This window comes from Roseovarius sp. Pro17 (genome assembly GCF_035599575.1).
Lineage (GTDB): Bacteria > Pseudomonadota > Alphaproteobacteria > Rhodobacterales > Rhodobacteraceae > Roseovarius.
Genome location: NZ_CP141179.1, coordinates 229,025 through 1,151,770, shown reverse-complemented (window position 1 = coordinate 1,151,770; position 922,746 = coordinate 229,025). Strand labels below are relative to the sequence as shown.

Genomic DNA, 922,746 nt, shown 5'->3' with positions numbered 1-922,746 from the left:
GGTCGTGGCGTAACCGAACATGATACCCTGATCGCCTGCGCCCTCATCCTTGTTGCCCGATGCGTCGACGCCTTGCGCGATATCCTTGGACTGCGCATGCAAAAGGTTCGTCACCTCCAGTGTTTTCCAGTTAAACTTGTCCTGCTCATAGCCGATATCCTTGACGCACTCGCGCACGACACCGGCCATGCTATCGCGCAGCTTGATCAGCTTGTCTTCGTCGGACAGGCGCACTTCACCGCCAATTATCACCCGGTTGGTGGTGGCAAAGGCTTCGGCGGCGACGCGCGCCTCCGGCTCTTCGGTCAGGAATGCGTCGAGGATTGCGTCGGATATGCGGTCGCACACCTTGTCGGGATGCCCTTCCGAGACGGACTCGGAGGTCAGCGTGTAATTCTGTCGTGCCATTGAGGTCGCTCCATTGTGATATCCCGTCGCGCCAGGAAGCCGTTGCGACGGGTGCCTCTTTGGGTAGACCGTGCTCTCGGCAAAGGTCAATCGCTATCCGCGCGCAGCACGTGCAATTCTGCGCCTATGCAGCCCGGCAGGCGCGGCGGCGAATAGGAACAGCAGCAGCAAGGACGGCAAATCGCCCGTGCGCGAATAGAGCGTAGGCGCCCCCGTCGGAGGTAGAGGCGTGTCCAGATACCCCGCCTCGCCCAGCGGGATCTGTGCGATGATTTGCCCGGCGGCGTCAATCATCGCCGAGACGCCGGTATTGGCGGCGCGGATCATCGGTAACCCTTGCTCGACACTGCGCAGGCGGGCCTGCGCCAAGTGCTGGTAAGGGCCTGACAGCTTCCCGAACCATGCGTCATTGGTTATCAGCAGCAGGAAATCGGCCCTTCCCGGCGCGCCCGCCACGTCGCGCGCGAACACACCCTCGTAGCAGATCAGCGGCAGCGCGCTGCCCAGCGCGCCCATATCGATCAGCTGCGGACCCGGCCCTGCCGAATAGCCATAGCCGCTCTGCTGTGCGAGGCCGCGTATACCGAACCGGGCCATGAAATTGCCCAGCGGCATGTATTCCCCGAACGGCACCAGATGATGCTTGTCATAAAGTGCCGCCTGCCGACCCTGCCCATCCAGCAGCAAAAGCGAATTGTAGTAACGCGCGTCCTCGGCCCGCTGCACACCCAGAACAACCGGCGCGCCGCGAGCGGTCTGTGCGATCTGCGCGATTACCCCGTCCGCGCGGTTCAGCAGCACAGGCAGCGCGGTTTCGGGCCAGACGATCAGATCGGGCACGGCACCCGCAGCGGTAAAGGCCATCTGCCGGTCGAAGTAAAACCCCATCCGGTCAGGATCCCATTTCTCATCCTGTGGCACGTTGGGTTGTACGAGGCGCACAACGGGCGCGTCCGCAGTGGGCCGGGGCGCACCGGGCATCATGCCGCCGCCGATCAGCAGTGCAATGGTCACACCCAGGCCTATTGCGCCAGAGCGCCAGCGCCCCTGCGCACAATGCCAGATCGCAGCCCCGGTGATAAGAAGCAGAAAGGTCAGAGGCAACGCACCGCCATATGCACTCCAGCGTAGCATGGGTGTCGAAATCCACACATGCCCCGGCTGCGCCCATGGAAATCCGGTCCAGAGCCAACCGCGCAACGCCTCGGAAAGTGTCAGGACACTGGTCCAGACCCATGCACCGCCACCCAAGGCGCGCGCGATGGCCTGCGCCCCCGCCCAGAACAGGGCAAACCCAACCGAAATAAGGACCAGCGCGAATGGCGCCATCCATCCGTGGCGCGCCACATCGACCAGAAATGGCTCGACGATCCAGCTGAGCGCGACAGCAAAATACCCGGCCCCGCCTGCAAGACCTGTCCACGCCGCGCGGCGGACAGTGCGCGCCGCGGTAAAACAGCCGAACAGCCCCCCAAAGGCCAGAATCGAAAGCGGCCAAAGCGACCACGGCGCCTGTCCCAGCGCAGCCACTGCGCCCAGAATGAAGGCGATCACCGCCAAGATGCGAGGCGATCGCGCGCCCAGCCACGACGCCATGTCAGGCATGGCTGCCCGCATAAGGCACGCGCACGCGCAAACGCTTGATCCGGCGTGGATCGGCCTCGACCACCTCGAAAACGATGCCGCTGGGATGCTCGACCACCTCGCCGCGCACCGGCACGCGGCCTAGCAGCATAAAGACCAGACCGCCCAGCGTGTCGATCTCTTCCTCGTCCACGATGTCGACATCAGTCAGCGACTGGCCGATCTGCGCCTCGAACTCTTCCAGCGGGGTCTTGGCCAGCGCGATGTAGCAGCCCGGCTTTTCCTCGGTCCAGTAGTCGTCCTCGCCGATGTCATGTTCGTCCTCGATCTCGCCCAGCACCTGCTCGATCAGATCCTCGATGGTGACGAGGCCATCGACGCCGCCATATTCATCAATAACCAACGCCATGTGTCGCCGGTCGCTCTGCATCTTTTGCAGCAGAATGCCGATCCGCATCGACGGCGGCACATAAAGTAGCGGGCGCAGCATGTCGGCCAGCGAAAACGCATCCTCGGCGTCCCCGTTAAAGCCGTGGCGCAGCGCGAAATCCTTGAGGTGGACAAAGCCGATGGGCGAATCCAGCGTGCCCTCATAGACCGGCAAGCGGGTCATGCCACTGTCGCGGAACACATGAACCAGTTCGCCCTGCGTGATTGTGGCGGGGATTGATACGATGTCGGCCTTTGGGATAGCGACATCCTCGACCACCTTGTCGCGCAGGTTGATCAGGCCCTGCCCGTGACGCTCGGCGGTCTCGTTGCTGCCGTCATCCGTGCCGGAATCGGTGTCGGACGGGCTGAAAGCGCCGAATATGCGCTTGAAAAATCCGTTACTTTCGTCGTCGTCCACTACTGGCCTCTCGGGCAGCGCGCCATGCGCTGCGCTAGAGGAACTGTCGGTACTGTCGCCCATGCGTCTTTCATCCAAATGCTTGTAGAAGCGGGTGCGCCTCAGCGCCCGCCCATCACGGTCTATATGGGTCAGGTATGCCCAGTTTGCCAAGGATGGCAACCTCACAGGTCTCCATCAACGTGGCATCTTCGTCACGAATGTGATCATAACCCAATAGATGCAGGACCGCATGGACGATCAGATGCGTCGTATGATCGCTCAGCGGTTTGCCGCCCGCCTCGGCCTCGGCGGCGCAGGTCTCATAGGCAATGGCAATGTCGCCCAGTTCTGCATCAGGGCCGGGACGTGGCAGGTCAGGCACGCCGCCGGGGCGATCCGCACCGCGCTCGACGCTGGGCCAGCTAAGCACGTTGGTCGGCTGCGGCCTGCCCCGAAAATCCTCGTTGAGCACGGCAATGCGGGTATCGTTGCAGGCCAGCAGGCTAATTTCGAAATCGTCCGCATTCAGCCCCAGATGCGTCAGCGTTGCCTCTGCCGCACGGTCGGCCAGCGCATTGAGGTCCAGAGCGCGCCAGCGGCGGTCCTCTGTCATGACGTCGATCAGCATGGCGCGGTTCCGGACTGCGCCCACAGTCCGACACGGAAAATATCCATTTTCCGCACGGTTTTCGGGTGTTTAGCCATCCGCCTCATATGCCTCGATGATTGCGGCGACCAGCGGGTGGCGCACGACGTCCTTGGCGGTAAAGTAGTTAAAGCCGATCTTGGGGATCGAATTAAGCAGGCGCTCTGCGTCATGCAGGCCCGATGCCACACCGCGCGGCAGGTCGATCTGAGTGCGATCCCCCGTCACCACCATACGGCTGCCTTCGCCGAGGCGCGTCAGGAACATCTTCATCTGCATCGTGGTTGCGTTCTGCGCCTCGTCCAGCACCACGTAGGCACGCGATAGCGTGCGGCCTCGCATGAAAGCCAGCGGCGCGATCTCGATCTTTTTGTCCTCGATCAGCTTGGCCAGTTGCTTGCCCGGCAGAAAATCATTCAGCGCGTCATAGAGCGGCTGCATGTAGGGATCGACCTTGTCCTTCATGTCGCCGGGCAGATAGCCCAGTTTCTCGCCCGCCTCGACGGCAGGGCGCGACAGGATGATTCGATCCACGTGCCCCTCGATGAACATCGACACGCCCACTGCGACGGCCAGATAAGTCTTGCCCGTGCCGGCGGGGCCGATACCAAAGGCCAGTTCCTTTTCAAAGAGGCTGCGCACATAGGCCTTCTGGGCCTCGGTGCGTGGTTCGACCAGCTTTTTGCGGGTCTTGATCTCGACTCGGCCGCCTTTGAACATCTCTAGCTGATAGTTCGGATCGGGGGGGATTGACGCCTCGCTGCCGCCCATGCGCAGCTCGCGGTCGATATCGCCATGGGCGACCTCTTTGCCGGTCTCCAGCCGCTGATAGAGCGCCTCAAGCACCTGGACGGCCTCGGCTACCTGCCCCTCCTCGCCATGCACGGCCAGATGGTTTCCGCGCCGCAGGATCTGAACGTCCAGCGTATTCTCGATCTCGGCCAGATTGCGGTCATGTTCACCGCAGAGGTCAATCAGCAGAAAGTTGTCGGGGAATTCGATGGTCTGATGATGCAGATCATTGACTTCGGGTGCGCCGGGCTTTGTTGTGCTGGCCAATCGTGTTTCCGCCTCGCGTTCGTCAAAAATGATTTCTGGGTCATGGTTTCAAGAAGGAACGCCAAAGACAAGCGCCAACCGACTGCAAAGCGCAAAAACGCCGCTCCGTCAGGCATCCTCGTGAAACGGCGAACCGCTCAAATTCATCCCGAGAGGGCCGAGCCGCTCTTGAATGGCCCGGTCGCCGTGTTGGGCGGGGCAGAGCCCGAACAGACCGGCTTGCCGTATTTGTCGAGTCGCGCCGACAAATATCCTTCGACGCCATCGTCGATGATCCAGTGATCGCAGCCGTTGGGATCAATCCAGACACCGGCCTTCAGCTGGCTCAGGTGTTTGGAATCAAAGCCGCGGTCGACGGTCTTGTCACTCGCTGTTTGCTCGCATGCAGCCAATGCAACTGCCGCACAAAGAAGAGCCACGATTTTAACGCTTTTCATTGAACGCCCTCCTCAGCGGATACAGATGATTTCGACGCGGCGGTTCTGCTGCATCCCGGCGGCCGTGTTGTTGGACGCCTTTGGCATCCGCTCACCGTAACCGCGCACGTCGGCAATGCGCACACCGCTTTGCTGAGCGAGACGCGCGACCGAATTGGCACGACGCAGCGACAGGTTCATATTGTATTCATCCGAGGCACGGCTATCGGTGTGACCGGTGATGATATAGGACACAGCGCCGGTCTGGCGAAAGAAATTGACCAGATGCTGACGTCCCCGCGCGCTGATATTCGCGCTGTCGGTGCGAAAGTATTGGTCAGAGTTTATCACGCCGCAGACATTGCCCCGGCGGCAAACCGGAATGCCCTGACGGTTGGTGTGGGGCGACATATAGCCCTCCCAGCCGTCATCCATGACCCAATGTTCGCAGCCGTCCGGATCGACCCAGATCGTCGGGATATAGGTTTCGCCGATCACCGTAACCTGCTGGGCCAATGCGGCCCCGCCCGACATCATACCCGTTACCGCGACAGCCCCGCCCAAGGCGATGGCAGCACATGCTCCCATGACCTTGCGCACCGACCTTGAAAGTCTTTCTGTCACTACCAAACCCCTTTACTGTTCCCCCATCTGAAAAATGCCAGAAATTAGCATCAACCAGACACAATATTGCGCACGAACCCTAGCAGTTATGCCGACATTGTGAAGCATAAACACGCGCAAGTTCAGAGTGATGAGGCAAGGTATCGTTGGTTTGGCACGCAAGCGCACCACATGCGGGGGGTCGCGCCCTGCATCTGAAAACAGCCGATGCGCCGACGAAGTAATCAGATCAGCGCGCCGCCCAACGAATTCGTGCTCGTTTCCACGACCCTCACACGCGCCATATCACCGGGCGCAGCGTCTGGTGCGGTGACATGCACCGCATGCAGATATTGCGACTTGCCCACCATCTGGCCCGGCTGCCGCCCTGCCCGCTCAAAGAGCACGTCAACCTCACGGCCAACCATGCCCTCCTGAATTTCGCGCTGCTGGCGGGTCAAAAGAGTTTGCAGCCGGTGCAGACGTTCGCTCGCCGCATCGCCGTCCACCTGCGCACGCTCGGCGGCGGGGGTGCCGGGTCGGGTCGAATATTTGAACGAATAGGCCTGACCATAGCGGACCTCTTCGATCAATTGCAGCGTCGCGCGAAAATCTTCTTCGGTCTCTTCGGGAAATCCGACGATGAAATCGCCCGACAGCAGCATGTCGGGCCGCGCTTGGCGGATACGCTCGATCAGGCGAATGTAGCTGTCGGCGGTATGGCTGCGGTTCATGCGCTTGAGAATCCGATCGCTGCCAGATTGGACCGGCAGATGCAGATACGGCATCAGCTTGGCGCAATTGCCATGCGCCTCGATCAGATCGTCGCCCATGTCGTTGGGATGGCTGGTGGTAAATCGGATACGCTCCAGCCCGTCGACCTCGGCCAGCGCCCAGATCAACTGGGCCAGCGTCCAGTCGTCGCCCTTGGGCCCTGCCCCGTGATAGGCGTTGACGTTCTGGCCCAGTAGGGTGATTTCACGCACGCCCCGTTCGACCAGATCCTTGGCCTCGTCGATGACGCGCATAGCCGGGCGGCTAACCTCGGAGCCGCGCGTATAAGGCACGACGCAAAAGGCGCAAAACTTGTCACAGCCCTCCTGCACGGTCAGGAACGCGGTCGGGCCGCGCCTAGCCTTGGGACGTCGGGCCAGCTTTTCGAATTTGTCCTCTTCGGGAAAATCAGTGTCCAGCGCGGTGCCACCCTGCTGCACTTTCGCCTCCATCTCGGGCAGGCGATGATAGCTTTGCGGACCGACGACCAGATCCACCAAGGGCTGGCGGCGCATGATCTCGGCGCCTTCGGCCTGCGCAACGCAGCCTGCGACGCCAATCTTCAGACCGGGCTTGGCGTCCTTGAGGTCACGAAACCGTCCAAGCTCGGAATAGACCTTCTCGGCGGCCTTCTCGCGGATGTGGCAGGTGTTCAAGAGGATCATGTCCGCCTCATCGGCGCTCGCGACCTCGGTATAGCCCGCGCCGCCCATCGCCTCGGCCATACGCTCGGAATCGTAGACGTTCATCTGACATCCATATGTCTTGATGTAGAGCTTCTTGGGCTCGGCCATGTCGGGCCTCCGGTGTATGCGCGTGGGTGACTCGTGCCTATATCACAGCCGCCCCATCTTGCAATGCGCGGCGATTTGACCGACCTTGGCGCGAAAAATCGAAAAGAGCGGTATGCATTACACATCTGTCCGAAATCTTTGTGCCAATGGCGCCGCGCATCTGGCCAAGGGACCGATCGCGCTGATCTTTGCTGAGGACGACGTCGAACTGGACAGCACCTTGCGCCACCACATCGCGCTCAACTTTGCCAAAGTCGTTGCGCTGATGCCAGCCACGTTTGACCTGCCGGGTGATATCGCGGCCGAGGTAGTGCGCGTCGATCATGATACGGCGGGCGTGGATGGGCATATCAGCGCGGTCAATGCGTTGATCGCCGCTGTCCCTGCTGGAAGTTGGATGTATTACTGCTTTAACGCCGAATATCTTTTCTACCCATTCTGCGAAACGCGCAGCATCGGCGAGTTATTGCATTATCACACCGAAGAGCGCCGCGATGCGATGCTGACCTATGTCGTCGACGTCTATGCAGGCGATCTGGATCGCCACAAGGACGCGGTGTCGCTGGAGGATGCATGGCTGGACCGGTCCGGTTACTATGCGCTGGCGCGACCCGATCCAAACAATCAACATCACCCCAAAGAGCGTCAGTTGGACTTCTTCGGCGGTCTGCGCTGGCGTTACGAAGAGCATATCCCGGCCCCTCGCCGCAACATCGACCGCATCGCGCTGTTCCGCAGCAAACCGGGCCTGACCCTACGTGAGGGCCACACGTTCTCGGACGAAGAGTACAACACGTATGCCTGCCCCTGGCATAACAACCTGACCGCAGCCATCGCGTCGTTCCGTACAGCCAAGGCGCTCAAGAGAAATCCCGGCTCGACCTTCGATATCCCGACATTCAAATGGCACAACTCAGCGCAGTTCGAGTGGCATTCGCGCCAGTTGCTGGATCTGGGTCTGATGGAGCCCGGTCAGTGGTTTTAAGACGACTGTTCAAGGGGTTATGTCAGATGCATGCAAATTTGCCGCAATTGACAGGTTTTGGTCCGCAATTGCCATAGAACGCGTCCGCAATCGGGGTTTCCCTGATGAATTGAGTTCTCGCGTTGGTGCGCTCTTTAAGGGGTTCTCAGCTGATGGCGCAGGAACTGGCCCACAGATCCGCAGCGAATAAAAGGATCTCAACTCAAAAAGCGGTGCTCGCACCTATGACGCTTTAAAGTGCCAGGCATTTTCGTTCAGCGCAAAACCATATGGTTCGTCACATTGTTTGCAGCACCCATCGAGACGGAAAGGGCGGACCTACTTTCTGCTTTCGCACGCATTGAAAACCCGGCAGGGTATCAACCTGAGGTTTATGTCAAAAAGGTTTATTGATGAAGAAGATGTTCCGCACGCTCCGGCACCGTATGAGTTGGACAAATGCAAAGAAGCTGCTCAATTCAGCCGGAATTTCAACCAGTCACGGTTGGGACGGGACACTCAAAAAGCTCGACGCATCACCTCAGAAATTTGATACCGGCAAGATTGAAGATGGCTTGATCGAACATATTCTGTGCGGCGAAAAATACACAAAGCTATACAAAATCGATTCATCGGCCCGCGACGTTCTACAGGCTGCAATCCAAGAGCAAGAACCTGCGGACATCCCAGCCTATCATCGATATCCCCACCTGATGAAAGACAAGGACCTTCAGGCCGGCTCCGGTGACATTGATGTGGTGCAGGTTGAAAGCAATGAAGACGGCATTGGCGTAGTCTTAAGTTCAGTTCTCATGGTAAAGACTCGTGAGGAAATCCCGTTCACGGAATTTGAACATCCCAAGGACATGCGAAGCCGGTATGAAGAAGTAGTCGGCCTGGTTCGTCAGCCGGTCCAGATGTTCCACGTCATCTGGGTGCCACACCACCGCGACTTTTTGGAAATCCGGGTGGATTACCCAAAAGGTATACCGGAAGCAGATGTGCATGGCATTCACTCCGCTCTCAAAGGTGTCGTGAACAGCTGGGGCATCGTCAATCTGGACAAGTCAGTAAATTTGTTCCCGGCGGTCCGTCCATTCTACGACGATCCGAAGGAAGGGACAGTTACACAGATGACATTCCAGACCACTACCGGAGGAGTTAAAGATGAAAAAATGCCCCGACGCCGCTTGGACGCCGATCAACGCAATGAACCCTACCACGTCGCAGGCAAAGGCGCCGTCGAGGCGATAGCAATCTACAAAATCACCGTTGAATGGGGCTTCTCAGAGGACAATCAGTTCTATCAACCAGCAATATCGCTCTCGGCATCGGGCCCTTCGGGGCAGGGCGAAGGTGGCAACCCCATTATTACCGGCGCGCTTATAAGGGATTGTGTTCGCTCGACAGACTATGAGTTTGTGATCGAGCGATTGGGAAAAAAGGCACAGTTTCTGTCAGATTCAGTGCAAGAATAGAAAAATGGAATTTCACCAGGCAAAAAAGGCTTTGGCTACAAAATCTCTGGATGCAGAGATGCGTGGCGCCTGTCTGGCTATCATAGAAACGCTAGAATCCCTTTCAGACGATGATGGGGATTTTCTTACACTCCCATTTTTTTTCGGATGCCTGAAAGATGATGAGCTGCAACAAATACTGCCCTCGGCGTTGAGTATCCTCAGCACCTTTGAAGCAGCGGTCTTGGAAGCCCACGGTTACATCGACGATCCTGAAAATGGGCAGCTTCACCTTGACGATGAATCTTTCCGAGAACTGATAAACACAGGCAAGCTTGCGCACCCCGTGTCTGGAAACCTTGTTTCGGATCCAATGCGTCACGTCCATCTTTACTATTCGGTCAGGAAAGACATCTCAGATGAATCCTGAAAATACATCGATTGGCGACTATCTAAAGTTCTTCGGAGACGGACCAGGCGGACGGATGCTCCGTTGGCAGTTTGCAACTGGACATGAAGACCGACTCGAGATCCTCGAAGAGGCGCTGACGGAATGCTATAGCCGACTGGTCGATGGGCGCAAAATTGATGTTAAGCTGGACGAAAACCAGCTCAGCAAACAGGTCGCTCAGATGTTGAGCTTTGGCGGAATAGCCGCACGGAACGAGCAGGATGTGAACGGCCACTGCGACATCGTTGTAGAGGGGAACCATGGCTTCATGTGGCTGGGGGAAGCTAAAGTCCACAAAAGCTATGGGTGGCTTCAGGATGGCTTTGGCCAGCTATCTACTCGCTACGGAACGGCGATGCTTGGCCGAGATCATGGAGAACTCATCATCTATTATCGCGGTGGCAACGCTATCGATGTATTGGAGGAATGGAAAAAACGGCTTCTCGGAACTGATCCGAAAATAACGTTGGTTGAGGACATCGAAAAGCCTCAACTCTTTTTCCGGACGTCCCACACCTGCCAGAATTCGGGCTGTGGTTTTCATGTGCGTCACACGATTATCCCGCTATATCACCAACCCGAAAAGTAGCTCGTTCTGAAGAGTGTAGGGCGAGCGTTGTGGGACCACCCCCGCGGACTGCTAATATCTTACTGAATCCCTTTGCACCCGTTAGAGTATGGCAAAGTCCGACGTCGCCTTATTTCCTGCATGAATATGTCCTACTGACCCCAAGTTCTTGGAACAACTAAAGGTAGATCGCATTGCGCCCACCGCGGAAAAATGCGTGAGTATCGGAGCGGTTCAGGAGAAAAACCTCTATGGAAGAAACAATCAAATATCATGCTGCGATTATAGCTGAACTTAGAGAAATCTCCGATGAGAGCTCAGTTCCTTCAGAGGTGGCGTTTTTCGAGCGTATGGCGAACCGCCTTGAAATGGAGGGCGAGATCGTAACTGCGGACTGGGTCGGCTTTTCGGACAGAAGTTCGGGAAAGCCGGTCCGGATTGATGCAATTGGCGGCGACCCGCGAGAGTCCGAGGGCGTATTGAGTGTGATCGTCAGTGATTTCCATCCCGAAGCCACTCCTATAAAAATCAACGCCGCGGACGCTAAAAAATCCTTTGGAAGCCTGATCAATTTTGTGGCCGCATCACGCCGTGCCGCTTTCCGCTCAGAATTGATAGATGGATCTTCGGAGGCTGGCGCAGCTTCAATGATCACATCCGCATGGTCATCCATCACTAAGGTCAAACTTATTCTGATGACCAATGCCATCTACAGCGCAAGAACGGACGCCGTTCTTGCCGGGAAGATTGCGGATATTCCTGTCACATACAACGTATGGGATCTGTCGAGATTCCATCGTTTTGAAACCTCGGGGCACGCCCGTGAGAAGATCGTCGTAAATTTTCAAGATGACTTCGGCGCGGCCCTTCCTGCGCTGGCCGCATCCAAGAGCGGTGACAGGCTCGACAGCTACTTGATCGTTATGGGTGGAGCTCAACTTGCGAGAATTTATGATAAATGGGGGGCACGACTTCTCGAGTCCAACGTTCGAAGCTTCCTTCAGGCGCGCGGTGCCGTGAACAGAGGCATTCGGGACACGATCAAAGAAGAGCCCGAGATGTTTTTCAGCTACAACAATGGACTGTCGGCTACGGCAGATGAGGTCGAGGTGGTGAGGTCCGAGAACGGCCTGCAAATCGTCAAGGCCACGAATTTGCAAATTGTGAACGGGGGACAAACCACTGCATCTCTGCATAACGCGCTATCCCTGTCGCCCGAAACACTTGATAACGTCCATGTCCAATTGAAGTTGACGGTCGTTCCAGACGAAGTTTCCGAGGAAATCGTTCCCTTCATTTCTAAATATGCTAACAGCCAGAACAAGGTCAGTGCGGCGGACTTTTTTTCCAATCATCCATTCCACATGCGAATGGAACAGTTTTCACGCCGTCTACTCGCTCCTGCGGCAGAGGGCACGAACAAAGAAACGAAGTGGTTCTATGAGCGCGCACGAGGACAGTATTTAGTTGAACGTGCCAAAAAATCACCAGCAGAAAAAAGACGTTTCGATCTTGAGAATCCGAAAGCCCAGTATTTTGTGAAGACCGACCTTGCCAAGGTCGAGATGAGCTTCAGGATGCAGCCGGACACAGTCAGCAAAGGCGCACAGAAGAATTTCGGCACGTTTGCGCAGACAGTTGGTAGTGAATGGTCCCGAAGTGATAGCAAGTTCGATGAGACATGGTTTAAGCGGCTGGTGGCAAAAATAATCATCTTCCGCCACCTGGAGAAGGTCGTCCCGAAGCAACCTTGGTATCCCGGCGGATACCGGGCCAACATCATCACCTACGCGATTGCCAAAGTTGTGTCTGACGCCCACGAAGCTGAGAAACTGATCGACCTTGATTCAGTATGGCGAGCCCAATTTGTCCCGAGGGCGTTGAACGATACGCTTCTGATCGCGGCTGAAGCTGCGACGGCGGTGATCACAGCGCCGGAGGCGGGTGTGAACAACATTACTGAATGGGGAAAGAAACAGGCTTGCTGGGCGACAATTGAGCGAGCAGAGGTCGAATATGGAGACGACTTCGACAACTGCGTCATCGCCCCAGAGGTTGCCCGGTCCACACAACGCGACGATCGCAGGAACACCTCAATGGATGCGGAAATTACAGCGCAGCAGAACGTTATCGCAGCAGGGGCACCAGTCTGGTCCCGCCTCAGAGATTGGGGGCGTTTGAACCGAATGTTCAGCCCGACAGAGGACGGGATCCTCCGGACCTGTAGCATGTTGCCCGGCCGCATACCTTCAGGAAAACAGTCCGTCATTGCAGAGCAGATCATGTCGCGCGCGAGAGATGAGGGCTATATTGATGAAGCTGATACGCCCCGGATCAGGATATCAGCCATTTCAAGGCCACATTGATCCGTTGGTCAGTGGACCCGCCGCCAACCCGACAGACGGATACGAACGCCATCTTCGTCGCTCTTGTCATCTAAATCGGGACGAACGATGCGGATCGAATAGCGTTTCTCGTCCGGCATTAAGGATATCATGAACTCGTCGCCCGCGCGCGCGCCATTGTCCCGAAACCATTTGGTCATATGGGTCACTCGGAACTCGTTTCGAGTTCCATTCTCGTCGTGTAACTTGTTGTTATAGTAGACGAAACGGAAACGAAGTGCTTGTTCGGCGTCGTCGACACATTCCAACCATGCATCCGGGTTTTTGATTTCTGGGTCGAGCTGCGGTAAAATGGCGAGTAATTCTTTTTCCCCTTTTGGAACCAGAATACCCGCTTGATGTCCACCAGTCGTGCCGACATCATTGGCGCTCAGCATTTTACTAAATACATGGCCGGTCATGATTTCACCGGAAGGATTGAGAGCGCCCGCTTCAGGTCATCAGCATCGCGTGTCGATACAGGAACAGTCTCATTTGCAAGATCACTTTTCCATGCCGATCGTTCTATCATAATCTCCTCCACAGTATCTTTGAAAAATAGGCGATAAACGGTAACGGGTTCTGTCTGCCCGCGGCGGTGCGCACGAGCGCTTGCTTGTGCCTCGACAGCAGGGTTCCAAACTGGCGTGAAGTGGATCACTACAGTAGCCGCCGTAATATTGAGACCAGCGCCGGCTGCTTTTGGATTAAGGACGAGGCAGGCGGCCCCGTCATGCTCGGAAAAAACATCAACGATCTGTTGCCGATCCTCCTGAGCCGTAGACCCATTGATTGCACCCCAGTGAACACCATGCATATCAGCACATACTTGTTTCAGTAGGTCTCCGATACGATTGAACAATGCGAATACAATAACCTTCCGATCATTTGCAAACGCCTCGCTGAGCAGGGCCACAATGCGTTCCATCTTCGGGGTGATGAGTGGCATACTCGACGCTGGAACAATATCGGCTTCCTCTTCCTCGTCAGCATTTTGTCTGAGCCAGGGGTGTGCGCAGAGGAGTTGAAGCTGAAGCGTCGCCACAAGGGCGCCCGCGACAGGATATTTGGCGAGGGTTGCATCCCTGACTTCCCGGTAGTGATCGATGAGGCGATCATCGAGCTCGAGCGGTATGTCGATGTCCATTCGTTCTGGAAGGTCCGTCGCTACATCCCCGACCCGTCTCTTCAGTATTATCGGATCCGTCAGTCCGCCAAGCCGCTGACCCGCTTCCACACTGTCCGGGAACTCCGCCTCGAACTCATCTTGGCTTCCGAGCAGCCCTGGTATCGCAAAGTCAGCAAGCGACCACAGGTCGAGAAGGGTGTTTTCTACTGGAGTGCCGGTCATCGGAATGGAGCGCTTTCGCGGTATGGTAATGATGGCCTGACGGCGATTGGAGAGAGGGTTCTTGATGGCTTGAGCCTCGTCACAAATCACCCAAGACCATTCGAGACCAGAAAAAATAGAGATATCGTTGACCATGGTATCATAGGTCGTAATCACTACCCTTGATTGCTGAAGGCCGCTGGAGATACCGGTTCGATGAGCACCCCGATGCACCATGACGTCGAGGCTGGGACCAAAGCGCTCAATTTCCCGGACCCAATTGGCAATCAAGCTCGTCGGGCAGACAATCAACGCCGGGCTTGATGGATCAGGCATGTCCATCAGGAGCAGCGCAATAATCTGAATCGTTTTGCCCAAACCCATCTCGTCCGCAAGAATAACACCCCCGGTCCCTGCAATGGAATCCCACATCCATTGCACGCCGCGGGATTGATAGGGAAAAAGCTCCGCATTGAGACCTGTTGGTGTTACCGGATCGGTTTTTTGATCCGCGGCATTCCCCGCTGGAATTAGGACTTCTTCAGAAGCAGAAGTAGAAATCCGCTCATCGAGCGTTCTCAACAGCCTGATTGCGACGCTGAAAGGAATATCCTCTGGATCCAGATCTCCCACCATTGTCCTGAAAAGGCTAGGCGAATCCTTTGGAAGCGGTCGCAAGACCGTGCCATCAATAACCCATGAGTGTTCCGCAGTCGGTGCCTTTAATTCATGTTGCTGCCCCCTGATGACCCTGACGCCGCCAAGGCTGGCAGACAGGCGGCCATTTTTCCTATCAAGAAGAATGACAGGTTCGAGTAGTCTTTCGGATAGGGAGTGACCGGCAGGTATCCGGTTGCGCATCCCTTCAAATGTGACAGGCATGGAAACGTAATCAGGCACGTGCGTCCTCCATGCGCTTTTGAAGTTCGGCAATGCTGAGTGGAACCGGACGTCTGGTGTGGACCGCGCGATGACAGCTGGGGCACAGTGGTATCAGATCGATTGCCGGATCGTAGGGACGAGGTTCCACCAAATTGGCGAGAGGCTCAAGATGGTGAACCTCCATTATCGCGATTTCGACGCCATATGTCAGTCGTGGTTCAATGCCGCAGGCCGCGCACCTATCCCCGTGGATCCGGATACAGAGCAATCGATTTCGTGGATTTCGCTCCCGGCGCTTTACGTAGGCAGGATGCACCGCGCCTTCGAAAGCGGTCATATCTTCGACAGCGTCAATATCCACAACATCATATCCAATCAATTCAGCCATCGCAGCCATGGCCGGAACCACTACCTCTTGGCATGTGCGCCGAACCGCGTCATCCGTATCGGGCCCTGTGACATGTCTCACGATAGCCTGCAGGTGAAAGCTACCGTCTGCGATGATCCAGTCTTCCAGATCTTGGCCTTGGATCGACACTTCATGCTCAGCACTGATTGAAGATATCAACGCCCTTGCCAATTGCTGATCCTCAATTGGAGCCTTTCCAATCTGACGAATTACTGCACCCGAGAAATTTCCGAACGTCAGCCGAACGCGATGGGATTTCAGACCGTGGGGTTTGATCTCTGCAATAGGCCCGTGACGCTCATCGAGGTCGGCAAACCAAAGCCGCATGCCGGAGCGGAGCCCATCGTTATTGATGGCCAGCGCGACCTCGGCACCGGTGCCGGTCAGAAGAGCATCGGCAATAAGCTGACGTTTTGCCGTGATCATTATCCGGCGTCATCCTCTGAAAGTTCTTCAGGTTCCGGATCCGGAAGATTTCTAAGGAGCTTACGCAGGTTTCCTGAAATCTCTGACCGGATATCCTCGAAGATAGGCTCAAGTTCAGAGTTTGTATTGTTCTGCTCGGCGACTGCGAATGCCCAGAGGAGCAGATCCATCCCTTCGACTGCAAACCCGTTCCCAGCAGCACGCTGGTAGATCTTTTGGTAAAAATCATGGTGCTTGTTTAGTAGGACCGATGGCACGAAACCATCTTCTGTGGCACTTCGGAACGCTGGTTGCCAGAGATCGCCATTGTGGATGGTTTCGACAGCGTCGACATGGACGTGTCCGGCTTCTACGTTCGACTGGACAGGTGCCTTGATGCGGATCTTGGCACCAAGGTTATTGGTCACTTCTGCCGTCTGGTCGGTAGCATCTGCAGAATTGACAGTTGCGGTTGCGGCATTTGAAGTCGATGCGATATTCTTATTAGAGCTGCTGTGGTCTACTATCTTAGTATCATTTGCCGTCGAACGGTTCGTGCGACGATATCTATTGCCGGCTTCGCGATAGATTGGTTGCAGCAAGGATTTCAGGCCATCCTCAAGATCCGGATGGAAAAGAATGCGGGACTTTTTCACATCCACTCTGAAAGCATCGTCCAAATCGTGACCGAAGTCGAACTCGATCCTTAACAGTGACGTGTGCGGCTCCGGTGTTCCAAAGACATCCATCCAGCCACCGTCCTGTATCAAACGCCCTTCGCGATAGACATAGAAACCCTGGGCGCGGTTCGAAATACGCGCGAACTCACGTTCCTCGTCCTTGGACATGTCCCGACGATGCGGGAGGATCCACGCTCGGATCGATGCCGTTTCCTCGCTCCCGTCCGGCATTTCAATCACAAGCTTCTGCTTTTTCTCCGGAAGGACCTGATCTGAACGTTTTGGATAGAACGGATTCCAAGGGACTACAGGACTGTCATTGACCATGATCTCAACATTGCGCTCCCGGTCATCATTCTTGTCGGTGAAGCGGTGGAAAATCAGGGAAAGATGTCGGCCAAGGGTATCAGCAAGACGCTTGATGGCTGCCTGTTCCTTAGTGCTGCCAGGCTCGAAATCCTTCGACAGGATCCGATCGCAATTTTCCCAGACTACAAGAGTCCCGGTTTCGCCACACAGCTCCTCAAACATCTCCTCCTCATCGGTTGATACCGGCTCGCTCAGCATCTCCCATTCTTTGACACGCTCCACATGTTCGAGGTCCCAAGACAGTTTTGCCAAGGGCTGATCCGATGCATTCCGGGATACAAGGGAGAATTTCTTGCATACGGAACTTGAGGCAGTTTTCAGCCCGAGCCCAAATTTCCCGAGGCTTTCGGGATTCTCCCGAACGGGGGCACCATAGCGCATTGCGGCATGCACCCCGGCGGCATCCATTCCCTCACCGTTGTCACCGAAGTATACGACCTTCCGACCTGTCTCATGAAGAACAATGAGGATATTGACCTCGCTGGCCTTGGCTGCAATCGAGTTGTCTACGATATCGGCAGCTGCGGTCTTTACGTTATAGCCGGTATCGCGCAGCCCGAAAATGAGACGGGAGGCATCTGGTTTATTGATAAGGTCGGTCATATCGTTCTTAGTTCCACTTCTTCCGATGCACCAGTGTGTTCGGCGATCTCATTTACTATTTCGCTCCCAGACAACCAAACTGCGATTTTATCAATCAGCAATTCGGTCGGAAGCTTTCGTGTTGCACATTCCCAGACTACCGAGACCCGCCAGCCAAGTCGAATAAGCTCGTTTATCTGCCTGTCATCCCGGTTCCGATTTTTCTGAATTTTGTCCTTCCAGAATTCAACATTCGAACGGGGGAGTCTGAAATATCTGCACCTCTGATGCCCATGCCAGAAACATCCATGCACCATTATCACTGCGTTATGCCTTGGGAGGACGATGTCAGGCTTTCCTGGAAGATCCTTTCGGTGAAGCCGATACCGAAATCCTCGCCGATGAAGTCCGAGCCTGACTCTAAGTTCCGGCGCGGTATTCTTTGCTCCAATCCGCGACATCATTTCGGAACGGGTCAGAGGCGTCCGCTCAGGCAATCATGTCCCTCCTCGAACGAAGGGCAACCGTATTGATGATCCACGGTGCCATCGCCTCGGCAACTGCAATTGCGACCGGCGCTGCAACGGCATTTCCAAATTGCCTATACGCCTGAGTATCCGACACGGTTATCCTCCAAGGGCGATTGGAGCCAGGCTGATCAAATCCCATCAATCTTGCGCATTCCCTTGGCGTTAAACGTCGCGGAATTCCCGCACTCTGCGCGATCAGGATTTCACTGCCATCCTTGTAGTAACGCGCACTCAAGGTCCTCGCGACGCCATCCGGACCACAGAGCCCGAACCCGAAACCATTTCCAGCAGCCTTGTGTTTCGCAGCATATGCTTGGAGATACTTCCACAGATTTGGTGTGAGGGTATATTTAGATGCGACAGACGCCAGCGGCCCACATGTAAACGGCTCCTCCGCGATCTCGGTCCCGTCCCCTGGGTGCAGGATACTGGAGAGACGCGGGTTCGGTCCAAGAGGGACAACAATATCATCCAGTGAAAACCGGGTCGGGGAATCCCGACGGAAACCAGTGATGAATATCCGCTCACGATGTTGTGGGACCCAGCTTCGTGCATCTATGACCTTGTGATCGACATCGTAGCCCAGCTCATCAAGGGCATGAAGGATGACCCTGAAAGTATTTCCTTTGTCATGGGAAAGCAGGTTCTTAACATTCTCCAGCAAGAAAGCCTTCGGTCGGTGGTGCCGCAGAATCCTGACCACGTCGAAAAACAGCGTCCCCTGCGTTTCATCTGCAAAACCATGAGCGCGGCCGAGGGAATTCTTCTTGCTCACCCCCGCAATAGAGAACGGCTGACAGGGAAATCCCGCTAAAAGAACATCATGGGCGGGGATATCCGCCTCATTTATCGCGGTAATGTCACCATCGATGGAGTGATCATCTTCGAAGTTCGCGCGATACGTTTCCTGCGAAAACTTGTTCCATTCGCTGGTAAAAACACACCGCCCACCAACGCGCTCAAAACCAATCCGCAACCCGCCTATTCCAGCAAATAGGTCAATAAAACGGAAGGCAGGGCCACTTGAAGTCATAAAAAGCTCCTTCAGCGCGAGCGGCGCAGGGTTCACAGTATTGTGCCGCCGGACAGCCAAAGCACCATGGATTGATTTTGGGCCCTGCATCCGAAAATGTCCAGGCACAAAACCTATGCTGAAACTGTAAACGTAAGGTTTTCTGTGGATTATGCGCAATCAAAAGCAAACCGACCATCTCCCCACCTTGGATCTACCAAGCTCGAGACGAGGCGAGCGATATCTTAATGACCGGAGGGTGCTATCGGTGCTTTCAGTGCATCCACCAGCTGTCCAATTTGACGAAGGCTGATCCCTTTCGGCGTCTTGGCCATGCGCTCAATGAACACTTTGCACTGATCGCACTCATGTTGATCCTCGGTGCCCAGAGTCAGCCGCTCGAAATGGGCGACAGCATCGTTCGGTGTAAGCGCTGATAGATGAAAGACACGTGCCCGATCCCGCAGCGGAGCGGGGATGCGATCCGGATCATTGGCTGTCATGATCCATACCGCATGCGACATGTCTATGGGGACTCTGAAAAACGGACACTCAAAACGGCACGACGTGCCGGGATCAAGCAAAGGAAGCATTGCGGTGGTCAGACTGGATGGTTTTCCACTGACGCTGTGTATCGTGCCGGCTTTGTCCACCTCGTCGACAATCAGAACCGGGTTCGCAACACGTGTCGATAGGACGGTCTCCACTGGAATACCTGCTTGCGCGCTGGACCACCCGCGCTCGGTGCCTGTGATCCTGAAACCAGCAGTTCCGGATCCCACATCAATTAGCCGAGACGGAACTGTGGCCAGTTCTGCAAGCCGCCGAGCATAGTGTGATTTTCCCACGCCTGGGGGACCAGCGAGTATCACCGGCGGCAGAGCAAGGCCACTTTCGCCTTTAGCGACCCGCGAAAGCATCTGCGTCATGAGCCACGTCGATACATCCCGCATCCAAGGAGATTCGACGTGCAGATCAGCGGCCAGTTTATGCACGTCGTGTGCGGTCGCCGGACCCGCCAACATGGCACCTGATCGAGCAAGACCGGTTATCTGCGCAAGCGGGTCTTTCGCCAACGCACTGAGTCCCGCCTCTGTCAGCCGACGCTGATGTGCGTTGGCCGCCAACATCTTTGCCTTCTTTTCGCTCTGGTAGCTGAATTCGGCCTTAGCAAAATCGGGCCGAAGGTTCTGCTTCATGCGAACCCAAGCAGCCATGAAATCGCGCTCAATTTCCTCGAGACGAGGCACGATCAGGCTGGGTGATAAAACCCGAACACGAGTGGAGGTGACCTTAACCATGACCATCCCCTTGACGATAGAAACAGAGAAGGTGTGTGTCCTCGTCAAAGGCTGAGACCATTGCGTGGGGTGATGAATTGATCGAGTTGAACATCGTGTCCTCCTTGGTTGAAAAGACCGAGGGACCCGCGAGCTAAAGCTCGTCCGTTATGGCATCATTACTGCTGGAATAGACAGAAGTGACCGGCCCCCTATAGGGGTTCAAATCGCGCGAATTGTGCGCTGATGAATATGCCGGATGCTAAATGTCATAGTGCCCATTTGATACTCAATGATCGACGACCATGTCAACACCTTCAATTTCCAAATCTCCACCTACCGCGTTGTAAAAAAATAAGAAAACACGTTCATTTTTTCTCGAACGGCTACTTCATGAAGCCTGACATATATTGAATTCTGGACTTGCAACATCTGCCCGACCTCGTGATATCTGAGGCTCCCACACCTTACATTCAGTCGACGTATGCCACTCCCTTTGCTTATTGATCACATTACCGGCGAAACGCCCGTCTCGTTTCTGTCACGGCTTGCTCTGCGTAACGGATTGAACGCGCGCGAGCTCGCTTACGATCTCGGACTGTCCATTCGATCGGTTGTTGATGGTGAACCGTCTTCAATCGCCCTGCTCGCGCAATACGGTGACGCCGACCCAAAAGCTCTTTCCGCTGCGAGTTACCAAAGGCTGGATATTCGCAACTATATCAGAAACGGGTTATCCCTCCCTCGGCACGCAGTAAAATCTCCAGAGGTTCGAGCCTGTATCGGTTGTCTGCGCGAGGATGCGCTTAGAATGGGTAGGCTCACACAAATCGGAATGGCGCTACGGGCAGACTGGCAGATTCGATTTTTGAAAACCTGCCCTATCCATAACTTGCCGCTAGTGACACTTTGGGCAGACCGCAATGCTGACACTCGCTTTGATTGTGCCACCCGTATGGGAAGTGTGGTCATACCCATCAAGGTCGGCGACCTTGATCCAGAGTCACGCGAACATTCCGAATTTGAAGCATGGGTTGTCACCCGCTTAAACAATCGGGAAAGTTCCCTCTGGTTCGACCAACATGACTTCTACGCCGCTGCAGTATTTTGCGAGTTTGTTGGTCGCGCTGTTATGCTAGATTGGTTCCCGCGCGCAGATCGCATGGACGACACGCGATGGCATGAAGCAGGAAAGATTGGTTTCGATGTTTGCCAACGCGGTATCGACTTTGTGAAGGGCATGTTGGTCGAGATTCAGAAACGCCGCGGAAGCCCCCAAGATGGACCGAACGCGCGCTTTGGGCCTCTGCACGACCGATTTTCCCGGGATATGAACGGTCCTGAGTTTGAACCTTTCCGAAGCATACTTCGCGAACATATCTTAGAGACGTGGCCCCTCGGGCCTGGTGACACAGTGCTCGGTGTTCCAGTGGAGACAAGGCGTCTTCATTCGGTTCGCACTGCTTCAAATGAAACTGGTATTGGCACGACACGTCTCCGGAAGGCTCTCGCTGCTGCCGGACTCGTGGAGCCGAAGGGAACGAGAACGTCGGATGTTTGGGAGGTCTTCGATGCCGAGCGTGCATCCCCAGTTCTGGCAACCATTGTCCGTGCAATGGGGCCAAGCCAGACGCACGAGCATTTCAATTTTCCAAGAGATCAATTCGACTTGATGGAAGCCGCCGGATACTTCGCCCCCGTTCAATCTGGTGAAGGCACATGGCCAGCTTACGAACCGTCCGAAATCCAGTCATTTATCGCACAACTCCTTAGAAGAGCAACACCGATGCGACAGGCCCCACCAGGGTGCTCCGACATTCCGACCGCAGCCCGTAAGTTGAATTGCTCGGCGCGCGACATTGTTCAGCTTCTATGCGGTGGACACCTCAATCGTGTGGGCAAGCACGCGACAAAATCAGGTTATCTCGGTATTATTGTGGATATAAAAGAACTCCGACCGCTAATCCAGAAAGATGTCGTCGCCGGACACACCCTTGCGCAGATTGGAGATGAGGTTGGATTACGCCTTTCGCATGTCAAAGCGTTGGTTGATGCAGGACTACTCATAACCGTTCTTGGAAAAAATCCGGTTAAGAAAGTGCCTCAGCTCTATGTCACAGATACGGCCCTTTCTGAATTCAACAACACCTATGTGGGCCTCAAAAGCATATCTCTCGGCTTAGGCAGAAGCAGGGCGGCCACAACGAAGATCCTGATTGCTGCGAAAGTGTTTCCTCTCGGAGGAGCCACTCGGCCTTATGGGCCGATTTATCGACGTGCCACTGTTGTCGAGCGGTTCTTGGCACCATGGCCGGCAGTCAGCGAATGGACAGGTAGTGTTTCATTTTTGCTGCCAGACTGAATTTCGTGCCACATCGACAGACTCTACACGAAGGCGTTCGAAATTTAAGGCAAAAAATGGACGGATATCAGCTTCGCCAAGCCAGTTCGAATAAATTAACTGTCTCAATCATTTGGGGGATCACTTTGGCCGATCATTTTTGACCAAGCCGCATTCGAAACTCGATCCAACCCATCATTCATCTCTATTTGAATTTCGCGAAGCCTTTCCAACTCATTTTGCCTGTTTTGAAACTCCAAAAGTATTATGTCTGTGTAGCTGCTCGGTGAAGCCAGCTTATCACTCGAAGATTTCCGCTTTGGTTTTCGAGGAAGTATGAGGTTATCCGGCAAGCCAAAACTCTCGATTATTCCTATCGGCACAGCGGGACTGCGATCACCAGTGGCGACCCTGCTCCAGCTCGCTTGGACATCTGGTGTGAGCATATACATAAACAGAACTTTGGGGTCGCAATACAGTGTCGCCCGTGCTGCCGAACTCTTTCGACGCGCACGAAAAATCATGAGAGTTTGACCCGCCCACACTTTCGAGTCTTGGATATTGGGGTCATTCACATAGGCAACTTTGCCGACGGGCCCTCGGTGTGCAAACAAGATATCACCTGTTTTAATGACCTGTTCTTCCAAACCGACTGCCAAAGTTGAACGCACGCTAATTTTGCGCAATGATCCCATCATTTCTCCATTCGCCGAGATATTGCCAGCACGGACTTCTTGAATGGGGAATGTTCCAACCGGATCTCTTTTCGTTGTTTTCGGTCGGATAATTTCGAAATAGTCAGCCAGGATATGTGTCGTTGATCGTGAAATATTGTTCATTTTTTCTGTAAAATCGCGCCCGCCAGTAGGTCCGGATCCGAGATAGCGCGAAGGTTTAAGAACATCGCCGGCAGACCGGATATCATCAACTGATATCATCGCAAGCTTCGGGCGGAAGGGGCCCCGGCTCAGCGGCGGCCTGATGATATGTTCCAGAATATTTGTCACCACCATCCGAATGTTCTCGTTCGGATAACCCGCTTTGCTTAGGTCAATTGCGCAATGGCATCGCTCATTTACTGTTAGTTCTGTCACTTGGGAAACCCGCGATAGGTCAAGAAGATGTTGGCGGGCCAAAAGCCGTGATTGTTTTGGGGAGGAGAGAAAATTCATTGAAGTGAAAACAAGAGCAGCCCCTTCGGCCTCACAGAGATATGCAAGCATAACGCTCTCAAGATCGTATTTTCCGCGGTCAACTGCGCGGGGCAGCTGAGATGCTCGAACGCTCGCATCGAGATGACTCGCAGAATCCGATCTAAAATCTGCGGGTGGAAATGCAATCTCGAGATCCGGTGTCTCAAAATTTGGCTCACCATTGTCGAACACCGTGTCCGGGTCCCATGGAGGATTAGATTCGGTGTAAATCCCCAGATCCAGAAAGAGCGATGCAAATGCCATGAGTTCTTTGTCCAGCCCCACTCCCGCATATCGGACCTCACAATCTGCACCGGCTTTCTGTTGAAATTGCTGCGTTTTCTGTGCGTGCAAGAGGCAGGGGAGGATCGCCGACGAAAAAGAAAAACGCACAACCCCTGCATCGGAGCAGATTTCAAGAAGTGCCGAGGCAAGTTCATCGTCAAGCTTTTCAGCATCGGGAAGCGCATCAAAGATTAAGTCACAAACTGTCTTGAAACGTTGGCTGTGTTCCAGCCCGTCCAATTGCCGGGCAAAGTCTTCGAGGGCACCGCGGAACGCTGGAACATAAGGTGCGAGGCCAAATCGGCTCTCAAGATGCGCAAGAGAAGCATGGCCAGTGTCGTTTTCCCTCAGCCCAACAGCGAAACGAAACAGCCGCGTCAGACCTTCGAAGCTGCTGATATCGATCTCCGAAGGCATTTCCATTTTTTCGCTGAACTCCGGTGGCATGTGCCGTTAAAGACATGTCCGAAGTCATCAAGATATGAAAGATCAAGCTAAGGATTGTCCGAAATAATATCTATCAGCAGATGATAGATATTATCCGTCGTGCCAAACTGAACTCGCCCGTCGACAGTATTTTCCCTATCTTGGCGCTATAAATTGACAGCCAATAAAGAGGCGAAGGAGCAGGAATGAACTTCCCAGAATATAGATGGGCTAATCCGGAAATCATTGTTCGGCATTCAGCAATCAGGATCTCTGTCCAGGAATCGTAGGCGAGGAGATCCGATACTTGATCTTGACGTTTCCGTTGATCCGAATCGGTCCTTGCAACCTGTCAAATACATCGTTCAAGAAAGCTCAAAATCATGACTATTTACCAAGCTCCTATCACTTTGAAAAATGGCGCGTGTGATCGTTCCTTACGGAAAAATCCCGTGAGAAATTAAACGCTTTTCACGTTTCCAAAATCACGGTTTCTTTTTGCTATGGATCACCGCTTGATATTGTGTGGACTGAATTCAGTGACACCTGATGTTCACCCAAGATACGGGTCTCCAACGTGAGAGAGCTATTTTTGCCCCGCTGATCGTAACCGAAAAAAATGGCAAAATATCAATGACTTAAGGTGATTTTTCGGGCTTGAAAATACGTTTTTCCACCATCTAAAATCGAACCAACCCCGAAACAGAGGGCTCAGAAACAAAACGGTGAAAGGAAAAGATGATGACCTGATCGAGCAAGTGAAACGAACAGCAAATCTCGCGCCAACGAGAAGCGCTGTTCGTGTAGAAATGAGCAAAGCCCATCTCGAGCTACACTTCGAGCATTACTCAAACACCATCAGTAGTGCAAGGGTTCCCCGCTCAACCCCTTAGACATGACAAACCCGACGTTCGCCGGCGTCCTATAAATTGCCTGAGCTTACACTTTACGTGCAAGCCGGATCAATTTCGACGTCCACACCCAAATCCAAACGGGTGACGTCCCCCGGTAAATCCAGTGGGTCAACACATGCCAATCGGGTGCAAACGCCATGCGGCCGCCTACCAGCAGAACAGTTGGAGCCATGCGCTTCGGAACGTTCTTCCCAGTGGCCGTATCCCAGAAAACCCCTGCACGTAACCCGGAGGTCAGACTTCCGGGACCGGAGATATCATGACTGAATTGAACAACGTCCTCCCACCACCTGTCCATCTGACCGATGCCGCCGCTTCCATGCGCCGGATACACCCGCGCTCGTCGATCAGCAACCGCGGCTATGTCGTCGTCCCCGTTCCTGGACAGCCCGGTCGCCGCAAACGGATACATTTCGAGAGCCGTCTCGAACAAAAGGTAATCTATCTTTTGTTGGCACGCCCCGATGCTCTCGATGTTGTTGAGCAGCAGCGGATCATGCTGCCATGTGCAGAGGGTTTTACCCCGCACACACTGGATCTGTTGGCCTTGATGCTGGATGGCGGCCGTGTCGGCATCTTGGTGAAGCCAATGAAATACGCCAAGTCCGAAAAGATGCGCGAACAGGTAATTGCGCTGCAGCAACATGCAATTCCGACCCACGCAGACCGTTTCATCGTGATCACGGACGCGGATTTTACACCTATTCAGGTGCGGAATGCCGAGCTGTTACATCTGGCGAGAAATTCTCCAGATTCCGTAGCTGATGACGTGGTCCGCGAATTCGCGGAACAACTCACCGGCGACATCCGGATCGACCGTCTCATTGGTGCCACACCCCTCGGCGGTCGCGGTTTTCGCGCTGTTGTCCGCGCGATCGGAACCGGCGTTTTGCGACCCACCAACACCGGCCTGATAGATTTGCACGCTTCCGTGCGCAAAGGAGAATTCTAATGTCTCACCGATACAAAAAATTTCCCAAACCCAAACGCGTGTTGTTGATGAAACGTGTCGAGATCGACGAATGGACGGTGAATTTGCACGCCATCATGACCTCGTGTGGATGGGCAAAAGGACTGACGAAAATCGAAGTCGAGGCACTCAGAAGTCTGAGTCTGTGCTCCGCTATCTCCATCAACAATCTAACACGCAGCGTCACCAGCGTGACTGTAAATTGCAGACCGAGCGTGCTTCCCGCGTCGGTGAAAGGATCGTGACGAGAATGGACAACGTAAATTTGACCGCCGCCTTCCGCCGATATGAACACGCACTCAAAGGAGACCTCTGATGTCCTTCCACTACAATTTCGACAAGCATGATCTGCTTATCTACAATAACCAGCCTTACCGGTGGCTCGACCAAACCGAGCAAGGATTCCGCTTCGCCAGTGATGATGAGCTTGAGCAGGTTATTACCATCCGGCACGAAAAGATGTTGAGCCTTCTCGACAATCCAGAAGTGCGTATCGAGCGTGGCCATTTTGGCCGGTCCCGTGCTGCTGTCCGCCGCAATTCTGATACCGAATTTCTCGCCGATCTTCCGGTAAAGAAGCGGCTCAAGGCCATCTCTGACTGCGAACTGGCCCGGTTTGGCCAGAACCTGACCCTGAAGGGTGAGATGACCCTGAGTGATGCTAGCATGGAGGCGGCGCACCCTGAGCTGGCCGGGCATATGGCCGTCTGGGCTGCAAAACAGAAAATCGAAGAGAAGGTTCGCGACAAAACCCGCAACGTCAGCACAACGCAGAAAGACAAAGCTCACAAGCGGAAGGATGCACGACAAATCGTGACACAGTTCCAGCTTCCGTCCGTGAAGACATGGCGAAAATTGATCAAGATCGGCGTCCAGTGCGGATTCGACGCTCGCGCCTTCGTTCCCTGTCACAAGGCGAAGGGAAGAAAGGCACAGAGTCGGTTGAGCATGGAAGCTATGATCATCCTGCAAAAGGAGGTCGTTAAGTATGCAACCACTCTCCGTCCCAGCAAGCGCAAGATTGCCAGCAACGTCCGTGATGCGATCGACGTGCGCAACGAGGAGCGGGCGCTGGACGGGCTTGAGCCGTTGACCGCTCCCAGCGAGCGGACCGTTTATCGACAGATAGATTCACTGGATGCTTACACAGTCACATGCCAGCGTGAAGGTGTTGGCGTTGCCAACCGAAAGTTTGCGCTGAACATGTCTGGGCTTCAAGTCAGGTTTCCCATGGAAAGACTCGAAATCGATGAATGGAAGCTGGACGTCATGAATCTCGCAATTGCAAGTGGACGTGCCAAGGACATGACACCGGAGCAATTGAAGGCTCTCAAAAAACAGCGGCTCTGGGCCGTCGTCGTGATCGATTGCGCCACGCGATGTATCGTCGGCCTCACAGTTACGCAAAATCCAGGGGTCGAATCTGCACTTCGGGCCGTGGAAATGACAACGATGGATAAGACGGACTACGCGGCTTTCCACGGTGCTGTGGGGCTTTGGAACCAATGCGGCCTTGCGCGGACAGTAGCTTCTGACAATGGCGAATGGTTCATCTCCAGCGCATTCCAAGGCCCTGTCACCGACATCGGATGCGGTCTTCTCAACACGGTCGCAGGCGTTGCCATGCTCAGGGCCGCGGTCGAGCGGGTCTTCGGGACATGGAGCAAAACCATGATGGAAGAGCTTCCAGGACGCACCTTCGGCAATTTCATCGAGAAGGGCGATTACGATGCCAAGGGCAACGCCTGTCTGACCACAGACGAGATCACAGGTATCATGACCCGTTTCGTAGTCGACGTGTATCACAACCTGCCGCATGCAGGGCTTGGCGGGGAAACCCCGGCACGCGCCTGGGATCGATTGACCTCAACCTACGGCGTGGATCTTCCGCCGGATGGTTACGCACGTCGCGCTGCATTCGGGCTGCCCGGCAAGCGTCGTATCGGGAACCAAGGTATCACGTTGTTCGGTATCGAATATGCCAGCCCGCTTTTGCAAACCATCTTCCTTTCCAAAGGGAAAACTGATGTCGATGTGCGCGTCGACCCGAAAGATCTTGGGTGGGTGGCCATACGATGGGACGACAAGTGGCACCCTGTGAAAGCGAAACTGAGCTTTCTCGACAAGGTTCATCTGACAGACTGGGTCGCCACAGAGCGCGCCATGCGTGAACGTTTCCGGGGAGATGCTGATTTGGATCGCGAAATGGTCCGCACTGCTCTTCAAGACATCCGTGCAACGGTGGCAGCGGCTGCCAAGCGGCTCGATCTTGGACCCACATGTCTGAAAGATGCGGAAATCCACCGCCATCGTGACCAGCTTTTCAGAGGCATGAACATCATAGGGCAAGACAGCGATGATGTGACAGGTTCTGTGACCAAGATTGTCGACATCCTCTCCGATGAGCGCACGGATCAGATCTTGGACGCGAAGAGCCAAGTCCCTGCAGCCGCAGAGATAACAACTATTGCAACCATTGCCGACAATGAAGGCGGTGATGAGCCGGAGATATTCTGATGACACGAGCACAAAAGATCACCATCGAAAACATCAGAGTGGCGGCGTCTGCGGCGGCCACCCTCTCGAAACGATTTGTGAAGACCCAACAGCAGTCAGACATCCTCAACAAGCTCCTTCTCCTCCATGAAGAAAGGAATTGCCTAGTATCTCTAAAAGCGCTGCGAAAGATAGATGGTCTTGCACTTGTCGCACCGACAGGTGCCGGGAAAACCCGGACCTTGGAATGGGTGTTCGCCGAACTCGATCGACTCTCCGTTGGCACAGGCCCCGGTGGGCCCAACCCTGTAAAGATCGCGTCCGTTCGGGTCCGCACTCCTGCCACGCTCCGAACAGCCGCCGAGGCTGTGATGGATGAAATCGGTTATCCAACGACAACCAGGAATATGACCGACGCCACCCTGTCCGTGCTATGGGAGAAGGTTCACTATCAACTGAAAGCTCAGAAGGTTACTGTCCTGCATTTCGACGAGGCCCAGGATATCTGGGGCAACGCAAACAAGCCTCAACGCAAGGCCGTCATCAATACCTTGAAGTCCTTGTCACAGAACAAGGAATGGCCGGTCATCTTGGTGCTCTCGGGCACCGAGGAATTGAAGGAAATGCTCAATCAGGATCAGCAGCTCGGCCGCCGGATCAAACCGACCGAACTGCGACCCATCTCCAAGGCTACAGATGCGAAAGTGATCCGGACAGTGATCAAGAGCTTCACAACCGAGGTCGACCTGGAGGGCTTCATCGAAAACGATTCCAAGTTCATCGATCGTTTCTTCGTCGCCTGTTGCAACCGCCTCGGGATCGCGATCGACCTCATCATTGGTGCCATCCAACAGGCCAAATTGACCGAAGACCCTGCGCTTCTGGATCACCATTTCGCGCGAACCTTCACCCACCTTGCTGAATGCGACGACGCTATGAATCCTTTCCTGTCGGAGGATTGGCACAACATCGATGCATCTGTTCTTTTCGCGCAACCTGATGAGATGCAAGATGAAACACTGGTCACTCAGAAGAGTCCGCGCTTGGGAAAGGCAAGGTAGTTCAATGTGATCAGTAGCGTAAGAAGGCGGTGCCGATAGCCGCCCCTTTTGCCAGTCATTTCTCCGCCAAAAAACTGTTCGATCAAATTCAGAAAGCCCGGCCAATAGGTCGGGTTTTTTGTTGTCTAGCAGATGGTTGCCTATAATATGGCGTTTCTGTTCAACATTTTTTTGCGGACATGTTCTATGGCGAGCACGGACCATTTACTGCGTCAAACAAAATAGAGCTTTTGCATGTAGCTGATTTCACTCAACAATTAGGGGTTCTCAAAGTTCTTTGCGGAAAGTTTGTGTGGCACATGACAGGTTAAGTGTCATCTTGAGCGCCTGACCGGGCTCAACGACGCGGATCACCCCGCGCAACGCAGGTTTCAGAGGTTGTCGGCCTGCGGCATTCCCAGCACGTGATAGCCACCATCGACGCGGATAATTTCACCTGTCGTACAGGCGCCTGCATCCGAGGCGAGGTATACAGCCGTGCCGCCAATCGCCTCCAGCGTTGCATTGGCGCGCAGCGGCGCGTTCATGTCTGTATGCTTGAAGGTGCGCCGCGCACCGCCGATGGCCGCGCCTGCCAGTGTCTTCATCGGACCAGGCGAGATGGCATTGACGCGGATCCCGTCGGGTCCGAGATCATTGGCAAGGTAACGCGTCGCGCTCTCCAGCGCCGCCTTGGCCACACCCATCACATTATAGCTGGGAACGACGCGGTTGCTGCCCTGATAAGTCAGCGTCAGCAGGGTGCCACCATTTTCCACCATCATCGGGTGCGCACGCCGCGCCACGTCGATAAAGCTATAGCAAGAGATATCGAGAGAGTGTTTGAAATTCGCGCGGCTGGTATTCAGGATGCGGCCCGTCAACTCGGATTTATCTGAAAAAGCAATGGCATGCACGACGAAGTCAATCTTCGGCCAGCGCTTTGCCAGCGCGTCGAAACCGGCGTCGAGTGACGCATCGTCGGTTACGTCCATATCGACCATGAAATCGGACCCAACTGATGCCGCCAATGGCTCCAGCCGCTTACCGAACGCTTCGCCCTGATAACTAAAGGCCAGTTCGGCACCCGCCGCGTGCATCGCGCGTGCGATGCCCCACGCGATCGAGCGGTCGTTGGCGACGCCCATGATAAGCCCGCGCTTGCCCTGCATCGGCAAGGTGGCGGTCGGCAAGTCCGAAGATGTCTGTGTCATGCGCGCCTATCCGTGAAATTTGCTGAGCAGCATCGAGCCGTTGGTGCCGCCGAAGCCAAAGGAATTCGTCATCACCGTATCGAGGTTTGCGTTATCGACGCGCGCCGTCGCCACCTCGGCCGGATCGAGCGCCGGATCGAGGTTTTCAACGTTAATCGAAGGGATTATAAAGTCATGTTCAAGTGCCAGCAGGCAATAGATCGCCTCCTGTGCGCCGGTCGCGCCCTGGCTGTGGCCGGTCATCGACTTGGTCGAGCTGATCGGTGGTGTGGACCCTTGGCCAAAGACGCGGCGCACTGCCTCGACCTCGCCGACGTCGCCCACCGGCGTCGAGGTGCCGTGCGCATTGATATAGCTAACCTTGCGGTCCTCGCCCAGCGTGCGCAGCGCGCCGCGCATCGCCCGCTCGCCACCCTCACCCGAGGGCGCGACCATATCGGCGCCGTCGGATGTAGCAGCAAAACCAGTAACTTCGGCGTAGATCTTCGCGCCGCGTGCCTGCGCATGGTCCAGCGATTCCAGCACCAGCATGGCGCCGCCGCCCGAAATGACAAACCCGTCCCGGCCCGCGTCAAATGCACGCGAGGCTTTCTCAGGCGTGTCGTTATATTTCGACGACATCGCGCCCATCGCATCGAATAGGCAGGACAGTGTCCAGTCCAACTCTTCGCCGCCGCCGCCAAACATCACGTCTTGATTGCCTATCGCAATCTGCTGCGCCGCCATACCGATGCAATGCAGCGAGGTCGAGCAGGCCGAGGTAATCGAGAAGTTCATGCCCTTGATCTGGTGCGCGGTAGCGAGGTTCGCGCTGACCGTGGACGACATGCATTTGGGTACGGCGAACGGCCCGATCCGCTTGGTCGCGCCGGTCTTTAGCACAGTCTGATGCGCGATCAGCATCGCGCTGGTCGACGGGCCGCCAGATCCAGCAATAAGGCCGGTCATGGGGTTCACCACGTCTGATGGCTCCAGCCCGGCATCGGCAATGGCCTGCTCCATCGCGATATGTGCGTAGGCGGCGCCTGGGCCCATAAAGCGCAGCGTGCGCTTGTCCACATGCTCAGCTACGTCCAGGTCAATCGCCCCGGCCACGCGGCTGCGAAAGCCATGCTCGGCCATTTCCTCGTTCGCGGTGATGCCGGATCGCCCTGCTTTTAGCGATGCCAGCACCTCATCCGCACTGTTGCCAATGGATGAAACGATCCCCAGCCCTGTAACCACGACGCGGCGCATGGCGCACTCCTTTGGATATTATCAATCCTCTTTAGGGCAGCGGGGCCTTTGGATGCAACCCGTTCGCGTGCCTCGCGAGCGACGCGGATGCAACGCTGTAAATGGCCCCTGCCCTCAGCTTTCGCTTAGCGCGACCTTCATGTCCTTGACGAGGTAGATCACCTCACCATCCGCTTCGACCCGGCCATCGGCCACGCCCATCGTCAGGCGGCGGCTCTGCACGGCCTTGGTGAAATCGACGTGATAGGTCAGCATCTTGCGGTCTGGGCGCACCATGCCGGTCAGTTTGACCTCGCCCACGCCCAGCGCATAACCGCGCCCCTGCCAGCCGCGCCAGCCAAGGTTAAAGCCGGTCAGTTGCCAAAGGCCATCAAGGCCAAGACAGCCGGGCATGATCGGGTTGCCCGGAAAATGGCAGTCAAAGAACCACAGGTCGGGCGTGATATCGAATTCGGCAGTGATGTGGCCTTTGCCATGCGCTCCGCCATCGGAGGAGACATCCGTGATCCGATCCATCATCAGCATCGGCGGCTCGGGCAACTGGGCGTTTCCGGGGCCAAAAAGCTCGCCACGGGCGCATTTCAGCAGGTCTTCTTTTGCGAAGTGCGTCGGATAGTCGGCCATTCAGGCGGTCCCTTTCGAGAGGATGTTGCGGGGTGCACTGGTCTTGGGCCCCGATTGCGCCATATGCCTCTAGCATCCGTGCGCGCGTTCTTGCAAGCCCGCCGACTGGCCGCGCGGATTGCCCCGGCCTAGGCGCGGGCGCATTTGGAATGATTTGTCCCGTTTTCGTTTGAATTCCGGGGGTATTGCGCCCTATATGGTTTCAATGAGAGTAAGTCGCAGGTAGCACATGACACGCCCAGCATCCCCTCACCCCGAACAGCGCGGCACCGATTGGTTGTCCGGCGCGGGTCTGCGCCCGACGCGCCAGCGTGTGGCGCTTGCCAGCCTGCTGATCGGCGACGGCCAGCATCGTCACGTCACCGCCGAGAGCCTGTTTGCCGATGTGCAGAAATGTGGCGAAAGCGTTTCGCTGGCCACCGTCTACAATACGCTGCGCGCGTTTTGTGACGCGGGGCTGATGCAGGAGGTTCTCGTGGACGGCACGAAATCCTATTTCGACACCAACACCCACGACCACCCCCATTTCTACTGGGAGGACGAAAACCGGCTCAGCGACGCGCCTGCCGACCAGTTGGAAATCACACGCCTGCCCGATGCCCCCGAAGGCGCCGAGATCGCGTCAGTCGACGTGGTAATCCGCCTGCGCCGCCGCAGCTGATGCGCGCCGCGTTATATAACCGCTTTGGCCCCGCCGCCGACGTGATCGAGCTGGGCGAAATCGCCACGCCTGACCCCGCCCCCGGTGAGGTCCGCGTCAAGCTGCAATTCTCGGGCGTGAATCCATCTGATGCCAAGGCACGCAGTGGCACCCGTCCCGGCGTGACCAAACCGCCCTATCCGCAGGTGATCCCCCATTCCGACGGCGCGGGCGTTATCGACGCCTTGGGCGATGGCGTGGACCAAGCCCGCCTGGGTCAGCCCGTCTGGATCTGGAACGGCGCGTGGCACCGCGCGTTCGGCACGGCGGCTGAATACATCTGCCTGCCCGCGGCGCAGGCCGTGGCGATGCCGAGTGGCCTTGACCCGCAAATCGGCGCCGTGCTGGGCATACCCGGCCTGACAGCGGCGCAAACCGTGTTTGGCGGTGGTGACGTCACCGGCCAGACCCTGCTGATCAGCGGCGGTGCGGGTGCGGTCGGCCATAACGCTGTGCAACTGGCCAAATGGGGCGGCGCGCGCGTCATCGCGACGTGCAGCGCAGGCGGAATGGAGCGGGTGCGCAGCACCGGCGCCGACGCTGTGTTGGACTACGCGGACCCGGATCTGGCCTCGAAAATCACCGAAGCCTCTGGCGGCGAAGGCATCGACCGCGCCGTCGAGGTCGAATTCGGCCAGAACGCGCCCCTTCTGGGCGAGGTCATGGCGCCCCTCGGCACGATTGCCGCCTATGGCTCGGGCAAGGATATGACGCCGACGCTGCCTTTTGGCGCGTTTTTGTTCAAGGCGCTCAAGATCGACATCACGTTGATTTACCTTCTGCCAGATACCCAGCGCGAGACGATCATCGCGCGCCTCCATTCGGCCCTGTCAGCAGGCGCGCTGACGCCTGCAATCGATACGGTTTACAGCCTGCAAGACTGCGCCAAGGCGCACGACGCAGTGATGACACCCGGGCGCGCTGGGGCTGTGCTGTTGCGGATTTAAGCCGAGATATGGCTAAGACGCCTTACCTTGATCTGTCCTGAGAACACAGTGGCCGACCCTTCCCAGCGATGAATAAGGCCGCAGAAGCTGGGCTGCCATCTATGCGGGCCGCCGTGTCGCACAAGGCGATGCGAACATTCCGGCCAGACCTTCCGCTATCTCGAACTATCCTGATCGGCAGCTTTCAGCCGATGTCGCGCCGCAGAGGGTCAACCTTAACGTGCGTCAATGCGGTTCCCTTTTCCCGAAGCTAGATTTGAGTCGTGCGCATCAGTCTTTGGGAGGGACTCGCGCGCTAAGTCTTTCGACGGCGCTCCTGCGAAAAGCTGCGTGTGGACTGAGGTCTGCAACCAGCTTTGAGCGTGAGTGCCGTCGGTTTTTCCGTCAGGGTACCTTTCCTAGAAAGGGTCCCTGACGTCACCTGCTAGTAGAAACGAGGCTGCCATGACAACGCTTACACTTGAAGATAATTTGAGCGAACTGGAACGTCAGATCGCTACGGCCAGCACAGTGGAAAAGAAGCGCGCTGCGCGCCATTTGTATAATCTGATCGACGCTACCCAGCAGAGATATACGCCCCAGCAGAAACCCACGCTTATGCCATCGCATTCTGATGAGGACTTGTTGTTCGACAACGTCCCCCTCTGAGTTGCGCGACCGGGCGCGGGTCAGACGATGCTTGATAGAACGATTTGCGACGCGGTGCGGCCCGCGGCTGGTGGCCATTGCCGCACCGCAGGCTGACATTTGGCAGTTGTAATGCATCAAGGATACCAACGACATGCGGCGATCTATCGCTTTGTCATGTCGTGGAACAAATGTTTGTCCCTATGCCGATAAGTGTCAAGTTCGCCTCACACCGGCCAATTCAAGCGCAGACACGCCCTGCCATCGCAAAAAGCCCCGAATTTTCATCCGGGGCCTTTCGCATTGTTAGTCAGTTCGCCACTTCGCCCTTAGGCGATCGCGACCAGTTCGATGTCAAACGTCAGGTCTTTGCCCGCAAGCGCGTGGTTGGCGTCAAGCGTGACATGCTCTTCGGTCACTTCCACCACGGTCACCGGCAGCACCTGACCGTTTTCGGTCTGCACCTGTAGCTGCGTGCCCGGGTCCAGCGGGATATCCGCGGGGATACCCTCGCGCGGGACTTGCTGCGTTGCATTCGGGTCGACCTGACCATAGGCCTGATCGGCGGGCACTTCGACTTTCTTCTTTTCGCCGATGGCCATGCCGGGGATCGCCGTGTCGAGGCCGGGGATGATCTGGCCCGAGCCGACTTCGAATGCCAGCGGATCGCGCCCATCGCTGCTGTCAAAGACAGTGCCGTCGGTCAGTGTGCCGGTGTAGTGAATATGGACAGTATCGCCCGCTTTTACTTCGGTCATGGATAGACTCCAGTTCTGATTTTATTGGGATGAGTTGAATGGCAAGGCCGCGCCGCGCGCGGGTGCTTGTGTGAATTGACGACGGATGTAGCAACAGCGGCGGCCAATTGCAAACGGGTGGCCGCAAATAAGACGCTAAGAGGCTGTATCAAAACGAAGGTTTTCCCTGGGAACCGGGCGCGCGTCTGGCCCTCACCCGCGCTCCTGCCCATTTCCACCCTTTCGCGGTCATTCCATCCATGCCAGTCTGATCCGAACCCAAGCCCCGGAGCGCCAATGCCGATCACCACCTGCATCTTCGACGCCTATGGCACGTTGTTGGACGTCGCCGCAGCCGCGCGCATCGCAGCCGCTGAACCGGGGCAGGAAAAGCTGGCCGAATGCTGGCCGCGCATTGCACAGAATTGGCGGCTGCGGCAGCTGCACTACACTTGGCTGCGCACGATCATGGACGATCATGCCGATTTCTGGATCATCACCGAGGATGCGCTTGATTGGGCGCTGGAGGCCGAGGGGATCGACGATACCGCCCTGCGCGCCCGCCTTCTCGCGCTCTACCGCGAATTGGAGGCTTATCCCGACGTCGCCCCCATGCTGCGGGCATTGAAAGCGGCGGGGCTGAACACCGCGATCCTGTCGAACGGCACGCCCGACATGCTGACGGCGGCGGTGACCTCTGCCGGTATCGGCGGCGATCTGGACGATATTCTGTCGGTCGAAATGTGCGGCATCTACAAGCCCGCAAGCGCGGTCTATGACATGGTCGGTCGCCGCTTTGCCTGCGCGCCGGGCGAGGTGTTGTTCGTGTCCTCCAACGGCTGGGATGCAGCGGCGGCAGCGGCCTACGGGTTCACCGTCGCTTGGGTCAATCGCGCGGGCGAGCCGGTCGAGCGTCTGCCGGGCAAGCCCGCGCATGTCCTGCCGGACCTAAGCCGCATCCCCGCACTGGCAGGCGTCTGAATGGCGCGCTTTGACACATCGGACGGGCTGAGCCTGAATTACAGCGACGAGGGTGCTGGCCCTGCGATCCTCTGCCTTGCCGGGCTGACGCGCAATTCGGGCGATTTTCGCTTTGTGATGCCGTTTCTGGCCGGATACCGCGTGATCCGCATGGATTATCGCGGGCGAGGCTGCTCGGATTACGCGGATGACATCACGACCTATTGCGTCCCTCAGGAGGCGGCGGATGCAATCGCTCTGCTGGATCATCTGGGAATTGCGCGCGCCACGATCCTTGGCACCTCGCGCGGCGGGCTGATTGCGATGCTGCTAGGGGCGACGCAGCCCCAACGGCTGAGCGGCGCGATCCTCAACGATATCGGCCCCGAGATCGCCCCCGGAGGCCTGGACCGGATCATGGAGTTTGTCGGCCAGCGACCGAATTTTCCCGACTACGACGCGGCGGCCGATGGGCTGAAGGCCGCGCAGGAGCCGCGCTTTCCGCGTGTCACGCGCGACCGCTGGCGCATACATGCCGAGCTGATCTGGGCCCAGCGCAAGGATGGGCTGGACCTGCGCTATGATCCGCGCCTGCGCGAGGCGCTGATCGGTCAGGCGGGCGCTGGCCCGGTTCCTGATCTCTGGGACTTATGGGATGAACTGGCGACACTGCCGCTGACCGTGCTGCATGGCGCGAATTCCGACATCTTGAACGCGGATATCCTCAGCCGGATGCAGGCCCGCGCACCAGACATGCGCGCCGTCACGGTGCCGGATCGCGGCCATGTGCCGTTCCTCGACGAAGCCGAGGCGCTAAACGGAATCCTCACCCATCTGAAAGACCACGCATGAGCGATATCGACATGATCCGCGCCGCCGCCGCCCGCCTCAAGGGGCATGCGCGGCGCACCCCCTTGCTATCCTCACCCTTCCTTGATCGCATCGCCGGGCGGCGTGTCTGGGTCAAGCCGGAGTGCCTGCAACATACCGGCAGCTTCAAGTATCGTGGCGGGTATGCCGCCGTCTCGGCGCTGGATAATGCCACGCGCGCGCGTGGCGTGCTGGCCTTTTCCTCGGGCAATCATGCGCAGGGCGTGGCGCTGGCCGCTGCGCAGCATGACGTGCCGGCACTCATTGTCATGCCCGCCGACGCGCCCAGCATGAAGATCGCCAACACCCGCGCTTTGGGCGCCGAAGTCGTGCTCTATGACCGCGTCGCAGGCGAAAGCCGCGATGAACTGGGCGCGCAATTGAAGGCCGAGCGCAATCTCACCCTGATCCGCCCCTATGACGAGCCGCAAGTGATCGCGGGTCAGGGCACGACAGGTCTTGAAATTGCCGAGGACGCGGCGCTGCGCGGCATCGCGCGCGCTGACGTTCTGGTCTGCTGCGGCGGCGGTGGCCTGACCTCGGGCATCGCGCTGGCGCTGGAGGCCGAAGCACCCGGCCTGACCGCCCGCCCCTGCGAGCCAGAAGAATTCGACGATGTGACCCGGTCGCTGGCATCGGGCGAAATCCGGGCCAACACGCGCATCTCCGGTGGCCTCTGCGATGCGATCATCACGCCGCAGCCGGGCGACATCACGTTCCCGATCATGCGCCGCCTGTGCGGCCCCGGTCTGGTCGTTTCCGAAGAGGAAGCGTTGCACGCCATGGCGCTGGCATGGGGCCGCCTGAAACTGGTGGCCGAACCCGGCGGCGCGGTGGCGCTGGCTGCGGCGCTGTTCCGTCCAGATCAGATGACCGGCGACGACGTGATCGTCACCATATCTGGCGGCAACGTGGATGCAAACGTGTTCCAGCGCGCGCTGAGCAGCTATGGGGGCCTTGAATGACCGAGTTCACCATCGGCAGTTTCAACGTCAAGAACCTGATCGGGCCGGACAAGGAATACTATAAATTCCAGACCTACACGCCCGAGGAGTACGCGTGGAAAGAGGATTGGCTGGCCGATCAACTGCTGACTATGGACGCCGATATCGTCGGGTTTCAAGAGATATTCGAAGAAGAGCCGCTGCGCGCCGTGATAGACGAGGCAAGTCGGCGCGCCGAAATCCTGAACGCCGCGTCAGTGCCGGATAAATCCAAGCGCTATCACCGCAAGGTCATTTTCCGCAAACTCAGCGTCGAGCCTTATGCGGGCGCGGCCCTCGCCTTTGCTCCCAATGCCGCCGATGACGGCACGCCGGGCAAGCGGCGGCCCGGCCTGGCCATCCTGTCGCGGTTGGGATTTGTCGGCGAACCTGAAATCATTCAGGACCTCGCGCAGCCGCTCACCATTCCATTTTCACCCCTGCGCGGGCTGGAAGGCGACGCTGGCCAGTTCACGCTGCGCCGCCTGTCGCGCCCCATCCTGAAGGTGCGCGTGCCGGTGGGCGAGCAGATAATCACCGTCTTTAACTGCCACCTGAAATCCAAGCTGGGCGAATACATCACGCCCGAAGGTGCGGAATACGCCCCCGAGGCCGACCTCACCCATTATGATCCCATTGGCCGCGCCATGGGCAGCCTGCGCGCTGCGATCCGCCGCATGGCCGAGGCTTGGGTGCTACGCGCGCTTATCGTGGACGAATTAAACGCAGGTCATCCCGTCATGGTCATGGGCGATTTCAACGATGGCGAACACGCCGTCAGTTCCGAGATCATCGCAGGCGAGGCGCCGTTCAAAAACTACCAATGGATGCTGCGCCACGACGCGCAAAACGCAGGTGATCGCTATAGCGAGGAAGAGCACCGGCAGATCACCGAGGATGTCGAGGCGGTGCGCCTGCACTCTGCCGAGAAGATGTTCGTGCGCAAAAGCGCGCGCGACATGGTTTATACGTCTGCCTTTGGCGGTGTGTTCGAATCCATCGACCAGATCTATATGTCGCGACATTTCCATCCCGATCATGACGCGCGCCTCGGCGAGATGACGTATTTCAGCGCCCTCAATGACCATTTGACCGACGGCAGCCACCCCGAGGCGCCCTATAACAAGCTGGCCTCGGACCATGGCCAGATCGTCGCCCATATGCGCCTGCACGACTAAGGATACCTCATGCGCCTATCTACCCTCGACATCATCGTGACCGCGCCCCCCGCCCCCGGCTGGGGTGGGCGCTACTGGATTCTCGTCAAGGTGCGCACCGACACGGGCATTACCGGCTGGGGCGAATGCTATGCGGCCTCCGTCGGTCCCGAAGCGATGCGCGCCGTGATCGAGGACGTGTTTGAGCGGCACATGGCCGGCGAGAACCCCGAGAATATCGAGATGATGTTCCGCCGCGTCTATTCCTCCGGCTTCACCCAGCGACCCGACCTGACCGTCATGGGCGCATTTTCAGGGCTGGAAATCGCCTGCTGGGATATCCTCGGCAAGGCGCGAAATCGCCCGGTCCATGCCCTGCTGGGTGGGCGCATGAATGATCGCATCCGCGCCTACAGCTACCTCTATCCCCTGCCCCATCATGACGAGGATCAGTTCTGGTCCTCGCCCGACATGGCCGCCGAAAGCGCGGCCGAGTTGGTGGATGAGGGCTATACTGCGGTCAAGTTTGATCCCGCAGGCCCTTATACCTTGCGCGGCGGGCACATGCCGTCGCTCAGGGATATCGAGCAATCCGTGCAATTCTGCGCCGCCATACGCGACGCAGTGGGCAATCGCGCCGATCTGCTGTTTGGCACGCATGGGCAATTCACGACCGCAGGCGCAATTCGGCTGGGCCGCGCCATCGCGCCCTATGACCCGCTCTGGTACGAGGAACCCATTCCGCCTGACAATGTCGCCGCCATGGCGCGCGTCGCGGCGGCCACCGGCCTGCCCATCGCCACAGGCGAGCGCCTGTGTACCAAGGCCGAATTCGCGCCCGTCCTGCGCGAAGGTGCCGCCAGCATCCTGCAACCCGCGTTGGGCCGCGCTGGAGGTATCTGGGAGTGCAAGAAAATAGCGGCTATGGCCGAGGTCTATAACGCGCAGATCGCGCCGCATCTTTATGCCGGGCCTATTGAGTGGGCGGCGAATGTGCAGCTGGCGGCCTCTATCCCAAACCTCTTGATGGCGGAAACCATCGACACCGAATTCCACCGCGACCTGATCCGCGATTCAATCCGCATCGAGAACGGTTATATCACCGTGCCGGATACCCCCGGCCTTGGCATCGAGGTGGATGAGGATCTGGCGCGCGCGCACCCATATCGCGGTGAGGGGCTGCATCTGGAAATGACGGAAAGCCCGTGCAACTACCACGGGCCAAACGCCTTTACCGGCGGCGCGCCGCGCGATCAGGACTGACGCACGCGGGCCTCGCCGGGGATCGGGAATATGACGTCGTAGAGCCAGTTATAGATGAACGCATAAACGAGGTAGAACAATGCAAAGGCGATATCCATCCAGAACGCGTCGATCAGGCTAATCCTCAGATACCACGCGATAAAGGGCATCAGCACCAGCAACAAACCGAATTCGAACAGGATCGAATGGATCACCCGCAGGCCCAGACCTTTCTGCGTATGTCCCACGCGGGCGTGCATCACGCGATCAAATATCAGGTTGTATAGGTAGGTCCACAGCGTCGCCAGAGTGGCGCTGACAACGGCGACAATGCCCATGTCTTGGATCGGCAGGCCAAACGCCCAGCCGCCGACAGGCACAACGATGGCGAGGCCCAAACCCTCAAAGATCAGCGCATGACGGATGCGGTCGGCAGTGCTGCGCATGACGCGCTCCTTGATAAGGGTGTGGCCGAGCCTTATCGCTGGCAGTCTGCCACTGCAACATGAGGTTGGCTTAGGGCAGCATCCCCAGCCAGACCCACGCCGACAGGATTGACAGCGCCGTTCCGATCAGGACCGCCGACGCGGCGACGCGGCGCGCGGCGCCATACATGTTGGCGAATATGTAAGCGTTGACCCCCGGTGCCATCGCCCCGGTCAAAACCGCGCTGCGCATCGCACCTGCTGGCAGGTTAAACAGCGTCCCAAGCCCCAGCGTGATCGCGGGATGCACCACCAGCGATACGGCACAAACCATCGCAATCACCCGCAGATCGCCCTCAGGGCGGTACTGCACCAGCACTCCGCCAAGGCCAAAGAGCGCGGCAGGCAGTGCCGCGCCAGAGATTAGGTCCAGCCCCTCCTGCATGGTGGCGGGCAGCGACAGGCCGCTTATATTGACGATAAAACCGAGGCCGATTCCGATGATCAGCGCGTTGGAAAATATCGCCTTCAGCACCTTGCGCGCGACGCCGCCAGCGGCAGTTTCGCGGGCGCGCACGATCTCCATCGCGGTAATACCGACGCCGTAGCAAAATGGCGAATGCAGCGCGATGATGGCAAAGTTGGCCGAGAGGGCATCGGTGCCGTAGGCCCTCTCGGTTATGGGCAGGCCCAGAAGGACGGTGTTGGAAAAGAGGCAACAAAAGCCGATGGCGATGGCCTGATCCCAAGGGCGACCAAAGATCACGCGCGCGCCAAACGTCCCAAGGGCAAAGCCCGCCAGTGCCCCCACGTAAAAGCTGATCAGGAGTGGCGCGTTAAAGCTCTGCGCCAGATCGAGTTGCGAGATGGCGGTGAACAGCAGGCAGGGAATGGCAAAGTTCTGCGTGAACCGGATCAACCCATCGACGCCCGACTGCGCGAACCAGCCCATCCAGACCACCAGATACCCAGCCCCAATCACGACAAAGACCGGCAGGACGACATCCAATAGCGCGCTCAAACCCTCAGACCTCGCCCTGAATCTCGAATGAAAGCGTCATGCCATCATAGGCCACGTCGATGCCCTCCGGCACCTCGGCCTTAAGCGTGCGGTAATCCATGTCGGTGTGCATGTTGGTGATGATGCCACGGCGGGGTGCTGCGCGCGCCAGCCATTCGAGGCTACGTTCCAGATGGATATGCGTCGGATGCGGCTTGCGGCGCAGCGCGTCGAGTATCCAGGTGTCGAGGCCCTGCACCTTGGCCCAGCATTCCTCGGACATACTCGCTACGTCGGGCAGATATGCGACATCGCCGATGCGGAATCCCAGCGCGTCGATAGCGCCATGTTCGACCTGAAACGGTGACAGCGTGACAGCCCCGCCAGCACCGGTAATCGTCACGTCACCCTCTATGGTGTGCATGTCGAGGATGGGCGGATAACTGGACCCAACAGGGCGCTCGAACGCGTAGTTGAATCGATCGACCAGCGCATCGCGCGTTGCAGGATCGGCCCAGACCGGCAGGCGGCCAGCCATGTTGAAGACCACGATGCGCAGATCGTCCAACCCATGGCAGTGATCGGCGTGGCTATGAGTAAACACCACCGCGTCCAGCGTGCCGACTCCGTGGCGCAAGAGCTGCTCGCGCATGTCGGGCGATGTGTCGATCAGGATGCGGGTCAGGCCGCCATCATCGCCTTCCTGCTCGATCAGGACCGAGCAGCGCGTGCGCCGGTTGCGCGGCTCTTTGGGATCGCAATCGCCCCAGCTTCCGCCGGGCATATCGGCAAGACGCGGCACGCCGCCGGACGACCCACACCCGAGGATGATGAAGCGGCGCGTCGCCATCAGCCCTGCCCCGTGTAAGCTGCAACCTTCGTAAATAGCCGGTCAAAATTCGCCTGCGTCTGGGCCGCGAACTCGGGCCAGTCCATGCCCATCGTCTCGGCACCTCTTTGCGCTGTGTGCAGCGTATAGGCAGGCTCATTGCGGCGGCCGCGATGGGGCGGCGGGGCGAGGTAGGGCGCATCGGTTTCCACCAGTATCCGGTCGCGCGGGGCGGCGGCGAATATGTCGCGGATTGCTTGGCTTTTGGGAAAGGCGGCAATGCCCGACATGCTAAGGTAGAACCCCAGATCCAGCGCCTTGCGCGCCAGTTCCGCACCAGAGCTGAAGCAATGCATGACGCAGGTATAGGCGCCGTTTCGATACTCTTCGCCAAGGATACGCGCCATGTCGTCATCGGCGTCCCGCGCATGGATTATCAGTGGCAAACTGGTGTCCCGCGCGGCGGCGATATGGGTGCGCAGAGAGGTCTGCTGCACATCGGCACTCTCGGCGGTGTAGTGGTAATCCAGCCCGGTCTCACCGATGCCCACGAATTTGGGATGCTGCGCCAGTGCTATCAGCTGATCGGCGGTGGCCAGCGGCTGATCCGCCACGCTCATTGGATGCGTGCCTGCGGCATAGAAAACCGGCGCGTGCGCCTCGGCGATGGCGCGCACCTGCGGCTCTAGGTGCAGCTTGGTGCAGATTGTGACCATGCGCGTGACGCCTGCCGCAACGGCACGCTCGATCACCTGCGGCAGCTCTTCGGCGAAGTCGGGGAAATCGAGGTGGCAATGGCTATCGGTGATCTGAACGTCGTGCATGTCGGCCCTTCAGGCGGGCTGATGCTCCGCCGTCTTTTGTATTCTGAACACGGTATCTAGGACCAGCGAAGCAGGGTCAAGGTTGACCGCCCGGCCATTACGCATTCGCGCGCCCACGTCCTGCGCGCAGTCGGCCCACGCGCGCGCAGCATTCAAATCGGGCGCGGCGCGGGCCAGCATCCGCGCCTCGCCCGGTGCACCTTCGGGGCTGGGCGCCGTGCCGGTCGCGCCCGTTTGCGCCATGCGGCCCAGCATCAGCTCGATAAGCCAGATCAGCAGGTTCAGCCGATCCTCTGCGCCACGTTGCCCTGCTGCGTTTGCCAATGCCAGCGCACGGGGGCGATCGATATTGGGCAGATCGGCAAAGAGCTGGATCAGATCGGCGTAGAGTTTCAGCCCGTCCAGATTGATCAGGCGCACCGCCTCGCCGACGGAGCCGCCCGACAGCGCCGCCAGCGCCTGTGTGTCGTCGCCCTGCTCGATCCCGGCCTGCGTCAGGGCTTGCGCCATGTCTTCCGCACTTAGCGGCGGCAGGCGCAACTCGCGGCAGCGCGAGCGGATGGTCGGCAAAAGGCCGGAGGGCTGGTGGCTGATCAGGAAAAGCGTGGTGCGCGCGGGCGGCTCCTCCAGCATTTTCAGCAAGGAGTTGGCGGCCTGCACGTTCATCTCGTCGGCGCTGTCGATAATAACCGCGCGCCGTCCGCCATCTGCGCTGGAGAGCGACAGAAAGTTATGCAGGCTGCGCACATCATCGGCCACGATCATGTCGCGCAGGCGATCCGTCTTGTCGTTGATGCTGCGGGTGATGTGAAATAGCTGCGGCTCGGATCGCGCCAGCATCCGGCGCGCGATCGGATGATCGGGCGAGATGTCGAGGCTGCTGGGTGTATCGGCACCGAACATGCCGCCCGCCTCGTCATGGGCCAGCAGGAACCGCGCAGCGCGCCATGCGAATGTCGCCTTGCCCACACCGCGCGCGCCCGTCACCAGCCATGCGTGATGCAGCCGGTCACCGTTGAATGCATCGAGAAACGCGGCCTCGGCGGCGCCCTGCCCGATCAGGCGCAGCGTTTCGCGTGGGTGCGGCGCACCTTCGATGCGGTCGGGCTGGCGCGTCTCGCTAGTCATGCCAACCGCTCCGCCACGGCGGCGCGCACGTCAGCGGCGACTGCGTCCATATCACGCGCCCCGTCGATCACGCGGAAACGATCCGCAAACTCCTGAGCCAGCGCCAGAAAACCCTGCCGCATCTGCGCCTGAAGACCGCCGCCGAACGCCTCGAAACGATCCTCGCCGCCACCCCGCGCCACGGCACGGGCAAGACCTGCATCCGCGTCGACATCGATCAGGATGGTAACGTCAGGCTCTTGCCCGATCATCAGATCATGCAGCGCATCGACCTGCGCACGCAGCCCGCCACCGCGCAGGCCCTGATACATGCGGGTCGAGTCGGCAAAGCGGTCGCAGATCACAATGCGACCTGTGGCCAGCGCCGGGCGCACGGTGCGCTCTAGATGATCGCGGCGCGCGGCGGTAAACAACAACAGCTCGGTTTCGGGCGACCAGCGATCAGGCGCACCGTTCAGCACAAGCGCGCGAATTTCCTCGGCACCGGGGCTACCACCCGGCTCGCGTGTGAGGATGGCGTCATGGCCCTCGGACAGCAGTTGATCATGCAGCATTCGCGCCTGCGTGGATTTGCCCGACCCGTCGATGCCTTCAAAGCTGACGAAAAGGCCAGCGCTCACAGCGTGCCCTCAGGCCCCTGCTGCAACCGCTTGAGCAAGATGCCGGACACCGTCTTGAGACGTGCGGTAAATCCGCCACGCGCCACGTTCGACGCAGCCAAAAGCGGCACGCGTGTCTCGGGCATCCCGTCGGGCGTCACGACAAGTTCGGCCACCTGCGCGCCCGCTTCGATGGGGGCCTGCAAGGGGCCGGTATAGATGACCTCGGCCTTGACAGTGTCGCCGCCCAGAACGGGCAGCAGCATGGTCAGATCGGCCGCCGTGACGAGCCCCACCGTCGGCACATCGCCCATCCAGACATCAGCCTGCGCCACGTCCCTCCCTGCAGTTACCAGCGTGTTTTCAGCAAATTGGCGAAAGGCCCAGTTAACGATGGCCTCGGCGTCCTCGGCCCGCGCCTGCGGCGTGTCCAGCCCCGACAGGACAAAAACCACGCGCCGCTCGCCCTGCTTGGCCGAGCCGACAAGGCCATAGCCCGCTGCCTGCGTATGCCCGGTTTTCAGTCCGTCGGCCCCGATGCCAAGGCTAAGCAGCGGATTGCGGTTCTGCGTGTTCTGCGGCGCGCGCCCGTCGAAAGCAAATTCGGTTTCGGCGAACATCGGATAGAATTGCGGGAAATCGACGATGATATTGCGCGTCAGCAGCGCCAGATCGCGCATACTCATGCGGTGGTCCGGTGCGGGCCAACCGTTCGAATTGGCAAAGGTCGAATTGGTCATGCCCATCTTTTGCGCGCGCTGCGTCATAAAGCGGGCGAACCCCGCCTCGGTGCCATCGGGGCTGAGCGCCTCGGCGATCACGACGCAGGCGTCGTTGCCTGACAGCACGATGATCCCGCGCAACAGATCCTCGACCGATACCCGGTCGGTCGTGTCTAGGAACATGGTCGAGCCCTTGTAGCTCATCGCGTGGCGTGACACGGGCAGCTTTTCGTCCAGCGACAGACGCCCGTCGCGGATCGCCTCAAATGCGACATAGAGCGTCATCAGCTTGGACATCGACGCCGGCGGCAGAGGCTGATCGGCGTTCTTGGTCAGCAGCACGGTGCCCGTTCCCAGATCGACGACATAGGCCGCCTTGGCCGCCGTATCGAAGGCGGCGGCGGGCAGCGCAAGGCACGCCATCGCGAGGGCCGTAAGGGCGGCTTTGAGGTAGGTTTGCATGGTGTGGTTCCGGGCTCTGTGCATGGTTTTGCGTTACGCTCCGTCTGTCTGGGTCTGGTTTTCTGGTTCTGACTGGTCAGTCTCAGTTGCTCACGGCATAGGCGTCGTCGAATCCGATACCCTTGATTTTTTTCAACAGTGCTGCGCGCTCGCTTTCATCGGCGGCGGGGCCGACGATGACACGCCAGAACGTCTTGCCCTGACTGCCATCCTTGCGCACGGTCGGCACCATGCCGGCCTGGCGCATGGCGGTGGCGGTATTCTCGGCGTTCTCTTCGACGCTGAAAATACCTATCTGGAGGTAGGGCCGGTCCAGCGACGATTTCACCGGGGCGGCTACCGCGACCTTTTCGGGCTGCGGCACGTTGGCGGCAGGTGGGTTTACGACATCTGCCGCATCGATGGCGGCTGCGGCCGCCCCCTCAACCGGATCAAGGCTGCTGGTCTCAATCGTGCCCGGCGTCAGCGTTTGCGCGCCGTCTGCGGACCCGGCAACAGGCTCAGGCGCCTCTTCGCGGCGCAGGGCAGTCACGTTTATCTGCGCGGGCGCACCGGCCAGCATTCCGAGTGCGGCGGCGGCATCGGACGAGACCTGAAAGGCCGGACCGGGATTAGCCCGCTCGCGCCGGAACAGCGCGCCGATGACGAATTTCGAATTGGCGGTATTGCGGATGATGACGCGCTCGGGGTCCGTGACATCAGGATGCGCGACCCAGACACCGCCCAACGATGGACGCCCGTCCCATAGCCCTTTGTCGGTGACCTGAAATACCTCGGGCGCCTCGACGTCACGCTCGACCAGCCGAACCGAGGATGCATCGCCCGATACCGACGCAGATTCGGACTTGGCTTTGGCCTTGAACAGGCCACCGCCTTCCGTTCCCTCACAGCCTGCCAGCGCCCCAAAAGCCACCAGCGCCACACCGCCCAGCGCCGCATTGCGCCACTTCTGCGCATCGCCCGCCCGAAAAATACCCATGATCTGCCCCTTGCCCATTTCCTGCGCCCGTTCTGCCGAACCGCTCCGCCCCCAACGCGTCTGCGCGCACTCGGGCCGGATTTCGCCTGCCACCGCAGTCTTTGCCGCGTGCGCGCACTCTATCCACTCGCGCCCACCAAGAAAAGCGCGCAGTGCCAATTCGGCGGAAATCCCCTTTGCGGCATTGATGCGCGGACGCGTGCGGATGCGTTCTGTGACGCTTGGCAAAAGAGGCACTTTCAGAATCGCGCCAAGCCCCCTAAACAACCTTCGTCGGAGGAGTGGCAGAGTGGTCGAATGCACCGGTCTTGAAAACCGACGAGGGTGTAAGTCCTCCGTGGGTTCGAATCCCACCTCCTCCGCCAATCTGGCAAAACCCCCATATTCCAAGCGATTTCATAGCGTTACGGGCGCGTAGAAATTGACAACCACACACTTACCACGCTCGCCTACCCTCACTTAAGCGCAACATTGTTTGCCTGACCTTCGTCAATGCCTCGCCTGGCCTCTTCATTGGCTTCGGTGGCCTGCCTTCATCCTGTGACTTTCCAATTGGACAGAAGGCGGGCGAGCCACAAAGTAAGATTGAAAAATCTTGTCACGCTCGACAGAAACATCCCCTTGGGACGCCTTGACCACGTCCTCCGGGGGCTAAGACCCGTGTACGAGAATCTCGATCGGGTATTTATGAATGCGGCCATGCCGTTCATTGGGCAAAAAAATGTACCAAAGCCGCTACATTCCGTTCGTGCTTTCGCGCCAGAAAACCGATGGCCGATGTTCTGAATTAACCTTACAAGGATGTTACCCGAACGCAGACAAGCCTCGCGGTAGCTGCGAAACAGGAGTTGCGCCCATGGTAGAGCCAGAAACATTTACGTTCCTTGCAGATCTCGCAATGAACAACCGCAAAGCCTGGATGGACGCAAACCGTGACGCGCGCGACGACGCCATGCGCAATTTCACGGGCATCGCGACGACATTGTACGACTATGCTGATCGCTTTGATCCTTTCGTGGCAGAGGCGGGGATCAAACCAAAGCAAAGCTACACCAAGTTCTTCCAAGAGCCGCGGGATCGCGTCGGACGTGATCTATATCGCGCGGGTGTGGATGTTTTTGCCAATGCCGGTCATCCGTCCGAGGACTTTGGATACTACCTGCATATCGAGCCCGGAAATTGCTATGCGGGCGCCGCGCTTTTCCAACCCTCCAAGGAGCCGCTGGCACGGTTGCGACAGCGTCTGGTCGATGATCCGGATGGCCTGAAAGACATCTTGGTCGATCCTGAGTTCAAGGCGGCTTTTCCAGATGGATTGGTCACACGAAAGGCCTTGGGCACTATGCCGGACGGCTTTGAGAGTAGCGATCCCGCTGCGCCCTATCTGAAAATGGTCGGCTTGGGATGTCGCCAAGACCTGCCGGACGCGCTCCTGCTCGACGACGAAGTGATTGATCTGCTGATCGATATTTTTCGCGCTGCCAGCCAGCTTGTGCGCTACTTCGACTGATTGCGCACAGGAATGTGATCGCGAGCGGAGGTGTTGTCGAATGATGGGACAGCGTCTATTGACGTCATTCATCCCCGGCAATACAGAACACCTAGCGTATGCGCCAAAATCGTAACGCACCCGGTTTTTAGCTGCCTTTTCCCGGTCGATCCAATGCTGCAGTATAGCAATCCCGTAGTGGCAATTCATAGACGGCGCAGCCTTTGAACGATCAGGAGGCCAAGACCGCATTTCAAGAATTGCCACTCGCAAGCGTTGCGCGACGGTTGAATGAGCGTGTCAAATGTCGGCTACTATCTCGCCCTTCATCTCGCCCGCCATCCGAGTTTGATCCTCTCGGTGGACCGATCTGCGCACCTCGTCGATCTTCAACTCGGCTGCGTCCCTGGTGAATTTGTCCGGCCATTCGGTGATAACCGCACTGGTCCGTTCACTGGTGCGGACCACTGTGACGCGGCTTGCCCCAAATTCTTTTAATGCGGGAAGACGCTTTTCTTCGATAGCGCGCAGGGCAAAGTTATAGTTAACCCCGTCCGCAATCTCCCATGTGGTAATCGTGATGTAGCGCATATCTTCCTCCATCCACTATTACCCCACTCTACCATGGAGCCGTCTCAAAGTTTACCACTTTCCCAACGAGCGGCCGCCAATCCTGTGCGCCAAGAGACGGATTTTCTGACGAGTAATGGCTGTCAGATGCCTCTGGGCCCCTCTCGGGTTGCGCGGCGCAGCTTTTCCAATGCTATCAGTCGTCATCAACGTAGCACTTCCCAGAGCTTGAGTTCGTGCAAGCGGCAAAACGGATATTGTGACGACGCTTGCCATCCAAACCGAAGTGCATCGGGGTTACGGTCTAACGATGCGCACATAAACCGGGGGCCTGCCGTCGCGCCAGACGTGGCCGACAGCAGGGCGGCAAATCTGCTACCTAAATTAACTCGGGGGAAGCTGCAAAAAAGCGTGGAATGGACAAATCGAACGGCACCCAAGACGCCGTTATCTATTATTGGCGACAGTAACATGAGGCCCTAATGGGCACTTCGGCGCGCGCGATTGCCTTTTCAAGTTGGAGCTTGATATGCGCCGCTTCGATGGCTTCTCCGCGCAGGTTAAGGCATTCGTGCAAGCCATGGAGACTCCAGACATTTCCCGGATGCTGGCACGCTCGACCCAAGGTCGCGTCAAGCCCGAGATCAGCCCGATAGACAGCTTCAGCTTCTTCGACCTGACCCTGCTCCAACAAAAGCGCGCCCAGCGCATGGCGGGTTGGCTGCATCCAGCCCCACGGTTCGTCGTAGGGCATGTTGTCATCAATCTCGACAGACCGGCGAAGGTGATCAAAGGCGGCTTTGTGATCGCCTTTGTGATACGCAAGCTCTCCCAGCATCATCTGTTCCGCGACTCTCAAGATGTCCCTGCAGGTATTGTTAAACAACATCCGGCTGCTCGGCACGCGATCCAGCGCCGTGTAAAACTTTGCCCTTTCTGCGTCCGCCTTGTTGATCCGATGCAGGTTTGCCAAGGCAACCGTGCGAGCATAGCGCATCATGGCTAGGGTCACACAATACAACCCTTCGTCGTCAGGCAGATCCTGATCCAATATGTCCTGCCAGCGCCCAAACCGGATGAAAACATGCTGCTTCATTGAAATGAAGGCCTCGAACCAGTCGGCCATCGGACGCAAAGTGTCTGAAGGCAAGGTGGCAATCAACTCGTCGGCAGTCTCTAACGCTACAATGGGTTGGCCCAGGAACATCGCGCCGTAAATCGTGAAATGGTAATTGTGGCACCGATAAACCGAGTAGAAGTTGTCAGCACCTTCTCGTTCCAGGAATTTCTGGTCTGCCACGATCGCCGCTTGGTTGCGCAAGACAACATTCATGTAGTCGCCACACAACACGTCGACATGGGTTGGCATGTGCAACAAATGCCCCGCATCGGGCACAAGGGTTGTCAGAGCATCGCCGTGGCGCAGGGCCTTTTCTGGATGGGGAGACATCTCCATGAGGTGAATATACATGTGCAACAGGCCCGCATGCTGCCAAGCCCCCTGCAGTGCCTGAAACGCATTCTCCAGCAAAGCGACTGCTTCAAGAGTGCCCGCACCCTCGGCCGGTTGGCCGCTGGGCAAATCCCACAACTGCCAAGGCGTGCGATTCATGATCGCCTCAGCGAAAACAGCGCAGACATCCAGATCGTCAGCAAATCTGGAATGGACCTTGCGCATTGCATTCGCAAAGGCGTTATTCCAAGGGTCGTAATCCTGAATGTTCGACGTATCGGGATAGCGCGCGCGCAGCGCCTCGATCAAAGCGCGTTCCACCGGTGTGGTCTGATCCAACAGTTCATTCGCGGCGTCAATTGAGGATTGGGCCGTCTCTATACATTCAGGTTTTTCGTCGTCCTCAAATGTTTCCCATGGCTTGTTATAATTGGGGCCGACGCAATATCCGATGCCCCAATGCGCCATTGCGCATCCAGGGTCCGCGCTCATCGCTTTGCGAAAACAGGCGATGGCTTCTTCGTGGTTGTATGCGTAGGTCCATGTCAATCCGCGGTCGAACCACTTTTGGGCATTCTGGGATGTGGTTGAAATCTTTCGTGAATATGAACCTAAGTCATAATAAGCCATCACACGTCCCCTTGCCGCTCCCAAGCATGTTACGCTGAGAAACGCTTGGGTGGGAAGCTTGCAGAGCCTTGTTGCCGCGACGCTCGAATTTGCCGTCAGGATAAAAGCGCGGGCTGGCGCAGTTGGCTGTCTCTTTGTCTGCAGATAGCAGTGTCAGAGAGGCAGGCGAACTTCTTGCCTTCATCCCTGATCCGTCTACTGAAACCCACCCACCGAGGGGCCGAATGTGCGCGACTTTCACCCCTTCGGATCAATTGTTTCAGCAATATCTCCACGCATTTCTGCGACAGTAATTGCCTCGTTTGCGTCGACAGAATTGCTTCAGGCGCTGCGCACTCAGTTGGCCAGCTTCGCCACCTCGGCTTCCGGCAACCAATTGGCAAAGCCGGGCATGCGCATGGGCCGGATTTCCGTCGATGGCAATTCTGCGCCATTCAGGATTACATTGATCAGGCCCATCCCTCCCGGAGCGTTCACCAGCGACCTGCCGTCAAGTTTCGGAAACACCTCGTCCGCGCCGCGCCGATCTACGAAATGGCAAGCGTTTCAGTTGTCGAGATAAAGACGCGCACCCAGTTCCATTTCGGGATCGGCTGAGTCAAGCAGTGCTTCGATATCGCCCTGAAGGAACCGCCGTCGTGTCGCACGGAAATCGCGGGTGGCATGACGAGAGTTCTATCAGTACCGATCCATCGAACGGCCAGTCGTGGCTCGGGACATTGCCGCGCAGTGCCCCGCCGGGCAGTGGGTCAAGGACAAGAGTTTGCCCGCAAAGATTGGCAGCGGACGATAGGGACAGCGCCAACGTCATGATCACTTCGCAGGGACGCGCCTCATGTCGGCTGTGTCGCGGCAAGGTCCCCCGATGATCTGGAGCGCCCCGCCTTTTTCTCGCCCAGCATCAGCATGGCGGGCGTCACGATAAGGGTCAGCACCGTTGCGATCACCAGCCCACCCGCGATGGCCGATGACAACTCCGTCCACCACTGGGTCGAGGGCGCGCCATAGACGATCTCTCGCCTGAAAAAGTTGAGGTTCACGCCAATCACCATGGGCATCAGGCCCAGCGCCGTCGTCACCGAGGTCAGCACGACGGGCCGCAGACGCTGCGCGCCAGTCCGCAGAGCGGCCTCCAGCGGCGACAATCCCGTCTTTTTCAGGTCATTGTAGGTGTCGATCAGCACGATGTTGTTGTTCACCACGATCCCGGCCAGCGCGATCACCCCGATCCCTCCCATCACAACGCCGAAGGGGCGGCCAGTGACGATCAGGCCGAACAAGACACCGGCAATCGAGAACACGATAGCGCTCATCACGACGAAGGCCTGATAGAAGCTGTTGAACTGGATCACGAGGATCACGAACATCAGCACTATTGCGGTCACGAAGGCACCGATGAGAAAGATCATCGACTCGGTCTGATCCTGCGCCTCGCCGGCGAAGGTGGCCTCGACCCCGTCTGGCAGGTCCATGCGGTCGATGGACGATTGCAATGCGACGACTTGATCGTTGACCAACACGCCGGGGGCGACGTTCGCCTCGATGGTGATGACGCGACGTTGGTCAACGCGGGTGATGGTGCCGCTGCGCGGGGAAGGTTCGAACGTGACAAAGTTCGAGATCGGGACGAGGCCCGCCGAGGTGGGCACGCGCAGCGATTGAAGCTCTTCCAGCGTGCGTTCGTTTGAGGGGAAGCGCACGTTGATATCGACCGATCCGTCGGCGTCGTCGGGGCGGTAATCGGCCACGGTGATGCCGCGCGTCAGAAGTTGCACCGCCTGTCCGAGGGTCGAAATGTCGGCGCCAAAGCGCGCAGCCTCAGAGCGGTTCACCGCGATGCGCCATTCGACCCCGGGCAAAGGCCGCGTATCGGTGACGTCGGTAAAGCCGCCGATGTCGTCCATCGCGCTGCGGATTTTCTCGACCGCCGCCGCTTGGGCCTGCGGATCGCGGGCGCGCACGCGCAGGCTGATGGGTTTGCCTGCCGAGGGGCCGGAGGACGCCGTTTGCACCTGCACGTCGATACCGGGAATCGTCGCCATGTCGGTGCGGATGTCCTCACCGATAACAGCGGCAGTTCGGCGCGTGTCCCATTCGGTTAGTTCAATCTGGATCGTGCCGATCAGATCGGCGGCGTCCTGATTGCCACCGCCCGAGCGGGCATAGACCGACGCGATCTCGTCATAGGCGAACAGACGTTCCTCGACACGGCGCACCAGCGCGTCCTTTTCATAGATCGAGAAGTTGTCGCGGGCGCGGACCTGCACCTGTGCGAATTCCGGCTCGATCGACGGGAAAAAGCTGATGCCGTTGCCGAATTGGCCGTAAGCACCAAAACCCGCGAGCAGGAACGAAATCGCCATGAACAGCGTCGCCCAAGGCCGCAGGATCGCGAATTGCAGCACCTTTACATAGCCGCCGGTAAATCCGCCCAAATCGCGCGGATCACCCTTTTCGGCAGCGTGCAGCGTTGCCTTGTCCTTGGCCGATTGCGGAGGCTTCTTGCCGATGAGGCCACCGACGACGGGGATGAATATCAGCGCCATGAAGAGCGATGCCGTCAGCGTCAGGATCACGGTAATCGGCAGGAATTTCATAAACTCACCGACTGTGCCGGTCCAGAACAGCAGCGGAAAAAACACGGACAGCGTCGTCGCCGTCGAGGCGATGATCGGCCAGGCCATGCGCTTGGCGGCGAAAGCATACGCAACCTTGGGCTCATCTCCCTCCTGCAATCGGCGATCGGCAAGTTCGGTGGTAACGATTGCGCCGTCCACCAGCATCCCCACAACCAGGATGAGCGAAAAAAGCACGACAAGGTTCATCGTGTATCCCATCACCAGCAGCCCCGTCACACCTGCAAGAAAGGCGCCAGGAATCGCGAGACCGACCAGCAAAGCGGATCGGATGCCAAGCGCCCAGACTATGACGATCATCACGAGGATCACGGCGGCGATGACGTTCGCCTCCAGATCGCTCAGCATGGTCTCCACCTGCTCGCTTTCGTCTTGCATGTAATCGATGGTCACGCTGCTCGGCCAGTCCGCCTGCGCCTCTTCGATCAGCGTGCGCACTGCGGCAACGGTTTCGATGATGTTCGACCCCGCCCGCTTCTTGATCTCCAGCGCCAGCGCCGGCTGACCGTCGATGCGGGCGAAGCCAGTTGGGTCCTCGAACGTGCGGCGGATCGTGGCGACGTCGCCGAAGGTGACGACAGTGTCGCCGCGCACCTTCACAGGAAGGGCCATGACGTCCTCGATATTTTCGATCAGCCCCGGCACTTTCAGCACGATACGGCCCGCGCCATTCTCGATAGCGCCTGCTGCAATCAGTCGGTTGTTGCGGTTGATCTGGCTGATCAATTCCTCAAAGCTGATATTGTAGGTCTCGAACACTGTGGGGTCGATCAGCACCTCCAACAGCGCGTCACGCGCTCCGCCCACATCGACTTCCAGCACGCCCTCAAGACCCTCGATCCCATCCGATAGTTCCTCGGACAGGGAATTGAGCGTGCGCTCGGGCACGGGGCCGGACAAGATTACCGTCAGGATCGGGAAAAGCGCTGTGTTGATCTCGGTCACGACCGGATCAGTGGCGTCTTCGGGTAGCTCGGGTTTGGCGCGGTCCACGCCCTCCCTGACCTTACGGAGCGCGGCCTCGGAATCGAAACCCGGCTCAAACTCCAGCTGCAAGCTTGCATAGCCTTCGCCACCATTGCCGGTCATCTGCTTGAGGCCGGTGATCGCGCTCAGTTCAATCTCCAGCGGCTCGACCAGCAGGCGTTCAGAATCCTCGGGCGAAATGCCGTCGAGGCCGGTCGAAACGTAAAAGATCGGGATCGGGATCTCGGGCGAGCTTTCCTTGGGGATCGTGACATAGGCATAGGCACCGACGGCCAGGATCATGATCAGCGCCATGACAACGACGCGGCTGCGGCTAAAGGCGGCGTCGATGATGCCGTTCATTGAACGCTCTCTTTCTTGGCCGCGTCGGCGGGCCGTTCAGCCGGAATGTCCGTTTCGGGCGCTGTCGCGATGATCTGTCCGTTGCCATTGGCCGCAGCTTTGGCCTCAGGCGCGCCCGGCACCGGCGCCTGCGCGGCGGACACATTGTCATCGCCATCCGGTTGAGGATCGACCGTCTCGCCGTTGTTGACGAAACCCTGACCGATAGAGATGATCTGCGCCTCGTCCGGCAGGCCCGACACCCAGATGCCATCGGTCTGGGCGCGCACGATGCTGATCTTGTGAAATTCGACCAGATTGTCGGCAGTCACGGTCTTGATCCCCAGCGTGCCGTCGGTATCCAGCGACAGAATGGCGGGCGAGACGAAATGCGCCGTCAGCTTGCCTGTGGGGATGCGCAACTGCGCGCTGATGCCGGCGGGAATGGTGCCACCCTCATTCGGGACCTCGATCTCGGCCAGAAAGGTGCGGGTGTCGACGTCGGCGCTGGTGCCGACGAACTTGACCTCACCCGTGCCCGTCGCGCCTGTGATAAAGGCGACCTCGGCTGTCTGGCCAACCTTGATGTCGCTGAGCGACTGCTGCGGGATCTGGATGCGGATCGTCAGCGGCGTGTTGTCGACGATCCGGCCTATGTCAGTACCAGTCGACACAAATTCGCGTGTGTCGATATCAAGTGTTTCGAGCCGCCCGGCAAAAGGCGCACGGATTTCCGTATTCCCGATAGCCTCTTCGGCAGTTGTAACGCCCGCCTCAGCAGCGGCGAGAGTGGCGCGTGCCTCTGAGACGCGATCTACCGTGGCCACGCCTCGCGCTACTAGCGCACTGGCGTTGTCGAACTCGCGCTGAGCGCGATTCAACTCCTCCTTTGCCCGCGCCAGATCAGACCGACGTGCGGCGGTGTCGAAACGCGCGATCACCTGACCAGCCTCTAGCACTGCGCCCTTGTCCACCAGCAGCTCGGCAATCTGGCCCGACGTCTCGGCCCGGATCGCCGTGTCACGATCCGGCAGGGCCTGCCCCTCGGCCACAAAGACCTGCTCGACGGACTCAGCCACCGATTGGCGCACGGCAACGGTGACGGCCTTGGGGGTAGCAGACGCAGCTGTCACTGGTGTCGGATCACTGGACGGCAGAATGTATCCGCTGCCCATCCAGCCGATAATCGCCACAGCAAGGCCACCGGCCACCCATCGGGACCGGGTTGATCCAACATCGCTGTCGAATGTGAGCGTCTTGCGCCCTTCAGTCGGGGTGTCGGTCATGAACTGATCTCCGTGGGGACAGGCACCGCGTAGTTCGCTGATACCGCTTTGCTGTGGTCAGGATTCCATCGTCGAAACCCCGGTACTAGTTCCTGCGGTGGCGTTGCTAAGCGCACCGCAGAAATCTGTGTTAGCGCCAAGATGGGCTTCAGGTCGGTCATTGCAAAAACTTGATCTAGCGGCGGTGAGGCCCGTCGGACCACGCCACAACTATGATTAGGCCGAGCGCACCCATGTCCAGGCGGCAGCGTCTTCGGTGACGTCAAAGAGACGCATCTCGAAGGGCATCATCGGCGCCACACCCGAGGCGATCGTTTTCACCCAGCCAGGCGCGCCGACGATAGCGTAGCGGCCCAAATGCGTAATCGCGCTCATCTTCGTGCCCATCAGCGACCCGTCCATCAGGATTGCCGGGTCGAACCCTTCATAGCTCTTGAATCTGACAAGAAGATTGATCTTGCCGTCGCCCTTTAGGTGGGGTTCGAGGGGCGTCAGCACCTTGTCCACATCCTCTGCGGTGATCCGGCCATGAATCTCGTAGGCGATCAACCCGTCCTTGCCGTCCGACAACAGTGTCACGCCGCTGTCCGAGCCAACCGCCGCTTTGGTCGGCAGGTCGGACGCGAAAGCTTCGGCAGCCGCGACGTCGGATGAGCCAAAGCTCTTCATGTCAATCATCGGCAGGATCGGATCGATCCATTTCAGGATCGCCGCGAAGGCCTGAAGGTCGGTCACCAATGCCATCTTGGCGATCTTGGACCATTGTGCCAGCAGCCCAAACTCAAACTTCATGTCCTCGGCTATTGCGTCAGCGGTGATATCCTTCCAACCCTCGGCACGCACGATCAGACCCAGCGGCCCGTCGCCATTCAGCACCGGAGTCAGCTCGCGCTCCATCGTCTCGATGTCACTCTTTTCGAGCACGCCCTGCATCGTGATTTCATAGACGTTCGGCTTTAATTCTTTGATCTTCAGCATGATTATTCCTTTCTGCTCTCAGTTGTTGAAATATGGACGCATACCTAGCCCCGGCAGCGCCTCAATTGCCCGCGATCGCGCGCAGCATCAGGCGATATTCGCTCGGGTTGGACAGCGCGATGCTGCCTTGGGGTAGGCCAAGCAGTCTGTCGATCAACGCACCCTCGGCCACCATCCGGCCGTCGAGGAGATCAGTCGCCGCGTCGAGATATCCTGCCTCGGCGGTCCGTATGGCCATCTCGACAACAGCCCTGCGGCCGATCGACCACGCAAGGATCGTCTCGGTAACAAGGTCCGTATCGGCCACATCGAAACAGCCTTCAGCGACCCCATCGGCGATCACCTCGCGCAGAATTGGCCTTGCCGCTGCGGCGGATGCATCCGAAATGCGATGGAACAGCAGATCGTTACCGGGCCGCAGCATGGCATCGACAAAGAACCGGATCTGGGGGGCACGCTCTGCCTTCCAACGGCTCGACTCGGCCAGAAATGCATTGAAACGGGTCAAAGCATCGCCCGAAGTCGCAACACGCGCGGCCTCCGCCGAGGCCAGCGCTTCGCTCGTGAAACGCTCAATAACGCCGTCGAGTAGATCCTCTTTGGCGGTGAAGTGATGGTAGAATCCACCCTTGGAAATGGCAGCTTCAGAAAGCACATCGGCTATCGTCACGTCATCCCAGCCCCGCGCGAAAAACAGGCCCTGCGCCGCATTCAAAATATGCGCCCGCCGCTCTTGGGGCGCCATGCGCTGGCGCTTGGGCGCGACTGCAATGGCGTTTTCTGATCTGTCTTTCATCGCACCCTCACTACAAACCGACGGTCGGTATGTAGTGAGGGTTGAGATAATCTTCAAGATGGAAATCTGGAAATTCGTCAATTCGGCGGGTTCTTCACCTCTATCCAAGACCCTGCAATGGCTTTCGACCGGCCATTGTTCGACGGTATCGAAACAGACATTCTCGCCAGTTCCCCGCTATGGCGCATTACATCACGCATGTCGGGCATATTTCTGGCCATAGGTCATTGCGCTAAGTATTCGCCAACCAACTCAAATTGTTGCGGCCTAATATCCCGATACTCAGATCGGTCGTCTTCACCTGCTCGACAAATGTTGCGGCAATTCCGACTCTCATTACTTCAATGCCATGCGGGTATCGTTGTCGCCTTTTGATATGTGGCCTCGCCGCAAGTGTGTGGATCGAATATGTCCATCTCCGCAACGGCGGCGAAAGGAAGGGAGGGCGCTGTGCCGCCCTTCCCTTCCCCGCGATTAGCTGCAATGCGCAGCTGCCAGCGGCCATTGGTCGGGCGAGTTTTGCCCCAATGCCCTCACATCTATTTCGCGCTGGCGGCGATGGCATCCACCGCCCGCAGCGATAAAGCAGCGATGGTGAGGCTGGGGTTTGCCGTCGCCGAAGTGGGGAAGGTTCCGGATCCCAACAGGAACAGGTTGCGATGATCAAAGCTGCGCAGGTCGGCGTCCACGACCGCGCTTTTGGCATCAATGCCCATGCGCACTGTCCCGATGATATGGCCCGCACCCTGAATATCCGGGGAATGATTGACGTTGGTGGCACCAAGTGCTGCAAACACCTCGTCGTGCGCCCGCTGCGCCGCATCCAGCCCGGCGCGGGTATAGTCGGAATAATCGAAATGGATACGCGGCAGCGGCATGCCGTTGGCGTCGCGCTTGTCGGGGTCCAGCGTCACGCGGTTCTCCGCGTCAGGCGACTGCTCTACCAGCGAACTGATGCGAATCTGGCGTGATGTCGCGTCTTTAATCGCTGCGTCCAGATCGGCTCCGCGCAGACCTGTCTTCGCTAGATCGGAGGCTGTCGATAGAGGCGCGCCCGTGGGCCAGCTGTGGCCATCATTGGCGATTTCGATCCGGAAGGCCGCACGATCCTTGCGAAAATCACCGTCGCGCAAATTCTCGATCCCCGACGTAGAAAGCGGACCACGGAAAGGCCAGACCGGCTCGGCCGTCTCGGCCCAGCTAAGTTTCGAGGGATGGTCCATAAGGTTGCGACCAACCTGATCAGAGCTGTTGGCAACACCGTTCTCCGCGCCCTCTTGGGCAGAATTCAGCAGGAGGCGCGGCGTCTCGATCCCGTGTGCAGCGAGGACCACCACCTTGCCAGCAGCAGTGCCGGTACTGCCGTCTGCACGGCGAAAATCGACCGACGCAATTTGGCCGTCGGCACCGAGATTAAGCTTGGTCGCTGTCGTTTGGTCATGAACGACCGCACCAGCCTCCTCTGCTTGGAGCACATGAACCGTCGCATCATATTTCGCCTGAATCGGGCAGACAGGAATGCACGATGCGTTGCCGCAGCATTCTGGGCGTTCAGCGTGATATACCGAATTCCGCCCCTGAGGCGTGGCACGAAGCTGATACTTGGTGCCCTCCAATGCCTTGCCGACCTGCTTGTCGAGATACGTTATCGGAATCATAGGCATCGGAAAATCGCCAGACCTCGGGGACCCCAGATCCTCGCTACTGTCGCCCGCCACACCGATTTCCTGTTCGGCGGCCAGATAAAACGGCTCAAGCTCATCATAGTCAAACGGCCAATCTACCGCGTGGCCATAGAGCGAATTCAGTTTGAAATCAGCCGGCACGTTGCGCAGAGTTGTCCCCAGCCAGTGCCACGTCGTTCCACCGACCACCTTGATATAGGTCGATTTGAAATCCTCTGGCCCCATTTGCTGGTAATACTCACCGATTTTGTGGGTCAGGGGGTGCGGCGCGGTTGGGTCATTGGGATAAGCCGATTCCGGCACTTTGATCTTGGCATTCCAGAACGTTTCGACCGCGTCATACCGTTCGATCCGCTTGCCGCTTTCCAGAAAGGCGACCTTTAGCCCCTTTTGCGCCAATTTCGCCCCTGCCATCGCTCCTGCGATGCCGGTGCCGATAATCAAAATGTCTGCCGTGATATCATTTGCCATTGCTGGAGTTCCTTGGGTCTGGAATGTGGGGAGATCGAAAAGAGAGCGTGTGGATTAAGCCTCAGGCGGATCTGACCAGTAGCCCACTCCTCCACCGCAGAAAGCCAACGGCTTGGTGTAATCCATCGCCTGCCAGATCAATGCATCGGTGTAGCTTAGCATTTGCAAATCGTCTGAATCTGGCGATTCCCCGGTATACCAAGATGCCACGATGGAATTGGCCAAATCATCGTCGCTTTCGCCCGCCGCCAAGGCGGAAATATCATCCTCGCGACCAATCGCGGAGAAGGCCGTTAGCATGCTGGATGCGATATCCGTGGATAGATTGTCCTGCCCGACCAGTTCCTGCGACAACGCAAGGAAAGCGTCGACATCCAGATCGGCAGCCAGCGCCCGTCCCGGCCATTGCGAAAGAGACAGCACCGACATTGCCGAAACCGCAGATAATAAGCCGCGGCGCGTGAGGGTTGCCGGGGTCGTAACTTTGGATTGAGCCATGTCGTTGCACCCTGTTCTATTTTCGACTTCAATAAGTTGAGCTTAGATCAAGTAACGCGCAAATATTCTCTTTGGTTCCCGAATGATAGATGCTGAGGTATCGTGGGATATCCGACGACGACATGGAGGCTGTAGACAACCTCAAGATGCGAGCGGATACCGTCCGACGACGCCAGAAAGTATCTCGCCCATAGACCAGAGGCCGAGCATGCAATAGCCGTCAGAAGGGACCACCCACAAACTGGCCCACTCATCGTGGGCCACTCCACCCGGCCTACGCCCGGATTCCGCTGCGGTTGATGACCTTCTCGGACTTCTTCGAGATTATGTGAAAAGGACGTGCACGCTCTGAGCGCGCCAAGAAAGTAAGAGAGATGTCATCCTTCCAGTCCAAATTCGCCCTTTCCCAATCAGCCGTCCGCATACGGTTCGCGCCCGGGATCCGGCACGATACCGGGTCCGAGGTCGCGCGGCTCGACTGTGCGCGCGCCGCGATCCTCTCGACACCCGGCAAACGCAACATGGCCGAGGCACTCGCGTCCGATATGGGCGGCCTCGCGGCTGGGCTGGTGCCGCTAGCCTAGATACACACGCCGGTTACAGTAACCGAGCAGGCGCTCGTCGAAGTGAAGCGGCTCGGGGCCGATTGTCTCGTGGCGATCGGCGGCGGCTCGACGATCGGCCTCAGCAAAGCGCTCGCGCTCAGGACCGGGCTGCCGCAGATTGTGCTGCCCACCACCTATGCCGGGAGCGAGGCGACCCCGGTCGCTGGGCCAGACCGAGGACGGGCACAAGACCACGATCAACGATCCGCAGGTGCAGCCGCAGGTCATCCTTTGCGACGCCGAACTCGTCTGCTCACTGCCGCTGCCGATTACCGTGGCCAGCGCGCTGAACGCAATGGCCCACGCCGCCGAAGGGCTATACGCGCGATCGCAATCCGGTGTCCACGCTTATGGCAGTGGAGGGGCTTCGCGCGTTCCACGCCGCGCTGCCGACCGTCTGCGAAACCCCAAGCGATCTCGAGACACGTGGCAAGACGCTTTATGGCGCTTGGCTATGTGGCACCGTTCTGGGACAGGTCGGCATGTCGCTGCATCACAAGCTCTGCCATGTGCTGGGCGGTGCGTTCGACCTGCCCCACGCCCAGACCCACGCGGTGATGCTGCCCCACACCATCGCGTTCAACGTCAGCGCGGCAGGCTCGCTTCTTGATCCGCTCCGCGAGATTTTCGGCAACACTAATGTCGGCCAGGCGCTTGCCGCTTTCGCCGACACAGTCGGGGCACCTCGGGCATCTGATACGATGCCCGAGGGCGGCCGGCCGTTGTACCATCAGCGGCAAGCGGCCTGCGGGGCCGCCCCAACGTGCCCGCAACACGTAACTACCCTCGTTCGACCCAGATGACAGGAGAAAGTGAAACAGCCCTTGTTTGCCCGAGACCTAGAACTAAGGATGCTGGATTAGAGTTTTCTTTGTCGCAGCGGATGCCGACTTCGACGAACCACACCCTAGAAATGGGGGTCAGCGGCGAATGTCGGTAATTTCGGGTTCAACATCGCCCAATCATCGCTGCCGCAACGGGGCAACAATTGGCTTTGTCTGTGCATCAAGGCGGTCACAGCTTCTGAATAGAAGTAGTTGCTGATCCTGAACGGGCCAAAGGCTGTGTGCGAGATAGCGGCGTATGATGGTTATTAGATTTCGCATTTTATGGCTGGTCCAAGAGGCCACAAACACCATGTTTAGACTAAAGGGGTACAGAAGATGATCAACAAAGTGGATGTGGCGATTGTGGGTGCAGGCACGGCGGGTCTGGCGGCGTTGCGCGATGTGCGTCGAAAGACGGACAATTTCGTCATTATAAACAAACCGCCTTATGGGACGACCTGCGCGCGTGTGGGATGCATGCCCTCAAAAACCCTGATCGCGGCGGCGAACGCATTTCACGCGCGGGCTTTGCTGGATACCTTCGGCATCCGGGGTGCGGAGCATCTCAAGGCTGACATTCCCGCTGTGCTGGCACGGGTCAGAAAGCTCAGAGATGATTTCGTCGCGGGCGTGATGAAATCGACCGACGATCTGGGGGATCGCAACATCGCCGGACATGCGCGTCTTGACGGGGCGAACCGGGTTGTCGTGGATGGCCACGTGATCGAAGCGCGCCAGATTATTCTGGCACCGGGGTCCAGCCCTGTTGTGCCGCAGCCGTGGAAAAAGTTTGGCGGCCGTATTCTTACCACCGATACGCTTTTTGAGCAGCAAGATCTGCCATCCCGGATCGGAGTGATCGGATTGGGTGCAATAGGTGTGGAAATGGCGCAGGCCTTGGCTCGACTGGGGCTAGAGGTTCATGGGTTCGACGGCGCAAACCAGATGGCCGGTATCTCGGACGAAAAGATCGCCGAAACGTTGCGACAGTCTCTGTCACGGGAGTTCGCCGTCCATCTCGGGGTGAACGTGGACCTTGCGGAGGCCGAGGACGGCATCGAAATCAGGTGGGGTGAAGAAAAGGTCGGGGTCGACGAGGTGCTGGTCGCAGTGGGGCGGCGGCAGAATGTGCAGGACCTTGGCCTTGAAACTCTGGGCGTCCCGCTTGACGACAAGGGAATGCCGGAAGTCGATCCGCAGACGATGCGGATCGCCAATACATCGGCCCTGCTTGCTGGTGACGCCAACGGGATACGCCCGCTGCTGCATGAGGGTTCAGACGACGGCCATATCGCAGGGCTGAATGCAACTAGCGATACACCTGTGCAACTTGAACGCCGGACGCCGATCAGCATCACGTTTTGTGCGCCAGAGGTGGCGTCGGTCGGAAAACGGGCCAGCGATCTTGATCTTGATGATTGTCTGGTTGGCGAAGTTGATTTCAGATCACAGGGGCGCGCGCGCGTCATGCAGCAGAATGAAGGGCTTTTGCGCATCTATGCATCGCGCGACGACGGACGCCTGTTGGGGGCCGAGATGGCGGCGCCGGGGGCAGAGCATTTCGCACATCTGCTGGTGTTGGCGATAGACCAGAACCTAACCGTGCATGATTTGCTGCGGTTACCGTTTTACCATCCCACTCTCGAAGAAGGGTTGCGCTCCGCACTGCGCGAAATCGCCCGCGAATTGCCGCCTTGCAGTATATCAGACCTGGCCGGTTGCGCCTCGCTGGAGATTGAAGCGCTTGAATAGATGCAGTTGTCACTGAGACAATACAACGAAAGCGCGTCCGGTTTTTTCGCCTATTCTTCGCAATTCGCACGTGTAAGGTGTTTTGCCGCAGAGTTTTTTTAGCCCATCTACCGGGTGGCTTTCAGGCTCGGGAATCTATCTCCACGTCGTTGGCGGTGGTGCGCCAAAATTCGACCGCCCTTTTGAACTCTGCCGCATAAAATGCTGAGTCCTGCGATCCCGAAGGGTCGCCGTCGAAGCGCCCAACGCGACGCGCACAATCGAAAAAGCCCGGCGCGGGCAGCCCAAGCCGTGCCTTGCTGACCACGAGCGCTGCAATCAACGGGCGGGCGGCGGCGGCGTCCTCCTCAATCAGGCATTCCAACGCGACTGTGAGTTGATGAATCGTATTGGGCGGCGACAGATCCAAGGCCTTGGCAAGAGCTTGATAGGTGATGGGGGTCGCCTGACCGGCAATTCGGCAGAGATAATCCCGGACCCGTAGCGCCAACACGTTGGCCGTGCACGCCCCGATGTTCGCAGGTTCTTGATTATTCGTCATGATCGGGTCTCGCGAGGTTGGCCTGTCAAAATGACGGACCTTCAAGACGGCCAGATTTCGAGAAGCCCAGCCGTTGACGTTTGAAAGAACTGCAATGCAGCGTCGTTGGTTATCACCGTTACATCGACGCAGATTTGGACCTTTAGTCCGTTTGTGCCGCTATGCCCGAAGCGACTAGTGGTGTCTCAGGTCTTCCAATGTATCGGTCATTTCGAATGCTACCAGCACTTCGTCTTCTACAATGAAAATGCGTGGGGTATTGGCCGCCGTATTACTCTCCAGTCAGTTGTGCGAATGGCATGACAAGTCTCCACCGTAGACCATCAGCTGAATAACAAATGTCCACCTCGCCATTGGTCTCCATCGCAAGCGCTTGGTCGATGATGAAAGTGCCAAAGCCTTTCTGAGTTGGTACAACAGGCTCAGGCCCTTCCCGCTCCACCCACTCGATGCGAAGTTTCGGTTGACCTTCTTCGGTGATGCGGCACCAGGTCAGGTCAACCTTGCCAGTTGTCACGGACAATGACCCATATTTTACGGCGTTCGAGGACAGCTCGTAAAGGGCCATGGACACTGCCAAGGCTTGCCGAGACGGAAGTGCCACCGCTGGCCCATCGTAGAACAATTTATCGCCCGCGATCCTTACAACGATGTCATCGACAATCTGAGCGAGATTTGCTTGCTCCCACTCTGATCCAATCAACTTGCCATGTGCTTTGGCGTAGGCATCGAGTCTTTCGTCTATCGTGCTCCGTACCCCGCGCGGGATTTCCTCTTTGCGCAACGACATGCTGACGATCGATTTGACCACACTAAAGGCATTTTTAACCCTGTGGTTAAGCTCTGCGATGAGAACCTTTTGCTGTTCGGCCAGCTGGTGTTCCCGGTCAATGTCGATCAGGGCGACAACGGCGCCCAGAAGGCCCCCCGCTTTGTCACGAACTGGCTGTCCAATGATGCGCATCCAGAACTTGCTGTCGTCCCCTCGTTGATAAAGCACGTCCAACTCTGATCTATCCACTCCCTCGCTGATAACCTTTGCCAGAGGGTATTCATGACTTTCGACTTGCCGTCCGTCTTCGTGAAACGAAATCCATGCGCCATAATCCGTGACATCTTCGGAAAGCAAGATCGGATGGCGAAGCATATTTTCAACCGCGGTGTTACCGAGCATTACCCTACCCTTTACATCCGTGAGAACCACACCGACTGGGACGATTTCAAGCATAGCTTCGAAGAAATTGAGCCGGATCGCCGCTTCCTGTGCCAGCGCGGCATCCCTTTCCCGATCGACGGCCAGAAGTGCGAGGCGCTCTTGAAGATGCAGGATATTTTGACGCAGCTCGGCGTCAGTAGAGTTGGGCATGCTCAGAACCTGCAATATAAAATTCAGCTTTCATCGGATACACTGTTTACGGCACACAATTTAAACGCAAGTTCAAGTAAAAGCTTGTCATCCGTGGAGGCTTAGCAATGCCGCAGCCCAGTCTACCGGATAACCATTGCCGGATTTCGTTGCTCCGCGCATCCGCCCAATGGGTTTCCGGCAGCAATCTCTAGGTTATGTGCTTTGCTGCAAAATGAGGCAGAGCTCGATTTTCTGGATATGAAATAAGCCCAATAATGGGCGTTTGCGCATATTGATCCTGCCCGCCTGCAAACGGTACTGTTCAGCAGCGCGTCTGGTCGTTGCTACGCCACAAAGCTTGGGTAAGGGAGATGTCTTGTGTTGAGCATGAAAGTTGTCGTTTCACCATGATGATGCCCGCGCCTGTTGGTCCTTCTCGACGTCGCAATTCTGGCAGTTGGCGAATGCTACGGGGCGTCACAAATGCACTGCTGCTAATTTTTTTGGTGGGGACCGGCACCGCCCTAGCGACATCGGCACGGGCGCAGGAGTCCGTTTTTGAGACGTCGGCCCTGAATACCGGACTGGCCCCTGTTCCTGACCGGATCGATCGCAGAACACCGCGCGCCGCGATGGCAAGTTACCTGCAGGCAGCGAAGGACGGCGATTGGGATGCTGCGGCACATCTGCTGGATCTGAACGAGTTGCCGCCGAGCCGTCAGGCGGCCGAAGGACCTGTGCTGGCGCGGCAGTTGTATGACGTCGTTGATCGCAAGGCCGTGCTGGACTGGTCAATCCTGATAGATCGTCCGGACGCGCTTCAGACCGAAGGGGGAAAGAACGCGTCGCAAGCAGGAGAGCCCCGACGCTCGCTTCTCCTGCGTGATCTGCCGCTTGATATCGTTCCGGCCGAGATCCGCCTTAACCGCATCAAACCCAAGGGCGCCGAACAAGCCGTCTGGGTGTTTCCCCCGGAAACTGTGCGGCACGTGCCGGCATTGCACATCAAATACGGGCCTTCACAGCTTGAGCTGGCGCTACCTGATGCACTGCGCGCCAAGGAAATTGGCGGATTGATGCGATGGGAACTGATCGGCCTGCCGCTGCTCTTATTGGCCGCTATCATTCTTGGGTGGATCGTCCACAGTGTTCTTCAAATCCTTTGGCGCCGCGCTAACTCAAAAATAGCGACAGGCATTCTGCGCGCCTCATCCATGCCGCTGATTATCGTGAGCGTCACAAGCCTGATATGGTGGGTCACGGGTAATATTTTTGTTTTTTCCGGGCGAATCGACATCGTCCTGGCACCGTTAATAGCAACCGGGTTCATCACGGCACTGCTGCTCTTCATCGTTAACGGGGTTGAGGTGCTGCTGGACGGCTTAATCGCACCGCAAGAGGACCTGGACCTGACCCTTGCCGCGCAGGCTGACGCACGGATTCTTGCAACTAGGCTGAACGCCGCCAAGCGGGTGCTGGTAGTTGCCGTATTCCTGATAGGCGCAGGTGTCGTTCTGTCCTCAGCCGATCTGGCGAGCAATCTGGGCCTGTCGTTACTTGCTTCGGCGGGCGCTCTTACGATCGTGCTGGGCTTTGCCGCGCGTAATGTGCTGGGCAATATCATGGCATCTTTGCAGATTGCCCTGAACCAGTCTGCGCGCGTCGGTGATAGAGTTCTCTACAAGGATGAGTTGTGCCACGTTGAACGCATCCATATGACCTTTGTGCAACTACGCAACTGGGATAGCACGCGGTTGATCGTGCCGGTCGAAGAATTCGTATCAGAGACATTTTCGAACTGGACGCTTCAGGATCCCGCAATGCTGCGAATTCTGAAGTTGCAGCTGGACCCACGGGCGGATGTCGGCGCATTGCGTGAGGCGTTTAACGATATCCTGTCGGAAGTGGCCAATCTGGATATCGGTGAAAATCTGGGGGATCGTGACGAATCGAGTGTCAATGTTGCTGATCAGGACGTGTTCGGCATCGAAGTCTGGTTCAGCATTCCCTGCACGGATCCGAATACCTCATGGGAAGTGGCCTGCGCGGTGCGCGAACGGCTGATCGCCCGCGCCGCCCAGATTGAGGGCAAGAGTGGCAAGCCAATTTTCCCCGAAAGCGTGGTTGCCGGGGCCGGATAAGTGCTATGTCATTGATGGGCAAGACGTCTGGGCTGCGAATTCTGAGAATTGAAAACAAATGAACCAAGGCGACTTGATAGCAGATGCCATTCTGACACTCGCCACCGAGCGCGGGCCTGACAAGACGATCTGCCCGTCCGAGGTTGCGCGCCACATCGCCGGACAGGATCAGGATAAATGGCGACCATTAATGCCACCAATTCGCGCGCAAGCGCTTAAGCTGGCCGAAGACGGTAAAGTCGAAATCAGAAAAGGTGGTGAAACTGTTGATTTGCAGACATTCAGCGGTATCTACCGCATTACAATACGTGCCGGATAGCAGTTCGAATTACTTCTGATGCGCAAACGAAACGGGTACAGACAGATATGCAAAGCTCCAATTCAACTGCGTCGATCTTTCGGGCTGATGAAAACTGCTGGCGTGTGGTCCGTGCGGACAGAATGGCTCTGATCGTTGATGCCGCAGATTATTTCCGCGTCTTGCGCCAGATCATCCTCGCCGCCGAGCGGGAGTTACTGTTCATCGGCTGGGACTTCGACTTTGAGATCGAAATGCTCCCAGGCGAAAGCGACAGTGACGGACTTGCGCCCGACGGATTTCCCAACCAGCTTGGCGCCTTCCTTGAGGCTGCTGTGGAACAGGCACCCGATCTGCATGTCTATCTGCTCAAATGGAATGGTGCGGTCATTGCGGCGCCCGGGCGTTTGATGCCGACGGTCGCGCTGAGTGTGTTCGGAAGCGACCGCATCCATTTTGCCCTCGACGGGCATCACCCGTTCGGGGCCTGCCATCATCAAAAGATTGCCGTAGCTGACGACAAACTGGCTTTTTGTGGGGGGATCGACGCAACCGAGGACCGCTGGGACACGTCCGAGCATCTGCCGGACGATCCCCGACGCGTGCGCAAAGACGGCTCCCCGTCCGAGCCATGGCACGATGCTACCTCGGCACTGACCGGTCCGGTGGCATCGGCACTGGCGGAACTCTCCCGCAAGCGCTGGCACCGAGCCACAGGCGACACGTTAAAGCGACCCGCAAGCACGCCCGCGGATATATGGCCCGATGATCTGGACGTTGACGCCAAGGATGTTGACGTCGCCATCGCGCGAACAGAGCCACCCTACGACGGCGAGCCGCTGATAAACGAGATCGAGCAGCTCTATATCGGCAGTATCGAGGCGGCGACTGACACGATCTATATTGAATCGCAGTATTTCGCATCCGAGACTGTGTGCGCAGCGCTGGAAAAACGCCTGAGAGAGCAAGACGGCCCCGAAATAGTTGTGATCAATCCCGAGGCCGCCCTGTCGCAACTCGAAGACGACGCGATGCATGTCCTGCGCGGGCGGATGATCGACAGGCTCCGGGCCGCCGATCATCAGGACCGTTTTCGCATCTTTTATCCGGTCACCGCGAAAGGCGACCCGATCTACGTCCATGCCAAGATCATGATCACCGACGCCAGCATCCTGCGGCTTGGGTCCAGCAACCTTAACGACCGCTCCATGGGCTTTGATACCGAATGCGACGTGGCGGTCGAAGGGCCGGAGGCGCTGATCACTGGATTTCGCGCGCGGCTTCTTTCCGAGCATCTCGGAGTATCGCCGGAAGTTTTCGAAGAGGCCCTGCAAAAGGAAAACTTGTTGATCGGGGCCATCGAGAGCCTGAACTCCCCCAAAGGGCGCGGGCTGCGCCGGATTGACCCTCGTCCCGACGGCATTATTGGCGGTTTTTTGGCCAACACTCGCCTGCTTGATCCACGCTATCGTCCAGGTCAGGAAACATCCGCCGGACAAGGGGTGCGTCCCCGACATCTGGCCTTGATCGCCGGGGGCGCATTGGTCGGCGGTCTAGCCTTTCTGGCGTGGCAAAAATGGAGAGGCGGCGGCCCTCGGAGCTGAGCGCCGTCTGATTTCTGAGCGTCTGTGCTCAGACAGTTACCATTGAACGTCCAATAAATTTCGTAGGGTTCTATGTTCAAACGTCTTATCCACCGTGCTGCGCTGAAAGCAGAACGTGTTGCTGATCAGCTATTCAGCCGAACAGGCAAGGGCCGCGTGATCGACCCCTATATCGGCTATGCTACCCCCGATCAAATCATCCTGCGTGGGCGCGTTCTCAGCAAGCTGCGACACTCTTCAGCAGTTGAAGGCCAGACACGACTTACAAATCTGAGGCAAATGCTGGGAATGTTTCTTACTGACGAAGTACGAGACGTCACTGTGCGATGTGGCGACGCAGAAGCGCTGACGGATGAAGAGGGTTATTTTACCCTGCTTTTGCCGCGCGACGCCCGCACCGGACGGCACTCAGAACAGGTCTATATCGAAGAGGGTCAGGTTCCGACACTCTGTCCTTTTTTGGTTCCTGCTGTTGATGCTCGCTTCATGGTCATCTCGGACATTGATGACACTATGCTGGAAACTGGCGCTTATTCACTTATGCGCAACCTCTTCACCTCATTCACCGGAAATTCCCTAACGCGGCTCGTATTTCCAGATGCAGTTGACTTGATGAACGCGCTCTCCGAAGGTGGACGCAATCCGATTTACTACGTGAGTTCATCACCATGGAACCTCCACGACTTTCTAGCCGACATCTTTGAAAATACGAGACTCGTGCGTGGCCCAATGTTCTTACGCGATCTAGGATTGAGCGATACCAAGTTTATTACGGACGGGCATGGGAGCCATAAAGGGGCAAGCATAGATCATATTCTGCGTGCCAATCCAGATTTACCAACCATACTTTTAGGTGATACGGGACAGCACGATGCACGAATTTACCGTGACGTAATAGAGCGTCATAATGATCGTATCATTGCCGTCGGATTACGCACGCCCGGTGCTGGAATTGATGCCCAAGATAAACGAGATTTGGACGCGATTGCAGCGACTGGTGTCGCACATTTTGCAGGACCCGATTTCACAGAGTTGGCAAAGAATCTTGCGGAAGAACATCCTGATCTTTTTCCATGCAGTTCTAACGAAAATAGAGATTGATCTTAGGATATCGCGGCGTCTGCGTTGCCGTCTGTACTGACGACCAAGTCGCGACTTAGATCAACTATGGGCTCGGGAAGAGCTATCGGCAGGTCATCCCTTAACGCCTAACTAGGAATGTTGGCTTTTTCCTGTGTGGATGGCCACTGCTTGGCAAGACATTTTTTGATATCTGAGGCGCCCCAAGATTTGTAGACGCTTTCCCGGTGATTTCGGACCCGAGGGCGGGCGGATATGAACACCGGAGCTCGGATTGCGGATGAGCATAAGCAGCACGCTGTGACGCAGGTCATTGAGCGTGAATAAATAAGAGGGGATACTGCCTTGCGTTTGGAAGGATATGATGCACCACGAGAATGCTTCATCCCTTTGCCTTGCAGCCACTTAGCCAGTTCACCGGACACGTAACTGGAGCCATCGCCCACTGCCCGGCTGTGCATTGCGTGGCAATGTCACGAGAGGGACTGAGCAGACGTGGTTTGTGGACGACATGGACCTGATCGCAGCCAGAGGCCTGCAAAGCCAGATCGAGCTTGTCGGTGACATCTTTTGCCTTCATGTTGGTGCAGAGTTTTCAAACGATGATGTAGCGGCTGTAGTGGGCCGAAATCGCGCTGAAATAAAGCCACCCCCCAGCCAAGTACTTTGAGATAGGTGAAGTTCTTTGACCACTTGAAACAGATGCCTTGGGATGTGCCCTCACGACAGCAAAGCTCAGCAATACAGTCCTCGCCACGCAGCCCATCCAAGACGATCCTGATCTTCTCTTCGGATGAATACTGCTTGCGGGCCGCTCGCTTGATGTCCTTGATGATCTTCTCGCCAAGGCTTTTGGTTGACTGTCTCATGTCCCACTCATCAGTGGTTACTGATGCGCCAAGAACACTATCTTATCAAACCGCCAAATTTGCACCCATAGGCGCTGACGTCAGATAGTGCGCACCCGCGCCAGGAAGGTCCGCTCGTTGGACGCATGACTTTCAAAACTGACAATCATGTCGCGCTTCTCTCTCTTAGCAAAGCGCTTCGAAGTAAACTTCGAACCACATGTTTGCCTCAAAACTTTACAACATTATCCGACATCATATCGGCACCAAAAAGCAGGGGAAGCCAAAGGAAGGTTTGCGTGATACTAGAGGTATTTTTACGTAAAAGATATTTTGGGTGGTCCATTTTTTTCGACGGAATGATCTATTTTCAAACCAAGAGTTATGTGGCAATCAAAAATAATATGTCAGATTTCACGGTAATCTCCTTTACCGTCACCAACCTTCTCTGTGGTCCGCGTGACTGGTGTTTTCTGGCTGAATGTTAGGTTGTTTGTTGCCGCTACCTGAAGGCGACAAACGGTCCAAAACCGCCCTTCGACACGCCGCTTGATTTTGATCAACTTTAGGTACGCCGCACGCCGATACAATCAAACCCAACTAGTCTGCAAGCAATCTGGAGGGGTGCGTCACCATGAAATCATTTGCTCTCGCGTTCATCGTGCTCTTCATCGCCGCGCTGTCCCTAGGTGCCAAGGCACAGGACGGCATTCCCCCCGTTTCGCTGGGCATCCCTGCGGACAAATTCGACTTCACTGGCACTTGGAACTACAGCACGTCGAACCACAATGTCAGTGGACGCTGTCCAAACGGCAAGCCGATGAGTGGTACCATGCAAATCACCCATTCCGGTGCCGCAGTCGGGCTGATGATCTCCTCGGGTGCCACCTGCAATCCCGGTTCGATGTGCATTTTTGACGGAGCCATTGATAGCGGTGGTCAAGTTACCGTCTCCAACACCGACACTGTCGACGAGGAAGGTGGCGAGGCGACCAATGCTATGCGGCTATTCTTTCTCAGCGAGGAACTGGGCGCGGGACTTGCAGCCTCAGGCTACGTTCATCCAGACGGCTTCGAATGCCAGTGGAGCCACTATATTCAGATATGGCGTTAACGGGCTGAACGCCTGTCCCTGACCAATTGCACTAGTATGGCAAATGTGGGAATTAACCCCACACCTTTTCACGGTCGACCCGTTTTTCCGAACGGCTGGAAATACCAACTTTTCGGCCCCCAAAGATGTGTTCAGGCCCGGTGAAATTTCGCCATAGCCGGCCGCTCCGGCTAGTGGGTCAGGGGCATGCCTCGGGGATGACCTCGTGCCAGATCGGACAGAAATCTTCGTAGTGCCACCAGGCGTCCGTCGAATTGATGCCGACATGGACCGCGACCCAAGTGCGTCCCGAGAGCGTTAACAGCGCCTGAACAGTGGCACCGTCGCCAACATCGGGATCGATCTCGCCGCGCCGCGCGCCGGGGGTCTGGTAGAGATCGATCACGCCGCCACCTGGGTGCTGCGCCATGAGGCTCGCAAAGGCGGCAGTTTCGGTGACACGTAGATCCCAGACCACGAATTCGACCGGACCGCCGACCGTCCATTCGATCTTTGGACGGATTGCATCGAGCAGGTCGGCACGCAAATCAGTGCCGCGGGCAGGTTGGGTCCAACCGTCGGCAGAGGCGGAGGTGGCGAGGCAGAGCAGGAGTGCGGCGAGGCGCATAAGCTAATCCTTGGTTGGGTTCGCAACTATTATAGCCTTAATTGCTCATGAAAGGGATACCCTCACGCGACGCATAACTTGTGCCTTCCCATCGTGTCAGGGGTTCTGTGTACGCAGCGCCGATGGTCATGAAAATCAGTTTCTCTGAAGTTTGAGCATTTGCCTCGCGCCTGCAGAGAGGGTCTGCTATGCGCGACGAAGCGGGCTTTCGCTGCGGCTGCGCCAAACTCTGCTTTAAACTCAACCGCATCTAGTCAATACCGTAAATCATTGCCGCATACTCGCGAACCTCATCCGGTGTTTGGTCTTCTATTTCCCGTAAGTATACCAAGAATTTGTCTGGGTCGCTCAGAGAGAATATACGGGCCTTGTACTCCAACTCAGCCCCAAGTGGTTCTTCCTTCAATAGTGCAGCGCAGCGCTTGTCGATGAAGAGTGCGTCCACGTATGGCGCGTACGTCGAGATTGTCCTCACATCGTTCATGAGTCCACGATCAACTATTCTCTTCTCGCCCATGATGACCCGCCTAGCTACAGCAGCAAATAAGTATGATGAAACCCTTTGGTATGGTATTTCCCGTTGCCGTTCCCAATGCCAAAACTTCATGATTTCAATCGCCTGCTTATCTTCATCAACTCCCCGTTCTTCAAGAAGGTGGCAAAGCTCTCGATACTCACGATATATCGGCCTGCCAGAACTCTCGAATAGTGCCAGCGGGTCACTTGGATCAGGATTTGAGACTTCCTCAAACCACTTCGCAAAGGCCTGCTTCTTTGTTGGCCCAATTGCTGAAAATTCACTTTCGAGAAAACCCGCGAACGATGCCTTCTTCTCAAGCCACGTGTCCGCGAGTTGTTTCAATGAATCATGCACTTCGCCTCTCACAGTTCGAATGTGATCTGCGAATTGGCTGTAGTCGGCCCGCACGCCAACGTGCATATCGGGCAGCCATTCATTTCTTCGACTGTCCGCAATATCATCTATATCAAGAGAAACCTCAGGCTCTTTGCCATCAAAGTATGCCTTTGCAAACTGAATGTCCTGCAATAGCTCCACATCGCGAGAATCCATTAGGGAAACGTCGCCCCCGAAGAACTCATACAAGCTGCGCAAGTCTATGGCACTGTGGAAGACCGTTGTCTCATGGTGATGGATGTCGGAGTGAGGCAAGAAGATTTGCTGTAGAAGAACGCACCGTCTCAGCAGGGCGTATACTTCTTTTGCAAAGGCTTCATGTCCCTTTGGCAGGTTCCCTTCGATCTTAACGTTGTAGATCATGCTGAACATGAACTGGTCCAGATAGATCGCCTTTTTGTCTAATTCGGGCAGAGGTAGTTGCACCGTCCTTCGGCAGTGGGTGCAGCGTTTGGTCAACAATTGCCCCTTGGCAGAGAGTATGCCCATTGTCGTTTGACCGCACTTGGCGCATCGTGTGAACGGCCCGCGTTCCCATGTAAATCCGCTCAATGCAAAACCTCCGCTTGCAAGTAGTCGATCTTGACCGCGCTCCCGAAAGCGGACCTTCGTCCACTTTGCAGCATCGGTCTATAAGGGCTCGAAGCTGCCATGCCGCGTTGCAGTCTGTGACTATCGCTGCTTGCGCTATTCGCGACGCCTGCTGATCGGGAATTACAACGGCCAGACGACCAGCAGCAACGGTATGCTGATGACTACCACAAGCACTTCGAGCGGCAGGCCCAGTTTCCAGTAATCACCAAAACGGAATCCGCCGGGCCCTAGGATCAGGGTGTTGTTCTGGTGCCCAATCGGGGTCAGGAAGGCGCACGAGGCGCCAATCGCGACCGCCATCAGAAAGCTGTCGGGGTTGACGCCCAATGTCGCCGAGATGCCCAGCGCGATGGGGCATAAAACGGCGGCGGTGGCGGCGTTGTTCATCACGTCCGACAGAAACATGGTGGTGACCAGAACGACGGCCAGCGCAGCGATGGGATTTCCCCGCGCGACGGTATCAACCAGAAATCGCGCCAACAGATCGGCAGCACCCGTGCTCTGCATCGCGCCCGCGACCGGGATCAATGCGGCCAGAAGCACGATCACCGGCCAGTCGATGGCTGTATACACCTTGCGTGGCGGCACCGTGCGCAGCACCATCGACGCAAGCACGCCCAGTGCAAATGCAGGGGCCGCCGGCAGCAGTCCGAAGGTGACAATGGCAATGGCGCCCAGCATGATCGCGCCTGCGATGATCGCCCTGCGCTTGTCGGGGATGCGCAATTCGCGCTCGCCCAATGGCACACAGCCAGTGTCGTTTATGAATACGCTGACGGCGTCCGATGCGCCCTGCATCAGCAGAAGATCGCCGGATTTCAGCTTGAGTGTTCTCAGCCTTGCCCGTGGTGGATGCCCTTGGCGCGAAACGGCCAGAAGGTTTAGCCCATAGCGCGTGCGAAGATTCAGATCGCTGGCCGACCGCCCGACAATGGTCGAGCCGGGCAGCACGGCCAGTTCGCGCAGCACGATATCATCGCTGCGCTCGCGGTTCTGGTCGTCATCGTCATCGTCATCAGTGACCTTGTCTTCCTGGACGCCAGATGTCTCTGCCTGCGCAGCGGGTTTTGCTGCGGTTTCGTCTTTTTGCGGGGCGACCACCTGCTCTTCCAGCTTGATGTCGAAAACCGAAAGCGCCTCGGCCAGCGCATCGACATCGGCCTCCAGCACCAGAATGTCCTCCGCGCGAATGCGCCGCCCACCATGTGGCGCGATCATCCTCACCTCGTTGCGAACAAGACCGACGATTTGCGAGTCGCTGTCTTCAATCTCGCGCTCGAACGCGCGCAAGGTCAGGCCGACAGCCTTGCTTTTCTCTGGTACGCGCAGTTCTGTAAAATAGGCGCCTGTGTCGAACCCTTCGCCCGCTGCGGATTTGCGCGCGGGGACCAGCCGCCAGCCGACGATGGCGACAAAAATCACCCCGGCAACCGCCACAGCCACGCCCACGGGGGCAAAGTCAAACATGCCAAAATGCCCCAGCCCGGCCTCGGCCCGAAAGCCCGAGACGATCAGGTTGGGCGGCGTGCCGATGACCGTGGTCATGCCGCCAAGGATCGTGGCAAAGGCCAGCGGCATAAGCACCTGCCCATGCGTCAGGTCCAGCCGGTCCGAAAGCTGCACCGCGATCGGCATCAAGAGCGCCATCGCCCCGACATTGTTCATGAAACCTGACAGGGCCATGCCCAATCCCATCAGCGCGACCATGCTTGTCAGTCGCCCCGCATTGCGCGGCAAAACGCTGCGCGCCAGCCAGTCTACAGCGCCGGTATTCTGCAACCCCTGACTAAGGACCAGCACACAGGCCACCGTGATAACGGCCGGGTGGCCAAAGCCCGCAAAAGCATCCGCGCCCGGAACCAACCCGGCGATCACGCACGCCATAAGCGCGGCCAATGCCACGACATCGTGGCGAAACCGTCCCCACAGAAACAGCCCCATTGTGGCCGCAAGTATGGAAAATATCAGCAATTGGGCTGTGGTCATGAAATCGGCCTGTAAGGGTCAGTTGCGTGCCTCAACGCCTTGAAAGCTTACCGAACTCGCTGTCCAAGAGAGCACGGATTTTCTTGGCACCACCGCGTAGGGCGGCCTCAATATTCGCGTCGGAATGGGTTACGGTTTGTGGCTGCATGCCCTCGGGACGCGCCTCAACTGTGCAATGAATGTCATCGGCCCCACCTTTGGCAGCGTTCACATCCGCCAGATGCACCTCAACCCGCGTCAGGCGGCTTGTAAGATGTCCCAGCGAAGAAACGACTACATTCTCGGCGACCTCGGCCAAGCGATCATCGCCCTGAATGTTTGCGTCGGTGTTGAGTTGAAATTGCATGTCGGTACCTTCCGAGGTTGATATGAGTTTATCGGGCTCTGACGCACAGGTGACCAGGCCGAAGCAGCCATGAGCGTGATCAGCAGGTTACACGATCTTTCGATGGGCGAAATCGCATTCTCAGGCCATTACAAGAAATTGAAATGAAACGGGAATGTTCTGACGTGATGCCCTTTGGACTCTTGGTTGTATGGGCAAAGCTGCCATTTGTGCTTATGGCGACCACGCCCCATCTTGACTGACAAAAAGAAAAATGCCGCCAAGCCGGAGGCCTGGCGGCATTTTGAAAGTTTTTGTCACTCAGCTAAAACTGGACGGTTGCTATGGCTACTGACACTTGGAATGGCCACAGCTGGCGCAGGTCATGCATCCTTCAACCATCCGCATTGCGAAGTCACCGCAACTCGGACATGCGGGTGCTCGGCCGCCGCTTAAGTTCACCACCTGCGCTGTTGGGTCAGATTTCAGGCCTAGGCCCTCGCCGGCTAGGAAACCCGTTTGCACCATATGCTGCTCCAGGATCCCTCCGATGGCCGCCAGAATGGATGGCACGTATTTACCCCCCATCCACGCGCCACCGCGCGGGTCGAACACGGCTTTGAGTTCTTCAACGACGAATGACACATCGCCGCCGCGCCGGAACACTGCGCTGATCATACGTGTCAGGGCGACTGTCCAGGCGAAATGCTCCATGTTTTTGGAGTTGATAAATACCTCGAAGGGGCGACGCCGCCCGCCCAACACCACGTCGTTGACGGTGATGTAAATCGCGTGGCTACTATCGGGCCATTTTAGTTTGTAGGTCATGCCCTCCAATTCGGTAGGGCGGTCCAGCGGCTCGGACATATAGACGACTTCGGCGCCATCGCTGCTGATCTGTTGCGGCGCGACATTGGCGGTCTCGCTAACGCTCAGGACCGACCCGGTCACATCATTGGGTCGATAGGTGGTGCAGCCTTTGCAACCGCTGTTCCACGCTTGCATATAGACGTCCTTGAACGCCTCAAAGCTGATATCCTCGGGGCAGTTGATCGTCTTGGATATGCTGCTATCCACCCATTTTTGCGCCGCCGCCTGCATGCGGACGTGATCTGAGGGGGCCAGCGTCTGGGCGTTGACGAAATGATCGGGCAGCTCAGTATCGCCAAAGCGGTCGCGCCACATCTGGACGGCGAAATCGATGACCTCCTCTTCGGTGCGGCTGCCGTCCTTTTGCAGCACCTTGCGGGTGTAGCTATAGGCGAACACCGGCTCGATCCCGCTGCTGACATTACCGGCATAGAGGCTGATGGTTCCGGTCGGCGCGATCGAGGTCAGCAGGGCGTTGCGGATGCCATGCTTGGCTACCGCCTCGCGCACGTCTTGATCCATGCCCAGCATCGTGCCGCTGGCGAGGTATGCGTCCTTGTCGAATAACGCAAAGGCACCCTTTTCGCGGGCCAAATCGACGGAAGCCAGATAGGCGGCGCGCGCAATCGCCTTCAGCCACGCCTCTGTCTGCGCTGCCGCCTTGTCCGAGCCATAGCGCTGGCCAACCATCAACAGCGCATCGGCCAATCCGGTGACGCCCAGACCGATCCGCCGCTTGTCTTCGGCCTCGGCGGCCTGCGCCTCTAGCGGGAACTGGCTGGTATCCACGACATTGTCCATCATGCGCACGGCGACGGCGACCAGATCGGTCAACGCGTCCTCGTCCAATGCCGCAGCCTTGCCAAAGGGATCGCTGACCAGCCTAGCCAAGTTGATGCTGCCCAGCAGGCACGCGCCATAGGGCGGTAGCGGCTGCTCGCCGCAGGGGTTGGTGGCCGAGATGGTCTCGCAATAGGCGAGGTTGTTGGCCTGATTGATCCGGTCGATAAAAATCACGCCCGGCTCGGCATAATCATAGGTCGCCTGCATGATCCGGTTCCACAGATCGCGCGCCTGCATTGTGCGATAGACCTTGTCGCCAAAGACCAGATCCCAAGGGCCGTCCGCCTCAATGGCCGCCATAAAGGGATCGGTTATCAGAACGCTTAGGTTGAACATGCGCAGGCGGGCGGAATCACTCTTGGCGGCGATGAAATCCTCGATATCAGGGTGATCGCAGCGCATGGTCGCCATCATAGCGCCCCGGCGACTGCCAGCGCTCATTATAGTGCGGCACATCGCGTCCCACACATCCATGAAGCTCAGCGGCCCGCTGGCATCCGCGCCTACACCCTTAACCACCGCGCCTTTCGGGCGAATGGTCGAAAAATCATAGCCGATGCCGCCGCCCTGCTGCATGGTCAGCGCCGCCTCGCGCAGCGCGTCGAAAATGCCGCCCATGTCGTCAGGGATGGTCCCCATGACAAAGCAGTTGAACAGCGTCACCTTGCGCCCCGTCCCGGCCCCTGCCGCGATTCTGCCTGCGGGCAGGAATTTGAAATCCTCAAGCGCTCCGTAGAATTTCTCTTCCCACTCGGCGGGCTTGTCTTCGACTGCGGCCAGCGCGCGCGCCACCCGGCGCCAGCTATCTTCGACAGAATCGTCGCCTGCGCCCTCAGCGGGGGTAAAGCGATACTTCATATTCCATATCTGTTCGGAAATAGGGGCAGCGAAACGGCTCATGGCGATGAACTCCGGCAGATCGGGATGAATAGGAATGGCGCGGGTCGCAACAATAGGCCTGTGCCGCCGTCCGGTCAACGATGGACGACAAGCCCGCGCCCCCTGCCCCGGCGGCAACCGACGCGCACGCTAACGGCTGATTTCTTTGGGCAAAACATCCATCCCGCAACAGCGGAGCAGGCAGACCGCATGCCGATTCGGCTGCCCGGTATGACAATAATCCCCACACCGGCCATTGAACTCGTCGCGCAGCGGCATAAACTGATCTCCATGACACCCGCCCCCCTGAACCTGATAAAGCTGAGCGTCGGCACCGACAACGTTGCCAGTCTGACGGCGTGGCAGACCACGCGCCGCGCGCAGGGTGACGACGGCATCCCACGCCATGTTACGCGCATGTGGCCCCGTCGCGAGGCCGAGCTGCTGGATGGTGGCTCAATCTACTGGGTGATTCAGGGCGTGCTGCAATGCCGCCAGCGAATCCTGCGCCTTGACGAAGTGATCGGAGCCGACGGCATCCGGCGCTGCGCCATTGTGCTTGATTCTCAGGTTGTGCGCACCGGCACCGTGCAAAAACGGCCCTTTCAAGGGTGGCGCTATCTGCCGGGCAGCGAAGCGCCGCCTGATCTGGTTGAATCACGCAGTGGCGAGGACGCATTGCCACCCTCTCTGAGCGCCGCGCTTGCGGACATCGGAGTGCTATAAAAGCAACACTGGCGACGTCCTGCTGGCACCATATTACCCTATTTTGAGCGACCTCAGGCGCATAGCTGCCCGCAAAGGCCAGCGCGAAACACGTTGTTTTCATTGGGTAAATTATTCAATTTTACCGCGACTCAATCTACGGGGGAAAAATTGGGCAAGTTATCGCCTATAGAAATCACATTTTCTTGAAAAGGACCTCTCAACAGGATTGTTGCATCCCGTAACCCAATCCTAAATAGGGGTTCATGAGGCGCGTGTCTGGCGATAGTCGTCGGCGCGATCGAAACTGAAAGGATTACTACTATGAAATATCTTCTCTCCGCAGCCGCAGCATCCGCACTGTTGGCAGGCACAGCATTCGCTGGCAACATCGAGCCCGCACCGATGGAGCCCGTGATTGCACCGGCACCTGCGCCGGTCTTCTCGTCCCCCAACTGGACCGGCTTCTACGCTGGTGGCCAGCTGGGTTACGCTGACGTCGACACCAACGCCGCTGGCGTAGACGGTGACGGCCTCATCGGTGGTCTGGTTGCTGGTTACGACTACGATCTGGGCAACTGGGTTATCGGTGCCGGCCTCGACTACGACTGGACTGACGTGTCGCTGGCCCCCGCTGTCGACGTTGACAGCATCTGGCGCGCCAAACTGCGCGGCGGCTACAAGCTGGGCAACGGTCTGCTCTACGCAACCGCAGGCTATGCAAGCGCCGACGTCTCCACAATCGGTGACTCGGACGGTTACTTTGTTGGTGGTGGTTACGAGCACCTGGTTACACAGAACATCTCCGTCGGTGGCGAAATTCTGTACCACGAGTTCGACAGCTTCAACGTTCCTGGCCTGGACGCCGACGCGACTACAGCGCAGGTTCGCGCAACGTTCCGCTTCTAATCGGACAGTCGGGCCATTTTGGCCCGACAACTACCGAATACAGCGCGCGGCCCCCATCGGGCCGCGCGTTTTTCGTTTGCATGATGAAAAGCTCCCTGCCGCGACTCAATCTATGATAGCTAAACTGGGCAGTTTATCGTTGAGAAAGATCACCCTTTCCTGAAACCAACCGCTCGACAGGATTGTTGCATGCCTTAAGACAATCTTAATCATGGGCTTATAAGGCGAGTGTACGGCGATAGTCATCGACGCGGTCGGCGCAAACGAAGCTAAAAGGATCATTCGATGAAATACCTCCTCTCCGCAGCAGTATCTGCATTGATGGCTAACACAGCATTCGCTGGCAACATTGAGCCCGCACCGATAGCGCCCGTGATTGCACCGGCACCCGCACCCGGTTTCTCGTCGCCGAACTGGACCGGCTTCTACGCTGGCGGCCAACTGGGCTACGCTCTCCTAGACACCAACCTGCCTGATATTGACGGTGAAGACCTCATCGGCGGTCTGACCGCTGGCTATGACTACGATCTGGGCGACTGGGTTATCGGTGCTGGCTTTGACTACGACTGGGCTGATATCGCGCTGGCCCCTGCCGTGGACGTTGAAAGCATCTGGCGCGCCAAACTGCGCGGCGGCTACAAGTTCGGCAACGGTCTGCTATATGCAACCACTGGTTATGCCAATGCCGACACCAACGTGATCAGCGACGAAGACGGTTACTTTGTCGGCGCCGGCTACGAGCATCTGATCACTCGGAACATCTCGCTAGGTGGCGAAGTCCTGTACCACGAGTTCGACGGCTTCAATTCCGGCGTCCCGGGCGGTTTTGAAGTGGACGCAACCACAGCGCAGGCCCGCGCAACGTTCCGCTTCTAGTCGGACAGTCGGGTCATTTTCGCCCGACACCCTTAACAATACAACGCGCCGCCCCCATCGGGCTGCGCGTTTTCGTTTGCAGGGTAGTAGTGCATTCCGCTCGGCGTTTAGTCGACGCCCAGCTTGGCCACCAATGCGGCCATGGTCGTGCGCTCGGCGTCGCTCATCCCAGCGCGGCGGGCACGCAGCAGGGTTGCCTGACTGCGCAGGATCAACCCATCATCCAGCAATTTCAGATGGTTCGCGCGCAACGTGTCCCCGGTCGAGGTAATGTCAGCGATGGCTTCGGCAGTCTCATTCTTAACCGTGCCCTCGGTCGCGCCCTGACTATCGACCAGTCGGTAGTCGGCGACGCCATGCTCGCGCAGAAAATCACGTACCAATCGGTGATATTTGGTGGCGATGCGCAACCGGTGCCCATGTACCTCGCGAAAGGCCGACGCAACAGCGTCCAGATCGTCCAGCGTGCCGACATCGACCCAGGCATGCGGCACGGCCAGCACCAGATCGGCATGGCCGAATCCCAGCTCGGCCAACTCTTCAACGCAGTTCTCCCATCCGGCGAGGTTCTCGCGCACCAGATCGGTGCCGGTAACGCCCAGATGGATGCGCCCGGCCGCCAGTTCGCGCGGGATTTCGCCCGCCGACAGCAGGACCAGTTCGACATCGCCCGCGCCCTCGACGACGCCCGCGTATTCACGCTCGGACCCGGTGCGACCCAGCGTCACGCCCCGCGCACCGAACCAGTCAAAGGTCTTTTCCATCAGCCGTCCCTTGGACGGCACACCCAGACGCACGCTCATGTCATACCTCCCAGCCACGCCACCAGACCGGGCCGGATCACCCCTCCAACAGCAGGGATTTCGCGCCCGCCCCCCAATCGCCGCGTCAGCGCATCATAGCGCCCACCCGAAGCGACGGTTGGCAAATCAGGATGCGCGTCGCTGGTAAAGCCGAATACGAATCCGTCATAATATTCCATCTGCGCACGGCCATAAGACGCCTCAAACGGCAGCGCCGAGACATCGACGCCGCGCGCGTCCAGCGCATCCAGCCGCGCCGATAGCGCGGCGACCGCAGCGTTGATGGCGGGCATGTCCACCGCGATATCGCGCAGACGCTCCAGCGCGTAGGGGCATGTTTCACGCACGTTCAGCACGGCCCCCAGCAGGTCCACTTCGCCCTCGGCGATTGGCGCGGCCTCAGCATCCGCGCGCAGCGCATCTATACGCGCCTCGATTTCGGCCGCGCTGCGCAGGCCGATCAGCGGCCCGGCATCTGCAATCGGATCAGTTGCCTCCAACAGCGCGACGCGGCTGGGCGGCACGGGTGCGCGGCCCGAGAATCTGTCGATCAGCGCGCGAAAGCGGCGCGGGCGCCAGATATGACGGCGCAGCGCGGCCTTGCGCGCCTCGCTCGTGCGCAGCCCGTCGACTGCCGCCATCAGGATGCCAATATCGCCCGTCGCCGCCCGCAGGCCCAGCGGCGCGAGGATACCCTGTATCAGCGCAAAGACCTCGGCATCTGCGTCGGCAGGGGCAGCGCCGCCCATGATTTCATATCCCACCTGCATGTATTCACTGGCCCGGCGCGAATCGTCCTCTTGGCGGCGAAAAACCTCGCCGGAATAGGTATAGCGGGCAGGCTCGGCCCCGCTTTCCATATGCATCTGCACGACCGGCACGGTGAAATCAGGGCGCAGCATCTGCTCGCCCTTCAGCGGGTCGGAAGTGACATAGGCGCGGGCGCGAATGTCTTCGCCGTAGAGGTCCAACAGCACGTCGGCGGGTTGCAGGATCGCCGTCTCGACAGCCTGTGCACCCGCCGCCTCAAACAGTGCGCGCAGACGCGAAGCCTCGGCGCGGATGGTCGCGCGCGACGGCGCAGGTCCGAGGTCTGGCATCAGTCCGCGCCGTCCAGAATTTCGCGCACCTTGGCGAGCATCTGATCGCGCGGCACCTCGAACTGGCTGGGCCGTTCCTTCCATTCCTCCAGCGTGGCGCTGGTGGCGATTTGTGCGCCCAGCACTAAATCTTTGATCTGAATGACGCCTCTGGCCTGCTCATCCGCGCCCTCGATGATCGCTACCGGGCTGCCGCGTTTATCAGCGTATTTCAACTGGTTGCCAAAGTTCTTGGGATTGCCCAGATAGACCTCGGCGCGGATGCCCGCCTGCCGCAGTTCTGCAACCATAGACTGATAGTCAGCCATGCGCGCGCGGTCCATGACCGTCACCACGACTGGCCCCTGCGCCGCGCCGCCTGCCTGCCCCTTGGCTCGCAGCGCTGCCAGCAGGCGGTCGACCCCGATGCTGACGCCGGTGGCCGGTACGGACTGCCCGGTGAACCGCTTGACCAGATCGTCATACCGGCCGCCACCCGCGACACTGCCGAACTGACGCTTGGCACCTTTGTCGTCCAGAATGTCGAACGTCAGTTCGGCCTCGAAAACCGGCCCGGTATAGTAACCAAGGCCGCGCACAACGCTGGGATCGATCTCGATCCGGTCCGGCCCGTAGCCTTGCGCGCTGACCAACGCCGCGATCTCTTCCAATTCGTCCACGCCCTCAGCGCCTATGGCCGATCCCTCGACTGCGGCGCGCAGATTGGCCAGCGTTTCGCCCGCATCCGCGCCTTTTGACGTCAGGAACGCGATGACCGGCTCGGCCTGCGCATCGCTCAGGTCCACGCCGTCAATGTAGGCGCCCGACGCATCCAGCCGCCCCTTGCCCAGCAGCTGCCGCACACCATCGCTGCCAACCTTGTCAAACTTGTCGATCGTGCGCAGGACCGCATCGCGCTGCGTCTGCTCATTAAGTCCCATGACCTCCAGCACGCCGTTCAGAACCTTGCGGTTGTTCACCCGAACGACGTAATCGCCGCGCTCAATGCCCACTTTCTCCAGACAATCAGCCAGCATTGCGCAAATCTCAGCATCCGCAGCCACAGACGGCGCGCCGACGGTATCCGCATCACACTGATAAAACTGACGAAATCGGCCCGGGCCCGGCTTTTCGTTGCGCCAGACAGGCCCCATGGCATACCGCCGATAAGGCATCGGCAGGTCGTCCTTGTGCTGGGCATAAACTCGCGCCAGCGGCGCCGTCAGATCATAGCGCAGCGCCAGCCAATCGCCGGGTTTCTCGCCCTCATCCTCTTGCCACGCGAACACGCCTGCATTGGGGCGATCGACATCGGGCAGAAACTTGCCCAGCGCCTCGACCGTCTCGACGGCAGAGCTGTCCAGCGCATCAAAGCCGTAGTGATGATACACCCGCGCAATTGCCTCCAGCATGGCTGCACGCTCGACCACTTCAACGCCAAAGTAATCGCGAAACCCCTTGGGCGTCTGCGCCTTGGGGCGTGGGGTCTTTTTCGGCTTGGCCATTTGATGGCTCCGGGGCTGTTGCATCTGCCGCGCGGTCTAGCCCAAGCGCCGCACGGCGGCAAGGCAGGCACCTCGCGGGCGGCTTTTTCCTGGGCAAAGTTTCCTGCTCGGCCACCCCTCCGCCGCGCCCGCTTGACGCAATGCCCGGCGCGCGCCACAAGGACATCATGGAACGCCTCGAAGAACAGATCGCTCACCTCATCCGCGCGCTCGAAGACATGTCGGACACTGTCGCGCGGCAAGACGCCGAAATTGCGGTGCTGACCCGCCGGGTCGAGATGCTGATGCGCCGCGAAGCTGAACGCGAGAGCGATGCAGGCGGCTCTGTCACGCTTGGGAATGAGCCGCCTCCGCACTACTGAACGCGCGGCGGCTTAAATGTCCTGAACATCCATAACGCCCTCAAGGCTTTTGATCGCGCCCTTGATCTGGGGCGTCACCGGATAGTCGCGCCCAGCCGATAGCTCAACCTCGCCGGGCAATCCCTCGGCCATGAGGCAGAACCGGATGGGGCCGGGCCGCGCTGCGCGTGTGGCTTCGGCTGCGCCCTCCAAAACCTTCGCCACGGATGCCAACGCAGACGGATCTTCGACAAAGATCAACAGTCCGAGGCTACCTGCATCCGCCACTACGCCGTCGATCGGCGCGACCGAGCGTGCCAGCAGCTTGAGCTGTTCGGAGTCCATCGTCGCCTCGACCGTCACAACGACCTGCGCGCCCGTCTCGATATGTTCGCGCGATTTTTCCAGTGTTTCCGAGAACATGACAACCTCGTAACCGCCTGTCGTATCGCTGAGCTGAACAAAGGCAAAGCGGTTGCCGCGCGCAGATTTACGCTCTTGGCGGCCTGCGACGATGCCTGCCATCTTGACCACGCATGGTGCGCGGGCGGCTAGCTCGATCACCTCGTCCAGCGTCTTGACCTGCTTGCGTTTCAGCGCGGCCATATAGTCGTCCAATGGGTGGCCCGAAAGGTAGAAACCGACCGCCTTGAACTCCTCCGTCAGACGCTCGGCGGGTAGCCAATCGTCGACGGGCGGCAGGCGCGGCTCGGGCAAATCCTCGCCCGCCTCGCCGAACAGCGACACCTGCGCCGAATTCTTCTGGTCGTGGATCGCGCCTGAGTAGTTCATCAGCGGCTCGACCGCTTCGAACACGCGGCGGCGGTTGCGATCAATCTCGTCGAACGCGCCAGAGCGGGCCAGCATCTCCAACGGGCGCTTGCCGATCCGTTTGATATCGACGCGACGCGCGAAATCGTAGAGCGTGGCGAAAGGCTTCTCGCCGCGTCCTTCCACGATCAGCTTCATCGCCTCGACCCCGACATTTTTCAACGCACCGAGGCCGTAATGCAAAACACCCTCCCGCACCAAGAACTGCGCATCCGAGCGGTTGACGCAAGGCGGCGCCCAAGGCAACTCAAGCCCCTTTTTAACCTCTTCAAAGTAAACCGACAGCTTGTCTGTCAGGTGGATATCGCAATTCATGACCCCGGCCATGAATTCGCTGGGATGGTTCGCCTTCAGCCAGGCCGTCTGATAGCTGACCACCGCATAAGCCGCCGCGTGCGATTTGTTGAAACCGTAGTTGGCGAATTTATCCAGAAGGTTCCACACCTCCAGCGCCTTGTCGTCATCGACGCCATTCTCCTTGGCGCCCGCGATGAACTTGGGCCGCTCGGCATCCATCGCCGCCTGAATTTTCTTGCCCATCGCACGTCGCAGCAGGTCAGCGCCGCCAAGGCTATAGCCCGCCATCTCCTGCGCGATCTGCATCACCTGTTCCTGGTAAACGATGATGCCCTGCGTCTCATCCAAGATGTGATCAATCGTCGGATGCAGCAGGTCGCGATCCGATATCTCGTTTTTCACCTCGCAGAATTTCGGGATATTCTCCATCGGGCCGGGCCGATAAAGGGCGACCAGCGCAATAATATCCTCGATGCAATCCGGCTTCATACGCTTGAGCGCGTCCATCATGCCCGAGCTTTCCACCTGAAACACCGCGACCGTCTTGGCCTTGGCATAAAGCCCGTAAGTTTTGGCATCGTCTAATGGGATCTGGCCGATATCGTTCTCGGCGCCCTCAATCGGCTGATAGATCCCGCTGCCATCGGCGGCGGTATGCAGATCGCGCCCCTCGCCGTGAATTTGCTGAATTGCGTTCTGGATCACAGTCAGGGTTTTCAGGCCCAGAAAGTCGAACTTGACCAGTCCTGCCTGCTCGACCCATTTCATGTTGAATTGGGTTGCGGGCATGTCCGAACGCGGGTCCTGATAGAGTGGCACCAGTTCGTCCAGCGGGCGATCCCCAATCACTACGCCGGCCGCGTGGGTCGAGGCATTTCGCAGCAGCCCCTCGACCTGCATCCCGTAGTTCAGCAGGCGGTCGACGACCTCCTCGTTGCGGGCCTCCTCGCGCAGACGGTCCTCTTGCGCCAGCGCCTGCTGGATGCTGACGGGTTTCACGCCCTCGACGGGGATCATTTTCGACAGACGATCCACCTGCCCGTAAGGCATTTGCAGCACGCGCCCGATGTCGCGCACAGCAGCCTTGGACAAGAGCGCGCCGAAGGTGATGATCTGGCCCACACGGTCGCGGCCATATTTCTCCTGCACGTATTGGATCACCTCCTCGCGGCGATCCATGCAGAAGTCGATGTCAAAGTCGGGCATCGACACACGCTCAGGGTTCAGGAACCGCTCAAACAGCAGGCTGTAGCGCAGCGGGTCAAGGTCCGTGATCGTCAGCGCGTAGGCCACGAGGCTACCGGCGCCCGAGCCACGCCCCGGACCCACCGGAATTTCGCGATCCTTGGCCCATTTGATGAAATCGGCGACGATCAGGAAATAGCCGGGAAAGCCCATGCCCTCGATGATGCCCAACTCAAATTCCAGCCGCTTTTCATACTCTTCGACGCTGGTGGCGTGCGGGATGACCTTTAGACGTTCCACCAGCCCAGCCTTGGCCTGACGGCGCAGCTCGTCCACCTCGTCATCGGCGAATTTCGGCAGGATCGGGTCGCGTCGGTAGGCGCCAAAGGCACAGCGCTTGGCGATTTCCACCGTGTTTTCAATCGCCTCGGGCAGATCTGCAAAGAGGGTTGCCATCTCGCGCGGCGTCTTGAAGTTATGCTGCGGCGTCAGGCGGCGGCGCGGGGCGGATTGATCGACATACGTCCCCTCGGCGACGCAGAGCATCGCATCATGCGCCTCATACATTTTTGACTTGGGGAAATAGACGTCATTGGTGGCAACCAGCGGCAGATCCATCGCATAGGCCATTTCAACATGGCCACGCTCGCTCAGCCGTTCTGCCTCGGGCAGACCATCCTCGCCGGGGTGGCGCTGCAACTCGACATATAGGCGGTCGCCATAAATCTCGGTCAATTGGCGCATCAGCGCCTCGGCGGCGTCGCGCTGGCCGGCGCGCAAGAGGCGTCCGATCGGGCCATCGGGGCCGCCGGTCAGGCAGATCAGACCAGCAGAATTTTCAGCAAGATCAATCCGCGTGACATGCGGCAACTCACCATCGCCGCGCAAATAGAGGCAGGAGTTGAGCTTCATCAGGTGCTCATACCCTTCCTCGTTCTGGGCCAGCAGCACGATAGGCGCGGGCAGCGCGGCACGCTCGCCGGGTGCGACGTCGACATAGGCCAGATCAATCTGGCAGCCCATGATCGGCTGAATGCCCGCATCCGCCGCCGAGACGGCGAATTCGAGTGCCGCAAACATGTTGTTCGTGTCGGTCACGGCAACGGCGGGCATGCCCACGTCCTGACACAGGCCCGGCAGCTTTTTCAGCCGCACGGCCCCTTCGAGCAGGGAATATTCGCTATGGACGCGTAGGTGTATGAATCGGGCTGGTTTGGACATAGCCGCACTCTAGGCGAGCGCCGCGCGCACCGCCAGAGGGCTCAATCGCATATCCCTGCGTCACCTGCCACGTGACAAACGCGCGTTTTTTTGCCATCCTGTGCGTACAGCCAAAGGACGCGCCAATGCCTTTTCGCAACCAGCTACCTGCTGCCGCCTCGATCGCCGAGCCTGATACGGGTGCGCGCCTAAACTCCCCGTCGGCCCAGCGCAATGCGGCGCTTATTGCCGAGGTGCTGGCCGTGCATGGCCCCCACGAGGGCCGCGCGCTGGAAATTGCCAGCGGCACAGGTCAGCATGTGGTCGCGTTCGCCGCCGCCCTGCCCCATATCACTTGGCAACCGAGTGAGATCGACGCCGCCCGCCATGCCAGCATCGACGCGTGGGCAGAGGCGCCGAATATCCGGCGCGCGATCACGCTGGACGCGACAACGCCGGGATGGGGCGCACGCCACGGCAGACGGGATCTGATCGTGCTGGTGAACCTTTTGCACCTCATCAGCGAAAGCGAAGCGCATATTCTGCTGCACGAAGTGTCCGAGGCGCTGGTGCCGGGCGGTCTATTCGCCGTTTATGGCCCTTTTCTGCGGGATGGGCGCACTGTGTCAGAGGCCGACGCCAGCTTTGACGCCAGCCTGAGGGCGAGCGATCCCGAGATCGGCTATAAGGACGCCAAAGATGTCGCAAGTTGGATGCGCGCCGCCGGGCTGCGCCCTCAGCCGCCGTTGCCAATGCCCGCGAACAACCTCATGTTTCTCGCCCATCACCCGCTATAGGTGATTTGCCCGCCACAGATGGTGACCATCGCCCGCGCCTTGTGAATCGCGTCCGGCGCGCACGCCTCCAGATCGCAATCCATCACCACGACATCGCCCATCTGGCCCGTTACTAGCTGCCCCTTGCGTCCCTCGTTGAACTCGACCCAGGCATTGCCCGAGGTATAGGAGGCGAGCGTGTCCATCAGGCTTTGTGGTCGCACGTCCCATGGCGCGCCCGGTTGCATGGGCGCGATGGCGCACCCGATGTTGCGCATGACATCGACCGGCACCACCGGCCAGTCGGTCGAAAAGATCACAGGCGCGCCGGTATCGCGAATGCGCTGCCATGCAAAGGTGTAGGGATATTGATCATCATATAGCAGCGTCCCCTGCGGAATGATCGGGAAGTAATCCCCCAGCGGCGAATGGCGCGGCTGTAGCGAGGCCACCGCGCCCAGCGCGTTGATGCGCGGCAGGTCGTCGGGGTGAATCACCTCGATATGTTCGATCCGGTGACGGGAATCACGTGCGCCGTTGGCGCGGCGGGCCACCTCATAGCCATCCAGCGTGCGGCGCGTCGCGAGGTCGCCGATGGAGTGGACGCTGATTTGCAGGCCCATCGCGTCGGCCCGGATGCACGCCGCATTGAAATGCTCGGGATCGAACACGGGCTCGCCCACAGTGTCGGTGCCGGGATAGGGCCGCGTCATCAGCGCTGTATGCGTGTCCATAACCCCGTCCATGAACATCTTGACCCGGCCTGACCAGACCCGGTCGCCGGTGTAGCGCCTGTGCATCTCGGAGGCTTCCTCCAGCCGGTCCAGCGGATCGTAATTCTTGAGGTGAAACGGCACCTGCATCCGGCATTTCAGATCGCCTGATGCGTCCAGATCGCTCAGCAGCTCGAGCTGATAGAAATTGCCATCCATATTGTGCATCGTCGTGATGCCGTGGGATGCGGCGTGTGTCAGCCCCTTGGCGATTAGCGCGCGGTCGGCGGCACGCTCGGCCTCGCTGGCGGGCGGCTCGGGTTCAGCGCCTGTGACATAGCCCAGCATGTCGCGTCCGCCGGTGCGGCTGAGGCGCAAAACCGGGCCGAAGGCGCCGGTTTCCTGTAACTCACCAGTCGCGGTGCCGCCCTCTTCCATCACGATAACGCTGCCTTCGGGCACCGGGCCACCGTGTAACAGCCCCGCCTTTTCCAGCGCCATCGTATTGGCCCACAGCGTATGGATATCCGGCGCCAGCAGCGCCAGCGGGCGATCCGGCAGGATGGCGTCCAGATCGTGGCGTGTCGGGTTGCGCCCGTCCATCAGGCCATAGGCGGTGCCGGTGCCGACGATCATCGGCTCACCGGGGTTCGCCTCGCTGTAGTCGCGGATGGTCTGCGCCGCATCCTTGCCGGTCCCGATCCCCTCCATCGCCATGAATTCCAGTGCGGCGGAGCCTTGGAACAGGTGCACGTGGCTGTCGATAAATCCCGGCAGAACCGTGCCGCCAGCGGCGTCAATGACTCGCGCGTCGGGTGCGGCCAGTGCGCGGATCTCAGCAGTGCTACCGACAGCTATGATAACACCGCCTGCCAGCGCGACTGCCTCGGCGCGGGGATGGCCCGCGTCCATCGTCAGCACCTTGCCGTTCAGGATTACCAGATCCGCCTTGCCTGCCATACGCCGTCTCCTTGGGCTGAGGGTCATGTCGGCTCACAGATTGCTGTATCGCGCGCGCCGGGTAAATACCTCCTCGCAGAGGCATCCAGCGTATCTGATCGAACTCAGCGCTACGTAATGGGTGTTTACGTGGCAAGCGCGTGCGGCATAGGCTGCATACAGACGTATGCGCCATAGAATCGCGCGGAGTCGCGATACGAGTAACGAAGCAGGAGAGCCGTATGACGACCACCGCAGCGATGGCCGTGCAAAAAGAGAGCGGCGCGCGGGACGTCATGGTCCACGCCGAGGGTGTCACCAAAACGTTCGGGCAAGGCGCGGGCATGATTACCGCCCTCGACAACGTGTCGGTCGATATCCGCAAGAACGAATTTTTCACACTGCTCGGCCCATCCGGCTGTGGTAAAACAACTCTTTTGCGCCTCATCGCCGGCTTTGATCTGCCCGATGGGGGCCAGATCCTGCTGGACGGTCAGGAAATCGGGCATCTGCCTCCTTACAAGCGGCCCGTGAACACGGTTTTCCAGTCCTACGCGCTGTTTCCGCATATGAGCGTGGCGCGCAATATCGGCTTTGGCCTCGAAATGCAGGGCCGCCCCAAATCCGAGATCAAAGAGGCAATCGAGCGGATGCTGGCACTGGTCCAGATGGAGCATCTGGCAGACCGACGCACCGATCAGCTATCGGGTGGTCAACAGCAGCGCGTGGCGCTGGCCCGCGCGTTGGCACCCCGCCCCAAGGTGCTGCTGCTGGATGAGCCTTTGTCGGCGCTGGACCTCAAGCTACGCAAGGAAATGCAGATCGAGCTAAAGCGCCTTCAGGAAGAGACGGGGATCACCTTCGTCTTTGTCACACACGATCAGGAAGAGGCGCTGACCATGTCCGACCGCCTCGCCGTGATGCAGGCGGGTGCCATCCTGCAAGTCGGCGCGCCCAAGGAAATCTACAACAATCCCGCGCGCCGCTTTGTCGCGGATTTCATAGGCGATATCAATATACTGGATGGCAACCTTAATGCAAATGGCAGCAAGGTCATCCTGCCCGGCGGTGTGCCGATTGGCGCAATTCTGGCCAAAGGCGCAGCGCACGAGGGGCCTGTATCGGTCGCAATCCGGCCCGAAAACATGGACCTGACGGCGCCCGGTGCGGCGGATGCATCCCTCAAGGGGCGGGTAACCAACATCGTCTATTTCGGCGCAGGCCATAACGTGCATGTGGCCCTTGAAGGCGGCGGCGAGGTGTTGGTGCGTCGCGCGCAGACCGATGCACAGATTGGTGCTGAGGTAGGCATATCCGTGCCAGACGCGGTTCAGGTTCTGGTGGACTGATGGGCGACGTTATCACATCCACAGCCAACTCCGACGCGATGCTCGCCGAGGCCCGCCGCCAGACGGACGCGGCCGCGCGGCGGCGGCGCAGGCAGCTACTGTCGCCCGCGTTGATCATCATCGGCCTCTTTGGGCTCTTTCCGCTGACGATCACGCTGATCTATTCATTCCTCAGCCCAGGCACTTACGGCGGCGTCACATGGGAGTTTTCGACCGACGCCTATGTGCAGTTCCTGTTTGACCGCGACATTTTCGATGACACGCTGGCCTTTTCGTCGACCTATCTCAACATTTATGGCCGCTCGATCGGCCTTGCCTTCGGGGCCACCGTTGGCGCGCTTATCATCGGCTTTCCCACCGCCTATTTCATCGCATCCAAGCCCCCTGAGCACCGTAACCTGTGGCTGTTCATGATTACGCTGCCCTTCTGGGTGAACCTGTTGGTGCGCACCTATGCGATCCTGCTGATCATCCGCGACGAGGGCATTATCAATATCGGGCTTATGGGATTGGGCGTCACCGACCAGCCCATCGGAATGCTATACACCAATTACGCGATCTTTGCGGGCCTCATCTATAGTTATCTGCCCTTCATGGTGCTGCCCCTCTATGCCTCGCTTGAAAAGCTGGATTTCCGGCTGGTCGAGGCAGCCTATGATCTCTACGCTAGCCGCTTTCAGGTGCTGCGCCACGTCATCATTCCGATGGCAAAGCCGGGCATCGTCGCGGGCTGCATCCTGGTCTTTATCCCCGCCCTTGGTGCTTACATCACGCCAGAATTGCTGGGCGGCGGCAAAGAGCTGATGATCGGCAATCTCATCGCGTTGCAATTCAGCGGCTCGCGCAACTGGCCCTTTGGGGCGGCGGCGGCGCTGATCCTGATGGTCGTCGTGATGGCATCGCTGATCATCTATGTCCGTTCGTCTGGCAAGGAGGCCAACGGCCATGGCTGATCGCACACCCACACAGACCCCGGCGACCGTCGCCAGTCCCGATCCCGCAGCGCCGCGCCGCCGCAAAATGAAGGACCTGCGCAAGCAGCCCGGCTTCGACACGATGGCCTGGATTTGCCTGTTCTTTCTCTATGCGCCCATCGTGATGCTGGTCGTCTATTCGTTCAACGACAACCGCTCGGTCGTCAAGTGGACCGAATTCAGCCTGCGCTGGTATCGCGAAGCATTCGACAACGACGGCATCCGCAAGGCGACCGTTGTGTCGTTGCAGGTGGCCGCCGTGGCGACGGTATTTGCCACTACATTTGCGACGATGGCGGCACTGGCGACGACGCGGGTGCGCGCCTTCAAGGGGCAGACGCTGGCCTATGCGATCATCAACCAACCACTGATGGTGCCCGAAATCGTGACCGCCGTGTCCACCCTCGCCCTCTTTGGCATCATCAAACAGGCGACGGGCATCAACGGCATCGGATTCCTCATGCTGGCGCATACGGTCTTCTGCATCCCGTTCGCCTACATGCCCATACGCGCGCGCCTGGAGGATATGAACCTGTCGCTGGAACAGGCGGCTGCCGATCTATACGCCACGCCCATTCAAGTGTTTCGCAAGGTGACGCTGCCACTGATGGCACCGGGGATCGTGGCGGGCGCGATGCTGGCCTTCGTGGTGTCGCTGGATGACGTGATCATCACGCTGCTGGTTGCGGGCCCTGGCGAGACGACGCTGCCTGTCTATATCTTGGGTCAGATCCGGCGCGGCATCACCCCTGAAATCAACGCCGTCTCGACAGTGCTACTCGGCCTGTCGGTGGTGCTGGTCTCGATCTTTTTCCTGATCGGGAACAAAAAGCGGACATAAGGTCCGCCAATAAACAAACCAACTGGAGGAATACCGACATGACGACATCCACCCGCAATATGGCTGCGACCCTCGCTGCTGCCGTGGCGCTCGCTGGCCCCGCATGGGCCGAGGGCGAGCTGAACATCTATAACTGGGGGAACTACACCAGCCCCGAATTGATCGAAAAGTTCGAAAAGGAATTCGACGTCGAGGTCAATCTGGACGGCTATGACAGCAACGAAATCATGCTGGCCAAGGTCCGCGAAGGGAGCACCGGCTACGATATCGTCGTGCCCAGCGATTCCACTGCCAAGATCATGGTCGATCAGGGCCTGCTGGCCGAGGTCAAACCGAACGAGATGGAAAACTTTGGCAACATGAACCCCAAGTGGGTCGACGTCTATTGGGATCCGGGCCGCAACTACACTGTGCCGTGGCAGTGGGGCACGACCGCCTTTTCCGTCGACACTGAGGTCTATGATGGCGACATCAACACACTGGCACTGATGTTCGAGCCCCCAGAAGAGCTGAAGGGCCGCATCAACATGCTCAGCGACATGCCCGAGGTTATCAATGCCGCCCTGCGCTATCGCGGCTATGATCGTTGTAACAGCAACATGGAAGAGCTGCGCGACGTGACCGAACTGCTGATGCAGGCCAAGGAATACTGGCGCACGATGGACTACGCCACCATCGAAAAACTGACCTCCATGGATGTCGACCTCAGCCAGACATGGAACGGTGCGGCCATGCGCGCGCGCGAACAGCGTCCGACATTGGCCTATGCCTATCCCAAAGAGGGCTTTACCGGGTGGATGGACAACGCCGCAGTCCTCAAGGAAGCGCCGAACATGGAGAACGCGAAACTCTTCATGAATTTCATTATGCTGCCCGAAAACGCGGCGCTGATCTCGAACTTTGCGCGCTATGCCAACGGCATCACAGGCAGCGAGGAGTTCATGGACGAGGACATGAAAACAGCGCCCGAGATTGTCATGCCCGATAGCGCGCCCGCGCCCGACTTCGTCGAGCCCTGCCCGCAGGAAGTGACGGATCTTTACAACCGCATCTGGACGAAGCTGAAGCAATAAGGCATTGAGTGCTGGACGGGGCGCATGTCTGCGCCCCGTCCTTTTGCATTTTACGCCCAGACCCCGAGGACAGACTCCATGACGCCCCCCGACGCCCCCAGCTCCAAGTCTCCGGCAGCGCCAGTCCCTTTGCCTGCGTCCAGCGCACCGGCAACACCTGTGCAAACGGCGCCTGTCCCGGCAGCACCGGTACCGGGCGCGCCGATTCTCACAGCCGGCGAACAGGGTCTCATGCAAGGCTTTCCGCCGCCGCCGGACAAGATTCCCGGCCCGTCGAATTGGGACATGCCCCCATTCAACCGCTGGTCGTTCCTGAACATGCGCAGCCTGTTTCCCACCGCAGACGTCGAGCGCGGCACAATGCCTGTGCGCGCCCTGCCCTTGGCCCTGCGGGATGTGAACCCCATCACATTCACCGCGCTCTCTGGCCAGCAGCAAAGCGTCAAGGACTGGCTGGACACCAGCTATACCGACGGGTTTCTGGTGATGAGCCGTGGGCGCGTGGTGCATGAAAGCTATCACAACGACATGGAGCCGCGCACGCCGCATCTATCGCAATCGGTGGCCAAGTCGGTCGTCGGCACGCTGGCCGGCGTCCTGCACGGCGAAGGCATACTGGATCTCGACACACCACTTACGGTCCTGATACCGGAGCTGGAGAAGTCGGGTTATGCAGGTGCCACCGTGCGCCATGTGCTCGACATGACGTCAGGCGCGCGGTTTACCGAGGATTACGGCACGCCCGGCTCGGATATGACCCGCATCGACGTCGCCAGCGGATGGCGTCCACCCGAACCGGGCGAGCCGGTGCCGACAATCCGCGACGTCATCGTCACCCTGCCGCAAGAGCGCCCGCATGGTGAGTCGTTCAAGTACCGCTCGATCGAGACGGACGTTACCGCTTGGGCGCTGGAGCGTGCGGCGAACCAATCGCTCTCCAGCCTGCTGTCTGATCGCATCTGGTCGCGCATCGGCGCCGAGCGGGACGGCTATTTTACCGTCGATCGCGCAGGCACCGCGCTGGCCGATGGCGGTTTTAACGCGACTATGCGCGACTATGCCCGCTTTGGCCTGATGATGCTCGAGGGCGGCGCGTATAACGGCACTCAGATCGTGCCCGAAGAGTGGGTGCGCGCCAGCGCGACGGGCGATCACGCCGCCTACGGTGATCCTTATACCCTCACCTCACCCAATGGCGCCTATAGCCGCCAGTGGTGGATACACGACGTCGCGCGCGGGGATTTCATGGCCCGTGGCGTCTTTGGCCAGTTGATCTATCTGGACCCCAAGACCGAGTTCATGGCCGTCAAGATGTCGACATGGCCCGATTTTCTGATCCACAGCTACACGGTCGACATGCTGTCCGCCGTCACCGCGATCCGGGACGCAATGTCACCGGCCTGATGACGCCCGCGATATCGTGGAGCGCGCCCAGCGAGGCACCTAATTGCACGTAGATCAGGTTGTTCGTCGGATCGGTCATGAACGGTTATGACCTGCGCCTGATCTGCGGTGTAGAAATGCGTAGCCGCGATAACGGCTGGCGGATGAGCTGGACGCGACCTTGTGCCCCCCCCCGAGACGGCGCTGCATCTGTCAGTGGGCCGCGCGGTTGCGCCAATCGGGCTTCTGGTCGCCCTTGATTGCTTAGCAGGGCATTCGCCCCAAGCGCTGCGCGCCAAGTGGACGAGAGTTCGAGTTCGGGCCATTGCCGACAAGGGCGCCGGACCTTCGACACTCGGATGGACGATGCCCAAGGACATGGTCCGCAAAAGATGTTGGAGGAACCCGCATGACGCCTCTAGTCTGACACCAAAGAAGGGTCGCGGTTCAGTCATCGCTTATGGAAAGACGATTTTCGAGATGAAGTTCCCCACATACCGAACCAAGGGCGAACCGGCGTCAACGGCGAAGCCAATACAGCCTCAAACGCGGGCGGAACCCGAAAAGGTGACGTTCCTCATCGTGCCCCGTTTCAACATGTCTGCCGTCATAACGATGATCGACACGCTGCGGGTGGCCAATTATCTGGCGCCATCGCCGCTTTACTCTTGGGACGTCGTCTCGCTGGACGGAAGCATGATTTTGGCCAGCAACGGTATGCAACAACCGGCAATCGAGCCGCCCGAACGAAATCGGCGCGGCGAGTTAGTGTTCGTCGTGGCCAGTTGGGGCAGCGAGACTTACAGCAACCGCGAGACGCTGTCGTGGATACGGCAGCAGGCGCGGGCCGGGGCGCGGATCTGTGCCGTCGAATTGGGCTGTTATCTGGTGGCCCGCGCAGGTCTGGCTGAGGGGATCGAGATGGCGACCCACTGGTCCTGGGCGCCCGGTTTTCATGAACAGTTTCATGACATCGTTTTCAAAGAGCAGTTGTTCATCGACGACGCCAAGATCATGAGTTGCGCCGGTGCATTGGCCGGCGTGGATCTAATGCTGAAACTGATCGCAGACTCGCATGGCGAGCGGGTCGCAGGCGAGATCGCAGATCAGATGCTGCATCACCCCGTGCGCCCCGGCAATGCACCACAGCGGCGCACCATGGGGCGCGGGATGGATACACTGGCGCCAGTGGTGCGAGAGGCAATCAATCTGATCGAGGGCCATCTGGCCGAACCGCTTTCGGTGCCGGAGGTGGCAAAATCGCTGGGCGTCTCGCAGCGTCAGCTGGAACGGCAATTCCGACAGAGTATCGGCTGCACCGTGGTTCAGTTCAGCCTGCTGCTGCGATTGCAGCACGCGCGCGTCCTCTTGATCGCGACCGGCCTCAGCATCCGCGAAATCGCTACCGCGTCAGGATTCAATACGCTGTCTCATTTTGCATATTCGTTCGGAAAGCACTTTGGGCGACGCCCATCGGATTACAGGCAAGCCTGGCCCGAACGGGACAATGCGCCCACATGGCCGGGAACTTTGGCCGCGTTTCTGCAAACGCTCGAGCAGCGAGGCGTCGAAAAGGCCAAGGCGGAGCATATGAAAAAACTACCGGACCTACCCGCTCCGCCTCACAAGAACAGGTAGCTACCGGCGTTGTCCCATGCCAGCCGAACGGCATCATTGGGCCTGAGGGGCTGGTGCGCCCCGTTGATCAACGGCGTGCGGATCGACAGCTCGTCGCCCCATCCTGTGCGGGCCGAGATCAACTGGCAATCGCCCAGAAAGGTCACATCGCTAATTGTCGCGGGCAAGCCCGACGTCGCCGTCTCGGATTGAATCCGAATGTTCTCGGGGCGCACCATGAGGACACCCTCGCCCCCGCTATCCGTGCAGCCATGCACGGGCACCTGCGCGATGACTGTCCCGTCCGGAAACCGTGCATCTGCGTGACCCGAGCGCAGGTTTTCTGCCTTGGTTTGCAGGAAATTGGAATTCCCCATGAAGGCGGCCGAGAACCGGGTGATGGGATCATTGTAGAGATCAACACCGCTGCCGACCTGCTCAATGCGGCCATCGTTGAACAGCGCAATTCGATCAGACAGGCGCAGCGCCTCTTCCTGATCGTGGGTCACATAGAGGATCGTCACCCCGGTTTGCTGGTGGACGCGCTTGATTTCGGTCTGGATCTCTTCACGCAGCTTTTTGTCCAATGCCGAAAGAGGCTCGTCCATCAGCAGGATCGGCGGATCATAGGCCAAGGCCCGCGCCAGCGCCACGCGCTGTTGTTGCCCACCCGACAGGGCGGCGGGCATCCGGTCGCGGAACCCCTCCAGCCGCACCAGCGCCAGCATTTAGTCGACACGGGCGTTAATCTCGGAGGTCGATTGGCGGCGCACGCGCAGCGGAAAGGCGATGTTTTCGCCCACGCTAAGGTGCATGAACAGCGTGTAGCGCTGAAACACCATGCCGATGTTGCGCTTGTGGCTGGGCAGGCCCAGAATTGATTTCCCCTCGAGGAGGATATCACCCTGACTAAGCTCCAGAAACCCGGCAAGCGCGTAGAGCGTGGTGCTTTTGCCGGAACCGGAGGAGCCGAGAAACGTCAGAAACTCGCCCTGCGGCACCTCAAGCGAGATATCGTCGATGGCGCGCACCGCACCAAAGGACTTGCCCAGATTGCGGATGCTGAGAAATGCGTTTTCGCTCATTGGTCAGCCTTTTTTCCGTAGCAATGCGGCCAGCAACATCAGCGCCAGCGTGAGGAGGATCAACAGCGAGGACGCAGCGGCGATGACGGGCGACAAATCCTGCCGCAATGATCCCCAGATACGCACGGGCATCGTCTGAAGCGTTGGACTGGCCATGAAAATGGCGATGACGACCTCGTCCCAGGACACCAGAAAACTAAACACCACTGCGGCAAACAGCCCGTGGCGAATGCTGGGCAACGTGATGCGCAGACGCGCCTCCCAAGGACTGGCGCCGCAAAGGATCGCGGCATCCTCGACCGATTTGTCAAAGCCTGCGAGGGCTGTGGAAATCGGGATGATGGCGAACGGTAGCGCCAGCACGGTATGGGCGATGACAAAGCCCAGCAGCGTGCCGTTCAACCCGACCTTGAGAAAGAAGGCATAGAGCGCCACAGCCACCACGACGACCGGCAGGATCATTGGCGTCAGGAAGGCCGCGCGCAATGTTTCGCGCCCGCGAAAGCGACCGCGCACCAGTGCAAAGGACGCCAACAGACCCAGCAATGTTGACGAGATCATCACCAGAACGCCGATCTTGGCACTGGTCCAGATTGCCGCCAGCCAGCGCGGATCGGCGAAAAATTCGTGATACCAGCGCAACGTCCAGCCGGGCGGTGGAAAAGCCAGCCATTGGGAAGACCCAAATGACAGGGCGACGATAAAGGCGACCGGCAGGATCAAAAACAGCATGACCAGCACAGAGATCAGTACCAAAACCCAGCGAAGCCCGCCCATGCGGTCAAGGTTCAACAGCATGTCAGCTCTCCCGTCCCGGCGCGCCGAAAAAGCGGACCTGCAACGCATAGAGCGCCAGTGTCACCACCAGCAGCACAAATGCAGCGGCCCCACCAAGGCCCCAGTTCAGCAGCGACTGAACCAACTGCGCAATCAGTTCAGCCAGCATCATGTTCGACGTTCCGCCCAGCAGCGCGGGCGTCACGAAATAGCCCAGCGACATCACAAACACGATCAGCCCGCCCGACAGAATTCCCGGCAGGCTGAGCGGTAACAGAACCCGGCGAAACGCCTGCCAGCGCCCGGCACCGCACAGCGACGCGGCCTGCAATATCGCCGGGTCGATGGTGCGGAACGTCGCCTGAAGCGGCAGGATAAAGAACGGCAGCATGATATAGACCATGCCGATGGTCACGCCGGTCAGATTGTTGATCAGTTGCAAGGGCGTGTCGATGATCCCGAGCGCCTTGAGCGTGCGATTTATGACCCCCGTCGATTGCAGTAGCACCATCCACGCATAGGTGCGCGCCAGAAGGTTGGTCCACATCGATAGCAGTATGATGCCAAAGCCGATTGCCGCCCAGCGGCCCGGCAGGATCGACAGCAGCCATGCCACCGGATAGCCCAGCAGGATCGTGACCGCCGTCACGACCGCCGACACCATGAACGTGTTCCAGAATATCTTGGCGTAGGTCGTCGTCGCGATGAGCGTCTGGTAGTTGTGCAGGCCCAATTGCGGCTCGGTCACGGACCTGAGCAAAAGAGCGATAACAGGCACCACAAAAAAGACGGCAAGCAACAGCATTGCCGGAAGGGCGAGGCCGATACCTTTTCCACGCCGCCGCGGTTTGGTTGCTGCCGCCATCTACGTTATCCCCGGTGTCGGACGAGACCCCCGACTGCGCCCTGCGCAATCGGGGTGTGATGGTCTGTCAGAGGAGATTACTTGGCCTGCCACGCATACCAGCGCTCGGCAATCATGTCGCGGTTCTTGCCCCACCAATCGTTGCCCAGCGCAATCTGGTTCGCGCCACCTTCGGGCAGGGTTTGAACGTTGCCACCGCCAGCGACACCGCCCTCCACCTCTTCGGAGGTGATGATGTCCATAAAGGTTTTCTGACCTTCGGGGGTGGCGACCTTGGCAAGAAACTTCATCGCAAGATCCTTGTTGGGTGCGCCCTTGGGTATGACCAGCGCATCCACAGACAGCAGGTTTTCATTCCACTGAATTTTCACCGGCATGCCCGAAGCCTGCAACGGCCAGAGGCGCATATCCCAGAACATCCCAAGCGGGGTCTCGCCAGACGCAATCAATTGCTGCGACTGCGCGCCGCCGCCCCACCAGACGATATGATCCTTGATCGTGTCGAGCTTGGCAAACGCCCGGTCAAGGTCAAGCGGATAGAGGTCCGCTGGTGCCACGCCGTCGGCCAAAAGCGCGATTTCCAAGGCGCCAGGTGAGGACCATTTGTAAAAGGCGCGCTGTCCCGGGAACTTCTCGATGTCGAAGAGATCATTCCAGCTCTGCGGTTCGGCATCGCCTATGACGTCCGTATTGTAGCCCAGTATAAAGCTGAACGGAAAGGAACTGACAGCATAGTCGGTGACAAAACGCGGATCGATTGCGTCGCGGTCGATGACCGAGAAATCCAGCGGCTCCAACATGCCAGCCTCGGCGGCGTATAGGCAAAGTCGAATTCGACATCGACCACGTCCCACGCGACATTGCCGGAGTCGACCATCGCCTGCAATTTGCCGTAGTCGGTCGGTCCGTCCATCACGACGTTTGCACCCGTCTCGGCGGCCGGCGGCGCGCCCCACGATTTATATTCAGCGTCCTGCGTGCTACCGCCCCATGCGGTAAACACCATCGTATCGGCCTGCGCCATTCCGGTCATCGCAGTTGCGACGCCCATGGCCAGAGCAATGGGTTTCGGCTTCGGATGCATTGATACCTCCATCTGTTGTAGGACCTGAGCGCCGTCCGGTTCGGTGCGGTCGGATTTTCGCCCGGTCAAAGAAGTCTCGCCAAAAACACCGCATCGGGTTTCGAAAAATCGACGCAAGTCAGGAATTTTTGACAAACTCACAGTGTGGAATTATCGACGCCGAACCGGGTCGCGCCCCAGACCTTTTGGCAGGCCTAGATGGAGGCTTGTCATGTCGCTCGTCGGCCCTGCCCGGTCCTTGCAATCGCAACTGGGTCCGCTGGCCGCGCAAGGCAATCTGTCCTGCGCGGCCGCGCGTCAGCTTATCGCATCCAGAAAGGCGTTGACGGCATCGGACCCGTTTTCGCCCCACCAAGTGGGATCGTTGTAGATGATGTTGTCGATATTCTGCGCAGACGTGATGGCGTATAACTGCTCATCTTCGGGAACCTGCGCAAATGCTTCGGGGTTCGAGGGCGTCATGCCCAGACACTCGAACAGCGACAACTGCGCGGGCACGGATTGGGCGTTGGCGATAAATTTCATGATCGCGTCGCGCCCCGCCGGATTGCCCTTGGGCACGATATAGGCTCCGGGCATGGCCAGCGCCTCGTTCATGACCAGCTTGTAACGCCCGTCTGTGTCCTTTTCGATGTTGCGTGCACGGTTCTGAAACAGCATGCCCATCGACACCTCGCCGTTCACGACCATCGAATGCGCCTCGGAGGCAGAGCCCCAATAGATGCTGTCGTCCTTGATCGATTTGATCTTGGCCAGCGCGCGATCCATATCAAGCGGATAAAGCGCGTCCTTGTCCACGCCATCGGCGATCAACGCCCCCTCAAGCGATCCGTTGGCCCATTTATAGAGCGAACGCGTGCCGGGAAACTTGGCCGTATCAAAGAAATCGGCCCAGCCGGTTGGCGGCGTGTCGCCATAAGCCTCGGTGTCATAGACAAAGGCATAACCGTAGAGGATGATCGACACGCCATATTCCAGCGCATATTGCGGCAGGGTTTTTTCCTTGCTTACGACGTCATAGTCGATCGGTTCCAGATAGCCCTTCGGCCCCAGCGCCACGGCATCGAAAAGATCGCCGTCGCAGACATCCGCGGTCACGTTGCCGCTATCCACCATTTCCTTGATCTTGCCCTGAAGCGGCCCGGACGTGTCGAACCTAAGGGGCATGCCAGTCTGCTCTTCGAACGATTCGCCCAGCGCCTTGGCCTGACATTCAGGCGACTCGCCGCCCCAGTTCCACATTATGATCTCGTTGGCGGCGGCCTCAGCGTCACCGGCGAAAACTGAGGGCAGCGCAACCCCCGCCATGCCGCAAAGGGCAAGGAAACCACGGCGGTTCAGCCGTCCCGCCTTGTAGGCTTTGGCCCCCTCGGTCAGCGTGTCGCGCATCATTAGTTTGTCGAACATCGTGTCTCTCTCCCCGTTGATAGGGCGTTGTGCCCCGTTGATATTGACGCATTGTCTGATTGCGCCTTTTGCTTCACACCTTAACAAAGGGCATGGGCGACCTGCGAAGTTACGTTTATTCGCCATCTCGTGTCGAAAAATACGGCACGCGCTTGTTTTCGCCGAAACACAGTGAAACAAATGCGCGTTGCGCAGACGCGATCGATCAGCCTTGGTGAGGGGTCGCTGCGCCTTCCAGCCAATCGCAAAAGGCCTTTACGGCAGGCCGATCAGCCGAAGCCCCCATAACTGAAAAGTAAAAGCAGTCCTCGACCAGTGTCGGCAAGTCTAGCACGACGTGAATCTGACCGCTGCTCAGGGCGCCGTGGCACAGCGCAGGACTGACCAACGCGACCCCCAGCCCGGCAATCGCCGTGGTTTGCGCCAAGATCATCGAGTCGACGACAAACGCGGGCGTCGGGCGCACTGAAACCCCGAATTGACGTGTCCAGCGGCTCCATCCGTAAAGGGCGCCGACCGTTTCGATCAATGGCAATTCCCAGAGGTCGTCCAGACCAGCAATTGGGCCGCTCAACGTCGGAGAGCATACTGGAACAAACTGGATCGGCATCAACAGCGTCGCCTGACGATTTAGTTGCGCCAAGCGGCCAAAATGAACCTCGACATCGGTTTTCCCCGGCAGATAATCATCCGGCCACAGCGTGCTGGTAATCTGGACGGCGATGCCCGGGTGCGCCGCGCTAAAACCCTTGAGCTGCGAGACGAGCCAGAGCTGCGCAAATGACGTGGTGCATGAGACCGAGACGGTTTCGCGGTCGCGCGCCGCCGCGAACATCTCGGTTCCTCTGATCAACTCAGCGATGGCAGAGGCCGCGAACGGCACCAGCCGCCGCCCCGCATCCGTCAGGGTCAGTCTTTTGGTCTTTCGGTCGAACAGTGGCTGCCCCAGCCTGTTCTCGAGCGTGCGCACCTGTTGGCTGACCGCAGATTGTGTCACGTTCATTTCTTTGGCTGCGAGGGTAAAGCTGAGGTGACGGGCTGTCGCCTCGAACGCGCGAAAGCAGGAGAGTGGCGGCAATGGTGTGATCATGCGCAAAAGGTTCGGCATTAGCTTCGCTAATGTCAATGAGTGTGAATCCATCGTTTGCCGCAACCCACCGATCGGCGCATCATCGCGGCTGTTGCACCTGCCGAGGGTCTATTCGGCACTGCCCCAGCCGAGGAGCCAAGCCATGCAGACAGTGAAATTCCGCAAACTCGCCGACGGAGATCGCGAAGACTACGAATTCCTGGAGGACTGCGAGATCACCTATGCCTCGCAAGTCGGCGCGCGCCTTCTTGAAACGCTGAAAAAGCTGGAAACCGCGATGTCGGGCTTTCAGGTGACGCGGCTTGAGCATTGCTTGCAAACGGCGACGCGCGCGTGGCGCGATGGCGCCGACAGCGACTGGGTCGTCAGTGCCCTCCTGCATGATATCGGCGACATTCATTCACCCTATGACCACGACGAATACGCGGCGCTGATCCTGCGCCCCTTCGTGCGCGAACAATGTTGTTGGACGGTCGCAAAGCACGGCGACTTTCAGAAGCTCTACTACGCTGAGCAGATGGGCAAGGACCCGAACGTGCGCGAGAAATACCGCGACAATCCCTATTTCGACGATTGCGCAATGTTCTGCGAGCGTTGGGATCAGCAAGCGTTCGATCCCGAATACCAAAGCCTGCCGCTGGAGTTCTTTCGCCCGCTGGTGACCGAGGTTTTCGCGCGCGCGCCCTACGACAAGGCCGTGATCCGGCCGGGCGCCCGCGTCCCGCTTGTCGACAAGTCGCTGGCGCAATCGCGTCTTCAGGCAGCTTGACTGTTTTAACCCCGCTAAACGATGGAGCGCAGGATGCTGGACAGAGAACATAGTAGACGTCCCATCAACGGGTCTCAAACAGTTGACGATCTTCTTGCCAATTGCATCGCCCCCGCCGAAAAGGCCGGCAGCCTGCCGCCTGCCTGCTACAGCGATGAGGCGTTTCGCGAGCGTGAAACCGCCGCGATATTCCGGCGCAAGTGGATCGGCATCGGTCATGCGGGTCGGTTCCGGAAATCCGGCGACTACGAGACGATGACCATCGCGGACGTCCCCCTGATCGTGCTGCGCGACAAGGAGGGCGTGCTGCGCGCATTCGCCAATTCATGCCGTCATCGCGGTGCGCGCCTGCTGGAGGGCGAAGGCAACTGCCGCGGCATCAAATGCCCGTTCCACTGTTGGAGCTACAAGCTGGACGGATCGCTGGTGGGCGTGCCGCATTCCGAAGAGATCGAGGATTTCGACAAATCGCAATACGGATTGGTCGAATTTAGGGCTGCCGAATCCAGTGGACTGGCGTTTGTCTGTCTCGATACCGACGCACCTGAGTTAACGGATCAACTAGGCGATTTTGGCAAAACCCATGCGCCTTGGCCAATGGATACGCTGGTCCCGACGCGGCGGCGGTCCTTTGAGGTGAACTGCAACTGGAAGGTTTTTCTCGACGTGTTCGACGAATACTACCATTTGCCCTTCGTCCACCCCGACACCGTCAATTCGCTCTATAACCGCCCCGAGCCGGGCGATGAAGTCAGCGGCGAATATGCCTCGCAATATGGCGCAACAGAGGGCACGGGCGGCCTGCTGGAGGGTCAGCAGGACCATGCGCTGCCGACGATGCCGGGCCTCGATCCGGCGGTCACGAACGGCGTTCGCTATACGTGGGTCTTTCCGAACATGGCCTTTGCCATCGGGCGGGATGCGCTCTGGATTTACGAGGCCACTCCGATCGACGCGCGCCGTTGCCATGTGACCATGACCGCGTGTTTTCCGAGGGACGTCGTTGCTCAGCCGGGGTTCGAGGACAAGGTTGCGCATTACTACGAGCGCCTCGATGCGGCCATCGCCGAAGATATCCCGGCCCTCGAAAACCAGCAGATCGGCCTCAATTCGCCCTTCGCCATGCAGGGCCGCGTGCATCCTTTGCTGGAATCCAACGTTGCAGGATTTGCGCGTTGGTATGCGGGGCAACTGATCTGACCGGGCGGTCGCACACTTACGTTTCGCCCATTTTGTGCTAAACACGTCCTGAGTTTACAGAATGCGGAGATCACAAATGGATGACGACCTGCGAGGCAAGGGCGAGGCGGCACGGCGCGAGGTTTTGGGCGACGATTACGTCGATCGGGCGATGGACAACGCCACCGCGTTTTCACGCCCCTTTCAGGATATTCTGAACGAGTATTGCTGGGGCATGGTCTGGAGTGACGATGCGTTAGAGCGCAAACAGCGCAGCCTGATGAACCTGGGTATGCTGGCGGCACTTGGCCGGATGCAGGAATTTCGTACGCACTTTCGCGGAGCAGTCCGCAACGGCGCTACGCAGGATGAACTGCGCGCGGCTATTGTCCAGATCGCCGTCTATTGCGGTGTTCCCGCAGCTGTCGAGGCGTTCCGCGCCGCCAATGAGGTCAACGCTGAAATGGCGCGCGAAGATGCCGAAAGCTCGGGGGAAAAGTGACCTGACGACTGTCCTCAAGTGCTTTGAGGGGGCCTCGGCCATCCCAATCTCGCCGCCTGGATCCCTAACCAGCGCGATGCATTAGCACGTCCACGGCCATCACGCCTGACGGATAGATGAAGAGCGGGTTGATCTCGATCTCTTTAAAACGTTCTTCACTCTCCAGGATATTACTGCAAAATTCATGCAGGATCGACGCGACTTGTCCAAGGTCCGCCGCTTCGGCCCCCCGGTAGCCCGCAAGCAGCTTGGCCACCTTCAGCGATGCCAGTGCGGTTTCGATGTTTCCCTGCGCACAGGGCAGAAGAAGGGTCCGCGAGTCCCCCACCAGTTCGACCAGAACACCGCCGCTGCCCAAGGTCAGCGCATAGCCAAACTGTGGATCGCACCTGAGCCCGACCAGAAGTTCAGCAAGGGGTTTGGGCGCCATGGCTTCGACTAGAAACCTGTCCGTCACTGCGTCGGGGTCGCTGGCGGCGACCCGGCCTTGCATGGTCTGCACAGCGCGCGTTACCGCCTCGGGGCTGTCTAGCGCGACGATAACGGCGCCCATCTCAGTCTTGTGGGCCAATTTCTCGCCCATCATCTTGAGAGCGACGGGATAGCCGATGGCGTTAGCCGCGCCGACTGCCTCTGCCGCCGCAACGCTGCGCCCGTCGGGCACCGGCAACCCGGCTGCTTTGACCCACGCCTTACCCTCGCCTTCGGTCATCATCTGAGGCGATCCGCTTACAGTTCCCGCCCTCAGCGGTGCAGGCGGATTGCCTAGAATACGTTCTCTGGCCGCAGTCCAATCCGCGGCGGCAGCGATTGCATTCAGCGTCTCGTGAATTCCCTGCATCGGTGCGACGCCTTTGCCGATCAGGGACTCGCGCGTTCCAGCGTCAAGGTTTTCGGGCAAGGTTGCGCAAATTGCGGCGGGCAAGCCCTGTTCCTTTGCAGCCTCGGCAAAGGCAGCGGCATCGTTCTGGTAGCATATCTTTGAGCCGTCCAGCCCCGGCAGAGGGTAATCCTGAACCAGCAACGCACAATCGGCCCCTACCGCCTGCATCGTGGCGGCAAAGACGGGTTTTGTGCGCTCAAACTGCCCCCATATGGGCGTCGTGTAATCCAGCGGGTTCGAGACGGTGGCGATGCTGGGGAGCAACGCCTTCAGCCCCTTAGCCGCGTTCGGTGCAATGACAGGAAATTCCAGCCCGATGCCCTCAGCATGATCAGCTAGCATGGTCGCGCCGCCACCTGAGCAGGTAAAACCTGCAACGCGCGGCCCCTTGGGCGCACCAACAACGCAGAGGTATTTCAGTGTTTCCAGCATCTGCGCCGGGCTGGTGACGCTTATGACGCCGGTGCGCTCAAACAGCGACTGATAGAGTTCCTTGGCACCCGATAGCGATCCCGTATGGCTGATTGTCAACGCGCCGCCTATGGCCGAGGTGCCGGTTTTCAGCGCCACAACAGGCGTGCCGCGTGCCAGCGCCTTGAGCGCTGCGCGCTCGAACTTGGGGATGTCCTGCAAGCCTTCGATATGCAGCCCGATGGCGCGTACGGCCTCGTCATCTGCGAAAACGTCGACATAATCCTCCAGCCCCAGCACCGCCTGATTGCCCGCCGAAACCATATAGGCCATCGGCAGCGACCGCTGGCTCATCGTGATGTCCGACGACAGCATCCCCGACTGCGTGATGATAGCCGCGCCATAACCCGGTGACGCGCCGCCATGTTCGAACGACCACAAGGCCGAGTTGCCGACGTAGTTGATCAGGCCATAGCAATTCGGCCCGATCAGTGCCATATCGCCAACCGCACGTTTCAACGCCTCTTCGGCTGCCGCGCCGGTCGGTCCCGCCTCCTTGAAACCGGCCGAATAGCACACAACGCCGCCTGCCCCCATCGCGGCCAATCGCGCCACAGTATCAATCGCGGCCGCGACGGGAACGGCGACATATGCCGCATCTGGGGCCTCTGGAAGATCGTCGAGGCTGGGCAGACAGGGCACGCCCGCCAGATCCGCGCGGGTCGGGTTTACTGCCCAAATCTGGCCAGCAAAACCGCGCCTGCGCGCCTCCCTGATAGCCGTGGCCGCATCTGCCCCACCCACAAACGCGATATGCCGAGGATTCAGAAGCCGCGCAAAATTGGCACGCTGCTGCGGCGTCATGCCCCTAGCGGCCTCAGGATCGAGCGGGTGATGATATGGCGCTGGATTTCGCTGGTGCCGTCCCAAATACGCTCTAGCCGGGAATCGCGCCACAGGCGGTGGATCGGCAATTCCTCCATCAGGCCCATGCCGCCATAAATCTGGACCGTATCGTCGGCCACCTTGTTCAGCATTTCCGAACAGAAGACCTTGACCATCGCCGCATCGGCATCCTCCAGATGACCCTCGTCGGCGCGCCGAACGGCGTCACCGACCAGCAGATCGGCTGCCCTCAGCCCTATGGCCATGTCGGCCAGCCGAAACCCCGTTGCCTGAAAGGCGCCGATGGGTTTGCCAAACTGTTTGCGATTGGCGGCCCAGTCAGTGGCCATTCCCATCAGCCGCTCGACCTTGCCACAGCAGGTGGCGCCCACCCAGATCCGGCCCATGCCCAGCCATTTTCCGGCCAGTTCCAGTCCGCGCCCCTCTTCGCCCAGCACCTGCCCCGGCTCTAGCCGGACGTTGTCGAAACTCAGCTGAAAATTCTTGTAGCCACGATAGCTGACGCACTTGTTGCCTTCACGACAGTCAAAACCGGGCATACCGATGTCGACCAGAAAGGCAGTCACACGCTTACGCGGACCGCGCTTTGTCTCATCCATTCCGGTGGCTGCGAAAACGATGGCGAAATCAGGCATGCACGGGCCGGAGATAAAATGCTTGGACCCGTTGAGGATCCAGTCATCACCGTCCCGCACCGCGCGCGATTTCATGCCCATCACGTCCGATCCTGCCTCAGGCTCGGTCAAGGCAAACAGCTCGCGCTTTTCGCCGGTCACGCAGGGTGTCAGGTAGCGTTCGATCTGATCGCCCTCGCAAGCCAGCAACAGCTCGGTGGGGCGTGCAATCCAACTATGCAGCGCATGGGTTGTCTTGCCATACTCACGCTCAATAACCGCCATTTCGGAATAATTCAGCCCGCCGCCGCCTACGTTTTCGGGCAGGTTCGCGGCAAACAAACCGATCTCCTTGGCGCGCGCCTCAATCTGGCGGCCCAGTTCTTCGGGGACTTCGCCGGTGCGATCGACCATATCCTCATGCGGATAGAGCTCAGCCTCCATAAAGCTGCGAACCGTGTTCAGCAGCAGCTCGGTCTCGTGCGATGATGTGTTCATCTCTGGCTCCCGTCAGGTGCTTGATTGCCGCGCATTGCGCCGCGACACGAGCGCAAAGATCGCAAAGGCAATCAGGGTGATGGCGATCAGGACCACGGCGGCGGCAGCTACCGTCGGATCGGTATTCTCGCGGATACCGTTCCACATGCGGCGCGGCAGGGTGTAGATATTGAATTTCGAGACGAACAGCGTAACGACGATCTCGTCCCAGCTGAGGATGAAGGCGAACAGCGCACCCGCAAACACCCCCGGCTTGATCGACGGCAGGATCACCCGCCGCATCGTCACCCAACTGGATGCGCCGAGATTCCTCGACGCCTGTTCCAGCTTGGGGTCGAAATTGGCCAGCGACGCGCTGACCGTGATCAGCACCAGAGGTGCCGCCAGAATGGTATGCGCCAGAATCATACCCGGATAGGTATCCAGCAGCCCCAGCGGCACCCATAACCGATAGAAAGCCATCGCCGAAATGATCTGCGGGATAATCATGGGCAGCAACAGGAAGGCGCGCACGACTTCGCTGTATTTCGACGACACCCGCCACAGGCCGATAGCGCAGAGCGTGCCGAGGATAGTGGCCAACGCGGATGTGCTAAGGCCGATAACAGCGCTTTGAAAGAAGCTGGACAGCCATTCTGGGCTGGAGAAAAGTTCGATAAAATGGCGCAGCGAATACTCGCTTTTTGGCATCGACAGAAACCGTTTGGGCGTCAGCGATACCGGAATGGCAATCAGCGCGGGCGTAACCAGAAAGAGCAGCAGAATCCACGCACCCACGCGGTTGAAAGTCGAGAAAAGCCCGGTTTTCATCGTGCGGCTCCCCCGAAGACGGTGCTCAATTTCATGAAGCGCGACATGACGTAAAGCAGGCCCAGTACTCCGAACAGCATCAGCGCGGCTAACATCGCGGCGGTGCCCCATTGCAGCGTCACAAGTAGCTGCACATAGATATACTCCGCGACCATCAGCACCTTGCCGCCGCCCAACACCGCTGGCGTAACGTAAAACCCGAGGCTGAGGATAAAGACCAGCAGCGTCGAGGCGACCAGCCCCGGTGTCGTCAGCGGCAGATAGATGCGCCAGAACGTTTGCGTGCCGCTGGCCCCCAGATTGCGCGAGGCGTTCATCACCCGCATGTCCAGCGTCTGCATGTTCACCAGCAGCGGCAGGACGGCGTAGGGCACCATGTAATGCACCATTCCAATCAGCACGCCCAGTTCGTTGCGCATGAATGCGATAGGTTCGGAAATGATGCCAACCGCCTCGAACGCGTTGTTCACCAGACCGTTACGCCCTAGCAGCATTAGCCATGAAAATGTGCGCACTAGGATCGAAATCCAGAACGACACCAGTACGAAGCCCAGCATGAGGTTTCTCTTGTTTTCATGGGCATGCACCATCGCATAGGCGATGACGTATCCAAGCAGAACACTGAAAACCGTCGTGATGACGCAGACGCGCACGGTCGTCCAGATGATCCGCCCAAGTGCGTCGGATTCGTAAAGCTCGCGGTAGTTACCGATGCCCGGCGTGGGGTCAGTGAAACTCAGCCAAAGGATATTCAGTATCGGGCCAAGGTAGAATGCGGCGACAATCAGTAGAAACGGTGCGACCAGAAACCATCCCGGACTGATGTATCTTCCCAAGGTCTTCATTGCCCTATCCCCGCGCCAGTTTCACGCTTGCCGCATCGCTCCACGTCAGATCGACTTTCTGGCCTTTGCTCAGTGGCGCGTTGATGCGCCAGCTGTCGACATCCACCTCGACCTCGGTTCCGTCCGCGATGTCGACCATCACCCGCAGCATCGAGCCGAAATAGGTAATCGAGCGCACCGTGCCCGTCAGCCGTGCCGGATCGCCGGCCGTCCCGGCGGCACGGATGTCAATTTTTTCGGGGCGCAGCGCGTAGAGGCCGTCGGGCTGCTCCAAAAAATTGCTCTTGCCGAGAAAGCTGGCGACGAACCTGCTCTCGGGTTTCTCATATAGTTCCAGGGGCGTTCCAACCTGCTCGGTTTGGCCATCGCGCATGATCACGATGCGGTCCGACATCGACAGCGCCTCTTCTTGGTCGTGGGTGACATAGATGAAGGTCGTACCGATCCGGTCATGAATGTCCTTAAGCTGGTCCTGAACCTCGACGCGCAGTTTCTTGTCGAGCGCACCCAGCGGTTCGTCCAGCAGCAGCACGGGCGGCGCAAAGCTGAGCGCGCGCGCAAGGGCCACGCGCTGTTGCTGGCCACCTGACAACTGACCGGGCTTGCGATCCGCGAAATCCTGCAACTGAACAAGGTCCAGCATCTCGTCCACGCGGGCCTTGATCTCGGATGTGGGGCGTTTGCGGACGCTCAGCGCATAGCCAATATTTTCGCGCACCGTCATATGGGGAAACAGCGCATAGCCCTGAAACACCATGCCGAAATTCCGCTTTTCAGCCGGGACATCGGCGATCGATTTGCCATCCAGTTCAATGTCTCCGGAGGTGATATCAAGAAACCCGGCGATCATCATGAGCAGCGTGGTTTTGCCCGACCCCGAGGGGCCGAGCAGCGTCAGGAACTCGCCTTTCCTGATCTCAAGATTGACGTTGTCGACAGCAAGGAAGTCGCCGAACTTCTTCGATAGATCGCGGATGTTCAGATTGCCCTCAGCAGGGTTCGCGTCGGCCATCTATTCGTTCGCCCCGCGCAGTTTCAGCTTGTCTCTGGCCTCTTGCGGAGTGATCGCGCGCCCACCCATACGCTCGATGATCTCGACCACGCGCGTGACCAGCTGCCCGTTCGTGGCCAGCACGCCGCGATCCAGAAAGATGTTGTCCTCCAGCCCAACACGAACGTTGCCACCCATGGCAACGGCTGCCGCCGCCATCGGCATCTGCATACGCGAGATACCGAACCCGGCCCAGCTGGCACCTCGTGGCAGATGATCCTTCATCACCTTCATAGTATCGACGCTCTGATCCGCGCCCCACGGAATGCCGAGGCAGATCTGGAACATCGGCGGTGCAGCGATCAGGCCCTCTGCGATCATCTGCGTTGCAAAGCGGATGTGGCCTAGTTCGAACACTTCCATCTCGGGCTTGACGCCCCACTCCAGCGTCAGTTCGGCCATGCGTCGCAATGTTGGGGGCGTCGAGATATAGATATTGTCTCCGTCCCCGAAATTCAGCGTGCCGCAATCGAGCGAGCAGATTTCGGGCATGCACTCATGGACGTGGATCAGGCGATCCTCGGCGCCGATCATGTCGGTGCCGGGGCCGGGCATCGCGGGGTTTTTCGCGTCCGGCACCCAGTCGCCTCCCATCCCGGCGGTCAGGTTGATGACCACATCCACGCCACTGTCGCGCACGCGGTCGACCGCCTCCTTGAACAGCTTGGGATCGCGCGATCCCTTGCCGGTTTCGGGGTCGCGCACATGCAGATGCGCCACCGCCGCGCCGGCCTTGGCGGCCTCAATCGCGGCCTCGGCGACTTCTTTGGGCGTGACCGGAACGTGCGGGCTTCGGCCCGTCGTGTCACCCGCGCCGGTGACGGCGCATGTCACTATCACTTCGAAATTCATCGCTGAGCCCTCTCTTGATCGATTTCATTCTTTGGTGACGCTGGGGCAGAGACTATCGAATATTCGACAAATCTCGCGGTCTGGTGGCGAAATTACGCATTCCTCGAACCCCATGTCACCTGTCGCGGCGCACATCCCGCAATGCGTTGAGGACCGCGACGATTTCCCGATCCCGCTGCGCCGCCATATCCGCGAAATGGCAATCTCCGGCGATGGCATTGCATCCGTCGACCATCCGGTCGCGCAGCTCCTGCGTCAGTTCAGGTGCCTCCAGCCGCGTCCAGGGCAGTTTCAGGGCCGGGCCGAACTGATCCAGATTGGTGGCCATGCCCCCTGCCCCGCAGGCCACATGAAACGCCATGCACTGGCCCTGCGCCACCATGCGCGGCGCGGGGCCGTTCATCAGGGCGATGTCGATATCTTCGGGGGTCGCCTCACCATTGGCGACCATGTGCAACGCCTCGCGCCAGAGCGCCTCTTGCAGTCGGGTGGCGATAAAGCCGGGGATTTCCTTTTTCATCAAAAGCGGCGCCTTGCCCGCCACCTCGTAAAACCGTCCGGCCCACTCGACGGCGGCAGGGTCGGTCTTGCGCCCGCCCACAATCTCGACCAGCGGCAGCAGATAGGGCGGGTTAAACGGATGCGCAATCACCGTGCGCTCGGGCGTGGCGCAGTCGGCCTGAATATCGCTCATCATCAGGCCGGAGGTTGACGACCCGATCACCACATCGGGCGGCACGACGTCGCCCAATGTCTTGTAGAGCGCCTGTTTCATCGCCAGATTTTCTGGCGCGCTTTCCTGAATGAACTCGGTCCCCGCTACCGCCTCGGGCAGATTATGCGATACGCTTAGCCGGTCGAGCGACGCACCGGGGGCTAGACCTAGATCGGTCAGACTGCGCCACGCGGTGTCCAGAATGGTGCGAAACGCAGCCACTTCGGCGGGGTTGTGCAGATAGCTGGTCACGTCATAGCCACGGGCCAGGAAATGTGCGGTCCAGCCACCACCTATAGGCCCGCCGCCAATGCTGGCGATGCGGGTTACTTTGCCGGGATCGCGGTACATATCAGCGCCCCTTGAACTTTGGTTCGCGTTTTTCGACAAAGGCGGCCACGCCTTCGGCAGCATCCTCGGATTTCAACATCTTGCGGTAAGTCGGCATCGGGTCAGTACGCATTTTGTGGAACGCCTGCTCCAGCGGCACACACTCAATGGTGCGCTGCACTTCCTTTACGGTCTGCATCGCCAAGGGCGCAGACCATGCGATTGAGGCGGCCCACTCGCGCGCAGCGTCCATCAGCCCAGCAGCAGGAACCACCTTGTTGACCAGCCCATAATGCGCGGCCTCACTAGCCGTCATGCGACGGCCCAGCAGGAACATCTCCATCGCGATATTGCGCGGGATAAGGCGCGGCAGACGTTGAAGCGCGCCCGCATCCGGCACGATCCCCAGTGGCATTTCGGGCAGGCCAAACTCAACATGATCGGCAGCGATCAACAGATCGCACCCCATCGCCATCTCAAACCCGCCACCAATTGCGTGGCCGTTGATCGCGGCGATCACCGGCTTGTTCAGTGTCCAGTTTTCGGTGAGGCCGGTAAAACCGCCCTCGCCGTAATCGTCCGTCTCCCACCAATTATCCAGCTGCATATCGCCATCATTGAGCGCCTTGAGGTCCCAACCGGCCGAGAATATCCGATCCCCGCCGCCAGTCAGGATGGCAACGCGCAACTCTGGATCGTCGCGCAATTCCTTGAACGCGTCCGCCAGCGCCCGTGATGTGGGAACGTCGATCGCGTTCACCTTGGGCCGGTCCAGCGTCACTTCCAGAACGTGGCCATCACGGCGCAGCGTCACTCCGTCTGTCATGGTTTTTCCGATCATTGAAATGCAGGGATGACGTCGTTGCAGAACATCCTCAGCGAACGTTTCTGCGCCTCGTGATCCAGTCCCATAGAGGCGTAGTAGATGTACTCATTGACCCCCAATGCCTCGTAGTGTTTCAGCTTGGCGATGCACTCGTCTGGCGAGCCGAACATCAGGTTTTCTTCCAGCATGGCCGGATCGTACTGCTCTCGCCCCTCCAGCTCGTTTAGCGGGATCTGCTTGGGAAAGCCGTTGACGACATCGCCGGTGTTGCGAAAGAGGTTTTCGAACTGGCCCAAAAGGGTGCGAATGGCCTTGAGCGCCGACTCGCGGTCGCCCGCATTGTCATAGACGCAGGCATGGCGCATCAAGGCAAAGCGGGGGGACCAGCCGTTGTCGGCCTTGGCTATCGCCTCGTCCAACTGCTGTTTGTATAGTTCGGCCTCGGCGAAGGGGCGTGTCAGAGGCCAGCAATTGATGTGGCACTTGTTCTGGACCGCATAATCATAGGTGATGGGCGAGCGGGCGGCGACCCAGACGGGCACCTCGTCCTGCACCGGCTTGGGGACCGATGTGGAGGTCGGAAACTGCCAATATTCGCCGTCATGGGCATAATCGCCCTGCCAGAGCGCGCGAAGCGCAGGCAACATTTCCTGCACGTAGCGATAGCCGTCAGACTGTTTCAGCCCCGGTTTCATCCGATCAAACTCGCGCTGATAGGCGCCCGAACCGATGCCAAATTCCAGACGGCCACCGCTGATCAGGTCCACAAACGCCGCCTCGCCCGCGAGGTTTATGGGATGCCAATATGCCGCCGTCGCCACGGCCGTGCCAAGGCGGATTTTGTCCGTTTCGCCTGCCCACCATGTCAGCAGTTGCAGCGGGTTCGGCGCGATGGTCATTTCCAGCGCGTGATGTTCGGCCGACCATACGATGTCAAAGCCGCCCTCTTCCGCCATCTGCACCATCTTGATCGTGTGGCGCGCGACGTCGTTCATATCGAGGCTGTCGTCGAGCCGCTCGAGGTTGATCGCAAGGTGGAATTTCATGTCTTGGGCTCCTCAGAAATATCGTTTCAGCGCATCACGAAAGGGTTCGCCATCGGCTCGTCCGAGGTGTTCATCCATATGGTCTTGGGCCGGGTGTAGTCGTACATCGCCTGAAAGCCGCTTTCGCGGCCATAGCCCGATCCCTTGACGCCGCCGAATTCGGCGATCGGCGACACCACGCGATAGGTGTTCACCCAGACGATCCCGGCGCGCACGGCATTGGCCATACGCAGCGAACGCGCGCTGTTTTGGGTAAAGATGCCGGCGGCCAGCCCGTGTTCGGAATCGTTGGCCAGCGCTAATGCCTCATCCTCGGTCTTGAAACGTTGCACGCACAGGACAGGGCCAAAAAGCTCAGTATCCACAATGCGCAGATCCTGACGCGGGCAGTCGATGATCGTCGGTTCATAAAACAGGCCGCCCTCCAGCCCCTCGGGCTGCTTGCCGCCCGTCAGAACGATGCCGCCTTCGGTCTGGGCATGGGCCACCTCGGCCTTGATATGTTCAAGCTGCCCGGTGGTGCAGAGCGGCCCCATCTGGGTTTCGTCGGCCAACGGATCGCCGATGCGGATCGTCTTGGCCATTGCCGTCATTCGGTCCAGAAACTCATCCGCGATATCCTCGTGCAGATAAAGGCGCGACCCCGCCACGCAACTCTGCCCCGCCGCGCCGAAAATACCGGCGATGGACGCGTTGACCGCGCTTTCAATATTGGCATCGTCGAACACGATAAAGGGCGACTTGCCGCCCAATTCCAGCGACACTTCGGCAAAGTTGTTCTTGGAATTCTCCAGCACATGGCGCGCGGCGTTCGGCCCCCCGGTAAACGATATGCGCGCGACCAGTGGATGCGCGGTCAGGGTACGCCCGCAAGGATCACCGTGGCCGCTGACAATGTTGACGACACCGGGCGGAAAGCCGGCCTCGCTCATCAACTGTCCGAAATCCAGCATCGCACCCGAGGCGTGTTCGGACGCTTTCAGCACGACCGTATTGCCCGCCGCCAACGCCGGGCCAATCTTGACCGCGACAAGGAAAAGCTGGCTGTTCCACGGCACCACGGCAGCGACCACACCCAGCGGTTCACGCTTGGTAAAAACGAACATGTCGGGCTTGTCGATGGGCAGTGTCTCGCCGCTGATCTTGTCGGCGCAGCCTGCGTAGAACTGGAAAAATTCGGCGATGTATGCCGCCTGCCAACGCGTTTCCTTGAGCATCTTGCCGGTGTCGATGGATTCGATACGCCCCAGTTCCTCGGATTTATCGACCAGAAGTTCCGCCAGCTTTCGCAGGCATTTGCCCCGCTCGGACGGCGTCATTTTGGCCCAAGGCCCGTCCGTCCCGGCACGGTGTGCGGCACGCACGGCGCGGTCGACGTCCTCGGCGGTCGCTTCAGGGACGCGCGCGCAGACCTCTCCGGTGGTGGGATTGGTGCTGTCGAACAGGCCACCCTCCGACGCATCGACCCATTGGCCGTCGATCAGCATCTTGTAGGTCCGAATATCAGTCATGTCGGGGACTCCTCCTTCGTCACGATGTCCATTCTTTACGGATAATCTCGGCAAGCCTGCGTATTTTCGTCACCTCATGTCGAAAAATAAGAAGGCGCGTCGACGCCATGGCGTTTAACGTGGCCTCAAGGGAGACATTCAGATGGCAGAAATCAGACAGATAATTAGCGGGCCGCTAGCGATTGGCGGGGGCGTTCTGCCACTATCGCACGTCATTTGCGCGGTCGGTTTTATTTTCCCGACGGGTCAGATTCCCATTTGCGGCGGCATTAAATGATGGACGGCCAAGCCCCGGACGGAACAGCCTACGATCTGGCCGGCCCTGAAAATGCGCCCTGCATCGTTCTGATCCACGGGCTGGGCCTGAACAGGCAGTGCTGGCAATGGACCACGCCCGCGTTTTGCGACCGTTACCGCGTGCTGAGCTATGATCTTTTCGGCCACGGCGACAGCGCTGCGCCGCCCGAAACCCCGTCGCTATCGCTGTTTTCGCGCCAGTTGATTGATCTGCTGGATCATTGCGGAATCGGGTCCGCGGCGATCACGGGGTTCTCGCTGGGCGGCATGATCGCGCGGCGCACAGCACAGGACGCGCCCGGGAGGGTGGCCGCGCTGGCAATCCTTCATTCGCCACATCAACGCACTGATGCAGCGCAAGCGGCCATCCTGAAACGAGTCGAGCAGGCGCGACTGAACGGTCCCACATCGACAGTGAATGCTGCGTTGGAGCGGTGGTTTACCGAACGTTTCCGCATGGCCAATCCGGTGATGATGGACCTCGTCCGCTCGTGGGTCATGGCCAATGATGTTGCGATTTATCACACGGTTTACCGGGTTCTCGCCGACGGCATAGCCGAAATCACGGCACCGACGCCCCCTATTACCTGCCCCACTCTCGTGATGACCGGAGATGAGGATTATGGTAACGGCCCTGAAATGACCGTCGCTATCGCCGCCGAGATAAAGGGTGCCGAAGTGCATATCCTGCCCGGCCTTCGGCACATGGCGCTGGTGGAAAATCCGGGCGCGGTAAACGGGCCGTTGCGGGCCTTTTACGACCACATTTTCAAAGGACAGATGCAATGACAACGGACATCCTAAAGGGCATCCGCGTTCTGGATCTCAGCCGCATGTTGTCGGGGCCTTATTGCACGATGATGCTGGCCGATCACGGTGCCGAGGTGATCAAGATCGAAGGCGCGGGCGGTGACACCAGTCGCACCAATGGCCCTTTTCGCGACGACGATCCCGAACGCCTCTGGGCGGGGTATTTCGTCAGCCTGAACCGCAACAAGAAAAGCGTTCAACTCAATCTCAAATCAGAAGAGGGCAAGGCGGCGTTTCGCGCACTGGCCGCGACGGCGGATGTCGTTGTCGAAAATTTCCGCCCCGGCGTCATGGAGCGGCTGGGCCTGTCCTATGAGAGTCTCGCGGAGGCCAACCCCAAGCTGGTCTATGCCGCCATTCGCGGTTTTGGTGATCCGCGCACGGGCGAAAGCCCCTATTCGGATTGGCCCTCCTACGACGTGGTGGCGCAGGCGATGGGCGGGGTCATGGCGATCACCGGGCCGAATGCCAATAGCCCGACCAAGGTTGGGCCGGGTGTCGGCGATATCTTTACCGGGCTCATGATGTCGTTCGGTATCATGGCCGCGCTGCGCGAGGCTGAGGCGACCGGCAAGGGCCAGTTTACCGATGTCGCGATGTATGACGCCATGATTTCGCTCTGCGAGCGGGCCACCTATCTGCACGATATGACCGGCGCGGTTCCCGGCCCCGAGGGTAACGGGCATCCGTTTCTGGCACCCTTCGGCGTGTTCCCCACCACCGACGGCGCCATCGCCTTGGGGATCGTCGACGATGCATTTTGGCAGGTTCTGTCACAGATCATGGATCGCCCCGAACTGGGCAGCGATCCGCGCTATGCCACCCGCGCCGCGCGGGCAATCGAGCGCGGCGAGGTCAACAGGATGGTCGGCGAGTGGACGGCACGTCACGACAAGGCCGCGCTGACGGACCTGCTGGGCGGCAAGGTGCCGTTCGGGCCGCTCAATACGATTAAGGATATCTTTGCCGATCCGCATGTCGCCGCGCGCGGGATGCTGACGCAGATCGACCACCCGAGCGCCGGGGCGAAGCCGTGGACCGTGGCCGCCAACCCCCTGCGCTTTGCAAGCCGCCCCGAGAGGCCCTATGCGCCGCCGCCGACACTGGGCGAGCATGATGCACTAGTGCAATCCGCCGCCGCGCCGCAGATACCACAAGAGGACAAGCTGGCCTTGCGCAATGCATTCGGCACCTTCCCCACCGGGGTCACGGTGGTGACCACACGGCAGGCCGACGGCACACCACGCGGTTTTACCGCGAATTCCTTTACGTCCGTATCGCTCGACCCGCCGCTCTTGCTGGTCTGCATCGCCAAAACCGCGCATAGCTGCGATGTCTTTGCCGAGGCCGGACATTTCGCCATCAACGTCCTGTCCGAAGATCAAAAGGCAGTCTCGGGCCTGTTCGCGTCACGCTCTCCGGACAAGTTCAACGAGGCGGGATGGCACAGCGGATCTGAGAATGTTCCTCTGCTGGACGACTCGCTCTGCACCTTTGCCTGCGCGCGGCACAAGCTGGTGGATGCGGGCGATCACCTTGTTCTGATCGGCCGGGTTCTGGCGCATGAAACAACGGACAAGCAACCCTTGGGCTATCACCGCGGCGGGTATTTCTCGATCGGGTTGGAAGAGGAACTGGTCAAGGCGGCGGGCGAGGCCGACAACGTGGCCGTCGGCGCATTGGTCGTAAAGGACGGGCAAGTCGTGTTGCAGGCGAAGCAGGACGGCACGTATACCCTGCCGACTGCGCCCGCGACGAGCGGCAATCTGGACGGGTTGATCGCAATGCTGAAAGATCTGGGCCTAAGTCCGGTTCTGGAGCATCTCTACGCCGTTTATCACGATCGCGAGGCAGATCAGCACCGGATCTACTACCACGGCACGGTGACAGGTGACATCCCTGCGACGATGCGTTGCTTCGACTTTGCCGGCATCCCTTTTGATTCAATTACTTCTGCCGCCGAGCGCAGCATGCTGTCGCGTTACACCAAAGAATTCCGACACGGCAGTTTCGGGATCTATCAGGGCGACCAAACTACCGGAACGGTGAACCGGATCGCCGACAGAACGCGTTACGAAATCTGAAACGATATCAAGGAGTAGCGATGCTATCTTCATTGAGAAAAACCATCACCTTCGATGAAACGATCTACCGCGAGGGGCAGCGCGCCGTCACGCCACCGCTGCGCATGATCGGCGTCGCTGCTATGGTCACCACCCCCTGAATGATGCGCGGCTAAGTCAACGAGCTCGGCGCCGACATCAAGCGCATGGCCCCGCCCTTGGGCAAAATTCTGACTGGCACATGCGTCCGCGCTGATCCACACGCTGCTATTCGGCGATTTCTACCGCGATGGCGTCGGCGCCGAAATCTATCTGGAGTTCACCAACACGCGCGGGCCTGCAAACACGCAGATCCAGATCCCGCTGATGGACAAGAATGACACCGGGCGGCGATCGCATTATCTGACGGTTCAGTTTTCAATCCCCGACGCGCCTGCGGTGGACGAACTGGTTGTCGCCCTTGGCGCGGTAGTGGGGGGCCGCCCTCATCACAGGATCGGCGATCATTACTCTGACCTTACGGCTCTGGGCCGGGATGTGGAAAATCCGGCGGTTGTGTAAAGCCTAGCGCGTGCGGTTCGATCTACGGATAGAGTCGCCGCAAGGACAGTCCAGCAATCAACTGGCGCAGACCAAGTGCCGCCCCGGCAAAGATCGAGGCAAAGACGATCGGTGCATTCAACGTCAGCAGGGAAAAGGCCGAAATCCCCTGCCCGATGGTACAACCCATTGCCAGCGCCGCGCCGAACCCCATCAGGATCGCGCCCAGAACCTGTCGCTTTAACTCGCGTGGGTCCTCGCAGGCCTCCCATCGGAAATGGCCCTTGATCAGGCTGCCCACAAATGCGCCGATCAATACACCACCAACGGAGCCGACGCCGAACGACAGCCCACCGCCGCTGGAGGTCATGAGGAACAGCAGCGACTCGCCCAGCGGCGAGGTGAAGGTATGGCTGTTGACCGGATGGACGCCAAAACCGGTATCGGCCACCCATTGAGTGCCCGCCCAACCGCTCACGATCACAAGCCCGACCAGCGCACCCCAGATCACCGCCTTGGGGTTGCGCGCAAAATCACGTGACGACAGCATCCACGCCGTCAGCGCCGCGCTGATCAGCAGGCCCCAGACAACGGTGGATACCCCGGTCACGGTACTTAAAAACTGCGGATAGCTGCGGATCTGGGTCGGCATCTCTGTCAGCTCCAGCCCCGCCAGACGATAATGAGCCAACGGACCGGAAAGCATAAAGAACGTGCTGATCCCCATCATCACCACGATCACAAAGGACCGCAGATCGCCGCCACCAAACCGGGCCAGCGCCCCGAACCCGCAATTCCCGGCCAGCGCCATGCCGTAGCCAAAAAGCAGCCCGCCGAGGATGCCAAAGACGAGCGACCATGGTGCAAGGTGATAGATAGTCTGCGCCGGATCGAGCGCGCCAATTCCGACCAGCCCGAATGACCCCAAACCGGCGATCCCAATCGCCAACCCCCACATGCGCAGCCGAATGGCGTCACCCTGATAGAGGTAATCCTCGATCGCCCCCAGCGTGCAGAACCGCCCCAGCCGCGCGGCCAGTCCCAATACGACACCGCCGCCCAGACCGATCAAAGCAAGTATTGCTGCGTCCGAGATGATATTCAGCATCGGGTGTGTCCCACAGGTTCACGGGTGATGGGGATCGTGCAAAAACGTTTCGAGTTCACGCTGAGACATAACTTGAATTTGAGCCGCGCGCGGGCACTCATGCGTGATGGGCGTTTCGACAGATGGTCGTGAACCACCAACACCTCGAAATGCACTACGCATCCTTGCAAAAAAGGTCGTAGACAAGATCGAGTATCTGAATGGCACGCGGGTCTGTCAAACGGTAATAGATTGCCTTGCCGTCGCGGCGCGGTGCGACCAACCCTTCGGCGCGCAGACGCGATAATTGCTGCGACACCGCGGCCTGACGGGTCGACAGAAGTTTTTCCAACTCGGTGACGGATTTCTCGCCGGTGGCCAGATGACACAGGATCATCAAACGTCCCTCATGGCAGATCGCCTTGAGGAATTGCGACGCGTTGCGCGCGTTCTCCATCATCCGCTCAATCTCGGAGTTGGACATGTCCTTGGTGATGACGGGCAATGACATTTTAGCTAATGATCCGATGTTTCTCTAAATAAATTAGCGGGTGGGCATCCGCTTGGCAATTATCCCCAATTGTCGCAGTCCTAGAAACCGCTCAGGAATCGCTGTCCGCCTCGATCCCGTGCTCGTCCAGCAGCTTACCCAGCACGAACCAAAAGAATTCGTCGCCAGCATACCCTTCCATCCGGCCCAGTTCCTTCCCGTTCTCGACCAGAACGAATGTCGGGGTGAACACCGGGCGCGAGGTGAATTCGATGTCGTCGGGCAGATCGCGCAGTTGCACACGGCGCAGCGGAGCGCGTTCGCCCTGCTCGGTCTTGGGGTAGATGTGCGAGATTTCCTTGTCCCATTGGGCGCAGTAGATGCAGCCCTCCTGTTCGACCATGACAAGGTCGGCGGCCGTGGCCGACAAAGGGGCCGATCCCAGAAGAAGAGCAAGAGCCAAGCGTTTCATCGGAGTCCCGATTGACGTATCAGTAAAATATATAATAACTTGAATGTGTAACCAGCACAAGCGCCGGGGCGGATTGCAATGTTTGATGTTTCCTTGATGGGTGCCTTTCTGGGCGGGCTGATTGTCTTTTTCTCGCCCTGCGTGCTGCCCATTGTGCCGTTCTACCTTAGCTACATGGCGGGTGCGTCCATGTCCGAAATCAGCGCCGAGGGTCAGCTGGCGCCCGGTGTGCGCAGGCGCGCGTTCCTTGCGTCGATCATGTTCTCGCTGGGGATTATCACGGTGTTCGTTCTGCTGGGCGCTGCCGCTTACGGGCTCAGTCAGACCTTTCGCGGGATGCAGACCGAATTTCGTCTGTTTGCGGCGGTCGTCGTGCTGATCATGGGCTTGCATTTCCTAGGCGTATTCCGCATCGGATTTCTCAACCGGGCGTTCCAGATGGACGCCGGGGACACGCAGAACATGTCGGTCTTTGGGGCGTATGTCGTCGGCTTTGCCTTTGCTGCCGGGTGGACGCCCTGCGTCGGCGGCGTGCTGACCGCGGTGGTCTTTACCGCCAGCACCGAGGCGACGGCCCTGCGCGGCCTGATCCTGCTGCTGGTGTTCGGCGTGGCGATGACAACGCCCTTTGTAGTGGCGTCGCTGTTCATCGGGCCGTTCCTGAAATTCGCGTCCAAATTCCGCCGCCACCTGCCCAAGGTCGAAAAGGCCATGGGCGTGCTGATGATCCTCTTTGCCCTGCTTATCGCTACTGACAGCGTCAACTATATCGCACAGTGGATGCTGGAAGCCTTTCCTGCTTTTCAGAACATTTAAAACGTTTCGCGTTCAGGTCGCGAAACAACTTGAACTCGAAACGCCCGAAACATTGATACGTTGTGGGCGTTTCGACATATTGTCATAGTCCACAATATCTCGAAACGCTTTAGGGAGATTGCCACATGAAACGTCTGTTAGCCCTGCTCATCCTGATCGCCCTGCCCAGCTTTGCCCTCGCCGAAATGGGCGATGACGGGCTGCACAAACAAGACTGGCTTCGCGACACGTTCAAGGATCTGAACGAGGATCTCGCCGAGGCCAACGCCGAAGGCAAGCGACTGGTCGTCATGGTCGAGCAGCGCGGCTGCATCTACTGCGCCAAGATGCACGAGGAGGTATTTTCGCGCGAGGATGTGGCCAGCTATATCCGCGAGAATTTCTTTGTCATTCAGGTCAATCTACATGGTGATACCGAAATGACCGATTTCGACGGCGAGACGCTGACTGAAAAACAGGCGGCGCGTAAATGGGGGCTGCTGTTCACCCCGTCGATTCTGTTCCTGCCCGAAGAGGTCGCGGATGATGCCACGGCGCAAACAGCCGCAGTCGCACTGATGCCGGGCGCATTTGGCGCCGGCACCACGCTGGATATGTTCACTTGGGTTAACGAAAAGCGCTACGAGCTTGATTCAGAAGAAGATTTCCAGCGTTATCATGCCCGCCGCATTCAGGAGCGGCAAGACGGCTCGACTGACTAATACCCTTTCGCGTCCACATATCTGAAACTGTCCTTGATTGATCTACATCAAACATTCTAGAGTATGCTAAGTCTTGAATGTGTTTGGGAGGACGCATGGAACGCAAATTCCTCGTTATACTAGCTTTCGCCGCATCGACCGGTGCCGTGGGCGCCGCAGAGATAGCGCCGTCGGATGTGGCCTTTGTCGATGGCGGGGTCGAGGCATCGTTGACCGGCGTCCCGGGTGATCCGGAAGCCGGGCGCAAAATTGTTGGCAACAAGGGGCTGGGCAACTGCATTGCCTGCCATCAGGTCAGCGATCTGTCCGATGTCCCGTTTCAGGGCGAAATAGGCCCGATGTTGGACGGAGCAGGCGAGCGCTGGAGCGAAGCCGAACTACGCGGCATCGTTACCAACGCCAAGATGATGTTCGACGAAAGCCTGATGCCGTCCTTCTACAAGGTCGATGGGTTCATTCGGCCGGGCAAAGCCTTCACCGGCAAGGCAGCCGACGACACGTTCGGCCCGCTGCTGGAGGCTCAGCAAGTTGAAGATGTGGTGGCCTACCTGACCACCCTGAAAGAATAATGGCCCACGCGGGCTTTACGGAGGTTCATCCATGCAACTGACACGACGCGATGCAATTCTGATGGGGGCTGGTGCTGTTCTGGTAGCTGGCCTTCCCCTCGGCGCCCATGCGGCGACGGGCGACGAGGCTATCGCAGCCTTTACTGGCGGCGCAGAGGTCGGCGAAGGCGATATCAAGCTGACCGCACCCGAGATCGCCGAGAACGGAAATACCGTTCCGATCGAAGTATCCTCGGAAACCGCGGACGAGATTCTGGTGCTCGCCCTTGGCAACCCGACACCGGCTGTGGCCACGTTTAAATTCGGCCCGCTCGCCGCGTCACGCACGGCATCAACGCGTATACGTCTTGCCGGCACGCAAGACGTGGTGGCGATCGCAAAACTGCCGGACGGCTCTTTCGTCAAGGCGTCGTCGACGGTCAAGGTCACAATCGGCGGCTGCGGCGGCTAACCAGGAGTTATTAAAATGGCAGAAGGTGTAAAACCCCGCGTCAAAGTCCCGAAAACAGCATCCGCCGGCGAAAAGATCGTCATCAAGACGCTGATCAGCCACAAGATGGAATCCGGGCAGCGCAAGGACGGTGACGGCAACGTCATCCCGCGTTCGATCATCAATCGCTTTACCTGCGATTTCAACGGCGAGAACGTCGTCGATATCGTGATGGAGCCTGCGATCTCGACCAATCCTTACATGGAATTCGAGGCGATCGTGCCCGAGTCGGGCGAATTCAAGTTCACTTGGTATGACGACGACGGCTCGGTCTACGAAGAAACCAAAAAAATCGCCGTCGAGTGAGCCAATTGTCTTGGGAGGGACAAGCATGAAAAGACTGACAGCTGCTTTCACGGGCGCCCTATTGTCCGCGACGCTGGTTTCGGCCGATCCGGTGGACGACACGCTTGTCCTGAACGGCGAAACCGAGATCGTGACGCGCGCCGACGCACCGCCCGCCGTGTCGGAGGTGTTCGACGAGGTGATCTCGGGCTGGCATTATCGCGGGGTCGAAACCCGCGCGATGCAGGCGGACGATTTCGATAATCCCGGCATGATCTTTGTCGAGCAGGCCGAGGATAGCTGGAACGCGGCCGAAGGATCTGAAGGCAAGTCCTGCGCGGATTGTCATGGCGCCTCTGAGGAAATGGCTGGCGTGCGCGCTGTCTATCCCAAATGGAACGAGGACGCAGGCGAGGTCCGCACCATGGAGATGCAGATCAACGATTGCCGCGAGACCCGGATGGGCGCGGAGCCGTGGAAGTATACCGGCAACGAAATGGTCAACATGACTGCGCTGATATCGTCCGTTTCGCGCGGGATGCCAGTCAATGTGGCGTCGGACGGCCCGGCGCAATCCACTTGGGAGACGGGCAAAGAGCTGTATTACACGCGCTTTGGTCAGCTTGAGTTGGCCTGCGCGTCCTGCCACGAAGCCAATAACGGCAAGATGATCCGTGCCGATCACCTCAGCCAAGGCCAAATCAACGGCTTTCCGGTCTATCGACTCAAGAACACTAAGCTGAACGCGGTTCATTCGCGGTTCAAGGGCTGCGTGCGCGACACTCGCGCCGAGACCTTCGCCCCCGGCAGCCCCGAGTTCGTCGCGCTAGAGCTTTATGTCGCCACGCGCGGCAACGGCCTGGACGTCGAAGGCCCGTCCGTCCGCAACTGATCTTTGATGGCCCCGCACGGCATCCGTGCGGGGTTTTTTTCACCTCATCACATTCAGGAATAGGCATATGATATCCCGGCGCGATTTTCTTCAGACCAGCATGGCGGCCAGTGCGATCCTGGGCGCATCTGGGTTCGGGCAATGGGGGCGCATCGCCGCGCAGCAGGCCCTGACGCAGGATCAACTGCTGGAGTTCGATAGTTTCGGGAATGTCTCGCTGATCCATATCACCGATATTCATGCACAGCTAAAGCCGATCTATTTCCGCGAGCCATCAGTTAATCTGGGTGTCGGCCCGAACAAGGGCGAGGTGCCGCATGTGACGGGCGCCGATTTCCGCCGCATGTACGGCATCGACGATGGCTCATATGCCCATTACGCGCTGTCATCAGGCGATTTCACCGCGCTGGCCGAGGGGTATGGCCGTGTCGGCGGGCTGGACCGCGTGGCGACAGTGATCAACCAAATCCGTTCCGAGCGGCCCGACGCGCTGCTGCTGGATGGCGGCGACACATGGCACGGCAGCTATACCTGCCATCAGACTGAGGGCCAGGACATGGTGACGGTGATGAACGCGCTGAAGCCGGACGCGATGACGTTCCACTGGGAATTCACTCTGGGGTCCGAGCGGGTGCAGGAGATCGTCGAGGGGCTGCCTTTTGCCGCCCTCGGGCAGAACATTTTCGACGCCGAATGGGACGAACCGGCTGAGTTGTTCCCCCCCTACAAAATGTTCGAGCGTGGCGGCGTCCAGATCGCCGTGATCGGGCAGGCATTTCCCTATATGCCCATCGCCAATCCGGGCTGGATGTTCCCCGAATACTCTTTTGGCATCCGCGACGAGCATATGCAAAAGATGGTTGATGAGGTCCGTAGCAAGGGCGCCGAACTCGTCGTCTGCCTCAGCCATAATGGCTTTGACGTGGACAAGAAGATGGCCGGTATCGTCACCGGCATCGACGTGATCCTGTCGGGCCACACCCATGACGCCCTGCCCGAGCCTGTGCTGGTCGGCGAGACGATCATCGTCGCCTCCGGCTCAAACGGGAAATTCGTCAGCCGCGTCGATCTGGATGTCCGCGATGGACGCATGATGGGTTTCCGTCACAAGCTGATCCCGATCCTGTCGGACGTCATCACGCCCGACCCCGAGGTTGCAGCCGTCATCGACGAGGTCCGCGCCCCTTACGAGGACGCGCTGGCCGAGGTAATCGGCAAGAGCGACAGCCTGCTCTACCGTCGCGGCAATTTCAACGGCACTTGGGACGATGTGATCTGCGACGCACTCTTGTCCGAGCGCGAGGCCGATATCGCACTCAGCCCCGGCGTGCGCTGGGGGCCGTCGATCCTGCCCGGTCAGGACATCACCCGCGAGGATATCTGGAGCGTCACATCCATGTCGTATGGCGAGGCGTATCGCACTGAAATGACGGGGGAATACCTGCATGTCGTGCTGGAGGACGTGGCCGACAACCTGTTCAATCCCGATCCCTACTACCAGCAAGGCGGCGACATGGTGCGCACCGGTGGCCTTGGCTATCGGATCGACATCTCAAAACCGCAGGGCAGTCGCATCACCGATATGACGCTGCTGAAAACAGGCGAGGCGATCGACCCAGCCAGGACCTATCAGGTCGCCGGATGGGCGTCCGTGAACGAGGGCACCGAAGGCCCGCCGATCTGGGACGTGGTCGAGGCGCATATTCGCAAGCAAGGCACCGTGAGCGCGCCCCCGAACAACAGCGTCGAGGTCGTCGGCTTATGAGTGTGAAGACACAAAAGACGGAGGAAGGCATGTCCAACGGACCCTCACGCCGGAATTTCCTGCGCGGCGCTGCCGCCGGAACGGCCCTGATTGCAGGCGGCGCCGCCCGCGCCGCCACGCCCGACCCGCTGATTACCGAGGTGCAGCCATGGGCCAGCGGATTTGGCGATCCGGTCGATGCCCATCCTTACGGCCTGCCGATCCGGTTCGAGGACGACGTGATCCGTCGCAATGTCGAATGGCTGACAGCGGACACGATCAGCTCGATCAACTTCACGCCGATCCATGCGCTTGACGGCACCATCACGCCACAAGGCTGCGCTTTCGAGCGGCACCATTCAGGTGCGATTGAGCTGAGCAAGCCGGATTACCGGCTAATGATCAATGGCCTCGTCGATCGCCCGCTGGTGTTCAGCTACGCCGATCTGGAACGGTTCCCGCGCGAAAACCACGTCTATTTCTGCGAGTGCGCTGCCAATTCCGGCATGGAATGGGCCGGCGCGCAGCTGAACGGCGCGCAGTTCACGCATGGCATGATTCACAACATGGAGTATACCGGCGTGCCTCTGCGCACCTTGCTGGAGGAAGCGGGCCTCGATACGGCGGGCGATCTGGCAGACAAATGGATCTATGTCGAGGGTGCGGATGCGTCCAGCAACGGCCGCTCGATCCCGATGGAAAAGGCGCTGGATGACTGTCTGATCGCGTTCAAGGCCAATGGCGAGGCGCTGCGCAAGGAGCATGGCTACCCTGTGCGCCTCGTCGTGCCGGGCTGGGAAGGCAACATGTGGGTCAAGTGGATCCGCCGGATCGAGGTCATGGATGGCCCGGTCGAGAGCCGCGAAGAGACGTCGAAATATACTGACGTGATGGCCGACGGAACCGCGCGCAAATGGACATGGGCGATGGACGCCAAATCCGTCATCACGTCGCCCAGCCCACAGGCGCCGATCACCCACGGCAAGGGGCCGCTGGTCATCACCGGCCTCGCGTGGTCTGGCCGCGGCGCGATCAGCCGCGTCGACGTCTCCACCGACGGCGGCAAGACGTGGCAAACCGCGCGTCTGGCCAAGCCGGGCGAGAAGATGGCACTGTCGCGCTTCTACCTCGACACGGATTGGGACGGCGAGGAAATGCTGCTCCAGAGCCGCGCGATGGACGACACGGGCTATATCCAGCCGACCAAGACACAGCTGCGCGAGGTGCGCGGGCTGAATTCGATCTATCACAACAACGGTATTCAGACCTGGTGGGTTCAGCCGAACGGGGAGGCGGAAAATGTCGAAGTTTCTTAAAATCACGACGGCACTGGCCTTGCTCGGCACATCCGCGCAGGCCGAGGGTCTGGGCCTTGGCCGCGAGGCGCTGCCCGAGGAAATCGCCGCGTGGGACGTCGCCGTGCGACCCGACGGGACGGGCCTGCCCAAAGGGTCGGGCGATGTCTGGACCGGCGAAGAGGTTTTCGCGGAAAAATGCGCTGTCTGCCACGGTGATTTCGCCGAAGGCGTTGGCAACTGGCCCAAGCTGGCGGGCGGCTGGGACACGCTGGACCGCAAGGACCCGGTGAAAACCGTCGGCAGCTACTGGCCCTCCCTTTCGACCACCTGGGACTACATCAACCGCTCGATGCCCTTCGGCAACGCCCAGACGCTGGAGCCGGACGAGGTCTATGCCATGGTCGCGTATATCCTCTATTCCAACGATATCGTGGATGAAGATTTTGTCCTATCGGACGAGACCTTCGCAGATGTCAAAATGCCCAATGTCGACGGCTTTTTCGTCGACGACCGGGCCGAGACGGAATACCCCCAATGGTCGGGCGAGCCCTGCATGGAAAACTGCAAGGAGAGCGTCGAGATCACCATGCGCGCGGCGGTGCTGGACGTGACGCCCAACGGGGGGGCGGACGCCAGCGCGACCGACGAGGATACCACCGAGGCCGAGGCCCCTGCCCCATCCGAGGGCGTCACCGAAGACGCGCCAGCCGAACAGGCCGCCGCACCCGATCCCGAATTGGTCGCCGCCGGTGAAAAAGTGTTCCGCAAGTGCAAGGCCTGCCACCAGATCGGCGACGACGCGAAAAACCGCGTCGGTCCGATCCTGACCGGTATCGTCGGACATCCTGCCGGGCAAGTGGACGCGTTCAAATATTCGAGCGCGCTCATGAGGATGGCTGAGGACGGGCTTGTCTGGGACGAGGATAGCCTCAGGGCGTTTCTCGCCGATCCGCGTGGCTTTATGAAAGGCACGAAGATGAGCTTTGCCGGGCTGCGTAAGGACGGTGATCTGGACGCGATCATCGCCTACTTGGCGAGCTTTCCGGGGTGACCCGGCGGGCATCCGCCCTCCTGACATTTCTGGCTGCGATCTTCGCGGCCAGCACCTCCCTTGCTACCCCGATCGGCGATGCCGAGGCGGGGGCCGACGTTTTTGATCAGTGCAAGGCATGCCATGAGATCGGACAGGGCGCACGCAATCGCGTCGGGCCTCATCTGAACGGCCTTTTCGGGCGCCGCGCCGCGTCCCATGACGGCTACCGCTATTCCAAATCCATGGCGCGCGCGGGCGCTGACGGGCTGACCTGGACGGCCGAAACGCTGGACGCCTATATCGAAAATCCCCGCGCGCTGGTGTCCAAGACACGGATGAGTTTTCGCGGCCTCGCGGACCCGCAGGACCGGGCGGATTTGCTGGCATATCTTCGCGGATTTTCCGACAAACCCTCGGACATCCCCGAGGCCGAGCCGACAGTACGCGGCACCGACCATGACCTTGATCCCGCGATCCTCGCGCTGGTTGGTGACGCGGAATATGGCGCGTACTTGTCCAGTGAGTGCCTGACCTGCCACCTTGCCGACGGCAGCGCGCAGGGCATCCCCTCGGTCACGGGCTGGCCCACGGAGGATTTCGTTGTCGCTATGCACGCCTACAAGGCCAAGCTGCGCCCCCATCCTGTGATGCAGATGATGGCAGGCCGTCTGAGCGACGAAGAGATCGCAGCACTCGCCGCGTATTTCAAGGACCTCGAATAACGGGGCCATTTTCTGGGAGGAAAAACAATGAAACTCAATAGACGCATTTTTCTTGGCAGCGGCGCTGCGGCTGCCGCATCCTTGAGCGCCCCCGCCCTGCTGGCAGAAGGCCACGACAAGCCCCGCGTCGTGGTCGTGGGTGGTGGTGCCGGCGGTGCGACTGCCGCGCGCTACATCGCCAAGGACAGCAAGGGTGCCATCAACGTCACGCTGATTGAGCCGTCGCGCACGTATTTCACCTGCTTCTTCTCGAACCTCTATCTCGGCGGTATCAAGGAGATCGACGATCTGGGCCACACCTACGGCACGCTGGCGGCAAAATACGGCATCAACGTCGTGCATGACTGGGCCGTGGATGTGGACCGCGAAGCCAAGACCGTCATCCTCGCAGGTGGTGCGTCCCTGCCCTATGACAAGCTGATCCTCAGCCCCGGCATCGACTTTGTCGACGGCGCGGTCGATGGTTGGTCGCTGGCGGCGCAGAACGCCATGCCCCATGCCTATGAGGGCGGATCGCAGACCGAGCTGCTCAAGGCGCAGATCGCTGGCATGCCCGAGGGCGGCACCTTTGCAATGGTGGCCCCGCCCAATCCCTTTCGCTGCCCGCCCGGCCCTTACGAGCGGATTTCGATGGTCGCCCATGCGCTAAAAGCGATGAATCCGACGGCCAAGATCATCGTCGCGGACCCCAAGCCGAAATTCTCGAAAATGTCCCTGTTCCAAGAAGGCTGGCTGACCCATTACCCCGGAATGATCGACTGGATCGGCGAGGATTTCGGCGGCGGCAACGTGTCGCTCGATCCAGATGCCATGACCATCACCATCGACGACGAGACTACGAACATCGACGTCTGCAACGTCATCCCGGCGATGAAAGCCGGGCGGATTGCCGAGATCGCAGGTGTCACCGACGGCAATTGGGCGCCGATCAACGCCACCGACATGAGCAGCAAGGCCGATCCCGACATCTACGTTCTGGGCGACTCCGCCGATCAGGGCGACATGCCGAAATCAGGCTTTGCCGCCAACAGTCAGGCCAAGGTCTGTGCCAACGCCGTGCGCGGCGCGCTGACCGGATCACGCGTGTTCCCGGCCAAGTTCACCAACACCTGCTGGTCGCTGATCGACACCGATGACGGCGTCAAGGTGGGCGCGACCTACGAGGCGACGGACGAAAAGATCGCCAAGGTCGACGGCTTTATCTCGGCCACCGGCGAGAGCGCGGATTTGCGCAAGGCCACATATGAGGAATCCGAGGGCTGGTATGCCGGCATCACTGCTGACATGTTCAGCTAGAGCGTTTTAGGTCGTACCTCTGTCAGGGGCGACCCGATGCAAAACCGGCGCGAACCTGACGCAGATCAAGGCTCGCGCCGACCCGCCATGTTCCAATGAAGTTCCAATCTGGGAGGACACCACATGAAACGTTTCATTCTCGCCGGGATACTGGCACTGGCCGCAGCACCCGCCAGCGCCACCGATCAGGCCGTCACCTACCCCTTTGAGGGCAGCTTTGATGACGCGGCCTTCGCCGTGGAAAACGCCATCGTCGGGCGCGGACTGGTTATCGACTATGTCAGCCATACCGGTGAAATGCTGAACCGCACCGGTGCCGATGTGGGCAGCACCAAGGAACTGTTCGTCGAGGCCGACATCTTTCTGTTTTGCTCGGCTCAGGTATCGCGCAAGGTGATGGAGGCCGATCCGATGAACATCGCCCATTGCCCTTACGGTATTTTCGTCGCCGACCAAGGCGGTGAGGTGATGATCGGCTATCGCACCTATCCCGAGGGTCCGATGCAAGACGTGCAGGCGTTGCTGGACGGGATCGTGCAAGAGGCCCTCGAATAAGGGCCTCTGGTCGCATTCAAATCTGGGTTCTGGTTGTCACTCAGCCGGTAGCAACAGTGGTGCCCGCCCCAGCGCGCGGTCGGCTATCAGCGCCCCGGCGGTAATGGACAGCAGCGCGATGATCGCCGCGATGCTCAGCATCGACACGCCCGACAGACCCGCGCCCACGGTGCAACCGCCCGCCAGCACGCCGCCGAAACCCATCAGCGCGCCGCCCGCGACGTAGCGCAGCGTCTGCGGCGCGTCGGTAAAGCTGGAAAATGCTAGTTCGCGGCGGACCATTGCGGACAGGAACGCCCCGCCAACGACGCCGCCGATCATCCCGACGCCAAACCCGGCAGGGATCGAACTGGACGCGACGGTCCAAAACAACGTGTCGGCCCAAGGCGAGGTAAAGGCCAACGACTGCACCGGCAATGGGTCGAATTCGTCCATCAAAAGCCACCCGGTCGCGATCCAGCCAAACGTGACCAGTAGGCCGATACCGACCGCCATCACCACATGCAGCGGGCGCGGCCTTAACACCGCAACCGCAGTAATGAGACCCGCCACCAGTAGCGCCGCCCAGGTCAACAGCCCACCCGGCAGCTCTGCCAGAGATCCGATCCCGATATCCGTCGTGACCGATCCCAGCGCCACCCGCGCCGGCGCCAATACACCCTTGAGCGTCGCGTGCGCTACCAGCGCAAAAATTACGACCACCGTCAGCGCCCGCAGGTTTCCGGTGCCGCCCAGAACCGTCAGGCGGCTCACGCAGCCGCGAGTCAGCACCATACCAACACCAAAGGACAGCCCACCGACGACAACGGCCAGCCATGGCAGATCGCTGGACATCAGGCGATGGTCCGTGAGGTCGATCCAGCCCGCCCATGTGGCCGCGCTGGTGGCGACGATGGCCGTCGCCAGCGCTGCTGCCCACGTCCCGAGCGCGGGCGCGCGGTCCGGTCCGGCGACAAGGCCACGGCGCAGGCAAAAGCGGCTGATTTGCGCGGCAATGCCAAACGCCAGACCCAGTGCCAGCCCAAGAAGAAGATGCGCACCCTGCACATCGAACGGCAGATCATAGAGATCAAAAAGCATGGCGGACTCGCTCCCTCGGAAAGACAGAATTCTCCTGCCTTAGTCGGGATTTTCCGGCGAACGTCAAGATGCAGGGATAGCGACTTTGTTCCAGTCAAACACTGCCAGCAGGAACGTTATCCCTCTGATCAGCGCTGGTGGGACCAAGCGGGCCAACGGGGGGCTTCACTACTTAAAATCCACCCTATTTTGCACTGTCACTCAAATTCCATCTGCTCGAACACACGTCCGGCGTTCTTGGTCGCTAATTCCTCGAACGTGTCCAGACGGGCATAGGGCGATTGATCGACATAATACGCCTCAGCCAGCCCGCCGCCCGCCTCCAGATGCGCGCCGATCTTTTCGCGCAAATACACCAGATAGTCCTTCGTATAGCGCCGCACCTGATCCATGTTCGTCGGATGCCCATGACCGGGGATGACATATGTCGCGCCCAACGGCTCGAACTCGTTATCCCAAGTCTCCAGCCAGTCAGCGGTGTAGGTGTTTTCGAAAATCGGCAGCATCCGCTCGTGAAAGGCCATGTCACCCGAAATGACGAGGCTCTGATCGGGCAGCCAGATCACGATGTCGCCGGGCGAATGGGCCGGGCCCAGATAGCGCGCTTCGATGCGGTAATCGCCCATCTCGACGATATACTCGTCCTCAAACGTCTCTGTCGGGCCTTGCACATCGGTCCCTTCGGCACGGTCCTTGTTATAGCGCTTCATGTTTTCGAGGATCGTGCCGCCAAATTTCTCGACCTCCTCGGCGGCATCGACATGGGCGACGATGGGCACGCCCTGCTCGGCCCAATAGCTATTGCCCAGAATGGCATGGCCCTGCCCGTTCTCGTTAAAAACCAGCTTTACCTCTTGATCGGTGGCTGCCTTGATTTCGTCATGCAGCGCCTTGGCCAGCCCATAGGCCGCGCCTCCGTTGACGACGACCACACCATCGCCGGTGACGATGAAGCTGAGATTGTTGTTGTGGCCCGCATTTTCGTAGGTCGGCGGGGCGGTGGCGCCGATGGCCGAAAAGACGCCCGGAATAACCTCGTAGGGTTTATTATAAAGCAGCGAATTCGGATATTTATCCGCGATATCCTCGCTGGCGTTGGCCGCGGTAGTGGCGGCGACTATCAAAGGCAAAATCCAGCGCATCATGTGTCCTCCGGTACGAAACGATAGGCGTCGACAGTCCGCTCGACCCGACCCAGCCCGCCATGGCGCAGATGAAAGCCGAGCAAAGCGATGTCGTCCGCCGCCAATTGATCCAGCAAACGCATCCGCGTCTTGGCCCCCAGATCGGTATCCTGATCCGCGCCGCTGGCCCAGTCCGGGCGCTCGAACGCAACGTGGTCATTGACGATCGCATCGCCGCCAACCATGACGGCGTTCGATCCATCGCGGATCTCGAACGACATATGGCCGGGCGTGTGACCGGGCGTGGCATGTGCCATCACACCGGGCAGGATTTCGTCAGCATCGTTGAAAAAGCTGATCTGATCCTCGATTGCGGCCAGCCTTCGCGCGGCACCGACGGCAAATGACGCGCGACCATCGCCAATGGTGTCCACCGTATTTGGGTCCATCCAATAATCCCATTCCGCCTGTCCGATCATCAGTTCAGCCTCGGGAAACACCGGATCGTCAAAATCGTCCAGTATCCCCCACAGGTGATCGGGATGGGCATGCGTGAATACAACATGGGTGATGTCGTCCGGCGTCAGCCCCTCGGACTCAAGACTGCTCAGCAACTCTCCCGCGCTCGGCATGAATGCCGGGCCTGCGCCTGCGTCAAACAAGACCGTCTTGTCGGGCTGGCGCAGCAGCGTCAGATTGCATGGCGGTTCTAGTTGGTCACGGGGAACATCGTGTTTGGCCAGGATCGTGGCCAACTCTTCCTGCGGCAGCCCGTCGAAATAGAAAGATCCCGGAAGGACCAGATTTCCGTCGCTGAGGCCGATAACCTCACTCGATCCCAGTTGCATCACGGTCCGGGCAAAAGAGGCCGAAGGGCCGCCACAAAGCGCAAGACCGCCCAAACCTGCAAGGAACTGCCTCTTGTCCAACTGCATGCGATCCCCTCCCTAAGAAACAAATTCCATTTACTGAATATCGCATCATCGAAAGAGAAAATGCAAGGATCAGCTCGTGTGGTCCGCACCATGCTTTGAGTCGGCAAATGCCGACATCTGCTTGACCACGCGCCCTCCAGTCACCATGTTGGCGCGCGCTGCCTTGATTGTTGCCAAGGCAAAAAGCATATGCTTATTTTTCGACACAATGGCGCAGAGTGTCGTATCCGGACGAAATCTTGCGCCGGTTTTTCCGCCGCTTGGGCGGGTTGATATTATTAGACGGGATGGTGGGCGAGCGTGAAAATTGGTGTTCCGGGCGAAGTTTTCGAGGGTGAGACGCGCGTCGCTATGACGCCCGAAAGCGCAGCGCAGCTACAAAAGCTGGGATATAAGTGTGCGATCCAAAGCGGCGCAGGACGCCTCGCCGGGTTTACCGACGCCGACTATGAGGCCGCAGGCGTTGAGGTAATCAAAAGCGCCGCCGCGCTGTGGAAAGCCAGCGACATCATCGCCAAGGTGCGCCCACCAAACGCGACCGAGGTAAAGCGCCTCAACAAGGGCCAGACGTTGATCTCGTTCTTCGACCCCGCCGGGAATGGTGCGGGAATGGAGGCGGCGCGTGCCTCTGGTGCCAGCGTCATAGCGATGGAAATGGTGCCGCGCATCAGTCGCGCGCAAAAGATGGACGCCCTGTCGTCGATGGCCAACATCGCAGGCTACCGCGCCGTAATCGAGGCAAGCAGCAATTTCGGCCGCTTCTTTACCGGGCAGATCACCGCTGCGGGCAAGGTGCCGCCGGCACGCGTTCTGGTGATCGGCGCCGGGGTCGCGGGCCTTGCCGCCATCGGCACGTCCACCTCGCTGGGTGCGATCACGCTGGCCTTTGACGTGCGTCCCGAAGTGGCCGAGCAAGTCGAAAGCATGGGCGCGGAATTCGTCTATCTGGATTTTGACGAAAAGCACGGTGGCGCGCAGGATGGCGCGGCGACGGGTGGCTATGCCGCCGTCTCCAGCCCTGAATTCCGCGCTGCACAGTTGGCCAAGTTTCGCGAATTGGCGCCCGATATCGATATCGTCATCACCACCGCCCTCATCCCGAACCGCGAAGCGCCCGAACTGTGGACCGAGGACATGGTCATGGCGATGAAGCCCGGATCGGTTATCGTAGACCTCGCCGCCGAAAAGGGCGGTAACTGCAAACTGACGGTGCGCGACGAGAAAATCGTGACAAAGAACGGCGTCACCATCATTGGTTACACCGATTTTCCCAGCCGCATGGCCGCCCAAGCCTCTAGCCTCTATGCCACGAACATCCGGCACATGATGACGGATCTGACGCCTGAAAAGGATGGTCGGATCAATCACGACATGGAGGATGACGTCATTCGCGGCGCCACCGTGGTTCACGCGGGCGCGATCACGTATCCGCCCCCGCCACCCAAGGTGCCGGCAATCGCGGCCAAGCCGAAGCAGACCGCGCCAGTGCCGACGACCGCGGAAAAGAAGGCACAAGAACTCACCCTTTTTCGCAAGCAGACGAAAACGCAGGGAGGACTGCTGGTCCTTGGTGCGGCAATCATGCTGCTGATCGGCGGCTTTGCCCCCGAAAGCTTTATGAGCCATTTCATCGTCTTTGTGCTGGCTTGCTTCATTGGTTTCTCGGTCATCTGGAACGTCTCGCATTCGCTGCATACGCCGCTGATGGCGGTGACAAATGCGATCTCCGGCATCGTCATTCTGGGCGCGCTGCTGCAAATCGGGTCCGGCTCATGGCTGGTCGTTCTCCTCGCCGCCGTGTCGGTTTTCATCGCCAGTATCAACATCGTGGGCGGGTTCCTCGTGACGCGTCGGATGTTGGCGATGTTCCAGAAATCCTAAAAGGACAGCAAAATGACCATCGGAATTGTATCCGCGGCCTATATCGCGGCAGCCGTCCTATTTATCCTGTCGCTGGGCGGGTTATCGGGACAAGAAAGCGCCAAGCGCGCGGTCTGGTATGGCATCATAGGCATGGGCGCCGCCGTGGTGGCCACTGTGTTTGGCCCCGGCGTCGGAAACTGGTTCATCATATTGCTGATGATCGCTGGCGGATCGGTGCTTGGCTGGTATGTGGCCAAGAGGGTCGAGATGACCGACATGCCGCAGCTGGTCGCGGCGCTGCATTCCTTCGTTGGGCTGGCAGCCGTCTTTATTGGCTTCAACGCCTATCTGGAACTGCAATCCGTGCTGGCGCTCAAGGCGTCGATGCCTGCCGATCTGACCGCCACCGGGGCAGAGATATGGCTTGACCAGCAAGGTCTGACCGGTTTCGCCAAAACCCTAGCTCACAAGAGCGGGGCCGAGCGTGCCATCCTGCGCGCCGAGGTGTTTCTGGGCGTCTTTATCGGTGCGATTACATTCACCGGTTCGGTGGTCGCCTTCGGCAAGCTGGCGGGCAAGATCACGTCCAAGGCTGAAAAGCTGCCCGGCGGTCATGCGCTGAATGCGATCGCGGCAGGACTGTCGGTAATCCTGCTGATCCTCTTCATAAACGGCGCGGGGATCTGGACTCTGCTACTGATGACGCTGCTGGCGTTCTTCATTGGCTACCACCTCATCATGGGGATCGGCGGCGCCGACATGCCCGTCGTGGTGTCGATGCTGAACTCATATTCTGGCTGGGCTGCGGCGGCGATCGGATTTTCGCTCGGCAACGATCTGCTAATCGTGACCGGCGCACTGGTTGGTTCGTCCGGTGCAATCCTCAGCTACATCATGTGCAAGGCGATGAACCGCTCTTTCGTGTCGGTCATCCTTGGCGGTTTCGGAAATACGACCGGCCCGGCAATGGAGGTCGAAGGGCAGCAGGTGGCCATCGATGCCGACGGCGTCGCGGCGGCGCTGAACGACGCCGACAGCATCGTGATCGTGCCGGGCTACGGCATGGCTGTCGCGCAGGCGCAGGTCGCGGTGTCGGAGCTGGCGTCAAAACTGCGCGATAAGGGCAAGAACGTGCGCTTTGCCATCCACCCCGTCGCGGGCCGCCTGCCCGGCCACATGAACGTGCTACTGGCCGAGGCCAAGGTGCCATATGACATCGTGATGGAAATGGACGAAATCAACGACGATCTCGCCAAGACCGACGTCGTGATCGTTATTGGGTCGAACGACATTGTGAACCCTGCCGCGGAGGATGACCCCAATTCGCCCATCGCGGGGATGCCGGTGCTGCGCGTATGGCAGGCGGCGCAGGTCTTTGTGTCCAAGAGGGGTCAGGGAACCGGATATTCCGGTATCGAAAATCCGCTTTTCTACAAGGACAATACCCGCATGCTCTATGGCGATGCCAAAACGTCGATCACCGCGCTGTTGCCCAAGATCGACTGACGCCGGATAGAAACTTCGGGACAGGGCGTGTGCAATTCAATGCAACGGCCCATGGTGGATCGAGGCGCGTTAGATTGGTGCGCCCGCGATCGTCATCTCAGGTCTCAGGTCACCTACACTGGCGCAACCCAGTTGACCCATGCAGGCCTCCAATTCGTCCCACAGCATGTTCAACGCAAGCTCCACGCCCTGTTGTCCTGACGCAGCGAGACCGTATAGCGACGCCCGACCAATAAATGCGCCTTGCGCGCCCAGACTTAGCGCTTTGGCGATGTCGGTTCCCCGCCGGAAACCACTGTCGAGGTAAATCTCGCAGCCGTTCCCGATACGATCCTTTATGGCAGACAATTGTTCCATCGGATGGACCGCACCGTCCAGTTGACGGCCGCCGTGGTTTGACAAGATGACGCCGTCCGCACCAATGCCGATGGCCTTTTCGACGTCATCGCAATGCAGCAAACCCTTGACGACGAACTTGCCAGGCCAGTCGGCACGCAGGCGTTCAAGGTGGTCCCAGTCCAGCGCGCGTGTCATCTGCTGTGAAATAAAGCGCGCGCCGTCACGCGCTGACCATTGAGATTTGGGCAAAAACTCGGTCAGGTTTCCGAAAATGGGTATGCCATGCGGCACCAAGACGTCCATAATCCATCGCGGGTGTAGTAGGACGTTGATCTTTCTGGAAGGTGTCAACACCTGTGGCCGTGTGTAATTGCGCCTGTCGCTTTCACGATTGCCCAGAATGACGGCGTCGGTTGTGACTACCAGCGTGCTACATCCGGCGGCATGTGCGCGCTCCATCAACCGCGCGCTGATCGAATGATCCTTGAGGACGTATAGCTGAAACCAGTGCTCGCCCCCCTGCATCTCGGCGGCGATATCCTCGATGCTGCTGGTGGACATCGTGCTTTGGATGAACGGAATACCAAACCGGCGGGCAGCACGCGCCAGTTTGAGGTCGCCCTGATGCGTCAGCATCCCGTTGTAACCTGTCGGGCAGATGCCGAAGGGACGCTCGACCTTTTGCCCCAGAAACTGCGTTGATATGTCGATGTTTGACACATCACGCAACTGGCGGGGGATCAGCCGGAACTGACGAAAAATCGCGCGATTATGCGCCAGCGTGACTTCGTCATCAGCACCGCCATCGACGTAGCAGAAGGCAAAGCCCGGAATCCGCCTTTTCGCGAGCGTCCGCAGATCCTCGATATTGAGGGCCTCGCTCAACCGGCGGATTTTTGGCGGACCCGCCGCCATCGTCAGACTCGGCCGACCGCGTATCCCCGTCCATTCTTGTCCATCGGATCGAGATACCATTTGCCGAAACCGATCAGCGTGGAACGGCCCTTGATCGTCGGCACGACCGCGCGGTGGTCGCCAACTGTCGTCTCTTTGATCAACTTACCCTCAAAAGTACCGGTGCCCAGCAAGCCCTGAGCGTGGATCGTCTGACCCATCGAGATTTCGCCGCGCGCCTCCAGCATCGCCAGCATAGCCGACATGCCGGTTCCACCCGGCGAGCGGTCAAGCGCGCCATCGCGAAAGGCATGCACCCAACGATAATCCGCACTCTTATCTTCAGGCTTTTGGTAGAATGTGACCAGATCCACCTCGGTCACGTTTGGCTTGTCGGGGTGGACCATCGTGATCTTGTCATTGATCTGCTTCTTGATCGCATTGCCCATCCGACCCAATTTGGCGGCGTTTTCAGGCGCAACGCGGCAAATCTCGGGGTCCAACTTGACGTTCATGAAGTAGTTCCCGCCAAACGAGATATCGACGAGCATCTCGCCTACTTCGGGAACATCGACCTTGATGTCCTTTTGCGCGAGGAAACCCGGAACGTTCTGGAAGCGGCACCATTTCACTTCGCCGTCCTCGATACCCACGGTGGATGTCACGATGCCGGCCGGGTTCTCGATACGCAGTTCGGTCTCGCCGTTCTGGCGGGGCACGAGGTTGTTGGACGCCAGCAACATCGACGTGGCGATCGTGCCGTGTCCGCACATGTCGCCGTATCCCACACTGTCGATCCAGATAATCCCGATATCGGCATCCGGCGTTGACGAGGGCACGATGACGGCGCCGAACAGATCGTTATGGCCGCGCGGCTCGCGGATGATAGCGGCGCGGATCCAGTCATAATGCTCCTTAAAATACTCGCGCTTGCCCAGCAGGTCGAGCCCTGCGGGAAAGTGGAACTGGCCGTTGATGATGCAGGTCGTCTCACCCTCGGTCTGGGTGTAAGTCGCATCGATATATGCTGCGCGTTTCATCGGAAATCTCCTTGATTTCTTGTTGTTACTCTCAGCCCGTTCATATCAGGCCGAATTTTTGCGGAAGCCACATGACCGTCCAGAATGGAAACACCATGACGAGGCCGAGCACGATGATCATCACCAGAATGAACCACAGATTGGCCCGCGTGATGGAGATGACGTCGACCCGCGCCATCAGGCTGGTCAGGAATAGTGCCGATGCCATGGGCGGTGTCTGCTGACCGATCCCCCAACACACGATCAGAACCATCGCGAAATGAATCGGCTCGATCCCGACGGCGATGGCCGTCGGAAGGAATAGCGGCACGACGATGAACATCATCGCAAAACCGTCCAGAAAAATCCCCAGCACGATCATCACCAGCGATAGCGCCAACAGAACCGTAAGCGCGCCCATGTCGGCGTTGCTGAAGTAGCTCATCACCGTGTGGCTATATTGCTGAAACGTGAACGTGAATCCCAGCAGATGCGCCGTGGCCGTCACGAACATGGTTGCGCCGGTCAGGATCGCGGCATCGCGCACGGCAAAGTAGAGTTTCGTCAGCGTCAGCGTGCGTAGGATGAACATTCCCGCGACAATGCCGTAAACACAGGCAACACCTGCCGCCTCGGTGGCAGTAAACACCCCGCCGAGGATACCGCCCAAGATGATCGCGGGCATCAGCAACGGCGGGATCGCATGAACAAAGGCCACGAGGAACCTGCGCAGCTGGAATTTCTCCTCAACCGGATACTGCCGCTTGACCGAGATGATCCATGACGCGGTAATCAGGCCAAGCCCGACCAGCAATCCCGGAATAAGTCCCGCGATAAACAACCCGCCGGTCGAAATGCCCATGTACGACGCCAGAACGACCATAGGCAGGCTGGGCGGCAACAGGATGCCGATGGTCGAGGACGACGCCGTGACCGCGGCGGTAAAGGCACGGTCATACCCCCGCCTAATCATGTTCGGTATCATGATCCCGCCGACTGCGGCGGTGTCGGACATGGACGTGCCGCTCATCCCTGCAAACAACATGCTGGTAATGATGTTGACCGATGCAAGCCCACCACGCATACGCCCGACGATGGTGGCGGCGAAATCGACTAGCCGGCGGGAAATATCCGCGTGGTTCATCAGCGATCCGGCAAAGATGAACAGCGGCACGGCAAGCAGCGGGAATTTGTTGGTGCCCTGATAGATGCGCTGCACCGGGATCAGCATGCTGATATCGCTATGCCACAGGATCAGGATCGAGACGGTCGACAGCGCAAAGGCGATCGGCATGCCTATTCCGATGGCCACCAACAGGCCTGCAAAAGCTGCGAACATCATGACCGGGCACCTGCCGGTTCCTCTATGTCGTCAAATCCCGGCAGGGATATGCCAAACTTCTCCGGCTCGTCGCCCGAGAGATAGTTGCGCAGACCGATTACGATGTCGCAAACCACCTGACAGCTCATCGCAAACCCGCATAGCGGAACGATAATATAGAGATAGACAACCGGAATACGTATCATGTCGGTCGTGGTGTCGGGAAAACGGAACGCATAGTCCCACCCCCAAATTGTCATCACCACCGTCGTGATGGCGATGCCGATTTGAGCGAGCAGGAAACAGATCATGCGCAACGTGCGCGGCATCTTTTCCACCAGAACGGTGACACGTAGATGGCCCCGTTTTCGCGACGCCAGAAATCCGCCGACGAATGTGATGTAGACCAGAATGATTTGGAGAAATTCGAACGACCAGCCGATAGATGATCCCAGTAAGTAGCGAAAGATCACTTCGGTAAATCCGACAGCAGTGGCGGCCACAATGAGGGCCGCCACTGCTATTTCAAGTATGATGTCGAGCACGCGCATATCGAAAACACCCCCCGTCCAAGCGATCAGAGAGACGCTACTGCGTGTTCTCGATTGTCTTCAGCAGCTCGTTGGCCGTCTGAACATCGTCGCCTTTCAGGATTTTTTCGATCATCTGCCCGTGCAATGGTCGGGCCACGGCGATGAAGGCGGGAATGTCGGCGTCGTTCACCTCCATGCCGCGCTCGGTGGCCTTGTCTGCCGCTTCGGCATCGGCTTTTTGACCGTATTCGATCGTTGCCTCCGCTGAAACGCGGCCACACTCATGGGCGACATCCTGCAGATCCTGCGGCAGCTTGGCGTAGGCCCCCGGCGACATCAGAAGATAGCTGACGCCATAGACGTGTGATGTGAATGACAGATATTTCTGCACTTCAAAGAAACTTGCATCTTCGACGTAGAGCGCCGGATTTTCCTGACCGTCAAATACGCCCGTTTGTAGGGCGCTGTAGACTTCGGACCACGGCAGCGCTGCGGCGCTTGCGCCCATCGCATCAAACAGCATGATGCGGGTCGGATCGCTAGGCGTTCGGATCTTGATACCCTCCAAATCGCCCGGCACGTTGATCGGTCTGACGTTGTTCGTGATCTGGCGAAAGCCGCCCTCCCAATATCCAAGGACCACGAGGTCGCGCTCTAGGAGCCTGCTGGAAACCAGTTCGCCAACCTCTCCGTTCAGAACATTGGCGACATGGTCGCGATCCCGAAAAACGTAGGGAAGCGTGAACACCGACAATAGCGGATCCACCGTCACAATAGGTGATACGACATTGGTCAGGTCCAGCAGATCAGTGCGTACGGACTCAAGGTTGTCCGACTGCCCACCAAGAGCGCCCGACGGAAAAATCTGGATCTCGACGCGGCCATCGCTTTTCTCTGCGACGCAATCGGCGAAGACCTGTGTGCCGTGACCGCCGATACTCTGCGGTGCATCAACATTGGCAAACTTCAGTTTAAATTCGGGGGCGGCCGCTGCATTGCCGGCCATAAGGCCAAGGCAGGCAGCAATTGCTGTCCCTGTGCGAAATCGGGTCATTAGATCTCCTCCGTGTTGGCAAGTGAGACAATTTGACTGTTCTTAAATTCTTGCCTTGACCAAAAGCTACGGAGCATTGGGATTCGAGTCAAACATTATATCAAGTTAGTATTATCCCATTTGGCGATACCTATGGGCATAGCAGGGGCGTTGGTGATGTTTGGCTAGACTGACATAATCGCTCCAAAGCGGCTGTGATCTGGGGTTAGTCTGATGTTCGACGAAGGAGGCAAGCGACGAAGAGATCGCGCGCAAATCGGATCACCGGCCGCGCATCTTCTGCGCGTCGGGCCGCAATTTTCAACGTGACAACGTTGGATCGCGCTCGCTTTGGCTGTTCAGATGCAAGGGTGTGATGTGCAGGATAGTCTCATCTAAAGCGAGGAGATCAGTCCATATCCCGATGACGCGCGTGCACCAACACTGAGCGGCGCTACGGCTTGATTTTTGCGGTTCTTCGCTCCGTAGGTATTGACCGAGCGTGCACCATAACGGCTGAGAGCAACGTACATAGACCTCCCGCAGTGCAGTAGATGACTATCGCCCACAAAACGGACGACCCCAGAAAAAGGCTGATCGCGGCACAAATTGTACCTAGCAGTATACCAACAATCAAATAGCCGACGACCATATCGATACCTCGTTACCTTACCAATCTAGTTTTTCTCAAAAGAGAAACCACTTTGAGTATGTTGTAAAATATCCGCTCTCTTCAAACGTGTGAAATGACCCTGCTGCAAACTAGCCGGAATATGTGGCAAAAATATAGCAGCCGCAAAAGGGGCAACTCTTTAGATATCAAGGACAAGATAGCCGTTTGCTAATCCGAATCCAACGCCTCCTGCCCCGGGCCGTCGCGCTGTGTGGCGCTGATACAATTGCCCTGGAATATTGCGACAAAGACGGAAACCCTCGCTGCGACCAGTCCGGATTTTACTTGCGCCATGTCAAGGTATTGACTGAAATAGCTGTCACAGTGTCGTGCAACATGGGGAGAGAAAAACATGTACAAGCACATTCTGATTTCGACTGACGGATCCGAACTTGCCCTGAGAGGGATTGAGCACGGAATTGGTTTCGCAAAGGAAGCCGGCAGCAAGGTCACGGTGGTTACGGTCAGCCAGCCCTATCCGCTGCAAAGTGCAGCGACATTGGATTCCTGGAGCACCGCTCAAAAACGCCATGCCGAAGACGCGCTGACGGCCGCCAAGGCAGTCGCCAAAAAACATGACGTCGAGATCACCACCCGTCAGGACGTCAACGACTCAGCCGCCGAAGCGATTGTGGATACGGCCAAAAGCCTTGGATGCGATCTGATCGTCATGGCCTCGCACGGGCGGCGCGGTGTCAGCAGACTGCTGCTGGGCAGCCAGACTTCCGAGGTCGTCAGCCACAGTCCGATCCCGGTTTTGGTCGTGCGCTGACGCCTGCTCTGATCCCACTGAGGGATCAGACATCCCTTACGCCCGTTCGCAGCGAACGAGGGCACCGTTCAATGTGCGCAACTCCTGCGGGGTGTTGCGGCAACTGTCGCGCACATCGGGGCAGCGCGGCGCGAACAGGCATCCCTCGGAGATTGCGAACGGGTCTGCCGCAGCAGCCCCAAGTTCGAGTTTGGGAAGGCCGATGCCGGGCTGTGGTACCAGCGTCGCAGCCAACAGCGCCCGAGTGTATGGGTGTTGCGCAAGTTCAAAAATCGCCTCGGTTTCAGCCTCTTCGATTTTCTGGCCAAGATACATGACCGCGACCCTATCGGCCAAATGCTCGACGACGGCGAGGTTGTGACTGACGAAAACCATCGTCAGGCCCAACTCGGCCTTGAGCGCCAGCAGCAGGTTGATGATCTGCGCCTGCACCGACACGTCCAGCGCCGACGTAGGTTCGTCGCAAATCAGAACGCGGGGCTTCAGGATCAGCGCGCGGGCGATCGCCACGCGCTGGCGCTGACCACCCGAAAGCTCGGCCGGGTAGGCATCGGCGAGGCGCGTGGGAAGGCCGACGAGGTCCAGCATCCGCGCGACTTCGGTTTGCTCATCCGCGCCGCCATGCAGGCGCAGGGGTTGCGCGATCAGGGAACGGATGCGCTTGACCGGGTTCAGCGAGGCGTTTGGATCCTGAAAGATCGGCTGTATCAGCCGAACGCGATCCGAGACGGACATCTTGCCAATCGGCTGCCCGGCGATCTCGACCGTGCCGGAATCAGGCTGCATCAGGCCCAGCATGATGCTGACCGCAGTGCTTTTGCCACAGCCGGATTCACCAACCAAGCCCAGCGTTTCGCCCTCGGCCACATCTAGCGACAGATCATTCACTGCCACCAACTCCTCGGGCCGGGCCAAAAGGCGGCGGCGCAGGCGAAACGTTTTGCGGATGCCGCTCAGACGGATCATCGGAACGCTCATTGCGCCGCCTCCGTTTCGGTTGCCTTGTAACACTCAACGAATTGACCCGGTCCGCGGACGTGCCGCGGCACGGGGTCAACTGCGCATTCCGGGCCTGCCAGCGCGCATCGGTCGCGAAAGGCACAGCCTTGCATGGTGCCGATCAGTCCGGGAACGCGCCCCGGAATGGCAGGCAGTTCGCTGCCGCGTGGTGTCACGCCCGGCACCGGAATCGCGCGTAGTAAACCTTGGGTGTAGGGATGCAGGGGCGCACGGAACAAATCCTTGGCCGGGGCCAGTTCGGCGATGCGTCCGGCATACATCACGGCCACGTCGGTGGCGATGGCGGCCACGACGCCAAGGTCATGCGTGATCAGCAGCAGCGAAAGGCCCAGATCGGATTGCAACTCGCCCAGGACGCCCAATATCTGGGCCTGAATGGTCACGTCCAGCGCCGTCGTCGGCTCGTCCGCGATCAAGAGGCGCGGACGCCCCATCAGGGCCGATGCGATCATTATGCGCTGACGCTGGCCACCGGAAAACGCGTGCGGGTATTGCGTCAGTCGCGCGGACGGATTGGATATCCCGACCCGGTCCAGCATCTCGATGGCGCGCTGGTTTGCTTGGACACGGCTCAGCCGTTCAGAGCGCATCACGCCTTCGGTCAGTTGCCGCCCGACGGTCAGCGTAGGGTTCAGGGAGCTGGTCGGATCCTGAAAGATCATGGCGACCTCACGCCCGCGCATCTGCGCCAGCTTTGAGTGGCCTTTGCCTGCCAGGTTCTGGCCTGCCATCTCGAAATGGTCCGTCGTCACCTTGGCATAGCGGGGCAGCAGGCCCATGATCGCCATCGCGGTCAGCGATTTGCCACAGCCCGATTCCCCGACCAGACACAGCGTATCTCCGCGCGCGATTTGCAGGTCGATGCCGCGCACGGCGTTTAACAGCCCACGCTCAGTAGGTAATGAAACCCGCAGGTTCTGGATATCCAGCAACATCTCGGTCATTTTCTTGCTGGTCCCGTCACGTCGCGCATGCCGTCGCCAAAGAGGTTCACGGCAAGGACCAGCAGGCACAGCGCCGAGCCGGGCATCGCGATCAGCCACGGGTCGAACAGAATGTTGTCGCGCCCTTCGGAAATCATCAGCCCCCATGACGGGGTGGGCGGGCGCACGCCAAGGCCGAGGAACGACAGAGCAGCCTCAAGAAGGATAACGTTCGCGACCTCTAGCGTCACCACGACCAGGATCATGCTTTGCATGTTCGGCAGGATTTCGAGAAACAATATGCGCGCACGGCTGGCGCCGATAGCGCGCAGGCCCATGATGAATTCCTGATGTCGCAGGCTTTGCGCGGCGGCGCGGCTGACAACAGCAAAGCGGTCCCACAGCAGCAGGCCCAGCACCGTGATCAACGTCGTCAGCGATGCACCACCCAGCGCCACAGCGGCCAGCGCGACCAGCACGATAGGCAGCGACAGCCGCGTCGTGATCGCAAAGCTGATGACCATATCCACCCAGCCGCCGAAATAGCCCGCCAGCAAGCCCATCGTCACCCCGATCGCGCCCGACACGAGGATCACTCCAAGCCCTACACCCAACGACACGCGCGCTCCATAGATCATGCGCGACAGGTAATCGCGCCCCAGATGGTCGGTGCCCAGCAGATGCTCGGGAACAGAACGGTCGTGCCAGAAGGGTGGCAGCAAACGGCGCGTCAGATCCTGCGCAACCGGATCATGCGGCGCGATCAGCGGAGCAAAGATTGCGATCAGCACGATGATAGCCAGGATCGTGCCACCGATCATCACACCGGAATTGCGCAGCGATTTCTGCCAGACCGTTGCGGGCCGTGTTTCTGCGGAGGTGGCGGACATCTCAGGCGGCTCCTCTCAGGCGGGGGTCCAGCACGGCGTTCAGGATGTCGGCGAAGGTGGTCAGTGCGACGTAGAGCAGCGACAGGATCAGGATGATCGCCTGCACCACCGGCAAGTCACTTCGCAGCAGGGATTCCCAAGCCAACCGACCCAGCCCGTTCAGCGCGAAAACGCTTTCGATCACGATAGAGCCTGACAGCAGCAGGCCCAGTTGCACCGCCGCCAGCGACACCAGTGGCAGAACCGCGTTGCGCAGCGCGTGGCGAAAGATGACGGTGCCCATCGGCAGGCCCTTGGCCTTGGCCGCACGGATATAGTCGGTCGCCAGCACGTCGATCATGCCCGACCGGGTGATGCGCATCATGGCAGGCATCGCATAATAGCTGAGGACTATCACCGGCAGGATGTACCCTTGCCACGTTTCGGCGCCCGAAATGGGGACCCAGCCATACCAGACGCCGAATACGACGATGGCCATGAGGCCCAGCCAGAAACTGGGAATGGCCTGACCGGTCACAGCCAGAATCAGCGCCAGACGGTCGATCCAGCCATTGGGTCTGAGGGCCGCCGCAATGCCCAGCGGCACCGCCACGACCAGCGCCAGCAGGAATGAAAGCACGCCGAGTTTCAGCGTGACGCCCACGCGATTTCCGATAATTTCAGTCACGGGCACATTGAAATAGATGCTGCGGCCCAGATCACCGGTCAGCGCGCTGCCAACCCAATCGAGATACTGGATCACGATCGGGCGGTCAAAGCCGTAGGCGATGCGTACCGCATCGGCATCCTGCGCCCGCCCGCCTGCACCGGCGATTGCGATGGCCGGATCGCCCGACAGGAACATCAGCGCGAAACTGATCGCTGACACGGTGGCGCAGACGCAGAATGCGACGAGCAGTCGTTTTGAGATGTAGCCCAACATGATGCGGTCCCGTGTAAAGGGGCCGGAGGGCAGATATGCCGCCCGGCCCGATGCCTACGCGCGTGATTTACTTCCAGCTGGACTGCCACCAACGGGCGAACTCGTCGGGATGCGGCGTAAAGTTCAGGTCGTTGGACAAACCGTAATTCACGTTGAAGTTATACATCGGCATCCAATACGCCTCGTCCGCGATCTTCTTGACGGCGAGGCTGTAGTTCTCGGCGCGCACGTCGCGGTCGGAGGCCGTATCAGCCTCGCTCAACCACTCGGCCAGATCTGAATCCTGCACCAGATCATCGTCGCCACCGCCAAAGAAGTTCGACAGGATGAACGCGGTATCGCCGATGCCATAGCTACCCCAGTTCGAAAAGAACGCAGGCAGTTCCTTGGCGCGCCATTTGCCGATACCGGACGAATACTGCTGCTCGTTCAGGACCAGCGTGACGCCGACCTTGGCCAGATCGGCCGCGATCGCCTCGGCGGTCGGGCGCGGCATGGCGGCAAAGGCCATCTCCATCTCAAACCCGTCGGCATAGCCCGCCTCAGCCAGCAGGGCGCGCGCCTTTTCGGGATCGTACTCGTAGCTGGTCACGTCCTGCTCACAGCCGAACTGGGCGGGGTTGCAGGCGGTGTTCAGCACCTTGGACGCGCCGCCGGCAAAGGCGTCGGTGATGGCGCCCCGGTTGGTGGCGTGGATCAGCGCCTGGCGCACCCGCTTGTCGGCGATCGGGCTGTCGCCACCCAGCGATTCAGGGGCAAAGCCGACATAGCCGATGCGCATGATCGGCGCGCTGATGACCTGAACGCGGCTCTCCAACTGCTTGGCCTGATCGGGCGGGATGCGCCAGATCCAGTCCAGATCGCCGGACATCAACTCGGCATATTGCGTGTTCATTTCCGGCATGGTGCGCACGATGATCTTGTCGATGGTCGCGCCGCTCTTGGGGCTGCCTTCGTAGTGGTCCTCGAACCGCTCCATCTCGTAGCGGATGCCCGGATCTTGCGAGACCAGCTTGTAGGGGCCGGTTCCGATTGGCGTCGCCGCCATCCCTTCTGAGCCGTTTTCGGCAAAGAACTCATGCGGATAGATCGGCAGAGCATCTGCCAGCATCTCGACCGCGCCGGCAAATGGCTTGGACATGTTGATGCGCACCTTGTGGTCGTCCAGTTTTTCGACGCTATCGATCCAGTCGACCGAGATCGAATAGCGTGTGCCGTATTCGGGTGTGATGACCGTATTCAGCGTCTCGACCACGTCGTCGGCTGTAAAATCCGCGCCGTTATGAAATTTGACGCCCTTTCTCAGGGTGAATTCCATGGTCAGCGGGCCAGTGAATTCCCAGCTTTCGGCCAGTGCGGGGACGATTTCGCCGGTGTCGAGGTTCTTGTAGAGCAGCCCGTCATAGATGTGACGCGCGAGGATCAGGCCCTGCCGTCCGGCAATCGTGTAGGTATCCAGCGGCTCAGGCTCAGCGGCGAAGGCGACGTTGAGGGTGTTGGAGGCCTTGTCCGCCATGGCGGGCGTGCCGTTTGCAAAGGTCAGCGAGGCGGCAAGGGCCGCAACGCCGGTCAGGAAACGCTTGGGAATTTGATGTGTCATGATGTCCTCTGTTGGCTTTTTTCAGTTATGTCGCGTGGCGGTTATCCGCTTCTGAGCGCGCTATTTTGCGCGCTTGGTTATTTGGGCGAGCGTTTCGCCATTTTGCAGCCGGTCCAGAATTCCGATCTCATCCTGCTGCATCTGGCGCGCGCGCGCGCAAAATTCTTTGGCCTTTCCGGGGTCCAAAACGACCACGCCGCTTTCATCGGCCAGTATCATGTCGCCGGGGCGAACGGCTGTGCCGCCGCAGTTTATCGGAACGTTCACATCGCCCGACAGCCCGCGCGGCTTGGTGGTGATGGGCGAGCGACCCCGGCACCAGACCGGAAAATCGTTCGCCAGAATCGCCGAGCGATCTGTGACAAAGCCGTCGATGACCGCCCCTTTGATGCCGCGCGCCTTGGCGGCGCTGGTGGTGACAGCCCCCCAGCAGGCGTGACGCAGATCGCCGCACCGATCAATCACGATGACCTGCCCCGGCTGCGCGATGGACAATGCCTCAACAAGGGCAGCACCATCGTCACCGGGCATCCGCACGGTCAGCGCCGGGCCGAACACGCGGCGGTCATGGGCAAGGCCCTGAATGGACGGCACCATGAACCCTTCGCTTAGGAAGTGTCCCAGCGTCGCGGTTTCAATATCCGACAGATCGAGATGAGCGTTCATGCCTGCTCCTGATGGCAATTTCTCAGGCTGGAAGGAAAACCTGCATGCGCCTCGCGGTCAAATAGGCTATGACTATATTAAGTATAGCCCTGAAAGAGTCCGACCTGAGATCGGCCCGCCGGGGGCGCAGAAACCGATGGATAACAAAGAATGGATGCCAATCTACAGTCGGACCTGAACTGGAACCTGCTGCGCATGTTTTACATGATCGCGACGGAAAAGAGCATCACCAAGGCTGCCAAGCGTCTGGGCCTCAGTCAACCATCTGTCAGTAATGCCCTGCAAAAACTGGAAACACAGCTGCGGTGCCAGTTGGTGTTTCGCGATAGCCGTCACTTTGAGCTGACGCAGCGCGGCGACAGGATTTATCAAGAATGCCGCGACATCTTTCACAGTGCCGAGCGGATCGCGTCGCTGATCCGCGGCGCAGCCGAAGGTGAGAGCGGCGAGGTGCGCTATCAGATCATCAGCAATCTGGCATCGCCGATGCTGGACGAAATCCTGCGCCTGTTTCACCAGCGCCACCCGTCCGTCAGCTTTCAAAGCGAGGTCCAGAACAGTCAGGTGATCGTGCGAGGTATTCAGGAAGGCCGTGTGAATGTCGGCTTTTGCCTGCTGGCGCAGCCGGTGCCCAATCTGTGTTCTCTCCGCCTGTTCCGGGAGGAATTTCTTTTGTTCTGCGGCGCTGAACACCCGCTATTCGGGCAGGAAACCATCAGCATAGAGGACGTGCAGCGCGAGCCGTTCATCTCATTCGCCTGCGCGACCGAGGGCGCCGGCCTTGAGCCTATGTCGATGCTGCGCGATGGCCCGCGTCTGGGTGAACATATCAGCGGCCTCAGCACCAACATGGAAGAGGTGCGCAGGATGATTGTAGCAGGTCTGGGGATCGGTATTCTGCCACTGATGTCAGCAACGGGCGATATCCAGGACGGCGCGCTGTGGCCACTAAAGATCACGGACGAGCCAATTGGTGCCGATGTACATCTTGTTCATGCTCCGACCGATGACCTGACGCCAGCTGAGCAGAAGTTTGTGAAAGTCGTCCACGAACTGATCGCACTATATCCTGATATAGTTTGATTGATCGCCATAGGTGTGAACGGTCATCACGCCAGCATGATGCCGGACCTGTCACACCATATAGCAGCGATACTGCGACTGCTACACACGAGGCCGCCACGCCGAAATGCCGGACGTTGATGCCGGTTAATGCGCCTCACGGCAATACAAGTGAGCGTTTGGGGAAGGCCGCATTTTTAGAAAAAAGGATAGCAAGATGACAAGCCATGAAAACACCTCCGCCGCAACGGAGAACGCTCTCAACGCGGCTCAGGTTCTCTTCACCGCAAACCCGATCTTTCTCACGCCGCAGACAAAGCACATTCTTCAAGCGCAGGAGCGCTTTTTTGATGAGATCGAAAAATTCTCAACGATCTGGTTCCAACGTCGTCAGGATGCGACACGTTCGTTGATAGATGCTGGCAGGCGGATCGTATCCGAAGGCGGGAATGATCCGGCAAAGGCCATAAAGGAACTTACCGAGTGGCAAACCCATTCGATGGAGCGTTTGGCCGAAGATGCAAAAGACTGCACCGAGATGATGACGCAATGCGCCGAGGCCCTTGTTAAAAACGAGGTCGAGGCGACGGAAGAAACTGCCAAAAACGCAAAAAAGGCAACGACAACCAGCAAATCCAGCCCGGTCTGACCGGAACGCTGAGGAGTAGATGAGATGGATCGCAAAGACGCCTATCAGGACAAGTTGCAAGCGCAGCTTGACGAATGGAAGGCGCAGATCGCCAAGCTGCGCGCCAAGGCAGAACAGGCGCAGGCCGACGCGCGACTGAAATACATGCAAGAAGTCGATGAGCTTCGCGAGCATCAGAAAAAGGCCGAGACGCGGATGGAAGAGTTGCAGCGCGCTCAGGGCGAGGCATGGAAAGACATGAAGTCTGGCGTCGAGGCGGCGTGGGACGAAATGGGCGAAGCCATGAAGCGCGCCCGAAAACGGTTTTCGTGATCGTGCGTCAAAGGTGTTGAGCGACTGATGAGCAACAAGGTTGGTTCGGCGGCAGCTTTTCTAGCTTTATTGCCTCTGATTCAAATGTGACCTGACGGTTTACTGCTGTCAGGCGCGCATGTAATCGCGGCCAACATCGCTCGCCAGCAGATCATAGGCCCGGCGCGCCAGAACCCGCTCTTCGTCCGTTGGAAGCATTAAGACCGGCAAACGGCTCTGAGAGGTGGTCAGGTATGGCCCACCGTCCCTGTTCGCGGATTCGTCCAGATCTGCCCCAAGCCAAGCCAGTTCGTTGACCAGCCGCGCGCGCAAATCGGGAATGTGTTCGCCCATGCCGCCCGTCAGGACGACGCCATCCACCCCGCCCAATGCCGCCGCCAGCGATCCGAAATTGCGCCCGCATTGATAGACAAAATAGTCCACCGCCTCAGCGGCCTCAGTGCGGTCACTGGCCAGTAGATCGTTCATTTCACCGCTGATCCCCGACACGCCCAGCAGGCCGGACCGCTCGTACAGCATATCGCGCACCTCTTCGGGACTATGACCACGATCCATGATCAGATGCAGAACTACGCCGGGGTCCAACGCACCGCAGCGCACCCCCATCGGCAGTCCGTCCAGCGCCGTCAGGCCCATCGTCGTGGCGATGCTTTGCCCGTTTTTCAGCGCACACATGCTGACCCCGCGCCCTAGCTGCGCCACGATGATCCGCTTTGCTGCCAGATCGGGGTACGAGCGTTCCAGCTTGTGCGCGATATAATCGTAGGACAGGCCGTGAAATCCATAGCGCAGGATGCCGTCCTCCGTCAGGGCGCGCGGAAGGCCGAAAATCTGCGCATGACGCGGCTGTGTGCGGTGAAACGCGGTGTCGAAACATCCAATCTGCGGGATGCCCGGATAATGCTCTTGGACCTGCCGGATTGGGCGCAGGTTGTGCGGTTGGTGACTGGGTGCCAGAGGCTCGAGCGTCTTGAGCTGCGCAAGAACGTCATCGTCGATCAGAATGGGTGCCAAGTAGTCTGCCCCACCGTGAACGATGCGATGAGAGAACGCGACAATCGTGCCAAGGCCCGATACCTCATCCAGCCGCGCAAGCATATGGGCCAATGCTTCGGGATGGGCGCTGTCTGCGCTTGTCGGCGTTCCCAGTTCGGTTTCCGTCTGCGTTCCAGCGACCAGATCTTTTTCGGTCAGCACCATTTCGTCCGGCAATCCACGGATGTGGAAATTTCGCACCTGGACGGGCCCAGCCTCACTTTGGCGAAAGATACCGCAGCGCAGACTTGACGATCCGGCGTTGAAGGTCACGACCAGTTTTTCAGCCATTAATCAGGCCCTCCGCCTTTTTCCTTGCTGCGGCGACGAGGACGACCAGTGCGGCAGACGCGCAGCGTTGTTCCACGGTGTCGGCCCGGCTAGTCAGGGCAATCGGCACCGCGGCGCCCATGACGATGCCGGCTGTCTCAGCTTGGGCCAGATAATCGAGGTCCTTGACCAGAATATTGCCCGACACCAGATCCGGCACGATCAGGATATCGGCATGACCCGCAACGTTCGATACGATCCCCTTGATCGCTGCCGCCTTGGGCGAAATCGCCAGGTCCATGGCCAGCGGCCCGTCGACGTCGGCGCCCGAAATCGTGCCACGATCGGCCATCTTGCAGATCGCGGCGGCGAAAATCGTCGACTCGATCTTTTCGTTGATATTCTCCGAGGCCGAAAGCAGCGCGACCTTGGGGCGTTCAATCCCCAGCGCGTGGGTCAGGTCAATGGCGTTCGCAGTAATATCGCGCAGCGTGCCAAGGTCGGGGCGGATGTTGATTGCCGCATCCGACACGAACAGCAGCCGCGCATAGCTGGACACATCGATCGCAAAGACATGGCTCATCCGGCGGGCTGTCCTCATTGCCTTTTCCGAAATGACGGCATGCATCAGGATATTGGTCTTTATCGCGCCCTTCTTGAGCCCTTCGACCTTGCCGGAAATGGCGAGGTCGACGGCCATGCTGGCGGCCTTTTCCGGGGTGTCCGCCGCGATGATCTGCGTGCTGCCGAGCGACAGACCCTCCTCCTCGGCCACCTGTCTGATCCTTGCCTCGGGGCCAATCAGAACAGCCTCGATCAGGCCCCTTTTTTGGCTCTCGATCGCGCCGGTCAGGCTGGGACCGTCCACCGGATAGATAACCGCGACCCGGATCGCGCCAGCGTCGCGCGCGAGCTGCTCAAGTCGATCCAGTCGGTCGGGGCGCCAACCAGATGGAGTATGAGAAGTGACATCATCATTCATGTTTATTCTATCCTTTGAAGCTCGGCCAAAGCGTTTCGGGCTATACCTGATGCAGGGATAGCCCGAAATACAACGTGCCATATGAGTGTTGCGCCGCGTTTCGCAAAAATCAGCGCTGAAAGACGTAAGTGCCCGGCGCGTCACCCAATGGCGCGGCCCCGCTTTTACCGCTACCCATCTGGGGTGGCTTTCCGGTTCCGCTGGAATGGCCGCGCAGCCATGTCACCAGTTCCGGCCACCACGATCCCTCCTCAAGCGGCGCGTTCGCGCGCCAGTCTTCGGGTGCCACATAGTTGGCCCCATCCGGCGTCGCCGTGATTTGATAGCTGCGGCCCGCGTGACCGGGTTCGCTGACGATCCCGGCGTTATGCCCCCCAGAGGTCAGAACAAATGTGACGTCAGTATCCATCAACAGATGAATTTTATAGACCGACTGCCAAGGTGCCACATGATCACCCGTCGTGGAAACGCCGAACACCGGAGCCGAAATATCGGTCACCGCGACGGGCCTGCCACCGACCTGATATTGGCCCTGCGACAGTTCGTTGTTCAGATAGAAGCTGCGCAGATATTCACTATGCATCTTGTAGGGCATACGCGTCGCATCGGCATTCCATGCCATCAGATCAAACATCGGCTGCGGTTTACCCATCAGAAATTCATGCACGTAGCGCGACCAGATCAGATCACTTGATCGGAGCAGTTGGAATGCCCCCGCCATCTGTTTCGTGTCAAGATATCCCTGATCCCACATCATGTGTTCCAGGAATGACACCTCGCTTTCGCTGATGAACAGCTGCAATTCACCTGGATCTTTGAAATCAATCTGAGCGGCGAGCAGGGACAAGGTTTTCAGCCGGTCATCGTGATCACGCGCCATCTGCGCCGCCTTGGCCGACAAAAGCGTGCCGCCCAGACAATATCCAACGCCGTGGATCGGCATGTCCGGAACGATACGGTTGACGGCATCCAGCGCTTCACCCACCGCATTGAGGTAGTCACTCATTCCCAGATCGCGATCCTGCGCATCGGGGTTGCGCCAAGAAATCATAAAGACGGTGAAGCCTTTTTCGACCAGATAGCGCACCAGTGAATTATGCGGCGACAGATCAAGGATGTAATATTTCATGATCCATGCCGGAACGATCATGATCGGCTCGGAGGTGACAGCATCAGTTTGGGGGGCATACTGAATCAACTCCAGCAAATGCGATCGAAAGACGACTTTGCCCGGCGTCACGGCCACATCGCGGCCCGGCAGATAATCCTCTGACCCGACGGCTGGCTGGCCGGATATCGTGCGCTCCAAATCCTCAATCAGGCTCTGCCAGCCACGGACAAGGTTGGCACCATCCTCTTTGACGGTCTGGGCGATCACTTCGGGGTTGGTCCATAGCCTGTTGGATGGCGACATCATGTCGAGGATTTGGCGCGTGATGAACGACACGACCTGCTCGTCGCGTCGCGACATGCCATCAATATCGTTGGTGGCATTGTACCACCATTGCTGCGTCAGCAGAAAGTTCTGGTAGATCAGGTTGTATGGCCATTGCTGCCATTCGGATGCGTCGAACCGCTTGTCGTGTTCCAATGGTAGGATGCACGGAGTTGCCCTGCCCTGTTGGCCCGAAGCAATCGCAAAACGCGCGGCTTTGCGGGCCGCCTTTTCCATCAACTGCACCTGTTTTCCCGGCGAGCTGGCCAGATGTATCCACCAGTTAAAGATACTCGTCGACAATCCAAACGGCGTCACCCCCATCGTCAGGCGGGCGAGCTGCGCCTTTAACGCACGATCCAGACTTTGTGTGCTGAAGTTGTCTGGCCTGACCCGGTCGCAGTGCAGGCCCAGCTCTGGCGGAATCGGCTCTTTGGATGGATCAAACTCTGGCGCTTTGATCCGGGGCGGGCTGTTTTTGTCCGTTGCCTCGGGCCGGGGCCGCATCTGCGCAACGTTACTTTTCTGCGCTTTACGTTTCTTGTTTGACTGTGCCATCGTTTCTATCCTGTTCATCAATCGGATTTTTGCAAGCATCGCCACCGGGTGGATCAGATGTTCTGGTCATAGACCTGCACATCCTTGCTCAAATTTAACGTCAGTGGTTCGACTGCTTGCCGTTCCTTTTTCTTGTCATCGACGCGCACCCTCCGCGGCATGCAGCGACATGTCCGCCAGTTTGCGTATATTTCTGCCAAGAAACGTGGAACGCTGGCCACATTCATTAACGCTCATTAAGAGTCCGTAAAATGTTGGCCATATCTCTTTGACTTTGGCCAAAGAGAAGATTTGTGAACCGGCTCTCATGGCAGACAATTCCCATCACTGATGACACGCCCCCTCGGCGGCTTTGCCGGGCATCTCCGGCCAGCCCTCAGACGTGCGGTGGCATCAAATGCGCATAGCCAGCGGGATTTGCGGCCCTCATCAAACGTTCTGCCCCCTTGCTGTCGATGGTTTCGATCCGCCTGCGCGCGACAACTCACTAACCTGCCTCGTCAGGGCAAGATAGTTGATCAGATCCGACATCGAAATAACGCCTACCAATCGCTTGCCGTCTGCGACCAGGTATTTGCGCCGATTTGAGTCGGCCATACGGTCAATCAGCTCTTCGGCTGTCATATCCGGGCTGGCCGTGTTGCTGTCGTCGCTGGCGATAAGCACATCATCGACGCGGGTTCTAGGCCAACTCTCCTGATCGGTCAGCATGGCGGTATCCAGATCAATGTAGCCCAGCAAGCGCCCCTCCTCGACCACCGGGATAAAGCTGAAGCGATGTCGCAACACAGTATCATGGACAAGGCTCATGAGGGTCCGCTCGGGTGCCGTGGTCACGACCGACCGGCTCATCAAATCGCCTACCGTCTGGTGTGTCACCACCGTCGCCATCAGCTGTTGACGATAGGCGTTCTTGGCCGCCCCAAGCAAAAACAGCCCAATCAGGACCTGCCAAATGCCACCAACCGCGCTGCCCCCAACCACCGAAAACAATCCCAGTGCGATCAGCAACCAGGCCAGAATGGTGCCGGACATTGATGCCACCCGCGTCGCTTTAAGCAGGTTGCCGTGGCGTTTCCAAAGCAAGGCGCGCAAGACACGTCCGCCGTCCAGCGGAAAAGCGGGAAGCAGATTGAACAGGGCGAGAACCAGATTGATCAGGGCAAGATAGCCGAATATCGCCGCCGCCGGGTCCGGCAGTTCCAGTCGCACAGCGATTATTTCGACGACCCAGAACAGGGCTGCCAAGGCGATGCTCATCGCCGGTCCGGCCAGCGCCACCCAAAGCTCGGCCTTGGCGGTTTCGGGTTCCGCGCCCAGCTCGGCGACACCGCCAAAGAGGAACAGGGTGATCCCTTTGATTTTCATACCGAAACGTCGCGCCACAACGGAATGCGCCAATTCGTGCAGGATCAAAGAGCCAAAGAACAGCAGCATCGCCGCCAAGGCCATGACGACATAGGCAAACAGCGTCCCGCCCGGCACGACGAACGGAAAATAGCCCGTCGCGAGGCTCCATGTGATCAAGGCGGCTATCAAAAACCAGCTTGGATCGATTTTCACGTCGAAACCCATCAGCGACATGAGCCTGAATGATCTGGAGAACATTGCGCACCTCTTGAATATAACAAGCAAGTCTATTGATCTTGGCGCAGTCCCGAATTGATCGGCATCAACAGGCGGACTGATATCAGTTCACTGAATGCCGCTGACGGACAAAACACGCGTCATTTCTGTTGCGTCATTCCCTTGCGATACGCGGCGACAATCGCCTGCCGTGTCTCCTCGGGCTGGGCGTCCACGGCATCGGCCAGACTGCGCAATTCGCGCCGCAGCCCATGAACCTGATCCAGCAGCGACAAAATCACTGGAACCGTATCGGTGGGTAGCGACAAATCCTTGCGCAGGTCACGCACCAGCCGGATACGCGCCAAATCCAGTTCGTCAAAGGAGGGACCGTTGTCACTTTCGGCGGGCCTGACCCAACCTTCCTGCACCCAGAATCTGAGTTCTTGCAATCGCACGCGTCGAACCCGGGTCAAGACATCGCGTTCACCCAACATCATACAGCCCTCCAAAGATCGGCGCGCGGGTCTTCGCTTACATTGTCCCGCCAGTCCTGCGCAATCTGTTCCATTCTTGTGTCGATCTTGCGCGGCATCACGACCCGCAAGCGGACGTATTGATCACCTGCGGCCCCCTTGGCAGGTGCAATTCCTTTGCCCTTTAGCCGCAATCGCTGTCCCGTCGAGGCCCCTTTGGGAATACTCATCGACACCTTGCCCGACAGCGTCGGAACCTCGATCTTTGCGCCCAGAACAGCCTCGTCGAACCCGATCGGGACCTCGACTTCGATGTCGTTTCCGTCACGCGTAAAAACCGGATGCGCGCCCACGCCAATCTCCACATAAGCGTCGCCCGCCGGACCACCGCCCATGCCTGGCTGGCCTTTTCCGCGCAAACGAAGTGTCTGGCCATCGCGGATCCCAACCGGGATCGTCAGGTCAATCGCACTGCCATCTGGCAAAGGCACGGCGCGTTTCGCGCCCCGCACGGCATCCATGAAATCGACGTCCAGACGATAGCGCACATCGCCGCCACGCGCGGCAAAGCCCTGCCCGCCGCGCGACTGCCTTCGGCCGCCAAAGAGATCGGCAAAGATATCCGAAACATCCTCGAAATCTCCATAGCCTTCGGCCGACTCGTAGCGGCCCATCGGGTCAGCCCCGGTATGTTGCCGATAATACTGCCGTTCCGGTCGTTCCTGTCCGCTGGCGTCAATTTCGCCCGCATCAAAGCGTTTGCGCTTCTCTGCGTCGCCAATGATTTCATAGGCGGCAGAGATCGCCCGAAATTCGGCGTCCTTGGCCTTGTCGCCCGGATGCAGATCAGGATGGAGCGTCTTGGCCAGCTTGCGGTAGGCCTTCTTTATGTCAGCCTGCGGCGCGTCCTTGGGAACACCGAGGGCCTTGTAGGGATCATCACTCATTTACTACGCCCTTTGTTTCGTCCCGCATGTTGCTGCCCAGATTTCTCGCTGCGCGGCTTCGTCCAGTGTCTCGACCTCCGGTTGGCGGCCTTCGTTTTAATATCGCGATTGTTCGTCAGAATTTCCAGTGCGCGAACCCGAGATTTCGTCCCACGCATCGCGCACGGCTTCGCTATCATTCATCAACACCAAAACACGTGGCACGCGAGGCTGACTGTCTTAATCCGCTGCAGCAGGACCCGCCGTGCCAAAGTGGCTGAAAACCGCCGGTGTGACGTTGTGTCCCGCCAAACGGCCCTTAGATCGCATAGCTTGAGCGCCTATTGTCATCATAGATGATTTCCTAGTTTTCATTTTTCGTAGTTTTCACAATAGGATTGCACTGATGCTCAATCGCCCGGTGATCGTGCCAAACGGCCTTCAGAACACGTTGAAGAGCATATTGGTCGGCAACGACACCTTCCGGACCCGATATGCCAAGCGCGATGAAATTCTCGTTCACGAAAGCGACGCTGCAGATTATTCCATTTTGCTGCTCGACGGCTGGATCGCATTGTCCAAGACGTTCCAATCGGGCGATGTGCAAATCATCGACATGATGTTACCCGGCGATTTCGCCCTCGTCGGCACCCAGATGGTCGCCGTCGCCGCCACCACAATGGAGGCGCTGAGCGATGTCGAATACATCCGGATCGGCCCCAACGACGCCAACGGACCTTGCGCGGCCTCGGCGCGATTGCGTCAGGTTCTGGCTGCGTCGATCCTGACGACGCAATCGCGCACGTCCGAACTCCTTTTGCGGCTGGGCCGTGGCAGCGCCGCCAGCCGGATCGCCTATGCGCTGCTGGAAATCTACACCAGATTGCAGGCGGTCGGCCGCACCGAAGGCGCCGCATTTGAGTTTCCGATCTCTCAGCAGAAGTTCGGCGAATTCACCGGGATGACTAACGTCCACGTCTGTCGCACGATGCGGCGTTTCGAGGTTGGTGGCCTGATCCGGCATTTTGATCGCCACTCCATCGAGTTGATCGACCTGCCCGCGCTATGCGCGCTGGCCGATATCGATCTCGATCGCTTCAAGGAGGAAATTCTCATCAGGTGGCCGTTGCCGGCCTGAGCGGATCAACGACATTCGACCGTCTCGCCCAGGGCCTGCCCGGCCAATTCCTCGCTTGCGTCGCGCGCGATGTCGCCAAGGGATATGACACCGACGAGGCGACCGCCCTCGTCGCAAACCATAAGCCGTCTAATCTGCCACTCGCCCATCAGCCGCGCAGCCTGAACGATATCGCAATCAGCGCGGCAGACCATGACAGGGCGCGTCATAATCTTGCGAACTGGCACGTCAGAGACCGGTCCCAGATTGGATAGAAGGCGGATCACAAGATCGCGGTCGGTCACGATCCCGATGGGTTTGCCACGCAGGCAAACCGGAAGCATCCCGATATCACGATCCCCCATCAACGCCGCCGCCGCGCGCACCGAGGTGTTCGGACCGATGGTTGTAACTCGTGTTCGCATGATCTGATGTACCAACATTGCATCCACCCCATAATCCTAGCGGCTGGCCGCGCGGTTGCGCTTTTTGCGGCGATCCCGCCCTTTGAGCGCCTCGAAGCCGACGATGACATCCAGAAGTTCGGTCGTGATCTCGCTTTGCCGGACCGAGCGGGTTTCGGCCTTCAAGTCCTCCAGGTTTTCATCGACGGATTGCTCGGCCTGCTGCATCCGGGCAAGGCGGGCGGCGTTTTCCGTCACCAGCGCCTCTGCCGCGGCGCGGTAGAGTGTGGCAAAGACCAGATTTCGCACCAGCCCCGCCAACAGATCGGGGGCCGGCAGCGTATGTTGCGGCAGGCTGCGCGACACCCACGGTCGCTGCGCGAGCGCGTCCAGCATATCGGGATCGAGCGGCAGCAGCGCCTGCGTGACCGGCGATTGCAGACCATGCGCGCCGCGCTGCGTATAGACCAGATCGGCAGCCAGAGCGCCCTGCCCGGCCTCTGCGCGCACCGTGTCCAGCCGTGTGACCAGCTGGCTCGCCAACCGGATCAGCCCGTCGGCATTGGCAGGCGGCAGCAACGTCGTAACAGGCGTGACCCCCTCGCCCCCAAGCGCATCCTGCATCTGCGCGCCGACGCAGATGACCTGCGCCCTGCCCACGTCGGGCTGGCGCACGACCTCACGCGCCAACAGCTCGTTATAGTTGCCACAAAGGCCGTGATCGGACCCCATCACGATCAGCACCCTTTGCGGATCGTCCACAGTCCTATGCTTCAATGGGCCGTTGCAGTGCAAGAAAGCGTGCAGCCCGTCCAGCACGATATCGCGCCAGGCATCTATCGCCTCGGCCGCTTGCTCGTACGGGGCGGCGTTGATGGCCGACATCGTCTTCATCGTGCGCACGATGCCACGAATGCTTTGCATCGTGTCGGTGCGCCGGGTCAGGCGTTCAAGCGTCTGGGCCATGTTCTGCCTCCGAGATTGCCGCACGCGCGGCGTTCACGATGCGGGCGCGATCCTCGTCGCCAAGACTGCGATCGGAGGCGATGATGTCCGCCGTCTCGCTGACATTGATGCGCACATCCTCGCGAATGGCCGCCATCGCGACGGCCATTTCGGCCTCGTCCATATTGTCCAGAAGGCCGCCCATCGCGGCCAGCAGAACCGCCAACTGCTCGTCCGGAGCCATCGGATCACGCTCGGGCTGACGTAGCGCCCCGCGCACGGCTGCACCACGCGCCAGCCGGTGGCGTGTATCGTCGTCAAGGCGCGTTCCAAAGCGCGCGAACTCTTCCAGTTCTTCGAATTGCGACAGGGTCACGCGCAGGTTGCCTGCCACCTCACGGAACGCAGGCGCCTGCGCCTTGCCGCCCACGCGGCTGACCGATACGCCCAGATCGACCGCCGGAAACTGGTTTCTGCGCACGAGGCGGGGCGAGAGATAAATCTGTCCATCGGTGATCGAAATCAGGTTCGTCGGGATATAGGCCGACAGGTTTTCGGCCTGCGTTTCCACCACCGGCAGCGCCGTAATCGACCCGCCCCCGGCATGATTAGCGAACTGGCCCGCCCGTTCCAGCAGGCGCGCATGCACAAAGAAGATATCGCCCGGAAACGCCTCACGACCTGGGGGGCGGCGCAAGAGCAGCGACAATTCGCGGTAGGAATGGGCGTGATGCGTCAGATCGTCGAAGATGATGACGACATCATTGCCGCCCATGGCGAGGACCTCGGCCATCGACATGGCGGCGTAGGGCGCGACGTAGGACAGGCCCGGCGCCTCTTCGTCGCCTGCCGAAATCACCACGGTTTTATCCATCATGCCGCCGTCGCGGATCGAACCGATGACCTTGGCCACCGCATCGCCGCGCTGACCGATAGCGCAATAGACGCACAGAACGCTGGTGCCCTTCTGGTTCAGGATCGTGTCGACCGCTATGGATGTCTTGCCGGTTTGGCGATCGCCGATAATCAGCTCGCGCTGCCCCAGCCCCACGGGGACGGCGGCATCGATGGCCTTCAGTCCCGTCGCCAACGGGCGGGCTACGGGCGCGCGATCCAGAATGCTGGGCGCTTCCATTTCGATGGGGCGGGTGCGGTCCGTCTGTGGCGGCGCGCCGCCATCGCGGGGACGGCCCAGCGCATCCACGACCCGGCCCAGTAGCGCACGGCCAACAGGCACTGCGACCACCCTGCCAGTGCGGCGCACATCCGTGCCCGGCACGACATGCCCCGCATCGCCCAACAGCACGACGCCCAAGCGCCCCTCTTCCAGATCAAAGACGACGCCCATAAGGCCATTGCCGAAATCCAGCATTTCGTCCACCAGCGCGCGCGCCAGCCCGCTTACGATGGCGATGCCGTCGCCCACCTCGGTCACCTGCCCGATCTCGCTTAGTTCGGGCTGGGGTGCGGGGGCATCCAGCAGGGCTTGCAACAGGGCATTTTCATGCGGCATCGGACTGCCCTCTTTCATGGCGCGCGCCTTCCAGTATGTCCTGCAACCCATTCACATAGGCATCTGCGGTCCACCCCAGTTGCGCGCCGCCTACGCGCAGGCCCAGACCTGGCGATTGGTCCGGATCAGTGCGGAACTGCACGTTGATATCCGGCATCGCGTCCCTAATATCACGCTTGAGCCGCGCTTGCAGATCGTCCGGCAGCCGGGCTTGGGTCGTGACGATCGCCTTGCGGCTTTCGCCCGCGGCATCCGCCAGATCAGCGGCCATGCCCGGCAAACGCTCGGCCGCGCGGGCGACGATGCGGTCCTCCAGCGTTTCGCCCGAAAGATCGCCCAGCGCCTTGCGCAAAAGGGCCACCAAGGCCGACGCGCCGCGCAGTTCCAGATCGGCGGCAAAGCGGCGCGCCTCGTCGGTGCGCGCCTCCTCGCGCGCGGCATGCTCGCGGGCGGTCTGCTCGCGGGCGGTCGACAGGATCTGATCGCGCTCCTGCTCGGCCTCCTTACGCGCCTCGGCCAGCACGCCCTCACGCCCTGCCTTCAGCCGGGCGATTTCGAACTGATGCTCGGCCTCGGCTGCCTCGGCCTCGGCGCGGATGCGGCCCGCCTCTTGCATACGCTCGGTAATCTGACGCTCGCGCGCGTCGATGCCGTCCAGAATAGGTCGGTAGAGAAACCGCTTGAGCAGCCACACCAGCACCAGAAAGTTGGCGATCTGCGCCGCAACGGTGATCCAGTCGATGGACATGCTTAGCCACCCACCCCCACGGACGCCCCTTGCTTGGCGGCCTCGACTGCCGCATTCCAGAACGGGTTGGCAAAGAGCAGGATCATCGCAACGACAAAGCAGTAGATAGCCGTCGATTCGATCATGGCGAGGCTGACGAACAGCGTGCGCGACAGCACCCCGCCCGCATCAGGCTGCTGCGCGATGGCGCTAAGGGCCGATGCTGCGGCGCGTCCTTCGCCCAGCGCCGGGCCAAGCGCGCCGAACGCGACGGTCAGTCCAGCCGTAAAGATCGAGATGGCGGCGATGATGGATAGATCGGTCATGTCTGCTCCTTTGCAGTTTGTTCCGCAGGCCCAGACTGAGGTTCTGGCGTGGCCGTCGCGGATGAGATGTAGACAGTGGCGAGAATGGCAAAGATGTAGGCCTGGATGACGCCGGTCAGCATCCCCAGCATGTCCATCACCACGGGGAAAAAGAACGGCGCGACACTCAGCAGGATCGCGGCGATCACCGCGCCGCTCATCACGTTGCCGTAAAGGCGGATCGCCAGTGATACGCCGCGTGACGCCTCACCGATGATGTTGAAAGGCAGCATGACGATGTTCGGCTCAATATAGCTGCGCAGATAGCCGCCAAGGCCACGGCTGCCGATACCAAAAAGCGGCACGGCGACCAGCACCGCCAAGGCAAGGCCGGCAGTGGTCGAGAGCGACGCGGTCGGCGCGTGCCAGCCCGGAACGATTGCAAGCAGGTTCGACACAATGATGAACAAAAACAGCGTGCCCGAAAAATATAGCAGGCGGCGGTCGGGCCGCGCGCTAATCTCGTTGATCTGGCCCTGAATGGTCAGCACGATCGTCTCAAGCGTTGTGCGCCAGCGGTCAGGCGGCACGTCGGGGCGTAGGTTGCGGGTGATCAGGATTGACGCGCCAGTCAGCAGCGCCATCACGATCCATGTAAAGACGATGGTGGCGTTAAGGCCGAAACCGGCAATGCTGAATAGGATCGTGTCGTCAGGGGTCAGTTCCATTGTTCGCCCCCTTTGACCGACTTAGGCCGAACTGTAGCCACCAGAACAAGCCGCAGCGCCAGAAAGGCCAGCGCAAAGCCGACCAGTGCCGAGGTGCCCAAAAATGCGGTCCACCAGCCAGCGGCCAACAGCAACGCGATGCGAAGCGCAGCACTGGGAACCAGCACCGCGGCGGGGCGCGCGCTGCGCAGTGCCAACTGCACCCCCCAGGCCAGCCCCGCGAAATAGGCCGCGCCCGCCGCCGTCCCGGCCAATATCCCCAGCCCGACAGCGATCCAATCTATCCCAGACATCATTCGTCCTTCTCCTTGTCGATCCAGATCCATGCCAGCACCGCTCCGATGGTGACGCCGCCAAGGATCAGCGCAATGGTCCACGAGAATTCCTGCGGGCGCACCCGATCCAGCCAGAGACCCAGAAACGCGCCTGCGACGGTCGGCACGGCGACCGACCAGCCGATCATCCCGAACACGCCGATCCCGCGCAGCGGGCTGGGGCCGGGATTTTCGCGTGCCGCCTTCTTGCGCGCCGCGCTGCGGGCGATCTGATCGGTCTGCTTTTTGCGATCCTCGGTCATGGCTGCGTCCTCAGCCCGGCAAAGCGGCGCACCATGTCGGCCTCAAGCCGCGACAGGGCGGCGCGCGCAACGCGCTCTTCGTCCTCGACCTGATCCCAGAAATCGGTGACCGCTGCGTCCAACGAGGCCAGATCGTCCGCCACGACACCGCGCTGCACGGCGATTTCGACATCGTGACCCTTCTTGACCAGCACCCCCTCGTCGATGCCGAAAATTCGCTCGGACCCATCAGGCTGTGTTACCAGCAGGACCGATGGCACCAGCGCCGTGACGAAATCGATATGGTTGGGCAGGATGCCGAAGCCGCCATCGGCTGCGTAGCCGCTTAGCTGCGTAGCCGCGCCCTCGAACAGCGATCTGCCCGGCAACCCGATCCTGACCTGCATTTCGCGCGCCATGTTCATGATGCGGCCTCCAAATCGCTGAGCGCGCCGATCATGTAGTAATCGCTCTCGGGGCGCTCGAAACTGGTCTGGCTGAGGATCGTCTCGCAACCGTCCAGCGTGACCTCCATCGGCACCAGCTTGCCGCCCTCGCCCGTTGATCCGGCGACCGTGGCGAAGGGCTGGGTCAGGAACCGTTCCAGCCGTCGGGCACGCGCGACGATGGCGCGGTCATGGGCCGACAACTCTTCGATGCCGAGCATAGAGATGATGTCGCGCAGATCCTCGTATTCGGCCAGCGTGCGGCGCACCGCGCGGGCGATGTCGTAGTGGCGCTGACCTACCACATTCGGCGTCAGCATGACCGAGGCCGAGGCCAGCGGGTCGACCGCAGGATACAGCCCCTCACTGGCACGTTTGCGCGACAGCACGACCGAGGCCGAGAGGTGCGAAAAGATATGCGCCGCCGCCGGATCGGTGAAATCGTCGGCAGGCACGTAGACCGCCTGAATGGAGGTGATCGCGCCCCTTTGGGTCGACGCGATACGCTCTTGCAAGGTGGCCAGTTCGGTCGCCAGCGTCGGCTGATAGCCCACGCGGCTGGGCATCCGGCCCATCAGGCCCGACACTTCGGACCCCGCCTGAACGTAGCGAAAGATGTTGTCGATCAGCAGCAGCACGTCCTGTTGGCGGTCGTCGCGAAACCATTCGGCCATTGTCAGCGCGGACTTACCCACCAGAAAGCGCACACCGGGGGCCGCGTTCATCTGGCCGAACAGCATGACCATCTGGTCGCGCACGCCGGCCTCGCCCATCTCGCGCCACAGCTCCTCTGCCTCGCGGGACCGCTCGCCGATACCGCAGAATAGGCTGACGCCATGATGATGCTCGACCGTGTTGTGGATGAGCTCGCTCAGCAGCACGGTTTTGCCCACGCCTGCACCGCCGAATAGCCCGGTCTTGCCGCCGCGCTCGATAGGGGCCAGCAGGTCGATAGCCTTGATGCCGGTCTCGAGCACTTCGGCGCGCAGCACGCGGTCTGATAGCGGCGGCGGCGCGCGGTGGATCGAGCGACGCTCGCTTACCTCTGGCGCGGGCTGACCGTCAATCGGTTCGCCAAAGACGTCCAGCATCCGACCCAGCACGGCCTCGCCCACCGGCACGCGGACCGGGCCGCCCGTGGCACGCACGGGCGTGCCAAGGCCGAGGCCATGCACCGGTCCAAGGGCGATGCAGCGCGCTGCGCCGCCCTCGACAAAGGTCATGACCTGCAGCGCCACGTCGCCTGCATAGAGCAGATCGTCGATCTCGGGGCCGCCTTGCGCGAACACCGCATCAACGATCCCGCCGCGCACGGCGACGACCTGGCCCTGGGCCACGATGGTAGCGGCGTCAGGCATTGCTCGCCTCCGCGCGCACGCCCTTCAACCGCATGGCCAACCCGACAAGAAGCACACCGAACAGCACCGAATAAAGCCCGATCAGCCAAACCACCGAAATGATCCCGGCACCGGGCATGACGATCAGCAGAATGCCAAACAGCACCGACAGCGCCCCGCCCGCGATCAACAGCCATTCACCTGTGATCTGCTTACGCAACGCGACCGCCGCGGCGATCCGCAGGACACCGCCGACGATGGCCCAGGCGGCAATGAACATCAGCAGAACCAGCGCCGTAACGCCGGGCATAAAAAATGTCAGGAGGCCAACAGCAATGCCCAGGATCGCCTCGACCACCCAAATCCACAGATGCTGCAGCCGGGCGCGATTGCGGATCGCATAAACCAGCCCAAAGATGCCGTCGACCAGCACATAGGCGGCAAAGAGTATGATCAACACCGCCAGCGTGAGGCCCGGCCAGATAAAGGCCGCAATGCCAAAGATGATGGCCGCAATGCCGCGTATCAGAAATACCCACCAATCCTGCGCCAGCCGATTTATCAGATGTTCCACTTTACTACTCCTCGGTATCTTACTGGAATCTTATGATTGTTCCGAAACGATCCGCGTTCCTGCTTTGCCTTCCAAAATCGAAAGCGCGCTGTCCAGCCGTCCGATGCCAGCCATGCCTCCGCTGGTGGCGAAGGTGGCGGCGGCGACAACCTTCGGCTTCATTGAGCCAGCGGGCAGATCCAGCTTTAGCGCGTCTTTGGGGGTGATCTGGCCGATCTCGGCCTGTTCGGGCGTGCCAAAACCCCGCATCACGGCGGGCACGTCCGTCAGCAACAGCAACGCATCCGCGTCCAGTTCCTGCGCCAGCAGGGCGCTGGCCGCGTCCTTGTCGATGACGGCCTCAACGCCGGTGAGGCTGCCGTCCTTGCCGCGCAGCACGGGGATACCGCCGCCGCCGGTGCAGATCACGATAACGCGCTGATCTAGCAGCAGCTTCAGCACGCGGATATCGGGGATTTCCACCGGCTTGGGCGACGCCACGACGCGGCGCCATTTGTCACCATCGGCCGCAATGGTCCAACCTGCGGCCTTGGCACGCGCCTCGGCCTCGGCCTTCTCGTAGACGGGGCCGATAAATTTGGTCGGGTCCTGAAACGCCGGATCGGCCGCATCGACCACCACCTGCGTCAGCAGTGTTGCGACCGGGCGCGAGTGTTCCAGCGCATTCTCCAACTCCTGCTCGATCATGTAGCCGATCATACCGCCCGTCTCGGCCCCCAGAACGTCCAGCGGATAGGCCTCATCCGGTTTATACGCCGCACCCTGAAGCGCCAGCAGCCCGACCTGCGGGCCGTTGCCGTGGGTGACGACCAGATCGTGACCAGCGCGGACAATCTTGGCCAGCGCGGCTGCGGCGGTCCGCGCGTTTGAACGCTGGTTCTCTGCGGTCAAAGGCTGGCCACGCTCGAGCAGCGCATTACCGCCAAGGGCTGCAACGACAAGCATGTTCAGCCCCCCAATGTGGCGACGAGGACCGCCTTGATCGTGTGCATCCGGTTTTCGGCCTGATCAAAGACGATTGAGGCCGGGCTCTCGAACACCTCCTCGGTGACTTCCATGGAATCAAGGCCGAACTGCTCCTTGATGTCCTTGCCGACTGCAGTGTCTGTGTTGTGAAAGGCTGGCAGGCAGTGCATGAACTTGGCGCGCGGGTTGCCGGTCTTTTTCATGACGTCCGCGTTGACCTGATAGGCTTTCAGTAGTTCAATTCGCTCGGCCCATTTATCCTTGCTCTCACCCATCGAAACCCAGACGTCGGTGTAGACGTAATCGACGCCTTTGACGGCCTCGTCCACATCCTCGGTGATGGTTATGCGCGCGCCGGTCTCTTTGGCGACCTGCTGCGCCTCGTCCTGAATGGCCTTGGTAGGCCAGAGGGATTTGGGCGCGCACAGACGCACATCCATGCCCATTTTGGCCCCGCCGATCAGCAGGCTGTCGCCCATGTTGTTGCCCGCGTCCCCGATGAAGCAATAGGCGACCTCGCGCAGCGGTTTCTCGGCATGTTCCTGCATGGTCAGGAAATCGGCCAGAATCTGTGTCGGGTGAAATTCATCCGTCAGCCCGTTATAGACCGGCACGCCGGACCAGTCGGCCAGCTCTTGCACGATCTTTTGACCAAAGCCGCGATATTCGATCGCGTCATAGACGCGGCCCAGCACGCGGGCGGTGTCCTTGACCGTTTCCTTGCCCCCAATATGGGTGCCGGACGGGCCGAGATAAGTGACCGTCGCGCCCTGATCATGCGCCGCCACCTCGAAGCCGACGCGCGTGCGCGTGCTGTCCTTCTCAAAGATCAATGCGATCTCCTTGCCCTTCAGCGTCTCGACCTCGGTGCCGGCGTATTTGGCGGATTTGAGGTCTGCCGACAGCTTGAGCAGGAACCCAATTTCGGCGGGCGTAAAGTCGCGCAGCGTCAGGAAGCTGCGGTTTTTCAGATTGAAAGCCATGTCGTTAACTCCTTTTCAAACCGCGTCACGGATGGTCGGGCAGGACATGCAGCGGCTGCCACCCCTGCCCCGGCCCAGCTCGGCACCCGGCATTTCGATGACCTCTATGCCCTCAGCGCGCAGCGCGGCGTTGGTGTCGTCATTGCGGTCGTAGCCCATGACCAATCCGGGGCGCAGGGCCAGCACGTTGTTGCCGTCGTTCCACTGCTCGCGGGCCTGCTCGAACGGATCATGGCCACCCGTGGGCACGACCTTGAGTTTTTTGAAACCCATCACATCGGCCACCACGTCGAACATCGGGCGTTTGTCGTGGCGCATGTCCAGCGGCTTACCGCCTTCGCCGGGATGCAGGTCATAGCAGGTCATCTCGTCCGCGACCTCCTTGAAGCTGGTGACGATATTGTCGCCGCAGAAGGTGAACACGGTGTCCAGATGCATCGCCGCGCGCAGCTTGGGCATCTGGCAGGCTACCACCCGCTCGGCGCGGCCCTGTTCGAACAGCGCCTGTGCCAGAAGACCGACGGCCTGCGGCGATGTCCGCTCGCCCATGCCGACCAGCACAACACCGTTTCCGACGGGCATCTGATCGCCGCCCTCCAGTGTGGCAAGGGCGTAGTCCTGCTCCGGATCGCCCCAGATCACCTCGACGCGGCCCTTGAACTTGGGGTGGAACCTATAGATCGCGGCGGTCAGCAGCGTTTCAGGGCGACGGGCCTGCCAATACATCGGATTCAGCGTGACGCCCCCATAGATCCAGGCCGAATTGTCGCGCGTAAAGAGGAAGTTGGGCAACGGCGGCAGGATAAATCCGTGATGGCCCAGATATGCGCCAAACATGCTTTCGGCCTCAAAAGGTACGTCGGCGACGGTCAGACCGCCGATCAGGAACTTTGCCAGCTCTTGACCGGACAACTCGTCCATCCAGGCGCGCAACTCGCGGCGCATACCGACGCCGACATGAATGGCAGCAATGCGGCGGTCCAGCACCCAGTTGCGCGCCTCCTTGATGTCCATCGTCTCGGCCAGCAACGCGCCCGTCTCAAGCACTTCAACGCCTTCGCCCCTCATCGCATCACCAAAGGCGTCGTGATCCTTCTGCGCCTGCTTGACCCAGAATACGTCGTCGAACAGGAGGTCCTCGCAGTTGTCGGGCGTCAGGCGGCGATGCGCCAGACCGGGGCGGCAGATGATAACCTGCCGTAGTTTTCCGGATTCAGAGTGAACGCCAAGCTTTTGATCGGTCATGGTATTTCCCTTAACTCAGATTATGGCGGCAATGCTGATCGCAGCCGTGATGAGGACGATGAGGGCCAGCAGCAACGGCCAGATAAAGACCAACCAGCGGTCATAGGACACGCGCCCTATGGCCAGTCCGCCGATCACCACCGCAAAGGTCGGGTTGATCAGGTTCACAAGGCCGCTGGCCGACTGGTAGGCGGTCACAACCAGATCGCGGCTGACATTGGCAAAGTCGGCCAAGGGGGCAAGAATGGGCATCGAAAGCACCGCAAGGCCCGAGGACGACGGCACGAGAAAGCTCATCCCCGCCTCGATCCAGAACATCAGGTTGATAAAGGCCAACTCGCCCACACCAGCCAGTGTCTCTTCGGCGCTGTGCAGGATCGTGTCGGCAATCAGGCCCTGCTCCATAATGACGACGATGCCGCGCGCCAGGCCAATGACCAGCGCAACGCCCAGAAGGTCGCGCGCACCATCGACGAAACTGCCGGTCAGCTTCTTCTCGCCCATGCGGGCGATGACGCCGGTCACGATGGCCGCGCCCAGGAACAGTGCGCCCATCCGCGCCATCCACCAGTCCTGCGAGGCGACGCCCCAGATCATCACGACGAACGTCAGTGCAAAGACGACCAGCACCACTTTCTGCGTGGTCGAGAGGACATCATCGACCTCGCCAGCGGGGGTATCCTTGAGGAAGAGACGCTTGTGCGCCTCAGCCTGATGCGCCACGACCGAGCGCGACGGATCAGCCTTGACCCGCTGGGCGTAGCGCATGACGAAGGCCGCGCAGATCGCAAGGCCAGCAAGCAGGATAATCACACGCAGCACAATGCCGTCGGTAAACGGAATACCCGCCGCGTTTGACGCGATAACCGTGGCAAAGGGGTTGATGGTCGACCCCAGCACGCCGATGCCCGCACCGATCATGATTACGGCAACACCCGTCACCGCGTCATATCCGGCGGCGATCATCACAGGGATCAAAATGGCGTAGAAGGCCAGCGTTTCCTCGGCCATGCCATAGGTCGTCCCCCCCAAGGCGAAAACGGTCATGAGAATCGGGATCATCCAGATCTCGCGCCCCTTCATCCGGGTCATCGCCGCCCGGATCCCGGTATCGACGGCGCCCGTCGCATTCACGACGCCCAGAAACCCGCCGAGAAACAACACAAACAGTGCCACGTCGATGGCGTTGGCCGCATAGCTATCGGGATCATAAAAGCCCGCGATCGGCGCGAGCATCACATCAACGAAACCCTGCGGATTGCGGTCCACCTGCGCGTAACTTCCGGCGACGGCCACCTCGCGATCCAATGCCGGGTCGAAAATGCGCTCATACTGGCCGGCAGGAATGATCCAGGTCAGCACGGCGATCACGATGATCAGCAGGAACAGGATCGTATAGGCGGTCGGGAAACGCGACTCGAGCGCCTGTTCATCATCGGGTTGAAGAGTGGGGTCGGAGGACATCAGTCAGCTTCCTTTCGCGAATGAACGTGCGCTGGGATGCCTATGCGCGCCCCGACGGATTTCTTCCGTTGCATCCTGTCGAAGGTCGGGGTCGGTCTCATTGATCTGGGTCAATGGCCGCAAAGCGCGCAGCGGATAGGGATGCATGTAGGCGCGTGCAAACGCCGGTGCCCTATTGCGGCGACACGCCGGAGGGCTAGAAATTCAGGAGATTTTCCATTGCTTTACGTCGAAACCCCAACACTGAAACAGATTGGCAACCTCAATCAGGTCCGTTCGGACGCGTGCGTCTCGATCTACCTCAAGACGACGCCGTTGACGCAGAACATCGGCCAGAGCCGGACCAACCTGTCCAACCTGGTCAAGACCGCCATCAGCCAGCTGGAAAAGGCCGGACTGCCCAAGCGGCGCATCTGGCCGCTGGAGGAGCATCTGGGCATTCTGCTGGAGGATGATGATTTTTGGGAGCATCAGGCAAACAGCCTCGCCATCCTTGCAACCCCCGAACGCATCCGCACCTATCGGCTGGCCAACGATCTGCATGATAGTGTCGAGGTGTCGGATCGCTTTCACCTCAAACCGCTGCTGCGGGCGGTAACGTTCCCGCATGTAGCGCATGTTCTGGCAGTGTCGGAAAATGACGTGCGCCTGATCGAGGTGTTTTCGGACCTGCCGGCGCGGGAAATCAAAGTGCCGAATATGCCACGCGATGCGGCCAGCGCCGTCGGCAAGGCGTCGATCAACGACAGTGGGTCGGGCCGTCGAATTCAGGGGCTGGAGGGTCAGAAAATCCGCCTTGGCCAATATATTCGCAAGATTGACGCGGCCCTTCGCCCCATTCTGCAAGGGTCGGAAATGCCCGTGGTTCTGGCCTCGACGTTGCCAGTCGATGCGCTTGTCCGCGCGCAGACCACACTGGTGCTGTTGCCGCAGACGATCGAGACCAGCCCCGATCACATGAGCGAGGCCGAGTTGGCCGAGGCGGCACGGCCAGTTCTGGATGCATATTACGACAGTCAGATCGCCGAATTCCGAGAGCTGTTTGACGAGCGTACCGGACAGAACCGCACTACGACCGATATTTCGGATGCGGCCCGTGCGGCAACGTTCGGCGGCATCGACACGCTGCTGGTGGATTTCGATTCCGTCACCGCAGGCGTGATTGACGACAATACCGGCGCTGTGACCTTTGCGCCTGAGGAAAGCGCGGAAAGCTATGGCGTCATTGACGAGATTGCAGGTCGCGCCCTGCGCACAGGGGCCCGCGTTCTGGCCGTGCGCCAGCAGGACATTCCCGGCAAAAAAGAACTGGCCGCAATCTTGCGCTATCCGATTTAGGACCGGCGTAGCGCCACAAGCAACGAGGGCGGCCACATGAGGCCGCCCTTTATCGTTTCAGCCCCTTCTTCACGCCCCCGCGACAGAGCAGCGAAACAGGAGCAGGGCGACTACTCAAAAAAAACTCAACACCCTGTAGGATCGTCCACAGAAACTTGCTCAAGACAATCCCGAAATCTGCGCCGCGATAGGCGACGAAGGTGGCGAGTTCCACGAAGTAGTGTGAGGGTAGTAGCCATGTGATCGGGTGCAGCTGAACGGGATGACTTTCGATTGGGGGTAATACCGCCAGATTGTAGCGTCATCGGCATCAGAAGCAGCGCGAATTGTGCCATCGGACGATGGATGATCGCACAGGCCAGCCATAGGCGCTGGCGCAATCCAAGCAGCAAATCCGCATAAGGTAAAAGGTTAAACTTGCCAAGAAACTCATTGATAAAAATGAAATTTCATCACTGATGAGGTGAAAAAATCGCGCATGCAACGCAAGGCTTTGCCGCACTTTAAATTCGCCATAGAGCGAGAAGTTCTGTGTCATGAATCCGACGCGCTTGCGCGCCTCAAAATTTTTTGCATCGGCCTTTTTGCCGAACAGCCACGCCTCGCGCTCACTGCGGGCAAAGGCCCGGTCAATATCTTCTCTGTCGTCGCCTTGGCGCAGCCATATAGCCATAAAATCCAAATATTTCATTGTGTTTGACCTAAAAGCTCACGTCACGCAAGGTGGTGAGATCACTGAAACGGCGCGTGAGTCCCTTGGCGAAAACGGTCGGGACAGACTGACCGCGGAGATCGCTGGGTCAAGGCACACCCTCGGCACCAGTTAGGCGGATGTAGGCGACACCCACGCAGGACTGTTTCGACCCGATCTATATAGGCTCAACCAACTCCTTGGGCAGGTGGGCCTTACTTTCTGCTATTCAAAGCAACAAACTTCTCATTCGGGATTCAATGGCAAGGACGCGGCCTTGGGGTTTGCGTCGCGCGATTTGGGCCACCTATTTCATGCGCCTACCGCAAGACTTTCGCTAGGACGCGAACCGCGTGTTTTCGATATTTCCCTCTTTGCTCGCCGTCGCAGCACTCCGCCATTGAGTTTCACAGGGGCAAGAATGCGCGTACCCGATAGGTGTCGGCCTTCGCAAGCGGCGATCCCTGTTACTCTGCCATTGCGCTGACAGGATCAGGTCGGGCATTGTCGGTCTCATCCGGTGAATTAATCCAAGGCGGCGAAACTGGGCACTGGCGCAATCCAGCCGCATGGAATTAGCGCAGTGGTTTGTGCTAGCAATACACCCTATCAAAGGAACCGCCAGACGGTCGGTCCCCGGCATTTGCATAGCGGTGCCTTGTCATACGGAAGGGGCGTAGATGAAAACGATACTTGTGGCGACCGATTTCTCGGTCCGGTCCGACCTTGCCGTGACCCGGGCGGCGTTGATCGCCGCCAAGTCGGGTGCGCGATTGCATCTGATTCATGTGGTCGACGACGATCAGAAGCCCCGGATCGTAGAGGGCGAAACCGATATCTCAAAGCAACTTCTGCAAGAGGAAATCGCGCGACTTAACCAGACAGATGGGCTGAATTGCACAACCGACGTGGTGCTGGGGGATCCGTTTGAGGGAATTTGCAATTCTGCCGATGCGATCAATCCAGATCTCGTGGTGATTGGCGCGCATCGTCGGCGGGCATTGCGTGATGTGTTCGTCGGCACCACTGCCCAGCGCACGATACGCCGGGCGCGCTGGCCCGTCCTGATGGTCAATGCCAAACCCGAACAGACCTATCGCACCGTCCTGCTAACCACGGATTTTTCCGAACCCTCGCGCATGGCGGCATTGCATCTGGCCGGGCTGGATTTGGCCGCGCCCGATGATCATACGCTGCTGCACATCATCGACGCGCCCGCGCGACGTCTGGTCATGAGCGACGTGCTGTCTGAGCGGCAGATGATCCGCTATCTTGCCGCCTTGCAGATAGAAGCCGAGCAGGAGTTAAAGGAGTTCGCCGCGACCCTGCCCTTTGGTGACTGGCACGGAATCGCACGCCAAAGCAGCGCACCGACATCTGAGGCCGTGTTGAAGGCAGCGGTAGAATTCGACGCTGATCTGATCGTGGTCGCCAGCCAAGGACGCGTCGGCCTGAGCAAGACCTTTCTCGGCAGCGTCGCCGAAGAGATCCTGCGCCGGGCGGACCGCGACGTGCTGGCAATACCGCCTAATTTGCCGGTTTAGGCGATAGGCGCGACCGAATGCCGAAGCCAAGCATTTTCTAGTCTGACCGACCTATCCCGGCGCGAATATTCTGGTATCCAGTGCGCATGGATATCATTCTGATCACGACCATCATCGCGTCCCTGTTCCTGCTGATCGGCGCCGCCGAGCCGCTGGCCAGCCGTTTGCGGCTGCCCTACGCCGTGATTATCGCCTGCCTTGGCATTCTCGTCGGTGTGGCGGCTACGTTTTTTCTGCGTACGGATCTGACCGACGCCCTCAATCCAGTGGCTGCGGCCATATTGGCGCTACCGATCAGATCGAATGTCTTTTTGTATGTTTTTCTGCCCACCCTCGTTTTTCAGGTCACGCTGGGCCTGAACCTTCGGCGCATGGCAGATGATTGGGTGCCAATACTGGTGCTGGCAGTTGTGGCCGTTTTTGTGGCAACGTTCGTCGTAGGTTATGCGCTGGCCTTCACCTCTGCCCTGACGCTTTCGGCGGCGCTGTTGGTGGGGGCGATCGTTTCAACGACAGACCCATCGGCGGTCGTCAGTATCTTCCGCTCGATATCGGCGCCGCGCCGTTTGGCCCGGATCATCGAGGGCGAAAGCCTGCTGAACGACGCCGCCGCCATCGCACTCGCCGCGCTGTTCATGGAATACGTCAAGGCGGGCGTTCCCGACCCATCTGTGCAAAGCGCGCTGGCGCGATTTCCAGTATTGCTGGCCGGGGGTGTTCTGGTCGGATGGGTCGCGGCGCGGATCGCGATCTGGATCATGGCGCTCTTTGCTAGGTATGAGTTGGCAGTGGTTTCGGTTTCTATCGCCCTGCCCTACCTCGCGTATATCATAGCCGAGCAAAGCGTCGGCGCATCTGGTGTCATCGCGGTGGTCGTTGCGGCCATGACGCTTCAACTGACAGGGCCGGGACGGCTGCCGCCATCGACATGGCAGAACCTGCGCGAGGTTTGGGATCTGCTGGCGCATTGGGCCGGGGCGCTGATCTTTATCCTTGCTGCGCTGCTCATCCCACGGATGTTGGAGACGGTGCAGCTGTCGGATCTGGGCCTGATCATGGTGGTTGTGCTGGCCGCCATCGTGGCGAGGGCGATCATTCTCTATGGGCTGCTTCCGATGCTGACCCGGCTTCGTCTATCACCGGTGGTCGAGCGACCGTATCGCGTGGCTATCATGTGGGGCGGCTTGCGCGGCGCGGTGACATTGTCGCTGGCCTTGGCCGTGACCGAGAGCTATCTGATCCCGCCCGACGTCAAAAGACAGGTGGCCATCCTTGCCACAGGCTTCACCCTGTTCACGCTGTTGGTGCAAGGGACGACATTGCGCTGGGTCATCGGCTGGCTGGGCTTGGATAAACTGTCGCCGCTGGACAAAGCGCTATACAATCAGGTGATCGCAGTCGCCCTGCAAACCGTTCGCGAAGATCTGGCGAAGGTGACTGAAAACTACGAACTGACCAAGGAAACAGTCCGCTCCGAGGCCAAGCGCTTTGGTGAGCGTCTGGATCTTGCGGTTAAGTCCGCCGAAGACAGCACCGAAATTCTGGACCGTGACCGGATCACCCTCGGCCTGATTGCACTGGCCAGCGCAGAGCGTGACACGATCCTCGCCCGCTTTCGCGACAGAACCATATCGTCGACGCTGTCAGACCGGATGTTGTCGGACGCGGACGCGTTAATCGAAGGATCGCGGTTCGACGGGCGCACGGGTTATAAAAAGGCAGCCAGCCGCAGCCTCGGGTTCAGGATCTGGTTGCGGCCGGCTGTTTTTCTGCACAACCGCTTGCGCTTTTCGCGCCCACTGGCGCGGATTACCGCGACACGGTTTGGCCTGCTGTTGGCGCAGCGACTGATCCTGCGCGATCTGCACGCTTTTATCAACGGACGTATCCGGCGCATCCACGGCCGCCGCGTGGCGGAATTGCTGCACGACATGCTGGACCGGCGGATCGAACTGGTGAAACAGGCCCTTGATGGGCTGCGCTTGCAATATCCGGGCTATGCCGAAGACATGGAGCGTCGCTTCATACACCGCACAACCCTTCGTCTGGAAGAGCGTGAATACGACACCCTATTGGAAGACGGGCTGATCGGCGAGGAAGTTCACAGCGCCCTGACGCAGGGCGTCGCGGCCCGCCGCGACCGCGCAGAAGCGACACCGCTGCTGGATCTGACCCTGCAAAAAGCCGAATTGGTGCGGCAGTTTCCCCTGTTTTCCGAACTGGACGATACCGTTTTGAAAAGGCTGGCGCGGTCATTGGTCACCCGCTACGTCAATTCGGGCGAGCGGATTTTGCACCGAGACAGCGCACCGCGAAACGTCTACTTTGTAGCGTCCGGCGCGGTCGAGCTTGAGGTGGCGGGACAGATCTGGCGCCTTGGCCGTGGTGAGATGTTCGGCCAGATGGGGGTGCTGATGCGCCGCCCGCAACGCTCCGAAGTGCGCGCCATCGCGCCATCCACCTTGCTTGTGCTCGACGAGGGGCGATTTCTGCGCCTTCTCAAGCGCAGCAAAGCCCTTCAATCCGCCGTCCGAGAGAGCGGAGTCCGTCGCGGTATTCCGACCGACCACCTCCTAGCCGATATCGAGGCAGGCAGCTAGCGCTGCCCATTTATCAGCCATCTGACCGGTGTTCTGAGTGTGATAGCTTTGGCCGCTAAGTTTGGCAGCTTGCTGCTTGATTTCTGCACAAGCGTCGACGCTGTCGAAATATCTCTCCAAACCATCAAGCCTGAGTGGATGCGGTGGAAGTCGTGGCCCGCACCCACTCGATCAAGCCAGCACTTTTAGAATACGCCGCTGCCTCCCGTCATCCCCGTCGCAAACACGCAGCTCTGGACTGGAAAACCCCTTGGCCGGCGAGACGCATAACTGCGCAGGCGAATAGCGTAGCCGGAACCAAACAGCGACCGGGCCGCTCGTGGCAGGCCGGATCCAACCACCGCACTTGACCCAATGCAAACTGCATCCTGACTAGTTCCCCACCACCCTCTCGCGACGCGAAATCAACTTGCCCCCCTAGACGTTTGACTGCTGTTTCTACGATAGCGAGGCCTAGCCCACTGCCGTTGGCACTCGTATCGGCCCCCCCTAAAAAATCTATCCGGGCACGAGCGCGAGTGAGGTGGCATGACCAGAGCCATTTCATATCACCGTCGCACTGCCCGATCCATCGTCACCATTTTGACAATCGCAATCGTCGTGGCGCTGGCGTGGCCCGCACCCGCGCAGACTTTGTCCTCGTCTGCGAGCGCGCCCCCTCCCGCCTCCAAAACTTTCCCGCTCAGCACTTCGACGCAGCCGGGTAGCAGCCGCATCCTGTTATGGGAGATTGCCGACGGGTATTACCTGTAACGTGATCAATTGCAGGCGGAAACCGATCAAGGGGCGTCGTTGTAATTCGAAACCGCTCCGGGCATCAAAATGAAAGATACTACATTCGGATTGGTCGAGGTTTATTCCGGCAACGCGGATGCCATGTTGGGCCCGGTCGACGGGCCTGTGACCGTCACATGGCAGGGGTATCAGGAGGGTGGCACTGCTATCCACCCATCGCGCAAACCCTGGCGTCAGACGACGGCGCGACCAGTCCTGCATCATCAGAACAGCGGGATGGCGCGCTGACGCTTGCCGAAAACGATGGCGCGATCAAAACGCTTCGTTCCCGTGGCGGCACGCTGATGGTGCTGGCCGGTTTCTTGGGGTTCGGGTTGCTGTTGGCGTTCACGTCTTGCGTAATTCCGATACTTCCCATCCTTGCGGGAATTTTGACCGGACAAGACAGCGAGCTGACGACAAGGCGCGGCGCCCTCAATGCTGCCCTTTCAGCGGATTCCGATCCACCGGCGATGATCTATGTGACTGCCGACTGGTGCGTGACCTGCCGGGTGGTTGAGCGGAACGTCTGGCCGGATGCAAATGTGCAGGCGGCGCTTTCCAACGTGAACTTGATCGCCGCCGACATGTCGGACATTGGCGCTGAGGGTCAGGCCATGCTAGACGGGCTGGGTGCTGTCGGCCCGCCAACGATGGTGTTTTGGGACAGCAACAGGATCGAGGCACTCGGGTCGCGCATCGTCGTCGATACCCGTCGGCGCGCTGTTCAGAAATCGGCGGAGGCAATCCAATGAACGCCATTGCAATAGGCCCGTTCATCTTTTCCAACGACCGATTTATCGCAATCGTGACCGTCGTGGTGTTCCTTATCACCGCCGAGATCATCGCTTGGCGTAGGCGCCGCGATCGGGATGCTATTCGACGATGGTCGGGCGCGGCGCTGGTGATCTGGATTGTCACCGCGCGCCTTGGCTACGTCGCTGCGCATTGGGAGGCGTTTACACCAGCGCCGTGGACCGTTGTCGCGATCTGGCAAGGCGGCTTTGACACCCGTGCCGGAACATTCGGGCTGGGCGCCACCCTCGTTGCGGGATTTCTAAGCCGGTCCCGAACTGGTGGCCCGTTGCTGATCAGCGTCTTGGCGGCCTTTCTGGTGTTTAGCGTCACGACGGTTTTGCTGCCCGATGAAACGCGTGGACGTATACCGACCGGCGGTTTCGCAGATTTATCCGGAGCGCCTGTATCACTGGCAAACCGTGACGGTCAGCCTCTGGTGTTGAACCTATGGGCAACCTGGTGCCCCCCATGCCGCCGCGAAATGCCCATGATGGTCGGCGTGGCGCAATCGCAGGACGGCGTCGATGTCGTGTTTGCCAATCAAGGCGAACATGGAAGGGCGATAGGAGAGTTTCTCATGCTGTCCGATTTGCCCGCTGACGGAATGATCCGCGATCCAAATTCCACCCTAATGGAGAAATTCGGGCTTCTTGGCCTGCCGAGTACGCTGTTCTTTGCAGCCGATGGCAGCCTGAAGGCCGTCCACACCGGAGAGATTTCGCGCGCGGCCTTGCTGGCAGGTATCAAGGATTTGAAAGGCGCCAGCGATGGGACATAAAACGACGCAGCTCAGAATGGTCGCCGAGATTGCGGTGGAGCCGAAACCGGGTGCCTGCGCACATACCTTGCCGGAAAAGGCAACGACATCGTCAGATCGGCAAGTCGTCGCCGTTGGACTGCATTCGGCTTTTTAATCAGAATATTCACGATCGGCACCCCCGGGTTGATGCCGGCGCGAACGTCGTCGTTCCGAGTAGGCGTCAAAGTGGCCAAGGGACCGGCACTGACAGCGCAGACAATACACCGTCGACAAATGAAACCGGACGTGTGGCAGCACCAGAATGAGCATTTTCACCCGACGAAACATATCGATTGGATGTTTGGCCGGAAGCACAGCCGCAATCCTGGGCGCGACGCTACTTCTGCCGACGCAGCAAGTTCAGGCGCAGGATTTGACCGCTAACGAGGCGCTGATGGCGACGCCCGGCCGCCTGTCAGAATCCGACATCAAGGATGCCTTGGGAAAGGCAAGCCTCGTACGCAACCGAACTGGACCGCGCCTATCGCGCCAACCGCAACAAATGTGACGGGCTGATGACGCGAAATAGCTCTCAGGCGGCGCAGCTTGGCTTGCAGGGAACGCCTGCGTTCATCATTGGGAAAGCGATCTATCCGGGTGCTATGGACCGCACCGCCCTGCTGGAAGCTATCGCGCAAAGCCGTGGTAGGCAATTTTCCATGCAGATCAGCACAGTAGAAGCCGATGGTAAGCCGGCGGTCGTTCGTCGCCCTCCGGGCTCGGGCGGCCATGCCACCTAAGCGCGACTGCCCGCTGAAACTCAGCTTTTACGACCGTATCTGCACCGAACCATCGTCCAGAAGCTGACACCACTTCAGCACAGCTGCAGATAATGAACAGAAAGGAAAGAACGTGAACACATCCGTAACGCGCCGAGGTGCTTTGATATCCGGCCTTGCCATGGCTGGCGGCTCGGCAATGCCAGCAGTTGTCCGCGCGCATGATGCCGCCAGACGCAATGTATCCAGCTTCACGCCTCAGCACTGGCAGGGCCATTTCGATACGCTGGGCTGGCGACTGTTCTTGGTGACACCGGGTCGCGCGCGCTGCATTTTTGGAGCGGCGACGGATCAGACTATCGCGTCAATCCGACCTCAGTGCCGATCAGTGGAACTGACCAAGCGTGGCAACACCAAGATCATTCGAAAAAAAGTCGGTCCCGACTGGACGCCGATGGCCTTTATCAAGGAACGGTTTCCTTAATATCGTTACATGCTGCCGGGCCCGGACAATCCACTTGGTACGCATGCAATGTATCTGGATTGGCCTGCCTACATCATCCATGGAACCCACGACACTCGCAAGATTTGGCGAAAGTCGTCTGACGGATGGATCGGGCTTTACAATGCGGAAATCGCCGAAATTTTTCAGTTATACCCTGTCGGCACGCAGCTTCAATCGATCAGATTTAGAAGTCTACGAGGCAACTGCGTATTGCTTCTGTACGCAGGATATCACCAAGGCTGGACCTGATCCCATCGGCAATCTCAGAGAGCTGGCTATGCTGAAATCTGCGCAGAATCGTTTGATCGGGTAAGATGCACCTATTAGTTGTATCTGGGATTTCCATTGTGCAATTTATTTCAAAGAATTTTTCCGCGCTTGTTTGCCCCGTTCTTGCTACCCTGTTGGTCGGGATTAGCAGTTTATCGATCAGCGCTCAGACCGTATTTGTTGAGCAAGGCTCTGAATGGAATTCCTTTAACAGGAGCGCATTTTATACCCAAGATCAGGGGTCGCGGATCATGCCTCTGGCTTGGATGCGTGCATTGCTACTGGCTGACGGCACCGGGTTTCTGAACGACAGCTTGACGCGCTATGGCTATCTTGCGAACCCGAACAGCCCCACATCAGACGTGCCGGTTGGCTTTACCGTCGCCCAACACCAAGGGACGCCGTCGATAGGGATGACCTGCGCGGCATGCCACACACGCCAGATCGACGTGAACAACACCCCCTTTCGGATCGATGGCGGTCCAGGAATTGTGGACTTTCAGTCTTTCCTTGCCGACCTTGAAACAGCAATGGCGCTGGTATTGTCTGAAGATGCAAACTTTGACGTCTTTGCGGAAAAGGTAATCGGAACTGCGGCCAGCGACGAAGATAAAGCGCAACTCAAACTGGCAGTCGAGTTGTGGCATCTACGTTTCAATACTTTGACAAGTCGCGCGTTGCCCGACCCTGCTTGGGGTCCGGGGCGACTTGACGCGGTATCCATGATTTTCAATCGTTTGGCTGGGCTTGATATCGGGCCTCCGCCCACGTACCTCATTCCCGAAAATATCTATCCGGCAGATGCACCAACCCGATATCCATTTCTTTGGAACGCCGCACGGCAGGACAAAACACAATGGCCTGGCTTTGCAGATAATGGAAATGACCTTCTGGATCTCGCTCGGAACCTTGGTGAGGTCTATGGGGTATTTGGCGTCCTACACCCAACAAAAACAACCGGCCTCTCCATTCTCAATCGTGACTACCTAGGAGCCAACTCCGCGAACTTCGAAGGCTTGTCACATCTAGAGGAACTCATCTGGAAGATTGGACCCCCTGTATGGCCGTGGGAAATCAACGACACGCTTGCAGCAGCAGGTGAGGAGATTTTCAATCGAGCGCCCGGTGATGGTGGATGTGTCAGTTGTCATGGACAGCGACCCGGCGCAAACAGATGGACTATACGCGGCACGTGGGAAACCCCAATTCAAGATGTCGGCACAGACAACCGTGAATGCAAGATTCTCGAACGCACCGTAAAAACAGGGGTAATGGAAGGTGCCAAGATTCCGTTCCTGACCGATCCACTAAAACCAGTCGATACTTCATTCAATCTATTGTCGACAGCTGTTATCGGATCAATTTTTCAGCGGGTTACTAGTTTTGGATCAGTAGACAGCGCTGCCATGTCGGCCAATGAATTACCCCCCGAGTTAAGCCAGTTGAAAGGTGCGCTAAGAGAGATTGAGCCACCTCCTCCCGGACTAACCACGTCAGCAAATAGATCAGGCTGTGCTTATGAAGCACGGGTCCTGCAGGGTATTTGGGCCGCAGCCCCCTATTTGCACAATGGGTCAGTACCGACACTCGAGGCGCTACTGCTACCCGCGTCGGAGCGCCCGGCATCGTTCAAGATGGGACCGAACTACGACATTGAAACTGTTGGATTATCCACAGAACAAAGTCAGTTCGGCTACGTGCTTGAGACAACTGACTGTGCAGATGTCAGTTCAGGAAATAGCCGTTGCGGTCACGAGTATGGAAGCAGCCTAAGTGTCGGCGACCGAGAAGCCCTTTTAGAGTACCTGAAATCTCTTTGACAGGCCGGATATGCAAGCCATTTTTGTCGTTAACAATTTTATTTTGAAAAGGAAAATTTTAGGAGAAAGCAATGTCCCGACGATATCTAATTGCTGCGACCTTGTTCGGCAGTTTGGTTGGTGCCGACTTGCACGCTCAGGATACCTTGAACCGAGGAAGCCTGTATTCGACTCCTGATGTAACCCAACAAGCAATCCAGGCACTGCCCGCAAAGGACATGTCTCAATCCGATTACTTGATAGATCCCCAAAAGGGCGAAGATATCAAAGATCGAAACACCCTGCAATTCAGTGTCACCTCGGATCAGCTTCCGGCCGACGCGCTAACAAAATTTCAGTTCAGTGCCGACGGCACGACAGAGGTTCCGATAGCGGCACCCAATAGCGTGATTGTTCAATTTGAGCCCGGCACCACCGAAGCTGAAGTCAGTTCGTTTCTTGCCGAACGTCAGCTTGAGATTGTTCGCAAGTACCCATCAATTCTGTCGGTTCAGGTCGAAGGTGATCTCAGTAACTACTTCAAGCCTGAGCTTTCTGATAACAGTGCAAATGATGCTTTGCTTAGAGTTATGGTTGATATCGTTAACGACTTTCAATCTGACCCCCGCATCAAAAATGCTACCCCTGATTTATTTCTGCGCGATCAAGATAGTCATACAACAGAAATTACTATTACTAACCTAATGACCCCAAGCGATATTGTTTTATCCGATGCAGCCAACCCAACGGAAACGATCGACTGGGGAATCGCAGACATAGAGGCCGATCAGCTTTGGCCGCTTGCCAATTCACACGACGGCGTCCTGTTTGGGGTGATGGATGTGGGTTTTTCACGACATGAGGATTTAGTCTTTATAGGCTTGCCACCCAGAACCGATGTTGATGATCACGGCAACCATGTGGCCGCAATCGGTTGTGGTCGGCATGACAACGCGGTGGTGTTAAAGGGGTTCTGCCAAATTGCTTTGTGCGCGCCCGTTCAGGTGACATATTTTTTAATGCTGACGAAGGCGGTCAAGTCCTGGAGTTTTTCGTCCTCTTTAGCCAGGTATTAGCAACTCTGGAAAACTTTGTTTCTCAACAGGACGAAGTTCTCACTTTCAATATTAGCCTGGGATACAACTGGCGAGGCAACTTTGGGATAAATCCGGATCTACCCAACGCTGCCCAGTGGCGGACTTTGGTTGCCTCACAAGGTGCAATCCTTGTTCCGTTGCTTGAGTTAGCAGACAGGAATGGCAGGGTTATTTTCTCGGCAGCGGGCAACGATAGTACGGGACTCGCAACTCCGATCGGGGCCAGATTTGCCAGCCCATTCAATTGGGCCGCATTAGAAGCGCGCGAACAAGACATTGCGAAAAGTGGTGTTATCGTTGAGGCTCATGATTCAGATGGAAACCGCGCACCCTTCTCGAATACAGGGGGGCATATTTCATGCCCAGGCGTTAACATTTTTAGCGCTGTAGCATTCGACACCACTGGTGAAATCTCGCGAAACGCCTATGGCAGTATGAGCGGAACCTCAATGGCGTCGCCATACTGTTCTTCTGGGCTTCTCTTGTTCAGATTGGTGAGGCCCGGTTACACTGGGACCGAAGCTTTGGAATGTATGCTTCAATCATCGGATATGTCTAACTCCGGCGCGCCGATGCTGAAACTGCAGCAGGCCATCACAACCTGCCCGCCAAAAACATAGTTTATTCGATCACTCGATCTGACAGGTAAAAGGTGAGCATGGCTGAGTTTTTGCGCCAGCATCCTCGGTTGGATTTAGGAATTCACGCACATACCTCCTCCGCTCCCATAACCGACCCTTGCACAACGCAGTCTCCTGCCTTGCACATGGGTCGGTTTGGCGCTTATCGGACCAATCGTCTGGAGATCAGTCGCCCCGGACACCTTTTTCCACCCGATCACCGAGCGTTTTATCGACGTTGCGCCAGTACTCGAATGCGCGTTGCAGGACCTGCTCTGACACGCCGCCCTTGAGGTGACCAACGATATTGTTGACCAACCGATCGCGTGCGGCATCGTCCATCACGTCGCGCACCAGCGTCCCGGCCTGACCCCAATCATCGTCATCCTCGCGCAAAGTATACGCCTGACGCACCATGTCGCCATCTGCGTACCATTGCCCTGCATCATCGGTCAGCGACGGATCGGCGGTGGGACCGCCGTAGGAATTGGGCGCATAGACCGGATCAGACACGTTATCGACCCGCATCGCGCCATCCTTGCTGTAGCTGTGGACCGGAGCTATGGGCCGGTTGACCGGGATCTGCTTGTAGTTCGCACCCAGACGGGCGCGATGGGCATCGGAATAGGAAAACCCACGCCCCAGCAGCATCTTGTCAGGGCTCAGACCAATGCCGCGCACCAGATTGTTCGGCTCAAAGGCAGCCTGCTCGATCTCGGTGTGGAAATCGGTCGGGTTGCGGTCAAGTGTCAGTTTACCGACTTCGATCAGCGGGTAATCCCCATGCGGCCAAACCTTGGTCAGGTCGAACGGGTTGAAACGATAGGTCCTTGCCTCTTCGAACGGCATGATCTGCATGTGCAGAGTCCAGCTTGGGAAATCGCCGTTCTTGATCGAATTGAACAGATCGCGGCGATGATAATCGCCATCTTCGCCAGCGATCCTATCCGCCTCGGCCTGTGTCAGGAATTCAATGCCCTGATCGGTCTTGAAGTGGTATTTGACCCAGAATTTCTCACCATCCGCATTGACCCACATATAGGTATGGCTGGAAAAGCCGTCCATGTGACGCCAAGTCTTGGGGATACCGCGATCCCCCATTAGCCAGGTGACCTGATGCGCAGATTCCGGTGACAGCGACCAGAAATCCCACTGCATGTCGTGATCGCGCAGACCGCTATCGGCGCGACGTTTCTGCGAACGGATGAAGTGCTGGAACTTCATCGGGTCGCGCAGAAAAAAGATCGGAGTGTTGTTCCCGACCATATCGTAATTGCCTTCGCTGGTGTAGAATTTCAGCGAAAAGCCGCGCGGATCGCGCCATGTGTCGGGGCTGCCGCTTTCGCCCGCCACGGTTGAAAACCGGATCAGGGTGTCGGTCTTGGTGCCGGGTTGAAACAGATCAGCGCGGGTATATTTGCTGACGTCCTGCGTCACCTCGAAACGACCGAACGCGCCCGCGCCCTTAGCATGTGGCTGGCGCTCGGGGATGCGTTCGCGGTTAAATTGGGCCATCTGCTCGATCAGGTAATGATCGTTCAACACGATGGGTCCGTCTGCACCGATGGTAAGCGAATGTTCGTCGCTGGCGACGGGGGCACCCCCGTCGGTCGTGGTGAATTTTCCCTTGTCTTTCGTCATGATCTATTCTCCTTCGTATTGCGTGCGCGGTTAGCCCCCGCGTCAGGATTGATGGGTTCGTGCTTGCAAGCATCACACAGGCCCCAGAACATCACTTCAGCCTCGTCGATATCGAAACCGTGATCGCGGTCCGGCGTCAAGCATGGGCGCAGTTTAGCGTTGCAATCGGTGTCTTCGATCCGCCCACAGTTGCGGCAGATGAGGTGATGGTGATTGTCGCCAATGCGCCGCTCAAACCGGGCCGGATGGCCGTCGGGTCTGATCTGCCGCACTAGACCGGCATCCGAGCATATGCTGAGGACGCCGTAAACGGCCTGCTTTGAGATTGAGCCAAGCCGCTCTCGCACCCCCGCGCAGGTTTCATCTACCGTCGCGTGCGGATGTTCGCCCAGCCATTCCAGCACCGCACAACGTGCGGCGGTAACCCGCAACCCGTTGTCGCGTAATACTTTCGTGATCTGAGATGTGTCCCGCTCAATCATACGTTGAGCTTAACCGTAATATTGAATGATTCAAGGAAATGAATTTGTCACCTAAATCGTCGGCGATCTATTTGACCTTCTCAACCTCGCGCCGAACCCACTCGTATTGGCCCAGACTGGTGGCTCTGCAATAGGCGCGTTCGCGCCCAGTGGCCGCTGAGCGGTGGGCCGGCCCGTTGAAGGCCTGTGTGGCAATGCCCATATAAGAGTCATGATGATGTTCAGCTTTCATAGGAGGTTCCCGCTTGTCGCGGGAAAGCCACTGAACCGCCAGTAACCCCAGGCGGTTGGGGCGGTTTCATCTGTCCACGCTCTGGGGTTCTCCTGATCTATCACCAATAAACTGACATAGACCGAGGCGCCGGCGCCGACGGGGCGCGAAATGCGAACGTCCGCATCCGTCCGCCCGACTAAAACAGGCACGACTGTCTTGGCGTCAGTAGTCTCGAAACTGGAGGATTGCATGTCTATCTATCTTACAAAACAAATGATCGACCCGGCTATGAGCCGAAGCCAGTCGAATGACGATACCGGCCTTTTCCCCCGCTGGATTCTTGCGATCACGCAGCAATGGCGACGCCGCAAGATGATCACCGCCCTGCAAGAGCTGGACGACAGGATGCTCGCCGATATCGGACTTCACCGAAGCGACATACCCCGCGTAGCCACAGCGCTCAGCGCTCGCGAGCATCGGATGGCCACGACGGCACAGGCCCCGCGTGCTGAGAACGTGAACTACAACGCTTATCTCGAGGCCGCCTAACCAAAGCCGATGTCAGTGCACTGCGTCGCGGATTTCCAACCGCGCGGCATCATCCTTGCCAGCGTTGTCGGGCGGCACTGAATAGTCTGGGTGCCTGTGTGTCTGCATGGGTAACCCGTGCCAACGACAAGCATCTGCTTTGCTACCGAGAAACTTAGCCCTTTTTCAATATTGGAGACACCATGACGACCACCTTGAAACAGAACCCAACAACCAAAGATGCAAACCCCGGCACTCGCAATTTGACACCGGTGGCGGAGGCTCTGGCCGATATTCTGAACGACACCTACCGGCTCGTCGTCAAGAGCCACACCTACCACTGGAACGTGACCGGCCCGCTGTTCTTTGCGATCCATAACCTGACAGAAGAGCAATACACCGACATGTTCGCCGCCGTGGACGTGATCGCCGAACGCATCAGAGCCTTGGGCAAGCCAGCATCCGTGAGTATCGCGGATCTGAGTAAAAGCTCGAGTGGATCGCTTGCCGCGGTTGAGATGGTAAAGGATCTTCTGTCGGACCACGAAAGTCTGGTGCGTCGTTTTCACGCGCTCGTCGAAATCGCGGAATCTGAAAAAGACCCGGTGACAGCCGACCTTGCGACCGAACGCTCTGCGTTTCATGAAAAAGCGGCCTGGATGCTTCGATCGATAGCCGCGTAAGGCAGCGCTTTGGTCAAGACAAACTGATCAGCCCCGGCTTGGCCGGGGCTTTTTATTGAGCAGGCCGTTATGCCGCAAAGGGCTGAATCACAAAGCGAACACCAGCGAGAGATAGGCCAAGGCCATGTTTTCGAAAAATGCGGTGCCAGCCCCCGAAGAGTGACCGCCAAAAACCAGCAGCGCCGCGCAGGCCTGGTCTGAACGGGGACGCGGTCGATGTCGTCTGGAAATTCTCTGCTATTCCCGCGCGCATAGCGTCGATTGCAGCAGTATGGTTGCGGTAGCTTCCTTTCCATTAATCCCAACGTGCAATCGCAAGCTGCCGCTCACGGTCAGACACGCTTCGGGATCAACGCTTTGGCAAAGATTTGACGTAACGCTGCGCATATTACTCGGGTTGCGCATCGACAAAATCTGAATTTGAAGGCAGGGTCGCTGGATCGTGGCGCGGGCCGCCCCTTCAAGGACAAACATCAGAGCAATGGCAACGGCGCTGAACATACGCGAGATACTCGTCTCGGTTAAAACCCTATTGGGCGGCACCGCAGCCTTCATGATCGGAAACAGCCTGCTTGGCGTTGTCCTGCCGCTTCGCATGGAGGCGGCGGGATATCCGGTGGCCCTGACCGGGGCCATCATGGCCGCCTACTACCTTGGCTTGGCGCTCGGTGGTCTGCGTGGCAAACACGTGATCTTTCGGATTGGACATATCCGTGCCTTCGCTGTTTTCGCGGCGCTGACGGCTGCAACCACGCTGGCCTATGCCGCCTTCTTCCATCCGGCTGCATGGCTGATACTGCGAATTGTCAACGGATTCTGCATCGCCGGTTTGACTGCCACAATCGAAAGCTGGCTGAACACCCGAAGCAGTAACAAGACGCGCGGGCGGGTCCTCAGTTTTTACATGTTGACCCATTTTCTTGCAATCGCGGCGGGTCAGACCCTGATCAACCTCGCCGACGTCGAAGCACCCGATCTCTTCATGCTGGCTGCATCGCTGATCGGGCTTTCGCTGATCCCCGTCGCAATGACCAGCTTGGGCGAACCCAATCTCAGCGACAGCCGCGTGTTGAACGTCAGGGATCTTTACGCGGCGTCGAAGGTTGGCGTGGTCGGTGCGGCTGTAGCGGGTTTGATGGTTGGCTCCTTTTACGCTTTGGGTGTCGTTTTTGCGCGCAGGATCGGGCTGAGCGTGTCCGAATCCGCGATGTTCATGAGCGTCGTGGTGCTTGGCGGTCTGGCCGCCCAAATCCCCATGGGCGTGCTGGCGGATCGCTATGACCGGCGCATCGTCATGTCGGGCGCTCTGATTGCGGTCGGCACTGCATGGGGGACGTTGGCAGGCTTCGTTGCATCCGGATTGCCGCTTGTTGCCTTGTTGATCGTGGCGCTGGCGTTCGGTGGGGCAATGAGCAGCGTTTATCCGCTCTGCGTTGCCCAGACCTTCGACCGTCTGGAGCGCCGATACTATATCGCGGCGGCGGGACGTTTGCTGATGGTCTATTCCATCGGTGCGACGATCGGTCCACTGCTAGCTGCGGCCCTCATGGCGATTTATGGGCCATCCAGCTTCTTCCTGTTCGAATCCACTGTTGCGATACTCTATGCCGTGTTCGTTCTTGTCCAAGTCTCGCGGCAGCCTTGTGTGCCTGCGGGGCAGCGGGAAAAATACGTGCCACTGCCTGACGTGACGCCGATCGCAATGGCTCTCGATCCACGCACGGAACCGGAGCATGTGGAGCCGGAGAACTCGTCAGTTTGATCGGTATTTATCTCGGTGTTTTCATCACATCGAAAGCCTGCGCTTTTACCGAGCGGTGGCAAGACCGGAGGATGGCGCCGTTCTGCGCTGAAGATTGAACTGGGAAAACCGCGCGTCGCCCGCGCCATTTACCGGGATTGACTAAGGCAGGTCGGTCGTCGGGACAGACCCCAATTTACGTCCTACGGCGTCAAACGATTTGAGAACTTCGTGAACTTCACGGCCCAAATCCGTCAGTCCGTATGTAACTTTCGGAGGTATCGTCGCCTCTTGCTCGCGCCAGATCAGGCCATCGTCTGCCAGCTCGCGTAACCGGCTCGTCAACACCTTGGGGGAAATGGGAACTAGGCGGCGCTGGATGACGTTGAACCGTGCAGGACCGTTCTGCCCCAACAGGTAGACGATATGCGTCTTCCAGCGTCCCGCGATCACCCGCAGGATCGGATCTGCGGGGCATATTTCGGTGGTTGTTTCACGTTTCAATGCCATCTCCATACGTGATGGGCGGAATTGGTAAGTCGCTTACCAAAAGGTAACGACTTACCAATCGAGAATGAAGGGCTATATTAGCCGCAACTAAAAAATAAGATAAGGAGTGTCCAATATGAGCTATTCCCCATGCCCTGATCCAATCCTCGGCGACGTAGACGGCGTAAACGCCATTGAAACCCTGATCGTGCCGCGTGCTGTCGATCTGGGCGAAATGGAGGTCCGGCGCGCCCTGCCCTCGACCAAGCGTCAGATGGTCGGGCCGTTCATCTTTTTCGACCAGATGGGACCGGCCGAGTTTTTGACGGATCAGGGCATCGACGTGCGTCCGCACCCGCATATCAACCTCGCCACGCTGACCTATCTGTTCGAGGGCGAAATCCTGCACCGGGATTCACTGGGAACCGAGCAAACCATCCGTCCGGGTGCGGTTAATTGGATGAAGGCCGGCCAAGGCATCGTGCATTCCGAGCGCACCTCTGAGGACAAAAAGAAAAACGGCCAGCGGCTCTTTGGCTTGCAAACATGGATGGCACTGCCGGAAGCGCAGGAAGAATCCTCGCCTGAGTTCATTCACTACGGATCTGACGATCTGCCAATGTTCGATAGCGACGGGATCAAGGCGCGCATCATCGCCGGGGAAGCGTTCGGCAAGAAATCCGCGCTCAAGACAGCCTCGGAAACCCTTTATGGCGATGTCGAATTGCAGGCAGGTTGCAGTATGCCGATCGACGCCACCTATGAGGAACGCGCACTTTATACAATTTCGGGCGAGATTGAAATTGCAGGAGATCGCTTTGAAAAGGGCCAGCTTCTGGTTTTGCGCCCCGGCGATGCAATCACTGTGCGTGCCAATTCGACCGCACGCTTCATGCTATTTGGCGGCGCGCCGATGGAGGGACCACGCTATATCTGGTGGAACTTCGTATCCTCGCGCCCCGAACGCATCGAGGCCGCGAAAGAGGAATGGGCCAAGGGCCGGTTCGACACCGTGCCCGGAGATGAGGCGGATTTCATCCCCCTGCCCGAAGATATCGGCAAACCGCGCCGCGCCACCGGCGGCGTGGCCTATCCCTGACCCAACCGATAGATCACTCTCACAAGAAAGGATGTTTTCGTGACCCAAACGATCTCCGGCCTTCACCATGTCACCGCGATCTCGGGCCCGCCGCAGGGAAACGTTGATTTCTACGTCGGCACCCTGCTGCAAAGGCTAGTCAAAAAGACCGTCAATTTCGACGCGCCCGACACCTATCACCTCTACTATGGCAACAGCCAAGCCCAGCCTGGCACCATCCTGACCTTCTTTCCGTTTGTGGATGCGGGACCGGGTCGCGCCGGTCCCGGTATGGCCAGCGCGGTCGCTTATGCCGTGCCCAAGGGTGGGTTGAACGCATGGATGATGGCACTTGCGGAGGCTGCGGTTGATTTCGACGGCCCGTTTGAGCGGTTCGGGGAGCAGATGATCGCCCTAAGTGATCCCGACGGCTTGCGGGTCGAGCTGATCGAGACGGATCGCGGCACCGCAGACATTGCTGTCGCGGAGGATTCGCCAGCCGACGGCGGGTTTCATTCCGTCACCCTCTGGCTGGCCAATCCGGACCGCACCGCCCGCCTGCTGACCGATGTGTTTGGCTACAGCAGTGCGGATGAGGCATCGGATGGTGGGGGGGAACGCTATCGCTTTCTGGCAGATGGTAAGGGGCGCGGCTCGGCAATTGATCTGCTCACATCGGATGCGCCATCCATCGGGCGGCAAGGCGCGGGATCAATCCACCACGTCGCGTTCCGCGCGGAAAATGACGATGTGCAGAAGGGGTGGATCGAGACCTTGCGCGGGCAAGGCTTTGACGTGACACCGCAGATCGACCGGCAGTATTTCAACGCCATCTACTTTCGCGAACCCGGCGGCGTGCTTTTCGAGATCGCGACCGATCCGCCCGGCTTTGCCATAGACGAGCCGATGGAAACGCTGGGGCAGGAACTGAAGCTGCCTGCGCAACACGAGCGTATGCGGGATCAGATCGAACGTGTCCTGCCGCCCATCACCATTCCACAAAGGTCTATGAGATGAGCAATGATCCACACGGCCAAGGGCGTGTCCTGTCGGGAGGCGCCCCATTAACACGCGCGCGGTTGGCCATGATCATCTTGCACGGACGCGGCGGCGCGCCGGAGGATATGGTGCGTCTGGGGGACCACCTAGGGCTGCCGGATATCGCCGTTCGCGCCCCCGAGGCGGCAGGAAATTCATGGTGGCCCGACAGTTTCTTGGCCCCCCTTGCCAGCAATGAGCCGGGACTGTCGTCAGCCTTGGGCGTGATCGGCAAAATCTCGGACGAGTTGGCCGAAGAGGGGTTTGGGCCGGAGCGAACAGTCGTTCTCGGATTCAGCCAAGGCGCGTGCCTAGCGCTTGAATATGCTGCGCGCGCCGGGACACCCTTCGCCTGCGTGGCGGGCCTTTCAGGCGGTCTGGTCGGGACAGAGGACGGCGGCGGTCAACCTCAAGCGGCGCTTTACAACCAGATCGACAAGAAGTTCGACTATGATGGCAGATTGGATGGCACGCCCGTTCTTCTGGGATGTCACGAACGCGATCCCCATATCCCGCTTGCCCGCGTTAAAACGTCCGAAAAAGTATTCAACGATCTGGGCGCAATTGTGACTACGCAGATTTATCCCGGCGCGGGTCATGGTATAGTCGAAGATGAAATCAGCGCATTGCGAACAATCCTCAACACATGAGGATGATCGCTCAGCAGGCTCTGGGGATGAGGATTTGACCGACGATACGCCGACGCCCACCGGACAGCGGGATCAACTTCCATCCAGTCCAGATTGTGTTCCAGCGTAGGATGGCCGAACGTCGACGTCGGAGGCATCTTGATCCAGCAAGTCTGCGAGGCTAAATCGCGGAAAGTCTGCCCCAGATGGGGAACACTTCCCTTAGCACCTCGTTATGTACAAGAGACCTGCGAGAGCAGGTTACACAGCATTCCAAATCAGGAGATCATATAATGCGTATCAGTCTTTTGGCGCTCGCCCTATTTGCAACTGCGGGGGCAGCAGCCGCAGAAGCCAATCTGTCCATTCCCCTCAAGAGCGGCACAATGGATAGCGTCGAGTCGGCAACCTATACCTGCGGTGATGGAGAGCCATTCTCTGTCCAATATGTGAACGCGGGCGCAAACGCGCTGGCGATCTTTCCGATCGACGGGGAGGACCGGATTTTCGTAAACGTGGTGTCAGCTTCGGGCGCGAAATATGCTTCGGGCGCGCATGTGTGGTGGACCAAGAGCAACACCGCGACACTGGAAAATGAGATGGAGGAAGGAAGCATTCAGGAGTGCCAGTCGCAGGATACCCCTCCGTCAGAATGACGAAGCGCTGTTCGAATGGTTAGGGAGACTTGATGTCCGATCATGGGCTTCTCGCTTTGGAAAAAATGACTGAGCCGGGGTATAAGCAGAGCTTTGCAAGACCCCGGAAACAGTCATTTATTCCGCATCTCAAAAGGCATTCAGTTCCCCAACAGTAGCTGGCCGCAAAACGTTGGCAGAACCTCACTTGGTTTTGCCAATTTTTTTGTTTAGGGTCCTGGAAGCAGGCAGTAGCTGCGTAGCAGTCGCTCAAGAATGAGAGCTTCCAGCCTGCGCTCGCTGCGGAGGTCGCGAATTTCCGCTTTGCGAGACGCCCATTTTGCCCTGCTAGAAATCCTCTCTTACCAAATTGCTCTAAACTGGCCCATAAGCGCTGACGTCAGACACACGCGCTTAGCGTCAAAGCGGTGATCGCGAGGTCAGTGCTGAAGATACCTTCAGCCGGCAGAGGACAATTGCCGGGCAGCACAACTTAGGAACACACGTCCCACCCGATCGCGAAGTGGGCGATAATCGTCACCACCATAGGCATTGCGATCAACGGTATCGCAATGCCCATCCGTGTGCCGTTATCCTTAGTCGTGCCTATGCGCATGCCCGTGATCATGAGCGTGATCGTGACCGCCCTCGTCGTGCGCATGGTGATGCGGTGCCATCGGGCCGGGATCAATCGGAATGTGCCCGCCAGCGGCATAGGTCTTGTGCATCGCCCGCACCCAATCACACAGCTTTTCCACCGTTTCGGGGCGCTTGCGCGACAACGGCAGAACGGGGCCACCATTGCGGGCTTTTTCGGCATCGGCGACCATTTGAACCACATCCACATCCACGTGCTCGCCCAAGTCGATCTTGTTGATCACCAAGAGATCGGCACCGCTGATGCCAGGCCCGCCCTTGCGCGCCACATCGCCACCTCCGGCCACGTCCAGCACAAAGAGCTGCGCATCAACCAGCGCCGGCGAGAAGGTCGCGGTCAGATTGTCGCCGCCGCTTTCCACCAGCACGATGTCAAGCGGCGCGAAGTCGCGCTCCATGTCCTCGACGGCCATCAGGTTCATCGTCACGTCGTCGCGGATCGCCGTGTGCGGACACGCGCCCGTCTCGACGGCGCGAATGCGCTCTTCGGGCAGCACGCCTTCGGATTTCAGAAAACGCGCGTCCTCGTCCGTGTAGATATCGTTCGTGATGACGCCGATGGCGAACTCATCGCGCAGATGTCGGCAAATCGCGGCAATCACCGAGCTTTTGCCCGTGCCAACAGGGCCAGCGATACCGAGCCGCAAGGCGCGGGTTTCTTCTGTCTTCTTTTCGTCGGTCATTTCTCGTTATCCTTCATATCAGATCGCCCATGGCGGGCCGAGTTCATTCAATCCTTGCGTCAGCAGTCGGCGCAACTCGAGGCTATCAGACGCCACCGCACCGATGGCGACACCGGGTCCGGCCAAGGGCGTCAGCACTGCGTCTTGATGGTATGGCAGAGCTGGCGGGGGCGCCTCCTCCCAGTCCGGCTCTACCGCGATAATCGATCCGACCGCGCGGCCATGGCCCAGAACTGCGGCGCCGTTCCAGCCATCCGCGGACGGCCCAAAACTTAGCTGTTGATCATAAAGTGCCGCACCTGCGCGGGTAATGCGCAAGCGACTGGTGAAGTCGCCGGGTGTTTCACCGTGGCGGCCCAGGATCATCTCTTCACGCAGGATCATTCGTGCGCCCTCGGCAAGTGCTATCCGCACATCGTGGCGATGGTTACAGCGCCGCGCCGCAATGATCGGCTCGGCCCACCAGACGAATGTCGCGCCTTCTTCGACGGTTACATCAATCGACATATGCGACCTGTCACCCCCGGCACCGGGCAGGACCAGCATTGCCGAAACCTCCAACAGGACAAGGGTGCTGCCTGCCCCGACATGCACATCAAGGGCATAGCTGTCGCCGCCCAGCGGCCCGGCGGTCCCCGCGGCCAAAGCTACTCGCGCGACGCCGTGGCGCCTTTGGGTCAGCGGTTCGGGGCCTTTCGGATTGCTCTTGCGCAACACGAGCGGACCGTCAGAACGCAAGGTTTCCACGCGGCTGTCGCGACCATTGGCGGCGAGCCCACTCGAAAGGGCTGCGCGCGCGAACATTGCACCTGTCGACCTCGTCGGCATTTTAAGAAGCGAAGAGTCGGACATCGGTTCTCCTGTGATGCTCTGCTGCGATGTCGGCAAGGGGCGATCCGGGGGCAGGCAAATCAGCCGGCAGGTCGTTTGCCACCTCCGCCGCCCTACCAGCCAGCCGATCCAGCCGATCTGTGGCGCGGGCCAGTATGGCATGGACCTGAAAAGGGTCGACGCGCATGATCTTGGCGGCGGCGGCCGCAGCTCCGGCATTGGTTTCGTGCAGAATGGCCACCGCCGCGTCGCGTGGACCGAGGCCGAGAACCGCCGCCGATACGCCCATCACAACAGGCTGATGCGGCGCGACCCCGAGTTCGGCGAAATACGAGTGCGGATGTATGCTGCTCATTGCGCGGCGCAGCTGCCGCCCCAGATCACGCGAGACCTTGCGCAGCTCCGGCGATGGGATGCGTGCATCAAGCTCCGCCTCCAACTCGGGCAACTCGGACAAGTCGCCGCGTTGCGCGCGCGCGCAAGCTGCCGCTGCAAACGCGGCGGCGATCAGTCCGGCAGTCTCGGCGCGCCCGATCAGAAAACTTTCCAGATCGGCCATATTTGTGACGCGGCCTGCGGTAACAGCCGGTTCCAAGCCGCCCGAATGGGCATAACCACCTGCTGGCAGGCGTCCGTCCGCAAGCAGCAAAAGCGCCGCCTGCCCTCCCGATCCAAGATGTTCCATTCAGAACAGGAAGTATCTTTGCGCCATCGGGACATCATCCGCAGGCTCGTGGTCGGCAAGTTCGCCATCAATCCGCACTGAATAGGTGTCCGGATCAACCTCAATCTTTGGCAATGCGGTGTTTTCCGGCATGTCCTCTTTGCCTCGTCCGCGCGTGCTTTCGATCGCGACGAAGCGGCGGTTTGTATTGATCCGATCCGCCAACCCGTCATCAATCGCAGCCTGTGAGACAAAGGCGACGCTGGTCGCCCCCGCCGCCGGGGAATGGACGTTGAAGCCGGTCCGCTCCATCACCGGCTGCGGCGTCGGGATCGAGGCATTTGGATCGCCCAACGCCGCAGTCGCCACCATGCCGCCCGTGAAAACCGTATGCGGTCGGACACCGAACAGGGCCGGTTGCCACATCACGATATCGGCTTTCTTGCCGACCTCGATGGACCCGATCTCGCGTTCCATCCCGTGCGCAACAGCAGGACAGATCGTGTATTTCGCCACATAACGCCGCGCACGGTGGTTGTCGGCGCGATCGTCACCCGGAGCCGAGCCGCGCAGCTTTTTCATCTGATGCGCAGTCTGCCATGTTCGCATCACCGTCTCGCCGATCCGTCCCATCGCCTGCGCATCCGACGACATGATCGAAATCGCCCCCAAATCCTGAAGGATATCTTCGGCGGCGATGGTCCCCGCGCGAACACGGCTTTCGGCAAAGGCCAGATCGTTTGGGACCTGCGGATTCAGGTGGTGCGCCACCATCACCATATCCAGATGCTCGGCCACCGTGTTGCGGGTGAAGGGCCGCGTCGGGTTGGTCGAGGCGGGCAGCACGTTACGCTCACCAGCTATTCTGATGATGTCGGGGGCGTGCCCGCCGCCCGCGCCCTCAGTGTGAAAGGCGTGGAATGTGCGGCCATCGACGGCCTTGAGCAGATCCTCGACAAATCCGGCCTCGTTCAGGGTGTCCGAATGGATCGCCACCTGCACGCCGGATTCCTCAGCCACCGAAAGGCAGGCGTCGATCACTGCGGGTGTTGCGCCCCAGTCCTCATGCACCTTGAAACCGCCGACGCCACCGCGCAGTTGTTCCCACATCGCTTCTTTTGACATCGTGTTGCCACGCCCCAAAAACAGCACATTGACCGGCCAGGGATCGAAGCCTTCCAGCATACGCTCCATCCACCATGCGCCGGGCGTGGCAAGCGTCGCTTTCGACCCCTCCGTGGGGCCGGTGCCGCCGCCGGTGACCGTGGTCACGCCAGCGGCCAGCGCGACTTGCAGCATCTGCGGACCGACGAAATGCACGTGCGTGTCGACTGCGCCCGCCGTGGCGATCAGCCCGTTGCCCGCCATAATCTCGGTCGAGGGGCCGATGACCAGCGCAGGATCAATCCCGTCCATCGTGTCGGGATTGCCGGACTTGCCGATCCCGACGATGCGCCCGTCGCGGATGCCGATATCGGCCTTGATGATCCCCCAATGGTCCAAAATCACCGCACCGGTGATGACCAGATCGGGCGTCCCCTCCGCGCGGGTCGCAGAGGACTGCCCCATCGACTCGCGGATCGACTTGCCACCGCCAAAGACGGACTCGTCGCCACCGGCTGATCGGTCTTCCTCAACTTCGATAGTCAGACATGTATCGGCAAGGCGAATGCGGTCGCCCGTCGTTGGACCGTATGACGCAACGTATTCGCGACGATCAATCTTTTGCATTATCAAGCTCCCCTCCGCAAAGTCCACGCAATCCACGGACAATGCGCCGCCCCATGATGGGGACTAGATTCACCTCTGCAACTGCGCCGGGCTCAAACCGCTCTGCCCCGCCCGAGAGCACCGCAAGGCGCTTGCCCCACGCGGCATCCCGGTCAAAATCGAGCGCCGCGTTCACCTCGGCGAAATGGAAATGTGAGCCAATCTGGATCGGACGATCCGACGTGTTAGTCACACGAATAGTCGTGACCTCCAGCCCCTCGTTGATCACGATATCGCCCTCACCATAAAGGATTTCGCCGGGCACAAGCGGATCGCGCGCCTCATCGAGGGCAACCTCGGATTGACGCCGCGGTGCCTGGCGCGTGCCGCCACCGGGGCGGCGCGGTGTGCTGGGGGCGCTGACGCCGGATGATTTGGTCTGTTCCGGCGCGTCGGAACTGGTTTGGTCATACTCGCGGCCCGGATCATCAGACACGTGTTTGGCTCTCGCGGCATCCTTGTTGTCAGACACAAGCTGGGCGAAGGGATTGAGTTTCCTGGTCATCGTATCGGCTCCATCACTGTCACGAGCTTGGTTCCATCAGGAAAGGTCGCCTCGACCTGAATCTGGGCTATCATTTCGGGAACGCCCTCCATGACATCGTCCCGGCCAAGGACATTGCGCCCCGATTCCATGAGGTCGGTCACCGTCTCCCCGTCCCGGGCGCCTTCAAGAAGGTAAGAGGTCAGCAGCGCGGTCGCTTCTGGAAGATTGAGCTTCAGGCCCCGCTCCTTGCGTTCCAACGCAAGCTTGCCGGCCGTGTAGACCATAAGCCGCTCTTGCTCATACATGCTAAGTAACATGAATGCCCTCCCCACGTTCAAATTTTCCTACAATATTATTGTTTTGGCAGAACGCTGGCGTGATGTCACGACCTCGTTGCACAAAATCTGGTGATGGCAAAGTCGCGCCTTTCCCGGACGAATTTTGCGCACTGCCTTAGCCGCAGTTATGCCGCGCGCGGTGCGGCCATTTAGGGCGTCGATGCGGTCTTGGAGGCTGGCGATCTGTCGATTGTCCGTCGGCGGTGTTTTGGGTTCCAAAGGCAGCTGAACCAAGAGAGCATCTGGCCCATCAGGCTGATTGGAAGCCAGCCCCGGTACCGAACAGTTCGAGAATTGGGCCGATTTTTCCGACGAAGAACAGCGCGCACACGCACACGATTATGCACTCTTCGGTATCAGACCCAGACAATGCCCCTGCGGCCCCAATGCTCGCGGCTTGATCCCTTGGCTTGGCAAATTGAACTCGGTCAGCGCCTAGGCTAGACGGGCTCATAAATCTCGCCCACTGAAAGTCACAAGTTATGGTTTCGTCACAAACAGATGCGAACACACCCGCAGGGTCAGTATCCGACCCGACGGCGGATCCGGTTAGGTGGCGTATCCTTTTCGTGCTGCTGGTCACGATTTTCATGACGCTGATCGGTGTCAGCATCGTGAATGTGGCCTTGCCTTCGATCAGGCAGGGTCTTGGCGCGTCGGAATCCGATCTGCAATGGGTGCTGTCGGGCTATGCGCTGACCTTTGGCGTGGTTCTGGTGGCAGCCGGGCGGGCCGGAGACATCATGGGCCGTGGTGGGCTGTTCCTTGTTGGCGTGGGCATCTTTACCGTCGCCTCGGTCGCGGCGGGTCTGGCGCCTAACGCAGAATGGCTCAACACCGCGCGTTTCGTGCAGGGGGTCGGCTCAGGGCTGCTCAACCCGCAGGGTCTGGGGATGATCCAGCACTATTTTCGAGGTGACGCGCGCGGCCGCGCCTTTGGGTATTTTGGCACTGCTGTCGGCTTCTCGGTTGCCATCGGTCCGGTCCTCGGCGGCTTTCTGATTGAGCTTGGCGGGCCTGAGTTGGGCTGGCGGTTGACGTTTCTCGTGAATGTTCCGATCGGCGTCACTGCCATCATTTTGGGGCTGATGTGGTTTCCACGCCCCCTGATCGAACGCCTTCCTCGAACAGGCAGCGGCCTGCGCTCGCTTGATCCGGTGGGTGCTCTTCTCTTGGGGTTGGCTGTGCTTGCAATCCTGTTCCCCTTTGTCGAGGGAGGCGGTGGCGCCGTCGTCTGGCTGCTGTTGCCGCTCGGATTCTTACTGGTCTGGCTCTGGGTCAGATGGGAGCGGCGCTATGTTCGTCTGGGCCTGAGCCCGATGGTCGATCTCAAGATATTCTCGACCCGTAGCTACAGTAACGGCATCACGATCATGACGCTTTACTTCATGGGGGTAACCAGTGTCTGGGTATTGGTTGCGCTCTATGTGCAGGAAGGAGACGGGAAATCGGCGCTGCAATCCGGGGCCTTTGGAATTCCCGCCGCCTTGCTATCGGCCTATGCCGCCTATTGGGCCGGGAGCCGGGTCGCGCGGTTTGGCCGCAAGCTGGTCATCGGCGGCCTTCTTCTGGCACTGATCGGCCTCGGGCTAAGCATTGTCGTGGTCATCATGCACGAAGCGGGCCAGCTCAGCATCTGGTGGCTAATGGCGTCGCTTTCATTCGTCGGCTTGGCTCAGGGGGCGGTCATCAGCCCCAACCAAACGCTGACGCTCGCGGATGTGCCTTTGGATTATGCGGGCAGTTCGGGCGCCATCATGCAGACCGGTCAGCGGATCGGAACGGCTATCGGTATCGCGATCATCACGGCGGCGACGTTTTCCACGCTTGCGGTGTCGTCGTGGTCAACGGCGATGGTTGTCGGGTTCGCCCTGATTTCAGTTGTGGTCTTTCTGGCGCTTCTCGTTGCGCTCAAGGATCTTCGGGACCGCAGGTAGGTCAGGGCTGATCTGCGAAAGCCGGGTTGCTACATCGCTTTTGCAGTCAGGATTTCACAAATCTTTCACCAAACGCAGCGCGTCGTAGATCGCAGCATGTGTGTTTCGGGCAGAAACGGCATCGCCGATCCGAAAGAGTTGAAAGCTGCCATTATCATTCCGTTTGATCGCTTGGGGTGTGCCGCCGATCAATGCGTCTTGATCTACGGCGCCTTCATTTGAGCTGTGCGGTTTGAGATCAAAATACAGATCATCCAGAGGCAGGGTGCCGTAGTTTATCACGACCTGATCATACTCACGTCTGTCGGAATGGTCGCTGTAATCTGTCCCGATGGTCGCCGCCAATTTGTTGCCATCGCGCACTACGCCCAACAACCGGCGCGTCACCGTGAATGTCACGTCCTTGTCTTGCAACGCCCGCATGTAAGGCACCAAGTTCATCGCCATCACACCGGGTGCAAACGTGCGATCGGGGGTCATGATTTCAACTGTTGATCCGGCAGTTGCCGCGACTTCCGCGGCTTGCAACCCGGCGTGATCGCCACTTTCATCATAGATCAAGATATTCTGTGCGGGCTTCACATCGCCCGCAATGATGTCCCATGAGGTCACCACATGCGGCGCGTCACCACCGGATTCGAACAGTTCAGTGTTTGGCATCCCGCCGGTGGCGACGATCACCACGTCAGGGTTCAGGGTTGTGACATCCCCGGATTCAGCCCACGTATTAAAGTGAAACATCACATCGCGTGCGGCACATTGGGACATCCGCCAGTCAATGATCGAAATCATTTCGCGCCTGCGCGGGTTCTGTGCTGTCAGGCGGATCTGCCCGCCGGGGTCTGGCTGTGCCTCAAACACCACAACATCGTGGCCGCGTTCGGCAGCGACGCGAGCTGCTTCCAAGCCGGCAGGGCCTGCACCGACGATAACGATTTTGCGCTTCACTTCGGCAGGCTGGATGGTGTGCGGCATCGTCAGTTCGCGGCCCGTGGCGGCGTTGTGAATGCACAGGGCATCCCCGGCTTCATAGATGCGATCAAGGCAATAGGTGGCACCAACACAGGGGCGGATGTCGTCTTCGCGACCCTCCATGATCTTTTTGACTACATGAGGGTCTGCCATGTGCGCGCGTGTCATGCCGACCATATCCAGCAAACCAGCCTCGATGGCATGACGGGCGGTTGCAACATCGGGGATTTTCGCAGCATGAAATGTCGGCATACCTGTTAGCTTTTTGACCTGCCCGGCGAAATCAAGATGAGGCGCGCTGGCCATTCCCTGCACAGGGATCACGTCAGTCATCGCAGGGTCCGTGTGGATGCGTCCTCGAATGACGTTCAGGAAATCAAGCTGACCCGTGGCTGCCAGCCTCTTGGAAATCTCCAATCCGTCCTCGGCTGTGATGCCCCCTTTTTGGGCTTCATCTGCCGTGTAGCGGAACCCGACAATGAACCCGGCACCGACGCGTTTGCGGATCGCGCCCAGCACATCCAGCGGAAAGCGCATCCGGTTCTCTAACGTATCGGCCCCATATGGCCCGACCAGATCATTCGTCAGAGGTGACCAGAATTGATCCAGCAGATGGCCGTAAACCTGCAATTCGATCCCGTCCATGCCACCCGCTTTCATCCGCTCTGCGGCGTCCGCAAAGTCATTGATGATCCGGTCAATATCCCAATCTTCGATCAGCTTGGGGAACGCACGGTGTGCAGGTTCGCGGTGCTTGGACGAGGACACTGATGGCAGCCAGTCGCCCTTGTTCCAAGTCGTCCGGCGCCCAAGATGGGTTAGTTGGATCATCACGGCACAGCCGTGTTCATGGCACCCGTCTGTCAGGTTTTGAATCCACGGCACCACTTCGTCTTTGTAGGCGAGAATGTTGTTGAAAACAGGCGGGCTGTCCTTGGATACCGCAGCCGAGCCTGCCGTCATTGTCAGCGCAACACCCGCCTTGGCGCGCTCCTCATGATACGCACTATAACGCTCTTTGGGCATCCCGTCTTCAGGATAGGCCGGTTCATGGCTCGTGGTCATGATCCGGTTTTTCAACGTCAGGTGTTTCAATTGATAGGGTTGAAGCAGGGGGTCTTTGGTCATTTGAGGCATCTCACGATCAGAGTTTCCTTGGCATCGCCTGAGTCGCGCAGCGGCCTAGACACATGTGTTCTAAAGGAGCTTGACGCAAAATTGACATATGTGTCAAGAATCCCATAGTTGTCACATGAATGAATCTCTTCCCCGTCCGCGCGCCTCAAAAGCCTTGTGGCTTGACGCCGCATACGAGTTGTTGATTTCTGAGGGGATCGACGCGGTCAAAGTTATGTCGCTGGCAAAGCGGCTGAACCTGACGCGCACTGGATTTTATTGGCATTTCAAAGATATTTCTGAGTTGCATGCTGCAATGATTGACCGGTGGAAGACCCAGAATACCGGAAATCTTGTCGCGCGGTGCAGACAGGACGCCTCGGGGCTTTGCGAAGCTCTCTTTAATCTGATGGACTGTTGGCTTGATCCAATGCTTTTTGATGCGCCGCTTGATCTGGCTATTCGCAATTGGGCCCGCGTCAATCCTGACCTCCAAGTACAACTAAGCGAGGCAGACAACCTGCGTATAAAAGCTGTGACTGACATATTTACACGCTACGGCAGTTCAAAGGAACATGCCGATGTGCGCGGGCTCACGGTCATTTACACCCAGATCGGATACATTTCGATGCAGATCAAAGAAACAAGAGCGGACCGGCTTGCCCGCGTTCAACACTACGTCGAACTTTTCGCCGGTATCCCCCCGACAGAGGAAGAGGTCGCGCAATTTCTAAACCGACACCGGTTAACTGGTAGTGGACCACATCGGGAAATGAGTGCGGTTTAATCTTGTTTGAGGCGATTGTTGTCATCGCTCGGGGGCGACTGCCCTGCCCAAGGGTCGGGATCAAACCGGCTTTTGCGCCAATTGCCATTTTATTCGGGCAAATCCCATCTGGAGGGCGAGGCCTAGGAAGACATAGCCCAAGTCAAAGATCCAAGGATCATAGATCAATGCGGCTTTGATCGACTGGCCAAGGATGGACAACACGGTTCCCAACGCAAAACAGGCCAGACCAAATCGCCCCATCAATTCAACGGGCCAGACCCAGCGACTGGCGGACAGGCGTATTATCCAGCCTTGGGTAGACAGGAAATATACCAAAGCCAAAATGTGCAGCAAACGCGGCGCGGCAAGGAACGTTTTGTCGAAGCTGGTAAGGTAAAACGGGAAGCCGTGGTCCCGTAAAAACGCGAGGCCTGCGCGACCGGTGCTTTGGACGACGTCGATTTTCATCCATAGCAAGACAAAGACCAAAAACGCCAAGGAGAGCCATTTGGCCCAAGCGACATCAGGCAAGAGCCGCTCACCAGATTTCAGTCGCATCCCGGTGGCCAGGCCGATGGCAAAGAGGAATTGCCATGCGAATGGATTAAAGAACCAGCCGCCGTCGTTGGGATACGCGGGGATGTTCAGCCGCATCTCGCCAGCGATAACCCACAGCAGGAAAGAGCCTGCAAGCATGGCCCAGGTGTGGCGTTGCGCGACGAGGATCATCACAGGCGTCAGCAGCAAAAGCACCGCATACATCGGCAGGATGTTCACATAGCCAAATTGATGGCCCAAGGTCGCGATGCCGATGGTCGCCTGAACGGGGGCTTTCATCCATGGGCCGACATTGTTGATCTGCCACATCTTTTCGGCACCAAACCAATAGGCCGCCCCCAGCATTATCGCCAGGCAGATCATGGAGATCATCACATGCACTTCATAAAGCGTCCACGCCCGCCCCCAGCATTTTGCCACAGCCCGCCAGAGCGGCAAGCGTGTAAAAGCTATCGGATACGCCAGACCCGCCGCCATGCCAGACATGATGACAAAGCCTTCGGCAGCGTCCGAAAAACCAAAATTGCGGTTGGTGAATATCTCAAGCGGATTGCCGGGAACATGGTTTATGAAAATCATCACCAGCGCCAAGCCGCGAAAGAAATCGAGGCGCGGATCGCGGGATGAGCCAGGGAGGCTGGTTGGCGACAAGGTTCCGGACATATTAAACTGATATTCCCACCGCAGCGGCGTTGGGTGCCGCTGTGGTTTGGGTCCATTGGGTCATGATCCGATGAAAGTCCGCGATGACCCGTGGCAGGGCCATTTCTTCTGGGGTGAGAAAGACAGGCGGCTTTGAGGGTTGAGAGGTGACCCAAATCACCAGCGGTGCCAAAACCAGAGGCACACCAATCGGCAAAACCCAAAGCATGAGATTGGCGGCAAAGCTGTAAGTGAGAAGAATCACAGCGATACCCCAAAGTTGAATCCACCATCCGGCGGCAAAGGACTCAGGCAGAGTGAGCCGTCCATCGCCTCGGGTTTGGGCGGGCCAGCCGCCGTCATGCCCCCTCAAAACCTGAAGCACGGCCCGTGTTTGCCACATCAGCATGATCGGCGCGTTGATCGATGACATCACCAATTCGCGCACCATGCCACGCAGGGCCATCACGGTCCCGCCAAATTGCGAAACCCGACCCCGTAATACCGCATCCAACAAGATGAGTACCTTGGGAAACACCAAAAGGCCGAACACACCGACAGCCACGCTGACAGCTTTTGAAGTCTGATCGGAGGGAAAGACCGGGAACAGCTGGAACGGTTCGGGAAAAAAATCCGGCTCGGGCGCGGTCGCTGCCGCGTAGAGGCTGGAGGCCAGAAACATCATCCAAAACAGCGGTGCGATATAGCTCAGGATGCCTTGAAAGAACACGAACCTAGACCACGCCTTGAGGCCCGGCGCCGAAATCACCCGGATATGTTGCAGGTTCCCCTGACACCAACGCCGGTCGCGTTTGGCAAAATCGATCATGTTTTCCGGGCCTTCCTCGTAGGAGCCGCTGAGATCGGGATCAACGCGGACAGACCAACCTGCGCGCGACAAAAGCGCGGCTTCGACGTAGTCGTGGCTGAGGATATGGCCGCCAAAGGGGGGCGGTCCTGAGAGTTCTGGCAGCGCACAACTCTCTGCAAAGGCGCGCACCCGGACCAAAGCGTTATGGCCCCAAAATGGACCCGTGATGCCCTGCATTGCGGCCTGACCTTGGGCAAAAACCGGTGAATAGAATCCAGCGGCGAACTGCATTGCGCGGCCAAATCGCGACCGCGCGCCTGTGATGCGCGGTAGGGTTTGCAACAGGCCCAGATTGGGATCAGCCTGCATTCGGCGCACCATATCCGCCATGGTGGCCCCCTCCATAAAGCTGTCCGCATCCAAAATCAGGGCGAAGTCATAATTCGCGCCTGAGGTTTCAATGAAATCCTGAATATTGCCCGCTTTGCGCCCGGTGTTGCGACGGCGGCGGCGGTAGAAAAACCTTGGGGCCTTGCCCTCTGCTTTGCGGGCGGCTTGGTGGCGGTCGTTCCACAGGTGAACAAACCAGCGTTCTTCCTCAGAGCCCAATCGGTCGTCCTGCGTGTCAGAGAGAATGGCAAAATCAAAATAGTCCGTTAGCCCGATCCGCGCTATGGCGTCATCCATCGCCGCCACGCGGGCAAAGACCGCGCCGGGATCTTCGTTGTAGATCGGCATTAAAATGGCAGTACGGGTGGTGATGGGCGCTGTGAGCGGAGCGGCGGGGCGACGTGCTGAGATCAACCCCGCCACCGACTGCATTGCCCCCCATGCCAGCCAAAAGGTAGTGATAAGCACCAACGCCGCGCGCACGCCGTCCACCATCTGATAGCCGTCTGCGGCGCCAAACTGTAAAAACAGCGCTGCGGCACCAGCCCCAAGGCCAATGCTGGTCAGCAATGCAAAAGCCCGCGCCCCAAGCACGCGGCCAGAGGACGTTTTACGGGTCATCCGTTAGCGGCCACGCGCCGTTAGGCCAAAGCCTTGGGCAAGCACTGATAGCATGCGGCGCAGCCCGCTCACTTCAGCGTGCATCGCTTTGGCACGTGGGACTTCGATCACCTGTCTTGGCATTGCCAAGGGCGCATCGGGCATGGCCGCTTCGCGCAAGATCGCCGCTTTGCGGGCTTCTTGCGCAAGCGCATCAGACATAAACGATGAGGGACTATGAATCATCATTCGCGCAACCATTGATAAATCCAGGTTTCGGTCAGCTTCCGACCAAAACCTGCGACATGGGCGACAAGTTCCACAATGCGTTCATTTTCTCCGTCCACATCAATCACAAGACGCCACTTCGTAGAATTTGCGATTTTGGACAAGGCGATGTGTTGAATCTTGCCATTCGACAGGGTGACGACAGGCTTCATCTTTGCGTCATCCGGAAGATCGGCCATCAAGCCGCCATCAAAGTCGATGACGAATTTACGCAACGAGTCCTTGACCCCGGACACACCTGAGGTGCCGCCTTGGCCAGCCAACGTGTTAACGATCCACGCGCGGTCGCCGTCACGGTCGGTGCCAAGCGCGCCCCAACGCATGCGATAGGCATATTCACGGCTTTCCCCCGCACGCGGGTTTTCCGTGGGTACCCAAAAGCTGACAATGTTATCATTGCCTTCGAGGTCAGAGGGGATTTCGACCAAACGGACCGCTCCGGCGCCCCAGTCGCCCTGAGGTTCGATCAAAACAGACGGACGATCCTGATACTGCGCGCCTGCGTCTTGATATTCATCAAAGTCTCGGTCCCGCTGGATCAAGCCAAAGGATTTCAGATTGGGTTCGTTTAGATAGGTGCTGGCCAGACGTGGCGGGTTGTTGAGCGGACGCCACAACACATCCCCGTCCGTGCGCATGACCATCAACGCGTTGCTGTCATGGACCTGCGGGCGGTAGTCATCAAAGACGTTGCCGTTTTTCTCGTCGAACAGGAACATCGAGGTCAGCGGCGCCACGCCCAGTTGCTCCACATCACGGCGGAAGTGCAGTTTCGCGGTGACGTCGATGGTCGTCTCAGAGCCGGGGCGGATGACAAAGCGGTAGGCCCCAGTGCAGGACGGGCTATCAAGCGCGGCATACAGCACAACGTCTTCTTGACCTGCGTTCGGACGTTCTAACCAGAATTCCGAAAAGCGCGGGAACTCCTCTTCGCCGCCAAGACCTGTGTTGATCGCAAGGCCGCGCGCCGACAGGCCATAGCTGCTATCACGGCTTAGAGCGCGGAAATAGGAAGCGCCGACAAAGGCGATCAGTTCATCGAACATATCGGCCCGGTTCAGCGGGGTATTCAGGCGAAATCCAGCCACGCCGGGCAGTTCGACATGCTGAGGCACGCGAGGGGCAAGATCCTCGTAATAGAGAAAATCGTCAGTGGAAAAAACCATCGGGGTTTGAACCCCATCCACAACCTCGTGGATTGCAACGGTTTGTTTATACAGCCACCCGGGATGAAAGGCATGCAGACGGAACAGAACTCCGTCGTCCTGCCAACGGGCGCGTTTCGGATCAAATTGAATTTTGCGATAGTCGTCGTAATCGAGGTCCGCGATCACTTCGGGAGCGTCAACAGGTGCCAGATACTTAGTCTTTGCGGCATCGCTCATGCGTGCGTCCAGCCACTCAAAGGAGAACGGCTGAGGAGCGGCAGGCTCAGGTGTCGGAGCGTCGGGCGCATTGGGTTCTATTTCCGCCTCTGATACAGACTCAGCAATATCCTGAGCCAGGGCGCTGCGCGCAAATGCGACAACGGCCACAGAGCCGGTAAGAGCAGAGATCAGAGTGCGGCGGTTAAGACGGCACAGGCCCTGTTCAGAAGACCGTGGCTTTACAGACATTGGAACCCATTAACTTTCTCAGACAGATGGCATCCTGTGCAGACGACTCATTCGCATGACAGCCCCATGACCCGTGATCCCTTAGGCCCAGCTTCGCTGCACCGCCACATCAATCTGTTGAACTACTTGAGAATAGGCGGATTTTCGCGGGTCGGAACGGTGCAAACCGGGAGTTTACGTCGAATTTGAGCCGAGTCTGCTTTGCAGTCGCGAATAAGCGCCACAGGAGGCGATTAAGCCTCATCTTTCGGCATTTTCCGTGTTGGGAGGCTCGCGGCTCATAGCCGCCGGCCGGTGCGGGCACCCCGAGGAAGCGTTCTAGACGCGGACGGCGTCAAAAGACGAATGGCAGCTTACGGGGTCTCTGAAGGTCACGATGACCCGCTATTGAGCAGCCCTTTGCAGAAATTTAGCACTCGGAGCTTATTCGCGGCGCAGACCCTCAATTGGAATGGTGTGAGTAAGTGTCTTTAAGGTGTGACGGGTCGGCAAGACAGATTCTGCAATGCCAAACACCAATTCACAGAGTCGCCTTGACGGTGGGCCTCTTGGGCGAAAACGCGTCGCGCAAATATGCCAAACCAGACTTCATGGATGCGGCAATATAAGCGGCGCGAAGCTGATGGGCTTGCGCAATGTACTTGTCGACGTCAGGCTGAGTTCGGAACTGTGCTCGTGACGGTACGGATATATGTATACTCATGGTCTCATCTTTCGTTAGAGCAGCGACATCGCCGCCCCGGATACTTGTGACCTAAATCGGCAAACCCTAACCATAGTCGGTATGCACTACGTGCATGGCTCCGAAGCAAATCGCTTCGCTGCTCCAAAACGGCCGCAGCGCACCAGCGTCGCAATCACCACAAACCTCAGCTTCGGGCATTGGCGATGCCAGATGACTGCTGCCTTGCTCGACCGCATGGTCCATCGCTGCCACATCTTGCAGATCGGCGACGACAAATCTTTGGCTAACCGGGCGACAACGGAATACGCCCTAACTTCCGGAATCTGGGCTGGCGTCGCGAACGGCCCAAAGCTGCCTTGGGCACCTGTTCGCTCGCAGCATGACACCGCTCCGGCAGCTGACGCCCGCCTTACCTGATGCTCGAGTTTGCTCATCAATCCGGAACGAAAGGCATTTGTATGTGCCGCAGTTTCTGATGTTACCCCTTGAAAACGTTATGAGAGTAGATGCTCTGTTCTGCTCTCTCAGACGATCCAAGCCTTCTACGTCCGCTGCGCGGCTGTTCAAATGGCGAGGCACGGCAGCTCCCTGCTTCTCGAATGGTGAACCGCATTTCGTAATACCGAACACATATGTGCCGATTTCTGCTATAATATTAGAATTGGTCTCAAGGTGATTTATGCGGGTAGCAACATTTAACATCGAGAATCTCGACGACGGGCCGGCGAAACCGAATGCGGCACCCTTCGAGGAGCGCGCCGTGATTTTGCGCCCGATGCTCGAACGTCTCCGCGCAGATGTCATCTGCTTTCAGGAGGTCCATGGGCAAAATGCGCCGGACGATCAGCCCGGGCCACGCAGCCTCCGTGCATTGACGAGACTGCTGGAAGGCACGCGTTACGAAAGCTTCGAATTGTCGTCGACGACGCTGAAGGGCAAGCCAGACGTCGAGCGATTTCGAAACTTGGTCGTTGCCTCGGCGCCGGAATACACAATCGAGGAAGTTCGCGAAATCCAGAACACACTTGTGAATCCGCCGATGTACTCGCGCGTGACGGCCGACGGCGCGCAGGAAGCAATGCCGGTCAGGTGGGAACGACCAACGCTTTATGTGCGGCTTCGGAAGGGGGTGGATGATCCCCTGCACATCATGAACATCCACTTCAAATCAAAAAATCCAACACCCATCCCGGGTCAGGGACCCGAGAACTTTCGGTGGGCCACGCCATCGGGCTGGGCTGAAGGCTATTTTGTTTCGTCGATGAAGCGGGTCGGCGCGGCTTTGGAGGTACGTCTGTTCATTGACGCAATCTTTGATGTTGAGCCGGAGGCAAAGATCCTCGTTTGCGGGGATTTCAACGCCGAACCTGATGAGGTCCCGGCAATGGCGATCCGTGGACTGACAGAGGATACTGGCAATCCGGAACTGAACGGACGCGTGATGCATCCAGCCGCGCTTTCCATCGCGGAAAGCCGCCGGTTCACGCTGTATCACCACGGCAAGGGCAATCTACTCGATCACATGGTCGTCTCTCGTCGAATGATGGCGAGCTTTGTGGCCGCTGAAATTCATAACGAGATGATCCACGACGAGAGCATCGCTTTCGCTACCGACAACAAGTTTCCCGAGTCGGATCACGCGCCAATGGTTGCCGAGTTTGCAGAGGATGCGATGTCAATTGCACCTCTCGCTTAGGAGCTGCTGACAGCACGCCCCCCCCTACTCACCCCAACCGGCATTTCGATTTATCAAGCAGTGTGGGATATAGTCGAAATATGCATTGTCTTTGCCAAAGCCCGCTCTAGGAAAATTCAATCAACATTAGGTTCTGCTTTCCAGATCGACACTCAGTTCATGGGCCAGATTAAAAAAGCGCCGCCTGACATCCTCTGTGTAAGGGTTCGCTTTCTCTATGGCTTGAAATACTTCAGGAGCATCGTTTTGAACCATGGAGATTGAATCGACGAGTAACTCAAAGCTTCGCGTTGTCATTCGTGACGGCAAAGGTGCCATGCTCAGCAAGACCTTGGCTATCAAATGCGTTAAGCCCTGAACCGTTGCTGCTTCGCGGTCGTGGTCATGGGGCGTTGTCATGATTACGTGAAGGCCAAGATGTTTGCGAAGAAACGCCGCAAGGGGCAAATGACGCCCTCCCCGGATTGGACAAACTGCAATCTTCAGGCCGCGAATGCCATCGCGAGCGCTCTGCGGACCGAACAGAGGGTGAGTGGCGACAACATCAACGTGATCTGGAAGAATTCTCTCCATAATCTCAGCCGCCTGTACCTTGACAGACCCGACATCAACAATCAGCGCTCCGGGGCGACAGACTGCGGCAACAGAAGTCACGACGTCTTCGAAACTCGAAACAGGTGCCGCGATCACAACCACGTCGCACTGCGCTACTTTAGTTAGGGAGGTAAGAGATACACCGAGTTCTGCAGCAATATCTTCAAGGTTTGATACCGGGTCATAAGCAAACAGCTCAAAATGCCCACTCAGGCTTTGCGCAATCAGCTTTCCAAAAGCGCCAAAACCGACGATTCCAAGGGTTTCCCTTGGCGTATCTGATATCTCGAATTTCATTTCCATGACCTCAAAACTTGCCACCCGGCACGAGGTCATCTTCTACATAGACCGCTGTCAGGGCAGCGGAAAATTCACGACAAAGCGTCCGCAGCTATCAAAGCTGAGGGCAATAGTTTTCTACTGAAAAGAATGGCTTTATCATGGGCTAATACGTAAGGGACGTTGCCGAGCGAAGTCAACCCGTGTGGTGTGCACCACCTGACCGAATTGGAATCCTCGGAAACAGCATTGGGACAGACTTGCAATATGCCGCATAGGCATCGCCGAACTCGCGCAACAGGGCGCGTTCTTCAAACCTTAGACCGATATAAATATACGTCAGCATGACCGTGGCAAAAAGCAGCCCGTCGCCGGTCATGTGCGGCACCGCGAAGATGGCCGTGACAATACCCAGCTGCAACGGATGGCGCACGATCTGATAGAGCAATGGTGTGCGGAATTGCGCACGTTGGGCAGGCACGTCCCGCATGTTATCCCACGCCTGTCGCAGACCGGTAAATTCAAAATGATCCAGCAGGAATGTGGCAAGGACGATCAACCCGAGGCCGGTAAAGAATATGATAAGAACGAGGATCACAAGTTTTCCTTCGATGCTCCAGATGGTCACGTCAATTGGTTGCCAAAACAGGAAAATCGCACCCAGCAATACGGACGATTGCAACACATACGTCGCCCGCTCGGCAGCCGCCGGAATCACCTTAGTCCAGACCCGTTTGAAGGCGGGGCGTGCCATGATGCTATGGGTAAGGCCAAAGACCGAGATCAGCGCGATGTCGACGGCAGCCGCCATCGGCCAAGGCATCCCGGCGGGTGACGTGCGGATACCTTCGATATCCAGAAGAAAAGCTGCCATCCAGACGAAAACAGCAAGAAACAAGCCATAACACAGAAGGGCGTATAGCATGATGAAACGGGACATGATGACTGCCTTTGATATGAGATCAGTGTTTGGACATGCACGGGCGCGCTCCGGCAGAGCCGCATGCCTCTTTTCCGGCAGAGCCCCGCGTCTCTTTCCGGATCAGTCCTAAGACGGAGCTATGATTAATGTGCATGAGGCGCACATGTGCCTTGGGGAACAGCATAGGGATATCCGCGATTTCAGCAGGCGTCAGAAGCCGGCCAAGACCGCGCCTCTGCACGTTGCGATGGACCATACGTTGCACTAGCGGCATCTGGCCGAAATCTGCACTAGAGACGAAACAGACCATCCCGCCCGGTCGCGTGACACGAACCAGTTCGCGCAACGCATTCAGCGGCCGCGTGGTCGCTTCCAACGCCCAAGCGCATGTCACGAGGTCGAAGTGCCCTTGCGGAAACGGAATATCCTCCAGACGCCCCAGACGTTTTTCGGCGCGCATCGGTCCGGTCGCCTTGAGCATTTCGGGGCAAACATCCAGCAGATGGGCATCGATGTGACCATGGCACAGCCGGATCAAACGCTTGGCCACGGCAGCGGTGCCGCAGCCCGCGTCCAGAACCCGGAATCCCGGCTGGACAATGGCCGCCGCCGCACCATCAAACGCATCTTGCGCCTGCCGTCCGGTGCCACGCAACCAGCGCCGATGCGCGTGGTCATAGCGATGTGCGATCTTGCCATAGGCAAGCGGCGCATCCGGCTGGGGCCGCGCGGTTCGGCGTGAAAATGCAAAATTACTCATGATATCTTCTCTTGTGAAATGGGGGGTAAGCGGCCCCTGCCACGCAAACCGCAGCCGGGGCCTTGTCTATCGGCGCGCAGCATCCCAGAGGCCGCCGACACCGTGGCCGGTGGTCTGGCCGGGCGCTGAATCGCCTGTCCAGAAGTAGAGCGGTAGCCCCGCGGACGTCGCCCATTGGAGGGTTCCGTTTGGCCGCTGGATTATCGTCGAGCCGTCATTGGCTGCGCCTCTCCTGCCCACCAGAAACGGGGGCCATGAGGCGGCGCAGGAACCTGTGCAATTAGACACGGCGCGCCGATCCTTGCGGAAAGTGTAAAGTGTCATGCCACCGGCCTCTGCCGCCAGAACGTTCCCGATCGGGGTTTTAACTTCGACCGTCGGTGCGGCCACCGCCGCACCTGCCGCCGTGACTAGAACGGCAACTGCAATCATCGTTTTCATCGTCTTTTCCTTTCTTTGGTTTAGGCACTCAGTTCGCGTAAGCGTGGTCCTCGCCCTGCGGGATCTCGAATGTTGCGTTGACACCGAAATGCGAGGTGAAGCCGATCAGGGTCTGCAACATCACATCGTCGAATTCGGCATAGTCACCAGTCGCGCCGGTGATCGGACGGGTGTTGGTAACACCCGCATCGGCCAGTTCGGTGCCTTGGGTGATCACCACGTCGCCATTGTCGAATTGCATGATCTGACGACTGACCAGCCAGACACCCGTTTTTGCATCGCCGCCTTCGCCGACGAACCAGCCATCACAGGTCCAGGTGCCTAGCACCTTGTCGGGAAAGGCAGGACTGCCATCCTCAAGGACGCCGTCGATGTTTCCGGCCAGAGTGTCGGCGGGGTAAATGTAACCCTGCGTCACGAACGGATTGCCATGTGCAGGCATGCCGCTTTCATGGACCGGCTTGTCGGCAAAGACAAAACGCGTGTGGTCTTCGGCCACGTCAAAGCGCGTCAGCGCCTCGCCGGCATAGGCGTCGCACGCCGCGACCGAGGTGAGGGCAGTTGCGAGGAGAAGTTGTTTTATCATCTTGTTTCCAATTCTTATTTTCAATGTGAGGTAGGCATCTGACGGCATACGGACAGCATGCCGTCAGAATTTCCAAGCGGTCTATCCGTGTTAGACAGATGGCCAGCGCGGGCTGTTACGATCGTCGGTTTCCCCGTAGAGGCCGATGTCTTTCAGCATTCGTTCGTCCAGCGTCTGCAGCAGATGTTGGCGAATGCGCGCGTTTCGGCGGCGATCGCGCCTGCTGCGCCAGTTTTGTGTTACTTTTTCGAGCATGGTTTTCTCCTTTCCGAATTGATTTTTGTAAGTTTCGCTCAGCGCGCTGACGGGTCAGGCCGCGTGCACCGCCTCGCAGATCTGCGCCACGTGCCGATGGTCCGTGCCGCAGCAGCCGCCAAAGACGTTCAGCTTTGGCAACAGGCGCGTAAGCTCTGCATATTGCTGGCCCAGTTCCTGCGGATTGCCGTCATCCAGCTCTTCGCAATTATCGAGTTCCGCATGGCTCATCCGCGAGGCATTTGCCCGCACGCCGTAGATGCGCTTGGTCCAGTCGCCGCCGTGCTCAAGCATGCCGCGGAAGTGATCCGGGTGGGCGCAGTTGATCATGTAATAGGCAGGTTTGACCCGGCAGTTCGCATCAACTTTGCCTATCGCCTCGCCCAGCGTTTCGCCCGTGGGCAACCGACCATCCGTTTCCAGCGTGAAACTGATCACGCAAGGCACGCCCGCTTTTGCTGCAGCACGCGCGATGCCGATCGCTTCGGGAGTGTTGGTCATGGTTAGTGCCGACACCATATCGGCCCCGCTGTCTGCAAGGACTCCGACCTGAAATCCGTGATAGGCCTCGGCCTCGTCCGCGCTCATAATCGTGGACGGGTCATAGCCATCGCCACGCGGTCCAATCACGCCATTGATCAGAACATTCATACCTGCGCCGAACTCGCTACGAAGCTCCTCCGCAAAGGTGACAGCCTCCCGGTTGATGTCCGCCAGATCATCCCGATCATGGCCCAGCAATCCGGCCCAGTCGGGGTTTGCCCTCCAGGTGTTGGTATCCAAAATGAACCCAGCGTCATTCTGCCGGGCCGTTTCCATGAATTGCGCGAAATATCCCTTCATCGCGGCGCGGCCCTCGACCGTCCGCAACATGGGAAAGAACGCGAAATAGGGCATGTCAAAACCCTTGTGGAACAGCATTGAGGTCTCGAACCCTGCATCCGTCAGAAAAATCTGATCGGTCTGGTGGGGCAGGTTTATACGTTTCGTATGTGTCATCTTCTGTCTCCTGTCTGAGTGACTGGAGACATTTGTGGCGCCCGCCCGTGTGCGGCAGCGTTGTGCGGACCGTGGTAATTTGATAGAATTACCGAGGTATTTCCAAGAAAAATGTGATTTTCATGGGTTATTCACTCCACATCGCCCTTTTAGGTGAATTGTCCGTCGTGGCCAACGGCACGGCAGTTGCCCTGCCTGCGTCACGCAAGGCGCGCGCAGTGCTGGGATACCTTGCCGCGACGGCACGTCCCGTCCGCCGCGAGCGCCTGTGCGAGATGTTCTGGGATTTGCCCGACGATCCGCGCGGATCGCTGCGTTGGGCGCTGAGCAAATTGCGCCAAGCCGTCGATGACGAGGGTACACCCCGTATTATCGCGGATCGGGAGCGTGCGGCCTTTGAGCCGACCGATGCCCTTGTGGATCTGCGCGCAATACGCGAACGCCTGATCGACGACCCACCCCTGATCCCCCCGCTCGAATTGCGCGATATGGCCGGGCAGTTGCAGCGGCCCCTTCTCGAAGGGTTGGAGCAAGCCGGCACGGAGAGTTTTCAGCTATGGCTGGCCGCTGAGCGTGAGGACATGCACCTGCTGCAACTCAACGTCCTGCGGCGCCTGACGCTTCATCCCGAACTGACGCAAGCCGAGGCCTTGAAATGGGCGCGGCGCTGGATAGAAGAAACCCCGCTTGAGGAAGAAGCCGCGCGCGGATTGGTCAATGCGCTCGCGCAATCGGGACGACTGGAAGAAGCGCGCCATTGGGAAGCGGATTTTCACGCAACCGCGAAAAAGGCCGGGCTGTCTGTCACCGGCCCGCTACTGGACGAGAAATCGGAGCCGCCGACAACCAACCCCGCAGTCGAACGGCCGGTGGAAAGCCCGCCCCGCCGCATGTTGCGCAAGCAAACCATCGGGTTTTGCCGGGCGTCGGACGGAGTGCGCCTTGCCTATGCCACCGTCGGAGAGGGGCCGCCGTTGGTCAAGGCGGCGAACTGGTTGAACCATCTGGAACTGGATTGGAACAGCCCCATCTGGGCACCGACCTTTTCGGCCTGGGCCAATCAACGGACGTTTATCCGCTACGACGAACGCGGCAATGGCCTGTCGGATTGGGACGTGAATGATATCAGCTTTGAGGCGTTCGTGCGCGATTTGGAAACCGTAGTCGATGCGCTGGGGCTGGATCGGTTCCCGTTGCTGGGCATGTCCCAAGGGTGCGCGGTTTCGGTGGAATATGCGGCGCGCCACCCCGAACGGGTGTCTTGCCTCGTCCTGATCGCCGGATATGCCACCGGATGGCGTATCGGCGCCAGCGACGAAGAACAGGCGCGCCGCGAGGCCGTCCTCACGCTTACCCGTCATGGCTGGGGGACGTCGAACCCCGCCTACAGGCACATATTCTCGCAAACCTTTATGCCGGATTCAAAGCCGGAAGATCTGGCATGGTTCGACGAGTTCCAGCGCCAGACGACCTCTCCGGAAAACGCCGTGCGGTTTCAGGAAGCATTCGGCCATATCGACGTGCGCGAAAGCCTGGCCAAGGTGCAAGCGCCCACAATCGTTTTTCACGCGCGCGACGACCACCGGATATCGCTGGAGCAGGGGCGCGAGCTTGCGATCGGCATCCCGGACGCCGAATTCGTGCAACTCGACAGCAAGAACCACATCCTCTTGGGCCATGAGCCAGCGTGGGTGGAATGCGTTCAGCAAACCGAAGATTTCTTGCAAGAGCATGCGACCTGATCGCTCATAGGGTGAACCGCAATGGATTTGCCAAAGGTGGTTCTGCATTTTCAGGCAGGTTTGCAACTTAGCCAAGACGCATCGGTGTTGGTTGCCACCAACGGCGATCGGCAAGAAACGCGTGTTCGCAACCAAACACACCCGCATGCGGGGCTTTCTCGTCCCCAAAATCGATCACGTTGTTCCCAAGCATATCATAAATGCTCGTATTAAAGACGTCACCGTCTCTGGCCATAGAACTGTCATGCCCGTCCGCGTCCCGCGCTGCATAATCGCCCGCGCACATGCGCCGCGCCCGGCGCCAAGGTCAGCGATGTGCAGAAAGCGGACGTCGCAAAGCATCGCTAGCCGCCCATAGTTGCCGTTCAACCAACGCAACCCTGCCGCAATGCGGCTTTCACAAAGCTGCCATTGGCGCAAAGTGCCGCATTCCGTGTAGTGAGGGGTCCCGAAGCAGACGCTCGGACTGATCCAAGTCAACGGACTGACTTCAACTCTGAGGTATCCTCAGGCTGCGACGGCAGGAGGTGCAGACATGATCCGTTGGCTCGGAATGATCCTTTTTCTAATTCCTGCCGTCGCACAGGCACAGCGTCTGGCAACGCTGACCGTCGAGGGCGATGTCACCTGTCAGCACCATCGCATGACCGATCACATGCTGAGCACCGAAGAGGTCAAGCTGCGCTTGCCCGAAGTTGACGGCCCGATCTCGGGTCGGGGGCAATACCGTCTCAAGGGCACCGGATACACTTTGTCCGGCATCAATGCGGTCGCAGGCGAAGTGCGCGACGATGCCGAACTGGTCCTGACTTACCTGCAGTGGAACTATCAGGGTGACTGGATGCCTTCCGAGGCACCCTATGTTCCGACAAAAGCGCAACCCGTGATACTGCCGCTGGAACCCGGCGGCGAGGCAAAGGTCACTTTTGTCAACGCTACGCCCGACAAGGCACCCTGTTCCGGGACAATCATATACCGGGTCATATTCGAACGGGAGACGCAAATCTGGGATGTGACGCTCAAGGGCGTGCGGACGTTGCTGCACCGGACGACATATGATCTGATCGACACCGCCACCGGCGCGCGCCAGCCAATCCGGTACGAACACGGGGTCACCTTCTCTTATGACCTCGCCGCGCGGACAACGCTCGAGAAACGCGCCGGCAAGTGGCGTTTTCGCGAGGCGGTGGTGACCAGGGCCGCGGCCAAGGCGCGCTACGATCAGACGCCGCCGCTCTTCAAAGTCACGGCAGAAAACTGCTTTGGCTGCGCAAGGGTAGCAGCGCTGAAAGGAGCAAGCCTCAGCGGCGAAAGCGACGGCGCAACCTTGCGCCTCGCCTGGCCGAGTGCGCTCAGCCCCGTCATGCAGATCGACACAGTGCCGAATTTCCAATGCCCGCCGGGCGAAAACAAAGCCGACTGCGAGGATAAAATGAAGACGGGCACGCGATATACGGCGGAGGATGACGATTTCTTCAACCACGCGGCGTCGCATTCTTTGGCGCTTGCCGAAAGTTCACCGAGCTTTGCGCCGACCCCGAGCGACACTATGTCTGTCTACAAGGCGCTTCGGCATGACTACACGCTCAAAAAAGTGAAATAGCCGGTGAGGCACGTTCGCTTGGAAGTACGTCTCTCCGACGACGCAAGAACGGCACCCGTACGGCCATGATTGGCGGCGGCAAAAAGCCCCGATTGAGTAACCGACAGGGGGTCTTATCCGCTCAATTCAATTGTTGTGATCGGTCCAAACCGGCCGTTCGACAACCCGCAGGATGCTGTGGTGCGGCCCGTCATTCCTGCCATTCGGTGCAATTGCATAATGACGCAACTGGGCAATGCCTAAATCTTGGACAAACCTGACCCTTCCAAATGCGGCCGCTCCAGCACTTCATACAAGACAGCGACCACGGGGATGAACTACATGCAGCCTCTCTCACTATTTGGTTTCTGGAGAATACCGAACTGAAAGCCTTCGAGATCACTTCGCCAACGGACGGACAGTAAAAAAAGCTCGCAGAGCGAAAAAGCAGCCGTTCGATGGAAAGTTAACCGATAGGGAAGTTACACTCTGGCCTGTCAGTCACCCGCCCACTTCAAGGACCGTTGACGGCTGGGTTGACAGGCAACCGACCGCAGGCCGACGTGAATTTTTCGTCAGATGGTTCCGCTCGACGTCCCGTCTCTAGAACTCTCATTTATCTGTGGTGTGTGCTGGCAATACTTCAGGCTTTCTCATTTCCTTCACCGCGAAAAAACTCTGAGGACGAGGAGGACGATCGAGATCAGGCATCGTCAAACGGCTCGAAAACGGAGAGACGGAAGCGTGGCTATTTCGGCTCTCTTTAAGCGGGATTGATGGAAATCAACGCCGCATTCGCCGTTCCTGTTAAACTTTTCTGCGGGAACATTACGCAAGGAATGGCACTATGGCTTGCATTCGAACTGTAGCTCACGACATTAGATTGCTTGGAGTTTTTCTGCTAGCTTTCGTTGCCTTGGTCCTCAACGCGGCAACGGTATCGGCGCAGGACTGCGATGCCTATTCCACCCGTGCCGTATCGCAGAACCGCGAGAACATCGCGCGTGCCTGTGGTTTTTCGGACCAGTTATGGAGCAGCGATCGCACTTACCATCTCAATTGGTGCCGTCAAGACGGCGACGAGGCGGCAGCCGAGAAACTCACGGCTATCCGTGAAACCGCACTTGATGAGACCTGTCCGACTGGCAAAGGTGACCTCGCCGCGGCGAGTTGGTGCTACGAGATTAAGGGGCGCGGTCCGGGCAGCGCGATCATGCTCGCAATTCATCCAATCGTGGAGAATGCTGGAGGCAGCGACTGGTACAGCACCGTCGGCGGCAGTTATAGCGTCGCCGCATCCGGTCCGAGCCCGGTTGAATCCCAAACCCGCGCACTTTCGCCTTATCCTCGCTGGAGCATCGCGGCCGACGAGAGTAAACGCCTAAACCCCATTACTCTCCCCTTTCACGAGGAGAATACTTATGCCTTCGGCTGGAGCCTGCAATCTCAAAGCGATCTGGACCCCACCAATAACGAAATCCAGTTTCACAGCCTAGGATCGGGACAACTTTTTCTAGACGGTGGTGACCTCGCCCATATGAAATGCGAAGCTCTCGGTCAAACGTTCAACGCCGCCATTCCGCCTTCAAGTCCGATTGATTTAATTGTTCGTTCTTCTGCATCACCGGACATCGCTCAGTTCGAAGTAGGGATCCACGTTGCAGTGGTTCAGCCGGACGGGGCGGTGATGGTGAACGCGACCAGCGCTCCAGGAGTCTGGGACGGCTGGAGCCATATCTTGGGCATAAGGGGCGAACCGACAACCGCTCCGGTTTTAGTTTCGCAAGAATCTCCGGACCGGCTCCACCTCTTTGTGCGCGACTCCGGCAACAATCTCTTCCACGCTGAGAAACCTTCTGGGGCGATGTGGGGCGGGTGGTCTCAAATCACAAACGGCAACGAGGTTCGCGGACGCATCTCCGTCTCGCAGACTTCCGACGGCGGGCGGCATTTTCATGTCATGTTTCCCGGTCAGAGCACCGGCGACATACCCGTCGTCGTATACCGGCGCTACAATTCGAACCTAAACGTTGTCCATCACGAAGAAACCTACCGCGGTTTCGTCGAGGGCACATTGGGAAGGTACCAGTTGAAGAACCCCGCCGATCCCGACGACGGGGATCAACTCGTTCAAGTACTGATGGCTACGAAGGGGCTTCGCGTTTTGCATCGTACGTCGCCTTGGGCAAATGCCAGCGACATCACTCCGTCAGCGATGGCGCGGGCGACCCCGGGAGTGCTTCTGTCCCTCGACATCTCCGAACCCGTCGCTCTTGGTGGCGGCTTCCATTTCGCCTACACCAGCGCACGCTGGCCAGAGCAGTTTGGGGGACCAATCAGTGGCCAGTTGCTGCGCCACGCCTTTGTCCGACCTGATGCGCCAGCCGATCCGCGGATCACCACTGTTGCCGAGTTTGCGACGGACAGCATTGTCGTGCGCTCCGCGCTCGCGCTGTTTCGAAATCGGCTCGTTCTGGGCTTCAATACGCCGGATGGTGCGATCAGTTACGGGCGCCTCGACATGGCTGTTCCGTCTTGGCCATGGATCGGTGCGAAGCTTGGTCCATCCGTCAACCACGGCGCCAATCGCCTTGCGCTCGCTATCGCTAACTTCCGCAAAATCGGGCCAAATTGGGACGTAGCCGACTACGGCAACGATCTTTTCGCAGTTCTTTCGGACGCTTCATTGTCGGGTCAGGTAACCTTCTCCAACTTCAGCCGCACGATCCTGCAGCAGGAATCTGCGCACCAGTTCAAGATTTACGAGTCACAATCAGGCGCATCGGGCTGCGGGCAAGACGGCGCGCAAGGTAGCACGACCTGCAATGCCCCCTTGCACATAGGAAGCGTGTGGGCCGAAGAGCGCCCCTTCCTCACCGAACTGGGCCTTACGCTGTGGACTTGGCCAATCTGGTTCTCCGATACAGCGTGGTTCGACGCGGCGCGTTTAGGTTGTGCGCGCGGTCACCGCTCGGGGCGCTTCGAAGAACCCTGTTCCGCCGCCCGCTATCCCGTAGTGTCGATGGCTGCAGGTGCAGGGAACCCCTTCATCGATGGAGGAGCTTGGGTGCGGCGCAATTCCGAGGTTCAGGATGATATCCTTCACGAACTCAGCCACTCTGTGCTCGATCCGATAATGGGTTTCGTCGACAGTGGCTCACCCCCAGGTTCCAAACACGAAACAAGGTCCGGAATTTCGGAGTCGGAGCTCCGGATTGGCTTTCAGATCTTCGGAGAGGAACTGATTGGCGTTTGTGACAATCAAACACCGCATCCGGAGTGTCCCGCCACTCACTCACGTGGATTCGTGAACCTCGATGGGCGCAACTACGATCAGGGAAGCCGCCAGCATTCCTTCATAGGCGCAATGCGGCTCTATGTTCACGACGGGGAACAAATGCGGGCAAACGTAGTCGATGACCTCAATCACGGTCACGACCTCCTTCATCAGAAATACGAATGGATCCAGAAGAACATATTTGGAGGTCTGGAATTCAAAGATGCTTACGAACCGAGGTAGGGTTTCGAGTATTTAAATGCGTCACAAAACATGTGCAATGCGGGTGTTGTGCGGACGACGAATGTCCTTCGAGGTCCGGCACGCATTCAACCTGACTATTATATTCGGTTTGCATAGGGGGTTTTCTCAGCAGCCCTGGCTCCGGTTCATGGCGGCGAAAAAAGGGAGCGAGATGGATGCTCGACGGTAAGAAACTAAGGCAAGCCGTGGTCGTCATTCATGGAATAGGCGAACAAAAGCCAATGACAACTCTACGGAAATTCACAGCGGCGGCCGTTTCGCCCGACAATCCTGAACCAAGATTTACTAGTCACCCAGACAAGTATTCAAACTCGCTGGAATTGTTCACGCTACGAGCCCCGCCAAGATCTGCAGGAAATGAGATTCCCATTGCGGATTTTTTTGAATGCCACTGGGCCCACCGCATGCGTGACACAAAATTCAGGCACGTCGGGTACTGGTTTTGGCGCCTATTGTTCACGCCTCCCCAAAAAAACTCGCGGGTCTACGCAATCTATTGGATTGTCCTAATTATCATTTTTGGGCTTGGCGCAGGCGTCCTGTACGCAGCAATTGTAACTCCTTGGGACAAATGGCTCAAACTGACGGGGCTATTAAGTAGCGGGGTTGTCACTACGCTTCTTGGTGGATTCCTTTGGACCTATGTTAACGGCTATGTGGGCGATGCGGCGCGGTATCTCACACCTCACCCGGATAACCTGACGGAACGGGCAGCCATTAGACGGCAGGCGATTTCCTTGTTGCACAGGCTGCACCGTCAAGGGCGGTATCAGAGGATTATCGTGGTTGGACACAGCCTGGGAAGCGTCATAGCATACGATGTTGTTTCGCGCCTGTGGGACCAATATCGACAGAACCAGCGCGAAAACCTCACTGAGGTTGAGCAGGCTATCCTTGAGGAAATCGAGATCCTTGGCGCGAAACTCCGACTCGCAGGAGAGGCTCTAGATGAGGCCAAGTCAAAAAGAGGCGGCGCGCCGAAGTCGGAAAAAGAGGTTGTTAATCTAAGACTTCTTGCTGTCGAGTCAGCGGCGAGCGAATATCGCAAGTCCCAAATCCAACTCTGGGAAGAGCAGAAGCGCGCCGGAAACCCTTGGTTGATCACTGATCTTGTAACTTTGGGAAGTCCGCTCGCGCATGCGGACTTCTTGTTGCGTGCTGCCGGCGATCGTGGCCGCGGCTTGAAGGAAGGCCTGCTTGATCGCGAGTACCCTCGTTGCCCACCTCTCAACGACAACTGGGACCGAAAGAAAGAGCAGCACTATCCGGCGAAGGTCGAGGATGCGATCGCTTACCGCCCCATCGGGCAACAATCCCGAGTACTAATCCCATCGGCGCTTTTTGCCCTCGTACGCTGGACCAATCTGTACTTTCCCGGCGACCTTGTAGGGGGGCCATTGGCGCCAGAGTTCGGCTACGGTATTTTGGACTTCGAAGCGCGGCGACACGGAACCGGTGATCTAAAAGACCGTCTGGCAAGCTGGTCGCCCCTTTGTCACACGAAGTACTGGGCGGTTTTGGGTCGTGACTCCGAGGTGCCGGGTACGGCAACTCAACTTCTACGACAGACGTTGGCACTCGAAACCAAAGAGACCCAAAAGCTGTTGGACAGAGTGTCGGACATTCAGCGAACCCGATCAGCGGAGACATAACTGCATTTCTCGGTCTTGCCGAAAACACTGCCCGTGCGCTTTGGGCTCTAAGCCGCCTACTGCGATCCAGAACTGACACTGGGATTCGCCACCAAATGATGTCCGTTTTGACAAAACTCGCTTTTGCCTCGCGGCGGCAGAGAACGTCCCGACACCGCGTATATTGCCAAATGCTGCGCCGCAGGACTCCACGTGGGTTTGACGAGCCATGCGTCAACGGCATGGTTCGATCACGGTTCCATCTGACCAAAAGAGACCGGCGTCGAAAGCATTCTTCGATCCATTCAGCCTTCACTTAAAACAAGTCGGTACAAGCCAAACACCAAATCGGCCCAAGCAATAGGCCGGAGGATAGCCCAGCAGAATCATGATCGCCGTAACCCGGGGCGCAATCGAAGGCGTCGTCCACAGCGCCTTGATGTAACAGGAATCACTGCCCACGCGTATGAAATTGGCAACACTCCAGCCCCTTTCCGGGTCTTGCGCGCTGGAGACGTCCACGGCCGCAAAGGGCGCAACGAAGAATGACAGCGCGCGGCGAAGGCTTCCATGCCGACCATTTCCAGCGTCTCGGCCACGCGCTCAATTATCTCGGCCTTGGGCAAGCGCGCACGCTTCAGATCGAAGGCGATGTTTTCGGCCACGTCCATGTTTGAAAAAGAGCGTAGTTCTGGAACACCGTATTCAGCGGGCGACGATCCGGCGGCACGGTATTCATCCGCTTGCCCGCGATGAACACATCGCCCGAAGACGGGTCGAGGAACCCCGCAATAAGCCGCAAAAGCGTGGCCTTGCCACAGCCCGATGGACCCAGCAGGGCCAGAAACTCGCCCTGGCGCACCGAAAGGGAAATATCGGCAAGCGCAGTCACCGAACCAAACCGGCGCGATATTCCAGTCAGTTGGATAGGATCCTGCGTCATGGCGTGCCTTTATGGCTAAGTGACCGGAGGCACTGTGCCCCCGGTCCGTTGAATCAATTGCCCGCGGCGAGGCGGTGCCAAGCCTCGGTCAGCGCATCGCGGTATGTGTTGACGTTGCTACACTCAACGACGGTCAGATCAGCGATCGACCCATCGACGCCCCAAGGCGTCCGCGTGGCGAACTCCGGAGGCATGTCACACCTTGCGCGGCTGGCCCCACCTGCAATGCAGCGGCCAGACATCGGCCTTTGCGGGTTGAATCGCGAAATGGACCAGTGCATGCGCGACCTCCAGATCATCGGTGTTTTTCACGATATGTAACCGAATATCCGACGCCATCGCGCCTTCCTTGGGATGGCATCGGCAATCGGCAGTCCGCCATCTTTTCAGCGGCACGGGCCAAGTCGTCCAGCGTCCCGCCTGCCAGCGAGTTGAACATCGCGAGCACCGGCACCCTGATCGAGGTGACCGCGCTGGGCATGATGCCTCGCCCGGCATAATCGGGATTCCAAAGATTCTCCCACGAGGTGGGCGGTTTTTTGATCTCTTCGTTGTTGTAGACAATCCCGAAGGCGAAATAGCCGTTGCCGACGGCGTATATATCGCCGTCATCCGTCTTTCAGTTCGCCTGATCGACAACGCCGGCCAAACCCGGCGCCATGGCCGGATCGATGGCCGCGACGACGCCGCTGTCACGGGTCGGTTCAGATACGCCGCCATCCATCCAGGCCACATCTGTGACGGGATTGGCGGCCTCGGCCTGTAGCTTGGACAAGGTGACGGTTGACGCGCTTGGCTCAGGAACCACCGGAATGCCGATTTCTGCCTCTAAGGGTTTGAACACGCACGATGTCAGTGCATCGCCTCACCTGCCGCCATAGGCAGACACGTTGGGACTGCCTGCAGCCTGCGCCATCCCCGCCGAGGATACGAGCGCGGCAGAAGCCGTCAGTTTGGTTTGAATACGCTCACTTTAATCTCTCTTGGTTGAGCATTTTTCATTAGGCTCGAGTCATTCTGCGGCCACTGCCTGCGCCGCTTTGGCAATTGCGGCTTCGGTCAACTCAAAATCCTCTTCTGTCAGGGCCAGGTGCGGATAGGTTTTACCGGGCGATTTGAAGATGCCGTTTTCGCGCAATATCGCGTTGAACCGGGTGCTTTTGGCGGCATCCGCAGTCAGCACGTCGCGGTAGCTGCGTACCTCCCGATCGGTGAATACGACGTTGAACAATGTCTCATGGCCGACGATCCGGTGTGCGATGCCGACCGAATTCAGATGTGTGCGATAGAGATCCATCAGGCGTTTGCCATTTGCCCTGAGGCGATCATAAGCCCCGTCACGGCGCAGGATTTCCATTGTTTTCAGCCCCGCCACCGCCGCGACCGGATTGCCAGAAAGCGTGCCCAGCATCATCAGCCAGCGATCAGTCCCGACAATCGCCTTGTCGAAATGATCCATGATATCCTTGCGCCCCGCCACGGCAGCCAATGGAAACCCGCCCCCGATGACCTTGCCCAGTGTGCAGAGGTCAGGCGTGACGCCATAGGCCTCCTGCGCGCCGCCATAGGCAAAGCGAAAGCCGGTCACGACCTCATCAAAGATCAGCGCGATGCCATAGCGATCGCACAGGTCTCGTACCGCCTGAAGAAACCCCGGTTTGGGCGGGATGATCCGCTGCAAGGGCTCGACGATGATGCCGGCGATTTGGTCGCCATGCTCGGCCAGCAGGCTTTCCAGATACTCCGGATCGTTGAACGGCGCGATCAGCATTTCGGCGCGCACGGCCTCGGGGATACCGGCACTGTCGGCAACGGCTTGGGGGAAATTTACCATGCGTGTCGGTGCAAGGCTCATCTGCGCCTCGGCAGACATGCCGTGATAACCGCCCTCGAATTTCAGGATCTTGTCGCGGCCGGTAAAGGCGCGCGCAAGGCGCATCGCATACATATCCGCCTCGCCCCCCGAGGCCAGAAACCGGACCTGCTCGGCGCAGGCGACCGCGCGGCAGATTTCCTCCGCCAGTTCCACCGCGGCGGAGTTGTTGGCAAAGAAGGTCATTCCCTTGGGCAGTTGCTCGGCCACAGCCTCCAATACCTCCGGATGACCGTGGCCCAGCAGCATTGGGCCGGAGCCGATGAGGTAGTCGATATACTCCTTGCCGTTCTCGTCCCAGACGCGGCTGCCCTTGCCGTGCTGGATGAATATCGACGGATCATAATTACCAAAGCCACCGGCAGGCAGAACGGCGCGGGCACGCTCGGCCCATTTCTCCATTGCGGTTGTCTCGGACATTGCGGTCTCCTAAAGCGTTTCGCATTTAAGTTGCAGCGCAACTTCAATCGAAACGCGTGCAACGTTCATTGGTCGTGGGCGTTTCGCCATAGTGTCGTGCAACAACAATATGGCGAAACGCTTTAATCTATGAGGGCCATGGACTGGCCCAGAATTTCTGGATCGGGCGTCACGCCAAGACCGACGCCTTCGGGCGGGGCGATACGTCCGGCGCGGCGCACAGGCGCGCCCCCATCCAGACGCGGGCCAACATAGCCCGACAGATCGCAGGTGTTCAAAAGCATCCGCGCAGGCGTGGCGGCGGCGAGGTGGAGCAGCGCGCCGGTCGTGACATCAGACCCCCAAGTATCCTCAATGCACATCTTCGCGCCCAGATGCAGGCACAGATCGCGAGCCCGGCGCATAGGGGACAGCCCGCCGAATTTCGACAGCTTCAACGCTACCGCATCCATGCAACCCAGATCGTATGCCTTCAGAAGCGAGGCAGTGTCATGCCCGTTCTCGTCGATCTTCATCGGCAGGCCTGTCGCGGCGCGCACCGCCGCACATTCCTCCAGCGTGGCGCAGGGCTGTTCCAGCATCACGTCCAGATGCGCCACTGCGCGGCCCACCCGCGTTGCATCCAAACGCGTCGCGCCGCAGTTCCAATCGCCGTAAACCAGCGGCCCGTCGCCCACCACCTCGCGCACCAGCCGCAGGCGCGCGATATCGGCCTGCCAGTCATCATCCGCGCCCAGCTTGACCTGAAACTGGGTGATGCCCTCAGCCTGCGCCTCGCAAGCCATGCGGGCCATCTCCTCGGGCGCGACACAGGTGATCGAATGATAGAGCGGCATATCCACCGCCTGCCGCCCGCCCAAAAGCGCGTATAGCGGCAGGTTTGCGACCTTGCCGGTGATATCCCACAGCGCCAGATCCAGCGCGGATTTGGCGTAAGCGTGACCCTGCAGAAACGCGTCCGCACGCGTCATCAGCGCCTCAGGCCCGACCGGATCGCCGCCGATCAGCACCGGCGCAAGATATTCCAGCGCCGGGCGCACACCATCGGCATAAGCCGGCAGGTAATGCGGGATCGGGCACACCTCGCCCCAGCCCGAAATGCCCTCGTCGGTATCAACGCGCAGCACGATTGATGAGGCCGTGTCACAGGTCTTGCCGGCCGCCATATGATAAGCGACGTGGCTTGTGAGCGGCACATCCCAAAGCGTCAGACGGGTGATCTTCATTTTGAAACCTCATATACTGCCACCGGATCGCCCAGCAGGGCAGGATCGGGAACCACACCCAGACCGGGCGCCGACGGCGGCGTTGCAAAACCGCCCTCGTTGCGCGCGCCCTGCCCCGGCACCGGGTCCGCCGACAGGTGATAGTGGCACAGCCAACTGGCCAGCCGGTTCGCCTCAGGCGTGGCGCTTGCCAGATGGATCGCGGCGGTGTCGGCAAGGGCCGAGCCGCCCAGATCCTCGATATGCATCTGCCAACCGACCGCGACGCCGAAATCGCGGATTTGCAGCGCCTTGGTCAGGCCGCCCACGCGGTTCGGCTTGACCTTGACGCCTTCGCACGCACCCAGCCGCCAGGCGTCCAGATGATCCTGAAAACTGTGCAGGCATTCATCCAGCATGATCGGGTTGGCAACGCGGCGCGCGACATGGGCGCATTGATCCAGTGTCTCGCAAGGCTGTTCGACCCAGTCGCGCGCAAGGGCGGTGTTCAGCACCTGCACGGCAACGCCCGGCGTCCACGCGCGGTTGATGTCGTAGGTCACCTTCTCGCCCGTCGGCAGAGCGGTTGAAATCGCCTCGATCCGGGCAATGTCTGCGGCGATGTCATGCCCACCCAGTTTGGCGGAATGCACCCGATAGCCCTGTCGGCTGGCGCTGCGGATCAGCGCGATCATCTGATCCGGGGTGCCGGTCGAAATAGAGGAATTGACCGCCACCGGCGCAGCATGGTCCCCGCCGAAAAGCTGCCATAGCGGCAGGCCCGCAACCTGCCCCAGAATATCCCAGCAGGCCATGTCGATAGCGGATTTTACATAAAGATGGCCGGGCAGCTGCATATCCATCGCATCATTCAGCGCGCGCAGGCTACACGGATCGCGGCCCAGGATGGCAGGCGCAAGTGTGGCGATCCCGGCGCGGATACCCGGCCCGTGCGCGGGCAGATAGGTGGTGCCCCAGGGACAGCCCTCGCCCCAGCCGCTGACGCCCGCATCGGTGTCGATCCGCAGATACGTGCTGTCGAGACGCTCGAATTTCAGCCGCCCACCCGACAGCCAGTAGGGCTGCGTCAGCGGCAGATCCAGCGCCCAGACGGTGATGCGGGTGATTTTCACGGCACCACCACGATGTTGCCGGTGTGCTGCTTTTCGATGAACGCCTGCTGCGCCTCGCGAAGTTCGCAAAGTGGATAGGTGGCGGCGAGAACCGGCTTGATATAACCGCGTTCAATGTAACGCACGACATTGTTGAAAACGCCGCGCGGGATGATTGTCGAGCCAGTGAATGTCAGGTCGCGCAAGTAGAATGTGCGCAGATCGAGCGTCACCATCGGCCCGGCAATCGCTCCCGAGCAGGTATAGCGCCCACCGCGCTCCAAGATTTCGATCAGCGTCGGCCAATACGGCCCCCCGACAATATCGGCCACGACGGTCACCTTTTCGTCGCCCGAGGCCTTGCGCAAATTCTCGGGCGCGCGCGGCAGGATGAGATCGGGGCCCAGCCGGGCCACCTCGCCATGTTTCGCCTCGGCTGCCATCGCGATCACCCGTGCGCCGCGAAGCTTGGCAAGCTGGACCAGCGCGCCGCCGACCCCGCCCGATGCGCCGGGCACGAGAACGGTATCAGCGGCGGTGACAATCGCGCGCGACAGCATGCCTTCTGCGGTCGAATACGAGCACGAGAATGTTGCAAGTTCTGCGTCGCTCAGATCGGACGTCACCACCGCCATGTTGCGCACGTCGGTCTTAGTAAATTCGGCAAAGCCGCCGTCAATTTCCGAGCCAAAATAGCCGACTTTTTCCATGTTGTCCGGGTCGGACCAGTCGCGCAGCCAGCCGTTGGTCATGACGCGTTTGCCGATCAGCGCAGTGTCCGCGCCGTCGCCCACCGCGACGACCTCGCCCACCGCATCCGCGCCCTGAATGCGCGGGAAGGTGATTGGCGCGCCGCCCCATGTCGGGTCGTCCTCGGCCACTGCCGCGTAAGCGCCGCCGGTGGTTGCCTCGCTGACCGTCTTGGAATACCAGCCCGAACGCGTGTTCACGTCGGTATTGTTCAGACCGCAGGCGCCGACACGGATCAGTGCCTCCATCGGGCCGGGCTCGGGCTTCGGCCAATTCTCGTGCCAGACATATTTATCGAGGCCCCCATGCCCTGTCAGCACCATTGCTTTCATTGTCTGGGTCATTGTGCGGCGACCTCGCGTGCATCGGTGCGGGGCAGCAGACTTTCGGAATCATAGGCCGGGGCGGTCAGGATTTTCGCGGCGCGCGGCGTGCCCATGATGACCACCTCAAGGGCAGAGTCCGGTGCGGCATAGTCCGCCCTAACATAAGCGAAAGCCAGCAGCTTGCCGACGCCGTGGCCGAAGGCGATGGAACTGACCGTGCCGACCTGCGCGCCGTTCGACAGGACCGCCTCGCCGCCATTGCCATCGGATTTTCCGTTGCCGTCGATTTCGAGGTAGGTGCAGACCCAGCGCAGCGGCTCGGCCAGCGCCGCCTCGGTCGCTTGCTTGCCGTGAAACGCCTTGTCCATGCGCACGAACCGCATCACATCGGCCTCGGGCAGCGTCACCTCGTTGGTCAACTCACCCGCGCCCTTGAAGCCCTTTTCCATCCGCATCGCGTTCATCGCGAAGGAGCCGTAATTGGCGAGGCCATGCGCCTTGCCCGCCGCCTTGACCGCGCGGAACGCGCCCAGGATCGCTTCGCGTGGTCCATGGAATTCCCAGCCCAGCTCGCCTGCGTAGGACATGCGAAATGCCCAGAGCTTGTGCCCGCCAACGGTGATTTCCTGCGCGTTCATCCATTTGAAACAGGCGTTTGTGAGGTCCGCATCAGTGCAGGTGGACAGTATCGCGCGCGCGCGCGGCCCATTGAGCGTGAACGCACCCCATTCGGTCGAGCGATTGGTGATGGTGATGCTCTCGCCTCGCTGCGCAAAGGTCAGGTAGTCGAGCAGCCGCCGCTCGAAGAAAGCGGCGCAGACCAAATAGAACCGGTCCTCGGCCAGCCGGACAATGGTCATTTCCAGCTCGATCCGGCCATTCTCGCTTAGCAGATGGGACAGCGCGATGCGCCCCGGCACAGATGGCAGGCGGTTCGCCACCAGCCCATCAAGGAAACTTGCCGCATCCGGGCCAGACACCTCGAACTTGGAGAAGGCCGAGATATCCATGATCCCCGCCCGCTCGCGGACGCCGCGCACCTCGGCGCCGACGATGTCGTGCAGGGCAGTGCGACGGAATCCGTAGATGTCCTTGGCCTCCATGCCTTTCGGCGCGAACCAGCGCGGGCGCTCGTGGCCGAACACCTCCTCGAACACTGCGCCCTCGGCCTTGAGGTCGTCATAAAGCGGTGAGGGCTTTACCGGGCGCCCGTCCAGCCGGTTGAAATGCGGGAACGGAATTTCGTGGCGCAGAAGGTAATCTTCCTTGGCCTTGGTGATCTGGAATTTCTGATCGGCATAGGGGCCAAACCGGCGCGGGTCGAATTCGCGCATGCTGATATCGGCGGCCCCATGCACCATCCAGCGGGCCAGCTCGCGGGTCAGGCCCGGCCCCCAGCCGACGCCGATCTGCGTGCCGCAGCAGCACCAGTAATTGCGCAAGCCGGGGGCCGGACCGATCAGCGGATTGCCGTCCGGCGGATGGCTGATAGCGCCGTGCACGGCGCGCTTGATGCCCAGTTCCGCCAGCACCGGCATCCGGCCCATTGCGTTCTCCAGCCATGGCATGATGCGGTCGTAATCAGGCTCAAACAGCTCATGCTCGGCATCCCACGGGCAGTGATCCTCCCAGACCGTATTGGGGTTGACCTTCTCATAGATACCGATCAGGCCCGATTTCTGCTCCATCCTTATGTAGCCCGACACCAGCCGGTCATCGCGTACGACCGGCAGTTCCTTGTCCAAATTCTGAAATTCCGGGACCGTGTCGGTGATCAGATAATGATGCGTCATAGACGTTGCGGGAAGGTCATAGCCGGACCACAGCGCCATCTGCCGCGCGTATGTTCCACCGGCGTTGACCACATGCTCGCAGGTGATATTGCCCTGCTCGGTTTCCACCAGCCACTCGCCGCTCTCGGCCTGCGTCACATTGGTGGCGCGGCATTGGCGGATGATCTTCACTCCCAGTTGCCGCGCGCCCTTGGCCAGCGCAAAGGCAGCCCCCGCCGGATCGACATGGCCATCATCAGGCGTATGCAGCGCGGCCTTGACGCCGTCCAGATTGTAGAAGGGATGCAATTCGTGGATGCGGTCCGGCCCGACCATTTCCATCGGAAACCCCAGACCCTTGCCGACCGAGATCGTCTGGTACAGCCAGTCCATCTCGTCCTCGGTATAGGCCAACCGTAGTGACCCGCAGCCATGCCAGGTGACCGATTGTCCGGTCTCTTCCTCCAGCACTTTGGAATAAAGGTCGATATTGTAGCCGACGCATTTGCCCAGCGCGAAGCTGGAGGTCGAATGGGTGATTTGCCCCGCCGCATGCCAGGTGGAGCCGCTCGTCAGTTCGGCCTTTTCCAGCAGCACCACGTCGCTCCAGCCTTCATGCGCAAGATGATAGGCAAGGCCGCAGCCCATGATACCACCGCCGATGATAACGACCCTTGCATGCGATGGAATCATGCGTTGCATCCCTTTCGAACAAATGTTTCCTGTAGACATGCGTAAAAGACAAATGTAGCCTCGTCAATCATGAAGCAAACAAACGTACCAAATCCCGCAACCTCTGCCGAGCTTCTCGAAACGCTGCAGTCTGCGCGCGCTGATCTGACGCCAGAGCTGGCGAAACTGGCCAATTTCCTACTGGAAAACCCGTATGAGATCGGCGTCAATTCAATCCGGCAGCTGGCCACCAAGGCGGAGGTCAAACCGAACACCTTGGTACGTTTGTCCCGCAGCTTGGGCATGGATAGCTATGAGGCGTTTCGCGAAGTGTTCCGCGACGAGATCCGCCAGGGCCGCGAGACCTATCCCGACCGCGCCCGCTGGCTGCAATCGCTGGCGCAGCGTGGCGAGATCGGCGCGCTTTATGCCGCCTCTGCGGAATCGGCCATCGACAACATCGTCAGCTTTTTCGCCTCAACCGATCATCACCTGATCGAGGTCGCCGCAAAGGACATCGTCGCCGCGCGGCGCTGTTATGTGCTGGGCGTCGGGGTGAACAATGCGGTGGCCCGCAACTTTGCCTACCTCGCCGGAATGGCCATCGACGGCGTGCGCGCCCTGCCCCAGGGCGGCACATTGCCGGTCGATGGCATTGCGCGCGCAGACGCCGGCGATATCCTGATCGCCATGACCTTCCGCCCCTACCGGCGCGAAATCGTCGAGGCTGTCGCCGTGGCGCGCGCGCAGGGCGTGCCTGTCATCGCCATATCCGACAGCCTTGCCTGCCCCATCATGGCCGACGCGCAGCACCGTTTTGTTGTGCCGACGGACACGCCGCAATTCTTCATCTCGACGATCGCGCTGACCGCGTTCTTCGAGGTGCTGATCGCGTTCATCATTGCCGAGGCCGGCGAGGATGTGGTGACCTCAATCGACGCCTATCACGCGCAGCGGCAGGCACTGGGTATCTATGTCGAGGACAAGGATTGGCAGACATGACCGTTCATGACACCCCCGCCCCGGTCCACTCACTGGAGGCGCGTTACTACACCGACCCCGCGATTTTCGCGCAGGAACGCAAGGGCCTGCTGGCCCGCACATGGCAGTTTGCCGGCCATGAAAGCCAGGTGCGCGGCGCGGGCGATTATTTCAGTTTCGAGCTGGCCGGTGAAAGCCTGTTCTGCATCCGAGGCCGCGATAACGTGCTGAGGACGTTCTACAATGTCTGCCAGCACCGGGCACATCAGTTGGTCAGCGGCTCAGGCACCACGCGTGTCGTCGTCTGCCCCTACCATGCTTGGACCTACGAGATGACGGGCGAACTGCGCGCCGGTCCCAATATCAAATCCGTTCCGGGATTCGACCGCTCCAAGATCTGCCTGACTTCGGTGCGCACCGAAAGCTTTCATGGCTTCATCTTCGTCAATCTTGACGAAGATGCAGCGCCGATGGACGACTGGTATCCCGATGTACGTACTGAACTGGGCGAATACGTGCCCGATATCGACATCCTAGAGCCGCTGGAATGGGTCGAGATACCCGAGCAGTGCAACTGGAAGGTCTCGATTGAGAATTACTCGGAATGCTACCACTGCTCACTTAACCACCCGACCTTTTCAACCGGCGTCATCAAGCCCGACACCTATGACATCCAACCCTCCGAGCAGGGCTATGTGCTGCGCCACACCACCGAATGTCAGTCGCTGGACGCGATGAGCTATGACATCGACCTGTCCAGACCGCATGCGGGCGAGTATCGCAGCTTTTACCTCTGGCCGATGTTCTCGTTCCAGATCTATCCGGGCAACGTGCTGAACACCTATCACTGGCGCGCCCACGACGTCGATCAATGCACGGTCTGGCGCGGCTGGTTCACGCCCGGGGGCGAGGACAGCGAGGTGATCCGGCGCCTGGCGATTCAGGACCGCGCGACCACCGTGGAAGAGGATATCCACCTTGTCGAAAGCGTTTATCGCGGCCTGCAAAGCCGCGGCTACAAACCCGGCCCGCTGGTTCTGGACCCGGCCTGCGGGCTGAACTCCGAACATTCGGTGCAGACATTGCAACAATGGATGCGCGCGGCGGTGGATGCTGGCGGCGCAGGCAACAAGGACCTGTGACGATAGATACATTTGACGAAAACCTGTCCTAAAGGGGTTTGAGCAACGCGAGGCGACGCTGTGCGCAGAATATGTCGAGAAAAACCTGGCCACCGCCGATGATTTCACCCGCCCCTTTCAGGAGGCGATGACCGCCTGGTGCTGGGGGTTCGGCTGGGGCGACGACGTGATCGCGCTCAAGACCCGCTAGATGCTGAACCTCACCATAATCGGCGCATTGGGCGAGATGCACGAATGGGAGATCCACTGCCGCGGTGCGCTCAACAACGGCGTCAGCCTCGATGAGATCCGCGCGATCGTCCACGTCATCGACATCTATTGCGGCGTGCCGCAGGCTCTGGAATGTTTTCGCGCCGCGCGAAAAGTGCTGGAAGAAGACCACAGCTGATCAGGGGCAAGATCGCGTTGCCGGTGGGATATGGCGGATCGACCGACAACGGTATCGAAAAAACAAGAGAAGGTTGGGATCCGTTGCCATTGGGCAAGCACGATGTGGCACCAGAATTCGACTCTGTTGCACAAACCGGCTGATGGCCCGCACCATCAGGATATTGACCTCCAGCCGACCGGTGTGCGTGTGCGCGCCGACCAGGGGGTGCAACCGCGCCGATGGTGGAAGCTTTGAATACGCGACGTCGAAAAAAGCAGCGAAAATGCTCGAGCGACGCCTGCTCGCAAATCCGGATCGCCCGCGTTGAAGCAATCCACATTAATATCCTCTTGCTCGAAGGACAGCGTAGCGACGCTGTATCGAAACTTGGAGCGCAGCGCCTGCAAGGTGACGACGCCTCCGGATCTCCAATTTGCAGCTCCGGAACTGGCGCGGGAATTACGGACAAGCCGTGGCAACAGTATCTAAAAGAAATTCCTATATCGGCCTTTGAACAACCGCGCCTACATCGGTGAGGCGGTTCACGAGGGGAACAGCTATCCCGGCGAACACGATGACATCATCGAACGCGACGTCTGGAACAAGGTCCACGCCATTCTGACCTAAAGCCCCCGTAAACGAGCGGCCCGCACCCGTCCCGACACGTCCGCACTGCCCAAGGGTCTACTCTGCGGCCCCGATGGCGCCGCCTTCTCACCGACCCGCGCCCGCAAGGGCGGCAAGCTCTACCGCTACTATGTCAGCCAGACGGTGCTCAAGCATGGTGCCGGGTCTTGCCCTGTCGGACGCGTCCCCGCAGGTGAGATCGAATCCGCCGTCATCGACCAACGCCGCGCCGTGTTCCACCAACCCGAGATCGTCGCGGGCACGTGGACAGCGGCGCGCGCCAAGGATGGCGGGATCACCGAGGCCGGCGCCCGTGATGCACTGACCCGTCTTGATCCGCTGTGGGATGAACTCTTCCCCGCCGAGCAGGCGCGTATCGCGACACTGCTGGTCGAGCGGATCGACATCGGCACCGATGGCCTGAATGTTCACCTCCGCATGGACTGGCTGACCGGACTGGCGCGAGAAATGATGGCCGATCCCGGGGCAGCCGCATGACCCGCGCGAAGCCGATGCCTGAAACCGTGACAGTGCATATCCCATTCCGCCTCGTGAAGCGTGGCGGCCACAAGGAGATGCAGACGCTGGACGGGGCATCTGGGCACAGCAAGATGGGCAACACGTTGGTCAAGGCGCTGGCCCGAGCCTTTCGCTGGAAGCGGATGCTGGAATCTGGCAACTTATCGACCATCGCCGAGCTGGCCGAGCGCGAGGGATCGCACCTTCCTACATGACGCGCGTTCTGCGGCTCACGCTGCTTGCACCCGATATCATTGAGGCGATCATAGGTGGCCAGCAGGGGCTGGAGATCTCGTTGACCGGGTTAATGGAGCCGTTTTCGGTAGGTTGGAGGAATCAGGCCGAGCATTTCGGCCAGTCATCGGGCCAAGAATATCATGAACCGCTCAACGCGCCCCTTAGGCAAGTCGTCGCCTCGCTGCAGTGCAGCTTCCTTGAACCGGACCATTGTGTGCAGGACAGTATTTTGGATCCCAAGTGGGCACGTAGTACGGACACCCCCCGACCAATTCCACCTCAGACTGGGCACATATTTCGAACTGCTTATCGGCGGAAATGGGCGGTTCTGTCCAGCGATCCGGTGATGAACGCTCTGGTGATTCGCGGATCGCAACGACGTCCAGAGCCGGTGTGCAAAACAAGATTTCAGCAAACCGTCGTTGATTTAGGTCATGTCGCCCCAAGTTAATTTCAATTATCGTTTTCAAGTGGCCCTGTAGTCTGGATTTGCTGGCAGCGGGTTTGGCACATGATGCCCTGCCCATCTGGTAATACACTCGCCGGTTATCCCTTTTACCCGATCACAGACCGCAGGTCTGTGCGCACCGTAAAGGTGCAAGCTCACCGAGCGGGACGCGGCATTACTGCCTTGTCACTCAGGGGTGATACACATGGAAAAGAACGACGACACCAATCCCGCCGCTGCACCGCAGCCAGTTGAGCCGATCCCGGCCATGCAGCGCATTTTGGACAACCCATTTCTGCTTTTATTCATCGGCGTCACGATGCCGACGGTGCTCTACATTATCTGGGGTGTGATGGAAGTCGCCTCCGTTCCGATCGCCAACTGATCGCAAACCATCTTGAAAGGTTGTGCCATGTCCATCAACCCTCCGAGCAACCGCCTTTGGTGGAAGGAGCCGATCCACGGTATCGAGCTGGCGTGGATCATAATCGCCTTTCTGTGGGGGCTGTTCATGTTCTTTTTCATGATTGCCTGGCACTTCATCGGCAATCAGAACCTGTCCACGGAAACCTATCGCATCAATCCCGACACATTCGTCGAAAAGGTCGAGGCATTCGCCGATGAATACCAACTACTGGACGCCTCCGGCGAGCCGGTCGAGATCGACGGCGTCCCCGTGGTCAGCCCGCCGGCGGGCGGCGATGTCTATATGCTGGGGCGGCTCTGGGAATGGTGGCCGGCGCTGGAGCTGAAGAAGGACCAGAGCTATCGGTTTCACCTGTCATCGGCTGACTGGCAGCACGGCTTTTCGCTCCAGCCCGTCAACATCAATATCTCGGTGCATCCGGGCTATGAACACATCCTGACGCTGACCCCGACTGAAACGGGCGATTACGGCGTCGTCTGCAACGAATACTGCGGCATCGGCCATCACATGATGACCGGCATAATCCGCGTCGTCGAATAAGCGGGGGACCTGGGACATGACTACCATTGATCACGGAGCAATCGGATATGCCGGCCCGGACGTCAGGTATCGCACCTGCCCGTTCACCGGGCGCCGCATCGAGCGCAGCGCCGAACTGCTGATCCGCGCCAATGCCGTCGCGGCGGTCGTCTTTCTGGCGGTTGGCGGGTTCTTCGGCCTGATGGTCGCGCTGACGCGCTGGCCTGCGGTGCAGCTTCTGCCTGCCGAATGGTTTTATCTGGTGCTGACCGGGCACGGTGCCAATGTGCTGCTGTTCTGGATCATCTTCTTCGAGATCGCAGTGCTCTACTTCGCCGCGACGGTGCTGCTCGGCTCGCGGCTGGCAACGCCGCGATGGGCATGGCTGGGCTTCGGGCTGATGATCATCGGTGCGGTGATGGCCAATTACGCCGTGCTGAACGGCGACTCGACGGTGATGTTCACCTCCTATCCGCCGATGATGGCCGAGCATTGGTTCTATTTGTCGCTGATCGTTTTCGCGGTGGGGGCGCTGATCGGGGTCTTTGTCTTCTTCGGCACGCTTGTCGTGGCCAAGGACGAAAAGACCTATGAAGGCTCCGTGCCGCTGGTAACATTCGGAGCCATTACCGCTGCGATCATCGCGGTGTTCACGCTGGCTTGCGGCGCGATCATCCTGGTGCCGACATGGCTGTGGTCGCTCGGGCTGATCTCGGGCATCGACACGCTGATGTATAAATTGGTGTGGTGGGGCATGGGCCATTCCAGCCAGCAGATCAACGTCGCCGCCCATATCGCGATCTGGTACGCGATCGCGGCGATGGTCGTCGGGGCCAAGCCGCTGTCCGAGAAGGTCAGCCGCTTTGCCTTCCTGATGTATATCCTGTTCCTGCAGCTCGCCTCGGCCCACCACCTTCTGGCCGAACCGGGGATGAGTTCGTCGTGGAAGATCATCAACACCAGCTACATGATGTATCTGGCCGTGATGGCCTCGATGATCCACGGGCTGACTGTGCCGGGTGCTATTGAGGCGGCGCAGCGCCGCAACGGCTATACCCGCGGGATGTTCGAATGGTTGACCAAAGCGCCTTGGGGCAATCCGGCGTTCTCGGGGATGTTCATGAGCCTGGTGATGTTCGGCTTTCTCGGCGGCATTACCGGCGTGATTCTGGGCACCGAGCAGCTTAACGTGCTGATGCACAATACCATCTATGTGCCGGGTCATTTCCACGCCACCGTGGTTGCGGGCACGACACTGGCCTTCATGGCGATGACATATCTGGTGGTGCCGCTGATATTCCAGCGTGACATCATCTGGCCAACGCTGGCGAAATGGCAGCCCTATCTCTTTGGCATCGGCGCCGGCGGGATATCGCTCTTCATGATGGGTGCGGGCACGCTGGGGGTGCCGCGCCGTCACTGGGACATCTCACTGGTGGATGCGGCGCATCCCTATGAATTCGCGCCTGCCGCCTATCTGATGATGGGCCTCAACGGTATGTCCGCAATCCTCGCGGCCGCAGGCGGGCTGCTGTTCATCGTGCTCGTCGTTGCGTCGATCCTAGGCGGGCCGCGCCTTGATCAGCCCGGCGCCAAGCTGGTGTTTCCGCTGCATGACGGGGGCGCTCAGGCGGTGTCGGAATATGGCAGCGAAGCCTCGCTCAAGATCCCCGGCACGGTCATGCTGGTCACCATCTTCTTCTTCACGTTCGTTCTCTACTACTTCGTGAACTGGAAGTACCTCTCAGACCTTTGGCTGTTCAACTAGGACGAAAGGACAGAGCCATGCTTGCCGCCCTGAACATGACTGTCTCGATACTCAAACTGCGGATCGGTTTTTTCATTGCCCTCGCTGCACTTGTCGGGGTGATGACGGGAGGCGGCGAGCTTGGCACGCTTGAGGCGCTGGTATTTGCGCTCGCCGTTCTCGGGGCATCTGGTGCGGCCGGAGGGTTCAACCAATATTACGAGCGCGACAGCGACCGCATGATGGCGCGCACCCGAAACCGGCCATTTGCCAGCGGTGTTCTGAAGGCCGGGCCAATCTGGCCGGTGACTCTGCTGGCGCTGCTGATCGGGGCGCTGCTGATGGCGTGGTCGGTCGGCGGCACGCTGGCCACGGTCCTCGTCTTTCTCGGTGCGCTCACCTACGGCGTGATCTATACCGTCTGGCTAAAGACCCGCACAGTCTGGAACGTCGTAATTGGCGGCGCGGCGGGCAGTTTCGCGGTGCTGGCCGGCGCGGCGGCCGCGGCACCGCAATTTGGCCCCGTCATCGGCCCGGTTCCGGCAATTCTGGCGACGGTTCTGCTTCTTTGGACGCCGCCGCATTTCTGGAGCCTTGCTGTCGCCCGCAGCGAGGATTATCGACGCGCGAACATCCCGATGCTGCCGGTCGTGTCAAAGCCCAATGTCTGGGCGCCAGTAATATTCAGCCACGTCGCTGCGCTGTTTGCGCTGTCGCTGGTGCCGCTGTGGTTCGGAATGGGCTGGATCTATGGCCTCTTCGCAGTGGCGGGCGGAGCCCCGTTTCTTTTGGCGGCTTGGCGCCTGATGTACGATCCCTCAAGGGGGCCAGCGATGCGCACTTTCCGTACATCGCTGGCGCAATTTGCCCTTCTGTCAATCGGCGTCGTACTGGACGAGGCTTCGCGATGGGCATTTTGAGCCGCTCACTTCCCCTGCTATGGATTCTGGCGCTGGTTTGTCCGGTGCAGGCGCAAACGCAAGGCCAACCCCCCGAGGTTCTGGATGCGAAGCAGGTCTATGAGATCAGCCAGAGCGTGATCGGCCGCGAAGTGGGGGCATATGTCCTGCATGACAAAAATGGTGCCCCGCTGGCGATGGCTGACCTGCGCGGTCGCCCGCTGGTCATTTCGCTGGTCTATACCAGCTGCAGTTCGATCTGCCCGGTGATCACAGATCACCTGCACGACGCGGTGAGCGAGGCGCGCCGGGTTCTGGGCGACGGCAGCTTCGCGGTTCTGACCTTCGGCTTTGACGCCAGCGGCGACAAACCGGCGCAGCTGCGCGCATTTGCAATATCACACCGACTCAACCGGCTGGACGACTGGTATCTGGCCAGCGCCGACCCCGATACCACAGAGTCGCTGCTGCGTGATCTGGGCTTCAGTTGGCGCGACGCCGCCGGCGGGTTCGATCATCCCAGCCAGACAACGATCCTTGACGCGGGCGGGCGCGTCTATCGCCAGCTTTACGGCGAAGACTTCCCGCTGCCGGTGTTCATGGCCCCGCTCAAGGAGCTGGTGCTTGGCCGCGCGACGGTATCGATTGCGCCCACAGATTTGTGGTCGCGGCTGACCTTCCTTTGCACCGTCTACAACCCACTGACCCGCGCCTACCGGTTCGATTATGGCATCTTGTTCGGTATCTTCTTCGGCGCTGTCTCGCTGCTACTGACCGGCCTGATCATCGTGCGGCTCTGGCTTGAACGGCGGCGAGGCATGCGACCGCATGGCGTGCTGCACCCATCAACCCCGACAGCAGACGAAGTGGCAAGGTGATGGGAATGCGGGCCGCGCTGAAGCGTGGTTTTGATCGGGTTGAGCGTCCTCTGGACAGGCTGTTTGGACCCGACTGGAACCCACTTGCCAATCTGGGGCCGCTGGGCTGGTTCATGTTCTGGATCGTCACCGCCACCGGCGTCTATCTGTTCATCTTCTTCGACACCGGCGTGGTCAATGCCTACCAGTCGGTCAAATGGCTGAGCGAGACGCATTGGCTGCATGCCGGGCTGGCCCGCAGCCTGCACCGATATGCGTCGGATTTCCTGGTGCTCCTCATGCTGATCCACCTGGTGCGGGAATGGGCCTTTGACCGTTATCGCGGGCGGCGCTGGTTCTCGTGGATCACCGGGGTGCCTGTGATATGGTTTGTCTACATGTCCGGCATCACCGGATATTGGCTGGTCTGGGACGAGTTGGCGCAATACGTGGCGCTGACCACCACCGAACTGCTCGACGCTCTGCCGTTCTTTGCCGAGCCGATCGCGCGCAATTTCCTGACCCCGGCAAGCCTGTCGGGGCGCTTCTTTACGCTGATGGTGTTTTTGCACATCGCTATTCCGCTACTGCTTTTGCTGATGATGTGGATCCATATCCAGCGCATCACCGCGGCGCGCACCATGCCGCCGCGCGGCCTGAGCCTGCTGACATTGGCGTCCCTCGTCATTGTCTCCTTCGCCATGCCAGCGGTCTTGCAGGGGCCTGCGGACTTGGCCACATTTCCGGCCAAAGTCGGGCTCGACTGGTTCATTCTCGGGCTCTATCCGGTGATTGACCTGATGCCGCCCCCGGTGATCTGGACCGGCGCGCTGCTGTTCACGGTTCTGATGTTTGGATTGCCCTGGCTGCCGCCACGCAAGGAGGCCGAGGCGGCACAGGTGTTCCTCGAGTTCTGCAACGGCTGCACCCGCTGCGAGGCCGATTGCCCCTATACTGCCATTACCATGGTGCCGCGCAGCGATGGCGCCCCCTTCCCGCAAGAGGCATTGGTAGACCCAGACCGCTGCGTTGCCTGCGGCATCTGCATGGGGTCCTGCCCCTCGTCCACGCCATTCCGCCGCTCCGGCCCGCTGATCACCGGAATTGACCTGCCCGGCCGCCCATTGAGGCAGCTGCGCGACGAGGTCATCGCCGCCGCTGCCGATCTTACCGGGCAAGGCCGAGTGATGACCATCGCCTGTGAACACGGCGCGGCCAATATGCCCGAAAAAGGCAGCGTGATCCTGCCCTGCGTGGCCATGGCGCCGCCCTCGCTGTTTGATTTCATCCTCAGCCGCGATCTGGCCGATGGCGTCTGCATCGCCGGTTGCGCCGAACGCGAGTGCTATAATCGTGTCGGGGCCAAATGGACGGAGGACCGCATCGCCAGAACCCGCGATCCCCAGCTGCGTGAACGCGTCCCGCGCGAGCGGTTGCTGACGCTCTGGGCCGGTCCAAGCGAGCGAGCGCGCCTTGCGGGTGACATTCGCGCCTTCGCCGAAAGGGTGGCGGCGCTGGAGCCGATGCAAGGCAAGCGCAGGCTTGAGCCGAACGAACCCGAGGCAGCCCCAGATGCGGCAGTTGGGGAGGACGCGAAATGAAGGGGCGCCTGCACCATCTGGCAATGGGCGGCATCGTGACGCTCGCGCTTGGCCTTGGCGTCGCATGGATGTCTGCATCTCCTTCCTGGCGAAATGCGCCGGAGAACATGGCCCTGTTGCGCCTCAGCTTCACCCATAGCGGCGACCGCAGCGCCAGTTGCCGCGACAGGACGCCGGAAGAATTGGCCAAGCTGCCGCCCAACATGCGGGCGCCGCAAATCTGTGATCGCAGGCGTCCGCCGATCTATGTTGAACTCGAGGTCGACGGCGCGCCGTTCTATGCAGCGCAAACCGCCCCTTCGGGTCTTGCCGGAAGCGGTCCGTCACGCCTCTATGAGCGCCTGCTGCTGCCTGCGGGCACGCATGATCTGACGGTGAGGATGCGCGACAACCCGGCGTCCGACGCCTTCGGCTATGAGGCGACGCGTAAGGTCGAGCTGCACCCCGGCCAAAGCTTCGTGATCGACTTCCGCAAGGACAGCGGATTTATCTTCGAATGATAGAAAAGGAGGCCAACATGGCACCGATTGAATGGAAAACAGAATACAGCGTCGGCAATCCGTCGGTGGATCATGAGCATCAGGAGCTGATCGACCTCGTCAATCAGACCGCGTCAGCCATCCTCGATAACGAGCCAGAGGCCGATATCCAAGACAGCTTTGGCGATCTTCTGCGCGCCATCACGGCGCATTTCGCCCTCGAAGAGCAGCAGATGAAAGCTCATGGCTACGACCAGCGCGACCAGCACAAGGAGCACCACGAACGGCTCCTGGACGAGTTGCGCGACATCATGGACAGCGATGAGACATCACCGGACAAGACCGCGGAGCGGTTGGCGACAACTTTGGAAGCGTGGTTCGGCGATCACTTCAAGACCCACGATGCCCGCCTGCATAACCGGTTGGGGCCGCATCCGCATACCTGATCCACGCTGATGCTGCCGGTAAGAAGCATCAGTCTGCAGGTCAGGTCGTCCAGAACCTCTTTGCGCCCGTAGTTTCACCGGACGGGAAAGGTAGCGTTCAAAACGATGGTAACCCGATCTGATCGCTGGTTTCCGCGATTGCTGCCCCGCTAAGAGAAAACTCGAAATAGCTCCGCGACCCATGTTCTGCCATCGAGCGTGCACGAAGTAAGAGCTTAGCTCGGGTCCCCTCCATAACAGACGGCAAGCCAAAGATGGTGTTGATCGCCGTCGATCTTCGCGAACACTTCGTCCAAGTGCCACTTTCAACGGGTCCCCTACCGCATTCGATCTACCCGCTTGCGCCGGATTTCAGCAGCAAACATCGGGCCAAAGCGGTTGCACCAAAACCGTAACGTCTCATGACGAATATCGATGCCACGCCCGTGCAGAAGGTCTTCGACGTTTCGCAGCGATAATGGGAACCGATCATACATCATCACGGCCAGGCGGACGATCTCGGGCGACGTTCTGAAATAGCAGAACGGGTAAGGTTTTGTCATACGGCGGCGTTGGACGGCGCGACCCTAAGGGACAAGAAAGTTCCTCCGACACTGCCCAGTGACCATTCTGACGTATACCGGGTTAGCTTTATGCGACATTCAACCCTATTGCCCTATCACGGTATCGGGACCAAGATGCCTGAAGCGTTGCGGATGCGCTGGGAACCGCGATTTAAGTTCTAAAAGGGAAAACACATGTACAAACATATTCTCATTGCAACTGACGGATCCGAACTTGCCCTCAAGGGGCTTGAGCATGGTTTGGCGCTTGCCCAGTCGATTGGTGCGAAAGTTACGATCTTGACTGTGTCAGAACCTTTGCATCCAGAAATGGCACGAGCGGCGCAATTGGCGGGTGTAGAAAATGCTGCCATTCGCTATGATCAACAGCTTGATAGTCTGATGAAAGAACGCTTTGCGTTTATAGAAGACCGCGCACGGGAACACGGACTCAAGGTGGACCTGACACATGAGCTTGACCGCTCCCCCGCCGAAGCCATTGTCCGGACCGCCAAGTTGAGTGGATGCGATTTAATCGTGATGTCGTCACATGGGCGGCGGGGAGTGCAACGGATGTTGCTCGGAAGTCAGACATCGGAAGTGTTGGTGACGACGCCCATTCCTGTGCTGGTCATACGGTAGACGCGGCTTTGTTGCACAAATCGGGTTAAGACCAGACTTCCCCTTACCCTGATCAGATCCATATTGTCGCGACAGTTTCTGATATGCCAAGCGCTGTGAAGCGATTGAGGATCGCGGCCCGGACCTGGATTTCCGCAACTGTCTGACGTCAGCGTCTATAGGTCTAAACAGGGTAATTTGATAAGAGATTGCTCTCGCTCATCGGAACCGCTGAGGGGTGGGGCATGCGATAGCTCAAGGAACTCGCCCAACTGTTCGTCATCGTTGTACAAAAACGTTTGAACTTGCTTACATCGTCCATCACTAAATACGAAATGCGAAGCATTGGGCAGCCCAACTTCTCGCCAGCCGAGACGGTCCGCTAACTCACCATTCTCGTTGTCGATTGGAACCGCGCCAACAGCCAGTTGTCAATCCCGGCACAAAAAGGGTCAGTTTCCCGGTGCAAACTGGACAGTTTGGTTGGGAGTTAGCGGCGCCTTGGCGCGCGCGCTGCGTGATAGCACGCCGCTCACAACCATCGCCCGCGACGACGCGTATCACGACGCCTTAGTCCGGAACCGCGGTCAACTTGTTAGTCCGGACCCGCGGTCAACTTGCCTTCCTGTCACCAACGCTACAGATGGCCATCCGCGACGGCACCCCGTCGCCAGACATCACATTGAAACGGATGATGCGCCAACCCATCCCGCTGGATTGGGCCATGCAAGAGCGCATGTTCGGACGGTAATTCCGACCCATCGTTCTGTGCTTGTCGCACCGAAATCTCAGTCTTGTTGGCAGGGGGAATTCCCTGCAAATGCCTTGCTCCGACGCTCAGGGAATTTGCTACTAAAAGCATGAAAATACTCATGTAATACCGACCGAACAGCGCGAGACATGTAAAATCTAGAAGAAATTCCCTGCAAATTCCCGGCCAGCAGGGAAACTCCCTCCAAACCGAACCCCGAAATGCACCCGGCAGAGACGCCAGCCGCAAACGCGCGATATGTGTCTCACCATGTCGTCGCTGTATAGGAATTGGCGGCACTAGTTGCCGAAAAATAAGCGCTAAAGACGCCATAAAAAATATAATTTCAAAGACTTGGGTGGCTGGCGGAGGAAACGGGACCCCCGTCGAACCTTCTCCACCGACGACGCCATTGTTTTTCATCATAACGCAGGAAATTTGTTGCTGGTAGCGCCTGCTCAACCTTCAAGCGGCGGACACCCCCGCCCTGTCAGGCATTTTCGTTCCACCATTCCGACGGGGTGCGCGTAGCAATCGCAGGCCATTGAGCACCACCAGAACCGTGCCCCCTTCATGGCCGATCACTGCCAAAGGCAAGGGCAGATCAAAGAACAGCCCGGCCATGACAAGCACGGCCATGGCGCCCATGGCAAAGATCAGGTTCTGGCGGATGATCGTGGCGGTCCGGCGCGCCAGTCTATGTGCCTCCGCAAGCTGCCCCATATTTTCTGACAAAAGCGCGACGTCAGCAGCCTGAAGCGCGACTTCCGAACCCGCTGCGCCCATTGCGATCCCCACATCGGCACGCGCGAGCGCGGCCGCGTCGTTAACACCGTCTCCGACGAAAGCGACCCTGCCCTTGGCTGCAAACTCGCCGACCATGCCGACCTTGTCCTCGGCGAGCATGTCGGCGTGAATTTCGTCCGGCTGGAAGCCAAGTTCGCTGCCGATCCGAAGTGCGACTGGCTGGCGATCGCCGGTCATCATGAAGATTTTTGTGACGCCGCCTTCCCGAAGCGCCGCAAGTCCAGATCTGGAGCTTGGGCGGACCTGATCCGCGATGCTGACGGCACCGAGAAGCCTGGAATCCTGCCCAAAGTAGATGACCGTCTGGGTGTCTTCGGCCAGCGTCTTCAAGGAAGTATGCACGATCTCGGCCCCCATCCGCGCCGCCATGCGCGGATTGCCTGCCCACAGTGTGCCGCCGGCGTTGTCACCGGTGATACCCTCGCTGGGCAGCGCAACGACATTCTCCACTTGGGCGGGTTGGATGCCGCGATTGGCCGCTTCCTGCCGGATAGCCGCGCCGCTGTGGTGTTCCGAATTGGCTTCGAGTCCGGCTAGAAGGGATAGAAATTCCTGCTCATTGCCATCAAGGGCAATGACCTTGGTGACCGACGCCTTGCCGGTTGTCAGCGTGCCGGTCTTGTCGAAGGCAAAGGTATCGACCACCGCGAGCGTTTCAAGTGCCGCCCCACCCTTGAACAAAACGCCCCCCCGTGCCGCAGCCGAGAGTGCAGACAGGATTGCGGCGGGAACCGAAATCACGATTGCGCAGGGGCTTGCCGCCACCAGCAAGACAGCGGCGCGATAGAGCGCCTCCTGCCAGTCGTGCTCAAGCCAGTTGAAAACAGCGAAGGCGAGGATCGCGCCCAGCAGAACCGCAATCGTATACCGCTGTCCGAACCATTCGCTGAAGCGTTCGGACGGTGCCTTTGCCGCCTGCGCTTCGGTCACCAAGGCGATCATGCGCGCGACAGTGCTTTCTTCGACCGTTTTCGTGACGAACGCTTCCAGCACGCCATCAAGGTTGACGGTTGCCTCGAACACTTTTGCGCCCTGCTGCTTGGTGACAGGCATGGATTCGCCGGTGATATTGGCCTCGTCTAGCGCGCCGCGGCCGGTGGTGATTACCCCGTCGGTGGGCACGCGCGCGCCCGGCCGCAGAACGAAAATGTCGTTCACCTTCAGGTCTGCGACCGGAATTTCCGCAACGGTGCCATCGGGCGATTTTCGCAAAGCGGTTTCGGGACGCAGCGCCATCAAGGCCTCTACCGCCCGTCGCGCCCGCCCAAGTGCGCGATCCTCCAGAGTTGTCGAAACGCTGAACAGCGTAAGCAGTACCGCACCTTCGAAGGGCGCGCCCACGGCCGCAGCCGCAATGGCCGCGACAACCATCAGCAAATCAATATCGAGAACGCGGTCTTTCCACAGCGCCACAAGCGCCCGCCACGCCGCAGGCATCCCCCCGGCCATATACACAAGCACCAAACCGACCAGAGAAGTGCGTTCGGCCGCGATGCCCTGCAGTGGCCATAGAGCGAGAACCGCCATGAGCATCCCTAGGACCGTCAGGACCGTCAACACCATCGTTCGATCTGCAGCGAACAGCTTTTTCACAATATCTACCCGGATGCTGGAACAGGAACGCAAGGCCCTGCTATCACGCTCGGCCCTCCGGTTGCCAGTAACTGCTGTCGCACGGGCTGCGCGACAAGCTTTGGGGAAACTGGCATCAATGGGGAAACCGTCTCTTGTGGCGTCGCGCCCGCCGATAGGCGTGATGGTTACCATTTGCATTGCTGGCCGGAGCAAGAGAGAATGGTGCCCGAGGAGGCATGGAACTGACCGAAAGATCCGACGACGAGACATGGCGGAGGGTTCTCGATTTCTGGTTTCCGGAAGGTCGCTCACTTGGGGTCGACGCCGACACCCATAAGGGCCACTGGTTCTGGAGGATGCGCGGCGGCGCACATGATGAGGTAATCCGGCGCTTCACGGACCTCACGGCAGAAGCGGCCGCAGGGCATTTCGGGCCTTGGACCACTGATCCCAAGGGCAGGCTTGCGCTCATCATCCTGCTCGATCAGTTCTCACGCTCGGTCTGGGCAGGCAGCGCCCGCGCGTTCGCGCAGGATCAGATGGCCCTGGCCCTGACGATGGAGGGATTGTCGAACGGCCACTACGTTGCATTGCCCACACCGTGGTTCAAGGTTGTCCATTGCCTGCCACTTGGCCATTGCGAGGGGCCGGATCACCTTGAACGCCTCGATCTTCTCATTGGGCTTCGCGAAGAGATCGCGGCAGAAGCCCCAGTGCAACTGCGGCCGATTTATCGGTCGCTGGTCAAGCAGGCCCGTGACGTGAAACAGGTGATCGAGGCTTTCGGCCGCCACCCTCACCGCAATCACCTTCTCGGCCGTCGTTCAACATCTGCAGAACAAGCATACCTGAAAAGCGGCAATTTTCCCCATTTTCGCGCGTTTGACGGGTGATGCTCGGATTAACCGTCGCGCGCACCCCTGTCAGCTATCCGCACTTGCCGAGGCCGCCACTGATGTCTGAGTAAACAGGCGCCCCGCACCGACGGCGCGGAGCCTGCCCCTGAAATTCTACGCGCGTAAGCTACTGTAGCCGCCGACCACGGCCCCTTATCCGGGATAGACGTCGCAAATCAGCTGATCGGGGCCAAGCCGCGCCCATCCGTAAGCCATTACGGGCAGGCCGGTATCGCGGGGGTGGACCGCGACGAAGGTCCAGTCACCAAAATCTTGATAGGAAATCCCCAGCGACTGACCGGGCGCAGCCGTGCCGATCACCAGCGCTGAGTCGCTGGCGCCGCTGTGCAGTGGAATCGGCGCGCCTCTATAGCCGATGCACCCGCCGGGGTAGAGTTCGACCACGGGCAGATCCTGCAGGTCGTGGTAAACGGCGAGATATTTCTGATCGCGGAGGCGCGTGCGACGGGTGTCGATTGCGCAGCCATAGGCGGTTTCCGCCGCGCGGAGCCGCGCCACGTTGGCGGCCGCGCGCGCGTCCAGGGCCGGTGTGGCGGTGGTGCAGTCGGCGTTGTCAAAGACCGCCTGCCCCAACGTCGAGTCAAAGCAATAACCGGCGCGATCGAACAACAGATTCCGGGCGAACCATAGTTCATCGCAGGGCGGATCGTCCTCCTGTGCGACCACTGGCGGCGCGACGCTCAACAGCATGAATATCATTCCGAACAGGCGCATCGAGCAACCTCCTGAGAGATGAGTGGGGCGCATGAATCCCTTGGGTCTGCTCTGATGATGCCTCATGGCGCGCCGCCCACCAAACAAAGAGTTTCCGGGCGTGGCCGCGCGACACCCCGGTCACAGAAAGGTTGTCAGGCCCTTTTGCGCGGCGGCTTCGGCGGCAGCCCGGTCCTGCATCGGCGTCGGACTGAAGATAAGCATCACCCGCCCCGCCCGGTGCCATACTGTTAACTGACCGATTTCCCCGACCCAGATGGCCGTGTCGCCGATCTGAAGTTCCTCGATCACTGCACCTTGACCGATGGTGGTGCGAAACTCGCCCACCATTCGGGCGCGCAGGGTCGCAGCATCCGCCACATTCGCGACCAGGTTCTCGCGCACCATCAGCGTCATGCGCGCGGACAGATCAGGTGTGTCAGCCGAACACAGGCTCAATCGAACACTCTCGCTTTCCTTTAGAACTCCGGGCACATAGGTGGTGCCGGGACCCAATGTTGTGGCAGTGTTGATGGCCCGCAGCACTTCACATGCAACGGCATAGGCTCGCCGGTCATAGGTTTGCTCATTGCAGGCAGAGCTATAAGCAGGGTCAACACCGTCGCCAAGCGATTCATCGATTTATCTCCGCACCAGTTCGACTCGGCGGTTCAGTGTGCGCCCTTCCTCGGTCAGGTTCTCGGCCACCGGTGCCAAGGGACCGACGCCCGCCGGCTCAAGCCGCCGCTCTGAAACTCCATATCGTCCGTCAGAGCCTTCACGACCGACGCCGCCCGGCGTTGCGACAGGTCGATGTCATAGTCATAGCTCCCTGTCATATAGGTGTAGCCGACAACGAAAACCTGCGTGTCCAGCTCGGCGGCCAGAAACTTTGCGATCTCCTCCAGGGGCGGGTCTGACTCAGCCGTCAGCGCGTCGGAATCATAGGCGAAATGCACCCCATACAGGGATACGCGCCCATCTGTTCCAAGACTGAGCGCCATGTCTTCGGCCGAAACAAATTCCATCCGGCGGTTCAGCGCCTCACCCTCGATCGCGTCCATCAGGACCAGCGTTTTCTGGAACAATTCCGGAAAATGGTCGAACGTTTCGAAGGCCGCGTAGATCGACACCTTGCGGCCCTTTTCCGGATTTGTCGCAAGCAGATAGCGGTGATCGTCCCGCGGCAGGCTGAACGCAGCCGCGCTCACCCGACCAAGCGTTTTCAGCTGAGTATCACGTGGGTATAGATATTGCGACATCGCGCTGGCCGGCCCGCATTCATCCTTGCCGCAGCCATACGAGCGTCTCGTAGCCCAATTCGGATAGCTCAGCCTCGTAGTTACGAATAACCTCCGGCAGATTATCGGCCGTGCGGTTCACGCCCCGTCCTCGCCAACCACCTGGATCAGTTCGTCGTCGCAAATGGCCGTCCGGAGCGTCTCGGCGTACTGATCGTCGTGGCGCAAGAGCCTGAGACCACACGTCTGGCCCGACGACATCCGGATACCGCTGTGCTCACGCCTGTAACGACCCTTCGGGACGTGGTCAAAATAGGTCCCGGTGAGAGCGTCCAGCTCTTGGCCGGGAGGCAGGGGCTGACCGATGCTGATCAGTAGGGCGATATCATCATAGCAGTCGAGCGTCGCCACTGCGTTGAAATGCGCCACCTCGACGTTCGGAATATCCGCAAACGCCGCTTCGATCGACTTGTAGGTCACTAGGAGCACGCGGCCCGGAAAAACCCGGCGCGCGTGCCACCGAACATAATCCACGCATTCCTGCAGACGATTGGCGCGCCGCGCGGCTTCCTCTGGCGCAAGGCCGGGCGCGGGACACAGCATCGACTTGCCGAAGCTGCCGCTGACCATCCTGACCTGCATATGTGGCACGGCAACATCGATCAAAGCCCTCTCAAGATCGGGCAAAATCCTCTGTACAAGAGCGGACCGCATCGTCGCATTGAGACGCAGGACCGGTTTGCCCCGGAGACTGTCGTGTAACCCACGCACTCGCCGCAGGACGACCTCATGACGGCCGGATGTATCTGGTTCCTTGATGCGCAATTGTCCTGAAGCCTCGCTGCTGCCCGCGAGCAGATTTGCGAGGGATTACCAACGCGCTGCCAACATCAGGACGCGGGCATTTCCCGCTGCGATGCCGCAAGCGGTTTTGCGCGCCGCGACGGGCATCCCGGGATGCAAATTTGCATCCTGCAGGCGCCAGCGTTCAAGCTAGGCTGCACGCCGGCAGTCCTCAAGAGACACACTGGCATCCTGTAGGACCACCCGCGAGACGAGGCCCGGACCGTTCGCCGCCAAAGCCTTCTACAATAAGACCGGAAATCTGAGAGCAGTCCAACTATCGCTGGGGCGCACGAAGATGGACAGTACCGTCCGATACCTTGGCGTCGAATTGGAAGACGCGCTCACCATTGAAGAAGCCATTGAAATCTAACCAGACGGGCCGCTTGCAAGAGCGGCCCAGAGCCGCCGTTGGTCACAGGAACCGGCGCTGCGGCGCAGCTTACCCGATGCGGACATTGGCGGCCACATCTGACTGAGGTGGCCGCCACTGAGCAACTCAAGTCCGTCTTTGCAGCGGGCAACCGTGAATTACGCAGCACTCTTCCATTTTACGGGGGTAACGTAAACGACGCTGTCATCAACACTGACCATCACGTCGCCGTCCTGAATGTTGATCTGGAGCTTCATCGCGCGGCTTGCCAGTTTTGCCAGCGCGCCTGTGTCGGTCTCGGAAAAATTTATCACCTGAAGATTATCAAAACGGGTGGTGCTGTTTTTGATCTTGTCCCACCACATCTCGGCAGTCCTGCCGCCATATGGATAGACAATCACCTTGTCGGCTTTGCTACAGGATTGACGCATCACCTTCTCGCTTGGAAGTCCCAGGGCCACCCACACATCAAGCTTGCCGCTCAGGCTTTTCTGCCAAATGTCTGGCTCGTCATCCGTTGAAAGGCCCTTCGTCATTTCCAAATGCTCATGGGCATTTAGCGCAAAAGCGACAATGCGCACCATCAGCCGTTCATCGGTCTCTGAGGGATGCTTGGCCACGGTCAGTTTATGGGTCTCATAATAGTGACGATCCATGTCGGAGACTGAGAGTTCAACTTTATAAATGGTGGCATTTTGCGCCATGATTTGTCCCAAACCTTCAAAGAATAATATGCCTACTCCGTCTGGGGACCGTTGGAAAGCGGATACAAAAGCCACAAATAATGGGGGCGAAGATGTGTTGCCAAGTTGTACGACCTCACAGTGTAGGATGGTTGGCCCTTATTAGGCCAACGCGCTCATGGCTGCGCCTGAAGTAGGCAACACACGCCGGGCATGGCGCCTGTGGTTCTGAGCCATGCGGCATAACCGCCTCGAAGCAACGGATTCACAGTGTTTCGGCCCAGGCCGGACCTTGGCCAATTCACCCATCGCTGCGGCGCAGCTTCTCCAGACCAGCCATTCGTGAATTGCGCAGCATTTTCCACGACAGGATGCCTGCTGAGCGGGACAAAACGGCCTTTAGCTGCTGTGCTGCGAAGCGCAAAACACCTTGCTCGATACGCTCTTGTTGGATAATACCTGCTATCCTTGTGATAAAATAGAAAAATATGGAATACTAAATTAAAAACAGAGCTTTGAAGTCAGTATCGTTTTAGCATCTGCTTTGGCGATGAGTGCTTGTTCAGCGACTTGGGAAGAGGATGGCATTAGCGACACCCAAGCCAAGGCACCGGTTCAAGCGCAAGCAATTGCTGCAGCCCCCTCCGCGCCCAAAACATCAGATCAAATCCAACTGTTTACCGGCAGCACCGCAGGACAGGCCTTCACTGTGATCCAAGACATTAAAGTGGCCGTGAATAAAACAACTGCTTTTAACGCAGATCCGACTGTCGCTCAGGTAGAAGAGCAGTTGAAAACGTCCGCCGCAAAATTGGGTGGAGATGCCGTCGTCAATGTTGTTATTTCAGGAGTGAAAGTTCGCGTATTGAGCTGGGGTGGCCGGACCGGAACTGGCACCGTTGTGAAATACTAGCGACCCTCGCTGCAGTCGGATGTCCAGTAGCTGAAGCTCGCTTCAAGCTATTGGCCATCAAAGCGAGAGGTATTACTGCAGGGGAAGAAGACCAATTTGGGCTCGAAGCTGAACTGCGGCGGCGCGGCGCGCATATTGGGTGCCCCGTTCGCCAGATCAACATGAACGGCCCATTGCGAGCATTGGGCATGTCGTCGTGCCTCACCATGCAGCACCCGAAAACGGACATTCTTGACCTTGTGATTATATGGGCGCACGCTCAGGCGATAAATTTCATCGAACAAGGGGGCTATCATGCGCAGTTTGTCCGCTTTGCTCTTTTGCCTCACTCTGATCCCCAGCCTTATCGCAGCCCAAGAGCGATCCAATACGATCCTCGTTCTGGATGGGTCTGGCTCTATGTGGGGGCAGATTGACGGGGTGAACAAAATCGTCATAGCCCGCACAGTCGTTGGACAGATCCTTGCGGACTTTCCGGCGAACGAAAACCTCGGCCTGACTGTTTATGGTCACCGCGAACGGGGCAATTGTGCCGACATCGAAACCATCGTGGCCCCCGGCCCTGACACAGCAGCCGAAATCCTTGACGCCGTGAACGCGATCAACCCTCGTGGCAAAACCCCGATGACCGACGCAATCATCGCGGCGGCACAGGCCCTGCGCTATACCGAAGAAGCAGCAACCGTTATTCTCGTCTCGGACGGCATTGAAACCTGCAACCCCGACCCCTGCGCCGCAGCAAGGGCGCTTGAGGAAGCGGGGATCGACTTTACCGCCCATGTTGTCGGGTTCGATGTGACAGAGGCAGACGCTCTGGCTCAAATGCAATGCATCGCGGACGAAACAGGCGGGCAGTTCCTGACGGCGTCGAATGCTGACGAACTGTCCGAAGCCCTGAGCATCGTCGCCGCGACCGCCCAACCAGCGCCGGACCTGACCCTTATCGACTTTCGCGCTACGCGCGGCGAAGGGGGGCCCGACGCCTCGTCTGTGGTTGTCTGGGACATCACCGGCGCCGAAGGTCTGCTGATTGAAGGCGGGACTGCCACGACTGGCAAAGCCTATTCCGCCGAACTGGAGCCCGGCAATTACACTGTGATTGCCCGTAGCGTGGCCGACGGGATTGAGGCGACGACCGGTTTCGTCGTGACCGAGGCTGCACAGACAGTGACAGTCGTGCTGCCGGTGCCGCAACCCGACGCCACGATCACTGCACAAGAGACCGCCGCCGTGGGATCGACCATTCCGGTAGAGTGGACCGGGCCGAATGTGGATCGGGATTACGTGTCAGTCGCTTCTGCAGATCAGAGCGACACGTCCTACATCAACTACACTTATATCCCCGAACTTGCCGACAGCGGTCTGTTGATGCCGCCCGTGCCCGGACCTTACGAGCTGCGCTATGTTTCATCAGCCGACGGCGCTGTGCTGGCAACTCGCGCCATCACCATGACCCCGATCAAGGTCGCGCTTAAAGTGCCGGCCACGGCCAGCGCGGGCGAGGCTGTCACCATAGGCTGGGACGGGCCGAATTATCAGCGCGACTACGTTTCAGTTGCTACACCCAATAGCAATGGCGGCAATTACATCAACTACACCTACACCGAGAACAGCGATCCGCTAACCATTGTGATGCCGCCAGAAGCCGGGGACTACGAGGTCCGCTATGTCATGGCGCAAGACAACACCATCATGGCGCGTGCGCAAATTTCCGTTCAGGAGGTCGGTGCAAAACTAGCCGCCCCCGATACGGCGGCGGCGGGTGAAACGGTTTCGGTCGAATGGACGGGACCGGGCTATGACCGCGATTATATTTCTGTCGCCAAGGTGGGCGTCGCGGGCGGACAATATGAAAACTACACCTACGTTCAGGAAGGCTCTCCGCTTGGGATACTTATGCCGTCAGAACCGGGCACTTACGAAATCCGCTACATCATCGCACAAGACAACGTCGTCTTGTCCAGCCAAACCATCACGGTCGACACTGTAGCAGCCAGCGTCACCGCGCCGTCTGTCGCGGTTATGGGTGCCTCGGTCCCGGTAGAGTGGACCGGCCCGGCTTATCCGCGTGACTACATCTCAGTGGCGCGCGTCGGCGACAGCGGTGGTCAGTACTTGAACTATACCTACGTTCAAGACGGATCACCCTTGCAACTAATGATGCCATCGCAAGCTGGCGACTATGAAATCCGCTACATTCTTGCACAGGACAACGTAATTCTGTTCAGCCAAGCGGTTACGGTCGGCCAAGTCAACGCGCAGCTTGTCGCGCCGTCCAGCATTTCACTCGCGGATGGAAATGTAATCGTCGGGTGGGATGGTCCGGATTACGCGCGCGACTATATCGCCATTTCGAAACCCGGCGAGAGCGGCTATCAAACCTATACCTATACCAGCAGCGGCAATCCAGTGACGGTCCCCTTACCCGAGGCTGCCGGCGACTATGAAATCCGTTATTTCATGGCGCAGGACAGCGTCGTTCTGGGGGCGATCCCATTGTCGATTACTGTGTCCGCCATCGAATAGGTTGAGACAGATAGGGTTTGACTTTGGAGAGTCATCGCTCATCTGATTTCAGTTGAGCAGCGGATTTTGCGCACTGCAAGCGCCTTTGTTTCATGGCCCGCCTCTTCGCCTGTTCTCGTTCCAGTAGGATTGTGTGGCCGCGACCTGTGCGAATGTCTGTGGGTGTCACGTTGTTCAGGCTCTCGCGGTATCGCTGATGGTTGTAGTGCCCGACGAAGGCGGCGATGAACTCTCGGAGAGAGAGAGGACGCAGGATTTCGATCGCAGGGCACGACGCTTTTTTTCGCAGTTTTCCAAATCGTCATCATTCCCTCAGGGGCATCAGAAACCGGAGCAGCCGTCGCATTTACTCGCGCGATAGGCTTCTCCACCTCATCGGCATCGACCATTTTCTGCCTACGGCCTCTCACGTCAGTCGTGCCTTGTGCCAGAACTGATAGCAAACGCTCAGCAGGTATCTGATCCACAAGGGGACGACAGGATCGTCAAAAACGTCCCGCACAATGACCTTTTCCGGGCGCGAGCAAGGCCGAGGCTAAGCGTTCGCCCAGTGGCAACGCTGGCAGGTAAAATTCATGCCTTGCCCGCAGCACCCGATTGGCCGACCATGCAGGCCCGCGCCCCGTGAAGAGGATATTGCCATGGCCGCTTCGCCCCTTTTGAGACAGGCACGTGCGCTGTTCATCGAAGAGCCGGATCTGGTCATGTTCTTCGGCTACGATCCCGAGGGTATCGAGACCGACGCCGATCTGTTGGCGGGCGTGCTGGCCGCCTGCATACCGGAGGGTCCGGCGCGCCGTAGGCTACGGGCGATCGCGGCACAAATTTTCGGCGACCATCCAGATGCGCGCACCGCCGCGCTGGATGATCTAACCGCGACCGCAGGACGCGACGCCGATCCGGGCGGGCGCGCCGCGACGTTGCATTTCGCGGGTGGCTATCACCTGCTGCTATCCTACCGGCTGACCCATACGCTGTGGCACGCGGGGCGCCGCCCGCTGGCGCTGGCGCTTAAGGGTCAATTCACCCGCGCGTTGGGGGCCGAGATCTGGCCACAGGCGCAGATCGGGCGTGGGATCTGGATTGATCATGGCATCGGCGTCGTGATCGGGCAGACCGCCGTGATCGAGGATGACGTGAGCCTTTGGCATGGGGTCACGCTGGGCTCCACGCTTGCGGATCTGAGTGACAGCCGCCATCCAATCATTCGGCGCGGCGCGACCATTGGCGCGGGTGCCATCATCCTAGGCGGGATTGAGATCGGCGCAGGCGCCGTCATTGGGGCGGGCGCTGTCGTCACCCGCCAAGTGCCGCCCGGCGCGCTGGTCACCGGCCCCCGCGCCGAAGAACGAATCCGTCGGCCCGGCATGTTCGCCGGGTTTCCCACACTGGCGGCGCTGGAGGAGCGGGAATGACCCTGACATTGGATCATCCGCTGATCTGCGTGCATGACCTAGAGGCGGCACGCGCCACCTACCAATCGCTTGGCTTCGCGATGAAACCGCCGGGGATGCACCCGTGGGGCACCTCGACCGCGCTGGTGATTTTCCGGAGGCAACTGCTGGAGTTGGTGAGCATAGGCGACGCCTCCTTATTGGACGGCTACGTCGCAGGCAATTTTCGTTTTGGCCGCCATATTCAGACGCATTTGGCTGAGCGCGAAGGCGTGCCATTGACCGCGCTGTGCAGCGACGACGCGGATAGCGACGCCGCCCTTCTGGCCGCACGGGGGGCGCAATGTGAGGGGCGCATCGCGTTTGGGCGCGACGTGGTGCACCGCGATGGCACACCGGACCGCACGGCGACGACCTTGCAGATATTCACCCGTCCCGGACTGGACCGGTTGGCGATGTTCGCCTGCCAGCAGCACCGGCGTGATTTGATCGAATTCCCTGAGTGGATGGACCACCCGAACGGCGCGATTGGCTGTGCCTCGGCGACCATCCTCGCCGCGCCCGGCGATCAGCCTGCGGTGCGCGATTGGCTGACGATCTTGCACGGTGGGGACGCAGTGCAGGACACTGATTGGGGCTTCTCCGTGGATACCGGGGGTGGGATGTGGCGCGTTACAGACCGCGACAGCGCCGCCGCGCTGTTCGGCCCCCTGCCCGACGATCTGGCGCCGGATGGTGCGCCGTCGGTCGTGTCTCTGGACATCGTGACGCGCGACATTGCGCTGGTAACACCCTACCTTGAGGCAGGGCAGTTCGCCTATCTCCAGATCGGCGATACATATGTTCTGACACAGACGGGCCGGCTGGGCGGGGTCCTCCTGACTTTGCAGCAGGCCGGATGAGCGAAAGGCAAACGCATGTTCGACAGCACCCATATCGAAGAGGCGCTCGCATGGCGTCATGACCTGCACCGCCACCCCGAGCTTGCGTATCGGGAAACGCGCACCTCCGACATGATCGCCCGCCTCTTGGATAGTTGGGGCTGGCAGGTCATCCGCGGTCTGGCGACAACCGGCGTCGTCGCAACGATGGGGGATGGCAACGGCCCGCGCATCGGCCTGCGCGCCGATATCGACGCGCTACCAATCCATGAGGTGACGGGGGTGGATTATGCCTCGACAATACCCGGCATGATGCATGCCTGCGGGCATGACGGGCATACCTCGATGCTACTGCTGGCCGCGCGGCAGATCGCGGCCGAGGGCGTGGCGGGCGGCACCGTCACCCTCATCTTTCAACCCGCCGAAGAGGCCGAGGCCGGTGCACGCGTGATGATCGAGGACGGGCTGTTCGACCGCTTCCCCTGCGATGCGGTCTATGGCATCCACAACTGGCCGGGGCTGGTGCCGGGCCGCCTGGCGGCGCGGGACGACGCGATGATGGCGGCCTTCGCCGTATTTGACATCGCCATTTCCGGCAAGGGCGGCCACGGCGCCATGCCCGAACAAAGCGACGGGGTCATCGCCGCGGCCGCGCGTATTGCCGCCGCCGCGCAGGAGATCCCGGCGCGCGATCTGTCACCGCTGACCGCAGGCGTTCTGTCGATCACGCAGATCCATTCGGGATCGGCCTATAACATCTGTCCCGACCGCGCGGCGCTGGCGGGCACGGCGCGCTGGTTCGATGCAGAGGCGGGCGACATTCTGGAGCGGAGGCTAGGCGAGGTCGCGCAAGGCATCGCAACCGCACATGGCTGCAAGGCATGTATCGACTATCAGCGCCGCTACCCCGCTACGATCAACACTGCTCCGGAGGCCGCAATTGCGCGCGAGATTGGTGATGCGATGGGGCTAGATACCACCATAGCCGACCCAAGCATGGCGTCCGAGGATTTCGCCTTCATGCTGCAAAAGGTGCCGGGCGCCTATCTGTGGCTGGGCGCGGCGCGGACGGGCGACAATCCGGGGCTTCATTCCGCCAGTTATGATTTCAACGATAAAGTCCTGCCGATCGGCGCAGAATTCTGGGTCCGGCTTGCGCAACACGCGACGCGCGGTTGATGGACGCCCTTGACCCACGGTTTTTGCGCGAATTCCTCTGCGTCGCGCAAGAGGGGTCGATCAGGGGTGCGTCGGCTCGGTTGAACGTCGCGCCCTCCGCTATCAGCCGCAAGATCACCGACGTCGAGGCGCGGCTGGGCGTGCTTCTATTAGAGCGTAGTGCGCAGGGCGTGCATCTGACCGATGCCGGGCAGATGCTGCGCGAACATGCGTTGCACCAGCAGGACGAGCAGGCATTTCTGTTGGATCAACTGGGCCGCTTCGGCAAGGGCGAGGGGCGGCACGTGCGTATCGCCGTTGGCGAGGGGTTTACCGCCGATCTGATGCAGAACGGCCTGTCACCGCTGGCCGCAGCGCGTCCTAATCTGCGGTTTCGCATAGATCAGGCGGGCACCGACGCGCTACAGGATCGGGTCGTGCTGGGTGACGCGGATATTGGCATCGCCTACAACCCCTCCCCGTCTGAGGCGATCCGATCGCTTGCCGTGGGGCGCCAGCCGCTCTGCGCCATTGTCCCCACAGGCTCGCCGCTGGCAGGCCGCGTCTCAGTGCCGCTGGCCGAAGTGTTGCAACAGTCGGTCGGTTTGCTGGACAGGCGCCATGCGATCCGCGCATTGGTGGGGCGGGCGGCAGGCGATCAAGGGCTATTGCTGCACCCGCAGATCGAGACCAGTTCGATCACGCTGCTGATCCGCTATGTCTGCGCCGGGATGGGGGTCACGTTCCTGCCGCGTTTTTCCGTGTCGATTCAGGCAGCGCGGGGCGAGTTGGCGATTGTCCCGGTCGAGGAGGCTTCGTTGCAACAGGTCAGCGCGCATCTGATGGTGCGCGCACGGCGGCGCCTGCCGAAATCGGTGGAACTGACAGCGGAATTTCTGGCCCGGCGTATGGTGGCATTCCAAGGCTAAGTGGTGTTGCGTTCAGCGCAACGCACTGTACCTGCTTTGCGCTCTATTTTTGCGCGCCCCCGCTCTGGATAGTTTGGTCGGATTGCACTCAAGCCAGCAAGGGGGCCACGATGCCCGACACACAGCAAATACGCACCGGGATCATCGGCCTTGGCGCCATGGGCATCGGCATGGCGCAGAGCCTGGCCGCCAAGGGTTTCGCCGTTGCGGCATTTGATTTGTCTGATGGCGCACTGACACGTGCCGCCGAGGCCGGTGCCACGACTGTGCCAAGTGCGGCAGACGTGTTCGCAGCCGCCGACATCATCGTGCTGTCCCTGCCTGCTTCCCATCATGTCGAAGCGGTGATTGCCGATGCCGTCGACGCTGGCCATCTGGCGCACGGCGCTGCGCCTCGGATCGTGATCGACACATCGACATCCGAGGCCGAGATCAGCCGCAAACTGGCGGCGACGCTGGGCGATAACGGTCACGGCTTTGTCGATGCGCCAGTGAGCGGCGGGCCTTCCGGCGCTGCTGCTGGCACTCTGGCGATGATGCTGGGCGGTGCCGATGCTGATGTTTCCCGTGCCATGCCAGTGCTGGAAGCTTTGGGGCAAAAGATCATCCACGTCGGCCCGAGCGGCGCGGGAAATGTGGCAAAACTGGTCAATAACATGCTGGTCGCAAGCCATATGGTCACTACGCTGGAGGCTATCCGGCTGGCCGAGGCATCGGGCGTCAGTGCTGAGGATGCCCTGCGCGTGATTAATTCGGCCACCGGGCGTAGCGCGATCAGCGAAATCCATTATCCGACTTGGGTACTGCCGCGCAGTTTCGACAGCGGGTTTTCGACAGGGCTCATGCGCAAAGACGTGCGTCTGGCACTTGAAATGGCGAAGGCCAAGGGCTGCGCGCTGCCGCTGGCCAATCTGGTGGCCGATCTGTGGAGCGAAGACCGCTCGGGGCTGAGCGATGCCGACGATTTCATGCTGATGGGCGATCCGCAGGCGGATCGGTTCAGGGGAGAAGACGAATGACCGACATTTCGAACCGCGTTGCTGAATTGCTGCAAGAGTTGCTGGGCGCCTCAAGCGTGCAAAGCTACGTCGCGGGCGGATTCCTGCCCGGCACCGGCGATGAGTTGTCCCTGACCGATCCGGCAACTGGCAACGTTTTTGCCACGTACCGCGATGCCGGTGCGGATGTCGTCGCGCAGGCCGCAGACGCCGCCGAGGCAGCGCAGCGAGAGTGGTGGGCGAAAACCGCATCTGAGCGGGGCCGCGTCATGTTCGAAATAGGCCGCCAGATCCGCGCCCATGCCGCGCCCTTGTCCGAGCTGGAGTGTATCTCGACCGGCCGCCCTATCCGCGATACCGGCGGGGAGCCGGGGCGCATGGCCGAGATGTTCGAATATTACGCGGGCTGGTGTGACAAGATCACCGGCGACGTCATCCCGGTGCCCAGCACGCATCTGAACTATACCCGCCACGAACCAATTGGCGTCGTCGCGCAGATCACCCCTTGGAACGCGCCGCTGTTCACCTGCTGCTGGCAAGTAGCGCCCGCGATCTGCGCAGGAAACGGCGTGGTGCTGAAACCGTCCGAGCTAACGCCACTTAGCTCGCTGGTTATAGGCGTCCTGTGCGAAAAGGCGGGCGTGCCGCGCGGTCTGGTCAACGTGATCGCTGGCGCGGGGCCGACTAGTGGGCAGGCGATGATCGACCATCCGGCAACGGGGCTGGCCGTATTCGTCGGCTCGGCGCAGGCGGGCAGCGCCATTGCGGCGCGGGCGGCGCTGAAGCCCATGGGGGCGGTGCTGGAACTGGGTGGCAAATCAGCCAATATCGTCTTTGCCGATGCCGATATCGACCGCGCCGTGGTCGGCGCACAGGCTGCCATATTCGCCAGTTGCGGGCAAAGCTGCGTCGCAGGCTCCCGCCTATTGGTGCAGCGGTCCGTGCATGACGAGGTGGTCGAAAAACTGACTGTCGCCAGCGCGCGCATCCCGGTGGGTATGCCCACCGATCCCGAAACGCAGATCGGCCCCGTCAACAACGCCGCTCAATGGCAGAAGATCGACGCGATGGTGCAGGCTGCCGCCTCGAACGGCGCCCACCTTGCCACGGGCGGGGCCAAGCCAGACGCGCTGGCGGATAGCGGTGGCTACTTCTACGCACCAACGGTGCTGACCGGCGTGACACCGGACATGGCCATCGCCCGCGAAGAGGTGTTCGGCCCGGTCCTGTCGGTCCTGACCTTCGAAACCGAAGAAGAGGCCGTCGCGTTGGCAAACGATACACCCTATGGACTGGCCGGGGCGGTCTGGACGCAGGATGTGGGCCGCGCCCACCGCATGGCGGCAAAAGTCCGCGCCGGGACTTTCTGGGTCAACAGCTACAAAACGATCAACGTGATGTCACCCTTCGGCGGCTTCGGGCGGTCGGGCTATGGCCGATCCTCGGGACGCGAGGCGTTGGCGGCCTATACGCAGACCAAGTCGGTCTGGGTGGAGACGGCGGAAAACCCGGTTATCGGATTTGGCTATGCGCCGGGCTGACCCATAAGGTTGCCAAGTGGCTCGGGAAAAGATCAACTGACACAAGACGACCCATGTGCCCGGTACGGCACGGAAAAAAGGGAGGGACGAAATGCAACGAACCATGGAGATTGTGCTGGATTGGCGGCTGCACATCAGCGTGCTGATCATCACCGTCATCAGCGAATTGATCGGCGTGATTGTCGTGCCTATCGGCATCGGATCAATCCTGCTGCTGCCGCTGCTGTATGCATTCATTTTGGGGATGCTCATCAACCCCAACGTGATCAAGCGTGCAGGCGTCTGGATCAAGGACAGTGACGTCAGTGCCGCGTCCCCGCTGATCGTGATCGCGATCATGCCCTTCATCGCCAAATTCGGCACGATCATCGGCCCCCAAATGGAGCAAATCATCGACGCCGGCCCTGCCCTTCTGTTGCAGGAACTTGGCAACCTCGGCACGATCGTTATCGCCTTTCCCATTGCCGTTCTGGTGCTGCGGATGGGCCGCGAATCCATTGGGGCGTGTTTCTCGGTCGCACGTGAGCCGAACATCGCGATCATCGCCGACAAGTACGGCCTGAAAAGCCAGGAGGGCACCGGCGTGATGGGTGTCTACGTGATCGGCACGCTGTTCGGCACGTTTATCTTTGCCATTCTGGCGTCACTCCTATCAACGGCCGGGATTTTTTCTATCGAGGCGCTTGCGATGGCCTGCGGCATCGGGTCCGGCTCGATGATGGCGGCCTGCACAGGTGCGCTGGCGACCGCAGTGCCGGAGATGAAGGAACAGATCCTTGCACTCGCCGGCGCGTCCAACGTGCTGACCTATGCAACCGGCATCTATCTGGGCGTCTTTGTTGCCCTGCCGATCACCGAAAAGCTCTACGACCTCTTGGGTCGTAAGGACGCAACCATCAAGGCGGGAGAGTGACCATGAACACGAGCGAAACCCAAATGGACCCCACCGCCGAGCGCAAGCTGAGCCTCTCGGCCCACGCGCTGGTGCTGGTCATCATCTGCGCCATCGGTCTGGTCGGTAACACCGTGGCGACGGACATTCCCATCGCTGACGGGTTTGTCGGACTGATCGTGCTTTACGTGATCTCGATGGTCGGCCTTGTGCTGACCGAAATGGTCCCGATCAAACTGCCATCAGTCGCGTGGATCTCACTTATCGGCATTCTGGCGACCCTGCCATGGACACCGGGCAGCGAGTGGATCGTGGCGCAGGCGACGAACGTGAACTTTCTGACGCTGGCGACGCCGTGCCTGGCCTATGCGGGTATCGCCATCGCAAAGCAGGAGATCGATATTGCCAAATCGTCGGGGTGGAAGATCTTCATCGTCGCTGTGCTAGTGATGACCGGAACTTATGTCGGATCGGCATTCATCGCCGATCTGTTCCTGTAGGGCGCTTACCTGTCGCCAATTTAGGGGGCGTGCTGGTGGCGCGCCCCTTTTTGCGTTTGGGTCCTTCTGCCGGTATGCAGGCCGCGCTTGAGTTGCATCAAAGGCAGAAAAACGCGGCCCAAAACATTGCTTAATATTATCTTGCTGACCATTGCCCCATTCTACGCGGGCGGCATCAAGGCCATCGCGGGGGGCGGCGGTTTCCTGACGACGCCACTGACAAAACCGACGATCTGCCGAACTAACTGAGGCTCCCCCTTAGAAGTGGTCCTCCTGAAAACGGGATAGACATATCCCAGTGGGTGGACCACTTCTAAGGGGGAGCCTCAGTTTCTTACCGCGTTCCGCGAAACGTCCCGGTGGAGCATCCTGCGCCCTGTATCTGGTCTCTACGCGCGCCAACTGGGACTGGTGCATTGTTGAGGCATGGTCGAGGTTGGTTTCTTGAGCCGTCCATCAGGCTGCCGCAGTGAAGAGTTTCCGGACGGCTCTGTTGCGTTACTTCAGCTTATCGATAGTGATGGCCACATCGGGGATGATGCTCATGCAGCCGTTCTGAACAGACCCGCGACAAACGCGATTTCGTTGAGAACGCCGGGCTCGTTGTTTGCGAAGTGGTCCTTCTTGATCGCGCGGTATGTTTCGATACTATTGAACGTATTTTTCGCGGCGGTCAGGCTTCGGAAGCCGCGCTTGGGCCAGAGCAGTTGCTTCGCGGCACCATCGTCGCCTTCAATGCGATTGTTCAGATGCTTGCGATCGACGTGTTGAATCGCATTGTCTGGTTCGCAACCCAAGTTCATCTCCCTAACGTCCTTGGCTTAGCTATGGGCCTTGTACACTGCCCGGCAGGATATTGCACAGCAATAGCCCGAGAGGGGGTGACGATCGTCACCGGTTTATAGCAACGCAACGTGTCGCAGGCCTGGCGCATGAAGGCTTGCTGCTTTTGCGTTTCCTCATGCTGTCAGACGAAAATCGATTACTCGACCGTTTTGATCAACAGCCCGCCATAACTAGCACCACCGGCCGTTCACACGCATATAGGTTTCGTCTACATACCACTGCATGCCGCGCCATGACCGGTGACGGCCATATGCAGGTTTGCGCATCTCAGGTCCGACATTTTGAACCCAATGATAGATAGTCGCGGCATCAACAGTGGTCCCGCGTTCAGCGAGTAAGTCGCGCACATCCCAGTACGACAGCCGGTATCGGCAGTACCAGCGCACCGCCAACAGGATAATCTCTTCTGGGAAACGGTGATGTTTGAAGGGAGTGCGCCGCATCATCGGGAACCTCTCAGACTGGTGTGCTAATGGTGACAGAATTGGCAGCCGTTAACGCAACAGAACCGTTTTTCTGGGCGTCGCATGTTCTGGCCTTGGTCGCGAAGCAGATTTTTCCGAACGCTGGTAGTTTTATCGCCATGGAAACCGGGTTTCTTGTCTTGCAATGCGGCTTTTTCGCCTTGGCGCTTGGTCTGATCTATCGGGGCGTCGAATGAACAAGCCAGGCTTCGCCTGCGTCAAATGCGGTGGAAGCGCCGTTTGAGACTGTGTGGGAGAGTTGGACAGCCATAGCGCAGAAATGTTGAACAGCAGCAAGGTTCCACCTTGTGCCAGTTCGAATACGACGCAGCGAGGCAGCTCAACTCAGACCGATCGTTCGCGCCATGAGCAGAGAACGGCCGGACCGAGCCCTTCCCTGACAACCTGATCCGAGTGGAAGAGCTTGACTCGGCAGTTAATTTAATTTTTAGTTAATTAACGAATATTATAAACAAGAGAAGATCCATGTCGCATCTGCCCGCCACCTTCGCCGCTCTCGGAGACACCACACGCTTTGCCATCGTTGAGCGGCTGCTGAGTGGAGGGGAGTTGCCCGCGGGGCGCCTGCTGGATATCGGCAACATTTCGGCCCCTGCCATCTCGCGTCACCTCAAAATTCTGCGTGAGGCTGGTGTTGTGGAACGGCGGATCGACAAGCAACGCAGGCTCTATTCGGTGCGACCCGAAGCGGTGCAGGCCATCACCGCCTGGACGATGAGCTACCGCGACTTCTGGCAGGGCAGTCTGGATCGGCTCGAAGCGGCCATGAACCGGGACGGTTCAAATCCATGAGCACCTCAGGCACTCATCTCTATGAATGGCCACCCACGCGGTCCCAGCGTGCAAAATGGGTGCTGTAAGAACTGGGTGTCGACCATGCCAGCCATCTCTTTGACATGGGCAAGGAGCAGCAAAAAACGGCAGAGTACCGCGCCATTCACCCACTGGGTGTTGTTCCGGCTTTGATAACCCCAAGTTATACGATGTTCGAATCCGTGGCGATCGTGCTGCAACTCTGTGACGAACACCCGGAGGCGCAGCTGGCCCCCGCTGTCGGCAGTCCGCAGCGGGCCGCCTATTATCAGTGGAGTGTGTTTGCCTGCGCGGAACTCGACCCGGCCATCATGATGTATTTCGACAATGCCTTGCGGCCTGTGGATTTTGGCGGTGCGCGGGACGATGCCTTGGCCGCGCGAGGGCGTGAAGGTTTCAGGGCGCGGGCAGATATCCTCTCGGACCATCTTCGCGACCGCGACTACCTTCTCGGCCCGCAGTTCTCTGGCGCGGATATATTGGTCGGCCATAGCTGCTTCATGGCGACGCATACTGAATTGATCGGCGATCATCCGGTTTTAGAGGCCTGGCATGCGCGGCTGACGGAGCGACCGGCTTACAGGCGCGCCTATGCGACACCCGAACAAGAAGGACCGCGCAAATGAGCACTCTCACACTTGAACGAACCTTTCCCCATCCTCCAGAGCACGTTTTTTCCTATCTGACAGAACCTAAAAACCTGCTGAAATGGTGGAGACCGGAAAGCATGAGCATGAAGGAACATAACCTTGATTTCTCACGTCCCGGCCCGTGGTCCTCGACCCTGATCAATGCGGAAGGCGGGTTGCACAAGATGAGCGGAAACGTCGTCGCCGTCGATCCGCCGCGCTCGGTGGAATTTACCTGGGGCTGGCATGACGATGCGGATCAGCGTGGGGCTGAGAGCCGCGTGCGGTTCGAGGTGCATCCGGCCAAGGGCGGGTCGCTATTCCGGTTGATCCATTCCGGCCTGCCGAGTGACGAAAGTGCCCAGAACCACGGCAAGGGTTGGACTTCGACCCTGAAGAAACTTGAACGACTGCTAAGTTGAAACCTGAAGTAAGGAGAGTAGCAATGCCACATTTCATTTTTGCCTATCACGGCGGAAGCATGCCCGACACCGAGGAAGAAACCGCCAAAGTCATGGCCAAATGAGGCGCCTGGATGGAAAGCCTCGGCAAGGCCATCATTCACCCCGGCGCGCCCGTGGGCCAATCGAACACGGTCAGCCCGTCAGGCGTTTCAAAGGATGGCGGCGCCAACCCGCTCTCGGGCTTTACGCTTGTCGAAGCGGTTGATCTGGCAACCGCGACGGATATGGCCAAGGGCTGCCCCGGTCTGCAAAACGGCGGCAGTGTCGAGGTGGCGGAGATGATGCACATGTAACAGACGCCTGCGATCCGGACGTTTCGCGCCCGGAAATCCGATGAGGAGGAACGACCATGCCCAACTATATCCTTGCCTATCATGGCGGCAAAAAGCCGGAGAGTCCCGAAGCGGGTCAGAAGTTCATGGCGCGGTGGCGCGAATGGTCCGACGGCTTGGGCGATGCCAGCATCGAAAAGGGTAAACCGGCAGGCATGTCGAAAACCGTCAGCGCGGATGGCGTTGCAGATAATGGCGGGTCGAACCCGTTGTCCGGGTATTCGATCGTGAGAGCGGACAACATCGACGGCGCCGTCAAACTGGCCCAAGGATGCCCGCACCTTGACCACGGCACGATCGAGGTTGCCGAACTGATGGACATGGAGATGTAGGGTTGAAATTCGGGTGAAGGCAGCGGGCGATACAGGATTGTCTGCTGAATCCACATCCAACCTCAACACACCAAGAACGGCGATCCCATGGACGTCCTGCCCATTACCGCAACAATCGCGGCACTCCTCGCAATTCAGATGTTTATCCTCACGATACTCGTCTCACTCAGGCGGGTCTCCTTGGGTAAAGAACACGGTGATATGGCCAAGTTCCCATATCAGGACGGTGGCGACCCGATCTTGCAGCGGCGCATGCGGGCGTTCGGGAATTTTGCGGAATATGTTCCGATGTGTCTGCTGATGCTGGCTTTGCTGGAATTCAATGGCACGTCCGACGGGCTTTTATAGAGTCCGGGCCTCGCCTTCTTCGCGGGTCGTGTCCTTCATACCGTCGGCATGTTGGTCAACCCGCACTTTCCTGTCCCCCGTGCCATCGGAGTGTTTGCGACCTATGCCGTACTGCTGATCGCTGCCTGCATCATCTTGTTGGCGCAATCCGGGTAAGGCTGGGGGAACAAGCCGGTAAACTGCGTCAACCTGAAAGGAAACGCGACGCCCGATCCTCAATCCGGTGGGTGCCTCTGCGGCAAGACCCGCTACACGCTGACCACCGCCCCCGAATACGCGATCCGCTGTTATTGCCGCGATTGTCAGCATATTTCGGGTGGCGGGCATGCGCCGCAGGTCGCCTTCAAGCGCGGCGGCTTTGCGTGTTCCGGTCCGCTGAAAACCTATGGTTTGAAATCTGCCGCGGGCAACGATGTCGAAGTCGGGTTTTGCTTTGAGTGTGGATCACCGATCCGAAAGACGACGAGCCTGCAACCGGGCATCGTCTATGTCCTCGCGGGATCGCTGGACAATTCGGGCGAACTTGTCATCGGGAACTAGGTATTCGCAGAGCGTCGCCAGCCATGGGATCAATGAGCTATTATCCGGGCCAATAAGCAGGAGTGAGATATGAACGGTGATAAAACAACCAGTGTGCATTGGAGTTTCTGGGTCATCGCGGGCCTCGGCCTGATTTGGTATGCAATGGGCTGTGTGAATTTCTTCATGCAGATGAGTCCCGATATGCTGGCGTCATACCCCGAGTCTCATCGGGTGATTGTCGAAGGGAGGCCGGTTTGGGCCACGGCGGGGTTCGCCTTGGCTGTGTTCGGTGGTGCGCTCGGCTCGCTATTGCTTTTGCTGAGGAAATCGGCGGCCTTCTACGTATTCATCGCGGCGCTGGTGGGTGTGATCGTGCAACTGATCCACTCGCTCAAATCTGGCGCGGATCTTAGTGCTTTCGATATGCTGTCGATCATCCTCATGCCTGTGGCGGCGGCAGCATTTTTCATCTGGTATTCAAGATATTCCGCAAGCAAAGGCTGGATCAATTAGCCGGGTTCAATGGCAACTCCGTCCCGCCCGTTGTGAGTTCGCCTGCTGCGGGCTGAACGGCGGCTCAGCCGAAACCGGCCGCTCGTGACTAGCGCAGATAAGGTCAGGACGGAGCCCTGAAGCTTTCGGCTGTGAAGCACCCGGACCAAACTGCGGTCCGGGAACCCGTCAGGAGGCGCGGCTTCAATGCATGATGTAGTAAAGGATCGCCGTCTGGCAGTGGCTGTCGGCATAGACGTCGACGACCGAGAGCCGCTCTGACCAGTGGTCGATGATCTGTGCCGCACATGCGCCGCGCATTTCCTCGATCGCCATGCGATAGGCCAGATTGTCGTTTACATGTCCGATGGCGGCGGAAGCCTGCTCGATCCTGGGGACCATGGTCTCCATCTCATGTAGGACGGTATCGCGCACGTCGTAGGCATACTCTCGGTTGTCGATCACGTCCTGACGGGTGCCGAGGATCGAGATATGACCGGGCAGCAAAAGGTTGAAATCGTAGGCGAGGAGAGTATCGAACAGCCCCAGATAACGCCCGAAATCGGCTGTCGCACCGAAGTTCATGAACGGCACCTCGCCCGGTGTGATGGTGTCCACCGCGATCAGGAACTTCAGGGCGGGGATATAGGCAATAACGTCCTCATCCTCTGAATGATAGGATGCGGTATCAAGCCTTATTTCGATATCCCCGATGGTCAGATCAAGTTGGTCTTCGAACGTGCGGGTCGGGGTGATGACGCCTGAATAGGCATCACCGACCAGACTGTCGGCGACCCGCTGCGAGGTGATGATCTCGAGACCCGGCACATCTGCAAAGACACCGGAGCCACCCATGTGATCGGCATGGTCGTGGCTGTAGATGAGGGTGCTGATCTCCTTGCCCGGTGCGCTTTCTGCAATCGCTGCGGGCAGTCCTTCGGCAAATGTCCTCGGCGCATCGAAGACGACGATGCCAGATCCGGTGACGAGGAAGGCCGACTGGTATACGCCGTCCGTCACGTAGAACAGACCGGGCTTGATCTCCTGTACTGCAAGACCAGTGGCGGCGTCGAGCGCAGGCATACGTGCAACTGTTACGGATAGTTCAGGGGCGAAGTTGCCAAAGTATGTTGGCGAGGCGGGGTCAATGCTGACCGCGTCGCCCGTATGCTGGGGGGACGTTTGATCAGCCATCGCGGGGCCGCCCAACATCAGGCAAGCAAGTGCTGTCTTTAGCGAAGTGCTGATGCGGCGTCCGATCTGGCTTTTTGAGCCGACAATAGAAGCTGAAAAAAGTGACATGGGATAGTCTCCTGGTTTGAGGTTCAGTTCAGGATGGTCACGCGACCATTGGGTTTAGGGTCCGCATCGCGCGGATGAGCACTGCGGCGCAGGCTGCTGCAAGGGCCAGTTCAATGCCCGCGATCCACACCATCTCGGCGTTTGGAACGCCGTCGGCCAGAAAGCTCAAAATGCGTGCCCCACCGTACGTGCCGTTGATCAGGACAAGGGTTGTCAGTGCGAAGGTTCGCAGCTGGGTGATCGCGGCTGCAAGCAGTGCGAGGAACCCGGCCGTGAGCAGGAAGCCCGCAGCGGCTTTCAACTCGTTCTTGAGTGCTGTTTGATTGCCAAGCTCGATCCCCGTGCCAGCGTAGAACGCGACCGGATCCATCTGGATGTAACCACCGATTATCAACGCGATGGCTCCTACGACAAGCAGCACGATTATTTGCGATATTGGATGTGTCATTGTTCATGTTCCTTTGTTGTATGAGGGTTTGGGGGTGGTTCAGGGCCGAATTCAGCCGCTGGCGAGCACGACAGTGGCGATAAGCAGACAGGCGGCAGCGAGGGCCGCCGCAATGGCGCGGACCCAGTTCCAGAAGCCCCAGCGGGATACGAAATGCTGCCAGTGGTCAGCGGCCTCGACGCTTTCCAAATCCAGCCGATCAAGCCGGATGTTCATCGGTACGTTGAAGACCATCGTGACCAGAAACGTGCCGACAAAGTAGATCGTGCCACCCGCCGCGATCCATGGACCCGCGCGTCCGGTCTCACCGAACAACGCATAGGCGACCAACAGTGGCGAAACGACGGACATGCCGATCAAAAGCACCATAAAGATCGTTCGCATGACCCTGCGGTTGATGATCTGCATGGCCTGGATGCCGCCCGCCTGTCGGACCTCGGACAGGGATGCCAGCACGAAATCCGAGAAGGCCAGAAAGACACCGGCGACCAGCGCATAGGTGATCACGGATATCTGGGCGGCGATCAAAATGTGATCTTGAGACATGGGTTACTCCTTGGCTCATCAACTTGACACCGTGTCAATTGACAGCATGACAAGTAGACATTACTTTACATTATGTCAAGTGATTCATCAGATACCCGAACCCGCATTCTAAAAGCCGCCCTTGACCTGCTGGAGGAAGGCACAGGCAGTGCTGTGCGCATGTCCGATATCGCCAAAAAGGCCGCCATCAGCCGACAGGCGATCTACCTGCACTTCCGGACGCGGGCGGAATTGCTGATAGCGACGACGCATTACCTGGATGAGTTGAAGGACTTGAACGCGCGCCTCGTGGCGAGCCGGACGGCTGCGAGCGGGGCTGCGCGCCTAGATGCGTTCGTCAAGACTTGGGGGAACTACATTCCGGAGAACTACGGCATCGCGAAGGCCCTGATGGCGATGCAGGACACCGACCAAGAGGCCAAAGCGGCGTGGGCCACCCGCATGCAAGACATGCGCGAAGGCTGCGAAGCGGCGATCAACGCCTTGAGAGATGATGGGACGCTGTCACCCGATTACCAGCCGGAAGAGGCAACCGATATGCTCTGGACAATGCTGTCAGTCCGCAACTGGGAGCAACTGACGATCGATTGTGGTTGGTCGCAGGAAAAATACATCGAGACACTCAAGTCCATGGCGCAGCGCCTTTTTGTGAAGGACACATAACACGTCGATCCTTGACGTTGAAAACCGCACTGTTCTTGTGACCGGCGGGGCACGCGGAATCGGCCGTGTGATCACCCGCCAGTTGGTTGACCTTGGGGCCACGATTCTTATCGTGGGGCGGAACAAGAACGACCTTGATCGGGTGGCGAAAGAACATCCCGAACAGATTGTCGGCCTGTGCGCCGATCTGTCTGACCCGTCCCAGGTCGATCACCTGATCAAGCGGATAACGGAAAACCACCCCGAGATATCCGTCATGGTCAACAATGCCGGTGTGCAGTTCGAGGCTGATCTCCTGTCACCCGCCGCGCAAGACCACATCGCAAACGCGCGTACCGAGATTGCCGTCAATCTGGATGCCCCCGTCGCCCTGACCATCGGCTTGCTGCCAATCCTACGCACGCACGATCATGCCACTGTGGTCAACATAAGCTCTGCCCTCGCCATCGCGCCGAAGGAAGCCTCCCCGGTCTATTGCGCGACCAAGGCCGCGATCCGCAATTTCTCCAAATCGCTGCGATACCAATGCGAAACCAGCGCGCCGAACATCCGCGTAACCGAGGTGCTAATGGCGCTGGTCGATACCGATATGACCCAGGGCCGAGGATCGGGCAAGATCACGCCGAAGGATGCCGCTGCTAATGTTCTTGCGGGCATTCGGGCCGGTCGGTCCGAAGTCTGGGTGGGCAAATCAAGGCTGTTGCGGATTCTGGATCGTATCAGCCCTGCACTCTCGCACCGCATACTGCGATGAGGCCACAGAGCGGCTTATGGAATGATGATAGTTGCCACGAATTCGGCCGCTTTTGGCCCACCGATTTTGGTAGGGGGTTTATATTCGCTGTGTGGGACAAGGCCGCCGGTCGCAATGGGTGTGTTACGCAGGCTAAAACGCGCTCGGCTGCTGCCTGCTGGCAATGATCCTTTGCATCAAGTCGATGAACTGGCGCTGTTCGCTCTGTGAAAGCGCGGCCAGGGCTGCGACATTCTCCGCCATCGCCGCCTTGATCGCAGGGATGCGCAGGGCACGGGCGTGATCGGTCAGCCAGATTCTTTGCACACGACCGTCGTTGTCGTCCCTTTCGCGCCGGATCAGCCCGTCACGCTCCATTCGGGCCAGCGTGTTGGCCATCGTCGCCTGTTCGATGTCCAGCCGTTCGACCAAGTCCTTCTGCGTCAACCCGTCGCGTTCCCACAGTTCCAGCAAGGCCGGAAAGGTGCCCGTGGTCAGGCCCAGCGGCTTGATCCGCGCCGTCAGCCCTCGCGCGAACTGCCGCGCCAAGTGATTTGCGAGATATCCCGCCGATTGCTCTTTGGTGAATTCCATGCCCTTCCCATAACACTTGAATAGCCTGCTATGCAATGTTATATAGCGGGCTATATATTTCTGAACGGAAGGAGCAAGACAATGCCGAAAGCCATCCACCCCATCGCAGGCGCCATCGCCTTCATCACCATCGTCGGCTTCTGGCTCTCCACCGCGATCTCCGAGCTCTTCATGGGCGCGCAGGTCGTCACCACCGTCAAGATCATGATTCCGTGGGGGTTTTTCATCCTGCTCCCGGCGCTGATGGCCGTCGGCGGATCGGGCTTTCGCTTGGCCAAGAAGATGCGTGGCCCGCTGGTCACGGCGAAAAAGAAGCGCATGCCATTCATCGCCGCCAACGGCATCCTGATTTTGATCCCCTCGGCGCTCTACCTGTCATACAAGGCGCAGGCCGGGGCTTTGGATGCCGCCTTCTATGCCGTGCAGGCCGTCGAACTGATCGCGGGCGCGGTGAACATCGCGCTGCTAGGCCTCAACATGCGCGACGGTTTGCGGCTAACGTGCCTATGTTGGGATCGCTAGTTGGCAATCTTCTGACTTCTAGAGTTGTCGCGGGGATAATCTGGGGAAGCTTTGCGCTCTTCCTTGTAGTGCCAGGCTGGCGTCTTCTTTGGAAGCTACCTTTGGTGGGGCCATGGCTCGCAAATCGCTTCTTTCCTGACTTGAACGGCGAGTGGGTTGTGACTATCCAGTCCAATTGGCCAATTGTGGGACGCTTGAAAGACGCTGCCGCCAGTGACGAAATCACATTTGACCCCTTGAAGGACGAAAGGCCTAGCCTGCAAGAAACAATCTTTGATGTGAAAATCAAACAGACGTGGTTTCGGACTGACGTGGCCTTCTTACGGAATGAAACTACCCCATTGCTCAGTTCCGAAACAGTCTCTGTTGAATTTTTTAAGTCCGAGAATGGAAACAAGTCGGTAGCAGGGGTTTACGAACAGACCAACAAGCAAGACAACACGCAGCCTCTTGCCGTAACGGACCAACCGAAGTTTTATGGGTCTGCGGTACTCACCCTGAACGAAGATGCGACCAAAATAGCGGGCCAGTATTGGCAAAACCGCTCATGGGGCCTGGGATTGAATGCTGCTGGCCTGATCACAATGAGAAGATCCACCAAGTAGCTAACCTATTTCACAACCATAGATGTCCGCTTTTCGTGTTGTACCCTAGTCCGTACGCCATCGCAGCGAAAGTCCGGAATCCGCCGTCTATGTTATGCGCCCAGCTATGCTGATCGAACAGCCTCTGCCAAGTGACTAAAATGTCGATTTTTCCAAAGTAGAACTCATATCCACAATGGCCAGAACCGCTGCGATATTTGAAGTCTACGCGCTTCTGGCCATTGTTACCTTGGCGCTAGGTCACCCTAGGAGCATTAAAAAAACGGAAATCTGTATTCGCTTTGGCCAGAAGCGCTGCGATATTTGAGGTCTACGCGCTGCCGACCAAAGCTATCATACACCGGATTTTCATTCAGCGAATGCTGAACTCGAATTTAGGCCGGTTCCGAAGGATTACGCGATACACAGCTCATGACGCGGCATTGTCACTGAGACTTAGCGGCAGGATGAAAGCCGAAAGACCGGCAATTCGTTGGGAATACGCACACTTTCGGCCATGCCCGGTCGGCACGCGAAATACCCTCTGCTGAACGCCTGAAAGGAGGTCATTATGGTCAATCGTCCAAATGAGAAGAACGAATGCCTCAAGCGCCGGTTTGTGGACTTCCGAAAGTATGCACGCCAGCTTTCCGAGAAGTCGCTCGACAGGGAGTTGGCTGCGCTTGAACGTTTCGACGTCTGGAACGGTCGCAAGGATTTCAGCAAATTCCACATCGAATGGGGCGATGGGCTTCCGCACCTATCTTGAGCAGGTCAAAAGTTCGACCGGTAAGCCTCTGAGCAAATCCACTACTCGCGCCATTCTGGCAACCTTGCGAGAATTCACGCTCTGGCTTTCTCAGCAAGATGGATTTCGCAGTCGTATTCGGGCGTCGGGCGCTGATTACTTCAACCTCTCCCGCCGCGATGAAGCCGAAGCCCGCGCCGCTCCCACGCGTCCAGCACCCAGCGTGAAACAGGCCAAACGGGCGCTTGAGATGATGCCCGCGAACACCCCACGCGAGATGCGCGACAAGACGGTCTTTGGTTTGCTGTGCCTGACCGGTATTCGGGTAGATGCGCTGATCTCTTTGCGTATCAAGCACGTCGATCTTAAAGAGAAATCCGTTGCACAAAACCCGCGCGAGGTGGTGACCAAGTTTGGAAAAAATATCGATACCTTCTTCGCAAGAGGTTTCCCGGAGGCCGAAGCCGCGCTGTTCGCATGGATGACACATCTCGACGACGAAGACCTTTATGGCCCGGACGATCCGCTGTTTCCGGCGACTGCTATTGCAGCGAACTCCAACACCGGCTTTACCGCAGAGGGCTTCGAGCGTCGATCTTGGAAAAGCACCGAACCGGTCGGCAAGATCGTCAACACCGCTTTTGCTACCGCAAGCCTTTCGGAATTCGGACCGCACGCTTTCCGCCACGTGCTAGCCCGCCATGCAACCAAGACCTGCCCCTCAGTCGCAGAAATCGTCGCAACATCCCAGAATCTCGGCCATACTGACGTGCTGACCACTCTGCGTAGCTACGGACAGATCAGTCGCGAGCGGCAGCGCGAACTCATTACAGGCGAGTCAGCGGATGATGTTCTAGAGGATTGACACCGAGAGCGGGTAAGGCGGCGTCTCAAGTGGGAACAAATGTGGGAACGCAGTCAAGAAAAAAGAGAATTAATGATAAAATTCAATACCATAACGAAAGATAGTGGCGGATCGACAGTCCGCCATATCTGCATGATCTTCATTTATTATACTTTATCTTCAAGAGTTTATAAATTCCCACACAGATGAATGTGTGGCAAATTGTGTGGCATCCAAATGGCTGAATAGCGTTGGTTGCGGGAGCTAGATTGGGACACTGTTTCACAAAACCCGCCAACGTTCGCATTGAGCGGTCAATTGGAGGCTAACCAGTGTACGGTCGTGGCGCAGGACGTCCCGCCCGATTCATTTCTCGCTGATCTGGTCGGATTGATTCACGCCGCGTAGCAGGAAATGAGTGGCGCTGACGTCGACGCAGAGCCCCACATGACCCTTTCAAATGTCTGGACTCTCACGCCAGAAACACAAGATCGCGCCAAAACAGGGGACTATCGGCCTCCCAAAACGCGCCCAAGCGATGGACGCGTAAGGAATAGTTGGCAGCGGTTCATCCGGCATAGACAGGGCAATGCAGGTTTGAACGAAATCGGCGCACCGAGGCACGGCCGCCGGATCGCCTGCCGTGCCCCCGTCGCTGGCCAGAAAATCGGTCAAAGTCCGATTGTGCAGGCTTTCGTGCAGCCCCATCATCTGCTGCGCCTTATCCATCCACGGAGTACCGTCGTGCAATGCCGCCCCATCCAGTGCATCGTCGAACAGGACGCCGGCGGTATCGGTATCTATCAGACCACTGACGGTAATGCCGTGCGCGGTCTGAAACGCTTTCATGGCGGCGAGGGTGCTTCAGCAGCGCCCGCTGCATCATGTCGGTGGTGATCCGGCCCCTCATACTGAAAAGACACGCTGGCCTTCGAACGCCGGATCGGGGCGGCCCACGGACCAAAAGTTTGGGCTTTGCCAAGTTGGCATGCGTGCGGCACAGCGGTCGCGGAAGGCCTTGTATCCTATGGGGTCGCTGGTTTCGGCAAGTGTTTCCAAGATCGACGCGGTGAAGAGGCCGTTGCCCAGATCCTCTTGCGCCTTTTGGTTGGACTGGCAGGCCGACACTTGCAGCACACTGGCCGCCACCGGGAACGTCAGTTCATGGTATGGCGTCGCCAGCCCCGGTCCAGGCTGCGACGATGGCAGGCTGCGATAAAAATCGGCGTTGTTTCGAAAGACCTGCGCGGCCACGGCCAATGGCATCATCCGGGTCTTGCCACGTGTGGGGCCGTCCTGCGCGGCCAGATCCACGGATGCCCGCAACATGGACCCCGAGTGGCAGCAATCGAAGACCGCCAGCACGCGCACGCCTTCGGCAAAGTCGGACCAGATCTTGTACAGTTCATCATCAATCAATTGAGCGTCGTAAAGGCAGAGAGTTTCGTCCAGGATATCGCGGTCGGGGCCGCCAGATTCGTCATCGTTGAAATCCTTCACCTGGCCACCGTGTCCGGCGTAGCTGAACATGAAAATATCGCCCGCCTTCAGCGTTTTTGCCGCATCGGCGCAGGCTTCGATGATGGCGTCACGGGTGGCCTCGTGGTCCTTCAACTGGGTGCGGTTCGCAAAGCCCCCATCATGGGCGATTGCGTCCATGGCATCTGCATCGGCAACGCAGAAATCCAGATCAATCAGACCGCCGCCGTAATGTCCCTGATCGACCTTGTTCAGTCCCACATGCAGCGACACCGACGACGGCGTGGATGCGCCGCGCGATTTGTGGCCAAGCGCCTTGATCCCATCCGAAAACTGCTTTGCTACATCGCGATATCCCTCGTTGGTTGGATGCAGCTCGTCATGCCAGCGCGCACCCCCGACCGTGCCGCGCAGGTTCAGGAAGGTCACGTGGGAATGGCGTCGGGCCAACCCTGCCATCGCGTCATTGAACCGATCCATCATGATCTTGGCGATATCGACCTGGATCCTTGCATCCTTGATCCCGTTGGCAATCATCGGTTTGCCCAGCCATTTGCCCTTGTTCGGAACCGCGAAATCATAGCCGTGGCACAAGATCCGCACCTTAGGGTACCGTGCGGCCACGTCGCGATAAATCCGGTCGAATTGCCCCAAAGCGGTCGCCACAAGTTGGTCGAAACTGGGCAGGAGATAGTCACGAGCCGCCAGGTCAGGATTAAATTTGCGCAAGTGACGCGACAGATCGCCATCGGCCACCAGATCGTTGCCACCGCCGGACAGCAACAAGATCGTGGCGCCCGTCTGTTCGATTGCTTTGCGGTATTCGGCGCGCGCGGCCATGTTGGCCAGCGTGTCGCCCCCGGCGGACAGCGAAAAAACCGCGTATTCCTCCATCAAGACATCAATCGTATCGCGTAGCAAGATCGGGAACTGGAACCAACTGTCACCTTCTTCGACGATGATCGGGCCCTTGTAATCGCCCTTTGACAGCCTTCGGAAAAACCTTGCTTGTCGGCTCTGGCGTTCGATCCAGTTGGCCCCGTTTAAGAGCAGCGCGGATCGTGTGGCGGCATCATCGGTATCAGGAATAACTACGCGGTCCGGGTTGAGCGTGATAGCGGGCGCGAATGGGTCTGATGCATCCACATCTTCGATAAAATAGGGGGCCAGATCTTCGGGCTGGGTGCCCGGCTCGGCCATCTTCTGTGACAGCTCTTCAAGTGTGATCTTGATCATGGGATTCATCCTTTTGCTGAGAGTCTTCGGAGATGATGGCCTGCAGGTTTGCCAGTATCTGTGCATGGCTTTCCTTGTGGGCGATGACGTGGGCTTGAGTGTATCGGCGGCGGCGCTCCTCGGCCGGTTGCTTGGCGTGGTCGGGGGTCTTGATCTTGCGCACGTCAACGCCCGCAAGCAGGCCGCCCGGTTCGGTCAATTGCGCCGCACCCCACCGCTTGGCGGACATGCCGATGAAACGGTCGCGCGCTTTGTCGGCGCCTTCGAACCCGTAAAGGACCAGATCCAGAATCGACCGGGAATAGTGCCCGACCGTCAGCTTCCGCTCAAACCCCCAGGATGGCACCCACAGCGTTACGCGCGCGGCGTCCTTGATCGGCTTGCGCGCAGCCAACTCGGCCACTAACGGGCCAAAGGCGGCGGCGAAATCATCCGCGCGGATCGTGGGCGCGATCAGCGTCAACGACGACACCACATCAAAGAACGCCCGGCGCGTGCCCGCGATGTCTTTGCCGGGGCCGCCCGTATGCAGAGACAGCAAATATTGCTCCAGCAACAGCACTCCTGCCCCGTCCGCCGTCAGGTGCAGCTTGGCCCCAGTGGCGGCGAAGTGATCAAACAACTCGGCGGCGGCGCCGTCCTGTGTCACGGCCGGTCTGTGCATATGCGCGTGGTGCCCAGCGCGCCTGGCGGCGCGTTTAATGTCGCGCCAGAATGCGCGGCCGATGCCGGATGTGGCGACCTCGATTTCGTCGTTCAGGTCGGGGCTGTGGACGCCAACCTTTTCAACTGCAGTATCAAACAGATGCGCCAGAACCGATGTGGTGCTTTCTACCATATCGTTGCACCAGAACAGGGTGTAGGGATACATGCCCAAGCCGTCTTCCAGCGCTGGTCGACGGCGCACCTCGGACAAGAAAGCCGCGCCGATGCCCAGAAGCGATCCGGGCAGGGAGATATGGACAGGACGGTCCGGCTTCGCCGCCATGCGCCCTGCGGTCAGCGCGACCGAGCTGCGCGATGACGCATAGCTGCCACCGGTGACGTGGTCGCCGTCATCCAGATGCGCGAAATGCCCCAGAAGCTGATGCGACGGCGCCGATCCCGCCTGAAGAGGGCCATCGTCGAAAAAGATTCCACGCCGTGAATGGGAATATGTGAACGCCTCGGGGGACGGAACACCCAGACGCAAGACCCATGCATCCAGCACGTTGATGGACCAGTCTTCGTAACTCCACAGCGCGACGCCGTGCAGAAGCTGGCCCTCGGATCGATACCCACCCCAATCGCGGCCCCAGGAATTCAGCACGAGAAAGCCACGGTCGTTATATCCCACCGCAACGAAGGCGTGGTTTTCCGCCGGAGTAGGGTCTGTTGGGATCGCTCCATCGGTCACCTTGTGCCAGCCCCGGTGGGTGGTGGCCGAAACAAAAATACAATCGGCTTCGGACAGGGCCGCGTGGTAGTCGTTCAGATAGGACCGCACCCGGTAATAGGCACCCAGCGTCGTGCCCCGCGCGCCCTTGGCCCGGTCGGGCGACAGCACGGTTTCGTCCTTCTTGTCCGGCCACGCTGCTTCGGGGCAGACCCCGTTGTGATAAAATCCCTTGATAACGGACCGCAGCGATGTGACCCCGACAGGGCCGGTGGCACCCGGACCGCGTTCTTGCTGAACGCCCATCTGATAGAGCATCCTTGCGGAGACCGGAGCGGGCCGCTCAGCTCTGGCACCGAGCGCGCGGATGCGGTGCATATCGATCAGATTGGCCAGCGCCTGGCCCGCACAAGTGCCATCCGTCCCCTGGTCGCGCAGATGATAGGGCAGAGCATGGGTCTCGCTGCAAATCCGACCGACAAGCGCGGGTTCGGATTCCGCACCCAAAGGGTTCAGTGATGGCTCGAAAAACCGGTCCCGCAGATCGGTGGGATCAGCGCGAAGGACGCGATCCTTTTGGGATGGTTGAGGCATGGGGCTAACCTTGATCTGGTCGGTGCCGCCCTCATCGGGCAGCACCAGTTGCGTCACGCGTGAACGCCACCTGCGCGCATCATCGCGGCAAGACTGTCGATGGGCGCACCATTCGGCTGCGCGACATCGGCGGGTGTCCAACTGCCGAATGCCCCCTGGTTCAGATAGCTGCGCTCATCCGTGACCAGCAGACCGATCAGTGTTTCGGCCACGATACGGCTGCCCAAGGCGCCGAGATGTGCGCCATCTGCCATCACTTCGGCCTCTTTCAGGAGGTAAAACCAAAGCGGGGTGCCGGTGTCGAAACAGCCGCCCGTTACAGCGGCCTGCATGGCTGGACTGCCTTGGGCGATCTCGGCCGCGCTAAGTTCGGGGATCTGGATATCCTTGTCGTAAAGGCAACGGATCATTGCTTGGGCGGTCGGCAGGTTGAACACGTATCCACGCCGCAGATTGCGTTCTGCCAATCGCGACATCATGATATTCGGGTCGTTGTTTTCCAGACTGTTCAGGGCCAGGGCCAACCGCGTGTCTATCTTGCGCGCCACTCGGTTGGACATCGGTGACGTGCCGATCAGCCGGTCCCACTCGGCGATCCAATTGTCGGGCAGGGTCGGCGCACCAAGCATGCCGCCCCCACCAGTGAACTGAAACATCTGCCTGAACGAGGCGCGCCCATCGCCGGTATCGTCTGCGGCACGACCGAAGTTGCGGTTATAATCGTAGTCAGCCCGCACCATGGAATGGCCATACCGATACGCCGCAACCGAAAATTCGATTGGCATAGGCCGCACGCCTTCGGGCACGTCATCCTTATGGATGTCGTAGAACGCCGAATACAACGGCGCTTTTTCCGCCAACACCTGATCCACCACGGCAGAGTCGCACACCGTTTTCAGAAACACGTTCACCACAAGCCATTGATAGATATGTGTGACCTGGCTGCGGGCGGCACTAAAGATTGCATCGTCCCCGATCATGCCATCCGAACGCAGCTTGTCGGCAATCGCGTTGTGCAGCCGCAGGATGCTTAGGTGAAACTGTGCAACCAGCAGGTTTTCGTCATTGCGCCCGTCGCCGATCAGGGCCAGGCGGCGGACCTCCTCGTCGGATTTGCTGCCATCCGCGTTGAACAACTCGTTCACCTCGGCCATGGTCAGGTGGCCGCTGTCGATGGCTGCACCCACGCGGGGCAGATCTGCGCCGTTGTCGACGGGCAGCGGGGGCCGCTCGAACCCCGGCACTGGTGTGACAGTGCCGAGCCGCATTTTGACCGCATCGGCGGGGTCGCGCAGGGCGGCTTCCAGTTTTTCGGCAGATGGACTTTGACCGGGACCATCACCGTACACGCTGTCCAACTCCAGGCGCCCTTTGCGCAGGTTTAGCTTGACGGTTTCGGCCACATCGCGCGATTGCGGAGCGATATCGGGCCGGTCAATGTTGAAATTGCCAGCTTCCGTTCCGGGCGCTTCTTCGCGGTCGGTGTTTGCAGTGATGTCGTGGTCGATGAACTGGCCAAAATAGGTAAAGACCGGCGGCATGGTAGATTCGCCCGCCTCGTCCTTCTGATCAAGGTCGGCTTCGGCCATTGCATCGGCCAATGCTTTGATCTTTGCGCCGGCGTCGTCGATTTCGACGACCGGATCGGCATCCTTACAGTAGTACCGGAAGGCCTGTCGTGGTTGCAGACCAGGTTCGGGCGAGGGATCGGGGTCTGGCACGGGATAGGTTGGGACGCGCCTGAATTCACGCGACTTCGAGATACTGGCGACCTCGTTGAGCGAGATATAATCGCGACCGCGCACATCTCTGCGACCGCGGGATTTGGGTGTAGCCTCGATGATCTGGCCGTGTCCAAGTTTATAAAGCATGATTTTGGCTCCTGAATGAAGCCGGAAATTGGGACGCGCTTAAAATACTGAAAAGAAAAGGCAGGTCTTACGCGTCAGGAAAAATAATCCGGCGAAAGTTGCTAAACCTGGCGCGATAAAATCTGTGCGACAGGATGGTTTAAAATCGTTTTCTGGCGCTCGCTTCGATATCCTTTCTGAACCGCCGTTATGGGTTATGATCCTGCATGGATTAATCCTGTAGGATCCTGGTTTTTGAGCGTTGCCCAAAGTCGGTCAATCGACTCACCACCTGATGAATGCCCCCCGCCGCCCCGGCCAAAGCGACCGCAGTCAGGAAAATATCGACAAAGGAGAGAACGTTCATTTGCAGCGTTGGTAAATCCGACAGGCCGATCTGGGCAGCAAACCCTCCGTGCAAAAGCTGAAAGCCAGACAGGCTTAACCCCGTTGCCAGCGCCATGCACGACCAGGTCGCCCAGCCATTCTTCAAAACGCTCAGCTCTTCGAGCTTTAGGCGCGTTGCTGCCGCCTGGGCGGGCAGGGTTTCGCGCGCGACTGACGCATTGCGCATCAGGCCGCCATCGACCATCGCCATGCGGTCTTGGGGGCTGACCAGCAGATCCATGTCGCGCTCCAACATCTTCGCCTCAAACGCATTGTGCTCGGCGGCCTGTTTGAACGGTGCCAAAATCGCGATTTCGTCAGCGCCAAAGCGCCAGTTCAGGATCAATTCCACCGCGCGTTCGATTAGCAATGCGAGGAACAAAAAACTGGCCAGAAGTTCGCCCAACTGAGCCATCGACACGTCATGAAGCTCCAGCGCAGCGAAATCCAGACGGCCGGCGGTAAAGACAGCCGCGAGCGCTACCAACGCGGCGGCAATGGGCGGCAAGCCCACGGCGTTGTTCTGGGTTCTCATCAAACATCCCCCACGTCGGGCGAGAGGTTGCGCCAATGGATCGCAGGCTCTGCCTTGGCATAGCTTTGCGCAGCGCCTCCGCACAGGGCCGCTTTGGCGTTAACGCCGAAATGCGCACCGCCCTTCGTCAATCGCCCGGCCGACAGAGCCAGCGACAAAAGCCCGCCCGTCAACGCGACCGCCCCCGATGTGCCCGAAAACCGGCAATAAGCCGACCGATAGTCCAAAATCGCCCCATCACGCCCGAAAACCTGTGCGTTGGGGCTGGAGTTATAGCCCGCGCGACCCGGCACGTCGGTCGAAATCAGATCCTGAGGCGCATGAGTTCCCGGCCCCACATCTGCTACGTTCGACGGATCACCGAAGCTGCCCAGATTGCCACGGTAGAATTGAGAATGGTCGTTCGGATTGAAGCCCGCGCTCTGAACGTCCAGCCGCTGCATCTTATCATCCAGCCGCTCGCCATCACCGCTGGGCGCATAGACGGTCACATGATCCGAGACAGGCGAATAACTGGCCGATTGCCCGGCGGCTGTACGCGCGCCAACCGAAATGATGCCGTTGCCGTCTGCCGCCAGCGATCCGGGATACAGGATCCGTTGCTGCGCCCCGTTGCCCGCCGCGCAGACGATGGGCACGCGTTTGGACAGGGCGATTGTCAGCTCCTCAAGTACCGTCCAGCGTTCGATTTCGTGGGCCGCGACATCTACGCCCAATGCGCGGCTCAACGCTTCGGGGCTGTGCTCCACGCCGGGTGCCAGGCTGGCGGGCGCCGGGAAATCCCGCGCCAGCACGATGACATCCGCGTCGATCAGCGCCGCGTAAAGCAAGGCCAGGATCAGCTGTTCAGGTTCGGGGTCGAAATTGGTTGAAATGGGCACGATTTCGCAAAACGGATCGACGCCCGAATAGGCAAAGGCCACGGATTGCCCCATGGGAAGCTCGCTGTAGGTGCCAGTCGTGGGGTCAAACACCCGGACCTGTGCCACCGCTGTGGTCTCACACGCCACAGGACGTGCGCCAATCAGCCCCGCCATCGCCGTGCCATGCGCCGAGAAATTCGGCGCATTTGCTGCGCGCACCGGCGAGGCGTGCGCCTCCGAAGGTCCGGATTTCAGATGATCTTGCAGATCGGCCCAAAGCTGGGCCGCCCCGTCCGGGAAATCCTCCGGCAGCGTTCGATTATCATCTCCAAGGATACCCTCATATGCATCCCTCGCACCCGGCACACCCATGCGGGATGAAAATAAATCCAGCGCAAACCTTGCGTTGATCGCGTCCGCAAGGTTGGGATGGCCCGCGGCCACCGATGTATCGATTAGGGCAACGCGTGTGCTCCGCTGGCCCTCGCCATCCAGCCGTTCAGCCGCCAGATCCCACGCTTCCGACGCGAAGCTCTTGAGATCGGTAACAACCCCGATTTCAGCCAGATGCCAAAGCGCGTGAAAGGCAGTGTAATCTCCCCGCCCACGGGCGGTATCGCTTTCGATCTCGATCTGCCTTTGCGCAAGATCCGTCATACCCATTCCCCCCGTGCGGCCAGCATCTGATCCTCTAGGACGACCTCGAAAACAGGGGTCATCATGCGGGCCAGCGCGCGGCCGGCCGCCGTATCCTGCGCGTAATGCAGGCCCGCCCATTCACGATTTTCCGCGATGCGCCGCGCGCTGAGAAACAGATCGGCAATGCCCGGGTGTTCAGGCGCCACACGGGCGAAAACAAACGCGATGGCGTAAGACAGAAACGCGTGGTTCGACGGGCACGAGGCATGGATCGGCACCGGAATGAAGCATTTCAGCCGCATGTTCACGGTGCTGGGCCGGGGGGTGTCATACCGATCCTTATACCGCAGCCCGATTTCTTCGCACAGCCGCGCCAGAATCAGGAACAAGGCAACTGTCTGGGGCGCGTTGCCGGTATCCGATACGCCAAGTGGACGCAGATACCCCGACAGTTCCAACTCTTGTTCGCGCAGGATTTCGGCGCGGCGCATGGTTTCGTCGGGGCCAAGAAGGGCGGCTTGCTTGGCCAGCAAATCATGCGTCTCGTCGAACAGACCCGCAGGTGATTTGGGCAGATCCAGCGGCAGGTCGATCCAGAAATCCCGCAAGCGGTGCAGACGGTCCAATTCACGCCAGGGCAGCAGGATATCGGGCGTATCGCCGCTGACAGAAGCCATCGCTTCGGTGGTGGTGCGGTTACGATTCCTGTTGCGGTTCCGGTTCCTGTTGCGGTTTCTGTTCCTGTTGCGGTTCAAAAGGGATGACGCGCCGCCGCTACCCGCTGGTACCGCGACAAAGCTTGCGCCGTCGAAGACACCGCCGCCCGCAAGAGGCGCCCCCCCCTGCCCGGCCGCAGCCACAGCTTCAAAACTGTCGCCGATGGCCAGCAACTGGGATTTTGCCAGGATCGCGCTGAATGGGTTGGGTGGTGCCTTGCTGTCGTACATCCTATTTAGCCCCCGCTAGGATCAGTCCATCAATCAGAATGTTCTTGGCGCGATCGCTCCGGATCGCCATGCGCTCGTCCTGTACCCAAGACACCGAAAAGCTCGGATCCATAGTGCGGATGCGCTTGATGCAATCTTGCGCGCCATCGGTATCGCCCAAATGTGCCATGCTGACCGACGTATAGCGCAGCGCGGCCCCAAAATTCGGCCTGCGCGACAGCACCCGCTTCCCCAGGGCGCAGGCGGTGTCGAAATCGCCCTCAAGCGTGGCGATCATGCAGCGTGTGGTTTCCAGCGTGAACCGGATCGGGCTGTGATCCCCAATGCGCAAGGCGTTCTGTGACGCCCCCCGCGCATCGCCGTAACGCCCGTTATAGGCATAGTGCAGTGCCAGATGGTCCCAGCAGAATGCTGAATGGGGCGACATGCGAATGGCGCGATCCAGCATGTGGTCGGCAGCGTCATGTTCATGCAGAATATATCCTTTCGCGTGCCCTGCCAAAGCGAAGGCGATGCCACCATCGTGTGACGCGTCCTCCACCTGCGAAATCAGGCGCCGGGTATCGTCTACCAGCATTTGGTCGAAGTCATGCCAGTGCTCACCCACCCGAAAGGTATTAAGATACGCCAGCAGAGCTGGATAAATTGGCGCGCCCGTCAGATCCCAGTTGGCGGTCAGCGATCCACGCAGATCGTCAAGCGACGTGTGATCCAATTGGAACATGGCCGTCAGCGCGTGGAATGGTGTCATCGGCATATCCGCTCCACAGTTGGGCAGTTGCGCCAGCGATTGCGCGACGCGTTCGATAATTTCTCCCACAAGCACCAGGATTTCGGCGTTATCGGTGCTGGCGCGGTCCACGGCATATGGACCGCCATCCACGCTCCACATCAGTTCTTGAGTGCTTTGGCGCAGGACAAGAACCCGGATCGACAACTCGCCGCCGGCCTCATAAATCCGTAGACGAAGATAGAGATCGGGGCCCGTGGCCGTGATCAAAGCCAGGTCATCCCCACCATCAAGATTCCGATAGTCATACGTTCGCGCGCCAATATAGTCGCGCAGGCCGGATGCAATGCGGTCGGTCAAAGCTTCGCCCAAATACAAGGTCTGAAAAGATCTTGAATGAACCACGGGCGCCAGCAATCCAACGATGGGGCGCGTGTCTGGCGCAGGTTCTGGGGTTTTCGGCAGGGGTGCCGCCTGTCCGGGCGCTACCAAATCGTCCTCTAACAAGGCGTCAATCCGATCGCGCCAATGGCTGCGCTGATCGCGAAGCCAATCCTCGAACGGCTCGGCGTTGATATTTGCGCCTTCCAGCAGGTCTGGCGGCTCAACACGGGCGTGGCTAGGTAGCGCCGTGATCCCATCGCGCGCGATTTCAAGCAGATCAACCTGCACCGCGCCCGGCACAAGGCGAGCGCGGTTTGCGTCAATTTCAATAATTGGTCGGCCAAAATTTTCCAGGCTGCGGCGCAGACCGTGCAGCGCGGTGCGCAGGCTTTGCGCGGCCAGTTGCGGGTCTTTTTCGCCCCAGAACAGATCCTGAAGCCGCGCGCGTGAAACCCCGGCATCTGCGGACAGGGCCAGCACGGCCAGAATGCACTGCTGCTGCGCGCTGCGCGGGGTACGTTCGCGCCCGGCGGCATCGGTCAGTCGAAATGGACCCAGCAAGCACAATCGTGCCTGTCGGTTCAAACCCTGATTGGAAGGGGTCCGCGCGTGCATCACTTGAATCATCCCCCTGGCTGCGATTGAACGCTGCCTGTCACGGCAAAAGTCTAGAGCCCTACGGGGTTTCAGGAAAGCCATTTCGTTGACGTAAGGGAAAGTGGAGGACCCCTGACCGTGAAAATGTTTTGCTGCATATGAAATCACAGGGGACCCTCCGATAATTTGGGTGTTACAAAAACCTGCGCTGAACGGACAAAACATGACGCCCGTTCAGCGCGTACTAATAACAAGGTCCGAAAAATGGACCGGCACCCAACACATGGGATAATCTGACCGAACCGGTTGCCCGGTCCGCATCAGTTTGTCCCAAGTCATTCGCGAGAAACAGCCGCGGATGAGTCTATGGCGTTTCCCGACGAAGAGGTCGCACCGGGAGCGATTACGTTCTTCGCCGAGACCGGCACACCGCAGGGAGGTCGTCGATGGCCGCGCCATTGTCCCGATCCCGCCGTCCGAATAGACGGGGGTGGAGACGTGCTGTGTCCGCTGCGGGTCGATTAGCGCTAGATACGATGCGACATCGCTTGAATTCAGTTGCTCGCATTTCACTGGGCCAACCCTTGTGCAGTGGAGTTCCCAATATGTTACGCAAGCCGCGTGAGCCGTCCGTTAAGTAACTGCTTAAAATATACTTTTTATAAAAATCACGCCGAATCACCTGAGTTTCCAGATACCAAGTCCCGGGACAAGATCCTGAGACGCTACCTTTCTCAGATGCCGGGGGGCGGTGTGGCTGTTGCTGCCATCTGGATGCCCGCTTCTGCATAATGCACCATGAATTCGCATCCACAGCGAAGGTTCGGAATCTTCCCAATCTTATCAAACTCCGGCGCAGCCAGATGCTCTCCATCGAGCCTGGACGACGAAATGCTGCGCCAGTCTCATTATTAGCTCTCAATTGTAGCACCAGCGTCGAACCACGCCATTCCTCAGAAATGCAAAAAGCGCTCCGAGGGGAGCCAGAGCATTGATATATCGTATCATTTTTGGTTGCGGGAGCATGCAACCGCCGTCAATTGCCGGTAATCAGTTGCTGACAACACATAAACATCAATTCCGGCGTGAAGCCTTTACCCAGCTGGTGGATCTATCCCCGTATGTGCGGGTGAGCCTTGGCCGACGCATTTGAGGCGGAGGCAGACGCGGGCTGCACGCGCCACCGTCGAGACGTTATAACCTTGGGTTGGCCGTCCCCTTAAATTTGGTTACTGACGCCTATTCGCCAGCCAGCGTTTCCATTCCGACGCTCCGCCGGAAAATGCGTTCAGATCTACGTCTCCATTGATGCCCGGCACGGTGCCGGTGCCGGAATATTGCCAAAAGCTCCAGTGCTGGCTCGGATAGACCTCGCGCGGGTGCTTTGCGGTCGAGCGGAGCCAGAATTCTTCGCCTTCCATCCGTTGCATTTCGTTCACACGATAGAATTCAGGCGTTGTATAGATAATCGGACGCTGTCCATAATGGCGTTCCAGCCTGTCGAGAAAGACCTTCGCCTCGCCCCGGACGATTTCGCCGGGGGGCCGCTTGCGACAGGTGGGCGAGAATGCGTTCCACTCCATGTCCAATATCGGAGGCAGAGCTCCCGCTTCGCGCGGGACATGGCGGACAAACCAGCGAGCTTGATCGGCCGCAGAGGTACAGAAATAAAAGAAGTGATATGCACCGCGAGGAATGGACGCACTGCGCGCGCCACGCCAATGATCGTCAAATCGCGGATCAAGCATGTCGCCGCCCTCGGTCGCCTTAATGAAGGCGAACTGCACACCTGCGTCGCGCGCCGCATGCCAATTGACGCTGTCCTGAAACCGCGCAACGTCGATGCCGTGAACATCGTATCGGTGCGGCGCGTGGCCCTGCTGCCATTCGACTGGGTCCCGTTCGCCAAATCCACTTGCGCGGCCAACGTTGTCGGACGGTTGCTCTGAGGCGCAGGCGGCAAGCGTCAAGAAAGTAAGAATCAGAAATTGGCGGATCATCAGCGCAGCTCCTGCAGGGGACATCTCTAATATGCAGGGAAACTCGCCGTGCCGCCACTAGGGAAGTGTCGGCTGTTTCAGTGGTGGCGAAGACGGCAACTTCGTCGGCGGGGCGCAACAAACAAGTTGATATCGTCACAGTATAGGCCTGACATACTGTCGGCTTCGATTGCGACCCCACAGTCTTAGTGCCCTGCACAAGGGGCGGCGACAATAGAAGTCGCAAGACAAGTTTATCAGAGACATCTCTGGTGCAGTCAGTTAAAGCCCGCCGTCCAGAATCGCCCTCCTGCGGTCAAGCTAAAATACACAAATGCAGATCCTCAGATGGTTTTGGCTTGCGCGATGACAATCTTCCTTTCATCCACTGCCAATCCTGATCACAACGGTTTTGACGACGGCCTGCAGCGCGCCGCGAGCACGCTGTCGCGATTTGGCAGGGTGGATCCCGAGGCGCAGATACTGCGGCGGAAGGCGGACGCGCTCAATGGCGCCGGTTTCAGTAAGGCCTTGGCCGCCTTGGCGTCACGCCTGGCTCCTCTAATCGATACTGCGCGTATCGACTGTCGGCAGCGGTTAGTCTGATGTCGATGAACTGACCGTTCTGATCCACGGCACCACAGCCTCTCGGCGGATTGCTTTGCAATCGCCTGTCGGCCAGTGGATACGTGTCCAAATGGTGTGGCGTGTCGATCTCGTTTTGGCTGTCACTGGGCCATTCGCGTGTGCCTTGATCTTGCTGATCGCCGTAGAAATCTAGCGCTGTTCAACATGGCCATCGAAAGCAAGCTGAGAGGCTGCGCGTCCGGATCAACAGTGAGAATGATCTCACAGAACCTGGTCGTGGTAGGTCGCTGAGTAGTCGTGATCATTTCAACATTAGCCTCTGATTTGCTGAACCGTTGATTTTTCGATGTCATTTCAACTGCCGTTCGCGAAATATGATGAAAAGCCCGCTGATCACGATGATGCCCGCGCCCACGAAGGTCGTCAAATCAGGGACGTCTCGCCAAAAGAGCCATCCCAGTAACGTGGCCCATAAGAGACCAGTATATTCGAATTGCGCGACGACCGAGGCCGAGGTGAAACGGAAAGCTTGGGTGATCAATGTCATCCCGGCCGTCCCGAAAAGCGCTATCCAGATGAACAGCCAGATGTCTTCGGGCCGGATCGCGACCCAGTAGAACGGGCTGAGGATACCGCTTATCAAGGCGCCCGCCCCGACCAAGTAAAGCATCACGGTCCACGTGCTTTCCCGCGGGTCAACCCATCGCGAGCCAATCATCAGCAGAGCGTAAAACAATGCCGTACCCACCGGGAACAGTGCGACCAGTTGAAAGGTCGCACTGCCGGGGCGAACGACAACCAATACTCCGATAAAACCGACGACCGCGGCCAACCATCGCCTCCAGCCCACGTGCTCCTTCAGCAAAATGCTTGAGAGTGCGATGATGAAAATCGGGGCTGCAAATACCAAAGTCGTCGCCTCGGCAAGTCCAAGATGCCTCAGGCCGAGAAAGAACATGATGGCAGCGCAAGTCCAGATAATACCCCGTACCAGATGTGCCATGGGTCTATAGGACCAAAGCGCCGCCTTACCCCCTATGCTGACGGCGATCAGCAATGCGGGTAGTAGCGCGATGGCATTGCGAATAAAGAGAATCTGAACCGGCGCGTAACTGTCGGTAAGTGTCTTGGCAATAGCATCATTGACGCTAAGGCATGCGATGCCAGCACACATCAGCACGATACCACCGACTGATCGGGATGGTGCAATTTCCGTTAGTGCCCGCATGAAATCAGCCTTTCTTATTATAAGCGCAATCAGGGAGATTGATGTCTGTGTCAATTGGCACCGAATATTGCCCCCTAGGCTTTGAAGCCGGCACCATGAGCCAGCATTTGTACTTCGGCCTGAAGGAGGAAGGCTTTGACGTCGTTTACATGGAAGCGCGCCAGATCAATGCAGCGCTGTCAGGCGACCGAGCGAGATGTCCGTGCGACGCTCTACGCAGCGGCCAATGCGCTTCTGATGCGCACGATGGCCGGGTCGCAGATCAAATCCTGGGGCATGAGGCTGATCCGAACCAAAGGTCGCCGTCGTGCTGTCGTTGCTGTCGCCCGCAAACTCGCCGTCTTGTTCCATCGGATGTGGGCAGATGGCACAGAATTCCGTCCGGCACAGGTGGAGGACACGGCATGATCTGATACGCCCACCACCCAACTTGACCGGGTCGTCCCTCACCGGACGAGGTCTGTGGAAGAAGTCGAAATGGCTGCTGCGCACCTTGAAGCGCGTCTCTAAGCAAGGCTCTCCACTGCCGATCCGACATATGCGCGCAGCGGTGCCATCGCGGTATCAACAAGTCTGCGAAGAGAAGCGTGACCCGGATGAGCGACAATGATCCAAACACCCAATTAGAGAAGCTGCCTTTAGTGCAGAATATGTCTAAGGTCCGCTCAATAGCCAGAAGCAGCCTAAAAGTTAGCCCGAGCTATTGCCAAATGTGCATCTCTTCTGCCTCCGAATGTGATTGTCATTTGCAGGGGCGAATGCCCGTCAAAGCGTTCCGCTTACTCAGCAATGCAGAGTCCAGTTTCTGCGTATTGCAGACCTTAGTACCTGTCGCAGCAAGGATGCCGCGGTCATTTGTGCCGTGTATGGCCGCTTCTCCTAATCCTAAATCCCATGCACCCGCAGGGAACGGCATCTCCCCGCCCTGTGCCGACCGTTGCGACCGGTCCACAGGAGACATTAACCGGGCTTGTCTACGCCGCATTGCAGCTTCACCAGAACAGCCGTTCATGCATTGCGCAGAATTTTCCAGAAGCGAAGGACTGCCGCGCGGACAGTCCAGACGTCCGGTCGCGGGGCCGATTTTATCGCGCAACCGTAACAAGCGAGGGCCTAAAGCCACCGTCTCACGTTGCGCGCGTAGGCGTCGAAAGCCGGGCCAAACTGGCGGCGCATCTTGGCTTCCTCGAAAGGGATGTGGACCCAATTCGCAATAGCGAATACCAAGACGGGGGCGACGAACATAAGTATAGCGCCTGTCGCCACAGCTACTCCGAGGCTGAGGAGAACGAGTCCCAGATACATAGGATTGCGAGTGAACCGAAATGGTCCGTCGGTGACCAACTTGTTGTTGGTAGCCGAAGTGGGATTAATCTGGGTGCCTGCACGACGGAACAATATCAAGGCCCAAACTGGAGCAATGAAACTGATCGCGAAGAGCGCGATGCCAACGGAGAGGCTATGTGCCCAAGGTACGATGGGCCACCCGGCCATGTAGGTCGCGCCCGCCGTGAGGATCAAGATGAGGAGGGCCCATATCGGTGGCGGAAGCTTCAGCATGTTTCAACGACCCTTCGAAGCGCTTCGGCGCTCTACAGCCAACTAAAGATCAACTATAACAGTTTTGCCCGTCAAAGACACTTGTGTCCGATTAGGGCTAAGCCGACATGCCGCGGTGCAGCATACTGCACCCGGAGAAGCGATGTCGCTCAACATGAACGGCCCAGAGCGCCCTTTACACTATCTGCCAACGCTGCAGTGCGGCTCCCGCGTTTCTGCCATTCATGAACAGTGCAGCATTCGGGGCTGCAAACGAGGGTCTGCAGGGCGACAACTGCCGTACTAAAACGGCGACCAATACATTCAGTGCAGCCGGGCGTGGACCAGATACCCTTCGACTTTGTCTTCGCCGAGGGCGCGGAGTGCTTCTAAACGGTGATAGCCTTCGATAAGAACATAGCCGCCGGTTTTACCGGTGCGCAGACGGATAGGGGTGGTTTGGCCATTTTCCAGCATATCCTCGGCGATATCACTAACTTTTCCGGGATCTAGGGTCTTTTTGCGTTTGACCGGAATGCGGACGTCGGCGATGGCGAATATTTCTTTAACCGGCATGAGATGAATTTGCACCGGAGCAGAGCATTTATGCAAGCCGTTGTTTCTATGGCAGAGGGGTACCACCGGCCCATTCCGGGCCATCATCACATCGTTCAGCGCCGCGGCGCAGCTTCACCAGGCCGGAAATTCGCTACGCCCACGAATTCTGGGGGCAGACGAACTCACCCTAGGCGGACAGAATGAGCCTTCGGCATTAGTGGCTTTTTGTGGGCTGCTCCGTTCGATTTTACTCGGCGCGCGAGGCGTTGTAATCCTCGTCCGCGACATGCTCCATCCAGTCGGCAGTCTTGCCATCGACAGAAGTCTGCACTGCCAAATGCGTCATTCCGCAGTCGGGAGACGCGCCGTGCCAATGTCGCTCCCCTGGCGCAAACCAGACCGTATCACCCGAACGCAGCACCTGCACCGGCTGGCCCTCAGACCCGGCCAGCCCAGTGCCCGACAAAACATGCAGTGTTTGACCGGCGGGATGGGTGTGCCACGCTGTCCGCGCGCCAGGTTCAAAAGACACCGACAGGATTTTGACCGGTGAGGGGTCGTCACCCGACACTACCGGATCAAACCGCACCTTGCCGGTGAAATACTCACTGCTTGGGAATTGCGAAGGCCGGTCTCCGGCGCGGTGGATCATCATGGCGAGCTCCTTTTAGCGTTGTAGTGTGGGCCTCAGCAGAGTTCCGGGTTCCGATTTCAGCTCCACATGGCCGAACGAGATTGGCGTCGAAGTCAATAATGGGGCTTTTTAAAAATCACCCAAAAACAGAATCTTACAACCTAAACGCCAAAATGGCGCAGTCATCAGCTACAGAGAATATCGGCCCAGAGAGAGCGGATATACACGATTTCTAGCATGGGCGGTGCTCAACCGAACCCGCACAACCTTCGAACATAACGGAAAAATTTGGCCGCAGCCGGATAGGGAGAAAGTTGTCTCAAGGGCAAGTGGCGGAGGGAACGGGACCCCCGTCGAACCTTCTCCACCACTTAACCATCTGATTTTATTGTGACGATCTGCCGATTTGAATCCCAGCTGATGTAAACGCGACTAGTTTCGAAGCAGATTACTTTTGTCCTACATCACCCTCATGAGGACGTCTGGTCAGAGGGAGTCCAGCAGCGGCTTGACCGCATGCTCTCTTTGGATCTCATTTGGGCCTCGGCCGCAAACATCGACCAAAATCTGTTCAACCCTAATCGACCCGTCTTATGACTCACATTCATGCCGCGTTTGTGCAGTAGATCCTCCACGTTCCGAAGCAAAAGTGGGAAACGGACACGTAGCATCACCGTCAAGCGGATGATCTCAGCGCTCGTCTTGAAATAGCGAAAGGGGCAGCATTTCGTCATGGCGCAACGCTATCAAGCCGCCCTGCCCCGCTTAAGCCGATTTGATCTGACAGCGCCCAGCAGGCGCTTCGGACTACTGCGGTTGCTTTATGACTATGCAACTTCGACTTTGCCACGCTCAATCATGAGTGTCACATCGGCGACCGCTTTCAAAAGGTGGGGGCTGGATTCCGTGATCAGAATCGCGATCTCTGGCTTGGCGTCGCGTAGGCGGGAAAGAGTGCGCGCATAGTCCAGTGCCAGCGCGGGAGCTAGGCCCTGAAACGGCTCGTCGAGCATCAAGACCTTTCTCGCCAGCATCAGGGCGCGACCCAAGGCTACCATCTTGCCCTGCCCGCCCGACACTCCACCGCCTGAACGCGAGCGCATCTTTTTTAGCTCGGGCAGGAAATCATATACCTCCTCCAGCTGCGTGGCTCGCTTGGCCGAGGGCACCTTTAGCGCGAGCGCTGGCAGTAGGATATTGTCCTCAACTGTGAATTCCGGAATCAGGCGCCGGTCTTCGGGCGCATAGCCTATTCCGTGTCCCGCTCGGGCGTGGGCCGGCATCTGATCAAGCCGTTCACCGTCAATGCGGATCTCTCCCCGCGACGCTTTTATGAGCCCCATAATGGTGCGCAATGTAGTGGTCTTGCCCGCGCCGTTGCGGCCGATCAAGATAGTCGCTTTGCCGGGTTCTAATGCAAAGCTGACACTCCGTAGGACAGGTGCCCCGGCGATTTCGACATGGATATCACTTAATTCTAGCATCAGGCTACTCCAATCACGCTTTCTAGGACGCGGGGATCTTTCAGAACCTGATCCGGTGACCCATCCATCATGACTTTGCCGCTGTCCCATACCACCACGCGATCTGCGTATTTCTCGACGATTTCCATATCATGCTCCACGAAGAGCGCTGTTAGCTCACGCTTACGCATCGCTGCCATAAGAGTTTCCATGATGCTGAACCGCTCAAGGGAACTGACGCCCGACGTCGGTTCATCCAAGAGCAAGAGTTGCGGATTCAAAGCGAATGCAACCGTGATATCGGCCAGCTTGCGCAATCCTTCGGACAATGTTCCTGTGGCGACTTCGGCGTGGTCGGCCAATTCGAGCAATTCGAGAAGCTCCATCGCCTCGGCTCGATAGTCCGGCCTATCGAGCGGCGCCAACGCTTGCCAGATACCCCTACGGGCAGCAATTGACAGCATCAGATTCTCAATAACGGTATGTTCGGTAAAGAGCTGCGGGATCTGAAAGGCGCGCGCTATTCCTTGGCGCGCGATTTTTCGCGGGGCCATGCTGGTGATCGAACGACCATCGAGGAGCACTTCGCCCGCGACGGGGCGAATATAGCCCGTGCATAAGTTCAAGAACGTTGTTTTTCCCGATCCGTTCGGGCCGATAATTGCCACGAACTCTCCTTTATGGATTTGGAGATTTACGTTGTCGGCTGCACGGACTCCGCCGAATGCCACTTCGAGTCCTTTGGCTTCCAGAAGCGGTTTAGTGGTCATAGCTTGTCCTCCCCGTTGGGCTTCCGTCGCTCGATTAGTCCGTAGAGGCCTCTGGGTAGAAAGAAGATCACGATCAAGAGGGCAGCACCCATGATCATGTTCCAATACTCTGCAGCATAATTAACAGCCACGCTATGTACGCTTTCCAGAAAGATAGACCCGATGAATGGCCCGACGACACCGCCTATCCCGCCCAGAACTGCAGTCAGCACAAAGTGGCCTGACTCGGTCCAGAATGCGTATTCCGGAAGCACGTGCCCGATAGAGACGGCGGCGATAGCCCCCCCGATCCCCGCCAACGAAGCCGAGATGACATAGGCGGCAAGCAATACGGCCCAAGCTGATACGCCCAGATATTCGAGACGAACTTCGTTGGTATGGATTGAGGCAAGTGCATGCCCAAGCGGGCTTTTGAGATAGCGATAGACCAAATAACCAATGGACACCGCGAGAGTGAGAGCAACGTAGAACAGCACCGTGTCGAAAACTGGTTTGTCAGGCGCCCATCCAAAGATGGTGGGAATAGGCACCCGCAGGCCATCGCTACCCCCAGTAATCCCGTAAAATTTAGAGGCCAAAGCGAATACGACCATCGAGATCGCCAGATTCAGCATCGCAAAGAAAATCGCGCGATAGCGTACGAGGAATGCCCCGAGAATAAGCCCGGTTAGGGCGGACATCAGCAGGGCCAGCAGCAGCATCGCCGCCAAGTCGGTCACACCCAGCTTGGTACCCAGAAAAGCGGCGGTATAAGCCCCCACGGCATAGAACATGGCATGACCGATGGAAATCATCCCCGCCCGCAAGAGCAAGGCGACACCAAGCGCTGCAAAGCCTTTGGCGATGGCGATGGTCAGGACAAACTCGAGGAACGGCAGGGCCAATGGGACGAGCGCGACCAGAAGAACTCCCACTGCAATAATGATATGCACAAGGCGCATGGATTAAATCCTCCGGGTTTGGGCGGTGCCGAAAAGGCCGTGAGGCCGGATACTGAGGACGACGACCATGACGATGTAAGGCGCGACCGCGTCGAGCGCCGGCATGAAGTAGATGGCCAGCACTTTCGCAAGGGCGACGATAATCGCGGCCAAGGCTGCACCTTCGACCTGACCAAGCCCTCCGATCGCGGCCACGGCGAACGCCAGAACCATCGTGTCAGCGCCAAGACCGGGTGCCACCCCCGTCGTAGGCGTCGCCATCGCCCCACCTAATGCAGCAAGAAAGACACCAAGCGTAAAGGCGATCATAAACATTCGGTTTGTGTCAATTCCCATGGCCAGCGATACTTCGCGATCCGCGACGACAGCCGTAAGTAGGCGTCCAGTCCGGGTATGTCGGACGAATACGCGCAGGCCAACCAGCACCATGACGGCCAGCCCGACCAGAACAAGTTGATAGTTGAGATAAATAATGCCGCCGATTTCAGAAACGCCAAGCAACGACATGGGCGTGTCCGAGTAGATGGATTGCACACCAAACAATAGGCGCTGAAGGTCTTCGAGAATTAGAAACAATCCGAAGGTAACAAGAATCTGCACTGCTTCGCTCTTGCCGTAGGTCCAGCGGATCAGAGTATGCTCGATCAATGGCCCGAAAAGAGCCGCCACCAACGCTGCAGACAAAAGCAGCGCCGGAAAGGTCAACCAAGGCGGAGCGCCAATGCTGACGATCCACAAACCAAGGGAGGCCGCAACGTAGGCTCCGATTGAGTAAAAGCTGCCATGCGCCACATTTAGAATGCGCAGAACGGAAAAGACGAGCGTTAGACCGACGGCGACGAAAAAGATCAGCGCGGCATTGGCCAGTGCATCAACGAGAAGCGGTATGAGAGTTTGTGTCATGAAAAAGCCTGAACAATTCGTGATCCAACAGCGGTCTTTACGCCATGAAACCCAGCCGCGCACCGAAGTGGCGGCTGGGACTGCGATGAATGCAGCTTACTTGTAGCTGCCTGCATCGGGTAAATTGTCCATGAACTCAGGCGTCAGCTTGCTGATCCATGCGAGGGCATCCTCGCCTTCTGGCGGAAGTAGGGTTTTGCCGTCGTAGCGCACCATGTTTCCGATAGTGACATGCTCTGCGCCTTCTGGCTTGACCGTTGTACCGACGATCTGGTCGACAATTCCGTCATTATCCGCGCGAAAGGTGACTTCGCCAGTCAGTGTGGTAACGCTAATACCTTCAAGCGCACCTACAACTTGGTCTTTAGTTGGCCAAGTGCCGCCATTCTCTTCCATCGCGGCCTCATAGGCTGATTTCAAAACGAGGAAAGCGTTGGCCATCTTGACCGATGGAAAGATCGGATTCTCACCAAATTTTTCCCGATAGGCTTCGGCAAAGGCTTCGGCACGCCCGATCTCCTTTGCGGTAGGCGAGTTCCACATTCCGTCACCCAGAACACCTACGGTTACACCCTCAGGCAGGTCGATACGTTCTAGAATCGTCTCCCCCAAGGCAAGGACCACATTACTTTGATTGAACAAGCCGCGCGGTTGTGCCTGACGGACGAAGTTCTCCAGATCCGCGCCCCACAGATTTGAGAAAATCACTTCTGGACGCGCAGCCGAAAGACGAGAAACCTCGGTCTGATAGCTGGGCGAGCCTAGCTTTGGGTAGAGTTCGGCCACCACTTTGACATCGGGTCGCAGTGCTTTGATGGCCGCCTTGACGATTTCGGCGGCATCATGGCCAAAAGAATAGTCGGGATTGATGAATGCAACCGTCTTTAGATCTGGGTGTTGGTCCAGAAAATATAGCGCAAAAGCCACAAACTCAGCGATGGTATTGCCGTTCGGGCGGTAGAAATAGTCGAACTCACCGGTTTGGTACAGCTGGTGCGTGTCGCAGTTCCAGCCAATGGTCGGCATCTTCAACTGATCGGCGACCGGCGCAAGTGCAAGGCAATGCCCTGATGACAGCGCCGCGATCATGGCTTCGGTCGTGCCGTTCTCTGCCAGACGGCGATACTCGGAAAGCACGCCCTCTGCCCCCTGCGCCTCATCGACGAAACTGGCCGAGATCGGCACACCGCCGACGCCCCCGTCCGCGTTGATTTGCTCGATAATGATTTCGGCACCCTGCTTGCCGGGCATCCCGTAGGCGGCGGCAGGCCCCGACATGAATGTGAATACCCCTACATCCAAGCTGTCCGGTTTGTCTTGCGCGGCCGCGCCGTGCGCGAGCGCAGCTGCCAGTAAGGCACCGCCAAAAATTTTGCGTAGTTTCATTTGGTCGTACATCTGAACTCCTCCCAAAGCCTCGAAAATGCGATCATCCTCCCTCGTTCTGGATGGTCGACTCGGAAAACTATAAAAAGTCTTGTGAAATTTCACAAGCATATTATTGTAGGGTTGTAATTTGTTTGACCGGCAATAGCGATCCTTGCCGCCCACGAACCCACAAAAATGCGCTTACAGGAGTTGAGACATGAGACTTAAGATGCTGGTCGCCAGCCAGAAAGATAGCTCCGCCCTCGATATGGACATTTCCCACCTGGTCATAGCCGGCTGGGCGGGCCGAGACGCCGAAGCTATGGAGCATCACATCCGCGAACTGGAAGCGCTAGGCGTGCCACGCCCCAAGGAAACACCCACTTTCTATCGTGCAGCGGCCGCGCGCCTGACCGTTGCAGAGGAAATCGAAGTTCTTGGCACTGCATCTTCGGGTGAGGTCGAGCCGGTGATTTTCGCTCAGAAGGGTGCACTTTATGTCGGTGTGGGGTCTGACCATACGGACCGCGCGGCAGAGACCCACGGCGTCGCGCTGTCCAAGCAAATGTGTGACAAGCCGATCGCTGGCACGGTCTGGCCCTTCGCCGAAGTCGAGCAGCACTGGGATGATCTGATTCTGCGCAGTTGGCGCGTTGATGACGAGAGCCGTAGCCTCTATCAAGAGGGGAAGGTTTCGGGGCTTCTGACACCCAAGGATCTGATTCAGCGATACGCCGGTTCGGAAGGTTTGGCCGACGGAACGGCGATGTTCGGGGGAACGCTGCCTGCCATCGGCGGGATCGAAACTGCCGGACGGCTGGAGTGCGAACTGGAAGACCCGGTATTGTCGCGCAGCATTACATTTGGCTACAATATCGGTTCACTGCCCATCGCGGGCTAGAATGCGAACCACTGCTAAAGGAGCGCCCACGGCCATGGAAAAGACAGCTGCATCCACAGCAAAGGCGATCCACGGCAAACCTCGCGAGCGTGTAGTGTCGCTGCGCTCGGAGGCCTATCAAACGATCCGTCGGCAAATCATCAATTGCACCCTCAAACCCGGCGAAGCGGTTACTTTGACCGATCTAGCGAGCGATCTCGACATCGGACGAACGCCAGTCAGCCAAGCGGTGGACCGGCTGACTCTCGAAGGTCTGATGGAAGTTATCCCCCGCAAGGGGATCGTGGTGGCACCGGTCAGCATCGATGATCTGGTTCAGATCATAGAGGTGCGCTTGCTGACCGAGGCACAGGCCGTTCGCTGGGCCGCCGAACGTGCGGGTGCCGACGATATCGCGGCGATGCGACGAAACTTGGATGGTAACTGGACTGCCGCGCGCGCAAAAGATATCGATGCGATGATTTCCTTCGACAGTGAATTTCATCGCCTGTTAAACGGAGCTTCGGGCAACAGAATTTTGGCGGATCTGGTCGGCAACCTGCATGATCGATCGATTCGCTTCTGGTCGATCTCGTTGCGGGCGGCGAACCACGGCGTTCATGTGTGCGAACAGCATACCGAGATACTGGAAGGCATCGCAGCAGGCGATCCCGACCGTGCGGAGAAGGCCGTGCGTGCGCATATCACGGCCTTCAACCAGAATATCATGGCACAACTTCTGCGTCTTTGACCTAACCGAGGCTCATCTCGACCCGACGTGCGATGGCCAATAGATGACGATCACCCATCGTGCGCCCCATCAACATCAATCCGACCGGCAGGCCACTTCCGATCGGCAGCGGCAAGGTAATTGCGCAGCGATCTAGGAAATTGGCGACTGTGGGATTGCGCAGCGCCAGCAGATTGGTGCTTCCGTAGAGATCCTCATCAGCATTCAAGGCATCAAACCGAGGTGCCTCCATCGGTGTCGTGGGCATCAGCACGGCATCAAAGTCGCGCGTCGCTGCATCCGCGACAGCAATCATTTGGGTACGCTTGGCAAGCAGATCCTCCAGTTCGCCGGCATATTGTGACTCGGCTTTGAGGATGCGCACCGCGACGCGGGGGTCGTAGGCATCGCCGTGGGTTTTGAGCAGTTCCTGATGGACTTGCAACGCTTCGGCGGCGATGATCCCGCCGCGTGCGTTGAGAGCAGGCAGATCATCCAGACCGTCGAGGCGCAGCGATGTCAGGACAGCCCCCGCTTTGGCAAGCACATCGAGCGCAGTTTGATAGGCGCGCGCGACCGGCTCTTCCATACTTTCAGTGACGTAGTTATCCAGAACTGCTATGCGCAAGTCGGCAAGTGGCGGCATTTCGGGTTCAGGCGTTGGATCGTCGGCCAGTACCGCGTCAAGGCGCGCGCAGCAATCGACCGTACGGGCAATGGGGCCAATGGAATCGTAGGACTGCGACAGGGGAAACGCGCCGGTAAGTGGCACGCGGCGCGCTGTCGGCTTAAACCCGACCAAGCCACAAAACGCGGCAGGAATTCGGCATGATCCGCCCGTATCGGTGCCGAGTGCCGCAGCAGCCATGCCATCGGCGACGGATACCGCAGCCCCCGACGACGATCCGCCTGGTATCCGCGAGCGATCTGCCGGGTTCCCCGGCGTTCCGTAATGGGGATTGAGGCCAAGGCCTGAATAAGCAAATTCAGTCATGTTCGTATGACCCATCACCACCATGCCGGCGGCGCGCAGACGCGCCACTGCCGCAGCATCAGCGCGGGCGGTGGCGGCAGTGGCCAGAACGGTCGATCCGGCGGTTGTTACCTTACCGCCAATATCAAACAGCGCTTTGATGGACACCGGAATACCGGCCAGAGGCGACGAAATATCACCCCGCTTACGTAGAGTGTCTGCGTTGTGTGCGGTGCCGCAGCTCAGATCTGGGTCAATCATCGTGAAGGTGCGGCTGCCCTCACCTTTAGCATCTAGGATCCGGTCAAGGCAGGTTGAGGTCAGCTCGGCGCTGCTGACCTCTCCTGTCTTCAATTGCCGTTCTAGCTCAGCAAGCGGCTTCATCCCGCCTCCTGATCATAGTAGTGGATCTCCATCAGGACACAGCCCTCTTCGGATTTGAACGGCCCGTGATAGGCGCCGGGTGGGCGGCAAGCATAGGTGTGCGGCTGATACTTTTCGCCGCCTTCGCCATTTTCGTCGTTGCCGACGGTCAGGTCACCTTCGACCAGATACACCTCTTCCCAGTAATCATGCACGAAGGGCGCGGTCGTGAACACGCCCGGACCAAAGCGCAGCAGGCGCGTCCGGTTGCCGACCTTTGCCTTTTCGTCCAGTTTTCCAGCCAGGATTTTCTGTTTGATCCCGTCGGGATAGCCCGGCGGCACGTGCCATCCGTCCGGTCCCATGTCGATGGCGTAAAACTCTTTGTGTTCTTTGTCGATTGCCATAATTGTTGCTCCTTATTCTGCTGCGGTTTTCATGTTGGCTAGTTCATCTTCCAGCCGATAGCTGTCCAGCATCCGATCAACCAGTCCTGTGCAGCGGTCCCAGTCGAAGGTACGGAAATTGTGCCCCTTGGTCACGAAGGTCGCTCCAGCATAAAACATTTCATATTGCATGTGGCGCCCGGCGAATTCAGATCCCAAGGCGTCCCAAGCCAATTTGAAGAACTTCACCCGCCCTTCGGACGAGGTTGTCGGCGATTGCTGGGTCTTGCCGATCAACTCGCGCAAATCTGCATTGGCGAAATCCTCAACTGACGAGGGCAGCATGATCAGCCCGCCACCCGCCAACTCGCGAATCGAGGTCACGAGCGGTGCATACATTTGCTGGGTCAACACCTGCGACGCGTAAAGCGTGCTTGGATCGGGAATGAAGTACTCGCCGCGCTGCTGCCCCTTGATTTCCATCGAGTGGACCAACGCATCGACCATTGTGCTTTGCGCAGCCAGATTGGCTAGCGTTTCGCGCACTTGCGGAAATTGGATCACACCGTTCGTTTCGGCGATCTTGCGGGCCAGCCCCATCAGAAACCGCATTTTGACATTCAGACGGATCTGCGCCTGATAGTTCTGATAGACATGCGCCGGCGTCTTGTGGAATTGCGCCGCTGTCATGGCCAAATCTTGATTCACAAAGACCCGATCCCAAGGAACTTTGACGTCATCAAAATAAAGGACCGAGTCATTTTCGTCAAAGCGGCTGGCAAGAGGGTTGTCAAAAACGCTCGGCGCGGCCTGCTCGTAGGATTTGCGAGACAGGATTTTCAAACCCTTGGTATTCATCGGGATGGCAAAGGAAACCGCATAGGGCTCTTCCCCGTCGCGCAAGGGCTGAATGCAGGTTACGAAAACCTCATTCGCCATGATGCCGCCTGTCGCCAGCATCTTCGCCCCGCGGATGGTCAGGCCTTCGGAATCCTCATCAACCACTCCGGCGGTCAGGTGGGGATCGGCCTGCTCATTGGCTTGTTTCGAGCGGTCAGCCTGCGGGTTGATGATGACATAGGTCAGATACTGTTCGTTGTCGCGAGCGTATTCGTAATACCCCGCCAGTGCATCGGCACGCGCCTTGTCATGCGCCTTGAAGATATCGAGACCCATATACATACCCGAAATGCATGATGCTACATGGTCAGGCGCACGGCCCAAAAAGCCACCATGCAGTTCTGTCCAGGCTTCGAGGCCCTTACGGCGCTCGACCAGATCGGCATGACTTTTGGGCAATTGCCAGATACGATTTGCACGATCGTCCTTGCCGGGGATTTGAAAGGTCATCAGGTCACGATTGGCGGGTTTCGCCTGAAAGTCGTAAATCTTGCCGACGGATTCGATCACGCCGGAAAATGCTGGATGTGTCGTGCAGTCCTTGACCTGTTCGCCGTTGATAAAAATCTCGCGCCCATCGCGCAGAGAGTTGATATGCTGTTCACCAGTTTTGATCATAAATTGTTCCTCCTTGTGGATCGGATTTGCGCCAGTTGGCCCGTCAAATTGTCAATAATGGATATTCAGCGGCCACAGCGGCACGCCATCATGGCTATCTTGCAAGGCACCATACTTGCCCTGAGCAAAAATCAGTGGGCGACGATCACCATCGCTGGCGAAACGCTTTACCTCGGCTATGAATAGAACGTGATCGCCAGCGTCATGGCGTGCAAACCGGGCACATTCAAAGACTGCCGATGCGCCAAGAAGCAGAGGCGCTCCGGCATAGCCTGTCCTAAAGTCAATCCCGCACCACTTGTCGGACAATGGTCGAGCGAAACGATTCGATATCTCTTGCTGCGATTCTGACAGCACATTAACTGCATATCCGTCTGCCGCTTCCCAAAGTGGCAAGCTGTTTGCGCGTCGGTCAATGCTGAACAGGACCAATGGCGGGTCTAGCGACAACGTGTTGAACGAGCTCATCGTCATCCCGAGCAAGTCGCCGCCTTCAGCTTTGCAGGTTATAACGCAGACGCCCGTGGGAAATTGCCCTAGAGCCTGCCTGAGGTTTGTTGAATTCTCACTCATGCCTTTCGCGCGCTCCTATCGGTGGTCAAAAGTTGATCAGACAATCGCAGTGCTTGGTCGGCGCTTTGCCCCAGATCTTCTGTCAGCTCGCATATTTGGTCAAAATCAGCGGCAGTTACGGGTGAGAAAAGCAAGTTATTGATATCGCGTTGCATTGGCGCGAGGCGCTCCAATAAGGCTATTCCCGAAGGCGAAACAGTCAGTCGAATACGCCGCAAATCATCTGGGTCCGAGCGCTTCTCAAGGATACCCGCTTGCACCAATTTCGTAGTCTCAACCGTTACAAAAGGCGGGGATAAAGACAGATAGTTGGATAATCCACGGATTCCGATGCCTTTCTCACCCTCGACCTGCCGGACGGTGACAAGCATCGTATATTGCGGCCCGGAAAGGCCAATAAAAGACCCGAAGCGATTGCGTATTTGTTCGAGTCGAGCCGATAGTGCCAAAAGGTTATGGACCATGTTCCGGAACTGGTCATCGCCTCCGTCTCTCAAGAGGTCATTGCGCCCTATTGTCAGTAGCTTTCTGCTCTCATGATCTACGGGCATGCGGCTTGGCCCCTCGCAAATTTGGATGATTCGGCTCACTAGAACAATTAGGTAAGTTAACTAGTTTTACAAGTGAAATTTCACATAAGCTTCACAGGTGACGAGGAATGATAGCATGTCGCTATTTGAGGGACGTTCACTTTGATCTCTACGGTTGAGAAGAAGGAATTATATGTCGTCAACGTATGCGAACGTACCTGGAAAGTTCAGTGTCGCTGTCAACTATGCCCTAATAAGTTGATTTCATTCAGCAACAGCAACGGCACGGCTGGCCTTGAAGTGTCGTGCAGGTAGCGGCGGCTACCGTCGATTAAGATAGTTATGGATGGAAGCGGCAACGGCGAAGAATTTCCGCAAACTTCCCATTTCCCGATAGCAAAAACACGCCCATTCGCGCCTTTCATCTCGACGACGGCCAATCCCCCGACAGCAGCAACCGTGCTAACTGCCGGCGCCACCTGCACAATCAATTCTGCGGATCAGGTTCCTGACGCTGGACACATGCCACATCCCGCCACGCCGTGTGAGAATGCCGCGCTGGTTTAGCTCAGCAGCAATAGCGCGCAGCGTTTCATGCCCCTGCGCTCGGACGTCCAAGAGAACCTCCTCGAGGTCAGCAGCATGCGCGTCAGCGTTTGCCTTGACGGTTGAGCGCAAGGCCGCACCCCCTTTGCCCGCAGCCAGCAGCGCCGCCGCCCCGTTGGGATTGCCGAGCGTCACCCCGCGTGCCTTCGCCGCCGCCAAAGCCTCCTTCGTGCGCCGGGAGATCGCCTCGCGCTCCTGCTGGGCCACGAGGGCCATGATGCCGACCGTCAGATCGTTGGCTTCAGGCATGTCCACCGCCAGAAAGCGCGCGCCACTGTCACGCAGGGTCAGCAGAAACACGGCATTGCGGCTGAGCCGGTCCAGCTTGGCAATGACCAGCGTCGCCCCTGTGAGCTTGGCCAGATGCAGAGCTTTGGCGAGTTCGGGCCGGGCATCCTTGCCTCCGCTTTCGACTTCCGTGAAGCGGCCAATGACATCCGCTCCGCGCGATGCCGCAAAATCATCGATCGCCTTGCGTTGCGCCTCCAGACCAAGACCCGATCGCCCCTGCCGCGCGGTCGAGACCCGCTCATAGGCAACGAACTTGGGGGCTGCGTGCGCCATGTACAAACCTGCCTAACGTGGGTTTGGCAGATGTGTACTTGATCGCGCGCTTCATTGGAACGCTCAAAGATGAGCCGCGTCACTCATAGCTTATTGTTTTAACGTCACTTTCATCAGCAGAGCCAGCCTGCCCCGAGTGATCCAGAGGCCGTTCGCATCGGTTGCCCTCCTTGTCGGTGTAGACTGTCACGAACTCGATCGTCGTCACCTGATCCGTCGGGCTGTCCTGAGCGATGTCGAGGCGCGCCCGCGCGACCGGGGTCAGCCCCAGCTCTCCCATATAGCGCGCCATCAGCTCCATCTGCTTGTTGGCGACCGAGAGCCAGGGCGATTGCTGCACATAGCCGCTCGGCGTCTTGAGCAGCATCGGTGTGGTCGCGAGCTTTTCCTCTGCCTCCACCCAACGGCTGTAGGCTTGGCAATAGACCGCAAGCGCCGCGCGATCCGCCACCGTCAGAACTCCGACGGAATGCAGAGGAGATGCCAGACGGCGCCACTCCCTGCGGGCAACCGCAGTCAGATGCGGCGGGCAGCGCGGCAACGCTGCGAACGCGGCCGTGCCGCCTTCAACGACCTTGGGCATCGGCTTGCGTCCACGCCTGCCCATCAGGCCAACCATTCGTCAAACTTGGAGAATGCATCGGGCCCTGCTTCGCTTATCCCAGCCACGCGGGTCCGCGCCGAGGGCGTCAACCCGAACTCGGCCGCATAGCGCACCATATCGGCCATCGCCTTGTTTGCCGCCCCCACCAGCGGGTTCTGGATCAGGTTGCCGCTCTTGGTCTTGACGATCAGCCCCTCAGTCACAGCGTCCCGTTCTGCCATGCGCGCCAGCGCCGTCTCTGCAGCGCTCCAGCGGCCATAGGCCTGACAATAGGCTGCGAGGGCGCCGCGATCGAGATGCGTCAGAATCCCCAAGGTTACCAATTCAACGGCGACACGGTCCCACTCCTCGCGCGCGGCATCAGTCAGATGCTCCGGCGGTTCAGGTTGGGCAATCTCAGGTTTTGGCTCGTTCGGATTGAGCCGGTGGGCGCGCGCGGTTCCGGTCAGGATCTTGAGATTGGTCGGTTTGGTCTTCGGCCCGCGCGGTGGCACCTGTGGTCTCCTTCATCAGATCAACCGGTTTGACCCTCGGTCGCAATCATGGCCGTGCGAAAATGTTGCTGAGGCCGCCGGTCCACGGTGTCGCCTTCCAGAGTGTGACCCGCCCCCCCAGCGTCGATCGGGTCGAAGAGTGTGGATGCCTCCATTGGCGTTGTGTTTGCGTCAGGGGTATTGGCAGCCGTCCCATCAGCGGTTCAGCCGCACGAAGAGGCGGCGAAGGACGTAACTGCGCAGAAACAACACGGCGGTGAACACGCCGCTCAGTGCCAGGTTCTGCCACAGCATCACTTGCAGGCCAATCACCGGAAAGACCAGCAGTTGCGTGATCATGGCGACAAGCCAGCCGAGGACCACATTTGTTGCCGCCTCGAGCGCGGAGAGCGTGCGGCTCTGGGTCATGCATTCCCCCGTTCATGCGAGACATCCGCGAAGGTGCGGTCGGTTCCCGCAAGCCGCGCCTGCTGTCCCGAGAAGGTCTGCCAGCGCAGGACCGCGACGTCGATATAGGCCGGGTCGAGTTCCATCGCATGGCAGACCCGCCCGCAGCTCTCGGCGGCGATGATCGTCGTGCCAGAGCCCGAGAAGGGTTCATACACGGCTTTCCCTTGGCTGGAGTTGTTCAGCATTGGGCGGCGCATGCACTCCACCGGCTTTTGCGTGCCATGCACCGTTGCCGCGTCCTGATCGCGGTTCGGGATCGACCAGAGGGTGGTCTGCGTGCGATCTCCGGACCAGTGGCCCCTGCCGCGCACCGCGTACCAGCAGGGCTCATGCTGCCAGTGATAGTGGCCCCGGCTCAACACCAGCCGATCCTTGGCCCAAATGATCTGGCTCCGGATGTCAAACCCGCTCGCTTGCAAGCTGTCGGCCACCGTCGTGGCGTGAAGCGCACCGTGCCAGACATAGGCCACGTCGCCCGGAAACAGCGCCCAGGCCTCGCGCCAGTCGGCCCGATCGTCATTCAGCACCTTGCCGGTGCGCTTGGTCTCCGAGGTCCCTGCCCGGTTGCGCCACTCGGGATCGTACATCACGCCGTAAGGCGGGTCTGTGACCATGAGATGCGGTGTGACGCCGTCCAGCAGGCGTGCGACCGCTGCCGCGTCCGTGGCATCCCCGCACATCAGACGGTGCGCGCCGAGCTGCCAGAGGTCGCCGGGGCGCGAGACCGGGATGTCAGGGGCTTCCGGCGTCGCTTCCTCTTTTGGATCAGCCGCGCCATGGGCCAGCAGCGCATCCAGCTCCGCTCCTTCAAAGCCGATGCCATCCAGATCGATCCCCAGCTCCGAGAGGTCCGCCAGTTCCAGGCCCAGCAACTCCCGGTCCCACCCCGCCTGCTCGGCCAGTCGGTTGTCCGCCAGGATGTAAGCCCGCTTTTGTGCCTCGCTCAGGTGGGTCAGCTCGATCACCGGAATCGTCTTGAAGCTCAGCATCTGCGCCGCCAGCACCCGGCCATGGCCTGCGATAATGCCGTGCTCCCCATCCACCAGCACCGGATTGTTGAAGCCGAACTCGCGGATCGACCCGGCGATCAACGCTACCTGCGCCTCGCTGTGAGTCCGGGCATTGTTGGCGTAAGGGATGAGGTCCGAGACTGGAACGTGCCGGATGGCCGAGGCGCCGAGGGACGCGCTCTCGCTCTTTGGTTCTGCTGCTGATTTTGCCGCCATGACCCCGCCCTGCGCAATGAAATCTGCGTTCGGGGCAGTGTAACAGATCGACCAACCCATTGTAATATAGACACTATATGACAAATTACGCCATTTACCGCCATCGGGACCGACGCGCAACAGCTTGGCCAACGCAAGAACCACGCGGCCTGACGCATCACACCGCAAAGTTCAGGCTCAGCCGAACCCCAAGCGTCCAGCGCGTTCGACGAAAATGGTCCGGTGCAACGCAATTGCCGCCGATTTCCAGGAACCAGACTTCGCTTGCCGAAAGACGGCAGCGCGGAAATTCCGGACCTTCGCTGCAGCTGCGCCAACGACGGCTTTCCTAATCAAGCCACTATTGCAGCCAGTGACAACAAAATTGCCACTCTCTTGATGATAACATTACGCCCATGCAAGGTGATCGGATGAGCGGGACTGAGAGGGCACTTGACGAAAGACATGCTGGCTAGCGATGGCGGATTTGATTGCGCAGAATTTGAAAAGCTCGGCGGCGGCGACAAGTTCTGTAAGGATCGGCGCTGAACGCTGTGCCCGGTGCATATTGTTGCACCTGACAGGCGGCGCGCAGTGGCCCGATTTCCATTCTAGCCATCACTCAACATTATCAAACGGCATATAAAAATGTGCGCTCCGACTACGCCAGTGTAGACAAGAGAAATACGGGGGTGCCAGTATACCAAATTACACGATATTAGGAGACAGGAACACAATGAACTTTCGGATTTTGGCCAAGTTGATCGCTTTTCTAGGTACGCTGACGGTGCCACTGGTAGGCCATGCTCAGTCTATATCGCTCGAAGATTTAACCGCGCAGATTGACGCCCGAACCACCGAACAAAATGGATTTCAGGCGCTCTTGACCGACCCTGATCCCGCGCGCGCGGCCGCAGCAATGGAGATCATGATGGGATCTGGTGATCCGGTGCTGCAACGCATGGCGATGGAAGAGGGAATATTTTCGACCAATCCATCCTCTCGGGCGGACGCGTTGAAAGCTTTTTTCAATTCAGGCCCCACGTTATCGGTGTTTGTTTCGCTGACCGATGCATTGGATGAAAGACAGCAGACTTGGGCGAAGTCGCAACTCAGCAATCTTGGCGGCAGCGTTGACGAAAATAACATTGCCTATCTTTCCTTACGTATTGGGGCATTCGACGCCGCACAAGATTGCTATGTAAACGCAGAACAACCCAAGCTGTGTCTGCTACGGATCAATGATCAGGTCGTATCATTGCTGTTGTTGAGGTTCTGGAACCCTATGACGCTTAATGATGCTGGTGAATTGGAAGGGACAGCGACGTTATATGCGAGCTATCCGGCACTTCCGATGCGGGCGCCGGTGACGTTTTAGCCCGCATAAGACCTATTCAAACCGCACTTGCGTGATTGAGACCGGCCCCGGTGCCCAGGCGTTTTTGATAATGATCGTGACCCAGCGTGTCTTAGTCGCCTGACTGCGGGTGCCAGAACTTATCCGCCCGTCCTGTTCCATGCGACCTTCCCAAAACCTGCGCGGCCGAGTGCGCCCCGGGGTGCTGTCGACCTGTATTGAGATTTCGCGCGGCAGGCTGTGGGGACCCGTAGGATCGCTGATGACGGTGACTTCACGGATAGCAGGGCTATCGGCGAGGATTTCATAGACAAGCGTCAACGGGCGGCTTGGTTCGGTGACGAACACCCCATCAGGCGTTAGAGTCAGTTCGGGTGGGAATTCGGGGCTGACGGGTGGTTCGCTTGAGGACACAAGCCGCGCCGCGATGCCCGATGATTGTTGGACCTCTGCGGGTTTTAGACCCGACGTGAACGTCGCGCCCTGATCATTTATCCAACGTTCGGCGTTGATCATGATCTCTTCGATGCGCAGGAACGTCGCGCTGTCGCCTTCGGGGGGCGCTTTGATGGCCATCCCCGCAGGGCGCTTGTTGATGAACAGGAATGACCCGCTCCGCCCCGGGAACATCTCTGCGCCCGGGGGGGTGACCTTTGCCTCAAACGTCAGATAGTTGGTATCGGTGATAGTCATTTGGACGCCTTCGAGCCGTCCGTTGCGACCGATGGTGACCAGCGTGCCGGCACGTCCCACCCCGATCTGAACCGGGGTAAAGCGCGAAAGCTGTTGGGTACAAACCGACGCGATGTCGCCCTGAACCGCCCCAATGGCAAGATCAAGCCCGCGCACCTGCGCACCGTCATCGCCGAGTTCGGTCCAGAACGGGCGGTTCACCACCGCTCGTCCGATGCGCACTGGTGCCTCAGAGATGAGCGTCACAAACGCCGAGTCCCCGGCGACATGGGCAGGCAACAGCAGGTAACAGGATGTGCCATCGCGCACCATAACGCCCTGACCCTGCCGCCCCTGCCGTGCTTCAACGCGGACAGATTGTGCAGACGAGATTGTTCCGAAAATCAAAAGAGATGCTAGGATCAAAAGAATATCGAATCGAAAGGATATTTTCATGGTCCTCTGGATTGCCATATTTGCTGCGTTAATAGTGACAATTGTTAGCGCACGCGCGCAAGAAGGCAACCTTCTTCCACTTTCGAGCAAGGAACCAATGAACGAGATGCTGCACCCGTCTGCAGAGATACGCGGCGCGCTGGTGATGGGGCTTCAGGTGTACCGTGACCTGCCCGACGGGGCCGATCCGGATGTTCGGGTCAAAGTACCCGAGACGTGGAAGGCGGGTGAAATTTGCGTGCACGTTTTGTCGTCAGACGGGCTTTACGAAGCAATCAATGCCCACATCGTGCCCGATACGGCAAAGGGCGGTGTCGGGCGCGTGCAATACATCACAGAATACAGCGATCTTCTCACCGATATGCGTCAAGGCGATCTTGGCCTTCGGATCACCGAAAAGGCTTGTGGCGACGAAAGTGAGGATGCAACCCGCCTGACCCCGGCCTATTGGAATTCCTCTGCTGACGCGGGTGATCTATCGCTTTTACTCAATACGATGCGGGCTGAAAAGACCTATCTTTATGTGGGCGGTTCTTCCGGAACACAGGTGGAATGCCGCGATACAGGCCGTCCGGCGCGTCACGCGTTTGATACAATCTGCCAATTTGACCGCGCACTTCTTGGCCCCGGAGACACCGAACTGGTGATCCTGACAGTTGTCGATCAGCAGTTTCAAGACCCAGTGTCGGTGACCGTTGTCCAGCCCGGCGAGGCCCCGTGAAACTTCCTATTTTGACGGTGCGACTGCGGCGCGCGGTTCAGATTGGCTGTCTGGCCTGTGTTGCTGGTCTGTTTGCCGTGCTCATGCTTGGCATTATTGGAAGCCGCTGGATTTCTGAGCGTAGTTTTCTGATAGAGGCGCAAACGGCCGCCCTAGAAATTAGCTTTCCTTCGGGGGGCTCGGCCTGGGGCTTTGACAATACGACCGTCTGCGTCCCGCTCAACACACCTAAACCACTGGGTAAGCCCGGGGACGGGCTTTGTGACGACCGATTGTATACTAGTGAAGTCAACAAGACCGTGACGATCGAGTGGAAAGCAGGGTCGAAAGCGCGCGTGACTCTGCGGGCCGACGGGATCCTCGACATTCGCCATAATGGTGCCGGTGGTGTGGCGGACAAGAGCGAAATATTGGTGAAGATCGATGACTGGAAGCTGGCTGGTGTGGCCGCGTTTGACGGCGACATCACTCTTGGTCGCGACCCCGGCAGTGGAGAGCAAGGGTATCTCCTGGGCGGACGATATGAGATCCGCGAGCGCTATAAATGGGGAATTGGGCCGTCCAGCATCGTCAAAACAGGCGTGTTCGCGCGCGGCGAAGTTGTGGAGGTCATAGAACTCGGCACTGGGCGATCATCGCCTGCGCGCGGTCATATCACCCCGATCGTGCGGGATGAACAGATCAGCCTGATGGTTGTCGCTGTCACACGCGCGGGCAACCCGCAGCTTCAGATCACTTACCCCGGCGTGCCGGAACCCCGCAAGGTGCGGTCAACCTGGATCAACAGCGTGATCGCCAACCCGTTGCTCGTGGCGGTGGCGTTATTGCTGTCGCTGTCGCTGAGCGTCGTGGGAATGTTGGAAAAGCTGTGGGGGCTAGTTGGGCGCGACGGCAATGAGGCGAAGAAGTAGGGGTTGGCTGAAACACGATAAACCATTTCATTTTTGAAGGAGCGCTCAGGGGGCTTGGTGCGAGTGATTAATACCGCAACCACGGAGGCAGCGATGCGACATTCTGCAAGCCGCGCTCCAAGTTTGGCGCTACTGAGGCAAGTGACGCCCAGAATCCGAAAGCGCATTGCTGTCATTTGAACATACGAACAGCTTGGTAGAGATCGTCGATCAGATCGATTTGATCCGGAACTCAGTGGTTATGTCACCGCGACTACCCTGCAAATCAGTCCGGCCGCCATTCAGCGAGTTCGCCCAAGGCAGTTTCCAGACATCGGCGCGCCATCGCGTCATCGCCTTCAATCCACATGGCCTGCTGCCAGCCACGCCCTCGGCCAACACGGCGATAGGCAGCCGATTTAAGGCACACTTCCCTATAAGAACTATTCATAGGGTGCTGTGCCTTAAATCCTCCCCTCTCGAATGCCATCTTCGCCTGATGCCCATTTCTGAACTGCTGTGGGTGCAGCGCCGCTGCGTCCGCCGGGCTGTCGACCGCAACACCGGCCAGCAGCATCTGCTGCACCACATCTGGCCGCTCGACATCCCAGGCTGTCAGCCGATCACAGATCAGCGGTAGCGCAACGTCGGACAGGACATGGACCTCCAGCGGATTCGCCGCCGTGCGGTTCACGCCGCGCCCGCGCCCAACCACCTGGATCAATTCGTCGTCGCAAATGGCCGCCCGGAGCGTCTCGGCGTCCTGGTCCTCGTGGCGCAAGACCCTGAGACCACGCGTCAGGCCCGAACGCATCCGGATGCCTGCCAAATCACGCCGGTACCGGCCTTGGGGTACGTGGTCGAAATAGGCGCCGGTGACCGCGTCCAGCTCCTGGCTGGGTGGCAGGGGCCGACCGATGCTGATCAGCAGTTCCACATCCTTGTAACAGTCCAGCCCCGCCACCGCGTTGAAATGCGCCACCTCAACGTTGGGAATGTCTGCGAAAGCGGCTTCGATCGACTTGTAGGTCACCACCAGCACGCGGCCTGGAAAGACCCGGCGCGCGTGCCACCGAACGTAATTCACGCATTCACGCAGACGGTTGGCGCGGCGCGCGGCTTCCTCTGGCGCAAGGCCGGACGCAGGACACAGCATCGACTTGCCGAAGCTGCCGCTCACCATCCGGACATGCATATGTGGCGCGGCAACATCGATCAAAAATGTCTCAAGATCAGGCAAAATTCTCTGTACGAGAGCGGGCCGCATCGTCGCATCGAGATGCAGGACCGGTTTGCCCCGTAGACTGTCGTGTAACCCGCGCACGCGTCGCAGAACAATCTCGTGGCGCCCGGAGGAATCTGGCTCCTTTATGCGCAATTGTCCTGAAGCCTCGCTGTTGCCCGCGAGCAGATTTGCGAGGGCTTGCCAAAGCGCTGCCAACAGCAGGACGCGGGCATTGCTGGTCGCGATGCCGTAAGCAGTTTTGCGCGCCGCGACGGACATATCGGGATGCAGCTTTGGGTCCTCCAAACGCCAGCGTTCAAGCTGGGCAGCACGCCGGCAGTCGTCAACGGTCAGACCGGCTTCCTGCAGGACCAGCCGTGACACGGAACCTGGACCGTTCGCCGTCAACGCCTTCGCCACCTTGCCGCGAAACGCGCTCAGATCAGCCATGGCCCCGACCGGACCCCGGCCAATCTGAGCACCTCCCATCCCGGCGATCACTTCGTCCGGAATATTCTCAACGAAGACACCACTCATGTGCTCCAGCGCCCGTGCCCAGCAGCCTTCGTCGACCAGCAACAGCGTCACATCATCCCGCTCGAATGCCAGCCCAGAGAACAAGGCGTCATAGGGTGCGACAACAACATCCGCCGCCGCGACATCGCGCAGGTTCCGCTGCTTGAGGCAGTCGTCGAAGAACTGGCATTTCACACCGTTCGCTCCCAAACAGGCGCTTTCGCGCACCTTCTGCGCCGATGCGAGCGCGACCCGTACAGCGTCGAGATCACGGCACATAGGCTCTCCGCTGACCGGGTCCTCGCGCTCGTAGCCACGCAGAACAGCGACATTTGCCCCGATGTCTCGCCAGGACGCTGCGGTTTCCTCAGCCAAGGCATGGGAGGCTGTAAACACGAGAACGCGGTGCGGCAGACCCTGCGCCCGAAGATCCTTCGCCAGCGACATCAGTTTGTCACGCGCGACCCGCGATTTCCCCAGCCCGACAGTCGCACGGACTCCGAGGGCCGGCAGACGGTCCCCGCGACCTCGGTGCCAGTCCTGCACCTGGTCACAGAACGTCTTCAAGAGGGCCGCAAGCTGCGCCCGGCCGTCCTCAGCCGAGAGTGTCGGTGCGTCATACTCAGGCTTCGGTGTGATCGTGTCCCGCGGCGGCAACCGCCCGTCACGCGCCAGCCGCAACTTGTCCTGCACCTTGCGGGCCGCATCCGGGAAGGCGTAGGTGCGCACGCCATCCTGCTTCGGACGGGAGAGATCGGTACTGTCGGCGAACCGCTGCCAGACCTGAGCTGAGATTTGATCGACGTCCGGAGCGACCCCGGCCTCCAGCAGGTCCTGCACGGCGTGGAAGGCAATCTGGCTGAGCCAGGCATCGCGCCCGTCCGTGATCCGTCCCTGCGCATCGCGCACCGGATCGCCAGACCCCGCCGCCTTCTTGCGCCTGGCTGCGCCGCGTTGGTTGTCCGGACGCTGGTCAGTCGGGCCTATCTCGGCCAGGAATGCCGCCGCCGCCTTCGGGTCAATCACCGGAAGGTCCGAGAGCGGGATTTCCAAAGGGGTTTCACCCAGCGGCCAGGAATACGGCTTGCCGGTGACGGGATGGAGACCGAAGGCGACAAACTGCTGCCCGAGCCCGAGTATTTCGATTTGCCCCGACTTCATCTTGGCGAACGGAGCCTGTGTCCGGTAGAGCAGCAGGCGTTTCGGCCAGCACCCCACTCGAACGAGCGTTTCGCCAAAGCGCTGCATGGCGAGGGCCTGTGCCGCATGGGCGCGGTCCGGATCAAGAATATCGATATCGACACCGACCAGACGGCCCGTGCGCAAACCCACGCCGCAGGACCCGTAGCGAACGCGCCAGGTCTCGATTGCCGCCTCGTCGATCTCCACACTGGTCCAGCGGCTTAGCGCGGGCACTTTCTGACCCGGTTTGATCGGGATGGGGTCATAGCCGTTGTCGAGCAATTGCTCGGCGGCGGTGGCAAACGTGATGGAGCCAACACGTTCGGGGCGGCCAGCGGCCACCCGGTCAGTGTCTCGGTTGTCGCGGGGACCACGCTGCTGGCGTCCCGCGTTCATCGTCTACGGCTGTGTCAGGTGTGCGGTTTCCCAAGCCAGCACATCGCTCATGCGATACCGGATCGAGCCACCGATTGTGATCCAGGCTGGGCCATAGCGCTGCGCCCGCCAACGTTCCAGCGTCCGGCCGCTGACGCGCCAGCGCACAGCCAGATCTCGCTGCGTGAGGCAAATGCGCAGATCACCGGTCATGCCGCACCCCACTTCCGCACCGATAACTGGAGCGCTGAAACACCATGAAAAGAGGCTGACCGTCCTCAGTGCGCCCACCGTCCTCGACGCGGTAGCTGCGCCCTTCCTCCAGCAGCATGCCGAAGTCCCACGACCCGTAGAGGCCGGGGAGACGCTCAAAATCCTCATCCATATTGCGGATACCCATCGATCCCGTTCCTTTCTTCGGGCGCCGGAAGGGCGACCTTGAATAGGGAAAGCCGTCGGCCGGACCGGTTTGGGACAGATCACGGATCATTTTGCTCCCTCAGCCGGGACAGCGCACGTTGGCACCGCTTTCTGGCTGCCTCGTGGCTGATGCCGAGCTGATCGGCCGCCTCTTTCTGAGTGAATCCCGCGATGTGGACGGCGACGAGGAGAGCCCCGTCTTCCCCGAGCGCCGCCTGCGCTGCCGACAGGATCACGTCGGGCCTGTCGACCTCGCGCTCGACCAAGACGTGTTCGACCTTGTCCATGTCGACCGAAAGCCGTGCCGCTTGGTCATCCCGAATGTAGAGGCGGCGCAGATCACGCTCGAGGTTGCGCAGCAGGGTGGCTGCAACGCGGGTGATACGGCCCAACCGCACGCGCCTGATCCCGATTGTCAGAGTGCTGAGCAGATCGGCATCAAGCGTTCCGCACCGGCAGAGAGGCCACAACCGTCGACGCACCACGCAAAGCCCCGGCCAAAGGGCCAGAAGCAGCAGCTCAACCGCGAGATCACCCGCCCGGTCCCTGCCGCCAGACGCACGCAAGAGATGGCTCAGAACCTCGTTCTTCGCCTCGGCATCCTGTGCAGGCGCGTGAAGCCAGCCAATCAGCTGCGATGGGTCACGGAACGTCCTGCATTGATCATTCGGTGGGAAAAGCGATGGGAAAGAAGTCATTGCGGAATACCGGTTCACGGACCGGACAAATTGCGCGTGCAGCGCAGACCAGTTGGAAGACACAAGACGCCAGCCTTTCGGCCGGGCGTCGCGCGCCTCCTAGTGGCCAGGTCTGGGCGTCGGGCGCCTCTCGATTGGACGTGAAACGACCGGCCCCAAGGGAGCCGGTCAGTCGGATCAGGTGGTTTTGTGAATCTCGTTCAGCGTGCCGCAGCAGCGGCAGATCGCCGTCACTGGCGTGCTGACGATATACTGGTGACCACGTGCGAAGTTGACGTGGACGCCGCCGTCACTGCGACGCCCCAGCAGCTTGAAGCAGCGGGTACAGCGCCAGTCATGGGCATCAGGTTTCCGGTCGGGTGTGGGATATACGGGCATGTGTCGCCTCCTAAGGAAAGGTGGCGACTGAGTACGACCGTTTTTCCTAGGAGGTCCCAGGGCAAACTCTAGATAAACGCTAGATCAGATGCTGCTCTCGTCGATTAGATCCCTGACACCCGAAGCAAGACGCCAATACCGCTTGGTCGACCCATGGCGCAGATAGGTTCCCCAGATGATGTCCCACTTCTTCCCTGAGAAAAGCTGCTTGGGATGGTCAGAGCTCATCCCGTCCATCAGCACCTTCGTGAGGACCTCTGATGATCCGTCTTGAGCAGCGGTCACGAGGCATTCGAAGAAATCAAGCTGATTGGCGGTTGTAAGAGTCAGAGGATCTTTCCCAGGCAGGACCAACGACCCTGCGTGGGCATGTTGGCGGACCACTTGGGCGACCTGCGCCGCCGACACCAGGGTGCGTCCGGCGTCGAAAAGGCGTCTGAGCTCATGCTCGTCGATCTGGACGGAATCCTCCGTGGAGCTCAGGACGTTCGTGACATTCACAACTACGTTTGGCCCGAGATATCTGGGAGCATGGTCGCTCAGGCAGAGCACCACGCCCGGTCCAGATTTATGCTTCTGACGCAGGGCGATATCGAGTTGGTCCAACACCTTGGTATCGTCGAGCCCGCGCACGAGGTAGATGGGTACGCGCACGCCAGCAAGGTCGACCTTTCCCAAGCTGGCCAGATGAGCATCCTCGATCTGCAGGGATGTCGACCCGAGAACGCCACCAAGGGTCTTCAGAATTCTTTCACCCAGCCAAGGGCGATTTAGACGGTAGGCGATGGCCTGCGCCTTAGGGATGACGCCTCGCGGCTCCCCAAATCCTCCCCACTGTCTCAGGGTTCCCTTTTCCGGCCCAGTCGCCAGCTCGCCCTCAGTCGTGCCATCGTCCTCATCGTCAATCAAAACCAGCACCTGACGAGGTTTGCGCTCCAGAAAGCCGGTCTCGATAAGCGGGTTTGGATCGACATTGGCCGCGCTGAAGAAGCTGCCAGAAACTTCATCACCAGTAAGGTCGTAAAGCGAGAGAAGAAACCGGAACCATTTCGCCTCTTCATGTTCAGTAAGCGGGCGAATTTGGTTCATCAGCCCCCAATGCGACAGCAGCGTGAACCCCAGATCGCGCAGGAAGGTGTCTCTCTGGCTTTGGACGTTGGAAGTGTTACCTCCGGACACCTGCAATCGCAGCGTCCCCTTCTTGCCATCACCGCGATGCACGAAATCGACTGCGATCACGATCTTTGCAAAACCGAACTTGCGAACGAGTCTGTTTCCTCCACGGATGTAATCCGTCATCGCCTTTTCGATATCTTCATCTTTCGTGACTTTCAGGGTCAGCCGACGTCCCCAATGTCCTAGTGGCATTTCGGCTTCGACGACCGCAGCGCCGGTGACCTCGACAGGTTCCAGGTCGGGCAGATCCAGATTCAAGGACTCCCGGAACCGTTCCAGGTTGAAGTCCCGACGGGTGAGCGGTTTCGCTGACAGATCCTGTTGCAGAACAACTTCGGCGAAGGTTTCGGCAACGGTTGTTCTTACCTCAAAGCTCTCGGCACACACTTCGATCTTTTTCTGACCCGGCGTGAAGATCAGAACCGCTTCTCGTGACGGTCGATAATAATAAGTCATCAAGCCGCCGTCTGTGCGGTGATCTTGGATACTCGACAGTGCTCCGGGGTGGCGAATAGCGATAAGCAACGAGGGCGGATGGTCAGCGGTTTCCGGCAGTTCGAGAACGGAGGCCGTCGCCTTGGCTTTGAGTTCGAGGAGTTGTTCCAGCTTCTCGCAAAGTACTTTCACATCTGGGCTCAGGCTGCCAACCTCGGCCAAGTCGTCCTGATCGATTTCGAATGCAGCGTAGAGTTTGCGGTGATCACGGTACCGGCGTGCCGCGTGAAAACTCTCCGCATCGCGAAATACATCCGGGAATTCGCTATGAACCAAGATACTTCTGCACAATGGATCGGGCGCATCGACAAATTGGTCGTGATCCGTGTTCAGGAGCTTTTGAGCTGCGACGGTATTCAGCGAGGTGATCCCTTTTCCTTCGCTAAGTTCAAGGACGCTGGCGCATAACCGATCAAGCTCGCCAAGGACCTCCTGATCACGTTGATCTAAGTACAGCTTCAGCAAGTCCTTCGTCGCAGCGTCGGATTCGGCGGCGGTTCCTGAGATCTCCGGCGGCTGAAGAAGATCATCATCGGGTGTTTTGCAGCTCGCCAGAAACAGTCGCAGGTAATGCGCAGACGCAGCTTCGATGAGCTGAGAGAGATTCCTTCCGAACCGGGATTTTCGGGGCGCCATTGCAGCCTCCGGATGCATATGCCAACAATCTGATCACCCTACACGGTTGTCAATCTCGCAAAATGTTTATGCTCCGCGCGTGTCCCAATTCTGAATGGTGATTGGCTTTTCGATCTTGAAAGAGAGTTTTTCAAGAAGGAGTCGACCATGCACAGGAATGCGGCCAGCGGTCCAAACCCACTCCATCCCCGCCACATGACGCCCCTCGAACGCCGGACCGAGCTGTGCGGTCTACTGGCGCTCGGGTTGGTTCGCCTTCGCATGAAATACGCCACCGAAGTATCTGCCAAACATGGAGAAATTCCGCTACACAACCCGGCCGACCAGAGCGCTCATGCACCTCCAACTCAAAGGAGAACCGCATGACCAGCCCCGATCCCATCCCAACCCGCCTAGCCGCGCTCAAGACCACACCGACGCCAGACCTGAAGCAGCAATGGCGCGAGTTGTTCGACAGCGAGCCGCCCCCGTTCAATCGCCGGTATCTTGAAAGCCGCCTGGCCTACCGCATTCAGGAGTTGGCGTATGGCGGACTGAAACCGGAAATTGTGAAGCGGCTGGAAGCCCTCGGCGAACAGTTGGACGGCGGCGACCGCAAGAAGAGCCGCATCCGCGCTGATCTGACACCCATCACCGGCACGCGGCTGTTGCGTGAGTGGCAGGGTGTCGAGCAGGTTGTCACCGTCACCGCCGATGGGTTTGAGTGGCAGGGGCGCCCTTACAAATCACTGTCGGCCATCGCCCGCGCCATCACCGGCACGCGCTGGAACGGCTGGGTATTCTTCGGGCTGAAAAACCACCGGAGGCGCACATGACCAAACCCATCGTGAGAAAACTGCGCTGCGCCGTCTACACGCGGAAATCCTCCGAGGAAGGGCTCGAGCAGGAGTTCAACAGCCTCCATGCCCAGCGGGAGGCCTGCGAGGCCTATATTGCCAGCCAACGGTCGGAGGGTTGGGTGCTGGTCCGCGATCAATATGACGACGGTGGCATCTCGGGCGGAACGCTGGAACGCCCGGGCCTGAAACGCCTGCTGGCCGATGTAGAAGATGGCTTGGTCGACGTGGTCGTGGTCTACAAGATCGACCGCCTGTCGCGGTCACTGATGGATTTTTCCAAACTGGTCGAGGTGTTCGACCGCAACGATGTGACCTTCGTTTCCGTCACCCAATCGTTCAACACCACCACGTCCATGGGGCGGCTGACACTGAACATATTGCTCAGCTTTGCCCAGTTCGAGCGTGAGGTGACGGCAGAACGTATCCGCGATAAGTTCGCCGCCAGTCGGAAAAAAGGCATCTTCATGGGAGGCAACCTGCCCTTCGGCTATGACGTGAAGGATCGCAAGCTGGTCATCGTCCCATCCCAAGCTGAGATCGTACGCAGCGTCTTCGACCGCTTTGTCGAGATCGGCTCCGGCACTGAACTGGCGCGCGAACTGGATGCGAAGGGTGTCACCACCAGCCGTGGCAACCGCATCGACAAGAAGTTCATCTACCGGCTGCTGAACAACCGCGTCTACATCGGCGAGGCCGTGCACAAAGGGACCAGCTATCCCGGCGAGCACAACGCCATCATCACCCGCGCGGTTTGGGACAAAGTCCATGCCATCCTGACCGAAAGCCCCCGCAAACGGGCAGCCCACACCCGTGCCGACACGCCCGCACTGCTGAAAGGGCTTCTGTATGGCCCGGATGGTGCCGCCTTCTCGCCGACCCACACGCGCAAAGGCGGCAAGCTCTATCGCTACTATGTCAGCCAGACCGTTTTGAAGCACGGTGCTGGATCCTGTCCGGTTGGACGCGTCCCGGCAGGCGAAATCGAGAAAGCTGTCATCAACCAACTCCGCGCCGGGTTCCGCCAGCCTGAGATTGTGGCGGGCACATGGAAGATGGCCCGCTCGCAGGATGGCGGCATCACCGAGGCCGACGCCCGAGAAGCCCTGACCCGACTCGATCCGCTCTGGGATGAACTCTTCCCCGCTGAGCAGGCGCGCATCGCGACACTGCTGGTTGAGCGGATCGACATCGGCACCGATGGCCTCAATGTTCGCCTCCGCATGGACGGTCTGACCGGGCTGGCGCGCGAAATGAGGACTGATCTCGGAACGGCGGCATGACCCGCGCGAAGCCGATGCCCGAAACGGTGACAGTGCACATCCCGTTCCGCATCGTGAAGCGCGGCGGCCGTAAGGAAATGTATCTGCCGGATGGGGCATCCAGCCAACGCAAGATGGACAACACGTTGGTCAAGGCGCTGGCGCGGGCGTTCCGATGGAAGCGGATGCTGGAGGCGGGCGAGTTCACGACCATCGCCGAGCTGGCGGAGCGTGAAGACATTGCACCGTCCTACATGACACGCGTTCTGCGGCTGACCTTGCTCGCGCCAGAGATCGTGGAGGTAATCCTAGACGGTCGGCAGGATGCGCAGCTGGTTTTGGCAGGCTTGCTAGAACCATTCCCTGCAATGTGGGCGCGCCAGCTGGAACTGTTCGACTGACGCGACTGGCCCTCTCCGACCGTTCGCTGGTCATCCTAATGCTGCGCTGCAGCTTTCGCATTACTGCCATTCGTGCATCGTGTACCATTTTGGCGGCTTGATCGTCGGTCAGCGGACAAACCGGCCGATAGCCACAGCGCAGAACCGACAGACCATCTGCTGTGCGAACGAGGCGGGTAAGTCCTAGAGGTTGGGGACTGAAAAGAGGGCGCCAGAATACACAGGTCTCTCTCCTTCAACTTCGATGTAGCAAAGGGCCTCAAATCTCATACCCGGTTCATGTTTGACTCCAAGTCGTTCAATATCGAAGTCGTCTTCAGGTTTACTGCAGTGCGACCATGCCCCATTATACCATTCCGGCAAATCGCTTGAGATGCCGACCATTTTGCGTTCTCGCGTTCTGACTTCATTTGGGGAATTTAGGTATATTCCTCTAAGCCCACCCTTAAATGAGTGTACGGAAGCGGTTTCAGGGACATCCTCAGGCAGGTCATAATAACCGACAGAATAGCGCATATACTCGAGGTATCCGTAGGTACTGGCCCCAACTACCGCCAACGCGCCGACGACCCATTTTACCTTTGACATTGCGGCTCTTTCGAAACTAGTTGGCATGATCTTTGCTGGTTGCACTACAAGCCACTCGAAAATCTATCAAGGTAAACGTCGCGAATTCGTTTACCAACCGCATTGGGCTCAGAAGCCGGCCTTAGAGGCTGCGCAGCATCAAACCGGGCGTCCGTTGGAAGCGCTGTCACTCCCGGCCCAAAGCCGCCGTTCATCGCGTCAGGACCTGCTGCAATGCGGCTTCATCAAAGCAGTCATTCGCTGCTCCACCAAGATCGATTCGCCGACGGAGGTCAGCAGACGGCGGAAATCGACCCTCGACCATCTTCCAGAGATTTTGCCGGGTCAGGATATCTTGGGATTATTGGTCTCGTACCATTCTCTGATGGTTCTGGTCAGAGTCGACAACGCAAAACCCCGGTGCATGCGTACATCAAGCATGGCAAAGTCTTCCTGGAACATTGCAGCATCTTCCCCAAGGGCCAAAAATTCAAAACGCCCGGCGGAGTACTCATCATCTGGATCATAGCCGACAACGCGCCACCGACCGATGATCTCTCCATCGCGCGTAATAACCTCGCCCTCCGACAAGCGCGGATCGTACCCGCTCTGCATCCACTCATCGTGGCCGATGAAGTTGATTGGGTAAGTCAGTTCCATCAGGCTAAAATGTACTCGATCAGCTAGGGGCGCAAGGGGCTGGGATCGGTCTGGGACAGACTTGCGGCCCGAAGCTGCCGTTCGCATCAACTACATATGCTGCGGCGCAGCGTCCCCAGACCGGCCATTCGCTCATCGTTCAGCATTTTAGATGGCCAGATGGACGTTACCAAGGAAAGGTATGTGTTCCGACTCCGATCCCATCCAGCGAAAGCTCACTGTCCGCACCCGTTATGGTTCTGTCAGGTTTCAGTTAAGCATTCAGAATGCGGTGCCATGCATCAAGATGCCTGATGCCCCATCATGTCGGCCAGCGCGCCCCGGATTACTGGCCGCGCGGTTTGCCGATCAGACAGGGGGGGATTATTCAGTTCGAGGGCAAGCTCGGGGAAGAGCTCGAACAACTCGCTTCGACTCTCTTCGGAAAGCCCCATTAGTGCCTGTCGCCCTGGGTGCAGACTTTCCGAGGCACAGCCTTCAGCCATCACTATCTGATGGCGGTCAAATAGCATGTGGCAATAGATGACCCGCAGCACCGGTTTTTGTATTATCGATGTATCATTGATCAGCCGCTTCGCCGCCACCAGAACTTCCGGCTCGCCAGACCATAGCTCGGCCCGCCAGTCTGAGATCAGCATCCGGTGTTGCGGCGACACCCAGAGATCGCGACAGTTGCCGAGCGCGTTTTTTTTGATCAAGATCGGTGCAAAGTTCCCCAGCCCCGTTATTTCGCGGGTGCCCAGCCAGCGCAACGGCTGATAACCGTCGTCACAGGTATAGATCATATCGCCTGGAGTAAGCGTCTCGATCGGACGCATCCCCTTAATGGTCTTTATCCTTGTGCCGGCCACGAAACAGACCGGTTGCCCGCCCATGCTGGCATGGGTGCGGTTGTCACTATTGTCGACAATCCCTTGTGAAGTTAGCGGCGTGTTCGGCGGTGGCGGCGTGCCGAGAAACAAGAGGTAATAGCCATCCTCGCCGCTGTCATTCAGGTCGCCATCGTTGTTGAGGTCAACGTCAATTACCGCGACGTCATATGTATTGGTTCCGTCCGAGACGCGGAACGTATAGTCATAGACAACTGCCCGCGCTGTCCCATCGATCATCACCGACTGCTCGCCAGCTTGTCCTACCCGCATAGTAGCTTGGGTTTGTTCATTGTCTGGGTCGCCATTGTAAAAAGTGGCGTTCGGGTCTTGCTCATAGACCGTATGGGTGAAGCTTGAGCCAGACCATTGCCAAGTCGACCCGTTGGATGGCGCTACGTTATAGGCAAACGAATTACCATTAACGGTGCTTTGAGTGCCCCGGATCGTATTGTCATAGCTGTAGTAGGCGGGCATCGATACTCTCTCAATGTGGACCTCAGGCAAAGGTGCTTCTACACGTCAGTCCTTCGGTCTGTTTTTTGGTCTTGGCGGTCTAGCCGCTGCTCGGTTCTTTATCCTGTCGCGCATCATTTCGTCTTAGGCTCAGCGTTACATGTTCAGAACTAATGATGAAAGCTCACCGCACGTTAGCGGTCACACGTGTCAAATATGTGGCATAATCGATGACCTAGCAGACGTTTTACGGCGCAGTTCGGCTGACATGTTGCCATCCCTTCGCGTCCCAAAGCGAACACGCCATATCTGCACATTGGGTGGGACGCGGTCATTCGCTGCCAATGCCAAATCTGCCTCGAAGCAGCCTTGCGGCACTGCAGAACGAAGCCCGATTTACAGTTCGCCTGAACGTCGGCTTCCGACTTCGCGGCATGACTGATTCGCACTTACAGAGAAATTCTGCTCTCCGCCCTTGGTGCCGAGCGTCACACTCGGCGCAGAGCTGCCGTCCACCTAATTGGCAGCGAATGACGGCTTTTGAGATTCGGTTTGGCGTTGAGTAACAAGCTACCCAATGGATCGAGTTCCAGATAATCTCCAAAGGTAAATTCAATCTAGATCCGAAAGCAGGAAATGTTCATCACCAAACTTCGCCTCAAAAACGGCTATAAGCGCTTTTACGACCTTACCATCGACTTGGGCCCGTCTCCTGCTCGAATTGTCGCTTTGGTGGGTCCTAACGGTTGTGGTAAAAGCAGCGTTCTGGACGGAATATTGCATCATGCAAGCGCACACGAGCGCATCGGATCGGGTCCTAGTCGGGATGGCAGCTATCACTCGATGACAGGATCAAAACAAAGTTATCAAGACGTTGAAATTCAATTTGATGTAGGAAATTTTCAACACGTCCGCCAATCACGAGAAGCCACAGGTAACACTAACACAATTTTTGCGTTTCGTAGTCCATATCGCTACAATAGCGAGCTTAAAATCAAAGAGACAAAGGCGGTTCCAGAGATCAAGCGGAATTCATATGGCGCGGCAGATGCTTCTAGTATTGACGCGAAGATGGAGGATAATTTTCGGCGCCTTTATGCGTATTACAATCGCTATCGAGATGATAATGATATCAAGCCAAGCGAGGCTAGAGATAAAATCATAGGTGAGCTCAACTCGTCTATTTCGAATTGTCTTGACCTGAAAATTTCCAGCTTGGGGAACGTGGAAGGCAATCGAGGAACGCTATACTTTAGCAAGCCAGACCACCCACAGGACTTCGAGTTTGACGTGCTATCTTCTGGGGAAAAAGAAGTCGTTGATCTTTTGCTAGACCTCTATCTTCGTAAGGAGGATTATAACGATTCGGTTTTCCTTATCGATGAACCTGAACTTCACATTAGCACCGCTATACAAGGATCTTTACTTGTTGAAATAGATCGACTTGTGGGGGCAAACTGTCAAATTTGGCTCACGACACATAGTATAGGGTTCCTTAGAACCCTGCAGACCGCGATGCAGAATAAATGTCAAATAGTTCACTTTCGACCGGAAGCGAATTTAGCGGCTGAGACTGCTACTTTAACGCCGGTCAAATTTGGCGCTTCCACATGGCGTGACCTGCTTTCTGTCGCGCTTGACGATCTGGCCCACCTAGTTAGCCCTTCAACGATAATTTATTGTGAAGGGAGGGCAGAGCCAGGGCTCAGAGGGCGAGAACGAGGCATGGATGCGCAGGTTTTCAATAACGTATTTGGACAGGCTCATCCGGAGACACTGTTTATTTCAAGTGGTGGAAACACCGAACCTGACCAGCGAAGTGCCATTGCAATAGCCATTCTTAGCAAAGTCTTCTCAAGCGTCAATATTTGGGTTCTCAAAGATCGTGACATGGCGTCAGGGCAAGATACGAGCGAACAAGACCGCCAAGTTTACCTCAAAACTAACCCCACTAACCACCGAGTTCTTACGCGCTGGGAGATTGAAAACTATCTATATGACAAGAGTGTTCTGGAAGCTTATTGCGCTGCGGAAGGCCTCGTCTTTGATGAATCTGCATACGACACCTTCGTGACTGATATCAGCAATCAAAACCTTAAAGACGAAACAGGTAGGATCAAAAGTATCTGCGGCATTAAGGGAAGTATAAGCGCCGACCATTTCAAGATTGCTCTTTCCGAACATCTGACTACGGAGATGCCTGCTTATCAAGAGTTAGAAGGATGTGTTTTTGAGCGGAAGTGATCACTCGTAGAAACCTCCAATCATAATTGCTTGATCAGTTTTGGCTGTAAAGCCGGACCTTCGCACTATCTGCAGCGAAAGTCCGATTCCCGCCCTTCATGTCGAATGCTGCGTCGCGGCAATTTGATCGAACTGCGTCTCTGTCGTTGTGGAAATATATTCCGATTTCAGTTCCATCTGGCCGAACGAGACTGGCATCAAAGTCAATATTGGGATTTCAAATAAATCATTCTAAAGCAGCACCTTACAACCTGAACACCAAATAGGCGCAGTCATCAGCTTCAGAGAACAACAGCCCAGAGAGAACAGATTTACACGATTTCTAGCATAGGCGGTGCTCAACCTAACCCGCATAACCTTTGAATATAATGGAAAAATTCGGGCTCAGCCGGAAAGGGAGAACAGTTTCTCAAGGGCAAGTGGCGGAGGGAACGGGACTGGCGTCGAACCTTCTCCATTACCTAACCTCTTGATTTCCAATGACCCTATCTTCCGGGTGACTCGAATTGGTAATCCAGTTGATCGTCGGACGCGGAGATTCAAAAATAGAATGCCGCGACCAAATGATGAAGACCTATACCACGCCTATGCTAGAGATCCTCGACCTTCCGAAGGGAATGCCGGAGACGGACGCACAACATCATCGCCGAGCAGAAGATCTCAGGCGAGGTGCTGAAATAGCAAAGAGAGCTGCGTTTTGTCATTCAGATAAGCTAGACAACTAACCTTCCTGCCTCAACACAGCCTCCCTTAGCAGGGCGCTTCTGGGCTCAATAAAAAACCTCAATCAAGATATGAGCCGCTTCGGACTATCTCCACTGCTTCTCTTCCAAAGTCCATTTCTGGCCAGGCAAAGGTCCGTCCTTGATGAATGCATCGACGACATTGGCCAGCATCTTCGCCGCGCTGTTGTCGAAATTACTCGCGGGGAGTGCCTGCCCGTAGCCGATTGATCCGGTGCTGAACACTGCACCATTATTCGGTGCGGTGAAGAAGGTCACGTCGGCTCGGATACGGTAGTCCAGCGATCCTACCAGTCCTGCATAGGCATAGAGCAACTCTTCAGTAACAAGCACATAGTTGTCAGAATGTCCTCCCGAGGCAGCAATGAGCTTCGTATGTGGGGGCGTTCCGAGGCTAAGGTCGTAACGATCGACTTCGATCCCTGCGGCCCCGCCATAGGCCAGGCCCTCATCGCCAATAATCTCGCCCTCGATACCTGCGGTGATCCACGACACGGTGCGGTGCCACGCATCGGGCATCTTGCGGTAGGGCGAGGCCGTCTCAAAACCTTCAGCGATCATACCCACACCCAGCAGTTTCTGCGGTGCCCTGCCCCGGCTTCGCCAGAGACCACTACGCTCGCCAGTAGTCTGCAAATAGTATTCACCAGCGCGGGCCGCCCAAGCACGCATACCGGCGTCAAGTTTACGCACCTCCATGCAACTGGGTTGCTCTTCATCGAAACCGATAGCCCAGTAATAGCCGTTGCCACCCATATAGATCAGGCGTCCCCCTTGGGTCACAAAATCCTCTTGCGCGTCCAGCATACGTTCCGAGACGTATTCTGGGTGAGTGCCCGTTATCACACAGTTGAAATTCTTGAGCAGGTCCAGCCCTTCGCGATCCAGATCTTCATCGGTGATAAACTCGCAATCATAGCCCTGATGCGCGATCCAGGCGACAATCGACAGATCGGCCGGGAATTGCCACGTAATGTTCATGCTGGACATGCGATACTTGGGTCGCATGTTGATAATTGGACGCAGATACGACGTAAAGCAGACCCCGGCGCCGTCTTCGAACGAGTCGTAGGTCGACAGGCCATATTCGCCATGCTCATAGGTTTCGACATCGATATCGGTCACGACCGGCGGCTGGCCCGTCATTGGTTGAATAATATCCGCGTTGAAACTGAGGCTCTCGTTTCCGTAGGCTAGATAGCTGGCGGTAGGCACCAAAAAACACAGCTTTGCCGTGGGTTGCAGTGAACGGACGATAAAGACGATATATTCCTCGGCAATGCCCTCGCCGGGGCCGACCCGCAGGCGGATTGCGTAGATCCCGCTGGGCAGGTCGTTCGGAATCGTCATGCGGTTGGTTTCCGGCCAACGACAGTCAGTTACTGCATCCGGATGAAGCTCGATCCCGCCGTATTGTTCGGGATCAATGCGAAAACTGTCGTCCTTGCCGTTCCAGTTCCAGCCGGTCATGCCGCGCACCGGATGGTTGTGGCCGGTGGCCGTCAACCCGTTCGGGCCGGCATCGACCACCTCGTTGCGAATGCCATCGCTGCTGTAACCCGCAGCCGTGTCCCAATAGGCCAGAATTGCATCTTCGGCCGGTTTATCGCCACCGCGGCAGGCATCCATTTCCGTACGAGCAAGCACTCGGTTGCAGATCACCGGGCGATCGACTTTGCCAGCATAGAGATCATTTATGAAAAAGCCGCGCAGAGCATGGGAATCCCGAGCGCCGCCCACAAGGAACGGCACATCGGGTTTGTTCACCTGACGAAAGCGGAATGTCTGACTAACATGGCTGCGAAAGTCATAGGGCACCACCGGTCCGACCAGCGAGTTATAGCGGTTCAACACGCCTTCCTGATGCAGTGTCGCCTTGCCGCTGGCCGGATCCCACGTGACGCCGACGAAATACCAGACCTTGGTCATCAGCGGCAATTCGGACGTGACGTAATCGACCTCTTTGCCGTCGCCCACCCAGAATTCCAGATGCCCATCGGGGTTGATGCCAAGGCCATAGCCCGTCTTGTTCAAAGTGTCCCATCGCCCCATTATCGTCTGGCGCCGACCGCGGTGCGGCAGCGTTGGCCAGACATGGCAATACATCGACAACGGCCCATCCACCGCCAGGCGATTGTCAGGATCGTTCACCGTCAAATAATTGCCAAGTTGAGTGAAGTGTTTGTCGACCGACCAACTCCCGTTGACAGGGTTTGCGATCTCTTCCTCCATATAACCCGGCCCGGCTTCATGCGCGTCGCCGTGGATCAGACGAACTAGCTGGGCCTTAGCCGAGGTTGCGCCGTCAGCGTTGGCATGAAAGGTGATCTCTTCCCCTTGCTTGACCGAAATGCGGTTCGCGTAGCCGAATATTTTCTGTTGAGCCATGGTCAGCCACCTGTCAAATCTTGGATATGTTGTAGAAAAACGCCGTGATGTGCGTCGCCGATTGTCGTGAAAATCGTCTCACCGACATATGTGGGGGGCACGCCGCGCCGCCCTGACATGCGGATTATCCGATAGCCGCCATCGCTGGCCTGTCTGAGCGAGTATTGTTGGTCCATTGGGCGACGGTGACACCACGCCAGCAGTCGCGCCAATGGTTCGCTTTGATGGCCAGTCGATTTCTGGCGGTATTCTTCGATGATGTCGTCGTTCAATACCGTCAGCAGATATTTGCGCGTCATGGCGTCAAATTGTGCGCGCACATGGTCATCGGCATCCAGCACTGGGGGCGTTTTGTCGTTTTGCGTCATTGTCATCCCCCCTCAGGATTCCATCAGGTCGTGAACGCGGCGCATGAAGACGCCATGATAGGCCTCATCCAGAGTGACATATTCACGATCATCCACCAGACGGGGCGATACGCCACGCTCTCCAGAAAAGGCGATGATCTTGTAAGGCCCATTAGGCCCGGCGCGGTGAAGTGCATATTTGTCCTCCATCTTGGCGCGCCGGAAGTAGAGCAGCACGCGCTCCAACGCTTCGCTGTGTTGGCCAAGAGGTTGGGTTCTGTGCTCGTCAATGATCTGCGGTGTCACAAGGCCCTTGAGATAGTCGCGCTGAAGTTTGTCGAAGCGACGGAAGTAAAGCTCGTCCTTGTCGTCGATCTCGGTGGCCTCTTCCGGCAGGGCTTCGCCGCCCTTCTCAGATCGTGAAGACCGCCATTCACCGCGTTTCTTGTCACGCCATGCATTGAATTGTTGCTTTATCCCGAAATAGCCATTGTTCAGAAAGAGGACAGCAGCCAGCATCATCGCGCCGATCATGAAGTGCCGGATTGGCCCCAATTCCAGCAGAACTTTGTCCAGAAACACCACAATCAGCGTTCCCAGAATGGCGCCTTCGGCTTTGCCGATCCCGCCAATGGCCAACATCGCCAACCCCAGAAGGACGGTATCGAACCCAAAAATCGAAAAAGCGATTCCGCGGTATTGAGCGGAGTAAAAACCACCGATAAACCCTAGAGCGATCGACGTGACGACAAAAATCGTGACCCTAGCGCGCTTGTAGTCGACGCCGCAGGCAGCCGCGAAAGCCTCGCGCTTTTCCGGGGCCATGCGCAGGACACGCCCCAGCCGTTTGCCGTTGATTAATCGAAACAGAAACAGCGCCGCAATCAGCAGGGCAAAGGATGCGTAATAGGTCACCATCGACTGGGTCATCGGCTCCCACTTGTCGTTGACGAAGGTCGATGCGCCGTAAAGACCGCCCGAGGCTGATCCAAATTCTTTCGATGTGGTAAAAAATACCCGGCACAGCTCGTTCAGGCCCAGCGTGAGCAGCGCGTAATAAAAGCCGTCCAAACGTAGTGCCGGAATGGCGATGGCAGCGCCAAAGACTAACCCGACGCCACTGCCGATGAAGGGTAGCAGATACCAGGGAATCCCGTATTTGATCGACAGCCATGACGTTATAAACCCCGCCGTGCCCACCACGGCATAGGTCGCCAGCGAAAAAATGCTGGCTGTGCCAATGACCAGAGTCCAGCACACGTTGATCGCGGCAAAGACGCCAAAAATCGCACCGGCAGTCATCAGAGTGTTCATCATGCTGGCGGGAAAGAAAAACGGACCCAAAGCGATGATCAGCAGGCAGATGGCCCAGTAGATCGGCCGGCGGTCAACAATCTTCTTTTCGGCAGCCAGCGTCTTGCGGTTGTACTGCCCTTTAATGTGCAGCAAGTTGCGCCGCGTTGGCCACCATCGCAGCCGGTTCCACACCCTGCCGCCATGGGTTGGCCAGATGATGTAGTGCTTAAGACGACCGACCTTGGATGTCGCAACCTTGTATCCAAGGCTTTCGTCCCAGACGTCACGCGGATCGGGCACATGGATCGAGGCGACCTTTTCATTGTCGGTAGATGTTCCCCAAACCGAAAGTGGATTGCGCCAAACATAGTCTTTCCGGTTTGAACCGCTCATTGTTCGCGCGCCTTGTCCAGCAGTCCTGAAATTCCCCTTGGCCGCACAATCAGGATCGCGATGATGACCAGAAATTGGGTCATCAGGACGTATTGACCGCCAAGAAACTTGTTCGTCAGCGCCTCGACTAGCCCCAGAAGAACAGCCGCGATGACGGCCCCCTGCACTGAGCCCAGTCCGCCGCATAGCGCGATACTGACGCCCTTGATCAAAGGTGTCAGGCCGCTGAATGGCGAGATGTAATAGGTCTGTGACAGAAGAATTGCCGCAAGCCCTGCCATTGCACCAGTCATGGCCATGACGTAAATTCCAGTGCTGCGGATGCCTATTCCGACAATTGCAGCCGCATGCGGATTCATCATCATAGCGCGTATTTCCAATCCGCGACGACTGCCGCGCATCCAGAACACCACCACGACCAGCATCAATATGGAGCAGACCACGATGCCAATCTTGTCCGAGGTCAGGATGATGCCCAGAAAATCAATCTTCCAGAAGCCGAAAAACTCGGGTAGCGCCTTGGGACGGGGGCCGAAATACATCAAAAACGCCTGACTTCCGATCAGACTGATCGCTAGCGTGGCGATCATCCCGCGTGTTGTGAAATTCGGTTTGTCATGCAGTGGTATGAACACGGTCAGGCAGACGATGACGCCTCCCAATGCGCCGACGGCAATGCCTGAGGCGGCCACCAAAAACGGGTTCTCGGTCAGATATTCGGCCACCATCCACGCACCATATCCAGCGAAGGAAAAGATAAAGCCATAGGCCAGATTGATCAGCCCCAGGCTGGACCAGGTGATGGACACCGCGATTGCGATCAGCCCGTATATACACGCCACGATGATGGCATTCGTCAGGACGAATGTTAGGTCCATTCCACTACCTTCCCGTATTCAAATCAGATTGAGACTTCGTCATCCGCCGCTGCCCAGCTGCACCCCCGAGGATGCCTCGCCCTTAAGCTTGCCGGCGTGCATTCCGATGATCCGGTCAACGCGACCCTCCAACAGCGCCACGTTCTGTTCGGCGATGAACATCGCGCTGTCCTTGAGGTCGATCGCCATTAGCGCGTCCATCACCGCCAGCCCGATCTTGGGCGCGAGGCCCAAAGAGGGCTCGTCCGACAGGTAAAGCTTGGCATCGGTCATCAGGCCGCGCCCGATAGACACCATTCGCCGCTCACCACCCGAAAGCCGCCCCACGGGCGTTTTCATCAGCTTACGCAAAGGCTCGAACAGATTGAGCACGCGTTCCTTGCGATCCTTGCGGGTGCGCCATGCTTCGGGTGTGAAGGCACCGCTGTCGAGATGCTCTTCTACTGTCAGCCCGTTGAAAATTTCGTCGCCTTGAGGCATGATCGCCAGCCCTTGGCGGACAATCTTGTGCGTGTAGCGCCCCGCCCCCTGACTGCGCGAGCGCCCAATTTGTTGACCGTTCAGCAGGATTGAGCCGCGCTGCCAGCCGGTCAATCCGGCAATGGCATAAAACAGCGTGGTCTTGCCGTGCCCGTTCAGGCCGACGATCCCGATCCTTTCACCCGGATGAATGACAAGGTCTAGATCGTGCAACACCCGCAATGCGCCATAGCCTGCCGACAGGCCTTCGACTTTCAGAACTTCTTTCATGTCGATCCCCCCACCGCTCTAGACGCCCTCAAAATAGGCGGCGCGCACGGCGGGGCTGTCGATAATCTCGGCCAGTTCGCCTTGTGCGATCACCTCACCTGCGTCCATTACGATCACCCGATCCGCGATTGATTCTAACAACTCGATCCGGTGCTCAACGATTAGAACCCCCACGTTCATTTCCTTGGACAACATTCGCAAGATCTGATCGATCTCATCGATTTCGGCGTTAATCAGCCCTGCCGCCGGCTCATCCATCAGCAGCACCTTGGGCTGGCGCATGAGCAGGTTTGCCATCAGCAACTTGCGGCGCTCGAACGTCTTGAGCCGCGAGCAATGCATGTCGTGTGGCGTGGTAAAATGGACCAGCTGCGCCCCGTATTCTGCATCGAACCGCGTCAGCCATGGGCGAAAGGCCTGACGCGCTGCCTTGAACGCCTCGCCTACACTCAGGTCTTCGGGAACGATAGGGGTCTGATAGGTTCTCCCGATGCCGAGCCTCGCGCGTTCGAACAATGGCAGTCTGGTGATGTCTTTGCCTTCATACATCACCTTGCCGGTCTTGGGCTGATACCTGCCGGAGAGAATCTCCAGCAGGCTTGTTTTTCCGGCACCGTTCGGTCCGATGATCCCCAGAACTTCACCGGATTTCAGGTCGAAACCGATATCCGTAAGGACTTCGCGCCCACCCAAATCCAGAGAGAGGTTTTTGCCCGAGAAAATCGGCTCAACCTGCGTTGCCAGCGTGTTCATGGTCTACGACCTCAGGTCCACCACGGGGCGGGGCGCAGGGACGACTCGGCGATTTCATTCGGCCAGATCACCTTGTGTTCACGATCCTGAACCTGCACGAACAGTTGGCTCATGCCATCTTCCAGCTCTGCTGCCTGATTTCCGAAACCATTGTCCGGAAAGTGCAGCGCCTCTTGCAGGTCGTTGTTCATGTTCATCATGCCGTTGACGCCGCGGTACGGATTGTTGCGGATCCATGCCACGTTCGCCGCAAAATCCTCGGGGTCACCGGTCGCCTCCCAAGCCAGCTTGAGATAGTTCATGATGTCATAGCCGTTGCCGGTATAGACCAGACCCATGTTGCCCTCGTATTCGGGAAAGCGCGCCAAATATTTTTTGCGGAATTCCTGACCAGTTTCATCGCCGTAAACGCCTAAAACCGTGCTCCAGCAGAATCCTTCGGTGGCGCGCCGCCCCAATTCTAGGAATTCAGGTTGCGACGGGCCATACTGCAGATAGACTAGAGAATTTTCGACCGGATCGGCCGAGAATTGCTTGCAAAAGGCCGCGTATTCGGCGGCGACCCAGTGGTCGATCATGATCGCGCCCGCATCGACTTCTTTCAGCCGCTGGATCACTGGACTCCAGTCGTTGACCGGATATTGGATGTCCGTGACTTCGGCGAGTTCAAAGTCATAGTTCGGGATCGCCTCGCGTGCCGCCTTCAGGATGGTCTGGCAATAGCCAACTTGCTCGGCCACGATGTGGATCTTGCGGTTCTTGGGGGTCCAGAGGCCTGTTTCTTCCATTTTCTTCAGCCAGAGCGGATAGGTCCAGCCATAGTTCACCTCTGATGGATCGGTCTGAAGGACGTGGCTGTATTTCTCGGGATCAGAGCGATACATCTCGGTCGCCGTCCGTTGGGTATTGCCCTGAACATAGGGGCATTTGTATTTGGCCGACTCGTCCATCGCCGGGATCGGCGCGAACAGGAACGAGTTAGAAATCGCGTGCACCTTCTTGTCGATGCAGGCCGCAATCGCCTGTCGGCAGCTTTCGGGCGAAAGCTTGTCCACATCCGGTATGAACAACTCAATTTCGCGGCCCAAAACGCCACCCGCTGCATTGATTTCTTCAAGCGCCAGATTGGTGCCGTTCAGGTGATCGGTGTCATCCGCCACCCCGTAAGGTGTCGACAGTGACGACGGCACTCCGATCAATAGCTTGTCGCTCATACCCTGCGACAGGGCGGGTGCGGCCAGCCCCATCACTGCTCCACCGGCCGACAGCTTAAGAGCCGTGCGGCGCGTCAGCATGCGCCCACGCTGATTTGAGTTCTTTGCATTGGGTGTCGTCATTTTTCCCTCCGGTTGACGCGGCGCGTGCACATTCTGCCAAAGTCCGTGCATCGCCATTATTTATGTCGAATCGCGCAAAATTAGGCATTAAGTCTAGACGATATGATAATACCGTAGTGTCAGAAAAATCGACCTGTCAACGATAAATCTGGTAGCTTTGAGTTGATTAATTGCTGTGAGTTCTGTTTTTTTTGAAATATAGTTTCAAAGTAATATTGCTCACGATATCAATTCTCGTTGGGGATTTCCTGTTGATTGACACATTGATAGCGCTGCGAGCTCATAGGTGAAAGTATAGATGATACGTCTATATCAGCGACATGTCCTGACCGGGTATTGTTGACTAATTCATCAAAGCGGTCCCGATGGTTGGCAATCTCGCGGAACGCGATTAGACGGATGGGGTAATACCATTAAAATAACGGGATACGTCCTGAACGAACGCCTTTCAGAGAAAGGCATCGCAGCAACCGTAGGATGATCAAGATGGAAAGAGCCGACGCACAGCCATCCGCGTTGAAACTCTTGATAGCGGACGATCATTGGGTCGTGCGTCAATCACTCAAACAGGTCGCACGTGGCCTTGACGACGACGTCTCGGTTTTGGAAGCGTCCAGCTTCGTTGAGGCCGTTTCGGTGCTAGAGCAAAATCCGGGCATTGGCCTGCTGCTGGTTGACCTCATCATGCCGGGTTTCAATGAGTTTGAAGGCTTGCGCCTGATTCGAAACAAGTTTCCAAGCATTCCTGTTGTGATTGTCTCGGTTCACGAGGATTCCGAATATGTGCTTCGGGCAATTCAGCACGGTGTAATCGGCTACATTCCGAAGTCTGCCAACGCGCTGGAGATCAAACACGCACTGTCGCGTGTGCTTGCCGGAGAGGTAGCTTTTCCCCGCGATATTCTGGCCCGGACGCAGGCCGAACCGGCAGCCGTTTCGACGAAGCCACCCGCCGCTAGCTTTCCGGGCGCGGATCTTACCAGACGCGAGGCTGAAATCATGGTGATGCTGGGCGGCGGCGCGCCAGTGTCTGAAATCGCGGATACACTTGAAATAAGTCGCCAGACCGTCAGAGTTCATCTGGGCAACGCGATCAAGAAGATTGGCCTAAAATCTCGCGAGGCAGCAATCCGGTTTGCGGTGGAGAACGCCGGAGCCCTCAAAGCTATCGGCACCAAGCCGTGAGCCACCCGGAACCATCCCTCGCGAACGACGCAGCAGCGTTTGAACATGTTGGCCATGGCATTGCGGTCTGGACAGCGCACCAAACGCTTTCAGGCTGCAATCCGGCCTTTGCCGAAAGGTTCCGCTTCGCGCTTGATTCCGAACAGATTGGCATGAGCCAGTCGGAGTTTCTCAAAGACGCAAGCACCCGCGGCATTCTGCTTGAGGCAACTCAATGCGATGGAGCCGAGCATTGGACGAATGGCGAAAATGCCGGGCCTATCAGATTGCGTTTCTGTGATGGCTCAGTTTGTCTGCTTGAATCCTGGCCGCTGGCGCAGGCAGGTTCGGTTACGATGCTTCGTGACGTAACTGAAACAGAACGTGTGCAGGAGGCCCTTTTACGAGCGCTTGATACCGCGAAGACGGCGGATCAGAGTAAATCGCGTTTCCTACGCGCTGCGAACCATGATCTGCGCCAGCCGCTTACGGCGCTGAAAATCCTCATCTACGGCTGCTACGAAGCTGAAACCGCCCGAGAACGAGAAGAAGCGCTGCATGCGATGGACATCTCGGTGTCTATCATGGAAGACTTGCTTGGCGCGCTTCTCAATATCGGTCAACTGGATGCCGGTAGGATCCATCCCAATATCCAGACGTTTCAGGTTTCAACGATACTGGAACGCCTGAACGTCCAGTTCGCGCATCAGGCCCGCGAGGTGGGGCTCGACCTGCGCATTCTTCCCTGCTCGGTTGCAATCGTCAGCGACCGCGTCCTGCTGGAACGAGTGCTGAGCAATTTTGTCAGCAATGCCCTGCGGTATACCGCGAGCGGGCGGGTGATCGTAGGCTGCAAACGCCGGGGGGCGCGTCTGAGGATCATGGTCATCGATACCGGGGCAGGAATTGAGGAAGAGTATCATGAGGCCATTTTTCAGGAATTCTTTCGCATTGCGGACAAACAATTGTCGGGGCGTCACAATCTGGGGTTGGGGCTGAACATATCCAGACGGCTGGCCGAGATGCTAGGGCACCCGATTGAGTTAAAAAGTAGCTTGGGCGAGGGATCGGTGTTTTCGTTGGATGTGCCGATTGGCAACGCGCTGTACAGCTCCATCGGCGAGCCGGAAATCAACGAAAGCATTGGTGGCCAGTTTGCCGGGCTGGTTTGTCTGTTACTGGAAGACGACGCCAATCTGCGCGACGCTTTGACCACGCTTCTTGAGCGTTGGGGCATCATCGTCATGCAGCTGGATGTGTTCGACGATGTCGCGGCCAGTGTCGCAGATTTGGACGATATTCCGGATATCATTATAACGGATTACCGGTTGCAGGGGAAAATCCAAGGCACGGACGTTGCACGCGACATTAACTCCATACTGAAAGAACCCTGTCCGACGCTTGTCATGACAGCGGATACCAGTCCCGACCTGATACAGTCGATCCGCGATCAGGGGTTTCCCTTGATGATCAAGCCTGTCAGCCCGCCGGGCTTGCGCGTCCTGATGCACAACTTGCTGTTTGAGCCGGACCCATGAGTTGGGTAAATCTGATAAACAGGATCGCTTGCCTAGGAGAAGACCGCAGTGTCGCTTGATACCATCCCGATAGGAAGCATGGTTCCATTGACCGGTACATCCGCCGATGATGGGCGTGAATTTCGCAATGGACTGCTGATGGCGATCGACGAAGTAAACGCGCGCGGCGGCATAAACGGACGAAAGCTCGTTCCAGTTTTCATGGACACTGGCAACCAGAGCGCGGAAAAGGTGGTTCGGGCTGCGCGGACCCTAATTGCCGACCACCACGTGCATGCGATCATCAATGGCTACAATATCGGCTCGCAAAATTCCGAATATGAAACCATTGCCGATGCGGGCATAATTTATATTCACCACAACACTCTGTTACAGCACCACGACACCATAGCAAGCGACCCCAATCGCTACTTTGGCTGCTTCATGGGGGATCCGGCTGAGTATTGGTACGGTCAGGGCTTCATCAAATTTCTGTCTTGGCTGCGGGATTCCAAACAATGGAAACCACGAAATCGCCGCATCGCGATTCTGTCGGGGCCAAAACCGTACAGCATCGTCATTGCCAATGCGATGGCTTCAGTCTCGGAACAGTTCGGGTGGGAGGCCGCACGTCCCCGCGTCACGCGCAAAATTGACGGCAACTGGCGTGAAATTCTGGACGACATCCGCAAAGAGGATCCGGCCGTCCTGGCCTTTACCCATTTTCACGCCGCAGACATGGCGACGTTCCATTTGCAATTCATGGAAAACCCTCTGCCCGTCTTGCTCTACTTGCAGTATGGTGCACTCCACCGCATGTTTTCGGAAATTGTAGGGGAAAAGGCGCGGGGCGCAATCGTGGGCACAGTGATCGGATTACCCCGCGATGAAATGGGCCTTCGCTTTGCCGACGATTACACGGATAGATTTGGCGCGCTCTCCACCCCGGAGGTCGGATGCCAGCCATACACATCGTTGCATCACTACGCCATTGCCGCAGCTATCGCCGGTGGTACTGGCGGCCCCGGGCAAGATGCACAAAACCGGCGCATCGCGTCTGCACTTCTCGATTTACCCTATCGCAGCGTCGCGGGTATGATCCGGTATCATCCCAAATGGCAGGCCGCTGTGCCCTATCCAAATGCCACAAACGATCCTTCTCTGGGATTGCCACATCTCTTCTATCAGTTGCGCAGTCCAGATGAGCGGGCAAACCTAGTGTCACCGGAGCCCTTTTCAGATTCAGCTTTCGAATTGCCGCCTTGGCTCTAAGGGTGTGATATCAGGTGCAGGCAAAGCCGCTCCCGTCGTCGGAACGGCCGGTGAGAGTTCTCGACCTTGTTGTTCAGCCCGCAGCCCGTTGTTTGCCGTGATGGAGCAACCGCGCTAACTGCCGGCGCCACCTGTACAATCAATCCTGCGGATCAGGTTCTTGACACTGGACACATGCCACATCCCACCCCGCCGTGTGAGGATTCCGCGCTGGTTCAACTCTCCAGCCATAGCCCGCAGCGTCTCATGGCCCTGAGCACGGATATCCTGCACCACCGCCTTAAGGTCGTGGGCGAACTGGTCGGCATTTGCACTCACTGTTCGCCGGAGCGCCTCGCCCCCCTTCCCTGCCCGTTTGAGCGCCGCTGCCCCGTTGGGATTGCCGAGCTTCACGCCACGCGCCTTCGCGGCTGCCAGCGCCTCTTTTGTGCGCCGCGAGATCGCCTCGCGCTCCTGCTGGGCGACGAGGGCCATGATGCCGACGGTCAGATCATTGGCTTCGGGCATGTCGACGGCGAGGAAGCGCGCGCCACTGTCCCGCAGGGTCAGCAGGAACACCGCATTGCGGCTGAGCCGGTCCAGCTTGGCAATGACCAGCGTCGCCCCTGTGAGCTTGGCCAGATGCAGAGCTTTGGCGAGTTCGGGCCGGGCATCCTTGCCGCCGCTTTCGACTTCAGTGAAGCGGCCAATGACATCCGCCGCGCGCGATGCCGCAAAGTCATCGATCGCCTTGCGCTGTGCCTCCAGACCAAGACCCGATCGCCCCTGCCTCGCGGTCGAGACCCGCTCATAGGCAACGAGCTTCGGAGTTGGGTGGAGCATGTACAAACCTGCCTAACGTGGGTTTGGCAGATGTGTACGCAATCCCACGCCCGATTGGAACGCTCGAAGCTGGCCATCTCACTTATAGCTTATTGTTTTGACGTCACTTTCACCGTCAGACCCTACCCCTCTGGTAAGATCGAGCGGCCGTTCGCATCGGTTGCCCTCCTTGTCGGTGTAGACCGTCACGAACTCGATCGTCGTCACCTGATCCGTCGGACTGTCCTGAGCGATGTCGAGGCGCGCCCGCGCGACCGGGGTCAGCCCCAGCTCTCCCATATAGCGCGCCATCAACTCCATCTGCTTGTTGGCGACCGAGAGCCAGGGCGATTGCTGCACATAGCCGCTCGGCGTCTTGAGCAGCATCGGTGTGGTCGCGAGCTTTTCCTCTGCCTCCACCCAACGGCTGTAGGCTTGGCAATAGACCGCAAGCGCCGCGCGATCCGCCACCGTCAGAACTCCGACGGAATGCAGAGGAGATGCCAGACGGCGCCACTCCCTGCGGGCAACCGCAGTCAGATGCGGCGGGCAGCGCGGCAACGCTGCGAACGCGGCCGTGCCGCCTTCAACGACCTTGGGCATCGGCTTGCGTCCACGCCTGCCCATCAGGCCAACCATTCGTCAAACTTGGAGAATGCATCGGGCCCTGCTTCGCTTATCCCAGCCACGCGGGTCCGCGCCGAGGGCGTCAACCCGAACTCGGCCGCATAGCGCACCATATCGGCCATCGCCTTGTTTGCCGCCCCCACCAGCGGGTTCTGGATCAGGTTGCCGCTCTTGGTCTTGACGATCAGCCCCTCAGTCACAGCGTCCCGTTCTGCCATGCGCGCCAGCGCCGTCTCTGCAGCGCTCCAGCGGCCATAGGCCTGACAATAGGCTGCGAGGGCGCCGCGATCGAGATGCGTCAGAATCCCCAAGGTTACCAATTCAACGGCGACACGGTCCCACTCCTCGCGCGCGGCATCAGTCAGATGCTCCGGCGGTTCAGGTTGGGCAATCTCAGGTTTTGGCTCGTTCGGATTGAGCCGGTGGGCGCGCGCGGTTCCGGTCAGGATCTTGAGATTGGTCGGTTTGGTCTTCGGCCCGCGCGGTGGCACCTGTGGTCTCCTTCATCAGATCAACCGGTTTGACCCTCGGTCGCAATCATGGCCGTGCGAAAATGTTGCTGAGGCCGCCGGTCCACGGTGTCGCCTTCCAGAGTGTGACCCGCCCCCCCAGCGTCGATCGGGTCGAAGAGTGTGGATGCCTCCATTGGCGTTGTGTTTGCGTCAGGGGTATTGGCAGCCGTCCCATCAGCGGTTCAGCCGCACGAAGAGGCGGCGAAGGACGTAACTGCGCAGAAACAACACGGCGGTGAACACGCCGCTCAGTGCCAGGTTCTGCCACAGCATCACTTGCAGGCCAATCACCGGAAAGACCAGCAGTTGCGTGATCATGGCGACAAGCCAGCCGAGGACCACATTTGTTGCCGCCTCGAGCGCGGAGAGCGTGCGGCTCTGGGTCATGCATTCCCCCGTTCATGCGAGACATCCGCGAAGGTGCGGTCGGTTCCCGCAAGCCGCGCCTGCTGTCCCGAGAAGGTCTGCCAGCGCAGGACCGCGACGTCGATATAGGCCGGGTCGAGTTCCATCGCATGGCAGACCCGCCCGCAGCTCTCGGCGGCGATGATCGTCGTGCCAGAGCCCGAGAAGGGTTCATACACGGCTTTCCCTTGGCTGGAGTTGTTCAGCATTGGGCGGCGCATGCACTCCACCGGCTTTTGCGTGCCATGCACCGTTGCCGCGTCCTGATCGCGGTTCGGGATCGACCAGAGGGTGGTCTGCGTGCGATCTCCGGACCAGTGGCCCCTGCCGCGCACCGCGTACCAGCAGGGCTCATGCTGCCAGTGATAGTGGCCCCGGCTCAACACCAGCCGATCCTTGGCCCAAATGATCTGGCTCCGGATGTCAAACCCGCTCGCTTGCAAGCTGTCGGCCACCGTCGTGGCGTGAAGCGCACCGTGCCAGACATAGGCCACGTCGCCCGGAAACAGCGCCCAGGCCTCGCGCCAGTCGGCCCGATCGTCATTCAGCACCTTGCCGGTGCGCTTGGTCTCCGAGGTCCCTGCCCGGTTGCGCCACTCGGGATCGTACATCACGCCGTAAGGCGGGTCTGTGACCATCAGATGCGGCGAGACGCCTTTGAGCAATTGCGCCACGTGTTCGCTGGTCGTCGCGTCTCCACACATCAGGCTGTGACCGCCCAAATGCCAGAGATCACCTGACCGCGACACCGGCGTTTCAGGAACGTCTGGCGTTGCCTCCTCTTTGGGATCCGCCGCGCCGTGGTTCAGCAGCGCGTCGAGCTCCGCTCCCTCGAAGCCGATATCGGCCAGATCCAGCCCCAGATCCGAGAGGTCCGCCAGTTCCAACCCCAAGAGCTCCCGGTCCCACCCGGCCTGCTCGGCCAGCCGGTTGTCGGCAAGGATGTAGGCCCGCTTCTTCGCCTCGCTCAGGTGGGTGAGCTCGATCACAGGCACCATTGCCAGCCCCAGCTTCTGCGCCGCCAGCACCCGGCCGTGGCCCGCGATAATGCCGCTCTGCCCATCGACCAGCACCGGATTATTGAAGCCGAACTCCCGGATCGATCCCGCGATCAGAGCCACCTGCGCCTCGCTGTGGGTGCGCGCGTTGCGGGCGTAGGGAATGAGGTCCGAGGTTGCAACCTGCCGGATGGCCGAGGCGCCCACGGGCGTGGTCTCGGACTGTGCATCTGCTGTTGATCTTGCCGCCATGACCCCGCCCTGCGAAATGAAACCCTCGTGCAAGGCAGTGTAGCAGGCTCATCAACCCATTGTAATATCGACAATTTATGACATTTTGCGTCATTGACCGCCAACTTGGACGGGCATTGATCCTATCGCCAGCGCCGGATCAACTGCGCTTACCGCAGGAACTCGGCGCCAAGGATCACGGGCCCCATCGTCGCCATTAAGCCGGCCGCTGTGCTTCATGCGGCACGAGAGCGGTTGTTCGCTGCAAATTGTGCTGAGGTCCGCTTTAAGGAACTGCTGCATGAAACCCCAATTTTGAACATGAGCGCGTTGCCGCGCGAATCCTTCAAAAAGTAAAGTCGTGTTTGAGCGTCAGTATGATACGCAATAAATCCGCAAAACCATAAAACATAATAACAACGAGGCAGAGATGAAGACTTGGACCCTTACAGCGGCTGCGGTGCTGTCCCTTCCTACCGCACTGGCCGCACAAGGCATGACTGACAAGCAGGTTGCCGAAATGGCACGTGACAGCTTCGCGCCAGTGATTGCCGAATACGACATCCCCGGACTGGTGGTCGGCATCACCTTCCGTGGCAAACAGCATTTCTATTCGACCGGACTTGCTGCAAGAGAGGGTGAGGTCGCGGCATCGCCAGAGACGATCTTCGAACTGGGATCAATCAGCAAGATATTCAACGCAACACTTGCGGCACTGGCCGAACAAAAGGGTCAGATTGACCTTGACGCCCCTGTGTCGGACAGCCTGACAGATCTGAAGGGCTCTGCCTTTGACGGCATCAAGCTTATCGACCTTGCCACACACGTCACCGGCGGTCTGCCGCTGCAAGTCCCGGACGAGGTGCAGAATGTTCCCGCACTGATCGACTGGCTGGCCGATTGGCAACCGCCACAGCCGGGCACCCGCAGCTATTCGAATGTCAGTATCGGCCTGTTGGGGCACATTACCGCAGACGCGATGGGCATGTCATACGCGCAGGCGGCAGAGGACATCCTGTTCCCGGCAATGGGTCTGACGAGCACCTTCATCAACGTCCCGGACACAGCTATGGATCGGTACGCTTACGGCTACGATCGCGAGACCGACGCCCCAATCCGCGTGAATCCCGGCGTGCTGGCGGATGAGGCCTACGGCGTAAAATCCACTGCCCGCGACATGGTGCGCTTGCTGGATCTAGAACTGGGTCACGGCGATGCAGACCCGGCGCTGGCCGCCGCCCTCGAACGGACACGCGAAGGTCGTGCCAAGACGGCCTATTACACGCAGGACATGATCTGGGAACAGTATCCCTGGCCCGCCGATCTGGACGCGATGGAGGCTGGCAACGGTTATGACTTCATCCTGTCGCCCCAGCCTGCCACCGCCATTACGCCCCCTTTGCCGCCGCAGCAGGACGTTATCCTGAACAAGACTGGGGCCACCAATGGCTTTGGTGGGTATATGATGCTCTTGCCAGCCCACGAGATCGGCATTGTTGTTCTGGCAAACCGGAACTATCCGAACGAAGCCCGTGTCCGCGCCACATACGATCTGATCGAAGGCCTTCTGGCTGCAAAAGAATAGCGAACAACGGACAGCTCTTCGAAAATAATGGGAGGTCCGGGTGACACCGGATCTCCTAAACTGTTCCCGACCAAATTACTTATGGAACATCCGGCATAGCTTCGCCCGTCAGATAGCTGCCATTCGGTGCATCACTGAACATCGGAAATGTGGGCTCAATTCAGCCGCTCGCTGCGACTTGCATGAACGTCTGCTTCAAAACCGGCACGTGCAAGAGCGTGCGCTAATCCGGTCGCCATTCAGCCACGTCACCCACCGCAGTTTCGAGATGCCGTCGCACCGTCGCATCCTCCCCTTTGATCCACCATGCACGCTGCCAGGACCGCCCGCGTCCAGTCCGGCGATATCGGGCTGATTTAAGGGACAAGCCCTTTATATATACATAAGGGATTTGTCCCTTAAATAGCTTCCTTTGGAACGACTTCCGCGCCTGCTCCAAGGATCCGAACATTTGCGGATAGAGCGCCAGAGCGTCCGACGGGCTGTCCACGGCAACGCTCGCCAGCAGCATCTGCTCGAAGATGCCCGGGCGGGCGCTGTCCCAAGGAGCGATGCGATCGTGTACAAGGGGCAGAGCAACGTCGGCAAGGATATGCACATCCAGCGGGTTCTGTGCCGTCCGGTTCACACCGCGCCCTCGACCGATGACCTGGATAAGCTCATCATCGCAGATCGCCGCACGCATGATCTCGGCATCCGGGTGTTGATGTCTCAGGACCCGGATGGCACGTGATCGGCCATCGCGCATCCATATCCCTGAGGCTGTGACATGATACTGGCCCGCTGCCTCAGATCCCAAATGCATACCCGCCGAGGTTGAGACATCGCTGTCGCGCGGCAATGGTCGGCCAATGACAATCAGGGCACGGACGTCTTTCCAAGCGTCAATTCCTGCCACCGCGTTAAAATGCGCCGTCGAGATATTTGACAGCCCCCAGAAAACCGGTTCGATGCTTTTGTTGGTGACCACGAGGATATCATCGCCGCCATGTGCCAGCGCGACGAGCCTGACATAGTCAATGCACTGCGCCAGAAGGCTTCCGGGCCGCGCGCTCGCCTGATGGTCTGAACTGGACTCCAACCCCTCGTTCAGTTTGCCCTTGCTGAAAGGGCCCGGAATGAGTGTCACCGCCATATCGGGGGCGGCCGCATCGATCGTGATCTCGCGCATCTGTCCCAGAACGGGCGCCGCAAGCGCATCTCGAAAGGTTGCATCCAGATGCAGGCATGGAAGATGGCTGAAGCCGCCATGCATGGTGCGCAATTGGCTACAATGGATCATGCTATCGCCGGTGGCCGGGTTGGCGTCGCCGATGCGAAGGGTGGGGCAGCACAGACTCTCTCCTTCAAGGAAGGTTTCAATCGCTGTCCACAGATCCAACATCGTGTGGACGCGTTCATTCCAAAGCGAGTCTTCGATAATCTCTTTGATACGGCCTTCATCCTGGCCAGCTGTCGGACTGCTCGATCTGAACCGCTTTTGCTCCAGTTCGCAGGCCGCGCGGCAGGCGTCTGCATCCAGCCCTTCATCGGTACAGGCCGCACGCTTCAGCGGCCCCGCTCCGGACCGCGCCAAGGCAGCCTGTAGTTGTTGTCGCAATGCCGCCAGGTCAGCGCCGCGGGCGGCCCGGCCGACTGCCGATCCGAATATTCGCCCCGCTGAGAGGAATTCTGCCTTGAGGCTTTCGAGGCTCAAGCCTGGCAAGACCCTCGGCGCTCGTTGCCAGCAGCCCTCATCGACAATGACAGCACCAATGCCGGTCATCGCCCCAGCCAGCTTCTGAAACATTGCATCATACGGAGCTATGACCACGTCGGCGGTGCTAATCAGGCGCCGGTTCTCTTGTTTCGGGCATCCGTTAAAATGCGGGCAACGGGTCGTCAGGTTCTTTTGACAGGCAGAACTCTGGATGTCTCTCCGATTAGAGATCGCCGCCTTCACCGTCCTGAGGTTCCCGCACATCGGCCGGCCGGTTCCGGGATCCTTCCGCTCGTAGCCGCGCAATCCGGCTACACAAACGCCGGTCTCTTCCCAAGCAGTGACTGCTTCCTCCGCCAGTGCATGGGAGGCGACAAAGACGACGATGCGGTGAGGCAGACCGGCGCCGCGCAAGCGGGCTTGCAGGGCGCTCAGATGCTGCCTGCTGATCACACTCTTGCCCAAACCGACGGTGGCGCGCAGGGCGCGTTTTGGTGGTTCAGTCTGGGCTCCCCCGCGATGCCATAGATATGCAGCCTCCGCGAAATCTGCGATTTCAGCGTCAAGTTTGCCGCGGGCCGCCGTGGCAGTGAGCGTTGGCACGGCGTAATCTGGTGCAACGTCAAGCTGACTTCGCGATGGCAGAGCGCCGATCGCATGCAGCCGAAGCTTGTCCTGCACCTTGCGGGATGCATCCGCGAGCACGTAAGTGCGCACACCATCCTGCTTTGAACGGGTGAGATCAGTGCTGTCCGCGAACCGCTGCCAGACCTGAGCCGCGATTTGATCGAGGTTTAAAGCGCCCCCGGCCTCCAGCAGGTCCTGCACGGCGTGGAAGGCAATCTGGCTGAGCCAGGCATCGCGCCCGTCCGTGATCCGTCCCTGCGCATCGCGCACCGGATCGCCAGACCCCGCCGCCTTCTTGCGCCTGGCTTCGCCGCGTTGGTTGTCCGGACGCTGGTCAGTCGGGCCGATCTCAGCCAGGAATGCCGCCGCCGCCTTCGGGTCAATCACCGGAAGGTCCGAGAGCGGGATTTCCAAAGGGGTTTCACCCAGCGGCCAGGAATACGGCTTGCCGGTGACGGGATGGAGACCGAAGGCGACAAACTGCTGCCCGAGCCCGAGTATTTCGATTTGCCCCGACTTCATCTTGGCGAACGGAGCCTGTGTCCGGTAGAGCAGCAGGCGTTTCGGCCAGCACCCCACTCGAACGAGCGTTTCGCCAAAGCGCTGCATGGCGAGGGCCTGTGCCGCATGGGCGCGGTCCGGATCAAGAATATCGATATCGACACCGACCAGACGGCCCGTGCGCAAACCCACGCCGCAGGACCCGTAGCGAACGCGCCAGGTCTCGATTGCCGCCTCGTCGATCTCCACACTGGTCCAGCGGCTTAGCGCGGGCACTTTCTGACCCGGTTTGATCGGGATGGGGTCATAGCCGTTGTCGAGCAATTGCTCGGCGGCGGTGGCAAACGTGATGGAGCCAACACGTTCGGGGCGGCCAGCGGCCACCCGGTCAGTGTCTCGGTTGTCGCGGGGACCACGCTGCTGGCGTCCCGCGTTCATCGTCTACGGCTGTGTCAGGTGTGCGGTTTCCCAAGCCAGCACATCGCTCATGCGATACCGGATCGAGCCACCGATTGTGATCCAGGCTGGGCCATAGCGCTGCGCCCGCCAACGTTCCAGCGTCCGGCCGCTGACGCGCCAGCGCGCAGCCAGATCTCGCTGCGTGAGGCAAATGCGCAGATCACCGGTCATGCCGCACCCCACTTCCGCACCGATAACTGGAGCGCTGAAACACCATGAAAAGAGGCTGACCGTCCTCAGTGCGCCCACCGTCCTCGACGCGGTAGCTGCGCCCTTCCTCCAGCAGCATGCCGAAGTCCCACGACCCGTAGAGGCCGGGGAGGCGCTCGAAATCCTCATCCACATTGCGGATACCCATCGATCCCGTTCCTTTCTTCGGGCGCCGGAATGGCGGCCTTGAATAGGGAAAGCCGTCGGCTGGACCGGTTTGGGACAGATCACAGATCATTTTGCTGCCTCAGCCGGGACAGCGCACGTTGACACCGCTTTCTGGCTGCCTCGTGGCTGATGCCGAGCTGATCGGCTGCCTCTTTCTGAGTGAACCCCGCGATGTGGACGGCGACGAGCAAAGCTCCGTCCGCACCGAGCGCCGCCTGCGCTGCCGACAGGATCACGTCGGGCCGGTCGACCTCGCGCTGGACCAAGACGTGTTCGACCTTGTCCATGTCGACCGAAAGCCGTGCCGCTTGGTCATCCCGAATGTAGAGGCGGCGCAGATCACGCTCGAGGTTGCGCAGCAGGGTGGCTGCAACACGGGTGATACGACCCAACCGCACGCGCCTGATCCCGATTGTCAGAGTGCTGAGCAGATCGGCATCAAGCGTTCCGCACCGGCAGAGAGGCCACAACCGTCGACGCACCACGCAAAGCCCCGGCCAAAGGGCCAGAAGCAGCAGCTCGACCGCGAGATCACCCGCCCGGTCCCTGCCGCCAGACGCACGCAGGAGATGGCTCAGAACGTCGTTCTTCGCCTCGGCATCCTGTGCAGGCGCGTGAAGCCAGCCAATCAGCTGCGATGGGTCACGGAACGTCCTGCATTGATCAATCGGTGGGAAAAGCGATGGGAAAGAAGTCATTGCAGAATACCGGTTCACGGACCGGACAAGTTGCGCGTGCAGCGCAGACCAGTTGGAAGACAAGAGACGCCAGCCTTTCGGCCGGGCGTCGCGCGCCTCCTAGTGGCCAGGTCTGGGCGTCGGGCGCCTCTCTATTGGAAATGAAACGACCGGCCCCAAGGGAGCCGGTCAGTCGGATCAGGTGGTTTTGTGAATCTCGTTCAGCGTGCCACAGCGGCGGCAGATCGCCGCCACTGGCGTGCTGACGATATACTGGTGACCACGTGCGAAGTTGACGTGGACGCCGCCGTCACTGCAGCATCCCAAAAGCTTGCAGCATTTCTGGCAGCGCCAGTCGCGGCCAGTGCTTCGGCGGCCGGCAGACGGACGCTGGCGATGGGTTTGAGAGAATGATGTCATTTGAGGGCTCCTGTCGTTGGATGAGCACCTCTATTGGCCGGTCGAATCGGAGTTAGTCAGACCCTCTGATCGGAGTTGAATCGGAGTTGAGAATTAAATCGCGATCTCCCACTGCCCAGATTTGGGGGACCGAACGAAATCAGCTTTCAGCTTGTTCCAGAGGGGCTGATTGAAGATGTTCGCCAGCGACTGCTCCCCGAACCCCTTGGTGAGATCTGCAGTTGCCATCGGCGCAGGACCGTTGTTATGGGCTGTCACCAGCCGTTCGATCACAATCAGCCGGTTTTCGCCCGATATGCCGATGGTGCCTTTCCCGGGGACAAAGAGCGTCCCGGCATTTTCACCTGTTCGGTCGAGGTCGACAGTCTGGCCGCCCTTGGCCAGACCTCGGTTACGTCGAAAGACAGTCTTGAGGCTATCCGCGGTGAGAGATATCTCGGGCAGATCACCCTCGATATGATCGATGATTGGCGTCAGCACATTCGCCGCGAGACATGACCCGACGGTTCTTCCGGCCTGCAGGACCAAGCCAATACCCTGATCCGGGCGCGCCCTCAGCTCCGTATCGATACTGGCGCGCACCCGCTAGTCCGCAAGACCGCGAACCAGATAGACCGGCACATCGCGCGCATCAATCTGCAATGTCCCGAGGGCGAGAATGTGCGAATTCAGATCTTCGACAGCAGGAGCATCGAGCACATCAGCAACGCGTTCGCGAAGGTGTTGGGCAACCCATCCTTCGCGGACCCTGTAGACACGGTACCGATCCGGCGGTCCGCCGGGCGCTGATTGACCTTCCGTTGCCTTCAGGTCGGCTCCCTCAGGCCGCAAAACGACCTCCGCAGCCATTGGTCCCAAACCGTCGTCATCATCAATAAGATCGTCACCCTCCCATCCTGCCGGGACCAGAAATCCCACTTCCGTCAAAAAACTTGGGTCGATACGGCGTTCCTGAAGCCATGCCCCACTGACCTTGTCAGCACTTATGTCCCATAGCGCCAAAAGGGCGGGTAGCGCCGCCATGCTCTCTGCTTCGCTTGGCGCGCGACCTTCCAGAAGGATGTCCCACTTTCGCAGCAGTCGATGCCCCAGAACTCGTTCGAAAGGGTCGTCGAGGCTGAGGAGACTGCTGGTGTTGCGGTCGGTGATGGTGAAATCGAGGGTTTCTTCAGTGTCCCGACCGGCCCGCCGATACTGCACCGCGATCTCAACGAAGCGGATCGCGACTGCTCGTTCGAATATTCTTCCAAGCCCAGGCTGACTATCGATGATCGCCGACATGTCTTGGTTGATCGTCGTCGAGAGCGAAAGGCGATTGGCCAGATTGCCGATGCTGACGTCAGCCCGTATCACCTGTGCACGAAGGATGATCACATCCTCAAAATCAGGCAGCGTCAGTTCGAAACCCGCGAAGAACAGCGAGATGTCGTAGGCTTGAAAATCAACCGGCTGTCGGGAAGGTGGCTGATCCAGAACAGTCTCGATGAAGCTTTCTGCAATCGTGTGCCGCAGGGTTCGATTACCCGCTCGAACATGAACCCTCCCGGTCGACGGCGTGTAGACGATCATTGCTTCGCCCGGAGGCCGAAAGTAGATCCGAGAACGGTTGCCAGCGTCGTCGATCTCCCGAACGCTGGTTGGCGGATCCGGATGGAACAGCAAATACATCTCCGCCGCCGGTTCGCCATCGCCCGCGGGAATGTCAAATCGGTCGATGTTATAGCCATCTCCGCGATCAAGCCGGGTGTTCAGATCGGCCAGAAGCAAGTCGAGTACGGAACTTGCCGCGTTCGCGCCACGTTCATGGGACGGCTCGACCATGAATGTTTGGTAGTGCTTGTCATAGCGCCGGTAGAGCCGCATATGCAGGCTGTTCTCCGTCGCCTCGAACAAAGTATTCTCGTTGATGTAGGTCCATAGGCTACGCGCGAGTTCGTCCCTCTGGCCCATCAGACTCCTTGTCCGTTCGGACTCAAGCTTTGTCCTCCCCAGCCCCTCCAGCGCGAATTGGCCGCGAGACCCGGCAACCGTGACGATCCGAGTGGCCTCGGTCTCCAGAGGGGCCAATCTATCCTTCTTCTCCTGCAGCAGCATCTCCTCGGCAGAATTGACCGTACCAGGCTCAGCAGGATCGAACTTGTATTTATCGAGCCAGCTCAGCCTCTCGAAAGCCCTCATATTCAGAAAGGTGGCAACCTGATCCGTCTCAGCCTCATCAAACAGCCGAGAGAGATTTGGGCAGGTCTTGGTCGGGGCACGTACCATGTGGATCTCCAAAGGCTTTACTACCGTATAACGTGCACGCAGAAATCATGCTCGGAATTTGACAACCATATGTCCCAATTCATCAGGATGATTGGCTTTCCCCTTGCAGAACCCTTTCATCAAGGAAGTGCCTGCATGAGCCGATCTTTATCCTGTGGTCCCAATCCGCTGAACCCGATCCACATGAAACCGCTCGAGCGCCGCGCCGAGCTTTGCAACCTGCTGGCGCTTGGTTTGCTCCGCCTTCGCATGAAATACGCCACCGAAGTATCTGCCAAACATGGAGAAATTCCGCTACACAACCCGGCCGACCAGAGCGCTCATGCACCTCCAACTCAAAGGAGAACCGCATGACCAGCCCCGATCCCATCCCAACCCGCCTAGCCGCGCTCAAGACCACACCGACGCCAGACCTGAAGCAGCAATGGCGCGAGTTGTTCGACAGCGAGCCGCCCCCGTTCAATCGCCGGTATCTTGAAAGCCGCCTGGCCTACCGCATTCAGGAGTTGGCGTATGGCGGACTGAAACCGGAAATTGTGAAGCGGCTGGAAGCCCTCGGCGAACAGTTGGACGGCGGCGACCGCAAGAAGAGCCGCATCCGCGCTGATCTGACACCCATCACCGGCACGCGGCTGTTGCGTGAGTGGCAGGGTGTCGAGCAGGTTGTCACCGTCACCGCCGATGGGTTTGAGTGGCAGGGGCGCCCTTACAAGTCGCTGTCGGCCATCGCCCGCGCCATCACCGGCACGCGCTGGAACGGCTGGGTGTTCTTCGGCCTGAAAAATCACCGGAGGCGCACATGACCAAACCCATCGTCAGAAAACTGCGCTGCGCCGTCTATACCCGGAAATCCTCCGAGGAAGGCCTCGAGCAGGAGTTTAACAGTCTCCATGCCCAACGGGAGGCCTGCGAGGCCTACATCGCCAGCCAGCGGTCGGAGGGTTGGGTGCTGGTCCGCGATCAATATGACGACGGTGGCATCTCGGGCGGAACGCTGGAACGCCCGGGCCTGAAACGCCTGCTGGCCGATGTAGAAGATGGCTTGGTTGACGTGGTCGTCGTCTACAAGATCGACCGCCTGTCGCGGTCGCTGATGGATTTTTCCAAGCTGGTCGAGGTGTTCGACCGCAACGATGTGACCTTCGTCTCCGTGACTCAGTCGTTCAACACCACCACCTCCATGGGGCGTCTGACGCTGAACATCCTGCTCAGCTTTGCCCAGTTCGAGCGTGAGGTGACGGCAGAACGTATCCGCGATAAGTTCGCCGCCAGTCGGAAAAAAGGCATCTTCATGGGAGGCAACCTGCCCTTCGGCTATGACGTGAAGGATCGCAAGCTGGTCATCGTCCCATCCCAAGCTGAGATCGTACGCAGCGTCTTCGACCGCTTTGTCGAGATCGGCTCCGGCACTGAACTGGCGCGCGAACTGGATGCGAAGGGTGTCACCACCAGCCGTGGCAACCGCATCGACAAGAAGTTCATCTACCGGCTGCTGAACAACCGCGTCTACATCGGCGAGGCCGTGCACAAAGGGACCAGCTATCCCGGCGAGCACAACGCCATCATCACCCGCGCGGTTTGGGACAAAGTCCATGCCATCCTGACCGAAAGCCCCCGCAAACGGGCAGCCCACACCCGTGCCGACACGCCCGCACTGCTGAAAGGGCTTCTGTATGGCCCGGATGGTGCCGCCTTCTCGCCGACCCACACGCGCAAAGGCGGCAAGCTCTATCGCTACTATGTCAGCCAGACCGTTTTGAAGCACGGTGCTGGATCCTGTCCGGTTGGACGCGTCCCGGCAGGCGAAATCGAGAAAGCTGTCATTGACCAACTGCGCGCGGTCTTCCGCCAGCCAGAAATTGTGGCGGGCACATGGAAGGCGGCACGCGCGCAGGATGGGGAGATCACCGAGGCCGAAACGCGTGATGCATTGACCCGCCTCGATCCTCTTTGGGACGAGCTCTTCCCGGCCGAGCAGGCGCGCATCGTTGCGCTGCTGGTCGAGCGGATCGATATCGGCACCGATGGTCTGAATGTGCGCCTCCGCATGGACGGGCTGACCGGGCTGGCGCGCGACATGAGGACTGATCTCGGGGCGGCGGCATGACCCGCGCGAAGGTAGCCCCAGAAACCGTGACAGTGCATATCCCGTTTCGCCTCGTGAAGCGTGGTGGCCGCAAGGAAATGCAGCTGCCGGATGGAGCCTCCGACCAGCGCAAGACGGACAACACGCTCACCAAGGCACTGGCGCGGGCGTTCCGATGGAAGCGGATGCTGGAGTCGGGGGAGTTTGTCACAATCGCCGAGCTGGCCGAGCGCGAGGGCATCGCGCCGTCCTACATGACGCGCGTCCTGCGGCTGACCTTGCTCGCGCCGGAGATTGTCGGGGCGATCCTGAACGGGCGGCAGGATGCGCAGCTGGCTTTGGCAGGCTTGTTGGAACCATTCCCCGTAATGTGGACGCGCCAGGTGGAACTGTTCGACTGACGCGACTGGCCTTCTCCGACCGTTCGCTGGTCATCCTAATGCTGCGCTGCAGCTTTCGCATTACTGCCATTCGTGCATCTTGCTGCATTGGTTGCGGTTGAAGATCAGCTATGCAGGGCGAAGCATGAGTTCGCCGCGCTTGCGCCAATGGCTGCTCTCGGCGGCCAATCATGAATGGGTTTGCGCAAGAAGCGGTCGTGTCAGCCGGAAACAGACACGCATTGGTGGTGTCCATCGCACACCTCTTCACTACTCGCGGGTGAGCAGCATCCATGCACTTGGAAAACATCTCTAAAAGGTGATGTCCAGATGCCTGCGAGCGGGTCAGCCGCCGCTAGTGCAAGTAGCCTTGACGAAGATCAAGCAGATATATGAGGCGATGTAAATTTATGCTATACTTACTGGTATATAGTTCATTCTAATGGAGATTCCCATGAAATTTGACGTTGAAACTATTCGCAAGCAAGCAAAGCAATTGAAGGACGAGATGCCTGAACTATTTGAATACCTGTCAGAGAGGGACAAAGCGACTACTGAGCTGGTCACGGCACTTTATCAAAGCAAACCAAATCCCGAATACTTTCCGGAAATTAGGATTTCACTCATTGTGGACATAGTTGAAAAATTCGCACCACAGAATAGCTGCCCGATTTGTGATGAAAATAACATTTCATTGTTTCTTCTTGGTAAGGGCGTTCGTGCAGGCCTCTGTGACGCCTGCAAAAATGGTGTCTATTTGAGAGGTACGGGTGTTGACTCGTTAGGCTCCAGCTGAACGTCTCGAGCTTTAGCTTGATCAGAGTGTCTATTCGCGGACGGGAGGGATGCGAAGTTCTCCAGTTGACGAAGAACTCAGCGACTCAAAAGGCATATCGAGAATTTTGGGGATGACAGAAACGGTGGTTGCCAGCAAAGATTGCATGATTGGCGCAGCCATTGAAAATCCAATGCCACCAACCCTTGGCAAGCGTCGGCTTGGTTTTGTCACGTTTTCGGTCAGGTCAGTAGAAGCTGACATTCGCCATCGCGCAGCATTGGGGAGAATGGGCTCAAAGCCGATATGCGGCAACGCCGCAGACATCCCTGCTGCCCCGCCCGTCTGATCGACATGAACGGCCGTTAGCCACAGCGCAGAACCGAAAGACCATCTGCTGTGCGAACGAGGCGGGTAAGTCCTAGAGGTTGGGGACTGAAAAGAGGGCGCCAGAATACACAGGTCTCTCTCCTTCAACTTCGATGTAGCAAAGGGCCTCAAATCTCATACCCGGTTCATGTTTGACTCCAAGTCGTTCAATATCGAAGTCGTCTTCAGGTTTACTGCAGTGCGACCATGCCCCATTATACCATTCCGGCAAATCGCTTGAGATGCCGACCATTTTGTGTTCTCGCGTTCTGATTTCATTTGGGGAATTTAGGTATATTCCTCTAAGCCCACCCTTAAATGAGTGTACGGAAGCGGTTTCAGGGACATCCTCAGGCAAGTCATAATAACCGACAGAATAGCGCATATACTCGAAGTATCCGTAAGTACTGGCCCCAACTACCGCCAACGCGCCGACGACCCATTTTACCTTTGACATTGCTACTCTTTCGAAACTAGTTGGCATGATCTTTGCTGGTTGCACTACAAGCCACTCGAAAATCTATCAAGGTAAACGTCGCGAATTCGTTTACCAACCGCATTGGGCTCAGAAGCCGGCCTTAGAGGCTGCGCAGCATCAAACCGGGCGTCCGTTGGAAGCGCTGTTATTCCCGGCCCATACCGGCCATTGACCGGGCCCTATCTCCGCTGCGATGCAGCCCGTCATTCCGGACTTTCGCTGCGACTGCAAAATCAAGGACGCAGCGAACTCACGCTCTGCGGACAGAACCGCTATCGGCCCAATGTCGGCTATTGAGCGCCAACCCGAGGTTCAGAAGGTGCTGGACCGGGGCCGGGCCATCGAGCATGACCGCCTAGTTGCCAAGCTGTAGGAGCTGGCGATGGACGGCAACGTGACCGCCGTGATCTTTGCCTTGAAGGCCCGCCACTCGTACCGCACGGGCGAGCCCTTGGAGGGCAGCGCCGTGCAGGTCAACATCAACCTGCCCTCCGCCATGACGCCCGAGGACTACCGCAAGTTGGTGGACGTGACGCCGACGAAGTGACAAGTTGATCCCGGACATTCCGGGAGGGTTACATTTGCATACTGTCAAGACGTTCGATCACGAGGGGCGCTCGTTTGAAATCAAGATGGTCAGCGACGGGGACGGCTGGCATCTCAAGGTCTTTGTCGATGGGAAGCCGACAAAGGTGGACGGGGGCGTGAGCCACGAAGTCCAGCAAGACGCTGCACATTATGAGTTCGGTGATCCGCGCAGGATCATTGCGGATGCGCTGGAAGATTTCATCAAGGGGAAGGGTTAGGGCATCGCCGCCGCGACCTCGGCAGTCACGTCGCGGACCCCGGGGGCGGACCACACGTCCTCCCGCAGGATAAATTTATGGCTGTTGGTATGGGCGACGTAGGTTGACCGCGCCTCCACCACGCCGCGCGGGATCAGCGCCGCCCTGACCACGCAGAAGTCATCATCGAAGATCACGCCCGCCAGCACGTCGAAGTGCCCGCCTGCAAGGTCGCGGATTGCCGATAGCTGGCGCGAAGGGTTGCGCCGGTGGACCCGCCGCCCCTTGATCTGGAAGCGCGTCCCGTCCGGCCCGGTCGCGTCATATCCCCGCTCTGAGTTCGGGGCCTGCGTCCAGCCGAAGGCGGCGCAGAACAGGTGTTCGGCAAGGTCGCCGGTCGGGTTGTTGGCAGTGCGCACGACGCCCCGCGACCGCAGCTCCTCGCCTATCTGGGCATGGAACGCGAGGAGTTCGGCGGCGGTCAGTTGGACAAGGTCAGGCAACAAGTATCTCCCAAAGCGGCATGTCACTGATTCGGCTATACTATCCCAATGATGCACAACCCCGCCACCATCGACATTGCGCCCATGCCGTTTCAGGCGCGCGTCCTGTCGCTGCCCCTCGAATGGGACCTGCTGCTTGACGGAGGGCGCGGCGGCGGCAAGATCTATGCCGTGATTCTTGAGGTTTTCCGCCGGGCCGAGCGGTGGGGCGCGCAGTCGCGGACCCTCATCACCCGCCGGACACAGGGCGCGCTGTCGGAGCTGGAGCAGTCATTCGCTGCAATACAAGAAATCTCCAAGATGGGCTCCAAGCCGACCTCGGATGCGGCGCGGCATCGTGACTTTGCTGCCGACTTCGTCGACAAGAACGGCCCTTAGCAGCCGCTCGCGTGCGTCCATGTCGCCGCAATGCGGCGCCGCATTGCGGACATTGGCAACGGCGCATGAAGTCCCTAAGGTGGGGCGAATATCCATTTATGTACAAACGCCTGCCGAGCGGCGCTGGTGTAAGATTTGAGGCGATTTCAGGAATTTTACGATCTAAACTAACACCCTGATTCCAATCGCGACTTGCAAGCCTGGTGAGTAAATGACGGATTATCTTAGCAATCGCAGTGACGAAGCGTTGGACACACTCATCCGGCGCAGCGAAGCCGCCCCGAAGTTAACTCCACAACAGCAAGAAAACCTAACCGCTGCGAAGCACATTCTTGCGGAACGAAGTGCTGCCAAGGTAAAGGCGCACTTCGACATCCCTCGCGCGATCGCCTTTCTGACCTCAGTAGCGTTTGAAAAGCGGCTTTGCAGCTATAAGGAATTGGCACTGGCATGCATAAACAATCCTAAAGCCGAATGGTCCACCTACTACCGCAAAATCGGCGGTCATAATGGACTGATGCAATCGATTATCCGCCATTGTGCAGCTAACGGGCTACCCCAGCTCCCCTCTCTGGTCGTGCGACAAGATGAAGTCAAGTTGGGCCCGGATGTGCCGCCAGACCGAGAAGGCGAAGCTGAATACGGTTTCAAAAGAGGAATGGTCGATGAAGGTTTGGCGAAGCAAGGTGTTGATACAGACGCCTTAGTTCTGGAACATCGTCAAGCTTGTTTTACATGGGCTGAAGGGTAGCGAGCGCCGCTCCCGGCACTTAGCCGACCTTGGTATGAATCACCGGTGCTGCGGCGCAGCTTCCCCAAAGCAGCCTCTCACACACACTGCAGCATTTGGGGGGAATCTCAGTCTTGATCGGTATCTTCGATAGCTTCCATCTCGAAGACATCCCCATTTATTGGTGAAACCCGCCTTTCAAAGCGATGAATCATTCTAGTAATATCAGGGTCGCCGATTTCTTTTTCAGCAACTTTCATTGCCTCAAGTGCATCGTCGATGAATGAATTATCCCCGGATACGCGATACAGCTCTAAGGACACATCTGCATGAAGCTGAAGGCTCTGGCGATTGAATGGGTCGCCCTTCAGAATTACCAAGGCTGAGGTGAACGCGTCGTTCAACATCTTTGCTTTGTCGTCGAGCATCAAACCCAACGTGCCTATTGCACGCTCTATGAGAAGGCGGACCCTGTATCTGCGGACAGGTCCATCAGCTCCCAAGTCATTTTCAAAAATTCTAATTTCAGCTTCTGCATCTGGGAAGTGGCCATTGCGAATTAGGTTAGTGATAAGGCGGTGCCGTGGCACCCTTTCTCGTGGAGCTACCGAGATCATCATTCTGAGAAGCTCATTTTGAGATGATACATCCGAAACACGTGATAGACCTCCTTCAAAGCTACAAAGCTGCCGAAGCGTTCTGATTTCAATGTCGTATGTCGGTGAAATATTCGAAATCACCCGCTTCAATAATGCGAAAATTTCTTCCTGACCACTAAACTTATGTTTCGAAATAATCTCAGAAATTACTGGATGCCGTCCACTCCAGCCAAAGATGCTCTCACGGTGATTGATCTGATACTCGTCGACTAGACCCTCAAGGTTCTCGAGAACTAGGCCAATGTCTTGAGCTGCAATTTGAAGTAACCGAACCACGAGTTGGCGGTGAACTCTGACGCCGAAGCTTTCTAAGGCACAAATTATTTTATAAACAGTTTGATACTCTGAACTGATGCTCGAAAACTCACGTAAAATGATTGTGTCGAAGCTATCATTTGCAAAAATGTTCTTCATACAGACAAAGAAATCCTTGTTGCACCTTTCGATCAGTCGACGCCTACGTTCTTGAAGAGTAAAGCCTCTAAAGCTCTGGTCCACCAGCTTTGCGATCTCTGGAACACCCTCTACCAATGACAGAAGGCTACTGATTTCAGATGGGTTCAGTGTAGACAATTCTAGAAGTTCCACGGACTTGTATAGGTTTGCGGTTTTGATGCGTGGCTTCCAGTGGTTCTTGGCGGATGTTAAAATAAGTCGTAGGCGTATTGATCCATCATCGTGCAGCCAGTTAATTAGGTTGTTTATTTCATGAAGATAAAGATGTGCATCGTCCAGCACTAGCACAGCATCGCGCTGGCTATCGTCTAGAGCTCTGGCGACGGATCTCCATTCATCGGCGATGAATTCCCGGTCTGGATTGTGTTCCCAGCCCAAATAACCTTTTCCAACAAGGTCAAATGCAATTTGTCGAACTAGAGATGTTTTCCCAACGCCACTTGCGCCCAATATTACTGAAAACTGAATATCCTTCTGTAGTTTTTCAGAAACTCTTTCCTTGTGGGTTCTGGGAAAGGTGAAGCCCGCTCGGATGTCTGCATAGGATGGTGCGCGTCCTCCAAACATTTTCGCGAAATCGGGCGGCATCTGATTTGCCTGATGCTCAATATCGATGGTAATAGACCGTAATATAGCGCTTTGAATAAGGGGGTCATCGGAGGTTTCAAAAACGGGGACGAGCTGATCAGACTGCTTTGCGAGTTCAAAGAAAAAATCATCAATACCACCAAATGCGACCTGTAGCCCCTTTCTTTCGAGAAGCATCGCGCGGTTGTTGTCCTCCGTATAGACAAGCAAGAATACTCTTGCCGAAGAATAGGATTTCTGCCGAATCTTCAAGGCTCGCTTCACTAATTTGTCTAAATCTGGATCAGCTAAAGATTGCCCAATTATAACAACATCATGTGAGTTTAGATCATTTTTAAGCCTGTCGTAGAGAGCTTCACGATAATCTTCTACGGTATCATTGTCTTCCTCAGTCAGAACCAATTTGGACCGATGCCCATCCGAAGTATCATAGCCAATCGTTCCATGTATCTTGAGTATTGGTGTCGAGGTCGGAGGCGTTGGTTCGCCAAAGTCAAAATTTGAAGAAAAAACTCGAATGTCTTTGTTTTTCTTTGAGAAGGCCCTTTCGACGAGATCGTCATAATTTGTCGTGAAAATCGAAACCCAATCATATTCGGCTACATTTTGCAGGCCGCCAGTCGGTCGCAACCCCTTAAACTTATGCCTTACCTGGGCAACCAAATCTTTGCGGCTCCTTTTATACTCAAACAGGGAGCAGAGTTCAGCAAAGTTATAGGTCCCGGGTTCTTCGCCAATTAGCGGAGCCAAATGTTCACAAAGGTTCCAAACGCTTGGGGCCCCCGAGGGTAGGGACGCCCCCGCACCAAACACCAGAACAGTATTGCTTGGAGTGAGCTCGGCGACGAGGGAGTTGATCGAAATTGTCATTTTGGCCTCAAACATTAGAGCGAGGCCTCAGCATCGCGACAAAACAATATAAGCCTCTCGAACTCTTGATAAGAGACAAACTGCAAGCCAGATTTGTTCGTAACGAAGCAAAATCCGCTTGTCACATTCAACCTGAAGCAGAATGTTAACAATGACCGTAAGTTTATCCAGCGTAAACAGCTTAGATCTGGAAAAACTGGTTTCCAGTAGGGCAACGGTATCTGGCGTCAGAGCTTTCGCTGGGTCTGCTTTTGCCACGAATCAATGAGACAAATGGACCTGCAGCTAAGGCCCGCTTTCCGCCCTTCATGTCGAATGCTGCGTCGCGGCAATTTGATCGAACTGCGTCTCTGTCGTTGTGGAAATATATTCCGATTTCAGTTCCATCTGGCCGAACGAGACTGGCATCGAAGTCAATATTGGGGTTTCAAATAAATCGTCCTAAAGCAGCACCTTACAACCTGAACACCAAAAAAGGCGCAGTCATCAGCTTCAGAGAACGACGGCCCAGAGAGAACAGTTTTACACGATTCCTAGCATAGGCGGTGCTCAGCGCAACTCGCATAACCTTTGGAAATAACGGAAAAATTCGGCCTCAGCCGGAAAGGGAGAACAGTTTCTCAAGGGCAAGTGGCGGAGGGAATGCGACCCCCGTCGAACCTTCTCCACCTCGCAGGCCATAGATCTAAAGCCGAGAAACGTCACCTGAGGCTCAAACAAAATTGGGACCTTGCCTATGTGTCACGTCGATCCCGCGTTCGCACAACGTGCTCGCGAAATCTTTGAGCAACAGCGGAAAGTGGACATAAATTTTCACGGCCAGACGAATGATTTCGGGATTGGTTTTCGACATGTCGAAAGGCGGAGCGTTTTGTCACCCTGCAACACTCGGCCACCGACCAGCCCGCCTCATGTCGATTTCCTCTGACAATGCTGCCGGGCCCAATAGTGTTCAGGCGCGTAGGATTCCATTGCAACTTGGCAATGTGGATGCGGTCGCCGAAAAGCCAAGAACAGTTTGCGCGACAGTTTTTTTAAAAAACGACTTCACCTTCGCAGTCGCGCTAGAAAGCTGAAGTACTAGCTTGGCCAAATTAACCCTTATAATTGATCCTTCCTTCATAGTCCCATCCTCCTGATCCAGTTCGTACCAAATTAGCACAAGTGCCGTCAGGAGCGGTCGCCCAACCAACCCATCATCAAAGGCTCATCACATGCTGGATATTAAAGTTGTCGTGGATCAGTCTATTGCATGAGGCCTTTTCGACAGCCTTTGCCCACGCCACTTGGCGTGCCACGTGGCTAGACCATCGGGGATGCCCGCAAGCCCCTTAGGAAAAAACCTGAGGATCGACACAATTAGTACAGCTGTGACCAGATAGCGTCCTGGCCCCAGCGGGGTCATGATTTCGGTCAGAATGGCAAACACCAATGCGCCAACCACCGGCCCCCACACAGTGGCGACGCCTCCCAGAAGAAGCATCGATAACGCGATGGTGAGAAATGAAAAACCAAACATGTCGGGTGAGGCCGCTCGCACATATTGCGCATAAATTGCCCCTGCTGCCCCCGGAAAGATAGCAGAAAAGGCGAATGTGGCAAGCCGCACCCTCGCAAGCGCGATACCTCGCGCGATGGCATAATCCTCGTTCTCGCGCAGTGCTGCGACGCGCCACCCGAAGGGAGATCGGCGGAACCAACTTACCAATAGGATGGTGAGGATCAAGACGACCAAGGCCAGATAGTAATATCCCAAAGCCTGGTCCGAGCGGAAGGAATAACCAAAGACCCGCAGCGGCGGAATCTGGACAAAACCAAAGTTGCCCCCGGTTAGCGAGCGTTGATTTAAGACGAATTGCAGGCAAAGTTGCCCAAAACCGAATGTGACGAGGATGACATAAATTCCCTTTAATCGCAGCACCGGCAGGCAGACGATCAGGCTGGCAATAACCGACGCAGTGACGCCAATGGGAACACCCATCCAACTGGGAAAACCATAGGTTTTCGTTAGAATTCCAGTCGCATAGGCCGCAATGGCAAAGAAGGCCAAATGTGCAAAGTTGAACACGCCGCCGAAACCCAGCGAGATGTTCCACCCCGAAACCACAATCGCATAGAGTAGTGCGACGATGGACACATGCCGAATATAGCTGTCATTGGTGATAAGCGGCAGCACCGCCAGCAGCGCGAAGAATGCAAGTATGATAAGATGCTTGCGAGTCATTTGCGGCCCATGATCCCATTGGGTCGGATTACCAGAATGATAATAAACACGAGGAAGAGCGCGGCCTGCGTCCAGTAGGCCCCAAGAAAATAGGTCGATGCGGCCTCACCAAAGCCCACGAGGTATGAGCCGATAATGGTGCCGGGTATTGAGCCGAGCCCTCCCAGTATTACCACGATCATCGCTTTGATCAAAGGCTCGCCGCCCAGCCCTGGTGTGATGAAGCGGATAGCACCCAGCATCACACCAGCGAACCCTGCAAGACCCGCCGCGATGGCAAAGGCCACTGCATACATGGCGCGCGCGCGAATGCCCGACAGTTCGGCAAATTCACGGTTCTGCGCCACGGCCCGCACGGCCGATCCAACCCATGTAAAGCGCAAAAACGCCCACAGCCCTAGCATCAGGAGCGGTGCCAACACGATAATCGTCGCCTCATGTCCCGAGATAGCGGTTCCACCGACCGAGACATTTCCAGATACCACTTTCTCCAGTTGTTTGATCCGTGGCCCCCAGATCAGCAGGGCCGAGTTCTCCAAAAAGAACGCACCCGACAGCGTGGTCATGACCGTGATCAAAACGAGGTTGGGTTGGGTCAGGAATGGCAGGATCAGCAGGCGATTTATCACCAGCCCTAGTATGGCGGAAGTCGCGACAGCAATGACAATACCGGGTAGCAATCCCCAACCCAGTGCAGCAGGATCCGAAACTGTCCACGCGACATAGGCACCGATCACCATAATCGCGCCATGCGCGAAGTTGAAGATACCCAGCGTGTTCCACACAATAGCTAGCCCAGCCGCGATCAGGACATAGAGCGACGACAGCACTAGGCCCGACGCAAATATGGCGCGGGCCGCGCTGCCAATCTGGTCAATCCATTCCAAAATACATCTCCATGATCTTGCTGTGCTCTAAACTGCCAGACACGAAGTCATTCCGCGCCAGCCCTTCTTCGACGAAAACCTGCCGCGTGGTTAGTTTGCGCAGAAATTCAGGGTCTTGCTCGACGATGATCAGTTGCGTGCCCGACGCGATGATTTCCCCGATCGCATCGCGCAACTCACCCTTCAGGCGCGGTGACAGGCCCAGCGTCGGCTCATCAAGGATCAACAGTTTGGGCTGCCCCATTAGTCCGCAGCCGATCGAGACCATCTGACGCTCGCCCCCCGACAGTGTGCGACAGCGCTGCGATTTACGCTCTTCAAGGCGTGGAAAAAGGGCAAATACCTCTTCCAGCGTGCTGCGCCACGCTTTGCGTGGACGGGGTGCATAGGCTCCTAAATGCAGGTTCTCCAACACGGTCATATCCGGGAATAGATGGTTGCCCTGCGGCACATGCACGAGGCCCCGCGCTGCAATGGACGGGGTGGGCAGGCGTGTGATGTCGTCGCCAAAAAAACGAACCGTGCCACGCCACACCGGAATCAACCCTGAGATCGCACGGAAAAGGGTGGTCTTTCCATGTCCGTTGGGACCGATAAGGCCAAGGGTATCGCCTATCCCGACTTGCAGATTAAGACCATGGAGGACCGGCTGGCGCCCATAGCCCGCGACAAGGCCCTCGACTTGCAGAACGTGTTCAGACATCGTCGGCCGCACTTCCCAGATATGCCTCCACAACTGCCGGGTCGCGCACCACATCGCGCGGATTGCCGCGTGCGAGAACCTCACCGTAATTCAGTACGATCAGCTGTTCTGACAGTGCAAGAAGCAGAGAAATGACATGTTCGATCACAACTACAGCGATCCCTTTGGCGTTGATTTGCTTGATCAGCGCGATCATTGCCTTGACCTCGGGCTTGGACAGGCCCGCCGCAGGTTCATCCAGCAGCAAAACCTTGGGTTGTCGGGCTAGGGCCGTTACGATCATCAGTTTCTTACGATTGAACACGCCGATCTCGCCCGAAGGCTGGTCCGCGTGATCCGCAAGGTCGAATTCGGCCAGCAGCGCCATCGCGACGCCCCGGCCCGCCCGGCGACCCGGCTGTGTCTCGGGCGGCATAGAAACGAGAACATTCTCGATCACCGAAAGATCACCAAAATCAGTTTCAGTCTGAAAGATGCGCACCAGCCCAGCACGGGCAATCTGATGGGCGCGCATCCTCTTCAAGCTTTGACCATCCAGACGCACCTCACCCGCATCCGGGCCGGTGGGGATTTTGGTCAACATATTGAACAGGGTGCTTTTGCCTGATCCATTTGGTCCGGCCAGCCCCAGCACCTCGCCTTTCTCTATGGAGAAAGAGACGCCACGGAGCGCCGAGAGCGCTCCGAAGCTTTTTGTCAGTCCGTCAACTTCAAGCAATGCCATGCCAAGTCCGATCAGATTGCTTTTCCGTGCCAGACTATGCCCTTACTTGGCCATCCATGGTGGTGTCTGGCTGTCGCCGGTGGCGTATTCGCTGGGATAGATCGTAACACGGTTTCCATCCCAGATCTGGTAGAACTGGATCGGCAGATAGCCATCGCCCTGAATGGAGAGGTGGGTTTCCGGATCGAACTTTACCCGCCCGTGGACCATTTCCTTGTCAGTCTGCGCCAGTTCGGCGTTGATTGCAGCATAGTCCATAGGATCGCCGACCTTGCCCAGCAAATCGGCATAGAGATAAACCATCTCATACACGATGTAGCCGTAAATCGAGCTGTCATAGCCATACTCGGCCGTGTACTTATCGCCGATTTCCTTGGTGCGCGGACGCACCTCGCCCGAAATCGGACCGCCCAGCATGTTGTATAGCACCCCGGTCGAATTTTCCTCGGTAAGGTCGACGAATTCTGGCACCGACGGAGCATATTGGATGAAAAGCAGCGAATCTGTCGGGTCTTCCATGAACTGGTTCATGAATGACGCGGCGTTGGACGACGACGCTTCGGTATTAATGATGACCGACGGCGGGTTCTGGCGGATTTGCGACAACATCACGCGCCAGTCGTTGATCTCGACCGGGGGAACAACGTCGTCGAACGTCATGGTCCATCCGGCCGCGTCCATGGCCGTTTTCAGCCCCTCATAGATCGGCATGGAATAGGGATTGTCCGACCCAATGATGGCATATGTCTTGTCGCCGGCATCGAAGGTACCGGCCTCGGTCATCGCGTCGATAACCTTAGGCAGCTCGGTCTGGTAGGCATCATAGGAAGGTGCCAGTGACCAGACGTTTTTATAAAAATCGGGATCTTCCTGAATGATCGAACGGTATTGGTTCGAGTTCGCGGCGACCATGTACGGCACGCCGATTTCGGCGACATAATCCATCTCAAACCCCGACAACGATCCGAATGGGGTCACGATGGCCCCCAGATTGTCGGTGGATTTTAGACGCTCGACCGCGGACAGCACTGCATCCGGCGTCATTTCCTTTGTGTCAAACTTGTCAACCTCGAACATGTAGCCGTTGACGCCGCCTGCTGCGTTGATTTCCTTGGCGGCTAATGCAGCCCCGTTATAACCCTCAACCGCGTCTGCGGCGAAGGGGCCTGCAAACGCGCCAAGCACGCCCAAAGTAACCGTTTTATCCTGCGCCATGACGGGCCCAGAAAACGAGAACGCGACAGAAACCACCGCCGCAGTCACGATGGAACCGGATTTCCTGATCATGGTCCATCTCCCCCTGAATGATCTGTTTCTAATACAAATGACAGGACTCCAGATCCCGCCAATGGGACCCAAATCCAGCCTAAAAGCAGCATTGCGGTTCGCACGCCACGCAACAATCTTTGTTTTGGGGATAGAGCGATACAAAACTGTTATGGGCGCTGCGTGCCGCGCATCCGGTCAGATGCGACCAGACCGCGCACCAACTCGCCGGTCACGCCCGCAATGACCTCAGCAGCACGCGAGAGTGCCCAGTCCTTGCTGGAAGCCAGATAGACCTCTCGCGAAAGGGTTGGATTTCGGATCTCTGCGGCGCAGAGCGCGCCCGAGTGGCACTCTGCCTGAATAGCGCACCACGGCAGAACCGAATGACCATAGCCCGCACCGACCAGTTTCTTGATCGCGTTCAGTGAGTCGAGTTCGGTCTTGATGTTCAAACGTAACCCATTGTCGCGCTGGTGACGGTCCAGTACCTGCCGCAGCCCATGCGCCTGCCCAGTCACGACCAGCGGCAGTTCGTTGAGCGTATCCAGATCGACCGCATCGCGCCCCGCCGCAGGCCCGCCCGGCGCAGTGACGAAATATAGCGGCTCGGTAAGGACATAGGTCAGATCGAAGGCGGCGCTTTCCTCAACATCGAACAAGATCGCCAGGTCCAACTGCCCCGACCCCAGCCATTCGGACAAATAACCCGAGTGGTTCTCATTGACGTTCAGCGTGATCGCCGGAAACCGATTTTCCACCTCGGTCAGCAACGGCACAGCCAGTTCGATAGACACCGACGTCGGCAGACCAATCTGGACCGGCCCTGATGGCTGCGAAGAACAGTCCTGCACATCGCGCGTAGCGTGGGTCATCTGGCGAAGGATGATCTCGGCATGATGCATCAGCGTCTTGCCGCATTCGGTGGCAACCACCCCCCGCGTCGAGCGATCAAACAGCTTTACGCCCAGTTCGGCCTCCAGATTGGCGACGTGATGGCTCAGCGCGGGCTGCGCCACGTTCAACTCTACCGAGGCGCGCGAAAAACTGCCGCAGCGCCCGATGGTCAAAAAATAGCGTAATTGGCGAACATCCATACCGAAACCTGACTGTTGGAATTGTATAGGCGCTGATCTTGGCACTCTGCGAAGGGTGCGACAATGGGCATGCCCATAACATTATCGTCTAGCGTTAGAGGAAGGTTGTTCTTTCGCCTGCGCCGTGCGCGCTGCAAACCTAATGATGCCACAACCCCGGAGCGCGCGGTCCATCATGACAGACGTACCTAAACCACTGGACGGAATCCGCGTGCTCGATCTGGCCACGTTCATCGCAGCACCTATGGCGGCGGGAATCTTGGGCGAATTCGGCGCCGAAGTCATTAAAATCGAGCAGCCGAAGGCCGGCGACCCGCTACGCCGCTTTGGCGTGCCTGCGGACGAAATTGGAGCCACCTATTGCTGGCTAAGCGAAGCGCGCAACAAAAAATCCGTCACGCTGGACCTGCGCCGGCCTGAGGGTGCCGATATTTTCAAACAACTGGCCGCTGAGGTAGATGTCGTCTGCGAGAATTTCCGACCCGGAAAAATGGAGGAATGGGGGCTGGGCTGGGATACCCTTTGCGCGATCAATCCCCGGCTCGTAATGCTACGGGTGTCGGGCTATGGTCAAACCGGCCCCAACGCCACGCGCCCGGGTTTTGCACGCATTGCGCATGCGTTTGGCGGTCTCAGCCACTTGACAGGCGAGGTGGACGGGCCGCCGTTGACGCCCGGTTCGACATCGCTCGCCGACTATATTTCGGGCGTCTATGGCGCGCTTGGCATTTTGTTGGCATTGCGGGTCAGCGAACATGCGGGGGTGGGTCAGTATGTCGATCTGGCGCTTTATGAGCCAGTGCTGCGCATGCTGGACGACCTTATTCCAGCCTATGCTGCCAAGGGGATCGTGCGCGGGCGGCAGGGTCTTGGCACCTCTAACGCCTGCCCGCACGGACATTTTCGCACCTCTGACGGCTGGGTTGCTATCGCCTGTACAAACGACCGGATGTTCGAACGGCTAGCGCGCGCAATTCAGCAGCCTGAACTGGCCACGCCGGAGCGTTTTGGCACCACACCTGCGCGCCTCAATAACTCGGGTGAGGTGGACGCAATAGTGCAGGGTTGGACCTTGCAAATGACGACTGACAATCTGGTCGCCTACTGCGCTGAACGCGATGTGCCTTGCGCCGCTGTGAATACGGTCGAACAGATATTCGCCGATCCGCATATCGCTGCACGCCAGAACCTCGTTACGCTGGCGCATGATATTCTGGGGCCAGTCACAGTCCCTGCGGTATTGCCCCGCCTATCTGAAACGCCTGGAGTGGTTGGCACACTTGGCCCTGCCTTGGGTTCCTCCAACGAAGACATATATACGGGGCTGTTGGGCATCGATGCTGAGCACATGACTGCATTGAAGGAAAGTGGCGTCATATGACCGATTTTCATAACCTGACCGACGACAGCGGCTCTTCCCGAGCAGTTTGGGACGCGATCTTGTCACGGGGCCCGTCGCTATATGCCGAATACGCGCTACAGCCGGTCGGGGCGCACTCGCCTGACCTGCAATTCGTGTTGCAACACTTCCGCAAAGCCCCCTGTGCTGGCAAATTCGTGCTGGTGGCGCTGGAACCGCACAGACGGTGGGCGCTGGGCACATTGACTGGCACGCGCGGCGATCCCGTGACTATTCACGATGAAATCACTTTCGACGACCTGGCCGAGGCCGAACGCTATGTCTTTCGCCAACGCTGGATCAAGCTGACCGCCATCGACCCGGCCAAGGAAACGTAATGCCCCTTCCCTATATCACCGGCTACACCGACCACGTCAGCCTGCTGCGCGGCGGGCGCCTAAAGATCATGGCGTCCTGCACATCCGCCGATCAGTTCGAGGCCGCATTGGTGCGTGTGCGCTGCGGCGACCTAAATCCGGAGGGGCCGGGATTTTCCGAAACAGTTATCCCGTCAAAGTTTGACGGCAGCTACCCCGCGCGCGAACAGATCGCCAATGCCGGGTCGTCCGTTCTGATCGACATGGCCGAATGCGAGTTTATCGATTTTACCGCCATGGCACATATCTGGCCGACGTCCCATGGCGGCGAACAGGTCATTCTGTCTCGTACTGGACCGGATGGCGCGTTTCGCCTGTTTCTGTCGGATAGTTACCTAGTGGCAGAGATCACGGACTCGGGCGGCACTGCCCGCTTGGCGGGCCGCATGCCTTTGGTCACACGGCAATGGCATTTGGTCGCGATGACGTTTGGCGGTGGTAAACTTACGGTAACGCAAGAACCCTATTCGCGCAGCGGGGCGGGTGAACGCCCGATCATGGCAGAATGCCCGGTCGACTTTGACTGGACGTGCGACACTACAGCACCACTGCTGATCGCGGCGCGGCGCATTTCAACTGAAGGGGAAAAGCTGCGCACCGATTGCCACTTCAACGGTAAGATCGAAAAGCCGCGGCTGGCTCGCAAAGCCCTCACGCGCCTAGAGATCGAAACATTGCGCCAAGCCGCCATTCCGCCAGACCTAAACGATGAGGTCATCGGTTTTTGGGATTTCTCCCGGGAGATCGATAGCGAAATCGTGCGCGATCTGTCCCGCAATGGGCATCACGGTAAAACCGTCAACCTGCCCGCGCGCGCCATGACCGGATCGAACTGGACTGGCGAAGAAGTGAAATGGGCCGCAGCCCCCGAACAATACGGCGCGATCCACTTCCACGATGATGATATCTACGACGCCGGCTGGGACACCGATATTGACGCACAGTTGCCAGATGATCTTCCCTCAGGCGCCTATGCCATCCGCCTTACGGCGGGCAACAAAGTGGAACGCCTCCCATTCTTTGTACGCCCCCGGCCCACAGACAAGCCCGCGCCGCTGCTCTATATCGCGTCTACGGCGACATACTGGGCCTATGCCAACCTAAACCCGGTGCCGTTCCCTATCGCCGAACTGCTATCCAGCCGCCTCATTATCCTACACGAGGCAAACCGCCTGATCGACGAGCATCCCGAATGGGGGCCGTCACTGTATGATATCCACTCGGACGGCTCTGGCGTGTGCTATTCCTCGCGCTTTCGCCCAATCCTGAATTTCCGTCCAGGCTATATCTCGAGTTTTGGCGCGAATGGCTCAAATCTGCGCGAATACAACGCCGACACGCATATTCTGGATTGGCTGGAGGCCACAGGGCAAGACTACGACGTCGTCACCGACGAGGATCTGCACCGCGAAGGCTATCCCCTGCTGGCGCGCTATAGTGCAATCATGACAGGCACCCATCCCGAGTATTTTTCGGCCGAAATGTGGGACGGCGTCAAAAGCTATACCGACGGCGGCGGGCGCATGATGGTGATGGGCGGCAATGGTTTCTACTGGCGCATCGCATTTCATCCGCGCCTGCGCGGCGTGATCGAAGTGCGCCGCTCTGGACCCGCGATACGCACATGGGAAACCCAGCCGGGCGAGGAATACCACGCCTTTGATGGCAAACTTGGCGGCCTCTGGCGCGCGCAGGGCAAGCCGCCGCAATCTATCGGCGGCGTCGGCTTCATTTCCGAGGGGTTCGATCTTTCCACCGGCTATCGGCGCACTGATGCAGGACGCGGACGACGCACGGCCTTCATTTTCGACGGGGTCGAAGGCGACTGGATCGGCGGGTTCGGATTGCAGGGTGGCGGCGCAGCAGGGGTCGAGATCGACCATGCCGACACCGCCCTTGGCACGCCCACGCATACAGTGATCCTGGCTTCGTCCGAAGGACATACAGAGGCATACCGCCTAGTGAACGAGGAAATGTCGATCACCGTGCCAACCGTCACCGCCCCTGCCGAGGCGCGAATTGCCGCCGACATGGTTTTCTTCGAGACGCGCGGCGGTGGGGCGGTGTTCAACACCGGCTCAATCGCGTGGGCGGGCAGCCTCAGCCATGATGACTATACCAACAACGTGTCACAAATTTCTTGGAACGTGTTACGGCGCTTTTTGGACCCCGCGCCGTTCCAAACGCCACAGGAGGACTAAGAATGTCGGAACTTCATGCCGTTGAAGCAGCGCTATGGGACTATCTCGATGGCCTATATGAGGGGGACGTCGATCGTCTGGCCCGTACTTTCCTACCCGAAGCGCATCTTTATGCGGCCTCTGCCGATGGCCTTTCGAGCCTGCCGCGCGATGTCTGGCTGGACAAAATCCGGGGGCGCAAATCGGCCAAGGACAGCGGATTCCCCTCGACCAACTGCGTTCACTGGATCGACGTGGCCGAAACCACGGCAACCGCGCGCGTCACCTGTTCGCACCCGCCCAACGGGTTCACCGACACGCTGAGCCTGCTGAAAATGCCGGATGGCTGGAAGGTCATCGCCAAGACCTATCACATGGCACCACTGGACTGATCCACAATGAGGACGACATCATGATTTCGGCCACCCTACCCGATCACATCACTGGCCTGCTGGTGGATGGTGAATGGACCACCCCGCAATCTGGACAGTGGCTGGACATCATAGCCCCTGCCGAAGGCCAGCCATTTGGCCGTATCGCGGGCGCGGGCCGCGCGGACGTGGATGCTGCCGTGGCCTCGGCCCGCCGGGCGCTGTCGGCCGACTGGGGGCGGCTGAACGCCGCCGAGCGCGGGCGGCTTTTGTCGCGCGCAGGGCTGATCGTGCAAGAACGGGCCGAAGAACTGGCCGAGCTTGAGGCGCGCGACACTGGCAAGCCCATCGCGCAGGCCCGCGCTGACATAACCGCTTGTGCGCGCTATTTCGAATATTACGGCGGCGCGGCCGACAAGGTTCATGGCGACACGATCCCAGTCCAAAATGGCTATTTCGCCGCGACGGAAAATGTTCCGCATGGTGTGACGGCACATGTCATCCCGTGGAATTACCCTGCCCAGATGTTTCCCCGCTCAATTGGACCGGCCTTGGCGATGGGCAACGCTGTCGTCATGAAACCTGCCGAGGATGCGTGCGCCACCACCTTGGTGCTGGCCGATATCTTGCGCGAAGTGGGCTTTCCGGCCGGATCTGTCAACATGGTCACCGGTTTGGGCGCCGAGGCAGGCGCCGCGCTGTCCGAACATCCCGATATCAATTTCATCTCGTTCATCGGGTCGTCTGAAACCGGTGTGGCTATTCAGACTGCCGCAGCCAAGACCCATATTGGCTGTACGCTGGAATTGGGCGGAAAATCTGCCCAGATCGTCTTTGCCGATGCCGACCCAGCGCTCGTCATCCCTACCGTCGTGGCGGCCATTACCCAGCATGCCGGTCAAACCTGCTCTGCCGGATCGCGCCTTTTGATCGAGCGCGCGGCGATGAAAACGCTGCTGCCGCAAATCGTGGAGGCATTTTCAAAGGTTCGGGTCATCATGCCGCATATGGAAGGTCAGCTGGGCCCGGTGATCAGCTCGCGTCAAAAAACGCGTGTCGAACGATACATCCAGATTGCGGACGAAACGGGCCTTCCGCTGTTGGCCAGCGGCCAAATGGACCCCGGGTTAAGCCCCGACGGCTATTTCATCCAGCCGCGCATGTACGGCCCCGTCCCACGCGATCACCGTCTGGCGATCGAGGAAGTGTTCGGCCCGGTTCTGGCCGTGATCCCCTTTGACGACGAGGCGGACGCGATCACCCTTGCCAACGCCAGCGACTACGGATTGGTCGCCGGCATTTGGACTAGCGACAGCGCTCGCGCACTACGGGTCGGACGGCAGATGCAGGTAGGGCAGGTTTTCGTCAATTGTTTCGGCGCTGGCGGCGGGATCGAATTGCCCTTCGGCGGGATGAAAAAATCCGGCCATGGTCGTGAAAAGGGCTGGGAGGCATTGAGGGAATTCGCCGCAGTCCGCACCATTCTCGTACGCCACGACTGAGATCAACTTATATATTTAGAGGGACGGACGGCCTCGTCTCTTACCCAAAATCCGGAAAACCGGAACTGATCCGCTTTTGCTCTGATCGACGCGCTCGTTTAGTCCATCTTCTTTTCGAAGGCGACCGGGCTTTCCCATCCCAGTGCTGAGTGGAGGGTGCTGTCAGACAGATGAGATCCAGCCTCTAAAAGGACAGTGATCTTGCCTTGATGCCGCGCCCAGATCGCGCCACCCGACGAGAGCGGCAACGCGGTTCAGTTTGAAATTGTCACGTGGGCAAAGATGGCGTTCTTGATTGAGATGGTTGTGGACTGGGGGCCTGGACGGCGATTAATTTTTCCATGCTACGCATCTTTCGAAAGCGCAGCATCGCCGCTCCCGTCGTCGGAACGGCCGGTGAGAGTTCTCGACCTTGTTGTTCAGCCCGCAGCCCGTTGTTTGCCGTGATGGAGCAACCGCACTAACTGCCGGCGCCACCTGTACAATCAATCCTGCGGATCAGGTTCCTGACGCTGGACACATGCCACATCCCTCCACGCCTCGTGAGGATACTACGTCGGTTCAGTTCTGCGGCTATGGCGCGCAGCGTCTCATGGCCCTGAGCACGGATATCCTGCACCACCGCCTTGAGGTCGTGGGCGAACTGGTCGGCATTTGCACTCACCGTTCGCCGGAGCGCCTCGCCCCCCTTCCCTGCCCGTTTGAGCGCCGCCGCCCCGTTGGGATTGCCGAGCGTCACCCCGCGTGCCTTCGCCGCCGCCAAAGCCTCCTTCGTGCGCCGGGAGATCGCCTCGCGTTCCTGCTGGGCCACGAGGGCCATGATGCCGACGGTCAGATCGTTGGCTTCAGGCATGTCCACCGCCAGAAAGCGCACGCCACTGTCCCGCAGCGTCAGCAGAAACACGGCATTGCGGCTGAGCCGGTCCAGCTTGGCAATGACCAACGTCGCCCCGGTGAGCTTTGCCAGATGCAGAGCTTTGGCGAGCTCGGGCCGGGCATCCTTGCCGCCGCTTTCAACTTCGGTAAAACGGCCGATGACGTCCGCCCCGCGCGATGCCGCAAAATCATCGATTGCCTTGCGTTGCGCCTCCAGACCAAGACCCGATCGTTCCTGCCGTGCGGTCGAGACCCGCTCATAGGCAACGAACTTGGGGGCTGCGTGCGCCATGTACAAACCTGCCTAACGTGGGTTTGGCAGATGTGTACGCGAACCCGCGCTGTATTGGAACGCTCGAAGCTGGCCATCTCACTCATAGCTTATTGTTTTAACGTCACTTTCATCAGCAGAACCAGCCTGCCCCGAGTGATCCAGAGGCCGTTCGCATCGGTTGCCTTCCTTGTCGGTGTAGACCGTCACGAACTCGATCGTCGTCACCTGATCCGTCGGACTGTCCTGAGCGATGTCGAGGCGCGCCCGCGCGACCGGGGTCAGCCCCAGCTCTCCCATATAGCGCGCCATCAGCTCCATCTGCTTGTTGGCGACCGAGAGCCAGGGCGATTGCTGCACATAGCCGCTCGGCGTCTTCAGCAACATCGGCGTGCTGGCAAGCTTGTCCTCCGCCTCCACCCAGCGGCTGTAGGCCTGGCAATAGACCGCAAGCGCCGCCCGATCCGCCACCGTCAGAACCCCGACGGAATGCAGAGGAGATGCCAGGCGGCGCCATTCCTTGCGGGCGACAGCGGTCAGATGCGCCGGACAGCGCGGCAACGCGCCGAACGCGGCCGTGCCGCCCTCAATGACCTTGGGTATCGGCTTGCGTCCCCTCCTGCCCATCAGGCCAACCATTCATCAAGCTGGGCGAATGGGTTGGGCCCTGCTTCGCTTGTCCCGACCACACGGGTCCGTGCCGACGGGGTCATCCCGAACTCGGCTGCATAGCGCACCATGTCGGCCATTGCCTTGTTCGCCGCTCCGACCAGCGGGTTCTGGATCAGATTGCCGCTCCTGGTCTTGACCATCAGACCGTCAGTTACAGCGTCCCGCGCAGCCATGCGCGCCAGTGCCGCTTCGGCAGCGCTCCATCGACCATAAGCTTGGCAATAGGCGGCCAATGCTCCGCGATCGAGATGGGTCAGAATGCCCAACGCCACCAATTCGACAACGACACGGCTCCACTCGTCGCGTGCGGCATCAGTCAGATGCTCGGGCGCATCGGGGCGTGCCACCTCCGGCTGTGGCTCACGCGGGTTGAGCCGGTGGGCGCGCGCGGTCCCGGTGAGGAGCTTCAGATTCGTGGGTTTCGTCTTGGGTCCCCGCGGGGCCATGCCAGGTCTCCTTTCCCCCTGTCAGCCCGTTTGACCCCCGGTTGGAATCATGGCCGTGTAAAAGTTTGGCTCCCCCCGCCGGTCCCCGCTGTCACCGCCCAGAGTTTGACCCACCCCCCTGGGCATCGATCGGACCGAAGGCGATGAACGTATCCTGCGTTGGCTTGGCGCCCGCGTCAGGGTGATCGGCGTGCGTCCCATCAGCGGCTCAGCCGCATGAAGAGACGGCGAAGGACGTAGCTGCGCAGAAACGACACGGCGGTGAACACGCTGCTCAGTGCCAGATTCTGCCACAGCATCACCTGCAGACCAATCACCGGAAAGACCAGCAGCTGCGTGGTCATGGCGACAATCCAGCCGAGGATCACATTGGTTGCCGCCTCGAGCGCGGACAGGATGCGGGTCTGGGTCATGGCGCCCCCCGTTCATCCGAGACATCCCCGAATGTGAGGTCAGGCCCCGTGAGCCGCGCTTCTTGCCCGGTGAAGGCCTGCCAGCGCATTACCGCGACATCGACATAGGCCGGGTCAAGCTCCATGGCATGGCAGACCCGTCCGCAGCTCTCGGCCGCAATGATCGTCGTGCCGGAGCCCGCGAACGGCTCATACACCGCCTGCCCCTGGCTGGAATTGTTCAGCATCGGGCGGCGCATGCATTCCACCGGCTTTTGCGTGCCATGCACCGTTGCCGCATCCTGGTCCCTGTTCGGGATCGACCAGAGAGTCGTCTGCGTGCGATCTCCTGACCAGTGGCCCTTGCCGCGCACCGCGTACCAGCAAGGCTCGTGCTGCCAGTGATAGTGGCCCCGGCTCAGCACCAGCCGCTCCTTGGCCCAGATGATCTGGCTGCGGATATCGAACCCGCTGGCCTGCAGGCTGTCGGCGACTGTCGTCGCGTGCAGTGCGCCGTGCCAGACATAAGCCACATCGCCCGGAAACAGCGCCCAGGCCTCGCGCCAGTCGGCCCGATCGTCGTTCAACACCTTGCCGGTGCGCTTGGTCTCTGAGGTCCCTGCCCGGTTGCGCCAGTCCGGATCATACATCACGCCGTAGGGCGGGTCGGTGACCATGAGATGCGGCGTGATGCCATTGAGCAGCCGTTTGACCGCTGCCGCGTCCGTGGCGTCGCCACACATCAGCCGGTGCCCGCCCAGCTGCCAGAGGTCGCCGGGGCGCGAGACCGGTGCGTCAGGGACGTCAGGCGTTGCCTCCTCTTTCGGATCCGCCGCGCCATGGTCCAGCAGCGCATCCAGCTCAGCCCCTTCGAAACCGATATCGGCCAGATTGATGCCCAACTCCGCGAGGTCTGCCAGTTCCAGGCCCAGCAGATCCCGGTCCCAGCCCGCCTGCTCGGCCAGCCGGTTGTCGGCCAGGATGTAGGCCCGCTTCTGCGCTTCGCTCAGATGTGACAGCTCAATTACCGGCACCCGCCCCAGCCCGAGCTTGCGTGCCGCGAGCACCCGGCCGTGCCCCGCGATGATGCCGCTCTTTGCATCCACCAGAACCGGGTTGTTGAAGCCGAACTCCCGGATCGACCCGGCAATCTTCGCCACCTGCGCCTCACTGTGGGTGCGCGCATTGTTGGCGTAAGGGATGAGGTCCGAGACTGGAACGTGCCGGATGGCCGAGGCGCCGAGGGACGCGCTCTCGCTCTTTGGTTCTGCTGCTGATTGTGCCGCCATGACCCCGCCCTGCGCAATGAAATCTGCGTTCGGGGCAGTATAACAGATCGACCAACCCATTGTAATATAGACACTATATGACATTTAACGACATAGGTCGACATTTTGGACGGGGAACAGTCTTATCGCCAGCGCTGGATCAATCGCGCCTACCGCAAGATTTCGGCACTAAAGTAGACCGTGAGCCCCGTCGTCGGCATTGATCCGACCACTGTGCCTCATGCCGCACGAGAGCGGACCTTCGCTCCACCTTGTGCAATGGACCGAGATGTGGGACAAAACGGTTCTTCGCCGCGGCTGCTCCAATGGCCACAATCAGAGAAGGGCTACCTTTCAGCTCGCTCTAATAACCACGCCACCACGGAATCGATCGCGCTGTTCTGCTTGGATTTTCGCGTGGCCAGCAGGTAGAAATCCTGTTCGCCGGTCAGCTTTTGTGGTGTGATTTGGACTAATCGCTTGGCTTCAAGTTCCGCAGCCACAAGAAAGCGGCTTACCAGAGCCACGCCCTGACCAAAAAGTGCTGCATCCACGGCCAAGGACGTTTGACTAAGGCGCAGCCCACGACCTCCTCTGTCCTCGATATTCAACAATCCCAGAAATTCTGGCCAGAGATCATGCGCGTCATGAAGTTTGGGCATAGACGACATGGCTTGAGGGCTGACAGGCAAAGTGTGCTCGGAAACAAGGCTTGGTGCTGCGACTGCAATAACCTCTTGACGAAACAGAAGGTGAGCGTCGAGGGAGGCACCAAATGGTGGCTTTCCTTGCCTGACTGCAAGGTCAATCCCGTCGCCGTGAAAGCTTGAAACCTTTTTTGTTGCCAGAATGCGAAGGTCGATATCAGGGTGCTTTGCCGAAAAGTCAGGCAAGTTGGGAATCAACCATTTTGCAGCGAATGTTGGCGTGACACTGACAAGCACTTTTCCGGGTTCGGGCTTGAGTTGATCGGTCGCACTGCGAAGTGCCTCGAACGCCGCGGCGACATTCACGTGATAGCTCCGACCCGCCGAAGTGAACGCCAGCCCTTTGGATAACCTTTCAAACAATGGCACCCCTAAATGCGTCTCAAGCTGGCGCACCTGTTGTGCGACGGCACCTTGAGTGACGCCCAGTTCATCCGCAGCAGCACGGAAATTCAGAAACCTGCCAGCCATTTCAAATGCGCGTAGCCCGTTGAGGGGAGGAAGTTGTGACATTTGGCGATAGTATTCCTACAGGCATGAAACATCAATTCTCAGGAGAGAGATCTACGGAATTGTAGTATCGATAGATCAAAATAGAGATGGAGAGAACAATGTCAGTAGAAAAAGTGGCACTAATCACCGCAGGCGGAAGCGGAATGGGCGCAGATGCCGCCCGCCAGTTGGCCGCCGATGGGTTCAAGGTGGGTATCCTCTCTTCGTCGGGCAAAGGCGAGGCGCTTGGCGTTGAGTTAGGCGGCTTTGGTGTCACGGGATCCAACACCAACCCCGATGACCTGTCTGCATTGGTTCAAGGCGCTGTCGACCGCTGGGGCCGTGTCGACGCTCTGGTCAACTCCGCAGGCCACGGGCCCAATGGGCCGGTGCTCGAAATTTCGGATGATGATTGGCATTTGGGCATGGAAGTTTACCTGATGAACGTCATCCGGCCGACGCGGCTTGTCACCCCAGTCATGCAGGCGCAGGGCGGCGGCACGATCATCAATATCTCAACTTTTGCGGCGTTTGAGCCTGACCCACTGTTTCCGACCTCGGGCGTCTTCCGGGCGGGTCTTGCCGCTTTCATCAAGCTTTATTCCGATAAACATGCGGCTGACAATATCCGCATGAACAACGTATTACCGGGCTTCATCGACAGTCTCCCCGAAACCGAAGATCGCCGCGCGCGCATTCCGATGGGGCGCTATGGGCGAGCGCAAGAAGTGTCCTCGGTGATTTCGTTGCTCGCCTCCGAAGATGGCGGCTACATCACTGGCCAAAACCTGCGTATTGACGGGGGATTGACCCGTGCCGTCTGATGCTATCGTCGCGCGCCCACGATTTGACAGCATGGTTTTTGTGGTCAAATGGTGCGCGTCAATCATCCAGATCATGGGCTACACCGCGACAGGGTTCGGATGGACACCATGGAACCTATACCTGTTTCTGATCGGTGTGTTGGGGTGGTTTGCTGTCGGTGCCATGTGGAACGACAAAGCCCTGATGCTGGTCCATCTTGTTGCACTCGGTGCAATGATTGTTGGAATGGCAAGTGGATCACCGTCGTAGAGCAGACATTCATGCAACGTGCAGCATCGGTCAAAATAGGCTCGGAGCGGACCTAAGCTGCAATGTGGATAAACGTCTGCTTCCAAACCAGCACGCGCACGAGCGTGCTACTTCGGCCGCCACTCAGCCAAGTCACCAATCACAGCTTCCAGATGCCGTCGCTCCGTCGCCTGCGATCCACCACGCACGCTGCCAAGACCGTCCGCGTCCAGTTCGGCAATATCGGGCTGATTTAGGAGTCAAATCCCTTATATATAGAAGGAGCCTGACCCTAAAATAGCCCCCTTCGAAATGCCGACTTTGTCTGTGGAGTGAACTGAACATCTCCGGATAGAGTGCGAAGGCATCCGATGCACTGTCCACGGCCGCGCCTTCCAGCAGCATCCGCTGGAAGATGCCCGTCTGGAAGCTGTCCCAAGGGGCGATGCAATCGCGGACGAGCGGCAGATCAACATCGGCAAGGATATGCACTTCCAGCAGATTTTGCGCCGTCCGATTCAAACCGCGCCCACGCCCGAACGCTTGGAAAAGCACTTGATTGCGATTGGGCTGCTTTTTGGAAAGCATCGTTCGCTGCAACAGATGCAACAGATGTTACGCATGAATGCATTAGGACACTTACGCGCGTGCGTAAGAGACACAACGGTTTCATCCGTCGCATCTGTTGCACATGTTGCATCTTGCATCGCGCGCGAGACGCGGCATAGATCGCCATTCACGGGAATATTTGACATGGGCATCCCGGATCGGTTGAACTGAACAGCACCGGCTAGGGAGACGGCGCGCTTATGGGACACACGACACTCGGCGTTCTGCCGAGAACGCGCTACTGGAAGGACGTTTCGGAACTCCTCTCAGGACCGGCCCCGAACCATGACATCTTTGCAGCCAGTGCCCGGGCGGCAGAAAAGGATTTGCTCCAAGCCGCGAAGGACCCAGTGTTCATTGAGGCCGTACGACTCCTTCTGGCGATCCCTGCGGCCGCGCGTGCACAAGATTTTGGCGATGCTTTGAGGGCACAGGACATAGCGATCTCGAACCGGCCCGAGTTACTCGACCTTGTAAGCGCAGCGGCCCGACGACTGGATCAAGTGCGCGCAGAGCGGGGCGGTCACAGCGATCTCGGCGAGCTTGCCGCAAGGGCGCTTTCGGCAACGCTGACCACATCTATTGGTGATGCCCTGCCTGGACTTTTCGATGCGACCCCGGACGACGTGCAGGAAGCGGCGCGTAAACTATCCTGGAACAAAAGCGTTTCTCAATATACCCGCAGCTTCTTCGGTAACTTGGTCACCGGGACGTTATCCTATTGGCTGGACCGCACGCTGGATCGGGAGATCGGGGATGGACATCGCTTTCCCGATGTTGCTGCGAGAAGTGCGTTTCAGTTCGATCTTGAGCAATATTCTTGGGAATCCTCCCGGATAATCAAGGAGTTCTCAGGCGGTTGGTACGGTAAGACCCTGCATCGAGACGGTGGGTTCAGCTCTTCTGAAGCCGCGCGCTTTGGCCACGTCGCACTGAAGAAGATCGTCGATGACCTGAGAACACGGCAGGTACGCAGTGGCTGAGGCAGTGATCGGCGTTGATGGGAGAATTGACCCGCTCCGAGTGCGGTTGGGTGGTGTGGCGCCGACGTTCGAGCTGGAAACCGATCTTATCCGCGCGACGTGCCGGGCAGAGCTTGATCCCCTAAACATCGATCTGCTTGAGATCGCCGCGACCGTTTTTGCCGCGGACAGCGCGGTGAAGCGAGGCGGACCAACGCGCCCGGCAATGGGAGAAGCCTGGCGGCGTTCCTTCGACTTCTTGGTCCCTGTTCGCAATCCGGCATTCTGGAACCGCGCAGAAGTTCGGTACGCCCTCATCGATGCCGTCGACTTCCTCTCCGAGGACGCGGTGACTTTCGCATTTCGTCAGAAACCGGTCGACCCGGCTTTGCAGCCGTACCTTGATCTAGATCCAGCCGGTGCGACGTTCGATGCTGAGGAAGTTATCCTGTTCTCCGGAGGTCTGGATTCCTTCTCCGGGGCGCTGGAAGCGCTCTCCACATCGACAAAGAAGGTCATCCTCCTGACCCACCGTTCCGCTCAGAAGGCAATTCCACGTCAGGTCAAGCTGGGTCAATATCTCGCAGAGAGGTTCCCTGATCGAGTCCTCCATATTCACGTCAAGGCGCGTCGGGTCGGGCAGGAATCGAGCGATTCATCGCAGCGCTCACGGTCCTTTTTGTTCGCCGCGCTGGGGCAATTGGTGGCCCGGTCGTTCGGTGCCAAACGGTTGAGTTTTTATGAAAATGGGGTGATCAGTCACAATCTGCCGATCAGCCCGCAGGTCGTCGGCACAATGGCGACACGGACGACCCATCCGCTTTCGCTGCGTAAACTCAATACGCTCATGGGGCTGCTCGGGCCGGATCATGTTCCGATCGAAAACCGTTACTGCTGGCTGACCAAGCGCGATGTGGTCGAGCGCATCGCTCTGCATGGCGGCGCGGGACAAATCCCACACAGCGTCAGTTGCACGAGCATCCGGGAGCAGACCACCCAGCACACCCATTGCGGCACGTGCTCGCAATGCCTCGACAGGCGCTTCGCGCTCTTGGCTGCCGGTCTCGACCAGCATGACTTTGATACAGACTATGGAACCGACATCCTTTTCGGAGCGCGCGAAAAGCCACAATCCCGTACCATGGCTGTCGAATGGGCCCGCCACTCATTACGCCTGACAACGGTCGATCCGCACATCTTCATGACGGCTTTTGGCATCGAGTTTGCGCGAATTTCCGACGGCCATCCAGAGCAAACGAAACAGGCAGTTTTGGAGCAGTGTGTCGCCATGCATATGCGGCATGGAAAAAGCGTAAAGCAGGTTCTGGATCAAGTTCTGGCGGAACGGTCTGACGATATCTTTTTAGGCAAACTACCGGCGACGTCGCTTGTCGCTCTTATCCTAGGGCAACAAGGTGAAGGTCTCACCAGACTTGTTACAGACTCTCCGGCGTCGAGCTCCCGCATTGCAGACACGAATCCTGAAGACGAGATAGATCTGATCCCGAAAGCCGGCGATCCGTTACAGGTGTCTTTCGGGGTGGAGAATGGCCGTCCGATGGTGAAAATCGAGGGCCTCTGTGTTTTCATCGGAGCTAAGGCCAAGGTTCCGATCGATCTGAAGCCGACCTTCCTTGAAGACAAGTGTAATCAGCTTTCACCGGAAGATTGCCGCTATGTGACGGCAGGAACTCTCGCATCAAGCCAACGCACGAAGAAGAGCACAATACGGCAACAGGTAAACCGCTGCCGACAAATGCTCGGTGAAAGCTACGAGATGGTGCACGGAGAAGAACTGGATGAGGACCGGTTCATCCAGTCTCGGTCGCCCAAAGGCTATCGGCTCGCGCCGAATATCATCCCTCTTGTCAAAGACGAATCATAGCCCGATCGATTCTCATGGGGGCAGTCGAGCACATCGACTTGTCACGCCATGAACCTTTTTGTCACGTCGTGAGGGGTTGACAGGCCCGAATTCGCCCCCTGCGGACCGACGACTGTCACGCCAGAGGCCGATCCTGTCACGTCGGACGAGGCGAATTCTGCCCCCCACAAGAGTATCATCAGGGCGTACCCACAAGCCGCCAGGGCAGCCCGATGCAAAACCAGAACGACACACCGATTATCGAAAAAGCAGCGTCCAGCTTCGTCAGCGAAGCGACGCTCGCTCACCACTGGGACATCTCCTGCCGCACACTGCAGAGGTGGCGCAGCCTACGCGAGGGGCCTGCCTTCAGTATCATCGGAGGGTCCGTCCGGTACCGCATCCAGGACATCTTTGACTATGAAAACCGCCACCGCAACAACGCCGCGGGTCAGCAATGAGTCGCCACAGCACTCCGTCTATACCGCCAGTGATCGATACCGAAATTATCGCAACCTACTGCCGTGCGGTCTTTCGCTATGTCGACGGCATTGTCCCAGTGCGAGTGCTCGCTGAAACTGGCACCCCGCAGAAAACACCCAAGCAGTCGTTCCCGGACGTCGAGCACCTGACCAGCGTTCTTTGCGACCACGCGGGACAGGCTGCCGACAAAGGCTGCGGCGTCTACGTCGTGCCCTGCACCGTTGAACCGGGGCAATCGGCCCGTGCCGAGAATATCCTGCAGACATGCGTGATCGTCATCGACCTGGACAAAGGCAACATCGACAGCAAACGGACGCATGCTTCGCGCCACCTTGGAAAACCCTCATTGGTGATCGCATCTGGCGGCATCACCGAGACCGGTCAGCAAAAATGCCATCTCTACTGGCGGCTCACCGAGGCGGCCACCGGTGCCGATCTCGAGCGGGTCCGTGCCCTGCGGGAAACCCTCGCCGTGAAGCTCGGCGGCGACCCGTCCTTCAAGAGCCTGGCACAGCCGATCCGCGTCGCGGGAACACTCCACGGCAAGAACGGTCTGACAGCTCTTGTGCGGACTCTCGAGGACAACGATCTCGACTATGATCTTGCAGAGCTGGAGGATGCGGCCCACGCAATGCCCGCGCTGGAAGCGCCGCTGAATGCCATTGCAAATTCGCCAAGTGTCAGTACCGGCCCCGGCGCCCTGGACCTTGCGATCCGCCATATCCATTCCGGTGGTGTCGACGATGTGAGCCGCTTTGAAGCGCTATCCAAAGTAATCGGTCACTGGATCCGGAATGTCAGGCGACCTGTGTGCACATTGGATGAGGCATGGTGCGCGACACGAGACCACAACGCGGCGATGATTGTCCCGCCGTGGGACGAGGCCCGGCTCCATCGCGAATTTATTGCCCTTCTGAACTTGGACATTAAGAAGAATGGACCGCTGCCGTCGGCGATGCCTGCAGGCGCAGAACAAGACCTTGCGCCGGACAGCAGCGAAGACGCAATTGCCGACCGCTTTGCTTCACAACACGGCGCGGACTGGAAACATGTCGCGCAATGGGGAGCCTGGTTTAAGTGGACGGGCCAGGTCTGGGCGCGCGATACGACCGGCGGTGCGCGCGAACTTGCCCGCATGATTTGCCGTGCAACTGCTTCAGACTGCGAGCGGCCAGCAGAAGCTCGGCGCATTGCCAGCGACCGAACAATCGCTGCCAGCCTGAGGATCGCAGCCTGCGATCCGCGCATCGCCACGCAAACGTCTGACTGGGACACACACCCACTGCTGCTCAACACGCCCACCGGCATCATCGATCTCCAAACCGGTGAGACGCTGCCTCACGACCCTGCGCTCTTGCTGACCCAGATGACGACCGCTTCTGCCGAGGGCGACTGTCCTCTCTGGTACAAGTTCCTTGGTGAAATAACTGGCGGAAACAAAGTTCTGGAGGCTTACCTGTCCCGTCTCGCAGGTTACTGCCTGACCGGATCGACGCGGGAGCAGAGCTTCGCCTTTCTACACGGCGACGGCGCCAACGGAAAATCGGTTTTTCTCAGCACGATGACCCAAGTCCTGGGAAACTACGCCGCAACCGCGACGCTCGACACCTTCATGTCGGTGCGCGGCACGCGCCACCTGACAGAATTGGCGGGGCTGCGAGCCGCCCGCCTCGTGATGGTGCCCGAAACGGAGCAGGGCCAGAGTTGGGCCGAGGGCCGCATCAAGACCGTCACCGGTGGTGAAAAGATCCGGGCAAACTTCATGCGGCAAGACCACTTCGAGTTCGCGCCACAGTTCAAACTCCTCATTGCGGGCAATCACCGCCCCCACCTCTCGGGGTGCGGGGAAGCCATGCGGCGCCGCCTCCATCTCGTTCCGTTTGACGTCACCATCCCGGCTAGTCGACGTGATCCGCAGCTCGTGGAAAAGCTGACGGGGGAGCTAGGCGGTATTCTCCGCTGGATGCTGGACGGATGCGTCGATTGGCAGCGCATGGGTCTCGCGCCGCCGGATTGCGTGCTGGAGGCCGTGCAACAGTACTTCGCAGATGAGGATCTGGTTGGGCAATGGATCGCGGAAAACTGCTGCGAGGGCCCAGAGCTTCGCACAACGTCCAAATCGCTATTTTCGAACTGGAAGTCTTGGGCCGAACAAACTGGGTGCGCGGCAGGATCGACCAAGTCGCTAGGAGAAGCTCTGCGGCAGCGCGGCTTCCGGCCGGTGACCGTCAACAGGGGACGCGGGTGGAGCGGGTTGGCCCTGCGGCACTGCTTCGCTGCTGAGGAGGTCGCCGAATGAGCCGATCCCCATCCTGTGGTCCCAACCCACTGAACCCTATCCACATGACACCGCTCGAGCGCCGCGCCGAGCTTTGCAACCTGCTGGCGCTTGGTTTGCTCCGCCTTCACATGAGAGACGCCGCCGAAGTATCTGCCAAATATGGAGAAATTCCGCTACACTCTCCGCCCGGCCAGAGCGCTCATGCAACTCCGACTCACCGGAGAACCGCATGACAAACTCAGATCCCATCCCAGCCCGCCTGGCCGCGCTCAAGACCACCCCAACGCCCGACCTGAAGCAGCAATGGCGCGAGCTGTTCGACAGCGAACCGCCCCCGTTCAATCGCCGGTATCTTGAAAGCCGCCTGGCCTACCGCATTCAGGAATTGGCGTATGGCGGGTTGAAGCCGGAAATTGTGACGCGGCTGGAGGCCCTCGGCGAACAGCTGGACGGCGGCGACCGCAAGAAGAGCCGCATCCGCGCCGATCTCACACCCATCGTGGGCACACGGTTGATCCGCGAGTGGCAGGGCGTGGAACATCTCATCACGGTCAACACGGACGGGTTCGAGTGGCAGGGACGGCCCTACAAATCACTGTCGGCCATCGCCCGCGCCATCACCGGCACGCGCTGGAACGGCTGGGTATTCTTCGGCCTGAAAAATCACCGGAGGGGCGCATGACCAAACCCATCGTCAGAAAACTGCGCTGCGCCGTCTACACCCGGAAATCCTCCGAGGAAGGGCTCGAGCAGGAGTTCAACAGCCTCCATGCCCAGCGGGAGGCCTGCGAGGCCTACATCGCCAGCCAACGGTCAGAGGGCTGGGTTCTGGTCCACGACCAGTATGATGATGGCGGTATCTCCGGCGGCACGCTGGAACGCCCCGGGTTGAGGCGGCTGCTCGCGGAGGTTGAGGACGGCTTGGTTGACGTGGTGGTCGTCTACAAGATTGACCGCCTGTCGCGGTCACTGATGGATTTTTCCAAACTGGTCGAGGTGTTCGACCGCAACGATGTGACCTTCGTTTCCGTCACCCAATCGTTCAACACCACCACGTCCATGGGGCGGCTGACGCTGAACATCCTGCTCAGCTTCGCCCAGTTCGAGCGTGAGGTGACGGCCGAACGCATCCGCGACAAGTTCGCCGCCAGCCGCAAGAAGGGCATCTTCATGGGAGGCAACCTGCCCTTCGGCTATGACGTGAAGGATCGCAAGCTGGTCATCATCCCATCCCAAGCCGAGATCGTACGCAGCGTCTTTGACCGTTTTGTCGAGATCGGCTCCGGCACTGAACTTGCCCGAGAACTGGATGCGAAGGGTGTCACCACGAGTCGCGGCAACCGCATCGATAAGAAGTTCATCTACCGGCTGCTGAACAACCGCGTCTACATCGGCGAAGCCGTGCACAAAGGAACCAGCTATCCCGGCGAGCACGACGCCATCGTCGACCGCGACGTCTGGAACAAGGTCCATGCCATCCTGACCGAAAGCCCCCGCAAGCGCGCAGCCCGCACGCGCGCCGACACGCCCGCGCTGTTGAAAGGGCTGCTCTACGGTCCTGATGGTGCCGCCTTCTCGCCGACCCACACGCGCAAGGGCGGCAAGCTCTACCGCTACTATGTCAGCCAGACGGTGCTCAAGCACGGTGCTGGATCCTGTCCGGTTGGACGCGTCCCGGCGGGCGAAATCGAGAAAGCCGTCATCAACCAACTCCGCGCCGTGTTCCGCCAGCCTGAGATTGTGGCGGGCACATGGAAGATGGCCCGCTCGCAGGATGGCGGCATCACCGAGGCCGACGCCCGAGAAGCCCTGACCCGACTCGATCCGCTCTGGGATGAACTCTTCCCCGCTGAGCAGGCGCGCATCGCGACACTGCTGGTTGAGCGGATCGATATCGGCACCGATGGCCTGAATGTGCGCCTCCGGATGGACGGTCTAACCGGGCTGGCGCACGAAATGAGGACTGATCTCGGAACGGCGGCATGACCCGCGCGAAGGCAGTGCCGGAAACGGTGACCGTGCATATCCCGTTTCGCCTCGTGAAGCGTGGCGGCCGCAAGGAGATTCAGCTGCCGGATGGGGCATCTGGGCACAGCAAGATGGATAATACTTTGATCAAGGCGCTGGCACGGGCGTTTCGCTGGAAGCGGATGCTGGAGTCGGGGGAGTTTGTCACAATCGCCGAGCTGGCGGAGCGCGAGGGAATCGCGCCGTCCTACATGACGCGCGTTCTGCGGCTCACGCTCCTCGCGCCTGACATCGTCGACGCAATCCTAAATGGGCAACAGGATATGAGGTTGACGTCGGCACGGTTGTTGGAACCGCTCCCTATAAATTGGACACGACAGATAGAATTGTTCGACTGACGTGAACGGCCCATGTCTGACCTTCGAGTTCGGTCATGTACGCGGCGTCGCAGCATATAGATCCAGACACTGCGAGCGGTTTAAGTGAGTGGCTTCGAAGGAGGTCGACAAAGCGGCAAGCTGGCTTGACAGCACGGCTTCCCTCTTCAGCTTTGAATAGCTACGTATAGGCATGGCATTTCTGTATTTGGACGATAGCAAACATCACAGTTTTGGGTTCTCGCTGGCGGCATTCGTGACTTGCGACTTCGACCCATCTGAAGCGTTGAGCACGATGTTTGAGGAGTACGGATATGACCCCTCGACGTTCGAGTTTAAGTCCTCGGCCAAAATGAAGGGCGATGACAATCTTCAGCGGCTTCGTTCGTCACTGAAGCTATTCATCGCGAAGAACTGCAAAATCGCTGTCTGTGTCGTCGGTGATGATCGAAGGCTCGGGCCTGCTTCTCTCGAACTTCTAAATGCTGCCCTGAAGCACCCGAAACTGAGCGAAACTGAACATGAAGTCTTTTTCGATGAAGGTTTGTTTTCATCAGTCAAAAACGCCCAGAAGTCCTTACAGGGATCATATGCTGCAAACCGGTGTCACTGCCATTTCGAGCAGGACTCCCGAAAAGTCCGTGGCATCCAGCTTGCAGACATTGTTGCTCATACTTGCGCTACGATGCTCCTGGACTCGATGGGACATATCACGAAGACGATCAAACTCGATGCGCCGGGTGACGGTGTTTACGACGGCATGGAGGTCGAACTCGGTTTCGAAATGTGGGCGGGCATTCGCTATTCTTTCCTTTCCAAAAACAAGCCGGATCTCATAGATGATTTTGACATCGCGACCGTTTGTGTTTTCCCTTGGGGCCTGTTCATAGACGATACAGTTGATCAAAAGACCGCTGCATTGGCTATGGGTCGGTTCGCTGAGATGTACTTAGGCTGCATACACTGACGGCCCGAAGCTGCCGTTCGCATCAACTACATATGCTGCGGCGCAGCGTCCCCAGACCGGCCATTCGCTCATCGTTCAGCATTTTAGATGGCCAGATGGACATTACCAAGGAAAGGTATGTGTTCCGACTCCGATCCCATCCAGCGAAAGCTCACTGTCCGCACCCGTTATGGTTCTGTCAGGTTTCAGTTAAGCATTCAGAATGCGGTGCCATGCATCAAGATGCCTGATGCCCCATCATGTCGGCCAGCGCGCCCCGGATTACTGGCCGCGCGGTTTGCCGATCAGACAGGGGGGGATTATTCAGTTCGAGGGCAAGCTCGGGGAAGAGCTCGAACAACTCGCTTCGACTCTCTTCGGAAAGCCCCATTAGTGCCTGTCGCCCTGGGTGCAGACTTTCCGAGGCACAGCCTTCAGCCATCACTATCTGATGGCGGTCAAATAGCATGTGGCAATAGATGACCCGCAGCACCGGTTTTTGTATTATCGTTGTATCATTGATCAGCCGCTTCGCCGCCACCAGAACTTCCGGCTCGCCAGACCATAGCTCGGCCCGCCAGTCTGAGATCAGCATCCGGTGTTGCGGCGACACCCAGAGATCGCGACAGTTGCCGAGCGCGTTTTTTTTGATCAAGATCGGTGCAAAGTTCCCCAGCCCCGTTATTTCGCGGGTGCCCAGCCAGCGCAACGGCTGATAACCCTCGTCGCAGGTATAGATCATGTCGCCTGGAACAAGCGTCTCGATCGGACGCATCCCCTCAATGGTCTTTATCCTTGTGCCGGCCACGAAACAGACCGGTTGCCCACCCATGCTGGCATGGGTGCGGTTGTCACTGTTGTCGACAATCCCTTGTGAGGTTAGCGGCGTGTTCGGCGGTGGCGGCGTGCCGAGAAACACGAGGTAATAGCCGTCTTCGCCGCTGTCATTCAGGTCGCCATCATTGTTGAGGTCAACGTCAATTACTGCGATGTCATATGTATTGGTTCCGTCCGAGACGCGGAACGTATAGTCATAGACGACTGCCCGCGCTGTCCCATCGATCATCACCGATTGTTCGCCAGCTTGTCCTACCCCCATATTAGCTTGGGTTTGTTCATTGTCTGGGTCGCCATTGTAAAAAGTGGCGTTCGGGTCTTCCTCATAGACCGTATGGGTGAAGCTCGAGCCAGACCATTGCCAAGTCGAACCGTTGGATGGGGCTACGTTATAGGCAAACGAATTTCCGTTTACCGTGCTTTGAGTGCCCCGGATCGTGTTGTCATAGCTATAGTAGGCAGGCATTGATACTCTCTTAACGTGGACCTCAGGCAAAGGTGCTTCAGCACATCAGTCCTTCGATCAGTCTTTTGGTCTTGGCGGTCTAGCCGCTGCTCGATTTTATATCCTATCGCGCATCATTTCGTCTTAGGCTCAGCGTTACACTTTCAGAACCAATGTTGAAAGCTCGCCGCACGTTAGCGGTCACACGTGTCAAATATGTGGCATAATCGATGACCTAGCAGACGTTTTACGGCGCAGTTCGGCTGACATGTTGCCATCGCTTCGCGTCCCAAAGCGAACACGCCATATCTGCACATTGGGCGGGACGCGGTCATTCGCTGCCAATGCCAAATCTGCCTCGAAGCAGCCTTGCGGCACTGCAGAACGAAGCCCGATTTACAGTTCGCCTGAACGTCGGCTTCCGACTTCGCGGCATGACTGATTCGCACTTACAGAGAAATTCTGCTCTCCGCCCTTGGTGCCGAGCGTCACACTCGGCCCAGACCTGCCGTTCACGCACGCTCTCGACGCTGCGACGCAGCTTCCCGAAAGCAGACGCCGCGGGTTGGAACCACACGTTCGTGCCAACCACGCGGCTACAACCTGAAGTGCATTCAGTGCGGCGAGGCCAGCCCTGTTTGGTGTTGTGGCCAAGTTCGAAATAGGGAACGCTCCGATCAGTTCATTTTCCATACGAGGGCACCAAATTGAATTTGCAAGAAGAAGTGGCGAAAATTGTCATCGTCATCGAAAACAGACAGCCAGTTCCGGCACTTGCGTTGAGTGAGCTGCTTGCTGCTCTCGCAAGAGACTACCGCAAGCAAAACCGCGCCAGAACACTTGTAGTCGCACGTGTCGAAGATGGTTCAATCTTAATCACCCTTCTGGATATGGCTCAAGCAGCATTACCTTATGCCAAGGGAGCCGTCGAAGCTGCTAAGGGCAGCAAAGCAATCATTGATTTTGGCAAGAGCCTTGCCGGATTGCTAAAGGCCAAAAAAAATCCTCAAGCCTCAGCCGAACAACTTCAATCAAAAGCCCCAGAGCGATCCATTGAGAAGCTGGTTAAGCTTGCGGTAGATGCAAATTGCAACGTGCGGCTCCGGCAGGTCGAAGCCGATGGGAGTTGCTTGGAAGTTGAAGTTACACGTTCGGAAGCTGTGGCAATCCAAGAGAGCGGGCACGATGCGAAGGAAACAAGGACGCTCAGACCTTCTATCACAACTGATGAAAGACACCTGGACGCAAAACGCGTCGAAGAATTCGCTGACAAATTTGAAAGGCTGCAAATATCGAAAGAGTCGTCGGTCAATGACGCACTACAAATCATACTCGGGATAATCAAAGGGTCCGGCGACGTCGAATTGCTCAGGTCTCTGGCCCTGGAGTTAGAGCGACGTGGTTACAAAGAATTAGCGGCAACAATCAGAGAAAACTGATACCTTGACTTTTTTGAATGGTCCAAACCGACCTTTATTGGTTCACTCAATGCCGCGCTGCAGCTTCATCGAGCTTACCATGACTGTTTTCCGAGAAATCTGACTAACTAAGATAAACCCGCATTGCAGTTTTTGGTGTCGATTGCGGTAGCTACCGAACGCTTTCGCCTTCACGTTGACATGATGAGGTTTTGCGGCCCAATTTAATAGCACCACATTGCATACGAAGAGAAAATAGATGAATGCGCCAAAACCAATTCTGACAACCGGCTCAATCTGGCGGAGGTGGGATCCGCACATTCACGCACCTGGCACAACGCTCAATGACCAGTTTGGCAGCAACGATGTTTGGGAAAAATATTTGTCAGCTGTCGAAACAAGCGAGCCCAAAATCGAAGGACTTGGCGTTACCGATTACTACCTCCTCGACACATACAAGGAAGTTCTTCGATACAAGACCGCCAATAGGTTGGCTGACGTAACAACGATTTTTCCAAATATTGAGCTCAGGCTCACTACGCGTGCGGGAACTGGATTCGTCAACATTCACTTACTTATCGACCCCACCGCTGAGGATCATGTCGGAAACACAGAGAGGTTGCTTGCACGGCTCGAATTTGAAGCTCATGGCGACACCTTCAAATGTGCCCGTGAAGACCTTATCCGTTTGGGGCGAAAGACACTGACAACTAACGCTTCGGAAAAGGCGCTTATTGCAGAAGGTGCGAACCAGTTCAAAGTAGAATTTTCGCAACTGAAGAATGTTTACAGGAAGTCCGACTGGGCAAAGGCGAATGTCTTAGTCGCAGTCGCTGGTGGGAAAGATGATGGCACTTCTGGCTTACGTCAGGCATCTGACGCGACGCTGCGTGCAGAGATCGAGAAGTTTGCCCACGTTATCTTTGCCAGCAGTGTCGCTCAACGTGAGTTTTGGACTGGTAAGCGACCAGCCATAAGCGTTGACGGGCTTAAGGAGAGATACGGAGGCTGCAAGCCTTGCCTTCATGGTTGTGATGCGCACCGTCCTGAAGAGGTCGGTCAACCTGCCCACAACCGCTATTCCTGGGTGAAAGGAGCCCCCACCTTTGACGCCTTGCGCCAAGCCTGCATCGATCCAGAATACCGGGCCTTTGTTGAGGAGGAACCTCCAGCGGGCGCGCTACCCTCTCAAGTAATACAATCAGTCGCCATTGCTGACGCCGATTGGGCCAAAACAGATTTCGTGCCTCTAAACCCTGGACTTGTCGCCATAATCGGTGCGCGAGGTTCAGGCAAAACCGCCCTTGCCGATATGATAGCGGCAGTTTGCGATGCTGTACCAGCATCGGTTTGGTCCGATGGTGAGCTCCAAACGCCATCATTTCTCAGTCGAGCGAGACCACTTATCGGTTCCGCTCGTGCAACGTTGACCTGGGGAAGCGACGAGACAGTTGAACGTGCGCTCGATGGGTCGGACTCCGGTGGTTTTACAGCCTATCCGCGTGCGCGCTATCTCTCACAACAATTCGTCGAAGAACTATGCTCTCCAGCCGGAATTTCTGATGGCTTAGTGCATGAAATTGAACGTGTCGTCTATCAATCCTATGACCCAGATACGGCCGAAGGAGCCACCAGCTTCACAGAGCTTCGGAACCAGAGGACGGAGCGATTTCGTCAAGCGAGAGACCGGGAAGAGGCAGCCATTGACACGCTCTCTGATCACATTGCTACTGAGCTTGAAAATGGGGCGAAGGTTGCCGATCTTGAGAAGCAGATTGGCCAAAAGGACAAGCTCATAACCGATCAGTCCGTCGACAAAAGCCACCTAAAGCTAACTGGAAAACCGGAATTTTTAGCCCGGCATGAAGAATTATCAGCCACTGCAGAATCCGTCCGCCGCAGTATAAATTTACATTCTGAAAAACGCCGCGCGTATCTCGCTCTTCAGGATGAAGTAGCCAGTGTTCGCGCCACTACTGCGCCAGAGATGCTCAGAGAGACCAAGGAAAACCACCTAAAGGGCAGCATGTCGGATGAGCAGTGGGGGAATTTTCTGCTGGTCTATAATGGCGACGTAGATGCGACGCTGCGAACCGTCATCGCTGCAGCTGACCAAAAGGTCACGCAGCTCACGGGCGATGCTGTTGACGTAGAGGATCGCAACGCTCCGCTGATTCCAGATGATCAGGATCTTGCAACTGTTACCCTCAATCGGCTCACTGCCGAACTTGAACGTCTGTCTGGGTTCATCACGGCTGATGATCACGTTCGCAAACAGTGGCAGGCCGCGACTGCAACGATTACACGAGAGAACGCGGCACTCGAGAAGTTGAAGATAGAACTCACATCGGCCCAAGGAGCGGGGGCACGTCGCAAAGTCCTACAAAGTCAGCGCATTGATTGCTACGAACGCATTTTTCAAGCGATCATCAATGAACAGCTTGCGTTGCAAGACCTCTATCAACCTTTGCTAAGGCGTTTGGAAAAAACATCCGGCACTCTTGGCAAATTGCGGTTCACAGTGACCCGTATCGTCGATGTCGAGAAATGGGGCCGCTACGGTGAAGCAAACCTATTTGATAAGCGCCGCAAAGGGGCTACGAAGGGAGTTGGTTCTTTGACGGCACTTGCCGCAGACCGCCTTGCGCCGGCCTGGCAAACAGGCACCGCCGCTGACGTTCGCAAAGCCATGGAAACTTTCATGGAAACACACGCACAAGAGCTCCTGTCACACGCGCCATATGAAAAGAACGAAAGGGTTGATCTGCGAAATTGGATGAACCAGTTTGCACATTGGTTGTTCGCCACAGATCACATCACTGTCCGCTATGAGATAAACTATGATGGCGTGGACATCCGCAAGCTCTCTCCGGGGACGCGGGGTATTGTGCTGTTGCTGCTCTATTTGGCACTTGATGATCAGGATGATCGCCCACTCATAATCGACCAGCCGGAAGAAAATCTCGACCCAAAATCCGTCAACGACGAGTTGGTTCCACTCTTTATCGAAGCCAAAAAACGCCGCCAGGTGATCATGGTCACTCACAATGCTAATCTCGTCGTCAATACGGACGCGGATCAAATTATCATCGCGGAAGCAGGACCACACCCTGTCGGAGGACTGCCTCCGATAACATATTACGGCGCTGGTTTGGAAAGCCAAGAAATACGCGCTGAAGTTTGCAAAATTCTGGAAGGTGGAGAACCAGCATTTCAGGATCGGGCGCGCAGATTGCGAGTTAGGATGGAAAGATAAGAACTGCTGCTTCCAGCCCTCTAACTTGATCCTTTCGCCACTACAAAGAAGGTCCGTTTCCCACAAAATCACTTCCGCCCTTCGCACCTACAGCGAATGACCGGAATTCGCCGTTGGGGCCGGCTGACAGGAACGGCCCAAAGGAGACACCCACACGATTGCGTCACGCCGCAGCACAGCTTTCGCATTGCTGCCATTCGTGCATTGTGCAGCATTTAGTTGGATGAAACGTTAGTCAAGCGGACAAAGCTGCCTTTGGCGAGCGTAAACCCAATGGCCCCTTTCAGCAGTCAAGACAGGTCATCCATGCAAGAGGCAGCCCGTTATCTCACCACTGGATGCTGAACCCTGCTGTTAGGCCAAGTCCTGAGCTGCCGTTGTTGCTGAGAGATCGGCGATATGAGACTTCACCGTAAATAGCCTTGTTATCATCCCAGAACTTTGAGCCGCCGAGGCCGATCTCAGCCCAGGTGTGGTTGTAGCTTGCGCCCAAAGGTGCCCCGGCCACGTTGACAGAGCTTGCGCTGGAGAAGTCACGCACCAGATTGCCAATAGCAAAATACTTTTCCGGGCCACCATCCGTGTCAAGGTATTCGTGCTCATACGCAAGGCCCAGCCGGCCAATCAGGCTATCTCGGCTGCCAAGATCAACAGCGCTGCCCGCACTGTCCGTAAACGAATCGCCATCAATGCTGGACCAGATCAATTGTGCTTGAGGAATAAGCGATACGGTGTCGTGCAGTGCGAACCGTTTGCCTATCTCAGCGCTCAAACCATAGCCCATAGCATCCTGGTCGGATGCAAGATCAGTGCCGCTAGCTGCATAGTCCCCGCTTAACCAGTTCAGCTGTGCCTGAGCATCAAAGAAAAGCCCGTCTTGACCATACCAGGTTGCCGTTGCTCCAAGCCCGTAGCCGTCACCTTTTATGCTCCCAGTTCCCATGGCATTTGTGACAGTGCTATTCACAGTACCGTACTGACCAGTAATGCCAAAGACCCACTGACCATTGTCGCCAACTTCTGCCAGAGCGTCATAGCCAAATTGCAGACCTCCGGAATTTCCGTCAATTGACGCCCCACTTGTGCTGCTGGACGGCGTAACGTCAAACCGATCCCCGTAGGCACGCAGCCACGCGCCGCGTGCGATCTGTCTGTCTCCTGCAATTTTTGTGAGGTATCGCCGTTGGCTGACCCGCTGTTGGCGCGTCGGCAGATCAACGAGAGTGCCCAAAACAAACGGCGCAGATTCGTAAACACTGCCGACTGAGTTTGCACCTATGCTGGCCAAGAACCATTGGCTTCCTAACAAACTGAGATCGTAGGTGAACGCGCCAGCTGATACCGGACCGCCTGCAAGCGTAAAGTCTCCCGCAGCTGTCGTTCCAGTGACATCCACGACCAATACGTTATTGCCCGTGGACGCTCCTGAGGAGACGTTTGCAATGGAAATCGCCGTTCCAGCGCTAGTCACGCTCCCTCCAACGGTTAGCGTATCTGACGTGTCGGTCGCAAAATCCACGTCGACAAGAAGCAGACCACCGCCGGAATAACCGCCAGACATGCTGAAGGTGTCTCCGACCGCACCATTTAGCGTCGATACTAGGCCGCTGTTGGATAAATTGCCGGTTAGGGCAAAACCGCCTGCCGCATTGAGAACGCCTCCGTTTAACAAGCTCAGGCCGGTTCCTGGGTCAGATCCAACAGATAAGATTGGGCCAAAGCTGAGCGATCCACCGTCAACAACTATAGTTTCCCAATTGATGTAGTTCGCACCATTAACTGTCGCGGATGCGCCGCGAATGGTCAGAACATCGACTAGGCCGTCCGCCGAAGAAAAGTCATCGCCGCCATCGAAGATTCCAGTAAATGCGCCCAGATTAAAGCTGCTTTCCACAAGTGCGGTATCAGATCCGTCGGTGCCATTTGTATGCCCCGGCCCATCGTCCATGAAAATCGAACCAGCAATGGACCCCGACCTTAGAATCAGTTGGTCTGAACCGCCCTCGAAGATTACATTGCTACCCATTGCGGTGCCATCAAGTGTCAGAATGTCGTTTCCGCTGCCCGAGGAAAAAATGCCGCCGATAGAACCACCGAACAGGTTAAAGGTATCACTCCCCTGTTCCGAGTTCAGAAGCCCGTCGATCTGCGCGGTGCCAGACATGTTAAGTATATTATTTCCGGCGCCGATATTAACACTGCCAATGCGCCCCCCGGTAAATTCAACATTATCCCCATTTGTGAAAATCCCGAAGATACGACCGCCGCTCATCACGAATGTGTCAAAGCCGGAGCCCTGATCGAGGCTAACCAAACCGCCACCGGTCATCGTGAAGCTGTCGGCACCGTCACCGGTGTCGATTGCAGGCGCTACAGGGCCGCCAGCAACGCAGTTTGTTGTGTCAGCATTCCCAACTGACGTAGTTACACAGGCAGCATGTGCCGGGTTAACCATTGAAACCAGCATCATCCCTGATGCAATGTTTGATGCCAAGCTTACCCATTTGATAATACGACCACCTGGGTTTGATGATCTTCCACTACGTTCAAAGACTAAAGTGAACTTTTGAAGCATTGGTAACTCTTCCATTCGCAAAGCTGGGCACCGATAGTCGACCGATCACAATGTCCACTTTTTCACGACTGGCAGATCAAAGTTGGTGAATACTTACTAGGAAATGTATGAAATTTACAAAAGACTTTTTAAAAGTAGCTTCATTTCAACAAGACCGCTTCCCAAATATCACTTTGGCTAGCTTGATGTGAAGTTATCGATGCAGGTCAGCGACTGCAGGGCCGATTACTGGAACATAGAGTTCTGAGCCGACTTTCGGTACTGCAGAGCTAAGCCCGTCTTACAGGCCGCCTGAATGTCGGCTTCCGACTTCGGGGCATGGCTGGCTCGCACTTGCAGAGAAATTCCGCTCTCCGCCACTCGTGTCGATTGCTACGCCGCGGCAATTCGGTGAAGCAGCACCTTTGCCGTTGTGGCGAAAAATTCCGATTTCGGTTCCATTTGGCCGAATGAGACTGGCATCGAAGTCATTATTGCAGCTTTGCAAAAAATCATTCAATACCAGCGCCTTACAACCTGAACACCAAAATGGCGCAGTCATCAGCTACAGAGAATATCGGCCCAGAGAGAACGGATTTACACGATTCCTAGCATGGGCGGTGCTCAACCCAACCCGCACAACCTTCGAGTATAACGGAAAAATTCGGCCGCAGCCGGATAGGGAGAAAGTTGTCTCAAGGGCAAGTGGCGGAGCGACAGGGATTCGAACCCTGGAGACGGTCACCCGCCTACACACTTTCCAGGCGTGCGCCTTCGACCACTCGGCCACCGCTCCGTTGCGCCTCTTTAACGGGGCGCGCGAGGGCAATTCAAGGGGATAATGACCTTAGTCAATCGTCAAGATGCAGATAGACGCGGCGGTTCTGTCGGCCCTTCTTCTCGATCTTGCCAACGCGCAGGCGGCCGATCTCGCCGGTGCGCGCGACATGCGTGCCCCCGCAGGGCTGACGGTCGACATATGGCGCAGTTTTGCCGATCTGCACCAGACGTACACGGCCCGCGCCGCGCGGGGGTGCCACCGACATCGTTTTGACGAGGCCAGGATCGGCGTCCAGCTGGGCGTCGGTGATCCAGTCCTCGCTGACGGGCAGGTCGGCATCGACCAACCTCATCAACGCGCCCTCGATAGCGGCGGGATCTTTGGGCGCGTCCGGCATGTCGAAATCGAGACGGCTGCGCTCCGCGCCAATGGACCCACCCGAAACGGGCAGCGGGATCACGACCGACAGCAGGTGCAGCGCCGTATGCATCCGCATGAGGCGGTGGCGGCGCAGCCAGTTCAGATGCTGTCTGATTGTCGTGCCAACAGCGGGCAGAGCCTGCGGCGCGGCCGGCACGAGGACGATGGCGTCGCCTTGGCCTTTGACCGTCGTGGCCACGTCCATGCTCCCGCCCGACCAGTCTATGCGGCCACTGTCGCCCGGCTGACCGCCCCCTGTGGGGTAAAATATTGACCGGTTCAGCACCACGCCGCCCTCGGCGGTGTGCTCTGTCACGATCCCCGTCACGTCATTCAGATAGGCATCTAGACGAAAGAGCAACTCGGTCATCGGTCAGCGCCCCCGGCCCCTTCTCCACCGTCACCCGATTCCACGCGCTGCGGGTCGCCTTTGGGGCGCCCCTCGGCTTGATCGGGCTGCAGGGTCTGTGAGGCTTGCTGCGATTCCTCGCGTTTGGCCGCGCCACCCAACGCGCCTGACAGCGTTTCGGGATTGCGCAGCCAGATATCGCGCTGCTGATAGGGCATCTCGATGCCTTCCTTGGCAAAGCGCGCGGCGATCTCGTGATTCATGTCCGACAGCACATTCATGATCCAGTTGACATCGCGCAGGATCGCCCGGATTTCAAAGTTAAAGGAGTCTGTCCCGATCCCCTTGAAGATGATCGTCGGCGCAGGGTTCATCAGAACCATGGGATGTGCGCTTGCGATCTCGCGCAGGATGTCTTCGACCCATTTGGTATCGGTGCCATAGGCCACGCCGACATTTACGATCAGTCGGCCCACTGTGCTGCCCTTGGTGTAGTTCGTGACCGTTCCGCTGACCAGATCGGCGTTAGGGATGATCAGATCCGAGCGGTCGAACGTCTCGATCCGGGTCGATCGGACCGAGATTTCGCGCACGGTGCCATGCTGGCCGTTCACTTCGATCCAATCACCCTGACTAATGGGCCGCTCGATCAGCAGGATAATGCCAGACACAAAGTTTGACACGATATTCTGTAGGCCGAAACCGATACCGACCGACAATGCACCGGCGACGATGGCAAGGCTGCTAAGGTCGATTCCAGCGCTGGTTACCCCGATCAACGCAGCCAGAAAAATGCCAACATACCCAACGCCCGACACGATGGCGTCACGCCCGCCCGTGTCGATCTTGGTCTTGGGCAAGAGCGACGTGCGCAACGTGCCTTGAAGCAGCCGCGTGACGGCAAAACCGACGGCAAAGACGATGGCGAATGTGATGAACACGCTGGGCGAAATCGTCATTTCGCCCAGCGTGACGCCGCGTCTGAACGACACCCAAAGCTCGCTTAGGTCAGCGACTCGCGCGCCCCAGATCAGCGCAAAAACAGGCACCGAGGCCAGCACCATGATAAAGCCCAGCAGCATCGGCAGCAGATCCTCGCCCGCACCGTCGCGGCCACGGGAGGCGAGGATGTAAATCTCAACGATCAGACCCTGAAGGATCAGCAGCGCGGCCAGCATCATCAACGACAGCAACGACGGCATCAAAAGGCCGGAGGAAGCCTTGTTATAGCCAAATGCGGCGAGGATGGGCGCGACGACAGCGATCGCGATCAGCAGCTTGGACAGGAGGCGGGCCAGCCAGCTGCGATAGGTCTCTTCGCTGGCTTCGTCCTGATCACCCAGCCCGGACGCCATGCTGTGCTTTGACAACAGGCGCGACACGCGAACCAGCAGCAGGCTGGCCGCAACGGTGATCGGAAACAGCACGACGACGCGCGCCTCCGCCGACCAACCGCTATTGTTGCCCACATTGTAAACAAAGTGAAAAACGCCGATGATGAGGCCCAGGGCCCCGCCATATAGGCGCCCGGCGCGGCGGTCGTCAGGTTCCAGCGCCAGCGGCAATCGGTCCTCGCTGCGCCGTGGAAAACACCGCATCGCCAGCCAGCGCGCGCAAAGAAAAATCAACAGCGAAGATTTCAGGATGTTCAATAGTGCCGCACCGTGCGTCCCCACAATGCCGCCCAGCTCCAGCGCCTTGATCAGGATCATAAAACCAATGAACGGCACGATGACCTCGCCCAGCGAGATCAGGAAAGATATCAACCAGCGCGCCGAGGTCGCCGCCTGCGGGCGTACGATGCGCACCAGGAATTCAGCCCAGAACCGTCCGCGCAGCAACAACACCATCCCCACCAAAGCCAGCAGAACGGCAACCGGCAGCCTCTTGATCAGGTCCGCGCGGCCTGCTTCGCCGGCGATCTTGTCTGCGACTTCGCCGCGCACACGTTGGAAACTGCTGGACAGCGCGCTCGCACCTTCGCTCCAGTTGACCGGGTTCAGCGGGCTTGGTCCGCGCTCCAACAGCTCTTCGGTCTGGCGTTCCCGGACGATACGATCAACGCTTTTGATCATCTCGTCGGCCTTGCTGTAGGCCAACTCGGCCTCCTTGACCGGCTCGCGCAGTTTGGCCAGTTGGTCGTTCAGGGACTTGCGCTGATTGATAATTCCCGGCGCCTCTTCGGACTCGCCGTCTGTGGGCGCAGGCCCCAGCGCACGCAGTTGCGCCTCGAGCGTCGCGATGGCGTTCGAATTGATATTCTGCGCCCCGACAAAAACATCGCGCCATTCAGCCAGTTGTTCCCGGAGACTCTCGAAGGCCGAGGTCGACGCACGCTGCGCGGCAATGGCGTCGGTTGCACGTTTTGCCACGACGTCCCAGCGCTCGTAATCGGGCGCGGAGGGGGGTTGCTGCGCCTCTGCGGCGCTCGGCGCGAGGGTTAGGCAAGCTGCAATGGGAAGCAGCGCCAGCGAAAGGGCCAGCAGGACGTTTCGCAGTAGTGACATCACGCCTCGAACACTCCGGGGATCGAGCGCGGCGCATCGTGCATCCAATCCGGCACAGGCAGGCCCTTTTCGCGTAGGAATTCAGGGTTGAACAGCTTGGATTGATAGCGCGAGCCATAGTCGCACAGGATCGTCGCAATGGTGTGGCCCGGCCCCAGATCGCGCGCGAGGCGCATCGCGCCCGCGATGTTCACGCCGGTCGACGCGCCCATGCACAGCCCCTCGTCGTGCAACAGGTCAAAGACGATCGGCAGCGCCTCGGAATCGGGGATCTGATAGGCGTAATCGGGCGTGAACCCTTCGAGATTGGCGGTGATGCGCGCCTGCCCGATGCCCTCAGCGATGGATTCGCCTTCGGATTCGAGTTCGCCCGTAGTGTAGTAGGAATAGAGCTTGGCCCCCATCGGATCGGCAATGGCGACCTTGACCCCCTTGGGTTGCAGCACCATGCTGACGCCGGCCAGTGTGCCACCCGAGCCGACAGCGCAGCAGAAACCGTCGATTTTGCCGCCGGTCTGTTCCCAGATTTCCGGTCCAGTCGTTTCGATATGCGCAAGGCGGTTGGCGGTGTTGTCGAACTGGTTCGCCCAGATCGCACCATTGGGTTCGGTCTTGTTCAATTCCGTGGCCAAACGCTCGGAGTAGCGCACAAAGTTGTTGGGGTTGCTGTAGGGCGCGGCAGGCACCTGCACGAGGTCGGCCCCGGCGAGGCGCAGCATGTCCTTTTTCTCTTCGCTTTGCGTTTCGGGGATGACGATCACGGTCTTGAACCCCATCGATGCGCCCACCAGCGCAAGGCCGATGCCGGTATTGCCGGCAGTGCCCTCGACGATAGTGCCGCCCGGCTTCAACGTGCCGCGCGCCACCGCATCGCGGATAATATAGAGCGCTGCGCGATCCTTGACCGACTGGCCGGGATTGAGAAACTCGGCCTTGCCCAGAATGGTGCAGCCGGTTTCCTCACTGGCGCGGCGCAGCTTGATCATGGGGGTGTTGCCGACCGCGTCGGCCAGATCCTTGGCAATGCGCATGGCGCGTCCTTTCCGCGTTGAAACGTTGATCCGACACTTAGGCCCGATAGCCGCCGGACTCAAGGCGCAGCACGCAACCTGCCGCGCTCGCGCGCCAGCCACATCAGCGACAGAATCAGCGGGCCGTTATCAGCCTCGCCCGTGTCCAGCAGCGCCATTGCGGCGGCAAAATCGAGGATATGCAGGCGAATATCCTCTGCCTCCGACTTAAGCCCGCCAAGGCGGGGCAGGTCATCCGGTAGATCGGCAATCCCCACGAAATTGTGAAAATATTCAGTCGAATAGCCGGGGGTGCAGTAGTAGCTGGCGATGCGTTCCAGCCGGGTCAGGGTCAGCCCTGCCTCCTCCATACATTCGCGGTGCGCGGCCTGCTCGGGGGTTTCGCCGGGATCGACGCGCCCCGCCACAGGCTCCAGCATCCAGGGGCGCGGATCACCACGCCCGAGGGGGCCCAAGCGAAACTGCTCAATCAGCAGCACGCGGTCGCGGCCCGGATCGTAGGGCAGCACGTGGGCGGCGTCGGTCGCAATGAACACTTCGCGACTGACCTCCTCGCTCATCGTGCCATCGAATTTCGGGTGGCGCAGCCTGCGCGTCTCGCTACGAAAAAAGCCTGCATGATCAATGCGCGTCTCTATCTGCTGGACCGCATCCGCGCCGATATCACAGCGCACCTGCGCCGGAACACCTGTCGCCGCCAGTCGCGAGGCAGCGCGTGCGCGGATCATCGGCATCCTTGATGCCAGTTCCTCTGCCGTAAAGAGGCCCAGATAGCCCATCGCCTCGATGGCCGCGAGGTGGCTGAGCGCGCCCCATTTTTCCTGCCAGTCGGCCAGTTCGAACCGCGCGCCGGGCTGCCATAGACCGGGGCGCGGGAAATAAACGCGCGCGGGGTGCGTAGCGCCGCCCGCCATCACCTTGACTGGTTTCAGATCATATCCGAAACCGCCTTCATAAAAGTCGAGCCGCGCCAGCAATTCGGCGCCGGGATCGTCCAGCAGAACGCCTGTCGCCTCAGCCCCCGCCTGCGCGGTGATGGTCGGAAAAACCTGCCCCTCGGCCCATGTCACCGCGTGATCAGGCAAGATGCCGTCCAGCAAAACAGCACCATCAATCTTCGGGCCAAGAACAATCTGCAACAGCGCCGGGTCGCGCAGCGTACCATAAAGAAAAATGGCGCTCACGGTCAGGTCCAGCGGCGCGATGCAGCTTCGGCCAGCAGACCACAGATCATGCCGCCAATCAAAAGCACCGTAATCAGCATGGGGTCGATCAGGTATTCCCCATAGTCGATGGCATTGTCAAAAATGCCCACGATGGCTTCGATTGGTCCGTCATACTTGTTTTCCATGGACTGCTTGAGCATCAGATTAAAGCTTTGGGCAAAGAAGGCCCAGATGATCAGCGCCAGGATGCCGGTCAGCCCGTTGGCTATGGATTCGGTATAGCCGCGCCCTGCCCGGCTGCCGATCACGAACCAACCGCACAGCGCGCCCAGCACCGCATTGACGTAGTTGAACCAGCCAAAGGCGGTGTGTGGAGGCATGAGAGGGCGCACCATCTCTGAGCCAAGCCAGCCCAGCGCCGCCAGAGACAGGGCTGCAACGAGGCGGGCGGCGGTAGGCAGAATACGTGTCTTGGGCATGTTATCCGGGCTTTGCGATGGTGATCTGTGTCACGTCGCAGTTTCCCGCGTGAAACGATCCGGCGCAAGAGGTGAGATAGAAATTCCACATCCGCCGAAACCGATCGTCAAAGCCGAGCGCGGACACGGCGTCCCACCGGGTGTTAAAGCGATCGTGCCAGCGGCGCAGCGTCTGACTGTAGCTTTCGCCAAATTCCACCGATCCGGCGACCGTCAGCCCGGCACGTTCGACCTCGGCGACCAGCACGCTGGGGCTGGGCAGCATCCCGCCCGGAAAGATGTACTTCTGGATAAAATCCACGCCCCGTCGATAGACGTCCCAGCGCGCATCGCTGATGGTGATGATCTGCAAGGTCGCGCGCTTGCCGGGGCGCAGGCGCTCGCGCAATGTATTGAAATAAACGGGCCAATACTGCTGGCCAACCGCCTCGAACATCTCGATGCTGGCGATGCCGTCATAGGTGCCGCGCTCGTCGCGATAGTCCTGTAACTTGAACTCAACTCTATCAGAAAGACCGGCCTTTTCAATGCGCTGTCTGGCGTAGTTCAACTGCTCCTGGCTAATGGTGAGTCCTGTCACCTTCAGCCCCCGCTCAGCTGCCGCATATTCGGCGAAGCCACCCCAGCCACAACCGATCTCCAGCACGTGATCGCCCGGCTGCACACCCATCCGGTCGATCATCGAGGCGTATTTGGCGGTTTGCGCCTTTTCCATGCTCTCTTGGCCGGTCTCAAAAATGGCGCTGGAATAGGTCATCGTCTCGTCCAGCCACAGGCTGTAGAATTCATTGCCCAGATCATAATGATGGCTGATGTTGCGGCGCGCCTGTCCCTTGGAGTTACCGCGCAGCCAGTGGCGCACGCGCTCGAACGCGCGCACAAGACTCATTCCGGGAAAGCCGTCATAGACGTCCTCATTATCGGTGCAGATAAAGTCCATCAGCGCCTGCAAATCCGGCGTGCTCCACCAGCCATCGAGATATGCATCGCAAAATCCCAGATCGCCCTCGCGGATGAGGCGCGCGAAAACATCCGTGTTGTGCAGATGCACCTCGCCTACGGGGCCGGGATTAGGGCCATCGGCGCGGAACACGCGTCCGTCCGGCAACACGAAATCCAACCGCCCGCGGTTGATGTTCTTCGTCTTGTCAAAGACGCGAGCAAAGTAGCGCGGCAGATTTTTCTGGCCGTCTGTGGTCGTAAGGATCATCCCAAGGGTCTTTCCGTTATTATTGGCCGCTGCCGGAGTGACCGGGCATCGGCATGGTCCTGGCACATTGCCTCAGAAGGAGCGGTCCTGATAGGCGCTGAGCGCACGCTCGCGCCCCTCACGCAGTCCCACGACCGGGGCTGGATAGGCATCATCGGGCGACAGGCCCCAGCTACGCGGAATCGCGTCGAAATAGGACAGCGCCGTCTCGCTGGGCTGCTCTTGACCTTCCACGATCCAAGCGTGGACATAGTTTCCTTTTTCGTCAAATTTTTCCAGCTGGGTTTCGGGGTTGAAGATGCGGAAATAGGGTGTCGCGTCCGGCCCCGACCCCGCAGCCCACTGCCAGCCCATTGCGTTGCTGGCGATGTCCCAGTCCGTCAGGCAATCGTCGAACCACGCCTGCCCGACGCGCCAATGGGTCATCAGATGTTTCGTCAGATAGGAGGCGACGATCATGCGCGCGCGGTTGTGCATCCGCCCCGTCACATACATCTGGCGCATCGCGGCATCGACAAACGGAATACCGGTGCGCCCCTGTTTCCACGCCATCACTTCGGGGGTATCGCCATCCTCGTTCCATGGGAAATCATCCCATTTCTCGCGCCAGTTGCGGGTGGCGATCTGCGGCGTGTGGTAAATGAGGTGATAGGCAAACTCGCGCCAGACCAGTTCCTTGATCCAAGTCTCGGCGCCCTTTGCGCCTTCGTGCAGGGCGCGCTGGCCCGCGTGCCAGCATTGGGCGGGGCTGATTTCGCCCAGTGCAAGGTTTTCCGATAGGTTCGACGTGCCATCGACGGCGGGCAGATTGCGGTCACTCTTGTAGCGCTCTACCGCCTCTTGGGTGAACCATGCGAGGCGATCCTGCGCGGCCTCTTCGCCGACGGTCTGATAGGGCAGACAAACATCGGCGCCCCGGTTCATCGCAGCGCCCAAACGCCAGTCTTGCAGGTTGTCACTGGCGGGCCACTCTTTAGGCGGTTTCAGATCACCCGGCGCTTTCAGCGGCGCGTTTACGCCGCGATCCTTTACCGCGCGCCACATGGGCGAATAGACTTTGTAGTAACCACCCTCCTTGGTTTGCACGGTCCACGGCTCAAACATCAGGTGGCCCGCGTGGCTCTGCGCGTCGATGCCGTCGTCCCTGAGCGCCTCCTTGACCGCCTTGTCACGCTCGATAGCCTGCGGGTCATAGAGGCGCGACCAATGCACCGCCCCTGCCCCGGTTTCCGAGATCAGCGTGCGCAGCACGTCCAGTGCATCGCCGTGCCGCAGGATCAGACGGCTGCCCTTGTCCTCGAGCGTTTTGGCAAACCGCTCCAACCCCAGTCCCAGCCTCCATTTTGGCGCAGCGCCCAACGACTCTACGGATGCGTCATTGATAAAGACCGGGATCACCGGCCCGCCTGCGTCCAGTGCAGCCGTCAAAGCGGGGTGATCGCTCAGCCGCAGATCGCGGCGCAGCCATAGCAGGGTCGGTTTGGTGTCGCTCATGTCACGTCCGGGTTTTGGAAGGCTCGGCCATGACATAGGGCGCGCGGCGGCGGATCAAAGAACTTCGTCCAGCGCGGTCATAAGTTGGTCGACCTCGGCCTGGCTGGTGTAGTGCACAAAGCTGAGGCGCAGCACGCCGTGGTCTGGATCAACCCCCATCGCGCGCAGCGCACGCACGGCGTAAAAATCACCGCCGCCTGCCATGATGCCATGCGCGGCCAGATCGCGCGCGACCTCTTCGCCGGGACGATCTAGGCGCACTGCGACCGTTGGCGCACGGCCCTCGGCCGTATCCGGACCCAACAGGCGCACGGAATTGCGGGATGCCAGATAGTCCAGTAGCGGCTGGAGTAGTGCAGCCTCATGCGTGCGCATCAGATCATGCACGCCCGCCCCGCGCGCAGCAGGATCGCCGGTCAGACCGTGATGGTCCGCCAGCGCGTCGATGTAATCCGCCATGCCCGCGCAAGCCGCCACCTGCGCGTGGTCCGGGCCAGCAGGGGTAAAGCGCTTATAAAGGCTGCCCTCGTTGAAATAATGCCCCTGATTAGGCAGCAGCATCCCCAGTTCACGGCGGATGGCCATGATGCCCTGATGAGGACCATAGGTTTTGTAGGCTGAGAACAGATAGATATCCGGCCCCATCGCACCGATATCGGGAATGCCGTGGGGCGCATAACTGACCCCGTCGACGCAGACGAACGCGCCTGCGGCATGGGCCAGCGCGGTGATCTCTGTCACCGGATTGACCTCGCCGACCACGTTCGAGCAATGCGGAAAACAGACTAGGCGCACACGCTCGTCCAGCAGATCCTCCAGATCTGCAAGGTCGAGGTGGCCGGTATCTGGGTCAATCTGCCACTCGCGCACGTCAAAGCCTTCGTCGGCCAGTCGCCGCCATGGGCCGGTGTTAGCCTCGTGATCCTGATTGGTAACGATGATCGCTTCGCCGGGGCGGATCCACTGCGCAAAGGCGCGTGCCAGAACATAGGTGTTTTGCGTCGTCGATGGACCAAAGCTCAGCTCGTCGGTGTCGATGCCCATGATTGCGGCAAGGCGGCTGCGCGCCTCGTCCATCTCGGCCCCGCCCAACGCAGATGCAGCATATGGCGCGTAGGGTTGCACCTTGCGCTGACGATAGAACCGCATCAGTCGGTCAATAACCGGCGCGCAGGTATAAGAGCCGCCAGCGTTTTCGAAAAATGCCTGCCCCTGCAAGGACGCCTCGGCGAAGGCCGGGAATTGTCCGCGCACGAAATCTATATCTAAGCTGACATTCATCACCCACTCCGCCATCAGGACACCCAGTCCCCAGAGAACAGCAAAGCCCCCCGACGCGCAAGCGCCGGAGGGCTTTGCCAGTGGTTTTAAGCAAGGTCAGTTATTCCGTTCCGATTGAAGCCCCTTGAATATGGCCCAGCACATGACCAACAGGACCAGCGTGAATGGCAGGCCTGTCGAGATCACCGCAGATTGCAGCGCAGCAAGGCCACCTCCGACCAGCAGCACGATCGCCACCGCGCCCTCAAAGATGCACCAGAATACGCGCTGAGTGACCGGCGCATCCACTTTGCCGCCCGCCGTGATCGTATCAATCACAAGGCTGCCCGAATCTGACGACGTGACAAAGAACACCACGACGAGGATAATACCGATAGTTGAGGTGATCGTCGCCAGCGGCAGTTGATCGAGCATGTAGAACAGCTTCAACTCCAGCGACGCATCTTTGGCCAGGGTATAGCCATCATTGACGACCTGACTGATGGCGACGCCGCCGAAAACGCTCATCCACAGCACGCAGACCATGCTGGGGATCAGTAGCACGCAGATCAGGAATTCCCGCACCGTGCGGCCCCTGCTGACGCGGGCGATGAACATACCGACAAAGGGTGACCAGCTGATCCACCATGCCCAGTAAAACGCCGTCCAGCCCTGCACAAAGTTGGTGTCGTCACGTCCGAACGGATTGCTGAGCGGGATGAGGTTTTGCAAATAGGCCCAAAGACTGTCGGCAAAGAACGTCAACAGAACGATTGGACCGCCAACAATCAGCGTAAAGACCAACAGAAGGCCGGCTAGCCCCATGTTGATCTCGGACAGCACTTTAACCCCACCGTCGAGGCCGCGAACGACCGATATCAGCGCAATCGCAGTGATGCCGGTGATCAACAACACAAGCAGCAGACTGGAATCGGCAACACCGCTTTCCTCGGTATTGTTATAAGCAATACCGAGCAAGTTCCGCGTGCCCTCGGCCTTGTCGCCCGATCCAAAGAGGAACGTCAGGCCCGATGCCGCCTGCTCGGCTCCGAAGCCCAGCGATGTGGCAAGGCCGAACAGCGTGGCAAAGACAGCCAACGTGTCGATGATGTGACCCGTCCAACCCCAGACACGCTCGCCAAAGATCGGATAGAACGCGCTGCGAAGTGTCAGGGGCAAGCCCTTGTTATAGCTGAATAACGCCAGCGCCAGCGCGACGACGGCATAGATCGCCCAAGGGTGCAAACCCCAATGGAATATGGTCGCGGCCATGCCGAGACGCGTCGCCGCCGCCGCATCGCCGCCCGCCGCGCCAAGAGGCGCCCAGTCAGTGCGCAGCCCATCCTCAACAGATGTGCCGCCCAGAGAACTGGCAAAATGACTCATCGGTTCGGATACGCCGAAAAACATGAGGCCAATGCCCATGCCTGCCGCGAACAGCATCGCGAACCAGCCGACATAGTTGTAATCGGGCGTCGCATCCGAGCCGCCCAGCCGGATCGAGCCGTAGGGGCTGACGATCAAGAATAGGCAAAAGATCACAAAAATGTTGGCCGCGCCGAGGAAAAACCAGTCGAAAGTCTGGGTGACGAAATTGAACGACCAATCGAACATCGCGTTCGCCTGATCAGGCAGTGCGAGGGCGAAAAACACGAAAGCAACAATCGAAAGGCCCGCCATGGCAAAGACCGGATTGTGAAAATCGAGGCCGAAAGGCCCGATCGTCGTCGCATAGTTGTCCTGACCGATCTCGTAGTTGGTGTCGATCACGTCAGCCTCGCCCTCGGGCGGTGGAATCCCCTGATCCGCTGTTTCGTCGACCATGAATAATCCTTTCAAACTGGGGCGCGATGGACCGATTGCGCATTGCCGGCCCTACCCCCCCCGTTGCAGTTCCCCCGCAGCTTAGACGCCACGTCGGCTCGCCACATTCAGCGAGCAGGACAGACCTGCACGCCCTAGACGTGGCAGCGATCGGCAGCCAGTGAGAGGCCGCCGGTAAGCGTGGACAGTAACAAGACATAAGCCAGCTTCGCAACCAAACGCGGTGGAACAGCCGCCAAATACGACCATCACGCGACAAGGTAGGACGCCTGTGCCAAATAGCAGCCCCCATATTTGATCATTGCAAGTTATGTAGGCAAGGCAGCATCTGGCCGACTGTCCGCACCGTCACTCCGCCCGAAGAAATCCGAAAAAATGCGCGGTGCGTCTGGCGACAGCGCAGCTCGATCTGGCCGTTAGAGCGCATCGGCACCACTCCGATAGCGCGTTTGATCCGCAAGTTTACGACCAGCAGCCCCAAAAACCAGTCGGTCATCTGCCAGCTGCCTAGGTGGTGCGGCTGCTGGAAACTCTGGATCAGTTGATCAACGACCGGCCGAACCTCGCCGCAGCACCGGCAGAGATGGTGACGTCAGGCTCGCCGGTAAGATCGGTTGCAGCAGCCCTGTCCAACTAGATTGCGCGCTCCCCCAAAATCACCTCAAGGAATACCGGCGAGAACCGCTCCAGCGGGTCGGCGGGATCGTCCCCGGCGGCAATGGCCTGCTCCAGAACGGTTTTCGCCGCCACGCTGTCGGGTGCCATCACCTCGAACAAGCCACACTTGTCGTCATACAACCGATAAAGGATCTCATTGGATGCCTTTGCCAATTTGGCGACCGCCAACATCAAGGTGCCGTCATATCCTTTTTTCGCGAGCTAGGCGTAAGCGGCACTGGGCCACGTCTGGCTGCAAGCACAAAAAAACCCCGCCGGTGCTACCGGCGGGGCCATTGGCATCAAAACCAGCGCGGCCTAGTCAGACCTCGCGCACCGCGCTTACTCGTCTTCGAGCGACAGCGCGACAAAACGGGGCTGACCATTCGAGCGCACCAGCAGCAAGAGCGTCTTGCGCCCTGCCTCACGGGCCTGCTCAATACGGTCTTCTAGGTCTGCGACCGAATTCAACTTCTGTTGGCCCGCTTCCGTAACTAGGTCGCCCGCACGCAGTCCTTTTTCATAGGCCTCTGACAGCGGATCAATGTCTTGCACAACAAGGCCAACGGCATCGCCGGGCAGTTCCAGTTGACCGCGAAGCTCATCGTCAAGCGGTGTTAATGTCAGGCCCATCAGCGTCTGTGCCTCAGGCGTGGCGTCCGAACCATCCTCGCCGACGATGTCGTCACCCATGCCTTCGGCGTCTTCGCGGCGGCCCAGAGTGATCTTCAGCGTCTTGGTGCCGCCTTCTCGGAATACGACGACGCGCACCGATTTGCCCACCTCCGTATTGCCGACTTGCCGGACCAACTCGCGTGTGTCCGCGACCTTGACGCCGTCAAAGGAGGTGATGACATCGCCCGCCAGCATCCCGGCATCAGCGGCAGGGCCATCGGGCACATCCGTGACCAGCGCGCCTGCGGCGATGTCCAGCCCGATGGCCTCGGCCACGTCGTCGGTGACGTCTTGGATACGCACGCCCAGCCAGCCGCGGCGCGTCTCGCCGAATTCCTGCAACTGATCGATAACGCGCGTGACAACGTTCGACGCCATGGAAAATCCGATGCCGATCGAGCCGCCATTGGGGCTGAGGATCGCGGTGTTCACGCCGACGACCTTGCCATCCATGTCAAACAGCGGCCCGCCCGAGTTGCCCCGATTGATTGCCGCATCCGTTTGAATGTAGTCATCATACGTTCCTGACAGCGCGCGATTGCGTGCCGACACGATGCCTGCGCTGACCGAAAATCCCTGACCCAACGGGTTGCCCATTGCGATGACCCAGTCACCTACCCGCGCGGTGTCGCTGTCGCCAAAGCTGACGAAGGGCAGCGGCGCGTTTGCCTCGACCTTGAGCAGGGCGATGTCGGTCTTGGGATCGGTCCCGATCACTTTGGCCTCCAACTCGCCGCCATCGTAGAATTCGATGATGATCTCATCAGCGCGTTCGATCACGTGGTTGTTTGTGACGATGTAGCCGTCCTCGGATATGACAAAGCCCGAGCCCAGCGCCGAGCTGCGGCGCGCACGTCCGTCATCGCCTTGGCCTCGATCACGGAATTGGCGAAACAGATCTTCGAAGGGCGATCCGTCTGGCACCATCGGCGCGGGACCTGCCTGCTGCGCGACAGTTGTGGACGTGGTGATGTTGACCACCGCGGGGCTAAACTTTTCGGCCAGATCGGCAAAGCTCTCGGGCCGCGCATATGCGGCGAGCGCCTGCGCCAGCATCAGCACCATCGTCAGAACGGTCAGCGCCAGCATCCTGAACATTGCAGGGCTTGGGCGCGTCGCTACGTCGCTTGCGTGTTTCAAAACCAATTCTCCTAACTTGGGTTTGTCCGGGCGGTTCATAGGGGATGAGTCCGAACCGTTACTGCAGAATGTAGGGACCGGCGCGAAAGGTGCAAACTCTGAAAGCAACTCTCACGCGAGTGTGACGCGCCCGGCGCTGCGCCTCGCATCTATGTTATACGCCCACCTTGTCCCCGACGTCACGCCCCAAGGCCCTTGGCGAGCCACACCAGCAGGACCCCCGCCGCCATCGCGGCGAGGCCGAAGACCCGGCGAGCCTCAGGCGGTAGGCTGCGAAGCGCTTCCAGCATCCGCTCGATCATGCCGGGGGCCAGCGCATAGACCAGCCCCTCGACGATCAGCACAAGGCCCAGCGCCAGCGCGCCGGTGGCCAGCACTGTGGCCAGCATTACTGCGTCGCCGTCTGGCCGCCGTCGCCTGCGTCGGCACTGCTTTCCAGAGCGTCTTCCTCTGGCACGCTGGATGTGTCTGCGCTCTGCGAACCGCTTGTATCGCCATCGTTCAGCACGCCGCTGGTCGACGCGCCGGATGCGTCAGCACCCTCTGCGTCCGTCTCTGTTTCGCCAGCGTCGGTATCATCAGATGCAGCCGGCTGCGCGTCTCCACCTTGCGCACCAGCAGCAGCGCCAGATCCGCTACCGGCGTCATTGAAGTACGTGAAGAAATCGCTGTTGGGCGACATGACGATGGACGAGTTGCTACCCTTTAGCGCTGCACGATATGCATCCAGCGAGCGGTAGAATTCAAAGAATTCCGCATCCGCGCCAAACGCCTCGTTAAAGATCGCGTTGCTCTTGGCGTCAGCCTCGCCTCGGGTGATCTCGGCCTGACGCTTGGCGTCCGACACCAGCTCCACCTGAGTCCGGTCGGCCTGCGCACGCACGCGTTGTGCCGCCTCGTTACCGCGCGCGATCTCGTCTGCCGCCTCGCGTTCACGCTCGGCCCGCATCCGCGCGAATGTGGCGTCAAGGTTTTGGGTGGGTAGGTCGGTGCGTTTCAGGCGCACGTCCACCACTTCGATGCCCAGCTCCTTGGCCTCGGTGATAGCCGCGTTGCGAATTCGCAACATCAGCGCCGCGCGGTCCGTGCTGAGGATATCGTTCGAGCTGACCGAACCCAGCACTTCCCGTGTTCGCGACCGCAGAATCGAATCGAGGCGGTTCTCGGCAAAGGGAATGCCGCCATCGCCCACCGCCTCACGGAAACGGCGCACATCGACGATGCGGTAACGCGCGAAGGCGTCAACAACGAGGCGCCGATCGTCCAGTGGCGTGACCTCGAGCGGGTCGATGTCGCGGCTAAGGATACGGTCGTCATAGCGCACGACCTTCTGGATAAACGGGATCTTGAATCCCAGTCCTGGCTCTTCCTTGACGTCAATGATCTTGGAGAATTGCAGCACCAGAGCCTTTTCACGCTCGTCCACGATGAAAACGGAGAGGAGTGCGACGACGACGACGACAACGATAGCCGGCAGAATGTAAGCGGATTTACGCATGATTACTGACCTTCCGAATTCTTGCGCAGCTCATTGAGCGGCAGGTAGGGTACGACGCCTTGCGCGCCGCCGGACTGGTTCTGATCCAGAATGATCTTGTCCATATCGCCCAGCACATCCTCCATCGCCTCGAGATGGAGACGCTTGCGCGTTATCTCGGGGGCCTTGGAATATTCGCCCAGAACGGCGCTAAAGCGGCTGGCCTCACCTTCGGCCTCGTTGACGACGCGTGCGCGGTAACCCTCGGCCTCTTCCAAAGTTTGAGCAGCCTGACCACGCGCTTCGGCGAGGATGCGGGCGGCATATGCGTCGGCCTCTTTTTCCAGGCGGTCACGCTTTTGCTCGGCGGCCTGCACTTCGCGGAAGGCGTCGATCACCTCTTGCGGCGGATCCGCCTTGTCAAAGTTCACGCGGATCACGTTGAGGCCACTGTCGTAGCTGTCCAGCGTCAGTTGGATCAGATCCTGCAGACGCGCCGCGATCACACCACGGTCACGGTTCAGGACCGGGGCCAACTGCGATTGCGCGATAATCTCGCGCATGGCTGATTCCGACACGGCGCGCATTGTCATTTGCGGGTCGCGCAGGTTGAACAGATACATCGCCGGATCATTGATGTTCCACACAACCTGAAAGTCGATATCGACGATATTCTCATCGCCGGTCAGCATAAGACCTGCCTCACCGCCGCGCACGCCAACACCGATATCCTCGTTACGCTCGGAGGTGACGACGACCTTTTCATAGGTAACCAAGGGCCAGGGCGCGAGGTGCAGGCCGGACCCGGTGGTACGGTGATATTCGCCGAGGAATAGCTCAACCGCACGCTCTTCGGGTTTGACGGTATAAAAGCTAGAGAAAAGCCAGACCACGATCGCGGCCAGAATGCCCAGAACGATCACGCCGCGCGGCAGACCGGGGCTGCCTTCGCCGCCCGTGCCATTCGCGCCTCCGCCACCGCGCCCGCCCATGAGCACGCGCAATTGGTCCTGACCCTTCTTCATCAGCTCGTCGATTTCGGGCATCTGGCCACTACCGGGCCGGCGTCCGCCGCGCGGGCCGCCCTTCTGGTCGCCACCGTTCTGGCCACCGCCATCGTTCCCGCCCGAGCCATTGCCCGAATTACCGCCGCCGCCCCATGGGCCGCCCGACTGTCCCGTCATGAATATTTGTCCCTTCAAATTCCCCGACCTCTGCACAATACCGCATCGGTCCTTGATAAACTGTATAGCCCCGGCCTGAAATTCAACCCAAGGCCGCGCATCTGGTATCGCGTCAGGTCGTGCGTACCGGTGTTTTCATCGTCACCAGTTCTTCGGAAATGGTGGGATGCACGGCGCAAACGCGGTCAAAATCTTCTTTTGTTGCGCCCATCTTGATCGCGATGCCCGCCATCTGGATCATCTCGCCCGCGCCGGGCGCGACGATGTGACACCCCAGGACGCGGCGATCGGCCTGACTGACCACCAGCTTCATCAGAACGCGGTCAACGCTGCCAGCAAAGTTTGATTTCATGGGCTTGAACGAGGTGCAATAGACCTCAATCGGTTCAATGTCACGGGCGGCCTCTTCGCTCAGGCCGATCGTCCCGATTTCAGGCTGGGTAAAGATCGCGGTCGGGATCAGATGGTGGTCGACCGGTGTGGGATTGCCCTTGAACACCGTTTCGACAAAGGCCATGCCCTCGCGGATCGCTACCGGCGTCAGGTTGGCCCGGTCGGTGACGTCGCCGATGGCATAGATCGACGGCACGGCGGTTTGCGAGTATTCACTGACCTCGATCTGCGCGCCCCGGCCAATGCCGACGCCCAGACCCTCCAGCCCTAGACCTTCGCTATTGGGCTTGCGCCCGGTGGCAAAGAAAACGCTGTCGAACTGCTTTTCGTCGCCATGGGTGGGCTTCACCACATAGCCGCCATCCTCGGGCGTGATGCTGAGGATGTTGGTGCCCAACTTCAGGTCTATCCCACTTTCGATCATTTCCTCGGACACGAGGCCACGTGCCTCGTCGTCAAAGCCGCGCAAGATCTGCGCACCGCGATAATATTGCGTGACCTCTACGCCGAGGCCATTGAGAATGCAGGCAAACTCGCAGGCGATATAGCCGCCGCCGATGATCAAAATACTGCGCGGCAACGTTTCGAACTGAAAGATATCGTCGCTCACGATGCCATGCTCGGCGCCCGGCAGATCAGGACGCACGGGCGCGCCACCGGTGGCGATCAGGATATGCTTGGCGCTAAAGCTCTCGCCACTCGACAGCGTGACGGTGTGCGCATCGCTGAGGCGCGCGTGGGCATCATAGGTCGCGACCCCGCTGTTTTTCAGCAGCTTGCGATAGACCCCTTCTAGGCGGTCCAGTTCGGCGTGCAGTTGCGTGCGAAAGGCGGGCCAGTCAAAGCCGCCAGCGTGGACCGTCCAGCCGTAGGCCTTTGCCGTCTGCATTTCACCGGGAAATTCACTGGCAAAGACCATCAGCTTTTTCGGCACGCAGCCACGAATGACGCATGTGCCGCCATACCGGCTCTCTTCGGCAAGGGCCACGCGGGCGCCGGTTTCGGCCGCGACACGCGCCGCACGCACCCCACCCGAGCCGCCGCCGATTATAAAAAGATCATAGTCGAACGTCATTCACGCCTCATTCATCGCCATCGTCGTCGTTGCCCAGCGGCCAGCCACGTCTATCAATCATTCATATCGTTGAAAAGATTGTCCGTTTCCACAAAATCGAGGCGATCCTGCTCGACAGTACCTTCGTTGATGTCGCGCAGTTCGACGCGCCCGTCGCCATGGCCGATTATGACCACATCGCAGATATCGATGAACAACCCGTTTTCAACAACACCCGGCATCTGGTTCAGCACCATGGCCAGCTGGCGCGGATTGCCGATCCGGCCCAGATCCAGATCGAGGATATGATTGCCCTCATCGGTCACAAACGGTTTATCGCCCTTCATGCGTAGCGTCACATCGCGGCCCAGCACGTCGACCGAAATCAGCATTTCCTCAATCAGCGCGCGTGTCGTCTGCCAACCAAACTGGATCACCTCGACTGGCAGGGGGAACGCGCCCAGATGGCCGACCTCCTTGGCCGCATCCGCGATTACGATCATCTGGTCACTGGCGGTTGCGACGATTTTCTCTTGCAGCAGCGCGCCACCGCCGCCCTTGATCAGATTCAACTCAGCGTCGAATTCATCCGCGCCGTCGATGGTCAGGTCCAGCCATTTCGCCTCATCGAGGCTGATGACCTCAATGCCGACTTCGCGGGCCAGCTCGGCCGTGCGGGTCGAGGTCGGCACGCCGCGGATCTTCAGCCCGTCCTGACGCACCAGTTCGCCCAGACAGCGCACCATCCATGCGGCAGTCGAGCCTGTCCCAAGGCCGACACGCATCCCGTCCTCGACATAGTCGACCGCCTTCTTGGCAGCAACGAATTTGGCCTTGTCGATGGGCGACAATTGTCCTGTCATGGCAGCGACTCCCCCGCGTTTGTGCATCGCTTATAGGGACTTTGCAGATGAGGTGCGAGAGGCAATGAGGTGGCAGCCCGGCGGCGTGCACCACCGCGCGAGCCGGTGGGCGCAATCACGCCCCATCGTGTCGCTATCACGCACGCCCTATCGCTGGCAGTGCGTATCGTTAAGCATATGACACTCACGCTGCATTACGCCCCCGACAACGCCTCGCTGATCGTGCGCCTCGCGCTCGAAGAACTGGATCTGCCGTATGAAACGCAACTGGTCGACCGCGCGATCCGCGCACAGGAGGGCGCGGAGTATCGCGCGATCAACCCTCACGGCCTGATCCCCGCGCTAGAGACTCCGGACGGTGCTATTTTTGAGACGGGTGCAATCCTGACATGGCTTGAGGGGCGCGCGCCGGGCAGGTTGGCTCCGCTACCCGATGATCCACGGCGCGGCGATTATTTGAAATGGCTCTTTTTTATATCGAACACGCTACAACCTACGGCGCGCATGATATTTTACCCCGAAAAATACTGCCCCGGCCACGGCGCCGACCTGCGTGCCCATATGTGCGCAGAAATGGTGCAGCATCTGGCGCGCGTCGAGGCCGCTGTCGAGGGGCCGTTCTTTGGTGGCGATGCGCCGTCCTGCATTGATCTATACCTCCCGCCGCTGCTGCGCTGGTGCGCGCTCTACCCCAGCGGCGATACGGACTGGTTTGACCCTGCACGTTTTCCCGCGCTGATGCAGCTCTGCCGCGCCATCGAGGCGCGTCCAGCCGCCCTGCGCGCTGCCGCCGCAGAGGGGCTGGGGCCCGCGCCGTTCAGCGCACCGGCCCCGCCCAATCCGCCAGAGGGCAGCGCGACCTGAGCGCGGCGCGCCATTTGCCTTCTGCGCCGCATTGCAGGACAAATGACGGGGCCGGACCGCCGAATCCCGGCGCTGATCCGCCGGAGACCTCAGAATGAGCCGCAGCACCCGATCCAGCCGCCCCCTGCCCCGATGGCTGCGCGACCAGGCTGCACGGCTGAGGTATGACACCGGCGGCCCGGACCGCGAGGACCGGCGCGAATTCCTCGCGCTGGCCAGTGCATTTGGCGCCAGCGCGACCACCGCGTATGCCATGCTGGGCCTGCCGTCGCCTGCACAAGCACAAGAGGGCCCCTTCCCACCCGGCACAGAAATTGCCCCGGTGCGCATCCAGATGCTGGTGCGCAGCGTGGGCGATCCACGCAGAGCCGATTGGTTCCAAGTCGCAAATTTCACGCGCGGCTGGCTGGAATACCTCGTCACGTATGAAAACGACGGCACCTTTCGGCCCCAACTGTTGGAGGATTGGCATATCTCGGACGACGCCACGCGTTACACTCTGAATGTGCGCAAGGGCGTGGAGTGGAACGACGGCACGCCCTTTACCGCTGACGATGTGGCGCACAACATCGCGCGCTGGTGCGAGCGCGGCGCGCCCGGCAATTCCATGGCGGGCCGCTTTGCTGTGCTGGTAGACCCCGAAACCGGCCGCGCCATCGAGGGCGCGATCACGCAGCCCGACGTGCATACGGTCGAACTGCATCTGCCGCGCGCCGATATTTCGCTGATCGCGGGCATGGCGGATTACCCGGCGGCCATCGTTCCCCAGGGCTTTGACGCGGATGAAATGCTGGACAACCCCGTCGGCACCGGCCCCTACCTGCCGGAGGTGCTGGAGCCTGGCGAGCGTGCCGTTCTGGTGCGCAACGACGCGCATAAGTGGTGGAATGCCGGGAATGGTGCCTGGATGGAGCGGATCGAGTTCGTCGATACTGGCACCGATCCCCTCGCGGCCCTTGCCGCCGCCAAGGCAGGCCTGATCGACATGACCCATTCCATCGAGGGCACCTATATCGACGTCTTTGACGAGATGGAGGGCTGGCGTACGCATGATATTCGCACTGCGGCCACCATCGTCATTCGCCCCAACCAACAGGCCAAGGTGGACGGCATCCGCCCTTATGCCGACGTGCGTGTGCGCCGTGCATTGGCGCTGGCAATGAGCAACGAAGTACTGATGGAGCTGGGGCACGCGAATCGCGGTGAGGTGGCGGAAAACCATCACGTCTCGCCCCTGCATCCGACCTACGTGGCCATGCCGCCGCCAGAATTCGACCCTGCCGCCGCGCGCGCACTGATGCAGGAGGCGGGGATGGAGGATTTCGAACACGAGTTGATTTCCATCGACGACGGCTGGCGCCGCAACACTGCAGACGCCGCCGAGGCGCTGCTGCTGGACGCGGGCATCAAGGTGCGTCGCAAGATCCTGCCCGGCCCGCTTTATTGGGCAGATTGGACCTCGTTCCCCTTCAGCACGACGGATTGGGGTCATCGCCCGCTGGCGGTTCAGACCTATGCGCTGGCCTACCGTTCGGGCGAGCCGTGGAACGAATTCGGCTGGGCGAACCCCGAGTTCGATGCCCTTTTGGAACAGGCGCTCGCAACGCTGGACATCGAGGCGCGGCGTGCCATCGTGGCCCGGCTAGAGGCGCTGGTGCGCGAGGATGCCGTAACGGTGCAACCATACTGGCGCACGCTGACCAACCACACGCGCGCCGATCTGGCGGGCGGCGGGCATCACATCGGGTTCGAGATCCGGCCAGCCGAATTACGCTGGACCTGAGCCGCAGCCGGGCGTAAGGCGGCCTCCGTGGCGGATCGCTCTGCCTCATGAACGGCCCGCCCACGTCCGGCTGTGCCGAACGCACCGAAAGGCCCTCACCATGCGCAAGCCTGTTGCCAACCTGTCGCTGCCGGAATTCGTGATCCTGCTGGCGATGATGATCTCGATCGTTGCGCTGGCGACCGACATGATGCTGCCCGGCCTTGCCACCATTGGCCACGATCTGGGCATGGATGATCCAAACGACGTACAGCTGATCGTCTCGTCGCTGTTTCTTGGCTTTGCCGTGGGGCAAGCGCTGGCGGGGCCGCTATCGGACAGCTTCGGGCGCAAACCGATCATTTATCTGGGTTATGGTGTGTTCATTCTGGGATGCCTGCTGTCGCTGCTTGCAACCAATTGGGAGGTCATGATTGCGGGCCGCGTCCTGCAAGGCCTCGGTGCCGCCAGCCCGCGCATCGTGACACTGGCGCTGGTGCGCGACGGCCATGAGGGACGCAGCATGGCGCGGATCATGTCCTTTGTCATGGCCGTATTCATCCTCGTGCCGACCATCGCACCGGCACTGGGGCAGGTCGTGATCTATCTCAGCGGGTGGCGCGCGACATTCCTCGTGCTGATCGTGCTCGCCATTGCCGCTGGCACATGGTTCGCCCTGCGCCAGCCCGAGACGCTACAAAAACACGAGCGGCGGCCCTTTTCAGTCGTCAGCATCTGGAAGGGCCTCAAGGAAATCGCCGTTTGCCGTAGCGCCGTGGGCAACACGCTGGCGTTGGGACTGATCTTTGGCGCCTTTCTGGCCTATCTCAGCACAGCCCAGCAGGTCTACGAGGTGGTCTATGACGCGGGCGCATTGTTCCCCGTCTATTTCGGCATGGCGGCGCTGTCGATCGGCGGCGCGGCAGTGGTCAATTCGCTGCTGGTAATGCGGCTGGGGATGCGCTTGCTAACACGCCTCGCACTGCTCGGGCTGATCGGGCTGGCCGCGCTCTTTGCTATTCCCACCTTCGCGTCGGGCGGCGTCCCTGCGCTGCCATTGTTCCTGATCTGGCTGATCGCGTCTTTTTTCTGCGTCGGCATCCTGTTCGGCAATCTCAACGCTATCGCGATGGAGCCTTTGGGCCATATGGCGGGCCTCGGCGCCGCACTGATCGGGTCGGCGTCAAACTTTATCGCGCTGCCAATATCCTACTATATCGGGCATAGTTTCGACGGCACGGTAATCCCTATGGTGCTGGGCTTTGGCGGCGTCGGGATCGGCGCGCTGGCGATCTTTACTTGGTCCGAGCGTGGGCCGGTTCAGGCCGCACCCCAGGGCTGAGACGCGCAGCAACCCTACACCCCACGAAAAATCTGGTGCATAACGCTGCGGAACACCGATTCATTTGCGCCATGAGGACCCTTAGCCATGCATGACATCCGCGCGATCCGCGACAATCCCGCCGCCTTTGACGCCGCGCTGACGCGCCGGGGCGGCGACGCCGTATCCGCCGACATTCTCGCGCTGGACGAGGCCCGCCGCGCCAAGATCGCCGCAGCCGAGACGGCGCAGGCCGAGCAGAATAAGGCCTCCAAAGAGGTCGGCGCGGCCAAGGCCAGTGGCGACGACGCCGAATTCGAGCGCTTACGTGCGCTGGTCGGGCAGAAAAAGGCCGAGGTCGCCACCATGCAGACCGAGGCCAAGGCACTGGACGCCAAACTAACCGACATGCTGCTGGAGTTGCCAAACCTGCCGATGGGTGACGTCCCGGACGGCGCGGACGAGGCGGACAACGTCGAAATGCGCCGTTGGGGCACTCCTGCAACATACGACTTCAGGCCGAAAGAACACTACGAGCTGGCCAGCGTTACCCCCGGCATGGATTTTGAGATGGCGGCCAAGCTGAGCGGCGCGCGCTTTGTCGTGCTGACGGGCGCAGTGGCCCGCATCCACCGCGCGCTGGCGCAGTTCATGCTGGACACCCATGTGGACGAGAACGGCCTGACCGAGACATGGACCCCCGTTCTGGTGCGCGAGGAAATGATGTATGGCACCGGCCAGCTGCCTAAATTCGGCGAAGACAGCTACAAGACCACCGATGGCTGGTGGCTGGTCCCGACCGCCGAAGTGCCACTGACCAACCTCGTCAATGGCGAGGTGGTTGACGAAGCCAGCTTGCCCCATCGCCATGTGGCACATACACAATGCTTCCGCTCTGAGGCGGGCAGTGCGGGCCGCGACACGTCCGGCATGCTGCGCCAGCACCAGTTCGAAAAGGTCGAGATGGTCAGCATCACGCATCCCGATCACAGCCGGGATGAGCTGGACCGTATGACCACCTGCGCCGAGGGCGTACTGGAAAAGCTGGGCCTGCCCTACCGAACCATCGTGCTTTGCACCGGCGACATGGGGTTCGGCGCGCGGCGCACACATGACATCGAGGTCTGGCTGCCGGGGCAAGATACCTATCGCGAGATCAGCTCGGTCTCGGTTTGCGGCGACTTTCAGGCGCGGCGCATGAATGCGCGCTTCAAACCCGCAGATGGCGGCAAGCCGCAATTCGTGCACACGCTGAACGGCTCAGGACTGGCGGTCGGGCGTTGCCTGATCGGCGTGCTGGAAAACGGTCAGCAGGCTGATGGCGCTGTGCGCCTGCCCGAAGTACTGCACCCCTATCTGGGCGGCAAATCGGTGCTGAGCGCCGAAGGTAAACTGGTCTGAGGCGTTGCTCCGCTTGACGTCTCGGCAAGGGCGCTATTTTCAGCGTTGGAACGGGCCCCTGCCCGCCGATAATGACAGGTGCCGCCATGCCCATTCTCGTTTTGATCGCTGCTATCGCATTCGCCCTCTCGCCCCTTCTGGCCCCCGGCTTTGGCGGGTTTGATGCCAATCAGTTCCCAATCCCGCAGGTCGAGCCGCCGGTGCAGCCCGCGGGATATGCCTTTGCCATCTGGGGACTGATCTACCTTTGGCTGATCGTCGGTGCGGCCTATGGCCTGTGGAAGCGCCGCGATGATGCCGGCTGGGCCGCGATGCGCGTGCCTCTCTTTATCTCGCTGGCTGTCGGGTTCGTCTGGCTGCCGGTTGCGCAGGCCAGCGCCGTCTGGGCGACAATTCTGATCTGGGTGATGTGGGCTTTTGCCATGGTCGCGACCCTGCGCACGCCGCGCGCTGGCGGCGTGGATGCATGGCTGGGCCGCGCGCCTGTCGCGCTGTACACCGGCTGGCTGACAGCGGCGTCGTCCGTGTCGTTGGGGCTGATGGCGGCGGGCTATGGCGGCATGAACCAAGTCCTCGCCGCGATCCTCGCATTGGTGATCGCGTTCGGTCTTGCCGTCCTGATAGCACGCCAACGGCCCGATGCGTTTGGACTGCTAAGCGGGGTGATCTGGGCGCTAATTGGCGTTTGCGTGCAGAATTGGCAGGGTGGTGCTGCGTCTGTGCTGATCATTGCGGCCATCGGCGCGGCCCTGCTGGCTGTCCAAGCGATCTGGAACATCCGCCGCGCCTAGACGCCAATTATTTTGAGGTCTTGGTCTTGCCCAGATGCTTACGCAGGCTGGAAGGACCCGCCTTTTTCTTGGCCTTGTAGGGGTTCTTGTCCGATTGGCTCCGCATGTGCAGGCGGATCGGCGTGCCAGGCATGTCGAAATCGACGCGTAACCCGTTGACCAGATAGCGCGTATAGCTCTCGGGCAGTTTGTCGGGATGGCTGCACATCACAACGAAACCGGGCGGGCGGGTTTTAACCTGCGTCATGTAGCGCATCTTGATCCGCTTGCCGCCGGGCGCGGGGGGCGGATGCTGCTCCAGCATACCTGTCAGCCAGCGGTTCAGTTGCGCCGTCGTGATGCGGCGATTCCAGACGTCATGCGCCTTTTCGACAGCCTCGCGCAGCCGGTCGATCCCTTTGCCCGTCATGGCCGAGACGGTGACCATCGGTGCGCCGCGCAGCTGCGGCAGCAGGCGTTCGAACGACTCGCGCAGGTCGCGCAATTTCTGCTGTTTTTCCGGCTCGAGGTCCCACTTGTTGATCGCCAGAACTACGGCACGGCCCTCACGCTCGGCCAAGTCAGCGATGCGCAGATCCTGCTGCTCAAACGGGATCGCGGCATCCAGCAGCACGATCACGACCTCGGCGAATTTCACCGCGCGCAGGCCATCCCCGACGCTTAGCTTTTCCAGCTTTTCCTGAACGCGCGCCTTTTTGCGCATCCCGGCTGTGTCAAAGATTCGCGTATGCAGCCCGTCCCAGTCCAGTTGCAGCGAAATAGCATCGCGCGTGATCCCCGGCTCGGGGCCGGTCAGCAGGCGATCTTCGCCCAGTATCTTGTTGATCAGGGTCGATTTTCCGGCGTTGGGTCGACCCACGACAGCCACTTGCAGCGGCTTTTTCGCCGTCGGCACGCGGGGCGCGTCGACATCTCCGTCCTCAACCGCCACATCCACGTCCGGCGCGTCGGCCTTGGCGCGTTCCTCGAACCCGTCGGCCAGCGGCATCAGCATCGCATAGAGATCGTTCAACCCCTCGCCATGCTCAGCCGAGAGGCGAATCGGCTCGCCCAGTCCCAGCCCATAGGCCTCGATTACGCCCGCGTCGGCAGCGGATCCTTCGGACTTGTTGGCCGCGAGGATCACATGCTTCGAGCGTTTGCGCAGAATCTCGGCGAACACCTCATCCGTCGGCGTGACCCCGGTGCGTGCGTCGATCATAAAGAGGCAGATATCTGCCATATCCACTGCCCGCTCGGTCAGCTTGCGCATCCGGCCTTGCAGCGATTCGTCCGTCGCCTCTTCCAATCCGGCTGTGTCGATCACCGTGAACCGCAGATCGCCCAAACGCGCCGCGCCCTCGCGCAAATCGCGCGTGACGCCCGGTTGGTCGTCGACCAGCGCCAGGCGCTTGCCGACAAGGCGGTTAAAAAGCGTGGATTTGCCCACATTGGGGCGCCCCACGATGGCGAGGCTGAAAGTCATGTCATCGCTCCGAAGGCAGTCAAGCTGCCCTCATAGGGCAATCTGCGCCTAGCGGAAAGCGTGCAGTTGCCCGTTCGTGCCGACGACATAGAGAACACCGCCCGCGACCACCGGATTGGTCGTCGCCCCGCCCGGCACGACGACGCTGCCGCGCAAGCCACCCGAGACCGGATCGAAGAAACGCAGATAGCCGTCATTGGACGCCACGACCAGCTGGCCGCCGGCCATCACGGGGCCGTAATGGGCGTAAACCTCGGCCTGACGTTTAGGCTTGGATTTGACGAACAAGGGCAGTTTCGTGCCCCAGACGCGGCTGCCATCCTCGGCGCGCAGACGCACCAATTCGTTTTTGTCCGAAACAAGAAAAATGGAATCATCTGTCGCCCATACCGGACCCATAGGACCTTCGTTTGCGGTCCAGATACGCGCGCCATTGGCGATATGCATCGCGGCCATGCGGCCCGATTGATTGCCGACATAGACCCGGTCACCTCGGATCACCGGATCGCCGGTGATCGTGGTCAGTTGGCTCTGCGCAAGGCCCTTGCGCGCGCCAGCGACGGACGCATCCCAAAGGCGCAGACCTCCCTTGCGAAACGCGCCCTGCACCTCGCCCGACCCAAAGGCAAAGACAGCGTATTTGTCGGATATTGCAGGCGCGGGGCCGCCCAGCACGTTGTTGATGTTCGGTGCCGCGGCCAGCTGCCATTCGATGCGGCCGGTATCGCTGTTCAGCGCCCATGCCGTCTGATCGCCCGCAACGAGATAGACGATATTGCCCACTACCGTCGGCGTGGCAGTGCCCGTCTCCAGCAGTTCCTGTTCCCAGATGGTGCGGCCCGTCGCCGGGTCGAGCGCGGTGATGCGACCAAAGCCGGTCGAGGCAAAGAGTTTGCCATCACCGTAAGCCAGTCCCCCGCCGCTGCCATCAGCAGCCGAATCGGTGGCCGGCACCAGGCTCACGTTCCAGAGCGCGGCACCATTCGGCGCAATCGCGCTGACATGCGCGTTGGCGTCCATCGCAAAGATGCGCCCGCCAGCGACGACCGGATCAGCGGTGATGCGTCGCCGTGCGCCATCGCCAGCACCAATCGAAGTGGACCAGATCAGACTGGGCGCCCGGGACAACGCAGGATGCTGGGCGCGGGTGGCTGGCGTGCCGATGCGCTGGGGCCATTCGGCATTGACGCGCGCAGCGGGTAGGCGCAGCGGCGCGGCCACGTTGGGGCCCGAGGCGCCGACGACTTCGCTGGTGGCCGCCTCGACCTGATCCGTTTTGAGCACCTCGCGCAGGCCCTCGCGCTTGCCGGGCAGGATCGTGTCCGGCTCGGAGCAGGCAGCCAGCAGCGTCAATACCGCAAGCCATCCAAAGGTCTTCTTGTTCCGTATCACCGCGTGCATGTCCAAATGTCCCCGTCTTTTTATCGCAGTTTGCACCGCGCGCAGCCTATTCGCCAGCTTCCGCACCGTTTTCCACGTTATCCTGAGTACCTACATCTTCGCTCGCGGCCTCGTCCGGCGCGCTGGCCGCACTGCCGCCCGGCAGGACCGGCTCGCTGCCCAGCGCCACAATTACTTGTGTCGCCCGACGACGCAAGCCCGGCGTCGCCTCGGCATCGGCCGAGATGGCGTTGAGCCGCTCAATCGCCGCGCCCGTATTCCCGGCCTCTATTTCCAGATAGGCTAGCTGTTCTTCGGCCATTAGGCGTATCAGGCCACCGCCCAGCGCCAGATCATTCAACCGTGCGCGCCGCACATCGTCGTCCATGCCGCCATCCGGGATCATCACTGCCTTGAGCGTGGCGATCTGGCGATAGATGGGCGCGACATCGCTCATCTGGGCGATACTCATCAGGCGCGCGACGGCGCCCTTGGGATCGTCCTCCAACGCCTCGGCTGCGGCCATCATCGACAGGATCGCAGCGCTACCGGGACTGTCCGGCGTAACGCCATCCAGCGCACCTGCGCGCGCGCTTCGGTCCTCGGTTTCCAGCGCAGCCAGCATCGCGTCACCCAGTGCCTCGGCGCGACCACGCTCCTGCGCCTTGCGCCATTCGTTATAGGCTGCGCCACCCACGAGGATCAGCACGGCGAGGATAGCAATCCAGCCATAACGGCGCATAAGGGTGAAAAGACGGTCGCGGCGGACCTCTTCGCTCACCTCTTCGATGAAACTGTCGTTATCACTCACGGGAGGGGCGCCTGACTTGTCTTGCTGCGGTTTTTCCCCTCTTACCCGTTCATTCGGGGCCTGCCAAGGGCCGCTGGTCTGCAGAATGCGCCCGGCACTGCAGTGAGGCAGGTCACGGCCTTGCGCGCAGCCATGGTCAAATGTAATCTGAACTGTCGGGTTCGGCGTATTATCCGGCAACGACGGCGATGACGCCGCGCGCATTTTGCGCGGTTCAGCGCCCGGACTGCGTGAGAGGTAATAGATGCGACTGTTTTCGATCCTGGCGGCGATCGTCGCCGCGCTGGTTATCTACGCTTTCGTGTTCGAGCGCGCGTGGTTGAAGAATACATTCGCGCCTGCTGAAACGCCCGTCACCGAGGCGCCTGCCCCTACCCCCGAGGATGCAACCACCACCACCGCCGTGGGCGTCGTCGCCATTCACAGCCGCGCACAGGACATCGACAGCGCCGTCGTGGTACGCGGTCGGACCGAAGCCCAGCGCCAAGTCGATGTGCGCGCCGAGACATCGGGGCGCATCATTTCCGACCCTCTGCGCAAGGGCGCGTTCGTCGAGGCCGGTCAATTGCTCTGCCAGCTGGACCCCGGCACCCGCAAGGCCACGCTGGCCGAGGCCCGTGCGCGCCGCGCCGAGGCCGAAACCCGCATCCCTGAGGCCGCAGCAAGGCTGGCCGAGGCCGAAGCACGCTTGGCCGAGGCGCAGATCAACGACACCGCCGCATCAAAGTTGAGCGAGAGCGGTTATGCCTCTGACACGCGCGTGGCCAGCACACGCGCAGCGCTCAGCTCCGGCAAGGCCGCTGTGCAGGCCGCAAAGTCCGGCCTCGACGCTGCCAGCACCGGGATCGAGGCCGCAGACGCCATCATCGCCGCTGCCCGCGAAGAATTGACGCGCCTCGAGATTAACGCGCCTTTCAAAGGCCTGCTGGAATCAGACACCGCCGAACTGGGCAGTCTGATGCAGCCCGGTGAACTGTGCGGCACAATCATTCAGTTGGACCCGATCAAGCTGGTCGGCTTTGTCCCTGAGACCGCAGTCGACCGGATCGTAGTGGGGGCGAAAGCACGCGCCAAGCTGGTATCGGGCCGCGAGGTGGGTGGTGAGGTGACATTTCTGTCCCGCTCTGCCGATCCTGAAACCCGCACCTTTCGCGTCGAGATGACAGTGCCGAACCCGGACCTCACCCTGCGCGACGGCCAGACTGCCGAGATCATGATCGCCTCGGACGGAACCCCCGCGCATTTGCTGCCGCAATCGGCCCTTACCCTGAACGACGAGGGCACGCTGGGTGTGCGCATCGTGACCGGCGACGCCGCCGATTTTCTGCCCGTCAACCTCATGCGCGACTCGCCTGAGGGCGTATGGGTCACGGGTCTGCCGGACGCGGTCGACGTGATCGTGATCGGGCAGGAATATGTCATCGCAGGCGTGCCAGTCACAGCCAGCTATCCCGGCGATGGCGGCGCAGAGGAGCAGGCGCAATGACCGGCATCGTCGACTGGGCCTCGCAACGCGCACGTATGGTGCTAGCCTTTATCGTGCTCAGCGTGCTGGCCGGCGGCTTTGCCTATGTCGGCCTACCCAAAGAGGGCGAGCCCGATATCGAAATCCCCGCGCTGTTCGTGTCGGTCCCCTTCCCGGGCATTTCCGCCGAGGATAGTGAAAAGCTGCTGGTCAAGGTCATGGAGACCGAGCTGAGCGATCTGGACGGCCTCAAGAAGATGACCGGCACCGCCGCCGAAAATTACGCCGGGATCGCGCTGGAATTCGAATTCGGTTGGGACAAGACGGCCATCATGGCCGATGTGCGCGACGCGATGAGCGCTGCCGAGGCCAAGTTTCCGAGCGGCGCCGACAAATACTTGCTGAACGAAATCAACTTCAGCGAATTCCCTATCATCATCGTCAACCTCACTGGCGACGTCCCCGAGCGCACGATGGCCCGCGTCGCCAAGGACCTCCAAGACCGCCTTGAGGCGCTGGAGCCCGTGTTGGAAGCTGGTATCGCTGGCAATCGCGACGAGCTGGTCGAGGTGGTGATCGACCCCTTGCGCCTTGAATCCTACGATGTGACGGCGGGCGATCTGCTGAATGCGGTGCAGAATAACAATTTGCTCATCGCCGCAGGCGAGGTGCGCAGCGCGGGCGGCGCGTTCTCGGTCAAGATCCCATCGTCTTTCGACGACACAGGCGACATCTATCGCCTGCCGATCAAGGTGAACGGCGACCGTGTCGTGACGCTGGGCGATGTGGCGCGCATCAATCTGACCTTCGAGGACCGGACCGGAACCGCGCGTTTTAACGGCGAAAACACGGTGGCGCTGCAAGTGGTCAAGCGCAAGGGATTCAACATCATCGACACCGCCGCACTGGTGCGCGACACGGTGGACGAGGCGCGGGCCAGCTGGCCGGACGAACTGCGCGCAGCCGTCAAAGTGGGCGCATCGAACGATCAGTCGCGCATCGTGGGCTCGATGGTCAGCCAGCTAGAGGGGTCGGTGCTGACCGCCATCGCGCTGGTGATGATCGTGATGCTGGCGACGCTGGGCATCCGCCCCGCCCTGCTGGTGGGATTTGCGATTCCCACGTCGTTCCTGCTGTGTTTTGCAATGCTTGCGGTCATGGGCATTACAATTTCGAACATGGTGATGTTCGGTCTGATCCTCGCTGTCGGGATGCTGGTGGACGGCGCCATTGTGGTGGTCGAATACGCCGACCGGCGCATCCAAGAGGGCACTGGCCCCATGACCGCCTATGTCGAGGCGGCCAAACGCATGTTTTGGCCCGTCACCAGTTCAACCGCGACGACACTTTGCGCATTCCTGCCTATGCTGTTTTGGCCCGGCATACCGGGGCAGTTCATGGGTATGCTGCCAGTCACGCTGATCTTTGTTCTCTCGGCGTCCTTGCTGGTCGCGCTGGTTTATCTGCCAGTGCTGGGCGGCATCACCGGACGGCTTGAAAAATGGTTCGAAGCACGTATTTCGCAGATCGCGGGCGGCTGGTGGGTCTGGCACCTGGCGCTGTTTTTGGCGGCGGCGTTTGGCGTGGCCGTGGCGGCGGCTCTTGTGCCTATGATGCTGGCGCAGGTGACACCGGTCTTCATGGCGATCAACATGAGCGACATCCTCTATTCAGTGATCCCGACGCTTGCCGCCGTCTTTGTGCTGGGCATCGCGGTGGTTCTACTGGCAGCCATCGGAGTTGCCGGGATCGCAGCGATCCTTCTAGGTCTCATGGCCATATGGCGGCGCGTTATGAACGGCGCGCGTTGGCTGGGTCGCCGCGCGATGCCGCGCCGTGCCGTCACCGTGCGGTCAGGCTATAAGCGCAGCCCGTTCGGCTGGGTGATTCACGCCATCGTCGCCAACCCGGTGATGCCCTTGGTGGCGTTTGGCGTCATCTTTATTATTGTCGGAACCACACTTATTTACTACATAAACAACAATAATGGCACTGAGTTCTTTGTCGAATCCGAACCTGAGCAGGGAATTGTATATGTGCAGGGTCGCGGAAACCTCTCTATCGAGCAGAAGGATAATCTGGTCCATCAGGTCGAAGATATCGTGCTGGCGCAGCATGGGATCGCGTCGGCCTTTGCCTTTGCCGGGAATGGCGGGCTGAGCAACAATACCGGCGGCGCGCAACCGCCCCTCGACACCATCGGGCAGGTCCAGTTCGAGACGACGCCATGGGACGAACGCGGCATCATCACGCAGCCGTGGCTGTGGGGCCTTTGGGATCGCGAGATGAGCGATCCGGCCATCGACGGCGACAAGATCATTGAGGAATTGACCGTCAAGCTGGCGCGCATCCCCGGCATCAAGACCGAGATCCTTGGTCAGACCGGCGGCCCTGCCTCGGCCAAGCCGGTGCACCTGCGCCTCAAGGGCGACGATTGGACCGCGCTACAGGCAGCAACCGTGAAAGTGCGTGAGAAATTCGAGGCGACAACTGGCCTGACGTTGGTCGAAGATACGCTTCCCCTGCCCGGCATTGACTGGCAGATCGACGTCGACGTTGAAAAAGCCGGCCGTTTTGGCGCCGACGTCAAGAGCGTCGGCGCGATGGTGCAACTGGTCACGCGCGGATTGTTTCTGGACGAGATGCGCGTGCCGTCATCGGATGAGGAAGTCGAAATCCGGCTACGCCTACCTAACGCGGACCGCGTGCTCAGCACGCTCGATTCGCTCAAGGTGCGTACCAATGACGGGCTGGTGCCGTTGGCCAATTTCATTACGCGCAAACCTGTGCAGAAGCTGGCCCAGATCGACCGGATTGACCAGACCCGCTTCTTCGACGTCAAGGCGGGCGTGGCGAGCGGGTTGACCAAGCCCGTGACAACCAACGGCGTCACCCAGGACGTGCCGATCACAGCAAACGAGCGGATCGCAGGCCTGACCGAGTGGCTGGAAACAGGCGCGCTGCCAGCGTCGGTCAGCTACGAATGGACCGGCGATCAGGAAGAGCAGGAGGAATCCGGCGCCTTCCTGATGAAGGCGTTCGCGGGCGCGCTCGGCCTTATGTTCATCATCCTGCTGGCGCAGTTCAACAGCGTCTACAACGCTGTGCTGGTGCTGCTGGCAGTGATCCTCAGCACGACAGGCGTGTTGATCGGGATGTTGGTGATGGGCCAGACATTTTCGATCATCATGACCGGCACAGGCATCGTGGCGTTGGCCGGAATCGTGGTGAACAATAACATCGTTCTTATTGATACCTATCAGGAATTCAGTCGCTATATGCCTCGGCTAGAGGCAATCACCCGCACGGCGGAGGCGCGTATCAGGCCGGTGCTGTTGACCACGATCACCACGATGGCAGGCCTTGCACCGATGATGTTCGGGCTAAGCCTTGATTTCGTGAATGGTGGCTACAGCTTTGACAGCCCCACCGCCCTTTGGTGGAAGCAGCTGGCGACGGCGGTGGTCTTTGGCCTTGGGATCGCGACGGTGCTGACGCTGATCTTTACCCCATCGATGCTGGCGCTGCGCGTGTGGGTGGGCACCTATGTAAACTGGCTGGCGCGGGCGCTGGCGGCGATGTCGATGGGCCGCGCCAGCCGGGCCGCGCGCGACTGGTCCCTGATGCGCGCCGCGCGCCGCGTGCGTGCGCCCGAAATTATCTGGGATGACGGCATCGCGACCGCCCACGGCGAGCATTTGGACGTAGATGGCGGCGACGTCGAGCTTGACGATCCTAAACGCCCACCCGATCCGACGAGCAAAGACACCGATCAAGAACCTGATGCGGACGCGCAACCGCCCAAACCATTGCGTGCCGCTGAATAAACCTGCCGGTGCGCCGCCGTTTTGCTACATTTCGCACTGACCAGGGTCGTTGCTCGGATCGCAATGTTGGGCCATTCCGCAGCCATAGATCAATGATCAGCCAAGAGAGTGGCGCAGGCGCGTGTGCCTTAAATACCTCGCGCGCGCTCGGCTTCGCCCAGCTCAGACCACCAATCGGCGTAGCTGGAATTTTTCGGATGAAGCCCACCCTCATCGGGGGCATCGTCCTGCCACCAGACCGGGCCACGCTCGCCCAGCGCGCGCTTGGCGGTATCGACACCGGCGCGCGCCTCGGCCTCTGCCTCGGCGTTACCACCAGCCAACTGAACCGCGCGGCGGGCCTTCATCAGCGCCTTGATCGCGGCGCGCCGGGTGCTGTCGTCCAGCGACGGGTTGGTGCAGCGCCAGAGGCGCGCGCGCGAGACGAAATAGCGCCCGTCCGGCGTCTGGGGATAATCCTTTTGCGGCACTGCTACGCGGCCTCTTCGGATTGTTGGCGATACCACAGGCCCGCATAACGCCCATCCTTGGCCAGCAGGTCGCTGTGGGTGCCCTGTTCGACGATGCGCCCGTCATCCAGCACGACGATGCGGTCCGCCTCGGCCACGGTGCTGAGCCGGTGCGCGATGATCAGAACGGTGCGCCCCTGCCCCGCGCGGGCCAGCGCGCCCTGAATGTCACGCTCGGTCGCGGTATCAAGCGCACTGGTTGCCTCATCCAACAGCAGGATCGGCGGATCCTTTAGCAATGTGCGCGCGATGCCGACGCGCTGTTTTTCACCGCCCGACAGCTTTAGCCCCCGCTCACCAACAGTGGTGTCGTAACCGTCCGGCAGCGAGGCGATGAAATCGTGGATCGAGGCCGCCTTGGCCGCCGCAATTACATCATCCTGCGTCGCGCCCTCGAGGCCGTAAGCGATATTGTAGCCAATGGTATCGTTGAAAAGGACGGTGTCCTGCGGCACCACGCCAATGGCGTCATGCAGGCTGCGCTGAGTGACGCCCCGGATGTCCTGCCCATCGATGCACAGCGCGCCTTGCGAGACATCGTAGAAGCGAAACAGCAACCGCCCGATGGTGGATTTGCCCGACCCGGTAGGCCCAACAATCGCGACGGTCTGGCCCGGCTCTGCGGTCAGGGTGATACCCTTGAGGATCTCGCGCGCGGGATCATAGCCGAAATGCACATCGCGCAGCTCAACCTTGCCGCCGGTCACTTGCAACGCGGCCGCATCCGGCGCGTCGGTCACATCCGGGGCCTGATCAAGCAGGCCAAACATCTCGCCCATATCCACAAGGCTCTGACGGATCTCGCGATAGACGGTCCCGAGAAAGTTGAGCGGCATGGTGATCTGGATCATGTAGGCGTTGACCATGACGAAATCGCCGACCGTCAGCGTGCCGTTCTGCACACCAATGGCGGCCATGACCATCACGATGACAAGGCCGGTGGTGATCAGCAGCGACTGCCCGAAATTGAGGAACGAGAGCGAATAGGAGGTGCGGACCGCAGCACGCTCATACCCCGCCATGGCCACGTCATAGCGGGCCGCCTCGCGATCCTCGGCGCCGAAATACTTGACCGTCTCGTAGTTGAGCAGGCTGTCGATCGCCTTTTGGTTGGCGTCGGTGTCCTGATCATTCATCTCTCGGCGCAATTTCACGCGCCATTCTGTCACCTTGAACGTGAACGCGACATAGAGCGCGATGACGATGACGACGACCACCAGATACCAGAAATCGAACGCGGCCCAGAGGATGATACCGACCAGGACCAGTTCCAGTATCAGCGGAAAGATTGAAAAGATGAGGAAGCGCAGCAGAAAATCGACGCCCTTGACGCCACGCTCGATGATCCGGCTCAGCCCGCCGGTCTTGCGGCTAATATGATAGCGCATCGACATCGCGTGAATATGCCGGAATGTGCGCAACGCCACCTTGCGCAGCGCCCGCTGGCCGACAGGGGCAAATAGCGCATCGCGCAGCTGTTGCAGGCCCACGGTCATCAGCCGCGCCACGCCGTAAGCGACCGTCAGGCCGATCGCGCCCGCGCCCAGCGTCCAAGCGGCATCCATGCTGCCCTCGCCCGAGAGCGTGTCGACCGCCGCCTTGTAGAAAAAGGGCGTGCCGACCGCGATCAGCTTGGCCGTGAAAAGGGCGATCAGTGCCAGCACCACGCGCCGCTTGACCCAAGCGCCGCCCTCTTTGGGCCAGACGTAGGGCGACACGCGTATGATGGTGGCCCAGCCGGAGGAGGGTCGGTCGGTTTCGGTGTCGGGATTATGGCTCATGAGGGGCCTTTGCGTGCTGCGGAACACCATATCTAGGCCGCACAGGCGTGGATATCCAGCCGCCGCGCGCGGTGGCAGCCCGATATGCAGGATTTGCAGGGCTTGACCTGAGTATTTTCAGAACAGTAAAGGCGTTGGGGTGGGCCGTGACACGTGCGCGATGCTCATTCGGGACGCCGCATTTCAGGTCATTGCTGTCTTGTGTATGGTCCCAAACGCCTTAGTCAGGCAAGGCAAAGACCTGTCCGGGATAGATCAGATCGGGATCTCGAATGCGGTCGGCATTGGCCTCAAAGACGCGGACATAAAGCAGGCCCTCGCCATATGTCTCGCGCGAGATGGCCCAGAGAGTGTTACCCGGCTGCACGGTGACCGCGCGGATCGTCAGGATGGGCGCCTGATCGGCGCCTTGGGCGCTGGTCGTTGCTGTTTTCGGCGCGCTGTTTTGCGGCATGTCGGCGCTGGCGGCAATGTCGCTTTGCAACTCTGCCAGCAGGGCGCGATCCTCACGTTTGAAGGGCGTCTCGACCCGGCTGGTCACGTCGCCGGCTGTATCAACCTCATCTATGCGCAAGGTATAGATGCCGGTACCGACCTGCGGCAAGGCAGTGCGCCAAGTGCCCGCATCCGTGATACGCGACGTGGTGATGGGCGTGTTGTCGAGATAGATTCGGACGAGTCCGGTGCCGACCGCGCGCCCAGACAACTGCACGCTGCCATCTTCGGTATAGCTGATCGCGTCGAGTGCGACCGAAGACATGACTCGCGGTGCGTTGGCGGCCTGCGTGGACGGCGTTGAACCGGGCGAGGGCGTGGGAGTCTGAAGGACGCGCACGCCGTCGGCGTCGGTCATCAGCACTGTGCGCTCAGGAATATCCGTGGCGGCGTCAGGATCGGTGGCGGTGTCCGATGCTCCGTCCGATGTGGCGCCCTTGAGTGCGGCCCTATCCGCCGCCGGGTCCGGTGCGGACCGGAGGGGATCGGCGTCTGTGCCACTGCTAAGGTCCGGGGCGGTTTGCGCGATGGTCGCGGCGGGGCGAGTCCCGTGCGTATCGTTGGGTGCGGTATCATCCACGCCACCCTCTACTGTCGCGATCTGCTGCTCAGGCGAGCGCTCGGGCGCTGGGGCGATGATGACTTCGCCTTCGCCCATGATTGCCGCGCCGCCATCCGGACCGGACATGCTTAACGTTAGCACATGCGGCGCGGTGTCGTCGGGCAGATCGACGAATTCGGCAAAGGCACCGTCGCTACCCGCGGATGCGGTGGCTAGGGGCGCGCCGTCCAGCATGATCTGGACCTGCCAGCCGGGTGACGCGCGGCCTGCAATGAGGGCAGAGCCACCTGGCTCCAGCCGGAAGACGTCGATGCGGGGGGGTGCGGGGGCGATGGGCTGTGTTTCAGAGGCGTTGTCCGTTGCCTTGGGTTCGGCGGTTTCCTTGACGCTGGGATCAGGCATGGCTGCGGCCATTTCGGGCGGAGCAGAGCGCGGGCCGATCACGCCGCCAAAGTAGAGCCCGCCCAGCAACAGCACCACGAGCACAGCGGCGCCTACGCCGATCCGGCGTGCCGAGTGCTCATTGGCAAAGATGCTCATTCGCGGCCCCCCAGCCATATGCCACGCGCCATTGCGCGAGGGTTGTCCGAGCCTAACAACAAGGCTAACACGCGTCAAAAGAACCGTACACGAAAGGCGAGTCCGCATGCCCACCCCGTCCATCTGTGTCTTTTGCGGCGCACGCGAAGGCGCGCGCATGGCCTATAGCGCCGCCGCCGATGAACTGGGCGCAGCGCTCGCGCATGAGGGCTGGCGGCTGGTCTATGGCGCTGGCGATGTGGGGTTGATGGGCCGCTGCGCGCGGGCGGCGCTGGAGGCGGGTGGCGATCTGCTGGGCGTCATTCCGCAACATCTGGTCGGGCTTGAGGCCACGGCGGAGACAGGGGTGGATACGCGCGCCCGGCGCGTCGTGACCGAGACGATGCACGAGCGCAAGAAGGTGATGTTCATGAACTGCGACGCCATCGCGCTGCTGCCCGGCGGCGGCGGATCGCTGGACGAGTTGTTCGAGGTGCTGACATGGCGCCAGTTGGGCCTGCATACCAAGCCAGTGGTGCTGATCGACGTCGATGGCTACTGGCAGCCGCTGGTCGCGCTGTTAGAGCATGTCGTCACTGAGGGCTTTGCCGGGACGGACCTGTCCGGGGGCTATATCACCGTGCCGGATGTGCCGGCTGCCCTTGCAACCTTGCGCGCGGCCCTGCCCCGGCGCCAGGACGACGCCGTATAGATCACCAGCGCGGTCCAGATCAGCGCGAAGGCAATGGCGTGCCATAGCGTGAAAGCCTCGCGAAAAATCAGCGTCGCCACCAGAAATTGCAGCGTCGGATTGACGTATTGAACGAGGCCGATTGTCGCCAGCGTCACCCGGCGCGTGGCGTAGGAAAACAGGATCAATGGCACAGCCGTCATGAGTCCCGAAAACATCAGCATCAGCGACGTCGCCAGATCCTCGCCGAAATGCCCGTCACCGCGGGAATGGATCACGGCCAGCCACGCGATTGCAAAGGGTAGCAGCATCGTCACCTCAGCGGTGACCGACACGACCGGGCCTGTGGACAGCCCCTTTTTGACAGCGCCGTAGGTCGCGAAGGACAACGCCAGAACCAGCGCAACCCATGGCGCAACCTGCAGTCCGATCGACAAGATGATCACCGCACTGGCCGCCAGCACGACCGAAACGATTTGCGCACGGCTCAGCTTCTCGCGGTAGAAGATCGCGCCAAACAGCACGGCGGCGAGCGGAAAGATGTAGTATCCCAGCGATGCTTCGGTCGCGTGTCCCAGATGGATTGACGTGATGAACACGAACCAATTGAGCGAAATGATCAGTGCCGCAAAGGCCACAATGCCGAAGGTGCGCGGGGTTGAAACGGCAGAAGGAAGCGTGCGCAAACGGCCCTGAAATCGCAGGAGGCAGACAAAGAATACAAATCCCCAGAGCGTGCGATGGCAGAGGATCTCGGCAGCGGGGACATTATCGAGCAATTTGTAGAAGATGCCTGACAAGCCCCAGATGGTACAGGCCCCCATCATCGCAAAGACGCCTTTGGCCTCGTCGGTCATCTGTTCGGCCCCGCCACATACGCCTTGTCCGGACGGTGCATATCCGAGCGGGGTCGGATAAGAAAGGGGCTGCGCGGAGGGCGAAACCTGCGCTTGCAGCCGGCCCTGCGCGCAACGACGGTGTTACATTTCGGCGAGTTGAGCCTTGACCAGTTTTTCGACCTCGTCGAGCGGGTGGTTGGTCAGATCCTTAGCAATCTCGGCGATAACCTTGTTCGTGACTTCCAGGTGCAATTCGCTGCGCAACGCGCCCAATGTGCGGGCGGCCGCAACGATGACTAGATGATCGTAGGCCCCGCGATGTGCCTGCTTGTATAGGCGATCCGCCAGATCCGAGGCAAACCGCTCTTTGGCCAGCTCATGCCAGTCGGTGTCGTCAAAAGCCGACCGGTGGCCCTGAGGGCTACCCTGCATTCGACCCGGACGGTTAGCGGATTGGTCGATATCTTTGGGGTTGTCCTGTTCATCGATGCGCACGACGTTTAGATCGGGCGCATCCGCGTCACCGTCGTTACGCAGGAACAGCGCCTTTTCCCCATCGCAGATCAACACCCATGTGCCGGTTTTCAGCTCAATCATCAGATGCTCTCCGTTTTGGTTGAAATATGTAAGGGAACGGCGGGCTTGCACCTGCGGTTCCCCCGCGCACGAAAAAGCCCCCGGCAGGGCGCTGCCGGGGGCCAAATATGTCGCGATATGCCGGACTACATGCGGCTGGCGACGTTTTCCCAGTTCACCAGCGCGCTCAGGAAGTTGTCCAGATAGGCCGGGCGCTTGTTGCGGAAATCGATGTAATAGGAATGTTCCCAGACGTCGCAGCCCAGCAGCGCTGTCTGGCCGTGGCAGACGGGGTTTACGCCATTCTCGGTCTTGGTGACCTTGAGGCTGCCGTCCTTGTCCTTGACCAGCCAAGCCCAGCCCGAGCCGAACTGACCAGCGCCAGCGGCTGCAAACTCTTTCTTGAAATCGTCGACGCTGCCAAAGCTATCTTTGAGTGCTTTTTCCAGCTCGGAAGGCATGTCGGATTTACCGGGGCTCATCATTTCCCAGAACTGGTTGTGGTTCCACAACTGGCTGATGTTGTTAAAGATGCCGGATTGCGCGACAGCGTTCTTGTCATACGTGCCCTTGATGATCTCTTCGAGGGTCTTGCCCTCCCACTCGGTGCCTTTGATGGCTTTGTTGCCATTGTCGACATAGGCCTTGTGGTGGATGTCGTGGTGGTATTCCAGCGTCTCCTTGCTCATGCCGTTGCCTGCCAGAGCGTCGTGGGCATAGGGCAGATCGGGAAGTTCGAATGTCATGGGTTAGTCCCCCTCGTTATTGAAAATTCTGTATAGCCCCTAGATGGAGGCCTTAGGGAGGGAACGTCAAGAGTGGTGCGAAGGTTCCGGATTGCGCCCCACTTCGCCCCAAACAGCATCCAATGTGCATTGGGGCAAGGGGCCCGGCGCCGCATTATGAGCATGAGCGCAGGGCCAATCCATTATTTCGCGTGGTAGCGCACTTCGCTTCCCGGTGCAGTGGCACCCTTCAGCAGGTCGAACACATATTGCGCGACCGAGCGGAAGCAGACGATGCGCGCCTCACCCGCCTCGGCCATCCAGATCGCGGCAGGCACCTGCGCCATGCGCGAGCGGCGGAACTGACCTACCTTGAAGGCGGACGCAGACGTATCCACCGGCATCAACTTGGCCAATGCCTCGCGTACCAGCGCATCGTCGCCACTGACGGCGAACATGCAGCGCGCGTCCGAGACGTTGACAGCCAGATGATGCGCGTCGCCCATACCCGTGCCGATCTCGGCCAGTTTGGCGTCGACATCGGCGTAAGGAACGAGGATCAGCAACTCGTCCGGCGACATCCATGCGGCGCCGCCATTGTCCGAGAGGCTGATATGCCCGGCAGTCGGCATGTCGCCGCCCGCAGCAGCCTTGACCGCCTTCTTCAACTTGGCGGCACCCAGATCGCCGCGCAGCGTAATCATGCCTTGCAGGCCCATGTCGCGAACCTGTGCAAAGCCCTGCGCGCTGGCGCCATTCAAGGCGCTGACTAGATTAGACATTCTGCTTCTCCCCGTCCTTGTCGAAGAATACCGGATCGACGATTTTCGCGCGCATCACCGTGCCGTCGAGGCGTGGAAATTCCAGCACCTCGCCCATCCGGTCCGGCCCGTTCAGAACCAGCCCCATGGCGATGCCCCGATCCAGCGTGGGCGAGTGGTAGGTCGATGTGACCCTACCTTGCGTTTCGCGCTGGCCATTCGCGTTGATGCCCTCTGCGGTGGCGTATGCGCCATCGGGCAGCACGCCGCCATCGACTGTTTCCAGCCCCACCAACTTCCATCGTTTAGGATCGGTCATATGGCTACGCTCCTGCGCGCGCTTGCCGATATAATCCTCTTTCTTTTTCGAGATCGCCCAGTTCAGCCCCAGATCCTGCGGGATCACGGTGCCGTCGGTTTCGTCCCCGATCATGATAAAGCCCTTTTCGGCCCGCATGATATGCAGCGCCTCGGTGCCATAAACCGTGATGTTCGCCGACGACCCCGCCGCCAGCAACGCATCCCAAAGGGCACGCCCCTCAGAGGCTTTGACCGCGATCTCGTAGCTCAACTCGCCCGAGAATGAGATGCGATAGGCGCGCGCCTGCATCCCGCCAAGGGTGATGTCGGTCCACGCCATGAACGGCAATGCCTCGGCGCTGATGTCGTCGCCGGTCAGTTTTTCCAGCGTTTCGCGGGCGCGTGGGCCGACAACGGCGATCTGGGCATATTCTTCGGTCAGGTTGGCGACATAGACGTCCCAATCCCACCATTCGGTTTGCAGCCACTCCTCCATGTGACCATGGATCGACTCGGCCCCGCCGGTGGTGGTGTGGCAGAGGAACGTGTCGTCATCGATGCGGGCAACAACGCCATCATCGACCAGAAAGCCATTCTCGCTGCACATCAGGCCATAACGGCAGCGCCCCACCTTTAGTGTGCTCATCATGTTAGTATAGAGCATGTCGAGGAACTTGCCCGCGTCCTTGCCCTTGACCACCAGCTTACCCAACGTGGATGCATCAAGCATTCCAAGGCTTTGCCGAGTGTTCTTAACCTCGCGGCTAACCGCCTCTTCGATGCTCTCGCCCGGCTGCTGGTAGGTGTAGGGACGACGCCACTGGCCAACCGGCTCGAAAAACGCGCCGTTTTCCACATGCCAGTCGTACATGGGCGTCTGGCGGATCGGCATGAACCGCTCGTCGCGTGCCTCGCCGGTGATGGAGGCCATCGAGATCGGCGTATAGGGCGGGCGGAACGTGGTCGTGCCGGTCTGCGGAATAGGTTGACCCAAAGCATCAGAAAGGATCGCCAGACCATTGATGTTACTCAGCTTACCCTGATCCGTCGCCATGCCTAGCGTGGTATACCGCTTGGCATGTTCGACCGACTCGTAGCCTTCCTGCGCAGCGAGTTGAATGTCTGACACCTTGACGTCGTTCTGGTAGTCCAGCCATGCCTTCTGGCGCTTGGCGATACCTGCGCCTTGCGGCATCATCCAGACGGGGGCCATGGGCGCCTCGTCGATCGCCTCGGCCTGGGGGGCCTTGGGGGTCTCGCCGGAGTGGCCCGCTGCCTTGGCGGCAGACGCGCCTGCGGAGGTGGCGTCCGACAGGATTTCGCCCAAGCCGAACGCACCATTGGCCGCGCCTGCCGCCCTCACGAACGCCTCGCCGGACGCGCCGGTCGGCGCTTTGTCCACATCGGGGCGGAAGGAGGCTGACGCCTCGTCCCAGATCAGCTTGCCGCCGCTATGGGACCAGAGGTGGACCACTGGCGACCAGCCGCCGGACATGGCGACAACATCGCACGCAATCTCCTCCAGCACGGCACCCTCGCCGGCCTGAGAGCAGATCCCGACACCGGTAACACGCTTGCCACCCTGAACGGATGAAATGCCGTGACCCATCAGCACGCGGATACCCAGCGATTTGGCCTCGGCCATCAGCGGGCTGTCCTGCGACGGAACGCGCGCGTCGAGGATGACAGGCACGTCAAGGCCGTTCTCCTTAAGGGTGATCGCCGTGCGGTAGGCATCGTCGTTGTTCGTCACGATAACCGTGCGGTCGCCAATGGAAACGCCGTAATCGACGACATAGTCGCGCACGGCAGAGGCGAGCATGACACCCGGAATGTCGTTCCCCGCAAAGCTGAGCGGACGCTCAATAGCGCCTGTTGCCGTGACGATCTGCGCGGCTCGGATGCGCCATAGACGGTGGCGCGGACCTGGGGCGTCCGGCTGGTGATCGCCGACACGCTCATAGCCCAGCGCATAGCCGTGGTCGTAAACGCCCGCGCCCATGGTGCGGTTGCGCATGGTTACATTGGCCATGCCCGACAGTTCAGAGACTAGATCGTCCACAAACTTGTCCACAGGTTGACCTGCGACCGTGCCGCCATCAACCGGTGAGCGGCCACCCCAATGGGCCGTCTGCTCGATCAACATCACCTTGGCCCCAGTGGCCGCAGCCGACCGTGCGGCCTGAAGGCCCGCGACGCCGCCGCCAATGACCAATACGTCGCAAAAGGCATAGAAATGCTCATACGTGTCGTTGTCGCGCTGATCGGGCGCGCGTCCGAGGCCCGCAGATTTGCGGATGATCGGCTCGTAGAAATGCTTCCAGAGGGGGCGCGGGTGGATGAACATCTTGTAGTAGAAGCCAGCAGGCAGAAAGCGCGCCAGCTTGGTATTGATGGCGCCCACGTCGAAGTCGAGCGACGGCCAGTGGTTTTGGCTGGTGCAGGTCAGCCCGTCATAAAGCTCGGTCGTGGTGACGCGCTGGTTCGGCTCGAACGCCGCGCCCTCGCCCATGCCAACAAGGCCGTTCGGCTCTTCGGCGCCAGATGCGACCACGCCGCGCGGGCGATGGTATTTGAACGAGCGGCCCATCAGCATCTGGTCATTCGCCAGCAGCGCCGAGGCGATCGTGTCGCCGGCGTAGCCGCGCAGACGCTTGCCGTTGAAGGTGAAATCGAGTTTGCGACCCTTATCCAGAAGGCGGCCGCCATCTGCCAGACGTGTACTCATGCCATTGCCCCCGCGCCGATGGTTAGGTTTGAATTTCGAGTAATTTCAGAACGGTGAAAGATCATGCGAACTCCCTCCACGACCAGCCGGGACGCTTGGCTTTGATCGCGTCCTTGATATCCTGCGGCGGCTCTAGCGTCTGTGCCGGATAGGTGCCAAAGATTTCCAGCGTGACAGTGTCGCGGGCAGCGTGAAACCACTTGCCGCAACCGTTATTGTGGCGCCAGCGTTCCAGATGGACGCCCTTGGGGTTCACCTTGGAGAAGAGGTAGTCATGAAAATCCCCGTCGGCAGAGCCGGGGCCGAAACGCTTCAGATGCGCCTCGCCGCCGCCGTGAAATTCGGTTTCCTCGCCGGTCACGCCGCAGCAGGGGCAGGTCAGGATCAGCATGTGACTATCTCCGTAGTAGGTTCGGCCAATGCAAAAAGGGCGCGCGCCGAAAGGCGCCGCCCGATTTGCAGAATGGAATGATAGAATCCGTTATTCGTTGTTAACGGCGCCCTCAATAGCGTCCGCAGCTTCGCTGGCACCTTCGCCAGCGCCCTCGATCGAGATGTTGACATCGTTGCTGTCTTCGGCGCTGCTGTAGAACAGCCAGCCCAGTACAGCGACCGCGACCAGAAGGCCGCCGACGACAAAGGCAAGAAAGCTGTTGTTGGAATTCGAGTTCGGTTGTTGGTCGGACACGATATATCTCCATTGGAAATGCACTTAGTCGGGCCAACGCCGCAATGTAAGATAAAGTTCCCCATCAGTGCGCCACGCCTGCCGCGACCGACTCGTCAATAAAGCGGCCCTCGTAGAAGCGGTTTAGTCCGAACGCGTCGGTCAGCGGTGATTGGCCCTTGGCCATCAGTTCGGCAAAGCCCCAGCCAGAACCGGGGATCGCCTTGAACCCACCAGTGCCCCAGCCGCAGTTGACGAACATGCCGTCGACGGGGGTTTTGCTGAGGATCGGCGAGCGGTCGCCGGTGACATCGACAATGCCGCCCCACTGGCGCAGCATTTTCAGACGCGCGACCATCGGGAACGTCTCGACCAGCGCGCGCACGGTTTCCTCGATATGATGGAAGGCGCCGCGCTGAGTGTAGTTATTGTAGCCGTCGGTGCCGCCACCGATGACCATCTCGCCCTTGTCGGACTGGCTCATATAGCCGTGCACGGTGTTGGCCATGACGACCACATCCATGCAGGGTTTGATCGGCTCGCTGACCAGCGCCTGAAGTGATACGGATTCAATGGGCAGGCGGAAGCCGGCCATATCGGCGAGGTGGCCCGAATGGCCCGCGACGACGACGCCCAGCTTGTCACAGCCGATGGTGCCGCGATTGGTGTTGACGCCCGTCACCTTACCGCCAGACTGCTCGATCCCGGTGACTTCGCATTTCTGGATGATGTGCATGCCCATGTCACTGCAAGCACGGGCATAGCCCCATGCGACCGCGTCGTGGCGGGCCGTGCCGGCGCGTGCCTGCCAGATCGCGCCGAGGACAGGATAGCGCGGGCCGTCGATGTTGATGATCGGGACCAGCTGCTTGACCCGCTGGGGGCCGATGTATTCAGTCTTGACGCCTTGAAGGGCATTGGCATGCGCCGTGCGCTCATACCCGCGCACCTCGCCCTGCGTCTGTGCCAGCATCATCACGCCTCGTGGGCTAAACATGACGTTGTAGTTCAGGTCCTGACTCATCGTCTCGTACAGCGAGCGCGCCTTTTCGTAGATCGCAGCGGACGCATCCTGAAGGTAGTTCGAGCGGATGATGGTGGTGTTGCGGCCTGTGTTGCCGCCGCCCAGCCAACCCTTTTCCAGCACCGCGACATTTGTGATGCCGAAGTTTTTGCCAAGGTAATATGCGGTGGCCAGACCATGACCACCCGCGCCGACGATGATGACGTCGTATTTCTTTTTCGGCTCGGGCGAGGCCCATGCCCGCTCCCATCCTGTGTGGTTGCGTAGCGCCTCACGGGCAACGGCGAAGGCTGAGTAGCGTTTCATGCGCGGTCTCACTCTGGTGATGGATTCGCTGATATGCGTCGGGATTATGTACGGTATGCGGCCAAAGCCAATTCTGCAACATACGCGGTGCGGCGGTGAATGCACGATTTGCGACAATGCGCCGCCTATCTACGGGGGTCCACACGCAGGTGCGACATCAACGGCGCGTATCGCCTCTTCCACCGGGGGCGCGGCGCAGTTATGTGGGCATCGATAGCAGGAGAGACGCCATGATGTTCTGGATCGTCGCCGCCGCGCTGGCGCTGGGAACGAGCGCGCTGATCGCCGCCACGCTGATGCGCGGGCGGGCCAGCGCAGCGCCGCCTGCGGCCTATGATATTGGGATTTACCGCGTCCAACTGCGGGACGTCGATAAGGATCTGGCGCGCGGCACGATTACCGAGGGCGAGGCCGGGCGCCTGCGCGCCGAAGTGTCGCGCCGTATTCTGGCCGCAGATGCACAAGTGCAGGCTTACGGCGTAGACGGCGGGCAGCCGCGCCGCGCAGGTGCGATATTAGCTGCATTGCTGGTAGCGGTGGTGACGGGTGGCGCAATTGCGGGCTATCTGAGCTTGGGTGCGCCGGGCTATCGGGACCTACCGCGCGCCGAGCGCCTCGCTGCGTCGGATATGGCCCGTGGTGAGCGGCTGGATCAGCAGGAGGCCGAGGCGCGTTTCGGTCCTGACGAACGGCCTGTAATCCCGTCTGAGGATTTCGCCCAGTTGATGACGCAGCTGCGCGCCGCCATCGAGACGCGCCCGGACGACGTGCGCGGCCTGATGCTGCTGGCACGTAACGAGGCAAGCCTCGGAAACACACGTGCAGCGCGGCGCGCGCAGGCCCGGCTGATCGAGATCAAGGGCAATGCCGCTGTCGCCGCCGATCATGCCTTTCTTGCCGATCTGATGATCACTGCGGCAGGCGGCTATGTATCGTCCGAGGCCGAGACCAGCCTGCGCGCCGCCCTGTTGCTGAACCCCGGCCTACCCGAGGCGCGCTATTACCTTGGGCTCTATTATGCACAGGTCGATCGCCCCGACGCCGCCTTTCGTACGTGGAGGGAATTGTTGGAGGACAGCCCCGCGGACGCCGCCTGGATCATGCCATTGCGCGAGCGGATCGGCGACGCCGCCACGCGCGCAGGTATCCGGTATACGTTGCCAGATGCCCCGCAAACCTCCCCGCAGGCCAACGGCCCGACAGCCGAGCAGATCGAAGACGCCGAGGGGATGACCGACGAGGGTCGTCAGGCGTTCATCCGCTCGATGGTCGAGGGGTTGATGGCACGCCTCGCCGATGAGGGCGGACCGCCACAGGATTGGGCGCGACTGATCACCGCCTTGGGGGTTCTGGGCGAAACGGACCGCGCCGACGCGATTTGGACAGAGGCGCGGGCGACGTTCGCAGAGCAACCAGACGCGCTGGCCCTGCTGCGCGAGGCGGCGGACGGCGCGGGACTGAACACCAATGAGACGGACCCGAGCGAGACCGCGCAGTGATCCACGAGGATATAGCCGATTTTACCGCCGAATTGCCCCCGATGCAGGCCCTCATGGGGCTCGATCTGGGCGACAAGACGATTGGTGTCGCGGTGTCCGACGCGCTTTGGTCGATCGCCAGCCCGCACGAGACCGTGCGACGCAAGAAATTTGGCGTCGATGCCGCACGATTGTTGGATATTGTGATGGATCGGCGCATCGGTGGCATCATCCTTGGCCTGCCGCGCAACATGGATGGCAGCGAGGGTCCGCGCTGTCAGTCAACCCGTGCATTTGCGCGCAACCTCAGCCGCCTCACGGACCTGCCCATCGGCTATTGGGACGAGCGTCTGTCCACGGTCGCGGCCGAACGCGCGCTTTTGGAGGCGGATACGTCTCGCAAGCGTCGCGCCGAGGTTATCGACAACATCGCCGCATCGTATATCCTGCAAGGGGTGCTGGACCGGATCGGTCACATGAGGAGCGCGCGATGATGGACGGACAAGGCAATTCGGGCGAGCCGCCAATATGGACCCGCGATGAGGTGCAATCGCCCTGCATCCAGATCTGCGTGGTCCACCCCGAAGAGCGCATATGCACCGGCTGCCTACGCAGCATCGACGAGATCACCGGCTGGTCAAAGATGACCGACGGCGAGCGGACTGCGATCATGGAAGAGCTGCCAGATCGCGCGGGCCTTTTGCGCAAGCGGCGCGGGGGGCGCGCGGCGCGACTGAAGCGCGGCAAATAACGGGCCAAGTGGCCAGCAAGCGCGCCCCAGCCTCTTCAGAGTGCGCTCTCTTCAGAGTGCGCTCAACCAATCAGGCCCCTGCCCTATAAATTCAGGGCGAAAATATGCAATCATGCGCCCCTCCGGCGGCGCCTCTGCGCCCTCCTGCCAAGGTGCTACCCCGTGCAGCGCCAGACGATGCATCAGCACCGCCTCGCCCGGCTGCGCGGGCAACTCGACGCGTGCGCAGCGTTCGAACACCTCGCGACGGGTCGTCTTGTAAATTTCCGTCAGATCCACCGCGCCCCAGTCTGCTGGTGGCACGCCCTCCAGCGCGGTAGCAAAGGCGGCGCGCATCACCTCGTGACTGCCCTCCCACGCGACCAGCGGGCTGGCCCCGTCGCCCACGTCGGTCAGCGGCAGGCCTAGAATGTAGGCGTGCCTTTCCTTTAGCATCCGCGCCCGGGTGTCGCCCACGGCCAGCAGGCCATCGACATGCGCGGCATCGCGCCGGGTACGGTAGCGCGCTGCTGCCTCCCCCTCGCCCTTGCGCGGCTGGGGATAGCCGGGCCAGGTGACCGACACCTGCCCCGAATGCAGCGGCAGATCGCCATAGAGCGCGCGCGCCGCGTCATAGCCAGGCCCGCTCAGCGGACCACTGCCCTCCACGGCGCCGCGCGCGTCGTTGGGCAGCGTATCAACCCCGACAAACCATGTGCCGCCGCATTGCACCCTCGCGGCGCGGTGGGCAGGCTCAGCCATGCGCCGCAAGGCGGCGTTGCGCGCGGCATCTGCCCAAGCTGCGACGCCCGCGTCATGGCCGAACCGCGCCCAGCCCTTTTGCAAAAACGCGCTCACCAGCCCAGCGACTTGCGCAGCATGTTAAGCGCGATCAACGTCAGAAAAATGCCGAACACGCGCTTTAGCGGTTTGGGGTCCATCGCATGGGCCAGCCTCACGCCCAGCGGCGCGGTCAGCAGCGTCATCGCGATGACGATGAGAAAAGCGGGTCCGTTTACCGCACCGACGGTAAAGGGCGGACGCCCCGCTGGCGCGATATCCAGCAACAGGAAGCCGATGACCGACGGCACCGCAATGGCAGCGCCAAAACCTGCCGCAGTGGCGACAGCGCGGTGGATCGGCACGTCATGCAGGCTCATCAAAGGCACGCCAAAGCTGCCCCCGCCGATGCCCATCAACACCGAAAGAAAGCCAACGACCGGCGACATGAGAGAGCGCGCAAGCGGGCCGGGCATGACTTCGCCCAGTCGCCAATGCGTGCGCCCCAAGGTCATATAAATTCCGACACACAAGGCGAGGATGCCGAAGATGCCCTGCAACGTCCCCGAACGCAGGCTTGCCGCCACGACCACCCCCAGCACCGCGCCGATGGCGATGCCCGGCGCCCATGTGCGCAGAATGTCCCAATTGACCGCCCCCTTGCGGTGATGCGACAGCACCGAGCGCACGGAGGTTACGATGATCGTCGCCAATGACGTGGCGAGGCACACTTGCATCAGTTGCGGGCCGCCATAGCCCAGCGTCTTGAATGCAAAGAAGAACGCAGGGACCAGAATGATCCCGCCGCCAACACCCAAAAGGCCCGCCAACACGCCCGCAAAGGCGCCGATGGCCAGCAGCATCGCCGTCATGGCCAGCAGTAGGGAGGGATCGGGCATGGCGACGTCTCCTGCAAGTAATTGGGCGAAGACCGACGCGTTTTACGTTTTTTCCGAGTCGGGAAAAATAGAAAAGGCCCACACACCCTTCGATGTTGTGGGCGTTTTGCCGCGTGGCTGCAAACGGATTTTAGGCGGCCTGCACGTCCTCGACCAGTCCAAGCGCGGCCTCGATCAGTTCTGGCCCCGCGCCAGGCAGATGCGCGCCCTCCGACAACATGCGCCGCCATGCCCGCGCGCCGGGCCGTCCGGCAAAGAGTCCCAGCATATGGCGCGTGATCTGGTTCAACCGACCACCCGCCACCAGATGCAACTCGGCATAGTCCATCATGGCGCGCGCGGCACCCTCGGGCGTGCTGTCGGGCGTGGTTTCGCCAAAGATCAGACGGTCGGCGGCGCAGAGGATCTGCGCAGGTGAGTGATAGGCCGCGCGCCCGACCATTACGCCGTCCATGCCTGCGCTCAGGTGGCTCTGCACCGCCTCCAGACTGTCGATGCCGCCATTGACCGACAGGTGCAGCGCGGGAAAGCGCGCTTTCATCTCATGCACCAGCGCGTAATCCAGCGGCGGAATATCGCGGTTCTCCTTGGGGCTGAGCCCCTCCAACCACGCCATCCGCGCATGGATCGTCAGGCGCGTGACGCCTGCCGCGACCACCTCTTGGATAAAGTGCGGCAGCACCTCATGCGGGGTCTGATCGTCGACGCCGATCCGACACTTGACCGTTACCGGAACGTCGACGGCGGCGCGCATCGCGGCGCAACATTGGGCCACGCGGGCGGGCGATTTCATCAGCACCGCCCCGAACGTGCCCGATTGAACCCGGTCGCTGGGGCAGCCAACATTCAGGTTGATTTCGTCATAGCCGGCCTCCGCGCCCAGCCGTGCCGCCTGCGCCAACTCGACCGGGTCCGATCCACCCAGCTGCAACGCGACCGGATGCTCGCCCGGACCATGCTCAAGCAGATGCAACGCGCCTCCGCGCACCAGCGCTGGCGCGGTCACCATCTCAGTATATAGCAAAACCCGGCGGCTAAGCAGCCGATGCAAATGACGACAATGGCGGTCAGTCCAATCCATCATCGGAGCAATGGAAAGGCGCGATGCCGCAAAAACCTCCTTATTTCTTGAATAATCTGTCATGTATCTGCGATCTCATCGGGACATATTCTGGACTATTTCAGTGTATCTGGACCGACCCATACCCAATGGCAGTCCACAGGATTACCTAATACGGGCTCAATCGTCGAACTCAAGGCATGGATGGCTCGGTCAGGTACGGCGTCCAAATCGCTATAAAGTCTAAGGGCCGGATCGTCCATCAAGAGTCGCCCACCTTTGGCCGCGCGACAAATGCAAAGGCATGGCTGAAAAACCGAAAGCGACTTAAAGAGTCTGACCAAACCGGTATCGACCAGACCAAAAGCCGGATCAAACTCGTCCCCGTGATCAGAAGTCGTTCTCAGATTATGGGTCAATGCACGTGTCACGACACAGCTTATCCAAGAAGCTTGATTTGAGCATAAGGAAGCGATGACATGCAGGGGGGAAATTCCATTTTGGAACGTCGGCTTAAGTTTCTTGCAAAAGGAACTAAACCATGAAGATTAATAACTCATTATTTTGTGTGACCACAGTCATTGCTGTTGCAGGGTGTACATCAGCTCGCTTTATAGATGATTTTGAAGTTGATACGATAGGTGAAGCGCCGTTGGCTGAGCCGGATGGTACGCCTTCTGATCGCGTCCTTAGCGTTGGCAGAATCGGGTCAATTACTGTGAGTAATGTGGCACCTATCGCTGGCTCTAAATCTCTGAACATCGCTGGGCCCGGAAGGTCTGTTGTATACATGTATGCGGAAGCCCTTAACGACACCAGTCAAGGGGTTTACGCGAGTTGGGAGGGTAGACTTAGCCCAGGTTCCGCTGCGAACATCTCCCTTTTTTCCGGTCATTTCTCAACTATCGCCGAGATTATATTCGATACCGGCGTAATCACAGCCGGCGGAAATCAGGTTGGCGCGTATTCGCCAGGACAAGACCATTCGATACTATTATATGCAAATCCTGCGAACGACACTTATCAAGTCAGTTCTTTCGGTGCCGTGTCTTCGGGAGGCCTTCGAAGTGGCTCTGTGACAAATCCCAGCGAGTTCCCTCAAACCATCATAGGTCTGTCATTTGCATTGATTGATGGAGGATCAACTGACAACTACAGGGTCGATAGTGTGCGAATGACCGAGGGCCGTCCACCAAGTTAGAGCGTTTCACTCAAGTTTTTACCCCCAGCCTAGAGTGCGCCCATCGGGTGGTCCAGTTTGGATATGGGTGGATGGTCGGCCTCTGGTCTATTGGCATGATGCTTTAAGGGCCGCATCAAAACGCGACGGGTCCAAGGGCCGATCCCTCAACACGCAGCGCGACTAGGTATCGTGTGTTGAAGTCTGAGCCACCCATTTTTCATCTTCTTGGTGGTGGAGAAGAGAAAGTGGGAGCGCAAAAACCGCAATGTACTGACAGCTTTAGCCGCGAGACAGATGATCGCGACCGCGTCAATTAATGCCCGCTAGCGCAGCAGTTAGGAATAGGCCGCGTTAGGAACGCAGGCTCGGTAGTGGCAGGGGATTGTTAAGGCGACGCTTGTTTCAGCCCCGATAGGAGATCTGAAAATCGGCACGTGATCGGCACAGACCCAAGCCTTCAGGAGTGGGTTTCCAGCTTTTGCCATTGAGTTCTAAGAACTGTGCAATCGTTTCAGCACCAACGGCAAACTGACACCTGCTACCAAAAAGAACGAGCCGGAGAAGGAATAGACCAGCAGCACATCCCAAAATGACAGGCTAAACACATGCTGAAAATAAATGGTTGTCAGGATTGCTGATGGAACGGAAAATAGGACTAAAACACCAACCATCGTCGTACTCCAAGTAGTTATTCCCCCAATGTAAACCAAACCTAGATTAGTAATTTGGTAAAGCAAGCAGCATATGAGGTTTTGGTCAAATTGTCGTACCAACCGTCCAATTTGTCATACCTGCCGTTCAGTGTTCTCTTTCCGCACTCTTTGCGTTGATGGTGTAATTCAGTCTCGCCCTTTGAAGTGGACCGCCCCAAAATTTAGCGAAGCATGGAACCATAGATGGCCGATATCGGCGAAAAGGGTGTCCTCAACACCCTGTGAGATAAGCGTTTTCAGGCTCGCATCCACCTGTTTTTATTGGATAATACCATTATGACTTGATGTAATGATGGGCAAACCGGAATCGCAGGAGCAGCATTTTACCGTTTCCGGATCGAGGACCGTGTTCCGTCGACCATCTTCTACCGCAGATCGATCTGCTGCTGGATTTTGACGATCTCAGACCACAGTTGGCGGTGCTCTACAGCCGGACCGGACGCCCATCGATCGGCTGCGAAAAGTTGATCCGCATGCTGCAAATGGGATACAGGCCCTGTTGATGGCCAAATCATGCGTTGTTAGAGGATATGCTTGGTCGACGTTGGCGCAGCTAAGGTCAGAGCCCAAAATTTTCTTAACTTTACGCAAAACACGCCTATTGAAGTGGGCGGCAGTAGGGGTGATCTTGTCGATGTGCTCAGGCGATGGATAGATACACAACGTATCGTTGCCATTGTCGTTAGGCAGTTTTCTTAGGCTGCTGGATTTCATTCGCGCCTGAAACTAGTATGGAGAGTGGTGACAACATGCCCTGCCAGATTTTAAGAACCATGTGCATGGGATTGATGGCGTCGGCCTTACTCTTTCCTTCAATTCTAAAAGGTGAAGAAAATCAAACCTGTAGGGCTGGTCAAACCGTTGATTGCGGCGCCACTGCACCGCAAATCCTTGACCTTGCCGTTCCGAGTCCGGGAGTCGCGAAGCCTGAGATGTCTAGTGTCGTTGATGCGCCGCTTCACCTCAAATTGCAGCGTCAGTTCTTTGACGATTTTATTCGATTTTCACCTGACCATAGCGGTTGGCGCCATCACTACAACCATGGTCGCTACGACGAATTTCGCGGTAGGACACTGCAAGCCAACAAAGAGCAACAAGTCTACGTTGATCCAGGTTTTGCAGGCACCGGTGACACGCCTCTGGGGCTGAATCCGTTCGATATTCGTGAGGGGGTTCTTAGTATTACGGGCAGTCGCGCAAGTTCGGATGCAATGCCGTATCTTGATGGTTTTGAATATACGTCCGGTTTGATATCTTCTCAAAATACCTTCGAGCAAACTTACGGATACTTTGAGGCGCGCATGAAGGTCCCAATCGGGCAAGGGCTGTGGTCTGCGTTTTGGTTGAAAACACATCACGCACACACCCCCAAGGGGCTACCCGCATGGCCCCCTGAAATCGATATTATGGAGTTCATTGGAACAAGGCCGGACAGGTATTATACCACGGTTCACTGGGACGTTATGCCGAACAACAAGAAAAGTGGTTCAGAAATTTCGGACGTTAAACCCGGTGCTGACTTTAATACATACGGTGTGCTCTGGACGCCCGATCAAACTGTTTTTTACTTCAACAGGCAACCTGTCAAATTGATAGAAACAAAGCCTAATCACAATGTTCCTATGTTCATGGTGCTGAACCTCGCGTTAGGTGGGAAATGGCCAGGCAATGTTAGTGACGAAGCACTGCCCGCTCGGCTAGAGATCGACTGGGTCGCAGCGTACCAGATTTCGCCAGATCAGAAGATCGAGAAATAGCAATCTTTGGTAGCCCTGAAAATCCGTCATCAGCTTGCACGTCCGCGCATCGTTGAACGAAAAGCGGATCTCTTCCTAGGCTCGCAGACCAGCGGCCGCGCCGCCGTCATTGCCTCCGCGCTGTTCAAAACGGCCAAGCTGAACAGTGTCGACCCGCAGGCATCTTCCTCTGATACGCTTGCATTTATTCCGGGCTCCTAGATCACCTACGGCAACGGTATTCTGCCTTGGCGTTGACGGTCCGCCATACAGATTGGCACCGCCCCAGCCTGACCACCGCCAGTCAAAAGATTGCCTTCGAAGGTATCAAACTCGTCGTTGCGCGGGCCCTCAAGATGCCCTGACATCCACCTCGACAAGCTGCATCTCGTCATACAGGCGGCGATGGGATGGCGGTTCACTTGATCCGCATAGCCCCGACGCTGACGAACTCCGTCTCGACGCACTGAAGCTCGCAAAGAACTGGAAGCCACTCAGAAAGTGGGCGCTGTCACGGGACGGGTTGCTCGGTGCAAACATGCCCCGCCGTGAATCGGGGCCGATTTCGAACGCCGGGTGAGACGGCATACAAAATCCTCGACTCAAGCTAATCGCGTTATGTCACTTGCCCTTGCGACCCTTGATGATACCCATCCAAGCATTTTAGGCGCAGCGCATAAGAGGAAATCCGCCTTCAAACTGGCGTACTCTCGCCTAACCAGTAATGATTGAACACTTTTTCCGGGAACTCCCGGACAACCCCGCTAGTTACTGATCAGGAAAAATAGCTAACAGCTAACAGAAGGTAAACGGTAGTGGATTTCTCGCTGAGATCTTACGCCTGAAGGGGGCTTGTGTGGTTCAAAGAGACTATAGCAGTTTGAGGAAATTTGACGGTGACCCACCGCTGGGTCATGCGGCCAAGCGAATCTTCGACATTCTATTTGCCATTGTTGCGATTTCGGCCAGCCTTGGGGTCGTCCTGATCAGTGCTCTGTGGATCAAGGCGGTCAGTCGCGGACCAGCTTTTTTCGTCCATTACAGAATCGGATTTGGCGGAGAGGAATTTCCGTGCCTAAAGTTGCGCACAATGACGGTCGATGCCAACGAACGTCTGGAAGCGCACCTTGCCGAAAACCCCGAAGATCGAAAGGAGTTCGAGCTAAATCAAAAGTTGAAGCATGACCCTCGGATCGTGCCTGGTATTGGCAACTTTTTACGCAAAACAAGTTTAGATGAGTTGCCGCAGTTTCTCAACGTACTCCTTGGACATATGTCCATCGTTGGGCCCCGCCCTGTTACCGACGCGGAACTAGATCGCTATGGCATGCATCAATCTGCCTACTTGGCGACGCGGCCAGGTATAACGGGGCTATGGCAAGTATCTGGCAGAAATACCTTGTCGTTTGAGGATCGTGTCGAGATTGATTCAGAATATGTCAAAAACTGGTCCATGACGCGGGACTTAGAAATCGTCGTGAAGACAGTAAAAGTCGTCCTGACTGGTGAGGGGGCTTGTTAAAGATGTTTCAAATCCAAGCTGTGGCTCAACTTGCGCCCAGTTTAAAAGGTAACTCGACCGCCGACGGCGCTAGATCCTTTCACGCCCTCAACTTCACTGTTTTCGGTTTTCAATGATGTCCATCGCTATTGGCCACAAATGATGCACGGCCGCGACAATGCATGTGCCGAGGCAACTCCCCCCGATGAAAAATGCGAGTGCTAGTAGAAAATTTGAGCCGAGAAATAGGCCGATCGTGGCGGAAATGATGCCAAGCAACATACCAATGATTAAATATCCAACAATCATAACGGGTCACTTTATGCCCTGCAAATTAATGCACTGCAGAATGGTATAAACAAAGCGTACAACTCTTGGTAAGTTCGGTCAATTTCATTCAGTGTATCAAGCGAACCTTAAGAAGTACCTACTCCTTCTACGACATCGTCCTGCCCGCACGGGCATGCAGTAGCCAATGAAAAAGAGCTATGTCAGAGATCATCACAGTCAGGCTGCGCGACGAGATGGGATTGTTGAAAGTGCGATGCTTGCTGGTCAATAGCCATGAGGTTTGGGTTCATAGACGTAAAAGCAACCTTAGATGCAGGTGCGTGCCTTGCCGACGCGCCCCGCAAGCCGCAGCTAACTGTCAAATCTAGCCAGCCAGCCGTATTTCACGGGGCAGCCGCGCCTAAACGGGGGCAGCCAAGGTTACAAACCACTACTTACAGCAGTAAATCAATCATGCTAACCCTTCGCCACAATCCACCAACGAGAGTATCAGAACATGTCGGACGATCACGAAATTGACGACCGGCTCTCGGACAAGGGTGTGGTCGATGTCGGTAGGGTCATCGGCAATCTGCTGAGAGGCTGGGTCACCATCCTCGGCGCCGCACTTATTGTCAGCGGGATCGCCGCGCTCACAACTCTGACTATGCCTGATCAATTTAGCGCGGTGGCGCGGATTATCATCGAGCCCGAGCAAAGCAAACTAACCGGCTTTTCAGCATCCGAAGCTATCAAGCCGGTCAGTGAGGCGATGATCGAAAGCAACGCCGAGATCATCCAGTCAAATCGAGTCCTTGAACAGGTCGTCAAAGAGCTTTCGCTACAGGAGAACGAAGTTTTTCTGGGGGCGCCTGACGATCTGGCAGATGCGCCCAATGTAAGCGGAATAGCTGACATGCCCAGCAGATTAGCGCTTAAAAAGCTGAGCGAAGTTCTGACTATACGACCTGTGGGCAGTTCTATGATATTGTCTATCCGGGCGACGACAGAGGACCCACTGCTATCCGCCGAAATTGCGAACACCGTCGCCGAGAAATTCATTCTCGCAGAGCAGAAAATCAAAGTGGACCAAGCGCAGGCCGCCAACTTGTGGCTGATAGAGCGGCTTACGGATCTTCAATCACGTGTCAGTGGATCGTCTAGAAAGCTAGAGACATTTCGCACCCAAACTGGCGACATGACCGAACGCCAAGTCACGGAGACATCTAGGCTTCTTTTCTCTCTCGAGCGTGAATTGGAGCAACGGCAAGCACAGTCAGATCGTGCAACCCGCGAGAGTTTGGAGACACGAATTGAAAATACCAAGGCGGAACTTGTTGATCTAACATCAAGCATCGTGACTTTGAATGAATTGGAGCGTCAGGCAAGCGCCGACAGCGTCTTGTACGAAAGGCTTCTGGAGCGCGCCAGAGAGATGCAGGAACTAGAGACTTTTCAAGTGTCCAGCGTCCGCATCGTATCCGACGCTCTTCCCCCGCTTGAAAAGAGCGCGCCGGCAAGAAAGCTGATCGTATTGCTTTGCTTTGTGTTAGGGGGCGCGATTGGGGCCGGGATCGTCATACTACGCGAGGCAAACTAAGTTGAAAGCGATGAAGGCCCCCGATGGCCATTAACTCGACACAGAACAAGCGCCGTTTGCGGACCTACAGCCGTAGGTTTTTGGCGATGGCCAGTGGATCTCTGACGCATCCCTGCTTTTTCATGCATGTCCCGAAATGTGGTGGCACCAGTGTCGCAGAAGCACTGTATGCCACCGTCCCGATCAGCGAACGCGTTGGCGTTATTGATGCCAACGCGACGCGCCGTGCAACCGCAATAATTGAGGGCGGCAAAAACGAAAAACTGCTCTATCACGATGATCTGGCGACCGGAACGTCTGTGTTTGAGCTTCGTGAAAAGCTGCTTCTCATGCATATGGCGTGGGGCACACAATTGATCCACGGTCATGTGTTGTTCAGCGACATGGCTGATCGTCATTTCGGGTCAACGTATAAATACGTCACGCTCCTTCGTGATCCGGTGTCGCGGCTTGTGTCAAACTACAATGGTTCCGTCGCACATGGTCTGACGACTGTTCCATTCAAGGAATACTTGGAAACTGACATCGCGCGATACCATGCGCTGACGGCGCTAAGATATTTTTCAGGGCAGCACCTTATCCATCCCGGATCAGAGGGTGAGGCGGTCGAAGTTGCGCTTGACGTTGCCAAAAAATTCGCGGTGATCGGGTATCTGGACGATCTGGATAAATTCTGCGCCGATTTTGGAGAGGTTTTCGGGCGAAAACCACGCATTTTCCACTACAACAAGCGCAGCGAAGGCGCCTATCGCCCTGATGACTCAGAACTGGCGCGCTGCCGCCAGCTTCTGGAGCCTGAAATTCGGTTCTGGGACACGCTTAGATCCCGCGATTGACAGGCAATCAGTCACGGCGGCCCAGCATTTCGCGAACGAACCCGGCGGCCCAGCCAAGATGGATGATTGCCAGCGCGGGACCAGACCACAAGCCGCATAGTTCCTTGTGTTTCGCAGCCATCCAGATGCTGGAGAAGGCAAGCAGCAAACCATAGGCGCCCGGCCAAACCCAAAAGACGGGACTTAACAGGCCCAGCGGGATCGTCAGGCAGAGCAGGATCAGATTTACCACAGGTAGCATTTGCCGCGCGCGCGGCATGATCCGATGCTTTAGCACCGTTCGCGCGCGCCCACGTCCATAGCGAAAATATTGCCGCAAAAGCGCCATCGGCGAGGATCGCATGAAGTATTTTATGCGAATATCGGCGGCCAGCCATATCTTTCCACCGGCTTGCGTCAGCCGGTGATCGTATTCAGCATCCTCATTGACGGCGAAGGTGGGATCATAACCGCCGACCTTGCGAAAGCAGTCTATCCGCATGCCCGCATGGTGGCCGTGATCGACATATCGCGACGTGGTCCCCCCGCGATGCGCCGAGCCGCCTGACCCCAATTTCGTGTCCACGATCCAAGCGGCGCCTTTTGCAAAGCAGGTGCCCGCCACTGCGTCCATCACAGTGGTCACCGATGCCACGTCTTTGGCTCGAAGCGCCTCGACTACGTCGACGACATAATTCGCGGGATAAACCGAATGGGCGTCGCACCTCACCAGATACTTGTGGTGGTCCAACGCATGCTTTTCGACCGCGAGGTTCACCGCCGCTGCCTGCAACCTGTCTGGATTGTGCAGCAAGGTCACGTTGTCAAAATCCTGCGCAATCCTTTCGACGATGGAGCAGGTCCGATCCGTGCTGCCGCCGTCCGCGACGATCAGCGCGGCCCCCCGCATGGCCAGATCATCCCCCAGCAATGATTGGAGGCAGCGCGCGATGTGCTGCTCTTCGTTCAGGGTGGGAACGACGATCAGTATATCGCTGTTTGCACGCTCCATCAAAAGCACCTTTGGCATAGCCAACCGTCAAAAACATTCATCCGATCGTCTCAGCCATAGCTTTCCCGCTCTGCGATGTTGAGGCATCCGGCGACAACGCCCGAATGGAATACCCCCCGAAGATACCAGTATCGCCATTTGGTGGGATTCCACAGAAACAGGACCGCGGCAACAAAGGAAAATGCAGCCTTCAATATTGCCCTCAATGCCAGCACAGTGCGTTCGCCCAGCCCTACAACCGAGACGACATAGGTCTGCCCAACACGAAAGCGACGGCGCGCCAGCCAACCGAAGCTTTGGCGTTCCGGTGTGACCGGTTCGCGAACAATTGCGTCCTGTGCAATCTCGAACTGCGCGCCGAGTCGTCCAAGCCGATAGAAGAACTCGGTATCCTCGCCGCCGGTTTTACCTCGCGCGACATCAAATCTTTCGTCCTGCCACGGCGTGCCTTGCCATCGCAGCAGCACATTGCCCGCGCCGCCCGTCTCAACAGCGTTGTTGCTACGTTGCGGTCCGGGTGCGTGCAAATTCAGCTCGCGCATCCATTGCGGGGCATCGGGGGCAAAGATCGATTTGGTGACACCGAATATCCCGTCTACCCCGGTGTCCATTTGCCGACTGACGAGTTCGGTCAGCCAATCATTGTCGGCAATTTCATCATCGTCGATAAACGCGATCCAGGGGCCGTCAGCCGCATCCAGACACGCGTTACGCGCGATAGAGATATTGCGTCCCGCCGCGTGAATGATCCGCATCGGGTGCCGTGAATGATCAGCCAGATCCTGTATATGCGGCGCCGCCGTCGGCTCATCATCATTGTCGACGACTGTGATCCGCACCTCAAATCCGTCCGGCACATCGGCGTCAAGCACGCTTTGAACCGCGTCGCGCAACTGACGCCGGCGAAACGTGCAGATCAGGACATCAATACGTTCCATGCGGCCTCCGGTTCTTCTTATCTTGCAGTGATCGCTGCGATCAGCGCACTCTGAAGGCCCACTGGTATTTCCCCCGCTCGACGGTTGCAAACACGAAGGTGAGCGTTGCGGCGATGTGAAAGAATTCATGTTCGGCAAATAGAACGTTGTCCACAAAACTCAGCAACAATGCCGATACGATGATCGCCAGCCAGAACGCGGACTGGACGCTGCAGCTTTCAATGAACCAGCGCCCAGCCTTTAGCATGGTCCAGTAATAGACAAACACCAGCAGGATGACGCTGATCACCCCCGTTGTCGCGAGCGCCTCGATATAAGTATTGTGGAACCCTTTCAGCCGTGGGTCCACAGTCGCATGAAGAAAGCCCCATTCCACTGCAAACGCGGGGTTTTCCCAAAAGGCGGCATAGCCGACGCCAAGCACTGGGTGATCCTCGGCAACTTGAATTCCCAGATCCCAGATATCTGTCCTGCCGGTCAGGGTCGGGCTTTTGCCCAGCAGATCGAGGCCAAATGCAACGATATCAAATTCGGCGATCCATAAGATCAGCAGCCACGTGCCGAAAAGCGCAACCAGCAGCAAAAACAACGACAGCCGTGCCGCTGCTGTCCACCTGACAAACACACCCTGAAAGACGATCAGCGACGAGCACGACAACAGCACCATCGCCGAAATGGATTGCGTCATAAGCAAAAGCGGGATGACCGCCAGCGCCAGCAGAAATGCCACAATCCTGTGCCCCCAGAGTGCGCCCTGTGCGCACAGCGAAAGAACGAACAGCGTCAGTGCGACGCCTGCGACGGTTTTTTGTACGAAAATGCCGACAAATGCGCCGTTGCTTTCGAATGCTGGCTGCAACGGTGGTAAAACGAATGCGGCGACGGACAACGCGCATCCCAGCGTCGTGCCTAGGAAGAGGCACCAGATCGCCTGTCTGGCAGTCAGTGCTGTTGCAATCCGTATGGCCAGTAACGTGCTGAACGCGAATTGGAAGCCGGTTCGAAACGTCCCAGCGGGGTCTGCGGACCATGTCATTGAGATCAGCGCGATTGCCGGCAGCAGCAGCAAGGGCCAGAATTTCAACCATAGTGAGGCTGTTTTTACTGGCGTCAGCAAGAACCATGAAAACCCAACCAGATAGACCAGCGCCCAAGACGCCGGCATGGCCGGTCCGAACTTCACCATGCCGCCCATCGAGAGAAACACGACCAAAAATAGCAGAGGTGCTGCGATATGGGATTCGCGGACCAGCATGTTCCTCAGAACCGGATGGCGAGCTGTCTGAGACGCTACCATGGGGCCGGTCCAGTCGCGCTGAAATGTGTCACCGATTCATCTACGCGACTCCTCAGCGCCTCGGCGCGAAAGCTCTCACCAAGAGGGGCCATGCGATTAGGTCTGAGCGCGTGCATATTCGTCTGCTCTGAAACCGAAAAAGCCCATCGCGACACCCGAACCGCGGGCCATCAATGCCAGCCCGTCGGCCAAACCGCGCTTGCCCCGGTAAAGCGCTGTAAGCAGCACCCCGAAACCCAGCACCTCCATCGCGATCGCGCGCAGCATGCATTTACCAAAGGCCACGTATCTTGGTTCGCGCAGTATGAATGTGTTGGCCCGCGTCACCCCATAGCGAAACTGCCGTCGCAACACCCATCGCCATGTCAGCCGGCTGTGCGGTTGCTTTTCATAAACAATTGCTTGCGCGGCAAACGCGCCGCGTCCGCCCGCGCGGACAATGTCCTGAAAAAACACCGTATCCGATCCACCCGCGAACCGCAGCCGTGCATCAAAGCGAACGCCTGAAGCGCGTAAAAACGCCAGATCAATCAGAACATTGTTCGTCCAGCTTTCGTGGCGGGCTGCACCATCAGGAAATGTTTCCTGCCGAAAGAATGCCGTGTCCAGCCACCAGCGATTTTCTGCGTTGGGCACCGTCATGACGCACGGCCCCTGAACGAAATGCGCGCCGGTCATTGTCTGAACGCGCAGATGCTCATCCAGAAGATCCGGATCGACTGTTTCATCGTCGTCGACGAACAATAGAAAATCCGAGTCTCCACATTCGTCAAGCACACGGTTACGGGCCTGCGGTATCCCCGGACTGGGTTCGTGAACATATCTGCAGGGCCATGTCAGCGTTTCGGCTATCGCCGCAACAGTGTCCTGCGCGCTCGGCGTGACATCATTGTCCACAACCAGAAATTCAATCTCAGCCTGCGAGGCGTTATTCAGGTCTGCAAAGGACAATAGCAGTTTGCGCAGATCGTCCTGCCTGCGAAAGGTGCAGGCGCCAATCGTGACACGGGTACCCGGTCCTGTATCTGGTCTGGTCACTTGGGTGCCCCTTTCACAAGGTCGATCATTGTATCCACAAAGGTGATGCCCATGCCCTCATGCTTGCGGGTCAGATAGGCCAACCCGGCTGACCAGAAGACCCAGCACATCGCAACAGCCCAAGCGGCCCCGCGCAATCCGAATGCGGCGCCAGACATACTTACCGCGATCATCATCACAAACAGCGCAGCAATCGCCGCATACATCAGCGCCCGTTGCTGCCCCGACAGCGCAAGGTATTGCCCAGAGGGGCCAAAAAACGCCAGCGCCAGCGGCTCTAGCATCAGGATCAGCAATATGTCGGCGTTGTCGCGGAATTCCTCGCCGAAGATGCCCAGGAGGTCACTACCAAACAATGCGAGCAGGCAAAAGCACACAAGGCTCGGCCACACCTTCATGTGATTGGAGACATTGATCAGATGGCGCAGCGCAAGGCGATCATCGCGCACGACTAAATCCGCCATTTTCGGTGCCACGCTCATGTTGATTGATGCGACACCGAATTTCGCAAAGTTGACCAATGCCGTTGCGATGGCCAGCACGGCAATATCCTCGGCCGGTACGGTCCAGGAGGCAAAGATAAGAGTTAGGTCCCGCGAATACTGCACAAACAGTAGTGTCGGGGCCAATGCCAGACCGTACCGGACCCATTTGGGCCATTCCGACACATCATGACCCTCGCCGGATATGCCATCCGCGATGCCACGGTTCCAAAGAAACTGGATACCGGCAGCCAGAATATTGCCAACCAAAAACACGATGATGACCGTCAATGCCGTCGGCTGGCCAACACCCCAGATATAGAGCATCAGCGCCACCAGCAAAAACATCTGCCGAATAAACGTGGCGGGCGCCAAGGAGCGGATAACCTTGCCAAACGCCATCGCCTTAGCCGCACCGACGCGCAAAACGCCGGTGACGCACGCCGTGATCAGCGCGACCGCGAGGGCAATATCAAATGGACGTCCAAGGACTTCTGCCCGAAGCCACAGGAAAACGACCGCACCGACGCTTATCGCGAGGCCGGCTACGGCGACAAGCTGCCAGCTGAAATGGAAAAAGCCGCGCGCGCGGTCGGACCTGTCGTCCTTGCGGTAGGTCGCGACATATCTCACCGCGCCGGATTCAATCCCCAAAGAGACGAAAATACCCGACAGGACAGCCGTCGACATCAGGACCATCGCGCGGCCCATCTCGGCGGTGTCCATGTAGCGCGCCATCAGCAGGCTGACCAAGAAGGCAGACAACGCGCCGCTGATGCGCAGACCGATCAGCGTGACCGGTGTCGCGTATAGGCGAAACAATTCTATCGTCTTTCCTCCACGGATGGATGCGCGACCCAACGCTGCCCTGCGACAGGCGCGTTACCTTGCAATCGATATGATGTCACCGGGTGCAACAAAGGCATCCAGTTCGATATCGGTGCCCACGACAAGCGTGTCGCCATCGCGAAAAACTGAAATGTCCATCTCGGGCACCCCCGGTTGCGGCGCCAGACCAGACAACGCTGCGCCGGACAACAACAGGCTCGTTTGCAGGCTGGTCCGGGCAATCAGAAGATCCGCGGCCGTAGTCGCAAGTTCCGCTGCAATTTCGCGATTGAAATCGTTTTCGAGTTCCTCGGTTTGCCGGCGCAAATTTTGCACGGCTTGTTCGACAGTCAACTTGTCTATGCGGTTTTCAAGATTGTCAGCTTTGGAAATCTCAAGCAAACGCATCGAGTTTTCCAGATCATTCCGCCGCACCATTCCGCGCTCTTCGAGACCCATCAGGCGTTCCACGCTGGCAGAATTCTCTTCCTGAACCTGCTCGCCTGCGGTGACCAGATCTGCATAAAGCTCAAGCAGCACGTCCTTGTCTGCAATCTCATCCAGCATGGTAAGGCGTCGCAACTCATACTTTTCCAGCTCCGCGCGGGCGCGGCCTCTTTCAGCCTCCAGAAGTTGCTGGAACGCATCTGGCGTGGTTACGCCCTGTTCAAGAGGGGGGAATGGCAGATCGGCATCTCGCGCTACGAGAGCCTCCAGACGCCACCGCCTTGCCTGCAGGACGGCGACGTTGATCGCCCGGATCTGTGTTTCGCCATCATTCTGTGCGAGCAAATTGGCGCCCGCATCAATTGTTCCTGCAATTCTGATCCCACCAGATCGGACAATCGCTGCGCGTATCGACATTCCGTGCTGAAATTCAACCTGCCCCGGAATGCCAACCAATCCATCCAGAAAAATCGGGCGGAACTGGGCAACCTCAACGAATGGGCGAAATCCGGCCAGATCCACCTGACGGGTAATCTCATCGCTACCGATAGTCGTATAGCTTACAGAAAGCAGCCTACGGGCCAGTTCTGCCTCGATCTCATCGGTTGTCTGCTCTGTCGTTTGAATTGATCCGACAAGCGGGAAATTTACCGTGCCGTCGCGCGTTACAACGGCTTCTGACTGCAATTCCGGCAGACCGATAATCCGCATGCGCAGAGTGTCCCCGGGCATGACCCGATAATCGCTGGCATTCACTGATCCCGATGCCCAGACCAGCAGTGCCGCAAGCAAAAGGCGGCACATAGCAAGCGAATAGCTTTGCGACACAGAACAATCACAAAATGTGCGGATTTTTTGAGCAATTCTTAGCATTGAGTCTCGCATTCACCCAGAAACCCGTAAAGGAAAGAGGTCTCCTGACCATACCAGACCGCTGCATGCATTATGCTAAAAAATTGACCCATCGAAGACAGCATCCTCTATTCCATCGCCAAATAACTGATCGCTTCAGATACCGTTTTGATCGGGATATCAAAGTCATTTGTCATCTTGAGCAACTCTTTCAACATGTTCGGAGTTGTATCATACGGACCCGGATCATCCGTTACCTTGTGGGTATAGAACAGCAACCAGCCACCATTTTTATGCACGTCCTCGATCTGGGCTTTGTACACCGCATAGTTCCAATGCTTTGCGTATAAAGGGATAGAGCACAAAAGTGCCTTATCCAGCTTTTTCCGCATGACAATTGGTTTAATGCCGCGGCAGGTATCAAACTTCTCTGCACATAACGCTTTAGCTTTTGGGCTAACTGCACCAAAAGGAAACGCGAAGTGTCGCGGTTGGGGCAGGCCGTTATCTTGGAAAAATCCCGCATTTCTCTCAATGTCCGTCCGTAGAACGTCAAGTGGATATTTTCGATAATCCAAGTGGGAATAGCCATGACAACAAATTTCATGGCCTGCCTCGTTTAGCTGGTAAAGATCATCAACCGAGTAGTCACTGAGGGCGTCCGAATTTGCGAATTTACCCGCAATGTAATATGTTGAACGACCTCCTGCATCCTCTGTCAGTGATGCACCCAACTGGCAAGCAGATCTAGGTGCGTCGTCAAAGCTGATTGAGACTGTGGGTTTGTCCTGCGCAATTATTAACGGCCTACTCGCAACCAAGGTGGCTGCAATAAGATTTAATCGGTCCCTCATACAAAACTCACTCCCTCACATATGGAATGATGTAGCCGATCAGCCAGTAATGTGGAAGATGAGAGCATCGTGATGTCACGACCTCAATAGCAATGTGGCGGGACTGCCGCATTGAGGGGCTTGTGACAGAGATGCTGATTTTGACCCACATGAAAATGGGCGCGGTCATGCGCAGCGATCCGTTCAAAATGCATCGGTATCCAAGAAACGTCATCCTTACTGCCGTTCCGCTGGTATTGTCGGTGTCCCCTCTCCTACGCCGACGTCCGAAACCTGCTCTCGGAGCGAGAGATTGATATAGCTCGGTCAACATTTAACCGCTGGGTCCAAAAGTTCGGCCCCGATATCGCCAGACGTGCATACAATTACACAAACTCGCGCGGCCTAGATTGGCAGTTGGTTGAGGCCTATGTCCGGATTGGTGGAAGGTGCCGATTGATATCGGAGCGACAAGAGGACGCTCAGACGTAACTGGCTAGCGCAACACTCCCCTCCTGAGCGATGCGAGCGCCCTGCCCTCGACACCGATCCGCACCCACAGCATCGCGGCGTTAAGGACGGTAAAGGCGACCGCGACCCAGATCAGCCCCAGCACCATCGGCGCGACGACGATCTCGGCCACGACCAGCGTGTAGTTGGGATGTCTGACGTATCTGAACGGGCCGCGCGTGACGAGAGGCTCTGGCAGGATGATAATGCGCGTTGTCCAGCGACCGCCCAACGTCATGAGGATCCACACGCGCAAGATCTGCAATACGGCGAATACGGCCAACCAGCCCCAAGATACCGTTTGATCATAGCCGAAAATGAACAAACACCCGATCCAGAGGCTGTGCATCGCCACGATCACTGGATAATGCGCCGCACCCACCTCATACGCGCCCCTTGCCAACAGGCGCGCCGTGTTGATCCGGGCGATAACCAACTCGCCCAACCTTTGAACAAGGATGAACCCAAGAAAGAGGACTGTCGCCAGCTCCATCAGGCGGCCCGTTTTGATACGTGAAACGGCAGATATGACCCGGTAAAGCCCGGTCCCAGTGCGCAGGCCATCATCTGGCCCGTCATGTCGGATTCAAGCACCGATTTCATGACAAAAAGGGCCGTCGGGGCCGACATGTTTCCGGTATCGCGCAAGGTCTGGCGCTCTGCATCCAGACTGCCCTGCTCCAGATGCAGCGCACCTTCGATCGCCTCGACGACCTTGGCCCCGCCCGGATGGCACACGTATCGATCTATCTGCCCATGATTGAGGCCCGCAGCCTTCAACGCGTCATCGGTAGCCTGCGCGAATTCACTGCTGACGAATGTCGGGATGGACCGATCGAACACGACGCCCAGACCAACATCATCCACGTCCCAGCCCATGATTTTCAACGTATCGGGCCACAACTTCTGGTATCCGCTCCCCAGCTCAACCAAAGCATCACCACCGGGTTTTTCCGTGCTGATACAGGCCGCTGCCGCGCCATCGCCAAAAAGCACAGCCGCGATGATGTCGGCCTTTTGCAGACGGTCCGCGCGAAACGACAGCGAACAGGTCTCGATCACGACCAGCAGCACCTTTGAAGCAGCGTCGCCGCGTGCCAGCGCGCTGGCGATCGACAGCCCGCTAACCCCGCCCGCGCAGCCCAACCCAAAGACGGGGACACGCATGACGTCGTCGCGAAATCCCACATCTCCGAACACCTGCGCTTCCAGCGTCGGTGTCGCGATCCCGGTCGACGATACCGTAACGACGCAATCGACATCTTGGGCGGCCCATCCGGCACCCAGCAAAGCGTCGTTGGCCGATTGGATAAAGAGAGCTTTCGCACCCGTCATGTAGGCCTCGTTGCGGTCCTTCCAGCCATGTTCCCGAGAGAACCAATCAATCGGGACGACCGAATAGCGTTGGTCGATCCCTGACGTCTTGAAGGTCTTGGACAGACGCTCAAACTGCGGATACTTGTCGCTGAAAATGATGGCGGCGCGCGCCTCGACCTCGGATTGTTGAAGGCAATATGGAGGCAGAGCTGTCGAAAGGCCGTGCAGATAGACGGACATATCAGATCCCTTTGGATACAAGGTCTGAACCGTTCTGCGGCCATCCCCGATTGCGAGGTAGGTCAAGTTGCTGTACTGGCAACCAGCCAGCCCGCGTTAGTCGATCAGCCCGTGGCATGCGATTTGCTAGCGTCGACGGAAGTGGCCGGAAACATTGTAAAATATGTTGAGCCAAGACTGATTATCGCAAAAAAGTGAGGCCAATGGCCTGGCAGAAGCCGTTTGAAACGCGTTGCGTTCCGGCAGTCCATCGCGTCGTAGCCCGATTAGGCTCGCATAGGAATGCGGTCTCCTTCAACGTGATCACAGCCTCGCTGCCGCAGGGATTACGTAAGAAATGTTGCAAAGCGCAGATATTGGTGGTGGTATCCCCCACAAGATCTCCGCAATTTAATTGCGCAACACACCTGGGAGGAACAACATGCTCACGGATAAGATTTTCGGTGCCGGTCTTCTGACGGCTTTGGCCCTGACTGCCAGCAGCGCCATCGCGCAGGATGACTGCGCAGATCGCGGCACGCTGGACGCGATGTATTGCGACGCAGATGGCGATCTTGTCGCCGATGCGCCGACGGACCCCAGCAAATTGCAGGACCCGTCCACACTGGTCTTTGCCTATACGCCAGTCGAAGATCCCGCGATCTACGAAGATATCTGGAACCCCTTCATCGAGCACCTCAAAGAGGTGACCGGCAAGGACGTTCAGTTCTTTGCCGTTCAGTCCAACTCGGCCGAGGTCGAGGCGATGCGTTCGGGACGCTTGCATATCGCGGGCTTTTCTACCGGGCCGACGCCCTACGCCGTGAACCTCGCCGGGGTTGAGCCGTTTGCAATCATGGGCAGCGATGATGGCCAGTTTGGCTATAAATTGCAGGTCTACACGCAGGCCGACAGCGACATTCAGGAAATGGCGGACCTTGCAGGCAAGCGCGTCGCGCACACCTCACCGACCTCCAACTCGGGCAACCTGGCACCGCGCGCATTGTTCCCCGATCTGGGCGTCGTGCCGGATGAGGACTATGAGGTCAGCTATTCGGGCAGCCATGACCAGTCGATGCTGGGCGTGGTCGCAGGCGACTATGACGCCGCCCCCGTGGCGTCCGAAGTGGTGGACCGCATGGCCGAACGTGGTCTTTATGACCCCGCAGACGTGCGCATCGTCTGGGAAAGCGACCCGTTCCCGACGACGTCCTACGGCCTGGCGCATGACCTCGCGCCCGAGCTGAAGGACAAGATCAAGGAAGCCTTCTTTAGCTTTGATTTCACGGGCACCGCGCTGGGTGAGGAATTCACAGGCGTCAGCAAGTTCATCCCGATCACCTACAAGGATCAATGGGCCGTCATCCGCCAGATCCAGAAGGCCAATGGTGTTGAATACACGCCACAGGGTCTTGCCGCTGAATGACACTACCACGTCGGGGCCGGCCCGTTCGGTCGGCCCCACAAAGAAAGCGGTTTCATGCTGAAAATCACTGACCTCGTCAAACGCTACGGCACTGGCGATCCGGTCCTGAAGAACCTCGATCTGACCATCGAAGGCGAAAGCGTCGTGTCGATTATCGGCTCGTCCGGTGCGGGCAAAAGCACGCTTTTGCGCTGCATCAATCGACTGGTTGAACCGACGTCGGGCTCCATCGTGCTGAACGGAACCGAGCTGACCACCCTACGCGGTAAAAACCTGCGCGCGGCGCGGCGCAAGATCGGTATGGTGTTTCAGGGTTTCAACCTTGTCGACCGCCTGACAGTGATGGAGAATGTCCAGTCCGGGCGGCTGGGCTATATTTCGACCTGGGCGGCGATTTCGCGCCGTTATCCCAAGGCCGACATCCGCCGCGCGTTCGAGCTGATGGAGCGGGTCGGCATCGCGCATTACGCCAACACCCGCGCTGACCAGCTATCAGGCGGTGAACGTCAGCGCGTCGGCGTCGTGCGTGCGCTGATGCAAGACCCCGAGATCCTGCTGGCGGATGAGCCTACTGCGTCGCTTGACCCCAAGACCTCCGAGCAGATCATGGGCCTTCTGCGCGACCTCGCCGGAGAGCTAAAGCTGCCCGTGCTCATCAACATCCACAATGTGACCGAGGCCAAGGAATACACCGACCGTATCGTTGGCATGCGTTATGGCCGCATTATTTTCGACGACAAGCCGGCGAAACTCGATCAGGAAGAGATGGACAAGATCTATGCTGGCAACCCCCACGCTGACCGCAACGAAGACGTGGCCGCCGCGTCATGAGTATGCCGCGTGACACATGGTCGAAACCGCCCTTTATCGCCAACCGATGGCTGCGGTGGGCTGTCTACGTGGGCGTGATTGCCTATTTTGGCTGGGTCGGCCTGACCATGCCCATCGACTGGGATCGCGTCGCCGCCGGTATCGAACGCGCCGGGCGCATCTTTGGTGGGGCCTTCCCACCCAGCTTCGAGCGCAGCGGCCTGTTGATCGACGGGTTCTTGGAAAGCCTCAAGATCGCCATTCTGGCCACTGCTGGGGGCGTGCTGCTGTCGATACCCATCGCCTTCATGGCCGCGCGCAATGTCGTCCCCCTGCCCGTCTTTTACCTCGGACGCGCAATCATCATAATTGCGCGCAGCTTCCATCCCGTGATCGTCGCGATCGTCTTCGTCAAGGCGGTCGGTTTTGGCCCCTTTGCCGGGGTGCTGACGCTGATCATCTATTCTATCGGCTTTGTGGCCAAGATGCTGGCCGAGCGGATAGAAGAGATCGACTTTGGTCAGGTCGAGGCGCTGCGCGCAGCCGGTGCGCCGTACCTCTCGACGTTATTCTACGCGATTTTTCCACAGATCATGCCGCGCCAGATCGGGCTGACCATCTATCAACTCGACTCAAACCTCCGTGCTTCTGCCGTGGTGGGGATCGTCGGCGCCGGGGGCATCGGCGCGACCCTTGCCAACGCATTCGGGCGCTATGACTATGATTTCGCGCTTGCCATCACCATCGTCATCGTGGCCGTGATCCTGCTCTCCGAGGCGGTCAGCGGCATCATTCGGAAGCGCATTCAATGACCTCTATCCGCGAACAGTTCGGCCGCGATGACTGGACACGGTTCACGCCGAAACAAAAGCTCACGCGCTGGGGCATCCTTTTGGGCTGCGCACTAGCAATCGTCTGGGCGCTTTCCTCGATCAGGGTGGTCTGGGCGTGGGTCTGGGGTGCACCGGAACAGATCGGCGACCTTTTCGGGCGGATGTATCCGCCGGACCCCACGAACCTCGCAACGATCCTCAAGGTGTTGTGGGACACGGTAAACATCGCGACCTTCGCCACTGCATTCGCCGTGCTGCTGTCCCTGCCCGTCGCCTATATATCGGCGCAAAACACGACGCCGAACCGCGCGACACTGTGGCTGGGACGGCTGATCCTCGTGACGTCGCGGTCGGTGAACACGATCATCTGGGCGCTGCTTTTCGTCGCCATCTTTGGCCCCGGCATCGTCGCAGGCATCGTCGCGATCATGTTCCGCTCAGTCGGTTTCATCGGCAAGCTGCTGGGCGAAGCCATTGAAGAGATCGACACGCGCCCGGTCGAGGCATTGGAAGCCACCGGCGCGTCGCGCTTCAAGGTGATCGTCTACGCCATCATCCCCCAGGTCATGCCGACCTTCTGGGCGGTCACTATCCTGCGCTGGGACATCAACCTGCGCGAATCCACCGTGCTGGGCCTTGTTGGCGCGGGCGGTATCGGCATCATCCTGCAAGGGGCCATCGACACCTTCAATTGGCCCGAGGTCGCGACCATCCTGCTCGCCATCATCGCGCTGGTGATCGCTGGCGAAGTCGTCTCGGCCTTTCTGAGGCGCCGCATTCTGTGAGCAATTTCCAAGCCGTCGATCCCGCCGAGGCATTCGAGGCGTATCTAAGGCTGCACCATCGCCTACCCGCTGCGACTGGCGGTGGGCAGGTACTCCAGGCTGATTTCGCCGATATTACCGCGGCCTTCGATCTGATCCTGTTCGACGCTTACGGCGTCCTCAACGTCGGTGAAACGGCCATTCCCGGTGCCGCTGATACCATCGCCGCGCTGCGGTCCTTGGGCAAGACCGTCGCCGTCGTCTCCAACTCTGCTGCCTATCCGAAAAGCCAGATGATGACCCGCTATGCCAAGCTTGGGTTCGACTTCGCCCCCACCGAAGTTGTGACAAGCCGCGAGGCCCTCTTACGTCGAATCGAACATGAACCGCCGCGTCTTTGGGGCCTCATGCTCAATATGCACTCAGACCCCGGAGAGATTGCAGCGCTCGACACCGTCATCCTGACCGACGACCCACAAGATTACGACAGGGCCGAAGGATTTCTGCTGATCGGCTCCGACGGCTGGACCGAAACCCGGCAAACGCTGCTTGAGGCCGCAATACGCCGCCGACCAAGGCCGGTGTTTGTCGGCAACCCCGATCTGGTCGCCCCGCGCGAAACCGGACTGTCGCGGGAACCCGGCTGGTTCGCGCACAGCCTCGCGGATGCAACCGGGATCGACCCAGTCTTCTTGGGCAAACCTTTTCCCGACATCTTCGACCATGCGCTGTCACGGTTCAGGCACCCTCCCGTTGCGGGGCGTGTGCTTATGGTCGGGGACACGTTACATACCGACATCCTCGGCGGAAATCAGGCCGGTTTTGCGACGGCCCTCGTTACGGCGCACGGCTCGCTCGCCGGTCTTGATGTGACCGCTGCGATCCGGCGTTCGGCGATAGCGCCCGACTTTATCGTGGAGTCGATCTGAGCCGACATCACGCTCAGTTTGCGCGCCGTATCTTGAAAAAGACACAACGTGCGCCAGCAGCTTGATCGGAGCACAAAACTGCAACCTCTGCAGCATCGCGAAACAACTCAACGGCTGGCGGAGACTGAGGTTGCGCCGAAGCGCCTGACCCGGCTCTCCGAGAAGCGCGTACAGTTGGTGCACACCGAAGGCGGAAGGCTGCAAATCGGATCTGCGCTCCGTGCTGAACATGGGACTCTGTGAATTCGACAGTACGCCAAGCTGGGGCCTTCTATTGTGCTGGCAATTGCCGGTGGGGCGCAGGCAAAGGTTGCGCTGTATTGTTCGGTGCTGGATCGGCCCGATGGGTCGAGACGATGTTTCAGCTAACGGGTTAAAGCAGGAATTCAGTATTTCCGTGCCCATGACACAAATCCCACCTGTTCTGTGGGTAGTAATTGCAATTCTGATTCTCTATGATAGTAATTACTTGCTATCTTTTGATGGGTGATCCAGATGGACATCACACTAAAATTACATCCCGAGCGTCAGACCGACACCTCGTCTGGCATCCGATGTCGTTGTGGCGGCATTCTGACGCAATCAGTGCGCTCCAAGTCGGCATTATCCAACAGGGGCTATTTTGGCACATGGCTTGGCAAGAACAAGGAGACGGCAGTTGAGAATGAGACGGGGAATAGGTCTGCTACTGCCTGTCGCGCTCGGTGTCGGTGTTGCGGCATGGCTCATTTCGACGGCCGAGCCGCCTGCCCGACTAGATGAACATGAGCGCAGCGTCGTTGCACGCACGATCACGGCCAAAGTAACCCCGGTTCGCGCGGTTGTTCGCGGGTATGGCAATGTTCGCGCCGCACGAAGCTGGGAGGCGATCTCGGAAATATCCGGGACAATCATTTGGCGCAATCCGGAACTGGACACCGGCAATGTGCTTCGCGCGGGATCCGAGGCCCTAAAGATTGACCCGACAGCCTATGAATTGGCGGTCGCAGAGGCTGAGGCCGACCTCGCAGCGCTAGAGGCAGATATCGCTCAACTCGACACCGACGAGGCCAACACTGGTCGTTTGCTGGCGCTGGAACAATCCCGGTTGGATTTGACCGAAACCGAACTGACGCGCATTCGAAATCTGGTCGAGCGTGACGTGGCTTCGCAGTCAGCGGTAGACGGGCAGGAACGCGCGACATTGCAGGTTCGTCGTGGCGTGGCCGAGTTGCAGAATGCATTGGGGCTAATTCCCAGTCGACGCAATCGGCTAGACGCGCAGATGGCGCGCACCGCCGCAGTTCTGAATCGTGCACGACGTGACCTTGCAAAGACTCATATCGTTGTTCCGTTCGACCTGCGCGTCGGCTCGGTTCATGTCGAGCGGCATCAATATGTCGTGGCGGGTCAACCGCTGGTGACGGCGGACGATATCCGCCAAGCCGAGATCACTGCGCAAATTCCAGTGATGGCGTTCCGACGATTGCTTGGTGATGCCAACCGAAACACACCCTTGAAACCTGAGGCCTTGCCCATGAGTTTCGCAGAGATATCCGCCGAAGTGAGGCTTGTTTCAGACCCTACCCAAACTTGGCCGGGGCGACTTGTGCGCGTGGAAAGCGCACTGGACCCGCAAGCCCGCTCGGTGCCAGCGGTTGTCACCGTGGATGATCCCTATGCCAACGCCAACCCGCCATTACGCCTGCCGCTCGTGCCGAACATGTATGTCGAGCTTGTGCTCAGAGGCCCGGTGATTTCCGAAAGCGTGACAATTCCGGAGAGCGCGGTGCACGAAGGTGACCTTGTCTATCTGCGCGACAGCAAGGGCCGTCTAGAGCTTCGCCAGGTTTCGGTCGCTTGGCGACAAAATGGACAAGCCATTATCGCAAGTGGTGTCGAGCCCGGCGAAGAAGTCATTCTCGACGATCTGATGCCTGCAATCCCCGGCATCAATGTGATCCAAACGGGGCTGGGCGAATGATCCGCTGGTTCGCTGCACATCCCACTGCTGCGAATCTATTGCTTGTTTTGATCCTTGCCGCAGGCGTGATGGCGGCACCAACACTCAAGCGCGAGACCTTTCCCGACTTCAGGCCGGTGGAGGCGGAAATCAGCGTGGAATATCGCGGTGCCGCCGCCGAAGAGGTCGAGGACGCGATATGTCGGCGCGTGTGGGATGCACTCGAAAGCGTCGAAAACCTCGAAGAGCTTAGTTGCACGGCACAGAACAGCATTGCCCGTGCCATCGCAACAATGGGACCCGAAGGCGACAGCGCCCGTTTCGTCAATGATCTGCGCACCGAGATCACCGCCGTCGATGATTTTCCTCCGGGTGCCGATCCGGCCATCGTGCGGGAACTGCACCGTACCGACCCTGTCACTTCGGTTGCCGTAGCGGGCGATCTGCCGCCCGCGCAGCTGGAACGGTATGCTGCGGAGTTGCAGGACAAATTGTCGGCCCTGCCCGGCGTCGCAAAAGTGGTGATTTCGGGGTTCGGAACTCGGCAATTCCGCATCACGGTTCCACGTGCCGTGATGGAACAGCACGGGCTGACAGTCTCAGACCTTGCCACTCAAATCGACGCGCAGAGCGTTGATCGCCCTCTCGGCAGTCTGGAAACCGAGGACCGCGAAATCAGCCTGCGATTCACCGACGAGCGGCGCAGCGTAGCCGGATTAGCCAGATTGGTGGTGCTGTCCAAGCCGAACGGCGCCGAACTGTCGCTGGGGCAGATTGCAACCATCACCGAAAGCTACACACCTCAGGAGGAACGTGCGTTCCTTGACGGTCAGCGTGCCGCTTTTCTGCAGGTGGACAAGGCGCTTGGTGCTGACGCGCTGAAGGTGTTCGATCATGTCGAGGATCTGGTGCAAGCCGAACGCGCGGGGTTACCGGATACGCTGCGGCTGGAAATCGTAAAGGACATGACCAGCATCGTGCGTGACCGTCTGGTCATGCTGGTGCAAAACGGCGCGATTGGCTTGGTTCTGGTTGTCGGGGTGATGAGCCTTTTCTTTAGACCCGGTTTTGCGATCTGGGCGGCGATGGGCCTGCCCGTGGCCTTTTTGGGGGCATTTGCGGCGATGGCCTTGCAAGGCCTGTCGTTGAACATGATGACGCTTGTGGCCCTATTGATGGCGATCGGCATCGTGATGGACGATTCCATCGTTATCGCCGACTCGATTGCCGAGGCCGCGGCCCGCGGCGCATCGCGCCTTGATGCCGCGGTACAAGGCACGCTTGCCGTCATGCCGGGGGTTTTGTCCTCTTTTGCCACGACGATCGCGGTTTTCGCCCCACTCGCTTTTCTGGCCGGAGAGTTGGGCGCTGTGTTGGAAGTCGTGCCGCTGGTATTAATCGCGGCGCTGGCTGCCAGTCTGGCCGAGGCGTTCTGGGTTCTGCCCCACCATTTGAGCCACGGGTTAAAAAGCGCGGACAAACCGCCCTCGCGGTTTCGCGCCAGTTTTGACCGCCGGTTCGAGGGGTTCCGAGAAAAGCGGGTCGGTGCCATGGTCGATATTGCGATCCGGCATCGCTATCTGGTCACTGGCGCCACTATTGCGGCGCTTATTGTAACCGTGGGGCTGATGGGCGGCGGTTATCTCAAACGCGAGGCCATCCCTGCCATTGATGGTGACGTTCTTGAGGCGCGCATTCTGATGTCGCAAGGCACGCCACTGACCCGCACCAGCGAGGTCGCGGACCGAGTGATTGCTGCACTCACCCGAGTCGATGGCGCTTACACGCCAGATCAGCCGGACGGCGCTGCGCTTGTGAAAAGCGTGCAATTGCGCTTCAACCAGAATGCCACTGCGGGCGAGTCTGGCCCCCATGTCGCCACTATCAGCGCCGACCTTCTGGGTGCCGAAACCCGCACCGTGACGCTGGACGAAATCGTGACGCTGTGGCGCAAGGAGATCGGCGAAGTGCCGGGGGCGTTGGCGATTTTGTTGACCGAACCCAGCATCGGCCCACAGGGCATCGCCATCGAAATCCGTCTGTCCGGCCCGGATCTGGACATGCTGGCCGGGGCCGCCAATGCGCTTTTGACTGAGGCCGAGACGTATGCCGGCGTCTTCAATGCCATCCACGATCTGCGCCCCGGAAAGCCCGAGCTGCGTCTGCGTCTTGCAGAAGGTGCCACGTCGCTGGGGCTGACCGCGCGCTACGTTGCAGATCAAATTGGGGCCGCCTTTCTGGGGCGGGTTATCACAACAGTACAGAGTGGCGACATAAGCCACGAGGTTGAGTTGGAGCAATCCACTGAGGATCGGGATTCCCGCGACGATCTGAGTGACTTTACGATCGCCCTACCCAATGGCAAAGGGGTGCCGCTTTCAACTGTGGCGCGTCTGGACGAGGCGCGCGGCTGGTCCAGCATTACCCATGTGAACGGCAAGCGCACGGTGACTGTCCAAGCGGATGTCGACACACGTATCGGCAACGCCGATGCAATCGTCGCCGAATTGAACACGACATTCCTGCCGCAAATGGCGGCCAGCATACCCGGCCTCAGCTTCGAGATCGGCGGGCAGAGCGCGAATTCGGCAGAAACCGTCGCCTCGATCCTGCGCGGCTTCCTGATCGGGCTCGTGGGAATCTATGTCGTGCTGTCATTCCAGTTCCGCAGTTACGTGGAACCGATGATCGTGATGTTCTCCATTCCGCTGGCCTTTATCGGGGTCATTCTGGGCCACCTGATCATGGGCTATAACATCTCGATGCCATCGCTGATCGGCGCCGCATCGCTGGCCGGGATCGTGGTCAACAACGCCATCCTGCTAGTACAGGTCATCAAGCGGCACGCAGGCGAGGGAATGGACGTGGCCCGCGCCGCAGGTCAGGCCAGCCGCGAGCGGTTTCGCCCCATCCTGATGTCGGTTTCCACCACAATAATGGGCCTTGCCCCGCTGTTGCTGGAAACCAGCACTCAGGCCCAGACCCTGAAACCGCTGGTGATCTCGGTCGTATTCGGCCTGTTTTCTTCAACCATCCTCGTGCTTGTCGTGCTGCCCGCCTTCTACGCGATCTTGGGCGATCTGAGGTTGGCACGCGTAGGCAGTGCCGCACCACCCGACAAGAAGCAAAAGCAAGGCGCATCCCCATGATCCACCACACATCAAGTTTGACTGTGCGTCTGACATCCGTGTCCCGCGTGTTGCAATGCCTGAAAGTCACGGTTCTGGCGATCGCGATCCTGACGGCATTCTGCGTAAAATCTGAGGCACAGGAATTGCTTACGGCAGACCAGATATCGACGCAGATCATCGGCCACAGGTTTCAGGGCAAAAAGGGGATCATGTCCGTCACGCTGCATTATGCCGAGGACGGGTCCATGACGATGCAAACGCCGATCGGCTCCGGTAGGGGGACTTGGAGATTGTCGGACAACCAGCTTTGCGTGACGCTAACGTCGGGTCCACGCAAAGGGTCTGAATGTCTGACGTTCATCCGTAATCCCGACGGGCGTTATCAAGGCTCCAACGGGGTCCGGTTAACCTTGATACAGTGACTGGCGCGATACCGGTCGCGGGGAAATTCTGTGCAGGGACCGCTAGCCTACCGTCGTCTCATCGCGTTTTCCAAAGAGCTCAGTTTCCAGATAGTCGGCCACGCGCTCGGCTCGGACCATAAGATAGTTAGCTGCAGCCACAGTCGGAGCCGTCTCATCTAGAGTGGCGCGAAACAACGCAAGCCAGTGGTCAAAATCCTCCCGCTGGAGACCCTCAAGCTGGCGGTGAACCTTGACCAAATCGCCAACATACTCGTCCGTTTCCAGCGTGTTGGATAGCCAGAATGTGATCATATGCGCGACTTGCCGAGCCCTGTGTCCTTCGTCTTCAGCCGCGTAAAACCGGCCAAGCTGCTTGTCCGCGCGCACACGCGCGACGAAAAAATGGATCATCCGCAACAGATACGCCTCATCGATGCCGATGATCGCCGCCGCCTCGCGCCGCTGCGCAAGCGTGCGTTGGCGACATTCCTTTTCGGAATTGAGTGGACTAGACATGGCGCGTCTCCCTCGCGTCAATCGGGGGGCCGCACGGACCTTATCCCGTACCGGGGTACAACGCCGGACTTGGGGTCCGGGTTCCATCGGTGGCGGTCGCGCGGCAGTTTTACTCAGCAAGCTGCGTAAATCGATCCGTCGCATAAAGCGCATGGCAAGCCGAACAGGCCTGTATCATCTCGCCGAATTTTTGATGTTGTGCAGGCCTGTCACCTTCGCGCGCAGCCTCTGCCAACTCGGCTGAGAGCGCGTGAAAGGCGCGGTCCCGCGTCACGAACTCCTCGGGTACCGCCGCCATCAAATCCTGCTTGTCCTCAGGCGTCATGGATTGTTGCAGAATGAAACTGTCATGAATTTGCTGCGCCAGTTTTGCGACGTTCTCATCATCTCCGGCAATGAGGTAGGACATTATCTGATGGCTGGCATCCTCGACCGACAGCATTTCCTTGCGCAGCAGTTCCCGCAGCTTAGGCGTCAGGTCGGGTGAAACCGGTTTGACCTCCTGCGCCGAAACCCATCCGCCAGTTGTGGCAAATGCCGCCGCCAAGGCGAACGTCGCGGCCCGGCCCCCCCAGGTCTTTTGCGTGATTTCCGTCATATCAAGTTTCCTTTTCGTGGTTACTTTGGTCTGATTTAGTCAGTGCTCGGATACCGGGTTTGATCTGGCTGGCTCGCGAAGCGCGACTGCTACAATGACGCCCCAGACGACGGTGCGCAGGCTCATCGCCCCAACAGTGCGCATCTCATAGGCGCCGCCTAACAGCACATGGACCCCAAAGGCGACCGTGACCAATATCGTGGCAAAAAGGATCGCAACTGAGAGTAGCACCGCCCAGGATCGTCGTCCGAACAGGCCGACACCTGCCGCGACATAGGCGAAACCCGCGAGGAAGTTGAACCACAACACAAAAGGAACAGCATCGCCAACTGCCGCGCGCGCCTCGGCAGTGCCAAACAGTGCGCGCCCACCGGAAAATAGCGTCAGCAAGCCGAACAGAACCGCTATAATCGCCGCAATCACGACGCTCCATCTTCTGTTGTCCATGGGTCAAATTCCTTTTCACGAACGACGGGTGCATGCCGCCTGGTTATTGCTGAAACACGTAGGTTCCGGGCGCGTCCACGATGGCAGGATGGGCGGAATTGGGATCGCCCATGTCAGGCAGAGCGGTCGGTTCGCCGGACCGTTCGCCCAGCCAACTCGCCCATACCCCCCACCACGATCCGTCTCGCTCGGGGGTTTCCTGCATCCATGTCTCGGGATCAATCTGACGCTCTGTCGCGCCCTTGACCCGGATCCGGAAGGTACGCCCTGGATGGCCCGGCTCAGACACAATCCCGGCATTGTGCCCACCGCTGGTCAGCGCAAAGGTCACGTCGGTATCGCTCAGCACGTCAATCTTGAAAACCGACTGCCACGGGGCGACGTGATCCCTGACCGTGCCCAGCGCAAAAATCGGCACCCGTATGTCAGAGATGTGAACCGGGCGGCCATCGACTTCAAACCGTCCTTCGGCCAGATCATTGTTCAGATATAGCTTGCGCAGATATTCCGAATGCATCCGGTAAGGCATCCTTGTGGCATCCGCGTTCCAAGCCATCAGATCGAACATCGGCTCGCGCTCGCCCATCAGATAATCGCGGGTCATCCGTGACCAGATCATGTCATTGGAGCGCAGCATCTGGAACGCACCCGCCATCTGGGTTGTGTCCAGATAGCCCTGCCGCCACATGACGCCGTCGAGAAACGCAAGCTGGCTCTCGTTGATGAACAGCCCCAACTCGCCCGGCTCTGTGAAATCGACCTGACTAGCTAGCAGCGTAAGCGAGGCCAGCCGGTCGTCGCCATCCCGCGCCATTGCCGCCGCTGCAATGGATAGCAGCGTCCCGCCCAAACAGTATCCCACCGCTTGAACCTTTCGCCCGGGAAGGATGGCTGCGATCACCTGCAGTGCGTCCATGATACCATGGCGGCGGTAGTCGTCCATCGTCAGGTCACGGTCCTCTGCATTGGGATTTTTCCATGAAATCATAAAGACGGTGTAGCCCTGCTCGACGAGGTAGCGCACCATGGAATTCTGCTGCGACAGGTCGAGTATGTAGTATTTCATGATCCAAGCTGGGACGATCAGGATCGGCTCTGGTCGGACTGTGTCCGTGAGTGGTTTGTACTGAATGAGCTCAATCAAATGATTGCGATAGACGACCGCTCCCTTCGTCGCTGCGACGTCCCGGCCCGGCTGATAGAAATCGGCGCCATCTGGCGCCGCTCCGGCCGCAGTATTCTGAATATCTTGCAGGTAATTCTGCGCTCCCCTGATTAGGTTCAGACCGCTTTCTTTGCGGGTCCTCGTCAGAACCTCGGGGTTGGTCCATGGAAAATTGGAGGGCGAAAACGCGTCGAGGATTTGACGCGTCAGGAACTGCAATTCGCGTTCATGTTGTGCGGTCACACCGGGCACGCCGGTGACGACATTGTGCCACCATTGCTGCTGCTGCAGGAAACCTTGATGAATCACATTAAACGGTTTCGTTTTCCAACCGTCCGCGCGAAAGCGCCGGTCTTGTGGCAACGGCTCGATGCAGGGCTCGGCGGGCTCGGCACTGCCCGCACATTCGATTGCATAGCGGATGTGTCGGCGCACTTGTTCGTTGGCCTTTTCGACCAATTGCAACTGCTTGCCCGGCGCCGCTGTTATATGTGTCGCCCAGTCGAACCAAGCGCCCATCAGGGCGGCTGGCGACAATCCATGCGTGAAGCGGGACAGCCAGACTTGGGTGCCGTGATTGAGAGCCTCATAAATGTCTGAAGTGGTACGCGCTTCTTGTGCGATGCCCGATGCCTGTACATCTGTGTCAGCACCTATCGCGCTCACCACCTTGTCACCCAGATCTATCGCCCCATCAGACGTGGCCATGCTCATTTCCTGTTTAGCTCTCGACGTGGTCTTGTCTGCATGGGGCGCCGTTTGAAACTCACTCACCGTCCCAATGAAGTCCTTACTTTTTCGGTCCATGACGTCCCCCTTGGATCCGCTGGCTAGATCGGCGCGAGCCTGAACTTTCGGAGTTGCCAGAGGCGTTCGAATCAAGATAGTAATTGATTACTATATTTTTTCAAGCAATAGTACATGCGGTGCGCTTGGGCAGTCTCGGACACAAGAAAGGGGGTCGTTCATGTTGATAGGCAAGATCAATATTGTAGCCAGTTTTCTGTTTGTCGCGGCCCTCATGCTCTATGGGTTCGCGCTTTTCAACATCGCGGTCCGCCGCGTCCTTTTGCACTTGCCAATATCAACGGGGACCAGTCGCTGGACTTCGGGCTTGGCGCTTGTTGGCATGCTGATGCCGCTCGGCATCCTGACCTCTCTTGTCGTGGGGATGCTGCCGATTGTTATCATCATCAGCGGTATCTCCATGATCTTGACCATGGGCTGGCTTACAGTTGCAGTTTCGCAAACGGAGACATCTTCATGAACGCATCCCGACAGAAAAACCTTCCTGCCGACGAGCGGCGCAACGTCACCGTCGAAGCGGTGGTCGATTTGGCCGGTAAAACAAATCCGGATTCGATCACGACCGCAGCAATCGCCAAGCATATGAACCTGACTCAGGGCGCACTCTTTCGGCATTTCCCGAACAAGGAGGCGATCTGGCAGGCGGTCATGACATGGGTGGCTGAACGCCTCATGGCGCGCATCGAAAAAGCTGCCGAGGGAATAGACTCCCCGCTTGAGACGATGCAGGCGATGTTTCTGGCCCATGTCGCCTTCGTTTCCGAGCATCCCGGCGCGCCGCGGATGATGTTCGGCGAATTGCAGGGGGCCAAGGCGACGCCGGCCAAACGCATGGCGCGCGCGATGCTGAAACAGTATGCGGTCCGGCTGAATGACCTCATCAAAGCCGGAAAGGAGCGTGGCGAATTGCGCTCTGATCTGGACGGCGAGGCGGCAGCGACGCTTTTCATCGGCACGATCCAAGGCCTTGTGATGCAATCGCTGATCGCGGACGACATGAGCCGCATGGTCGACGATGCCCCGCGCGCATTTGCCATTTACCGACGCGGCATCATCGCAGGATTTTCGGACGAAGAAGGATAATTATCATGTCGCGACGGGTTTCGATCCTTTTGGTTCTGGCAGTGCTGGCCGCGTTTCTGGGCTATGCGCTGTGGAAAGTATTTCTAGCCCCCAGCGGCCTGCCGCCCGAGGGTTTTGCCCGCGGAAATGGCAGGATCGAAGCCGACCTCGTCGATATTTCGACCCGCCTGTCAGGTCGGATCGCCGAGATTGCGGTGCAGGAAGGCGAGCTTGTTGCGCAGGGCGACGTTCTGGCTGTGATGGATACTACGGAGCTGGAGGCGCAGAAAATGCGCGCTCAGGCCGGCGTGGCCAGTGCCGAGGCCGCAGTAGCGGTGGCAAAGGCCGGTGTGACCAAGGCCGAGGCGAACCTCGCGCTTGCCAATAGCGAACTCACTCGTGCCGAAACGCTGAGCGAACGCGGGGTCATCTCGCGCGAGAACCTCGATATTCGCCGCACCGAGGCGCAAGTGGCCGAGGCAGGGCTTATCGCCGCGCAAGCCGAAGTCCGTGTGCGAGAGCGCGCAATCGATGCCGAAATCGCAAACCAGCGCGAGATCGAGGCAAGGATCGCCGACAGCACGCTCTATGCGCCTCAGGCGGGTCGCATTCTTTATCGTCTTACCCAACCCGGCGAAGTGCTGGGCAACGGAGGCAAGGTGCTGACGCTGGTCAGCCTGGGCAATGTCTATATGGAGTTTTTCCTACCTGCCACGCAAGCGCCGCGCGTGCGTTTGGGGGACGAGGCGCGGATCGTCGTCGATGTCCGGCCCGATGCCGCTATCCCTGCAATAGTCAGCTTCGTCGCCCCGCAGGCGCAATTCACGCCGAAACAGGTCGAAACCATCGCAGAGCGCGAAAGCCTGATGTTCCGTATCCGCGTGCGCATCCCAACGCACATGGTCGAGGCGCGTCTGGCCCAGATCAAGACCGGCGTGCGTGGCGTTGCTTGGGTACGGCTGGTAGGCTCGGACGGCAGTATGCCTGATTGGCCCCAAGGGCTGACGCCGCCGGTGGTCAAAAACCTTCCTGCGCCATTGGGGAACGAGCCCCCGGCCGGTGACGGATCGCGAAAATGACGGATTTCGTCAAAGCAGACGATTTTGTCGCAAGCATCGCGGCAGTCAGCCATCGTTACGGCAAGGTCACCGCTCTCGACGATGTCACGCTCTCTATTCCGGCCGGACGGACGGTCGGGCTGATCGGGCCTGATGGTGTGGGAAAATCTACCCTCATGGGGCTCGTTTCGGGGGCAAAGCGACTGCAGGCGGGCCACATCAAGACGCTTGGCGGCGATATGTCCAGCGCCCGCCACCGCGCCGACATTGGGCGGAGGATCGCCTTCATGCCACAGGGATTGGGCAAAAACCTCTATCACGATCTAAGCATCCGCGAAAATCTGGAATTCTTCGGCAAGCTCTTTGGGCAGAACCGGGCCGAACGCGCCGCACGCATCGAGCGGCTGACCCGTGCCACAGGACTTGCGCCGTTTCTTGACCGTCCCGCCGGCAAGCTATCGGGCGGGATGAAGCAGAAACTGGGGCTCTGCGCGGCGCTAATCCACGACCCGGATTTCCTGCTACTGGACGAACCGACCACCGGCGTCGATCCGTTGTCGCGCCGTCAGTTCTGGGATTTGATCGACACCATCCGCGAGGGTCGCCCGGAAATGAGCGTCCTAGTCTCTACAGCCTACATGGAAGAGGCTGAGCGGTTCGAGCATCTCATCGCCATGAATGAAGGGCGCGTTCTGGCCCAGGCCAGCCCCGCCGACCTGAGAACGCAGACCGGAACCGACACCGTCGGAGCAGCTTTTGTCGCTCTTTTGGGCGGTGATATCGCCGCTCCACAAGCGACCCACCCTGCCCCGGCGCCGATCGACATCGCCGACGGGCCACCGGCGATAAAGGCCGAAGGCCTCACCAAACGCTTTGGCGATTTCACCGCCGTGGATGCGGTCAGCTTTGAGATCGCGCGCGGCGAGATATTCGGGTTTCTCGGCTCCAACGGCTGCGGCAAGACTACGACGATGAAGATGCTGACCGGTCTCACGCCCGCAACGGAGGGCGAGGCGTGGATTTTTGGCCAGCCTGTCGATGCGCAGAATCTGGATGCGCGTCGCCGGGTCGGCTTCATGTCGCAATCCTTCTCGCTTTATGGCGAATTGACCGTGCGTGAGAACCTTTTGCTGCATGCGCGGCTTTTTCATCTGGGCGCTGACCTGACCGTCGAACGGATGGCTGACCTTGTGCCACGTTTCGGGCTGGAGCCCTATCTTGATCAGGGTGCTGCATCGCTGCCGCTGGGAGTGCGCCAGCGTCTGTCGCTGGCTGTCGCGGTGATCCACGGCCCCGATATCCTGATCCTTGACGAACCGACATCGGGCGTCGATCCGCAGGCGCGCGATGCGTTCTGGAATATGCTGACGGATCTCGCCCGGCGCGAACGCGTGACGATCTTCATATCGACCCATTTCATGGACGAAGGGATGCGCTGCGATCGTATTTCGCTGATGCACGCGGGCAAGGTTCTGGTGACAGATGAGCCGCAAGCGATCATCGACGCGCGCGGCATGGAGACACTCGAAGACGCCTTTATCGCCCACATGCTGGATGCGATGCCGCAAGAGGCAGCTGAGAACGACACGGATTTGACCTCCACCGAGGCACCCGAAACATCCACCGCCGCGCCACGCTTTAGCCTCAGACGGCTACTGGCCTACACAACGCGCGAGGCGATGCAGGTGCGCCGCGATCCGGTCAGGCTGGTGTTTTCCTTCATTGGCAGCGCGATCCTGCTGCTGATCATGTCCTTCGGTATTTCACAGGAAGTGCGCGAAATCCCCTTCGCCGCCTTTGATCAGGACCAAAGTCCGGAAAGCCGCGCCTATCTGTCAGGCTTTGAGGATTCTCAGTGGTTTCTCGAGCGGCCGCGTATCCGTGATGCCGAAGAACTCGAGCAGCGCATGGCCAGCGGCGAATTGGCACTAGCACTACAGATTCCGCCAGATTTCGGCATCTCCGTGCGACGTGACGAGGTGGCCGAAATTGCTGCGCTGATCGACGGCACCGACACCAATCGCGCTGGCACCGTAGAAAGCTACGTTGAGGGCGCACATAGTCACGTGATGACCCACGACGCACAATCGGCGCTTGCTCTCTCCGGTCTGAGCGCCTCGCGTACGCCCGATCAGGCGCCGCCCGCAAAGCTTGAACCGCGCTTCCATTACAATCCCGCGATGGAAAGCCTGCCCGCCATCGGCCCCTCTATCCCGCCGTTATTGCTATTGCTATTCCCGGCAATCCTGATGGCGGTCAGCGTGGCGCGCGAAAAGGAAATTGGCACGATCACCAATTTCTACGTCACCCCCACCGGGCGCGCCGAATTCCTGATCGGCAAGCAACTGGTCTATATAGCCATCACGCTGCTTAATTTCATCATCCTGACAGTGCTTGTGGTCACGGTGCTGGATGTGCCCCTCAAGGGCAGTCCGGCGGCACTGGTTCTGGGTGCGCTGCTTTATGCGGTCGCGGCGACCGGGTATGGCCTGCTGGTGTCGATGATGGCCAAGACCCAGGTCACGGCGGTCTTTGCCGCGGCGATCCTATCGGTCATGCCGACGCTGCAATTCTCGGGCATGATCACGCCGGTGTCATCGCTGGAGGGCCCCGCGCGCCTTCTCGGCACGCTCTGGCCTACGACCTGGTATATGGGGCTGAGCGTTGGCACCTTTACCAAGGGGCTGGGACTGTCGGAATTGTCGGGCCACCTATTGCGCCTCGCCGCCTTCGGCCCGATCCTGACAGCGCTGGCCGTGCTCTCCCTGCGCAAGCAGGAGCGGTAGAGATGCGCCAGCTTGCCAACATCTTCTGGCTTGCGGGAAAGGAGCTGAAAAGCGTCCTTGGCGATCCCGTCATGGTAATCCTAATTCTGTGGTCATTTATCGTCGCCGTGATTCTTGAGGCAAGCGGCGCGGGCGACACGGTCTACAATGCGGCCATCGCCATCCTGGACGAGGATAGCTCCATGCTGTCGCGCCAGATCACCGACGCCCTCGGCCCGCCATGGTTCCAGCCGCCAGTGCTGATCAGCCCTGATCAGGTAAAGCCTGAAATGGACGCTGGCCGGATCATGTTTGTCCTTGCCTTTCCACCCGGTTTTGAGGCCGACGTGATCGCAGGACTCATGCCCGCCGCCCAGCTTGAGGTCGATGCCACAGCCGTCTCCCAAGCTCAGCTTGGGACCGATTACATCGTCAACATCCTGACCTCGGAAACCCGTGCGTTTCTGTCGGGCGACCCTGATGCGCCCGATCCGGCGTTGCGGTTGGAATTGCGCCGCGCCTTCAACCCCAACGGTAATCCGGTCTGGTTCAAGTCGGTCTCGTCGCTTCTGAATCAACTATCTCTTTTGACTATCGCACTGACAGGGGCGGCGATGCTGCGTGAACGCGAGCAGGGCACGATCGAACATCTGATGGTGATGCCCCTCACACCGCTGGAAATCGCGCTGTCCAAAGTGCTGGCAAATGTGATCGTGGTGCTGGCGGCCTTTACCCTCTCGCTACTATTCGTCGTTCAGGGATTGCTTCAGGTGCCGGTGGCCGGATCGGTGGCACTGCTATTGACCGGAACAGCAGTGTACCTCGCCGCCGCTGCCGCCATCGGGATGTTTCTGGGCACTATGGCGCGCAGCATGGCGCAATTCGCGCTGCTGGTAATCATGGTCATCATCCCAATCATCATGCTCTCAGGCGGCATGGGCGCTATCGAAAGCCAGCCTGACATCGTGCAGCGGCTGACCACGATCCTCCCCTCGCGCCATTTCCTGACCTTCGCCAAGGCAGTCGTGTTCCGCGGCGCGGGGCTGGAAACGGTCTGGGTTCAACTGGCGCTTATGGGCGGTTTGGGGCTGGCGTTCTTTGTCGCCAGCTTGGCGCTGTTCCGCCGCTCTATGAACCTGTCATGATGACCGTAGAGGACAAGGAAGGTAGACGATGACCTGTCTTCTGCGCATTGATCTCAAGGCATTGACCCGGTCGGTTTTCTTGCTGGTATTCATTGCGGCAGCGGGTTGCACGCCGCGCTCCCAGCCGCAGGCGTTGTCGGTCGTTCCGCAAGGCCACACTGCAACGCGGCAGGTGACCATCACGGTCGCCACAACCCGCGCGCGCGATGCCAGCACAGCCAGCTACTCGGACCTGCGCGCGCCCAAGCTTAACTACGAAATGTTCACTATCTCTATCCCACCTACCCACAAGATTTCCGAGATCGAATGGCCAAAATCACAGCCAAATCCGCAGACCAGCTTTGCCGTGACGGATCGCAGGGAATTACCGGATTTTGCGTTGAATGCCGGCAAGCGCGATATCCTGATCTTTGTTCACGGCTACAATTACACCTTCGCGGAATCCTTGTTCAGGCTGGCACAGGTCGCTGCCGACGCAGACCTGAAGGAAAGTCCCGTTCTATTTGCCTGGCCGTCTGCTGCATCCGTGACAGGGTATGTCGCCGACAAGGATGCCGTCACCTATTCGCGGGACGATCTGGTGCATTTACTGACGGTTGTCGCGGCCGATCCGGCCATTGAAAACATTACCCTTTTCGGGCACAGCATGGGCGGCTGGCTTGTCGCCGAGGCCTTGCGTCAACTCAGGCTGAGCGGTCAGCACAAGGTGATTGACCGGTTGGGTAATGTGGTGCTGGCCGCGCCGGACATCGACATAGATGTTTTTCGTCGTCAGGTCCAAACCATCGGCAAACTGAACCCACCGATAACCCTGCTCGTCTCGCCGGATGATCGCGCGTTGAAACTCTCAGAGCGGCTGGCTGGATCGCGTGGCAGAGTCGGTACAAGGGATGCAAACGATCCCAGAGTTCAGGCTCTCGCAGCGGCCCACGGTATCCGAGTGATTGATATTTCAAAAGTGGATGCACCGGACGGAAGCAATCACAATAGGTTCGCAGCTCTGATGAAAGTGCTGCCGCGTGCAACCAAGACGACATTCGCTTCGCTTGCGCATGCGGGCTCATTCATCCTTGAACCAGCAAGCGCCACGCTGGTTTCTTCGAACAAGTGATGTAAATCCCGACAACTCCCTCAAAGTCATGCTGCTAGAAAGCTGATTGATGGCTGCGAGGAACAGGCATTTAGCCAGAACGTCGGAATCAAGATTTAGGGCGATGCTCAAAGGCCTCAGCCGGCGGTGCACCCAAAAGCGTGGCGAGCGGCGTGTCCCCCCAGCCACCTTGCCATGCCGTTCTGCGGTCTGGCGGTCAACGTGACCGTCCATATATACCCGCGTCGCTTTGCAGCAAGCAGCGCGACCTATTGCGCGTATACTCTTTGACGATGGTTTATTGCGCCGCCATCTCCAGCTTCAAAGGCAGCTCTAGACCACGCACATTCTTGGCGACGAAATACCGCATCACCATGTCCCAACAGCACGCCAAGCAGATGAATTCCCGGCGACCAAACATGCTAGTCAACGAACGACGGTATCACGAAATTGTTGGCAACCTCCCCTTGCTGGATGGATTGACAGTTGTTCATGCATCACCCAAATATCAGATGTGAAGCTGGGAAATTCCATATCCGCATGGCTGAGGGCGCTCGTCTGCCTCTCCTTTGCTTTTGCGATCGTCGTCTTTCCGCCCACTGCATCTCATGCGGCATCCGGAATGCACGACGCGCATCACGCCGCGTCGGCTGTTGCTGACAATCTTGACGAAGCTCACGCGCACGACGCATCTTCATCACACTCCATGCATGGTGGATCCGGCCCAATATCGCATGCAGACGAAGATGAGCAGGTATCCGGCCAGTGTTGCAGTGGTATCTGCGTTTCAGTCATTCTCGACGAGACGGACATTGTTTTCCTGGAACACACTACGATCGGCAAATATCTAACTCTGCACGAACAATCGGCGTCGCTTGCAGCGCCAGGCTTTCTGCGGCCTCCCCAACTCCTGATCTGACCCAAGACCCTATAGGGGTCTTCGATTTGCGCGTGCCCATGCGCGAACCCGAAGTTCATCAGTCAGGTTATCATCATGAAAAATCATCTACTATTAGGGGCTTCTGCCCTCACACTCGGCGCATGTGCATATCAGCCAACGCCTCTGCCAAATGTCACGTCCCAGCAGGCCGCCACCAATACGGCAGTTTCCTCACCGATCAGATATCGTGACCCGCTGGCAGGCTACACTTATCGTGGCCCCACCGGCCCGCGCGATTGGCGATCGGTTAACCAAGAACAGTCGGAGGGCAACTGATGCGGGTTGTCAGCCTTTCACTCGTCATTGGCGTTCCTCTGGTCCTTGGCGCCTGCGCAACCGCGATCCCCGGCGCCTACACGGAGTCCAAGGCAGGATTTGCCAACGTGTCGGGCCAGACCTCGGCGGCCATCGGTAAGCGCACCGCGTTCGCACAGACACAGGCCGAGAACGAAGCACTGAACCGCGAGGTGCAGGGCATGGTGCACGGCAAGACCCTTTCTGCGGACACTGCCGTTCAAGTCGCCCTGCTCAACAACAAGGGCCTGCAGGCCTCCTATGCGAATGTCGGTCTGTCGGCTGCCGAGGCATGGCAACAGGCGACGCCTGAAAACCCGGTGGTGTCCATCGGCGTGCTGGGCATCGGGGCTGCAGAACTGGGGGCTTACCGCGCGATAGAGGGCATGATCGCGACAAACATCCTGAATGCTAAAACCCGCCAGCAGCGGGTTGCGCTGGCGGACGTGAATTTCCGCACAGCGCAGCTGACAGCCGTCAACGACACGCTGACACTCGCAAACCAGACCCGCCAAGCATGGGTGAACGCAGTCGCTGCCTTCGAGACGGTCAGCTATCTCAAACGCGCCAAAGCCACATCCGATGCGGGGTCCGAACTTGCGCGTAAGCTGGGTGAAACAGGCGCGCTGAACAAGGCAGGACAAGCACGAGAGCAGGCATTTAACGCCGAATTGGCAGGGCAACTAGCGCAGGCGCGGATGAATGCGGCCGGCGCCAAGGAAAACCTCACAAGGCTGATGGGTCTTTGGGGCGCTGATGTGGACTACTACGTGCCCGATGCACTGCCCGCATTGCCGCGTTCTGTCGGGCGGATCGCCAACATCGAGGCCAAGGCGCTGCGAAATCGGTTCGACCTTCAGGTAGCGAAATTGGGTCTTGAGGCGCAGGCAGCTGCGTTTGGGCTGACCGATCAGACCCGGCTGGTGACCGATCTCGAAATCATCGCTGGCTTTGAGGCCGAGCGTGAGGTGGAAGATGGAGCGCGAAAAACTGAAACTACCCCGCAGATCGAGCTAGAGTTTGCCATCCCAATCTACGACACCGGAAAGGCCCGGATGCGCAAGGCTGAGCTGGCCTATCTACAGGCGGCCAACGTCCTTGCCGAAAAGGCCGTCAACGTGCGCTCAGAAGCACGCGGTGCAGAGGCCGCGTATCACGCCTCCTACAAGATCGCGCGACACTACCGCGACATTCTGGTGCCGCTGCGCAAGACCGTCGAGGACGAGGGCCTGCTGTCCTACAACGGCATGATCACCAACACCTTCGAATTGCTGACCGACGTACGCGCAAAACTCGGCGCATCGCTCGAATCTGCCAATGCAAAACGCGAATTCTTCATGGCTCAGGCTGATCTGACGGCCGCCATCTACGGCGGCGGTGCAGGCAGCGGTGGTGCCGGTGGGGTGGGTGCAACTCTTGCCGCCAGTGGCAGCGCAGGACACTGAAAGGAATATGAGATGTTGAACAGACGTCAATTACTCGGGGCCGGCGCCGCAGGTGCGGCCATGGTTTCATCAAAGGCTTGGAGCAAGACCACGAACATGGGCCTGCCCGAAGCCGCCCAGATGGACAGCGCGGCAACGGCAATCACACCCCGTCCGTCTTCGGGGCCGGATTACAATCCTGTGGTCACGCTGAACGGCTGGACTTTGCCGCACCGAATGAACAACGGCATCAAGGAATTCCACCTCATTGCTGAACCGGTAGAGCGTGAGCTGGCCGATGGCATGATCGCGCATCTGTGGGGCTATAACGGTCAGTCGACCGGCCCGACTATCGAGGCGGTGGAGGGTGACCGTGTCCGTATTTACGTGACCAACAGGCTGCCTGAACATACGACCGTGCATTGGCATGGTATGATCCTGCCCTCGGGCATGGACGGCGTCGGCGGCCTTAGCCATCCCGGCATTCCGCCGGGCAAAACCTACGTCTACGAGTTTGACCTAATCAAGTCCGGCACCTTTATGTATCACCCCCACGCGGATGAGATGGTGCAGATGGCGATGGGAATGATGGGCATGTTCGTGGTGCATCCCAAGGATCCGACGTTCATGCCTGTGGACCGCGATTTTCTGATCATGCTGAATGCGTTCGACATCGATCCAGGGACGTATGTGCCGCGCATCATGACGATGACGGATTTCAATCTCTGGACCTGGAACAGCCGGATATTCCCCGACATCGACCCGCTGGTCGTGAACAAGGGTGACCGGGTGCGCGTGCGGGTCGGCAACCTGACGATGACGAACCATCCGATCCACATGCACGGCTATGACTTCAAGGTCACCTGCACGGATGGCGGCTGGGTGCCGGAAGCCGCGCGATGGCCCGAGGTCAGCATCGACATCCCCGTGGGGGCCATGCGCGCCTATGAGTTCACCGCCGACCATCTGGGCGACTGGGCGATCCATTGCCACAAGTCGCACCACACGATGAATGCCATGGGCCACGATGTTCCCACCTTTATCGGGGTCGATAAAAAGCCGCTTGCGCAAAAGATCCGCCAGTTCCAGCCTGAATACATGCCGATGGGCACGGCTGGCATGGCGGATATGGGCAGGATGGAGATGCCGCTGCCCGACAATACCGTCCCAATGATGACGGGCTGGGGGCCTTACGGACCCATCGAAATGGGCGGCATGTTTTCGGTCGTGAAGGTGCGCGACGGCATCGACGCGGACGATTATTCCGACCCCGGCTGGTACGAGAACCCTCCGGGCGAACAGGCCTATGAGTGGACAGGCGAGCTGCCTGAATTTGCGTCCAATAGCAGCCCCAAAACCATCCTTACCCCAAAACCAACGTCGAAGGGCTAATTGGCCATTTGATCTAGACCTCAAACCCAAACCACAGGAAAACTGATGAAAAATCTACTTTTGACGACTGCGCTGACGTTTACTCTGGCTGCTCCGGCTTTCGCCTCCGGCACCCACGATGGAGGGCATGATACGGACAAGGCTGACGATCAAGCCGCGATGATGATCGGTATGCCGGGTGATCCCGCCAAAGTAGACCGCACCATTGACGTTTCGATGAGCGAAACCGACGACGGCGAAATGCTGTTCGAACCGCGCGAATTGGAAATCGCAACGGGCGAGACGATCCGCTTTAACATCGTCAACAAGGGCGGAACCGAGCATGAATTTGTCCTCGACACCATGATGGGCAACGCCAAGCACAAGGAGATGATGGCCAAGATGGACATGGAGCACGACGATCCCAATTCCGTCCGGCTTGACGAGGGCGCGTCGGGCGAAGTTGTCTGGAAATTCTCAGAAGCAGGGACGTTCGAATTCGCCTGCCTGATCCCCGGCCACTACGAGTCCGGCATGCATGGGCCAATCACCGTGGGGGATAAAATGGCGCAGGCCGATGTGGAATACACCACCGGCAAGATCAAGAAAATCGACGCCAAGGCGGGCAAGGTGACCATCATTCACGGCCCGCTGGTCAATCTGGATATGCCCGCGATGACCATGGTATTCCGTGCTGACGAGGCAACGATTGCCAACATGTCCGAAGGTCAGGATATCGAGTTTGTCGCTGACCGCGTCAAAGGCAAGCTGACCGTCACTCAGATGAAATGACGCCACATGGGGCGCTGCGATGAAGATCGGCGCGCCCCTTTGACCATCGCCTTGGGGAACGGCCCAACCAATTGAGAGTGAAGGAGATCAAAAGATGAAATGGGGAGCGATAGTGTTCGCCGTGATCGCGCTGATTACGGGTACATGGTATATCACGCGGTCGGGAAACGAAACGTCGCCAGCCAACTTAGCGCAATCTGCGGAACTGCCCGGCGATGCGATGGCCTCGGTTTCGGTGCCTGCATCATTTTCAGACCAAGAGCAGATTGGCAAACGCGCCTACGACGCCGTCTGCGCAGACTGCCATGGAGAGAACGCCCAAGGAAAACAGGGTGTCGCACCCCCGTTGGTGCACAAGATTTATGAACCCAACCACCACGGCGACATGGCGTTCGTTCTGGCTGCGCAGAACGGCGTGCGCGCGCACCATTGGAAATTCGGCAACATGCCTGCCGTGGAGGGTGTCACCCAAGGGGATGTGTTGAACATCGTCGCCTATGTGCGGGCGCTGCAACGGGAAAACGGTATCGAGTAACCTGGGTTACGCTACTCGATGCCCGTTCCAATTTGACAAGTCGATCCGATAGATCTCCGCTTAACTTGCCAATCTACAGCTCTGTATTCCGCAGTCTCAACGCGTTCGCGATAACGCTGACCGACGACAAGCTCATCGCGAGCGCGGCGATCATCGGTGACAGCAAAAGCCCCGTCGCGGGATAAAGAACGCCCGCAGCAATCGGAACGCCGACGCCATTATAGATGAACGCAAAGAACAGGTTCTGCTTGATGTTGGCGACGGTCGCGCGGCTAAGGCGCAGCGCAGTCACCAGCGTGGACAGGTCGCCACGCACAAGGGTCACGCCCGCGCTTTCGACCGCAACATCCGCGCCTGTCCCCATCGCGATACCGACATCCGCCGCCGCCAGGGCGGGCGCGTCATTGACGCCGTCACCCGCCATGGCGACCACGCGCCCCTCGGATTGCAGGCGCCGGATCACGTCATGCTTGTCCTCGGGAAGAACATCCGCGATGACCTCGTCGATACCCAGTTCGTCGCCGACGGCCTTGGCGGTAATGGCGTTGTCGCCGGTCAGCATGACGATACGTAACCCTTCTTTATGCAGGGCATTGATGGCCTCTGGGGTTGTCGCCTTGATACGGTCGGCGACGGCGATAAGGCCCACGGCCTTGCCATCCACGGACACGAACATGGCGGTTTGCCCCTGTGCCCGTGCGTTATCGGCGGCCTCTTTCAACTCAGACGGGTCGGCCCCCTCAGCCTCCATCATGGCCCGGTTGCCGATTGCCACACGGCGGCCCCCGATCCGCCCGCCGACGCCTTTGCCGGTAACGCTGGAGAAATCTTCGACCGGTCCAGGTTCAACGCCACGTTCTTTCGCGCCGTCCACAATCGCGCGGGCCAGCGGATGTTCCGACTGCGCCTCCAAACCGGCAACATCGCGCAGCAGCTCGCCTTCGTCGATCCCGTTAGCGATCACCTGCACCAGCGCCGGTTTCCCTTCCGTCAGGGTGCCGGTCTTGTCGACGACAAGGGTATCCACCGCCGAGAACCGTTCCAGCGCAGCAGCGTTTTTGATCAGCACGCCGTTCGAGGCACCTTTTCCGACACCCACCATGATCGACATTGGCGTCGCGAGGCCCAACGCGCAAGGACACGCAATGATCAGAACCGAAACCGCCGCCACCAGCCCGAAGGCCATGGCCGGATCCGGCCCGAACAGCGACCACGCCACGAACGCCGTCACAGCCACCGCAAGGACGAGCGGCACAAACCATGCGGCCACCCGGTCGGCCAGCTTTTGGATCGGGGCCTGACTGCGCTGCGCCTCGGCGACCATCTGCACGATGCGGTTCAGCATGGTCTCCGACCCGACGCGCTCAGCGCGCATGACAAAGCTGCCGGTCTGGTTGATCGCCCCCCCGGTGACATCATCACCTGCCGCCTTCGTGACGGGAAGCGGTTCGCCGGTTATCATGCTCTCATCGACCGAAGACGTGCCTTCGGTCACGACGCCGTCCACCGGCACGCCCTCGCCCGGCCTGACTCGCAGCGCATCACCACGGCGCACCATCTCGAGCGGAATATCCTTTTCGGTGCCATCCTCGATCAATCGCGCCATCTTGGGCGCCAGGTTTAGAAGGGCGCGAATTGCCCCGCTCGTCTGCTCACGCGCACGCAACTCAAGGAGTTGCCCCAGCAGCACGAGGGTGATGATGACAGCGGCTGCTTCGAAATACACGCCGACCTCACCTGATGGGCCGCGGAATTGCGCCGGAAATATCGACGGCGCCATCGTTGCCACCACCGAATAAACATAGGCTACACCGGTGCCAAGCGCGATGAGCGTGAACATATTGAGGTTTCTGGTGCGCACGGAAGCGATGCCACGCTCAAAGAATGGCAGGCCGCACCAGAGGACAACTGGAGTGGCAAGGATCAGCTCGATCCAGTCCAGCCAAGACGCAGAGAAACCCGAGAACACGCCCGGCGCAAAATGCCGACCCATCGCGACGATCATTAGCGGCACTGTCAGAGCGATACCGACGAGAAAACGCCGGCGGAAATCAACATATTCCTCGCTCGGGCCATCGGTCAGGTTGATTCCCTTCGGCTCCAGTGCCATGCCGCATATCGGGCAAGATCCGGGGCCGATCTGTTCAATTTCGGGGTGCATCGGACAGGTGTAGACGTCGTCCTCCGCCCCAGCCGGTTCCGCCTTTAGCTCGGGGTCAAGAAAGACAGCGGGGCGCGCTTCGAATTTTGTCTTGCAGCCTGCCGAGCAGAAATAGAACGTGTCGCCCGCGTGCCGTGCGACATGTTTGGCGCCCTCGATTGTCACGGTCATACCGCAGACCGGGTCAATCGCCTTGCCGTCAGCCTTGAGCTGTGCGGCGGACGGCGCGGCATCGTGGCCGTCATGCCCACCGCAACAGGAATCGGTCGCGTCTGACGGGTGATCATTCGGCTTGTCGGTATGCATGGTGACACCTTTCCTTGGCTGGAAATACGGAAATCCTACCCCCACACATATACCCCTGATGGGTATATTCAATCGATTTCACAGATTGGCGTGATTTCGGGCTGATTGCGAAAGTCTGTACCGTGATAGTTTAGTCGATTTTCGCAACGCACGCCCTATTTTGACGGCGATCCGCCCTTCGATATCGGATTCCCAAATACAGCTTGTCTGACGCGAGTTTGGGCGGGCCTTGCACAATCTCTGCGCCGGGTTGGTATGCACGATCCTGCCTCGCCATCGACCTGCCCATAGGTATCGGGCCCAAGTTCCCCAACCTTGCGGGTCAAATCAAACCGGCGCGCTAGCCTTGCGTTTTTTGAAGCAGGGCGATCAGCTCGTTGAATTTCTCTCGTTGATCTTTCGGATCGCCGCTTCCGATCGCTTCTTCGACGCAGTGTTTCGCGTGATTTTCCAGCACCATCCGCTCGACCCCCTTGAGGGCAGACCTGACGGCAGCCGTCTGTGCCAGAATGTCCACGCAGTAACGATCCTCGTCGACCATCCGGGCGACACCGCGCACCTGCCCTTCGAGGCGTGCAAGCCGGTCGAGCGTTTTTTGTTTGTCCTGCTTCACATCGCTCTCCACAATTGGAACCATTTCCTGCGCTGCTGGTTCGATACCTATAGGGGGTATATCCTCAACGACAACAATAGCTAGGAAGCATCATGGAGCAACACAAGCCAAAAGGCGAGAACGACAGCGGCGGCATGGGCTATGGCCGGTTCGCGGCAATGATTGCGACATCGACAATCGTGATGTTTGGACTGATGTATCTAAACACCTACGCGCTCAATCATGTCTTCTTCTCGCAGACCCGGATGTGGATGGCGCTTTATATGGGTGCGGCGATGGCGGTCATCATGCTCGCTTTCATGTTGGGCATGTATTCCAATCGCACAGCCAACATTGCGATCTTTGCCGGGGCCATTGCGGCGTTCGCCGTCTCGCTGTGGCTTGTGCGCAGTCAGGAGACGGTTGACGACCTCGCATGGATGCGCGCCATGATCCCGCACCATTCCATCGCGATCCTGACCAGCGAACGTGCGGACATCTCCGATCCGCGGGTGCAGGCACTGGCCGATGCGATCATTGAGGCACAACGCGGCGAAATTGCCGAGATGAAGCGCTACATCACCGACATCGAAGCGAATGGCGATGCCGCGCCGGGGACGCCACGCGATAAGTCCGAATAAGGACCACGACATGGAAGAGAATGACGTGACAGCGACACAGACCAATCCATCCAGCCTCGATGGGCCAGACGCGACGTCATATGTGGCGTTCATCAAGCGCGTTTTGGAAAAACACCTATTAAACGTTTTTTGCCATACGCTTACGCGACATAGTTAAACCGAAAGGGATAACCTCACTGCTCACCCCCGGAACCTGGATCGACTGGTAACGCATCCCTACCCCTCCTCCAGCAATTCACGCAGCGATGCGTCGAGGCTGGCGGTGAAACCCGGATCGTTACCGGGGCTGGCGGCGCAGTGACCCCAAGGGGAATCGTAGGGGCGCAGGTCGGCGCGCTGCATCATGGCGGCCTCGATCGCGTTGTCCTCGGGCGGGAAATAGAGATCCTGTGTGCAAGGCATCAGGATTGCGCGCGCGGTAATCGCGCTCAGCGCGGCTTGAAAATCGCCGCCATAGAGCGGTCCGGCGGAAATATCCCCTGCCTGCCACGTCGCCAACTTGGCCAGCAGATTGTTGGCGTCCCAATCGCGCACGTGATCGGCCTCCCAATCCTTCAATAGCGCCTCGGGGTCTGCATGGCCCAATTGGCGATATAGGCCATCGCGGTAGAAAGTCTGCGAAAACGCCCAGCCGGCATAGACGCGGGCGAACGCCTTTAGCCCTGCAACCGGCGGGGTGGTGTAATCTCCGCCATTCCAGTTCTGATCGGCGCAAAGCGCGGCGCGGACGCCTTCGAGGAATACGAAATTATGCGGCGATGTGCGGGCCGACGCACAAAAGGGCAGGATTGCACCCACCATGTCGGGGTACTGCGCGGCCCATTGGTATGACTGGATTCCAGCCATCGACCAGCCCGCCACGAGGGCAATCCGCTCGACCCCCAGATGATCGCGCAGCAGGCGATGCTGGCAGGCGATATTGTCCCAGAGCGTTATCTTAGGAAACCCGGCGCCATTCTGAGGGGCGGCGCTGTTGCTGGGTGACGACGACAGCCCGTTGCCGAACACGTTTGGGCAGACAATGAAATGGCGCGCGGGGTCAATCGCGCGACCGGGCCCAAAGAAGCCCTCGCTGCGATGGTGCGTGCCGGTGTAAAAGGTCGGCAGGACGACGACATTGTCACCGTTCGGCGCAAGCTTCCCATAGGTCTTGTAGCATAGCTTGGCGTTGCGCAATATTTCGCCGGAGAGCAGCGGCACATCCCCAAGATCAAGGATACTTGCGTCATCGGTCATTCGTCGGTGTCCTTTAATTCATTCGGCCTGCGCGCTCTCTGAGCGCATAAGCGATACGATCTGACGTTCGCAGTCCAAATAACCATCGATACAGATCAGCTCCTCTTTGCTGTGCACCTCGCCACCCCTCTTGAAGTCCAGATCGAGAACCGCCTTGAGGCGACCGGGGTGCGACGACAGAAACGTGATCCTATCCGCCAGCAAAATCGCCTCTTGGATGTCGTGAGTGACCAGCAGAACGGTCGTCTGCGTCTTTTGCACAATCTCCAGCAGCATCTCCTGCATGTGCCAGCGAGTTTCGGCATCGAGCGCGCCGAAGGGTTCATCCATCAGCAGAATCTCGGGCGTGTTGGCCAGCGTGCGCGCAATCGCGACCCGTTGTTTCATGCCGCCCGACAGGCCTTTGGGATAAGCGTCACGGAACTTTTCCAGATGGACCAGATCGATGTAATGCAGCGCCTGTTCGCGCCTCTCCTTGCGCGCCACGCCATTCAACTTCATGCCGTATTCGACGTTTTCCAGAACCGTCAGCCATGGAAATGACGTATAGCTCTGGAACACGCAGCCGCGATCGCGTCCGGGGCCGCTGATCGGCGTCCCGTCAAGGCTCATGTGGCCGCTGCTGGGCGTATCAAGGCCCGCCACGATGTTCAGCAACGTCGATTTGCCACATCCCGACGGCCCCAGTAGAACGCAGATCTCGTTTCGCAACACGTTGAACGACACGTCCCGCAAGGCCTCAATCGTGCCGGTTCGGGTGCGAAATGTCTTGCTGACATTCTCGACCGTCAGGATGGGTGTGGGCGGCTTTCCCTGCATCTGTCAGCCGCGATAGCCTGAATCGTATAGCTCTTTGTGCAGGCCGCATTCGATGCCAGTCTCGGCTGGACGCATCTCTTCGATCAGGCCGAACTTGACCCACCATTCGCTGACCAGATCCCAGTGCTCCGTGATCTGCCCGTTGACCTGATCGAATGGCGGATCGCCGGGGGCGGACCCACAGAACTGCGCCGCTTCCATGAAATCATAGACATATAGCCCGCCATCCAGCCATGTGCCGTCCTTGCCCAGGACCATCTCGACATCTTCCAGACTCATGCGCATCCCGTCGGAGATCAGTTGGTTGCCCTCGGCCGGGTTTTCCTTCCACCACGCAATCGCGTCGTATAGCGCGCGCATCGTCAGCAGGGCTACATCGCGGCGCTCTGTGATGAATTTCTCGCTCATATAGTGGCCATCGGCGACGACACCCTGCTTGAGCCAAATGGGCTCGCGCGATTGCGCGACGACGGTCGCGCCTTTCAGCACTTTGACGGTGTTGCTGCCGTAGGGTTCCCAAAATTCCGACGCCGCCACGCTACCGCCGATCATCGCCGCGAACGCATCATCGGCAATGATGTTGCGATACGTGACCGAGTCGAACGGCTGTCCGTTCTGTTCCAGCCACATCGCCATGAAAATCTGCGCAAGCCCGCCTTCAAGCACGGCGACCTCCTTGCCGGCAAGGTCTGCGGCAGTTTCGATACCGGGGGCGGCGACGATCTTGTCCGTGCCGTAGGACAGGTTGCCGAAGGCGACCAGCTTGATCGGCAGGCCGCGCTCGACGCCGACGGGCGTGAATTCGGCTGTGGAGGACACGACATCCATCTGGTCGGCAGCGATCAAATTAAAGCTCTCGTAGGGGTCCTCAATCGGCTGATAATCAAGCTCCAGATCAGGGGCGAGGCCCTTGACCTCGGCGATATGCCAAAAGCCGAAACCGGGCCATGTCAGCCCGGATATGCGCACTTTCTCGGCGGCGGTGGCTGGCAGAGCGAGTGCGGCAAAGAGTGCGGTCGACATCGCCAGCATCTTGCGACCCGACAGGTAAGTGGATCCAATTGGCATTTTCTTCTCCTTCTCAACGGGGTTGATGGTGGGCAGAAATCAGTCTTGGTCAGATCGCAGCGTCAGGGGTATTCCTCCAGATAATGAAACGCGCGGCGGTGCAGCAACCTTAGCAAATAGTCGAAAAACAGGCCCAGAATACCGATCACGAGGATTCCTGCCATGATCTGATCGACGTGCAGGAAACGTTTGGCGCGCATCATCATCGCACCGATACCCGCATCCGCCGCGGTGATTTCGGCGATGACGAGGTAGGTCCAACTGACAGCCAATATCTGACGCATGGCGACGACGATGCCCGGCAGGGTGGCAGGCAGAATAACGCTGCGCAAAACCTGCCGCCGACTACCGCCCAACGTCACCGACGTGCGGATCAATTCATGCGGGACGTTGCGCGTAAGATCAGCGATCAGGGTAATCAGGAACCAAATCGCGCCGATGAACAGCAGGGCCAGCTTTTGCCCCTCACCCGCACCAAACCACATCAGCAGCAGCGGGATAAACGACGGCGCAGGCAGATAGCGCCACGCCGAAACGAACGGGCCAAAGAACGCCTCGACCGCGCGAAACGTTCCCATCAATATGCCCAGTGGCACTGCAATAACGCAGGCCATAGCAAAGCTGAGCAGCACCCGCCGGATGCTGATCACGACGTCGGCGAGAAACCCGTTTTCGGCGAACAGAGTATAGAGCGCCGCGACCACCCTGCCCGGCCCCGGCAGCAGGATTTCATTCATCCACTGAGCGCGAACGGCAATTTCCCAGATGCCGAAGAATATGACCCAGACCAGCAGCCCCAGAAACAAGGCGAGGCCTGCCGGAATGTCCTTTCGGAACTCAAACAGCCGGAACCGGGGGGCGTGTGCGCCCTCGGGCGGTGCATTGGCTGGGGTTGCTGTATGAGTCATGGCAAGCCTCGCTATGGGTGGATCAGAACAGACGCAGGTATTCCTTTACTTCCCAGTCGGTGACGGCCTGATGATAGCGTTCCCACTCGTCATTCTTATACTCAATGTACGAGTTTTGCATCACCGGTCCCATCACGTGCTTGGCCAGATCGTCCTCGCGCAGCGCCTCGATCGCGTTGAACAGCGTGCGGGGCAGACGGCGAATACCGGCCTCTTTCAGCTGATCCTCGGACATTGAATAGAGGTCGAAGTCGGTCGGCTTTCCGGGATCGATCTGGTTCTTGATGCCATCCAATGCACAGGTCAGCGTCATGGCCATCGCCAGATAGACATTCATCGTCATGTCCGCCGCGCGATTTTCGATGCAATAGCGGCTTTGTGGCAGGCGGAACTGGGCCGACCGATTATTGAAGCCATAGGTGATATTGGTCGGCGCCCAAGTGACTGTGCCGCCCTCAAAACCACCGACGCGCGGGACAAGGCCATTATAGGAGTTGACGGTCGGACATGTCAGCGCGGTAATCGCCTCGGCATGGGCCATCAGGCCACCGACAGCGTGACGCGAGGCCTCGCTCCAGCCTTTGTCGTCCTTGAATACGTTCTCGCCCGGTTGGTCGCGATGCTGGAGCGACAGATTGATATGCGCGCCCGAGCGCCAGTCACCCACCGTCGGTTTGGGCATGAAGGTGACGAACATGCCGTGTTCCTTTGCCACCTCTTTCAACACGATGCGCAGGAACGTCAGCCTGTCGGACATCTCCAGCAGGTTGGTATAGTGAAAATCCAGCTCGAACTGCGAATAGGCGCCCTCGGCCACCACGTCATGCAGGTTCCAGCCCATGTCCTCGAGGATGTCGATCAGATCCTTGAGATAAGGCATCGAGTCGATCGTATATTCGACATCATAGCCAAAAGCCTGTCGGCGGGGGCGCAGCCCATGGGCCGGGTCGTCGTCAAATGCCTTCACCGGCAGACCGTCCTCATCGTACTTCATCACGATGAACTCAGGCTCGACCCCGGCATAACCGACATAGCCATTTTCCTGCGCCTCGTGCATGGCGCGTTTCAGGGCCTGACGCGGGCAGACGTTATAGGGTGCATCCTCCCAATAAAGGTCGGCAAAGATAACGGCCATGGAGTTATCCCATGGGCAGACGTAGACGGCGTCCAGATCGGGCACCATCACCTGGTCGCTGTCGGCCGGGGATAGCTCGGGCACGAAGGAAATCGAGTGGACGGCGAATTGCGGTCCCTTGCCAATGCAGAGTTCCTCGAAATCGCTCATCGGCACCGGCTTGGTCTTGGGGATGCCGTGCAGGTCGATCCATGTGGACATGACGTATTTGACGCCTGCATCCTCTAGCTGCTTTCGCACCTCTGCGATGCGTGGGCGATTGCGCTCGACCGCTTCGTCAAAGGTCTCATAATACACCTTCTTGTCGAAATCGTTCTGTTGATCCGTGGCCATTTGGTGTTCTCCGTCGTTGGCGTTCAAAGGGGTGCGTCCTGCACGGGCGCGCGCGGCGCGGGGCCGCGTCCCGGCGCAGTCGTTTCAGACGTGTCGGTGGTCCCGCGCTTGAGCAGGAACTGGTTCTTGAAATTCTTGAGGCCGGGCATGACCTCGGCATGGGCGATATCGGCCGCATGGTGGATCTGCGTTTCGAGAAAGCTGAGAAATTGCGCATGATCCTCCAGCACGACCTCGACGACCAGATCACAGCGCCCGGCAACCCAGAGGATGTAAACAACGCTGGGATGCGGATCCAACCGCTCGGCCACTTGGGCGGGCGAATATCCCGGTGCCATCTTAAGGTTCAGCATCGCGCTGGTGTGGTATTCCGTGGCAGCCGGGTCGATCACGGCCACGATGCGCAGCGCCCCGCTGGATTTCAGCCGAGCAACACGATTGCGCACGGTGCCCTCAGAGACATTCAGCGCCTCGGCAATCACGGAATACGAGGTGCGCCCATCCTCCTCCAGAAACCCGATGATCTGGCGGTTCAGTTGGTCCTCCGTCGGGTCCGGCAAGGGTGCGCTGCCTGATGCTGGTTTGCTCAAATTTTCCATGTTCCTCTGCGATATCAGCCGGGAATCGCCCTCAGAATTGTCCAATTCGAATAGTAAACGTCGATTAGGCGGTGGAATCAACAACAAACATCAAACAGCGTTGCGCATATCGCACATTTCCGCTCAAACGCTGCGGTTTACGCAACGCCGGTCAGATCATCTGGAATGGGAAAATGTGTGTGGGCCGCTTAGGCCCAGTTGGTCTTGAGCAGGAACTGGTTTTTAAAGTTCATCAGCCCCGTCATGACCTCGACCGAGCTGATGTCGGGCTGGCCGTGGACATGGCGCGTCAGCAGGTCCATGAATGCGGCGTCGCTCTCGCTGGTCACTTCTACCAACAGGTCATAGCGACCGCTGACCCATGCGATATAAACTACATCGTCCAGCAAACGCAGTCGTTGCGCCAGCGTCTCGGGGCTGCACCCCGATGAGGCCTTGATGCCCAGCATCGCCTCGGTGCGGTATTCGGCGGCGCCGGGATCGGTGATGGCCACGATGCGCAACACACCGGCGCTGCGCATGGCACCGACACGATTACGGATCGTGCCTTCGGACACGCCCAGTTCCTGACCGATCTCGGAATAGGGCCGCCGCCCATCGCGCCGCAACATCCCCACGATCCGACTGTTCAGGTCATCGTCCAGCATGGTCAGCCGGTCGTTGCGGGTCGCCTTTGCGAATTTGTCTGTGGTATCATTGGCTCCGTCATTGCTCATCTGGGTGCGCCCTCGTTCCTGAAATCATGCGTAAACCGCGTTTGGCGGTCGATCGCCACGCTTTGTTCCGGCTGCGAGTTTAAAGACAATCGGCGGCAGTAAAAACACGCTATCGGCAAGATAGTTCATGCGAGGCGCGACACCCCCAGTCGATAATGATATCGCAGAAAAGTAATATTCTAGTTACGAATACAGCCTGAAATATTCGTTGACATACGAATTGCGCAGTCGATACTTGCACCAGTTACCCTCAGGGGCCGAACCCAACAGGAGCATTTAAGGATGGAAACCGCTGGATCCACCCCAAGGCCGCAACCATTTGCAGGCGATTTCCGAGGTTACAAGCAATCCCGCAATGCGGGCGCCGACGAAGAGCTGGCCCGCATCGGCCCCGAAACATCGGGCGGGGAATACCTGCGTAGGTTCTGGCACCCGGTCTATCTGACCGACGATCTGGGTGAGTTGCCCGAGGCGATCATGATCCTTGGCGAGGAACTCGTGCTGTTCCGCTATGGCGACGGTGACAAGATCGGGCTGGTGCATAAATACTGCCCTCATCGCCGCGCCTCGCTGGAGTACGGCAAATGCGAATCCAACGGCATCCGTTGCTGCTATCACGGGTGGCTGTTCGCGCCGGATGGTGAAATTCTGGAAACCCCTGCCGAAAACTCAAAGGCGGCCGAGATGGTGCGCGAACGCACGCGCCTTGGTGCATATCCGGTGATCGAATACCGCGGTTTGATCTTTGCCTATATGGGGCCGCCCGAACTTCAGCCCGACTTCCCGATCTACGACGCATTCGAGCATGAGGGCATGACCAGCGCCCCCTACAAAGCGCCCTATAAATGCAACTGGATTCAGGTGATGGATGCGATCCTTGATCCGGTTCACACGACGTTTCTGCACGGCCAGAACAGCCATCCCCAATTCTCCGAAGGGATGAAAGCGCTCGGCGTTTTGAAATTCTATGAGCGGGGCGAAAACCACTTCCTCGGCTCCGCCACACGGCGCATCGGCGATAACGCCTGGGTGCGCGTGAACGAGCTGGTTCTGCCGAACTTTACACAGGCGGGCGCGGCCTATGCCGCCGATGGCAGCGAGCAGCGCTATTTTGGGCGCTCGTGCTTTACCCGTTGGGTGGTGCCGGTGGATGACGAAAACTCCATCGTCTACGCGTGGGCCAATTTCGGCGACCGCTGGGATCCGCATGAATACAACACCCGCGAAGGTCACGAAAAGATCGAGCAGGGCGAGATCATGGATCGCCCGCTAGAAGAACGCAAACGCTATCCTGCCGACTCCGAGGCGGTCGAGGGAATGGGCCCGATTTCGACCCACAAGGGCGAGAACCTGATGCCGACCGACCGGGGAATTTCTCTTTATCGTCGCCGTATGCGCAAGCAGATCCGCGATCTGACCGACGGGACAGAGCCGCCGCAGCCCAGCCGCGATCACGGTCATTCGGTGCGCACCTACGGGCAGGACACGATCCTGACACTGCCCCCCAAAGGTGGCGACGACCAAGAATATCTGCGCCAGATCACCGAGGCCGTCATGGACCTGCAATTCGAGGCCGAGGCACTGCCCGATTCCGAGCGCGATCCGGTAATCTTTGAACGTCTGCGCAGTCTTGAGCAAAATGGCCTAGGATAAACGGCGACAGGCAGCCGGGAGGCGCAATTGAAAACCAAGGTTCATATAAAGAACAACCGCTGGGCGCCGGGATCCTTTCCCAATACGCCCGAAGGCGAGGCCGTGTTCACCATCACGCAGGACCGGATCGACGCGGTTCTGGCGGATTTCCCGGACATTGCGGAGCAGCTGGATTTTCGCGTCGACTGGGATACCGATAACTTTGAGCAATCGCTGAGCAGTGCAGATGTGCTGCTGACATGGGACCTACCCACCGAAGGTTTGGGGAATATCGCGCCAAATCTGCGCTGGATTCACTGCATCGGCGCGGGGATTGAGCATCTGTTGCCGCTAGACTGGCTGCCGGATACCGTGACGCTGACGAACAACAAGGGCGTTCACGCAGCCAAGGCCGGTGAATTCGGGCTGATGGCCGTGCTTATGCTGCACTCGCACATGCCCGCGATCATCACCAACCAGCGCAAGGCGATCTACGACTCGCTCTATGCCTCGCCCATCGCGGGCAAAACGTTGGTGGTTCTGGGCACGGGCAGCCTGGGTGGCGCGGCGGCCAAACAGGTGCAAGGGCTCGGCGTGCATGTGATCGGGGTGAACCGGTCTGGCCGCGCGATCGACGGCTGTGACGAGGTCGTCACGACCGCCGATCTGGACAACGTGCTGCCGCGCGCCGACTACCTGCTGATCGCCACGCCTGACACGCCCGAAACGCGCGGTCTGATGGACCGGCGCAGGCTGGATCTGATGAAATCGGGTGCAGGCATCATCAATATCGGGCGCGAGGCGGTGATGGATTACGGCGCGCTGTGTGACAAGCTGGAGGATGGCAGCCTTGGTGGCGCGATCCTTGATGTGTTCGACCCCGAACCGATTGCCGGGGATTCGCGTCTGTGGACCACGCGCAACCTGATCGTCACGCCGCATGTGTCGGCGGATGATGGCGATGCCTATGTGCCGCTGACGCTGGGCCTGTTCTTTCGTAACATGCAGCTCTTTCTGGCGGGCAAGCCCCTGCTGAACCCGATCCAGCGCGATCTGTGCTACTAACGCGAAATCAAGCGGAGGACATAACGTGGATATCGGATTTATCGGGCTCGGCGTCATGGGCGCGCCCATGGCAAAGCATCTGTCGGACGCGGGGCATACCCTCCATACCAGCCTCAACCGCTCGCCCCTGCCGGATGAGTTAAGCAGCGCAGCGGTCAAGGTTCTGGACACCCCCGCCAAGGTGGCCGCCGCCTGCGACATCATCATCGTGATGGTCCCCGACACTCCGGATGTCAGCCGCGTGGTGCGCGGCGAGGGCGGGCTGTTAGAGGGGCTGCGCAAGGATACGCTGGTCATCGACATGAGTTCGATCAGCCCCATCGTCACCGCCGAGCTGGCGACGCTGGTGAACGAGGCGGGCGCGCTTTATCTGGATGCGCCGGTGTCCGGCGGTCAGGTCGGCGCCAAGGCGCAGACGCTGACGATCATGGTCGGCGGGCCACAAGAGGCATATCAACGCGCACTGCCGCTGTTTGAGCTGATGGGCAAGAATATCACGTTGATCGGCACGCATAATGGCGCCGGGCAGACCTGCAAGATCGCCAATCAGATCATCGTTGCCTTGAATATCGAGGCGGTGTCCGAGGCGCTGGTCTTTGCCTCCAAGGCGGGTTGTGATCCGGCCACCGTGCGCAAGGCCCTGATGGGCGGCTTCGCATCGTCGAAAATTCTGGAGGTCCACGGCGAGCGGATGATCAACCGCACCTTCGATCCGGGTTTCCGGATCAAGCTGCATCAGAAGGATCTGAACCTGGCCCTTAGTGCCGCGCGCGAATTGGGTGTTTCCCTACCCAATACGGCCACCTGTCAGGAGCTGTTCAATGCAGCCAGCGCGAGCGGCCATTCAGAGGCCGACCATTCCGCGCTGATCCGCGCGCTGGAGGGCATGGCGGATCACGAGATCAGTTAAGCCGTCTCAATTTGCGCATTCAAATCAGGAACATGCGTAATGCGCGTGCTAAGTTCAAATGCTCCGGACGTTTGATGGAACCGCACCGCTGCGGCCTCGACCCGACTCCGTTCTTGTGCGGATAAAGGTCTGCTGTGAGCCCTCTACCGCCAGAAAACCAGATTGCTTGGATGCCTACCGCCCGAAGCGCAAGCCAAGATGGCTTAGATCATGGTCACGCCAGCGATTAGAATACCGACACTTTGTAAGAAAAATGAGGTATAGTCTATGTATTCACATTTAAGACTGGAAATTTTATGAAACTCGCAATGATGACGACTTTCGTAGCTTTTACTGCATTCCAAGCAACTGCTGTGTGGTCCGCGGACTACAAAGTTCAGCGTACACTTCAGCTTTCGTCCTCAGCTACGGATGCATGGAACATGGCTGGAGACTTTTGCGATATCGACGATTGGCATCCCGCGATTGCAGATTGTGCGCTTAAAGCGAAGGATGGAGCGTTACATCGCATCCTGACCACGGTCGAAGGCGGGGAATTTGTTGAAAAGCGCATAGCCTTCGAAGCCGGGCAGTCCTACACATACAGCATCGTAAGCTCGCCGCTGCCGATCGAAAACTACACGGCGACGTTTTCGATTGAATCCTTGAACGGATCACTCATCAGTTGGATTGGCCACTTTTCGTCTGACGACCCCTCCATGGAGGCAGCGATTGCCGGAATTTATGAAGCGGGCCTGTCCGCGATCGAAAGCGGTCTTGCGGATAAATAGCCGAACCGCCGCTTCGTGCGCTTTGCGGTCCGTCCGACATGGCCGATAAACAACAAGCGACAAGTCACAAGCGAGATCATTCTAGGCCCGCCCCTCGCCGTCACGAGGCGACGTTAGCCTGTTTCATCAGTGGAAATGCCCGAAGCGCACGACGCTCCGGGCCGATTTCATCGCGCAGTCGGATCACTCAGCCGCTTTGCGTGCCTCGGCTATCCAGCCGTCGTAGGCCTCTTGGTTCTCGGCGATCCAATCGTCGACGTCGCTGTCGATATCCTCGATTGAATCTTCTCCGTCCTGCATCCGGCTGTTTTGGGCCGACACGTCGTTGATCGGGATTTCGGCCAGTTCAAACAGCTTTTCCGCAGCCGGATTGGCATCGAGAAACGCGGTGCTGGCAACGATGCGCAACTCGTTCACCGCCCAGCCCAGATTGCGACCCTCGAATTCGGTATTGCCGGTTTGCCCGTCGGGCAGCGAGGTTTCAGGCACTTCCAGCCATTCGACATTTTCGCCCGGCACCAGAACGCCCGACACCCAATAGGGGGTCCAAGTGTAGTAGATGACCGACTCGCCCGCCTGTTCGCGCGCGATCGTCTCGCCGATGATGGCGCTGTAAGCACCTTGATTATGCGTGACAGTGTCGCGCAGTTCGTACGCGTCCAGTTGATGCTCGATCACACGTTCACAGCCCCAGCCCGGTGGGCAGCCGGCCAGATCGGCGGTGCCGTCGCCATTGGCGTCGAACCGCTTGGCCACTTCGGGATCTTTCAGATCGCCGATATTGGTCACGCCAGCATCATATGACGCCTTGTCGACCAGATAGCCCTGAACTGCGCCCGTGATCAGATGACCAACCCGGCGCATGGCCTCTTCGCCGCCGGATTCCTCAAAGAATGCCTTGTGCAGCGGATCGTAGTGAACGGTCGTGAAATCGCCATCACCCGAGCCGATGGCAAGGTGGATCGTCTGGTATTCCACCGATTGCGGATCGCCGATGGTGTATCCCAGATCTTGCAGCGCGCGATAGATGATCTGGTTCTGGAACCGCTCCTCCAGCAGCGTGCCTTCGATCGGACGTATGGTTACGCCCTCGCCCGGCGTGTCGTTCGCCATTGCCCCACCGGCCACCAGCAAAGCAGCCGAGAGGAAGGTGGCCGAGAGGCCAAAATGCTTTGTCATACTTTAACTCCCTTTGGTTTTTTGTCCGGCCCGGACTCCTCAGTAGTCTCGCGCACGCGGGCCGATTTGCGGGCGGAGCCTGTCGTATCGATTTTACGCCCACGCGTGGCGCGAATGACGAGGCCCACAGGCCCCGCCTCCCACCAATGGCGATGACCCCGCTCGCGCCCCGTCTGCGCGACACCCTGCGAGATGCGGTCCAGCACGATAGCAAGGATCACGATGCCGAGGCCGCCAACGATGGCCTTGCCCGCGTCCAGCCGCCCCATAGCGCGCAGCACTTCGTTGCCGAGGCCCTTGACCGCGATCATCGACGCGATCACCACCATCGACAGGGCCAGCATGATCGTCTGGTTAACGCCCGCCATGATCGTCGGTAGCGCCAGAGGCAGCTCGACCTTCATCATAATCTGCCGGGGGCTGGCACCAAAGGCGCGCGCCGCCTCGACCACGCTGCGGTCGACCTGCCGGATGCCCAGCGCAGTGAGCCTGATGAGCGGCGGCAGCGCAAACACCACCGTCACGATGATACCCGACACGTTGCCGATCCCCACCAACATCACGACCGGCACCAGATAAACAAAGGCGGGAATGGTCTGCATCGTGTCCAGCACGGGACGCAGAACAGTCTCAAGGCGATCCGATTTCGCCGCCAGTATACCCAACGGCAGCCCGATGATCATGCAGACGAAAACCGAGCTAAGTACGATGGCCAATGTGGTCATGGCCAACGGCCAGGCCCTCGGGTCCAGCAGCCCCAGAGCCACCAGCGCCACGGCGACAATCAGTCCGACCCGCCGCCCGGCCATCTGCCACGCCAGGAGGGCGATGATTGCGATCATCAAGATTGGCGGAATGGCCTGAAACAGATTGTCGACACCGACGATAACATCGTTGAGCGCCCGCTTGACTGGCTGGATCGTGCCGCGATTGTCGGCCGCCCAATCCTTGATACCATCGGCCCAGTCGGCGATCCCGAGGTCTATGTCAGTGAATGGGGAAAGCGGATTGAACGCCGTGTCTTCTGCCATGCCTCAGCCCTCCGCCTCTTCCAATGATCGTCCTTGAATGCCGCGGATCAGCGCCTTCTTAGTGACGATCCCCACGATCTGCCCGTCGGCTTCGATCGCCAGCGGCTCGTCCGTTTCGATCGACAGCTCGGCAAGGCGGTTAAGTGTGTCATCCGTGCGCGCCTTCAGCGCGCCGATGCCCTTGTGAGCACCTTCGCGCGCTTCCCATTTCGCCAGCGGCTCCATGATCCTTGCTGCCGTAACCAGATGCAGCTTGGATATGCCCGCGACGAAATCGGCGACGTAATCATCTGCCGGTTCGGTCACGATCTGCTCGGGCGTGCCGATCTGAATCAACTCACCGTCCTTCATCACGGCAATGCGGTCGCCGATGCGGATTGCCTCGTCCAGATCGTGGGTGATGAACAGCGTCGTCTTGCGCAGATCAGCCGCCAGCCGCATGAACTCTGTCTGAAGCTGGCGGCGGATCAGCGGATCCAGCGCCGAGAACGGCTCGTCCATCAGCAGGATATGCGGGTCAGCGGAAATTGCCCGCGCCAGCCCCACGCGCTGCTGCATGCCGCCCGATAGCTCGTCGGGATAGCGGTCCTCCCAGCCGGCCAGTTCGACGTCATTGATGGCGCGGTCTGCCACGGCGTGACGCTGCGCGCGGTCAACACCGCGCACCTCCAGCGGAAAAGCGACATTTTCACGCACGGTGCGGTGCGGCATCAGCGCCATGTTCTGAAACACCATGCCGATGCGTGATGCGCGCAATTCGCGCAGCGCTGCCGCGTTCAGGCCGTTGATATCGACGCCTTCAATGCGCACCTCGCCCGAGGTTGGCTCAATCAGGCGGTTGATGTGGCGGATCAGGGTGGATTTACCAGAGCCCGAGAGGCCCATGATGCAAAATATCTCGCCTTTGGTCACCGAAAAAGACGCGTCCCGCACGCCCACGACGCAACCAAACCTATCCAGCACCTCGTCCTTGCCAAGGCCGTCTTTCTGAATGGCCTCCATGGCCTCTGCCGAGCGATCGCCGAAAATCTTCCAGATCGAGCGGCACTCAATCACGTTGTCGGACTGCACGGTCATTCGGCCGCGCCCAGAACCGGCGGCGCGCGTCGATGGGTCGCCATTCTCAGCACGCACATCGGGTCCGCCATGCGCAGGCAGGGATCAAAAGGACTTCGAACATCGGCGCCTCAATCTGCAGAACTCACCGGATTTCGTAATCTACGGAGTATGATCTACTGATTTCGCATGTCAACATGCTATTTTGGCCGAAATGCGTAGAGTCCGCATAGAATTACTGCGCACTCGTCAGACTGATTTCTAACTCGTGCGCCGCCCCTACCGGCGGGGGTGCCAGAACGGTGTCGCCTCTATGTCCCCTGCGGCTTGCCTTCGTCGCGTACGGTATCTTTGCCATCCGCGTCATCGCCACCACCTTTGCGGTTCGTGCCATGAAACCATTCGCGCATCGACTGGATCGCATAATATAGCGCCGGGATCACAAAGAGACCGATCAGCGTAACGCCCAGCATCCCGCCGATGACGGTCACGCCGACGGCGTTCTGCGCGCCCGCGCCTGCGCCCGACGATTTGGCCAGCGGCAAAAGGCCAAAGATGAACGCCAGCGACGTCATCAACACGGCGCGGAATCGCGCTTCGGCGCCGTTGCGCGCGGCCTCAATCGGCGTCTGCCCCTCGTCCGAGCGGTCCTTGGCGAACTCGACGATCAGGATCGCGTTCTTGGCCGCAAGTCCGATCAGCAGCACCAGCGCGATCTGCACATAAAGGCTGGTCGGCATCCCGACAGCCCAGAGAGCCACCATGGCGCCAAAGGCCGCGGCCCCCAGCGACAGGATGATCGACACCGGCAACATCCAACTCTCGTAGAGTGCGACGAGGAACAGATATGCGAACAGCAGCGCCATGCCAAAGATGACGATCTCGCTGCCGCTGCTCTGGGTCTGCTGGAACGACAGACCCGCCCAAGCAAAGTCATACCCATCCGGCAGCACGTCCGCCGCGACCTGCGACACCGCGCCCATCGCCGCCCCGGACGAGCCGCCCTCAGCGGGCTGCCCGTTGATCTGCGCCGCCGTATAAAGGTTATAGCGTTGCAGGATGTAGGGGCCCAGATCGTCGGTGACGGTGACGACCGTGCTTAGCGGGACCATCTGGCCGTCCTTATTGCGCGCCTCCAGCCTCAGGATGTCGTCGGCGGTGGCGCGAAAATCGGCGTCCGCCTGGATATTGACCTGAAAGACACGGCCACCCTTGATGAAATCATTGACGTAGCTTGACCCGAAATTGGCCCCGATCACGTCGTAGATGTCGGCGACACTGAGGCCCAGACGCTCGGCCCTGGTGCGGTCGACCTCAACCCGCACCAGAGGAACTGACGCACTAAAGGTTGTGCGCAGCCCGCCAATCGCGGGGGACTGATTGGCCTTGGTGATAAAGGATTGCAGCACTTCGGCCAGCTCTTCGGGCGATTGTCCGGCCAGCGCCTGAAGCCTCAGATCAAGGCCGCCGACAGCGCCGATCCCCGGAATGGACGGGGGCGCGAAAACGCCGATCACGGCGCCGGGGATCGCGGCGAACTGTTGATTGAGCTTACCGATCATCGCCTGCAATTGCTGGTCGTCGTCGGTGCGCTCATCCCACGGTTTCAGCGATGCGATGACCATGCCGCCATTGGGCGACACGGTGCCTTGCAGGATGCTGAACCCTGCGACCGAAATCGCCTTGTTCACGCCGGGGGTGTCGGCCACGGTGTTTGTGACCTGACTGACGATCTCTTCGGTGCGCGTCAGCGAGGCGGCATCAGGCAACTGGATGTTGACGAAGAGCGCGCCCTGATCCTCATCCGGCAGGAAGGTCGAGGGCAGCGTCATGAACAGCCACCCCGCGACCGCGAAACAGGCTGCCAGACCGGCGAGAGGGATGTACCAGACCTTCAGCATACCGCCGATAAAGCTGCCGTAGTGGTCGCGCACCCAGTCGATGCCCGCGCCGATCCGCCCCATGATGCCCTTTTTGCTGTCGCCCTTTTTGGGCCTCTTCATCAGCGCCGCGGCCAAGGCCGGGCTGAGCGTCACAGCGACGAACGCCGAGATGGTCAGCGACGATCCAACCGTGACGGCGAATTGGCGATAAAGTTGGCCATTGATACCCGGAAGGAACGCCGTCGGTGTCACCACGGCAAGCAGCACGAAGGTGGTCGACACAATCGGCCCCGTGATCTGCTTCATCGCCTTGCGTGCAGCGTCTTTGAGGCTGATGTCTTCGTCTTCCTCCATGACGTGCTGGACGTTTTCGACCACCAGAATGGCGTCGTCCACCACCAGCCCGATGGCCAAAACCAGCGCCAAGAGCGATATGGTGTTCAGCGAATACCCCATCAGCAAAAGGGCAGCCATCGCGCCCAGCAGCGACACCGGGATCGCAACGCCCGCCACGACAGTTGCGCGCCAATCCCCGAGGAACAGGAACACGATGGCCATGACGATCACGAACGCCTCAAGCAGAATATCAAGGATCAGATCGACGCTGGAACTGACAAAGAGGGTGGCGTCGTAGATGATCTGATACTCCAGCCCGGCGGGAAAGGCCTTGGCCAGTTCATCCAGCTCTTCGATCACCGCCTCGCGCGTCGCCAATGCGTTGGCGCCCGGCGACTGGTTGATCTGGATCATCGCGGCGTCCTGTCCGCCGACCTGCGCCGAGGCGGCATAACTTTGCGAGCCCAGTTCGACCCGCGCGATGTCTGAAAGGCGCGTCAACGCGCCGTCGTCGCCGCGCCGCACGATGATGTCCTCGAACTGCGACTCGTCGGTCATGCGGCCTTCGGCGACGATGGTATATTGATCCTCCACACCCTCGGGCGAGGGCGCTCCGGCAACTGTGCCCAGCGAGGCCTGCGTGTTCTGCGAACGGATTGCCGCCATCACGTCCTGCGGGGAAATTTCGAGCGCCCTCATCCGGTCGCCGTCCAGCCATATCCGCATGGAATATTCGGCGGCCCCCGTAACAGATGCATCGCCCACCCCGTCGATCCGCACGATGGGATCAACCACGCGGGTGGTCGCGTAATTGGCGATCTCAAGCCGATCAAGGCTGTCGTCGGGCGACACCAGCGCCACAGCCAGAATAAAGTCGGGCGAGCTGCTGCCGACCGTCACGCCCTGCTGCGTCACCGCCGACGGCAACTGGGCCGTGGCGCGTTGCACCGCATTCTGCACATTGACCTGCGCGATGTCGGTATCCGTGCCGACGGCAAAGGTGATCGACAGTGAATAAAGCCCCGCGTTCGAGCTGTTCGACGACATATAGAGCATGTCGTCGACGCCGTTGATCGCCGTTTCAATTGGCCCTGCGACCACGTTTGCAATCGTCTCGGCGTCCGCGCCGGGATAGGTCGCACTGACGTTGACCGTGGGCGGTGAGATGTCGGGATATTGCTGCACCGGCAGCAACGTCAGGGCCAGCGCGCCGACGATGGAGATGACCAGCGAGACGACAATCGCAAAGCGGATCCGGTCGATGAAAAACCCGGACATCAATTCTGGTCCGACGATTGTGCGGCACCATCGCCACCCGATGGATCAGCAACCTGAACCCTGGCCCCGTCGACGATCTTTTGCACGCCTTGCGTGACGACACTCTCGCCCTCTTGCAGGCCATCGGTAACGGCGCGACCGCCATCGACCTTGGGACCGACCGTAATCCGGCGCTGCGACACTGTGCTGTCCTCACCGACCACAAAGACATAACGCCCCTGTTTATCCTGAAGAATTGCAGTTTGCGGAACCACCGGCAGCACTTGCGGATCGGTTTCGGCGATCATCACATCGACGAACTGACCGGGGATCAAAATCTTGTCCGGGTTTTCGAAAATCAGCCGCACGGGCACGGTGCCGGTGCCGGAATCCGTCTCGCTCGCGATGTATTCGATGCGGCCCTTGCCGGCATATTCTGTGCCACCCGGCAGGCGCACATTGAAATCCAGGTCAGCAGCATCGACCCCGCCGCCGTTCTGCTGCTTCAGCCGCATGTCGACCAACTGCGAATCTGGAATGGAAAAGACGACCCGCAGCGGATCAAGCCGTACGAGTCGCGCCAGCGGGCCGGATTGTGGGCCGACCAGCGCGCCGTTGGAATAAAGAGCGCGGCTGATTTCACCCGCGAACGGCGCGTGAACGTTTGTATAGGCCTGATCGATTTTCGCACTGTCCAGTTGCGCCTCAGCCGAAGCGACATCGGCCTTGGCCACGGCGGCTTCGGCCTCGACCTGATCCAATCTGGATTGGGCGGTCGCATTCCTTTCGACCAGAACACGCTGGCGTTCATATTCCTGCATGGCGTTTTTATACTGCGCCTCAGCCTGCGCGACCCTTGCCTTGGCCGAGGAAACCACGGCGTCGTAGGGCGCGGATTCGATTTCGAACAGAACGTCATCCGAATTTACCCGTTGGCCTGCCTCGAACCCGGTCTTTTGCAAAAACCCCTGCACGCGGGCCATGATGTCGACGCTGTCGATCGCCTCGACCGTGCCACTAAAGATCGCTGGGTCGGTGATCGGCTTTGATTCGATCTTTTGTGCAACGACACCGGGCGGCGGCGCATCCTGAGTTTGTGCAAACGCGGGCGATGCGGCCAGCGGCAGCAACGCCATAGCCGATATCAAAGCGATCCGTTTTGCCCCTGCGCAGATAGTGCAATCAGGCAAAGAAAAATCTAAACGAAATGGCATGATATCAATCCTCAAATTTCAGACCCGGCTCGCTACGTGACGCAGTTGATGCCCGTGGCAACATCTCGCGCTGACGGCAGGCAGGCCTAATCATTCAACCGCAGGCGGTGCATATTGCACACCCCCTCAGGAAAGCCCAGCATGGGGAACGCCTCAGCTGCGGTAAATCAGAAATCGCGGACACTGCCCGATGATAAAGCAAGCCAGCACTTGCGTGGGCGACGTTTTGCCTAACCACGCTACGCCCGAATTAGTTCCGCAAACTGGCGCCGAAACCGACTCGAAGGGTGACCGGTCTGGTTGTGTCGCTTTTGCCGCGGCCTCCATGTTCTCCTTGATCCGCATGGCCGTCGCGCCTTTCAGCGCGGTGTTCACGGCATCGGGATCAAGCTGGCGCATCGTGGGCGCGCCCACGATGCGGTCGGCGTCAAGGCGGTTCATTTTTCGCTTGAACGTCAGCCGCATGAACTGATGCATGTCGATCATGCGCGTCCATTGCTTGCGCAGGATCTCCCGCTTGGACGGGTCGGCCTTGGGAGCCTTCGTCGACCTCCATCGCCTGCGGCATCAAACAGCTGATGGCTGCGACGCGAGCCGCTCTCGCCCTTTTTCTCAACCACGTAAGCGCGACGCCGGTGCGGCAGAAAAATGCACACGGCATATCCTCGGTCAGGACCATCGTGGCTAGGGCGCATGGGCCAATCTGGGCACCGACAACAAGGTGCTGATCCAGATCGACAGCGGGACCCGCGGAAGCGAGGAATCTTATCGCATTGGCAACCAGCTATTCATCGATCCAAAGCTATACAAAAAGGGCAAGTGCTGCGCGGCGCTATCGGCTGGAGCCGCAGAACGCGTCAGAATTCACCGATGGCGCGCCGGGTGTGAAACTGCACCAAACGCTAGAACTGTCGTTGAGTGGCGAGAGGCGCGTGACCTCCAGCATCGTCGCAAGGCCGCCAACCGAAAAGCTGGAGCTTCTGGCGAACTACACTACCGCAAGAGCGACCCGATGAAGGACAGTAACTGCAACCCGTTCAATCCAGCCGGCGGCAGCGTGGACGACCCCTCATGACTGACCAAGGGCACGCTGACCTTTGGTGAGGATGACGCGTATTCGATCACCGCATCACATGCCGAAACGAATTCAACGCAGAACGACGCGCCATATGGCTCGTTCGGTCAGACGCCATTCTTTGGCAATGTCGACCGGGAGGTCGAAAGCAAGACATCGGCCTGGCGCTATAGTTATGATGCCATCGGCAACGATCTGGTCAACATGAGCCTACAACTGTCCTACGCGGACAAGCGGATTGATCAGCCGATAGTTGGCCTGCCCGGCTGCGGGGCGCAACTTTCAAGACCCGGCTGGTCCGGACGTTCTGAGGCACAGTCTGGCCCCTGCTCAATGCGATAACGGTCTGCGGATGTATCTCTTACCGGCGTGCGCCCGTATTTCCGGGGCATGACCCCCTCTAGGCTTAACCGGTTTCTGTTATGGCATCCTTCCGCCAGCCTTGACCCCGGCGGCGCGGCGTCGCATGAGGGCGCCGTGATGCGCCCGGTGAAGGCGTCGCCCCGAGGCAATGATACGTCTCTGCGTCCACATGCGCGCCAGTCCTGAACGCCAGGACAAATATCAAACGCAGGCCGCCCCTGCCCAGCGCCAAGTTTTTACAGTCTGGAGACATGACATGAAGTTCCCGATACTGGCCGCATTGACCGCTATTTCGATCATGGGAGATGCCGCAATGGCCGAGGACACAGCACCCCTTGATGCCAAGGACTCGGACCCGGTAACACTGGGTTGGATGCAAGGGTTTCCCCCGGCGGCGGACAAGACGATCCGCTTTACTGATCCCGACTTTTTCGCCTTTCCGAAACTGCGCTGGACCGTCTGCCATTTCCGCGAACTGATGCCGACGACTGTCGTTCGCAATGGCGACACCGCCGCGCAGGATCTGCCCAGCGATCTGGACCCGGCCATCAACACGGTCAGCTTTACCCCGCTGGGCGGCGACGCGCAGATGACATGGGATGAGGCGTTCGACGCAAATTACACCGACGGCGTCATCGTGATGCACAAGGGGCGCATCGTGCATGAACGCTACGCCGGATGCCTCGACGAGGACACGCTGCACGGTGCCATGTCGGTAACCAAGAGCATCACGGGCCTTTTGGCCGAGGTTCTGGTAGCCGAGGGCAAGCTGGACGAGAACGCGCTGACTGGTGACATCATCCCCGAACTCCACGACAGCGGCTTTGGCGATGCAACTGTGCGGCAAGTGTTGGATATGACCACCGCGCTTGACTACTCCGAGGATCAATCCGATCCGAACGCCGAGTTCTGGGCATACGCCGAGGCGGGCAGTCCCCTGCCCAAGCCCACAGGCCACAAAGGCCCGCGCAGCTATTTCGACTATCTGCAAACTGTCGAAAAGGACGGCGCGCATGGCGAGACATTCGGCTATCGCACTATCAATGCCGATGCGGCTGGCTGGCTGGTTTCCCGCGTCACGGGCCTCTCGGGCGCAGATTATCTGTCGTCGCGCATCTGGTCGCGCATCGGAACCGCGCGCGAGGCGTTCTATACGGTCGATTCCATCGGCACACCCTTTGCGGGTGGCGGCTTTAACGCGATCCTGCGTGACATGGCCCGGCTGGGCCAACTTGTGCTGCAAAACGGCGAATGGCAGGGCGAGCAGGTGATCCCCGCCGCCGCGATCGAGCGTATCCGCGAGGGCGGCGACCGCGATGCTTTTGCCAAGGCAGGTTATGATCTGCTGCCGGGGTGGAGCTATCGGGGCATGTGGTGGGTCAGCCACGACGACCACGGCGCGTTCACCGCGCGCGGTGTGCATGGCCAAACGATCTGGATCGACCCGACGGCCGAAATGGTGATCGTGCGCTTTGCGTCCAATCCCCATGCGGCTAACGCGGCCAATGATCCCACGTCCCTGCCCGCCTACCGCGCAGTCGCCGACTATCTGATGGCGCAGGATGAGGCACCCCAGTTGATGGGCCGCGAATGGCTGATCGAGTATATCGGCGGGCGCGGCGTGATCGACCGATCGCCTGCCAGCCTGCTGTTCATGCCGGATGGCCAGCTGGCCGGAAACGCCAGCTGCAACCGTCTGATGGGCAGCTTTGAGGCAGGCGAGGACGGCGGGCTGAGCGTTGAACCAGCCGGCACAACTATGATGATGTGCCCGCCCGCCCTGATGGAACAGGAAGGCCGGCTGCTGGCGATGTTGCCCGAAGTGGTCAGCTACCACATCGACGAGACCGGCGCGTTGATGTTGCAGACGTCAACGGGCGAGACGATCACCGCCCACCGCCGCTGAGGCGCGCATCGCAGCGCAGACCGCATGTGCCCCGCGCCCGACATGGCCGAGGATCTACTATAAGCGGTGCGCCTTTGGCTGACAGCGGCGCCGTCGACACAGAACGCGGCCTATGCCAGTTTTCGCGCGGACCGGGCTGACGGCCTTGGGCGCAGACACGACCGCCTTCGTCGTCGCGCGGCTGGATCAGCCAACAAACTGGCCGGGCAGCGATGGGGCGCGCCTAGCATTGACAGCCGAGGGCGAAACGTCTTGAAACACTGCATCGCCGCTTGCAGGTGGCGGGCGGGGTCATAGATTTAGACATGCACATGCGCGCGCAAGCAGACTGTAACGCGCATAAGCCAAAGGGAACGACGCGATGATGACGGCACTCAAGATACTGGCGGCGCTGATCTGCATCGCGGCGCTGGCGATCATCGCCGCGCGCGCCATCTTTGCCTCGCCCCCGATCGAGGGTCGCACCGACAGCACCGCCCTGCCCCCGCCCGAGGACACCCCGCTGAGCAAAGCGGTCCTCAGCCAAGGGCGCGATCATCCCGGCACAACCGGCGTGCTGGCACTGGGCAGTGGGGCCGATGCTTTTGCTGCGCGGATGATCCTCGCGGGCACGGCGGTGTCGTCCATCGACGCGCAATACTACATCTGGCACGATGACATGACCGGCTCGCTGCTGCTGGACGCGCTAAAGCGCGCGGCAGATCGAGGCGTGCGCGTGCGCCTTTTGCTGGACGACCACGGCACCTCTGGCCTCGACGGTCCACTGGCCGCGCTGAACGCACATGAGAACGCCGAGGTGCGGCTGTATAATCCCTTTAACCTGCGCCGGTTCAAGATGCTCTCTTACGGTTTCGACTTCTTCCGGCTGAACCGACGGATGCATAACAAGTCGTTCACCGTCGACGGTGCGGCCACCATTCTGGGCGGGCGCAATGTCGGGGACGAATATTTCGACACCGGCCCCACCGCACTTTATGTTGATCTGGACGTGCTGGCGGTCGGTCATGTTGTGCCCGAAGTGGCCGCCGATTTCGACCGCTACTGGGCTGCCAAGGCCGTGTATCCCGCCGGGCCTATTGTCGGCGCCGTGCCGGGCGGCGATCCCATCGGGGCGCGCGTGATGCAATTTGAGGGCGATCCGCAACTGACCGAATACCGCGACATCATGACCGCCTCGCACCTGATCCCGGCATTGCAGGACGGCACGGCAGAGATCGAATGGACGGATGCTATTCTGGTCAGCGACGACCCGAAAAAGGGATTGGGCGCGGTCCCACGCGAGGATCTGCTAGCGTCGCGACTGATGCAGGCGGTTGGCAAGATCGAGACGCGCTTTGACGGCATTTCGCCCTATTTCGTACCGGGCAAGGCGGGCGTCAATGCCTTTGCGACGCTGGAGGATCGCGGTATCCAGACGCGAATGCTGACCAACTCGCTTGAGGCGACTGATGTGCTGCCCGTCCATGCTGGATATGCCAAACGCCGCCGCGACCTGCTGAAGGGTGGTACGCGCCTGTTCGAACTCCAGCAGCAGGGCGCCATTGAAACGCCCAAGGACAAGATGGGGCCGTTCGGCTCGTCCGGGGCCAGCCTTCATGCCAAGACGTTTGCGGTGGACGGCGAGCGCATCTTTATCGGCTCGTTCAATTTTGACCCGCGCTCGACCACACTCAATACGGAAATGGGTTTGCTGATCGACAGCGAGGCGATGGCGACACAGATGCATGAAGCGTTTGATCGCCAGCTGGATGGGCTGGCGTGGGAGGTCACTCTTGAGGATGGCGATCTGGTCTGGCGCAACACGGCCGCCGACTCTGAGACGCGGAGTGAGCCGGGATCGAGCACACTGAAAAGCGTTGCGTTGACGGTCATCGGCTGGCTGCCGGTCGAGTGGCTGCTATGACACGACAGGTATCGTGATGCGCATTGCCAGCTACAATATCCGCAAGGCCGTGGGCCTCGACTGGAAGCGCAGCGGCGACCGCATCCTGCGCGTGCTTGAGGAAATCGACGCCGATGTCGTCCTGTTGCAGGAATCCGACAAGCGGATCGGCCAGCGCGCCGGTGTGCTGCCGGTGCAGGAGCTGCTGGAGCGGCTGGGATACCGGCTGGTCGATCTATCGACCCGTCCGCTTAGCCACGGCTGGCACGGCAATGCGATCCTTTATCGCGAACGGACCTTGTCGCTAGAGGGATCGTCGCGCATCGAACTGCCCTCGCTGGAGCCGCGCGGCGCGGTCTCGGCCCTTTTTGGCACACCCCGACTCGAAGTGATCGGGGTGCATCTGGCCCTTGCCCGCAGCATCCGGGCGGGCCAGCTCAAAGCGCTGCGGCACCATCTGATCAAAGCCGATCACCCGGTCCTGATCGCCGGTGATTTCAACGCATGGCGGCACGATCCCGGTATCGCTGCGGCACTAGGCGACGACTGCCGGATGATCCTGCCCGGCAACAGCTTTCACGCGTCACGGCCCAGCGCACCGCTGGACCGCTTTGTCCTGCAAGGCGTGGACGAGGAGGTGAACGCGCATGTCCACGGCTCTGCGCTGGCGGCGCGCGCATCGGACCACCTGCCCATCGTGCTGGATGTGGACCTATCCAAGCTAAAGCCATGAGCGGTGATCTGGCTATCGCAGGCCAACGCCTGACCCTCTGAGCGACCTCAGGGCGCGTAGGGCGAATTAAAGGCTTGTCGGAAATAGGCGTGGATCAGATCCATCTGCGGCGTGAACGTCGCGCCGCGCCGCCATGCCAGCCCGATATCCATCGTCGGCACCGGCATGGCGGGCATCACCGTCGCGATGCGCTTGCCCTCCAACGACCAAGGCCGGTACACCATGTCGGACAGGATTGTGATCCCCTGCCCGTTCGCCACCATTGAGCGGACCGCCTCAATCGACGTGGTGCGCAGTCGCACGCGGGGTTGGACGCTCTGCGCGCTCCAGTATTTCATGGCCGTGTTGGCCGCCTCGTCGACGGTCAGCAGGATATAATCCTCGCTCGCGATCTCATCAAAGCCAATCTGCCGTCGTCGCGTAAACGGATGCCCGCTGGCCACCCAGACGCGCCGGGGCGAGCGTAGCAATGTCTCGCTCTCCAGCCCCGGATTGGTGATGTTCGAGGTCAGCAAAACCGCCACGTCAAAGCGGTTCGACAGCAGCCCCTCTTCGATGCTGTCGCGATTCAGCTCGTGCAACTCAATATCCAGATTAGGGTGCTGGCGGCGCAAACGATCCAGATGGTAGGGCAGGAAATAGCCGATCACGGTATAGCTGGCAGCCACGCGGATCGTGCCCGACGCATCGGTATCGCGATGACGCAGGTTCTGCGCCTCATCGATCTTACTAAGGATATCATAGGCCGATGCCAGCAGTTCGCGCCCCGCATCGGTCAACTCCATTCCCTGCCGCGTGCGCAGGAACAGCGTCGCATTCAGCGACTGTTCCAGATCGCGGATCGCCGTCGTAACCGATGATTGCGAGATCGACAGAGCAGAGGCCGCACGGCTGACCTGCGCTGTTTCTGCAGTGGCCACGAAGTACTTCAGCTGCCGTAAATTCATGCCATGCCTCGCAGATTTGAGATATCGGATTATCCGATAACATTGCTACAAAATTTTGAAGTTTACAAACACACGGTCGCGGCGCACCATTTGGCCGAATAGTTCATGGGGGTGATGCTATGCGCAAGATTGTGGACCTAAATTGCGACATGGGCGAGGGCTATGGCCATTGGAGCTATGGCGACGCCCCCGACGAGGCGCTGATACAGCTTATCAGTTCGGCCAATGTCGCCACCGGATTTCATGCGGGCGATCCCAATTCGATGAACCGCGTCGCCGCGCTGGCCAAATCGCATGGCGTCGCTCTTGGCGCGCATCCGGCTTACAACGATCTGCAAGGCTTTGGGCGGCGCCGCATCGACGCGGCAGATGATGAACTGGTCAATGACATCCTCTACCAGATCGGCGCGCTGCGCGAGTTCGGACGCCGCCACGATGTACCCTTGCAACACGTCAAGCCGCACGGCGCACTCTACATGGAGGCCGCGGCAAACGAAGATCTGTCGCGCCATCTGGTCGAGACGTTGCAGGCTACCGCGCCCGATCTGATCCTGTTTTGCATGGGCGCGGCCGTGACCTACGACGTCGCGAAACGCCATTCCCATCCGGTGGTGCGCGAGTTCTATTCTGACCGCGACTATGGCGACGACGGCATTATCGTGTTCACCCGTAAGGGCGCGGCGGCGGACCCCGACGCCATCGCGCAGAAGTGCCTGCGCGCCTGCCGCGAGGGTCGCGTCGAGACGATCAACGGCAAGGATATCGACATCGCGTTTGAATCGATCTGCGTTCATTCCGACACGCCCGGTGCGGTCGATATCCTCAAGGCGATCCGCAAGGCGCTGACCGAAAACGGCATCACCATCGCCCCCGCCCGCGACGTGCTGGCACATGATGCCAACGCCTGAAATTACCCAAGGAGACATGACATGGCAGATATTCAATCCCCCCTTCCCGGCACCTTTTATCAAAAACCCTCGCCCGAGGATGCGCCCTTCAAATCCGAAGGCGACGCTGTGGCCAAGGGCGACACGATCGGGCTGGTAGAGGTGATGAAATCCTTTATCGACGTCGAGGCCGAGGCCGATGGCACCTTCGCCGGATATGTGGCCGAGAACGAGGCAGCCGTGTCAGCGGGCGACGTTCTGGCGACCCTGAAATAACATGAGCATTCAGCGCTTATTCATCGCGAACCGGGGCGAAATCGCCGTGCGCATCGTGCGCGCGGCCCAGTCCCTTGGCATTCACACCATTCAGGCCCATTCCGAGGCGGATGCAGACATGCTGGCCGTACGCCTGGCGGATGAGGCGGTGTGCATCGGCCCACCGCAGGCCGCGAAATCATATCTGGACGTGGATGGCGTCGTTCAGGCGGCCAAGGAATCGGGCGCGGACGCGGTGCATCCCGGCTACGGCTTCCTCGCTGAAAGCCCGCGTTTCGCGCGCGCAGTCACGGAGGCCGGCATGATCTTTGTCGGACCGTCCGCCGACACGATCCAAAGCATGGGCGACAAGGTATCCGCCCGCCGCGCCGCCCATTCGGCGGGCGTGCCGGTAGTCCCCGGATCGGACGGGCGCGTCGACGACATGGACGAGGCAGCGGAAATAGCCAAACGCATCGGCTACCCAGTGATGATCAAGGCCAGCGCAGGCGGCGGCGGGCGCGGCATCCGCATCGCCGAGACGCCCGAGGAACTGGCCAAATTTGCGCCCCAAGCCCGGCAGGAGGCCGAGGCCGCGTTTGGCGATGGCGGCATCTACATCGAAAAAGTCATCATCCAGCCCCGCCATATCGAAGTGCAGATCATGGGCGACGGCACAAACGCCGTGCATTGTTTTGAGCGTGAATGCTCGCTCCAACGCCGCCGCCAAAAGGTATGGGAAGAGGCACCGGCCTTTGGCCTGCCCGAAGCGACGCGCGCGTCGATGTGCAATGCCGCAGTCGATCTGGCCGAGGCGGTCGAATATCGTGGCGCTGGAACGGTCGAGTACCTTTATGACGCCAAGGCCGACGCGTTCTACTTCATCGAGATGAACACGCGCATTCAGGTCGAACATCCCGTGACCGAGATGATTACCGGCCTCGATCTGGTTGCCCTGATGCTGCGTGTGGCGGGGGGCGAGGCGCTGCCCGTCACGCAGGATCAGATCACGCTGACCGGCCATGCCATTGAGGTGCGGCTAAACGCCGAAGATCCACTGAAGAAATTCATGCCCTTCCCCGGCAAAGTTGCTGCGTTGAACCTGCCGGAATCCGACGGCATCCGCATCGATCACTTCCTCTACGAGGGCTACCAGATCCCGCCGTTTTACGACTCGCTCATCGGCAAGCTGATTGTGCATGCAGATACCCGCGAGGCAGCGATAGACAAGATGGCAGGCGCGCTGGATGCCATTGAAATCGAAGGCCTCAAAACCACCATCCCGCTGCACAAGGCGTTGGCGCAATCCGCCGACCTGCGCGCGGGCCGCATTCATACCCAATGGCTTGAGCCGTGGCTGGATGCGGGCAACCTCACCGAACAGACAGGAGGAGCATCGTGAAGACACGGTATTCATACGGCGGCGACGAGCATATCTTTGTCGAAATGGACGAGGAAATGTCGCTGGACGCGTTCTTTAAATCCCTCGCCATGAGCAATGCGGCGCGCGAGGCCAATATCGACGGCGTGCGCGAAATCTGCCCGGCCAACGCATCGTTTCAGGTGCGCTACGACCCGGATGTCATCGCCCCCGAGGACATGATGGCCAAGCTCAAGGAACTTGAGAAAAAGGCGATCAACGCCGAAAAGCGGCTGGAAACGCGCATCGTCGAGGTGCCGGTTTTCTACCAGGATCCGTGGACGCACGAATGTGTCATGCGCTTTCGCGAGCGCCACCAGGACCCTAGCGGAACCGATCTGGACTATGCCGCGCGCATCAACGGCTACGACAGTGTCGAGGCATTCATCGAGGCGCATCACAGCGCGCCTTGGTTCGTGTCGATGGTTGGGTTCGTGTCGGGCCTGCCGTTCCTCTACCAGTTGGTCGAGCGCGACAAGCAGATCGAGGTACCCAAATACCTCAAGCCACGCACCGACACGCCGAAACAGACGGTCGGCTATGGCGGGTGCTTTTCCTGCGTCTATTCCGTGCGCGGCGCGGGTGGATATCAGATGTTTGGCATCACGCCGATGACGATCTTTGATGCAGACCAAAAGGTGAGCTACCTCAAGGACTTCATGGTCTTCTTTAAACCCGGCGACATCGTCAAATGGAAACCGATAGACCGCGAGGAATACGACCGCATTCTCAAGGGCGTCGAGGATGGCACCTATACACCGCGCATCGCCGAGGTGACCTTTGATCTGGAAGATTTCAACACCGACATGGACGGCACCAATGCCAAGCTGATGGAGGCTCTCAATGACGTTTGAAGTTGTCAAACCCGGCCTTTTGACCACCATACAGGACCTGGGACGGCCCGGCTATTTCCACCTCGGTATCCCCGAAGGCGGCGCGATGGACCGCGCGGCAATGCGCATTGCCAACATGCTGGTCGGCAATCCTGAGGATGCCGCCGGGCTGGAGGCGGTGTTTATGGGGCCGGAACTGACGTTCAATGAGGATGCACTCGTTGCCGTGGCCGGGGCCAAAATGCCGGTCTACGTCGACGGCGACGAGCGCAGCAGCTGGTCTTCGTTCCCCGTCAAGGCAGGTCAGACGCTGAAATTTGGCTATCTGAAAACCGGCGCGCGCATCTATATTGCCATTGCTGGCGGCATCGACACGCCCCCGGCCTTAGGCAGCCGCTCGACCTATCCCATCGGCGCTTTGGGCGGCTTTGAGGGCCGCGCATTGGCAGCGGGGGATACCGTCCCTGTGGGCAAGGCAACAGCCAAGGCCAAGGAGCGCACGCTGGACCAATCTCTGCTTGCCGAGTTGCCCAAGCCGGTCGAGTTGCGCGTTCTGCCCGGCCTCTATTGGCACCGTCTGACGGACGCCTCGCAAAAGCAGTTCTTTGCGGATGAGTGGAAGGTCGCGCCCGAGGCTGACCGAATGGGATACCGCTTTCGCGGCGGCAATCCGATGGAATTCGTAGAGCGCGAGCAGCCGTTTGGCGCAGGATCGGACCCGTCCAACATCGTCGACGGGTGCTATTCCTACGGCTCGATCCAGATCCCCGGCGGATCGGAACCCATCGTGCTGCACCGCGATGCGGTGTCAGGCGGCGGGTATTTCACCATCGGCGCGATCATTTCCGCCGACATGGACCTGATCGGGCAGCTACAGCCTAATACGCCGGTCAAGTTCCGTCAGGTGGATATGGCAAGCGCGCTGGATGCCCGGCACGAGCGCAATGCGCGGCTGGAGAAGATCCGCAGCGCCCTCAGCTAAGAAGGAAGCGCGACTACGCAGATAGAATGAGGCGGGCACAATGCCCGCCCACAAAATCCGCCGAGTGAAACGATAGACCCACCAGAACATTGACCAAACTGGCCCTCAGTATGGCGCTTACCGACCTCCCACTCCCCCCGCGCGTGGACTCGGGTGAGGCCAACCTAGACGCCACCACCGCGCTGAAATCTATCACCGCCTGTGTGATCGCGGGGGTCAGCCTGCGTGGCGGTCTGGGGCGCGTCGAAAATGTGGTGCTGGGCGTTTTCTTCATCATCCTCGTTCAGAACTGCATGAATTTGGCGCAGGTCAGCTCCTACATACAGATGGTGTTACTGGGCGCACTTCTGATCCTCGCCGTGATCTTGGATCAGTTGCGATTCCGCATGATCATGATCGGGCGCTAATCGGTCTCCATTGTTTGGAACCCGATGCCGTCCCGCCGCGTATTACTCTTATACAGGCGCGGCGGCCTTTCAGGCTTCTGCGCCGAAGGAATATGCAGAAAGGACCACGGCATGCCCGAGAAGTTCACAGACTACCTCAGCGACAACGCGCGCGAAGCGTCGATCAGCCACCTGAACATTGCCCTCGCGACGGGCATCCAGTTGCAGCTTGCGCTCAAGCAGGCGCATTGGAACATCAAAGGCCCCAGCTTTATCGGTATTCACGAACTTCTGGACGAGGTTCGCGCCCGGATGGATGAACATGTCGATACGATTGCCGAGCGCTGCGTGATCCTCGGCGGCATTGCCGATGGCACGTTGGATGGCGTCGAAAAGAACGGCAAGCTGGATGCATATCCACGCGATGCTGTGCATCAGGACACGCATATCGACGAGTTGAAAAAACGGATGGTGCAGTTCGTGTCGCTGGTGCACGAGGGCATCAAGGAAACCGGTGATGCGGGCGACGAAGAGACGGCCGACCTCTACACAGCCGTCAGCCGGGGCGTCAGCAAGGACGCTTGGTTCATCGGCGCGCACCACACCGACGCCAAGAAATAGGCGTCATGAGTTTTCGGTTTGTTTGTTAGTGAGTTTCAGGGGCGGCCAGTCGGTCGCCCCTTTTTCCATGTGGCGCTACAGCAAGCGGCTGGCAGCAAAGGCCAACAGGAAACCGACAGCAGCGATTGGCCCGGATAGCGCGTGGATCTCGTCGAAAGCTTCGGGAATCATCGTGTCTATCAGCATGACGAAAATCGCCCCCGCCGCGCAGGCAATCGCTGCGGCAATGATCACCGGCCCCATCTGACCGATCACCAAATAGCCCAGCCAGGCCGACAGCGAACAGGCCAGCGTGATGGCGATCCAGATGCTGAAAACATAGGTGGCGGATTTGCCCGCCTTTTTCATGCCGATCGTACTAGAGAGACCTTCGGGAATGTTTGAGACGACAATCGCCAGTACTGTCACCAGTGCCACCCCCTCGCCGTCCAACAGCGATATGCCGATCGCCGCGCTTTCGGGTATGCCGTCCAGCAGCGAGCCGACGGCGATAGCCAGCGAGGCCGCAGCGCCCCGGCTGGCTCCGGACGCGGCACCCGACAGCTTGCGCCCCCGCGCGCCCGCCCGCGCCAGCGCGGCGCCCGCCAGCGCATAAAGCGTGCCTCCAATGGCGAACCCCGCCGTCGCGGCCCAAATGCCACCCATCACAAACGACTCGTCCATCAGATCGAACGCGAGCGCCGAGATAAGCACGCCAATGCCAAAGGCCATGACCGACGACGCGAGGATCGCAGGCAACCGCAGGAAATACCCGATGGAGGCGCCAACCAGCAGCGCACCTCCGGCGACAAGGCCCCAAAGGGCTGCTTGGACGGGAAGTGACATCAGGGTCACGGCGCGCCCTCATACAACGTTGGACGCAATATTGCGTCAGACACGTGGCGTATGCTGCTCGGGCGCGAATTCCTGCTTTTTGAAACAGATTTGCATCTCATACCAGCCTGCCTCTTCTTCGCAGCTTTTCATGCGGCAGTCGAGTTGCGCGCAGAACGCCTGTATCAGCTTGAGGCCGAGGCCCTGCTCGGTTTCGGCGCGCACGCCGTCGCTAATGACAGTGTTGGCGATCTCGAACATGACCATATCCGGACCCGAGGGATCTGGGCGCAGGCGGACGCGGATAAGACGGCGCCCATCCGCGCCAGCGGCACCGTATTTCAGTGCGTTGGTGAACCCTTCGGCAGCCAGCATCGCCAGGGGACCGGCCTGATCAGGGACTAACGTGACGCCCTCCAACTGGAAATCCACGTCGAGGGGCACGCTGTCCCCTTCGCCCAGCGTGGCAAGCTGGCGCAGCATATCACCCAGCAGCGTATCGACGCGCACCTGGCTAACCTGTGGTGTTTCGTACAGACCGCGATGCACGGCTGAGAGGCTGGTCAGGCGGTCCTGCACTTTGCGCAGGGCGTTGCGCGTGTCGGTATTGGGCGCGTTGCGGGCCTGCATGTTCAGGATCGACGACATCAGCTGAAGGTTATTCTTGACCCGGTGGTGCACTTCCTTGATCAGCACGTCGCGTTCGTGCACCGTGTTTTCCAGATCGGCCTCGTCGCGGATGACCTTCTGCGCCATTATGTTGAACGTCTCGCCGATTTCGCGCAGTTCGGTAGGGGCGTTATCCAGCGCCTCGCTACGGAGCGTGCGGCGACCCTCGGCGAAATCGCGCATCTGGCGGCCCAGAACACGGATGGGGCGGATCACCTGTAGACGGATCGCCAACAGAGCGACGACCAGACTGATGAGCCACATCAGTAGCGGAAAAAGCAGGGTGAAGGTCGAGAACGCGCGATCACGCACCAGCGGGCGCACCGGTTGCCAACTGCCCAACGCATAGGCTTTGCCTTCGAGGATGGGCACGACTGCAAAATCGCGCGCCTTGCCGCCGCGGCTGTCCTCAGTAAACAGTTGACTGCCTTGCCCGATCAGATCGGTCAGCTTCGTTTCTGCGGGCATGAACTTGAGGTAGTCGCCCGGTCCGCCATCGGCGGTCAGCACCTCACCTTCTTCGTTGAAGGTCACGATGACGGCGTTGTGAGCCATGGGGTCTGTAGCGCGTTCGGCGACCATACTTGCAGACAGCATCGACAGGTTTACAACGCCCTTGAAAACCCCCTGCGTCGTAAAAACCGGTTGTTGGACGATGACCACGGGCAACCCGCTGGCGCCGCCCAGAGGATTGTAGCTGACCGTCAGAGAGCCGCGTGTCATAGCCTGATCGAGGGATTTTATATTCTTGAAATCGTAGGAGCTTGCAAAATTGTTACAATCCGACTTTCGGTTCACGTCGATAAATCCGAGAAAGACAATCGATCCGCTGCGCGCGGACGTATGACGCATCAGATCGGAACATACCGTGTCGTTGGGGCCCAGCACGGCTAGCGCGTCTGCCAAGCCTTGAGTAATACCATGCGCGCTCTGTATCGCCTCGCGTTCGGGCGCGACGAGGCGCGCCGTCTGCGCGCTAAGGCTGGCGCGGTAGGTGTCGCGCGCGCTGATAATGGCGTTTTGGGTCTGGGCAACTGCAATGATCCCCAGCGGCAAAAGGGCCAGCGTCAGCATCAGCGCGGTGCGCGGCAACAACGCGTTGCGGCGGTGCAGGGACTGCCAGCCGTCGTCGGGAACAACTGCTTTGTCGGGCCTGACATCCTGCACGGGACTACATCCCCGGATTGCGGCTGATTACGGCGACGGTGGCCTGATCGGTCAGTTCCATCGCCTCATCCTCTTTCATATCCAGCATCTCGGCCAGACGCTTGCGCCCGCGATTGGCGCGGCTTTTAACTGTGCCGACGGCACAGTTGCACATGCGCGCGGCCTCTTCGTAGGCAAAACCCTGCGCGCCAACGAGGATCAGCGCCTCGCGCTGCTCCGCCGGAAGCTGCTCAAACGCGCGGCGAAAATCGGCCAAGGCAAGGCGACCGTCATGAGCGGGCTTTTCGGCCATACGCTCGGTCATGGCGCCATCGACATCCGCAACTTCGCGCTTGGCCTTGCGACGCTCGGAATAAAATGTGTTGCGCAGGATCGTGAACAGCCACGCGCGCATGTTCGTGCCGACGGTAAACTTGTCGATATTGGTCCACGCCTTGACGACGGTGTCCTGCACCAGATCATCCGCCCGCGCTACATCACGCGTCAGCGACAGAGCAAAGGCGCGCATGGGTTTGAGATGCAGAATGATTTCATCGCGCGGATCAATCTGCGCGGCATCACCATCGGATTTACCAGAGCTCATTTATCGTCCTGCTCTCGCAGCTGTCGCAACAATTGCTCAAAGCGATCGGGCACGTCGTCCTCCAGCATTTCATCATAGACGCGCTTTAGATTGGCGTCGATCTGGTCCCGCTTTAAGGCTTTTGCCGGCGTTCTTTCGCCATCTTTAGTTTCTTCGCTCTTGCGCCCCATCTTCACGTCTGCCAATCCATATTTACCGCTTTCGGTTCGTCTTTTTGCACATGTGTCGGAACTGAACGCACCTGTCGCATGTTAGTTCCCTATCGCGTGGTTCAAAAATTTCGCCACGTTCAGTCAAAGTATCAGAATAAACACGGAGCAACGATGGGTAATCCTGATTCAAGTCTGCATTTTTCGCAGCAGATCGCACACCACCTTCCCTATCTCAGACGGTATGCCCGTGCATTGACAGGCAGTCAGTCCAGCGGCGACGCCTTTGCTGCCGCCACGCTTGAGGCGATCCTGGAGGATCGCGAGGCCTATTCCAAAGACACCTCACCTCGCGTTGCGCTATTCCGGGCGTTTCGTCTCGTTTGGCAGAGCGCTGGCGCGCCTGAGTCCGACCCCGGTGACGCGTCTGCCAAGCGTAACTTGGAAGCATCTGCGCAGGACCGTATGCGGCAGTTGACCCCCGATACGCGTCAGGCCCTGCTGCTGAATTCCATCGAGGAGTTCTCGCCGCAGGAAATCGGTCAGATCATGGACATCAGCGCATCGGACGCCGAAGGTTTGATTGCCGCCGCCCGCATGGAAATCGAAAACGGCATGGCGGGCGATGTGCTGGTGATTGAGGATGAGGCGATCATCGCCATGGATCTGCACAGCATCGTCACATCCATCGGCCACAATGTCACCGGCATCGGCCGCACCGCCGATGCAGCGATCGATCTGGGGTTGAAGAAGACGCCGGACCTCATTCTGGCTGATATCCAACTGGCCGATAACTCGTCCGGGATCGACGCGGTGAACGCACTGCTTCAGCAGATCGGCGAAATTCCCGTGATCTTTATCACCGCCTTCCCCGAACGCCTGTTGACCGGCGACAAGCCTGAACCGGCCTTTGTCATCGCCAAGCCCTACACAGAAGATCAGGTTCGTTCGGCTGTCGGTCAAGCGATGTTCTTTTCGTCGACCGAGACGCTGAAAAACGCCTAGTCCTCAATGTCTGAGGGTTAACCCTCTGGATCATCAGAACGCCGCTTTCACTTGGTTGAGGGCGGCGTTTCGCATTTCAAATTACCAAAGTCTACGATCTCTACTTGCGCACGACGCGCACGATCAGCGCGATGGCAAACAGCACGAAAAAGACGAAGAACAAAATCTGAGCGATCCCCGCCGATGCCGAGGCAATGCCGCCGAACCCAAAGATTGCGGAGACAACGGCGACAATAAAGAATACAATTGCCCAATATAGCATGGCTATCTCCTTTGAGGTTACAATGCGGTATGTTGCAGACACCGATCTGTGCCGATATCAATTCTGAAACGCGGCGACCTCCGGCTCGGTTCCGCTGTGCAAACATTCGGCGCGGTCGGGAACTGCCATGCAGGTGAATGCGTTACTGCTTAGAATAGTGTTAGAAAATAAAGGAAACTTCCATGGCTCAGAGCAAATCACCCGACAGCGACGACCTGAACGCCCAGATCGCGACACTTCGTCAGGATATTTCAACCATCACCGATACGCTCGGCGCGATGGCCAAGGCGCAAAAGGACAATTTGACCGACGCCGCGCACAAGCGTCTGGAAGAGGCCCGCGCACGCGGTGCCAACGCTATTTCCAGCGCGCAGACACAGGCCAACGCCCTGAACGCACAGGCGCATGATTTCGTGCAGGAAAAGCCGGCACTGTCACTTGGGATGGCTGCTGCGCTGGGGTTTGTAGTGGGCATCCTGACCACAACCCGGCGCTGATCCGCATGATAGGCCTGATTTCAGCCGTCAAACACCGCTCAGCGCGCGCTATAAAGCGCGCGCTGATGCGTGCCGTGGGTGCCGTTTTCCTACTAGTCGGGATTGCGTTCCTGACATCAGCAGGCTGGATTCTTTTGGCCGAGGCATATTCGACGCTGTTCGCGGCCCTAGTCATCTCGGGGATTTTCCTCGGGATCGGTCTGATCCTGCTCGGCATCGCCGCAGCGTCAAAAGAACGTCACGAATCCGATGCAGAGGCCGCGTTGCTGCGCGATCCCGCGTCCCCGCCCGCGCCCGGCACAATGTCGCCGCTGGCCGAAGCGTTCATCATCGGCCTAAACGCGGCACAAGCGGTGCGCGGTCGACGCTAACAAACAAGTGTCCGGTAGCGATGCCGGTCACTCGCGCTTGAAATCCCTGCTCATGTTATCTGCCACGAACGCGCCGCGCTGACCCATTGGCTTGGCCGGGCCGCGCGTCGTATCCTTGCGCTGTTGCAGCTCCAGCTCAGCGTTGAGGGCTGCGCCCAGAAGGCAAACGAAAGCGCTGATATAGAGCCACAGCAGCAGCACAATCACCGCGCCCAGCGAGCCGTAGATCTTGTTATAGTTGCCGAAATTTTGCAGATAGATCGTAAATGCCCAAGTGGCCAGCGCCCAGAGGATGGTGGCGGTGATCGCGCCCGGTGATATCCATCCCGCGCGTGCGATACCCTTTCGGTTGGGCCCGTAGCGATACAGCAGCCCCAGCGCCAGCATCACTGTCGATACGGCAACGGCCCAGCGTAGCATTTCGGCTATGAATGTCGCAAAGGGACCAAGCGGCAGGAAGGCCAGCACAATTGGGGCGATGACCAGCGCGGCAAAGCAGGCTAAAGCCAGCAATATCAAGCATCCAGTCAGACCGAACGCAACTAACATATGACGCAACCCGCCGCGATTACGCTCACCGTAGACTGCGTTGACCCCCACCATCAGCGCCGCGATGCCGGCCCGCGCAGACCACAGTGCCAGCCCGACCGACAACAGCCCCGCCCAACCCAGCGTCGTGCTGTCGGCGGCAACCAATTCGGCCACGCGGCCAGTCAGCAGTTCAGCGACCTCAATAGGCAGAAGGGACGTGAATTCTGAAACCTGAGCCTCAACCAGCGCCGGGTCGGCGACAAATCCCCAGAGCGCGATCAGCGCCGCGATAGCCGGAAAAGTAGCGAGAATGCCAAAGAACCCGATGCCTGACGCGATGAGGTTCAGGTTCTTTTCGCCGATCAGCGTCCACACCCCCTTGAGGGCGGGCCAGAGGCCGACGGGCACCCGTCTGCGACCATACGCAGCGGCGCCCCGCATGCTCATCCGCCCGCCTTGGCGGCGCGCGGGCCAAGAAACAACCAGAGAATAAAGCCGAGGATCGGCAGCAGGATCACTAACAAAATCCACAGAACCTTTCGCCCCGTAGATGCGGACGAGCCGAAAATCGATACGATCGCCCAAACGTCAAGGACGAGGACGATGAAACTGCCCACACCGGTCACGTTCACCATAAATTCACCTCATCCTTCAAATTCTATAAGATTATCCGAGCAAAACGCCGTTCTGCGCCCTACGGTTCCACACCCGGGCGCGTCTGGACACCCCAGATTCTGCCCGCCACTCTGGATCAATGGATCGTCCATGCCCACCCCTGCCCGAGTCAGCTACCACGAATTCAGACGCAAGGTCACCCGCCTCATTCAGATGCGCAGATGTCCGTAAGACCCGCTGCGACTGACGGAGGCGCGGCCAAGCAACGAACTCGGCTGTGCGCGCTTGGACCGTCCGGCGATGCGCAGCGTCGTCAGTGGAATGAACACAGTCCACCGCCAGACGCTCGCGTAATTGGATCAACGCCCCCGGTTACACATATTCGGATGACATGCAGTCCCCGACTACGGCACAAGCGCGCGCTATTGATCACTTGCAGCGATCTCGCCTGACACGCTGGTACCACCTAGATGATACCATGGCTTGCGGTCGCTGGGATGCGCGCCGGGGCCACCGGGGCGGAACCAGATCAGGATGCCGCCGGATTCGCCAAAACCACCATCGAGATCGTTAAAGACGATTTGCCGGGGGAAATGCACCTTGAGTGGACGCGCCTCGTCGCCTGCGCGCCACGCGCGTTCGGTCGTGATGCAGTTGGCCTGCATTCCGGCGTAGGATGTCGCCGGTTTCACCTGGCGCAGGAATTTGAGGCCTTGTGCCACGGCCTCGCCCGCCATGGTGACACCGCCGCTGTCGAGTATCTTGGGCGCGGAATTGCGGGTCATCACCGACTGATTAATGCTTTCGGCCCATACGCCGCAGATGCCCGTGCGCCCGCCGATATTGCGCGCATCCACCGCTACGCTGATTCCGCCGGGCGAGGTAAAGGTACCACCACCCAGCGTTGGGGTCGGCCCCAGCGTGGCCTGCCCTGCCGGCATGTTGGGAGAGCAGGCGGCGAGGCCGATCAGGCCGATCGCCGCAAGAATGGTCTTTGCTGTCGCGTTCATCGCTGTCACCTCTAATCTCGTGCTACCCATAGATATAGGCACTGTGGCTGCGACGCCAATAGGTCAGATGCCGCGCGCGAATTCTTCGGTCTCGCGCAGCATTTCGGGGTAATGCTGCTCAAGCGCGGGCAGGAATGCCTCGCGGATACGGGCGACCTGCGCGGGGGTCAGATCGTCCTTCCAGACACCCGCCTGCCCCTTGGCAAAAAAGCTGGTCATGCCCTCTGGCTTTTCGGTAAAGCCTTGTTCGCGTTCCTGTTTCTGCATGTTGGCGAACGCCGTCGCCTTGACCGCCTTGGCCAGTTTCGGCCCGTCCACCTTCTGGCCAAGGAACACTTCCAGCAATCCGCGCATCTCGCGAGCGGGCTTGCTGAGCAGGTCCTCATACCGAATCACACGGCGCTTCAGCCCAGGCGCGTTGGTCCAGGAATGAACGTGATCATCCCAGCGCCCCAGCACGTCAAAGATGCCGCTGGGTGTGCCCATCACCGTGTCGGGATTGCACATCCGCTCGATCGCCGTGTCGATATCCGCCGATTGGTGGCGCGCGAAACTGGGCGCAAGGTCAAAGGGGTTGCGGATCAGGTAGATGCCGCCCGCGGTCACTTCGGGCGGTATGATGTCCTGCCCTTCGACCCGGATGGTCTGGCAATGCGTCTTGACGAAGTGGTGGTTGGGGCGCGACTGCGCGATCAGGCGCAAGGCCTGCGGCCGCACGCGCATCCAGTCCTTGAGGTCCGCGCCTTTGTAGGGACCGCCATGGGCCGCGTCATAGAAATCCTGCCGCACGTCGGCGGTGGTAAAGTTGCGCAGGTTGTTGATATCGGGCGCCTGTCCGGCGGGCATAAAGTAATGCGCCAGCAGGCTGCGCATCCAAGTGTTGCCCGATTTCGGGTAGGACGCGATCCAGATGATGCGTTTCAGCCCGCTCATGTCACAGGTATCCGAACCGTTTCATGGTGGCGCGGTGATCGGTCTGCATCTTTTCAATCAGATCATCGCTCAGCGCCTCTTTCCACTTGCCCGATTTGCCCGACGTAAAGAACGTCTCGCTTTTGCCGGGGTTTTCTTTGAATCCGGTGGCCTTTTCCTGGCTCGATACCTCGTCAAAGCTGGCAAAGCGGATGGCCTTTTGCAGCCTCTCCTCCTCCAGCGGAACACCCAGATGCTTGACCAGCGCGCCAAAGGCCTCCTCAGGCTTGTCCAGCATGTCCTCATAGCGCAGCACGAGGGTCGGATAAGGCGATTTGCTGGTCCAACTGCACACATGCTCGGTCCACGAACCAAGGAATTGCCACACGGCGGCGCCATCGGTCGCGTTGGCGTTGTCGCTGCGCCCGATCGCCTCGATGGCGGCGGCGGGTTCGATTCCGTAATGGCGTGCGTAGGACAGCACCATGTCCATGGGATTGCGCACGATATAGACGGCCGAGCGGGTATATTGCGCTGGGATCAGTTGGGTACCGAACGCCGCGCCGCGAATGTTATGCGTTTTGACCAGATTGACGTCGGCATTGTTGCCGATAATGCCGCGCAGCACCTTGTCGCGCAGGCGCAAGATCACCTCGACATCACTCAGATCGGGCGTCTCGGGTGCGGCAACCATATTGTAGGTCTTGGCGATAGAATCGCCCATGCCAAAGCGGTGGACCTGATTGATCGACACCGGTTTTTCGGGGTTCATCAGATAGTTAGCGAGAAATATCCGCGTCCAGGTGTTGCCCGATTTCGGATAGGACGCCAGCCAGACGATGCTGGCCTTGGGCGCGGCAGGCTTTTGCGGCGCGCTCTTCTTGGTCGGTTTCTTGCTCATCTGTCCCGCCTCGATGCAGGTTACATTTCAGACCCGCAAATAAACGAACGGGAGGGGCGTTGCCACCCCTCCCGCATGATTTTGGATCGAACCGGTCTTAGAAGGACAGGTTGATGCCGGTGCCGATGACGGTACCGCTGACGTCGAGGTTACCCGCGCCAATCACACCGTTGTCTGCATCCAACTGGACGATGTAGATGTCCCAGTCAACGCCCGGGCCCAGATCGCGGCTTGCGCCGATGCGATAGGCTTCGTAGTCGGCAGTGCCGCCACCAGCGACTGTCTGCTCGCCTTGGTACGTCAGAGCTTCGAGCGCCCACGGACCTGCGATGTCGTAGGTTACACCAAGGCTCCAGCCTTCGTTGTCGCCTACGCCAAACGCGACGCCGTTGTCGTTCTCGGCGTAGCTTGCACCGATAGTGAAGTCAGCAAAACCGACCTGTGCGCCAATACCCCAAGTTTCGGGATCGGACCCACCACCGGCCGGCGCATCACCCACGCCGTAGCGTGCGGCCAGCGTAACGCTGGTCGTGCCGAACGTCTGGCTGTAGTTAACGCCGATGTCGAAGATGTCCGACAGAACCAGGGTCTTGTCCGGACCACCAAAGCTGTTGGCGACGTTCACGGCACCGGTAGGTGCGTAGGAAACGCCAACGGTCAGGCCGTTGAAGGAAGGCGTGAAGTAGGTCAGACGCTGAACGTCGTTGTTACCCGCGACTTCGGTGTAGCTCGACAGGCCCGCCTGACGGAAACCGCCCGGATATGCCAGCGAGAAGGGGATGAACGACGAGATCGACGGCGAGTTGATGTACATGGAAGTAACGCCGGGCGCGCCAACCATGGACTTGTAACCAGCCGAGTTCTCGGAACCGATCAGGATTTGGCCCAGAGTGTCGGAGCTGATCGACATGTAGGATTCGTCGATTTGGCCGCCAGTGTTCTCGCCTTCGAGCTGCACGTTCACGCCGAATGTCAGGCCGTTGTCCAGCGTGATCGAGGGGGTGAAGATGATCTCGGAAGTCGAGTGGATGTCGACGCCGTCATAGTCGCCGAAAGGGTTCAGAGCGGAGCCGCTCAGATCTTTGTATGCGACGTGCTGGCTCATAAAGCCGCCGAACGAAACGTCCCATTCTTGGGCCGCGACAGGTGCTGCCAGTGCGACGACGCCCAGGGCGATTGCGCTGGTGCTAAGCAGATGCTTTTTCAAGGTGTGTCCCTCCTCAGAGTAGCAGGAATGATTATGTGTCATGATCCGCCGCCTCCCAACGATGGACGCGACTTGTAGCTTTGATGCTGCATTCCACCCACTTGTGTCAACGAACCCCGCCGGGCCGGGATGGATGTTACCTCGGATGTGACGATTTTGGCACACAGATGTGACGTCACTGCCGCATATCTCCAAAAATGCGCTTGTTTTATTGGGGTTTCGGCCCGCCGTCCCCGCACCCGGTCCTTTCGCCAAGCAGCGTGACTGCGCGGCGCGGGCGATGGGCAGCGGCGCGAGACGCTTGCATGCAGTACTTCGAATCGCGCAGGCTTGGGCGATATGGCCCATCCGGAAGGAACGCTCATGCCCCACTCAGTGACACAGCCCAACATCCATCATTGGCCCGCGCGATGCCAGATGGCCGCCGCCTTTCGCTGGACCGCGCGCCTCAACATGAACGAGGCGGTGGCAAATCATTTCAGCCTCGCCGTGAACGAGGATGGCACACAGTTCATGATGAATCCCGATCAGGCGCATTTCGCCCGCATCCGCGCGTCGGACCTGCTGGAGCTGGATGCCAACGATCCGGATGCGCTGGATCGCCCCGGCGCGCCCGACCTTACCGCGTGGGGCCTGCACGGCGCGATCCACCGCCGCTGCCCCCATGCGCGCTGCGTGATGCATGTGCATTCGATCCACGCCACTGTTCTCGCCAGCCTCGCAGATAGCCGCCTGCCGCCGATCGACCAGAACTGCGCGACATTCTTTAATCGCTATGTCATCGACGAGGGCTATGGCGGCCTTGCCTTTGAGGAAGAGGGCGAGCGTTGCGCCGCGCAGCTGCAAGACCCGTCCAAAAAGGTGATGATCATGGGCAATCACGGCGTACTGGTGCTGGGCGACAGCCCTGCTGATGCCTTTAACCGCATGTATTACTTTGAGCGCGCCGCCGAGACCTACGTTCGTGCGCTGCAAACCGGCCAACCGCTACGCGTGCTGCCCGACGACGTGGCCGAAAAAACCGCGCAGGAGCTGGAAGGCTATCCCGATCAAGCCGAGCGGCATCTGTCCGAGCTGATGGCGATTCTGGATGACGAGGGATCGAATTACGCGACCTGAGTGCGCGTGGCGGGCTGGTGAATTCGGAGATTCAGACCAGGTTAGAGCCGGGTGGCATTTTAGAAGTCGGCCAGCGCGTCGATCGCTTCGGGGATCGGATAGTGGTGGTTTCCGACGAAAAGCCCGTGACGGTCGATGTAATCAGCGTTCTTCAGTTCGCCGTGGATTTCGTAGTCAAAGTATTTCAGCACCTCGTTCTTGGCGAAATTACCGCTGACGATGGGCCGCGTCTCGAACCCCTGATCGCGCAGCCATTCGACAAAGTCCTTGCGGTCCAGCCCCGCCTCCTCGCGCAGGATCAGCGAGAAACCGAACCAACTGCTGTGTCCGACCTCACGTTGGATCATGAATTTCGGGTGATTCCCGAGGCGCTGCTGAAGCAGCGCGCCATTGGCACGGCGGCCCTTGATGAGGCCCGGCAGTTTTTCAAGCTGCGCCTGTCCCAACGCGCCCGACATTTCCAGCGGGCGCAGATTGTAACCCGGCAGCACAAAGCGAAAGCTCTCCTCAAAGGGATCGTCGCTTTTCTCGCCTGTGACGTGGTTATGTTTGGGCAGGTTGCGCGTCCAGCCATGGGCGCGCAGGCTGAGCATGATGTGGTAAAGCTCCTCATCATCGGTGGCGACGATGCCGCCCTCCATGGTCGAGATGTGGTGCGAAAAAAAAGCCGAGTAGCTGCCCATGACGCCGAAGGTGCCGCATTCGCGACCGTTCAGCGTGGCACCCATGGATTCGCAATTATCCTCGATCATCACGATATTCCGGCCTTGGGTCAGGCGCTCGATCGCGTCGAAATCGTTTGGATTGCCCAGTAGGTTGACCACCATCAGCGCACGGGTACGGTCGGTTATAGCCTCCGCCAGCGCGTCGAGGTCATAGTTTAGCGTGTTGAGGTCGATATCGACGAACTTCATCCGCAGCCCATATTGGTGCAGCGGATAATAGGTTGTCGACCAACTTACCGCAGGCACGATGATCTCGTCGCCCGGCTGCAGGTTCAGCGCCGGGTTGGTCGTGTACCGCAGCGCGGCGGTCATCAGCAGGTTGGCCGAGCTGCCGGAATTTACCATCACCGCAAAGTTGCACCCGAACTGGCGCGCGAACTGCTGTTCAAAGGCTTTCACCTCAGGGCCCATCGAATACATGTCCGACGCGATGACCCGTGCCAGCGCATCGTGCTCGGCTTGATCCCACGAAGAGGTCGCGAGGGGGAATTTGATGGTCATTGTTGCGTTACCTCAAGGTAGTGGCGATAGGTGCGCTTTAGCCCCTCGGGCAGCGATGTCTGCGGCTGCCAGCCCCATGCCTCTTGCCGATCTATCGCGCACAGCTTTTGCTGCATGCCTACGGGACGGGTCAGATCGTGGGTAAAGCGGCCGCGCCATCCGACAACTTCGGCAGCAGCGCCATAGTAGTGGTTGATGGAATGATCGTGGCCAAGGCCCACGTTCATCAGATCCGGCAGCGCCTGCATATCCCTAGCGGCGCGCAGCACAGCATCGGCCAGATCACCCGCAAACATGAATTCGCGCCGGGCTGTGCCGTCGCCCCATATCTCGACGGTCTCGGCGCCGGTTTGCTTGGCGACGTGCAGTTTGTGGATAATGGCCGGGACCAGATGCGAGTGCTTGGGGTCGAACTTGTCGTAGAAACCATAGAGGTTGCAGGGGATAAGCGTCTTGAAAAGTGCGCCCTCGTCCTCGCGCCTTATGTACTCGCACAGGCGGGTCGCCATGATCTTGGCCAGCGCGTAGCCCTCGTTCGTTGGCTCCAGCGGAGCGGTCAGGATCATATCCTCGCGCAGAGGGTTCGGCGCGTCGCGCGGATACATGCAGGTCGAGGCGAGGTTGATCAACTGCCGCACGCCTACGCGGTGCGCCTCGAGGATCACGTTCTGCCCCATCGCCGCATTGTCAGCGAGGAACGCGACGGGATGGGCCATATTGGCATGGATGCCGCCGACCCTGCCCGCTGCATGGATTACCAGATCCGGGCGCTCAGCCTCCATGTAGGTGCTGACTGCGGCGCGGTCGGTCAGGTCCAATTCACGGCTGGAAGGTGCGAGAATATCCCATTCGCCCGCACGCTCATGCGCGCGGATGTTGCGCCCCACCATGCCAGAGCCGCCGGTCAGAAGGATTTTACCGCGCATTTCCTCAATCCTCGCGCAAAAGCGGCAGGTCGTAGCCGTGATCGATCAGAATGCGCTGACGGCGCGCATTTCTCAGATCTTCGGCCACCATCTCGGCGCACATCTCTTGCGCTGTGATCTGCGGCTCCCACCCCAGCACCTCACGCGCTTTGGTCGGATCACCCAGCAGCGTCTCGACCTCGGCGGGCCGGAAATAGCGCGGATCGATGCGCAGGATGACGTCGCCCACCTTGACCTCGGGCGCCATGTCAGAGGTAACGGCGCTAACCGTCCCAACCTCGTCCAGCCCCTCGCCGCTAAATTCCAGCTCGATGCCCAGTTCAGCCGCCGACCACTGAATGAACTCGCGCACCGAGTATTGCTTGCCCGTGGCGATGACGAAATCGTCGGGCGCGTCCTGTTGCAGCATCATCCACTGCATACGCACATAATCCTTGGCATGGCCCCAATCGCGCAATGCGTCGATGTTGCCCATATAAAGGCAATCCTCCAAACCCTGCGCTATATTGGCCAGCCCGCGCGTGATCTTGCGCGTGACGAACGTCTCACCCCGGCGCGGGCTTTCGTGGTTAAAGAGGATGCCGTTGCATGCATACATCCCATAAGCCTCGCGGTAGTTCACCGTAATCCAGTAGGAATACATCTTGGCCACCGCATAGGGACTGCGCGGATGAAACGGCGTCGTTTCGCTCTGCGGGGTTTCCTGCACGAGGCCATACAGTTCAGATGTTGAGGCCTGATAAAACCGGCACGTCTTCTCCATCCCCAGAAACCGGATCGCCTCCAGCAGGCGCAGCGTGCCGATGCCGTCGACGTCCGCGGTATATTCCGGCGCCTCAAAACTGACGGCAACATGGCTCTGCGCGCCAAGGTTATAGACCTCATCAGGTCGAATTTCGGCCAGCAGACGCGTCAGGTTCGACGTGTCGGTCAGATCGCCGTAATGCAGTTTTAGCCGGGGATTGGCCTCGTGCGGGTCCTGAAAGATGTGGTCGATCCGCTGAGTATTGAACGACGATGCACGCCGCTTGATGCCATGCACCTCATAGCCCTTTTCCAAGAGCAACTCGGCCAGATAGGATCCATCCTGTCCGGTAATTCCGGTAATGAGGGCGCGTTTCATGTCGTCTCTCTTTCCCTGCCGTACGCGGGCGTTTGAAAGTTCCTAATCCCTGCAGACCCCATCGGCAAGCAAAGCGGCCAGATCATCTGGACAACCCGTCTGGATTATGGAGTGATGGGCATTCACCGTTCCCCCCAATACTCCCGCCGGAGGCTCCGACATGACAATGACATGCACCGCGACCCAATTGATCGACGACGCCCGCACCCGCGTCACCCGCTTTGATTTCGAGCCGGGTCAGCAAACGGGCTGGCATACACATGCAATGGATTACGTCATCACGACGCTCACCGACTGCAAAATGCGGCTGGAACTGCCGGGCGGCGAGATCAAGGAAAACCATGTGCCCGCCGGCAGCGTCTATAAGCGCGTCGAAGGGACCGAGCATAACGTGATCAACGAAGGCGACGCGCCGATGTCGTTCATCGAGGTCGAACTGAAGTAAGGCGAAACCCGCACCCTCAGACGTTAAATCGCAGCGACAGGCACGACATGCCGCCATCCAGCAGCGCGCAATCGGTGTTGTCGATGGGGCGGATGTCATACCCCTCGCGCGTCAGCATGTCGGCTGTTTTCGGAAAGCCGTCCGGCAGCAGCACAACGTCATTGAAACGGATGGCATTCGCCGCCGCCTCCTCGCCCTCGGGCAGATGCAGCACGCGGTAGCCGTCGAAACAGTAACCGTTATCCAGCAACTTGGTCGACAGCACCGTTTCCGGGTCCAGCAGCGAGCAGTCGGTTTTGAAATGCAGCACGCCTTCGGGTGTCTGCAACTCTCGCAAGCTATGGCCCCACTCTTCCAAAATGATGCGCAACTCCGCCACGCCCTCGGCATCGGTGCGCGCCGAGCGGCCGACCAGCACCTCGCGGCCGGTGAACAGAATATCACCGCCCTCGATATGGCCCGGTCCGCTGATGTCGCGCAGATCGTCGAACAGTCCGGCCAGCGTTGGCCGCATCTGGGCAACCTCGCCCATGCGGCTGTCGGCACCGGGTCGCATCATGATCGCGCCTTCGGGCAGGCATAGCGCAGTGTCTTCGACAAACAGCGCGTCGGGATAATCCTCCAGCGCCTCCAGCACGACGACTTTGGCGCCGGTCGCGCGCAGGGTTGCGATATATGCGTCGTGAGCGGCCTGCATCCGCGCGAGGTCAGGCGCACCGCGATCCTCGGCACGCAAACCGCCGGTGACACTGGCGGCGGGGCGGCGGCTGATGGCGTGATTGAAATGGGTGGCGGGACTGGTCATTGGGCTGCACTCCGGCTTGCGGTGATCGCGCTAGCATGGGCGACAATGCGATCGCACGCGGTTTCGAGTGCGGCATCTGGCGCGGTCAGGGCGACGCGCACCCATGTGTCGAGCGTCTTGCCGAACGATGTGCCGGGCATCACCGCGACGCCTGCATTTTCCAGCAGGTCGAACGCATAACCCTCAGCGCTCATCCCCGTGCTGGAAATGTCGATCAGCGCGAACATGCCCGCCTGCGGGCGGCTGACACTCAGCGCGCTCTCGTTCTCTAGCCGGGCCGCCAGATACCCTGCCCGCGCCGCGAACCGCTGACGCATTCCCGGCGCGACGGTCGAGGGGGCAGACACGGCATTCGCGGTCGCGTCCGCCAGAAACGGTTGGCTACCGAACAGCATCGTTTCCGATAGCGACAACAGGTGCGACGTGAACTCGGTGCTGCCAATGGCCCAGCCGCTGCGGAAACCGGGTGCGGCATGGCTTTTCGAGATCGAGCTGACGACGACCGTGCGATCCGCCAGATCGGCCTCGGCCAGTGGCGAGGCGAAGGGCACGCCGTCAAAGATAAGTTCTTCGTAAACCTCATCCGAGATGATCCAGAGGTCATGCTTGCGCGCCACCTCGCCGATCTCGCGGATATCATCGCGCGTCAGGACTGCACCAGTCGGATTGTGCGGCGTGTTCAGCAGGATCGCGCGGCTGCGCGGCGTGATGCGTACGGCGATATCGGCGGCCTTCATACGGAACCCATTATCGGGGCTCAGCGGCACCGGAACCATGGCCGCGCCGCTGGCACGAATGCAGCCCTCGTAGGTGGCATACATCGGATCGCCCACCAGCACCTCGTCACCCTCTTCGACCAACCCCATGAGGGTGGTGAACAGCGACGTTTGCGTGCCGGGCAGGCACATGACCTGATCGGGATGAATGTCGCGACCCGTCGATGAGGTATAGCGCCGCGCCAATGCCGCACGCAGCCCCGGCTCGCCCATGCCGTTGGAATAGCCCATGCGCCCGGCGCGCATGGCCGTGGCCGCATCCTCCATCAGCGCATCGACGGGTGGCACGTCCGGCTCACCTATGGTCAGCTCGACAATGTCGCGACCCTCGGCGCGCAGGGCACGGGCGCGTACATGCACGGCCCATTTGGCGCTGCCTAATCCTGACAGACGCTCGGTTATGCTGGCGAATTTCATGGCGTTATCCTTATCTGTATCATGTCTTGTGTTGCGGTCTGCGCGTTCTGCGCCAATGGCAGGCCCAGCATCGCGCCGATCGAGGCCAACCCAATCGCGACCAATTCACCCGGCGCGAAGGCGTCTGGCAAAACGCCACCCTCCAGCCACAGCCCGTCGATCACGGCGTTGCAGGCGATAGCGTGGCGGCGCAGCGCCGCCGTAGAGGTTGCGCGGCCCGCCTCGCAAAGCGCATCGGCAATGAGCCCCTGTAAATGGTCGCGAAACTCACGGTAGGTCTGGGCGTGAACCTCGTGCATCTGCGGGCTTTGCTGCGCATGGGTCAGGAAACCGGCCCAGAGCGATACCGCCTCGGCACTGACCACCGGCGCCCGCAGCCCCGCCTCGATAAATGCGACAAGCCGCGCGGCGGCACTGGCCCCCTGCCCCACGCCGCAGGTGGCGTGCGTGAGGTCAGTCATGTGCTGCTGATAGGCCGCACTCAACAGCGCATCCTTGCTGTCGAAATAATGCCGGATCAGGCCCGGTGTCACCCCGGCACGCGCCGCGACAGCGCGGGTGGTCGCGGCCGCGATCCCGTCCTCGGCGATGATCTCCAGCATCGCGCAGATCATCGCCTCGCGACGCTGGTCCGGGCCGATGCGGCGGAATGTCTTGCGTTCGGGCGACATGGTGGGCGACTCTCAGGCTGGGTGACAATAATTATACAGTTGCACAATTAGCGAGAATCAGAGTTACTGCAAGAGACAAGGGAGAATATCGCATGAGTTCCGCACAATCCGCGCCACAAGCGGAGGCGAACGAGCGCCACAGCGCAGCAGACCGGCCCGATACCGCCGGCGAAGAGGCGATTCGCGTCGAGGACCTGCATAAATCCTTCGGCAATCTCGAAGTGCTCAAGGGCGTGTCGCTAACGGCAGCGCGCGGCGATGTGGTGGCGATCATCGGCGGCTCAGGCTCGGGCAAGTCGACCATGCTGCGCTGCATCAATTTCCTGGAAACACCCACTTCAGGTAAAATCATCGTCGCAGGCGAAGAGGTCGCGATGAGGCCCGATGGCACGCCTGCCAAACCGAAACAGATCGAGCGTATACGCACCCGCCTTGCCATGGTGTTTCAGTCCTTCAACCTATGGACGCACCGGACCCTGCTGGAGAACGTGATCGAGGTGCCGGTGCATGTGCTGAAAATCCCCAAACGCGAGGCCACGGCCCGCGCGATGGAACTGCTGGAACGTGTCGGCCTCGCCGAAAAGGCGGCCAGCTATCCCGCCTTTCTGTCTGGCGGGCAACAGCAACGCGCCGCGATCGCACGCGCGCTGGCAGTGGACCCGTCGGTCATGCTGTTCGATGAACCGACCAGCGCGCTCGACCCCGAACTGGTGGGCGAAGTGCTGACCGTTATCAGCGATCTGGCCGCCGAAGGGCGCACCATGATCCTCGTCACGCATGAGATGAAATTCGCGCGCGAGGTGGCGAGCCACGTCATCTACCTATCCGAGGGCCGCATCGAAGAAGAAGGCCCGCCCGAAGAGGTGTTCGGCAATCCGAAATCCGAACGACTGCAACAGTTTCTCAGGACCGTCGCCTAAACGCGGACCCGACGAAAACCACAAATCACAAATCCAAACAGGGAGAAGATACATGAAACTCAAGGTAATGCTGACCGCAGCCACCGCTGCTCTGGCCCTCACCACCGGCGCCGCCATGGCCGACGCCGTCAAGATCGGCATCGCGGCCGAGCCCTACCCGCCCTTTGCCGCGCCCGACGCCGCTGGCAACTGGACCGGTTGGGAGGTCGAGATCGCGAACGCCATCTGCGCCGCCGAAGAAATGGAATGCGAGATCACGCCGACCGGTTGGGACGGCATCATTCCCTCGCTGATGGGCGAGCAGATCGACGTCATCATGGCCTCGATGTCGATCACCGAGGACCGCGCCAAGAAAATTGACTTTTCCGATTATTATTACAAGACGCCCGCCGTCATCGTCACCGCCAAGGACTCGGGCATCACGCCTGATGCGGACGGCCTCAGCGGCAAAATCCTGGGCGTTCAAGCCTCGACCACCCACCAGGCCTATGCGAATGCGCATTTTGAGGATGTCGCCTCAGAAATCCGCGTTTACCAAACGCAGGACGAGGCCAATCAGGACCTGTATTCCGGTCGCATCGACGCCGTGCAGGCCGACAGCATCGCCATGGCCGACTTTATCGATAGCGATATCGGCGGCTGCTGCGAGATCGTCGGCCCCGTGGCGGATGATGCCGCAATCCTGGGCAACGGGGTGGGCGCTGGTGTGCGCAAAGGTGACGACGAACTGCGTGAAAAGCTGAACGCGGGCATCGCCAAGATTCTTGAAGACGGCACCCATGACGAGATCACCAAGAAGTACTTCTCGACCTCGATCTATAGCAATTAAGCGCGCGTCTTGGAGCAAACTCTAGAATTGCTTTCGCTATCGCCCCCCGGCTGGGGGGCGAACCTTCTGCGCGGTCTGGCCGCTTCGCTCCAGATCGCGCTGGGGGCCTTTGGCTTTGGCCTGATCATCGGGTTCTTTGGTGCGATGGGCAAACTTTATGGCAGCCCGTGGGTGCGTGACCTGCTGGAAGTCTACACGACCGTCGTGCGCGCCGTGCCCGAACTGGTCCTGATCCTCATTCTCTATTTCGTCGGCACCGATATCATAAATCAGATTGCCGCCGCCATGGGGCGCGGCCCCGTCGAAATCAGCGGAGTCGCCGCCGGCATCTGGGTGCTGGGCATCGTGCAGGGCGCCTATGCCACCGAAATTCTGCGCGGCGCGATCCGCGCCATTCCGCCCGGCCAGACCGAAGCTGCGCGCGCCTACGGGATGCCGCGCGCCATGTTGGCGTGGCGTGTAACAATCCCCGCGATGACCGCCTTTGCCATTCCCGGCATTGCCAACCTCTGGCTGATCGCAACCAAGGACACCGCCCTGCTGGCTGTCGTCGGATTCAGCGAGCTGACGCTGGAAACGCGGCAGGCCGCCCAGACGACGCGGGCCTATTTCACCTTCTTCCTCGCGGCAGGCTTTCTCTACCTGATGGTCACGCTCTTTTCTGGCGTCATATTCGGGCGGATCGAAAAATGGGCGCGGCGCGGACAACCCTCGCACAGGGCGTCATGATGCGCGCGATGTTGATCCCCCGCCGGCTGATCATGCTGGGCCTTTTCGCGGCCTTCGTGATCTGGTGCGCGCTAACGATGGATTGGAGTTGGCTGCCCCGCTACACGCCCCTGATGCTCAGCGGGTTGTGGGTCACAATCTGGCTGCTGGTCGTCACTTTGGTTCTGGGCTTTGCCCTCGCCGTGCCACTGGGCCTCGCCCAAGCGATCGGGCCATGGTATCTGGCCGCACCGGCGCGCACATTCTGCACAATCATTCGCGGCACGCCCTTGCTGCTGCAAATCTGGCTGCTCTATTACGGGCTTGGCTCGCTGTTTCCGCAATTCCCGTGGATACGCGAGTCCGAATTATGGCCCTATCTGAGGCAGGCATGGCCCTATGCGGTGCTGTCGCTGACACTCTCCTACGCGGGCTACGAGGGCGAGGTGATGCGCGGCGCGTTTGCATCGGTCAACAAGGGTCAAATTGAGGCCGCGCGCGCCTTCGGGATGCCAAAGTATAAGGTATTCTTTCGCATCTGGCTGCCTCAGGCAATCCGCCAGACGCTGCCCACGCTGGGCGGCGAGACGATCCTGCAACTCAAGGCAACACCGCTGGTCGCGACCATCACGATAGTCGAGCTTTACGCCGTCGCAGGGCGCGTGCGGCAGGACACGTTCATCGTTTACGAACCGCTGTTGCTGCTGGCAGCGGCCTATTTGGTGATCGCGGGGGTCATCACGCTGGGCTTTCGTTGGATCGAAGGGCGCGGGCCGCGCATGAGCCGCTAGGCACCGGGCGTCAGGGGCTTGAGCGCCGCGCGCTCATCGGGATCAAGCTGGGACAAAAGGCCCGTTTCCCATTCCAGATACCGGCGGGCGGCGTCCAGATTGTCGTCATGGCGGTCATGCACGAAAAAGAGGTGATCGATGCACTCCGCCTCGCTGGGATTGTCGGGCGTCTGCACGATCTTTAGCCCCGCAGCTTGCCAATCTTCGGGGCCCGATGCGACAGCTTTTATATCGTCATGGCCCTGCGCCATCAACTCTTGCCGCACCCCTTCGAGCAGCGCGGCATCCTGCCCGACAATGGTGATGGGGCCGCGCAGATCGGGCCGGTCGCGGTGCAGATGCGCACGGTTCGCCCAAACGGCGCCCTCGATATGCGAGGCGCGATAGTCCATCCCGTTGGACGCATCAAGAAGCGTGGCGCTATTGGCAATAAGTTTGCTCAAATCAGGACGGTCGGCAGTTGGCTGCGGCGCATTTTTCTCAGACAAGGCAGCCCCTCGCAGCACCCAGACCGAATGTCCCATACCCATCAGCCAGATCGCCGTCGTCGCCGCGCGCAGTCCAGTGTCGCAGCTCAGCACGATACGCGCACCGCGCACGGCCAGTTTTTCGTCCGTGGCCTGCACGAGTTGCCCACCGGGGGCAGAGGCAAAGCCGGGCGCGTGGCCCGCTCGATGCTCGGCCTCGGTGCGCACGTCAAAACGAAAAATCGTGCGCGTGTCGTCGCCCATCCAGCGTTGAATAGTCGCCATGTCCGCCAGTGGAATATCATAGCTTGCAATCAACTCCTGCGCCTTGGCTCGCGCAGCATTCAGGCCCTGCGGCGGCACTGGCGGCAACTCCCCCGCCTCCCTCCCGTGGTCCAACTCATACCCCGCCAGCCGCCAGCCTTGCGTGCCGTTGCGCAGCGCATGGACAGGGCCGGTCCACCCGGCAAGGCGCAGCGTTTCCGCCCCGATGATTGATCGGGTGCGCCCGGCACAATTCACCACGATGGGCGTGCCCGCCAGTGCCATCTGGCCCACGCGATAGCCCAGTTCTGCATTGGGGCAGGATTGCGCACCCGGGATCGACATCTTGGCAAACTCCGGCCCGCTGCGACCATCGAGGATCAGAAAATCGCCACCTGCGCCCTGCATCGCGTGCAGTTCTTCTGCGGATACGGAGGGCGTTTTTAACTGATGCTCCACCAGTTCGCCAAACGTCTTGGACGGCAGGTTCACCCCCTTGAACAGCGTATGCCCCGCCGCGCCCCAGCCGGGTGCGCCACCCTCCATCACATGCAGATCGCTATAGCCCATTTCAGTCAGGATTTCGGCCCCGCGATCCGCGATACCGTCTCCATCATCAACGAGGATACAGCGCACCGACCGGCGCGGCATCAGTCGGGGTGCATCCGCCTCAAGCCTGCTGAAGGGGATATTCACCGCAAAGAACGGATGCCCCTCACCGAATTGCCCGACCTCGCGCAAATCAATGAGGGCGAGTTCGCCGCCGTCCTTCAGCGCCGCGCGGGTGGCTGCGACAGTTATGCTAGCTGCACTCATTTCTTGGTCTTGGCGCCGATATCCATAATCTGGCATGTCCCGGCCTCAAGGTCATAACTGATGCGCCCGTCCAGCGATTCCAGCGGCTGACCGTAAAAATGCAGATGCCGGATCACCTCGGTCCCGTCGATCACCACGCTATGAATATCGTCGGGCATCATCGCCAGCGCATTGCCGGGGCGCAGGTCGACCTCCTCGCGCAGCTTGAGGTCAGCCTTGCCCTCGACCGAACCGTCGTCGACACGCTCGTAGACGGTATTTTGCTCGGCCCCCTCGACGGCGGCGATACAGGCAAAGACGGTGTGATTGTGCGGTGGGATCTTCTTGCCCGGCTGCATAACATTCAGATAGAGCGTCAGGCCAGTGTCAGGGTCGTGGGCGATAAAGAAACGGTTCTGCTTTTCCTCCGGCGTGGGCGCCGGGAAGTCGTCCTCGGCCCACAAATCCTGGCGCGCGGCGATATCCATCAATCGGTTCTTGATGCGGTCCAGACGGGGGCGATCCATCGGCCCCTCGGCGACGATCGCCTTGGCGTCGGCGATGAACTGCTGCGTGATGTCGTGGCGGTCCTGGGCATTGGCCATGTTTTGCTCCTTCGGGTTGGGCCTATGGGTCAGATGGGTCCGCGTAACCCGGTTTCAATCGGCGAACTCAGCGCGAACCGTGTCCGTATGTTCGCCCAGCGCCGGCACGGGGCCAAAATCGGGAACGGCGCCATCGACCACCGTGCCGGGGGCCAGCATCCGCACCGGGCCGGTCGGGCTGGCGACCTCGACAAAGCGGTTTTGTGGGTGGTTCGCCAAATCCTCCATCGTGCTGACGCGGCCATAGGCGATGCGCGCCGCCTCCAGCCGCTGGGTCATCTCATCACGCGGCACGTCAGCGAAAATGGGCCGCAGCACGTCGTCCAGCGCGGCACGGTTGGCAACCCGGTGCGAATTGGTGTCAAAGCGCTTATCGTCCGGCAGATCGGGCAAGCCGAGGATATTGGCGCAAAAAATGCGCCACTCCCGCTCGTTCTGGATGGAAAACAGCACATCCTTGCCGTCCGAGCCGGTATAGGCGCCGTAGGGCGCGATCGTGGGATGGTTCAGCCCGCTGCGCACCGGCTCCTTCCCGCCATAGACAAATTGCAGATAAGGCACGTTCATCCAGTCGGTCAGCGCATGAAACAGCGAGATCGACAGATGCCGCCCCTGCCCCGTAATGCCGCGCCCAATCAGCGCCTGAAGCACCGCCTGATAGGCCGTCATGCCCGCCGCGATATCGCAGACCGACACCCCCACGCGGGTCAGGCCGTCCTTTGTGCCGGTAATCTGCGACAGCCCGCTTTCGGCCTGCACCAGCAGATCATAGGCCTTAAGATCCTTGAGCGGCCCCTCTTCGCCATAGCCCGAGATGGCGACGGTAATCAGACGTGGATAGCGCTCGCGCAGCTCGGCCTGATCAAAGCCAAGGCGCGCAATCGCACCGGGCGCGAGGTTCTGGATGAACACATCGGCCTCTGCCAGCATCCGGCCCAACAACGCATGATCGTCCGCGTCGCGCAGATCGAGGCAAACCGATTCCTTGCCCCGGTTCAGCCAGACGAAATACGCGCTCTCGCCATGAACGAGGTGGTCGTAGGCACGGGCGAAATCGCCCTCGGGCCGCTCGATCTTGATGACGCGCGCGCCCGCCTCGGCAAGGCGGCCCGACACATAGGGGGCCGCGACGGCCTGCTCGACCGAGATCACCGTAAGACCTGCTAGATCACCTGTCATTCCGCCTTCGCTCCCTAAGTCCCGCTTTGCAATGATGCCTCATAGCGCAAATGCCCGGAAATAGTCACGGCCGGGGGGCGGTCATAGCCTTGGGCTATGACGTGGCGCGCCGGCACGGCTGGCCGGGGCTGGCGCAGCGCTGTAGGATTGCAGCGCACAGCCGGAGACTGCCATGCCTGCTCAGATGACCTTGCCGCCTTTTGTGCCCGTCGATCGCGGCAGGCAGTTGGCCGCATGAGCGACCGCATTACCCAAGCGCATCTGGTGGACAGCATCGCAGAGGCGCTGCAATACATCTCATACTATCACCCGCCAGATTTCATCACAGCCATGGCGGATGCCTATAATGCTGAGCAAAGCCCCTCGGCCAAGGCGGCCATCGCGCAGATTCTGATCAATTCGCGCATGTGCGCCACCGGCCACCGGCCAATCTGTCAGGATACCGGCGTCGCCAATGTCTTTGTCGAGGTCGGCGTCGAGGCGCGCACTGACTGGACGCGCCCAATGCAGGACATGATCGACGACGCCGTGCGGCGGGCATGGCTGCTGGAGACGAACCCGCTGCGGGCGTCGGTCGTGGTCGATCCGCTAGATACCCGCCGTAATAGCGGCGACAATACCCCCGCAATGGTGCAAACCGAATTGGTGGCGGGCAATTCCGTACATGTGACAGTGTCGTCCAAGGGCGGTGGGTCCGAGAACAAGACTCAGTTCGCCGTGCTGAACCCCTCGGCCAGCGTCGCGGATTGGGTAGTCGATCGCGTCGCGCAGATGGGCGCGGGATGGTGCCCGCCAGGCATATTGGGCATTGGCGTCGGCGGCAGCGTGGACAAGGCTATGGCGATGGCCAAGGCATCTCTGAACGAGGCGATAGACATCACCTATCTTCGCGCGCGCGGGCCGCAGAATCGCATCGAAGAGATGCGTTTGGATATCCTTGACCGCATCAACGCCTTGGGAATCGGCGCGCAGGGGCTCGGCGGCATCACCACCGCGCTGGATGTCAAGATCGCGACATTTCCGACCCATGCCGCGTCAATGCCAGTTGCCCTTATCCCGAATTGCGCGGCGACGCGGCATATCGACTTTATGCTTACAGGCGACGGCCCCGCGACGTTCGCCCCACCTGACCTGTCGCTCTGGCCCGAAATAGAGGGACAAGGCCCCATCGGCAGGCATATCTCACTGGATGATTTGACGGACGACGTGCTTGCCAGCTTGACGCCGGGTGAGACGCTGCTGCTGTCAGGCAAGCTTTATACTGGTCGCGACGCCGCGCATAAGCGCATGGTCGAAACCCTGCGCGCGGGGGGCGAATTGCCCGTCGATCTGAGGGATCGCGCGCTTTATTACGTTGGCCCCGTCGACGCGATCCCCGGCGAAGTGATCGGTCCCGCCGGCCCTACCACATCAACCCGCATGGACAAGTTCACCGAAGAAGTGCTGGCTGCTACCGGCCTAAAACTCATGATCGGCAAGGCCGAGCGCGGGGCCGAGGCGATCGACGCGATCCGCCGTCATGGTGCGGTCTATCTCATTGCCGTGGGCGGTGCGGCCTACCTCGTATCACAGGCGATCAAGGCCGCACGCGTCGTCGCGTATGGCGATCTGGGCATGGAGTCGATCCGCGAGTTCACAGTCGAGGATATGCCAGTGACAGTCGCCGTCGACACCAAAGGAAACTCCATCCACGAAACAGGCCCGCGCCAATGGGCACGGACCTGATTTTGACGGCAACAGCAAGGCGTCAGATGGTACGCCCGCCATCGACCTCCATCACCACGCCGGTGATGAAATCGGCATCGTCTGAGGCTAGATAAAGCACCGCATTCGCGATATCGCGCGCCTCGGACAAACGGCCCAGCGGCACGGTCGCGATGAACTTCTTGCGGTTTTCAGGCGTGTCGGGCATCCCCATAAACTGCTCCAAAAGGCCCGTTGCGCCCATCACGGGGGCCACGCAATTCACGCGGATCTTGTCGGGCGCCAACTCCACAGCCAGCGATTTGGTCATCAGGTTCACCGCGCCCTTGGACGAGTTGTACCATGTCAGGCCGGGGCGCGGACGGATACCCGCGACCGAGCCAATATTGATCATAACGCCACTGCCCTGCTCGCGCCACATCGGCACGCATGCCTTGGTCATATGAAAAATCGACAGCACGTTGACATCATAGATCTTGCGAAATGTCGCCTCGTCCGTCTCCATCAAGGGGCTGTTGGCGTTGGTCCAGCCCGCGTTGTTTACCACGATGTCCAGCCCGCCGAACTCCTCGGCAACCCGCGTGACCGCGTCGGCCACCTGCGCACCATCCGACACGTCGCAGCCAATCGCGATCGCTTTGTCACCAAGGCTATCAGCCACGGCGCGCGCACCCTCTTCGTTCAGATCCACGATGGCAACCTTCGCGCCTTCGGCCACGAACAATTCCGCGATCCCCTTGCCAAAGCCCGAGGCCGCGCCCGTCACCAGTGCCGTTTTACCCCTCAGTCGCATATGCGCCTCCTCAGTCATGCTTGTTGATGATCGTCTTGATCTGCGAGAATTCCAGCAGCGCGGCAAAACCCTTTTCGCGGCCATGCCCCGACTTACGAACGCCGCCGAAGGGCAATTCGATCCCGCCGCCCGCGCCGAATCCGTTAATATAGACCTGCCCGCCGCGCAGCGCCTTGGCGACACGATGCTGACGTCCGCCATCGCGGGTCCAGACCGAGGCCATCAGGCCATATTCGGTATCGTTGGCAATGCGGATCGCGTCCGCCTCATCCTTGAATTTCATGGCGCAGAGGACGGGGCCAAAGACCTCTTCCTGCCCAATTTTCGAGTGCGGATCGACGGGGCCAAAGAGCGCAGGCGCGACGTAATAGCCGCCGCCGGGGACGCCATCGCGCACCTTGCCGCGCGCGATCAGCGGCGCATCTGCGCCGTCGATATAGGCGTCGACCCGCATTTTCTGCTTGGCCGAGATCAGCGGACCCAGTTCAGCATCCTCGCCAGATTCCGACGCCTCGAGGGCCTCAAAACGCTCCTTTAGCGCCGTAATCACCTTGTCATAGACGCCGTCCTGAATCAGGATGCGACTCCCGGCCGAGCATGTCTGCCCGCCATTCGTAATGATGCCGCCCACAAGAAACGGCAGCGCGGCGTCGATATCGGCGTCGTCGAACACGATCTGGGGGGATTTGCCGCCCAGTTCCAGCGTGCAGGCGATGTAGTTTTTCGCCGCCGCGATCTGAATCATCTGGCCGACCTCGGGCGAGCCGGTGAAGGCGATGAAATCGACGCCCGGATGCTCGGACAGCGCCTTGCCCGCCACATCGCCGCGTCCCGTCACCACATTGATCGCGCCCAGAGGAAAGCCGACCTCGCCCGCCAGTTCCGCCAAACGCAAGCAGGCGAGGCAGGCATCCTCGGCGGGTTTCAGGACCGTCGCGTTGCCCATCGCCAGCGCCGGGGCCAGCGCGCGTCCGAACATCTGCGCGGGATAATTCCAAGGGATGATGCAGGCGATAACACCGTAGGGCTCGCGTACGACCTGGACGTTATAGCCTGCCATGAACGGGATCACCTCGCCGTGCACCTTGTCGGCAGCGCCGCCGTAGTATTCGAAATAGCGCGCGCAAGCGGCCATGTCGGCGCGCGCCTGTTTGATCGGCTTGCCGTTGTCGCGGGATTCCAGCTGCGCCAGCGGCTCGGCTTCTTCTAATATGCGCAGAGAGAATTTCTGCATCAGGCGGCCACGTTCGGCAGCGGTCAACCTGCCCCAGTCGCCCTCGTCAAACGCGGTGCGCGCGGCCTTGACGGCGGCGTCCACATCATCCGCCTGAGACGCAGCGATGGCGCTGAACACCTCGCCGTCGATGGGCGAGCGGACGTCCATTTCGTCGCCCGAGGTGGCAGGCACCCAATTGCCACCAATTAGATTAAGAGGCTTTGGCAAGGCAATGTTATCCCTTGACATTATGCTGTTTCCTTCTTGTCGTCGAGCGTGCCTTCGGCAACCGCGCCGCGCTCGATCACGAACGTCTTGCTGGCAAAGCCGCGCAGCAGGGCGGGGTTCGATTCGGTGATGATGAGAGTGACATTCTGGTCGCTATCGCGCAGATCGCGCAGCGCGTCGGCATAGCGTTTGGCCAGCGCCGGGGCGAGGCCCTGAAACGGCTCGTCCAGCATGATCAGCTTGGTGCCCAGCATCAGAGCACGACCCAGCGCCACCATCTTGCCCTGTCCGCCCGACACGTTCCCGGCTGGGCGATCGGCCATCTCGCGCAGCTCGGGCAGGATGTGGTAAACGCGGTCCAGCCGCTTTTGCGTGGTGGGCGCGTCCAACTTGGCCACCTGCGCGGGCAACAGGATATTCTCCTCGACCGTAAAGGCCGAGAAAAGGCGGCGATCCTCGGGCGCATAGCCGATACCGAGGCCCGGACGCTTGGCCGGGGCCATGCCCGATATGTCCTGCCCCTCGAACTGAATCTCGCCTGTGACGTTGGTAAATCCCATGACCGACCGTAGCAGCGTCGTCTTGCCCGCGCCATTGCGCCCAATCAGCGCAACCGTGCCAGATGCTGGAATAGTGAAATTCAAACCACGTAAAATGGGGATATTTCCGATCTTAGCATCACAATTGTGAAAGCTCAGCATCAGGCCACCTCTCCGATGACGTCGCGGATAACGTTCGGATCCTCTAGCACTTCTTGCGGGGTGCCGCGCATCATGATCTGGCCGCTGTCCCAGACGGCGACCTCGTCGGCGTATTTCTCGACGATGCCCATGTCATGCTCGACAAAGACGGCGGTGACGTCGGCCTCGGCCAGCGCCTTGACCAGTATTTCCATCACGTCGAACTTTTCCGAGCTGGCGACGCCCGATGTCGGCTCGTCCATCAGCAGCAGCTTGGGCTTGAGCGCCAGTGCCACGGCGATGTCGATCAGCTTGCGTTGGCCCTCGGACAGCTCGTCCACCTGCCGGTGCGCGACATCGGTGCAGTTTATCATCTCCAACAAGTGCATCATTTCCGAGCGTGCGCGAATGTCCTTGAGCGCGCGGATCGGGTTGCGCAGCCGGTCGCGGGCGGCAGCGGCAATCAGCAGATTTTCCAGCGCCGTATGCTCAGTAAACAGCTGCGGTATCTGGAACGCACGCGCGACGCCAAGGCGGGTGATAGCGCGCGGCGACATGGGGGTGACGTCGCGCCCCTCAAAATACACCTTGCCCTTTGCGGGTTTGATCCAGCCCGTGCAGATATTCAGAAACGTCGTCTTGCCCGCGCCGTTCGGCCCGATGATGGCAAGGTTTTTACCCGCATCGATCTGCAGCGTCACGTTGTCAGCGGCGACAACCCCACCAAAGCGGATTTCCAGCCCCTTGGTTTCCAGCAGATGGGTCATTCGCCCTCCTCCTTCTTGCCAGCGATGCGGTCCATGGCGCTATTATAGATGCCTGCGATGCCACCCGGCGCAAAGAGGATGATGATCAGCAGGAACACGCCCAACACCATCTGCCATACATCCCCGGCAAAGGCCGACGCGTAAGTGCGCACGATCTCGTAGATGGCCGCGCCTACCAGCGCGCCCGGCACCGATCCGGCACCGCCCAAGACGGCAATGAACACCATTTCGCCCGAGCGGACCCAATAGGCGTATTCAGGCGTCACGACGCCCTGCACCAGCCCCATGAGGATGCCGCCGGTGCCGCAGAGCAGCGCCGATAGCACGTATCCGTTCAGCATGACCCTCTGGGGCGACATGCCCAAGTATTGCAGGCGAGTCTCGTTCGTCTTGATCGTGCGAAACAGTTGCCCCACGGGCGAATCCAGCCAGCGCATCGAAAACCAACCAAGGCCCAGCGCCAGTACCAGCGCGAGGTAGAAAATGACCAGCTCGTAAGCGCCCCGCTCAAGCTCCATCCACAGGACAGTGGGGCGCGGCAGGCGCATGCCATCGGCACCGCCGGTATAGTGATAGAATTTCTCGAGGATCGACCAGAAGATCATCGAAAACGCGAGGTTCAGCATCGCAAAAAAGATGAAGCGGTAGCGCGCCACAAAAAGACCAACGACGAGGCCTGAAAGGACTGCGGCGACGAGGCCGAGGATCAGCACGATCACCAGATCGGCCCCCGGCATCAGCATCAGGGTAAACGCGCCGCCATAAGCCGCGATGGCGAAAAACAGCGCGTGACCAAAGGACACCTGCCCGCTGCGCAAGAGGACGGTGACGCCCATGACGGCGATCCCCTTGGCCAGCGCCAGCGTCAGCAGCACCTGCAGCGTCGGCGCGGCGAAGGGGACCAGCGCCAGCAGGATCAGCAGAATGGCGGGGATTATGATGCGTGTCGACATCCGCGCCCCCTCAAATCTTGCGCGCCGAGGGGCTGCCAAACAGGCCCTCTGGACGCACCAGTAGCACGGCAACCATGATGACATAAGGCACGAGCACCTGCGTTTCGGGCCAGACATAGACGGCAAAGGATCGACCCAGACCGATCAGCAGCGCGGTCAGCGCCGCGCCCTCGATCTGGCCCAATCCGGCGGTCGCGACCACGGCAAACGACAGCACGATCATGTCCGCTCCGATGCCCGGCAGGATCGACGTGGTCGGCGAGGCCAGCGCGCCGCCAAGGCCCGCGAGGCCAGCGCCGACGATGAATGTCAGCAGGAACACCTTGTCGGCGTCGATGCCGATGGCTTGCGCCGCTTCGCGATCCTCAGTCGTGGCGAGGATCAGTTTGCCCGCCACCGTGCGGCGCAGAAAATAGCGCAGGCCGACCAGCAGCGCGACCGCGACGATGGGCAGGAGGATCAGCTGATAGACTGTGTAATTGACCGAAAACACGCGCACCGTTCCCATCAGTTGCAACGCGGCGGACTGAAATATCGGCTGCGTGCCCCAGATCAGGCGCTGAACGTCCTCTAGGATCATGAAGATTGCGAAGGTGACCAGCAATTGCAGCACTTCGGGCTTGTGATAGATGCGGCGCAGCAGCAGCCATTCCAGCGGACCACCCAGCAACGCGCCGATCAGCACGGCCGAGACCAGCATCGTGGGAAAGGCAAAGATCGGCGGTAATCCGGCGGATATGATGAAGGTCGTCAGCGAGGCCGTGAGGTAGGCCCCCATGGCATAGAGCGAGCCGTGCGCGACGTTCAGGATGCGCATCACGCCGAATATGAGTGTCAGACCGACGGCAACGATAAACACGAGGGCCGCGTAGGCGATTCCGTCGAACAAAGCGAGCAGGAACAAGGTCAGGTTCATATGGGTCCAGACTGTTTCATGGCGGCGTCATGATGGCATCGGATCACTCTGGCGCATCCTGCCGGAGCCCGCCAGCCGAGGGCGCGAACGGGGCCTCAAACAGCGAGGCCCCGTAGCAATTTTCGCAGTGCGATCAATTCTCGTAGCTGTCGACTGTCAGGCCGTCGGCCCAGCCCGGCTGAAGCGTACCGACCCATGCGACCGATTCCTCACCAACCGGTGTGGTCAGCTCGCCGCCGTCAAAGATCATCATGTTCTCCAGCGTGGCAAAGGGTAGATCGCCTGCCTGCACGGAGGTGCCCATCATCTGCGCCTCGATGCCCTGATGGTCCTCGCGGATGGTCACCGGACGTCCCAGACCCTGAAATTCCAGCCCCTCGAAGGCTGCGATCACCTCATCCTCATTCGGCCATTCGCCACCTTTTGCCTCGGCGGCCTTGTCGTAGGCGGCTTGCAGCGCTGCGAGGCCTTGGCTCATGTGAAACACCGGATAGATTGCCTTGGCGCCGGTTTTCTCTTCGAATTTGGCCATGAACGCCTTGAAGTCTTCGTCATCGCGCCGCTCGGGGTGGTTCCAGTAGTGATCGCCGCGCGCGCCGACGATGTGACCGGCTGGCAGGCTGCTGCCCAGGCGCTCAAGCGAGCTTTCGGCAAGCGGCAGAACGAAGGTCGATACGTTTGTCAGCCCACGCTGGTTGGCCTGTTGCACGAAGGTGTCCAGATCGCCGCCCCATGACGTCGACAGGATGATATCTGGCTGAAGCGCCTGAAGGCGCGAGATTTCAGTTGAATAGTCGGGCGAGCCGAATTTCGGGAAAAACTCACCGACGACCTCGACATCGGGGCGCAATGCGCCCAGCGCCGTGCGAAAGATATCCCAGCTGTCACGGCCCCAGGCATAGTCCTGATTGACGACGGCAATGGTCTTGAAGTCGGGCTTGACCTTCAGCAGATAGGCGACGGCGGCCAGCATTTCGGTGGTGGCGTTCGCTTGGCTGCGAAAGACGTATTTATAGCTGTCTTCCTCAAAAATCTTTTGCGTGCTGCAATCCCACATGATGTTCAGCACTTGCAGATCTTCGGCCAGCGGCGCGATGGTCTTGCAATTGCCCGACGAAATCGACGCCAGCATCGCATCGGCGCCATTTTCAACCAGTCGGCGGTATTCGGTTGTCAGCGTCTCGGTGCCGGCACCCTCGTCGATAAAGGTCAACTCGACCGGCACGCCCTGAATGCCGCCATTGGCGTTGATATCCTCGACCATGATCTCGGCTGCGTCCTTGGCGGGCACGCCAAACACAGAGGCCGGGCCGGTCAGGAACGCTGTCACGCCGACCTTTAGCGCATCGGGCTTGTCCTGCGCAAAGGCGGCCAGCGGCATCGCGACGCACGCGGCAGTTGCCATCAGTAGCTTTTTCATTGTGGTCTCTCCCCATTTTTCGATTTTTATCCGTGCCGCTCCGGGGCGGCCCGATATGCGATCAGCGGATCGCAATCGGATTGATGATCATCTGCACGGTGCCCTTGATGCGGGCATGGCCCAGAACGAACAGAAATTCGTGAACGCCGTCGTGCGCCAACTCGCGTGTGTCCATGTTCTCAAGGATATAGATGCCATTTTCGGGCTGAAGAATCTGGTGCGCGCGGAACGCCTGACCTTCCACTTCGGCGGGAACAACCTCCAGACCCCAGGTGTCGGCACCCACGGCCATCACGCCCAGCGAGGCGAGGTATTCGGCCCCACTGACGCCCAGCCCCGGCTCGGTTGCGCCGAATTTCTCGGGGTCGGCATCGTCGCCGTCCAGCAGGTTCATCCAGTTGGAATTGAACAGCACGACATCACCCTCACCCAAGGTCACACCTTGGGCGTCGGCGGCGGCTTTGATATCCTCTTCTGTGTAGGCGCGACCGCTTTCGACCATATCGACGCCGTAGAACTTGGCCATGTCCAGCATTACGCCGCGCCCGACGAGGCCGGGTAGATTGTGCAGTCCCAGCTTGCTAAGGCCAGCAGCGCCAGCGAATTCGTCGTCGGTATGGCCGTTGTAATAGACGTGATCGACCCCCGCATGACCCAGACCGTCGATCTGCGGACCAATGCCCAGCCAGCCCATAAATATGTCGTCGTTATAGGTAAACGCGTTATCGCCCAGCCCGCTGGTCGAAACCTGATTGGGTTGCAGCACCGTCACCGAAAGGGTGCGTGGCGGAAAGGCCGGCGTATCGCTGCCAACGATCATTCCGAGGCTGTAAACCTTGCCTTCGGTGACCAGACCGGCGGCGGATTTCACACGTTCGGGCGTCATTGTATTGGCGGCGCCGATCTCGTCTTCGGGGCCCCATTTGGATGTCGCCCAGTCCGGCTTGGCCATCTCGTCGGCGGCAGCAGTGGTTGCAAGGCAGGCGGCAAATGCCGCGATGGCAGCAGTCCGTGCAGTGCGCATCACAAATCCTCCCAAAGTTATGATAACATGAGCATAGTCCCGATCTAAACTACGCGACCAATAGTTTGTGCCTCGCTCAATCATAGCCATCGCCTATACCTCGTGGAGCGTCCGGCGCTTTTGCAATAAGCATGAGACAGGCAAGAGTAGTCTGGCCCGGCACCGTTAATTCACCGGGTACGTCAAGGGAGAGAGTATATGAAAATCACCGCTGCTGTACTGATGCGCGATGGAATCACATCGGATTTCGCCAAGGAAGCCCCGCTGGAGCTGCGCGAACTGGACCTAGCCGAGCCCGGACGTGGCGAGGTCCTGATCCGTATCGGCGCCGCCGGAGTCTGTCATTCCGATCTGTCGGTGATCAACGGCACCCGCCCCCGCCCCTTGCCGATGGCACTGGGGCATGAGGCATCCGGCCACGTCGAAGAGGTCGGGACCGGCGTGGACGACCTAAAGCCGGGCGATCATGTCGTGTGCATATTCGCCCCCGGTTGCGGTGCCTGCACGCCCTGCGCCGAGGGCCGCCCAGCGCTGTGTGAGCGTGCGGCCAAGCATCACGGCGTGGGCGAGTTGATGACGGGTCACCGCCGTCTGACAATGGACGGCCAGCCGGTCAATCATCATGTCGGTGTGTCGGCGTTTGCCACCCATGCGGTCTTGGACCGCCGCTCGCTGGTCAAGGTCGATCATGACCTGCCCACTCACGTATCGGCCTTGTTTTCCTGCGCGATGCTGACCGGCGCGGGTGCGGTGTTCAACACCGCGCGCATACAACCCGGCCAGACGGTCGCCGTAATCGGCCTTGGCGGTGTGGGCCTATCGGCGGTCCTTGGCGCGGCGGCTGCGGGGGCCGGGCGTGTCATCGCCATTGACCCGTTCGAGTCAAAAATGGAGGCCGCGCGCACCATGGGTGCGACCGACCTCATCAAGGCGGACGAGCATACAATCGAGGCCGTGCGCGATCTGACCGGCGGCGGCGTCGACTGCGCGATCGAGATGGCGGGCTCGGTCAAGGCGCTGGAAACGGCATATGAAATCACCCGCCGTGGTGGCCTGACCGTCACTGCAGGTCTGCCCCACCCCGATCAGCGCATGTCCCTGCCCGCGCTGAAACTGGTCGCCGAAGAGCGCACATTGAAGGGCAGCTACATCGGTTCCTGTGTCCCACGGCGCGACCTTCCGCGCATGTTCTCACTTTATGAGCAGGGCAAGTTGCCGGTCGAGAAAATGCTGAGCCATCGCATCAAGCTGGATGAGATCAACGTCGCCATGGACCGGCTGAACGATGGCACTGCCATCCGCCAGATCGTCGATTTCGGCTAGGCCCCGCGCTTGACAATCCATAGGCGGGCCTTCTAGCTGAGGCACCCCTTACACAGGTCAGCCTATGGACATCCGCCAGCTGCGTTACTTTATCGCCATCGCCGAGTCGCCGTCATTGTCGGCGGCGGCCAGCACGCTGGGCGTGGCGCAGCCGTCGCTGTCGCAGAACGTCGTGCGGATGGAGGAAGAGCTGGGCGTGCGTCTGGTCGAGCGTAGTCCGCGCGGCACGGTTCTGACCGATGACGGCACGCTGTTACTGCGTCACGCGCGCAATGTCTGCGCCGCGTTCGAGCAGTGTCTGGACGAGATGCGCGAGGCGGGCGGCGCGCTGCGCGGCAAGATCAGCTTTGGCATCCCGCCCTCCGCGTCAATGGTGATGTCGGTGCCCTTGGCCGAGACGGTACGCGTTGAATTCCCCGATCTGCGGCTGCGCGCCATCGAGGCGATGAGCGGCTACATCAAGACGTGGATCGACGACGGCACGGTCGATATCGGCATTATCTACGATCTGCAAAAGGCTGACCATTTTCGCACAGTCCACGTTCTGAACGAGCGGCTGTTTTTCTTTTCCGCGCCGGATGCCTGGCCGCTGGACACGCCCCCCGGCACCCCGGTGCGTCTGCGCGATCTTCAACAGCTGGAGCTGATCCTGCCCAGCCCGTCGCATGGGCTGCGCAAGACGATCGAGGGATACGCCCAGCCGCGTGGCGTGCATCTGAACGTCACCATCGAAATGGACGCGATGACCCAGATCAAGGAACTGGTGGCGCGCGGATCGGGCTATGCCATATTCGCCCCCGCTGCGGCGCGCGATTTCGTTGCGCGCGGCGATCTGGTTAACGCGCCGATTACCGATCCCGACATGGTGCGCCCCGTCTATCTGGCCACCAATCCTGCCCGCAAAAGCAGCCGCTCCTGCCACGCCATCGCACAGGTCACGCTGGACGTCGCGCGCGATCTGGTCCAGCGCGGCATCTGGGAGGGCGAGCTAGAGGCATAGCGCGCGCCAATGGCCGTCAATGCCCGCGGCTATTGGCCCGCGCCCGGCGTTACTGCAAGTATCACGCAAACCGAAAACGCGAGGCGAACCGATGACATCCTTTCATCCGACTGCGGATTACGGCGACATTCGCGAAGGCGTCGCAAAGGTCTGCGCCGAATTCCCGGGCGAATACTGGCGCGATCTGGACGCGCGCCGCGCCTACCCGGCGGAGTTCGTTCAGGCGCTGATCCGCGAGGGATATCTGGGGGCGATGATCCCCGAGGAATACGGCGGCTCGGGACTTAGCCTTACCGCCGGGGCTGTTATCCTTGAGGAAATCCACCGAAACGGCGGCAACGCCGCCGCCTGCCACGCGCAGATGTACACGATGGGCACGGTCCTGCGCCACGGCAGCGACGCGCAAAAGCAGGCCTACTTGCCCGGCATCGCCAACGGCTCCCTGCGCCTTCAGGCTTTTGGAGTGACCGAACCGACCAGCGGCACCGATACGTTGGCGCTGAAAACGACCGCCAAGCGCGACGGTGATGATTATATCGTCAATGGGCAGAAAATCTGGATTTCCCGCGCCGAACATTCCGACCTCATGATCCTGCTGGCCCGCACGACCCCCCGCGATCAGGCCAAATCGAAAACCGACGGGTTGTCGGTGTTCCTGATCGATCTGCGCGAACTGGTCGGCAACGGCGTCGAAATCCGCCCCATCCGCACCATGATCAACCACGCCACGACCGAGATCTTTTTCGAGAACGCGCGCATCCCCGCCTCCAGCCTGATCGGCGAGGAGGGCAAAGGGTTTCGCTATATCCTGTCGGGCATGAATTCCGAGCGTATTTTGATCGCCGCCGAATGTATCGGCGATGCCAAGTGGTTCCTGAAAAAGGGGTCGGACTATGCGCGCGAGCGCGTCGTCTTTGGCAAGCCGATCGGCGCCAATCAGGGCGTTCAATTCCCGCTGGCGCGGGCTCATGCGCATATGATGGCGGCCGAGGCAATCGTCTATCGCGCCGCCGCAATGTATGATTCCGGCGAAAATCCCGGTGTCGAGGCCAACACCGCCAAGATGCTGGCCGCCGACGCCAGCTGGGAGGCCGCCGAGGCGTGCCTGCAAACACATGGCGGCTTCGGCTTTGCCGAGGAATACGACGTCGAGCGTAAATTCCGCGAGGCGCGCCTCTATCAGGTGGCGCCGATATCGACCAATCTGATCCTCTGCTTTATCGCCGAGCGGGTTTTAGGCCTGCCCAAATCCTATGGCACGACATGACCGACCGCACCCGCTCCAGCGACTTTGCCGATTGGATCGGGCGCAGCACGACCCGCGAGGATCACGTGCCCGAGCGCCTTTTGCGCCAATTCCGCGCGACGCTGGACGGCACGCTGGCACCGCTGGACGTGCCGCCCGGCGTCGAGTTTTGCCTTGCCCCGGATATCTGCGCGCCGGACCTCTTGGGCCGCGACGGACATCCGCGCACTGGCCTCTTTCTACCCGATCTGCCCCTGCCGCGTCGCATGTGGGCAGGGGGACGGATTGAGCGGATCGCACCGCTCGCCCCCGACGATGCCGTCACACGCACCTCCACAATCGAGGATGTGACGTTCAAAACCGGGCGCAGCGGCCAACTGGGCTTTGTCGCCGTGCGCCACCTCTATTCAGTTGCGGGCGAGCCTCGCATCGACGAACGGCAGGATATCGTCTATCGCGAGGATCCGGCGCCAGACGCCCCCTCGCCGCAATATCCGCAGGCCAGCCCTTGGCCAGATGCCGAAGGGTGGGAGGTGACGCCGAACAGCACGCTGCTGTTTCGCTATTCCGCCCTTACCTTCAACGGACACCGCATTCATTACGATGCACCCTACGCCACCGAGGTCGAGGGGTATAGCGGGTTGGTCGTGCATGGCCCGCTTCAAGCGATCTGGATGCAGAACCTGGCCGCGACGCTTTTCGGCGCGCCGCCCGCCGGGTTCGACTATCGCGGCACGGCCCCACTGATCTGCGGCGAATCGGTACGGGTCGAGGCGGCGGTGACGCCCGAAGGGGCCGACCTGCGCGTGCGCCGGCTATCGGACGACGTTGTCACGATGCAAGGCCGCGCCTCGCGTGGGTGAAGCGCGCACGTCAGCGCCAATCCGACGAGCGCGCAAATCTCTTTTGCGAATGATTATCATTTAGCTTGAATCTTGCGAGTGCTTCGCATCTACACTATGTCACCTTCAATCTAACCGAGGCTGACAATGACAGGATTTTTCCGCGCATCTACGGTTGCCGCTCTGGCGATGACCACCGCGCTGTGCGCCCCCGGCGCATTTGCCGATAACGATGCGCCAATGAAGGTCGTCACCACCTTCACCATCCTGCAGGACATGGCCCAGAACGTCGCCGGAGACGCCGCCGAAGTGGTGTCCATCACCAAGCCGGGGGCCGAGATTCATGGTTACGATCCAACGCCGCAGGACATCGTGCGCGCCTCCGGCGCCGATTTAATCCTCTACAACGGCCTCAACCTCGAGCTGTGGTTTGAGCAGTTTCTGGTCAATCTGGGCGATATTCCCTCGGCCACGCTGACAGACGGCATCGAAGCGATCTCGATCTCGTCCGGCTCTTACGAGGGCAAGGCGAACCCGCATGCCTGGATGGGCGTCGATAACGCACTGATCTATATCGACAACATAGCCGCAGCCTTTGCCGAGCATGACCCAGACAACGCACACATCTACAAAGCCAACGCCGACGCTTACAAACAGCAGATCACCGATGAGATGCGCCCCCTGCGCGAGCGCGTGGCCCAGATTCCCCAAGAGGACCGCTGGCTGGTCACCTGTGAGGGCGCGTTCAGCTACCTTGCTCGTGATTTCGGCATGAAAGAGCTCTATCTGTGGCCGATGAACGCCGATCAGGTCGGCACGCCCCAACAGGTGCGCAAGGTCATCGACGGCGTGCGCGACAACGACATTCCGGTCGTCTTTTGCGAGAGTACGGTCAACACCGACCCGGCCAAGCAGGTCGCGCGCGAGACCGGCGCAGAATATGGCGGTGAGCTATATGTCGACAGCCTGAGCGAGGCAGACGGCCCGGTGCCGACCTATCTTGACCTGTTGCGCGTCGATGCCGAGACGATCGCAAACGCCCTGGCACCGAACGCCCAGTAGGGCGCCGGGCGCGATCCATGACCCCGAACGGTCGCACGCCACCCCGGCCTGCGGCGGCATCCATCCCCGCCGATGCGCGGCACCAGACCGAGGATATCCCAGATGCTGGACCAGACACTGCCTAACACGCACGACACCAGCGAGGGTGGGCCTGCAGGCGGCATCATGGCCAAGGATGTCACGGTAACCTACCGCAACGGACTTACTGCCCTGCGAAATGCCACATTCGAGATACCGCGCGGCACGATCACCGGACTGGTCGGGGTCAACGGCGCGGGGAAATCTACGCTGTTCAAGGCGATCATGGGGTTCGTCCCCGCCGCCAGCGGCGAAATCCGCCTGTTGGGCAAATCCGTCAAAGAGGCGCTGGCCGCCAATCTGGTGGCCTATGTGCCCCAATCCGAAGAGGTCGACTGGGCCTTTCCGGTGCTGGTCGAGGACGTGGTGATGATGGGTCGCTATGGCCACATGGGCTTCCTGCGCCGCCCCCGCGCCGCCGATCACGAGGCAGTCAGCGAGGCGCTGGCCCGTGTGGGAATGAGCGATTATCGCAAGCGTCAGATCGGCGAACTGTCTGGTGGTCAGCGCAAGCGCGTGTTCCTCGCCCGATCCCTCGCACAGGATGGTCAGGTGATCCTGCTGGACGAGCCGTTCACCGGCGTCGACGTCAAAACCGAAGAGCAGATCGTCGCCCTGCTGCGCGAATTGCGCGATGAGGGTCGCGTGATGCTGGTATCCACCCACAACCTCGGTTCGGTTCCTGAATTCTGCGACCGCACAGTGCTGGTCAAGGGCACGGTCCTAGCCTTCGGGCCGACCGACGAGGTGTTCACCCGCGAGAACCTAGAAGAGGCGTTCGGCGGTGTGCTGCGTCACTTTACTCTTGGCGGGGACGAGCTGCACGACGACGACGATCCGCGCGAGTTGCGCATCATCACCGATGATGAGCGCCCGTTCGTGCATTACGGCGAGCGGCGCAAGAAATCCACCGTAGCCAAGCCGGACGGTTCCAAATGATCGACCTCCTGCTAGAGCCATTTTCCTATAGCTACATGTTCAACGCAATGTGGGTATCGGCGCTGACAGGCGGTGTTTGTGCATTCCTGTCATGCTACCTCATGCTCAAGGGCTGGTCGCTGATCGGCGACGCGCTCAGCCATTCGGTCGTACCCGGAGTTGCCGGGGCCTACATGCTGGGCCTGCCCTTTGCGCTGGGGGCGTTCATCGCTGGCGGGCTGGCGGCAGGTGCAATGCTGTTCCTGTCTGGTCGTTCGGGCCTGAAAATCGACGTGATCATCGGCATCATATTCACGTCTTTCTTCGGAATCGGCCTCTTCATGATGTCGCTGTCGCCGATGTCGGTCAGTATCCAGACCATCATAATGGGCAACATTCTGGCCATTACGCCTGAGGATACGTTGCAGCTGGCGATCATCGGGTTCGTGGCGCTGGCCGTGCTGCTTGCCAAATGGAAGGACCTGATGGTCGTCTTCTTTGACGAAAACCACGCTCGCACCATCGGCCTGCGCCCCGACCTGCTAAAGCTTGTCTTCTTTGCCCTGCTGTCGGCTGCCGTCGTCGCGGCGATGATCACCGTCGGCGCATTCCTCGTGATCGCGCTAGTCGTGACGCCGGGGGCAACGGCCTATCTGCTATGTGACCGCTTTCCGCGCCTGATCGTGGTGTCGGTGGCAATCGGCACGATCACCAGCTTTGTAGGGGCCTATGCCAGCTACTTCCTTGACGGTGCCACCGGCGGCATCATCGTGGCACTGCAAACGGCGATCTTCCTTCTTGCCTTCTTTTTCGCGCCCAAACACGGAATGGTGGCCGCGCGGCGCAGGGCTGTCGCTGCCTTGACCGACGCACCCGCGCCAGCGCAGGGGGCAAGGACATGATCGACACACTCCTTCTGCCCTTTCAGTTCCCGTTCATGCAGAACGCGTTCTGGATCGCGCTTATGGTCGCGCCACCGACGGCGCTGCTGTCGTGCTTTCTGGTGCTCAAGGGGTGGGCGTTGATGGGCGATGCGGTCAGCCACGCCACCCTGCCGGGCATCGTGCTGGCATGGATGCTGGGCCTGCCGCTGATCGTCGGCGCGTTCGCGGCGGGGATGACCTGCGCGCTGCTAACCGGGTATCTGTCTCATAACAGCCGGGTCAAGCAGGACACGGTGATGGGCGTCGTCTTCTCGGGCATGTTCGGCATAGGCATCATCATGTACACGTCGATCCACACGAACGAGCATCTCGACCACATCCTCTTTGGCAACATGCTGGGCGTCGGGGTCAAGGATCTGTGGACGTCGGGCCTTATCGCCATCGCGGTGTCGGGCCTGCTGGCCCTCAAATGGCGCGACCTGCTGCTACACGCCTTCGATCCAGCACAGGCGCAGGCATCGGGCCTCAGAACGAACCTGCTGCATTATGGCCTGCTGTCTGCGCTGTCGTTGACCATCGTGGCGACGCTCAGCTCGGTCGGCCTGATTCTGGCCGTTGCCCTTCTGGTCACGCCCGGCGCTATCGCATTCCTCACGGTGCGCAGCTTTGGCCGGATGCTATGGGTGTCGGTGCTGGTCTGTGCCGCGTCGATGCTGGGTGGCACCTATGTCAGCTTTTTCCTTGATTCGGCCCCCGCCGCGACAATCGTGCTGGTCCTGACGGCGATCTTCGTACTGGCGTTTCTGCGCCGCCTGTCGATCACGCGCCGCACGTCTCGGATGGCCGCGCAAGGGGGCTGAGGGCACGCACACAGCGACCAAACAGAGCTATTTCAGTCAAGAAAGAACACTGCTCCCGCACTTTCATTGTTCTTGAAAGTACTCAAATGCAGTCGCTCACAACCAACTAGACGCTTAGTCGAACGTGCCCGCCACCCGGCCCAGCAGCATAAAGGCCCGCGCGGTCCGAGTATCCGACAAATCAGAGATGTCGCTGTCGCTTGCTTCGTCGGCAAAGCTGCTGAACATCTGATCGAATCGGCGCAGGAAATGATGCGCAGCGTCGCGAAAGATCGGATCGCTCTTCATTCGCGCCGCTGCCAGCGCAAGGGACGAGCGATCGCGAATACCGCCCAGCGCCGCGATGGCGCGGCCACGCGCGCCTCCGGCAAAGCTACGCCAGATTTCAGGGCGGGCCATGTCAGGGCGCAGATCGTCCATGTAGATTCCGTCCTGGCTGAGCAGGGTCAGCACATCCTGCGCCGCTTGAATCAGCTGCGCGGTCGACCGATCCTTTAGCGCGCGGCGTAGCGCGGCAAAGCCCAGCTTGTCCTCGGCGGTTTCGGGAAAGTTCAGCGCACGGATAAAATCTGCGCGCTCCAGCGGCGGGCGTATCTCTTCGGCGGGGGTGCCCAGCGGCAGCGCAACCTGCGCATCGTCGTCCGGCGCAAGCTGCGCTGGCCCGGGCGCCGTCGCATGGGGCGGCAGCACCGACGGCAGCGGGCGACTGGACGAAAATGTGGCCAGCGCCGTTTCGGTTTTGCGCTGCGCCGCCGCAATCTCGTCCAGCTTGCGCGCGACGGAATTCTGCCCGCCACCCGGCGCGACCAGTGCCTGACTCTGAGTCAAGTAGGACTTGCGGATCGCGTCAATGGCTGCATGCAGGCGCGCGCTTTCTTCTCGCATGACGCGCGCTGTGCGCGCCGCGGTGGCCGCGACCCAGATCATCGCTACGGGAAGGAAAATCACCAGCGCGGTGATCAGGAAGCCCAGCGCGCCGTCTGAGCTGCCGAGGCCGAACACCGCAAAGACGACCGCGCCCAGCACCAGCCACAGCACCGACAGAACGAGCGCCGCGACCTCGGTGCCTGACAGGCGCAGCTGCGCAACATTCGCAGCCTTGCCAGTCGCAGTCTTGGCTGTCGCGATCCTGCCAGCGGGGCTGTTGGAAGTGGGCATCAAAGGGGCGCCTTAATCAAATATACTGGATCTTGAGCACTTCGTAGGCGCGATCGCCGCCGGGGGTGCGCACCTCGACGCTATCACCCTCATCCTTGCCGATCAGGGCGCGGGCGATGGGCGATTTGATGTTGAGCAGGCCCTTTTCGATATTCGCCTCATGCTCGCCCACGATCTGCCAAGTCTTTTCTTCGTCGGTATCCTCGTCGACCAGCGTGACGGTCGCGCCGAACTTGATCGTACCCGACAGCTTCTTTGGGTCGATCACTTCGGCGAGGCCCAGCGCGCCTTCCAGCTCCTTGACGCGCCCCTCGATAAAGCTCTGCTTTTCGCGGGCCGAATGGTATTCGGCATTCTCGGACAGATCGCCATGCTCGCGCGCCTCGGCGATGGCACGGATGATCGCCGGCCGCTCGACCGATTTAAGCTGTTTCAGCTCGGCGCCCAGTGCGTCATTGCCCGCGCGTGTCATTGGAAACTTTTCCATGGTATTCCCTCAATCGGCAAAGCGGCCCCTGCCGCGCTGGCCGTCTTTTGTCTGTTCATTCGCTCCAAGGATGACCCCAGCGCGCGCGGCTTTGCAATAGGCCATCCGCTATGCGCGCGCAATCGCGCAGCACCAGCGGCGAAAAGTCGTTTTGCACTATGCGCCGCGTCGTGTTTGAATTGACGCACCCCTGCGCGGCGCGCTAGGCACATGCGCAAATAAGCTGCCCCGCTGTGGCCGCAATCGAAAGGAAATTCGGATGTCCGACTCGGCACGCGAGACGATGGAATATGACGTTGTAATCGTAGGCGCTGGCCCCGCTGGTCTTAGCGCCGCGATCCGGCTCAAGCAGATGGACGCGGAACTGGACGTCGTCGTGTTGGAAAAGGGCAGCGAAGTGGGCGCGCATATCCTGTCGGGCGCAGTGCTGGATCCTGTCGGACTAAACCGCCTCATCCCCGACTGGAAGGAAAAGGGCGCGCCGCTGACCGTGCCGGTCAAGGACGACAACTTTTATCTGCTGGGCGAAGGCGGCAAGCTCCGCATCCCGAATTTCCCCATGCCCAAGCTGATGAGCAACCACGGCAATTACATCGTTTCGATGGGAAATGTCTGTCGCTGGATGGCCGAACAGGCCGAGGAACTGGGCGTCGAAGTCTTTCCCGGTATGTCCTGTTCTGAGCTGGTTTACGCCGAGGACGGCAGCATCAAGGGCGTCGTCGCCGGTGAATTCGGGCGTAATCCTGACGGCAGCGAGGGGCCGAATTACGAACCGGGTATGGAGCTGCACGGCAAATACGTATTCCTCGGTGAGGGTGTGCGCGGCTCGCTGGCCAAGCAGGTGATGCAAAAGTTCGACCTGTCCAAGGGGCACGATCCGCAGAAATTCGGCCTCGGCATGAAGGAAATCTGGGAGATCGATCCCGAAAAGCACCGCGAAGGCAGCGTCACTCACACGATGGGCTGGCCGCTGGGCAAGAATGCCGGGGGCGGATCGTTTATTTATCACCTTGATAACAATCAGGTCTATGTCGGATTCGTTGTTCATCTGAACTACAAGAATCCCTACCTCTACCCCTACATGGAATTCCAGCGGTTCAAGCATCACCCGATGGTCGCCGAACTGCTCCAAGGCGGCAAGCGGGTGGCATATGGCGCGCGCGCGATCAGCGAAGGCGGCTGGCAGTCGATGCCGAAAATGGTCGCGCCGGGCGTCGCGCTGCTGGGCTGTTCTGTTGGGATGGTCAATGTGCCGCGCATCAAGGGCAACCACAACGCGATGCTGTCGGGCATGGCCGCCGCTGAGGCGGCATTCGCCGCGATCAAGGACGGGCGCAGCGGTGATGAGCTGAACGATTACGAGGCCGAAGTGCGCGGCGGCGACATAGGCAAGGACCTGAAAAAAGTCCGCAATGTCAAACCACTATGGTCTAGGCATGGCCTGATTGCGTCGCTCGCGTTGGGGGGCATGGATATGTGGACCAACAGCTTTGGCTTTACGCTGCTGGGCACGCTGAAACACGGCAAGAACGACGCGGAGGCGACCGAATTGGCCGAAAAGCACAAGAAGATTGAGTATCCCAAGCCCGATGGCAAGCTTAGCTTTGACCGACTGACGAATGTCAGCTTCTCGATGACCAATCACGAGGAAAATCAGCCTGCGCATCTCAAACTGAAGGATCCAAGTATTCCGGTTGATTTCAACCTGCCGAAATACGCGGGTCCGTCGGCGCGCTATTGCCCGGCGGGCGTTTATGAGTTCATCGAAGAAGACGGCAAACCGCCGCGCTTTCAGATCAACTTTCAGAACTGCGTGCATTGCAAAACTTGCGACATCAAGGACCCGGCCCAGAACATCAACTGGACCACACCGCAGGGCGGCGACGGGCCGAACTACCCCAACATGTAGCGCGCTGCGCACGGACATGTCATTGCCGGGCCGGCGCCGATACGCCGGGCCGCATTGCCCTTGGGCCTGCGGCGCATTACGTTGCAGCCCAAAGCGTTTCGGGTCAGCCCCGAGACAGGGATGGTCCGAAATGCGATGCACCGAACAAGCGTTGCGTGCATTTCGCGAAAATCTGCGACTCGGTTTTTCGCGAAACGCTTTAATGAGGCACGAGACAGCAAAAGCAGGGACCGCGCGCGTGACATTTCGATTTCTGACCATTCTGGCCTTGGCGGCACCGACCTATCTGGCCGCGCCAGTCATCGCCCAAGAGGCGGCGGGTGCCTACCTCGCCACGCGTCAGGCGCGCTATGACAGCGACTACGCCGCCGCAGCCAAATACGCCCTCGAGGCGCTCAAGACCGACGCCGACAATCCGCTGCTGATGGAAAGCGCGGTCGGCGCGCTGCTGGCCACTGGCGAGGTCGAGCGCGCCCTGCCCATCGCGCGGCGCATGGACGACGCGGACATCCGCAGCCAGGTCGCTCAGATGGTCCTTGTGGGCGATGATGTCGCGCAAGGCGATTACGACGCCGTCCTCGCCCGCATCGAGGCCGAACATGGCGTCGGCCCGCTGGCGGACGGCCTGATCGGTGCATGGGCCATGCTGGGCAAGGGCGACATGGCCGCGGCGCTGGAAAAGTTCGACGCTATCGCATCCGAACCGGGGCTGCGCGGCCTTGCGATTTATCACAAGGCGCTGGCGTTGGCCTCGGTCGGTGATTTCGAGAGCGCGGATAAGATTTACGCAGGCGACACCGACGGGCCGATGCAGACCACTCGCCGCAGTGTCATCGCGTGGGCCGAAGTCCTCAGCCAGCTTGAGCGCGGCGATGACGCAATTAAGGTTCTGGACGACACATTCGGCACCGACCCCGACCCACAGATCGTGGATTTGCGCGCGCGTCTGGTCGCTGGCGATGCGCTGGAACTGGGCCGGATAGAAACGCCGCAACAAGGCATCGGCGAGGTTTTCCTGTCATTGGGCATGGCCCTTCTGCAAGATACCAGCGCGGATTACGTCCTGCTATATAGCCGCATGGCCGAATATCTCGACACCACCGATGTAGACGCGCAGATTATGACCGGCGAGTTACTGGAACAGCTGGGCCGCTACGAGCTGGCAACGCAGGCTTTTGCGCGCGTGCCGCAAGACGACCCCGCATTTTATACCGCTGAGCTGGGTCGTGCCGAGGCGCTGCGCAGTGCAGGCGATCTGGAAGGCGCGATCGGGGTGGTCGCGCAGTTGCGCAAGACCCATCCTCAAGTCGCATTGGTCCACGCCTCGGCGGGCGATCTCTATCGTCAGAATGAGCAGTTCGACAAGGCCGTGACCGCCTATGATTCCGCACTTGACCTCTACGCGCAGCGCGGCGGGGACGAGCCGTGGTTCGTGTTTTACGCACGCGCCATCAGTCACGAGCGGCAGAACCAATGGAGCGAGGCCGAGGCCGATTTCCGCCGTGCGCTGGAGCTGAACCCGGACGAACCCATGGTGTTGAACTACCTTGGATATTCGCTGGTCGAGCAACATCAGAAGCTGGATGAGGCGCTGGAAATGATCGAGCGTGCCGTCGCCGCCGAACCCAATAGCGGCGCCATAGTGGACAGCCTCGGGTGGGCCCAATTCCGACTTGGCCGCTACAATGAGGCGGTCGTCACGTTGGAGCGGGCGGCGGAACTTTATGCCGTAGATCCAGTTGTCAACGACCATCTTGGCGATGCAATGTGGGCTGTGGGGCGCTTTACCGAGGCGCGGTTTCAATGGCGCCGCGCATTGTCGCTGACGGACCCTGCCAAACCCTCGCCCGATGTCGACCCCAGCCGAATTCGCAAGAAACTGGACGTCGGGCTGGATCAAGTGTTGAAAGAAGAAGACGCAAAGCCATTGAAAGTGAGCAATGATGAAGGATGAATATATCGAACACGACCATGACGAAGACACCGCCGAGGTATTTGCCCCCGCCAAGGTTAATCTGACACTACACGTGACGGGTCGACGCGACGATGGCTATCACCTTCTGGACTCGCTGGTGATGTTCGCCGATATCGGAGACACCCTCACCGTCCGCCGCGCCGATCGCACAACCCTCGAAATGACTGGCCCCATGGCCGACAAAACACCGCAGGGCGACGATAATTTGGTCATTCGTGCTGCAAACCTGATGGGCGTGACTGCGCACATCACTCTGGACAAGCGGCTGCCCATCGCGGCGGGTATCGGCGGCGGTTCAAGTGACGCGGCGGCGACGCTGCGCGCGCTGTCCAAGCTGACGGGCCAGCAAATTCCGGACGACGTGCTGCCCCTTGGCGCCGATGCCAAGGTGTGCTGCGCCGCAGATTCAGGCGCCGCGCGCATGCGTGGTATCGGCGACCGCGTGACTCCGGCCTCGGGCCTGCCTCAGTTGCACGCCGTGCTGGTTAACCCGAACCTGCAAGTGTGCACAGCCGACGTATTCGCAAAGCTCGCCAATCGCGAAAATGCCCCGATGCCGGACACACTACCGACCGGATGCGACGCCGGCGAACTGATTGCCTGGCTCGAACAGCAGCGCAACGATCTGCAAGCTCCGGCCATGGCGTTTGAGCCTGCGATCGAGCAGGTTTTTCGCGCGCTTGAGGTAACGCCCGGCTGCCTGCTGACGCGCATGTCAGGCTCTGGCGGGACATGCTTTGGCCTTTACGGCGATGCCGAAACCGCCGCATCGGCAGCGGGTCGGTTGCAGGAAAGCCATGCGGGTTGGTGGGTTGAGGCGGCGCGCCTCAACGCGACCTGAAACACGCGTCAGTTGATGCGTGAGACGACATAGCCGGCCAGATCGGCGAGGATGTCGCGCACCGGATGATCCGGCAGGATCTCAAGCGCGACGCCCGCCTTGGCCGCCCATGACAGCGCATCGACGCGCGCGGAGTCCAGCGCGCCATGCGATTGCATCAGCGCGATAGCGTGGTCCAGATCACCGTCCTGCTGATCGCCCTTTTCGATCGTGCGGCGCCAAAATGCGCGCTCGGTTGCGTCAGCCTGCGCGACGGCCTTGATGATAGGCAAGGTCAGCTTGCGCTCGCGGAAATCATCACCGATATTCTTGCCGGTCGCCGCTGTGTCGCCCTGAAAATCAAGCAGATCATCGGCGATCTGAAAGGCGATGCCCAGCGCGTCACCGTAATCATAAAGAGCGGCAGTCTGATCATCCGGCGCGCCAGCGATCACACCACCCACCTCCGTCGCCGCCGAGAACAGCGCGGCCGTCTTGCCCCGCACGACTTGCAAATAAATCTCTTCGCTTGTGGCTAGATCGCGCGCGGCGGTCAATTGCAGAACCTCGCCCTCGGCAATGGTGGCCGAGGCGTTTGCTAGGATGTCCAGCACACGCAGATTGCCCGTCTCGACCATCAACTGAAAAGACCGCGAAAACAGGTAATCACCGACTAGGATGCTGGATTTGTTGTCCCACAGCAGGTTCGCAGTGGCACGTCCGCGGCGCTGGCTGCTCTCATCCACAACATCGTCGTGCAGCAGCGTGGCGGTATGAATAAACTCGACCGTGGCGGCCAGTTTCTCGTCGTTCTCGCCGCGATAGCCGCAGATATCAGCTGCCGCCAGCGTCAGCATCGGGCGCAGCCTCTTGCCGCCTGCCCCCACTAGATGCGCCGTCACTTCGGGAATGCGGGGCGCGTGACGCGATTCCATGCGGGCGCGGATCAGCGCGCCGACAGCGTCCAGTTTAGCCTCGAACCGGGCGGCAAGCCGGTCATGCGGTTTGCTCAGCATCTGATCCACACCCACCCCAATCAACTTCGCGCTGCTCGACAAGGGCAGCCCGCGCGCCTAGATACCTCATATGAAACAGTTGATGCGCACCACCGACATGGCGACGATCGCCTTTGCTCAGGCCCTGCTTCAGGGCGAGGGTATAGCCTGCTTTGAAATGGACGTAAACATGAGCGTCCTTGAGGGAGGTATCGGTATTTTCCCCCGACGCCTGATGGTGCATCCGCACGATTGGGACGATGCCGCCCGTGCGTTGCGCGACAACGGCATTGAGGTGCATGAGGGCGCCTGAAACGCGTTGTAGCGCGGCGAGTCGCTCAATTTCTTTGCAAATATTTGCCGCTATGCTGCGCGTGCGGCGTGACAGAATGGAAATTATGTGTTGCACTACCTATGTTAGTATCACACGCCAACATAAAGGAGCGCCTTCATGAGTCTGGGTTCGCATATTGAGGAACTGAAAAGGAAACATCAGGATCTCTCGGCCAAGGTCGATCAGGCGCAGCGTGCGCCGGGTGTCAGCACTCTGGACGTAGCTGAAATGAAGAAGCAAAAATTGCGCCTGAAAGAGGAAATTGCCCGTCTTTCGGGTGTCTGATCACAGAGTCACTACAGAATAGCGAAAGGGCCGGTGCAACGCGCACCGACCCTTTTTTGTCTTTCGCTAGAGATCAGACGAAGAATTGGCCGCCATTCGCCGAAATGGTCGAACCATTAACAAAGCCCGAGCCGTCAGCAGCTAGGAACGACACGCAGCGCGCGATTTCCTCTGGCTCGCCCAGACGGCCTGCGGGAATTTGGCCGATGATTGCCTCGCGCACCTTTTCCGGCACGGCCATGACCATTTCGGTCGCAATGTAGCCGGGGCAGACGGCGTTGGCGGTGATGCCCGCGCGCGCGCCTTCTTGGGCCAGCGATTTCACAATGCCCAGATCGCCCGCTTTGGTCGCAGCATAGTTGACTTGTGCGAACTGGCCCTTTTGCCCGTTGATCGAACTGATGACGATGACGCGGCCAAACTTGCGCTCGCGCATTCCCGGCCAGACAGGATGAACCGTGTTAAAGACGCCGGTCAGATTCGTGTCGACGACCTGATGCCATTGCTCGGGCGTCATCTTGTGAAAGGGCGCATCGCGCGTGATTCCGGCATTGGCGACGACAATCTCGATCGGGCCAAGGTCCTTTTCAACCTGCGCGATGCCTGCAGCACTCTCGTCGTAGTCAGCGACGTTCCACTTATAGGTCTTGATCCCGGTTTCTTCGGTGAATTTCGCCGCAGCCTCGTCATTACCGGCATAGGTCGCGGCGACGTTGCAGCCATCCGCCTTGAGCTGTTTAGAGATCGCCGCGCCGATGCCGCGCGTGCCGCCTGTCACGAGTGCCGTTCTTGCCATGATCTTGGTCCTTCCATTCATCCATGCCAGCGAGTTAGCTAGCGCTTGAATAACTTTGTTATCGTTGCAATAGCCGGCGCGCAATATAATTGCGGCACGAAATTCGCCCTACTGTTAGCTTACTGGCGTTCCGCTGTTTCGCAAGGCGCAAAAAAGGGCACCACAAGGGTGCCCTTTCGCTAGATCGCCAGTTTTGGCGGGTAGTTGCTCAGCCGCGCTCAACACAGAGGGCGACGCCCATTCCGCCGCCGATGCACAACGTGGCAAGGCCCTTTTTCGCGCCACGGCGCTTCATCTCGAAAAGCAGCGTGTTCAGCACGCGGCAGCCCGACGCGCCGATAGGGTGGCCGATGGCGATTGCGCCGCCATTGACGTTGACGATCGCCGGATCCCAACCCATGTCCTTGTTTACGGCGCAGGCTTGTGCAGCAAATGCCTCGTTCGCCTCGACCAGATCCAGATCGCCGACGCTCCAACCCGCCTTTTCCAGTGCTTTACGGCTGGCATGGATCGGCCCGATGCCCATGATCGAGGGATCAACGCCAGCGGTAGCGTAGCTGACGATTCGCGCTAACGGCTCGATGCCGCGCTTTTCGGCCTCATCAGCGCTCATCAGCAGGGTTGCGGCGGCGCCGTCATTGATGCCGCTGGCGTTTGCGGCGGTGACGGAGCCATCCTTGGCAAAGGCCGGGCGCATCTTCTGCATGGCCTCAATCACCGCGCCGTGGCGGATATACTCATCCTTGTCGATGATCGCCTCGCCCTTGCGCGACTTGATGGTGAAGGGAATGATCTCGTCCTGAAATTTGCCGTCGTTTTGGGCTGCCTCAGCCTTGTTCTGGCTGGCAAGGGCGAATTCATCCTGCATCTCGCGGCTGATCGACCATTGATTTGCCACGTTTTCGGCCGTCTGACCCATGTGATAGCCGTTGAACGCATCCCACAGACCATCGCGGATCATCGTGTCGATCATCGACACATCGCCCATCTTGTGGCCAGCGCGCAGATGCGCGACATGGGGGCTGAGGGTCATGTTTTCCTGACCACCCGCACAAATGATGGACGCATCGCCTAGCATGATGTGCTGCGCGCCCAGCGCGACAGCGCGCAGGCCCGAGCCGCAGACCTGATTGATGCTCCAAGCCGCGCTTTCTTTTGGCAGGCCAGCGTTTATATGCGCCTGGCGCGCAGGGTTCTGCCCCTGTCCCGCGGTCAGCACTTGACCCAAGATCGTCTCGGACACCTCGCCTTTTTCAATGCCAGCGCGAGCGACGACTGCCTCCAGCACGGCGGCACCCAGATCATGGGCGGGTGTGTTCGCGAACACTCCCCCGAACGAGCCGACGGCAGTGCGCGCGGCAGATGCGATAACAACGTTGGTCATAAGATTTCCTCCACCAGAACCATATCAGGCGTCTCGGTATCGGACCATCCCGGCCCGGGTCGAAACAGCCACTTACGGATTTGATATCCCATGCGCTGCAATGCGGCAACCGGCACGATTCTGAGTCATGTGCCGCGCATCCTGTTCCGCGTCAGGCCGACGCCCGACGCTCTTCGGCGTTCAGCCACACCGGCTTGACCGAGGGTGCACCAAAATAATAGCCCTGAAGGCAATCGATACCGATGGCGGTAAGGTAGGCCGCATCCTCTGCGCGCTCGACGCTTTCGGCGACGGTGATCATGTCGAACTGTCGGCCAATTGTAGCCAATGCTGTGGTCAGCACCTGATTGTCGGTGTCCTGAGCGATGCCGCGGATGAACTGGCCGTCGATTTTTAGAATGTCGAAGTAAAAATCCTTGAGATAGCGGAACGACGTGAACCCGGCGCCGAAATCATCTAGCGCAAAGCTGACCCCGCGCTGCGACACTTCGCCCATGAAGCCTGTTACCAGTTCAGGCACCAGCATGGCCGAACTCTCGGTGATCTCGAGAATCAACCGCTCGCCCACGGTCGGATCGGCGTCGAGCCCTCGCTTTAGTATGCGTAACCAGCGGCTGTAGCCAATAGAGCGCGCGGACATATTGATCGCGAGGCGCAGAGAGCTGTGCATGGACAGCGTGCGCAGGCCCTTTTCCAGCGCGAGGCAATCGACGATGCGTCCGGTTTCGGTCGTCTCAATAGCACCGATGAATTCCTTGGCCGGGATGATGCGCCCGGTTTCGTCCAGCACGCGGATCAGCCCCTCGTAGAAGGCGGCGCGCTGGGATTGACCGGCAGGCACGACGGGCTGGTAGGCCAGCATGACCTGCTTGTGATGTACGGCATCCTCGACCATCGCGATGGTCGACTGGTCACGCTTTGAGATGGCGTAGGATAGTGGGTCACGGTGACCCGCAGGCACGTCCGCCCATTTCCCTTTGCGATTATCGGTCATAGTTCGCTCCGCTTTACGTTTGCCCAATTTGCGCCCTATGCCCTAAGGAAGATTTAAGACCGCGGAATGAATGCAGAGGATTGCGTGTATGTGCGACAGGTGCGCCTGGGCTGGGCCCGACGAGATCTATGTTGACTATCACGACACCGAATGGGGCGTACCCGAATGGGATAGTCGCGCGCTGTGGGAAAAGCTGATCCTCGACGGGTTTCAAGCGGGGTTGAGTTGGATAACCATACTGAAAAAGCGTGACAATTTCCGCACGGCCTTTGCCGGTTTTGATCCCGACATCATTGCAACATGGGGCGAGGATGACGTGCATCGTCTGCTGGCCAACGCTGGAATTATCCGCCACCGGGGCAAGATCGAGGCGACGATCGGTAATGCCCGCGCGTGGCGTCAGGTTGAGGATGAGATGGGATTCGATCAATTTTTATGGAGTTTTGTTGGTGGCGCGCCGCTGCAAAACCGCTGGCAAAGCCAGGCCGAGGTGCCGACGCACACCCCGCTTTCGACCGAAATCTCCAAGGAATTAAAGCGGCGCGGCTTTAAATTCTGTGGCCCGACGATCGTCTATGCCTTCATGGAAGCCTGTGGCCTAGTCAACGATCATGTCGTGACCTGCCCGTGTCACGACCGCGTGGCGGCGATGGCGCAACGGGGCGCAGGGGCCTGAGTCAATGGCCGCTGTTTGGGCCAAGTGCCCAACGCGAACATATTTTTGCCACATTGGCCGGTCTTGTGGATACTCGTCAATCACCCCCAAGATATGGGTGCGCATAGCTGCCACAGTGCATAAATTCTATTGAATTGAAGGCTTTATTCAAAATAGATCATGTGATACCTTAGCAGCATAATGAAAGTCAGTCGAAAAAAATTCGGCGGCGTGAGGCAGTAAAAAAGAGTGGTTCCATGAAAATTCGGAACAAGCAGCCGGTGCGGCTGGGTCTATGGGCGTTCGCTGCGCTTTGGATGTTGATCATCGTCCCGCTCAGTGCGGCGGCGGCCCCCTATGCGGCGATGGTAGTGGATGCCAGATCCGGCAAGGTTCTGCATTCCGAGAACGCGGATGCGCGATTGCATCCAGCGTCGCTGACCAAAATGATGACGCTCTATATCGCGTTCGAGGCGATCGAGCATGGTGAGATCGGGCTGGACGACCTAGTGGTCATCACCCGCGCCGCCGCCAATGAGCCCCCCAGCAAGCTGGGGCTGAAATCGGGCCAGAAGATCAGGATGCGCTATCTTGTCCGCGCCGCGGCCGTCAAATCCGCCAACGACGCCGCCACAGCCATCGGTGTGGCGATCGAGGGGTCCGAAGCTGCCTTTGCCCGCCGCATGAACCGCACGGCTCAGGCACTGGGAATGACGCGCACTACGTTCAAGAACGCGCATGGTCTGACCGAAGAGGGGCATTTGTCCACCGCGCGCGACATGACAACGATGGGGCGGCACCTGTTCTATGACTTCCCCGAATATTACAACCTGTTTTCGCGCATTACCGCCGATGCGGGCGTGCGCAAAGTCTATCACACCAACCGCAAGCTGCTGCGCGCCTACAAGGGCGCCGACGGCATCAAGACGGGCTATACCCGTGCCGCCGGTTTCAATCTGGTGGCCAGCGCCGAGAAGGGCAGCGAACGTGTCATCGCCACTGTCTTTGGCGGCCGCTCGACCGCGACGCGCAATGCGCGGGTGGCCGAGCTGCTGGATCTGGGCTTCAAGAAATCACCGACGCAGGTCGCGCTGAACCGCCCGGCCAAGCCGCGCTACATGGGCCCCGGCGGTACGCGCGTCGTGACCTCGGGCGACGTCGAAGAGCATGGCGTCGCGGGCAAGACCGTACGCCTGACAGCTGCCGCCGCCGTCAAAACCAGCCTGCGCCCCAGATCACGTCCCCTGCCCGCCGAACCGGTTCTGCTCGCCGCAAAGAACGACATCGAAATGGCGCTGATGGCCGCGCAGCAGGCAGATATTGCCGCCGTGGTCGCCTCAGTGGTCGAGCAGCCCATCGCCGAGCAGCCTGCCCAACCCCAGAAGACCGCCGCCGTGGCCAAGGTGCAACCCACCACGATCAAGCCTGTGCGGCGCCCCGAGGGCCTGACCCTCGCCAGCCTTCAGGTCGGCGACGAAGATCCGGTGCAGGAAGTCGTCACGCGCCTGTCGACCTCCGGCGGGGGCAACTGGGGCATCAACGTGGGCCGCTTTCCCAGCCAGTATGCCGCGCGCAAGATCCTACTGAAAACCGCGCTCAGCGAGATGAGCACGCTTGACGGCTCGCTGCGCAAGGTCATTCGCCGCCCAAACGGGTTCGACGCCAATTTCATGGGGCTGACGCGCGAGACCGCCGACCTGGCCTGTCGCCGCCTGCAATCGCGCCAATTCACCTGCTTTATGATCGAGCCGGGCTGATCCACCCCACTTCGCCAACGTATCAGCAAGGCGCGAGGCACCCCCTCGCGCCTTTCTTTGTTACGGCACGCGATGTTACGTCCCCACCCATTTAACCCCATCGCCCTTGGCTTGGTCCCACTCCGGACGGGTATCCCAATCAAGAATAGCGGCAACACAACGTCAGGTGCCGTCACGCCAGATCCCCCTTTTTCGGAAATCAAGTTCCGTCGCGGCTCCAATCTGGACGTTATCAACGTCGCCCTCGATCAAGGGGCGGAGGTGCCGACCATCCAAGTCATCATCGCAGTTCCTGTCCTTTCACCGGGTTGTCATGGCGCCTAGGCCCCGGCTTAGCGATCCCTCTCAGTTCGCCACGTCCGGCGTCTTCTGCCCGCGCAGCCAACGCAGGAATGCCTTGGCCTGCGGGCGCATCACGCCGGGGCGCGTGACGATGAAATACCCCGTCTCACCCGCATCTCGAAACAGGATGCGCAGCCGCCCCGCCGCCACATCGGCCTCGACCGAAGAACTGGTCATCACCGCGATCCCGTGGCCTGCGCGCGCGCCGTCCAGCATCAGGTTGCCCGGCACCTGCGTCACCGACGTGCCGCGCATCTCATCCAGCCCAGCACGAAACATCCAGTCCGACGCGGGGTTGTGATCCAGCTCTGCCAGCCAAGGATACTCCCGCAGTTCTTCGCGCGTTTCAAAGCAGCGATCACCAACCAGCGCCGGGGCAGCCGTAACGACGATATCAGTCGAGACCAGCAGTTCCGACTCCAGCCCGTCCCACGTGCCAAGGCCAAATCGGATCGCAATATCTACGCCGCCCGGTGCCGGATTGGCGCGCTGCGGCGAGGGATGCACCATCAGATCGACACCCGGATGGCGTGCCTGAAAATCGCGCAAACGTGGCATCAGCCAAGCGGCGGCGAATTGCGGCGTCGTTGATATCTGTAAGGGCCGCTGCGCATCTGCGCCGGTCAGCGCAGCAGCCCGCTGCGCAATAAGGCCAAAGCCCTCGCCCAGTGCCTCGGCCAATTGCTGCCCCTCGGGCGTCAGCGCCAGCCCCCGGCCCTCGCGCCGAACCAGCGACAGCCCCATATGCGCCTCCAGCGTTTTGACCTGCTGGCTGATCGCCGCGTGGCTGACGTTCAATGCCGTGCCCGCCCCACTGGCCGATCCAGTCTGCGCCAGCGCCGCAAAGGCACGCAACGCGGTAAGCGGAGGAAGGGCGTGCCAATCCATATGTTAGATTTCCTTACATTAGCGAATTCTTTCAGACTCGCAGTTTGGCACGCAAAGGCGCATGTGTATAGGACATCACCAACCCGCGAGAGGAACGCACCATGCTGAACATCTTTGCCAAATCTTTCATGACTGCCGCTCGCCAGCCCGAACCCAAGGGCCATCAGGGCAGCGGCGCCCGGTTCGACACACGCAAGGACGCCGAAATCGAAGCGCACACGACCGCACGGCGTCGTGACTGACGCCTACCGCGCCGCGCCGCCCCACTGGCCATGGCGTTGGCGGCGCTGGTGCAAACCGACCGGCCCGCTACAAAAGGGTGCTTTCAAGCGGGGCGTTGTCCCGCTGGATTGAGCGCGGCACGTAGCAGGGCGCGCGCATAATCAGTCTGCGGGCGCTCGAACAGGTCCTCGGCGTTGCCCGCCTCGATCACGTCGCCCTGCTTCATCACAATGATCTTGTGACTCATCGCGCGCACAACGGTGAGGTCGTGGCTGATGAACAGATAGGCCAGCCCGTATTTGACCTGCAACCGGCGCAGCAGGTCCACGATCTGCACCTGCACAGTCATGTCCAGCGCGCTTGTCGGTTCGTCCAGCACCAGCAGCTTGGGCCGCAGGATCATAGCACGCGCGATCGCAATGCGCTGGCGCTGCCCGCCCGAAAATTCGTGCGGATAGCGATCCATCGAGTTGCGCGGCATCTCGACCTCGTCCAGCACTTCGCCGACCAGATCGCGAACCGGACGTCCGTCGGGATTACCATGCACGCCCAGCCCCTCGGCGATGATCTCGGCGCAGGTCATGCGCGGGGACAGGCTGCCGTAAGGATCCTGAAACACGATCTGCATGTCGGCCCGGCGGCGGCGAAGCTGCCGCGTCGACCAGCGATTCACGTCCTCGCCGCAAAATGTGATGCGCCCGTCCGAACCGATCAAACGCATGATTGCCAGCGCCAGTGTCGTCTTGCCCGAACCGGATTCGCCGACGATGCCCAGCGTCTCGCCCGCGCGAACGGATATACTGGCATCGTTGACGGCCTTCACGTGACCGACCGTCTTTTTCAGAAATCCCTTCTGGATAGGGAACCATACGCGCAAATTCTCGGTCTCGACGATTACCGGCGCGTCCTCGGGCACAGGATCAGGCCGCCCCACCGCCTGCGCCCCCAGCAGCTTGCGCGTATAGGCGTGCTGCGGATTGGCAAACACCTCGGCCGTTGGCCCGGCCTCGACGATATGCCCGTCCTTCATCACGCAGACCTTGTCGGCGATCCGTTGAACGATGGTCAGATCGTGCGTGATAAAGAGCAGCCCCATGTCCCGGCTCTTTAACTCGGCCAACAGGTCTAGGATCTGCGCCTGAATGGTTACGTCCAACGCCGTCGTCGGCTCGTCCGCGATCAGGATGTCGGGTTCGTTCGCCAGCGCCATCGCGATCATCACGCGCTGCCGCTGCCCCCCGGACAACTGATGTGGATAAGCGCCAAGGCGGCTCTCGGCGTCGCGGATGCCCACCTCGGTCAGCAGCTCGATGATCCGCGCGCGTGCCGCATCACCGGTCAGCCCTTGGTGCAGCGCCAGCGATTCGGCCAACTGCTTTTCCAGCGTGTGCAACGGGTTGAGTGACGTCATCGGCTCTTGAAAAATAAAGCTGATGTCGTTGCCGCGAACCTTGCGCAGCAGACGCGCAGGCGCGCCGATCATCTCCTGCCCGTCATAGCGGACTGATCCGCTAACTTCGGCAGAATCCCCCAGCAAAGACACGGTGCTAAGCGCCGTAACGGACTTGCCCGACCCGCTTTCCCCCACCAGCGCGACAGTTTCGCCCCGATCCACGGTAAAGCTGACACCCTGCACCGCCGGGGTCAGTTGCCCATCCTGACGAAAGGCAATTGTCAGGTTCTCGACCGTCAGAAGGCTCATTGAAAGGTCTTTCTGGGATCGAACGCATCACGCACGCCCTCAAAGATAAACACCAACAGAGACAGCATGATCGCAAAGGCGAAAAACGCGGTAAAGGCCAGCCACGGGGCCTGCAAGTTCTGCTTGGCCTGCAACGTCAACTCGCCCAAGGAGGGCGACGATGACGGCAGGCCAAAGCCCAGAAAATCGAGGCCAGCCAGCAGGGAAATCGTGCCGGTGATGACAAAGGGCAGCATGGTGAGCGTAGCCACCATCGCATTGGGCAGCATGTGGCGGAACATGATCCGCCCGTTGCTGACGCCCAGCGCCTTGGCCGCGCGCACATATTCCAGATTGCGCGCGCGCAGGAATTCCGCCCGCACGACGCCGACCAACGCCATCCAGCCGAACAAGACGGTTATAGCGACCAGCAGCCAAAACCCCCGCGGCAAGATCGCGAAGAGGATGATGATGACATATAGCTGCGGCGTCGCGGCCCAAATCTCGATAAAGCGTTGGAACGTCAGGTCCAGCCAGCCGCCGAAATAGCCCTGCACAGCGCCCGCCGCGATCCCGACGACCGAGGCAAGTGTCGTGACGATCAGCGTGAAAAGCACCGACAGCCGAAAGCCGTAGATCACCCGCGCCAGCACGTCGCGCTTGGTATTATCCGTGCCCAGCAGGTTCTGCGCATTTGGTGGCAGCGGAGCCGCGCCGGGCCGATCAACGGGCGTGTTATAACTATAGGGAATAGGCGGCCAGATGGCCCAGCCGCTCTGGATATCCTCGCCCTCGACGACCCCATCGGCAGCATCGGCAATCACCCCTTCGGGATCATCGAAACAGGTATCCAGCCCGCCTGACGCGATCAGGCAGCGCACCTCGGGATCGCGATAAACCGCCTCGGTCCTGAAATCGCCGCCGAACGCCGTCTCGGGATAGAAGTTAAAGACCGGCGTATAGAACTCGCCGCGATACTGAACCAGAATCGGCTTGTCGTTCGCCAGAAACTCGGCGAACAGGCTTAGCCCAAAAATGATCGTAAACAGGATCAACGACCAGAACGCGCGCCGGTTACGCCGGAAATTGCGCCATCGGCGCTGATTGAGCGGAGATAGGGCCATGCCCCTAGCCCTCCCGCTTTTCAAAGTCGATGCGCGGATCGACCAGCACATACATCAGGTCGCTGAATATATTGACCACCAACCCGATCAGGCCGAACAGAAACAGCGTGCCGAACATCACCGGATAATCGCGCCCCACAGCGGCCTCAAAGCCCAGCCGTCCAAGACCATCCAGCGAAAAGATCGTCTCAATCAGGACCGATCCGCCAAAGAAAATGCCAATGAACACGGTCGGAAACCCCGCGATCACAATCAGCATGGCATTGCGAAACACATGGCCATAAAGCACCTGTCGCTCGCTCAGCCCCTTGGCGCGCGCGGTCATCACGTATTGCTTTTTGACCTCGTCAAGAAAGCTGTTTTTCGTCAGCAGCGTCAGCGTGGCAAAGGCGGCAATCGTGCTGGCCAGCACCGGCAGCGCGATGTGCCAGAGGTAATCCAGCGCCTTGCCGACCAGCGAATACGTCTCAAACTCATCCGACGTTAGGCCGCGCAGCGGGAACAATTTCCAATAACTGCCGCCCGCGAACAGCACGAGCAGCATGATGGCGAACAAAAACGCCGGGATCGCGTAGGCCACGATGATGACGCCGCTGGTCCATGTGTCGAATGCGCTACCGTCGCGTACTGCCTTGGCCACGCCCAGCGGGATCGAGATGAGATAGGCGATCAGTGTCGACCACAGGCCCAGCGAAATCGACACCGGCATTTTCTCCAGAACCAGTTCCGTCACGTCGATCTTGCGAAAATAGCTCTCGCCGAAATCGAAATGCATGTAGTTCCACATCATCAGCGCAAACCGCTCCAGCGGCGGTTTGTCGAGTCCGAACTGCTCTTCCAGTTCGGCGATCATTTCTGGCGGCAGGCCGCGCGCGCCGACATACTTGTCACCCGCTCCGCCCGCGTCCATCGCTGCGCCCGCGTCGCTGCCACCGCCGGCAAAGCTGTCGAACACGTCGCCCTTGCCCTGCATGTTGGCAATCGCCTGCTCGACCGGGCCACCCGGCACGAACTGCACCAGTGCGAAATTGATGATCATTATGCCCAGCAATGTCGGGATGATCAGCAGCAAACGCCGCAGGATATAGGCCCCCATCGCGGCGCTACCTCAGCGCGCCGGCCGACTTCAGCGCGGCGGCCTTTTCAGCGTTGAACCACCAGAAATCCAGCGCGCCCAGCGCATAGGGCGGGATCGTTTCGGGATGCTCGAACATGTCCCAGTAGGCGACCCAATACGCATCGTTATACCAGACGGGGATCATGAACCGCTCGTAGCGCAGCGCACGGTCCAGCGCCATCAGCGCGGCGTTCTGCGTTTCCGGATCGTTGGACTCCAGAGAGGCGTTGATGATTGCGTCCACCATCGGGCTGGCGAGGCCCGCAGGGTTGAATAGGCTGAACGCCGCCTCTTGCGAGCCGAAACGCTGCATCAGCCCTGTGCCGGGTTGCAAAAAGGCATCGTAGTTGTCGAACACCAAATCATAGTCGCGGTCGCGGCTGCGCAGCGTGTATTGCGACGGGTCAATCTTTTCCATCTTGGCATCAATGCCCATGGCCTTGAGGTTATTGATGAAATTCTCGACGACCGCACCGATTGTGGCCGAGCCGGAGGAAGGAATGGGAAATTCGAGGCTCAGAGGCGTGCCATTTGCATTGCGCCTCATCCCGCCCTCGCCCACAGGCCAGCCCGCCTCGTCCAGCAGCTTCATCGCGCGACGTAGATTGCGCCGGTCGGTCAGGCGGCTGGGATCGGATGTATGCGCTGTCACGGCAGGCTCAGTTAGCATGTCGGGCGGGACAATATCACCAAGACTTTTGAGTAATTCCAGTTCGGCGCCTTGGGGCACATCCATGGCCTGCAATGGCGTATCCTGCACAAAGGAATCGCGCTGTTTGAACAGGCCATATTGCAGGCTTTCGTTCGTCCATTCAAAGTTGAACGCCAGCGAGACCGCCTCGCGCACACGTTTGTCCTGCAACGTCTCGCGGCCAAGGTTAAAGACGATCCCAGAGGGCGTGGGGGGCATTCCGTCCGGCAACTCTTCCAGCTTGACCCAGCCCTTTTGCACGGCGGGGAAGTCGTATCCCGTAGCCCATGTCTTGGAGTTTGTTTCCGCGCGGAAGGTATATTCCCCAGCGCTAAAGGCCTGAAACGCGGCGGAATCGTCTGCGAAATATTCGATACGGATGGTATCGAAATTGTGCCGTCCCACATTGATGGGTAGATCGCGCGCCCAATAGTCAGGATTGCGTTTATAGACGATACGCCGGTTCACCTCCGCGCTGTCCATCATGTAAGGCCCCGTTCCGGGCGCGGCATCTAGGCGCGGTTCGTCAAGGCGCGCGCCGGTATCCTCGTACCATTTGCGCGGAAAAACCGGAACCGCGCCAACCTGATCGATCAGCGAGCGGCGCGAAATGCCGTCCGCAAAGGTGAACTTCACCGTGTGATCGTCCAAGGCCTCGGCGCCGATCACGCGGCGCCTGACCGCATCGGCGTAGGATTTCAATCCCTGATCCAGAAACAGGTTATGCGAAAACACAACGTCCTGCGCCGTGACTGGCGTGCCATCGGAAAATGTCGCCTCAGGGCGCATGTGAAAGATGACCCACGTCTTGCCCGCGTCGTATTCGAGGCTTTCGGCCAGTAGGCCGTAGGACTCGCCATAGACGTCTGCGGGCGCACCCTCATTCGTGGCCGGCATTTCGCCCAAGAGGCTCTCGTATACCATCCACGAATAGGCCCCCGCACGGCCCTTGCGCGAATAGGGGTTCATCGAATCGAACGTGCCAGCAGCGTTCAGAGAAATCTCGCCGCCCTTGGGCGCGTCTGGGTTCACATAGTCGAAATGTGCATAATCCTCGGGATATTTCAGCTCACCGAAGTAGCTGTAACCATGACTGCGGATAACCTCGCCTGAATCCTGCGTGACGGCGACTTCGCTCTCAGCCAGTGCCGCATGTGCAGCCAGTGCCGCAATGGCGAGGCCCACAAAACTGGCGCGCATCCATCCCAGCGCCCTGCCATGCGCGAGGGCCTTGGCCAGAGTCGGAGCGTTGGCTATGGCGTTCAGCGATGTCATGGCATCTCTCCCAGATGGTGCACGTCGTCTTGATACAGCGCCGTTGCGCCATGCGCACGCTAAAGGAGGGCGGGCGCGACATTCAAGCCGGTAAAATATGCGGACACGGGCCTGGCACGAAAAAGGGCCGCCGTCCCGGCAGGAACAGCAGCCCTAAAGGCGTGAATTGCGCGGTTTAGCCGCCGAACGTGGCCAGATATGCAATCACATTGGCGCGGTCCTCGACCTTGCTCAGACCGGCAAAGCTCATGGCGGTGCCGGGCGCATAGCCCTGCGGGTTTTTGAGAAAGCCGTCCAGATGCTCGGGCGTCCAGATATCGACGACCTGCTCCAGCGCGCCGGAATAGCCAAAGCCTTCGGCGGTATCAACTTCGCGATCGACCACGCCATAGAGGTAAGGGCCGGTCGAATTATCGCCTTTTTCCAGCTTGTGGCAGGCCTTGCATTTGTTGAACACGCGCTCGCCCTTGCCGGCATCGGCCGAGGCGTAAACCTCGTCAAAGGATGGGCCGCTCTCTTCTGCGCCGCTATCTTCGTCGCCAGCGCCGGTGTCGATCAGATACCCCTGCACCACTTCGCCGTCATGGCCACCTACCCTGGCGGCGTAGACTTCCTCAGCGACGAATTTGCCCAGCAGGAACACCAGAAACGCACCGGCAAAGCCGCCTAGAATTTTGGTGAATGTCATTGTATCGAACATGAGCCTGCTTCCCGTTTGATATCCCTTTGGCCGCGTATCTATCCGCTTCCCCTCCCTCTGCGCAAGGTATAGTTTGCGCGACCAAATGCCCTCCCCCCGGCCCATTTCGCGCCCGGCGGCGGGCCGCACTGCAAGGAACGCGCGACCATGAGCCATAGCATAGCCTTTCAGGGCGAACCGGGGGCATACTCCCATCAGGCCTGCCGCGAGACGTATCCGGATGCCACGCCCCTGCCCTGCCGTACGTTCGAGGACGCGATCGAGGCGGTGCGCAGCGGCACTGCGGACCTCGCCATGCTGCCGGTCGAAAACTCGACCTTCGGGCGGGTCGCGGACATCCACCACCTGCTGCCCGGTAGTGGGTTGCACATCATCGCCGAGGCCTTTGTCCGGGTCGAGATCGCGCTGCTTGCTGTCACAGGCACGCCGCTGGCCAGCGTGAAACGGGCCAAGAGCCACCCGATGCTGCTAGGTCAGTGCCGGGGCTTTCTGGAAACGCACGGTATTTCGCGCCTCACCGGTGCGGACACCGCCGGATCGGCCCGAGAAGTGGCCGAGCTGCGCGATCCAGCCACCGCCGCGCTGGCCAGCGCGCTGGCGGGCGAGATCTATGGCCTCGACGTTCTGGCAAGCGGGATCGAGGACGAGGGCGACAACACCACACGCTTTTTGGTGATGGCGCGCGAACCGGACCTGACGCGGCGTGGAACCGCAGGGATGATGACCAGCTTCGTCTTTGAGGTGCGCAACATTCCCGCCGCTCTTTATAAGGCGATGGGCGGGTTCGCCACTAACGGCGTCAACATGACCAAGCTGGAAAGCTACATGGTAGGTGGATCGTTTTCGGCGACTCAGTTCTACTCGGATGTCGAAGGGCACCCCGAGGACGCAAATGTTGCATTGGCGCTCGAAGAGCTGGATTACTTCACCAGTCAGGTGAACATCCTCGGCGTGTATCCACGCGATCCACGTCGAGACTAGTTAAATTACTGATATTATTTATATTTAAACGCCTGTCGGAATTTCTGGCAGGCGTTTTTTGTTACAGTCCCATCACGCTATTCTCACGCCCGACGTTGCTGAACGTCGCGCCAGCGTGACAGAGGATTAGGCTGATTTCACAGAGTGGCGAGGTGGGTTTTTATTTAAGACCGATAGGTTCACATTAGGTGACATGGCACGGCGATACCGCCCCGCCACACTGCAAATGAACCTCAATTTTGAAAGGACTATTCCAATGACCCGCATTGCCCTCATCGCCCTTCTCGCCGCCACCGCCGCTCCGGCACTGGCCGCAGATTTCACCCCCGCCCAGCCGGACATGATCGCCGCCCGTGACATCGGCGACCGCGCAGACAGCCACAGCATCGGCGCACGCGACATCGGCGACCGCAAGGACTATAAGGTCAGCGAATTGAGCCGCGACGAACGCGGTGGCGTCGCCCAGCCTAAAGCCCGTGATATTGCGGACCGCAAGGACCGCGGCACTGTGTAAGATAACTCAGACTAGCCAGCCCAGAGCGGCAAAACGACAACCGGCGCCGGATTGCATACGGCGCCGGTTGCATGTGGGCATAGCGACAAGGGCTGGCTGAGCGAAAGGTCAGGCGCGGCGCGTATATTTGTCTTCGATATCCTTGGCGTAGGACGCCACGCGCATCTCGAAACGTTTGGACATATTGCCGCGCGCCAGCTTCAGCGATTGCACCAACAGCCGCGCCGACAGGTTCTGCGGCTTCAACTCACCCGACATCGACAGGCGCGTGCGCCCGCGCGACAGCGCCACCAGATCGACAGACAGGTCGCCATTCAGCGATTTTGACGCTGCCTCAAAACACATGGCGCTCGGCGACTCGAAAGTGACCAGCGTCACCTCCATCTCGCGCCGCTTGCCGCGCAGATCAAAGGCCGCGTCCCAGACCATTCCGGCGGCGTGTGGAATGCGGTCGACCTTGCGCTGCACCTCAGCCCCGCGCCTCAGGATCGAGCGTTCGAGTCCGGCAAAATCAGATATCTGAGCAAACACGAAATCAATCGGCGCTTCGATATCTTCGCGTGTCGTGAATATCATGTGGTTCTGCCTGTCCGCTGCCGTCCTTTGCGTGTGCCTCTCCGGCCCGCTGGGATCTTGGGCGGCATTGTCGCCTCAATCCAGCTTGTCCGCAAGCCAGTTGCGCAGTAAAAACTGCGCGATTGCCCCCTCGCGCGCAGGGGCCAGAAACGCATGGCGTCCGGCGAAGGCATCCATCACCTCCTCGCGTGTGACCCAGACGGCATCCTCAATCTCGACCGGGTCTATGGTGATGTCATCGCTCAGCGCGACGCCCCGGCAGCCGATCATCAGCGACGCGGGAAACGGCCAGGGCTGGCTGGCCAGATAGCCGACCTCACCCACCTGCACGTGGGTCTCCTCATGGACTTCGCGGCGCACGGCGGCCTCGATTGTCTCGCCCGGTTCGACAAAACCCGCCAGCAGCGAATACATCCCCTCCGGCCAGCCGGGCGAGCGACCCAGTAGCGTCGAGTTTCCGCGCGTAATCAACATGATGACGACCGGATCTGTACGCGGGAAATGCTGACCGCCACAGGCCGGGCAACTGCGCTGCCATCCCGATTGCACCATATCACTAGCCGCGCCACACCGCGCGCAGAACCCGTGGATGTCGTGCCAGCCAAACAACGCCCGCGCCGCCGTCGCCAGCGCCGCATCCTCGACCGTCAGCAACGTCATGATGCGGCGCAGCTCGGCAAAGACCTGAGTTTCAGGCAGCGCCGCGTGGTGCTGCTCGGACGGGTCCAGAAACGTGTCCAGCGCGCCCGTCTCTTCATCCGGCACCCAATGCGAAATATCATGCGCAAAGATCAGTTGCCCGCCGGCTTCGCGACCCAACAGGACACACCGCGCGCCCTCCAGCACCGGATGATCCAGCCCAAGACGTATAAGAGGTGCCAGCGCGCCCGCCTGCACCAACGGCTTGCCGCGCCACAGCAGGATCGTCTGCGCGCCATGCCCAGCGATGATGGGGGCCAGATCGGTGCCGCGCAGTTCGGCCGCGCGGTCCAGCGTTGCGCCTGCAAACGTCACGGTCTCGGCCAGTTTCACGCGCGCCTCCCAGCTGATTGCGTCGCACCTCAGGTGCCACGATCGCCCAGCCTGCGCAAGCGGCGCATGACATGCCCGCAACACTGTTGAAAATTTAAACGTAATCACCTTAAGGTTGATGGATAAGGGTTTGAGAACCGTAAAAGATGCGCTAGCAGTCAGGCGCCACCCCGCCCAATCTCAGCGGCGCTCTGGCCATAATAGCAGGAGAGCGCATGGCGCCGATATCGTCCCTTCAGGCGCGCGAAACCGCGCCAGTCCCCGCGCACGGCACGACCGCCGGGCTGCGCCTGCTGGGCACGACCGATCTGCACGCGCATCTGATGGCCTACGACTATTATGCCGACGCAGGCGATCAGCCTTACGGGCTGACCCGCATCGCCACGCTGATCCGCGCGGCGCGCACCGAGGTGCGCAATACCTTGCTCTTTGACAATGGCGACGCGCTGCAAGGCACACCCATGGGCGATCTGACCACCGGGCAGGACAATGAATGGCCTGGGGCCAACCCGGTGATTGATGCGATGAACCGGCTGCACTACGACGCAGCAACGCTGGGCAATCACGAGTTCAACTTCGGCCTCAGCTGGCTGGCCCGCACACTGAGGGATGCCGACTTTCCCTTTACTTGCGCCAATATCTCGCCCGTGGAGGGCCGCGCGCCCGCTGGCCTTAGCCTGCCGTCCTACCTGCTGCTGCGCCGCACCATCACATGCGATGCAGGCACGCCACACGCGTTGACCGTCGGCGTGCTGGGACTGGTGCCGCCTCAGATCGTCACTTGGGATCATGCGCATTTGGCTGGGCGGCTGCACGCGCATGACATGGTCGAAACCGCGCGCGCGATGGTCCCCCGAATGCGCGCCGACGGCGCGGATATCGTGCTGCTGCTAGCCCATAGCGGCATCGACAGCGCCCCGCGCGGCCCGATGATGGAGAATGCGGCGCTGGAGTTGGCGGGCATTACTGGCGTCGATGCGATCATGGCGGGCCACAGCCACGACCTGTTCCCCCAGCCGGGCGCGCCTGGCGCGCCGGGCGTCGATCATGGCCGCGGCCTGCTGTCCGGAACGCCAGCCGTGATGGCGGGCGCTGGGGCCGCGCATATCGGCGTGATCGATCTCGCGCTCGAGGCGTGCGACGGGCGCTGGCAGGTGACCGGCCACTCTGCCGAGGCACGGCCGGTCCTGCGACCTGCGAATGGCGGCGTGCCCGCCAGCCCGGCGCCCTGCGACGCCGAACTGGCGCGTGCCCTCGCCCCGGCGCACCAACTAACACTGCGCCACATGCAGCAGCCCATCGGGCAGGCCCGTACACGGCTGCACAGCTACCTCGCGATGGCGCGCTCGGACCCTTCGGTCGCCGCAATGAATGGGGTGCAGACGCGTCTGCTGTCGCGCGCCCTCGCTGGTACCGCGCATGAGGGTCTGCCCGTTCTTTCGGCAACTCCGGCGTTCAAGACGGGCGGCCGCGGCGGTCCGCGCAACTTTACCGACCTGCCCGCCGGTCCGCTGTCGCTGCGCCATGCTGCTGATCTCTATCCGTTTCCCAATCACCTGTGCGGCGTGCTGATCGACGGCGCCGCGCTGCGCGACTGGCTGGAGCGCGCGGCCATCTGCTTTGCCACGATCCATCCCGGCGCGCCCGAAGGGATGCTGCGCGACTACACCATTCCCGGCCACGATTTCGACGTGATCTCGGGGCTGACCTACCGGATCGACCTGACTGAGCCGCCCAGCTACGACCGATATGGCGCACGCATCGGGACATGCGCGGGGCGCATCCGTGATCTGCGCCATGCGGGGCAGACGGTGCAGGATGACGCACGCTTCATCCTCGCTACCAACACATATCGCGCCAATGGTGCCGGAGCCTTTGCACCTACACCTAGCGCGCGGATCGTCCATGTCGCGGACGCATTTCTGCGTGATCAACTGGTGGATGAGATCGCGCAGACCCCCCTTACCGCGCCGCCCGGATACGAAGACGTCTGGCGGTTCGAGCCGATACCCGGCGCGACAGCGATGCTCGATACTGGCCTGGGGTTGGGCGACGGCCTGAATGGGTTGGACGCCGAGGATCTGGGCGTGACGTCCGATGGCTTCCGGCGCCTGCGCCTGCGGCTCTGAAAGCGCCTCACGCGATCGTGAGCATGCGGCGCCACGTGCCGCGCTACCTTTGACGGTGCCCCAACAGGAGAAGTGACATGCCGCATCCTCACATCAGTCGCCGCCATCTGTTAACCGCCGCAGTCGCACTGCCGCTGGCGCATGCCGCTCACGCCGCTGCGCCCATGCTGGGAGCTGATGCGGCGACGCACCGCCGGATCACGTTGGGTGAATTCGAGGTGACGACGCTATTGGCAGGCACGATGGCGCGCGAGGATCCGCACAGCATTTTCGGCCTGAACGTGGATGAGGCCACGTTCCGTCAGGTGGCGCAGGACGCGCTGCTGCCTGCTGACGTGGCGCAGTTCTTTTTCACGCCAACTCTGGTCAATACCGGCGCGGAACTGATCCTCTTTGACACCGGCCTCACCCCCGAGGGCATAATCGACGCGCTCAGCGCGGCAGGCTACAGCGCCGATCAGGTCGATATCGTCGTGCTGACGCATATGCACGGCGATCACATAGGCGGGCTGCGCGGAGAGGATCGCGCGACCTTCCCCAATGCGCGCTACGTCACGGGCGCGACGGAATACGACCACTGGGCCGCCGCCGAAAACGACAACTTCGATGCCAAGATGCGCCCGCTGGCCGAGCAAACGACGATGATCGCCCCAGAGGACACAGTCGCGCCCGGCATCACGGCTGTCGAGGCCTTCGGCCACACTCCCGGCCACATGGGCTATAGGCTAGAAAGTGGCGAAAAATCTCTGCTGATCGCTGCTGATTTCGCCAACCATCCGGTGTTCTCGCTCGAGCACCCGGATTGGGAAGTCAGTTTCGACATGGACAAGCCCGCCGCCGCCGCCACACGGCGCAAGCTGCTGGACATGCTCGCCTCCGAGAGAATGCCCTTCATCGGCTACCATATGCCCTTCCCGGCCATGGGTTACGTCGAGCGGCGCGGTGATGGGTACGGCTATGTCCCCGAAAGCTATCAGTTGCGCCTCTGAACGCGCCGCCCCATATCAGGCGGATGAGCGATGCATCCCCCACCCTCGCGCGGATTGAGCAGATTGCGTCAGATACAGTGGCGGCCCTGCCGCCCGCCTTTGCCGCCGCCGCGCGCGACGTCGTGCTGCGCATCGAGGATCTGCCGGACGCCGCCATGCTGGCCGACCTCGGCATGGACGACCCGCTCGAGCTGACTGGGCTCTACGAGGGCGTGCCGATGACGCACAAATCCGTGTCCTACCCCGAGCCATGGCCGGATACTGTCTGGCTCTTTCGCAAACCGATCCTGGCCGAGCTGGAAACACGCGAAGGCGTTACGTTGGAACAACTGGTCGCGCATGTCACGATCCATGAATTCGCGCACCATTTCGGTTGGTCTGACGACGATATCGCCAGCATCGACCGCTGGTGGGAATAGCAGCCGCTCCTCCCGACCGCGGGCTTTCATTGTTCCAAAAATACTCCCGCGCGGAGCGCTTGAAATCCCTTATCCCGCGCTTTCGTCCCGCCAGCGATTGACGATGGGATAACGTCGGTCCAGCCAAAAGGCATGTTTGCTCAGCCGCGTGCCCGGCGCAGACTGAAAGCGCTTGTATTCGCTGATGTATAACAAATGCTCGACCTTCTTCGCATCAGCCGCGTCAAACCCCGCTTTCACGCAATCCTCGATACTGCCGTCGCCATCGACCAGAATTTCAAGGATGCCGTCCAATACCGGATAATCGGGCAACGAATCGCTATCCTTTTGATCATCGCGCAACTCGGCCGAGGGCGGCTTGTCGATGATGCGCGGCGCGATCATTTCGCCCTCCGGTCCCATCATCCAGGCGCGGTGATTGACGTTGCGCCAACGGCAGATGTCGAAAACGCGCGTCTTGTAGAGATCCTTGATCGGGTTATAGCCGCCCGCCATGTCGCCGTAGATCGTGGCATAGCCCACCGCCACCTCGGACTTGTTGCCGGTGGTCAACAGCATCTCGCCGAACTTGTTACTGAGCGCCATCAGCAACAGGCCGCGCAGGCGCGACTGGATGTTTTCCTCGGTCACGTCCGGTTCGGTCCCCTCAAAGAGCGGCGCCAGCGTGGCGGTGATCGCCGCGCGCCCCTCGGCAATCGGCAGGGTATCATAGCGACAGCCCAGCGCGTCCACGACCGCCTGCGCATCGTCCAGCGAGGCTTGCGACGTGTATTCGGACGGCAGCATCACGCAGCGCACATTCTCCGGACCCAGCGCATCGGCGGCAATCACCGCGACGATGGCCGAATCTATCCCGCCCGACAGACCCAACAGCACCTTTTTGAATCCGGTCTTGCGCATATAGTCGCGCAGGGCCAGCACCATAGCGTGATAATCCTGCTCCAGCGTGTCCGGCAGATGCGCCAGATCGCCCTTTTCGGCGCGCCAGCCCTCCGGCCCGCGCACAAAGTCCACATGCGCCAACCCAGCCTCGAAGACCGGCATCTGCACCGCCAGCGCGCCGCCGGGGTTCAGCACGAAACTGCCACCGTCGAACACCTGATCGTCCTGCCCGCCTACGAGGTTCAGATAGACCAGCGGCAGGCCCGTTTCGATCACCCGGCTGACCATGATCGTCTGGCGGGTGCCCATCTTGCCCCGGTAATATGGCGAACCGTTCGGCACTAGCAGCAGCTCGGCACCCGTTTCGGCCATGGTCTCGGCCACGTCATCGTGCCACGCATCCTCGCAAATAGGGCTGCCGATGCGCAGATTACCCACCGTATAGGGGCCACTGACGGGCGCCGCTCCGTATAGGCGCACCTCGTCGAACACAGTTTCGTTTGGCAGGTGATGCTTCAGCACGCGCGCTGTCACCTTGCCACCCTGAAGCACATAATAGGCGTTGCACAGCTCCGCGCCCTCTAGCGCGGGGCCGCCTATGGCGATGGCAGGTCCATCTGCGCACTGCTCGGCCAGTGCATCGATGGCGGCGATTGCGGCCTGATGAAAGACGGGCTTCATCACCAGATCCTGCGTGTTGTAGCCGGTGATGAACATCTCGGGCAGCGCCACCATATCGGCGCCCGCATCCTTGGCGCTGGCCCAAGCGTCGCGCGCCAACGCGGCGTTGCCCTCCAGATCGCCGACGGTGGCATTCAGCTGTGCGAGGGTCAGGCGAAACCTGTCGGACATGGGCGCTTCCTTCGATTATGTGCCCCCATCTATCAGATCGGCGCGCGGTGGAAAGCCGATTTGAGCGAATCGCGTTGCCCCGATGGGGTCGGTCCACTAACTTTGCGCAAAGGCCGCGCACGAGCGCGGCCAAAGGCATTCGAGGCAGAGCATGGCAACCATCTTGACACGATCGATCGTTTTCGCAGCCTCGTTGGCGCTGGCCGCCAGTGCCACGGCCACCAGCGCAGCGGCGCAGGACGGCGCGATCCAGACCAAGCAATACGACGATGGCGGCGTCTATGAGGGCACGTTCAAGGACGGGCTTCAGCACGGCACCGGCACTTACACCCTGCCCAACGGCTATGAATATACCGGCGACTGGCAAGAAGGCGAGATCAAGGGCAAGGGCACCGCCCGCTTTCCCAACGGATCGGTCTATGAGGGCGAATTCGCGCTGGGCAAGCCGAACGGCGTGGGCATGATCGTCTTTACCGATGGCGGCACCTACGAGGGCGGCTGGGTCAACGGCAAGATCACCGGGCGCGGCGTCGCCGTCTATGCCAACGGCGTGCGCTATGAGGGCGAATTCCTAAACGCCATGCACCACGGGCGCGGCACGATGACCTCACCGGGCGGCTATATTTATGAAGGTGACTGGAGCGAGGGCGTCAAGGACGGCAGCGCAAACATCACCTATCCCGATGGCGCCACCTACGATGGCGAAGTCAGCCGCGGCACGCGCGACGGCACCGGCACACTGACCATGCCCGACGGGCTGATCTATTCCGGCCTCTGGAAGGACGGGCAGATCGACGGCAAGGGCAAGCTGACGCAGCCCGGCGGCGATGTCTATGAGGGCGATCTGGTTGCAGGTCGCCGCGACGGAACAGGCCGCGTCGTCTATGAGGGCGGCGACGTCTATGAGGGCGAATTCGCGGATGACAAGCGCGACGGTCAGGGCACCTTCACCGGCACGGATGGCTATGTATATACGGGCAGTTGGGTGGCCGGTAAAATCTCGGGTAAGGGGCGCGTGACCTATCCCGACGGGTCGGTCTATGAGGGCGATTTTCGCGACGATCTGGCAAATGGCGAGGGTCAGATCACCTATCCCGACGGCGCCACCTACGAGGGCCAATGGACAGATGGCGTGATCGAGGGTCAAGGGCGCGCCACCTATCCCAGCGGGTTGGTCTATGAGGGCATGTTCAAAAATGCGCGCAATCACGGGCGCGGCGTCATGACCTATGCCGACGGCTACCGCTACGAGGGCGACTGGGTAGAGGGCGAGCGCCAAGGCACCGGCACCGCCACCTATCCAGATGGCACGGTCTATACCGGCGGCTTTACTGGCGGTCAGCGCGACGGTCAGGGCAAGATCGAGATGCCCGACGGCTTTACCTATGAGGGCGAATGGAAAGACGGCGAGATCAACGGCAAGGGCATTGCGACCTATGCCAATGGCGACGTCTACGAGGGCCTTTTTGTCGACGGCAAGCGGCAGGGTGCCGGCACCATGCGCTACGCCTCGGGCGAGGAGGACAGCGGCAATTGGCAAAATGGCGCGCTGGGGCTGGAAGAGGGCGCAGTTGCTAACGAACCCGAGAGCGCCACTGAAAGCCCCGAAGATGGAACTGCCCAGCAAGAAACGCCGCCCGAACCACAAACAGACAGCGCACCCGAGGCGCAGCCGGACGAGGCCGTCAACATTAGCGAATAATCGCCCATCCTGAGTTTGCCGCGCCGCACCGTTCCTGCCAAACTTGCCTTCAAACAATATGCGCGGATGACCGCACCAGTGAAGGAGTTGAACATGCACCACACCGGATCTTGCCTGTGCGGCGCCGCCAAGTTTACCGTCACTACGCCAATCGCCGAAACGTACGCCTGCCATTGCGGAATGTGCCGCAAGTGGTCGGGTGGCATTGCTATGGCGGTCGAAGTGCCGCCGGACGGGCTGACCGTGGATGCGGGCGATACCATCAAGACCTATGCTTCGTCCGAGTGGGGCGAGCGAGCGTTTTGCACGGCATGTGGCAGCGGGCTATATTATCGCTTCGTCGCGCCGGGTCCGCAGCACGGCACATTCTACCTAAATTTGGGCGCGCTGGACGATCCGGGTGGCATTCCGCTGACCGGAGAGTTGTTCATCGACGCCAAGCCGGACGGCTATGCGCTGGAAGGCGATCACACCCGCATGACCAGCACCGAGTTCTTTGCAATGGTCGAAGATTCGATGAAGGGCGAGGGCTAAGGCCTATTTGGCAACAAGCTAACGCCCCGCCAGCATCGCCAGCCGGATCAGCGCCCGTTCGACCAGTGCCATCTGCGGTGCGGTCTGATTGGCCGAGCGCAAGGCCAGATCGGTTTCCGTCAACAGGCTCAGCGCTGCCTCCAGATTGGCCGCGCCCCATGCCTGCGCCTGTCGCTGCATCCTGTCGCGGCGCGGGCCAAAGACCGGCGGGCGCATTCGCGAGATGCCTTGCGACACGCCGCCGGGGTCTGATGCGGCAGTGTACAGTGTGCGAAAATGGCGTGATGCGGCAATGCACAGGCCCACGGGTTGCACCCCTTGGGCACGCAGCCGCTTCATGATCGGCCCGATCTCGCCCGAGCGCGCCTCGGCAACGATGTGCAGCACGTCATCCAGATCCGCCTCGACCGAGGCAGGGGCGCAGGCGGTGACATCCTCAGGCGATACGGGGGTGTCGTCGTTCAGTTTATACAGCGACAACTTGTCCACGGTCTGGCGAAAATCACCGGGGTCCAGCGCGCGGCCCAGATCATTCAGATCGCGCAGCGCCTCCTGCCCGATGTTCTTTAGCCCCGATGAGGCCAGCATCGCCTCAATTTCGGCCCGGCTGGGCGGATCGTCGTAGATCGCGGCGGCGTAGGCATTCTTGTGGTTCTCGAAAGCCTTGCGCAGCTTTGACGTCGGCTTTAGCTGGCCCGCCGTCACGATGATTTGCGCGTCACCCTCACGCCAATCCTCGATTGCGGCAAGGATGGGCGCTGCCATCGCCTCGGTCGCATCCTCGACAAAGGCAACGCGCGGGCCGGGAAAGAAACTGGCTGCCTTAACCGCGTCATTAAGGCGCGCAGGGTCCTTGCGCAGTTCTGGCGCTGGCATGCGGGTCACGCGCATTTCCTCATCGCCGGTAGGACCAACAAGGGCCGCGATCACCTCGGCACGGCGCAGCGCGATGCGCATGGCGTCAGCGCCAAAGATCAAGAGGCCGGTGCGCGCAGGGTCGGGCCGCGCAAAGTAGCCGGGCGCATCGCGGGCGGTGAGTTTCATAGGCCTGAGGCAGGCGTAGCCACGACCAGCTGAGTGATAATCTGATTTGCAAGGATGATCATCAGCCGCTCGCGCGCATCACGCTCGGCCGCCTGCGTCGCCACGGTCGATCCGGAGGCGGAATAGCCGGTGAAATTGCTGGCCTTGCCGCTGGTGATAACCGCCAGCGTATCCAGATCGCGCAGCGCAAACGTGGCGTTGCCCAAGAGGTTATAGCGCGCGGTCACGTTGTCTTTTGAAATCGCGACGGATTCCGAGCCGACCGTGATTGAATAGCTAAGACCATAGCGCCCCGGATTGGCGCGCCCCAGCCGCGTTTCCAGCTCACGGGTCAGCAAGTAATCTTCGCGCGTGATGGGCGTGTCGACCAGCACCGCATTTTGCAGCGCGCTGCCAGCGCCGCCCGGCCCATAGACAGGCGTGAACCCGCAAGCCGGAAGAGCGGCGAACAGGCCGAAGCAGAATATGCGCCTACTAAACAACGACATTGACGATCCGTCCGGGGACGACGATGACCTTCTTGGGCTGGGCCCCATCCAGCGCTCGCTGCACAGCATCACTTGCCAGCGCGATTTTTTCAACCTCGTCCTTGGCCATATCCTGCGGCACCTGAATTTCTGTGCGCCGCTTGCCGTTGATCTGGACGGGCAGTGTAATGGTATCGTCGATCATCATCGCAGCATCCGCCACCGGCCACGGCGCGGTCGCGATCAGACCCTCACCGCCCAGCAAGTGCCACAGTTCTTCGGCCAAATGCGGGGTCATGGGCGACATCAGCTGCGCCAGCGTGCGCGCGGCCTCGCGTTTGGCCGCGCTGCCAGCATCGCTTTTCGCCAGCGTGGCGGTAAAGGCATATAGCCGCGCAATCGCTGCGTTAAAGCCAAACGATTCCACCCCGCCGCTGACGTCATGGATCGCCTTGTGCATGTCGCGCAGCAACGCCTCATCTGCCTGCGGCGTGCCATCCTCGGACCCCTCCGCGATCTCGGACACTATGCGCCAGACCCGCGCGAGGTGTTTATGCGCAGCCTCGGCCCCGGCGGCGGTCCATTCGACATCCCGCTCGGGCGGGCTATCGGACAGGACAAACCAGCGGGCGGTGTCGGCGCCGTAAGCGTCGATGATACCAATGGGATCGACGACGTTTTTCTTTGATTTCGACATCTTGGCGGATGGGACGATTTCAACCTGCGTGCCGTCGCTCAGCTTGCCATCGCTCACATCTTCGGGCAGGTGATACACCGGGCGGCCATTCGAACCTGCCGTCTGATAGATCTCATGCGTCACCATCCCTTGGGTGAAGAGCGCATTGAATGGCTCCACAGCAGTTTTCGGCAAATGGCCGGTGATCTGCATCGCACGGGCGAAAAAGCGGCTGTAGAGCAGGTGCAGAATCGCGTGTTCGACCCCGCCGATATACTGATCGACGTTCATCCAATAGTCCGCCGCCGCCAGATCGGTGGGGGTGTCAGCGCGCGGCGCGGTAAAGCGCACGAAATACCACGAGCTGTCGACGAACGTGTCCATCGTGTCCGTCTCGCGTCGGGCCTCGCCACCGCATTTTGGGCAAGCTGTCTGACGCCAGGTCGGATGGCGGTCCAGCGGATTGCCGGGAACATCGAACGTCACGTCATCCGGCAGGCGGATCGGCAGGTTTTCCTTTTTCTCAGGGACAACACCGCAGGCGTCGCAGTGCACGACCGGGATCGGGCATCCCCAATAGCGCTGGCGGCTCAGGCCCCAGTCGCGCAGGCGGAACTTGGTCACGCCGTGTCCGACACCATTGGCCTCGCAAAAGTCGATAGTCGCATCAATGGCATCGGCGCCGGTCTGCCACGTCCCGCCCGCAAAGCTGCTGACGTAGTGGACCGGCTCGGTCTTGGGCGGGACATAAGCCTCGGTCAGGTGCGGGTCTGCATCCTCGGACGGCAGAAAGGCCGGAATGATCGGCAGGCCATATTTGGCAGCAAAGTCGAAATCGCGATGGTCATGCGCAGGCACACCGAAAATCGCGCCGGTGCCGTAATCCATAAGGATGAAATTGGCGACATAAACCGGCAATTCCCAAGACGTATCAAAGGGGTGGCGCACGGTTAGACCGGTATCAAAGCCACGCTTTTCGGCCTTTTCCAGCGCCTCTTCGGTCGTGCCACCCTTGCGGCATTCGGCATTGAACGCGGCCAGATCGGCATTGTCCTTTTCCAACTGCTTGGCCAGTGGATGGTCGGGCGAAATGCCGACAAAGCTCGCGCCCATCAGCGTGTCGGGCCGCGTGGTATAGACCTCGATCCGGTCGAAATTCTCGGGGCCGTCATTCAGGCCAAAGGCGAATTGCAGACCGCGCGATTTGCCGATCCAGTTTTCCTGCATCAGCCGCACCTTGGCGGGCCAGTCGTCCAGCGTATCGAGCGCCTCAAGCAATTCCTCGGCCATGTCGGAAATGGCAAAGAACCACTGCGTCAGTTCGCGCCGCTCGACCTCGGCGCCTGATCGCCAGCCGCGCCCGTTCTCGACCTGCTCGTTCGCCAGCACGGTCATGTCGACCGGATCCCAGTTGACCATAGCGTTCTTGCGATAGACCAGCCCGGCCTCAAGCATGTCGAGGAACATTGCTTGCTGGTGCCGATAGTATTCGGGGTGACAAGTCGCAATTTCACGCGACCAGTCGTGAGAAATGCCCAGCGGTTTCATCTGGGCTTTCATGTCCTCGATGTTTTGGTAGGTCCACTTCGCTGGATGAATGCCTTTTTCGATTGCGGCATTCTCGGCAGCCAAGCCGAAGGCATCCCAACCAAACGGATGCAGCACGTTGTGCCCTGTCGCCAGCTTGTGTCGCGCGATAACGTCGCCCATCGTGTAGTTGCGCACATGACCCATATGAATACGCCCCGAGGGGTAGGGAAACATCTCCAGCACGTAGTATTTGGGCTTCGTGGGATCAGGCTCGGCGCGGAAAATTCCGGCCTCGTCCCAGGCTTTTTGCCAGTTGGCTTCGATTTCGGCGGCGGAATAGCGGGGCATGGCGGCATCTTTCAGGGCAATAGCGTTGGCTGAGGTGATAGGGCGCACGGCGTGCAGCGTCCAGTGGGGCCGCGCAAAAATCCAAGGGTTTGCAGGCGCGCAGGCGCTGCCTATAACCGTCCCAGACGACGTAAGGCAGGCACGCCACATGAAAATCCTCTTTATCCACCAGAATTTTCCCGGCCAGTTCAAGCATCTGGCCCCGGAACTGGCCGCGCGCGGGCATGAATGCACGGCGCTGACGCTAAAGGTGGACAAAGCGGTCACGTGGAAAAACATGCGCATCCTGCCCTATGACCTGCCAAAACGCGCCGCGCAGAGCGTGCATCCCTGGCTGACGGATCTGGATACCAAGGTGACGCGCGGCGAGGCGTGCTGGCGCGCGGCGCGAGCACTGGCGGATGAGGGATATGCGCCCGATCTGATCCTCGCGCATCCCGGCTGGGGCGAATCGATGTTCCTGCGCGATCTGTGGCCCGAGGCGCGCCTGGCGCTCTATTGCGAACTTTATCACGAGGCGGGTTATCCACATCTGGATTTCGACCCTGAATTCCGCGCGCGCGAACCCGAGGTGCAACCGCTGCGCATCCGGATCAAGAACCTCGGCAACCACCTGCATTTCCCGCGCGCCGAGGCCGGGATCAGCCCGACGGCGTTTCAGGCCGATACGTTCCCGCCCGAATTCAGGGATCGCATCACCGTGTGCCATGACGGGATCGACACGACATGGTCGTCCCCCGACCCTACCGTCGCGCTAAAGCTGAAGGGCCATCCCGAATACACCCGCGAGACCGAGATCGTGACCTTCGTCAATCGCAACCTCGAGCCATATCGCGGCTATCATATATTCATGCGCGCTCTACCGGACCTGCTGCGCGCGCGGCCAAATGCACGTGTCATCATCGTCGGCGGAGACGAGGTCAGTTATGGCGGCCCGCCGCCCAAGGGGCAGACATGGAAGCAGATCTATCGTGACGAGGTGGCCGACCAAATCAGCCCCGAGGATTGGCGCCGCGTGCATTTCCTGGCCCGCATCCCGCATGCCGACTTCACGCGCATCCTGCAAATTAGCCGGGTGCATGTCTATCTGACCTATCCGTTCGTGCTGAGCTGGTCGCTGATGGAGGCGATGTCCTGCGGCGCGGCCATCGTCGCCAGCGACACGGCACCGGTGCGCGAAGTGATCACGCATGACCAGACCGGTCGGCTGGTGGATTTCTTTGATCGCGAGGGGCTGGTGCGCGAAGTGTGCGACCTGCTGGACGACGCCGACGCCCGCGCCCGGTTGGGCAAGGCTGCACGCGAGCTAATGGTCCGGAACTATGATCTAAAGCACATCTGCCTGCCAAGACAGCTCGCCTGGGTGGATGAGGTGATGCAGATGCCGCCGGTAGTCTAGCGGCCCACCTTGCACGCCGGGATCTGCCGGGTGGCGCCGCTACAGCTCGGCAATGCGGGCAACGACACGCCCACCGCGCCGCATCAAATGCGTTAGCCTGCGGGCCGACGCTTGCACGACGCGTTAAATGATCGGTTTATCAGTATTTACCAGCCTGAATACGCAACTGCCGGGCGCGCGACAGGATCGCGTCTTCGACGGCGCGGCGGGTTCCGGCATCGACCGGGCCAGCCTGCGTAGATAGCGACACGTTGAGCGAGCGAGCATCCAGTGCCGGATCGCTGATCAGGATCGTCGCGCGATACGCGCGTCCGCCACCCGGTGGCACACCATAACCGGTCGAGATAACACCGGTGAACGGATCGGCAGATTGGATGGGCAGGAAATCAAGCACTTGCAGCGACGCGGTCCAGAGAAAGCGATTGACCTTTACGCCAGCATCCTTGCCGCGAAAGATGTCCAGAATGCTGGTGCCCGAATTGACGCGCTGAGCGCCTTTCGCCTCTTTGCCGCCTTCGACGACGACCGCATTGGGATCGAATTTCGGCGGCTCATCGCCGCAAGCCCCGAGAAACACCAGTGCCGCGAGAGCGCAGCCAGCGCGTTTTACCGAAAGAAGCATCATGTTACCGTCCGAAATTGCCTGACCCTCTAGTAACCAACGCGCGCCGGTGGGGCAAGGTGTTTGCGCGGCACAAAAGACAGCGCGCCCGATGCCGCTTTGCATCCCTGCGACGGGGTGATTAACTGAAGGCCCAATTGCCCCAGTCCGAGAGCCCGTCATGAGCCTGCCCGACATCACCGCCCGCATCGACGCCGCCATCGCCGCCGCAGGGCGCAGCCCCGGCTGTGTGCAGCTGATCGCAGTGTCCAAGGTGCAGCCGAACGACCGCGTCGAGGCGGTTTTAAAGGAAGGCCACCGCATCTTTGGCGAGAACCGAGTGCAGGAGGCCGAGGGCAAATGGCCCGCGTTTCGCGAGGCCTATGAGGGAATCGATTTGCACCTGATCGGCCCATTGCAATCAAACAAGGTCCGCCAGTCATTTGACCTTTTTCAGTGCATCCATTCCGTCGACCGGTCCAAACTGGCCAAGACCATTGCGCGTATCGCGGATGAGGAAGGGCATTGCCCGGACATCTTCCTGCAAGTGAATACGGGCGAGGAAGAGCAAAAGGCCGGCGTCGCGCCAAAGGATGCCGACGCCTTCATCGCCGAATGCCGCGCGCTGGAGTTGCCCGTCAAAGGGCTGATGTGCATCCCGCCTGCGGATGAGGAACCCAGCCTGCATTTTGCACTGCTGGCCAAAATCGCCAAACGCAACGATCTGAGCGGCCTGTCGATGGGCATGAGCAACGATTTTGAGAGTGCAATCGCGCAGGGCGCCACACATATCCGCGTCGGCAGTGCCATTTTTGGTGAACGCGATTACGAGTAAATCGTTCCGGGATAGCGCCTGGATTACTATCCAATGAAAAAGGCGCAGCAGGAAACTGCTACGCCTTTCTCGGAAAGAAAAGTATTCAGCTAGCGCTTAGTCGGCGATGCGCATCGTTTCGATGTCGACGCCTTTATCTTGCGCCGCCTTGATCCAGCGCGGCGGACGGCCTCGACCGCTCCATGTCAGAGCAGGATCGTCCTTGCTGCGGTATTTCGGCGCTGCGGGCGCGCGTGACTTGGGCTTGGGGCTCGTGCCGGTCGGTTTGACCGCGCCGCTCGAGCCCACCAGATCGTCTAGCGAATAGCCAAGTTGCTTGGCCTTTTCCTTGACCGCGCTCAGCGCGTCCTTGCGCTGCCGTTTGTCTCGACCGGCCATTTCCCGGTCCACTTTCTTTTGCAGGGATTTCAATTCCTGCACACTGAGTGACTTCAAATCGAATTTTGCCATAGGTATCCCATTCCTGCGTTTTAATAGGCCTGCGTTTTAATAGGCTTTTACGCAGATAGAACATCTTACGCAAAAGAATACCGACGTATGCAATAGTTTTGCGACAAAGATTACCGATTTAACACGATTAGACGGGTTCCCGGCATAATTTCGCTGGCCAAATCGTGCAAATGGCTGCGTTTCAACGCCACGCAGCCTTCGGTCGGATAGCCGGGGCGGCGCCATTGGTGCATGAAAATGCAAGATCCCGCGCCCGTTACACTATTCGGCCAGTTCCAGTCGGTGACCAGCACCAGATCATATAGCGGATCAGCCCGGCGCAGGGCCTCATGGCTGGGGGCGTAGGGTGCGCGCACCAATTGATTGTAGGAGGGATCGTCACTGGCATCCGACCAAAGATCGCCCGGCAGGATCGGTCGCGCCCACGGGGCGGGGCACGCGATGCGATCGGGGCGGTAGAGTGTCATGACGATGTGGTGCGTGCCGACGGGCGTCGCGCCGTCACCCTCGCGCTTGGCCGCGCTAAGACCGCCGCGCCCGATGGTGCAGGGATAGCGCCGCCCGCGATAGCGCAGGCCGGTCGGAGTCAGAATCATATCATGCGCGCGCATCGAACCCCTCCCTACATCGACGCTTCGGGGCGAAAACTGAGGGGAATGTCGGCCTGCCCCTCCAGCATTAAATCGGCCATGACCTCGCCCACCTTGGGGGCCATGCCAAAGCCGATCTTGAACCCACCATTGGCGATGAACTGGCCGGGATGCAGCGGATGCGCGCCCAGCATAGGGGCGCGGCTGCGCGCACGCGGGCGCAGACCCGCCCAGCGCTGGATCACGCGCGCGCCTTCCAACGCGGGCAGCGCGGTGCGGGCAGCGGCGATGACGGCGTCCAGCTGCGCATCGGTGGCAAGATCGTCAAATTCACGCTCGGTCGTCGACCCTATAGCAGTGGTCCCATCGTCATGCGGCACGATATGCACACCGCCAGCAAAGATCTGCGGATGCTGCGGCATTGCAAAGTCCAGCAGCGCCGCCTGCCCCTTGATTGGCGTGCCAACCTGTCGGTGATGAGCTGCGTTCAGTTCAGCGAGGTCCGCTGAGCCGGTGGCCCAGAGCACCTGCCCCTCGTCCGTGCCCTCGGCAACGATGCGCCCCCCGCGCGCAGTGATCGCGGCGGCCAGCCCCGCGCAAGCCTGCGCAGGATGCACGCGCGCGCTGAGTGTGTCGTGGATGACGAAGCCGCTGGCGGTGCGCGGCGGATGCGCAAAATCGCTGGCCTTGGCAACACCCCACACCGCCTGTCCCTGCCAGAGCGTTTCAGCGCCCTGCCCCCGCGCCTCGGCCAGCCCTGCACCATCCTCTGGCAGAGGTTGCAGTCGTCCGGTGCGCGCGTAACCGGGCGAACGTCCCGAGGCTTCGGCCACGTCACGCCAGAACGCTTCGGCCATCAGGAGGCTGCTTAGCTGGAACGACTTCTTATCGTTCCAGTTTTCCGGCACATGCGGCGCCAGTGCGCCAACGATGCCGCCCGACGCACCGCCGCCCGGCCCCGCGGGGTCGATCACCTGCACACGGGCGCCGCGTTTCAGGCAGGCCCACGCCACCGACAGGCCGAACACCCCTGCCCCCCGCACTGTCACATCGGCCATTGCCATCGCTCTGAACCCGCTCCATGGTCGCGCCATCCGCGCCATCTCATAAAGGACCGCGCCATGCAGGACCAGCATGCAGAGCTGGACTGGCGCCCGGGCGACGTGCCCGTCTCGCGCCGTTTCGAAGACCCCTACTTCAGTCTGGACGATGGGCTGGCAGAGACCGGGCACGTATTTTTGGACGGTAACGATCTGCCCGAACGCTTTTGCGATGGGTTCCGCGTGAGCGAACTGGGATTTGGCACCGGGCTGAACATGCTGGCAACGGCCGAGGCATGGGCCGCCTGTGGCGCGCCCGGCACGCTGCACCTGACATCGTTCGAGGCCTATCCCATCAGCGCAGATGACATGGCGCGCGCTCTGGCGGTTTTCCCTCAGTTCGGCGCGCGCGCGGCGCGTCTGGTGGGCGGCTGGCGCGAGGGGCGGACCCGGATTGATCTGGGGGATGGCGCAAGGCTTGAGGTGATCGTCGGCGACGCACGCCGCACCCTGCCTGAATGGCCTGAACGGGCCGACGCATGGTTCCTCGACGGATTTTCGCCCGCGCGCAATCCCGAGCTGTGGGGGCCTGAGCTGATGGCCGCCGTCGCCGCGCATACCGCGCCGTGTGGAACGGCCTCCAGCTATAGCGCGGCGGGCCATGTGCGCCGCGGGCTGGCGGATGCCGGATTTGACGTTACTCGCGTGCCGGGGCATGGCCGCAAAAGACACATGACACGCGCAAGGATGCCACAATGATCGAACAGAACACCAAGCTCGGCATCTGGCTTATGCTGGCGACGACGCTGGTCTTTGCGGTGCAAGATGGCCTCTCGCGCTATCTGGCGGGCGAATACAACGTCTATATGGTCATCATGATCCGGTTCTGGTTCTTCGGTTTGTTCGTCGTGGTCATATCGGCGCGCAAGGCGGGCGGGCTGCGGGCTGCGGCACGCACTTCGCAGCCTTTGCTGCAAGGGTTTCGCGCGCTGCTGCTGGTGACCGAGATCTGCGTTATAGTCGCCGCGTTCATCGTTCTTGGACTGGTCGAAACGCATGCCGTTTTTGCCTGCTATCCGCTGCTGATCGCCGCCCTTTCGGGCCCCGTTCTGGGCGAGCATGTCGGCTGGCGGCGCTGGACGGCGATTGGCATCGGTTTTGTCGGGGTTCTCATTATCCTGCAGCCTGGCATCTCCGTGTTCGAGCCTGCGGCGATCGTGCCACTGATCGGCGCGCTGATGTTCGCGCTATACGGCCTGCTGACACGCTATGCCGCGCGCCGCGACACGGCGGCGACCAGTTTCTTTTGGACGGGAATCGTGGGCGCGCTGGGCATGACGTCGGTCGGAATCTGGTTCTGGGAGCCGATGGCAAGTCACGACTGGGCGTGGATGTCGCTGCTGTGCCTGACCGGCGTGCTGGGGCATTTTACCCTGATCAAGTGCTACGAGGTGGCCGAGGCCAGCGCGGTGCAGCCTTTTGCCTATCTGCAACTGGTCTTTGTCACCATTATTGGCGTCACCGTATTCGGAGAGACTGTCCGCACGAATGTCGCCATCGGCGTTGTTATCGTGGTTGGGGCGGGCCTCTTTACCCTCTGGCGGCAGCGCAAGTTGGCGTGATCCGGACGCCTCCGGCGGGAGTATTTTCGGAACAATGAAAGAGCGCGTTGATTGCTCAGACCATCAACTGCCCAGTTTGATCAATTGCTCAGATTGGAGGGGATGGTCGCGCCTGTCAGCTCTTCGCTAAAAGGCACCGGATGCGGATCGTTGCCCAACCGGGCGCGGTAGATCGGCAGGCTCTCGGCGACGCGCTGGACGTAGTTGCGCGTCTCGTCGAAGGGGATGAACTCGATCCAGTCGATCACGTCGAGGCCATTCATGCCTTTGCCGCTGCGTGGATCCCCCCGCTCAGACATCCACCGCGGTGGACGGGCGGGGCCTGCGTTATAACCCGCCGAGATCATCACAACGTTGCCCCCAAAGCGCTGTGACATCTGCGCCAGATAGGTGGAGCCGAGCCGCGCGTTATAGGCCCAATCGCTCAGCACGCGGGCGCGTTCATATTTGATCCCCAGATCGCGCGCGACGTCGCTGGCCGTGCCGGGCAGCACCTGCATCAACCCCATCGCACCTGCGCCACTGACAACGAGGTGGTCGAACTCGCTCTCGCGGCGGGCGATGGCGAGGGCCATTTCCATCGGCACGGGCAGGTCCATCGCCTGCATCGGATGCAGCGCGTAATACGGCCCCGCCAGCACGATACCGCGCTGTGCCGCCGCCTTACCCAGCATGACCTGGAGATGCGATTGACCCATATCACCCAAGGCCGCGCCCAGCTGGTCCAGTCCGGGGCGATCCAGCGTGGCAGCCAACTCCCTGATGAACCATTCCGCCAGCGTCAACTGGTCCGATGCGGCCAAAAGCGCCGCTGCCTGAAAGAGATCGTCCTTGGCAAGCGCCCCATCCTCCCAAGAGGGGATGGTCTCACTGCCGGCCAGCGCCGGGTCGAAAGGAATCCCCGCCTTTTCAGCTGCCAGCAGCCCATAAAAGCTGGTCTGCTCGCCCGCGCCTTGCGCATAGGCGATTTGCGCTGCCTCGGGATCGTCCAGCGCATCCTGCGCGCGGCCTATCCAGTAATGCGCGCGGCCCAGCGAAATGGGCGTGACGACAGCGGCGCGCAGGCGTTGGAAATGGTCCAGTGCCAGAGCGGGGTCGTCAAGGAACCGCAGCGCCAGATAGCCCGACAGCCATTCGAGGTCGGAATACGCGCCGCCCTCGGTCAGTTGGTGATGCGCCGCCAGATCATAAGCGCGCGCATATTCGCCATCGCGCATCATCCGGCGCGCAAAGCTGCGCCGCCATCCCGCCCAGCGCCACGCCTCGCCGAGGCCATCCTCGATCCGGCTCTGGCGCTGTATTAGGGTCATCGCCTTTTCGGACTGGTCGGTTTTAATATATCGCTCGAAAAGGACATGCGCGATGCCGGGATTGCGCTGCATCTCTTCGGGAAGCGCGGTGATCTTGGCGATGGCGTTGCTGGCGCTACTCCGCGCCGCCATAAGGCGGATATCAGCGCGCTTTCGCATTTTGTCGCTGACCAGCGGCAGCATCATCGCGCTGTCCTTGAGGCCGCGCCACAGCGTCATATCCATGCGCGCGTCATGGTGCGGCTGCAATAGCGGGCCATGAGCGTTGAGAAAATCGACGTGCTCTTCTGAAGTCAAATCAAAACTGCGCCATGCCAGCACGATGCTGGCGTCGGCGTCGCCCTGCTGGCCGACCGCCTGCAACGCGGCGGCAAGACGCAGCATGCCCGCGCCTGTCTCGGGCAGCGCGTCCTTGTGAAAGGCCAGAATGTCCGCATCGCTTGCGTCCTCAAACGCCTCGCTCGATTTCTCGCGTATGCGATCCAAGCCAGGCCAATCCCTATGTTTGCCAAGAAATGCCAGCACCTCTTTCAGTGTGCCACGCCCGGCGCGCAGTCGGGTCCATTCGATCAGCGTCTCGGCGACTGGCCCATCACGCGCCGCAAGCGTCGCCGCGCGCGCCCAGCGCCCGTCGTTAGCAGCGCTGAGGGCACTGGCAAGCGGGCGCGGGGCGGTGGCGCTGGGCGGCTGTGCGAGGGCTGGCATGGCGCTGCAGATCAGCAGCAGGGCGGTAAAAAGAGGGCGCGTCATGTCTTGCATTTCCGATCAAGGCGAAGGATAGACGGCCCCAGCCTAAGCGCGCGCCGATGCGCCGTCCACCCGTCCGACATAGGGCGCCGGGCGGCATCATGCCATAGCCGCGTCCACCTAACGGGCCGATGCGCCCGGCATTGTCTAAGGAGTCCATGATGATCAAAGGATCGCTTCCCGCCCTGGTCACGCCCCTGAAAAGCGGCAAGGTGGATTTCGACACGCTGGGCAAACTGGTTGAATGGCATATCGCAGAGGGCAGCAATGGCCTGGTCCCCGTCGGCACCACCGGCGAGAGCCCGACGCTGAGCCATTCAGAACACAAAGCGGTCGTCGAAGAGGTCGTGCGCGTCGCCGCTCGCCGCATCCCCATCGTTGCGGGTGCAGGCAGCAATAATACAGCCGAGACGATGGAGCTGATGCAGCACGCCCACAAGGTCGGCGCCGATGCCGCGCTGGTCGTGACGCCCTATTATAACAGGCCGACGCAGGCCGGCCTGATCGCGCATTTCACGGCTGCGCATGATTGCTGCGACCTTCCGATCATCATCTACAACATTCCCGGTCGCTCGGCCGTCGACATGTCGCCCGCCACCATGGGTGAACTGGCGAAACTGCCGCGCATCGTCGGGGTCAAGGACGCCACCGGCGATCTGGCTCGCGTCTGCGCACAGCGCATCACCTGCGGCCCCGATTTCATTCAGGTCTCGGGCGAGGACGCCACCGCCCATGGCTTTGACGCGCAAGGCGGGGTGGGCTGTATTTCGGTCACAGCCAACGCAGCGCCCAAGCTGTGTGCGGATCTACAAGCCGCCTGCCTTGCGGGCGACTACGCCGAGGCGCTGAAAATCCAAGACCGCCTGATGCCCCTGCATCACGCTATCTTTACCGAGCCGGGGTTAGTTGGCGTGAAATACGCCATGTCCCTGCTAGGCAAATGCAGTGATGAGGTCCGCTCGCCGCTGGTCCCTCTTACTGACGGGACCAAGGCGCTGGTCGAAAAGGGCCTGCGCCACGCTGGCTTGCTGAATTAAGCCTCAGCGATAGCTGGACGGCGCGTGCCCGAACTGCGCCGAATAAACACGCGAGAAATGCGATGAGTTGGCGAACCCCGTCGCCAGTGCGATCTGCGTCAGCGGCAGGGCCGAATTGCGCAGCAGGCTCTGCGCGCGGGCCAGTCGCAGCGCGCGGTAATAGCGCATGGCAGGCGTCCCCAGCTGATCGGTGAACAGCCGGTTCAACTGGCGCGGCGATACCCCGGCGACTTGCGCCAACTGTCCCAGGTCCAGCGGGTCGGCGATATGGCTCTCCATCACTTCGACGGCATCCAGAATGGCGGGTGTATGGCTGCCCACCCTTTCGGCCAGCCCGGCGCGCTGCGGCCCGACCGAGGGACGGATATCGGTGTGCATGAACCAATCGCTGACCTGCTGCGCGAACGGCGCCCCATGCTGGCGCGCGATCAGCGCGTGCATCATGTCCAGCGGTGCGATGCCACCCGCGCAGGTCATGCGGTCGCGGTCGATCACGTATAACGACCGTTCGATCGCCAGATCAGGCGACAGCTCGGCCAACGCTTCGGCATATTCCCAATGCAGCGTCATGCGCCGCCCGGCCATCAAACCAGCGCGCGCCAGAATGACCGGCCCGCCCGAAACGCCGCCCAGCCGCACCCCTTCACGCGCCAGACGTGCCAGCCAGCGATAGAGCGCCGGATCGCGAAACCCACCGATATCCCCACCGGCAATGACGAACAGCATATCCAGCTTTAGCGCCGCGCCCACCTGCGCATCGGGTGGCACCACCGCCGCGCCCGAACTGCGCACAGGCTGGGTTGCGGGGGCGACATGGATCACCTCATAAAGGGCGCGCCCGGCCAGAAAATTGGCCGCGCGCAAAGGCTCCACCGTGGAGGCATAGGACATCACGGAAAAATCCGCGATTGGCAGAACACCGATTCGCGTCGGCGGTGGGGGATGATCGGGGCGCGCGTCCATTTGAGGCATGTATCCGACCTTTTCAGGAAAGTGTAAACGCTGCAAACCCACCATGCTGCCCGCAACCTGACAAATCGGATGAATTTCCCATGCGCTACTCCGCACTCCGTATCCTCAAAGAAGGTCTGACCGGCAACAAGGGCTGGAAGCCCGTCTGGCGGGAGCCAGAGCCGAAGGCAGACTATGATGTCATCATCATCGGTGGCGGCGGTCACGGCCTTGCTACCGCCTATTACCTCGCCAAAGAGCACGGCATCACCAATGTCGCCGTCCTTGAAAAGGGCTGGATCGGCAGCGGCAATGTGGGTCGCAATACGACGATCATCCGCTCAAACTATCTGCTGCCGGGGAATGAGCCGTTTTACGAGCTGTCGCTGAAACTGTGGGAAAATCTTGAGCAGGACTTCAACTACAACGCGATGATCTCGCAGCGTTCGATCCTGAACCTGCTGCACTCAGACGCCCAGCGTGATGCTTTTATCCGGCGCGGCAATGCGATGTTCCTCGCGGGCGCTGACGCTGAATACGCCACAGCCGAGCAGTTGCGCGCCGAACTCCCGTTCCTAGATTTCGACAACGCGCGTTTCCCGATCAAGGGTGGCCTGTTTCAGCGGCGCGGCGGCACGGTGCGCCATGACGCGGTCGCATGGGGCTATGCACGCGGCGCGGACACCCGCGGCGTCGACATCATCCAGAACTGCGAAGTCACCGGCTTTCAGATCGAGAACGGCGTGTGTAAAGGAGTCGAAACCTCGCGAGGCCCGATCCGCGCCAAGAAGGTCGCGATGTGCGTTGCAGGCTCTTCGGGCCGCGTCGCTGCTCAGGCCGGATTGCGCCTGCCGATTGAGTCCCACGTCCTGCAAGCCTTCGTCACCGAGGGGCTGAAACCCGTCATCCCCGGCGTCATCACCTTTGGGGCGGGCCATTTCTATGTCAGCCAGTCCGACAAGGGCGGCCTCGTCTTTGGCGGCGATCTGGACGGCTATAATTCCTACGCCCAGCGCGGCAACCTGCCCGTGGTCGAGGACGTGGCCGAGGGCGGCATGGCCATCATGCCCATCATCGGACGCGCACGCCTGCTACGTAGCTGGGGCGGCATCATGGACATGTCGATGGACGGCTCGCCCTATATCGACAAGACAGACATCGGCGGACTCTATTTCAACGGCGGCTGGTGCTATGGCGGGTTCAAGGCGACCCCGGCATCTGGCTGGTGCTATGCACACCTCATCGCCAAGGATGCACCCCACCCTGTCGCTGCTGAGATGCGCCTTGATCGGTTCAAGCGCGGTCACATGATCGACGAAAAAGGTCAGGGCAATCAGCCCAACCTGCATTGAGGCGACAGATGCTTTTTCCTGGTGAAAATACCTGTATCCCGTCCCTACCGAACGCACGGCGCCGCTGCGATGCGCGCCGCCCGCAATACTCCGAGGTGAGCAAATGATCATCGACCACCCCCTTCTCGGCCCGCGCGACGCTGCCGAATTCATCTATCTGGGCGACGCGTGCCTCATTGACCGCCCCGATTGGGAGGCTGACGATGCCGCAGAAGCGTTCTATGAATACGGCTATCTGCGCGACAACATCGCCGGCAAGATGCAAGAACTTTGGTATCATGAGCAGGGCGATCGCAGTTGGCTGGTCGTCACGCGCGATACCATCACCCACAAAATCACCGATGTCGAAATGGCCCGCGACGTGGCCCGCTCACGGGGGCGCAGCAAATGAGCCAAGTTAACCGGATCAAGGGCGGCCTCATCGACCGCTCCAAAACGCTGAACTTCACCTTCAATGGCAAATCCATGCAGGGGCACGAGGGCGACACGCTTGCCTCGGCCCTTCTGGCCAACGGTCAGGTGCTGGTCGGACGCTCGTTCAAATATCACCGCCCGCGCGGCATTTTTACCGCCGGATCCGAAGAGCCGAACGCACTGGTGCAACTGCGCACCGGCGCCGCTCAAGAGCCGAACACACGTGCCACCGTGGCCGAACTGTTCGACGGCCTCAGCGCCACCAGCCAGAATCATCGCGGCTCGCTTGAATTCGACCTGATGGCCGTGACGGACCTTGCCTCGCCCTTCCTCAGCGCGGGTTTCTATTACAAGACCTTCATGTGGCCCAAGGCGTTCTGGGAAAAACTATACGAGCCGATGATCCGCGCCTCTGCCGGACTTGGCCGCCTGTCGATGGAAGAAGATCCCGACACCTACGACAAGGGCTTCTTGCATTGCGATCTGCTGGTCATCGGCGCCGGTCCCTCTGGCCTCGCCGCAGCCCTCTCTGGTGCACGCAGCGGTGCGCGTGTCATCCTCGCGGATGAGGATTTTGCGTTTGGTGGGCGGCTCAATGCCGAGACGCTGGAAATAGATGGCATGGCTGGCTCCGACTGGGCCACCCAAGCTGTGGCGGAACTCGCCTCGATGGACAATGTGCGCCTGATGACGCGCACGTCTGTCTATGGAGCCTACGATCACGGCATCTACGGCGCGCTCGAGCGGTACACCGACCACCTGCCCGGCGCAGGCGGCAAGCCGCGTCAGGTGCTGTGGCGCATCTATTCCAAGCGCGCGGTTCTCGCCGCTGGCGCGACCGAGCGGCCCATCGCGTTTGGCAACAACGACCGCCCCGGTGTGATGCTGGCAGGCGCAGTGCGCACCTATGTCAACCGCTACGGCGTGACGCCGGGGCAGCGCGTTGCGGTTCTGACGAACAACGATGACGGCTGGCGCACTGCCGCCGATCTAGCCGCCAAGGGCGTCGAGGTCCGCGCTGTGATCGACACGCGGGACGCGCCCGCGTTCTGCGACGTTCCGGGCGCGCGTCATGTGCGCGGTGCGGGCGTGGTCGATACCGCAGGCCGCAAGGCGCTAAAGAGTATAACGCTGACCGACGGGCAGATGATCGACGTCGATTGCCTCGCCGTTTCGGGCGGCTGGAACCCCAACGTTCACCTGACCTGCCACCAGCGTGGGCGCCCCGTCTGGCGCGACGATATCTCGGCCTTTGTACCGGGCAAGGATCTGCCCCAGAGCATGGTCGTCGCCGGTGCCGCCAACGGTCAACTGACGCTGGCCGCCGCGCTGGATGAGGGCCGCAAGGCCGCCAATGCGCAGATCAAGGATCTGGGTTTCACCCCCTCGCGCAAGGCCGGCCCCAAGGCCGAGGATGAAGCCTATGAAGGCGCGCCCAAGTGGCACTTCCCTTCGGGCAAGAAACGCGCATGGGTGGACCTTCAGAACGACGTTACCGTCAAGGACGTCAAGCAATCGCATCTTGAGGGGTTCCGCTCGGTCGAGCATCTGAAACGCTACACGACCACCGGCATGGCAACCGATCAGGGCAAGACGTCGAATATCGCGGCGCTGGCGATCATGGCCGAATGCACCGGCAAGACGATCCCCGAAACCGGCACGACCATCTTTCGCCCGCCCTATACGCCGATCCCGATTGGCGCATTGGCAGGCCGGGCGCGTGGGCAGGATTTCCGCCCCTATCGCCTGACGCCCAGCCACGAATGGGCCAAGGCACATGGCGCGACCTTTATCGAGGTCGGCAACTGGCTGCGCGCGCAGTGGTTCGTCAAAGGCAACGAGGCGGGCTGGCGCGATTCGGTCGACCGCGAGGTGCTGAACACCCGCAATTCCGTTGGCATCTGCGACGTCACCACGCTGGGCAAGATCGACGTTCAGGGCAAGGACGCCGCCGAATTCCTGAACAAGATCTACGCTAACGGCTTTGCCAAACTGGCAGTAGGCCGGGTCCGTTATGGCATCATGTTGCGCGAGGATGGCATCTGCTATGAGGACGGCACCACCGCGCGGATGGGCGAAAACCATTTCGTGATGACCACCACCACCGCCAACGCGGTGCTGGTGTTCCGCCGGATGGAATTCGCGCGCCAATGCCTCTGGCCCGATATGGACGTGCATCTGATCTCGACCACCGATGCGTGGGCGCAATTCGCCGTCGCCGGTCCGAACGCGCGCAAGCTGCTCAGCAAGATCGTGGATGACACGCAGGACATGTCCAACGAGGGCTTTCCCTTCATGGCTTGCGGTGAAATCACCGTTTGTGGCGGCACACCTGCGCGCCTCTTCCGCATCTCGTTTTCGGGCGAACTGGCCTACGAGATCGCCGTGCCGGCGCGCTATGGCAACTCGATGATCGAGGCGCTGGTCAAGGCAGGCGAGGAATTCGGCGCCGCGCCCTATGGCCTTGAGGCCCTGGGTGTCATGCGGATCGAAAAGGGCCACGCAGCCGGCAACGAACTGGACGGGCGCATTACTGCGCATAACCTCGGCATGGGCCGCATGGTCAGCTCGAAAAAGGACTGCATCGGCAAGACGCTGTCCGAGCGCCCTGAGATGAACCGCGAGGATGCAGAGAAAATGGTCGGCTTCCGCCCGGTGGATCGCAGTCAGAAACTGATCGCCGGATCGCATTTCATCAACAAGGGCGATGAGGCGACTATGGCGAACGATCAAGGCTGGATGACGTCGGTGGCGTATTCCCCCAGCCTTGAGCATTCCATAGGCCTTGGATTCATCAAATCCGGCGACAAGCGCATGGGCGAGATTGTGCGCGCCGTCAGCCCCGTCCACGATACCGAAATGGACGTCGAGATCGTCTCGGCCCACTTCATCGACCCCGAAGGAGAGCGCCTGCGTGCCTGATTTCACCCTCACCTCCGCGCCGCCGCTGGCAGGCTATGACCAGAGCTTTGGCGATATCCAGCTGAGCGCGCCAAAGGATCTGGCCATCGTGTCCATCGCCCTGCCGCTGGGCGGCGAGGATGCGGCCAAAAAGGCGATCAAGACCGCCTTTGGCGTCGCATTGCCCGAGGTCGGCATGTCCGTTGTCGCCAAAGATAAATCCAGCGCGATCATGCGCCTGGGCGTCGATCAGGCCTTTGTGCTGTTCCCCAGCCCGACGCCCGACGCCGAGCCGCAGATCGCCAAAAAACTGAAGGGCGCGGCCTACACGACCGACCAGACCGACGCATGGTGCGCGTTGGAAATATCCGGCCCCGGCGCACGCCGCGCGCTTGAGCGGATTTGCCCGGTTGACCTGCACCCTGATGCGTTCGCGGTAAATGCCATTGCCCGCACGGTGATGGAGCATATGGGCGCAATCATCGCGCGCACTGGCGACGATACGTATCTGCTGCTCTCGGCAAGTTCCTCGGCCAAGTCATTCCTGCACGCGGTCGAGTTGTCGGCAAAGAATGTAAGCTGAGGCGGCCAGTATCGTCTAGCATTGAAAGGTCCGGCTTATGTCGGGCCTTTTTTGCATTGTAGGCGTGCCCCTCCGCTGCGCCTTGATTCCGGTTGGGAATGCGGCCAGCGTCGGCAGCGAAGCATAACCGAGGATAGGTCATGACTCTCTGGACCGACGACGCAGCCCCCGGCCAGCCCTATTGGTGGGATGGCATCGATTGGGTCACGCCTGAGGGCGCACTGCCCGCGCGCTGCGATCTGCTGGTCGTTGGCGCGGGTTATACCGGCCTCTCGGCCGCGCTGGCCGCTCATGAGTGCGGCGCGTCCGTGGCAATCGTCGATGCCGCAGACCCCGGCAAAGGTGCCTCCACCCGCAACGGCGGCATGTTCGGCGCGCATCCGCGCCTTGGCTGGGACGCGCTGGCACAGCGGTTTGGCGCGCAGACCGCCGACGCACTCTTTGCCGAAGCCGGCGGCGCGCTGGATTGGGCGCGCGCGTTGATCGACCGAGAAGGCATCGACTGCGATCTTCAGCAAACCGGTCGCATCCAGCTGGCCTGGACCGCGAAACACTTTGAAGACCAGAAGGCCCTCGCGCAAACGCTGGCTGAAAAAAGCAGCGTAAAGGCGCATGTCGTTCCGCGTGAGGCCCTAAACCAAGAAATCGAGACGCGGCGCTATTTCGGTGGCCTGGTCTTTGACGAGCATTGCGCCATCCAGCCTGCGAAATTTCATCAGGGCCTGATGCGCGCCGCCCTCGCGCGCGGCATTCCCATCATCGCGCATTGCCCAGTGACGCAACTCGAGCGGACCGGAGCGACCTTTGCTGCGACCACGCCTAAAGGCCGCATCAAGGCCGACAAGGTCCTGCTGGCCACGAACGGCTACACCGCCAAGCCTTTCGTCTGGCACGCGCGCCGCATCTTTGCGCTGCCCAGCTACCTCATCGCGACCGAGCCGTTGGCAGCGAACCTTATCGGCCATCTCGCACCGGGCCGTCGCATGATGGTGGAAACCCGCGCGCGCCACAGCTATTTCCGCATCTCGCCCGATGGTAGCCGCATCCTTTATGGCGGGCGCGCGTCGATGGTGAATGTCGACATGCAGACCGCAGCAAAACGCTTGCACGCTACGATGTGCGATGTCTGGCCTGACCTCAAGGAAACGAAACTGAGCCACGTATGGAGCGGCAACACCGGCTATAGCTTTACCCATATGCCGCATGTTGGCGCGGATCGCGGCCTGCATTATGCGATGGGCTATTCGGGGTCGGGCACCGTGATGGCGCCCTATCTGGGTGCCAAAGCGGCCTACCGCGCGATGAACGATCCGCGCGGCGAGACGGGATATTCCGCGACGCAACTTACCCGCCACTGGATGCAACCCGGCACGCGGCCCCATTTTCTGCACGCGGCGAACCTGTGGTATCGCACTGCCGTGGACTGGTCCGAAAACCTGAAATCGCGGTAATGGGGATTGCTGGAGCGGGCGGCGGGAATCGAACCCGCATCATCAGCTTGGAAGGCTGAGGTCTTACCATTACACAACGCCCGCTTGGGCCAGTTCTGATTAGCGCGGCCCGCAGGCAGAGGCAAGCGGGGCCAGAAAATTCCCTGCCAGAAAATTCTGCGAATTTTCGCGGTGTCCGTTCAGTACCGGCGGCGCAGATCCTCGGGGTCGGCACCCGCAAGGTAGCGCAGTAACAGGCTCAGGTTGCGCGCGCCGCGCCGCAGCCAGCCTTCCCGGCGATACCGCGTTGCGCTGGTGAGCACAGTCAGCGGCATCACGCTGAGGCGCGCGCCCAGACGGCGCGCCATGGCGACATCCTCCATCAACGGGATATCGAGGTAGCCACCGACGGCATCATAATCGATGCGCGAAATCAGCAGGCCTTGATCGCCGTAGGGCAAATGAAACAGGCGCGAGCGCAGATTGGCCCAACCTGCAACCAGCCACGGCGCCAGCCCCCGCGCGTCAAAGGCAAGGCGGAAATACCCCGGCCGCCCATCGCTCATCTGTGTCAGAACCGCCCCGGACCAGCCAACCGGCAAGCCAGTGTCGGCATGGAGAAACAGCAGCCACTCACCACCCGCCAACTCCGCCCCACGTCGCAGTTGCCCGCCGCGCGATGGCGGCCCCTCGCACCAGAGCGCGCCGGCCTCTTCGGCAATGCGCGCGGTGGCGTCGCCCGATCCCCCATCCGAAACGATCAACTCGCGGATGAGGCCCGACTCGACGCCCTCCATCAGGCCGGACAACAGCACCGGCAACCGAACTGCGGCATCGCGCGTCGGCACGATTACGGATAGCCTCGCGCGCAATGTCAGCCCCCCTGTCGCCCCGCCCCCGCATCCTCTATGAGACTAGAACGTTTAGAGTTCATTTTGAAATACAACTTGAATTTGAAACGCGAAAACCATTGATACGTCATGGGCGTTTCGACATATCGTCTTGATCGGGCAATATGTCGAAACGCTTAGGCACCGAGGCCCAGAGAGGTAGCAGCCATGCGCTCCATTCACCAGATCACCGGCGCGGATGCACGCAGCTTCCTTCAGGGGTTGATCACGAACGACATTGAAAAGCTGTCTGGCGGCCTTGTCTATACCGCGATGCTGACGCCGCAGGGCAAATACCTGGCCGACTTTTTCCTGTTCGAGCGGGATGGCGCGATCCATCTCGACGTCACGACAGACCTTGCACCGGGCCTGATCCAACGGCTGAATATGTATCGTCTGCGCGCGGATGTGCAAATCACCCAGACGGACCTCGACCTGTATCGCGGCACTGGCCCTGCCCCCGAAGGCGCGCTGACCGATCCGCGTCATCCGGATATGGGCTGGCGTCTCTATGGTGAAACTTCCGGCGACGACGGCACGGATTGGGACGCCATCCGCGTGGCCCATTGCATCCCCGAGACCGGGATTGAGCTGACCCCTGATACTTTCATCCTCGAGGCCGGATTTGAGCGGCTCCATGGCGTCGACTTCCGCAAGGGCTGCTATGTCGGTCAGGAGGTCACCGCCCGCATGAAGCACAAGACCGAACTGCGCAAAGGTCTCGCCATCGCCGGAATCCAGGGCGTGGCCCCCGCCGGAACCGAAATCACGGCAAACGACAAGCCGGTCGGCACGCTCTATACCCAGTCCGGGAACCGCGCGATTGCTTATCTGCGCTTTGATCGCGCCACAGGACCGATGCAGGCCGCACAGGCTGAACTGACCTATCCGCTGGACTAAAGCGTTTCGCGAAAATACTCCCGCCGGAGGCGCGATATGTGCAGCGGTGGTCATGACGCAGGCCCCTCTTGCAATGCAGCCCCATCCCCATTATCTGATCCGTCGAGAGGTTGGCGCGGGCAGGCACCTCGCCAACCCGGTCAGATCCGGAAGGAAGCAGCCGTAACGAGCCTCGCTTGGGTCGTTGTCCAGCCTCTCACCTTACCCTCCAGCGCCACTTTGACCGACATCCCGCATGGCCCAGCGCATCTGCGCCTTGGTTTCCACAGCGCAGGGACGCACGTCGCGCAACCGTGCCAGTGCCGATTCGGGCGCCTCGCCGGCCGTGATCATCAATCGCAGCGTGGCCATGCCTGATCGCCCGCAGCCGCCCCGGCATTGGATCAGCACCCGCCCGCCGCCGCGCAGCGCCGACAGCGCAACCGGCGCAGCCTTGCGCCAACGCGCATCGCCAGCGGCATCCGGCACGCCGTAATCCGGCACCGGCAGATGCACCCAGCGCGTGCCAACATGGGTGACGTCATGACCCAGTTCGCCCGCCCCGGCGGCCACCATCTCGGCCAGCGTCGCCAGCGTCATCACCATCGCGGGCTGCCAATCCTTTAAATGAGCCAGATCGCCAGCATAGTCGCCCCCTGTCCCCGGCAGCGGCGATAGCGCGAGGATGCCGCGCAGCACCGGCAAGGCGTGGATGACAAAGCCAGTCACCCGCCCACACCTACAACTGCTCGGTGCCGAAGGTATCGCAGGCGCCCATCTGTCCGCTGTCATAGCCCGTCGCGAACCAGCGCGAGCGCTGCTCGGACGTGCCGTGGGTAAAGGTGTGCGGTTGCGGTACACGCCCCGCCTGCCGCTGAAGGTGGTCGTCTCCAATCCGGCGCGCGGCGTTCAATGCCTCATCCAGATCGCCCGGCTCCAGCAGACTATCGACCGCTTGCGCCCAGACGCCGCTGAGGCAATCGGCCTGCAATTCCAGCCGGACGGTCAGTGCGTTGGCCTGCCGCTCGCTGCTGGCCTGGCGCGCCTCGCTCACTTGTCCTAAAATGCCCAGTTCGTTCTGCACATGGTGGGCGACCTCGTGGGCAATCACGTAGGCAGCAGCGAAATCGCCGCGCGCGCCCAGTCGCTGCGACAGGGTGGCGAAAAATTCTGTGTCCAGATACGCCTTGCGATCCGCCGGGCAGTAGAACGGCCCGGTTGCCCCGGATGCACCGCCGCAGGGGCTGCGCGTGATGCCTGAATAAAGAACCATCACTGGCGGGTGATACTCCTGTCCCACTTGTTGCGGCATCAGATCGCTCCAGACTTCTTCGGTGCTGGCCAGAACGCGCGCGCTGAAATCTGCTGCGCGCTCTTCCTCGGCGCTCAGTTCGCGGGGTGCGGATGTTTGCACCTGCCCGCCGCCCTGCAGCAGGGGCGTCACGTCGATCCCGGCGAAATACCCGATGGCAAGCACCACGATCATGCCAACGCCGCCGATCCCCGCGCCGCGTACCCCCCTACCGCCAGAGCGACGGCGATCCTCGACGTTGCGGCTGCGGCGCAATCCCTTCAGTCTCATTCCATAGGCTCCGATCAATGTGGCTTAGGCATATACCATAACGTTCCGCGCACCGCGCGCCAGAAAAACCCTTGTCGCCAAACGCACGCACATGGCATAGCGTTCCATGATGAGCGACAAGAACGACAAGGCTGAACAGCGCACCGACTGGGCCGAAGACCGCACCATCATGGCCAATGAGCGCACGTTCAATTCGTGGATGGGCCTCGGGCTGGGCGCGGTCGGCGTCGCGATCGCACTCAAGGCCGTGTTCGGCGACTTTGAGCCGACTTGGGCGGCCAAGGCCGTCGCCAGCCTGTTCCTGATAACCGCAATTGCGATCTACTGGACCGCCGCCAATCAGGCTTTCAAGACGCATGAGCGCCTCACCTGCCGCGACGCCGAGGCGGCAGGTTCAAAAAATTTCCGCTGCCTCGCGACGCTGCTCAGCCTCGCCACGATTGGCACTGGCGCCGTATTGTGGATGCTGTGATCAGCAGGGCGGGTGGACGCGGGCGCGCCGCGCGCCTACCTTGCCGCCGACACATCCCGATTCCAGCAGGCGGCCCCACATGACCGACACGAAACCCTCCGGCTACCGCGTTCTGGCCCGCAAATACCGGCCCGAAACCTTTGCCGATCTGGTCGGGCAGGATGCGATGGTCCGCACGCTGAAAAACGCGTTCGAGGCGGATCGCATCGCGCAGGCGTTCATCTTGACCGGCATCCGCGGGACCGGCAAGACGTCGACGGCCCGCATCATCGCCAAGGGCATGAACTGCATCGGCACCGACGGCAATGGCGGTCCCACGACCGAGCCTTGTGGCGTTTGCGAGCATTGCAGCGCCATCGTCGAAGGCCGCCATGTCGATGTGCTGGAAATGGACGCCGCCAGCCGCACAGGTGTCGGCGACATCCGCGAGATCATCGATTCGGTCGCCTACCGCGCCGCATCCGCGCGCTACAAGATCTACATCATCGACGAAGTGCATATGCTCAGCACCTCGGCCTTCAACGCGCTGCTGAAAACGCTTGAGGAGCCGCCCGCGCACGTCAAATTCATCTTTGCCACCACCGAGATCCGCAAGGTTCCGGTGACGGTCCTCAGTCGCTGTCAGCGGTTTGATCTGCGCCGGATCGAACCCGAGGTGATGCTGAAACTCATGCGCAAGATCGCCATCGCGGAAGGTGCCGAAATCACCGACGACGCGCTGGCCCTCATCACCCGCGCTGCCGAAGGATCAGCCCGTGATGCCACCTCGCTCTTGGATCAGGCCATCAGCCACGGCGCGGGGGAAACGGGCGCCGATCAGGTCCGCGCGATGCTCGGCCTTGCCGACCGGGGCCGCGTTCTGGACCTCTTTGATCTGATATTAAAGGGCGACGCCGCGGGCGCGCTGACAGAACTGGGCGCGCAATATTCAGACGGGGCCGACCCGCTGGCTGTGCTGCGCGATCTGGCGGAAATCACGCACTGGACGTCGGTCATCAAGATCACGCCCGAGGCTGCCGACGATCCCACTATTGGCCCGGACGAGCGCGCGCGCGGTCTGCAAATGGCCGAAGCGCTGCCGATGCGTGTCCTCACCCGCATGTGGCAAATGCTGCTCAAGGCACTTGAGGAGGTCGCAGGCGCGCCCAACGCCATGATGGCCGCAGAAATGGCCGTGATTCGCCTGACCCACGTGGCCGACCTGCCCAGCCCCGAAGAGTTGCTACGCAAGCTCAAGGACACGCCAGTGCCCAGCGGGCCGCCTTCTGGCACAGCCGCCCCGACGGGCGGTGGTGGCGGCACTCATGCCTCATCGGGCACTTACGCGCCGCCCCAGCCTCAGGGTCAGCAGCCGCGCGCGATCCCAAGCAATGGCGCGGGCCAAACGCTCGCCGTCGCAGCTGACGCCGCGCTCGCGCATTACCCGACATTCCACCACGTCGTCGAACTGATCCGTGCCAACCGCGACGTCAAACTGCTGGTCGAGGTTGAAACCTGCGTCCAACTCGCCGCCTATCAGCCCGGCCGCATCGAGTTTGTTCCAACCGAAAAGGCCCCGCACGATCTGGCCCAGCGCCTCGGCGGCGCGCTCCAGCGCTGGACCGGCAATCGCTGGGCGGTGACGCTGGTCAACGAGGGCGGCGAGGAAACTATCGCAGGCGTGCGCGACGCCGAAGAGCTGTCGCTACGCGCCGAGGCCGAGGGTCATCCGCTGGTGCAGGCCGTCAAGGACGCCTTCCCCGGCGCGCAAATCATCGAGATCCGCACCGCGCGCCAGATCGAAAACGAGGCACAGGCCGAGGCATTGCCCGAGGTCGAGGATGAATGGGACCCTTTCGAGGAGGACTGACAACCCTGTCCTCTTGTTGCGCCCCCACCCTTGTTCCCGATGCCCTGCACACGTATCTAGGGGCCAGACGTTTTGATCGAAATGGAGACGGATATGTTCAAGGGATTGGGCCAGATGGGCGACATGGCCAAGATGATGAAGGCTGCGCAGGAAATGCAGACCAAGATGGCCGAAATGCAAGAGGAAATGCATAATCTAACGGTTACTGGCGAAAGTGGCGCTGGATTGGTCAAGGCCGTTGCCACCTGCAAGGGCGAACTAAAGAGCCTTGATATTGATCCCAGTATCTTTTCCGGCGACGACAAGGAAGTCGTCGAAGACCTCATCCTCGCCGCAATCAAGGACGCCCAAGGCAAAGCCAGCGACCGCGCCCAAGAGGAAATGGGCAAGCTGACCGAGGGCATGGGCCTGCCAAAGGACATGAAGCTGCCCTTCTGAATGGCGGCGCGCCCGCGTCTTTCATTGTTCCCAAAATACTCTCGCCGAAGGCGTTCCCGCCGCTGGCCGTCAGGACACACCCTTTGAGTTCGACCCGCGATATCGACAGTCTGATCGAGATGATGGCAAGGCTGCCGGGCCTTGGCCCCCGCTCGGCGCGGCGCGCGGTGCTGCACCTGATCGCCAAGCGCGAGATGAAATTGCTGCCACTAGCCGACATGATGCAAAAGGTCGCTGCCACGGCCCGCGAATGCACCATCTGCGGCAACATCGGGACCGTTGAAATCTGTGATATCTGTCTCGCGCCAAAGCGGGCCAATGGCATTCTCTGCGTCGTCGAAACCGTCGCAGACCTATGGGCGATGGAACGTGGCGGCGCCTTCAAGGGACGCTATCACGTCCTCGGCGGCACGCTGAGCGCGCTGGATCAGGTCGGCCCTGAACAATTGCGTATCCCCACCATGATCGACCGCATCGAAAGCGAGGGCATCACTGAGGTGATCCTCGCCCTCGCCGCTACCATCGACGGACAGACGACCGCGCATTACATCGCCGACCAGGTCGAGGGGCGTGTGCGCCTCACATCGCTGGCCCAAGGCGTGCCCATCGGTGGCGAGCTGGATTATCTGGACGACGGCACGATCAGCGCGGCCCTCAGCGCACGCAAGGATATCCAGCCCTAAAGCGTTTCGTCTTTAACCTGAGGCATCGGACAAAGGCGAAACGCGCACAACGCTGATATGTCGCGCGCGTTCCGCGAAAATCCGTGATTCAGGTTCTTCGCGAAACGCTTTAGGAAAAGCCAGACGGCCCACTATGGCCGCAGCACCTGATCCTCGGGCCATTGCATGTCATATTCCAGCACCAGATCGCGCGCCTCACCCGGTGCAAGCTCAAACTCCCACGCCAGCACGCCGGTCTGATCGTCTACATCCACCTCGTCGGGGCGCGGATCGGCCTTCCAGTCGATGCTCAGTTTTTCCTGTTCGGAATAAGGCACGCGGTCCAGCAGCCGAACCGGCCAGGCGCGATCTGTCAGGTTCTCGACTTTGATCCGCGCGGTTTCGGTCAGATCGCTGGATTTGCGAATCAGCCCGCTATCGCCTTCTTCACGGTCCAGCGCCGTGCGGATCAGACGCAGCCCGTCGATGGGGCCGAACGAGGCCTCGCTCTCGGCCCCGGCCGCGATCAGCTGGCTCTGAGCCATGCCGACATAGGTCGCATCCAGATAGAAATGCGTCTCGCCCGGCAGGATCAACTCACCCATATCGTTGGTGAAATCGGCGACAAGGAACGCGCTTTCATCATAGAGCGGCACAGCGCGGGCTTGAATTTCGGCCTGCGTGCTAAGGCTACCCAGCGCGATGCGCAGCGCATCGGCGCCCGAGGCGATGGTAACGGGTGGCGCGTAGTCATAGGTCACCGCCAACCCGTCGAACTTTGCCGACGCGGCGATGATCGACGGGGCCGGCGCAGACTCGGCCATGGCCATCATGTCCATTTCGGCGCCCATACTCTCCTTGCGCAACAGTTGTAGTGGCGGCCCTATACGGCGCAAAAGCGGGCCGATTTCGCTGGGCCGGGTCTGGCCACTGGGGCGCACGGTCGAGAGGGTCAGCGAAACGTCCTGCCAATTCTCGCCCGTGTTCTGGCGCAGATAAGCGCCACGCGCGATATCCAATGTGCCTGTCTCGCGCGCCAAGGTCATGTCGTAGACCGGCGACCAGCCAGCGCTCCAAGTCTGGTACGTGACCTCCAACGTGCCTGTCGTGTCGTCCGCTGCAGTGATGGAAACGGCCAGCATCGCGCGGTTCTCGTCCTCGGGCACCAGCGCGGCCAGCGCTTGTCGCGCCTCTTCCAGCGCTTCGATCTGGTCCTTCAGGTCACGCTCGGCGCGCTCGGCCTCGCGGGCGGCGTCATGGGCGGCCTCGCGCGCGGCGAGGGTTTGCGCGCCGATCATCTGCGACAGATCCCGCAGGGTCGCGACGTCCTGCGCCGCAATGCCATCGCCCTGGCCCAACTGCGCTAGAAAAGCGACCTGAGCGTTAGCGGCATCCACTGCGAGGCGGATGCGCGCGATGTCGGCGCGAGCAGCAGCAAGTGCCTCTTCGCGGCGCTCAACCTCATCGCGGGCGGCCTCGATGGCGGCACTCTGGCGCTCGCCGCGCGGCGGCTGGGCGTCACGGCGGGTGGTGACACTGCCCATCTGGGCGCCTGTGACGCTGACGCGGACGGTTTGCAAATCAGTGTCCTGCGGCAGATCGAGCAGAATCAGATCATGCTGCCCGGTGGGGGCGGTAAAAGGCACCTTGCGCAGGATGGTCGCGCCCTGCGGATAGAGCGTGACGTCGCTGACACGGCTGGTAAGGGGGATGTCCTCGGCCATAAGGACGGTCGGCAAGGCGAGGGCAAAAGTCAGGGTCAGGATTGAAGTGCGCATGGTGAGATCCTCTGGCGGGGCCCCATCAGCTTTCGGCGCGGCGGGCAGGATTGCAAGGAGATCCGAAATAGAATGCGCGGATTAACGCTATTTTGACCGCCGCGAGGCGCAATGAGGGGGTGGATGCCGCGAGATTGAAAATGCTGCGCCAAGAGGCGCAAAGTGCAACATCCGGCGCAACGCACTGCGCCGGACATAGGGGTGTGCAGGTTGCCCTAGCCCTTTTTCAACACGCGCTGGCCAAGCGTTTCGGCGATCTGCACGGCATTGAGGGCCGCGCCCTTGCGCAGGTTGTCGGACACACACCACAGGTTCAGGCCATTCTCGATCGTGCTGTCCTGCCGGATGCGGCTGATGAAGGTGGCAAAATCGCCGACGCACTCAATGGGCGTGACGTAGCCGCCGTCCTGACGCTTGTCGATCACCATGATGCCGGGCGACTCGCGCAGGATATCGCGCGCCTCATCCTCGTCGAGGAATTCCTCAAACTCGATATTGATCGCCTCGGAGTGGCCGACAAAGACCGGGACGCGCACGCAGGTGGCCGTCACCTTAATCTTGGAATCCAGGATCTTCTTGGTCTCAGCGACCATCTTCCACTCTTCTTTCGTGTCACCGCTATCCATGAAAACGTCGATATGCGGAATCACGTTGAAGGCGATTTGCTTGGTGAATTTTTTGGCCGGCTTGTCGTCGGTGGGGTTGTAGATGCTCTTGGTCTGGTCCCACAGCTCATCAATGCCCTCCTTACCGGCGCCGCTGACGGACTGGTAGGTGCTGACGACGACGCGCTTGATTTTCGCCCGGTCATGGAGGGGTTTCAGCGCAACAACCATCTGCGCGGTCGAGCAGTTGGGATTCGCGATGATGTTCTTCTTGTGGACCATCTCGACCGCTTCGGGGTTCACCTCCGGCACGACCAGCGGCACGTCCGGGTCGTAGCGATAGAGCGAGCTGTTATCGATCACGATGCACCCGGCTTTGGTCGCCTTGGGCGCATAGATCTTGGTCGCGTCTGAGCCGATGGCAAAAAGCGCGATGTCCCAGCCAGTAAAATCGAACGCATCCAGATCCTTGGTCTTGAGCGTCTTGTCACCATAGCTGACCTCGCTGCCCATGGATTTACGGCTGGCCAGCGCGACCACCTCATCGGCGGGGAACTGGCGCTCGGCCATGATATTCAGCATTTCGCGGCCCACATTGCCCGTGGCACCGACGACGGCGACTCGATAGCCCATCTGTTGTAACTCCTGATGCAAATCCGGTCTGGTCTGGCGCGTCTTAGCTGTTTGGGGGCGTATAGGGAAGAGGGGCGGCAGGTGCATCGCGGCTGAACAGATAGGCGAGTGAGCCGACCAGCGCGGCCAAGCCGAAAAACGCAAAAAGCGTGCCATAGGCGGCAAGATCACCTGAGGTGGCCGCAACGCGCCCGTGCAGCACCCCCGAGCCGAGCTGCATCAGCCCCACGCCGCTCATGCCGAAGAGGTTCATCAGCGTCACGCCCCGCCCCGCCAGATGGGCCGGGAAAAAGCCCCGCGCATGGGCGATCATAATCGGGAAGGTCGACCCGAACAGCCCGATCACAGCGCAAAGCGCAATGCCAAGCCCGACGCTCTGCCCCACCAGCACCGCCAGCAATAGGCAGGCGGCGGCGCAACCCATGTTGCCGACAAAGATCACCCATTTATGTGTGCCGAAAACCCGGTCTAGCGGACCGTAGACCAGCGTGCCGCCGATCATCGCCACACCCATCACCAGTGACGCTTGCCCCAGTTGCGCGGTGGCGAGGCCAAAGATATCGCTGAGATAGGGCCCGATCCACAGGCCACGGATCGCGGCAACAGGCACATAGCAGACAAACATCAACGGCATCATCGGCCAGAGCGCGCGCATTTTCACAAGGTCCAGCACCGATCCGCGCCGCCCGCCCGGCGCCGCGTCCGGATCGCGTAATAGGACGAAAAGCACCGCTGCCGCCAGGGCCGTAATCGCGGCGAGGCCCGTCATGGCGGCGCGCCAGCCAAACGCCTCCACCGCCCAGGCCATCGGCCACGACGCGCCCAGATTGCCGAGTGAACCGATGGCCATCAAGATCGACGCAATGGTCGCGAACTGCGCCGCGCTGCCCTGCCGTGCGAGGATGAAATAGGCCGATACCAGCACCGGCGCGCACCCCACTCCGATCAGCATCATGGCGATATTCACATGCGTAGCGTTCTGCGCAAGCGCGAAGATCAGCGCGCCACCCGCTCCTCCGACCAGCAGCAATGCCGAGGTTGTGCGGCGCGGCCCGATCCGGTCCAGCGCCCAGCCGATGGGCAGTTGCGCGCTCGCGAACGCCAGAAACCAAAGGCCCGACGCCGTTGCTAAATCCTCAGGCCCCGCGCCAATATCACGCTGCAGCACACTGCCCAGAACGGCGAGAAACGCACGGTAGAACTGGCTGAGAACGTAGGTAAGGCAAAGCAGCGAAAGACCGGCGCGCATGTTTTTTCCTTTGCGGCGATTTTGAAAGCCTGCGTTGCATGATGCGGCGGGACTGGCAAGTGGGCGCTGCAACCGACGCGATGTGCGCGGGGCCTGCGGTGGGATGTGAGTATTTTTTGAACAGTGAAAGATCGTGTCAGTGACCCCGCTCAGCGATCCCCCCTAAGCCCCTCGGGTCAAGCTCCTCGTGCGATCAGCACGTCCACATGCGCCGCCGCGCTGGCGGCGAGGGCGTGCAGATCGTATCCCCCTTCTAGGCAGGACACGATGCGCCCAGCGCAGTGGGTATCTGCCAGATCACAGAGCCGTTCGGTGATCCAGGCGAAATCGCCCTCATCCAGCGCGATATTGGCAAGCGGATCGGCCGCGTGCGCGTCAAAGCCTGCCGAGATCAGCAACAGTTCGGGCGCAAAGGCATCGGCGGCAGGCAGAAGGCTATCGGTCATGGCGGCCCGGAACCCAGCGCTACCTGTACCGGCGGGCAGCGCGATGTTCAGCACGTTGCCCGCGACGCCCGTCTCGGACGGGTGGCCGGTGCCGGGAAAGAGGGGCATCTGATGCGACGACAGATACGCGATACGCGCGTCGTCCTGCACCAGATCTTGAGTGCCGTTGCCGTGGTGCACGTCAAAATCGACGATGGCGACCCGCGAAAGCCCATGATGGTCCAGCGCGTGTTTCGCCGCCGCTGCAATGCTACCCAGCAGGCAAAAACCCATTGCCTGCGTGCGTTCGGCATGGTGGCCGGGCGGACGCGTCGCGACAAAGGCATTGCGTGCCGTACCCTCCATCACCATGTCGACGCCCTGTATCGCACCGCCAGCGCAGCGCCGCGCCGCGCGCATGGAGCCGGGCGAGAGCCATGTGTCGCCGTCGATTGCAGCGCTGCCGCTGACCGGAATCGCAGCCTCGAGCATGTCGATATAGGTCTGCGGGTGCACCCGGCGCAGCTGTGCATCGCTGGCCAGCGGTGCCTCCTGGTGCAAGAGCGTCTTGCCGTCCAGCGCGTGCAGCACCGCAGAGAGGCGCGCGGGATGTTCGGGGTGACCTTCTGGCACGTGGTGATCCATGCAATCGGGATGCGTGATGAGGGCGGTCGTCATGTCCGGGCCTTTCGTCAATGGCCCACCACCCAAGCGCGAAACCGGCATGTCTGTCCAGTCCTGACTTGCCGCGTCGCGCCCCGCATGCAAATCTGACCGTCATGGCAACGAACCCCACACTCCCCCCAGTCGAGCAGGCGCATGAAATCGCGCTGAGCCTCTGGTCACAGGGCCACGCGTTCACCGTCGCGCTGCTGCGTCCGTGGAACGCCTATCAGATCGGTATCATCCTGGCGCTAATCGTGGCTGCGCATATCCTACGCGCCATCTTTGGGCCACGCCTGCATGCTTGGATGCGCACGCGTGAGGGCTGGCCGAAATGGCGGATGCGCCTTTTGGTGATGATCCATCGGCGGCTGCGCCTTTTGTTCTTCGTCGGACTCGCTTGGGTCACCTTATTGATCATGAAGGAGGTGACATGGCCCAGCCGATCCTACCTGATTGGGATCGCGGCCAGCCTCGCTGTGACCTGGCTGGTGATCACCTTCGTCACGCGGCTGATCGCCAACGGGTTTCTGCGCATAATCGTGCGTTATGCCGGCTGGGCCTGGGCGACGCTGATGATCCTGGGGCTGACCGACGAGGCACAGAGCCTGCTGGATAGCGTGGCCGTCACACTAGGCGAGACCCGCATTTCCCTTTGGCTGGTCGTGCAGGCCGTGGTCATTCTGGGCGCGCTGTTCTTCGCGGCGCGGTTGATTTCGACCACCACGTCCAGCCGGATCAGGCGCAACGAACAAATCTCGCCCTCCATGCAGGTTTTGGCGATCAAGCTGCTGCAAATGGCGCTATACAGCGCCGCGATCTTTATGGGGCTGCGCACCGTCGGGGTTGATCTGACCGGCCTCGCGTTCCTGTCAGGCGCGATCGGCCTCGGCCTTGGCTTTGGTTTGCAAAAGGTCGTGTCGAACCTCGTGTCGGGCGTCATCATCCTGCTCGACAAGTCGATCAAGCCGGGCGACGTCATCAGCCTTGGGGAAACCTTCGGCTGGATCAACGCGCTTGGCGCGCGCTATGTCAGCGTCGTCACGCGCGACGGCAAGGAATACCTGATCCCGAACGAGGATCTCATCACCAGCCAAGTCGTCAACTGGTCCCATTCCAACGAATTCGTGCGGCTCGACATCTTTTTCGGCACCGCTTACGGCGACGATCCGCACAACGTGCGCGCCATCGCGATCGAGGCGGCGGCGGGCGTTCCGCGCGTGCTGAGCATGAAAGAGCCGGTGTGCCACATCGTCGGCTTTGGCGATAGCAGCGTGGACTATATCCTGCGCTTCTGGATTCGCGATCCCGCACAGGGCCTGACAAACATCCGTGGCAACGTCTATCTGGCGCTCTGGGACGCGTTTCATGAACAGGGAATCTCGATACCCTTCCCACAGCGCGAGGTGCGGATGCTGAACAATCCCGACGATATCACAAAACCGACACATTTTTAAATCAACCGCCACCGTGTCCCAGCAGCACAATCTCGCGCGACAAGCGTGATAGTGCCCCATGCTTCATTGAAACTTTGCGAATTGATCGCTATTTTCAATTCAGGCCCGGCACCGGGGCAGGATCAGGTGCGCAGCCAGGAGGACGACGTTCTGTCCATTTCCGCCGAAGCGGCCAGTGCCGCCGATACCACAGCGAGCGCCAAGGGGGTGACTGCCATCGCCAACGACGCCGCAACCAGCCAACAGCAGTTGGACCATATCCTGACCTCTCTGAACGCCGACAAGGCCGAGGACATCGTGCAGATCGACCTGCGCGGCAAGTCCGCCATTGGCGACTATATGGTCATCTGCTCGGGGCGCTCGTCGCGGCAGGTCAACGCCATCGCCGACAAGCTGGTCGACAAGCTCAAGCACGACTTGGGCCGCCCAAGCCGCGTCGAGGGCAAGGAAACCGGCGATTGGGTGCTGATCGACACGGGCGACGTGATTGTCCATGTGTTCCGTCCCGAAGTGCGCGATTTCTACCAGTTGGAAAAGATGTGGCAACCCGCAGGTGGCCCCGGCGCTGAAATCGCACCCCCGGCGAGCCCGCCCACCACCAGCCCTGGCTGATGCGTCTGCACATTTGCGCCGTAGGCCGGATGCGCGCCGGACCCGAGCGCGATCTCTTTGATGACTACATCCAGCGCGCCGATCGCACAGGCCGCGCGCTGGGTCTTGGTCCCGCGACCCTGCACGAGGTTGAGGACAAAAAGGGCGGTGGCCCCGCTGCTGAGGCTGCCCTGCTAGAGCGCGCCCTGCCCCAAGGCGCTGTGCGCGTCGCACTCGACGAGCGCGGCAAACTCCTGACATCTCCGCGATTCGCGCGCCAAATCGCCGATTGGCGCGATGCCGGGCGCGGCGATCTGGCCTTTGTCATTGGCGGGGCGGACGGGATCGACCCAGTGCTGCGCGACACCATGGATTTCAGCCTGTCGTTCGGCGCGATGGTCTGGCCGCACATGCTGGCCCGCGTCATGCTGGCCGAGCAGATCTACCGTGCCACGACCATCCTCGCGGGCGGGCCGTACCACCGGACGTGATGGCGGCCATTCATTGGTCCCCAAATGCTCAAATTCCGCCGCCGCCGCGCACATATCTACTGAATTCACCACGCCGCCATCGCCTAGCCTGTTTCAACCCGGCGTCATCTTGGCTAGAAACCGCAAACAAGGCCAAACCTCGGAGCAAGACATGACAACCCCGAAACCTGTCGTTCTGTGTATTCTCGACGGCTGGGGTCTGTCCGAGGCTGAGGCAGGGAATGCACCTCGCCTTGCCCGCACACCTAATTTCGACGCCGCGATGGCGACATGCCCCAATGCCACATTGATCACGCACGGGCTGGAGGTAGGCCTGCCCGAGGGGCAGATGGGCAATTCCGAGGTCGGACATCTGAACATCGGAGCTGGCCGCGTGATCGAGATGGATCTGCGCCGCATCGACCGCGCGATCGAGACTGGCACGTTCAACGCCCTGCCCGGCGTACGCCGCTTTGCCGACGCCATGCGCGCCTCGGGCGGCACCGCACATCTGCTGGGCGTACTGTCCGACGGGGGCGTCCATTCGCATATAGGGCATATGATCGCCGCCGCGCACGCGCTGGCCGCCGAGGGTATTCCGGTGGCTATTCATGCCTTTACCGACGGGCGCGACGTGGCGCAAATTTCGGCCAAGTCCTATCTCGAAGAGTTGAACGACGCCCTCCCTAAAGGCGCGCGCATCGCCACCGTTTCGGGGCGCTACTATGCCATGGATCGCGACAACCGGTGGGAGCGTGTGGCACTAGCCTACAGCGCCATCGCCGCGGGCGAGGGATACGTCGCAGACACCGCCGCCGAGGCCATCGACAACGCGTATGGCAAGGGACGCACAGACGAATTCATCAAGCCGCGCGTGCTGGGCGATTACGCCGGAATGCGGGACGGTGACGGTCTGATGTGCCTCAATTTCCGCGCCGATCGCGCGCGCGAAATAGTGGCCTCTTTCGCTGACCCTGAGTTCAACCATTTCGAGACAGGGCGACGCCCAAAATTCGCCATCGTCTCTGGTTTTACCGCCTATTCGTCACGCCACGCGACCTACATGGACTGCATATTTCCCGACGAGATGCCGGAAAATACGCTTAGCGTCTGGGTCGCAAAACATGGGCGCCGTCAGTTCCACATTGCCGAGACAGAGAAATATCCGCACGTCACCTTTTTCCTGAACGGCGGACGCGAGGAGCCTGAGCCGGGCGAAGATCGCTACATGGCCCCCTCGCCGCATGTCGCCACCTACGACATGCAGCCCGAAATGTCGGCGCGGGAGGTCACCGATCATCTCATCAGCGCCATCGAGGCCCGCTACGATCTGATCGTGGTGAACTACGCAAATCCCGACATGGTCGGCCATTCCGGCGATCTGGCTGCGGCCATCGTCGCCTGCGAGACAGTGGATACAGAGCTGGGCCGCGTTATTGCGGCGCTGGAAAAAGTGGGCGGCGCGATGATCGTTACTGCGGATCATGGCAATTGCGAAGAGATGATCGACCCCGTCAGCGGCGCACCACATACGGCCCATACCACCAATCCCGTGCCAGTCATCCTGATCGGCGGCCCCGAGGGTGCCGCACTGGCATCGGGGCGGTTGAGCGATCTGGCGCCTACCCTGCTCACGCTTATGGATCTTGATGTGCCCTCTGAAATGACGGGCCGCTCGCTGATCGTGACGGCGGCGGCTCAGATCGCAAGAGGGCGGACTGCATGATGACGGGCCGCATGAGACGCGCGCGCCTCGCGCCGTTGATCTGCACTGCCATTCTGGCACTTACTCCTGCAGCCGCGCTGGCGCAGGTCGATCCTGGTGCCGATGCGCGCGCCGCGTCGGATCTATTGGCCAAAGCGACCCGCGCCCTTGACGAGGCGGACGGCGCGGCGAGTCGTGTCAAGGCGCTCAGCCAGACGGTGCGCGCCTTTGAGGCGGGCTTGCGCGCGATGCGCGTTGGAATGCGGCAGGCGGCGATAGCGGCACAGACGCTGGAGCGCGACCTCGCTTCGCGCGACGCCGAGATCTCGCAGCTGTTGGGCGTACTCAGCTCAATCAACACGACGCCCGCGCCGGTGACGTTGCTACATCCCGCCGGGCCGGTCGGCACTGCACGCTCGGGGATGTTGCTGGCAGATGTGACGCCTGCGCTGAACGCGCGCGCTGCTGTCCTGCGCGCCAATCTGGAAGAACTAGCCAGCCTGCGCGCCCTCCAGCAAAGTGCCGCGCGCAAGCTGACCGAGGGCCTCGCCGCCGCGCAGGAGGCGCGCACCCGCCTCAGTCAGGCCATCGCCGATCGCGAGGATCTGCCACGCCGCTTTACCGAGGATCCGGTCAAGACCGCGCTGCTGATCGCCTCAACCGAATCGCTTGATGGCTTTGCCAGTGGTCTCAGCCAGATCGCCGTCGGCGAGGCCCCCGGCAGCCTGCCGGGCATCGAGGATCGCAAGGGCAGCCTGCCCCTGCCCGTCGAGGGCCGCATCCTGCGACGCGCCGGCGAGGCGGACGCAGCGGGCATCACCCGCCCCGGCATCGTCATGGCCGCCCCGCCCCGCGCGTTGGTCACCACGCCCGCCGCAGCGACGCTGCGTTATCATGGCCCCTTGCTGGACTACGGGAATGTCGCCATTCTAGAGCCCCAATCCGGGATTCTACTGGTCTTTGCCGGGATGGACGTGGTTTATGGGGAAATCGGGCAGGTCCTGCCCGGCGGCAGTCCGGTCGGCCTTATGGGCGGCCTCGGCGCTCCGGGTGGTCAGGCCGATGACGAAATTGTGCCCCCCGAGCTGCTGGAAGCAGCTACCGAGTGGACGCAAACCCTCTATATTGAGGTCAGACAGGGTGACACCGCCGTGGATCCCGCGCTGTGGTTCAAGACAGACAAGGATGAGTGAGCAATGAAGAAATTCCTGATGGCCGCCGGCGCTGGCACCCTTGCCGGCGTGATCGTCACCACGCAGATCGCCGCCCCCCTCATGGCGCAGGAGACCAAGCGCAATACTAACGTCTATGAGCAACTGGACCTGTTCGGAGACATATTCGAGCGGATTCGCGCTCAGTATGTCGAGGAGGTTGATGAGGGCGATCTGATTGAGGCTGCGATCAACGGGATGCTCACCTCGCTTGATCCCCATTCCAGCTACCTGCCGCCCGAAGATGCCGAGGATATGCAAGTGCAGACGCGCGGCGAGTTCGGCGGCCTCGGTATTGAGGTCACTCAGGAAGAGGGCTTCGTCAAGGTCGTATCACCCATCGACGGCACGCCCGCCTTCAACGCGGGCGTCGAGGCGGGCGACTATATCACCCATGTCGACGGCGAGAGCGTGCTGGGCCTCAACCTTGATCAGGCGGTGGACATGATGCGCGGCCCGGTCGGCAGCGAGATCGTCATCACGATGGTGCGCGAGGGCGAGGCCGAGCCGTTCGATCTGTCCATCGTGCGCGACACGATCAAGGTCACTGCAGTGCGCGCGCGCACCGAACAGAAGGCCGTGGTGCTGCGCGTCTCCAGCTTCAGCGACCAGACCTATGAGAACCTTGAGGACGGCCTCGCCGAAGAGATCGAAAAGGCTGGCGGCATCGACAAGATTAACGGGATAGTCATTGATCTGCGCAACAACCCCGGTGGCCTGCTGAACCAAGCGATTGCGGTTTCGGATGCCTTCCTCGAAAAGGGCGAGATCGTCAGCACGCGCGGCCGCGAGGCGCAGGATGGCGAACGTTTCAACGCAACGCCTGGCGATCTGGCCGAGGGCAAACCGATCGTCGTTCTGATCAACGGTGGCTCGGCCTCGGCGTCCGAAATCGTCGCCGGTGCATTGCAGGATCACCACCGCGCGGTCGTTGTCGGCACCAGAAGCTTTGGCAAGGGGTCGGTCCAGACCGTCATGCCGCTGCGCGGTGATGGTGCCATGCGCCTGACCACCTCGCGCTACTACACGCCCTCGGGCCGCTCGATCCAGGCACTTGGCGTGTCGCCCGACATTCTGGTCGCGCAGCCCCGCCGCAAACCCGAGAGCGAAGAAGAGGAAAGCAACGTGCCGCCCCTGCTGCGGTCCGAGGCCGATCTGCGCGGCAGCCTCGACAATGACAGCCTGACCGAGGATGAAATCCTCCACATCGAAGAGACCCGCGAGCGCGCCGAAGAAAGCGCCAAGCTGCGCGAAGAGGATTATCAACTGGCCTATGCCATCGACATCCTCAAGGGCCTTACCACGTTGAACGGCTCAAAGTGAATCAGCGCCGGGCCGCCAGTCATCATGGCGGCCCGGCGATATGATCCATAGGGTGGGTGCCAACCTACCACCACGTACCCCGACCCGCCGGAGACACTGTCGCATGACCCCGGATCAATTTGCCAGCTTGCCCTACCGCCCTTGCGTGGGCGTAATGTTGGTCAACAAGGACGGTCATGTTTTTGTCGGTCAGCGCATAGACACCGATCAGCCTGCTTGGCAGATGCCCCAAGGCGGGATCGACGTCGGCGAGGACGCGCGCACCGCCGCCCTGCGCGAACTGGTCGAGGAAACCGGAGTTACCGCCGATCTGGTCCGCATAGAAAGCGAGACAGCAGATTGGGTGCGCTACGATCTGCCGCCCGATCTGGCGGCGCGCATGTGGAAGGGCCGCTATCGCGGGCAGGAGCAAAAGTGGTTTCTGGCGCGGTTTCAAGGCGAAGATGCCCAGATAGCAATCCAGACCGCGCATCCAGAATTTTCTGAATGGCGCTGGTTGCCGCCCGGCGATCTGGTTGCCAGTATCGTTCCGTTCAAACGCGCGGTCTACGCCGCCGTTCTAACCGAATTCGAAGGCTTGCTATGAAATTTCGCACTGTATCCATCGCCTTGGCCACACTGACACTCGCCAGTCCTGCCGCCGCGCTGTCGTGCCTGCCACACGACCTCGCCCGGACGTATCAGCGAATCCATGCCGCCCCCGAGAGTTATATCGCGGTGTATGGCACGCTCGATTTCGATGCGTCGCAACTGCCCGAAGTCGACATGGCCAATCAGCAAGCCACACCACCCGAAACGCGGATCCCCGCGCGGTTCAGCGGCGAGGCGCTGGGACAAATTGGCTTTACCCGGCCTTTTGCTGGGCCTGTCACACTGCGTGCCCTGTGTTTTGGCCCATGGTGCGCACAGCCGCCTGCGGGCGGTAACGTGCTGGCCTTCGTGCAACAGGGCGAGGACGGCTATAGCCTGACGGTCGATCCCTGCGGCGGCGACGCCTTCTTTGCCCCCGCGCCCGAACTGCTGGATAAGGTGCATCGCTGCTTTACCGGCGACGCGTGCCAACCGGAGAATCCCCTGCAAGAATAGCCATATGTAGGAAAACTGCCTCATGGCGACCTGATATAAGATCGAAGTGTGAACATGCACTGACTCACGATGCGGGTCTGGAAGTGTCTTTGATACTGCTCCCCCTTCCCCCGCGAAAACAGGCCATTTCACGGCTGGAATGTTCGATCATACTTTCCTGCCTAGCATAGACTATCTCAATTTCGGCTGGATCGACGCTCCCTGCCTGGCGCGACTGAAATGACAGGTGCTCAATCAGCAAGCGGCGGCAGATTCTTTCCGGGGCAAAGTAGACGTTGACGGCATTTGTGCTGAATTCAGTCTTTCCGGCACTTCGTGAGGGCGGTCTCTCTCTGCTGAGATCAGTGTGTCATTTGTAAGGGTCGACACGGGCGCTGCGGTTATCTCATTTGCCAAACTCGAGATTTCGGCGTCCGGCAATATGGACCCTCACAAATGTGCCCCTAGTCCCGGCGCTCGACAGATAACCGTGGCTCCTCAGGTCGTGATAGGCATTTTTCACGATATTGCGGGACACCTTTAACTGACGGCTCAGCACCCGCGAGGCAGGTAACCGCATCCCCGGTTTCGCGATTGATGTTTCGCGATATGCAGTGGATTTATCGAAAATGCGGTCTGGTTGGCATTGGTGCGGCGTCAGGACATGGGTGGGGCTGGTTTTTGGCGCGCCGCCAGTCTAGAAAACTGCCAAAGCAAGAGAGACGAGGCAGACATGATTACGAGACGGGCGATGGTGCTGGGCGCAGGGTCCACGGGGCTGTTGGTGGGATGCGGTGCGGCGCCGGCGACGCTGAGCACGTCCAGCGGTATAACCGGGCTAGAGTCCGCGATACTGGCGTTGGGGCCAAATGTGGACCCGGCTGAGGCGGCGCGCGCAGCGCGGATGGCCTATGCAGTCACGGCCGATCTGGTGCGCGAGTACGAGATTGTCGATACGCCATTGGTCCACAACGCCAAGGTCAATGTCGGCCTGAAGAAACGCGGCCTTTGCTATCACTGGGCGCGCGACATCCAGACGCGGATGACCCATGCGCGCTATGTCACGCTGGAGTTCAACCGTTTGGTGGCAAATGCCGAAAACCCCTTCCGTCTGGAACATTCAACGGCTGTCGTGTTCGCGCGCGGCGATAGCTGGAAAAACGGCATCGTGCTGGACCCGTGGCGCACGGGCGGCACGCTGCATTGGGATCAGGTGCGCGACGACACAAAATACGACTGGAAGCTGCGCGCTGACATTCCAGTCCGGCGCCGTGGTACAAACGTGACGCTGGCGCGCGCCGAAGAGTGAGACAGCGGATGCGATTCCGGTCGGCGTAAAGGCAAAAATCCGTGGCTGGGATTATTCAGTAACTCCTTTAAAAAAGGCAGACTCGGTGAACTTCTGCGGAAATGCGTAGTCGAAGATCGGGATGAGGTCGCCCTCATCGTCCCGCTGCGGGAACGCCGGGAAAAAGCTCTCATTCGGTTTCAGGGCGACCGGAAGGCGCGGCGGCAGGGCGCTTCGGACCGGTATGGGATGTACATCCGGCTGTGAATGCCCATCTGCCAACGAAGTCCCATCACGGCCGAACCTTCGACGATCTCGCCGGCCACCTCGGCCGGAACGATGGCGCGGATGTGGCGCGTCACCCTATCGGAAAACAACCAGCGGCCGGCAGCAACAGCACCGCCTCCGCCATCCCGTATACCAGGATCAGACGCCGGGTCGATAGCCTACCAATGCTGCCGACCCGACGCTTGTCACGGGCTGTAGGCTGGGAAAGCGATGAGCACTTGTTCGGCACCGCCGTCAGCCACGTTTGATCGCGCATCGCACCACTCCGAAGCTTCCCCAAGTGAATCACGAACCGACATGCGGATCACTGAACCTCTACCCGAAACGTCTTAGCTACCCTCGCCAATCTTGTCCTGGGTCTGCGTGTCGAAATCCGCAGCATCGTGGCGTTCGTGCAGCTGCGTTTCCGGCTCGCCGACACTACGGTTTACCATGCGGCCCCGCTGGACTGCCGGGCGCGCGTCGATCGCTTTTGCCCAACGCTGGAGGTGTTCATAGCTCTCCACATCAAGGAATGTGCCCGCGTCGCCATAGGTGCGCCCCAGTGCGAGTTGCCCGTACCACGGCCAGATCGCCATGTCGGCGATTGAATAGCTTTCGCCTGCTATAAAATCACGCTCGGCCAGTGCCCGGTCCAGCACATCAAGCTGGCGCTTGGCCTCCATTGCAAAGCGATTGATGGGGTATTCGTATTTCTCGGGTGCGTACTGATAGAAGTGGCCAAAACCACCGCCAAGGTAAGGCGCGCTGCCCATCTGCCAAAAGAGCCAGTTGAGTGTTTCAGTTCGCGAGGGGCCGGACGCAGGCAGGAAGGCGCCATATTTTTCCGCCAGATGCATCAGGATCGACCCGCTCTCAAAGACGCGGACAGGGGTTTCCCGCGAGCGATCGAGAAGTGCGGGAATTTTCGAATTCGGGTTGATGTCCACGAAGCCGCTACCAAACTGGTCGCCCTCACCGATATCTATCAGCCAGGCGTCGTATTCGGCATCATGGCCTGCGGCCAGTAGTTCCTCGAACATGACCGTGACCTTGACCCCGTTCGGCGTCGCCAGCGAATAGAGCTGGAAGGGATGCTTGCCTGTCGGCAGTTCCTTGTCATGGGTCGGGCCTGCGATGGGGCGGTTGGTGCTGGCGAACTGGCCGCCGCTTTCGGCGTCCCATGTCCAGACCTCGGGCGGGGTGTAAGTGTCGTCGGCCATTTTGCGGCTCCTTTTGGTGCTTTGGCGCTGAACCTATGCTTTGAGGCGGATCGCGCAAGGGCATTGGTGCGCAGGAGGGGCTGTGCGGTGCAGCGCATGATGCGAGGCGTTCAGTCCGCCGCTTCGCGTCGCGCATGATTTTGGGCGAAATGCGGCGCGGTTTGATCGCTCCAAATTCAAATGCCTTGAAAAGCCGCGCGCGAACGGTCACTTCATGCAGCGGATTAAATGGAGTTTTCAATGCTACGTTCACCGCTCGCCGCCTGCCTTGTCGTACCCGTCGCTCTGACGCTGGCCGCCTGCCAGCCGACCGAGGCCAACGATCCGGTGTTGAACCAGCCCAGCCGCGACGCCTGCGGTGCCTCGGCCTATTCGAACCGCATCGGCACGTCTCACACGCAATATGACTTCAGCGCGCCGAACCGGCCTGTGCGTATTCTCGGACCTGATACAGCGATGACGATGGACTATCGAATCGACCGACTGAACGTCGACACCGACAACTCGGGCAGGATCACGCGCATCTGGTGCGGCTGAACCTGGCGTAGCATAGGCTGGGCGAATTGCGGTTTGCTCGCTTGGTATTCATCGCCCGGCTGGTTCTGTCAGCGGCAGTTCGCGCGACGTCGTCGAGGCGTCGCGCGAAAAACCTGAGCCGCGAAATTTCGCGAAATGCGGCTTGGGCCATGTTATGCGGGATCGCATTGATGAATAACCCTGCAAGAGGCATGGTTCGAAATGCTATAGGGCTTGATCCGCGAGCGTTTCGGCGCAACTCTTAGTCATGAGTTATCAATCGCTCTCTCCCATTGGCGGCCATCACGATCAGATCGCATTCCATCGTACGGAACTGGGCGTGATCCTGTCGATCTATGGCCGTATGGTTGCTGCGGGCGAATGGCGCGACTACGGCATCTCGTGCCTGCGCGAGGTGGCGGTTTTTTCCGTTTTTCGCCACACGGCTGAACATCCACTATACCGCATCGAAAAACGGCCCAAACTGCGCGGCAAACAGGGGCAATACGCAGTGATCGGCATGGATGGGCAAATATTGAAGCGCGGCGCCGATCTGCGTCAGGTTTTGCGCGTGCTGGAACGCAAGCTGATCCGCGCAATAGATTGAAGCGGTGGATCAAACAGGAGCGATGTGATGCCGCTTGATACCTACCTACTCTACCTCGCCGCCGTCGCCGTGTTCTTTGCCACGCCCCCCGATACCAGTCAGCTTCTTATCATCTCGAACGCTATCCGCCACGGCCTGCGCCGCAGCATGTGGACGGTGCTGGGCGATCTTTCGGCCAACGCGATTCAGATGACCGCCGCCGCCTTCGGCCTTGCTGCGATCATCGCCACGTCGGCCACCGCATTTGCCTGGATCAAATGGCTGGGGGTGGCATACCTTGCGTGGATCGGCCTGCAACTGATCCTGTCCAAAGGCGAAACGCCAAGCGCCAAGGCACCCCAGGGCAGCGTCGCGCGCCTCTTTCGTCAAGGCTTCTTTACATCGATGGCCAACCCGTTCGCAGTGGTGTTTTTTGGCGCATTATTCCCCCAATTCATCGACCCCACAGCGCCAGTCCTGCCGCAACTGGCAATCCTCGGCGCGACATATCTCGTTGTTGATGGTACGATCCTGATGCTCTGGGGTTGGCTGGGCACACGCGCGGCGGGTGCGCTACGCGGCGCGCGGGCAAACAGATTCTGCGGTGCGTTGATGCTGACAGGCGCGGGCCTGCTCGCGCTGAAGGATATGCGCCCGACCCGCTGACGCGCCGGGATCAAGCGTATTCGTCAATCGCGCCAGTCAAAGAAGCCCGGACCCGCCTCTTTCAGCATGTCCTCTGCCATCGCTCGGCCCAGCGCGGCACCATCCGCAATCGGTGCGCTGCGCGAGTCCTTGATGCTCTGCGATCCATCCGGGCGCAGCACCTCGCCGCGCAGATGCAGGGTCGTGCCGTTCAGCTCGGCCAATCCCGCAAGAGGAGTCTCGCAAGAGCCATCGAGCGCTGCCAGAAACGCGCGCTCGGCAGCCAGCCGCTGACCCGTCATTTCATCATGAATGGCACTCAGCATTTCGGCAACCCGGGAGTCACCCTCGCGTCGCTCGATCCCGATAGCGCCCTGCGCGATGGCGGGCAGCATTTCGGACGGATCAAGCGCGCTTTGCGCCACGTCCGCGCGGCCCAGCCGATTCAGCCCCGCCATGGCGAGAAAGGTGCAGGTGGCCACGCCATCGTCAAGTTTCTTCAGGCGGGTCTGCACGTTGCCGCGAAATTCAACCACCTCCAGATGCGGATAGGCCACCAGAACCTGCGCCTTTCGTCGCAGCGACGACGTGCCGACCAATGCCCGCTCGGGCAGATCGGCCAGCGTGGCGTAACCGGGCGAAACGAAGCCGTCGCGCACATCCTCGCGCGGCAGATAGGTGTCCAATAGCAGGCCACCGGGTTGCAATGTCGGCATGTCTTTCATCGAATGGACGGCGATGTCGATCGCGCCGGACAGCAGCGCCTCTTCGATCTCACGGGTGAACAATCCCTTGCCGCCGATCTCTTTCAACGGGCGGTCGATGATCCTGTCACCAGTGGTTTTGATCGCCACGATCTCGAACGCCTCAAACGGCAGATCATGCGCGGCGGCAAGGCGCGCGCGCGTCTCGTTCGCCTGCGCTAGGGCAAGCGGCGAGCCGCGCGTGCCCAGTTTCAACGGGGCCATAGGGGTAGGCAATTGCAATGTCATGCCAGCGGTTTAATTGTGCCGGGGGCGCAGGGCAAGGGAGCCCGCGCTTGACTTCCGGCGCGCCGGGCGCGACCACCATCCCAAATGAGAGGATGCATCATGGCCAATCCAAAAACTGACAAGACGATACTGCGCGCTTTGGCGGGCGAGACATTGCCGACGCCCCCCATCTGGATGATGCGTCAGGCGGGCCGCTACCTGCCCGAATACAAGGCAACGCGCGCCAAGGCAGGGGATTTCCTGTCGCTATGCTACAATCCGGAATTGGCCACCGAGGTGACGTTGCAGCCCATCCGGCGCTTTGGTTTCGACGCCGCGATCCTATTCGCCGATATCCTGCTGATCCCGCAGGCTTTGGGCGCGGACCTCTGGTTTGTCACCGGCGAGGGGCCGCGCCTCAGCACCATCACCGGCGAGGCCGAGTTGGCGCAACTGCGCGGTGTGGACGACATCCACGAAACGCTGTCGCCGATCTATCAGACGGTGCGCAACCTGCGTCAGGAACTGCCCAAAGAGACAACCCTGATCGGGTTCGCTGGCGCGCCGTGGACAGTCGCGACCTACATGATTGCTGGCAAAGGCACCCCCGACCAAGGCCCTGCGCATGAGTTGAAAGGCACGCACCCAGCGGTCTTTGACGCGCTGATCGAGCGGCTGACCGAAGCGACGATCGAGTATCTCAGCGCCCAGATCGAGGCGGGCGCCGAGGTGGTCAAGCTGTTCGACAGCTGGGCTGGGTCGCTGAACGGCCCCGATTTCGACCGCTACGCCCTAGAGCCGACCAAGCGCATTATCACCGCGCTGAAAAAACGCCACCCGGACACGCCTGTCATCGCCTTTCCACGTCAGGCCAAAGATGCCTATATCGGTTTTGCCAAGGCAACCGGCGCCGATTGCGTTGCAGTGGACGATTCCGTCACCGCCGAATGGGTGGCTGAGCATGTTCAGCCCGGCGGCTGCGTGCAGGGCAATCTGGCGTCATCGCACATGGTCACCGGCGGTGACGCATTGGTCAGCCAGACGCGGCGCATCGTCCAAGCGTTGCGGAATGGCCCGCATATTTTCAACCTCGGGCATGGTATCACGCCTGATGCGAACCCCGATAACGTGCAACTGATGATCGACACGGTGCGGGAAACCTGAGCGCAGCATGCAAAACTCCCCCGAGGCACTGGTAATCGGCGCAGGCCCCGCCGGGCTGATGGCGGCCGAGGCGCTGGCAAACGCAGGTCATTCGGTGACGGTGGCCGAGGCCAAGCCGTCGCCCGCGCGCAAGTTCCTCATGGCTGGAAAATCAGGCCTAAACCTGACCAAGGCCGAAGGCTTGGACGCCTTCCTTGCTGCTTATGGTGAGGGGTCGCAATGGTTGCACCCCATCCTCACCGCCATCGGGCCAGAGGAAGTGCAGGAATGGGCGCGGGGATTGGACCAGCCGCTATTTACCGGCTCGACCGGGCGGATTTTTCCCAAGGCAATGAAGGCCTCACCCCTTCTGCGCGCGTGGCTCGCACGGCTGGAAGGCTCAGGCGTGCGGATTCAGCGGCGCTGGCGCTGGCAAGGCTGGGAAAACGATGCCGTGCTGATGGACACGCCTGAGGGAGTGCGCCGCCTGACACCGCGCACAACGATCCTCGCCTGCGGCGGAGCCAGCTGGGCGCGGCTGGGATCGGACGGCGCGTGGGCCGGCCCCCTGCTGGATCAGGTCACCCCGTTTCTGCCCGCAAATATGGGCTTTGCGGTCAGTTGGACGCCGCATATGCAGCGCCACATGGGCGCACCAGTCAAGGGGATCGCGCTCAGCGCCGGGGCGCAGACCTCGCGAGGCGAAATCGTGATCACGCGCGCAGGGATCGAGGGCGGCGGCATATACGAAGTCTCGCGCGCCATGCGGCAGGGCGCACCTCTGCTGCTGGATCTAGTGCCCGACCTAGGCGTGGACGAATTGCGCAAGCGTCTCAGCCGCTCACGGGGCAAGAACAGCATGGCCAATCACCTGCGCAAGACGTTGAAATGGGCGCCGGAAAAGCAGGCGCTGTTGATGGAATTCGCGCGCCCCTTGCCAGACGATCTGGCCCCTCTGATCAAGGCGCTGCCGGTGACGCACCAAGGTCCGCTACCCATGGATCAGGCCATTTCGACCGCAGGCGGTCTGCGGCTGGATGCACTGGACGCGGACCTGATGCTAAAGGACCGCCCCGGCACCTTCGCGGCGGGTGAAATGCTGGATTGGGAGGCGCCTACAGGTGGCTATCTGATCACCGCCTGCCTTGCTACAGGCCTGCACGCGGGGCGCGGCGCGGCAGCTTGGCTGGCGCGCTAAAGCGTTTCGACATATTATCGGATCACGATAATACCTCGAAACGCCCACGACTTATGGCTGTTGCGCGCGGTTAGAATTTAAGTTGTGTCTCAACTTAAATCCAAAACGCTTTAGCCCGAAGCTGTCACCAGACGATCCGCTCACCCTGCCAATCAAAGAACAGGCCGCTATCCTCCGGCCCCAAACCTTCCAACACCGCCAGAAGGTTCTTTGCCGCCTCCTCGGGCTTTACCGTCTTGTGACGGCCCGCATATTTGGCCGTGAACTCGGTCTCGACCGTGCCGGGATGCAGCGCTACGCATACCGCCTCGCGGTGGGTGCGCCGCAGCTCGATCGCGGCGCTGTGGATCATCTGATTCAGCGCGGCCTTGGACGTGCGATAGGAATACCAGCCGCCGATCGCGTTGTCGCCGATGGATCCGACGCGCGCCGACAGCGCCGCAAAGCAACAGCGTCCATTGCGCGGCAACAGCGGCAATGCGTGTTTCATAACCAGCGATGGACCGATGCAATTCACCGCAAACTGATCGGCCATCGCCTGCGCTGTGACCTCTTTTAGTGCCTTTTCCGGCACGGCCCCGCCGATTTCCAGCGCGCCGGTGGCTACGAGGATCAATTGAAATTCCCCCTCGACGTCACCCAGCGCGGCCTCGACGCTCGCCTCGTCGGTCACGTCCAGCCCGTCGACGCTGCGCGAGAGGGTCGTCACCTCGCTGCCGTTATCCCTGAGCTTTGCGGTGATCGGGCTGCCGATACCGCCCGAGGCGCCGATGATCAAAGAACGATGTGTCATGGCAAGGATGATAGGAGGCCGCGCGCCCTCTTCAACGCCCCAACTGCAAAAACCGGCTTTTCATCGCGGCGTATTTTGCGTAACGTGAGTTCATGATCATGACGCAGCATATCGCCTCTACCCGGCACGGCATCGCCCGTGGCCTGCGTGCTGCCCTCCTGCTGCTAAGCCGCCTCTGAGCGTGCCGATCCGGCGCGAGCGCTCAGGGGATGTGCCATCGCGCGCTGGATAATCCACCCGGATCAGCATCAGGACCAAACCAAATGCACAAGATCAACCTCGCCGAGAAACTGGCGCAATTCGATACCCATTGGGACCCCAAGGTCGTGGCCAATTACAACGGCAACGACGTGATGGTGGTGAAATTTCAAGGGGAATTCCCCTTTCACAGCCACGCAGACACCGACGATTTCTTTCTGGTGATCAGCGGTGAGGTAACGATGGATTTCGAGGACGCGCCAGCCGTCACCTTCGGGCCCGGTGAATTGTTGATCGTGCCTGCAGATACGGTCCACCGACCCCGTGCCGATACCGAGGCATCGGTCCTGCTGATTGAGCCGGTGGGTGAGCCAAATTCAGGAAACAGCGGCGCCCCTGCGGCGGCCAAAGACCATATTTGAACGGAAAATCGACATGACCGACAAGAGCCAGGACCTGAGCGGCAAAGACCGCGTTTACATATTCGACACCACCTTGCGCGACGGCGAGCAAAGCCCCGGCGCCACCATGACCCACGCCGAAAAGCTGGAGATTGCCCAACTGCTCGACGAAATGGGCGTCGATATCATCGAGGCCGGATTTCCGATTGCCTCCGAGGGTGATTTCAACGCTGTCAGCGAAATCTCAAAACGCGCCAAGGACGCCGTGATCTGCGGCCTCGCCCGCGCCAACCTGCGCGATATCGACCGCTGCTGGGAGGCGGTCAAACATGCGCGTCAGCCGCGTATTCACACATTTATCGGCACGTCGCCGCTGCACCGCGCCATTCCGAACCTCGACAAGGATCAGATGGCCGAGCGGATCCACCAGACAGTGACCCACGCACGCAACCTTTGCGAAAATGTGCAATGGTCACCGATGGATGCCACGCGCACTGAATGGGATTATCTGCGCCGCGTCGTGGAAATCGCCATCAAGGCCGGCGCGACCACCATCAACATCCCCGATACGGTGGGCTATACCGCGCCGGTAGAATCCGCCGATCTGATCCGCCGCCTCATTGCTGAGGTACCGGGCGCTGATGAGGTCATCTTTGCCACGCATTGCCATAACGATCTGGGTATGGCGACGGCCAACAGCCTCGCCGCAGTCGAAGGTGGCGCGCGTCAGATTGAATGCACGATCAACGGCTTGGGCGAGCGTGCGGGCAACACTGCACTCGAAGAGGTGGTGATGGCGATGAAGGTGCGCGGCGATATCATGCCCTACCAAACCCGCATCGACACGACCAAGATCATGAACATCTCGCGCCGTGTCGCGACGGTTTCAGGCTTTGCCGTGCAGTTCAACAAGGCGATCGTGGGCAAGAACGCCTTTGCGCACGAATCCGGCATCCATCAGGACGGTATGCTGAAAAACGCCGAGACGTTCGAAATCATGCGCCCTGAGGATGTGGGACTGGCCGAGACGAACATCGTCATGGGCAAACATTCAGGCCGTGCCGCGCTGCGCTCGAAGCTCAAAGACCTCGGGTATGAGTTGGCCGACAATCAGTTGAACGACGTTTTTGTGCGGTTCAAGGAGTTGGCCGACCGCAAGAAGGAGGTCTATGACGAGGACCTCATCGCGCTGGCCACCACCGACGCCGCCGAGGATGAAAACCGCCTTGTTATCAAATCCCTGCGCGTTGTCTGCGGTACCGAAGGGCCGCAATCGGCCAGCCTGACGATGGAGATCGACGGCGTGGAGCACAGCACCGAGGCAACGGGCGACGGGCCGGTTGACGCCTGCTTTAACGCGGTAAAGAACCTCTTTCCGCATGACGCGCGCTTGCAACTCTATCAGGTTCACGCCGTGACCGAAGGCACCGACGCGCAGGCGACTGTCAGCGTGCGGATGGAGGAAGGCGGGCGGATCGTGACCGGCCAGTCGGCCGACACTGATACCGTCGTCGCGTCGGCCAAGGCCTACGTCCACGCCCTCAGTCGCCTGATCGTGCGGCGCGAAAAGGCGGGCAAGGATACGCCCGAGGTCAGCTACAAGGACGTCGGGTAAACGCTAGCGTCTGCGCGGAGGCTACTCTGCGCAGACATTTTCCGAATTTTCTCGAAAAATCCCAACCACCCGGCATTACGCGACGATCATGTACATCTTGCGCAGTTTTTCGGTGATCTCCCACACGACATGCTGGCCCTTGGCGATGTAGAATGTGTCGCCCGGACCGAAGGTTTCGCCACGGCCATCCTTGTGGGTCAGGGTTACGGCTCCCTCAACCACTGTCATCATTTCGTGCACTGGCCACGACTCGACCACTTCGCGGCATGGGGCGCATTCCCATGTGCCGACCGAAATACTCTCGTCCGGGGTTTCGAAATGGGTGTGATTGCCCTCGGACGTGTCGTCCGTGGTAAAGGCCTCCGCGCCTGTTAGCGTGGATGGCTCCATCTTTGGGGTCGGGTCGATCCGGAAATCACTGCTTGTCACGTGTCTTTATCCTTTTGTTTCTCAGCCTCAATCCAATCCCATGGCCGGGTGAATTCGCCAAGGACGGTGGCAACGCGGGCGTCGTTTTGATCCCCCTTCACCAGCGCGACGAGGCCGCGCTTCTTGTCGTCGATGACCTCCGCGATGCGGGCAGAACTGCCAGCCTTTTCAAGCGCGGCATCATAGACACGCGCGATGGCGCGTTTGCGCAGCGCAGGTTTGAAGACCTTGCCGACGGCCGTCTTGGGCAACTCATCCAGCACTTCGATAAACTTGGGCACGGCAGCACGCTCGCGCACGCGCTGTTTGCAATGTTCCAACAATTCTTCGGGTGTCGCCTCGCCGCCGCTGACCAGCTCGACATAGGCGCAGGGTAGTTCGCCCGCGTGTGCATCGGGTTGGCCAATGGCACCGGCGCCAGCGACGGCGGGATGGGCCATCAGCGCCTCTTCGATGTCGGCGGGGTCAATATTGTGACCGCCGCGGATAATCAGGTCCTTGGCACGGCCTGTGATCCACAGATAGCCATCCGCGTCGACCCGGCCCAGATCGCCAGTGCGCAGGTGGTCGCCGTGATAAAGGTCGCGATTGCGCGCGGGGTCGGTATAGGTGTTGCCAATGTAGACACCGGGATTATTGATACAAATCTCGCCCACCTCATCCGGTTTGCATGTTATCGGACCATCGTCCGTCATACACACAATCCGCACGTCGGTGTAAGGCAGCGGCACCCCGACCGAGCCGACTTTCTTCCTTCCCGCGGGCGGGTTACATGACACGAGGCAGGTCACCTCGGTCAGCCCATAGCCCTCGATCACGGTCATTCCTGTCGCACTCTCGAACCGCTTGAACAGCTCAAGCGGCATTGGGGCGCTACCGGAAAAGGCGTTCTTGACCCGGCTGATATCGGCATCCACCTTGCGCTGCATCAGCGCGGCGACAGCCGTGGGAACAGTGATGACAAAGGTAACGCCCCACCTCTCGCACAGCTTCCAGAAGTTGTCGATCACGCCCTCGCCGCGATAGCCCGCAGGTGTTGGCAGGATCACATGCGCGCCCGATTTCAGCCCCGACATAAGCACGACATGGCAGGCAAACACATGAAACAGCGGCAGCGGACACATCAATACGTCCGTCTCGTTGAACAGCAGGCGATGGCCCAGCCACCCGTTATAGATCATGCCAGAATACCGGTGCTGCGCCATCTTGGGCATGCCCGTGGTCCCGCCCGTGTGGAAATAGGCGGCGACGCGGTCGCGACCGCCATCGTCGAAACTCAGCGTATCGGGCTGGCGCGCCACCTCGCGCGCATAGCTCAGCACATCGGCGCGGTGGGTGCCTGAATCCTTTGGCCGCAGGAATGGCACAATCCAGCGTTTGGGCGGTCGCAGATAGCGATTCAGATCAATTTCCAGCACCGTGCCGACGCGTGGCGCGTGGCGCACCGCCTCGGCGGTCTTGGCGGCGATGTCGGTCTTGGGGAATGCCTTGAGAGTGACGACCACCCGGGCGCCCGTCTCGCGCAGGAGGGCCGCGACCTGCTCGGGCTCAAGCAGTGGATTTATCGGCGCGACGATGCCTGCGATCATGGCGCCCAGCGTGGCGGCGGCGGTTTCCAACGTGTTGGGCAGAACCAGCGCGACCGCATCGCCCTCCTTGATGCCGAGGCTGCGGAACAAGTTCGCAGCACGGCAGACCTCGGCGTGAAATTCGGTCCAAGTCAGCGTCTGCGCCGGATCACGCGCACCTGAGGTCAGCTGATAGCTGATCGCGGCGCGATGCGGGTGCGCGCGGGCCGTAGCGCGCAACATTTGATACACCGTCTCGGGGCGTTGGCGCGCATCCCATGGCATTTCGTTCTGAATATCCAGCGCGTCCTGCCGCACGGCGAATGTCATTTGCTGCTCCTATGTCCAGCCGCGCCCTCAGCCGCGCGCGTTGATCCAGAATGAGCGCGAAACCCGATCTGTGCAAGGCGAAGCCATACGGCGTTTTTGACTTGACTATTTTTGTCAGAATTATATCAGATAACTTACGGAAACAGTCAGATTAAATAAGGACCAACATAATGATGCGCAAACTTGCCACGCGCCTTGCCGTTGCCACGTCGCTGGCCGCGCTTGCCAGCACCGCAATGGCCGCCGAGGTCAACGTCTATTCCTCGCGCCACTACGACAGCGACGATGCGCTCTATGAGCAATTCACCAAAGAAACCGGAATCACCGTGAACCGGATCGAAGGCAAGGCGGACGAGCTGATCGCGCGCCTTGAGGCCGAGGGCGAAAACAGCCCCGCCGACGTCTTTATCACCGTCGATGCAGGCCGCATGGCCCGCGCCGAAGAGGCGGGCGTGTTGCAAGCCTATTCCGGCGACGTGATCGACCAAGCCGTGCCCGCGCATCTGCGCCATCCGGACGATCTGTGGTTCGGCGTCAGCCAGCGCGCGCGAATCATCTTTTACGCCAAGGAGCGCGTCGAAAATCCACCACGCACCTACGAAGATCTGGCCGATCCCAAATATAAGGGCCAGATCTGCATCCGCAGCTCTTCCAACGTCTACAACCAGTCGCTGCTGGCCTCAATCATCGAGGCGGACGGCGCAGACGCGGCCAAGACATGGGCCGAAGGCCTCGTCGCGAACATGGCGCGCGCCCCACAGGGCGGCGACTCCGACCAACTGCGCGGCATCATCTCGGGCGAGTGCGATATCGCAGTGGCCAACCACTACTATTTTCTACGCGGCTACGATTCCGACGTTGAGGGGCTGAGTGCCAAGATCGACAGCATCGGCTGGGTCTGGCCAAACCAGAGCGGGCGAGGCGCGCACCTGAACCTGACGGCCGCCGCCATGGCCAAATCGGCTCCGCATCCCGAAGAGGCGCAGGCGTTGCTGGAATTTCTGACCGGTGATTTCGCCCAATCTCATTTCGCCAACCAGAATAACGAATATCCTGCCGTCCCTGGCGTCGGCCTCGACGTGGACACAGCGCGTCTGGGCTTCTTCATCCCCGACACGCAAACGCCGACCTCGGCCTTTTCGGCCAACGCCAAAGAGGCGCAGGCGATCTTTAACGAGGTGAACTGGCAATAAGCGCGGCCAGCCTACAGGCTTGGAAAAGCGGGCCTTCGGGTCCGCTTTTTCGTTTGGATCGCGCGGTTTCTCAGGCCCGCAGGACCGCCCCCGGATTCATGATCCCCTTGGGGTCAAGCGCCGCCTTGATGGCGCGCATCGCCGCCAGCTTGGCCGGGTCGCCATATCGCTCCAGATCGTCCACCTTCAGCCGCCCGATCCCATGCTCGGCGCTGATTGATCCGCCCATGGAATGCACCAGATCATGCACGGCGCGCTTGATCGTGTCGCGCTGGTCCTCGTGATCAGCGCGCGCGCCACCCAGCGCAGGAAAGACGTTGTAATGCAGGTTTCCATCGCCCAGATGCCCAAAGCAGTTGATACGAAAATCCCCCAGCGCGCCGATCATTTCGGCCCCCTTCGCGATGAATTCGGCCACCGCGCCCAAGGGCAGCGACACATCATGCGAACTAACGGACCCGATATGGCGATTCGCCTCGGGCACGGATTCACGCAATGCCCAGAATTCGGCGCGCTGCGCCTCTGATTGCGCGATCATGCCGTCGCTGACAAGGCCCGCGTCCAACGCATCGCCAAACAGCGCCTCAAGCGCACTCGCAGGGTCCAGCCCGCGCGCGAGGCCGACGTCGATCAGAACGAACCATTCAGGCGGCACATTCCAAGGCTGGCGTACCTGCGGCATCGTCTCGGCCAAGAAATTCAGGCATTGGCGATGCATCAACTCGAACGCGCTGACGCCCTCGCCCAGATGGTCGCGGGCCAACGCCAGCAGCGCCAACGCGGCGGCGGGGCTATCGACCACCATCAGCGCCGTCCCCTCGCCCGCAGGGCGCGGCGACAGTTTCAGCGCAGCGGCAGTGATCAGGCCCAGCGTGCCCTCTGACCCGATCAGCAAATTGCGCAGATCATACCCGGTGTTGTCCTTGCGCAGCCGTTTCAGACCGTGCCAGATGCTGCCATCCGGCATCACCGCCTCCAGCCCCAGACACAGATCGCGCGCATTTCCATACCGCAGCACATTGACGCCACCCGCATTCGTCGCCAGCAGCCCGCCAATCCGCGCGCTGCCTTTGGCCGCAATGCTGAGTGGAAACAGACGATCCGCCGCCTCAGCCGCGTCATGCACATCCGACAGAATCGCGCCCGCCTCGACGACCATCACGTTCTCGTCCGGATAGATACCGCGCACCCGCGTCATCCGCTCGAGGCTGATTATCAAAGGCGCAGGGCCATCGCCCGTCACCTGACCGCCTACCAGACCAGTGCCGCCACCATAGGGGATGACCGGCACACCCGCCTCGGATGCGAGGCGGATGGCGCTCGCAGCCTCCTCAGCATTGCCGGGCGCGACGACGGCGCAGGCATGGCCTTGCCAGCGCCCACGCGGCTCTTGCAGATAATGGGGCGCAATTTCGCGCAGCGCAGCGGTGGGCAGCGTCGACTTCAGGCGGTCGACAAAGGCTGTATCAGTGGCATTATCTGTCATGCACCGATCCTAGCGCCGTTGCCGACCAGCGTGAACGATCAAAACAGGATCATCTGAACTTCCGCTGCGTTTTCGCGGTCAGAGACCGGCATCACTGCGCCCGCGCCGGTCATGGCGAAGCCCGGCATATAGAACATGCGTGCGCCAGCGCCCGTCAATCTGTAGATAGCTCTGCGCGACACCCTCGTATTTAAAGCCGCATTTCTCCAACAGACCCCGCGACGCGGCATTCGACGGCAGGCACGCTGCGTCGATCCGGCTGATATCCAAGCGGTCAAAAGCATAGTGTACGATCGCCGGAATCGCCTCGCGCATGTAGCCCTGCCGCGCGTGTGCCTCGCCGATCCAATAGCCCAGCGTGCCGGACTGGCTGGGGCCGCGGCGGATATTGTCCAGCGTAATCGCGCCCAGCAGCCGGTCATCCTGCCTCCGCACCAGAAAGAGCGGCAGAGCCGTGCCGCCGTTGATACTGCGCTGCGCCCAATAGACGCGGTTGGCAAACCCCTTGCGCGACAGGTGATCGGCGGCCCATGTCGGCTCCCACGGGGTGAGGAATTCGGCGCTGGTGCGGCGCAGATGGGACCAGTCGCGAAAGTCGGTCATGACCGGCTGACGCAGGCTGAGATGCTCGGTCTCGATCCGGACCTTGCGGCGCGGCAGCAGCATCAGGCCGCGCGCCGTGTCTGAAGTGCCTCCAGCGTCGGGGCATCCTCGACCGGACCGTAGAGCGCTAGCGCGGCGGGCGCACGCGCCGCCGTTTCTTCGGCCAGATCGCGCACCTCGGCCAGCGTCACGGCATCGATTTTCTCGACGACCTCCTCCAGCCCCGGCACGCGACCCCAGATCTGGATCATGCGCGCGAGGCGTTCGGCCCGATTGCTGGGACTCTCCAGCCCCATCAGCAGGCCGGCCTTCATTTGGGCGCGCGCGCGCTCGATCTCATCTGGGCGCATGTCTTCGGCTGCGCGCTTCATCTCGTCAATCGTGATCTCGGCAAGGCCGGCCATCGAATCGCCCGACGTGCCAGCATAGATCGTCATCATGCCGGTATCGGCATACGCCCCTGCCTGCGCATAGATGGTATAACACAAGCCCCGCTTTTCGCGGATCTCCTGAAACAAGCGCGACGACATGCTGCCGCCCAGCGCCGTGGCATAGATCTGTGCTGCATGGATCGCGGGGTCGCCATAGTTGGGCGATTCGAACGCCAGCGCCATATGCGCCTGCTCGAGCGTCTTGATCGTACGGCTCTCGCCACCGCGGAACTGCGCTCGCGAGGTTTCGGGCATGTCACTAGGTGCCATGTCGCCAAACATCGCTTCGGCGGCCTTGACCAGTGCCCCGTGATCAACGGCACCCGCCGCCGACAGCACCATCTGGCCGGGCCGGTAATGTTGATCGACGAAGCCGGTCAGATCCTCGCGGGCAAACCGCGCGACCCCTTCGTGCTGACCCAGAATGGCGCGGCCAAGGGGGTGATCTGGATAGGCCTTTTCCTGCAACCAGTCAAAGATGATGTCGTCGGGCGTATCCAGCGCCTGCCCTATCTCTTGCAGGATCACGCCGCGCTCGGTCTCGATCTCTGCGATGTCGAATATGGAATTGCGCAGGATATCCCCCACCACGTCCAACGCGAGTGGCACGTCATCCTTGAGGACACGGGCGTAGTAGGCGGTGACTTCGCGGCTGGTATAGGCGTTGATATAGCCGCCAACATCCTCGATCGCCTCGGCGATTTGCAAGGCATTGCGCCGCTTTGTGCCCTTGAACGCCATATGTTCGAGGAAATGCGCGATACCGTTCTGTTGCGGCAACTCGTTACGCGCACCGGCCAGAACCCAGACACCTATAGCGGCAGATTGCAGGCCCGGCATCGACTCGGTTACGATGCGAAAACCGTTTGAAAGCGTAGTCAGATTGACGGTCAATGCGCGATCCGTTCTCTTATCATGGATTGAATGGCCCCTAGGTCGTTGTCGACTTCGGTAATCCTCTCGTCCCGCTCATAAAGGTCCGCCATGTGTGGTGGCAAGGGGGCATGCTGGCCGCTGGCTGCCTCGACCGCGTCCGGGAATTTTGCAGGATGCGCAGTGGCGAGCGTGATCATCGGCACGTCGGGTTTCAGATGATCTTCGGCCACATGCACGCCAACGGCGCTGTGCGGGCACAGCAACTCACCCGTCTGCTCCCATGTCCGCTTGATTGTGGCGCGCGTCTGATCCTCGTCGCATCGTCCAGAATCGAAAACCTCGCGCAGGGCCTCCAGCGCGCCTTGGCTGACGGTGAACCCGCCAGCCTTCAACTCGTCCATCAGCTGCGCGGTGGCGCTTGCGTCGCGGTTGTATGCTTCGAAAAGAGCGCGCTCGAAATTGCTAGAGACCTGAATATCCATCGATGGACTGATCGACGGGATGACGCCGTCGGGGATGTAGTCGCCGCCGCTCAGGCAACGATGCAGGATATCGTTCTGGTTCGTCGCGACCACAAGGCGGTCGATCGGCAGGCCCATCCGCTTGGCGATATAGCCAGCAAAGATGTCACCGAAATTCCCGGTCGGCACGGTAAAGCTGACCTTGCGCTGCGGCGCACCCAGGGACACGGCGGAGGTAAAGTAATAGACCACCTGCGCCAGAACACGCGCCCAGTTGATGCTGTTGACCCCGGCAAGGCCGACCGCATCACGAAACGCGAAATCGTTGAACATATCCTTAACGCGCGCCTGACAATCGTCGAAATGGCCGGTCATGGCCAACGCATGCACGTTGTCCTCGCTCGGTGTGCTCATCTGGCGGCGCTGCACCTCGGAAACCCGGCCGTTGGGGTAGAGGATGAAAACATCCACCATCTCCAGCCCCCGGAACGCGTCGATCGCGGCCGAGCCTGTGTCGCCGCTGGTCGCGCCGACAATACAGACACGCTGACCATTGCGCTTCAGCGCCGCCTCGAACAGCTGCCCTATCAGCTGCATTGCGAAATCCTTGAACGCCAGCGTGGGGCCGTGAAACAGCTCCAGCAGGTGATGACCCGGCGCCAGTTGCACCAAAGGCGCACGCGCGGCATGGGCGAACCCGGCATAGGCGCGCGCGATAATGTCGTGAAATTCAGTATCGGTGAAGGCATCTCCGATATAGGGGCGCATCACGCGAAACGCGGCCTCCTCATAGCTAAGCCCGGCCAGTGCCGCGATATCTGCGGGCGCCATCTGCGGAATGCTCTCGGGCAGGTATAGGCCACCATCGCGCGCGAGGCCGGTCAACATCGCCTCTTCAAAACTCAGAACAGGGGCCTTTCCCCGCGTTGATAGGTAGTGCATCTCTCAGCCTTCCGTCTCACGGCCGCCGGGCCGTGTCATGCGCCAGATCAGATATCCCGTCATCACCAGCCATATGGCGGCCAGAGAAAACCAGGTTATCGCATATTGCAGGTGATCGTTTGGAATCGCGGCGCTGTCCACCGCCAAAGCAGTCATTTCCCCACCCGGCCCGCTTAACTGGTCCCGCACGACCAGCAGAACCGGCTCAGTCCCCAGCGCGTCGGCCATCGCAGGCACGTCCCGGGCGAACCATATTCCACGCTCAGCATCAGGCGCGGGGGTATAGCCATCAACCTCGTCCGGCCAGTGCAGATTGCCGATCAAACTGGCAGGCCCGACCTCGCGCGCTGAGGCTTTGGAGGTCAGCGGAATAAAGCCGCGATCAACCATGATCATGCGCCCATCGGTCTCGAATCGCTGGATCAATCGATACCCCGCCCCCAGATCCTTGGTCCCGATCAGGACATGCAGTTCTGGGCTGCTCAGCACACCTTGGACGGCGACAGGCAGGTATTTGTCGGTCTCTGAATCGGGCTGCGCGGGCAGGTCGACGGGCGCCCCTGCGAGCCGTGCGTCGATATCCGCCAGAACCGCCTCTTTCCAGGCCAGTCGCTGCATTTGCCAGGCACCCAGCGCGATCAGCACACCTGCCCCCAGCAGACCAAACAGCAAAGGCACCAGCAGCCGTCGCATCAAACCCCATCCCTCAAACCGAAAATGCGGAAGGCAAATCCCCCCGCACTTTCATTGTTCCAAAAAATACTCTCGCCTAAGGCATAGATTTTTCGCGAAAAATCTTCAGCTGCCCCAGATGTAAATCGCTGCAAACAGGAACAGCCATACCACGTCGACAAAGTGCCAATACCAAGCCGCAGCTTCGAACCCTACATGGTTTTCAGGCGTAAAGTGGCCGCGCAAGGTGCGCATCAGGCAGACGAAAAGAAAGATCGTACCGACGAACACGTGAAAGCCGTGAAAGCCGGTCGCCATGAAAAAATTAGCGCCATAAACATTGCCGGAAAAGCCGAAGGCCGCGTGACTGTACTCATAGAGCTGAAAACAGGTGAACAGAACGCCCAGCGCAATCGCCAACGCCAGCCCACGCTTCATGTCCTGGCGGTTATTTTCGTGGACCAGCGCGTGATGCGCCCATGTCGCGGCGGCCCCCGAACACAGAAGGATCAGCGTGTTGATCAGCGGCAGGTGCCACGGATCGAACGTCTCAATCCCTACCGGCGGCCAGACGCCGTCGATGCCGGGCGACTGCGGGCCCATCGGATACATGGCGTTCTTGAAAAAGCTCCAGAACCACGCGACAAAGAACATGACCTCGGACATGATGAACATGATAAAGCCATAGCGCAAACCGATCCGCACGACGGGCGTATGGTCACCGGCCTGATTCTCGGCCACGGTCTCGGACCACCAACCAAACATCGTGTAAAGAACGCCAACGAGGCCGATCAGGAACACCCAAGGTTGGTTATTCTCAATCTGCGGCGACATCCACAGGACGGCTCCGAACAGCATAATGAAACCGGCCACAGCCCCCAAAAGGGGCCAGACGGACGGGGTCAGAATGTGGTAATCGTGGTTCTTTTCATGTGCCATTTCAGGTTCCCTCGTGGACGGGCTTCTAGCATTTCGCGAAAATCCGAACTCAGATTCTCGCAAAATTCCGTGCAACGTTCCCTTGTTTCGCTACATTTCGAAATGCCCCCCACTTGGGAATACTTCGAAACGCCTTAATTTATGGTTCTACCCGTTTCAGCGTCTTGCGCAAGGGCGGCCTGCGCCTCGGGCAGGTCGATCTCGTAGAATGTGTAGGACAATGTGATGGTGTGCGTGTACTTGGCGTCGCGGTCCGTGGCAATTTCCGGGTCAACGTAGAAGGTCACTGGCATCTCGACCCGCTCACCCGGCTGCAGCACCTGCTCGGTAAAGCAAAAGCACTCGATCTTTTCGAAAAATCCGCCCGCTTCGTAAGGCGTCACATTATACGAGGCCTGCCCGGCGACGGGTCGATCGGTGGGATTGTAAGCCTCGTAAAAGGCAAGGCCTGTTTCGCCGATGCGCATCTCCATCTCGCGCTGCATCGGCTTGAACTGCCAAGGCATGTTCCGATCAAGGCTGCCGTCGAAGCGCACCTTGATCGTGCGATCCAGAATGACGTCCGATCCAGATTCGGCCACGCCGGTGATACCGCCGAAGCCTGTGACGCGGCAAAACCAGTCGTAGAACGGCACCGACGCCCAAGCCAGCGCGCCCATAGTGATCACCACGCCGACCAGCGTGATAGCCGTGCGCTTTGTGTTGTCAATTTGTGCCATAACCTGCCCCATCAACCTTACCGGGAACGGAAAAGTCGTCACTACTGACTTTGGCAACGGTAAGGCCGAAAACCAATGCGACAAATGCTGCCAGCACCAGACCCAGACCCAGATTGCGACTGAACCGGCGGGTGTGAATCTCGTGATTCTTGCGGAAAAAGGCCATTAGACGCCCCAAAAGTTGATGGGTCCTGCCGCCAGCAGATCGGCGCTGCGCAGAGCAGAGTCGATCAGGATCGCGACAAAGAGTCCAAAGAGATAGTAGAGCGAATGTTTGAAAACCGTTTTTTCGGTGGCATATCCATCTGCCTCTGCCGCCGTTTCGTCCCGGCGCCAGATATTCCATGCACCGCGCAGGAACAGCGCGTTCAAAAGAACGCCAGCGATCAGATAGGCTGGCCCGCCGATAGACGTGAACGCCAGCGCAAATGACACCGGCACCAGCAGCAGCGTGTAGACCAGAATATGATTGCGCGTCACGCGCCGTCCGTGGGTCGAGGTTAGCATAGGCACGCCTGCCTCGTCGTAGTCGGATTTCATGAAAAGGGCGAGTGACCAGAAATGCGGCGGCGTCCACACGAAGATCAGCGTGAACATCAACACTGATTCCACCGAAATGCTGCCCGTCGCAGCCGCCCAGCCGATCATCGGGGGGAACGCGCCCGCCGCGCCGCCGATCACGATGTTCTGTGGGGTCCAGCGCTTCAGCCACATCGAATAGATCACGACGTAGAAAAAGATCGTAAAGGCCAGCAGTCCCGCCGCGACCAGATTGGTCGCCAGCCCCAACATGATGACCGAGATCGCCGACAGCGCGATACCAAAGCCAAACGCTTCGCCTTCGGTGATGCGGCCTGCGGGGATCGGGCGGCTCTTGGTGCGCTTCATGATGCGATCGATGTCGGCATCCCACCACATATTCAGCGCGCCCGAAGCACCGCCGCCAATCGCAATAAAGAGGATCGCGGTAAAGCCGACGACAGGATTCACCGAAACCGGCGCGGCGAGCAGGCCCACCAGAGCAGTAAATACCACCAGCGACATGACGCGCGGCTTGAGCAGCGCGAAGAAATCGCCAAAGCCGGCTTCTTGCGGCTGCGTGCTGCCAGCGGTGGTCGTGCTGGGATTGAGGCTTGCATCACTCATGTCGAACTCCGGATCCGGGCGGCCCGCGGGCGCGCCCTGCTCAGATGTATCGGATAGCCTCTGCCCGCCCCTTGAGGCAGGCAGGCCGCGTCGCGGATGGCGCGTTACTGCGTCGATGCGACCTTGTAGGCGTCCTGCACGGGCAGACTGGCGTATTCTTCAATCGCGCCTTGCAGCCATTCGTCATAGGCCTCTTGGCTAACGACCTTGACGGTGATCGGCATATAGGCGTGATCTTTGCCGCACAGCTCGCTGCACTGGCCGAAATAGACGCCCTCACGCTCGGCCTTGAACCACAGCTGCGCAAGGCGGCCGGGAACAGCGTCCTGCTTGACGCCAAAGGCTGGAATGGTCCAGCTGTGGATCACGTCAGCGCCGGTCACTTGCATTACGATCGTCTTGCCGATCGGCACGACGACAGCGGTATCTGTCGCCAGCTTGAATTCATCGCGGCTATAACCAGCCTCTTCCAGTTCGGCGATCACGTCGTCGTTCAGCACCTTGCCCTCGCCGATCATGAAGCTCTCAAACCCGAACTCGTGATCAGTATACTCGTAGCCCCAATACCACTGATAGCCGGTCACCTTGATATTGATATCCGCCTCGGGGATTTCCTGCTGCTTGAACAGCACGGGCAACGAATAAGCACCGATGAACACAAGGATCAGGATCGGAACGATCGTCCATGCCACTTCGATGGGCGAATTATGGGTGAACTTGGCCGGCGTCGGGTTCACCTTGCGGTTAAAACGGAAGATCGCATAGATCAGCAATACAGTGACGAGAAGGGTGATGAGCGCGATGATGATCAGCACCATGTTGTCCAGCCAGTGGATGTCGCTGGCCAGTTCGGTCACAGCCGGCTGGAACCCGATCCCGCCCGGAATCGGCTTACCCACGATCTCGAGTTTGTCCTGCGCCAGCGCGGGAAGGGCTGTAAATGCCGCCGTCGCGGTCAGCAAAGTGGAAATGTATCGCATATGGCACCTTGATCGGTTGAAGCGGATATGGCGTTGCAGGGGCGGTACGCCGCCGCACGGCCCCGTTGTATCTGTGCCCGTTAAAAACATATATCTTGTCCTGAGACAAGAATGACGGTTGCGGCAATCGGACGCTTTACACGATTTAGACCGAAAAACGACGCGCACCAGCACTACATTCTGATAATGGTGTCGACCATCTCCGGCACATTAGGACCGAAATGCAGCCCACGCCCAGCCCCATGCCGCCTCTGGGCCATAAAAATCAGGACGCTTCCCATGCCCGACACACCCTTTCGCCCGTTTGAGGATAATCTGGACAAGGACGCTGCCCTCGCCCATCTGGCCCGCGCGACGGCGGGCGCCGACGATGGCGAGCTGTTCCTAGAGCGCGCGCGCAGCGAGGCGTTGGTGTTCGACGATGGCCGGATAAAAACGGCCAGCTATGATGCGGGCGAGGGATTCGGCCTGCGCGCCGTGCGCGGCGAGGCGGTGGGATATGCCCACGGCTCGGACATCACCGAGGCGGCGCTCAGCCGCGCCGTCGACACCGCGCGCCTCGCGGTCGGGGATGGCGGCGGCGTGATGGCCCCCAGCCCTCAGCCGACGAACGCGCGCCTTTATACAGACGACGATCCGATCAATGGCGCCAGCTTTCCGGTCAAGATCGAGACGCTGCGCGAGATTGACGCCTTTGCCCGCGATCTGGATTCGCGCGTCGTTCAGGTTTCGGCGGTGATCGCCGCCTCCTGTCAGGAGGTCGAGATCCTGCGCCCCGACGGCACCCATCTGCGCGACGTGCGCCCGATGACGCGCGTCAACGTGTCGGTCATCGTCGAGCAGGATGGTCGCCGCGAATCCGGCACCGCGGGCGGTGGCGGTCGCGTCGGCCTTGATGGGCTGATCGACCCCACTGACTGGCAGGCAAAGGCGCGCGAAGCACTGCGTATTGCCACGGTGAACCTCGCCGCCGTGCCTGCGCCTGCTGGCGTGATGGACGTCGTGCTTGGCCCCGGCTGGCCGGGCATCCTGCTGCACGAGGCGATCGGTCATGGCCTTGAGGGCGATTTCAATCGCAAGGGCGCGTCGGCCTTCGCCGGGCTGATGGGCCAGCGCATCGCGTCCAAGGGCGTGACCGTTCTGGATGACGGCACCATCCCCGACCGGCGCGGCAGCATCACCATCGACGATGAAGGCACGCCATCGCGCCGCAACGTTCTGATCGAGGACGGCATCCTGGTCGGCTACATGCAGGACCGCCAGAACGCGCGTCTGATGGGCACCGAGGCCACCGGCAATGGCCGCCGCGAAAGCTATGCCCATGTGCCGATGCCGCGCATGACCAACACCTATATGCTGGGCGGCGACGCGGCACCGGGCGATATCGTGGCGGACCTCAAGGACGGCATCTACGCTGTCGGCTTTGGCGGCGGGCAGGTCGATATCACCAACGGCAAGTTCGTGTTCTCCTGCACCGAGGCGTACCGTGTGCAGAACGGCAAGGTCGGCGCGCCGGTCAAGGGTGCCACGCTGATCGGCGACGGCGCGACGGCGCTGCAACAGATTCGCGCATTGGGGAATGACATGGCGTTGGATCCGGGCATGGGCAATTGCGGCAAGGCGGGCCAATGGGTGCCGGTGGGCGTCGGACAACCGACCTTGATGATTGGCGGGCTGACGGTGGGCGGCTCGGGTAGCTAATCGGTGCGGTCCGCGCCGTTGGAGGGTGAAGATTTTTGGATGTTTGGACCAAGAAAAAGGGCTTGAGGCGCGCGACGTGCGGCAGTGTGCCTGATTTCGGAGTAAGGTTTACCGCCTGTTAACCATCCGTGCGCTACACCTGATTCTGCAAGCAGATGGAGCCACGATGTCTGAGGAAACACATCCTTCCACTCACCCCCCACTCCCACCCACCACGGAAGATGATCGGGTATCGTGGCTTCGTCTCTTGCGATCGCGGCGCGTGGGCGTCGCCACCTTTTACCGTCTGCTGGCCGAACATGGCACCGCACAGGCCGCATTGCAGGCCCTGCCCGAGGTCGCCAAGACCGCCGGTATGAACGATTACACCACCTGCCCCGAGGGCGTGGTGCTGGCGGAAATGCGCGCGGCGCGTATGGCCGGCGCGCAGCTGATGTGCGTGACGGACCCGCTATATCCCGCAGCATTGCGCGACATCCCCGACCCGCCCCCGATGCTGTGGGCGATGGGTGATATCGGCGCGCTGGCGCGGCCCAAGGTCGCAATGGTCGGCGCGCGCAACGCATCTTCGCTGGGCACACGCATGGCCCGCGCACTGGCGAGTGAGCTATCCAAGGAGGGCTACGTCATCGTCTCGGGACTGGCGCGTGGGGTCGACACTGCCGCGCATGCCGCAACGCTGGAGGGTGGCACCATCGCCGTCATGGCAGGCGGCGTCGACGTCATGTATCCCGCCGAGAATACGCAGCTGGCACAAGACATTCTGCGCAACGGGTTGCGCGTGTCGGAAATGCCGATGGGAACGGTCCCGCAGGCGCGACACTTTCCGCGCCGCAACCGCATCATCAGCGGGCTGGCAGGCGCCGTTGTCGTGGTCGAGGCTGCGGCCAAGTCCGGCTCACTCATCACGGCGCGTAACGCGCTGGATCAGGGGCGCGAAGTGCTGGCCATACCGGGGCATCCGTTCGACGCGCGCGCCGCGGGGTGCAATATGCTGATCCGCGACGGCGCACGGCTTGTTCGCAGCGCTGCCGATGTGATCGAGGCGCTGCCAGTCGACCCCTCCACGCCCGAACTACCCCTTGCCGACATCATCCCTACCCCACCGCCCGAGCAGCGCACCCTGCGCGACACCGCAGATTTGCACACTCGTATTCTTGACCGGCTGGGCCCCTCGCCGCTGGCCGAGGATCAATTGATCCGCGACCTCTCCGCACCGGCCCGCGCCGTCGCGCCGGCGCTTATTGATCTGGAACTTGACGGACGCATACGGCGGCAGGCTGGCGGGCTTTTGTCGCTGGCTGAGTGAGTTAACGCCGCCCACGCAGCACGCAAACGCCCCGCATTGACAATCCCCCTTGCGCCCCCACATGTTGCGCCGCCATAAGCGCCGTTCCGAGTGGAGAGGAATTTTATGCCCGTCGTCGTCGTCGAATCCCCGGCCAAAGCCAAGACAATCGAGAAGTATCTTGGGCCCGGCTACACCGTTCTGGCGTCCTACGGACACGTGCGGGATCTGCCGCCCAAGGACGGCTCGGTCGATCCCGACAACGGCTTTGATATGAAGTGGGAGATCGGCGCGGACAGCCGCAAGCACGTCAAGGCGATTGCCGACGCGCTGGCGGATGACAACGCATTGATCCTCGCGACCGACCCCGACCGCGAGGGTGAGGCGATTAGCTGGCATCTCGAAGAGGCGCTGCGCAAGCGTAAGTCGATCAACAAGGACACGCCGGTTAGCCGCGTCGTGTTCAACGCCATCACCAAGACCGCAGTGACCGAGGCGATGGCCAACCCAAGGCAGGTCGACGCGCCGCTGGTCGAGGCTTACCTCGCCCGCCGCGCACTGGATTATCTGGTGGGCTTTAACCTCAGCCCCGTTCTCTGGCGCAAACTGCCCGGCGCAAAGTCAGCTGGCCGCGTGCAGTCGGTCTGTTTGCGCCTCATCGTCGAGCGCGAGATGGAGATCGAAGCGTTCAACCCGCGCGAATACTGGTCCGTCAAGGCGCTGCTATCTACCCCGCGCGGTCAGGAATATGAGGCGCGGCTGACGACGCTGACTGGCAAGAAGCTGGATAAATTCGATCTGGCGAACGCCACTCAAGCTGAAATGGCCGTGCAGGCAGTGTCTAGCCGCGCGCTGAAGGTCACCTCGGTTGAGGCGAAACCGGCCAGTCGCAATCCCAGCGCTCCCTTTATGACCTCCACCCTCCAGCAGGAGGCCAGCCGCAAGTTCGGCATGGGCGCGCGCCAAACAATGAGCGCGGCGCAGCGTTTGTATGAAGCGGGTCACATCACATACATGCGGACCGACGGCATCGACATGGCCCCCGAGGCCGTAACTGCTGCCCGTGACGCCATCGCCGAGCGGTATGGCAAGGAATATGTGCCGTCCGCGCCGCGCATCTACAAAAACAAGGCCAAGAATGCGCAAGAAGCGCATGAATGCATCCGCCCCACCGAAATGACGCGCGATGCGGCGGCGTTGAAAATCACCGACCGTGATCAGGCCCGCCTCTACGATCTGATCTGGAAGCGGACCCTTGCCTGCCAAATGGAAGGCGCGCGCCTGGAGCGTACCACTGTCGAAATCGGCAGCGATGACGGCCAGGTCGGTCTGCGCGCCACCGGTCAGGTCGTATTGTTCGACGGTTTCCTGCGCGTCTATGAGGAAGGCCGTGACGATGTGGCGGACGGCGATGACGACGCACGCCTGCCCCAGATCACCGAGGGCGATAAGGCGCCGTTCGCCAAATCCGGCCTGCGCGAGCAATTCGCCAAGGCCGACAAATCCGAAAGCGTGATCGAGGATGCTGCAAATGGCATGGCCCGTCACGATTCCGCCATTCTGGCTGAAAATGCTGCCGTGCTGGGCCTGCAATCGCACACCCAGCCACCGCCCCGCTATACCGAGGCGACGCTGGTCAAGCGGATGGAAGAGCTGGGCATCGGCCGCCCCTCGACCTATGCCAGCATCGTTACCACGATTCAGGACCGCGAATATGTCCGCAAAGACGGCAATCGCCTGATCCCCGAGGACAAGGGGCGCATTGTCACGATCTTCCTGCTCAACTTCTTCAAGCAGTATGTCGGGTATGAGTTCACCGCCAATCTCGAGGAAGAACTGGACCATGTCAGCGCCGGCAACGCTGACTGGAAAGATATCCTGACCCGTTTCTGGCGCGATTTCTCCGCCGCCATCGCCGAGACGTCCGAGCTGCGCATCTCCGAGGTGCTGGACGTCCTGGATGACGCTTTGGCCCCCACCCTTTACCCCCCGCGCGAGGATGGCAGCGATCCGCGCACCTGTCCGCTTTGCGGCGAGGGCAAGCTGCACCTCAAGACGTCGAAATCAGGCGGCTTTGTCGGCTGCGGCAACTATCCTGAGTGCCGCTATACCCGGCCCATCGGCGGCGACTCCGCAGAGGGTGGTGACCGCGTGCTGGGTGAGGATCAGGGCGACGAGATCAGCCTGCGTTCGGGCCGCTTCGGCCCATACGTCCAGCGCGGCGAGGTCACCGAAGAGAACAAGAAGCCGCCCCGCTCGTCCCTGCCAAAGGGCTGGACGACCGACGCGATGGATCTGGAAAAGGCGCTGACGTTGCTCAGCCTGCCGCGCGAAGTGGGCGCGCATCCCGATGACGGCGAACTGATTGAGGCCGGGATCGGGCGTTACGGACCGTTTGTGAAACACGGCAAACTCTATGCCAACCTCAAGGAAGTTGACGAAGTCTTTACCATCGGCATGAACCGCGCGGTCGAGGTTCTGGCGCAAAAACTTGCCAGTCGGGGTGCCGGGCGGGCAGCAGTCGCGCCGCTCAAGGAGTTGGGAGAGCATCCCCAAGGTGGCGGCGCGATCAACGTGATGGACGGGCGCTATGGTCCCTACGTCAAATGGGAAAAGGTTAACGCGACCCTCCCCAAGGGGACCGAGCCGGACGATGTGACCATCGCCATGGCGATCGAGCTGATCGCCGAGAAGGCCGCAAAATCCGGCAAGGGCAAAAAAGCCGCGCCCAAGAAAAAAGCAGCAGCCAAGAAGCCTGCTGCGAAAAAGGCTGCCACTAAAAAGACGGCCACCAAGAAGCCCGCAGTCAAAAAAACCGCAGTCAAAAATGCAGCGTCCGGAGAGTGATCCGGGCGCGCGCGCGGCATAAAAAAAACAGCCATGCACTAGGCGCAAAGCTGCCATGCTACACGTCATTGTTATTGGCACTTATCACAGTTAATCGCCATGTAAGCTGCTAAGGGCGCGCTATGCCGCCCAACAGAATAAGAGGACCAGAGTCATGACCGACACTAGATTCAACCGCCGCACCGCATTGATTGGCGGCGCCGCCGCGCTTACCACACTGGCGACGCCAGGCATTTTGCGCGCGCAGGATGTTGACGGCGCGCGCCGCAACTCGTCAGCCTTTGTCACGCAGAACTGGCAGGATCACTTTGACACGCTGGGCAAGGGCGCAATCGTGTGCGACACCGCTTCGCGCGCCGTGCATTTCTGGAACTCGAACGGCACCGATTATCGGGTCTATCCCAGCTCGGTTCCCATGACGGACGAGTTGACGCGCACCGGATACACCTCGATCGTTCGCAAGAAGGTCGGCCCCACCTGGACGCCCACCGCGAACATGAAGAGGCGCGATCCATCGCTGCCTGATTTCATGCCTGCCGGTCCTGACAATCCGCTCGGCACGCACGCGATGTATCTGACATGGCCCGCCTACCTGATCCACGGCACGCATGACACACGCAAAATCGGGCGCAAATCGTCCTCTGGCTGCATCGGCCTCTATAATGCCAAGATCCAGGAACTGTTCGCGCTGACGCCCGTCGGCACGCAGGTTCGCGTCATCTAATACTAGAGGCCGATATCGGCTGATCCCCCCTATCGGCCGCAGTTTGGGCGGCGGCGGCATTGACTCTCGCTGCGCCGCTGCCCACAACCTCAAGGACCGTGCTTGAGAGGGATTTTTCATGAAAAAAGTGTATGCAAACGCCGCCGATGCGCTGGATGGTCTGCTGTTTGACGGCATGACCATCGCCGCTGGCGGATTTGGACTGTGCGGCATTCCCGAATTGCTATTGCAAGCGATCAAAGAGGCCGGGACAAAGGATCTGACCTTTGCCAGCAACAATGCGGGCGTCGACGATTTCGGCATCGGCATCCTGCTGCAAACGCGCCAGGTGAAAAAAATGCTCAGCTCATACGTGGGCGAGAACGCCGAATTCATGCGTCAATATCTGGCCGGCGAGCTGGAGATCGAGTTCAACCCGCAAGGCACATTGGCCGAACGGATGCGCGCTGGCGGTGCTGGCATCCCCGGTTTCTACACGAAAACCGGTGTCGGCACACAGGTCGCCGAAGGCAAGGAACACAAGGATTTCGACGGCGAAACCTATATCCTTGAGCGCGGGATTGTCGCGGACCTGTCCATCATCAAGGCGTGGAAGGCCGACGACACCGGCAACCTGATTTTCCGCAAGACCGCACGCAATTTTAATCCGCCCGCCGCGATGTGCGGCAAGGTGTGCGTCGCCGAGGTCGAGGAAATCGTGCCGCGCGGCTCACTGGATCCCGACAACATCCACCTGCCCGGCATCTATGTGCACCGCCTTATTCAGGGCGATCACGAGAAACGGATTGAACAACGCACCACCCGCAAGAGGGAGACCGCATAATGCCCTGGGACCGCAACCAAATAGCCGAGCGCGCCGCGCAAGAGCTGGAAGACGGCATGTATGTCAACCTCGGCATCGGTATTCCGACACTGGTGGCCAACTATGTCGGTGACAAGGAAATCACCCTTCAATCCGAGAACGGAATGCTGGGTATGGGCGCCTTTCCCTATGAAGGCGAGGAGGATCCCGACCTCATCAATGCGGGCAAGCAAACCATTACTGAACTGAGTCGCACCTCATATTTCGACTCTGCCACCAGTTTTGGCATGATCCGGGGCGGTAAGATCGCAGCAGCGATCCTGGGCGCGATGGAGGTTGCCGAAAACGGTGATCTGGCGAACTGGATGATTCCCGGCAAGCTGGTCAAGGGCATGGGCGGCGCGATGGACCTCGTCGCGGGCGTTGGTCGCGTCATCGTCGTGATGGACCACACCAACAAGCATGGCGACAGCAAGCTGCTGAAGGAATGCTCTCTGCCGCTGACAGGCACAGGGGTCGTGGACCGCATCATCACCAACCTGGGCGTGTTAGACGTGGTCGAGGGCGGGCTGAAGATCGTCGAGATGGCGGATGGCGTCACCGAAGACGAGCTGCGCGCAGCGACCGAAGCAACCATCGTCTGAACGGGCCAAACTGCACACAGGATTTCGTCACGATCATGAGGGCGGTGCCAACAGGTGCCGCCCTTTTCAGTTGGCTCTAGTCAGTTGGCCATCGCCAGATTCAGCGCGCAACCGTCCGAGATGAACTGCGGCCGCGTCTTGCACAGCCCGCGCGCGAGGTCGTAGGCGGCCAGCACCTTGGGCACGTAATCGCGCGTCTCACTATAGGGAGGCACGCCTTTGTTCGCCTTCACCGCATTCTCGCCCGCGTTGTAACCGGCCAGTGCAAGGATGGGGTCGCCCTTGAACTCGTTTAGAAGCCACTCGAGGTAGGCGACCCCGCCCCTGATATTCTCGGCCTCCGACAAACTATCAGTCACGCCAAAGCGGGCGGCCGTATCCGGGATCAGCTGCATCAGCCCTTGCGCGCCCTTTTCGCTGACCGCTGTTCTGCGACCACCCGATTCCACTGCGATCACCGCCAGCACCAGCGCGGGCGATACGTTGGTGCCAATGGTCGCCTTTAGTATATTCTGCCCCTGTGCCGTTGCGATGTCCTGAATGTCTTGCAAACGGTAGCGCGGCGCAGGCTGACCCTCGGGCGGTTTGGCAAGCACGCCCAGCGCCTCATCAAAGCGCACTGTGCCGGCATCCGCATAGCCGGGCGGCACATGATCCCAGAACCAGCCATAGGTCGCGACCCGTATTGCCGGGACGTCCGCGGGGGTATCCTCGCCGTCCGCGCGCGGCGTGCTGGGCGCCGGGGCGGGCTGATCGCCCGGCTCGATCTGTACGGTAATGCGCTTGGCCGTGCCTTTCGCAGGGGGCTTGCTCATCTTGAAGGTAAATTCAGGAAAGGGTGCGGGATCGCCCGCCGCAGCGGGCGCGCCGCCCAGCAGCAGGGCTGCCAGCAAGGGTGCAATTGAGTATCGCAATGGATTGGCCTGACTGCTGCAATGTTATTTTCCGCAAATAATCGCAAAAAACACGCCTTCGCGCCAGCCCCGGCGGGCGAAAGAGGGCGTCACGACCCCAATTTTCAAACACAAATGGGCAACCAAGTAATTTTTTCAATCATTTATTCACTTACTTTACATAGAGTTAGATCAGCAACGTGCAGAAAAAACATAGCGCTCCAAAATCGCACCATTCACGCCCAATTTGTGCCTTCATTCACTGGCTATATTAACTCATCCGACGCGCTGAGGGCCAACAGAGAGAAGCGGCCCAGATCAGCAAGACGGTAGAAACCTGAGTAACCTAGTGATCCTTTGGAGGGACAACAACATGATCAATTTCATCAAGAATTTCAGTGCAGACGAAGACGGCGCCGTAACAGTTGACTGGGTCGTGCTGACCGCAGCCGTCGTCGGCCTGGGCGTTGCCGGTGTGGCAACTGTTAAGACTTCGGTCGAGACGCTGGCCACCAAGATCGAAACCGGCGTTGGCGCCACTGTCGTTGCTGGCGCACCGTAAGACGGCGGCATCCAACAAGCCCCGTTCTGAATTGAACGCCTGACTACGAAGAGCCGCAAGTCGATGATTTGCGGCTCTTCTGCCCTTCGGGGTGCCATCGTGGCGCCGCACGCAAACTATCGTTCGCGCACCTTTTGCACTCGTAATGAGAACGAATTTACAATGAGCGAGCATATTATGTTTAACTTCATCGCATCCTGGCTACGCGACGAGAGCGGCGCCGTCACGGTCGATTGGGTCGTGCTGACTGCAGCCGTCGTCGGCCTCGGTCTCGCAGCGGCCGCCTCCGCGCGCACTGGCGTCGTCACGCTGGCCTCCAAGATCGGACAGGGCGTCGAAGTAACGTCGCTCGGAGAATGAATTAACTACGCGGTCTCGTGCCGCAAAAGAGCCGCGACGCGATCAATCTTTGACCACATTCACGTGTCATGGTTCCGACAACCTGGGCCGCCTGCCATTCGGCGCGGCGCCCGGTAGGAACGATTGAAAGGATAAGCCATGCGCTTGATGTTTGGACTGGTACTTGTTCTCGGGCTTGCCCTTGCGGGTTTCGCAGTCTTCATGGCCAAGAGCTATATCCAGAATTATCAGAACGCCCTCGAGCTGGAGCGTCAGGCGCGCCCGACAGTCATCGAGACGGTCGATATTTACATCTTGAACCGCTCTATGGAGTACGGCGAGCGGATCCTGCCGGACGACGTGAGACAGGTCGCCTACCCCACCGCATCACTACCCGAAGGCGTCTTTCGCACCAAAGAAGAGCTGTTTCCCAAGGGCGAGGGTGAGCCGCGCACAGTGCTACGCGCCATGGAAGAGATGGAGGTCATCCTCGCCGTCAAGGTGACCGAACCCGGCCAGGATGCCGGAATCACCACCAAACTGGGGCGCGGTATGCGCGCCTTCGCGATCAAGGTTGACAGCATGTCTGGTGTATCCGGCTTCCTGCGGCCAGGCGACCGGGTCGACGTTTACTGGACCGGTAATATCGGTCGCGGCGGTATGCGCACCGAGGGCGACAGCGAAGGCGACGTCACCAAGCTAATTGAGGCCGGAGTCAAATTGATCGCCGTCGACCAGTCATCGAACGCCGATATCGCCGAAGCCAGCATCGCGCGCACCGTCACAGTCGTCGTGCGCCCCGAACAGGTGGCCGCACTGGCGCAGGCTCAGGCAACCGGGCGTCTCGCACTCAGCCTAGTTGGCACGCAGGACGATACAGTCGCCTCGGCCATTGAGGTCGATCAGCGCCAATTGCTGGGCCTCGCGGCGGCCCCCGTACCGGTTCAAGCCCCCCGCGCCGAGGTTTGTTCGATCCGGACGCGCCGTGGCGGCGAAGTGATCGAAACGCAGATCCCCTGCACCAACTGAACCACCAAGCACATCACAACATTGCCGATTTTCGGGGCGCTGCTTCTGCGGCGCCCCGTCTCTTTCGTGCAACTCTTTTGATGAAAAGTATTAAATCACCCGCCAAGTGTCATTGATTCTTGAATAATAATGAAAAGTAACGCAGTGTCGCCGTATCCAAGGGCAACAAGACCCATAAATTGAGGCGTGATCGGAAGGCAGGTCACATGAAAATGACTAATCTATTTGCGGCAGCCCTCGTCGGGCTGACCGGGGTAATGGCGAACGCGCCGACACCCGTTCATTCAGAGGCGCTGCACGTCGTGCGCAAGGGATCGGGGCGCGACCTAAGCGTCGCGATGAACCGCGCGGTCGTGGTCGAAAGCGATGTGCCGTTCGCCGAACTGAGCATCGCGAACCCGGCTATCGCCGATTTCTCGACGCTGTCGGACCGCACAATCTATGTGCTGGGCAAGACGCCGGGGCGCACTACGCTGACGTTGCTCGATGAAAACGGGCGGCTCATCGCCAATGTCGACGTGCATGTCAGTGCCGACGTATCGGAATTCAAGGAACGACTGCGTCAGATTCTGCCAAATGAGCAGATCGAAGTGCGCACCGCCAATGATGGCATCGTGCTGTCTGGTACCGTCTCCAGCACACCGCGCATGCAGCGCGCGCTGGATTTGGCCGAGCGATATGCACCCGAGCGGGTATCAAACCTGATGAGCGTGTCGGGCAAACAGCAGGTCATGCTGAAGGTCCGATTTGCAGAAATGCAGCGGAACGTAGCGAAGAGCCTGTCGGCATCGCTGGCGATCGACGGCTTGTCGGCTGCGGGCCTTGGTGCCGGTGTAGCGACCAATGGCATCGTTTCCAACGTAGCGCCCGTCGGCGTAACACCCGGCACCTCCAATCTGGGTACTCCCAACAACGGCGCTGCGTTCTTTGGCTTTAACGCTGGATCGGCGCAGATCGGCATCCTTTTGCAGGCGCTCGAGACCAAGGGCGTCGTGCGCACCTTGGCCGAACCGAACCTGACGGCCCTCTCGGGCCAAGAGGCCAAATTCCTCGCCGGTGGAGAGTACCCCATCCCGGTCAGTCAGGAAAACGGCGCGATCACGGTTGAATTCAAACCATTCGGCGTCGAGCTGAACTTTGTACCGCGCGTTCTGGATGACGGAATCATCAATCTCGAGATGGCTGCTGCCGTCTCGTCGTTGGACCCTGCAAACGGATTCGTCGGAAACGGCTTCAATATCAGTGGCTTCCGTCGCCGTGATGCATCCACAACGGTGGCCTTGCGCGATGGAGAGAGCTTTGCCATTGCCGGCCTCCTGCAGGACGATTTCCGCGATAGTAACGGTCAGGTGCCATGGCTGGGCGACGTGCCGATCATCGGCGCGCTATTCCGCAGTGCCGATTACCAACGCTCGCAAACCGAGCTGGTAATCATCGTCACCGCCCATCTGGTCACGCCCACACGGGGAGAGGCGCTGGCGCTGCCGACCGACCGGGTCAAGCTGCCTTCCGAGGCCGATCTGTTCCTGAACGGGCGCGTTGCCCGCGATGCCCGCCCCACTACAGGCGGCGCGGGAGAAGTTGCCAATCAGGATTTCAGCGGCTCTTATGGCTATGTGATGGATTGATGAAGGGAGCGGAGTACATGAAGAGAACTCTTTCAATGCTGCCGATCCTGGCGCTGGCCGGATGTGCCGCTGATCCGCAGGTACGTGGATCGTATTTTTCCGAAGCAGGCGCGCTGGTCGATGGCGGCAATTTCGGTGGCGCTACGATGCAGAACACGCAAGTGATGAACGGCGAGCGCGGCTACGTCTATGACCTTTCAAACCGCTTCGCCAGCGAAGTGCCGAGCACCGTCAACTTCGGGTTCAATTCGGACCAGTTGGACGCCGTTGCTCGCGATACACTGCGCGTGCAGGCAGCGTGGATTCGCCAGTTTCCCGAAGTACGCTTTAAGGTGTACGGCCATACAGACAAGGTTGGATCGCCCGGCTACAACAAGACTCTTGGCTTGCGCCGTGCGCGTGCCGTCGTCGGATATCTGGCGACCCAAGGTATCAGCACCGCGCGTCTCGAAGCCGTCGTCTCGTTCGGTGAAACACAGCCGCTGATCGTCACGCAGGGCCGCGAACGGCGCAACCGGCGTACAGTGACCGAAGTTTCGGGCTTTGTAAGTTCGCATCCCATCATCATGGACGGAAAATACGCGCAGGTCATCTATCGCGAATACATCGCTAGCGCCAAGCCGGCCTCTGAAATCAAGATGGCCAAGAGTTCGGCAACTCTCACAGAAGAATAGGGACGTTTTATACGATTTCTCCCTGCCCGGCTTGCCGGGACACCTAGAAACCCGCCGCATCGCCGGCGGGTTTTTTTTTGGCCTGCCTGCGCCTTTGTCGATCCGCCTGAACGCACAATTACGGCAATCCGGCCCTATTGTTGCCAATATTTTCGGTGATCTTGCTCCTAAGTAAAACCGATCTGCGCCAGATATGCAGGCCGGGATTCGGATAACCGTTTCGTTTCGCGAAGGGCGGCCCGTTCAAGGAAGGCCGAACGCGCAGAGACGCGCAGGATAGGATGATGACGCAATGAGCAACGCGATGAACCAACCGGACCCCAGCCCGCTCGCCGCGTGCACGATCAGCCGCGACGTCACCAACTTCGATCTGTTGATCGAAGACATGGAGGCCGCCGTCGGCGAGGCGTGGGGCGATCTGGGATTCCCCGAGGCGCTGGCTTTTCTGGGCCAGCTTGATGCGCAGACGATGGAATTCATCGCCATCGCCATCGATGAGGATGACGAGGCCGACCTGGGGACCATCGGCGAGATCATCGACCTCGCCGGCGTGCTCAAGATCAAGGTGATCCTGATCGCCGATGATGTCAGCCCCGCCGCGCTGCACAGTCTTCTGCGCCAGGGCGCAGACGAATTCGTGCCATACCCCCTCCCCGAGGGCGAATTGCAGGCCGCCATCGACCGGTTGCGCAAACCCGCCGAAGCGCCCGATACCACTGCCTCGGCACCCATCGCCAACGGCGAGGATGGCATCGTTCTGGGCGTCCACGGCCTTGCCGGCGGCACCGGCGCGACGACGCTTGCCGTCAACCTTGCATGGGAGCTGGCGAACGCGTCCAAGAACAATGCCCCACGCGTGTGCATTCTGGACATGGGACTGCAATTCGGATCGATCTCGACCTTCCTCGATCTGCCGCGTCGCGAGCCGGTGTTCGAGATGTGGTCCGACACCGAAACCATGGACGAAGATATCTTCAAACAGGCGCTGGTCAGCTATCAGGACCGCTTGTGGGTGCTGACCGCGCCGCCTGAAATGCTACCGCTAGACATGATCTCGCCCGAAGACGTGACCCGCGTGCTGGATCAGGCGCGCAAGCATTTCGACTATGTCATCGTCGACATGCCCACCACGCTGGTGCAGTGGACCGAAACGGTGCTGTGCGCCGCGCAGATTTACTTCGTCACGCTGGAAATGGACATGCGCTCAGCTCAGAATACGCTGCGCCTGAAACGCGCGCTCAAGGCTGAGGATCTGCCTCTGGAACGGCTGCGCTTTTGCATGAACCGTGCGCCGAAGTTCACCGACATGAGCGGCAAGAGCCGGGTCAAGCGTATGTCCGAAAGCTTGGAAATTAGCATCGAATTGCAGCTGCCCGATGGCGGCAAGGCCGTCAGTCAGGGCGCCGATCACGGACAGCCCTTGGCCAGTTCAGCCCCCAAGAATCCGCTGCGCAAGGAGATCGCCAAGCTGGCAGCCTCCATTCACGCCATCGGCAAAAGCGACGCAGCAGCCGCGTGAAGCGGGCTGTAGAAAGGTAACGACCAGATGTTCTCACGCTACAAAAAGCCCGTCGCCGGGCAGGCAGCCCCGGTTAAACCCGCAGGCAACACCCCTGCCAAGACGGTCGCCGCGGCGCCTGCAGCCCCGCCGAAGCCCGCCAGCCTGCGCCGTCCCACCGCCCCGGCCAAGGCTGATCTCGGACCACAGGACAAAGAGCGCAAGCGCAAGGATCGGCTGAGCGAAATCAAGCTGGACATGCACCGCGCCCTTCTGGACAACTTGAACCTCGGCGCGCTGGACACGGCCACTGAGCAGGACCTGCGCGAGGAAATAGGCGCCATCACCGCCGAAGTCCTCGAAGAGCGTAGCATCGTTCTGAACCGCGAAGACCGCACGACACTGACGCAGGAGCTATACGACGAAGTGCGCGGCCTCGGCCCGCTGGAAACGCTGCTGAAGGACGACACCGTAAACGACATCCTCGTTAACGGCCCGCATCAGATATTCATCGAGCGCGACGGCATTCTGGAATTGAGCGACATTACCTTCAAGGACGAAAAGCATCTGCTGCGCATCATCGACAAGATCGTCAGCGCTGTGGGACGTCGCGTGGACGAATCGAATCCCTATGTAGACGCGCGCCTGCTGGACGGCTCACGCTTTAACGCGATGGTGCCGCCCGTTGCGGTTGACGGCAGCCTCGTATCCATCCGCAAGTTCAAAAAAGACAAGCTTGGCATCGACGATCTAGTGAATTTCGGCGCCTTCTCCGAGGAAATGGCCGCATATCTGCAAGCCGCCGTCGCGTGTCGCCTGAACATCATTGTCTCGGGCGGAACCGGTTCTGGTAAAACGACTACTCTGAACGCGCTGTCTTCCTTCATCGACAATGCCGAGCGGATTCTGACCATCGAAGACACCGCCGAACTTCAACTGCAACAGGTCCATGTTGGCCGAATGGAAAGCCGCCCGCCCAACGTCGAGGGCAAAGGCGAGGTTTCTCCCCGCGACTGCCTGAAAAACGCGCTGCGGATGCGCCCCGACCGCATCATTGTCGGCGAGACACGCGGCGAAGAAGTTATTGACATGCTGCAGGCCATGAACACCGGCCATGACGGCTCTATGACGACGATCCACGCGAACAACCCGCGCGACGGTGTCAGTCGATTGGAAAACATGGTGGCGATGGCGGGCATCGAAATGCCGCTCAAGGCCGTGCGTAGCCAGATCGCAAGCGCCGTGCATCTGATCGTGCAGGCCTCGCGCCTTCAGGATGGTAGCCGCCGCATGACGTCGATCACGGAGGTGACGGGGATGGAGGGCGAGGTGATCTCAATGCAGGAGATTTTCCGCTTTCAGCGCGTCGGACTCACGCCCGAGAATAAGATTATCGGCCATTTCACCGCGACCGGCGTGCGCTCGAACTTCTCCGAGCGATTCCGCCTCTGGGGCTACGACCTGCCCGCATCTCTCTATGAACCCGTGACACCGGAGCAATCCAAATGAACATCAGTGCAGAGCCAATTATCTACGGTCTAATCTTTGTCGGCGTTCTCGTGCTGGTCGAAGGGATCTACCTGACCGTTTTCGGCAAGTCGATCAGCCTCAACAACCGTGTGAACCGCCGTCTCGAAATGCTGGACAAGGGCGCGCGCCGTGATGAAGTGATGGAAAAGCTGCGCAAGGAGATGCAATTGCATCTGCGCTCGCGTCGCTTTCCGCTCTATTCGGTGCTGGCGACCAAGGCGCAGAAGGCGGCCATCGCCTTTTCGCCCAAACAGCTGATTATGCTAATGGTGTTGGTGTCGTTTCTCGCGTTTGTCGGCCTAACGGTCGGCACAGGCACATCGCTGCCGGTTCGCATTGCCGTGTCCATCGCGATGGGCGTCGGTGGTATCTTTATGTGGATTTCCATGAAGGCAAAAAAGCGCATGGGCCTGCTGGAGGAACAGCTGCCTGACGCGATCGAGCTGATGGTACGCTCGCTCAAAGTGGGCCATCCGTTCACCTCCGCCATCTCCATCGTTGCCACAGAAGTCGGCGATCCGCTGGCGACCGAATTCGGCATCATCGCGGATGAGGCAGCCTATGGCCGCGACATCGGCGAGGCGCTCAAAGATATGTCCGATCGATTGGATATGCAGGATCTGCGTTTTCTCGCAGTCGCGGTGACCATCCAGCAGCAATCGGGCGGCAACCTGGCCGAGATCCTCGCCGGCCTCGCCAAGGTGATCCGCGCGCGGTTCCGTCTGTTTCGCCGGGTCAAGGCGATCACCGCCGAGGCGCAATGGTCAGGCAAGTTCCTGTCGGGCTTCCCCCTTTTGGCGCTGGTCGGCATCCAACTGCTGGACCCGCATTATTATGACAATGTCCTCGATCATCCGCTGTTTATTCCCGCCTGCCTCGTGGTCGGCGCGTTCCTGACGGTCAACCTCTTTGTCATGCGCGCCCTCGTGAACATCAAAGTCTGAAAAGGATCACTCCATGACCTTCCTCAACGACATCCTGACCGGCGCTCTCGGTCCGTTCGGCCCGATCATCGCAGTCGGCACGCTGGGTGTCTTTCTGATCGCGACCACGCTTGTTTTGATGATGAACCGGCCCGAAGATCCGCTGGACAAGCTCAAGCGGACTCAGCATGAAAGCAAATCGGGCGCGAGCCAGCAGCAGCGCCTGCGCGGCTCCAAGAACGAAAAGCTGGACAAATACGCTGGCTTTCTCGAGCCGCAGGACGAAAAACAGCTAAGCGACATGCGCAAAAAGCTAATGCAGGCCGGTTACCGTGACCGCGATGCCGTGCGCTATTTCCATTTTGCACAGTTCGCGCTGGGGGTCGGTGGCCTTATATTGGGTGTGATCTACTACGTCGCCTTCAAATCGGGTAGCGAGGTCGGCACGGCCAAGATTTTGATGTATATTCTCGGCCCCGGCGGTCTGGGCTATATGGCGCCCAAATACTGGGTGACCAAGCGCCAGCAGCAGCGGCAGGAAGAAATCACGGACGGTTTTCCCGACAGCTTGGACATGATGCTGGTCTGCGTCGAGGCCGGGCAATCGCTGGATCAGTCAATCATCCGCGTCGCGAACGAAATCCGCGCCTCGTTTCCCGCCATCGCCGAAGAATTCCAGATCGTCAGCCAGCAGATCAAAGCGGGCCGCGACAAGGCGTCGGTGCTGAACGAAATGGGCGAGCGGTGCGGAGTGCAAGACATCTCAAGCTTTGTCACAGTGCTGGTGCAATCGCAGACTTTCGGCACGTCCATCGCTGACGCCCTGCGCGTTTATGCTGGCGAAATGCGCGACAAGCGGGTCATGCGCGCCGAAGAAAAGGCGAACAAGCTGCCGACAAAGATGACATTGGCAACCATGATGCTTACAGTGCCTCCATTGCTCATCATTCTGGTCGGCCCGTCGGTCGTGGGTATCATGGATCTGACGGCGGCGGCCCAGTAAACACAGGACGGTTTCTTCAAGACATGGCATGGACGCGCGTGATCTTGGCCCCGTCTGTGGCCCTGTCCTTGGCACTCGCCGCCTGTTCGGACGACGGCGGAGTGAAGGGCGGGCCCTATCCGCCCGGCATTGCCAAGAGTGGCAAATCAGTCGACGCCGCCACCGTTGGCCACCGTCTGATCAGCGCTGGCGAACATGAACTGGCGATCAAGGCTTTTTCCCGCGCCGCACTGGAACAGGGCATGACCTCGGAAATCCTTCTGGGCCTTGGCAGCGCATATTTGGGCCTTGGCCGCGTTGGACAGGCAGAAGAGCTGCTGCGCCAGGCTATCGACAAGGACGAACGCTCGCCCGAGGCGTGGAACAATCTGGGTGTCACGCTGATGGAGCAAGGCGAAATCGCCGAGGCCGAACAGGTGTTTCGCCGCGCATATGCGCTGGACAATGGCGAAAGTGACTCAATTCGCGACAATCTGCGCTTGGCTCTCGCAAAACAGGAAATTTCGGTCTATGATGGTGAACAAGAGCAAGATTATAAATTGGTGCGGCGCGGTAGCAGCGACTATCTAATTAGGTCAATTCCCTAAACGCGCAGATACCAAGACGAGGCGAGGCAGTAAAAGGACGCAAAAATGCGCCACCCCATCCTACTATCGCTCTGCGTGGCAGGGGCAGTCGTCCTGTCCGGGTGCGACAAGAACAAGAAAGCCGATCGCGAGTTCGAAGGCGTCAACGTCGTCGACGAGAGCAACCTCAACGACGTGATGCTATCGGTTTCCGACGCGAATGAGGCGGTCACGTATTTCCAGCGCAGCACCGCAGAAAAGCCGGACCGCATTGATCTTCGACGTGGCCTCGCCAAGTCGCTCGTGCGTGCCAGCCGAAACACCGAAGGTGTCGCCGCCTGGAAAAAGGTGGTCGATCACAAAGACACAACCGACGAAGACCGCGTCGACCTAGCTGATGCGTTGATTCGCAACAACGAATGGGACCGCGCCGAAGCCGTCCTGGACTCCGTCCCCCCAACCTACGAGACGTTCAAGCGCTACCGCCTTGCGGCGATGGTCGCAGACAGCAACAAGAACTGGACGAAGGCCGACAGTTTTTATGAAACGGCCGTGGGACTCACCACCCGCCCTGCCAACGTCATGAATAACTGGGGATATTCAAAACTTAGCCGTGGCGATTTCGCCGATGCCGAACGTCTGTTTTCCGACGCGGTCCGGCAGGACACCTCGCTCTTTACCGCCAAGAACAACCTTGTTCTTGCCCGCGGCGCGCAGCGCAATTACGCGATGCCCGTGATGTCCGTCAGCCAGACCGAGCGCGCTCAATTGCTCTATACGTTGGGTCTGTCGGCTATCAAGCAAGGCGACGTCGAGACGGGCAAAGGCCTGCTTCGCGACGCGGTTGAAACCCATCCACAGCATTTCGAAGCCGCCGTGCGCAGCCTGAGCGCGCTGGAAGGCAATGTGACCAACTAAAGCTGCGACCTAAGGGGCGACGCCCATGTATATCTCTGCCTACGCCGCCCTGTGGTTCCTACCCTTCGTGTTGCCCATATGCCTCTGGGTCGCGTGGAGCGATCTGCGCGACATGAAGATCCCAAACAACGCGGTGATGGCGCTGGTCGCGATATATCTGGTCATCGGGCTCATTGCCCTGCCCCTCGACATTTACGCATGGCGCTGGGTGCATCTGGTGGTCGTGCTATTGGCCGGGATCGCGCTGAACGCCATTGGCGCTCTGGGGGCGGGCGATGCCAAGTTCGCCGCCGCCGCCGCGCCCTTTGTCGCGATCGGCGATCTCAAACTGGTGCTACTCATCCTCGCCGCCACGATGTTCTTTGGCTACATTATCCACCGCATAGCCAAGCATACGGCCTTACGCAGATTGGCGCCCCACTGGGTCAGTTGGACCCGCGAGGGCAAATACCCGATGGGTCTGTCGCTAGGCGGCGCGCTGGCGATCTACCTCGTGCAAGGCGCCTTGGCCGGGACCGAACCCAGTGCCGCCATGACGCCAATTGGCGGCCTTATTTTGCCCTAGATTTGCAGGCATGTTTCCCGGCAACCTGACCCGATTAGCTGAGGCCGTGATTCCATGAACATGCAAGTGACGTCCAAAGGCGTGCAACCGCCCCCGCCCCCCACGACAATGGCCGACATGCGCGTGAATGTGGTGATGATGCGCGACATCCTGCTTAAAACCATATTCCGCAAAAACGTGACCCTGGTCAGCGAAATCGCGGTCGCCGTCTGTCTTCCTCGCACCGTCACCCAAGAGCTGGTCGATCTTGCGCGCGAGCAGCGCCTGCTGGAAGCGACCGGCACGATGAGCGCGACGGCAGGCAGCGAAATGGGCTATCAGCTGACAGATGCAGGCAAGGCGCGCGCGCTGGATGCGCTGGCGCAATCCGAATATTTCGGCCCCATGCCCGTACCACTGGCCGTCTATGCCGAGCAGGTGCAGCGCCAGTCGATCCGCAATATCCAGATCACCCGTGACCAGCTGACCGGCGCGATGGGCCATCTGGTCTTGCCGCCCAGCCTGCTGGATCAGTTGGGCCCCGCCGTTAGCGCAGGCCGCTCAATCCTGATGTATGGCCCGCCGGGCAATGGTAAATCCAGTATTTCCAACGGTATCCGCGACGCAATGGGCGACAAGATCTACGTACCGATGGCCATCGAATACGCGGGCCAAGTCATCACCGTCTACGATCCCATTGTCCACTCCAAGGCCGAGGCCGAGTCTGACGACCCTAATTCCCTGCGCCGTCGCCGCACGTTCGATGCGCGCTATGTGCGTTGCGAGCGGCCGACGGTCATTACCGGTGGTGAACTGACGCTCGACATGCTGGACCTCGTCTATAACCCGACAGCGCGCACCTATCAGGCGTCGCTTCAGCTGAAATCAACCGGCGGCATTTTCATCGTCGACGACCTTGGCCGTCAGGCCGAGCCACCGCAAAATCTGGTCAACCGCTGGATCGTGCCGCTGGAAGAGAGCAAGGATATCCTTGCCCTTCAGTCTGGTGAAAAATTCGAAGTGCCATTCGACACACTCGCGATCTTTTCGACCAACTTCCATCCGAACAAGATTTTCGATCAGGCCGCGCTGCGCCGGATCTTTTACAAGATCAAGATCGACGGACCGAGCCAAGCAGATTTTCTCAAGATCTTTGCCATGGTCGCGCGCAAAAAGCAGATAGCGCTGGATGAGGCGTCGCTGGTCCACCTGCTGAAAAAGAAATATCCTGAAATCGACAACGTCTATGCCAATTATCAGCCGGTGTTCCTGATCGACCAGATGATCTCGATCTGCGAATTCGAGGGCATTCCCTATCAGATGAGTCCCGATCTGATCGACCGTGCATGGGCGAATATGTTCGTCGAAGAGAGTGAAATCGTGAACTGACGCGGGGGCGCGCGAATATTTCTGCGAACTTTTTCCGCCCGGCGCCCTACATAGGCGGCATGACCACACTGCCCCCTCAATTCACTGACTGGTTCGCGTCGCGCGGATGGTCGGTCCACCCGCACCAGCAGAACATGCTGGATCGCGCGGGCGATCCATCCCTGCTGCTGATCGCGCCCACGGGCGGGGGCAAAACGCTTGCCGGTTTCTTGCCCACGTTGGCCGAACTCGCCGAGGGCGGGCACAAGGGGTTGCATACCCTCTACATCTCGCCGCTTAAGGCGCTGGCCAGTGATATTCGCCGCAACCTGACGACCCCCGTGACGGAAATGGGCCTGCCCATCCGCATCGAGGATCGCACCGGCGACACCTCTTATACGCAAAAGCGTCGCCAGCGTGCTGATCCACCCGATATCCTGCTGACAACGCCCGAAAGCCTTGCCCTGCTAACCTCTTACGAGGACGCGCCGCGTATTTTCGCGGGCCTGAGCCGCGTGGTGATCGACGAAATCCACGCCTTGGCCGAAAGCAAACGGGGCGATCAACTGATGTTGGCGCTGTCACGACTGCAAGCCCTTTGCCCTGATTTGCGCCGCGTCGGCCTGTCGGCCACGGTCGAGGATCCCGCCGCCATTGCGCGTTTTCTGGCACGCCATCCTGATCCCTGCGAAGTCATCATGGCCGATCCCGGCCCCGAGCCGGACATTAAGATGCTAGAGGTCGCCGAGCCGCCACCGTGGTCCGGCGGTGGTGCGGCCTATGCCATCCCCGCCGTTCTGGAGCAGGTCAAGGCCCACAACACTACGTTGATTTTCCACAATACCCGCGCGCAGGCCGAGATATTTTTTCGCAACCTTTGGCTGGCCAATGACGAAAACCTTGCGATAGGAATCCACCACGGTAGCCTTGATCGCACCCAGCGTCAGCGCGTCGAAGGCGCCATGCAGCGCGGCGAGTTGCGTGCAATCGTCTGCACCGGCAGCCTCGATCTGGGCATTGATTGGGGCGATGTGGACCTCGTCATTCAGGTTGGCGCGCCCAAGAACGTCAAGCGGCTGGTGCAGCGTATCGGGCGCGCGAACCATCGCTACAACGCCCCATCCAAGGCGCTGCTGGTCCCTGCCAACCGCTTTGAGGTAGTCGAATGCGTCGCCGCGCTAGAGGCTGTGCGTGCGCGCGATCTGGACGGTGATCCACGCGGACCCGGCCCATTGGACGTGCTCTGCCAACATATCCTGATCGCCGCATGTGCAAAACCGTTCAGCGCGGACCAACTATATGATGAGGTAGTAACCGCTGGTCCCTACGCGGCCCTCACCCGCGCCGATTTCGACGAATGTCTCGATTTCTGCGCAACCGGCGGCTATGCTCTGCGCGCCTACGATAAATGGCAGCGCCTGATCCGACGGGGTGGCCTGTGGCAACTGCGTGATCCGCGCGCCGCGCAGATCATCCGCATGAACGTTGGCACCATTCAGGACAGTGACCTGCTGAAGGTCAAGATGCAGCGGGGCCGAGGCGGCAAACCACTGGGCGAGATCGAAGAGGCCTTTGCCGCAACACTCACGAAGGGTGATACGTTCCTGATCGGGGGCCAGATCGTGCGATATGAATCCCTTCGCGAGCTGACCGTCGAGGTCAGCCGTTCGGACGGGAAAAAGCCCAAGATCGCGACGTTTTCGGGCACGAAATTTGCTACATCCACGCAACTGAGCCAGCGCATCCTAGCCATGCTGGCGCAGCCGGATTGGCCCACCCTGCCCGCCCACACCGCCGAATGGCTGCATTTGCAGCGGCGCGTGTCGCAGATGCCAATGGCGGGCCGGTTGTTGATCGAAAGTTTTCCACATGACGGGCGCGAACATGCCTGCATCTACGGTTTTGCCGGGCGCAACGCGCAGCAAACACTGGGCCTGCTGTTGACCAAGCGGATGGAGGAACTGGGCCTCGACCCTCTCGGGTTTGTCGCGACCGATTACGCGACGCTCATCTGGGGGCTCGAACCGTTGGTGGACACCACGTCGCTTTTCGATCCGGCGGCGTTACGCGGCGGCTTTGAGCACTGGCTCAGCGGCAACGCGGTGATGAAGCGGACATTTCGCACCTCGGCCACCATCGCGGGCCTTATTCAGCGCAACCTGCCGCAGGCACGAAAATCCGGGCGGCAAGCAACGTTTTCGTCGGATATCCTCTACGATACGTTGGTGAAATACGATCCGGATCATCTGCTGCTGCGCATCACGCAAACCGAGGCGATGCGCGGTCTGGTCGATTTCGGACGTATTGAAGAGATGATGGCGCGCATTGGCGGGCGCATCGACCTGGTCCGGCTGCCGCGCGTGACGCCGCTGGCCGCGCCGCTGTTTCTGGAGGCCGGGCGCACGCCCGTCAGCGGCGCTGGCGAAGAGCGGCTGTTGACCGAAGAAACGACGCGACTGATGCAGGCGGCCGGGCTGGCTCAGCCCTCCTGAATACTCTCAAGATAGCTGAGCAACGCGGCCAGCGGGCGGGGCGTGGGCGTCATGACGCCGTCACCGGTATCGAGCGGCACCGTTTCGCCTGTCAGCAGCGCGCCGAATTCCGGCATCTGCTGCCCCGGAATTTGCGCGCGATGATAGCCGTCAATCGTCGACAGAACCCGCGCGCGGGGGAAAGTGCCGCCTTCCATCAACTGTGTCAGCGCCGGTGGCGTGGGGGTCATTTCCTTGGCCCAAGGTCCGTCGCCCTGCCCGGCAGAGCCATGGCATTGCGCGCAATTCTCGACATATAGCCTGCGCCCATCGGCAGCCTCGGGCATCGTCGTGGCCTGCACACAAGCCACAAGAACGCCCAGCGCCGCCACTCCAGCAGCGATCCCTGCATATTTCATCGCGATCTCCTTTGCCTCACCCTGCATCACGCGGCCAGCGCCAGCTTTGATCCAGCGCAAGCCGTGCAGTTCAGACGAACTTGCCTGCTAGCGCATCGTCGATCAACTGCACTGTCTCATTCACGCCATAAAGCGCGATGAACCCGCCGAAACGCGGACCTTGGGATGCGCCCAACAGCACCTCATAAAGCGCCTTGAACCAGTCGCGCAGGGGATCAAAGCGGTCGCGGCCCACACCGTAGACCAACGATTGCAGCGCCTCGTCATCCACCGGCCCATCATAGTTTGCCAGTTGATTGCGCAGATCGCTTAGTGCCTCGCGCTCCAGATCGTTCGGCGCGCGATAAACCTTGGCTGGTTTCACAAAGTCGGTGTAGTAGCGCAGTGCATGGCCAACGGCCTGATCCATGTCGGGGTTCGTTTCAGGTCCGGCATCCGGCGCATAACGCTGGATAAAGCCCCAAAGCTGGTCTTTTTCCTCCGCCCCTGCGACCGACGCGAGGTTCAGCAGCATCGAGAATGGCACGACCAAGCGGCTTTCGGGCACGCCGTCGGGGTGGATATGAAACACCGGATTGTTGACCCGCGCCGCCGCATCCTGCCCGGCATAGGCGCGCAATTGCTGGTGATATTCGTCCACCGCCTTGGGGATCACGTCGAAATGCATCCGCTTGGCCGTTTTCGGCTTGAGATACATGAAATAGCTTAGCGATTCCGTCGAGGCATACGTCAGCCATTCGTCAATGCTGATACCGTTGCCAGCGGATTTCGAGATCTTCTGACCGTTCTCGTCCAAAAACAGCTCATAGCTGAAATGCTCGGGCTTGCGCCCGCCCAGAATTTCGCAAATCCGGTCGTAGATCGCTGTATTAGTGGCATGTTCCTTGCCATACATCTCAAAATCGACGTCCAGCGCGGCCCAGCGCGCGCCAAAGTCCGGCTTCCACTGCAGTTTCACATTGCCGCCGGTCACTGGCAGCGTCCATTCGCGACCATCTTCGTCGTCGAAGGTAACAGTGTGGTTAACAGCATCCACGTTTTTCATCGGCACATAAAGAACCCGACCTGTTTCGGGGTGAATTGGCAGGAAAATCGAATAGGTCTGCTGCCGCTCATCGCGCAGCGATTTCAGCATGACGGCCATCACCTCGTCATAACGCTCGGCGGCGCGTCGCAGCACCTCGTCGAACTGCCCTGATGCATAGAATTCGCGCGCCGAGTAGAATTCGTATTCAAATTCGAACGTATCCAGAAAACGTCGCAGCATGGCGTTGTTATGATGGCCAAAGCTTTCATGCGTGCCGAAGGGATCGGGCACGCTGGTCAACGGCTTGTGCATGTGCTCGGCCAGCATATCCTGCTGAGGCACGTTGCCGGGGATTTTGCGCATCCCGTCGAGATCGTCGGAAAAGCAGATCATCCGCGTCGGAATATCGCTGATCACCTCAAACGCGCGGCGGATCATCGTGGTGCGCAGCACCTCGCCAAACGTGCCTATGTGCGGCAGGCCGGAGGGCCCATAGCCCGTCTCGAACAGCACATACCCCTTTTCCGGCGCGCCCTTTTCATACCGTTTCAGCAAGCGGCGCGCTTCTTCAAAAGGCCAGGCTTTCGAGGTCATCGCAGCGTCACGCAGATCTGACATGGGGCTCTCCAAGGGTCACGCCCTCGCACGGATGCGCGCAAAGGTCCGCCGCTTCCTATTGCCGAGGGACGACAAGGTCAATAATCTGCGCACCAAGACCCCCATTTGCAAAGGAAAACCCATGAACGACACCGCAACCCACCCGCTGAGTGCGCAGGATTGCCTGGTGGCCGTCATGATCGCGGTCTCGGCCTCGGACGAGCAGATCCGCACAGCCGAACTGGTCAAGATCGAAAGCGCGGTGAACAACCTGCCCGTCTTTGGTAATTATGATGAGGACCGTATCAATATCATCGCGCAGACGGTGTTCGACCTCTTCTCGGACGAGGATGGCCTCGACGCCCTCTTTGGCCTCATCCGCGAGAGCCTGCCCGAGCGCCTGTTCGAGACCGCCTATGCGTTGGCCTGCGACGTGGCTGCCGCCGATGGCACCCTCGCCGACAGCGAGTTGCGTCTGCTGGAAGAGATCCGTTACGAGCTGAACCTCGACCGTCTGCACGCCGCTGCGATCGAACGAGGCGCGCGCGCGCGTCACATGCGTCTGTGACGCATCTTAGAAAAGGACACATCCCATGCGCTGCGTTTTCATAAACATCCGCTGCAAGCCCGGCACCTCCTACAAGGTGGCCGAGGAAATCGCCCTGCGCGAGATCCATTCCGAATTGTATTCGACCTCAGGACCGTTCGATCTATTGCTCAAGCTCTACATTCCTGACAACGAGGATGTAGGCAAGTTCATCAACGAGAATCTGCTGCAAATCCCACATATTGAGCGAACCGAAACCACCCTGACCTTCAAGGCGTTCTAAATCATGCTGGACAGAATTCGCGATATCATCGGTGCCGCCAACGTCCTGACAGGGGACGATATGGCAGGCTACGCCAGCGATTGGTCCGGCCATCCCCGCGGCACACCGCTGGCAGTGTTGCGTCCCGGTTCGGCCCAGGAAATATCGGCCATAGTCAAGCTGGCGAATGAAACCGGCACGGCGATTGTGCCGCAGGCAGGCAATACCGGACTGACTGACGCCACCGAAGCGGGTGACGCACTGTTGCTGTCGGTCGCGCGCATGTCCAAGATTCGCGAAATCCGTCCCGCAGGTCGCATTGCCATTGTCGAGGCGGGCGCGATCCTGTCCAGCATCCATGACGCGGTGGCCGAACACGGCCTCATCTTTCCACTGTTTTTCGGCGCGCGGGGGTCAGCCATGATCGGTGGGGCGCTGTCGACCAACGCGGGCGGCTCGAACGTGCTGCGCTATGGTAACACGCGGGATCTGTGCCTTGGCATCGAGGCGGTGCTGCCGACCGGCGAGATCGTCGATCTGATGCGCCAGCTACACAAGGACAATTCCGGCTATGACCTGCGCCACCTTTTGATCGGCGCTGAGGGCACGCTTGGCATCATCACCGCCGCAGTGATTAAGTTGCATCCCGCGCCACTGGCCAACGCGACCGCGATGGTAGCCGTCCCGTCGGTCTCGGATGCGCTGGACCTGCTCAACCGTCTTCAGCTCGAAACGGGCGGCGCGGTGCAGGCGTTCGAATACATGCCACGCGCCTATGTCGAGACGTATATGGAGTTGTCGCCGACGCATCGCCAGCCGTTTGACGAGCAATATGACGTCAACATCTTGGTCGAGGTCGGCGCCATCGCCCCGCGCGATGCCGCGCCGGGCGCTGATGGTCAGATCCCCATCGCCGCGCATCTGGAAGACGTGCTGGGCGCATTATTTGAGGAAGGCGCGATTCTGGATGCCGTCGTCGCCCAGAACGAGGCGCAGCGCAGCGAAATGTGGGCCCGACGCGAGGCTGCCGCCGAGGTTATCACCCTGCATGAGCCATATGCCGACCGCGACATTGCCGTGCCAGTCGACCGGATGCAGGAATTTCTGGACGACGTGGCCGCCATCATCGCGCGCCTCGATCCGGGCGCGCGCGACGTATCCGTCGCCCATCTGGGCGATGGCAACTTGCACTTGGGCGTCTTTCCCACACGCCCGGACGAGGCGCTATGCCAGCAAATCGGCGATGCGGTCGAGGACGCTGCGCTGGCCCTCGGCGGCAGCTTCTCGGCCGAGCACGGGATCGGACTGAGCAAGCGGGCGAGCATGGCGCGTTACAAGAACCCTGCCGCGCTGGCGGCGATGCGCGCCATAAAAAAGGCACTTGATCCGAACGGTATTCTCAATCCCGGCAAAGTTCTGCCTGACGAATGAGCGAGCGCAGTTCGAGTATTTTGTGACCGACAAAAGTGTCGGCACCGATGATGGCAGGCTATTTCTGCCTGTTCAGGCGCCTAACGAGTCTGCGCAAGTCATAAGGCAGAGCAACTCGAAAATGATTGTCGCGCCCAAGAGGGCGGTCCCCCCGGAAGCGTCAAAAGGTGGAGAAACCTCAACCAAGTCGGCGCCTACGATGTTGATACCAGCCAGTTCGCGCACGACTTGCAGCGCCTGATAGCTGTTTGGCCCGCCCACCTCCGGTGTGCCTGTACCGGGGGCAAAGGCGGGATCGACGAAGTCGATATCGTAGGTGATGTACGTCGGGGCTGTACCCACGATCTCGCGCGCTTCGGCCATGATTTCGGCGGGGCCACGTGCATGAAACTCCTCGACAGGGATCAGCCGGATGCCGTTTGCGGCGGCGAAGTCGCGGTCTTCGGTGTCGTACATCGTGCCACGAATGCCGATCTGGACAAAGCGACTAGGGTCGACCAGCCCCTCTTCTATGGCGCGGCGGAAGGGCGTGCCGTGGGTGTATTTCTGCCCGTCAAAATAGGTGTCGTTCAGGTCGGTGTGGCTATCGAACTGGATCAGACCTACGGGGCCTGACGCTGCAACCGCGCGCAGGATCGGCAGTGTGCTGAGGTGATCGCCCCCGGCGGTCAGCGGCGTTATGCCAGCAGCGATGGCATCCGAGTAAAATGCGGTGATGCGCGCCATGGCGTCCTGAATGTCGACGGGGTTCGGCGGCACGTCGCCCAGATCGGCGCAGCGAGCAGCCTCGAACGGGCGCACAGAGGTGGCGCCGTTCTGCGCGCGCATCATCGAAGACATGTCGCGCAGCTGGCGGGGACCGTGCCGGGGTCCGGGGCGATTCGTCGTGCCGCTGTCCCACGGCACACCGATGATGCCGATTTCGACTTCGGCGAAACGCTCGTGACCGGGTGGCACATGCGGCAGGCGCATGAAAGTCGGAACGCCGGCAAAACGCGGCAATTGAGAGCCGGAGGGCGGATGAAAGAATGTATCGGTCACAGCCTGATTCCCTGAACTTAAAGACGTTTTCTTACTGTAACGGCGCCGGCACCGTCTGCCTCGATACGGGCAATTGCGCACTCCAACCCCTCGATCGAAACGGCCATCGCATGAGCATTGGCATGGAGAACATGCGCGCCATCCAGCACCCATGCGACATGACCCCGCCAGAAGATCAGATCGCCACGCTGCACCGCTTCGTCGTCCCTCAACGGGTGGCCCAGCGCGGCCTCTTGCAGGTCACTGTCGCCGGGGCAGTCTATACCGCAGGCACGGCAGCCAGCCTGCACAAGGCCCGAACAATCGATCCCAAAGGCTGAGTTGCCGCCCCAGAGATAAGGCGTGCCGAGATACGTTTGCGCGACGGTGATCGGATCGGCCTGCGTCATCGGCAACGCCGTGAGATGCTGCACAGGAATATGGCCCAGCGGCGTTTCGGCCCAAGCACCCTCCTGCGCCGTAACCGCAACGCGCGACAGGTGGCTGAGCGTGGCGCGCTCTGGCGATTTGAGGTCGGACGCGCTGTAGGCATGGGTGGCGCGCGCGCTGACCCAATGGGTGGGCGCGAGGGTGTCGGCGAGCGCCGCCTCGGGCAGGTAGCCGACATAGCCGTCCTCGCCCTGCACAAAAGCATGGCCCGCGTGAACTTCAAAACAGGTGACCGGAGCACCCATCAGCCACTGGCGCGTCCGCGCGCCACCCGGCAAGAGCGACAGGTCGGCCACGGGCACCGCGACCCGCCGTGCCACCCCGGCAGTGAATTTGGCGCTCTGCACCTGCCCGCGCAGTGATTGGTGGGCAATGCGCGCATTGGCGGGTGTCTGGCGTGGATCGCTCACAGATCCAGCGCCTCAGGCAACGCGGCCAGCAGGGCGCGCGCGCCCATGCCAACGCCGCCCTTGGGCCGGGCGGGCGCGGCGGTGGGGTTCCAGCCGTAGATGTCGAAATGAGCATAGCGCGCATCGCCTGCAAAGCGCCTGAGGAAAAGCGCGGCTGTGATCGAACCTGCAAAACCGCCCTTGGGTGCGTTGTCGAGGTCAGCGATTCCCGGCTCAATCATCGTCTCGTAGGGTGCGTGAAACGGCATCCGCCAAACCGGATCAGAAGCCTCAATCGCGCCCGCTTCGATCGCTTGGGCCAAAGTGGGATCATCGACATAGTAAGGGGCGAGGTCCGGCCCCACCGCCACGCGCGCGGCGCCAGTCAGCGTGGCCATCGAGATCATCAGATCGGGCGCGCCCTCGGCCCCCAATGCCAACGCGTCGGCCAGAACGAGCCGGCCCTCAGCGTCAGTATTGTTGATCTCGATCGTCTTGCCGTCGCGCGCTGTCAGGATATCGCCGGGCCGCATAGCATTGGCGCTGACCGCGTTTTCCACCGCCGGAATCAGCACGCGCAAACGAATTGGCAGATCCAGTGCCATGATCATATGCGCAAGACCCAGCACGGTGGCCGCGCCGCCCATGTCCTTTTTCATTAGGCCCATGCTGGCGCCGGGCTTGAGGTTCAGACCGCCAGTGTCAAAGCACACCCCCTTGCCCACCAGCGTCAGCGTGGGCCCGTCCGCGCCCCAGTTCATTTCGATCAGCCGCGGGGCGCGGTCCGACGCGCGCCCAACCGCGTGGATTAGCGGCAAGTTTTCCGCCAGCAGATCGTCGCCCCGTGTCACGTTGATTTCTGCATCAAAACGGGCGGCGAGGTCTGCACAGGCCGCCTCAAGTGCGTCAGGCCCCATGTCATTCGCCGGCGTGTTGATCAAATCGCGGGTCAGTGCCTCACCCTCGGCGATCACTTCCAATCGGGCGGCATCGACATTGCCAGGCGCGACTAACTGCGCGGTAGCGCCGCTCTGATCATGGTAGCGGTCAAAGGCGTAACCAGCCAGCAGCCAACCCAGCGCCTCTTCTTGGGCGCGGGCCGGGTCCAGCCCCTTGAGCCGATAGGTGCCTTCGGGCAGGGCAGAAGCAACTGCTGCCAGATGAAAGCGCGCGCGCGCGCGCGTGGCAATAGTACCATAGCCAGCAAGGGCCATCGCAGGCGCGCCATTCGCGCCCGGCACCAACAAATTGGCACCCAGCGCAGCCTTGAATCCGCTGGCGTGGACCCAGGTACGCGCCGCATCGTCCTGCCCTTTTAGCCAGTCGTCTAGCTGATCCGCCTCGATCACATGAAGCGGGATCGCTGCATCTGTTTCGGTGGCGAAGGCAAGGCGGCGTTTAGCGGGCTGTGTGGGCGTCATGTAGGGGCGACCTTTCTAGTCGGAGCATGGGTAGCCCTATCTGGGCCTCGCCAATATCGCGCCCAGCCTAATCGCCCTGCCAGCGCCCGCAAGCCATCAAATCGACAGGTCCTGCATCTCCCACACCTCGCTAAGGCTGGAATCGCCAATGCGCAACAGGCGTGACAGCGTCGCCGCGATAGCGACCACATCGTTGTTGTCAGCCGATATGGCCACGTCACCTGCCACGCGCGCCAGCGCCTGCATCCCGATCTGATCGGCAATTGCGACAAGGCTGCGCGCCGATTTTCGCATGTCGGCCAGTCGGCCTTCGCGGTGGCACCGCTCGGTATGCGACAGCCGCACGGCGAGTTCCTCCAGCGCGCGGCACACGACGTCCTCGGCCCCAGCCTCGCCCAACTGCGCATACAACTCTTCCAGACGGTCCGGATTAAGTCGCACCACCTCTTTTTGTTTCAGCATTGTTACCTGTTCCACGGTCTCACCCCGAATTCCTGCATTCCGCCCGGCCCGCCCCACAGCGCGCCCGGCAAGGGCAACCTGCCTGTCAGACCTTCCCAAAAGGTTTCCCGCCACGTGTTTTATCGCTCGAATTCGACGCGAATACGGTTTATCCCGTCCAGTAACATCTTCGCCGAAAGGACCGGAAATTGCTGCAAGCCCGCCCCCTGCCGCCCTATCTGATCCAGCGTTATCACGGCTGGAAAGCGACCACATACACCGAAAACGAAAGCTGGTACCGCACTCTGGCCCAAGAGGGGCAGCACCCGCGCGCGATGATGATCTCGTGCTGCGACAGCCGTGTTCATGTCACATCCATCTTCGGCGCGGATCAGGGCGAGTTCTTTATTCACCGCAACATCGCCAACCTCGTGCCAGCCTACACGACCGACGGCGGACAGCACGGCACCTCGGCAACGATCGAATATGCCGTCTGCGTTTTGAAGGTGGCGCATGTGATTGTCATGGGCCACTCTAACTGCGGCGGCATTAAGGGCTGCGACGAGATGTGCTCGGGGAACTCTCCGGCGCTGGACGAGCCGAACAGCTTTGTTGGCCGCTGGATCGACATTCTACGTCCCGGCTACGACCGTGTCGCGGATATTGTCGACGACGAAGAGCGCACCCGCGCGCTGGAGAAGGAGGCGGTTCTGATCTCCCTCGACAATCTAACCACATTTCCCTTTGTCGCCGAGTCTATGGAAAAGGGCCTGCTAACGTTGCACGGCCTGTGGATGGATATTGGCGAGGGGCGCGTCGAGCAATATAGCGCCGCAAACAAGACCTTTGCCCCGATCTGACGCCCGCTGTCACGACGCGATGTCTGAGAAATTGCGGCGCATGGCAATGACGCCCGTCCCACAGCCAATCCAGGTATCCGCTACCGATCCCTTGCTGTGACCTGTCCGCCGGACACCCGACACTGCATGAATCGCTGCATTGCATCGGTGGCGACTCAGCGCGCTTGTGCCAACGCCGCTGACGCGCCCGGCTTTCATCATTCTAAAAATAATCAAAGTCCGGCGATTGCCTTAGGTTCGGTGCCAAAGTGACAGCACATCACTGCCCACCGCGCGCACATCCTCCAGCGCAAAGCGGGGGACCTTCGCCAGCTCACTAATCCCCAGCGCGCTCACTGCCGCGCGTCCGTCGCCGCCCAGCGCCAGCCCGGCGGTAAATCCCGCCAGCCGGTCCACCAGATCCGCACGCAAAAGCGACGCCGCCAAAGCGCCACCGCCTTCGCAGAAAACGCGCGTTAACCCCGCAGCACCCAGAACCTGCATCGCGGCGCTCATGTCCAACCCATCCACGCCCTCGGCGCAGGCCAGTGTCCGCGCCCCAAGGTCTTGCCACGCGGCGATCGCATTGGCCTTGGCGCCGGGGCCGTGAAGCAGCCATAGTGGCACCTCCAGCGCGCTGGACGCGAGACGTGAAGCTTGAGGTAAATCCAGCGTTCTCGCCACAACCACGCGCACCGGCTGGCGCAACGCACCCATGCCGCGCACGGTCAGCATCGGATCGTCCGCGCGCGCCGTGCCCGCGCCGATCATCACCGCATCATGTCGCGCACGCATCGCGTGAACGCCGCGCCGAGCCTCTGGACCAGTGATCCAACGAGACTGGCCGCTCGCCGTGGCAATGCGCCCGTCAAAGGACGTGGCAAGTTTTAGCAGGACTTCGGGTCGACCGCGTGTGATGCGACTAAAGAACCCGGCAAGATCGCGCGCGCCCTCGGCCTGCATCACGCCAGTCTGCATCTCAATGCCCGCTGCGCTCAATATCGCACGCCCTCGTCCAGCCACTCGCGGGTCGGGATCATCGCAGGCGATGACCACCCGCGCCACGCCCGCCGCCACCAGCGCCTCTGCGCAAGGGGGTGTGTGCCCGTGATGCGCGCAAGGCTCCAGCGTGACGTAGGCCGTGGCACCCCGCGCAGTCGCACCGGCCTGCGCCAGCGCCTGCGTTTCCGCATGAGGCCGCCCGCCCGGCTGTGTCCAACCGCGCCCGACCACCCGCGCGCCCTGAACGATCACACAACCAACAGCCGGGTTCGGCCAAGTGTGGCCTTGCCCGCGTCGACCCAGCGCCAGCGCGGTGCGCATGTGGCGCATGTCGGCAGCAGCGCTCACTCCTCGGGCTTCTCGGCCCCGGTCAGGGTTTCGGGACGCAGCTCGCTTACGAACTTGTCGAAATCATCTGCCGCTTGGAAGTTCTTGTAAACACTGGCAAAACGCACATAGGCGACGGTGTCGATCCTCGCGAGGCTTTCCATCACGATCTCGCCGACGGTCTTGGACGGGATGTCGGTATCGCCCATGCTTTCCAGCCTGCGCACGATACCAGAAATCATCTGCTCGACGCGCTCAGGCTCAACGGGGCGTTTCTGCAAGGCGATTCGGATGGACCGCTCCAGCTTGTCCCGGTCGAAATTCTCGCGGCGACCGTTTGTCTTGACCACGACCAAATCGCGCAATTGCACCCGCTCGTAAGTGGTAAATCGCCCTCCGCAGGCCGGACAGAACCGACGTCGCCGGATCGACACGTGCTCCTCGGCGGGGCGTGAATCTTTGACCTGTGTTTCAATATTTCCGCAAAACGGGCAGCGCATCGGCGTGTCCCTTTCTCTTCTCTGCCTCTCGGGATTGGGTCTGTCGCCCAATTATCCACAGGCACTATAGGTCAGCCGCAAGGTTTTGGGTAGAGGCGAAATCGCACCCCCAGATGCAGATGGCCAGATGCTGATGATGGACCTTTCGCGCTGCGCCGCGCGTTGGGCAGATGAAATATATTCAAAGGAGTTTCATCGTGGCCGACAAAGTTCTGTTCATCACCGGCGCATCATCAGGTATCGGCGCGGAAACGGCGCGCAAGGCCGCCAAGGCCGGATGGCGCGTCGCCCTCTTTGCCCGCAGCAAGGACAAGCTCAGCGCGCTGGCGGATGAGATCGGCCAAGACCGCGCGCTGGCCATTCCCGGCGACGTGACTGACCTTGCCTCGATTCAGACGGCCATCGGTCAGACAACCAAGGAGTTCGGTCAGATCGACGCGGTTTTTGCTAATGCCGGCACGGGACTGGACACCCCCGGCATCGAAAATGGCGACCCGGTGGAATGGCGCCAGATGATCGACATCAACATCATGGGAGTGCTTTTGACCCTAAAGGCCGCCTACGACGAACTGAAGAAAACCAAAGGTCACTTCGTGCTGACCGGCTCAGCCGCCGGACGCGTGCATATCCCGGGGTCGATCTATGGGGCATCGAAGTGGTTTGTTCACGGCCTAGCCGGAAACATGGCGCAGGACATGCGCGAATGGGGCGGGCGCTGCACGGTGATCGCGCCGGGCATGGTCGATACCCCCTTTTTCGATCAACCGAAACCTGACAAGCTGAAGCCCCAAGATGTGGCAAATGCGGTGGTCTACGCATTGGATCAGCCCCGCCACGCAAACGTGCAAGAGATCGCCCTGATGCCGAACGGCTGACCCGGTGCCCAATACACAAGGACCCATAGGATGCTGACCCAGCCCACTGATCTTGCCGAATGGCGCAAGGCCCGCCGCGCCGAGCTGATCGAAGCGCGTCAGGCCATCCCCGTCGCCGACCGCCAAGCCGCCGATACTCAGCTGGCCGAGAAGCTGGATGCTACGTTGGGCGACGTGTCGGGGCGCACCATATCGCTCTATTGGCCCTTTCGCGGCGAACCTGATCTGCGTCAGTGGGCCGCTGCCTGCCGTTCCAAGGGCGCTGCGCTGGCGCTGCCGGTGGTCGTCGCCAAGGCGACGCCGCTGGAGTTCCGGCTGTGGGAGGAAGGCGCGAAGCTGGAGCGGGGTGTCTGGAACATTCCCATCCCCTCAGACACCGCAAAGGTTGTTGCGCCCGACATCGTGCTGGCGCCTGTTGTCGGGCTGGATCAACAGAATTTTCGACTGGGATATGGTGGAGGTTTCTTTGATCGCACACTGGCAGCGCTCAGAGAGCGTGGGCACAAGCCGAGGGTGATCGGCGTGGGCTATGCTCAGCAACGGATGGAAACCATCTATCCGCATGAATTCGACATTCCGATGGATGACGTAGCCATCGTGGAGATTTAGACGGGTTTTAAACCATCGAGCCTTTAATTTGAACCATATCCGGCCTCACAGAAGTAGTTCCAGCATTCCTGTGGTGTAAACAGATCGCAGATTTTAGCGAGGGCATTGAACATTTGGTCGAAGATGCTGGCTCCGATCCGTCGCAAATGGGCCTTCAGTTTCGAGAAGGCCATTTCGATCGGGTTGAGATCGGGCGAGTACGGCGGCAGGTATAGGAACCAGCAGCCTTGCGTCTTGAGCGCGGTGGCAGCGTCTTTGTTGCGATGCGTTGCGAGGTTGTCGCAGATGACGACGGTCTCAGGTTGCAGATCCGGCGCAAGAACGTCCCGGATGTATGCAGCGAAGGCATCTCCATCCATTGCCCCTTTGATCACCCACGGCGCGATCAGACCGTCATGGGTCAGACCCGCAATGAACGTTTGCGTGCCCCATGCGCCGAAGGGCGCGCTCATTTCCAGGCACTGGCCGCGCAAGCTACGTCCCCGTAGCCGGGTCAGGTTGGTTTTGACCGACGTTTCGTCAATAAATACGAGACGATCTGGATGCGACTGCATTTTGGAGATGCTGTGACGGAGCCAGTCCTGCCGAAGATGCTTCACACGCGCCCGAAGGCGCTCGGCAGCGACCAATGACTTTTTTTGTACGTGTATCCAAGCTTGCGCATGAATCGCCCGATGGATGCGGCATGGGCAACAGCCCCGGTCGCCGCTTCCAAGGCCCCGGCCAGTTCCGGCAAGGTGATGTCGCCGTCCTGCGGCCACCAACTCTTCCAGAAATGCCCGATGGGCTGCGAGTTTGCCATGACCCGGGGGGGCCCGCCCCTGAAGGTCTGGCGCGACCGACTCTGTCACGCGCAGCTTGCGCTGCCAGCGCACGCCCGTGGCTGCGGACAACTTCAATCGAGCGGCGGCGGCGCGGCCGCTTAAACCCTCGTCAATATATTCTCGAGACAGCGCCCGAAGCGCAGATGGCAGTCCTGCAGACATGAGACATCCTCCTGAAAAAGGAGGAATCACAGATCAGGCAGCTTGGGAATTCCCTGATTCAGGTTTCAAGCCCACCGCTTTAATCGCCGATGCGCTAGTAGTGCCGAAGTCCTAGCTTTGAGCACCGATTACCGTATCACTTTTACGCTTCCACAACGCAAACTGACCGTGGCAAGTCGTCGTCCTTCATGAAGGACGGCAGCGTCCAGCCCCCATCAGTTACGACTGGCGTTTGACGAAGTTCCCGCAGGGTTTGCTGACACTTTGCCAGCTGTTCTTCCGACACTCTGATTTCAAAGGTCTGCGTCGACTCGGCCGTGTTGTCGAAGGTCGTTGCCAGTCCCGCAACAGGTACGCAAAGGGCGGCGATGACGATAAAGCGTTTCATTGTGTTTTCCTTCCATCTGAAAAGACAACACATTAGCTGGCAATAAGTTCACGGCGGATAACCGCCGACGCGGAAAATTCTTAAAATTCTCCGCGTCAGAGAGGAGAAGCGTCCTTATTGATCCAGGAACGACCGCAATTTGCGCGAGCGGCTAGGATGCTTGAGCTTGCGCAGCGCCTTCGCCTCGATCTGGCGGATACGCTCGCGGGTCACTGAAAACTGCTGGCCGACTTCCTCCAGCGTGTGATCGGTGTTCATGCCAATGCCAAAACGCATCCGCAGAACCCGTTCTTCGCGCGGTGTCAGCGACGACAGGACGCGCGTCGTCGTTTCCTTGAGGTTGTCCTGAATAGCAGAATCCAGCGGCAGGACGGCGTTCTTGTCCTCGATGAAATCACCCAGTTGGCTGTCTTCTTCGTCGCCGATGGGTGTCTCAAGGCTGATCGGCTCCTTGGCGATCTTCATCACCTTGCGGACCTTTTCCAGCGGCATCTGCAGCTTTTCTGCCAGTTCTTCTGGGGTTGGCTCGCGCCCAATCTCGTGCAGCATCTGGCGGCCGGTGCGCACCAGTTTGTTGATCGTTTCGATCATGTGCACGGGGATGCGGATGGTGCGGGCCTGATCGGCGATGCTGCGCGTAATCGCTTGGCGAATCCACCAAGTCGCGTAAGTCGAGAATTTGTACCCGCGGCGATACTCGAACTTGTCGACGGCCTTCATCAGACCGATGTTACCTTCCTGGATCAGGTCCAGGAATTGCAGGCCGCGATTGGTATATTTCTTGGCAATGGAAATCACCAGACGCAGGTTCGCCTCGACCATTTCCTTTTTCGCCAGCCGCGCTTCCTGCTCGCCCTTTTGAACCTGCCCGACGATACGGCGGAATTCCGAGATATCCAGCCCGACATACTGACCCACTTGGGCCATATCGGCGCGCAGTTCGGTCACCTTTTCGTTCGAGCGCTCCAGTAGCATTTGCCAGCCGCGACCGGGCTTTTGCGCCATGTCGTCCAACCAAGTCGGGTCCAGTTCGCGACCACGATATTCGTCGATGAACTCGCGACGGTTTATACGGGCCTGATCGGCCAGCTTTACCATCGCGCCGTCGATCATCATGATGCGCTGGTTGATGCCATATAGCTGGTCGATCAGCGCCTCGATGCGGTTGTTGTGCAGATGCAACGAATTGACCAGCACGACGATCTCGCTACGCAGAACCTGATAGACATCCTCCTGCTTGGACGAGAACGTGCCGTCCTCGTTCAGGGTGGCCGAAATCCGGCTGTCCTGCATTTCTGCCAGCTTGAGATAATCGTCGGCGATGTGATCCAGCGTCTCCAGCACCGAAGGCTTGAGAGCAGCCTCCATCGCGGCCAGGCTCATGTTGGCCTGCTCATCCTCGTCATCATCGTCGTCGTCAGCGGTCTCGATAGGATTCCCGTCGGCGTCCAACTCAGCGCTTTCCTCCTTGGTAGAGGATGGCGCGCCGGCGACATTGGCGGCCTCGACGACGGTCTCGCCCTCGCCTTCCAACTGGTTGCCGAACGTCGTCTCAAGGTCGATGACATCGCGCAGTAAAATATCCTCAGTGACCAGTTCGTCCCGCCAGATCGTGATGGCCTGAAAGGTCAGCGGGCTTTCGCATAGGCCCGCGATCATGGTGTTGCGACCGGCCTCGATCCGCTTGGCAATGGCGATTTCGCCTTCGCGCGACAGCAGCTCGACACTGCCCATCTCGCGCAGGTACATGCGCACCGGATCGTCCGTGCGATCCAGCTTTTCTTCCTTGCCCGAGCCGAGCGTGATTTCGCCTCTGCGACCGACCTCAGCGACGGCAGTGCCACGCTGCTCTTCGTCCTCAGCTTCGTCGTTCTCGATGATATTGATGCCCATTTCGGACAACATCGACATCACATCCTCGATCTGCTCCGAGCTGACCTGATCGGGCGGCAGCACCTTGTTAAGCTGATCGTAAGTGATGAATCCCTTCTCACGCGCATCGCCGATCATCTTCTTGATCGCCGCCTGACTCATGTCCAGGGACATTTCTGCGTCCTGATCGTCGGGCTTCCGGTCGTCGGTGTCCTTGGCGGCCATATAGGTCTCCTGAGTGGCGGGCGCGCGATTCGTACAGCGCGCATAGCGATTCGCGAATCACCCCTACGCGGAAGTGATTCGCAACCTGTTTACCGTGTTTTCCTTACCTTAACCTCACCAAAATCCATTCATCGGCGAGGTTTCGAAAATGTAATCTTATCCAGCCGGGCCTGAAACTCCTCGCGTTCGCCGCGATTGAGTCGCGCGCCGTTGTCGGCCAGATCGTATTCGGCACGGTCCTCATACTCGCTGCGCACGGCCTTGTTGCGTGCCTCCGCGGCCTGTCCCAGACGCCATGTCATTGCTTCGTCGGCGACCCCCATCATGTCCTCGGATGCATCGACTATCTCGGCCTGAAGGCCGCGCGTGGCAGCAATCTTGGCCAGCTCCTCGGCCACCGTCATTTGCGCAAGCGCAGCGTTTCCCGGGCTGCGCACAGGTGGCGTGAGTGCGACATGGGGAAGCGTCAGCAACTTTTCAAGAGCGTCTGCGCCCATTGCAGCGCCGATCGCGTCGGCCAAAGGCTGTGGGCCTTGGTCGGCGTGGTGCACAATCAAATCACGCAGTTGCGCGTGCTGCGGATCAAAACAATCAAGCCGCTCCAGCGCGACCTCGAATTCATTAAGTATGTCAGGGGTCGAGATACAGGCGGCGAGGATCACTGCCTCGCGCATATGGTCATGCTGGCGCGGATCGGACCGTGCGAGAGGCGAGGATTTTGTGCTCGCGCGCGCCAAAAGATCAGGCTTGGTCCAGCGCCCTTGCCCCCGATTGCCTTGACTTCCGGTCTGGCGTGATGCCGCTTTGCGACCAGAGAACAGTTGCCAGCGCAGGTCCTTTATCGCCTGACCGTAATGCGCCCGAATTGACTTGTCGCGGATCAGCCCGATCGCCGCGCGCAAGGATTTGTCAAGCGCGGCGCGCCGCTCGGGGCTGTCAAAGTCGCGGCCCTCAGTTTCGCGCTGCCATAAAAGGCTCACCATAGGCTGCGCTGTCTCGAGCAGGGCCTGAACCGCCCCAGCGCCCTGTGTACGCAGGATGTCATCAGGGTCTTGCCCCTCGGGCATGAGGGCAAATCGCAGGCTTTTGCCCGCCTCGAGCAGCGGCAGCGCCAAATCAATTACTCGCTGCGCTGCCGCCAGCCCCGCGCGGTCACCGTCCAGCGCCATGATCGGCTCGTCCGCCGCGCGCCACATCAGCGCCAGCTGCGCTTCGGTCACTGCCGTGCCCAGCGGCGCGACCGCCGCACCAAACCCCGCCTGCGCCAACGCGATCACGTCCATGTAGCCCTCGGCCACGATCAGCGGCTGCCCCTTGCCCGCCGCCTCGCGCGCGGGGCCATAATTGTAAAGCGTGCGGGACTTATCAAACAGCTCAGTCTCGGGCGAATTGAGATATTTAGCGCTGTCATTAGGGTCCATCGCCCGTCCGCCAAAGGCGATGACTCGCCCGCGCGCGTCGTGAATCGGGAACATGATCCTGCCGCGGAACACATCATATGGCGTGCCGCCCTTCTGTGAGGGGCGGGCAAGACCACAACCCATGATCAGGTCAGGCTCGACATTCTTGCCGGTCAGATGATCCCACAAATCCTGCCACGCCTGAGGCGCAAAGCCGATGCCAAAGCGTTCCTGCGTCGCATCGTCAAGGCCGCGACCAACCAGATAATCGCGCGCCTCGGCCCCTGCGGTGGTTTTCAACATCAGGCGAAAATGCTGCTGCGCCTGCTCCATGACACCCGCCAATTGCGTGCGGCGGTCCGCCTTGGCCTGCGCCTGAGGATCTCGCTCGGGAATTTGCATCCCGGCCTCGGAGGCAAGGATGCGGATCGCCTCCATGAACTCGACATTTTCGGTCTCGCGCACAAAGCTGATGGCATCGCCCTTGGCGTGGCAGCCAAAGCAATAATAGAATCCTTTGCGATCATCGACGTGAAAGCTGGCGGATTTTTCCTGATGGAACGGGCATGGCGCCCACATGTCGCCCTTGCCTTGGTTCGATTTGCGATTATCCCACATGACTTTTCGTCCGACCACTTGGGTCAGGGACGTGCGTGTACGCAACTCATCGAGGAAACCGGGGGGCAAGGACATGAACGCAATATGGGGCGAGTCGCGCGCCGCGCCAAGGGCTTCTGCAACAGTGTCCGGGTCATGCGGGCCGCACTGCGATTCCGAGCGCTTACAGTAGTTCCTGCGGCAGTTGTCTCACGGGGCATCGTGCCAAAGCTGGCACTGCCCTAAAAATGCGATAGCGGCTACCTGATTTGAGCGAGGCAAGCGTCGTTATAGGCGGCGACCGCCTCATTCGTCAGTTGGTCCTGTGGTAAAGTATAAACCCAGTCGACCAACGGGCCCACAGCGGCGATGTATTTGGCGTCCACATCACCCGCTAACAGAGCCTTGAGAGCCTGAGCTTGCGTCGTACCCTTCGCTCGCGTAGCCACGGCTTCGGCCACAATCGCCGTCGTTGCGGCACATCCTCGGTCGCGGGCGTCATCAGCCAGCACGGGCGCAGCCAACGAGAGAAAAAGAGCGAGAAGGGCGAAACGGGTCATGTGTATCCTTCCTTTCAACTACGGGACGGTAAACAGGCCCGCCTCAAGTGGCTCACACAGACCAACGTCCCCGCAACAGTTCCGGTTGCACTGAATCAGTGCATCCGGAAATGAAGGGCGCCGCCGAGCGCGCAAGAAGCGCGGAAAACTCTTCTTTCCCGCCCCGGAGTTTCATAGAAATTCCGGCTGCTGCCCGGCGGCAGCGCCCGGCCTAGAGGCCGAGAGCGCGATAGCTGTCAGCCACCTTGCCAATTGACACGAGGTAGGCCGCCGTACGCAGGTCGGTTATGTCATCGCGACCGTGCCAGACCTCGCGCATTGACTGGTAAGCGGCGCGCATCGTGTCGTCGAGGCCCGAGCGCACCAGTTCGAGTTCACCCGCGCCGCGCAGATAGCGTTGCTTAAAGTCGGGACTGAGGGTCCAGCCAAGTTCCTTGTCACTGCTCAGGCGCTCCAGTTCGTCGACGACCAGCTGGTGGCGCGACTCCTCTTGCCTGCGGCCCATCCGACCGAAACGGATGTGGCTGAGGTTCTTGACCCACTCGAAGTAGGACACCGTGACGCCACCCGCGTTCGCGAACATGTCGGGAATGATAACGATGCCCTTTTCACGCAGGATCTGATCGGCACCGGCGGTCACAGGGCCGTTCGCCGCCTCGATGACCAGCGAGGCAGAGATGTTCGCAGCGTTTGAGATATTGATCACACCCTCCATGGCGGCGGGGATCAGAATATCGCACTCCTTCTCCAGCACCTTGGCGCCATCGGCCACATGCTCGGCGTCCGGATAGCCCGTAACGCCGCCATGCTTGCCGATCCAGTTGCGCACATCCTCAATGTGGAGCCCCTTGTCCGAGATCAGCGCACCGTCATGTTCAACGATGGCGGTCACGATGCAACCGTCCTCTTCGGATAGGAACTTGGCGGCGTGATAGCCCACATTGCCGAGGCCTTGGATGACCACACGCTTGCCGTCCAGTGAGCCCGAGAGATTCGCGACTTTCACGTCCTCGGGGTGGCGAAAGAACTCTTGCAGCGCGTATTGTACGCCGCGCCCTGTCGCCTCTGTCCGGCCCTGAATGCCGCCAGCGTTGATCGGCTTGCCAGTGACGCAGGCGCGCCCATTGATGTCGGTCGTATGCATGCGTTTGTACTGGTCGGCTATCCACGCCATCTCACGCTCGCCGGTGCCCATGTCGGGGGCCGGGACGTTCTGACTGGGATGGATAAGGTCGCGCTTGATCAGTTCATAGGCAAAGCGGCGCGTGATGCGCTCCAGCTCATATTCGTCCCACTCGCGCGGGTCGATGCGCAAACCGCCTTTCGCGCCTCCGAACGGTGCCTCGACCAGCGCACATTTATAGGTCATCAGCGCGGCCAGCGCCTCGACCTCGTCCTGATTGACGCCCATGGCATAGCGAATACCGCCCTTGACCGGCTCCATATGTTCGGAGTGGACGCTGCGATAGCCAGTAAATGTATGGATCTGCCCACGCAGGCGCACGCCAAAGCGTACAGTATAGGTCGCGTTGCAAACGCGTATCTTTTCCTCAAGACCCGGTTCTAAATCCATCAGCGCGACTGCGCGGTTGAACATCAGGTCCACTGAGTCGCGGAAACTCGGTTCTTTGGCGGGTGTCATCCCAGTCCTCCTTGGTGCGCCGCAGAAAACCCGGCTGCCCCTTGTTTATGATGCATTTTGCAAACGTATCGTTAATGCCTGTACCTTTTTTGTCCAGCCAAGCCTTGGTACCGCGCCGCATGGATGCGGGGTGCAGTCCACTAGGTGCCAAGGCGGAAACACTGACATCAAGACGTTAAGATTGTTCACAAGAAACCGCATTTACTTCATATTTGCACTATCTCTGGCCCTATTTCGGCCACACTGATGAGCGATCAATCTTGCGACGAATTCCGAGTCGACAACGCCGCCCAGCGGCATCGCGAGGTAACACAGTGACACGTATGAGTTCCAAGATCCGCAAGGCCCGAGCCGTCTTTTTGGCATCACGGGCGCGCCGTTTAAGCACCGATGAGGACGGCGCAGTCGTCGTGTTCACGTTGTTCACCTTGATCATGATGCTGATCGCCGGCGGCCTCGCCATCGATTTGATGCGCCACGAAATGGAGCGCGCACGTCTACAAAACACTTTGGACAGCGCCGTGCTGGCCGCCGCGGGGGCCCCATTCGGATCCAGCCCCAAGGACATCGTGATAGATTACATGGCCAAGGCCGAAATGTCGTCCTATCTCAACGAAATCAAGGACTCCGACGTAGTGCAGACGCTGAACACCAGCAAGCTTAGTGCCAGTGCCAAGATGACGATGGACACTCACCTGATGCGACTGGTTGGCGTCGACCAGCTGAGCGCCCCCGCCGCCTCAAGCGCAGAGCGGCGCGTGCCGAAACTGGAAGTCGCCATGGTGCTGGACGTGTCCGGCTCAATGGGCTCGAACAGCAAGCTGGTCAATCTTAAGAAGGCAGGCAAGAAATTTGTCACGACGATCCTGAACAGTGCGACCCTCGGTGACGCGGTTATCTCAGTTGTGCCGTTCAGCTGGGACGTGTCGCCCGGCGAGAATATCATTGAGTCTCTCGACGTGGATATCCGCCACGATTACTCGACTTGTTTGCAATTCACGAACGATGATTTCAACAGCCCGGCGATCGACCCCGCAGAAGAGCAGATACAGCTGATTTACACCTCGGAATATGACTACGGCATTGACAACCTCAACGATGTGTACCGCACCTGCTATAACGAGCCGAACGCGGAAATCCTGCCGTATTCAATCAGCGAAACCGATCTGCACACCAAGATTGATTCGATGGTCGCCAAGGGCAATACGTCGGGCAACATGGGCATGAAATGGGGCGCCGCCCTGCTGGACCCCAAGTTCGAGGATATCAAAATCGCCCTTAACAACAAAACAGACGACGGCACCCCCAGTGGCACTAAGCTGGTAGATGATCGCGTTGGCAAGGTGCCCGCCGCCTACAACGAATCCGAGACGCTGAAGGTCATCGTCATGATGGGCGACGGTCAGAACACCTACTCAAACCAGTTTCCCCTAGTCAGCGACTTTCGCGGTGCGGATTCCTTCCTGCACTACGTCGAATGGGAAGAACTCCAGTTCGACTATGCCTACCACAAATACAAATCGAACAAGCGTAAGAACGACGAGTCTTATTGCAGCAAGAAGAAGTGGGAATGCGAGTACAAGTCGGTCAGCCATTCCTCTTATTTTCTCTTCGATCCCGACGACAATAAGTACAAGAACCTAAATACCGGCGATCGCTTGCAGAGCTGGGAGTTCGACGATCTGCTCACTTCGGACGGGTTCGTGTCGCACGACCATCTTACTTGGGAAAAGGCGTGGGGCAAGATGAGCCCGGACTTCATGGACAAGGAAAATGGCTACAGAGTCGCCGAAATTGAGTTCGAGAGTTCCACGAACCGCGTCCAAGGCTCGGAGAAGGACGCGCAGATGGGAAGTATCTGCACGGCCATCAAAAATCAGGGCGTCGTGGTCTACACCATCGGTTTTGAGGTGTCCAAAGGCGGTACAGCCGAAACTGAGCTGAAGAAATGTGCGACCTCCGAAGCACACTACTATCGCGCGCAAGGCATCGACATCACGGATGCTTTCAACTCGATCGCGTCTAACGTGGTCAACCTGAGGCTGACACAATGATGGATCTTATTCACAGAACCCGCCGCGCCCTAGCCCGACTGACGCACCGCGAAGATGGCAATGCCTCGGTCGAATTCATGGTCATCATGCCGCTCTACATGGCATTGCTGATCATGTCGCTGGAGCTAAGCTTTATCACTCTGCGCCACACGATGCTTGAGCGCGGCCTCGACATTGCGGTGCGCGACATCCGCCTCGGCACCGGTAAGTTCACGCCAACGCCAGGGAATGACGACGACGGCACCGCAACGCAGGCGTATCATGACACGATCAAAAAACGCATCTGCGATGAGGCCTACGTCATCAATGACTGCGAGAACAACCTCAAGCTTGAGATGATACGTAGCGACATGCGCAACCTCACCACCCTCGGCGGTCAGGTAGAGTGCACCGACAAGGAAGAGGAAGGCGCCGCTACCTTCAACTTCACCCCCGGACAGCAGAACGACCTGATGTTCCTGCGGGCCTGCGCCAAATACGATCCGATCTTTCCGACGTGGCAGTTAGCGCGCGCGCTGGAAAAGGATGCCAGCGGTCAGATCGCCATCGTTTCGATGTCCGCCTTTGTGATGGAGCCCTTGTAAGATGACATATTTTCTTCCGAAATCCTGGCTTTCCAAGTTCCGCAACGACGAGCGTGGCTCGGTCGCGCTTGAGGCAATGCTCACCCTGCCGCTGCTCATCTGGGCCGTTGGCGCAACCTACGAACTCTTTGAGGTGCAGCGCTATAGCAGCGCTCGCGATAAGGCGAGTTACACCGTCGCCGACATGATCTCACGCGAGATGATAGCGATCACACCGATCTACATGAACAACGCCAAGACCGTCTTTGATACCATCTCCAACGACGATGGCGAGAATTCGCTGCGCGTATCGGTCATAAAATACGACGTGGATGAGGACGAGTATTTCGTAAAGTGGAGCGAAGTGCGCGGCCCATCCCTGTTGATCGCGCTGACGACTGCGGATGTGAAGACGGCCCATGATACACTACCCATAATGGGCGACGGCGAAGAGCTTATCATCGTCGACAGCCTCGGGGATTATTCGCCCATGTTCGACGTGGGGATAAGCAAGGGCTTGCAGATTGCGACCCATGTCTTCACCAGCCCGCGCTTTGCGCCGCAGATCAACTGGGACGATAGCTAAGGGTCACCACCGCGCCTCTCAGCGGCGCGGTGCGATCTCGGCGCCGCGCGCCTCAGGCTCGTCGTCGACCAGCTCGGACGGAAATCCGGGTGCGGTGACACTAAGCCCCGTCGCCTCCTCCAGCCGCTCAATGATCTGGTCTGACTGGGCGCGCGTGCCATAGCGCCGTTGGCCGTCCGTCATGATGTCGATCACCAGTGGCGATATCTCTAGCGGCACGTCGTGCGCCTCGGCCAGCGCCTGAAAAAGACCGATATCCTTCTGGACGAGATCCATTGAGAAATTCACATTGCGCGCGCCCGACAGGATCAGCTGGCTCTCGGTCTCATGCACGAATGAATTGCCGGACGAGATCGCAATGGCGTCATATGCCGTGCCAAGGTCCACGCCCGCCGCCTTCATTACCGTCAACGCTTCGCACAGCGTCAGCAGGTTGGCTGTTGCCAGGTAGTTGGTCATCACCTTCAACACCGAAGCGCTGCCCAGATCACCGGTATGCAGCACCCGGCGGCCCATGATGGTCAGTAGCGGCAGGATACGCTCGAACGTGGCGTGCTCGCAGCCCGCATAAATGCTGATATTGCCGGTATCCGCGCGGTGACAACCGCCGGAAACGGGGCAATCCGCCGCTGTTGCACCCGCCTGGATCATCAACGCGCCAAGGCGGCGGACCTCGCCCGCGTCGGTGGTCGACATCTCGATCCACGTCTTGCCAGGCCCCGCGTGAGGCAGCATCGCGCGCAGCACCGCGTCGCTGGCCGTTGGGCTAGGTAGACAGGTTATGACCGAGTCGCAGCGTTGCATCATCGCCTCGGGGCTGTCACCCGCCTCAGCCCCGCGCGCCGCGAAATCGGCGACGAGGTCGGCGTCCAGATCATGCACCATCAGATCGACGCCGTTCCTCAGCAGACTGCCCGCCAGCTTGCCGCCGACATTTCCCAGCCCGATAAAACCCGTTTTCATAATACTCTCCCGCTTGGTTCAGATGCCAACGTGACAGCCGCAAGCGGCGCCGTCGCACATGTTTGCGACATTCACTCCGCCGCCTTGACACTGCTGTGACTTGCCCCGCGCGCCACAAGAGTGGCATGAAGGGCGCAACCCGATGGAACAGCAGATGGCCTTTATGCGAACCGCCCTTGCCCTGATCGCCGCGCTCGGCCTTGGTGCCGCGCTAAGCGGCTGCACGCCGTTTCCCCAACTGGACAAGAACGCCAGCAAAGCGGCGCTTGCCCAGCCCTACCCCGATCTCGTGCCGCTGGATAGTTTGCAAGCGCGGCTAAACACGACCGGCGTTGCACCGGAAACCGCACCCACCATCGAGGCGCGTATTGCCCGGCTCAAGGCACGCGCAGCCGGCCTGCGCGGCACCGTGATCGACTCGCAGACCCGCGAGCGGATGAAGGCGGGCGTGCGACAGTAAGGAAACCCGCGTTGCACGCCTTCGCCTTTGCCTGTAGATCGCGCGGCAGACATCATTACACCCGGAGATTTCGCCATGACAGACCCCCTGCGCCTCGGTATCGCCGGATTGGGCACTGTTGGCACCGGCGTGGTGCGCATCATTCGCCAAAAGGCAAACCTGCTGGCTGAACGTGCCGGACGTCCTGTGCAGATCACCGCCGTCTCGGCCCGCTCGCGCGGTAAGGAACGCGGCGTGAACCTGAGCGATTACGCGTGGGAGGACGATCCCGTCGCATTGGCGCAGCGCGATGACGTCGACGTCTTTGTTGAGCTGATGGGCGGCCATGATGGCCCCGCCAAACACGCAACCGAAGCCGCCATAGCGGCGGGCAAGGACGTGGTGACGGCAAACAAGGCGCTGCTGGCGCATCACGGCCATGCGCTGGCGCTGGCGGCTGAGGACGCTGGCCGCGTCATCCGCTTTGAGGCCGCCGTGGCAGGCGGCATCCCAGTGGTCAAGGCCCTGACCGAAGGGTTGGCGGGGAATGATATGACCCGCGTCATGGGCGTGATGAACGGCACCTGCAACTATATCCTGACGCGGATGCAATCTGCGGGCCTGCCCTACGATGAGGTCTTTCAGGAGGCATCCGACCTCGGCTATCTCGAGGCCGATCCGCAGTTGGACGTGGGCGGCATTGATGCTGCGCACAAGCTGGCTTTGCTGTCGGCCATCGCCTTTGGCACGCAAGTTGATTTCGGCTCGGTCGATATAGAGGGTATCGGCGCGATCACCATTGAGGACATCAACCACGCCGCCGACATGGGCTTTCGCATCAAGTTACTGGGCGTCGCCCAAATGACCGGACGCGGGCTGGAGCAGCGCATGACGCCCTGCCTCGTTCCCGCCAGCAGCCCGCTGGGGCAACTGGAGGGCGGCACCAACATGGTCGTGCTTGAGGGTGACAATGTCGAGCAGATCGTGCTGCGCGGTCCCGGCGCGGGCATGGGCCCCACCGCAAGCGCCGTGATGGGCGACGTCATGGATATCGCCCGCGGCTTTCGCATACCCGTCTTTGGCCGCCCCGCCGCCTCGCTTGAGCGCTCGAAACCTGCCGCCGCCGGCACGCCTGCGCCCTACTACCTGCGCATGTCGCTAGAGGACAAGCCGGGCGCGCTGGCCAAGGTGGCGACCGCGCTGGGTGAGGCTGGAATATCCATCGACCGAATGCGCCAGTATGACCATGCAGGCCCCGACGCGCCGGTGCTGATCGTCACGCACAAGGCCGGGCGCGACGATCTCGCGCGCGCTTTGGACGTGATCCCGCGTCTTGGCGTCGTAACCGGCGCGCCCATCGCGCTGAGGATCGAGAACGTCTAAAGGACCATCCATTCGTGCCACTTGTGCGGCTAACGGGCCGCCGATACACCTGAACCCCTGTCCATTTCCGCTCAAAGGATATTGCCATGACCGACCCCGCAGATTTCAACGACCGTATGCTGTCGCTCGGGCTGGCCCGCGTCTCGGAAGCTGCCGCACTGGCCTGCGCCGACCTGATCGGGCGCGGCGATGAAAAGGCCGCCGACCAGATGGCCGTCAACGCCATGCGCGAGCAGCTGAACAAACTGGCGATCAAAGGCGTCGTCGTCATTGGTGAGGGCGAGCGCGACGAGGCGCCGATGCTGTTCATCGGCGAAGAGGTCGGCACTGGCGACGGACCCGGCGTCGATATCGCGCTGGATCCGCTGGAGGGGACCACTCTGACCGCCAAGGCGATGCCCAACGCGCTGACCGTGATCTCGATGGCACCGCGGGGCAGCCTGCTGCACGCGCCCGACGTCTATATGGAAAAGCTGGCCATCGGGCCGGGGTATGAAAAGGACGTGGTGTCGCTTGCCATGTCCCCGCGCGAGCGGGTCGAGGCACTGGCCAAGGCGAAGGGCTGCAAGCCATCCGAAGTGACCGTCTGCATCCTTGAGCGTCCCCGCCACCAGGAAATGATCGAAGAAGTCCGCGCCACCGGCGCTGCCGTTTATCTGATCCCCGACGGCGACGTCGCGGGCGTGATCCACTGCGCCGAGGCCGAGATGACGGGCATCGACATGTATATGGGTTCAGGCGGGGCGCCCGAGGGCGTGCTGGCCGCATCGGCACTGAAATGCATGGGCGGACAGATCTGGGGCAAGCTACTGTTCCGCAACGATGACGAACGGGGGCGCGCAGCCAAGGCAGGGATCACCGATCTGGACCGCATCTATGCGCGCGACGACATGGTTACCGCCGATGTGATCTTTGCCGCGACGGGCGTCACCGACGGATCGCTTGTCAAAGGCGTCAAACGGCGGCCGGGCTATGTCGAGACGGAAACGGTGTTGATGCGCTCCAAGACCGGATCGGTGCGGCGGATGACCTACCGCAATCCGGTGGCTTGAACGAGTGGCGCCGACTGCGCCCCTCGGAAAAACCCAAGCAGTGCTTTGACAAAACATATTTCGCGCTCGTGGCCGCTTCGCCTAAAGTCTGTCTGATCAATCGAAAGGGCATGACATGGCAACGGAATCGGTGGACACGGTCGTCGTCGGCGGGGGACAGGCGGGCATCGCGATGAGCGAGCATCTGGGCAGTCACGGCATCGACCATGTCGTGCTGGAGCGTGCCCGCATTGCCGAGCGCTGGCGCTCGGAGCGGTGGGATTCGCTGGTCGCCAACGGCCCTGCGTGGCACGACCGCTTTCCCGGCCTGAAATTCGAGGACACCGATCCTGATGCCTTCGCCCCGAAGGAACGCGTGGCAGACTATTTCGTGGAATACGCAGACAAGATCGACGCGCCGGTGCGTACCGGCGTCGAGGTAAAGCGGGTGACGTCATTGAAGGGTCGCCCCGGCTTTCTGGTAGAAACCTCTGAGGGCGATATCGAGGCGCGCAACGTTGTCGCCGCGACCGGCCCGTTTCAAAAACCGGTAATCCCCGACGTCGTGCCCGCGGATGAGCCGGTCATGCAGATGCATTCCAACAAATATCGCAACCCCGATCAGTTACCCGAGGGCGCAGTGCTGGTCGTCGGCGCAGGCGCATCCGGTGCCCAAATCGCCGCCGAACTGATGCGCAGTGGCCGCCGCGTCTATCTGTCCGCGGGGCCCCATGACCGCCCCCCACGCAGCTATCGCGGGCGCGATTTCTGCTGGTGGCTGGGCGTTCTGGGCAAGTGGGACATCGCCGCGCCCACCCCCGGCACCGAACATGTGACTATTGCCGTCAGCGGCGCGAATGGCGGCGAGACGGTCGATTTCCGGCGCATGGCTGCTGAGGGCATGACCCTGCTTGGCCGCACCGAGAGCTACGAAAACGGCAAGCTGCATTTCGCTGCTGGCCTGACCGAGGCTATTCGTCATGGCGATGCGAATTTCCTGTCCGTGCTGGACGAGGCCGACGCCTATGCCGAGCGCAACGGCCTGAACCTGCCCGAAGAACCAGAGGCGCGCCAATTCCTCCCTGATCCTGATGAGGTGCATAACCCGATACGTGATCTGGATCTGGCCGACTCTGGCATCACGTCCATCATCTGGGCGACAGGATATGCGCTGGATTACAGCTGGCTTCAGGTGAACGCCTTTGACGAAATGGGCAAACCTGCGCACCAACGCGGCGTATCGACCGAACCGGGCGTCTATTTTCTAGGGTTGCCCTGGCAATCACGGCGGGGCTCGTCCTTTATCTGGGGCGTATGGCATGATGCGAAACATGTCGCGGATTCCATCGCGACGCAGCGCAGCTACAAAGACTATCACGCCGAAATGAGCGCGCGCACGGCAGCCGAGTAGATATCGGGCCTGAGCTGGCGGGGCGCGCAATTCTTCGGGACATCCGTGCGCGCATTGGATAAGCCGCAGAACATGAGTATTTTGGGAACAATGAAAGCCGGACGCGCGTGACGGCGTTTCTGGACGTCGAGGCATCGCTGGGCGGGCGGCGGTGGGTCGGCCCAACCCCGCTGCTGGATCGCGCCGCCGAGGCGATGGCGCAGGCGACCGGCCTGCCGCTGCCTGTTTCAATGGCTCTGGCGCGGCGCGGCGTGGAACCACAGGATGCCGAAGCGTATCTGGCCCCCCAATTGCGCGACCTACTGCCCAACCCCCGCTCGCTGCTGGACATGGAAAAGGCGGCGGCACGGTTTCTGGCCGCAGTCGAGGCGCGTCAGCGCATCGCAATTTTTGCGGATTACGACGTGGATGGCGGCACCAGCGCGGCGCTGCTTATCGACTGGCTGCGCCAGATGGGGGTGGCCGCGACCCTCTATGTGCCGGACCGCATTGACGAGGGTTATGGCCCTAATGATGAGGCGATGGCGGCACTGGCGCGCGATCACGATTTGATCGTTTGCGTCGATTGCGGCACGCTTAGTCATGGTCCAGTTGCCGCTGCCAAAGAGGCTGACGTTGTCATTCTCGACCACCATTTGGGGGCTGAAACCTTGCCCGCTGCGCTGGCCGTGGTAAATCCAAACCGGCAAGACGAGTCGGGCGATCTGGCGCATTTGTGCGCTGCCGCCGTTGTTTTCCTGATGCTGGTCGAGGCGGGGCGCCAGCTGCGCGAGGCGGGCCGCAAGGGGCCGGACCTGATGGCGATGCTGGATCTGGTCGCTTTGGCGACGGTGGCTGACGTGGCGCCGCTGATCGGCGTCAACCGGGCTTTCGTTCGGCAGGGCCTGCGCGTCATGGCCCGACGCGAGCGGGTCGGTCTGGTCGCGCTTGCTGATGTGGCGCGCATGGACAGCGCGCCCAGTCCCTATCACCTGGGGTTTCTCATGGGACCGCGCGTCAACGCGGGTGGGCGCGTCGGGCGCGCCGATCTGGGCGCGCGGCTTTTGGCCTGCGACAACCAGCACGAGGCGCAGGCTATGGCCGAACGGCTCGACCAGCTGAACACCGAGCGGCGCGAGATCGAGGCAGGTGTACAAGCCGCAGCCATGGCGCAGGCCGAGGCGCGCGGGTTGGACGCGCCGCTGGTCTGGGCCGCAAGCGAGGGTTGGCATCCCGGTGTCGTGGGCATCGTGGCAAGCCGCCTCAAAGAGGCGGCGAACCGGCCCTCGATCGTGATCGGCTTTGACGGCGATATCGGCAAGGGATCGGGCCGCTCCGTTTCAGGTGTCGATCTGGGCGCTGCGATCCAGCGCCTTACCGCCGAAGGTCTGCTGATGAAGGGCGGAGGGCACAAGATGGCGGCGGGTCTGACCGTCGCGCGCGATCAGCTGGAGCCTGCCATGGCACGGCTGAGCGAGCTGTTGACCAAGCAGGGCGCCGGGACAGGCGGCGCTGCTGACCTAGCGCTGGACGGGCTGCTAATGCCCGGCGCTGCAACGCCCGCGCTGATTGAAGCGCTGGATGCCGCCGGGCCATATGGCGCCGGCTCGCCCGCCCCCCGTCACGTCTTTGCCCAGATGCAGATCACTTTTGCCAAACGTGTGGGTGAACGCCACCTCAAGATCCGCTTTGGCGATGGCACCGGTCCGCAGTTGGACGCCATCGCCTTCGGCGCGTTCGACGGGCCTATCGGCCCCGCGCTTGAGGGGCATGGTGGCGCGCGGTTTCATCTGGCCGGCCGACTGGAATTGAACGTCTGGCGCGGCCGTCAAACGGTGCAGCTGCGCCTTGAGGACGCCGCTCGCGCCTGAGCGCCCGGACACCACGCCGAAACCATCCAAAGATTTCGGTATAGTGGCGCGATTAGATGTAGAAACCCCCTTGCGCAGGCGGGCAGATTTGCCTAGGAACCGCTCACACAGCGCGTGGCCCGTTCGTCTATCGGTTAGGACGCCAGGTTTTCAACCTGGAAAGAGGGGTTCGATTCCCCTACGGGCTGCCACCTTATCCTACACACATCGAATTTTCGATCTGCTTCCGCGCAGGCCGCAAGAGTGGGGCGAAGCTGCGTCTCTTGTCATGGCGCGCCAGCGGCCCCTCAAAGTCTGCGTGATCGACATTGCGACACCAACATCTTCTGCATATCCGCTAGATCAAGATCCGCCTCGCAGGACGGAGAGCGATCGGGGATAAATGCAAGAGGCTAAACCATGCACGGCTGCGCGCCCGGCACAGGAGGCATTTCAACGCGCCCATCCGCCTGATCAATCGGCGTCCATCGCCCTTCTTCGGTCGCGTTTTGTCCGGTTTCATGTCGGTTTCGCTTGAGGCGGGCGTGAAACTGACCCACAAATGGCCTCTAGACCGACGCCCCAGATCAGGAGTTCGCGTGTCCCTCTTTCTCATCGCCCTATTGCCGTTCCTTGGGGCGTTGTTGCCCGGACTCATGAACTCGGCAGGCCGTCAGGCGTGCGCAGGAGTAACGTTCACGGTCACGGCGTTGACGCTGATCGGCCTCTTGACAAATGCGCCTGCGGTGCTTGCGGGCGAGGTGGTCACGACCGGCATCAATTGGATCCCCGCTATCGGCCTGAACGTGACCCTGATGCTGGATCCTCTAGGGTTTTTCTTTGCCTGCCTCATTCTCGGGATTGGCCTACTGATCATCGCCTACGCACGTTTTTACCTCGCGCGCGGCGACAATATGGGCGAATTCTTTACCTACCTCCTGCTGTTCCAAGGGGCGATGGTAGGTATCGTTCTATCTGATAACATCTTGCTCTTGCTCGTATTCTGGGAGTTGACGTCACTGTCATCCTTCCTGCTGATCGGCTATTGGAAGCATCTGCCCCAAGGGCGCCAAGGCGCGCGCATGGCTCTGACCGTCACCGGAATGGGCGGGCTGGCGATGATCGCCGGGATGCTGATCCTGGGGCAGATTGCGGGCAGCTATGATCTAAGCGTGATTTTACAACAGCGTGACCTTATCCAGGCCTCGCCGCTCTATCTGCCCGCTCTGATCCTGATCCTGTTGGGCTGCTTTACGAAATCGGCGCAGTTCCCATTTCACTTTTGGTTGCCACACGCGATGGCCGCGCCGACGCCGGTATCGGCTTATCTACACTCGGCCACGATGGTGAAGGCCGGGATTTTCCTGATGGCGCGTATGTGGCCGGTGCTGTCGGGGACGCCGGAATGGTTCGTCATCGTTACCAGTGCGGGCCTGATCACGATGGTGCTGGGCGCTGTCATTGCACTGTTCAAGCACGACCTCAAAGCGCTGCTGGCCTTTTCGACGGTGTCGCATCTGGGTCTCATCACCATGCTGCTGGGCACCGGGACTGCCTTTGGCGCGATGGCGGCAGTGTTTCACATCCTCAACCATGCGACGTTCAAAGCCGCGCTGTTCATGACAGCGGGCATCATCGACCATGAGACGCACACACGCGACATTCGCCGCCTCGGCGGCCTGCGGCATTTGATGCCGGTCACATTTGTCATTGCGACGCTCGCCGCGCTCTCGATGGCGGGAATCCCCCTGCTGAACGGCTTCCTCAGCAAGGAAATGATGCTGGAACAGGCCGAGCACACCACCCTCTTTGGTGCACATTGGCTGGTTCCGACGCTGGCGGTGGTCGGCTCGCTTTTCTCGGCGGCCTACTGTTTTCGCCTGATCGCGCATGTGTTTCTGGGCTCCAAGCGTGACGATTATCCTGCCACTCCACACGATCCGGGCGCAGGTATGTGGCTGCCCCCCGCGCTGCTGATGATCCCCGTCGTGGTGATCGGCGTCGCGCCCTTTGTCGCCGAACCGTTCGTCAAGCTGGTGACCTCGGCAGTTCTGGGTGATGCAGCAGCCGTGCCCAAAGCGCATTTCAAGATCTGGCATGGGCTGACCCCTGCCCTTTACATGTCGTTCACTGCGGTCGCGGGCGGCCTTATCATGCTGGCGCTCTTTGCCCCTGCCTTGCGCCTGTGGGACGCCGCCCCCCGCCCCGAGGCCAAGGCGATCTTTGACCGCATCATCGGCTGGGCCGTCGCGGCCTCGCGGGCCATCATCCATCCCCTGCACAACGGCGCATTCTCGCGCTATGGCGCGATCATGGCGACCACAGTTATCGTCGCGGGTGCCTACGCCTGGAAAACCGGCACCATCGGCCCCGCCGCCCACCAGATGCAACCGGTCGACATCATTTCGCTGGCCGGGTGGCTGATGCTGGTCGCGGCAACCTGCGGGTTGGTCTTTTTGCATCGCAATCGCCTGCTGTCGCTGATCTTGCTCGGCATCGTGGGGCTGATGGTCTCCGTCGGTTTCGTGCTGTTCAGTGCGCCCGATCTGGCCCTCACGCAATTCACCGTCGAAGTGGTCACGACCATTCTGATGCTGCTGGCATTGAATTTTTTACCCAATCGCACACCTATCGAATCCACCGTGCTGCGCCGCACACGCGACGGGGCCATTGCCATCGCCGGGGGCCTCGGGGCGATGGCAATGTCGTGGTACTACCTGATGCGCGATCCGGTCGCGCAGTCGATTTCGGAATTTCATCTGGCGAATTCCTACAAAGGCGGGGGCGGCACGAATGTGGTCAACGTGATTCTCGTCGACTTCCGTGGCTTTGACACGTTTGGTGAAATCATCGTGCTGGGGATCGCGGCCCTGCTGATCTATGCGCTGACCGAGGCGCTTCTGGCCAGCCCCGCACGTGCCAAGCTGCTGAATCGAAAGCCGGATCAGCCGCGCGCGGGCGACATTCACCCCCTGATGATGGTCATTCTGACACGTGTGATCATGCCGGTGGTGCTGATGGTCGGCTTTTACATCTTTCTGCGCGGCCATAATGAACCCGGCGGGGGATTCATCGCCGGTCTGATCGTGTCGATCGCGGTCGTGATGCAATACATGGCAAGCGGTTTCAGCTGGGCGTCGGCGCGGCTGCGCTATCCCTATCACGGCGTCATCGGCACCGGCGTTCTGATTGCAGGGCTGACCGGCATCGGATCATGGTTCTTTGGCAAGCCGTTCTTGACCTCGGATTTCGTATATGTTCGCATCCCGCCCTTTCAAAAGTTTGAGCTGGCCACTGCCGCCCTTTTCGATCTGGGCGTATTTCTGGCTGTAGTCGGCGCCGTGATGCTGTCGCTCGAGAGCTTTTCGCGGCTCGCCCGCCGGGCGCATGTCGAAGACAGCGATCACGCAATGGATATCGACCCTTCCCGCGAGAACCCGCAAGCGCCGCGTCGCACAGTGAAGGAGGTCTGATATGGAACTGCTCGTCGCCTCCGCCATCGGCATCCTGACCTCTGCAGGGCTTTACATGGTGATGCGCCTGCGCACCTTTCCGGTGATCATCGGCGTGTCGCTGCTGACCTATGCGGTCAACGTGTTCCTCTTTGCTTCGGGGCGCCTGACAATCGGCGCGCCACCCATCCTCAACGACGCGGGGACCTACACGGACCCGCTGCCGCAGGCGCTGGTGCTGACGGCCATCGTGATCTCGTTCGGGATGACGGCGGTGGTGGTGATGATGGCGCTGGGCTCATACCTCGGCGCGGATGACGACCATGTGAACGATCCTGCCCCAGAGTCGCCCCAACGTCCCGAAGAAGGGGACGCGGCATGAGCCACTGGATCATTCTGCCTATCGTCCTGCCCGCGATCCTCGCGCCCTTTCTGGTGCTGGCGGCGCGCCATCATTTTGGCATTCAGCGAGCGCTCTCTACCGCTGGCGTTCTGGCGCTGATCGCCCTTACGACCGGGCTGGCATGGCAGGCGGCGGACGGGACCGTCACGATCTATCAGCTGGGCGACTGGGCGGCGCCCTTTGGCATCGTGCTGGTTGCCGACCGGTTGTCGACGATGATGGTGTTGCTGACCGCCGTTCTGAGCCTTTTCGTGCTGCTCTACGCTATCGGTTCGAAATGGGACGCGCGCGGGCGGAATTTTCACGCGCTGTTCCAGTTCCAGCTGATGGGGATCATGGGCGCGTTCCTGACGGGCGATTTGTTCAACCTCTTCGTCTTTTTCGAAGTGTTATTGATCGCGTCCTACGGCCTGATGATACACTCGGGCGGCGTGGTGCGCCTGCGCGCGGGCGTGCAATATGTGCTATTCAACCTGCTCGGCTCGACCCTTTTCCTCTTTGCGCTGGGCGCGCTCTATGCGGAAACCGGCACGCTGAACATGGCTGACCTGGCAGTGCGCGTTGCGCAGATCGACGTCGGCTCCAGCGTGGGCATCCGCGTGGCGGCGGTGCTGCTGATCCTCGTCTTCGCGATCAAAGCGGCCATCGTGCCGTTGCATTTCTGGCTGCCCTCCAGCTATGCCGAGGCGCCGGGGCCGGTCGCCGCCCTCTTTGCCATCATGACCAAGGTGGGCGCGTACGCAATCATCCGCGTCTATACGCTGATTTTTCCGCCAAACCTCGACGTGACGGCAGGATTGCACGATTTCTGGCTGCTACCGGCAGCTCTGGCATCAATCTCCATCGGCATGATCGGTGTGTTGGCCGCGCGGCATTTGGATCGACTGGTCGCGTATTCCGTCATCGGCTCAATGGGGATGGTGATGATCGCCACGGCGCTGTTCACTGCCGAGGGGATCGCAGCGGCCCTATACTACATCATGCACTCGACGCTGGCGGCCGCAGCGCTGTTCCTTATCGCGGACCTCGTGCGCACCGGGCGCGATGATCTGGAACTGCGCGCGCAGCCGCCCGTATCCGGTGCGGCACTGACGGCGGGGATGTTCTTTGTCGGGGCGATCGCCGTGGTTGGCCTGCCGCCCCTGTCGGGCTTCACCGGTAAGCTGTTGATCCTTGATGCCGCCGTGCAGTCGCCGCTGGTCGTCTGGATCTGGACCGTGGTGCTGGGCACCAGCCTGATCAGCCTCGTTGGATTTTCCCGCGCCGGCAGCGTCATCTTTTGGAAGGCCGAGGCGTCGCCCCATCCCGAAGACGCCGAGCGCGCCCCGGCACCGGGCGCGCTGGCTTACACGGCGGTCGGCGGCCTGCTGGCGATGCTCATCGCACTAACCGTCTTTGCCGGACCAGCGCACCGCTATACAACGGCGATCTCGACGCAACTCTTTTCTCCGGCGCCCTACATTGATCGGGTGCTGGACACGAAGGGCAAGTTAAGCGACCCGGCGGAGGGACATTGACATGAAACGCGCATTTTACTGGCTGCTGCCACACCCGTTGCTAACCCTTCTACTGACCGTGGTGTGGGTATTGCTTCAAGGCACCCTTTCGCCCGGCATGGTGGTGTTCGGCCTAATCCTGGGCATACTGATCCCGTGGGTCACCTCGGTCTGGTGGCCGGACACGCCGCATGGTTTCCGCCCATGGCGCATGGCGATCTATATCGTCATAGTGCTGTGGGACGTCATGGTCGCCAACGTGCAAGTCGCCTGGATCGTCCTGACCAAACCCAACGCCAAGTTGCGCCCGGCATGGGTGGTCGTACCCCTGGACCTGCGCCAGCCCGAGGCGATCACGGTCCTCGCGGGCACCATTACGCTAACGCCCGGCACCGTCTCGGCTGACCTTTCGGACGAGGGGCACAGCCTACTTGTCCATGCCCTGCACACCGACGACCCGGACGCAGTGCGCGACGATATCAAGCACCGCTACGAGCGTCGCCTGAAGGAGATTTTCGCATGATGTTGGCCACCGACATGATGAACATCGCGCTATGGATCGCCTTTGGCGCCATTGCCATTGCGCAGATCATGGCGATGATCCGGCTCGTGATCGGGCCCGGAACGGGCGACCGCATTCTGGCGCTGGATACGATGGTGGTGAACGCCATCGGCCTGATCGTTCTGCTGGGCATCGCGCAGGGCACAAGGATTTACTTTGAGGTGACACTGGTCATCGCCATGCTGGGTTTCGTCAGCACGGTGGCCTATGCGCGCTTTGTGCTGCGGGGGGACATCATCGAATGATCTGGGAAGTCATCGTCACCTACGCGGTCGCCATATGTCTGATCATTGGTGCCGCCTTTTCGCTGATCGGCTCAATCGGACTGCTCAAGTTCAACGATTCCATGACGCGTCTGCACGCCCCGACCAAGGTCGGCACGGTCGGCATCGGCGCGTTGCTGCTGGCATCGATGATCCATTCCTACCTGACTGGCTATGGCGCGCTGCACGAATTGCTGATCATGGCATTCCTCTTTGTGACCGCACCAATCTCGGCCAACTTCATAGCCAAAGTAAACCTGCACCGCCGCGATTGCGACATGCCCCCCGCGCCGCCGCAGGACGAGACCTGGTCAACCCTCAATGTCCCCGAGGCCGATCTGGAGTTGCAAGAGCAGAAAGACGCCTGACAGGCATGGAGCCCCTGACTGCTGGAGCGGTGTGCCGGCGCAACTCACAACTATGGTTACTACTTTGTACAGCACCCCAAATTGCCAAAAATGTTGGCAGCATGGTGTGATCGGCTTGCCGCGCGACCACTCCGGTTCGGAGCCGAGATTTTGTGCCAGGCATTGCAGGAAGCGAATTGGCCCAAGACCGGTCGGAGCGACGACTGTCGCACACAATTTCTATTGCCATCGCGGTGCAATTTCGCGGTCGAAACACCCTAAGCCATGACAAACTATTCGACCTGGCGGCGCCTCATGTGCCCAACATCTTCGGCAGACAAGGCACCAGCATCGCGTAGCTCCTCAGTGAAGGGCACGTGGCAACCACGACCGCGGTGCTTGGCTGCGTAGAGGGCGATGTCGGCCTCCTGCATCATCCGGGCCATATCTGGGCGCGCGTAGTCGCACGACAGCACCGATCCTGCACTGGCAGATATGCGAAAGACCTGCCCCGCATAAACGATCGGCTGTTCCAGCCGCGCGATCACGCGCGTGGCGATGTCGCGTACCTTCTCAGGATCGACCAGCCGCTTGAGCGCCAGCACGAACTCATCGCCGCCCACGCGTGCCACCGTATCGTCGCTGCGGGTCTCTTCGACCATGATGCGCGCCACCTCGCACAAAACATGATCGCCTGCGGGATGGCCACCGGTGTCGTTAACCGCTTTGAAAAAGTCGAGATCAATATGGATCAGAGCAAAATCCTGCTCCATTTCGGCCTGCCGATCCAACACGTAATCCAACGCGCGCCGGTTGCGCAGACCGGTCAGCGTATCGGTATAGGCTTGCTCTTCGGCGGCGATCATTGCGCCTTGCAGTCGCAGGTTCAAAGTGCGCGATGCCTCCATCGCGGCATTCTTGGCCTCTACCAGATAGAGCATCTCGACGGCGAGGTCGGTGGGGGCGAAGTCGCTTCCGGTCAGACCGAATTCACGCACCGCTGCAACCACCGATATGCCAAAGGACAGGTTGACCAGCGCGCCACCTTCAGGCCCAGAACCGGGCGGCAATGGCACTAGAACCCCCTTTAAATCAACACGTGCGCCGTTGCGGATGCGCAGATACATCTTGCCGCCAGCGCTCGCCGTCATCGCGCGCATCGAGCCGTCACCGCGCGGTCGCTTGACCTCGAAAAGTTCGGCAAACCGCGCGCCAATCAGCGGCGTCTCGGCGAATAACTTCAACAGGGTCGGCCCCGCATGTGTCACATGCCCCGTCTGGTCGAGAACCACATGCATTGGGCAAAGCACGTCCATCATCGACGCATAAGCCGCGTTCGTTTCGAACGTATCAGCAACCGCGCTTGCGGGTTGTGCTTGGATCGGGTCGCTTTTCATCATCCGGTCCCCGCCGCCAGTTCAAAGGCGCGTCCGCTGGCATGTTCAGCCGACAGCAGCCGCACCTCAATAATCTCGCACCCCCCGCGCATCCCCATGTGTTGTAGCAAGGCCAGCGCGCCATAATCGTCTGCCAAGGCCCTTAGCAACCCAACAATCACGTGACCGAAACCGGGCGCATCGCCCCGGCAACTAACACTATAAAAATCTGCGCCATGCTCGCGCAGTTCCAGTTCGGGAAGGTCCAGATCAGGCACGGCAAGGCGCGCCCGCGCCGGGAGATCGTCCAGAGAGTGCAGGAATTCGGCAAAGGTCGGTCCACCGAACCGCAACAGGCGGCGCAGCGCCTCGACCTTGGGGTGCGAGACCAGATAGGTGCCGATATCCTCTAGGATATCTGGCAGCGGCCTGTCCAGAATGGCGGCAAGCGCGTCCAGCACATGGTGCGTGACGTCAGGCTCATAGCTGAGCATCGATTCGAATTCTGTAAATTCCAGCCCAGCGCCGCGCATAACGGCGCCCCAAACGTCGCGCCCGTAGGTATCGCGAACGAACCGCTCTATGGCCCGGTTGATAAGCCCGTGCATCACATTCTCCGCTGCATCCGCCCTCAGATATGCATGAGCGGTCTTAACAAATGGCAAACGCGTCTATTTTTGAGGAAACAGTTGCATGCCTCCGACATCCAGCACGCTTCGCGGCGCAGGCACTATACGAAAGCGGCCCTCGAGAATATCGGTCACGATCTGAGGCTCGGCAGAGGGGTAGTTGCCCGAAGCAAGGTCTCGCGCGCTTCCTTCGCTTATCAACACGCCGTCTTGCAATGCGTACGAGGCGATGCGCACGCCGCTCCCGGCCGTTATGAAAAACCCAAGCACTTGCTCGGCGCCGTCTTGCGGCTCGAACGGGGCGATGACCATCACACAGCCGGGATGTCCGCCCGGCGCGCGTCGATTGCAGGCTTCATGGATCGAGACCCGGTCGTAACCGTCGAGCGCGTCCAGTGCGCCGGGCGGCAGGCTGCGCCCTTCGGGGCGTAGGGGCACGATGCCAGCAAGCGGCGAGATAGCAGCGTCGCCAGTTGGGCTTTGGTAGTCCCATCTCACCTCGGTGCGGCGCGCCTTGTTGATCAGCGTCAGCAAATCCGTATCATCCTGCGCGCGCGCCTCCAGTCGACTAAGGCCGCGTTGGCCCGCCTTGCCCCAGTCATGCGCCATCTCCCACAGCGCCAGTTTTTCAGGCAGCACCCCTTCCGTTGCGCGCGCGAGTTGGCTAGAGGTCGATAACCGCTCGGCGTTCAGCAATGGCGTCAGCCACGCGGCTGCGATAACCAGCGTCAGCAGCGCCATGCGGCGGTTGACACGGCGCTGCTCGGCACGCCACGCCCGGCGGCGCAGAACCGCGCCCGCATAGGCCACCGCATAGATCGAGACGACACCCGCAGCGACCAGCGCCGCGACGCGATCGGGCGTCAGCCCGTATTGATCCACCCGCAGCCATACCGCCCACAGCGCCAGCACCGCCGGGACTGGCAGCATCACGCTGAGCACCTGGGCAGAGATGCGCATCACCGGGCCTTGCACAGACAACGGATCGTCGCGGTGAATGGCCGTCGTTACCAGCGTGATCCCCGCCACCGTCACCGCCATCAGCGTAGCAGCCGCCGACAACTGGCCAAAGAGGTTGCCCAGCCCGCGAAAGGGCAGCGCGGCCACGAACACGGCCAGCACAATCAGCAGCGCAGGCAGCAGAACGCGCAAGAGTTGGATTACCAGAAAGGGCGAGACGTAGTCGCGCAGCTCATGCACAATAGCAAGGCCGAGGCCCAGCGCGAGGCCGCTGACGAGGTAGGGCACCGGCTCGATGTCGATCAGGTCTTGGATGATATTTAGCCCGACCAGCCCCAAAAGTGCGTCCGACAAAAAGAGCACTGTCCAGACCACTCCGACGAACAACCACGCTGCCGCCGTACGCACCACCAGCTCCCATGCGGCGTCAAAGAGCAGGCCGTAGTGCCGCCAGCCTCCATGCCGCTGTAGCCCGGCCACCACGAAGGGCACCGATATCGACAATAGATATATAAACGCGGCCAGCGCGTAGCCCCGCCCGAGGAAACCCTCAACATCCGAATAGCGAAAGCTGGCCCAGAGCAGTAGCGCCGCCGCCGGAACCGCCATGCCCAGCGCCGCCGCCGCCGCAGGCACCAGCCGCACCGGTCCCAGAAGGCCCAGCAACACGCCAAAGAACCCGAGGCCCGACGACACCAGCAAAAGCACGATGCGCGCATTGTCGATCACGTCCGCAACGATCTCGATCAGTGCCCAAGCGCAAAGGCCCGCAATGGCGCCGATCAGGGCATAGGAAAGGCGTGTTGCAGTGGTCTGCGACTGGGTGGTTTGAGTTTGGGGGATCATGCGGCAAGGCTCCGTCTGTTTCGCGCACCCTAATGCGTTTCGTCACATAGTTAAATCGCGACCATTCGGCACGCCATGACAGCCCCGCAGATCGCCCCAGAGGGCGCTTGCAACCGCGCGCTGGCGCCGCTACGGTCGCGCCATCCGTTGGGGTGCTCCGTTTGTTCGGGGCTGAGAGGCGCAGATGCCGACCCATCGAACCTGATCCGGTCAATACCGGCGGAGGGAACGGAGCCTGCGACACGCGCACTATGCGCTTGCGCCCTATTCCGTCATCCACCCGCCGGCTTGGCCACAACTGCAACGCGGTCACGCGGTTGCGGGCGCTGGATACCGGATGGCCTGTGCATCCCCCCGCCCGTCGCCAAATGGCCCGCACCGACCCGGAGCCGCCATGAAAGCCCTCGCCCTCGCTGCCGCCCTTTTTGCCGCCACGCCCGCCCTCGCCGAGGACAAGCTGACCGTTGTTCTGGACTGGTTCGTGAACCCCAATCACGGCCCCATCATCGTCGCGCAGGAGCGCGGATATTTCACCGATGCAGGCCTCGCAGTCGAGGTCATCGCGCCAGCCGATGCCTCGTCTCCGCCCAAGATGGTCGCGGCCGGGCAGGCTGACCTCGGCCTCTCGTATCAGCCGCAACTGCATCTGCAGGTCGCCGAAGGTCTGCCGCTGATCCGTGTCGGCACGCTGATCGCCAGCCCGCTGGACTGCCTTCTAACGCTCGCAGACGGCCCCATCAAAAAGATCGAGGACCTCAAAGGGGCCAAGATCGGCTATTCCGTTGCCGGCGTCCAAGAGGCCCTGCTGAGCGCCGTCCTCGGCAACCACGGCATTGCGCTTTCGGATGTTGAGTTAATCAACGTCAACTGGTCGCTGGGTCCAGCGGTCATGTCGGGGCAGGTCGATGCCGTCATCGGCGCCTACCGCAATTTCGAGCTGAACCAGATGGAGATCGAGGGCGTGCCCGGCAATTGCTTTTTCATCGAAGAGGAAGGTGTGCCGCCCTATGACGAGCTGATCTATGTCGCCAATCCAGACACAATGGATCTCGCTGTCATCGCGCGATTCCTGCGCGCGACGGAACTGGCCACGCAATATATCGTCAACCACCCCGAGGAGAGCTGGGATATCTTCAAATCCACCTCATCCGAGCTGGATGATGAGCTGAATTCGCGCGCATGGGTCGACACGATCCCCCGCTTTGCCCTGCGCCCCGCCGCGGTCGATGTGGCCCGCTATTCCGATTTCGAGGCATTCCTGAGCGAGGCAGGTCTGATTGAGGGCACGCGCCCTGTTTCGCAACTAGCTGTCGATCCGGGCGCCCGTTGATGTATGGCACGACGTTCACCGCGTGGCGCGCTGAGGCAGCCGAATTATGGCACGCTTATACGCATCATCCCTTTGTCGAAGGGTTGAGGGACGGCACCCTGCCGCGCGAGGCATATCTGCGCTATTTGGTGCAGGATTACGTGTTTCTCATCCACTTCTCGCGCGCATGGGCGCTGGCGGTGACCAAGGCCGAGACGGTTGACGAAATGCGCTTTGCCGCGCGCACGTTGGATGCGTTGCTGAACGACGAAATCGCGCTGCATGTCGCCACTTGCGCGAATGAGGGTGTGGACGAAGCCACGCTCTTTGCCGCGCCCGAACTGCCGCAAAACATCGCCTACACGCGCTATGTGCTGGATGCGGGCCATTCCGGTGATTTTCTGGACTTGCTCGCCGCGCTTGCGCCTTGCGTCATGGGTTATGGCGAGATCGGCCTGCGCCTCGCCGCCGCGCGAAACGGCGCGCAAAAGAATGCGCCCTATGCCGACTGGATCGACACCTACGCCGGACAAGGCAACCAGCAGGTTTGCCACGAGGTCGGTGCGCTGCTCGATGGTGCCATCGCGCGCCGCGTCGGGCCATCGCCGCAGCAGACGCCCCGCTGGGCCACCCTGTCGCAACGCTTTGCTGCCGCGGTGCGCCTCGAGGTCGGCTTTTGGGACATGGGCCTGTCGGGATGAACGCCCCGGGCATCTCCCTGCATGGGCATGTCGCCGTCGGCGATGCGCCCCTCGTGCCGCAAATCGCGCTGGAGGTTGCGCCCGGCAGCTGGACCTGCCTTCTGGGGCCATCGGGTGTGGGCAAAACGACCCTGCTGCGCCTAATCGCAGGCATCGCGGATGAGGCCACGCTGACCGGCACCTTGACCGCCAGCGACGGCGCGCCGTTCAAGGGCCGCGTGGCGCTTATGGCCCAGAGCGACCTGCTGCTGCCATGGCTCAGCGTCCTCGACAACGTGATGCTCGGCGCACGCCTGCGCGCGGCCCAACCCCAACCGAAACGTGCCGCAGAGCTATTGGCCGAGGTCGGCCTCAGCGATCACGCCGCCAAACGCCCCGGCCAATTATCGGGCGGCCAACGCCAACGCGCGGCGCTGGCGCGCGTCCTGATGGAGGACCGTCCCGTCGTCTTGCTGGACGAGCCGTTCTCGGCGCTTGACGCGCGCACCCGCGCGCAGGTGCAGGACCTGACGGCAAAGCTGCTGGCAGATCACACCGTGCTGATGGTCACCCATGACCCGGCAGAAGCGGCCCGCCTCGGCGACGCTATCCTCATCCTCAGCGAAAGCGGCCTGCGCATGTGGCCCGCCCCACCGGGCGCCGCCCCCCGCGCGGTCGACGACACAAAAACGCTGGAAACCCAAGGCGCCCTGCTGGCCACATTGCGAGGTGAGCCATGAAACGCACTGCAAGCGTCATCGCCTCAACCCTCGTCGCCCTCGCAGCATGGCAGGCGCTTGTCCTGCTTACCGGTGTGCCGCGTTTCATCCTGCCCGGTCCCGCACTGGTGGCCGAAACCCTCTGGACCAGCCGCGCGCTGATCGCGCACCACACGATGATCACCGGGATCGAGGTGCTGGCCGGCCTCGCCCTTGGCGCAATCCTCGGCGGCCTGACGGCCATCGCGCTTGCCGCCTCACCCATCGCGCGCAACCTCGTGCGGCCCATGTTGATCTTTAGCCAAGCGGTGCCGGTATTCGCCCTCGCCCCGATCCTGACGCTATGGTTCGGCTATGGCATCGGGTCCAAAGTGGTTATGACGCTTCTGGTGATCTACTTTCCGGTGACGTCGGCATTTTTTGACGCGCTCATGCGCACACCGCAGGCATGGATCGACATGGCCCGCCTTATGAGTGCCAGCCCGGCCCGGATCATGCGCCATATTCGTATACCCGCCGCCCTGCCCGGCTTTGCCTCGGGGCTGAGGTTGGCGGCGGTCTATGCGCCCATCGGCGCGATAATCGGCGAATGGGTCGGGGCGTCCAAGGGCCTCGGCTATCTCATGCTGCTCGCCAGTGGCCGGGCCAAGACAGACCTCATGTTCGCCGCCCTGATCGTGCTGGCGGTCTTTGCCGTCCTGCTGCACGCCGGGGTCGATCGCGCCTGCCGCGCGACGCTGGACAGGAATGTCTGATGTCGCACCTCCTGGCGGCGCTCAATAGTCGGTAGGCGCGCCGCCTTCGGATTTGCGGCGAGCGACGAAGTCGGCCAGTTCCTCGCGGATGGAATCCTCCATCGGGGGCGGCTCAAAGCTGGCGAGGATATCCTGCACCATTTGGTGTGCGCGCTGCGCGGTCCAGACGCCGCCCGCTGCTTCCCACGCCTCAAAGTTGCGCCAATCGCTGAGGAACGGCTGATAGAACGCGGTCGTATAGCGATCCTGCGTGTGCTGGATGCCAAAGAAATGGCCCTGATCGCCCACCTCGGCGATAGCGTCGATCGCGATCTCGTCCGGGCCAGTGGCTGTCAACACAGGGTCCATGTAGCGCTGGATATGTTGCAGGATCTCGCAATCCATGACCAGCTTTTCGGGGCACGCGATCAGCCCGCCCTCCAGCCAGCCCGCTGCGTGGTAAACCATATGCGCGCCCGACTGGACGGCCGACCAGAGGCTGTTCGACGTCTCCCACGTGGCCTGCGCATCCGGCACATTCGCGGCGCAAACGCCACTGGCGCGCATCGGCAGCTTGTAGAGCCGCGCCAGTTGTCCGGTCATCTGGGTCGCGCGCATGTATTCTGGTGTGCCGAAAGCGGGCGCGCCGGATTTCATATCGACATTCGAGGTGAACGTGCCGATAGCGCAGGGCGCTCCGGGGCGCACAAGCTGCGCCAGCACGACTGCCACCAGCGCCTCGGCCACCGATTGCGCGACCGCGCCCGCCATCGTGACCGGCGCCATGGCCCCCGCCAGCGTAAACGGCGTCACCACCAGCCCCTGCCCGCGCCGCGCAAGGCGCATCCAGCCGTCCAGCATCGGATGATCGTGCTTTAGCGGCGAGGTCGAATTGATGTTGGTGAACATGCGCGGGGTCGCGTCAAACTCCGCATGGCTCAGTCCGCCTGCGATGCGCACCATCTCCATCACGTCCTCGACGCGCTCTTTGCCGAGGCTGTAGGCATGAGCGACCTTGTCGGTCAGCGTCAGCTTGTCATAAAGCACATCGAGATGGCGCACCGATGCGTGGATATCCTGCGGCTCGACCGGGTAGCCGCCGACGAAGTGAATGCAGTTGAAATACTGGCTGAGTTTTAGCAGATCGGCGCACATTTCGCGCGTGCCTGTCACCTTTCGGCCCAGTTTCATGTCCCAATAGCTGGGCGGCGACGACACGTTGCCAAAATTCAGGTGCCGCCCACCCATGGTAATCTGGCGATCAGGATTGCGCGGTGTCATGGTCCACTCTGCGGGGGACTTGGCCACCTCTTCCATCACAAAGTCGCGGCCCATGCGCAGGTTCGTGCCTGAAATAGTGCAACCGGTGGACGCGCGGAAAATCTCGAGCGCCTCCGGGTTCAGGATCTCGATCCCGATCTCTTCCAGAATTCGCATCGCTCCGTCATGAATGGCGGCGACGCCTGCATCATCCAGCGGCTCAGTTGGGCGGTCGATATTGATCGGCGGATTCCACGGCATCTGCTCGATCACCGCGCTGCCGCGGCGGTCGGCATTTCCCGCGCGCCCCCCGGTGCGCTTGCGGCGCTTCAGTTCTTCGCTCATCCGGCAGCCCTCCGCGTCTGGTAGGCCTATCGAACCACGGCGCTGACTTCAGATGTATTCACTTTGCGGCAAGGTTTGTCGCTTTTGCATTTCTACGCTGCACCTTGCGCCTTGCGTGCATCAGATAGAGCGCGATCGCCCCCACTACTATCGTGCCACCCAACAACATCCGAGGGGTCAGCGCCTCGCCCAGCGCCAGCCAGACCCACGCGGGGCCGAGAACCGTTTCGAGCAGCAGCAACAGGCTTACATTCGCCGCCGCCGTGTGGCGCGATGCGATGGACAGCGACAGGAACGACACCGGCAGAACGATGCAGCCGGTGATCGCGATGGCCCAGACATTGCCGTCCGTCATCTGCGCGGGGCCCGTCGCCGTCACGCCTGCCGCCCCGGCAAACAGCGCACCGACCCCGATTAACAAAGGGATGGGCAGGCTGGGGCGCGCGCGCAGTACGACAAAGTTCAATGCCAGCATCATTGCCACGCCAAGGCCCGCCAGCGCGCCCAACAGGGCGATGCGTGGCTCTGCCGCTGCCTCGCCCCCGCCCAGCACCGCGATGCCGATGCCCACTGCGACGACTGCGATGGTAATCCACGTCGCCCGTGCCGTCCGCTCACCTAGCAGCGCCCAAGCGAATAGCGCCGCCCAGATCGGCGTTGTTGCTACACCGAAAAGGACGATCGCCACCGGCGCCGCCGCAATCCCCAGAGCAAACAGCGACGAGTTGAAGAATTGGCACACGACAATGGCGATTCCCGCCCCGCTGGCCAGCAAGGTCAGATCACCCCGCCGCGTACGACTGGTCAGCAGCCAGATCACGATCAGCGACGTCCCCATAAAGAGGCCCCGCCAGCCCAGCATTTGCGGGCCAGACATCTGCGACAGCCGTAAAAACATCGCATCCGGCGTCAGCACCAGCGCGCCGAAGGTCGCCAGCATCAAGCCAAAGGCCGGATGCCGCGTCACCGGTCCAGCCAGGCCGGGATATGGCCGATATCGGGCAGCACGTCATCGGCCAGCGGTGCCAGTTCGGCCGTCTCGGCGATGCCGGTCAGGACGCCCAGCGTCAGCATCTTGGCCGCGCGACCGGCCTTCAGATCATGCGTACTGTCGCCCACCATGACGCAGCGCGTCGGATCAAGACCCGTTTGCCGCGCGAAGGCCAGCAGCGGACCTGCCGCCGGCTTGAACCCGTGGCCTGTATCGTATCCGGCGACGAAATCGAAATGATCAAGCACTCCGGCACTGGTCAGATGCGCACGCGCGCCGTGATCGGTATCGTTCGTGACCAGCCCGATCTTGAGGCCGCGCGCGGACAAATCGGTCAGGAATGGATCCAGCGGCACAGCGGGCTGCAAGGGTGCCTGGGCTGATGTGATCTTGATGTATTCCTCGATTTCATCCGCATCAGAACCGGGTATCGCGACGGCGAGTGTCTCGGCCCCTTCGCGGCTGGTTGCGCCGATCATCGGGCTGGTCGGCAGAAATCGACATTCGGCCAGATCGAACTGGATTGCACGCGCCAGCGCCTCGGGGTCCGCTCCGTGGCGCTCGGACAGATGGCCCAGCAGGGTGCGGGTCCAATCGGCCCACGTGGTGTGAAAATCAAAGAGCGTGCCGTCTTTGTCAAAGATAATGCCGTCGATCCGGGTGCTGCTGCTCATGTCCAGTGCTCCTCTTGCCCGCCGGGCAGCATCACGCGCGCCTGCATGGGTGCGTCGGTCGCCAACTGCTCGGCCGCGCAGAAATCGATGACCCACTGATCGTTCATCATCACAAAATCCAACACCCCTGCCAGAAATGCCGGATCAGAAGCGCCCCGCCGCAGATCATCCTCACCCGCACCAGTCGCACCCATGAAGACCGGAACCAGCTCTTCGTTAGCCAGCAGCCAGCCAAGGCAGCGAAGAGCGATCGTTTCGGCGGATTCCCGCGTATGCTTCATGATGCTAAATTTCCCGGAAAGGTTTTCTTAACTTCTTGCATGGATAGTCGAGCCAGAGAATAGGGCAAGTCAGAAAGGCGTTCGCCCATGTCAGGGAAAATTTTGATCGTGGACGCTGTGGCGACCAACAGGATCGTGCTGAAGGTCAAGCTTTCGGCGGCACATTTCGAGGTACATCAGGCGTCGTCGGGCGGCGGTGCCATGGCGATTGCGCGTGACCTGAGGCCCGACCTGATTATCGTGGGCGCAGCCCTCACCGACATGGAGTGCGGCGATCTTATCGCTGCGCTGCGCGCGCGGCCCGATCTGGCCATAGTGCCTATCGTGGCCCTCCTGCCCGAGGATACCGGCGAGGCTCGCGTTGCCGCGCTGCGCGCCGGTGCCGATGATGTGATCTCTCAGCCGATTGACGAGCGGATCATGCTGGCCCGACTGCGCGGATTGCTGCGCCAACATCACGCGCTGCAGGACATGCGCCTGAACGCAGGCCCCGATTGCGCCGCAGGCTTCGGCGAGGCGCAAGGTGGGTTGCTGAGGGCGGGGCGCATCACGATCCTCGGCGTACACATGTCCGACGCGATGGCGCTGCGAACCCGTCTGCGCAGTTCCTGTCACCACCAGATCACCGCGCTGGAGGCAGGCGGCCCGGTGACGGGATCGCCCGGCGCTCCAGCGGCAGACGTCTTTGTCATGCTGATCCCTGAGGGCGCGAACGAGACCGGCCTTGAACTAATGGCAGAACTGCGCGCATCGCCCGAGGCGCGTCACAGCCGTATCGTCTGCCTCGTCCCTATCGGTTCACGCGCTTTGGCTGCCAGCTTGCTGGATCTGGGCGCCAGCGACGTGATCATCGGCCCCGCCGAGCTGGACGAGCTAACTCTGCGCCTGACTCGCCAGATCCAGCGCAAGCAAGCCGTAGACCATCTGCGCACGCGCCTTCATGACGGTTTGCGCGCCGCGATGATCGACCCGCTGACGGGACTCTACAACCGACGCTTCGCCATGCCTTTCCTCAAGGAGCTGGCGATGGCCAATGGCTCTCAGGCGCGCAGCTTTGCCGTGATGCTGGCCGATCTGGATCATTTCAAGCAGATCAACGACCGGCTGGGTCATGCCGCTGGCGACCGGGTGCTGTGCCACGTCGCCGACCTTTTGGGCAGCAGCGTGCGCGAGGTCGATCTGGTCGCCCGTATCGGCGGCGAAGAATTTCTGATCGTCATGCCCGGTGCAAACGGCGCCGAGGCGCGTCAGGCTGCCGATCGGCTATGCAGGCGCATCGCAGAGGCAGGCATCACGATACGCGGCCAAAGCCAACCCGCCCATGTGACCGTCAGTATCGGCGTCGCCATGGGCGAAACCGCTAATGAGGGCGCTGAGGACGAGGATGCAAATGGGCGAATCGACGCCTTGCTCGAACAGGCCGATCGCGCGCTTTACCGGGCCAAGGCGCGTGGGCGCAACACTGTCACGATCAGTGCGCGCCCGGCAGCCTGAACCGGAGGTCGTGCTGCCTCCTCAGATCACGAACGCAACAAGCAACTTGATCTGATGTGAGCTTGGCCATCCGCCGCCTGCGGCGCGGCAAATCCGCGCGACTTAGGCGCGCACAGCCTCTTGCCCCTTTCAATTTCATTGATCCTGCAGCAGATTGCACGCTTCTCAGCTTCGAGGCGTCCATGACCGACAATACCAGTTCCATAAATGAGCGCGCGCTATGGCCCGCGCTGCGCAAGGGATTTCGCTGCAAGTGCCCAAATTGCGGCTCGGGCCCGCTGCTCAAAAGCTATCTCAAGGTGCGCGACGCCTGCGCCGTATGCCGTGAGGATCTGTCACAGCACCGCGCCGATGACGGCCCGGCCTACCTGACGATCCTGATCGTCGGCCATATAATGGCCCCCGCGCTGCATATTGTTTTCGTTCAGTTCCGACCCGATCCTCTGCTTTTGTTCACGATCTTCGCCATTGGCTGCGTGGGTCTGTCGCTGTATCTTTTGCCGCGGCTTAAGGGCGCGGTGGTCGCGTTCCAATGGGCGCGGCAGATGCACGGGTTCGGCTCCAGCGTCTGAAATTCCGCGAAAGGAACCGAAATGCCAGACCAGCAGGCGCCAATCCGCGACGCGGCCACCGTCATAGTATTGCGTCGCGACGGCCCTGCGCCGCGCGTGTTGATGGGCCAGCGAGGCGCATCAGCGGCCTTCATGCCCAGCAAGTTCGTATTCCCAGGCGGTGCGGTCGATCCGGGCGACGCCTCTGTGCCGCTGATGGCCCCACTGCCTGCACTTTGCGCCGGGCGGCTGGACGAAGACAGCGCACCGGGCCTCGCCTGCGCCCTCGCCGCCGCTGCAATTCGCGAGTTGTGGGAGGAATCAGGCCTTATCGTTGGGCAACCGGGCGCATGGCCCTGCGCTATCCCCGAGGATTGGTCCAGTTTCGCCGCGCGCGGCCAAGTGCCGGACGCAACCGCGCTTCAGTTCGTATTCCGCGCGATCACACCGCCGGGCCGTCCAAGGCGCTTTGATGCACGGTTTTTCCTCATTGATGCTGGACATATCGCGGGCGATCCGGATGATTTCAGCGCCGCCACGGACGAGTTGTCTCATCTGCAATGGGTGCCATTACCCGAAGCGCGGCGCTTTGATCTGCCCTTCATCACCGAGGTCGTTCTGGCCGAAGTAGCAGCGCGGGCGCATGATCCATCTCCTCCGGCATCGGTACCATTCTTTCGCAATGATGACGAAGAAAGCCTGTTTTTGCGCCTCAGCGGAAAAAGCCCACTGCAAGAACCGAGCATGTGACCAGCGTCACGCCGATGCCCTCGCGCCGTGTGATCCGCTCGCCAAAAAACACACGCGCGGCGATCAGTGAAAAGATCACTTCGACCTGCCCGACGGCGAATACATAGGCTGCGTTTTGTAGCGTGAAAGCCGTGAACCAGCACAGGCTGCCGCCCAACCCGGTCAGCCCCATCCAGACCGCCTTGCGCCGTGCGGCGATCACGCGCCCGATTTCGCCGACCTCGCGCCAGCGCAACCATAGCGCCATGGCGACCGCCTGCGAAGTGGTAACCGCGGCCAGCGTAACCAGCGCGCGCATGAACGCATCCTCACTCGCGACCTCCAGCGTTGCGCCGCGATACCCCACCGCCGACACGGCAAACAGCGCCCCGGCGACCAGCCCCAGCGCCGCTGCCCGGTTGAATATGCGCCAGCGATCGGCCCCCGCGCCGCCCGACAGGACCACAACACCGACGAGGCCGATCAGGATCGCCGCCATGCCCGCCATGCTGACCCGATCGCCAAGGACGACGAGCCCGATCAGCGCGGTCTGCACCGTCTCGGTCTTTTTGAAGGTGATACCGACGGCAAAGTTGCGCGCGGCGAAGAGGGCAACCATGCACCACGTCGCCAATATTTGCGCCAGCCCGCCCGACAGCGCGTAGGCCCAGAACAGCGGCGAAAGGCGTGGCAGCCCCGCACCCATTTGCCAGACATAGAGGGTCGCCAGCACCACCACGAACGGCATCGAATAGGCGAAACGCGCGAAGGTCGCGCCGCCCACCGACAGCGCGCCCATGCTCAGATGCTTTTGCAGCACAAAGCGCAGCGTCTGAAACGCGGCGGCGGCGATAGCGAGGAGGACCCATGCAGACATGGCCCCTCATGCCCTCAAATCACGGCCGCGGCCAGAGCGGATGCGCTACGCTGTCCTTGGCACGTAATAGGTACTGACGGAAAATCTGGCCATAGCTGCGATAAACGTAGCCGCCGTTGCGCGCGAGGTAATGCGCGCGATTTTGCGCATAAAGGCGCGGCAGGCGATACCACGCGATCTGCGGGTGCATGTGATGGACGACATGATAATTATTGTTGAGGAAAAGCAACGCCAAAGGCCCGCGATCTTCGATCACAACGGTGCGTCCGCTTGCGCGCTCATGCGCGCGGTGCTCAAGGAAAGTGCGGATTTTGAGCAACGACATCGCGCCATAGGCGGCGATGAGGTAGGTCCAGATCGGCATGGGCGACATCCAGACCCAGACCAGAACCGGCGCCACCGCCGCCAGATGCACCAGCCACGCGCGCCGCACAGATCTGTCGCACGCCCTGATCGCACGCCAGTCGCCCCGCAGAAAAGCGGCCATGCCGATTGCCGGCCCGATGATCAGCCGACCCAAGAGCGTGTTGTTGAATATCAGCGCTGCACGTAGCGTGCCGGGTATGCGCGCCCAGACCACGGGGTCGAGGTAATTCGTTTCCGGGTCGTCGTAGGGATCCGTCAATAGCGCATCGCAGTGATGCGCCAGATGCGTGTCGCGAAAGCGTAGATACGGCACGAACAGCCCGAGCGCGGGGAAAACTGCGGCCACATTAGCACGTGTGTTGGCGAAGGGGTGGCCATGCAGCGCCTCGTGGCAAAGCGAGGAATGTTGCGCAATTGCAAGAGCCGCCAACGTCATGCCCAGCGGCAGCCACAGCGCCGCAGCCCAAGTCGTGGCAACGGCCCAGAGCGCATAGACCGCAATCAGCAAGGCTAGCGTTGGCCACTCAACGTCACGCATCGGCGCGTCCCCATGAAATACGTGACCAGATTCGTTCGTAAAGGAAGTAGAGACTGAGGCCGATCACGGTGTTGATCATCGCTATCGCACCGCCCACCCCCGCCGAACCTGTCATCGCGTAGCCCACGACGCTCATCATCGCTAGGCCGTTGATGTTCCAGATGATCGACTTGACCAGCGTGCGTCTGGGCCGTTCCATAAATCCTCCTGACAATATATAAGGTCAGGGGTATCTGGCGCTGTGATGTCTGAACATTGCGTATGCAGTTAACATTTCCCTGCATCTGTGATATTTATCACCAATGATGGTAAAAACCGACAAACGCGCCCGCGCGACCCTTTTTCGCTCGCGATTGGGCGAGGCAATGGGCATGCGCCGCCTCAGCCAGAGCGCGCTGGCCCGCGCCATCGGTGTCGACCGTTCGACCGTGTCGCAACTGTTGTCGGGCGTGGGCGCGCGGTTGCCCAACGCGCAGGTGGTGGGCGAATGCGCACGCAGTTTGGGCGTCTCGGCCGATTGGCTGTTGGGGTTGACTGATCGGCCCGAGACCGCAGCGGATATTCTGGCCAATTCGCTGTCGCTGACCGACGCGCCACGCGCGGTGGTCGATGCCCAGATATTTGAGTGGCACAAGGAGGCGGCAGGTTACAAAATCCGCCATGTCCCTGCCTCATTGCCCGATATGCTGAAAACACGGGAGATGCTGGAATGGGAATACGCCCCCCATCTGGGCCGTAGCACCGATCAGGTGATCGGCGCGTCCGAGGACCGGCTAGAGTGGATGCGCGGTGCGCAGTCAGATTATGAAATCGCGCTGCCCCTATACGAGATGCATAGTTTCGCGCGCGGCGAGGGGTATTATCGCGGCCTGCCGCTGGACATTCGGCGCGCCCAGATTGCCCAGCTGATCGAGGTGACCGAGCAGCTATATCCGCGCCTGCGTCTATCGCTGTTCGACGCGCGCCGCGTCTATTCCGCGCCGGTCACCATATTCGGCCCCTTACTGGCCGTGGTCTATATCGGGCGCAACTACATGGCCTTTCGCGATACCGAGCGCGTGCAGGCCCTGACCGGCCATTTCGACCATCTGCTACGCGAAGCGTCGGTGGCGGACCGCGAGATGCCAAACTACTTGCGCGGCCTCGCGGGCGAAACGCGGCCATGAGGGGCGCGGGTCAGTAGGGCATGGGGTGCGCGCGGTGGGCGCTGTCGATCTCGCTTAGCACCTCATCGCTCAGCGTGATATCCGCCGCATCCAGCGCCAGATCCAGCTGTGCCGTGGTCGTCGCGCCCACGATCGACGAGGTCATGAAGGGGCGCGTTAGCGTCCATGCAATCGCCATCTGCGCTGGGTCGAGCCCGTGGCGCGCGGCAATGTCCAGATAAGCCTGCGTCGCCTTGAACGCGTGGTCGGTGGTGCGTCCGCCCAGATCGCTCACGAAGGTCATGCGCGAGCCATTCGGCACTGCGCCGCCCTGATACTTGCCGGTCAGCAGCCCTGCCGCAAGGGGCGAAAAGGCCATCAGGCCGACATCCTCATGCACGCTCAGCTCGGCCAGATCGGTATCATAGAGTCGACACAGCAGAGAGTATTCGTTCTGGATGCTGGCAACGCGCGGCCAGCCATTCGCCTCGGCAATGCGCAGGAATTGGGCGGTGCCCCACGCGCTTTCGTTGGAGAGGCCGAAATGGGCGATGGTGCCGCGCGCGACCTCGCGGCTGAGCGCCTCCAGCGTCTCGTGCATGTTGTCCAGAACTTCGGCGGTGTTCTGGCCTGAGGGATCGTAGGTCCAGTTCTGGCGAAACATGTAGCTGCCGCGATTAGGCCAGTGAAATTGGTAGAGGTCGATATGATCGGTCTGTAGCCGCCTCAGCGAGCCTTCGACAGCCTCGGGGATGTTGGCGGCGGTAATCGGCGCGCCGTCGCGCACATATGCGAGCCCTTCGCCCGAAATCTTGCTGGCGAGGATCACATCGCGGCGGCGCCCGGTGGTGGCCAACCATGTGCCGATGATCTCTTCGGTGCGACCTTGGGTTTCTGGGCCCTTGGGATTAACCGGATACATTTCGGCGGTGTCGATGAAATTGACACCCTGCTCCAGCGCGCGGTCGATCTGGGCGTGGCCCTCGGCCTCGTTGTTCTGCGTCCCCCATGTCATCGAACCTAGGCACAGCTCCGAGACCATAAGGCCGGTACGGCCAAGCGGGTTCATCTTCATCTGGATCGGTCCTTTCGTCTGTGGCGCGCAACGTAACGCCCTGGCGCGGGAGGTCACGTCCAAAATGAATTTGAGAGTATCGGCGACCAATTCAGGCGGCATTATTTGCGGCCAAGCGATACGGCAGGCTTGGCTTTCCCCTTTGGGCTGTGCAATCTCGCGGCAGGCGAAGCGGGCGAGATCGCTCAAGCGGGAATGACTGCACGATGCGTATGATGATCTCTTTCGCGGCGCTGTTTCTGTCGGTGATCCTGATGCAGCTGGCTTCGGGCGGCTTGGGGCCGCTGGACGCATTGAGCGGTCTGGCGCTGGAGTTTAGCACGACTGAAATCGGGCTGCTCGGTTCGGCGCATTTTCTGGGCTTTTTTATAGGTTGCTGGTGGTCGCCGCGCCTGATGGGCAGTGTCGGGCATAGCCGCGCCTTTGCCGCGTTCACCGCCGCGGGAACGATGTCGCTGATCGCTCATATGTTAGTGGTCGACGCTTGGGCATGGGCGGCCATGCGCGTGGCGATGGGGCTGTGCGTCGCGGGCTGCTACACCGTGCTGGAGGCATGGTTGCAAGCCAAGGTCACGAATGAGACGCGTGGGCGGGCTATGGGGACCTATAGGCTTGTGGACATGGGCGCGTCGCTGGTGGCGCAGATGCTGATTTCGGTGCTCGAGCCTGCGTCATACGTGTCCTACAACATCTTGGCACTGGTCTGTTGCGCCGCGTTGCTGCCGATCACGCTGACGACAGCCACACAGCCAGACACGCCCTCGGCGCCGCGCCTGCGGCCCGGGCTTGCCATTGCGTGCTCACCTCTTGCCGCCGCCGCCGTGGTCGTCGCGGCGATGAGCAGTGCAACCTTCCGTATGGTTGGCCCCCTTTATGGCCAACAGGTCGGGCTGCCGGTTGAGCAGATCGCGTGGTTTCTGGCCGCCTTTGTGCTGGGGGGCGCGATCGCGCAATTCCCCGCGGGCTGGCTCGCGGACAAATATGACCGCCGGCACGTGCTGATTGGGCTATCCATCGCGGCCGTGTGCAGCTGCGTAGTCACCGCGTGGCTGGGTGTGCTGTCGGCCGAGGGCGTGATGCTGACCGCGTTCTTCTTTGGGCTGACGTCGTTTCCGATTTATTCGGTCGCCGCCGCCCATGCCAACGACTTTGCCACTGCCGATCAGCGGGTCGAACTGTCGGCGGCGCTGATGTTTTTCTACGCACTGGGGGCGATTGCCGCGCCGCTTGTAGCCTCAAAGCTGATTGAGGGGTTCGGTCCATCGGCGATGTTCGTGATGATTGCCGCAGGGCATATCGTGCTAATCGTCTTTGGGATCACCCGGATGCGCGTGCGCCCCACCAAGGCCGAGCGCACGCGCTATGTCTGGAGCCCGCGCACCTCCTTTGTCATCGGGCGGCTGACGCGGGGATTTCGCGACAAGCTGTGAGACGCCGCGATCACCCTGATCCTCTGGGCCTTCATCCTCGGGCCTCTGATCCTCTGGCAACACAGCCTTGCTTGCGCTAAAGCGGGCGCAATAAGAAAACCGAGGACACCCGCAATATGGCAAGGCATCTGATCACATCGGCGATTCCCTATATCAACGGGATCAAGCATCTGGGCAATCTGGTGGGTAGCCAGCTGCCTGCCGATCTATATGCGCGCTATCAGCGGGCGCGTGGCCACGAGGTGATGTTTCTGTGCGCCACGGACGAGCATGGCACCCCCGCCGAGCTGGCGGCCAAGAAGGCTGGCAAACCCGTCGCTGAATATTGCGCCGAGATGCATCGCGTGCAGGCCGAAATCGCACGCGGCTTTCGCCTGAGTTTCGATCATTTCGGGCGCTCTTCCAGCCCGCAGAACCATACGCTGACGCAGCATTTTGCGGGCAAACTGGCGGACAATGATTTGATCCGCGAGGTAAGCGAGAGTCAGGTTTACTCCAACGCCGATGGCCGATTTTTGCCCGACCGCTACATCGAGGGCACCTGCCCCAACTGTGGTTACGACAAGGCGCGCGGTGATCAATGCGAGAACTGCACCAAACAGTTGGACCCCACCGATCTGATAGAGCCGCGCAGCGCCATTTCAGGCTCGACCGATCTGGAAGTGCGCGAGACCAAGCATCTGTATCTAATGCAGGCGGGGATGCGCGGCCAGCTGAACGACTGGATCGACAGCAAGGACAACTGGCCCATCCTGACCACCTCAATAGCGCGCAAGTGGCTGAACGATGGCGATGGCCTGCAGGATCGCGGCATCACCCGTGATCTCGACTGGGGAATTCCGGTCAAACGCGGTGATCAGCCTTGGCCCGGGATGGAGGGCAAGGTGTTCTACGTCTGGTTCGACGCGCCGATAGAGTATATCGCCTGCGCCGGTGAATGGGCCGAGGCGCATGGGCTGGATGATGCCGCATGGCAGCGCTGGTGGCGCACCGATATGGGCGCGGATAACGTGCAATATACCCAGTTCATGGGAAAGGATAACGTTCCGTTTCATACACTTAGCTTTCCGGCGACGATCCTCGGCTCGGGTGAGCCGTGGAAGCTGGTCGATTACATCAAATCGTTCAACTACCTGAATTACGATGGCGGCCAGTTCAGCACATCGCAGGGGCGCGGCGTGTTTATGGATCAGGCGCTGGACATCCTACCGCCGGATTACTGGCGCTGGTGGCTGCTGAGCCATGCGCCCGAATCCAGCGATTCCGAATTCACGTGGGAAAATTTCCAGACCTCGGTGAACAAGGATCTGGCCGATGTCCTGGGCAATTTCGTCAGCCGCGTGACCAAATTCTGCCGCTCAAAGTTCGGCGAGGCTGTGCCGGAGGCGGGTGAGTTCGGACCCGATGAACAGGCCCTGATCGAGAGCGTCACCGCTCGCGTGCGCGCCTATGAGGCACATATGGAGGCGATGGAGATCCGCAAATCCGCCGCCGAACTGCGCGGGATTTGGGTCGCGGGTAACGAATATCTGCAGTCGGTCGCCCCTTGGACAACCTTCAAAACCGACCCCCACAAGGCAGCGGCGCAGATCCGCCTCGCGCTGAACCTCGTGCGGCTCTACGCGGTGCTGAGTGCGCCGTTTGTGCCGGATGCGGCGGCGGACATGCTGGCAGCGATGCAGACGGATGACGACAGCTGGCCGGATGATGTGCCGGCGGCGTTGGCAGCCCTGAAGCCCGGCCACGCGTTTACCGTGCCGGAGGTAGCGTTTGCCAAGATCACGGATGAGCAGCGCGAAGATTGGCAGGCGCGGTTTTCGGGCGTCCGCGAGTAGCGCCACCCAAGCCGGACGATATCAGCGGCACAAACATTCCTGACACCAACGAAAAAGAGCGGACCTTTTGGCCCGCTCTTTTTGATTCTCAAAAACTGACGCGCGGCTAAATCAGGCCTCGTCGTCCAGCTTTTCGATCTCTTTTTGCAGATCGTCCTTGGTGACCTCTTTCTCGCTCACATTCGCCTGCTCGGCGATGTAGTCGATAACCTTGTCCTCCAACAGCGGCGCGCGCATCTGCTGCTGCATCTGCTGGTTCTGCTGGATATACTCAAAGAACTGACGCTCTTGCCCAGGATACTGGCGGGCCTGCTCCATGATGGCTTGCGTCATCTCCTGATCGGTCACCTGAACTTCGGCGCGCTGGCCCAGTTCGGCCAGCAAAAGGCCCAAGCGCACGCGGCGCTCAGCCAACTTGTTATGCTCGTCCGTGGTTTCGATCTCGGGGTGATCGTGGCCTTGCACGTCGGGATTGTCGTCATGCCACAGCTGATGCGCGATCTGCTTGGCTTCCTGCTCGACCATCGAGGGGGGCAACTCAAAGCTGACCATTTTGTCCAACTCGTCCAGCATCGCGCGCTTCATTACCGCGCGGGCTGCGCCGGCATACTCGGCCTCGAGGCGCTCGCGAATTTGACCCTTGAGGGCATCCAGATCCTCGGCGCCGAACTTGGTGGCCAGCTCATCGTTGATCTCGGCATCCTTGGGGGCCTTTACGGCCTTGATGGTGCAGGAAAAGACAGCCTCTTTGCCGGCCAGATGCTCAGCCTGATAGTCCTCGGGGAAACTGACGGTGACGTCTTTTTCCTCATCGGCCTTCACACCAACCAGCTGCTCCTCAAAACCGGGGATAAAGCTGTTGGAGCCCAGCACCAAGGGATAATCCTCGGCCGTGCCACCCTCAAACGCCTCGCCGTCGACCTTACCGACGAAATCCATCGTGATCTGATCGCCATCTTTGGCTTTGGAGCCCTTCTTGCGGTCGTCGAAATCCTGCGCGGAGGACGCCAGATTGGTCAGCGCCTCATCGACGGCGGCATCATCGGGGACGACCTTCAGGCGCTCAAGCTTGATCTTGCTGAGGTCCAGATCGGGGACTTCGGGCAGTGCCTCGTAGGACATTTCGACCTCGACGTCGTCGCCCTCTTTCCAATCTTCGTTGGTCATCTTCATCGCTGGCTCGGCGGCGGGGCGCACACCCTTTTCCTCGAAATGGCCCTTCATGGCCTCATCGACAGCCTCTTGCATGGCTTCGCCCAAGACGCGCTGGCCAAAGTTCTTTTTCATCAGCGCGAGGGGCACTTTGCCCTTGCGAAAGCCCTTCATCTCAACTTCGGGCTGCGCTTCTTTCAGCTTGTTCATAACCTTGGCGTCCAGCTCCTGAGCGGTCAGAAGCATTTTATAGGCGCGCTTGAGGCCTTCGTTCTGGGTCTCGGTGACCTGCATTGTTCGTCCTTATCCATTGCAATCGGGCCGCGGAGGCGTCCGCAGCGGTCAAAATCACGGTCGTTCTATGGGCGCAGGCAGCGGTGCGCAAGCAGAGTCTTGGGCACGCGTCAGGCCCGCCTCAGCCGTGCGCGCGCCGCCTCGACCCCCACCAGCGCCAGCCCAGCGACAAGCCCCCAGAACGCCGCGCCTATACCCATCAGGCTAAGGCCGGAGGCCGTGACGACGAATGTAACGGCAGCAGGCGCGCCGTGGGCGCCGCTGCTCAGGGCCCCACTGAGCGATCCGATGAACGGCCCCAGCAGCGCCACCCCAGCGACCACCGCGATCAAAGCAGGCGGAAAGCTGGCAAAGAGCAGAACCAGCGGCATCGCCACCAGCGCGATCGCGCCATAGCCCAGTGCATAGACCGGCCCGCAAAGCCAGCGTTTGGCCGGGTCGGGATGCGCGTCGGGGCCGGTACAGATCGACGCGGTGATCGCCGCCAGATTGGTGCTGTGTGCGCCCCATGGTGCACTGATCAGCGACGCGATGCCCGTGACGGTCAGGATCGAGCGGCCCGGCACCGGGTAGCCAGACGCGCGCAAGACAGCAAAGCCCGGCAGGTTCTGCGAGGCCATGGTGACCAGGTATAGCGGCAGCGCGATGCCCAACGCCGCGCCTGCGCTGAATTCGGGCACGATGGGCTGCATCGGCGGCAGTCCGCCCTGCCAGACGGGGTCCGCCATCCCCAATATGATCGCCAACAGCACGCCCAGCGCCAAGACCGCGAGCACAGCCCAGATCGGCGAGAAGGCCCGGACCACGAAAAAGAGCGCAAGTAGCGGCAGTACCAATGCCTCGGCCCCGGGTATCACCAGCGCCGCCTGCGCGACGAAGGCAAAGAGGACGCCCGCCAGCATGGCCGACGCCACTTCGCCAGGTATGCGCGCAACGGCACGCTCCAGCGCCGGGATGAGGCCGGTCGCGATCAGCATGAGCGCGGCGAGGATAAATGCGCCGGTCGCAACCTCCATCGACGTGGCCGAGACCCCTGCCAAGACTGCCGCGCCGGGCGTTGACCATGCGGTGACGATCGGCAAGCGGTGGCGGATGCTGAGTATCGCGGTAGTCGCCAGCATCGACAGGCACAGAACGGTTATCCACGTAGCCTTTTGCCCTTCGGTCGCGCCCAGTGCATCGGCGGCTGACAGGATGATCGCAACCGATCCGCCGAATCCGACAAGGACGGCGACGAGGGCCGAGATTATGACGGACATGCGCATGATGAAGGCCTCTGGAATAGGTTCCGTTGAGGTAGCGGATATGTGCAGGGGGCGGCAAGAGGTGGCGGCGTCGAATTCGCCACTCTGCTCGACGTGCAGGCGGTGATCCATGTTGTGCTCAGTGGTCCGCGATCATGATTGCGATTGACCTTTTCGGGCAGCATGGGGCGCGCAGGCTTCTGTCGAGCATGCTGAGCTTCGGACTCCTCGACACCCCGGCACGCAGAACGTCCAACGGGAAATGCCGCTGACGTTGCTCACTATCGGGCTTGGCTTTTATGACGGCACAATCGAGGCGTCCTCAAGTCCGGATTTCGTTCGGAAACGATGCGGCAAAAGGCGGGTCAGCAGTAGGATCGACAACGACCGGTCGAGCACAAACATCGAGCGCGGCTATATTCTGCGACCGCATAAACGCACTACGCGAAACCTCCAACAGTTTAAACTGCGCGGGACCATAGACGATCCGGCTGCGACTGCGGCCATCGCACAGAAACCGTTCGCAACAGCCGGTTTCGACCCTTTTACCGATGTGGCTGGTACTAAGCCGCGATTGCCCGATCTATCGCGCCCGAAAGCTTGTCGATCAGCTCGTCGATTTGGTCGTCTGAGATGATAAAGGGCGGAGCAAGCAAAACATGATCGCCCCGTTGCCCGTCGATTGTGCCGGACATCGGGTAACAGATCAGACCGGCGGCAAAAGCCTCATTCTTGATCCGCGCAGCGATGCTGCGGCTTGGATCGAACGGCTCTTTGCTCGTGCGGTCGGCGACCAGTTCGATCCCGCGGAACAGACCACGCCCACGGATATCACCGACATGGGCGTGCTGACCCAGCGCAGATCGCAGCGCGGAGTCGAGTTTCTGTCCCTGTGTCTGGACCCGTTCTAACAGGCCCCCCTCAAGTATCTCGTCGAGCACAGCGTTGGCGGCGGTCGCGGCAAGCGCATGCCCCATGTAAGTATGCCCGTGTTGGAAAAAGCCTGTACCGGACGCGATAGCATCATAGACAGCTGCCGTGGTTAACAAGGCCCCTATCGGCTGATACCCAGCGCCTAGACCCTTTGCGATTGTGATCATGTCTGGCGCGACCCCGTCTTCGAGGCAGGCGAACAGATGGCCGGTGCGCCCCATGCCGCACATCACCTCGTCAAGGATCAACAGCACGCCGTAGCGGTCACAAATCTCGCGGATACGGCGAAGGTATCCCGGTACGGCAGGCACGGCACCGCTGGTCGCCCCGACCACAGGCTCGGCGATGAAAGCCATAACGGTGTCGGGTCCCAATCGCAGTATCTCGGTCTCAAGTTCGTTCGCGACCCGCAGGCCATAGGCCTCGGGCGTTTCGTCGTCACGACGATCGCGGTATTCATAGCAAGGGCTGATATGGGTCGTGTCCGCCAGCAGCGGCGCGAATTGCGCGCGGCGCCATGCGTTGCCACCGGCGGCAAGCGCGCCCAGAGTATTGCCGTGATAGCTTTGCCTGCGTGCGATAACGCGGTGCCGGTCGGGTTCGCCGATTTCCAGAAAATACTGGCGTGCCAGCTTGATCGCGGCCTCGACAGCCTCTGACCCACCTGAAACCAGATACACCCGGTCAATGCCATCCGGCGCGTTTGCCACCAAACGGTCTGCCAACCGTTCGGCGGGTTCCGAGGTGAAAAAACCGGTATGCGCAAAGGCAAGTTGGTCGATCTGGGCATGAAGTGCCGCCCGCACAGCGGCGTTAGAATGGCCGAGGCATGACACGGCTGCCCCGCCGGACCCGTCCAGATACCGCTTGCCCTCGGCGTCGATCAGGTAGCATCCATCGCCGGCTACTGCTGTAGGTAGGGTGCCCTTGGTTGATCGTCCAAAGATATGCCCGCTCATGCGATCTACGACCTGACGACAAGCACAGAGACCGGTGAGCGGCGCACAATACGGTCGGCATTCGATCCCACCAGAAACTCGCGCACGCGATCGGGTTTGTGCGAGGCCATGACCACCAGATCGCAAGGGATCTCTTCGATCACGCGCAGGACCTTGCGGTGGATTTTGCCGAATGCCAGATGCTGCTTGACGCTTATATCGCTGGGGACGTGTTCCTGGACCAGTTTGTCGAGCGCTTTGCTGGCTGCTTCAATGGCCAGTTTCTCGTAATCGGGCGGAAAGAACCCATCGACCAATGGCGTGCCCATGTCAGGCACGACCGACATGATATGCAACTTGCCGCCAGATGTGCGAACCAGTTCGATGGCCGCAGGCAGCGCCTTTTCCCATGATGCTTTGGCATTTAGGTCAATGGTCAGAAGAACCGTGTTGAACATCGTGTCTCTCCTCAGGCGTGTGCGGTTTTGCGTGGCGCGCGCGAATTGCGGCCCCGCTGCAAAAAGACGATCAGGCCCAGCAATAGTAGCGCTGGAATGAACATCAGGTATTTGCTGGGCTGCGATACGGGTTTTAGCACGCGCACCACCTCTTGATCCCAGTCCAGCCCGGCCTCTGCCGCCGCACTGCCAAAGGCTACGTCTTCGATGAACATCTTGCCGTCTTCGTCCCGGAAGGTCAGTCCGGCATTTTCCAGCTTTTCCTCGCCAGTGGCACCTTCGGTGATCGGGACCAGCGCCACGAATTCAATCGGGTCGCCCAGATCATTCAGGCCTGCCACACGCACTCGCAGCGTTTGTCCGATGTCAGTATCGGCGGCCGCCTGTGTGATCGCTGCTGGCTCCTCCTCCAGATAGGGCGCGCTAACCATGTCCATCCAGAAACCGGGGCGGAACAGGGTGAATGCGATCAGCAGCAGGACAATGCTTTCATAGAACCGGTTCTTGGCCAAAAACCACCCTTGGGTCGCTGCCGCGAACAGCAGCATCGCCACCGTCGCGACAATAAAGACAAAGATGCCCTGCACCATCGTCACGTTTATCAGCAGCAGCTCGGTATTGAAGATGAACAGGAACGGCAGGGCCGCTGTCCGCAAGCTGTAAAAGAACGCGATCACGCCGGTCTTGATAGGATCACCGCCCGAAACGGCGGCGGCGGCAAAGGATGCAAGGCCCACAGGGGGTGTCACATCGGCCATGATGCCGAAGTAGAAGACGAACAAGTGCACCGCGATCAGCGGTACGATCAGGCCGTTTTGCTGTCCCAGCGTCACGATGACCGGCGCCAAGAGAGCGGACACAACGATATAGTTCGCCGTTGTCGGCAGGCCCATCCCAAGGATCAGCGACAGGATTGCCGTGAGAAACAGGATGGCAAGGATATTACCGCCCGACAGCACTTCGACCACGTCGGCAAGGGCCGATCCAACGCCCGTCTGGCTGACTGCACCAACGATAATACCGGCGGTAGCGGTGGCAATGCCGATGCCGATCATGTTGCGGGCCCCGACCACCAGACCTTCGAGCAGGTCGGTCGCGCCTTCCTTGATGCGGGCACCCATCTGGCCTTCGCCGCGCAGCATGGCCATTAGCGGGCGCTGCGTGATCAGGATAAAGATCATGTACATTGTCGCCCAGAACGCCGAGAGGCCAGGAGACAGGCGATCCACCATCAGCGCCCAAACCAGAACAACGACCGGCAGGATGAAATGCAGACCCGACCGCACGGTCGGTCCGGGCAGCGGCAGTGTTGTCACCGCCGCGTTCGGATCGTCCAGCTTTAGCGGTGCCTCTTTCGACGCGACGTAGAGCAGCCCAACATAGGCAGCCGTCAAGACAGCGAAGATGATATAGGGTGCTGCGACGGGGAATACGGGGCGGATCCAGCCCATACCGTAGTAAACGAGGAACGACAGCGCGCAGACAGCAGCGACACCGAACACGAAAACGATCAGGCGCTGGATGATCGGCTTGGGCTCATAGGGACGCGGAAGGCCTTCCATCCCGGCCTTCAACGCCTCTAGGTGGACGATATAAACCAGTGCAATGTAGGAAATAACGGCGGGCAGAAACGCGTGCTTGACCACGTCGAAATAGGGGATGCCGACGTATTCCACCATCAGGAACGCGGCGGCGCCCATGACTGGCGGCATGATCTGGCCATTCACGGACGATGCCACCTCGACCGCACCGGCCTTTTCCGAGCTGAAGCCGACTTTTTTCATCAAAGGGATGGTAAACGTGCCCGTTGTCACGACGTTCGCGATACTTGATCCCGAGATCAGGCCAGTCATGGCGGACGACACGACAGCGGCCTTGGCCGGGCCGCCTTTCATGTGACCCATCATTGAGAACGCGACCTGAATGAAATAGTTGCCAGCACCCGCGCGATCCAGCAGCGAGCCGAAGAGCACGAACAGGAACACGAAACTTGTCGACACGCCCAACGCGATGCCAAAGACGCCTTCGGTCGTGATCCACTGGTGGTTCACGATTTCTGACAAGTTATTACCCTTGTGTGCGATGATGCTGGGCATCTGCGGGCCAAGGACGGTGTAGACCAGAAACATCGTTGCCACGATCATCAGCGCCGGTCCCAACGCGCGGCGCGTGGCCTCGAGCAGCAGCACGAGACCAATGACGGACACCACGAAGTCTTGGGTAATCGGCGCGCCGACACGGCCTGAAATATCGCGGTAGTAGACAAAAAGGTATAGCGCGGCGGCGGCACCGACGATGGCCAGCGCCCATTCCCACAGCGGTACGCGGTCCTTGGGGCTGCCCGCAACGACCGCAGCCACGACGGCCAGACCGATGACGGGGATCCACCAGACGGACGTGCCATCCTTGGAACTGATGACGAACAAATAGCAAAGCAGGATCGGGATTACGACGCCCAGACCCAGCTGGAATTTCGACCGCGTCGCGGGGAATGCGGCAAAGGTCAGGAAAATTGCAAATGCAAGGTGGATCGACCGGCTTTCCGTATCGTTAAAGACGCCCCATCCGACGATGAACGGAATGGGCGACGCGATCCAAAGCTGGAACAGGGACCACGCCAGCGCGACTAGCATCAAAAATGTGCCAACCGGGCCTGCGACATTGCGGCCACCAGTGTCGGCGGATGCGACCAGTGCGTCCAGTTCGGATTGGTCCAGACCGCCGCGACCGGCCGCCTCGTTTTCAACGCGCGCAGCCTGATGCTGGTTCGGATCGTCGGTCATGTCTGTCCCCCGGTAACCCGCGCAGGGCGGGTAAGAAAATTTTGGTAATTATCGTCGGGTCGGCTCTATCTGGGTAATCTCCCTGGCAGTGGCAGCCTTGGTAGGCTGCCACCGGTGTCAATCAGGCGGAAATTACATCCAGCCCATCTCTTTGTAGTAACGCTCTGCACCCGGATGCAGCGGCGCCGACAAGCCGTCCTTGATCATTTCTTCTTGTGTCAGATTACCAAAGGCCGGGTGAAGTTTCTTGAACCGATCAAAGTTATCGAACACGGCCTTGACCACTTGATAGACCGTCTCATCGTCCACATCGGCCGAGGTCACGAACGTCGCCTTCACACCGAACGTTTGGGTGTCATCTGGCGACCCTTCATACATACCGCCCGGAATGGTGGCGGCGGCATAGTAGGGGTTGTCAGCGATCAACGCATCGATCTCTGGTCCGGTGACAGGAACAAGGACCGTCTCAACTGTCGAGGCTGCTTCTTGAACAGATCCGTTCGGGTGGCCGACCGTATAGATGATCGCGTCGACCTTGTTGTCGCCCAAAGCTGCGGCCTGTTCGGCTGGCTTCAGCTCTGACGCCAGCGCGAAGTCGTCCATCGTCCAGCCCAGCGCCTCCATGACGACTTGCATCGTCGCATATTGGCCGGAACCTGGATTGCCGATGTTGACGCGCTTGCCCTTCAGGTCGGCAAACTCGGCGATGCCAGCGTCGGCCCGGGCAATCACAGTGAACGGCTCAGAATGGACTGAAAAGACAGCGCGTTCCTTGTCGAACTTGTTGCCTTCGAAGTCAGATGTGCCGTTGTAGGCGTGGTACTGCCAGTCGGACTGCGCGACGCCCATCGTCATGTCACCCGCCATGATGGCGTTGATGTTCGCGATGGAGCCACCCGTCGACGGGGCCGTGCATTTCAGATTTGTCTCTGCCGTGGTGCGGTTCACCAAACGACAGATCGACTGTCCTACGACGAAGTAGACGCCAGTTTGCCCGCCAGTCCCGATCGTGATGAACTCTTCCTGAGCTTGCGCTCCGGTTCCAGCTATCATCGCGCCGACAAAGGCTATTTGTTTGAATATGTTCACGTATTTCTCCCGGTTGATAGTGCTATTTCACCATACTTAGCAGCAGGTTGCACTTTTTGGCGAAGGCGATCCAACGATATGTCCGAACGCCTAAGCGAGAGAGACCAAGTATTACTTTTCGGTTTTCGATAACATGGGAACATTATGAGTTATCGTGCAAATGCTCACCGATCAGTACAACTCGCTCTCCAACTGTGCAGATCAGTATGATCTAGCGCAATAAACGTGTCAACGGAGCAGGCCAGTACTGCGATAGCTTCCGGTTGCAGGACGACTTCGCTATTGATCGGCTCCCCTGAGAGTCCTGATCCTTGAGCTAGTTCCGTTCAGGGTTCGGTCTTTCATTGACCGAGTAGCATATCCCTTCTGTGTTATGGTCCAGTCCACGGCTCGCGGCCGCGCGCCAAGCCTCAACGATGCAACATTATAGTGCGAGTCATGGTCTATCGTCGCCAGTGATGGCGGACCTTGCTTTAAAAGCAGCGTCGTTTCTGGCTGTTTCCGCCTAGCGAAAGATATAAAGTCACATGATGATAGACAAACCTGAAAGAAGTGAAACAACCGGGCGTTGTTTCGGGTATGGCGGGCTGGGTCCACGCGAGGATGAAGCGCGGCGATGGGTGCGTGATGCTATTGCGCTGTTGAACCGCGACGCGCATCGTTCCGCGGATACGCATTTAATCCGGCTATCTCTGCCTGCTCTTTTGGGTATTGAAATCTACCTCAAGGACGAAAGCACGCATCCGACCGGCAGCCTGAAACATCGTCTGGCGCGCTCGCTGATTCTGTATGGGTTGTGCAACGGCCATATTGGTCCGCGCACCACGCTGGTCGAGGCGTCATCGGGATCGACCGCCGTGTCCGAGGCGTATTTTGCGCGCCAGCTGGGGCTCGATTTCGTCGCCGTCATGCCGGGCTCAACCTCGGCAAGCAAGATCGAGGCGGTCGCCCGTTACGGCGGGCGCACTCATTTTGTCGATCACCCGGCGCAAGTTTACGAAGCCGCCCGGCAAATTGCCGAGGAAACCGGCGGGTACTATCTCGATCAGTTTACCTATGCCGAGCGCGCGACAGACTGGCGCAGCAACAACAACATCGCCGAAAGCATCTTTACTCAGATGTCGCAGGAACCGCACCCGACGCCAAACTGGGTCGTCATGAGTGCCGGGACAGGCGGCACCTCGGCAACCATAGGCCGGTTTATCCGATATCGTGGATATGACACGCAGCTGTGCGTCGTCGACCCGGAAAACTCAGTATTTTATGACAACTACCTTAGCGACGATTGTGCTTTGACCGGCAAAGTCGGCTCGGCTATCGAAGGGATTGGCCGGCCACGGGTTGAACCGTCGTTTCTGCCCTGCGTCATCGACCACATGTTAAAGGTGCGCGATAGCGCCAGCATTGGCGCAATGATGGCGCTGTCAGATCATCTGTTTCGTCGGGTCGGCGCCTCTACGGGGACCAATTTTTATGGGCTCTGCTGGATCGCTGCACAGATGCAGGCGCAGGGCGAACAAGGTTCCATCGTGTCAGTGATCTGTGACGACGGGAACCGCTATGGTAGCAGCTACTACAACCCCGAATGGCTGGCCGAACGTGACATCGAACCGGAACCATACCGAAATCAGGTCAGCCATTTTCTAGACAGCGGGAAATGGGTGCCGGTGCAGTAATGATAGAGATTGTGACTTTTCTCATCCACGCAATCGCACGTCGAACGGGTTGACGATCAGTAGGCGCCTGCCACGACCGTAGGCATATCCTTCTGCAAAGAGGATCTAACATGACCACCTTATCACAAGCCTATCAATCGGCCAGACCGGGCTTGGCATGACCACCTCCACCCCTCCCGCAAAAGAATGGCGCTTTCACAACCTTTTTGCTGTCAACGGCGGCGTAAAGGCCGGCCACTTTGCGTCGGAGGAACGGTTAAAGGTTCATGACGGTCTCAGGCTGCCGCTTCTGAAGGGAAGGCGGCGGGTCCAAGCGCGCCTCGATCATGCGCCGCGGTAAAGTCGATCTGCGGGCCAATCGGCACGATGCCGGATGGGTTCACAGTCGGGTGGCTCTCAAAATAGTGGCGCTTGATATGGTTGAAATCGACAGTGTCCGAGACGCCCGGCATTTGGAAAATGTCGCGCGCATAAGCCCATAGGGCAGGATAATCGACCAGACGCCGCTGGTTGCATTTGAAGTGACCGACATAGACCGGATCAAAACGCACAAGCGTGGTGAACAAGCGGATATCGGCTTCGGTCAAACGGTTTGCGACAAGGTAGCGGCGCTCCGCAAGTCGCTGCTCCATGTCATCGAGCGCCGCGAACAGGGGTTCGACTGCCGAGAGATAAGCATCCTGCGTCGTGGCGAACCCGGCCTTGTAGACCCCGTTGTTGATCGGCTCGTAGACCGCGGCATTTACCGCATCGATTTCGCCACGAAGCTGTTCGGGGTAATAGTCACCCGCCCGCGCCCCGACACCGTCAAAAGCGGAGTTGAACATACGTAGGATGTCGGCACTCTCGTTGCTGACAATCGTTTTGGTCTGGCGATCCCACAACAGGGGAACGGTCACCCTGCCGGTATAGTCGGATACTGCGGCCGTGTAGACCTGATGCAACAGTTCGGCGCCATGGATCGGATCGGGCACCACGCCAGGGCCGTCCTCGAACGTCCAGCCATTTTCGCCCATGTACCAGTGGACGACGGAAACGGATACGGCGTCTTCGAGGCCTTTGAGCCGGCGCATGATCAGCGTCCTGTGCGCCCATGGACAGGCCAGACTGACATAGAGATGATAGCGGCCTGCTTCGGCGCGATGCCCGCCTTCACCTGTGGGCCCCGGAGTACCGTCGGGCGTAACCCAGTTGCGGAACACGCTTTCCTTGCGTTCGAATTTCCCGCCGGATTTTGCGGTATCGTACCACTGGTCGTGCCAGCGGCCATCTATAAGAAGACCCATGTCATCTCTTCCTTCTAGGTTTCGTTGCAGGTTGCCTAGCCTAGAGATGACAGTTCAAGGGTGTTTTGAACAGACCTACCAACCGCAAAGAGGCGTTGATGAAAGCGGAACGATTTCTGCTCGACCCCACTGCCTGCAGATATGCAGTTACTCGCGGAGTATTTTCTTTGACCTCCCAGATTTGGGAGCCGTGAGACGCTCATGACGCAGGATCAACGCGAGATGAAGTGCGCACGTTTACATATGTGACGCCCTAGGCCGGCGAAGCGCTGCTGTGGGAAAGCTGGCTGCGGCACGAGGTGCCGGTGAATATGTCGGAGGGTGATTGGATAAGCGTGAGTTCTAGTTACGCTTGGGGTTGAAATCGCCGCCCACTACCTGCGGCGGTTAAACACGTGCTCCACATAATCCACGCCCTCGGGATAGGTAACGACCGTAAGCGTATTGCCCCGGCACGTCATCTTGGACCCCACGGGAAAGAATAAGGCAGGAGGGGGGCTGATATTCTCGCTGGTGTGACCCCCAATAGTGACCTTTGCCAACGACGTCACTTCATCAGCAATCGGGTTCACGCAGATCGTATTCTCAAAGTCGAGCGCGGTTTCCTGCCCGATATGCACCAGCGAGCGACCGCGCGTGATGAGTTCAATCGTCCCGGTCACGCCCCGGCTTTCTACTTTGCCAAGGACAAGCCCCGCCAGACAGGATCGCACAATCCCCTTGTCATTGATCAACATCTCGGCCGCCATATCCGCCTGCTGGATTGTAATACCATCTTTGCCTTCGAGCATTCTGCGCAATTCATGATCGTAGGAATCCTGATCCATTACCCAATGGCCGACAAGGCAGCTATCCAGCTCTGGCAACCCACTGCACAAGCTGCCTGACCGCACGGTTTCCTCTAGTTCAGCAGTAATTTCATGGAGGACGCAGGGCGAGCCATCATCATAATTAAAAAGAGTTTGCGCCGCGCTACCACTCCCCACCGAGATGAAAAACAGGCACGTGATTGAAACCAAGTGTCCCGCGTTTAGGGAAAACATGACGAACTCCCGAACTGGAATTTGATGTAACTCACAATATCACGATTGGAGCAAATCGGTGAGATGTTCTGAGAGAATGGCGGGCAAGCGGTCTCCCCAGAACAATACAAAATGCCCCTGCCGATCTCTCGGCGGGGGCTTCATTATTCTCTACAGGGGTGCGGCCCGCAGATTGCTGTGCAATCCGCTTCACCGCACTTGGTGAATTTCGCCTAAGCGAAAATCACCAGTCCTCGCGCTGAACGACCCGTGTTTTGATCGGCAGTTTCATCGCTGCAAGGCGCAGGGCCTCGACCGCGATTTCTTCGCTGACGCCGTCTAGCTCGAACATGATACGGCCCGGCTTGACCCGTGCGGCCCAATAATCGACCGAGCCTTTACCTTTACCCATGCGGACTTCGGTAGGCTTGGACGTGACCGGCACATCGGGGAAAATCCGAATCCAGACACGGCCCTGACGCTTCATATGACGTGTCATCGCGCGGCGAGCCGCCTCGATCTGACGCGCTGTCACACGCTCGGGCTGGGTCGCCTTCAATCCGAAGGAGCCGAAGTTCAGGTCGGAGCCGCCTTTGGCCTCGCCCTTGATACGGCCCTTGAACTGCTTGCGGAATTTAGTGCGTTTTGGTTGTAGCATCTGTCATTCCCCCTTAGCGACGGCCACCAGCACCGCGAGGTGCCGGACCGTCCTGAAGTTCCTGAGCCTTCCGGTCACGCGCGGACGGGTCGTGATCCATGATCTCGCCTTTGAAGATCCAGGTCTTGATCCCGATGATGCCGTAGGCAGTCAGTGCCTCGACATGCGCGTAATCGATATCGGCCCGCAGCGTGTGCAGGGGCACGCGGCCCTCGCGGTACCATTCGGTCCGGGCGATCTCGGCGCCGCCAAGGCGGCCGGCGAGGTTCACACGGATGCCGAGGGCACCCATACGCATGGCGTTCTGCACGGCGCGTTTCATCGCACGGCGAAAGCTGACCCGACGCTCGAGCTGCTGGGCGATGCTCTCACCCACCAGCGCTGCGTCCAGTTCGGGCTTGCGCACTTCGACGATATTGAGGTGCAGCTCGCTTGCCGTCATCGCCGCCAGCTTCTTGCGCAGGGTTTCGATGTCTGCGCCTTTCTTGCCGATGATGACGCCGGGGCGCGCTGTGTGAACCGTGACGCGACATTTCTTGTGCGGACGCTCGATGATCACGCGGCTGATGCCGGCCTGCTTGCACTCTTTCTTGATGAACTCGCGCATGGCGATATCCTCAAGCAGCAGGTTTCCGTAGTCCTTGGTGTCGGCATACCAGCGGCTGTCCCAGGTGCGGTTCACCTGAAGGCGCATACCGATCGGATTTACTTTATTACCCATCAGGCTTGCTCCTCGACTTGACGCACTGTGATCGTGATTTCCGAGAACGGCTTGCGCAGGGCGCCAAACCGGCCACGGGCACGCGGGCGACCGCGCTTCATGACCAGGTTCTTTCCGACATATGCTTCGGCCACGACCAGCTCATCCACGTCGAGATTGTGATTATTCTCGGCGTTGGCGATGGCGGATTGCAGACATTTGCGCACATCCTCGGCGATCCGCTTTTGCGAAAACGCGAGGTCAGTCAATGCCTTGTCGACCTTCTTGCCGCGAATAAGCTGCGCCAGAAGGTTCAGTTTCTGCGGGCTGGTACGAAGCATGCGCAGTTTTGCCATTGCTTCGTTGTCGGCCACGCGGCGGGGGTTCTTTTCCTTGCCCATGACTTACTTCCGCTTCGCTTTTTTGTCGGCGGCATGACCTGTGTAGGTCCGTGTCGGCGAATACTCACCGAACTTCTGACCAATCATGTCTTCGCTGACGTTGACAGGGATATGCTTGCGACCGTTGTAGACGCCAAACGTCAGGCCCACAAACTGGGGCAGGATCGTCGAGCGGCGCGACCATATCTTGATGACTTCGTTACGACCGCCCTCACGCGATGCTTCGGCCTTTTTCAGGACGTAGGCATCGACAAAGGGGCCTTTCCATACAGAACGTGCCATATCTTAGCGGCCCTTCTTCTTGGCGTGACGCGAGCGGATGATCAGCTTCTGCGACGCCTTGTTCTTATTGCGGGTACGGTAGCCCTTGGTCGGCTTGCCCCATGGGGTCACCGGGTGACGACCACCAGATGTCCGGCCTTCACCACCACCATGCGGGTGATCGATCGGGTTCATGACGACACCGCGCACAGAAGGACGAATGCCCTTGTGACGCATGCGACCAGCCTTGCCGTAGTTCTGGTTCGAGTTGTCGGGGTTCGAAACCGCGCCAACCGTTGCCTTGCATTCCTGCCGCACGAGGCGAAGCTCGCCCGAGCTGAGGCGGATCTGCGCGTAACCACCATCACGACCGACGAACTGAGCATAGGTGCCAGCCGCACGTGCGATCTGACCACCCTTGCCGGGCTTCATCTCGATGTTGTGGATGATCGTGCCGATGGGCATACCCGAGAACGGCATGCAGTTGCCGGGCTTGATGTCGACCTTGGTGCCGGAATAGATCTTGTCACCGACGGCCAGACGCTGAGGCGCCAGGATATAGGTCTGCTCGCCATCGTCATACTTGACGAGAGCGATGAATGCGGTCCGGTTCGGGTCATATTCGATCCGCTCGACGGTTGCCGCCATATCGAATTTGTTACGTTTGAAATCAACGATCCGGTAGAGGCGCTTGGCCCCACCCCCGCGACGACGCGATGTGATACGTCCGGTGTTGTTCCGGCCACCCGATTTCGACAAACCCTCAGTGAGGGATTTGACGGGGCGTCCTTTGTACAGCTCCGAACGGTCGATCAGCACCAGCCCGCGCTGGCCCGGCGTCGTTGGCTTATACGACTTGAGTGCCATGCTTTCTGTCTTCCGTTTAGCAAACGGCGGTTAACGTTCCGCCTATGTAGGGTGGGTCTGGCCCACCATTGGTATAGGGCCCCGAAGGTCCCCGGCTAGATCGTCTATCGAGACGAAAACGAAGCCCCGGACGAATCCGAGGCCACGTGGATAGGGTCGTTTAGGTGCTGCGCACGGTGGGGTCAAGCGGATGATAGAGGATTCCGGCCATTCTGCCACTCTTCGTCCGATGCCCCACCCCAAGCCGGGCAAGCGCCGATTGGGAGGATGAAGTGAGAGCCAGCAAATTTAGCTTCGCCAGATCAAACAGTCAGTCTCGCGTCGTTGGTCAACACCCGCCTCCCTTACCGTCAAAAAAATTTTCGAGGCATGGGTATGCTGTTCTGATAGGATACATCCAAAGTTGCTGAGCTCTGGTCAACATTTTGAGGCTTCCGATAAATAGGCAGGCCAGCCTAGCATTGGGAAATACACCAATTGTCGGAGGCGACAGACGTCTTCGTTTGAAGAAGGGCAAATCATGACCGATTTGATAACGATAGAATATTCACTTCGATTAGAAGATGTAGCGGAAGTTCGCGGTGACGAACCGCGCCTTGAATTCATTTTCTTGACTGGCCTTGGCGGTCAGCTTCAAGTGAAAACAGTCGATACAGGGATTCTTGCAGTTAACTTTCCGGGTCGGGGTGCCCCCCGATCAATCGGTTTGTCAAATTTAGAAGTGCATGTACCAATTTCTCCAACGCAAGCGAACCGTTTTCTAGGTTTTGCCGTCCGCGCTTACGAATGGGATAGCTTCGATGCCTCAGATAGGGCCAGTGCGTTAGATAGATTGGTCGAAAATGTACAGTTGCGTATCGGCCCAACAGTTGCCGCCAGCAGACCGCCCACCGTTGATCAAATTTGGCTTGCTGTAAATGAACGCCCAAGCGTTGGTGGTGACGACCGTATTGGTGTGTCTGCACGGCTCTTTCGCAGTCTTGGTTCGGAAGTCATCCGAGACGGTGTCCGTCGAACAATCGTTCCCGAAGGTTCACAAGCTAACGACGCGTTTCTTTTTCGATCAGGCGGCGCGCGTTGGCGTATGCAGTTTGATGTTGCTCATCAGAGTTTTGGTTAAAATTCCGGCTGTAAGTAAGTATCGCTGACAAAAGCCGACGTTAACCTTACCGCGCGGCATGGTTCATCTAGGTTCAAGCAGACACCGGCAACAGAAAACCCCGGCCACTTTCGCAACCGAGGTTCTCAATCTTCAAGCTAACACTGAAATCAGAAACCGGTGGTCACGTCGATCGTGGTTGCCTTCTTCCAGCGTTACATACGCCTTCTTGACGTCGGCGCGCTTGCCCAGACGGCCACGGAAACGCTTGGCCTTGCCTTTGGTAACGGTCGTGTCGACGGCCTTCGCCTTGACGCCGAACAGCGCCTCAACGGCCTCTTTGATCTGCGGCTTATTGCTGCCAATCGCGACCTCGAACACCACTGCGCCATTCTCGGACGCCATCGTGGCATCCATTCGAGAAAAGACGCATTTCAATTGCGAATGTTCCAGATGGCGCAAAGGCTCGCGATGGTTCCGTGAGGCATCTTCAGGTAGCGGGCTATTTCGCGCGTCGAAAGCCCCAGATCGGAAAAGGCTTCCAAGCAGGCCTTTGGCTGCGGGCCAAGAGCCGTAAAATCATCTTTTGGCAAAAAGGGTGAATCTTTGTGCCGTGACGCTTGCCAAGCTTTCGAAATGGCCTGCTCACGTGCCAACTGTTCTATCGGAGTGGACCGGAGATCATCCATTGTTGCCTCCCATACGGCCAGAAAAAGTGACGTTGCAGAAGGGCCCAGTCTTACAGACGGATAGACTCGGCGATTGATTAAAATCAACGCCGGGAATGATCTTTAGCGAAGCGATTCAGGTATGTCAGTCAACACGGCGCGGCAGCCCACGATCTTAACTGGCGGTGCATTATCCAGCTCATCAAGGCGTGCGTTGGAAAGTCTCAATGAGACAACTGACGGGCGTGGCCCTCTCTTGACCACAGTTAATGTGGTATCGACGATGGTGTCGCAGAGTTTCAGCCAAAGCTGGAACTAGAAGGACAATCCATGAGCAGTTCAAGTCGAGTGGCCCTTGTGACCGGGGGTGAACGGGGTCTGGGTGCGGCTGCCGCAAAGGCGTTGCGCGACGCTGGATTTGAGGTCGCGGCCTCGTATCTGGGCGGCGACAAGGCAGATGCATTTCACAAAGCGACCGGAATCCCCGTGTTCGAGTGGGATGTTTCCGATTTTGACGCCTGTGGCGCAGGCATCGCGCGTGTCGAAGAGGAACTGGGGCCGATCGACGTGCTGGTCAATAATGCCGGTGTGAACAAGGACCGCATGCTTCACAAGATGGATCGCGCGGATTGGGACGCGGTCATCGATGTCGATCTGGGGTCGATGTTCAACATGTGCCGTCACATCATTCCGGGCATGCGCAAGCGTGAATATGGCAGGGTCATCAATATATCGTCGGTAAACGCCGCGAATGGTCAGGCAGGTCAGACGAACTACTGCGCAGCCAAGGCCGGCGTCGAAGGGTTTACCCGCGCGCTGGCCCGCGAAAGTGTCTTTAAAGGCATTACGGTGAACGCGATTTCGCCCGGCTACGTCGAAACCGCGATGGTGACCGCCATGCCTCAGAAGATCATAGACAATATCGTCGCTCAGATTCCAGTCGGGCGACTGGGGCAACCGGACGAGATTGCCCACTGGGTGCGGCTGCTTGCCTCCGAAGACGCGGGCTTTGTTACGGGCGCGACATTCCCGATCAATGGTGGGCTGCGGATGGGGTAATGCTGCGCCCCGCAACAACCGCCTCGGGCCGGGGCGGTTGTTGCGAAGCAATACTGAAGCAGTTTGAGCTTTGTCAATTCAGCGTGGAGAGCAACGGCTAGGGTAATCAAATGGATGATTTCGTTTTCAGATTTTCAGACCGGGCGGAGGCTGGTGTAGAGCTGGCCGAAAGGCTGTTGGCGATGGATCTGGATCAGCCGATCATCTACGCCCTGCCGCGAGGGGGTGTTCCGGTCGCAGTCGAAGTGGCGCGCAAACTGAGCGCCCCACTTGATCTGATACTGGTGCGCAAAATCGGAGCACCGGGGCAGCCCGAACTTGCGCTTGGCGCCATTGTCGAAGGCCCCAACGCGCAAATGATCATCAACGAGGATGTCAAACGCCAGTCCGGCGCCGATTGTGAATATATCGAACGCGCCCACGACGAACAGCTGGCCGAGCTTGAACGTAGGCGCGTAAAATATTTGGGCGACAGGCGCCGGTTGAACGCCACAGGCCGGACTGTCGTGGTTGTGGATGACGGGCTTGCCACCGGCGCCACCTTGAAGGCCGCTCTGGTCGCTCTGAAAAACAGTGACGCCGCGCGGATCGTGGTCGCGTTGCCCGTCGCGCCAAAACAGGCGTTGGAGGACCTGGCAGCGCAGGCAGATGATATCGTCTGCCTGCATCCCGCCACCGAATTCCGCGGGGTGGGTGGCTTCTACCGCGACTTCCATCAGCTATCCGATGACGAAACAATCGCATTGCTTGAACAGCGGTGGGCAACGGAGGAACTGGAGACATCGCGCAGTAGACCTCACTCCCGTTGCGTCGAAATTCCGCCACTCGGGTTGGTTGGCGATCTGGTCGTACCCAAAGATCCACGGGGCATTGTTCTGTTTGCACATGGCAGCGGATCCAGCCGTGGTAGCCCGCGCAACACATTTGTGGCCTCCGAACTGAACAAGAAGGGGTTTGCGACCCTTCTGTTTGACCTTCTGACACCCGCCGAAGGACAGGATCGCCGGAACGTTTTCGACATCCCTCTGCTGGCGGAACGTGTGGTCGAGGCGTCCATGTGGATCGCATCCGAGCCCGACATCGCCGATCTCCCGCTTGGGCTGTTCGGCGCCAGTACGGGTGCAGGTGCTGCGCTGGTGGCGGCTGGCGAACTCAAGGGACGGATCGCGGCTGTTGCGTCGCGTGGCGGTCGCCCTGATCTGGCGGCTGATGATCTGCCGGACGTATCCGCGCCGACGCTGCTGATCGTCGGCAGTCTGGATCATGAGGTGATCGCCCTTAACAAACAGGCGCTGGCCGCCTTGACCTGTGAGAAGGCATTAAAGATCGTGCCGGGCGCGGGCCATCTGTTCGAAGAGCCGGGAACACTGGCCACAGCCATCTCTCACGCGGCGGATTGGTTCGGCAAACACCTTGCGCCGCGCACGCCGCGTCCCGTCCAGCCGCCTGCGCCAATCCTCGATATCGCGATCCTGCGCGCTGCCGCAGAGCCCCTTCCGGCAATTGACGATCCGGAATTCGCTGCCGCATTCGACCGGTTCGGGTCGCACCGCGTTGTCCTTCTGGGTGAATCGTCACACGGGACGTCGGAATTTTACCGCGCACGCGCCGCCATCACCCGCAGGCTGATCAAAGAGCATGGATTTTCCGTTGTCGCACTCGAAGCAGACTGGCCCGATGCCGCAGTGCTCGACGCTCACATCCGCGACAGCCCACATCACCCGCTGGAAACCCCGCCCTTTTCACGTTTTCCCACATGGATGTGGCGCAATGCCGAGTTTCAGGCCTTTACGGATTTTCTGCGCGAGCACAACGGGCGCAATGCAGGCAAGGAGCAGGCCCGACTTTACGGTCTGGACCTCTATAACATGAACGCCTCGATCGCTGCCGTGCTGGCCTATTTGGACCGCGTGGATCCGGTCGCAGCAGCGGTGGCGCGCGAACGCTACGCTTGCCTGTCGCCTTGGTCGGATCAGCCTGCTGCCTATGGCCGGGCGGCGCTGACGCGCGGATTTTCGACATGCGAGAAGCCTGTCACCAATGTCCTGGTGGATCTTTTCAAGAAAGAAATGGAGTATATACAGCATAACGGCGGCCATTTCTTTGACGCGACCCAAAACGCACGGCTGGTGGCAAATGCGGAACGCTACTATCGCGCGATGTATTACGGTTCGCACGTGTCCTGGAACCTGCGCGACCAGCATATGTTCGACACGCTGAAACACATTTTGGACCACGCGGGGCCGGACAGTAAGGTGGTTGTCTGGGCGCATAATTCGCATATCGGGGATGCACGTTTCACCGACATGGGCCGCACGCGCGAAGAGTTGAACATCGGCCAGCTCTGCCGCGAGGAGTTTGGCGACGAGGCCGCCCTGATCGGTTTTGGCACTGCATCCGGCACGGTTGCGGCAGCCTCTGACTGGGACGCCCCGATGGAGATTAAGACCCTGCGCCCGCCCCGGCCCGACAGTTTCGAGGCCTTGCTGCATGACGTCGATCAGCACCGTTTCCTGTTCGACTTTCGCAAGGCCAGCAACGAGGCGCTACGCCGCATATTGGCGCAACCGCGCCTGCAGCGCTACATTGGCGTCATCTACCGACCCGAAAGTGAACGGGCGAGCCATTACAGCCCGGCAAGCCTATCTGATCAATATGACGCGTTTGTCTGGTTTGACAAAACAAGCGCGGTAACCCTGTTGGCGACTATGGCCGGCAAAGGCGAAGACGAAACCTATCCTTTCGGACTTTGATCCCTCACCGCACCTTTCAACCTTGGAGAATAACATGCTGGATATCGAGCGACACAAACAACAAATCGAGGCCCGTCTGCAAGAACTCAACGAGCGCCTGAGGAACGTAGACGACGCGCTGGATGTAACGGCCGATCCGGATCTGGCAGATCAGGCGATCGAGTTGCAGGATGACGAGGTATTGGAAGGTCTCGGACGTGCAGGGGAGCGGGAAATCCAACTTCTGGGCCGAGCTCTGGTGCGCATTTCGAATGGGACATACGGAATATGCAAAAAATGCGACGAAGAGATCGCCACAGAACGTCTTGATGTCATTCCCTATGCTGTCTTGTGCCGAGATTGCGCGGGCGCGGGGCCATCGAAATCATAGCTGTTTCGAAAGGGTCTTTTGATTGAGAATTACCAAGGCCGATCCACAAAATTTCTGAGCGCCGTCACACGCAAGGGCCGGAAACGGTGGTGATCTTCTGGTTGCAGGCGGGGCGGATATCCCACCGCATCCGGTCCCGCTGCCGCCTCCGGTTTTGCGCCTGCTATGCGCTGGCCATCGTCTTTCTAAACCGCATCAGCGCAATGAGGAAGAAGACGGCGCTCAGCACGCCCATTGTCACGAGGCTCGGCCAGACTGCGGCATCAACGTAGTGAACGTTGCCAGCAGCATTCCTAGGCTGGTGACGGAGACCATGTAGATCACCGCGCCCGCGACGAAAAGCGGGATGGACAGGATAGATAGGATTGTCATCTTAAACCGCTACGAAACCGCCCTGCCCGGCTCAAGCCAGTTTCTTCTGACTGTGCCTCAATGATTTATCAAATGCCCGCCTATCATTTGCCGGATCCCGCAAAGACAACTCGTGCAGGCACCGGCTCGATATCCACATCGCCGCCAACACGCTTGCCAGCCTCGTCCAACTGCGACGCGGAATAGACACCTTGGACCTCCAGCCGCGCCTTGCTTCGCACCACCACGAAGCCCTCAAAAAAGTCAGCTGGCCAGGATCCGCCGAACACCCGCTCGACGATGTCGGTGCAGTCCGTCTTTACCGCCTGATCGGGTTTTAGATTGTCCTTGCCGATGGGGCCCGTCTTGCCAGGTTCCTGTTTTCCCGGCGGGACGGTCAGAGCCAGATGTTTGGTCAATTCCACAGGCTCCGATCCGACATTGGCGATATTCACCACGGTTGCGTAGACGCCACGCACCAGCGTGCCGCCCTCGGGGTCTTTCTGGACCCCACAAACCAGCTTGACCGGGTATTCGTAGAACGCGACTTCGGGGGTGGGATCCGGCTCGGGATCGGGTTCCTGCGCGGCGCTCTCGCGCAGGATGAACAAGCCGTCCTCGATATTGCTAACCAAGAGCGTTCCGCTGGGCAAGAAGGGATAGGCGCCCCACGCCCCGTTGAAGGATGCGGAGTTGGCCGCGGGTACGGGGAACGTGTCGAAGAACGCGACCTCGTTAACGCTGCCCGGAGTCGCGATGTCAAGAATCGAGAGCCCCCGCCGATAAGCCGACATGTAGTATTTATCGCCTTTGACAAAGCCATTGTGGTCGATGTTCTTGTCGGGCCCCGTCCAGATCGACACTAGCGTCGGATTGGTCAGGTCAGAAATGTCAAAGACCCGCATCGTAGTGTTCAAGCCCAGGCTCTGTTCGTCCAGTTCATCCTGTACGAAGACGAACCGTGTATCTTCGCTAACCCATCCGGAATGGGTATATGCGACATTTGCATAGGTGGTCGAACTCAGCATAAGCGGGCGCGCCTTTTCGGTAACGTCCCACAAATCCAAGGTGTTCTCGTTGAAATCCACCAGCAATTCGCAGGGATCATGCCCGCCCGCAGGTGGGTTCAGACCGGATGTGCAAACCGCCGTGCGTGGGCCCGAAATCACCGTGCTGGCGGCGTCGTGAGCGTATTGCGTGCCGGGGATCGGGCGCATGACCTCAGTCGGGACAAGCGGATCGCTGAGGTCAAGGGCGTGGGCTGCCCCCCCTCCGCTGTCGGACCCCAGAATAAAGGCGAACGGATCCATTCCGGCCAAAGGCACGCCGGTCGCGTAGTCGACATTCGAGATGTAAATGTTATGCGCCCGATTAAATTTGCGGTAGGTCGCGGCGAGCGTGACCGACCCCGGCAGACCGGACAGGTCGATGATTTGCAATCCTTGGGGTGAAGAGGGCTGGTCCGCCGTCACATAGGCATAGGCCTGCCAGGCACCTTCCCTGTTCTTGAATTGATAGACCTTGATATCCCTCCATTGGGCATTGAACCCTGGAATGGTGCCGACTTCGGATGGGTTCTCCGGGTCGGTCACATCGATCACGGCCGTGCCGTTCAGCACCCCCATGATTGCGTATTCCCGCTTGTCGCGCTGATCGACAAAGCCCCAGATATCATTGGCCGCGCCCGGTTGGGTCGACAGCTTGCCTAGTGGCAGATGGGCAAGCAGGTCGATTCCGTGGCAGGGGTATGGGCCAGCCATTCCACTGGCATCGCAGGGGGTTGCGGGGCGAACCTCGGTCTGCACCAGCGCGCGCCCCGACTGGATCACCTCGCCTATGGCAAAGCTCTTTCGATCTTGTATCAGGGTCAGTCCCCTCGCAGCGAGGGCTTCGCGCTGGGTAAAGGATGGCCCGGTGACATAGCTTGGCCGAGCCTGAGGTGCGGCTGCGGTGAACGCCTCTGTTTCCAGATAGCCACCCTGAACCGTGATGTCCGGGCGCAGCAGTTCCGTCACATCATCTTGCAACACCGTGTAATCGCCGCCAGCGATAAAAACCGCATCGCCAATTCCGGCAATCGACAAGGCGTAATCCAGCGTGCAGGGCATCGTGACTGGGCAATCGCCGGTCGTCACACCATCAGGCGCGACATAGCGGGTGACACCCCGGGATAGTAAATTACCGCTGTCGCCAGTCGCCGCCGACCCTTGATCTGCCTGAGCCAAAAGCAGGCCACGGTTTTCGAGGTCCAGCGCACTGCCCATGTCGGGGCCGCGCAGGATGGTGGGGTTGCCGGCGATGTCCTGTTCGGCAAAGTCGGGACCAAAGCCACCGTAGACTGGGACCACAGGGCTGAGCAGGCGAACCACTTCGGCCGGGTCGGGCATCGCGACGTCGTAGACGCCGCTTGAAACACGCACCTCGTCGCCCTTCTCGGCCTTCGTGAGCGCGTAGTCGATCGTGGCGCAGGCGGTTGCGGTAGTGTCACAAGCGCCGCTGTCAGCGCCGTTCGCAGAGACGTAATGGATCGGGGTCTTGCCTTCGTGTGCGGCGGTGTATCCGAGGGGCAGGACCACGGCTGCGGTCGCAATGGCAAGACGGGCGAGGGCCAGTGAATAAATACTCATGATTCAAATCCTTCATATCGGGTCAACCGATGCACGATCCGGCCACCGAATTGTTGGCTTCATCCGTCTCGATCACGATCTCGGCGTTGTCGGCCTTGATGCGGAAGCCGCAGTCAGGGTCAAAACAGCCTTGCGGGATCGGTGTGGACAGGTTCGCACTGGCACCGTTGGCAAGCGACGGGGTTGGCAAGGCTGCCTGCCCATGCGAGCCGAAATCCACCATCGTCGTGGACGCCCCCGCCGTACCCGGCCCCTCATTGCGGACCGTGACCAGTAGATCGCGCCCGCGGATTCGGCAGAAATTGCCGTTTGCATCGGGCACTGGCAACAGGTCCGCGCGTTTGCCCGGCGGCGGCGGAGTATCGTCGTTGCTGTGACCGCTGGCGGGCACCCGTTCCACGTCTATGGCCACGCCACCGGCTTCTGCCTCCAGCGCCGACTTTGTATAGACACCCACGACGTCCAGAGGATGGTCGGATTTGATGACCAAAAAGCCCTCAATATAGGGCGTCGGCCAGTTGTTTCCGAACACCTTCTCCCGGATGTCATCGCAATCGGACGCCAAGGCTAATTCCGGTCGCAAGCTGTGTTCGGCAAAGAGCTTCACTTCGCCGGGCTCCTGCTCTATTGGTGGGTAGGTCAGGGCCAAGGTCTTGGTGAACCGTGCTACCTCGGGGCCCGGATTGCGGATGTTTACGGTGGTCGCATAGCGACCTTGGGTCAGGCGAAAGTCTTCGGGATCTTCCTGAATTCCGCAAACCAGCTTGGCGGCGTAGGCATAGGCCGCAGGCGGCGGGGTATTACAATTTTCGGGAAAGGCGAAGTCTTCGGTGAAGCTTCCGCTTGACGGTGTTGCCGCGCCAACGCCCATGCCGCGTTTAGCAAAGCCGCGCCACAGCTCGCACCGATTGGCACCGCCCGTCCGCGCGAGATCGGAGGCTATGATTGCATCCCGCGCTTCGACAAACGTCGGACCTGCGGCCAACAGAAACATACTGTCGGTCATCAGTTGCAACATCAACTCGTTGCCCAGATCGGCACCATGTTTGGACACCAGATTGCGCCGGGCTTCCCAGACCGTCACGGCCCAGATCTCGCCCATGTCATGAACCGCCCCGGACCGCGTCTCAAGCCAAGGACTGACCGGCGGTGTCGCCGCGCAGCCAGCGCTGGGAATCGGTGTGATGTCATAGGTTGGTGTCTGCATGTCCAGCAGCGTGAACGGGTTCGCGCACAGATCCGTTGAATAGGGGAAATGGCGGATGCCGAAATAGTAATTGTCGTCCCAGTTCGGTGGGTTGCCGAATGCGGGGTTCAAATGGAAGACCGCGTAGCCACCGACAACATAGGTGGCGTCGGGGTCCTCATCCGGGCTCCGCAGAAGGTGCAGCGCGTAAAGGTCGGAATAGCCTTCGCCTAGGCCGCCCGGCTGCCCACCACCGGCAAGGCCGTTGGTGTTCGGGCCGCCGATGATACGGTTTGACAAACCATGGGTGAACTCGTGGATCAGGATTTCTGTATCAAAGCCCGAGTCCCGATCCGGGTCCGGCCCCGTCCAAGTGAATGAATTTAGCGTTGGACAGCAGGTGCCGTCCGCTGGCGGGGTCCCGAAGGTCGAATTGTCCGTGCCCACTTGCAGCCGGGCGCGGATTGGATCGCCGGCCACTCCCGTACCGGTCGAATTGACGCTTTGGAAATTGCCGGCTTGCTCGGTAAAGCCCAGATCGGCCATCCGATCGTGCCACCAGTTTGCGACGACGAAGGTGTTGACCGTTGCAGCATCCCGGTTAGCTTGGGCCTGCGGAGCGGCGGTCAAATCGGCAGGGAAATTAAACTCGCGCGTTTGCACGCCAGAGATGTCCACAAGGCTTGCCGTGGGCTGTTCGCCCGCATCCGCGTTATTGTTGAAATTGAGATCCACAAAGGCGACGACGTTGTTGCCAGCGGTCGTCATCACGCCATCAGCGGTCCAATTACTGGTCGATACTGCTGGATCACCGTTCGTCGACACTATCACGGGTGGGACAATGGCCCCCTGCGAGCCGTCCGGGGTCGCGGGACCGGGCGTCAGCGGTCCGGGGCTGTCGAGCGGCTGGAAATCAGAGCGTGCGTCTACAGTCGGAGTATTTCGCACTTCAAAGTAGCTCAGATAGCGCGGAACGTCGTTCGATGTGATTGTCTCGCGATACAGGATGTCGCCGGTGACCGCATCCACCAAAATCTGGTAGGCGTAACGATCCTCGGCAAGGCCACCTACGACCTCCCATACCAGGCGGATATCGTCGCCTGAGGTTAAAAAATAAATCAACCGCACCGGCACTTCCCCGGCAAAGGCATCGCTGCCGGTCACCGTCTGACGCATCTCGGCACCGCCTGTCATCTCAAGCACCTCAAGCGTATCGGAATCTGATGTGGCTCCGAGGCTAGCGGCGGCCGCCGCGACAGCCTCAGGAGCGCCCAGCACTGGGTCGAGCGCGTTGACCTTCGCGCCGACATTCTGGACCGTCAGGCCGGAGATCCCTACCATCTGACCACGATCCGTCACGGACCCGACCACGTTGGTGGGGAATATCTGCCTCCCCTGCCAGCGCTGTTCCAGACTGACGTGGCGCACGGTCGGCAGATTAGCCGCAGACAATTGGCTGCTGGGGTCGCTGTCGACTTGCCGCGTGGCGACCAGAGTGTTCAGGTCAGCTTCGTTAAAGCCGAACACAGCCTCGTGCGCGCCGATGAAATCACGCATGATTGCGGACGCCGTAGCGCCATCATCACGCGGGGACGTCATATAGCTTTCCGTGCTGAAGACTCGGGACGGGGTCCCTGTCATTGCATTGAATTCGATCTTCAGACCGGGGATGGCCTGAACAAGCGCGGTTGCAGCGGCCCGTTGCGAAGACGAAGCAAGCGCTGAGGTGCTAAGGCGTTCAGTGCCACGACTTTCGCTGACATCAATACTAGGTAGCGGGACGGGGTCTTCTGGCGTTGTGGCCTGAGAAAATGCCGGAAGGGGAACCATGCCAGCGACAAAAAATATACTGTAAAAAAAGCGACGATCAAACATGTCTCACCTCATAGCTTTGAGTGAATTACTTTGACGATCAATCTCTGGAGGTTATCATATTCGGGCCGATTTTTCAATCTTAGATTATCGGAATGGTTGTATTCCCAAAGTATTCTGCCGCCGCGCTGAATGAATTCCAGACAGAGGCGGTCGCGTAGCAAACACTTGGCTGCTCGCTTTCAACCTAGCCGTTCTTGATGGCTTTGATCACCTCGATCACCATGAGTGGCGCCTTCGACATCACCATTGCGACCCCGTCAATGCAGCGGTCTCGGCTGAAAAGCTATCGGCAGAAATAGACAGCTCCTCCTACTCCGACCAGCGTCACAGCACCGGTGGCAACTACCGCAGGGGCGGATAGAGCGGTTCCAATCGAGGTTCCCGTGGCACCCAATGCGCTGGAGATGAAGCTGCCCGAGCCTTTCATGATCAACGCGCCGGAACTGTGAGTGATGATCTCTCCGACATCCGCCGACAGTGCGGATCGCGCCGTGGTCAAGGCGGTGCGGCGTGCAACATCAAGGCCGGTCCGTGCAATAGACGTGGCCTCGTCCTTTGTGGTGTTCACGCGCTCGCAGAAGGTCTTGGGGTTTTTACAGATAAGGTAGGCATTGCGGTCCCCCTCGGAAAACCCGGTATAGGTATCGCCATCCTTGTCGTAGATCAGGCAGAATGGCTTGCGCTCAGCATCCGACAAGTCGGGCGTAAATTCCCTCAGCGTCAGATAGCCGGGGCAATCCACCTCGCCCCAACGCCCAAAAAGCCTTTCGCGAACAGATGTATTTCCCTTCATTTCCTCTTTCGGGACAGACTGGCTGGTGTCGATCCGGTCCTGCCGCGACACCGTATAATCAATCTGATGAAGCTTTCCGTTTAGCGAAGTTGTGCAACTGGCCGCCCATGCAGGGGCGACGAACGCACACTGAAGCAAAATGATCATCGAGACGCGCAGCAACATTAAGGAATTACTCCTGATGACGGCCACTCGGGCCAATGGTTGTCCGTGAAACAGTGATGAGCCGGACCCGTGCCATTGTCCATCTCACCCTCTAATAACAAGTCGGGATGCACTCAATTGTGATGCCGCCCACGCGGAATATCGCCCAAAAAGAGATTGCAGGGCGCTACCGGCCTCCATGAACGAGGCCGAGAAGCGGCGGCCGTTGCCCGGTCGATCCGGGGGCCGCGCTACAGCTTTCGCCTTGCAGCTATTCGTCGATCCCACAGCATTCGCCAGTCACCACTAACATCAGTGCAGGACACTGCGGACCTTGGCCCAAACTTTGTAAATGATAGCTTAGAAGAAACTGCGACTTCAGACACCTAAAGCGTTTCGCCTTTAACCTGAGACATCGGATAAAGGCGAAACGCGCGCAACACTGATATGTCAAGCGCGTTTCCCGGAAATCTGTGATTCAGGTTTTTCGCGAAACGCTTTGAGCTATAGCAAATAGCGGTGGTCGGATGATGCGGTGCAAAAATTGACGGTTCTTTACTATTCCTGCTAACATTCCTTATGACAACAATTCTGTGAAAGGAGTTGCCATGTGCCGTCATTTTATTGGAGCTGATCCAAAGCTTTGGGAAAGTGTAACTCGGTCATTTCGAATGGATGGTATGGTCACCAGCGTACGGCTGGAACATATGTTCTGGAATGTGCTGGAGGATTTAGCTGGACGCCAAGATTTGAACGTGCCGCAACTTCTGCATCAACTTTACAATGAATCCATCGATGAAGGGCATGATCTGGGGAATTTCACATCATTTCTGCGTGTCTGTTGCTTGCGGTTTATTGATCTGCAACTCAACGGCTTGATGGCCACCGAAACATCACAGGATTTCGATGCGCTTCCGGCAGAGGATATTTTGCGACAGGAACAGAAGCATCGCGATGCTGCCAAAAACCGCCGTGCGGTAAATTCCAAGCACCACTGAAGTTAAACTAAAGTCAACGTCGCTTACCTGTAACAGCCATGCAAAAAGCCCGGCGCGGGGTATCCTGCGCCGGGCTCATTTTTGGTAGGTCGGCTTACAGATTGCCCTGGCCCATCTCCGATGCGATGTGATCCGCCTGACGAATAGCGAGTGCGACGATCGTTAATGTCGGGTTTTCTGCAGCGCCGCTGGTGAATTGCGATCCGTCAGAGACGAACAGATTCGCGATGTCGTGGCTCTGTCCCCAGCGGTTAACCACGCCGTCCTCCGCCTTTTCCGACATCCGGTTGGTGCCAAGGTTGTGCGTTGACGGATAAGGCGGCGTTGGCAATGTGCGCGTCGCCCCGATCGCGTCATAGATCGCCTGACCACGATCATAGGCATGATCGCGCATCGCCTTGTCATTGGCATGGTCAGAATAATGCACGTTGGGCACTGGCTGTCCGTGCTGGTCCGTCACGTCAGTGTTTAGCGTAACGCGGTTTGTTTCCTGTGGCATGTCTTCACCCACGATCCACATACCGGCCATATTCTCATAGTGGTCGAGCGCGGTGGTAAATTCACGGCCCCAGCCACCCGGATCAAGGAAGGCCGCCATGAATGGCAAGCCAAGGCTCAGCGTCTCAAGTTCGTATCCGCCGACAAAACCGCGAGAGGGGTCATGTCGCGCCTCATCTTGCATGATACCTGCCATCGTCGTGCCGCGCCACATTTTCACCGGCTTGTCGAAGATGCCGTAGACCGAGCCTGTGAGGTGGCGCATGTAGTTGCGTCCAACCTGACCAGACGAATTTGCCAAGCCGTCAGGATACATGGAGGATGCGGAGTTGAGCAGCAAACGCGGACTCTCAATGGAGTTGCCTGCAACACAGACGATCCGTGCCTTTTGCATCTGCTGATTGCCGTCCGCGTCGACATAGACCACGCCAGTAACCTTGCCATCCGCGTCATGCTCGATCTTGAGAACATGCGCTTTCTCGCGAACCTCAAGGTTTCCTGTCGCTTCGCCTGCAGGGATATCGGTATAGGCGGACGACCATTTGGCGCCCCACTTACAACCCTGAAAACAAAAACCGGTCTGCTGACAAGCTGGCCGATCTTCGGTGTCGGCGGAATTGATCGCCATGCGGCCAGTATGCACTTCTTTGTAGCCCAGCGCCTTTGCACCAGCCTCAAAGACTTTGTAGTTGTTGTTACCGGGCAAGCCCGCGTTGCCGTTAGTGCGGGTCACGTTCAGCTTTTTCTCAGCTTTGTCGTAGTAGGGGGCCATCTCGGCCGCATCAATCGGCCAATCAAGAAGGTTTGCGCCCTCTACGGCGCCATAGTTTGTCTTGGGCTTCCATTCATGCTCTTGAAACCGCAAAGACGCGCCGGCCCAGTGGGTTGTGGTGCCGCCAACTGCCTTGACGATCCAGGCAGGCAAGCCAGAGAAGTCATTTGCCACGCGCCAGTCGCCGGATGTGGTCCGCCCATCCAGCCACGCGAGCTGTCCAAAGCTGTCCCATTCGTCGTTTATGTAGTCTTCAGGCAGATATCGCCCGCCCGCTTCGAGAGCGACGACGCTTACGCCCTTCTGGGCCAATTCATTCGCAAGAACTCCGCCGCCAGCGCCGGTTCCGATTATAACGACAACGCTGTCGTCGGTGAGGTCAAAAGGTGCCGTCATGGTGCCGCCTCTCCCTTAAATCCAGTTGATGTCGTTGAAACCGCGATCGATGTAGCCTCCATGGCTAAAGCTTTCGCCCTCGTATCCAAAAATTGGCCAGACATCTTTCTGGTTATAAAGTCCGGTCACCAGTCCTCCGCGTACCTTCTGAAAGAATGCGCTGTCTTCAATACTGCGCAGGATCGCCACGCGGTCTTTTTCCCATCCGGTTTTGAGGTAGCTGTCGAACCCTGCCGCGCGTGCAGCCTCGTCCAGCGCATGAATACCAGCTTCGGTCTCGTCGACGGCCTCGGGCACATCGTATCCTTTGACAGCAACCGCATAAAATTGATCACCGACCTGATCATGCGGATAGATGTCACGCGCCATTTGGATCAATGTCGCCATTGTTTCGGGCTTAAGCGCGTCCATCGTCTGCGCCCACGCCGCATCTGAGCCCGCGACAAAACCGGGTCCGATCACCAGCGCGGCACTCGCCGCGACGCTGCGCGACAACAGTTGCCGCCTCGTCATCGCCTTCAGAGATTGTGTCATTTCATTCCTCCCTAAGTCATTATTATTGGCCGGATCACTGATAGCGACCGTGTTTTTGCAAGACTTCGATTTCGTATCCGTCTGGATCTTTTACAAAGAAAAAGCGGGCCAGAAGTTTGTCTTCGCGCTTGAAGTCCACGATTTTACGTGGTGCGAAACCCGCCGCTTCAAAACGTGTATGTTCTGCATCCAAGTCATCGACGCAGACGGCCAGATGTCCATAGCCGTCGCCCAGATCATAAGGGGCGCTGCGGTCTTTGTTCACGGTCAGCTCAAGTTCAAAGTCTGCCTCTGCATTGCTGAGGTAGATCAGAGTAAAGCTGTCAAAGTCCAAGCGTTCTGCGACCGAAAGACCAAATGCCGATTTGTAGAATTCGACAGACCGCTCCTCCTCCAGAACACGGATCATCGAATGTATTATTTTGGCCATTATTATCCCCACGCTGTCAGTTTTGTTCAGTCATGATAAGGCATAAGCTGGGAGGCAGGTATTAATGCGCTACTACTTAGGGCTCAAAAATGTTGAACCGCTGATCCTTCTTGTCGTGCAGGCGATAACTTTTACTCCAGATTTCAGACCCCAAGCGGACGGTCTTTGTTGAGAAGAACCCTGATCCAAATCAATAAATTAGGTTTTGGATATATGCTCTGTTGAAATACCAATTCGCTATTGACCGACTGACAAAAACGGACGTTAGCAACCTTACGGAAACTCAATAACTGGGCTCGGAACCGACCCGCGGCGGCGCGGCACGCATCGTGGGGTCCCGCCCGTCTGATCAACGTGAACGGCCTCCGCCAGTCTTTGACCGGACTATCCGATGCCGCATTGCAGTGTTCGCAATGTTGCCACTCACAAGCCGCGCAGCATTTAAGGCATCGCAATGATCACTGCGTGAGACTTCCCCGTCGCCTGAACATTTGGAACGAATGACTGTTCTTGGCACTGCCCACCTTGGGTCGCTAAACACGTCACGATCTTCATACGCGCTGATCGCCTTCTCCAAGCCGGTGGCCTCTGCCGGACCGCGCGGGCGCGGACCCCGGGCGAGTAGCGATTTGCCATTTTGCGTTTTGTCATAACCATCATCCTTACTTAAGTTGATGGCCTCCGGCAAACCCGGCGCGGTTCAGACTGACGGCGATAGCGCGGACGGAATAGTCATTCGCCTGCTTCCCTCAGAAGGCCGCATTTGGGCTTTCCCGAGCCTCGAAAGAGATACGGCGTTCTCGGGTTACTATCCGCATGAAACGGGTCGCTTCACCGAGGCCAGCCGGAATATCCAATCACGGCAAGTAAGCTTAGGGGAAACGTCCGGCATGACCAACAACACTGCTCCGCCATGGATTTGAAAGCCGTCATCATGCCGTTGTCGCTTGCAGCGGTGTGGGGAGGGTCGTTCTTCTTCGCAGAAATAGCTCTACGTGAGGTTCCACCGCTGACCATTACCCTCCATAGGATAATCTGGGCGGTGCCGATCTTGGCCTTTATCGTGCGCTTGAAGAGAATTGTTGTTCTACGCTCTATTAACATCTGGGGCGCTTATCTGGTTATGGGCGCACTCAACAATGCAATCCCTTTCTCGTTGATTTTCTGGGGTCAGACCCAGATTGATAGTGGACTGGCCTCTATCCTGAATGGCACTACGGCCATGTTTGGTGCGGTCGTCGCCGGTTTACTACTTGCTGACGAACCATTGACGGCAAAGAAAATTGCGGGGGCGGCGTTAGGTATCGTCGGCGTCGCGTTCATTTTGGGTCCAGAGGTACTTACAAATTTCAATCCGAGCAATCTGGCACAGCTTGCAATTCTCGGTGCGGCGCTATCCTATGCGTTTGCAAGCGTGTGGGGTAAAACAAAACTTGCTGGCCAGCCGCCGCTAGTGAATGCACTCGGTATGTTGATCGGAAGCACGTTGTTGATGATCCCAATTGTGTTGGTCTTTGATGGGCCGCCTGAACTCGCACTCTCCACAAGCGTCTGGGCGGCCCTACTGAGTGTGGCCGTCTTGTCGACTTTGATCTGTCGGATTGTTCCTTCGCGAAGTCCTCACGAACCAACAAGTCAAAGACGGGTCTATCCACCAAAGTCATACCGGATCCGCGTGGGCTCGCGCCTCCGGTTTAATTTCAGCGGGGCTGCGATCGACTGGCAGACTAACCTCGTCGTTGGTTAGCCCATTGATCGTCGCTCAAACCGGATGCAACCCTAAAATCCGGAAATCTCTTAAAATAAAGAGAGTGCGCAGCGAACCGCGTCCCCGGCGCGTACCCAGAGAGTCTCGGTCTCTTCAGGCAGTGGAGGCGTCCTCAAAATACTCAACAATTTCAGTATCTTAAAATGGTGCCCGGGGGCGGAATCGAACCACCGACACGAGGATTTTCAATCCACTGCTCTACCCCTGAGCTACCCGGGCATCGGGAACGCGACTGCGTTCGGGTCAGGGCGTTCTAGGCGAGGGTCACGGGGCTGTCCAGAGGCTTTGGCAAATAATTCAATGGGGTTTGGCGCGCTCGGCCTCTGCGGCGTCTAGCGCGGCCTCGATATCCTCCGGGTCGGTCGACGGGATCGCATACCCGCCTCCCAGCCAACGCGCGAGATCGACATCGGCGCAGCGCTTGGAACAGAATGGGCGGTGCGCCGCTTCGGTGGGTCTTTTACAGATCGGGCAGCTCATTGCGGAACCTCCAGCGGAGCGCGGTCACGTTTGCGTTGCAGCTCGTAATGACCCAGCGGCGTCCAGCCCACCAGCGCCGTTTCGCCCGTGTCCTGGCGAAAAGCGGCGCGCAACGCATCCTCGAACTGGCGGCGGTCCTTCTTGGCCATGGGCGCCAGATCCAACGTGATCTGACCGCCCAAACCACGCAAGCGCAGTTGGCGGGGCAGTTCGCGCGCCGCCGCGATGTTGGCTTTGTGTCCCGCCGCAGGGCTGGTATCGCCGCCGGTGTTTACATCGACTGCGATCAGCGCGCGCGTCGGCTCGACATACATCGACGCACCGCCGCTCAGCGGCACATGCGCCACGCCCAGTAGCGCGATCTGATCCAGCACGCCTTCGGCCTCAAAACCGCCCGCCTCGGTGATCACATCCGCAGGCGCAGTCCATTCGCGCCATGCCATCTGGTGAGGCCCGTCGCCCTGGGTCAGCACCTCGGCGTCGCCAGCTGCATCGGCCACGACGGCGGCGGCCAGATCGACCATGGCACGGATATCCTCGGCGATGGCGTCGTCATCGCCCTCAGCGCAAGATGAACGCAGGATGAGGCCCAGATCACCGCCATCCATTTCACTGCGCGCAATCTGCATCAGCACGTCGCGCCGATCGTCGTCGCGAATAGCGCGACTGATGTTCAGTCCCGGCGCGCCCGGTGTTACGATCGCATAGCGCGATTTAAACAGCAGCTTTTGCGTGACCGGCAGCGCCTTGCCCGGCTCGGCCTGCCCGGTGACCTGCACCAGCAGCGCCTGACCCGGCGCGAGGCCCCTCACCTGCCGCAGGAATGCGGGACCATCGGGAGTGCGCAGAAACATGCCACCCTGCCCCTTGACCGGCCGGTCGGCGATGGCGCGATAGATCGTACCGACGCGCGGTGCGGCACCGTCGATCAGCACATCTTCAAGACGCCCGCCAATAAGGCGTGCGGCGGCTTCATGGCCGCCCAAATGATCCAAAACGATAGTCTCACGGCTCATGCCTGTGCCCTCCAGCCTGCGGCCCTCAACAGCACCGCAGTCTCTGCCAGCGGCAGCCCGACAACAGCGGTGAACGAACCTGAAATCCATGGTATCAGCGCCCCGGCAGGCCCCTGAATGCCGTAGCCGCCCGCCTTGCCCTGCCAGTCGCCGGTGGCTAGGTATCCTGCGATCTCAACGTCGGAGAGGCGTTTCATCTTGACCTTGGTCAAGACGTCGCGCTGCCACAGCCCCTCACCGCGCCGCACCGCGACGGCGGTGATCACGCTATGGCGACGGCCCGACAGGGCGCGCAGGAACGCCTTTGCCTCGCCCTCATCGTCGGGCTTGCCGAGGATGCGGCGACCCAGTGCGACGGTCGTATCCGCGGACAGCACGATGTCATCCTCACCGGCGACCACCGCCAGAGCCTTTTCGCGCGCCATGCGGATGCAGTAGGGGCGCGGCAACTCGGCCTTGCCCGGAGTCTCGTCGATGTCTGGCGGGCGAATATCGTCCGGAATGACACCGATCTGCGCGAGCAGATCCAAGCGGCGCGGGCTGCCAGAGCCGAGGATAAGTTTGGGCGGTGTTTCGGGGGAAAGCTTCATGACAGCACCCAGCATTGCGACGGGGTGCGGACGCATTTCGCCCTCGGCAAAACGCTTTCCCGCACGGAGCGAAGCTGCGCTTCGCCCTATTTAAACCGATAGTTGATCCGCCCCTTGGTCAGATCATAGGGGGTCATCTCGACCTGCACCTTGTCGCCGGCCAGAACACGGATGCGGTTCTTGCGCATCTTGCCTGCCGTGTGAGCGATAATTTCATGGCCGTTTTCCAGCTCGACCCTGAATGTCGCATTCGGCAGGAGTTCCTTGACGACACCGGGAAATTCGAGCGTATCTTCCTTGGCCATGTGGTCTCCTGTAGTAGCGTTTCCCGCCCAGCGGCGGAACAGCGCCTTAAATGGCCCCATTCCCTGCCTTATTCAAGGGCTATTAAAGCGTTTCGGCTCATAGCTAAGACCGGAATGGTCCGCAACTCACGGCAGCGAATGAAGGCTGCGCGCGTTTCACCAACAACTCTGTCTCAGATTTTTGGCGAATTGCCTCAGCGCAAGGCGACGACGGGCGGCAAAGCGTCGCGCCCACTCTGATCGGCCCAATGCGCGCGATTCAGCACGCCGCCATCAGCGCGCACATGCGACACGCGCGCTAGGTCGACCTCACCACAGGTCCAGCCGGGTCGATTCAGCACGCCCTCGGCAATCACGCCAGTCTCGGGAAAGCCGATATCGGGCGGGCCAAATATGCCACCCATGCCGACATTGACGTCGACGGCAGGCGACCACGGCGCATCTCCGACTATGGACGACATGACGCTGACGCATTGCGCCTCCAGCGCGCGCGCCATCGCGCCGATTCGCACGCGGCTATAGCCTGCCAGCGCCTCGGTGCAGGACGGCACCAGCAGCAGTTCGGCCTCGCTGACCGCACGCGCCAGCAGCGGGAATTCGCTGTCATAGCAGATGAGGATCGCGATCTTGCCAAGGCTGGTGTCGAACACTTGTAAGGGACCGCCCGGCGCCACGTCCCATGGCGTGCGCTCGAACCGTGTCATGATCTGCTTGTCCTGGATGCCGCGCCCGCCGCCCGGCGCAAAAAGGCGCGCACGGTTCACAGGGCGCGGGCCGATGGCGTCGTCGAACACAGGCGCAGAAGCAGCAAGGATGTGAACACCATGCGCTGCCGCCAGATCGGCGTGCAGATCGTCGACGTCGATCATTAGATCCGAGACGGCGCGCAGGCATCCCTCCAGATCACCCGCCACGACAGGCCCGGCCAGCATCGACAGCTCGAGCGAGCCATATTCAGGAAAGACCAGCAACTCGGCGCCCTGCCCTGCGGCATCAGCGACCCATTCGGTCAGCTTGGTGTTGTAGGCCGCCCAATCGGGCAGCGGATCTAGCGGGTACGCGGCAGTTGCTATTTTCATGGCGCCGACAATACCAGCGCCGCGCGCGCCGTCCAGCCCTCTGCTTTCATCGTTCGGGCAAATACTCGCCCCGCAGGGCGGACCAGCCTCAAGCGGCGTCAGCAGTAAATTGCAGCTTGGCCAGCCGCGCATATAGCCCGCCCTCGGCCACCAAACTGTCATGCGTGCCGATGGCGACGATGCGCCCGGCCTCCATCACGATGATGCGGTCGGCCTTCTTCACCGTGGCCAGCCGGTGCGCGACAATGATCGTGGTGCGCCCCTCTGCCAGCTTGTCCACAGCCAATTGCACCGCCCGCTCACTCTCGGCATCCAGCGCGCTGGTTGCTTCGTCCAGCAGCAGCACGGGCGCGTCGCGCAGGATGGCGCGGGCAATGGCGATGCGCTGTTTCTGACCGCCCGACAGCATGACACCGCGCTCGCCCACCTGACTGTCATAGCCCTCGGGGAGCGCCGTGATGAAATCATGCGCAGCAGCTGTGCGCGCTGCCGTCTCGACCTCGGCGTCGGTGGCGTCCAGACGTCCAAACCGGATGTTTTCGCGCGCTGACGTTGCAAAAATCACGGGATCTTGCGGGACCAGCGCCATGACACGGCGAAACTTATCCCGCTGCATATCGGCCAGCGCCACACCGTCCAGCAGGACGCGGCCCGCAACCGGATCGTAGAAGCGTTGCAGCATCTGGATCACGGTCGTCTTACCCGCCCCCGAAGGACCAACCAGCGCCACCGTTTCGCCCGGCCGGATATGCAGATCAAAGCCATGAAGCGCAGGCACGTCTGGCCGTGCCGGATAGACGAAATCGACATTCTCGAACCGGATATCTCCCTTCACATGGTCAGGCAGTGCCAGCGGCTCGGATGGATCCTGCACCGGATCGTTTGAGCGCAACAGCTCGACCAGACGCTCGGTCGCGCCGGCGGCACGCTGCAATTCGCCCCAGATCTCGGACAATGCGCCCACGGCGCCCGCGACCATCACCGAATAGATCACGAACTGCACCAATGCGCCCGCGCTCATACCGCCCGCGCGCACATCGCGCGCGCCAATCCACAACACACAAACAACGCCGGTGAACACCAGAAAGATCACGATTACCGTCATCGCTGCCCGGACACGAATCCTCTGGCGCGCGGATTCATAGCTGCGCTCGGTCGCCGCGCCGAAATCAGCGCGCGTCGCACTCTCATGGGTAAAGGCCTGCACGGCCTGAACGCTCAGCAGCGCCTCGGACGCCTTGCCCGAACTTTGGGCGATCCAGTCCTGATTATCGCGGCTGAGGCGGCGCAGTTTGCGTCCCAGCGTCAGGATCGGCACGATGATCAGCGGTACGATCAGCAGCACCAGCCCCGTCAACTTGGGCGAGGTTGCCAGCATCAGCACCATTCCACCCGCGAAAATCAACGCATTGCGCAGCGCGATCGAGACCGATGAACTGATGACGCTAAGGATCAAGGTCGTGTCGGTCGTGATGCGGCTCAGCACCTCGCCAGTCATGATCCGCTCAAAGAATACGGGACTCATGCCTATCACACGGTCGAATACGGCGCGGCGAATGTCGGCCACCACACGTTCGCCCAACCGTGTCACCAGCGCATAGCGCAGCCCGGTGCCAATCGCCAGCAGTGCCGTGATAACCAGTGCGGCAATGAAATACTGATCGAGGATCTCACCATTTTCCGCGCCGAAATTGTCGATCACCCGCCGCACTGCCAGCGGCAGCATCAACGACACGCCAGCCGTCAGCATCAGCGCGGCAATAGCCGCTGCCATCAGCGCCTTGTAAGGTATGAGGAACGGGGCCAGCGCACCCAGCGCTCCGATGCGCTTGGAGGGCTCACGCGCCCGCATTTCAGCGGCGCTTGCATCGTTGCGGGCCATGACGTGCTCCTGTGATCGGCGTTGGTTCTGGGCGTTCTGACCCTGCCGGGCGCAAGGGTCAAGCGGCCTATCGCCGCAACCCCTGTCTTGTGGTGTCACTCGGACTGGGTGCGCTCGGCCTCGATCTGGCGCCATTTGGCAACGTTGGCGTTATGCTGTTCCAGTGTCTCGGCAAAAGCGTGCCCGCCGCTGCCGTCGGCAACGAAAAAGACGAAATCCGTCGCGGCAGGATCGACCGCAGCCTCAATGCTGGCCTTGCCCGGATTTGCGATGGGCGTAGGCGGCAATCCGTCGATCACGTAGGTATTCCAATCGGTTACTTTGCGCAACTCGCTCGCGCGCAGGCCCCGACCCAGCACACCTTTGCCCTCGGTGAGGCCGTAGATCACCGTCGGGTCGGTTTGCAGGCGCATCCCGCGCTTAAGCCGGTTTTCAAAGACCGAGGCGACCTGACGCCGCTCATCTGGCAGGCCGGTTTCCTTTTCGATGATCGAGGCCAGCACCAACATTTCCTGCGCATCCTTTAGCGGCAGACCATCCACGCGGCTGGCCCAAGCGGCAGCAACCAGCACCTCCTGCGCATCGGTCATGCGTGCGATCAAGCTGGCGCGGGTGTCGCCCTTGGCGACCTCATAGTTGTCGGGGGCCAGTGTTCCCTCGGCCGGCAGATCGGCGACTTCGCCCTCCAGCACGTCGACCGATTTCAACGCCTCGACGATCTGCCAGCTGGTCGTGCCCTCGGCGATGGCGACGCGGTAGCGCGTATCGTTCTGCTCGCGCACCTCGTCAAAGATGGCGGGCGCCTCTTCGCTCGCAGGATCAAAGGCGGCCTTTTCCACGTAGCGGTTCGTTTCCAGATCCAGTTCGCGCAGCTCAACCTCATTGCTGGTCACACCGATGCGATAGACCACCTCTGTGCCGCAGGTGCTGGCCCCGCCACGCGTGATAAGATGGGTGATCTCGCTCATGGTGGAATGTTCCGGAATCAGCCAACTACCCGCTTTGCGATCACCCGACTTGCCCGCATAATCAGCCCCAATGCGAAAGATCATGGGGCTGGTGATCGCGCCCTGCTCGGCCAGTTGATCCGAGATCGTGCGCATGGATGCGCCCCGTTCGATCCGCAGGCAGATGGGCGCCGTTGATGGTCCTTCGGCCTTGTAGGTGTTCTGCCCCCAGACGATCAAGCCGCCCACGAGGAAGATAGCGACAACCAGAAAGCTGATCGCGGTGGATGCTATGTTACGCCACATTAGTGCACATCGCCAAAGCAGACGCTGGCGTTCGTGCCACCAAAGCCAAAGCTGTTGGACAGCGCGATCTTGACCGGCCGCTCGACCTTTTTGTTGGGCGCGAGGTCCAGGGTCGTCTCGACCGCCGGGTTGTCCAGATTGATCGTCGGCGGCACCACCTGATCGCGAATCGCGAGGATCGAGAATATTGCCTCGATGGCCCCCGCCGCCCCCAGCAGATGCCCGGTCGCGGATTTGGTCGAACTCATCGTCGCCTTGCCGGCCGCATCGCCAAGCAAGCGCTCGACCGCTCGCAGCTCAATCGTGTCGGCCATCGTCGAAGTGCCGTGCGCGTTGATATAATCAACATCCGCAGGCTTCACGCCCGCGTGGCCCAGCGCCATCTCCATCGCGCGATAGGCGCCTTCGCCGTCCTCGCTGGGCGCGGTGATGTGATGCGCGTCGCCCGACAGGCCGTAGCCCAGAACCTCTGCGTATATCTTGGCGCCGCGCGCCTTTGCGTGCTCGTATTCCTCCAGCACGACGATACCAGCACCCTCGCCCATGACAAACCCGTCACGGTCTGCGTCATAGGGGCGGCTGGCGGCCTTGGGATCGTCCGCACGCTTGGTGCTGAGCGCCTTGCAAGCGTTAAAGCCCGCGATGCCAATCTCGCAGATCGCGGCCTCGGCCCCGCCTGCAACCATGACATCTGCGTCGCCGAACATGATCAGCCGCGCCGCATCGCCGATGGCATGCGCCCCGGTCGAGCAGGCCGTCACGACCGAATGATTCGGCCCCTTGAAGCCATAGCGGATGCCAACCTGACCCGAGATGAGGTTGATCAGCGCGCCTGGGATGAAAAACGGCGACACGCGACGCACGCCTTTGTCGCGGATGATCAGCGTGGTTTCTTCGATCGAGCGCAGACCGCCAATGCCTGAGCCGATCATCACGCCGGTACGCTGGCGCGCCTCTTCGTCCTCGGGCATCCAGCCGCTATCCTCGACCGCCTGTTGGGCCGCCGCCACGCCATATAGGATGAAATCATCAACCTTGCGGCGCTCTTTGGGCGCCATGTAGTCGTCGGCATTGAACGTACCGTCCGTGCCATCGCCCAAGGGCACCTCGCAGGCATATTTGGTCAGCACGTTCACAGGGTCAAAGCGCGTGATCGGGCCTGCACCCGACTGGCCGTCCAAAAGGCGGCTCCAGCTTTCTTCGACGCCCGAGGCGAGCGGTGTGACCAGTCCAAGGCCTGTTACGACGACACGGCGCATTATGCAGCCCCTCCCACAAGTTCATCGACGCCGCTCTTACCCCGGCTTGGGGTCGGGGGGCAATACCGCGCTAGCAGCGCGGCGGCGGGGCGCTGCCTTATTGAAAGGCGGCGACAGGCTCGTTCGGGGTGGTAGCCATGGCGATCGCCTCGGCCAGATCAACATCATGCGCCAGCAATGCGTGCCCGATCAGCGTCCCTGCGATGTTGGGCACGTATTTTAGCCGCGCCACATCGTCAACGCTGGCGACCGTGCCGCGCGCGATGACCGGATGCCGGGTGGCGGCGGCAAGGCCGGTGATAAGGCTGAGGCTGGCGTCGCGCTGGTCGATCAGCCCGTCCACGTCGGTCACGATGACCCCGGCCAGCGGATCGGCCTCGAACGCCTCAAGAAAGCTGAGCGCGGTAAAGCTGGAGCTTTCGCGCCAGCCATCGGTGACGACGGCACCATCATGGATGTCCAGCGCCAGCACGATTTGGTCAGGATAAAGCTTGGCCAACCGGCGCAGCAGGTTCGGATCGCGCGCCGCCATCGTGCCGATCACGATACGCCCGGCGCCCCGGTCGATCCAGCGTGCCACCTGATCGTAGCTGCGAAATCCGCCACCCAGCTGGACAGGGATATGCGCGTCGCGAATGATCTGCTCGACCAATGCGTTGTTGTCGCCGTCTCCGCGCAGGCCGTTGATGTCGGTCAGGTGCATCCACTCAGCGCCTGCATCCGCAAAACCGCGCGCGGTCTCGACCGGATCGACATGCCACAGCACAGGCTCGTCCAACCGCCCACGCGTAAGCGAGACGCATTTACCGTCCAGAAGTTCGAGAGTGGGATAGATGATCATGGCAGTCACCTCAGGCTTGCGGGCCCGCACATCGCGGGATGGCCTACTCTGCCATGCTACACCATGCGTGCGATGTTCCCAAATCGGCATCACGGGGAAATTTGCGCCGCCTTTCACGATTGAAAGGGTCGCCCCTTAGACGTGGCACCCATCGACAGACGGAAAAAGGGCGCGGGGATGATCCCGCGCCCTTTTGCATGTCGATCCGTCTGTGTAATCAACGGCACCCAATCGAGGCGCCGTCAATGGCTCAGGACGCTTCCTTGATGAACTTTACCGCATCGCCGAAAGTCTGGATATTCTCGGCGGCGTCGTCGGGGATCTCGATGCCAAATTCTTCTTCGAAGGCCATGACCAGCTCGACCGTGTCCAGGCTGTCTGCGCCCAGATCGTCGATAAACGAGGCGTTTTCGACAACCTTGTCCTCTTCGACGCCCAGATGCTCTACAACGATCTTCTTCACGCGGTCTGCGATATCGCTCATGTCATAATCCTCATTTCTCGATGGGCGCCTGTGCCCGATTGTGCCTCCGCCCGGCGGACGGGTGGCGGCCTGAATGGAGCCCCTTCGGGGCGTTAAGTCAATGCCCGTGAGGGCAGGCCGGACCGGGCCACGCCAAGCGCCCCTCCGGCAAATCTGCGCCGCCTATAGCATATGGCGCGGCGCCTGCAAACGTTTTCCCGGTCGCGAGCCTGAGCGGCAAATCGCTGGGTGGCAAGGGCAAATCGCGCATCTCTGCGCCGAATCGCATGCCCCGTCAGAGCATTGCCATACCGCCATTCACATGTAGCGTCGCGCCTGTGACATAGCCCGCCTCGTTGCTGGCAAGGTAAAGCACAGCCGCCGCGATTTCGTCCGCATCGCCCATGCGCGCGGCGGGGATCTGGCCGGTGATCTTGGCCTTTTGGTCGTCCGTCAGCTTGTCCGTCATGGCCGTAGCGATGAAACCGGGCGCGACGGCGTTGGCGGTGATGCCGCGGCTGGCGACCTCGTAGGCGATGGATTTCGTCAGGCCGATCACGCCCGCCTTGGACGCCGCATAGTTCGCCTGTCCCGGATTGCCGGTGGACCCGACGATCGAGCTGATATTGACGATGCGGCCCCAGCGGGCTTTCATCATCGGGCGCATCACGGCGCGGCAAAGGCGCATTGTGCTGGTCAGGTTGACGTCCAGCACGCTCTGCCAGTCCTCATCCGACATACGCATGAATATCTGATCGCGCGTGATCCCGGCGTTATTCACAAGGATATCAAGGCTGCCCATCGCCTCAATCGCCTGCTTCGGCAGCGCCTCGACGGCGTCCTTGTCGCTGAGGTTGCAGGGCAACACATGCGCGCGTTCGCCCAGCTCCTTAGCCAGCGCCTCCAGCGGCTCGGTTCGGGTGCCGCTCAGGCCCACGGTCGCGCCCGCACGGTGCAAGGCGCGCGCGATTGCGCCGCCGATACCGCCCGAAGCGCCAGTCACCAGCGCCGTCTTGCCCGTCAAATCAAACATTTCGAATTCCTTTTCCTGTCTCGTGGGTCGCGCGGGGTTATCGCGGAAAATCTCGGCTCGGCGTCAGCCGTTCTTGAATGCCTCGACCGCAGCGACGACATCCTCGGGGGTGCCAACGTTGCGCACCGCGACGTCACGCGCAATTCGGCGCACCATGCCCGACAGCGCCTTGCCTGCGCCGATTTCCCACGTCTCGGTAACGCCCTGCGCGGCCATATAGCCGACGCTTTCGCGCCAGCGGACGGACCCTGTCACCTGCTCCACCAGCAGCGCACGGATCTCATTGGGGTCAGTGACAGCCTCGGCGCGCACATTGGCGATCAGTGGCACAGCGGGCGTATCCATCGGCACCTCTTCCAGTGCGGCGCGCATCACTTCGGCGGCGGGCTGCATCAGGGCGCAATGAAACGGCGCGCTGACGGGCAGCAGCATCGCGCGCTTTGCGCCACGCTCTTTGGCCAGATCGACGGCACGCTCGACCGCGGCCTTGTGGCCCGAAACGACGACCTGACCGGGATCGTTGTCGTTTGCAGCCTGACACACTTCGCCCTGCGCCGCGTCATTCGCAACCGCCGTGACCGCCGCAAAATCGAGCCCAAGGATCGCCGCCATTGCGCCCACGCCCACCGGAACGGCCTGCTGCATGGCCTGCCCACGCGTGCGCAAAAGGCGGGCAGTATCGGCAATGCTGAGGGCGCCGGCGGCGGCCAGCGCAGAATATTCGCCCAGCGAATGACCGGCAACAAAGGACGCGGCATCCAGCGTCACACCCTCGGCCTCAAGCGCGCGCAGAGCCGCCAGCGACGTCGCCATCAGCGCGGGTTGCGCGTTCTGCGTCAGGGTCAGTTGCTCCTGCTCGCCGTTCCAAATCAGCGCAGACAGCTTTTCGCCCAGCGCATCGTCGACCTCATCGAATACATCGCGCGCGGCTGGATAGGCCTCGGCCAGCGCTTGGCCCATGCCTATCGTCTGCGCGCCCTGTCCCGGAAAAATGAATGCTCGGCTCATGCTGGCTCTCCCCTCGTCCCATTGCCCTCTCGGATAACGCGCAGAGCCGGGCGAGGCAATGGCGCAGGCCCATTGTGCGCAGCCAAGGGATTGCCCACCCGGCGCGATGCGCTAGTCTTGCCATTCGCCAACCGCAAAAGGACGACCCTATGCCCCTCGGCAACACTGCGATCAGCTATGGCACGATCACCAAGGTTTTTCACTGGACCATCGCGTTGATGGTCCTCACCATGTTCGCGCTGGGATGGATCGCCAGAACCCTCGCCGGATGGATCGAAGCCCCCGACATCGCCACGACGGACGCGACCATCACATTGACCAAGCTGCTGTTCTCCATCCACAAGACGATGGGCGTCACGATCTTTGCGCTGGCTGTCTTGCGCATCCTGTGGGCCATCTCGCAGCCAAAGCCGGGGCTGCTGAACGGCGACAAGTGGCTGGAATCGCGCTTGGCCGAAACGGTGCATTGGCTGCTCTACGGATCGCTCGTGGCGGTCCCGCTCAGCGGCTGGGTGTATCACGCGGCAACAACGGGATACGCGCCTATCTGGTGGCCATTCGGTCAAGGTCTGCCATTTGTATCCGAGGATGCGGCCTTGGCCGAGATCAGCAGCGCGCTGCATTTCATTCTGCAATGGGTGCTGGCGGTCGCCATCGCCCTTCATGTCGCGGGCGCGATGAAACATCACGTCATTGACCGCGATGCCACATTGCGCCGGATGCTGCCCGGCAGACAGACCGCCCTGCCGACGGCGAACCAGCCCGGCCATGCGTTGCCGATCCTCGCCGCGCTGGCGATCTGGGGCGCGGCCATCGGTCTGGGCGCATCGCTGGGCTGGCTCTCTCCGCGCGAAGGTGCGCAGGCCGAGGCGCTGGCCGAGGTAAGCAGCGATTGGCGGGTCGAGGACGGTGCGCTGAACATCGCCATTTTGCAGAACAACTCCGAGGTCACGGGCAGCTTTGCCGACTGGACCGCCGACATCACCTACGGAGAGACGCCAGATGCCGAGGGCAAACATGGCGCGGTCACGGTCACCGTCTCGATACCGTCGCTGAGCCTGGGCAGCGTGACCGATCAGGCGATGGGTCCTGCCTATTTCGCCGCCCAAGAATGGCCGACCGCGACGCTCCAGGCCGATCTGATCGACGCCGGCGATGGTCTGCTCGCGAACGGCACGTTGCGCATCCGCGACCAATCGGTGCCGGTCAGCATGCCAGTGGACCTGACCATCGACGGCGACACAGCCGACGCCGCCGGCAGCCTGACCGTGGACCGTCTCGACTTCGGCATAGGCACCGGCACGCAGGACGAAAGCTCGCTGGCCTTTGCCGTGCGCATCGACTGGACCCTGACCGCCACCCGCGCACCCGAGGCGAGCGTTGAATAGGTCGTGAAAAAGCCCGCGCCCCTGATAAGGGACGCGGGCAAATCAGGTCAGCCAAAAAGGCAGGATTACTCGGCCTTGCCGGCCTCGATCGAAATCTCGACATCCAACTCGTCGCCGATATTCGGCACGAACTTGTCCAGACCAAAATCGGACCGCTTGATCTTGGTTTCGGCGTCAAAGCCCAGCCATTCCTTGCCTGCCATCGGGTGCATGCCCTTCTGGTTCAGCTCGGCCTCTAGCTGGACCGACTTGGTCGTGCCATTGATGGTCAGATCGCCGGTGATGATCGCCTCATCGTCGCCCGTCACCTCGATGGAGGTCGATGTAAAGGTAATCAAGTCGCCTTCCTTGGCGCCAAAGAACTCCTCACCCATGAAGTGCTCGAACCGCTCTTCCCAGCCTGTATAAAGCGACATGACCGGAACCGACACGTTTACCGATGACGCAGCGGGATCTTCGGCGTCGAACATGATCTCGCCTTCCCAGCCGGTAAACACGTTGTAAGTGGTCGAATAGCCCAGATGCTCATAGGTGAACATCGTCTGGCTATGGCTGGGATCCAGCGTGTACGCCTCGGGTGCAGCGTTGACGCCGGTGGCGGCAAACGCGACTGCGGCTGCGATAAGAGTGGTCTTCATGAGCGGTCTCCTGTCTGTTACGTTCATTGGCGGCCAACCTATCGCAAAGCAGCGACAAGGCAATCGCCCAGACATAAACAACTCGTGTGCATAGGCACTGTGCCGCCTAACGCATTGCAGGGGGTCCCTTATAGCAGATGGTTTCCGACGCGCTCTATATCTTTGGCGGCGCTCAGGCCGCCTTGCCCGCCAGCATCGCAATCAGGGCCGCCTCGACCGCCGGATCGCGAACCGGCAGCGCAATCAACGGCTGGCCAGCGTCACAGCGCGCGGTCAGCAGGCCGTCGCGCAGAATGATCTCGCCCAGCGCGTCGATACGATGACTGACCGCGGAGCGGACGTGACCGTGCGCGTCCTTTTCAACGATCGTCAGCAGGCGCGTCTGCGTGTCGATATGCACCTCGGGGCCATCGTTACTGCGCAGCCCACTCAACACCACCACTCCGCCTATCGCCAAAGTCGCGGACAACGCCAGCTTGCAAAGCTGCATCAGTGTGTCACCGTCGGCTACGGGCACCAGCCACATGCCTGCGGCTGCCATCAGCGACGCGTAACCGCAGCATCGCAGGAACGTGTGGCGCAACGCCCCCGTCTCGGAGATTTCGACGTGCTGCAAAGGTGCCTTGCGCTGGTAGCGCAGCGGGCCCTCGGGCATGAATGTATCGGGTAGTGCGGTCATCGAAGAATCCCCTCACGGTTGCAGTATGGTTAATAGATCGCAGAGGAATTAGACCCAATTGGGGCAGTCGCGCGCTGAATTCGCGGCCTTGTCATGGCACCGTGGCCGTGCCGGCCTCGACCCTTGCGCCGACGCGGGGATGGGTCTATGGGTCGCGCTCGTTTCGCATCTTTGGAAAACCGCGCAGTCTCTCGTGGTGGGGCCGCGAAGCGACAATGCCCCGCCTATGAAATGCGCCTTGATAGAAGTGGATCCAACATGCCCCTTTACGAGCATGTCTTTATCTCGCGCCAGGACCTGTCCAGCGCCCAGGCCGAAAGCCTCATCGAACATTTCGGTACTGTATTGTCCGACAATGGCGGTAAACTCGTCGATCACGAGTATTGGGGCGTCAAGACGATGGCCTACAAGATCAACAAGAACCGCAAAGGCCACTACGCCTTCCTGCGGTCGGACGCACCGTCCGAGGCCGTTCAGGAAATGGAACGCCTGATGCGCCTGCACGACGACGTCATGCGCACGCTGACCATCAAGGTCGACGAGCACAAAGAACTGCCGTCAGCTCAGATGCAAAAGCGCGACGAGCGTGCCGAACGCCGCGAGCGCCGTTGATCAACGCCTGAAGAAAAGGACATAAACCATGGCTACAAAACCATTTTTCCGTCGCCGCAAGGTCTGCCCCTTCTCGGGCGATAACGCACCTGCGATCGACTACAAGGACACGCGCCTGCTGCAGCGCTACGTCTCTGAGCGTGGCAAAATCGTGCCATCACGCATCACCGCCGTCTCGGCCAAGAAGCAACGCGAGCTGGCCCGTGCCATCAAGCGCGCCCGCTTCCTCGCCCTGCTGCCCTACGCCGTCAAGTAAGGAGAATAGACATGCAAGTTATCCTTCTCGAGCGAGTAGCCAAGCTAGGCCAAATGGGCGACGTCGTTGACGTCAAGGCTGGTTTCGCACGCAACTACCTGCTGCCCCAGCACAAGGCGCTGTCGGCTTCGCAGAAAAACATCGCCGATTTCGAGACGCGCAAAGCGCATCTCGAGGCGCAAAACCTCGAGACTCGCAAAGAGGCCGAGGCAATGGCTGACAAGCTGAACGGTCAGCAGTTCGTCGTGATTCGTCAGGCTGCCGATTCGGGCGCGCTCTATGGCTCGGTCACCACGCGTGATGCGGCCGATGCGGCGACCGAAAACGGCTTTGAGCTTGATCGCAAGCAGGTCAGCCTGATCAGCCCGATCAAGGAACTGGGCCTGCACGACATTAGCGTGTCGTTGCACCCCGAGGTCGACGCGACGGTCACGCTGAACGTCGCCCGCTCGCCCGAAGAGGCCGAATTGCAGGCATCGGGCAAGTCGATCCAGGAACTGGCAGCCGAAGAAGAAGCGGCAGCCGATTTCGAGATTGCCGAACTGTTCGACGACATCGGCGCGGCTGCGTCAGACGACGAGGACTTGGCCGAAGCGGTTGAGGACGTTCTGCCCGAAGAAGACGAGACCGACGAGGCCTGAGCGGCACTACATCATTGAATGAAAAAGGCCGCGCGGATCACTCTGCGCGGCCTTTCCTTTGTGTTCGCCCCCGGCAGGGCCCGCAGGGCAGGACTATACCGCGTCGGTTATTCCCGGCCTCAACCGGTATGCGGCAAGGCGAAAACACAGATAGACCCACGCCGCAGCGCCCGTGAATTTGAAGCCCTCTTCGGCAATCTGTGTATATTCATACGGCACCGACAGGTTCTCTTGCACCGCGTCCACCAAGATGGACATGGCCAAAAGACCGCCTGCGATCACGAACGCGGTGCCATCAATCTCGGCGATGATGCGCCGGTATCGCACAAGCAGCGTGATGGCGAAAATCGCATAGATCGGCAAAAGGACGCCCTCGGCCAGATAGCGGTCATGGATCAAAAAGAAGTCGTCGATCCCAAGGAATAGCGAGAATCCCGCCATGAGCATCAGCAAATTTCGATATCTGCTCGGCCCTCGGCTAGACTGAAGCCGATAGCGGAAAAGACACAGCGTCGCCGCCGCGATCCAGAGCCACACCCCCACGCTGGAAAGAAACCCGAGAAAGCTGGACTGCTTGGTCTGCTGCATCACGTCGCGCAGGATTTCGGTCGTGGTAAAACCTGCGCCCTTCATGATCGTCAGCGATACAGCGTAGAATACCAGTGCAGGCAGGCAAGCCCACAAAAGGCACGCGCGAATGTTCTCGGATCTGGCGATGCCGCGCAGAAAGGTCTTTTGGGTACTCACGCGTCTTGCGCCTCTTCTGATCGGCCGTGGGCCGGATAGCATCGGACCGGGGCCAGAGAGTTTAAACCGTCAATGCGCTCGTGCGATCAACTCATGCCCAGCGCTTCTTTGTACATCTCCAGCACCGCCTCTTCTTCGGCGATATCGTCCTTGTCACGCTTGCGCAGCGCGATGACCTTACGCATCACTTTCGTATCGTAGCCGCGCCCCTTGGCTTCGGCCATGACCTCTTTCTGCTGCTCGGCGAGGTCTTTCTTTTCGGCGTCCAGCCGCTCGATGCGCTCGATGAACTGGCGCAGTTCGTCGGCGGTCACGCGGTAGGTGGCATCGGTTGTCTGGTCGTCCATGGGTCTTCTCCGCATCCTGAAAGATGCCCGTGACTACAGCGCGTCATGACGCCCCGCAAGCCCCGGCTGCTTGAGCTTGGCACCGCGCTGGCGTAGACGGCAGCGGCAGGCGTCGATATCTGCGGCGGACAAGGACGAGGCAACATGGAAATTCTTATCTGGAGTGGCGCGGCCGTCTCGCTGGTGGGTCTGGCAGGTCTGATATGGTGCGTGCTGCGCGTCTGGCGCGCGCGCCGCGCTCAGTTGGAGGAGGCGGAGATGCGCGCGGTCCTGCAAAAGGTACTGCCCATCAATACCGGGGCGCTGTTCCTGTCCGTGATCGGACTGATGATGGTGGTCATCGGCATCCTGCTGCGCTGACGGAATCGGGCCGGGCCCGGTGCTCCGCCCGGCAGGCCCCTGTGAAGGGCATCGTGACGCGCACCATGCAGGTAGCGTCGCGGCCTTTTGGCCTACGCAGACCTCTATTCGCTTCCTTGCAGTCACTGCGTATCGTGATCCAGCAGTTCCTTGTCCGACATCGCACCCTGATCCCGGGCGGCGGTCTGCGGCTGGCTTCCTGCCGAAGTCATGCGCGCACCGCCATCCTGTGGCGTTGACGTAGCGCGCGATAATTCATCTGCGCCGGGCGTATCCAGCACCGGCGTGCCGGCCGCCTCGTCGATAGAGACCGCTACGTTCGCGCGCTCACCACGCGGCGCAGAACGTTCCGAGTCAGCCTGCGCCTCGGGGCGACACGGCGTTAGGCGCACGGCCCGCGCTCCGTTCATCTGGCCGAGGCGCGCCAACGCGACGACATGTTTTTGGCTGGCCTCGAGGCGCACCTGCATCGGCTGATCCATTCCGAACGGCAGCAAACCGCCCGGCTTCAGCTTGCACACCTTGTCGAGCGGCAGGATGACGCGGGCCAGCACTGCCTCGAGGCTTACAGGAGCATCCATCGCGCTTCGCTCCAGCGTGCGCTGCATCGCGCCGCCCTTGGCGCCCGCTGCGGGGGGCGGCGCGGCCAGCGGCACCGGCAACAGGAACGTCACCGCGCCGGGATGCCCATCGTCGCCAACCTCAACCATCATGCGAAAAACATGAAAGGCCGGCGCATGAAGGGCCAGCGCCATACCGCGCGCATCCTCCATCATCACGCCGAATCGATACCCCGAGGCCCAATGCGCAGGCACCTCGCCGCCATCCACGCCTTGCGCATCTTCGGTCAGCATGGCCTCGGCGCCCGACAGCGCCGCGTCGATCAACGGAGCTGCAATCGCCGCGTCCGTGCGCGTCACCGCCCGCCCGTTCGAGCCGCGTCCAGTGACCCGGCCCATGGTCTGCACCTCAATCAGCGCTGCGAGCAGCGCAGCATCCACGCGCACTGCGCCGCGCGCGCCCTTAGGGCCGTCCAGCAGCACCAGAAGACCTCCATCGGCGAATTCGAGCCTGAGCGCGGTTTGCGACAGTTCGACCTGTTCGACCGCCGTGACCACCATCGCCAGATCGAACAATGTGTCCGATGCCTGCGCCAACGCAAGGCGCAGCGCCTTGGCCGGAGACATGGCGCGCGCTTGATATTCCTCGCGCGAGGCACGCGCCTTGCGGTGAATCACCGTATTGCCGTCGACAGATGTCATGCGCTGCGCCACCATCCCTTGCAAATTGACTATGGGACCGACCGTAACGCCTTTTCCGTTACCAAAAGGTTTCTCGCAGGCGGCTTAGGCGAGATAAATCCTATAAGCGTTTTGCATATAATCTGGAATTCAGATTTGCCGCACACGCCCGTAATATGGAAACGCTTTAAGCCACGCCGCGCGGCAGGGTCACGCGGAACGCCGCACCGCCCTGCCCCGGCAGGTAGCTGATCGTGCCACCCAGCCGGTGCATGATCTCGCGGCAGATGGCGAGGCCCAGCCCGGCACCCGGTGCGCGCGTCTCGCCGAGGCGCGAGAATTTCTCGAAAATCAGCGCCTCGTCCTTGATCGGAATGCCAGTACCGTTGTCGACAAAATCGATCACCAGCCCCGTCTCGTCCGTTTTGGCGCGGACGTCGAGGACCGGCGCGGGCGCATCGCAGTATTTGCGCGCATTTGCGATCAGATTGATGAAAACCTGCGCCAAGCGGTCCATATCTGTGCTGAGGTGCACTGCCTCACTGGCCGGATCACGCTGAATACGCAGCCGACCGGGTATATCGCCCGCCGTGGCGGCGACTGCCCGGTCCAGCACTTCGGCCAGTGTGCCGGTCTGTGCGTTCAGCACCACCTGCCCCGACTCCAGAACCGAAAGGTCCAGCAGATCGTCTAACAGCCGCGTCAGGCGCAGCGACTCGGCGTGGATGATCGACGCGTATTTCTGCTGTTCGTCTTCATTCAGCCCACCATCGCGCAGGATCTCGGAAAAGGCACGGATCGACGTCATCGGCGTGCGTAGCTCATGGCTGACCTGACTGAGAAAGCCGTCCTTCTGCACCGATAGCTGGGTCAGCTTTTCGTTCACTTCGCGCAGCTGGCGGGCGGTCCTTGCCTGCTCGGCCGATTTCGCCTCGAGCTGGCTGGAATGCTCCATGATCTGCGCGGTCTCATCTGCGACGGCCAGCAGATCCTCGACCGAGACGGTGGCGCGCCCAACGATCTGGCTGATCATCGCATGCGCCGTAGCCGCGCCGACGGATCCCGACAAACGCCGCTCAAGCCATTCAAGAAACTCCGGCGACGGTTCGGGCAGGTAGCCGCTCAGACCCTGACGGCGGGCGGCGCGCGAAAACAGCTGCTGCGCCTCAGCCGCGCCCATTATGCGCTGAGACATAATCAACAGGTCTTCGGACTGACCAAGGCCGCCGGTCCAGCTTCCAGGTCTTTGCGAATGCTCGAACACGTTGACGAACTGCGCGCCCTGCAGCCTCTCGACCGGGCGCGGAAAGCTGAGGATCGACACGGTGCAGAAGGCGGCGGTGTTCAGCCCCATCGACCACATAACGGCATGTACCAGCGGGTCCATCCCCCCGGTCCAGAACATCGCCTGCGGGCGCAGCCAGGATAGCCCGAACAGCCCCGCGTCGAACACGTGCTGCGGCAGGATCACCCCGGCGCCAAAGCTGGGCAGAAAGAGGCAATAGAGCCACAGCGCAAATCCAATGCTCAGCCCCGCCAGCGCCCCGTTGCGCGTGGCACCGCGCCAGATCAGCCCGCCCATCAGCGCCGGAAGGAATTGCGCCACCCCGGCAAAGGCAACGAGGCCGATCGCCGCCAATGCCGTGCCCCCGCCGGAAAGGCGAAAGTAGAGGTATCCCAGCAGGACTACCCCCCCGATGGATAGCCGCCGTGCCAACAGCGCCACATGCCGCACGTCGCCCGACATCATTGCCGCGCCCCCGGTCATGCGCAGCCAGATCGGCATGACGATATGGTTCGACACCATCGTCGATAGGGCAATCGCCGCGACGATCACCATCGACGTCGCCGAGGAGAAACCACCAAGGAACGACAGGATCGCAAGCCCATCCTGCCCCGCGAACAAGGGCAAGTTCAGCACATAGAGATCCGGGTTCGACCCCTCTGGCATCAAGTGCAGGCCGACAGCGGCGATAGGCACCACGAAAAGGCTGATCAGCATCAGATAGAGCGGAAAGGCCCAGGCGGCCGTGCGCAGATGGCCCTCGTCCTCATTCTCGACCACCATGACCTGAAACATGCGCGGCAGGCACAGGAACGCCGCCGCCGACAACAGTGTCAGCGCGGTCCAGCGGCTGCCCGACACGTCGAACGCGGTGATGGGCGATGCGTCGATGCGCGCCAGCGTTTCACTCAGACCGCCCTCCAGCCCCCACACGACAAAGATGCCGACCGCGAGCAGGGCCAGCAGCTTGACCACTGCCTCTAGCGCGATGGCGATAACGACGCCATGGTGTCGCTCGTTCGCGTCGAGGTTGCGGGTGCCAAAGAGGATGGTGAACAGCGTCAGGCCCAGCGCGACATAGATCGCGATGGACTGAACCGACCGCCCCCCCTCCGGCCCTGCTGGCGAAAACGCGGCGAAGGACAGCGTCACCGATTGCAGTTGCAGCGCAATATAGGGCGTCGTGCCGACTACGGCCAGAACGGTGACGCAGACGGCCAGCAGGTTGGATTTTCCGTAGCGGGATGAGATCATATCGGCAATCGACGTGATGCGCTGGCTGCGGCCCACGCGCACCATTTTGCGCAGGGTCCACCACCATCCGATCATCACCAGACTCGGGCCAAGATAGATGGTGACGTATTCTAACCCCGAGCGCGCGGCAAAGCCGACGGCGCCATAAAACGTCCACGCGGTGCAGTAGATCGACAGCGACAGCGTATAGACCAGCGGCGAACGCAGCCATGCGCCCCGCCCCCGCCGCGCCGCGCGGTCGGCGACGAAGGCGACTGCGAACAGGAACACCACATAGGCCACGCAGACCGCGACGAGGATGTTGAGAGTGGCCATCAGCCCTGCCGCACGTCTTCGCCGTCCGCGTCGTCGTCGTCGTCACGCGCCTCGGGGACCGCACGCAGATTGCGGGTAATGGCCGCCGACAGAATCACCAGCACCGCCCACACGGCAAAGATGTAGATCATCACATGCGACGTGCGCGGCGCGGCGCCGCCAGCTCCCAACCACAAGAGCGGCAGCACAAAAAGGAGCGCGCCGAGGATCGGCAGCAGGGCGGCCGCGTCGATCATCCGGCGATGCCTGTAGGTGCTGCGCGCGACGAACACGGCGCGGCCTTGGGTTGGCGCAGACACTGGGCCCTGCCGTTCGATCATGCTGCGTCGCTCGCGAGGGTTCGCACGGCCTCCAGCATCTCGGCGTTTGAAAAGGGCTTGGTCATAAAAAGGCTCGCGCCCGCGCGTTCAGCCATCTCGCGATCCTTGCGCTGGCCACGTGCGGTCAGCATCAAAACGGGCGTCTGCCCCAGGTCGGGATCGGCGCGGATATCAGTCAGCAGCTCAAACCCCGAGCGATGCGGCAGCATCACGTCGAGGATGATCAGATCGGGCTGGCGCGCGCGCACGATCTCCATCGCATTTTCGCCGCCGGAATGGGTGCGCACATCCCAGCCGTCCCGCGACAGAATAAAGCTGATCGCCTCAATGATGTTTGGCTCGTCCTCGATCAACAGCACCTGCCTGGCCATTCAGCGCGTCCCCTTTTGCATTTGCGGTTTCGCGCCACTATTGGGCAACGTTCGCGCGGTGTCAAAAACTTGACTCAATGTATGTGGGCGTCTCCGGCAGGATCGACGGCTCACACCGGGCGACGCAGGCGACGCGCGGACAGATCCGGCAGGACGTACCGACCTCCAACGGCGCGCCGCCCTCGCCCACCACCTCGCCCGAAACCTCGCCCTCGTCCGGCAAAAGCAGCATGTAGCTGCGCATCAGCGGTGGCATGTTAAAGCGGCCCGGCGCGGCCTCTTCGCAAGCCGTCAGAGCCAGCACCGCGCGCGCATCTCGATCAGGTTGAATCAGCCGCTGGCGCAGCGCCATGCCCGGCTGCGCCGCTGCGCGAAAGATCGGCCAGAGCGCGCAGTCCCCCGCGAGGCGTGTGATCGTGAATCCTGCCAGCGGCTTTAGTCCGAGGATGGCGCCGGACGCATCGACGCTGACCAGCCCGACAGGGCCGACCATCTCCTCTGGCATGGCGGCGAGGCGGCGAAATATCAGCGCCAGTGGCACATCAAGATCCTGCGCCAGCGCCAGCGGCGCGACGCCGCTGCGCGCCAACGCATCCTTCAGGTTCGCCTTGGGCAAGGCCAGCGCATCGGCACGGTAGCGTCTCAGCGCAGCCTTGGCGAGCGTGTGCGCGCCTGTGCCGGGCTCCAGCTCGGCCCTAACCAAAAGCGCGTCGATATCGCCATCGGACCCCAACCCATCCTCAAGCCCGGCAAAGCGGAAATCATGCGCGCCCAGAAACCTGTCCAACTCGTCCTGCGGCGACAGGATATCGCGGCCCGCGCCCGGCCCGTCGTCCAGATAACGCACTAGACGTTTGGCTTCTTCGGCCAGACGCTGGCTATCCTCGCCAAGGTTTCGGTGAAAGCGCGCCTGCCATTCCGGCTCCAGCTCAGCCGTGTCGGTCAGGATCGACGCGGTCGAACGGATGGCGGTGACGACCGACAGCACCTCGTGCAACGACGCGGCCAGATGTGGGTCATGCGCCAGCCGATCAGTCAGCGCGTCGGCGTGACGCGCCGATTCCTGCGCACGGCGCAGCGTATCGACCAGCAGCTGCGCCCAGCCGGGAAACCGGCCTGCAAACTCATCGACCCGGCTTAGTTCAGGCGCGGGGCCTTGGGCATCCTGTGGTTCGGGCCGCTCTGGCCGTTCGCCAGCCGCTTCGCGAAGACCGGCCATCAGCGCCGCCTCGCCGCCATGGGCCAGCGCCTGTGCGTCGACCTCCAGCGCGGCCGCGAGGCGCAAGAGGATGCCGCCCCCGATTCTACGTCGGTTGTGCTCAATCAAATTGAGATAGGAGGGCGATATTCCCGCCTGCCGCGCCAGCGCGCCCTGCGCCAGACCACGCGCCAGCCGCCGCTCGCGGATGCGGGTGCCAGTCATGGTGCCTACACCGGTGCTCTCCGCCGCGTCATTTTCTTTTTGAATCAATGCCGTTTCTCCCCTCTTGACAAATATTTACACAAATTTCGGGTGCTGTGTGCAAAAATTTACAAAATAATTGTTTTGCAAAAGGCAGTTGTTGAGAAGTTTTCTTGCGTCGTGCCATAGTACATTTGCACAAAGTGCGATCCGGCAACCCGCGGAGGAGGCGTGTGTCGTGATTAGTCAAACAGGGAGGATTTTTATGTCCACATCCAATTTTACCCGCCGCGGTCTGCTGAAAACCAGCGCCGTCGCAGGTGCCGGCCTGGCCGTTCCGACAATTTTCACCGCGTCGAGCGTTTCGGCATTTGCCAACGACCCCACCAATGCCAGCAGCGTCACGTTAGGCTTTAACGTCCCGCAATCCGGCCCCTACGCCGATGAGGGCGCGGACGAACTGCGCGCATACAAGCTGGCGGTCGAGCATCTGAACGGCGAAGGCGATGGCGGCATGATGCAGACCTTCAGCTCGAAGGCGCTGCAAGGCAATGGTATCATGGGCAAGAAGGTGGATTACGTCACCGGCGACACCCAGACCAAATCTGACGCAGCGCGCGCATCGGCCAAGTCGATGATCGAAAAAGACGGCGCGGTCGTGATCACCGGCGGTTCATCCTCGGGCGTGGCCGTAGCCGTTCAGGCCCTGTGCCAAGAGGCTGGCATCATCTTCATGGCCGGTCTCACCCACTCGAATGACACGACCGGCAAAGACCGCAAGGCCAACGGTTTCCGTCACTTCTTTAACAGCTGGATGTCCGGCGCGGCGCTTGCGCCCGTTCTGGCGAATGCCTACGGCACCGACCGGAAGGCCTATCACCTGACCGCCGACTACAACTGGGGCTACACCACAGAAGAGGCCGTGCGCAACTCGACCGAGGCCTTGGGCTGGGAGACCGTGAACGCGGTCAAGACCCCGCTGACCCAGACCGACTTCAGCGCCTATATCACGCCCGTTCTGCAATCGGACGCGGACGTGCTGGTGCTGAACCACTACGGCAACAACATGGTTAACTCGCTGACCAACGCCGTCCAGTTCGGCCTGCGCGACAAGATGGTCAACGACAAGAAGTTCGAAATCGTCGTGCCGCTCTATTCCGAGCTGATGGCACGCGGCGCGGGCAAGGCCGTCGCAGGTATCTTTGGGTCGCAGAACTGGGACTGGAAACTGGAAAAGGAAAAGGGCGCCCGCTATGTCGGCTCTGACGCCTTCGTCAAATCCTTCGGCGAAAAATATGGCTTCCCGCCCAGCCAGGCAGCGCATACCTGCTACGTGCAGACCATGCTTTATGCCGATGCGGTCGAGCGTGCGGGCAGCTTTGCCCCCTGCGCGGTGGTCGAAGCGCTCGAAGGCTTCGAGTTCGACGGTCTGGGCAATGGCCCGACCCTCTACCGCGGCGAAGATCACCAGTGCTTCAAGGACGTGGTCGTGGTGCGCGGCAAGGAGAACCCCGAGAACGAGTTCGACCTGGTCGAAATCGTCGAAGTGACGCCCGCCGAGCAAGTGACCTACGCCCCCGACGCCCCCGAATTCGGTGGTGCTGCGGCAACGCTGGGCGATTGCAACGACGGCGCATAAGCGAATTGAGGGCCGCCCCCATGCCGGGGCGGCCGTTTTCAAGCACGCGAGGGCCCCCCATCAGGGCCAGACCGGCCATTTTCGCCGGGCACTTTTCTGACATGCGAGGCAGACAATGGATGCGATAATCCTGCAAATCCTCAATGGACTGGACAAGGGGTCGGCCTACGCGCTGATCGCCCTCGGTCTGACATTGATCTTTGGCACGCTGGGGGTGGTCAATTTTGCCCACGGCGCTTTGTTCATGATCGGTGCCTTTTGCGCCGTCACGCTCAGCCGCATCCTGACATTCAGCCACGTAGTAATTGACGAAACGCGCACCGACTTCCTCGGCAATCCGATGAAGGTGGACGTGCCCTATATCCATAGTATCGTCGGCCAAAGTGCCGGGGATTTCATGATCGACTGGGCCGTGCCGCTGTCGATTCTATTCGCAATTCCCGTCATGATCGCCATCGGCGTCATCATGGAACGCGGCCTGATCAAGCATTTCTACAAGCGCCCCCATGCCGACCAGATCCTGGTGACGTTCGGCCTTGCCATTGTGCTTCAGGAAGTCATCAAATTCTACTACGGCGCCAACCCGATCCCGACGCCCGCACCCAGCGTATTCCGCGGCTCGTTTGATTTCGGCGCGTTTTTGGGGATGGACGCCAATTCGATCATCTACCCCTACTGGCGCCTCGTCTACTTTGCCTTTTCGCTGGTCATCATCGGTGCTGTCTTTGCCTTCCTGCGGTTCACCACCTTCGGGATGGTCGTGCGCGCAGGCATGGCTGACCGCGAGACTGTGGGCCTGCTGGGCATCAATATCGACAAGCGGTTCACCATCATGTTCGGCATTGCCGCCGCCGTCGCGGGCCTTGCTGGCGTGATGTATGCGCCTATCAACAGTCCCAACTATCACATGGGCATGGATTTTCTCGTGCTTAGCTTTGTCGTCGTCGTCGTCGGCGGCATGGGCAGCCTGCCGGGTGCGGTGCTGGCGGGGTTCCTTTTGGGCATCCTCGAAAGTTTTGCCTCGATGTCCGAGGTGCTCGAAGTGCTGCCGGGAATTAACCAGATCGTCATCTACCTGGTCGCGATCATCATTTTGCTGACCCGTCCACGTGGCCTGATGGGCCGCAAAGGCGTGATGGAGGATTAAACAATGCTAGGACTGACACGCAAAGACGCCCTTATGCTGGGGCTGGTCACGGTGCTGGCACTGCTGGCACCCTTCATCCTTAACCCGTTTCCGGTAAACTCCGGCATGGCACAATTCAACGCTGGCTATCCCGACCTGATGCAACGCTTTGTCATCTTTGGCATCTTTGCCATCGGGTTTAATATCCTCTTTGGCCTGACTGGCTATCTTAGCTTTGGTCATGCCGCGTTTCTGGGGGTGGGCAGCTACGCCGCGATCTGGATGATGAAGCTGCTGACGACCAACATCATCCCCGGCATCATCATGTCGATCGTCGTTGCGGGGCTTTTCGCGCTGGTGGTTGGCTTTATCTCGCTGCGCCGCTCTGGCATCTACTTTGCCATCCTCACGCTGGCCTTCGCACAGATGTCCTACGCACTGGCCTATTCGGTGCTGACCCCCATCACCGGCGGCGAGACGGGCCTGCAACTGAAGCTGAGCGATGCACGCATCCTCGACGGCGCACTGGCGCAGGGCGAACGCGCGGATGCAAACCTCTTTGGCCTCGACATGACGGCCAGCTTGGATCTGTTTTTCGGCGGGTGGCAATTCACCTTCAACGCAGGGTATTACATCGCTGCCGTAACGCTGATCCTGGCATTCTACCTGTCGATCCGCATCTTTCGCTCGCCGTTTGGCATGATGCTGCGCGCAATCAAAAGCAACAATACCCGCATGACTTATACCGGCCTAAATGCGCGCCCCTATGCGCTGGCCGCCTTCGTCATTTCGGGCATGTATGCCGGTCTTGCCGGTGGCCTGATGGTGGCAATGGACACGCAGGTCGGCCCCGAGCGGATGTTCTGGACCGCCAGCGGCGAGGTCGTCCTGATGACCATCCTCGGCGGTGCCGGTACGCTGATCGGCCCGGTTCTGGGCGCTGGTCTGATCAAATACATGGAAAACATCATTTCCAAGATCAACGCCGGCATCCTGCATAAATGGTTCTCGTGGATGCCCGACGGGCTGGAGGATCTGCTGGTAACGCTGATCTACCCCTTCGTCGGCAAGGGCTGGCACCTGACACTGGGCATCGTTTTCATGCTGGTCGTCATCTTCCTTCCCGGCGGTCTGGTCGAGGGCGGGCAGCGGATCTCGCGCCTTGTCCGCGGCAAACGCGCCAAACCGTCCGATCAAACCACTCCGGCTGAATAAGGAAACGCGACTATGGGCATTCTCGAAGTCAAGAACGTGAACAAGCGTTTCGGCGGCCTTCAGGCGCTGGGGGACGTGAACCTCAGCATCGCCGAGAACACCGTCCACGCCATCATCGGCCCAAACGGCGCGGGCAAATCCACGCTGCTAAACGTGCTGGTGGGCAAGCTGATCCCAGATACGGGGTCAGTGATGTTCGACGGCCAGTCGGTGCTGGGGCGCAAGCCTTATCAGATCAACCAGATGGGTATTTCCCGCGTATTTCAGACACCCGAGATATTCGGCGATCTGACCGTGCTGGAGAACATGATGATCCCGATCTTTGCCAAACGTGACGGCGCCTTTCGGATGCACGCAATCGAGAGCGTCGGCAGCGAACGCGGCGTGATAGAGCAAGCCGAACAAATGCTGGAGAGTCTCAACATGGCCGACCAGCGGTACAACCATTCAGCCGCGATGTCGCGCGGCAACAAAAGGCGTCTGGAAATCGGCATGTGCCTGGCGCAGGAACCCCGTCTTTTGCTGCTGGACGAACCGACGGCAGGCATGGCGCGGGCGGATACGAACAACACCATCGATCTGCTGAAACAGATCAAGGACGAGCGTGACATCACCATCGCCATCATCGAGCATGACATGCATGTGGTGTTTTCCCTCGCCGAGCGGATCACCGTGCTGGCCCAAGGCAGCCCGCTGGTCGAGGACACGCCGGATAACATCAAGGGCCACCCAAAAGTGCGCGAGGCTTACCTCGGCGAAACCGCCGACTGACGACACACGCCCTGCCCCGCAGACGCCCGCAAGAGGAACGACACCATGACCGCTAACCCCGATTTTTCCAAGAACGCCAATCAGGCCGCAACCGCCCCCGCATTCCTGTCGGTTTGGGGAATGCAGGCCTACTACGGCGAAAGCTATATCGTGCAGGACATTAGCTTTAACGTCCACGAGGGCGAGATCCTCGCCCTTCTGGGCCGCAATGGCGCGGGCAAGACGACGACGCTGCGCGCCATCGCCCGCATGGACAACCCGCAGTTGGCCCATGGCGAAATCTGGCTGGATCACCAGCCGCTTCACAAGATGCGCAGCCATGAGGCCGCCGTCGCCGGGATCGGCCTTGTGCCCGAGGATCGCTGCATCATTCCCGGCCTCACGGTCGAGGAAAACCTCGAACTGGCACAGATTGCGCCACCCATCGGCTGGTCAATCGAGCGTCTCTATGAACTGTTCCCCCGCCTCGCAGAGCGCCGCCTGCAAGAGGGCGTGACCCTCTCGGGCGGCGAGCAGCAGATGCTGGCGGTCGCGCGCGCATTGGCCCGCGATATTAAGGTATTGCTACTCGATGAGCCTTACGAGGGCCTCGCCCCCGTCATCGTCGACGAGATCGAGAAAACCCTGCGCATCATCAAGGAGCAGGGCATCACCACCATCATCGTGGAGCAGAACGCCGTGCGCGTTTTGAAACTGTCGGACAGGGCCGTGATCCTTGACACCGGCGGCATCGTCTTTGACGGTAGTGCAGCGGAGGTTCTGGAAAACGAGAAGCTGCGCGCTGAATATCTGGCGATCTGACGCGGCTTTGCGGCCTGCGCCGATCTGCCTGCACCAACAGCTTCAGAGGTAATACCCATGTCCGACAAAACATATCCTCCGTCCAAGGAATTTTCCAAAAACGCGCATATTGATGCCGCCAAGTATGACGAGATGTACGCGGCCTCGATCAGCGATCCCGAAGGCTTCTGGGCGGAGCATGCAAAAGATCTGGACTGGATCAAGCCGTTTACCAAGGTCAAGAACACGTCCTTTGAGATGGGCAATGTCGATATCCGCTGGTTCGAGGATGGCGTGCTGAACGTCGCCGCCAACTGCGTCGACCGGCATCTGGCCACGCGTGGCGATCAGACCGCCATCATTTGGGAACCCGACGATCCCAAGACGCCCGCGCTGCACATCACCTATAACGAGCTGCACGAAAAGGTGAATCGCTTTGCCAATGTGCTGCTGAGCCAAGGCGTCATGCGCGGCGACCGCGTCGTCATTTACCTGCCAATGATTCCCGAGGCGGCCTATGCGATGCTGGCCTGCGCGCGCATCGGCGCGGTCCATTCCATCGTTTTTGCCGGATTCTCTGCCGACGCGCTGGCCAACCGCATCAACAATTCCGGCGCCAAGGTCGTCATCACCGCCGACGAAGCACCTCGCGGCGGGCGCATGACCGGGCTGAAAGCTAATGCCGACGCCGCCCTGCTGCACTGCTCGGACAAGGTGCGCTGCCTCGTGGTCAAACACACCGGCGGCCAGACCACATGGATCGACGGGCGCGACATCGACGTCAAGGCACAGATGGAGCAGGTCAGCCCCGACTGCCCCGCGCGCCCGATGAATGCGGAGGATCCGCTGTTCATCCTCTACACTTCCGGCTCGACCGGACAGCCAAAGGGCGTCGTCCACAGCTCGGCGGGATATCTGCTCTATGCGGGCCTTACGCATAAATATGACTTTGATTATCATGATGGCGACATCTTCTGGTGTACCGCCGATGTCGGCTGGGTCACGGGCCACAGCTATATCATCTACGGCCCCCTCGCGAACGGCGCGACCACTGTGATGTTCGAGGGCGTGCCGACCTGGCCCGACGCCAGCCGGTTCTGGCAGGTCTGCGAAAAGCACAAGGTGAACCAGTTCTACACCGCGCCGACTGCTATTCGCGCGCTGATGGCTCATGGCAAGGATTTCGTCGAGAAATGCGATCTCTCCTCGCTCAAGCTGCTGGGCACCGTGGGCGAGCCGATCAATCCCGAAGCGTGGAACTGGTATAACGAGGTCGTCGGCAAGGGTGTCTGCCCCATCGTCGATACATGGTGGCAGACTGAAACCGGCGGCCACCTGATGACCCCCCTGCCCGGTGCCACCGCCACCAAACCGGGTAGCTGCACCACGCCGTTCTTTGGTATCGAGCCTGTCATTTTGGACCCGACATCCGGCGAGGAAATCACCAGCACCGAGGCTGAGGGCGTGCTGTGTATCAAGGACAGCTGGCCCGGCCAGATGCGCACCGTCTACGGCGATCACGACCGGTTCGAAAAGACGTATTTTTCGGACTACAAGGGCTACTATTTCACCGGCGACGGCTGCCGACGCGACAAAGATGGCTATTACTGGATCACGGGCCGCGTCGATGACGTCATCAACGTTTCGGGGCACCGCATGGGTACCGCCGAGGTCGAATCCGCACTCGTCGCACATGAAAGTGTCGCCGAGGCCGCGGTCGTCGGATATCCGCACGACATCAAAGGTCAGGGCATTTATGCCTATGTCACACTGATGAACGGGGTCGAGCCCAGCGACGAACTGCGCAAAGATCTGGAAAAATGGGTGCGTGGCGAAATCGGCCCCATCGCCAAGCCGGATATCATCCAATGGGCGCCGGGCCTGCCCAAGACGCGTTCAGGCAAGATCATGCGCCGCATCCTGCGCAAAATTGCCGAGAATGACTTTGATACGCTTGGCGATACATCGACGCTGGCCGATCCGGCCGTGGTGGACGATCTGATCGAAACCCGCAAGAGCCTGCAATAAGCGAAAACGCCCCACAGGATGTCTGCGTGTGGGGCGATGATATGCTTAAAGCGTTTCGGATTCGTGCTGACACAGCTTTTCCCGAAACGCATTAGCCGCGCCCGCGATAGGGCGGCACGCCTTGGTCGGGGATCCAAAGCCCCTCAGGCATTGGGCCGGTCTGGTAGAACACATCGATCGGGATCCCGCCGCGCGGATACCAATAGCCGCCGATGCGCAGCCATTTTGCCTCGGTAAACTCGGCCAAACGCCGCCCGATGCTGATCGTGCAATCCTCATGGAACGCGCCGTGATTGCGGAAACTTCCCAGATACAGCTTCAGCGATTTGCTCTCGACCAGCCAATCGCCGGGCACGTAGTCGATCACCAGATGCGCGAAATCCGGCTGGCCTGTCATCGGGCACAGCGACGTGAATTCGGGGGCGACAAAGCGCACGTTGTAGTCCACATCCGCCTGCGGGTTTTGCACCCTCTCCAGCTCGGCTTTGGCCGGATCATCCGGCAGCGAGGTGTTCGCGCCCAGCTGTGTCAGACCATCATAAATGCTCTCGCTCATATCGCACCCTCCAGCGGCCTACACGCCGCGCTTGTTTCCCCATAGCATCACATGCAGTTGCGGCAGCACGCGCGCCGCGTGCCAGCGATCTGCGATCACCCGATCCACCAACCAGCGCATCCGCGCGTCGATTCCGTCCTGATCGACGGTAGCCGTGTCGTCTTCGGGCGGCGGGGGCGTATGATTACCCGGTTGCAGATAGATCGCCAGCCCCGGATGACGCGCAGCCACATCGCCCGCATATGCGTAATCGGCTTCGTCGAAGACGACGATCTTTAACACGGTCGGCGCGCCTTGGGCTGCCTCAATGCACTCTTGCAACAGCGCCCAGTCGGTCTGCATTTCAGACGATGGCGGCTTGGGGCTAAGCACCAGCATGTCGAGCTGGGAAAACCAGTCCTTCGCCATCGATCCTTGGGTTTCCAGGGCAAAGCCATATCCCTCGCCCCGCCCCAGCGCGATGAGATCACCCAATGGCTGGATCGCCGGATTGCCCCCCGATAATGTGACGGTCAATGGCTCTCCACCCGACAGACGGCGGACCTCATCCATCACCGCGCTCGCGCTCATCGGCGTCCAGTCATGGCGATACTCGCTATCCACGGCGTGCAGGCTATCGCACCACACGCAGCGATAATCGCAGCCGCCCGTGCGCACAAACACCGTCGGCACACCGATCAGCGCGCCTTCACCCTGTATCGTCGGGCCAAAGATTTCCGATATGCGTATGGCCTCGCTCATGGTCGGTATTCGGCCCATGTCTTGGGCGTTTCGCTGATCTTAACCGCAGCCGTTTCGGGCCAGCGGGCGGCGCACCAGTCATAGAGATGCTTCGCCATCCGCTCGGCCGTCACGCAGTCATCGCCCAGAACGTCGTTGAGGTGGCGGTGGTCCAACTCGTCGTCGATATAGCGCTTGAGCGGGGCCAGTTCGAGGTAATCGCGCACAAAGCCATGTGTGTTCAACGTATCGGACTCCAGTTCGACCACGGCGACATAGTTATGCCCATGCAACCGCGCGCATTGGTGATCCTCGGGCAGCCCGAACAGCTGATGGGAGGCCGAGAAATGAAATTCCTTGGTAATGCGATACATGGTCTAACCCTCCGTTCCGGTCGCGCCGCGCCAAAAATCGGGATCGCCGTAAACCGTCGGATCAATGATCCCGGCCAGATGAAACGCCTCGCGCCGCTCGACGCAGGTGCCGCAGCGCCCACAATGCAGGTCGCCGCCCTTATAGCATGACCAAGTCTCGCCAAAGGGCGTTCCGTATTTCGCGCCGTCCACCGCAATATCAGCCTTGGAGCCGTTCAAATAAGGCGTGAGCAGTTGCACCGTGGCATAGCCGTCCATCGCGCGATCCTCCATCGTCTGAAACGCGTCGATGAAATCTGGGCGGCAATCAGGATAGATAAAGTGGTCGCCCCCATGCACGGCGGTCGCTACCGCGTCCACTTTTTGCGCTGCGGCCATGCCAAAGGCGATAGCCAGCATGATTGCGTTGCGGTTGGGCACGACGGTAAGCTTCATGGTTTCTTCGGCGTAATGGCCATCGGGCACATCAATGTCGTCGGTCAGGGCCGAGCCGGTGAGCGCCGCGCCAACGCTCGCGATATCGATGACATGGTGCGCAACGCCCAGACGGTGCGCACAGGCAGCGGCATAGTCCAACTCTTTGGAATGGCGCTGGCCATAGTCGAACGACAGCAGCGCGTGCAATTCGTCCGTCGCGGCGATGCGATGGGCCAACGCCACCGAATCCATCCCGCCGGAGCAGATGACTATAACCTTCATGTCTCGTCCTTGTTTTGAGCGGGTAGGCTGCGACCGCATATGTTCCGCATTTAAGCCCGCACCGCCCCTAAGGCAACCCGTACGCGCGCTACCGCGCCGTCCAGCCGCCGTCGATGGGCATCGCCGTGCCGGTGACGTTATGCGCCAGCGGACTGCACAGCCACAGCGCCATCGCGCCAATCTCGGCGGGGTCAATAGCGCGGCGGGTGGGCTGTTTTTCGCCCAGCAGGTCCGCGATCGCGGCCTCGCGGCCCGTGCCCAGCGCCGCCTCGCGCCGGGCGATCATGGGCGCGACCAGCGGCGTGTCGACCCAGCCGGGGCAGATGCAGTTGACCGTCACGCCGCCAGACGCAGCGTCACCGGCCTCGGCATATTCAGCCGCCGCGACGCGGGACAGACCGATCATCCCCGCCTTGGCCGCCGCATAGGCCGCCTTGCCCGGGTTGCCGACAAGACCGTGGATACTAGCGATATTCACTACGCGGCCATACCTACGCGCCGCCATACCGGGCAGGGCCGCCTGCATCGTCAGAAAGGCGGACGAGAGGTTGATTTGCAGCACTTCGCACCATTCGCCATAGGGCAATTCGGCCAGCGGCCTTCCGTGATTGATCCCGGCATTGTTCACCAGAATATCGACGTCGCCCCACGCAGCGGCCCCCTCCATCAACTCGGCGGCGCCCTCTGCGCTGCGCAAATCGCCGGGCAGGAATACCGCATCAGCTGCGCCAGCCCGCATTAAACCTTCGCAAAGGCCCGCCGGCTCCTCCAGACCATGCACGGCGACGCGCGCGCCCGCAGCCGCCAAGGCCCGCGCGATCCCCAGACCGATCCCTTGGGTCGAGCCTGTGATCAGTGCCGTTTTGCCTGAAAGTTCCGTCATTCAGCATCCCTCTGGGCCATTCCCGCCGCCGCGTCAAAGCACATGTTGCACAAAGCCGGTTTTCTATGGCGACGGCATGACATATAAGCAGCCGAAATCATAGCGCGCCAACACTGGGCGCCAGCCGTTCGAGGATACCAATGCCAAAGAAAACGCATGACGACGACGTCGCCTTTATCAAGGCGCTGGCCGAGCTTCTCAACGAAAACGAACTGACTGAACTGGAGGTTCAGCGCGACTACGGCGAAGATGACAGCCTGAGCGTGCGCGTCAGCCGCCGCATCGAGGCAGCGCCGCAATATGTAACGCAGGCTCCGATGCCGCACGCCGCAGCGCCCGCAGGTAGCCCTGCCGCTGCCCCCGTCGCGGCAATCGGCGAGGATCCGGCCAGCCACCCCGGCGCGGTCACTTCGCCCATGGTTGGCACGGTCTATACGCAGGCCGAGCCGGGCGCGCCCTCATTCGTGTCAGTTGGCGACAAGGTTTCCGAGGGCGACACCCTGCTGATCATCGAGGCGATGAAGACGATGAACCATATCCCCGCCCCACACGGCGGCACGGTCAAGCGGATCCTCGTCGAGGATGGCGGCGCTGTGGAATATGGCGCACCTCTGATGATAATCGAATAAGGCGCTGGCAATGTTCGATAAAATACTGATCGCCAATCGGGGCGAAATTGCTCTTAGGGTCATCCGCGCTGCGCGCGAGATGGGCATCCGCTCGGTCGCTGTCCATTCCACTGCCGACGCCGACGCGATGCATGTGCGCATGGCCGATGAGAGCGTGTGCATCGGCCCGCCCTCTGCCACAGACAGTTATCTGTCGATCCCCGCGATCATCGCGGCCTGCGAAGTGACTGGCGCACAGGCGATCCATCCCGGCTATGGCTTCTTGTCGGAAAACGCCGCGTTCGTGCAGATCGTCGAAGATCACGGCCTGACCTTCATCGGCCCCACGGCCGAGCATATCCGCGTCATGGGCGATAAAATTACCGCCAAGGACACGATGAAAAAACTGGGCGTGCCTTGCGTGCCCGGCAGCGAAGGCGGCGTGCCGACCTTGGCCGAGGCCAAGCGCATCGGCGAAGAGGTTGGCTATCCGGTCATCATCAAGGCCACTTCCGGCGGCGGCGGCAAGGGGATGAAGGTGGCGCAAAACGCCGCCGAGATGGAGCGCGCGTTCCAGACCGCCCGCGCCGAGGGCAAATCGAACTTCGGCAATGACGAAGTTTACATCGAGAAGTACCTGACCACGCCGCGCCATATCGAAATTCAGGTCTTTGGCGATGGCAAGGGCCGCGCCGTGCATCTAGGCGAGCGGGACTGCTCGCTTCAGCGGCGCCACCAGAAGGTGTTTGAGGAGGCTCCCGGCCCCTCTATCACCGCCTCAGAGCGCGCGCGTATCGGCGATATTTGCGCGGATGCCGTGGCCCGTATCAACTATATCGGCGCAGGCACGGTTGAGTTTCTCTACGAAAACGGTGAGTTCTACTTTATCGAGATGAACACCCGCCTACAGGTTGAACACCCCATCACCGAGGCGATTTTTGGCGTGGACCTTGTCCGCGAACAGATTCGCGTCGCCGCCGGAGAAGAGATGGAATTCGATCAAGACAAGCTGGCGATCAACGGCCACGCGATCGAGGTCCGCATCAATGCCGAAAAGCTGCCTGACTTTGCACCGCGCCCCGGCAAGATCACGCAATTTCACGCGCCCGGTGGCCTTGGCGTGCGCATGGATAGCGCGCTCTATGATGGCTATACGATTCCGCCCTATTATGACTCGTTGATCGGTAAGCTGATCGTGCACGCCCCCGATCGCCCCGCCGCGCTGGCCCGGCTAAAACGGGCATTGGGCGAGTTGATCATTGACGGCGTAGATACCACCGTGCCGCTCTTTCACGCGCTGTTGCAGGAAAAGGACATCCAGACGGGGGATTACAACATCCACTGGCTGGAGCATTGGCTGGAGACCAATCTGCGCGGGGGCTAACCGCAGGTGCGAGGCACTCGATGAAGGACACCGATTTTGCGCTGACGCCCGAACTGCTGCTGCACGCCTATGCCTCGGGAATCTTTCCCATGTCAGAAGGGCGCGACGATCCCGAGATTTTCTGGGTCGACCCGCGCCGCCGCGGCGTGATGCCGCTGGACGGTCTGCATATCTCGCGCAGTCTAGCCAAGGTAATGCGACGCGGCGCGTATGAGGCAACTTTGAACACCGATTTCGCTGGCGTCGTCGACGCCTGCGCCGACCGGGCCGAGACATGGATCAACGCTGAAATCCGCGCGCAATACATCGCGTTGCACGCGCTGGGTCACGCACATTCATTGGAAATCCGGCAAGGCGGCGCGTTGATCGGCGGTGTTTACGGCGTCGCCATCGGGGCTGCGTTTTTTGGTGAAAGCATGTTTTCACGCGCGGCAAACGGATCCAAGCTGGCACTGGTGCATCTGGTCGATCACCTCAGGCGCTGCGGCTATACCCTGTTCGACACCCAGTTCCTCACCGATCATCTGGCCAGCCTCGGCGCGGTCGAGATCAGCCGCGCGGCTTATCGCGCTGAACTGGCGTTGGCACTGGAACAGCCTGCGACGATAACGCGCTATCGGCTGGACCCATCGCCTCACTCAGTCTTGCAGCGCAGCACCCAAACATCGTAGCGCGGATGATCCAACGCATTCAGCGCGGGCGATGACGCGATCATCCAGCCCGAGAATATCGGTTCATCCTGCCCCTCATCACGGATGCTTAGAAAGGCAAACGCGTCGGCAGCCGGATCGCCCTGCGGATAGCGACACTCGGCCATCTGGACCGTCAGCGGCCCAAAATCCGCCTGCTCGCCCGGTCCCAGCGTGATATCGATGACATCGCCCGAAATCTTTTCGAGTCCCCGCAGCACGGCGCCAGTGCCAACGGCGGCATTTTCCTGCGCGCTCGCGGCGAGCGGAAGAAACATGGCAATGGTCAGCGAAAGCAGCCTCATTCGGCAGGCGCTTTGTCATCGCCGCCGACAAATTTCATCAGCAGTGACACGAGACTGACAGAGCCTTGGGTGAATTCGATCTGATCGCCGGGCGCGAAATACATCAGCGAGCCGCCAGGCAGGATTTCGACATAATTCCCGCCTAGTAGGCCCTCGGACGATATCGCCAGCGCGCTGTCGTCGGGCACCTCAATGCCCTCGGCCACGCTGATAGTGGTGCCCGCGCGATACGTTTTGGGGTCCAGCGCCATCGACGTCACGCGGCCCACCTTGACACCCGCGAGGCGCACATCCGTGCCGACCGTAATCCCGTCAGCCGACCGGAAACTCGCGGCCAGCTCGTAACTGCTGGTGCCTGCTGATGCTCCGGTCAGCTTGCCAGCATAGACGACAAAGCCCAGCGCGACCGCCAAAACGATGCCGCCAGCAATGATTTCGCTTTTGTTTTCAGCCATGTCCGCTCTCTGCCTTTGGGCGCCTTATTCGGGGCTCCACGCCTCGTAATCGCTGCGCGGTTTGGGGTCACGGCGGCGGATGGATCCGGCCGGCGCATAGGCCAGCGCCGTTCCGGTCACGTTTTCCAGATGCGGCTTTTCCCATGTCTGGCGGGGCAGCGGCGCGTCTGTCGGCGCCTCCTGATAGGTATGATGCAGCCAGCCGTGCCATTCCGGACTAACCCGGCTTGCCTCGGCCTCGCCATTGTAGATGACCCATCGACGCGCGCCGTCCTTGGAGCGGTAAAAGATGTTGCCTTGCGCATCCTCGCCCACCTTCACGCCCTTGCGCCAAGTATAAAACTGCGTGTTGAGGGTTTGCCCGTGCCACCATGTCACGGAGCGCAGCAGCGAATTGAGAATACCCATGTCGTCCTCCGGCAATCGTTGTCCCAGATATGGCGTATCGGTTGGCAAAGGTCCAGTAGGATGGCTGGATTGAGCGGCTTGATGCAGCGCAAAATGAAGGCCGCGCAAACGCGCTGAGCCAAAACGAAAAAGAGCGAACCAACTGGCCCGCCCCTCAAATTACTCAGGTCTCGCTGGGATCACCCTGCCGAGGCGCCTTCCTTCTTGGCGCTTTCGGCGTAGATCATCAGCGGCGCCGCGGCGGACGTTGCGGCCTCTTCGTTGACCACGACCTCTTCGACGTTTTCCATACTGGGCAGCTCGAACATCGTATCCAGCAGAATATCCTCCAGGATCGAGCGCAGGCCGCGCGCGCCGGTTTTGCGCTGGATCGCACGTTTGGCGATGGCTGTCAGTGCGTCCTCGGTAAAGGTCAGCTTCGCATTCTCCAACTCAAAGAGGCGCTGATACTGCTTGACCAGCGCGTTCTTGGGCTGGGTCAGGATGGTGATCAGCGCGTCCTCGTCCAGATCCTCAAGCGTCGCGATGACAGGCAGACGGCCCACGAACTCGGGGATAAGGCCGAATTTCAGCAGATCCTCAGGCTCAAGATCCTTGAACACTTCGCCGATGCCGCGATCGTCCTTATCGCGCACGTCGGCGCCGAAACCCATCGCACTACCCTTGCCGCGCGCGGCAATGATCTTATCCAGACCGGCGAATGCCCCACCGACGATAAAGAGGATATTGGTCGTGTCCACCTGCAGGAATTCCTGCTGCGGATGCTTGCGCCCGCCCTGCGGCGGTACGGCCGCGACCGTGCCTTCCATCAGTTTCAGCAGTGCCTGCTGCACGCCCTCGCCCGAAACGTCACGGGTAATCGACGGGTTTTCGGACTTACGCGTGATCTTGTCGACCTCGTCGATATAAACGATGCCGCGCTGAGCGCGCTCGACGTTATATTCGGACGATTGGAGCAGCTTGAGGATGATATTCTCGACATCTTCGCCGACATAACCCGCCTCGGTCAGCGTGGTCGCGTCGGCCATCGTGAACGGCACATCCAAGATTCGCGCCAGCGTCTGCGCCAACAACGTCTTGCCGCAGCCGGTCGGGCCGATCAGCATGATGTTGGACTTCTGCAGTTCGATATCGCCCGACTTGCCAGAATTGTTCAGGCGTTTGTAATGGTTGTGAACCGCAACCGACAGCACCTTCTTGGCGGTAGCCTGACCGATGACATAGTCGTCCAGCACATCACAAATCTCGCGCGGGGCGGGAACGCCTTCGGACGATTTCAGCCCGGCTGTGCGCGTTTCCTCGCGGATGATGTCCATGCACAGCTCGACGCATTCGTCGCAGATGAACACGGTCGGACCCGCAATAAGCTTGCGCACCTCATGCTGGCTCTTGCCGCAGAAGCTGCAATAGAGGGTGTTCTTGCTGTCGCTGCCAGAATTACTCGACATGATCTACCTTTCGGGCGGTGCGTTGCAATCGGGGCCCGGCGCGGGTGCCGGGCCGCCGTTCTCTTTAGCTTATGGCAGGCACCGGGCGGCGACAATCGCAAAATGCCCCGCCCAATGCCTGACGCCTCCACCCTTTACGAGCTGGGCTTTTCGTCTTCTTCGGGCTTGGTCCGGTTCTCGACAATCTCGTCGATGAGGCCCCATTTCTTGGCATCTTCGGGCGACATGAAGTTGTCGCGCTCCAGCGCTTCCTCGACCTTTTTCAGGGTCTGGCCGGTGTGTTTCACGTAGATTTCATTAAGGCGCTTTTTCAACTTCAGCGTCTCTTCGGCGTGAATCATGATATCGGTCGCCTGACCCTGATACCCACCCGAAGGCTGGTGAACCATGATCCGGCTATTGGGCAGCGAGAACCGCATGCCCGGCGCGCCGGCAGTCAACAGCAGCGAGCCCATCGAGGCCGCTTGGCCGATTACCAGCGTCGATACCTTGGGCCGGATATACTGCATCGTGTCGTAGATCGACAGACCGCTGGTGACGACCCCGCCGGGGCTGTTGATATACATGCTGATTTCCTTGGACGGGTTTTCCGCCTCAAGGTGCAGCAATTGCGCGACGATCAGGCTGGACATGCCGTCATGGACAGGCCCACTAAGAAAGATGATCCGCTCTTTCAGAAGGCGCGAGAAAATGTCGTAAGCCCGCTCGCCGCGGCTGGTCTGTTCGACCACCATAGGCACGAGGGTGTTCATGTAGGTGTCCATTGGGTCTGTCATATTCCGCCTTGCCTGCTGAAGTGCGCCTGATCCTTAGCCGATCAAGTCCTAAGGGAGTCTTAGTATCGCGCCCAAGGGGCCGCAAGGGCGCGGCGGGAATTTGTGGCAGTGCTCACGACGCCGTGCTTTCGCGTCCGATGGTGCGGCATAGCAGCAGCACGGGGATCAGGCCGAACGCCACCAGCGCTAGCGACGGCACCGCCGCCTCGCGCAGCCGCTCATCCGCCGCCAGTCTATAGGCCTGAACCGCCAGCGTGTCGAAATTGAAGGGATGCAGAATCAGTGTCGCGGGCAATTCCTTCATCACGTCGACAAAGACAATCAGCAGCGCTGTCAGCACCGATGTGCGCGCAACCGGCAGATGGACCCGCCACAGCAGCTTGACCGGTCCTTGGCCTAGACTGCGCGCAATGGCGTCGAAATGGCTCGGCACGGTCGCCATGCCACTGTCGTAGGCATTAAGTGCGGCGGCCATGAACCGCGCCATGTAGGCCAGCACCATCAGCCAGATTGATCCGGTGATGAGCAGCCCCGTATCGATGCCGAAATTGCCTTCCATGAATCGGTCGATGACGTTATCCAGACCCGCGAGCGGCACCATCAGCCCCACGGCGATCACGCCGCCCGGCACCGCATAGCCAAGGCCCGCGCCGATCACCAATCCGCGCGATGTGCGTCCCGGATGCGTGCGGGCGCGAAAACCGATCAGGATCGCGCCGATCACCGTCAGCACCGACGCGATTGCCGCCAGCGAAACCGAATTGCTCATTAAATTCACGTAGCGCGGCGCGAGCAGGCTCTGCCCCGATCCCCAAGCCATCATGCCCAGCATGATCACAGGAATAAGAAAGCCCATCAGCACCGGGGTCAGGCAAATCGCAGTCGCGCCCCAGCCGCGCCAGCCCGTCAGACGGGGCTGGGTCAGCACCTCAAAGCGTGCGCCGCCACGCGATGCACGACGTGCGCCCCCTCGTTGCGCCCGCTCTAGCCCCGCCAGCAATAGCGCAAAGGTGAGCAGGCATAGCGATAACTGCGCCGCTGCCGCGCGATCACCGAGGCCGAACCACGCTTGGTATATCCCGGTGGCAAAGGTCTGGACGTTGAAGAACGCGACCGTACCGAAATCCGCGATCGTCTCCATGATGGCCAGCAGCGTGCCGCCCACAATGGCGGGCCGCGCCATGGGCAGTGCCACCGACCAGAATGCCGCCAGCGGCGATCGGCCCAGCGTGCGCGCCACCAGAAAGGCGTTCGAACTTTGTTGGCGGAAGGAGGCGCGCGCCAGCAGATAGACATAAGGATAAAGGACCATGGTCAGCATCAGGGCGGCACCCCCGAGGCTGCGGATTTCGGGGAACCAATAGTCGCGCGGACCCCATCCGGTAACGTCGCGCAGCAGCGTCTGCACCGGGCCAGGGTGATCCAGCAGCGACGTATAGGCATAGGCCAGCACGTAGGCGGGAAACGCCAAGGGAAGCGCCAGCGCGATCTCCAGCCAGCGCACACCGGGGAAACGATAAACTGTCACCAGCCACGCCGCCGACGTGCCGATCACCGCCGCCCCGCTACCCACGATGGCGACCAATGCCAGCGTTGTCGCGGTATAGCGCGGCAGGACGGACCACAGGACATCCCGCCACGTCGCCAAATCGCCGCCCAGCGCAGCCAGCGTGGCGGCCAGAATAGGCGCCACACACAGCGCGGCCACGACCCATGCCATGCGATACATCAACCGTTCGGCCAAGAAAGCGCCCCCACCCACCAGGCGTCTATGCCTGAGCGTTTTGATCAATAATGGCGGTGTCGGTGAGGGTCAAGGTCGCCTTGGCGCACTGGCAGAGCAGTGTAACGGCGCCGGAAAACCATTCCATATGCCTGATTCCGCGCACGCTTTCGTCCGCATCCACCAGCGGCGGCGCTAACGGCAGCCTTTACACCAGCCAAGAATCGCGACACCTTTCCGTATTCGCGAAGGTGGAGCGTCATCAATGATGCCCGCCCCGACAAAGATCAGGGAGATTTTTTCATGAAAACACTTAGACACCTCGCCACGGCGACGGCCACCGCGTTTCTACTGGGCGCTGGCAGCCTCGTTTCGGCACAGACACTGAACTTCGCCTATGACGCCGATCCCGTTTCGATGGACCCGCACGAGCAACTGTCCAGCGGCACGATCCAGCAAAGCCACATGGTCTTTGACCCGTTGCTGCGCTGGAATGTCGATCACGGCTTCGATCCGCGCCTCGCAACGGAATGGGAGCGTGTCGACGACACCACCATGCGCTTTAAGCTGCGCGAAGGCGTCAAGTTCCATTCCGGCAATGAGTTGACGGCCGAAGACGTCGTCTGGACCATTGATCGCCTGAAAACCTCGGCCGATTTCAAGGGAATCTTCGGCAACTGGACCTCTGCGACCGCGATCGACGACTACACTGTCGAGGTCAAGACCGATGGCCCCAGCCCGCTGATCCTGAACACCGCCACCTATGTTTTCCCCATGGACAAGAAGTTCTATGAGGAAGGCGGCGCCGAGATCATCAAGCATGGCGACAGCTTCGCCTCATCGAACATCTCCGGCACCGGCCCGTTCACCGTCTCCGAACGTGAGCAGGGCGTGAAGGTCGTTTTCAAGCGCAACCCCGACTACTGGGACACAAACAGCCCCGGCAACGTGCAGACCGCCATCCTGACCCCGATCAAGGAGGCGCCAACGCGCGTCGCCGCCCTGCTGTCGGGTGACGTCGACTTCATCGCGCCCGTTCCGCCCACCGATCTGGAGCGGATCGAAGGCGATGACAACGTCAAGTTGGTGACCATGTCCGGCACGCGCATCATCACGCTGCAAATGAACCAGAAACGCAACGAGGCGCTGGCGAACAAGCAGGTGCGCCAGGCCATAGTCCATGCCATCAACAACGAAGGTATCGTGTCGAAGATCATGAAGGGCTTCGGCACAGTTGCAGCACAGCAATCGCCCGAAGGCTATGTCGGTCATAACCCCGATTTAAAGCCGCGCTTTGACGTTGCCGCAGCCCAGGCACTGATGGAAGAGGCAGGTTATGCCGACGGTTTCAGCGCCACCATGATGTGCCCCAACAACCGCTACGTAAATGACTACAAAATCTGCGAAGCGGCTGCGGCGATGCTGGCCCAGATCAAGATCAAGATCGATCTGACCACCATGCCCAAGGCGCAATACTGGCCCAAGTTCGACGAGCGCGCGGCCGACTTCATGATGATCGGCTGGCATTCGGACACCGAGGACAGCGCCAACTTTAGCGAGTTCCTCGCCATGACGCCCGACGCCGATACCGGCAAGGGTCAGTATAACTCGGGCAACTACTCGAACCCCGAAGTGGACGAACTGACAACGGCTTCGCTGACCGAAACCGACGAAGGCAAGCGCGCGGAAATGCTGCAGAAGATCGAAAAGATCCTCTATGACGATGCCGCATTCGTGCCGCTGCACTGGCAAGATCTGGCCTGGGCCGCGCGCAAGGGCGTCGACATCGAACCGGTCCTCAACGTGATGAACTTCCCCTACCTGGGCGATCTCGTCATCGAGGAATAAAAACCTCAGGCAGGTCGGTTCATCCGGCCCGCCGTCGCGTCAGTCGGTTCTTCGGCTTGACGCGGCACCCCTTCCCGGCCTAGACGGCGCCCGCCCATTCCGGGTCTCGCCCCTCCAGCATCCGCCAGAGACGATAGCCAACCATGCACATCATCGCATTCCTCATCCGACGCGCCATTCAGGCTGTGATCGTGATGTTCGTCATCTCGCTGATCGGCTTTTCGATACAGGATAACCTTGGCGATCCGCTACGCGAACTGGTCGGTCAATCCGTCTCGGAGGCGGATCGCGATACGCTGCGCGGCGAACTGGGCCTGAACGATCCCTTTTTCGTCCAATACGCCCGCTTTCTCGGCAACGCCGTGCAGGGCGATCTGGGCACCTCCTACTTCTTTAAACGGCCCGCGCTCGAAGTCATCATGGACAAATTTCCAGCCACGTTTGAACTGGTCCTTGGTTCCGTGGTCATCTTTCTCGGCCTGTCCATACCCGGCGGCATCTATTGCGCCATCAATCACGACAGATGGCTGGCCAAGACGCTCATGACGGCCTCGATCATCGGCATCTCCGTCCCTGTGTTTCTGACCGCGATCCTGCTGGTCTGGCTCTTCGGGGTTGAGTTGCAATGGCTGCCCGCGTTCGGGCGCGGCGATACACTCGAGCTGCCTTGGGGCTGGGACACCGGATTTCTCACGCTGGACGGGTTGGCGCATCTGATCCTGCCCTGCATCGCGCTCAGCTCGATAATGCTGCCCCTCTTTATCCGTCTCATCCGCGCCGAAATGATGGAGGCGATGGGCACCGATTACGTCCGCTTTGCCAAGGCCAAGGGCCTGCGCACGCCGCGCGTGCGCTATGTCCATGCCTTTCGTAACACGCTACTGCCGGTCGTGACCGTGGGCGGCCTGATGATCGGCACGCTGATCGCCTACACGATCCTGACGGAAACCGTGTTCCAGTGGCCCGGCATGGGGTTTCTGTTCCTTGAGGCGGTTAATCGGGTCGATACCCCGCTCATCATCGCCTACATCATCGTCGTCGGCCTCATCTTTGTGGTCGTCAACACCATCGTCGATTTCGTCTACACGCTGATCAATCCGATGGTTAAACTGCCGGGGGCCAAGGCATGATTACATGGCGCGGCTTTCTCAAACGCTTCCTGTCGGACCCTGTCGCCATCGGCGCCGGTATCGTCCTGCTGTTCCTGGTCCTGATGGCCGCGCTGGCCCCGTGGATCGCGCCGCAGAACCCTTATGATTTGCTGCAACTCAATATCATGGACAGCGATCTGCCCCCTTCATGGCGGACGGGCGGCGACGAACGCTTTTGGCTGGGAACCGACACGCAGGGGCGCGGCGTTTTCAGCACGATTATGTACGGCACCGGCATTTCGCTGATCATCGGCATCGGTGCGGTAATCGTTCAGGGCATTCTTGGCGTAACGCTGGGCCTTTGGGCGGGCTACAAAGGCGGCTGGATTGACAGCTTCCTGATGCGCCTCGCCGATATCCAGATGTCGCTATCGACGCTTATGATCGCCATTATCGCGCTGGCCCTCTTTCAGACCGCATTCGATGCGAATATCTACGCCGACTACGCCATCTTTATGCTGATCATCATCATTGGCGTCGCCGAATGGCCGAAATTCGCGCGCACCGTCCGATCCTCGGTTCTTGGCGAAAAGAACAAGGAATATGTCGACGCCGCCCGCGTCATTGGCCTGCCCGCGCGCAAGGTGATGTGGGGTCATATCCTGCCCAACACGCTGACGCCGGTTCTGGTCATCTCGACCATCCAGGTCGCCGAAGCGATCATGACCGAGGCGGCCCTGTCGTTCCTCGGACTGGGGATGCCGACGGACAAACCATCGCTTGGCTCGCTGATCCGCTCAGGCTTTGAGTTCATCTTTTCCGGCTCGTGGTGGATTACGCTCTACCCGGCCCTCGTGCTGGTTGCGCTGGTGCTGGCGCTCAACCTCTTGGGCGACTGGCTGCGCGATGTGCTGAACCCGAAACTGCGCCGGGGGGACGACTGATGGCATTGCTGGACGTCAAGGATCTGCATGTCGCCTTCCCGCGCGGCAAAAAGGGCGAGGTCGAGGCCCTGCGCGGTGTCGATCTGACGCTGGAAAAAGGCCAACGCCTCGGCGTGGTCGGCGAATCCGGTGCTGGCAAATCCATGCTGGCCTTTGCCATCCTGAACCTCATCGCCGAGCCGGGTCGCGTCACCAAAGGCTCCGTCACCTTCGACGGCGACAACCTGCTGGATATGTCCGACCGGCAGATCAGACGCATTCGCGGCAACCGTATCTCGATGATCTTTCAGGATCCGATGGTCACGCTGAACCCGGTTCTGAGCATCGGCACCCAAATGATCGAAACGCTCAAGGCGCATCGCAGCATTTCCACTCGCGAGGCGCACCGCCTCAGCGTTGAAAAGCTGAACCTCGTTGCCATTCCCTCGGCCGAAAGCCGTATGAAGGCCTACCCGCATGAGCTTTCTGGCGGCCTACGGCAGCGTGTCGTCATCGCCATCGCCTTGCTGACAGACCCCGAAATCATCATCGCGGATGAGCCGACAACAGCCCTCGACGTCACGATCCAAGCTGAAATCATGTCGCTGATCCTGACGCTCTGTCGCGAGAATGACGTCGCGTTGATCCTCATCACCCACGATCTGGGCGTCGTTGCCGAAGTGACCGAGCGCCTTATGATCATGTACGCTGGCAAATGCGTCGAGACGGGCCGCACCCGCGACATCATCGACTCGCCCAAACATCCCTACGCCGTCGGCCTCCTCAAGGCGCTGCCTCAGAATTCGACCAAGGGTGCCAAGCTCTACCAGATCCCCGGCTCGATGCCGCCGATCACGAACCTGCCCGAGGGATGCCCCTACCACCCCCGCTGCGAGCGGGCGAGCGACGAGTGCCGCGCGACCATGCCGCCGCTGGAACACGGCGTCGCCTGCTTCCATCCGATGCACGAAGATGCGGAGGCCGCGCTATGAGTGATCCCATCGTCGAAACCCGCGGCTTGGAAATGCGCTTTGCGCTGCCCACTCACTTCCTCAGCCGGGAAAAGCCGGTGCTGCACGCCCTCTCCGGCGTCGATATCAAGATCGAAAAGGGCGAAACCTTTTGCGTCGTCGGCGAATCCGGCTGCGGCAAGACCACGCTGGGCCGCGCTATCATGGGCCTTTTGACCCCTTCAGCGGGCGAGATCTACTTCCGCGGTCAACGCATCGACACGATGGACGAGGCCGAGCGTAAACCAGTGCGCGCAGACATGCAGATGGTGTTTCAGAACCCCTACGCCTCGCTCAACCCGCGCCGCAATGTGTTTCAGACGCTGGCTGAGCCGATCCGCCACCTGATGCCGGAAAAATCGGCCAACGACGTGCGTCGACAGGTCGAGGACGTGCTGGACGCGACTGGTTGCGATCAAAGTTGGCAACGCAAGTTGCCGCACGAGTTTTCCGGCGGTCAACGCCAGCGTATCGCCATCGCCCGCGCGCTGGTGACCAATCCCGCGTTCATCGTCGCAGATGAACCGATTTCGGCCCTCGACGTGTCGATCCAAGCGCAGATTCTAAACCTTCTGAATGACTTGCAGGACGAACGTGATCTAACCTATATGTTCATCACCCACGACCTCAGCGTCGTTGAGCATTTCGGCGATCGCGTCGCGGTGATGTATCTGGGCCAAATCATGGAGCTTGCCCAGACCGAGACGATCTATCGCGACCCCAAACACCCTTATACGCAGCTCCTGCTTGACGCGATCCCGCAGCTGAGCGGCGGCTCCTTCGACGCCCCGCGCGAGCCCGGCGAATTGCCCGATCCTGTGAATCTGCCTCTCGGTTGCCCCTTTGCCCCGCGCTGTCCCATCGCGCAGGACATCTGCCGCGCAGAGCGCCCGCAACTACGCGCAATTGGCGACAGCGGGACCATGGCGGCCTGCCATCTGGCGGAATGAGTTAATTGTTCGATTTTGGCAATATATAGCCTGCACTTACTGAGCAGACTGCTAAATGAGACAGCAATAAGACAACGACTTCAACCTGTCATCGCCCCGATATCCGCCCGCGCCACTGCCGTTGCTTTGAGCACCGCATAGCAATCAAGGCCCGGCACAAGGCGCAGTTCATCCATCGCGTCCGCCGTGATGCGGGCCAGTAGCCGATCCTCGCCCAGCTTCAGCGATACGGCCACACCGGGTCCGTCGCCGCGATGCACTGCCTCGACCACCGCAGGCAGGATGTTGCGCGACGACAGGCCTTCGGGGCGTGTCAGGGAAATCAGAACATCCTGCGCCAATATCCTGATACGCAATGATTTTCCAAGATCGGCCTCAATGCCCGGCAGGCGCAATTCGCCGCCACTGATTGCGAGGCGGCTCAGACCACCCGGATTTCGCTCGACCACGCGCGCGATCAAAACCGATCCTGCATCGCGCACGCCGATCAGCGGCACCATCGCCGGATCGCTCAAAACGTCCGTCACATCGCCCACGCGCAGAACACGCCCGTCGCGCAACATCACGATGCGGTCGGCCAGGCGCGCGATCTCGGCCATGGCGTGGGTGATATAGACGATGGGCACCGCACCGCTGTCGCGCAGACGCTCCAGATAGGGCAGAATCTCGTCCTTGCGGGGACCGTCCAGCGCCGCCAGCGGCTCGTCCATCAGCAAGAGGCGCGGGCGCATGCTGAGCGCGCGCGCGATGGCGACGCGCTGCTGCTCGCCGCCCGAGAGGCCCCGAGGGCGACGCTGCATCAGCGCGCCAATGCCCAGCATCTGCTGAATGGTGCCGCCATCCAGCCCCGGCGCGCCGCGCGGCGCATAGCGCGCGCCAAACGCGATATTCTGCGCCACCGTCAAATGCGGAAACAGCCGCCCATCCTGAAAGACGACGCCGATCCGGCGCTGCGCCGCTGGCAGGCACACGCCCGCCGCTCGGTCAACCAGCACGTCTTCGCCCAGCGCAATCCGGCCAGTATCCGGCGTCAAAAGCCCTGCAACCGCATTGGCGATGGTCGTCTTGCCCGATCCTGATGGGCCAAAAAGGGCCGTCACACCCGGCCCCGCATCAAACGCTGCCTCCAGTGCGAAACCGCCAAGACGATGCGCGATATTGACGCTCAGCCTCATGCGGCGATCCGCGCCGCCATGCGCCGCGCCAGCCATTCTGATATCAGCACCGCGCCAATCGCGACACTGGCCGACAATATCACCAGCCTGAGCGCCGACCCCTCGCCACCCGGCACCTGAAGAAATGAATAGATCGCCGTGGGCAGCGTCTGCGTCTGGCCCGGAATGTTGGCGACAAACGTGATCGTCGCGCCGAATTCGCCCATCGCCTTGGCAAAGCCCAGCACCGTTCCCGCCAGTATCCCCGGTACGATCAACGGCAGCGTCACACGCACGAACCCCGCCCAGCGGCCCGCGCCCAGCGTCGCTGCTGCCTCCTCCAGCTTGGGATCGACCGCCTCAATCGACAGACGGATGGCGCGCACCATCAGCGGAAATCCCATAATCCCCGCCGCCAACGCCGCGCCGGTCCAGCGAAAGGCGAAAACGATGCCGACCTCCGCCAGCGCGCCGCCCACCCAGCCATTGCGCCCGAAGGTCAGCAGCAACAGATAGCCCGTCACGACCGGCGGCAGCACCAGCGGCAGATGCACCAGCGCACTGACCAGCGCGTGACCGGGAAACCGCCGCCGCGCCAACAGCCACGCCACCGCAATCGCCGGCGGCAGGCTAAAGATCACCGCGACCAGCGATACCTTCAACGACAGCGTCAGCGCCGCATATGCTGCGGCGTCCAGCATCAGGGCACGACCGTCAGCGGGACAAATCCGTGCGCCTCAAAAACTTTTTGTGCCTCAGCGCCTTGCAGGAACGCCATGAACGGCGCGCCCGCATCACTCAGCGGCGCGGCGGGATAGACGATAGGGTCATGCATCCCCTCGGGAACTCGGTAAACCACGCGAACGTCCGGCTCGGCCGCCGCGTCGGTGGCATAGACGACACCCAAAGGCGTCTCGCCCCGCGCGACCAGCGCCAGCGCGGCGCGCACGTTGTCGGTCTCGGCCAGATGCGGCATCATACTGTCCCACATGCCCGAGGCTTCCAACCACGCGCGGCCATACATGCCTGCTGGAACGCTCTGTGTCTGACCGATAGCGATACGTCCCCCATCGAGGCGTGCCAGCAGCGCCTCAGTTCTGGCCTCGCTCAAATCGGGCGCATTGGCAGGCGCGATCAGCACCAGCGCATTGCCCACCAGCGCGACGCGGCGCGCGGGGTCGACGACGCCCTCCCGCTCCAGCCAGTCCATCCAGTCCGTGTTGGCCAGCACCGCCACGTCAGCGGGCGCGCCCTCGCTGATCTGGCGCGCCAGCAGGCCGCTGCTGCCCAGCGATACCGCGACCTCGCCCGGATAAAGCGCGGTGATATCGTCCATCGCATCGCGCAGCGACGCGGCGGCAAAGACGATAATCCCGTCGTCGGCCTGTGCGCCGGGCACCGTCAGCAGCAAGGCCGTCGCAGCTGCCACGCCTACCTTTCGCAGCCGCGCACAGAGGTGGTCATATGATGCATCAATCCACATTTTCCTGCCTCCTCATTATGCACGTCACCGAGGCGGTTTTCAGCGCTGTCGCGACACGGCCCGCTGCAAGCAGTTGTTATTTTGACGATCCTCGCCATATAATTGCCCAAAGCAAGAGCAAAATCGCGTAATGACGCGGCAGGCACAAGAACGGCATGAACAGCGACATCATCGCCCCAGCGGCGCAAATTCCCATAGATCTGAACGATGCGCACAAAAGCGATGTGCGCACGCAATTCGGCGCGCTCTGCTTTCGCATTGTGCGCGGCAAGCCTGAGGTGCTGCTGGTCACCAGCCGCCGCACCAAGCGCTGGATTGTGCCCAAGGGCTGGCCCATGGACGGCAAGACCCCGGCGGAGAGTGCCGAGATCGAAGCATGGGAAGAGGCCGGCGTGCGAGGGCGGATGTATGACCGCTGCCTCGGACTTTACTCCTATCGCAAGGCGATGGAGGGCGAAGACGATCTGCCGTGTGTGATCATGGTCTATGCGATGAAGGTGCGCGAACTTGCGTCCGAATATCCCGAAGCGCAGGAGCGCAAGCGCAAGTGGCTGCGCCCGAAAAAGGCTGCCGCATTGGTGGATGAGCCTGATCTGGCACATATGATCCGCCATTTCGACCCCGCACAGGTCAAGGGTTGAACATGCGGACCGGCCGCCCCTGCCGCTTGATTTTTGCGCAATCTCAGCTAGATATAAAGGGTCTTCACCGGACCTTTGAACGATGATCAAGTTTTCTTTGAAATGCGCACAGGACCACCGCTTTGACAGCTGGTTCCAGTCTGCACACGCCTTTGACACGCTGGCCGCGCGCGGCATGGTCGGCTGCGCGGTCTGCGGCGATACCGATATCGAAAAAACCATCATGGCCCCCAGCGTGCAATCTGGGCGCGCCCGCCCGGCCCTGCGCGAGAGTGCCAAAGGCCAGCTTAGCGCGCCCGCCTCACCCGCCGAACAGGCGCTGGCAGAGATGCGCCGCAAGATAGAGGCGACCTCGGAGTATGTCGGCACCGATTTCGCCCATGAGGCGCGCGAGATGCACGAGGGCGCATCACCCACCCGCCCCATCCACGGCGAGGCGCGCCCTGCTGAGGCGCGCAAGTTGCTGGAGGACGGCGTGCCGATCATGCCCCTGCCGTTTCGACCCGCGCGCAAGGTGAATTGACGCGCGCCACGCTGGACAAATTCCGCGCCGGGTGATCTGTGAGCGAACTCCAGAAACCGCTTCGAGGGGTACCATGACCGGTGAACATGATCTGAAACGCCTCGTTGCGGGGATGTCGCCCGTGCTGGACGCGGATACCTACGTCTTTGTCACGCTGCCGGGTCGGGACGTTCCACTTGGTCTAGCGCCCCGCATGATCATGCAGGAGGGCGAAGGCACCACCATCATCGTCACAAAAGAGGCGGCAGATGACGCTGGCCTTGATCACATGTTCACCTGTCGGATGATCACGCTGGACGTCCACTCGGCGCTGGATGCTGTCGGTTTTCTCGCCAAGGTGACGACGCGGCTGGCGGGGCTGGGCATGGGCGTCAATCCGGTCTCGGGCTACTACCACGATCACCTCTTTGTGCCGGTTGATCGCGCCGATGATGCCATGGCGGCGCTGCACGAAATGGCGCGCGAGGCGCGCGGCTGATCCCATAGGGCGCGCGCCGCTCTTGCCCTCAACCCCGCCCCCGCGTAAACCGCCTGCGAACTTGCCGCAAGGGACGCTAGCAATGCCCGTTCTCGTGATGAAATTCGGCGGAACATCCGTCGCCAACCTCGACCGTATCCGGCGCGCGGCCAAGCGTGTGGGCGTTGAGGTGGCCAAGGGGTATGATGTCATCGTCATCGTCAGCGCCATGTCGGGCAAGACGAACGAATTGGTCGGCTGGGTAGGTGAAACATCGCCGCTCTATGACGCGCGCGAATACGACGCCGTCGTCAGCTCGGGCGAGAATGTGACAGCCGGCCTCATGGCGCTCACGTTGCAGGAAATGGAAGTACCCGCGCGCAGTTGGCAAGGCTGGCAGGTGCCGGTGCGCACCAGCAGCGCCCATTCCGCCGCCCGGATCGACGATATTCCGCCCGAAAACATCATGGCTAAATTTGCTGAGGGCATGCGCGTCGCTGTTGTCGCCGGCTTTCAGGGCGTCAGCCCCGAGGGCCGCATCACCACGCTGGGCAGGGGCGGATCGGACACTACCGCCGTCGCCTTTGCCGCCGCGTTTGGCGCCGAGCGCTGTGATATCTATACCGATGTCGACGGCGTCTATACCACCGATCCGCGCATCTCGTCGGACGCGCGCAAGCTGGACCGCATCGCCTATGAGGAAATGCTGGAGCTGGCCAGTCTGGGCGCCAAGGTGCTGCAAACCCGCTCGGTCGAGCTGGCGATGCGCTATAACGTCAAGCTGCGCGTGGTCAGCAGCTTTGAGGAACAATCAGATGACGCCGGCACCCTTGTCTGCGCCGAGGAGGAAATCATGGAATCCAAAGTTGTGACCGGCATCGCCTATTCCCGCGACGAGGCCAAGATGACCCTTCTGTCGGTCGCCGACCGCCCCGGCATCGCCGCCGCGATTTTCGGCCCGCTCAGCGACGCAGGCGTGAATGTCGATATGATCATCCAGAACATCTCCGAAGAAGGGCGCACCGACATGACCTTCTCCTGCCCCACCGATCAGGTGGCACGCGCGGAGAAGGCATTAAAGGATGCTGTCGCAGCGGGACAGATCGACTATGGCGATCTGGTCGCCGATACGAACGTGGCCAAGGTGTCGGCGGTCGGAATCGGCATGCGCAGCCAGTCAGGCGTCGCGGCGCAAATGTTCCGCACGCTCAGCAACGAGGGCGTGAACATCAAGGTTATCGCGACCTCGGAAATCAAGATTTCCGTGCTGATCGACCGGAAATACATGGAACTCGCCGTGCAGGCACTGCATGATACCTTTGATTTGGGCAAGGCAGGCTAGGGCGCGCAAAATCGCGCAATTAGTCCCTTGCCGGCGACAGACAGTTGCGAAAGCGATACGCCTATGAGCGACGATTTCCAGACCGATAGCCGCCAGATGCTGGGGCGCCTTCGTGCCGTCATGGCCGAGGACGCCGCAGGTCAGGCGCGCCTGGATCAGATTACGCACCTTATCGCCGAGGAAATGCGCATCGAGGTTTGCTCGATCTACCTTTTTCGCGACGAAGAAACGCTTGAGCTTTGCGCCACTGAGGGCCTGAATCCGTCCGCCGTGCATGAAACCCGCATGAAGCTGGGCGAGGGTCTGGTGGGTCGCGTTGCGCGCACTGGCGAGGTCATCAACACCGACGATGCGCCGGGCACGCGTGGCTTTCGCTTCATGCCCGGCACCGGCGAAGAGGGATATTCGTCCTTTATGGGTGTGCCGATCCAGCGACTTGGCGAAAAGCTGGGCGTATTGGTGGTGCAGTCCAAGGACTCCCGCAGTTTCTCCGAAGAAGAGGTTTACGCGGTCGAGGTCGTCGCCATGGTCCTAGCCGAAATGGCCGAGCTGGGCGCATTCATCGGCGAAGGGGCGGCCATGGCCGCGCGCCATCAGCACGCTGTGCTGTTTCGCGGCACGACCGCTCAGGAAGGCGCCGCGCGCGGGCATGTCTGGCTGCACGAGCCGCGCGTCATCGTCACGAACCTCATTGGCGAAGATCCCGTGCGCGAATTGGAGCGCCTCAACGAGGCTGTCGAAGAGCTGCGCGTCGGCGTTGACCGGATGCTCAGCAGCGCGCGCTTTGGCGACAAGGAACAGCTGGAGGTGCTCGAAGCCTACCGGATGTTCGCCAACTCCAAAGGCTGGATGCGGCGGATGGAGCAGGACATTAACCGCGGTCTTTCGGCCGAGGCAGCGGTGGAAAAGGAACAATCGACCGCCCGCGCGCGTCTGGGTCAGGTGGCCGACGCCTATCTGCGCGACCGACTCCATGATCTGGATGATCTCAGCAATCGCATGCTGCGTATCCTGACCGGGCAATGCACTGAAACCGGCGCCGAGATGCCGCCCGATCCCATTCTGATCGCGCGCAATATCGGCCCCGCCGAGTTGCTGGACTATGGCCGCAGCCTGAAAGGCATCGTGCTGGAGGAAGGTGCCGTCGGTAGCCACGCAACCATCGTCGCCCGCGCGCTGGCGATCCCGCTGGTCATCCACGCCAAGAACATCACGACCGAAGCACTAAATGGCGACCCGATCCTCGTCGATGGCGATCAGGGCATCGCCCATCTGCGCCCAGACGACAACGTCTACGCCGCCTTTCGCGACAAGATGGCGATGCAGGCCAAGGCACAGGAGCGCTACGCCTCGATCCGCGACAAACCCGCGACCACGCTCTGCGGGCGCACCCTGTCGCTGACAATGAACGCGGGTCTGATGGCCGATCTGCCGAGCCTCGAGGGCTCGGGTGCCGACGGCGTCGGGCTGTTCCGCACAGAGTTGCAATTCCTCATCCGCTCGAAAATGCCCAAACGCGCCGAGCTGAGCGAGCTTTACAGCCGTGTCATAGACGCCGCCAAGGGGCGCACCATAGTGTTCCGAACGCTCGACATCGGCTCGGACAAAGTGTTGCCCTATATGAAGCCAACGGATGAGCCGAACCCGGCGATGGGCTGGCGCGCGATCCGTGTCGGCCTCGACAAACCCGGCGTGATGCGGATGCAACTGCAGGCACTGATCCGCGGCGCCAAGGGCCGCCCCCTGACGATCATGTTCCCCTTCGTCGCCCAACGCGAAGAGTTCGACGCAGGCCGCGCCGAACTGGACAAGGCGCTGGAGCGCGAGCGCATCCTTGGCCACCCCCTGCCCGAAACGCTAAAGCTGGGCGCGATGCTGGAAACGCCCAGTCTGGCCTACGCGCCCGATCAGTTCTACCGTGACGTCGATTTCCTCTCGATCGGCGGCAACGATCTGAAACAGTTCTTTTTCGCCGCCGACCGCGAGAACGAGCGCGTGCGCCGCCGCTATGACACGCTGAACGTCAGCTTTCTTACCTTCCTGCAGGGCATCGTCGAGCGGTGCATCGCCACGAACACTCCTCTCAGTTTCTGCGGCGAGGACGCGGGTCGGCCCGTCGAGGCCGCGTGCCTCGCCGCCATCGGTTTGCGCGCGCTGTCGATGCGCCCCGCCTCCATCGGCCCCGTCAAGTCGATCCTGCGCCGCACCGATCTGAACGAACTGCGCGCCGTCATAGACGACGCCGGGCGGCGCGGCGACCAATCGGTGCGCCCCGCTGTCATGGAGTATCTTCGCGAAAAACTATAAGGCGCGCGCGGTTTCAGCCCCGTTTCACCGGCGTCTCGACACGTGCTCGGAACGCCTCCAGCACCTCTGCGTGGCTCATGTCCGCCTCAATGGCGAGTTGGCGCAGACCGAAATGAACATGCGCCATTTGCTGGTAGTAGCTGGTAAAGGCGTAGTTCGTCGCCGCCCCAGCCGCCGCGCCCAGCACCGGGATCGTCTGTGCCGCCAATTTTTGCCCCAGTACAACGCTGAGACGCGGCGCAACGCGCGCGATCAACGCCTGCATCGCCTTGCCGGTCACCGCCACGCGTGTCGTCAGAAATGCCAGATCGGCACCGTCGTCATGATCCAGCGGGCCAGCGGCGGCAAAGACCTGCACGCAGTCAAAGCGCACACCTTCTTCGGTGGGATCAAAGCCATATTCACCCGCAACATCCTGAATGGCACGCAAAAGGATCGTCGTGGTGATGGGTAATTCGGCCAGCGCACTTGGCAATCCGCCAAAACCCCCCGCCGCGCCCATCGCCGTTGTAAGCGCCCGGTTCAGCCATCCTGGCTGTGTTCCCACCATCCCGCGCGAGCGGTTGGCCGCGCCCATCGCTACTTCCAGCGCTTGACCCGTGCCACCCTCAAGGCGGCCCCGCACGCCCTCCGGCAGCCGGTCCAGCAGCGCCTCGGCGCGCCCGCCGACCACGTTCAGCACCTGTATGCCCAGATTGCCCGCGCGCGCATGTCGGCGCACCAGCGCATCAAGCCGTGCGGCAACGGCGGCCTTGTCTATCGGGGGGTCAAGAAGATCCATCATGGGTTATAAATCGGCGCATCGCGACCGGGTTTCAAGCGCCCCGCGTCACTTTACCAGCAATTCCGCGCCATGCGCCCGGCATCAGATCCAAGCCTAACACCCGGTCGGGGTTCGTCGGCGGCGGCATCTCGACTTCGGCGAGGCGCTGAAATCCGAAGCGGCCGTAATAGGGCGCGTCCCCCACCAGCATGACCCGGTCCCAGCCGCCAGTTCGTGCCACGGCCAGCGAACTGCGCATGAGGTAAGCGCCTAGCCCCTCGCCCTGATGCGTCGGATGCACCGCGATCGGCCCCAGCAGCAGCGCGGTGACCGAGCCCACTTGCACAGGCCAATACCGGATGGCCCCCGCCAGAATGCCAGTTTCGTCCCGCGCAACCGAGCTGAGGCCGGGAACAGGCGGCAATCCATCGCGCAGACGGTAAGACGACAACGCCTCGCGGCCCGGCGCAAAGCACAGGTCCAGCAGCGCCTCGACCTCCCACCAGTCGTCTTCCGTTTCAGGCCTCAGTTCCAGCACCGCGCCGCCTCTCGAAATTTCGCGTGACGCTCGAGACATTTGAGCGTCGCGCGTCTTGCCGAAATTCCTGATCCAGAGTTAAGGCAAAACGCTTTAGCATGGTGCCCGGCACGGCACAATTGCGACCGAATATGCGGGGGTCAGTCTTGGTCGCCCGCCTCTTTGCCGGTGGGCTGAACCATTTCGATCGGCACCCCGCCTTTGAAGGTCAGCACACGGTACGGATAGGGAATTTCAATCTCCGCCTCGTCCAGCGCCCGCTTGACCGCTGCGACGACCTGATCGCGTGACCTGCGGATATCAAGCGGGCTGGAGCCGGTCCACCACGTCACCTCGAAATCGATGGACGCATCCCCAAAGCTCTGGGCGAAAATCTGAACATCCTTGATATCCGAACGGACGGTATCCAGCGCCTCGACCGCCGTGCGAATCACATCGCGGGCGCGATCCACATCCTCGCTGCGCGCAACGCCGCAGATGATGGTGGTGCGGCGCAAATCCTTGTCCGTGCGCACGGTGACGGGATTTTGAAACAGCGCGTGATTGGGCATGACGACCAGTTGGCCGTCGGTTTGCCGGATGCGCGTGTCGCGGATGGTGATCGCCTCGATCCGGCCCTCGACACTCTCGCATTCGACGTAGTCGCCTATCGCAAAGGGCTCGCGCAGCAGTATCAGGATACCGGCAAGAAAATTCTCGAACGTATCCTTGAAGGCAAACCCGATGGCGATGGAGCCAAGGCCAAGGGTCGTCAGCGCCTTGCCCGGCGTGATGGTAGGAAAGATGACCGTCAGCGCGATGAGGATACCACCCAGCCACAACAGTACACGCGTCATCATCAGCAACACGTCGACAAGGTTCTGACGCAACCGCAGTCGCGCCGCGACGCGGCCCTCGACAAATCCCGTCAAACGAACAGCGGCGCAGGTCAGCAAAATAATCAGAATTGCGATCAGTATCTTTGGCGTCGACGCCACGAGCGCCCCTAGATAACTGTCAAGGCGCGAGGTGGCGATGTTAGCCGCCTCATTCAGATCGAAATCCATCAGATCTCACGTGTCCTCATCATCCAAGCGACGCAGCCCGCGTCAATGCCCGGCCCCCAGAACGCCGGTGCGCACGCCGTAATCCACCGCGATCTGATACTCGGGATCGTCGTCGCTGTCGATCATCAGGTGCCCTGCCTTGGTCAGCAGGCGATGGCAATCGCGGCTGAGATGGCGCAGCTGAAGGGCCTTGCCAGCCACCTGATATTTGCCCGCCAACGTCTCGATCGCCTGTAGCGCGGACTGATCCACCACCCTGCTCTGATCGAAATCCACGATCACGGTGTCGGGGTCACCCTCCACATCAAAAATCTCGCCGAACCCCTCGGCAGAGCCGAAGAAGAGCGGCCCCTCGATGCTGTAAACGCGCGCTCCGCTCTCGTCGATCTTGGTCGTGGCGTGGATGCGTTTCGCATTGTTCCATGAATAAGCCAGCGCCGAGACGATGACACCGACGACCACCGCGATGGCGAGGTCGTATTTCACCGTCACCGCCGTCACCAGCACGATCACCATCGCGTCGGTCAGCGGTACCTTGCGCAGGATGGTCAATGAATTCCACGCGAACGTACCGATCACCACCATGAACATCACGCCAACAAGGGCCGCGAGCGGAATCTGCTCGATCAGCGGCGCGGCGAAGAGGATAAAGATCAACAGAAACAGCGCCGCCGCGATTCCGGCGATACGCGTGCGCCCGCCCGATTTGACGTTGATCATCGACTGACCGATCATCGCGCAGCCGCCCATACCGCCGAAAAACCCGGTCAGCGTGTTCGCCAGACCTTGGGCAATACATTCCTGGCTGGCACCGCCTCTGCGCCCCACCATTTCGCCCACCAGGTTCAGCGTCAGCAGGCTTTCGATCAGGCCGATCGCCGCGAGGATGATGGCATAGGGCAGAATAATCTCAAGTGTCTGAAGGTTGAACGGCGCAAGCGGAGTGCCATAAAGCCCGATGCCTTCGCCAAAGGGATTGTGAAAGCTGGGAAAGCTGCCCTTGATCGACGACAGATCGCCGACGCGCGGCACATCAAGACCAAATCCGATAACCAGCGCCGCAACCACACCGATGCCCGCCAGCGGTGCAGGAATGACGCGCGTGATACGCGGCATCACCCAGATGATCAGCATGGTCAGTCCGACGAGGCCCAGCATGATCAGCAGGGGCTGACCGCTCAGCCACACGCCGCCGCCGACGCCGTGGCCGGTATCCACCATCGTTCCCGGCACCTTGAACTGACTCATCTGCGCGAGAAAGATCACGATGGCGAGGCCATTGACGAAGCCGAGCATGACGGGATGCGGCACGAGGCGGATGAACTTGCCCCATTTCAGCGCACCTGCGATCAACTGAAGGACGCCCATCAGCACCACAGTCGCAAAAAGGTATTCGACCCCGTGCTGCGCCACCAGCGCCACCATGACCACCGCCAGCGCGCCCGTCGCGCCCGATATCATGCCGGGCCGCCCGCCAATCACAGCCGTGACGAGGCCGACGAGGAACGCGGCATAGAGCCCGACCAGCGGATGCACACCCGCGACAAAGGCAAATGCGACCGCCTCGGGCACCAGCGCCAGCGCGACCGTCAGACCCGCCAACAGCTCGATCCGCACCCGCGCGACGCTGAACGTTTCGTCCTGCATGACGCGCAGATCGGGCATCGTGATGGTCTTGGCAAAGGCGGCCAGCGAGGTTCTCAAAATGTGCGTCCTGTCATCATTCGTTTGTGCGAGGGAATGGCCCCTTTAACTGCCCTCCGCCCTCTTGGCTACACTTGATTTGGCACTTAATCTGTTGCGAAACCCTTAAATCCAAAGCGCCAAACGAGAAAGTTTGCAAATTTTCTCGGGCCGTCCGGTCGCCCGGCTGCTTTTCATCCGAAGCTGAGCCGCCTAAAACCGGCGCAGGCAAAGGTGAAGGGGATCGAATGGACAGCAGAATGATCGGTGTGATCGGCGGCTCGGGCGTTTACGACATGGAGGGGTTGGAGGGCGCTGAATGGCGCGCGGTCGACAGTCCCTTCGGCGCGCCCTCGGACCGGATCTTGACCGGCACCCTGAACGGGACGCCAATGGCGTTCCTGCCCCGGCACGGGCGCGGACACGTGCATACGCCGTCTTCGGTGCCCTACCGCGCCAACATCGACGCGCTAAAGCGGCTCGGCGTTACCGATGTCGTCAGTGTCTCTGCCTGTGGGTCGTTCCGCGAGGATATGGCGCCGGGGGACTTCGTGATTCTCGATCAATATGTCGACCGGACGTTCCAGCGCGAGAAGTCGTTCTTTGGCCCCGGCTGTGTCGCACATGTCAGTGTGGCGCATCCTATCTGCGCGCGCCTTGGCGCCGCCTGCGCGGATGCGGCCGAGGCTGCGGGCGCCCGTGTTCATAGAGGCGGCACATACCTCGCCATGGAGGGTCCGCAATTTTCCACGCTGGCCGAAAGCAAACTCTACCGCGAGGTATGGGGTTGCGACGTGATCGGCATGACCGGGATGCCCGAGGCCAAGCTCGCCCGCGAGGCCGAGATGTGCTACGCCTCGATCGCCATGATCACCGATTTCGACAGCTGGCACCCCGATCACGGCGAGGTCGACGTGACAGCGATCATTGCCACGTTGACCGGCAATGCCGCGCGCGCCAAGGATATGCTGCGCGCGTTGCCGGATCACCTGAGCGGCCCGCCCGCCCCCTGCCCGCAAGGCTGCGATCGTGCGCTGGAATATGCCATTCTGACCTCGCCGGACGCGCGCGACCCAGCAGTTACACAAACGCTGGACGCAGTGGCCGGACGCGTGCTGAATAGAGCCGCGGACTGACCCGCGCAAAACCAACAAGGACTCTATTCTATGTCATTCGACCTCTGGCTGGCATTCGTCGCCGCCTCGACCGCGCTGGTGCTGATCCCCGGCCCGACCGTTCTGCTGGTGCTGAGCTATGCGCTCAGCAAGGGGCGCGGCGTCGCGCTGGCCTCGGCGGGCGGTGTTGCGCTCGGGGATCTGGTGGCGATGACGGCGTCTCTGATGGGTCTTGGCGCGCTGGTGCTGGCGTCGGCCACGCTGTTCACGGCATTGAAATGGATCGGCGCGGCCTATCTGATCTGGCTGGGGGTCAAGCTGATCCGCAGTGCGCCAAGCGCAGGTCTGACCCTTCCTGACGGCGCGCAGGTGACCGGGCGCGGCGTGTTCTGGCACGCGGCGGCAGTGACGGCGCTAAACCCGAAATCCATCGTCTTCTTTATCGCCTTCGTGCCGCAATTCGTGGTGCTGGACGCCGCCCTCACCCCGCAATTCGCCATCCTGATTGGCACGTTCGTTGGCCTCGCCGCATTAAATGCGCTGGTCTACGCGCTGCTGGCGGACAGGATGCGCGCGCGCATCGCGCGGCCTGGCGTGATCGCGTGGCTCACCCGCGCGGGCGGTGGCGCGCTGATCGCGATGGGGCTGGCAACGGCGCTGCTGCGACGTGGCACGGCGTGACAACCAAAGGAGCAGGCATGCCCGCCGATTCTATCCGCGATCTGATCCGCACAATTCCTGATTTCCCGCAGCCGGGGGTCATGTTTCGTGACGTCATGACCCTGCTCGCCGATCCGCATGGCCTGCGGATGAGTGTCGATCAGCTGGCCGCACCTTGGACCGATCAGCGCATAGATAAGGTAATCGGGCTGGAGGCGCGCGGCTTTATTCTGGGCGGTGCGGTAGCGTATCACTTGGGCGCGGGCTTTGTTCCCGTGCGCAAGGCAGGCAAGCTGCCCGGCGCAGTCATTTCGCAGAGCTATGCGCTGGAATACGGCACCGCCACGTTCGAATTGCACGAGGACGCAATCGAGGCGGGCGAGAGCGTGCTGATCGTGGACGATCTACTTGCCACTGGCGGGACTGCCGAGGCCGCGACGCTGCTGGTCGAAAAGCTGGGCGGACGAATCGCCGCCTGCACTTTTGTCGTCGAACTGCCTGACTTGGGCGGGCGCGCACGGCTCGAGGCGATGGGCATCGACGTGCGCGCGCTTTGCGCGTTCGAGGGAGACTGACAGCGCTAGCCGATCAGGCTGGGGGCGTCTCCTACGAAGACCCGCGCGTTCGGCCGCGTCACAGGGCTGCGTCAGGGCAAAGCGCGCCCACATGCGCCTCTACGCCAGCGCCCGCGAATAGAGCATGAGGCCCCAATCCCCCAACTCGCGGTGAACTTTTGCCCACAGCGCGCCGGCCTGAATGGGATCCAATTTTGTGGTCTGCATGATCTGTGCGATGCTGCGCCGCCCGTCGATCGCGGCAATCAGGGGCGCGGCCTCTTTTGGCAGGCTCAACGCCGCCTCGATACCGCCGAAATTCAGCTTGGGCGTTGCGCCCCGCGCAATGGCCTGCGCCAGCGGTCCGGCCTGCACACCCTTCAGATGCGGGATCGACGCCCGGTCCCGGCCAGTCGCCGGGAGCCGCGCCGCACCTAGCGGCAGCGCGTATGCGACATGCGTCTTGATCGTGCCGCGTAGTTGCTCGGCCACGGCCATGCGCTGTGCTGCGGTCAGATGGTCCGGAACGGGTGCAATGCGCGCGAGGTCATAGAGCGCGGGTATCGTAAATCCGCCCAGCGCCCAGCCGCTGACTTCCAGCACCTGCAGCAGTTCGCTGACGTCAAAAGCGCGGTCCTGCGAGTGCAAAAGCAGATCGTAGAACCCCGCGTCGCTGTCCTTGTGATCGCCCAAGTTCGGATTGCGGGCAAAAGGATGCCCTGCGGGTAGCGCCGCCACCAGCGACCGCGCGGCCTTCAAACGCTCCTCGGGTGCGAGACCCTCATATAGCGCACCGAACGCGGCTTGCAGTGGATAAACCCCCGCGCGGCCATGGGGTGCGTAGACCATGAATCCAAGGCCACCGCCCAGTTCTGCTGCCTCGGGCGCAAGAGCGGCGCGCAGAGCGGCGAAGCCTGCCGCAGGATCGGGCAGATGATGCAGCACACCGCAGCAATCTATGTAGTCAAAAACGCCCAGATCCGCCGCGTCCAGCAGCGAGCCGGTGACAAACCGGATGCCGGTCAGGCCGCGCACCTCTGCCCGCGCCTCGGCGATACGGCGCGAGGCAACGCTGAGATCGACATAGGTCATTTCACACGGTCTGCGCAGCTGCGCCATCATCTGCGCTAGTTGGATCAGGCCGTCGCCCGTGCCGCCGCCCGCTACCAGCACGCGCAGGGGCTGCGACCAGTCACGTCGCCCACCGAACAGGAAATGGTCGATTTCCAGCGGGTGCGAGGGCGATCCGGTGATCAACCTTTTGGCCTCGTCCGCTGGATCGCGGGCGGGATAAGGATAAGCCTCATACTGGGATTTGACCTGGCTCATGTGACCACCTTTCGTGATCCCCCTGATATGCCGGATGGTCGTGCCTTTGCAAAGGCAACGCGGCCAAGCAGGCGCGATTTGAGTATTTGAAGAACGGTGAATGCGCCACATTGGCCAGCCCTCGCCGCTTGACCGGGCGCGCGGCGCGCGGCATCAGGGGTCCATGACTTTGTACAAGATATTTCGTGCGGATGAGTGGAAGGCGCTGCGTGCCGCTGGCCGCAGTGCCGGGGCTCAGGTGGATATCGCCGACGGCTATGTTCATCTGTCGACAGTCGCGCAGGCGCCCGAAACGGCGGCCAAGCACTTTGCTGGCGAGGATGGCCTAATGCTACTGGGCGTCGAGGCAGATCGACTGGGTGAAGACCTGAAATGGGAGGAGTCGCGCGGTGGCGCGCTATTTCCGCATCTTTACCGCGAGTTGCTCCTTACCGATGTGGCATGGGCGCAACCGCTGCCATTGGCGGACGGCGTGCATCAGTTTCCCGCAGGTGCCGAATGAGCGGACTGGACCGCATCGGCCTCGCGCTATTGCATCGACTAGACCCCGAACGGGCGCACGGGCTGGCGCTGCGTGCGTTGCGCGCGGGGCTGGTGCCACTGCCGGGGCGGGTAACCTCGCCGCGCCTTGCGTGCAAGGTGGCTGGGCTTGACCTGGATAACCCCGTGGGGCTGGCCGCCGGTTTCGACAAGAACGCCGAGGCGCTGGCACCTCTGGCGCGCGCTGGGTTCGGCATGATCGAGGTTGGCGCGGTCACGCCCCGCCCGCAGCCCGGCAATCCCCGCCCGCGCCTCTTTCGGTTGTCCGAGGATCGCGCGGTAATCAACCGCTTCGGCTTTAACAATCTTGGAATGGAGGCAGCAGCAGAGCGGCTGGCACAGCGACCCAAGGATGCCGTGATCGGGCTGAACCTCGGCGCCAACAAGGACAGCGACGACCGGGCCGAGGATTTTGCCCGCGTGCTGGCGCATTGCGGGCGGCATCTGGATTTTGCCACGGTCAACGTCTCTAGCCCCAACACTGAAAAGCTGCGCGATCTGCAAGGCGCTGATGCCCTTGCTGCGTTGCTGGCAGGGGTTATGGAGGCGCGCAACTGGCTGGAACGACCCATCCCCATCTTTCTAAAAATCGCGCCGGATCTGGACGATTCCGCCCTTGGCGAAATTGCCGAAGTGGCGCAGCGTGCGAACCTCGCCGGAATCATCGCCACCAACACGACACTGGATCGCAGCGGGCTGGTGTCGGCAGCCCGCGACGAGGCTGGCGGGCTGTCGGGCGCGCCGCTATTTGAACGCTCGACGCGGGTATTGGCGCGGCTATCGCAACTGACCGACGGCAAGATGCCCCTGATCGGCGTCGGCGGCATCTCCACGCCCGAAGACGCCTATGCCAAAATCCGCGCTGGCGCGAGTGCGGTGCAACTCTATTCCGCGCTGGTCTATGAGGGACTGTCGCTGGTGCCGCGCATCGCGCGCGGGCTGGATCGGTTGCTGGAGGCTAACGGTTATGCCAACCTCGCCGAGGCGGTGGGAACGGGGCGTGAGGAATGGCTATGATCACTCTATGGCACAATCCGCGCTGCTCGAAATCGCGCGCCGCCTTGGCGCTGCTGGAGGATCGCGGTGAGGTGATCGTGCGCCGCTATCTGGAGGACGCGCCCAGCGAGGTTGAGCTGCGCGCGGCACACGCCCTGCTGGGCGGGCCGGTCATCGCCATGCTGCGCACCGGCGAGGCAGAGTTTCGCGCGCTTGGCCTGAGCCGCGAGGCGAGCGACGACGCCCTTTTTGCCGCCATGGCCGCGCAACCAAAGCTGATCGAGCGGCCCTTGGCCCTAACGGATACGCGCGCCATAATTGGCCGCCCGCCCGAGGTGGTTCTGGCCCTAACCGACACCTGAGCGCATCGGCGCCTAACCTGCCGCACGCTCCAGCGCCGGATAACGCGCGCCTAGGGTCGCGCCGCGAATTACAAAGCTGACCAGCAGCGCCATCCACAGGCCATGATTTCCAAAGATCGGCACCAGTGCCATCAATGCAGCGCCATAGACGACCAGCGACAGCGCCATCATGTTACGCATGTCGCGCGTCCGCGTCGCCCCGATAAAGATGCCGTCCAGCATCCACGCCGCCGCGCCAAAGATTGGCGCGGCCACCATGTAGGGCAAATACGTGCGCCCCGCGTCACGTACAGCATCCGACGCGGCCAGCGCGTCAATCGCAGCACCGCCGAAAAGGGCAAAGCACACTGCCAACAGCACGCCTGCGCCGACGCCCCATTGGCTGGTCAGGATTGATGCGCGCCTGACCGCACCCCGCGCCCGCGTGCCGATGGCGTGCCCTACCAGCGCCTCGGCAGCAAAGGCAAAGCCGTCCATGATGTAGGAACTGACGTGCAAGAACTGCACCAGCACCTGGTTGGCCGCCAGCGTCACATCGCCCAGATCGCTGCCCAGAAATATGAAGGACAGCATCACGACCTCCAGCATCGCCGAGCGCAGCAGGATATCTGTGTTCACCGAAGCAATCAGGCGCAGCCGCGCAGTATCAAAGATCAGCGCCCAGTTGCGCCACGCCGGCACCCGAAACGCATCCCGGCACAGATAGAACGCACATCCCATCCCCGCCCATTCCGCGACAAAGGTGGCCCATGCGACACCGCTCACCCCCCAGTTCAGCTCCAGCACGAACCATAGGTTCAGCGCGATGTTCAGCCCGTTCATCACCAGTTGGATGACCAGCACTGCGGCGGTCCGCTCCATCGCTATCAACCAGCCGGTCATGCCAAAGAGCGCAATCATGGCGGGCGCGCTCCAGACGCGGATCGCCATGTAATCCTGTGCCATCGCCTCGACCTCGGCGCTGGCGGGGGCCAGCGCAAATGCCCCGGCGAAGAGCGGCACATGCACCAGCACCACCAACACGCCACCAGCGATCCCGATCAGCAAGGAGCGCGTCAGCATTGCCGCGACCTCAGGCGTATCCCCTGCCCCACGCGCCTGCGCGGTCAGCCCGCTGGTTCCCATCCGCAGAAAGCCGAAGATCCAATATATCGCCGTCAGTATCACTGCGCCCACACCGACCGCCCCGATAGGCGCGGCTTGCCCTAACTGGCCGATCACACCGGTATCGACGATGCCCAGCAGCGGCACTGTCGCGTTTGACAAAACGATGGGCCAGGCGATGCGCAGCACACGCCGATGCGTCAGCCGGGCAGCGGCGGGCGCGCTCATCGGTAGACCTCGTTGTCAATCTGCGAATTGGCCACTGAAATTCTCCGCGCGTGCCGTTCAAGTCGCCCTTATTGGCCCCGGCCGCAGTCCGCGCAAGCCCGCTGCGCGTCAAAAGTACACGCAAAAGTGACCTAACGTCCGCTACCTCCTACTGGGCCCGCATATTGCAACTGCAGCATGGCAGGTTATCTGACACGCAACAGAGCGCAACGAGACAGATCAGGTTCCAGATGCCCATTGAATCCAAGATGCCCAGTGAAACGATGACCATTCGCCAGATGTGCGACACGTATGAGGTGACGCCCCGCACCCTCAGATTCTATGAGGCCAAAGAGTTGCTGGCCCCCATACGTCAGGGGCAGAGGCGGCTTTTCACCAAGCGCGATCGCGCCCGGCTTAAGTTGATCCTGCGCGGCAAGCGCTTTGGCTTTTCGCTGGAGCAGATCCGCCAGCTATTGGACCTCTACGACGCGGGCGATCAGCAACATACCCAGATTATGCGCACCCGCGAACTGGCCGGCGAGCGGCTTGAGGACATGATCCGCCAGCGCAGCGAGCTGGATGAGGCTATTGAGGAACTGCGCAACCAAATGGAATGTGCCGAGAAGATACTCTCTGCGCGCGAGACATCGTCTCACGCGGCCGAATGATTAGGCGCTATCCGGGGTGACGCGCCCGCGTCTGGCGGTTTAGACTGCAGGTGGCCTCGCGCGGATTTGCAGGGCTGCCACCGCCGCCGCAAGGAGCCGCCGATGCCAAAACGCTTTCGCATGACCAGACGCTTCAACGTCGCGATGACCGAAGACGGGTATCGACGCCTGCGCCGCCTCGCGCAAGAGGCTGGACTGGATGAGGGCGAGACGCTGTCGTTCCTCTTCGAGAACTTTGACAGCGTCATCAATGAGGATACATTTTCGCATAGATTGCGCCTCTTCAATTCCGAACTTGACGCGCGCAAACGCTAGCCCGGACCGTCGTAGGTGCGCACGCCTTTCATTGTTCCCCAAATACTCAAACCCGGCTGATATAACCGCAGGCTTTGCCCCGAAAGGACCACTATGACCATGAAACTCCATTGCATGGGCGAGTCGGGCAACGCCTACAAGGCGGCCCTGCCTTTGGCGCTCAGCGGCCTTGACTGGGCGCCGGTCTATGTCGATTTTTTCGGCGGCGAGACGCGCGGCGCGGCGTTCCGCAAGCTGAACGTGATGGGCGAGGTGCCGGTGCTGGTCGACGGCGACGAGGTGTTGACGCAATCGGGCCTCATCCAGATGTATATCTCGGAAAAATCGGGGAAATTTGGCGGTCAAAATGCTGCGGAGGCGCGCGATATCCTGCGCTGGGTGCTGTGGGACAATCACAAGCTCAGCAGCCAAGCGGGCATGACGCGCTTCCTCATGAACTTCCTCCCCGAGGCCAAGCGCAACGCAGACGTCATCGCCTTTGCCCAAGGACGGCTGGCCGGTGCCTACGCCACGCTCGACGCGCATCTGGGCGACCGTGACTGGATTGTCGGCGACGGACCCAGCAATGCCGATTTCAGTTGCTGCGGCTATCTGTTCTACCCCGAGCCGTTCGGGTTCGAGCGCGCGGAATGGCCCGCCATAGACCTTTGGCTGAGCCGGATCGAAGCGCTGCCGGGCTGGAAACATCCCTACGATCTGATGCCGGGTAGCCCCGCCGACCGCGCTAGATCTACGTCTTCGCTACCTCTACCGGATCCTTGATCAACCCGCTTTCGTCGGCGGCAGCATTTTACATGGCGGGTGGGCGATGTGTCGCCCGTCTAGCAATATCGACAACGTTAAAGGTGCATCCCGGCGAAACAAACGCGCTCAAATTTCAATGGGTGCTTGCGCGTCCAGCGATGCGCTTGGGTGTTTTGGCAAAAAATAACCAGACCCACTGATGCACAAAAAAGGCGGCCCCCTGGGGGACCACCTTTCCGATCATGACACTGATCTGCGGGGGACTTGCGCGCCTAGTGCTTAGCGGCGAACTCATCCACCTGACGCTCGGCTTCATCCTTGGCGATGCCGTAACGTTCCTGAACCTTGCCGACCAGCTTATCGCGCTCGCCTGCGGCTTGGGTGACGTCGTCGTCTGTCAGCTTGCCCCAGTTCGATTTCGCCTCACCAGTCAGCTGCTTCCAGTTACCTTTGATTGTATCCCAGTTCATTTTTTCTCTCCTCAAGGCTAGAATTTCTGCGGCTCGGACATGTCCAAGCCGTCACTGGCAATATAACGGGCTGCATCGCATATGGTTCCGAGCCACCGACGGGGTTTTAGACAAATTGTTCGCGCAGCAGTCGCTCTTCGAGGCCGTGCCCGGGATCAAACAGGATACGATGACCCATGCTGGGTTCTGACCGGATTTCGACCCAGAGCACATTCTCGACCGAGCGGCTGTCGGCGACAGCCATCACCGGACGCTTGTCCGGCTCGAGCGTGTCGAAACGCACCACAGCCGCCTTGGGCAAAAGCGCGCCGCGCCAGCGGCGGGGGCGAAAGGCCGCGACTGGCGTCAGCGCCAGCACATCCGCGCCTATCGGTAGGATGGGGCCATGTGCGCTGTAATTATATGCGGTCGATCCGGCGGGCGTTGCCACCATTGCACCGTCGCAAACAAGTTCCTCAAGCCGCACGAGCCCGTCGACCGATATGCGCAGCAGCGCCGCCTGTGGACCACCACGCAACAGCGACACTTCGTTGATCGCCAGCGCGTGGTGCTGCGTACCATTCACGGATTCCGCACGCATCGAAAGGGGGCTTATCACCTCCTCGCACGCCGCCGCGAGCCGCTCCATCAGGTCGGGCGCGCTGTATTCGTTCATGAGAAAGCCGACCGTGCCGCGGTTCATCCCGTAAACCGGCACATCCAGCCCTTGGGTCCGGTGCAGCGTCTGCAACATAAAGCCGTCACCGCCCAGCGCCACGATCACATCCGCTGCATCCTCGGGCGCATCGCCATAGCGCGCGATCAGTGCCACACGCGCCGCCTGCGCTATTGGCGCGTCACTGGCCAGAAAGTTGATGCGTCGCGTCATAGGCCGTTCATCCGTCTCACTTTCGTCAATTCCATCCGAAGCGGCAATGACACCACAGTTTGCGCGGCACTACCAGTACTGCCGCATTGCCGAAAGATATTGTCGCATTCCCGACTTACATCAGAAGATTGTTTCGGATAGAAAATTGGCCAACGTCAAATCAACTAAGGAGCCACCCCATGGCCGACTCCGGTTTTTTCACTCAGTCCCTCTCTGACCGCGACCCCGAGGTTTATAACTCGATCACCAACGAACTGGGTCGCCAGCGCAGCGAGATTGAGCTGATCGCGTCCGAAAACATCGTTTCGGCAGCGGTCATGGAGGCCCAAGGGTCGGTCATGACCAATAAATACGCCGAAGGGTATCCGGGCCGGCGCTATTACGGCGGCTGCCAGTATGTTGACGTGGCCGAAAATCTGGCGATCGAACGGGCGTGCAAGCTGTTCGGGTGCGGTTTTGCCAACGTTCAGCCGAACTCGGGCAGCCAGGCCAACCAAGGCGTCATGCAAGCGCTGCTTCAGCCCGGCGACACCATTTTGGGCATGAGCCTTGATGCGGGTGGCCACCTGACCCACGGTGCCGCCCCGAACCAGTCGGGCAAATGGTTCAACGCCGTGCAATACGGCGTGCGCCGCGACACGCTGGATGTGGACTATGATCAAATGGAGGCGCTCGCCAAAGAGCATAAGCCGAAAATGATCATCGCTGGCGGTAGCGCCATCCCCCGCCATCTGGATTTCAAGCGCATCCGCGAGATCGCCGATATGGTCGACGCCTACGTTCTGGCCGACGTCGCGCATTTCGCTGGCCTTATCGCGGCGGGTGAATACCCATCGCCCTTCCCGCACTCGCATGTTGCCACCACGACCACGCACAAGACATTGCGCGGGCCGCGCGGCGGCATGATCCTGACCAATGACGAAAAGCTGGCGAAAAAATTCAACTCGGCCATCTTTCCCGGAATTCAGGGCGGCCCCCTGATGCACGTGATCGCGGGCAAGGCCGTCGCCTTTGGCGAGGCGCTGCGCCCCGAATTCAAGGGCTACATCCAGCAGGTCGTCAAGAACGCGCAGGCGCTGGCCGATCAGCTGATGAAAGGTGGCCTTGATATCGTCACCGGCGGCACCGACACGCATCTGATGCTGGTCGATCTGCGCCCCAAGAAGGTCACCGGCAACATCGCCGACGCCGCACTGGGCCGCGCGCACATCACTTGCAACAAGAACGGCGTGCCATTTGACCCCGAAAAGCCGACCGTAACCAGCGGCCTGCGTCTGGGTAGCCCGGCAGGCACGACGCGCGGCTTCAAAGAGGCCGAGTTCCGCCAGATCGGCGATTGGATCGTCGAGGTTGTCGATGGTCTGGCCGCCAATGGCGCCGATGGCAATGACGCGGTCGAGGCAAAGGTGCGCAAGGGAGTTGCACAAATGTGCGAACGCTTCCCGCTTTATCCCAACCTTTAAGAAATAAACTTGCACGAATGCGGCGTCGCTGGAAACAGCGGCGCCGTTCGCGTTTTAGATCAGGCCGCGCCAGCGCATGAAGGCGATCAGCAGAACCGCCAGCAACAGCAGGTTGCCCACCGCACTGCCCGCAAAGCCCAGCAGCCGGTCCATGCGTCGCTCTGACGCGTTAATCTTGTCCAGATGCGCGCCCAGTTCCTTTAGCGCGGCCTCGGCTTCGGTTCGGCTGACCAGCCGCCGCAGCCGGGGATGCGCCACCATCGCCTGCAACTCGACCAGACGCCGACCGGCCTGCCGCGCAGGCTTGGGCAGATCGCGCCCGGCCCGTTTCAACCGCGTGGCAAAATTACGCCCCCGCACACCAAGGCGCGCGCGCAGCTTATTCGCCGCCGCATCTATGTCGTTCTGAAACAGCTTTGGATCGATCATACTGCGCCCCTATTCCGGCGCGACACTATCCGCCGCGTTGACCAAGCTCAATGGGGCTGGAACGGGGCGCGCGAGCGCGGTATCACCGACCCCATGTTGAACATAATCGACCACGGCACCCGCACCGACGCGCCCACCTTGCTGATCGCGCACGGCCTCTATGGGTCGGCCCGCAACTGGGGCGTGATCGCCAAGCGGCTGTCCGATACCCGCCGCGTCGTCGCCGTCGACATGCGCAATCATGGCGAGAGCGATTGGCAGGATACGCACAGCTACGCGGACCTTGCCGCCGATCTGGCCGAAGTCTGCGAGGCGCTGGACGGCCCCGTCGATGTGCTGGGCCATTCAATGGGCGGCAAGGCGGCGATGACGCTGGCCCTGACACAGCCCGAGCTGGTGAATAGCCTGATCGTCGCCGATATCGCACCGGTCGCCTATACCCACAGCCAGATCAAATACATAGACGCTATGCGTAATGTAGACCTCGCCGGGATCGAGCGACGCAGCGACGCTGCCGCATTGCTGGAGCCTATGGTGGATACCCCCGCGCTAGTGCCTTTCTTCCTCCAATCGCTGGATGTTGCGGAGCGGCGCTGGCGATTGAATTTAGACGTTCTGGCCGAGGAAATGCCAAAGATCATGGGCTTTCCTGAGGTGGAGGGTGGCTATGACTGCCCCACCCTGTTCCTGTCGGGCGATCAGTCGGACTATGTGCTGCCTGAACACCGCGACGTTATCAAGCCGCTGTTTCCAAAGGCCCGGTTCATGGCGCTGAAGGGTGCGGGGCATTGGCTGCATGCCGAGGAACCGCGGGCGTTTGTGGATGTGGTGGGAGGGTGGTTGGAGCGGTAGTCTCTCCAAGTTTAACACTCACGATACGGCACGCTTCGGCACCGAATAATGAAGTTTCAGTTAAGCCTACTCTCTGAAAGAGAGTTCAATACCAGAAAGTGAAGAAAGTTTTTTCCAGTCTCAGTTATGCTTATTGCGTCGCCCTTCTTGTCAATGAAGCGCCACACAAAAAGGTAATCCAAATACCTTTTTAAAGTCCAGTTTTCAAGAGCTGGCTGTTCGCGCTTTAACTCCGTGAACATTTCCTCGGCCTCTTCGACAGAAATACTTCTTGAATTCAGCTCATGCAACGCTCTAATTTGGCTGCCAAATATATTAGCATAAGCAATCGCAAAAAGCTTCTGCATCTGCTGTTGAGTAAGTGATCTTAGTAGCACCTTCTCTCGCTTCCTACTGTCTTCTGGATCGAGATTATTTAGATCTTCAAGGTTGGCCTCCTCAATTTGCCTCGCAACTGGATCAGTTAGTTTATCCGCATTTCCCTTCTGCAGAATCTCTTTGTCCAATTCCTTCGGATCGTTCGTTTGCTGCACTGGATGAGAAATCTCCACCCCGGCCAAGCTAACTTTACTTATTCGCGGTATGAGAGTTCTTACTTCTTTAGAAAACCAAAATGCAACCAAGATTACCGCGCCAGGCCAAGCTGTCGCCTTGAAAAACGCGACAATAAATTCACCTAGCGGTATCCAATAAATCGCGCTGATTAAGTCACTCACTCAACAACCCCTCAAACTCCCGCCATTCCCCCTTGCTCATCCCCGAGTTCTCCTGCGTCACCTCTTCGCCCTTCAGCATCCGGCGGACGCAGTCCAGTGCGGTGGCGGACATCTGCGCGCCGCCCATGCGGTAATCCTCAAACGCGCGGTAGGCGAAGGGCACCCAGTCGGCGACGATCTTGCAGATTTCATCGGCATAAACGCGGATTTCGTATTGGGCGTGGGCGTCGGCGCGAAGGCGCAGGAAGTGCAGCAGGTTGTGCAGATCGACCTTCCAGTACCATTGCGTATAGATGTTGGCGGGCAGGTTCATGCGCGCCAACTCGCGCGCGAGGCCCTGTTGGCCCTCGTCAGAGATCATCGCCTCGTAGTGGTCATACGCGCGCATCGCGTCATCGGTGAGGTATTTCAGCACGCGCTGCGCCTCCTCCCCCTCCAGCAAATCGCCACGCCCCTGATTATTAACCACAGACTGCGCGTTCAGCGCATCGGGCGCGGGGATATAAAATTCGCGGTCGAGGATCGAATAGCGGGCCGAGTATTCGTTGACGTTGGCGGTGCGGTGACGAATCCACTGGCGCGCGACGAAAACAGGCAGTTTGACGTGCAACTTGATCTCGCACATCTCGAACGGGGTCGAATGCCAGTGGCGCATGAGGTAGCGGATCAACCCCTCGTCGTTCTGCACGGATTTCGTGCCCTTGCCGTAGCTGACGCGCGCTGCCTGCGTGATCGCCGCGTCGTCGCCCATATAATCGATGACGCGCACAAAACCGTGATCCAGCACGGGGTAGGCGGTATAAAGATGCGCCTCCATCCCATGCGCCGTAGCACGCAGGGTGGTTTGCGGCGTCGCGCGCTGCGCGTCGATTTCGGCTGTCTGCTCGGGGGTGAGGGGCATGGGCTGGTCCTTTGGCGCGGCGTGAATGGCTGAGTCGATTGCAAATCTGTCTAGCCGCAGATCGCCGTGAAATAAAGGCAGACCGCGCAGCGTCGCGCCGGAGGTGGACGCAGCCGCAGATCCTTCTAGGATAGAATGTAAGCAAGACTGCAAAGGAGACAGCAATGACGACACGATATCTGCACACCATGGTCCGCGTAAAAGACCTTGAGAAATCCATGGCATTCTATGAACTTCTGGGTCTGCGCGAGATAAGGCGCATGGACAACGAGGACGGCCGCTTCTCCCTGATTTTTATGGCGCCCGAGGGGCAGGACGAGTGCCCCGTCGAGATGACGTATAATTGGGACGGCGACGACAAGCTGCCCGACGACAGCCGCCATTTCGGTCATCTGGCCTACCGCGTGGACAATATTTACGACATGTGCGCACATCTGCAAAAGAACGGCGTGACGATAAATCGCCCGCCACGCGACGGGCATATGGCGTTTGTGCGCAGCCCCGACAACATCTCGATCGAGCTGTTGCAGGCCGGCGATGCCCTAGACAAGGCCGAGCCGTGGGCCAGCATGGAAAACACGGGGCATTGGTAAAAGAAGTCTCGATAAGCAGGACGCTGACAGGCTCCGCAATTGCAGGCCTGTCGGCTATTTTAGCGCTGTTATGGGCGACGGCTGCCGTTGCCCAATCCCAGTGCCGCCTTGCGTTGGTGTTGGCGCTGGATGTGTCAGCATCGGTGGATGTCGAGGAATACGATCTGCAACGGCTGGGCCTTGCTGCCGCGCTGGACGCGCCGGACGTGAGGGGCGCCATACTGCGTGGCCAAGGTGGCCCGGTCGCGCTGGCCGTGTTCGAATGGTCCGGACGATTTCAGCAGCGGATACATATGGACTGGACCGTGCTCGACAGTCACGCCGAAATTGATCGGGCGGTGCTCGCCCTCGGAAACATAACCCGCAGCTTCGAGGGATTTCCTACGTCCGTAGGTGAGGCCTTGGGGTATGCGGCGTCGCTGCTGAAACGCGGTCCGCAGTGCGACCGCCGCGTGATCGACATGTCCGGCGACGGCATCAACAACTACGGTTACGCGCCCAAGTTCGCCTATCGCCATTTTCCTTTGCAGGACGTTCAGGTCAATGGGCTGGTTGTCCTAGGTGACGATCGCGAAGTCGAGGCGTTCTACCGCCGTGAGGTCGTGCATGGTCCGGGCGCATTTGTCGAGCTGTCGGATGGGTTCGACGGGTTTCGCGCGGCGATGACGCGCAAGCTGTTTCGCGAGATCAATGATCTGGTGCTGGGCGCACGCGCCGCGCCGCGCCCGTCGCCACATGGCTAAGTGCGGCGCGGCCCTCGCGTTGGCCGCAATGCTGTTATGTGCGGCACCCGCTGAGAGCGCTTGCCGGATGGCTCTCGCCTTGGGGCTGGACGTGTCGGGGTCAGTTGATAATGCCGAAAACCGCCTTCAGTTGGACGGCCTCGCCGCCGCGCTGGAGCATCCCGAAACGCAGAGCGCTCTCTTTGGCACTCCGGGCACGACCGTGGCCCTAGCGGTCTATCAATGGGGTGCGCCGGACCAGCAAGACGTGCTGATAGACTGGACCCAAATCACCGGGCAGTCACAACTGGCCCATGTCGTGGGCCGCCTGCGCAGCACCGACAGTCGATTCGTTGACCCCTATACTGGGTTGGGTGCCGCATTGGTGTTTGGCGCAAACATGCTGGCTGAACGCGAAGATTGCTGGAAGCACACGCTGGACATTTCCGGCGATGGGCCGTCGAACGCAGGCCCGCCTCCCGACTCAGTCACGCTAACGGCGCGGCCCCGGGTTACTGTGAACGCGCTGGTGATAAACCCCACTGGACGCGACAACGTGACCAAGGATCTGACCCATACGCGCACCCTGCTGGACCACTACCGCACCGATGTGGTGCGCGGGCCCGGCGCCTTTGTCGAAACGGCGCAGGACTTTGACGATTTCGAGGATGCCATGATCCGCAAGTTGAGGCGCGAGTTGCGCCCCCTTGCCTTGTCACAGTTGCGCGCGAGCCGGTGAGGCGCGCCGCCCACCCTCAGTAGATGTAGCGGATCTGATCGGTCCAGTACCGTTCGACCCGGCGCAGCGATCCAGCGATCTGGTCGATCCCGTCCGCGCCGAGAACACCGCGCGCCTGCAATCCTTCGGCGTGACGGCCGAACAGGTCAGTCACCACATCGCGGATCTCGCGCCCGCGCGGCGTCAGCCGGACACGGACCGAACGGCGGTCGATCTCGCAGCGTTGATGGTGCATATACTCCATCTCGACCAGCTTCTTCAGATTGTAGCTAACATTGCTGCCCTGATAGTAGCCGCGCGATTTCAGCTCACCGGCCGTCACCTCATTGTCGCCGATGTTGAACAGCAAGAGCGCCTGAACGGCGTTGATGTCCAGAACGCCGACGCGTTCAAATTCATCCTTGATCACATCCAGAAGCAACCGGTGAAGCCGCTCGACCAGCGACAAGGCGTCCAGATATCCGGCCATGAAACCCTTGTCCTCAGTGGGGGGGGTCATGGATTTGTGCATGCTCATTTCTTTCTCCGTGCAAAACCTGCCTGAGAACAGAAGCTGAACTAAATTGCCGAATAATCGGTTAAACGCAGCCAAGAAAACGCTTTTACCGATAAAATGCTAACTATTTCACCAAAAACGCCCGATTTCAGGCCGTGTCCGGCACCGCCGCAATGTCGTCGATCATGGCACCATATTGCGCGGGCGGCGCGATTTGTCCGCTGACCCACTGGTAGAGATCCTGATCGTTCTCGTCGAGCAGCGCGTCGTAGACGTCAAGCTCCGCATCGCTCAGCCCCTCCAGCCGAGCGCGTGAATAACGCATCAGGATGATGTCCATCTCGCGGATACCCCGCCGCATCGAGCGCATGGTCAGCCTGCGCAGGCGGATGTCACGCGGCTCCGTCATCGTCGTCCTTGAGCAGCGCGTGCAGCTCTTCTTCGACGCGGGCCAACCGCTCGGCGTTCAGCGCCATCTGGGCCGAAATCGCGCGGATTTCATCCAGCAGCTGGTGACTGCCGCGCACATAGCTATTCGCGATCCCCGGCTCGCCCGGGCCGTCGCCCTCGCCGGTAAGCAGCCACAGCAGCGACACGTTCAACAGGCCCGCCAGCATCGACAGACGCATGGCGCGCGGACCGCGCAGGTCGTTTTCCCAATCATCCATCGTCTTTTTCTTGACGCCGAGTCGTTTGGCCAGCTGCGCCTGTGTCATCCCGGCCATTTCGCGCGCACCAGCCAGCCGATCGCCAAACGTGGTCGCCTCGGGATCGAACCATTTTTCCTCAGTTTCGGCAGTCATATTCACATCCTCCATGCAGCCTCGTCTTTTATCGTGCTTGATCAGGCTTGCCGCGCAACCTAGAACAGCGACGCCGAACTATCAAATCCGGAGACCGCCATGACCAGCCTGTCCAAGACCTTGTCGCGCGTGAAGCCCTCACCCACCATCGCCGTCAGCACCAAGGCGCGCGAGTTGAAAGAGGCCGGGCGCGACGTCATCGGTCTGGGCGCAGGCGAGCCGGATTTCGACACGCCCGAGAATATCCGCGAGGCCGGCAAGCGCGCCATCGACGAGGGCAAGACGCGCTATACCGCCCCCGACGGCATGCCCGAGCTAAAGCAGGCGATCTGCGCCAAGCTCAAGCGCGACAACAATCTGGATTATAGCCCCGCTCAGGTCAGCGTCGGCACCGGCGGCAAACAGATCCTCTATAACGCCTTTATGGCCACCCTGAACCCCGGTGACGAGGTTATCATCCCCGCACCCTACTGGGTCAGCTATCCCGACATGGTCCTGCTGGCAGGCGGCGAGCCGGTGTTCATCGAGGCAAGCATGGACACCGCCTACAAGATAACTGCCGATCAGCTTGAGGCGGCGATCACGCCGAAAACCAAGTGGTTTATCTTTAACTCGCCGTCAAATCCGACAGGTGCGGGCTATACATGGGACGAGTTGAAGGCGCTGACTGACGTGCTGCTGCGCCACCCCCACGTCATGATCATGACCGACGACATGTACGAACATCTCGTCTTTGGCGATTTCAAATTCTGCACCCCTGCCGAGGTGGAGCCACAGCTTTATGACCGCACGCTGACCTGCAATGGTGTCAGCAAGGCCTACGCGATGACCGGCTGGCGCATCGGCTATGCCGCTGGTCCCGAATACCTGATCGCCGCCATGCGCAAGATCCAGAGCCAGAGCACGTCGAACCCCTGCAGCATCAGCCAGTGGGCCGCCCTCGAGGCGCTGAACGGCACGCAGGATTTCATCCCCAAGCACAACGAGATTTTTCAGCGTCGCCGCGATCTGGTGGTCGGGATGCTGAACGACGCGATCGGCATTGAATGCCCGGTCCCCGAAGGCGCGTTCTATGTCTATCCGTCTATCAAGGGCTGCATCGGCAAGACGACGCCGGGCGGAACCAAGATCACCGACGACGAGGTCTTTGCGACCGCACTGCTCGAGGACAAGGGCGTCGCCGTCGTCTTTGGCGCGGCCTTCGGCCTATCGCCCAACTTTCGCGTCAGCTACGCTACCTCAGACGACGCGCTGCGCGAGGCTTGCACGCGGATTCAGGATTTCTGCAAAGGACTGTCATGACCTCAGACCGGATCACCGCAAACCTGCCCAGCCGAGACTTCGACATCACCGAGCAGTTTTATGGAACGCTGGGATTTCAGACGGTATATCGCGGTGAGAGATGGATGATCCTCGCTCGAAAGGGGATGGAAGTGGAGTTTTTTCCCCACCCCGATCTTGACGCTTCGGGAAGCTGGTTTTCCGCTTGCATGAGGCTGAACGACATAGACGCCGTGCAGGCCGAATGGCTGGATAAGGGCATTGCAACCCAAGGCGATGCCTTCCCCAGAATGGGGGCGGCACCCATTGTTCTGGGCGGGGATGCGCCGCGCATGTTTACCCTGCACGACCCCGACGGATCACTCTGGCGCGTGCTTGATAACGGCGACACGGCATGACCGAAGAGCTGCCCGACTATTATTTCAGGGTGCGCGAAAACGGGGCTTTCGTTTACCGTGTCGACACCGAAAACCGCCAACGCCGGATCGACCTGGACCAGATCGCCGTAGTCAATATCCGCAAGGGCGAGATCAAGCCCCATGGCGAGCGCGAGTTGTCTGACGAGGATATCACCGTCATCCGCGACTGGATCGCCGAGCGGCTTGAACTGATGGAGTATCGCGACATCGACGATATTCACCGCGCGGTGGACTACCTCAACACGACCGCGCATTGGGTCCAAAGCAAGGCAACGGACGCGCAGCTGGATGCCGTCACCGATGCGCTACTGCTGGCGATGCACGATCTACGCACAGTTCTGGTGCGCAAAAAGGCTGATCGACTGTTAAGCGAGGATTGAAGCCGGCATTCGTCCTGCCGGAGTGGCGAGCGTCACGTCACCCCTCCCACCGTTCCGTCCAGCGCCAGAACCGCACGCCTAATAGCACCGCCGCCACCACCAGCCCGATGGCCAGCCCGATCCACACGCCGATCCCGCCCATTGCCATGGGAAATCCCAACACATAGCTGGCGGGTATCCCGATCACCCAATAGCTGATCCCGGCGATGATCATCGGCGCGCGCGTATCACGCACAGCGCGCAAGAGGCCCAGCGCCATGGCCTGCCCCGCATCCGCAAGTTGAAACACTGCCGCCGCGGCCAGCAGCCCTGTGCCGATGACGATGACGGCAGCGCGGTCAGGCTCGGACGGACTGAGAAAGACCGAGATCAGCCATGTCGGCATCGCAACGAACGCCGCCGCCGTCACAAGAGCAAAGCCGCCCGACAACGCCGCCGCCACGACCGCACCCGAGCGAAGCGCAGGCCTGTCGCGCCGCCCATAAGATTGCCCCGCACGCACTGTGGCCGCATTGGACAGGCCCAGATGGATCATGAAGGTCAGCGATACCAGTTGCATCGCGATCCCATGCGCCGCCAGTTGCAAGGTGCCCAGCCAGCCCATCATCACCGATGACGCGGCAAACAGCCCCGTTTCCAAAAGGTTCGTCACCCCGATCGGCCAGCCCAGCCGGAAAACGTCGCGCAACGCCTCCCAATCAGGGCGCCAGACACGGCTGAACAGCGCATGCTCAGGTGTTGCGATGGCGACGTAGATGCACAGCCCCGCCAACGTAGCCGAGGTAACGCCCAGCGACGCAAAGGCAGCGCCCCGTACGCCCATCTCGGGAAACCCGAAATTGCCGAAGATCAGCGCGTAGTTAACGCACGCGTTCAACGCCACGCCCCCCAGTGTCAGCCATAGCACGACCTGCGTCCGCTCCAATGCTGCGAGGTAGGATTTCAGCACCATCACCATCAGCGCGGGCACAATCACCCAGCCCCCGATGCGCAGGTAGTCAGCCGCCAAAGCCGATATCAGCGGCTGTTGATCCAGCGCCAGAAACAGCGCCTCGGATGTGACCATTACCGGCAGCACCAGCGCGGCAAAGATCAGCGAAGCCCAGCAGCCCATGCGTGTGATGCGCCTGACCTGCCGGTCGTCGCCCTCGGCGCAGGCGGTCGCGACCATGGGCATGACGGCAAAGGCAAAGCCCGACCCCATGATGAAGAAGATGAAAAAGAACGTATGTGCCAGAACCTGCGCCGCCAGCGCTTCGACGCTGTACCAGCCCAGCATGATGGAATCTGTCAGGTGGATCGCCATCTGCGCCAGATGACTGCCGATCAACGGCATGCCCAGCGACAATAGTGAGCGCGCATCGCGGCGATATGATGGGGCGGCTTGCATGATCGGGCGGACTCGGGTCAGGGGGCCATATTGCACACCCACACGACAGGCGCGCCGCGCCCGGATTGGCGGCTGTAAATCCGGCCATAGTTATCTCGGAAGAGCTTGAAATTACAAGCGAAAACAACATCTTCCCTTTAGCTCCATCGGAATGGGAGCAAAGATCCCGCGAGAATAGGGGCAAGTTTTCGCGAACACAACGAAAAGACATAAAAAAGCCCGCCGAAGCGGGCTGGATTTCAGGTGATTTCGGGAAGGATAATGCCTACATCTTCATCTCGAGGACGGCTTTCACATCGACATAGATGGCTCCAACGCCTGACCTTTCAGGATGGCGGAAAGTCGGGATCTGCCCTGCCAAGATCTTTACGAATACATCCTCGAAGAGGCCAGCCCCGCGCTGGCAGGCGTATGCAATCGGGTGAAAGTTAGCGCCTGCTCCGACGGCGAGCTCCGGAAACGCGTATAACTTGAGGAGAAGATCATCGAGATGCTGCCGGGCAAAGATGACGTGACGGACGGATCCGCGGCCAGTTCTGGGAACGAGCGGATTCACGATGCCTGCACGATAAAGAACTTCGACCTGCCGCTTGCTGGCTCCGAGATATTCGGGAACGTCCTGTAGCGGCACGGCTGTTTTGAAGGCTTCAATCAGAGGCACGGTCTTCGCCGCCTCGAACACCATATTGCCGCTTTCCACGTCTGTTGCAGCCGAGGGAATCTGGCCAAGCTTCTTGAGGAGCCGCGAGAGACGCGGACGGTCGATGCCGACTTCGGCGGACAGGCTGTAGATCGTATAAAACCGCCGCTCGGTGACCTCGGCTCCAAGAACGGTGGTGCCCGGCTCCACGGCGGAATGCTTGACGATATGTTCGCGCAGGATGTCGCGGATCGGCCCGGGATCGATTGCGTTGCTACGGCGATCCAGCCAGTCGAAGATCTGGCCATAATAGGCCAAGGGGCCAGCCTGAACGGCGGTCGCGGACGAAGTCCGGCGGATGGTATCCAATGCTTCTTCAATCGCCTGAGGCCCTTCCCGATAGATTGAAAAGCCGATGTCAGTCGCCTCTTCAGTTTGTGCGCGGCTCAGTTTCGTCACCGCGACCCGATGGCCATGTTCGAGGATCGCCCCAAGCATTTCCGAGGCTGCAAGAACCTGTTCGGTGGTCTGTCCGTCCAACCATGTTTCATGGGCGCAATGCTCTCCATGCAGGCGACTGCGGAGCCAGTACAGGTATTCCGGCGTCTCGGCATCAGCGTCTTCGGCCAGTGCGAGCGGCGACATGGTGCAGGTCGTGCGCGTCGATCGGATTGGTCCCGATCCGGGCGTAGCTATCCCAGTGCAGATCGGCAAGAACCGCGATGGGTCCGCTGCGGTAGGGAATGATGACAGGATTCATGGCAATCTGCATTTCTCAGGATGGAGCCGTCAGGGTTCCCCATGCGCCTCGTCAGCACGCCGGTCAGTGCCGGGTTCGGGCGTACATGCGTGGACAATTTGCAGATAGGGATTTGCCAACGCGCATCGTTGGGCCGAGAGCGCAGGATTGATTCTCTGACAGCCGTGCCTGAGCAGGCAGTCAACTTGTGCCATCTCGTCTAGGCGGGCTCCGAGCGGACTTTGAGCACGTCAATCGTCGCTGCAGTGGGGCATCTGCGAAGCAGACATTGGTGCCGTTCCAAAACTGGGTGCTTTCAGTCCTTCATCAACGCCTTGATGCCGCTGATGAATGTCGCGTCATCCTGCACTTTGCGCTTATCCAGCAGTCCCACAGCGTCCGCTCCGGCTTGGAAGCGCAAGCGATTTCCGCTGTCGTTGGCAGCCTGCCGGATCTCCACCTGTCATGCCTTTGCCATGCGGCTCGTGGGTGCCAGCTTCGCAGGATCGCAGGCGTAAAATCCCTCCCCCACCGCATGCAATCCCCTGATGGTCCGCATGGCGGGTTTTTCGTTGGTCGAGCCGCGCGTCGACCAATTCCTCTCGTCAATCGAGGCACGTCGTCGCCGAGCCTCTTTGTCAGAACTCGATATCGAAATCTTCGTCCGCCGCCGCATCTGACGACAAAGCGTCGCGTGCCCGCTCCAAGCGGTCGAAATCCAACAGCACCAGACTGAATCCGGAATGTCCGCGCGAGGCTCCTCGCTCTTCAATGTAACTCACGACCTCTCCGCAGCCGGAATACATCTCTGCAACGCTCGGCGGAAAGTCCGCCATGCCGATCTGGTACGCCGAGCCCTTCTGGCGAAGCAGTTGCGTGGTCTTGCCGTCCGCAGGGACGAGCCGCGGCAAGGCCTGCAGGCCTAATGGCATGATATAGCAGTTTTGCTTCGGAGCATTCCATCCCCGCAGCTCCGCCTCGGGGGTCACGAAGTCCGCCTCGCCGTACTTGTCAGTTAAGGCCGAAACGATGCGATCAAACGGTAACGTACGGTCCGTAAGGACCATGCGGCGCATTACGCCGACGACCTCGCCCTCCGGTGCCCAAGAGGCGATCGTGAGCGCCTCGGTGCCGCCGCGGCGCAGGTACACCCTTTGGTATCCGAGCGCGCGCTGCGCCGCGGACACGTCCCCGTCGGGCGGCGTGGCGGTTTCGAACACCGCTTCGACGCCGTTACGCGCCGACAGCATTGCCGCAACTTCCTGCATGCTTTGCCCGGGCGCGATCCCCAGAAGGTCGAATTGCGCATCGCCAGTCGCTTCAAGCGTGATTTCCGGCCAGTCAGCCGACGCTTTGGGCTGAGGCTGTGAAGGTTGCGGTGAAATCCTGGCCTGGGCCGCGGCGATCTGGTCATCGCGGGAGAGGGTCGCCTCGGCTTGCTGAGCGGCGGCAACGGCTTGCTGTGTGTCGTCGGTCTCCGGCACGGCTGCAGGCGTCAGCAAAGGGCCGAGCGTGCCATCGCCCATCTCGATCCGGGTTCCCGTCGCCGCGCCCCTCAGCACCAGCCCAGGGACCTTGCCGATCCCGTCCACGCGCTCGGCCTCGCCGAGAGTGAACTCGATCTGCGTGGCAACGGCACCGGCGCTCGGACGCCCCTCGTGAATCGCGTCCTCAAGCACGAGAACGACCATCTCACTGGTGCAGCGATCCTCCGCGGCGTGCGGACGGGTCCGCGTGATCGCGTATCGACGTGAAACCTTCATTGGGCCGTTTTCTTCGCGCAGACGTCGCGCAAGATCGCTCTGGTCCTCGCGCAGAGACGGCACCGCGGTCATGACCTGCTGGTCAAGATGACCATAAGCCTCACGGAAGCTACCGCAGGAGCGATCGTTGCCGACCGTGATCCGCGCCGTAAAATCCTGGCCGAGCGCCGCGGCCTTCGCCTGAAGCCAGGACAGGATCATCTCGCGGTGCCGCGTGATCCACACCGGGTCCGGCCGAGCCTGTCCGGCCTCAAAAACGGCCGGGCCGGGCAAGCCTGCATCGCGCTCTGTCCAGGCGGCAGCAACGATGTCCGGCAGCGTCTCGACCGACGGCTCGTAGCCATCACGTAGGGCGATCAAGTCGGTGATGTGGGGCGTCACCTCCAGACGGATCTCGTCCAGTCCCACGAACTCTCCTGGCTCGAACCGGCTGGCGATCCGGGCTTCTGCCTCGGAATTTGCATCGTCGAAGCGCCTTTCGCCGAGGACCTTGGGCAAGTTGTTCTCATCCTGGGTGTAGAAGACGATCCGCTCCGGACGGGCCAGAAGCGAGATATTCTGCGTTCGGGCATGTAGGCGTTCGGCAGTCTCGGGCGTTAGTTCGGCAAGCATCATGATGTTGCGCGATCGCTGGTCGACGATATAACGCGCCGTCGCCTGATCCATTTCAAGAGGGGCAAAAGCATCAGGGCCGACAAGGCTGATCGTCACCTGCAGATCGCCCTGTCTTGTCCGGAGGTTCAGCCCGTCCGCGCGGAAGCCAAAGGTTCCGTTCTCGAGGTCGTAGGTTCCAAGTGCGACGCCGCTGCGGATCACAAGTGGCGTCTCGGCGCCCGCGCGCAGTTGCGCAGTCGCGGCCTGCATGGCGCCGGGCGCGTCGAATTCGTTGGCCTGCTTCACCTCGGGCATGAGTTTCGCGACGGTCTCGAACCCGCCTGCGCCAAGCAGCCGGGCGACATGGCCGGCGATCGCGACCCCGTCGGACATCTCGGCCTCCGCGACCTCGCGCGCGAAATCGGATGCGACAGGTTCGGCCGGTTCGGTGGGCGTCTTGGGAGAGGGGATGAGAAGGTCCTCGACCTGGAAGGACAGCACCTCTACGTCAAGCGCCGCACCCGCATAGATGCCGATGCGCTGCAACGTTCCTTGCCCGGTCCGCATCGTGTTGTTCCTGGGGCTGCCGAAGGCCTGCTCGATGGCGGAGGTATCCAGGGAATAGTCGAAATCGGCCCACCAGACGAGTTGCACCAGACCGTCCTGCGCCATCTGGCGAAGCACCCGCGCCTGATCAGGCGGCACCTGGATCTCCGCGGGCAGGTTGCCGAACCGCTCCGCCGAGGCGAGCCCTTGGTTGCGGGCGTCGGCAGGTAGATCGACGACACGGAACTGCCCGTTCGACAGGTTGCCTTGGATCTGCTGGAGCGGAAAGCTCTCGGTCTCAAAATTGTAGGTGCCGAGCCTCAGCTCGACACTTTGACGGACCTGAACCGGCCAGCTTGGCGCATTCGCGAGAATGGAGTCGTAATACCGCTCGAAGAAGACCCGCTTGGCATCGCGCCGGGCGAATTCGTCCTGAAACGGGTCGGATCCGTAGCCCGCGGTCGTGACGCTCCGGACGATGTCCGTACTCGCGTAGCGCGGCTGCCCGAAGAAACTGCGGTGATCCGCTTCCGACAACAATCCCCGGGCCACACCGACGAAGGCGTTGCCTTCGCGCGGCGCATCGGGATGCTGCCCAAGCCAGGCGAAAGCCGTAAACTGCCCCCAGCCGGGCGCGTTGCGTTGTTGCGCAGGCAGGGGGACGTCCAGCGCCCCATCAACAGTCGGCAGACCGAGTGACTGCGCCAGGGCAAGCGCGCTCTGCCTGCCGCTCGGGGCTTCCGCGCCACCCAGCGGCCAGCGATGCACCGGTTCGCTGCCGGGCTCAAGCGGCAGGATCGATCGGCGGCGGCTGTCCATTGCCACAAAATGCAACTCCGCGCGCAGCGGCTCAAACGTGGCGGGCGCTCCGCGCTGATTCAATTGCCGCGCAAAGCTCTCGACGCTGTCGTCCTGGCCGATGCGGGTGATCTGCCCCCAGATCACGGTTCGCGGCTGCCGACCGTTCGAGTGCTCTTCGGATACGCGGTCGATGAAGGCGGCCGCCTCGGACCGGCCGATCTGCAACGGGCCCGAGATCTCGTCTGGCAATGTGACGACGATTGAGCCGATCGGGTAGGGGCGCGCGTTGAGAACCATTTGAGGGGCACCGCCGACAAGCTCGAGGCCCGTGCCTTCGACAAATTCGCGCGGCCGCGAATGACTGTAGAGTGTCACTGCAAGCGGATCCTCGGGCGTGACAGGACGCACGGCCTCGGCTTCCTGCAGCAGGGCGGCACGCAGAGCAGCGCGGGAATCCTCTTTCTCGATTGCGTTCATGGCGTTGAAGGTGCGATCGGCCGGATCCGTCTCAGCGTTCTGAAGCCGCCGGATGGCATCCAGGACGCTCGCGTCGTCGAGCACCGCAGGATCACGTTTGATCTCCAGCAGCGCAAGCCTGCGCGCGAGGCCGTCCGGTGCATCAATAAGGGTGCCCTGATCGAAATGCGCACGCGGCCCGGAAGAGAGCGGAGCAGTTGCCGCCGCTGCGGGAGTAGATGCAAGAGCGCTGAGCCCGGTCGTTGTTGGCTGACCCAGCGCAATTTGACCGGCGACCAGCGCCTGTCCGGGGGAGCCGCCGAGAGCAAAGACGCGCGAGCGCATGCTGTGTTCAAGACACGCCACATCGGCCCCGCAGGCATCCCGGCTTCGAAGCCAGGCCGCCTGGTCGGCCCGGCGGCCACCTGCGTTCCATGCCTCAGCCAAAGCGCTGTCGAGCGCGGCGAGCGAGGGGTTCGAGCAGATCGCGATCTCGGTCGGGGTCCCGGCGCGACGGCAATCGAAGCTCGGCCCCGCAGAGGGCGCTCCGGCCGTCAGCATCGCCAGTTCGGACCGTGTAAGTGCGCCGGTCGGTGCCGCGCCGATGTCGCGCTGGAAGCCGGCGATGGCCGACCGGGTACGCTGGCCGGGTTGCCCGTCCACCGGTCCCGCATCAAACCCCAGCGCGTTCAAGGCCGACTGGATGCTGCGGGCGGATCGGGACAGTTCCGTCGGGCTCAACACCGGATCGGCCGCGGCGACCGGCGCAGCCGCCGCAAGGTCAACGGTCAGGTACGCCGGCGTAGTGCCTTGCCCCCAGATCTGTACCTCCAGCTGCGCCGCGGCACCCGACCGGAGCGCCGCCTGTGCTGCTGACGACATGCTGCCGCGCGCCAGAAGGGAAGGCATCCTCGCGCGCATCTCGCGGCTTTGAAATATGCTGTCGGATGTATCCCCGGCCTGCCGATACCCGAACCGATGCACGTTCGCGCGATCCTGCGTCAGGATCGCAGCCGGGTCGGAAAGCTGCGCACCCGACGAATTGCGGCGGTCGATCTCGCCGATATCGGCGCGATAGGTTTCAAGTAGGGATTGAGAAAGCGCCGACGACGCGACTGTCGTCAGAGCCACCGCGAGCGCGGCCATCCACTCGCGAGCGGTCATTGTTCGGCTCCTTCCGTCAATCTGCTGTAGAGAATCAAGTCTGGTCGATATTCGAAGTGCATACCGTCGAAGTGATGCCACTTGCCGCCCCAGATGAAACCGCGGCGCTCCATCGACTCGACCAGCTCCCACGGCACCCTGTTGCGATAGGCGCCTACATTGCCCTCGGTCGCGCCCGTCCAGCGCCAGTAGCCGCCAACCGACGCGTTCACGTCGACGGCGATGCCATAGGAATGCGCGCTCAGCCGGTCCGTGCCGGCAATACGCCTCCAGTTATAGCTGCCGCCGATCTCGTCAAAGAGCGGAGCGATCCGGTCATCGTTCAGATCGATCTCCGCAAGGGCAGCGGTGAGTTGACACGCGACCCCGTGCCGCCGAGTCGCGCGGAAGCGCGCAGGTCCGGCGGCGACGGTCTCGAGGTTTTGCTCCACCACACCCGACTCTGCGCCGTAGAGAAGTTTCAGGAAACCGTCGTGCCGGGCGCGACCGGGATCGTGATACGGGGTGGCACGCAGATCGAGCGTGCGCGACGGGGTATAAGCGATGGCGAACTGGTCACCCACCGTCGGCGCGGCGATCAATTCGGGCATCGCGCGTGCGGTAGGCGGATCCGCTGCGATGGTCTCGCCGCCATAGGCAATCCGGAACTCGCGTGACCCGAGGATCTGCACCTGCGGGAACGCGAGCCCGATCGCTTGGATCCATACGGGCTGACTGGACGCCGCAGACAACGGCTCGTTCATGAAGTCTCGCGGACTGCAACTTTGAGGTGCCGCAGGCCCGGCCGGAATGACCAGTGAAACGATCAGGGCAGCGGCCCCGAGAACTCTTGTAACAGACGGTATCAATGTCCTGACTTACCCGGATTTGTCCTTAATAATATGCTTGCGCGCTCGCCAGGGAATGCAGAAACGAGCCGTGGTGTCACCAAGAGCGTATCACAGAACAGGTCACGAACGCTATAAACATTGGGCGCTGCAACCTTTTGGCGAATCCTGATCTGGAATTCCTGAGAAATGGGCCGGTCCGAACCGGGAGTCGGGGAATTTTTTTGCTGACCGGTCGGATCGCCGTGGTCGAGTCAATGCGCGAGCAGGCGTCCTCTGACGCTTTCGCTAGGTCTTGGTCCGAGCAGCTGACGCTCCGATATCGTCCATGCAGGCACCTTGGGCTCAAGCCGATAGGACACCGGTATAAATCACGAAGGCAGCAATGGTTCGTTTGCGCGGCACTTATGATCGAAGCCGTCGCCCACCGCGTCATCGGCTGCAGACCGAACCGCACGGCCCGTTCCTTCGGTGAGCGGTCTTGGCAACTGGCAAGACACTACCTAAGCGTTGAATTTGACCCTGATTCATCTGCTTCCGCCAATTCTTCGAGAAGGTATACTCGCCTATTTATAAAATATAGAAAAGCATACAGACTACTTTCGGTCGGTTTTGCTGAAAAACTCGAAAATCTGAAATCAGTGATTTTTCGCCAAGGTTACATTCTGATTGAAAGTCGGTCTAATTGTGCGAGCAGGGACAAAGAAGCGATCGGTCAGCGCTGCAGCCGCCATTTGGTCGACCCCCTCATCAAATTTGGCTATTGGCCATGAGTGGGCGAAAATTTTATCGCCAAAGGTTAAAATCGGAGTTTTCAACACAATCAGCCAATGTGTCAGATGCTGGGCTGCTAACCAATGTCAGCTACCACTATGTGTCAAAAAGTCTTCAATAACTACTCAGATTTGGAATGGGCTTTGTGGCAGCGTCAAACGGTCCAGCTAAATGTAATCAGGAAAGCGTCGCAATGAGGCTGGTCTCAAAATCAGCGCTGGCCTGTGCAATTTCAGCTACCTCCTGCACAAACGCATGCGGCCGATCTTCGCGATAAACAGCAACGTAGGGTACAGGCGGCAGCGGAACTTCAGTTTCGATTATTTCGAGCTTGTCTTCTTCAATGAGCCGTTTGCAATAGTGATAGGGCAAATAAGTTACGCCCAAACCCGCCATCGCTAATCCAAGCAGTGCTGACATGGAGTCACACACAAGAGTTTCAGGAAAAACCACACCGCGGCTTTTTAACCATTTATTCAGGAACACTCCTGACCCTGACAGTCGTCCTTGTACAAGGACGGGGTACTCAGCCAAATCTCGGTGCCTGATAGGAACATTGGTCTCGAGGAATCCTTTCCTTGCCATCCAATAATTTTGCACGCTTGCAATCGGAACCGTCACAAACTCCGGCAAAGTAAAGGTCTCGGGGATAATGATCAGGTCAAGTTGATCTTGTTCGAGATCGCTGAAGAGATCTCTGCTCATGGTCACTTTTGGCTCCAGCCTGACTTGTGGATAACGTTCCCTGATTTCGGCTACAAGTTGAGGAAACCAGGTCGAGGCCACGAGTTCAGTAATGCCAATTCTCAGCGACCGCGGCTGAAGGCTTTCGGTATTGCGCAACTCGAATATCTGGTCATGCAGCAGAAGCATTTTCTTTGCCACTTCGTACAACTCTTCGCCTTTGCCGGTAAGCTTTGCGCCGCGCTGATTTCGGTTGAATATCTCAATTTTGGCGCCTCGTTCAAGCTCCTGCACACGTTTGGACACGGCAGACTGTGTTGCGTATAGTCTCTCGGCAGCCCTCTCGAACGTGCCCAATTCAACAATCCAGTAAAGCGTTTCAAGTTGTTTGAGCGTTATTCGGGTGTTCATACTGACTCCGTGAAACATGCAGATCATTCCTTGGTAGCATGTTTGGCGCCGCTCATGCACCCAATTTTAGAATGCTTTAATTACCAGTCAGCTTGCCGCCAGTCAGCCGCTTTCAGGCGTGCCGCAACAACCAATCCGGAACATGGTCGCGATGGTCCGCACCAAGAGGCAAACATCGCGATGAGCATGTTGTTCCGAACTACTTTGAATAGGCTCCAGCGTAGGTTCCATTCGCAATGGATGCCAAGATGTCGGCCTCCTTGGCCTGTTGCTGGCGCGTCGCCTCGAGCAAACTCTTGGCGATACCGGGGCTGAACGCAACTATGCCATCTGCGTCGCCTACCACGATATCGCCCGGATTGACTGGCATTCCACCAATCGAGATCGGCACATTAAGCTTGCCAACACCCCCTTTATAGGGCCCAAGGTGTATGACGCCGCGCGCAAACACTGGAAAGGATCTGGACGAAATCTCATCAACATCCCTGATAGAACCGTCCACAACGATCCCCGCAGCGCCTTTACTTTCTGCAATGTTTGCCATGATATCTCCTATGAGCGCGCGATCTTCGTATCCTGCACCGTCAACGACAATCACGTCACTAGGCGATAGGTTCTCCAACGCCTGATAGATATATGTGTTGTCTCCCGGAGCAGCCTTGACCGTTAAGGCTGTCCCTACCATCGTGCCACCGTTGTGAAACGGACGAATACCCCGAGCACCGACCGCTCGATCAAGATTATCGCTGATATTCGCAACCGCGCAGGTGGAAAATCCCTTAAGAAGATCGGCGATATCTGCGTCATCATTGGTTTGTGTCATTTTTCATGCACCTTATGTATTGGTCTGAGAGAAACGAAGCTTTGCTATGGCTTGTGTGTCCGTCGTCAAATAAAATGGGACATCAGAGCGGCTTGAGCATTGGAGGCTCTGGCTCGTTCGTGTGATTGATTATGCGGCTTGTTTCTGGTGTTGCAAGCGGCGCTGTCGGATTGTCTGTTTCTTGATCTTCTCCCTTTCCCTGAGAATGGCTTTATCGCGGCCGAAGTAGACGTCGGCGGGTGTGACGTTGTTCAGACTCTCGTGGTATCGTTGGTTATTGTAATATTCGACGAAGGCCCCGATCTGCTGCTCGAGATCGCCGGGCAGGTAGTAATTCTCCAGCAGAACCCGGTTCTTCATAGTTTGGTGCCAGCGTTCGATCTTGCCTTGTGTCTGTGGGTGGAATGGCGCCCCGCGGACGTGCGTCATTTTGTGATCCTCCAGCCAATCGGCCAGATCGCCAGAGATATAGCATGAGCCGTTGTCGCTGAGCAGCCGCGGCTTGTGGCGCACGACCGCCTGGTCGCAACCCGATTCCGCCAGAGCCAACTCGATAGTGTCGGTCACATCGGCAGCACGCATGGTGCTGCAGAGCTTCCACGCAATGATGTAGCGGCTGTAATCGTCCAGGATCGTGCTGAGGTAATACCAGCCCCACCCGATGATCTTGAAGTAGGTGAAATCGGTCTGCCACATCTGGTTGATTGCCGTGGTTTTGTCTTTAAACTCGTCGGCCGCCTTGATCACCACATGCGCGGGCGCCGTGATCAGGTCAGCTTCCTTCAGAATACGATATGCTGATGATTCAGATATAAAATACCGCTTCTCGTCGGTGTATTTCACCGCCAGCTCCCGTGTCGTCAGGGCCTCAAATTCCAGCGCGAACTCGATCAAATCATCGCGCCGATCCTGTGGAATACGGTTCCAGACAGAACCTGGACGGGGTGCGTGGTCCGCCAGGGCATCAAGGCCGCCGTCGACATAACGATCATACCAACGGTAGAAGGTCGCGCGCGGGATGCCCAGCATGTCGAGGGTCTGCCTGGCCGGTAGATGTGAGCCTTCAACCGTTCGGATGATTTCCAGCTTCTCGGACGCGGGATACCTCATTTCTCTGCCTCCCCAGCCCCTGTCATGCTTTTTTTGAGCAGACGGTTCTCAAGGGTCAGGTCTGCCACGCATTCCTTCAGGGCAAGTGACTCCGAGCGCAGATCTTTGACTTCTGGCGACGTTGCCTGCCGGGCCGTGTCGCCGGACAATCGCCGCTTGCCAGCCTCAAGGAATTCCTTCGACCAGCTGTAATATAGGCTTTCGGCGATGCCTTCACGGCGACAGAGCACCGAAATGCTCTCTTCGCCTCGCAGACCCGCCAAGACGATGCGGATCTTCTCCTCAGCCGAATAGGTCTGACGGGTCTTGCGGCGGATGTTCTTGACCAGCTTGTCAGCTGCGTCCTTAGACGTTCCGGATTTCTTGTTCATCTTCACTCCATGAAGGTTACGATGAACCAGAAATCCTCCGTTGTTCAATTCCTCAAATCTGTCCCACAGGCGCTGACGTCAGACATCCACGCCTTATCGCGGCTGCGGATCAACTCTGCCTCGGGGAACAACCGCGTCAGGATAACGGAGGACAGCAGCTCATCAGCATGAAAGCCACCGGAATGGGTGACGAGGTGGGTGATGGTCATCAGGAACAGGCTCCAGCCGGGCTTGAAATGATTTGGGCGACCACAATGGCCGCCCGTCGGTGAATGCGATCGCAATTTTGAGCGAGAATTATGGCCGTCCCAAATCTTGTGGCACAAAGACGCTTATCTACAGCATATGGATAGCTGAACAGCCTCGCGGGATCTTTATCCCGATTCCGAGACAACTTTGCCCCGATTTACAGCGGCTTTAGTGTGTCCAGACGCCCTTGCGGTGGGTCGCGAAATTCTCGCCATAGCCGCCTTGGCGGATGTTGGGTTTGCGCGCCTGCGGATCCTGCACGATCACGTCGATGCCGTGTTCCTCGGCATACTCCAGCGCCGCTTCCTTGGTCGGAAAGCTGAGGCGCACTTGCGCCTGCATATCGGTGGACGACGTCCAGCCCATCAGCGGATCAACCTCGCGTGCGGTGCCTACGACATGCTCCAGCACCCACTTGCGAGTCTTGGCCGTGCCCGAGGTCATGGCGTTGCGGGCGGGGCGATAGATACGGGCAGGCATGGGGCATCTCCTCGGCGAGCGTTGTTCCCTCACAGATGCACCATCGCCGCGGCGGATGTCAATTGCGCCACGCGCGCCAACGCTGCGCGAACCGCCATGCTACACCGCCATATTACACGGTGGGCTGACGCCGCGCGTCGGGTGCGGTAGAATAACAACAACCGGACAACGCAAGGCAACCATGCAGTGGCCATCAAGATCGAAATGCTGCGCTGTTTTCAGGCGGTGGCCGACCACGGCAGCCTGATCGGCGCGGCCGAGGCGCTGGGGCGCACGCCGTCGGCCATCTCGATGATGCTGCGCCAGTTCGAGGAGCACGTCGGCGCCCCCCTTTTCGAGAGCGCGCGCAAGTCGCGCCTAACCCCTCTGGGCGCCCTGATCCGCGCCGAGGCCGCGCGCGAACTGATCCATTTCGAACGGACGGTCGACGCAATCGAGGCGCTGGCGCTTGCGCGTGCAGGAAACGTGCGCATTTCCTGCACCCCGTCGGTGGCCCAGACGGTCATGCCGCCGATCCTGCGCGATTTCATGGCCGCGCGCCCCGGCGTGCGCATCGACATGCGCGACACCGACAGCGGCACGGTTCAGCGCGACCTCATCGAGGGACGCGCCGATATCGGCCTCGCCTCACTGCCCCCACTGCCGGGATTTCAACGCGAGTTGCTGTTTTCCGATCCCTACGGCGTGGTCTGTCCCATCGACCACGCGCTGGAGCAAAGCTGGCAACACCTGACATGGTCCGATCTGGACGGGGTCGAGTTCATTGCCAATGGCCTCTGCAGCCAGATCCCAGATGCCGATTTTCAGCCGATCCTCGCCGCCTCCAGACTGATGGTGCGCAACACCGCGTCGATCCTCAGCATGGTGCGCGCGGGTGCAGGCGTGACGATCCTGCCGCGACTGGCCGTCCTGCCCGAGTTTCTGGATCTGGAATTCCTGCCCCTCGCCGATACCGATACACGGCGCGAGGTCTGGATGATGATGCTGCCCGATTCGGGCGTCAGCCCGGCTGTGCAGGCGCTGGCTCAGGCGATCCGGGGCGCAGAACTGGACACGACGGGCTGAAATCGCCCATAAATTCAGTTTTCTTGAAGCCTAGTTAACCAATTTGCGATTGCTCTGAAACGGGCAGGCGTTGAACAATGTGGCACATCGCGGCTGCACCAAGTTTCGGGCCGGGACGCAACCCAACACCGCCGACAGGAACGACGCGGCCCGACGCCGCCTCACAACCAAGGGATCATCGCCATGACCGACGTGCAAAAGAACTATATCGCGGGCGAGTGGATCACCGGCCCTGCCGAAATCGAGAACCGCAATCCCTCGGACCTGAGTGATCTGGTCGGAATCTACGCGCAGGCCAGCGGCGATCAACTGGAGCAGGCACTGGACGCCGCCGCCACAGCGCAGGTCGAGTGGGCCGCCTATGGGTTGGAGCGCAAACAGGCCGTGCTGAACGCCATCGGCAACGAAATGATGCAGCGCGCCGAAGAATTGGGCCGCCTGCTAAGCCGCGAAGAGGGCAAGCCGCTGGCCGAGGGCAAGGGCGAGGTGTTCCGCGCCGGTCAGTTCTTTACCTATTACGCCGCCGAAGTGCTGCGCCAACTGGGCGAAAATGCCGACAGCGTGCGTCCCGATATCGAGGTTGACGTGCGCCGCGAGCCTGTCGGCACTGTCGCCATTATCAGTCCATGGAACTTCCCCACAGCCACCGCCAGTTGGAAGATCGCGCCGGCGCTGGCCTATGGCAACGCCGTGATCTGGAAACCCGCCAACATCACGCCTGCGTCGGCCCACGCACTGACCGAGATCATTGCGCGTCAGGACATCCCCAAGGGTCTGTTCAACCTCGTGATGGGCGCGGGCCGCGACGTGGGTCAGCGGCTGGTCGAAAGCCCCAAGGTCGATGCAATCTCTTTCACCGGGTCGGTCCCGGTGGGACGCGGGATTGCCGTCGCTGCCGTGCAGAACTTTACCCGCGTGCAGATGGAGATGGGCAGCAAAAACGCCCTGTTCGTCGCCGACGACGCTGATCTGGATCTGGCCGTTGCGTTGGCACTTGGTGGCGCTTTTGGTGGCACAGGGCAGAAATGCACCGCGTCCTCGCGCCTGATCGTTCAGGACGGTGTGCATGACGCATTCGTTGAAAAACTGGTCGCTGGCGCCAAGGCATTGAAGGTCGGCCATGCGCTGAGCGACGGCATCCAGATGGGGCCGGTCGTGTCCGAAGAGCAGCTGAACGAAAACCTTGCGTGGGTCAAAAAGGGCCGCGCGGAGGGCGCGGAGCTGGCTTGCGGTGGCGAGCGTCTGAGCATGGATACCGAGGGCTATTTCATGTCGCCCGGCGTGTTCCTGAACACCACCAACGCCATGCAGATCAACCGCGAGGAAATGTTCGCGCCGCTGGCCTCGGTCATCAAGGTCGCCAGCTATGACGAGGGCCTTGCCACCGTCAACGACACCAATTTCGGCCTGACCTCAGGCATCGTGACACGGTCCCTCGCCCGCGCCACACATTTCCGGCGCAACGCGCGCACCGGCGTCGTCACGGTCAACCTGCCGACTGCCGGCACCGACTATCACGTTCCATTCGGCGGGCGCGGCGACAGCAGCTATGGCCCGCGCGAGCAGGGGCAGACGGCGCGGGATTTCTACACCATCGTCAAGACGTCCTACATCGCCAGCGGCAGCCCCGAATGATGATGCGCATCGACGGTCTGCAATATGCCAACTGGTCGGAAAAAATCTTTCGCCAGATGCGGTCGGGTGGGCTGGACGCGGTGCATGTTACCATCTCTTACCACGAAAATTTCCGCGAGACGGTACTGAATATCGAGAAGTGGAACCGCTGGTTCGAGCAGTTTCCAGACCTGATCATCAAAGGCCGGTGGGCGGGCGATGTACGCCTCGCAAGGGATACGGGCCGCACGGCGATCTTCATGGGCTTTCAAAACCCCAGCCCGATCGAGGATGATATCGGGCTGGTCGAGGTGCTACACGATCTCGGCGCCCGCTTCATGCAGCTAAGCTATAACAACCAATCGCTATTGGCGACGGGGTGTTACGAGGCCGAGGATCCCGGCATCACCCGCATGGGCAAGCAGGTTATCAAGGAGATGAACCGCGTCGGCATGGTGATCGACATGAGCCATTCTGCGGACCGCTCGACCGTCGAGGCGGCGGACCTCTCGCAGCGCCCGATCGCAATCACGCACGCCAACCTGCATTCATGGCAGCCCGCCCTGCGCAACAAGCGCGATGATGTCATCCGTGCGGTTACTCAGAACGGCGGCATGATGGGCTTTTCCGCTTATCCGCACCACCTCAAGGGAAAATCCGACTGCACGCTGAGCGATTTCTGCGAGATGATCGCGCGTGCGGCCGAGCAATTTGGCGTGCAGCATTTCGGCATTGGCACGGATCTGTGTCAGGACCAGCCCGACAGCGTCGTCGAATGGATGCGCGTGGGCCGCTGGTCCAAGGAGATCGACTATGGCGAGGGCAGCGCCGCCGCCCCCGGTTTTCCGCCGCAGCCGGATTGGTTCAAGGACAACCGCGATTTTCCCAATTTTGAGCGCGGCTTACGCGACGTCGGCTTTGATGAGGGCGAAATCAACGGCCTGATGGGCGGCAATTGGTTGCGCTTCTTCGAGGAAAACTTCATCCCGCGCGGTTCAGCCTGCGACTCTGCGGGTGCACAAACGCCGCCGGGTTAAAGCGGCACAAAAATACAAAACACCCTTGGGAGGAGTGTCTTATGAGTGATGTAAATTCGTTGCCCGGCAATCGGGCGCATATCAACAGACCGCTATTCGCGATCACCGGCGGCTTTATCGCCTTGTTCTGCGTGATCGCGCTGGTCAACCTTGAGCTGCTGTCGACCATCGTCGACGCCAGCTTTGCCTTTTCGGCCAAGTATTTCGGCCTCTACTGGCAGATTTTGCTGCTGGCCACGTTCCTCATTGGTATCGTGCTGATCTTCTTGCCCGGCAGCCGCGCAATCATGGGCGGGGTCAGCGTTCCTGAATTCCCGGTGTTCCAGTGGGGCGCGATGATCATGTGTACCCTTCTGGCCGGTGGCGGCGTTTTCTGGGCCGCGGGCGAGCCGATGGCGCACTTCCTGTCCTCGCCGCCCTATTTCGGTGCTGAGTCCGGCACGCTGGACGCGGTCGGCCCGGCCATGGCACAAAGCTTCATGCATTGGGGTTTCCTCGCCTGGGCCATTCTGGGCGCGCTCAGCACCATCATGCTGATGCACTACCACTATGAAAAAGGCCTGCCGATGGCGCCGCGCACCCTGCTCTATCCGGTGTTCGGCGATGCGGCGATCAACGGCCCCATTGGCTTGATCGCGGACGCGTCCTGCATCATCGCGGTGGTCGCGGGCACTGTCGGCCCCGTCGGATTTCTGGGCCTGCAAGTCAGCTATGGCCTGAACGCGCTCTTTGGCATTCCCGACACCTTCGCCACACAAGCCGTAGTGATCGCGGTCCTCGTCGCGATCTATACGATCTCGGCCATCACCGGCCTGTCCAGAGGCATCCAGATCCTCAGCCGGATCAACGTCATCCTCGCGGCAGTGCTGCTGGTCTTCATGCTGATCGCGGGACCGACCGCCTTCATTTTCTCCAGCTTCTTTTCGGGCTTTACGACCTATATCACCGATTTCTTCGGCATGTCGCTCTATCGCGGCGATGCGGCAGTGTTCGGCGATCCGGGCTGGCTGGGCTGGTGGACCGTGTTCTTTTGGGGGTGGTTCATGGGCTATGGGCCGCTGATGGCGATGTTCATCGCGCGCGTCAGCCGGGGGCGGTCGATCCGGTCGATTATCATCATGCTCTCACTGGTTGCGCCCATTGTGACGACGTTCTGGTTCACTATCGTCGGTGGATCGGGCATCGCGTTCGAGCTGGCCAATCCCGGCTCAGTCTCGACCGCGTTCGAGGGCTTCAACCTGCCCGCCGCGCTGCTGGCGATTACACAGCAAATGCCGATGGGCTTTATCGTGTCGGTGCTGTTCCTGATCCTGACGACGATATTCGTGGCCACGACGGGTGACTCGATGACCTACGTCATCTCGGTTGCTATGTCAGACGAGGATCGCAGCGCGACGGGTGTGCGCGTGTTCTGGGGCGTAACGATGGGTGTCATGGCGCTGATCCTGATCTGGACCGGCTCGGGCGGTATCGGCAAGCTACAAAGCTTTATCGTCGTCACGGCGGTGCCGGTATCGCTGATCCTGCTACCATCCCTTTGGGACGCCCTGCGGATCACCATCGCAAAGGGGCGCGGCACCGACTGATGACAAAATAACTGGGCGGCCCGAGCGGGCCGCCCTATTTATTTGAAAGGAGGATGATCCATGCAAATCGACCAGCCCGCCGCCATCGCAGCCATGCGCCAGCCCGACCAGGTTATGCGGCTGGAACGCATGGGATCCTTTCATCAAAGCCGATTGTCCTTCATGCGCATCCTGCTGCGCCGGATAAAGGCCGAGGATTGGCGCATTGAGCGCGCCAGGTTCGACATCGACGCACGCGGCGTCGGCACCGCAATCTATACCGCGCACGGGCCTCAGAACAGCTACAGCCTGATTGCTTTTGCCAACGATCTGGACCCTGAAAAACGATCCGACCGAGTGATCGCGACCGAATGGGACGCGACGTTTACCCTGTTCGACGGCATCCCGACAGAGGCCGACATCGACCGGCTGCGCGCCAACGTGCCACTGCAAGAGGCCGGGCGCATAAGCCAGAGCGAGCTGTCGCTGAGCCGCGCGAACCGGTCGGTCCGCCTCTGGAATCACGTCGTTGCGGCGCTGGCGAAAGGCGAGCAGCCCGATCCAGCCATAATTGAGAGCGTCGGGTATCTGATGCGCACCACCGCCGTCTATGGCTCGGGCAAGTTCGGCGCGGCTGACCGCGCCGCTACGTCCGATCGGCCCGAGTTTCAGGCACCCTACCAGATCGAGATGCTATCGGTTTACCTCACCCGCGCCTTCGTCATGGACCTCGTCGAGGATATGGCCCGCCAGCGCGCGCCCGACACCGCCGTGACCATGGAGCCAGCCCTGCGCCGCCGCTTTGGCATCGGCAATTCCACCGGTCTTGGCATGGCGCCCTATCTGCTTAACCACCCCGCGCTGCTGCACAGCTGGATTGCCGCACGCGAGACGGCGCTGTCGCGCGTCCGCTCGCTGCCGCAGGCCGATGCGCAGCATATCGAAAAATTCCAACAGATGGTCAAACGTGCCATCCTGCACGCGGCTGCATGGCACAGCGATCATCCTGCGCAAATCGCCAAGCTGGTGGACCTGCGCGCTGATCTGGACCGGCTGGCCGCCCATCTGGACAGCGCAGGCCTGACCGGCCCGCGCCCTTGGAACCACCTGTGGCTCTGGGCCGAAGAGGCACTGTCGCTGGAAGGACAGGAACAATTGGTGTCGCTGCTGCTGGAACCATATCCCGAACTGGTGGACGAGCTGGCCGATACGATGGCCTGCGACGAGGATCACCACTGGCGGATCGCGGGCGGCATGACCTGCGCCCGCCTCGCAGACATCATGCGCAACGTCTATGGCTGGGCGCTGGATATCGACTGGACCGCACCGGGCGCGCAGGCCCGTGTCTGGTATGTCTCCGAGGCCAAGCTGGAACCGCGTCTGGGCGAGCGACGTCTAGAGCCGGTCGAGCCCTACGAACAACCGCTCAGCCCCGGCCGCGATGCCGCGCGACTTATGGAGGCGCTGGACAGCTTTGACGGCGCGACCGTCGCTGCCTTTGTTCTGGCCTATCCCGAGCATCGCCATATCGTGCGCCGCGCGCAGATTGCCGCGCGCCTGCCCTATGCCGAAATCCGCGGCAATACCATCGGCGAGGGCCTCATGCCCATCGACATGCTACGCGCCAAGCTCAGCTTTTTTGGCGCGTGCCATTTCGACCCACGCTCGGACCGCTGGGTGCGGATCACCATGTTTCAGAATGCGCCATATCCCGATGAGCTGGCGAATGGCGACGCCGACGACTGGACCTTTCCGCCACTGGAGGCCTCATGAGCCAAGCGCTAAGCGAGATTGAGGGGCTGGCGCGCAAGGCCGCGCGCGGCGCGGGCTTTAGCTGGGGTATGGCCGAAGAGGCAGGCAAGGCCGCGCGCTGGCTGGCCTCTATCGGCCTACCCGGCCCCGAAGCGCTGGCTGAATTTTTGGAAGCGCATGACAGCACGCCCCATGCCCTGATGCGACCCACCAATGTGGACGCAAACATATGGCAGGCCGAAGGCGGCACGATCTGCCCGATATCGGCTGGCGCCGCGCTGTGCGATCTGGCCCAAAACGATGCGCCCAGCCGTGATATCCACATCGAGGCTTGCGCCTATCCCCTGCTGTTACTGCCCTTCGTGCGCGCCGCCGCCGAGGATGGCGGCCAGCCCGAGCGCATGATTTGGGAGGGGGGGGCCTTTGCTTTCTCCAGTGAAACCAGAGGTCGTGTCGACACGCCTTTGACCGCTGTCGCAGAGGTGGATATCAAGCAGGGAACGGCAGATGATCTACCCCTTCCAAGTTGCCAGCTGCGCTACGATCTGGCCGAGGGCCCAACCGCGCGCCTCGCCGCACTGGCCGCGCGGACCTATGCGCCCGATACCGACGAAAGCCGAATTGCGGGCGCGGGCGCGGGTCTGAGCGACAACGATTGAAATCCTGCGCCAGACGATCTGCCCAGCGCGCCAGACGCTAATTTGCGGCGTCTCCGACGGGGACTCTTTTAACAAAAAAGGTGCAGGGCGCGCTCTCAGCCAAAATCGCGCAGGCGCGCGACGTAACGGGCAAGGGTGTCGATCTCGAGGTTGACCGCGTCGCCGACTGCAGCGCGCCCCCAAGTCGTCACATCCTTGGTATGTGGAATAAAGTTGATACCAAAATCGCAGCCGTCCACTTCGTTCACGGTCAGGGACGTGCCATTCAGCGCGACCGATCCCTTGGGCGCGATGAAGCGGGCCAGCGCCTCTGGCGCCGTCAAGGTGACGCGGGTGCTGTCGCCTTCGTCGCGCATGTCGCTGATCCGCGCGATCCCGTCGACATGCCCCGAGACGATGTGCCCGCCCAGCTCATCACCGACCTTCAGCGCACGCTCAAGGTTGACGGTGCGACCGATGGCCCAGTCCGAAAGGTTGGTCTTGGACACCGTTTCGGCCGAGATTTCGACGTCGAACCAGTCATCACCAGTGTCGATCACCGTCAGGCAGGCCCCGTCGCAGGCAATCGACGCGCCCAACGCGATGGTGCTGGTGTCGTATCCGCAGGCAATGCGCGCGCGCAAATCGCCGCGCTGCTCCAGCGCGCGGATACTGCCCTGATCGGTTATGATGCCGGTAAACATGCGATGTTGTCCCTTCCAAGCCTTGCTCCGAGGTAGCCACGCATACAGCGTGAGGCAAGACGGTGCGTGGCATTTCTATCAATTTCGCCTATTCGGTGACGTAGGCTGTAAACATTGTCAGCCCTTGGTAACTTTATGCGAGTATGATGGGATCATGAACACCACAACCGGCGCTCGCCACGTCTTCTTGTTTCTGCAGGGGCCTCACGGGCCTTTCTTTGCACGGCTGGGGCATATGCTAGGCCGGGCCGGTGCAGACATTTGGCGCGTTGGGTTCAATGCGGGCGACAGCGCGTTCTGGCGCGACCGGTCCAGCTATATCGCCTATCACGGCGCGCCCGAGGATTGGGCCGACACACTGGACGCGATGCTGACCGACAAGGGTGTGACCGACATCGTGCTATACGGCGACACCCGTCCGATCCACGCCGAGGCGGTGAGGCAGGCGCGTGCACGCGGTCTGCGCATTCACGTCTTCGAAGAAGGGTACATGCGGCCCTACTGGGTCACGTATGAGCGGGGCGGCAGCAACGGCCATTCGCGCCTGATGGAGCTGAGCGTCGAGCAGATGCGCGCCAATCTTGAGCAATCACATACGGACAGTGCCCCGCCGCCGGCCAGTTGGGGCGACATGCGCCACCACATCTTTTACGGGGCGCTCTATCATTTCTTTGTGCTGGCGCTGAACCAACGTTATCGCAATTTCAAACCGCATCGTGCGATCACCGTGCGCCAAGAGTTCGGGCTGTATCTCAAGCGTCTTTTGCTGATGCCGGCACAGGCAGTGGACCGACGGCTGGCGACGTGGCGCATCCGGCATGGCGGATTTCCTTACCATCTGGCGCTGCTCCAGTTAGAGCATGACAGCAGTTTTCAGATGCACTCGCCCTTTGCGACGATGGCCGATTTCCTCGAAACCGTCGTCACCGGCTTTGCAAATGGCGCGCCGACGCATCATCATCTGGTGGTCAAGGCGCATCCGCTGGAGGATGGCCGCGTGCCGGTCCGCCACTACCTCCGTCAGCTTGCACGGACGCACGGCGTCGCGGACCGGGTGCACTACGTCCGCGGGGGCAAGCTGGCACAGCTCTTGAATGAGGCGAGTAGCGCTGTCACCGTCAATTCCACAGCTGCGCAACAGGTGCTGTGGCGCGGCATCCCGCTGAAAACCTTCGGCGAGGCAGTCTATGCCAAGCCCGAGTTCGTATCGACCAAGCCGCTGGCTGATTTCTTCGCCGGGGCCGAACGTCCCGATCGCAAAGCCTATATCGATTACCGCCGCTACCTGCTTGAGACCAGCCAGATCGCGGGCGGCTTTTACTCGGGACGCGGGCGACGGCAACTCTTGCGTCAGGCCGTCGACATGATGCTAAGCGCCGACGACCCCTATGATGCACTGCACAGCGGCACAGCGGCTCCGAGGCAACAGTTGCGCCTCGTGACGTAAGCGGCACAAACTGTAGCGCTTTATTTCCATTTCGAATTCAGCTACCCTGTCGACTGATATACGCCGCGCAGACGGCGATACAATCCAGACCGAGGCAGAAAATCAGGTCGAGGAGACCGAGCAGTGAACATCCAGACAAGCCGATGGGCGCGGTCCATCGCACTTGTGGCCATCGCATTGATGATCACATCTTGTGGCATAATGCCTCAAGTTGGCCCCAGTAAACGTCAGATATACGCTGGCTCGATCGATCGTTCGGGCGACGCCTTTGTCGTGGAGGTCAACGACCGGGTGACGCGCGCAACTTCGGTGCAACCGGCCCTCGGTTTCAGCGCCGCGTTTCGCAATGCGGGTCAGCTTGGTTCGGACACGATCCGCCCCGGCGACACGTTGGGCCTGACCATTTGGGAAAATGTCGACGATGGCCTGTTGGCCGGTGAGACGTCGAACCAGACCATCCTTGAAGAGGTGCAGGTCGACGGCAGCGGATTTATCTTTGTGCCCTATGCAGGCCGCATCCGCGCGGCGGGCAACACGCCCGAGGCGATCCGCCGCATCATCACCTCCAAGCTGGACGAGCAGACCCCCGACCCGCAAGTGCAGGTCCGCCGCCTCGCTGGGGATGGCGCCACAGTGTCGCTGGTCGGATCGGTCGGCGCGCAGGGCGTCTATCCTATCGAGCGCCCGACGCGCACGCTATCGGCCATGTTGTCGGCGGCAGGCGGAATCGTGATCCCCGCCGAAGTCGCACAAATCACCGTCCTGCGCGGGGGCGAGCGCAGCAAGGTCTGGTTTCAGGATCTCTACAAATACCCGGAATTCGACATCGCCCTGCGCGGTGGTGACCGTATTCTTGTCGAGCAGGACACACGCGCCTTTACCGCGCTGGGCGCAACCGGCGCCCAATCGCGCGTGACGTTTGAGACGCAGAACCTGTCGGCGATCGAGGCGATCGCGACGGTTGGTGGCCTTCAGGCATCATCGGCGGATCCTACCGGCGTTTTCGTCATGCGTAACGAACCCGCCGAGATCGCCAACCAAGTGCTGGGCCGGAACGATCTGATAGGCGATCAGCGCCTCGTCTACGTACTGGACCTGACCAAGCCCAACGGCATGTTCATGGCGCGCGATTTCTCGGTCCGCGATCAGGACACACTCTATGTGACCGAAGCACCGTTTGCCCAATGGAGCAAGGTCATTGGCGCGCTTACCGGTTCGCTCGGCGTAATCAGCAACGTTGATACCGCATCGTCGGCGCTTGGCGGCAGTTAATGCGCGCGAACGTCGAAAACGATCCCGCCGGTGCCGAAGGGCGCCGGCGGGTTTTCTATTTCAACAGTGGTTTTCTGTGCCAGCCCCGTCTGAGACGCATCATGACGCTGGCGGGGTACGACATGCGGCTGGGCTGGCCCGGCGCCGATGATCTGGTCGCTGTCTGGGGCCACAGCCCCTACGCACATCGGGGCGAGGCGATGGCGGCGCGCACCGGCGCGGGCCTCATCCGGCTAGAGGATCCTTGGCTGCGCTCGCTCATGCCGGGCCGCGCGGGCAACCCGCCCCTCGGCCTGCTGATCGACGGGCGCGGCGCGCATTTCGACGCCTCAAAGCCATCGGACCTTGAGGTGCTGCTGGCCACGCACCCTCTTGACGACACTGTGCTGATGGATCGCGCCCGCGCTGCCATCGCCCGGCTGCAAGAGGCCCACCTCAGCAAATACAACGCAAATAATCCAGATCTGACCTGCCCCGATCCGGGTTACGTTCTGGTCATCGACCAGACCCATGGCGACGCCGCCGTGCGAATGGGCGGCGCGGATGCCAATACTTTCCGCGAAATGCTCTACTATGCGCAGGAGGAAAATCCCGGCGCGCGCATCGTGATCAAGGCTCACCCCGAAACAGCGCAGGGTCATCGGACCGGTTATTTCACCGCAAAGGACACGGCAGAGCGCGTGACCCTGCTGGACGATCCGGTCAGCCCATGGTCCCTGCTTGAGGGCGCGATTGCCGTCTATACCGTCTCCAGCCAGCTGGGCTTCGAGGCGATCTTTGCCGGGCACCGCCCGCGCGTTTTTGGCCGCCCGTTCTATGCCGGATGGGGCCTAAGCGATGACCGCCACCCAATGGGCCTGCCCCGCCGGGGCCGTTCGCTCAGTCGCGCGCAGCTCTTTGCGGCGGCGACGGTTCTCTATCCGAAATGGTACGATCCCTTTCGCGATGAGCTCTGCGAGCTAGAGCAGGCGATAGACACGCTAGAGGCCGAAGCGCGCGAATGGCGCGAGGATCGGCTCGGCTGGGCCGCGCACGGAATGCGCCTGTGGAAACGCGGGCAGGTGCAACGTTTCTTTGGCCGCCATGCTCCGGTGATCTTTCGCGGTGACGATCCGCGTCGGCGGCACATGGTCTGGGCCGGCAAGGCAGATCTGGCACCCCCGACGGCCGTGCAAGCCGAGGACGGGTTCCTGCGCTCGCGCGGATTGGGGGCCGAACTGGTTCCGCCGCTCAGTCTGGTGCTGGATACACGCGGCATCTACTACGATCCTACCCGCCCCAGCGATCTGGAGGAATGGATCGCCCGGCGTGCCCATATGCGTCCCGATCAGACCCGGCGGGCCGAGGCCCTGATGGCCAGCATCACGACGATGGGCATGACCAAGTACAACCTCGGCGGCGCGGCCCCGGACCTGCCCGGGGGCACCCGTATCCTCGTGCCGGGCCAAGTCGAGGACGACGCCTCAATCCGCACCGGAGCGGGCCGCATAAGCACCAATCTGGCCCTGCTCGAAACTGTGCGCGAGGCCAATCCCGATGCCGTGATCCTCTATAAGCCCCACCCAGACGTCGAGGCAGGCCTGCGCAGCGGCGCTATCGCGCCCGAGACCGCAATAATGTTTGCCGATCTGGTTCTGAACCGCGCCGATCCCGTGGCGCTGATGCGCGATGTGCAGGGGGTCTGGACCATGACATCGCTACTGGGTTTTGAGGCCCTCATGCGGGGACTGCCCGTCACCACGACCGGCGCGCCCTTTTACGCAGGCTGGGGCCTGACCACCGATCTGGGTGCAATCCCCGCGCGGCGCCGCGCAAGACCTACGCTCGCCGGTCTCGTCCACGCCACGCTGATCGACTATCCACGCTATTTCGACCCGGTCACCAGCTTACCCTGCCCCGTCGAGGTCGTTTTGGAACGTCTGGCTACGGGCGCCGTGCCGCATCCCGGCCCGGCAAATCGCGCAGTGTCAAAGCTACAGGGCCTTTTTGCCTCGCGCGCCGCGCTCTGGCGATAACATCCGAAAACGCCGCGCAACCCGTTGGGGGTTACGCGGCGCTTTCATTGTTCAAAAAATACTCAAATCATCCAGAGGGGCCAATCAGGCGCGCTCGGAATATTCCATTGTCTCGGTGTTGACGACAATCGCCTCGTCCTGACCGACGAAGGGCGGCACCATCACTTTAACGCCGTTGTCCAGCACCGCAGGCTTGAAACTGTTGGCTGCTGTCTGACCTTTCACCACCGGTTCGGTTTCGACCACGATGCAGGTAACCTTTTGCGGCAGCGTCGCGTTCAGAGCCTCAGATTCATGATACTCGATATGGATCGTCATGCCGTCCTGAAGGAACGGGCGCCGTTCGCCCAGAATCTCGGCGGGCAGTTCGATTTGCTCGTAAGTCTCGCTGTCCATAAATACCAGCATACCATCGACTTCGTAGAGGAATTGCTGATCCTTTTGATCCAACCGCACCCGCTCTACCTTGTCGGCTGAGCGGAACCGCTCGTTCAGCTTGGAGCCGTTTCGCAGGTTGCGCATCTCGACCTGAGCAAAGGCCCCGCCCTTGCCCGGCTTGACGTGATCGACCTTTACGGCCGACCATAAACCACCGTTATGCTCCAGCACGTTACCGGGGCGGATCTCGTTTCCGTTGATCTTGGGCATTGTGGCTGAATCCTGACAAAAGGTTGAAGGGAATTGGGCACACCCTATATATGGTGATACGCAGGGGGGCAAGCCAACGAAATGTCGTGTTGCAAGGTCGAAAGCCATGCAAGAAACGCATAGAAGGTATGCATATCTGCTCTATCCGAATCAGATAGAATGCTCCATAACCAGCGATAAGCCGAAAACACAAGAACAATAAAATTGAGGACGAATCATGAAAGATTTCGTTGATGCTGCCGCCTTCAACAACGAACAGGGCAACCGGGCACGCAAACTTTTCGCAGCCGTTGTACTGGCTGCTCTGGACGACGCCATTTCTGACGACAAGAAATATGGCAACGGACCTGATCAAATTGCCCGTTGGGCGCGTTCGCGCGACGGTCGCGAAGTGCTGTCCTGTGCCGGGATCGACCCGAACGAGCGTGTCGTGTCGGGCCTGATGGATTTTGTGTCCAAAGGCGTGCGGACCTCCGTCGCCCTTTCGCGCGAAGAGAGCGAGCGCCGTCACGCTGCCGCCGCACAGGCCGAAGCCGCCTGAACCACGTCACAGACTGAACATGTCGAAGCCTCGCCATCGGCGGGGCTTTTTCATTTCTACCCCATGGCATCACGAAACGCTTTATATAGCGAGTGGGTAGGCAGTGGGGCAGCACATGGCGCGCACGATCATGATACAGGGCGCAGGCTCGAACGTGGGCAAATCGATGCTGGTCGCGGGCCTTGCGCGCGCCTGCATTCGACGCGGGCTGAACGTGGCCCCGTTCAAGCCCCAGAACATGTCAAACAACGCCGCCGTAACAGCCGACGGGGGCGAGATCGGGCGCGCGCAGGCGCTACAGGCCCGCGCCGCCGGACGCGCGCCGCATACGGACATGAACCCGGTATTATTAAAACCTGAAAGTGAGACAGGCGCGCAGATCATCGTTCAAGGACGCGTCATGGGCAGTTGGCAGGCCCGCGCTTATCCCGAACGCAAGGCTGAGTTGATGCGCGCAGTGCTGGACAGTTTCAACCGGCTTAGCGCTACCGCCGATCTGGTGCTGGTCGAGGGCGCGGGCAGCCCGGCCGAGATTAACCTGCGCCGAGGTGACATTGCCAACATGGGCTTTGCCGAGGCGGCGGGCGTGCCGGTCGTGCTGGTCGGCGATATCGACCGGGGTGGCGTGATCGCGCAGATCGTCGGCACGCAGACCGTGCTGGCACCGCAGGATGCCGCGCGGATCAAAGCCTTTGCCATCAACAAGTTTCGCGGCGACCCGCGCCTTTTTGACGACGGCCTCACGGCGATCGAGCAGCGCACCGGCTGGCCATCCCTCGGAGTGATACCGTGGTTTAAGGATGCATGGCGCCTGCCCGCCGAGGATGCGCTGGATATCGTTCAACGTCCGGGCGGCGCGTTCAAGGTGGCTGTGCCGCGCCTTGGCCGGATCGCCAATTTCGACGATCTCGACCCGCTCAGCGCCGAGCCGGGCGTAACCGTGCAAATGATCGAACCGGGCCGGCCCCTGCCCGGCGACGCGAATCTAATGCTAATCCCCGGCAGCAAATCCACCATCGCCGATCTGGCTGAATTTCGTGCCAACGGGTGGGATATCGACCTGGCCGCGCATGTCCGACGTGGCGGTCCGGTGTTGGGCCTCTGTGGCGGCTATCAGATGCTGGGCCGCGAATTGTCGGATCCGGGCGGCATCGAAGGATCACCCCGCACCGTTCGGGGGCTGGGCCATCTGGACATCACGACCGTGATGCAGCCCCAAAAGCGCCTGTCGCTGACCAGTGGCCTGCATCCGGCCAGCGGCGCTGAGGTTACCGGATACGAAATCCACATGGGCCGCACCACAGGCCCAGATTGCGCGCGTCCGTGGCTGCAAATGGCTGGTCATCCCGAAGGCGCGGCCAGTGCTGATGGCCTGATCAGAGGCTCATATGTTCACGGCTTGCTTGCATCGGACGCGTTTCGCGCGGCCTATCTGACCGAGTTGGGCGGAGCATCGGATCTACAATTCGAAAGCGGGGTGGACGGTGCTCTGGATGCGCTGGCAGACCATCTAGAGCAGCACATGAACATTGACCTGCTACTGTCACTGGCGCGCGAACCGTCGCTGTGAGCGATTATTGCAATTCCTGGCTGTCCAAGGCGCGATGAATTTCGCGGCGTACCAGCTTGCGCACGTTACGCGTGATCCGTTCACCCAAAGCGCCCTGCAATTCCTGACGGACGATATCGGCGACCAGATCGCGCAGCGCGTCTTCGTCCAAAAAATCGTCATTCGCATCAAGGAAATCTGCGTGGCTTCGCGGCCCACCCGACTGGGATTCACTGTCAGATGCACTCGTGGTAACATTGGATGACCCGTCCTGCGGGCAATCTTCAGCAGCGACGTTCGCGGGGATATAGTCTTCGGCAGGCTCAGGGCTAACAGCATCCTGCGGTCGAGAATTGGACGTATCGTCGAAGTCCGCCTGCGGTTCGGCGTTCTGCGGCGTGGCAGATGCATCCTCTTCGTTGTCTTCGTCGGTAACGCAATCCTCCCACGGCAGCGGCGACACATGGCCGCCCGAATTGGCTTCGGCGCTGGCGCCGTCCGGCTCCCATTGATCACTCTGACGCGCGACGACCTCTTCCAGTTCGGCCACCCGCGCCTTGAGCTCATCAGCGCGGGAGGGCGGCGCCGTGTCATCCACGGCGTCCTCGACCTTGGTGGCGGGATCGTCCACTGCGGTCATTTCGGCCTCGAACTCGTCGTCCTCAGCTTGGACTGCGGGCGGATTTTCCTGCATGGCGGCATCTACGACATTAACTATATCAAAGTTTTCGGTCCAATCGTCCGTATCGTCGATCGCTGCCTCATCGGGCGCGTCTTGCCGATTCGATTCGAAGTCCGCGCGCGGCGCGTCATCGACGCGTAGGGAGGGGGTCAGCACCAATCTGTCAGGTTCGCGAAATTCCGGAATTACCTTATCGCGAGCCTTCGCCGGACGCTCGTCACTAGATACCAGCCGTCGGATCGACGACAGGACATCCTCGATTTCCACATTGGTCACGGGATCGGACATTGTTTTTATCGCTCTCGGTTCTTGCCTCGCCGCACAGTTTACCGGTGCGACGCCTTTCGCACAACAGATAGGCGCAGTTTTACTAATTTCCGATCTTGCGCAGCACCCGGTCCAGCGATTTACCCCGCTCGCTAAGGGCAGCAGGCGCGTCCTTGACGAGGTTATAGTAGGCCGCCGGGTCATAGGTCTGAACAGCCAGGTTCAGATCGCGCACCGTCAACTCGCCGATGGATTCCAACACCGAATATGCCGCGATAAACACGTCCGCCTGCGCCGAAATCTGGTTCGCCTGCGCGTCCAGATATTCCTGCTCGGCGTTCAGCACATCGAGTGTCGTGCGCGCGCCCAACTTGGCCTCCTCGTTGACACCGTCAAAAGCGACGCGGCCTGCGCGCACCTGCTCGCCCGTGGCGATGGCCGACGCGCGGGCGGCTTCAAGGATGGCATAGGCATTGCCCACGTTCTGGCGGATGCGGTCGCGGGTCTGGTGGAGCACGCCAAGCTGGGCATCGCGCTGCGCAAAGGCACTGCGCTTGGCCGAGGACAACGCGCCGCCCTGATAGATCGGGCCGCCGATCTCAACGCCAAAGCTGCCGTTCTCGCTTGTGGTGCTGCCATTTAGCCGGTCCGTCACGCCGATGCCGGCGTTCAGCGATACCCGCGGCTTCATCGCTGCCTCTGCTACAAGCACGTTCAGCTTGGCGGCAGAAACGTCATGCTGGGCGGCCAGCATATCAGGATGGCTGCGCAGGGCGACCTGCTTGGCCGTCTCTTCGTTCAGGGCCAGACGTGGCAGGCTGGGAGGCTGCGCGAGGGGGCCCGGCCGCTTGCCGACGACCGCGACGTATTCTTCGATCGAGCGCTCCAGATCGCCCTCAGCGGTCGCCAGATTGCTGCGCGACAGCGATTGGCGCGCTTCGGCCTGCGCGACGTCGGTGCGCGTCACCTCGCCGACCTCGAAACGGTCCTGCGCGGCGCGCAGAGATTCGCCGATCACACGCACGTTGTTGCGGCGCAGACTGACAAAACGGGTGTTACGCTGCACGTTCATGTAGGCCCGAACCGCACGCAAGAGCACCTGCTGTTCGATCGAGACCAGTGATTGACGGGTGGCCAGAACCAGCTCTTTTGCGGCATCGACGCTCAGCGTGGTGCGGCCAAAATCGTAGAGCAGCCATTGGGCAGTGATGCCCGCATTAAGATTGGTCGAGCCGCTGCTGCCATTGCTGGACGACACGAGGCCACTAGATCCGGTCCGGTTAGTATAAGTGCGCGTAATATCGGTCGACCAGCTGATGATCGGCCTCAGGCGGGCGATGGTACTGGCCACATCCTCGTCGGCGGCGCGCAGAAGGGCGCGATTCTGCTCCAGCAGCCCGCTGGTGTTATAGGCACCGGCCAGCGCATCGGCCAGCGTGTCCGCCAAAGCAGCGGGTGCAGCAAATGCGATCGCGGCGGCAACCAGCCAGCCACGCGTATGTGCAACGATGTTGCCTGCCCGGCTGCGCCGCGCCATGTCGAGTGAGGTGGTCATTATGTCGTCCTTTTGGCAAAGCCGTGACTGCGTCGTCGAATGGATGCATAACTCAGCCCGTAGGGCATGGCACCGCTACAGAGTAAAAGCTGCGTGTTTTTCGAACCCCGGCAGCACCGGCGCGCCGGCGTTAAAGGCAAAGCGCCACGTCATCTGACCGTTCAGCTTATAGCCGATGCGCACCACGCCCAGTGCCCCTTCCATAAAGAGACATGCAATGCGCCCACCTTCCTTCAGCTGATCGGTCAGCGCCTCCGGCAAATGCTGCACTGCGCCTTGAATGGCGATCACGTCGTAGGGTCCGTGCTGGGGCGCGCCTTCGGTCAGCGCGGCGCGATGCGCGATCACGTTGTCTGCACCATGTTCCTGCCACAGGTCCTCGGCCTCGGCGCCCATCGCCTCGTCCTCTTCCAGCGCGACGACCGCCTCAGCCATGCGCGCGATCACAGCGGCAGAGTAACCCAGAGCGCTGCCCACATCGAGCGCCAGCTCATCGCTGCGAATATCGAGAGACTCCAGCATCTTGGCCAATGTGCGCGGCTCGAGGATCACGCGATTGCCGCCCAGATCGATATTCTCGCCCACATAGGCCGCTTCGCGCAGGGCGCGCGGAACAAAGGCCTCGCGCGGCACGCTCAGCATGGCGTCGATGATCGAAAATCTGGTCACATCGGCAGGGCGAACCTGTGTGTCCACCATCATTGTGCGCCGCGCGGCATAGTCGGTCATGGCAAAATTCGTCCATTCAAGTGTTTCAGCGAATATTTTGCCACAGATATCCGGCATGAGCAACGGCACTGTGCCCCTAACCGAGCCATAAAAGTGGCGTTATTCCGCTGCTTCGCGCGGCGCGGCGTCCTGATCCCCGCCCAGCAGATCGGCGGCGGGGCCCGACGGTGTATAGCCCAGCGGTGCGGCGGCGATGAGGCGGCGCAGCGCGGCGATGTCCTGCATCTTGCACGCGACCAGCAGATCGTCCAGCAACATGTCCAACTGATCCGGTGCGAGGCATGTCTCGCTTGCGGTCATGATGCGCGGGTGTTGGGTCGGGCCTGCCGTCTCGCCGATAAGAAGTTCTTCGAACAGCTTTTCCCCCGGTCTCAGCCCGGTAAAACGGATGGCGATATCGCCCTCGCGCGTGGTGCCATCGTCAGGGAGATGGTCGGGGAGGTGATAGGGTGTCAGCCCACTCAACCGGATGATACGGTCAGCCAGATCGACGATCTTGAGCGGCTCGCCCATATCCAGCACGAATACGTCGCCCCCCGTCGCCATCGCCCCGGCCTGGATCACCAGCTGCGCAGCCTCTGGAATGGTCATGAAATAGCGTGTGATGTCGGGATGCGTCACCGTCAATGGCCCGCCCCGCTCAACCTGTGCGCGAAAGCGCGGGATGACTGACCCTGACGACCCCAGGACATTGCCGAACCGCACCATGGAAAAGACCGTATCGGACTGCCGCCGCGCGGCAGCCTGGCAGATCAGCTCGGCCAGACGCTTGGAGGCACCCATCACGTTGGTCGGGCGCACCGCCTTGTCGGACGAGATCAGGATCACCGATTCAACGCGCGCCTGAATGGCGCATTCGGCAACGACACGGGTGCCAAAAACGTTGTTGCGCAGCCCTTCGACGACGTTCTGTTCGACCAGCGGGACATGCTTGTATGCGGCGGCGTGATAGATTGTCTGCACCCCGAACCGCGTCATCGCCGCAGTCAGGCGGCGCGGGTTCTGGACAGACCCCATGAGCGGCACCAGTTGCACGTTCAGACCGTCAGCCTCGATCGTCTCGCTCAGTTCGTTGTTGAGTGTATAGAGCGCCAGTTCGGACAGCTCCCACAGGATCAGCGTTCGGGGGGACTGCTGGATGATCTGGCGACACAGTTCGCCCCCGATCGATCCGCCCGCGCCAGTGACCATGACCGACTTGCCCCGGATATCGCCCATCATCAGAGGCATCATCGGCGGGACAGGATCGCGGCCCAGCACGTCTTCGATGGCAATGTCGTGCAGATCGCTCATGCGCGACTTGCCAGACAGGATGGAGGACATGCCGGGGATGGTCTGCACGCGCACCGGCAGCGTCTCCAGCCGCTCGACGATTTCGCGCCGCTGGACGCGCGACGCACTGGGAACGGCCAGCAAAACAAGCTGAACGCCGTAAATCTGGATCAGACGCCCAAGGCGCGCAGGGTCGTGGATAGGGATGCCCCCGACTTCGGATTCATGCAGCGTAACGGCATCATCGACAAAGCCGACGACCACAAACTCCCCCTGCTCACGCAGCGAATCGAGTAATTGGCGCCCCGCCCGGCCCGCGCCATAAATCAGCACCGGCTTGCGTCCCTCGGATGCATGGCGCTGAAGCAGCTCGCGCAGCGCCATGCGCAGCCCGCCCAGCACAATCATCGCAATCAGCGCATAGATCAGCGCGGTGGACCATGGCAAAGGCACGCGCATCAGGTTAACCGCCGACAGCATCACCGACGCCGAAGCCACCACGCCGACAAGGATCGCCATCAATAGCTGCATCGAGAGGTAGTGCGCGACCGCGCGATAAAATCCCAGCCGCACAAAGACCAGCAAGCTGACCGGCACAAACACCAGCGCCGCCTGCCAGAATGGCGCCGCCGTTACCGCCGACCCTGCGCCGCCCAGAACCGCTGCGCCGACATAGCTGATCATCAGCAGCGCGGCATCGGCCATCAATTGCAGAACACGCTTATGCGCACGCCGGAGCGTCAGAAGGTGAATAAGGGCACCGTTAAACATTCTGGGCGCCTTTCCCCAAGTCAGCTATTAGTTAAAAGGGTTCTACGGGGCGTGCCCGTCCCGGCCCGCCATCGCCAAGTCGCACTACGTTCATTTTTGGGGCAACGCGGCGGAACGGCATCGTATTCAGCCGAGAGCCAAGTTTCGCATCTTTTGCGATATTTACACGGCGCAATCAACCCTAAGGTGAGTGAATTGTTGCAAATTCGCCTTGCGCATCCTTCCTGCAACACGCAGCGACGGTAGCAATCCGGCACTGGCGATAATCCCCGCCTCGGGCATGCGGCTGCTTTTAATACGCTCGCGATCCTTTATGCTGGCGCAAAAGTCAAAATAAGCGAGGCAGGCATGAGCAACGATCCAATTCTGACACGGCGGCATTTCGGTTTGGGCTTGGCGGCGCTAGGCCTGTCGGCCTGCGGCGACATGCGAGGAATGTCGACGCAGGGCGGCAGCGCAAGCGCCGCAGAGGCCCCATTGGCGGATGATCTGCGACCTAGCGCCAATGCGGGCTACGACGCTTGGGTTGCCGCGTTTCGCGGACGCGCGGGCGGTTACGGTATCACGAACGGCACCTTGGCGTCGGCATTTCGTGGCGCGGGCTATCTGCCCGGCGTGGTGACGCGCGACCGCAACCAGACGGAATTCACCCGCACGCTGGAGGATTACCTGTCCATCGCCGCCTCGGACGAGCGAATCACAAAGGGCCGCGCGGCCTACTCCCGCCACCGCTCCACGCTGAGCGCGCTTGAGAATCGCTACGGCGTTGACGCGCGCATTATCGCGGCGATTTGGGGGTTAGAGAGCTTTTATGGCGAGCGGCGCGGGAACGTGCCGGTGATCTCGGCCACCTCGACGCTAGCCTATGATGGCCGGCGCGGCGCTTTCTTTGAAAAGCAACTGGTCGCGGCGCTCAAGATCATCCAGAACGGCGACATCACTGCCGACCGCATGACCGGATCATGGGCAGGCGCGATGGGTCATACGCAATTCATCCCTACGTCCTATCAACTTTTTGCCGTGGATTTCACCGGCGATGGGCGGCGCGACATCTGGTCCGAAGATCCCAGCGACGCACTGGCCTCGACCGCCGCTTATCTGGCGAAAAGCGGCTGGAGCCGTGGCACCCCTTGGGGTCGAGAGCTGGCGTCAGGCGAGGCAGCGAGTGGAACCGTGATCCAGCCTCAGCCGGGTGGGCCGCGCTTTGCCGTTACCGGCAATTTCCGCGCGATCAAGCGCTACAACAATTCCGATGCCTACGCGATTGGTGTCGGTCACCTGTCTGACCGCATCGGCGGCGCTGGGCCGCTGAAGGGGAATTTTCCGCCAGACGCCACCGGCCTGACCAAAAAGGATCGCATCACGCTGCAGACCCGACTGACGGCGCGCGGTTTCGATACTGGCGGCACCGATGGCGTGATCGGCCCCAAAACGCGCAGCGCGATCAGCGCCTATCAGTCTAGCCGCGGCCTGCCTACGACTGGCGCACCCTCGCCCGAGCTTTTGCGTAACCTCGACTGACGCCGCTCCGGCGGCGCCGGAGCCAAGGTGGTCCCGTTTCGCGCGCGAAACGACTATGTGCCAGGCACCTCGCGCGGGGGCTGCGGCGGCGTCTCATTGGGCAGATCGTGGGGTGTTTCGATGGGGGGCTGCGGTACGCCTTCGGGCGGCAGATCATTCGGAATCTCCGGAGGCGCCGGGTCTGGCATTCCCGGGTTTTTGGGGCCGGGATTCCCCGGTTGCGGGCCCGATGCGGTGGCAGTGAAATTCATGACGATCTCCTCGACGTCAAAGGGTTTTCGAATTGGCTCAGATGCGTTCCACCTCAACCGGTGTGCCGACTACAACCCATCGGCGCGTGAGGCGGTTCCTCAACGGGAACGGATCAGGCGGCGGACATACCTCACACGCGACGCCGCACGGCAAGACGTGTTCGATTACATTGAGATGTTTTACAACCGGACCCGCAAGCATGCGAACAACAGCATGCTGTTACCCATTGACCATCATGCAAGACAGTCGAAACCGAACAATGCAGGTATCTGGAAAACTAGGGGCACCTCACTGGTTCAACATTAATGCAGCGCAATTTTTTGCGACAGAGCAAACGAAAAAAAAGCTCTGGGTTCCAATCCTGCCCGATCTCCAAGCGGGTCTAGACGCCGCAAGCCGCCACTCAGCCCTTATCATAACCAGTGCGCGGGGGACTAACCGCTGGTCTTATCGCGATGCGTCACAGGCCGTCAGGAAAGTCGGGGGCGGAGTCGTCCCTTGAGCTTCGATATACACAGATGGAGCTACAACGCTGCCTGTGAGCTTCTAGAGGTGTGCTGTGGTGACGACCTGATTGCAGCTGTCACGGGCCAGAGTCCTGCGATGGTTCTGCATCACATCAAGAAGGTGCGACAAAAGATCAGAGCCGTTCAAGCGCAGCAAAAGCGAACAGAACGACGGCAGAATGTAGACATTTGTTTAGACGTTCAATCGCGAATTATTACGTCAGGTGCTAACCTTTTGAAAAAATTGGAGGCGAGTACCGGAATCGAACCGGTGTACACGGATTTGCAATCCGTTGCGTCACCACTCCGCCAACTCGCCTGCCGTGGTGGTGCGTTTCAATTAGTGGATGGCGACGCGCTGTGCAAGGGCGGTTTCAGGCATCAGACGTGCACCAAGAGCATAGCCCGGGCGGCAGTGCAGACGCTTGGCGGTGGAGGTCTTGCGTAGGATTAGATATTGCGCCTGCCGCACGCCTTTGACCGGATCGAAACCGACGCGCCACCGTCATCCAGCCTAGTATCGCCTTAAACGACTGGAAACTCTTTAGCCCTGCCCCTCCACAGACCAAGACGCTGGGGTGCGCTGGAGCCTTGCGACGATCGGGAGCGACTATTGCGTCAGCACCGATGAGGGTGGGTTGCGCGACGGTGGATTCAGCTAGGAACTTAATTAAATCCTAGCGGACAACAGGCGCGCATCAGCCGCCGTAAGCGGCGCTCCACCGCTCAATCAGGGCTTGTTGCAGGCCTTTGGCGCGCCGGTTCCATGCAGCACCACCCGGCGGTCTGTCGTCGCTGGACCCGGCAATGGCGGCGCGGCGGTCGGCATCATGGGCAAAGATCGCAAAGGCGAGTGGCCGCCCGGACGGGCCGGTCGCATAACCCGCCAGAGCGCTGACGAAATGCAGCGTGCCGGTTTTGGCCTCGACGCGGATGGGGTGCGCCTCATCAAAGTTGCCATTCGCGCCGCGCATCCGAAAGGGCTTGAGCATGGGGCGCAACGCCGCGCTGCGATGGGCCACGGTCAGCACCCGGGCAAGCGCACGCGCACTAACGCGCGAGTCGGCGCCAAGGCCCGAATGATCCACGAGGTTCGCGCCCTCCAGCCCCAGATCGGCGCGCGCCCAAGCCGTCATCTCGCGCCCCGAAGCTGCCAGAGACGCGACGCTGCCCGTGCGCGCAAGCGTAGCGGTCATGCCCACCAACTCGGCCGTGAGGTTGTTGGAGTATTTCAGCATCCCCTTTAGGATGTCCGGCAGCGGATCGCTGAGATGGCTGACCAGCGTATCGCCCGCAGGCGCGTCTTGCTGCACCTTGACACTGCTCAGCTTGATCCCCTGATCGCGCGCAAGGTTGGCGAACACCTCGCCCGCATAGCTGGCGGGGTGGCGCACGGGTAGCCAGCGAGCGCCGGATTCACCCAAGGCGCGTCGCGAGACAGTCCACTGATCATACCCGCCGCCGTCGCTGTAGGTATAAATCGGGCCAGTGCGATCGGCGATCTTCATGCGCGCGACCTGTACCTCGGGCCGGAACTTGGTCGAGCGCGCGTCCATCGTGACGGTATAGCCCTCCGCCGCGCGGACCCATTGAAAATGCACACGGTTGAAATTGAGGTTCAGCCCGGAAAACGCCGGGTTGTAACCGACCTGATCGGGCTGCGCCGCATCAATCACCCGCTCGAACGGCAGCGCGCCGCCAAAGACGCGGAAATCGCCTTTGACACCGCGCACGCCCGCCGCCTTGAGATTGGCGGCCATGCTCGCCAGCGCATCGGTGTCCAATACCGGATCGCCGCCGCCTACCAGCACCAGATCACCCTGGATCACGCCATCGACGACCGGTCCCGTCGCCACCAATCGCGTGCGAAAGCGGTAGGTCGGTCCCAGCGCATCCAGCGCGTAGAGCGCCGTGATCGCCTTGGTCACGCTGGCGGGCGGAAATCCGTCCGCGCCATCGCGCTTTTCCAGCACCACGCCGCTTGTCATGTCGATCACCGCATATCCCACCTCGCCATCGAGGCGCGCGGCCTTGATCAGCGCGGCGGCTTCGGGCGGTTTGGCCAATCCTGCGGGGCGTAGCTGCGGGCGCAAGGATACGGCAGGCGCGCCCGCATGGGCAGCGGCGGTCAGCCCTGACAGGGCGGCACCGAGGAAAAAGCGTCTGGACAAGTGGTTCGACATGGTGCGGATTAAACCGCAGCAGGGCGCGGGCCGCAATCGCGTTCTTGGACCGCGCGGCACACAAACTCCAAGACGGTCCTACCAGCCCCCAGCGGCGCGCAACCCCGTCGACGAAAGCGCCATCATCGGCACATTGGCAAAACACCACGCGGGCGCCTGCATCCGCCCCAGATTGCGCGCCTCGACCAGGGGCACGCGCGCCCTCTCATATATGCGCGCTGCGACCGAGGCGCGCGCGGCCAACCGCGCCCCCGGACGTGCGAGAATGCCGACGGGCACACTTTCCATGATCTGGCGCCAGTCCTGCCACAGGTGAAATTGCACCATGTTATCCGCGCCCATCAGCCAGACGAAATGCACATCCGGGCGCGCCGCGCGCAGGACGGCCAGCGTGCGGGCCGTATAGCGCGCGCCGATCTGCGCTTCGACATCGCTGATGTGAACGCGGGGGTGCTGCATGATAGCGCGCGCCGCCTCCATACGCCGCTCGAGCGGGGCGGGGCCATGCTCTTTCAACGGATTGCCGGGGCTGACCAGCCACCAGACTGCATCCAGACCGAACAGCTTAAGCGCCTCACGCGTGATATGCACATGCCCCGCATGCGGCGGATCAAACGAGCCGCCCAAGAGGCCGATCACACGGCCCGGGCGCGCCGGCGGCAGGGACAGGGCGCGCGCAGCAGGAGTCTCGGTGAGGGTCATTGCCGCGATCTCCTAAAATTCGTGGATTTTTCTAAACACAAAACCGGGTGAAGGCCACCGGATATTAAGCGGCATCCGTCACGGTTCCCTCGAATGGGCGCAATAGCGGGTGAAGGCGTGTCGCGCAAAAAAATGACAAACAGCACTGGTGCTGCCTGCCCCGACGTTGAGCGGGGCCGGGAGGGCATGTATGCCCACCTCATGGCGCCGTTGATGCCAGCGCCGGGCGCACAGCCGGGCGATGCGGCGGGCACTTGGCTGGCCGGTCTCATTCTGGATCATGCGCGCGATGGGATCGTCCTGCTGGATATTTGCGGGCGCGTCCTGTGGATGAACCCCGCGCTGGAACGGATGATGGGTTGGTCTCTGGCCGAGACGCGCGGGCGCAACCCCGCCGAACTGATCAATCCACCCGAGACACGACCCAGCCCCGAGGAGCTGGCAGAATTCCGCTATGATACGCGCAGTTCTCTGTTCGACACCTATCGCGTGACGCGACATATGCGGCGCGACGGCAGCCTGTTCTGGAACCAGCAAAGCCATGCGCTGATCGATCTCGGTTCCGGCGACGCGCAAAAGATGGTCGTCGTGACCTGCCGCGACATCTCGGACCAGGTACGCGTGCAGACGGCCCTACAGGACGTCAAGGACGATCTGGACCATGCGGCCCATCACGACGACCTGACGGGCCTCGGAAACCGCAAGAAGCTGTCGCAATTTCTGGCCACGACGGCTGCCCATTCCAGCCTGCGTTCGGGCGCGATGGGCATACTGCAACTGGACCTCGACAAGTTCAAGGACATCAACGACACGCTAGGCCATGCGGCGGGCGACGCGGTGCTGCGCCATGTCGCGTCGGCGTTGGTCGGTGTGGCGCTCGATGGCGATCTGGTCTGCCGCATGGGGGGCGACGAATTCCTGTTGATCTGCCTTGATATCGGTGATCCTGCGCGCCTCATGCGCCGGGCCGAGGCCGTGCTGAATGCTGCCGAGCGCCCACTCAGCTGGAAGGATCAGACCGTGCTGCCGGGCGTGTCCATCGGCGCCGCCATGCCCAGTGCGGGCGATGAGGGCAGCATGCCGGATGGCGAGGCGCTGATCCGAAAGGCCGATCAGGCGCTCTATAGTGCCAAGGACAGTGGGCGCGGGCGCGCAGTCCTCTATACCGCCGAGTTGGGTCGCCGCTGCCGCGCCGAACAGCAGCTGAGTCGCGATCTTCTGGACGCCATTGAGCAACAGCAATTCTGCGTCCATCTCCAGCCCATCGTACATATCGGCCAGAACCGCGTGACCGGCTGCGAGGCGCTGCTGCGCTGGCGCCACCCCACGCGCGGCCTGCTGGTGCCGGGTGATTTTCTGCCCGCGGCCGAGCAGGGCCAACTGCTGAGCGAGGTCGACTACCTTGCGATGAACGCCGCGCTCGACGCGTTGGCGACCCTGCACGCCGAAGGGTTTGCAGATCTGGGAATGTCGCTGAACGTCTCCAGCTCGATCCTTGCAGACGCCGATTATCCCGCGTTGCTGGACTGGGCGCTGCAATCGCGCGGCCTTCCCCCCGGCGCGATCTGCATTGAGATCCTCGAGACGACCATCATGAGCCGGGGTGAGCTGGACGTAACCGCCGCCGTGACGCGCCTGCGCCGCCTTGGCGTGCGCGTTGCGCTGGATGATTTCGGCACAGGCTATGCGGGCCTCGCCCACATGTCTGCCGTCGAAATCGACGCGATCAAGCTGGACCGAACGATGATCTGCCGTTTGCAGCATGACGGGCGCGCGCGCGTCATCACGCGTTCGATCATCCGGCTCTGCGCCCTTCTGGGGGTGGACGTGATCGCCGCAGGCGTCGAAACGCAAGCCCAGCTGGAGATTTTACGCCGGGCCAAATGCCCACAGGTGCAGGGCTACGGCCTCGCACACCCCATGCCCCTGCCCCAGCTATGCGACTGGCTGCGCACCCACACGCCCTTCGACGCACCGATCAAAATGCAGGAGGCCCCGACCAGCGCTTCCAATCCCGGATACTGCGATCCTGTCAAGGCCGATCCTGCTCAGGACGCGCGGGCGGCGCACCGCGCCGGGCGCCGGCGCGATACATCCATTTGAATTCGTCCCGCTGCGCAGTTACATGACTGTTGGAATCAAGCCGGGCCGCATCGCCCGTCCACAGGAAAGAGCAGGGTCATGGCAGCCAATCAATACGTCTATCACATGCAGGACGTCTCCAAAGCCTATCCGGGCGGCAAGAAATGCTTTGAGAATATTCATCTCAGCTTCCTGCCCGGCGTCAAGATCGGCGTCGTCGGCGTCAACGGCTCGGGTAAATCCACCCTGCTCAAGATCATGGCGGGCCTCGACAAGGACTTCACCGGCGAGGCGTGGGCGGCCAAGGACGCGACCGTCGGCTACCTGCCGCAGGAGCCCAAGCTGGACCCGGCGCTATCCGTGCGCGAAAACGTCATGCTGGGCGTTGCAGCCAAACTAGCCAAGCTGGAGCGTTTCAACGAGCTGGCGATGAACTATTCTGACGAGACAGCCGATGAAATGGCTGCCTTGCAGGACGAAATCGACAGCAATGATCTGTGGGATCTCGATAGCCAGATCGACGTCTCCATGGAGGCGCTGCGCTGTCCGCCGGATGGCGCGGATGTCACCAGCCTTTCAGGCGGCGAGGCCCGCCGCGTGGCCTTGTGCAAGCTGCTGCTGGAAGCGCCTGACATGCTGCTGCTGGACGAGCCGACGAACCACCTCGATGCTGAAACGATCGCATGGCTGCAACAGCATTTGATCGCCTACAAGGGCACGATCCTGATCGTGACCCACGACCGCTACTTCCTCGACAGCATCACCAGCTGGATCCTCGAGATCGACCGCGGCCGCGGCATCCCCTACGAGGGCAACTATTCTGCTTGGGTCGAGCAGAAGGCCAAGCGCCTGATGCAGGAATCTCGCGAGGACAAGTCCAAGCAAAAGACGCTGGAGCGCGAACTGGAATGGATGCGTCAGGGCGCCAAGGCCCGTCAGGCCAAATCCAAGGCGCGGATCAACGCCTATAACGATATGGCCGGTCAATCCGAGCGCGAGAAGCTGGCGAAGGCCCAGATCGTTATCCCGAACGGTCAGCGCCTCGGCGCGAAGGTGATCGAGGTCGAAGGACTGCGCAAGGCGATGGGTGACACGCTACTGATCGAGGATCTGACATTCTCGCTGCCCCCCGGCGGTATCGTTGGCGTGATCGGTCCGAACGGCGCGGGTAAATCGACGCTGTTCAAGATGCTGACCGGGCAGGAAGAACCAGACGCGGGGACCATCGAATTCGGCACCACAGTCGATCTCAGCTACGTCGACCAGTCGCGCGACGATCTGAACCCCAACGAGAACGTCTGGGAGGCAATCGCCGACGGCCAGGACATCATCAAGCTCGGCGACGCCGAAGTGAATGCCCGCGCCTATTGCGGCGCGTTCAACTTCAAGGGTGGCGACCAGCAGAAAAAGGTGTCGTTGCTTTCGGGCGGGGAGCGGAATCGCGTGCATATGGCGCGCCTCTTGCGCTCAGGCGGCAACGTGCTGCTGCTGGACGAACCAACGAACGATCTGGACGTTGAAACGCTGCGCGCCTTGGAAGACGCGCTGGTCGATTTCGCGGGCTGCGCGGTGGTCATCAGCCACGACCGTTTCTTTCTTGACCGGATCTGCACGCATATGCTGGCCTTCGAGGGTGACGCGCATGTCGAGTGGTTTGAGGGCAACTTCGAGGACTACGAAGAGGACAAGAAGCGCCGCATGGGCGACGTCGAACCTACGAGGATGAAGCACAAGAAGTTTGCGCGGTGACGGTGAAACGCGCAGCGGTTTACCAAGTGCGCGAGAGCGATTGCACAGCAATTGCGTGTCTACCTCATCAAAGTTGAAGCGACAAATCTGAAACGCGCGCCCGAAATCGGGCGCGCGCTGTCTTTTATGAGATAGGCGATCCGCAACAAACCAGCGCAGCATCCCTTCCGCCAATCCCGAAAACCGCCTAGACCCTCACCATTGCGACCACTCAAACCTTCGATATCCTTATTATCGTCGCCGGTCCTGCCGGCACTGCCGCTACCACAGCTGCGCGCGGCGGGCCTGAGCGCCGCGATCATCGACAAGGCCACGTTTCCTTGCGCCAAGCTGTGCGGCGGGCTGATCACAGGGCGTAGCCGTGATCTTTGCTGCCGTATCTTTGGCCGCGAACTGGACCCGGCGCTGTTCGAACATCGCGATCGAATCACTTTCTATGCAATGGGCGCGCCACTTGGCGCCAAGGTGGATAGCCCACCGATCTAACTGACAATGCGATGTGACATGGACGCGCATCTGCTGGACATGGCGCGCGCCGCAGGTGTGGTATATTTTGTCGGGCGACGCATCGCGCAGATTGATACGGACGCCATATCACTCACGCTTGAGTACTGCTCAACGCTAAGCGGTGCCATCATGATCGGCGCCAACGGGGTGAATAGTCTGGTCGCCCGCACGCTCTCTGGCTGGTCGTTCGATCCCGAAACCATCGGCTTCGCGCTAGCGGTCGAGGCACCGCCGATGGACGAACCGCAGGCCATACGTGTCGTATCTGGGCGCCCCAGCATGGGGCTATGGTTGGCAATTTCCCAAGGCGCGCAGCACCACCATCGGTAACGACGGGCGGGAGGCCAAGAACCCCCGAATCAAGTCGCAATTGGCCACCTACCGTGCCCGACTGGACGACGGCAGCGACGCGCGGTTCAAAGGTCATTTTCTGCCTTTCGGCGACTATCGCCGCATACCCGGCAAGGGTCGCGTGCTGTTGACAGGCGACGCGGCGGGTCATGCGGCGGCCGAGGCCATCGCCACTGGCCGTCCGCGCACCGCCCTGCCCGCCTACAGCCGCGTGCTGCGCCCCGTCCACCGCGCATTGCACATGGCCTGCTGGCTGCGCCCACTGATGTTCCGCGCGTGAAGCCAGCGGCTCTTTCACCACGCATTCGCAAACTTGGTACCTTTAAAAGGCGCTTATTTATAGCTGCTACCAGACCACATCAAATAATCGGCAATCTGTCGCCTCGTTTTAGGCTGCCTGCCCCGTGCGCTCTGGCGACATCGGCGCGGCGACTGGGGCCGACGGAATTGGTTAACACTTGCAAAATGACTTTGCGATGCGTATATTATCCGCGCGACGTTACCACTATCGACCATCTGCTCCTATACGGCACAGGCACTCGATCTTGCACTGACTAGCCGGGCTGCCGCACGACGCGGGCAGCATACATCAAGGAGACTACGGTATGGCCAATGGCACCGTGAAATGGTTCAACTCGACAAAAGGCTTCGGCTTCATCGCACCCGATGGTGGCGGCAAGGACATTTTTGTCCACATCTCCGCTGTTGAGCGCGCAGGCCTGACTGGCCTGGCAGACGACCAGAAAGTGACTTTCGACGTCGAAGCAGGCCGTGATGGCCGCGAGTCGGCGACGAACATCGCTCTGGCTTAAGCCTTTTGCGACATAGTGGTAAATTGGGGCCCCGCGGGGCCCCTTTTTCGTGTGTATGACCGATTCTTAGCGCCCTAAATTTTTTCGCTTTAATCGCGATCCGCCAGCGACTCGGCGATTAGCTCCTGCACTTTGGGCCCAATACCGGCGACGACCAGCGCGATGCCCTGCGTATTCGGATGGGTGCCATCTGCTTGCAGATAGGGCAGTTGATCTGCATTCGCCTCAGGCAGTGCGCCGAAAAAATCGAGTTCCAGAAGCGTGCCGTATTTCTCGGCCAGATCGGGATAGATCGCGTTAAAGGCGGCGCGGTAGTCCGGCCCGTAATTATCCTTGGCGATCAGGCCGACGAGCAGCACTTCGATATCGTTTTCAGCCGCTTTGGCCAGAATCGCGTCCAGATTCGCACGTGTCTCGGCCGGATCGACGCCACGCAGCAGATCGTTTCCGCCTAACTCGACGATCATCGCGTCGGGCGTGTCGCCAAGCGCCCAATCGATGCGCCGCACACCGCCCGCCGTCGTGCTGCCCGACACAGAACTGTTCAACAGCCTCACCGGCACACCATCCGGCGTGCCATTCTCGCGCAGCCAAACGCTGAGTTGCGCGACGAATCCGTTCTCACGCTTCAGTCCGTATCCTGCGGTCAAGCTGTCACCAAATGTCATAATTCGCACTTCGCCCGGCATCGCATCCTCGGCAGCAAACGCCGCGCCGCCCAATGATAGGGCGAGGGCCAGCGCAATCGTCTTGCCGCGGGTGCGTAAAACCCCATATTCCAAGAGATTCCTCATCAACAGGCGCATATTCATGACTTCCCCAATCGTATCGTTAGAAAACGTCGGTTTGACACTTAAGTCGGGCGCTGGCGAGGTCGAGATTCTCACGGGCATTTCACTTGACGTGACCGAGGGCGAAACGCTGGCGCTGGTCGGTCCATCCGGCTCTGGCAAGTCGTCGCTACTGATGCTGATAGGTGGGCTAGAGCGGGCCAGCACCGGGCGCGTCACAACGCTGGGGCAGGAATTGGGCACGCTTGGCGAGGATGCGTTGGCGCGGCTGAGGCGCGGGCATCTGGGCGTCGTGTTCCAGTCGTTCCACTTGATTCCGACGCTGACCGCGCTGGAAAACGTGGCCGTTCCGCTGGAGCTGGCTGGCGCGCCGGATGCCGCCACCGGCGCAGCTGCCCAGCTCGACGCCGTCGGCCTCGCGGCGCGCGCGGGGCACTACCCCTCGCAAATGTCGGGGGGTGAACAACAGCGCGTTGCGCTGGCCCGCGCCACCGCGCCGCGCCCGCGTCTGATTCTGGCGGATGAGCCTACAGGAAATCTGGATAGCGTCACCGGCGCGTCGATCATCAATCTGCTTTTCGATCTGCGCGCCCAGCATGGTGCCACGCTGATTCTGGTCACGCATGACGCCGACCTAGCTGCGCGTTGTGACCGGACCATATCGCTGCGCGATGGGCGCATGACATGACCTTGCGCGTCGCCGCACGCCTCGCGCGGCGCGAATTGCGTGGTGGCCTCGCTGGATTTCGCATCCTGCTGGCCTGCATCGTTTTTGGCGTAGCGGCCATCGCCGCCGTCGGCACGATCCGCACCAGCATCGAGGCAGGACTTAGCGAAAAGGGCGCCCAGCTGCTGGGCGGTGACGCCGAGATCGGGCTGACCTACCGCTTTGCCAACGAGGCCGAGCGCGCGTGGATGACAGCCCAGGCCGAAGCCATATCCGAGATCGTCGATTTTCGGTCGCTCGCCGTGGTGGGCGATGAGCGCGCGTTGACGCAGGTCAAGGCAGTCGATGTCGCCTATCCGCTGTTGGGCGACGTGGGCCTTGATCCCGCAATGCCGCTTGCCAAGGCGTTGGGCGGCGCAGACAACCTACCCGGTGCCGTAATGGCCCCTGCCCTGATCGCGCGACTGGACATTGCTCCCGGCGATCGCTTTCGCCTTGGCACACAGGATTTCGTTCTGATGGCCGCGCTTGTGGACGAGCCGGACGACGCTGCCGCAGGCTTCGCGCTGGGGCCGCGCACGTTGGTGCGCACCGACGCGTTACAAGCCTCAGGATTGTTACGCGAAGGCACGCTTTTTTCCACGCGCTACCGACTGGACCTGCCCCAGGGCGCTGACCTCGCCTCTGTGCAGGCCGAAGCGAATATCGCGCTAGGCACTAGCGGGATAGAGTGGCGCGACGCCCGCGCGGGCGCGCCCGGCATCGCCGAATTCGTAGACCGGTTGGGCGCGTTTCTGGTGCTGGTCGGCCTTAGCGGACTGGCCGTGGGCGGCGTCGGCATATCATCTGCCGTGCGCGCATATCTGGCGCGCAAGACCGCCACCATCGCCACGCTGCGCACGCTGGGCGCGGATCGCGGCACGGTTCTGGCGACGTATTTCCTGCAAATCGGCGCGCTTGGCGGGCTGGGGCTGCTCCTAGGCACGTTGCTGGGCGCGGGTGTGCCTGTGTTGCTGGCCCCGGTGATTGAGGCGCGTCTGCCGGTCCCGGCGATCTTTGCCTTCTACGCGCGACCCATGGCCGAAGCAGCAGTCTATGGCGCGCTGGCCGTGCTGATCTTTACCCTCGCGCCGCTGTCGCGGATCGAGGATATCCGCGCTGCCAGCCTCTTTCGGGACGGCGGCGCGGATGGGCGTTGGCTGCCCCGCTCGCCGATGCTGGCGCTGATTGCCGGGCTGGTCGCAGCGCTGCTGGCCGTCGCGGCGGCCTTTTCGGGAAATCTGCGCCTGACGATCTGGACTGCG

The 922,746-nt window shown here is 60.1% G+C and carries 877 protein-coding genes, 6 tRNA genes, 1 other RNA gene, 17 pseudogenes and 2 riboswitches (2 of these 903 only partly in view); of the genes and pseudogenes, 413 read left to right on the top strand and 488 right to left on the bottom strand.

Features of this window, described 5'->3' with window-relative positions:
- The 8 genes from metK to miaB all read right to left on the bottom strand — a co-directional run.
- Positions 1-408: the start of a methionine adenosyltransferase gene (gene metK, locus U3654_RS05575; RefSeq protein WP_324754359.1), read on the bottom strand. Its footprint begins 795 nt before the window's first position; only the first 408 of its 1,203 coding nucleotides appear in the window; it begins with the start codon at positions 406-408; the stop codon falls past the left edge of the window.
- 6 nt (positions 409-414) lie between these two features.
- A riboswitch (SAM-SAH riboswitch) is annotated at positions 415-462 on the bottom strand.
- 39 nt (positions 463-501) lie between these two features.
- Positions 502-2,013: an apolipoprotein N-acyltransferase gene (gene lnt / locus U3654_RS05570; RefSeq protein ID WP_324754358.1), complete on the bottom strand. Its 1,512-nt coding sequence runs from the start codon at positions 2,011-2,013 to the stop codon at positions 502-504.
- Entirely contained in the window at positions 2,006-2,905 is a 900-nt protein-coding gene (locus U3654_RS05565) for a hemolysin family protein (protein ID WP_324754357.1), read from the bottom strand. The genes lnt and U3654_RS05565 overlap by 8 nt, the downstream gene beginning before the upstream one ends.
- A 52-nt stretch (positions 2,906-2,957) precedes the next feature.
- Positions 2,958-3,452, bottom strand: coding sequence for an rRNA maturation RNase YbeY (gene ybeY, locus U3654_RS05560; protein WP_324754356.1), 495 nt, complete (start codon positions 3,450-3,452; stop codon positions 2,958-2,960).
- A gap of 69 nt (positions 3,453-3,521) precedes the next feature.
- Positions 3,522-4,529 carry a PhoH family protein gene (locus U3654_RS05555; RefSeq protein WP_324754355.1) on the bottom strand — a complete coding sequence of 336 codons (1,008 nt, stop codon included), beginning with the start codon at positions 4,527-4,529 and terminating at the stop codon, positions 3,522-3,524.
- A 143-nt stretch (positions 4,530-4,672) separates the two neighbouring features.
- Complete coding sequence (locus U3654_RS05550; RefSeq protein ID WP_324754354.1) at positions 4,673-4,966, bottom strand: hypothetical protein; 294 nt, start codon at positions 4,964-4,966, stop codon at positions 4,673-4,675.
- A 12-nt stretch (positions 4,967-4,978) separates the two neighbouring features.
- Positions 4,979-5,482, bottom strand: a complete 504-nt coding sequence (locus U3654_RS05545; RefSeq protein ID WP_324755230.1) for an OmpA family protein — start codon at positions 5,480-5,482, stop codon at positions 4,979-4,981.
- A gap of 311 nt (positions 5,483-5,793) precedes the next feature.
- Positions 5,794-7,116, bottom strand: a complete 1,323-nt coding sequence (gene miaB / locus U3654_RS05540) for a tRNA (N6-isopentenyl adenosine(37)-C2)-methylthiotransferase MiaB (protein ID WP_324754353.1) — start codon at positions 7,114-7,116, stop codon at positions 5,794-5,796.
- A gap of 112 nt (positions 7,117-7,228) precedes the next feature.
- On the opposite strand from miaB, the gene U3654_RS05535 reads away from it, so the two are divergent.
- From U3654_RS05535 to U3654_RS05515, 5 genes are all read left to right on the top strand, one after another.
- Positions 7,229-8,101 carry a hypothetical protein gene (locus tag U3654_RS05535; RefSeq protein WP_324754352.1) on the top strand — a complete coding sequence of 291 codons (873 nt, stop codon included), beginning with the start codon at positions 7,229-7,231 and terminating at the stop codon, positions 8,099-8,101.
- 392 nt (positions 8,102-8,493) lie between these two features.
- Entirely contained in the window at positions 8,494-9,558 is a 1,065-nt protein-coding gene (locus U3654_RS05530) for a hypothetical protein (protein ID WP_324754351.1), read from the top strand.
- Positions 9,559-9,562: 4 nt separating this feature from the next.
- The gene (locus U3654_RS05525) at positions 9,563-9,967 is read left to right on the top strand and encodes a hypothetical protein (protein WP_324754350.1); all 405 of its coding nucleotides are present in this window, start codon (positions 9,563-9,565) and stop codon (positions 9,965-9,967) included.
- Positions 9,957-10,577, top strand: coding sequence for a hypothetical protein (locus tag U3654_RS05520; protein ID WP_324754349.1), 621 nt, complete (start codon positions 9,957-9,959; stop codon positions 10,575-10,577). Before U3654_RS05525 ends, U3654_RS05520 begins: the two co-directional genes overlap by 11 nt.
- 230 nt (positions 10,578-10,807) lie before the next feature.
- Positions 10,808-12,922, top strand: a complete 2,115-nt coding sequence (locus U3654_RS05515) for an AIPR family protein (protein ID WP_324754348.1) — start codon at positions 10,808-10,810, stop codon at positions 12,920-12,922.
- Positions 12,923-12,930: 8 nt separating this feature from the next.
- Here U3654_RS05515 and U3654_RS05510 read toward each other — a convergent pair whose 3' ends face one another.
- From U3654_RS05510 to U3654_RS05480, 7 genes are all read right to left on the bottom strand, one after another.
- The gene (locus U3654_RS05510) at positions 12,931-13,362 is read right to left on the bottom strand and encodes an EcoRII N-terminal effector-binding domain-containing protein (RefSeq protein WP_324754347.1); all 432 of its coding nucleotides are present in this window, start codon (positions 13,360-13,362) and stop codon (positions 12,931-12,933) included.
- On the bottom strand, positions 13,359-15,170 hold the full coding sequence (locus tag U3654_RS05505; RefSeq protein WP_324754346.1) for a DEAD/DEAH box helicase: 1,812 nt from the start codon (positions 15,168-15,170) through the stop codon (positions 13,359-13,361). The genes U3654_RS05510 and U3654_RS05505 overlap by 4 nt, the downstream gene beginning before the upstream one ends.
- Entirely contained in the window at positions 15,163-15,987 is an 825-nt protein-coding gene (locus U3654_RS05500) for an HNH endonuclease (protein ID WP_324754345.1), read from the bottom strand. The genes U3654_RS05505 and U3654_RS05500 overlap by 8 nt, the downstream gene beginning before the upstream one ends.
- Positions 15,987-17,618 (bottom strand): ATP-binding protein, encoded by a 1,632-nt coding sequence (locus U3654_RS05495; RefSeq protein ID WP_324754344.1) that lies wholly within the window; start codon positions 17,616-17,618, stop codon positions 15,987-15,989. The genes U3654_RS05500 and U3654_RS05495 overlap by 1 nt, the downstream gene beginning before the upstream one ends.
- Positions 17,615-18,094: a very short patch repair endonuclease gene (locus tag U3654_RS05490; RefSeq protein WP_416384561.1), complete on the bottom strand. Its 480-nt coding sequence runs from the start codon at positions 18,092-18,094 to the stop codon at positions 17,615-17,617. The genes U3654_RS05495 and U3654_RS05490 overlap by 4 nt, the downstream gene beginning before the upstream one ends.
- The gene (dcm, locus tag U3654_RS05485; RefSeq protein ID WP_324754343.1) at positions 18,087-19,250 is read right to left on the bottom strand and encodes a DNA (cytosine-5-)-methyltransferase; all 1,164 of its coding nucleotides are present in this window, start codon (positions 19,248-19,250) and stop codon (positions 18,087-18,089) included. The genes U3654_RS05490 and dcm overlap by 8 nt, the downstream gene beginning before the upstream one ends.
- A gap of 134 nt (positions 19,251-19,384) precedes the next feature.
- Entirely contained in the window at positions 19,385-20,440 is a 1,056-nt protein-coding gene (locus U3654_RS05480; RefSeq protein ID WP_324754342.1) for an AAA family ATPase, read from the bottom strand.
- 463 nt (positions 20,441-20,903) lie between these two features.
- Here U3654_RS05480 and U3654_RS05475 point away from each other — a divergent pair, with 463 nt between their 5' ends.
- Positions 20,904-22,781 (top strand): TniQ family protein, encoded by a 1,878-nt coding sequence (locus tag U3654_RS05475; protein ID WP_324754341.1) that lies wholly within the window; start codon positions 20,904-20,906, stop codon positions 22,779-22,781.
- 104 nt (positions 22,782-22,885) lie between these two features.
- Here U3654_RS05475 and U3654_RS05470 read toward each other — a convergent pair whose 3' ends face one another.
- The gene (locus U3654_RS05470) at positions 22,886-24,661 is read right to left on the bottom strand and encodes a restriction endonuclease subunit S (RefSeq protein WP_324754340.1); all 1,776 of its coding nucleotides are present in this window, start codon (positions 24,659-24,661) and stop codon (positions 22,886-22,888) included.
- Between the two features lie 1,176 nt (positions 24,662-25,837).
- On the opposite strand from U3654_RS05470, the gene U3654_RS05465 reads away from it, so the two are divergent.
- From U3654_RS05465 to U3654_RS05455, 3 genes are all read left to right on the top strand, one after another.
- Complete coding sequence (locus U3654_RS05465) at positions 25,838-26,530, top strand: hypothetical protein (protein ID WP_324754339.1); 693 nt, start codon at positions 25,838-25,840, stop codon at positions 26,528-26,530.
- A 333-nt stretch (positions 26,531-26,863) separates the two neighbouring features.
- Positions 26,864-29,065, top strand: coding sequence for a Mu transposase C-terminal domain-containing protein (locus U3654_RS05460; RefSeq protein ID WP_324754338.1), 2,202 nt, complete (start codon positions 26,864-26,866; stop codon positions 29,063-29,065).
- Complete coding sequence (locus tag U3654_RS05455) at positions 29,065-30,105, top strand: TniB family NTP-binding protein (RefSeq protein WP_324754337.1); 1,041 nt, start codon at positions 29,065-29,067, stop codon at positions 30,103-30,105. Before U3654_RS05460 ends, U3654_RS05455 begins: the two co-directional genes overlap by 1 nt.
- 371 nt (positions 30,106-30,476) lie before the next feature.
- Here U3654_RS05455 and U3654_RS05450 read toward each other — a convergent pair whose 3' ends face one another.
- The 3 genes from U3654_RS05450 to fabA all read right to left on the bottom strand — a co-directional run bounded on the left by U3654_RS05450 (position 30,477) and on the right by fabA (position 33,158).
- A complete protein-coding gene (locus tag U3654_RS05450) occupies positions 30,477-31,298 on the bottom strand; it encodes an enoyl-ACP reductase (protein ID WP_324754336.1) in 822 nt (273 codons plus the stop codon).
- 6 nt (positions 31,299-31,304) lie between these two features.
- Positions 31,305-32,534, bottom strand: coding sequence for a beta-ketoacyl synthase N-terminal-like domain-containing protein (locus U3654_RS05445; protein WP_324754335.1), 1,230 nt, complete (start codon positions 32,532-32,534; stop codon positions 31,305-31,307).
- Between the two features lie 114 nt (positions 32,535-32,648).
- Positions 32,649-33,158 carry a bifunctional 3-hydroxydecanoyl-ACP dehydratase/trans-2-decenoyl-ACP isomerase gene (gene fabA / locus U3654_RS05440; protein WP_324754334.1) on the bottom strand — a complete coding sequence of 170 codons (510 nt, stop codon included), beginning with the start codon at positions 33,156-33,158 and terminating at the stop codon, positions 32,649-32,651.
- A gap of 229 nt (positions 33,159-33,387) precedes the next feature.
- On the opposite strand from fabA, the gene irrA reads away from it, so the two are divergent.
- From irrA to U3654_RS05425, 3 genes are all read left to right on the top strand, one after another.
- A complete protein-coding gene (gene irrA, locus U3654_RS05435) occupies positions 33,388-33,819 on the top strand; it encodes an iron response transcriptional regulator IrrA (RefSeq protein ID WP_324754333.1) in 432 nt (143 codons plus the stop codon).
- Positions 33,819-34,805, top strand: a complete 987-nt coding sequence (locus U3654_RS05430; protein WP_324754332.1) for an NADPH:quinone reductase — start codon at positions 33,819-33,821, stop codon at positions 34,803-34,805. Before irrA ends, U3654_RS05430 begins: the two co-directional genes overlap by 1 nt.
- A 444-nt stretch (positions 34,806-35,249) precedes the next feature.
- Positions 35,250-35,453: a hypothetical protein gene (locus tag U3654_RS05425; protein ID WP_324754331.1), complete on the top strand. Its 204-nt coding sequence runs from the start codon at positions 35,250-35,252 to the stop codon at positions 35,451-35,453.
- Between the two features lie 308 nt (positions 35,454-35,761).
- Here U3654_RS05425 and U3654_RS05420 read toward each other — a convergent pair whose 3' ends face one another.
- On the bottom strand, positions 35,762-36,190 hold the full coding sequence (locus U3654_RS05420; RefSeq protein WP_324754330.1) for a peptidylprolyl isomerase: 429 nt from the start codon (positions 36,188-36,190) through the stop codon (positions 35,762-35,764).
- A 276-nt stretch (positions 36,191-36,466) separates the two neighbouring features.
- On the opposite strand from U3654_RS05420, the gene U3654_RS05415 reads away from it, so the two are divergent.
- From U3654_RS05415 to U3654_RS05395, 5 genes are read left to right on the top strand one after another with little or no spacing between them, the layout of a single operon-like run.
- Positions 36,467-37,150, top strand: coding sequence for a haloacid dehalogenase type II (locus U3654_RS05415; RefSeq protein ID WP_324754329.1), 684 nt, complete (start codon positions 36,467-36,469; stop codon positions 37,148-37,150).
- On the top strand, positions 37,151-37,981 hold the full coding sequence (locus tag U3654_RS05410) for an alpha/beta hydrolase (protein WP_324754328.1): 831 nt from the start codon (positions 37,151-37,153) through the stop codon (positions 37,979-37,981).
- A complete protein-coding gene (locus U3654_RS05405) occupies positions 37,978-38,964 on the top strand; it encodes a threonine/serine dehydratase (protein ID WP_324754327.1) in 987 nt (328 codons plus the stop codon). Before U3654_RS05410 ends, U3654_RS05405 begins: the two co-directional genes overlap by 4 nt.
- Entirely contained in the window at positions 38,961-40,160 is a 1,200-nt protein-coding gene (locus U3654_RS05400) for an endonuclease/exonuclease/phosphatase family protein (RefSeq protein WP_324754326.1), read from the top strand. Before U3654_RS05405 ends, U3654_RS05400 begins: the two co-directional genes overlap by 4 nt.
- Positions 40,161-40,169: 9 nt before the next feature.
- Positions 40,170-41,402, top strand: a complete 1,233-nt coding sequence (locus U3654_RS05395; RefSeq protein ID WP_324754325.1) for a mandelate racemase/muconate lactonizing enzyme family protein — start codon at positions 40,170-40,172, stop codon at positions 41,400-41,402.
- Here U3654_RS05395 and U3654_RS05390 read toward each other — a convergent pair.
- The 8 genes from U3654_RS05390 to U3654_RS05355 all read right to left on the bottom strand — a co-directional run bounded on the left by U3654_RS05390 (position 41,393) and on the right by U3654_RS05355 (position 48,349).
- Entirely contained in the window at positions 41,393-41,827 is a 435-nt protein-coding gene (locus tag U3654_RS05390) for a PACE efflux transporter (protein WP_324754324.1), read from the bottom strand. The genes U3654_RS05395 and U3654_RS05390 overlap by 10 nt on opposite strands.
- Before the next feature lie 70 nt (positions 41,828-41,897).
- Complete coding sequence (locus tag U3654_RS05385) at positions 41,898-42,827, bottom strand: AEC family transporter (RefSeq protein WP_324754323.1); 930 nt, start codon at positions 42,825-42,827, stop codon at positions 41,898-41,900.
- Between the two features lie 4 nt (positions 42,828-42,831).
- Positions 42,832-43,656 carry an MBL fold metallo-hydrolase gene (locus U3654_RS05380; protein WP_324754322.1) on the bottom strand — a complete coding sequence of 275 codons (825 nt, stop codon included), beginning with the start codon at positions 43,654-43,656 and terminating at the stop codon, positions 42,832-42,834.
- On the bottom strand, positions 43,656-44,459 hold the full coding sequence (locus U3654_RS05375) for a TatD family hydrolase (RefSeq protein ID WP_324754321.1): 804 nt from the start codon (positions 44,457-44,459) through the stop codon (positions 43,656-43,658). Before U3654_RS05375 ends, U3654_RS05380 begins: the two co-directional genes overlap by 1 nt.
- 9 nt (positions 44,460-44,468) lie before the next feature.
- The gene (locus U3654_RS05370) at positions 44,469-45,587 is read right to left on the bottom strand and encodes a DNA polymerase III subunit delta' (protein WP_324754320.1); all 1,119 of its coding nucleotides are present in this window, start codon (positions 45,585-45,587) and stop codon (positions 44,469-44,471) included.
- The gene (gene tmk / locus U3654_RS05365) at positions 45,584-46,207 is read right to left on the bottom strand and encodes a dTMP kinase (RefSeq protein WP_416384560.1); all 624 of its coding nucleotides are present in this window, start codon (positions 46,205-46,207) and stop codon (positions 45,584-45,586) included. The genes U3654_RS05370 and tmk overlap by 4 nt, the downstream gene beginning before the upstream one ends.
- Entirely contained in the window at positions 46,204-47,370 is a 1,167-nt protein-coding gene (locus U3654_RS05360; RefSeq protein ID WP_324754319.1) for a D-alanyl-D-alanine carboxypeptidase family protein, read from the bottom strand. The genes tmk and U3654_RS05360 overlap by 4 nt, the downstream gene beginning before the upstream one ends.
- A gap of 82 nt (positions 47,371-47,452) precedes the next feature.
- Positions 47,453-48,349 (bottom strand): SPOR domain-containing protein, encoded by an 897-nt coding sequence (locus U3654_RS05355; protein WP_416384585.1) that lies wholly within the window; start codon positions 48,347-48,349, stop codon positions 47,453-47,455.
- 275 nt (positions 48,350-48,624) lie between these two features.
- Between U3654_RS05355 and U3654_RS05350 the strand changes: the two genes are divergently transcribed.
- Both U3654_RS05350 and U3654_RS05345 read left to right on the top strand, forming a co-directional pair.
- Positions 48,625-48,714: transfer RNA gene (locus tag U3654_RS05350), tRNA-Ser, on the top strand.
- A gap of 491 nt (positions 48,715-49,205) precedes the next feature.
- Complete coding sequence (locus tag U3654_RS05345) at positions 49,206-49,859, top strand: DUF2461 domain-containing protein (protein WP_324754318.1); 654 nt, start codon at positions 49,206-49,208, stop codon at positions 49,857-49,859.
- A 279-nt stretch (positions 49,860-50,138) separates the two neighbouring features.
- Here U3654_RS05345 and U3654_RS05340 read toward each other — a convergent pair whose 3' ends face one another.
- From U3654_RS05340 to U3654_RS05300, 9 genes are all read right to left on the bottom strand, one after another.
- Positions 50,139-50,429, bottom strand: coding sequence for a hypothetical protein (locus U3654_RS05340; protein WP_324754317.1), 291 nt, complete (start codon positions 50,427-50,429; stop codon positions 50,139-50,141).
- Between the two features lie 433 nt (positions 50,430-50,862).
- Positions 50,863-52,491 carry a hypothetical protein gene (locus U3654_RS05335; protein ID WP_324754316.1) on the bottom strand — a complete coding sequence of 543 codons (1,629 nt, stop codon included), beginning with the start codon at positions 52,489-52,491 and terminating at the stop codon, positions 50,863-50,865.
- Between the two features lie 336 nt (positions 52,492-52,827).
- Entirely contained in the window at positions 52,828-52,968 is a 141-nt protein-coding gene (locus U3654_RS05330) for a hypothetical protein (RefSeq protein ID WP_324754315.1), read from the bottom strand.
- A gap of 356 nt (positions 52,969-53,324) precedes the next feature.
- Positions 53,325-56,456, bottom strand: a complete 3,132-nt coding sequence (locus tag U3654_RS05325; protein ID WP_324754314.1) for an efflux RND transporter permease subunit — start codon at positions 56,454-56,456, stop codon at positions 53,325-53,327.
- The gene (locus tag U3654_RS05320) at positions 56,453-57,721 is read right to left on the bottom strand and encodes an efflux RND transporter periplasmic adaptor subunit (protein WP_324754313.1); all 1,269 of its coding nucleotides are present in this window, start codon (positions 57,719-57,721) and stop codon (positions 56,453-56,455) included. The genes U3654_RS05325 and U3654_RS05320 overlap by 4 nt, the downstream gene beginning before the upstream one ends.
- 216 nt (positions 57,722-57,937) lie before the next feature.
- Complete coding sequence (locus tag U3654_RS05315) at positions 57,938-58,699, bottom strand: STAS/SEC14 domain-containing protein (protein WP_324754312.1); 762 nt, start codon at positions 58,697-58,699, stop codon at positions 57,938-57,940.
- Between the two features lie 61 nt (positions 58,700-58,760).
- Positions 58,761-59,495 carry a TetR/AcrR family transcriptional regulator gene (locus U3654_RS05310; protein ID WP_324754311.1) on the bottom strand — a complete coding sequence of 245 codons (735 nt, stop codon included), beginning with the start codon at positions 59,493-59,495 and terminating at the stop codon, positions 58,761-58,763.
- A gap of 539 nt (positions 59,496-60,034) precedes the next feature.
- Positions 60,035-61,651, bottom strand: coding sequence for a GMC family oxidoreductase (locus U3654_RS05305; RefSeq protein WP_324754310.1), 1,617 nt, complete (start codon positions 61,649-61,651; stop codon positions 60,035-60,037).
- Between the two features lie 54 nt (positions 61,652-61,705).
- Positions 61,706-62,149, bottom strand: coding sequence for a sugar dehydrogenase complex small subunit (locus tag U3654_RS05300; RefSeq protein WP_324754309.1), 444 nt, complete (start codon positions 62,147-62,149; stop codon positions 61,706-61,708).
- Positions 62,150-62,523: 374 nt separating this feature from the next.
- Between U3654_RS05300 and U3654_RS05295 the strand changes: the two genes are divergently transcribed.
- From U3654_RS05295 to U3654_RS05280, 5 genes and pseudogenes are all read left to right on the top strand, one after another.
- Positions 62,524-62,733 (top strand): hypothetical protein, encoded by a 210-nt coding sequence (locus U3654_RS05295; protein ID WP_324754308.1) that lies wholly within the window; start codon positions 62,524-62,526, stop codon positions 62,731-62,733.
- 42 nt (positions 62,734-62,775) lie between these two features.
- Positions 62,776-62,862, top strand: a pseudogene (locus U3654_RS05290) (hypothetical protein); the annotation flags it as partial.
- Positions 62,863-62,890: 28 nt separating this feature from the next.
- Positions 62,891-63,091 (top strand): annotated as a pseudogene (locus U3654_RS20480) (iron-containing alcohol dehydrogenase); the annotation flags it as partial.
- Between the two features lies 1 nt (position 63,092).
- Positions 63,093-63,557 (top strand): iron-containing alcohol dehydrogenase, encoded by a 465-nt coding sequence (locus tag U3654_RS05285; RefSeq protein ID WP_324754307.1) that lies wholly within the window; start codon positions 63,093-63,095, stop codon positions 63,555-63,557.
- Between the two features lie 360 nt (positions 63,558-63,917).
- The gene (locus tag U3654_RS05280; RefSeq protein WP_324754306.1) at positions 63,918-65,333 is read left to right on the top strand and encodes a dihydrolipoyl dehydrogenase; all 1,416 of its coding nucleotides are present in this window, start codon (positions 63,918-63,920) and stop codon (positions 65,331-65,333) included.
- 121 nt (positions 65,334-65,454) lie between these two features.
- Here the strand turns inward: U3654_RS05280 and U3654_RS05275 are convergent, their stop codons facing one another.
- The gene (locus U3654_RS05275; RefSeq protein ID WP_324754305.1) at positions 65,455-65,874 is read right to left on the bottom strand and encodes a hypothetical protein; all 420 of its coding nucleotides are present in this window, start codon (positions 65,872-65,874) and stop codon (positions 65,455-65,457) included.
- 271 nt (positions 65,875-66,145) lie between these two features.
- Positions 66,146-67,240, bottom strand: coding sequence for an HWE histidine kinase domain-containing protein (locus tag U3654_RS05270; protein WP_324754304.1), 1,095 nt, complete (start codon positions 67,238-67,240; stop codon positions 66,146-66,148).
- A 389-nt stretch (positions 67,241-67,629) separates the two neighbouring features.
- Between U3654_RS05270 and U3654_RS05265 the strand changes: the two genes are divergently transcribed.
- The 4 genes from U3654_RS05265 to U3654_RS05250 all read left to right on the top strand — a co-directional run bounded on the left by U3654_RS05265 (position 67,630) and on the right by U3654_RS05250 (position 72,366).
- Positions 67,630-69,363: a mechanosensitive ion channel family protein gene (locus tag U3654_RS05265; protein ID WP_324754303.1), complete on the top strand. Its 1,734-nt coding sequence runs from the start codon at positions 67,630-67,632 to the stop codon at positions 69,361-69,363.
- A gap of 58 nt (positions 69,364-69,421) precedes the next feature.
- Positions 69,422-69,682: a DUF3253 domain-containing protein gene (locus tag U3654_RS05260; RefSeq protein ID WP_324754302.1), complete on the top strand. Its 261-nt coding sequence runs from the start codon at positions 69,422-69,424 to the stop codon at positions 69,680-69,682.
- 122 nt (positions 69,683-69,804) lie between these two features.
- Positions 69,805-71,265 (top strand): phospholipase D-like domain-containing protein, encoded by a 1,461-nt coding sequence (locus U3654_RS05255; protein ID WP_324754301.1) that lies wholly within the window; start codon positions 69,805-69,807, stop codon positions 71,263-71,265.
- A gap of 72 nt (positions 71,266-71,337) precedes the next feature.
- Positions 71,338-72,366, top strand: coding sequence for a phosphatase domain-containing protein (locus U3654_RS05250; protein ID WP_324754300.1), 1,029 nt, complete (start codon positions 71,338-71,340; stop codon positions 72,364-72,366).
- A 288-nt stretch (positions 72,367-72,654) separates the two neighbouring features.
- Here the strand turns inward: U3654_RS05250 and U3654_RS20475 are convergent.
- Together U3654_RS20475 and U3654_RS20470 are read right to left on the bottom strand one after the other, a co-directional pair.
- Positions 72,655-73,037, bottom strand: a pseudogene (locus U3654_RS20475) (hypothetical protein); the annotation flags it as partial.
- Positions 73,023-73,214 (bottom strand): annotated as a pseudogene (locus U3654_RS20470) (IS3 family transposase); the annotation flags it as partial. The pseudogenes U3654_RS20470 and U3654_RS20475, both read right to left, overlap by 15 nt.
- Positions 73,215-73,827: 613 nt before the next feature.
- Between U3654_RS20470 and U3654_RS05240 the strand changes: the two are divergent.
- Complete coding sequence (locus U3654_RS05240; protein ID WP_324754299.1) at positions 73,828-74,307, top strand: hypothetical protein; 480 nt, start codon at positions 73,828-73,830, stop codon at positions 74,305-74,307.
- A gap of 178 nt (positions 74,308-74,485) precedes the next feature.
- Here U3654_RS05240 and U3654_RS05235 read toward each other — a convergent pair whose 3' ends face one another.
- From U3654_RS05235 to U3654_RS05215, 5 genes are all read right to left on the bottom strand, one after another.
- Positions 74,486-74,914, bottom strand: a complete 429-nt coding sequence (locus U3654_RS05235) for a hypothetical protein (RefSeq protein ID WP_324754298.1) — start codon at positions 74,912-74,914, stop codon at positions 74,486-74,488.
- Between the two features lie 250 nt (positions 74,915-75,164).
- A complete protein-coding gene (locus tag U3654_RS05230; RefSeq protein ID WP_324754297.1) occupies positions 75,165-76,202 on the bottom strand; it encodes a hypothetical protein in 1,038 nt (345 codons plus the stop codon).
- Positions 76,203-76,544: 342 nt separating this feature from the next.
- The gene (locus tag U3654_RS05225; RefSeq protein ID WP_324754296.1) at positions 76,545-78,410 is read right to left on the bottom strand and encodes an SLC13 family permease; all 1,866 of its coding nucleotides are present in this window, start codon (positions 78,408-78,410) and stop codon (positions 76,545-76,547) included.
- Positions 78,411-78,441: 31 nt separating this feature from the next.
- Positions 78,442-78,756 (bottom strand): HPF/RaiA family ribosome-associated protein, encoded by a 315-nt coding sequence (locus U3654_RS05220; RefSeq protein ID WP_324754295.1) that lies wholly within the window; start codon positions 78,754-78,756, stop codon positions 78,442-78,444.
- Positions 78,757-79,083: 327 nt separating this feature from the next.
- Positions 79,084-81,348 carry an adenosylcobalamin-dependent ribonucleoside-diphosphate reductase gene (locus U3654_RS05215; RefSeq protein ID WP_324754294.1) on the bottom strand — a complete coding sequence of 755 codons (2,265 nt, stop codon included), beginning with the start codon at positions 81,346-81,348 and terminating at the stop codon, positions 79,084-79,086.
- A gap of 270 nt (positions 81,349-81,618) precedes the next feature.
- On the opposite strand from U3654_RS05215, the gene U3654_RS05210 reads away from it, so the two are divergent.
- From U3654_RS05210 to U3654_RS05200, 3 genes are all read left to right on the top strand, one after another.
- Positions 81,619-82,053 carry a DUF1489 domain-containing protein gene (locus tag U3654_RS05210; RefSeq protein ID WP_324754293.1) on the top strand — a complete coding sequence of 145 codons (435 nt, stop codon included), beginning with the start codon at positions 81,619-81,621 and terminating at the stop codon, positions 82,051-82,053.
- Positions 82,054-82,356: 303 nt separating this feature from the next.
- Positions 82,357-82,941: a porin family protein gene (locus U3654_RS05205; protein WP_324754292.1), complete on the top strand. Its 585-nt coding sequence runs from the start codon at positions 82,357-82,359 to the stop codon at positions 82,939-82,941.
- 285 nt (positions 82,942-83,226) lie between these two features.
- Positions 83,227-83,817, top strand: coding sequence for an outer membrane protein (locus U3654_RS05200; protein ID WP_324754291.1), 591 nt, complete (start codon positions 83,227-83,229; stop codon positions 83,815-83,817).
- 107 nt (positions 83,818-83,924) lie between these two features.
- Here the strand turns inward: U3654_RS05200 and hisG are convergent, their stop codons facing one another.
- Genes hisG through hisS form a run of 3 tightly spaced genes read right to left on the bottom strand, consistent with a single transcriptional unit; the run spans position 83,925 to position 87,204 of the window.
- Positions 83,925-84,620, bottom strand: a complete 696-nt coding sequence (gene hisG, locus U3654_RS05195; protein WP_324754290.1) for an ATP phosphoribosyltransferase — start codon at positions 84,618-84,620, stop codon at positions 83,925-83,927.
- Positions 84,617-85,720, bottom strand: a complete 1,104-nt coding sequence (locus tag U3654_RS05190; protein ID WP_324754289.1) for an ATP phosphoribosyltransferase regulatory subunit — start codon at positions 85,718-85,720, stop codon at positions 84,617-84,619. The genes hisG and U3654_RS05190 overlap by 4 nt, the downstream gene beginning before the upstream one ends.
- A complete protein-coding gene (hisS, locus tag U3654_RS05185; RefSeq protein WP_324754288.1) occupies positions 85,720-87,204 on the bottom strand; it encodes a histidine--tRNA ligase in 1,485 nt (494 codons plus the stop codon). Before hisS ends, U3654_RS05190 begins: the two co-directional genes overlap by 1 nt.
- Positions 87,205-87,371: 167 nt before the next feature.
- On the opposite strand from hisS, the gene U3654_RS05180 reads away from it, so the two are divergent.
- A complete protein-coding gene (locus U3654_RS05180) occupies positions 87,372-87,566 on the top strand; it encodes a SlyX family protein (RefSeq protein ID WP_324754287.1) in 195 nt (64 codons plus the stop codon).
- Between the two features lie 12 nt (positions 87,567-87,578).
- Here U3654_RS05180 and dnaE read toward each other — a convergent pair whose 3' ends face one another.
- Positions 87,579-91,079: a DNA polymerase III subunit alpha gene (gene dnaE, locus U3654_RS05175; RefSeq protein WP_324754286.1), complete on the bottom strand. Its 3,501-nt coding sequence runs from the start codon at positions 91,077-91,079 to the stop codon at positions 87,579-87,581.
- A 125-nt stretch (positions 91,080-91,204) separates the two neighbouring features.
- On the opposite strand from dnaE, the gene U3654_RS05170 reads away from it, so the two are divergent.
- Positions 91,205-91,855, top strand: a complete 651-nt coding sequence (locus U3654_RS05170; protein WP_324754285.1) for a DUF938 domain-containing protein — start codon at positions 91,205-91,207, stop codon at positions 91,853-91,855.
- Here the strand turns inward: U3654_RS05170 and U3654_RS05165 are convergent.
- Positions 91,843-93,507 (bottom strand): amidohydrolase, encoded by a 1,665-nt coding sequence (locus U3654_RS05165; protein WP_324754284.1) that lies wholly within the window; start codon positions 93,505-93,507, stop codon positions 91,843-91,845. The two genes, U3654_RS05170 and U3654_RS05165, sit on opposite strands and share 13 nt — an antisense overlap.
- A 221-nt stretch (positions 93,508-93,728) precedes the next feature.
- Between U3654_RS05165 and U3654_RS05160 the strand changes: the two genes are divergently transcribed.
- From U3654_RS05160 to U3654_RS05135, 6 genes are all read left to right on the top strand, one after another.
- On the top strand, positions 93,729-94,835 hold the full coding sequence (locus U3654_RS05160; protein ID WP_416384559.1) for an ABC transporter ATP-binding protein: 1,107 nt from the start codon (positions 93,729-93,731) through the stop codon (positions 94,833-94,835).
- A 38-nt stretch (positions 94,836-94,873) separates the two neighbouring features.
- The gene (locus tag U3654_RS05155) at positions 94,874-95,788 is read left to right on the top strand and encodes an ABC transporter permease (protein ID WP_324755225.1); all 915 of its coding nucleotides are present in this window, start codon (positions 94,874-94,876) and stop codon (positions 95,786-95,788) included.
- A gap of 67 nt (positions 95,789-95,855) precedes the next feature.
- A complete protein-coding gene (locus tag U3654_RS05150) occupies positions 95,856-96,650 on the top strand; it encodes an ABC transporter permease (RefSeq protein ID WP_324755224.1) in 795 nt (264 codons plus the stop codon).
- Positions 96,651-96,688: 38 nt separating this feature from the next.
- On the top strand, positions 96,689-97,723 hold the full coding sequence (locus tag U3654_RS05145; RefSeq protein ID WP_324754283.1) for an extracellular solute-binding protein: 1,035 nt from the start codon (positions 96,689-96,691) through the stop codon (positions 97,721-97,723).
- A 78-nt stretch (positions 97,724-97,801) separates the two neighbouring features.
- Positions 97,802-99,127 carry a serine hydrolase gene (locus U3654_RS05140; protein WP_324754282.1) on the top strand — a complete coding sequence of 442 codons (1,326 nt, stop codon included), beginning with the start codon at positions 97,802-97,804 and terminating at the stop codon, positions 99,125-99,127.
- A gap of 546 nt (positions 99,128-99,673) precedes the next feature.
- Complete coding sequence (locus U3654_RS05135; RefSeq protein ID WP_324754280.1) at positions 99,674-100,744, top strand: GlxA family transcriptional regulator; 1,071 nt, start codon at positions 99,674-99,676, stop codon at positions 100,742-100,744.
- Here U3654_RS05135 and U3654_RS05130 read toward each other — a convergent pair.
- From U3654_RS05130 to U3654_RS05095, 8 genes and pseudogenes are all read right to left on the bottom strand, one after another.
- Entirely contained in the window at positions 100,729-100,962 is a 234-nt protein-coding gene (locus tag U3654_RS05130) for a TOBE domain-containing protein (protein ID WP_324755223.1), read from the bottom strand. The two genes, U3654_RS05135 and U3654_RS05130, sit on opposite strands and share 16 nt — an antisense overlap.
- A gap of 366 nt (positions 100,963-101,328) precedes the next feature.
- Positions 101,329-101,808: pseudogene (locus U3654_RS05125) on the bottom strand (ABC transporter ATP-binding protein); the annotation flags it as partial.
- A 3-nt stretch (positions 101,809-101,811) separates the two neighbouring features.
- Positions 101,812-102,606, bottom strand: a complete 795-nt coding sequence (locus U3654_RS05120; RefSeq protein ID WP_324754279.1) for an ABC transporter permease — start codon at positions 102,604-102,606, stop codon at positions 101,812-101,814.
- A 1-nt stretch (position 102,607) separates the two neighbouring features.
- Positions 102,608-103,450, bottom strand: a complete 843-nt coding sequence (locus tag U3654_RS05115) for an ABC transporter permease (RefSeq protein ID WP_324754278.1) — start codon at positions 103,448-103,450, stop codon at positions 102,608-102,610.
- A gap of 77 nt (positions 103,451-103,527) precedes the next feature.
- Entirely contained in the window at positions 103,528-104,208 is a 681-nt protein-coding gene (locus tag U3654_RS05110) for an extracellular solute-binding protein (protein ID WP_324755222.1), read from the bottom strand.
- Positions 104,127-104,534 carry a hypothetical protein gene (locus U3654_RS05105; protein WP_324754277.1) on the bottom strand — a complete coding sequence of 136 codons (408 nt, stop codon included), beginning with the start codon at positions 104,532-104,534 and terminating at the stop codon, positions 104,127-104,129. Before U3654_RS05105 ends, U3654_RS05110 begins: the two co-directional genes overlap by 82 nt.
- A gap of 297 nt (positions 104,535-104,831) precedes the next feature.
- Complete coding sequence (locus U3654_RS05100) at positions 104,832-105,941, bottom strand: extracellular solute-binding protein (protein WP_324754276.1); 1,110 nt, start codon at positions 105,939-105,941, stop codon at positions 104,832-104,834.
- Between the two features lie 205 nt (positions 105,942-106,146).
- Positions 106,147-107,067, bottom strand: coding sequence for a LysR family transcriptional regulator (locus tag U3654_RS05095; RefSeq protein ID WP_324754275.1), 921 nt, complete (start codon positions 107,065-107,067; stop codon positions 106,147-106,149).
- Between the two features lie 106 nt (positions 107,068-107,173).
- Between U3654_RS05095 and U3654_RS05090 the strand changes: the two genes are divergently transcribed.
- The 3 genes from U3654_RS05090 to U3654_RS05080 all read left to right on the top strand — a co-directional run bounded on the left by U3654_RS05090 (position 107,174) and on the right by U3654_RS05080 (position 109,481).
- Positions 107,174-107,800, top strand: a complete 627-nt coding sequence (locus tag U3654_RS05090; protein WP_324754274.1) for an HD domain-containing protein — start codon at positions 107,174-107,176, stop codon at positions 107,798-107,800.
- Between the two features lie 33 nt (positions 107,801-107,833).
- The gene (locus U3654_RS05085) at positions 107,834-109,000 is read left to right on the top strand and encodes an aromatic ring-hydroxylating dioxygenase subunit alpha (RefSeq protein WP_324754273.1); all 1,167 of its coding nucleotides are present in this window, start codon (positions 107,834-107,836) and stop codon (positions 108,998-109,000) included.
- A gap of 76 nt (positions 109,001-109,076) precedes the next feature.
- Complete coding sequence (locus U3654_RS05080; protein WP_324754272.1) at positions 109,077-109,481, top strand: carboxymuconolactone decarboxylase family protein; 405 nt, start codon at positions 109,077-109,079, stop codon at positions 109,479-109,481.
- A gap of 64 nt (positions 109,482-109,545) precedes the next feature.
- Here the strand turns inward: U3654_RS05080 and U3654_RS05075 are convergent, their stop codons facing one another.
- The 10 genes from U3654_RS05075 to U3654_RS05030 all read right to left on the bottom strand — a co-directional run bounded on the left by U3654_RS05075 (position 109,546) and on the right by U3654_RS05030 (position 120,779).
- The gene (locus U3654_RS05075) at positions 109,546-111,639 is read right to left on the bottom strand and encodes an acetate--CoA ligase family protein (protein WP_324754271.1); all 2,094 of its coding nucleotides are present in this window, start codon (positions 111,637-111,639) and stop codon (positions 109,546-109,548) included.
- Positions 111,636-112,793, bottom strand: coding sequence for an acyl-CoA dehydrogenase (locus tag U3654_RS05070; RefSeq protein ID WP_324754270.1), 1,158 nt, complete (start codon positions 112,791-112,793; stop codon positions 111,636-111,638). The genes U3654_RS05075 and U3654_RS05070 overlap by 4 nt, the downstream gene beginning before the upstream one ends.
- A 12-nt stretch (positions 112,794-112,805) precedes the next feature.
- A complete protein-coding gene (locus U3654_RS05065) occupies positions 112,806-113,603 on the bottom strand; it encodes an ABC transporter permease (protein WP_324754269.1) in 798 nt (265 codons plus the stop codon).
- Complete coding sequence (locus U3654_RS05060; RefSeq protein WP_324754268.1) at positions 113,600-114,448, bottom strand: ABC transporter permease; 849 nt, start codon at positions 114,446-114,448, stop codon at positions 113,600-113,602. Before U3654_RS05060 ends, U3654_RS05065 begins: the two co-directional genes overlap by 4 nt.
- Before the next feature lie 4 nt (positions 114,449-114,452).
- Positions 114,453-115,460, bottom strand: coding sequence for an ABC transporter ATP-binding protein (locus U3654_RS05055; protein ID WP_324754267.1), 1,008 nt, complete (start codon positions 115,458-115,460; stop codon positions 114,453-114,455).
- Positions 115,461-116,351: a 3-keto-5-aminohexanoate cleavage protein gene (locus tag U3654_RS05050; RefSeq protein WP_324754266.1), complete on the bottom strand. Its 891-nt coding sequence runs from the start codon at positions 116,349-116,351 to the stop codon at positions 115,461-115,463.
- 115 nt (positions 116,352-116,466) lie between these two features.
- Positions 116,467-117,417 (bottom strand): 3-hydroxyacyl-CoA dehydrogenase NAD-binding domain-containing protein, encoded by a 951-nt coding sequence (locus tag U3654_RS05045; protein WP_324754265.1) that lies wholly within the window; start codon positions 117,415-117,417, stop codon positions 116,467-116,469.
- Position 117,418: 1 nt separating this feature from the next.
- On the bottom strand, positions 117,419-118,222 hold the full coding sequence (locus U3654_RS05040) for a carnitinyl-CoA dehydratase (protein ID WP_324754264.1): 804 nt from the start codon (positions 118,220-118,222) through the stop codon (positions 117,419-117,421).
- 11 nt (positions 118,223-118,233) lie between these two features.
- Entirely contained in the window at positions 118,234-119,268 is a 1,035-nt protein-coding gene (locus tag U3654_RS05035; protein ID WP_324754263.1) for an LLM class flavin-dependent oxidoreductase, read from the bottom strand.
- A 26-nt stretch (positions 119,269-119,294) separates the two neighbouring features.
- A complete protein-coding gene (locus U3654_RS05030; protein ID WP_324754262.1) occupies positions 119,295-120,779 on the bottom strand; it encodes an aldehyde dehydrogenase in 1,485 nt (494 codons plus the stop codon).
- A gap of 273 nt (positions 120,780-121,052) precedes the next feature.
- Between U3654_RS05030 and U3654_RS05025 the strand changes: the two genes are divergently transcribed.
- The 3 genes from U3654_RS05025 (at position 121,053) to U3654_RS20465 (ending at position 124,510) form a co-directional block, all read left to right on the top strand.
- The gene (locus U3654_RS05025; RefSeq protein ID WP_324754261.1) at positions 121,053-121,865 is read left to right on the top strand and encodes an alpha/beta hydrolase; all 813 of its coding nucleotides are present in this window, start codon (positions 121,053-121,055) and stop codon (positions 121,863-121,865) included.
- On the top strand, positions 121,862-123,970 hold the full coding sequence (locus U3654_RS05020; RefSeq protein WP_324754260.1) for a CoA transferase: 2,109 nt from the start codon (positions 121,862-121,864) through the stop codon (positions 123,968-123,970). The genes U3654_RS05025 and U3654_RS05020 overlap by 4 nt, the downstream gene beginning before the upstream one ends.
- 213 nt (positions 123,971-124,183) lie before the next feature.
- Entirely contained in the window at positions 124,184-124,510 is a 327-nt protein-coding gene (locus tag U3654_RS20465; RefSeq protein WP_416384584.1) for an amino acid synthesis family protein, read from the top strand.
- Between the two features lie 22 nt (positions 124,511-124,532).
- On the opposite strand, the gene U3654_RS05010 is transcribed toward U3654_RS20465, so the two are convergent.
- The 3 genes from U3654_RS05010 to U3654_RS05000 all read right to left on the bottom strand — a co-directional run bounded on the left by U3654_RS05010 (position 124,533) and on the right by U3654_RS05000 (position 126,538).
- The gene (locus tag U3654_RS05010; RefSeq protein ID WP_324754259.1) at positions 124,533-125,597 is read right to left on the bottom strand and encodes a YeeE/YedE family protein; all 1,065 of its coding nucleotides are present in this window, start codon (positions 125,595-125,597) and stop codon (positions 124,533-124,535) included.
- Positions 125,598-125,751: 154 nt separating this feature from the next.
- Complete coding sequence (locus U3654_RS05005) at positions 125,752-126,087, bottom strand: metalloregulator ArsR/SmtB family transcription factor (protein WP_324754258.1); 336 nt, start codon at positions 126,085-126,087, stop codon at positions 125,752-125,754.
- Positions 126,088-126,178: 91 nt separating this feature from the next.
- On the bottom strand, positions 126,179-126,538 hold the full coding sequence (locus U3654_RS05000) for a hypothetical protein (RefSeq protein ID WP_324754257.1): 360 nt from the start codon (positions 126,536-126,538) through the stop codon (positions 126,179-126,181).
- A 78-nt stretch (positions 126,539-126,616) separates the two neighbouring features.
- Here U3654_RS05000 and U3654_RS04995 point away from each other — a divergent pair, with 78 nt between their 5' ends.
- The 12 genes from U3654_RS04995 to U3654_RS04940 all read left to right on the top strand — a co-directional run bounded on the left by U3654_RS04995 (position 126,617) and on the right by U3654_RS04940 (position 136,939).
- Positions 126,617-127,354 carry a cytochrome c biogenesis CcdA family protein gene (locus U3654_RS04995; protein WP_324754256.1) on the top strand — a complete coding sequence of 246 codons (738 nt, stop codon included), beginning with the start codon at positions 126,617-126,619 and terminating at the stop codon, positions 127,352-127,354.
- A 125-nt stretch (positions 127,355-127,479) separates the two neighbouring features.
- Positions 127,480-128,055: a thioredoxin family protein gene (locus U3654_RS04990; protein WP_324754255.1), complete on the top strand. Its 576-nt coding sequence runs from the start codon at positions 127,480-127,482 to the stop codon at positions 128,053-128,055.
- Between the two features lie 95 nt (positions 128,056-128,150).
- Entirely contained in the window at positions 128,151-128,624 is a 474-nt protein-coding gene (gene soxX, locus U3654_RS04985) for a sulfur oxidation c-type cytochrome SoxX (protein WP_324754254.1), read from the top strand.
- A gap of 31 nt (positions 128,625-128,655) precedes the next feature.
- On the top strand, positions 128,656-129,075 hold the full coding sequence (soxY, locus tag U3654_RS04980; protein ID WP_324754253.1) for a thiosulfate oxidation carrier protein SoxY: 420 nt from the start codon (positions 128,656-128,658) through the stop codon (positions 129,073-129,075).
- A 15-nt stretch (positions 129,076-129,090) separates the two neighbouring features.
- The gene (gene soxZ / locus U3654_RS04975) at positions 129,091-129,420 is read left to right on the top strand and encodes a thiosulfate oxidation carrier complex protein SoxZ (RefSeq protein WP_324754252.1); all 330 of its coding nucleotides are present in this window, start codon (positions 129,091-129,093) and stop codon (positions 129,418-129,420) included.
- A gap of 25 nt (positions 129,421-129,445) precedes the next feature.
- Complete coding sequence (soxA, locus tag U3654_RS04970) at positions 129,446-130,291, top strand: sulfur oxidation c-type cytochrome SoxA (RefSeq protein WP_324754251.1); 846 nt, start codon at positions 129,446-129,448, stop codon at positions 130,289-130,291.
- A 67-nt stretch (positions 130,292-130,358) separates the two neighbouring features.
- The gene (soxB, locus tag U3654_RS04965) at positions 130,359-132,056 is read left to right on the top strand and encodes a thiosulfohydrolase SoxB (protein WP_324754250.1); all 1,698 of its coding nucleotides are present in this window, start codon (positions 130,359-130,361) and stop codon (positions 132,054-132,056) included.
- A 29-nt stretch (positions 132,057-132,085) separates the two neighbouring features.
- Positions 132,086-133,351, top strand: a complete 1,266-nt coding sequence (gene soxC / locus U3654_RS04960; protein WP_324754249.1) for a sulfite dehydrogenase — start codon at positions 132,086-132,088, stop codon at positions 133,349-133,351.
- Positions 133,335-134,384, top strand: coding sequence for a c-type cytochrome (locus tag U3654_RS04955; RefSeq protein ID WP_324754248.1), 1,050 nt, complete (start codon positions 133,335-133,337; stop codon positions 134,382-134,384). The genes soxC and U3654_RS04955 overlap by 17 nt, the downstream gene beginning before the upstream one ends.
- A complete protein-coding gene (locus tag U3654_RS04950; RefSeq protein ID WP_416384558.1) occupies positions 134,381-135,088 on the top strand; it encodes a c-type cytochrome in 708 nt (235 codons plus the stop codon). The genes U3654_RS04955 and U3654_RS04950 overlap by 4 nt, the downstream gene beginning before the upstream one ends.
- Before the next feature lie 27 nt (positions 135,089-135,115).
- A complete protein-coding gene (locus tag U3654_RS04945) occupies positions 135,116-136,384 on the top strand; it encodes an NAD(P)/FAD-dependent oxidoreductase (RefSeq protein ID WP_324754247.1) in 1,269 nt (422 codons plus the stop codon).
- A 123-nt stretch (positions 136,385-136,507) separates the two neighbouring features.
- Complete coding sequence (locus U3654_RS04940; protein WP_324754246.1) at positions 136,508-136,939, top strand: DUF302 domain-containing protein; 432 nt, start codon at positions 136,508-136,510, stop codon at positions 136,937-136,939.
- 36 nt (positions 136,940-136,975) lie between these two features.
- Here U3654_RS04940 and U3654_RS04935 read toward each other — a convergent pair whose 3' ends face one another.
- From U3654_RS04935 to U3654_RS04925, 3 genes are all read right to left on the bottom strand, one after another.
- Positions 136,976-138,019 carry a YeeE/YedE family protein gene (locus tag U3654_RS04935; protein WP_324754245.1) on the bottom strand — a complete coding sequence of 348 codons (1,044 nt, stop codon included), beginning with the start codon at positions 138,017-138,019 and terminating at the stop codon, positions 136,976-136,978.
- 197 nt (positions 138,020-138,216) lie between these two features.
- Complete coding sequence (locus U3654_RS04930) at positions 138,217-139,164, bottom strand: MBL fold metallo-hydrolase (RefSeq protein ID WP_324754244.1); 948 nt, start codon at positions 139,162-139,164, stop codon at positions 138,217-138,219.
- Positions 139,161-140,078: an MBL fold metallo-hydrolase gene (locus tag U3654_RS04925; protein WP_324754243.1), complete on the bottom strand. Its 918-nt coding sequence runs from the start codon at positions 140,076-140,078 to the stop codon at positions 139,161-139,163. Before U3654_RS04925 ends, U3654_RS04930 begins: the two co-directional genes overlap by 4 nt.
- A gap of 300 nt (positions 140,079-140,378) precedes the next feature.
- Between U3654_RS04925 and U3654_RS04920 the strand changes: the two genes are divergently transcribed.
- Both U3654_RS04920 and U3654_RS04915 read left to right on the top strand, forming a co-directional pair.
- Positions 140,379-141,959 (top strand): Re/Si-specific NAD(P)(+) transhydrogenase subunit alpha, encoded by a 1,581-nt coding sequence (locus U3654_RS04920; RefSeq protein ID WP_324754242.1) that lies wholly within the window; start codon positions 140,379-140,381, stop codon positions 141,957-141,959.
- A gap of 12 nt (positions 141,960-141,971) precedes the next feature.
- Entirely contained in the window at positions 141,972-143,447 is a 1,476-nt protein-coding gene (locus U3654_RS04915) for an NAD(P)(+) transhydrogenase (Re/Si-specific) subunit beta (RefSeq protein WP_324754241.1), read from the top strand.
- Positions 143,448-143,516: 69 nt separating this feature from the next.
- Here U3654_RS04915 and U3654_RS04910 read toward each other — a convergent pair whose 3' ends face one another.
- From U3654_RS04910 to U3654_RS04890, 5 genes are read right to left on the bottom strand one after another with little or no spacing between them, the layout of a single operon-like run.
- Positions 143,517-144,671, bottom strand: a complete 1,155-nt coding sequence (locus U3654_RS04910; RefSeq protein WP_324754240.1) for an alpha-hydroxy acid oxidase — start codon at positions 144,669-144,671, stop codon at positions 143,517-143,519.
- Between the two features lie 32 nt (positions 144,672-144,703).
- Complete coding sequence (locus U3654_RS04905; RefSeq protein ID WP_324754239.1) at positions 144,704-145,720, bottom strand: proline racemase family protein; 1,017 nt, start codon at positions 145,718-145,720, stop codon at positions 144,704-144,706.
- Between the two features lie 40 nt (positions 145,721-145,760).
- On the bottom strand, positions 145,761-147,041 hold the full coding sequence (locus U3654_RS04900) for a TRAP transporter large permease (protein ID WP_324754238.1): 1,281 nt from the start codon (positions 147,039-147,041) through the stop codon (positions 145,761-145,763).
- Complete coding sequence (locus U3654_RS04895; protein ID WP_324754237.1) at positions 147,038-147,571, bottom strand: TRAP transporter small permease; 534 nt, start codon at positions 147,569-147,571, stop codon at positions 147,038-147,040. Before U3654_RS04895 ends, U3654_RS04900 begins: the two co-directional genes overlap by 4 nt.
- 37 nt (positions 147,572-147,608) lie before the next feature.
- Positions 147,609-148,607: a TRAP transporter substrate-binding protein gene (locus tag U3654_RS04890; protein ID WP_324754236.1), complete on the bottom strand. Its 999-nt coding sequence runs from the start codon at positions 148,605-148,607 to the stop codon at positions 147,609-147,611.
- Positions 148,608-149,611: 1,004 nt separating this feature from the next.
- On the opposite strand from U3654_RS04890, the gene U3654_RS04885 reads away from it, so the two are divergent.
- On the top strand, positions 149,612-150,031 hold the full coding sequence (locus U3654_RS04885) for a universal stress protein (RefSeq protein WP_324754235.1): 420 nt from the start codon (positions 149,612-149,614) through the stop codon (positions 150,029-150,031).
- 36 nt (positions 150,032-150,067) lie between these two features.
- Here the strand turns inward: U3654_RS04885 and U3654_RS04880 are convergent, their stop codons facing one another.
- From U3654_RS04880 to U3654_RS04855, 6 genes are all read right to left on the bottom strand, one after another.
- Complete coding sequence (locus U3654_RS04880) at positions 150,068-151,009, bottom strand: oligopeptide/dipeptide ABC transporter ATP-binding protein (protein WP_324754234.1); 942 nt, start codon at positions 151,007-151,009, stop codon at positions 150,068-150,070.
- On the bottom strand, positions 151,006-151,995 hold the full coding sequence (locus U3654_RS04875; protein ID WP_324754233.1) for an ABC transporter ATP-binding protein: 990 nt from the start codon (positions 151,993-151,995) through the stop codon (positions 151,006-151,008). Before U3654_RS04875 ends, U3654_RS04880 begins: the two co-directional genes overlap by 4 nt.
- Positions 151,992-152,864, bottom strand: coding sequence for an ABC transporter permease (locus tag U3654_RS04870; protein WP_324754232.1), 873 nt, complete (start codon positions 152,862-152,864; stop codon positions 151,992-151,994). Before U3654_RS04870 ends, U3654_RS04875 begins: the two co-directional genes overlap by 4 nt.
- A 1-nt stretch (position 152,865) precedes the next feature.
- Entirely contained in the window at positions 152,866-153,786 is a 921-nt protein-coding gene (locus U3654_RS04865; protein WP_324754231.1) for an ABC transporter permease, read from the bottom strand.
- Positions 153,787-153,853: 67 nt separating this feature from the next.
- Complete coding sequence (locus U3654_RS04860) at positions 153,854-155,386, bottom strand: ABC transporter substrate-binding protein (RefSeq protein ID WP_324754230.1); 1,533 nt, start codon at positions 155,384-155,386, stop codon at positions 153,854-153,856.
- Between the two features lie 60 nt (positions 155,387-155,446).
- Complete coding sequence (locus U3654_RS04855; protein ID WP_324754229.1) at positions 155,447-156,052, bottom strand: RraA family protein; 606 nt, start codon at positions 156,050-156,052, stop codon at positions 155,447-155,449.
- Positions 156,053-156,202: 150 nt separating this feature from the next.
- Between U3654_RS04855 and U3654_RS04850 the strand changes: the two genes are divergently transcribed.
- The 3 genes from U3654_RS04850 to U3654_RS04840 all read left to right on the top strand — a co-directional run bounded on the left by U3654_RS04850 (position 156,203) and on the right by U3654_RS04840 (position 158,075).
- Positions 156,203-157,135: a LysR family transcriptional regulator gene (locus tag U3654_RS04850; RefSeq protein WP_324754228.1), complete on the top strand. Its 933-nt coding sequence runs from the start codon at positions 156,203-156,205 to the stop codon at positions 157,133-157,135.
- Between the two features lie 196 nt (positions 157,136-157,331).
- A complete protein-coding gene (locus U3654_RS04845) occupies positions 157,332-157,763 on the top strand; it encodes a hypothetical protein (RefSeq protein WP_324754227.1) in 432 nt (143 codons plus the stop codon).
- A 24-nt stretch (positions 157,764-157,787) separates the two neighbouring features.
- Positions 157,788-158,075: a coiled coil domain-containing protein gene (locus tag U3654_RS04840; RefSeq protein ID WP_324754226.1), complete on the top strand. Its 288-nt coding sequence runs from the start codon at positions 157,788-157,790 to the stop codon at positions 158,073-158,075.
- A 108-nt stretch (positions 158,076-158,183) separates the two neighbouring features.
- Here the strand turns inward: U3654_RS04840 and U3654_RS04835 are convergent, their stop codons facing one another.
- The 6 genes from U3654_RS04835 to U3654_RS04810 form a co-directional block, all read right to left on the bottom strand.
- Positions 158,184-159,401, bottom strand: a complete 1,218-nt coding sequence (locus U3654_RS04835) for an acetate/propionate family kinase (protein ID WP_324754225.1) — start codon at positions 159,399-159,401, stop codon at positions 158,184-158,186.
- Positions 159,394-160,362 (bottom strand): bifunctional enoyl-CoA hydratase/phosphate acetyltransferase, encoded by a 969-nt coding sequence (locus tag U3654_RS04830; protein ID WP_324754224.1) that lies wholly within the window; start codon positions 160,360-160,362, stop codon positions 159,394-159,396. Before U3654_RS04830 ends, U3654_RS04835 begins: the two co-directional genes overlap by 8 nt.
- Positions 160,363-160,471: 109 nt before the next feature.
- Entirely contained in the window at positions 160,472-162,355 is a 1,884-nt protein-coding gene (locus U3654_RS04825; RefSeq protein WP_324754223.1) for a PHA/PHB synthase family protein, read from the bottom strand.
- 429 nt (positions 162,356-162,784) lie between these two features.
- Positions 162,785-163,963, bottom strand: coding sequence for a site-2 protease family protein (locus U3654_RS04820; RefSeq protein WP_324754222.1), 1,179 nt, complete (start codon positions 163,961-163,963; stop codon positions 162,785-162,787).
- A gap of 119 nt (positions 163,964-164,082) precedes the next feature.
- On the bottom strand, positions 164,083-164,421 hold the full coding sequence (locus U3654_RS04815) for a chaperone modulator CbpM (protein WP_324754221.1): 339 nt from the start codon (positions 164,419-164,421) through the stop codon (positions 164,083-164,085).
- Positions 164,418-165,344, bottom strand: coding sequence for a J domain-containing protein (locus U3654_RS04810; protein ID WP_324754220.1), 927 nt, complete (start codon positions 165,342-165,344; stop codon positions 164,418-164,420). Before U3654_RS04810 ends, U3654_RS04815 begins: the two co-directional genes overlap by 4 nt.
- Before the next feature lie 385 nt (positions 165,345-165,729).
- Here U3654_RS04810 and U3654_RS04805 point away from each other — a divergent pair, with 385 nt between their 5' ends.
- A complete protein-coding gene (locus U3654_RS04805; RefSeq protein ID WP_324754219.1) occupies positions 165,730-166,461 on the top strand; it encodes a Crp/Fnr family transcriptional regulator in 732 nt (243 codons plus the stop codon).
- Between the two features lie 5 nt (positions 166,462-166,466).
- Here U3654_RS04805 and U3654_RS04800 read toward each other — a convergent pair whose 3' ends face one another.
- The 15 genes from U3654_RS04800 to U3654_RS04730 are packed head-to-tail and all read right to left on the bottom strand — an operon-like array spanning position 166,467 to position 178,633.
- The gene (locus U3654_RS04800; RefSeq protein ID WP_324754218.1) at positions 166,467-166,865 is read right to left on the bottom strand and encodes a CBS domain-containing protein; all 399 of its coding nucleotides are present in this window, start codon (positions 166,863-166,865) and stop codon (positions 166,467-166,469) included.
- 36 nt (positions 166,866-166,901) lie between these two features.
- Positions 166,902-167,810: a FoF1 ATP synthase subunit gamma gene (locus U3654_RS04795; RefSeq protein ID WP_324754217.1), complete on the bottom strand. Its 909-nt coding sequence runs from the start codon at positions 167,808-167,810 to the stop codon at positions 166,902-166,904.
- Positions 167,794-169,320 carry a F0F1 ATP synthase subunit alpha gene (locus tag U3654_RS04790; RefSeq protein WP_324754216.1) on the bottom strand — a complete coding sequence of 509 codons (1,527 nt, stop codon included), beginning with the start codon at positions 169,318-169,320 and terminating at the stop codon, positions 167,794-167,796. The genes U3654_RS04795 and U3654_RS04790 overlap by 17 nt, the downstream gene beginning before the upstream one ends.
- A complete protein-coding gene (locus U3654_RS04785) occupies positions 169,292-170,050 on the bottom strand; it encodes a F0F1 ATP synthase subunit B (protein WP_324754215.1) in 759 nt (252 codons plus the stop codon). Before U3654_RS04785 ends, U3654_RS04790 begins: the two co-directional genes overlap by 29 nt.
- 2 nt (positions 170,051-170,052) lie before the next feature.
- Complete coding sequence (locus U3654_RS04780) at positions 170,053-170,355, bottom strand: F0F1 ATP synthase subunit C (RefSeq protein ID WP_324754214.1); 303 nt, start codon at positions 170,353-170,355, stop codon at positions 170,053-170,055.
- Positions 170,352-171,062 (bottom strand): F0F1 ATP synthase subunit A, encoded by a 711-nt coding sequence (locus U3654_RS04775; RefSeq protein ID WP_324754213.1) that lies wholly within the window; start codon positions 171,060-171,062, stop codon positions 170,352-170,354. Before U3654_RS04775 ends, U3654_RS04780 begins: the two co-directional genes overlap by 4 nt.
- Complete coding sequence (locus U3654_RS04770) at positions 171,053-171,358, bottom strand: ATP synthase subunit I (protein ID WP_324754212.1); 306 nt, start codon at positions 171,356-171,358, stop codon at positions 171,053-171,055. The genes U3654_RS04775 and U3654_RS04770 overlap by 10 nt, the downstream gene beginning before the upstream one ends.
- Positions 171,355-171,639, bottom strand: a complete 285-nt coding sequence (locus U3654_RS04765) for an AtpZ/AtpI family protein (protein ID WP_324754211.1) — start codon at positions 171,637-171,639, stop codon at positions 171,355-171,357. Before U3654_RS04765 ends, U3654_RS04770 begins: the two co-directional genes overlap by 4 nt.
- Positions 171,636-172,043: an ATPase gene (locus U3654_RS04760; protein WP_324754210.1), complete on the bottom strand. Its 408-nt coding sequence runs from the start codon at positions 172,041-172,043 to the stop codon at positions 171,636-171,638. The genes U3654_RS04765 and U3654_RS04760 overlap by 4 nt, the downstream gene beginning before the upstream one ends.
- On the bottom strand, positions 172,040-173,422 hold the full coding sequence (gene atpD, locus U3654_RS04755) for a F0F1 ATP synthase subunit beta (protein ID WP_324754209.1): 1,383 nt from the start codon (positions 173,420-173,422) through the stop codon (positions 172,040-172,042). The genes U3654_RS04760 and atpD overlap by 4 nt, the downstream gene beginning before the upstream one ends.
- On the bottom strand, positions 173,415-173,975 hold the full coding sequence (locus U3654_RS04750; protein ID WP_324754208.1) for an HdeD family acid-resistance protein: 561 nt from the start codon (positions 173,973-173,975) through the stop codon (positions 173,415-173,417). Before U3654_RS04750 ends, atpD begins: the two co-directional genes overlap by 8 nt.
- A gap of 30 nt (positions 173,976-174,005) precedes the next feature.
- Positions 174,006-174,920, bottom strand: a complete 915-nt coding sequence (gene arcC, locus U3654_RS04745) for a carbamate kinase (RefSeq protein WP_324754207.1) — start codon at positions 174,918-174,920, stop codon at positions 174,006-174,008.
- Between the two features lie 2 nt (positions 174,921-174,922).
- Complete coding sequence (gene argF, locus U3654_RS04740) at positions 174,923-175,924, bottom strand: ornithine carbamoyltransferase (RefSeq protein ID WP_324754206.1); 1,002 nt, start codon at positions 175,922-175,924, stop codon at positions 174,923-174,925.
- Between the two features lie 15 nt (positions 175,925-175,939).
- Positions 175,940-177,169, bottom strand: coding sequence for an arginine deiminase (locus U3654_RS04735; protein ID WP_324754205.1), 1,230 nt, complete (start codon positions 177,167-177,169; stop codon positions 175,940-175,942).
- Between the two features lie 15 nt (positions 177,170-177,184).
- On the bottom strand, positions 177,185-178,633 hold the full coding sequence (locus tag U3654_RS04730; protein WP_324754204.1) for a YfcC family protein: 1,449 nt from the start codon (positions 178,631-178,633) through the stop codon (positions 177,185-177,187).
- A 219-nt stretch (positions 178,634-178,852) separates the two neighbouring features.
- Here U3654_RS04730 and U3654_RS04725 point away from each other — a divergent pair, with 219 nt between their 5' ends.
- Positions 178,853-179,971, top strand: coding sequence for a hypothetical protein (locus U3654_RS04725; RefSeq protein ID WP_324754203.1), 1,119 nt, complete (start codon positions 178,853-178,855; stop codon positions 179,969-179,971).
- Between the two features lie 310 nt (positions 179,972-180,281).
- On the opposite strand, the gene U3654_RS04720 is transcribed toward U3654_RS04725, so the two are convergent.
- Positions 180,282-180,662 carry a hypothetical protein gene (locus U3654_RS04720; RefSeq protein ID WP_324754202.1) on the bottom strand — a complete coding sequence of 127 codons (381 nt, stop codon included), beginning with the start codon at positions 180,660-180,662 and terminating at the stop codon, positions 180,282-180,284.
- Between the two features lie 680 nt (positions 180,663-181,342).
- On the opposite strand from U3654_RS04720, the gene U3654_RS04715 reads away from it, so the two are divergent.
- Both U3654_RS04715 and U3654_RS04710 read left to right on the top strand, forming a co-directional pair.
- Entirely contained in the window at positions 181,343-182,206 is an 864-nt protein-coding gene (locus U3654_RS04715; protein WP_324754201.1) for a universal stress protein, read from the top strand.
- Between the two features lie 86 nt (positions 182,207-182,292).
- Positions 182,293-184,806, top strand: coding sequence for a cation:proton antiporter (locus tag U3654_RS04710; RefSeq protein ID WP_324754200.1), 2,514 nt, complete (start codon positions 182,293-182,295; stop codon positions 184,804-184,806).
- Between the two features lie 208 nt (positions 184,807-185,014).
- Here the strand turns inward: U3654_RS04710 and U3654_RS04705 are convergent, their stop codons facing one another.
- On the bottom strand, positions 185,015-185,353 hold the full coding sequence (locus tag U3654_RS04705; protein ID WP_324754199.1) for an ATP-binding protein: 339 nt from the start codon (positions 185,351-185,353) through the stop codon (positions 185,015-185,017).
- A 275-nt stretch (positions 185,354-185,628) separates the two neighbouring features.
- On the opposite strand from U3654_RS04705, the gene U3654_RS04700 reads away from it, so the two are divergent.
- The 8 genes and pseudogenes from U3654_RS04700 (at position 185,629) to U3654_RS04665 (ending at position 192,187) form a co-directional block, all read left to right on the top strand.
- Positions 185,629-185,829, top strand: coding sequence for a hypothetical protein (locus U3654_RS04700; RefSeq protein ID WP_324754198.1), 201 nt, complete (start codon positions 185,629-185,631; stop codon positions 185,827-185,829).
- 56 nt (positions 185,830-185,885) lie between these two features.
- Complete coding sequence (locus tag U3654_RS04695; protein WP_324754197.1) at positions 185,886-186,335, top strand: thioredoxin family protein; 450 nt, start codon at positions 185,886-185,888, stop codon at positions 186,333-186,335.
- A complete protein-coding gene (locus U3654_RS04690; RefSeq protein ID WP_324754196.1) occupies positions 186,332-187,156 on the top strand; it encodes a TlpA disulfide reductase family protein in 825 nt (274 codons plus the stop codon). Before U3654_RS04695 ends, U3654_RS04690 begins: the two co-directional genes overlap by 4 nt.
- A gap of 536 nt (positions 187,157-187,692) precedes the next feature.
- On the top strand, positions 187,693-187,917 hold the full coding sequence (locus tag U3654_RS04685; RefSeq protein WP_324754195.1) for a hypothetical protein: 225 nt from the start codon (positions 187,693-187,695) through the stop codon (positions 187,915-187,917).
- Positions 187,918-188,077: 160 nt separating this feature from the next.
- Positions 188,078-188,581 (top strand): annotated as a pseudogene (locus tag U3654_RS04680) (L,D-transpeptidase); the annotation flags it as partial.
- Between the two features lie 167 nt (positions 188,582-188,748).
- Entirely contained in the window at positions 188,749-190,491 is a 1,743-nt protein-coding gene (locus U3654_RS04675; protein ID WP_324754194.1) for a di-heme-cytochrome C peroxidase, read from the top strand.
- Positions 190,492-190,562: 71 nt separating this feature from the next.
- The gene (locus tag U3654_RS04670; RefSeq protein ID WP_324754193.1) at positions 190,563-191,546 is read left to right on the top strand and encodes a hypothetical protein; all 984 of its coding nucleotides are present in this window, start codon (positions 190,563-190,565) and stop codon (positions 191,544-191,546) included.
- Positions 191,459-192,187, top strand: a complete 729-nt coding sequence (locus U3654_RS04665) for a S8 family serine peptidase (RefSeq protein WP_324754192.1) — start codon at positions 191,459-191,461, stop codon at positions 192,185-192,187. The genes U3654_RS04670 and U3654_RS04665 overlap by 88 nt, the downstream gene beginning before the upstream one ends.
- 186 nt (positions 192,188-192,373) lie before the next feature.
- Here U3654_RS04665 and U3654_RS04660 read toward each other — a convergent pair whose 3' ends face one another.
- Both U3654_RS04660 and U3654_RS04655 read right to left on the bottom strand, forming a co-directional pair.
- A complete protein-coding gene (locus U3654_RS04660; protein ID WP_324754191.1) occupies positions 192,374-193,828 on the bottom strand; it encodes a catalase in 1,455 nt (484 codons plus the stop codon).
- Positions 193,825-194,310: a Fur family transcriptional regulator gene (locus U3654_RS04655; protein ID WP_324754190.1), complete on the bottom strand. Its 486-nt coding sequence runs from the start codon at positions 194,308-194,310 to the stop codon at positions 193,825-193,827. Before U3654_RS04655 ends, U3654_RS04660 begins: the two co-directional genes overlap by 4 nt.
- Before the next feature lie 463 nt (positions 194,311-194,773).
- On the opposite strand from U3654_RS04655, the gene U3654_RS04650 reads away from it, so the two are divergent.
- The 3 genes from U3654_RS04650 to U3654_RS04640 all read left to right on the top strand — a co-directional run bounded on the left by U3654_RS04650 (position 194,774) and on the right by U3654_RS04640 (position 197,497).
- A complete protein-coding gene (locus U3654_RS04650) occupies positions 194,774-195,073 on the top strand; it encodes a DUF1127 domain-containing protein (protein ID WP_324754189.1) in 300 nt (99 codons plus the stop codon).
- A 182-nt stretch (positions 195,074-195,255) separates the two neighbouring features.
- Complete coding sequence (locus U3654_RS04645) at positions 195,256-195,735, top strand: DNA starvation/stationary phase protection protein (protein WP_324754188.1); 480 nt, start codon at positions 195,256-195,258, stop codon at positions 195,733-195,735.
- 481 nt (positions 195,736-196,216) lie between these two features.
- A complete protein-coding gene (locus U3654_RS04640; RefSeq protein WP_324754187.1) occupies positions 196,217-197,497 on the top strand; it encodes an MFS transporter in 1,281 nt (426 codons plus the stop codon).
- 141 nt (positions 197,498-197,638) lie between these two features.
- On the opposite strand, the gene U3654_RS04635 is transcribed toward U3654_RS04640, so the two are convergent.
- Complete coding sequence (locus U3654_RS04635) at positions 197,639-197,980, bottom strand: helix-turn-helix domain-containing protein (RefSeq protein WP_324754186.1); 342 nt, start codon at positions 197,978-197,980, stop codon at positions 197,639-197,641.
- Between the two features lie 121 nt (positions 197,981-198,101).
- Between U3654_RS04635 and U3654_RS04630 the strand changes: the two genes are divergently transcribed.
- The 4 genes from U3654_RS04630 to U3654_RS04615 all read left to right on the top strand — a co-directional run bounded on the left by U3654_RS04630 (position 198,102) and on the right by U3654_RS04615 (position 201,366).
- Positions 198,102-199,064: a pirin family protein gene (locus U3654_RS04630; RefSeq protein WP_324754185.1), complete on the top strand. Its 963-nt coding sequence runs from the start codon at positions 198,102-198,104 to the stop codon at positions 199,062-199,064.
- A gap of 39 nt (positions 199,065-199,103) precedes the next feature.
- Positions 199,104-200,060: a ring-cleaving dioxygenase gene (locus U3654_RS04625; RefSeq protein ID WP_324754184.1), complete on the top strand. Its 957-nt coding sequence runs from the start codon at positions 199,104-199,106 to the stop codon at positions 200,058-200,060.
- Positions 200,057-200,731 (top strand): alpha/beta hydrolase, encoded by a 675-nt coding sequence (locus tag U3654_RS04620; RefSeq protein ID WP_324754183.1) that lies wholly within the window; start codon positions 200,057-200,059, stop codon positions 200,729-200,731. The genes U3654_RS04625 and U3654_RS04620 overlap by 4 nt, the downstream gene beginning before the upstream one ends.
- A gap of 272 nt (positions 200,732-201,003) precedes the next feature.
- The gene (locus U3654_RS04615) at positions 201,004-201,366 is read left to right on the top strand and encodes an MliC family protein (RefSeq protein WP_324754182.1); all 363 of its coding nucleotides are present in this window, start codon (positions 201,004-201,006) and stop codon (positions 201,364-201,366) included.
- A gap of 575 nt (positions 201,367-201,941) precedes the next feature.
- On the opposite strand, the gene ureG is transcribed toward U3654_RS04615, so the two are convergent.
- From ureG to U3654_RS04585, 6 genes are all read right to left on the bottom strand, one after another.
- Positions 201,942-202,685, bottom strand: a complete 744-nt coding sequence (ureG, locus tag U3654_RS04610; protein WP_324754181.1) for an urease accessory protein UreG — start codon at positions 202,683-202,685, stop codon at positions 201,942-201,944.
- Between the two features lie 18 nt (positions 202,686-202,703).
- A complete protein-coding gene (locus U3654_RS04605; RefSeq protein ID WP_324754180.1) occupies positions 202,704-203,537 on the bottom strand; it encodes an urease accessory protein UreD in 834 nt (277 codons plus the stop codon).
- Positions 203,515-204,201: an urease accessory protein UreF gene (locus tag U3654_RS04600; protein ID WP_324754179.1), complete on the bottom strand. Its 687-nt coding sequence runs from the start codon at positions 204,199-204,201 to the stop codon at positions 203,515-203,517. Before U3654_RS04600 ends, U3654_RS04605 begins: the two co-directional genes overlap by 23 nt.
- Positions 204,202-205,914, bottom strand: a complete 1,713-nt coding sequence (locus tag U3654_RS04595) for an urease subunit alpha (protein ID WP_324755220.1) — start codon at positions 205,912-205,914, stop codon at positions 204,202-204,204.
- Positions 205,898-206,215, bottom strand: a complete 318-nt coding sequence (locus U3654_RS04590; RefSeq protein WP_324755219.1) for an urease subunit beta — start codon at positions 206,213-206,215, stop codon at positions 205,898-205,900. Before U3654_RS04590 ends, U3654_RS04595 begins: the two co-directional genes overlap by 17 nt.
- Positions 206,216-206,451: 236 nt before the next feature.
- Positions 206,452-206,754, bottom strand: a complete 303-nt coding sequence (locus U3654_RS04585) for an urease subunit gamma (RefSeq protein ID WP_324754178.1) — start codon at positions 206,752-206,754, stop codon at positions 206,452-206,454.
- A 503-nt stretch (positions 206,755-207,257) separates the two neighbouring features.
- Here U3654_RS04585 and U3654_RS04580 point away from each other — a divergent pair.
- Positions 207,258-208,712: an MFS transporter gene (locus tag U3654_RS04580; RefSeq protein ID WP_324754177.1), complete on the top strand. Its 1,455-nt coding sequence runs from the start codon at positions 207,258-207,260 to the stop codon at positions 208,710-208,712.
- A 54-nt stretch (positions 208,713-208,766) separates the two neighbouring features.
- On the opposite strand, the gene U3654_RS04575 is transcribed toward U3654_RS04580, so the two are convergent.
- Positions 208,767-210,812: an NADH:flavin oxidoreductase gene (locus tag U3654_RS04575; protein ID WP_324754176.1), complete on the bottom strand. Its 2,046-nt coding sequence runs from the start codon at positions 210,810-210,812 to the stop codon at positions 208,767-208,769.
- 124 nt (positions 210,813-210,936) lie between these two features.
- On the opposite strand from U3654_RS04575, the gene U3654_RS04570 reads away from it, so the two are divergent.
- On the top strand, positions 210,937-211,587 hold the full coding sequence (locus U3654_RS04570; RefSeq protein ID WP_324754175.1) for a TetR/AcrR family transcriptional regulator: 651 nt from the start codon (positions 210,937-210,939) through the stop codon (positions 211,585-211,587).
- A 60-nt stretch (positions 211,588-211,647) separates the two neighbouring features.
- Here U3654_RS04570 and U3654_RS04565 read toward each other — a convergent pair whose 3' ends face one another.
- From U3654_RS04565 to U3654_RS20460, 5 genes are all read right to left on the bottom strand, one after another.
- Positions 211,648-212,790: an OpgC family protein gene (locus U3654_RS04565; protein ID WP_416384557.1), complete on the bottom strand. Its 1,143-nt coding sequence runs from the start codon at positions 212,788-212,790 to the stop codon at positions 211,648-211,650.
- Between the two features lies 1 nt (position 212,791).
- Complete coding sequence (gene mdoH / locus U3654_RS04560; RefSeq protein ID WP_324754173.1) at positions 212,792-214,591, bottom strand: glucans biosynthesis glucosyltransferase MdoH; 1,800 nt, start codon at positions 214,589-214,591, stop codon at positions 212,792-212,794.
- A gap of 3 nt (positions 214,592-214,594) precedes the next feature.
- Positions 214,595-214,819, bottom strand: a complete 225-nt coding sequence (locus U3654_RS04555) for a hypothetical protein (RefSeq protein WP_324754172.1) — start codon at positions 214,817-214,819, stop codon at positions 214,595-214,597.
- Entirely contained in the window at positions 214,816-216,474 is a 1,659-nt protein-coding gene (locus U3654_RS04550; RefSeq protein WP_324754171.1) for a glucan biosynthesis protein G, read from the bottom strand. The genes U3654_RS04555 and U3654_RS04550 overlap by 4 nt, the downstream gene beginning before the upstream one ends.
- Positions 216,475-216,994: 520 nt before the next feature.
- Complete coding sequence (locus U3654_RS20460; protein WP_416384556.1) at positions 216,995-217,177, bottom strand: RSP_7527 family protein; 183 nt, start codon at positions 217,175-217,177, stop codon at positions 216,995-216,997.
- A gap of 81 nt (positions 217,178-217,258) precedes the next feature.
- Between U3654_RS20460 and U3654_RS20455 the strand changes: the two genes are divergently transcribed.
- Both U3654_RS20455 and U3654_RS04540 read left to right on the top strand, forming a co-directional pair.
- Positions 217,259-217,576, top strand: a complete 318-nt coding sequence (locus tag U3654_RS20455; RefSeq protein WP_416384555.1) for an ATP-binding protein — start codon at positions 217,259-217,261, stop codon at positions 217,574-217,576.
- 262 nt (positions 217,577-217,838) lie between these two features.
- Positions 217,839-218,855 (top strand): endonuclease/exonuclease/phosphatase family protein, encoded by a 1,017-nt coding sequence (locus U3654_RS04540; protein ID WP_324754170.1) that lies wholly within the window; start codon positions 217,839-217,841, stop codon positions 218,853-218,855.
- Positions 218,856-218,981: 126 nt separating this feature from the next.
- Here the strand turns inward: U3654_RS04540 and U3654_RS04535 are convergent, their stop codons facing one another.
- The 7 genes from U3654_RS04535 to U3654_RS04505 form a co-directional block, all read right to left on the bottom strand.
- Complete coding sequence (locus U3654_RS04535) at positions 218,982-219,746, bottom strand: prephenate dehydrogenase (RefSeq protein WP_324754169.1); 765 nt, start codon at positions 219,744-219,746, stop codon at positions 218,982-218,984.
- A 178-nt stretch (positions 219,747-219,924) separates the two neighbouring features.
- The gene (locus U3654_RS04530; protein WP_324754168.1) at positions 219,925-220,668 is read right to left on the bottom strand and encodes an isoprenylcysteine carboxylmethyltransferase family protein; all 744 of its coding nucleotides are present in this window, start codon (positions 220,666-220,668) and stop codon (positions 219,925-219,927) included.
- 22 nt (positions 220,669-220,690) lie between these two features.
- Positions 220,691-221,410: a class I SAM-dependent methyltransferase gene (locus U3654_RS04525; protein WP_324754167.1), complete on the bottom strand. Its 720-nt coding sequence runs from the start codon at positions 221,408-221,410 to the stop codon at positions 220,691-220,693.
- Positions 221,411-221,476: 66 nt separating this feature from the next.
- The gene (locus tag U3654_RS04520; RefSeq protein ID WP_324754166.1) at positions 221,477-221,851 is read right to left on the bottom strand and encodes a hypothetical protein; all 375 of its coding nucleotides are present in this window, start codon (positions 221,849-221,851) and stop codon (positions 221,477-221,479) included.
- Positions 221,852-221,879: 28 nt separating this feature from the next.
- Complete coding sequence (locus U3654_RS04515; RefSeq protein ID WP_324754165.1) at positions 221,880-222,437, bottom strand: hypothetical protein; 558 nt, start codon at positions 222,435-222,437, stop codon at positions 221,880-221,882.
- A 90-nt stretch (positions 222,438-222,527) separates the two neighbouring features.
- The gene (locus U3654_RS04510; RefSeq protein ID WP_324754164.1) at positions 222,528-222,692 is read right to left on the bottom strand and encodes a hypothetical protein; all 165 of its coding nucleotides are present in this window, start codon (positions 222,690-222,692) and stop codon (positions 222,528-222,530) included.
- A 54-nt stretch (positions 222,693-222,746) separates the two neighbouring features.
- On the bottom strand, positions 222,747-223,691 hold the full coding sequence (locus U3654_RS04505; RefSeq protein ID WP_324754163.1) for a homocysteine S-methyltransferase family protein: 945 nt from the start codon (positions 223,689-223,691) through the stop codon (positions 222,747-222,749).
- Between the two features lie 122 nt (positions 223,692-223,813).
- On the opposite strand from U3654_RS04505, the gene U3654_RS04500 reads away from it, so the two are divergent.
- The 4 genes from U3654_RS04500 (at position 223,814) to U3654_RS04485 (ending at position 232,208) form a co-directional block, all read left to right on the top strand.
- Positions 223,814-225,433 (top strand): alpha/beta fold hydrolase, encoded by a 1,620-nt coding sequence (locus U3654_RS04500; protein WP_324754162.1) that lies wholly within the window; start codon positions 223,814-223,816, stop codon positions 225,431-225,433.
- Between the two features lie 535 nt (positions 225,434-225,968).
- Positions 225,969-227,036, top strand: a complete 1,068-nt coding sequence (locus tag U3654_RS04495) for a hypothetical protein (protein WP_324754161.1) — start codon at positions 225,969-225,971, stop codon at positions 227,034-227,036.
- 862 nt (positions 227,037-227,898) lie between these two features.
- Positions 227,899-230,535: a hypothetical protein gene (locus U3654_RS04490; RefSeq protein WP_324754160.1), complete on the top strand. Its 2,637-nt coding sequence runs from the start codon at positions 227,899-227,901 to the stop codon at positions 230,533-230,535.
- A gap of 176 nt (positions 230,536-230,711) precedes the next feature.
- Entirely contained in the window at positions 230,712-232,208 is a 1,497-nt protein-coding gene (locus tag U3654_RS04485; protein WP_324754159.1) for a hypothetical protein, read from the top strand.
- A gap of 616 nt (positions 232,209-232,824) precedes the next feature.
- On the opposite strand, the gene U3654_RS04480 is transcribed toward U3654_RS04485, so the two are convergent.
- The 9 genes from U3654_RS04480 to U3654_RS04440 form a co-directional block, all read right to left on the bottom strand.
- Complete coding sequence (locus U3654_RS04480; protein ID WP_324754158.1) at positions 232,825-233,130, bottom strand: ATP-binding cassette domain-containing protein; 306 nt, start codon at positions 233,128-233,130, stop codon at positions 232,825-232,827.
- Positions 233,131-233,183: 53 nt separating this feature from the next.
- Positions 233,184-233,324 carry a hypothetical protein gene (locus U3654_RS04475; RefSeq protein WP_324754157.1) on the bottom strand — a complete coding sequence of 47 codons (141 nt, stop codon included), beginning with the start codon at positions 233,322-233,324 and terminating at the stop codon, positions 233,184-233,186.
- A 101-nt stretch (positions 233,325-233,425) separates the two neighbouring features.
- Positions 233,426-233,731, bottom strand: a complete 306-nt coding sequence (locus tag U3654_RS04470; RefSeq protein WP_416384583.1) for an ABC transporter substrate-binding protein — start codon at positions 233,729-233,731, stop codon at positions 233,426-233,428.
- Positions 233,732-233,749: 18 nt separating this feature from the next.
- Complete coding sequence (locus U3654_RS04465) at positions 233,750-233,974, bottom strand: hypothetical protein (RefSeq protein WP_324754156.1); 225 nt, start codon at positions 233,972-233,974, stop codon at positions 233,750-233,752.
- Between the two features lie 168 nt (positions 233,975-234,142).
- On the bottom strand, positions 234,143-235,423 hold the full coding sequence (locus U3654_RS04460) for an aspartate aminotransferase family protein (RefSeq protein WP_324754155.1): 1,281 nt from the start codon (positions 235,421-235,423) through the stop codon (positions 234,143-234,145).
- A 122-nt stretch (positions 235,424-235,545) separates the two neighbouring features.
- Positions 235,546-236,649 (bottom strand): mandelate racemase/muconate lactonizing enzyme family protein, encoded by a 1,104-nt coding sequence (locus tag U3654_RS04455; RefSeq protein ID WP_324754154.1) that lies wholly within the window; start codon positions 236,647-236,649, stop codon positions 235,546-235,548.
- Positions 236,646-237,761 carry a mandelate racemase/muconate lactonizing enzyme family protein gene (locus U3654_RS04450; protein WP_324754153.1) on the bottom strand — a complete coding sequence of 372 codons (1,116 nt, stop codon included), beginning with the start codon at positions 237,759-237,761 and terminating at the stop codon, positions 236,646-236,648. The genes U3654_RS04455 and U3654_RS04450 overlap by 4 nt, the downstream gene beginning before the upstream one ends.
- Positions 237,758-238,834, bottom strand: a complete 1,077-nt coding sequence (locus tag U3654_RS04445; protein ID WP_324754152.1) for an alcohol dehydrogenase family protein — start codon at positions 238,832-238,834, stop codon at positions 237,758-237,760. Before U3654_RS04445 ends, U3654_RS04450 begins: the two co-directional genes overlap by 4 nt.
- Positions 238,831-241,290, bottom strand: coding sequence for an FAD-dependent oxidoreductase (locus U3654_RS04440; protein WP_416384554.1), 2,460 nt, complete (start codon positions 241,288-241,290; stop codon positions 238,831-238,833). Before U3654_RS04440 ends, U3654_RS04445 begins: the two co-directional genes overlap by 4 nt.
- Positions 241,291-241,350: 60 nt before the next feature.
- Here U3654_RS04440 and U3654_RS04435 point away from each other — a divergent pair, with 60 nt between their 5' ends.
- From U3654_RS04435 to U3654_RS04370, 14 genes and pseudogenes are all read left to right on the top strand, one after another.
- A complete protein-coding gene (locus U3654_RS04435; RefSeq protein WP_324754150.1) occupies positions 241,351-242,262 on the top strand; it encodes a MurR/RpiR family transcriptional regulator in 912 nt (303 codons plus the stop codon).
- Positions 242,259-243,383, top strand: a complete 1,125-nt coding sequence (locus U3654_RS04430) for an aromatic ring-hydroxylating dioxygenase subunit alpha (RefSeq protein WP_324754149.1) — start codon at positions 242,259-242,261, stop codon at positions 243,381-243,383. The genes U3654_RS04435 and U3654_RS04430 overlap by 4 nt, the downstream gene beginning before the upstream one ends.
- A 2-nt stretch (positions 243,384-243,385) precedes the next feature.
- A pseudogene (locus tag U3654_RS04425) lies at positions 243,386-243,771 on the top strand (carboxymuconolactone decarboxylase family protein).
- Positions 243,772-244,197: 426 nt separating this feature from the next.
- Positions 244,198-244,878 (top strand): annotated as a pseudogene (locus U3654_RS04420) (recombinase zinc beta ribbon domain-containing protein); the annotation flags it as partial.
- Positions 244,875-245,114 (top strand): hypothetical protein, encoded by a 240-nt coding sequence (locus U3654_RS04415; RefSeq protein WP_324754148.1) that lies wholly within the window; start codon positions 244,875-244,877, stop codon positions 245,112-245,114. The pseudogene U3654_RS04420 and the gene U3654_RS04415, both read left to right, overlap by 4 nt.
- The gene (locus U3654_RS04410) at positions 245,111-245,587 is read left to right on the top strand and encodes a hypothetical protein (protein ID WP_324754147.1); all 477 of its coding nucleotides are present in this window, start codon (positions 245,111-245,113) and stop codon (positions 245,585-245,587) included. Before U3654_RS04415 ends, U3654_RS04410 begins: the two co-directional genes overlap by 4 nt.
- 202 nt (positions 245,588-245,789) lie before the next feature.
- Entirely contained in the window at positions 245,790-245,969 is a 180-nt protein-coding gene (locus tag U3654_RS04405) for a hypothetical protein (protein ID WP_324754146.1), read from the top strand.
- Positions 245,970-245,996: 27 nt separating this feature from the next.
- The gene (locus tag U3654_RS04400) at positions 245,997-246,551 is read left to right on the top strand and encodes a hypothetical protein (protein ID WP_324754145.1); all 555 of its coding nucleotides are present in this window, start codon (positions 245,997-245,999) and stop codon (positions 246,549-246,551) included.
- 16 nt (positions 246,552-246,567) lie between these two features.
- Positions 246,568-248,298 (top strand): cbb3-type cytochrome c oxidase subunit I, encoded by a 1,731-nt coding sequence (locus U3654_RS04395; protein WP_324754144.1) that lies wholly within the window; start codon positions 246,568-246,570, stop codon positions 248,296-248,298.
- A 17-nt stretch (positions 248,299-248,315) separates the two neighbouring features.
- Positions 248,316-249,197, top strand: coding sequence for a heme o synthase (gene cyoE / locus U3654_RS04390; protein ID WP_324754143.1), 882 nt, complete (start codon positions 248,316-248,318; stop codon positions 249,195-249,197).
- On the top strand, positions 249,185-250,054 hold the full coding sequence (locus tag U3654_RS04385; RefSeq protein ID WP_324754142.1) for an SCO family protein: 870 nt from the start codon (positions 249,185-249,187) through the stop codon (positions 250,052-250,054). Before cyoE (U3654_RS04390) ends, U3654_RS04385 begins: the two co-directional genes overlap by 13 nt.
- 5 nt (positions 250,055-250,059) lie before the next feature.
- A complete protein-coding gene (locus U3654_RS04380) occupies positions 250,060-251,634 on the top strand; it encodes a cytochrome b N-terminal domain-containing protein (RefSeq protein ID WP_324754141.1) in 1,575 nt (524 codons plus the stop codon).
- Positions 251,631-252,134 (top strand): hypothetical protein, encoded by a 504-nt coding sequence (locus tag U3654_RS04375; protein WP_324754140.1) that lies wholly within the window; start codon positions 251,631-251,633, stop codon positions 252,132-252,134. Before U3654_RS04380 ends, U3654_RS04375 begins: the two co-directional genes overlap by 4 nt.
- Before the next feature lie 17 nt (positions 252,135-252,151).
- Complete coding sequence (locus U3654_RS04370; RefSeq protein ID WP_324754139.1) at positions 252,152-252,559, top strand: hemerythrin family protein; 408 nt, start codon at positions 252,152-252,154, stop codon at positions 252,557-252,559.
- A 224-nt stretch (positions 252,560-252,783) separates the two neighbouring features.
- On the opposite strand, the pseudogene U3654_RS04365 reads toward U3654_RS04370, so the two are convergent.
- Positions 252,784-253,101: pseudogene (locus U3654_RS04365) on the bottom strand (IS6 family transposase); the annotation flags it as partial.
- 195 nt (positions 253,102-253,296) lie between these two features.
- Here U3654_RS04365 and U3654_RS04360 point away from each other — a divergent pair.
- Positions 253,297-253,743 (top strand): universal stress protein, encoded by a 447-nt coding sequence (locus U3654_RS04360; protein WP_324754138.1) that lies wholly within the window; start codon positions 253,297-253,299, stop codon positions 253,741-253,743.
- Between the two features lie 1,195 nt (positions 253,744-254,938).
- Here U3654_RS04360 and U3654_RS04355 read toward each other — a convergent pair.
- Positions 254,939-256,813: a heavy metal translocating P-type ATPase gene (locus tag U3654_RS04355; protein ID WP_416384582.1), complete on the bottom strand. Its 1,875-nt coding sequence runs from the start codon at positions 256,811-256,813 to the stop codon at positions 254,939-254,941.
- 278 nt (positions 256,814-257,091) lie between these two features.
- On the opposite strand from U3654_RS04355, the gene U3654_RS04350 reads away from it, so the two are divergent.
- A complete protein-coding gene (locus tag U3654_RS04350; protein WP_324754136.1) occupies positions 257,092-257,748 on the top strand; it encodes a DUF924 family protein in 657 nt (218 codons plus the stop codon).
- 156 nt (positions 257,749-257,904) lie between these two features.
- Here the strand turns inward: U3654_RS04350 and U3654_RS04345 are convergent, their stop codons facing one another.
- The 4 genes from U3654_RS04345 to U3654_RS04330 form a co-directional block, all read right to left on the bottom strand.
- Entirely contained in the window at positions 257,905-258,486 is a 582-nt protein-coding gene (locus U3654_RS04345; RefSeq protein ID WP_324754135.1) for a DUF4453 domain-containing protein, read from the bottom strand.
- A 120-nt stretch (positions 258,487-258,606) separates the two neighbouring features.
- A complete protein-coding gene (locus U3654_RS04340; RefSeq protein WP_324754134.1) occupies positions 258,607-258,924 on the bottom strand; it encodes a hypothetical protein in 318 nt (105 codons plus the stop codon).
- A 233-nt stretch (positions 258,925-259,157) separates the two neighbouring features.
- Entirely contained in the window at positions 259,158-259,727 is a 570-nt protein-coding gene (locus U3654_RS04335) for an OmpA family protein (protein WP_324754133.1), read from the bottom strand.
- Between the two features lie 117 nt (positions 259,728-259,844).
- Positions 259,845-260,372: a hypothetical protein gene (locus tag U3654_RS04330; protein ID WP_324754132.1), complete on the bottom strand. Its 528-nt coding sequence runs from the start codon at positions 260,370-260,372 to the stop codon at positions 259,845-259,847.
- 421 nt (positions 260,373-260,793) lie between these two features.
- Between U3654_RS04330 and U3654_RS04325 the strand changes: the two are divergent.
- Positions 260,794-260,922: pseudogene (locus tag U3654_RS04325) on the top strand (integrase); the annotation flags it as partial.
- Positions 260,923-261,080: 158 nt separating this feature from the next.
- Here U3654_RS04325 and U3654_RS04320 read toward each other — a convergent pair.
- The gene (locus U3654_RS04320) at positions 261,081-261,626 is read right to left on the bottom strand and encodes a YaeQ family protein (RefSeq protein ID WP_324754131.1); all 546 of its coding nucleotides are present in this window, start codon (positions 261,624-261,626) and stop codon (positions 261,081-261,083) included.
- Positions 261,627-262,149: 523 nt separating this feature from the next.
- On the opposite strand from U3654_RS04320, the gene U3654_RS04315 reads away from it, so the two are divergent.
- The 10 genes from U3654_RS04315 (at position 262,150) to U3654_RS04270 (ending at position 273,337) form a co-directional block, all read left to right on the top strand.
- Positions 262,150-262,518 carry a hypothetical protein gene (locus U3654_RS04315; protein ID WP_324754130.1) on the top strand — a complete coding sequence of 123 codons (369 nt, stop codon included), beginning with the start codon at positions 262,150-262,152 and terminating at the stop codon, positions 262,516-262,518.
- Between the two features lie 294 nt (positions 262,519-262,812).
- Entirely contained in the window at positions 262,813-265,044 is a 2,232-nt protein-coding gene (locus U3654_RS04310; protein ID WP_324754129.1) for a vWA domain-containing protein, read from the top strand.
- Between the two features lie 641 nt (positions 265,045-265,685).
- Positions 265,686-266,459 (top strand): serine acetyltransferase, encoded by a 774-nt coding sequence (locus tag U3654_RS04305; protein WP_324754128.1) that lies wholly within the window; start codon positions 265,686-265,688, stop codon positions 266,457-266,459.
- Entirely contained in the window at positions 266,456-267,340 is an 885-nt protein-coding gene (locus U3654_RS04300) for a VOC family protein (RefSeq protein WP_324754127.1), read from the top strand. Before U3654_RS04305 ends, U3654_RS04300 begins: the two co-directional genes overlap by 4 nt.
- Before the next feature lie 15 nt (positions 267,341-267,355).
- Positions 267,356-268,498, top strand: a complete 1,143-nt coding sequence (locus U3654_RS04295) for an amidohydrolase (RefSeq protein WP_324754126.1) — start codon at positions 267,356-267,358, stop codon at positions 268,496-268,498.
- A complete protein-coding gene (locus U3654_RS04290; RefSeq protein WP_324754125.1) occupies positions 268,498-269,406 on the top strand; it encodes a LysR family transcriptional regulator in 909 nt (302 codons plus the stop codon). Before U3654_RS04295 ends, U3654_RS04290 begins: the two co-directional genes overlap by 1 nt.
- 110 nt (positions 269,407-269,516) lie before the next feature.
- Positions 269,517-270,425, top strand: a complete 909-nt coding sequence (locus U3654_RS04285) for an NAD(P)-dependent oxidoreductase (protein ID WP_324754124.1) — start codon at positions 269,517-269,519, stop codon at positions 270,423-270,425.
- Positions 270,422-271,945: an aldehyde dehydrogenase family protein gene (locus tag U3654_RS04280; RefSeq protein WP_324754123.1), complete on the top strand. Its 1,524-nt coding sequence runs from the start codon at positions 270,422-270,424 to the stop codon at positions 271,943-271,945. Before U3654_RS04285 ends, U3654_RS04280 begins: the two co-directional genes overlap by 4 nt.
- 91 nt (positions 271,946-272,036) lie before the next feature.
- Positions 272,037-272,858, top strand: coding sequence for a DUF3100 domain-containing protein (locus tag U3654_RS04275; RefSeq protein WP_324754122.1), 822 nt, complete (start codon positions 272,037-272,039; stop codon positions 272,856-272,858).
- Between the two features lie 2 nt (positions 272,859-272,860).
- Positions 272,861-273,337 carry a hypothetical protein gene (locus U3654_RS04270; protein WP_324754121.1) on the top strand — a complete coding sequence of 159 codons (477 nt, stop codon included), beginning with the start codon at positions 272,861-272,863 and terminating at the stop codon, positions 273,335-273,337.
- A gap of 542 nt (positions 273,338-273,879) precedes the next feature.
- Here the strand turns inward: U3654_RS04270 and U3654_RS04265 are convergent.
- A complete protein-coding gene (locus U3654_RS04265; protein ID WP_324754120.1) occupies positions 273,880-274,140 on the bottom strand; it encodes a DDE-type integrase/transposase/recombinase in 261 nt (86 codons plus the stop codon).
- A gap of 993 nt (positions 274,141-275,133) precedes the next feature.
- Between U3654_RS04265 and U3654_RS04260 the strand changes: the two genes are divergently transcribed.
- The 8 genes and pseudogenes from U3654_RS04260 to U3654_RS04230 all read left to right on the top strand — a co-directional run bounded on the left by U3654_RS04260 (position 275,134) and on the right by U3654_RS04230 (position 278,621).
- Complete coding sequence (locus U3654_RS04260) at positions 275,134-275,460, top strand: metalloregulator ArsR/SmtB family transcription factor (protein ID WP_324754119.1); 327 nt, start codon at positions 275,134-275,136, stop codon at positions 275,458-275,460.
- A 71-nt stretch (positions 275,461-275,531) separates the two neighbouring features.
- Positions 275,532-276,107, top strand: coding sequence for a glutathione S-transferase family protein (locus tag U3654_RS04255; RefSeq protein ID WP_416384581.1), 576 nt, complete (start codon positions 275,532-275,534; stop codon positions 276,105-276,107).
- Positions 276,104-276,532 carry an SRPBCC domain-containing protein gene (locus U3654_RS04250; RefSeq protein ID WP_324754117.1) on the top strand — a complete coding sequence of 143 codons (429 nt, stop codon included), beginning with the start codon at positions 276,104-276,106 and terminating at the stop codon, positions 276,530-276,532. Before U3654_RS04255 ends, U3654_RS04250 begins: the two co-directional genes overlap by 4 nt.
- A 113-nt stretch (positions 276,533-276,645) precedes the next feature.
- Positions 276,646-276,867, top strand: a complete 222-nt coding sequence (locus U3654_RS04245; protein ID WP_324754116.1) for a hypothetical protein — start codon at positions 276,646-276,648, stop codon at positions 276,865-276,867.
- A 56-nt stretch (positions 276,868-276,923) separates the two neighbouring features.
- Positions 276,924-277,238, top strand: coding sequence for a hypothetical protein (locus U3654_RS04240; protein WP_324754115.1), 315 nt, complete (start codon positions 276,924-276,926; stop codon positions 277,236-277,238).
- An 87-nt stretch (positions 277,239-277,325) separates the two neighbouring features.
- Positions 277,326-277,742, top strand: a pseudogene (locus U3654_RS04235) (MAPEG family protein).
- Between the two features lie 33 nt (positions 277,743-277,775).
- A complete protein-coding gene (locus tag U3654_RS20450) occupies positions 277,776-278,126 on the top strand; it encodes a GFA family protein (RefSeq protein WP_416384580.1) in 351 nt (116 codons plus the stop codon).
- A gap of 69 nt (positions 278,127-278,195) precedes the next feature.
- Complete coding sequence (locus U3654_RS04230; RefSeq protein ID WP_324754114.1) at positions 278,196-278,621, top strand: hypothetical protein; 426 nt, start codon at positions 278,196-278,198, stop codon at positions 278,619-278,621.
- A gap of 183 nt (positions 278,622-278,804) precedes the next feature.
- On the opposite strand, the gene U3654_RS04225 is transcribed toward U3654_RS04230, so the two are convergent.
- From U3654_RS04225 to U3654_RS04215, 3 genes are read right to left on the bottom strand one after another with little or no spacing between them, the layout of a single operon-like run.
- Complete coding sequence (locus tag U3654_RS04225; RefSeq protein WP_324754113.1) at positions 278,805-279,902, bottom strand: MBL fold metallo-hydrolase; 1,098 nt, start codon at positions 279,900-279,902, stop codon at positions 278,805-278,807.
- 37 nt (positions 279,903-279,939) lie between these two features.
- Complete coding sequence (locus tag U3654_RS04220) at positions 279,940-280,350, bottom strand: DUF4345 family protein (protein ID WP_324754112.1); 411 nt, start codon at positions 280,348-280,350, stop codon at positions 279,940-279,942.
- A gap of 51 nt (positions 280,351-280,401) precedes the next feature.
- Positions 280,402-280,896 carry a DUF1772 domain-containing protein gene (locus U3654_RS04215; protein WP_324754111.1) on the bottom strand — a complete coding sequence of 165 codons (495 nt, stop codon included), beginning with the start codon at positions 280,894-280,896 and terminating at the stop codon, positions 280,402-280,404.
- 72 nt (positions 280,897-280,968) lie between these two features.
- On the opposite strand from U3654_RS04215, the gene U3654_RS04210 reads away from it, so the two are divergent.
- The gene (locus U3654_RS04210) at positions 280,969-281,559 is read left to right on the top strand and encodes a TetR/AcrR family transcriptional regulator (protein WP_416384553.1); all 591 of its coding nucleotides are present in this window, start codon (positions 280,969-280,971) and stop codon (positions 281,557-281,559) included.
- Between the two features lie 37 nt (positions 281,560-281,596).
- Positions 281,597-282,313 carry an SDR family oxidoreductase gene (locus U3654_RS04205; protein ID WP_416384552.1) on the top strand — a complete coding sequence of 239 codons (717 nt, stop codon included), beginning with the start codon at positions 281,597-281,599 and terminating at the stop codon, positions 282,311-282,313.
- 132 nt (positions 282,314-282,445) lie between these two features.
- On the opposite strand, the gene U3654_RS04200 is transcribed toward U3654_RS04205, so the two are convergent.
- Complete coding sequence (locus tag U3654_RS04200) at positions 282,446-282,886, bottom strand: MarR family winged helix-turn-helix transcriptional regulator (RefSeq protein ID WP_324754108.1); 441 nt, start codon at positions 282,884-282,886, stop codon at positions 282,446-282,448.
- A gap of 81 nt (positions 282,887-282,967) precedes the next feature.
- On the opposite strand from U3654_RS04200, the gene U3654_RS04195 reads away from it, so the two are divergent.
- The 4 genes from U3654_RS04195 (at position 282,968) to U3654_RS04180 (ending at position 285,605) form a co-directional block, all read left to right on the top strand.
- Complete coding sequence (locus tag U3654_RS04195) at positions 282,968-283,408, top strand: hypothetical protein (protein WP_324754107.1); 441 nt, start codon at positions 282,968-282,970, stop codon at positions 283,406-283,408.
- A 158-nt stretch (positions 283,409-283,566) separates the two neighbouring features.
- A complete protein-coding gene (locus U3654_RS04190; protein WP_416384551.1) occupies positions 283,567-284,013 on the top strand; it encodes a hypothetical protein in 447 nt (148 codons plus the stop codon).
- A 550-nt stretch (positions 284,014-284,563) separates the two neighbouring features.
- Positions 284,564-284,761: a hypothetical protein gene (locus tag U3654_RS04185; RefSeq protein ID WP_324754105.1), complete on the top strand. Its 198-nt coding sequence runs from the start codon at positions 284,564-284,566 to the stop codon at positions 284,759-284,761.
- The gene (locus U3654_RS04180; RefSeq protein ID WP_324754104.1) at positions 284,739-285,605 is read left to right on the top strand and encodes a site-specific integrase; all 867 of its coding nucleotides are present in this window, start codon (positions 284,739-284,741) and stop codon (positions 285,603-285,605) included. The genes U3654_RS04185 and U3654_RS04180 overlap by 23 nt, the downstream gene beginning before the upstream one ends.
- Positions 285,606-286,040: 435 nt before the next feature.
- Here the strand turns inward: U3654_RS04180 and U3654_RS04175 are convergent, their stop codons facing one another.
- The 10 genes from U3654_RS04175 to U3654_RS04130 all read right to left on the bottom strand — a co-directional run bounded on the left by U3654_RS04175 (position 286,041) and on the right by U3654_RS04130 (position 300,995).
- On the bottom strand, positions 286,041-286,433 hold the full coding sequence (locus tag U3654_RS04175; RefSeq protein ID WP_324754103.1) for a hypothetical protein: 393 nt from the start codon (positions 286,431-286,433) through the stop codon (positions 286,041-286,043).
- 57 nt (positions 286,434-286,490) lie between these two features.
- Positions 286,491-288,299, bottom strand: coding sequence for a caspase family protein (locus tag U3654_RS04170; RefSeq protein ID WP_324754102.1), 1,809 nt, complete (start codon positions 288,297-288,299; stop codon positions 286,491-286,493).
- Positions 288,280-290,325 (bottom strand): C1 family peptidase, encoded by a 2,046-nt coding sequence (locus tag U3654_RS04165; RefSeq protein WP_324754101.1) that lies wholly within the window; start codon positions 290,323-290,325, stop codon positions 288,280-288,282. The genes U3654_RS04170 and U3654_RS04165 overlap by 20 nt, the downstream gene beginning before the upstream one ends.
- A complete protein-coding gene (locus U3654_RS04160) occupies positions 290,322-292,139 on the bottom strand; it encodes a heme peroxidase family protein (protein WP_324754100.1) in 1,818 nt (605 codons plus the stop codon). The genes U3654_RS04165 and U3654_RS04160 overlap by 4 nt, the downstream gene beginning before the upstream one ends.
- A 211-nt stretch (positions 292,140-292,350) precedes the next feature.
- Positions 292,351-293,040 carry a hypothetical protein gene (locus U3654_RS04155; protein WP_324754099.1) on the bottom strand — a complete coding sequence of 230 codons (690 nt, stop codon included), beginning with the start codon at positions 293,038-293,040 and terminating at the stop codon, positions 292,351-292,353.
- Complete coding sequence (locus U3654_RS04150; RefSeq protein WP_324754098.1) at positions 293,040-294,560, bottom strand: S8 family serine peptidase; 1,521 nt, start codon at positions 294,558-294,560, stop codon at positions 293,040-293,042. Before U3654_RS04150 ends, U3654_RS04155 begins: the two co-directional genes overlap by 1 nt.
- On the bottom strand, positions 294,557-295,489 hold the full coding sequence (locus tag U3654_RS04145; RefSeq protein ID WP_324754097.1) for a phosphatase PAP2 family protein: 933 nt from the start codon (positions 295,487-295,489) through the stop codon (positions 294,557-294,559). Before U3654_RS04145 ends, U3654_RS04150 begins: the two co-directional genes overlap by 4 nt.
- 1 nt (position 295,490) lies before the next feature.
- Entirely contained in the window at positions 295,491-297,164 is a 1,674-nt protein-coding gene (locus U3654_RS04140; RefSeq protein WP_324754096.1) for a hypothetical protein, read from the bottom strand.
- A gap of 1,265 nt (positions 297,165-298,429) precedes the next feature.
- Positions 298,430-299,200 carry a GH25 family lysozyme gene (locus U3654_RS04135; RefSeq protein WP_324754095.1) on the bottom strand — a complete coding sequence of 257 codons (771 nt, stop codon included), beginning with the start codon at positions 299,198-299,200 and terminating at the stop codon, positions 298,430-298,432.
- A gap of 916 nt (positions 299,201-300,116) precedes the next feature.
- Entirely contained in the window at positions 300,117-300,995 is an 879-nt protein-coding gene (locus U3654_RS04130; RefSeq protein ID WP_324754094.1) for a DMT family transporter, read from the bottom strand.
- 135 nt (positions 300,996-301,130) lie between these two features.
- Here U3654_RS04130 and U3654_RS04125 point away from each other — a divergent pair, with 135 nt between their 5' ends.
- Entirely contained in the window at positions 301,131-301,403 is a 273-nt protein-coding gene (locus tag U3654_RS04125) for a hypothetical protein (RefSeq protein ID WP_324754093.1), read from the top strand.
- A 705-nt stretch (positions 301,404-302,108) separates the two neighbouring features.
- Here the strand turns inward: U3654_RS04125 and U3654_RS20445 are convergent.
- The 8 genes from U3654_RS20445 to U3654_RS04085 form a co-directional block, all read right to left on the bottom strand.
- Entirely contained in the window at positions 302,109-302,489 is a 381-nt protein-coding gene (locus U3654_RS20445) for a methyltransferase family protein (RefSeq protein WP_416384579.1), read from the bottom strand.
- 369 nt (positions 302,490-302,858) lie between these two features.
- Positions 302,859-303,125 carry a ParB N-terminal domain-containing protein gene (locus tag U3654_RS04120; RefSeq protein WP_324754092.1) on the bottom strand — a complete coding sequence of 89 codons (267 nt, stop codon included), beginning with the start codon at positions 303,123-303,125 and terminating at the stop codon, positions 302,859-302,861.
- 214 nt (positions 303,126-303,339) lie between these two features.
- On the bottom strand, positions 303,340-303,747 hold the full coding sequence (locus U3654_RS04115; protein WP_324754091.1) for a cupin domain-containing protein: 408 nt from the start codon (positions 303,745-303,747) through the stop codon (positions 303,340-303,342).
- A gap of 806 nt (positions 303,748-304,553) precedes the next feature.
- The gene (locus U3654_RS04105; protein ID WP_324754090.1) at positions 304,554-305,210 is read right to left on the bottom strand and encodes an ABC transporter ATP-binding protein; all 657 of its coding nucleotides are present in this window, start codon (positions 305,208-305,210) and stop codon (positions 304,554-304,556) included.
- On the bottom strand, positions 305,210-305,959 hold the full coding sequence (locus tag U3654_RS04100; protein ID WP_324754089.1) for an ABC transporter ATP-binding protein: 750 nt from the start codon (positions 305,957-305,959) through the stop codon (positions 305,210-305,212). The genes U3654_RS04105 and U3654_RS04100 overlap by 1 nt, the downstream gene beginning before the upstream one ends.
- Complete coding sequence (locus U3654_RS04095; protein ID WP_324754088.1) at positions 305,956-306,900, bottom strand: branched-chain amino acid ABC transporter permease; 945 nt, start codon at positions 306,898-306,900, stop codon at positions 305,956-305,958. The genes U3654_RS04100 and U3654_RS04095 overlap by 4 nt, the downstream gene beginning before the upstream one ends.
- A gap of 3 nt (positions 306,901-306,903) precedes the next feature.
- Positions 306,904-307,866 carry a branched-chain amino acid ABC transporter permease gene (locus U3654_RS04090; RefSeq protein ID WP_324754087.1) on the bottom strand — a complete coding sequence of 321 codons (963 nt, stop codon included), beginning with the start codon at positions 307,864-307,866 and terminating at the stop codon, positions 306,904-306,906.
- A gap of 33 nt (positions 307,867-307,899) precedes the next feature.
- Positions 307,900-309,354, bottom strand: a complete 1,455-nt coding sequence (locus U3654_RS04085) for an ABC transporter substrate-binding protein (RefSeq protein WP_324754086.1) — start codon at positions 309,352-309,354, stop codon at positions 307,900-307,902.
- A 34-nt stretch (positions 309,355-309,388) separates the two neighbouring features.
- On the opposite strand from U3654_RS04085, the gene U3654_RS04080 reads away from it, so the two are divergent.
- Positions 309,389-310,072: a DUF2848 domain-containing protein gene (locus tag U3654_RS04080; RefSeq protein ID WP_324754085.1), complete on the top strand. Its 684-nt coding sequence runs from the start codon at positions 309,389-309,391 to the stop codon at positions 310,070-310,072.
- A 34-nt stretch (positions 310,073-310,106) separates the two neighbouring features.
- Positions 310,107-310,802 (top strand): GntR family transcriptional regulator, encoded by a 696-nt coding sequence (locus tag U3654_RS04075; RefSeq protein ID WP_324754084.1) that lies wholly within the window; start codon positions 310,107-310,109, stop codon positions 310,800-310,802.
- A gap of 1 nt (position 310,803) precedes the next feature.
- Here the strand turns inward: U3654_RS04075 and U3654_RS04070 are convergent, their stop codons facing one another.
- The 10 genes from U3654_RS04070 to U3654_RS04025 form a co-directional block, all read right to left on the bottom strand.
- Positions 310,804-312,138 carry an amidase gene (locus U3654_RS04070; protein ID WP_324754083.1) on the bottom strand — a complete coding sequence of 445 codons (1,335 nt, stop codon included), beginning with the start codon at positions 312,136-312,138 and terminating at the stop codon, positions 310,804-310,806.
- Entirely contained in the window at positions 312,135-312,524 is a 390-nt protein-coding gene (locus U3654_RS04065) for a cupin domain-containing protein (protein ID WP_324754082.1), read from the bottom strand. Before U3654_RS04065 ends, U3654_RS04070 begins: the two co-directional genes overlap by 4 nt.
- A gap of 12 nt (positions 312,525-312,536) precedes the next feature.
- On the bottom strand, positions 312,537-314,021 hold the full coding sequence (locus tag U3654_RS04060; RefSeq protein ID WP_324754081.1) for a 4-hydroxyphenylacetate 3-hydroxylase family protein: 1,485 nt from the start codon (positions 314,019-314,021) through the stop codon (positions 312,537-312,539).
- Positions 314,022-314,072: 51 nt separating this feature from the next.
- On the bottom strand, positions 314,073-314,594 hold the full coding sequence (locus tag U3654_RS04055; protein WP_324754080.1) for a flavin reductase family protein: 522 nt from the start codon (positions 314,592-314,594) through the stop codon (positions 314,073-314,075).
- Positions 314,591-315,145 (bottom strand): MarR family winged helix-turn-helix transcriptional regulator, encoded by a 555-nt coding sequence (locus tag U3654_RS04050; RefSeq protein ID WP_324754079.1) that lies wholly within the window; start codon positions 315,143-315,145, stop codon positions 314,591-314,593. Before U3654_RS04050 ends, U3654_RS04055 begins: the two co-directional genes overlap by 4 nt.
- 441 nt (positions 315,146-315,586) lie before the next feature.
- Complete coding sequence (locus U3654_RS04045; RefSeq protein ID WP_324754078.1) at positions 315,587-316,294, bottom strand: recombinase family protein; 708 nt, start codon at positions 316,292-316,294, stop codon at positions 315,587-315,589.
- A gap of 79 nt (positions 316,295-316,373) precedes the next feature.
- On the bottom strand, positions 316,374-316,901 hold the full coding sequence (locus U3654_RS04040; RefSeq protein ID WP_324754077.1) for a phage terminase small subunit P27 family: 528 nt from the start codon (positions 316,899-316,901) through the stop codon (positions 316,374-316,376).
- Positions 316,901-317,392, bottom strand: coding sequence for a phage terminase small subunit P27 family (locus tag U3654_RS04035; protein WP_324754047.1), 492 nt, complete (start codon positions 317,390-317,392; stop codon positions 316,901-316,903). Before U3654_RS04035 ends, U3654_RS04040 begins: the two co-directional genes overlap by 1 nt.
- Positions 317,393-317,587: 195 nt before the next feature.
- Complete coding sequence (locus tag U3654_RS04030; protein WP_324754046.1) at positions 317,588-317,800, bottom strand: DUF7220 family protein; 213 nt, start codon at positions 317,798-317,800, stop codon at positions 317,588-317,590.
- Positions 317,797-319,068, bottom strand: coding sequence for a site-specific DNA-methyltransferase (locus U3654_RS04025; RefSeq protein ID WP_416384578.1), 1,272 nt, complete (start codon positions 319,066-319,068; stop codon positions 317,797-317,799). The genes U3654_RS04030 and U3654_RS04025 overlap by 4 nt, the downstream gene beginning before the upstream one ends.
- Before the next feature lie 715 nt (positions 319,069-319,783).
- On the opposite strand from U3654_RS04025, the gene U3654_RS04020 reads away from it, so the two are divergent.
- Entirely contained in the window at positions 319,784-320,425 is a 642-nt protein-coding gene (locus tag U3654_RS04020) for a hypothetical protein (RefSeq protein ID WP_324754075.1), read from the top strand.
- Positions 320,426-320,437: 12 nt separating this feature from the next.
- Here the strand turns inward: U3654_RS04020 and U3654_RS04015 are convergent, their stop codons facing one another.
- Positions 320,438-321,532, bottom strand: a complete 1,095-nt coding sequence (locus U3654_RS04015) for a hypothetical protein (protein WP_324754074.1) — start codon at positions 321,530-321,532, stop codon at positions 320,438-320,440.
- On the opposite strand from U3654_RS04015, the gene U3654_RS04010 reads away from it, so the two are divergent.
- Positions 321,531-322,253 (top strand): hypothetical protein, encoded by a 723-nt coding sequence (locus U3654_RS04010; protein WP_324754073.1) that lies wholly within the window; start codon positions 321,531-321,533, stop codon positions 322,251-322,253. The two genes, U3654_RS04015 and U3654_RS04010, sit on opposite strands and share 2 nt — an antisense overlap.
- Entirely contained in the window at positions 322,250-323,164 is a 915-nt protein-coding gene (locus U3654_RS04005; RefSeq protein ID WP_324754072.1) for a hypothetical protein, read from the top strand. Before U3654_RS04010 ends, U3654_RS04005 begins: the two co-directional genes overlap by 4 nt.
- Positions 323,165-323,429: 265 nt before the next feature.
- Here the strand turns inward: U3654_RS04005 and U3654_RS04000 are convergent, their stop codons facing one another.
- The 6 genes from U3654_RS04000 to U3654_RS03975 form a co-directional block, all read right to left on the bottom strand.
- Positions 323,430-326,462, bottom strand: a complete 3,033-nt coding sequence (locus tag U3654_RS04000) for a bifunctional DNA primase/polymerase (protein ID WP_324754071.1) — start codon at positions 326,460-326,462, stop codon at positions 323,430-323,432.
- Between the two features lie 3 nt (positions 326,463-326,465).
- Entirely contained in the window at positions 326,466-326,654 is a 189-nt protein-coding gene (locus U3654_RS03995; protein WP_324754070.1) for a helix-turn-helix transcriptional regulator, read from the bottom strand.
- Positions 326,644-326,841 (bottom strand): hypothetical protein, encoded by a 198-nt coding sequence (locus tag U3654_RS03990; protein ID WP_324754069.1) that lies wholly within the window; start codon positions 326,839-326,841, stop codon positions 326,644-326,646. Before U3654_RS03990 ends, U3654_RS03995 begins: the two co-directional genes overlap by 11 nt.
- A gap of 79 nt (positions 326,842-326,920) precedes the next feature.
- Positions 326,921-327,559 carry a sigma factor-like helix-turn-helix DNA-binding protein gene (locus tag U3654_RS03985; RefSeq protein ID WP_324754068.1) on the bottom strand — a complete coding sequence of 213 codons (639 nt, stop codon included), beginning with the start codon at positions 327,557-327,559 and terminating at the stop codon, positions 326,921-326,923.
- Positions 327,560-327,736: 177 nt separating this feature from the next.
- Positions 327,737-327,937 carry a hypothetical protein gene (locus U3654_RS03980; protein ID WP_324754067.1) on the bottom strand — a complete coding sequence of 67 codons (201 nt, stop codon included), beginning with the start codon at positions 327,935-327,937 and terminating at the stop codon, positions 327,737-327,739.
- Positions 327,938-328,021: 84 nt separating this feature from the next.
- Positions 328,022-330,244, bottom strand: a complete 2,223-nt coding sequence (locus U3654_RS03975) for a hypothetical protein (protein WP_324754066.1) — start codon at positions 330,242-330,244, stop codon at positions 328,022-328,024.
- A gap of 362 nt (positions 330,245-330,606) precedes the next feature.
- Here U3654_RS03975 and U3654_RS03970 point away from each other — a divergent pair, with 362 nt between their 5' ends.
- Genes U3654_RS03970 through U3654_RS03960 form a run of 3 tightly spaced genes read left to right on the top strand, consistent with a single transcriptional unit; the run spans position 330,607 to position 332,743 of the window.
- Positions 330,607-331,059 (top strand): DUF2924 domain-containing protein, encoded by a 453-nt coding sequence (locus U3654_RS03970; protein ID WP_324754035.1) that lies wholly within the window; start codon positions 330,607-330,609, stop codon positions 331,057-331,059.
- Complete coding sequence (locus U3654_RS03965) at positions 331,056-332,363, top strand: recombinase family protein (RefSeq protein WP_324754065.1); 1,308 nt, start codon at positions 331,056-331,058, stop codon at positions 332,361-332,363. The genes U3654_RS03970 and U3654_RS03965 overlap by 4 nt, the downstream gene beginning before the upstream one ends.
- Entirely contained in the window at positions 332,360-332,743 is a 384-nt protein-coding gene (locus tag U3654_RS03960) for a hypothetical protein (RefSeq protein ID WP_324754064.1), read from the top strand. The genes U3654_RS03965 and U3654_RS03960 overlap by 4 nt, the downstream gene beginning before the upstream one ends.
- Positions 332,744-332,926: 183 nt before the next feature.
- On the opposite strand, the gene U3654_RS03955 is transcribed toward U3654_RS03960, so the two are convergent.
- Positions 332,927-333,331 (bottom strand): hypothetical protein, encoded by a 405-nt coding sequence (locus U3654_RS03955; protein WP_324754063.1) that lies wholly within the window; start codon positions 333,329-333,331, stop codon positions 332,927-332,929.
- A gap of 213 nt (positions 333,332-333,544) precedes the next feature.
- Here U3654_RS03955 and U3654_RS03950 point away from each other — a divergent pair, with 213 nt between their 5' ends.
- Positions 333,545-333,997 (top strand): hypothetical protein, encoded by a 453-nt coding sequence (locus tag U3654_RS03950; RefSeq protein ID WP_324754062.1) that lies wholly within the window; start codon positions 333,545-333,547, stop codon positions 333,995-333,997.
- A gap of 254 nt (positions 333,998-334,251) precedes the next feature.
- On the opposite strand, the gene U3654_RS03945 is transcribed toward U3654_RS03950, so the two are convergent.
- Positions 334,252-335,316 carry a Hint domain-containing protein gene (locus tag U3654_RS03945; RefSeq protein ID WP_324754061.1) on the bottom strand — a complete coding sequence of 355 codons (1,065 nt, stop codon included), beginning with the start codon at positions 335,314-335,316 and terminating at the stop codon, positions 334,252-334,254.
- Between the two features lie 615 nt (positions 335,317-335,931).
- On the opposite strand from U3654_RS03945, the gene U3654_RS03940 reads away from it, so the two are divergent.
- The gene (locus U3654_RS03940) at positions 335,932-337,539 is read left to right on the top strand and encodes an AAA family ATPase (RefSeq protein WP_324754060.1); all 1,608 of its coding nucleotides are present in this window, start codon (positions 335,932-335,934) and stop codon (positions 337,537-337,539) included.
- A gap of 809 nt (positions 337,540-338,348) precedes the next feature.
- Here U3654_RS03940 and U3654_RS03935 read toward each other — a convergent pair.
- From U3654_RS03935 to U3654_RS03905, 7 genes are read right to left on the bottom strand one after another with little or no spacing between them, the layout of a single operon-like run.
- Positions 338,349-340,670, bottom strand: coding sequence for a N,N-dimethylformamidase beta subunit family domain-containing protein (locus U3654_RS03935; RefSeq protein WP_324754059.1), 2,322 nt, complete (start codon positions 340,668-340,670; stop codon positions 338,349-338,351).
- Positions 340,671-340,672: 2 nt separating this feature from the next.
- A complete protein-coding gene (locus U3654_RS03930; protein WP_324754058.1) occupies positions 340,673-341,038 on the bottom strand; it encodes a hypothetical protein in 366 nt (121 codons plus the stop codon).
- Positions 341,039-341,050: 12 nt separating this feature from the next.
- Entirely contained in the window at positions 341,051-342,706 is a 1,656-nt protein-coding gene (locus U3654_RS03925) for a branched-chain amino acid ABC transporter permease (protein WP_324754057.1), read from the bottom strand.
- On the bottom strand, positions 342,703-343,584 hold the full coding sequence (locus U3654_RS03920) for a branched-chain amino acid ABC transporter permease (protein ID WP_324754056.1): 882 nt from the start codon (positions 343,582-343,584) through the stop codon (positions 342,703-342,705). Before U3654_RS03920 ends, U3654_RS03925 begins: the two co-directional genes overlap by 4 nt.
- Before the next feature lie 39 nt (positions 343,585-343,623).
- Positions 343,624-344,334 (bottom strand): ABC transporter ATP-binding protein, encoded by a 711-nt coding sequence (locus tag U3654_RS03915; RefSeq protein ID WP_324754055.1) that lies wholly within the window; start codon positions 344,332-344,334, stop codon positions 343,624-343,626.
- 18 nt (positions 344,335-344,352) lie between these two features.
- Positions 344,353-345,087 carry an ABC transporter ATP-binding protein gene (locus U3654_RS03910; protein ID WP_324754054.1) on the bottom strand — a complete coding sequence of 245 codons (735 nt, stop codon included), beginning with the start codon at positions 345,085-345,087 and terminating at the stop codon, positions 344,353-344,355.
- Positions 345,088-345,098: 11 nt separating this feature from the next.
- Positions 345,099-346,424, bottom strand: coding sequence for an ABC transporter substrate-binding protein (locus U3654_RS03905; RefSeq protein WP_324754053.1), 1,326 nt, complete (start codon positions 346,422-346,424; stop codon positions 345,099-345,101).
- 477 nt (positions 346,425-346,901) lie between these two features.
- Between U3654_RS03905 and U3654_RS03900 the strand changes: the two genes are divergently transcribed.
- The 3 genes from U3654_RS03900 to U3654_RS03890 are packed head-to-tail and all read left to right on the top strand — an operon-like array spanning position 346,902 to position 350,377.
- Positions 346,902-347,609, top strand: a complete 708-nt coding sequence (locus tag U3654_RS03900) for a response regulator transcription factor (RefSeq protein WP_324754052.1) — start codon at positions 346,902-346,904, stop codon at positions 347,607-347,609.
- A complete protein-coding gene (locus tag U3654_RS03895) occupies positions 347,606-349,126 on the top strand; it encodes an ATP-binding protein (RefSeq protein ID WP_324754051.1) in 1,521 nt (506 codons plus the stop codon). The genes U3654_RS03900 and U3654_RS03895 overlap by 4 nt, the downstream gene beginning before the upstream one ends.
- A 48-nt stretch (positions 349,127-349,174) precedes the next feature.
- Positions 349,175-350,377 (top strand): ABC transporter substrate-binding protein, encoded by a 1,203-nt coding sequence (locus tag U3654_RS03890; RefSeq protein WP_324754050.1) that lies wholly within the window; start codon positions 349,175-349,177, stop codon positions 350,375-350,377.
- A 114-nt stretch (positions 350,378-350,491) separates the two neighbouring features.
- Here U3654_RS03890 and U3654_RS03885 read toward each other — a convergent pair whose 3' ends face one another.
- The 5 genes from U3654_RS03885 to U3654_RS03865 all read right to left on the bottom strand — a co-directional run bounded on the left by U3654_RS03885 (position 350,492) and on the right by U3654_RS03865 (position 353,972).
- Positions 350,492-351,199, bottom strand: coding sequence for a recombinase family protein (locus U3654_RS03885; RefSeq protein WP_324754049.1), 708 nt, complete (start codon positions 351,197-351,199; stop codon positions 350,492-350,494).
- A gap of 78 nt (positions 351,200-351,277) precedes the next feature.
- Positions 351,278-351,781 carry a phage terminase small subunit P27 family gene (locus tag U3654_RS03880; protein WP_324754048.1) on the bottom strand — a complete coding sequence of 168 codons (504 nt, stop codon included), beginning with the start codon at positions 351,779-351,781 and terminating at the stop codon, positions 351,278-351,280.
- Between the two features lie 23 nt (positions 351,782-351,804).
- A complete protein-coding gene (locus U3654_RS03875) occupies positions 351,805-352,296 on the bottom strand; it encodes a phage terminase small subunit P27 family (protein WP_324754047.1) in 492 nt (163 codons plus the stop codon).
- 195 nt (positions 352,297-352,491) lie between these two features.
- The gene (locus tag U3654_RS03870; protein ID WP_324754046.1) at positions 352,492-352,704 is read right to left on the bottom strand and encodes a DUF7220 family protein; all 213 of its coding nucleotides are present in this window, start codon (positions 352,702-352,704) and stop codon (positions 352,492-352,494) included.
- Complete coding sequence (locus U3654_RS03865) at positions 352,701-353,972, bottom strand: site-specific DNA-methyltransferase (protein WP_416384577.1); 1,272 nt, start codon at positions 353,970-353,972, stop codon at positions 352,701-352,703. The genes U3654_RS03870 and U3654_RS03865 overlap by 4 nt, the downstream gene beginning before the upstream one ends.
- Positions 353,973-354,381: 409 nt before the next feature.
- Here U3654_RS03865 and ampC point away from each other — a divergent pair, with 409 nt between their 5' ends.
- Positions 354,382-355,536: a class C beta-lactamase gene (gene ampC / locus U3654_RS03860; protein ID WP_324754044.1), complete on the top strand. Its 1,155-nt coding sequence runs from the start codon at positions 354,382-354,384 to the stop codon at positions 355,534-355,536.
- A gap of 223 nt (positions 355,537-355,759) precedes the next feature.
- Here the strand turns inward: ampC and U3654_RS03855 are convergent, their stop codons facing one another.
- The 7 genes from U3654_RS03855 to U3654_RS03825 form a co-directional block, all read right to left on the bottom strand.
- Entirely contained in the window at positions 355,760-358,801 is a 3,042-nt protein-coding gene (locus tag U3654_RS03855; RefSeq protein ID WP_324754043.1) for a bifunctional DNA primase/polymerase, read from the bottom strand.
- 3 nt (positions 358,802-358,804) lie between these two features.
- Positions 358,805-358,993, bottom strand: a complete 189-nt coding sequence (locus tag U3654_RS03850; RefSeq protein WP_324754042.1) for a helix-turn-helix transcriptional regulator — start codon at positions 358,991-358,993, stop codon at positions 358,805-358,807.
- Positions 358,983-359,180 (bottom strand): hypothetical protein, encoded by a 198-nt coding sequence (locus U3654_RS03845; RefSeq protein ID WP_324754041.1) that lies wholly within the window; start codon positions 359,178-359,180, stop codon positions 358,983-358,985. Before U3654_RS03845 ends, U3654_RS03850 begins: the two co-directional genes overlap by 11 nt.
- 79 nt (positions 359,181-359,259) lie before the next feature.
- Complete coding sequence (locus U3654_RS03840; RefSeq protein ID WP_324754040.1) at positions 359,260-359,898, bottom strand: sigma factor-like helix-turn-helix DNA-binding protein; 639 nt, start codon at positions 359,896-359,898, stop codon at positions 359,260-359,262.
- Positions 359,899-360,075: 177 nt separating this feature from the next.
- The gene (locus tag U3654_RS03835) at positions 360,076-360,297 is read right to left on the bottom strand and encodes a hypothetical protein (RefSeq protein ID WP_324754039.1); all 222 of its coding nucleotides are present in this window, start codon (positions 360,295-360,297) and stop codon (positions 360,076-360,078) included.
- A 93-nt stretch (positions 360,298-360,390) separates the two neighbouring features.
- Entirely contained in the window at positions 360,391-360,879 is a 489-nt protein-coding gene (locus U3654_RS03830; RefSeq protein ID WP_324754038.1) for a hypothetical protein, read from the bottom strand.
- 3 nt (positions 360,880-360,882) lie between these two features.
- Positions 360,883-362,562 carry a hypothetical protein gene (locus tag U3654_RS03825; protein WP_324754037.1) on the bottom strand — a complete coding sequence of 560 codons (1,680 nt, stop codon included), beginning with the start codon at positions 362,560-362,562 and terminating at the stop codon, positions 360,883-360,885.
- Positions 362,563-362,697: 135 nt separating this feature from the next.
- Between U3654_RS03825 and U3654_RS03820 the strand changes: the two genes are divergently transcribed.
- The 6 genes from U3654_RS03820 (at position 362,698) to U3654_RS03795 (ending at position 366,152) form a co-directional block, all read left to right on the top strand.
- The gene (locus U3654_RS03820) at positions 362,698-362,916 is read left to right on the top strand and encodes a hypothetical protein (RefSeq protein WP_324754036.1); all 219 of its coding nucleotides are present in this window, start codon (positions 362,698-362,700) and stop codon (positions 362,914-362,916) included.
- On the top strand, positions 362,913-363,365 hold the full coding sequence (locus U3654_RS03815) for a DUF2924 domain-containing protein (protein WP_324754035.1): 453 nt from the start codon (positions 362,913-362,915) through the stop codon (positions 363,363-363,365). Before U3654_RS03820 ends, U3654_RS03815 begins: the two co-directional genes overlap by 4 nt.
- Positions 363,362-364,669, top strand: a complete 1,308-nt coding sequence (locus U3654_RS03810) for a recombinase family protein (protein ID WP_324754034.1) — start codon at positions 363,362-363,364, stop codon at positions 364,667-364,669. Before U3654_RS03815 ends, U3654_RS03810 begins: the two co-directional genes overlap by 4 nt.
- Complete coding sequence (locus tag U3654_RS03805; protein ID WP_324754033.1) at positions 364,666-365,049, top strand: hypothetical protein; 384 nt, start codon at positions 364,666-364,668, stop codon at positions 365,047-365,049. Before U3654_RS03810 ends, U3654_RS03805 begins: the two co-directional genes overlap by 4 nt.
- A 433-nt stretch (positions 365,050-365,482) precedes the next feature.
- Positions 365,483-365,824, top strand: a complete 342-nt coding sequence (locus U3654_RS03800) for a hypothetical protein (RefSeq protein ID WP_324754032.1) — start codon at positions 365,483-365,485, stop codon at positions 365,822-365,824.
- 49 nt (positions 365,825-365,873) lie between these two features.
- A complete protein-coding gene (locus U3654_RS03795; protein ID WP_324754031.1) occupies positions 365,874-366,152 on the top strand; it encodes a hypothetical protein in 279 nt (92 codons plus the stop codon).
- A gap of 72 nt (positions 366,153-366,224) precedes the next feature.
- On the opposite strand, the gene U3654_RS03790 is transcribed toward U3654_RS03795, so the two are convergent.
- A complete protein-coding gene (locus U3654_RS03790) occupies positions 366,225-366,629 on the bottom strand; it encodes a hypothetical protein (protein ID WP_324754030.1) in 405 nt (134 codons plus the stop codon).
- Positions 366,630-367,032: 403 nt separating this feature from the next.
- On the opposite strand from U3654_RS03790, the gene U3654_RS03785 reads away from it, so the two are divergent.
- Both U3654_RS03785 and U3654_RS03780 read left to right on the top strand, forming a co-directional pair.
- Positions 367,033-367,197, top strand: coding sequence for a hypothetical protein (locus U3654_RS03785; RefSeq protein ID WP_324754029.1), 165 nt, complete (start codon positions 367,033-367,035; stop codon positions 367,195-367,197).
- 34 nt (positions 367,198-367,231) lie between these two features.
- On the top strand, positions 367,232-367,456 hold the full coding sequence (locus U3654_RS03780) for a hypothetical protein (RefSeq protein ID WP_324754028.1): 225 nt from the start codon (positions 367,232-367,234) through the stop codon (positions 367,454-367,456).
- On the opposite strand, the gene U3654_RS03775 is transcribed toward U3654_RS03780, so the two are convergent.
- Positions 367,453-367,938, bottom strand: a complete 486-nt coding sequence (locus U3654_RS03775; protein WP_324754027.1) for a hypothetical protein — start codon at positions 367,936-367,938, stop codon at positions 367,453-367,455. The genes U3654_RS03780 and U3654_RS03775 overlap by 4 nt on opposite strands.
- A 48-nt stretch (positions 367,939-367,986) precedes the next feature.
- Here U3654_RS03775 and U3654_RS03770 point away from each other — a divergent pair, with 48 nt between their 5' ends.
- A complete protein-coding gene (locus tag U3654_RS03770) occupies positions 367,987-368,316 on the top strand; it encodes a hypothetical protein (RefSeq protein ID WP_324754026.1) in 330 nt (109 codons plus the stop codon).
- 211 nt (positions 368,317-368,527) lie between these two features.
- On the top strand, positions 368,528-369,067 hold the full coding sequence (locus tag U3654_RS03765) for a hypothetical protein (protein WP_324754025.1): 540 nt from the start codon (positions 368,528-368,530) through the stop codon (positions 369,065-369,067).
- Between the two features lie 107 nt (positions 369,068-369,174).
- On the opposite strand, the gene U3654_RS03760 is transcribed toward U3654_RS03765, so the two are convergent.
- The 7 genes from U3654_RS03760 to U3654_RS03730 all read right to left on the bottom strand — a co-directional run bounded on the left by U3654_RS03760 (position 369,175) and on the right by U3654_RS03730 (position 378,520).
- Entirely contained in the window at positions 369,175-371,619 is a 2,445-nt protein-coding gene (locus U3654_RS03760; protein WP_324754024.1) for an SIR2 family protein, read from the bottom strand.
- 1,240 nt (positions 371,620-372,859) lie between these two features.
- Positions 372,860-373,843 (bottom strand): branched-chain amino acid ABC transporter permease, encoded by a 984-nt coding sequence (locus tag U3654_RS03755; protein WP_324754023.1) that lies wholly within the window; start codon positions 373,841-373,843, stop codon positions 372,860-372,862.
- Positions 373,840-374,730 (bottom strand): branched-chain amino acid ABC transporter permease, encoded by an 891-nt coding sequence (locus U3654_RS03750; RefSeq protein ID WP_324754022.1) that lies wholly within the window; start codon positions 374,728-374,730, stop codon positions 373,840-373,842. The genes U3654_RS03755 and U3654_RS03750 overlap by 4 nt, the downstream gene beginning before the upstream one ends.
- Positions 374,717-375,433 (bottom strand): ABC transporter ATP-binding protein, encoded by a 717-nt coding sequence (locus tag U3654_RS03745; protein ID WP_324754021.1) that lies wholly within the window; start codon positions 375,431-375,433, stop codon positions 374,717-374,719. The genes U3654_RS03750 and U3654_RS03745 overlap by 14 nt, the downstream gene beginning before the upstream one ends.
- On the bottom strand, positions 375,426-376,157 hold the full coding sequence (locus tag U3654_RS03740; RefSeq protein WP_324754020.1) for an ABC transporter ATP-binding protein: 732 nt from the start codon (positions 376,155-376,157) through the stop codon (positions 375,426-375,428). Before U3654_RS03740 ends, U3654_RS03745 begins: the two co-directional genes overlap by 8 nt.
- Positions 376,158-376,199: 42 nt before the next feature.
- Positions 376,200-377,444 carry an ABC transporter substrate-binding protein gene (locus U3654_RS03735; RefSeq protein ID WP_324754019.1) on the bottom strand — a complete coding sequence of 415 codons (1,245 nt, stop codon included), beginning with the start codon at positions 377,442-377,444 and terminating at the stop codon, positions 376,200-376,202.
- 149 nt (positions 377,445-377,593) lie between these two features.
- Complete coding sequence (locus U3654_RS03730; RefSeq protein ID WP_324754018.1) at positions 377,594-378,520, bottom strand: LysR family transcriptional regulator; 927 nt, start codon at positions 378,518-378,520, stop codon at positions 377,594-377,596.
- Positions 378,521-378,695: 175 nt separating this feature from the next.
- On the opposite strand from U3654_RS03730, the gene U3654_RS03725 reads away from it, so the two are divergent.
- The 5 genes from U3654_RS03725 to U3654_RS03705 are packed head-to-tail and all read left to right on the top strand — an operon-like array spanning position 378,696 to position 384,349.
- Complete coding sequence (locus tag U3654_RS03725) at positions 378,696-379,901, top strand: CoA transferase (RefSeq protein WP_324754017.1); 1,206 nt, start codon at positions 378,696-378,698, stop codon at positions 379,899-379,901.
- Positions 379,898-380,257: a hypothetical protein gene (locus U3654_RS03720; protein WP_324754016.1), complete on the top strand. Its 360-nt coding sequence runs from the start codon at positions 379,898-379,900 to the stop codon at positions 380,255-380,257. The genes U3654_RS03725 and U3654_RS03720 overlap by 4 nt, the downstream gene beginning before the upstream one ends.
- Positions 380,257-382,497, top strand: coding sequence for a N,N-dimethylformamidase beta subunit family domain-containing protein (locus tag U3654_RS03715; RefSeq protein ID WP_324754015.1), 2,241 nt, complete (start codon positions 380,257-380,259; stop codon positions 382,495-382,497). The genes U3654_RS03720 and U3654_RS03715 overlap by 1 nt, the downstream gene beginning before the upstream one ends.
- Before the next feature lie 2 nt (positions 382,498-382,499).
- Positions 382,500-382,868, top strand: a complete 369-nt coding sequence (locus U3654_RS03710) for a nuclear transport factor 2 family protein (RefSeq protein WP_324754014.1) — start codon at positions 382,500-382,502, stop codon at positions 382,866-382,868.
- 20 nt (positions 382,869-382,888) lie between these two features.
- Entirely contained in the window at positions 382,889-384,349 is a 1,461-nt protein-coding gene (locus U3654_RS03705) for an aldehyde dehydrogenase family protein (protein ID WP_324754013.1), read from the top strand.
- A 162-nt stretch (positions 384,350-384,511) separates the two neighbouring features.
- Here the strand turns inward: U3654_RS03705 and U3654_RS03700 are convergent.
- The 7 genes and pseudogenes from U3654_RS03700 to U3654_RS03670 all read right to left on the bottom strand — a co-directional run.
- Positions 384,512-384,793: pseudogene (locus U3654_RS03700) on the bottom strand (hypothetical protein); the annotation flags it as partial.
- A gap of 16 nt (positions 384,794-384,809) precedes the next feature.
- A complete protein-coding gene (locus U3654_RS03695) occupies positions 384,810-385,517 on the bottom strand; it encodes a recombinase family protein (protein ID WP_324754012.1) in 708 nt (235 codons plus the stop codon).
- A gap of 78 nt (positions 385,518-385,595) precedes the next feature.
- On the bottom strand, positions 385,596-386,135 hold the full coding sequence (locus tag U3654_RS03690) for a phage terminase small subunit P27 family (protein ID WP_324754011.1): 540 nt from the start codon (positions 386,133-386,135) through the stop codon (positions 385,596-385,598).
- Entirely contained in the window at positions 386,123-386,614 is a 492-nt protein-coding gene (locus U3654_RS03685) for a phage terminase small subunit P27 family (protein ID WP_324754010.1), read from the bottom strand. The genes U3654_RS03690 and U3654_RS03685 overlap by 13 nt, the downstream gene beginning before the upstream one ends.
- 200 nt (positions 386,615-386,814) lie before the next feature.
- Positions 386,815-387,027, bottom strand: a complete 213-nt coding sequence (locus U3654_RS03680; protein ID WP_324754009.1) for a DUF7220 family protein — start codon at positions 387,025-387,027, stop codon at positions 386,815-386,817.
- Complete coding sequence (locus U3654_RS03675) at positions 387,024-388,295, bottom strand: site-specific DNA-methyltransferase (protein WP_416384576.1); 1,272 nt, start codon at positions 388,293-388,295, stop codon at positions 387,024-387,026. The genes U3654_RS03680 and U3654_RS03675 overlap by 4 nt, the downstream gene beginning before the upstream one ends.
- Positions 388,296-388,621: 326 nt before the next feature.
- Positions 388,622-389,494, bottom strand: coding sequence for a LysR substrate-binding domain-containing protein (locus tag U3654_RS03670; protein WP_324754007.1), 873 nt, complete (start codon positions 389,492-389,494; stop codon positions 388,622-388,624).
- Positions 389,495-389,592: 98 nt separating this feature from the next.
- On the opposite strand from U3654_RS03670, the gene U3654_RS03665 reads away from it, so the two are divergent.
- Positions 389,593-390,297 (top strand): SDR family oxidoreductase, encoded by a 705-nt coding sequence (locus U3654_RS03665; protein WP_324754006.1) that lies wholly within the window; start codon positions 389,593-389,595, stop codon positions 390,295-390,297.
- Entirely contained in the window at positions 390,287-390,547 is a 261-nt protein-coding gene (locus U3654_RS03660) for a DUF6552 family protein (protein ID WP_416384550.1), read from the top strand. Before U3654_RS03665 ends, U3654_RS03660 begins: the two co-directional genes overlap by 11 nt.
- Positions 390,548-390,679: 132 nt before the next feature.
- Here the strand turns inward: U3654_RS03660 and U3654_RS03655 are convergent, their stop codons facing one another.
- A complete protein-coding gene (locus U3654_RS03655) occupies positions 390,680-391,114 on the bottom strand; it encodes a hypothetical protein (RefSeq protein WP_324754005.1) in 435 nt (144 codons plus the stop codon).
- A gap of 221 nt (positions 391,115-391,335) precedes the next feature.
- On the opposite strand from U3654_RS03655, the gene U3654_RS03650 reads away from it, so the two are divergent.
- From U3654_RS03650 to U3654_RS03615, 8 genes are all read left to right on the top strand, one after another.
- Positions 391,336-392,118 carry a hypothetical protein gene (locus tag U3654_RS03650; protein ID WP_324754004.1) on the top strand — a complete coding sequence of 261 codons (783 nt, stop codon included), beginning with the start codon at positions 391,336-391,338 and terminating at the stop codon, positions 392,116-392,118.
- Entirely contained in the window at positions 392,111-393,982 is a 1,872-nt protein-coding gene (locus tag U3654_RS03645) for a hypothetical protein (protein WP_324754003.1), read from the top strand. Before U3654_RS03650 ends, U3654_RS03645 begins: the two co-directional genes overlap by 8 nt.
- Positions 393,983-394,194: 212 nt before the next feature.
- Positions 394,195-394,422: a hypothetical protein gene (locus tag U3654_RS03640; protein WP_324754002.1), complete on the top strand. Its 228-nt coding sequence runs from the start codon at positions 394,195-394,197 to the stop codon at positions 394,420-394,422.
- 29 nt (positions 394,423-394,451) lie between these two features.
- Positions 394,452-396,743, top strand: a complete 2,292-nt coding sequence (locus U3654_RS03635; protein ID WP_324754001.1) for a phage/plasmid primase, P4 family — start codon at positions 394,452-394,454, stop codon at positions 396,741-396,743.
- 211 nt (positions 396,744-396,954) lie between these two features.
- Positions 396,955-397,407: a DUF2924 domain-containing protein gene (locus U3654_RS03630; protein ID WP_324754000.1), complete on the top strand. Its 453-nt coding sequence runs from the start codon at positions 396,955-396,957 to the stop codon at positions 397,405-397,407.
- Entirely contained in the window at positions 397,404-398,711 is a 1,308-nt protein-coding gene (locus tag U3654_RS03625) for a recombinase family protein (protein ID WP_324753999.1), read from the top strand. The genes U3654_RS03630 and U3654_RS03625 overlap by 4 nt, the downstream gene beginning before the upstream one ends.
- Positions 398,708-399,091, top strand: a complete 384-nt coding sequence (locus tag U3654_RS03620) for a hypothetical protein (protein ID WP_324753998.1) — start codon at positions 398,708-398,710, stop codon at positions 399,089-399,091. Before U3654_RS03625 ends, U3654_RS03620 begins: the two co-directional genes overlap by 4 nt.
- Positions 399,092-399,263: 172 nt before the next feature.
- On the top strand, positions 399,264-400,037 hold the full coding sequence (locus U3654_RS03615) for a DUF3800 domain-containing protein (protein ID WP_324753997.1): 774 nt from the start codon (positions 399,264-399,266) through the stop codon (positions 400,035-400,037).
- A 217-nt stretch (positions 400,038-400,254) separates the two neighbouring features.
- On the opposite strand, the gene U3654_RS03610 is transcribed toward U3654_RS03615, so the two are convergent.
- The gene (locus tag U3654_RS03610) at positions 400,255-401,319 is read right to left on the bottom strand and encodes a Hint domain-containing protein (RefSeq protein ID WP_324753996.1); all 1,065 of its coding nucleotides are present in this window, start codon (positions 401,317-401,319) and stop codon (positions 400,255-400,257) included.
- A gap of 686 nt (positions 401,320-402,005) precedes the next feature.
- On the opposite strand from U3654_RS03610, the gene U3654_RS03605 reads away from it, so the two are divergent.
- Positions 402,006-402,737, top strand: coding sequence for a hypothetical protein (locus U3654_RS03605; RefSeq protein WP_324753995.1), 732 nt, complete (start codon positions 402,006-402,008; stop codon positions 402,735-402,737).
- Positions 402,738-402,975: 238 nt separating this feature from the next.
- Entirely contained in the window at positions 402,976-405,972 is a 2,997-nt protein-coding gene (locus U3654_RS03600) for a TrlF family AAA-like ATPase (protein ID WP_324753994.1), read from the top strand.
- Positions 405,973-406,300: 328 nt separating this feature from the next.
- Here U3654_RS03600 and U3654_RS03595 read toward each other — a convergent pair whose 3' ends face one another.
- The 19 genes from U3654_RS03595 to rpiA form a co-directional block, all read right to left on the bottom strand.
- Positions 406,301-408,547: an autotransporter outer membrane beta-barrel domain-containing protein gene (locus tag U3654_RS03595; protein ID WP_324753993.1), complete on the bottom strand. Its 2,247-nt coding sequence runs from the start codon at positions 408,545-408,547 to the stop codon at positions 406,301-406,303.
- 685 nt (positions 408,548-409,232) lie between these two features.
- Positions 409,233-409,322: transfer RNA gene (locus U3654_RS03590), tRNA-Ser, on the bottom strand.
- Between the two features lie 55 nt (positions 409,323-409,377).
- Complete coding sequence (locus tag U3654_RS03585; protein WP_324753992.1) at positions 409,378-410,097, bottom strand: alanyl-tRNA editing protein; 720 nt, start codon at positions 410,095-410,097, stop codon at positions 409,378-409,380.
- Positions 410,094-412,583 (bottom strand): DUF3772 domain-containing protein, encoded by a 2,490-nt coding sequence (locus U3654_RS03580; RefSeq protein WP_324755216.1) that lies wholly within the window; start codon positions 412,581-412,583, stop codon positions 410,094-410,096. Before U3654_RS03580 ends, U3654_RS03585 begins: the two co-directional genes overlap by 4 nt.
- Positions 412,583-413,614, bottom strand: a complete 1,032-nt coding sequence (locus tag U3654_RS03575) for a cysteine synthase A (protein ID WP_324753991.1) — start codon at positions 413,612-413,614, stop codon at positions 412,583-412,585. Before U3654_RS03575 ends, U3654_RS03580 begins: the two co-directional genes overlap by 1 nt.
- Before the next feature lie 59 nt (positions 413,615-413,673).
- Positions 413,674-414,798: an NUDIX domain-containing protein gene (locus U3654_RS03570; RefSeq protein WP_324753990.1), complete on the bottom strand. Its 1,125-nt coding sequence runs from the start codon at positions 414,796-414,798 to the stop codon at positions 413,674-413,676.
- A gap of 2 nt (positions 414,799-414,800) precedes the next feature.
- Positions 414,801-415,259 (bottom strand): TrgA family protein, encoded by a 459-nt coding sequence (locus tag U3654_RS03565; RefSeq protein ID WP_324753989.1) that lies wholly within the window; start codon positions 415,257-415,259, stop codon positions 414,801-414,803.
- Position 415,260: 1 nt separating this feature from the next.
- Positions 415,261-416,469, bottom strand: a complete 1,209-nt coding sequence (locus U3654_RS03560) for a cyclopropane-fatty-acyl-phospholipid synthase family protein (RefSeq protein WP_324753988.1) — start codon at positions 416,467-416,469, stop codon at positions 415,261-415,263.
- 72 nt (positions 416,470-416,541) lie between these two features.
- Positions 416,542-417,963, bottom strand: a complete 1,422-nt coding sequence (locus U3654_RS03555; RefSeq protein ID WP_324753987.1) for a deoxyribodipyrimidine photo-lyase — start codon at positions 417,961-417,963, stop codon at positions 416,542-416,544.
- A 54-nt stretch (positions 417,964-418,017) separates the two neighbouring features.
- The gene (locus U3654_RS03550) at positions 418,018-419,244 is read right to left on the bottom strand and encodes an aminotransferase class V-fold PLP-dependent enzyme (protein WP_324753986.1); all 1,227 of its coding nucleotides are present in this window, start codon (positions 419,242-419,244) and stop codon (positions 418,018-418,020) included.
- A gap of 96 nt (positions 419,245-419,340) precedes the next feature.
- Positions 419,341-421,047, bottom strand: a complete 1,707-nt coding sequence (locus tag U3654_RS03545; protein ID WP_324753985.1) for a BCCT family transporter — start codon at positions 421,045-421,047, stop codon at positions 419,341-419,343.
- Between the two features lie 298 nt (positions 421,048-421,345).
- Positions 421,346-421,543 (bottom strand): hypothetical protein, encoded by a 198-nt coding sequence (locus tag U3654_RS03540; RefSeq protein ID WP_324753984.1) that lies wholly within the window; start codon positions 421,541-421,543, stop codon positions 421,346-421,348.
- Between the two features lie 137 nt (positions 421,544-421,680).
- On the bottom strand, positions 421,681-421,896 hold the full coding sequence (locus U3654_RS03535; RefSeq protein WP_324753983.1) for a hypothetical protein: 216 nt from the start codon (positions 421,894-421,896) through the stop codon (positions 421,681-421,683).
- 150 nt (positions 421,897-422,046) lie between these two features.
- Positions 422,047-423,477, bottom strand: a complete 1,431-nt coding sequence (locus U3654_RS03530) for a Do family serine endopeptidase (RefSeq protein WP_416384575.1) — start codon at positions 423,475-423,477, stop codon at positions 422,047-422,049.
- A gap of 221 nt (positions 423,478-423,698) precedes the next feature.
- Positions 423,699-423,908, bottom strand: a complete 210-nt coding sequence (locus U3654_RS03525; RefSeq protein WP_324753982.1) for a DUF2065 domain-containing protein — start codon at positions 423,906-423,908, stop codon at positions 423,699-423,701.
- Positions 423,908-425,017 (bottom strand): protease modulator HflC, encoded by a 1,110-nt coding sequence (locus U3654_RS03520; protein WP_324753981.1) that lies wholly within the window; start codon positions 425,015-425,017, stop codon positions 423,908-423,910. Before U3654_RS03520 ends, U3654_RS03525 begins: the two co-directional genes overlap by 1 nt.
- Before the next feature lie 2 nt (positions 425,018-425,019).
- Entirely contained in the window at positions 425,020-426,180 is a 1,161-nt protein-coding gene (gene hflK, locus U3654_RS03515) for an FtsH protease activity modulator HflK (protein WP_324753980.1), read from the bottom strand.
- 112 nt (positions 426,181-426,292) lie between these two features.
- A complete protein-coding gene (gorA, locus tag U3654_RS03510; RefSeq protein ID WP_324753979.1) occupies positions 426,293-427,648 on the bottom strand; it encodes a glutathione-disulfide reductase in 1,356 nt (451 codons plus the stop codon).
- 53 nt (positions 427,649-427,701) lie between these two features.
- On the bottom strand, positions 427,702-428,490 hold the full coding sequence (rpiA, locus tag U3654_RS03505; protein ID WP_324753978.1) for a ribose-5-phosphate isomerase RpiA: 789 nt from the start codon (positions 428,488-428,490) through the stop codon (positions 427,702-427,704).
- 177 nt (positions 428,491-428,667) lie between these two features.
- Between rpiA and U3654_RS03500 the strand changes: the two genes are divergently transcribed.
- The 5 genes from U3654_RS03500 to U3654_RS03480 all read left to right on the top strand — a co-directional run bounded on the left by U3654_RS03500 (position 428,668) and on the right by U3654_RS03480 (position 434,629).
- A complete protein-coding gene (locus U3654_RS03500; protein ID WP_324753977.1) occupies positions 428,668-429,354 on the top strand; it encodes a glutathione S-transferase family protein in 687 nt (228 codons plus the stop codon).
- Between the two features lie 94 nt (positions 429,355-429,448).
- Positions 429,449-431,137 carry an ABC transporter substrate-binding protein gene (locus U3654_RS03495; protein WP_324753976.1) on the top strand — a complete coding sequence of 563 codons (1,689 nt, stop codon included), beginning with the start codon at positions 429,449-429,451 and terminating at the stop codon, positions 431,135-431,137.
- A gap of 100 nt (positions 431,138-431,237) precedes the next feature.
- Positions 431,238-432,458 (top strand): multidrug effflux MFS transporter, encoded by a 1,221-nt coding sequence (locus U3654_RS03490; RefSeq protein ID WP_324753975.1) that lies wholly within the window; start codon positions 431,238-431,240, stop codon positions 432,456-432,458.
- 87 nt (positions 432,459-432,545) lie between these two features.
- Complete coding sequence (gene serS, locus U3654_RS03485) at positions 432,546-433,838, top strand: serine--tRNA ligase (protein WP_324753974.1); 1,293 nt, start codon at positions 432,546-432,548, stop codon at positions 433,836-433,838.
- Positions 433,839-433,924: 86 nt separating this feature from the next.
- On the top strand, positions 433,925-434,629 hold the full coding sequence (locus U3654_RS03480) for a hypothetical protein (RefSeq protein ID WP_324753973.1): 705 nt from the start codon (positions 433,925-433,927) through the stop codon (positions 434,627-434,629).
- A 7-nt stretch (positions 434,630-434,636) separates the two neighbouring features.
- On the opposite strand, the gene der is transcribed toward U3654_RS03480, so the two are convergent.
- The 3 genes from der to U3654_RS03465 are packed head-to-tail and all read right to left on the bottom strand — an operon-like array spanning position 434,637 to position 438,285.
- The gene (der, locus tag U3654_RS03475; protein ID WP_324753972.1) at positions 434,637-436,094 is read right to left on the bottom strand and encodes a ribosome biogenesis GTPase Der; all 1,458 of its coding nucleotides are present in this window, start codon (positions 436,092-436,094) and stop codon (positions 434,637-434,639) included.
- Positions 436,095-436,142: 48 nt separating this feature from the next.
- Positions 436,143-437,495: a PQQ-like beta-propeller repeat protein gene (locus U3654_RS03470; RefSeq protein ID WP_324753971.1), complete on the bottom strand. Its 1,353-nt coding sequence runs from the start codon at positions 437,493-437,495 to the stop codon at positions 436,143-436,145.
- A gap of 46 nt (positions 437,496-437,541) precedes the next feature.
- Entirely contained in the window at positions 437,542-438,285 is a 744-nt protein-coding gene (locus tag U3654_RS03465) for a hypothetical protein (protein ID WP_324753970.1), read from the bottom strand.
- 244 nt (positions 438,286-438,529) lie between these two features.
- Between U3654_RS03465 and U3654_RS03460 the strand changes: the two genes are divergently transcribed.
- Together U3654_RS03460 and U3654_RS03455 are read left to right on the top strand one after the other, a co-directional pair.
- Positions 438,530-439,771, top strand: a complete 1,242-nt coding sequence (locus U3654_RS03460) for an efflux RND transporter periplasmic adaptor subunit (RefSeq protein WP_324753969.1) — start codon at positions 438,530-438,532, stop codon at positions 439,769-439,771.
- Entirely contained in the window at positions 439,768-443,577 is a 3,810-nt protein-coding gene (locus U3654_RS03455; RefSeq protein ID WP_324753968.1) for an efflux RND transporter permease subunit, read from the top strand. The genes U3654_RS03460 and U3654_RS03455 overlap by 4 nt, the downstream gene beginning before the upstream one ends.
- Before the next feature lie 128 nt (positions 443,578-443,705).
- On the opposite strand, the gene U3654_RS03450 is transcribed toward U3654_RS03455, so the two are convergent.
- From U3654_RS03450 to U3654_RS03440, 3 genes are all read right to left on the bottom strand, one after another.
- Positions 443,706-444,047 carry a hypothetical protein gene (locus U3654_RS03450; protein ID WP_324753967.1) on the bottom strand — a complete coding sequence of 114 codons (342 nt, stop codon included), beginning with the start codon at positions 444,045-444,047 and terminating at the stop codon, positions 443,706-443,708.
- 2 nt (positions 444,048-444,049) lie between these two features.
- Complete coding sequence (locus U3654_RS03445; RefSeq protein ID WP_324753966.1) at positions 444,050-445,867, bottom strand: ABC transporter ATP-binding protein/permease; 1,818 nt, start codon at positions 445,865-445,867, stop codon at positions 444,050-444,052.
- A gap of 220 nt (positions 445,868-446,087) precedes the next feature.
- Complete coding sequence (locus tag U3654_RS03440; RefSeq protein WP_324753965.1) at positions 446,088-447,464, bottom strand: LysM peptidoglycan-binding domain-containing protein; 1,377 nt, start codon at positions 447,462-447,464, stop codon at positions 446,088-446,090.
- Positions 447,465-447,570: 106 nt separating this feature from the next.
- Here U3654_RS03440 and U3654_RS03435 point away from each other — a divergent pair, with 106 nt between their 5' ends.
- A complete protein-coding gene (locus U3654_RS03435; protein WP_324753964.1) occupies positions 447,571-448,155 on the top strand; it encodes a TIGR00730 family Rossman fold protein in 585 nt (194 codons plus the stop codon).
- Here U3654_RS03435 and rarD read toward each other — a convergent pair.
- The 8 genes from rarD to U3654_RS03395 all read right to left on the bottom strand — a co-directional run bounded on the left by rarD (position 448,074) and on the right by U3654_RS03395 (position 456,060).
- Positions 448,074-448,991: an EamA family transporter RarD gene (gene rarD / locus U3654_RS03430; RefSeq protein ID WP_324753963.1), complete on the bottom strand. Its 918-nt coding sequence runs from the start codon at positions 448,989-448,991 to the stop codon at positions 448,074-448,076. The genes U3654_RS03435 and rarD overlap by 82 nt on opposite strands.
- A 123-nt stretch (positions 448,992-449,114) precedes the next feature.
- Positions 449,115-449,570, bottom strand: a complete 456-nt coding sequence (locus tag U3654_RS03425; protein WP_324753962.1) for a host attachment family protein — start codon at positions 449,568-449,570, stop codon at positions 449,115-449,117.
- A 125-nt stretch (positions 449,571-449,695) separates the two neighbouring features.
- Positions 449,696-450,295 (bottom strand): superoxide dismutase, encoded by a 600-nt coding sequence (locus tag U3654_RS03420; protein WP_324753961.1) that lies wholly within the window; start codon positions 450,293-450,295, stop codon positions 449,696-449,698.
- A gap of 182 nt (positions 450,296-450,477) precedes the next feature.
- Positions 450,478-451,056, bottom strand: a complete 579-nt coding sequence (locus U3654_RS03415; protein WP_324753960.1) for a sarcosine oxidase subunit gamma — start codon at positions 451,054-451,056, stop codon at positions 450,478-450,480.
- Positions 451,049-454,063 carry a sarcosine oxidase subunit alpha family protein gene (locus U3654_RS03410; protein WP_324753959.1) on the bottom strand — a complete coding sequence of 1,005 codons (3,015 nt, stop codon included), beginning with the start codon at positions 454,061-454,063 and terminating at the stop codon, positions 451,049-451,051. The genes U3654_RS03415 and U3654_RS03410 overlap by 8 nt, the downstream gene beginning before the upstream one ends.
- A 61-nt stretch (positions 454,064-454,124) precedes the next feature.
- Positions 454,125-454,454, bottom strand: coding sequence for a sarcosine oxidase subunit delta (locus U3654_RS03405; protein ID WP_324753958.1), 330 nt, complete (start codon positions 454,452-454,454; stop codon positions 454,125-454,127).
- Positions 454,455-454,544: 90 nt separating this feature from the next.
- Positions 454,545-454,751: a hypothetical protein gene (locus U3654_RS03400; protein WP_324753957.1), complete on the bottom strand. Its 207-nt coding sequence runs from the start codon at positions 454,749-454,751 to the stop codon at positions 454,545-454,547.
- A gap of 64 nt (positions 454,752-454,815) precedes the next feature.
- Positions 454,816-456,060: a sarcosine oxidase subunit beta family protein gene (locus tag U3654_RS03395; RefSeq protein ID WP_324753956.1), complete on the bottom strand. Its 1,245-nt coding sequence runs from the start codon at positions 456,058-456,060 to the stop codon at positions 454,816-454,818.
- A 230-nt stretch (positions 456,061-456,290) separates the two neighbouring features.
- On the opposite strand from U3654_RS03395, the gene ccmI reads away from it, so the two are divergent.
- From ccmI to U3654_RS03380, 3 genes are read left to right on the top strand one after another with little or no spacing between them, the layout of a single operon-like run.
- Positions 456,291-457,559, top strand: a complete 1,269-nt coding sequence (gene ccmI, locus U3654_RS03390) for a c-type cytochrome biogenesis protein CcmI (protein WP_324753955.1) — start codon at positions 456,291-456,293, stop codon at positions 457,557-457,559.
- Positions 457,556-458,032: a Holliday junction resolvase RuvX gene (gene ruvX, locus U3654_RS03385; protein WP_324753954.1), complete on the top strand. Its 477-nt coding sequence runs from the start codon at positions 457,556-457,558 to the stop codon at positions 458,030-458,032. The genes ccmI and ruvX overlap by 4 nt, the downstream gene beginning before the upstream one ends.
- A complete protein-coding gene (locus U3654_RS03380; RefSeq protein WP_324753953.1) occupies positions 458,029-458,289 on the top strand; it encodes a DUF1289 domain-containing protein in 261 nt (86 codons plus the stop codon). The genes ruvX and U3654_RS03380 overlap by 4 nt, the downstream gene beginning before the upstream one ends.
- Before the next feature lie 51 nt (positions 458,290-458,340).
- On the opposite strand, the gene U3654_RS03375 is transcribed toward U3654_RS03380, so the two are convergent.
- From U3654_RS03375 to dusA, 3 genes are all read right to left on the bottom strand, one after another.
- A complete protein-coding gene (locus U3654_RS03375; protein ID WP_324753952.1) occupies positions 458,341-459,126 on the bottom strand; it encodes a hypothetical protein in 786 nt (261 codons plus the stop codon).
- On the bottom strand, positions 459,123-459,947 hold the full coding sequence (locus tag U3654_RS03370) for a sulfite exporter TauE/SafE family protein (protein WP_324753951.1): 825 nt from the start codon (positions 459,945-459,947) through the stop codon (positions 459,123-459,125). The genes U3654_RS03375 and U3654_RS03370 overlap by 4 nt, the downstream gene beginning before the upstream one ends.
- A gap of 130 nt (positions 459,948-460,077) precedes the next feature.
- Positions 460,078-461,091, bottom strand: a complete 1,014-nt coding sequence (gene dusA, locus U3654_RS03365) for a tRNA dihydrouridine(20/20a) synthase DusA (protein WP_324753950.1) — start codon at positions 461,089-461,091, stop codon at positions 460,078-460,080.
- A gap of 457 nt (positions 461,092-461,548) precedes the next feature.
- On the opposite strand from dusA, the gene U3654_RS03360 reads away from it, so the two are divergent.
- The 6 genes from U3654_RS03360 (at position 461,549) to U3654_RS03335 (ending at position 468,846) form a co-directional block, all read left to right on the top strand.
- On the top strand, positions 461,549-462,208 hold the full coding sequence (locus U3654_RS03360) for a hypothetical protein (RefSeq protein WP_324753949.1): 660 nt from the start codon (positions 461,549-461,551) through the stop codon (positions 462,206-462,208).
- 1,474 nt (positions 462,209-463,682) lie between these two features.
- Positions 463,683-464,660 carry a glycoside hydrolase family 16 protein gene (locus U3654_RS03355; RefSeq protein WP_324753948.1) on the top strand — a complete coding sequence of 326 codons (978 nt, stop codon included), beginning with the start codon at positions 463,683-463,685 and terminating at the stop codon, positions 464,658-464,660.
- Positions 464,661-464,666: 6 nt separating this feature from the next.
- A complete protein-coding gene (locus U3654_RS03350) occupies positions 464,667-464,861 on the top strand; it encodes a hypothetical protein (protein ID WP_324753947.1) in 195 nt (64 codons plus the stop codon).
- Between the two features lie 658 nt (positions 464,862-465,519).
- Positions 465,520-466,161, top strand: coding sequence for a sugar transferase (locus U3654_RS03345; RefSeq protein ID WP_324753946.1), 642 nt, complete (start codon positions 465,520-465,522; stop codon positions 466,159-466,161).
- Positions 466,162-466,927: 766 nt separating this feature from the next.
- Entirely contained in the window at positions 466,928-468,010 is a 1,083-nt protein-coding gene (locus U3654_RS03340; protein WP_324753945.1) for a GumC family protein, read from the top strand.
- Positions 468,011-468,096: 86 nt separating this feature from the next.
- Positions 468,097-468,846, top strand: coding sequence for a hypothetical protein (locus U3654_RS03335; protein WP_324753944.1), 750 nt, complete (start codon positions 468,097-468,099; stop codon positions 468,844-468,846).
- 7 nt (positions 468,847-468,853) lie between these two features.
- Here U3654_RS03335 and U3654_RS03330 read toward each other — a convergent pair whose 3' ends face one another.
- The 9 genes from U3654_RS03330 to U3654_RS03290 all read right to left on the bottom strand — a co-directional run bounded on the left by U3654_RS03330 (position 468,854) and on the right by U3654_RS03290 (position 478,619).
- Positions 468,854-469,837, bottom strand: a complete 984-nt coding sequence (locus U3654_RS03330) for a glycosyltransferase family 2 protein (protein WP_324753943.1) — start codon at positions 469,835-469,837, stop codon at positions 468,854-468,856.
- A gap of 50 nt (positions 469,838-469,887) precedes the next feature.
- Positions 469,888-470,775 carry a glycosyltransferase family 2 protein gene (locus U3654_RS03325; protein WP_324753942.1) on the bottom strand — a complete coding sequence of 296 codons (888 nt, stop codon included), beginning with the start codon at positions 470,773-470,775 and terminating at the stop codon, positions 469,888-469,890.
- A 40-nt stretch (positions 470,776-470,815) separates the two neighbouring features.
- Positions 470,816-472,072, bottom strand: coding sequence for an O-antigen ligase family protein (locus U3654_RS03320; protein ID WP_324753941.1), 1,257 nt, complete (start codon positions 472,070-472,072; stop codon positions 470,816-470,818).
- A 96-nt stretch (positions 472,073-472,168) separates the two neighbouring features.
- Complete coding sequence (locus U3654_RS03315) at positions 472,169-473,110, bottom strand: glycosyltransferase family 2 protein (protein WP_324753940.1); 942 nt, start codon at positions 473,108-473,110, stop codon at positions 472,169-472,171.
- Positions 473,107-474,414: a hypothetical protein gene (locus U3654_RS03310; RefSeq protein ID WP_324753939.1), complete on the bottom strand. Its 1,308-nt coding sequence runs from the start codon at positions 474,412-474,414 to the stop codon at positions 473,107-473,109. Before U3654_RS03310 ends, U3654_RS03315 begins: the two co-directional genes overlap by 4 nt.
- Before the next feature lie 60 nt (positions 474,415-474,474).
- On the bottom strand, positions 474,475-475,659 hold the full coding sequence (locus U3654_RS03305; protein WP_324753938.1) for a polysaccharide biosynthesis/export family protein: 1,185 nt from the start codon (positions 475,657-475,659) through the stop codon (positions 474,475-474,477).
- Between the two features lie 188 nt (positions 475,660-475,847).
- Complete coding sequence (locus U3654_RS03300) at positions 475,848-476,573, bottom strand: polysaccharide deacetylase family protein (RefSeq protein ID WP_324753937.1); 726 nt, start codon at positions 476,571-476,573, stop codon at positions 475,848-475,850.
- 475 nt (positions 476,574-477,048) lie between these two features.
- Positions 477,049-477,555, bottom strand: a complete 507-nt coding sequence (locus U3654_RS03295; RefSeq protein WP_324753936.1) for an isoprenylcysteine carboxyl methyltransferase family protein — start codon at positions 477,553-477,555, stop codon at positions 477,049-477,051.
- Positions 477,555-478,619 carry a type III polyketide synthase gene (locus U3654_RS03290; RefSeq protein WP_324753935.1) on the bottom strand — a complete coding sequence of 355 codons (1,065 nt, stop codon included), beginning with the start codon at positions 478,617-478,619 and terminating at the stop codon, positions 477,555-477,557. Before U3654_RS03290 ends, U3654_RS03295 begins: the two co-directional genes overlap by 1 nt.
- A 421-nt stretch (positions 478,620-479,040) precedes the next feature.
- Here U3654_RS03290 and phnD point away from each other — a divergent pair, with 421 nt between their 5' ends.
- The 8 genes from phnD to U3654_RS03250 all read left to right on the top strand — a co-directional run bounded on the left by phnD (position 479,041) and on the right by U3654_RS03250 (position 488,855).
- Positions 479,041-480,024, top strand: a complete 984-nt coding sequence (phnD, locus tag U3654_RS03285) for a phosphate/phosphite/phosphonate ABC transporter substrate-binding protein (RefSeq protein WP_324753934.1) — start codon at positions 479,041-479,043, stop codon at positions 480,022-480,024.
- Positions 480,025-480,078: 54 nt separating this feature from the next.
- Positions 480,079-480,855 carry a phosphonate ABC transporter ATP-binding protein gene (phnC, locus tag U3654_RS03280; RefSeq protein ID WP_324753933.1) on the top strand — a complete coding sequence of 259 codons (777 nt, stop codon included), beginning with the start codon at positions 480,079-480,081 and terminating at the stop codon, positions 480,853-480,855.
- Positions 480,852-481,646, top strand: a complete 795-nt coding sequence (gene phnE, locus U3654_RS03275; RefSeq protein ID WP_324753932.1) for a phosphonate ABC transporter, permease protein PhnE — start codon at positions 480,852-480,854, stop codon at positions 481,644-481,646. Before phnC ends, phnE (U3654_RS03275) begins: the two co-directional genes overlap by 4 nt.
- Complete coding sequence (gene phnE / locus U3654_RS03270; protein WP_324753931.1) at positions 481,643-482,452, top strand: phosphonate ABC transporter, permease protein PhnE; 810 nt, start codon at positions 481,643-481,645, stop codon at positions 482,450-482,452. The genes phnE (U3654_RS03275) and phnE (U3654_RS03270) overlap by 4 nt, the downstream gene beginning before the upstream one ends.
- Positions 482,449-483,360, top strand: a complete 912-nt coding sequence (locus U3654_RS03265; protein WP_324753930.1) for an HAD-IIA family hydrolase — start codon at positions 482,449-482,451, stop codon at positions 483,358-483,360. The genes phnE (U3654_RS03270) and U3654_RS03265 overlap by 4 nt, the downstream gene beginning before the upstream one ends.
- Before the next feature lie 664 nt (positions 483,361-484,024).
- Entirely contained in the window at positions 484,025-485,323 is a 1,299-nt protein-coding gene (locus tag U3654_RS03260) for an efflux RND transporter periplasmic adaptor subunit (RefSeq protein WP_324753929.1), read from the top strand.
- The gene (locus U3654_RS03255; RefSeq protein ID WP_324753928.1) at positions 485,320-488,451 is read left to right on the top strand and encodes an efflux RND transporter permease subunit; all 3,132 of its coding nucleotides are present in this window, start codon (positions 485,320-485,322) and stop codon (positions 488,449-488,451) included. Before U3654_RS03260 ends, U3654_RS03255 begins: the two co-directional genes overlap by 4 nt.
- Entirely contained in the window at positions 488,448-488,855 is a 408-nt protein-coding gene (locus U3654_RS03250) for a hypothetical protein (protein WP_324753927.1), read from the top strand. Before U3654_RS03255 ends, U3654_RS03250 begins: the two co-directional genes overlap by 4 nt.
- Before the next feature lie 42 nt (positions 488,856-488,897).
- Here U3654_RS03250 and U3654_RS03245 read toward each other — a convergent pair whose 3' ends face one another.
- The 4 genes from U3654_RS03245 to U3654_RS03230 all read right to left on the bottom strand — a co-directional run bounded on the left by U3654_RS03245 (position 488,898) and on the right by U3654_RS03230 (position 492,271).
- A complete protein-coding gene (locus U3654_RS03245; protein WP_324753926.1) occupies positions 488,898-489,353 on the bottom strand; it encodes a group III truncated hemoglobin in 456 nt (151 codons plus the stop codon).
- Positions 489,354-489,462: 109 nt separating this feature from the next.
- The gene (locus U3654_RS03240) at positions 489,463-489,951 is read right to left on the bottom strand and encodes a cytochrome c (RefSeq protein WP_324753925.1); all 489 of its coding nucleotides are present in this window, start codon (positions 489,949-489,951) and stop codon (positions 489,463-489,465) included.
- A 39-nt stretch (positions 489,952-489,990) separates the two neighbouring features.
- On the bottom strand, positions 489,991-490,398 hold the full coding sequence (locus tag U3654_RS03235) for a hypothetical protein (RefSeq protein ID WP_324753924.1): 408 nt from the start codon (positions 490,396-490,398) through the stop codon (positions 489,991-489,993).
- A 43-nt stretch (positions 490,399-490,441) separates the two neighbouring features.
- Positions 490,442-492,271 (bottom strand): PHA/PHB synthase family protein, encoded by a 1,830-nt coding sequence (locus U3654_RS03230; RefSeq protein ID WP_324753923.1) that lies wholly within the window; start codon positions 492,269-492,271, stop codon positions 490,442-490,444.
- 259 nt (positions 492,272-492,530) lie between these two features.
- Between U3654_RS03230 and U3654_RS03225 the strand changes: the two genes are divergently transcribed.
- The 10 genes from U3654_RS03225 (at position 492,531) to U3654_RS03180 (ending at position 504,846) form a co-directional block, all read left to right on the top strand.
- On the top strand, positions 492,531-492,830 hold the full coding sequence (locus tag U3654_RS03225; protein WP_324753922.1) for a hypothetical protein: 300 nt from the start codon (positions 492,531-492,533) through the stop codon (positions 492,828-492,830).
- Entirely contained in the window at positions 492,827-493,453 is a 627-nt protein-coding gene (locus U3654_RS03220; RefSeq protein WP_324753921.1) for a TetR/AcrR family transcriptional regulator, read from the top strand. The genes U3654_RS03225 and U3654_RS03220 overlap by 4 nt, the downstream gene beginning before the upstream one ends.
- A gap of 5 nt (positions 493,454-493,458) precedes the next feature.
- Positions 493,459-494,511, top strand: coding sequence for an HlyD family secretion protein (locus tag U3654_RS03215; protein WP_324753920.1), 1,053 nt, complete (start codon positions 493,459-493,461; stop codon positions 494,509-494,511).
- Positions 494,508-497,276 carry a ribosome-associated ATPase/putative transporter RbbA gene (rbbA, locus tag U3654_RS03210; RefSeq protein WP_324753919.1) on the top strand — a complete coding sequence of 923 codons (2,769 nt, stop codon included), beginning with the start codon at positions 494,508-494,510 and terminating at the stop codon, positions 497,274-497,276. Before U3654_RS03215 ends, rbbA begins: the two co-directional genes overlap by 4 nt.
- 2 nt (positions 497,277-497,278) lie before the next feature.
- A complete protein-coding gene (locus U3654_RS03205) occupies positions 497,279-498,400 on the top strand; it encodes an ABC transporter permease (RefSeq protein WP_324753918.1) in 1,122 nt (373 codons plus the stop codon).
- A gap of 28 nt (positions 498,401-498,428) precedes the next feature.
- Positions 498,429-499,511, top strand: a complete 1,083-nt coding sequence (locus U3654_RS03200; RefSeq protein WP_324753917.1) for an alpha/beta hydrolase — start codon at positions 498,429-498,431, stop codon at positions 499,509-499,511.
- 1,194 nt (positions 499,512-500,705) lie between these two features.
- The gene (locus U3654_RS03195) at positions 500,706-502,169 is read left to right on the top strand and encodes a TolC family protein (RefSeq protein ID WP_324753916.1); all 1,464 of its coding nucleotides are present in this window, start codon (positions 500,706-500,708) and stop codon (positions 502,167-502,169) included.
- Positions 502,170-502,181: 12 nt separating this feature from the next.
- Positions 502,182-503,540: a copper oxidase gene (locus tag U3654_RS03190; RefSeq protein ID WP_324753915.1), complete on the top strand. Its 1,359-nt coding sequence runs from the start codon at positions 502,182-502,184 to the stop codon at positions 503,538-503,540.
- A gap of 45 nt (positions 503,541-503,585) precedes the next feature.
- Positions 503,586-504,311, top strand: coding sequence for a copper-binding protein (locus U3654_RS03185; RefSeq protein ID WP_324753914.1), 726 nt, complete (start codon positions 503,586-503,588; stop codon positions 504,309-504,311).
- A 94-nt stretch (positions 504,312-504,405) separates the two neighbouring features.
- A complete protein-coding gene (locus tag U3654_RS03180; protein WP_324753913.1) occupies positions 504,406-504,846 on the top strand; it encodes a cytochrome c in 441 nt (146 codons plus the stop codon).
- 73 nt (positions 504,847-504,919) lie between these two features.
- Here U3654_RS03180 and U3654_RS03175 read toward each other — a convergent pair whose 3' ends face one another.
- Both U3654_RS03175 and U3654_RS03170 read right to left on the bottom strand, forming a co-directional pair.
- Positions 504,920-507,313 carry a heavy metal translocating P-type ATPase gene (locus tag U3654_RS03175; RefSeq protein WP_416384549.1) on the bottom strand — a complete coding sequence of 798 codons (2,394 nt, stop codon included), beginning with the start codon at positions 507,311-507,313 and terminating at the stop codon, positions 504,920-504,922.
- Between the two features lie 340 nt (positions 507,314-507,653).
- A complete protein-coding gene (locus tag U3654_RS03170; protein ID WP_416384548.1) occupies positions 507,654-507,926 on the bottom strand; it encodes a metal-sensitive transcriptional regulator in 273 nt (90 codons plus the stop codon).
- A 92-nt stretch (positions 507,927-508,018) separates the two neighbouring features.
- On the opposite strand from U3654_RS03170, the gene U3654_RS03165 reads away from it, so the two are divergent.
- On the top strand, positions 508,019-508,546 hold the full coding sequence (locus tag U3654_RS03165) for a DUF305 domain-containing protein (RefSeq protein ID WP_324753911.1): 528 nt from the start codon (positions 508,019-508,021) through the stop codon (positions 508,544-508,546).
- Positions 508,547-508,762: 216 nt separating this feature from the next.
- Here the strand turns inward: U3654_RS03165 and U3654_RS03160 are convergent, their stop codons facing one another.
- From U3654_RS03160 to U3654_RS03130, 7 genes are all read right to left on the bottom strand, one after another.
- On the bottom strand, positions 508,763-509,782 hold the full coding sequence (locus U3654_RS03160) for an alpha/beta fold hydrolase (protein ID WP_324753910.1): 1,020 nt from the start codon (positions 509,780-509,782) through the stop codon (positions 508,763-508,765).
- Between the two features lie 18 nt (positions 509,783-509,800).
- Entirely contained in the window at positions 509,801-510,601 is an 801-nt protein-coding gene (locus tag U3654_RS03155; RefSeq protein WP_324753909.1) for an ABC transporter ATP-binding protein, read from the bottom strand.
- 3 nt (positions 510,602-510,604) lie between these two features.
- Positions 510,605-511,669: an ABC transporter substrate-binding protein gene (locus U3654_RS03150; RefSeq protein ID WP_324753908.1), complete on the bottom strand. Its 1,065-nt coding sequence runs from the start codon at positions 511,667-511,669 to the stop codon at positions 510,605-510,607.
- Between the two features lie 62 nt (positions 511,670-511,731).
- On the bottom strand, positions 511,732-512,577 hold the full coding sequence (locus U3654_RS03145) for an ABC transporter permease (protein ID WP_324753907.1): 846 nt from the start codon (positions 512,575-512,577) through the stop codon (positions 511,732-511,734).
- Between the two features lie 22 nt (positions 512,578-512,599).
- Entirely contained in the window at positions 512,600-514,045 is a 1,446-nt protein-coding gene (locus U3654_RS03140) for a glutamine synthetase family protein (RefSeq protein WP_324753906.1), read from the bottom strand.
- Positions 514,046-514,068: 23 nt separating this feature from the next.
- A complete protein-coding gene (locus U3654_RS03135) occupies positions 514,069-514,644 on the bottom strand; it encodes an Lrp/AsnC family transcriptional regulator (protein WP_416384547.1) in 576 nt (191 codons plus the stop codon).
- Between the two features lie 188 nt (positions 514,645-514,832).
- Positions 514,833-515,360 (bottom strand): Lrp/AsnC family transcriptional regulator, encoded by a 528-nt coding sequence (locus tag U3654_RS03130; RefSeq protein WP_324753904.1) that lies wholly within the window; start codon positions 515,358-515,360, stop codon positions 514,833-514,835.
- Between the two features lie 282 nt (positions 515,361-515,642).
- On the opposite strand from U3654_RS03130, the gene U3654_RS03125 reads away from it, so the two are divergent.
- The 4 genes from U3654_RS03125 (at position 515,643) to U3654_RS03110 (ending at position 519,737) form a co-directional block, all read left to right on the top strand.
- Complete coding sequence (locus U3654_RS03125) at positions 515,643-517,013, top strand: aromatic ring-hydroxylating dioxygenase subunit alpha (protein ID WP_324753903.1); 1,371 nt, start codon at positions 515,643-515,645, stop codon at positions 517,011-517,013.
- A gap of 27 nt (positions 517,014-517,040) precedes the next feature.
- Positions 517,041-518,057 (top strand): D-2-hydroxyacid dehydrogenase, encoded by a 1,017-nt coding sequence (locus U3654_RS03120; protein WP_324753902.1) that lies wholly within the window; start codon positions 517,041-517,043, stop codon positions 518,055-518,057.
- Between the two features lie 25 nt (positions 518,058-518,082).
- A complete protein-coding gene (locus tag U3654_RS03115) occupies positions 518,083-518,967 on the top strand; it encodes a 2-hydroxy-3-oxopropionate reductase (protein WP_324753901.1) in 885 nt (294 codons plus the stop codon).
- 296 nt (positions 518,968-519,263) lie between these two features.
- The gene (locus U3654_RS03110) at positions 519,264-519,737 is read left to right on the top strand and encodes an SRPBCC family protein (RefSeq protein WP_324753900.1); all 474 of its coding nucleotides are present in this window, start codon (positions 519,264-519,266) and stop codon (positions 519,735-519,737) included.
- A gap of 183 nt (positions 519,738-519,920) precedes the next feature.
- On the opposite strand, the gene proX is transcribed toward U3654_RS03110, so the two are convergent.
- The 6 genes from proX to U3654_RS03080 all read right to left on the bottom strand — a co-directional run bounded on the left by proX (position 519,921) and on the right by U3654_RS03080 (position 528,179).
- Positions 519,921-520,916, bottom strand: a complete 996-nt coding sequence (gene proX, locus U3654_RS03105; protein ID WP_324753899.1) for a glycine betaine/L-proline ABC transporter substrate-binding protein ProX — start codon at positions 520,914-520,916, stop codon at positions 519,921-519,923.
- Positions 520,913-521,947, bottom strand: a complete 1,035-nt coding sequence (locus U3654_RS03100; RefSeq protein WP_324753898.1) for a proline/glycine betaine ABC transporter permease — start codon at positions 521,945-521,947, stop codon at positions 520,913-520,915. The genes proX and U3654_RS03100 overlap by 4 nt, the downstream gene beginning before the upstream one ends.
- A 3-nt stretch (positions 521,948-521,950) precedes the next feature.
- The gene (locus U3654_RS03095) at positions 521,951-523,024 is read right to left on the bottom strand and encodes a glycine betaine/L-proline ABC transporter ATP-binding protein (RefSeq protein WP_324753897.1); all 1,074 of its coding nucleotides are present in this window, start codon (positions 523,022-523,024) and stop codon (positions 521,951-521,953) included.
- A 290-nt stretch (positions 523,025-523,314) separates the two neighbouring features.
- Positions 523,315-526,500 (bottom strand): efflux RND transporter permease subunit, encoded by a 3,186-nt coding sequence (locus tag U3654_RS03090; protein WP_324753896.1) that lies wholly within the window; start codon positions 526,498-526,500, stop codon positions 523,315-523,317.
- Complete coding sequence (locus U3654_RS03085; RefSeq protein WP_324753895.1) at positions 526,500-527,693, bottom strand: efflux RND transporter periplasmic adaptor subunit; 1,194 nt, start codon at positions 527,691-527,693, stop codon at positions 526,500-526,502. The genes U3654_RS03090 and U3654_RS03085 overlap by 1 nt, the downstream gene beginning before the upstream one ends.
- Positions 527,694-527,846: 153 nt before the next feature.
- Positions 527,847-528,179: a hypothetical protein gene (locus U3654_RS03080; protein WP_324753894.1), complete on the bottom strand. Its 333-nt coding sequence runs from the start codon at positions 528,177-528,179 to the stop codon at positions 527,847-527,849.
- Between the two features lie 287 nt (positions 528,180-528,466).
- Here U3654_RS03080 and U3654_RS03075 point away from each other — a divergent pair, with 287 nt between their 5' ends.
- From U3654_RS03075 to U3654_RS03055, 5 genes are all read left to right on the top strand, one after another.
- Entirely contained in the window at positions 528,467-528,709 is a 243-nt protein-coding gene (locus U3654_RS03075; RefSeq protein WP_324753893.1) for a hypothetical protein, read from the top strand.
- Positions 528,710-529,387: 678 nt separating this feature from the next.
- Positions 529,388-531,037: a serine hydrolase gene (locus tag U3654_RS03070; RefSeq protein WP_324753892.1), complete on the top strand. Its 1,650-nt coding sequence runs from the start codon at positions 529,388-529,390 to the stop codon at positions 531,035-531,037.
- Between the two features lie 112 nt (positions 531,038-531,149).
- The gene (locus U3654_RS03065; protein ID WP_324753891.1) at positions 531,150-531,293 is read left to right on the top strand and encodes a hypothetical protein; all 144 of its coding nucleotides are present in this window, start codon (positions 531,150-531,152) and stop codon (positions 531,291-531,293) included.
- Positions 531,294-531,398: 105 nt separating this feature from the next.
- Complete coding sequence (locus U3654_RS03060) at positions 531,399-532,940, top strand: phospholipase D family protein (RefSeq protein WP_324753890.1); 1,542 nt, start codon at positions 531,399-531,401, stop codon at positions 532,938-532,940.
- A 16-nt stretch (positions 532,941-532,956) separates the two neighbouring features.
- Positions 532,957-533,652: an endonuclease/exonuclease/phosphatase family protein gene (locus tag U3654_RS03055; RefSeq protein WP_324755213.1), complete on the top strand. Its 696-nt coding sequence runs from the start codon at positions 532,957-532,959 to the stop codon at positions 533,650-533,652.
- Positions 533,653-533,699: 47 nt separating this feature from the next.
- Here U3654_RS03055 and U3654_RS03050 read toward each other — a convergent pair whose 3' ends face one another.
- Positions 533,700-534,599 (bottom strand): LysR family transcriptional regulator, encoded by a 900-nt coding sequence (locus U3654_RS03050; protein WP_324753889.1) that lies wholly within the window; start codon positions 534,597-534,599, stop codon positions 533,700-533,702.
- Between the two features lie 119 nt (positions 534,600-534,718).
- On the opposite strand from U3654_RS03050, the gene U3654_RS03045 reads away from it, so the two are divergent.
- The 7 genes from U3654_RS03045 to dps all read left to right on the top strand — a co-directional run bounded on the left by U3654_RS03045 (position 534,719) and on the right by dps (position 539,983).
- Positions 534,719-535,507: a 5-oxoprolinase subunit PxpA gene (locus tag U3654_RS03045; protein WP_324753888.1), complete on the top strand. Its 789-nt coding sequence runs from the start codon at positions 534,719-534,721 to the stop codon at positions 535,505-535,507.
- 21 nt (positions 535,508-535,528) lie between these two features.
- Positions 535,529-535,762: an acetyl-CoA carboxylase gene (locus U3654_RS03040; RefSeq protein WP_324753887.1), complete on the top strand. Its 234-nt coding sequence runs from the start codon at positions 535,529-535,531 to the stop codon at positions 535,760-535,762.
- Between the two features lies 1 nt (position 535,763).
- On the top strand, positions 535,764-537,143 hold the full coding sequence (locus tag U3654_RS03035; RefSeq protein WP_324753886.1) for an acetyl-CoA carboxylase biotin carboxylase subunit: 1,380 nt from the start codon (positions 535,764-535,766) through the stop codon (positions 537,141-537,143).
- Positions 537,140-538,015, top strand: coding sequence for an allophanate hydrolase subunit 1 (locus U3654_RS03030; RefSeq protein WP_324753885.1), 876 nt, complete (start codon positions 537,140-537,142; stop codon positions 538,013-538,015). Before U3654_RS03035 ends, U3654_RS03030 begins: the two co-directional genes overlap by 4 nt.
- The gene (locus U3654_RS03025; protein ID WP_324753884.1) at positions 538,005-538,976 is read left to right on the top strand and encodes a biotin-dependent carboxyltransferase family protein; all 972 of its coding nucleotides are present in this window, start codon (positions 538,005-538,007) and stop codon (positions 538,974-538,976) included. Before U3654_RS03030 ends, U3654_RS03025 begins: the two co-directional genes overlap by 11 nt.
- Before the next feature lie 110 nt (positions 538,977-539,086).
- On the top strand, positions 539,087-539,383 hold the full coding sequence (locus tag U3654_RS03020; RefSeq protein WP_324753883.1) for a hypothetical protein: 297 nt from the start codon (positions 539,087-539,089) through the stop codon (positions 539,381-539,383).
- 111 nt (positions 539,384-539,494) lie between these two features.
- Positions 539,495-539,983 carry a DNA starvation/stationary phase protection protein Dps gene (dps, locus tag U3654_RS03015; RefSeq protein WP_324753882.1) on the top strand — a complete coding sequence of 163 codons (489 nt, stop codon included), beginning with the start codon at positions 539,495-539,497 and terminating at the stop codon, positions 539,981-539,983.
- Between the two features lie 75 nt (positions 539,984-540,058).
- Here the strand turns inward: dps and U3654_RS03010 are convergent, their stop codons facing one another.
- The 4 genes from U3654_RS03010 to U3654_RS02995 are packed head-to-tail and all read right to left on the bottom strand — an operon-like array spanning position 540,059 to position 543,385.
- Entirely contained in the window at positions 540,059-540,808 is a 750-nt protein-coding gene (locus U3654_RS03010; protein ID WP_324753881.1) for a hypothetical protein, read from the bottom strand.
- A gap of 45 nt (positions 540,809-540,853) precedes the next feature.
- Positions 540,854-542,632, bottom strand: a complete 1,779-nt coding sequence (locus U3654_RS03005; protein ID WP_324753880.1) for a histidine kinase dimerization/phosphoacceptor domain -containing protein — start codon at positions 542,630-542,632, stop codon at positions 540,854-540,856.
- 4 nt (positions 542,633-542,636) lie between these two features.
- Positions 542,637-543,215 carry an RNA polymerase sigma factor gene (locus U3654_RS03000; RefSeq protein ID WP_324753879.1) on the bottom strand — a complete coding sequence of 193 codons (579 nt, stop codon included), beginning with the start codon at positions 543,213-543,215 and terminating at the stop codon, positions 542,637-542,639.
- Positions 543,212-543,385: a NepR family anti-sigma factor gene (locus U3654_RS02995; protein WP_324755212.1), complete on the bottom strand. Its 174-nt coding sequence runs from the start codon at positions 543,383-543,385 to the stop codon at positions 543,212-543,214. The genes U3654_RS03000 and U3654_RS02995 overlap by 4 nt, the downstream gene beginning before the upstream one ends.
- Before the next feature lie 153 nt (positions 543,386-543,538).
- On the opposite strand from U3654_RS02995, the gene U3654_RS02990 reads away from it, so the two are divergent.
- Positions 543,539-544,369, top strand: coding sequence for a response regulator (locus U3654_RS02990; RefSeq protein ID WP_324753878.1), 831 nt, complete (start codon positions 543,539-543,541; stop codon positions 544,367-544,369).
- Between the two features lie 100 nt (positions 544,370-544,469).
- Here U3654_RS02990 and U3654_RS02985 read toward each other — a convergent pair whose 3' ends face one another.
- Positions 544,470-544,631 carry a DUF1328 domain-containing protein gene (locus U3654_RS02985; RefSeq protein ID WP_324753877.1) on the bottom strand — a complete coding sequence of 54 codons (162 nt, stop codon included), beginning with the start codon at positions 544,629-544,631 and terminating at the stop codon, positions 544,470-544,472.
- Positions 544,632-544,813: 182 nt separating this feature from the next.
- On the opposite strand from U3654_RS02985, the gene U3654_RS02980 reads away from it, so the two are divergent.
- The gene (locus U3654_RS02980; protein WP_324753876.1) at positions 544,814-545,128 is read left to right on the top strand and encodes a hypothetical protein; all 315 of its coding nucleotides are present in this window, start codon (positions 544,814-544,816) and stop codon (positions 545,126-545,128) included.
- Positions 545,129-545,133: 5 nt separating this feature from the next.
- Entirely contained in the window at positions 545,134-545,499 is a 366-nt protein-coding gene (locus U3654_RS02975; RefSeq protein ID WP_416384546.1) for a phage holin family protein, read from the top strand.
- Positions 545,500-545,526: 27 nt separating this feature from the next.
- Here the strand turns inward: U3654_RS02975 and U3654_RS02970 are convergent, their stop codons facing one another.
- From U3654_RS02970 to U3654_RS02945, 6 genes are all read right to left on the bottom strand, one after another.
- Positions 545,527-546,477 carry a YihY/virulence factor BrkB family protein gene (locus U3654_RS02970; RefSeq protein WP_324753874.1) on the bottom strand — a complete coding sequence of 317 codons (951 nt, stop codon included), beginning with the start codon at positions 546,475-546,477 and terminating at the stop codon, positions 545,527-545,529.
- On the bottom strand, positions 546,474-546,665 hold the full coding sequence (locus U3654_RS02965) for a PLDc N-terminal domain-containing protein (RefSeq protein ID WP_324753873.1): 192 nt from the start codon (positions 546,663-546,665) through the stop codon (positions 546,474-546,476). Before U3654_RS02965 ends, U3654_RS02970 begins: the two co-directional genes overlap by 4 nt.
- Before the next feature lie 402 nt (positions 546,666-547,067).
- On the bottom strand, positions 547,068-547,655 hold the full coding sequence (locus U3654_RS02960; protein ID WP_324753872.1) for a hypothetical protein: 588 nt from the start codon (positions 547,653-547,655) through the stop codon (positions 547,068-547,070).
- Between the two features lie 63 nt (positions 547,656-547,718).
- Positions 547,719-548,588 (bottom strand): sulfotransferase domain-containing protein, encoded by an 870-nt coding sequence (locus U3654_RS02955; protein ID WP_324753871.1) that lies wholly within the window; start codon positions 548,586-548,588, stop codon positions 547,719-547,721.
- A gap of 1 nt (position 548,589) precedes the next feature.
- Positions 548,590-549,468 (bottom strand): sulfotransferase domain-containing protein, encoded by an 879-nt coding sequence (locus U3654_RS02950; protein ID WP_324753870.1) that lies wholly within the window; start codon positions 549,466-549,468, stop codon positions 548,590-548,592.
- Positions 549,469-549,565: 97 nt separating this feature from the next.
- Positions 549,566-550,717 carry a porin gene (locus tag U3654_RS02945; RefSeq protein ID WP_324753869.1) on the bottom strand — a complete coding sequence of 384 codons (1,152 nt, stop codon included), beginning with the start codon at positions 550,715-550,717 and terminating at the stop codon, positions 549,566-549,568.
- A gap of 321 nt (positions 550,718-551,038) precedes the next feature.
- Between U3654_RS02945 and U3654_RS02940 the strand changes: the two genes are divergently transcribed.
- On the top strand, positions 551,039-551,794 hold the full coding sequence (locus U3654_RS02940) for a class II aldolase and adducin N-terminal domain-containing protein (RefSeq protein ID WP_324753868.1): 756 nt from the start codon (positions 551,039-551,041) through the stop codon (positions 551,792-551,794).
- Positions 551,795-551,853: 59 nt separating this feature from the next.
- On the opposite strand, the gene U3654_RS02935 is transcribed toward U3654_RS02940, so the two are convergent.
- The 3 genes from U3654_RS02935 to gmd are packed head-to-tail and all read right to left on the bottom strand — an operon-like array spanning position 551,854 to position 555,069.
- On the bottom strand, positions 551,854-553,020 hold the full coding sequence (locus U3654_RS02935; RefSeq protein ID WP_324753867.1) for a DegT/DnrJ/EryC1/StrS family aminotransferase: 1,167 nt from the start codon (positions 553,018-553,020) through the stop codon (positions 551,854-551,856).
- Positions 553,017-553,946: a GDP-L-fucose synthase gene (locus U3654_RS02930; RefSeq protein ID WP_324753866.1), complete on the bottom strand. Its 930-nt coding sequence runs from the start codon at positions 553,944-553,946 to the stop codon at positions 553,017-553,019. The genes U3654_RS02935 and U3654_RS02930 overlap by 4 nt, the downstream gene beginning before the upstream one ends.
- Positions 553,947-553,950: 4 nt before the next feature.
- A complete protein-coding gene (gene gmd / locus U3654_RS02925; protein ID WP_324753865.1) occupies positions 553,951-555,069 on the bottom strand; it encodes a GDP-mannose 4,6-dehydratase in 1,119 nt (372 codons plus the stop codon).
- 160 nt (positions 555,070-555,229) lie between these two features.
- Here gmd and U3654_RS02920 point away from each other — a divergent pair, with 160 nt between their 5' ends.
- Positions 555,230-555,514, top strand: coding sequence for a cupin domain-containing protein (locus tag U3654_RS02920; RefSeq protein ID WP_324753864.1), 285 nt, complete (start codon positions 555,230-555,232; stop codon positions 555,512-555,514).
- A 16-nt stretch (positions 555,515-555,530) separates the two neighbouring features.
- On the opposite strand, the gene U3654_RS02915 is transcribed toward U3654_RS02920, so the two are convergent.
- Genes U3654_RS02915 through U3654_RS02905 form a run of 3 tightly spaced genes read right to left on the bottom strand, consistent with a single transcriptional unit; the run spans position 555,531 to position 558,183 of the window.
- The gene (locus tag U3654_RS02915; RefSeq protein WP_324753863.1) at positions 555,531-556,319 is read right to left on the bottom strand and encodes a dimethylarginine dimethylaminohydrolase family protein; all 789 of its coding nucleotides are present in this window, start codon (positions 556,317-556,319) and stop codon (positions 555,531-555,533) included.
- Complete coding sequence (locus U3654_RS02910; RefSeq protein WP_324753862.1) at positions 556,316-557,512, bottom strand: pyridoxal phosphate-dependent aminotransferase; 1,197 nt, start codon at positions 557,510-557,512, stop codon at positions 556,316-556,318. The genes U3654_RS02915 and U3654_RS02910 overlap by 4 nt, the downstream gene beginning before the upstream one ends.
- Complete coding sequence (locus tag U3654_RS02905) at positions 557,509-558,183, bottom strand: TetR family transcriptional regulator C-terminal domain-containing protein (protein WP_324753861.1); 675 nt, start codon at positions 558,181-558,183, stop codon at positions 557,509-557,511. The genes U3654_RS02910 and U3654_RS02905 overlap by 4 nt, the downstream gene beginning before the upstream one ends.
- Before the next feature lie 92 nt (positions 558,184-558,275).
- On the opposite strand from U3654_RS02905, the gene U3654_RS02900 reads away from it, so the two are divergent.
- Genes U3654_RS02900 through U3654_RS02885 form a run of 4 tightly spaced genes read left to right on the top strand, consistent with a single transcriptional unit; the run spans position 558,276 to position 561,431 of the window.
- Positions 558,276-559,103, top strand: coding sequence for an ABC transporter ATP-binding protein (locus U3654_RS02900; RefSeq protein WP_324753860.1), 828 nt, complete (start codon positions 558,276-558,278; stop codon positions 559,101-559,103).
- Between the two features lie 52 nt (positions 559,104-559,155).
- The gene (locus U3654_RS02895; RefSeq protein WP_324753859.1) at positions 559,156-559,932 is read left to right on the top strand and encodes a transporter substrate-binding domain-containing protein; all 777 of its coding nucleotides are present in this window, start codon (positions 559,156-559,158) and stop codon (positions 559,930-559,932) included.
- Between the two features lie 9 nt (positions 559,933-559,941).
- A complete protein-coding gene (locus U3654_RS02890; protein ID WP_324753858.1) occupies positions 559,942-560,661 on the top strand; it encodes an ABC transporter permease subunit in 720 nt (239 codons plus the stop codon).
- The gene (locus tag U3654_RS02885; RefSeq protein WP_416384574.1) at positions 560,661-561,431 is read left to right on the top strand and encodes an ABC transporter permease; all 771 of its coding nucleotides are present in this window, start codon (positions 560,661-560,663) and stop codon (positions 561,429-561,431) included. The genes U3654_RS02890 and U3654_RS02885 overlap by 1 nt, the downstream gene beginning before the upstream one ends.
- On the opposite strand, the gene U3654_RS02880 is transcribed toward U3654_RS02885, so the two are convergent.
- The 3 genes from U3654_RS02880 to U3654_RS02870 are packed head-to-tail and all read right to left on the bottom strand — an operon-like array spanning position 561,428 to position 564,741.
- Positions 561,428-562,978: a rhodanese-like domain-containing protein gene (locus U3654_RS02880; RefSeq protein WP_324753857.1), complete on the bottom strand. Its 1,551-nt coding sequence runs from the start codon at positions 562,976-562,978 to the stop codon at positions 561,428-561,430. The two genes, U3654_RS02885 and U3654_RS02880, sit on opposite strands and share 4 nt — an antisense overlap.
- Positions 562,975-563,562, bottom strand: a complete 588-nt coding sequence (locus tag U3654_RS02875) for a cysteine dioxygenase family protein (RefSeq protein ID WP_324753856.1) — start codon at positions 563,560-563,562, stop codon at positions 562,975-562,977. The genes U3654_RS02880 and U3654_RS02875 overlap by 4 nt, the downstream gene beginning before the upstream one ends.
- Positions 563,563-563,616: 54 nt before the next feature.
- Positions 563,617-564,741, bottom strand: coding sequence for a CaiB/BaiF CoA-transferase family protein (locus U3654_RS02870; RefSeq protein ID WP_324753855.1), 1,125 nt, complete (start codon positions 564,739-564,741; stop codon positions 563,617-563,619).
- Positions 564,742-564,975: 234 nt separating this feature from the next.
- Between U3654_RS02870 and U3654_RS02865 the strand changes: the two genes are divergently transcribed.
- Complete coding sequence (locus U3654_RS02865; RefSeq protein ID WP_324753854.1) at positions 564,976-566,466, top strand: fumarate hydratase; 1,491 nt, start codon at positions 564,976-564,978, stop codon at positions 566,464-566,466.
- Between the two features lie 22 nt (positions 566,467-566,488).
- Here the strand turns inward: U3654_RS02865 and U3654_RS02860 are convergent, their stop codons facing one another.
- From U3654_RS02860 to U3654_RS02825, 8 genes are all read right to left on the bottom strand, one after another.
- The gene (locus U3654_RS02860; RefSeq protein ID WP_324753853.1) at positions 566,489-567,238 is read right to left on the bottom strand and encodes an SDR family oxidoreductase; all 750 of its coding nucleotides are present in this window, start codon (positions 567,236-567,238) and stop codon (positions 566,489-566,491) included.
- Between the two features lie 10 nt (positions 567,239-567,248).
- Positions 567,249-568,703: an aldehyde dehydrogenase family protein gene (locus U3654_RS02855; RefSeq protein WP_324753851.1), complete on the bottom strand. Its 1,455-nt coding sequence runs from the start codon at positions 568,701-568,703 to the stop codon at positions 567,249-567,251.
- On the bottom strand, positions 568,703-569,383 hold the full coding sequence (locus U3654_RS02850; RefSeq protein WP_324753850.1) for an ABC transporter ATP-binding protein: 681 nt from the start codon (positions 569,381-569,383) through the stop codon (positions 568,703-568,705). Before U3654_RS02850 ends, U3654_RS02855 begins: the two co-directional genes overlap by 1 nt.
- On the bottom strand, positions 569,383-570,129 hold the full coding sequence (locus U3654_RS02845; protein ID WP_324753849.1) for an ABC transporter ATP-binding protein: 747 nt from the start codon (positions 570,127-570,129) through the stop codon (positions 569,383-569,385). The genes U3654_RS02850 and U3654_RS02845 overlap by 1 nt, the downstream gene beginning before the upstream one ends.
- Complete coding sequence (locus U3654_RS02840) at positions 570,126-571,082, bottom strand: branched-chain amino acid ABC transporter permease (protein ID WP_324753848.1); 957 nt, start codon at positions 571,080-571,082, stop codon at positions 570,126-570,128. The genes U3654_RS02845 and U3654_RS02840 overlap by 4 nt, the downstream gene beginning before the upstream one ends.
- Before the next feature lie 10 nt (positions 571,083-571,092).
- Positions 571,093-571,998, bottom strand: a complete 906-nt coding sequence (locus U3654_RS02835; RefSeq protein WP_324753847.1) for a branched-chain amino acid ABC transporter permease — start codon at positions 571,996-571,998, stop codon at positions 571,093-571,095.
- Between the two features lie 133 nt (positions 571,999-572,131).
- Complete coding sequence (locus U3654_RS02830) at positions 572,132-573,418, bottom strand: ABC transporter substrate-binding protein (RefSeq protein ID WP_324753846.1); 1,287 nt, start codon at positions 573,416-573,418, stop codon at positions 572,132-572,134.
- A gap of 61 nt (positions 573,419-573,479) precedes the next feature.
- Entirely contained in the window at positions 573,480-574,442 is a 963-nt protein-coding gene (locus U3654_RS02825) for a cyclase family protein (RefSeq protein ID WP_324753845.1), read from the bottom strand.
- A gap of 198 nt (positions 574,443-574,640) precedes the next feature.
- On the opposite strand from U3654_RS02825, the gene U3654_RS02820 reads away from it, so the two are divergent.
- The 8 genes from U3654_RS02820 (at position 574,641) to U3654_RS02785 (ending at position 582,655) form a co-directional block, all read left to right on the top strand.
- Positions 574,641-575,765: a zinc-dependent alcohol dehydrogenase family protein gene (locus U3654_RS02820; protein WP_324753844.1), complete on the top strand. Its 1,125-nt coding sequence runs from the start codon at positions 574,641-574,643 to the stop codon at positions 575,763-575,765.
- A 64-nt stretch (positions 575,766-575,829) separates the two neighbouring features.
- Positions 575,830-576,765, top strand: a complete 936-nt coding sequence (locus U3654_RS02815; RefSeq protein ID WP_324753843.1) for a LysR family transcriptional regulator — start codon at positions 575,830-575,832, stop codon at positions 576,763-576,765.
- A gap of 91 nt (positions 576,766-576,856) precedes the next feature.
- Positions 576,857-578,032, top strand: a complete 1,176-nt coding sequence (locus U3654_RS02810) for an acyl-CoA dehydrogenase family protein (protein WP_324753842.1) — start codon at positions 576,857-576,859, stop codon at positions 578,030-578,032.
- A complete protein-coding gene (locus U3654_RS02805) occupies positions 578,029-578,874 on the top strand; it encodes an FAS1-like dehydratase domain-containing protein (protein WP_324753841.1) in 846 nt (281 codons plus the stop codon). The genes U3654_RS02810 and U3654_RS02805 overlap by 4 nt, the downstream gene beginning before the upstream one ends.
- A 126-nt stretch (positions 578,875-579,000) precedes the next feature.
- The gene (locus tag U3654_RS02800) at positions 579,001-579,915 is read left to right on the top strand and encodes a metal ABC transporter substrate-binding protein (protein WP_416384545.1); all 915 of its coding nucleotides are present in this window, start codon (positions 579,001-579,003) and stop codon (positions 579,913-579,915) included.
- Between the two features lie 102 nt (positions 579,916-580,017).
- Positions 580,018-580,932 carry a manganese/iron ABC transporter ATP-binding protein gene (locus U3654_RS02795; protein WP_324753840.1) on the top strand — a complete coding sequence of 305 codons (915 nt, stop codon included), beginning with the start codon at positions 580,018-580,020 and terminating at the stop codon, positions 580,930-580,932.
- Positions 580,929-581,813 (top strand): metal ABC transporter permease, encoded by an 885-nt coding sequence (locus tag U3654_RS02790; RefSeq protein WP_324753839.1) that lies wholly within the window; start codon positions 580,929-580,931, stop codon positions 581,811-581,813. Before U3654_RS02795 ends, U3654_RS02790 begins: the two co-directional genes overlap by 4 nt.
- Positions 581,810-582,655 carry a metal ABC transporter permease gene (locus U3654_RS02785; RefSeq protein WP_324753838.1) on the top strand — a complete coding sequence of 282 codons (846 nt, stop codon included), beginning with the start codon at positions 581,810-581,812 and terminating at the stop codon, positions 582,653-582,655. Before U3654_RS02790 ends, U3654_RS02785 begins: the two co-directional genes overlap by 4 nt.
- Positions 582,656-582,769: 114 nt before the next feature.
- On the opposite strand, the gene U3654_RS02780 is transcribed toward U3654_RS02785, so the two are convergent.
- Both U3654_RS02780 and greA read right to left on the bottom strand, forming a co-directional pair.
- Positions 582,770-583,813 (bottom strand): hypothetical protein, encoded by a 1,044-nt coding sequence (locus tag U3654_RS02780; RefSeq protein WP_324753837.1) that lies wholly within the window; start codon positions 583,811-583,813, stop codon positions 582,770-582,772.
- Positions 583,814-583,829: 16 nt separating this feature from the next.
- A complete protein-coding gene (greA, locus tag U3654_RS02775) occupies positions 583,830-584,300 on the bottom strand; it encodes a transcription elongation factor GreA (protein WP_324753836.1) in 471 nt (156 codons plus the stop codon).
- A gap of 259 nt (positions 584,301-584,559) precedes the next feature.
- Between greA and U3654_RS02770 the strand changes: the two genes are divergently transcribed.
- From U3654_RS02770 to U3654_RS02760, 3 genes are all read left to right on the top strand, one after another.
- A complete protein-coding gene (locus U3654_RS02770) occupies positions 584,560-586,209 on the top strand; it encodes an electron transfer flavoprotein-ubiquinone oxidoreductase (RefSeq protein ID WP_324753835.1) in 1,650 nt (549 codons plus the stop codon).
- Positions 586,210-586,447: 238 nt separating this feature from the next.
- Positions 586,448-588,163 (top strand): tetratricopeptide repeat protein, encoded by a 1,716-nt coding sequence (locus U3654_RS02765; protein ID WP_324753834.1) that lies wholly within the window; start codon positions 586,448-586,450, stop codon positions 588,161-588,163.
- Positions 588,150-589,025, top strand: coding sequence for a 4-(cytidine 5'-diphospho)-2-C-methyl-D-erythritol kinase (locus tag U3654_RS02760; protein WP_324753833.1), 876 nt, complete (start codon positions 588,150-588,152; stop codon positions 589,023-589,025). Before U3654_RS02765 ends, U3654_RS02760 begins: the two co-directional genes overlap by 14 nt.
- Before the next feature lie 8 nt (positions 589,026-589,033).
- Here the strand turns inward: U3654_RS02760 and U3654_RS02755 are convergent, their stop codons facing one another.
- A complete protein-coding gene (locus tag U3654_RS02755; RefSeq protein WP_324753832.1) occupies positions 589,034-590,020 on the bottom strand; it encodes a polyprenyl synthetase family protein in 987 nt (328 codons plus the stop codon).
- A gap of 70 nt (positions 590,021-590,090) precedes the next feature.
- Here U3654_RS02755 and U3654_RS02750 point away from each other — a divergent pair, with 70 nt between their 5' ends.
- Together U3654_RS02750 and U3654_RS02745 are read left to right on the top strand one after the other, a co-directional pair.
- Positions 590,091-590,312: a DUF2007 domain-containing protein gene (locus tag U3654_RS02750; protein WP_324753831.1), complete on the top strand. Its 222-nt coding sequence runs from the start codon at positions 590,091-590,093 to the stop codon at positions 590,310-590,312.
- 138 nt (positions 590,313-590,450) lie between these two features.
- Complete coding sequence (locus U3654_RS02745) at positions 590,451-590,618, top strand: YdcH family protein (RefSeq protein ID WP_324753830.1); 168 nt, start codon at positions 590,451-590,453, stop codon at positions 590,616-590,618.
- Between the two features lie 73 nt (positions 590,619-590,691).
- On the opposite strand, the gene phbB (U3654_RS02740) is transcribed toward U3654_RS02745, so the two are convergent.
- The 3 genes from phbB (U3654_RS02740) to U3654_RS02730 form a co-directional block, all read right to left on the bottom strand.
- Positions 590,692-591,414 carry an acetoacetyl-CoA reductase gene (phbB, locus tag U3654_RS02740; protein WP_324753829.1) on the bottom strand — a complete coding sequence of 241 codons (723 nt, stop codon included), beginning with the start codon at positions 591,412-591,414 and terminating at the stop codon, positions 590,692-590,694.
- A 208-nt stretch (positions 591,415-591,622) separates the two neighbouring features.
- Positions 591,623-592,798, bottom strand: a complete 1,176-nt coding sequence (locus tag U3654_RS02735; RefSeq protein ID WP_324753828.1) for an acetyl-CoA C-acetyltransferase — start codon at positions 592,796-592,798, stop codon at positions 591,623-591,625.
- A gap of 151 nt (positions 592,799-592,949) precedes the next feature.
- Entirely contained in the window at positions 592,950-593,792 is an 843-nt protein-coding gene (locus U3654_RS02730; RefSeq protein WP_324753827.1) for an EAL domain-containing protein, read from the bottom strand.
- 88 nt (positions 593,793-593,880) lie between these two features.
- Here U3654_RS02730 and U3654_RS02725 point away from each other — a divergent pair, with 88 nt between their 5' ends.
- Both U3654_RS02725 and U3654_RS02720 read left to right on the top strand, forming a co-directional pair.
- Positions 593,881-594,468 carry a DNA-3-methyladenine glycosylase I gene (locus U3654_RS02725; RefSeq protein WP_324753826.1) on the top strand — a complete coding sequence of 196 codons (588 nt, stop codon included), beginning with the start codon at positions 593,881-593,883 and terminating at the stop codon, positions 594,466-594,468.
- Positions 594,469-594,704: 236 nt separating this feature from the next.
- The gene (locus U3654_RS02720; RefSeq protein ID WP_324753825.1) at positions 594,705-596,204 is read left to right on the top strand and encodes a D-alanyl-D-alanine carboxypeptidase family protein; all 1,500 of its coding nucleotides are present in this window, start codon (positions 594,705-594,707) and stop codon (positions 596,202-596,204) included.
- A 345-nt stretch (positions 596,205-596,549) separates the two neighbouring features.
- On the opposite strand, the gene U3654_RS02715 is transcribed toward U3654_RS02720, so the two are convergent.
- Positions 596,550-597,434, bottom strand: coding sequence for a LysR family transcriptional regulator (locus U3654_RS02715; protein WP_324753824.1), 885 nt, complete (start codon positions 597,432-597,434; stop codon positions 596,550-596,552).
- Positions 597,435-597,535: 101 nt separating this feature from the next.
- Between U3654_RS02715 and U3654_RS02710 the strand changes: the two genes are divergently transcribed.
- Complete coding sequence (locus U3654_RS02710; protein WP_324753823.1) at positions 597,536-597,676, top strand: hypothetical protein; 141 nt, start codon at positions 597,536-597,538, stop codon at positions 597,674-597,676.
- An 83-nt stretch (positions 597,677-597,759) separates the two neighbouring features.
- Here U3654_RS02710 and U3654_RS02705 read toward each other — a convergent pair whose 3' ends face one another.
- From U3654_RS02705 to U3654_RS02685, 5 genes are all read right to left on the bottom strand, one after another.
- Positions 597,760-599,358: an ABC transporter ATP-binding protein gene (locus tag U3654_RS02705; protein WP_324753822.1), complete on the bottom strand. Its 1,599-nt coding sequence runs from the start codon at positions 599,356-599,358 to the stop codon at positions 597,760-597,762.
- Positions 599,355-600,461, bottom strand: coding sequence for an ABC transporter permease (locus U3654_RS02700; RefSeq protein ID WP_324753821.1), 1,107 nt, complete (start codon positions 600,459-600,461; stop codon positions 599,355-599,357). Before U3654_RS02700 ends, U3654_RS02705 begins: the two co-directional genes overlap by 4 nt.
- Positions 600,462-600,465: 4 nt before the next feature.
- Positions 600,466-601,557: a microcin C ABC transporter permease YejB gene (locus U3654_RS02695; RefSeq protein ID WP_324753820.1), complete on the bottom strand. Its 1,092-nt coding sequence runs from the start codon at positions 601,555-601,557 to the stop codon at positions 600,466-600,468.
- A gap of 7 nt (positions 601,558-601,564) precedes the next feature.
- The gene (locus U3654_RS02690) at positions 601,565-603,469 is read right to left on the bottom strand and encodes an extracellular solute-binding protein (protein ID WP_324755209.1); all 1,905 of its coding nucleotides are present in this window, start codon (positions 603,467-603,469) and stop codon (positions 601,565-601,567) included.
- 250 nt (positions 603,470-603,719) lie between these two features.
- Positions 603,720-604,244, bottom strand: a complete 525-nt coding sequence (locus U3654_RS02685) for a cytochrome c family protein (protein WP_324753819.1) — start codon at positions 604,242-604,244, stop codon at positions 603,720-603,722.
- A 147-nt stretch (positions 604,245-604,391) separates the two neighbouring features.
- On the opposite strand from U3654_RS02685, the gene U3654_RS02680 reads away from it, so the two are divergent.
- Complete coding sequence (locus U3654_RS02680) at positions 604,392-605,225, top strand: prephenate dehydratase (protein ID WP_324753818.1); 834 nt, start codon at positions 604,392-604,394, stop codon at positions 605,223-605,225.
- A gap of 256 nt (positions 605,226-605,481) precedes the next feature.
- Positions 605,482-605,739, top strand: a complete 258-nt coding sequence (locus U3654_RS02675) for a hypothetical protein (RefSeq protein WP_324753817.1) — start codon at positions 605,482-605,484, stop codon at positions 605,737-605,739.
- Positions 605,740-605,847: 108 nt separating this feature from the next.
- Here the strand turns inward: U3654_RS02675 and U3654_RS02670 are convergent, their stop codons facing one another.
- Entirely contained in the window at positions 605,848-606,315 is a 468-nt protein-coding gene (locus U3654_RS02670) for an SRPBCC family protein (protein ID WP_324753816.1), read from the bottom strand.
- A gap of 75 nt (positions 606,316-606,390) precedes the next feature.
- Positions 606,391-607,347 (bottom strand): NAD(+) diphosphatase, encoded by a 957-nt coding sequence (gene nudC / locus U3654_RS02665; RefSeq protein ID WP_324753815.1) that lies wholly within the window; start codon positions 607,345-607,347, stop codon positions 606,391-606,393.
- Between the two features lie 215 nt (positions 607,348-607,562).
- Between nudC and U3654_RS02660 the strand changes: the two genes are divergently transcribed.
- From U3654_RS02660 to U3654_RS02650, 3 genes are all read left to right on the top strand, one after another.
- Complete coding sequence (locus U3654_RS02660; RefSeq protein WP_324753814.1) at positions 607,563-609,476, top strand: bifunctional 2',3'-cyclic-nucleotide 2'-phosphodiesterase/3'-nucleotidase; 1,914 nt, start codon at positions 607,563-607,565, stop codon at positions 609,474-609,476.
- Between the two features lie 77 nt (positions 609,477-609,553).
- On the top strand, positions 609,554-610,465 hold the full coding sequence (locus tag U3654_RS02655) for an MBL fold metallo-hydrolase (RefSeq protein ID WP_324753813.1): 912 nt from the start codon (positions 609,554-609,556) through the stop codon (positions 610,463-610,465).
- A gap of 23 nt (positions 610,466-610,488) precedes the next feature.
- On the top strand, positions 610,489-610,884 hold the full coding sequence (locus tag U3654_RS02650) for a metallopeptidase family protein (protein ID WP_324753812.1): 396 nt from the start codon (positions 610,489-610,491) through the stop codon (positions 610,882-610,884).
- Between the two features lie 69 nt (positions 610,885-610,953).
- Here U3654_RS02650 and U3654_RS02645 read toward each other — a convergent pair whose 3' ends face one another.
- Entirely contained in the window at positions 610,954-612,618 is a 1,665-nt protein-coding gene (locus U3654_RS02645; protein ID WP_324753811.1) for an NAD+ synthase, read from the bottom strand.
- Between the two features lie 151 nt (positions 612,619-612,769).
- Between U3654_RS02645 and U3654_RS02640 the strand changes: the two genes are divergently transcribed.
- Both U3654_RS02640 and U3654_RS02635 read left to right on the top strand, forming a co-directional pair.
- Positions 612,770-614,320, top strand: a complete 1,551-nt coding sequence (locus U3654_RS02640) for a 2-isopropylmalate synthase (protein WP_324753810.1) — start codon at positions 612,770-612,772, stop codon at positions 614,318-614,320.
- 93 nt (positions 614,321-614,413) lie between these two features.
- Positions 614,414-614,854 (top strand): GFA family protein, encoded by a 441-nt coding sequence (locus U3654_RS02635; RefSeq protein ID WP_324753809.1) that lies wholly within the window; start codon positions 614,414-614,416, stop codon positions 614,852-614,854.
- A gap of 18 nt (positions 614,855-614,872) precedes the next feature.
- Here U3654_RS02635 and holA read toward each other — a convergent pair whose 3' ends face one another.
- Genes holA through leuS form a run of 3 tightly spaced genes read right to left on the bottom strand, consistent with a single transcriptional unit; the run spans position 614,873 to position 618,919 of the window.
- Complete coding sequence (gene holA, locus U3654_RS02630) at positions 614,873-615,898, bottom strand: DNA polymerase III subunit delta (protein WP_324753808.1); 1,026 nt, start codon at positions 615,896-615,898, stop codon at positions 614,873-614,875.
- Complete coding sequence (lptE, locus tag U3654_RS02625; protein WP_324753807.1) at positions 615,895-616,386, bottom strand: LPS assembly lipoprotein LptE; 492 nt, start codon at positions 616,384-616,386, stop codon at positions 615,895-615,897. Before lptE ends, holA begins: the two co-directional genes overlap by 4 nt.
- On the bottom strand, positions 616,373-618,919 hold the full coding sequence (leuS, locus tag U3654_RS02620; RefSeq protein WP_324753806.1) for a leucine--tRNA ligase: 2,547 nt from the start codon (positions 618,917-618,919) through the stop codon (positions 616,373-616,375). The genes lptE and leuS overlap by 14 nt, the downstream gene beginning before the upstream one ends.
- A gap of 148 nt (positions 618,920-619,067) precedes the next feature.
- Here leuS and U3654_RS02615 point away from each other — a divergent pair, with 148 nt between their 5' ends.
- Positions 619,068-620,318: a glycosyltransferase gene (locus U3654_RS02615; protein ID WP_324753805.1), complete on the top strand. Its 1,251-nt coding sequence runs from the start codon at positions 619,068-619,070 to the stop codon at positions 620,316-620,318.
- A 139-nt stretch (positions 620,319-620,457) separates the two neighbouring features.
- Here the strand turns inward: U3654_RS02615 and U3654_RS02610 are convergent, their stop codons facing one another.
- Complete coding sequence (locus U3654_RS02610) at positions 620,458-620,943, bottom strand: DUF3576 domain-containing protein (protein WP_324753804.1); 486 nt, start codon at positions 620,941-620,943, stop codon at positions 620,458-620,460.
- Positions 620,944-621,100: 157 nt separating this feature from the next.
- On the opposite strand from U3654_RS02610, the gene U3654_RS02605 reads away from it, so the two are divergent.
- Positions 621,101-621,754 (top strand): YggS family pyridoxal phosphate-dependent enzyme, encoded by a 654-nt coding sequence (locus tag U3654_RS02605; protein ID WP_324753803.1) that lies wholly within the window; start codon positions 621,101-621,103, stop codon positions 621,752-621,754.
- Between the two features lie 96 nt (positions 621,755-621,850).
- Here U3654_RS02605 and U3654_RS02600 read toward each other — a convergent pair whose 3' ends face one another.
- The 3 genes from U3654_RS02600 to U3654_RS02590 form a co-directional block, all read right to left on the bottom strand.
- Entirely contained in the window at positions 621,851-622,204 is a 354-nt protein-coding gene (locus tag U3654_RS02600) for an H-NS histone family protein (RefSeq protein WP_324753802.1), read from the bottom strand.
- A 110-nt stretch (positions 622,205-622,314) separates the two neighbouring features.
- Positions 622,315-622,815, bottom strand: coding sequence for a L,D-transpeptidase family protein (locus tag U3654_RS02595; protein WP_324753801.1), 501 nt, complete (start codon positions 622,813-622,815; stop codon positions 622,315-622,317).
- 11 nt (positions 622,816-622,826) lie between these two features.
- Entirely contained in the window at positions 622,827-623,852 is a 1,026-nt protein-coding gene (locus U3654_RS02590; RefSeq protein ID WP_324753800.1) for an FAD-binding oxidoreductase, read from the bottom strand.
- A gap of 63 nt (positions 623,853-623,915) precedes the next feature.
- Here U3654_RS02590 and mnmD point away from each other — a divergent pair, with 63 nt between their 5' ends.
- Positions 623,916-624,593, top strand: a complete 678-nt coding sequence (mnmD, locus tag U3654_RS02585) for a tRNA (5-methylaminomethyl-2-thiouridine)(34)-methyltransferase MnmD (RefSeq protein ID WP_324753799.1) — start codon at positions 623,916-623,918, stop codon at positions 624,591-624,593.
- Positions 624,590-625,456 carry a DMT family transporter gene (locus U3654_RS02580; protein ID WP_324753798.1) on the top strand — a complete coding sequence of 289 codons (867 nt, stop codon included), beginning with the start codon at positions 624,590-624,592 and terminating at the stop codon, positions 625,454-625,456. Before mnmD ends, U3654_RS02580 begins: the two co-directional genes overlap by 4 nt.
- Positions 625,457-625,536: 80 nt before the next feature.
- On the opposite strand, the gene U3654_RS02575 is transcribed toward U3654_RS02580, so the two are convergent.
- Positions 625,537-627,516 (bottom strand): lytic transglycosylase domain-containing protein, encoded by a 1,980-nt coding sequence (locus tag U3654_RS02575; RefSeq protein ID WP_324753797.1) that lies wholly within the window; start codon positions 627,514-627,516, stop codon positions 625,537-625,539.
- A gap of 158 nt (positions 627,517-627,674) precedes the next feature.
- Between U3654_RS02575 and dapA the strand changes: the two genes are divergently transcribed.
- Positions 627,675-628,550, top strand: a complete 876-nt coding sequence (dapA, locus tag U3654_RS02570) for a 4-hydroxy-tetrahydrodipicolinate synthase (RefSeq protein WP_324755208.1) — start codon at positions 627,675-627,677, stop codon at positions 628,548-628,550.
- Between the two features lie 3 nt (positions 628,551-628,553).
- Here the strand turns inward: dapA and U3654_RS02565 are convergent, their stop codons facing one another.
- Positions 628,554-629,522, bottom strand: a complete 969-nt coding sequence (locus tag U3654_RS02565) for a GlxA family transcriptional regulator (protein ID WP_324753796.1) — start codon at positions 629,520-629,522, stop codon at positions 628,554-628,556.
- An 80-nt stretch (positions 629,523-629,602) separates the two neighbouring features.
- On the opposite strand from U3654_RS02565, the gene U3654_RS02560 reads away from it, so the two are divergent.
- The 5 genes from U3654_RS02560 to U3654_RS02540 all read left to right on the top strand — a co-directional run bounded on the left by U3654_RS02560 (position 629,603) and on the right by U3654_RS02540 (position 636,202).
- Positions 629,603-630,853: a sarcosine oxidase subunit beta family protein gene (locus U3654_RS02560; protein WP_324753795.1), complete on the top strand. Its 1,251-nt coding sequence runs from the start codon at positions 629,603-629,605 to the stop codon at positions 630,851-630,853.
- A 103-nt stretch (positions 630,854-630,956) separates the two neighbouring features.
- Entirely contained in the window at positions 630,957-631,244 is a 288-nt protein-coding gene (locus U3654_RS02555; RefSeq protein ID WP_324753794.1) for a sarcosine oxidase subunit delta, read from the top strand.
- Positions 631,241-634,189: a sarcosine oxidase subunit alpha family protein gene (locus U3654_RS02550; protein ID WP_324753793.1), complete on the top strand. Its 2,949-nt coding sequence runs from the start codon at positions 631,241-631,243 to the stop codon at positions 634,187-634,189. The genes U3654_RS02555 and U3654_RS02550 overlap by 4 nt, the downstream gene beginning before the upstream one ends.
- Positions 634,182-634,751 carry a sarcosine oxidase subunit gamma gene (locus U3654_RS02545; RefSeq protein ID WP_324753792.1) on the top strand — a complete coding sequence of 190 codons (570 nt, stop codon included), beginning with the start codon at positions 634,182-634,184 and terminating at the stop codon, positions 634,749-634,751. Before U3654_RS02550 ends, U3654_RS02545 begins: the two co-directional genes overlap by 8 nt.
- Before the next feature lie 140 nt (positions 634,752-634,891).
- Positions 634,892-636,202 (top strand): FAD-binding oxidoreductase, encoded by a 1,311-nt coding sequence (locus U3654_RS02540; protein WP_324753791.1) that lies wholly within the window; start codon positions 634,892-634,894, stop codon positions 636,200-636,202.
- A 10-nt stretch (positions 636,203-636,212) separates the two neighbouring features.
- Here the strand turns inward: U3654_RS02540 and U3654_RS02535 are convergent.
- Both U3654_RS02535 and U3654_RS02530 read right to left on the bottom strand, forming a co-directional pair.
- Positions 636,213-636,286: transfer RNA gene (locus tag U3654_RS02535), tRNA-Gly, on the bottom strand.
- 95 nt (positions 636,287-636,381) lie between these two features.
- Positions 636,382-637,053, bottom strand: coding sequence for a TIGR04283 family arsenosugar biosynthesis glycosyltransferase (locus U3654_RS02530; RefSeq protein WP_324753790.1), 672 nt, complete (start codon positions 637,051-637,053; stop codon positions 636,382-636,384).
- Positions 637,054-637,239: 186 nt separating this feature from the next.
- On the opposite strand from U3654_RS02530, the gene U3654_RS02525 reads away from it, so the two are divergent.
- Together U3654_RS02525 and ffs are read left to right on the top strand one after the other, a co-directional pair.
- Positions 637,240-637,971 (top strand): folate-binding protein, encoded by a 732-nt coding sequence (locus U3654_RS02525; RefSeq protein ID WP_324753789.1) that lies wholly within the window; start codon positions 637,240-637,242, stop codon positions 637,969-637,971.
- A gap of 103 nt (positions 637,972-638,074) precedes the next feature.
- Positions 638,075-638,173: signal recognition particle sRNA small type (gene ffs, locus U3654_RS02520), an RNA gene on the top strand.
- Here ffs and U3654_RS02515 read toward each other — a convergent pair.
- Positions 638,173-638,679: a protein phosphatase gene (locus U3654_RS02515; RefSeq protein WP_324753788.1), complete on the bottom strand. Its 507-nt coding sequence runs from the start codon at positions 638,677-638,679 to the stop codon at positions 638,173-638,175. The genes ffs and U3654_RS02515 overlap by 1 nt on opposite strands.
- 10 nt (positions 638,680-638,689) lie before the next feature.
- Positions 638,690-639,532 carry a neutral zinc metallopeptidase gene (locus tag U3654_RS02510; RefSeq protein ID WP_324753787.1) on the bottom strand — a complete coding sequence of 281 codons (843 nt, stop codon included), beginning with the start codon at positions 639,530-639,532 and terminating at the stop codon, positions 638,690-638,692.
- Between the two features lie 106 nt (positions 639,533-639,638).
- Between U3654_RS02510 and U3654_RS02505 the strand changes: the two genes are divergently transcribed.
- The 4 genes from U3654_RS02505 (at position 639,639) to recR (ending at position 642,974) form a co-directional block, all read left to right on the top strand.
- A complete protein-coding gene (locus U3654_RS02505; RefSeq protein WP_324753786.1) occupies positions 639,639-640,004 on the top strand; it encodes a DUF202 domain-containing protein in 366 nt (121 codons plus the stop codon).
- Positions 640,005-640,083: 79 nt separating this feature from the next.
- Complete coding sequence (locus tag U3654_RS02500; protein WP_324753785.1) at positions 640,084-641,853, top strand: DNA polymerase III subunit gamma/tau; 1,770 nt, start codon at positions 640,084-640,086, stop codon at positions 641,851-641,853.
- A gap of 93 nt (positions 641,854-641,946) precedes the next feature.
- On the top strand, positions 641,947-642,291 hold the full coding sequence (locus U3654_RS02495) for a YbaB/EbfC family nucleoid-associated protein (protein WP_324753784.1): 345 nt from the start codon (positions 641,947-641,949) through the stop codon (positions 642,289-642,291).
- An 83-nt stretch (positions 642,292-642,374) separates the two neighbouring features.
- Positions 642,375-642,974, top strand: coding sequence for a recombination mediator RecR (gene recR, locus U3654_RS02490; protein WP_324753783.1), 600 nt, complete (start codon positions 642,375-642,377; stop codon positions 642,972-642,974).
- A 131-nt stretch (positions 642,975-643,105) separates the two neighbouring features.
- Here the strand turns inward: recR and U3654_RS02485 are convergent, their stop codons facing one another.
- The 4 genes from U3654_RS02485 to U3654_RS02470 form a co-directional block, all read right to left on the bottom strand.
- Entirely contained in the window at positions 643,106-644,731 is a 1,626-nt protein-coding gene (locus U3654_RS02485; RefSeq protein ID WP_324753782.1) for a DUF4139 domain-containing protein, read from the bottom strand.
- A gap of 215 nt (positions 644,732-644,946) precedes the next feature.
- Complete coding sequence (locus tag U3654_RS02480; RefSeq protein WP_324753781.1) at positions 644,947-645,969, bottom strand: aspartate-semialdehyde dehydrogenase; 1,023 nt, start codon at positions 645,967-645,969, stop codon at positions 644,947-644,949.
- Positions 645,970-646,012: 43 nt separating this feature from the next.
- The gene (locus U3654_RS02475; RefSeq protein ID WP_324753780.1) at positions 646,013-647,218 is read right to left on the bottom strand and encodes an MFS transporter; all 1,206 of its coding nucleotides are present in this window, start codon (positions 647,216-647,218) and stop codon (positions 646,013-646,015) included.
- 176 nt (positions 647,219-647,394) lie between these two features.
- Positions 647,395-648,321, bottom strand: coding sequence for a histone deacetylase family protein (locus tag U3654_RS02470; protein WP_324753779.1), 927 nt, complete (start codon positions 648,319-648,321; stop codon positions 647,395-647,397).
- Positions 648,322-648,422: 101 nt separating this feature from the next.
- On the opposite strand from U3654_RS02470, the gene U3654_RS02465 reads away from it, so the two are divergent.
- From U3654_RS02465 to U3654_RS02430, 8 genes are all read left to right on the top strand, one after another.
- Positions 648,423-649,763, top strand: a complete 1,341-nt coding sequence (locus U3654_RS02465) for a mechanosensitive ion channel family protein (RefSeq protein ID WP_324753778.1) — start codon at positions 648,423-648,425, stop codon at positions 649,761-649,763.
- 81 nt (positions 649,764-649,844) lie between these two features.
- Positions 649,845-650,375, top strand: coding sequence for a ribosome silencing factor (rsfS, locus tag U3654_RS02460; protein WP_324753777.1), 531 nt, complete (start codon positions 649,845-649,847; stop codon positions 650,373-650,375).
- The gene (gene rlmH / locus U3654_RS02455; protein WP_324753776.1) at positions 650,375-650,845 is read left to right on the top strand and encodes a 23S rRNA (pseudouridine(1915)-N(3))-methyltransferase RlmH; all 471 of its coding nucleotides are present in this window, start codon (positions 650,375-650,377) and stop codon (positions 650,843-650,845) included. Before rsfS ends, rlmH begins: the two co-directional genes overlap by 1 nt.
- Positions 650,846-650,996: 151 nt before the next feature.
- Positions 650,997-652,550 (top strand): 2,3-bisphosphoglycerate-independent phosphoglycerate mutase, encoded by a 1,554-nt coding sequence (gene gpmI / locus U3654_RS02450; RefSeq protein WP_324753775.1) that lies wholly within the window; start codon positions 650,997-650,999, stop codon positions 652,548-652,550.
- Positions 652,551-652,561: 11 nt separating this feature from the next.
- Positions 652,562-653,722: a peptidase M23 gene (locus tag U3654_RS02445; RefSeq protein ID WP_324753774.1), complete on the top strand. Its 1,161-nt coding sequence runs from the start codon at positions 652,562-652,564 to the stop codon at positions 653,720-653,722.
- A 3-nt stretch (positions 653,723-653,725) separates the two neighbouring features.
- Positions 653,726-655,063, top strand: coding sequence for a S41 family peptidase (locus U3654_RS02440; RefSeq protein ID WP_324753773.1), 1,338 nt, complete (start codon positions 653,726-653,728; stop codon positions 655,061-655,063).
- 103 nt (positions 655,064-655,166) lie between these two features.
- Positions 655,167-655,649, top strand: a complete 483-nt coding sequence (locus tag U3654_RS02435) for an RNA pyrophosphohydrolase (protein ID WP_324753772.1) — start codon at positions 655,167-655,169, stop codon at positions 655,647-655,649.
- On the top strand, positions 655,646-656,149 hold the full coding sequence (locus tag U3654_RS02430; RefSeq protein WP_324753771.1) for a hypothetical protein: 504 nt from the start codon (positions 655,646-655,648) through the stop codon (positions 656,147-656,149). Before U3654_RS02435 ends, U3654_RS02430 begins: the two co-directional genes overlap by 4 nt.
- A 385-nt stretch (positions 656,150-656,534) precedes the next feature.
- On the opposite strand, the gene U3654_RS20440 is transcribed toward U3654_RS02430, so the two are convergent.
- Positions 656,535-656,708, bottom strand: coding sequence for a GntR family transcriptional regulator (locus tag U3654_RS20440; RefSeq protein WP_416384544.1), 174 nt, complete (start codon positions 656,706-656,708; stop codon positions 656,535-656,537).
- Between the two features lie 153 nt (positions 656,709-656,861).
- On the opposite strand from U3654_RS20440, the gene U3654_RS02425 reads away from it, so the two are divergent.
- Entirely contained in the window at positions 656,862-657,437 is a 576-nt protein-coding gene (locus U3654_RS02425) for a hypothetical protein (protein ID WP_324753770.1), read from the top strand.
- Between the two features lie 596 nt (positions 657,438-658,033).
- Here U3654_RS02425 and yghU read toward each other — a convergent pair.
- Entirely contained in the window at positions 658,034-658,906 is an 873-nt protein-coding gene (yghU, locus tag U3654_RS02420; protein ID WP_324753769.1) for a glutathione-dependent disulfide-bond oxidoreductase, read from the bottom strand.
- A gap of 240 nt (positions 658,907-659,146) precedes the next feature.
- On the opposite strand from yghU, the gene U3654_RS02415 reads away from it, so the two are divergent.
- From U3654_RS02415 to U3654_RS02405, 3 genes are all read left to right on the top strand, one after another.
- Positions 659,147-659,443 carry an I78 family peptidase inhibitor gene (locus tag U3654_RS02415; protein WP_324753768.1) on the top strand — a complete coding sequence of 99 codons (297 nt, stop codon included), beginning with the start codon at positions 659,147-659,149 and terminating at the stop codon, positions 659,441-659,443.
- Between the two features lie 247 nt (positions 659,444-659,690).
- On the top strand, positions 659,691-660,029 hold the full coding sequence (locus U3654_RS02410; protein WP_324753767.1) for a DUF2794 domain-containing protein: 339 nt from the start codon (positions 659,691-659,693) through the stop codon (positions 660,027-660,029).
- A 27-nt stretch (positions 660,030-660,056) separates the two neighbouring features.
- Positions 660,057-660,674 carry a LysE family translocator gene (locus tag U3654_RS02405; protein WP_324753766.1) on the top strand — a complete coding sequence of 206 codons (618 nt, stop codon included), beginning with the start codon at positions 660,057-660,059 and terminating at the stop codon, positions 660,672-660,674.
- A 23-nt stretch (positions 660,675-660,697) separates the two neighbouring features.
- Here U3654_RS02405 and hemC read toward each other — a convergent pair whose 3' ends face one another.
- On the bottom strand, positions 660,698-661,645 hold the full coding sequence (gene hemC / locus U3654_RS02400) for a hydroxymethylbilane synthase (RefSeq protein ID WP_324753765.1): 948 nt from the start codon (positions 661,643-661,645) through the stop codon (positions 660,698-660,700).
- 99 nt (positions 661,646-661,744) lie between these two features.
- Between hemC and hemE the strand changes: the two genes are divergently transcribed.
- Together hemE and U3654_RS02390 are read left to right on the top strand one after the other, a co-directional pair.
- Positions 661,745-662,788, top strand: a complete 1,044-nt coding sequence (gene hemE / locus U3654_RS02395; RefSeq protein WP_324753764.1) for a uroporphyrinogen decarboxylase — start codon at positions 661,745-661,747, stop codon at positions 662,786-662,788.
- Positions 662,789-662,795: 7 nt separating this feature from the next.
- Complete coding sequence (locus tag U3654_RS02390; protein WP_324753763.1) at positions 662,796-663,965, top strand: TIGR03862 family flavoprotein; 1,170 nt, start codon at positions 662,796-662,798, stop codon at positions 663,963-663,965.
- 124 nt (positions 663,966-664,089) lie between these two features.
- On the opposite strand, the gene U3654_RS02385 is transcribed toward U3654_RS02390, so the two are convergent.
- On the bottom strand, positions 664,090-664,758 hold the full coding sequence (locus tag U3654_RS02385; RefSeq protein WP_324753762.1) for an SDR family oxidoreductase: 669 nt from the start codon (positions 664,756-664,758) through the stop codon (positions 664,090-664,092).
- A 263-nt stretch (positions 664,759-665,021) separates the two neighbouring features.
- On the opposite strand from U3654_RS02385, the gene U3654_RS02380 reads away from it, so the two are divergent.
- Both U3654_RS02380 and U3654_RS02375 read left to right on the top strand, forming a co-directional pair.
- Positions 665,022-665,378, top strand: a complete 357-nt coding sequence (locus U3654_RS02380) for a cupin domain-containing protein (protein ID WP_324753761.1) — start codon at positions 665,022-665,024, stop codon at positions 665,376-665,378.
- A 13-nt stretch (positions 665,379-665,391) separates the two neighbouring features.
- On the top strand, positions 665,392-666,972 hold the full coding sequence (locus U3654_RS02375) for a 2-isopropylmalate synthase (RefSeq protein ID WP_324753760.1): 1,581 nt from the start codon (positions 665,392-665,394) through the stop codon (positions 666,970-666,972).
- A gap of 75 nt (positions 666,973-667,047) precedes the next feature.
- Here U3654_RS02375 and U3654_RS02370 read toward each other — a convergent pair whose 3' ends face one another.
- Positions 667,048-667,401, bottom strand: coding sequence for a cupin domain-containing protein (locus U3654_RS02370; RefSeq protein WP_324753759.1), 354 nt, complete (start codon positions 667,399-667,401; stop codon positions 667,048-667,050).
- Entirely contained in the window at positions 667,398-669,299 is a 1,902-nt protein-coding gene (locus U3654_RS02365) for an acyl-CoA synthetase (protein ID WP_324753758.1), read from the bottom strand. Before U3654_RS02365 ends, U3654_RS02370 begins: the two co-directional genes overlap by 4 nt.
- A gap of 173 nt (positions 669,300-669,472) precedes the next feature.
- Between U3654_RS02365 and U3654_RS02360 the strand changes: the two genes are divergently transcribed.
- Positions 669,473-670,492, top strand: coding sequence for an extracellular solute-binding protein (locus tag U3654_RS02360; RefSeq protein ID WP_416384573.1), 1,020 nt, complete (start codon positions 669,473-669,475; stop codon positions 670,490-670,492).
- A 70-nt stretch (positions 670,493-670,562) separates the two neighbouring features.
- Here the strand turns inward: U3654_RS02360 and U3654_RS02355 are convergent, their stop codons facing one another.
- The 10 genes from U3654_RS02355 to coxB form a co-directional block, all read right to left on the bottom strand.
- The gene (locus U3654_RS02355) at positions 670,563-671,978 is read right to left on the bottom strand and encodes an FAD-binding oxidoreductase (RefSeq protein WP_324753757.1); all 1,416 of its coding nucleotides are present in this window, start codon (positions 671,976-671,978) and stop codon (positions 670,563-670,565) included.
- Between the two features lie 78 nt (positions 671,979-672,056).
- Complete coding sequence (locus tag U3654_RS02350) at positions 672,057-672,644, bottom strand: GNAT family protein (protein ID WP_324753756.1); 588 nt, start codon at positions 672,642-672,644, stop codon at positions 672,057-672,059.
- The gene (locus U3654_RS02345) at positions 672,644-673,906 is read right to left on the bottom strand and encodes a pitrilysin family protein (protein ID WP_324753755.1); all 1,263 of its coding nucleotides are present in this window, start codon (positions 673,904-673,906) and stop codon (positions 672,644-672,646) included. Before U3654_RS02345 ends, U3654_RS02350 begins: the two co-directional genes overlap by 1 nt.
- Complete coding sequence (gene thrC, locus U3654_RS02340) at positions 673,903-675,291, bottom strand: threonine synthase (protein ID WP_324753754.1); 1,389 nt, start codon at positions 675,289-675,291, stop codon at positions 673,903-673,905. The genes U3654_RS02345 and thrC overlap by 4 nt, the downstream gene beginning before the upstream one ends.
- A gap of 3 nt (positions 675,292-675,294) precedes the next feature.
- Entirely contained in the window at positions 675,295-675,984 is a 690-nt protein-coding gene (locus tag U3654_RS02335) for an SURF1 family protein (RefSeq protein WP_324753753.1), read from the bottom strand.
- Between the two features lie 105 nt (positions 675,985-676,089).
- Positions 676,090-676,902: a cytochrome c oxidase subunit 3 gene (locus U3654_RS02330; protein ID WP_324753752.1), complete on the bottom strand. Its 813-nt coding sequence runs from the start codon at positions 676,900-676,902 to the stop codon at positions 676,090-676,092.
- A 134-nt stretch (positions 676,903-677,036) separates the two neighbouring features.
- A complete protein-coding gene (locus U3654_RS02325; RefSeq protein WP_324753751.1) occupies positions 677,037-677,621 on the bottom strand; it encodes a cytochrome c oxidase assembly protein in 585 nt (194 codons plus the stop codon).
- On the bottom strand, positions 677,608-677,787 hold the full coding sequence (locus U3654_RS02320; protein ID WP_324753750.1) for a hypothetical protein: 180 nt from the start codon (positions 677,785-677,787) through the stop codon (positions 677,608-677,610). The genes U3654_RS02325 and U3654_RS02320 overlap by 14 nt, the downstream gene beginning before the upstream one ends.
- The gene (cyoE, locus tag U3654_RS02315) at positions 677,787-678,767 is read right to left on the bottom strand and encodes a heme o synthase (protein ID WP_324753749.1); all 981 of its coding nucleotides are present in this window, start codon (positions 678,765-678,767) and stop codon (positions 677,787-677,789) included. The genes U3654_RS02320 and cyoE (U3654_RS02315) overlap by 1 nt, the downstream gene beginning before the upstream one ends.
- A gap of 104 nt (positions 678,768-678,871) precedes the next feature.
- Positions 678,872-679,747 (bottom strand): cytochrome c oxidase subunit II, encoded by an 876-nt coding sequence (gene coxB, locus U3654_RS02310; protein ID WP_324753748.1) that lies wholly within the window; start codon positions 679,745-679,747, stop codon positions 678,872-678,874.
- A gap of 279 nt (positions 679,748-680,026) precedes the next feature.
- On the opposite strand from coxB, the gene tldD reads away from it, so the two are divergent.
- From tldD to U3654_RS02280, 6 genes are all read left to right on the top strand, one after another.
- Positions 680,027-681,448 (top strand): metalloprotease TldD, encoded by a 1,422-nt coding sequence (gene tldD / locus U3654_RS02305; RefSeq protein WP_324753747.1) that lies wholly within the window; start codon positions 680,027-680,029, stop codon positions 681,446-681,448.
- A gap of 166 nt (positions 681,449-681,614) precedes the next feature.
- A complete protein-coding gene (gene dprA / locus U3654_RS02300) occupies positions 681,615-682,757 on the top strand; it encodes a DNA-processing protein DprA (protein ID WP_324753746.1) in 1,143 nt (380 codons plus the stop codon).
- 105 nt (positions 682,758-682,862) lie between these two features.
- Positions 682,863-685,583, top strand: a complete 2,721-nt coding sequence (topA, locus tag U3654_RS02295) for a type I DNA topoisomerase (protein ID WP_324753745.1) — start codon at positions 682,863-682,865, stop codon at positions 685,581-685,583.
- A gap of 154 nt (positions 685,584-685,737) precedes the next feature.
- Entirely contained in the window at positions 685,738-686,307 is a 570-nt protein-coding gene (locus U3654_RS02290; RefSeq protein WP_324753744.1) for a L,D-transpeptidase, read from the top strand.
- A gap of 118 nt (positions 686,308-686,425) precedes the next feature.
- The gene (locus tag U3654_RS02285; RefSeq protein WP_324753743.1) at positions 686,426-687,130 is read left to right on the top strand and encodes a CoA transferase subunit A; all 705 of its coding nucleotides are present in this window, start codon (positions 686,426-686,428) and stop codon (positions 687,128-687,130) included.
- The gene (locus U3654_RS02280) at positions 687,130-687,753 is read left to right on the top strand and encodes a 3-oxoacid CoA-transferase subunit B (protein WP_324753742.1); all 624 of its coding nucleotides are present in this window, start codon (positions 687,130-687,132) and stop codon (positions 687,751-687,753) included. The genes U3654_RS02285 and U3654_RS02280 overlap by 1 nt, the downstream gene beginning before the upstream one ends.
- An 80-nt stretch (positions 687,754-687,833) precedes the next feature.
- On the opposite strand, the gene U3654_RS02275 is transcribed toward U3654_RS02280, so the two are convergent.
- On the bottom strand, positions 687,834-688,667 hold the full coding sequence (locus tag U3654_RS02275; protein WP_324753741.1) for a lytic transglycosylase domain-containing protein: 834 nt from the start codon (positions 688,665-688,667) through the stop codon (positions 687,834-687,836).
- A 352-nt stretch (positions 688,668-689,019) separates the two neighbouring features.
- On the opposite strand from U3654_RS02275, the gene U3654_RS02270 reads away from it, so the two are divergent.
- The 14 genes from U3654_RS02270 (at position 689,020) to U3654_RS02205 (ending at position 703,720) form a co-directional block, all read left to right on the top strand.
- Positions 689,020-689,208, top strand: coding sequence for a hypothetical protein (locus U3654_RS02270; protein ID WP_324753740.1), 189 nt, complete (start codon positions 689,020-689,022; stop codon positions 689,206-689,208).
- Positions 689,209-689,370: 162 nt separating this feature from the next.
- Entirely contained in the window at positions 689,371-689,568 is a 198-nt protein-coding gene (locus tag U3654_RS02265) for a hypothetical protein (RefSeq protein WP_416384543.1), read from the top strand.
- Positions 689,569-689,706: 138 nt separating this feature from the next.
- Entirely contained in the window at positions 689,707-690,576 is an 870-nt protein-coding gene (gene cpaB / locus U3654_RS02260; RefSeq protein WP_324753739.1) for a Flp pilus assembly protein CpaB, read from the top strand.
- Positions 690,577-690,782: 206 nt separating this feature from the next.
- Positions 690,783-692,204 carry a type II and III secretion system protein family protein gene (locus U3654_RS02255; RefSeq protein ID WP_324753738.1) on the top strand — a complete coding sequence of 474 codons (1,422 nt, stop codon included), beginning with the start codon at positions 690,783-690,785 and terminating at the stop codon, positions 692,202-692,204.
- A 17-nt stretch (positions 692,205-692,221) separates the two neighbouring features.
- Positions 692,222-692,878, top strand: coding sequence for an OmpA family protein (locus tag U3654_RS02250; protein ID WP_324753737.1), 657 nt, complete (start codon positions 692,222-692,224; stop codon positions 692,876-692,878).
- Between the two features lie 292 nt (positions 692,879-693,170).
- On the top strand, positions 693,171-694,397 hold the full coding sequence (locus U3654_RS02245; RefSeq protein WP_324753736.1) for an AAA family ATPase: 1,227 nt from the start codon (positions 693,171-693,173) through the stop codon (positions 694,395-694,397).
- A gap of 27 nt (positions 694,398-694,424) precedes the next feature.
- Positions 694,425-695,885: a CpaF family protein gene (locus U3654_RS02240; RefSeq protein ID WP_324753735.1), complete on the top strand. Its 1,461-nt coding sequence runs from the start codon at positions 694,425-694,427 to the stop codon at positions 695,883-695,885.
- Positions 695,882-696,850, top strand: a complete 969-nt coding sequence (locus U3654_RS02235; RefSeq protein ID WP_324753734.1) for a type II secretion system F family protein — start codon at positions 695,882-695,884, stop codon at positions 696,848-696,850. The genes U3654_RS02240 and U3654_RS02235 overlap by 4 nt, the downstream gene beginning before the upstream one ends.
- A 13-nt stretch (positions 696,851-696,863) precedes the next feature.
- Entirely contained in the window at positions 696,864-697,832 is a 969-nt protein-coding gene (locus U3654_RS02230; protein ID WP_324753733.1) for a type II secretion system F family protein, read from the top strand.
- Between the two features lie 23 nt (positions 697,833-697,855).
- The gene (locus U3654_RS02225; protein ID WP_324753732.1) at positions 697,856-698,419 is read left to right on the top strand and encodes a tetratricopeptide repeat protein; all 564 of its coding nucleotides are present in this window, start codon (positions 697,856-697,858) and stop codon (positions 698,417-698,419) included.
- A 45-nt stretch (positions 698,420-698,464) separates the two neighbouring features.
- On the top strand, positions 698,465-699,316 hold the full coding sequence (locus tag U3654_RS02220; protein ID WP_324753731.1) for a tetratricopeptide repeat protein: 852 nt from the start codon (positions 698,465-698,467) through the stop codon (positions 699,314-699,316).
- A 25-nt stretch (positions 699,317-699,341) separates the two neighbouring features.
- The gene (locus tag U3654_RS02215) at positions 699,342-699,881 is read left to right on the top strand and encodes a prepilin peptidase (RefSeq protein WP_324753730.1); all 540 of its coding nucleotides are present in this window, start codon (positions 699,342-699,344) and stop codon (positions 699,879-699,881) included.
- Between the two features lie 54 nt (positions 699,882-699,935).
- Positions 699,936-701,249: an ATPase gene (locus tag U3654_RS02210; protein ID WP_324753729.1), complete on the top strand. Its 1,314-nt coding sequence runs from the start codon at positions 699,936-699,938 to the stop codon at positions 701,247-701,249.
- A 59-nt stretch (positions 701,250-701,308) separates the two neighbouring features.
- A complete protein-coding gene (locus U3654_RS02205) occupies positions 701,309-703,720 on the top strand; it encodes a ligase-associated DNA damage response DEXH box helicase (protein WP_324753728.1) in 2,412 nt (803 codons plus the stop codon).
- Here U3654_RS02205 and U3654_RS02200 read toward each other — a convergent pair.
- Both U3654_RS02200 and U3654_RS02195 read right to left on the bottom strand, forming a co-directional pair.
- Entirely contained in the window at positions 703,708-704,118 is a 411-nt protein-coding gene (locus tag U3654_RS02200; protein ID WP_324753727.1) for a cytochrome c, read from the bottom strand. The genes U3654_RS02205 and U3654_RS02200 overlap by 13 nt on opposite strands.
- Positions 704,119-704,188: 70 nt before the next feature.
- Positions 704,189-705,763 carry a lysine--tRNA ligase gene (locus U3654_RS02195; protein ID WP_324753726.1) on the bottom strand — a complete coding sequence of 525 codons (1,575 nt, stop codon included), beginning with the start codon at positions 705,761-705,763 and terminating at the stop codon, positions 704,189-704,191.
- A gap of 121 nt (positions 705,764-705,884) precedes the next feature.
- Between U3654_RS02195 and U3654_RS02190 the strand changes: the two genes are divergently transcribed.
- From U3654_RS02190 to U3654_RS02180, 3 genes are read left to right on the top strand one after another with little or no spacing between them, the layout of a single operon-like run.
- Positions 705,885-706,310 (top strand): tellurite resistance TerB family protein, encoded by a 426-nt coding sequence (locus U3654_RS02190; protein ID WP_324753725.1) that lies wholly within the window; start codon positions 705,885-705,887, stop codon positions 706,308-706,310.
- A 25-nt stretch (positions 706,311-706,335) separates the two neighbouring features.
- Positions 706,336-706,572 carry an Lrp/AsnC ligand binding domain-containing protein gene (locus tag U3654_RS02185; protein ID WP_324753724.1) on the top strand — a complete coding sequence of 79 codons (237 nt, stop codon included), beginning with the start codon at positions 706,336-706,338 and terminating at the stop codon, positions 706,570-706,572.
- Between the two features lie 3 nt (positions 706,573-706,575).
- Positions 706,576-707,982, top strand: a complete 1,407-nt coding sequence (locus U3654_RS02180; protein ID WP_324753723.1) for an FAD-binding oxidoreductase — start codon at positions 706,576-706,578, stop codon at positions 707,980-707,982.
- A 72-nt stretch (positions 707,983-708,054) separates the two neighbouring features.
- Here U3654_RS02180 and speB read toward each other — a convergent pair whose 3' ends face one another.
- The 4 genes from speB to U3654_RS02160 form a co-directional block, all read right to left on the bottom strand.
- Positions 708,055-709,023, bottom strand: coding sequence for an agmatinase (gene speB / locus U3654_RS02175; RefSeq protein WP_324753722.1), 969 nt, complete (start codon positions 709,021-709,023; stop codon positions 708,055-708,057).
- A gap of 17 nt (positions 709,024-709,040) precedes the next feature.
- The gene (locus U3654_RS02170; protein WP_324753721.1) at positions 709,041-709,862 is read right to left on the bottom strand and encodes a C40 family peptidase; all 822 of its coding nucleotides are present in this window, start codon (positions 709,860-709,862) and stop codon (positions 709,041-709,043) included.
- Positions 709,859-711,262, bottom strand: coding sequence for a leucyl aminopeptidase family protein (locus U3654_RS02165; protein ID WP_324753720.1), 1,404 nt, complete (start codon positions 711,260-711,262; stop codon positions 709,859-709,861). Before U3654_RS02165 ends, U3654_RS02170 begins: the two co-directional genes overlap by 4 nt.
- A gap of 96 nt (positions 711,263-711,358) precedes the next feature.
- Positions 711,359-711,724, bottom strand: a complete 366-nt coding sequence (locus U3654_RS02160) for a hypothetical protein (protein WP_324753718.1) — start codon at positions 711,722-711,724, stop codon at positions 711,359-711,361.
- A 188-nt stretch (positions 711,725-711,912) separates the two neighbouring features.
- Here U3654_RS02160 and U3654_RS02155 point away from each other — a divergent pair, with 188 nt between their 5' ends.
- Complete coding sequence (locus tag U3654_RS02155) at positions 711,913-712,563, top strand: carbonic anhydrase (RefSeq protein ID WP_324753717.1); 651 nt, start codon at positions 711,913-711,915, stop codon at positions 712,561-712,563.
- Positions 712,564-712,794: 231 nt separating this feature from the next.
- Here U3654_RS02155 and ribD read toward each other — a convergent pair whose 3' ends face one another.
- On the bottom strand, positions 712,795-713,865 hold the full coding sequence (gene ribD / locus U3654_RS02150; RefSeq protein WP_324755205.1) for a bifunctional diaminohydroxyphosphoribosylaminopyrimidine deaminase/5-amino-6-(5-phosphoribosylamino)uracil reductase RibD: 1,071 nt from the start codon (positions 713,863-713,865) through the stop codon (positions 712,795-712,797).
- A gap of 23 nt (positions 713,866-713,888) precedes the next feature.
- Positions 713,889-714,371 carry a transcriptional regulator NrdR gene (gene nrdR / locus U3654_RS02145; RefSeq protein WP_324753716.1) on the bottom strand — a complete coding sequence of 161 codons (483 nt, stop codon included), beginning with the start codon at positions 714,369-714,371 and terminating at the stop codon, positions 713,889-713,891.
- A 197-nt stretch (positions 714,372-714,568) separates the two neighbouring features.
- On the opposite strand from nrdR, the gene U3654_RS02140 reads away from it, so the two are divergent.
- Together U3654_RS02140 and U3654_RS02135 are read left to right on the top strand one after the other, a co-directional pair.
- Positions 714,569-715,246: an SDR family oxidoreductase gene (locus U3654_RS02140; protein ID WP_324753715.1), complete on the top strand. Its 678-nt coding sequence runs from the start codon at positions 714,569-714,571 to the stop codon at positions 715,244-715,246.
- A gap of 30 nt (positions 715,247-715,276) precedes the next feature.
- Positions 715,277-715,855 carry a 5-formyltetrahydrofolate cyclo-ligase gene (locus U3654_RS02135; RefSeq protein WP_324753714.1) on the top strand — a complete coding sequence of 193 codons (579 nt, stop codon included), beginning with the start codon at positions 715,277-715,279 and terminating at the stop codon, positions 715,853-715,855.
- A 23-nt stretch (positions 715,856-715,878) separates the two neighbouring features.
- On the opposite strand, the gene U3654_RS02130 is transcribed toward U3654_RS02135, so the two are convergent.
- The 6 genes from U3654_RS02130 to U3654_RS02105 all read right to left on the bottom strand — a co-directional run bounded on the left by U3654_RS02130 (position 715,879) and on the right by U3654_RS02105 (position 723,525).
- Positions 715,879-716,841 (bottom strand): IS630 family transposase, encoded by a 963-nt coding sequence (locus U3654_RS02130; RefSeq protein WP_324753713.1) that lies wholly within the window; start codon positions 716,839-716,841, stop codon positions 715,879-715,881.
- Between the two features lie 142 nt (positions 716,842-716,983).
- A complete protein-coding gene (locus U3654_RS02125; protein ID WP_324753712.1) occupies positions 716,984-717,229 on the bottom strand; it encodes a hypothetical protein in 246 nt (81 codons plus the stop codon).
- A 114-nt stretch (positions 717,230-717,343) separates the two neighbouring features.
- The gene (gene rpoD, locus U3654_RS02120) at positions 717,344-719,326 is read right to left on the bottom strand and encodes an RNA polymerase sigma factor RpoD (protein WP_324753711.1); all 1,983 of its coding nucleotides are present in this window, start codon (positions 719,324-719,326) and stop codon (positions 717,344-717,346) included.
- 128 nt (positions 719,327-719,454) lie between these two features.
- A complete protein-coding gene (dnaG, locus tag U3654_RS02115; protein WP_324753710.1) occupies positions 719,455-721,419 on the bottom strand; it encodes a DNA primase in 1,965 nt (654 codons plus the stop codon).
- 164 nt (positions 721,420-721,583) lie between these two features.
- Positions 721,584-721,883, bottom strand: a complete 300-nt coding sequence (locus tag U3654_RS02110) for a DNA primase (RefSeq protein ID WP_324753709.1) — start codon at positions 721,881-721,883, stop codon at positions 721,584-721,586.
- Positions 721,884-722,094: 211 nt separating this feature from the next.
- Positions 722,095-723,525: a Glu/Leu/Phe/Val dehydrogenase gene (locus U3654_RS02105; protein WP_324753708.1), complete on the bottom strand. Its 1,431-nt coding sequence runs from the start codon at positions 723,523-723,525 to the stop codon at positions 722,095-722,097.
- 323 nt (positions 723,526-723,848) lie between these two features.
- Between U3654_RS02105 and U3654_RS02100 the strand changes: the two genes are divergently transcribed.
- From U3654_RS02100 to U3654_RS02090, 3 genes are read left to right on the top strand one after another with little or no spacing between them, the layout of a single operon-like run.
- Positions 723,849-725,579 carry a TadE/TadG family type IV pilus assembly protein gene (locus U3654_RS02100; RefSeq protein WP_324753707.1) on the top strand — a complete coding sequence of 577 codons (1,731 nt, stop codon included), beginning with the start codon at positions 723,849-723,851 and terminating at the stop codon, positions 725,577-725,579.
- The gene (locus U3654_RS02095; protein WP_324753706.1) at positions 725,576-726,163 is read left to right on the top strand and encodes a pilus assembly protein; all 588 of its coding nucleotides are present in this window, start codon (positions 725,576-725,578) and stop codon (positions 726,161-726,163) included. The genes U3654_RS02100 and U3654_RS02095 overlap by 4 nt, the downstream gene beginning before the upstream one ends.
- Before the next feature lies 1 nt (position 726,164).
- On the top strand, positions 726,165-726,728 hold the full coding sequence (locus U3654_RS02090) for a pilus assembly protein (protein ID WP_324753705.1): 564 nt from the start codon (positions 726,165-726,167) through the stop codon (positions 726,726-726,728).
- 18 nt (positions 726,729-726,746) lie between these two features.
- Here the strand turns inward: U3654_RS02090 and U3654_RS02085 are convergent, their stop codons facing one another.
- Positions 726,747-727,691: an NAD(P)-dependent oxidoreductase gene (locus U3654_RS02085; RefSeq protein WP_324753704.1), complete on the bottom strand. Its 945-nt coding sequence runs from the start codon at positions 727,689-727,691 to the stop codon at positions 726,747-726,749.
- Between the two features lie 142 nt (positions 727,692-727,833).
- Here U3654_RS02085 and U3654_RS02080 point away from each other — a divergent pair, with 142 nt between their 5' ends.
- From U3654_RS02080 to U3654_RS02025, 12 genes are all read left to right on the top strand, one after another.
- On the top strand, positions 727,834-728,151 hold the full coding sequence (locus U3654_RS02080; RefSeq protein WP_324753703.1) for a hypothetical protein: 318 nt from the start codon (positions 727,834-727,836) through the stop codon (positions 728,149-728,151).
- 75 nt (positions 728,152-728,226) lie between these two features.
- Positions 728,227-729,513, top strand: coding sequence for a homoserine dehydrogenase (locus U3654_RS02075; protein ID WP_324753702.1), 1,287 nt, complete (start codon positions 728,227-728,229; stop codon positions 729,511-729,513).
- Between the two features lie 86 nt (positions 729,514-729,599).
- Positions 729,600-730,565: a class II fructose-bisphosphatase gene (gene glpX / locus U3654_RS02070; protein WP_324753701.1), complete on the top strand. Its 966-nt coding sequence runs from the start codon at positions 729,600-729,602 to the stop codon at positions 730,563-730,565.
- A 115-nt stretch (positions 730,566-730,680) separates the two neighbouring features.
- Positions 730,681-731,955 carry an NAD(P)/FAD-dependent oxidoreductase gene (locus U3654_RS02065; RefSeq protein ID WP_324753700.1) on the top strand — a complete coding sequence of 425 codons (1,275 nt, stop codon included), beginning with the start codon at positions 730,681-730,683 and terminating at the stop codon, positions 731,953-731,955.
- 107 nt (positions 731,956-732,062) lie between these two features.
- Positions 732,063-733,805 carry a single-stranded-DNA-specific exonuclease RecJ gene (gene recJ / locus U3654_RS02060; protein WP_324753699.1) on the top strand — a complete coding sequence of 581 codons (1,743 nt, stop codon included), beginning with the start codon at positions 732,063-732,065 and terminating at the stop codon, positions 733,803-733,805.
- Between the two features lie 116 nt (positions 733,806-733,921).
- Positions 733,922-733,996, top strand: a tRNA-Glu gene (locus U3654_RS02055).
- Positions 733,997-734,383: 387 nt separating this feature from the next.
- Positions 734,384-737,257, top strand: coding sequence for a monovalent cation/H+ antiporter subunit A (locus U3654_RS02050; protein ID WP_324753698.1), 2,874 nt, complete (start codon positions 734,384-734,386; stop codon positions 737,255-737,257).
- Position 737,258: 1 nt separating this feature from the next.
- The gene (locus U3654_RS02045) at positions 737,259-737,618 is read left to right on the top strand and encodes a Na+/H+ antiporter subunit C (protein WP_324753697.1); all 360 of its coding nucleotides are present in this window, start codon (positions 737,259-737,261) and stop codon (positions 737,616-737,618) included.
- The gene (locus U3654_RS02040; RefSeq protein ID WP_324753696.1) at positions 737,615-739,156 is read left to right on the top strand and encodes a monovalent cation/H+ antiporter subunit D; all 1,542 of its coding nucleotides are present in this window, start codon (positions 737,615-737,617) and stop codon (positions 739,154-739,156) included. The genes U3654_RS02045 and U3654_RS02040 overlap by 4 nt, the downstream gene beginning before the upstream one ends.
- A gap of 1 nt (position 739,157) precedes the next feature.
- Positions 739,158-739,658 carry a Na+/H+ antiporter subunit E gene (locus U3654_RS02035; RefSeq protein WP_324753695.1) on the top strand — a complete coding sequence of 167 codons (501 nt, stop codon included), beginning with the start codon at positions 739,158-739,160 and terminating at the stop codon, positions 739,656-739,658.
- Positions 739,655-739,942 (top strand): K+/H+ antiporter subunit F, encoded by a 288-nt coding sequence (locus U3654_RS02030; RefSeq protein ID WP_324753694.1) that lies wholly within the window; start codon positions 739,655-739,657, stop codon positions 739,940-739,942. Before U3654_RS02035 ends, U3654_RS02030 begins: the two co-directional genes overlap by 4 nt.
- Positions 739,939-740,328: a Na+/H+ antiporter subunit G gene (locus tag U3654_RS02025; RefSeq protein WP_324753693.1), complete on the top strand. Its 390-nt coding sequence runs from the start codon at positions 739,939-739,941 to the stop codon at positions 740,326-740,328. The genes U3654_RS02030 and U3654_RS02025 overlap by 4 nt, the downstream gene beginning before the upstream one ends.
- A gap of 272 nt (positions 740,329-740,600) precedes the next feature.
- On the opposite strand, the gene U3654_RS02020 is transcribed toward U3654_RS02025, so the two are convergent.
- The 3 genes from U3654_RS02020 to U3654_RS02010 form a co-directional block, all read right to left on the bottom strand.
- Positions 740,601-741,707, bottom strand: a complete 1,107-nt coding sequence (locus U3654_RS02020; protein ID WP_324753692.1) for a diguanylate cyclase domain-containing protein — start codon at positions 741,705-741,707, stop codon at positions 740,601-740,603.
- A complete protein-coding gene (locus tag U3654_RS02015) occupies positions 741,704-742,291 on the bottom strand; it encodes a heme NO-binding domain-containing protein (protein ID WP_324753691.1) in 588 nt (195 codons plus the stop codon). Before U3654_RS02015 ends, U3654_RS02020 begins: the two co-directional genes overlap by 4 nt.
- 63 nt (positions 742,292-742,354) lie before the next feature.
- Positions 742,355-744,118, bottom strand: coding sequence for a DUF4153 domain-containing protein (locus tag U3654_RS02010; protein WP_324753690.1), 1,764 nt, complete (start codon positions 744,116-744,118; stop codon positions 742,355-742,357).
- A gap of 138 nt (positions 744,119-744,256) precedes the next feature.
- Positions 744,257-744,363: riboswitch (TPP riboswitch) on the top strand.
- 149 nt (positions 744,364-744,512) lie between these two features.
- On the opposite strand from U3654_RS02010, the gene U3654_RS02005 reads away from it, so the two are divergent.
- Genes U3654_RS02005 through U3654_RS01990 form a run of 4 tightly spaced genes read left to right on the top strand, consistent with a single transcriptional unit; the run spans position 744,513 to position 747,581 of the window.
- Positions 744,513-745,448 carry an ABC transporter substrate-binding protein gene (locus U3654_RS02005; RefSeq protein ID WP_324753689.1) on the top strand — a complete coding sequence of 312 codons (936 nt, stop codon included), beginning with the start codon at positions 744,513-744,515 and terminating at the stop codon, positions 745,446-745,448.
- On the top strand, positions 745,445-746,128 hold the full coding sequence (locus U3654_RS02000; RefSeq protein WP_324753688.1) for a TenA family protein: 684 nt from the start codon (positions 745,445-745,447) through the stop codon (positions 746,126-746,128). The genes U3654_RS02005 and U3654_RS02000 overlap by 4 nt, the downstream gene beginning before the upstream one ends.
- A complete protein-coding gene (locus tag U3654_RS01995; RefSeq protein WP_324753687.1) occupies positions 746,125-746,847 on the top strand; it encodes an ABC transporter ATP-binding protein in 723 nt (240 codons plus the stop codon). Before U3654_RS02000 ends, U3654_RS01995 begins: the two co-directional genes overlap by 4 nt.
- Positions 746,844-747,581, top strand: a complete 738-nt coding sequence (locus tag U3654_RS01990; RefSeq protein ID WP_324753686.1) for an ABC transporter permease — start codon at positions 746,844-746,846, stop codon at positions 747,579-747,581. The genes U3654_RS01995 and U3654_RS01990 overlap by 4 nt, the downstream gene beginning before the upstream one ends.
- A gap of 21 nt (positions 747,582-747,602) precedes the next feature.
- Here U3654_RS01990 and U3654_RS01985 read toward each other — a convergent pair whose 3' ends face one another.
- The 4 genes from U3654_RS01985 to U3654_RS01970 are packed head-to-tail and all read right to left on the bottom strand — an operon-like array spanning position 747,603 to position 751,111.
- On the bottom strand, positions 747,603-749,165 hold the full coding sequence (locus tag U3654_RS01985; RefSeq protein WP_324753685.1) for a trimethylamine methyltransferase family protein: 1,563 nt from the start codon (positions 749,163-749,165) through the stop codon (positions 747,603-747,605).
- A gap of 58 nt (positions 749,166-749,223) precedes the next feature.
- Positions 749,224-750,132 carry a DMT family transporter gene (locus U3654_RS01980; protein ID WP_324753684.1) on the bottom strand — a complete coding sequence of 303 codons (909 nt, stop codon included), beginning with the start codon at positions 750,130-750,132 and terminating at the stop codon, positions 749,224-749,226.
- A complete protein-coding gene (locus tag U3654_RS01975) occupies positions 750,129-750,830 on the bottom strand; it encodes an HAD family hydrolase (protein WP_324753683.1) in 702 nt (233 codons plus the stop codon). Before U3654_RS01975 ends, U3654_RS01980 begins: the two co-directional genes overlap by 4 nt.
- Positions 750,827-751,111 carry a DUF3572 domain-containing protein gene (locus tag U3654_RS01970; RefSeq protein ID WP_324753682.1) on the bottom strand — a complete coding sequence of 95 codons (285 nt, stop codon included), beginning with the start codon at positions 751,109-751,111 and terminating at the stop codon, positions 750,827-750,829. The genes U3654_RS01975 and U3654_RS01970 overlap by 4 nt, the downstream gene beginning before the upstream one ends.
- Positions 751,112-751,198: 87 nt before the next feature.
- Between U3654_RS01970 and U3654_RS01965 the strand changes: the two genes are divergently transcribed.
- The 3 genes from U3654_RS01965 to U3654_RS01955 all read left to right on the top strand — a co-directional run bounded on the left by U3654_RS01965 (position 751,199) and on the right by U3654_RS01955 (position 753,906).
- A complete protein-coding gene (locus U3654_RS01965; protein ID WP_324753681.1) occupies positions 751,199-752,605 on the top strand; it encodes a diguanylate cyclase in 1,407 nt (468 codons plus the stop codon).
- A 182-nt stretch (positions 752,606-752,787) separates the two neighbouring features.
- Positions 752,788-753,177 carry a DUF983 domain-containing protein gene (locus tag U3654_RS01960; RefSeq protein ID WP_324753680.1) on the top strand — a complete coding sequence of 130 codons (390 nt, stop codon included), beginning with the start codon at positions 752,788-752,790 and terminating at the stop codon, positions 753,175-753,177.
- Between the two features lie 21 nt (positions 753,178-753,198).
- A complete protein-coding gene (locus tag U3654_RS01955) occupies positions 753,199-753,906 on the top strand; it encodes an NUDIX hydrolase (protein ID WP_324753679.1) in 708 nt (235 codons plus the stop codon).
- Here the strand turns inward: U3654_RS01955 and U3654_RS01950 are convergent.
- From U3654_RS01950 to U3654_RS01940, 3 genes are read right to left on the bottom strand one after another with little or no spacing between them, the layout of a single operon-like run.
- Positions 753,869-754,762, bottom strand: a complete 894-nt coding sequence (locus tag U3654_RS01950; protein ID WP_324753678.1) for a DMT family transporter — start codon at positions 754,760-754,762, stop codon at positions 753,869-753,871. The two genes, U3654_RS01955 and U3654_RS01950, sit on opposite strands and share 38 nt — an antisense overlap.
- A 19-nt stretch (positions 754,763-754,781) precedes the next feature.
- Entirely contained in the window at positions 754,782-755,666 is an 885-nt protein-coding gene (locus tag U3654_RS01945; protein WP_324753677.1) for a fatty acid desaturase, read from the bottom strand.
- Entirely contained in the window at positions 755,659-755,865 is a 207-nt protein-coding gene (locus U3654_RS01940; protein WP_324753676.1) for a DUF2061 domain-containing protein, read from the bottom strand. Before U3654_RS01940 ends, U3654_RS01945 begins: the two co-directional genes overlap by 8 nt.
- Before the next feature lie 103 nt (positions 755,866-755,968).
- On the opposite strand from U3654_RS01940, the gene U3654_RS01935 reads away from it, so the two are divergent.
- Positions 755,969-756,832: a helix-turn-helix domain-containing protein gene (locus tag U3654_RS01935; RefSeq protein WP_324753675.1), complete on the top strand. Its 864-nt coding sequence runs from the start codon at positions 755,969-755,971 to the stop codon at positions 756,830-756,832.
- 10 nt (positions 756,833-756,842) lie between these two features.
- Here U3654_RS01935 and U3654_RS01930 read toward each other — a convergent pair whose 3' ends face one another.
- On the bottom strand, positions 756,843-757,886 hold the full coding sequence (locus U3654_RS01930; protein WP_324753674.1) for an aldo/keto reductase: 1,044 nt from the start codon (positions 757,884-757,886) through the stop codon (positions 756,843-756,845).
- Positions 757,887-758,092: 206 nt separating this feature from the next.
- Between U3654_RS01930 and U3654_RS01925 the strand changes: the two genes are divergently transcribed.
- The gene (locus tag U3654_RS01925) at positions 758,093-759,316 is read left to right on the top strand and encodes an MFS transporter (RefSeq protein WP_324753673.1); all 1,224 of its coding nucleotides are present in this window, start codon (positions 758,093-758,095) and stop codon (positions 759,314-759,316) included.
- A 110-nt stretch (positions 759,317-759,426) separates the two neighbouring features.
- Positions 759,427-761,151 (top strand): annotated as a pseudogene (gene metG / locus U3654_RS01920) (methionine--tRNA ligase); the annotation flags it as partial.
- Between the two features lie 111 nt (positions 761,152-761,262).
- Here metG and tig read toward each other — a convergent pair.
- From tig to U3654_RS01890, 6 genes are all read right to left on the bottom strand, one after another.
- Positions 761,263-762,597 carry a trigger factor gene (gene tig / locus U3654_RS01915; protein WP_324753671.1) on the bottom strand — a complete coding sequence of 445 codons (1,335 nt, stop codon included), beginning with the start codon at positions 762,595-762,597 and terminating at the stop codon, positions 761,263-761,265.
- A 110-nt stretch (positions 762,598-762,707) separates the two neighbouring features.
- Positions 762,708-763,973 (bottom strand): benzoate/H(+) symporter BenE family transporter, encoded by a 1,266-nt coding sequence (locus U3654_RS01910; RefSeq protein WP_324753670.1) that lies wholly within the window; start codon positions 763,971-763,973, stop codon positions 762,708-762,710.
- Positions 763,974-764,404: 431 nt separating this feature from the next.
- Entirely contained in the window at positions 764,405-765,733 is a 1,329-nt protein-coding gene (locus U3654_RS01905) for an aspartate aminotransferase family protein (protein WP_324753669.1), read from the bottom strand.
- A 5-nt stretch (positions 765,734-765,738) separates the two neighbouring features.
- Positions 765,739-766,170 carry a universal stress protein gene (locus U3654_RS01900; protein ID WP_324753668.1) on the bottom strand — a complete coding sequence of 144 codons (432 nt, stop codon included), beginning with the start codon at positions 766,168-766,170 and terminating at the stop codon, positions 765,739-765,741.
- Positions 766,171-766,181: 11 nt separating this feature from the next.
- Positions 766,182-768,953, bottom strand: coding sequence for a TRAP transporter permease (locus U3654_RS01895; protein WP_324753667.1), 2,772 nt, complete (start codon positions 768,951-768,953; stop codon positions 766,182-766,184).
- A gap of 132 nt (positions 768,954-769,085) precedes the next feature.
- Positions 769,086-770,042, bottom strand: a complete 957-nt coding sequence (locus U3654_RS01890) for a TAXI family TRAP transporter solute-binding subunit (protein ID WP_324753666.1) — start codon at positions 770,040-770,042, stop codon at positions 769,086-769,088.
- A 527-nt stretch (positions 770,043-770,569) separates the two neighbouring features.
- Here U3654_RS01890 and U3654_RS01885 point away from each other — a divergent pair.
- Positions 770,570-771,718, top strand: coding sequence for a PLP-dependent cysteine synthase family protein (locus U3654_RS01885; protein WP_324753665.1), 1,149 nt, complete (start codon positions 770,570-770,572; stop codon positions 771,716-771,718).
- A gap of 275 nt (positions 771,719-771,993) precedes the next feature.
- Here the strand turns inward: U3654_RS01885 and U3654_RS01880 are convergent, their stop codons facing one another.
- Positions 771,994-773,004: a glutathione S-transferase family protein gene (locus U3654_RS01880; protein WP_324753664.1), complete on the bottom strand. Its 1,011-nt coding sequence runs from the start codon at positions 773,002-773,004 to the stop codon at positions 771,994-771,996.
- 218 nt (positions 773,005-773,222) lie between these two features.
- Between U3654_RS01880 and U3654_RS01875 the strand changes: the two are divergent.
- A pseudogene (locus tag U3654_RS01875) lies at positions 773,223-773,366 on the top strand (putative 2OG-Fe(II) oxygenase); the annotation flags it as partial.
- A gap of 12 nt (positions 773,367-773,378) precedes the next feature.
- Here the strand turns inward: U3654_RS01875 and U3654_RS01870 are convergent.
- From U3654_RS01870 to rplB, 6 genes are all read right to left on the bottom strand, one after another.
- Positions 773,379-774,047, bottom strand: a complete 669-nt coding sequence (locus tag U3654_RS01870) for a hypothetical protein (RefSeq protein WP_324753663.1) — start codon at positions 774,045-774,047, stop codon at positions 773,379-773,381.
- A 223-nt stretch (positions 774,048-774,270) separates the two neighbouring features.
- A complete protein-coding gene (rplP, locus tag U3654_RS01865; protein ID WP_324753662.1) occupies positions 774,271-774,684 on the bottom strand; it encodes a 50S ribosomal protein L16 in 414 nt (137 codons plus the stop codon).
- Positions 774,685-774,697: 13 nt separating this feature from the next.
- Positions 774,698-775,405, bottom strand: coding sequence for a 30S ribosomal protein S3 (rpsC, locus tag U3654_RS01860; protein WP_324753661.1), 708 nt, complete (start codon positions 775,403-775,405; stop codon positions 774,698-774,700).
- Positions 775,405-775,785, bottom strand: a complete 381-nt coding sequence (gene rplV, locus U3654_RS01855; RefSeq protein ID WP_324753660.1) for a 50S ribosomal protein L22 — start codon at positions 775,783-775,785, stop codon at positions 775,405-775,407. Before rplV ends, rpsC begins: the two co-directional genes overlap by 1 nt.
- Positions 775,786-775,788: 3 nt before the next feature.
- Positions 775,789-776,067 carry a 30S ribosomal protein S19 gene (gene rpsS / locus U3654_RS01850; protein ID WP_255012779.1) on the bottom strand — a complete coding sequence of 93 codons (279 nt, stop codon included), beginning with the start codon at positions 776,065-776,067 and terminating at the stop codon, positions 775,789-775,791.
- Between the two features lie 3 nt (positions 776,068-776,070).
- Positions 776,071-776,913, bottom strand: a complete 843-nt coding sequence (gene rplB / locus U3654_RS01845; RefSeq protein WP_324753659.1) for a 50S ribosomal protein L2 — start codon at positions 776,911-776,913, stop codon at positions 776,071-776,073.
- Positions 776,914-777,433: 520 nt separating this feature from the next.
- Here rplB and U3654_RS01840 point away from each other — a divergent pair.
- Positions 777,434-778,033, top strand: coding sequence for a hypothetical protein (locus U3654_RS01840; protein WP_324753658.1), 600 nt, complete (start codon positions 777,434-777,436; stop codon positions 778,031-778,033).
- Between the two features lie 149 nt (positions 778,034-778,182).
- Here the strand turns inward: U3654_RS01840 and U3654_RS01835 are convergent.
- A pseudogene (locus U3654_RS01835) lies at positions 778,183-778,429 on the bottom strand (50S ribosomal protein L23).
- 17 nt (positions 778,430-778,446) lie between these two features.
- Entirely contained in the window at positions 778,447-778,701 is a 255-nt protein-coding gene (locus U3654_RS01830) for a hypothetical protein (protein WP_324753657.1), read from the bottom strand.
- Positions 778,702-779,010: 309 nt separating this feature from the next.
- On the opposite strand from U3654_RS01830, the gene phbB (U3654_RS01825) reads away from it, so the two are divergent.
- The 3 genes from phbB (U3654_RS01825) to U3654_RS01815 all read left to right on the top strand — a co-directional run bounded on the left by phbB (U3654_RS01825) (position 779,011) and on the right by U3654_RS01815 (position 782,862).
- A complete protein-coding gene (gene phbB / locus U3654_RS01825) occupies positions 779,011-779,739 on the top strand; it encodes an acetoacetyl-CoA reductase (RefSeq protein WP_324753656.1) in 729 nt (242 codons plus the stop codon).
- 110 nt (positions 779,740-779,849) lie between these two features.
- A complete protein-coding gene (locus U3654_RS01820; RefSeq protein WP_324753655.1) occupies positions 779,850-782,492 on the top strand; it encodes an erythromycin esterase family protein in 2,643 nt (880 codons plus the stop codon).
- Between the two features lie 34 nt (positions 782,493-782,526).
- Entirely contained in the window at positions 782,527-782,862 is a 336-nt protein-coding gene (locus U3654_RS01815; protein WP_324753234.1) for a TraR/DksA family transcriptional regulator, read from the top strand.
- A gap of 237 nt (positions 782,863-783,099) precedes the next feature.
- On the opposite strand, the gene U3654_RS01810 is transcribed toward U3654_RS01815, so the two are convergent.
- The 4 genes from U3654_RS01810 to U3654_RS01795 form a co-directional block, all read right to left on the bottom strand.
- A complete protein-coding gene (locus U3654_RS01810) occupies positions 783,100-783,234 on the bottom strand; it encodes a hypothetical protein (RefSeq protein WP_324753654.1) in 135 nt (44 codons plus the stop codon).
- An 83-nt stretch (positions 783,235-783,317) separates the two neighbouring features.
- Positions 783,318-785,840 carry a choice-of-anchor B family protein gene (locus U3654_RS01805; protein ID WP_324753653.1) on the bottom strand — a complete coding sequence of 841 codons (2,523 nt, stop codon included), beginning with the start codon at positions 785,838-785,840 and terminating at the stop codon, positions 783,318-783,320.
- A gap of 22 nt (positions 785,841-785,862) precedes the next feature.
- Positions 785,863-788,625 carry a M36 family metallopeptidase gene (locus U3654_RS01800; protein ID WP_324753652.1) on the bottom strand — a complete coding sequence of 921 codons (2,763 nt, stop codon included), beginning with the start codon at positions 788,623-788,625 and terminating at the stop codon, positions 785,863-785,865.
- A gap of 559 nt (positions 788,626-789,184) precedes the next feature.
- Positions 789,185-789,859, bottom strand: coding sequence for a hypothetical protein (locus U3654_RS01795; RefSeq protein WP_324753651.1), 675 nt, complete (start codon positions 789,857-789,859; stop codon positions 789,185-789,187).
- Between the two features lie 587 nt (positions 789,860-790,446).
- Here U3654_RS01795 and U3654_RS01790 point away from each other — a divergent pair.
- Positions 790,447-790,836 (top strand): ribbon-helix-helix domain-containing protein, encoded by a 390-nt coding sequence (locus U3654_RS01790; RefSeq protein WP_324753650.1) that lies wholly within the window; start codon positions 790,447-790,449, stop codon positions 790,834-790,836.
- A gap of 94 nt (positions 790,837-790,930) precedes the next feature.
- Here U3654_RS01790 and U3654_RS01785 read toward each other — a convergent pair whose 3' ends face one another.
- From U3654_RS01785 to U3654_RS01775, 3 genes are read right to left on the bottom strand one after another with little or no spacing between them, the layout of a single operon-like run.
- Positions 790,931-792,502, bottom strand: a complete 1,572-nt coding sequence (locus U3654_RS01785; RefSeq protein ID WP_324753649.1) for a GMC family oxidoreductase — start codon at positions 792,500-792,502, stop codon at positions 790,931-790,933.
- Positions 792,503-792,517: 15 nt separating this feature from the next.
- Positions 792,518-793,036 (bottom strand): Twin-arginine translocation pathway signal, encoded by a 519-nt coding sequence (locus tag U3654_RS01780; RefSeq protein ID WP_324753648.1) that lies wholly within the window; start codon positions 793,034-793,036, stop codon positions 792,518-792,520.
- A 34-nt stretch (positions 793,037-793,070) separates the two neighbouring features.
- Positions 793,071-793,466: a VOC family protein gene (locus U3654_RS01775; RefSeq protein ID WP_324753647.1), complete on the bottom strand. Its 396-nt coding sequence runs from the start codon at positions 793,464-793,466 to the stop codon at positions 793,071-793,073.
- A 913-nt stretch (positions 793,467-794,379) separates the two neighbouring features.
- Between U3654_RS01775 and U3654_RS01770 the strand changes: the two genes are divergently transcribed.
- On the top strand, positions 794,380-795,213 hold the full coding sequence (locus U3654_RS01770; protein WP_324753646.1) for a DMT family transporter: 834 nt from the start codon (positions 794,380-794,382) through the stop codon (positions 795,211-795,213).
- A gap of 165 nt (positions 795,214-795,378) precedes the next feature.
- Here the strand turns inward: U3654_RS01770 and U3654_RS01765 are convergent.
- The 13 genes from U3654_RS01765 to fabD all read right to left on the bottom strand — a co-directional run bounded on the left by U3654_RS01765 (position 795,379) and on the right by fabD (position 806,443).
- Positions 795,379-795,453, bottom strand: a tRNA-Phe gene (locus tag U3654_RS01765).
- A 78-nt stretch (positions 795,454-795,531) separates the two neighbouring features.
- Positions 795,532-795,714 (bottom strand): DNA gyrase inhibitor YacG, encoded by a 183-nt coding sequence (locus U3654_RS01760; protein ID WP_324753645.1) that lies wholly within the window; start codon positions 795,712-795,714, stop codon positions 795,532-795,534.
- Positions 795,711-796,730, bottom strand: coding sequence for a ribonuclease E/G (locus tag U3654_RS01755; protein WP_324753644.1), 1,020 nt, complete (start codon positions 796,728-796,730; stop codon positions 795,711-795,713). Before U3654_RS01755 ends, U3654_RS01760 begins: the two co-directional genes overlap by 4 nt.
- Entirely contained in the window at positions 796,727-797,320 is a 594-nt protein-coding gene (locus U3654_RS01750; RefSeq protein ID WP_324753643.1) for a nucleoside triphosphate pyrophosphatase, read from the bottom strand. The genes U3654_RS01755 and U3654_RS01750 overlap by 4 nt, the downstream gene beginning before the upstream one ends.
- Before the next feature lie 86 nt (positions 797,321-797,406).
- The gene (gene infA / locus U3654_RS01745; protein WP_005978431.1) at positions 797,407-797,625 is read right to left on the bottom strand and encodes a translation initiation factor IF-1; all 219 of its coding nucleotides are present in this window, start codon (positions 797,623-797,625) and stop codon (positions 797,407-797,409) included.
- Between the two features lie 194 nt (positions 797,626-797,819).
- Positions 797,820-798,704: a carbon-nitrogen hydrolase family protein gene (locus tag U3654_RS01740; protein ID WP_324755359.1), complete on the bottom strand. Its 885-nt coding sequence runs from the start codon at positions 798,702-798,704 to the stop codon at positions 797,820-797,822.
- 88 nt (positions 798,705-798,792) lie between these two features.
- The gene (locus U3654_RS01735) at positions 798,793-800,586 is read right to left on the bottom strand and encodes an ABC transporter transmembrane domain-containing protein (protein WP_324753642.1); all 1,794 of its coding nucleotides are present in this window, start codon (positions 800,584-800,586) and stop codon (positions 798,793-798,795) included.
- Positions 800,587-800,681: 95 nt separating this feature from the next.
- On the bottom strand, positions 800,682-801,839 hold the full coding sequence (gene mltG, locus U3654_RS01730) for an endolytic transglycosylase MltG (protein WP_324753641.1): 1,158 nt from the start codon (positions 801,837-801,839) through the stop codon (positions 800,682-800,684).
- A complete protein-coding gene (gene fabF, locus U3654_RS01725; protein ID WP_324753640.1) occupies positions 801,839-803,098 on the bottom strand; it encodes a beta-ketoacyl-ACP synthase II in 1,260 nt (419 codons plus the stop codon). Before fabF ends, mltG begins: the two co-directional genes overlap by 1 nt.
- A 97-nt stretch (positions 803,099-803,195) precedes the next feature.
- Entirely contained in the window at positions 803,196-803,939 is a 744-nt protein-coding gene (locus U3654_RS01720) for a 1-(5-phosphoribosyl)-5-[(5-phosphoribosylamino)methylideneamino] imidazole-4-carboxamide isomerase (RefSeq protein ID WP_324753639.1), read from the bottom strand.
- Between the two features lie 250 nt (positions 803,940-804,189).
- The gene (locus U3654_RS01715) at positions 804,190-804,423 is read right to left on the bottom strand and encodes an acyl carrier protein (protein ID WP_076531917.1); all 234 of its coding nucleotides are present in this window, start codon (positions 804,421-804,423) and stop codon (positions 804,190-804,192) included.
- 274 nt (positions 804,424-804,697) lie between these two features.
- On the bottom strand, positions 804,698-805,435 hold the full coding sequence (gene fabG / locus U3654_RS01710; RefSeq protein ID WP_324753638.1) for a 3-oxoacyl-[acyl-carrier-protein] reductase: 738 nt from the start codon (positions 805,433-805,435) through the stop codon (positions 804,698-804,700).
- A 63-nt stretch (positions 805,436-805,498) separates the two neighbouring features.
- Positions 805,499-806,443: an ACP S-malonyltransferase gene (gene fabD, locus U3654_RS01705; protein WP_324753637.1), complete on the bottom strand. Its 945-nt coding sequence runs from the start codon at positions 806,441-806,443 to the stop codon at positions 805,499-805,501.
- A gap of 149 nt (positions 806,444-806,592) precedes the next feature.
- On the opposite strand from fabD, the gene U3654_RS01700 reads away from it, so the two are divergent.
- Entirely contained in the window at positions 806,593-807,831 is a 1,239-nt protein-coding gene (locus U3654_RS01700) for a cytochrome b/b6 domain-containing protein (RefSeq protein ID WP_324753636.1), read from the top strand.
- A gap of 65 nt (positions 807,832-807,896) precedes the next feature.
- Here U3654_RS01700 and U3654_RS01695 read toward each other — a convergent pair whose 3' ends face one another.
- Both U3654_RS01695 and U3654_RS01690 read right to left on the bottom strand, forming a co-directional pair.
- Positions 807,897-808,469, bottom strand: coding sequence for a YceI family protein (locus U3654_RS01695; protein WP_324753635.1), 573 nt, complete (start codon positions 808,467-808,469; stop codon positions 807,897-807,899).
- Between the two features lie 172 nt (positions 808,470-808,641).
- Positions 808,642-809,148, bottom strand: a complete 507-nt coding sequence (locus U3654_RS01690; protein WP_324753634.1) for a hypothetical protein — start codon at positions 809,146-809,148, stop codon at positions 808,642-808,644.
- Between the two features lie 258 nt (positions 809,149-809,406).
- Here U3654_RS01690 and rpsF point away from each other — a divergent pair, with 258 nt between their 5' ends.
- From rpsF to rplI, 3 genes are read left to right on the top strand one after another with little or no spacing between them, the layout of a single operon-like run.
- On the top strand, positions 809,407-809,760 hold the full coding sequence (gene rpsF, locus U3654_RS01685) for a 30S ribosomal protein S6 (RefSeq protein WP_324753633.1): 354 nt from the start codon (positions 809,407-809,409) through the stop codon (positions 809,758-809,760).
- A 28-nt stretch (positions 809,761-809,788) separates the two neighbouring features.
- Positions 809,789-810,016 (top strand): 30S ribosomal protein S18, encoded by a 228-nt coding sequence (gene rpsR, locus U3654_RS01680; RefSeq protein WP_114075395.1) that lies wholly within the window; start codon positions 809,789-809,791, stop codon positions 810,014-810,016.
- Positions 810,017-810,027: 11 nt separating this feature from the next.
- Positions 810,028-810,657: a 50S ribosomal protein L9 gene (rplI, locus tag U3654_RS01675; protein WP_324753632.1), complete on the top strand. Its 630-nt coding sequence runs from the start codon at positions 810,028-810,030 to the stop codon at positions 810,655-810,657.
- A gap of 93 nt (positions 810,658-810,750) precedes the next feature.
- Here rplI and U3654_RS01670 read toward each other — a convergent pair whose 3' ends face one another.
- A complete protein-coding gene (locus U3654_RS01670) occupies positions 810,751-811,404 on the bottom strand; it encodes a hypothetical protein (protein ID WP_324753631.1) in 654 nt (217 codons plus the stop codon).
- An 86-nt stretch (positions 811,405-811,490) separates the two neighbouring features.
- A complete protein-coding gene (locus tag U3654_RS01665; RefSeq protein WP_324753630.1) occupies positions 811,491-811,751 on the bottom strand; it encodes a DUF2312 domain-containing protein in 261 nt (86 codons plus the stop codon).
- A gap of 144 nt (positions 811,752-811,895) precedes the next feature.
- Here U3654_RS01665 and U3654_RS01660 point away from each other — a divergent pair, with 144 nt between their 5' ends.
- Positions 811,896-812,111, top strand: a complete 216-nt coding sequence (locus U3654_RS01660) for a hypothetical protein (RefSeq protein ID WP_324753629.1) — start codon at positions 811,896-811,898, stop codon at positions 812,109-812,111.
- A gap of 122 nt (positions 812,112-812,233) precedes the next feature.
- Here U3654_RS01660 and U3654_RS01655 read toward each other — a convergent pair whose 3' ends face one another.
- From U3654_RS01655 to U3654_RS01635, 5 genes are all read right to left on the bottom strand, one after another.
- On the bottom strand, positions 812,234-813,373 hold the full coding sequence (locus U3654_RS01655) for a FliM/FliN family flagellar motor C-terminal domain-containing protein (protein ID WP_324753628.1): 1,140 nt from the start codon (positions 813,371-813,373) through the stop codon (positions 812,234-812,236).
- Between the two features lie 166 nt (positions 813,374-813,539).
- Positions 813,540-816,206 (bottom strand): ATP-binding protein, encoded by a 2,667-nt coding sequence (locus U3654_RS01650; RefSeq protein WP_324753627.1) that lies wholly within the window; start codon positions 816,204-816,206, stop codon positions 813,540-813,542.
- A complete protein-coding gene (locus U3654_RS01645; RefSeq protein WP_324753626.1) occupies positions 816,206-816,478 on the bottom strand; it encodes a hypothetical protein in 273 nt (90 codons plus the stop codon). The genes U3654_RS01650 and U3654_RS01645 overlap by 1 nt, the downstream gene beginning before the upstream one ends.
- Positions 816,479-816,522: 44 nt before the next feature.
- A complete protein-coding gene (locus U3654_RS01640) occupies positions 816,523-816,897 on the bottom strand; it encodes a response regulator (protein ID WP_324753625.1) in 375 nt (124 codons plus the stop codon).
- Between the two features lie 61 nt (positions 816,898-816,958).
- Complete coding sequence (locus U3654_RS01635) at positions 816,959-818,320, bottom strand: helix-turn-helix domain-containing protein (protein WP_324753624.1); 1,362 nt, start codon at positions 818,318-818,320, stop codon at positions 816,959-816,961.
- 244 nt (positions 818,321-818,564) lie between these two features.
- On the opposite strand from U3654_RS01635, the gene U3654_RS01630 reads away from it, so the two are divergent.
- The 6 genes from U3654_RS01630 to acs all read left to right on the top strand — a co-directional run bounded on the left by U3654_RS01630 (position 818,565) and on the right by acs (position 825,858).
- The gene (locus U3654_RS01630) at positions 818,565-819,938 is read left to right on the top strand and encodes a substrate-binding protein (protein ID WP_324753623.1); all 1,374 of its coding nucleotides are present in this window, start codon (positions 818,565-818,567) and stop codon (positions 819,936-819,938) included.
- Between the two features lie 115 nt (positions 819,939-820,053).
- Positions 820,054-821,085, top strand: a complete 1,032-nt coding sequence (locus tag U3654_RS01625; RefSeq protein ID WP_324753622.1) for a branched-chain amino acid ABC transporter permease — start codon at positions 820,054-820,056, stop codon at positions 821,083-821,085.
- Between the two features lie 3 nt (positions 821,086-821,088).
- Positions 821,089-822,279 carry a branched-chain amino acid ABC transporter permease gene (locus U3654_RS01620; RefSeq protein WP_324753621.1) on the top strand — a complete coding sequence of 397 codons (1,191 nt, stop codon included), beginning with the start codon at positions 821,089-821,091 and terminating at the stop codon, positions 822,277-822,279.
- 12 nt (positions 822,280-822,291) lie between these two features.
- Positions 822,292-823,050 (top strand): ABC transporter ATP-binding protein, encoded by a 759-nt coding sequence (locus U3654_RS01615; RefSeq protein ID WP_324753620.1) that lies wholly within the window; start codon positions 822,292-822,294, stop codon positions 823,048-823,050.
- Between the two features lie 45 nt (positions 823,051-823,095).
- Positions 823,096-823,851 (top strand): ABC transporter ATP-binding protein, encoded by a 756-nt coding sequence (locus U3654_RS01610; protein WP_324753619.1) that lies wholly within the window; start codon positions 823,096-823,098, stop codon positions 823,849-823,851.
- 57 nt (positions 823,852-823,908) lie between these two features.
- Positions 823,909-825,858, top strand: a complete 1,950-nt coding sequence (gene acs, locus U3654_RS01605; RefSeq protein ID WP_324753618.1) for an acetate--CoA ligase — start codon at positions 823,909-823,911, stop codon at positions 825,856-825,858.
- 91 nt (positions 825,859-825,949) lie between these two features.
- Here acs and queF read toward each other — a convergent pair whose 3' ends face one another.
- From queF to U3654_RS01580, 5 genes are all read right to left on the bottom strand, one after another.
- Complete coding sequence (gene queF, locus U3654_RS01600; RefSeq protein ID WP_324753617.1) at positions 825,950-826,414, bottom strand: preQ(1) synthase; 465 nt, start codon at positions 826,412-826,414, stop codon at positions 825,950-825,952.
- Positions 826,415-826,432: 18 nt separating this feature from the next.
- Complete coding sequence (queE, locus tag U3654_RS01595) at positions 826,433-827,155, bottom strand: 7-carboxy-7-deazaguanine synthase QueE (RefSeq protein WP_324753616.1); 723 nt, start codon at positions 827,153-827,155, stop codon at positions 826,433-826,435.
- On the bottom strand, positions 827,152-827,508 hold the full coding sequence (locus U3654_RS01590) for a 6-pyruvoyl tetrahydropterin synthase family protein (RefSeq protein ID WP_324753615.1): 357 nt from the start codon (positions 827,506-827,508) through the stop codon (positions 827,152-827,154). Before U3654_RS01590 ends, queE begins: the two co-directional genes overlap by 4 nt.
- Positions 827,509-827,511: 3 nt before the next feature.
- Positions 827,512-828,207 carry a 7-cyano-7-deazaguanine synthase QueC gene (gene queC, locus U3654_RS01585; protein WP_324753614.1) on the bottom strand — a complete coding sequence of 232 codons (696 nt, stop codon included), beginning with the start codon at positions 828,205-828,207 and terminating at the stop codon, positions 827,512-827,514.
- Between the two features lie 88 nt (positions 828,208-828,295).
- Positions 828,296-829,090 carry an SDR family oxidoreductase gene (locus U3654_RS01580; RefSeq protein WP_324753613.1) on the bottom strand — a complete coding sequence of 265 codons (795 nt, stop codon included), beginning with the start codon at positions 829,088-829,090 and terminating at the stop codon, positions 828,296-828,298.
- A 140-nt stretch (positions 829,091-829,230) separates the two neighbouring features.
- On the opposite strand from U3654_RS01580, the gene accB reads away from it, so the two are divergent.
- The 3 genes from accB to aat are packed head-to-tail and all read left to right on the top strand — an operon-like array spanning position 829,231 to position 831,753.
- Positions 829,231-829,719 carry an acetyl-CoA carboxylase biotin carboxyl carrier protein gene (gene accB, locus U3654_RS01575; protein ID WP_324753612.1) on the top strand — a complete coding sequence of 163 codons (489 nt, stop codon included), beginning with the start codon at positions 829,231-829,233 and terminating at the stop codon, positions 829,717-829,719.
- Positions 829,720-829,729: 10 nt separating this feature from the next.
- Entirely contained in the window at positions 829,730-831,082 is a 1,353-nt protein-coding gene (gene accC / locus U3654_RS01570) for an acetyl-CoA carboxylase biotin carboxylase subunit (protein ID WP_324753611.1), read from the top strand.
- A gap of 20 nt (positions 831,083-831,102) precedes the next feature.
- Entirely contained in the window at positions 831,103-831,753 is a 651-nt protein-coding gene (gene aat / locus U3654_RS01565; protein ID WP_324753610.1) for a leucyl/phenylalanyl-tRNA--protein transferase, read from the top strand.
- Here the strand turns inward: aat and U3654_RS01560 are convergent.
- The 6 genes from U3654_RS01560 to U3654_RS01535 form a co-directional block, all read right to left on the bottom strand.
- Entirely contained in the window at positions 831,717-832,076 is a 360-nt protein-coding gene (locus tag U3654_RS01560) for a DUF2155 domain-containing protein (RefSeq protein WP_324753609.1), read from the bottom strand. The two genes, aat and U3654_RS01560, sit on opposite strands and share 37 nt — an antisense overlap.
- Positions 832,073-832,531 carry an outer membrane lipid asymmetry maintenance protein MlaD gene (gene mlaD / locus U3654_RS01555; RefSeq protein WP_324753608.1) on the bottom strand — a complete coding sequence of 153 codons (459 nt, stop codon included), beginning with the start codon at positions 832,529-832,531 and terminating at the stop codon, positions 832,073-832,075. The genes U3654_RS01560 and mlaD overlap by 4 nt, the downstream gene beginning before the upstream one ends.
- A 24-nt stretch (positions 832,532-832,555) precedes the next feature.
- Positions 832,556-832,939 (bottom strand): NADH:ubiquinone oxidoreductase subunit NDUFA12, encoded by a 384-nt coding sequence (locus tag U3654_RS01550; RefSeq protein WP_324753607.1) that lies wholly within the window; start codon positions 832,937-832,939, stop codon positions 832,556-832,558.
- A gap of 179 nt (positions 832,940-833,118) precedes the next feature.
- Complete coding sequence (gene clpX / locus U3654_RS01545) at positions 833,119-834,387, bottom strand: ATP-dependent Clp protease ATP-binding subunit ClpX (protein WP_324753606.1); 1,269 nt, start codon at positions 834,385-834,387, stop codon at positions 833,119-833,121.
- A 134-nt stretch (positions 834,388-834,521) separates the two neighbouring features.
- Positions 834,522-835,163: an ATP-dependent Clp protease proteolytic subunit gene (locus U3654_RS01540; protein ID WP_324753605.1), complete on the bottom strand. Its 642-nt coding sequence runs from the start codon at positions 835,161-835,163 to the stop codon at positions 834,522-834,524.
- Between the two features lie 112 nt (positions 835,164-835,275).
- The gene (locus U3654_RS01535) at positions 835,276-836,892 is read right to left on the bottom strand and encodes an iron ABC transporter permease (protein WP_324755358.1); all 1,617 of its coding nucleotides are present in this window, start codon (positions 836,890-836,892) and stop codon (positions 835,276-835,278) included.
- A 297-nt stretch (positions 836,893-837,189) separates the two neighbouring features.
- Here U3654_RS01535 and U3654_RS01530 point away from each other — a divergent pair, with 297 nt between their 5' ends.
- The 5 genes from U3654_RS01530 (at position 837,190) to U3654_RS01510 (ending at position 842,708) form a co-directional block, all read left to right on the top strand.
- On the top strand, positions 837,190-838,734 hold the full coding sequence (locus U3654_RS01530; RefSeq protein WP_324753604.1) for an ABC transporter substrate-binding protein: 1,545 nt from the start codon (positions 837,190-837,192) through the stop codon (positions 838,732-838,734).
- 143 nt (positions 838,735-838,877) lie between these two features.
- Positions 838,878-839,864: an ABC transporter permease gene (locus U3654_RS01525; RefSeq protein WP_324753603.1), complete on the top strand. Its 987-nt coding sequence runs from the start codon at positions 838,878-838,880 to the stop codon at positions 839,862-839,864.
- Positions 839,861-840,769, top strand: coding sequence for an ABC transporter permease (locus U3654_RS01520; protein ID WP_324753602.1), 909 nt, complete (start codon positions 839,861-839,863; stop codon positions 840,767-840,769). Before U3654_RS01525 ends, U3654_RS01520 begins: the two co-directional genes overlap by 4 nt.
- Positions 840,769-841,740, top strand: coding sequence for an ABC transporter ATP-binding protein (locus U3654_RS01515; RefSeq protein ID WP_324753601.1), 972 nt, complete (start codon positions 840,769-840,771; stop codon positions 841,738-841,740). The genes U3654_RS01520 and U3654_RS01515 overlap by 1 nt, the downstream gene beginning before the upstream one ends.
- Complete coding sequence (locus U3654_RS01510; RefSeq protein WP_324753600.1) at positions 841,737-842,708, top strand: oligopeptide/dipeptide ABC transporter ATP-binding protein; 972 nt, start codon at positions 841,737-841,739, stop codon at positions 842,706-842,708. The genes U3654_RS01515 and U3654_RS01510 overlap by 4 nt, the downstream gene beginning before the upstream one ends.
- Positions 842,709-842,788: 80 nt before the next feature.
- On the opposite strand, the gene modC is transcribed toward U3654_RS01510, so the two are convergent.
- Genes modC through modA form a run of 3 tightly spaced genes read right to left on the bottom strand, consistent with a single transcriptional unit; the run spans position 842,789 to position 845,345 of the window.
- Positions 842,789-843,883 carry a molybdenum ABC transporter ATP-binding protein gene (modC, locus tag U3654_RS01505; RefSeq protein WP_324753599.1) on the bottom strand — a complete coding sequence of 365 codons (1,095 nt, stop codon included), beginning with the start codon at positions 843,881-843,883 and terminating at the stop codon, positions 842,789-842,791.
- Complete coding sequence (gene modB / locus U3654_RS01500; RefSeq protein ID WP_324753598.1) at positions 843,880-844,563, bottom strand: molybdate ABC transporter permease subunit; 684 nt, start codon at positions 844,561-844,563, stop codon at positions 843,880-843,882. Before modB ends, modC begins: the two co-directional genes overlap by 4 nt.
- A complete protein-coding gene (gene modA, locus U3654_RS01495; RefSeq protein ID WP_324753597.1) occupies positions 844,563-845,345 on the bottom strand; it encodes a molybdate ABC transporter substrate-binding protein in 783 nt (260 codons plus the stop codon). The genes modB and modA overlap by 1 nt, the downstream gene beginning before the upstream one ends.
- 155 nt (positions 845,346-845,500) lie before the next feature.
- On the opposite strand from modA, the gene U3654_RS01490 reads away from it, so the two are divergent.
- From U3654_RS01490 to ptsP, 5 genes are all read left to right on the top strand, one after another.
- Positions 845,501-845,986 carry an NUDIX hydrolase gene (locus tag U3654_RS01490; protein WP_324753596.1) on the top strand — a complete coding sequence of 162 codons (486 nt, stop codon included), beginning with the start codon at positions 845,501-845,503 and terminating at the stop codon, positions 845,984-845,986.
- A gap of 82 nt (positions 845,987-846,068) precedes the next feature.
- Positions 846,069-846,509 (top strand): DUF1178 family protein, encoded by a 441-nt coding sequence (locus tag U3654_RS01485; RefSeq protein WP_324753595.1) that lies wholly within the window; start codon positions 846,069-846,071, stop codon positions 846,507-846,509.
- A gap of 73 nt (positions 846,510-846,582) precedes the next feature.
- Positions 846,583-846,987, top strand: a complete 405-nt coding sequence (locus tag U3654_RS01480; protein ID WP_324753594.1) for an ACT domain-containing protein — start codon at positions 846,583-846,585, stop codon at positions 846,985-846,987.
- Between the two features lie 82 nt (positions 846,988-847,069).
- Positions 847,070-848,308 (top strand): aspartate kinase, encoded by a 1,239-nt coding sequence (locus U3654_RS01475; RefSeq protein WP_324753593.1) that lies wholly within the window; start codon positions 847,070-847,072, stop codon positions 848,306-848,308.
- Positions 848,309-848,371: 63 nt separating this feature from the next.
- Positions 848,372-850,615: a phosphoenolpyruvate--protein phosphotransferase gene (gene ptsP, locus U3654_RS01470; protein ID WP_324753592.1), complete on the top strand. Its 2,244-nt coding sequence runs from the start codon at positions 848,372-848,374 to the stop codon at positions 850,613-850,615.
- Between the two features lie 13 nt (positions 850,616-850,628).
- Here the strand turns inward: ptsP and U3654_RS01465 are convergent, their stop codons facing one another.
- From U3654_RS01465 to U3654_RS01450, 4 genes are all read right to left on the bottom strand, one after another.
- Positions 850,629-851,396 (bottom strand): EcsC family protein, encoded by a 768-nt coding sequence (locus U3654_RS01465; protein WP_324755357.1) that lies wholly within the window; start codon positions 851,394-851,396, stop codon positions 850,629-850,631.
- A 34-nt stretch (positions 851,397-851,430) separates the two neighbouring features.
- Positions 851,431-851,916: an N-acetyltransferase gene (locus tag U3654_RS01460; RefSeq protein ID WP_324753591.1), complete on the bottom strand. Its 486-nt coding sequence runs from the start codon at positions 851,914-851,916 to the stop codon at positions 851,431-851,433.
- Between the two features lie 140 nt (positions 851,917-852,056).
- Positions 852,057-852,962: a mechanosensitive ion channel family protein gene (locus U3654_RS01455; protein ID WP_324753590.1), complete on the bottom strand. Its 906-nt coding sequence runs from the start codon at positions 852,960-852,962 to the stop codon at positions 852,057-852,059.
- A gap of 42 nt (positions 852,963-853,004) precedes the next feature.
- Positions 853,005-854,627 (bottom strand): SulP family inorganic anion transporter, encoded by a 1,623-nt coding sequence (locus U3654_RS01450; protein WP_416384613.1) that lies wholly within the window; start codon positions 854,625-854,627, stop codon positions 853,005-853,007.
- Between the two features lie 266 nt (positions 854,628-854,893).
- On the opposite strand from U3654_RS01450, the gene U3654_RS01445 reads away from it, so the two are divergent.
- The 3 genes from U3654_RS01445 to U3654_RS01435 are packed head-to-tail and all read left to right on the top strand — an operon-like array spanning position 854,894 to position 856,995.
- A complete protein-coding gene (locus U3654_RS01445) occupies positions 854,894-855,781 on the top strand; it encodes an S-methyl-5'-thioadenosine phosphorylase (RefSeq protein WP_324753589.1) in 888 nt (295 codons plus the stop codon).
- Positions 855,782-855,811: 30 nt separating this feature from the next.
- Positions 855,812-856,441: a LysE family translocator gene (locus U3654_RS01440; protein WP_324753588.1), complete on the top strand. Its 630-nt coding sequence runs from the start codon at positions 855,812-855,814 to the stop codon at positions 856,439-856,441.
- Between the two features lie 17 nt (positions 856,442-856,458).
- Positions 856,459-856,995: an adenine phosphoribosyltransferase gene (locus U3654_RS01435; RefSeq protein ID WP_324753587.1), complete on the top strand. Its 537-nt coding sequence runs from the start codon at positions 856,459-856,461 to the stop codon at positions 856,993-856,995.
- Between the two features lie 99 nt (positions 856,996-857,094).
- On the opposite strand, the gene U3654_RS01430 is transcribed toward U3654_RS01435, so the two are convergent.
- The gene (locus tag U3654_RS01430; RefSeq protein ID WP_324753586.1) at positions 857,095-858,303 is read right to left on the bottom strand and encodes a class I SAM-dependent methyltransferase; all 1,209 of its coding nucleotides are present in this window, start codon (positions 858,301-858,303) and stop codon (positions 857,095-857,097) included.
- A 163-nt stretch (positions 858,304-858,466) separates the two neighbouring features.
- Between U3654_RS01430 and U3654_RS01425 the strand changes: the two genes are divergently transcribed.
- Genes U3654_RS01425 through arsC form a run of 3 tightly spaced genes read left to right on the top strand, consistent with a single transcriptional unit; the run spans position 858,467 to position 860,201 of the window.
- Positions 858,467-858,805 carry a DUF952 domain-containing protein gene (locus U3654_RS01425; RefSeq protein WP_324755355.1) on the top strand — a complete coding sequence of 113 codons (339 nt, stop codon included), beginning with the start codon at positions 858,467-858,469 and terminating at the stop codon, positions 858,803-858,805.
- On the top strand, positions 858,802-859,860 hold the full coding sequence (locus tag U3654_RS01420) for a quinone-dependent dihydroorotate dehydrogenase (RefSeq protein WP_324753585.1): 1,059 nt from the start codon (positions 858,802-858,804) through the stop codon (positions 859,858-859,860). The genes U3654_RS01425 and U3654_RS01420 overlap by 4 nt, the downstream gene beginning before the upstream one ends.
- Positions 859,857-860,201 (top strand): arsenate reductase (glutaredoxin), encoded by a 345-nt coding sequence (gene arsC / locus U3654_RS01415; RefSeq protein ID WP_324755354.1) that lies wholly within the window; start codon positions 859,857-859,859, stop codon positions 860,199-860,201. The genes U3654_RS01420 and arsC overlap by 4 nt, the downstream gene beginning before the upstream one ends.
- A gap of 12 nt (positions 860,202-860,213) precedes the next feature.
- On the opposite strand, the gene U3654_RS01410 is transcribed toward arsC, so the two are convergent.
- Positions 860,214-861,533, bottom strand: coding sequence for an MATE family efflux transporter (locus U3654_RS01410; RefSeq protein ID WP_324753584.1), 1,320 nt, complete (start codon positions 861,531-861,533; stop codon positions 860,214-860,216).
- A gap of 248 nt (positions 861,534-861,781) precedes the next feature.
- Here U3654_RS01410 and U3654_RS01405 point away from each other — a divergent pair, with 248 nt between their 5' ends.
- The 3 genes from U3654_RS01405 (at position 861,782) to U3654_RS01395 (ending at position 863,260) form a co-directional block, all read left to right on the top strand.
- The gene (locus tag U3654_RS01405; protein WP_324755353.1) at positions 861,782-862,183 is read left to right on the top strand and encodes a MerR family DNA-binding transcriptional regulator; all 402 of its coding nucleotides are present in this window, start codon (positions 861,782-861,784) and stop codon (positions 862,181-862,183) included.
- A gap of 102 nt (positions 862,184-862,285) precedes the next feature.
- Complete coding sequence (locus U3654_RS01400) at positions 862,286-862,498, top strand: hypothetical protein (protein WP_324753583.1); 213 nt, start codon at positions 862,286-862,288, stop codon at positions 862,496-862,498.
- A 93-nt stretch (positions 862,499-862,591) separates the two neighbouring features.
- Positions 862,592-863,260: a glutathione S-transferase gene (locus U3654_RS01395; protein WP_324753582.1), complete on the top strand. Its 669-nt coding sequence runs from the start codon at positions 862,592-862,594 to the stop codon at positions 863,258-863,260.
- Between the two features lie 254 nt (positions 863,261-863,514).
- Here the strand turns inward: U3654_RS01395 and U3654_RS01390 are convergent, their stop codons facing one another.
- Entirely contained in the window at positions 863,515-863,712 is a 198-nt protein-coding gene (locus tag U3654_RS01390; RefSeq protein ID WP_324753581.1) for a CsbD family protein, read from the bottom strand.
- Between the two features lie 106 nt (positions 863,713-863,818).
- On the bottom strand, positions 863,819-864,580 hold the full coding sequence (locus U3654_RS01385; protein WP_324753580.1) for an NAD kinase: 762 nt from the start codon (positions 864,578-864,580) through the stop codon (positions 863,819-863,821).
- Positions 864,581-864,759: 179 nt separating this feature from the next.
- Between U3654_RS01385 and glyA the strand changes: the two genes are divergently transcribed.
- Positions 864,760-866,043 carry a serine hydroxymethyltransferase gene (gene glyA, locus U3654_RS01380; RefSeq protein ID WP_324753579.1) on the top strand — a complete coding sequence of 428 codons (1,284 nt, stop codon included), beginning with the start codon at positions 864,760-864,762 and terminating at the stop codon, positions 866,041-866,043.
- A gap of 54 nt (positions 866,044-866,097) precedes the next feature.
- On the opposite strand, the gene U3654_RS01375 is transcribed toward glyA, so the two are convergent.
- The gene (locus U3654_RS01375) at positions 866,098-866,472 is read right to left on the bottom strand and encodes a hypothetical protein (protein ID WP_324753578.1); all 375 of its coding nucleotides are present in this window, start codon (positions 866,470-866,472) and stop codon (positions 866,098-866,100) included.
- 93 nt (positions 866,473-866,565) lie between these two features.
- Between U3654_RS01375 and U3654_RS01370 the strand changes: the two genes are divergently transcribed.
- A complete protein-coding gene (locus U3654_RS01370; RefSeq protein WP_324753577.1) occupies positions 866,566-867,324 on the top strand; it encodes an alpha/beta fold hydrolase in 759 nt (252 codons plus the stop codon).
- A gap of 56 nt (positions 867,325-867,380) precedes the next feature.
- Here U3654_RS01370 and U3654_RS01365 read toward each other — a convergent pair whose 3' ends face one another.
- Positions 867,381-868,040, bottom strand: a complete 660-nt coding sequence (locus U3654_RS01365) for a hypothetical protein (protein WP_324753576.1) — start codon at positions 868,038-868,040, stop codon at positions 867,381-867,383.
- A complete protein-coding gene (gene thyX, locus U3654_RS01360) occupies positions 868,033-868,941 on the bottom strand; it encodes an FAD-dependent thymidylate synthase (protein ID WP_324753575.1) in 909 nt (302 codons plus the stop codon). Before thyX ends, U3654_RS01365 begins: the two co-directional genes overlap by 8 nt.
- Before the next feature lie 164 nt (positions 868,942-869,105).
- Between thyX and U3654_RS01355 the strand changes: the two genes are divergently transcribed.
- The 3 genes from U3654_RS01355 (at position 869,106) to U3654_RS01345 (ending at position 870,995) form a co-directional block, all read left to right on the top strand.
- Positions 869,106-869,534, top strand: a complete 429-nt coding sequence (locus U3654_RS01355) for a VOC family protein (RefSeq protein ID WP_324753574.1) — start codon at positions 869,106-869,108, stop codon at positions 869,532-869,534.
- Positions 869,501-870,277, top strand: a complete 777-nt coding sequence (locus U3654_RS01350) for a DUF1194 domain-containing protein (RefSeq protein WP_324753573.1) — start codon at positions 869,501-869,503, stop codon at positions 870,275-870,277. The genes U3654_RS01355 and U3654_RS01350 overlap by 34 nt, the downstream gene beginning before the upstream one ends.
- Positions 870,278-870,344: 67 nt before the next feature.
- Entirely contained in the window at positions 870,345-870,995 is a 651-nt protein-coding gene (locus U3654_RS01345; protein WP_324753572.1) for a DUF1194 domain-containing protein, read from the top strand.
- Positions 870,996-871,011: 16 nt separating this feature from the next.
- On the opposite strand, the gene U3654_RS01340 is transcribed toward U3654_RS01345, so the two are convergent.
- From U3654_RS01340 to U3654_RS01330, 3 genes are all read right to left on the bottom strand, one after another.
- On the bottom strand, positions 871,012-871,512 hold the full coding sequence (locus U3654_RS01340; RefSeq protein ID WP_416384542.1) for a MarR family winged helix-turn-helix transcriptional regulator: 501 nt from the start codon (positions 871,510-871,512) through the stop codon (positions 871,012-871,014).
- Between the two features lie 127 nt (positions 871,513-871,639).
- Positions 871,640-871,900 carry a succinate dehydrogenase assembly factor 2 gene (locus tag U3654_RS01335; RefSeq protein ID WP_324753571.1) on the bottom strand — a complete coding sequence of 87 codons (261 nt, stop codon included), beginning with the start codon at positions 871,898-871,900 and terminating at the stop codon, positions 871,640-871,642.
- The gene (locus U3654_RS01330) at positions 871,884-872,294 is read right to left on the bottom strand and encodes a helix-turn-helix transcriptional regulator (protein ID WP_324753570.1); all 411 of its coding nucleotides are present in this window, start codon (positions 872,292-872,294) and stop codon (positions 871,884-871,886) included. Before U3654_RS01330 ends, U3654_RS01335 begins: the two co-directional genes overlap by 17 nt.
- A gap of 99 nt (positions 872,295-872,393) precedes the next feature.
- Here U3654_RS01330 and U3654_RS01325 point away from each other — a divergent pair, with 99 nt between their 5' ends.
- From U3654_RS01325 to U3654_RS01315, 3 genes are read left to right on the top strand one after another with little or no spacing between them, the layout of a single operon-like run.
- Complete coding sequence (locus U3654_RS01325; RefSeq protein WP_324753569.1) at positions 872,394-873,596, top strand: pyridoxal phosphate-dependent aminotransferase; 1,203 nt, start codon at positions 872,394-872,396, stop codon at positions 873,594-873,596.
- Positions 873,593-873,973 carry a bleomycin resistance protein gene (locus U3654_RS01320; protein ID WP_324753568.1) on the top strand — a complete coding sequence of 127 codons (381 nt, stop codon included), beginning with the start codon at positions 873,593-873,595 and terminating at the stop codon, positions 873,971-873,973. The genes U3654_RS01325 and U3654_RS01320 overlap by 4 nt, the downstream gene beginning before the upstream one ends.
- Positions 873,970-874,374, top strand: a complete 405-nt coding sequence (locus U3654_RS01315) for a hypothetical protein (protein WP_324753567.1) — start codon at positions 873,970-873,972, stop codon at positions 874,372-874,374. The genes U3654_RS01320 and U3654_RS01315 overlap by 4 nt, the downstream gene beginning before the upstream one ends.
- Positions 874,375-874,411: 37 nt before the next feature.
- On the opposite strand, the gene U3654_RS01310 is transcribed toward U3654_RS01315, so the two are convergent.
- The 11 genes and pseudogenes from U3654_RS01310 to U3654_RS01260 form a co-directional block, all read right to left on the bottom strand.
- Positions 874,412-875,764 (bottom strand): MATE family efflux transporter, encoded by a 1,353-nt coding sequence (locus U3654_RS01310; protein WP_324753566.1) that lies wholly within the window; start codon positions 875,762-875,764, stop codon positions 874,412-874,414.
- A 265-nt stretch (positions 875,765-876,029) separates the two neighbouring features.
- Positions 876,030-877,049: a hypothetical protein gene (locus U3654_RS01305; protein WP_324753565.1), complete on the bottom strand. Its 1,020-nt coding sequence runs from the start codon at positions 877,047-877,049 to the stop codon at positions 876,030-876,032.
- Positions 877,018-877,164 carry a hypothetical protein gene (locus U3654_RS01300; protein ID WP_324753564.1) on the bottom strand — a complete coding sequence of 49 codons (147 nt, stop codon included), beginning with the start codon at positions 877,162-877,164 and terminating at the stop codon, positions 877,018-877,020. Before U3654_RS01300 ends, U3654_RS01305 begins: the two co-directional genes overlap by 32 nt.
- Before the next feature lie 295 nt (positions 877,165-877,459).
- The gene (locus U3654_RS01295) at positions 877,460-877,603 is read right to left on the bottom strand and encodes a hypothetical protein (protein WP_324753563.1); all 144 of its coding nucleotides are present in this window, start codon (positions 877,601-877,603) and stop codon (positions 877,460-877,462) included.
- A gap of 178 nt (positions 877,604-877,781) precedes the next feature.
- Positions 877,782-882,467, bottom strand: a complete 4,686-nt coding sequence (locus U3654_RS01290) for a peptidoglycan-binding protein (RefSeq protein WP_324753562.1) — start codon at positions 882,465-882,467, stop codon at positions 877,782-877,784.
- Positions 882,464-883,210, bottom strand: coding sequence for a M15 family metallopeptidase (locus tag U3654_RS01285; RefSeq protein ID WP_324753561.1), 747 nt, complete (start codon positions 883,208-883,210; stop codon positions 882,464-882,466). Before U3654_RS01285 ends, U3654_RS01290 begins: the two co-directional genes overlap by 4 nt.
- 1,035 nt (positions 883,211-884,245) lie before the next feature.
- Positions 884,246-885,163 (bottom strand): LysR family transcriptional regulator, encoded by a 918-nt coding sequence (locus U3654_RS01280; protein WP_324753560.1) that lies wholly within the window; start codon positions 885,161-885,163, stop codon positions 884,246-884,248.
- Positions 885,164-885,362: 199 nt separating this feature from the next.
- Entirely contained in the window at positions 885,363-885,986 is a 624-nt protein-coding gene (locus tag U3654_RS01275) for an RraA family protein (RefSeq protein ID WP_324753559.1), read from the bottom strand.
- A 129-nt stretch (positions 885,987-886,115) separates the two neighbouring features.
- Positions 886,116-887,467, bottom strand: a protein-coding gene (locus U3654_RS01270; RefSeq protein WP_324751533.1) for an IS3 family transposase whose coding sequence is annotated in 2 segments (ribosomal slippage) — positions 886,116-887,131 and positions 887,131-887,467 — 1,353 coding nt in all. Because the reading frame shifts where the segments join, the coding sequence is not laid out codon by codon here.
- Between the two features lie 80 nt (positions 887,468-887,547).
- Positions 887,548-887,676: pseudogene (locus tag U3654_RS01265) on the bottom strand (MYG1 family protein); the annotation flags it as partial.
- 208 nt (positions 887,677-887,884) lie between these two features.
- Complete coding sequence (locus U3654_RS01260) at positions 887,885-888,196, bottom strand: ETC complex I subunit (RefSeq protein WP_324753558.1); 312 nt, start codon at positions 888,194-888,196, stop codon at positions 887,885-887,887.
- 186 nt (positions 888,197-888,382) lie between these two features.
- On the opposite strand from U3654_RS01260, the gene U3654_RS01255 reads away from it, so the two are divergent.
- From U3654_RS01255 to U3654_RS01230, 6 genes are all read left to right on the top strand, one after another.
- Positions 888,383-889,261, top strand: a complete 879-nt coding sequence (locus tag U3654_RS01255) for a LysR family transcriptional regulator (RefSeq protein WP_324753557.1) — start codon at positions 888,383-888,385, stop codon at positions 889,259-889,261.
- Between the two features lie 183 nt (positions 889,262-889,444).
- Positions 889,445-890,896 carry an aldehyde dehydrogenase family protein gene (locus tag U3654_RS01250; protein WP_324753556.1) on the top strand — a complete coding sequence of 484 codons (1,452 nt, stop codon included), beginning with the start codon at positions 889,445-889,447 and terminating at the stop codon, positions 890,894-890,896.
- Positions 890,897-890,898: 2 nt separating this feature from the next.
- Positions 890,899-891,912 carry a membrane dipeptidase gene (locus U3654_RS01245; protein WP_324755351.1) on the top strand — a complete coding sequence of 338 codons (1,014 nt, stop codon included), beginning with the start codon at positions 890,899-890,901 and terminating at the stop codon, positions 891,910-891,912.
- 41 nt (positions 891,913-891,953) lie between these two features.
- Positions 891,954-893,498 carry a BCCT family transporter gene (locus U3654_RS01240; protein ID WP_324753555.1) on the top strand — a complete coding sequence of 515 codons (1,545 nt, stop codon included), beginning with the start codon at positions 891,954-891,956 and terminating at the stop codon, positions 893,496-893,498.
- A 60-nt stretch (positions 893,499-893,558) separates the two neighbouring features.
- On the top strand, positions 893,559-895,250 hold the full coding sequence (locus U3654_RS01235; protein ID WP_324753554.1) for a hypothetical protein: 1,692 nt from the start codon (positions 893,559-893,561) through the stop codon (positions 895,248-895,250).
- Complete coding sequence (locus tag U3654_RS01230; protein WP_324753553.1) at positions 895,247-895,888, top strand: DUF3726 domain-containing protein; 642 nt, start codon at positions 895,247-895,249, stop codon at positions 895,886-895,888. Before U3654_RS01235 ends, U3654_RS01230 begins: the two co-directional genes overlap by 4 nt.
- 95 nt (positions 895,889-895,983) lie before the next feature.
- Here U3654_RS01230 and U3654_RS01225 read toward each other — a convergent pair whose 3' ends face one another.
- Positions 895,984-896,571 carry a riboflavin synthase gene (locus tag U3654_RS01225; protein ID WP_324753552.1) on the bottom strand — a complete coding sequence of 196 codons (588 nt, stop codon included), beginning with the start codon at positions 896,569-896,571 and terminating at the stop codon, positions 895,984-895,986.
- Positions 896,572-896,725: 154 nt separating this feature from the next.
- Here U3654_RS01225 and U3654_RS01220 point away from each other — a divergent pair, with 154 nt between their 5' ends.
- The 3 genes from U3654_RS01220 to U3654_RS01210 all read left to right on the top strand — a co-directional run bounded on the left by U3654_RS01220 (position 896,726) and on the right by U3654_RS01210 (position 901,305).
- Positions 896,726-898,018: a capsular biosynthesis protein gene (locus U3654_RS01220; protein ID WP_324753551.1), complete on the top strand. Its 1,293-nt coding sequence runs from the start codon at positions 896,726-896,728 to the stop codon at positions 898,016-898,018.
- Between the two features lie 180 nt (positions 898,019-898,198).
- On the top strand, positions 898,199-899,290 hold the full coding sequence (locus U3654_RS01215; RefSeq protein ID WP_416384612.1) for a polysaccharide biosynthesis/export family protein: 1,092 nt from the start codon (positions 898,199-898,201) through the stop codon (positions 899,288-899,290).
- Complete coding sequence (locus U3654_RS01210) at positions 899,290-901,305, top strand: capsular polysaccharide biosynthesis protein (RefSeq protein ID WP_324753549.1); 2,016 nt, start codon at positions 899,290-899,292, stop codon at positions 901,303-901,305. The genes U3654_RS01215 and U3654_RS01210 overlap by 1 nt, the downstream gene beginning before the upstream one ends.
- 84 nt (positions 901,306-901,389) lie before the next feature.
- Here U3654_RS01210 and efp read toward each other — a convergent pair whose 3' ends face one another.
- A complete protein-coding gene (efp, locus tag U3654_RS01205; RefSeq protein WP_324753548.1) occupies positions 901,390-901,953 on the bottom strand; it encodes an elongation factor P in 564 nt (187 codons plus the stop codon).
- 217 nt (positions 901,954-902,170) lie between these two features.
- Here efp and U3654_RS01200 point away from each other — a divergent pair, with 217 nt between their 5' ends.
- Both U3654_RS01200 and U3654_RS01195 read left to right on the top strand, forming a co-directional pair.
- Positions 902,171-902,494 (top strand): DUF6280 family protein, encoded by a 324-nt coding sequence (locus tag U3654_RS01200; protein ID WP_324753547.1) that lies wholly within the window; start codon positions 902,171-902,173, stop codon positions 902,492-902,494.
- 115 nt (positions 902,495-902,609) lie between these two features.
- Positions 902,610-904,064: a cobyric acid synthase gene (locus U3654_RS01195; RefSeq protein WP_324753546.1), complete on the top strand. Its 1,455-nt coding sequence runs from the start codon at positions 902,610-902,612 to the stop codon at positions 904,062-904,064.
- 4 nt (positions 904,065-904,068) lie between these two features.
- On the opposite strand, the gene U3654_RS01190 is transcribed toward U3654_RS01195, so the two are convergent.
- From U3654_RS01190 to U3654_RS01175, 4 genes are all read right to left on the bottom strand, one after another.
- The gene (locus U3654_RS01190; protein WP_324753545.1) at positions 904,069-905,013 is read right to left on the bottom strand and encodes a hypothetical protein; all 945 of its coding nucleotides are present in this window, start codon (positions 905,011-905,013) and stop codon (positions 904,069-904,071) included.
- Between the two features lie 82 nt (positions 905,014-905,095).
- Entirely contained in the window at positions 905,096-906,547 is a 1,452-nt protein-coding gene (locus tag U3654_RS01185) for a TolC family outer membrane protein (RefSeq protein ID WP_324753544.1), read from the bottom strand.
- A gap of 75 nt (positions 906,548-906,622) precedes the next feature.
- Positions 906,623-907,276 (bottom strand): protein-L-isoaspartate O-methyltransferase, encoded by a 654-nt coding sequence (locus U3654_RS01180; RefSeq protein WP_324753543.1) that lies wholly within the window; start codon positions 907,274-907,276, stop codon positions 906,623-906,625.
- Between the two features lie 99 nt (positions 907,277-907,375).
- Complete coding sequence (locus tag U3654_RS01175; protein WP_324753542.1) at positions 907,376-909,319, bottom strand: nucleoside-diphosphate sugar epimerase/dehydratase; 1,944 nt, start codon at positions 909,317-909,319, stop codon at positions 907,376-907,378.
- A 348-nt stretch (positions 909,320-909,667) separates the two neighbouring features.
- On the opposite strand from U3654_RS01175, the gene U3654_RS01170 reads away from it, so the two are divergent.
- A complete protein-coding gene (locus U3654_RS01170) occupies positions 909,668-910,840 on the top strand; it encodes a lytic murein transglycosylase (protein ID WP_324753541.1) in 1,173 nt (390 codons plus the stop codon).
- A 53-nt stretch (positions 910,841-910,893) separates the two neighbouring features.
- On the opposite strand, the gene U3654_RS01165 is transcribed toward U3654_RS01170, so the two are convergent.
- Entirely contained in the window at positions 910,894-911,091 is a 198-nt protein-coding gene (locus U3654_RS01165) for a hypothetical protein (protein ID WP_324753540.1), read from the bottom strand.
- A 100-nt stretch (positions 911,092-911,191) separates the two neighbouring features.
- On the opposite strand from U3654_RS01165, the pseudogene U3654_RS01160 reads away from it, so the two are divergent.
- Positions 911,192-911,398, top strand: a pseudogene (locus U3654_RS01160) (IS3 family transposase); the annotation flags it as partial.
- A 445-nt stretch (positions 911,399-911,843) separates the two neighbouring features.
- On the opposite strand, the gene U3654_RS01155 reads toward U3654_RS01160, so the two are convergent.
- The 3 genes from U3654_RS01155 to U3654_RS01145 form a co-directional block, all read right to left on the bottom strand.
- A tRNA-Cys gene (locus tag U3654_RS01155) sits at positions 911,844-911,917 on the bottom strand.
- A 379-nt stretch (positions 911,918-912,296) separates the two neighbouring features.
- Entirely contained in the window at positions 912,297-913,769 is a 1,473-nt protein-coding gene (gene dacB, locus U3654_RS01150) for a D-alanyl-D-alanine carboxypeptidase/D-alanyl-D-alanine-endopeptidase (RefSeq protein ID WP_324753539.1), read from the bottom strand.
- Between the two features lie 90 nt (positions 913,770-913,859).
- Positions 913,860-914,483: a nicotinate-nucleotide adenylyltransferase gene (locus U3654_RS01145; protein WP_324753538.1), complete on the bottom strand. Its 624-nt coding sequence runs from the start codon at positions 914,481-914,483 to the stop codon at positions 913,860-913,862.
- Between the two features lie 132 nt (positions 914,484-914,615).
- Here U3654_RS01145 and U3654_RS01140 point away from each other — a divergent pair, with 132 nt between their 5' ends.
- From U3654_RS01140 to U3654_RS01115, 6 genes are all read left to right on the top strand, one after another.
- Positions 914,616-916,586: a putative bifunctional diguanylate cyclase/phosphodiesterase gene (locus U3654_RS01140; protein ID WP_324753537.1), complete on the top strand. Its 1,971-nt coding sequence runs from the start codon at positions 914,616-914,618 to the stop codon at positions 916,584-916,586.
- Between the two features lie 78 nt (positions 916,587-916,664).
- Entirely contained in the window at positions 916,665-918,314 is a 1,650-nt protein-coding gene (ettA, locus tag U3654_RS01135) for an energy-dependent translational throttle protein EttA (protein WP_324753536.1), read from the top strand.
- Between the two features lie 201 nt (positions 918,315-918,515).
- Positions 918,516-918,800 carry a hypothetical protein gene (locus U3654_RS01130; protein ID WP_324753535.1) on the top strand — a complete coding sequence of 95 codons (285 nt, stop codon included), beginning with the start codon at positions 918,516-918,518 and terminating at the stop codon, positions 918,798-918,800.
- Between the two features lie 18 nt (positions 918,801-918,818).
- A complete protein-coding gene (locus tag U3654_RS01125; RefSeq protein WP_324753534.1) occupies positions 918,819-919,151 on the top strand; it encodes a hypothetical protein in 333 nt (110 codons plus the stop codon).
- The gene (locus U3654_RS01120) at positions 919,078-919,452 is read left to right on the top strand and encodes a hypothetical protein (RefSeq protein ID WP_324753533.1); all 375 of its coding nucleotides are present in this window, start codon (positions 919,078-919,080) and stop codon (positions 919,450-919,452) included. The genes U3654_RS01125 and U3654_RS01120 overlap by 74 nt, the downstream gene beginning before the upstream one ends.
- A gap of 325 nt (positions 919,453-919,777) precedes the next feature.
- Positions 919,778-919,984: a cold-shock protein gene (locus U3654_RS01115; RefSeq protein ID WP_324753532.1), complete on the top strand. Its 207-nt coding sequence runs from the start codon at positions 919,778-919,780 to the stop codon at positions 919,982-919,984.
- An 89-nt stretch (positions 919,985-920,073) separates the two neighbouring features.
- On the opposite strand, the gene U3654_RS01110 is transcribed toward U3654_RS01115, so the two are convergent.
- A complete protein-coding gene (locus tag U3654_RS01110) occupies positions 920,074-920,778 on the bottom strand; it encodes an arylesterase (protein ID WP_324753531.1) in 705 nt (234 codons plus the stop codon).
- A 16-nt stretch (positions 920,779-920,794) separates the two neighbouring features.
- On the opposite strand from U3654_RS01110, the gene U3654_RS01105 reads away from it, so the two are divergent.
- A complete protein-coding gene (locus U3654_RS01105; RefSeq protein ID WP_324753530.1) occupies positions 920,795-921,463 on the top strand; it encodes an ABC transporter ATP-binding protein in 669 nt (222 codons plus the stop codon).
- Positions 921,460-922,746, top strand: partial view of an ABC transporter permease gene (locus tag U3654_RS01100; RefSeq protein WP_324753529.1) — the 5' portion only. The gene runs 1,224 nt beyond the window's last position; the window shows 1,287 of its 2,511 coding nt (coding positions 1-1,287); the start codon lies at positions 921,460-921,462; the stop codon falls past the right edge of the window. Before U3654_RS01105 ends, U3654_RS01100 begins: the two co-directional genes overlap by 4 nt.

Bases quoted from the DNA above. Each gene is read 5' to 3' on its own strand.
- lnt (WP_324754358.1), bottom strand. From the start codon at position 2,013: ATGCCTGACATGGCGTCGTGGCTGGGCGCGCGATCGCCTCGCATCTTG.
- U3654_RS05565 (WP_324754357.1), bottom strand. From the start codon at position 2,905: ATGGGCGACAGTACCGACAGTTCCTCTAGCGCAGCGCATGGCGCGCTG.
- ybeY (WP_324754356.1), bottom strand. From the start codon at position 3,452: ATGCTGATCGACGTCATGACAGAGGACCGCCGCTGGCGCGCTCTGGAC.
- U3654_RS05550 (WP_324754354.1), bottom strand. From the start codon at position 4,966: ATGAAAAGCGTTAAAATCGTGGCTCTTCTTTGTGCGGCAGTTGCATTG.
- U3654_RS05545 (WP_324755230.1), bottom strand. From the start codon at position 5,482: ATGATGTCGGGCGGGGCCGCATTGGCCCAGCAGGTTACGGTGATCGGC.
- miaB (WP_324754353.1), bottom strand. From the start codon at position 7,116: ATGGCCGAGCCCAAGAAGCTCTACATCAAGACATATGGATGTCAGATG.
- U3654_RS05535 (WP_324754352.1), top strand. From the start codon at position 7,229: ATGCATTACACATCTGTCCGAAATCTTTGTGCCAATGGCGCCGCGCAT.
- U3654_RS05530 (WP_324754351.1), top strand. From the start codon at position 8,494: ATGAAGAAGATGTTCCGCACGCTCCGGCACCGTATGAGTTGGACAAAT.
- U3654_RS05525 (WP_324754350.1), top strand. From the start codon at position 9,563: ATGGAATTTCACCAGGCAAAAAAGGCTTTGGCTACAAAATCTCTGGAT.
- U3654_RS05520 (WP_324754349.1), top strand. From the start codon at position 9,957: ATGAATCCTGAAAATACATCGATTGGCGACTATCTAAAGTTCTTCGGA.
- U3654_RS05515 (WP_324754348.1), top strand. From the start codon at position 10,808: ATGGAAGAAACAATCAAATATCATGCTGCGATTATAGCTGAACTTAGA.
- U3654_RS05510 (WP_324754347.1), bottom strand. From the start codon at position 13,362: ATGACCGGCCATGTATTTAGTAAAATGCTGAGCGCCAATGATGTCGGC.
- U3654_RS05500 (WP_324754345.1), bottom strand. From the start codon at position 15,987: ATGATCACGGCAAAACGTCAGCTTATTGCCGATGCTCTTCTGACCGGC.
- U3654_RS05495 (WP_324754344.1), bottom strand. From the start codon at position 17,618: ATGACCGACCTTATCAATAAACCAGATGCCTCCCGTCTCATTTTCGGG.
- dcm (WP_324754343.1), bottom strand. From the start codon at position 19,250: ATGCAGGGCCCAAAATCAATCCATGGTGCTTTGGCTGTCCGGCGGCAC.
- U3654_RS05480 (WP_324754342.1), bottom strand. From the start codon at position 20,440: ATGGTTAAGGTCACCTCCACTCGTGTTCGGGTTTTATCACCCAGCCTG.
- U3654_RS05475 (WP_324754341.1), top strand. From the start codon at position 20,904: ATGCCACTCCCTTTGCTTATTGATCACATTACCGGCGAAACGCCCGTC.
- U3654_RS05470 (WP_324754340.1), bottom strand. From the start codon at position 24,661: ATGGAAATGCCTTCGGAGATCGATATCAGCAGCTTCGAAGGTCTGACG.
- U3654_RS05465 (WP_324754339.1), top strand. From the start codon at position 25,838: ATGACTGAATTGAACAACGTCCTCCCACCACCTGTCCATCTGACCGAT.
- U3654_RS05460 (WP_324754338.1), top strand. From the start codon at position 26,864: ATGTCCTTCCACTACAATTTCGACAAGCATGATCTGCTTATCTACAAT.
- U3654_RS05455 (WP_324754337.1), top strand. From the start codon at position 29,065: ATGACACGAGCACAAAAGATCACCATCGAAAACATCAGAGTGGCGGCG.
- U3654_RS05450 (WP_324754336.1), bottom strand. From the start codon at position 31,298: ATGACACAGACATCTTCGGACTTGCCGACCGCCACCTTGCCGATGCAG.
- U3654_RS05445 (WP_324754335.1), bottom strand. From the start codon at position 32,534: ATGCGCCGCGTCGTGGTTACAGGGCTGGGGATCGTTTCATCCATTGGC.
- fabA (WP_324754334.1), bottom strand. From the start codon at position 33,158: ATGGCCGACTATCCGACGCACTTCGCAAAAGAAGACCTGCTGAAATGC.
- irrA (WP_324754333.1), top strand. From the start codon at position 33,388: ATGACACGCCCAGCATCCCCTCACCCCGAACAGCGCGGCACCGATTGG.
- U3654_RS05430 (WP_324754332.1), top strand. From the start codon at position 33,819: ATGCGCGCCGCGTTATATAACCGCTTTGGCCCCGCCGCCGACGTGATC.
- U3654_RS05425 (WP_324754331.1), top strand. From the start codon at position 35,250: ATGACAACGCTTACACTTGAAGATAATTTGAGCGAACTGGAACGTCAG.
- U3654_RS05420 (WP_324754330.1), bottom strand. From the start codon at position 36,190: ATGACCGAAGTAAAAGCGGGCGATACTGTCCATATTCACTACACCGGC.
- U3654_RS05415 (WP_324754329.1), top strand. From the start codon at position 36,467: ATGCCGATCACCACCTGCATCTTCGACGCCTATGGCACGTTGTTGGAC.
- U3654_RS05410 (WP_324754328.1), top strand. From the start codon at position 37,151: ATGGCGCGCTTTGACACATCGGACGGGCTGAGCCTGAATTACAGCGAC.
- U3654_RS05405 (WP_324754327.1), top strand. From the start codon at position 37,978: ATGAGCGATATCGACATGATCCGCGCCGCCGCCGCCCGCCTCAAGGGG.
- U3654_RS05400 (WP_324754326.1), top strand. From the start codon at position 38,961: ATGACCGAGTTCACCATCGGCAGTTTCAACGTCAAGAACCTGATCGGG.
- U3654_RS05395 (WP_324754325.1), top strand. From the start codon at position 40,170: ATGCGCCTATCTACCCTCGACATCATCGTGACCGCGCCCCCCGCCCCC.
- U3654_RS05390 (WP_324754324.1), bottom strand. From the start codon at position 41,827: ATGCGCAGCACTGCCGACCGCATCCGTCATGCGCTGATCTTTGAGGGT.
- U3654_RS05380 (WP_324754322.1), bottom strand. From the start codon at position 43,656: ATGGCGACGCGCCGCTTCATCATCCTCGGGTGTGGGTCGTCCGGCGGC.
- U3654_RS05375 (WP_324754321.1), bottom strand. From the start codon at position 44,459: ATGCACGACGTTCAGATCACCGATAGCCATTGCCACCTCGATTTCCCC.
- U3654_RS05370 (WP_324754320.1), bottom strand. From the start codon at position 45,587: ATGACTAGCGAGACGCGCCAGCCCGACCGCATCGAAGGTGCGCCGCAC.
- U3654_RS05360 (WP_324754319.1), bottom strand. From the start codon at position 47,370: ATGCAAACCTACCTCAAAGCCGCCCTTACGGCCCTCGCGATGGCGTGC.
- U3654_RS05355 (WP_416384585.1), bottom strand. From the start codon at position 48,349: ATGGGTATTTTTCGGGCGGGCGATGCGCAGAAGTGGCGCAATGCGGCG.
- U3654_RS05345 (WP_324754318.1), top strand. From the start codon at position 49,206: ATGGTAGAGCCAGAAACATTTACGTTCCTTGCAGATCTCGCAATGAAC.
- U3654_RS05340 (WP_324754317.1), bottom strand. From the start codon at position 50,429: ATGCGCTACATCACGATTACCACATGGGAGATTGCGGACGGGGTTAAC.
- U3654_RS05335 (WP_324754316.1), bottom strand. From the start codon at position 52,491: ATGGCTTATTATGACTTAGGTTCATATTCACGAAAGATTTCAACCACA.
- U3654_RS05325 (WP_324754314.1), bottom strand. From the start codon at position 56,456: ATGAACGGCATCATCGACGCCGCCTTTAGCCGCAGCCGCGTCGTTGTC.
- U3654_RS05320 (WP_324754313.1), bottom strand. From the start codon at position 57,721: ATGACCGACACCCCGACTGAAGGGCGCAAGACGCTCACATTCGACAGC.
- U3654_RS05315 (WP_324754312.1), bottom strand. From the start codon at position 58,699: ATGCTGAAGATCAAAGAATTAAAGCCGAACGTCTATGAAATCACGATG.
- U3654_RS05310 (WP_324754311.1), bottom strand. From the start codon at position 59,495: ATGAAAGACAGATCAGAAAACGCCATTGCAGTCGCGCCCAAGCGCCAG.
- U3654_RS05305 (WP_324754310.1), bottom strand. From the start codon at position 61,651: ATGGCAAATGATATCACGGCAGACATTTTGATTATCGGCACCGGCATC.
- U3654_RS05300 (WP_324754309.1), bottom strand. From the start codon at position 62,149: ATGGCTCAATCCAAAGTTACGACCCCGGCAACCCTCACGCGCCGCGGC.
- U3654_RS05295 (WP_324754308.1), top strand. From the start codon at position 62,524: ATGTCATCCTTCCAGTCCAAATTCGCCCTTTCCCAATCAGCCGTCCGC.
- U3654_RS05280 (WP_324754306.1), top strand. From the start codon at position 63,918: ATGATCAACAAAGTGGATGTGGCGATTGTGGGTGCAGGCACGGCGGGT.
- U3654_RS05275 (WP_324754305.1), bottom strand. From the start codon at position 65,874: ATGACGAATAATCAAGAACCTGCGAACATCGGGGCGTGCACGGCCAAC.
- U3654_RS05270 (WP_324754304.1), bottom strand. From the start codon at position 67,240: ATGCCCAACTCTACTGACGCCGAGCTGCGTCAAAATATCCTGCATCTT.
- U3654_RS05265 (WP_324754303.1), top strand. From the start codon at position 67,630: ATGATGATGCCCGCGCCTGTTGGTCCTTCTCGACGTCGCAATTCTGGC.
- U3654_RS05260 (WP_324754302.1), top strand. From the start codon at position 69,422: ATGAACCAAGGCGACTTGATAGCAGATGCCATTCTGACACTCGCCACC.
- U3654_RS05255 (WP_324754301.1), top strand. From the start codon at position 69,805: ATGGCTCTGATCGTTGATGCCGCAGATTATTTCCGCGTCTTGCGCCAG.
- U3654_RS05250 (WP_324754300.1), top strand. From the start codon at position 71,338: ATGTTCAAACGTCTTATCCACCGTGCTGCGCTGAAAGCAGAACGTGTT.
- U3654_RS05240 (WP_324754299.1), top strand. From the start codon at position 73,828: ATGAAATCATTTGCTCTCGCGTTCATCGTGCTCTTCATCGCCGCGCTG.
- U3654_RS05235 (WP_324754298.1), bottom strand. From the start codon at position 74,914: ATGCGCCTCGCCGCACTCCTGCTCTGCCTCGCCACCTCCGCCTCTGCC.
- U3654_RS05230 (WP_324754297.1), bottom strand. From the start codon at position 76,202: ATGTTCAGCATGATCTACAACGTTAAGATCGAAGGGAACCTGCCAAAG.
- U3654_RS05225 (WP_324754296.1), bottom strand. From the start codon at position 78,410: ATGACCACAGCCCAATTGCTGATATTTTCCATACTTGCGGCCACAATG.
- U3654_RS05220 (WP_324754295.1), bottom strand. From the start codon at position 78,756: ATGCAATTTCAACTCAACACCGACGCAAACATTCAGGGCGATGATCGC.
- U3654_RS05215 (WP_324754294.1), bottom strand. From the start codon at position 81,348: ATGAGCCGTTTCGCTGCCCCTATTTCCGAACAGATATGGAATATGAAG.
- U3654_RS05210 (WP_324754293.1), top strand. From the start codon at position 81,619: ATGACACCCGCCCCCCTGAACCTGATAAAGCTGAGCGTCGGCACCGAC.
- U3654_RS05205 (WP_324754292.1), top strand. From the start codon at position 82,357: ATGAAATATCTTCTCTCCGCAGCCGCAGCATCCGCACTGTTGGCAGGC.
- U3654_RS05200 (WP_324754291.1), top strand. From the start codon at position 83,227: ATGAAATACCTCCTCTCCGCAGCAGTATCTGCATTGATGGCTAACACA.
- hisG (WP_324754290.1), bottom strand. From the start codon at position 84,620: ATGAGCGTGCGTCTGGGTGTGCCGTCCAAGGGACGGCTGATGGAAAAG.
- U3654_RS05190 (WP_324754289.1), bottom strand. From the start codon at position 85,720: ATGCCAGACCTCGGACCTGCGCCGTCGCGCGCGACCATCCGCGCCGAG.
- hisS (WP_324754288.1), bottom strand. From the start codon at position 87,204: ATGGCCAAGCCGAAAAAGACCCCACGCCCCAAGGCGCAGACGCCCAAG.
- U3654_RS05180 (WP_324754287.1), top strand. From the start codon at position 87,372: ATGGAACGCCTCGAAGAACAGATCGCTCACCTCATCCGCGCGCTCGAA.
- dnaE (WP_324754286.1), bottom strand. From the start codon at position 91,079: ATGTCCAAACCAGCCCGATTCATACACCTACGCGTCCATAGCGAATAT.
- U3654_RS05170 (WP_324754285.1), top strand. From the start codon at position 91,205: ATGCCTTTTCGCAACCAGCTACCTGCTGCCGCCTCGATCGCCGAGCCT.
- U3654_RS05165 (WP_324754284.1), bottom strand. From the start codon at position 93,507: ATGGCAGGCAAGGCGGATCTGGTAATCCTGAACGGCAAGGTGCTGACG.
- U3654_RS05160 (WP_416384559.1), top strand. From the start codon at position 93,729: ATGACGACCACCGCAGCGATGGCCGTGCAAAAAGAGAGCGGCGCGCGG.
- U3654_RS05155 (WP_324755225.1), top strand. From the start codon at position 94,874: ATGCTCGCCGAGGCCCGCCGCCAGACGGACGCGGCCGCGCGGCGGCGG.
- U3654_RS05150 (WP_324755224.1), top strand. From the start codon at position 95,856: ATGAAGGACCTGCGCAAGCAGCCCGGCTTCGACACGATGGCCTGGATT.
- U3654_RS05145 (WP_324754283.1), top strand. From the start codon at position 96,689: ATGACGACATCCACCCGCAATATGGCTGCGACCCTCGCTGCTGCCGTG.
- U3654_RS05140 (WP_324754282.1), top strand. From the start codon at position 97,802: ATGACGCCCCCCGACGCCCCCAGCTCCAAGTCTCCGGCAGCGCCAGTC.
- U3654_RS05130 (WP_324755223.1), bottom strand. From the start codon at position 100,962: ATGGTGCGCCCCGAGAACATTCGGATTCAATCCGAGACGGCGACGTCG.
- U3654_RS05120 (WP_324754279.1), bottom strand. From the start codon at position 102,606: ATGCTGTTGAACCTTGACCGCATGGGCGGGCTTCGCTGGGTTTTGGTA.
- U3654_RS05115 (WP_324754278.1), bottom strand. From the start codon at position 103,450: ATGGCGGCAGCAACCAAACCGCGGCGGCGTGGAAAAGGTATCGGCCTC.
- U3654_RS05105 (WP_324754277.1), bottom strand. From the start codon at position 104,534: ATGCATCCGAAGCCGAAACCCATTGCTCTGGCCATGGGCGTCGCAACT.
- U3654_RS05100 (WP_324754276.1), bottom strand. From the start codon at position 105,941: ATGTTCGACAAACTAATGATGCGCGACACGCTGACCGAGGGGGCCAAA.
- U3654_RS05090 (WP_324754274.1), top strand. From the start codon at position 107,174: ATGCAGACAGTGAAATTCCGCAAACTCGCCGACGGAGATCGCGAAGAC.
- U3654_RS05085 (WP_324754273.1), top strand. From the start codon at position 107,834: ATGCTGGACAGAGAACATAGTAGACGTCCCATCAACGGGTCTCAAACA.
- U3654_RS05080 (WP_324754272.1), top strand. From the start codon at position 109,077: ATGGATGACGACCTGCGAGGCAAGGGCGAGGCGGCACGGCGCGAGGTT.
- U3654_RS05075 (WP_324754271.1), bottom strand. From the start codon at position 111,639: ATGACGCCGCAGCAGCGTGCCAATTTTGCGCGGCTTCTGAATCCTCGG.
- U3654_RS05070 (WP_324754270.1), bottom strand. From the start codon at position 112,793: ATGAACACATCATCGCACGAGACCGAGCTGCTGCTGAACACGGTTCGC.
- U3654_RS05065 (WP_324754269.1), bottom strand. From the start codon at position 113,603: ATGAAAACCGGGCTTTTCTCGACTTTCAACCGCGTGGGTGCGTGGATT.
- U3654_RS05060 (WP_324754268.1), bottom strand. From the start codon at position 114,448: ATGAAGACCTTGGGAAGATACATCAGTCCGGGATGGTTTCTGGTCGCA.
- U3654_RS05055 (WP_324754267.1), bottom strand. From the start codon at position 115,460: ATGGCCGACGCGAACCCTGCTGAGGGCAATCTGAACATCCGCGATCTA.
- U3654_RS05050 (WP_324754266.1), bottom strand. From the start codon at position 116,351: ATGAATTTCGAAGTGATAGTGACATGCGCCGTCACCGGCGCGGGTGAC.
- U3654_RS05045 (WP_324754265.1), bottom strand. From the start codon at position 117,417: ATGTACCGCGATCCCGGCAAAGTAACCCGCATCGCCAGCATTGGCGGC.
- U3654_RS05040 (WP_324754264.1), bottom strand. From the start codon at position 118,222: ATGACAGACGGAGTGACGCTGCGCCGTGATGGCCACGTTCTGGAAGTG.
- U3654_RS05035 (WP_324754263.1), bottom strand. From the start codon at position 119,268: ATGAAATTCCACCTTGCGATCAACCTCGAGCGGCTCGACGACAGCCTC.
- U3654_RS05030 (WP_324754262.1), bottom strand. From the start codon at position 120,779: ATGACTGATATTCGGACCTACAAGATGCTGATCGACGGCCAATGGGTC.
- U3654_RS05025 (WP_324754261.1), top strand. From the start codon at position 121,053: ATGATGGACGGCCAAGCCCCGGACGGAACAGCCTACGATCTGGCCGGC.
- U3654_RS05020 (WP_324754260.1), top strand. From the start codon at position 121,862: ATGACAACGGACATCCTAAAGGGCATCCGCGTTCTGGATCTCAGCCGC.
- U3654_RS05010 (WP_324754259.1), bottom strand. From the start codon at position 125,597: ATGCTGAATATCATCTCGGACGCAGCAATACTTGCTTTGATCGGTCTG.
- U3654_RS05005 (WP_324754258.1), bottom strand. From the start codon at position 126,087: ATGTCATTGCCCGTCATCACCAAGGACATGTCCAACTCCGAGATTGAG.
- U3654_RS05000 (WP_324754257.1), bottom strand. From the start codon at position 126,538: ATGAAACGCTTGGCTCTTGCTCTTCTTCTGGGATCGGCCCCTTTGTCG.
- U3654_RS04995 (WP_324754256.1), top strand. From the start codon at position 126,617: ATGTTTGATGTTTCCTTGATGGGTGCCTTTCTGGGCGGGCTGATTGTC.
- U3654_RS04990 (WP_324754255.1), top strand. From the start codon at position 127,480: ATGAAACGTCTGTTAGCCCTGCTCATCCTGATCGCCCTGCCCAGCTTT.
- soxX (WP_324754254.1), top strand. From the start codon at position 128,151: ATGGAACGCAAATTCCTCGTTATACTAGCTTTCGCCGCATCGACCGGT.
- soxY (WP_324754253.1), top strand. From the start codon at position 128,656: ATGCAACTGACACGACGCGATGCAATTCTGATGGGGGCTGGTGCTGTT.
- soxZ (WP_324754252.1), top strand. From the start codon at position 129,091: ATGGCAGAAGGTGTAAAACCCCGCGTCAAAGTCCCGAAAACAGCATCC.
- soxA (WP_324754251.1), top strand. From the start codon at position 129,446: ATGAAAAGACTGACAGCTGCTTTCACGGGCGCCCTATTGTCCGCGACG.
- soxB (WP_324754250.1), top strand. From the start codon at position 130,359: ATGATATCCCGGCGCGATTTTCTTCAGACCAGCATGGCGGCCAGTGCG.
- soxC (WP_324754249.1), top strand. From the start codon at position 132,086: ATGTCCAACGGACCCTCACGCCGGAATTTCCTGCGCGGCGCTGCCGCC.
- U3654_RS04955 (WP_324754248.1), top strand. From the start codon at position 133,335: ATGTCGAAGTTTCTTAAAATCACGACGGCACTGGCCTTGCTCGGCACA.
- U3654_RS04945 (WP_324754247.1), top strand. From the start codon at position 135,116: ATGAAACTCAATAGACGCATTTTTCTTGGCAGCGGCGCTGCGGCTGCC.
- U3654_RS04940 (WP_324754246.1), top strand. From the start codon at position 136,508: ATGAAACGTTTCATTCTCGCCGGGATACTGGCACTGGCCGCAGCACCC.
- U3654_RS04935 (WP_324754245.1), bottom strand. From the start codon at position 138,019: ATGCTTTTTGATCTCTATGATCTGCCGTTCGATGTGCAGGGTGCGCAT.
- U3654_RS04930 (WP_324754244.1), bottom strand. From the start codon at position 139,164: ATGATGCGCTGGATTTTGCCTTTGATAGTCGCCGCCACTACCGCGGCC.
- U3654_RS04925 (WP_324754243.1), bottom strand. From the start codon at position 140,078: ATGCAGTTGGACAAGAGGCAGTTCCTTGCAGGTTTGGGCGGTCTTGCG.
- U3654_RS04915 (WP_324754241.1), top strand. From the start codon at position 141,972: ATGACCATCGGAATTGTATCCGCGGCCTATATCGCGGCAGCCGTCCTA.
- U3654_RS04905 (WP_324754239.1), bottom strand. From the start codon at position 145,720: ATGAAACGCGCAGCATATATCGATGCGACTTACACCCAGACCGAGGGT.
- U3654_RS04900 (WP_324754238.1), bottom strand. From the start codon at position 147,041: ATGATGTTCGCAGCTTTTGCAGGCCTGTTGGTGGCCATCGGAATAGGC.
- U3654_RS04895 (WP_324754237.1), bottom strand. From the start codon at position 147,571: ATGCGCGTGCTCGACATCATACTTGAAATAGCAGTGGCGGCCCTCATT.
- U3654_RS04890 (WP_324754236.1), bottom strand. From the start codon at position 148,607: ATGACCCGATTTCGCACAGGGACAGCAATTGCTGCCTGCCTTGGCCTT.
- U3654_RS04885 (WP_324754235.1), top strand. From the start codon at position 149,612: ATGTACAAGCACATTCTGATTTCGACTGACGGATCCGAACTTGCCCTG.
- U3654_RS04880 (WP_324754234.1), bottom strand. From the start codon at position 151,009: ATGAGCGTTCCGATGATCCGTCTGAGCGGCATCCGCAAAACGTTTCGC.
- U3654_RS04875 (WP_324754233.1), bottom strand. From the start codon at position 151,995: ATGACCGAGATGTTGCTGGATATCCAGAACCTGCGGGTTTCATTACCT.
- U3654_RS04870 (WP_324754232.1), bottom strand. From the start codon at position 152,864: ATGTCCGCCACCTCCGCAGAAACACGGCCCGCAACGGTCTGGCAGAAA.
- U3654_RS04865 (WP_324754231.1), bottom strand. From the start codon at position 153,786: ATGTTGGGCTACATCTCAAAACGACTGCTCGTCGCATTCTGCGTCTGC.
- U3654_RS04860 (WP_324754230.1), bottom strand. From the start codon at position 155,386: ATGACACATCAAATTCCCAAGCGTTTCCTGACCGGCGTTGCGGCCCTT.
- U3654_RS04855 (WP_324754229.1), bottom strand. From the start codon at position 156,052: ATGAACGCTCATCTCGATCTGTCGGATATTGAAACCGCGACGCTGGGA.
- U3654_RS04850 (WP_324754228.1), top strand. From the start codon at position 156,203: ATGGATGCCAATCTACAGTCGGACCTGAACTGGAACCTGCTGCGCATG.
- U3654_RS04845 (WP_324754227.1), top strand. From the start codon at position 157,332: ATGACAAGCCATGAAAACACCTCCGCCGCAACGGAGAACGCTCTCAAC.
- U3654_RS04840 (WP_324754226.1), top strand. From the start codon at position 157,788: ATGGATCGCAAAGACGCCTATCAGGACAAGTTGCAAGCGCAGCTTGAC.
- U3654_RS04835 (WP_324754225.1), bottom strand. From the start codon at position 159,401: ATGGCTGAAAAACTGGTCGTGACCTTCAACGCCGGATCGTCAAGTCTG.
- U3654_RS04830 (WP_324754224.1), bottom strand. From the start codon at position 160,362: ATGAATGATGATGTCACTTCTCATACTCCATCTGGTTGGCGCCCCGAC.
- U3654_RS04825 (WP_324754223.1), bottom strand. From the start codon at position 162,355: ATGGCACAGTCAAACAAGAAACGTAAAGCGCAGAAAAGTAACGTTGCG.
- U3654_RS04820 (WP_324754222.1), bottom strand. From the start codon at position 163,963: ATGTTCTCCAGATCATTCAGGCTCATGTCGCTGATGGGTTTCGACGTG.
- U3654_RS04815 (WP_324754221.1), bottom strand. From the start codon at position 164,421: ATGATGTTGGGTGAACGCGATGTCTTGACCCGGGTTCGACGCGTGCGA.
- U3654_RS04810 (WP_324754220.1), bottom strand. From the start codon at position 165,344: ATGAGTGATGATCCCTACAAGGCCCTCGGTGTTCCCAAGGACGCGCCG.
- U3654_RS04805 (WP_324754219.1), top strand. From the start codon at position 165,730: ATGCTCAATCGCCCGGTGATCGTGCCAAACGGCCTTCAGAACACGTTG.
- U3654_RS04800 (WP_324754218.1), bottom strand. From the start codon at position 166,865: ATGCGAACACGAGTTACAACCATCGGTCCGAACACCTCGGTGCGCGCG.
- U3654_RS04795 (WP_324754217.1), bottom strand. From the start codon at position 167,810: ATGGCCCAGACGCTTGAACGCCTGACCCGGCGCACCGACACGATGCAA.
- U3654_RS04790 (WP_324754216.1), bottom strand. From the start codon at position 169,320: ATGAAAGAGGGCAGTCCGATGCCGCATGAAAATGCCCTGTTGCAAGCC.
- U3654_RS04785 (WP_324754215.1), bottom strand. From the start codon at position 170,050: ATGTCCATCGACTGGATCACCGTTGCGGCGCAGATCGCCAACTTTCTG.
- U3654_RS04780 (WP_324754214.1), bottom strand. From the start codon at position 170,355: ATGACCGATCTATCCATCATCGCCGCCATCTCGATCTTTACGGCTGGA.
- U3654_RS04775 (WP_324754213.1), bottom strand. From the start codon at position 171,062: ATGGAACTGACCCCTGACGACACGATCCTATTCAGCATTGCCGGTTTC.
- U3654_RS04770 (WP_324754212.1), bottom strand. From the start codon at position 171,358: ATGATGTCTGGGATAGATTGGATCGCTGTCGGGCTGGGGATATTGGCC.
- U3654_RS04765 (WP_324754211.1), bottom strand. From the start codon at position 171,639: ATGACCGAGGATCGCAAAAAGCAGACCGATCAGATCGCCCGCAGCGCG.
- U3654_RS04760 (WP_324754210.1), bottom strand. From the start codon at position 172,043: ATGAACATGGCGCGCGAAATGCAGGTCAGGATCGGGTTGCCGGGCAGA.
- atpD (WP_324754209.1), bottom strand. From the start codon at position 173,422: ATGCCTGACGCCGCTACCATCGTGGCCCAGGGCCAGGTCGTCGCCGTG.
- arcC (WP_324754207.1), bottom strand. From the start codon at position 174,920: ATGCTTGTCGTTGCAGCCCTTGGCGGTAATGCGCTGCTCGAGCGTGGC.
- argF (WP_324754206.1), bottom strand. From the start codon at position 175,924: ATGGCTTTCAATCTGAAAAACCGCAGCTTCCTGACGCTGCGCGACTTT.
- U3654_RS04735 (WP_324754205.1), bottom strand. From the start codon at position 177,169: ATGACCGATCAAAAGCTTGGCGTTCACTCTGAATCCGGAAAACTACGG.
- U3654_RS04730 (WP_324754204.1), bottom strand. From the start codon at position 178,633: ATGTCCTCCGACCCCACTCTTCAACCCGATGATGAACAGGCGCTCGAG.
- U3654_RS04720 (WP_324754202.1), bottom strand. From the start codon at position 180,662: ATGAAATATTTGGATTTTATGGCTATATGGCTGCGCCAAGGCGACGAC.
- U3654_RS04715 (WP_324754201.1), top strand. From the start codon at position 181,343: ATGAAAACGATACTTGTGGCGACCGATTTCTCGGTCCGGTCCGACCTT.
- U3654_RS04710 (WP_324754200.1), top strand. From the start codon at position 182,293: ATGGATATCATTCTGATCACGACCATCATCGCGTCCCTGTTCCTGCTG.
- U3654_RS04705 (WP_324754199.1), bottom strand. From the start codon at position 185,353: ATGAAATGGCTCTGGTCATGCCACCTCACTCGCGCTCGTGCCCGGATA.
- U3654_RS04700 (WP_324754198.1), top strand. From the start codon at position 185,629: ATGAAAGATACTACATTCGGATTGGTCGAGGTTTATTCCGGCAACGCG.
- U3654_RS04695 (WP_324754197.1), top strand. From the start codon at position 185,886: ATGGTGCTGGCCGGTTTCTTGGGGTTCGGGTTGCTGTTGGCGTTCACG.
- U3654_RS04690 (WP_324754196.1), top strand. From the start codon at position 186,332: ATGAACGCCATTGCAATAGGCCCGTTCATCTTTTCCAACGACCGATTT.
- U3654_RS04685 (WP_324754195.1), top strand. From the start codon at position 187,693: ATGACGCGAAATAGCTCTCAGGCGGCGCAGCTTGGCTTGCAGGGAACG.
- U3654_RS04670 (WP_324754193.1), top strand. From the start codon at position 190,563: ATGTCCCGACGATATCTAATTGCTGCGACCTTGTTCGGCAGTTTGGTT.
- U3654_RS04660 (WP_324754191.1), bottom strand. From the start codon at position 193,828: ATGACGAAAGACAAGGGAAAATTCACCACGACCGACGGGGGTGCCCCC.
- U3654_RS04655 (WP_324754190.1), bottom strand. From the start codon at position 194,310: ATGATTGAGCGGGACACATCTCAGATCACGAAAGTATTACGCGACAAC.
- U3654_RS04650 (WP_324754189.1), top strand. From the start codon at position 194,774: ATGTCTATCTATCTTACAAAACAAATGATCGACCCGGCTATGAGCCGA.
- U3654_RS04645 (WP_324754188.1), top strand. From the start codon at position 195,256: ATGACGACCACCTTGAAACAGAACCCAACAACCAAAGATGCAAACCCC.
- U3654_RS04640 (WP_324754187.1), top strand. From the start codon at position 196,217: ATGGCAACGGCGCTGAACATACGCGAGATACTCGTCTCGGTTAAAACC.
- U3654_RS04630 (WP_324754185.1), top strand. From the start codon at position 198,102: ATGAGCTATTCCCCATGCCCTGATCCAATCCTCGGCGACGTAGACGGC.
- U3654_RS04620 (WP_324754183.1), top strand. From the start codon at position 200,057: ATGAGCAATGATCCACACGGCCAAGGGCGTGTCCTGTCGGGAGGCGCC.
- U3654_RS04615 (WP_324754182.1), top strand. From the start codon at position 201,004: ATGCGTATCAGTCTTTTGGCGCTCGCCCTATTTGCAACTGCGGGGGCA.
- ureG (WP_324754181.1), bottom strand. From the start codon at position 202,685: ATGACCGACGAAAAGAAGACAGAAGAAACCCGCGCCTTGCGGCTCGGT.
- U3654_RS04605 (WP_324754180.1), bottom strand. From the start codon at position 203,537: ATGTCCGACTCTTCGCTTCTTAAAATGCCGACGAGGTCGACAGGTGCA.
- U3654_RS04600 (WP_324754179.1), bottom strand. From the start codon at position 204,201: ATGGAACATCTTGGATCGGGAGGGCAGGCGGCGCTTTTGCTGCTTGCG.
- U3654_RS04585 (WP_324754178.1), bottom strand. From the start codon at position 206,754: ATGTTACTTAGCATGTATGAGCAAGAGCGGCTTATGGTCTACACGGCC.
- U3654_RS04580 (WP_324754177.1), top strand. From the start codon at position 207,258: ATGGTTTCGTCACAAACAGATGCGAACACACCCGCAGGGTCAGTATCC.
- U3654_RS04575 (WP_324754176.1), bottom strand. From the start codon at position 210,812: ATGACCAAAGACCCCCTGCTTCAACCCTATCAATTGAAACACCTGACG.
- U3654_RS04570 (WP_324754175.1), top strand. From the start codon at position 210,937: ATGAATGAATCTCTTCCCCGTCCGCGCGCCTCAAAAGCCTTGTGGCTT.
- U3654_RS04565 (WP_416384557.1), bottom strand. From the start codon at position 212,790: ATGTCCGGAACCTTGTCGCCAACCAGCCTCCCTGGCTCATCCCGCGAT.
- mdoH (WP_324754173.1), bottom strand. From the start codon at position 214,591: ATGACCCGTAAAACGTCCTCTGGCCGCGTGCTTGGGGCGCGGGCTTTT.
- U3654_RS04555 (WP_324754172.1), bottom strand. From the start codon at position 214,819: ATGATGATTCATAGTCCCTCATCGTTTATGTCTGATGCGCTTGCGCAA.
- U3654_RS04550 (WP_324754171.1), bottom strand. From the start codon at position 216,474: ATGTCTGTAAAGCCACGGTCTTCTGAACAGGGCCTGTGCCGTCTTAAC.
- U3654_RS20460 (WP_416384556.1), bottom strand. From the start codon at position 217,177: ATGAGTATACATATATCCGTACCGTCACGAGCACAGTTCCGAACTCAG.
- U3654_RS20455 (WP_416384555.1), top strand. From the start codon at position 217,259: ATGCACTACGTGCATGGCTCCGAAGCAAATCGCTTCGCTGCTCCAAAA.
- U3654_RS04540 (WP_324754170.1), top strand. From the start codon at position 217,839: ATGCGGGTAGCAACATTTAACATCGAGAATCTCGACGACGGGCCGGCG.
- U3654_RS04535 (WP_324754169.1), bottom strand. From the start codon at position 219,746: ATGAAATTCGAGATATCAGATACGCCAAGGGAAACCCTTGGAATCGTC.
- U3654_RS04530 (WP_324754168.1), bottom strand. From the start codon at position 220,668: ATGTCCCGTTTCATCATGCTATACGCCCTTCTGTGTTATGGCTTGTTT.
- U3654_RS04525 (WP_324754167.1), bottom strand. From the start codon at position 221,410: ATGAGTAATTTTGCATTTTCACGCCGAACCGCGCGGCCCCAGCCGGAT.
- U3654_RS04520 (WP_324754166.1), bottom strand. From the start codon at position 221,851: ATGAAAACGATGATTGCAGTTGCCGTTCTAGTCACGGCGGCAGGTGCG.
- U3654_RS04515 (WP_324754165.1), bottom strand. From the start codon at position 222,437: ATGATAAAACAACTTCTCCTCGCAACTGCCCTCACCTCGGTCGCGGCG.
- U3654_RS04510 (WP_324754164.1), bottom strand. From the start codon at position 222,692: ATGCTCGAAAAAGTAACACAAAACTGGCGCAGCAGGCGCGATCGCCGC.
- U3654_RS04505 (WP_324754163.1), bottom strand. From the start codon at position 223,691: ATGACACATACGAAACGTATAAACCTGCCCCACCAGACCGATCAGATT.
- U3654_RS04500 (WP_324754162.1), top strand. From the start codon at position 223,814: ATGGGTTATTCACTCCACATCGCCCTTTTAGGTGAATTGTCCGTCGTG.
- U3654_RS04495 (WP_324754161.1), top strand. From the start codon at position 225,969: ATGATCCGTTGGCTCGGAATGATCCTTTTTCTAATTCCTGCCGTCGCA.
- U3654_RS04485 (WP_324754159.1), top strand. From the start codon at position 230,712: ATGCTCGACGGTAAGAAACTAAGGCAAGCCGTGGTCGTCATTCATGGA.
- U3654_RS04480 (WP_324754158.1), bottom strand. From the start codon at position 233,130: ATGACGCAGGATCCTATCCAACTGACTGGAATATCGCGCCGGTTTGGT.
- U3654_RS04475 (WP_324754157.1), bottom strand. From the start codon at position 233,324: ATGCCTCCGGAGTTCGCCACGCGGACGCCTTGGGGCGTCGATGGGTCG.
- U3654_RS04460 (WP_324754155.1), bottom strand. From the start codon at position 235,423: ATGTCCGAGACAACCGCAATGGAGAAATGGGCCGAGCGTGCCCGCGCC.
- U3654_RS04455 (WP_324754154.1), bottom strand. From the start codon at position 236,649: ATGAAGATCACCCGTCTGACGCTTTGGGATGTGCCGCTCACAAGCCAC.
- U3654_RS04445 (WP_324754152.1), bottom strand. From the start codon at position 238,834: ATGACCCAGACAATGAAAGCAATGGTGCTGACAGGGCATGGGGGCCTC.
- U3654_RS04440 (WP_416384554.1), bottom strand. From the start codon at position 241,290: ATGCAACGCATGATTCCATCGCATGCAAGGGTCGTTATCATCGGCGGT.
- U3654_RS04435 (WP_324754150.1), top strand. From the start codon at position 241,351: ATGAAGCAAACAAACGTACCAAATCCCGCAACCTCTGCCGAGCTTCTC.
- U3654_RS04430 (WP_324754149.1), top strand. From the start codon at position 242,259: ATGACCGTTCATGACACCCCCGCCCCGGTCCACTCACTGGAGGCGCGT.
- U3654_RS04415 (WP_324754148.1), top strand. From the start codon at position 244,875: ATGACCCGCGCGAAGCCGATGCCTGAAACCGTGACAGTGCATATCCCA.
- U3654_RS04410 (WP_324754147.1), top strand. From the start codon at position 245,111: ATGACGCGCGTTCTGCGGCTCACGCTGCTTGCACCCGATATCATTGAG.
- U3654_RS04405 (WP_324754146.1), top strand. From the start codon at position 245,790: ATGGAAAAGAACGACGACACCAATCCCGCCGCTGCACCGCAGCCAGTT.
- U3654_RS04400 (WP_324754145.1), top strand. From the start codon at position 245,997: ATGTCCATCAACCCTCCGAGCAACCGCCTTTGGTGGAAGGAGCCGATC.
- U3654_RS04395 (WP_324754144.1), top strand. From the start codon at position 246,568: ATGACTACCATTGATCACGGAGCAATCGGATATGCCGGCCCGGACGTC.
- cyoE (WP_324754143.1), top strand. From the start codon at position 248,316: ATGCTTGCCGCCCTGAACATGACTGTCTCGATACTCAAACTGCGGATC.
- U3654_RS04385 (WP_324754142.1), top strand. From the start codon at position 249,185: ATGGGCATTTTGAGCCGCTCACTTCCCCTGCTATGGATTCTGGCGCTG.
- U3654_RS04380 (WP_324754141.1), top strand. From the start codon at position 250,060: ATGCGGGCCGCGCTGAAGCGTGGTTTTGATCGGGTTGAGCGTCCTCTG.
- U3654_RS04375 (WP_324754140.1), top strand. From the start codon at position 251,631: ATGAAGGGGCGCCTGCACCATCTGGCAATGGGCGGCATCGTGACGCTC.
- U3654_RS04370 (WP_324754139.1), top strand. From the start codon at position 252,152: ATGGCACCGATTGAATGGAAAACAGAATACAGCGTCGGCAATCCGTCG.
- U3654_RS04360 (WP_324754138.1), top strand. From the start codon at position 253,297: ATGTACAAACATATTCTCATTGCAACTGACGGATCCGAACTTGCCCTC.
- U3654_RS04355 (WP_416384582.1), bottom strand. From the start codon at position 256,813: ATGCTCATGGCGGTTCTCGCTCTATGGCCACTGCAGGGCATCGCGGCC.
- U3654_RS04350 (WP_324754136.1), top strand. From the start codon at position 257,092: ATGGAACTGACCGAAAGATCCGACGACGAGACATGGCGGAGGGTTCTC.
- U3654_RS04345 (WP_324754135.1), bottom strand. From the start codon at position 258,486: ATGCGCCTGTTCGGAATGATATTCATGCTGTTGAGCGTCGCGCCGCCA.
- U3654_RS04335 (WP_324754133.1), bottom strand. From the start codon at position 259,727: ATGTCGCAATATCTATACCCACGTGATACTCAGCTGAAAACGCTTGGT.
- U3654_RS04320 (WP_324754131.1), bottom strand. From the start codon at position 261,626: ATGGCGCAAAATGCCACCATTTATAAAGTTGAACTCTCAGTCTCCGAC.
- U3654_RS04310 (WP_324754129.1), top strand. From the start codon at position 262,813: ATGCGCAGTTTGTCCGCTTTGCTCTTTTGCCTCACTCTGATCCCCAGC.
- U3654_RS04305 (WP_324754128.1), top strand. From the start codon at position 265,686: ATGGCCGCTTCGCCCCTTTTGAGACAGGCACGTGCGCTGTTCATCGAA.
- U3654_RS04300 (WP_324754127.1), top strand. From the start codon at position 266,456: ATGACCCTGACATTGGATCATCCGCTGATCTGCGTGCATGACCTAGAG.
- U3654_RS04295 (WP_324754126.1), top strand. From the start codon at position 267,356: ATGTTCGACAGCACCCATATCGAAGAGGCGCTCGCATGGCGTCATGAC.
- U3654_RS04290 (WP_324754125.1), top strand. From the start codon at position 268,498: ATGGACGCCCTTGACCCACGGTTTTTGCGCGAATTCCTCTGCGTCGCG.
- U3654_RS04285 (WP_324754124.1), top strand. From the start codon at position 269,517: ATGCCCGACACACAGCAAATACGCACCGGGATCATCGGCCTTGGCGCC.
- U3654_RS04280 (WP_324754123.1), top strand. From the start codon at position 270,422: ATGACCGACATTTCGAACCGCGTTGCTGAATTGCTGCAAGAGTTGCTG.
- U3654_RS04275 (WP_324754122.1), top strand. From the start codon at position 272,037: ATGCAACGAACCATGGAGATTGTGCTGGATTGGCGGCTGCACATCAGC.
- U3654_RS04270 (WP_324754121.1), top strand. From the start codon at position 272,861: ATGAACACGAGCGAAACCCAAATGGACCCCACCGCCGAGCGCAAGCTG.
- U3654_RS04265 (WP_324754120.1), bottom strand. From the start codon at position 274,140: ATGAACTTGGGTTGCGAACCAGACAATGCGATTCAACACGTCGATCGC.
- U3654_RS04260 (WP_324754119.1), top strand. From the start codon at position 275,134: ATGTCGCATCTGCCCGCCACCTTCGCCGCTCTCGGAGACACCACACGC.
- U3654_RS04250 (WP_324754117.1), top strand. From the start codon at position 276,104: ATGAGCACTCTCACACTTGAACGAACCTTTCCCCATCCTCCAGAGCAC.
- U3654_RS04245 (WP_324754116.1), top strand. From the start codon at position 276,646: ATGGAAAGCCTCGGCAAGGCCATCATTCACCCCGGCGCGCCCGTGGGC.
- U3654_RS04240 (WP_324754115.1), top strand. From the start codon at position 276,924: ATGCCCAACTATATCCTTGCCTATCATGGCGGCAAAAAGCCGGAGAGT.
- U3654_RS04230 (WP_324754114.1), top strand. From the start codon at position 278,196: ATGAACGGTGATAAAACAACCAGTGTGCATTGGAGTTTCTGGGTCATC.
- U3654_RS04225 (WP_324754113.1), bottom strand. From the start codon at position 279,902: ATGTCACTTTTTTCAGCTTCTATTGTCGGCTCAAAAAGCCAGATCGGA.
- U3654_RS04220 (WP_324754112.1), bottom strand. From the start codon at position 280,350: ATGACACATCCAATATCGCAAATAATCGTGCTGCTTGTCGTAGGAGCC.
- U3654_RS04215 (WP_324754111.1), bottom strand. From the start codon at position 280,896: ATGTCTCAAGATCACATTTTGATCGCCGCCCAGATATCCGTGATCACC.
- U3654_RS04210 (WP_416384553.1), top strand. From the start codon at position 280,969: ATGTCAAGTGATTCATCAGATACCCGAACCCGCATTCTAAAAGCCGCC.
- U3654_RS04200 (WP_324754108.1), bottom strand. From the start codon at position 282,886: ATGGAATTCACCAAAGAGCAATCGGCGGGATATCTCGCAAATCACTTG.
- U3654_RS04195 (WP_324754107.1), top strand. From the start codon at position 282,968: ATGCCGAAAGCCATCCACCCCATCGCAGGCGCCATCGCCTTCATCACC.
- U3654_RS04185 (WP_324754105.1), top strand. From the start codon at position 284,564: ATGGTCAATCGTCCAAATGAGAAGAACGAATGCCTCAAGCGCCGGTTT.
- U3654_RS04180 (WP_324754104.1), top strand. From the start codon at position 284,739: ATGGGCTTCCGCACCTATCTTGAGCAGGTCAAAAGTTCGACCGGTAAG.
- U3654_RS04175 (WP_324754103.1), bottom strand. From the start codon at position 286,433: ATGAAAGCGTTTCAGACCGCGCACGGCATTACCGTCAGTGGTCTGATA.
- U3654_RS04170 (WP_324754102.1), bottom strand. From the start codon at position 288,299: ATGATCAAGATCACACTTGAAGAGCTGTCACAGAAGATGGCCGAGCCG.
- U3654_RS04160 (WP_324754100.1), bottom strand. From the start codon at position 292,139: ATGCTTTATAAACTTGGACACGGCCAGATCATCGAGGCTACACCCAAA.
- U3654_RS04155 (WP_324754099.1), bottom strand. From the start codon at position 293,040: ATGAGAACCCAGAACAACGCCGTGGGCTTGCCGCCCATTGCCGCCGCG.
- U3654_RS04150 (WP_324754098.1), bottom strand. From the start codon at position 294,560: ATGACGGATCTTGCGCAAAGGCAGATCGAGATCGAAAGCGATACCGCC.
- U3654_RS04145 (WP_324754097.1), bottom strand. From the start codon at position 295,489: ATGTACGACAGCAAGGCACCACCCAACCCATTCAGCGCGATCCTGGCA.
- U3654_RS04135 (WP_324754095.1), bottom strand. From the start codon at position 299,200: ATGATCCGCCAATTTCTGATTCTTACTTTCTTGACGCTTGCCGCCTGC.
- U3654_RS04130 (WP_324754094.1), bottom strand. From the start codon at position 300,995: ATGCGGGCACTAACGGAAATTGCACCATCCCGATCAGTCGGTGGTATC.
- U3654_RS20445 (WP_416384579.1), bottom strand. From the start codon at position 302,489: ATGGCCGGGTGGCCCATCGTACCTTGGGCACATAGCCTCTCCGTTGGC.
- U3654_RS04115 (WP_324754091.1), bottom strand. From the start codon at position 303,747: ATGATGATCCACCGCGCCGGAGACCGGCCTTCGCAATTCCCAAGCAGT.
- U3654_RS04105 (WP_324754090.1), bottom strand. From the start codon at position 305,210: ATGCTAGAATTAAGTGATATCCATGTCGAAATCGCCGGGGCACCTGTC.
- U3654_RS04100 (WP_324754089.1), bottom strand. From the start codon at position 305,959: ATGACCACTAAACCGCTTCTGGAAGCCAAAGGACTCGAAGTGGCATTC.
- U3654_RS04095 (WP_324754088.1), bottom strand. From the start codon at position 306,900: ATGCGCCTTGTGCATATCATTATTGCAGTGGGAGTTCTTCTGGTCGCG.
- U3654_RS04080 (WP_324754085.1), top strand. From the start codon at position 309,389: ATGAGACTTAAGATGCTGGTCGCCAGCCAGAAAGATAGCTCCGCCCTC.
- U3654_RS04075 (WP_324754084.1), top strand. From the start codon at position 310,107: ATGGAAAAGACAGCTGCATCCACAGCAAAGGCGATCCACGGCAAACCT.
- U3654_RS04070 (WP_324754083.1), bottom strand. From the start codon at position 312,138: ATGAAGCCGCTTGCTGAGCTAGAACGGCAATTGAAGACAGGAGAGGTC.
- U3654_RS04065 (WP_324754082.1), bottom strand. From the start codon at position 312,524: ATGGCAATCGACAAAGAACACAAAGAGTTTTACGCCATCGACATGGGA.
- U3654_RS04060 (WP_324754081.1), bottom strand. From the start codon at position 314,021: ATGATCAAAACTGGTGAACAGCATATCAACTCTCTGCGCGATGGGCGC.
- U3654_RS04055 (WP_324754080.1), bottom strand. From the start codon at position 314,594: ATGAGTGAGAATTCAACAAACCTCAGGCAGGCTCTAGGGCAATTTCCC.
- U3654_RS04050 (WP_324754079.1), bottom strand. From the start codon at position 315,145: ATGCCCGTAGATCATGAGAGCAGAAAGCTACTGACAATAGGGCGCAAT.
- U3654_RS04045 (WP_324754078.1), bottom strand. From the start codon at position 316,294: ATGGCGCACGCAGCCCCCAAGTTCGTTGCCTATGAGCGGGTCTCGACC.
- U3654_RS04040 (WP_324754077.1), bottom strand. From the start codon at position 316,901: ATGGGCAGGCGTGGACGCAAGCCGATGCCCAAGGTCGTTGAAGGCGGC.
- U3654_RS04030 (WP_324754046.1), bottom strand. From the start codon at position 317,800: ATGACCCAGAGCCGCACGCTCTCCGCGCTCGAGGCGGCAACAAATGTG.
- U3654_RS04025 (WP_416384578.1), bottom strand. From the start codon at position 319,068: ATGGCGGCAAAATCAGCAGCAGAACCAAAGAGCGAGAGCGCGTCCCTC.
- U3654_RS04020 (WP_324754075.1), top strand. From the start codon at position 319,784: ATGAACTTTCGGATTTTGGCCAAGTTGATCGCTTTTCTAGGTACGCTG.
- U3654_RS04010 (WP_324754073.1), top strand. From the start codon at position 321,531: ATGGTCCTCTGGATTGCCATATTTGCTGCGTTAATAGTGACAATTGTT.
- U3654_RS04015 (WP_324754074.1), bottom strand. From the start codon at position 321,532: ATGAAAATATCCTTTCGATTCGATATTCTTTTGATCCTAGCATCTCTT.
- U3654_RS04000 (WP_324754071.1), bottom strand. From the start codon at position 326,462: ATGAACGCGGGACGCCAGCAGCGTGGTCCCCGCGACAACCGAGACACT.
- U3654_RS03995 (WP_324754070.1), bottom strand. From the start codon at position 326,654: ATGACCGGTGATCTGCGCATTTGCCTCACGCAGCGAGATCTGGCTGTG.
- U3654_RS03990 (WP_324754069.1), bottom strand. From the start codon at position 326,841: ATGGGTATCCGCAATATGGATGAGGATTTTGAGCGTCTCCCCGGCCTC.
- U3654_RS03985 (WP_324754068.1), bottom strand. From the start codon at position 327,559: ATGACTTCTTTCCCATCGCTTTTCCCACCGAATGATCAATGCAGGACG.
- U3654_RS03980 (WP_324754067.1), bottom strand. From the start codon at position 327,937: ATGCCCGTATATCCCACACCCGACCGGAAACCTGATGCCCATGACTGG.
- U3654_RS03975 (WP_324754066.1), bottom strand. From the start codon at position 330,244: ATGGCGCCCCGAAAATCCCGGTTCGGAAGGAATCTCTCTCAGCTCATC.
- U3654_RS03970 (WP_324754035.1), top strand. From the start codon at position 330,607: ATGACCAGCCCCGATCCCATCCCAACCCGCCTAGCCGCGCTCAAGACC.
- U3654_RS03965 (WP_324754065.1), top strand. From the start codon at position 331,056: ATGACCAAACCCATCGTGAGAAAACTGCGCTGCGCCGTCTACACGCGG.
- U3654_RS03960 (WP_324754064.1), top strand. From the start codon at position 332,360: ATGACCCGCGCGAAGCCGATGCCCGAAACGGTGACAGTGCACATCCCG.
- U3654_RS03955 (WP_324754063.1), bottom strand. From the start codon at position 333,331: ATGTCAAAGGTAAAATGGGTCGTCGGCGCGTTGGCGGTAGTTGGGGCC.
- U3654_RS03950 (WP_324754062.1), top strand. From the start codon at position 333,545: ATGCGGCTTCATCAAAGCAGTCATTCGCTGCTCCACCAAGATCGATTC.
- U3654_RS03945 (WP_324754061.1), bottom strand. From the start codon at position 335,316: ATGCCCGCCTACTACAGCTATGACAATACGATCCGGGGCACTCAAAGC.
- U3654_RS03940 (WP_324754060.1), top strand. From the start codon at position 335,932: ATGTTCATCACCAAACTTCGCCTCAAAAACGGCTATAAGCGCTTTTAC.
- U3654_RS03935 (WP_324754059.1), bottom strand. From the start codon at position 340,670: ATGGCTCAACAGAAAATATTCGGCTACGCGAACCGCATTTCGGTCAAG.
- U3654_RS03930 (WP_324754058.1), bottom strand. From the start codon at position 341,038: ATGACGCAAAACGACAAAACGCCCCCAGTGCTGGATGCCGATGACCAT.
- U3654_RS03925 (WP_324754057.1), bottom strand. From the start codon at position 342,706: ATGAGCGGTTCAAACCGGAAAGACTATGTTTGGCGCAATCCACTTTCG.
- U3654_RS03920 (WP_324754056.1), bottom strand. From the start codon at position 343,584: ATGGACCTAACATTCGTCCTGACGAATGCCATCATCGTGGCGTGTATA.
- U3654_RS03915 (WP_324754055.1), bottom strand. From the start codon at position 344,334: ATGAAAGAAGTTCTGAAAGTCGAAGGCCTGTCGGCAGGCTATGGCGCA.
- U3654_RS03910 (WP_324754054.1), bottom strand. From the start codon at position 345,087: ATGAACACGCTGGCAACGCAGGTTGAGCCGATTTTCTCGGGCAAAAAC.
- U3654_RS03905 (WP_324754053.1), bottom strand. From the start codon at position 346,424: ATGACGACACCCAATGCAAAGAACTCAAATCAGCGTGGGCGCATGCTG.
- U3654_RS03900 (WP_324754052.1), top strand. From the start codon at position 346,902: ATGATCAAGATGGAAAGAGCCGACGCACAGCCATCCGCGTTGAAACTC.
- U3654_RS03885 (WP_324754049.1), bottom strand. From the start codon at position 351,199: ATGCTCCACCCAACTCCGAAGCTCGTTGCCTATGAGCGGGTCTCGACC.
- U3654_RS03880 (WP_324754048.1), bottom strand. From the start codon at position 351,781: ATGCCCAAGGTCGTTGAAGGCGGCACGGCCGCGTTCGCAGCGTTGCCG.
- U3654_RS03870 (WP_324754046.1), bottom strand. From the start codon at position 352,704: ATGACCCAGAGCCGCACGCTCTCCGCGCTCGAGGCGGCAACAAATGTG.
- U3654_RS03865 (WP_416384577.1), bottom strand. From the start codon at position 353,972: ATGGCGGCAAGATCAACAGCAGATGCACAGTCCGAGACCACGCCCGTG.
- ampC (WP_324754044.1), top strand. From the start codon at position 354,382: ATGAAGACTTGGACCCTTACAGCGGCTGCGGTGCTGTCCCTTCCTACC.
- U3654_RS03855 (WP_324754043.1), bottom strand. From the start codon at position 358,801: ATGAACGCGGGACGCCAGCAGCGTGGTCCCCGCGACAACCGAGACACT.
- U3654_RS03850 (WP_324754042.1), bottom strand. From the start codon at position 358,993: ATGACCGGTGATCTGCGCATTTGCCTCACGCAGCGAGATCTGGCTGCG.
- U3654_RS03845 (WP_324754041.1), bottom strand. From the start codon at position 359,180: ATGGGTATCCGCAATGTGGATGAGGATTTCGAGCGCCTCCCCGGCCTC.
- U3654_RS03840 (WP_324754040.1), bottom strand. From the start codon at position 359,898: ATGACTTCTTTCCCATCGCTTTTCCCACCGATTGATCAATGCAGGACG.
- U3654_RS03835 (WP_324754039.1), bottom strand. From the start codon at position 360,297: ATGACATCATTCTCTCAAACCCATCGCCAGCGTCCGTCTGCCGGCCGC.
- U3654_RS03825 (WP_324754037.1), bottom strand. From the start codon at position 362,562: ATGGTACGTGCCCCGACCAAGACCTGCCCAAATCTCTCTCGGCTGTTT.
- U3654_RS03820 (WP_324754036.1), top strand. From the start codon at position 362,698: ATGAGCCGATCTTTATCCTGTGGTCCCAATCCGCTGAACCCGATCCAC.
- U3654_RS03815 (WP_324754035.1), top strand. From the start codon at position 362,913: ATGACCAGCCCCGATCCCATCCCAACCCGCCTAGCCGCGCTCAAGACC.
- U3654_RS03810 (WP_324754034.1), top strand. From the start codon at position 363,362: ATGACCAAACCCATCGTCAGAAAACTGCGCTGCGCCGTCTATACCCGG.
- U3654_RS03805 (WP_324754033.1), top strand. From the start codon at position 364,666: ATGACCCGCGCGAAGGTAGCCCCAGAAACCGTGACAGTGCATATCCCG.
- U3654_RS03800 (WP_324754032.1), top strand. From the start codon at position 365,483: ATGAAATTTGACGTTGAAACTATTCGCAAGCAAGCAAAGCAATTGAAG.
- U3654_RS03795 (WP_324754031.1), top strand. From the start codon at position 365,874: ATGCGAAGTTCTCCAGTTGACGAAGAACTCAGCGACTCAAAAGGCATA.
- U3654_RS03790 (WP_324754030.1), bottom strand. From the start codon at position 366,629: ATGTCAAAGGTAAAATGGGTCGTCGGCGCGTTGGCGGTAGTTGGGGCC.
- U3654_RS03785 (WP_324754029.1), top strand. From the start codon at position 367,033: ATGGACGGCAACGTGACCGCCGTGATCTTTGCCTTGAAGGCCCGCCAC.
- U3654_RS03770 (WP_324754026.1), top strand. From the start codon at position 367,987: ATGATGCACAACCCCGCCACCATCGACATTGCGCCCATGCCGTTTCAG.
- U3654_RS03765 (WP_324754025.1), top strand. From the start codon at position 368,528: ATGACGGATTATCTTAGCAATCGCAGTGACGAAGCGTTGGACACACTC.
- U3654_RS03760 (WP_324754024.1), bottom strand. From the start codon at position 371,619: ATGACAATTTCGATCAACTCCCTCGTCGCCGAGCTCACTCCAAGCAAT.
- U3654_RS03755 (WP_324754023.1), bottom strand. From the start codon at position 373,843: ATGACTCGCAAGCATCTTATCATACTTGCATTCTTCGCGCTGCTGGCG.
- U3654_RS03745 (WP_324754021.1), bottom strand. From the start codon at position 375,433: ATGTCTGAACACGTTCTGCAAGTCGAGGGCCTTGTCGCGGGCTATGGG.
- U3654_RS03740 (WP_324754020.1), bottom strand. From the start codon at position 376,157: ATGGCATTGCTTGAAGTTGACGGACTGACAAAAAGCTTCGGAGCGCTC.
- U3654_RS03735 (WP_324754019.1), bottom strand. From the start codon at position 377,444: ATGATCAGGAAATCCGGTTCCATCGTGACTGCGGCGGTGGTTTCTGTC.
- U3654_RS03730 (WP_324754018.1), bottom strand. From the start codon at position 378,520: ATGGATGTTCGCCAATTACGCTATTTTTTGACCATCGGGCGCTGCGGC.
- U3654_RS03725 (WP_324754017.1), top strand. From the start codon at position 378,696: ATGACAGACGTACCTAAACCACTGGACGGAATCCGCGTGCTCGATCTG.
- U3654_RS03720 (WP_324754016.1), top strand. From the start codon at position 379,898: ATGACCGATTTTCATAACCTGACCGACGACAGCGGCTCTTCCCGAGCA.
- U3654_RS03715 (WP_324754015.1), top strand. From the start codon at position 380,257: ATGCCCCTTCCCTATATCACCGGCTACACCGACCACGTCAGCCTGCTG.
- U3654_RS03710 (WP_324754014.1), top strand. From the start codon at position 382,500: ATGTCGGAACTTCATGCCGTTGAAGCAGCGCTATGGGACTATCTCGAT.
- U3654_RS03705 (WP_324754013.1), top strand. From the start codon at position 382,889: ATGATTTCGGCCACCCTACCCGATCACATCACTGGCCTGCTGGTGGAT.
- U3654_RS03695 (WP_324754012.1), bottom strand. From the start codon at position 385,517: ATGGCGCACGCAGCCCCCAAGTTCGTTGCCTATGAGCGGGTCTCGACC.
- U3654_RS03690 (WP_324754011.1), bottom strand. From the start codon at position 386,135: ATGGTTGGCCTGATGGGCAGGAGGGGACGCAAGCCGATACCCAAGGTC.
- U3654_RS03685 (WP_324754010.1), bottom strand. From the start codon at position 386,614: ATGGCCCCGCGGGGACCCAAGACGAAACCCACGAATCTGAAGCTCCTC.
- U3654_RS03680 (WP_324754009.1), bottom strand. From the start codon at position 387,027: ATGACCCAGACCCGCATCCTGTCCGCGCTCGAGGCGGCAACCAATGTG.
- U3654_RS03675 (WP_416384576.1), bottom strand. From the start codon at position 388,295: ATGGCGGCACAATCAGCAGCAGAACCAAAGAGCGAGAGCGCGTCCCTC.
- U3654_RS03670 (WP_324754007.1), bottom strand. From the start codon at position 389,494: ATGTCACAACTTCCTCCCCTCAACGGGCTACGCGCATTTGAAATGGCT.
- U3654_RS03665 (WP_324754006.1), top strand. From the start codon at position 389,593: ATGTCAGTAGAAAAAGTGGCACTAATCACCGCAGGCGGAAGCGGAATG.
- U3654_RS03655 (WP_324754005.1), bottom strand. From the start codon at position 391,114: ATGCTTTCCAAAAAGCAGCCCAATCGCAATCAAGTGCTTTTCCAAGCG.
- U3654_RS03650 (WP_324754004.1), top strand. From the start codon at position 391,336: ATGGGACACACGACACTCGGCGTTCTGCCGAGAACGCGCTACTGGAAG.
- U3654_RS03640 (WP_324754002.1), top strand. From the start codon at position 394,195: ATGCAAAACCAGAACGACACACCGATTATCGAAAAAGCAGCGTCCAGC.
- U3654_RS03630 (WP_324754000.1), top strand. From the start codon at position 396,955: ATGACAAACTCAGATCCCATCCCAGCCCGCCTGGCCGCGCTCAAGACC.
- U3654_RS03625 (WP_324753999.1), top strand. From the start codon at position 397,404: ATGACCAAACCCATCGTCAGAAAACTGCGCTGCGCCGTCTACACCCGG.
- U3654_RS03620 (WP_324753998.1), top strand. From the start codon at position 398,708: ATGACCCGCGCGAAGGCAGTGCCGGAAACGGTGACCGTGCATATCCCG.
- U3654_RS03615 (WP_324753997.1), top strand. From the start codon at position 399,264: ATGGCATTTCTGTATTTGGACGATAGCAAACATCACAGTTTTGGGTTC.
- U3654_RS03610 (WP_324753996.1), bottom strand. From the start codon at position 401,319: ATGCCTGCCTACTATAGCTATGACAACACGATCCGGGGCACTCAAAGC.
- U3654_RS03600 (WP_324753994.1), top strand. From the start codon at position 402,976: ATGAATGCGCCAAAACCAATTCTGACAACCGGCTCAATCTGGCGGAGG.
- U3654_RS03595 (WP_324753993.1), bottom strand. From the start codon at position 408,547: ATGCTTCAAAAGTTCACTTTAGTCTTTGAACGTAGTGGAAGATCATCA.
- U3654_RS03585 (WP_324753992.1), bottom strand. From the start codon at position 410,097: ATGACCGAGTTGCTCTTTCGTCTAGATGCCTATCTGAATGACGTGACG.
- U3654_RS03580 (WP_324755216.1), bottom strand. From the start codon at position 412,583: ATGTCACTACTGCGAAACGTCCTGCTGGCCCTTTCGCTGGCGCTGCTT.
- U3654_RS03575 (WP_324753991.1), bottom strand. From the start codon at position 413,614: ATGCGCATTGCCAAGGATCTGGCCGACGCGGTCGGCAACACCCCCATG.
- U3654_RS03565 (WP_324753989.1), bottom strand. From the start codon at position 415,259: ATGCCCAAGACACGTATTCTGCCTACCGCCGCCCGCCTCGTTGCAGCC.
- U3654_RS03560 (WP_324753988.1), bottom strand. From the start codon at position 416,469: ATGATCCTTACGACCACAGACGGCCAGAAAAATCTGCCGCGCTACTTT.
- U3654_RS03555 (WP_324753987.1), bottom strand. From the start codon at position 417,963: ATGAGCGACACCAAACCGACCCTGCTATGGCTGCGCCGCGATCTGCGG.
- U3654_RS03550 (WP_324753986.1), bottom strand. From the start codon at position 419,244: ATGAATGTCAGCTTAGATATAGATTTCGTGCGCGGACAATTCCCGGCC.
- U3654_RS03545 (WP_324753985.1), bottom strand. From the start codon at position 421,047: ATGGTCGACGAAACAGCGGATCAGGGGATTCCACCGCCCGAGGGCGAG.
- U3654_RS03540 (WP_324753984.1), bottom strand. From the start codon at position 421,543: ATGACCGACTGGTTTTTGGGGCTGCTGGTCGTAAACTTGCGGATCAAA.
- U3654_RS03535 (WP_324753983.1), bottom strand. From the start codon at position 421,896: ATGTTGGCGGTCGCCAAATTGGCAAAGGCATCCAATGAGATCCTTTAT.
- U3654_RS03530 (WP_416384575.1), bottom strand. From the start codon at position 423,477: ATGTTCAGGATGCTGGCGCTGACCGTTCTGACGATGGTGCTGATGCTG.
- U3654_RS03525 (WP_324753982.1), bottom strand. From the start codon at position 423,908: ATGCTGGCCACAGTGCTGGCCACCGGCGCGCTGGCGCTGGGCCTTGTG.
- U3654_RS03520 (WP_324753981.1), bottom strand. From the start codon at position 425,017: ATGCGTAAATCCGCTTACATTCTGCCGGCTATCGTTGTCGTCGTCGTC.
- hflK (WP_324753980.1), bottom strand. From the start codon at position 426,180: ATGACGGGACAGTCGGGCGGCCCATGGGGCGGCGGCGGTAATTCGGGC.
- gorA (WP_324753979.1), bottom strand. From the start codon at position 427,648: ATGACGTTCGACTATGATCTTTTTATAATCGGCGGCGGCTCGGGTGGG.
- rpiA (WP_324753978.1), bottom strand. From the start codon at position 428,490: ATGACAGGACAATTGTCGCCCATCGACAAGGCCAAATTCGTTGCTGCC.
- U3654_RS03500 (WP_324753977.1), top strand. From the start codon at position 428,668: ATGACACTCACGCTGCATTACGCCCCCGACAACGCCTCGCTGATCGTG.
- U3654_RS03495 (WP_324753976.1), top strand. From the start codon at position 429,449: ATGAGCCGCAGCACCCGATCCAGCCGCCCCCTGCCCCGATGGCTGCGC.
- U3654_RS03490 (WP_324753975.1), top strand. From the start codon at position 431,238: ATGCGCAAGCCTGTTGCCAACCTGTCGCTGCCGGAATTCGTGATCCTG.
- serS (WP_324753974.1), top strand. From the start codon at position 432,546: ATGCATGACATCCGCGCGATCCGCGACAATCCCGCCGCCTTTGACGCC.
- U3654_RS03480 (WP_324753973.1), top strand. From the start codon at position 433,925: ATGCCCATTCTCGTTTTGATCGCTGCTATCGCATTCGCCCTCTCGCCC.
- der (WP_324753972.1), bottom strand. From the start codon at position 436,094: ATGACTTTCAGCCTCGCCATCGTGGGGCGCCCCAATGTGGGCAAATCC.
- U3654_RS03470 (WP_324753971.1), bottom strand. From the start codon at position 437,495: ATGCACGCGGTGATACGGAACAAGAAGACCTTTGGATGGCTTGCGGTA.
- U3654_RS03460 (WP_324753969.1), top strand. From the start codon at position 438,530: ATGCGACTGTTTTCGATCCTGGCGGCGATCGTCGCCGCGCTGGTTATC.
- U3654_RS03455 (WP_324753968.1), top strand. From the start codon at position 439,768: ATGACCGGCATCGTCGACTGGGCCTCGCAACGCGCACGTATGGTGCTA.
- U3654_RS03445 (WP_324753966.1), bottom strand. From the start codon at position 445,867: ATGAGCCATAATCCCGACACCGAAACCGACCGACCCTCCTCCGGCTGG.
- U3654_RS03440 (WP_324753965.1), bottom strand. From the start codon at position 447,464: ATGAGCATCTTTGCCAATGAGCACTCGGCACGCCGGATCGGCGTAGGC.
- U3654_RS03435 (WP_324753964.1), top strand. From the start codon at position 447,571: ATGCCCACCCCGTCCATCTGTGTCTTTTGCGGCGCACGCGAAGGCGCG.
- rarD (WP_324753963.1), bottom strand. From the start codon at position 448,991: ATGACCGACGAGGCCAAAGGCGTCTTTGCGATGATGGGGGCCTGTACC.
- U3654_RS03425 (WP_324753962.1), bottom strand. From the start codon at position 449,570: ATGATTGAGCTGAAAACCGGCACATGGGTGTTGATCTGCGATGGGGAA.
- U3654_RS03420 (WP_324753961.1), bottom strand. From the start codon at position 450,295: ATGACATTCGAACTTCCCGATCTGCCCTATGCCCACGACGCTCTGGCA.
- U3654_RS03415 (WP_324753960.1), bottom strand. From the start codon at position 451,056: ATGTCTAATCTAGTCAGCGCCTTGAATGGCGCCAGCGCGCAGGGCTTT.
- U3654_RS03410 (WP_324753959.1), bottom strand. From the start codon at position 454,063: ATGAGTACACGTCTGGCAGATGGCGGCCGCCTTCTGGATAAGGGTCGC.
- U3654_RS03405 (WP_324753958.1), bottom strand. From the start codon at position 454,454: ATGCTGATCCTGACCTGCCCCTGCTGCGGCGTGACCGGCGAGGAAACC.
- U3654_RS03395 (WP_324753956.1), bottom strand. From the start codon at position 456,060: ATGAAACGCTACTCAGCCTTCGCCGTTGCCCGTGAGGCGCTACGCAAC.
- ccmI (WP_324753955.1), top strand. From the start codon at position 456,291: ATGATGTTCTGGATCGTCGCCGCCGCGCTGGCGCTGGGAACGAGCGCG.
- U3654_RS03380 (WP_324753953.1), top strand. From the start codon at position 458,029: ATGATGGACGGACAAGGCAATTCGGGCGAGCCGCCAATATGGACCCGC.
- U3654_RS03370 (WP_324753951.1), bottom strand. From the start codon at position 459,947: ATGCCCGATCCCTCCCTACTGCTGGCCATGACGGCGATGCTGCTGGCC.
- dusA (WP_324753950.1), bottom strand. From the start codon at position 461,091: ATGACAGATTATTCAAGAAATAAGGAGGTTTTTGCGGCATCGCGCCTT.
- U3654_RS03360 (WP_324753949.1), top strand. From the start codon at position 461,549: ATGAAGATTAATAACTCATTATTTTGTGTGACCACAGTCATTGCTGTT.
- U3654_RS03355 (WP_324753948.1), top strand. From the start codon at position 463,683: ATGGGATTGATGGCGTCGGCCTTACTCTTTCCTTCAATTCTAAAAGGT.
- U3654_RS03340 (WP_324753945.1), top strand. From the start codon at position 466,928: ATGTCGGACGATCACGAAATTGACGACCGGCTCTCGGACAAGGGTGTG.
- U3654_RS03335 (WP_324753944.1), top strand. From the start codon at position 468,097: ATGGCCAGTGGATCTCTGACGCATCCCTGCTTTTTCATGCATGTCCCG.
- U3654_RS03330 (WP_324753943.1), bottom strand. From the start codon at position 469,837: ATGGAGCGTGCAAACAGCGATATACTGATCGTCGTTCCCACCCTGAAC.
- U3654_RS03325 (WP_324753942.1), bottom strand. From the start codon at position 470,775: ATGGAACGTATTGATGTCCTGATCTGCACGTTTCGCCGGCGTCAGTTG.
- U3654_RS03320 (WP_324753941.1), bottom strand. From the start codon at position 472,072: ATGGTAGCGTCTCAGACAGCTCGCCATCCGGTTCTGAGGAACATGCTG.
- U3654_RS03300 (WP_324753937.1), bottom strand. From the start codon at position 476,573: ATGAGGGACCGATTAAATCTTATTGCAGCCACCTTGGTTGCGAGTAGG.
- U3654_RS03295 (WP_324753936.1), bottom strand. From the start codon at position 477,555: ATGGAGCTGGCGACAGTCCTCTTTCTTGGGTTCATCCTTGTTCAAAGG.
- U3654_RS03290 (WP_324753935.1), bottom strand. From the start codon at position 478,619: ATGTCCGTCTATCTGCACGGCCTTTCGACAGCTCTGCCTCCATATTGC.
- phnD (WP_324753934.1), top strand. From the start codon at position 479,041: ATGCTCACGGATAAGATTTTCGGTGCCGGTCTTCTGACGGCTTTGGCC.
- phnC (WP_324753933.1), top strand. From the start codon at position 480,079: ATGCTGAAAATCACTGACCTCGTCAAACGCTACGGCACTGGCGATCCG.
- phnE (WP_324753932.1), top strand. From the start codon at position 480,852: ATGAGTATGCCGCGTGACACATGGTCGAAACCGCCCTTTATCGCCAAC.
- phnE (WP_324753931.1), top strand. From the start codon at position 481,643: ATGACCTCTATCCGCGAACAGTTCGGCCGCGATGACTGGACACGGTTC.
- U3654_RS03260 (WP_324753929.1), top strand. From the start codon at position 484,025: ATGAGACGGGGAATAGGTCTGCTACTGCCTGTCGCGCTCGGTGTCGGT.
- U3654_RS03255 (WP_324753928.1), top strand. From the start codon at position 485,320: ATGATCCGCTGGTTCGCTGCACATCCCACTGCTGCGAATCTATTGCTT.
- U3654_RS03250 (WP_324753927.1), top strand. From the start codon at position 488,448: ATGATCCACCACACATCAAGTTTGACTGTGCGTCTGACATCCGTGTCC.
- U3654_RS03245 (WP_324753926.1), bottom strand. From the start codon at position 489,353: ATGTCTAGTCCACTCAATTCCGAAAAGGAATGTCGCCAACGCACGCTT.
- U3654_RS03240 (WP_324753925.1), bottom strand. From the start codon at position 489,951: ATGACGGAAATCACGCAAAAGACCTGGGGGGGCCGGGCCGCGACGTTC.
- U3654_RS03235 (WP_324753924.1), bottom strand. From the start codon at position 490,398: ATGGACAACAGAAGATGGAGCGTCGTGATTGCGGCGATTATAGCGGTT.
- U3654_RS03230 (WP_324753923.1), bottom strand. From the start codon at position 492,271: ATGGCCACGTCTGATGGGGCGATAGATCTGGGTGACAAGGTGGTGAGC.
- U3654_RS03225 (WP_324753922.1), top strand. From the start codon at position 492,531: ATGTTGATAGGCAAGATCAATATTGTAGCCAGTTTTCTGTTTGTCGCG.
- U3654_RS03220 (WP_324753921.1), top strand. From the start codon at position 492,827: ATGAACGCATCCCGACAGAAAAACCTTCCTGCCGACGAGCGGCGCAAC.
- U3654_RS03215 (WP_324753920.1), top strand. From the start codon at position 493,459: ATGTCGCGACGGGTTTCGATCCTTTTGGTTCTGGCAGTGCTGGCCGCG.
- rbbA (WP_324753919.1), top strand. From the start codon at position 494,508: ATGACGGATTTCGTCAAAGCAGACGATTTTGTCGCAAGCATCGCGGCA.
- U3654_RS03205 (WP_324753918.1), top strand. From the start codon at position 497,279: ATGCGCCAGCTTGCCAACATCTTCTGGCTTGCGGGAAAGGAGCTGAAA.
- U3654_RS03200 (WP_324753917.1), top strand. From the start codon at position 498,429: ATGACCTGTCTTCTGCGCATTGATCTCAAGGCATTGACCCGGTCGGTT.
- U3654_RS03195 (WP_324753916.1), top strand. From the start codon at position 500,706: ATGCGGGTTGTCAGCCTTTCACTCGTCATTGGCGTTCCTCTGGTCCTT.
- U3654_RS03190 (WP_324753915.1), top strand. From the start codon at position 502,182: ATGTTGAACAGACGTCAATTACTCGGGGCCGGCGCCGCAGGTGCGGCC.
- U3654_RS03185 (WP_324753914.1), top strand. From the start codon at position 503,586: ATGAAAAATCTACTTTTGACGACTGCGCTGACGTTTACTCTGGCTGCT.
- U3654_RS03180 (WP_324753913.1), top strand. From the start codon at position 504,406: ATGAAATGGGGAGCGATAGTGTTCGCCGTGATCGCGCTGATTACGGGT.
- U3654_RS03175 (WP_416384549.1), bottom strand. From the start codon at position 507,313: ATGCATACCGACAAGCCGAATGATCACCCGTCAGACGCGACCGATTCC.
- U3654_RS03165 (WP_324753911.1), top strand. From the start codon at position 508,019: ATGGAGCAACACAAGCCAAAAGGCGAGAACGACAGCGGCGGCATGGGC.
- U3654_RS03160 (WP_324753910.1), bottom strand. From the start codon at position 509,782: ATGACCGATGACGCAAGTATCCTTGATCTTGGGGATGTGCCGCTGCTC.
- U3654_RS03155 (WP_324753909.1), bottom strand. From the start codon at position 510,601: ATGCAGGGAAAGCCGCCCACACCCATCCTGACGGTCGAGAATGTCAGC.
- U3654_RS03150 (WP_324753908.1), bottom strand. From the start codon at position 511,669: ATGCCAATTGGATCCACTTACCTGTCGGGTCGCAAGATGCTGGCGATG.
- U3654_RS03145 (WP_324753907.1), bottom strand. From the start codon at position 512,577: ATGACTCATACAGCAACCCCAGCCAATGCACCGCCCGAGGGCGCACAC.
- U3654_RS03140 (WP_324753906.1), bottom strand. From the start codon at position 514,045: ATGGCCACGGATCAACAGAACGATTTCGACAAGAAGGTGTATTATGAG.
- U3654_RS03135 (WP_416384547.1), bottom strand. From the start codon at position 514,644: ATGGAAAATTTGAGCAAACCAGCATCAGGCAGCGCACCCTTGCCGGAC.
- U3654_RS03130 (WP_324753904.1), bottom strand. From the start codon at position 515,360: ATGAGCAATGACGGAGCCAATGATACCACAGACAAATTCGCAAAGGCG.
- U3654_RS03125 (WP_324753903.1), top strand. From the start codon at position 515,643: ATGGAAACCGCTGGATCCACCCCAAGGCCGCAACCATTTGCAGGCGAT.
- U3654_RS03110 (WP_324753900.1), top strand. From the start codon at position 519,264: ATGAAACTCGCAATGATGACGACTTTCGTAGCTTTTACTGCATTCCAA.
- proX (WP_324753899.1), bottom strand. From the start codon at position 520,916: ATGACAAAGCATTTTGGCCTCTCGGCCACCTTCCTCTCGGCTGCTTTG.
- U3654_RS03100 (WP_324753898.1), bottom strand. From the start codon at position 521,947: ATGGCAGAAGACACGGCGTTCAATCCGCTTTCCCCATTCACTGACATA.
- U3654_RS03095 (WP_324753897.1), bottom strand. From the start codon at position 523,024: ATGACCGTGCAGTCCGACAACGTGATTGAGTGCCGCTCGATCTGGAAG.
- U3654_RS03090 (WP_324753896.1), bottom strand. From the start codon at position 526,500: ATGTCCGGGTTTTTCATCGACCGGATCCGCTTTGCGATTGTCGTCTCG.
- U3654_RS03085 (WP_324753895.1), bottom strand. From the start codon at position 527,693: ATGCCATTTCGTTTAGATTTTTCTTTGCCTGATTGCACTATCTGCGCA.
- U3654_RS03080 (WP_324753894.1), bottom strand. From the start codon at position 528,179: ATGATCGACATGCATCAGTTCATGCGGCTGACGTTCAAGCGAAAAATG.
- U3654_RS03070 (WP_324753892.1), top strand. From the start codon at position 529,388: ATGAAGTTCCCGATACTGGCCGCATTGACCGCTATTTCGATCATGGGA.
- U3654_RS03065 (WP_324753891.1), top strand. From the start codon at position 531,150: ATGCCAGTTTTCGCGCGGACCGGGCTGACGGCCTTGGGCGCAGACACG.
- U3654_RS03060 (WP_324753890.1), top strand. From the start codon at position 531,399: ATGATGACGGCACTCAAGATACTGGCGGCGCTGATCTGCATCGCGGCG.
- U3654_RS03055 (WP_324755213.1), top strand. From the start codon at position 532,957: ATGCGCATTGCCAGCTACAATATCCGCAAGGCCGTGGGCCTCGACTGG.
- U3654_RS03050 (WP_324753889.1), bottom strand. From the start codon at position 534,599: ATGAATTTACGGCAGCTGAAGTACTTCGTGGCCACTGCAGAAACAGCG.
- U3654_RS03045 (WP_324753888.1), top strand. From the start codon at position 534,719: ATGCGCAAGATTGTGGACCTAAATTGCGACATGGGCGAGGGCTATGGC.
- U3654_RS03040 (WP_324753887.1), top strand. From the start codon at position 535,529: ATGGCAGATATTCAATCCCCCCTTCCCGGCACCTTTTATCAAAAACCC.
- U3654_RS03035 (WP_324753886.1), top strand. From the start codon at position 535,764: ATGAGCATTCAGCGCTTATTCATCGCGAACCGGGGCGAAATCGCCGTG.
- U3654_RS03025 (WP_324753884.1), top strand. From the start codon at position 538,005: ATGACGTTTGAAGTTGTCAAACCCGGCCTTTTGACCACCATACAGGAC.
- U3654_RS03020 (WP_324753883.1), top strand. From the start codon at position 539,087: ATGGCGCTTACCGACCTCCCACTCCCCCCGCGCGTGGACTCGGGTGAG.
- dps (WP_324753882.1), top strand. From the start codon at position 539,495: ATGCCCGAGAAGTTCACAGACTACCTCAGCGACAACGCGCGCGAAGCG.
- U3654_RS03010 (WP_324753881.1), bottom strand. From the start codon at position 540,808: ATGTCACTTCCCGTCCAAGCAGCCCTTTGGGGCCTTGTCGCCGGAGGT.
- U3654_RS03000 (WP_324753879.1), bottom strand. From the start codon at position 543,215: ATGAGCTCTGGTAAATCCGATGGTGATGCCGCGCAGATTGATCCGCGC.
- U3654_RS02995 (WP_324755212.1), bottom strand. From the start codon at position 543,385: ATGGGGCGCAAGAGCGAAGAAACTAAAGATGGCGAAAGAACGCCGGCA.
- U3654_RS02990 (WP_324753878.1), top strand. From the start codon at position 543,539: ATGGGTAATCCTGATTCAAGTCTGCATTTTTCGCAGCAGATCGCACAC.
- U3654_RS02985 (WP_324753877.1), bottom strand. From the start codon at position 544,631: ATGCTATATTGGGCAATTGTATTCTTTATTGTCGCCGTTGTCTCCGCA.
- U3654_RS02980 (WP_324753876.1), top strand. From the start codon at position 544,814: ATGGCTCAGAGCAAATCACCCGACAGCGACGACCTGAACGCCCAGATC.
- U3654_RS02975 (WP_416384546.1), top strand. From the start codon at position 545,134: ATGATAGGCCTGATTTCAGCCGTCAAACACCGCTCAGCGCGCGCTATA.
- U3654_RS02970 (WP_324753874.1), bottom strand. From the start codon at position 546,477: ATGAGCATGCGGGGCGCCGCTGCGTATGGTCGCAGACGGGTGCCCGTC.
- U3654_RS02965 (WP_324753873.1), bottom strand. From the start codon at position 546,665: ATGGTGAACGTGACCGGTGTGGGCAGTTTCATCGTCCTCGTCCTTGAC.
- U3654_RS02960 (WP_324753872.1), bottom strand. From the start codon at position 547,655: ATGAACGCGACAGCAAAGACCATTCTTGCGGCGATCGGCCTGATCGGC.
- U3654_RS02955 (WP_324753871.1), bottom strand. From the start codon at position 548,588: ATGAGCGGGCTGAAACGCATCATCTGGATCGCGTCCTACCCGAAATCG.
- U3654_RS02950 (WP_324753870.1), bottom strand. From the start codon at position 549,468: ATGAGCAAGAAACCGACCAAGAAGAGCGCGCCGCAAAAGCCTGCCGCG.
- U3654_RS02945 (WP_324753869.1), bottom strand. From the start codon at position 550,717: ATGACACATAATCATTCCTGCTACTCTGAGGAGGGACACACCTTGAAA.
- U3654_RS02940 (WP_324753868.1), top strand. From the start codon at position 551,039: ATGCCCCACTCAGTGACACAGCCCAACATCCATCATTGGCCCGCGCGA.
- U3654_RS02935 (WP_324753867.1), bottom strand. From the start codon at position 553,020: ATGACCATCAAATTCCCCCTCGCGACCTCTTCGTGGGATCAAGCCGAG.
- U3654_RS02930 (WP_324753866.1), bottom strand. From the start codon at position 553,946: ATGCGCGGTAAAATCCTTCTGACCGGCGGCTCTGGCATGGTGGGGCGC.
- gmd (WP_324753865.1), bottom strand. From the start codon at position 555,069: ATGAAACGCGCCCTCATTACCGGAATTACCGGACAGGATGGATCCTAT.
- U3654_RS02920 (WP_324753864.1), top strand. From the start codon at position 555,230: ATGACAATGACATGCACCGCGACCCAATTGATCGACGACGCCCGCACC.
- U3654_RS02915 (WP_324753863.1), bottom strand. From the start codon at position 556,319: ATGACCAGTCCCGCCACCCATTTCAATCACGCCATCAGCCGCCGCCCC.
- U3654_RS02910 (WP_324753862.1), bottom strand. From the start codon at position 557,512: ATGAAATTCGCCAGCATAACCGAGCGTCTGTCAGGATTAGGCAGCGCC.
- U3654_RS02905 (WP_324753861.1), bottom strand. From the start codon at position 558,183: ATGTCGCCCGAACGCAAGACATTCCGCCGCATCGGCCCGGACCAGCGT.
- U3654_RS02900 (WP_324753860.1), top strand. From the start codon at position 558,276: ATGAGTTCCGCACAATCCGCGCCACAAGCGGAGGCGAACGAGCGCCAC.
- U3654_RS02895 (WP_324753859.1), top strand. From the start codon at position 559,156: ATGAAACTCAAGGTAATGCTGACCGCAGCCACCGCTGCTCTGGCCCTC.
- U3654_RS02885 (WP_416384574.1), top strand. From the start codon at position 560,661: ATGCGCGCGATGTTGATCCCCCGCCGGCTGATCATGCTGGGCCTTTTC.
- U3654_RS02880 (WP_324753857.1), bottom strand. From the start codon at position 562,978: ATGAGTGCAGCTAGCATAACTGTCGCAGCCACCCGCGCGGCGCTGAAG.
- U3654_RS02875 (WP_324753856.1), bottom strand. From the start codon at position 563,562: ATGGCCAATGCCCAGGACCGCCACGACATCACGCAGCAGTTCATCGCC.
- U3654_RS02870 (WP_324753855.1), bottom strand. From the start codon at position 564,741: ATGACAGGTGATCTAGCAGGTCTTACGGTGATCTCGGTCGAGCAGGCC.
- U3654_RS02865 (WP_324753854.1), top strand. From the start codon at position 564,976: ATGAGCGACCGCATTACCCAAGCGCATCTGGTGGACAGCATCGCAGAG.
- U3654_RS02860 (WP_324753853.1), bottom strand. From the start codon at position 567,238: ATGCGACTGAGGGGTAAAACGGCACTGGTGACGGGCGCGGCCTCGGGC.
- U3654_RS02855 (WP_324753851.1), bottom strand. From the start codon at position 568,703: ATGTCAAGGGATAACATTGCCTTGCCAAAGCCTCTTAATCTAATTGGT.
- U3654_RS02850 (WP_324753850.1), bottom strand. From the start codon at position 569,383: ATGCTGAGCTTTCACAATTGTGATGCTAAGATCGGAAATATCCCCATT.
- U3654_RS02845 (WP_324753849.1), bottom strand. From the start codon at position 570,129: ATGACCCATCTGCTGGAAACCAAGGGGCTGGAAATCCGCTTTGGTGGG.
- U3654_RS02840 (WP_324753848.1), bottom strand. From the start codon at position 571,082: ATGTCGACACGCATCATAATCCCCGCCATTCTGCTGATCCTGCTGGCG.
- U3654_RS02835 (WP_324753847.1), bottom strand. From the start codon at position 571,998: ATGAACCTGACCTTGTTCCTGCTCGCTTTGTTCGACGGAATCGCCTAC.
- U3654_RS02830 (WP_324753846.1), bottom strand. From the start codon at position 573,418: ATGAAAAAGCTACTGATGGCAACTGCCGCGTGCGTCGCGATGCCGCTG.
- U3654_RS02825 (WP_324753845.1), bottom strand. From the start codon at position 574,442: ATGCGCACTGCACGGACTGCTGCCATCGCGGCATTTGCCGCCTGCCTT.
- U3654_RS02820 (WP_324753844.1), top strand. From the start codon at position 574,641: ATGAAAATCACCGCTGCTGTACTGATGCGCGATGGAATCACATCGGAT.
- U3654_RS02815 (WP_324753843.1), top strand. From the start codon at position 575,830: ATGGACATCCGCCAGCTGCGTTACTTTATCGCCATCGCCGAGTCGCCG.
- U3654_RS02810 (WP_324753842.1), top strand. From the start codon at position 576,857: ATGACATCCTTTCATCCGACTGCGGATTACGGCGACATTCGCGAAGGC.
- U3654_RS02805 (WP_324753841.1), top strand. From the start codon at position 578,029: ATGACCGACCGCACCCGCTCCAGCGACTTTGCCGATTGGATCGGGCGC.
- U3654_RS02800 (WP_416384545.1), top strand. From the start codon at position 579,001: ATGACAGGATTTTTCCGCGCATCTACGGTTGCCGCTCTGGCGATGACC.
- U3654_RS02795 (WP_324753840.1), top strand. From the start codon at position 580,018: ATGCTGGACCAGACACTGCCTAACACGCACGACACCAGCGAGGGTGGG.
- U3654_RS02790 (WP_324753839.1), top strand. From the start codon at position 580,929: ATGATCGACCTCCTGCTAGAGCCATTTTCCTATAGCTACATGTTCAAC.
- U3654_RS02785 (WP_324753838.1), top strand. From the start codon at position 581,810: ATGATCGACACACTCCTTCTGCCCTTTCAGTTCCCGTTCATGCAGAAC.
- U3654_RS02780 (WP_324753837.1), bottom strand. From the start codon at position 583,813: ATGCCCACTTCCAACAGCCCCGCTGGCAGGATCGCGACAGCCAAGACT.
- greA (WP_324753836.1), bottom strand. From the start codon at position 584,300: ATGGAAAAGTTTCCAATGACACGCGCGGGCAATGACGCACTGGGCGCC.
- U3654_RS02770 (WP_324753835.1), top strand. From the start codon at position 584,560: ATGTCCGACTCGGCACGCGAGACGATGGAATATGACGTTGTAATCGTA.
- U3654_RS02760 (WP_324753833.1), top strand. From the start codon at position 588,150: ATGATGAAGGATGAATATATCGAACACGACCATGACGAAGACACCGCC.
- U3654_RS02755 (WP_324753832.1), bottom strand. From the start codon at position 590,020: ATGCTGAGCAAACCGCATGACCGGCTTGCCGCCCGGTTCGAGGCTAAA.
- U3654_RS02750 (WP_324753831.1), top strand. From the start codon at position 590,091: ATGAAACAGTTGATGCGCACCACCGACATGGCGACGATCGCCTTTGCT.
- U3654_RS02745 (WP_324753830.1), top strand. From the start codon at position 590,451: ATGAGTCTGGGTTCGCATATTGAGGAACTGAAAAGGAAACATCAGGAT.
- phbB (WP_324753829.1), bottom strand. From the start codon at position 591,414: ATGGCAAGAACGGCACTCGTGACAGGCGGCACGCGCGGCATCGGCGCG.
- U3654_RS02735 (WP_324753828.1), bottom strand. From the start codon at position 592,798: ATGACCAACGTTGTTATCGCATCTGCCGCGCGCACTGCCGTCGGCTCG.
- U3654_RS02730 (WP_324753827.1), bottom strand. From the start codon at position 593,792: ATGACCGATAATCGCAAAGGGAAATGGGCGGACGTGCCTGCGGGTCAC.
- U3654_RS02725 (WP_324753826.1), top strand. From the start codon at position 593,881: ATGTGCGACAGGTGCGCCTGGGCTGGGCCCGACGAGATCTATGTTGAC.
- U3654_RS02720 (WP_324753825.1), top strand. From the start codon at position 594,705: ATGAAAATTCGGAACAAGCAGCCGGTGCGGCTGGGTCTATGGGCGTTC.
- U3654_RS02715 (WP_324753824.1), bottom strand. From the start codon at position 597,434: ATGGATTGGCACGCCCTTCCTCCGCTTACCGCGTTGCGTGCCTTTGCG.
- U3654_RS02710 (WP_324753823.1), top strand. From the start codon at position 597,536: ATGCTGAACATCTTTGCCAAATCTTTCATGACTGCCGCTCGCCAGCCC.
- U3654_RS02705 (WP_324753822.1), bottom strand. From the start codon at position 599,358: ATGAGCCTTCTGACGGTCGAGAACCTGACAATTGCCTTTCGTCAGGAT.
- U3654_RS02700 (WP_324753821.1), bottom strand. From the start codon at position 600,461: ATGGCCCTATCTCCGCTCAATCAGCGCCGATGGCGCAATTTCCGGCGT.
- U3654_RS02695 (WP_324753820.1), bottom strand. From the start codon at position 601,557: ATGGGGGCCTATATCCTGCGGCGTTTGCTGCTGATCATCCCGACATTG.
- U3654_RS02690 (WP_324755209.1), bottom strand. From the start codon at position 603,469: ATGCGCGCCAGTTTTGTGGGCCTCGCCATTGCGGCACTGGCTGCACAT.
- U3654_RS02685 (WP_324753819.1), bottom strand. From the start codon at position 604,244: ATGTTCGATACAATGACATTCACCAAAATTCTAGGCGGCTTTGCCGGT.
- U3654_RS02680 (WP_324753818.1), top strand. From the start codon at position 604,392: ATGAGCCATAGCATAGCCTTTCAGGGCGAACCGGGGGCATACTCCCAT.
- U3654_RS02675 (WP_324753817.1), top strand. From the start codon at position 605,482: ATGACCCGCATTGCCCTCATCGCCCTTCTCGCCGCCACCGCCGCTCCG.
- U3654_RS02670 (WP_324753816.1), bottom strand. From the start codon at position 606,315: ATGATATTCACGACACGCGAAGATATCGAAGCGCCGATTGATTTCGTG.
- U3654_RS02660 (WP_324753814.1), top strand. From the start codon at position 607,563: ATGGCGCCGATATCGTCCCTTCAGGCGCGCGAAACCGCGCCAGTCCCC.
- U3654_RS02655 (WP_324753813.1), top strand. From the start codon at position 609,554: ATGCCGCATCCTCACATCAGTCGCCGCCATCTGTTAACCGCCGCAGTC.
- U3654_RS02650 (WP_324753812.1), top strand. From the start codon at position 610,489: ATGAGCGATGCATCCCCCACCCTCGCGCGGATTGAGCAGATTGCGTCA.
- U3654_RS02645 (WP_324753811.1), bottom strand. From the start codon at position 612,618: ATGTCCGACAGGTTTCGCCTGACCCTCGCACAGCTGAATGCCACCGTC.
- U3654_RS02640 (WP_324753810.1), top strand. From the start codon at position 612,770: ATGGCAACCATCTTGACACGATCGATCGTTTTCGCAGCCTCGTTGGCG.
- U3654_RS02635 (WP_324753809.1), top strand. From the start codon at position 614,414: ATGCACCACACCGGATCTTGCCTGTGCGGCGCCGCCAAGTTTACCGTC.
- holA (WP_324753808.1), bottom strand. From the start codon at position 615,898: ATGAAACTCACCGCCCGCGATGCGCCCGGCTACTTTGCGCGGCCCGAC.
- lptE (WP_324753807.1), bottom strand. From the start codon at position 616,386: ATGTCGTTGTTTAGTAGGCGCATATTCTGCTTCGGCCTGTTCGCCGCT.
- leuS (WP_324753806.1), bottom strand. From the start codon at position 618,919: ATGCCCCGCTATTCCGCCGCCGAAATCGAAGCCAACTGGCAAAAAGCC.
- U3654_RS02615 (WP_324753805.1), top strand. From the start codon at position 619,068: ATGAAAATCCTCTTTATCCACCAGAATTTTCCCGGCCAGTTCAAGCAT.
- U3654_RS02610 (WP_324753804.1), bottom strand. From the start codon at position 620,943: ATGATGCTTCTTTCGGTAAAACGCGCTGGCTGCGCTCTCGCGGCACTG.
- U3654_RS02605 (WP_324753803.1), top strand. From the start codon at position 621,101: ATGAGCCTGCCCGACATCACCGCCCGCATCGACGCCGCCATCGCCGCC.
- U3654_RS02600 (WP_324753802.1), bottom strand. From the start codon at position 622,204: ATGGCAAAATTCGATTTGAAGTCACTCAGTGTGCAGGAATTGAAATCC.
- U3654_RS02595 (WP_324753801.1), bottom strand. From the start codon at position 622,815: ATGCGCGCGCATGATATGATTCTGACTCCGACCGGCCTGCGCTATCGC.
- U3654_RS02590 (WP_324753800.1), bottom strand. From the start codon at position 623,852: ATGGCCGATGTGACAGTGCGGGGGGCAGGGGTGTTCGGCCTGTCGGTG.
- mnmD (WP_324753799.1), top strand. From the start codon at position 623,916: ATGCAGGACCAGCATGCAGAGCTGGACTGGCGCCCGGGCGACGTGCCC.
- U3654_RS02580 (WP_324753798.1), top strand. From the start codon at position 624,590: ATGATCGAACAGAACACCAAGCTCGGCATCTGGCTTATGCTGGCGACG.
- U3654_RS02575 (WP_324753797.1), bottom strand. From the start codon at position 627,516: ATGACGCGCCCTCTTTTTACCGCCCTGCTGCTGATCTGCAGCGCCATG.
- dapA (WP_324755208.1), top strand. From the start codon at position 627,675: ATGATCAAAGGATCGCTTCCCGCCCTGGTCACGCCCCTGAAAAGCGGC.
- U3654_RS02565 (WP_324753796.1), bottom strand. From the start codon at position 629,522: ATGCCTCAAATGGACGCGCGCCCCGATCATCCCCCACCGCCGACGCGA.
- U3654_RS02560 (WP_324753795.1), top strand. From the start codon at position 629,603: ATGCGCTACTCCGCACTCCGTATCCTCAAAGAAGGTCTGACCGGCAAC.
- U3654_RS02555 (WP_324753794.1), top strand. From the start codon at position 630,957: ATGATCATCGACCACCCCCTTCTCGGCCCGCGCGACGCTGCCGAATTC.
- U3654_RS02550 (WP_324753793.1), top strand. From the start codon at position 631,241: ATGAGCCAAGTTAACCGGATCAAGGGCGGCCTCATCGACCGCTCCAAA.
- U3654_RS02540 (WP_324753791.1), top strand. From the start codon at position 634,892: ATGACTCTCTGGACCGACGACGCAGCCCCCGGCCAGCCCTATTGGTGG.
- U3654_RS02525 (WP_324753789.1), top strand. From the start codon at position 637,240: ATGCGCTCCATTCACCAGATCACCGGCGCGGATGCACGCAGCTTCCTT.
- U3654_RS02510 (WP_324753787.1), bottom strand. From the start codon at position 639,532: ATGAGACTGAAGGGATTGCGCCGCAGCCGCAACGTCGAGGATCGCCGT.
- U3654_RS02505 (WP_324753786.1), top strand. From the start codon at position 639,639: ATGATGAGCGACAAGAACGACAAGGCTGAACAGCGCACCGACTGGGCC.
- U3654_RS02500 (WP_324753785.1), top strand. From the start codon at position 640,084: ATGACCGACACGAAACCCTCCGGCTACCGCGTTCTGGCCCGCAAATAC.
- U3654_RS02495 (WP_324753784.1), top strand. From the start codon at position 641,947: ATGTTCAAGGGATTGGGCCAGATGGGCGACATGGCCAAGATGATGAAG.
- U3654_RS02485 (WP_324753782.1), bottom strand. From the start codon at position 644,731: ATGCGCACTTCAATCCTGACCCTGACTTTTGCCCTCGCCTTGCCGACC.
- U3654_RS02480 (WP_324753781.1), bottom strand. From the start codon at position 645,969: ATGGGCTATCGAGTCGCCGTCGTCGGTGCCACGGGCAATGTGGGCCGC.
- U3654_RS02475 (WP_324753780.1), bottom strand. From the start codon at position 647,218: ATGCGCGCCGGTCTTTCGCTGCTTTGCCTTACCTACGTTCTCAGCCAG.
- U3654_RS02470 (WP_324753779.1), bottom strand. From the start codon at position 648,321: ATGACGACCGCCCTCATCACGCATCCCGATTGCATGGATCACCACGTG.
- U3654_RS02465 (WP_324753778.1), top strand. From the start codon at position 648,423: ATGGCAACGAACCCCACACTCCCCCCAGTCGAGCAGGCGCATGAAATC.
- rlmH (WP_324753776.1), top strand. From the start codon at position 650,375: ATGCGTCTGCACATTTGCGCCGTAGGCCGGATGCGCGCCGGACCCGAG.
- gpmI (WP_324753775.1), top strand. From the start codon at position 650,997: ATGACAACCCCGAAACCTGTCGTTCTGTGTATTCTCGACGGCTGGGGT.
- U3654_RS02445 (WP_324753774.1), top strand. From the start codon at position 652,562: ATGAGACGCGCGCGCCTCGCGCCGTTGATCTGCACTGCCATTCTGGCA.
- U3654_RS02440 (WP_324753773.1), top strand. From the start codon at position 653,726: ATGAAGAAATTCCTGATGGCCGCCGGCGCTGGCACCCTTGCCGGCGTG.
- U3654_RS02435 (WP_324753772.1), top strand. From the start codon at position 655,167: ATGACCCCGGATCAATTTGCCAGCTTGCCCTACCGCCCTTGCGTGGGC.
- U3654_RS02430 (WP_324753771.1), top strand. From the start codon at position 655,646: ATGAAATTTCGCACTGTATCCATCGCCTTGGCCACACTGACACTCGCC.
- U3654_RS20440 (WP_416384544.1), bottom strand. From the start codon at position 656,708: ATGCGGTTACCTGCCTCGCGGGTGCTGAGCCGTCAGTTAAAGGTGTCC.
- U3654_RS02425 (WP_324753770.1), top strand. From the start codon at position 656,862: ATGATTACGAGACGGGCGATGGTGCTGGGCGCAGGGTCCACGGGGCTG.
- yghU (WP_324753769.1), bottom strand. From the start codon at position 658,906: ATGGCCGACGACACTTACACCCCGCCCGAGGTCTGGACATGGGACGCC.
- U3654_RS02415 (WP_324753768.1), top strand. From the start codon at position 659,147: ATGCTACGTTCACCGCTCGCCGCCTGCCTTGTCGTACCCGTCGCTCTG.
- U3654_RS02410 (WP_324753767.1), top strand. From the start codon at position 659,691: ATGAGTTATCAATCGCTCTCTCCCATTGGCGGCCATCACGATCAGATC.
- U3654_RS02405 (WP_324753766.1), top strand. From the start codon at position 660,057: ATGCCGCTTGATACCTACCTACTCTACCTCGCCGCCGTCGCCGTGTTC.
- hemC (WP_324753765.1), bottom strand. From the start codon at position 661,645: ATGACATTGCAATTGCCTACCCCTATGGCCCCGTTGAAACTGGGCACG.
- hemE (WP_324753764.1), top strand. From the start codon at position 661,745: ATGGCCAATCCAAAAACTGACAAGACGATACTGCGCGCTTTGGCGGGC.
- U3654_RS02390 (WP_324753763.1), top strand. From the start codon at position 662,796: ATGCAAAACTCCCCCGAGGCACTGGTAATCGGCGCAGGCCCCGCCGGG.
- U3654_RS02385 (WP_324753762.1), bottom strand. From the start codon at position 664,758: ATGACACATCGTTCTTTGATCATCGGCGCCTCGGGCGGTATCGGCAGC.
- U3654_RS02380 (WP_324753761.1), top strand. From the start codon at position 665,022: ATGCACAAGATCAACCTCGCCGAGAAACTGGCGCAATTCGATACCCAT.
- U3654_RS02375 (WP_324753760.1), top strand. From the start codon at position 665,392: ATGACCGACAAGAGCCAGGACCTGAGCGGCAAAGACCGCGTTTACATA.
- U3654_RS02365 (WP_324753758.1), bottom strand. From the start codon at position 669,299: ATGACATTCGCCGTGCGGCAGGACGCGCTGGATATTCAGAACGAAATG.
- U3654_RS02360 (WP_416384573.1), top strand. From the start codon at position 669,473: ATGCGCAAACTTGCCACGCGCCTTGCCGTTGCCACGTCGCTGGCCGCG.
- U3654_RS02355 (WP_324753757.1), bottom strand. From the start codon at position 671,978: ATGACAGATAATGCCACTGATACAGCCTTTGTCGACCGCCTGAAGTCG.
- U3654_RS02350 (WP_324753756.1), bottom strand. From the start codon at position 672,644: ATGCTGCTGCCGCGCCGCAAGGTCCGGATCGAGACCGAGCATCTCAGC.
- thrC (WP_324753754.1), bottom strand. From the start codon at position 675,291: ATGCACTACCTATCAACGCGGGGAAAGGCCCCTGTTCTGAGTTTTGAA.
- U3654_RS02335 (WP_324753753.1), bottom strand. From the start codon at position 675,984: ATGCGACGGCTGCTGGTGCCTTTGCTGTTTGGTCTGCTGGGGGCAGGT.
- U3654_RS02330 (WP_324753752.1), bottom strand. From the start codon at position 676,902: ATGGCACATGAAAAGAACCACGATTACCACATTCTGACCCCGTCCGTC.
- U3654_RS02325 (WP_324753751.1), bottom strand. From the start codon at position 677,621: ATGGCACAAATTGACAACACAAAGCGCACGGCTATCACGCTGGTCGGC.
- U3654_RS02320 (WP_324753750.1), bottom strand. From the start codon at position 677,787: ATGGCCTTTTTCCGCAAGAATCACGAGATTCACACCCGCCGGTTCAGT.
- cyoE (WP_324753749.1), bottom strand. From the start codon at position 678,767: ATGAGTGATGCAAGCCTCAATCCCAGCACGACCACCGCTGGCAGCACG.
- coxB (WP_324753748.1), bottom strand. From the start codon at position 679,747: ATGCGATACATTTCCACTTTGCTGACCGCGACGGCGGCATTTACAGCC.
- tldD (WP_324753747.1), top strand. From the start codon at position 680,027: ATGCCCGACACACCCTTTCGCCCGTTTGAGGATAATCTGGACAAGGAC.
- dprA (WP_324753746.1), top strand. From the start codon at position 681,615: ATGTCTGAGGAAACACATCCTTCCACTCACCCCCCACTCCCACCCACC.
- topA (WP_324753745.1), top strand. From the start codon at position 682,863: ATGCCCGTCGTCGTCGTCGAATCCCCGGCCAAAGCCAAGACAATCGAG.
- U3654_RS02290 (WP_324753744.1), top strand. From the start codon at position 685,738: ATGACCGACACTAGATTCAACCGCCGCACCGCATTGATTGGCGGCGCC.
- U3654_RS02285 (WP_324753743.1), top strand. From the start codon at position 686,426: ATGAAAAAAGTGTATGCAAACGCCGCCGATGCGCTGGATGGTCTGCTG.
- U3654_RS02280 (WP_324753742.1), top strand. From the start codon at position 687,130: ATGCCCTGGGACCGCAACCAAATAGCCGAGCGCGCCGCGCAAGAGCTG.
- U3654_RS02270 (WP_324753740.1), top strand. From the start codon at position 689,020: ATGATCAATTTCATCAAGAATTTCAGTGCAGACGAAGACGGCGCCGTA.
- U3654_RS02265 (WP_416384543.1), top strand. From the start codon at position 689,371: ATGAGCGAGCATATTATGTTTAACTTCATCGCATCCTGGCTACGCGAC.
- cpaB (WP_324753739.1), top strand. From the start codon at position 689,707: ATGCGCTTGATGTTTGGACTGGTACTTGTTCTCGGGCTTGCCCTTGCG.
- U3654_RS02255 (WP_324753738.1), top strand. From the start codon at position 690,783: ATGAAAATGACTAATCTATTTGCGGCAGCCCTCGTCGGGCTGACCGGG.
- U3654_RS02250 (WP_324753737.1), top strand. From the start codon at position 692,222: ATGAAGAGAACTCTTTCAATGCTGCCGATCCTGGCGCTGGCCGGATGT.
- U3654_RS02245 (WP_324753736.1), top strand. From the start codon at position 693,171: ATGAGCAACGCGATGAACCAACCGGACCCCAGCCCGCTCGCCGCGTGC.
- U3654_RS02240 (WP_324753735.1), top strand. From the start codon at position 694,425: ATGTTCTCACGCTACAAAAAGCCCGTCGCCGGGCAGGCAGCCCCGGTT.
- U3654_RS02235 (WP_324753734.1), top strand. From the start codon at position 695,882: ATGAACATCAGTGCAGAGCCAATTATCTACGGTCTAATCTTTGTCGGC.
- U3654_RS02230 (WP_324753733.1), top strand. From the start codon at position 696,864: ATGACCTTCCTCAACGACATCCTGACCGGCGCTCTCGGTCCGTTCGGC.
- U3654_RS02225 (WP_324753732.1), top strand. From the start codon at position 697,856: ATGGCATGGACGCGCGTGATCTTGGCCCCGTCTGTGGCCCTGTCCTTG.
- U3654_RS02220 (WP_324753731.1), top strand. From the start codon at position 698,465: ATGCGCCACCCCATCCTACTATCGCTCTGCGTGGCAGGGGCAGTCGTC.
- U3654_RS02215 (WP_324753730.1), top strand. From the start codon at position 699,342: ATGTATATCTCTGCCTACGCCGCCCTGTGGTTCCTACCCTTCGTGTTG.
- U3654_RS02210 (WP_324753729.1), top strand. From the start codon at position 699,936: ATGAACATGCAAGTGACGTCCAAAGGCGTGCAACCGCCCCCGCCCCCC.
- U3654_RS02205 (WP_324753728.1), top strand. From the start codon at position 701,309: ATGACCACACTGCCCCCTCAATTCACTGACTGGTTCGCGTCGCGCGGA.
- U3654_RS02200 (WP_324753727.1), bottom strand. From the start codon at position 704,118: ATGAAATATGCAGGGATCGCTGCTGGAGTGGCGGCGCTGGGCGTTCTT.
- U3654_RS02195 (WP_324753726.1), bottom strand. From the start codon at position 705,763: ATGTCAGATCTGCGTGACGCTGCGATGACCTCGAAAGCCTGGCCTTTT.
- U3654_RS02190 (WP_324753725.1), top strand. From the start codon at position 705,885: ATGAACGACACCGCAACCCACCCGCTGAGTGCGCAGGATTGCCTGGTG.
- U3654_RS02185 (WP_324753724.1), top strand. From the start codon at position 706,336: ATGCGCTGCGTTTTCATAAACATCCGCTGCAAGCCCGGCACCTCCTAC.
- U3654_RS02180 (WP_324753723.1), top strand. From the start codon at position 706,576: ATGCTGGACAGAATTCGCGATATCATCGGTGCCGCCAACGTCCTGACA.
- U3654_RS02165 (WP_324753720.1), bottom strand. From the start codon at position 711,262: ATGACGCCCACACAGCCCGCTAAACGCCGCCTTGCCTTCGCCACCGAA.
- U3654_RS02160 (WP_324753718.1), bottom strand. From the start codon at position 711,724: ATGCTGAAACAAAAAGAGGTGGTGCGACTTAATCCGGACCGTCTGGAA.
- ribD (WP_324755205.1), bottom strand. From the start codon at position 713,865: ATGCGCACCGCGCTGGCGCTGGGTCGACGCGGGCAAGGCCACACTTGG.
- nrdR (WP_324753716.1), bottom strand. From the start codon at position 714,371: ATGCGCTGCCCGTTTTGCGGAAATATTGAAACACAGGTCAAAGATTCA.
- U3654_RS02135 (WP_324753714.1), top strand. From the start codon at position 715,277: ATGCTGACCCAGCCCACTGATCTTGCCGAATGGCGCAAGGCCCGCCGC.
- U3654_RS02130 (WP_324753713.1), bottom strand. From the start codon at position 716,841: ATGTCTGCAGGACTGCCATCTGCGCTTCGGGCGCTGTCTCGAGAATAT.
- U3654_RS02125 (WP_324753712.1), bottom strand. From the start codon at position 717,229: ATGAAACGCTTTATCGTCATCGCCGCCCTTTGCGTACCTGTTGCGGGA.
- rpoD (WP_324753711.1), bottom strand. From the start codon at position 719,326: ATGGCCGCCAAGGACACCGACGACCGGAAGCCCGACGATCAGGACGCA.
- dnaG (WP_324753710.1), bottom strand. From the start codon at position 721,419: ATGTCCTTGCCCCCCGGTTTCCTCGATGAGTTGCGTACACGCACGTCC.
- U3654_RS02110 (WP_324753709.1), bottom strand. From the start codon at position 721,883: ATGACCCGTTTCGCCCTTCTCGCTCTTTTTCTCTCGTTGGCTGCGCCC.
- U3654_RS02105 (WP_324753708.1), bottom strand. From the start codon at position 723,525: ATGACACCCGCCAAAGAACCGAGTTTCCGCGACTCAGTGGACCTGATG.
- U3654_RS02100 (WP_324753707.1), top strand. From the start codon at position 723,849: ATGAGTTCCAAGATCCGCAAGGCCCGAGCCGTCTTTTTGGCATCACGG.
- U3654_RS02095 (WP_324753706.1), top strand. From the start codon at position 725,576: ATGATGGATCTTATTCACAGAACCCGCCGCGCCCTAGCCCGACTGACG.
- U3654_RS02090 (WP_324753705.1), top strand. From the start codon at position 726,165: ATGACATATTTTCTTCCGAAATCCTGGCTTTCCAAGTTCCGCAACGAC.
- U3654_RS02085 (WP_324753704.1), bottom strand. From the start codon at position 727,691: ATGAAAACGGGTTTTATCGGGCTGGGAAATGTCGGCGGCAAGCTGGCG.
- U3654_RS02080 (WP_324753703.1), top strand. From the start codon at position 727,834: ATGGAACAGCAGATGGCCTTTATGCGAACCGCCCTTGCCCTGATCGCC.
- U3654_RS02075 (WP_324753702.1), top strand. From the start codon at position 728,227: ATGACAGACCCCCTGCGCCTCGGTATCGCCGGATTGGGCACTGTTGGC.
- glpX (WP_324753701.1), top strand. From the start codon at position 729,600: ATGACCGACCCCGCAGATTTCAACGACCGTATGCTGTCGCTCGGGCTG.
- U3654_RS02065 (WP_324753700.1), top strand. From the start codon at position 730,681: ATGGCAACGGAATCGGTGGACACGGTCGTCGTCGGCGGGGGACAGGCG.
- U3654_RS02045 (WP_324753697.1), top strand. From the start codon at position 737,259: ATGGAACTGCTCGTCGCCTCCGCCATCGGCATCCTGACCTCTGCAGGG.
- U3654_RS02040 (WP_324753696.1), top strand. From the start codon at position 737,615: ATGAGCCACTGGATCATTCTGCCTATCGTCCTGCCCGCGATCCTCGCG.
- U3654_RS02035 (WP_324753695.1), top strand. From the start codon at position 739,158: ATGAAACGCGCATTTTACTGGCTGCTGCCACACCCGTTGCTAACCCTT.
- U3654_RS02030 (WP_324753694.1), top strand. From the start codon at position 739,655: ATGATGTTGGCCACCGACATGATGAACATCGCGCTATGGATCGCCTTT.
- U3654_RS02025 (WP_324753693.1), top strand. From the start codon at position 739,939: ATGATCTGGGAAGTCATCGTCACCTACGCGGTCGCCATATGTCTGATC.
- U3654_RS02020 (WP_324753692.1), bottom strand. From the start codon at position 741,707: ATGATGAAAAGCGACCCGATCCAAGCACAACCCGCAAGCGCGGTTGCT.
- U3654_RS02015 (WP_324753691.1), bottom strand. From the start codon at position 742,291: ATGCACGGGCTTATCAACCGGGCCATAGAGCGGTTCGTTCGCGATACC.
- U3654_RS02010 (WP_324753690.1), bottom strand. From the start codon at position 744,118: ATGATCCCCCAAACTCAAACCACCCAGTCGCAGACCACTGCAACACGC.
- U3654_RS02005 (WP_324753689.1), top strand. From the start codon at position 744,513: ATGAAAGCCCTCGCCCTCGCTGCCGCCCTTTTTGCCGCCACGCCCGCC.
- U3654_RS01995 (WP_324753687.1), top strand. From the start codon at position 746,125: ATGAACGCCCCGGGCATCTCCCTGCATGGGCATGTCGCCGTCGGCGAT.
- U3654_RS01990 (WP_324753686.1), top strand. From the start codon at position 746,844: ATGAAACGCACTGCAAGCGTCATCGCCTCAACCCTCGTCGCCCTCGCA.
- U3654_RS01985 (WP_324753685.1), bottom strand. From the start codon at position 749,165: ATGAGCGAAGAACTGAAGCGCCGCAAGCGCACCGGGGGGCGCGCGGGA.
- U3654_RS01975 (WP_324753683.1), bottom strand. From the start codon at position 750,830: ATGAGCAGCAGCACCCGGATCGACGGCATTATCTTTGACAAAGACGGC.
- U3654_RS01970 (WP_324753682.1), bottom strand. From the start codon at position 751,111: ATGAAGCATACGCGGGAATCCGCCGAAACGATCGCTCTTCGCTGCCTT.
- U3654_RS01965 (WP_324753681.1), top strand. From the start codon at position 751,199: ATGTCAGGGAAAATTTTGATCGTGGACGCTGTGGCGACCAACAGGATC.
- U3654_RS01960 (WP_324753680.1), top strand. From the start codon at position 752,788: ATGACCGACAATACCAGTTCCATAAATGAGCGCGCGCTATGGCCCGCG.
- U3654_RS01955 (WP_324753679.1), top strand. From the start codon at position 753,199: ATGCCAGACCAGCAGGCGCCAATCCGCGACGCGGCCACCGTCATAGTA.
- U3654_RS01950 (WP_324753678.1), bottom strand. From the start codon at position 754,762: ATGTCTGCATGGGTCCTCCTCGCTATCGCCGCCGCCGCGTTTCAGACG.
- U3654_RS01945 (WP_324753677.1), bottom strand. From the start codon at position 755,666: ATGCGTGACGTTGAGTGGCCAACGCTAGCCTTGCTGATTGCGGTCTAT.
- U3654_RS01940 (WP_324753676.1), bottom strand. From the start codon at position 755,865: ATGGAACGGCCCAGACGCACGCTGGTCAAGTCGATCATCTGGAACATC.
- U3654_RS01935 (WP_324753675.1), top strand. From the start codon at position 755,969: ATGATGGTAAAAACCGACAAACGCGCCCGCGCGACCCTTTTTCGCTCG.
- U3654_RS01930 (WP_324753674.1), bottom strand. From the start codon at position 757,886: ATGAAGATGAACCCGCTTGGCCGTACCGGCCTTATGGTCTCGGAGCTG.
- U3654_RS01925 (WP_324753673.1), top strand. From the start codon at position 758,093: ATGCGTATGATGATCTCTTTCGCGGCGCTGTTTCTGTCGGTGATCCTG.
- tig (WP_324753671.1), bottom strand. From the start codon at position 762,597: ATGCAGGTCACCGAGACCCAGAACGAAGGCCTCAAGCGCGCCTATAAA.
- U3654_RS01910 (WP_324753670.1), bottom strand. From the start codon at position 763,973: ATGGATCACCGCCTGCACGTCGAGCAGAGTGGCGAATTCGACGCCGCC.
- U3654_RS01905 (WP_324753669.1), bottom strand. From the start codon at position 765,733: ATGAGCGGGCATATCTTTGGACGATCAACCAAGGGCACCCTACCTACA.
- U3654_RS01900 (WP_324753668.1), bottom strand. From the start codon at position 766,170: ATGTTCAACACGGTTCTTCTGACCATTGACCTAAATGCCAAAGCATCA.
- U3654_RS01895 (WP_324753667.1), bottom strand. From the start codon at position 768,953: ATGACCGACGATCCGAACCAGCATCAGGCTGCGCGCGTTGAAAACGAG.
- U3654_RS01885 (WP_324753665.1), top strand. From the start codon at position 770,570: ATGATGATAGACAAACCTGAAAGAAGTGAAACAACCGGGCGTTGTTTC.
- U3654_RS01880 (WP_324753664.1), bottom strand. From the start codon at position 773,004: ATGGGTCTTCTTATAGATGGCCGCTGGCACGACCAGTGGTACGATACC.
- U3654_RS01870 (WP_324753663.1), bottom strand. From the start codon at position 774,047: ATGTTTTCCCTAAACGCGGGACACTTGGTTTCAATCACGTGCCTGTTT.
- rplP (WP_324753662.1), bottom strand. From the start codon at position 774,684: ATGCTACAACCAAAACGCACTAAATTCCGCAAGCAGTTCAAGGGCCGT.
- rpsC (WP_324753661.1), bottom strand. From the start codon at position 775,405: ATGGGTAATAAAGTAAATCCGATCGGTATGCGCCTTCAGGTGAACCGC.
- rplV (WP_324753660.1), bottom strand. From the start codon at position 775,785: ATGGGCAAGGAAAAGAACCCCCGCCGCGTGGCCGACAACGAAGCAATG.
- rpsS (WP_255012779.1), bottom strand. From the start codon at position 776,067: ATGGCACGTTCTGTATGGAAAGGCCCCTTTGTCGATGCCTACGTCCTG.
- rplB (WP_324753659.1), bottom strand. From the start codon at position 776,913: ATGGCACTCAAGTCGTATAAGCCAACGACGCCGGGCCAGCGCGGGCTG.
- U3654_RS01840 (WP_324753658.1), top strand. From the start codon at position 777,434: ATGACCGATTTGATAACGATAGAATATTCACTTCGATTAGAAGATGTA.
- U3654_RS01830 (WP_324753657.1), bottom strand. From the start codon at position 778,701: ATGGATGATCTCCGGTCCACTCCGATAGAACAGTTGGCACGTGAGCAG.
- phbB (WP_324753656.1), top strand. From the start codon at position 779,011: ATGAGCAGTTCAAGTCGAGTGGCCCTTGTGACCGGGGGTGAACGGGGT.
- U3654_RS01820 (WP_324753655.1), top strand. From the start codon at position 779,850: ATGGATGATTTCGTTTTCAGATTTTCAGACCGGGCGGAGGCTGGTGTA.
- U3654_RS01815 (WP_324753234.1), top strand. From the start codon at position 782,527: ATGCTGGATATCGAGCGACACAAACAACAAATCGAGGCCCGTCTGCAA.
- U3654_RS01810 (WP_324753654.1), bottom strand. From the start codon at position 783,234: ATGACAATCCTATCTATCCTGTCCATCCCGCTTTTCGTCGCGGGCGCG.
- U3654_RS01805 (WP_324753653.1), bottom strand. From the start codon at position 785,840: ATGAGTATTTATTCACTGGCCCTCGCCCGTCTTGCCATTGCGACCGCA.
- U3654_RS01800 (WP_324753652.1), bottom strand. From the start codon at position 788,625: ATGACGTCCCCGCGTGATGATGGCGCTACGGCGTCCGCAATCATGCGT.
- U3654_RS01795 (WP_324753651.1), bottom strand. From the start codon at position 789,859: ATGTTGCTGCGCGTCTCGATGATCATTTTGCTTCAGTGTGCGTTCGTC.
- U3654_RS01790 (WP_324753650.1), top strand. From the start codon at position 790,447: ATGTGCCGTCATTTTATTGGAGCTGATCCAAAGCTTTGGGAAAGTGTA.
- U3654_RS01785 (WP_324753649.1), bottom strand. From the start codon at position 792,502: ATGACGGCACCTTTTGACCTCACCGACGACAGCGTTGTCGTTATAATC.
- U3654_RS01780 (WP_324753648.1), bottom strand. From the start codon at position 793,036: ATGACACAATCTCTGAAGGCGATGACGAGGCGGCAACTGTTGTCGCGC.
- U3654_RS01775 (WP_324753647.1), bottom strand. From the start codon at position 793,466: ATGGCCAAAATAATACATTCGATGATCCGTGTTCTGGAGGAGGAGCGG.
- U3654_RS01770 (WP_324753646.1), top strand. From the start codon at position 794,380: ATGGATTTGAAAGCCGTCATCATGCCGTTGTCGCTTGCAGCGGTGTGG.
- U3654_RS01760 (WP_324753645.1), bottom strand. From the start codon at position 795,714: ATGAGCTGCCCGATCTGTAAAAGACCCACCGAAGCGGCGCACCGCCCA.
- U3654_RS01755 (WP_324753644.1), bottom strand. From the start codon at position 796,730: ATGAGCCGTGAGACTATCGTTTTGGATCATTTGGGCGGCCATGAAGCC.
- U3654_RS01750 (WP_324753643.1), bottom strand. From the start codon at position 797,320: ATGAAGCTTTCCCCCGAAACACCGCCCAAACTTATCCTCGGCTCTGGC.
- infA (WP_005978431.1), bottom strand. From the start codon at position 797,625: ATGGCCAAGGAAGATACGCTCGAATTTCCCGGTGTCGTCAAGGAACTC.
- U3654_RS01740 (WP_324755359.1), bottom strand. From the start codon at position 798,704: ATGAAAATAGCAACTGCCGCGTACCCGCTAGATCCGCTGCCCGATTGG.
- U3654_RS01735 (WP_324753642.1), bottom strand. From the start codon at position 800,586: ATGGCCCGCAACGATGCAAGCGCCGCTGAAATGCGGGCGCGTGAGCCC.
- mltG (WP_324753641.1), bottom strand. From the start codon at position 801,839: ATGTGGCGTAACATAGCATCCACCGCGATCAGCTTTCTGGTTGTCGCT.
- fabF (WP_324753640.1), bottom strand. From the start codon at position 803,098: ATGCGCCGTGTCGTCGTAACAGGCCTTGGACTGGTCACACCGCTCGCC.
- U3654_RS01720 (WP_324753639.1), bottom strand. From the start codon at position 803,939: ATGATCATCTATCCCACTCTCGAACTTCTGGACGGTAAATGCGTCTCG.
- U3654_RS01715 (WP_076531917.1), bottom strand. From the start codon at position 804,423: ATGAGCGATATCGCAGACCGCGTGAAGAAGATCGTTGTAGAGCATCTG.
- fabG (WP_324753638.1), bottom strand. From the start codon at position 805,435: ATGTTTGATTTGACGGGCAAGACGGCGCTGGTGACTGGCGCTTCGGGC.
- fabD (WP_324753637.1), bottom strand. From the start codon at position 806,443: ATGAGCCGAGCATTCATTTTTCCGGGACAGGGCGCGCAGACGATAGGC.
- U3654_RS01700 (WP_324753636.1), top strand. From the start codon at position 806,593: ATGCCCCTCGGCAACACTGCGATCAGCTATGGCACGATCACCAAGGTT.
- U3654_RS01695 (WP_324753635.1), bottom strand. From the start codon at position 808,469: ATGAAGACCACTCTTATCGCAGCCGCAGTCGCGTTTGCCGCCACCGGC.
- U3654_RS01690 (WP_324753634.1), bottom strand. From the start codon at position 809,148: ATGACCGCACTACCCGATACATTCATGCCCGAGGGCCCGCTGCGCTAC.
- rpsF (WP_324753633.1), top strand. From the start codon at position 809,407: ATGCCCCTTTACGAGCATGTCTTTATCTCGCGCCAGGACCTGTCCAGC.
- rpsR (WP_114075395.1), top strand. From the start codon at position 809,789: ATGGCTACAAAACCATTTTTCCGTCGCCGCAAGGTCTGCCCCTTCTCG.
- rplI (WP_324753632.1), top strand. From the start codon at position 810,028: ATGCAAGTTATCCTTCTCGAGCGAGTAGCCAAGCTAGGCCAAATGGGC.
- U3654_RS01665 (WP_324753630.1), bottom strand. From the start codon at position 811,751: ATGGACGACCAGACAACCGATGCCACCTACCGCGTGACCGCCGACGAA.
- U3654_RS01660 (WP_324753629.1), top strand. From the start codon at position 811,896: ATGGAAATTCTTATCTGGAGTGGCGCGGCCGTCTCGCTGGTGGGTCTG.
- U3654_RS01655 (WP_324753628.1), bottom strand. From the start codon at position 813,373: ATGACATCTGTCGACGGCAATACGGTGATTCACCGCAAGGCGCGTGCC.
- U3654_RS01650 (WP_324753627.1), bottom strand. From the start codon at position 816,206: ATGGCCACTCTCAACATCCTCGTCGCGGTCTGCGTGGCCTATGTGGTG.
- U3654_RS01640 (WP_324753625.1), bottom strand. From the start codon at position 816,897: ATGGCCAGGCAGGTGCTGTTGATCGAGGACGAGCCAAACATCATTGAG.
- U3654_RS01635 (WP_324753624.1), bottom strand. From the start codon at position 818,320: ATGACTGGCACCCGCATCCGCGAGCGGCGGCTGGCGCGTGGTCTGGCG.
- U3654_RS01630 (WP_324753623.1), top strand. From the start codon at position 818,565: ATGTCCACATCCAATTTTACCCGCCGCGGTCTGCTGAAAACCAGCGCC.
- U3654_RS01625 (WP_324753622.1), top strand. From the start codon at position 820,054: ATGGATGCGATAATCCTGCAAATCCTCAATGGACTGGACAAGGGGTCG.
- U3654_RS01620 (WP_324753621.1), top strand. From the start codon at position 821,089: ATGCTAGGACTGACACGCAAAGACGCCCTTATGCTGGGGCTGGTCACG.
- U3654_RS01615 (WP_324753620.1), top strand. From the start codon at position 822,292: ATGGGCATTCTCGAAGTCAAGAACGTGAACAAGCGTTTCGGCGGCCTT.
- U3654_RS01610 (WP_324753619.1), top strand. From the start codon at position 823,096: ATGACCGCTAACCCCGATTTTTCCAAGAACGCCAATCAGGCCGCAACC.
- acs (WP_324753618.1), top strand. From the start codon at position 823,909: ATGTCCGACAAAACATATCCTCCGTCCAAGGAATTTTCCAAAAACGCG.
- queF (WP_324753617.1), bottom strand. From the start codon at position 826,414: ATGAGCGAGAGCATTTATGATGGTCTGACACAGCTGGGCGCGAACACC.
- queE (WP_324753616.1), bottom strand. From the start codon at position 827,155: ATGAGCGAGGCCATACGCATATCGGAAATCTTTGGCCCGACGATACAG.
- U3654_RS01590 (WP_324753615.1), bottom strand. From the start codon at position 827,508: ATGTATCGCATTACCAAGGAATTTCATTTCTCGGCCTCCCATCAGCTG.
- queC (WP_324753614.1), bottom strand. From the start codon at position 828,207: ATGAAGGTTATAGTCATCTGCTCCGGCGGGATGGATTCGGTGGCGTTG.
- U3654_RS01580 (WP_324753613.1), bottom strand. From the start codon at position 829,090: ATGACGGAACTTTCAGGCAAAACGGCACTGATCACAGGCTCGACCCAA.
- accB (WP_324753612.1), top strand. From the start codon at position 829,231: ATGCCAAAGAAAACGCATGACGACGACGTCGCCTTTATCAAGGCGCTG.
- accC (WP_324753611.1), top strand. From the start codon at position 829,730: ATGTTCGATAAAATACTGATCGCCAATCGGGGCGAAATTGCTCTTAGG.
- aat (WP_324753610.1), top strand. From the start codon at position 831,103: ATGAAGGACACCGATTTTGCGCTGACGCCCGAACTGCTGCTGCACGCC.
- U3654_RS01560 (WP_324753609.1), bottom strand. From the start codon at position 832,076: ATGAGGCTGCTTTCGCTGACCATTGCCATGTTTCTTCCGCTCGCCGCG.
- mlaD (WP_324753608.1), bottom strand. From the start codon at position 832,531: ATGGCTGAAAACAAAAGCGAAATCATTGCTGGCGGCATCGTTTTGGCG.
- U3654_RS01550 (WP_324753607.1), bottom strand. From the start codon at position 832,939: ATGGGTATTCTCAATTCGCTGCTGCGCTCCGTGACATGGTGGCACGGG.
- clpX (WP_324753606.1), bottom strand. From the start codon at position 834,387: ATGTCGAGTAATTCTGGCAGCGACAGCAAGAACACCCTCTATTGCAGC.
- U3654_RS01540 (WP_324753605.1), bottom strand. From the start codon at position 835,163: ATGACAGACCCAATGGACACCTACATGAACACCCTCGTGCCTATGGTG.
- U3654_RS01535 (WP_324755358.1), bottom strand. From the start codon at position 836,892: ATGTATCGCATGGCATGGGTCGTGGCCGCGCTGTGTGTGGCGCCTATT.
- U3654_RS01530 (WP_324753604.1), top strand. From the start codon at position 837,190: ATGAAAACACTTAGACACCTCGCCACGGCGACGGCCACCGCGTTTCTA.
- U3654_RS01525 (WP_324753603.1), top strand. From the start codon at position 838,878: ATGCACATCATCGCATTCCTCATCCGACGCGCCATTCAGGCTGTGATC.
- U3654_RS01520 (WP_324753602.1), top strand. From the start codon at position 839,861: ATGATTACATGGCGCGGCTTTCTCAAACGCTTCCTGTCGGACCCTGTC.
- U3654_RS01515 (WP_324753601.1), top strand. From the start codon at position 840,769: ATGGCATTGCTGGACGTCAAGGATCTGCATGTCGCCTTCCCGCGCGGC.
- U3654_RS01510 (WP_324753600.1), top strand. From the start codon at position 841,737: ATGAGTGATCCCATCGTCGAAACCCGCGGCTTGGAAATGCGCTTTGCG.
- modC (WP_324753599.1), bottom strand. From the start codon at position 843,883: ATGAGGCTGAGCGTCAATATCGCGCATCGTCTTGGCGGTTTCGCACTG.
- modB (WP_324753598.1), bottom strand. From the start codon at position 844,563: ATGCTGGACGCCGCAGCATATGCGGCGCTGACGCTGTCGTTGAAGGTA.
- modA (WP_324753597.1), bottom strand. From the start codon at position 845,345: ATGTGGATTGATGCATCATATGACCACCTCTGTGCGCGGCTGCGAAAG.
- U3654_RS01490 (WP_324753596.1), top strand. From the start codon at position 845,501: ATGAACAGCGACATCATCGCCCCAGCGGCGCAAATTCCCATAGATCTG.
- U3654_RS01485 (WP_324753595.1), top strand. From the start codon at position 846,069: ATGATCAAGTTTTCTTTGAAATGCGCACAGGACCACCGCTTTGACAGC.
- U3654_RS01480 (WP_324753594.1), top strand. From the start codon at position 846,583: ATGACCGGTGAACATGATCTGAAACGCCTCGTTGCGGGGATGTCGCCC.
- U3654_RS01475 (WP_324753593.1), top strand. From the start codon at position 847,070: ATGCCCGTTCTCGTGATGAAATTCGGCGGAACATCCGTCGCCAACCTC.
- ptsP (WP_324753592.1), top strand. From the start codon at position 848,372: ATGAGCGACGATTTCCAGACCGATAGCCGCCAGATGCTGGGGCGCCTT.
- U3654_RS01465 (WP_324755357.1), bottom strand. From the start codon at position 851,396: ATGGATCTTCTTGACCCCCCGATAGACAAGGCCGCCGTTGCCGCACGG.
- U3654_RS01455 (WP_324753590.1), bottom strand. From the start codon at position 852,962: ATGGATTTCGATCTGAATGAGGCGGCTAACATCGCCACCTCGCGCCTT.
- U3654_RS01450 (WP_416384613.1), bottom strand. From the start codon at position 854,627: ATGCCCGATCTGCGCGTCATGCAGGACGAAACGTTCAGCGTCGCGCGG.
- U3654_RS01445 (WP_324753589.1), top strand. From the start codon at position 854,894: ATGGACAGCAGAATGATCGGTGTGATCGGCGGCTCGGGCGTTTACGAC.
- U3654_RS01440 (WP_324753588.1), top strand. From the start codon at position 855,812: ATGTCATTCGACCTCTGGCTGGCATTCGTCGCCGCCTCGACCGCGCTG.
- U3654_RS01435 (WP_324753587.1), top strand. From the start codon at position 856,459: ATGCCCGCCGATTCTATCCGCGATCTGATCCGCACAATTCCTGATTTC.
- U3654_RS01430 (WP_324753586.1), bottom strand. From the start codon at position 858,303: ATGAGCCAGGTCAAATCCCAGTATGAGGCTTATCCTTATCCCGCCCGC.
- U3654_RS01425 (WP_324755355.1), top strand. From the start codon at position 858,467: ATGACTTTGTACAAGATATTTCGTGCGGATGAGTGGAAGGCGCTGCGT.
- U3654_RS01420 (WP_324753585.1), top strand. From the start codon at position 858,802: ATGAGCGGACTGGACCGCATCGGCCTCGCGCTATTGCATCGACTAGAC.
- arsC (WP_324755354.1), top strand. From the start codon at position 859,857: ATGATCACTCTATGGCACAATCCGCGCTGCTCGAAATCGCGCGCCGCC.
- U3654_RS01410 (WP_324753584.1), bottom strand. From the start codon at position 861,533: ATGAGCGCGCCCGCCGCTGCCCGGCTGACGCATCGGCGTGTGCTGCGC.
- U3654_RS01405 (WP_324755353.1), top strand. From the start codon at position 861,782: ATGCCCAGTGAAACGATGACCATTCGCCAGATGTGCGACACGTATGAG.
- U3654_RS01400 (WP_324753583.1), top strand. From the start codon at position 862,286: ATGCCAAAACGCTTTCGCATGACCAGACGCTTCAACGTCGCGATGACC.
- U3654_RS01395 (WP_324753582.1), top strand. From the start codon at position 862,592: ATGACCATGAAACTCCATTGCATGGGCGAGTCGGGCAACGCCTACAAG.
- U3654_RS01390 (WP_324753581.1), bottom strand. From the start codon at position 863,712: ATGAACTGGGATACAATCAAAGGTAACTGGAAGCAGCTGACTGGTGAG.
- U3654_RS01385 (WP_324753580.1), bottom strand. From the start codon at position 864,580: ATGACGCGACGCATCAACTTTCTGGCCAGTGACGCGCCAATAGCGCAG.
- glyA (WP_324753579.1), top strand. From the start codon at position 864,760: ATGGCCGACTCCGGTTTTTTCACTCAGTCCCTCTCTGACCGCGACCCC.
- U3654_RS01375 (WP_324753578.1), bottom strand. From the start codon at position 866,472: ATGATCGATCCAAAGCTGTTTCAGAACGACATAGATGCGGCGGCGAAT.
- U3654_RS01370 (WP_324753577.1), top strand. From the start codon at position 866,566: ATGTTGAACATAATCGACCACGGCACCCGCACCGACGCGCCCACCTTG.
- thyX (WP_324753575.1), bottom strand. From the start codon at position 868,941: ATGCCCCTCACCCCCGAGCAGACAGCCGAAATCGACGCGCAGCGCGCG.
- U3654_RS01355 (WP_324753574.1), top strand. From the start codon at position 869,106: ATGACGACACGATATCTGCACACCATGGTCCGCGTAAAAGACCTTGAG.
- U3654_RS01345 (WP_324753572.1), top strand. From the start codon at position 870,345: ATGGCTCTCGCCTTGGGGCTGGACGTGTCGGGGTCAGTTGATAATGCC.
- U3654_RS01340 (WP_416384542.1), bottom strand. From the start codon at position 871,512: ATGAGCATGCACAAATCCATGACCCCCCCCACTGAGGACAAGGGTTTC.
- U3654_RS01335 (WP_324753571.1), bottom strand. From the start codon at position 871,900: ATGACGGAGCCGCGTGACATCCGCCTGCGCAGGCTGACCATGCGCTCG.
- U3654_RS01330 (WP_324753570.1), bottom strand. From the start codon at position 872,294: ATGACTGCCGAAACTGAGGAAAAATGGTTCGATCCCGAGGCGACCACG.
- U3654_RS01325 (WP_324753569.1), top strand. From the start codon at position 872,394: ATGACCAGCCTGTCCAAGACCTTGTCGCGCGTGAAGCCCTCACCCACC.
- U3654_RS01320 (WP_324753568.1), top strand. From the start codon at position 873,593: ATGACCTCAGACCGGATCACCGCAAACCTGCCCAGCCGAGACTTCGAC.
- U3654_RS01315 (WP_324753567.1), top strand. From the start codon at position 873,970: ATGACCGAAGAGCTGCCCGACTATTATTTCAGGGTGCGCGAAAACGGG.
- U3654_RS01310 (WP_324753566.1), bottom strand. From the start codon at position 875,764: ATGCAAGCCGCCCCATCATATCGCCGCGATGCGCGCTCACTATTGTCG.
- U3654_RS01305 (WP_324753565.1), bottom strand. From the start codon at position 877,049: ATGTCGCCGCTCGCACTGGCCGAAGACGCTGATGCCGAGACGCCGGAA.
- U3654_RS01300 (WP_324753564.1), bottom strand. From the start codon at position 877,164: ATGAATCCTGTCATCATTCCCTACCGCAGCGGACCCATCGCGGTTCTT.
- U3654_RS01290 (WP_324753562.1), bottom strand. From the start codon at position 882,467: ATGACCGCTCGCGAGTGGATGGCCGCGCTCGCGGTGGCTCTGACGACA.
- U3654_RS01285 (WP_324753561.1), bottom strand. From the start codon at position 883,210: ATGAACGAGCCGTTGTCTGCGGCGTCCAGTCAGCCCGTATGGATCCAA.
- U3654_RS01280 (WP_324753560.1), bottom strand. From the start codon at position 885,163: ATGAACACCCGAATAACGCTCAAACAACTTGAAACGCTTTACTGGATT.
- U3654_RS01275 (WP_324753559.1), bottom strand. From the start codon at position 885,986: ATGACACAAACCAATGATGACGCAGATATCGCCGATCTTCTTAAGGGA.
- U3654_RS01260 (WP_324753558.1), bottom strand. From the start codon at position 888,196: ATGCCTGCCCGTATCTATCGCCCCGCCCGCAACGCCATGACCTCGGGC.
- U3654_RS01250 (WP_324753556.1), top strand. From the start codon at position 889,445: ATGACCGACGTGCAAAAGAACTATATCGCGGGCGAGTGGATCACCGGC.
- U3654_RS01245 (WP_324755351.1), top strand. From the start codon at position 890,899: ATGCGCATCGACGGTCTGCAATATGCCAACTGGTCGGAAAAAATCTTT.
- U3654_RS01240 (WP_324753555.1), top strand. From the start codon at position 891,954: ATGAGTGATGTAAATTCGTTGCCCGGCAATCGGGCGCATATCAACAGA.
- U3654_RS01235 (WP_324753554.1), top strand. From the start codon at position 893,559: ATGCAAATCGACCAGCCCGCCGCCATCGCAGCCATGCGCCAGCCCGAC.
- U3654_RS01230 (WP_324753553.1), top strand. From the start codon at position 895,247: ATGAGCCAAGCGCTAAGCGAGATTGAGGGGCTGGCGCGCAAGGCCGCG.
- U3654_RS01225 (WP_324753552.1), bottom strand. From the start codon at position 896,571: ATGTTTACCGGCATCATAACCGATCAGGGCAGTATCCGCGCGCTGGAG.
- U3654_RS01220 (WP_324753551.1), top strand. From the start codon at position 896,726: ATGAACACCACAACCGGCGCTCGCCACGTCTTCTTGTTTCTGCAGGGG.
- U3654_RS01215 (WP_416384612.1), top strand. From the start codon at position 898,199: ATGATCACATCTTGTGGCATAATGCCTCAAGTTGGCCCCAGTAAACGT.
- U3654_RS01210 (WP_324753549.1), top strand. From the start codon at position 899,290: ATGCGCGCGAACGTCGAAAACGATCCCGCCGGTGCCGAAGGGCGCCGG.
- efp (WP_324753548.1), bottom strand. From the start codon at position 901,953: ATGCCCAAGATCAACGGAAACGAGATCCGCCCCGGTAACGTGCTGGAG.
- U3654_RS01200 (WP_324753547.1), top strand. From the start codon at position 902,171: ATGAAAGATTTCGTTGATGCTGCCGCCTTCAACAACGAACAGGGCAAC.
- U3654_RS01195 (WP_324753546.1), top strand. From the start codon at position 902,610: ATGGCGCGCACGATCATGATACAGGGCGCAGGCTCGAACGTGGGCAAA.
- U3654_RS01190 (WP_324753545.1), bottom strand. From the start codon at position 905,013: ATGTCCGATCCCGTGACCAATGTGGAAATCGAGGATGTCCTGTCGTCG.
- U3654_RS01185 (WP_324753544.1), bottom strand. From the start codon at position 906,547: ATGACCACCTCACTCGACATGGCGCGGCGCAGCCGGGCAGGCAACATC.
- U3654_RS01180 (WP_324753543.1), bottom strand. From the start codon at position 907,276: ATGACCGACTATGCCGCGCGGCGCACAATGATGGTGGACACACAGGTT.
- U3654_RS01175 (WP_324753542.1), bottom strand. From the start codon at position 909,319: ATGTTTAACGGTGCCCTTATTCACCTTCTGACGCTCCGGCGTGCGCAT.
- U3654_RS01170 (WP_324753541.1), top strand. From the start codon at position 909,668: ATGAGCAACGATCCAATTCTGACACGGCGGCATTTCGGTTTGGGCTTG.
- U3654_RS01165 (WP_324753540.1), bottom strand. From the start codon at position 911,091: ATGAATTTCACTGCCACCGCATCGGGCCCGCAACCGGGGAATCCCGGC.
- U3654_RS01145 (WP_324753538.1), bottom strand. From the start codon at position 914,483: ATGACCCTCACCGAGACTCCTGCTGCGCGCGCCCTGTCCCTGCCGCCG.
- U3654_RS01140 (WP_324753537.1), top strand. From the start codon at position 914,616: ATGACAAACAGCACTGGTGCTGCCTGCCCCGACGTTGAGCGGGGCCGG.
- ettA (WP_324753536.1), top strand. From the start codon at position 916,665: ATGGCAGCCAATCAATACGTCTATCACATGCAGGACGTCTCCAAAGCC.
- U3654_RS01125 (WP_324753534.1), top strand. From the start codon at position 918,819: ATGGACGCGCATCTGCTGGACATGGCGCGCGCCGCAGGTGTGGTATAT.
- U3654_RS01115 (WP_324753532.1), top strand. From the start codon at position 919,778: ATGGCCAATGGCACCGTGAAATGGTTCAACTCGACAAAAGGCTTCGGC.
- U3654_RS01110 (WP_324753531.1), bottom strand. From the start codon at position 920,778: ATGAGGAATCTCTTGGAATATGGGGTTTTACGCACCCGCGGCAAGACG.
- U3654_RS01105 (WP_324753530.1), top strand. From the start codon at position 920,795: ATGACTTCCCCAATCGTATCGTTAGAAAACGTCGGTTTGACACTTAAG.